The 875488-nt window shown below is 70.7% G+C and carries 760 protein-coding genes, 12 tRNA genes, 1 other RNA gene, 3 pseudogenes and 3 riboswitches (1 of these 779 only partly in view); of the genes and pseudogenes, 405 read left to right on the plus strand and 371 right to left on the minus strand.

Translation table 11 applies throughout. The annotated features are described in order from the left end of the window. From flgB to JI742_RS06480, 16 genes are all read left to right on the plus strand, one after another. On the plus strand, positions 1 to 142 hold the final stretch of the coding sequence (gene flgB / locus JI742_RS06405; protein ID WP_201824853.1) for a flagellar basal body rod protein FlgB. The gene continues 275 nt to the left of window position 1, outside the view; the window shows 142 of its 417 coding nt (coding positions 276-417); its start codon lies beyond the left edge, outside the window; the stop codon is at positions 140 to 142. A 16-nt stretch (positions 143 to 158) separates the two neighbouring features. Beyond that, positions 159 to 563, plus strand: a complete 405-nt coding sequence (gene flgC / locus JI742_RS06410; protein WP_201824854.1) for a flagellar basal body rod protein FlgC — start codon at positions 159 to 161, stop codon at positions 561 to 563. Positions 564 to 609: 46 nt separating this feature from the next. Beyond that, positions 610 to 1272, plus strand: a complete 663-nt coding sequence (locus JI742_RS06415) for a flagellar hook assembly protein FlgD (RefSeq protein WP_201824855.1) — start codon at positions 610 to 612, stop codon at positions 1270 to 1272. Between the two features lie 27 nt (positions 1273 to 1299). Beyond that, complete coding sequence (flgE, locus tag JI742_RS06420; protein ID WP_201824856.1) at positions 1300 to 2616, plus strand: flagellar hook protein FlgE; 1317 nt, start codon at positions 1300 to 1302, stop codon at positions 2614 to 2616. Positions 2617 to 2650: 34 nt separating this feature from the next. Further along, a complete protein-coding gene (gene flgF, locus JI742_RS06425; protein WP_201824857.1) occupies positions 2651 to 3382 on the plus strand; it encodes a flagellar basal-body rod protein FlgF in 732 nt (243 codons plus the stop codon). A 95-nt stretch (positions 3383 to 3477) separates the two neighbouring features. Beyond that, positions 3478 to 4260, plus strand: coding sequence for a flagellar basal-body rod protein FlgG (gene flgG, locus JI742_RS06430; RefSeq protein WP_201824859.1), 783 nt, complete (start codon positions 3478 to 3480; stop codon positions 4258 to 4260). Positions 4261 to 4268: 8 nt separating this feature from the next. Then, positions 4269 to 4988 (plus strand): flagellar basal body L-ring protein FlgH, encoded by a 720-nt coding sequence (locus tag JI742_RS06435; RefSeq protein WP_201824860.1) that lies wholly within the window; start codon positions 4269 to 4271, stop codon positions 4986 to 4988. A 63-nt stretch (positions 4989 to 5051) separates the two neighbouring features. Further along, positions 5052 to 6302 carry a flagellar basal body P-ring protein FlgI gene (locus JI742_RS06440; RefSeq protein WP_286184078.1) on the plus strand — a complete coding sequence of 417 codons (1251 nt, stop codon included), beginning with the start codon at positions 5052 to 5054 and terminating at the stop codon, positions 6300 to 6302. Next, positions 6302 to 7210, plus strand: coding sequence for a flagellar assembly peptidoglycan hydrolase FlgJ (flgJ, locus tag JI742_RS06445; RefSeq protein WP_201824862.1), 909 nt, complete (start codon positions 6302 to 6304; stop codon positions 7208 to 7210). The genes JI742_RS06440 and flgJ overlap by 1 nt, the downstream gene beginning before the upstream one ends. 31 nt (positions 7211 to 7241) lie before the next feature. Next, on the plus strand, positions 7242 to 8951 hold the full coding sequence (gene flgK, locus JI742_RS06450; RefSeq protein ID WP_201824864.1) for a flagellar hook-associated protein FlgK: 1710 nt from the start codon (positions 7242 to 7244) through the stop codon (positions 8949 to 8951). A 29-nt stretch (positions 8952 to 8980) separates the two neighbouring features. Further along, on the plus strand, positions 8981 to 9907 hold the full coding sequence (gene flgL, locus JI742_RS06455) for a flagellar hook-associated protein FlgL (protein ID WP_201824866.1): 927 nt from the start codon (positions 8981 to 8983) through the stop codon (positions 9905 to 9907). A gap of 94 nt (positions 9908 to 10001) precedes the next feature. Next, positions 10002 to 11213 (plus strand): HDOD domain-containing protein, encoded by a 1212-nt coding sequence (locus JI742_RS06460; RefSeq protein ID WP_201824867.1) that lies wholly within the window; start codon positions 10002 to 10004, stop codon positions 11211 to 11213. A gap of 12 nt (positions 11214 to 11225) precedes the next feature. Beyond that, the gene (locus JI742_RS06465) at positions 11226 to 11609 is read left to right on the plus strand and encodes an Hpt domain-containing protein (protein WP_236676811.1); all 384 of its coding nucleotides are present in this window, start codon (positions 11226 to 11228) and stop codon (positions 11607 to 11609) included. 17 nt (positions 11610 to 11626) lie between these two features. Then, complete coding sequence (locus tag JI742_RS06470; RefSeq protein ID WP_201824869.1) at positions 11627 to 13876, plus strand: putative bifunctional diguanylate cyclase/phosphodiesterase; 2250 nt, start codon at positions 11627 to 11629, stop codon at positions 13874 to 13876. Beyond that, positions 13873 to 15777, plus strand: a complete 1905-nt coding sequence (locus tag JI742_RS06475; RefSeq protein ID WP_201824874.1) for a GGDEF domain-containing protein — start codon at positions 13873 to 13875, stop codon at positions 15775 to 15777. Before JI742_RS06470 ends, JI742_RS06475 begins: the two co-directional genes overlap by 4 nt. 216 nt (positions 15778 to 15993) lie before the next feature. Next, positions 15994 to 17061: a hypothetical protein gene (locus JI742_RS06480; protein WP_236676812.1), complete on the plus strand. Its 1068-nt coding sequence runs from the start codon at positions 15994 to 15996 to the stop codon at positions 17059 to 17061. Between the two features lie 7 nt (positions 17062 to 17068). Here JI742_RS06480 and JI742_RS06485 read toward each other — a convergent pair whose 3' ends face one another. The 6 genes from JI742_RS06485 to JI742_RS06510 all read right to left on the minus strand — a co-directional run bounded on the left by JI742_RS06485 (position 17069) and on the right by JI742_RS06510 (position 23159). Further along, on the minus strand, positions 17069 to 17845 hold the full coding sequence (locus JI742_RS06485) for a glycosyltransferase family 25 protein (RefSeq protein WP_201824876.1): 777 nt from the start codon (positions 17843 to 17845) through the stop codon (positions 17069 to 17071). Continuing rightward, complete coding sequence (locus JI742_RS06490; RefSeq protein ID WP_201824877.1) at positions 17842 to 18900, minus strand: glycosyltransferase family protein; 1059 nt, start codon at positions 18898 to 18900, stop codon at positions 17842 to 17844. Before JI742_RS06490 ends, JI742_RS06485 begins: the two co-directional genes overlap by 4 nt. Before the next feature lie 65 nt (positions 18901 to 18965). After that, positions 18966 to 19799, minus strand: coding sequence for a hypothetical protein (locus tag JI742_RS06495; RefSeq protein ID WP_201824879.1), 834 nt, complete (start codon positions 19797 to 19799; stop codon positions 18966 to 18968). Between the two features lie 74 nt (positions 19800 to 19873). Further along, positions 19874 to 20938: a polysialyltransferase family glycosyltransferase gene (locus JI742_RS06500; protein WP_201824881.1), complete on the minus strand. Its 1065-nt coding sequence runs from the start codon at positions 20936 to 20938 to the stop codon at positions 19874 to 19876. Continuing rightward, complete coding sequence (locus JI742_RS06505; RefSeq protein ID WP_201824882.1) at positions 20935 to 22059, minus strand: glycosyltransferase; 1125 nt, start codon at positions 22057 to 22059, stop codon at positions 20935 to 20937. The genes JI742_RS06500 and JI742_RS06505 overlap by 4 nt, the downstream gene beginning before the upstream one ends. Beyond that, on the minus strand, positions 22056 to 23159 hold the full coding sequence (locus JI742_RS06510) for a glycosyltransferase family 9 protein (RefSeq protein ID WP_201824883.1): 1104 nt from the start codon (positions 23157 to 23159) through the stop codon (positions 22056 to 22058). Before JI742_RS06510 ends, JI742_RS06505 begins: the two co-directional genes overlap by 4 nt. 85 nt (positions 23160 to 23244) lie before the next feature. Here JI742_RS06510 and JI742_RS06515 point away from each other — a divergent pair, with 85 nt between their 5' ends. After that, the gene (locus JI742_RS06515; RefSeq protein ID WP_201824884.1) at positions 23245 to 24168 is read left to right on the plus strand and encodes a glycosyltransferase family A protein; all 924 of its coding nucleotides are present in this window, start codon (positions 23245 to 23247) and stop codon (positions 24166 to 24168) included. Here JI742_RS06515 and msbA read toward each other — a convergent pair. Next, the gene (gene msbA, locus JI742_RS06520) at positions 24144 to 25961 is read right to left on the minus strand and encodes a lipid A export permease/ATP-binding protein MsbA (protein ID WP_201824885.1); all 1818 of its coding nucleotides are present in this window, start codon (positions 25959 to 25961) and stop codon (positions 24144 to 24146) included. The genes JI742_RS06515 and msbA overlap by 25 nt on opposite strands. 258 nt (positions 25962 to 26219) lie before the next feature. On the opposite strand from msbA, the gene JI742_RS06525 reads away from it, so the two are divergent. Next, a complete protein-coding gene (locus tag JI742_RS06525) occupies positions 26220 to 27113 on the plus strand; it encodes a tetratricopeptide repeat protein (protein WP_201824886.1) in 894 nt (297 codons plus the stop codon). A 54-nt stretch (positions 27114 to 27167) separates the two neighbouring features. Here the strand turns inward: JI742_RS06525 and JI742_RS06530 are convergent, their stop codons facing one another. Then, positions 27168 to 27989, minus strand: coding sequence for a 2OG-Fe dioxygenase family protein (locus JI742_RS06530; RefSeq protein WP_201824887.1), 822 nt, complete (start codon positions 27987 to 27989; stop codon positions 27168 to 27170). A 113-nt stretch (positions 27990 to 28102) separates the two neighbouring features. Here JI742_RS06530 and plsY point away from each other — a divergent pair, with 113 nt between their 5' ends. The 3 genes from plsY to JI742_RS06545 are packed head-to-tail and all read left to right on the plus strand — an operon-like array spanning position 28103 to position 29536. Next, entirely contained in the window at positions 28103 to 28720 is a 618-nt protein-coding gene (plsY, locus tag JI742_RS06535; protein WP_201824889.1) for a glycerol-3-phosphate 1-O-acyltransferase PlsY, read from the plus strand. 37 nt (positions 28721 to 28757) lie between these two features. Next, complete coding sequence (locus JI742_RS06540; RefSeq protein WP_182660850.1) at positions 28758 to 29114, plus strand: RidA family protein; 357 nt, start codon at positions 28758 to 28760, stop codon at positions 29112 to 29114. 20 nt (positions 29115 to 29134) lie between these two features. Further along, positions 29135 to 29536: a glutaredoxin family protein gene (locus JI742_RS06545; protein ID WP_201824891.1), complete on the plus strand. Its 402-nt coding sequence runs from the start codon at positions 29135 to 29137 to the stop codon at positions 29534 to 29536. A 48-nt stretch (positions 29537 to 29584) separates the two neighbouring features. On the opposite strand, the gene JI742_RS06550 is transcribed toward JI742_RS06545, so the two are convergent. The 3 genes from JI742_RS06550 to JI742_RS06560 all read right to left on the minus strand — a co-directional run bounded on the left by JI742_RS06550 (position 29585) and on the right by JI742_RS06560 (position 32934). Next, positions 29585 to 30211 (minus strand): L-threonylcarbamoyladenylate synthase, encoded by a 627-nt coding sequence (locus tag JI742_RS06550; protein WP_201824893.1) that lies wholly within the window; start codon positions 30209 to 30211, stop codon positions 29585 to 29587. Positions 30212 to 30343: 132 nt separating this feature from the next. Then, the gene (locus tag JI742_RS06555) at positions 30344 to 31567 is read right to left on the minus strand and encodes a DesA family fatty acid desaturase (protein ID WP_201824894.1); all 1224 of its coding nucleotides are present in this window, start codon (positions 31565 to 31567) and stop codon (positions 30344 to 30346) included. Between the two features lie 104 nt (positions 31568 to 31671). Continuing rightward, complete coding sequence (locus tag JI742_RS06560) at positions 31672 to 32934, minus strand: RsmB/NOP family class I SAM-dependent RNA methyltransferase (RefSeq protein ID WP_201824895.1); 1263 nt, start codon at positions 32932 to 32934, stop codon at positions 31672 to 31674. Positions 32935 to 33034: 100 nt separating this feature from the next. Between JI742_RS06560 and argH the strand changes: the two genes are divergently transcribed. Then, positions 33035 to 34447 (plus strand): argininosuccinate lyase, encoded by a 1413-nt coding sequence (argH, locus tag JI742_RS06565; protein WP_201824896.1) that lies wholly within the window; start codon positions 33035 to 33037, stop codon positions 34445 to 34447. Positions 34448 to 34465: 18 nt separating this feature from the next. Here argH and JI742_RS06570 read toward each other — a convergent pair whose 3' ends face one another. The 6 genes from JI742_RS06570 to rpsP all read right to left on the minus strand — a co-directional run bounded on the left by JI742_RS06570 (position 34466) and on the right by rpsP (position 38558). Next, positions 34466 to 35413: a CobD/CbiB family protein gene (locus JI742_RS06570; protein WP_201824897.1), complete on the minus strand. Its 948-nt coding sequence runs from the start codon at positions 35411 to 35413 to the stop codon at positions 34466 to 34468. Positions 35414 to 35455: 42 nt separating this feature from the next. Next, complete coding sequence (locus JI742_RS06575; protein WP_201824898.1) at positions 35456 to 36184, minus strand: CoA pyrophosphatase; 729 nt, start codon at positions 36182 to 36184, stop codon at positions 35456 to 35458. Between the two features lie 107 nt (positions 36185 to 36291). Next, positions 36292 to 36645 carry a 50S ribosomal protein L19 gene (rplS, locus tag JI742_RS06580; RefSeq protein ID WP_182660887.1) on the minus strand — a complete coding sequence of 118 codons (354 nt, stop codon included), beginning with the start codon at positions 36643 to 36645 and terminating at the stop codon, positions 36292 to 36294. Between the two features lie 184 nt (positions 36646 to 36829). Next, positions 36830 to 37642, minus strand: coding sequence for a tRNA (guanosine(37)-N1)-methyltransferase TrmD (gene trmD, locus JI742_RS06585; protein WP_201824899.1), 813 nt, complete (start codon positions 37640 to 37642; stop codon positions 36830 to 36832). 39 nt (positions 37643 to 37681) lie between these two features. Beyond that, positions 37682 to 38260, minus strand: a complete 579-nt coding sequence (rimM, locus tag JI742_RS06590; RefSeq protein WP_201824901.1) for a ribosome maturation factor RimM — start codon at positions 38258 to 38260, stop codon at positions 37682 to 37684. Between the two features lie 37 nt (positions 38261 to 38297). Then, a complete protein-coding gene (gene rpsP / locus JI742_RS06595) occupies positions 38298 to 38558 on the minus strand; it encodes a 30S ribosomal protein S16 (RefSeq protein ID WP_201824903.1) in 261 nt (86 codons plus the stop codon). Between the two features lie 327 nt (positions 38559 to 38885). On the opposite strand from rpsP, the gene JI742_RS06600 reads away from it, so the two are divergent. Continuing rightward, a complete protein-coding gene (locus tag JI742_RS06600) occupies positions 38886 to 39344 on the plus strand; it encodes a TM2 domain-containing protein (RefSeq protein WP_201824906.1) in 459 nt (152 codons plus the stop codon). 39 nt (positions 39345 to 39383) lie between these two features. Here JI742_RS06600 and JI742_RS06605 read toward each other — a convergent pair whose 3' ends face one another. Continuing rightward, a complete protein-coding gene (locus tag JI742_RS06605; protein WP_201824907.1) occupies positions 39384 to 40967 on the minus strand; it encodes an AMP-binding protein in 1584 nt (527 codons plus the stop codon). Positions 40968 to 41154: 187 nt separating this feature from the next. Here JI742_RS06605 and JI742_RS06610 point away from each other — a divergent pair, with 187 nt between their 5' ends. The 6 genes from JI742_RS06610 (at position 41155) to JI742_RS06635 (ending at position 52354) form a co-directional block, all read left to right on the plus strand. Next, on the plus strand, positions 41155 to 41799 hold the full coding sequence (locus tag JI742_RS06610) for a trimeric intracellular cation channel family protein (protein WP_201824909.1): 645 nt from the start codon (positions 41155 to 41157) through the stop codon (positions 41797 to 41799). 65 nt (positions 41800 to 41864) lie between these two features. Then, positions 41865 to 42299, plus strand: coding sequence for a DUF1841 family protein (locus JI742_RS06615; RefSeq protein WP_182660899.1), 435 nt, complete (start codon positions 41865 to 41867; stop codon positions 42297 to 42299). A gap of 275 nt (positions 42300 to 42574) precedes the next feature. After that, positions 42575 to 43693: an IS5 family transposase gene (locus JI742_RS06620; protein WP_201824912.1), complete on the plus strand. Its 1119-nt coding sequence runs from the start codon at positions 42575 to 42577 to the stop codon at positions 43691 to 43693. A 538-nt stretch (positions 43694 to 44231) separates the two neighbouring features. Next, entirely contained in the window at positions 44232 to 46067 is a 1836-nt protein-coding gene (locus tag JI742_RS06625) for a hypothetical protein (RefSeq protein ID WP_201824914.1), read from the plus strand. Positions 46068 to 46108: 41 nt separating this feature from the next. Continuing rightward, a complete protein-coding gene (locus JI742_RS06630; RefSeq protein ID WP_201824916.1) occupies positions 46109 to 49657 on the plus strand; it encodes a coiled-coil domain-containing protein in 3549 nt (1182 codons plus the stop codon). Positions 49658 to 49684: 27 nt separating this feature from the next. Further along, entirely contained in the window at positions 49685 to 52354 is a 2670-nt protein-coding gene (locus JI742_RS06635) for a hypothetical protein (RefSeq protein ID WP_201824919.1), read from the plus strand. A 52-nt stretch (positions 52355 to 52406) separates the two neighbouring features. On the opposite strand, the gene JI742_RS06640 is transcribed toward JI742_RS06635, so the two are convergent. Next, positions 52407 to 54020, minus strand: a complete 1614-nt coding sequence (locus JI742_RS06640; RefSeq protein WP_236676814.1) for an ABC transporter substrate-binding protein — start codon at positions 54018 to 54020, stop codon at positions 52407 to 52409. Between the two features lie 79 nt (positions 54021 to 54099). Beyond that, positions 54100 to 54756: a c-type cytochrome gene (locus JI742_RS06645; protein ID WP_201824923.1), complete on the minus strand. Its 657-nt coding sequence runs from the start codon at positions 54754 to 54756 to the stop codon at positions 54100 to 54102. A 168-nt stretch (positions 54757 to 54924) separates the two neighbouring features. Between JI742_RS06645 and JI742_RS06650 the strand changes: the two genes are divergently transcribed. Genes JI742_RS06650 through JI742_RS06665 form a run of 4 tightly spaced genes read left to right on the plus strand, consistent with a single transcriptional unit; the run spans position 54925 to position 63630 of the window. Next, entirely contained in the window at positions 54925 to 55779 is an 855-nt protein-coding gene (locus tag JI742_RS06650; RefSeq protein WP_201826448.1) for an AAA family ATPase, read from the plus strand. 20 nt (positions 55780 to 55799) lie between these two features. Further along, positions 55800 to 57014, plus strand: a complete 1215-nt coding sequence (locus tag JI742_RS06655) for a vWA domain-containing protein (protein ID WP_201824925.1) — start codon at positions 55800 to 55802, stop codon at positions 57012 to 57014. After that, positions 57011 to 59032, plus strand: a complete 2022-nt coding sequence (locus JI742_RS06660; protein ID WP_201824927.1) for an autotransporter assembly complex protein TamA — start codon at positions 57011 to 57013, stop codon at positions 59030 to 59032. The genes JI742_RS06655 and JI742_RS06660 overlap by 4 nt, the downstream gene beginning before the upstream one ends. Positions 59033 to 59064: 32 nt before the next feature. Beyond that, positions 59065 to 63630, plus strand: a complete 4566-nt coding sequence (locus JI742_RS06665) for a translocation/assembly module TamB domain-containing protein (protein ID WP_201824929.1) — start codon at positions 59065 to 59067, stop codon at positions 63628 to 63630. Here JI742_RS06665 and JI742_RS06670 read toward each other — a convergent pair whose 3' ends face one another. Continuing rightward, positions 63631 to 65025 (minus strand): N-acetylmuramoyl-L-alanine amidase, encoded by a 1395-nt coding sequence (locus JI742_RS06670; protein ID WP_201824931.1) that lies wholly within the window; start codon positions 65023 to 65025, stop codon positions 63631 to 63633. Positions 65026 to 65092: 67 nt separating this feature from the next. After that, positions 65093 to 65599, minus strand: coding sequence for a tRNA (adenosine(37)-N6)-threonylcarbamoyltransferase complex ATPase subunit type 1 TsaE (tsaE, locus tag JI742_RS06675; RefSeq protein ID WP_201824933.1), 507 nt, complete (start codon positions 65597 to 65599; stop codon positions 65093 to 65095). Here tsaE and queG point away from each other — a divergent pair. Further along, complete coding sequence (queG, locus tag JI742_RS06680) at positions 65594 to 66730, plus strand: tRNA epoxyqueuosine(34) reductase QueG (protein ID WP_201824935.1); 1137 nt, start codon at positions 65594 to 65596, stop codon at positions 66728 to 66730. The genes tsaE and queG overlap by 6 nt on opposite strands. 42 nt (positions 66731 to 66772) lie before the next feature. Here the strand turns inward: queG and JI742_RS06685 are convergent, their stop codons facing one another. Then, positions 66773 to 67678 (minus strand): AEC family transporter, encoded by a 906-nt coding sequence (locus JI742_RS06685; protein ID WP_201824937.1) that lies wholly within the window; start codon positions 67676 to 67678, stop codon positions 66773 to 66775. Between the two features lie 128 nt (positions 67679 to 67806). Between JI742_RS06685 and JI742_RS06690 the strand changes: the two genes are divergently transcribed. The 4 genes from JI742_RS06690 (at position 67807) to JI742_RS06705 (ending at position 71737) form a co-directional block, all read left to right on the plus strand. Next, complete coding sequence (locus tag JI742_RS06690) at positions 67807 to 68790, plus strand: tripartite tricarboxylate transporter substrate binding protein BugE (RefSeq protein ID WP_236676815.1); 984 nt, start codon at positions 67807 to 67809, stop codon at positions 68788 to 68790. Beyond that, positions 68787 to 69767: a site-specific tyrosine recombinase XerD gene (xerD, locus tag JI742_RS06695; RefSeq protein ID WP_434057634.1), complete on the plus strand. Its 981-nt coding sequence runs from the start codon at positions 68787 to 68789 to the stop codon at positions 69765 to 69767. The genes JI742_RS06690 and xerD overlap by 4 nt, the downstream gene beginning before the upstream one ends. A gap of 15 nt (positions 69768 to 69782) precedes the next feature. Then, on the plus strand, positions 69783 to 70139 hold the full coding sequence (locus JI742_RS06700) for an ArsC/Spx/MgsR family protein (protein WP_201824939.1): 357 nt from the start codon (positions 69783 to 69785) through the stop codon (positions 70137 to 70139). Positions 70140 to 70603: 464 nt separating this feature from the next. Next, positions 70604 to 71737, plus strand: coding sequence for an aminotransferase class V-fold PLP-dependent enzyme (locus tag JI742_RS06705; protein WP_201824941.1), 1134 nt, complete (start codon positions 70604 to 70606; stop codon positions 71735 to 71737). 76 nt (positions 71738 to 71813) lie between these two features. Here JI742_RS06705 and JI742_RS06710 read toward each other — a convergent pair whose 3' ends face one another. Further along, positions 71814 to 73133 carry an NAD(P)/FAD-dependent oxidoreductase gene (locus JI742_RS06710; protein ID WP_350309636.1) on the minus strand — a complete coding sequence of 440 codons (1320 nt, stop codon included), beginning with the start codon at positions 73131 to 73133 and terminating at the stop codon, positions 71814 to 71816. 119 nt (positions 73134 to 73252) lie between these two features. Here JI742_RS06710 and JI742_RS06715 point away from each other — a divergent pair, with 119 nt between their 5' ends. Beyond that, the gene (locus tag JI742_RS06715) at positions 73253 to 73936 is read left to right on the plus strand and encodes a hypothetical protein (RefSeq protein ID WP_201824945.1); all 684 of its coding nucleotides are present in this window, start codon (positions 73253 to 73255) and stop codon (positions 73934 to 73936) included. A 26-nt stretch (positions 73937 to 73962) separates the two neighbouring features. Here the strand turns inward: JI742_RS06715 and JI742_RS06720 are convergent, their stop codons facing one another. From JI742_RS06720 to JI742_RS06740, 5 genes are read right to left on the minus strand one after another with little or no spacing between them, the layout of a single operon-like run. Then, positions 73963 to 74778 carry a (5-formylfuran-3-yl)methyl phosphate synthase gene (locus JI742_RS06720; protein WP_201824946.1) on the minus strand — a complete coding sequence of 272 codons (816 nt, stop codon included), beginning with the start codon at positions 74776 to 74778 and terminating at the stop codon, positions 73963 to 73965. Continuing rightward, the gene (locus tag JI742_RS06725) at positions 74775 to 75383 is read right to left on the minus strand and encodes a DUF447 domain-containing protein (protein WP_201824948.1); all 609 of its coding nucleotides are present in this window, start codon (positions 75381 to 75383) and stop codon (positions 74775 to 74777) included. Before JI742_RS06725 ends, JI742_RS06720 begins: the two co-directional genes overlap by 4 nt. Next, positions 75380 to 76903, minus strand: a complete 1524-nt coding sequence (locus JI742_RS06730) for a DUF6513 domain-containing protein (protein ID WP_201824949.1) — start codon at positions 76901 to 76903, stop codon at positions 75380 to 75382. The genes JI742_RS06725 and JI742_RS06730 overlap by 4 nt, the downstream gene beginning before the upstream one ends. Before the next feature lie 26 nt (positions 76904 to 76929). Further along, positions 76930 to 77523, minus strand: a complete 594-nt coding sequence (locus JI742_RS06735) for a flavoprotein (RefSeq protein WP_201824950.1) — start codon at positions 77521 to 77523, stop codon at positions 76930 to 76932. After that, a complete protein-coding gene (locus tag JI742_RS06740; protein WP_201824951.1) occupies positions 77520 to 79556 on the minus strand; it encodes a sigma-54-dependent Fis family transcriptional regulator in 2037 nt (678 codons plus the stop codon). The genes JI742_RS06735 and JI742_RS06740 overlap by 4 nt, the downstream gene beginning before the upstream one ends. Before the next feature lie 227 nt (positions 79557 to 79783). Here JI742_RS06740 and JI742_RS06745 point away from each other — a divergent pair, with 227 nt between their 5' ends. Then, entirely contained in the window at positions 79784 to 80287 is a 504-nt protein-coding gene (locus tag JI742_RS06745; protein ID WP_236676816.1) for a dihydroneopterin aldolase, read from the plus strand. 116 nt (positions 80288 to 80403) lie between these two features. Here the strand turns inward: JI742_RS06745 and fae are convergent, their stop codons facing one another. From fae to JI742_RS06780, 7 genes are all read right to left on the minus strand, one after another. After that, entirely contained in the window at positions 80404 to 80913 is a 510-nt protein-coding gene (fae, locus tag JI742_RS06750; protein WP_182660941.1) for a formaldehyde-activating enzyme, read from the minus strand. A gap of 113 nt (positions 80914 to 81026) precedes the next feature. After that, positions 81027 to 81914, minus strand: a complete 888-nt coding sequence (locus JI742_RS06755; protein WP_201824952.1) for a triphosphoribosyl-dephospho-CoA synthase — start codon at positions 81912 to 81914, stop codon at positions 81027 to 81029. A 39-nt stretch (positions 81915 to 81953) separates the two neighbouring features. Continuing rightward, on the minus strand, positions 81954 to 82910 hold the full coding sequence (locus JI742_RS06760) for an ATP-grasp domain-containing protein (protein ID WP_201824953.1): 957 nt from the start codon (positions 82908 to 82910) through the stop codon (positions 81954 to 81956). Between the two features lie 25 nt (positions 82911 to 82935). Then, complete coding sequence (mch, locus tag JI742_RS06765) at positions 82936 to 83958, minus strand: methenyltetrahydromethanopterin cyclohydrolase (RefSeq protein WP_201824954.1); 1023 nt, start codon at positions 83956 to 83958, stop codon at positions 82936 to 82938. A 90-nt stretch (positions 83959 to 84048) separates the two neighbouring features. Further along, positions 84049 to 85299: an ATP-grasp domain-containing protein gene (locus JI742_RS06770; protein ID WP_201824955.1), complete on the minus strand. Its 1251-nt coding sequence runs from the start codon at positions 85297 to 85299 to the stop codon at positions 84049 to 84051. 32 nt (positions 85300 to 85331) lie between these two features. Further along, a complete protein-coding gene (locus JI742_RS06775; RefSeq protein WP_201824956.1) occupies positions 85332 to 86246 on the minus strand; it encodes an NAD(P)-dependent methylenetetrahydromethanopterin dehydrogenase in 915 nt (304 codons plus the stop codon). A 61-nt stretch (positions 86247 to 86307) separates the two neighbouring features. Beyond that, positions 86308 to 87453, minus strand: a complete 1146-nt coding sequence (locus JI742_RS06780) for a beta-ribofuranosylaminobenzene 5'-phosphate synthase family protein (RefSeq protein ID WP_236676817.1) — start codon at positions 87451 to 87453, stop codon at positions 86308 to 86310. 346 nt (positions 87454 to 87799) lie between these two features. On the opposite strand from JI742_RS06780, the gene JI742_RS06785 reads away from it, so the two are divergent. Next, the gene (locus tag JI742_RS06785; RefSeq protein WP_201824957.1) at positions 87800 to 89599 is read left to right on the plus strand and encodes a PQQ-dependent methanol/ethanol family dehydrogenase; all 1800 of its coding nucleotides are present in this window, start codon (positions 87800 to 87802) and stop codon (positions 89597 to 89599) included. A 211-nt stretch (positions 89600 to 89810) separates the two neighbouring features. Here the strand turns inward: JI742_RS06785 and acnA are convergent, their stop codons facing one another. From acnA to JI742_RS06825, 8 genes are all read right to left on the minus strand, one after another. Continuing rightward, a complete protein-coding gene (gene acnA, locus JI742_RS06790; protein WP_201824958.1) occupies positions 89811 to 92564 on the minus strand; it encodes an aconitate hydratase AcnA in 2754 nt (917 codons plus the stop codon). Between the two features lie 192 nt (positions 92565 to 92756). Continuing rightward, the gene (locus tag JI742_RS06795; RefSeq protein WP_201824959.1) at positions 92757 to 93380 is read right to left on the minus strand and encodes a hypothetical protein; all 624 of its coding nucleotides are present in this window, start codon (positions 93378 to 93380) and stop codon (positions 92757 to 92759) included. Between the two features lie 37 nt (positions 93381 to 93417). Next, positions 93418 to 94620 (minus strand): 2-methylaconitate cis-trans isomerase PrpF, encoded by a 1203-nt coding sequence (gene prpF, locus JI742_RS06800; protein ID WP_201824960.1) that lies wholly within the window; start codon positions 94618 to 94620, stop codon positions 93418 to 93420. A gap of 2 nt (positions 94621 to 94622) precedes the next feature. Further along, positions 94623 to 97241: a Fe/S-dependent 2-methylisocitrate dehydratase AcnD gene (acnD, locus tag JI742_RS06805; protein WP_201824962.1), complete on the minus strand. Its 2619-nt coding sequence runs from the start codon at positions 97239 to 97241 to the stop codon at positions 94623 to 94625. A gap of 28 nt (positions 97242 to 97269) precedes the next feature. Beyond that, positions 97270 to 98427 carry a bifunctional 2-methylcitrate synthase/citrate synthase gene (gene prpC / locus JI742_RS06810; protein WP_201824964.1) on the minus strand — a complete coding sequence of 386 codons (1158 nt, stop codon included), beginning with the start codon at positions 98425 to 98427 and terminating at the stop codon, positions 97270 to 97272. A gap of 52 nt (positions 98428 to 98479) precedes the next feature. Then, positions 98480 to 99370, minus strand: coding sequence for a methylisocitrate lyase (prpB, locus tag JI742_RS06815; RefSeq protein WP_201824966.1), 891 nt, complete (start codon positions 99368 to 99370; stop codon positions 98480 to 98482). An 88-nt stretch (positions 99371 to 99458) separates the two neighbouring features. Continuing rightward, positions 99459 to 100469 (minus strand): HpcH/HpaI aldolase/citrate lyase family protein, encoded by a 1011-nt coding sequence (locus tag JI742_RS06820; RefSeq protein WP_201824968.1) that lies wholly within the window; start codon positions 100467 to 100469, stop codon positions 99459 to 99461. 127 nt (positions 100470 to 100596) lie between these two features. Further along, on the minus strand, positions 100597 to 101583 hold the full coding sequence (locus tag JI742_RS06825; RefSeq protein ID WP_201824970.1) for a malate dehydrogenase: 987 nt from the start codon (positions 101581 to 101583) through the stop codon (positions 100597 to 100599). A 244-nt stretch (positions 101584 to 101827) separates the two neighbouring features. On the opposite strand from JI742_RS06825, the gene JI742_RS06830 reads away from it, so the two are divergent. From JI742_RS06830 to JI742_RS06870, 9 genes are all read left to right on the plus strand, one after another. Then, positions 101828 to 102601 (plus strand): GntR family transcriptional regulator, encoded by a 774-nt coding sequence (locus JI742_RS06830; RefSeq protein WP_201824971.1) that lies wholly within the window; start codon positions 101828 to 101830, stop codon positions 102599 to 102601. Between the two features lie 107 nt (positions 102602 to 102708). Then, the gene (gene sdhC / locus JI742_RS06835) at positions 102709 to 103149 is read left to right on the plus strand and encodes a succinate dehydrogenase, cytochrome b556 subunit (RefSeq protein WP_201824973.1); all 441 of its coding nucleotides are present in this window, start codon (positions 102709 to 102711) and stop codon (positions 103147 to 103149) included. Positions 103150 to 103185: 36 nt separating this feature from the next. Next, positions 103186 to 103548, plus strand: a complete 363-nt coding sequence (gene sdhD / locus JI742_RS06840) for a succinate dehydrogenase, hydrophobic membrane anchor protein (protein WP_201824975.1) — start codon at positions 103186 to 103188, stop codon at positions 103546 to 103548. Continuing rightward, positions 103548 to 105356 carry a succinate dehydrogenase flavoprotein subunit gene (gene sdhA, locus JI742_RS06845; protein ID WP_201824977.1) on the plus strand — a complete coding sequence of 603 codons (1809 nt, stop codon included), beginning with the start codon at positions 103548 to 103550 and terminating at the stop codon, positions 105354 to 105356. The genes sdhD and sdhA overlap by 1 nt, the downstream gene beginning before the upstream one ends. Before the next feature lie 107 nt (positions 105357 to 105463). Further along, positions 105464 to 106168 (plus strand): succinate dehydrogenase iron-sulfur subunit, encoded by a 705-nt coding sequence (locus tag JI742_RS06850; RefSeq protein ID WP_286184085.1) that lies wholly within the window; start codon positions 105464 to 105466, stop codon positions 106166 to 106168. 32 nt (positions 106169 to 106200) lie between these two features. Beyond that, on the plus strand, positions 106201 to 106512 hold the full coding sequence (locus JI742_RS06855; protein ID WP_201824980.1) for a succinate dehydrogenase assembly factor 2: 312 nt from the start codon (positions 106201 to 106203) through the stop codon (positions 106510 to 106512). A gap of 75 nt (positions 106513 to 106587) precedes the next feature. Further along, positions 106588 to 107898, plus strand: a complete 1311-nt coding sequence (locus JI742_RS06860; RefSeq protein WP_201824989.1) for a citrate synthase — start codon at positions 106588 to 106590, stop codon at positions 107896 to 107898. A 150-nt stretch (positions 107899 to 108048) separates the two neighbouring features. After that, positions 108049 to 108834, plus strand: a complete 786-nt coding sequence (locus JI742_RS06865; RefSeq protein WP_201824992.1) for a TVP38/TMEM64 family protein — start codon at positions 108049 to 108051, stop codon at positions 108832 to 108834. After that, complete coding sequence (locus tag JI742_RS06870) at positions 108834 to 110207, plus strand: ATP-grasp domain-containing protein (RefSeq protein WP_201824994.1); 1374 nt, start codon at positions 108834 to 108836, stop codon at positions 110205 to 110207. The genes JI742_RS06865 and JI742_RS06870 overlap by 1 nt, the downstream gene beginning before the upstream one ends. Here the strand turns inward: JI742_RS06870 and JI742_RS06875 are convergent. Further along, positions 110197 to 113034, minus strand: coding sequence for a glycosyltransferase family 2 protein (locus JI742_RS06875; RefSeq protein ID WP_201824996.1), 2838 nt, complete (start codon positions 113032 to 113034; stop codon positions 110197 to 110199). The two genes, JI742_RS06870 and JI742_RS06875, sit on opposite strands and share 11 nt — an antisense overlap. A 242-nt stretch (positions 113035 to 113276) precedes the next feature. Here JI742_RS06875 and JI742_RS06880 point away from each other — a divergent pair, with 242 nt between their 5' ends. Further along, positions 113277 to 114947 (plus strand): glycoside hydrolase family 17 protein, encoded by a 1671-nt coding sequence (locus JI742_RS06880; RefSeq protein WP_201824998.1) that lies wholly within the window; start codon positions 113277 to 113279, stop codon positions 114945 to 114947. On the opposite strand, the gene JI742_RS06885 is transcribed toward JI742_RS06880, so the two are convergent. From JI742_RS06885 to JI742_RS06895, 3 genes are read right to left on the minus strand one after another with little or no spacing between them, the layout of a single operon-like run. After that, a complete protein-coding gene (locus JI742_RS06885; RefSeq protein WP_201825000.1) occupies positions 114845 to 115252 on the minus strand; it encodes a hypothetical protein in 408 nt (135 codons plus the stop codon). The two genes, JI742_RS06880 and JI742_RS06885, sit on opposite strands and share 103 nt — an antisense overlap. Before the next feature lie 28 nt (positions 115253 to 115280). Further along, the gene (locus JI742_RS06890; RefSeq protein ID WP_201825002.1) at positions 115281 to 116927 is read right to left on the minus strand and encodes an alkaline phosphatase family protein; all 1647 of its coding nucleotides are present in this window, start codon (positions 116925 to 116927) and stop codon (positions 115281 to 115283) included. After that, the gene (locus tag JI742_RS06895; RefSeq protein ID WP_201825004.1) at positions 116924 to 117595 is read right to left on the minus strand and encodes a class I SAM-dependent methyltransferase; all 672 of its coding nucleotides are present in this window, start codon (positions 117593 to 117595) and stop codon (positions 116924 to 116926) included. Before JI742_RS06895 ends, JI742_RS06890 begins: the two co-directional genes overlap by 4 nt. A 331-nt stretch (positions 117596 to 117926) precedes the next feature. Between JI742_RS06895 and egtD the strand changes: the two genes are divergently transcribed. Further along, positions 117927 to 118907 (plus strand): L-histidine N(alpha)-methyltransferase, encoded by a 981-nt coding sequence (egtD, locus tag JI742_RS06900; protein ID WP_201825006.1) that lies wholly within the window; start codon positions 117927 to 117929, stop codon positions 118905 to 118907. A gap of 137 nt (positions 118908 to 119044) precedes the next feature. Then, positions 119045 to 121057 (plus strand): DNA topoisomerase IV subunit B, encoded by a 2013-nt coding sequence (locus JI742_RS06905; RefSeq protein WP_201825008.1) that lies wholly within the window; start codon positions 119045 to 119047, stop codon positions 121055 to 121057. Between the two features lie 42 nt (positions 121058 to 121099). On the opposite strand, the gene JI742_RS06910 is transcribed toward JI742_RS06905, so the two are convergent. Genes JI742_RS06910 through JI742_RS06930 form a run of 6 tightly spaced genes read right to left on the minus strand, consistent with a single transcriptional unit; the run spans position 121100 to position 127410 of the window. Further along, a complete protein-coding gene (locus JI742_RS06910; protein WP_201825010.1) occupies positions 121100 to 121846 on the minus strand; it encodes an SDR family oxidoreductase in 747 nt (248 codons plus the stop codon). After that, positions 121843 to 123153 (minus strand): FAD-binding oxidoreductase, encoded by a 1311-nt coding sequence (locus JI742_RS06915; RefSeq protein ID WP_201825011.1) that lies wholly within the window; start codon positions 123151 to 123153, stop codon positions 121843 to 121845. Before JI742_RS06915 ends, JI742_RS06910 begins: the two co-directional genes overlap by 4 nt. Before the next feature lie 22 nt (positions 123154 to 123175). Next, a complete protein-coding gene (locus tag JI742_RS06920) occupies positions 123176 to 124159 on the minus strand; it encodes a lysylphosphatidylglycerol synthase transmembrane domain-containing protein (protein ID WP_201825012.1) in 984 nt (327 codons plus the stop codon). A gap of 36 nt (positions 124160 to 124195) precedes the next feature. Beyond that, a complete protein-coding gene (locus JI742_RS06925) occupies positions 124196 to 125626 on the minus strand; it encodes a GMC family oxidoreductase (protein WP_201825013.1) in 1431 nt (476 codons plus the stop codon). Beyond that, the gene (locus tag JI742_RS14025; RefSeq protein ID WP_286184088.1) at positions 125623 to 125757 is read right to left on the minus strand and encodes a hypothetical protein; all 135 of its coding nucleotides are present in this window, start codon (positions 125755 to 125757) and stop codon (positions 125623 to 125625) included. Before JI742_RS14025 ends, JI742_RS06925 begins: the two co-directional genes overlap by 4 nt. A 30-nt stretch (positions 125758 to 125787) precedes the next feature. Beyond that, positions 125788 to 127410 (minus strand): DUF8728 domain-containing protein, encoded by a 1623-nt coding sequence (locus tag JI742_RS06930; RefSeq protein ID WP_236676818.1) that lies wholly within the window; start codon positions 127408 to 127410, stop codon positions 125788 to 125790. A 223-nt stretch (positions 127411 to 127633) separates the two neighbouring features. On the opposite strand from JI742_RS06930, the gene parC reads away from it, so the two are divergent. The 22 genes from parC (at position 127634) to JI742_RS07040 (ending at position 150094) form a co-directional block, all read left to right on the plus strand. Then, positions 127634 to 129958 carry a DNA topoisomerase IV subunit A gene (gene parC, locus JI742_RS06935; protein ID WP_201825015.1) on the plus strand — a complete coding sequence of 775 codons (2325 nt, stop codon included), beginning with the start codon at positions 127634 to 127636 and terminating at the stop codon, positions 129956 to 129958. A 119-nt stretch (positions 129959 to 130077) separates the two neighbouring features. Further along, positions 130078 to 131490, plus strand: coding sequence for a 3-isopropylmalate dehydratase large subunit (leuC, locus tag JI742_RS06940; protein ID WP_201825017.1), 1413 nt, complete (start codon positions 130078 to 130080; stop codon positions 131488 to 131490). Between the two features lie 36 nt (positions 131491 to 131526). After that, positions 131527 to 131652, plus strand: coding sequence for an entericidin A/B family lipoprotein (locus tag JI742_RS06945; protein ID WP_201825019.1), 126 nt, complete (start codon positions 131527 to 131529; stop codon positions 131650 to 131652). 52 nt (positions 131653 to 131704) lie between these two features. Then, on the plus strand, positions 131705 to 132355 hold the full coding sequence (gene leuD, locus JI742_RS06950) for a 3-isopropylmalate dehydratase small subunit (RefSeq protein ID WP_201825021.1): 651 nt from the start codon (positions 131705 to 131707) through the stop codon (positions 132353 to 132355). Between the two features lie 84 nt (positions 132356 to 132439). Then, positions 132440 to 133531: a 3-isopropylmalate dehydrogenase gene (leuB, locus tag JI742_RS06955; protein WP_201825024.1), complete on the plus strand. Its 1092-nt coding sequence runs from the start codon at positions 132440 to 132442 to the stop codon at positions 133529 to 133531. A gap of 98 nt (positions 133532 to 133629) precedes the next feature. Further along, positions 133630 to 134766, plus strand: a complete 1137-nt coding sequence (asd, locus tag JI742_RS06960; RefSeq protein WP_201825025.1) for an aspartate-semialdehyde dehydrogenase — start codon at positions 133630 to 133632, stop codon at positions 134764 to 134766. A gap of 47 nt (positions 134767 to 134813) precedes the next feature. Continuing rightward, positions 134814 to 137225, plus strand: a complete 2412-nt coding sequence (locus tag JI742_RS06965; protein ID WP_201825026.1) for a type IV pilus assembly protein FimV — start codon at positions 134814 to 134816, stop codon at positions 137223 to 137225. Positions 137226 to 137230: 5 nt separating this feature from the next. Then, positions 137231 to 138046: a tRNA pseudouridine(38-40) synthase TruA gene (gene truA / locus JI742_RS06970; protein WP_236676956.1), complete on the plus strand. Its 816-nt coding sequence runs from the start codon at positions 137231 to 137233 to the stop codon at positions 138044 to 138046. A gap of 46 nt (positions 138047 to 138092) precedes the next feature. Continuing rightward, positions 138093 to 138746 (plus strand): phosphoribosylanthranilate isomerase, encoded by a 654-nt coding sequence (locus JI742_RS06975; RefSeq protein ID WP_201826462.1) that lies wholly within the window; start codon positions 138093 to 138095, stop codon positions 138744 to 138746. A gap of 24 nt (positions 138747 to 138770) precedes the next feature. Then, positions 138771 to 140051 carry a tryptophan synthase subunit beta gene (gene trpB / locus JI742_RS06980; protein WP_201825027.1) on the plus strand — a complete coding sequence of 427 codons (1281 nt, stop codon included), beginning with the start codon at positions 138771 to 138773 and terminating at the stop codon, positions 140049 to 140051. Then, a complete protein-coding gene (trpA, locus tag JI742_RS06985) occupies positions 140048 to 140869 on the plus strand; it encodes a tryptophan synthase subunit alpha (protein ID WP_201825028.1) in 822 nt (273 codons plus the stop codon). The genes trpB and trpA overlap by 4 nt, the downstream gene beginning before the upstream one ends. A gap of 72 nt (positions 140870 to 140941) precedes the next feature. Continuing rightward, entirely contained in the window at positions 140942 to 141814 is an 873-nt protein-coding gene (accD, locus tag JI742_RS06990) for an acetyl-CoA carboxylase, carboxyltransferase subunit beta (protein ID WP_201825030.1), read from the plus strand. Between the two features lie 77 nt (positions 141815 to 141891). Beyond that, on the plus strand, positions 141892 to 143265 hold the full coding sequence (folC, locus tag JI742_RS06995) for a bifunctional tetrahydrofolate synthase/dihydrofolate synthase (protein WP_201825032.1): 1374 nt from the start codon (positions 141892 to 141894) through the stop codon (positions 143263 to 143265). A gap of 61 nt (positions 143266 to 143326) precedes the next feature. Then, positions 143327 to 144082 carry an SPOR domain-containing protein gene (locus JI742_RS07000; RefSeq protein WP_201825034.1) on the plus strand — a complete coding sequence of 252 codons (756 nt, stop codon included), beginning with the start codon at positions 143327 to 143329 and terminating at the stop codon, positions 144080 to 144082. A gap of 13 nt (positions 144083 to 144095) precedes the next feature. Then, the gene (locus JI742_RS07005) at positions 144096 to 144635 is read left to right on the plus strand and encodes a CvpA family protein (protein WP_201825035.1); all 540 of its coding nucleotides are present in this window, start codon (positions 144096 to 144098) and stop codon (positions 144633 to 144635) included. A gap of 5 nt (positions 144636 to 144640) precedes the next feature. Continuing rightward, the gene (gene purF, locus JI742_RS07010) at positions 144641 to 146173 is read left to right on the plus strand and encodes an amidophosphoribosyltransferase (RefSeq protein ID WP_201825036.1); all 1533 of its coding nucleotides are present in this window, start codon (positions 144641 to 144643) and stop codon (positions 146171 to 146173) included. Between the two features lies 1 nt (position 146174). Beyond that, positions 146175 to 147425, plus strand: coding sequence for an O-succinylhomoserine sulfhydrylase (locus JI742_RS07015; RefSeq protein ID WP_201825037.1), 1251 nt, complete (start codon positions 146175 to 146177; stop codon positions 147423 to 147425). Positions 147426 to 147512: 87 nt separating this feature from the next. Next, on the plus strand, positions 147513 to 148940 hold the full coding sequence (gene gltX / locus JI742_RS07020; RefSeq protein ID WP_201825038.1) for a glutamate--tRNA ligase: 1428 nt from the start codon (positions 147513 to 147515) through the stop codon (positions 148938 to 148940). Between the two features lie 110 nt (positions 148941 to 149050). Continuing rightward, positions 149051 to 149126, plus strand: a tRNA-Ala gene (locus tag JI742_RS07025). A gap of 41 nt (positions 149127 to 149167) precedes the next feature. Continuing rightward, positions 149168 to 149243, plus strand: a tRNA-Glu gene (locus JI742_RS07030). Positions 149244 to 149289: 46 nt separating this feature from the next. Then, positions 149290 to 149366 (plus strand) — tRNA-Asp (locus JI742_RS07035). Positions 149367 to 149503: 137 nt separating this feature from the next. Then, positions 149504 to 150094, plus strand: a complete 591-nt coding sequence (locus JI742_RS07040) for a MarC family protein (protein WP_201825039.1) — start codon at positions 149504 to 149506, stop codon at positions 150092 to 150094. A 250-nt stretch (positions 150095 to 150344) separates the two neighbouring features. On the opposite strand, the gene JI742_RS07045 is transcribed toward JI742_RS07040, so the two are convergent. Beyond that, positions 150345 to 150429 (minus strand) — tRNA-Leu (locus tag JI742_RS07045). Positions 150430 to 150455: 26 nt separating this feature from the next. Here JI742_RS07045 and rnr point away from each other — a divergent pair. Beyond that, the gene (gene rnr / locus JI742_RS07050; RefSeq protein ID WP_201825041.1) at positions 150456 to 152999 is read left to right on the plus strand and encodes a ribonuclease R; all 2544 of its coding nucleotides are present in this window, start codon (positions 150456 to 150458) and stop codon (positions 152997 to 152999) included. Between the two features lie 36 nt (positions 153000 to 153035). On the opposite strand, the gene JI742_RS07055 is transcribed toward rnr, so the two are convergent. Genes JI742_RS07055 through JI742_RS07065 form a run of 3 tightly spaced genes read right to left on the minus strand, consistent with a single transcriptional unit; the run spans position 153036 to position 157266 of the window. Next, positions 153036 to 154580, minus strand: a complete 1545-nt coding sequence (locus JI742_RS07055; protein ID WP_201825043.1) for an NAD(P)H-hydrate dehydratase — start codon at positions 154578 to 154580, stop codon at positions 153036 to 153038. Further along, positions 154577 to 155854 carry an FAD-dependent oxidoreductase gene (locus JI742_RS07060; protein ID WP_201825045.1) on the minus strand — a complete coding sequence of 426 codons (1278 nt, stop codon included), beginning with the start codon at positions 155852 to 155854 and terminating at the stop codon, positions 154577 to 154579. The genes JI742_RS07055 and JI742_RS07060 overlap by 4 nt, the downstream gene beginning before the upstream one ends. Further along, on the minus strand, positions 155851 to 157266 hold the full coding sequence (locus JI742_RS07065; RefSeq protein ID WP_236676819.1) for an amidase: 1416 nt from the start codon (positions 157264 to 157266) through the stop codon (positions 155851 to 155853). Before JI742_RS07065 ends, JI742_RS07060 begins: the two co-directional genes overlap by 4 nt. Before the next feature lie 439 nt (positions 157267 to 157705). Between JI742_RS07065 and rpsB the strand changes: the two genes are divergently transcribed. The 16 genes from rpsB to JI742_RS07145 all read left to right on the plus strand — a co-directional run bounded on the left by rpsB (position 157706) and on the right by JI742_RS07145 (position 173243). After that, complete coding sequence (gene rpsB / locus JI742_RS07070; RefSeq protein ID WP_201825047.1) at positions 157706 to 158449, plus strand: 30S ribosomal protein S2; 744 nt, start codon at positions 157706 to 157708, stop codon at positions 158447 to 158449. 167 nt (positions 158450 to 158616) lie between these two features. Then, a complete protein-coding gene (tsf, locus tag JI742_RS07075; protein WP_201825049.1) occupies positions 158617 to 159513 on the plus strand; it encodes a translation elongation factor Ts in 897 nt (298 codons plus the stop codon). A gap of 147 nt (positions 159514 to 159660) precedes the next feature. Beyond that, entirely contained in the window at positions 159661 to 160371 is a 711-nt protein-coding gene (gene pyrH, locus JI742_RS07080) for a UMP kinase (RefSeq protein WP_201825051.1), read from the plus strand. A gap of 16 nt (positions 160372 to 160387) precedes the next feature. Continuing rightward, entirely contained in the window at positions 160388 to 160948 is a 561-nt protein-coding gene (gene frr / locus JI742_RS07085) for a ribosome recycling factor (RefSeq protein WP_201825053.1), read from the plus strand. A gap of 43 nt (positions 160949 to 160991) precedes the next feature. Continuing rightward, the gene (gene uppS, locus JI742_RS07090; protein WP_236676820.1) at positions 160992 to 161786 is read left to right on the plus strand and encodes a polyprenyl diphosphate synthase; all 795 of its coding nucleotides are present in this window, start codon (positions 160992 to 160994) and stop codon (positions 161784 to 161786) included. 13 nt (positions 161787 to 161799) lie between these two features. Continuing rightward, positions 161800 to 162666 (plus strand): phosphatidate cytidylyltransferase, encoded by an 867-nt coding sequence (locus tag JI742_RS07095; protein WP_201825055.1) that lies wholly within the window; start codon positions 161800 to 161802, stop codon positions 162664 to 162666. A gap of 26 nt (positions 162667 to 162692) precedes the next feature. Further along, positions 162693 to 163877: a 1-deoxy-D-xylulose-5-phosphate reductoisomerase gene (locus tag JI742_RS07100; RefSeq protein ID WP_201825057.1), complete on the plus strand. Its 1185-nt coding sequence runs from the start codon at positions 162693 to 162695 to the stop codon at positions 163875 to 163877. A 15-nt stretch (positions 163878 to 163892) separates the two neighbouring features. After that, positions 163893 to 165269: an RIP metalloprotease RseP gene (gene rseP, locus JI742_RS07105; protein ID WP_201825059.1), complete on the plus strand. Its 1377-nt coding sequence runs from the start codon at positions 163893 to 163895 to the stop codon at positions 165267 to 165269. A 101-nt stretch (positions 165270 to 165370) separates the two neighbouring features. Beyond that, positions 165371 to 167626, plus strand: coding sequence for an outer membrane protein assembly factor BamA (gene bamA / locus JI742_RS07110; protein WP_201825060.1), 2256 nt, complete (start codon positions 165371 to 165373; stop codon positions 167624 to 167626). After that, complete coding sequence (locus JI742_RS07115) at positions 167626 to 168141, plus strand: OmpH/Skp family outer membrane protein (protein WP_201825061.1); 516 nt, start codon at positions 167626 to 167628, stop codon at positions 168139 to 168141. The genes bamA and JI742_RS07115 overlap by 1 nt, the downstream gene beginning before the upstream one ends. 40 nt (positions 168142 to 168181) lie before the next feature. Beyond that, the gene (gene lpxD, locus JI742_RS07120) at positions 168182 to 169342 is read left to right on the plus strand and encodes a UDP-3-O-(3-hydroxymyristoyl)glucosamine N-acyltransferase (RefSeq protein WP_201825062.1); all 1161 of its coding nucleotides are present in this window, start codon (positions 168182 to 168184) and stop codon (positions 169340 to 169342) included. 2 nt (positions 169343 to 169344) lie between these two features. Next, positions 169345 to 169782, plus strand: a complete 438-nt coding sequence (gene fabZ / locus JI742_RS07125) for a 3-hydroxyacyl-ACP dehydratase FabZ (RefSeq protein WP_201825063.1) — start codon at positions 169345 to 169347, stop codon at positions 169780 to 169782. Positions 169783 to 169805: 23 nt separating this feature from the next. Beyond that, on the plus strand, positions 169806 to 170594 hold the full coding sequence (gene lpxA, locus JI742_RS07130) for an acyl-ACP--UDP-N-acetylglucosamine O-acyltransferase (RefSeq protein ID WP_201825064.1): 789 nt from the start codon (positions 169806 to 169808) through the stop codon (positions 170592 to 170594). 39 nt (positions 170595 to 170633) lie between these two features. After that, positions 170634 to 171764, plus strand: coding sequence for a lipid-A-disaccharide synthase (gene lpxB, locus JI742_RS07135; protein ID WP_201825065.1), 1131 nt, complete (start codon positions 170634 to 170636; stop codon positions 171762 to 171764). Positions 171765 to 171777: 13 nt separating this feature from the next. After that, a complete protein-coding gene (gene rnhB / locus JI742_RS07140; RefSeq protein ID WP_201825066.1) occupies positions 171778 to 172464 on the plus strand; it encodes a ribonuclease HII in 687 nt (228 codons plus the stop codon). Then, the gene (locus JI742_RS07145; protein WP_201825067.1) at positions 172461 to 173243 is read left to right on the plus strand and encodes a TrmH family RNA methyltransferase; all 783 of its coding nucleotides are present in this window, start codon (positions 172461 to 172463) and stop codon (positions 173241 to 173243) included. The genes rnhB and JI742_RS07145 overlap by 4 nt, the downstream gene beginning before the upstream one ends. A 75-nt stretch (positions 173244 to 173318) precedes the next feature. Here JI742_RS07145 and JI742_RS07150 read toward each other — a convergent pair whose 3' ends face one another. The 4 genes from JI742_RS07150 to argA form a co-directional block, all read right to left on the minus strand. Continuing rightward, positions 173319 to 173657 carry an H-NS histone family protein gene (locus JI742_RS07150; protein WP_201825068.1) on the minus strand — a complete coding sequence of 113 codons (339 nt, stop codon included), beginning with the start codon at positions 173655 to 173657 and terminating at the stop codon, positions 173319 to 173321. Positions 173658 to 173850: 193 nt separating this feature from the next. Beyond that, a complete protein-coding gene (locus JI742_RS07155; RefSeq protein WP_201825069.1) occupies positions 173851 to 174900 on the minus strand; it encodes an extracellular solute-binding protein in 1050 nt (349 codons plus the stop codon). Between the two features lie 120 nt (positions 174901 to 175020). Next, the gene (locus JI742_RS07160) at positions 175021 to 175293 is read right to left on the minus strand and encodes an oxidative damage protection protein (protein WP_201825071.1); all 273 of its coding nucleotides are present in this window, start codon (positions 175291 to 175293) and stop codon (positions 175021 to 175023) included. 67 nt (positions 175294 to 175360) lie between these two features. Then, a complete protein-coding gene (gene argA, locus JI742_RS07165; RefSeq protein WP_201825072.1) occupies positions 175361 to 176749 on the minus strand; it encodes an amino-acid N-acetyltransferase in 1389 nt (462 codons plus the stop codon). 92 nt (positions 176750 to 176841) lie between these two features. Here argA and hrpA point away from each other — a divergent pair, with 92 nt between their 5' ends. The 3 genes from hrpA to JI742_RS07180 are packed head-to-tail and all read left to right on the plus strand — an operon-like array spanning position 176842 to position 182625. Further along, entirely contained in the window at positions 176842 to 181131 is a 4290-nt protein-coding gene (gene hrpA, locus JI742_RS07170; RefSeq protein WP_434057635.1) for an ATP-dependent RNA helicase HrpA, read from the plus strand. 30 nt (positions 181132 to 181161) lie between these two features. Beyond that, the gene (pgsA, locus tag JI742_RS07175; RefSeq protein WP_201825074.1) at positions 181162 to 181728 is read left to right on the plus strand and encodes a CDP-diacylglycerol--glycerol-3-phosphate 3-phosphatidyltransferase; all 567 of its coding nucleotides are present in this window, start codon (positions 181162 to 181164) and stop codon (positions 181726 to 181728) included. Between the two features lie 6 nt (positions 181729 to 181734). Continuing rightward, positions 181735 to 182625 carry a DMT family transporter gene (locus tag JI742_RS07180; protein ID WP_201825075.1) on the plus strand — a complete coding sequence of 297 codons (891 nt, stop codon included), beginning with the start codon at positions 181735 to 181737 and terminating at the stop codon, positions 182623 to 182625. A 28-nt stretch (positions 182626 to 182653) separates the two neighbouring features. Here JI742_RS07180 and JI742_RS07185 read toward each other — a convergent pair whose 3' ends face one another. From JI742_RS07185 to JI742_RS07195, 3 genes are read right to left on the minus strand one after another with little or no spacing between them, the layout of a single operon-like run. Then, the gene (locus tag JI742_RS07185) at positions 182654 to 183565 is read right to left on the minus strand and encodes a DMT family transporter (protein ID WP_201825076.1); all 912 of its coding nucleotides are present in this window, start codon (positions 183563 to 183565) and stop codon (positions 182654 to 182656) included. After that, a complete protein-coding gene (locus JI742_RS07190) occupies positions 183562 to 184515 on the minus strand; it encodes a pseudouridine synthase (protein WP_201825077.1) in 954 nt (317 codons plus the stop codon). The genes JI742_RS07185 and JI742_RS07190 overlap by 4 nt, the downstream gene beginning before the upstream one ends. Further along, entirely contained in the window at positions 184512 to 184976 is a 465-nt protein-coding gene (locus JI742_RS07195) for a YchJ family protein (RefSeq protein ID WP_201825078.1), read from the minus strand. The genes JI742_RS07190 and JI742_RS07195 overlap by 4 nt, the downstream gene beginning before the upstream one ends. Before the next feature lie 97 nt (positions 184977 to 185073). On the opposite strand from JI742_RS07195, the gene yaaA reads away from it, so the two are divergent. The 5 genes from yaaA (at position 185074) to ahpF (ending at position 192145) form a co-directional block, all read left to right on the plus strand. Then, positions 185074 to 185853 carry a peroxide stress protein YaaA gene (gene yaaA, locus JI742_RS07200; RefSeq protein ID WP_201825079.1) on the plus strand — a complete coding sequence of 260 codons (780 nt, stop codon included), beginning with the start codon at positions 185074 to 185076 and terminating at the stop codon, positions 185851 to 185853. A gap of 32 nt (positions 185854 to 185885) precedes the next feature. Beyond that, on the plus strand, positions 185886 to 186794 hold the full coding sequence (locus JI742_RS07205; protein ID WP_201825081.1) for a 2OG-Fe(II) oxygenase: 909 nt from the start codon (positions 185886 to 185888) through the stop codon (positions 186792 to 186794). Between the two features lie 147 nt (positions 186795 to 186941). Beyond that, positions 186942 to 189641, plus strand: coding sequence for a bifunctional acetate--CoA ligase family protein/GNAT family N-acetyltransferase (locus JI742_RS07210; RefSeq protein ID WP_201825083.1), 2700 nt, complete (start codon positions 186942 to 186944; stop codon positions 189639 to 189641). Between the two features lie 160 nt (positions 189642 to 189801). Continuing rightward, entirely contained in the window at positions 189802 to 190365 is a 564-nt protein-coding gene (gene ahpC / locus JI742_RS07215) for an alkyl hydroperoxide reductase subunit C (RefSeq protein ID WP_201825084.1), read from the plus strand. Between the two features lie 214 nt (positions 190366 to 190579). Next, complete coding sequence (ahpF, locus tag JI742_RS07220) at positions 190580 to 192145, plus strand: alkyl hydroperoxide reductase subunit F (RefSeq protein ID WP_201825085.1); 1566 nt, start codon at positions 190580 to 190582, stop codon at positions 192143 to 192145. 95 nt (positions 192146 to 192240) lie between these two features. Here ahpF and JI742_RS07225 read toward each other — a convergent pair whose 3' ends face one another. Continuing rightward, positions 192241 to 193785 (minus strand): fumarate hydratase, encoded by a 1545-nt coding sequence (locus tag JI742_RS07225; RefSeq protein ID WP_201825086.1) that lies wholly within the window; start codon positions 193783 to 193785, stop codon positions 192241 to 192243. 201 nt (positions 193786 to 193986) lie between these two features. Between JI742_RS07225 and JI742_RS07230 the strand changes: the two genes are divergently transcribed. From JI742_RS07230 to JI742_RS07255, 6 genes are read left to right on the plus strand one after another with little or no spacing between them, the layout of a single operon-like run. After that, complete coding sequence (locus tag JI742_RS07230; protein WP_201825087.1) at positions 193987 to 196863, plus strand: monovalent cation/H+ antiporter subunit A; 2877 nt, start codon at positions 193987 to 193989, stop codon at positions 196861 to 196863. An 11-nt stretch (positions 196864 to 196874) separates the two neighbouring features. Further along, on the plus strand, positions 196875 to 197282 hold the full coding sequence (locus tag JI742_RS07235) for a Na+/H+ antiporter subunit C (protein WP_201826468.1): 408 nt from the start codon (positions 196875 to 196877) through the stop codon (positions 197280 to 197282). Positions 197283 to 197290: 8 nt separating this feature from the next. Continuing rightward, positions 197291 to 198883 carry a monovalent cation/H+ antiporter subunit D gene (locus JI742_RS07240; protein WP_236676821.1) on the plus strand — a complete coding sequence of 531 codons (1593 nt, stop codon included), beginning with the start codon at positions 197291 to 197293 and terminating at the stop codon, positions 198881 to 198883. Then, the gene (locus JI742_RS07245) at positions 198880 to 199371 is read left to right on the plus strand and encodes a Na+/H+ antiporter subunit E (protein ID WP_201825089.1); all 492 of its coding nucleotides are present in this window, start codon (positions 198880 to 198882) and stop codon (positions 199369 to 199371) included. The genes JI742_RS07240 and JI742_RS07245 overlap by 4 nt, the downstream gene beginning before the upstream one ends. After that, the gene (locus JI742_RS07250; protein WP_201825091.1) at positions 199368 to 199640 is read left to right on the plus strand and encodes a K+/H+ antiporter subunit F; all 273 of its coding nucleotides are present in this window, start codon (positions 199368 to 199370) and stop codon (positions 199638 to 199640) included. Before JI742_RS07245 ends, JI742_RS07250 begins: the two co-directional genes overlap by 4 nt. 10 nt (positions 199641 to 199650) lie before the next feature. After that, a complete protein-coding gene (locus JI742_RS07255) occupies positions 199651 to 199998 on the plus strand; it encodes a Na+/H+ antiporter subunit G (RefSeq protein WP_201825093.1) in 348 nt (115 codons plus the stop codon). Positions 199999 to 200071: 73 nt separating this feature from the next. On the opposite strand, the gene JI742_RS07260 is transcribed toward JI742_RS07255, so the two are convergent. Next, the gene (locus JI742_RS07260) at positions 200072 to 201163 is read right to left on the minus strand and encodes a calcium/sodium antiporter (RefSeq protein ID WP_201825095.1); all 1092 of its coding nucleotides are present in this window, start codon (positions 201161 to 201163) and stop codon (positions 200072 to 200074) included. Further along, complete coding sequence (locus JI742_RS07265) at positions 201160 to 201786, minus strand: TIGR00645 family protein (protein ID WP_201825098.1); 627 nt, start codon at positions 201784 to 201786, stop codon at positions 201160 to 201162. Before JI742_RS07265 ends, JI742_RS07260 begins: the two co-directional genes overlap by 4 nt. 187 nt (positions 201787 to 201973) lie before the next feature. Here JI742_RS07265 and acs point away from each other — a divergent pair, with 187 nt between their 5' ends. Then, entirely contained in the window at positions 201974 to 203941 is a 1968-nt protein-coding gene (gene acs, locus JI742_RS07270) for an acetate--CoA ligase (RefSeq protein WP_201825100.1), read from the plus strand. A 127-nt stretch (positions 203942 to 204068) separates the two neighbouring features. Here acs and JI742_RS14030 read toward each other — a convergent pair whose 3' ends face one another. Further along, positions 204069 to 205733: an HDOD domain-containing protein gene (locus JI742_RS14030; RefSeq protein ID WP_201825102.1), complete on the minus strand. Its 1665-nt coding sequence runs from the start codon at positions 205731 to 205733 to the stop codon at positions 204069 to 204071. Positions 205734 to 206061: 328 nt separating this feature from the next. Here JI742_RS14030 and JI742_RS07280 point away from each other — a divergent pair, with 328 nt between their 5' ends. Then, on the plus strand, positions 206062 to 206931 hold the full coding sequence (locus JI742_RS07280; RefSeq protein WP_201825104.1) for an NAD(P)-dependent oxidoreductase: 870 nt from the start codon (positions 206062 to 206064) through the stop codon (positions 206929 to 206931). Positions 206932 to 206988: 57 nt separating this feature from the next. On the opposite strand, the gene JI742_RS07285 is transcribed toward JI742_RS07280, so the two are convergent. Further along, entirely contained in the window at positions 206989 to 208734 is a 1746-nt protein-coding gene (locus tag JI742_RS07285) for an alkaline phosphatase D family protein (RefSeq protein WP_201825106.1), read from the minus strand. Positions 208735 to 208864: 130 nt separating this feature from the next. Continuing rightward, positions 208865 to 209176 carry a c-type cytochrome gene (locus JI742_RS07290; RefSeq protein WP_201825108.1) on the minus strand — a complete coding sequence of 104 codons (312 nt, stop codon included), beginning with the start codon at positions 209174 to 209176 and terminating at the stop codon, positions 208865 to 208867. 118 nt (positions 209177 to 209294) lie between these two features. Here JI742_RS07290 and JI742_RS07295 point away from each other — a divergent pair, with 118 nt between their 5' ends. Next, positions 209295 to 209546: a TIGR04438 family Trp-rich protein gene (locus JI742_RS07295; RefSeq protein WP_236676960.1), complete on the plus strand. Its 252-nt coding sequence runs from the start codon at positions 209295 to 209297 to the stop codon at positions 209544 to 209546. 4 nt (positions 209547 to 209550) lie between these two features. Here JI742_RS07295 and ilvD read toward each other — a convergent pair whose 3' ends face one another. Next, positions 209551 to 211233, minus strand: a complete 1683-nt coding sequence (ilvD, locus tag JI742_RS07300) for a dihydroxy-acid dehydratase (RefSeq protein ID WP_201825112.1) — start codon at positions 211231 to 211233, stop codon at positions 209551 to 209553. Between the two features lie 105 nt (positions 211234 to 211338). On the opposite strand from ilvD, the gene JI742_RS07305 reads away from it, so the two are divergent. From JI742_RS07305 to JI742_RS07430, 26 genes are all read left to right on the plus strand, one after another. Beyond that, complete coding sequence (locus tag JI742_RS07305; RefSeq protein WP_201825114.1) at positions 211339 to 212280, plus strand: LysR family transcriptional regulator; 942 nt, start codon at positions 211339 to 211341, stop codon at positions 212278 to 212280. A gap of 62 nt (positions 212281 to 212342) precedes the next feature. Further along, positions 212343 to 213152, plus strand: a complete 810-nt coding sequence (lgt, locus tag JI742_RS07310) for a prolipoprotein diacylglyceryl transferase (RefSeq protein ID WP_201825116.1) — start codon at positions 212343 to 212345, stop codon at positions 213150 to 213152. Between the two features lie 181 nt (positions 213153 to 213333). Beyond that, a complete protein-coding gene (gene tsaD / locus JI742_RS07315) occupies positions 213334 to 214407 on the plus strand; it encodes a tRNA (adenosine(37)-N6)-threonylcarbamoyltransferase complex transferase subunit TsaD (RefSeq protein ID WP_201825118.1) in 1074 nt (357 codons plus the stop codon). A 225-nt stretch (positions 214408 to 214632) separates the two neighbouring features. Beyond that, a complete protein-coding gene (gene rpsO / locus JI742_RS07320) occupies positions 214633 to 214896 on the plus strand; it encodes a 30S ribosomal protein S15 (RefSeq protein ID WP_201825120.1) in 264 nt (87 codons plus the stop codon). A gap of 234 nt (positions 214897 to 215130) precedes the next feature. Beyond that, positions 215131 to 217404: a polyribonucleotide nucleotidyltransferase gene (gene pnp, locus JI742_RS07325; RefSeq protein WP_201825123.1), complete on the plus strand. Its 2274-nt coding sequence runs from the start codon at positions 215131 to 215133 to the stop codon at positions 217402 to 217404. Between the two features lie 102 nt (positions 217405 to 217506). Next, positions 217507 to 218508: an NAD(P)H-quinone oxidoreductase gene (locus JI742_RS07330; protein WP_201826471.1), complete on the plus strand. Its 1002-nt coding sequence runs from the start codon at positions 217507 to 217509 to the stop codon at positions 218506 to 218508. Between the two features lie 28 nt (positions 218509 to 218536). Further along, positions 218537 to 219286 carry a triose-phosphate isomerase gene (tpiA, locus tag JI742_RS07335; RefSeq protein ID WP_201825125.1) on the plus strand — a complete coding sequence of 250 codons (750 nt, stop codon included), beginning with the start codon at positions 218537 to 218539 and terminating at the stop codon, positions 219284 to 219286. A gap of 32 nt (positions 219287 to 219318) precedes the next feature. Beyond that, positions 219319 to 219702: a preprotein translocase subunit SecG gene (gene secG / locus JI742_RS07340; RefSeq protein ID WP_201825127.1), complete on the plus strand. Its 384-nt coding sequence runs from the start codon at positions 219319 to 219321 to the stop codon at positions 219700 to 219702. Positions 219703 to 219874: 172 nt separating this feature from the next. After that, positions 219875 to 219959 (plus strand) — tRNA-Leu (locus tag JI742_RS07345). Positions 219960 to 220143: 184 nt separating this feature from the next. Further along, the gene (locus JI742_RS07350; RefSeq protein WP_201825129.1) at positions 220144 to 220503 is read left to right on the plus strand and encodes an NADH-quinone oxidoreductase subunit A; all 360 of its coding nucleotides are present in this window, start codon (positions 220144 to 220146) and stop codon (positions 220501 to 220503) included. 36 nt (positions 220504 to 220539) lie between these two features. Then, positions 220540 to 221016: a NuoB/complex I 20 kDa subunit family protein gene (locus JI742_RS07355; protein ID WP_046113908.1), complete on the plus strand. Its 477-nt coding sequence runs from the start codon at positions 220540 to 220542 to the stop codon at positions 221014 to 221016. 13 nt (positions 221017 to 221029) lie between these two features. Next, entirely contained in the window at positions 221030 to 221641 is a 612-nt protein-coding gene (locus tag JI742_RS07360) for an NADH-quinone oxidoreductase subunit C (protein ID WP_201825131.1), read from the plus strand. A 17-nt stretch (positions 221642 to 221658) separates the two neighbouring features. Continuing rightward, positions 221659 to 222912 carry an NADH-quinone oxidoreductase subunit D gene (locus tag JI742_RS07365; protein ID WP_201825133.1) on the plus strand — a complete coding sequence of 418 codons (1254 nt, stop codon included), beginning with the start codon at positions 221659 to 221661 and terminating at the stop codon, positions 222910 to 222912. Between the two features lie 20 nt (positions 222913 to 222932). Then, positions 222933 to 223448, plus strand: a complete 516-nt coding sequence (locus tag JI742_RS07370) for an NADH-quinone oxidoreductase subunit NuoE family protein (protein ID WP_201825135.1) — start codon at positions 222933 to 222935, stop codon at positions 223446 to 223448. 13 nt (positions 223449 to 223461) lie between these two features. Continuing rightward, complete coding sequence (gene nuoF / locus JI742_RS07375) at positions 223462 to 224826, plus strand: NADH-quinone oxidoreductase subunit NuoF (protein ID WP_201825137.1); 1365 nt, start codon at positions 223462 to 223464, stop codon at positions 224824 to 224826. Between the two features lie 28 nt (positions 224827 to 224854). Continuing rightward, positions 224855 to 227188, plus strand: a complete 2334-nt coding sequence (gene nuoG, locus JI742_RS07380; protein ID WP_201825139.1) for an NADH-quinone oxidoreductase subunit NuoG — start codon at positions 224855 to 224857, stop codon at positions 227186 to 227188. 16 nt (positions 227189 to 227204) lie between these two features. Beyond that, positions 227205 to 228269 (plus strand): NADH-quinone oxidoreductase subunit NuoH, encoded by a 1065-nt coding sequence (nuoH, locus tag JI742_RS07385; protein WP_201825140.1) that lies wholly within the window; start codon positions 227205 to 227207, stop codon positions 228267 to 228269. Positions 228270 to 228282: 13 nt separating this feature from the next. After that, positions 228283 to 228780, plus strand: a complete 498-nt coding sequence (gene nuoI / locus JI742_RS07390) for an NADH-quinone oxidoreductase subunit NuoI (protein WP_201825143.1) — start codon at positions 228283 to 228285, stop codon at positions 228778 to 228780. Between the two features lie 25 nt (positions 228781 to 228805). After that, a complete protein-coding gene (locus tag JI742_RS07395) occupies positions 228806 to 229453 on the plus strand; it encodes an NADH-quinone oxidoreductase subunit J (RefSeq protein WP_201825145.1) in 648 nt (215 codons plus the stop codon). After that, a complete protein-coding gene (gene nuoK / locus JI742_RS07400; RefSeq protein ID WP_201825147.1) occupies positions 229450 to 229758 on the plus strand; it encodes an NADH-quinone oxidoreductase subunit NuoK in 309 nt (102 codons plus the stop codon). The genes JI742_RS07395 and nuoK overlap by 4 nt, the downstream gene beginning before the upstream one ends. Before the next feature lie 33 nt (positions 229759 to 229791). After that, positions 229792 to 231801, plus strand: a complete 2010-nt coding sequence (gene nuoL, locus JI742_RS07405; protein ID WP_201825150.1) for an NADH-quinone oxidoreductase subunit L — start codon at positions 229792 to 229794, stop codon at positions 231799 to 231801. Between the two features lie 21 nt (positions 231802 to 231822). Continuing rightward, on the plus strand, positions 231823 to 233298 hold the full coding sequence (locus JI742_RS07410) for an NADH-quinone oxidoreductase subunit M (RefSeq protein ID WP_201825152.1): 1476 nt from the start codon (positions 231823 to 231825) through the stop codon (positions 233296 to 233298). A gap of 31 nt (positions 233299 to 233329) precedes the next feature. Continuing rightward, on the plus strand, positions 233330 to 234826 hold the full coding sequence (nuoN, locus tag JI742_RS07415; RefSeq protein ID WP_201825154.1) for an NADH-quinone oxidoreductase subunit NuoN: 1497 nt from the start codon (positions 233330 to 233332) through the stop codon (positions 234824 to 234826). Between the two features lie 24 nt (positions 234827 to 234850). After that, positions 234851 to 235150: a DUF2818 family protein gene (locus tag JI742_RS07420; RefSeq protein ID WP_201825156.1), complete on the plus strand. Its 300-nt coding sequence runs from the start codon at positions 234851 to 234853 to the stop codon at positions 235148 to 235150. Positions 235151 to 235187: 37 nt separating this feature from the next. Next, positions 235188 to 235808, plus strand: a complete 621-nt coding sequence (locus tag JI742_RS07425) for an NUDIX domain-containing protein (protein WP_201825158.1) — start codon at positions 235188 to 235190, stop codon at positions 235806 to 235808. Continuing rightward, positions 235805 to 236260 (plus strand): DUF1178 family protein, encoded by a 456-nt coding sequence (locus tag JI742_RS07430; RefSeq protein WP_201825160.1) that lies wholly within the window; start codon positions 235805 to 235807, stop codon positions 236258 to 236260. The genes JI742_RS07425 and JI742_RS07430 overlap by 4 nt, the downstream gene beginning before the upstream one ends. 33 nt (positions 236261 to 236293) lie before the next feature. On the opposite strand, the gene JI742_RS07435 is transcribed toward JI742_RS07430, so the two are convergent. Together JI742_RS07435 and JI742_RS07440 are read right to left on the minus strand one after the other, a co-directional pair. Further along, entirely contained in the window at positions 236294 to 237754 is a 1461-nt protein-coding gene (locus JI742_RS07435) for an FAD-binding oxidoreductase (RefSeq protein WP_201825162.1), read from the minus strand. A 22-nt stretch (positions 237755 to 237776) separates the two neighbouring features. Continuing rightward, positions 237777 to 238160, minus strand: a complete 384-nt coding sequence (locus JI742_RS07440; RefSeq protein ID WP_434057636.1) for a DUF2069 domain-containing protein — start codon at positions 238158 to 238160, stop codon at positions 237777 to 237779. Positions 238161 to 238178: 18 nt separating this feature from the next. On the opposite strand from JI742_RS07440, the gene JI742_RS07445 reads away from it, so the two are divergent. The 10 genes from JI742_RS07445 (at position 238179) to JI742_RS14035 (ending at position 247502) form a co-directional block, all read left to right on the plus strand. Then, positions 238179 to 239465, plus strand: a complete 1287-nt coding sequence (locus JI742_RS07445) for a YihY family inner membrane protein (protein WP_201825166.1) — start codon at positions 238179 to 238181, stop codon at positions 239463 to 239465. Between the two features lie 71 nt (positions 239466 to 239536). Beyond that, positions 239537 to 240001, plus strand: coding sequence for a CBS domain-containing protein (locus JI742_RS07450; RefSeq protein WP_201825168.1), 465 nt, complete (start codon positions 239537 to 239539; stop codon positions 239999 to 240001). A 127-nt stretch (positions 240002 to 240128) separates the two neighbouring features. Next, complete coding sequence (aroC, locus tag JI742_RS07455; protein ID WP_201825171.1) at positions 240129 to 241229, plus strand: chorismate synthase; 1101 nt, start codon at positions 240129 to 240131, stop codon at positions 241227 to 241229. A 169-nt stretch (positions 241230 to 241398) separates the two neighbouring features. After that, complete coding sequence (locus JI742_RS07460; RefSeq protein WP_201825173.1) at positions 241399 to 242418, plus strand: AAA family ATPase; 1020 nt, start codon at positions 241399 to 241401, stop codon at positions 242416 to 242418. Further along, on the plus strand, positions 242415 to 243341 hold the full coding sequence (locus JI742_RS07465; protein ID WP_350309637.1) for a DUF58 domain-containing protein: 927 nt from the start codon (positions 242415 to 242417) through the stop codon (positions 243339 to 243341). Before JI742_RS07460 ends, JI742_RS07465 begins: the two co-directional genes overlap by 4 nt. Further along, a complete protein-coding gene (locus tag JI742_RS07470; RefSeq protein ID WP_201825175.1) occupies positions 243338 to 244228 on the plus strand; it encodes a calcium incorporation protein MxaA in 891 nt (296 codons plus the stop codon). The genes JI742_RS07465 and JI742_RS07470 overlap by 4 nt, the downstream gene beginning before the upstream one ends. A 169-nt stretch (positions 244229 to 244397) precedes the next feature. Beyond that, entirely contained in the window at positions 244398 to 245429 is a 1032-nt protein-coding gene (locus JI742_RS07475; RefSeq protein WP_201825177.1) for a vWA domain-containing protein, read from the plus strand. Continuing rightward, on the plus strand, positions 245426 to 245992 hold the full coding sequence (locus JI742_RS07480; protein ID WP_201825179.1) for an MxaK protein: 567 nt from the start codon (positions 245426 to 245428) through the stop codon (positions 245990 to 245992). The genes JI742_RS07475 and JI742_RS07480 overlap by 4 nt, the downstream gene beginning before the upstream one ends. Further along, the gene (locus JI742_RS07485; RefSeq protein ID WP_350309638.1) at positions 245989 to 246915 is read left to right on the plus strand and encodes a VWA domain-containing protein; all 927 of its coding nucleotides are present in this window, start codon (positions 245989 to 245991) and stop codon (positions 246913 to 246915) included. The genes JI742_RS07480 and JI742_RS07485 overlap by 4 nt, the downstream gene beginning before the upstream one ends. Positions 246916 to 247373: 458 nt before the next feature. Continuing rightward, positions 247374 to 247502: a hypothetical protein gene (locus JI742_RS14035; protein WP_286184112.1), complete on the plus strand. Its 129-nt coding sequence runs from the start codon at positions 247374 to 247376 to the stop codon at positions 247500 to 247502. 459 nt (positions 247503 to 247961) lie between these two features. Here the strand turns inward: JI742_RS14035 and JI742_RS07490 are convergent, their stop codons facing one another. From JI742_RS07490 to JI742_RS07500, 3 genes are all read right to left on the minus strand, one after another. Continuing rightward, positions 247962 to 248936 carry an OST-HTH/LOTUS domain-containing protein gene (locus JI742_RS07490; RefSeq protein WP_236676822.1) on the minus strand — a complete coding sequence of 325 codons (975 nt, stop codon included), beginning with the start codon at positions 248934 to 248936 and terminating at the stop codon, positions 247962 to 247964. Continuing rightward, a complete protein-coding gene (locus tag JI742_RS07495; RefSeq protein WP_201825181.1) occupies positions 248933 to 250423 on the minus strand; it encodes a hypothetical protein in 1491 nt (496 codons plus the stop codon). The genes JI742_RS07490 and JI742_RS07495 overlap by 4 nt, the downstream gene beginning before the upstream one ends. Before the next feature lie 329 nt (positions 250424 to 250752). Beyond that, positions 250753 to 251073 carry a single-stranded DNA-binding protein gene (locus tag JI742_RS07500; RefSeq protein ID WP_201825184.1) on the minus strand — a complete coding sequence of 107 codons (321 nt, stop codon included), beginning with the start codon at positions 251071 to 251073 and terminating at the stop codon, positions 250753 to 250755. Between the two features lie 275 nt (positions 251074 to 251348). On the opposite strand from JI742_RS07500, the gene JI742_RS07505 reads away from it, so the two are divergent. Next, entirely contained in the window at positions 251349 to 251630 is a 282-nt protein-coding gene (locus JI742_RS07505; RefSeq protein WP_201825186.1) for a BPSL0761 family protein, read from the plus strand. 52 nt (positions 251631 to 251682) lie between these two features. On the opposite strand, the gene JI742_RS07510 is transcribed toward JI742_RS07505, so the two are convergent. Continuing rightward, complete coding sequence (locus JI742_RS07510) at positions 251683 to 252861, minus strand: hypothetical protein (RefSeq protein WP_350309639.1); 1179 nt, start codon at positions 252859 to 252861, stop codon at positions 251683 to 251685. Positions 252862 to 253901: 1040 nt separating this feature from the next. On the opposite strand from JI742_RS07510, the gene JI742_RS07515 reads away from it, so the two are divergent. Both JI742_RS07515 and JI742_RS07520 read left to right on the plus strand, forming a co-directional pair. Beyond that, positions 253902 to 254546, plus strand: coding sequence for a hypothetical protein (locus tag JI742_RS07515; protein ID WP_201825188.1), 645 nt, complete (start codon positions 253902 to 253904; stop codon positions 254544 to 254546). Positions 254547 to 254641: 95 nt separating this feature from the next. Further along, a complete protein-coding gene (locus tag JI742_RS07520) occupies positions 254642 to 255256 on the plus strand; it encodes a helix-turn-helix domain-containing protein (RefSeq protein ID WP_236676823.1) in 615 nt (204 codons plus the stop codon). Positions 255257 to 255576: 320 nt separating this feature from the next. Here JI742_RS07520 and JI742_RS07525 read toward each other — a convergent pair whose 3' ends face one another. Continuing rightward, entirely contained in the window at positions 255577 to 256221 is a 645-nt protein-coding gene (locus tag JI742_RS07525; RefSeq protein ID WP_201825192.1) for a helix-turn-helix domain-containing protein, read from the minus strand. Positions 256222 to 256582: 361 nt separating this feature from the next. On the opposite strand from JI742_RS07525, the gene JI742_RS07530 reads away from it, so the two are divergent. From JI742_RS07530 to repC, 3 genes are read left to right on the plus strand one after another with little or no spacing between them, the layout of a single operon-like run. Beyond that, on the plus strand, positions 256583 to 256798 hold the full coding sequence (locus tag JI742_RS07530; protein WP_201825194.1) for a helix-turn-helix transcriptional regulator: 216 nt from the start codon (positions 256583 to 256585) through the stop codon (positions 256796 to 256798). Beyond that, positions 256791 to 257684, plus strand: coding sequence for an AAA family ATPase (locus tag JI742_RS07535; protein WP_201825196.1), 894 nt, complete (start codon positions 256791 to 256793; stop codon positions 257682 to 257684). Before JI742_RS07530 ends, JI742_RS07535 begins: the two co-directional genes overlap by 8 nt. Next, positions 257681 to 258769: a replication protein C, IncQ-type gene (gene repC, locus JI742_RS07540; protein ID WP_201825198.1), complete on the plus strand. Its 1089-nt coding sequence runs from the start codon at positions 257681 to 257683 to the stop codon at positions 258767 to 258769. Before JI742_RS07535 ends, repC begins: the two co-directional genes overlap by 4 nt. Positions 258770 to 259184: 415 nt before the next feature. On the opposite strand, the gene JI742_RS07545 is transcribed toward repC, so the two are convergent. Beyond that, entirely contained in the window at positions 259185 to 259901 is a 717-nt protein-coding gene (locus JI742_RS07545) for a hypothetical protein (protein ID WP_201825200.1), read from the minus strand. A gap of 275 nt (positions 259902 to 260176) precedes the next feature. Here JI742_RS07545 and JI742_RS07550 point away from each other — a divergent pair, with 275 nt between their 5' ends. From JI742_RS07550 to JI742_RS07605, 12 genes are all read left to right on the plus strand, one after another. After that, a complete protein-coding gene (locus JI742_RS07550) occupies positions 260177 to 263128 on the plus strand; it encodes a DEAD/DEAH box helicase (protein ID WP_201825202.1) in 2952 nt (983 codons plus the stop codon). Between the two features lie 2 nt (positions 263129 to 263130). Beyond that, positions 263131 to 268296, plus strand: coding sequence for a DNA methyltransferase family protein (locus tag JI742_RS07555; RefSeq protein WP_201825204.1), 5166 nt, complete (start codon positions 263131 to 263133; stop codon positions 268294 to 268296). Between the two features lie 105 nt (positions 268297 to 268401). Then, on the plus strand, positions 268402 to 269406 hold the full coding sequence (locus JI742_RS07560; RefSeq protein WP_201825206.1) for a protein NO VEIN domain-containing protein: 1005 nt from the start codon (positions 268402 to 268404) through the stop codon (positions 269404 to 269406). A 47-nt stretch (positions 269407 to 269453) separates the two neighbouring features. Then, a complete protein-coding gene (locus JI742_RS07565; protein ID WP_201825208.1) occupies positions 269454 to 271613 on the plus strand; it encodes a KAP family P-loop NTPase fold protein in 2160 nt (719 codons plus the stop codon). Positions 271614 to 271750: 137 nt separating this feature from the next. Continuing rightward, the gene (locus tag JI742_RS07570; RefSeq protein WP_201825210.1) at positions 271751 to 274888 is read left to right on the plus strand and encodes a helicase-related protein; all 3138 of its coding nucleotides are present in this window, start codon (positions 271751 to 271753) and stop codon (positions 274886 to 274888) included. A 38-nt stretch (positions 274889 to 274926) separates the two neighbouring features. Further along, a complete protein-coding gene (locus tag JI742_RS07575; protein ID WP_236676824.1) occupies positions 274927 to 276516 on the plus strand; it encodes a hypothetical protein in 1590 nt (529 codons plus the stop codon). A 57-nt stretch (positions 276517 to 276573) separates the two neighbouring features. Further along, a complete protein-coding gene (locus JI742_RS07580; RefSeq protein WP_236676825.1) occupies positions 276574 to 282957 on the plus strand; it encodes a DEAD/DEAH box helicase in 6384 nt (2127 codons plus the stop codon). Next, the gene (locus JI742_RS07585) at positions 282954 to 285059 is read left to right on the plus strand and encodes a UvrD-helicase domain-containing protein (protein WP_201825217.1); all 2106 of its coding nucleotides are present in this window, start codon (positions 282954 to 282956) and stop codon (positions 285057 to 285059) included. The genes JI742_RS07580 and JI742_RS07585 overlap by 4 nt, the downstream gene beginning before the upstream one ends. A 371-nt stretch (positions 285060 to 285430) precedes the next feature. Next, positions 285431 to 286720 carry a metallophosphoesterase family protein gene (locus JI742_RS07590; protein WP_201826481.1) on the plus strand — a complete coding sequence of 430 codons (1290 nt, stop codon included), beginning with the start codon at positions 285431 to 285433 and terminating at the stop codon, positions 286718 to 286720. 3 nt (positions 286721 to 286723) lie between these two features. Further along, entirely contained in the window at positions 286724 to 290194 is a 3471-nt protein-coding gene (locus tag JI742_RS07595; protein WP_201825219.1) for an ATP-binding protein, read from the plus strand. A gap of 287 nt (positions 290195 to 290481) precedes the next feature. Beyond that, entirely contained in the window at positions 290482 to 290919 is a 438-nt protein-coding gene (locus JI742_RS07600; protein ID WP_201825221.1) for a hypothetical protein, read from the plus strand. 76 nt (positions 290920 to 290995) lie between these two features. Further along, positions 290996 to 291931 (plus strand): hypothetical protein, encoded by a 936-nt coding sequence (locus tag JI742_RS07605; protein ID WP_201825223.1) that lies wholly within the window; start codon positions 290996 to 290998, stop codon positions 291929 to 291931. A gap of 106 nt (positions 291932 to 292037) precedes the next feature. On the opposite strand, the gene JI742_RS07610 is transcribed toward JI742_RS07605, so the two are convergent. The 5 genes from JI742_RS07610 to JI742_RS07630 all read right to left on the minus strand — a co-directional run bounded on the left by JI742_RS07610 (position 292038) and on the right by JI742_RS07630 (position 298676). Continuing rightward, the gene (locus JI742_RS07610) at positions 292038 to 293732 is read right to left on the minus strand and encodes a hypothetical protein (RefSeq protein WP_201825225.1); all 1695 of its coding nucleotides are present in this window, start codon (positions 293730 to 293732) and stop codon (positions 292038 to 292040) included. Positions 293733 to 294094: 362 nt separating this feature from the next. Then, positions 294095 to 294478 carry a helix-turn-helix transcriptional regulator gene (locus JI742_RS07615; RefSeq protein WP_201825227.1) on the minus strand — a complete coding sequence of 128 codons (384 nt, stop codon included), beginning with the start codon at positions 294476 to 294478 and terminating at the stop codon, positions 294095 to 294097. Positions 294479 to 294698: 220 nt separating this feature from the next. After that, on the minus strand, positions 294699 to 296054 hold the full coding sequence (locus tag JI742_RS13880) for a site-specific integrase (RefSeq protein ID WP_201825230.1): 1356 nt from the start codon (positions 296052 to 296054) through the stop codon (positions 294699 to 294701). 328 nt (positions 296055 to 296382) lie between these two features. After that, positions 296383 to 296458 (minus strand) — tRNA-Asn (locus tag JI742_RS07625). A 34-nt stretch (positions 296459 to 296492) separates the two neighbouring features. Next, complete coding sequence (locus JI742_RS07630) at positions 296493 to 298676, minus strand: TonB-dependent siderophore receptor (RefSeq protein ID WP_201825232.1); 2184 nt, start codon at positions 298674 to 298676, stop codon at positions 296493 to 296495. Positions 298677 to 298738: 62 nt separating this feature from the next. Then, a riboswitch (TPP riboswitch) is annotated at positions 298739 to 298843 on the minus strand. 151 nt (positions 298844 to 298994) lie between these two features. Here JI742_RS07630 and JI742_RS07635 point away from each other — a divergent pair. Next, on the plus strand, positions 298995 to 299360 hold the full coding sequence (locus JI742_RS07635) for a putative quinol monooxygenase (protein ID WP_201825234.1): 366 nt from the start codon (positions 298995 to 298997) through the stop codon (positions 299358 to 299360). Between the two features lie 89 nt (positions 299361 to 299449). On the opposite strand, the gene JI742_RS07640 is transcribed toward JI742_RS07635, so the two are convergent. The 3 genes from JI742_RS07640 to JI742_RS07650 form a co-directional block, all read right to left on the minus strand. After that, on the minus strand, positions 299450 to 301249 hold the full coding sequence (locus JI742_RS07640; protein ID WP_201825236.1) for a PhoH family protein: 1800 nt from the start codon (positions 301247 to 301249) through the stop codon (positions 299450 to 299452). 132 nt (positions 301250 to 301381) lie between these two features. Continuing rightward, on the minus strand, positions 301382 to 301858 hold the full coding sequence (locus tag JI742_RS07645) for a peroxiredoxin (RefSeq protein WP_201825238.1): 477 nt from the start codon (positions 301856 to 301858) through the stop codon (positions 301382 to 301384). An 82-nt stretch (positions 301859 to 301940) separates the two neighbouring features. Next, a complete protein-coding gene (locus tag JI742_RS07650; protein WP_201825239.1) occupies positions 301941 to 302315 on the minus strand; it encodes an Mth938-like domain-containing protein in 375 nt (124 codons plus the stop codon). A gap of 160 nt (positions 302316 to 302475) precedes the next feature. Between JI742_RS07650 and JI742_RS07655 the strand changes: the two genes are divergently transcribed. The 8 genes from JI742_RS07655 to JI742_RS07690 all read left to right on the plus strand — a co-directional run bounded on the left by JI742_RS07655 (position 302476) and on the right by JI742_RS07690 (position 309683). Further along, positions 302476 to 303705, plus strand: a complete 1230-nt coding sequence (locus JI742_RS07655; protein WP_350309640.1) for a pyridoxal phosphate-dependent aminotransferase — start codon at positions 302476 to 302478, stop codon at positions 303703 to 303705. A gap of 75 nt (positions 303706 to 303780) precedes the next feature. After that, positions 303781 to 305112: a homoserine dehydrogenase gene (locus tag JI742_RS07660; RefSeq protein WP_201825243.1), complete on the plus strand. Its 1332-nt coding sequence runs from the start codon at positions 303781 to 303783 to the stop codon at positions 305110 to 305112. Between the two features lie 35 nt (positions 305113 to 305147). Beyond that, entirely contained in the window at positions 305148 to 306572 is a 1425-nt protein-coding gene (thrC, locus tag JI742_RS07665; RefSeq protein WP_201825246.1) for a threonine synthase, read from the plus strand. A 26-nt stretch (positions 306573 to 306598) separates the two neighbouring features. Next, positions 306599 to 307141: a molybdopterin-guanine dinucleotide biosynthesis protein B gene (gene mobB, locus JI742_RS07670; protein WP_201826483.1), complete on the plus strand. Its 543-nt coding sequence runs from the start codon at positions 306599 to 306601 to the stop codon at positions 307139 to 307141. A gap of 27 nt (positions 307142 to 307168) precedes the next feature. Next, a complete protein-coding gene (locus tag JI742_RS07675; protein WP_201825248.1) occupies positions 307169 to 308458 on the plus strand; it encodes a molybdopterin molybdotransferase MoeA in 1290 nt (429 codons plus the stop codon). Between the two features lie 44 nt (positions 308459 to 308502). Next, complete coding sequence (gene moaD, locus JI742_RS07680) at positions 308503 to 308757, plus strand: molybdopterin converting factor subunit 1 (RefSeq protein ID WP_201825250.1); 255 nt, start codon at positions 308503 to 308505, stop codon at positions 308755 to 308757. 2 nt (positions 308758 to 308759) lie between these two features. Beyond that, positions 308760 to 309242: a molybdopterin synthase catalytic subunit MoaE gene (moaE, locus tag JI742_RS07685; protein WP_201825252.1), complete on the plus strand. Its 483-nt coding sequence runs from the start codon at positions 308760 to 308762 to the stop codon at positions 309240 to 309242. 39 nt (positions 309243 to 309281) lie between these two features. Next, positions 309282 to 309683 (plus strand): CrcB family protein, encoded by a 402-nt coding sequence (locus JI742_RS07690; RefSeq protein WP_201825254.1) that lies wholly within the window; start codon positions 309282 to 309284, stop codon positions 309681 to 309683. Between the two features lie 34 nt (positions 309684 to 309717). On the opposite strand, the gene JI742_RS07695 is transcribed toward JI742_RS07690, so the two are convergent. After that, a complete protein-coding gene (locus JI742_RS07695) occupies positions 309718 to 310614 on the minus strand; it encodes a DUF808 domain-containing protein (RefSeq protein WP_201825256.1) in 897 nt (298 codons plus the stop codon). Positions 310615 to 310806: 192 nt separating this feature from the next. Here JI742_RS07695 and clpB point away from each other — a divergent pair, with 192 nt between their 5' ends. Together clpB and nadB are read left to right on the plus strand one after the other, a co-directional pair. Further along, positions 310807 to 313410 carry an ATP-dependent chaperone ClpB gene (clpB, locus tag JI742_RS07700; RefSeq protein WP_201825258.1) on the plus strand — a complete coding sequence of 868 codons (2604 nt, stop codon included), beginning with the start codon at positions 310807 to 310809 and terminating at the stop codon, positions 313408 to 313410. A gap of 61 nt (positions 313411 to 313471) precedes the next feature. After that, positions 313472 to 315142, plus strand: a complete 1671-nt coding sequence (gene nadB / locus JI742_RS07705; protein ID WP_201825260.1) for an L-aspartate oxidase — start codon at positions 313472 to 313474, stop codon at positions 315140 to 315142. A 41-nt stretch (positions 315143 to 315183) separates the two neighbouring features. Here nadB and JI742_RS07710 read toward each other — a convergent pair whose 3' ends face one another. The 5 genes from JI742_RS07710 to JI742_RS07730 form a co-directional block, all read right to left on the minus strand. Continuing rightward, positions 315184 to 316425, minus strand: a complete 1242-nt coding sequence (locus tag JI742_RS07710) for a DUF1501 domain-containing protein (RefSeq protein WP_201825262.1) — start codon at positions 316423 to 316425, stop codon at positions 315184 to 315186. Beyond that, positions 316422 to 318113, minus strand: coding sequence for a DUF1800 family protein (locus JI742_RS07715; RefSeq protein ID WP_201825264.1), 1692 nt, complete (start codon positions 318111 to 318113; stop codon positions 316422 to 316424). The genes JI742_RS07710 and JI742_RS07715 overlap by 4 nt, the downstream gene beginning before the upstream one ends. A gap of 390 nt (positions 318114 to 318503) precedes the next feature. Beyond that, entirely contained in the window at positions 318504 to 319388 is an 885-nt protein-coding gene (nadC, locus tag JI742_RS07720) for a carboxylating nicotinate-nucleotide diphosphorylase (protein WP_201825266.1), read from the minus strand. 8 nt (positions 319389 to 319396) lie between these two features. Further along, positions 319397 to 320524: a quinolinate synthase NadA gene (nadA, locus tag JI742_RS07725; protein ID WP_201825268.1), complete on the minus strand. Its 1128-nt coding sequence runs from the start codon at positions 320522 to 320524 to the stop codon at positions 319397 to 319399. Positions 320525 to 320620: 96 nt separating this feature from the next. Next, positions 320621 to 321493, minus strand: coding sequence for an AraC family transcriptional regulator (locus JI742_RS07730; protein WP_201825270.1), 873 nt, complete (start codon positions 321491 to 321493; stop codon positions 320621 to 320623). Positions 321494 to 321563: 70 nt separating this feature from the next. On the opposite strand from JI742_RS07730, the gene JI742_RS07735 reads away from it, so the two are divergent. Continuing rightward, entirely contained in the window at positions 321564 to 322829 is a 1266-nt protein-coding gene (locus JI742_RS07735) for an MFS transporter (protein ID WP_201825273.1), read from the plus strand. Positions 322830 to 322871: 42 nt separating this feature from the next. On the opposite strand, the gene JI742_RS07740 is transcribed toward JI742_RS07735, so the two are convergent. Then, entirely contained in the window at positions 322872 to 324086 is a 1215-nt protein-coding gene (locus tag JI742_RS07740) for a polyhydroxyalkanoate depolymerase (protein ID WP_201825275.1), read from the minus strand. A gap of 190 nt (positions 324087 to 324276) precedes the next feature. Between JI742_RS07740 and JI742_RS07745 the strand changes: the two genes are divergently transcribed. Next, complete coding sequence (locus tag JI742_RS07745; protein WP_201825277.1) at positions 324277 to 325098, plus strand: glutathione S-transferase family protein; 822 nt, start codon at positions 324277 to 324279, stop codon at positions 325096 to 325098. Between the two features lie 38 nt (positions 325099 to 325136). Here the strand turns inward: JI742_RS07745 and JI742_RS07750 are convergent, their stop codons facing one another. Next, entirely contained in the window at positions 325137 to 325565 is a 429-nt protein-coding gene (locus JI742_RS07750) for a cupin domain-containing protein (RefSeq protein ID WP_201825279.1), read from the minus strand. A 152-nt stretch (positions 325566 to 325717) separates the two neighbouring features. Here JI742_RS07750 and rraA point away from each other — a divergent pair, with 152 nt between their 5' ends. Then, entirely contained in the window at positions 325718 to 326218 is a 501-nt protein-coding gene (gene rraA / locus JI742_RS07755; protein ID WP_201825282.1) for a ribonuclease E activity regulator RraA, read from the plus strand. A gap of 82 nt (positions 326219 to 326300) precedes the next feature. Here the strand turns inward: rraA and serB are convergent, their stop codons facing one another. The 4 genes from serB to mfd form a co-directional block, all read right to left on the minus strand. Next, on the minus strand, positions 326301 to 327080 hold the full coding sequence (gene serB, locus JI742_RS07760; protein WP_201825284.1) for a phosphoserine phosphatase SerB: 780 nt from the start codon (positions 327078 to 327080) through the stop codon (positions 326301 to 326303). A gap of 103 nt (positions 327081 to 327183) precedes the next feature. Beyond that, positions 327184 to 328548 (minus strand): FAD-dependent oxidoreductase, encoded by a 1365-nt coding sequence (locus JI742_RS07765; protein WP_201825286.1) that lies wholly within the window; start codon positions 328546 to 328548, stop codon positions 327184 to 327186. A gap of 2 nt (positions 328549 to 328550) precedes the next feature. After that, complete coding sequence (locus tag JI742_RS07770) at positions 328551 to 328949, minus strand: c-type cytochrome (protein ID WP_201825288.1); 399 nt, start codon at positions 328947 to 328949, stop codon at positions 328551 to 328553. Positions 328950 to 329009: 60 nt separating this feature from the next. Then, positions 329010 to 332582, minus strand: coding sequence for a transcription-repair coupling factor (mfd, locus tag JI742_RS07775; RefSeq protein WP_201825290.1), 3573 nt, complete (start codon positions 332580 to 332582; stop codon positions 329010 to 329012). 263 nt (positions 332583 to 332845) lie between these two features. On the opposite strand from mfd, the gene ispD reads away from it, so the two are divergent. Then, positions 332846 to 333580, plus strand: coding sequence for a 2-C-methyl-D-erythritol 4-phosphate cytidylyltransferase (ispD, locus tag JI742_RS07780; RefSeq protein ID WP_201826485.1), 735 nt, complete (start codon positions 332846 to 332848; stop codon positions 333578 to 333580). A 177-nt stretch (positions 333581 to 333757) separates the two neighbouring features. Next, entirely contained in the window at positions 333758 to 334282 is a 525-nt protein-coding gene (gene ispF / locus JI742_RS07785) for a 2-C-methyl-D-erythritol 2,4-cyclodiphosphate synthase (protein WP_201825293.1), read from the plus strand. Between the two features lie 49 nt (positions 334283 to 334331). Here the strand turns inward: ispF and JI742_RS07790 are convergent, their stop codons facing one another. The 5 genes from JI742_RS07790 to radC all read right to left on the minus strand — a co-directional run bounded on the left by JI742_RS07790 (position 334332) and on the right by radC (position 338200). Beyond that, entirely contained in the window at positions 334332 to 335069 is a 738-nt protein-coding gene (locus tag JI742_RS07790) for a glycosyl hydrolase 108 family protein (protein ID WP_201825296.1), read from the minus strand. Between the two features lie 106 nt (positions 335070 to 335175). Then, complete coding sequence (locus JI742_RS07795; RefSeq protein ID WP_236676826.1) at positions 335176 to 336126, minus strand: energy transducer TonB family protein; 951 nt, start codon at positions 336124 to 336126, stop codon at positions 335176 to 335178. Continuing rightward, positions 336126 to 336788: an ArsR/SmtB family transcription factor gene (locus JI742_RS07800; protein WP_201825301.1), complete on the minus strand. Its 663-nt coding sequence runs from the start codon at positions 336786 to 336788 to the stop codon at positions 336126 to 336128. Before JI742_RS07800 ends, JI742_RS07795 begins: the two co-directional genes overlap by 1 nt. Before the next feature lie 72 nt (positions 336789 to 336860). Then, entirely contained in the window at positions 336861 to 337475 is a 615-nt protein-coding gene (locus JI742_RS07805) for a Smr/MutS family protein (protein ID WP_350309641.1), read from the minus strand. 50 nt (positions 337476 to 337525) lie between these two features. Then, a complete protein-coding gene (gene radC, locus JI742_RS07810) occupies positions 337526 to 338200 on the minus strand; it encodes a RadC family protein (protein ID WP_201825303.1) in 675 nt (224 codons plus the stop codon). 79 nt (positions 338201 to 338279) lie between these two features. Between radC and JI742_RS07815 the strand changes: the two genes are divergently transcribed. From JI742_RS07815 to JI742_RS07845, 7 genes are all read left to right on the plus strand, one after another. Next, entirely contained in the window at positions 338280 to 338741 is a 462-nt protein-coding gene (locus tag JI742_RS07815; protein WP_201825305.1) for an FKBP-type peptidyl-prolyl cis-trans isomerase, read from the plus strand. Between the two features lie 14 nt (positions 338742 to 338755). After that, a complete protein-coding gene (gene ispH / locus JI742_RS07820; RefSeq protein WP_201825307.1) occupies positions 338756 to 339742 on the plus strand; it encodes a 4-hydroxy-3-methylbut-2-enyl diphosphate reductase in 987 nt (328 codons plus the stop codon). 109 nt (positions 339743 to 339851) lie between these two features. Next, complete coding sequence (gene serS / locus JI742_RS07825) at positions 339852 to 341165, plus strand: serine--tRNA ligase (RefSeq protein ID WP_201825309.1); 1314 nt, start codon at positions 339852 to 339854, stop codon at positions 341163 to 341165. 81 nt (positions 341166 to 341246) lie between these two features. Further along, positions 341247 to 341334, plus strand: a tRNA-Ser gene (locus JI742_RS07830). Positions 341335 to 341986: 652 nt separating this feature from the next. Then, positions 341987 to 342460, plus strand: coding sequence for a LexA family protein (locus JI742_RS07835; protein WP_350309642.1), 474 nt, complete (start codon positions 341987 to 341989; stop codon positions 342458 to 342460). A gap of 63 nt (positions 342461 to 342523) precedes the next feature. After that, positions 342524 to 343942: a Y-family DNA polymerase gene (locus tag JI742_RS07840; protein WP_201825312.1), complete on the plus strand. Its 1419-nt coding sequence runs from the start codon at positions 342524 to 342526 to the stop codon at positions 343940 to 343942. A gap of 68 nt (positions 343943 to 344010) precedes the next feature. Further along, positions 344011 to 346002, plus strand: coding sequence for a DUF2075 domain-containing protein (locus tag JI742_RS07845; RefSeq protein WP_201825314.1), 1992 nt, complete (start codon positions 344011 to 344013; stop codon positions 346000 to 346002). A 117-nt stretch (positions 346003 to 346119) separates the two neighbouring features. Here JI742_RS07845 and JI742_RS07850 read toward each other — a convergent pair whose 3' ends face one another. Together JI742_RS07850 and JI742_RS07855 are read right to left on the minus strand one after the other, a co-directional pair. Beyond that, positions 346120 to 346830, minus strand: coding sequence for a M48 family metallopeptidase (locus tag JI742_RS07850; RefSeq protein WP_201825316.1), 711 nt, complete (start codon positions 346828 to 346830; stop codon positions 346120 to 346122). Further along, positions 346830 to 349934, minus strand: a complete 3105-nt coding sequence (locus tag JI742_RS07855) for a type I restriction endonuclease subunit R (protein ID WP_236676827.1) — start codon at positions 349932 to 349934, stop codon at positions 346830 to 346832. The genes JI742_RS07850 and JI742_RS07855 overlap by 1 nt, the downstream gene beginning before the upstream one ends. Before the next feature lie 105 nt (positions 349935 to 350039). On the opposite strand from JI742_RS07855, the gene JI742_RS07860 reads away from it, so the two are divergent. Continuing rightward, on the plus strand, positions 350040 to 350204 hold the full coding sequence (locus JI742_RS07860) for a hypothetical protein (protein ID WP_201825318.1): 165 nt from the start codon (positions 350040 to 350042) through the stop codon (positions 350202 to 350204). Here the strand turns inward: JI742_RS07860 and JI742_RS07865 are convergent. The 10 genes from JI742_RS07865 to JI742_RS07910 form a co-directional block, all read right to left on the minus strand. Further along, positions 350188 to 350430 carry a Fic family protein gene (locus JI742_RS07865; RefSeq protein WP_201825320.1) on the minus strand — a complete coding sequence of 81 codons (243 nt, stop codon included), beginning with the start codon at positions 350428 to 350430 and terminating at the stop codon, positions 350188 to 350190. The two genes, JI742_RS07860 and JI742_RS07865, sit on opposite strands and share 17 nt — an antisense overlap. A 491-nt stretch (positions 350431 to 350921) precedes the next feature. Then, entirely contained in the window at positions 350922 to 352799 is a 1878-nt protein-coding gene (locus JI742_RS07870; protein WP_201825322.1) for a DUF262 domain-containing protein, read from the minus strand. After that, a complete protein-coding gene (locus tag JI742_RS14130; protein ID WP_201825324.1) occupies positions 352796 to 353968 on the minus strand; it encodes a restriction endonuclease subunit S in 1173 nt (390 codons plus the stop codon). The genes JI742_RS07870 and JI742_RS14130 overlap by 4 nt, the downstream gene beginning before the upstream one ends. After that, complete coding sequence (locus JI742_RS07880) at positions 353959 to 356403, minus strand: N-6 DNA methylase (protein ID WP_201825326.1); 2445 nt, start codon at positions 356401 to 356403, stop codon at positions 353959 to 353961. Before JI742_RS07880 ends, JI742_RS14130 begins: the two co-directional genes overlap by 10 nt. A 230-nt stretch (positions 356404 to 356633) precedes the next feature. Further along, positions 356634 to 357626, minus strand: coding sequence for a DUF932 domain-containing protein (locus tag JI742_RS07885; protein WP_201825328.1), 993 nt, complete (start codon positions 357624 to 357626; stop codon positions 356634 to 356636). Between the two features lie 334 nt (positions 357627 to 357960). Beyond that, positions 357961 to 358563, minus strand: coding sequence for a DUF4236 domain-containing protein (locus tag JI742_RS07890; protein WP_201825330.1), 603 nt, complete (start codon positions 358561 to 358563; stop codon positions 357961 to 357963). A gap of 660 nt (positions 358564 to 359223) precedes the next feature. Then, positions 359224 to 360447: an AAA family ATPase gene (locus tag JI742_RS07895; protein ID WP_201825332.1), complete on the minus strand. Its 1224-nt coding sequence runs from the start codon at positions 360445 to 360447 to the stop codon at positions 359224 to 359226. Further along, entirely contained in the window at positions 360444 to 361370 is a 927-nt protein-coding gene (locus JI742_RS07900; RefSeq protein WP_201825334.1) for a DUF7146 domain-containing protein, read from the minus strand. The genes JI742_RS07895 and JI742_RS07900 overlap by 4 nt, the downstream gene beginning before the upstream one ends. A gap of 191 nt (positions 361371 to 361561) precedes the next feature. Further along, on the minus strand, positions 361562 to 361795 hold the full coding sequence (locus JI742_RS07905) for a helix-turn-helix transcriptional regulator (protein WP_201825336.1): 234 nt from the start codon (positions 361793 to 361795) through the stop codon (positions 361562 to 361564). Between the two features lie 192 nt (positions 361796 to 361987). Next, entirely contained in the window at positions 361988 to 363286 is a 1299-nt protein-coding gene (locus JI742_RS07910) for a tyrosine-type recombinase/integrase (RefSeq protein WP_201825338.1), read from the minus strand. Positions 363287 to 363787: 501 nt separating this feature from the next. Between JI742_RS07910 and JI742_RS07915 the strand changes: the two genes are divergently transcribed. Continuing rightward, positions 363788 to 364024 (plus strand): hypothetical protein, encoded by a 237-nt coding sequence (locus tag JI742_RS07915; protein WP_201825340.1) that lies wholly within the window; start codon positions 363788 to 363790, stop codon positions 364022 to 364024. Positions 364025 to 364069: 45 nt separating this feature from the next. Here the strand turns inward: JI742_RS07915 and JI742_RS07920 are convergent, their stop codons facing one another. Continuing rightward, positions 364070 to 365683 (minus strand): sensor domain-containing diguanylate cyclase, encoded by a 1614-nt coding sequence (locus tag JI742_RS07920; protein ID WP_201825342.1) that lies wholly within the window; start codon positions 365681 to 365683, stop codon positions 364070 to 364072. A gap of 295 nt (positions 365684 to 365978) precedes the next feature. Between JI742_RS07920 and JI742_RS07925 the strand changes: the two genes are divergently transcribed. The 4 genes from JI742_RS07925 (at position 365979) to JI742_RS07940 (ending at position 372069) form a co-directional block, all read left to right on the plus strand. Then, the gene (locus tag JI742_RS07925) at positions 365979 to 369176 is read left to right on the plus strand and encodes an efflux RND transporter permease subunit (RefSeq protein WP_201825344.1); all 3198 of its coding nucleotides are present in this window, start codon (positions 365979 to 365981) and stop codon (positions 369174 to 369176) included. Positions 369177 to 369214: 38 nt separating this feature from the next. Further along, positions 369215 to 370375 carry an efflux RND transporter periplasmic adaptor subunit gene (locus JI742_RS07930; protein ID WP_201825346.1) on the plus strand — a complete coding sequence of 387 codons (1161 nt, stop codon included), beginning with the start codon at positions 369215 to 369217 and terminating at the stop codon, positions 370373 to 370375. After that, entirely contained in the window at positions 370372 to 371325 is a 954-nt protein-coding gene (locus JI742_RS14050; RefSeq protein ID WP_201825348.1) for a GGDEF domain-containing protein, read from the plus strand. The genes JI742_RS07930 and JI742_RS14050 overlap by 4 nt, the downstream gene beginning before the upstream one ends. Positions 371326 to 371496: 171 nt before the next feature. Further along, positions 371497 to 372069, plus strand: a complete 573-nt coding sequence (locus JI742_RS07940; RefSeq protein WP_201825350.1) for a hypothetical protein — start codon at positions 371497 to 371499, stop codon at positions 372067 to 372069. 103 nt (positions 372070 to 372172) lie between these two features. Here the strand turns inward: JI742_RS07940 and JI742_RS07945 are convergent, their stop codons facing one another. Together JI742_RS07945 and JI742_RS07950 are read right to left on the minus strand one after the other, a co-directional pair. Further along, on the minus strand, positions 372173 to 372805 hold the full coding sequence (locus JI742_RS07945; RefSeq protein WP_201825352.1) for a cache domain-containing protein: 633 nt from the start codon (positions 372803 to 372805) through the stop codon (positions 372173 to 372175). 223 nt (positions 372806 to 373028) lie between these two features. Beyond that, entirely contained in the window at positions 373029 to 374528 is a 1500-nt protein-coding gene (locus tag JI742_RS07950; RefSeq protein ID WP_236676828.1) for an NAD-dependent succinate-semialdehyde dehydrogenase, read from the minus strand. A gap of 200 nt (positions 374529 to 374728) precedes the next feature. Here JI742_RS07950 and alaS point away from each other — a divergent pair, with 200 nt between their 5' ends. The 3 genes from alaS (at position 374729) to JI742_RS07965 (ending at position 379225) form a co-directional block, all read left to right on the plus strand. Further along, a complete protein-coding gene (gene alaS, locus JI742_RS07955) occupies positions 374729 to 377359 on the plus strand; it encodes an alanine--tRNA ligase (protein ID WP_201825354.1) in 2631 nt (876 codons plus the stop codon). Between the two features lie 67 nt (positions 377360 to 377426). Then, positions 377427 to 377768, plus strand: coding sequence for an HNH endonuclease signature motif containing protein (locus JI742_RS07960; RefSeq protein WP_201825356.1), 342 nt, complete (start codon positions 377427 to 377429; stop codon positions 377766 to 377768). A 92-nt stretch (positions 377769 to 377860) separates the two neighbouring features. Beyond that, the gene (locus tag JI742_RS07965) at positions 377861 to 379225 is read left to right on the plus strand and encodes a hypothetical protein (RefSeq protein ID WP_201825358.1); all 1365 of its coding nucleotides are present in this window, start codon (positions 377861 to 377863) and stop codon (positions 379223 to 379225) included. A 37-nt stretch (positions 379226 to 379262) separates the two neighbouring features. Here JI742_RS07965 and mltB read toward each other — a convergent pair whose 3' ends face one another. Genes mltB through JI742_RS07985 form a run of 4 tightly spaced genes read right to left on the minus strand, consistent with a single transcriptional unit; the run spans position 379263 to position 384438 of the window. After that, positions 379263 to 380528 carry a lytic murein transglycosylase B gene (gene mltB / locus JI742_RS07970; RefSeq protein ID WP_201825360.1) on the minus strand — a complete coding sequence of 422 codons (1266 nt, stop codon included), beginning with the start codon at positions 380526 to 380528 and terminating at the stop codon, positions 379263 to 379265. 48 nt (positions 380529 to 380576) lie between these two features. After that, on the minus strand, positions 380577 to 382571 hold the full coding sequence (locus JI742_RS07975; RefSeq protein ID WP_201825362.1) for a transglutaminase TgpA family protein: 1995 nt from the start codon (positions 382569 to 382571) through the stop codon (positions 380577 to 380579). Beyond that, positions 382565 to 383521 (minus strand): DUF58 domain-containing protein, encoded by a 957-nt coding sequence (locus tag JI742_RS07980; RefSeq protein WP_201825364.1) that lies wholly within the window; start codon positions 383519 to 383521, stop codon positions 382565 to 382567. The genes JI742_RS07975 and JI742_RS07980 overlap by 7 nt, the downstream gene beginning before the upstream one ends. Continuing rightward, positions 383518 to 384438: an AAA family ATPase gene (locus JI742_RS07985; protein ID WP_201825366.1), complete on the minus strand. Its 921-nt coding sequence runs from the start codon at positions 384436 to 384438 to the stop codon at positions 383518 to 383520. Before JI742_RS07985 ends, JI742_RS07980 begins: the two co-directional genes overlap by 4 nt. A gap of 50 nt (positions 384439 to 384488) precedes the next feature. On the opposite strand from JI742_RS07985, the gene JI742_RS07990 reads away from it, so the two are divergent. Then, positions 384489 to 385442, plus strand: coding sequence for a histone deacetylase family protein (locus JI742_RS07990; protein ID WP_201825368.1), 954 nt, complete (start codon positions 384489 to 384491; stop codon positions 385440 to 385442). 17 nt (positions 385443 to 385459) lie between these two features. Continuing rightward, on the plus strand, positions 385460 to 386845 hold the full coding sequence (locus JI742_RS07995; protein WP_236676970.1) for a mechanosensitive ion channel family protein: 1386 nt from the start codon (positions 385460 to 385462) through the stop codon (positions 386843 to 386845). Positions 386846 to 386872: 27 nt separating this feature from the next. Here the strand turns inward: JI742_RS07995 and JI742_RS08000 are convergent, their stop codons facing one another. Beyond that, positions 386873 to 389089 carry a sensor histidine kinase gene (locus JI742_RS08000; protein WP_201825372.1) on the minus strand — a complete coding sequence of 739 codons (2217 nt, stop codon included), beginning with the start codon at positions 389087 to 389089 and terminating at the stop codon, positions 386873 to 386875. Between the two features lie 65 nt (positions 389090 to 389154). Further along, entirely contained in the window at positions 389155 to 389844 is a 690-nt protein-coding gene (locus JI742_RS08005; RefSeq protein WP_201825374.1) for a LuxR C-terminal-related transcriptional regulator, read from the minus strand. Positions 389845 to 390069: 225 nt separating this feature from the next. On the opposite strand from JI742_RS08005, the gene surE reads away from it, so the two are divergent. The 3 genes from surE to JI742_RS08020 all read left to right on the plus strand — a co-directional run bounded on the left by surE (position 390070) and on the right by JI742_RS08020 (position 392723). After that, positions 390070 to 390816 (plus strand): 5'/3'-nucleotidase SurE, encoded by a 747-nt coding sequence (gene surE, locus JI742_RS08010; protein ID WP_201825376.1) that lies wholly within the window; start codon positions 390070 to 390072, stop codon positions 390814 to 390816. A 16-nt stretch (positions 390817 to 390832) separates the two neighbouring features. Next, entirely contained in the window at positions 390833 to 391654 is an 822-nt protein-coding gene (pcm, locus tag JI742_RS08015) for a protein-L-isoaspartate O-methyltransferase (protein ID WP_201825378.1), read from the plus strand. Between the two features lie 94 nt (positions 391655 to 391748). Then, positions 391749 to 392723 carry a peptidoglycan DD-metalloendopeptidase family protein gene (locus JI742_RS08020; RefSeq protein WP_434057637.1) on the plus strand — a complete coding sequence of 325 codons (975 nt, stop codon included), beginning with the start codon at positions 391749 to 391751 and terminating at the stop codon, positions 392721 to 392723. 18 nt (positions 392724 to 392741) lie between these two features. Here JI742_RS08020 and JI742_RS08025 read toward each other — a convergent pair whose 3' ends face one another. Then, positions 392742 to 393437, minus strand: a complete 696-nt coding sequence (locus JI742_RS08025; protein ID WP_201825380.1) for a glutathione S-transferase family protein — start codon at positions 393435 to 393437, stop codon at positions 392742 to 392744. 160 nt (positions 393438 to 393597) lie between these two features. Between JI742_RS08025 and JI742_RS08030 the strand changes: the two genes are divergently transcribed. The 10 genes from JI742_RS08030 (at position 393598) to JI742_RS08075 (ending at position 406699) form a co-directional block, all read left to right on the plus strand. Continuing rightward, positions 393598 to 396372: a zinc-dependent metalloprotease gene (locus JI742_RS08030; RefSeq protein WP_236676829.1), complete on the plus strand. Its 2775-nt coding sequence runs from the start codon at positions 393598 to 393600 to the stop codon at positions 396370 to 396372. A gap of 235 nt (positions 396373 to 396607) precedes the next feature. Continuing rightward, positions 396608 to 396949: a hypothetical protein gene (locus tag JI742_RS08035; protein ID WP_201825382.1), complete on the plus strand. Its 342-nt coding sequence runs from the start codon at positions 396608 to 396610 to the stop codon at positions 396947 to 396949. Positions 396950 to 396997: 48 nt separating this feature from the next. Next, positions 396998 to 398686 (plus strand): C1 family peptidase, encoded by a 1689-nt coding sequence (locus tag JI742_RS08040; RefSeq protein WP_201825384.1) that lies wholly within the window; start codon positions 396998 to 397000, stop codon positions 398684 to 398686. A gap of 81 nt (positions 398687 to 398767) precedes the next feature. Then, a complete protein-coding gene (locus JI742_RS08045) occupies positions 398768 to 399679 on the plus strand; it encodes an EI24 domain-containing protein (RefSeq protein ID WP_201825386.1) in 912 nt (303 codons plus the stop codon). A gap of 10 nt (positions 399680 to 399689) precedes the next feature. Further along, positions 399690 to 400505: a competence/damage-inducible protein A gene (locus JI742_RS08050; protein WP_201825388.1), complete on the plus strand. Its 816-nt coding sequence runs from the start codon at positions 399690 to 399692 to the stop codon at positions 400503 to 400505. 195 nt (positions 400506 to 400700) lie between these two features. Then, positions 400701 to 402116 carry a type I glutamate--ammonia ligase gene (glnA, locus tag JI742_RS08055; RefSeq protein ID WP_201825391.1) on the plus strand — a complete coding sequence of 472 codons (1416 nt, stop codon included), beginning with the start codon at positions 400701 to 400703 and terminating at the stop codon, positions 402114 to 402116. Between the two features lie 139 nt (positions 402117 to 402255). Further along, positions 402256 to 402774, plus strand: a complete 519-nt coding sequence (locus JI742_RS08060) for a hypothetical protein (RefSeq protein ID WP_236676830.1) — start codon at positions 402256 to 402258, stop codon at positions 402772 to 402774. Then, on the plus strand, positions 402774 to 403865 hold the full coding sequence (glnL, locus tag JI742_RS08065) for a nitrogen regulation protein NR(II) (RefSeq protein ID WP_201825393.1): 1092 nt from the start codon (positions 402774 to 402776) through the stop codon (positions 403863 to 403865). Before JI742_RS08060 ends, glnL begins: the two co-directional genes overlap by 1 nt. Before the next feature lie 71 nt (positions 403866 to 403936). Further along, entirely contained in the window at positions 403937 to 405472 is a 1536-nt protein-coding gene (gene ntrC / locus JI742_RS08070; protein WP_201825395.1) for a nitrogen regulation protein NR(I), read from the plus strand. A gap of 81 nt (positions 405473 to 405553) precedes the next feature. Then, on the plus strand, positions 405554 to 406699 hold the full coding sequence (locus tag JI742_RS08075; protein ID WP_201825397.1) for a glycerophosphodiester phosphodiesterase: 1146 nt from the start codon (positions 405554 to 405556) through the stop codon (positions 406697 to 406699). Positions 406700 to 406772: 73 nt separating this feature from the next. On the opposite strand, the gene xth is transcribed toward JI742_RS08075, so the two are convergent. From xth to JI742_RS14060, 22 genes are all read right to left on the minus strand, one after another. Then, on the minus strand, positions 406773 to 407564 hold the full coding sequence (gene xth, locus JI742_RS08080; protein WP_201825399.1) for an exodeoxyribonuclease III: 792 nt from the start codon (positions 407562 to 407564) through the stop codon (positions 406773 to 406775). 124 nt (positions 407565 to 407688) lie between these two features. Next, positions 407689 to 410046, minus strand: coding sequence for an EcoAI/FtnUII family type I restriction enzme subunit R (gene hsdR, locus JI742_RS08085; RefSeq protein ID WP_201825401.1), 2358 nt, complete (start codon positions 410044 to 410046; stop codon positions 407689 to 407691). Then, positions 410043 to 411266 carry a restriction endonuclease subunit S gene (locus JI742_RS08090; protein ID WP_236676972.1) on the minus strand — a complete coding sequence of 408 codons (1224 nt, stop codon included), beginning with the start codon at positions 411264 to 411266 and terminating at the stop codon, positions 410043 to 410045. The genes hsdR and JI742_RS08090 overlap by 4 nt, the downstream gene beginning before the upstream one ends. Beyond that, positions 411266 to 412723 (minus strand): type I restriction-modification system subunit M, encoded by a 1458-nt coding sequence (locus JI742_RS08095; protein ID WP_201825405.1) that lies wholly within the window; start codon positions 412721 to 412723, stop codon positions 411266 to 411268. The genes JI742_RS08090 and JI742_RS08095 overlap by 1 nt, the downstream gene beginning before the upstream one ends. Positions 412724 to 412794: 71 nt before the next feature. Then, positions 412795 to 413436 carry a hypothetical protein gene (locus JI742_RS08100; RefSeq protein ID WP_201825407.1) on the minus strand — a complete coding sequence of 214 codons (642 nt, stop codon included), beginning with the start codon at positions 413434 to 413436 and terminating at the stop codon, positions 412795 to 412797. A 52-nt stretch (positions 413437 to 413488) separates the two neighbouring features. After that, the gene (locus tag JI742_RS08105) at positions 413489 to 413743 is read right to left on the minus strand and encodes a hypothetical protein (protein ID WP_236676831.1); all 255 of its coding nucleotides are present in this window, start codon (positions 413741 to 413743) and stop codon (positions 413489 to 413491) included. 180 nt (positions 413744 to 413923) lie between these two features. After that, a complete protein-coding gene (locus JI742_RS08110) occupies positions 413924 to 414445 on the minus strand; it encodes a hypothetical protein (RefSeq protein WP_201825411.1) in 522 nt (173 codons plus the stop codon). Beyond that, positions 414445 to 416346: an AICE element replication initiation protein gene (locus JI742_RS08115; protein ID WP_201825413.1), complete on the minus strand. Its 1902-nt coding sequence runs from the start codon at positions 416344 to 416346 to the stop codon at positions 414445 to 414447. The genes JI742_RS08110 and JI742_RS08115 overlap by 1 nt, the downstream gene beginning before the upstream one ends. After that, a complete protein-coding gene (locus JI742_RS08120; protein WP_201825415.1) occupies positions 416343 to 417269 on the minus strand; it encodes a DUF7146 domain-containing protein in 927 nt (308 codons plus the stop codon). The genes JI742_RS08115 and JI742_RS08120 overlap by 4 nt, the downstream gene beginning before the upstream one ends. Before the next feature lie 19 nt (positions 417270 to 417288). Further along, positions 417289 to 417675: a hypothetical protein gene (locus tag JI742_RS08125; protein WP_201825418.1), complete on the minus strand. Its 387-nt coding sequence runs from the start codon at positions 417673 to 417675 to the stop codon at positions 417289 to 417291. 7 nt (positions 417676 to 417682) lie between these two features. After that, complete coding sequence (locus JI742_RS08130; protein WP_201825420.1) at positions 417683 to 417898, minus strand: helix-turn-helix transcriptional regulator; 216 nt, start codon at positions 417896 to 417898, stop codon at positions 417683 to 417685. A 103-nt stretch (positions 417899 to 418001) separates the two neighbouring features. Next, a complete protein-coding gene (locus JI742_RS08135; RefSeq protein WP_201825422.1) occupies positions 418002 to 418781 on the minus strand; it encodes an ATP-binding protein in 780 nt (259 codons plus the stop codon). A gap of 82 nt (positions 418782 to 418863) precedes the next feature. Further along, the gene (locus JI742_RS08140) at positions 418864 to 420135 is read right to left on the minus strand and encodes a tyrosine-type recombinase/integrase (RefSeq protein WP_201825424.1); all 1272 of its coding nucleotides are present in this window, start codon (positions 420133 to 420135) and stop codon (positions 418864 to 418866) included. 256 nt (positions 420136 to 420391) lie between these two features. Continuing rightward, the gene (locus JI742_RS08145; RefSeq protein WP_201825426.1) at positions 420392 to 420673 is read right to left on the minus strand and encodes a DUF427 domain-containing protein; all 282 of its coding nucleotides are present in this window, start codon (positions 420671 to 420673) and stop codon (positions 420392 to 420394) included. Positions 420674 to 420748: 75 nt separating this feature from the next. Beyond that, entirely contained in the window at positions 420749 to 424129 is a 3381-nt protein-coding gene (locus JI742_RS08150; RefSeq protein WP_201826501.1) for an error-prone DNA polymerase, read from the minus strand. Positions 424130 to 424180: 51 nt separating this feature from the next. Continuing rightward, the gene (locus JI742_RS08155; RefSeq protein ID WP_201825428.1) at positions 424181 to 425599 is read right to left on the minus strand and encodes a DNA polymerase Y subunit UmuC family protein; all 1419 of its coding nucleotides are present in this window, start codon (positions 425597 to 425599) and stop codon (positions 424181 to 424183) included. A gap of 25 nt (positions 425600 to 425624) precedes the next feature. Next, positions 425625 to 426401, minus strand: a complete 777-nt coding sequence (locus JI742_RS08160) for a hypothetical protein (protein WP_201825430.1) — start codon at positions 426399 to 426401, stop codon at positions 425625 to 425627. Between the two features lie 116 nt (positions 426402 to 426517). Then, positions 426518 to 427072, minus strand: coding sequence for a dihydrofolate reductase (locus JI742_RS08165; protein WP_201825432.1), 555 nt, complete (start codon positions 427070 to 427072; stop codon positions 426518 to 426520). Positions 427073 to 427075: 3 nt separating this feature from the next. Then, the gene (locus JI742_RS08170) at positions 427076 to 427915 is read right to left on the minus strand and encodes a thymidylate synthase (protein ID WP_201825434.1); all 840 of its coding nucleotides are present in this window, start codon (positions 427913 to 427915) and stop codon (positions 427076 to 427078) included. Positions 427916 to 427953: 38 nt separating this feature from the next. After that, positions 427954 to 429762: an ABC transporter transmembrane domain-containing protein gene (locus JI742_RS08175; RefSeq protein ID WP_201825436.1), complete on the minus strand. Its 1809-nt coding sequence runs from the start codon at positions 429760 to 429762 to the stop codon at positions 427954 to 427956. Between the two features lie 78 nt (positions 429763 to 429840). Next, entirely contained in the window at positions 429841 to 430983 is a 1143-nt protein-coding gene (locus JI742_RS08180; protein ID WP_236676832.1) for a lipocalin-like domain-containing protein, read from the minus strand. After that, complete coding sequence (locus tag JI742_RS14060; protein WP_201825438.1) at positions 430980 to 433580, minus strand: FtsX-like permease family protein; 2601 nt, start codon at positions 433578 to 433580, stop codon at positions 430980 to 430982. Before JI742_RS14060 ends, JI742_RS08180 begins: the two co-directional genes overlap by 4 nt. Before the next feature lie 258 nt (positions 433581 to 433838). On the opposite strand from JI742_RS14060, the gene JI742_RS08190 reads away from it, so the two are divergent. From JI742_RS08190 to JI742_RS08200, 3 genes are all read left to right on the plus strand, one after another. Then, entirely contained in the window at positions 433839 to 434648 is an 810-nt protein-coding gene (locus tag JI742_RS08190) for an FkbM family methyltransferase (RefSeq protein WP_201825440.1), read from the plus strand. Positions 434649 to 434871: 223 nt separating this feature from the next. Then, entirely contained in the window at positions 434872 to 436104 is a 1233-nt protein-coding gene (locus JI742_RS08195) for a FecR family protein (RefSeq protein WP_201825442.1), read from the plus strand. Between the two features lie 308 nt (positions 436105 to 436412). Next, positions 436413 to 438095, plus strand: a complete 1683-nt coding sequence (locus tag JI742_RS08200) for a hypothetical protein (RefSeq protein ID WP_201825444.1) — start codon at positions 436413 to 436415, stop codon at positions 438093 to 438095. 63 nt (positions 438096 to 438158) lie between these two features. Here JI742_RS08200 and JI742_RS08205 read toward each other — a convergent pair whose 3' ends face one another. Next, entirely contained in the window at positions 438159 to 438848 is a 690-nt protein-coding gene (locus JI742_RS08205; protein ID WP_350309644.1) for an ABC transporter ATP-binding protein, read from the minus strand. Continuing rightward, a complete protein-coding gene (locus tag JI742_RS08210) occupies positions 438845 to 439648 on the minus strand; it encodes a sulfurtransferase (protein ID WP_201825446.1) in 804 nt (267 codons plus the stop codon). The genes JI742_RS08205 and JI742_RS08210 overlap by 4 nt, the downstream gene beginning before the upstream one ends. A gap of 148 nt (positions 439649 to 439796) precedes the next feature. On the opposite strand from JI742_RS08210, the gene dnaE reads away from it, so the two are divergent. The 3 genes from dnaE to JI742_RS08225 all read left to right on the plus strand — a co-directional run bounded on the left by dnaE (position 439797) and on the right by JI742_RS08225 (position 444833). Continuing rightward, positions 439797 to 443432, plus strand: a complete 3636-nt coding sequence (dnaE, locus tag JI742_RS08215) for a DNA polymerase III subunit alpha (RefSeq protein ID WP_201825448.1) — start codon at positions 439797 to 439799, stop codon at positions 443430 to 443432. A 269-nt stretch (positions 443433 to 443701) separates the two neighbouring features. Beyond that, a complete protein-coding gene (locus JI742_RS08220; protein ID WP_201825450.1) occupies positions 443702 to 443989 on the plus strand; it encodes a hypothetical protein in 288 nt (95 codons plus the stop codon). Between the two features lie 292 nt (positions 443990 to 444281). Further along, the gene (locus JI742_RS08225; RefSeq protein ID WP_201825452.1) at positions 444282 to 444833 is read left to right on the plus strand and encodes a hypothetical protein; all 552 of its coding nucleotides are present in this window, start codon (positions 444282 to 444284) and stop codon (positions 444831 to 444833) included. Positions 444834 to 444884: 51 nt separating this feature from the next. Here JI742_RS08225 and JI742_RS08230 read toward each other — a convergent pair whose 3' ends face one another. Further along, a complete protein-coding gene (locus JI742_RS08230; protein WP_201825454.1) occupies positions 444885 to 446018 on the minus strand; it encodes a substrate-binding domain-containing protein in 1134 nt (377 codons plus the stop codon). A 119-nt stretch (positions 446019 to 446137) separates the two neighbouring features. Here JI742_RS08230 and JI742_RS08235 point away from each other — a divergent pair, with 119 nt between their 5' ends. The 6 genes from JI742_RS08235 (at position 446138) to JI742_RS08260 (ending at position 453160) form a co-directional block, all read left to right on the plus strand. After that, positions 446138 to 446866, plus strand: coding sequence for an ABC transporter permease (locus JI742_RS08235; RefSeq protein ID WP_201825456.1), 729 nt, complete (start codon positions 446138 to 446140; stop codon positions 446864 to 446866). Further along, complete coding sequence (locus tag JI742_RS08240) at positions 446859 to 447566, plus strand: ATP-binding cassette domain-containing protein (protein ID WP_201825458.1); 708 nt, start codon at positions 446859 to 446861, stop codon at positions 447564 to 447566. Before JI742_RS08235 ends, JI742_RS08240 begins: the two co-directional genes overlap by 8 nt. Positions 447567 to 447667: 101 nt before the next feature. Continuing rightward, positions 447668 to 448483: a TIGR00266 family protein gene (locus JI742_RS08245; RefSeq protein ID WP_201825460.1), complete on the plus strand. Its 816-nt coding sequence runs from the start codon at positions 447668 to 447670 to the stop codon at positions 448481 to 448483. Positions 448484 to 448603: 120 nt separating this feature from the next. Then, complete coding sequence (locus JI742_RS08250) at positions 448604 to 450010, plus strand: phosphomannomutase/phosphoglucomutase (protein ID WP_201825462.1); 1407 nt, start codon at positions 448604 to 448606, stop codon at positions 450008 to 450010. Then, positions 449994 to 451346 carry a 3-deoxy-D-manno-octulosonic acid transferase gene (locus JI742_RS08255; protein WP_350309645.1) on the plus strand — a complete coding sequence of 451 codons (1353 nt, stop codon included), beginning with the start codon at positions 449994 to 449996 and terminating at the stop codon, positions 451344 to 451346. Before JI742_RS08250 ends, JI742_RS08255 begins: the two co-directional genes overlap by 17 nt. 314 nt (positions 451347 to 451660) lie before the next feature. After that, positions 451661 to 453160 (plus strand): DEAD/DEAH box helicase, encoded by a 1500-nt coding sequence (locus tag JI742_RS08260; RefSeq protein WP_236676833.1) that lies wholly within the window; start codon positions 451661 to 451663, stop codon positions 453158 to 453160. 106 nt (positions 453161 to 453266) lie between these two features. Here the strand turns inward: JI742_RS08260 and JI742_RS08265 are convergent, their stop codons facing one another. Continuing rightward, positions 453267 to 453551 carry a hypothetical protein gene (locus JI742_RS08265; RefSeq protein ID WP_201825467.1) on the minus strand — a complete coding sequence of 95 codons (285 nt, stop codon included), beginning with the start codon at positions 453549 to 453551 and terminating at the stop codon, positions 453267 to 453269. A 150-nt stretch (positions 453552 to 453701) separates the two neighbouring features. On the opposite strand from JI742_RS08265, the gene JI742_RS08270 reads away from it, so the two are divergent. Then, positions 453702 to 454223, plus strand: coding sequence for an LEA/WHy family protein (locus JI742_RS08270; RefSeq protein WP_201825469.1), 522 nt, complete (start codon positions 453702 to 453704; stop codon positions 454221 to 454223). Positions 454224 to 454314: 91 nt separating this feature from the next. Here JI742_RS08270 and JI742_RS08275 read toward each other — a convergent pair whose 3' ends face one another. Continuing rightward, the gene (locus JI742_RS08275; RefSeq protein WP_201825471.1) at positions 454315 to 454977 is read right to left on the minus strand and encodes a pyridoxamine 5'-phosphate oxidase family protein; all 663 of its coding nucleotides are present in this window, start codon (positions 454975 to 454977) and stop codon (positions 454315 to 454317) included. Between the two features lie 516 nt (positions 454978 to 455493). Between JI742_RS08275 and JI742_RS08280 the strand changes: the two genes are divergently transcribed. The 4 genes from JI742_RS08280 to JI742_RS08295 all read left to right on the plus strand — a co-directional run bounded on the left by JI742_RS08280 (position 455494) and on the right by JI742_RS08295 (position 457118). Then, positions 455494 to 455754, plus strand: a complete 261-nt coding sequence (locus tag JI742_RS08280) for a hypothetical protein (RefSeq protein WP_201825474.1) — start codon at positions 455494 to 455496, stop codon at positions 455752 to 455754. A 99-nt stretch (positions 455755 to 455853) separates the two neighbouring features. Further along, positions 455854 to 456135: a PepSY domain-containing protein gene (locus JI742_RS08285; protein ID WP_201825476.1), complete on the plus strand. Its 282-nt coding sequence runs from the start codon at positions 455854 to 455856 to the stop codon at positions 456133 to 456135. Between the two features lie 14 nt (positions 456136 to 456149). After that, a complete protein-coding gene (locus JI742_RS08290) occupies positions 456150 to 456734 on the plus strand; it encodes a cytochrome b/b6 domain-containing protein (protein ID WP_201825478.1) in 585 nt (194 codons plus the stop codon). Between the two features lie 93 nt (positions 456735 to 456827). Beyond that, on the plus strand, positions 456828 to 457118 hold the full coding sequence (locus JI742_RS08295; protein WP_236676834.1) for an ATPase with chaperone activity: 291 nt from the start codon (positions 456828 to 456830) through the stop codon (positions 457116 to 457118). A 36-nt stretch (positions 457119 to 457154) separates the two neighbouring features. Here the strand turns inward: JI742_RS08295 and JI742_RS08300 are convergent, their stop codons facing one another. Beyond that, positions 457155 to 458738, minus strand: a complete 1584-nt coding sequence (locus tag JI742_RS08300) for a radical SAM protein (RefSeq protein ID WP_201825481.1) — start codon at positions 458736 to 458738, stop codon at positions 457155 to 457157. Between the two features lie 190 nt (positions 458739 to 458928). Here JI742_RS08300 and cysE point away from each other — a divergent pair, with 190 nt between their 5' ends. From cysE to JI742_RS08320, 4 genes are all read left to right on the plus strand, one after another. Then, the gene (gene cysE / locus JI742_RS08305) at positions 458929 to 459699 is read left to right on the plus strand and encodes a serine O-acetyltransferase (protein ID WP_201825483.1); all 771 of its coding nucleotides are present in this window, start codon (positions 458929 to 458931) and stop codon (positions 459697 to 459699) included. 185 nt (positions 459700 to 459884) lie between these two features. Continuing rightward, on the plus strand, positions 459885 to 461504 hold the full coding sequence (locus JI742_RS08310) for an ATP-binding protein (RefSeq protein ID WP_201825485.1): 1620 nt from the start codon (positions 459885 to 459887) through the stop codon (positions 461502 to 461504). Further along, the gene (locus JI742_RS08315) at positions 461501 to 462244 is read left to right on the plus strand and encodes a winged helix-turn-helix domain-containing protein (protein ID WP_201825488.1); all 744 of its coding nucleotides are present in this window, start codon (positions 461501 to 461503) and stop codon (positions 462242 to 462244) included. Before JI742_RS08310 ends, JI742_RS08315 begins: the two co-directional genes overlap by 4 nt. A gap of 98 nt (positions 462245 to 462342) precedes the next feature. Further along, entirely contained in the window at positions 462343 to 464244 is a 1902-nt protein-coding gene (locus tag JI742_RS08320; protein WP_201825490.1) for a potassium transporter Kup, read from the plus strand. A gap of 25 nt (positions 464245 to 464269) precedes the next feature. Here JI742_RS08320 and mog read toward each other — a convergent pair whose 3' ends face one another. Continuing rightward, positions 464270 to 464893, minus strand: a complete 624-nt coding sequence (gene mog / locus JI742_RS08325; RefSeq protein WP_201825492.1) for a molybdopterin adenylyltransferase — start codon at positions 464891 to 464893, stop codon at positions 464270 to 464272. Between the two features lie 456 nt (positions 464894 to 465349). Between mog and JI742_RS08330 the strand changes: the two genes are divergently transcribed. Together JI742_RS08330 and JI742_RS14180 are read left to right on the plus strand one after the other, a co-directional pair. Beyond that, on the plus strand, positions 465350 to 467035 hold the full coding sequence (locus tag JI742_RS08330; protein ID WP_201825494.1) for an AIPR family protein: 1686 nt from the start codon (positions 465350 to 465352) through the stop codon (positions 467033 to 467035). 104 nt (positions 467036 to 467139) lie between these two features. After that, positions 467140 to 467601, plus strand: a complete 462-nt coding sequence (locus tag JI742_RS14180; protein ID WP_491047174.1) for a hypothetical protein — start codon at positions 467140 to 467142, stop codon at positions 467599 to 467601. Between the two features lie 133 nt (positions 467602 to 467734). Here JI742_RS14180 and yjgA read toward each other — a convergent pair whose 3' ends face one another. Continuing rightward, complete coding sequence (gene yjgA, locus JI742_RS08335) at positions 467735 to 468601, minus strand: ribosome biogenesis factor YjgA (protein WP_350309646.1); 867 nt, start codon at positions 468599 to 468601, stop codon at positions 467735 to 467737. Positions 468602 to 468728: 127 nt separating this feature from the next. Here yjgA and pmbA point away from each other — a divergent pair, with 127 nt between their 5' ends. Beyond that, positions 468729 to 470156 (plus strand): metalloprotease PmbA, encoded by a 1428-nt coding sequence (gene pmbA / locus JI742_RS08340; RefSeq protein ID WP_201825496.1) that lies wholly within the window; start codon positions 468729 to 468731, stop codon positions 470154 to 470156. A gap of 34 nt (positions 470157 to 470190) precedes the next feature. After that, positions 470191 to 471273, plus strand: a complete 1083-nt coding sequence (locus tag JI742_RS08345) for a TRAP transporter substrate-binding protein (RefSeq protein ID WP_201825498.1) — start codon at positions 470191 to 470193, stop codon at positions 471271 to 471273. Between the two features lie 79 nt (positions 471274 to 471352). Here the strand turns inward: JI742_RS08345 and JI742_RS08350 are convergent, their stop codons facing one another. Together JI742_RS08350 and JI742_RS08355 are read right to left on the minus strand one after the other, a co-directional pair. Continuing rightward, complete coding sequence (locus JI742_RS08350; protein WP_201825500.1) at positions 471353 to 473197, minus strand: TRAP transporter large permease; 1845 nt, start codon at positions 473195 to 473197, stop codon at positions 471353 to 471355. Further along, complete coding sequence (locus JI742_RS08355) at positions 473194 to 473772, minus strand: TRAP transporter small permease subunit (protein WP_201825502.1); 579 nt, start codon at positions 473770 to 473772, stop codon at positions 473194 to 473196. Before JI742_RS08355 ends, JI742_RS08350 begins: the two co-directional genes overlap by 4 nt. 86 nt (positions 473773 to 473858) lie before the next feature. Between JI742_RS08355 and JI742_RS08360 the strand changes: the two genes are divergently transcribed. Further along, a complete protein-coding gene (locus JI742_RS08360; protein WP_236676836.1) occupies positions 473859 to 474761 on the plus strand; it encodes an ABC transporter substrate-binding protein in 903 nt (300 codons plus the stop codon). Further along, positions 474758 to 476266, plus strand: a complete 1509-nt coding sequence (locus tag JI742_RS08365) for a PAS domain-containing protein (RefSeq protein ID WP_201825504.1) — start codon at positions 474758 to 474760, stop codon at positions 476264 to 476266. The genes JI742_RS08360 and JI742_RS08365 overlap by 4 nt, the downstream gene beginning before the upstream one ends. Positions 476267 to 476288: 22 nt before the next feature. Here the strand turns inward: JI742_RS08365 and JI742_RS08370 are convergent, their stop codons facing one another. After that, positions 476289 to 476999 carry a C40 family peptidase gene (locus JI742_RS08370; protein WP_236676837.1) on the minus strand — a complete coding sequence of 237 codons (711 nt, stop codon included), beginning with the start codon at positions 476997 to 476999 and terminating at the stop codon, positions 476289 to 476291. A 141-nt stretch (positions 477000 to 477140) separates the two neighbouring features. Between JI742_RS08370 and acuI the strand changes: the two genes are divergently transcribed. Both acuI and JI742_RS08380 read left to right on the plus strand, forming a co-directional pair. After that, the gene (gene acuI, locus JI742_RS08375; RefSeq protein ID WP_201825506.1) at positions 477141 to 478145 is read left to right on the plus strand and encodes an acrylyl-CoA reductase (NADPH); all 1005 of its coding nucleotides are present in this window, start codon (positions 477141 to 477143) and stop codon (positions 478143 to 478145) included. Positions 478146 to 478344: 199 nt separating this feature from the next. Beyond that, positions 478345 to 480267, plus strand: coding sequence for a propionate--CoA ligase (locus JI742_RS08380; RefSeq protein ID WP_201825509.1), 1923 nt, complete (start codon positions 478345 to 478347; stop codon positions 480265 to 480267). Positions 480268 to 480459: 192 nt separating this feature from the next. On the opposite strand, the gene modC is transcribed toward JI742_RS08380, so the two are convergent. The 3 genes from modC to modA are packed head-to-tail and all read right to left on the minus strand — an operon-like array spanning position 480460 to position 483011. Next, positions 480460 to 481563 (minus strand): molybdenum ABC transporter ATP-binding protein, encoded by a 1104-nt coding sequence (modC, locus tag JI742_RS08385; protein WP_201825511.1) that lies wholly within the window; start codon positions 481561 to 481563, stop codon positions 480460 to 480462. Further along, positions 481560 to 482246 (minus strand): molybdate ABC transporter permease subunit, encoded by a 687-nt coding sequence (gene modB, locus JI742_RS08390; RefSeq protein WP_201825513.1) that lies wholly within the window; start codon positions 482244 to 482246, stop codon positions 481560 to 481562. Before modB ends, modC begins: the two co-directional genes overlap by 4 nt. A 21-nt stretch (positions 482247 to 482267) precedes the next feature. Continuing rightward, positions 482268 to 483011, minus strand: coding sequence for a molybdate ABC transporter substrate-binding protein (gene modA / locus JI742_RS08395; protein ID WP_201825515.1), 744 nt, complete (start codon positions 483009 to 483011; stop codon positions 482268 to 482270). A gap of 48 nt (positions 483012 to 483059) precedes the next feature. Between modA and JI742_RS08400 the strand changes: the two genes are divergently transcribed. Next, positions 483060 to 483827, plus strand: a complete 768-nt coding sequence (locus JI742_RS08400; RefSeq protein ID WP_201825517.1) for a TOBE domain-containing protein — start codon at positions 483060 to 483062, stop codon at positions 483825 to 483827. Positions 483828 to 483951: 124 nt separating this feature from the next. On the opposite strand, the gene clpA is transcribed toward JI742_RS08400, so the two are convergent. Both clpA and clpS read right to left on the minus strand, forming a co-directional pair. Continuing rightward, positions 483952 to 486276 (minus strand): ATP-dependent Clp protease ATP-binding subunit ClpA, encoded by a 2325-nt coding sequence (gene clpA / locus JI742_RS08405; RefSeq protein WP_201825519.1) that lies wholly within the window; start codon positions 486274 to 486276, stop codon positions 483952 to 483954. Beyond that, positions 486273 to 486626 (minus strand): ATP-dependent Clp protease adapter ClpS, encoded by a 354-nt coding sequence (gene clpS / locus JI742_RS08410; RefSeq protein WP_201825521.1) that lies wholly within the window; start codon positions 486624 to 486626, stop codon positions 486273 to 486275. The genes clpA and clpS overlap by 4 nt, the downstream gene beginning before the upstream one ends. Positions 486627 to 486827: 201 nt before the next feature. Here clpS and JI742_RS08415 point away from each other — a divergent pair. Continuing rightward, positions 486828 to 487019: pseudogene (locus JI742_RS08415) on the plus strand (cold-shock protein); the annotation flags it as partial. Positions 487020 to 487189: 170 nt separating this feature from the next. On the opposite strand, the gene JI742_RS08420 reads toward JI742_RS08415, so the two are convergent. From JI742_RS08420 to aceA, 11 genes are all read right to left on the minus strand, one after another. Next, positions 487190 to 487265: transfer RNA gene (locus JI742_RS08420), tRNA-Ala, on the minus strand. Between the two features lie 92 nt (positions 487266 to 487357). Beyond that, positions 487358 to 487434: transfer RNA gene (locus JI742_RS08425), tRNA-Pro, on the minus strand. 42 nt (positions 487435 to 487476) lie between these two features. Continuing rightward, positions 487477 to 487881, minus strand: a complete 405-nt coding sequence (locus tag JI742_RS08430) for a MerR family transcriptional regulator (protein WP_201826515.1) — start codon at positions 487879 to 487881, stop codon at positions 487477 to 487479. 34 nt (positions 487882 to 487915) lie between these two features. Next, positions 487916 to 488296, minus strand: a complete 381-nt coding sequence (locus tag JI742_RS08435; RefSeq protein WP_434057644.1) for an integration host factor subunit alpha — start codon at positions 488294 to 488296, stop codon at positions 487916 to 487918. 82 nt (positions 488297 to 488378) lie between these two features. Beyond that, positions 488379 to 490844, minus strand: coding sequence for a phenylalanine--tRNA ligase subunit beta (gene pheT / locus JI742_RS08440; protein ID WP_201825525.1), 2466 nt, complete (start codon positions 490842 to 490844; stop codon positions 488379 to 488381). Between the two features lie 66 nt (positions 490845 to 490910). Continuing rightward, positions 490911 to 491960 (minus strand): phenylalanine--tRNA ligase subunit alpha, encoded by a 1050-nt coding sequence (locus tag JI742_RS08445; protein ID WP_201825527.1) that lies wholly within the window; start codon positions 491958 to 491960, stop codon positions 490911 to 490913. Between the two features lie 130 nt (positions 491961 to 492090). After that, positions 492091 to 492447 (minus strand): 50S ribosomal protein L20, encoded by a 357-nt coding sequence (gene rplT / locus JI742_RS08450; protein ID WP_201825529.1) that lies wholly within the window; start codon positions 492445 to 492447, stop codon positions 492091 to 492093. A 27-nt stretch (positions 492448 to 492474) separates the two neighbouring features. Next, the gene (gene rpmI, locus JI742_RS08455; RefSeq protein ID WP_201825531.1) at positions 492475 to 492678 is read right to left on the minus strand and encodes a 50S ribosomal protein L35; all 204 of its coding nucleotides are present in this window, start codon (positions 492676 to 492678) and stop codon (positions 492475 to 492477) included. 154 nt (positions 492679 to 492832) lie between these two features. Further along, positions 492833 to 493381 (minus strand): translation initiation factor IF-3, encoded by a 549-nt coding sequence (infC, locus tag JI742_RS08460; protein WP_201826517.1) that lies wholly within the window; start codon positions 493379 to 493381, stop codon positions 492833 to 492835. Between the two features lie 111 nt (positions 493382 to 493492). Beyond that, complete coding sequence (thrS, locus tag JI742_RS08465) at positions 493493 to 495412, minus strand: threonine--tRNA ligase (protein WP_201825533.1); 1920 nt, start codon at positions 495410 to 495412, stop codon at positions 493493 to 493495. Between the two features lie 312 nt (positions 495413 to 495724). Beyond that, positions 495725 to 497041, minus strand: coding sequence for an isocitrate lyase (aceA, locus tag JI742_RS08470; RefSeq protein WP_201825535.1), 1317 nt, complete (start codon positions 497039 to 497041; stop codon positions 495725 to 495727). Positions 497042 to 497283: 242 nt separating this feature from the next. On the opposite strand from aceA, the gene speB reads away from it, so the two are divergent. Continuing rightward, a complete protein-coding gene (gene speB, locus JI742_RS08475) occupies positions 497284 to 498237 on the plus strand; it encodes an agmatinase (protein WP_201825537.1) in 954 nt (317 codons plus the stop codon). On the opposite strand, the gene JI742_RS08480 is transcribed toward speB, so the two are convergent. The 7 genes from JI742_RS08480 to JI742_RS08510 all read right to left on the minus strand — a co-directional run bounded on the left by JI742_RS08480 (position 498180) and on the right by JI742_RS08510 (position 506171). Next, positions 498180 to 499235, minus strand: coding sequence for a VWA domain-containing protein (locus JI742_RS08480; protein ID WP_201825539.1), 1056 nt, complete (start codon positions 499233 to 499235; stop codon positions 498180 to 498182). The two genes, speB and JI742_RS08480, sit on opposite strands and share 58 nt — an antisense overlap. Then, the gene (locus JI742_RS08485; protein WP_201825541.1) at positions 499232 to 499993 is read right to left on the minus strand and encodes a tetratricopeptide repeat protein; all 762 of its coding nucleotides are present in this window, start codon (positions 499991 to 499993) and stop codon (positions 499232 to 499234) included. Before JI742_RS08485 ends, JI742_RS08480 begins: the two co-directional genes overlap by 4 nt. Continuing rightward, positions 499984 to 501018: a vWA domain-containing protein gene (locus tag JI742_RS08490; RefSeq protein WP_201825544.1), complete on the minus strand. Its 1035-nt coding sequence runs from the start codon at positions 501016 to 501018 to the stop codon at positions 499984 to 499986. Before JI742_RS08490 ends, JI742_RS08485 begins: the two co-directional genes overlap by 10 nt. Continuing rightward, complete coding sequence (locus JI742_RS08495) at positions 501015 to 502190, minus strand: hypothetical protein (RefSeq protein ID WP_201825546.1); 1176 nt, start codon at positions 502188 to 502190, stop codon at positions 501015 to 501017. Before JI742_RS08495 ends, JI742_RS08490 begins: the two co-directional genes overlap by 4 nt. Next, on the minus strand, positions 502174 to 503040 hold the full coding sequence (locus JI742_RS08500) for a DUF58 domain-containing protein (RefSeq protein WP_201825548.1): 867 nt from the start codon (positions 503038 to 503040) through the stop codon (positions 502174 to 502176). Before JI742_RS08500 ends, JI742_RS08495 begins: the two co-directional genes overlap by 17 nt. Positions 503041 to 503086: 46 nt before the next feature. Then, on the minus strand, positions 503087 to 504127 hold the full coding sequence (locus tag JI742_RS08505) for an AAA family ATPase (RefSeq protein ID WP_434057638.1): 1041 nt from the start codon (positions 504125 to 504127) through the stop codon (positions 503087 to 503089). A 187-nt stretch (positions 504128 to 504314) separates the two neighbouring features. After that, positions 504315 to 506171 carry an acyltransferase family protein gene (locus tag JI742_RS08510; protein ID WP_201825550.1) on the minus strand — a complete coding sequence of 619 codons (1857 nt, stop codon included), beginning with the start codon at positions 506169 to 506171 and terminating at the stop codon, positions 504315 to 504317. A 416-nt stretch (positions 506172 to 506587) separates the two neighbouring features. Here JI742_RS08510 and JI742_RS08515 point away from each other — a divergent pair, with 416 nt between their 5' ends. Beyond that, entirely contained in the window at positions 506588 to 507805 is a 1218-nt protein-coding gene (locus JI742_RS08515; RefSeq protein WP_201825552.1) for an acyltransferase family protein, read from the plus strand. Here the strand turns inward: JI742_RS08515 and JI742_RS08520 are convergent. Continuing rightward, the gene (locus JI742_RS08520) at positions 507777 to 508283 is read right to left on the minus strand and encodes an Lrp/AsnC family transcriptional regulator (RefSeq protein ID WP_201825555.1); all 507 of its coding nucleotides are present in this window, start codon (positions 508281 to 508283) and stop codon (positions 507777 to 507779) included. The genes JI742_RS08515 and JI742_RS08520 overlap by 29 nt on opposite strands. Positions 508284 to 508410: 127 nt before the next feature. On the opposite strand from JI742_RS08520, the gene aptA reads away from it, so the two are divergent. From aptA to JI742_RS08575, 11 genes are all read left to right on the plus strand, one after another. Continuing rightward, positions 508411 to 509724 (plus strand): omega-aminotransferase AptA, encoded by a 1314-nt coding sequence (gene aptA, locus JI742_RS08525; protein ID WP_201825558.1) that lies wholly within the window; start codon positions 508411 to 508413, stop codon positions 509722 to 509724. 24 nt (positions 509725 to 509748) lie between these two features. Beyond that, the gene (locus JI742_RS08530; RefSeq protein WP_201825561.1) at positions 509749 to 511086 is read left to right on the plus strand and encodes an NAD(P)/FAD-dependent oxidoreductase; all 1338 of its coding nucleotides are present in this window, start codon (positions 509749 to 509751) and stop codon (positions 511084 to 511086) included. A 129-nt stretch (positions 511087 to 511215) separates the two neighbouring features. Further along, complete coding sequence (locus tag JI742_RS08535; RefSeq protein ID WP_201826523.1) at positions 511216 to 512064, plus strand: gamma-glutamyl-gamma-aminobutyrate hydrolase family protein; 849 nt, start codon at positions 511216 to 511218, stop codon at positions 512062 to 512064. Positions 512065 to 512139: 75 nt separating this feature from the next. Further along, positions 512140 to 513507 (plus strand): glutamine synthetase family protein, encoded by a 1368-nt coding sequence (locus JI742_RS08540; RefSeq protein ID WP_201825564.1) that lies wholly within the window; start codon positions 512140 to 512142, stop codon positions 513505 to 513507. 16 nt (positions 513508 to 513523) lie between these two features. Next, positions 513524 to 514909: an aspartate aminotransferase family protein gene (locus JI742_RS08545; RefSeq protein WP_201825566.1), complete on the plus strand. Its 1386-nt coding sequence runs from the start codon at positions 513524 to 513526 to the stop codon at positions 514907 to 514909. 50 nt (positions 514910 to 514959) lie between these two features. Next, positions 514960 to 516090, plus strand: a complete 1131-nt coding sequence (locus JI742_RS08550) for a polyamine ABC transporter substrate-binding protein (RefSeq protein WP_201825570.1) — start codon at positions 514960 to 514962, stop codon at positions 516088 to 516090. Positions 516091 to 516160: 70 nt separating this feature from the next. Continuing rightward, positions 516161 to 517270: an ABC transporter ATP-binding protein gene (locus JI742_RS08555; RefSeq protein WP_201825572.1), complete on the plus strand. Its 1110-nt coding sequence runs from the start codon at positions 516161 to 516163 to the stop codon at positions 517268 to 517270. After that, complete coding sequence (locus JI742_RS08560) at positions 517267 to 518223, plus strand: ABC transporter permease (RefSeq protein ID WP_201825575.1); 957 nt, start codon at positions 517267 to 517269, stop codon at positions 518221 to 518223. Before JI742_RS08555 ends, JI742_RS08560 begins: the two co-directional genes overlap by 4 nt. Then, positions 518220 to 519110, plus strand: coding sequence for an ABC transporter permease subunit (locus tag JI742_RS08565; RefSeq protein ID WP_201825577.1), 891 nt, complete (start codon positions 518220 to 518222; stop codon positions 519108 to 519110). The genes JI742_RS08560 and JI742_RS08565 overlap by 4 nt, the downstream gene beginning before the upstream one ends. A 76-nt stretch (positions 519111 to 519186) precedes the next feature. Beyond that, the gene (locus tag JI742_RS08570) at positions 519187 to 520578 is read left to right on the plus strand and encodes a DUF3138 family protein (protein ID WP_201825580.1); all 1392 of its coding nucleotides are present in this window, start codon (positions 519187 to 519189) and stop codon (positions 520576 to 520578) included. A 13-nt stretch (positions 520579 to 520591) separates the two neighbouring features. After that, positions 520592 to 522097 (plus strand): aldehyde dehydrogenase, encoded by a 1506-nt coding sequence (locus JI742_RS08575; RefSeq protein WP_201825583.1) that lies wholly within the window; start codon positions 520592 to 520594, stop codon positions 522095 to 522097. A gap of 30 nt (positions 522098 to 522127) precedes the next feature. On the opposite strand, the gene JI742_RS08580 is transcribed toward JI742_RS08575, so the two are convergent. Genes JI742_RS08580 through aceE form a run of 4 tightly spaced genes read right to left on the minus strand, consistent with a single transcriptional unit; the run spans position 522128 to position 529719 of the window. After that, entirely contained in the window at positions 522128 to 523402 is a 1275-nt protein-coding gene (locus JI742_RS08580; protein ID WP_201825586.1) for a Glu/Leu/Phe/Val family dehydrogenase, read from the minus strand. Positions 523403 to 523406: 4 nt separating this feature from the next. After that, positions 523407 to 525242: a dihydrolipoyl dehydrogenase gene (lpdA, locus tag JI742_RS08585; RefSeq protein WP_201825589.1), complete on the minus strand. Its 1836-nt coding sequence runs from the start codon at positions 525240 to 525242 to the stop codon at positions 523407 to 523409. A gap of 16 nt (positions 525243 to 525258) precedes the next feature. Further along, a complete protein-coding gene (gene aceF / locus JI742_RS08590; RefSeq protein ID WP_201825591.1) occupies positions 525259 to 526989 on the minus strand; it encodes a dihydrolipoyllysine-residue acetyltransferase in 1731 nt (576 codons plus the stop codon). 18 nt (positions 526990 to 527007) lie between these two features. Next, positions 527008 to 529719, minus strand: coding sequence for a pyruvate dehydrogenase (acetyl-transferring), homodimeric type (gene aceE, locus JI742_RS08595; RefSeq protein ID WP_201825593.1), 2712 nt, complete (start codon positions 529717 to 529719; stop codon positions 527008 to 527010). Positions 529720 to 529954: 235 nt separating this feature from the next. On the opposite strand from aceE, the gene JI742_RS08600 reads away from it, so the two are divergent. The 3 genes from JI742_RS08600 (at position 529955) to JI742_RS08610 (ending at position 535394) form a co-directional block, all read left to right on the plus strand. After that, entirely contained in the window at positions 529955 to 532534 is a 2580-nt protein-coding gene (locus JI742_RS08600) for a PAS domain-containing sensor histidine kinase (RefSeq protein WP_201825595.1), read from the plus strand. Further along, a complete protein-coding gene (locus JI742_RS08605) occupies positions 532531 to 533157 on the plus strand; it encodes a response regulator transcription factor (RefSeq protein ID WP_201825597.1) in 627 nt (208 codons plus the stop codon). The genes JI742_RS08600 and JI742_RS08605 overlap by 4 nt, the downstream gene beginning before the upstream one ends. Before the next feature lie 173 nt (positions 533158 to 533330). Then, on the plus strand, positions 533331 to 535394 hold the full coding sequence (locus tag JI742_RS08610) for a M3 family metallopeptidase (RefSeq protein ID WP_201825599.1): 2064 nt from the start codon (positions 533331 to 533333) through the stop codon (positions 535392 to 535394). Between the two features lie 48 nt (positions 535395 to 535442). Here JI742_RS08610 and rpiA read toward each other — a convergent pair whose 3' ends face one another. Next, the gene (gene rpiA, locus JI742_RS08615; RefSeq protein WP_201825602.1) at positions 535443 to 536111 is read right to left on the minus strand and encodes a ribose-5-phosphate isomerase RpiA; all 669 of its coding nucleotides are present in this window, start codon (positions 536109 to 536111) and stop codon (positions 535443 to 535445) included. A 90-nt stretch (positions 536112 to 536201) separates the two neighbouring features. Here rpiA and JI742_RS08620 point away from each other — a divergent pair, with 90 nt between their 5' ends. Next, complete coding sequence (locus JI742_RS08620; protein WP_201825604.1) at positions 536202 to 537245, plus strand: quinone-dependent dihydroorotate dehydrogenase; 1044 nt, start codon at positions 536202 to 536204, stop codon at positions 537243 to 537245. Here the strand turns inward: JI742_RS08620 and JI742_RS08625 are convergent. Then, the gene (locus JI742_RS08625) at positions 537188 to 537763 is read right to left on the minus strand and encodes a lytic transglycosylase domain-containing protein (RefSeq protein WP_201825606.1); all 576 of its coding nucleotides are present in this window, start codon (positions 537761 to 537763) and stop codon (positions 537188 to 537190) included. The genes JI742_RS08620 and JI742_RS08625 overlap by 58 nt on opposite strands. A 77-nt stretch (positions 537764 to 537840) precedes the next feature. After that, positions 537841 to 539505, minus strand: coding sequence for an energy-dependent translational throttle protein EttA (gene ettA / locus JI742_RS08630; RefSeq protein WP_201825608.1), 1665 nt, complete (start codon positions 539503 to 539505; stop codon positions 537841 to 537843). A 282-nt stretch (positions 539506 to 539787) separates the two neighbouring features. Between ettA and JI742_RS08635 the strand changes: the two genes are divergently transcribed. The 3 genes from JI742_RS08635 to JI742_RS08645 are packed head-to-tail and all read left to right on the plus strand — an operon-like array spanning position 539788 to position 542639. After that, positions 539788 to 540765: a quinoprotein dehydrogenase-associated SoxYZ-like carrier gene (locus JI742_RS08635; protein WP_201825610.1), complete on the plus strand. Its 978-nt coding sequence runs from the start codon at positions 539788 to 539790 to the stop codon at positions 540763 to 540765. 4 nt (positions 540766 to 540769) lie between these two features. After that, on the plus strand, positions 540770 to 542044 hold the full coding sequence (gene soxC, locus JI742_RS08640; RefSeq protein ID WP_201825612.1) for a sulfite dehydrogenase: 1275 nt from the start codon (positions 540770 to 540772) through the stop codon (positions 542042 to 542044). Then, positions 542031 to 542639: a c-type cytochrome gene (locus tag JI742_RS08645; RefSeq protein ID WP_201825614.1), complete on the plus strand. Its 609-nt coding sequence runs from the start codon at positions 542031 to 542033 to the stop codon at positions 542637 to 542639. The genes soxC and JI742_RS08645 overlap by 14 nt, the downstream gene beginning before the upstream one ends. Before the next feature lie 72 nt (positions 542640 to 542711). Here JI742_RS08645 and JI742_RS08650 read toward each other — a convergent pair whose 3' ends face one another. Continuing rightward, a complete protein-coding gene (locus JI742_RS08650) occupies positions 542712 to 543446 on the minus strand; it encodes a Crp/Fnr family transcriptional regulator (protein WP_201825616.1) in 735 nt (244 codons plus the stop codon). Between the two features lie 166 nt (positions 543447 to 543612). Between JI742_RS08650 and JI742_RS08655 the strand changes: the two genes are divergently transcribed. The 4 genes from JI742_RS08655 (at position 543613) to JI742_RS08670 (ending at position 547230) form a co-directional block, all read left to right on the plus strand. Next, positions 543613 to 544311 carry a haloacid dehalogenase type II gene (locus JI742_RS08655; RefSeq protein WP_201825618.1) on the plus strand — a complete coding sequence of 233 codons (699 nt, stop codon included), beginning with the start codon at positions 543613 to 543615 and terminating at the stop codon, positions 544309 to 544311. Positions 544312 to 544522: 211 nt separating this feature from the next. Then, a complete protein-coding gene (locus JI742_RS08660) occupies positions 544523 to 545902 on the plus strand; it encodes a DEAD/DEAH box helicase (protein ID WP_201825620.1) in 1380 nt (459 codons plus the stop codon). A 113-nt stretch (positions 545903 to 546015) separates the two neighbouring features. After that, complete coding sequence (locus JI742_RS08665; protein ID WP_236676840.1) at positions 546016 to 546348, plus strand: hypothetical protein; 333 nt, start codon at positions 546016 to 546018, stop codon at positions 546346 to 546348. Positions 546349 to 546477: 129 nt separating this feature from the next. Continuing rightward, positions 546478 to 547230: a M48 family metalloprotease gene (locus tag JI742_RS08670; RefSeq protein ID WP_201825624.1), complete on the plus strand. Its 753-nt coding sequence runs from the start codon at positions 546478 to 546480 to the stop codon at positions 547228 to 547230. A 39-nt stretch (positions 547231 to 547269) separates the two neighbouring features. On the opposite strand, the gene JI742_RS08675 is transcribed toward JI742_RS08670, so the two are convergent. From JI742_RS08675 to JI742_RS08690, 4 genes are all read right to left on the minus strand, one after another. Beyond that, positions 547270 to 548232 carry an NAD(P)H-dependent flavin oxidoreductase gene (locus JI742_RS08675; protein ID WP_201825627.1) on the minus strand — a complete coding sequence of 321 codons (963 nt, stop codon included), beginning with the start codon at positions 548230 to 548232 and terminating at the stop codon, positions 547270 to 547272. A gap of 34 nt (positions 548233 to 548266) precedes the next feature. Beyond that, positions 548267 to 550081, minus strand: a complete 1815-nt coding sequence (locus tag JI742_RS08680; RefSeq protein WP_201825629.1) for an acyl-CoA dehydrogenase family protein — start codon at positions 550079 to 550081, stop codon at positions 548267 to 548269. 121 nt (positions 550082 to 550202) lie between these two features. Continuing rightward, entirely contained in the window at positions 550203 to 551135 is a 933-nt protein-coding gene (locus JI742_RS08685) for an electron transfer flavoprotein subunit alpha/FixB family protein (protein ID WP_201825631.1), read from the minus strand. Between the two features lie 2 nt (positions 551136 to 551137). Continuing rightward, the gene (locus JI742_RS08690) at positions 551138 to 551893 is read right to left on the minus strand and encodes an electron transfer flavoprotein subunit beta/FixA family protein (protein WP_201825633.1); all 756 of its coding nucleotides are present in this window, start codon (positions 551891 to 551893) and stop codon (positions 551138 to 551140) included. A gap of 150 nt (positions 551894 to 552043) precedes the next feature. Between JI742_RS08690 and murI the strand changes: the two genes are divergently transcribed. Genes murI through moeA form a run of 5 tightly spaced genes read left to right on the plus strand, consistent with a single transcriptional unit; the run spans position 552044 to position 556680 of the window. After that, on the plus strand, positions 552044 to 552883 hold the full coding sequence (murI, locus tag JI742_RS08695; protein WP_201825636.1) for a glutamate racemase: 840 nt from the start codon (positions 552044 to 552046) through the stop codon (positions 552881 to 552883). Between the two features lie 53 nt (positions 552884 to 552936). Continuing rightward, positions 552937 to 554052 (plus strand): GTP 3',8-cyclase MoaA, encoded by a 1116-nt coding sequence (gene moaA / locus JI742_RS08700; RefSeq protein ID WP_201825638.1) that lies wholly within the window; start codon positions 552937 to 552939, stop codon positions 554050 to 554052. 18 nt (positions 554053 to 554070) lie between these two features. Then, positions 554071 to 554712, plus strand: coding sequence for a molybdenum cofactor guanylyltransferase MobA (mobA, locus tag JI742_RS08705; protein WP_434057645.1), 642 nt, complete (start codon positions 554071 to 554073; stop codon positions 554710 to 554712). Continuing rightward, positions 554712 to 555299: a GNAT family N-acetyltransferase gene (locus tag JI742_RS08710; protein WP_201825642.1), complete on the plus strand. Its 588-nt coding sequence runs from the start codon at positions 554712 to 554714 to the stop codon at positions 555297 to 555299. Before mobA ends, JI742_RS08710 begins: the two co-directional genes overlap by 1 nt. Positions 555300 to 555342: 43 nt before the next feature. After that, entirely contained in the window at positions 555343 to 556680 is a 1338-nt protein-coding gene (gene moeA / locus JI742_RS08715) for a molybdopterin molybdotransferase MoeA (protein WP_201825644.1), read from the plus strand. 28 nt (positions 556681 to 556708) lie between these two features. Here moeA and JI742_RS08720 read toward each other — a convergent pair whose 3' ends face one another. The 4 genes from JI742_RS08720 to JI742_RS08735 form a co-directional block, all read right to left on the minus strand. Then, the gene (locus JI742_RS08720) at positions 556709 to 559780 is read right to left on the minus strand and encodes an efflux RND transporter permease subunit (protein ID WP_201825646.1); all 3072 of its coding nucleotides are present in this window, start codon (positions 559778 to 559780) and stop codon (positions 556709 to 556711) included. A 16-nt stretch (positions 559781 to 559796) separates the two neighbouring features. Continuing rightward, positions 559797 to 560963, minus strand: a complete 1167-nt coding sequence (locus JI742_RS08725; protein WP_201825648.1) for an efflux RND transporter periplasmic adaptor subunit — start codon at positions 560961 to 560963, stop codon at positions 559797 to 559799. Positions 560964 to 561096: 133 nt separating this feature from the next. Further along, the gene (rnhA, locus tag JI742_RS08730) at positions 561097 to 561555 is read right to left on the minus strand and encodes a ribonuclease HI (RefSeq protein ID WP_201825650.1); all 459 of its coding nucleotides are present in this window, start codon (positions 561553 to 561555) and stop codon (positions 561097 to 561099) included. Next, positions 561552 to 562373, minus strand: coding sequence for a class I SAM-dependent methyltransferase (locus JI742_RS08735; protein WP_201825652.1), 822 nt, complete (start codon positions 562371 to 562373; stop codon positions 561552 to 561554). Before JI742_RS08735 ends, rnhA begins: the two co-directional genes overlap by 4 nt. Here JI742_RS08735 and gloB point away from each other — a divergent pair. Together gloB and JI742_RS08745 are read left to right on the plus strand one after the other, a co-directional pair. After that, on the plus strand, positions 562372 to 563160 hold the full coding sequence (gloB, locus tag JI742_RS08740) for a hydroxyacylglutathione hydrolase (protein WP_201825654.1): 789 nt from the start codon (positions 562372 to 562374) through the stop codon (positions 563158 to 563160). The two genes, JI742_RS08735 and gloB, sit on opposite strands and share 2 nt — an antisense overlap. Then, positions 563157 to 564953 (plus strand): transglycosylase SLT domain-containing protein, encoded by a 1797-nt coding sequence (locus tag JI742_RS08745; protein WP_201825656.1) that lies wholly within the window; start codon positions 563157 to 563159, stop codon positions 564951 to 564953. The genes gloB and JI742_RS08745 overlap by 4 nt, the downstream gene beginning before the upstream one ends. Positions 564954 to 564987: 34 nt before the next feature. On the opposite strand, the gene recR is transcribed toward JI742_RS08745, so the two are convergent. Genes recR through dnaX form a run of 3 tightly spaced genes read right to left on the minus strand, consistent with a single transcriptional unit; the run spans position 564988 to position 568101 of the window. Then, positions 564988 to 565581: a recombination mediator RecR gene (recR, locus tag JI742_RS08750; RefSeq protein WP_201825658.1), complete on the minus strand. Its 594-nt coding sequence runs from the start codon at positions 565579 to 565581 to the stop codon at positions 564988 to 564990. A 34-nt stretch (positions 565582 to 565615) separates the two neighbouring features. After that, the gene (locus JI742_RS08755) at positions 565616 to 565942 is read right to left on the minus strand and encodes a YbaB/EbfC family nucleoid-associated protein (RefSeq protein ID WP_201825660.1); all 327 of its coding nucleotides are present in this window, start codon (positions 565940 to 565942) and stop codon (positions 565616 to 565618) included. Positions 565943 to 565989: 47 nt separating this feature from the next. Then, a complete protein-coding gene (gene dnaX / locus JI742_RS08760; RefSeq protein ID WP_201825663.1) occupies positions 565990 to 568101 on the minus strand; it encodes a DNA polymerase III subunit gamma/tau in 2112 nt (703 codons plus the stop codon). 100 nt (positions 568102 to 568201) lie between these two features. Here dnaX and JI742_RS08765 point away from each other — a divergent pair, with 100 nt between their 5' ends. Together JI742_RS08765 and ffs are read left to right on the plus strand one after the other, a co-directional pair. Continuing rightward, positions 568202 to 569332 (plus strand): AIR synthase related protein, encoded by a 1131-nt coding sequence (locus tag JI742_RS08765; RefSeq protein WP_201825664.1) that lies wholly within the window; start codon positions 568202 to 568204, stop codon positions 569330 to 569332. A gap of 76 nt (positions 569333 to 569408) precedes the next feature. After that, positions 569409 to 569506, plus strand: an RNA gene (gene ffs / locus JI742_RS08770) — signal recognition particle sRNA small type. 74 nt (positions 569507 to 569580) lie between these two features. Here ffs and JI742_RS08775 read toward each other — a convergent pair. Continuing rightward, positions 569581 to 569657, minus strand: a tRNA-Arg gene (locus JI742_RS08775). 47 nt (positions 569658 to 569704) lie between these two features. Here JI742_RS08775 and JI742_RS08780 point away from each other — a divergent pair. Continuing rightward, positions 569705 to 569781, plus strand: a tRNA-Pro gene (locus JI742_RS08780). 61 nt (positions 569782 to 569842) lie between these two features. On the opposite strand, the gene JI742_RS08785 is transcribed toward JI742_RS08780, so the two are convergent. The 20 genes from JI742_RS08785 to JI742_RS08880 form a co-directional block, all read right to left on the minus strand. Next, positions 569843 to 570364, minus strand: coding sequence for a phosphoribosyltransferase (locus JI742_RS08785; RefSeq protein WP_201825667.1), 522 nt, complete (start codon positions 570362 to 570364; stop codon positions 569843 to 569845). Between the two features lie 48 nt (positions 570365 to 570412). Next, positions 570413 to 571756: an adenylosuccinate synthase gene (locus JI742_RS08790; RefSeq protein WP_201825669.1), complete on the minus strand. Its 1344-nt coding sequence runs from the start codon at positions 571754 to 571756 to the stop codon at positions 570413 to 570415. 44 nt (positions 571757 to 571800) lie between these two features. Further along, complete coding sequence (locus JI742_RS08795) at positions 571801 to 572964, minus strand: ATP phosphoribosyltransferase regulatory subunit (RefSeq protein ID WP_201825671.1); 1164 nt, start codon at positions 572962 to 572964, stop codon at positions 571801 to 571803. A 76-nt stretch (positions 572965 to 573040) separates the two neighbouring features. After that, complete coding sequence (locus JI742_RS08800; protein ID WP_201825673.1) at positions 573041 to 573226, minus strand: DUF2065 family protein; 186 nt, start codon at positions 573224 to 573226, stop codon at positions 573041 to 573043. 46 nt (positions 573227 to 573272) lie between these two features. Next, entirely contained in the window at positions 573273 to 574169 is an 897-nt protein-coding gene (hflC, locus tag JI742_RS08805; RefSeq protein ID WP_201825675.1) for a protease modulator HflC, read from the minus strand. Positions 574170 to 574191: 22 nt separating this feature from the next. Next, entirely contained in the window at positions 574192 to 575418 is a 1227-nt protein-coding gene (gene hflK, locus JI742_RS08810; protein ID WP_434057646.1) for an FtsH protease activity modulator HflK, read from the minus strand. Between the two features lie 117 nt (positions 575419 to 575535). Then, positions 575536 to 576795 carry a GTPase HflX gene (gene hflX / locus JI742_RS08815; RefSeq protein ID WP_201825679.1) on the minus strand — a complete coding sequence of 420 codons (1260 nt, stop codon included), beginning with the start codon at positions 576793 to 576795 and terminating at the stop codon, positions 575536 to 575538. 70 nt (positions 576796 to 576865) lie between these two features. Beyond that, positions 576866 to 577108, minus strand: coding sequence for an RNA chaperone Hfq (hfq, locus tag JI742_RS08820; RefSeq protein WP_182661608.1), 243 nt, complete (start codon positions 577106 to 577108; stop codon positions 576866 to 576868). A 64-nt stretch (positions 577109 to 577172) separates the two neighbouring features. Beyond that, positions 577173 to 578543, minus strand: a complete 1371-nt coding sequence (gene der / locus JI742_RS08825) for a ribosome biogenesis GTPase Der (RefSeq protein WP_201825681.1) — start codon at positions 578541 to 578543, stop codon at positions 577173 to 577175. A 132-nt stretch (positions 578544 to 578675) separates the two neighbouring features. Then, a complete protein-coding gene (gene bamB, locus JI742_RS08830) occupies positions 578676 to 579827 on the minus strand; it encodes an outer membrane protein assembly factor BamB (protein ID WP_201825683.1) in 1152 nt (383 codons plus the stop codon). A gap of 11 nt (positions 579828 to 579838) precedes the next feature. Further along, on the minus strand, positions 579839 to 580513 hold the full coding sequence (locus tag JI742_RS08835) for a YfgM family protein (protein ID WP_201825684.1): 675 nt from the start codon (positions 580511 to 580513) through the stop codon (positions 579839 to 579841). A gap of 53 nt (positions 580514 to 580566) precedes the next feature. Continuing rightward, entirely contained in the window at positions 580567 to 581925 is a 1359-nt protein-coding gene (gene hisS, locus JI742_RS08840) for a histidine--tRNA ligase (protein WP_201825686.1), read from the minus strand. 57 nt (positions 581926 to 581982) lie between these two features. Then, the gene (ispG, locus tag JI742_RS08845; protein WP_201825689.1) at positions 581983 to 583251 is read right to left on the minus strand and encodes a flavodoxin-dependent (E)-4-hydroxy-3-methylbut-2-enyl-diphosphate synthase; all 1269 of its coding nucleotides are present in this window, start codon (positions 583249 to 583251) and stop codon (positions 581983 to 581985) included. Further along, a complete protein-coding gene (locus tag JI742_RS08850) occupies positions 583248 to 584171 on the minus strand; it encodes a helix-turn-helix domain-containing protein (RefSeq protein ID WP_201825691.1) in 924 nt (307 codons plus the stop codon). The genes ispG and JI742_RS08850 overlap by 4 nt, the downstream gene beginning before the upstream one ends. Further along, positions 584164 to 584991 carry a type IV pilus biogenesis/stability protein PilW gene (gene pilW / locus JI742_RS08855; RefSeq protein ID WP_201825693.1) on the minus strand — a complete coding sequence of 276 codons (828 nt, stop codon included), beginning with the start codon at positions 584989 to 584991 and terminating at the stop codon, positions 584164 to 584166. Before pilW ends, JI742_RS08850 begins: the two co-directional genes overlap by 8 nt. Beyond that, entirely contained in the window at positions 584988 to 586157 is a 1170-nt protein-coding gene (gene rlmN / locus JI742_RS08860) for a dual-specificity RNA methyltransferase RlmN (RefSeq protein ID WP_350309647.1), read from the minus strand. The genes pilW and rlmN overlap by 4 nt, the downstream gene beginning before the upstream one ends. 134 nt (positions 586158 to 586291) lie before the next feature. Continuing rightward, complete coding sequence (ndk, locus tag JI742_RS08865) at positions 586292 to 586717, minus strand: nucleoside-diphosphate kinase (RefSeq protein WP_182661590.1); 426 nt, start codon at positions 586715 to 586717, stop codon at positions 586292 to 586294. A gap of 98 nt (positions 586718 to 586815) precedes the next feature. Further along, positions 586816 to 588966 carry a pseudouridine synthase gene (locus JI742_RS08870; RefSeq protein WP_236676841.1) on the minus strand — a complete coding sequence of 717 codons (2151 nt, stop codon included), beginning with the start codon at positions 588964 to 588966 and terminating at the stop codon, positions 586816 to 586818. Next, positions 588963 to 589784: an SMC-Scp complex subunit ScpB gene (gene scpB, locus JI742_RS08875; protein ID WP_201825696.1), complete on the minus strand. Its 822-nt coding sequence runs from the start codon at positions 589782 to 589784 to the stop codon at positions 588963 to 588965. Before scpB ends, JI742_RS08870 begins: the two co-directional genes overlap by 4 nt. Positions 589785 to 590011: 227 nt before the next feature. After that, positions 590012 to 591079: an RluA family pseudouridine synthase gene (locus JI742_RS08880; RefSeq protein WP_201825698.1), complete on the minus strand. Its 1068-nt coding sequence runs from the start codon at positions 591077 to 591079 to the stop codon at positions 590012 to 590014. A 54-nt stretch (positions 591080 to 591133) separates the two neighbouring features. On the opposite strand from JI742_RS08880, the gene JI742_RS08885 reads away from it, so the two are divergent. After that, positions 591134 to 591970: an outer membrane protein assembly factor BamD gene (locus tag JI742_RS08885; protein WP_201825700.1), complete on the plus strand. Its 837-nt coding sequence runs from the start codon at positions 591134 to 591136 to the stop codon at positions 591968 to 591970. On the opposite strand, the gene yoaA is transcribed toward JI742_RS08885, so the two are convergent. From yoaA to JI742_RS08920, 7 genes are all read right to left on the minus strand, one after another. Beyond that, positions 591942 to 593990 carry a DNA repair helicase YoaA gene (gene yoaA, locus JI742_RS08890; RefSeq protein ID WP_201825702.1) on the minus strand — a complete coding sequence of 683 codons (2049 nt, stop codon included), beginning with the start codon at positions 593988 to 593990 and terminating at the stop codon, positions 591942 to 591944. The two genes, JI742_RS08885 and yoaA, sit on opposite strands and share 29 nt — an antisense overlap. A 37-nt stretch (positions 593991 to 594027) precedes the next feature. Continuing rightward, entirely contained in the window at positions 594028 to 595128 is a 1101-nt protein-coding gene (zapE, locus tag JI742_RS08895; RefSeq protein WP_201825704.1) for a cell division protein ZapE, read from the minus strand. Between the two features lie 117 nt (positions 595129 to 595245). Next, entirely contained in the window at positions 595246 to 596676 is a 1431-nt protein-coding gene (gene lpdA / locus JI742_RS08900; RefSeq protein ID WP_201825706.1) for a dihydrolipoyl dehydrogenase, read from the minus strand. 124 nt (positions 596677 to 596800) lie between these two features. Beyond that, positions 596801 to 598075: a 2-oxoglutarate dehydrogenase complex dihydrolipoyllysine-residue succinyltransferase gene (gene odhB, locus JI742_RS08905; RefSeq protein WP_201825708.1), complete on the minus strand. Its 1275-nt coding sequence runs from the start codon at positions 598073 to 598075 to the stop codon at positions 596801 to 596803. 118 nt (positions 598076 to 598193) lie between these two features. Further along, on the minus strand, positions 598194 to 601052 hold the full coding sequence (locus JI742_RS08910; protein ID WP_201825710.1) for a 2-oxoglutarate dehydrogenase E1 component: 2859 nt from the start codon (positions 601050 to 601052) through the stop codon (positions 598194 to 598196). A 271-nt stretch (positions 601053 to 601323) separates the two neighbouring features. Continuing rightward, a complete protein-coding gene (gene hslO / locus JI742_RS08915) occupies positions 601324 to 602292 on the minus strand; it encodes an Hsp33 family molecular chaperone HslO (protein WP_201825712.1) in 969 nt (322 codons plus the stop codon). A 3-nt stretch (positions 602293 to 602295) separates the two neighbouring features. Further along, positions 602296 to 602856, minus strand: coding sequence for a gamma carbonic anhydrase family protein (locus tag JI742_RS08920; protein ID WP_201825714.1), 561 nt, complete (start codon positions 602854 to 602856; stop codon positions 602296 to 602298). Positions 602857 to 602980: 124 nt separating this feature from the next. Here JI742_RS08920 and JI742_RS08925 point away from each other — a divergent pair, with 124 nt between their 5' ends. Continuing rightward, positions 602981 to 603835 carry a ferritin-like domain-containing protein gene (locus tag JI742_RS08925; protein ID WP_201825716.1) on the plus strand — a complete coding sequence of 285 codons (855 nt, stop codon included), beginning with the start codon at positions 602981 to 602983 and terminating at the stop codon, positions 603833 to 603835. 18 nt (positions 603836 to 603853) lie between these two features. On the opposite strand, the gene JI742_RS08930 is transcribed toward JI742_RS08925, so the two are convergent. Genes JI742_RS08930 through mltG form a run of 5 tightly spaced genes read right to left on the minus strand, consistent with a single transcriptional unit; the run spans position 603854 to position 608072 of the window. After that, positions 603854 to 604657: a TatD family hydrolase gene (locus tag JI742_RS08930; protein WP_201825719.1), complete on the minus strand. Its 804-nt coding sequence runs from the start codon at positions 604655 to 604657 to the stop codon at positions 603854 to 603856. A 31-nt stretch (positions 604658 to 604688) separates the two neighbouring features. Then, a complete protein-coding gene (locus JI742_RS08935) occupies positions 604689 to 605132 on the minus strand; it encodes a PilZ domain-containing protein (RefSeq protein WP_201825721.1) in 444 nt (147 codons plus the stop codon). Continuing rightward, on the minus strand, positions 605129 to 606298 hold the full coding sequence (holB, locus tag JI742_RS08940; RefSeq protein ID WP_201825723.1) for a DNA polymerase III subunit delta': 1170 nt from the start codon (positions 606296 to 606298) through the stop codon (positions 605129 to 605131). Before holB ends, JI742_RS08935 begins: the two co-directional genes overlap by 4 nt. Positions 606299 to 606315: 17 nt before the next feature. Next, positions 606316 to 606963 (minus strand): dTMP kinase, encoded by a 648-nt coding sequence (tmk, locus tag JI742_RS08945; protein ID WP_201825725.1) that lies wholly within the window; start codon positions 606961 to 606963, stop codon positions 606316 to 606318. Further along, positions 606960 to 608072, minus strand: a complete 1113-nt coding sequence (gene mltG, locus JI742_RS08950) for an endolytic transglycosylase MltG (protein WP_286184133.1) — start codon at positions 608070 to 608072, stop codon at positions 606960 to 606962. Before mltG ends, tmk begins: the two co-directional genes overlap by 4 nt. 20 nt (positions 608073 to 608092) lie before the next feature. Here mltG and ygfZ point away from each other — a divergent pair, with 20 nt between their 5' ends. Genes ygfZ through JI742_RS08965 form a run of 3 tightly spaced genes read left to right on the plus strand, consistent with a single transcriptional unit; the run spans position 608093 to position 610343 of the window. Further along, positions 608093 to 609103, plus strand: coding sequence for a CAF17-like 4Fe-4S cluster assembly/insertion protein YgfZ (ygfZ, locus tag JI742_RS08955; protein WP_201825727.1), 1011 nt, complete (start codon positions 608093 to 608095; stop codon positions 609101 to 609103). After that, entirely contained in the window at positions 609100 to 609423 is a 324-nt protein-coding gene (locus JI742_RS08960; RefSeq protein WP_201825730.1) for a DUF4936 family protein, read from the plus strand. The genes ygfZ and JI742_RS08960 overlap by 4 nt, the downstream gene beginning before the upstream one ends. After that, entirely contained in the window at positions 609414 to 610343 is a 930-nt protein-coding gene (locus JI742_RS08965; protein WP_201825732.1) for an NRDE family protein, read from the plus strand. The genes JI742_RS08960 and JI742_RS08965 overlap by 10 nt, the downstream gene beginning before the upstream one ends. A 12-nt stretch (positions 610344 to 610355) precedes the next feature. On the opposite strand, the gene JI742_RS08970 is transcribed toward JI742_RS08965, so the two are convergent. Continuing rightward, positions 610356 to 611429, minus strand: a complete 1074-nt coding sequence (locus tag JI742_RS08970) for an asparaginase (RefSeq protein ID WP_201825734.1) — start codon at positions 611427 to 611429, stop codon at positions 610356 to 610358. 88 nt (positions 611430 to 611517) lie between these two features. Here JI742_RS08970 and lexA point away from each other — a divergent pair, with 88 nt between their 5' ends. Beyond that, positions 611518 to 612198: a transcriptional repressor LexA gene (lexA, locus tag JI742_RS08975; protein WP_201825736.1), complete on the plus strand. Its 681-nt coding sequence runs from the start codon at positions 611518 to 611520 to the stop codon at positions 612196 to 612198. A gap of 29 nt (positions 612199 to 612227) precedes the next feature. Next, positions 612228 to 612470, plus strand: a complete 243-nt coding sequence (locus JI742_RS08980) for a hypothetical protein (RefSeq protein ID WP_201825738.1) — start codon at positions 612228 to 612230, stop codon at positions 612468 to 612470. A gap of 75 nt (positions 612471 to 612545) precedes the next feature. On the opposite strand, the gene phbB is transcribed toward JI742_RS08980, so the two are convergent. From phbB to phaC, 3 genes are all read right to left on the minus strand, one after another. After that, positions 612546 to 613292, minus strand: a complete 747-nt coding sequence (gene phbB / locus JI742_RS08985) for an acetoacetyl-CoA reductase (protein ID WP_201825740.1) — start codon at positions 613290 to 613292, stop codon at positions 612546 to 612548. 103 nt (positions 613293 to 613395) lie between these two features. Further along, complete coding sequence (locus tag JI742_RS08990) at positions 613396 to 614574, minus strand: acetyl-CoA C-acetyltransferase (protein ID WP_201825742.1); 1179 nt, start codon at positions 614572 to 614574, stop codon at positions 613396 to 613398. Between the two features lie 163 nt (positions 614575 to 614737). Beyond that, positions 614738 to 616423, minus strand: a complete 1686-nt coding sequence (gene phaC, locus JI742_RS08995) for a class I poly(R)-hydroxyalkanoic acid synthase (RefSeq protein WP_201825744.1) — start codon at positions 616421 to 616423, stop codon at positions 614738 to 614740. Between the two features lie 259 nt (positions 616424 to 616682). Here phaC and JI742_RS13895 point away from each other — a divergent pair, with 259 nt between their 5' ends. Then, on the plus strand, positions 616683 to 616997 hold the full coding sequence (locus tag JI742_RS13895) for a hypothetical protein (RefSeq protein ID WP_236676842.1): 315 nt from the start codon (positions 616683 to 616685) through the stop codon (positions 616995 to 616997). On the opposite strand, the gene JI742_RS09005 is transcribed toward JI742_RS13895, so the two are convergent. After that, on the minus strand, positions 616942 to 617907 hold the full coding sequence (locus tag JI742_RS09005; protein WP_236676843.1) for a purine nucleoside phosphorylase YfiH/LACC1 family protein: 966 nt from the start codon (positions 617905 to 617907) through the stop codon (positions 616942 to 616944). The genes JI742_RS13895 and JI742_RS09005 overlap by 56 nt on opposite strands. Before the next feature lie 72 nt (positions 617908 to 617979). Between JI742_RS09005 and JI742_RS09010 the strand changes: the two genes are divergently transcribed. Then, complete coding sequence (locus tag JI742_RS09010; RefSeq protein WP_201826529.1) at positions 617980 to 618525, plus strand: NUDIX hydrolase; 546 nt, start codon at positions 617980 to 617982, stop codon at positions 618523 to 618525. 39 nt (positions 618526 to 618564) lie between these two features. Here the strand turns inward: JI742_RS09010 and JI742_RS09015 are convergent, their stop codons facing one another. Then, the gene (locus JI742_RS09015; protein ID WP_201825746.1) at positions 618565 to 619644 is read right to left on the minus strand and encodes a chorismate transformation FkbO/Hyg5 family protein; all 1080 of its coding nucleotides are present in this window, start codon (positions 619642 to 619644) and stop codon (positions 618565 to 618567) included. Positions 619645 to 619753: 109 nt separating this feature from the next. On the opposite strand from JI742_RS09015, the gene JI742_RS09020 reads away from it, so the two are divergent. Both JI742_RS09020 and argG read left to right on the plus strand, forming a co-directional pair. Then, positions 619754 to 620089, plus strand: coding sequence for a YkgJ family cysteine cluster protein (locus tag JI742_RS09020; RefSeq protein ID WP_201825748.1), 336 nt, complete (start codon positions 619754 to 619756; stop codon positions 620087 to 620089). Positions 620090 to 620201: 112 nt separating this feature from the next. Continuing rightward, a complete protein-coding gene (argG, locus tag JI742_RS09025) occupies positions 620202 to 621542 on the plus strand; it encodes an argininosuccinate synthase (protein ID WP_201825750.1) in 1341 nt (446 codons plus the stop codon). 589 nt (positions 621543 to 622131) lie between these two features. Here argG and JI742_RS09030 read toward each other — a convergent pair. From JI742_RS09030 to JI742_RS09045, 4 genes are all read right to left on the minus strand, one after another. Next, on the minus strand, positions 622132 to 622596 hold the full coding sequence (locus tag JI742_RS09030) for an SHOCT domain-containing protein (RefSeq protein ID WP_201825752.1): 465 nt from the start codon (positions 622594 to 622596) through the stop codon (positions 622132 to 622134). Between the two features lie 247 nt (positions 622597 to 622843). Beyond that, positions 622844 to 623239 carry a hypothetical protein gene (locus tag JI742_RS09035; RefSeq protein WP_201825754.1) on the minus strand — a complete coding sequence of 132 codons (396 nt, stop codon included), beginning with the start codon at positions 623237 to 623239 and terminating at the stop codon, positions 622844 to 622846. Between the two features lie 446 nt (positions 623240 to 623685). Continuing rightward, positions 623686 to 624447, minus strand: coding sequence for a hypothetical protein (locus JI742_RS09040; RefSeq protein WP_201825756.1), 762 nt, complete (start codon positions 624445 to 624447; stop codon positions 623686 to 623688). A gap of 1466 nt (positions 624448 to 625913) precedes the next feature. After that, a complete protein-coding gene (locus JI742_RS09045; RefSeq protein ID WP_201825758.1) occupies positions 625914 to 626522 on the minus strand; it encodes a hypothetical protein in 609 nt (202 codons plus the stop codon). 508 nt (positions 626523 to 627030) lie between these two features. Here JI742_RS09045 and JI742_RS09050 point away from each other — a divergent pair. The 3 genes from JI742_RS09050 to JI742_RS09060 all read left to right on the plus strand — a co-directional run bounded on the left by JI742_RS09050 (position 627031) and on the right by JI742_RS09060 (position 628663). Beyond that, positions 627031 to 628014, plus strand: a complete 984-nt coding sequence (locus tag JI742_RS09050) for an integron integrase (protein ID WP_201825760.1) — start codon at positions 627031 to 627033, stop codon at positions 628012 to 628014. 123 nt (positions 628015 to 628137) lie between these two features. Next, on the plus strand, positions 628138 to 628392 hold the full coding sequence (locus JI742_RS09055) for a type II toxin-antitoxin system Phd/YefM family antitoxin (RefSeq protein WP_201825762.1): 255 nt from the start codon (positions 628138 to 628140) through the stop codon (positions 628390 to 628392). Beyond that, complete coding sequence (locus tag JI742_RS09060; protein WP_201825764.1) at positions 628382 to 628663, plus strand: type II toxin-antitoxin system RelE family toxin; 282 nt, start codon at positions 628382 to 628384, stop codon at positions 628661 to 628663. Before JI742_RS09055 ends, JI742_RS09060 begins: the two co-directional genes overlap by 11 nt. Positions 628664 to 628693: 30 nt before the next feature. Here the strand turns inward: JI742_RS09060 and JI742_RS09065 are convergent, their stop codons facing one another. Together JI742_RS09065 and murB are read right to left on the minus strand one after the other, a co-directional pair. Next, on the minus strand, positions 628694 to 629089 hold the full coding sequence (locus JI742_RS09065; protein ID WP_201825766.1) for a 4a-hydroxytetrahydrobiopterin dehydratase: 396 nt from the start codon (positions 629087 to 629089) through the stop codon (positions 628694 to 628696). A 145-nt stretch (positions 629090 to 629234) separates the two neighbouring features. Next, complete coding sequence (gene murB / locus JI742_RS09070) at positions 629235 to 630266, minus strand: UDP-N-acetylmuramate dehydrogenase (protein ID WP_201826531.1); 1032 nt, start codon at positions 630264 to 630266, stop codon at positions 629235 to 629237. A gap of 96 nt (positions 630267 to 630362) precedes the next feature. Here murB and JI742_RS09075 point away from each other — a divergent pair, with 96 nt between their 5' ends. The 6 genes from JI742_RS09075 to JI742_RS09100 all read left to right on the plus strand — a co-directional run bounded on the left by JI742_RS09075 (position 630363) and on the right by JI742_RS09100 (position 635499). Next, positions 630363 to 630851, plus strand: coding sequence for a YajQ family cyclic di-GMP-binding protein (locus tag JI742_RS09075; RefSeq protein WP_201825768.1), 489 nt, complete (start codon positions 630363 to 630365; stop codon positions 630849 to 630851). A gap of 126 nt (positions 630852 to 630977) precedes the next feature. Then, positions 630978 to 631757, plus strand: coding sequence for a quinoprotein dehydrogenase-associated SoxYZ-like carrier (locus JI742_RS09080; RefSeq protein ID WP_201825770.1), 780 nt, complete (start codon positions 630978 to 630980; stop codon positions 631755 to 631757). Next, entirely contained in the window at positions 631754 to 632752 is a 999-nt protein-coding gene (locus JI742_RS09085) for a quinoprotein relay system zinc metallohydrolase 1 (RefSeq protein ID WP_201825772.1), read from the plus strand. The genes JI742_RS09080 and JI742_RS09085 overlap by 4 nt, the downstream gene beginning before the upstream one ends. Next, a complete protein-coding gene (locus JI742_RS09090) occupies positions 632739 to 633767 on the plus strand; it encodes an MBL fold metallo-hydrolase (protein ID WP_201825774.1) in 1029 nt (342 codons plus the stop codon). The genes JI742_RS09085 and JI742_RS09090 overlap by 14 nt, the downstream gene beginning before the upstream one ends. A 20-nt stretch (positions 633768 to 633787) precedes the next feature. Continuing rightward, a complete protein-coding gene (locus JI742_RS09095; RefSeq protein WP_201826533.1) occupies positions 633788 to 634507 on the plus strand; it encodes a 16S rRNA pseudouridine(516) synthase in 720 nt (239 codons plus the stop codon). Between the two features lie 89 nt (positions 634508 to 634596). Next, on the plus strand, positions 634597 to 635499 hold the full coding sequence (locus tag JI742_RS09100; RefSeq protein WP_201825776.1) for an SMP-30/gluconolactonase/LRE family protein: 903 nt from the start codon (positions 634597 to 634599) through the stop codon (positions 635497 to 635499). 30 nt (positions 635500 to 635529) lie between these two features. Here JI742_RS09100 and JI742_RS09105 read toward each other — a convergent pair whose 3' ends face one another. Continuing rightward, positions 635530 to 636918, minus strand: coding sequence for a class II fumarate hydratase (locus JI742_RS09105; protein ID WP_201825778.1), 1389 nt, complete (start codon positions 636916 to 636918; stop codon positions 635530 to 635532). Continuing rightward, positions 636915 to 637142, minus strand: a complete 228-nt coding sequence (locus tag JI742_RS09110) for a hypothetical protein (protein ID WP_201825780.1) — start codon at positions 637140 to 637142, stop codon at positions 636915 to 636917. Before JI742_RS09110 ends, JI742_RS09105 begins: the two co-directional genes overlap by 4 nt. Positions 637143 to 637276: 134 nt before the next feature. Here JI742_RS09110 and JI742_RS09115 point away from each other — a divergent pair, with 134 nt between their 5' ends. Next, complete coding sequence (locus JI742_RS09115) at positions 637277 to 637513, plus strand: hypothetical protein (protein ID WP_201825782.1); 237 nt, start codon at positions 637277 to 637279, stop codon at positions 637511 to 637513. Between the two features lie 202 nt (positions 637514 to 637715). Next, positions 637716 to 638126: a polyhydroxyalkanoate granule-associated phasin gene (locus JI742_RS09120; RefSeq protein ID WP_201825784.1), complete on the plus strand. Its 411-nt coding sequence runs from the start codon at positions 637716 to 637718 to the stop codon at positions 638124 to 638126. Between the two features lie 15 nt (positions 638127 to 638141). Here JI742_RS09120 and JI742_RS09125 read toward each other — a convergent pair whose 3' ends face one another. Further along, complete coding sequence (locus tag JI742_RS09125; protein WP_201825786.1) at positions 638142 to 638771, minus strand: response regulator; 630 nt, start codon at positions 638769 to 638771, stop codon at positions 638142 to 638144. Next, positions 638768 to 640255 carry a sensor histidine kinase gene (locus JI742_RS09130; RefSeq protein WP_201826535.1) on the minus strand — a complete coding sequence of 496 codons (1488 nt, stop codon included), beginning with the start codon at positions 640253 to 640255 and terminating at the stop codon, positions 638768 to 638770. The genes JI742_RS09125 and JI742_RS09130 overlap by 4 nt, the downstream gene beginning before the upstream one ends. A 257-nt stretch (positions 640256 to 640512) precedes the next feature. Here JI742_RS09130 and pqqA point away from each other — a divergent pair, with 257 nt between their 5' ends. Beyond that, complete coding sequence (gene pqqA / locus JI742_RS09135; protein WP_182663041.1) at positions 640513 to 640587, plus strand: pyrroloquinoline quinone precursor peptide PqqA; 75 nt, start codon at positions 640513 to 640515, stop codon at positions 640585 to 640587. 124 nt (positions 640588 to 640711) lie between these two features. After that, on the plus strand, positions 640712 to 641707 hold the full coding sequence (locus tag JI742_RS09140) for a bifunctional riboflavin kinase/FAD synthetase (protein ID WP_201825787.1): 996 nt from the start codon (positions 640712 to 640714) through the stop codon (positions 641705 to 641707). A gap of 60 nt (positions 641708 to 641767) precedes the next feature. Here the strand turns inward: JI742_RS09140 and JI742_RS09145 are convergent, their stop codons facing one another. Then, positions 641768 to 642283: a copper chaperone PCu(A)C gene (locus JI742_RS09145; protein WP_201825789.1), complete on the minus strand. Its 516-nt coding sequence runs from the start codon at positions 642281 to 642283 to the stop codon at positions 641768 to 641770. Between the two features lie 397 nt (positions 642284 to 642680). Here JI742_RS09145 and ileS point away from each other — a divergent pair, with 397 nt between their 5' ends. After that, positions 642681 to 645620, plus strand: a complete 2940-nt coding sequence (gene ileS / locus JI742_RS09150; RefSeq protein WP_201825791.1) for an isoleucine--tRNA ligase — start codon at positions 642681 to 642683, stop codon at positions 645618 to 645620. Continuing rightward, a complete protein-coding gene (lspA, locus tag JI742_RS09155; protein ID WP_201825793.1) occupies positions 645617 to 646144 on the plus strand; it encodes a signal peptidase II in 528 nt (175 codons plus the stop codon). Before ileS ends, lspA begins: the two co-directional genes overlap by 4 nt. 45 nt (positions 646145 to 646189) lie before the next feature. On the opposite strand, the gene JI742_RS09160 is transcribed toward lspA, so the two are convergent. Then, positions 646190 to 647188: a quinone oxidoreductase family protein gene (locus JI742_RS09160; RefSeq protein ID WP_201825795.1), complete on the minus strand. Its 999-nt coding sequence runs from the start codon at positions 647186 to 647188 to the stop codon at positions 646190 to 646192. A 54-nt stretch (positions 647189 to 647242) separates the two neighbouring features. On the opposite strand from JI742_RS09160, the gene JI742_RS09165 reads away from it, so the two are divergent. After that, a complete protein-coding gene (locus tag JI742_RS09165; RefSeq protein WP_201825797.1) occupies positions 647243 to 647545 on the plus strand; it encodes a DUF2007 domain-containing protein in 303 nt (100 codons plus the stop codon). A gap of 13 nt (positions 647546 to 647558) precedes the next feature. Here the strand turns inward: JI742_RS09165 and JI742_RS09170 are convergent, their stop codons facing one another. The 6 genes from JI742_RS09170 to JI742_RS09195 all read right to left on the minus strand — a co-directional run bounded on the left by JI742_RS09170 (position 647559) and on the right by JI742_RS09195 (position 653738). Next, positions 647559 to 648506 (minus strand): DMT family transporter, encoded by a 948-nt coding sequence (locus tag JI742_RS09170; RefSeq protein ID WP_201826537.1) that lies wholly within the window; start codon positions 648504 to 648506, stop codon positions 647559 to 647561. An 8-nt stretch (positions 648507 to 648514) separates the two neighbouring features. Next, the gene (locus JI742_RS09175; RefSeq protein WP_201825799.1) at positions 648515 to 649801 is read right to left on the minus strand and encodes a DUF3422 family protein; all 1287 of its coding nucleotides are present in this window, start codon (positions 649799 to 649801) and stop codon (positions 648515 to 648517) included. 127 nt (positions 649802 to 649928) lie between these two features. Continuing rightward, positions 649929 to 651437 carry a tripartite tricarboxylate transporter permease gene (locus tag JI742_RS09180; RefSeq protein ID WP_201825801.1) on the minus strand — a complete coding sequence of 503 codons (1509 nt, stop codon included), beginning with the start codon at positions 651435 to 651437 and terminating at the stop codon, positions 649929 to 649931. A gap of 16 nt (positions 651438 to 651453) precedes the next feature. Further along, a complete protein-coding gene (locus tag JI742_RS09185; RefSeq protein ID WP_201825803.1) occupies positions 651454 to 651915 on the minus strand; it encodes a tripartite tricarboxylate transporter TctB family protein in 462 nt (153 codons plus the stop codon). Between the two features lie 176 nt (positions 651916 to 652091). Further along, entirely contained in the window at positions 652092 to 652832 is a 741-nt protein-coding gene (locus JI742_RS09190) for a spermine/spermidine synthase domain-containing protein (RefSeq protein WP_350309648.1), read from the minus strand. Positions 652833 to 652877: 45 nt separating this feature from the next. Next, a complete protein-coding gene (locus JI742_RS09195) occupies positions 652878 to 653738 on the minus strand; it encodes a TatD family hydrolase (RefSeq protein WP_201825805.1) in 861 nt (286 codons plus the stop codon). Positions 653739 to 653830: 92 nt separating this feature from the next. Between JI742_RS09195 and JI742_RS09200 the strand changes: the two genes are divergently transcribed. Both JI742_RS09200 and JI742_RS09205 read left to right on the plus strand, forming a co-directional pair. Further along, positions 653831 to 654472 (plus strand): cytochrome P460 family protein, encoded by a 642-nt coding sequence (locus JI742_RS09200; RefSeq protein ID WP_201825807.1) that lies wholly within the window; start codon positions 653831 to 653833, stop codon positions 654470 to 654472. Positions 654473 to 654576: 104 nt separating this feature from the next. After that, positions 654577 to 655608 (plus strand): TraB/GumN family protein, encoded by a 1032-nt coding sequence (locus JI742_RS09205; RefSeq protein WP_201825809.1) that lies wholly within the window; start codon positions 654577 to 654579, stop codon positions 655606 to 655608. 19 nt (positions 655609 to 655627) lie between these two features. On the opposite strand, the gene JI742_RS09210 is transcribed toward JI742_RS09205, so the two are convergent. Both JI742_RS09210 and JI742_RS09215 read right to left on the minus strand, forming a co-directional pair. Next, positions 655628 to 656314: an ABC transporter ATP-binding protein gene (locus tag JI742_RS09210; RefSeq protein WP_201825811.1), complete on the minus strand. Its 687-nt coding sequence runs from the start codon at positions 656312 to 656314 to the stop codon at positions 655628 to 655630. A gap of 1 nt (position 656315) precedes the next feature. Next, positions 656316 to 657587 (minus strand): lipoprotein-releasing ABC transporter permease subunit, encoded by a 1272-nt coding sequence (locus tag JI742_RS09215; protein WP_201825813.1) that lies wholly within the window; start codon positions 657585 to 657587, stop codon positions 656316 to 656318. Positions 657588 to 657678: 91 nt separating this feature from the next. On the opposite strand from JI742_RS09215, the gene JI742_RS09220 reads away from it, so the two are divergent. Both JI742_RS09220 and recJ read left to right on the plus strand, forming a co-directional pair. Further along, a complete protein-coding gene (locus JI742_RS09220) occupies positions 657679 to 658638 on the plus strand; it encodes a hypothetical protein (RefSeq protein WP_201825815.1) in 960 nt (319 codons plus the stop codon). Positions 658639 to 658645: 7 nt separating this feature from the next. Continuing rightward, positions 658646 to 660436, plus strand: coding sequence for a single-stranded-DNA-specific exonuclease RecJ (recJ, locus tag JI742_RS09225; protein WP_201825817.1), 1791 nt, complete (start codon positions 658646 to 658648; stop codon positions 660434 to 660436). Positions 660437 to 660538: 102 nt separating this feature from the next. Here the strand turns inward: recJ and JI742_RS14135 are convergent, their stop codons facing one another. Further along, positions 660539 to 661390 carry a GIY-YIG nuclease family protein gene (locus tag JI742_RS14135; protein WP_201825819.1) on the minus strand — a complete coding sequence of 284 codons (852 nt, stop codon included), beginning with the start codon at positions 661388 to 661390 and terminating at the stop codon, positions 660539 to 660541. Between the two features lie 505 nt (positions 661391 to 661895). On the opposite strand from JI742_RS14135, the gene JI742_RS09235 reads away from it, so the two are divergent. Next, positions 661896 to 663134, plus strand: a complete 1239-nt coding sequence (locus JI742_RS09235) for a PQQ-dependent sugar dehydrogenase (RefSeq protein WP_286184142.1) — start codon at positions 661896 to 661898, stop codon at positions 663132 to 663134. 133 nt (positions 663135 to 663267) lie between these two features. On the opposite strand, the gene JI742_RS09240 is transcribed toward JI742_RS09235, so the two are convergent. Beyond that, a complete protein-coding gene (locus JI742_RS09240; protein WP_201825821.1) occupies positions 663268 to 663906 on the minus strand; it encodes a GerMN domain-containing protein in 639 nt (212 codons plus the stop codon). 76 nt (positions 663907 to 663982) lie between these two features. On the opposite strand from JI742_RS09240, the gene JI742_RS09245 reads away from it, so the two are divergent. Beyond that, positions 663983 to 664654, plus strand: coding sequence for a response regulator (locus tag JI742_RS09245; RefSeq protein WP_201825823.1), 672 nt, complete (start codon positions 663983 to 663985; stop codon positions 664652 to 664654). Further along, positions 664651 to 666015: an ATP-binding protein gene (locus JI742_RS09250; protein WP_236676846.1), complete on the plus strand. Its 1365-nt coding sequence runs from the start codon at positions 664651 to 664653 to the stop codon at positions 666013 to 666015. The genes JI742_RS09245 and JI742_RS09250 overlap by 4 nt, the downstream gene beginning before the upstream one ends. A 57-nt stretch (positions 666016 to 666072) precedes the next feature. On the opposite strand, the gene JI742_RS09255 is transcribed toward JI742_RS09250, so the two are convergent. From JI742_RS09255 to JI742_RS09275, 5 genes are all read right to left on the minus strand, one after another. Further along, on the minus strand, positions 666073 to 666723 hold the full coding sequence (locus tag JI742_RS09255) for a tetratricopeptide repeat protein (RefSeq protein WP_201825826.1): 651 nt from the start codon (positions 666721 to 666723) through the stop codon (positions 666073 to 666075). Positions 666724 to 666756: 33 nt separating this feature from the next. Continuing rightward, a complete protein-coding gene (locus JI742_RS09260; RefSeq protein ID WP_201825828.1) occupies positions 666757 to 667578 on the minus strand; it encodes an SDR family oxidoreductase in 822 nt (273 codons plus the stop codon). Then, positions 667575 to 668264: an iron-containing redox enzyme family protein gene (locus JI742_RS09265; protein ID WP_201825830.1), complete on the minus strand. Its 690-nt coding sequence runs from the start codon at positions 668262 to 668264 to the stop codon at positions 667575 to 667577. Before JI742_RS09265 ends, JI742_RS09260 begins: the two co-directional genes overlap by 4 nt. Positions 668265 to 668344: 80 nt before the next feature. Beyond that, complete coding sequence (locus JI742_RS09270) at positions 668345 to 669985, minus strand: AMP-binding protein (protein WP_201825832.1); 1641 nt, start codon at positions 669983 to 669985, stop codon at positions 668345 to 668347. Next, positions 669982 to 670617: a thermostable hemolysin gene (locus tag JI742_RS09275; RefSeq protein WP_201825834.1), complete on the minus strand. Its 636-nt coding sequence runs from the start codon at positions 670615 to 670617 to the stop codon at positions 669982 to 669984. Before JI742_RS09275 ends, JI742_RS09270 begins: the two co-directional genes overlap by 4 nt. 147 nt (positions 670618 to 670764) lie before the next feature. Between JI742_RS09275 and JI742_RS09280 the strand changes: the two genes are divergently transcribed. Next, the gene (locus JI742_RS09280; RefSeq protein ID WP_201825836.1) at positions 670765 to 671634 is read left to right on the plus strand and encodes a 3',5'-nucleoside bisphosphate phosphatase; all 870 of its coding nucleotides are present in this window, start codon (positions 670765 to 670767) and stop codon (positions 671632 to 671634) included. 55 nt (positions 671635 to 671689) lie between these two features. Here the strand turns inward: JI742_RS09280 and JI742_RS09285 are convergent, their stop codons facing one another. Further along, complete coding sequence (locus JI742_RS09285; protein ID WP_201825838.1) at positions 671690 to 672487, minus strand: M48 family metalloprotease; 798 nt, start codon at positions 672485 to 672487, stop codon at positions 671690 to 671692. A gap of 131 nt (positions 672488 to 672618) precedes the next feature. Next, positions 672619 to 674076: a 23S rRNA (uracil(1939)-C(5))-methyltransferase RlmD gene (gene rlmD, locus JI742_RS09290; RefSeq protein WP_201825840.1), complete on the minus strand. Its 1458-nt coding sequence runs from the start codon at positions 674074 to 674076 to the stop codon at positions 672619 to 672621. An 80-nt stretch (positions 674077 to 674156) separates the two neighbouring features. Between rlmD and JI742_RS09295 the strand changes: the two genes are divergently transcribed. From JI742_RS09295 to gloA, 4 genes are all read left to right on the plus strand, one after another. Beyond that, on the plus strand, positions 674157 to 675128 hold the full coding sequence (locus tag JI742_RS09295; RefSeq protein ID WP_201825842.1) for an MBL fold metallo-hydrolase: 972 nt from the start codon (positions 674157 to 674159) through the stop codon (positions 675126 to 675128). 199 nt (positions 675129 to 675327) lie between these two features. Then, on the plus strand, positions 675328 to 676983 hold the full coding sequence (locus tag JI742_RS09300) for a methyl-accepting chemotaxis protein (protein ID WP_201825844.1): 1656 nt from the start codon (positions 675328 to 675330) through the stop codon (positions 676981 to 676983). A gap of 114 nt (positions 676984 to 677097) precedes the next feature. After that, on the plus strand, positions 677098 to 677667 hold the full coding sequence (locus JI742_RS09305) for a TMEM165/GDT1 family protein (RefSeq protein WP_201826545.1): 570 nt from the start codon (positions 677098 to 677100) through the stop codon (positions 677665 to 677667). 27 nt (positions 677668 to 677694) lie between these two features. Then, the gene (gloA, locus tag JI742_RS09310) at positions 677695 to 678078 is read left to right on the plus strand and encodes a lactoylglutathione lyase (RefSeq protein WP_182661863.1); all 384 of its coding nucleotides are present in this window, start codon (positions 677695 to 677697) and stop codon (positions 678076 to 678078) included. A gap of 37 nt (positions 678079 to 678115) precedes the next feature. Here gloA and JI742_RS09315 read toward each other — a convergent pair whose 3' ends face one another. The 3 genes from JI742_RS09315 to JI742_RS09325 all read right to left on the minus strand — a co-directional run bounded on the left by JI742_RS09315 (position 678116) and on the right by JI742_RS09325 (position 681755). Further along, entirely contained in the window at positions 678116 to 678790 is a 675-nt protein-coding gene (locus JI742_RS09315) for a nucleotidyltransferase family protein (RefSeq protein WP_201825846.1), read from the minus strand. A gap of 204 nt (positions 678791 to 678994) precedes the next feature. Then, positions 678995 to 681259, minus strand: a complete 2265-nt coding sequence (locus JI742_RS09320; protein WP_201825848.1) for a xanthine dehydrogenase family protein molybdopterin-binding subunit — start codon at positions 681257 to 681259, stop codon at positions 678995 to 678997. A gap of 1 nt (position 681260) precedes the next feature. After that, entirely contained in the window at positions 681261 to 681755 is a 495-nt protein-coding gene (locus tag JI742_RS09325; RefSeq protein ID WP_201825850.1) for a (2Fe-2S)-binding protein, read from the minus strand. Between the two features lie 231 nt (positions 681756 to 681986). On the opposite strand from JI742_RS09325, the gene pdxH reads away from it, so the two are divergent. Then, positions 681987 to 682637 (plus strand): pyridoxamine 5'-phosphate oxidase, encoded by a 651-nt coding sequence (pdxH, locus tag JI742_RS09330; RefSeq protein ID WP_201825852.1) that lies wholly within the window; start codon positions 681987 to 681989, stop codon positions 682635 to 682637. Between the two features lie 148 nt (positions 682638 to 682785). On the opposite strand, the gene JI742_RS09335 is transcribed toward pdxH, so the two are convergent. The 9 genes from JI742_RS09335 to msrA all read right to left on the minus strand — a co-directional run bounded on the left by JI742_RS09335 (position 682786) and on the right by msrA (position 695497). After that, positions 682786 to 685860: a type I restriction endonuclease subunit R gene (locus tag JI742_RS09335; protein ID WP_201825854.1), complete on the minus strand. Its 3075-nt coding sequence runs from the start codon at positions 685858 to 685860 to the stop codon at positions 682786 to 682788. Then, positions 685857 to 687182 carry a hypothetical protein gene (locus JI742_RS09340; RefSeq protein WP_201825856.1) on the minus strand — a complete coding sequence of 442 codons (1326 nt, stop codon included), beginning with the start codon at positions 687180 to 687182 and terminating at the stop codon, positions 685857 to 685859. The genes JI742_RS09335 and JI742_RS09340 overlap by 4 nt, the downstream gene beginning before the upstream one ends. A gap of 53 nt (positions 687183 to 687235) precedes the next feature. Next, entirely contained in the window at positions 687236 to 688561 is a 1326-nt protein-coding gene (locus tag JI742_RS09345) for a restriction endonuclease subunit S (protein WP_201825858.1), read from the minus strand. A 77-nt stretch (positions 688562 to 688638) separates the two neighbouring features. Next, positions 688639 to 691023: a type I restriction-modification system subunit M gene (locus JI742_RS09350; RefSeq protein WP_201825860.1), complete on the minus strand. Its 2385-nt coding sequence runs from the start codon at positions 691021 to 691023 to the stop codon at positions 688639 to 688641. Positions 691024 to 691123: 100 nt separating this feature from the next. Next, positions 691124 to 691516 (minus strand): type II toxin-antitoxin system RelE/ParE family toxin, encoded by a 393-nt coding sequence (locus tag JI742_RS09355; RefSeq protein ID WP_201825862.1) that lies wholly within the window; start codon positions 691514 to 691516, stop codon positions 691124 to 691126. Next, positions 691509 to 691832: a type II toxin-antitoxin system Phd/YefM family antitoxin gene (locus tag JI742_RS09360; RefSeq protein WP_201825865.1), complete on the minus strand. Its 324-nt coding sequence runs from the start codon at positions 691830 to 691832 to the stop codon at positions 691509 to 691511. Before JI742_RS09360 ends, JI742_RS09355 begins: the two co-directional genes overlap by 8 nt. 144 nt (positions 691833 to 691976) lie before the next feature. Further along, positions 691977 to 694172, minus strand: a complete 2196-nt coding sequence (locus JI742_RS09365; protein WP_201825867.1) for a TonB-dependent receptor — start codon at positions 694170 to 694172, stop codon at positions 691977 to 691979. A 214-nt stretch (positions 694173 to 694386) separates the two neighbouring features. Beyond that, on the minus strand, positions 694387 to 694815 hold the full coding sequence (locus tag JI742_RS09370) for a hypothetical protein (protein ID WP_201825869.1): 429 nt from the start codon (positions 694813 to 694815) through the stop codon (positions 694387 to 694389). A gap of 127 nt (positions 694816 to 694942) precedes the next feature. Next, positions 694943 to 695497 carry a peptide-methionine (S)-S-oxide reductase MsrA gene (msrA, locus tag JI742_RS09375; RefSeq protein WP_201825872.1) on the minus strand — a complete coding sequence of 185 codons (555 nt, stop codon included), beginning with the start codon at positions 695495 to 695497 and terminating at the stop codon, positions 694943 to 694945. Positions 695498 to 695699: 202 nt separating this feature from the next. On the opposite strand from msrA, the gene dnaG reads away from it, so the two are divergent. From dnaG to JI742_RS09390, 3 genes are all read left to right on the plus strand, one after another. Then, positions 695700 to 697682 carry a DNA primase gene (gene dnaG, locus JI742_RS09380; RefSeq protein WP_201825875.1) on the plus strand — a complete coding sequence of 661 codons (1983 nt, stop codon included), beginning with the start codon at positions 695700 to 695702 and terminating at the stop codon, positions 697680 to 697682. A 304-nt stretch (positions 697683 to 697986) separates the two neighbouring features. Beyond that, positions 697987 to 700302: an RNA polymerase sigma factor RpoD gene (rpoD, locus tag JI742_RS09385; protein WP_201825878.1), complete on the plus strand. Its 2316-nt coding sequence runs from the start codon at positions 697987 to 697989 to the stop codon at positions 700300 to 700302. Positions 700303 to 700334: 32 nt separating this feature from the next. Then, the gene (locus JI742_RS09390; protein WP_201825881.1) at positions 700335 to 701237 is read left to right on the plus strand and encodes an FHA domain-containing protein; all 903 of its coding nucleotides are present in this window, start codon (positions 700335 to 700337) and stop codon (positions 701235 to 701237) included. Positions 701238 to 701266: 29 nt separating this feature from the next. Here the strand turns inward: JI742_RS09390 and JI742_RS09395 are convergent, their stop codons facing one another. Continuing rightward, entirely contained in the window at positions 701267 to 701995 is a 729-nt protein-coding gene (locus JI742_RS09395; RefSeq protein WP_201825883.1) for an HAD family hydrolase, read from the minus strand. A 123-nt stretch (positions 701996 to 702118) separates the two neighbouring features. Between JI742_RS09395 and hemH the strand changes: the two genes are divergently transcribed. The 6 genes from hemH (at position 702119) to JI742_RS09425 (ending at position 707908) form a co-directional block, all read left to right on the plus strand. After that, positions 702119 to 703213 carry a ferrochelatase gene (gene hemH, locus JI742_RS09400; RefSeq protein ID WP_201825886.1) on the plus strand — a complete coding sequence of 365 codons (1095 nt, stop codon included), beginning with the start codon at positions 702119 to 702121 and terminating at the stop codon, positions 703211 to 703213. A 13-nt stretch (positions 703214 to 703226) separates the two neighbouring features. Then, complete coding sequence (locus tag JI742_RS09405) at positions 703227 to 703652, plus strand: RNA-binding S4 domain-containing protein (protein WP_201825888.1); 426 nt, start codon at positions 703227 to 703229, stop codon at positions 703650 to 703652. 164 nt (positions 703653 to 703816) lie between these two features. Continuing rightward, complete coding sequence (grpE, locus tag JI742_RS09410) at positions 703817 to 704359, plus strand: nucleotide exchange factor GrpE (protein WP_201825890.1); 543 nt, start codon at positions 703817 to 703819, stop codon at positions 704357 to 704359. Between the two features lie 60 nt (positions 704360 to 704419). Then, positions 704420 to 706408 (plus strand): molecular chaperone DnaK, encoded by a 1989-nt coding sequence (gene dnaK, locus JI742_RS09415; protein WP_350309664.1) that lies wholly within the window; start codon positions 704420 to 704422, stop codon positions 706406 to 706408. A 113-nt stretch (positions 706409 to 706521) separates the two neighbouring features. Next, positions 706522 to 707652 (plus strand): molecular chaperone DnaJ, encoded by a 1131-nt coding sequence (gene dnaJ, locus JI742_RS09420; RefSeq protein WP_201825894.1) that lies wholly within the window; start codon positions 706522 to 706524, stop codon positions 707650 to 707652. 61 nt (positions 707653 to 707713) lie between these two features. Further along, the gene (locus tag JI742_RS09425) at positions 707714 to 707908 is read left to right on the plus strand and encodes a hypothetical protein (RefSeq protein WP_201825896.1); all 195 of its coding nucleotides are present in this window, start codon (positions 707714 to 707716) and stop codon (positions 707906 to 707908) included. Between the two features lie 69 nt (positions 707909 to 707977). On the opposite strand, the gene JI742_RS09430 is transcribed toward JI742_RS09425, so the two are convergent. From JI742_RS09430 to ppsA, 17 genes are all read right to left on the minus strand, one after another. Then, a complete protein-coding gene (locus JI742_RS09430) occupies positions 707978 to 709330 on the minus strand; it encodes a PA0069 family radical SAM protein (RefSeq protein ID WP_201825898.1) in 1353 nt (450 codons plus the stop codon). Positions 709331 to 709385: 55 nt separating this feature from the next. After that, the gene (locus JI742_RS09435) at positions 709386 to 712508 is read right to left on the minus strand and encodes an efflux RND transporter permease subunit (RefSeq protein WP_201825900.1); all 3123 of its coding nucleotides are present in this window, start codon (positions 712506 to 712508) and stop codon (positions 709386 to 709388) included. Between the two features lie 9 nt (positions 712509 to 712517). Continuing rightward, positions 712518 to 713648, minus strand: coding sequence for an efflux RND transporter periplasmic adaptor subunit (locus tag JI742_RS09440; protein WP_201825902.1), 1131 nt, complete (start codon positions 713646 to 713648; stop codon positions 712518 to 712520). Next, positions 713645 to 714226, minus strand: a complete 582-nt coding sequence (locus JI742_RS09445; RefSeq protein WP_201825904.1) for a hypothetical protein — start codon at positions 714224 to 714226, stop codon at positions 713645 to 713647. Before JI742_RS09445 ends, JI742_RS09440 begins: the two co-directional genes overlap by 4 nt. An 82-nt stretch (positions 714227 to 714308) precedes the next feature. Next, entirely contained in the window at positions 714309 to 715625 is a 1317-nt protein-coding gene (locus JI742_RS09450; protein ID WP_201825906.1) for a TolC family protein, read from the minus strand. A gap of 135 nt (positions 715626 to 715760) precedes the next feature. Further along, entirely contained in the window at positions 715761 to 716123 is a 363-nt protein-coding gene (locus JI742_RS09455) for a cobalt-zinc-cadmium resistance protein (RefSeq protein ID WP_201825908.1), read from the minus strand. Positions 716124 to 716147: 24 nt separating this feature from the next. Continuing rightward, on the minus strand, positions 716148 to 717056 hold the full coding sequence (locus tag JI742_RS09460; protein ID WP_201825910.1) for an alpha/beta hydrolase: 909 nt from the start codon (positions 717054 to 717056) through the stop codon (positions 716148 to 716150). After that, a complete protein-coding gene (gene dnaB, locus JI742_RS09465; protein ID WP_201825912.1) occupies positions 717053 to 718459 on the minus strand; it encodes a replicative DNA helicase in 1407 nt (468 codons plus the stop codon). Before dnaB ends, JI742_RS09460 begins: the two co-directional genes overlap by 4 nt. Before the next feature lie 172 nt (positions 718460 to 718631). Further along, complete coding sequence (gene rplI, locus JI742_RS09470; protein WP_201825914.1) at positions 718632 to 719084, minus strand: 50S ribosomal protein L9; 453 nt, start codon at positions 719082 to 719084, stop codon at positions 718632 to 718634. A gap of 11 nt (positions 719085 to 719095) precedes the next feature. Further along, complete coding sequence (rpsR, locus tag JI742_RS09475; RefSeq protein ID WP_182661919.1) at positions 719096 to 719386, minus strand: 30S ribosomal protein S18; 291 nt, start codon at positions 719384 to 719386, stop codon at positions 719096 to 719098. 4 nt (positions 719387 to 719390) lie between these two features. Beyond that, complete coding sequence (gene priB / locus JI742_RS09480) at positions 719391 to 719711, minus strand: primosomal replication protein N (protein WP_201825916.1); 321 nt, start codon at positions 719709 to 719711, stop codon at positions 719391 to 719393. Positions 719712 to 719754: 43 nt separating this feature from the next. Then, the gene (rpsF, locus tag JI742_RS09485) at positions 719755 to 720132 is read right to left on the minus strand and encodes a 30S ribosomal protein S6 (protein ID WP_201825919.1); all 378 of its coding nucleotides are present in this window, start codon (positions 720130 to 720132) and stop codon (positions 719755 to 719757) included. A 222-nt stretch (positions 720133 to 720354) separates the two neighbouring features. Beyond that, on the minus strand, positions 720355 to 722484 hold the full coding sequence (locus tag JI742_RS09490; protein ID WP_201825921.1) for a sodium:solute symporter family protein: 2130 nt from the start codon (positions 722482 to 722484) through the stop codon (positions 720355 to 720357). Position 722485: 1 nt separating this feature from the next. Further along, positions 722486 to 722743 (minus strand): DUF4212 domain-containing protein, encoded by a 258-nt coding sequence (locus tag JI742_RS09495; RefSeq protein ID WP_201825923.1) that lies wholly within the window; start codon positions 722741 to 722743, stop codon positions 722486 to 722488. A gap of 149 nt (positions 722744 to 722892) precedes the next feature. Then, positions 722893 to 723498: a tetratricopeptide repeat protein gene (locus JI742_RS09500; RefSeq protein WP_201825924.1), complete on the minus strand. Its 606-nt coding sequence runs from the start codon at positions 723496 to 723498 to the stop codon at positions 722893 to 722895. Next, positions 723495 to 723794: a hypothetical protein gene (locus JI742_RS09505; RefSeq protein WP_201825926.1), complete on the minus strand. Its 300-nt coding sequence runs from the start codon at positions 723792 to 723794 to the stop codon at positions 723495 to 723497. Before JI742_RS09505 ends, JI742_RS09500 begins: the two co-directional genes overlap by 4 nt. Positions 723795 to 723961: 167 nt before the next feature. Then, the gene (ppsA, locus tag JI742_RS09510; protein WP_201825928.1) at positions 723962 to 726355 is read right to left on the minus strand and encodes a phosphoenolpyruvate synthase; all 2394 of its coding nucleotides are present in this window, start codon (positions 726353 to 726355) and stop codon (positions 723962 to 723964) included. A gap of 269 nt (positions 726356 to 726624) precedes the next feature. Here ppsA and ppsR point away from each other — a divergent pair, with 269 nt between their 5' ends. After that, positions 726625 to 727443, plus strand: a complete 819-nt coding sequence (ppsR, locus tag JI742_RS09515) for a posphoenolpyruvate synthetase regulatory kinase/phosphorylase PpsR (protein ID WP_201825930.1) — start codon at positions 726625 to 726627, stop codon at positions 727441 to 727443. 36 nt (positions 727444 to 727479) lie between these two features. Here the strand turns inward: ppsR and JI742_RS09520 are convergent, their stop codons facing one another. From JI742_RS09520 to JI742_RS09545, 6 genes are all read right to left on the minus strand, one after another. After that, entirely contained in the window at positions 727480 to 727941 is a 462-nt protein-coding gene (locus tag JI742_RS09520) for a hypothetical protein (protein ID WP_201825932.1), read from the minus strand. A gap of 116 nt (positions 727942 to 728057) precedes the next feature. Next, complete coding sequence (locus JI742_RS09525) at positions 728058 to 729521, minus strand: DNA recombination protein RmuC (RefSeq protein ID WP_201825933.1); 1464 nt, start codon at positions 729519 to 729521, stop codon at positions 728058 to 728060. Between the two features lie 60 nt (positions 729522 to 729581). After that, positions 729582 to 730124, minus strand: a complete 543-nt coding sequence (locus tag JI742_RS09530; RefSeq protein WP_201825934.1) for a cytochrome b — start codon at positions 730122 to 730124, stop codon at positions 729582 to 729584. Between the two features lie 165 nt (positions 730125 to 730289). Then, positions 730290 to 731300: a 2-hydroxyacid dehydrogenase gene (locus tag JI742_RS09535; RefSeq protein ID WP_201825935.1), complete on the minus strand. Its 1011-nt coding sequence runs from the start codon at positions 731298 to 731300 to the stop codon at positions 730290 to 730292. A 123-nt stretch (positions 731301 to 731423) separates the two neighbouring features. Further along, entirely contained in the window at positions 731424 to 732098 is a 675-nt protein-coding gene (locus JI742_RS09540) for a LutC/YkgG family protein (protein WP_201825937.1), read from the minus strand. A gap of 23 nt (positions 732099 to 732121) precedes the next feature. Next, complete coding sequence (locus JI742_RS09545; protein WP_236676848.1) at positions 732122 to 733090, minus strand: histone deacetylase family protein; 969 nt, start codon at positions 733088 to 733090, stop codon at positions 732122 to 732124. 219 nt (positions 733091 to 733309) lie between these two features. On the opposite strand from JI742_RS09545, the gene JI742_RS09550 reads away from it, so the two are divergent. Next, on the plus strand, positions 733310 to 733861 hold the full coding sequence (locus JI742_RS09550; RefSeq protein ID WP_201825939.1) for a phasin family protein: 552 nt from the start codon (positions 733310 to 733312) through the stop codon (positions 733859 to 733861). A 122-nt stretch (positions 733862 to 733983) separates the two neighbouring features. On the opposite strand, the gene JI742_RS09555 is transcribed toward JI742_RS09550, so the two are convergent. Beyond that, positions 733984 to 734943 carry a patatin-like phospholipase family protein gene (locus JI742_RS09555; protein ID WP_201825941.1) on the minus strand — a complete coding sequence of 320 codons (960 nt, stop codon included), beginning with the start codon at positions 734941 to 734943 and terminating at the stop codon, positions 733984 to 733986. Between the two features lie 100 nt (positions 734944 to 735043). Here JI742_RS09555 and JI742_RS09560 point away from each other — a divergent pair, with 100 nt between their 5' ends. From JI742_RS09560 to JI742_RS09590, 7 genes are all read left to right on the plus strand, one after another. Continuing rightward, positions 735044 to 736018 (plus strand): sulfite exporter TauE/SafE family protein, encoded by a 975-nt coding sequence (locus JI742_RS09560; protein ID WP_201825943.1) that lies wholly within the window; start codon positions 735044 to 735046, stop codon positions 736016 to 736018. Positions 736019 to 736034: 16 nt separating this feature from the next. Next, positions 736035 to 737759 (plus strand): nitrite/sulfite reductase, encoded by a 1725-nt coding sequence (locus JI742_RS09565; RefSeq protein ID WP_201825945.1) that lies wholly within the window; start codon positions 736035 to 736037, stop codon positions 737757 to 737759. Between the two features lie 27 nt (positions 737760 to 737786). Next, the gene (locus JI742_RS09570; protein ID WP_201825946.1) at positions 737787 to 738290 is read left to right on the plus strand and encodes a DUF934 domain-containing protein; all 504 of its coding nucleotides are present in this window, start codon (positions 737787 to 737789) and stop codon (positions 738288 to 738290) included. After that, positions 738287 to 739066 carry a phosphoadenylyl-sulfate reductase gene (locus JI742_RS09575; protein ID WP_201825948.1) on the plus strand — a complete coding sequence of 260 codons (780 nt, stop codon included), beginning with the start codon at positions 738287 to 738289 and terminating at the stop codon, positions 739064 to 739066. Before JI742_RS09570 ends, JI742_RS09575 begins: the two co-directional genes overlap by 4 nt. A 38-nt stretch (positions 739067 to 739104) precedes the next feature. Next, positions 739105 to 739950, plus strand: coding sequence for a uroporphyrinogen-III C-methyltransferase (gene cobA / locus JI742_RS09580; RefSeq protein ID WP_236676849.1), 846 nt, complete (start codon positions 739105 to 739107; stop codon positions 739948 to 739950). A 71-nt stretch (positions 739951 to 740021) separates the two neighbouring features. After that, positions 740022 to 740345, plus strand: a complete 324-nt coding sequence (gene fdxA / locus JI742_RS09585; protein ID WP_201825951.1) for a ferredoxin FdxA — start codon at positions 740022 to 740024, stop codon at positions 740343 to 740345. 41 nt (positions 740346 to 740386) lie between these two features. After that, positions 740387 to 741496, plus strand: coding sequence for an NAD(P)/FAD-dependent oxidoreductase (locus tag JI742_RS09590; RefSeq protein ID WP_201825953.1), 1110 nt, complete (start codon positions 740387 to 740389; stop codon positions 741494 to 741496). Between the two features lie 465 nt (positions 741497 to 741961). Here JI742_RS09590 and JI742_RS09595 read toward each other — a convergent pair whose 3' ends face one another. The 3 genes from JI742_RS09595 to JI742_RS09605 are packed head-to-tail and all read right to left on the minus strand — an operon-like array spanning position 741962 to position 745106. Continuing rightward, the gene (locus JI742_RS09595) at positions 741962 to 743104 is read right to left on the minus strand and encodes a branched-chain amino acid ABC transporter substrate-binding protein (RefSeq protein WP_201825955.1); all 1143 of its coding nucleotides are present in this window, start codon (positions 743102 to 743104) and stop codon (positions 741962 to 741964) included. Positions 743105 to 743164: 60 nt separating this feature from the next. After that, complete coding sequence (locus JI742_RS09600; RefSeq protein WP_201825957.1) at positions 743165 to 743608, minus strand: DNA polymerase III subunit chi; 444 nt, start codon at positions 743606 to 743608, stop codon at positions 743165 to 743167. Positions 743609 to 743630: 22 nt separating this feature from the next. Next, on the minus strand, positions 743631 to 745106 hold the full coding sequence (locus tag JI742_RS09605; protein WP_201825959.1) for a leucyl aminopeptidase: 1476 nt from the start codon (positions 745104 to 745106) through the stop codon (positions 743631 to 743633). A gap of 40 nt (positions 745107 to 745146) precedes the next feature. Between JI742_RS09605 and lptF the strand changes: the two genes are divergently transcribed. From lptF to JI742_RS09630, 5 genes are read left to right on the plus strand one after another with little or no spacing between them, the layout of a single operon-like run. Then, positions 745147 to 746262, plus strand: a complete 1116-nt coding sequence (lptF, locus tag JI742_RS09610) for an LPS export ABC transporter permease LptF (protein ID WP_201825961.1) — start codon at positions 745147 to 745149, stop codon at positions 746260 to 746262. 5 nt (positions 746263 to 746267) lie between these two features. Next, on the plus strand, positions 746268 to 747395 hold the full coding sequence (gene lptG / locus JI742_RS09615) for an LPS export ABC transporter permease LptG (protein WP_201825964.1): 1128 nt from the start codon (positions 746268 to 746270) through the stop codon (positions 747393 to 747395). After that, the gene (locus tag JI742_RS09620; RefSeq protein WP_201825966.1) at positions 747392 to 747826 is read left to right on the plus strand and encodes a sirohydrochlorin chelatase; all 435 of its coding nucleotides are present in this window, start codon (positions 747392 to 747394) and stop codon (positions 747824 to 747826) included. The genes lptG and JI742_RS09620 overlap by 4 nt, the downstream gene beginning before the upstream one ends. Beyond that, positions 747823 to 748776: a CysB family HTH-type transcriptional regulator gene (locus JI742_RS09625; protein WP_201825968.1), complete on the plus strand. Its 954-nt coding sequence runs from the start codon at positions 747823 to 747825 to the stop codon at positions 748774 to 748776. Before JI742_RS09620 ends, JI742_RS09625 begins: the two co-directional genes overlap by 4 nt. Before the next feature lie 10 nt (positions 748777 to 748786). After that, complete coding sequence (locus tag JI742_RS09630) at positions 748787 to 749959, plus strand: methionine aminotransferase (RefSeq protein ID WP_201825970.1); 1173 nt, start codon at positions 748787 to 748789, stop codon at positions 749957 to 749959. 22 nt (positions 749960 to 749981) lie between these two features. On the opposite strand, the gene JI742_RS09635 is transcribed toward JI742_RS09630, so the two are convergent. Continuing rightward, on the minus strand, positions 749982 to 750983 hold the full coding sequence (locus JI742_RS09635) for a hypothetical protein (RefSeq protein ID WP_201825972.1): 1002 nt from the start codon (positions 750981 to 750983) through the stop codon (positions 749982 to 749984). An 87-nt stretch (positions 750984 to 751070) separates the two neighbouring features. Between JI742_RS09635 and JI742_RS09640 the strand changes: the two genes are divergently transcribed. Continuing rightward, positions 751071 to 751787 carry an enoyl-CoA hydratase/isomerase family protein gene (locus tag JI742_RS09640; protein ID WP_201825974.1) on the plus strand — a complete coding sequence of 239 codons (717 nt, stop codon included), beginning with the start codon at positions 751071 to 751073 and terminating at the stop codon, positions 751785 to 751787. On the opposite strand, the gene JI742_RS09645 is transcribed toward JI742_RS09640, so the two are convergent. After that, positions 751784 to 752452: a hypothetical protein gene (locus JI742_RS09645; protein WP_201825976.1), complete on the minus strand. Its 669-nt coding sequence runs from the start codon at positions 752450 to 752452 to the stop codon at positions 751784 to 751786. The genes JI742_RS09640 and JI742_RS09645 overlap by 4 nt on opposite strands. Before the next feature lie 123 nt (positions 752453 to 752575). Here JI742_RS09645 and JI742_RS09650 point away from each other — a divergent pair, with 123 nt between their 5' ends. Beyond that, a complete protein-coding gene (locus tag JI742_RS09650) occupies positions 752576 to 753262 on the plus strand; it encodes a glutathione S-transferase family protein (protein ID WP_201825978.1) in 687 nt (228 codons plus the stop codon). A 17-nt stretch (positions 753263 to 753279) separates the two neighbouring features. On the opposite strand, the gene JI742_RS09655 is transcribed toward JI742_RS09650, so the two are convergent. Continuing rightward, positions 753280 to 753975, minus strand: coding sequence for an ABC transporter ATP-binding protein (locus tag JI742_RS09655; RefSeq protein WP_201825980.1), 696 nt, complete (start codon positions 753973 to 753975; stop codon positions 753280 to 753282). Between the two features lie 124 nt (positions 753976 to 754099). Here JI742_RS09655 and JI742_RS09660 point away from each other — a divergent pair, with 124 nt between their 5' ends. Together JI742_RS09660 and JI742_RS09665 are read left to right on the plus strand one after the other, a co-directional pair. After that, positions 754100 to 754753: an arylesterase gene (locus tag JI742_RS09660; RefSeq protein ID WP_201825982.1), complete on the plus strand. Its 654-nt coding sequence runs from the start codon at positions 754100 to 754102 to the stop codon at positions 754751 to 754753. Further along, positions 754750 to 755433 carry an arylesterase gene (locus JI742_RS09665; protein WP_434057639.1) on the plus strand — a complete coding sequence of 228 codons (684 nt, stop codon included), beginning with the start codon at positions 754750 to 754752 and terminating at the stop codon, positions 755431 to 755433. Before JI742_RS09660 ends, JI742_RS09665 begins: the two co-directional genes overlap by 4 nt. A 15-nt stretch (positions 755434 to 755448) precedes the next feature. Here JI742_RS09665 and JI742_RS09670 read toward each other — a convergent pair whose 3' ends face one another. Continuing rightward, positions 755449 to 755991 carry a peptide deformylase gene (locus JI742_RS09670; protein WP_201825986.1) on the minus strand — a complete coding sequence of 181 codons (543 nt, stop codon included), beginning with the start codon at positions 755989 to 755991 and terminating at the stop codon, positions 755449 to 755451. A gap of 126 nt (positions 755992 to 756117) precedes the next feature. Between JI742_RS09670 and JI742_RS09675 the strand changes: the two genes are divergently transcribed. Beyond that, complete coding sequence (locus JI742_RS09675) at positions 756118 to 757005, plus strand: ion transporter (RefSeq protein WP_201825988.1); 888 nt, start codon at positions 756118 to 756120, stop codon at positions 757003 to 757005. 77 nt (positions 757006 to 757082) lie between these two features. Here the strand turns inward: JI742_RS09675 and JI742_RS09680 are convergent, their stop codons facing one another. The 4 genes from JI742_RS09680 to smc all read right to left on the minus strand — a co-directional run bounded on the left by JI742_RS09680 (position 757083) and on the right by smc (position 764980). Further along, positions 757083 to 757628 carry a PEP-CTERM sorting domain-containing protein gene (locus JI742_RS09680; protein ID WP_201825990.1) on the minus strand — a complete coding sequence of 182 codons (546 nt, stop codon included), beginning with the start codon at positions 757626 to 757628 and terminating at the stop codon, positions 757083 to 757085. Between the two features lie 215 nt (positions 757629 to 757843). Next, a complete protein-coding gene (gene ligA / locus JI742_RS09685) occupies positions 757844 to 760003 on the minus strand; it encodes an NAD-dependent DNA ligase LigA (protein ID WP_434057640.1) in 2160 nt (719 codons plus the stop codon). 52 nt (positions 760004 to 760055) lie between these two features. Then, entirely contained in the window at positions 760056 to 761456 is a 1401-nt protein-coding gene (locus tag JI742_RS09690) for a cell division protein ZipA C-terminal FtsZ-binding domain-containing protein (RefSeq protein WP_201825994.1), read from the minus strand. Continuing rightward, positions 761453 to 764980, minus strand: a complete 3528-nt coding sequence (smc, locus tag JI742_RS09695) for a chromosome segregation protein SMC (protein WP_201825996.1) — start codon at positions 764978 to 764980, stop codon at positions 761453 to 761455. Before smc ends, JI742_RS09690 begins: the two co-directional genes overlap by 4 nt. A 272-nt stretch (positions 764981 to 765252) precedes the next feature. Here smc and queF point away from each other — a divergent pair, with 272 nt between their 5' ends. The 17 genes from queF to JI742_RS09780 all read left to right on the plus strand — a co-directional run bounded on the left by queF (position 765253) and on the right by JI742_RS09780 (position 786717). Then, the gene (queF, locus tag JI742_RS09700) at positions 765253 to 765684 is read left to right on the plus strand and encodes a preQ(1) synthase (protein WP_201826551.1); all 432 of its coding nucleotides are present in this window, start codon (positions 765253 to 765255) and stop codon (positions 765682 to 765684) included. 88 nt (positions 765685 to 765772) lie between these two features. Next, entirely contained in the window at positions 765773 to 767017 is a 1245-nt protein-coding gene (gene dapC / locus JI742_RS09705) for a succinyldiaminopimelate transaminase (RefSeq protein WP_201825998.1), read from the plus strand. A gap of 113 nt (positions 767018 to 767130) precedes the next feature. Then, complete coding sequence (gene dapD / locus JI742_RS09710) at positions 767131 to 767958, plus strand: 2,3,4,5-tetrahydropyridine-2,6-dicarboxylate N-succinyltransferase (protein ID WP_201826000.1); 828 nt, start codon at positions 767131 to 767133, stop codon at positions 767956 to 767958. 29 nt (positions 767959 to 767987) lie between these two features. After that, positions 767988 to 769151 (plus strand): PilT/PilU family type 4a pilus ATPase, encoded by a 1164-nt coding sequence (locus JI742_RS09715; protein WP_201826002.1) that lies wholly within the window; start codon positions 767988 to 767990, stop codon positions 769149 to 769151. 15 nt (positions 769152 to 769166) lie between these two features. Continuing rightward, the gene (dapE, locus tag JI742_RS09720) at positions 769167 to 770354 is read left to right on the plus strand and encodes a succinyl-diaminopimelate desuccinylase (RefSeq protein ID WP_201826004.1); all 1188 of its coding nucleotides are present in this window, start codon (positions 769167 to 769169) and stop codon (positions 770352 to 770354) included. Next, entirely contained in the window at positions 770351 to 771280 is a 930-nt protein-coding gene (prmB, locus tag JI742_RS09725) for a 50S ribosomal protein L3 N(5)-glutamine methyltransferase (RefSeq protein WP_236676850.1), read from the plus strand. The genes dapE and prmB overlap by 4 nt, the downstream gene beginning before the upstream one ends. After that, complete coding sequence (locus JI742_RS09730; protein WP_201826006.1) at positions 771277 to 773238, plus strand: ABC-F family ATP-binding cassette domain-containing protein; 1962 nt, start codon at positions 771277 to 771279, stop codon at positions 773236 to 773238. Before prmB ends, JI742_RS09730 begins: the two co-directional genes overlap by 4 nt. A 115-nt stretch (positions 773239 to 773353) precedes the next feature. Next, a riboswitch (glycine riboswitch) is annotated at positions 773354 to 773457 on the plus strand. 30 nt (positions 773458 to 773487) lie between these two features. After that, positions 773488 to 773606, plus strand: a riboswitch (glycine riboswitch). Between the two features lie 84 nt (positions 773607 to 773690). After that, the gene (gene gcvT, locus JI742_RS09735) at positions 773691 to 774893 is read left to right on the plus strand and encodes a glycine cleavage system aminomethyltransferase GcvT (protein ID WP_201826008.1); all 1203 of its coding nucleotides are present in this window, start codon (positions 773691 to 773693) and stop codon (positions 774891 to 774893) included. 77 nt (positions 774894 to 774970) lie between these two features. Then, a complete protein-coding gene (gene gcvH, locus JI742_RS09740) occupies positions 774971 to 775342 on the plus strand; it encodes a glycine cleavage system protein GcvH (RefSeq protein ID WP_201826010.1) in 372 nt (123 codons plus the stop codon). Between the two features lie 112 nt (positions 775343 to 775454). Further along, positions 775455 to 778358 (plus strand): aminomethyl-transferring glycine dehydrogenase, encoded by a 2904-nt coding sequence (gene gcvP, locus JI742_RS09745; RefSeq protein ID WP_201826012.1) that lies wholly within the window; start codon positions 775455 to 775457, stop codon positions 778356 to 778358. 148 nt (positions 778359 to 778506) lie between these two features. Continuing rightward, positions 778507 to 780027 carry an L-serine ammonia-lyase gene (locus tag JI742_RS09750; RefSeq protein WP_201826014.1) on the plus strand — a complete coding sequence of 507 codons (1521 nt, stop codon included), beginning with the start codon at positions 778507 to 778509 and terminating at the stop codon, positions 780025 to 780027. A gap of 112 nt (positions 780028 to 780139) precedes the next feature. Next, a complete protein-coding gene (locus JI742_RS09755; RefSeq protein WP_201826017.1) occupies positions 780140 to 780775 on the plus strand; it encodes a hypothetical protein in 636 nt (211 codons plus the stop codon). Between the two features lie 34 nt (positions 780776 to 780809). Beyond that, on the plus strand, positions 780810 to 781466 hold the full coding sequence (locus tag JI742_RS09760) for a PEP-CTERM sorting domain-containing protein (protein WP_201826019.1): 657 nt from the start codon (positions 780810 to 780812) through the stop codon (positions 781464 to 781466). A gap of 253 nt (positions 781467 to 781719) precedes the next feature. Continuing rightward, positions 781720 to 783186, plus strand: a complete 1467-nt coding sequence (locus JI742_RS09765) for a TldD/PmbA family protein (protein ID WP_201826021.1) — start codon at positions 781720 to 781722, stop codon at positions 783184 to 783186. Positions 783187 to 783194: 8 nt separating this feature from the next. After that, positions 783195 to 784568 (plus strand): metallopeptidase TldD-related protein, encoded by a 1374-nt coding sequence (locus JI742_RS09770; protein ID WP_201826023.1) that lies wholly within the window; start codon positions 783195 to 783197, stop codon positions 784566 to 784568. 199 nt (positions 784569 to 784767) lie between these two features. Next, positions 784768 to 786159, plus strand: a complete 1392-nt coding sequence (locus JI742_RS09775; RefSeq protein ID WP_201826025.1) for a GGDEF domain-containing protein — start codon at positions 784768 to 784770, stop codon at positions 786157 to 786159. Between the two features lie 198 nt (positions 786160 to 786357). Beyond that, complete coding sequence (locus tag JI742_RS09780; protein WP_201826027.1) at positions 786358 to 786717, plus strand: hypothetical protein; 360 nt, start codon at positions 786358 to 786360, stop codon at positions 786715 to 786717. Between the two features lie 226 nt (positions 786718 to 786943). On the opposite strand, the gene JI742_RS09785 is transcribed toward JI742_RS09780, so the two are convergent. The 31 genes from JI742_RS09785 to JI742_RS09935 all read right to left on the minus strand — a co-directional run bounded on the left by JI742_RS09785 (position 786944) and on the right by JI742_RS09935 (position 813536). Further along, positions 786944 to 787471, minus strand: a complete 528-nt coding sequence (locus tag JI742_RS09785; protein WP_201826029.1) for a hypothetical protein — start codon at positions 787469 to 787471, stop codon at positions 786944 to 786946. 330 nt (positions 787472 to 787801) lie between these two features. Continuing rightward, complete coding sequence (locus JI742_RS09790; RefSeq protein WP_201826031.1) at positions 787802 to 788155, minus strand: hypothetical protein; 354 nt, start codon at positions 788153 to 788155, stop codon at positions 787802 to 787804. Continuing rightward, a complete protein-coding gene (locus JI742_RS09795) occupies positions 788152 to 788544 on the minus strand; it encodes a hypothetical protein (RefSeq protein WP_201826033.1) in 393 nt (130 codons plus the stop codon). The genes JI742_RS09790 and JI742_RS09795 overlap by 4 nt, the downstream gene beginning before the upstream one ends. Next, entirely contained in the window at positions 788541 to 789239 is a 699-nt protein-coding gene (locus tag JI742_RS09800; RefSeq protein ID WP_201826035.1) for a glycoside hydrolase family protein, read from the minus strand. The genes JI742_RS09795 and JI742_RS09800 overlap by 4 nt, the downstream gene beginning before the upstream one ends. Continuing rightward, positions 789236 to 789532: an HP1 family phage holin gene (locus JI742_RS09805; protein ID WP_201826037.1), complete on the minus strand. Its 297-nt coding sequence runs from the start codon at positions 789530 to 789532 to the stop codon at positions 789236 to 789238. Before JI742_RS09805 ends, JI742_RS09800 begins: the two co-directional genes overlap by 4 nt. A gap of 39 nt (positions 789533 to 789571) precedes the next feature. Next, a complete protein-coding gene (locus JI742_RS09810) occupies positions 789572 to 789790 on the minus strand; it encodes a hypothetical protein (protein WP_201826039.1) in 219 nt (72 codons plus the stop codon). A gap of 9 nt (positions 789791 to 789799) precedes the next feature. After that, positions 789800 to 790960: a hypothetical protein gene (locus tag JI742_RS09815; RefSeq protein WP_201826041.1), complete on the minus strand. Its 1161-nt coding sequence runs from the start codon at positions 790958 to 790960 to the stop codon at positions 789800 to 789802. A 38-nt stretch (positions 790961 to 790998) separates the two neighbouring features. Beyond that, positions 790999 to 792423, minus strand: a complete 1425-nt coding sequence (locus JI742_RS09820; protein ID WP_201826043.1) for a hypothetical protein — start codon at positions 792421 to 792423, stop codon at positions 790999 to 791001. Further along, positions 792420 to 796208: a hypothetical protein gene (locus JI742_RS09825; protein WP_201826045.1), complete on the minus strand. Its 3789-nt coding sequence runs from the start codon at positions 796206 to 796208 to the stop codon at positions 792420 to 792422. Before JI742_RS09825 ends, JI742_RS09820 begins: the two co-directional genes overlap by 4 nt. A gap of 46 nt (positions 796209 to 796254) precedes the next feature. Further along, positions 796255 to 796557, minus strand: coding sequence for a phage tail assembly chaperone (locus JI742_RS09830; RefSeq protein ID WP_201826047.1), 303 nt, complete (start codon positions 796555 to 796557; stop codon positions 796255 to 796257). A 62-nt stretch (positions 796558 to 796619) separates the two neighbouring features. Continuing rightward, entirely contained in the window at positions 796620 to 797081 is a 462-nt protein-coding gene (locus JI742_RS09835; RefSeq protein ID WP_201826049.1) for a hypothetical protein, read from the minus strand. Positions 797082 to 797272: 191 nt separating this feature from the next. After that, positions 797273 to 798517 (minus strand): phage tail tube protein, encoded by a 1245-nt coding sequence (locus JI742_RS09840; protein ID WP_201826051.1) that lies wholly within the window; start codon positions 798515 to 798517, stop codon positions 797273 to 797275. Positions 798518 to 798534: 17 nt separating this feature from the next. Further along, complete coding sequence (locus tag JI742_RS09845) at positions 798535 to 798945, minus strand: DUF3168 domain-containing protein (RefSeq protein WP_201826052.1); 411 nt, start codon at positions 798943 to 798945, stop codon at positions 798535 to 798537. A gap of 52 nt (positions 798946 to 798997) precedes the next feature. Continuing rightward, positions 798998 to 799597: an HK97-gp10 family putative phage morphogenesis protein gene (locus JI742_RS09850; RefSeq protein ID WP_201826054.1), complete on the minus strand. Its 600-nt coding sequence runs from the start codon at positions 799595 to 799597 to the stop codon at positions 798998 to 799000. Position 799598: 1 nt separating this feature from the next. After that, positions 799599 to 799967 carry a head-tail adaptor protein gene (locus JI742_RS09855; RefSeq protein WP_201826056.1) on the minus strand — a complete coding sequence of 123 codons (369 nt, stop codon included), beginning with the start codon at positions 799965 to 799967 and terminating at the stop codon, positions 799599 to 799601. A 3-nt stretch (positions 799968 to 799970) separates the two neighbouring features. Then, positions 799971 to 800333, minus strand: a complete 363-nt coding sequence (locus tag JI742_RS09860) for a phage gp6-like head-tail connector protein (RefSeq protein ID WP_201826058.1) — start codon at positions 800331 to 800333, stop codon at positions 799971 to 799973. Between the two features lie 3 nt (positions 800334 to 800336). Then, positions 800337 to 801761: a hypothetical protein gene (locus tag JI742_RS09865; protein ID WP_201826060.1), complete on the minus strand. Its 1425-nt coding sequence runs from the start codon at positions 801759 to 801761 to the stop codon at positions 800337 to 800339. Positions 801762 to 801925: 164 nt separating this feature from the next. Then, positions 801926 to 803815: a hypothetical protein gene (locus JI742_RS09870; RefSeq protein WP_201826062.1), complete on the minus strand. Its 1890-nt coding sequence runs from the start codon at positions 803813 to 803815 to the stop codon at positions 801926 to 801928. A 39-nt stretch (positions 803816 to 803854) separates the two neighbouring features. After that, positions 803855 to 804205: a hypothetical protein gene (locus tag JI742_RS09875; protein ID WP_201826064.1), complete on the minus strand. Its 351-nt coding sequence runs from the start codon at positions 804203 to 804205 to the stop codon at positions 803855 to 803857. Between the two features lie 75 nt (positions 804206 to 804280). Further along, positions 804281 to 805534, minus strand: coding sequence for a phage major capsid protein (locus tag JI742_RS09880; protein ID WP_201826066.1), 1254 nt, complete (start codon positions 805532 to 805534; stop codon positions 804281 to 804283). A 66-nt stretch (positions 805535 to 805600) separates the two neighbouring features. Then, a complete protein-coding gene (locus JI742_RS09885; RefSeq protein WP_236676851.1) occupies positions 805601 to 806413 on the minus strand; it encodes a head maturation protease, ClpP-related in 813 nt (270 codons plus the stop codon). A gap of 9 nt (positions 806414 to 806422) precedes the next feature. Then, positions 806423 to 807601 carry a phage portal protein gene (locus JI742_RS09890; protein WP_201826068.1) on the minus strand — a complete coding sequence of 393 codons (1179 nt, stop codon included), beginning with the start codon at positions 807599 to 807601 and terminating at the stop codon, positions 806423 to 806425. A 111-nt stretch (positions 807602 to 807712) separates the two neighbouring features. Beyond that, positions 807713 to 809365 carry a terminase large subunit gene (locus tag JI742_RS09895; protein ID WP_201826070.1) on the minus strand — a complete coding sequence of 551 codons (1653 nt, stop codon included), beginning with the start codon at positions 809363 to 809365 and terminating at the stop codon, positions 807713 to 807715. A 44-nt stretch (positions 809366 to 809409) separates the two neighbouring features. Continuing rightward, positions 809410 to 809871: a P27 family phage terminase small subunit gene (locus JI742_RS09900; RefSeq protein WP_201826072.1), complete on the minus strand. Its 462-nt coding sequence runs from the start codon at positions 809869 to 809871 to the stop codon at positions 809410 to 809412. A 121-nt stretch (positions 809872 to 809992) separates the two neighbouring features. After that, positions 809993 to 810322: an HNH endonuclease gene (locus JI742_RS09905; protein WP_350309649.1), complete on the minus strand. Its 330-nt coding sequence runs from the start codon at positions 810320 to 810322 to the stop codon at positions 809993 to 809995. A 189-nt stretch (positions 810323 to 810511) separates the two neighbouring features. Beyond that, positions 810512 to 810901, minus strand: coding sequence for a hypothetical protein (locus JI742_RS09910; RefSeq protein ID WP_201826076.1), 390 nt, complete (start codon positions 810899 to 810901; stop codon positions 810512 to 810514). 72 nt (positions 810902 to 810973) lie between these two features. After that, the gene (locus JI742_RS09915; RefSeq protein WP_201826078.1) at positions 810974 to 811819 is read right to left on the minus strand and encodes a hypothetical protein; all 846 of its coding nucleotides are present in this window, start codon (positions 811817 to 811819) and stop codon (positions 810974 to 810976) included. Further along, entirely contained in the window at positions 811816 to 812151 is a 336-nt protein-coding gene (locus tag JI742_RS09920; RefSeq protein WP_201826080.1) for a hypothetical protein, read from the minus strand. The genes JI742_RS09915 and JI742_RS09920 overlap by 4 nt, the downstream gene beginning before the upstream one ends. Further along, a complete protein-coding gene (locus JI742_RS09925) occupies positions 812148 to 812483 on the minus strand; it encodes a helix-turn-helix domain-containing protein (protein ID WP_350309650.1) in 336 nt (111 codons plus the stop codon). The genes JI742_RS09920 and JI742_RS09925 overlap by 4 nt, the downstream gene beginning before the upstream one ends. Continuing rightward, on the minus strand, positions 812480 to 813235 hold the full coding sequence (locus JI742_RS09930) for a hypothetical protein (RefSeq protein WP_201826084.1): 756 nt from the start codon (positions 813233 to 813235) through the stop codon (positions 812480 to 812482). The genes JI742_RS09925 and JI742_RS09930 overlap by 4 nt, the downstream gene beginning before the upstream one ends. Further along, positions 813228 to 813536, minus strand: coding sequence for a transcriptional regulator (locus tag JI742_RS09935; protein WP_201826086.1), 309 nt, complete (start codon positions 813534 to 813536; stop codon positions 813228 to 813230). The genes JI742_RS09930 and JI742_RS09935 overlap by 8 nt, the downstream gene beginning before the upstream one ends. A 70-nt stretch (positions 813537 to 813606) precedes the next feature. On the opposite strand from JI742_RS09935, the gene JI742_RS09940 reads away from it, so the two are divergent. From JI742_RS09940 to JI742_RS10010, 15 genes are all read left to right on the plus strand, one after another. Next, positions 813607 to 814008: a helix-turn-helix domain-containing protein gene (locus JI742_RS09940; RefSeq protein WP_201826088.1), complete on the plus strand. Its 402-nt coding sequence runs from the start codon at positions 813607 to 813609 to the stop codon at positions 814006 to 814008. 114 nt (positions 814009 to 814122) lie between these two features. Next, entirely contained in the window at positions 814123 to 814689 is a 567-nt protein-coding gene (locus JI742_RS09945) for a hypothetical protein (RefSeq protein ID WP_201826090.1), read from the plus strand. A 210-nt stretch (positions 814690 to 814899) separates the two neighbouring features. Next, positions 814900 to 815223, plus strand: coding sequence for a hypothetical protein (locus JI742_RS09950; protein WP_201826091.1), 324 nt, complete (start codon positions 814900 to 814902; stop codon positions 815221 to 815223). After that, positions 815223 to 815585: a hypothetical protein gene (locus tag JI742_RS09955; protein WP_201826094.1), complete on the plus strand. Its 363-nt coding sequence runs from the start codon at positions 815223 to 815225 to the stop codon at positions 815583 to 815585. The genes JI742_RS09950 and JI742_RS09955 overlap by 1 nt, the downstream gene beginning before the upstream one ends. Beyond that, on the plus strand, positions 815582 to 816172 hold the full coding sequence (locus JI742_RS09960; protein ID WP_201826096.1) for a hypothetical protein: 591 nt from the start codon (positions 815582 to 815584) through the stop codon (positions 816170 to 816172). Before JI742_RS09955 ends, JI742_RS09960 begins: the two co-directional genes overlap by 4 nt. Positions 816173 to 816213: 41 nt before the next feature. Next, the gene (locus JI742_RS09965; protein ID WP_201826098.1) at positions 816214 to 816867 is read left to right on the plus strand and encodes a hypothetical protein; all 654 of its coding nucleotides are present in this window, start codon (positions 816214 to 816216) and stop codon (positions 816865 to 816867) included. Positions 816868 to 816918: 51 nt separating this feature from the next. Then, a complete protein-coding gene (locus JI742_RS09970; protein ID WP_201826100.1) occupies positions 816919 to 817659 on the plus strand; it encodes a hypothetical protein in 741 nt (246 codons plus the stop codon). Next, entirely contained in the window at positions 817656 to 818258 is a 603-nt protein-coding gene (locus JI742_RS09975) for a hypothetical protein (protein WP_201826102.1), read from the plus strand. The genes JI742_RS09970 and JI742_RS09975 overlap by 4 nt, the downstream gene beginning before the upstream one ends. Next, entirely contained in the window at positions 818251 to 818718 is a 468-nt protein-coding gene (locus JI742_RS09980) for a hypothetical protein (RefSeq protein WP_201826104.1), read from the plus strand. Before JI742_RS09975 ends, JI742_RS09980 begins: the two co-directional genes overlap by 8 nt. 13 nt (positions 818719 to 818731) lie before the next feature. Beyond that, positions 818732 to 819061, plus strand: a complete 330-nt coding sequence (locus JI742_RS09985) for a hypothetical protein (protein WP_201826106.1) — start codon at positions 818732 to 818734, stop codon at positions 819059 to 819061. Next, entirely contained in the window at positions 819061 to 820842 is a 1782-nt protein-coding gene (locus tag JI742_RS09990; protein ID WP_201826108.1) for a DNA cytosine methyltransferase, read from the plus strand. The genes JI742_RS09985 and JI742_RS09990 overlap by 1 nt, the downstream gene beginning before the upstream one ends. Next, entirely contained in the window at positions 820839 to 821033 is a 195-nt protein-coding gene (locus JI742_RS09995; protein ID WP_201826111.1) for a hypothetical protein, read from the plus strand. Before JI742_RS09990 ends, JI742_RS09995 begins: the two co-directional genes overlap by 4 nt. Then, positions 821030 to 821380, plus strand: coding sequence for a hypothetical protein (locus JI742_RS10000; RefSeq protein WP_201826113.1), 351 nt, complete (start codon positions 821030 to 821032; stop codon positions 821378 to 821380). The genes JI742_RS09995 and JI742_RS10000 overlap by 4 nt, the downstream gene beginning before the upstream one ends. Continuing rightward, the gene (locus JI742_RS10005; protein WP_201826115.1) at positions 821377 to 821931 is read left to right on the plus strand and encodes a hypothetical protein; all 555 of its coding nucleotides are present in this window, start codon (positions 821377 to 821379) and stop codon (positions 821929 to 821931) included. The genes JI742_RS10000 and JI742_RS10005 overlap by 4 nt, the downstream gene beginning before the upstream one ends. Next, positions 821928 to 822158, plus strand: coding sequence for a hypothetical protein (locus JI742_RS10010; protein ID WP_201826117.1), 231 nt, complete (start codon positions 821928 to 821930; stop codon positions 822156 to 822158). Before JI742_RS10005 ends, JI742_RS10010 begins: the two co-directional genes overlap by 4 nt. 149 nt (positions 822159 to 822307) lie before the next feature. On the opposite strand, the gene JI742_RS13915 is transcribed toward JI742_RS10010, so the two are convergent. The 8 genes from JI742_RS13915 to cysS all read right to left on the minus strand — a co-directional run bounded on the left by JI742_RS13915 (position 822308) and on the right by cysS (position 830134). Continuing rightward, positions 822308 to 822559, minus strand: coding sequence for a hypothetical protein (locus JI742_RS13915; protein WP_236676852.1), 252 nt, complete (start codon positions 822557 to 822559; stop codon positions 822308 to 822310). Positions 822560 to 822634: 75 nt separating this feature from the next. Continuing rightward, entirely contained in the window at positions 822635 to 823804 is a 1170-nt protein-coding gene (locus JI742_RS10015) for a tyrosine-type recombinase/integrase (RefSeq protein ID WP_201826119.1), read from the minus strand. 173 nt (positions 823805 to 823977) lie between these two features. Next, a tRNA-Ser gene (locus JI742_RS10020) sits at positions 823978 to 824071 on the minus strand. A gap of 99 nt (positions 824072 to 824170) precedes the next feature. After that, entirely contained in the window at positions 824171 to 825439 is a 1269-nt protein-coding gene (locus tag JI742_RS10025; protein WP_201826122.1) for an aspartate kinase, read from the minus strand. Positions 825440 to 825487: 48 nt separating this feature from the next. Further along, the gene (gene tilS, locus JI742_RS10030; RefSeq protein ID WP_201826124.1) at positions 825488 to 826834 is read right to left on the minus strand and encodes a tRNA lysidine(34) synthetase TilS; all 1347 of its coding nucleotides are present in this window, start codon (positions 826832 to 826834) and stop codon (positions 825488 to 825490) included. Positions 826835 to 826896: 62 nt separating this feature from the next. Further along, on the minus strand, positions 826897 to 827868 hold the full coding sequence (locus tag JI742_RS10035; RefSeq protein WP_201826126.1) for an acetyl-CoA carboxylase carboxyltransferase subunit alpha: 972 nt from the start codon (positions 827866 to 827868) through the stop codon (positions 826897 to 826899). A gap of 116 nt (positions 827869 to 827984) precedes the next feature. Next, entirely contained in the window at positions 827985 to 828701 is a 717-nt protein-coding gene (locus tag JI742_RS10040) for a DNA-3-methyladenine glycosylase family protein (RefSeq protein ID WP_236676853.1), read from the minus strand. Positions 828702 to 828727: 26 nt separating this feature from the next. After that, positions 828728 to 830134, minus strand: coding sequence for a cysteine--tRNA ligase (gene cysS / locus JI742_RS10045; RefSeq protein ID WP_201826128.1), 1407 nt, complete (start codon positions 830132 to 830134; stop codon positions 828728 to 828730). 287 nt (positions 830135 to 830421) lie between these two features. Here cysS and JI742_RS10050 point away from each other — a divergent pair, with 287 nt between their 5' ends. The 9 genes from JI742_RS10050 (at position 830422) to JI742_RS10090 (ending at position 839339) form a co-directional block, all read left to right on the plus strand. After that, positions 830422 to 831039 (plus strand): peptidylprolyl isomerase, encoded by a 618-nt coding sequence (locus tag JI742_RS10050; RefSeq protein WP_201826130.1) that lies wholly within the window; start codon positions 830422 to 830424, stop codon positions 831037 to 831039. A 3-nt stretch (positions 831040 to 831042) separates the two neighbouring features. After that, the gene (locus JI742_RS10055; RefSeq protein ID WP_201826132.1) at positions 831043 to 831543 is read left to right on the plus strand and encodes a peptidylprolyl isomerase; all 501 of its coding nucleotides are present in this window, start codon (positions 831043 to 831045) and stop codon (positions 831541 to 831543) included. 17 nt (positions 831544 to 831560) lie between these two features. After that, positions 831561 to 832370 (plus strand): UDP-2,3-diacylglucosamine diphosphatase, encoded by an 810-nt coding sequence (locus JI742_RS10060; RefSeq protein ID WP_236676854.1) that lies wholly within the window; start codon positions 831561 to 831563, stop codon positions 832368 to 832370. Beyond that, positions 832367 to 833146 carry a M90 family metallopeptidase gene (locus tag JI742_RS10065; RefSeq protein ID WP_201826134.1) on the plus strand — a complete coding sequence of 260 codons (780 nt, stop codon included), beginning with the start codon at positions 832367 to 832369 and terminating at the stop codon, positions 833144 to 833146. Before JI742_RS10060 ends, JI742_RS10065 begins: the two co-directional genes overlap by 4 nt. A gap of 266 nt (positions 833147 to 833412) precedes the next feature. Then, positions 833413 to 834492 carry a porin gene (locus JI742_RS10070; protein WP_201826136.1) on the plus strand — a complete coding sequence of 360 codons (1080 nt, stop codon included), beginning with the start codon at positions 833413 to 833415 and terminating at the stop codon, positions 834490 to 834492. 260 nt (positions 834493 to 834752) lie between these two features. Then, positions 834753 to 835583: a UDP-2,3-diacylglucosamine diphosphatase gene (locus tag JI742_RS10075; protein WP_236677000.1), complete on the plus strand. Its 831-nt coding sequence runs from the start codon at positions 834753 to 834755 to the stop codon at positions 835581 to 835583. An 11-nt stretch (positions 835584 to 835594) separates the two neighbouring features. Continuing rightward, entirely contained in the window at positions 835595 to 836647 is a 1053-nt protein-coding gene (locus JI742_RS10080) for a glycosyltransferase family 4 protein (protein ID WP_201826141.1), read from the plus strand. Positions 836648 to 836656: 9 nt separating this feature from the next. After that, a complete protein-coding gene (gene ppk1 / locus JI742_RS10085) occupies positions 836657 to 838831 on the plus strand; it encodes a polyphosphate kinase 1 (RefSeq protein ID WP_201826144.1) in 2175 nt (724 codons plus the stop codon). 28 nt (positions 838832 to 838859) lie between these two features. Beyond that, positions 838860 to 839339, plus strand: coding sequence for a SixA phosphatase family protein (locus JI742_RS10090; RefSeq protein ID WP_201826561.1), 480 nt, complete (start codon positions 838860 to 838862; stop codon positions 839337 to 839339). A gap of 23 nt (positions 839340 to 839362) precedes the next feature. On the opposite strand, the gene JI742_RS10095 is transcribed toward JI742_RS10090, so the two are convergent. Continuing rightward, a complete protein-coding gene (locus JI742_RS10095; protein ID WP_201826146.1) occupies positions 839363 to 840904 on the minus strand; it encodes a Ppx/GppA phosphatase family protein in 1542 nt (513 codons plus the stop codon). Between the two features lie 174 nt (positions 840905 to 841078). On the opposite strand from JI742_RS10095, the gene JI742_RS10100 reads away from it, so the two are divergent. Next, on the plus strand, positions 841079 to 842086 hold the full coding sequence (locus tag JI742_RS10100) for a ZIP family metal transporter (protein ID WP_201826148.1): 1008 nt from the start codon (positions 841079 to 841081) through the stop codon (positions 842084 to 842086). 15 nt (positions 842087 to 842101) lie between these two features. Here the strand turns inward: JI742_RS10100 and JI742_RS10105 are convergent, their stop codons facing one another. Next, positions 842102 to 842644, minus strand: a complete 543-nt coding sequence (locus JI742_RS10105) for a hypothetical protein (RefSeq protein WP_201826150.1) — start codon at positions 842642 to 842644, stop codon at positions 842102 to 842104. 122 nt (positions 842645 to 842766) lie between these two features. Then, complete coding sequence (locus JI742_RS10110; protein WP_201826152.1) at positions 842767 to 844953, minus strand: excinuclease ABC subunit UvrC; 2187 nt, start codon at positions 844951 to 844953, stop codon at positions 842767 to 842769. 240 nt (positions 844954 to 845193) lie between these two features. On the opposite strand from JI742_RS10110, the gene earP reads away from it, so the two are divergent. From earP to mnmC1, 3 genes are all read left to right on the plus strand, one after another. After that, positions 845194 to 846447 carry an elongation factor P maturation arginine rhamnosyltransferase EarP gene (gene earP, locus JI742_RS10115; RefSeq protein ID WP_350309651.1) on the plus strand — a complete coding sequence of 418 codons (1254 nt, stop codon included), beginning with the start codon at positions 845194 to 845196 and terminating at the stop codon, positions 846445 to 846447. A 104-nt stretch (positions 846448 to 846551) separates the two neighbouring features. Then, entirely contained in the window at positions 846552 to 847106 is a 555-nt protein-coding gene (efp, locus tag JI742_RS10120; RefSeq protein ID WP_182662114.1) for an elongation factor P, read from the plus strand. Positions 847107 to 847156: 50 nt separating this feature from the next. Next, the gene (mnmC1, locus tag JI742_RS10125; RefSeq protein WP_201826154.1) at positions 847157 to 849271 is read left to right on the plus strand and encodes an FAD-dependent 5-carboxymethylaminomethyl-2-thiouridine(34) oxidoreductase MnmC1; all 2115 of its coding nucleotides are present in this window, start codon (positions 847157 to 847159) and stop codon (positions 849269 to 849271) included. 18 nt (positions 849272 to 849289) lie between these two features. Here mnmC1 and JI742_RS10130 read toward each other — a convergent pair whose 3' ends face one another. After that, positions 849290 to 850912: a cryptochrome/deoxyribodipyrimidine photo-lyase family protein gene (locus JI742_RS10130; protein ID WP_201826156.1), complete on the minus strand. Its 1623-nt coding sequence runs from the start codon at positions 850910 to 850912 to the stop codon at positions 849290 to 849292. An 83-nt stretch (positions 850913 to 850995) separates the two neighbouring features. Further along, entirely contained in the window at positions 850996 to 852384 is a 1389-nt protein-coding gene (locus JI742_RS10135; RefSeq protein ID WP_201826158.1) for a class I SAM-dependent methyltransferase, read from the minus strand. 155 nt (positions 852385 to 852539) lie between these two features. On the opposite strand from JI742_RS10135, the gene JI742_RS10140 reads away from it, so the two are divergent. Next, entirely contained in the window at positions 852540 to 854117 is a 1578-nt protein-coding gene (locus JI742_RS10140) for an NYN domain-containing protein (protein WP_201826160.1), read from the plus strand. A 54-nt stretch (positions 854118 to 854171) separates the two neighbouring features. Here JI742_RS10140 and JI742_RS10145 read toward each other — a convergent pair whose 3' ends face one another. Genes JI742_RS10145 through polA form a run of 3 tightly spaced genes read right to left on the minus strand, consistent with a single transcriptional unit; the run spans position 854172 to position 857519 of the window. Continuing rightward, positions 854172 to 854435 (minus strand): type II toxin-antitoxin system RelE family toxin, encoded by a 264-nt coding sequence (locus JI742_RS10145; protein ID WP_201826161.1) that lies wholly within the window; start codon positions 854433 to 854435, stop codon positions 854172 to 854174. After that, a complete protein-coding gene (locus tag JI742_RS10150) occupies positions 854422 to 854658 on the minus strand; it encodes a CopG family transcriptional regulator (protein ID WP_201826163.1) in 237 nt (78 codons plus the stop codon). The genes JI742_RS10145 and JI742_RS10150 overlap by 14 nt, the downstream gene beginning before the upstream one ends. 59 nt (positions 854659 to 854717) lie before the next feature. Then, positions 854718 to 857519, minus strand: a complete 2802-nt coding sequence (gene polA, locus JI742_RS10155; RefSeq protein ID WP_201826165.1) for a DNA polymerase I — start codon at positions 857517 to 857519, stop codon at positions 854718 to 854720. Between the two features lie 63 nt (positions 857520 to 857582). Here polA and JI742_RS10160 point away from each other — a divergent pair, with 63 nt between their 5' ends. Genes JI742_RS10160 through JI742_RS10170 form a run of 3 tightly spaced genes read left to right on the plus strand, consistent with a single transcriptional unit; the run spans position 857583 to position 859955 of the window. Next, positions 857583 to 858086 carry a hypothetical protein gene (locus JI742_RS10160; protein WP_201826167.1) on the plus strand — a complete coding sequence of 168 codons (504 nt, stop codon included), beginning with the start codon at positions 857583 to 857585 and terminating at the stop codon, positions 858084 to 858086. A 58-nt stretch (positions 858087 to 858144) separates the two neighbouring features. Next, a complete protein-coding gene (locus tag JI742_RS10165) occupies positions 858145 to 859137 on the plus strand; it encodes a homoserine kinase (RefSeq protein ID WP_201826169.1) in 993 nt (330 codons plus the stop codon). Beyond that, entirely contained in the window at positions 859134 to 859955 is an 822-nt protein-coding gene (locus JI742_RS10170; protein ID WP_201826171.1) for a BPSS1780 family membrane protein, read from the plus strand. The genes JI742_RS10165 and JI742_RS10170 overlap by 4 nt, the downstream gene beginning before the upstream one ends. On the opposite strand, the pseudogene JI742_RS10175 reads toward JI742_RS10170, so the two are convergent. Continuing rightward, positions 859955 to 860272: pseudogene (locus JI742_RS10175) on the minus strand (DUF3579 domain-containing protein); the annotation flags it as partial. The gene JI742_RS10170 and the pseudogene JI742_RS10175 sit on opposite strands and share 1 nt — an antisense overlap. A 211-nt stretch (positions 860273 to 860483) precedes the next feature. Between JI742_RS10175 and JI742_RS10180 the strand changes: the two are divergent. The 8 genes from JI742_RS10180 to JI742_RS10215 all read left to right on the plus strand — a co-directional run bounded on the left by JI742_RS10180 (position 860484) and on the right by JI742_RS10215 (position 867838). Beyond that, positions 860484 to 861701, plus strand: a complete 1218-nt coding sequence (locus JI742_RS10180) for an aspartate aminotransferase family protein (RefSeq protein ID WP_201826175.1) — start codon at positions 860484 to 860486, stop codon at positions 861699 to 861701. Positions 861702 to 861741: 40 nt separating this feature from the next. Further along, positions 861742 to 862707 carry an ornithine carbamoyltransferase gene (gene argF / locus JI742_RS10185; RefSeq protein ID WP_201826176.1) on the plus strand — a complete coding sequence of 322 codons (966 nt, stop codon included), beginning with the start codon at positions 861742 to 861744 and terminating at the stop codon, positions 862705 to 862707. A 34-nt stretch (positions 862708 to 862741) separates the two neighbouring features. Beyond that, complete coding sequence (locus JI742_RS10190; protein ID WP_201826179.1) at positions 862742 to 863971, plus strand: MFS transporter; 1230 nt, start codon at positions 862742 to 862744, stop codon at positions 863969 to 863971. A gap of 21 nt (positions 863972 to 863992) precedes the next feature. Then, on the plus strand, positions 863993 to 864175 hold the full coding sequence (locus JI742_RS10195) for a hypothetical protein (RefSeq protein ID WP_201826180.1): 183 nt from the start codon (positions 863993 to 863995) through the stop codon (positions 864173 to 864175). A gap of 21 nt (positions 864176 to 864196) precedes the next feature. Continuing rightward, positions 864197 to 864790: a class I SAM-dependent methyltransferase gene (locus JI742_RS10200; protein WP_201826182.1), complete on the plus strand. Its 594-nt coding sequence runs from the start codon at positions 864197 to 864199 to the stop codon at positions 864788 to 864790. Positions 864791 to 864861: 71 nt separating this feature from the next. Next, positions 864862 to 865743 (plus strand): 4-hydroxy-tetrahydrodipicolinate synthase, encoded by an 882-nt coding sequence (dapA, locus tag JI742_RS10205; RefSeq protein WP_201826184.1) that lies wholly within the window; start codon positions 864862 to 864864, stop codon positions 865741 to 865743. Positions 865744 to 865800: 57 nt separating this feature from the next. After that, complete coding sequence (gene bamC / locus JI742_RS10210; RefSeq protein WP_201826186.1) at positions 865801 to 866937, plus strand: NlpB/DapX family lipoprotein; 1137 nt, start codon at positions 865801 to 865803, stop codon at positions 866935 to 866937. 100 nt (positions 866938 to 867037) lie between these two features. After that, the gene (locus JI742_RS10215) at positions 867038 to 867838 is read left to right on the plus strand and encodes an MBL fold metallo-hydrolase (protein ID WP_201826187.1); all 801 of its coding nucleotides are present in this window, start codon (positions 867038 to 867040) and stop codon (positions 867836 to 867838) included. A 92-nt stretch (positions 867839 to 867930) separates the two neighbouring features. On the opposite strand, the gene JI742_RS10220 is transcribed toward JI742_RS10215, so the two are convergent. Then, positions 867931 to 868125 carry a hypothetical protein gene (locus JI742_RS10220; protein WP_201826189.1) on the minus strand — a complete coding sequence of 65 codons (195 nt, stop codon included), beginning with the start codon at positions 868123 to 868125 and terminating at the stop codon, positions 867931 to 867933. Between the two features lie 221 nt (positions 868126 to 868346). Then, positions 868347 to 869696 carry a cupin domain-containing protein gene (locus tag JI742_RS10225; protein ID WP_236676855.1) on the minus strand — a complete coding sequence of 450 codons (1350 nt, stop codon included), beginning with the start codon at positions 869694 to 869696 and terminating at the stop codon, positions 868347 to 868349. Positions 869697 to 869722: 26 nt separating this feature from the next. Here JI742_RS10225 and JI742_RS10230 point away from each other — a divergent pair, with 26 nt between their 5' ends. From JI742_RS10230 to JI742_RS14140, 4 genes are all read left to right on the plus strand, one after another. Next, entirely contained in the window at positions 869723 to 870250 is a 528-nt protein-coding gene (locus JI742_RS10230) for an FKBP-type peptidyl-prolyl cis-trans isomerase (RefSeq protein ID WP_201826191.1), read from the plus strand. Between the two features lie 203 nt (positions 870251 to 870453). Then, a complete protein-coding gene (locus JI742_RS10235; RefSeq protein ID WP_201826193.1) occupies positions 870454 to 871752 on the plus strand; it encodes a tyrosine-type recombinase/integrase in 1299 nt (432 codons plus the stop codon). Between the two features lie 192 nt (positions 871753 to 871944). Continuing rightward, positions 871945 to 872178, plus strand: a complete 234-nt coding sequence (locus JI742_RS10240) for a helix-turn-helix transcriptional regulator (protein WP_201825336.1) — start codon at positions 871945 to 871947, stop codon at positions 872176 to 872178. Positions 872179 to 872361: 183 nt separating this feature from the next. Beyond that, positions 872362 to 872880 carry a toprim domain-containing protein gene (locus JI742_RS14140; RefSeq protein WP_350309653.1) on the plus strand — a complete coding sequence of 173 codons (519 nt, stop codon included), beginning with the start codon at positions 872362 to 872364 and terminating at the stop codon, positions 872878 to 872880. Here JI742_RS14140 and cysC read toward each other — a convergent pair. After that, complete coding sequence (gene cysC, locus JI742_RS10250) at positions 872769 to 873431, minus strand: adenylyl-sulfate kinase (RefSeq protein WP_201826197.1); 663 nt, start codon at positions 873429 to 873431, stop codon at positions 872769 to 872771. The two genes, JI742_RS14140 and cysC, sit on opposite strands and share 112 nt — an antisense overlap. Positions 873432 to 873633: 202 nt before the next feature. Next, positions 873634 to 873912, minus strand: a pseudogene (locus JI742_RS10255) (Y-family DNA polymerase); the annotation flags it as partial. A 273-nt stretch (positions 873913 to 874185) separates the two neighbouring features. On the opposite strand from JI742_RS10255, the gene JI742_RS10260 reads away from it, so the two are divergent. Further along, the coding region (locus JI742_RS10260) for a VCBS domain-containing protein (protein ID WP_201826199.1) at positions 874186 to 875488 on the plus strand (1303 nt) is incomplete at its 3' end.

Below are 875488 nucleotides of genomic sequence, written 5' to 3' on the forward strand. Positions count from 1 at the left end.
CCAGACCAGCCTGGACGACAACAGCGTGGACATGGACCGCGAGCGCGCCAGCTTCGCCGACAACGCCGTGCACTACGAGGCCACGCTGCGTTTCCTCAACGGCAGCGTGAAGACGCTGACCAGCGCGATCACCGGCCAGTGAGCCCAGGAGCCCCGCGATGAGCATGCTCGATATCTTCCAGGTCAGCGGCAGCGCCATCAGCGCGCAGAGCCAGCGCCTGAACACCGTGGCCTCCAACCTGGCCAATGCCGACACGGTCGCCGGCCCCGATGGCCAGGCCTACCGGGCGCGGCAAGTGGTCTTCCAGACGCTGCCGATGGCGGGCGCGGGCTCGGCCGGCGTGCAGGTCTCGACGGTGCGCGAGGACAGCAGTCCCGGCCGCCGCGTGCACGACCCCGGCCACCCGCAGGCCGATGGCGAGGGCTATGTCACCTACAGCAACGTCAACAGCGTGGAGGAGATGGTCAACATGATCTCGGCCTCGCGCTCCTACCAGAACAACGTCGAGGTGATGAACACCGCGAAGTCGCTGCTGCTCAAGACGCTGCAGATGGGCCAGTGAGCCCGCGCCGCGCCACATCCCCCTTCACCCTGTCCGGCCCGATGCCATGAGCCCTGCGATCACTTCCGCCACCTCTGCCGCCACCGCGGCCGCCAGCAGCGCCACGGCCACCTCGGCGGCCGATGCCTCCGAGCGCTTCCTGAAGCTGCTCGTCGCGCAGATGAAGAACCAGGACCCGCTGAGCCCGATGGACAACGCGCAGGTCACCAGCCAGATGGCGCAGATCAGCACCGTCACCGGCATCGAGCAGCTCAACAGCACGGTGCAGTCGCTGAGCGGCCAGTTCGGCCAGCTTCGGGCCCTGCAGGGCGCGCAACTGGTGGGTCATCAGGTGCTGCTGGACGGCAACCGCCTGGCGCCCGACAGCAGCGGCAAGGCCAGCGCCGGCGTCGAGCTGGCCGGCCCGGCCGACAGCGTGCGCGTGGAGGTGCTGGGCCCCAGCGGCAAGGTGGTCGACACCCTCGACCTGGGCGCGCAGTCCGCCGGCCGCCACGGCTTCAGTTGGACGCCGACCGAGGCCCAGGCCGCCGCCGCCGGCACGGCGGGCTTCAGCTTCCGCGTGACGGCCCAGTCCGGCGCGTCCAAGGTTGCCGCGACCCCGCTGAACACCGACACCGTGCAGGCCGTGGCCACCGAAGGCAATGCGCTGATGCTCGAACTGGCCAGCGGCCGCCGCGTCGACGCGAGCACCGTCAAGGCCCTGTCCTGATCCCCCCCGCCCCCGAGGAAACCGACCATGAGCTTCCAGCAAGGCCTGTCCGGCCTGAACGCCTCCAGCAAGAACCTGGAGGTCATCGGCAACAACGTGGCCAATGCCAGCACCGTCGGCTTCAAGGGCTCGCGGGCCGAGTTCGCCGACCTGTATGCGGGCGCGCTCAACCGCGTTGGCAACGGCCAGATCGGCATCGGCGTGAACCTGCAGGCCGTGGCCCAGCAGTTCACCCAGGGCAACATCACCCTGACCGAGAACCCCCTGGACCTCGCGATCAACGGCAGCGGCTTTTTCCAGCTCGGCATGCTCAATGGCGCGGGCACCGGCACCACGCCGCCCACCTTCGGCGGCGAGACCTACTTCAGCCGCAACGGCCAGTTCAAGCTCGACCGCTTCGGCCAGGTCGTCAACAACGAAGGCATGGCCCTGCTCGGCCGGCCGCTGGATGCGAACGGCCTCGTCAGCGCCACCCTCGGCCCGGTGACCCTGCCGACCCAGGGCCTGGCGGCGGCGGCCACCACCACGCTGTCGCTGGAAATGAACCTCGACGCCCGCGCCACCGTGGCCGTCAACAGCAACCTACCGCTGAACCCGACCGATGCCGCCAGCTACAACCACTCGACGCCGATCACCGTCTACGACGGCACCGGCGAGCCGGTGGAGATGACGCTCTACTTCCGCCGCATCGCCGGCGGCGCGGCCAATGCGGCGACCACCCCGCCGACCCCGGCCACCGACCGCTGGCAGGTGTTCGCCGCGGCAGAGGGCACGGCATCGGTGGCCACGCCGGCTGGCGTCCTGGCCTTCGACGCGGGCAGCGGCAGCCCCTGGCCGGCCGGCCCGGCCAGCTTCAATCTGGGCGCGCTGACGGCCACCTCGGCCGCGGGCGATCCCATCACCCTCTCGCCGATCACGCTGTCGGTCAACGGCACCGGCTATGCCGCCGCCTCGGCCACCACCCAGCAGACGCAGAACGGCCACACCTACGCCGGCCTCAGCAGCGTGAGCGTGGAGGACGACGGCACCGTGCGCGCGCGCTTCTCCAACGGCCAGTACCAGGATGTCTTCCGCCTGGAGCTGGCGACCTTCCGCAACCCGCAGGGCCTGGAGCCGCAGGGCAACAACCGCTGGGCGCAGACCCTGGCCTCGGGCGAGCGCATCGTCAATGCGCCGGGCCTGGGCAACCTGGGCAATCTGCAATCGGGCGCGGTCGAGGACAGCAACGTCGACCTGACCGGCGAGCTGGTCAACATGATCACCGCGCAGCGCGTCTACCAGGCCAATGCGCAGACGATCAAGACGCAGGACTCGGTGCTCCAGACCCTGGTCAACCTGCGTTGACGACCCCCCGAAGCCCTGAAGCCCGGAGCCCGCCATGGACCGCATGATCTACCTTTCGATGTCGGGCGCGAAGGCGACCATGCAGCGCCAGGACCTGCTCTCGAACAACCTGGCCAATGCCTCGACGACCGGCTTCCGGGCCGAGCTTCAGGCCTTCCGCGCCGTGCCGGTGCGCGGCGATGGCGCCACCACCCGCGCCTACGCGCTGGAAACCACCACCGGCTACGACCCCGCGCCCGGCCCCATCACCGCCACCGGCCGGCCGCTGGACGTGGCCCTGCAAGGCCAGGCCTGGCTGGCCCTGCAAGCGCCCGATGGCAGCGAGGCCTACACCCGCGCCGGCGCGCTGACGGTGGATGCCCAGGGTCAGTTGATGAGCCTGGGCGGCCTGCCGGTGCTGGGCGAGGGCGGACCGATCAATGTGCCCCCGGGGGCCGAGCCCAGCATCGCGCCCGATGGCACGGTCAGCGCACGGCAGGCCAATGGCGGCTTCATCCCGGTCGGCCGGCTCAAGCTGGTCACGCCCGAGGCGCCGCTCCAGCGCGGCGCGGACAGCCTGTTCCGCAGCGCCGACGGCAACCCGCTCGATGCCGACCCGGCCGCGCGCCTGCAGGACGGCGCGCTGGAGGGCTCGAACGTCAGCGCCATCGGCACGATGGTCGCCATGATCGCCGCGGCCCGGCAGTTCGAGCAGCAGCTCAAGCTGCTCGGCCAGGCCGAGCGCAACGAGGACAACGCGGCCAAGCTGCTGTCCGTCGACCGCTGAGGCAGCGCCGGGAGAAGCGGCCCGCCGCGGCCCTTCTTCCGCCGATGCCCGGCCCGCCGCCCGCGCGACCATGGCCGGGCACGAAGGAGAAGGCCATGATGCGCGCCCTGTGGATTTCCAAGACCGGGATGGAGGCCCAGCAGACCCAGCTGGATCACATCTCGAACAACCTCGCCAACAGCGCGACGAACGGCTACAAGCGTTCGCACGCCGTCTTCGAGGACTTGATGTACCAGAACCTGCGCCAGGCCGGCGCCAACAGCTCGGAGCAGACCCAGCTTCCGACCGGCCTGCAAGTGGGCCTGGGCACCCGGGCGGTGGCCACCTCGCGGCAGTTCACGCAGGGCAACTTGCAGCAGACCGGCAACAGCCTGGACGTGGCCATCAAGGGCGCGGGCTTCTTCCCCATCCAGCGGCCGGACGGCACCACGGCCTACAGCCGCGACGGCGCCTTCCAGCTCAATGCCCAGGGCCAGATCGTCACCAGCAATGGCGAGCTGCTCGGCGACGGCATCAGCGTGCCGCCCGAGGCCCAGGGCGTGACCATCGGCAGCGACGGCATCGTCACCGCCCGCATGCCCGGCCAGGCGGCGCCGCAGCAGGTGGGGCAGATCCAGCTTGCGAACTTCCAGAACCCTGCCGGCCTGGAGCCGCTGGGCCAGAACCTGTACGCCGAGACGGCCGCCTCCGGCGCGCCCAACACCGACGCACCCGGCGCCAACGGCCTGGGCAGCCTGACCCAGGGCTTCGTCGAGACCAGCAATGTCAATGTGGTCGAAGAGCTGGTGACCATGATCCAGACCCAGCGCGCCTACGAGCTGAACTCCAAGGCCATCCAGACGGCCGACCAGATGCTCCAGCGTCTGGGCCAGATCTGAGGTCGGCGATGCGCTGGGCCTTCTTCACCGGCCGCGCCGCCCGCCTGGCCCCGGCCGCCCTGGCCCTGGCCGGGCTGGCCGGCTGCGCCAGCCTCTCGCCCCGGGTGGAGGTGGCCGACACCGCCCCGGTGCGGCCCGGCCCGCCGGCCGCGCCGGCAGCCGCGCCCGGCCCGGCGGCGGCTGCGCCGGCCAGCGGCTCGCTCTATGCCGCCGCGGGCTACCGGCCGCTCTTCGAGGACCACCGCGCCCGCCATGTCGGCGACACGCTGCAAGTGCGCATCGTCGAGAAGATCACCGCCAGCGCCAGCTCCAGCAGCGCCATCGAGAAGGGCGGCGAGGTCTCGGCCGGCGTCAGCGCCGTGCCCCTGCTGCCGCCCAGCCTGCTCAGCCGCAGCTCGGCGGCGGGCAATTCGAGCAACAGCTCCTCGGGCAGCGGCACCACGCAGAGCACCAACGATTTCACCGGCACCCTGACGGTCAGCGTGGTCGAGGTGCTGCCCAACGGCCACCTCGTCGTCAGCGGCGAGAAGCAGATCGGCGTGAACGATGCCGTCGATGTGCTGCGCTTCTCGGGCCAGGTCGATCCGCGCAGCATCCAGCCGGGCAACAGCGTGGCCTCCACCGCCATCGCCAATGTGCGGCTGGAGCACCGCGGCCGCGGTGCCGCCGCCGACGCCCAGGTGATTGGCTGGCTGGCGCGCTTCTTTTTGAGCGTTCTTCCGATCTAAAGATTTCCAGAATGGTGTCGAAGGGGGAGGGGAGCGTCTCCGCCCCCGCGGACCGACACCGCCATGAACGCCACCCTGCCCAAGCCCCTGACCCGCCTGTTCCGGCTGCCCCGCGCGGCCGAGCAGCCGGCTGCGCCCCGTGCGGACCGGCCCTTCGAGGCAGAGGACGAGGCCGAGCTGCGCATCGAGCCCCTCGGCCCCCTGCTGCGCTTTGCCCTGGCCCTGTGCGTGCTGGTGGCCAGCGCCGCGCTGTGGTGGCCGGTGCCGGCCCAGGCCGCGCGGCTCAAGGAGATTGCCGCGGTGCAGGGCGTGCGCAGCAATGCGCTGGTCGGCTACGGCCTGGTGGTGGGCCTGGATGGCACCGGCGACCAGACCACCCAGACGCCCTTCACCAGCCAGAGCCTGCAAACCATGTTGCAGCAGCTCGGCGTGACGGTGCCGGCCGGCACCAATATGCAGGTGCGCAATGTGGCGGCGGTGATGGTCACCGCCAGTCTGCCGCCCTTCGCCCAGCCCGGCCAGGCGCTGGATGTGACCGTGGCCTCGCTCGGCAATGCCAAGAGCCTGCGCGGCGGCAGCCTCATCACCACGCCGCTCAAGGGCCCGGACGGTCAGGTCTATGCCCTGGCCCAAGGCAACTTGGTGATCGGCGGCGCAGGCGCCTCGGCCGGCGGCTCCAAGGTGCAGATCAACACCCTGAATGCCGGCCGCATCCCGGCCGGCGCCGTGGTCGAGCGGGCGGTGCCGACGCCCTTGAACCAGGGCGACAGCTTGCAGCTCGACCTGAACAGCGCCGATTACTCGACCGCCCGCGCGGTGGTCGAGGCCATCAACCGCCGCGCCGGCCAACCGCTGGCTCAGGCCCTGGATGGCCGCACGGTGCGGGTGGCCATGCCGGCCGACCCCGGCGCCCGCGTGGCCCTGCTGGCCGACATCGAGAACCTGCCGATCGCCCGCGAGACGCCGGCCGCCAAGGTGGTGATCAATGCCCGCACCGGTTCCATCGTGGTGAACCAGGCCGTCACGCTGAATGCCTGCGCCGTGGCCCACGGCGCGCTGAGCGTGACGATCAGCACCCAGCCCGTCGTCAGCCAGCCCAATGCCTTCGGCGGCGGGCAGACGGTGCAGGCCGAGAAATCCGATATCACCGTGGCGCAGGCCGGCGGCTCGCTGATCCAGTTGCCGGCGGGCGTGCAGCTCACCGAGGTGGTCCAGGCGCTCAACAGCCTGGGCGCGACGCCGCAGGAGCTGCTGGCCATCCTGCAGGCCATCCAGGCCGCCGGCGCGCTGAATGCCGAGCTGGAGGTGATCTGATGGCCGCCCTGCCCAGCAGCCTGCCCGGCGCCCAGCTTCAGGCCCTGCGCGGCCAGGCCGCCCGCGATCCGCAGGCCGCGGTGCAGGCCGCGGCGCGGCAGTTCGAATCGCTCCTCATGCAGGAGCTGATGAAGAGCATGCGCGCCGCCACGCCCAGCAGCGGCCTGATGGACAACGGCGGCACCCAGCTCGGCACCGAGATGCTCGACCAGCAGTTCGCCCAGCAGCTCAGCGGCCTGCGCGGCGGCCTGGCCGACCAGATCGCCCGGCAACTGGCCCGGCAGCAGGGCGGGGCGGGGGCGGGGGCAGATGCGGCCAAGGCCGAAGCCGCCGCGCCCCTGGCCGCCAGCCCGGCGGCGGCCCGCGAGCTGCCGCGCCGGCCGGGCAGCCTGTCGCGCGAGGCCCTGTCGCCCACCGCCCTGCGCGGCGCCGGCGCGCCGCAGCAGTTCGTGGCCCAGCACCGCGCGGCGGCCGAGGCGGCCTCGCGCGCGACCGGCATCCCGGCCGATTTCATCCTGGCCCAGGCCGCGCATGAGTCCGGCTGGGGCCGGCGCGAGATCCGCATGGCCGACGGCTCCAGCTCGCACAACGTCTTCGGCATCAAGGCCGGGCCGGGCTGGACGGGCAAGACCGCCACCGTCACCACCACCGAATACATCAACGGCGTGCCGCGCAAGGTCAAGCAGACCTTCCGCGCCTACGACAGCCATGCCGAGGCCTACACCGACCATGCCCGCCTGCTCAGCCGCAGCCCGCGCTATGCCGCCGTGGTGGCCGAGGGCGGCAGCGCGCAGGGCTTTGCGCAGAACCTGCAGAAGGCCGGCTATGCCACCGACCCGGACTACGCCGCCAAGCTCGGCCGCGTCATTGAAACCACCTTGCGCGTCGCACGCAGCCTCAAAGGCTGAGCCCGGCGCCCCATCCTGAAGAGGTCTCCCCATGTCCGGCCTGCTCTCGATCGGCGTTCGTGCGATGAACGCCAGCCAGACGGCCCTCCAGGTCGCCGGCCACAACATCGCCAATGCGAACACGGCGGGCTACAGCCGGCAGGACATCCTGCTCAGCGCGACCCCCGGCTCCTTCAGCGGCGCCGGCTACATCGGCAAGGGCGTGCAGGTGGCCGGCGTCGCCCGCGCCTACGACGCCTATGCCGTGCGCGAGGAGCAGCGCAGCAGCTCCCAGGCCGCGATGGACGAGGCCCGGCTCCAGCAACTGGAGCAGCTCGACACCCTCTTCCCGCTGGGCGAGCAGGGCCTGGGCCATGCCGCCACCCAGCTCTTCAATGCCTATGTGGACGTGGCCTCGGCGCCGCAGGACCTGTCGGCCCGGCAAGTGGTCGTGTCGCGCGCCGAGGACTTCGCGGCCCGCGCCCGCGCGGTGGCCGAGCAACTGGAGCAGATGCAGTCCGGCGTGCGCAATGACCTGGGCGTGATGAGCACCCAGGCCAACCAGATCATCGATGCCATCGCCCGCGTGAACGGCCTGATCCAGGCGGCCCAGGGCGCCAGCCAGGTGCCCAATGACCTGCTGGACCAGCGCGACCAGCTCGTGCGCGATCTCTCGGCCCTGGTGCCGGTCAGCACGGTCGAGACCGACCAGGGCGGCCTGAATGTGATGCTGCCCGGCGGCCAGGCCCTGGTGATGGGCAGCCAGGCCCGGGCGCTGGAGCTGCGGGTCGATCCTGCCGACGCGCGCTTGCGTCAGGTGGCCCTGGTCGGCAGCGCCGCGCCGCTCAGCGGCAGCCAGCTTGCGGGCGGCAGCCTGGGCGGCGTGCTGCGCTTCCAGAACGAGGATCTGCCGGCCACCCGCAGCCGCTTCGAGGCCCTGGTCACCGGCGTCACCACCGCCGTCAATGCCCAGCAGGCCCTGGGCGTGGCGGTGGATGCAGGCGATGGCCTGCACCCCGGCGCGCCGATCTTCGACGACGGCGGCCAGGGCGCGCTGGGCTTGCAGGTGGCGATGCGCGATCCGCTGGGCGTGGCCGCGGCGGCGCCGGTCGCGGCCTCGGCGGCTGCGGCCAACCTGGGCACTGCCTCGGTCGCTGCGCTGACGGTGCGTAGCTGGGACGGCGCCAGCACGCCGCAGGTCGAGCTGGAATTCACCGGCGCAGCCGCCGGCAGTGCCGCCACCGGCTACCGCTGGCGCGTCGATGGCGGCGCCTGGACGAACGAGGCCAGCCTGCCGCAGCCGCTGACGCTGGACTTTCCGGTTGGCGGCGATCCCGACAGCGCCGCTCTCGGCTGGTCGCTCAACCTGCAAGGCGCGCCCAAGGCCGGCGACCGCTTCAGCGTGGCGCCGCCCGCCGGCAGCAGCGCTGAAGTGGCCGAGGCCCTGCGCCACCAGAACGGCAATGCCCTGGCCATGGTCGGCCTGCGCGAGAAGGCGCTGGTCGGCGGCTCGACCGCCGGCGATGCCTATGCCGAGCTGATCGCCGAGGTCGGCCTGCGCGTGGAGGGCGGCCGCACCCTGGCCGACCTGTCCGCCAGCGCCGCTGAGCAGGCCACGGCCGAGCGCAGCGCGCGCTCGGGCGTGAACCTGGACGAGGAGGCCGCGCGCCTCATCCAGTACCAGCAGGCCTACCAGGCCTCGGCCAAGGTCTTGCAGATCGCGCAATCGCTGTTCGACACCCTGTTGCAGACGGCCGGCTGATCCGGTCGCATCGCCCCGAGCCCCTGACCATGCGACTTTCCACCGCCTCCCGATACGAAGCCGGCGTGTCCGAATTGCAGCGCCGCCAGCAGGCCCTGGGCGAGGCGCAGGAGCGCCTGGTCAGCGGCAAGCGGGTCGAGCGTGCCTCCGACGATCCGGTGGCCGCCGCCCGCGCCGAACGCGCCAGCGCCCGCCTGTCGATCAGCACCGCCAGCCTGCGCGCGCTCGATGCCAGCCGCGCCCACCTCACGCTCAGCGAAAACACCCTGGGCCAGTCCGCCGAGCTCTTGCAGGAAGCGCGCGACCTGATGGTGAGCGCCGGCAACGGCAGCTACAGCGATGCCGAGCGCGGCATCCTGGCCGACAGCCTGCGCGGCCTGCGCGAGCAACTGCTCAACCTGGCCAACCGCGGCGACGGCAATGGCAGCTACCTCTTCGGCGGCCAGGGCTCGGCCGGCGAGCCCTTCGTCGAAGGCGCGGGCGGTGTCAGCTACCGCGGCACGCCGGGCGACACCCAGCTTGCGGTGGGCGAGGCCCGCCTGACCTCGGCCGTCGACGGCGACCGCACCTGGACGGCGGTGCCCGACAGCAGCGGCGCGACGATCAATGTCTTCGACGCCCTGGCCGCCATGGCCGACGAGCTCGACACCCCCGGCCGCAGCAGCGCCGCCATCGCCACGGCCAACACCGAGGCCCTGCGCGTGATCGACCGCGTGCTGCTGCAACAGGGCCAGACCCGCAGCGCAGCCGGCGAGGCCCTGAACCGGCTCGACGGCATCGAGCAGCGCCTGGGCCAGCAGCAGCTCGATGCCGAGCAAGTGCGCTCCGACGCGACCGACCTGGACATGGTCGCCGCCATCTCCGATTTCCAGAACCAGCAGACCGGCTACAACGCCGCGCTGCAAGCCTATGCCCAGGTGCAGCGCCTCAGCCTGTTCGATTACCTGAAGGGCTGAAGCGCCGAAGCAGCCGGGCGAAGACCGGCTTTCCCGGGCTTGGCCGGGCGGTGCGCTTCCGACAATGGAATCTCCACTCCTGCCCGGCCGTCCTGTGAGCGCTTCCATCCTTGCCCGAGTCGCCCTGAGCTACGCGCCGATGATCGACCGCCAGCGCGCGGTCATCGCCACCCGGCTCACGCTCTTCCCGCTGCGGCCCGGCGAGCCGCTGGACGTGGGCGAGCTGCTCGAGGCCCTGGCCGCGGTCTGGCCCGAAGGCGCGGGCGAGGTCTCGCTCAACCTGCTCAGCGAAAGCCTGCTGCACGAGCTGATGGCCGCCCAGCCGGCGCGCCACCTGGGCGTGGAGGTGCCGGCCTTCATGGCGGCCGACCCGGCGCATGCCGAGGTCATCGCCGCCCTGGCGGCGCGCGGCAACACCCTGCTGATCAAGGGCCGGCCGCCGCGCGAGCTGCCGCGCGAGCTGTTGCCCTGCTTCCGCCAGTCCATCATCGACCTGGCCGAGGACCGCCGCCTGCACGAGCCGCTGGGCCAGCCCTCGCCCATGCCGCGCAGCATCGGCTTCATCCAGTCCGGTATCCACAGCCTGGCTGAGATGGAGGCCAGCTTCGCGCGCGGCGCCATCGCCGTGCTGGGCTGGCCCTTCCAGGACGCGCTGGACCGCCGCAGCCCGCCGGCCGGCCGCGCCGGCGGCCAGGCCTCGGCCGAGCTGCAAGTGCTGATGGACATGATGCGGCAGTTGCAGTCCGGCTCCTCGGTCGAGGAGCTGGAATCCACCCTCAGCCGCGATCCGCGCCTGGCCTTCCGCCTGCTGCGCTACCTGAACTCGCCGGCCTTCGGCCTGGCGGTGGAGGTCAGCTCCTTCCGCCACGCCATCATGCTGCTGGGCAGCCAGCGCCTGCTGCGCTGGCTGGCCCTGCTGCTGGCCACCGCCAGCGAAGACCTGAACCTGCGTCCGCTGATGTTCGCCGCCGTGCGCCGCGGCCTGCTGATGGAGGAGCTGCTGCAACGCAGCGGCTACGAGGAGCTGGCCGGCGAATGCTTCATCTGCGGCGTCTTCTCGCTGCTTGACCAGTTGCTCGACCAGCCCTTCGAGGCCCTGTTCCGCAGCCTGCCGGTGCCCGATCATGTGCGCCAGGCCCTGGTCGAAGGCCGCGGCCCCTGCATGCCTTACCTGCGCCTGGTGCAGGCGGTGGAGGGGGATGATCTGGATCCGATTCGCGAGGCTTTTGCGTCGCTCTTCAGCTACGCTGGTGAAACCAACGAGGCCCTGCTGGCCGCCCTGGCCCGGGCCGCCACCTTGCGCTGAACCGAGTCCATCTTGAATCCCGAACGCCCTTCCGAAGCGGGCCCCCTGCTCGATCCCGAGGCCCTGGCCCAGCTCCGCGCCCTGGATCCCCTGGGTCGGCATGGCCTGCTGCCGCGGGTGGCGGGCTTGTTCGAGACCTCGCTCGACAGCCTGCTGCCCCAGCTTGATGAAGCCGAGCGGGCCGGCGATGCCGCTCGCATCCGGCATGTGGCCCACACCCTCAAGTCCTCCAGCGCCAGCCTGGGCGCGCTGGCCCTGTCGCGCTGCTGTGCCGAGGTCGAGCGCCTGGTGCGCGACGGCCAGGCCGAGGGCCTGGGCCCGCGCCTGGGCGAGCTGCGCGAGGAACTCGCCCGGGTGCGCCCGGCGGTGGCGGCCCTCGGCCAGCCGCCGGCCTGAATCGTTTCGCTGCCCGCATGCCCTTCAGCATCCGCCTGGACCATGAGCCCGTCGAGCAGCCGCAGTTGCTGCTCGTCGACGACGATGCCATGGCCCGGCTGCTCACCGCCACCGCGCTGCGCCACCACGGCTTCGAGGTGACGGTGGCCGAAAGCGGCCCCGATGCCCTGGCCCGGCTGGAGCACTGGCGGCCCGACCTGATCGTGCTGGATGCGGTGATGCCCGGCCAGGACGGCTTCGAGACCTGCCGCCTGCTGCGCGCCCGGCCCGGCCTGGCCGCGCTGCCGGTGCTGATGCTGACCGGCCTGGAGGACGAGGCCTCGATCGAGCAGGCCTACCAGGCCGGCGCCACCGATTTCTTCGTCAAGTCGACCCGCTGGGCGCTGTTGGCCGGCCGGCTGCGCCACCTGCTGCGCGCCACCCGCATCGGCGCCGAGCTGGAACGCAAGCGCAGCGAGCTGGCCCGCGCGCAGCAGATCGCCCGCATCGGCAGCGTGGCCTGGCGCTGCGGCCGCTTCGGCCTGCACACCACGGCCGAGGCGCTGCATGTGCTGGGCCTGCCGGCCGATGCCCGCCTGGACCTGCGCCATGTGCTGCGCCGGCTGGAGCCGGCCGCCCGCCGCGCCCTGCTGGCCCAGTTGCGCGAGGCCCTGGCCGCCCGCCAGCCCCTGACGCTGGAGCTGCACCTGGCGCAGGAGGGCAGCCGCGAGCTGATCCTGCATGTCGAGGTGGAACCGCAGTTCGACCTGCGCGGCGCCCTGGTGGGCTATGCCGGCATCGTGCAGGACGTGGGCGAGCGCCGCGCGGCCGAGGACCGCATCCACCAGCTTGCCCACTTCGACGCCCTGACCGGCCTGCCCAACCGCCGCGAGCTGATCGCCCGGGCCGAGCGCGCGATCGACGCCGCCCGCCGCGAGGGCGAGGCCCTGGCCGTGCTGCTGATCGGCCTGGACCGGGTCAAGCTGGTCAACGACACCCTGGGCCATGCCGCCGGCGACGAGCTGCTGCGCCGCGTCGCCTTCCGCTTGCAGGCCTGCGTGCGCCATGGCGCGATGGGCGGCGAGACCGACGAATCGCGGCCCGACCTGACCCGCCACGACGATGTGCTGGGCCGCCTGGGCGGTGACGAGTTCGTCGTGCTGCTCAACGGCACCGGCCGCGAGCGCGATGCCTGCGCCGTGGCCCAGCGCCTGCAAGAGGCGCTGCGCGCCCCGCTGACCCTGGCGGGCCAGGATGTCTTCGTCACCGCCAGCATCGGCGTGGCCCTGTTCCCGCGCGACGGCGCCACCGTGCCCGAGCTGCTGCGCCATGCCGATGCCGCGATGCGCGCGACCAAGGAGGCCGGCCGCAATGCCGTGACCCTCTACCACCCCACCCTGGCCGGCGGCGGCCGCGAGCAGTTGCAGACCGAGACCGCCCTGCACATGGCCCTGGCGCGCGGCGAGCTGGTGCTGCACTACCAGCCCAAGATCGACCTGCGCAGCGGCCGGGTGGCCGGGGTCGAGGCCCTGATGCGCTGGCAGCGCGGCGAGCGCCTGGTGCCGCCCGCCGACTTCATCCCCCTGGCCGAGGAAACCGGCCTGATCGTGCCCATGAGCGAATGGGCCCTGCGCGAGGCCGCCCGCCAGGCCGCCGCTTGGCGCGGCATGCCGGGCCTGGACGGGCCGGTTGCCGTCAACCTGCCCAGCCGCCTGTTCGAGCGCAGCGACCTCGTCGCCACCCTCAGCGCGGCGGCCGAGGCGGCCGGTGTGCCGCAGGGCGCAGTGCAGATCGAGATCACCGAAACCGGGCTGATGAAGGACTTGCAGACCGTCATCCCGACCCTGCATCGCCTGCATGCCATCGGCGTCGGCCTGGCCATCGACGACTTCGGCACCGGCTATTCCTCGCTGGCCTACCTGACCACCTTGCCGATCGACGAGCTGAAGATCGACCGCAGCTTCATCCGCGACCTCGGCGTCACGCCGCAGAGTGCGGCGGTGATCGCGGCCATCGTCGCGCTGGCGCGTGCGCTTTCGCTGCGCGTGGTGGCCGAGGGCGTCGAGACGCTGGGCCAGCTTGAAGCCCTGCTTGCCCTGGGCTGCGACAGCGCGCAGGGCTATCTGATGGCCCGGCCGATGGCGCCGCAGGCCCTGCAAGCCTGGGTCGAAGCCCTGGGCCAGGGTGGCGCCGCCTGGCAGTGCGCGCTGGACGCCAGCCTGCCCGAGTCCCCGGTCGCCAGCCTGCCGCCGGCCCTGCAGCGCAGCGTCGGCGCAAGCCGCCGATGAATGCGCCCGAGCCCCGCCCAGGGGCCGCGGCCCCCGTCGCGGTGCTGGCCAAGGCCACCCTGCGCCGCCTGGCCCTGGAGCGCCTGGAGCCCACCCCCGAGAACTATGCCCGTGCCTATGCCGCCGAATCCGGCCAGCGCCCGCCCGAGCCCGCCCGCGCCGAAGGCCCGGACGGCGAGGCCTGGGCCGGCCTGATCGAACGCACCCTGCGCGCGCTGGAGCGCTCCGACCGCGGCTGGACCGCCGCCCGCCGCAAGGACAGCCTGCAACGCGTGCTGGGTGGCAGCCGCAGCGACGCCGCCCGCCTGCACCAGCGCCTGACCCAGTTGCTGGCCCGCTGGGACGAGGCGCCGGCCGGTGCCGACGAGCCCCCCGGCCCGCGCGAGGCCGAGCCCGCCGCCCGGCCGGCGGCCGAGCTGGCGAGGCCGCTTCAAGCCCCGATCCCGATCGCCCCGGCCCAGCCGGCTGGCGCCGATTCGGCTGGGCCGCAGCAAAGCCCGGCCCCCACCGCCGGACCGCAAGCCGCCGCGGCCCAGCCCGCGCTGCCCAAGGCTGCCGACCGGCCCGCCGATCCACCCGCCGCCTGGCCGGCCCTGGTCGACAGCCTGGCCGCCTCGCTCGATGCCGCGCTGCCCGCCGACGATGCCGGCGCCCGCGCCCTGGCCGATCGCCTGCAACAGCGCCTGCAGGCCGCCCGCCCGCCCGACGCCGCCTCGGCCGGCGAAGTGGCCCTGCTCTGCGAGGAAGCGCGCCGCCTGATCGCCCACCGCCTGCACGGCCACGAGGTGCTGACCCGCCTCTGCCGCGGCCTGAGCGAGAGCCTGATCGAGCTGGCCGAGGACGAGAGCTGGGCCCGCGGCCAGGCCCAGGCCATGCGCCAGCAGTTCGAGACCGGCCTGGCCGTGCGCGGCCTGCGCCAGCTCGACGAGATGCTGGCCACCACCCGCGCCTGCCAGCAGCGCCTGCAGGGCGAGCGCCGCGCCGCGCGCGAGGCGCTGAAGGCCTCGATCCGGCAGATGCTGAGCGACCTGGCCAGCCTGGGCCAGACCTCCGGCCGCTATGCCGACAGCCTGGACCGCCATGCCGAGGCCATCGCCTCGGCCGACACCCTGGACGGCCTGGCCGGGCGGGTGCGCGAAATGGTGGCCGAAAGCCGCGCCGTGCAGTCCCTGGTCGCGCAGACCCGCGACCGTCTGCAGGCCGAGCAGGCCCGCGCCGAAGCCATGCAGGACCGCGTGCGCACGCTGGAGGACGAGATCCGCCGCCTGGGCGACGAAGTCTCGACCGACCCGCTGACCCAGATCGCCAACCGCCGCGGCCTGATGCGCGCCTTCGACCGCGAATGCGCGCGCCTGGCCCGCGCCGCCCATGAGGCTACGGCCGGCGCCGGGGTGGCGACGCAAGCCGCAGCGGCTGCCGCCAACGAGGCCGCGACTGGCGCCTCCGCCGACCTCCCGCCTGCCGCCCGGCACGATGCTCCGGCCGATCCCCCGGCCGAGCCGCTGCCGCTCGCCGTCGGCCTGCTCGACATCGACAACTTCAAGCGCCTGAACGACCGCCTCGGCCATGCCAGTGGCGATGCGGCCCTGCAGTTCCTGGCCCGCCACGTCACCCGCGCGCTGCGTCCGCAGGACACCCTGGCCCGCTACGGCGGCGAGGAGTTCGTCGTGCTGCTGCCCGCCACCCCGGTCGACGAAGCCCAGCGCGTGCTCAGCCGCCTGCAACGCCTGCTGAGCGCCGAGCTGTTCACCAGCGACGGCCCCGAGCGCATCTTCGTCACCTTCTCCGCCGGCGTGACCGCCCACCGCCCCGGCGACCCCCTGGACGCAGCGCTGGCCCGGGCCGATGTGGCGCTGTATGAGGCCAAGCGGACGGGGAAGAACCGGACTTGCGTGGGCTGATCGGTTGAGGGCGCGCCCGCCCCTAGGATGTTGGGAATGTCTTTCCCCCCCCATCGTCCTGCCCCTATCGTCCGGGCTGCCCCGCCGACTCCCGAGCCCCTGATCCTGCGGCCCCTGCCGCCCCGCAGCGAGGGAGGTTGGTGGCGCCTGCGTTGCGCGCTGATCCGCGCCGATGCAGTTGATCCCGCCCAAGTCGAGCAGGAGGCCTGGCTCGAGATGCCCGCGGCCGATCAGCCGCTCGACTGGGATCCGGCTGACCTTGAACCCTTCGCGATTGCCCTGGTGATGGCGGCCATGCGCGAGGGCCGCGACCTGCTGATCGATGGTGCTGTTTCCCTTCGACTGCTGGCAGGCCTGGAGGAGTGGGTGGGCCATTGGGCTCGCTTGCGGCCCGGCCGCTACCACCGTATCGCGCTGCGCTTGAGTACGCCGGACTGCCCGCCACCCCGGTGTCCGCCTGCCTCGCCGCAGTTGGCGGTAGTTGCTTTCTCGGGTGGCATCGATGCGCGCTACTCGCTCTGGCGTCACCGCCATGGCGTCGTGCAGCACCGACGCCGGCGTCTGGTGGCGGCCGTTATCGTGCAGGGCCTTGACCTGCCGTTGAATCTTCCCGAGGCTTTCGCCACTGCCCAGGCCGAGGCGCAGCTCAGCCTGGATTCGCTCGGCCTGCCGTTGCTGCCGGTGCGTACTAATCTGCGCCAGCTGACCGGCGCGGGCATCGATGAGGCCCATGGCGTGGTGCTGGTTGCCTGCCTTCAGCTGCTGAAGGCGCGAGCGGGAACGGCCTTGATCGGCAGTTCCGAGCCCTACGACGATTTGGTGCCCGGCTGGGGCAGTTCTCCACTGACCGATCACTTGCTATCCAGCGACAGTCTGCACATCGTTCACGATGGTGCCGAGGACGACCGCTGCGACAAGATCCGACTGCTGGCCCGTTGGCCCGACAGTACCGTGAACTTGCGGGTCTGCTTCCACTACGAGCTGGCTCGCGGCCGCAACTGCTTGCGCTGCGAGAAGTGCCTGCGCACCATCGCTGGCTTCGCCGTGCAGGGCCTGCCTGTGCCGGCGAGTCTGGGTGGAGATGCCGCTGTGCTGAGCCGGCGGGTGCCGTGGTTCAAGCTGCGCACGCCGGCTCAGGTGGTCGAGTGGCGCATCCTGCAGCGTCACGCAGCCCGCCGCCGTCCCGGTCTACGCTGGGCGCGCTGGCTGCCCTGCCTCTTTTTGCACCACGCACTGTGGCTGCGCTGGCATCGACTGCGTGCTTTGTGGCGGTCCCCGGTCTGAGTAGGCCTCAGTACTCGTCGGGCACCCGAGCTCGCACCGTTGGGGCCTGCCAGTAAGCTGAGATTCGACCTGTCATGCGGTGCATCAGCCGCGCCAGGGCCAGGTGCTTGCGTATCGAGCGCATCCAGCGTGCGCCCATTGCATGCGATCGGCTGGTGTGAGCCCGCCCGCTTGTACCGATGCGTGAAACCGCTTTCGCGTCAGGCCAAACCACCGCCGGCAGCAGCAGGCCCAAGGCGATACCGTGCTGCCAAGCATGGTCCAGCTCACTGTCAAGTGGTCGTTCGCGAGGGCGCAGCTGCTTGGCAAGCCGGAGTGCACCGTCCAAGCTGAGCAGATAGCCCTGGCCGCCGCTGGGGTTTTTGATTGGCAGGACGAGGCAGATCCCCGCCGCTTCGCCCCACAGAAGCCGTCCAACGGCCGGGCACAGATGGCCTAGCCGAACGCCATGCAATCCGCTTGGCCAATGCTGTCGGATCTTGTCCAGGCGCTGCGGTAGTGCCGGGTCCAGATGCAGGTCGTCCTCAAGCACCAGACCCCAAGGCTCGCCGGCCGCCACTTGTTCTAGCCAGGCCTGCCGGTGGCTCAGATAGCAGCCCCATTCGCCAGCCGAGAGCGCACAAGAGGCGGGCCGGGCGGCGGCTGGGGTCAGGCCGTCGATGGCCGGCAGGAAGCGTGCACTCAGCCCCAATGCCTGCAACTGGACCTCCATGTGCTGGCGGCGCCCATGGTCATGGGCCATGTTGAGGACGCGGATCGTCAGCCCTCGGGGTTCGCTGCTCATGCCAGCACCTCGGCAAGATGCCGTGCCATGCGTGCCCGGCAGTACAGGAAACCGTCGCGCCAGCCGGGATCGCCAGCCAGGCCGGCGGCTAGTTTGCCGATGCGCTCGGCCGTCTCCCGCAGCACACACGGTGCCGCTGCAGTATGCGCTTCGCCGGGCAGCCGCAGATGGGCTTCATCCAGGCGGGTCATCGCGTAGAGGATCTGCTTCTTGGCCTCGTTTAGGGTCGAGAGACTCGGCCCAGCCGCTCGGCCGATCATGATCGGCAGGCTGCCCAGGCCCATTGCATTGATGGCGAAGTGATACGTGTCGGTCAGGCAGAAGCGGGTATGCCGCATCAGCCGACGGTGCCAGCGGAAGCCCAGATCGCTCAGGCGGCGCGGACGACGCTGAATCAGCCAATCGATGGAGATGCCCCGCAGCCCGGTCACGCGCTCGACCTCGACCACCAGCCGGGCGGCATCGCCCGGCGGCAAGCCACGGCCGAAGGCATGCGCGAACCAGCCACCGCGCCAGCGGCTCGGGGCCGGCCAGTCCGCCAGGCTCGCGCAGTCGAAGCCTAGATTCAGGCCCCGCAACTCCAAGTCATAGTTCTGCCCTAGCCGCTGCAGTGCGCGCAGCGAGCCGGTGTCGCGCACGATCACCGCATCGCAGCGCTGCAGGAATCGCGCGCTCGCCTTAGCCAGTTCCGGCCGTTCCGTCAGGGCGCCCTGTAATCCCAGGAAGCACCCCCCGGCAGCCACCACGCGCATACCATCGGGCAGTTGGTCCGGGTCGGGAAGATAGAGCGACTGCCAGTTGACCAAGGCTTCCGCGGGATCGAGGACTCCGTGCAGCCGACGCTCGCGGTCGAAGTAGGACTCGAGCGCCCAAAGCGCGTTGTTCTGGAAATCGCCCCAGTACACCAGGGCCTGGTGGTCCTGCAGTTGGCGCGGATCGCGCAGCAGATTGAAGCGCAGGCGGCCTACCCGTGTTCGGTTCTGGCTGACGTAGTACTGCGGAAACCAACCTAGGCCCCGCAGCACTGGATCGGCCGCAAGATCGACCGAGTACATACCGCTGTTACGCGGGTTGAAGGCACATACGACCGCGGCAGATCGGCCAGATTGAGAGAGCGAATTCAATGTCGTACGGATTCAACAAGCCAGGCCGCCCGAAGCTCATCCAAAGGGATCGGCGACTTCCATTGACCATAAAGCCAAGCTTCCAAACGCGACCGGAGTAATCGTTGCATAGGTGTAAAAACAGTATTCATGCGTGGTCTGCCATGAAACTTCACGATGAAGGCGTCGTGAATCATCTTGCGTGCCTGCGCCGGGTACTTTCGGCCAATCCGGTTAGTCTGCTTGTAGCTAATGACCATGCCGTCAGGAAAATGCTCGATGAGCGACGTCAGGCCGAGATCCCGGGCTGCTTCGTTTAGATAATCCTGATCGCCAGGAATGAGTTGCCGGTAGCGACGGCCTTCCAAATACGCCGCCGGGATAGCGTGGAGCGGACCTTTCCGGATGCGCATGACGGATGAATTGCTGCCCGGATGGTGCCAATCCCGGACGGTTAGCAAGGCAGCCGGATGCTGCAAGGCAAACTCCACGAGAGGTTCAAGCGGCTTGCGGATGACCAGCGTCAGATCAAGATATAGGAACTCATCGAAAGCTACCCTCTCTGGGTCGAAGAGGGCGAGCTTGCGCAGGGTTGGATGCTCGCCATGTCGAGCGAAAACATCCCATGCCGCGCAGTCGTGCTGCTCAATCGTCCCGGGAAGATCGCGCTGCCGGTCGGTGTAGCAGTGGAGCTTGAACGGGCGCACCATCTGTGCTTGCAGCATGGCGTGGAGCCTGCGGATATAGAGGTCGGCAAGACCGTTCATTTCGCCGCTAGCCAAGCAGACGATCGGCAGGACGGGCGTGGTACCTCTGTCGCCTGAGGCACGGGCTAATTGAGCTTTCATCATGTTCGGCTTGCGGTGCGATGCCGCCCGGAGGACCGCCGGCGGGACGGGCGACAGGGCGCTTGAATCGGACGGTCTCAAGTCTCCTGGATTTGCTCAATGCCCAACGATGTGAACAGCGCGGACATTTCCTCGTATTCTGTTGTATTCTTGAAGCGGATTCGCGACCAGCCGAAGGCCGCTACGCGAGTTGGCGTGGGCTGTACCTGACGCGCGAAGATCAGGCCGGATGAGCGTACCCCTGCGACATAGTCAAACCGGGCCGAGGCAAGCCAGGTTTCGAGTGGCTCTATCGGCTCAACCAGTTCGTAGTCTGGGTGCCGGAGTTCATGATTTGCGTCCTTTGGATGCGGCTTATAAAGGATCCGCACGCAGCCTTGCGATTTTAGCCAAGCGTGAATATTATTCTGCGTTCGCTGCACATCCGCCGCAGCCATCAAGCCGCTGCCGGCTAGGGGTTGACCGATGACTAGTCCGACTCCCCCGGCTGCATCGGCTGAAGACGGCGGCGTATGAACTACACCTCGTTCAGCTAGCGGGCGCAGTACGCAAGTTCTGGTCTGCGGATAGGCGTGCGGCAACCCTGCCAACACGTAGATGCGGTCGCAGAAGGCCGCATCCGATCCGATGCGGTCGCCTGCGAAGGGGGTGTAGTTCAGCTCTGGCGCCACCAGCCGACGCAACTTGCGTAGCCACTGGGCAACGCGCTTGGCCAAGCTCAGCGGGTAGCGTCGAATACTGATCAGCCCATCGGGCAGGATACGGGCCAGCCGCTGGCTGGCGCCGCAGCGGCGCGGCAGGTCGTGCAGGAAGTAGTTGATGGCCTCGGTGTCGAAGACTGCGCTGTGCAGCACCACGGTGTTGCAGGGTCCCACCACGCCGGCCACCTCGCGCAGGTTGCGGCGCAGGCGGCGCAGCCCACCGAAGGGGCCGGGCAGCGGTTCCCAGCGGGGCCAGGCCAGGTAGTGGCAGGCATCCCATTCGTCCGAACGGACGAGTTTGGCAAGTCCCGGCTTGTACCAGACCAGTACTTGGCGGCTTCCTGCCTCGTGGGTGGCAGCGATCTGTCGCGCCGCCAGCAACTGCAGCGGCGAGGCGACGAAGTAAACGGCGCAACGCGCTACCTTGACGGGCGCATTCATGTGCGACTCGTGGCGGCCAAAAGGCCGCGATACACCGCCAGATTCCCCCCCACCATCGCCTCCAGCGAGAAGTTGGCCTGCACCCGCGCCCGCGCGGCGGCGCCCAGGCGGCTGCGCTCGGCCGGGTCGCCGAGCAAGTGGTCAAGGTGGGTGGCCAGGGTGGTGGCGTCGCCGGGCTCGATGAGGGCGCCGGTTTCGCCCGGCACGACGATCTCGGGGATGCCGCCCGCGCGGCCGGCGACGATGGGCAGGCCGCAGGCGGCGGCCTGGAGCAGGGCCACGCCCAGGCCCTCCATCTCGGCCGGGTGGGCCATCAGCTCGCAGGCCGGCAGCAGGCGCGGCAGGTCCTGGCGGAAGCCGGGGAAGAGCACCGGCCCGCCATCGGGCAGCGCGCCGTGCAGGCCGGCCGCGCGGGCCTCGGCCACGATGGCGGCATGCAGCGGGCCCTGGCCCAGCAGCAGCACCCGGGCGCGCGGGTGGCGGGCCAGCACGCCGGGCAGGGCGGCCAGCAGGGTGCGGTGGCCCTTGCGGGCGATGAACTGGGCGGCCATCACCAGCAGCAGGGTGTCGGGCGCCAGGCCCAGTTCGGCGCGGATGGCGGCGCGGTCGGGATGGTCGGCGGCGATGGGCGCATAGGCGGTGGTATCCACCGCGCTGGGCACGCAGACCAGCTTGGCCTCGGGCACGCCCTCGGCGCGCAGCACGGTGCGTATGCCTTCGGAGATGGTGACGATGCGGTCGTGCAGGCGGTACTTCAGGCCCGCCCACAGCCGCGATTCGGGGTTGTCGACACGCCGGCTCAGCACCACCTGCACGCCTTCCAGCCGCGCGGCCAGGGCGCCCAGCACATCGCTGCCGCGCCGGCTGTGCAGGTGGACGAGATCCGGTCGCTCGGCACGGATCAGCCGGCGCAGGCGGCCGACCAGGCCCAGGTCCAGGTCGCCGCCCATGGGCAGTTCATGCACCCGGGCATGCGCCGCGGCGGCGCCGGCAATCGCGCTGCCGGGCGGGCAGGCCAGCACGCTGTCGACCCCCGCCGCGCGCAGGCCGCGCAGCAGGAAGACGACTTGCAGCGCGCCGCCATAGAGGTGGCGGCCGGCTTCGACATGCAGCACTTTCATGCGGGGTTCAGGGGCAGGATGGGCCGGCGCCGGGCCGGCTCGGCAGCGGCCAGCACGGCTTCGGCGGCAGCCCAGACGGATTCGGCCGTGTGGTCGCGCATGCAGTCGAAGCGGCCGTCGCAGCTCGGCCGGCGGCGGCAGGGCGAGCAGCTTCGGCCACTGTAGAGCACGCGGGTGGTGGGCAGGCCGGCATCGAGGTAGGGCCGAGTCGAGCCGAACAGAGCGACGGTCGGCACCTTCAGCGCGGTGCCGGCATGGGTCAGGCCGGTGTCGACGCCGACCAGCAGCCGGGCCGAGGCGATGACGGCCAGGCTGGCATCCAGCGGCAGGCGGCCGGCCAGGCTGAGGCTGCCGGGCATGCGGGCCGCCAGCACGGCCGAGGCCTCGGCCTCGGCCGGCCCGCCGAGCAGCACCGGCACGAGGCCGGCGGCGCGCGCCTGGGCCCCCAGAGCCTGCCATTCGGTCTCGAACCAGTGCTTCTGCGGCCGCGTCGTCCAGGGGCAGAACACCGCGTGGGCCTGGCCGGGGGCCAGGCCGGCGGCGGTCAGGGCGGTCCCGGCCTGGGCCCGGGCCTCGGCACGCAGCACCAGGTCGGGCTGGAAGGCGGCCTCGGGTGCGCCGAGGTGGCGGGCCAGGGCGCGGTACTCGCGGCCCATCAGCGCCTCTTGCGGCAAGGCCGGGGACAGGGTGAGGGTTTCGGTGGCCAGCCAGTGCGAGGGCTCGCGGCCCTTGAGGGCCAGCCGCCGCGGGGCACCGCTACACCAGGCCCACAGCCCACTCTTGAGCAGGCTTTGTGCATCGATCGCCAGATCGAAGCGTTTTGCACGCAACTGCTTTCGCAAGGCGAGGGCGCTGCGAAGCACCTGGATCCTCTGACCGCTAACCCACAGCTTCTGCCATTCGCTTCGGGGCCAGACGATGATCTGATCGAGTCTCGGATGCTCCCGCAGCAACGGGGCTGCTGCGGGCTCGACCAGCCAGCTGATGTGGGCATCCGGCCAGCGCGCGCGCAGCGCCGGGATCAGTCCCGAGGCCATGATCACGTCGCCCAGCGCCGACATGCGGACGATCAGGATGCGGACGGTTTGACTCACTACCATCGCCCCCCAAAACGCAGAGGGAGGGGCTTGGATCGCCCATCCACAGCGTCTCCCTTGCCAACCCGCATCACCGCACCTGCTGACCATGGTTGCGAGCATCGAAAAGCTAAGGCGCTCATGGCGCAAGTCCCCCCGGCATTGGCTTCGGTCGATGCAGCACGGTCTGCTGCGTGCCGTGGCGCCCCTGCGCAATGAGTTGCGCTGGCAATGCCTGCTTGCCCAGCGCATGCAGTCCGAAACACGCAGGGCGCGATGCGCCGTCACGCTGACGAGTTACCCGGCGCGTTATCCCACCCTGGCCGCCACGATCAAGTCCCTCCTGGCGCAGCGGCTGCGGCCCGCTGAGGTCGTACTCAGCCTTTACGCCGGCGACGTTGCCGCCCTGCCGCACCAAGTCCTTGCCCTCCAGGCCCACGGCTTGCGGCTGATGGTCAGCGAGGACAACCTGAAGGTCTACCTCAAGCTCATCCCCGCGTTGCGCAGCGCCAGCGACGTCGTCTGGGTAACTGCCGACGACGATATCTACTACCCGCCTGATTGGCTGGAGACGCTCTGGGGCGCGCACGAAGCAAAGCCCGATGCCATCGTGTGCCGGCGCGCACATGTCCTGCGCTGGGGCGAGGATGGTTACCTGCTGCCCTATCGCGTATGGCCCAAGCGGACGGCGCTTGGCGCGGCGAGCGATCCGCTCTTCTTGACTGGCGTCGGGGGCGTGCTCTATCCGCCGGGCAGCCTTCATCCTGAAGTAACCCGGTCGGACCTTTTCCTGGCCCTGAGTCCCAATGCGGACGACATCTGGCTCAACGCGATGGCGCGCCGCATCGGCACGCCCATCCTGCGCGTTGGACCGGTCGATGAGCCCATCACTTGGATGCGCAGCCAGCGAGAGGGCCTCTTCCGACTCAATGCCCGCGGCCACAACAACGACGAGTGCCTTGCGCGCATGGCGGCGCATTTCGGCCCCGACTTCCTGCGTCCGCAAGCTCAAGGAAAGTCCCTGGCTGATTGAGCGACCGCAGCCTGTGCGCCCTCGCCGAACTGCAGCCGGTGCAGCCGCGCATACAGCCCGCTCGCGGCCAGCAACTGATCGTGGCTGCCGACCTCGGCGATGCGGCCTTCGTCGAGTACGACGATGCGGTCGGCATTGGCGATGGTCGACAGGCGGTGGGCGATGACGAGGGTGGTGCGGCCGCGGCGCAGGTTGTCGAGCGCGGCCTGCACGACGCGCTCGCTCTCGGTGTCGAGCGCGGAGGTGGCTTCGTCAAGCAGCAGGATGGGCGCGTCCTTGAGCAGCGCGCGGGCGATCGACAGGCGCTGGCGCTGGCCGCCGGAGAGCCGCGCGCCGTTCTCGCCGATCACGGTGTCCAGGCCCTCGGGCAGGGCGCGGATGAAGTCCATCGCATGCGCGGCCTCGGCGGCGGCCTCGACGGCGGCGCGCGTGCTCTCGCCCTGGCGGCCGTAGGCGATGTTGGCGGCCACGCTGTCGTCGAACAGCACGACCTGCTGGGTGACCAGGGCGATCTGGCCGCGCAGCTCGGCCAGCGGCAGTTCGCGCAGGTCGATGCCGTCCAGCGTGATGCGGCCGGCCCCAGGCTCGTAGAAGCGCGGGATCATGGCCATCAGCGTGGACTTGCCGCCGCCCGAGGCGCCGACCAGGGCCACGGTCTCGCCCGGCTCGATGGCGAGGTCGATGCCGGCCAGGGCCTCGCGCTCGGCGCCGGCGTAGCGGAAGCGCAGGCCTTCGAAGCGAAGCGCTCCGCGGGCGCGGCCTTCGAGCCGGCGGGTGCCGGTGTCGGGCTCGGCCGGGGCATCCAGCACCTCGAAGATGCTGGCCGCGGCGGCCAGGCCGCGCTGCAGCGGCTCGTTCACATTCGACAGGCGCTTGAGCGGCGCCAGCAGCAGCGCCATCGCGCCGAAGAAGCTGACGAAGCCGCCCACCGTCAGGCCCTGCTGCTGCGACTGCAAGGTGGCGTAGAGGATGATCACCGCCAGCGCCAGCACGGCGATGAGCTGCACGATGGGCCCGTTGGCCGCCGAGGTGGTGACCACCTTCATCGTGGTGCGGCGCAGGCTCTGGGCGATGCGGTCGAAGCGGGCCTCTTCGTAGGCGGCGGCGCCGAAGACCTTGATCTCCTGCTGGCCCTCGCTGACCTCGCGCAGCACATGGTTGAGCTCGCCCATCGAGCCCTGCTGCTTGTGGCTGAGGCCGCGCAGGCGCCGGCTGACGGTGCGGATCACCCAGGCGATCACCGGCAGCACCGCGAAGAAGACCAGGGCCAGCTTCCAGTCCAGGTAGAGCATGTAGGCCAGCAGGCCCAGCACGGTCAGGCTGTCTTTCACCACGGTCAGCAGCACGGTGGTGATGATGGGGCTGACCTGCTGGCTGTTGTAGGTCAGCAGCGAGATCAGCTTGGCGCTGGGCTGGGCATCGAAGTGGCTGGCCGGCAGGCGCAGCAGCTTGGCGAAGACCTGGCGGCGCAGCTCCAGCACCAGGCGGGTGGCCACATCGTTCAGCGCGGCGGTGTGGGCGAAGTCCGACACACCGCGGATCAGGAAAAGCAGCACCAGCAGCAGCGGCGTGCGCAGCACGGCGGCCGGGTCCTTGGCGACGAAGCTGCCGTCGAGCAGCTCCTTGAGCAGTGCCGGGATCGCGGCTTCGGTGGCGGCATAGATCGCCATCGCCACCAGGCCCAGGCCGAAGATGGACCAGTGCGGCCGGGTCAGGGCCAGCAGGCGCAGCATCAGGGTGCGGCGCTCGGCGGCGCCAAGCACCGGGTGGGAAGGGGAGGCGGGGGAGGACATGCAGTCGGGCGGGGCACGCTCGGGCGGGGGCCCGCGTCGCGCGGCGCGATTGTCGGCGGGTTTGGCAGGCCCTCCCGCAGCCGCTGTGGCGGGCCTGCGACCGGCCGCCGCCGGCCGCCATGCCCCCGCAGCCGGCCCGGGCCGGGCGCCTGCCCATAATCGCCCGCGACCCGCAGCGCAGGCCCCCGCCCGCGACCTGCCGGCGCCATCCGAGGCCGGGACTGCACCCGGCCCGTGTCCACGGAGACAAGAGAGACCATGAAGCCTTCCCCCCGAACCCCGGCCGCGCGGCCGACTTTGCGCCTGCGCCATGCCCTGCTGGCCCTGGGCCTGGGCGCCACCCTGCTGGCCGGCCCCGCCCGGGCCGCGCTGGATGTGGATGCCCTCTGGGACTTCGCCCAGCCCGTGCGCACCGAGCAGGCCTTCCGCGAGGCCCTGGGCCGTGCGCAGGGCGACGAGGCGCTGATCCTCGTGACGCAGATCGCGCGCACTTTCACCATCCGCGGCGAATTCGCCAATGCCGAGCGTGAGCTGGACGGCATCGCCGCCAAGCTGCCGACCGCCGGGGCGGAGGCGCGGGTGCGCGAGGCGCTGGAGCGCGGCCGCATCCTGCGCGGCCAGGGGCAGGGCGGCCAGGCGCGGCCCTTCTTCATCCGGGCGCTGGAGATGGCGCGGCCGGCCGGCCTGGAGGCCCTGACGGCCGATGCCATGCATTCCGTCGCCCTGGTCGAGCCGACCCGCGAAGGCCGCCTGGCCTGGCATGAGCGCACGCTCGACTACGTGCGCGAGGCCAAGGACGCTCGCGCCCGCAAGTGGGAGCCCGCGGCCCTGAACAATATGGGCATCACCCTCAACGAGATGGGCCGCCACGATCTGGCGCTGCCGGTGCTGCAGAAGGCGCTGGCGATCTACCAGCAGCAGGGCCTGGCGCCGGCCATCCGCGGCGGCCGCTGGCTGGTGGCCCACACCCAGCGCATGAGCGGCGACCTGAAAGCCGCGCAGGCGGGCTTCGAATCGCTGGAGAAGGACGATGCCGCCGCCGGCATCGCCGACCGCTACGTGCTCAATGAGCTGGCCTCGGTGCACGAGGCGCGTGGCGATGCGGCGGCGGCCGAGGCCTATCGCAAGAAGTCGCAGGCGGTCGCGCGCTGAGTCTTCGTCCGGCCTGACCGGCCAGACCCCGCCGGGCCGGGGCCGGAGCGGGCCTCAGCGCCCGCCCGGGGCCTGGAAGCCGCCGCTGCGGTAGGTCAGCACCAGGGTGTCGCGGTGGCCTTCGCGGGCCACGGCCTCGGGCGGCAGCGGCTGGCCGTTGGCATCGGCGGGCTGGATGGGCGTGCTTTCGTGCACGACCCGGGCGTCATCCAGCAGCAGTGCGCTCCAGGGCCGTTGCAGGGTGAAGCGCACGCCGCCGGTGCCGCCGGCCTCGAAGACACGGGTTTCGCCGCCGATCACCGCATGGCGCTCGACGAGCAGCACGGCGACGAAGTCCACCCCGTCGCGGTGCGCGCCCTCGGGCGTCGGCCGGCCGACGCCGTCACGGGTGTCGATGCGGAAGGGATGGGTCTCGATCCACCAGCGGCCGTCCTCGGGCGCGCGGCGCTGGGCGAACAGGCCGCCGATCGCGGCGATCAGCGTCGTCCAGCTCGGATTGGCGGCCAGCTCCGGCTCCAGCGGATCGAACCAGCGTTCCATGCCGCCGTGCAGCGCGTTGTAGGTGGTCGGCTGCCAGTGCGCGCGGTGCGGCGTGGCTTGGAGGCCGGCCGACAGCGCGCTCAGGTCGCAGCGGGCCAGGTTCTGCGGCAGGGTCTGCACATAGCAGCCGTGGCGGCGGTGGCGGTAGCGGCCGCCGTCCTTGAGGTGACGGTCCGGCGGCAGCGCGGCCCAGTGCGGATGCAGCGCATCCAACTGCGCCAGGCTGAGCCCGGCGAGCTGGGCCAGGGCCTCCGGCGTGAGCGTGGCAAAGCCCTGCTGGATCAGGCGGTCGACGGCGACGGCCGGGGCGATGGGGGTTTGGAGGTCGACGATCATCGGGGCAGGGTCCACAAGCCGGCACAGGCACGGGGCGGCGAGGCTAGCACGCGGCCCCCGGCCTGCGCGCCGCTTGGGTCTGGGGCGGCGCGCGGGCCGGCACAATCCGGGGCATGGACTGGATGGCTCCCCTCGCCGCGATCGCCGCGGCCTACCTGCTGGGTTCGATTTCCTTTGCGGTGATCGTCAGCCGCGCCTTCGGCCTGGCCGATCCGCGCAGCTACGGCTCCGGCAACCCCGGCGCGACGAATGTGCTGCGCTCCGGCCGCAAGGCTGCGGCCCTGCTCACCCTGCTGCTCGATGCCTTCAAGGGCGTGCTGCCGGTGCTGGCGGTGCGCGGCCTGGCGCCGGAGCTGGGCGAGCCGCTGGTGGCGGCGGTCGCGCTCGCGGCCTTCCTCGGCCACCTCTACCCGGTCTTCTTCGGTTTCCAGGGCGGCAAGGGCGTGGCCACCGCGGCCGGTGCGATCTTCGCCCTGAACCCGGTGCTGGGCCTGGCGACGCTGGCGAGCTTTGCGATGGTCGTCGGCTTCACCCGCTTCGTGTCCCTGGGCTCGATGGTGGCGGCGGTCTTCGCGCCCTTCTACCAACTGCTGATCTGGGGCCCCGGCCCGATCTTCCTGGCCCTGCTTGCGATGGCCTTCCTGCTCATCTGGCGCCACCGCAGCAACATCGCCAAGCTGCGCGCCGGCACCGAGGGCCGGCTCGGCCAGAAGTCCGCGTCCTCGCGCTGAGCCGCTTCGATTTCCACCCACCCTTTCGACGATTTCCATGACCGCTTCCAGCATCCAGCGCTTCGACACCAATGCCCGCCTGTCCGAGATGACGGTGGCCCACGGCTTCGCCTTCCTCGCCGGCCAGGTGGCGGGCGACGACAGCGCCGACATCACCGGCCAGACCCAGCAGGTGCTGGCCCAGATCGATGCGCTGCTGGCCCGCGCCGGCAGCGACAAGTCGCGCATCCTGCGCGTCGAGATCGTGCTGCCCAACCTGGCCGATTTCCCGGCGATGAACGCCGTCTGGGAAGCCTGGCTGCCGGCCGGCTGCGCGCCGGCCCGTGCCACCGTCTCGGCCCAACTGGCCCGCCCGGGCTGGAAGGTCGAGATGATCGTCACCGCCGCGGTCTGAGCGCCGGCGCGGATCCCGCCATGACAAGCGCCGAGGCCTCCGCCCGCCCGGGCAAGCGCTGGCGCGAGTGGCTGGCCCTGGCCCTGGCGGCGGGCGTCGGCTGGGGCGCCTCGCAGTTCTGGGGCGCGCGCCAGGCCGAGCAGGCCCGCGCTGAACTGGCCGCCCGCGCGCGGCCGGGCGAGATCCTGATGTTCTCCGCCACCTGGTGCGGCGTCTGCAAGCAGGCCCACCGCTGGTTGCAGGAAGCCGGCGTGCCCTATCTGGCCTGCGAGGTCGATGTCGACCCGCAGTGCCGCGAGCGCTGGCAGGCCCTGGGGGGCGGCGGGACGCCGCTCTTCCTCGTCAAGGGCCAGACGGTGCTGGGCTTCCGGCCCGAGCGACTGGCCGAGGCGCTCAAGGACGCGGGCGCGGCCCCGCGCTGAGCACGCGGGACCCGGCGCCGGTGCCCGTCGGGCCCGGCGGCCCGGCCCTCAGCCCAGGCCCAGCGGCGCCAGCGGCCCCGCGCCGGCCCGCACCAGCGCGATCTCGCCCCCGCTCAGGTCGACCACCGTGGTCGGCTGCATGGGGCAGGCGCCGGCATCCAGCACGGCATCGATCAGCTTCTCGTAGCGGCTGCGGATGGCCTCGGCCTCGTTGAGCGGCTCGGTCTCGCCGGCCGGGATCAGCGTGGTCGCCAGCAGGGGCTGGCCCAGTTCCTCCAGCAGTGCCTGCGTGACCCGGTGCGCGGGCACGCGCAGGCCGATGGTGCGACGTTGCGGGTGCGAGAGGCGCCGCGGCACCTCCTTGGTCGCTTCCAGGATGAAGGTGTAGGCGCCGGGCGTGGCCGACTTCAGCAGCCGGTACTGGCGGTTGTCGACCCGGGCGTAGGTGGCCAGCTCGGCCAGGTCGCGGCACAGCAGGGTCAGGTGATGCTTCTCGTCGATGCCGCGCAGGCGACGCAGCGCGGTGGCGGCGTCCTTGTCGTCGAGATGGCAGACGAAGGCATAGCTGGAGTCGGTCGGGATCGCGGCCAGGCCGCCACGATGCAGGATTTGCGCGGCCTGACGCAGCAGCCGGGGCTGCGGATCCTGGGGATGCAGTTCGAAATGCTGGGCCATGGCGGCGGGTGGTGGCGGCGGGTCGGGGCGGACACGGGCAGAAAAAAGCCCCAGGGCTGCGGGAGCACCTGGGGCCGGGCGCGGGCCGGGCCGCGCGCGGGGTCGGTTCCGGCGGCCGGGCCGCCGCGTCGGTCAGGCGTGGGCCGCGCGCAGGCGCTGCGCAAAGTTGGCCAGGGCCGCGTTGCCGCTGGTCTCGGCCTTGCGGCACCAGACCTGCAGGTCGTGCACGAGCTGCTCGGCCGACACATTGGTGCGGGTCCAGAGCTGGCGCAGTTCCTCGCGCATGGTGTGGAGCTGGCTCAGGGCCGGGTGATCGGCCACGGCCTGGGCGACCTCGGGGCGCACATCGTGCGGGATGCGCTCGTCGTCGCGGTGCAGCCAGCGGCGGGCCAGGTTCAGGCGCGACCACTGCGCGCTGTGCTGATGGCCTTCGGCCTTCAGGCGGGCCAGCTCGCTCAGGCAGGCCTTCTGCAGCTCGCGGCCGTAGCGGGCCATCAGCTCGTAGCGGTTGGCGATCAGCGCTTCCAGCGTCTTCGCATCGGCCTGGGCCTTGACGGTGCCGAGCTTCAGCGCCGGGATGGTCTTGCGCGCCTTGGCCAGGCCGAACCAGGACAGCACGGTGATGTACATCCAGCCCACGTCGAACTCATAGGGCTTGACCGAGAACTTTGCCGAGGTCGGATAGGTGTGGTGGTTGTTGTGCAGCTCTTCGCCACCAATGATCAGGCCCCAGGGCGAGACATTGGTCGAGGCGTCCGGCGCCTCGTAGTTGCGGTAGCCCCAGAAATGGCCCAGGCCGTTGATGATGCCGGCGGCATGGATGGGGATCCACAGCATCTGGATGGCCCAGATCGTCAGGCCGATCGCGCCGAACAGGCCGACGTTGATCAGCAGCATCAGGCCCACGCCCTGCCAGCTGTAGCGGGTGTAGAGGTTGCGCTCGATCCAGTCGTCCGGGGCGCCATGGCTGTACTTACTCAGCGTTTCCTGGTTCTTGGCTTCGGCGCGATAGAGCTCCGCGCCTTCCAGCAGCACCTTCTTGATGCCGCGGGTCTGCGGGCTGTGCGGGTCGTCCTCGGTCTCGCACTTGGCGTGGTGCTTGCGGTGGATGGCGACCCATTCCTTGGTGACCATGCCGGTGCTCAGCCAGAGCCAGAAACGGAAGAAGTGGCTGACGATCGGATGGAGGTCCAGTGCGCGGTGCGCCTGCGAGCGGTGCAGGTAGAGCGTGACCCCGGCGATGGTGATGTGGGTCACCGCGAGGGTGTAGACCACCACCTGCCAGAGGCTGGCGTGGGTGGCCCCATGCGCCAAGCCATCGATCAGGCCGTACCAGACAGTGGCGAGTAAATCCATGACGTTCCTTTGAAATACCGATCGATTTTAGGCCGAGGGGGGAGGGAATCCTTGCGGCAGCGCAACAAATGCAAGCTCTGCGCAGGGCGGGGCCCGACCCGGTCTCAGGCCTTGCGGTCCCAGACGGCGGCAAAGAAGCCGTCGGTGCCGTGCCGTTGCGGCCACAGCCGCAGGTGGGGGCCGCGCACCAGGGTGTCGATGTTCTCGATCCGGGCGCGGGCCAGCACCTCGGCCGCCGCGACCGGCACGAAGGCCGGATGAGCTGCGCTGAAGGCCTCGGCGATGGCCTCGTTCTCTTCTTCGAGCAGGCTGCAAGTGGCGTAGACCAGGCGGCCGCCGGGCTTGAGCAAGCGGGCCGCGCTGGCCAGGATGGCGCGCTGCTTTTCCTGCAGCTCGGCCAGGGCCTGCGGCGTCTGGCGCCATTTCAAGTCGGGATTGCGGCGCAGCGTGCCGAGGCCGGAGCAGGGCGCATCGACCAGCACCCGGTCGAGCTTGCCCGTCAGGCGCTTGATCCGCTCGTCGCGCGCATGGGCAATCTGCGCCGGATAGACATTGGACAGGCCGCTGCGCGCCATGCGCGGCTTGAGCGCCTCCAGCCGGTGGCCGGCGGTGTCGAAGGCATAGAGCCGGCCGGTGCTGCGCATCATCGCGCCCAGGGCCAGGGTCTTGCCGCCGGCGCCGGCGCAGAAGTCGGCCACCATCTCGCTGCGGCGGGCCTCGGTCAGCAGGGCCAGCAACTGGCTGCCCTCGTCCTGCACCTCGACCAGACCTTCGGTGAAGACCGGCAGGCGCTGAAGCGCCGGCTTGCCCTCGACCCGCAGGCCCCAGGGCGACCAGGGCGTCGGCTGGGCCTCGATGCCGGCTTCGGCAAGCTGCTGCTGCACCTCCTCGCGCCGGGCCTTGAGGGCATTGACCCGCAGGTCCAGCGGCGCACTGCGGTTGCAGGCCTCGACGAGGGCCCAGAAATCCTCTTCGCCCAGGCGCTCGCGCAGCGGCGTGGCCAGCCAGTCGGGCAGGTTGTGGCGCTGCGGGTCGGGCAGGGTGGCCGGGTCGATCGCGCGGGCGTGGCGGGCCCAGGCGTATTCCTCGGGCGTGCAGGCCGCCTCCAGCATGGACTCGGGACCGACCCAGGCCAGCAGGGCCAGGCGCCGCTCCAGCGGACCGCGGCCGGACTGCGCGAGGTGCGCGAGCCGGGCCTTGAGCCGCAGGACGGTGTAGGTGGTTTCAGCGAGCAGATGACGCTCGCGGCTGCCGAGGCTGCGTTGATCGCGGAAGTGCCGCGAGACGATGCCATCGGCCGGGGCGTCGAGCTTCAGGACGGCGCGTAGCAGCTCCGTCACCGACGCCAGCAGGGCAGAAGGAGACATCGCCCGATTATCCGCGGCCGGCTCGGCAGGGGCCGACTTCTACAATCGCCGGCTTCGTCCCGCGCCCGGACGTCTCTCCTTTTCAGCGGTCCCGAACGACATGAGCACCCCGTCCGCCCCCCACCAGCTCGACAAGAAGGCCGAGGCCTGGTCCGCGCTGTTCTCCGAGCCGATGAGCGAGCTGGTGCAGCGCTACACCGCCAGCGTCGACTTCGACCGCCGCCTGTGGGATGCCGACATCCGCGGCAGCCTGGCCCATGCCGAGATGCTGCAGGCGGTGGGCCTGCTCAGCGCCGAGGATGGCGCAGCCATCCAGCGCGGCATGGCGCAGATCCGCGCCGAGATCGAGGCCGGCCAGTTCGAGTGGAAGCTGGTGCTGGAAGACGTGCACCTGAACATCGAGGCCCGCCTGACCCAGTTGGTGGGCGATGCCGGCAAGCGCTTGCACACCGGCCGCAGCCGCAACGACCAGGTCGCCACCGACGTGCGGCTGTGGCTGCGCGGCGAGATCGACGAGCTGCTGGCCCTGCTGGCCGCGCTGCAGTCGGCGATGGTGGGCGTGGCCGAAAAGAACGCCGAGGTCATCCTGCCCGGCTTCACCCATCTGCAAGTGGCTCAGCCGGTGAGCTTCGGTCATCACCTGCTGGCCTATGTCGAGATGTTCGCGCGCGATGCCGAGCGCTTGGTCGATGTACGCAAGCGCGTCAACCGCCTGCCGCTGGGCGCCGCCGCCCTGGCCGGCACCAGCTATCCGCTGGACCGCGAGCGCGTGGCCCGCACGCTGGGCTTCGACGGTGTCTGCCAGAACAGTCTGGATGCCGTGAGCGACCGCGACTTCGCGATCGAGTTCACCGCCGCCGCCACGCTGTGCATGGTCCACATCAGCCGCTTGAGCGAAGAGCTGATCCTGTGGATGAGCCAGAGCTTCGGCTTCATCGACCTGGCCGACCGCTTCTGCACCGGCTCGTCGATCATGCCGCAGAAGAAGAACCCCGACGTACCCGAGCTGGCACGCGGCAAGACCGGCCGCGTGGTCGGCCACCTGATGGGCTTGGTGACCTTGATGAAGGGTCAGCCCCTGGCCTACAACAAGGACAACCAGGAGGACAAGGAGCCGCTGTTCGACACGGTGGACACCCTGCGCGACACGCTGCGGATCTTTGCCGAAATGGTCGGCGGCATCACCGTCAAGCCCGAGGCCATGGAGCGCGCGGCGAAGAAGGGCTATGCCACCGCCACCGACCTGGCCGACTATCTGGTCAAGAAGGGCTTGCCTTTCCGCGATGCGCACGAGGCCGTGGCCCATGCCGTCAAGACGGCGATCGGCCGCGGCATCGATCTCAGCGAGCTGACGCTGGCCGAGTTGCAGGCCTTCGATGCCCGCATCGAAGCCGATGTGTTCGAGGTGATGACGCTGCGCGGTTCGCTGGAGGCGCGCAAGGTGCTGGGCGGCACGGCGCCGGTGCAGGTGCGCTCGCAGATCGCGCGACACCGTGCGCGGCTGGCGGGCTGAGCCGCCGCAGCCTCAGCCTCAGCCGATGAGATTGGCCAGCGACAGCAGGGCCAGCAGCAGCATCCACAGCAGCACCGAGCGCCAGACCAGGCCCACGACGCTGCCCAGGTGACCCGGCTCGGGCGACTGGCCCGGCGTGCCGGGACCGGCCTCGGGGCCGGGCGTCCAGGCCCCGCTGGCCGCGCCCAGGCGCAGGCCCACTGCGCCGGCGGCGGCAGCCAGCACCGTGCCTTCATTGCGGTCGGCCCAGAGCAGGGCATCGCGCCGCCAGCAGGCCACCGCTTCCTCGAAATTGCCTACCACCGCGAAGCCGAAGGCGGTCAGCCGGGCGGGCACATGGTCGAGGCCCGCGAACATGGCCTGGGCCACTTCCAGCAGCCGGGCATTGGCGGGCACCCCGCTGAGGTTCTGCTTGTGCGACCAGTAGCGGGTCTGGAACTCGGCCAGGCGGTAGAGCACCGCGCCGGCCGGGCCGAGGCCGAGGATGGCGAAGACGACGAAGCAGAAGAACACGCCGAAGACATGGCGGTGGGCGGCGATCAGCGCATGCTCGATGACCTGGCGCAGCAGCTCGCTGCGCGGCAGGTCGATCAGCTCGATGCCGCGCCATTCGGCCAGGGCGCTGCGCGCGGCCTCTTCGTCGCCGCGGTCGATCGCATCGCGGATGCGGGTGTAGTGGTGGCTGAACTGCCGGAAGCCCATGCACAGGTAGAGCACCAGAACATTCCAGGCCAGGGCCAGCAGCAGGCTGAAGGGTGCGAGCAGCAGGGCGACCACGGCGCTCAGCAGCGTGGGCAGGGCCACGCCCAGGCCCCAGACGATCCAGGCATGGTGGCTGCGGCCGGCGTCGAAGTTGCGGCCGATCCAGCGGGTCCAGCCCAGCACCGCCTCATGCGCCAGCGCCCGCTGGGGCAGGGGCCGCAACTGCTCGATGAGCAGCGCAAGCAGGACGGAGAAGAAGCTCATGCAATCGATGATAGCGAGCGCCTGCGGCCCCCGGCCCGGCGCTCAGGCGCGCAGCAGCAAGTAGAGGTTGCGCAGCATGGCCGCGGTGGCCCCCCAGATCAGTTGCCGGCGCGGCGCGCCGTCGGGCGCCACGGCCGTCCAGGGCATGCTGTAGATCAGCCGCAGTCGGCCGTCCCGTTGCAGGCCGCGGCGTTCGTGATGCTGCGGATTCATCAGGAAGCCCAGCGGCACCTCGAAGATCTCGCCGACCTCGAAAGGGTCGGCTTGCAGCCTCAGGGCCTCGCCATCCACCAGACCGACCACCGGCGTCACGCGGTAGTGGGTGACCGTGGTGTAGACCGGCAGGCAGCCCAGCAGCTCCACTGCCGCAGCGCTCAGGCCGATTTCTTCCTGCGCCTCGCGCAAGGCGGTGGCGACCGGGTCGGCGTCGCCGGCCTCGGCCCGCCCGCCCGGGAAGCTGATCTGGCCGGCATGCTTGCGCAGTTGCGCGGTGCGCCGGGTCAGCAGCACGTGCAGCGTGTGGCCGCCGCCGGCCTGCACGCGCTGCACCAGCGGGATCAGCACGGCTGCGTCGGTGAGCGGGCCTTGGGTCTCCGGACCTTCGCCGCGGTCGCCGAGCAGCTCGGGCGTCCAGGCGGGCGGCTCGGCGAAGTGACGGCGCAAGGCTGCGGCCTGCAGGCGCTCGGAGGGCACCGGCGCTTCGCCGTGGCCGGTGCCGAGCACGGGCAGCGATTCCGGATCCAGCGGGGGCAGGGCGGTGGCGAGGCTCATCGCATGCGACAGGGACCGGTGGACGCTTGAAGCCGGACGAGAAAAAACCGCCAGCGCGCGAAGGCGGTGGCGGTTCTCGGGGCGGGCGGCCGTCCGGGTGGGGACGATCAGGCCAGCTTTTCCTTGATGCGGGCCGACTTGCCGCTGCGCTGGCGCAGGTAGTACAGCTTGGCGCGGCGGACGTCGCCGCGGCGCTTGACTTCGATCGAGGCGATCAGCGGGCTGTAGAGCTGGAAGGTCCGCTCGACGCCTTCGCCGCTGGAGATCTTGCGGACGATGAAGCTGCTGTTCAGGCCGCGGTTGCGCTTGGCGATCACGACGCCTTCGTAGGCCTGCACGCGCTTGCGGGTGCCTTCGACGACGTTGACGCTGACGATCACGGTGTCGCCGGGGGCGAAGGCCGGGATGGTCTTGCCCAGGCGGGCGATTTCTTCTTGCTCGAGTTGGCGGATCAGGTCCATGGGGTCCTCTTGCGATCGTGCCGGCGTCCTGGGTTTGCGTCGCACACCGGGGGGTGCGGCGGGAGGCGGAGCGGCCCCGGGGGGCTGCCTGGAAATCCGCACTCCGACCTGGCAGAGGATCGGGAAAAGCCTGCGAGTATAGCCGCAAGCCCGGCCGCTGCATGCCCTGCCGGGCGTGGCCGTCTCAGCCCGCGCCGCTGGCGGTGTCCTGCGGGGGGGACTCGGCCAGGCGGCGCAGCAGGGCCTCGTCGCGGGCGTCGAGCCGGCCGGCCGCGCGGGCCGCGGCGATCAGGTCGGGGCGGCGCGCGGCGGTCAGCGCCAGCTGGCGTTCGCGCCGCCAGCGCGCGATGGCCGCGTGGTGGCCCGACAGCAGCACCGGCGGCACGGCGGCGCCGTCCTCGGGCAGGCGCTCGGGCCGGCTGTAGTGCGGGCAGTCCAGCAGGCCGTGGTCGGCCGCGAAGCTGTCCTGCTCGTGCGAGGCGGCGTCGTGCAGCACGCCGGGCTGCAGGCGCGCGACGGCGTCGATCAGGGTCAGCGCCGGCAGCTCGCCGCCGGACAGCACGAAGTCGCCGAGGCTCAGCTCCTCGTCGACATGCGCGTCGATGAAGCGCTGGTCGACCCCCTCGTAGCGGCCGCACAGCAGCACGGCGCCGGGGCTGGCCGCCAGGGCGCGCACCCGGTCCTGGCTCAGCGGCCGGCCGGCCGGGCTGAACAGGATCAGCGGCGTGCGCGGCAGGCCGGCCTCGGCCTGCTCGGCGCGCACGCTGCGCAGCGCGCGCGTCAGCGGCTCGACCAGCATCACCATGCCGGGGCCGCCGCCATAGGGCCGGTCGTCGACCCGGCGGTAGGCGTCTTCGGCGAAGTCGCGCAGGGCCCAGAGCTTCAGGTCCAGGGCCGGCGGCCGGCCGCCGCGGGCCTCGAAGGCGCGGCGGATCACGCCCTGCTGCGTGTAGGGCGCGAAGAGTTCGGGGAAGAGGGTGAGGACGTCGAAGCGCATCGCGTCCGCGGCGGCCGGCCCGGGCGGGGCCGGGGCCGCTCAGTAATCCAGGCCCCAGTCGACCCGGATGCGGCCCAGCTCGCGCTCGACCGCGTCGATGTAGGCCGCGACGAAGGGGATCAGCCGCTCGGCAGGCGCCGGCTCGCCGGGGGCGGCGGCGGGCTGCACGCGCAGCACGCTGTGGGCGCCGGTGTCGAGCAGGTCGACGACCTGGCCGAGCACCACGTCCTCGCGGTTGAGGACCTGCAGGCCGATCAGGTCGACCCAGTAGAACTCGTCCTCGGCGGCGCTGGGGAAGCTGCTGCGCGAGACGAAGATGCGTGCGCCGCGCAGGGCCTCGGCCGCGTTGCGGTCCTCGATGTCGTGCGCGCTGGCGACGATGCCGTCGCCGTGCTCGCGCGCCTGCACGATGCGCAGCAGGGTCGGCAGCGGCGGGCTGCCCGGCGGACGTGGGCGAAGCGCTGGCTCCTTCAGGAACCAGCGCTTGGAAGAGAAGAGGGCCTCGGGCTCGCTGGCGTGCGGCAGCACGCGGAAGCCGCCCTTGATGCCCCAGGCCTCACCGATGCGACCGATCTCGATCGCATCGGCGGGCCAGGCCTCGCCGTCGGGTGTGCTCACGTCCCGGGGACGATCCACGGCGCAGGCCGAAGCGGGCTCAGGCGGCCGGGGCGGCCTTGGCCTTGGCGTCCTTGACCAGACGCACGACGGTCGGCGACAGCTGCGCGCCGTTCTTGACCCAGTGGTCCACGCGCTCGAAGGCCACGCGCAGCGGCTCTTCGCCACCCGCGGCGACCGGGTTGTAGAAGCCCACGCGCTCCAGGAAGCGGCCGTCACGGCGCTCGCGCTTGTCGGCAACGACGATGTTGTAGAACGGGCGGCTCTTCGAACCCCCGCGGGACAGTCGGATCACGACCATGGGATTTCCTTGACGTAGTGCACTCAGCGCGCCTGCCGCTCGCCCGGAGACACACGGGGGCTGGCAGGCTGGTGGCCGGTGCATGGGCACCGGCCCGGGCTCCGGTGCCGTAGATACGCCGCCCCGCCACCGACCGCCCGGGCGCTTGCCGCGCCGCGTGGCCGAAGGACGGGTCGACCGTCACCGAAACCCGCGATTATAGGGCTGCGCGGCAGCTGCTCCGCCTTGCGGGCGCCCTTGCGCCGGCCGGGGGCGGCGCGGCTGGTCACAATGCCGGGGTCCGGCGTCCGGCCGGCATCCCGTTTCCCTGACCCTCGACGCCCCGCCATGTCCGGTTCCGCCCGCGCCAAGTCCAAGACCCTGACGGCCTGGATCGCCTTCCTGGGCGGTGTGCTCGGATTGCACCGCTTCTACCTGCGCGGCTGGCGCGACCCGATCGGCTGGCTGCACTGGCCGCCGGCCCTGCTGGGCGCCTGGGGCCTGTGGCGCATGGACCACTACGGCCAGGACGACCGCCTGGCCTGGCTGCTGATCCCTCTGTTCGGCCTGGCCCTGGTGGCAGGGGCGGCCGCGGCCCTGCATGCCGGCCTGATGCCCGATGCGCGCTGGGACGCCCGCCATCGCCCGGACGGCCCGGCCAGCACGAGTGGCTGGCCGGTGGTCTTTGCCGTCATCGGCGCGCTGATGGTGGGCGCGACCGTGCTGATGGCGACCATCGCCTTCTCCGCCCAGCGCTTCTTCGAGTACCAGACCGAGCCGGTGCCCCAGGCGCAATCCGCGCCCTGAGCGGAGTCGGCTGGCGCCGCCCCTCACTGGCCGCCGGGCTCAGCCCCCGGCGGGGCCCGGCGTGAAGGCCCCGGCATGCTGCTCGCGCAGCTGCTTCTTCTGCACCTTGCCCATGGCATTGCGGGGCAGGGCCTCGGTCCAGACGATGGCCTTGGGGCACTTGAAGGCCGCCAGCTTCTGCCGCAGTGCGGCCAGCAGGCCGGCGTCCTCGGGCGGCGGCTTCGTCGAGGCCACCAGCACCGCCAGCACCCCTTCGCCGAAGTCCGGGTGCGGCACGCCGATCACGGCCGACTCGGCCACGCCGGGCAGGCTGTCGAGGGCCTGCTCGATCTCGGCCGGATAGACGTTGAAGCCGCCGCTGATGATGAGGTCGCTCCCGCGGCCGTCCAGGGTCAGCACGCCGTGGGCGTCCAGGCGGCCGAGGTCGCCGGTGCGAAACCAGCGCCGGCCGTCCGCGTCGGTGACGAAGGCTTCGGCCGTCTTGGCCGGCTGGCGCCAGTAGCCGTCGAAGAGGCTCGGCCCGGCGACCTGCACGGCGCCGGTCTCGCCCGCCGGCAGCGGCCGGTCCCCGGCGTCGACCACGCGCAGGTCCACCCCCGGCAGGGCCGGTCCGACGGTGGCCGGGCGCCGTTCGCCGTGCAGGGGGTTGGAGGCGATCATGCCGGCCTCGCTCATGCCGTAGCGCTCCAGGATGCGGTGGCCGGTGCGGGCTTCCCAGGCGGCGAAGGTCTCGGCCGAGAGCGGCGCCGAGCCGCTCACGCACAGCCGCAGGCTGGCGCAGGTGGCGTGGTCGAGCTCGGGCTCGCGCAGCAGGCGGCTGTACATGGTCGGCACGCCCATGAAGAGGCTGGCGCCCGGCAGCTGCGCCCGCACGGCCTGCGGCTCGAAGCGGTCCAGCCAGCGCATGGTGCTGCCGTGCAGCAGGGCGCCCATGGCAGCCACGAAGAGGCCGTGGATGTGGAAGATCGGCAGGGCATGCACCAGCACGTCCGCGCCGGTCCAGCCCCAGGCCCGGCCGACGATGCGCGCATTGGCGAGCAGGGCCGCGTGGCAGAGCTGGGCGCCCTTGCTGCGGCCGGTGGTGCCGCTGGTGTAGATCAGCGCCGCGGCCTGGCCCGGCGTGCAGGGCTGGGTGGCACAGGCTTCGGGCTGGAAGCTGGCCCGGTCGATCAGCGTGCCCTCGCCCGCGCTGCCCAGGGTGTAGACATGGCGCACGCCGCGCTGGAAGCCCAGGGTGGACAGGGCCGGGAACGCCGCCGGGCTGCACACCAGCACGGCCGGCCGGGCGTCCTCGATGAAGTGCTGCATCTCCGCGTCCCGGTAGGCTGGGTTCAGCGGCACGTGGACGAAGCCCGCGCGCAGCGCGGCCAGGAAGAGCAGCAGCGCCTCGGGCGACTTCTCGGTCTGCACCATCAGCCGCGGCGGGCTGCCGTCGGGCTCGGGCGGCAGATCCAGGCTGAGCAGCAGGTTCGCGATCTTTCCGCTCGCGGCGTCGAGGTCGCGCCAGCGCCAGGCGCGGCCGTCGGCCAGCGCCAGGGCCGGGCGGTCCATGTCGGCTGGAAAGCCCGCGCGCAGCGCGTCGTAGAGATTGCCGGACGCCGGCAGCAGGTCGGTGGGGGCCATGGGCCGCGATGGTAGGGGCGGCCTGCGCAGTTCCCACAGTCCGGGCCGGACGCGGCCCCGGCACACTGCCGCGGCCGACGGCCTCGCAGCCCTTGCGCTGGCGCCACGGCGCCGCGGCGGCTGCACCGCGGCCCTCGCGCCGCCCGTTCGCCGCCCGCCCTCCCGTGCCTGTCCTGTCCGCTCCGCCATGCTGCCGCCCGATCCGCTGAGCCTGCAAACCGCCCTGCTGCTGGTCGAGATCGCGGCCATCGCCGCCTTCGCGCTCAGTGGCCTGATGGAGGCCGCGCACAAGCGGCTCGACGTGGTCGGTGCGCTGGCCGTGTCCGGTCTCGCGGCCTTCGGCGGCGGCACGCTGCGCGATGTGCTGCTCGACCGCCGGCCCTTCTTCTGGGTCGAGCACAGCGGCTACGTCTGGTTCCTGCTGGGCCTGGGCCTGATCACCATGCTGTGGCTGCGCCGCCGCCATCTGCGGCCCACGCGGCGCGCCATCGTCTGGCCCGACACCCTGGGCCTGGGCCTCTTCACCGCCACCGGCACCCAGCTCGGCCTGCAGCACGGCATGCCGCCGCTGATCGCGGTGCTGATGGGCGTGATCACGGCCGTCATGGGCGGCGTGCTGCGCGACATCGTCTGCAACGAGATTCCCAGCGCCTTCCGCGACCACCGCCCCTACGCGCTCTGCGCCTTCGCCGGCGGCTGGGCCGGGGTGGCCGCGCGCAGCCTGGGGGCCGACGAGGCCCAGGCCCTGGCCGCCGCGGCGGGGCTGACCATCACCCTGCGCAGCGCCGCGTTGTGGGGCCGCTGGCGCGTGCCGGCCTGGCCGGCCGACTGATCGGCCGACGGAGCCATCCGCCGCAAGGCCGCGGCCGGCCGCCCGCCAGCGCCGACAATCCGCCCATGTACCAGCCCAGCCAGGACGACGTCCGCCGCTTCTTCTGCGAGGCCCACCGCAAGGCCCGCGCCGGTGAACCGCTGACGCCGATGGATGCCATCGCCGCCGACTGGATCGCCGAGCACCCCGAGTACCACGCCGACCTGGCCGACCTGGACGCTGCGCTGGCCGCGCGCTTCACGGTGGACGAGGGCCGCAGCAACCCCTTCCTGCACCTGTCCATGCACCTGAGCCTGGTCGAGCAGGCCCAGATCGACCAGCCGCGCGGCATCCGCCAGGCCCTGGAGCTGCTGGCCCGCCGCCGCGGCTCGATGCACGCCGCCCACCACGAGGCCATGGAGTGCCTGGGCGAGATGATCTGGGCCTCCCAGCGCAGCGGTCTGCCGCCGGATGGCGAGCGCTACCTGGCCGCGGTGCGCGCGCGGGCGACGCGCGACTGAGCCGGTCGGGGTTGCTCCCCGAGGCAAGCCGTCGGCGGGTCGATTCGCGCTGAGAGAACTGCCCGTCCCGTGTGGAACGCGGCCCGCCACGCTGATCGCATGACGCCGCAGGCGGGCCGCGGATCCGGCGCGTCCTGGGCATGGTCAGCCGACCGGGCACGGCGCGGGACGGTATGCGGTCGCGTCCTGAACTCCTAGCAGGCTGCTGAAGTACTCCCGCCCCCTGGCTGACAGTCCCGATGCGCACGCTCTGAAGCCCAGGGAAGATCGAGCCCATGCGCGGACCCGACACCTACACCGAAGGCCTGTTCACGATGCGTCGGCTCGACGACTTCGTGCCGGCCAACCATCCCTTGCGACGCATCCGCGTCATGGCCAACGAGGCGCTGGCCGAGATGGACAGCTTGTTCTCGGCCATGTACGAGGCCGACATCAAGGGCGGTCGCCCGAGCATCGCGCCCGAAAAGCTCATGCGCGCCATGCTGTTGCAGATCCTGTTCAGCGTGCGCTCGGAGCGTCAGCTCATGGAGCAGACTCGCTACAACATGCTGTTTCGCTGGTTCATCGGCCTGGCCATGGACGACCCGGTTTGGGTGCCCACGGTCTTCACCAAGAACCGGCAACGCCTGATCGCGCACGACGCCGTCGTCGTCTTCTTCAACGAAGTCATCCGGACCGCCCACAAGAAGCACTGGCTGTCGGGCGAGCATTTCAGCGTCGATGGCACGCTGATCCAGGCATGGGCCGGCCACAAGAGTTTCGTCAGCACGGCCCCGGGCAAGGACGCCGACAAGGATCCGAACGACCGTAGCGGCCCGGGCGGATTCAAGGGCACCACGCGCAGCAACGAGACGCACTCATCGAAGACCGATCCGGATGTGCGGCTGTACCGCAAGGGCAAGACCGCCAGCGAGCTGCGCTACATGGGTCACACCTTGACCGACAACCGCCACGGCCTGGTGGTCAACGCCAGGGTCACGCAGGCCGATGGTCACGCCGAACGCGAAGCCGCCAAGGTGATGATTCATGACGCTCGCCAAGCCGTCGGTGACGCCGACGTCGAGGTCACGCTGGGCGCCGACAAGGGGTATGACGCGGCCGAGTTCATCGAGGCATTGCAGCGCATGAAGGTCACGCCGCACATCGCGCAGAACAAGTCCGGCCGCCGATCCGCCGTCCCCGATGAGGTAGCCGCCACCGAGGGCTACGCGCTGTCGCAGCGCAAGCGTAAGCTGATCGAACAGGGCTTCGGCTGGGCCAAGTTCGTGGGCCCGATCCGCCAGGTGATGGTGCGTGGCCTGCGTAAGGTCGACCAGTTGTTCGTGATGACGATGGCTGTCTACAACTTGGTGCGGATGCGGACCTTGGGAGAAGTCCGTCCAGTGGCTGGATGAGGGCGCGAAAGCAGCCTGGAAATGCCTCTGGACGGGCGAAATGACCGCCTGGCGGCGCTCATCGGGGCGGAATGAAGATCGAAGTGCTTCAGACACGGGCCTCAGGCGTGCTTCGTGATGGGTACTTCAGCAGCCTGTTAGCGGGGTGCTTGCAGCAGGACAAACCCGACCGGAATCCCTCGCATCGGCCTCCATGGGCCATTCTCAATGGGGCTGCCGTGCGGGCGGCCGAGAGTATTTCGGGCCGGCTCTGGCATCCTGTTTGTCAGTGGTTGCGTGAGGGCGTACCGAGCCTTTTCGTCACCGGCTTTCTAGCGGGCTTTGCGGTGCACCCTCATGCCTGAAGGGTATTCGAAACAGTATCCCTGCCCCATTGAGGGACCCTTTTGCATATCGGGCGGGGCGGGGCGGGCCGGGCCCTATCCGAATCCAGGGCCGCACTACGGGTTCTCGATTGGGTCCGCCGGGCGACGGCCTGCTGTAAATTGCCGCGCACCGATGAGGCATCACCCCGCCGCGCGCTGCCCTGGAGCCGACCATGCCCGAAAAGTTGCTTACCGAAGCTGCCTGGAAGTCGTTTGCCAAGAACGGGGACCACAAGGATGCCGCGCTGCTCAAGGCGCTCAAGGCCTTGGATCAGGCCGCGAAGGACGATCCTTCGGGCGCCCTGCATGCCTTGGACGATATCGAGGAACAGATCGGTGCGCTGCGAAAGGCCGGCAGGGCCGACAAGGCCTTGGGCAGCCATCTGAACCAGATGGAGGTCGCCCTCGGCAAGGAGAGAAAGCTGCAGCAGAAGCAGCTGGATGCGCAAAGCAAGGACGCCGACGGAGCGGATGTCGAAGACTCCCCGACCCTGTTAACCACCAAGCTGCTGCCGCTGTTGCGCGAGGTGCGCAAGGGCAGTGTGACGATGAGTGCATTGATTGTCACCGCCGGCAAGGACGCCGCGGTGATGTTGGCCCGCCGCCCGATCCCCCCGGCACGCAGCAAGCTGCTCAAGGAGTACCTGGGCATCAGCGCAGGCACCAAGATCATCCCCGCGGAGTGCCTTCTCGAAGACAACGCGGTGACCTTCCTGGTCCAGAGTCAGGCCACCGGACTTGCCAAGAAGCTCAAGCAGGCGCTGCTGAATCAGGTGGAGCAGCGGCTGAAGGTGAGGGTGCGCGGCCTGGAGCCGGGTGACGTTGACGAGGAGGCCGAGGACGAAGCTCCGGAGGGTCAAGGGCAGGCCCCGGTGTCTCCGACGGGCAGCGAGCCGGTCGACGAAACCCGGCGGCTTTTCCTGGAGCGGCTGGACCAGCTTTCGCCGCGGGTTGCCGCCGCGCTCCGTGACCAGAAGGGCGACACCGGCAAGCTGCGCGCCGTGATCGCATTTGCCCGCGAGAAGGGCGAGGCGGCCGCCTGGACCAGTGGTTTGAAGGCCCTGGAAACCCTGGAAAAGCTCCTCGAGGCAGCCGCGCAGGGTGACTCCGCGGCGTCCTCGCCCACCTCCCCGCCAGAGACCGCCGGCAAGGACGGCAAGGTCGGAGCTGGCGCGGCGTTCAACGCCCGGCTCGCCGCCTTGATGCCCAAGCTCAAGGAGGCACTTGGGGCGGGCGGGCCTGCAGCCACCGACCTGAAGCTGAAGGTCAGCGAGGCTGGGGTCACGGCGCGCAAGGGGCTCTTTGATGAGGCGCACGCGCTGCTCGACGACGCCGAGGCCCTGCTCACCGGCTCGGACGAGGAGCCGTCCTCTCCCACCGACCCCCTGGCCCTCGCGTGGCGTGAGCGCTTGCAGGGGACCGCGCGGGCCCTGGGCGAGAAGGCGCCTCCGGGCCATGCCGATGCCGCCAAGCTGCAGGCCATCCTGGACCACGCCAACAAGCTCGCGGCCGGGGGCGACTGGCGCAAGGCGCTTGCCGCGCTGGACCAGCTCGACAAGATCCTGGCCGCGCGCACCGCCCCCCCGCCCGGGGAAACCGCCGACCCGCAGCCGGGCCCGCGGCGCTTGCCGGTGGCGTATCTAAAAAGTGTCCATGCCTATCGCAAGGCCGCGGCCTTGGTCAAGGGCCGGATCCAGACCCTCAAGCAGGCAATCCCCCAGGCTCTGCCCACCCAGCAAGAGCTGATTGACACGCTCGCGGAGGTGCTCGACCAACACAACGAGCTGTTGCTCGAGGCGGTCGACGACGCCATGACGGCGATCCAGGGCGAACAGGGCGTCGTGACCCAGGCCCTCGCCGACACGATCGATACCTACCTCGACCTGCTGAGCAGCGATCCCTTGATCAAGGCGGCTGACAGCAACCCCTTCGGCGTCCAGATCGACCTCCAGGACACCCTGTTCAGTGCCCTGTCCGAAGTGCGCCGAACGATGCCCGAGCCGAACTGAGCGCTCGCGCCCCAACAACCGACCTACGGAAGAGGACAGGCATGCCCACATTGGACGAGCAGGTGACTTGGTGCAGCGATGTCGCCACGCTGCTGAAACAGCACAAGAAGGTGCAGTCCCTCGACATTCCCGTCGTCGCAGCCGAGGTCAGAGGTCTTCTCGTGAGGGTGGACACGGGGGCGCGCAGGGATGCGCCGGGGTCTCGCGTGGTCAAGGAATACGCCAACTACGCGAAGCGCTTCGAGGAGTTGAGCCGGCAGGCCAACGAAATCAAAGACAAGACCGCGGCCAAGCAGCTCAAGGAGAAGGTTGCCGCCACCCAGCTTGTGCAGGTCGGCCAGCACCTGGAACGGCTGGCTGATCTGATCAAGCTGGGCCTGTCGGAGTTCGACCCGACCCTGGCCAAGGATCCCCAGATCAAGGAGCTCCGGCGGGCTGCCGAGGAGCATCGGCCGGTCTACGAAGACAAGCGCAATCGCATCAGCTCGGCGATCGAGGAGCTGAAGCGGCTGGGACCGGGGGCGGAGACCGAGATCCAGGCGCTGGAGGCGCTGCGCGATGCCGGACGCTTCATGGAGCCTGACTACGCCAAGGCCTACGGCTGCCTCGGCGGGCTGACCGGGCTGCTGAAGGAGGGCAAGAAGGCAATCGCCCGGTTCGACCGGACCATTGACGACCCCGGCTACCGCGACAGCATGCAGGCGGCCGAAACGGCCATCTCGAATTTCGAGAGCGTTTTCGGTCTGGGCCACGCCTTGAAGGTTCAGGGCTGGCGGCAAAGGCTGAATGAGGCGCGACGCATGGCCAAGTCCCAGCCGCTGGATGCCCGGAAGGCCGTCGAGTCCGTCCGGGACGGGGCCAAGGATGCACTCCGCACCTACGCCACCCAGCGCGATAAGCTGGGTGAGTCGCTGGAGTCGATCCAGGTCAGGCTCGACACCCTGGGGATGATGGCGCCCATCGAGATCGTCGCCCCGCTTCTGCAGCAGCTGGACGAGGCGCGGTCCACCCTCGGCACGCAGCAATTCGAGGCGGCTGAGTTGCTCCTCGAGCGACTGGATTCCGAGGTCGACACCCAGCGCGAGGCGCATTTGGGAGACCAGGACCGGTGGACCAAGCTGGAAACGGTCGACAAGCTCGCCGAGCTTGTCGGCGGGCTCAGGGCGTTCACCGAATCCCAGATCGAAGAGTCCGCCCCGACGGCGATGCGGCAGGCCAAGTTGCTGCTCAATCGGGTCGACGGTCAGGCCAGGCCCTTGGCCGCTCAGCGACGCTTCGGTCAAGCCCTGGCATGCGTCGAGCCGGTTCTGCCGGACCTCAAAGCCTTTGCGCTTTGGTGCAAGACCTACATCCAGGACGCCGCGGACAAGAAGCCACTCAAGGACTACGACGTCACGTCGGTCAAGGACCCTGTTGCGCGCCACCTGCTGGACCTGCTGCCCTACCTTACCCAGCGCTTGCAGTGGAGTTCGAAGATCGAGAAGCGCAAGGCCTTCCTCAGGGGCGTGGGGGTGAACCCGGACGCGCTCAGCAGCCCCGTGCCCGCGCTGCTCAAGGACTTCACCAACCATCTAATTTCGTGGCAGGAGCGGCTCGACCGCGACGAGCCCCGGGCTGCATCGAGGCTGGACAAGGAGAGCGAGCAAGACCACGCCTTGCGTCTGAAGAACAGCCTCGCGGCCATCGACCAGCAGTTCAAGGGCGAGTTTGTCGCCTCAGCCGATGCGCTGCTCAAGGAGCTTGAGCTGGAAAAGTACCAGCCCGCCAAGGATGTCCTAGAGCGACGCGAGTTGGACAAGGCCCTCGAGCAGGATCAGCGCAAATTGGTTCAGGCCCGTGACAGGCTGATAAACCGTCTGAAAGCCATCGATGAATCGGTGGCGACGACCAGCTCCCTGCTCGCCCAGACCGCCGATCTGCGCGATCGGGTAGGCAAGCTGCTCGAGCAGGTTCTGGGCAGCTCGGCCCAGGATTACCAGAAGAAAACGAAGGACGAACGCGACGCCCTGGTCCTCAAGATCACGCAGGAAATCGACGATTCTTTGACCAAGGAAATCGACACCCTGCGCCAGATGGCCGACGAGGAGCTCAAGGACAAGCGCAGGGTCAAGCCAGCGCTGGTAAAGGAGGCCGAGCAGCTGCTCAAGCAGCTCGAGGGCGAACTCGAGCCGGGGAGCGCCAATAACGGCCAGACCAAGGCGTCTTGGCAAGCCTACGGCGAGACCCTGCGCATTGAGCTGGACGCTGCAATCATCATGGTCGACACGGACAAGATGGAGGTGCTGGAGACCGGGCTGAAGGCCCTGCAGGAACTGATCCAGAAGGTCACGGACTTGCTGAAGCTCACGGCGGGCAAGTCGGCCGTCAAGACCGGCTTCGAGGAAGTCCAGGCCCTGAAGGACACGCTTGAGAAGGACCTGACGACCGGTCTGCCGCCGACGGCCGAGCAGTACCGGGCCGATGCCGTGGCGCGTCTCCTGGGCGAGTTCAGGACCAGCCTGGCCGAGTCCCTCAAGGGGCAGGGGCCCGACGAGGCCAAGCAGGCTCTGGGGGCATTCCGCAAGCGTCTTGACGAGGTGCTTCAAGAGGCTGCCGCGGCGAAGCTGGAGCACGACAATCTGTGGAGCACGCTGGGCACCCAGCTCGAAAGGCAACTCGACGAGCTGGCCAAGAAGCCCGGCGTCGAGTCGCTGGTGAAGAAGCTGCGGGGCAGACTGGACGGGGCGATGGCCGGCAAGTGCACGGTGAATGCCGCCACGCTGACCCTGCATGAGCTTCAGCTGACGCTCAAGCTGGCGCTCGACGACAGCAAGCCCGAGGTGCGCGAGCAGTTCAATATGCAGGCCGCACAGGAAACGCTGCGCAACGAATCCGACATCGAGTTCGCGCCCCAACGCTACGCCGCGGCGCGGGAGGTCTTCGAAAAGAGCGTGCGCCGCCGGGCCAAGCTGCTGCGCGATGAACTGCCGGCCGATCAGCGCAATGTGTCGCTCTACCAGCGCATCGACCAATTGGCCAAGACCGCCGACCAGACGGCCAAGCAGGCGTCCAAGGCGACTACGCCCACCGAAAAGGGCAAGCTCTACGACAGCGCCCGCAGCAGCCTAGATCTGGCCACCGAGGCGGCCGAGGCCTTCCTCGAGAACCCCTTGTCTGCCACGGCAGCCTCGCGCAAGGCCCTCACCGAGTGCCAGAGTCGCTGGAAGATTGCCGTGGGCGGCTTCGTGAGCGCCGTGCTGCAACTCGGCGCCGACATGGAGAAGGCCATTCAGGCCGATTCGTCGACCAAAAAGATCTCCTGGCAGCAGACCGCCTTGCCCAGCGTCAGGAAGCTGGTCGGACTGGTAGATCCCAATGCCTTTGACGCCGCGGTGGGCGTACTTGGCGAAGCGCCCCCCACGGCGCCGAAGGACCTGGCCGTTCGGCGCAAGCAGAAGGAGCAGGCCATGCTCCGTCTGGCCCAGTTCGAGCGCGAACTGCAGTCCCATCCGCTCCTGCCAGTGCTCGCCGGCAATCCCTTCGTGCCGGTGAAGTCACAGCCCTTGCTGACTGCGCTGGCCGGCGTGCGCGCGGCCGTGCTCACCAGTTGAACGACACGCCCTGAGGACATGAGCACCATGGAACAAGCCCAGATCGATTTCCTGGACAAGCTGGTCACGCTCAATGGCCAGCAGTTGGTTCACGAAAAGAAGGAAGGTCAGAAGAAGGCCCTGCTGAACAAGCTGGTCGAGCAGCGCGAGCAGAACCGGTCGGTGCTCGAGAAGGGCGCCTCGCTCTTGATGGTCCAGGAGGGCAGTGGCCGCACCATGAAGCTCACCGACCTGGAGAATCGCGACCAGACCAAGGAGTTCGACCACGACGATCAGCGCGACGGCTACCGGCTTCGCCACAGCCAGAAGCCCGGCGAGGAGTACGCGGTCTCCCAGGACGAGCAGGCCCACTTCGACGTTTCCAATCTGGTGAATCAGCAGGTGGCCAGCCTGGAGCTGGCCCTTGACGACGAAGGCAAGCCGCTTTTCACGCCCGAGGAGATCGCCGCCCAGGTGTTCGACCCGATGGTTCGCGAGGGTCTCATCAGCGAGACGATGGTGCCCGACAAGTACAGCCGCACCCGCGAGCTGCTTGAGGGCACGTTCGAGGCCTATGGCAAACGACTCAAGCGCGACAAAAAGAGCAAGGCTGGCAATTTATTCAGCGAGAACCTCGGGCTCATGACCTCCAGCATGAGCTTCATGCTGACGACGGTGGGCGGCGCCATGGATTCCAAGGTCGGCGGCGATAAGGTGGCCAAAGAAGGGGCCAAGTCGCTGAAGTCGAGCTGGTCCCGCAGCTCCAACGTCAAGGACATCAAGGACGCGCTCAGCGGCAGCCACCTCAACGAAGGGAATCAGGCGCTGAAGTTCACGACGCAGGCCTTCTCGTTCTGCACGGACTTTGGCCTGCCCTTCGGGCAGGAGGCCCACAACAAGTTTTTCTCGGGCGACGGCGAGGGCAGCGAAGGGGAGGCGCCGCGGTTGCCGGCCGCCGAGCTGGCGCTTGCCCTCTTCGGCGCGGCCGCCGCCGAACTGGCGCAGCAATTCGATGCCAAGGCCGGCATTGGCCTGGAGGTGTCCAGCGCCTTCGGCGCGAAGATCGACCGGGCCGGGATCGCCAATCTCATCCAGTCGGGCAGTTTGGATGGCATCCCTGCGTCGCTGGTCCACAGCCTCGGTCAGGCGCTCGGCCGCCTTGACCCGGGCGTCAAGGACTCGGCCGAGACCCTGGCCGCCGCCGCCGAGACATTCGGCGTGAAGCTGGCGCAGGCACTGGCCGGCGAGCCGGTGTCGAAGGCCCTGAAGTCCCCGGACGCCAAGGCCCTCGGCGACTTGTTCGGCGCGGCGGGCAAGGTCGCCGCCCAGGCGGCGCTCACCCCGGAGGTAATCCAGCTCTTCACCGACGCCGCGGTCCAGGACAAGGTCAAGAACGCGGCCAGCGACATGATGGCCGAGGAGTTCAGCGAACCGGGTCCGCTTGCCGAGGACGAACGCCTTCATGCGAAATCCCATGCAGACCATCAGGCCGACTGGCTTTTCAAGACCGACGGCAAGGACTCTTCGGGCGATGGCGGGCGCTGGGTCTGCCAGGTCTGCGAAGCCGAAAACTCCGGCGACAACCCGGAGATCTATGCCGGCATGCTGCAGCGGCGCATCGAGCAACTGGAGCGCGACAAGGAACTGCTTGAGTGGTCGACCAAGCTGGTGGGTCTGGGCATCGACACTGCGGCCAACTTCATCGCACCGCTGGCGGCCGTGGGCAGTGCAGTCAAGATGGCGAAGAACATCCTGCAGGCGGGCATGCGCACACGCGATCTGGTCGTCTTCATCGAAAAGCGCAACGGCCTGTTCAACGCCGCCAGCGCGTATTCGCAGCCGGTGAAGAATTTCATCGCCAACAGCCGGAGCCAGATGCTGCACTACATGGCCAATGCGGCCTTCGAGGCGGTGAAGATGATCGGCGCCATCCTGCAGTGCGGTGGCATCACCGCACCCGCCGGCCTGGCCGTGACGACGGCGGGCTCGATCGCCCAGTCGCTGGAGGCGGTGATCTACGAGATCGACAAGCGGGTCAAGCTTGAGATCGCCTGGCGCACCTACCGCAGCTACCTGGCCCGTCCGGAAAACCGCCGCCTGGGCCTGGTGGCCATCAAGAGCAATCCGACCCTGGCCAAGTACGCGGTGGCCTGGGGGGCGGTGATCAAGAAGGACCGGCTGGTCGTGGACTTTGTCAGCGCCTGCGGCCTGACCCCGGAAACCCTGAAGGATCCGAACGCGGGGGTCGACGAAGTCGTTAAGTACCTGGAAGCGAGAATGCCGGACGACACCGTGGTCACCGGTCGGTCCGGGGGGCTGGACGTCGACGGTGCGAGCCTGTCGCACACCAGCTGGATGACGCTGCAGACCCAGGCTGTGAAGGAAGAGGCCCTGGCCCCCGGGGGTACGGGGCTGATCGTGGCCTGCCTGCGCAAATGGGCGAAGGAGGGCGACGGCCTCGAAGCCCGCGCTGCAAAGCAGCTCGACCCCAAGGTGACGGACCCCGTCGCGATCCAGCAGGCGAAAGAGGACCGCACGCTCGCCAAGACGCAGGCCGAGAACATCCTGGAGTCCCTGGCGGGCGCCTTGCGCAAATACCAGCCCAAGACCACCAAGGGCCAGGCCTGCCCCGCCATGGTCCGCGTGGTGGCGGCGTTCGCCTCCCTGAGCCAGGCCCAGGCCGAGAAGGTGCAGGGGTGGATCCCCGAGCCGCCCTGAGCGGCCGTCTCCGCGGCGACCGACCCGCGGCGGGCAGCGCCCCGCCGCCCCGTCAGGGCCTGCCGCCCTCCACCCGCACCCACTGCCACTCCAGCCAGTTGTCCGGCCGCTGCACCACCTGCACCTTGCGGCGCATGGCCCAGACGATGGCCTGGCGGTGCAGGGGCAGGGCATGCACCTGGGCCTGGAACTCGCGCACGGCGGCACGGATGCTGGCCATCCGCCGGGCCGGGTCGGCCTCCTGCGCGGCGGCGTCGACGTGGCGGTCCAGCTCGGCATTGCGCACGCCGCCGAAGTTCCAGGCCCCCGCGCTGTCCGCGCCGGGGCTGTGGTACAGCGGGGTCAGGGTGATCTGCGCATCGGTGATGGCCCCGCCCCAGCCCAGCAGGTAGGCGCTGGTGTCGCCGCGCTGCAGCTTGGGGAAGAAGAGCGTGCGCGGCATGGCGTTGACCTGCACCTTCACCTTCAGCCGCGCCCACATCGAGGCCAGGGCCAGGCAGATCTGCTCGTCGTTGAGGTAGCGGTTGTTCGGGCAGTCCAGGGTGAAGCCGAAGCCCTCGGCGTAGCCCGCCTCGGCCATCAGGCGCTGCGCGGCGGCCAGGTCGAAGGGCAGACGCTGCTCCAGCGTCGCGTCCTGGCCGTGGCCGGCCGGGGCGGGCATCAGCGCCCCGGTCGGCCAGGCCAGGTTTCGCATCAGCTTCGTGCGGATCAGCTCGATGTCGATGGCCTGGTAGAGCGCCTGGCGCACACGCCGGTCCTGGAAGGGGTTGCGATCCTTCAGGCTGCCATGCAGCAGCTGGCCGCGGGCCTGGTCCAGGCCGATGAAGAGGATGCGGTTCTCCGGCCCCTCCATCAGCCGGATCGCCGGGTCGCGGCGCAGGCGCTCGGCGTCCTGGGGCGCCAGGTCCAGCAGGAAGTCGACCTCGCCGGAGGCGAGCGCCGCGGTGCGCGTCGCGTCGTTGGCGATCGGCCGGAAGATCACCTGCTCGACATTGCCTTCGAGCTTGCCCCACCAGGCCGGGTTGCGGCGGAAGACGGTCTGCGCATCGGCCTCGCGCCGCACCAGCATGTAGGGCCCGGTGCCGTTGGCGTGGCGGGCGGCATGGCCTTCCTCGCGGGCCTTGAGGTCCAGCGGCCGGGTCGCGCGGTGGGCTTCGGCCCAGCCGCGGCTCATGATCGGCAGCACGCTCAGGTGCTGCAGGAAGACCGGGTTGACCCGCGGCAGCTCGAAGGCCACGGTCAGCGGGTCGATCACCTTCACCGTGCCCAGGGCCAGGGCGTAGACGCGCAGGTCCGAGCTGCCCGCCGCCGCACGCTCGACCGAGAACTTCACGTCCTCGGCGCTGAAGGGCCGACCGTCGTGGAAGCGCACCCCCGGCCGCAGCGTCAGGCGCCAGCGCCGCGGCCCTTCGGCCGTCCAGGCGGTGGCCAGGGCCGGCACCAGCGCCAGTTGCTTGTCGCGCTGGATCAGGCTTTCATAGACCTGGGCATTGATCTGGTTGGACAGCGACTCGTTCTGCGCATGCGGGTCCAGGCTCTGCAAGTCGCCCTGGGCGGCCCAGCGCAGTGTCACCCCGCCGGCCGGGGCGGGCGGTGCCGCATGCAGGAGGGGCAGGGCGGCACCCAGCAGCAGCGCGGCGGCCAGCCGGACCCAGCCTGCGCGCAAGCGCCTGGCCCCAAAAGAAAAACCGCCCCTGGGGGCGGCTGCATCGCGGCGGTTCATCGCGCGGCGGGGTGCTCGTCGATCAGCGGAAGCGCGATTGCGGCACGGTCTTCAGGTCGCCGGGCAGCGAGGCGATGTACTTGGCCATGGCCTTCAGCTCGGCATTGCTGAAGTTCTTGGCCGTGGCCGACATGATCGCGTTGTTGCGGCCGACCTGCGGGTTCTTCTCGGTCTTGTAGGCCTTCAGCGCCACGTAGAGGAAGTCGGCATGCTGGCCGGCGATCTTGGGGTAGCTGCCGTCGATCGGCTTGTTGAAGTTGGCACCGTGGCAGGCCACGCAGCCGCCCTTGGTCAGCAGTTCGGCGGTCTTGGCATCGGGCGCGGCCGGCGCTTCGGGCACGGCGGCGGGGGTGCCGGCTTCGCTGGCGTAGTAGGCCGAGAGGTCGGCGATGTCCTGGTCGCTCAGGGTCTCGGCAATGCCGCGCATCGTCGGATGCTTGCGGTCACCCTTCTTGTAGGCCAGCAGGGCCGCATTCAGGTAGCCCGCGGTCTGGCCCGCGATCATCGGCACCTTGTGCACTTCGGGGAAGCTCGCCTGGTAGCCATGGATGCTGTGGCAGCCGATGCACATGGCATTCTTGGACTTGCCGGCGGCGGCATCGCCGACGATGTCGGCCGCGAACACGGACGTGGCGCTCAGGGCAAGCACGGCAAGGGTGGCGGAGACGACAGCTTTCATGGTCGGCACGGACTCGTTGTTGATGTCACTGGGGGGCGCGTCGCCCAGGGGAACGCGAAGCGGCGCGGATTATAGGGGGGGACCTATACTGATTCCAATGCGCGACGTGATCCTGTGCAGCCCCCCTTCGCTCCATCCTTTTGGCGCCCCGCGCCGGACCCGATGACCATGAAGTTCCAGGGCTCCGCCCGCTACGTCGCCACCGACGAGCTGCAACTGGCCGTCCATGCCGCCGCCACGCTGCGCCGGCCCCTGCTCATCAAGGGCGAGCCCGGCACCGGCAAGACCCTGCTGGCCGAGGAAGTCGCCGCCGCCCTCGGCATGCCGCTGCTGACCTGGCACATCAAGAGCACGACCAAGGCCCAGCAGGGCCTGTATGAATACGACGCCGTGGCCCGCCTGCGCGATGCGCAGCTTCCGGATCCCGAGGCCCAGGCCCGCGTGCGCGACATCCGCCACTACATCCTGCCCGGCGTGCTGTGGCAAGCCTTCACGGCCGAGCAGCAGGTGGTGGTGCTGATCGACGAGATCGACAAGGCCGACCTGGAATTCCCGAACGACCTGCTGCACGAGCTGGACCGCATGGCCTTCCAGGTGCCCGAGCTGCGCGAGACGGTGACGGCCCGGCACCGGCCGCTGGTCGTCATCACCTCGAACAACGAGAAGGAGCTGCCGGACGCCTTCCTGCGCCGCTGCTTCTTCCACTACATCCGCTTTCCCGACGCGGCCACGCTGCGCGCGATCGCCGAGATGCACTTCCCCGGCCTGCAGCCGCGCCTGCTGGAGAGGGCGCTGCGCCGCTTCAGCCAGATCCGCGCCCTGCCGGGCCTGAAGAAGAAGCCCAGCACCAGCGAGCTGATCGACTGGATCGCCCTGCTGCTGGCCGACGGCCTGCCGCCCGAGGCCCTGGGCGAGGACGAGGAGCTGGCCGCGCTGCCGCCGCAGGTCGGCGCGCTGCTCAAGACCGAGCAGGACCTGGCCTTGTTCGAGAAGCTCGTCGAGATGCAGCGCCGGCACCGCTGAGCCGCGGCCCGCAGCCCGCCGTGCTGATCGACTTCCTCCTGGCCCTGCGTGCCGAGGGCCTGCGCATCGGCCCCGGCGAATGGCTGGCCCTGCTGGGCTTGCTCGACGCCGGCCTGCTCGATGCCCCCGCCGGCGGGGCCGAAGCCGAGCCGCCCGGCAGCCTGGCCCGGCTGCATGCCCTGGGCCGCCTGGCCCTGGTCAAGGACGAAACCCTGTTCGACCGCTACGACCGCGCCTTCGGCCGCTTCGTCGACGGCCTGCCGCCGGCCGAGGCCGACGGGCCCAAGGTGCCCGAGGACTGGCTGATCCAGCGCATGCGCCGCCAGCTCAGCGCAGCCGAGCGGGCCGCCCTGCAGCCGCTCGACCGCGAGGCCCTGCTGCGCGGCCTGGAAGAACGCCTCGCCACCCAGCGGGGCCGCCATGAGGGCGGCAGCCGCTGGATCGGCACGGGCGGCAGCTCGCCCTATGGCCACGGCGGCAGCAACCCGCGCGGCCTGCGCCTGGGCGGATCGGGCGCCGAACCGGGCCAGGGCCGGGCGATCAAGGTCTGGCAGGCGCGCGACTTCCGCGCCCACGATGTCGATGCCCCGCTGCAGGGCCGCGCCCTGCAGCTCGCGCTGCGCCGCCTGCGCCGCTTCGCCCGCGAAGGCGCGGCCGAGGAACTGGACCTGCCCGGCACCATCGCCGCCACCGCCGCCAATGCCGGCTGGCTGGACCTGAAGCTGCGGCCCGAGCGCCACAACCATGTCAAGGTGCTGCTGATGATGGATGTGGGCGGCTCGATGGACCCGCACATCCGCCGCGTCGACGAGCTGTTCCGCGCCGCCCGCAGCGAGTTCAAGCACTTGCAGCGCGTCTACTTCCACAACTGCGTCTACGAAGGCGTCTGGCGCGACCCGGCCCGGCGCCGGGCCGACCGCCTCGACACCGCCGAGCTGATCCGCGCCACCCCGCGCGACCACCGACTGATCCTGGTCGGGGATGCGACCATGAGCCCGTTCGAGATCACCCATCCCGGCGGCAGCGTCGAGCACATGAACCCCGAAACCGGCGCAGCCTGGCTGCAGCGGCTCTTTCAGCACTTCCCGCAGCATGTCTGGCTGAACCCGGTCGCACCGGCCGAATGGGGCTGGCGGCCGAGCATCGGCCTGATCGAGCGCCTGATGCGGCCGCAGCGCATGTTCTCGCTCAGCCTTGCCGGCCTCGAAGGCGCGATGGCCAGCCTGTCCCGATGAGGGCTGCGCGCCGCATGCCGCTGCACCTGCTGCTGGCCGCCGGCCTGCTGGGCCTGGCAATGCAGGCGGGCGCGGCCACGCCGGAGCCGCCGGGCGATGCCACGCCGGCACCGCCGGCCGCCGCCACGCCAGCCCCTGCCGCCGCGCCCAGCCCATCCGAGCCCGCCCGCATCGCCGACCCGGCCGTGCTGGAGGCCATCCCCGAGGCCCGCTACCGCCTCGAACTGCATGCCCCGGCCGCGCTGCAAGCCCTGCTGATCCGCCACCTCGACCTGGCCCGCTTCCAGCATCCCCAGGGCCTGGGCGCCGCCGGCTTCGTCAGCCGCCTGGGCGCGGCCCTGTCCGGGCCGGACGAAGGCCCGCCGACCGTGGAAGACCGCAGCGGCATCAGCGCCGCCGAGATCGGCCGCCTGCTGGCCGCCGCGCCGGCCCAGGCCGCGGCCCTGCTGGAGACCGAGGGCTACTTCCAGTCGCGCATCCGCACCGAGCGCGAGGACGATGCTGCCGGCGGCCTGCCCACCCTGCGCCTGCTGGTCGATCCCGGCCCGCAGGCCCGCATCGAGCGCCTGAGCCTGAGCCTGGAAGGCGCGCTGGCCGAAGCCGGCGAACAGGACGGCCCGGCCGCCGCCCCGGCCCGCTCGCGCTGGCGGCGGCTGCAAGCGCGCTGGTCGCTGCCGCAGGGGGCCGGCTTCACCCAGGCGGCCTGGGCCGCGGCCAAGGCCGAGCTGCTGAGCAGCCTGCGCGCCAACGGCTACCCCAGCGCCCGCATCGCGGCCAGCGAGGCCCGGGTCGAGGCCGAGCGCGGCACCGTCGCGCTGAGCTTCCGCGTCGACAGCGGGCCGGTCTTCCGCATCGGCCGCATCCGGGTCGAGGGCCTGGTCCACACGCCCGAGGCCGCCGCGCTGAATGTGCGGCCCTTCCCGCTCGGCAGCGTGCATGCCGAGCGCCTGCTGCTCGACTACCAGGAGGCGCTGCAGCGCGTCGGCCTCTACCAGGGCGTGGCCGTCGAGCTGGACGCCGACCCCGAGCAGGCCGACCCCGCCACCCTGGTGCTGCGCCTGCGCGAGCAGCCGCTGAAGTCGGCCACGCTGAGCCTGGGCTACAGCAGCAACACCGGCCCGCGCTTCGGCGGCGACTTCATCCACCGCCGGCCCTTCGGCCAGAACCTGGTCGCCACCACGCGGCTGAAGTTCGGCCTGCTCGAACGCCTGGTCTCGCTGGAGCTGCTCGGCGACCCGCAGCCCAAGAACTACCGCAACCTGCTCAGCATGCAGGCCGACTACCTGGATGCGGCCGGCGCGATCACCGAATCGCAGCGCCTGCGCGTCGGCCGCAGCCAGGACAGCGACCCGATCGAGCGGCTCTACTACCTGGAGCTGAACCGCAGCGTGGTTCGCACCGACAGCCAGCGCAGCGATGCCCGCTCGCTCGGCGGCAACTATGTGTGGTCGCGCCGCGCGGTCAACAACCTGATCTTCCCGACCCGCGGCTGGGCCGTCACGCTGGAGGCCGGCGGCGGCTATGCCGTCGATGCCGACGGCGACCGCGGCCCCTTCAGCCGCGTCTACGGCCGCGGCCTCTGGTACCAGCCGCTGGCCGAGCGCGGCGGCCACTGGTTCACCCAGTTCCGCGCCGAGGCCGGCCAGGTCATCAAGCGAGACGGCCTGGCCGTGCCCGATGCCCTGCTGTTCCGGGCCGGCGGCGACGATTCCGTGCGCGGCTACGGCTACCAGACCCTGGGGGTCGACCGCGACGGCGCCACCGTCGGCGGCCCCCTGATGGCCACCGCCAGCGCCGAGCTGCTGCGCCGCTTGCAGGGCCGCTGGCGCGACTGGTATGCCGCGGCCTTCCTCGACGCCGGCAATGCCGGCTCCGGCTGGCGCGACCTGCAGCCGGCCTACGGCTACGGCCTGGGCCTGCGCTGGCGCAGCCCCATCGGCCCGCTGCGCATCGACCTGGCCTATGGCGAGGCGACCGGCTCGCTGCGCCTGCATGTCAATGTGGGGGTGCGCTACTGATGGCCGGCGGCCCGCCCCCCGCGCCGGACGGCTTGCCGCCGGTCGAAGTGCCGCCGGTCGAAGTGCCGCCGGCGGCTGCCGCGGCATCGACGGCTGCGGCTGCTGCGGCACCGCCGGCCCGCGCGCGGCGCGGCCTCGGCCCCTGGGGCCTGGGCCTGCCGCTGTTCGCGGCCCTGCTGCTGGCGGCCGGCCTGGCCGCGGCCCTGGGCCTGTGGCGGGCGCTGCACAGCGAGGCCGGCACCCGGCAGATCCTGGGCTGGGCCCAGGCTGGCCTGCCCGGGCTGGCGATCGAGCAGCCCAGCGGCCCGCTGCTCGGCCCCGGGCCCTTCCGGCTGGCGCGCTTGCAGCTTGATGCCGGTCGATGGCGCGTGCAGATCGACCGGCTCGAACTCGCCGGCCTGCGCCTGGCCCCCGGCGGGCCGGGGCCGGCCTGGCTGGCGGTGCAGGCCGAGCATCTGCGGGCCGGCCGCTTCGCCCTGCAGGCCCTGGCCCCGGCCGCGCCGGACGCGCCCAGCCGCCCGCCGCTGCAAAGCCTGGAACTGCCGATCCGCCTGGCGCTGGCGCGGCTGGAACTGGAGCGCATCGAGCTGCCCGGCCTGTCCGCGCCCCTGGAGGCCCTGCGCCTGGAGGGCCTGAGGCTGGGGCCCGAGCACCGCATCGAGCACATGCAGGCCCGCTGGCGCGGCTTGCAAGTCGACGGCCACCTGGCGCTGGGCGCCGCCGCGCCCCTGCCGCTGCGGGCCGAGCTGCGGCTGGCGGCGCAGCCGGTGCAAGCGGCGGCGTCCGTCCCGCAGGATCCCCCGGCCCTGCTGCCCGCCGCCCTGCAAGGCCTGCAGGCCAGCCTGCAAGTCGACGGCCCGCTGGCCGCGCCGCAGGCCCGGCTGGCGCTGCGCTTGGCCGATCAGACCGTGCAGGCCCAGGCGCGGCTCGCGCCCTTCGCGGCCCCCCCGCTCGACGGCCTGGACGCCACGCTGGACCGGCTGGACCTGGCGCCGCTGGCCGCCCTGTTCGGCGCGCAGGCGCCGCAGACCGCCCTCAGCGGCAGCCTGCAAGTCGAGCTGCGCGACCCGGCCGCCCAGCGCGTGCAGCTTGCGCTGCGCAATGCGGCGGCTGATCGCTGGGATCTTGGCCGCCTGCCGCTGGCGCAGCTCGAGGCCCGCCTGCAAGGCGCCGGCCGGCAATGGACGGTGGAAGCCGCCGAGCTGCGCTTCGCCGGTCGCCCGGCCGAGGCTGCCGCCCGCGCCCCGGCCGCCGACGCGGGCCGCCTGCGCCTGGCCGGCCGCTTCGCCCTGCCCGAGACCGGCCTGCCCCAGCTCGACCTGCGGCTGACGCTGGACGAGCTGCAACTCGCCGCCCTCGACCGCCGCGCCCCGCCGCTGCAACTGGCCGGCCCGCTCAGCGTGCAGCATGCGCTGGACGCGGTGGCCGGCGCTGCCGGCCTTGCGCCCGCCGCATCCGCTGCCCGCGTCGCCGGCCCGGCCACCCAAGCCGCTCCAGTCGCTCCAGTCGCTCCAGTCGCTCCAGTCGCTCCAGTCGCTCCAGTCGCTCCAGTCGCTCCAGCCGCCGCCCCCAAGGCCCATGCCGCCCCCGCGGCCCCGCCCGCCTGGGGCCCGATCCTGCTGGACGCCCGGCTGCAGGGCCGCGTCGTCGGCGCAGGCCGCGAGCGCCTGCCCGCCGCGCTGCGCGAGGCGCCGGTCCGCTTGCAGCTCCGTCTGGGCGCGCGGCCGGGCGAGATCGCGCTGCACACCCTGCGCGCCGAGGCCGGCGGCAGCCAGCTTCAGGCCGAGGCCGTGCTGCAGGGCGCGCTGGCCGGCGGCGCGGCCGGCCAGGCCTCGCGCAGCAGCGGCCGGCTGAGCCTGTCGGCCTTCGACCCGCGGCTCTGGCTGCCCGGCCCGCCCGAGGCCGCCTGGCGCCGCGGCCGCCATGCCCTGAACGGCGCGGCCGACTGGGCGCTGGACGCCGCAGCCGGCGCCGCGCCGGCCGATCCCGCGGCCTGGCGCGGCCGCGTGCAAGCTCGGCTCGATGACAGCCAGCTCGCCAGCCTGCCCCTGAGCCTGGCCCTGGACCTGAAGGCCCAGCCCCTGGCCGAGCTGGTCGCCCGCCTGGCCCTGGCCGGCAACCATCTGGCGCTGCAAGGCCGCTGGCCGCTGCCCGGGGCGACCGGCGACCTGGAGGCCACCGGCCTCACGCTTGAGGTGGACGCGCCGGCCCTGGCCGCGTTGGCGCCGCTGGTTCCCGGTCCGGCCGCCCAGGCTCCGGCCGGCCGGCTCAGCGGCCAGATGCACTTCGACCGCCCGCAGCCCGGCCCCTGGCCCGCGCCCGGCCGCAGCCGCGGCAGCTTGCAGGCCGAGGGCCTGAAGCTGGCCGGCCTGGGCCTGGCGCAGCTCCAGGCCCGCTGGGATCTGCAGGGCCTGCCCGGTTCGCCCCAGGCCGCGGCCGAGGCCCGCATCGACAGCCTGCTGACCCTGAGCGGCCTGAGCCTGCCGGCCCTGCGGGTCGACAGCGCCCGGCTGGCGCTGCAGGGCCGGCTGGACGAGCACCGCGCCCAGCTCTCCGCCCGCCTGCGGCCGGCTGCTGCCTCCCCGGCCGCCACGCCGGCTGCCACCCCGGCCGCCAAGCAAGGCGCCACGCAGGGCGCCACGCAGGCCGCCACCCCAGTCGCCGCCAGCGCGGCCGCGGCCGCGCCGGTCGGCCCCTTGCAGCTCGATGCCGAGCTTGAAGGCCGCTGGACGGCCACCGCCGAGGCCGGGGGCCGCTGGCTGGGCCGGCTCGCCCAGCTCAAGCTCCAACCCCTGGTCGTGCCCGAGGCGCCGCCGCCGCGCATCGCCGGCCCCTGGCTGGCGGCCGAGGGCTTGCAAATGCAGATCGACCATGGCCCCGGCGGCTGGCAGGCCCGGCTGGCCCCGGGCCTGCTGAGCCTGGCCGGCCAGGCGCTGCGCTGGCAGCAGGCCGAGGCCCAGGGGGCGCCCGACGGCGGCCCGCCGCAGATCGCGCTGGACGCCACGCTCGACGCGCTGGATGTGCCGGCCCTGCTGGCGCGGCTGCAACCCGAGGTGGGTTGGGGCGGCACGCTGCGCGTCGGCGCCCGCGTCTTGCTCCACACGCGCGGCGGCATCCGCCTGAAGGCGGCGGTCGAACGCCAGGGCGGCGACTTGCAGATCAGCGAATACGGCCAGACCGAGCGCTTGCAGCTCCAGGCCCTGCGCCTGGCCGTCGAGGCCGAGGACGGCGCATGGCGCTTCACCCAGGAGATTGCCGGTGCCGGCCTGGGCCGCATCGATGGCGAGCAGCGGCTGCAACTGCGCGACCCGGCCGCCTGGCCCGGCCCGCGGGACACCGTCTACGGCGCCCTGCGCCTGGCCGTCGACAGCCTGGGCGGCTGGGCGGCCTGGCTGCCGCCGGGCTGGCGCCTGGGCGGCCGGCTGGAAGCGGGCCTGGCGATCAGCGGCCCGCTCGGCGGCCCCGAGCTGAACGGCCGGCTGGAGGGCCGCGACCTGTCGCTGCGCCAGGCCCTGGAGGGCGTGGCCCTGCGCGAGGGCTCGGTCGACCTGAGCTTCGACGGCCGCAGCGGCAGCCTGTCCCGGCTGCGCTTTGCGGCGGGCGAGGGCGAGATCGTCGCGACCGGCGAGGCCCTCTTCGGCGCCGCGCCCGAGGCCACCGTGCGCTTGCAGACGCGCCGCGCGCAGTTGCTCGGCCGGGTCGACCGCCGCCTCATCGTCAGCGGCGAGGCCGAGTTGCGCATCGACCCGCAACGCCTGAGCCTGCGCGGCCAGCTCGCCGCCGAGGATGGGCTCTTCGACATCCGCCAGGCCGGCGCGCCCAAGCTCGGCGACGACGTGCGGGTAATCCGCCGCGGCGCGCCGCCGGTGGCCGCGGCGCGCGGCCCGGGGCGCGCGATCGATCTGGACCTGCGCCTGGGCCTGGGGCCGCGCGTGCTGCTGCGCGGCCGCGGCATCGACACCCGCCTGGTCGGCGAACTGCGGCTGAGCGCGCCGCGCGGCGAGCTGCTGGCGCAGGGCGAGATCCGCACCGAGCGCGGCAGCTACGAGGCCTATGGCCAGAAGCTCAGCATCGCGCGCGGCGTCGTCACCTTCGCCGGCGACCTGGCCAATCCGCGGCTGGACATCGAGGCCGTGCGCGCGATCAGCGACGCCACGGTCGGCGTGCGGGTGGGCGGCAGCGCGCAGGCGCCGCGGGTCAAGCTCTTCTCCGACCCGGAACTGCCCGACACCGACAAGCTGGCCCTGCTGGTGACCGGCCGCCGCTACGACAGCCTGGCCGGCAGCGAGACCCTGCTGCTGCAACGCGCGGCGGTGGCCTTGCTCTCGGGCGAGGGCGGCAGCGAATTCAATCTGGCGCGCAGCCTGCGGCTTGATGAATTCGCGGTGCGCCAGGACGAGACCGGCAGCGTGCGCGACACCGTCGTCACCGTCGGCAAGCAGCTCAGCGAGCGGGTCTACCTGGGCTATGAGCGCGGCCTGGCGACGGCGGCGGGCAATTTGCAGCTCATCTACCGCGTGGCCCAGCGCTTCACCCTGCGCGCGCAGGGCGGCAGCGACAGCGCGGTGGACCTGATCTGGACCTGGAACTGGAACTGATCAGAGCGTGCGGCTGCGCGGCCGCACCGGATGCTTGGCGAAGTAGCGCTGGATGCCGGTGGCCAGGGCCTCGACCAGCTTGCGCTGGTGCTCGGGGTCGGCGAGCAGGGCTTCTTCCTGCGGGTTGGAGATGAAGGCGGTCTCGACCAGGATGCTCGGGATGTCCGGCGCCTTCAGCACCGCGAAGCCGGCCTGCTCGACCTGTGGCTTGTGCAGGCGGCCGACCTTGCCGATGTCGCGCAGCACCTCGTGGCCGAGCTTGAGGCTGTCGCGGATCTGCGCGCTGGTGCTCATCTCCACCAGCGCGCGGGTGAGCTGCGGATCCTTGGTCTCCAGGTTCACGCCGCCGATGCGGTCGGCCTCGTTTTCCTTGCGCGCCATCCAGCGCGCGGCGGTGCTGCTGGCGCCGGATTCCGACAGCGCGAAGACCGAGGCGCCGCGCGCCTGCGGCGTGAAGAAGGCATCGGCATGGATGGAGACGAAGAGGTCGGCCTGCACCCGCCGTGCCTTGCGCACGCGCTCGTGCAGGGGCACGAAATGGTCGCTGTCGCGGGTCAGGTAGGCGCGCAGCGGCGGCATGGCGTCCAGGCGCTCGCGCAACTGGCGGGCGATGGCGAGCACCACGTCCTTCTCGCGCAGGCCGCTGGGGCCGATGGCGCCGGGGTCTTCGCCGCCGTGGCCCGGGTCCAGGGCGATGACGATCAGGCGTTCGGTGTGCCGCTCGGCCGGGGCCTCGGGCGCGGCCGGCGGCTTGCGCGCCGGACGCGGCGGCGCCGAGGCGGCCGGCGCCGCGCCGCCCTGCGGCATGCGGCCGATGAACTCGCCGAGCGCATCGCGCACGCTGTCGGCCGCCTCGCGGGCGGCCTCGCTGGCGGCGGCAGCCGGCGGCGCGGCGGCCGGCGGGCCGGCCAGGCCGCGTTCGCTCAGCAGGGCCAGCAGCGGGTCGCGCTCGACCACGGGCTTGAGGTCGAAGACCAGGCGGTGGCCGTAGGCCGCGACCGGCTCCAGGCCGAAGACCTGCGGCGCCGTCGGCTGCCGCAGGTCGAAGACCAGGCGCACGACCTGCGGACTGAACTGGCCGATGCGCACGCCGGCGATGTAGGGGTCGTCGCCGCGTACCTTGCCGGCCAGCTCGCGCAGCGTGGGGTTCAGCACCAGGCCCTGCAGGTCGATGACCAGCCGGGCCGGCTCGGCGATCAGGAAGTGGCTGACGCTGAGCCGGGTGTCCGATTCCAGCGTGACGCGGGTGTAGTCCTCGGCCGGCCAGACCCGCACCGCCAGCAACTGCGCCCCGGCCGCCAGCTCGGCCACCCCCAGGCCCAGCACCAGGCTGGCGCCCTGGCGCAGCAGGCGGCGGCGGGCGGGCAGGGTAGGGGGGCGGGGTGGGGTGGGCATCCGGCAGGTCGGGCGGGGTGGGGTGGAGGCGGGGCTTGGGACGAAGGGCCAGGGGGAAGGGCGGGCCTCAGTGCGCCGGCCGCAGGGCGTCGATCAGTTGCATGCCGCGCGGGCTGCGGGCCTGGGCCAGCACGCTGCGGCTGCCTTCGTCGGCGACCGGCGCCAGTTCCAGGCGCAGGTCGCAGGCCGGGCGATCGGGGCCGGCCAGGGCGGGCCATTCGACCAGCTTGAGTCCGGGGCCGGCGAAGAGTTCGCGCAAGCCGGCATCCTCCCATTCGCGCGGGTCGCCGAAACGGTAGAAGTCGAAGTGCCAGGCCTGGCGCGGGCGGCCATCGGCGCCGGTCCAGGCATGCGGCTCGACCACGGCATAGCTCGGGCTCTTGATGCGGCCGGCCACGCCCAGGGCGCGCAGCAGGTGGCGGGTGAAGCTGGTCTTGCCGGCGCCCAGGGGGCCGTCGAGTTCGATCAGCGCATCGTCCAGCGCCGGGCTGGCGGCCAGGGCCTGGGCGCAGGCGGCGCAGGCGGCTTCGTCGGGCCAGGCCAGCGACAGGCTTCCTAGAATCGGGGCATGCATGCGACGTCGGAATCGGCTCCCGCGCCGGCCGCGCCGCTGGACGGCGCCGCCGTGCTGGCGGACCTGCGGCGCTGGGCCGCGGAACTTGGATTTTCCCAGATCACCGTGGCCGACCCGGCGCTCGATGGCGCCGAAGCCGGTCTGGCCGCCTGGCTGGCCGCCGGCCACCACGGCAGCATGGACTACATGGCCGCCCACGGCCCGCTGCGCGCCCGGCCGGCCGAGCTGGTGCCCGGCACCCGCAGCGTGATCTGCGCCCGCATGGACTACCTGCCCGTCCCCGCCCAGGGCGGCGCCGAAGGCGACTGGGCCGAGGCCGAGGCCGCCCGCCTGGCCGATCCGCGCGCAGCCACCGTCTCCGTCTATGCCCGGGGCCGCGACTATCACAAGGTGCTGCGCCAGCGCCTGCAGAAGCTGGCCGACCGCCTGGCCGCGCAGATCGGCCCCTTCGGCCATCGCGTCTTCACCGACTCGGCTCCCCTGCTGGAAGTGGAACTGGCCCAGCGCAGCGGCCTGGGCTGGCGCGGCAAGCACACCCTGCTGCTCAGCCGCGAGGGCGGCTCGATGTTCTTCCTCGGCGAAATCTGTACCGACCTGCCGCTGCCCGCCACGCCGCCCACCGCCGAGCACTGCGGCCGCTGCACGGCCTGCCTGGACGCCTGCCCGACGCAGGCCATCCTCGGCCCGCAGCGCCTGGACGCGCGGCGCTGCCTGAGCTACCTCAGCATCGAGCAGGACGGGCCCATTCCGCTCGAATTCCGCGCCGCCATGGGCAACCGCATCTACGGCTGCGACGACTGCCAGCGCGTCTGCCCCTGGAACAAGTTCGCGCAGCGCAGCCCGCTGCCGGACTTTGCCGTGCGCGAGGACTTCCGCGATCCCACCCTGCTCCAGCTCTGGGCCTGGGATGAGCCCACCTTCCTGCGCCGCACCGAGGGCAGCGCGATCCGCCGCATCGGCCACGCGCGCTGGCGCCGCAACCTGGTCGTGGCCCTGGGCAATGCCCTGCGCGCCACGGGCGATGCCGACATCCGCCAGGCCCTGGCCGCCGAGCGTGCGCGGCCCGGCCTGACGCCGCTGCTGGCCGAACATCTGGACTGGGCTCTGGCCCAGGCGCCTGATCCGGCGTGAACCCGACCAGGACCCGACCCGCGCGCCCGCCGGCTCAGCCGGTCAGCTGGTCAGCCGCCCGGCCAATGCCGTCCACAGCGGCAGCGTGACCATGCCGAGCGCGGTCGAGACCGTCACCAGGCCCGCGACGAAGGGCCCGTGGCCGCCCATGCGCACGGCCAGCACATAGCAGCTCGACGCGGTCGGCAGGGCCGAGAACATCACCAGCACCGTGCGCTGGGTGGGCGACAGCGGCAGCAGCAGGGCCAGGCCCAGGCCGGCCAGCGGCAGCAGCGCATGGCGGATGGCGAGGAAGCCGGCGGCCAGCCGCGGGCTGGCATTCAGACCGCCGAGCTGCAGGCCGGCGCCGACCGCCATCAGGCCGATGGGCAGCGCGGCCGAGCCGATGCGTTGCAGCGTCGTGCCCAGCACCTCGGGCAGTTGCAGGCCGGCCAGGTTGCAGAGCAGGCCGGCCACGGTCGAGAGGATCAGCGGATTGCGCAGCAGCTCGCGGCCGAAGGCCTGCTGGCCGTGCCGGGCCAGCGGCCAGACCGCCGCGACATTGCACAGCGGCACGCACAGCGCCACCAGCAGCGCGACGCCAGCCACGCCGGCGCCGCCGGCCAGGCGCTCGGCCAGGGCCAGCGCAACATAGGAGTTGAAGCGGAAGGCCGTCTGCGCGCCCGAGGCATGCAGGCGCGCCTCGACCCCCGGCAGCCGGCCCAGGCCCAGGCTGGCCACGACGCCCAGCGCCGTCAGGGCCAGCGCGCCGCCGCCCAGGGCCGCGCTCTCGCCCAGGCTCAGCGGGTTGCGCACGATGGCGCCGAACAGCAAGGCCGGGAACAGCAGGTGGTAGACCAGCTTCTCGGCCGCCGACCAGACGCTGCGGTCCAGCGCCGTGTAGCGGCAGACCAGGAAACCGCAGACGATCAGCAACAGGTCGGGCAGCAGGAGCAGGGCCGTGGTCATCGCCGCAGCTTATTCCGGGGCCTTGTAGGTAATCTCCACGATCAGAACCAGTGCCGGCTGTGGGCAGAGTGGGGCGACCCGGCAGCGTCCGCATCGCCCGGCCCGATCCACGACACAGGAGACAAGGCATGAACCGCAAGACCATCGACCGCCGCGAGCTGCTGGCCCTGGGCCTGGGCCTGGCCGCCGCCCCCGCGCTGCGCGCGCAGGGCGCCTACCCGAACAAGCCGGTGCGGCTGATCGTGCCCTTCGCGCCGGGCGGCACCACCGACATCATTGCCCGCGTGCTGGCCGAGAAGATCGGCCCGCACCTGGGCCAGACCCTGCTGGTCGAGAACAAGGGCGGCGGCGGCGGCATCGTCGGTGCCGACCAGATCGTCAAGTCGGCGCCGGACGGCTACACCCTGGGCGTGGCCACCGTCTCGACCGTGGCCTCCAACCCGGCGATCAACCCCAAGACGCCCTACAACCCGCTGAGCGACTTCACCTCGATCATCAACATGGCGGCCACGCCCAATGTGATCGCCGTGCATCCCAGCTTCCCCGCCAGCGACTACGCCAGCTTCCTGGCCCTGCTGAAGAAGAGCCCCGGCAAGTTCAGCTTCGCCAGCTCGGGCACCGGCGGCATCGGCCACTTGCAGTTCGAGCTGTTCAAGAGCCTGACCGGCACCTTCGTCACCCACATCCCCTATCGCGGCGCGGGCCCGGCACTCAATGACACGGTCGGCGGCCAGGTGCCCATCATCTTCGACAACCTGCCCTCGGCCCTGCCCTTCATCAAGCAGGGGCGGCTGAAGGCCATCGTCGTGGCCTCGGCCGAGCGGGTGTCGGTGCTGCCGGAGATCCCGACCTTCGCCGACGTCGGCCTGCCGGCCGTCAACCGCATGGCCTTCTACGGCATCCACGGCCCCAAGGGCCTGCCGCAGGAGGTGATCGACAAGATCCATGCGGCGGTCTCCAAGACCCTGGCCGATCCCTCGGTCAAGCAGCGCATCGAGGCCACCGGCTCGATCGTCGTGGCCAACAGCCCGGCCGCCTTCACCGAGCAGACCCGCGCCGAGTTCGAGGTCTACAAGAGCGTGGTCGAGAAGCAGAAGCTGCGCCTGGAGTGAAGCCCGCCGCCGCGCCGACCGCGGATCCGGCCACGGCGGCGCCGGTGCGTCGCCGTGGCCGCCCCGCGGCGGCGGCGGTGCCAGCGGCCAGCGCCGAGGCCATCGAAAGCTTTCTCGGCGCGCTCTGGCTGGAAGACGGCCTGTCGCGCCTGAGCCTGGCGGCCTACCGCCGCGACCTGGCCCTGTTCGCCACCTGGCTGGCCGCCCAGGCCGGGAGCCGCAGCCTGGACGAAGCCCGCGAGGCCGATCTGCTGGCCTACATCCTGGCCCGCCATGCCGAGACCCAGGCGGCCACTGCCAACCGCCGGCTCAGCAGCTTCCGCCGCTACTTCCGCTGGGCGCTGCGCGAGCGCCGCCGCGCCGACGACCCGACCCTGCGCCTGAGCCCGGCGCGCCAGGCGCCGCGGCTGCCCAAGTCCCTGGGCGAGGCCCAGGTCGAGGCCCTGCTGGCCGCGCCCGACGTGGCCACCCCGCTGGGCCTGCGCGACCGCGCGATGCTGGAGCTGATGTATGCCAGCGGCCTGCGCGTGTCCGAGCTGGTCGATCTGCCCGCCGTGCGGGTGGGCTGGAACGAGGGCGTGCTGCGCATCGACGGCAAGGGCGCGCGCCAGCGCCTGGTGCCCTTCGGCGAGGAGGCCCGCCGCTGGCTGCGCGCCTATGCCGACAGCGCCCGGCCGCTGCTGCTGGCCGGCCGCAGCAGCGCGGCGCTCTTCCTCACCGCCCAGGCCGAGGCCATGACGCGCCAGCGCTTCTGGCAATGCGTCAAGGCCCATGCCCTGCGGGCCGGCATCGCCCAGCCGATCTCGCCGCACACCCTGCGCCATGCCTTTGCCACCCACCTGCTCAACCATGGCGCCGACCTGCGCGCGGTGCAGTTGCTGCTGGGGCATGCCGACCTGTCGACCACCCAGATCTACACCCATGTCGCCCGCGAGCGACTGCGCAGCCTGCATGCCGCGCATCACCCGCGGGCCTGAGCCCGTCCCCGCCCCATGCCCCCGCTGACCCTCCACGGCATCCCGAACTGCGACACCGTCAAGCTCGCCCGCGCCTGGCTGGCCGAGCAGGGCGTGGACCATGCCTTCCACGATTTCAAGAAGCTCGGCCTGCCGCCCGGCGTGCTGCCGGCCTGGCGTGCCGCGCTGGGTGACCGCCTGCTGAACCGCCAGGGCACGAGCTGGCGCAAGCTCGACCCCGATCAGCAGGCCGCCGCGGCGACGCCCGAGGGCCTGGACCGGCTGCTACAGGCCCAGCCCAGCCTGATCAAGCGCCCGCTCGTGCAGTGGCCCGACGGCGCGCTGACGGTGGGCTTCGATCCCGCCGACTGGGCCCGCCGCCTCGGGCGCTGAGGCAGGTCGCGGCAGCGTCTCGGGCGGACGCTCGACACAGCGCCGTCCCGGTTCGTTGCGATTCATCGCCTTCTTGCAGGCCAGCTCGGTCGGGTGGGGGCCGCTCAGGCTTTGCAGGCCGCCCGGCTGCTCCCGCACCTCGAACCATGTGCTGCGCGGAGGCTCCGGCGCCGCGCCGGCCAGCGGCGCGGCCAGCAGCAGGCTGCCCAGGGCCAGCCGCGGGCCGGATCGGGAGGCGGGGGACCAGGCCGTGGTCGGGCGCGGTGCGGGCGGGAGCTGGGGCATGGCCGGGGGAAGGATTTCGACGCGGGCCCCGATTCTTGGCCGATCCAGCCCCGCTTGTCCGCCGCCGCCGGCACATCCCGGGCCTTTGCGGGCCCGGGGCAGCCCCTGGGTCCCGTGCGCCGGCCTGCGCTGATAAGCTCCTTGTCCCAGGCCTTCGGGCCTTTTTTGCTGTACCTGCCATGCCTGCCTTGCTCCCCCACGTCGATCCCGACGGCTTGCTCGAGTACTCGGTGGTCTACACCGACCGCGCGCTCAATCACATGTCGAAGAAGTTCGGCGGCGTGATGCGCGACATCTCCGGCATCCTCAAGGGCGCCTACCAGGCCCATGCGGTGGCCGTCGTGCCGGGCAGCGGCAGCTTCGGCATGGAGGCAGTGGCCCGCCAGTTCGCCACCGGCCAGCGCGTGCTGGTGATCCGCAATGGCTGGTTCAGCTACCGCTGGTCGCAGATCTTCGAGATGGGTCACATCCCCTCGCAGCCCACCGTGCTGCGCGCGGCCAAGACCGGCCCGGATGCCACGGCGCCCTATGCCCCGCCTGCCCTCGACGAGGTGCTGGCCACCATCGCCCGCGAGAAGCCGGCCGTCGTCTTTGCGCCGCATGTCGAGACCTCGGCCGGCATGATCCTGCCGGACAGCTACCTCAAGGCCGTGGCCGATGCCGCCCATGCCGTCGGCGGCCTCTTCGTGCTGGACTGCATCGCCTCGGGCTGCGCCTGGGTCGACATGCAGGCCACCGGCGTCGACCTGCTGGTCTCGGCCCCGCAGAAGGGCTGGAGCGGCCCGCCCTGCGCCGGCTTCGTGATGTTCAGCGAGCGTGCCCACCGCGCGATCGAGTCCACCACCAGCAGCAGCTTCGCCATCGACCTCAAGAAGTGGCTGCAGATCATGGCCACCTTCGAATCGGGCGCGCATGCCTATCACGCGACCATGCCGACCGAATCCCTGGTCGTCGCCCGCGACGTGATGGCCGAGACCCGCGACTTCGGCTACGCCCAGGCCTCGGCCGCGCAGTGGGAGCTGGGCCGCCGCGTGCGCGCGCTGATGGCCGAGCTCAAGCTGCCCAGCGTCGCCGCCGACGGCTTCCAGGCCCCGGGCGTGGTCGTCAGCTACACCGCCGACCCGGCCTGGCAGAACGGCTCGCGCTTCATGGCCGAAGGCCTGCAGATCGCCGCCGGCGTGCCCCTGGCCCTGGACGAAGGCCCGGACTTCCGCACCTTCCGCCTCGGCCTCTTCGGCCTGGACAAGCTCAAGCACATCGACCGCACCGTCGCCCCGCTGGACGCCGTACTGCGCAAGCTCGCCAGCGCCTGAGCTGCCCCGCCCCCGAGCCGGAAAGCCCGCCGCGTGCGGGCTTTCTTCATGGGTCCGGCGCAGCAGGCCCGCAGGCTCAGGGCGGCGCGGGCGGCTTGAGCCGCCCGGGGCTGCGCTGGAAGCGCAGGTGGGTGATGTCGGTCGGCGTGAACATGCCCCAGACCCATTCGAAGAAGACCCGCAGCCGGCGGCCGGTGGAGGGGATCTGGCTCAGGTAGTAGGCCCGCCACATCAGCCAGGCCGGCAGACCGTGGAGTTGGAAGGGGCCGGCCTGGGCCACGCCCTTGAGGTGGCCGATGGAGGCCATCATGCCCAGCGAGCGATGGCTGAAGGCGAGGGTCGGCCGGTCGGCCAGGGCAGCGGCCAGGTTGGCTGCCAGATGACGGGCCTGGCGCACGGCGAACTGGGCCGTGGGCAGGGCGATCTGGCCGCCGCGGCCGTTGGGCACATAGGCGCAGTCGCCCAGGGCCCACACGCCGTCGTGGCCGGGCACCGACAGGTCGGCCGCGGTGACGATGCGGCCCTGCACCAGCGGCAGGCCGAGCCTCAGCGTCAGGGCCTGGGCGCGCACGCCGGCGGTGGCGATCACGGTGCGGCCGGCCAGGCTGCGGCCGTCGTCCAGGTCGACGCCGTCCTCGCGCACCTGCTGCGCGCGGGCTTTGAGCAGCACGTCCACGCCGCGTTCGACGAGCGAGCGCTCGGCCGCCTCGCCCAGACCCGGCGGCAGCTCGGGCAGCAGGCGCTCCCCGCCGTGCAGCAGGCTGACCCGGATCTCCGCGGCCGCCACCTCGGGGTAGTAGCGGCGCATGCTGTGCAGGCAGTCGATCAGCTCGCCGGCCACTTCCACGCCCGAGAAGCCGCCGCCGATCACGATGAAGTGGCCGAGCTCGCGGCGCAGCGCCGGGTCGCGCTCCAGCTCGATGCGGGCCAGGCGGCGCAGCACGGTGTTGCGGATGTGCATGGCATCGCCCACGGTCTTCAGCGGCAGGGCGTGCTCGGCCATGCCGGGCATCAGGTCCAGGCGCGCGGCGCTGCCGACTGCCAGCACCAGGTGGTCCCAGGGCAGGGCCAGCGGGCCGGCCAGGGTGTGGCAATGCAGCTCGCGCGTCTGCCAGTCGATGCCGCGCACCTCGCCCATCACGAAGCGCCGGCCGGGCGCGGGGCGCAGCATCTCGCGCACCGGCACGACGACCTGCTCGGGGAAGACCGAGGCCCCGACGGCCTCGGGCAGCATGGGGTTGAAGGTGGTGTAGCTCTCGTCGGAGACCAGGGTCAGCTCGATGGCCGGGCCGCGCCAGCGCCGCAGCGCCCGCGCCAGCGTGGTGCCGCCAAAGCCGGCACCGACGATGACGATGCGCCAGGGTGAGGCATGGCCGCCGCGTTGCGGCTGGACCACAGGGCAGGGGGCTGGCGGCTCGGTCGGCATGCCCCTTTCCCAGCACGAAGCATGCGCAGGCCGGCCGGGTGCCGGGGCATCGCGCTGGCTTCGTCCTGCGTCACGGGTTAGGCTGAGGCATGTTCGGACGCAATCGACCCGTGGTCTTCGACCCTTATGCCCGCCGCCGACGCCGCATGCCGGCCTGGCTGGTGTCCCTTTTCATCGGTGCGGCCCTGGGCTCCGGCGGCCTGTGGTGGGCCCAGACGAAGTGGCTTCCGCCCCGCCTGTCGGTGGCTGAAGGCCGCGATCTGCTGGCCCGCCACCAGGCCGCCCAGGCGCAGCTTGCCACCCAGGCGACGGCCCTGGAGGAACTGCGCCAGGCGCGCGACGGCGCCGTCGCCGAGCTGGCCCGGCTCAAGGCCAGTGCCGGCTCCGAGGGCCGCGCCCTGGAAGAGGCCCGCGCCACTCTGGATGCCTTGATGGAGGCCCTGCCGCCCGATCCGCGCGATGGCACGGTGGCCGTGCGGGCCGCCCGCTTTGCCGCGCGCGGCGGTCAACTGGGCTACACCCTGGCCCTGAGCCAGGCGGGCACGGCGCCGCGCGCGCTGACGCTGAAGCTGGTCGTCGAAGGTGAATCGGCTTCCGGCACGGCGCGCAGCGTCGAGCTGAGCCCACCCCCGCCGCCGCCGCTGGGCCGCAAGGCCCTGCTGCAGGGCAGTGTGGCCCTGCCTTCGGGCCTGCAAGCCCGCCAGGTGACGGTGCGGGTGCTGGCCCGCGAGGGCGGCGAATCGCTGGGCATGCGCGTCCTGCCGGTGCGCTGACGCCGGCCCGGCGCGGCCGGGTGCGATCAGCCCAGCGCCGCGCGCAGGGCGGCCACCCGGGTGCCGTCGAGCGTGCCGCTGCGGCCCGCGGCGCAGGCCGCACCGCGGAAGCCCAGCAGGTCGGGCGCGAGGCTGCGCAGGGCCGGCAGATCCTCGGTCCGCAGGGAGCCGGCGAGGCCGGCCCAGGCGCCGTGGGCCTGCACCGTCTGCACGAAGGCTTGCAGCTCGGCCAGGGGCCGGCGGGCCAGCAGGCTGCCGCCGCGCTTGTCGGCGGTGTCGAGCATCACGGCCGGGAAGCCGCCGGCCCGGGCCGCATTCAGGCGGCAGCTCTCCAGGCCTTCATCGGCCAGCAGCACCGGCACCAGGCCGAGCCAGTCGGGCAAGGGCCGCGCCGGGCCGGCGGCTTCGGCGGCGGTCTGCTCGGCGCGCAGCCGGGCCTGGAGCCGGCCCAGGGCGACGACGCTGCGGGCTTCGCCCGGCCCGGCGCCGACCTTGACCCACTGCACGCCGCAGGCGGCGGTGGCGCGCACGCGGGCCTCGAGCGCGGCCTCGTCCCAGGGGCCGTCGCCGATGGTGGCGCTGACCGGCTGGCCGTGGCCGGCCGCGCGCAGGGCGCGGACGATGCGCTGCAGTTCCTCCGCCGGCACGGCGCCCAGGGCGCCGAGGGCGGGCTCCTTGGCGTCGATGATGGCGGCGCCGGCGGCCGCGGCCTGCAAGGCCTCGGCGGCATCGCGCACGCTCACCAGCAGCCGGGGCGGCTGGCGCTCCTCCGCCTCGAAGCGGGGCGGCGCCTCCGGCACGGCGAGCGGCGGGCAGACGCCGCGCGGCAGCGGCGCATTCATCGCCCACCCTCCGCCGCGGCGGCCTTGGCATGGTGGGCGCGCACGGCCTCGACCAGCCAGGACCAGGCCTCGCGCTCGGCCGTGTCGGCCGTCTTGTCGATGGCGATCTGGAGGTAGGCCATCTCCGCCTCCACCTTGGCCCGCGGCAGCAGGTGCAGGCGGCTGATCAGCACCGCGCCTTCCAGCACGGCGGCCTGGGCGCGCTTGAAGCCGGGCCAGGGCGCATGCGTCACGTCGTGCAGCACGCGCAGGCGCAGCAGCGGGCGGCGGGTGGCCTCCTGCACCTGCTCGCTGGCTTCGACCAGTTCCAGCGCCAGGTGGCGCAGGGTGTCGGCCAGGCGGCGGTTGCGCACGCCGGGCACGCCCGGCACCTCGACCAGCGGCCACTCGCGGCGGCCGGTGACGCTGCCAGCGATCACGCGCACGTCGGTGCTCAGGTTCAGCACGGCCGCGCGGGTGGCCAGGATGTTGTCCAGCGTGGTCGAGGGCGCGAAGGGCATCAGCACGATCTCGTCGCCGCGGTAGCGCACGCCCAGCGGCGCGACATTGGCCTGGCCGTCCGCCGAGCTGGTGCTGACGACGGCTTCGAAGATGGAATCGTTCATGGGGCGGCGGCCGGATCGCCGGCGGCATCGGCCGCCGGGGCCGGCGCGGGGGACGGCCGGGAGGCCGGGGCATCGTCGGCCGCCGCGGCGGCGGCCGGCTTCGGGCGCTTGTGGGTCAGGGTGCTGCCGGGGGCGCAATAGGCCCCGTCGTCGCCGGCCGCGCGGGCATGGGCCACGCCCCAGTCCAGCGGCTGGTCCTGCACATAGCGCTTGCCGAGCTGCCAGGCGATCTCGGCCCGGGCCAGCTCCACGCCCATGTAGAAGGCGTGGCTGGCGTCGTCTTCCAGGCCGAGCTGCGGCCAGAGCGCAAAGGCATCCTGCGCGACGCGCAGGCCTTCGCGGTTGTAGACGTGGATGCCCTCGGGCGCGATCTGCACGCGGAAGTTGGGGTCGCGCACCTGGGCGGCGGTGGCAGCGATCTCCTCGGCGCTGTCCGTCCACGGCCGCTTGGCATGCACCGTCATCAGCCGGTCGCTCAGGCCCTTAGGCAGCATCTGCTGCTGCATGGCGGCATGCATGATGCGGCGGGCCGCATCGGCCTCGGCCACCGCGCGGCGGGCATGCGGGCTGACCTGGGTGGTCAGGATCGCAGCCGCATCCAGCTCGGCGCAGATGCCGAGCAGCAGGGCATTGAGGCCGGCGGTGTCGACCTCGGTCAGCTCGGTCACATTGCCCACGCCGACCATGATCTCGATCTGCGGATAGCGTTGCCGCAGCCGCTGGTAGCGGCACAGCGATTCGAGCAGGCCGAAGGGCAGGGGGTCGAGGATGGGGTCGGCCAGGAAGGGCTTGCCGCGCGCGAGCATGGCGTCGATGGCGGCATGCAGCGAGGCTTCGTCGCCCGGCTCGCGGCCGATCAGCACCGGGATGCTGTCGACCTCGTCGGCGATCCACAGCGTGTCCAGCCGCAGGCTCAGCAGATGATCCGCACCGGCCCGGCCGCCGCGCAGCAGTTCCTGCGGGTCGAGCGAATCGACGCTGACCTTCAGACCCTCGGCCTTGAGCGCGCGCACGCAGTCTTCCAGGTGCGGGAAGGGCGTGGCCGGCAGGCCGCCGATGTCGATGACGTCGGCGCCGTCGGCGGCATAGGCGCGGGCCTTGGCCAGCACCTCGTCGACGCTGAGCCGCGCGGCATCGGTGATCTCGGCAAAGATCCGCGTGCGGTAGCGGCTCAGGTCGATCGCCGTGGCCGCGCGCTTGAAGAAGGCCGGCAGGTCCTTCAGCTCCTCGGGCCCGCGCTGCACCGGGATGCCGTAGTGGGCCGACAGGGCCTCGACCTCGCCGCGGCAGCGGCCCGGCAGGATGAGGCGGTCGGCGCGGCGCTCGGGCTGGCCCTCGGCCGCGGGGGTGATCAGCGGCGCCGGCACGCGCCGCTGGACCATGTCGGCCGTCATCAGCGCGGCGACTTGCAGGCCGATCTCGCGCACCTCCCAGGTGAAGGACGGCGGCTGGAAGCTGCCCAGCACGCGGCGCAGCGCCGGCTCGGCCAGGCGGCCGGTGAGGAAGACGAGATGCTCCATCGCGGGGGAAGGCCGGGGCGCCGGCTTCAGGCCACCCAGGCCAGGCCGAGCTGGTCCAGGCGGCGGTCCAGCGCGGCTTCGAGCTGGGCCGGGTCGCAGACGACCTCGATGAATTCCATCGTGCGCAGGCGATCGACATTGGCCAGCTCGATGCGGCGCGGCCTGAGGGTGAACCAGTCCTGGTTCGAGGTCTTGGGCGCGGTGGTCAGCACGACCGGCTCGGTGTCGCAGGCGAAGACGATGCTCGGGATGCCGAGCTTGCCGGCCTGCGCGACCATGTTGGTGGGCAAGGTGTCGGACAGGCCGTAGGCGATCTTGGCCACCGTGTTGCTGGTGGCCGGGGCCACGACGATGGTGTGGTAGGCCTCTTCGTAGATCTGTCCGACCGGCACCGCGCTGGCCGTCTTGTCGCGCACGACGCGAAAGTGCTGCTTCAGGCTGTCGAGGCTGTGGCCGTACATGGGCAGCACCTCCTCGCCAGCGGCGGAGAGCAGCAGGTCCGCATCGGGCAGGCGGCGCGCGAGGGCGAGGGATTCCTCGAGGAAGTGGCCGGAGCCGGTGATCGCGAAGGCAAAGCGCTGGGGCGGCCGTGCGGCGGCAGCGGCGGGATCGGGACTCATCGCGCGTGGGTCAGCGGAATGTGCAGCTTGTGCAGCTTGCGGTAGAGGGTGTTGCGGCTCACGCCCAGGGCCTGGGCGACCTTGCTGACGTTCCAGCGTTGCTCGTTGAGCAGGCGCATCAGCACCTCGCGCTCATTGGCCTGGATCACATTGAGGTGGACGGCGGGGTCGGACAGCTCATCCGCCTCGTCCGCCAGGCCCGAGGGCTGCGGCGCGGCCAGGGCCGGCGCCGCCGAGGGCGCGGCCACGCTGGCAAGCTGGGCCAGGTGCTCGGCATCGATGCGGTCGCCGTCGGCCAGGGCCACGGCCGTGCGCAGCACATGGCGCAGTTGCCGCACATTGCCGGGCCAGGGGTGGGTGAGCAGGCGGTCCATGGCGCGCGGGCTGAGGGTGGCGTCGGGGCCGGCCTCGGTGGCGAGCAGGGCCAGGATCAGCTCGCGCTGGTCGCTGCGCTCGCGCAGCGGCGGCAGCATGACGGCCAGGCCGCAGAGGCGGTAGTACAGGTCCTCGCGGAAACGACCGGCCTGCACCAGCGCGGGCAGGTCGCGGTGGCTGGCGCTGATGAGCTGGAACTCGACCGGCACCGTCTCCTCGCTGCCCAGGGGCGTGACCTGGCGCTCGTCCAGCACGCGCAGCAGCCGAGCCTGGAGCTCCAGCGGCATGTCGCCGATCTCGTCGAGGAAGAGCGTGCCGCGGTCGGCTTGCAGCACCTTGCCGCGCCGGCCGCTGCGCTGCGCGCCGGTGAAGGCGCCGGCGCGGTAGCCGAAGAGCTCGCTCTCGATCAGGCTTTCGGGCAGGCTGGCGCAGTTCACGGCGACGAAGGCTCCGGCGGCATTGGGGCTGCGGCCGTGCAGGGCGCGTGCGAAGACTTCCTTGCCGGCACCCGTCTCGCCTTGCAGCAGCACCGGGATCTCGCGCGAGATGGCGCGTGCCGCACGGTGAAGCTGGGTGGCCAGGCGCGGGTCGCCGAAGGCGCCGGATTCCTCGCCCGCGGGGCGCACGGCCTCGCCCTCGCCCCGCCCGCCGACCGGCCGGGCGACGATGTCGATGGCTGGCTCCAGGCCCGGCTTGCCGCCGGGCACGCTGCGCTCGCCCAGGGCCGTGGCGGCCGGCGGCCGCGCCACGGCAAAGAAGCGGTGCGCGGCCTGCGCCGCGCGGTAGGTCACGACCGGGTGGTAGGCGCTGCGGCTGCTGCGCTCCAGCAGGCTGGCCAGCGAGGTCTGGAAGATTTCGTCGACATGGCGGCCGCGCAGCTCGTCCATCGTGCGGAAGCCGAGCTGCATCAGCGCGCTGCGGTTGGCCGCCTGGATCTGCCCGCCGCCGCTGACCGCGAGCCGGCCTTCATGCAGGGTGTAGACGAACTCGGGCCGGCTGTGGAAGTGCAGCGGATGCGCATCGCGGCAGCGCAGGTCGAGCAGGCGGTTCTCGACCATCTGCGCCGTCATGCCGAGCAGCACCAGGCCATGCTGCTGCGGCAGGCTGGAGCGGCTGGTCACGTCCAGCACCGCGCACATGGCGCCGCTCGGGTCGAAGATCGGCACCGCCGAGCAGGTCAGCGAAGTGAACTGGGTGAAGAAGTGGTCCTCGCGGCTCACGGCCACCGCGCTGGCCGAGGCCAGGCAGGTGCCCATGCCGTTGGTGCCGGCCTCGGCCTCGCTCCAGATCGCGCCGACATGGAAGCCCATGGGCTTGAGGTCGTCGGCGAACTCGGACGAGGAGACCATGTGCAGGATCACGCCCTCGGTGTCGGTCAGCACGACGGCGGATTCGGGGTCGGCAAGCTGCTGGTAGAGCGTGGCCATTTCATGGCGCGCGCAGTCGAGCAGATCGGCCAGGCGCAGGCAGCGCGCGTCGAGCTGGTCGCGCGGCAGCACCGGCGGCTTGCGCGGATGGTCGGGATGCAGGTGGTGCTGCTGCATGCAGCGCTGCCAGGACTGCACGACCACGTCGCTGGTCTCGGCGCGGAAGCCCTGAAGCACGACCTCCATCACGCGGTGTGCGTGGCGGTTGTTCTCGATGACCGTGAGGCTCATGGCGTAGTCCCTTGAGGGCGGAGGGTTGGACGTGCAGTCGCGGATTGTCGCGCCCCGCGCGCCCGCGAGCAGCCCTCCATATCCTGGCTCGGGGCAAGGGCGGGCGAAGGGTTCATGCGGCTTTCGTGGCCCGTGACTTGCTGCATCATGCGGCTTGACACCCTGCCACGGCCCCCAGGCGCGGCAGCGGTCTGCGGGCCCAGCCCGTCGCCCCGAGGACTTCCCAGATGAACGCCCCCCGCCCCCAGATGCCCGGCATGCTGCCCCCCGCTCCCCTTGCCGCCGAAGCCGCGCAACCGCTGGACTTGATCTTCATCGAGGGCTTCATCGGCCACACGGTGATCGGCATCCACCACGATGAACTGCACGACACCCAGCCGCTGCGCATCGACCTGTATGCCGGCGTACCGCGGCCCCGTGCCTGCGACAGCGACGACATCGGCGACACCATCAACTACGCCGAAGTGCGCGAGCGCCTGCATCGTCTGATGGCCGAGCACAAGGTGCGCTTGCTGGAAGCCTTTGCCGAGGACATCGCCGACATCATGCTCGGCGAGTTCCGTGCGCACTGGGTGCGCGTCGTCGTCGTAAAGCCGCGCAAGTTCCCGGACCTCGAAGGCGTGGGCGTGGCCATCGAGCGGCGGCGCGAGATCAAGGCCGTGGAAGCGGCTGCCGGCCCGGCGGCCGTGCTGTCGGTGATCGGCCACGGCATGGTGCCCGGCAAGGCCTGAAGCCATGAAAAAAGCCGACCGCGTGGCGGTCGGCTTGTTCGATCGGCCGGGAGGCCGAATCGGGTGGCCCAAGATCTTGCGGACCTGCCGCAAGCCGAGGACCGCCCGAAGCCGAATCAGTTCGGCGCGAAGGGGTGAGAGGCGCTGCCCTTCTTGGCCACGACTTCCTTGGCCGAGGGCTCGCGGTTCACCGCGCGCTTGATGGCTTCGCGGGTGGCGGCGTAGTTGTAGTCCTGGATCTTCTTGTCGTCGTCGGCCATCCAGTGGATGAACACGCCCACGCTGACGAACACGTCATCGGCTTCGTCGGCCGGGATGGTGCCGTCTTCGACCGAGTCGGCCACCGCCATGGCCACGCCGCGCTGGGCCGGGCCAAACATCTGGACGGCCTGCTTGGCGCCCTTGATGGTGACCTTGTTGAACATCACGGTGGCGGGCTTGCACAGCAGGTTGGGGGCAACCACGGCCAGCAGCGAGGTGAAGCCGTCCTTGTTGTTCACCAGGGCGTTGGCGAAGGCGCTTTCGGCGGCGCTGCCGCGCGGGCCGATGAGCAGGTCGATGTGGGCGACTTCGTTGCCGTCACCGACGAGCGATTCGCCGACGAGCACGCGATCAATCTTTGCCATGGGGATGTCTCCGTTTGCAGGGGTCTGGGGGTTCGAGCATCAGTTCGCTGACGCCTTGGGCATCAACCCCAAGAACCTATCACGATCCATGCCACCGCCCATGATCGCCAACCCTAGCGCAGCAGGCGCGGGCCGCACAGTCCGGCCAGCATGAGCGTTGCGACGGTGAAATCGGCGCTGGTGCCGGGGTTGAGGCCCGAAGCCTTCAGTTCGGCATCCCAGGCGCTGAAACCCGGCGCCTCGTCCAGGCCTTCGCCCCCTGGATGGCGCGCCTGCCAGCCGGCGGCGGCGGCGGTGACAGCCTGTGCCGGCCCCGGGCCGTGCTTGCGGACAATGTGTGAATCCGGCGCGCTGGCCAGGAAGGCCAGGAAAACCGACTGCACCGCCGCTGTCGGCAGCCCGTGGGCGCCCGCCGGCCGGGCAGCCTGCCAGTGGCGCAGGCCGGGGTCGAAAAGCTCGGCCAGGCCCTGGGCATAGGCCTGGGCGATGCGGTCGCGGTCGGCGGCCAGGGCCATCGCCGCCTGCAGGGGCAGGCGGGGGGCGGCCTGGACATCGCCTTCGGCAGCCCGCCCCAGGCCGCCCGGCCGGGCGCGGGCGATGGCGCGGTAGGCCGCGCGGCTGTCGTCCAGGTCGAGGCTGCGGCAGACCTGGGCGCAGCGGGCCTGAAGCGCCTGCGGGTCCAGGGCCTGCGGGGCCTGGGCATCGAGCAGGGCCTCGGCCGCCGCTGCCAGCGGCGCGCAGAGCAGCAAAATGCCCAGGTTGGTGTTGCAGCCGGCCACCGCCCAGGTGGCCTCGACCGCGGCCTCGATGCGCTCGCCGACCGACCGGCCGCGCACGATCAGGGCCGGTGCCGCCGCAGCCGCGCTGTACAGGAAATGCCGGGCCTGCATGCCATGGCCGGGCGAATCCAGGCTGACATTACCGGGCTTGCGCACCGCCACGTCGAGCTGGCAGGCATCCAGGAAGGCCTGGCGCAGGGCCAGCACGGCAGCATCGGACATGGGCAGGGGGGCGGAGGTAAGGGCGCAGGCCGCAGCGCCTCAGGCCTGCCGCACAGCCGGCCGGGCGCGCTGCGGCACGACGCGGTCGAGCAGGTCGGCGACCAGGGCCTCGGCCAGGTTGAAGGGCGTGACCTTCTGCAGACCGCGCCAGGCCGCCACGCCATTGACTTCCAGCACCTGCGGGCCGGCGGGACTGGGGATCAGGTCCACGCCGGCGTAGTCCAGGCCCAGGGCCTGGGCGGCGCGCTCGGCGGTGCCGCTCAGGGCCTCGGTCAGCGGCGCGGCCACGCAGCGGGCGCCCTGGGCGACGTTGTGGATCCAGTGCCGGCTCACGCGCTGCATGGCCGCGCGCGCGCGGCCGCCGACGACCAGCACCCGCCAGTCGAAGCCAGGCTCATGCGCTGCGCCTTGCGGCGGCACGAAGCGCTGCAGGTAGTACAGGCCCTGCACCTCGGCCGGCGGCGGCAGCGGCACGGCATGGCCCTCGGGGTGTTCGGCATCGCGCACCCAGCCGACCTGGCGCAGGCCCTTGCCCTGCGAGCCGAAGACGGGCTTGAGCACCAGGGTGCGGCCGGCCGCCGTCTCGCGCATCAGCAGGCGCTGCGCGACGGCTTCGGATTCCATCGCCCAGGCCGGCGGCGTCGGCACGCCCGCAGCATGCAGCAGGGCGCTGGTCGTGGCCTTGTCGACGCTGCGCTCGATGGCCCGGCCACGGTTGTAGACCGGCACGCCCAGGCGCTCCAGCAGGTGCAGCACGGCCAGGCGCTTGGTCACTTGCTCGAAGCTGCCGCCAGCGATGCCGCGCACCAGGGCAGCATCCGGTAGCGCATCGCCCCAGCCCGGGATGACGAGACCGTGCACCCCCGCTTCGGTGTCGATGCGGCAGGCCTCCAGATCGACGCAGCGGCCCTCGGCGCCCCGGGCGCGCAGGGCCTCGCGCAACTGGCGGGTGTGCCAGCCGGTCTCGTCGGCAAAGATCGCGACCTTGCGTGTCATCGGCTGAGCCTCGGCCGCTGTCGGCTCAGGATCCGGCCTGCCACTGTGCGCGCAGCAGCTCGAAATGGCAGTGGCCGCCATGGAAGGTGGCGCCGCTCTGCAAGCTGCTGACCCAGACCTCGGCCGGCGCGAACAGCGCCCCGTCGATCTTGTAGAAGTCGTAGTCGGCGGCCTTGAAGATTTCGGCAAAGCCCTTGCCGTAGTCGCGCGAGTTGAGCGAAGGCAGTTGCTGCGCCAGTTGGCGCGCGGCGGCATCGTCGGCATCCACCGTCAGGTGCACCCGGCCGCCGTAGAGGATGGCGTCGTTGGTGCGGCCCATGGCCTCCAGGCCGTCGGCGGCCGGGGTGGGCAGCGGCGCGCTGGCGCTGCCGTCGACGATTTGCTCCAGCGGAAAGTGCAGCTCATGCGCCTTGTGCAGCGCCACCTCCAGCACCCGGCCGACCACCTGCGTGGTGCCGGCCAGGCTGCGGGTGGGGGTGAGGATGATCGTCAACTGCGCCGGCTGCAGGCCGCAGTCGCGCAGGATCTTGTCCAGCACGACGGGCGGCGGCTCGCGGTCGACTTCCAGCACCAGCACGGCGGCCTCGGCGCTGTCGCGGTAGCCCAGCTCGGCATAGAGCGCTTCCTTCTGCGCCAGCGCGCGTGCCGGGCCGGAGCCCAGGCTGAAGAACTTCTTGCCACCCGCTTCCTCCTTGCTGGCCGACAGGCTCCAGCCGGCGTACTGGCTGGCCAGGCAGGCCAGCACGGGCTGCGCGCTGCGCACCTCGACCCAGCTCGGCCAGTCGGCCCAGCCGCTGTCGGCGCGGCTGCTCAGGCCCACCTGGCCGAGGCCGCCCATGCAGATCTCGGCGATGCGCAGGCCGGCCTCGGTGCTGCCGCGGGTGGCGATGCCGGCATCGACGAAGGTGATGCCGCGCGCGTCACGGTGAACCTTCAGCCGCAGCGCATCGGCCTGGGCCAGCAGGGCCTGGACCTGGACAGCGGCCAGGCGGTTGACGCTGAGGGGCGAATCCGCGAAAGCGGCTTGGAGGGCGGTGGGCGTGCTCATGGGGGTCTCGTGCAGTGAGCCGGCTTCTTGGCGGCCGGTCGGAGGGGGGCGTGACGCGGGATCGGTCGAAGGGCCTGGAGCGCTGAGGCTTCAGGCCGGAAGCGGAAGGTGATTCAAGCAGGCGGCTTGCGGGCCTGCCGGCCCGGGGGCATGGTCGGCCTCTAGCTGGTCCTGGAGCCGGCGGCGGGCCTGCTGCAGCGCGGCTTCCAGGGTGGCTTCGTCCGGCCCGGACTGTTGCAGGCTGCAAATCGGGTCGCCGCGGCCCAGGCGGCTGCCGGGCAGCGGATGGTCGTGGCAGCCCGGCCAGCGGGCCAGGGCGGCGGCTTGCCCGGCGTTCAGCGTGAAGGGCCGGCGCGCCTCGACGAGACCGCTGCCGCGCAGGCTCAGGCCCTGCGCCTCGGCCGCCGTCAGCGGGCCGGGCGGCAAGGGGCAGGGGGCATGCTGCCCCGCGGCGCGGGCGCAGGCGGCCAGGTGGGCGGCGATCAGCGGCAGCTCGGGGTAGAGGCCGAGGCTGGCGCTGGCGCGGGGATTGATCTCCAGCAGCTCGATGGCCTCGCCGTCCACCAGCAGGTCCAGGCTGCCCAGGCCGACCAGACCGAAGGCCGGCACCAGGGCTTGCAGGGCCGCCTCGGCTGCAGCGTGTGCGGCGCCGGGCAGGCGCAGCGGCCCGATCAGGCCGTCGAAGACCCAGGGCCGGCCGCGCAGCGCGCGGTTGCGCTGCCATTGCGCAGCGACCACGCGGGCCTGCCGGCCGTCGGCCACATAGAGCAGGGAGGCGGCGCGGCCCGGCCGCTCGCGCTGCCAGAAGTCGCCGATGCGGGGCGGGCGCGGCCCCCCCGCGGGGCCGCGCAGCGCCCGCCGCACCTGCCAGCCGCCGCTGCCGTGGGCTGACTTCAGCAGCCAGCCGCTGGCCTCGGCCGGGCGCTGCCGGCATGCATCGGGCAGGGTCTCGGGATGGGGCAGGCGCAGGGCCTGCAGGGTGGCTGTCCAGTGCGCCGGATCGCGCACCCGGGCGATGGCCGCGGGCGTCATGCCCAGCGGCGCGAGTCGTGTCGCAGCCGCCGCCAGGGCCCGGGGTGCCGTCTCCAGCCCGGGGCCGGCCAGCCAGCCGCGCAGGCCGGGGCCGTCCTGCCAGGCGGCCAGGGCCTCGACCAGTGCGTCCGCTTCAATGCGCAGGCTGCCGGCCGGGCCGATGGGCCGCCAGGCCGCGCTGGCCGCCCGGGTGTCGGCATCGCCGAAGGCATCGACGGCTAGCACGCGCCAGCCTTCGCGCGCGGCCGACTGCGCCAGGGCGCGCACCGACAGGCCGGCGACGATCAGCGTCGGCGGGGCAGGACGCATGAGGCGGTCCTCGGGACGGGATCGGCCGCGGCTCAGCCCGCGGCCGCAGCCTCTTCGGCCAGCACCTCGCGGGCGACCTCGAAGGCATCGGGGAAGCTGTAGGTCACCGGCTTTTCCGATTCGCACATGCGCTTGAGCAGGCGGTGCTGGGTCTGGTACTTGACGTTGCCGATGGCCAGCGGGCCGATGGCCAGGGCCTGGGTGCCGGGCAGGATGTTGAGCTTGTCCATCACGCCCATGCCGGCGATGCCGGCCGGCGGCACGGCATTCACATCGGCCGCGACGAGCAGGCGTTTGGCCACCGCCAGGTCCTCGGGCAGCACGACCTGGATGCCCGCCGCGGCCGTGGCCAGCAGCACGTCGGCATCGGCCAGGGAGCGCTGCACGGCATGGCGGTCGCCACCCGAAGTGCCTTCCAGCGTGACGCCGAAGCGCTTGCTGGTCTCGGCCGCGGCCTGCAAGGCCATGCTCTCGCCGAAGTGGGTGGACAAGCAGACGCGCGCGCCCTGCTGCGCGGCGATCACGCCGGCGATGCGGCCGACCGTGCCGGTGCCGCCGATGACGACGACCTTCAGCCCGGCCAGCGTCCTGCCCAGGGTCTTCAGCCCGGCCTCGACGCAGGCCACCATCGCGGCGGCCGTCGTGTAGGAGCCGCTCGGGTCGGCGAAGACCGAGACGACGAAGGGCGGCACCATGGCCGCGACGGCCTTGTCCACCATGTCGGCGGCCAGCAGCACGTCGCGCCCGCCGATGAAGATGCCGGTGCGGCTGACCCCGCGCGGCCCGCGCGAAAAGATCGCGTCCTGCGTCAGGCCGGCAACGCGGTCGAGCGTCACGTCCGAGTAGATCGGGACCATGTCGTAGCCGGCATCGGCTGCCATGTTGATGTCGAAGGGGCTCATCTGCTGGCCCGGGGTGAACATGTGCAGGATGCGGGGGCGTTCCATGATCGTTCTCTCGTTCTTGTCGTGGGGAAGGACGCGGTCTCGGTGACCGCGCAGTGCGCGCTCAGGCGGTGGCCAGCGGCTGGCCCTCGGGGCGGGGCCGGGGCGAGGCCTCCGGGCCGAGCAGGCGAAGCGCAGCCCCTTCGTTACGCGGCGCGACGATCTGCAATTGCAGGCCCTCGGGCACCTGGCCTGCGGCCAGGGCGGCGGCGCGCAGGGTCTCGGCGGCATGGGCGCTGGGCAGGAACACGAAGCCGGTGGGGCCCCAGCTCGACTGGCCGATGCCGGCCGGCAGGCCCAGGCGGCGAGGAGCCTCGGCCGCCAGCCAGTCCATCACGCTGGCCACCCGGGCGCTCAGGTAGGCACGGCCCGACTGCGCTGGCGCGAAGTGTGCGCCCAGCAGGGCCTGCACGGCCGAGATGCCCAGTGCAAAGGCCTCGTAATCGCCGTCGGCTGCCGAGGGCAGCACGCGCATCAGCACCTCGTGGCAGAGCGCGGCGGCCTGGGCCTGGCTGAGCGGGCGCAGGCTGGCGAGTGCGCTGCGTTCGCGGTCGCCGGCCAGGCCGGTCTCGTCGGGGTCCAGCACCAGCAGCACGCGCCAGTCGGCCGGCAGGCACAGGCGGGCCAGCAGCGGGGCGGGCTGGCCGCCCCGGCCCGGGCCGCCGTCGAGCAGCAGGCCGCCCTGGTCGAATCCGGCGATGCCCACGCCGGAACGCAGGCCGCGGCCCAGCAGGCGTGCGAGGCTGGGCGTGTCGATCTGCAAGCCGTGGACGGCGGCATAGGCCCGGCCCACGGCCAGGGCAAGCTGGGTGCCCGAGCCGAAGCCGGCATGGGCGGGCAGCACCTGGTCCAGCCGCAGGCGCAGGGGCGGGCTGTGCGGCACCGGCAGACCCTGGCGCAGCGCGGCCAGATGGGCGGCGGCGCGGGGCAGTTCGGCCCGGGCGGCGGGGCTGTCGGCTTCGAGCCGGTCCGGCCCGCCGGCCGGGCCGGCCAGCGGACCGAGCTGGACGACGGTTTCGAAGCCCGCGATCACCAGGCCCAGGCTGCCGAAGCGCCGGCCGAGCGTGGCCGCGGGGTCGAGAAAGCCGAGGTGCAGCCGGCCGGGGGCGCGGACTTCCGCGACCGCAAGACGCGGCTCGGCCGGGGCCTCGGCGGGCGGGAAGTCAGGAGAGGGGCGGCGGTCCATCGGGCCCTTAGAAGCAATCGGCATTCCCCGCATCATCGGTGGCCCCCGCGCCGGGCGCCACCCGCAGCAGCCCGGGTGTCCTCTTGTGGAGCCTTGTCCCAAGTCGAAGAGCGTCTGAGCCGGAAACCGAGGGTAGACCCTGGGTTGGACATCGCACCCTGCCGGTGTCGAGCCCCGTAGCAACGCGGGGTGGGATTGAGGAAAAACTCCGGGCACGATGCCTGGGTCGATTCCACGAGGGTCTGGACTCAGGGCTTGCCCTTGATCGGCCATCCCGACCGCCGCTTTGGCACGCGAGTTGCCATTTCGGGCTGTCCTGTGGACCGCACACCCTGCGTCATTGATGTCACAACCGGAGGAGCACATCCCCATGAAGCTGAAGACCACCGCCGTCCTGATCGGTATGGCCCTTGCCACCCTCGGTGCGCAAGCTGCCGTCACCGACCAGATGATCCTGAACGACGCCAAGACCCCGGGCGACATTCTGAGCTGGGGCATGGGCACCGAGGGCCAGCGCCATAGCCCGCTGACCAAGGTCAACACTGCCACCGTCAAGAACCTGACCCCGGCCTGGGCCTTCTCCTTCGGCGGCGAAAAGCAGCGCGGCCAAGAAGCCCAGCCCGTGATCTACAAGGGCAAGATGTTCGTCACCGCGTCATACTCGCGGATCTACGCGCTCGACGCCATCACCGGCAAGCGCCTGTGGAAATACGAGCACCGCCTGCCTGAAGGCATCGTGCCCTGCTGCGACGTGATCAACCGCGGCGCCGCCCTGTACGACAACCTCGTCATCTTCGGCACGCTGGATGCCCAGATCGTCGCCCTGAACCAGGACACCGGCGAAGTCGTCTGGCGCGAGAAGATTGACGACTACCAGGCCGGCTACAGCTACTCGGCCGCCCCCCTGGTCGTCAACGGCCTCGTCCTGACCGGCGTGTCGGGCGGCGAGTTCGGCGTGATCGGCCGCGTGGAAGCGCGCGATGCCAAGACCGGCCAGATGGTGTGGTCGCGTCCGGTGGTCGAAGGCCACATGGGCTACACCTACGACAAGGCGGGCAACAAGGTCGAGAACGGCATCTCGGGCACGACCAACAAGACCTGGCCGGGCGACCTGTGGAAGACCGGCGGCGCCACCCCGTGGCTCGGCGGCACCTACGATGCCAAGACCGGCCTGGCGTACTTCGGCACCGGCAACCCGGCTCCGTGGAACAGCCACATCCGTCAGGGTGACAACCTCTTCTCGTGCTCGACCGTCGCGATCGACGTCAAGACCGGCAAGATCGTCTGGCACTACCAGAACACCCCGAACGACGGCTGGGACTTCGACGGCGTCAACGAGTTCGTGACCTTCGACATGGACGGTCGTCGCGTCGGCGGCAAGGCCGACCGCAACGGCTTCTTCTACGTCAACGACGCGAAGACCGGCGAGCTGATCAATGCCTTCCCCTTCGTCAAGAAGGTGACCTGGGCCACCGGCATCGACCTGAAGACCGGCCGTCCCAACTACGACCCGGCCAACCGTCCGGGCAACCCGGCGGCCTCGGCCGACGGCAAGAAGGGCAACGTCGTCTTCTCGGCCCCCAGCTTCCTGGGCGGCAAGAACCAGATGCCGATGGCCTACTCGCCGCAGACCAAGCTCTTCTACGTCCCGTCGAACGAATGGGGCATGGAGATCTGGAACGAGCCGATCACCTACAAGAAGGGTGCGGCCTACCTGGGCGCCGGCTTCACCATCAAGACCATCGACGACAACTACATCGGCTCGCTGCGCGCGATCGATCCGAAGTCGGGCAAGATCGTCTGGGAAGTGAAGAACGAGGCCCCGCTGTGGGGTGGCGTGCTGACCACCGCCGGCAACCTGGTCTTCTGGGGCACCCCGGAGGGTTACCTGAAGGCCGCAGACGCCAAGACGGGCAAGGTCCTGTGGCAATTCCAGACCGGTTCGGGCGTCGTCGCCCCGCCGGTGGCCTGGGAAGCCAATGGCGAGCAGTACATCACCGTCGTCTCCGGCTGGGGCGGCGCCGTCCCGCTGTGGGGTGGTGACGTGGCCAAGAAGGTCAGCTACCTCGAGCAGGGTGGCATGGTCTGGACCTTCAAGCTGGGCAAGGGCGGTTCGGCGGTTGCCGGCGCCCCCACCGCGGCCAAGGTCTCGGCCCCGGCCGCTCGCTGATCGACCCTGAGGATTCCCCGCTCGCGTGCCGCAAGGCATGCGGCGGACGGAAGCCCCGGCATCCGGCACAAGCCACCCCTCGGGGTGGCTTTTTTCATGGGCGCTTCGCTTGGCCGGACCGGCCATCGACCATGAAAAAGGCGGCGCCCCGCCTGCGCGGGACGCCGCCTTCAGGCGCCGCCCGGCAAGGGCGACGCGGGAGCTTCGAGGCTCAGGCCGCCAGCAACTGGCGCAGCACGAAGGGCAGGATGCCGCCGTGCTTGTAGTAGTCGACCTCGATCGCGGTGTCGATGCGCAGGGTGACAGTGACCTTGCGGCTCGTGCCGTCGGCACCGGTGATCACCAGGGTCGCGTCGCTCTGCGGCTTGATCTCGGCGCCGAGCACCACGTCGATGGTCTCGCTGCCCGTCAGGCCCAGCGTCTCCCAGCTGTCCTCGCCCTTGAACTGCAGGGGCAGCACGCCCATGCCGACCAAGTTGCTGCGGTGGATGCGCTCGAAGCTGCGCGCCACGACGGCCTTGATGCCGAGCAGTTGGGTGCCCTTGGCGGCCCAGTCGCGGCTGGAGCCCGTACCGTATTCCTCGCCCGCGAAGATCACGGTGGGGGTGCCGGCGGCGATGTACTGCATCGCGGCGTCGTAGATGAAGGCCTTCTCGCCGCTGGGCTGCAGCAGGGTCAGGCCGCCTTCCTCGCGCGAGCCGTCTTCCTTGGGCGGAATCATCAGGTTCTTGACGCGCACATTGGCGAAGGTGCCGCGCATCATCACCTCATGGTTGCCGCGGCGCGAGCCGTAGCTGTTGAAGTCGGCCTTCTGCACGCCGTTGTCGTTCAGGAACTGACCGCCCGGGGTGCCGACCTTGATCGCGCCGGCCGGCGAGATGTGGTCGGTGGTGATCGAGTCGCCGAACAGGGCCATGATCTTCGCGCCCTTCACGCCGGACTCGGTCACGGCCGGCTCCATGGTGAAGCCTTCGAAGAAGGGCGGCTGGGCGATGTAGGTGCTCTTGGGCCAGGTGTAGACCTGACCGGCGACGCCCTTGACCTTCTCCCAGAGCTTGCCCGGATCGTTCTTGACCTTGTCGTAGTTCGCCTTGAAGGCCTTGGCATTCATGGCGTGCTTCATCAGCGCATAGATCTCGTCGCTGGTCGGCCAGATGTCGCCCAGGTAGACGTCCTTGCCCTTCTTGCCCTTGCCGACCGGCTGGGTCATCAAGTCCTTGGTGACGTTGCCGGCGATGGCATAGGCCACGACCAGCGGCGGGCTGGCCAGGAAGTTGGCCTTCAGGTTCGGGTGGATGCGCGCCTCGAAGTTGCGGTTGCCCGAGAGCACGGCCGCGCAGACCAGGTCGTTCTTCTGGATGACCTCGTTGATCTCCGGGGTCAGGTCACCGGCATTGCCGATGCAGGTCGTGCAGCCGTAGGCGGCGACATTGAAGCCCAGCTTCTCCAGGTAGGGCAGCAGGCCGGCCTTCTCCAGGTACTCGGTGACGATGCGCGAGCCGGGGGCCAGCGAGGTCTTGATGTGCGGCGCCACCTTCAGGCCGGCTTCGACAGCCTTCTTCGCGACCAGGCCGGCGGCCAGCAGCACGCCCGGGTTGCTGGTGTTGGTGCAGGAGGTGATGGCCGCGATCAGCACATCGCCGTTGTGGATGACGGTGCCGTCGGCGGCGGTGAAGGCCTGGCCCAGCTTCTCGGCCGGCTGGTTGAAGCCGTTGTTCGCGGTCGGCTTGCTGAACAGCTCGCTGAAGGTGCTGGCCAGGCTGCCGAGCTCGATGCGGTCCTGCGGGCGCTTGGGGCCGGCCAGGCTCGGGGCCACGGTCGAAAGGTCCAGGCTGACGACCGAGGTGTAGTCGATCTCGCCCGCGCCCGGCACGCCGTACATCTTCTGGGCCTTGAAGTAGGCCTCGAAGGCTTCGATCTCGGCCTTGCTGCGGCCGGTGCCCTTGAAGTATTCGACCGTCTTCTCGTCGACCGGGAAGAAGCCCATGGTCGCGCCGTATTCGGGGGCCATGTTGGCGATGGTCGCGCGGTCCGGCAGGGCCAGGGTGCGGGTGCCTTCGCCGAAGAACTCGACGAACTTGCCGACCACCTTGTGCTTGCGCAGGATCTCGGTGACGGTCAGCACCAGGTCGGTGGCGGTCACGCCCTCGCGCAGCTTGCCGGTCAGCTCGAAGCCCACCACGTCCGGGGTCAGGAAGTAGACCGGCTGGCCCAGCATGCCGGCTTCCGCCTCGATGCCGCCCACGCCCCAGCCGACCACGCCGATGCCGTTGATCATGGTCGTGTGGCTGTCGGTGCCGACCAGGGTGTCCGGATAGTGCACGGCCGGGGTGCCGCGGGCCGCAGCGGCCTTGTGCACGCCGCGCGCCAGGTACTCCAGGTTCACCTGGTGGACGATGCCGAAGCCCGGGGGCACGACGCCGAAGGTGTCGAAGGCCTGCATGCCCCACTTCATGAATTCGTAGCGCTCCTGGTTGCGCTCGAACTCCAGCTTCATGTTCAGGTCGAGGGCCTTCTTCGAACCGTAGTGGTCGATCATGACCGAGTGGTCGACGACCAGATCCACCGGCACCAGCGGCTCGATGGTCTTGGGGTTCTTGCCCATGGTCTCGGCGACGTTGCGCATCGCGGCCAGGTCGGCCAGCAGCGGCACGCCGGTGAAGTCCTGCAGCACGACGCGGGCGACGACGAAGGGGATCTCATCGACGCGATCGGCCACCGGCTTCCAGTGGATCAGTTGCTCCACATGCTCCTTGGTGACCTTCTTGCCGTCGCAGTTGCGCAGCACGCTCTCCAGCACGACGCGGATCGAGACCGGCAGGCGCGACACATCGACGCCGAGCTGCTTGCCGAGCTGCGGCAGCGAGTAGAAGAGACCTTCCTTGCCCGAGGCAGTGGAGAAGGATTTCAGGGTCTTGGCGAATGCGTGCGCAGGCGCCTTCTTCGCGGGGGCGGCTTTGGCCATGGCTGGAGACTCCGGGGAGCTGGGGGGAAAGGGGGTGCAGGCGGTTGGCGGGGCCGGTTGCTGCACTGCGGCATATTGTCGCAGGCCGATGGGCGAGCGCTCCGTGCGCACCTCAGCGCGCATGCGACAAGGGAAGGGGTTCGCCAGCCCCCGCGGCCAAGGCCGGGCAGGGGCGGCAAGAAGGGACAGGCTTCAACGCGCAGGCTCAAGCAGTGAGCCTGAAGCGGGGGCCGAGGCCGCCTCGCCAGGTGCCGTCGCGGCGACCCGGGTGGCCGCGCCTTCGCGCTGCTCGGCATGCAGACAAAGGTCGGCCAGGCGCTGGCCGGCCTTCTGGTCCAGCATCATCGACTTGCTGGGGATCTGCAACCAGACGACCTGCGCCCGCGCGTCGTGAAGGCGCACGGCGCCGGTGGTGGTCTCCTCCGGCACCATGCGGAAGCTGCGGTTGCCGAAGCGCACATCGAAGTGACCGGCCTGGCCGGCCACCCGCTCGACCTGCACCGACTGGCGGTGTTCGCAGTCGGCCTGGCCGGTGTGGACCCGCTCGGCCGCCGCCAGCTGGCCGGGCGTCAGCGGAAGATCGAGCACCGTGCTTGCACCCGCCGCCGCAGCCGCGCCGGCCGTGGCCGTGGCCGTGGCCGTTGATCGCCGGCTGCTGGGCTTGGCCGCCGCCACCTTGGTGGGCGGCTTCTTCACCGCGCGGGGCTTGGCCGGGGCGGTGGGGGTAGCAGGCGCGGGCGCGGCCGACTGGGCTGCCAGCGGCCCCGTCAACAGCATCAGGGTCAGGGCGCAGGCGGCGGGCAGCAGGCGATTCATGAGACGGCACTCCTTGGGACGGCGTGGCGGATTGTGCTCAATCCCGTGCCGATCCGAGACCGTCCGCGGGCACGCGCACCCAGCCTTCCATCAGGATGCGGGCGCTGCGGCTCATGATGGCCTTGGTGACCACCCACTGGCCGTCGCGCTGCTCGGCTGCCGCGCCGACGCGCAGCGTGCCCGAGGGGTGGCCGAAGCGCACCGACTCGCGCGCGCCGCCGCCGGCGGCCAGGTTGACCAGGGTGCCGGGAATGGCTGCCGCGGTGCCGACGGCCACTGCCGCCGTGCCCATCATGGCGTGGTGCAGCTTGCCCATGGACAGCGCGCGGACCAGCAGGTCCACATCCTGCGCCGCAATGGTCTTGCCGCTGGACGCGGTGTAGTCGGCTGGCGGGGCGACGAAGGCGATCTTGGGCGTGTGCTGGCGGGTGGCGGCTTCCTCGGGCGTCTTGATCAGGCCCATGCGCAGCGCGCCCGCCACGCGGAGGGCTTCGAAGTGCCTGAGCGCGGCCGTATCGCCGTTGATCGCCTCGCGCAGCTCGGTGCCGGTGCAGCCGATGTCGGCGGCCTTGACGAAGACGGTGGGGATGCCGGCGGTGATCATCGTGGCCGGGATCGTGCCCAGGCCCGGCACCTCCAGCGCGTCCACCAAGTTGCCGGTGGGGAAGAGCGCGCCGCCGTCCTCGCCCTCGTCGGACGGGTCGAGGAACTCCAGCACGATCTCGGCGGCCGGGAAGGTCACGCCATCGAGTTCGAAGTCGCCGGTCTCCTGCACCTGGCCGCCGCGCACCGGCACATGGGCCAGGATGGTCTTGCGGATGTTGGCCTGCCAGATGCGCACGGTGCACATGCCGTCCGCCGCCAGGCGCTCCGCCGGGATGAAGCCGGAATGGATGGCGAAGGCGCCGGCCGCGGTGGACAGGTTGCCGCAGTTGCCGGACCAGTCGACGAAGTCCTTGTCGATCGAGACTTGGCCGTAGAGGTAGTCCACGTCATGGCCGGGCTGCGTGCTCTTGGAGAGGATCACGCACTTGCTGGTGCTGGAGGTGGCGCCGCCCATGCCGTCGATCTGGGCGTCATAAGGGTCGGGGCTGCCGATCACCCGCTGGAACAGCCGGTCGCGCGCTGGGCCCGGCACCTGGGCTGCGGGCGGCAGCTCATGCAGGCGGAAGAATACGCCCTTGGACGTGCCGCCGCGCATGTAGGTGGCCGGCACCTTGATCTGCGGAGCGTGGGCCATGGTCATGCCGCCTGGGTCGAAGCCAGGAAGTCCTGCGCGAAGCGCTGCAGCACGCCGCCGGCCTGGTAGACCGAGACCTCCTCGTCGGAGTCGAGCCGGCAGGTCACCGGCACGCGAAGGATTTCGCCGTCGCGGCGGTTCACCACCAGGGTCAGGGTGCTGCGCGGCGTCAGCGCGCCCTCGACGTCATAGGTCTCGGTGCCGTCCAGGCCCAGGCTCAGGCGGGTGGTGCCCGGCTTGAACTCCAGCGGCAGCACGCCCATGCCGATCAGGTTGGTGCGGTGGATGCGCTCGAAGCCCTCGGCCGCGATGGCTTCCACGCCGGCCAGGCGCACGCCCTTGGCGGCCCAGTCGCGCGAGGAGCCCTGGCCGTAGTCCGCACCGGCCACGATGATCAGCGGTTGCTTGCGGCCCATGTAGGTCTCGATGGCTTCCCACATGCGCATCACGGTGCCGTCCGGCTCGACGCGGGCCAGCGAGCCCTTCTTGACCTTGCCGTCGACCACGGCCATCTCGTTGACGAGCTGCGGGTTGGCGAAGGTCGCGCGCTGCGCGGTCAGGTGGTCGCCGCGGTGGGTGGCGTAGGAGTTGAAGTCCTCCTCCGGCAGGCCCATCTTGTGCAGGTACTCGCCGGCCGCGCTGTCCATCAGGATGGCGTTGGACGGCGACAGGTGGTCGGTGGTGATGTTGTCCGGCAGCAGGGCCAGCGGGCGCATGCCCCTGAGCGTGCGCGGCCGGGCGGCCAGGGCGCCTTCGCCCTCCGTGTCCCAGTAGGGCGGGCGGCGGATGTAGGTGCTCTGCGGGCGCCAGTCGTAGAGCGGCGACGCGGCGCGCTCGGTGGCCTGCTTCGCGAACATCGGGATGTAGATGCGGTTGAACTGCTCGGGCTTGACGGCCCGCGCCACCAGCGCGTCGATGTCCTCGTCCGAAGGCCACAGGTCCTTCAGGCGGATCTCGCGGCCCTCGACCACGGCGAGCACGTCCTGCTCGATGTCGAAGCGCACGGTGCCGGCAATCGCATAGGCCACCACCAGCGGCGGCGAGGCCAGGAAGGCCTGCTTGGCATAGGGGTGGATGCGGCCGTCGAAGTTGCGGTTGCCGGAGAGCACGGCGGTCGCGTAGAGGTCGCGGTCGATGATCTCCTGCTGGATCTTCGGGTCCAGCGCGCCCGACATGCCGTTGCAGGTCGTGCAGGCGAAGGCAACGATGCCGAAGCCCAGCGCCTCCAGGTCCTCCAGCAGGCCGGCCTCCTTCAGGTAGAGCTCGACCACCTTGGAGCCGGGCGCCAGCGAGGACTTGACCCAGGGCTTGCGCACCAGGCCAAGCTGCCGCGCCTTGCGCGCCACCAGGCCGGCGGCGATCACATTGCGCGGGTTGCTGGTGTTGGTGCAGCTCGTGATGGCGGCGATGATGACCGCGCCGTCCGGGATCAGGCCCTGAGCCTCCTGTGCGCGGCCCTCGGCCAGACCGGTGGCAATGCCGCGCTCGGCCAGGGCGCTGGTCGGCAGGCGCTTGTGCGGGTTGCTCGGGCCGGCCATGTTGCGCACCACGCTGCTCAGGTCGAAGCGCAGCACGCGCTCGTACTCGACATTCGCCAGGCTGTCGGACCACAGGCCGGCCTGCTTGGCATAGGTCTCGACCAGCTTGAGCTGTTCCTCGGTGCGGCCGGTCAGGCGCAGGTAGTCCAGGGTCTGGCCGTCGATGCTGAACATCGCCGCGGTGGCGCCGTACTCGGGCGCCATGTTGGAGATGGTCGCGCGGTCGCCAATCGTGAGGCTGGCCGCACCCTCGCCATAGAACTCCAGGTAGGCGCCGACCACCTTCTGCTGGCGCAGGAACTCGGTCAGGGCCAGCACCAGGTCGGTGGCGGTGATGCCGGGCTGGCGTCTGCCGCTCAGCTCGATGCCGACGATGTCCGGCAGACGCATCCAGGAGGCGCGGCCCAGCATCACGTTCTCGGCTTCCAGGCCGCCCACGCCCACGGCGATCACGCCGAGCGCATCGACATGCGGCGTGTGGCTGTCGGTGCCGACACAGGTGTCGGGGAAGGCGACGCCGTCCTGGGCATGGATCACCGGCGACATCTTCTCCAGATTGATCTGGTGCATGATTCCGTTGCCCGCGGGAATCACGTCCACATTGTCGAAGGCGGTCTTCGTCCAGTTGATGAAGTGGAAGCGGTCCTCGTTGCGGCGCTCCTCGATGTCGCGGTTCTTCTGGAAGGCATCGGGGTCGAAGCCGCCGCACTCCACCGCCAGCGAGTGGTCGACGATCAACTGCACCGGCACGACCGGGTTGACCTTGGCCGGGTCGCCGCCTTGCTGGGCGATCGCGTCGCGCAGGCCGGCCAGGTCCACCAGCGCGGTCTGGCCCAGGATGTCGTGGCAGACCACGCGCGCCGGATACCAGGGGAAATCGCGCTCGCGCTTGCGCTCGATGAGCTGCAGCAGGCAGTCGTCGACGATGGCCGGGTCGGCCTTGCGGACGATGTTCTCGGCATGCACGCGGGCGGTGTAGGGCAGGCCGTCCCAGGCGCCCGGCTTGAGCGCATCGACGGCGGCGCGCGCGTCGAAATAGTCCAGCGAGGTGCCCGGCAGGGGCTTGCGGAAGGCGGTGTTCATGGCGGCGGCTTGACCTTCTGCTTGCGGCTTACTTGCGGTCAGCGATCGGCACGAAGACCTGGTCTTCGGGGCCGGTGTAGTTCGCCGAGGGGCGGATGATCTTGCCGTCGATGCGCTGCTCGATGATGTGCGCGCTCCAGCCACTGGTGCGGGCGATCACGAAGAGCGGGGTGAACATGTCGGTCGGCACGCCCATCATGTGGTAGCTCACCGCGCTGAACCAGTCGAGGTTCGGGAACATCTTCTTGATGTCCCACATCACCGATTCCAGCCGTTCGGCGATGTCGTACATCTTGGTGTTGTCCTGCTCGACGGCAAGCTGGCGGGCAACATCCTTGATGACCTTGTTGCGCGGGTCGCTGACGGTGTAGACCGGATGGCCGAAGCCGATCACGACTTCCTTCTTCTCGACGCGGGCGCGGATGTCGGCCTCGGCTTCGTCCGGGCTGTCGTAGCGCTTCTGGATCTCGAAGGCCACCTCGTTGGCGCCGCCGTGCTTGGGGCCACGCAGCGCGCCGATCGCGCCGGTGATGGCCGAGTAGATGTCCGAGCCCGTGCCGGCGATGACGCGGCCGGTGAAGGTCGAGGCATTGAACTCATGCTCGGCATACAGCACCAGCGAGGTGTGCATGGCCTGGACCCAGCTCGCGCGCGGCTTCTCGCCGTGCAGCAGGTGCAGGAAGTGGCCGCCGATCGAGTCGTCGTCGGTCTCCACCTCGATGCGCTTGCCGTTGTAGGCGAAGTGGTACCAGTACAGCAGCATCGAGCCCAGCGAGGCCATCAGCTTGTCGGCGATGTCGCGGGCGCCCGGATGGTTGTGGTCGTCCTTCTCGGGCTTGACGCAGCCAAGCACGGACACGCCGGTGCGCATCACGTCCATGGGGTGCGAAGAGGGCGGCAGTTGCTCCAGCGCGGTCTTGACGGCCGCGGGCAGGCCGCGCAGGGCCTTGAGCTTGTTCTTGTAGGCCGCCAGCTCGGCCAGGGTCGGCAGCTTGCCGTGGACCAGCAGGTGGGCGATCTCCTCGAACTCGCACTGGGTGGCGACGTCCAGGATGTCGTAGCCACGGTAGTGCAGATCGTTGCCGCTGCGGCCGACAGTGCACAGCGCGGTGTTGCCGGCGGCGGTGCCGGACAGGGCGACGGACTTCTTGACTTTGGGCAGGACGGTGGCGGGGGCTTCGGTCACGGAGGGCTCCTCGAATCGGATCAATGCGTGGGGCGGGGCGCGCAGCGCGCGCTTACTTCTTCGCGGCGAACAGCGCGTCCAGGCGCTGCTCGAAAGCGTGGTAGCCGATGCGGTCGTAGAGCTCGACGCGGGTCTGCATCCGGTCCAGCACATCCCGCTGGTGGCCCTGGCTGCGGATCGAGGTGTAGACCGCCTCGGCCGCCTGGTTGGCTGCACGGAAGGCCGACAACGGGAAGAGCTGCATGGCCACGCCGACCGAGGCCAGCTCCTCGCGGCTGAACAGCGGGGTGGCGCCGAACTCGGTGATGTTGGCCAGCACCGGCACCTTCACCGCCTCGACGAAGCGCTTGTAGGTCGGCAGGTCGTGGGCGGCTTCGGCAAAGATCGCGTCGGCGCCGGCCTCGACGCAGGCGATCGAGCGCTCGATGGCCGCGTCCACGCCCTCGGCCTGGATGGCGTCGGTGCGGGCGATCAGGAAGAAGGCGGCGTCGGTCTTGGCATCGGCGGCGGCCTTGACGCGGTCGACCATCTCGCCCTGGGTGACGATCTCCTTGCCCGGTCGGTGGCCGCAGCGCTTGGCGCCGACCTGGTCCTCGATGTGGCAGGCGGCGGCCCCGGCCTTGATCAGGCTCTTGACCGTGCGCTCGATGTTGAAGGCGCTGGGGCCGAAGCCGGTGTCGATGTCGACCAGCAGGGGCAGGTCGCAGACGTCGGTGATGCGGCGCACGTCGATCAGCACGTCTTCGAGCGTGTTGATGCCCAGGTCGGGCAGGCCCAGGGAGCCGGCGGCCACCCCGCCGCCCGAGAGGTAGATGGCGCGGAAGCCGGCGCGCTTCGCGAGCAGGGCGTGGTTCGCGTTGATCGCGCCGATGATCTGCAGCGGGGATTCGGCTTCCAGGGCGGCGCGGAAGCGCTGGCCGGGGGTGAGGGCAGCTTGGCTCATGGCGTGTCGGTGTCGGGGAGGGTGGACCGGGGGGCGCGAGACGGCGGGGTGGATCGCCGTGCCGGCCGGGCGGGCGAAGGCGGCCGGTTCAGGCCGCCGGATCGAAGAAGGCGCGGCGCACCTCGGCGGGCAGGGCCTGGCCGGTGCGCTCGGCGCGCTCCAGCACATGCCAGAAGTAGCGGAAGCTGGCGCGGTCGTGCAGCAGGCCCTTGTGCGCGATGGGCGCCCACTGGTTCGCCTGGGCGGCGCTGACGATGGCGATGGCATCGTCGAGCTCGGCCGGATCCGGCGCGAAGGCTTCGATGATGGGCGCGATCTGGTTCGGGTGGATGGACCACATGCGCAGGTAGCCGAAGTCCTGCGCCGCCTTGCGCGCGGCCTGCGTGATGGCCTCGCGGTCGTTGAATTCGGTGATGACGCTGTGCGAGGGCGTCTTGCCCTGGGCATGGCAGGCCGCGGCAATCTCCAGCTTGGCGCGCACGATCAGCGGGTGGCTGAACTGGCCGTGCAGGCGCATGCCCTGGGCGCTGATGGCTCCGCGGTGGGCCGAGACGAAGTCCATCAGGCCGAAGGAGAGCGATTCGACCGCGGGCAGGGCGGCCAGGGCCTGCACCTCGCGCAGCGCGCCATGGGTCTCGACCAGGGCATGCACCGGCGGCGGCGTGCAGCCGGCCGCCAGGGCGGCGGCCTCGATCTGCGCGCAAGCGGCGGCCAGCTCGGCGGCATCGGCCACCTTGGGCACCATCAGGAAGGCCAGGCGCGGGCCGGCGCCGGCCGGGCCGAAGAGCATGGCCAGGTCCTGCGCGAAGCAGGGGTGGCCATGGGGATGCAGCCGCACGCCCACCCGGTTGAAGCGGTTGGCCGGGCTGGCGATCAGCTCGGCGATGCGCGCCGCCTGCTCGGCCTCGGCGCCCAGGGCGGCCCCGTCCTCCAGGTCGAGCGTCACGTCGAACAGCGCCCGGTCGGCCATCTCGCCCTGGATCGCCAGGGCCTTGCGCATGCGGGCGTCGACGCCGGCGTAGTGGTCGGCCACCGGCAGCAGCGGGGCGCGCTCATGCGACGCGAACAGCGCGTCGCGGGGGTGCAAGGCGGTGCGCATGGCAGTCTGGATCCGGTGGGAAGAGGGTGGACGGGGCAGGCCGCGGGCTGCGGCAGGCGCAAAAAAAGCCGGTGGGTGGAGGGACCGGCCTTTCTTGCGCGAACTCAGCGTCGGACGCTGGCGGGGATCACAGCAGGTGCTTGACGCCGTCCTGCTCGCCCTGCAGCTCGGCCAGGGTCTTGTTGATGCATTCCTGCGAGAAGGCGTCGATGGGCAGGCCTTCGACGATCTTGTATTCGCCGCCTTCGCAGGTGACCGGGTAGCCGAACATCACCTCGGAGGGGATGCCGTACTCGCCCTTGGATGGCACGCCCATGGTGACCCACTTGCCCTGGGTGCCCAGCGCCCAGTCGCGCATGTGGTCGATGGCGGCATTGGCGGCCGAGGCGGCCGAGGACACGCCGCGGGCGGCAATGATCGCGGCGCCGCGCTTGCCCACCGTCGGCAGGAAGGTGTCGCGGTTCCAGGCTTCGTCGTTGATCATGTCCTTGACCGAAGCGCCGTCGATGGTGGCGAAGCGGTAGTCGGCATACATGGTCGGCGAGTGGTTGCCCCAGACCGCCAGCTTCTCGATCGAGGCCACGGCCTTGCCGGTCTTGGCTGCGATCTGCGAGGCGGCGCGGTTGTGGTCCAGGCGCAGCATGGCGGTGAAGTTCTTGGCCGGCAGGTCCGGCGCCGACTTCATCGCGATGTAGGCATTGGTGTTGGCCGGATTGCCCACCACCAGCACCTTGACATTGCGGCTGGCCACCGCATTCAGGGCCTTGCCCTGGGCGGTGAAGATCTGGGCGTTGGCGGCCAGCAGGTCGGCACGCTCCATGCCGGGGCCGCGCGGGCGGGCGCCGACCAGCAGGGCGTAGTCGGTGTCCTTGAAGGCGGTCATCGGGTCCGAGTGCGCCTCGATGCCGGCCAGCAGCGGGAAGGCGCAGTCTTCCAGTTCCATGATCACGCCCTTGAGCGCTTCCTGGGCCTTCTCCATCGGCACCTCAAGCAGCTGCAGGATCACCGGCTGGTCCTTGCCGAGCATTTCGCCCGAGGCGATGCGGAACAGCAGGGCGTAACCGATTTGGCCGGCGGCGCCGGTGACGGCGACGCGAACGGGGGACTTGCTCATGTTGGAGGCTCCGATGATGAAAACGGCTGGCCGGATGGGTCGGGAAGGGCGGCGAGGTCGGCAATTCCGCCGCCCGGCACCTGTGCATCCGGGCGGGTAGACCCGCTGGGCCAGGGCGTTTTTCGAGTGTAGGAGAGTCTAGGTTCGCTGCCGGTGATGCGTCAATAGTCTTATGTCTTATATAAGACATCATTCAGCCCTCCCGTCGACGCGCCGCGGCGGCTGTGTTGCAATCGCGCTCGAGATGAATGCCGTGCCACCCCTCTCTCCCGAAAGCGCCGCGCCCGAGGCGGCCGGCCCGGCCTTCAGCCCGCTCTACCGGCAGATCAAGGCGCTGATCGTCCGCAGCCTGCAAGCCGGCGAGTGGCGGCCGGGCGAGGCCATCCCCAGCGAGATGGAGCTGGCCGCCCGCTTCCGCGTCAGCCAGGGCACGGTGCGCAAGGCCATCGACGAGATGGCCACCGAGAACCTGCTGCTGCGCCGCCAGGGCAAGGGCACTTTCGTGGCCACCCATGCCGAGCAGAAGGTGCAGTACCGCTTCCTGCGCCTGGAGCCGGCCGACGAAGCGGTGGCGCCCGGCCCGGTCGAACGCCTTTTCCTGGACTGCCGCCGCCTGCGCGCACCCGCCGAGGTGGCCCGCGCCCTGGACATGAAGGCCGGCGAGACGGTGGCCCAGATCCGGCGCATCCTTTCGTTTGGTGGAACGCCGGCCGTGCTGGATGAAATCTGGCTGCCCGGCACCCTGTTCAAGGGCCTGACGGCCGAGCGGCTCAGCGAGTACCGCGGCCCGCTCTACGGTCTTTTCGAAAGCGAGTTCGGCGTGCACATGGTGCGCGCCGACGAGAAGCTGCGCGCCGTGCCCGCCGGCCCCGACGAGGCCGAGCTGCTGCGCGTGCCCGTCGGCACGCCGCTGCTCAGCGTCGAGCGTCGTTCCTTCACCTATGGCGACAAAGTGGTCGAGCTCCGACGGGGTCTTTACCACACCGCCAAGCATCACTACCGCAACGAACTGAGCTGACACCTTGCTGGCAGCCTGGGGTCGCAGTCGGGTAGTCCCGGCCCCTGACATCGCCCTGCCTAGAATCCTAAGGTTTACCCGTAGCCACTCCAGCCCATCCCCACGCCATGAGTGATCACGCTCCCGCCAACCGTCCGCAACGGCCGGTGTATCGCAACATCCATGTGTCGCAGATCGTTGCCTACCGGCTGCCGCCGGCTGGCATCGTCTCGATCCTGCACCGCATCAGCGGCGCCCTGATGTTTCTGCTGCTGCCCTTCATCCTGTGGATGTTCGACAAGAGCCTGAGCTCCGAGGTCAGCTACGAGCAGTTCACCAGCGCCTTCGCCCACGGCGTGGGCCTCTACCCGGGCTGGTTCCTGAAGCTGGTGGCGCTGGCACTGATCTGGGCCTACCTGCATCACTTCGTCGCCGGGGTGCGGCACCTGTGGATGGACGCCACCCACAGCGTCAGCAAGCAGCAGAGCCATGGCTCGGCCCTCGCGACCCTCGCGATCGGCAGCCTGCTGACCGTGGCGCTGGGCGCCAAGCTCTTCGGCCTGTTCTGAGCCCGAAGCCCCCGAGTTCCAAGAGAAGCCCTTGTCATGACGCAGAACTACGGCTCCAAGCGCATCGTCGTCGGTGCGCACTACGGTCTCCGCGACTGGTTGTCCCAGCGCGTCACCGCCACGCTGATGGCCCTCTTCACCGTGGTGCTTCTGGCCCAGGTGATCCTCGGCGGCCCGCTCGGGTATGACCGTTGGGCGAGCATCTTCGCGGCCCAATGGATGAAGGTCCTGACCTTCGTCGTGATCGTCGCCATGCTCTGGCATGCCTGGGTGGGCGTGCGCGACATCTGGATGGACTACGTCAAGCCGGTCGCGATCCGGCTCTCGCTTCAGGTGTTCACCATCGTCTGGCTGACCGCGTGTGCCGGCTGGGCAATCCAAGTGCTGTGGAGGCTGTAATGCAGGTGGGTAGCTCTCTTCCGACGCGCAAATTCGACGTCGTCATCGTCGGGGCCGGTGGCTCCGGCATGCGTGCCTCGCTCCAACTGGCCCGTGCGGGCCTGAATGTGGCGGTGCTGTCCAAGGTCTTCCCGACCCGCTCGCACACGGTGGCGGCGCAGGGCGGCATCGGCGCCTCGCTGGGCAATATGTCCGAGGACAACTGGCACTTCCACTTCTACGACACCGTCAAGGGTTCCGACTGGCTCGGCGACCAGGACGCGATCGAGTTCATGTGCCGCGAGGCGCCCAAGGTCGTCTACGAGCTTGAGCACTTCGGCATGCCCTTCGACCGCAATGCCGACGGCACGATCTACCAGCGCCCCTTCGGCGGCCACACCGCCAACTACGGCGAGAAGCCCGTCCAGCGCGCCTGCGCTGCCGCCGACCGCACCGGCCACGCGATGCTGCACACGCTCTACCAGCAGAACGTGAAGGCGCGCACGCAGTTCTTCGTCGAGTGGATGGCGCTGGACCTGATCCGCGATGCCGACGGCGATTGCGTCGGCGTGACCGCGCTGGAGATGGAAACCGGCGAGGTGCATGTGCTGCACGCCAAGACCGTGCTGCTGGCCACCGGCGGCGCGGGCCGCATCTATGCCGCGTCCACCAATGCCTTCATCAACACCGGTGACGGCCTGGGCATGGCGGCGCGCGCCAGCATCCCGCTGCAGGACATGGAGTTCTGGCAGTTTCACCCCACCGGCGTGGCCGGCGCGGGCGTGCTGCTGACCGAAGGCTGCCGCGGCGAAGGCGCGATTCTGCGCAACTGCAATGGCGAGCGCTTCATGGAGCGCTATGCGCCCACGCTGAAGGACCTGGCGCCGCGTGACTTCGTCTCGCGCTGCATGGACCAGGAGATCAAGGAAGGTCGCGGCTGCGGTCCGAACAAGGACTATGTGGTGCTCGACATGAGCCACCTGGGCGGCGACACCATCCTCAAGCGCCTGCCCTCGGTCTACGAGATTGGCCACAACTTCGCGAACGTCGACATCACCAAGGAGCCGATCCCCGTGGTGCCGACCATCCACTACCAGATGGGTGGCATCCCGACCAACATCCACGGCCAGGTGGTCGCACCCAAGGGCGAGGACTACAAGAGCGTGATCGAGGGCCTGTATGCGGTGGGCGAATGCGCCTGCGTCTCGGTGCACGGCGCCAACCGCCTGGGCACCAACTCCCTGCTGGACCTGCTGGTCTTCGGCAGGGCGGCGGGCAACCACATCGTGGACAGCTTGGCCAAGTCGGTGAAGTCGCACAAGCCGCTGCCCAAGCATGCGGGCGACTACTCGCTGGCCCGCCTGGCCCGCCTGGACAGCAGCAACAGCGGCGAGTACGCCCAGGACGTGGCCGATGATCTGCGGGCTGCCATGCAGCAGCATGCCGGCGTTTTCCGTACCCAGGCCCTGCTCGACGAGGGCGTGTCCAAGGTGGCCGCGGTCCGCGAGCGCGTCAAGGCCGTGGGCTTGAAGGACAAGTCCAAGGTCTTCAACACCGCGCGCATCGAGGCGCTGGAAGTCGAGAACCTCATCGAAGCCGCCCAGGCCACCATCGTCTCGGCGGCCGCCCGCAAGGAGTGCCGCGGCGCCCACAGCGTGCTCGACTACGAGCGCGGCGCCGACGATGCCGAGACCCCGCTGGGCCGCAACGACAAGGAGTGGATGAAGCACACCCTGTGGTACAGCGAAGGCAATCGCCTCGACTACAAGCCGGTGAACCTCAAGCCGCTCAGCGTCGAGTCCGTGCCGCCTAAGGTCCGCACCTTCTGAGCGACCTGCACGCCCGCGATTTTTCCGTCGTCCCCCGCCAAGCCGTCCCGGGCATGCCGCCCGGGGCGATCCCAGCCCCGATTCCTCAAGCGCCCCGGAGAGCCGTCATGTCCATGCGCCGTTTCCAGATCTACCGCTACGACCCCGACAAGGACGCCAAGCCCTACATGCAGACCCTGGAGGTCGAGCTCGATGGTTCCGAGCGCATGCTGCTGGATGCCCTGATGAAGCTCAAGTCGCTGGACCCCAGCCTGAGCTTCCGCCGTTCCTGCCGCGAAGGCGTCTGCGGCTCGGACGCCATGAACATCAATGGCAAGAACGGTCTGGCCTGCCTGACCAATCTGCGCACCCTGCCGGCCACCATCGTTCTCAAGCCGCTGCCGGGCCTGCCCGTCGTCCGCGACCTGATCGTGGACATGACGCAGTTCTTCAAGCAGTACAACTCGATCAAGCCCTATCTCGTCAATGACGAGATTCCGCCCGAGAAGGAGCGCTTGCAGTCGCCCGAGGAGCGCGAGGAGCTCAACGGCCTCTACGAGTGCATCCTGTGCGCAAGCTGCTCGACGAGCTGCCCCAGCTTCTGGTGGAACCCGGACAAGTTCGTCGGCCCGGCCGGCCTGCTGCAGGCCTACCGCTTCATCGCCGACAGCCGCGACCAAGCCACCGGCGACCGCCTCGACAACCTCGAGGACCCGTACCGCCTGTTCCGCTGCCACTCCATCATGAACTGCGTGGATGTGTGCCCCAAGGGCCTGAACCCGACCAAGGCCATCGGCAAGATCAAGGAGCTGATGGTCCGCCGGGCCGTCTGATTCCCCGATCCCCTGACGACCTGCGGCCGCCCATGGACCCCCTGCCTCGCCCCACGATTTCCGAGGCGCTGGACCCGGACGCGCCGCTGGACGAGGCCGACCGCGGTCGCCTGCGCTGGCGCTGCCGGCGCGGGCTGCTCGAGAACGATCTGTTCGTCGAGCGTTACTTCCGGGCTCACGAGGCCCCGCTGACCTGGCGCGAAGCGCGCGCCCTGGCCCGGCTGATGGAATTGCCGGACAACGACCTGCTCGACCTTCTGCTCGCGCGTCGCGAGCCCGAGGGCGAGCTGGTTGACCCCGACGTACGTCGTGTGCTCGACGCGCTGCGCAGCGCACCCGTCTGAGGCCCCCTTGTGGGCCGCGGAGACGGCATCGAGCTTGCTTCCCCAATCCTGCCCCTCTTCCCTGAAGGAATGCCCATGACCCCTTCCGACGTGAAAGCCACGCTGTCGTTCTCGGACGGCAGCCCGTCGATGGACCTGCCCATCTACAAGGGCACGGTCGGCCCGGATGTCATCGACATCCGCAAGCTCTACGCCCAGACCGGCAAGTTCACCTACGACCCGGGCTTCCTCAGCACGGCGTCCTGCCAGTCGTCCATCACCTACATCGATGGCGACAAGGGCGAACTGCTCTACCGCGGCTACCCCATCGAGCAGCTCGCGGTGAACTGCGACTTCCTCGAAACCTGCCACCTGCTGCTCAACGGCGACCTGCCCAATGCCGCCGAGAAGAAGGACTTCGTCAGCCGCGTGACCAAGCACACCATGGTCAACGAGCAGATGCAGTTCTTCATGCGCGGCTTTCGCCGTGACGCGCATCCCATGGCCGTGCTGACCGGCCTGGTCGGCGGCATGTCGGCCTTCTATCACGACACCACCGACGTCACGAACCCGCAGCATCGCGAGATAGCCGCGATCCGCCTGATCGCGAAGATGCCGACCCTGGTGGCCATGGCCTACAAGTACTCGGTCGGCCAGCCCTACATCTATCCGAAGAATGACCTGAGCTATTCGGCCAACTTCATGCGGATGATGTTCGGCACGCCCTGCGAGGAGTACCAGCCCGACGACGTGCTGGTGCGTGCGATGGACCGCATCTTCATCCTGCATGCCGACCACGAGCAGAACGCCTCCACCTCGACGGTGCGCCTCTGCGGTTCCTCGGGCACCAATCCCTATGCGGCCATTGCCGCGGGCGTGGCCTGCCTGTGGGGCCCCGCCCACGGCGGTGCGAACGAAGCCTGCCTGAACATGCTGGCCGACATCCAGCAGATGGGTGGCGTGGCCAAGATTGGCGAGTTCATCACCAAGGTCAAGGACAAGAACAGCAGCGTCAAGCTGATGGGCTTCGGCCACCGGGTCTACAAGAACTACGACCCGCGCGCCAAGCTGATGCGCGAGACCTGCCACGAGGTGCTCGGTGCCCTCGGCCTGGAGAACGATCCGATGTTCAAGCTGGCCATGGCCCTGGAGAAGATCGCGCTGGAGGACGAGTATTTCGTCGCCCGCAAGCTCTATCCGAACGTCGACTTCTACTCGGGCATCGTGCAGCGCGCGATCGGCATTCCGGTCTCGCTGTTCACCGCGGTCTTCGCGCTGGCCCGCACCGTCGGCTGGATCGCCCAGCTCAATGAGATGATCTCGGACCCCGAGTACAAGATCGGCCGTCCGCGTCAGCTCTTCACCGGCTCCGCCACCCGCCAGGTCAAGCCGCTGGCCGAGCGCTGAAACCCGTCCCGACGGGCTTCGGCCGCCGCGCCGAAACCTCCGCGTGCAAGGGCCCCCTCGGGGGCCCTTCTTGCGTCTGGCGGGGCCGAAGGCATCCATCGTCCCCCCGGGCCCGTAAGCAGTCACGCGCCTCACCGACCACCCTTGCGCATGCGCTTGTCTTCCGTTCCCGATGCTGTGGCTGGCTGGCCTGGCCGCAGCGGTCTTCTGGCGTCCCTCGCCCTGGCCCTGCTGCTTGCGCCGGCCAGCGTAGCCGCGGCCGAGGCGCTTTCCTCGGGCGACTGGCTGACGCAGACGCCGGGCCTGGCGGCGCGGGTCTGGTCCGAACCCCTGGCGGTGGCGCGTGAGCTGGCCCGGCTCTGGCAAGGCCTGCCCGCCTGGCCGCTGACGGGGCTGCTCTTCCTGCTGCTCACCCTGTGGTCGGCCACCGGCATCCCGGGCTGCTCGGTGCTGCTGCTGGCCATCGGCGCGCGCTATGGGCTGGAGCTGGGCACCCTGCTCGTCACCCTGGCCACCACCCTGGGCGCGGCGGCGCCTTTCCTGCTGAGCCGCCACTGGTTGCGCGAGCGCGTCCAGGCCCGCCACGGCGCGCTGCTGGCCCGCGTCGATGCCGTGCTGGCGCGCCATGGGCCGGTGGCCCTGCTGGCCCTGCGCCTGGCGCCGGTGCTGCCCTACCAGTTGCTCAATCCCCTGATGGGCCTGAGCGCGATGCCGCTGGGCCGCTACCTGCTGTGGACCGCCCTGGGCATGGCCGCCAGCAGCGCGGCCTATGTGCAGCTCGGGCTGGAGCTGGGCCGTGCCACCCAGCTCAGCGACCTTTTCGCACCCGGCCTGGGCCTGGCCCTGGCGGGCTTGCTCATTCTGAGCTGGGGCGCCCAGCGCTGGTGGCGTCGCGCCCAGCAGGCCCTGCCCCCATCCCCCCGGGAGTCTTCCTGATGCGGTCCCCCCGCCCCCCCGCGCTCCAGCTCTTCAGCTACGACTGGGACCGAAGCGCCTTCGAGGCCTGCGCCCAGCGCGTGCGCTTCGACCATGCCGGTTTCGATCTCTTCAGCTTCCCCAGCCAGGTCGGCCTGCTGGGCTTCGACCTCGACCGTTTCACCGACCGCCTGGTCCGCCGGGCCCGCCGGCGCGGCTGGCAGGCCGTCGTCTCGCACCACGAGCAGTTCGGCGCCCTGGCCGCAGCCCTGCTGGCCGAGCGCCTGGGCCTGCCCGGCACCGCGCCCGATGCCGTCATCGCCTGCCAGCACAAGCTGCATGCGCGGCGCGTGCTGGAGCGCGTCGCGCCCGAGGCCACCGTGCCCTGCGAGCCCCTGCCCGTGGCCTATGGCGAGCCCATTCCCGCCGGCCTGGACTACCCCTGCTTCGCCAAGCCCGTGAAGGCCGCCTTCTCGGTGCTGGCCCGCGAGGTGGCCGACCGCGAGGCCCTGAGCGCGCTGACCCGCTTCGGCTGGGCCGAGCTGTGGATCATCCGCCGCCTGGTCGAGCCCTTCGAGCGCGTCGCCCGCCGGCGCCTGCCCGAGGCCGGCACGGCCCACCGCATGATGCTGGAGCAGCCGGTGCAGGCGCCGCAGTACAACCTGGACGGCTTCGTCGCCAAGGGCCAGGTGCATCTGCTCGGCGTGGTCGACGCCATCATGTATCCCGGCACCCAGGCCTTCATGCGCTGGGACCTGCCCAGCCGGCTGGACCCGGCCGTCCAGGCCCGGGCGCTCGATGTGGCGCGGCGCTTCCTGGAAGCGGTCCGCTTCGAGCACGGCTGCTTCAACATGGAGTTCTTCCACGATCCCGCGAGCGACCGCCTCACGGTGATCGAGTTCAACCCCCGCCTGGCCTCGCAGTTCGGCGACCTCTACCGCCGCGTGCTGGGTCTGGATCCGCACAGCCTGTCGCTGACCCTGGCCCTGGGCGGCGGCCCGTCCGACGAGCCGCGCCAGGAGCCCACGGCTGGCGCCAGCGCCAGCTTCGTCTTCCGCGCCTTCGACGCCAGCCAGGTGCCGGCCATGCCCGGCCGGGCGCAGCAGGCCGCCTTCGCCGCGCGCTTCCCCGACGGCATGCTGCTGCCCATGCCCAAGCAGGGCGCCGGCCTGGCCCGCGAGTTCAAGTGGCTCGGTAGCCACCGCTACGGGGTGATGCACCTCGGCGGCCGCGACGAGGCCGATCTGCGCCGCCGTTGCGAGGAAGCCTGCAACCTGCTCGGCTGGCCCTTGCCCTATGCCGACGCCTGGACGGTCGATGCCCAGGGCCTGCCGCGGCTGCGCAGCCAGCCGGGCACCGGCTGGCCCCACCGCGAGCCCGTGCTCAGGGCCTGAGCGCGGCCCGCCGCGCCGCTCGGCCCCGGCGTCCCCCGGCGGCCGCCACCTGCGGACCCAGGTCCACCGCGCCCTGCAGGGCCGGTCGACGCGGTCGCTGCGGCGCCACCGGCCGCCCGCCTGCGCCGCCTCGGCGCCGGCCCGCGGGCCCCGGCGCCTGGGGCAGTGGCGCAGTCGGCCGGGCCGCCCAGCGCGACATCCAGGCGCAGACCAGGGCCGCCGCATAGGGCACGGCCTGCAAGGCCAGCACGCCCAGCCACATCAAGGATTCGACATGGTCGGCCGGCCGCACCCAGGCCACCGCCGCCAGGGCCAGCATCAGCGCGCCGAAGAGGCCGGCCTCCTCGCGCACGCCCACCGGCCCGCCGCGACGCGCGGCCGCTCCGGCCGCACTGCCCTTCTGCGTCACCTCGAACACCGCCGTGCGCTGCGTCAGGCCGGCGAAGACGCCGCGCGCGATCGCATGCGACAGGCTCAGCCCGGCCAGGGCCGCACCCACGATGCCCGCCGGCCGGCAGGGCACGCGCTTCAGGTAAAGCAGCGGGCCGATCAGCAGCCGCACCGACATCAGGCCGGTCAGCGGCCCGAGGAAGAGCATGGCCGGCAGGCTGAACCACTGCGGCGCGGCGATCAGGCCGATGGTCCAGAACAGGGTCGCGAAGCTCAGCACCAGGTGCATGGCATCGCCCAGCCAGGGCAGCCAGCCGGCCACGAAGTGGTAGCGCTGCGCGCGGCGCAGCGTCGCCTGCGGCTGGCCGGCGGCCGGCTTCAGGCCCAGCAGGCTGCGGGCATGGGCCTTGAGGATCTGCATCGCCCCCTGCGCCCAGCGCTGGCGCTGCTTCTTGAAGGCGACGAAGCCGTCGGGCGTGAGGCCGCGGCCCATCACCCGGTCGACATAGACGGCGCGCAGGCCGCGCTGCATCAGGCGCAGGCCGAGTTCGCTGTCCTCGCAGATGCACCACTCCGACCAGCCGCCATCGCGCAGCGCGCTGGCGCGAATCATCGTCATCGTGCCGTGCTGGATGATCGCGTCGCGCTCATTGCGGTGGTGCATGCCGATGCGGAAGAAGCCGTCGTACTCCCAGTTCATCGCACGCCGGAAGGCCTGGCCTTCCCAGTCGCGGTGGGCCTGCGGCGACTGCACAACGCCGACCTTGGCATCGTCGAAGTGCGCGACCAGGTCCCGCAGCCAGTTCGGCTCGACCAGGTAGTCGGCATCGACCACGGCCACCACCTCGGCCGCCGGGTCGGTGTGCTGAAGCGCGAAGTTCAGCGCGCCGGCCTTGTAGCCCGGCCAGCTCGGCAGGTGGAAAAAGCGCACCGTCGGGCCCTCGCCGCCACGCGCGGCGGCCAGGCGCTCGCAATGCGCCTGCACCGGTTGCCAGAGCGCCGGGTCGCGGGTGTTGTTGTCGATCACCAGCACCTCGAAGTTGCGCCAGTCCAGGCGCATCAGGCTGTCGAGGGTGGCGATCACCATCGCCGGCGGCTCATTGCAGCAGGCCAGGTGGATGCTCACGCGCGGCTCGCGCGCGCCGCGCGGCAGCGGCTTGGGGCCGAAGCGGCGACGCAGGTTGCCGTCCCAGAACAGCTCGGCGAACTCGAAGAGCTGGGCCAGCAGCGTGACCGCCGTCAGCGCCAGCGCCGGGGCCAGCACGGCCAGCACGATCCAGTCGAGGTGTTCGAGGTAGTGCTTCATCGGCAGCGTGGCCAGCAGCACGGTCAGGGTCACCACGCCCTGCGCCGCCACGGCGAAGCCGATGCGCGCGGCCAGCCGCAGCCGCGGCAGCAGGCTCAGGCTCAGCACGATGAGCAGGAAGCCGGCAAGGCTGGCCAGGCCGGCCTTGCCGCGCTCGTGGCGATCGACATTGAGCCGGCCGTCGAGCGAGAACTTGGGCTGCCGGTCGGCATCGAGGATGCCCCAGTAGGCGCCGGCCCGGCCTTCCGTCGCGCGCTTCCAGGGCTGGTCGACGGCCTCCATCAGGAAGTAGTCCAGGCCCAGGCCGCGGCTCTTGGCCAGGAAGCCGCGCACGAAGGTGGCCTGGTCGGCGGGGCTGGCGCGGGCGCCGTCGACGCGGTCGCCGCCGCTCGGCCAGCCGACTTCGCCGATCACGATGGGCTTGCCGGGGAAGCGCTTGCGCAGCTCTTCAAGCCGCATCATGGCGTAGTCGACGGCGGCCTCGGCCGGCACGCCCTCCCAGTAGGGCAGCAGGTGCACGGTGAGGAAGTCGACATGGTCGGCCAGCTCGGGCCGCTTGAGCCAGACATGCCAGGGCTCGGCCGTGGACACCGGCACCGACAGGGTGCGACGCAGCCGGTCCAGGTAGGCGATGAGCTGCTCGGGCTCCAGGCTGCTGAGCAGCAGGGTCTCGTTGCCGGCGATGACCCGGTCGATGTTGGGATGACGGGCGACGGCGCGCTCGATGGCGGCCAGCTCGCGCTCGTTGTTGTCCATGCGCCGGTCCAGCCAGACGCCGGCCGTCAGCCGCAGGCCGTGGCGCTCGGCCAGGCCGGGCAGGGCGGGGAATTCGCTGGAGCCGTAGGTGCGGATGCGGCCGCTCAGCTTGGCCAGGGTGGCCAGGTCTTCGGCGATGGATTCGTCGCTCGGGTAGCGACCGTCCAGCGGGCTGTCGTGGCGCTGGAAGGCGTTGTAGGCCAGGCCGGCGATGCGGATCGGCGCCTCGGGCAGGGCCTGCGGCGCCTGGACCAGGCGCCAGACCAGCAGGTGCAGCAGGGCCACCGCGGTGGCAATCAGCAGGGCCGTTGCGATCCGCGTCCAGGGCAGACGGTGGATCGAGGGCAGCCTGCGGCGTGGGGATCGTTCGCTCATGGGATGGGGTGGAGCAAGAAAGCGGCCGGGTCTGCCGGGCGCCCGGGGTGGGCGGCCGACCGGCGGCGCACGCAATGCGTGCGTGGCGCGCAGGGGCAGGGCGGGCCGAGGCGGCACGCGCCCTGCATCCGGCTCGATACTGAAACGCGCGCCACCCGCCACCGGCTGACCGGCGCCGGCCGCCCCCGCCAGCTTTTGTGCGGCGCAAGCCGCTGCCTGACCTGCCGCATGCCTTGTTCTCGATGAGCTTTCTGTCCCTGCGCCGGCGGCTGCCGCTGCTCCTGATTTTGTCCGCGCTGATCGTCGGCACCCTGCTGTGGCTGCGGGCGCTGTGGCCGCAGGCGCTGCCCGAGCCGCCGTTGGCCGCCGGCCAGACGGGGCCGCGCATCCCCTGCCTGTCCTATGCGCCCTTCCGCGATCCGGCGCTCAGCCCGCTGCGGCCTGGCCCCAGCGTCAGCCCGGCGCAGATCAAGGCCGACCTGCGCCAGCTCCGCAGCCTGACGGACTGCGTGCGCACCTATGCCGTCGACCGCGGCCTGGAGGCCGTGCCCGCGGTGGCCGAGCGCCTGGGCATGCGGGTCAAGCTCGGTGCCTGGATCGGCCGCGACCCGGTGGCCAATGCCCGCCAGGTGCGCGAGGCCATCGCGCTCGCGCGCGCCCATCCCCAAGCTGTCGAGCTGCTGATCGTCGGCAACGAGGTGCTGCTGCGCCAGGAGCAGAGCCCCCAGGCCCTGGCCGAGCTGCTTGCCGCCGCCCGCCGCGACAGCCCGGTGCCCGTCACCTATGCCGATGTCTGGGAGTTCTGGTGGCGCCATGCCGAGCTGCTGGGCCCGCAGGTCGACCGCGTCACCGTGCACATCCTGCCCTACTGGGAGGACGAGCCGGTCGCCGTCGACCAGGCCGTCGACCATGTGCTGGACCTGGCCGCCCGCAGCCAGGCCCGCTTTCCGGACCAGCCCATCCTGGTGGGTGAAACCGGCTGGCCGGCCGCCGGCCGCCAGCGCCAGGGCGCCGTGCCGGGCCGGGTCGAGCAGGCCCGCTTCCACCGCGAGCTGCTGCTGCGCAGCGCCGGCACCGGCCTGGACTTCAACTTGATCGAGGCCTACGACCAGCCCTGGAAGCGGGCGCTCGAAGGGGCCATGGGCCAGGCCTGGGGCCTGTTCACCGCGGCCGGCGAGCCGCGCTTCCCCTGGCAGGGGCCGGTGGACAGCGGCCTGTCGCCCCTGCCGGTGCCGCTGGCGGCGGCCGCCTTCGGCCTGCTCGCCGGTTGGTTGAGCAGGCGCGGGTTGGGGCCCCTGGACCGTGCTGGCGTGATCGCGGCGGCGGCACTGGCCGGCGGCCTGCTGCCGGCCCAGCTCGACAGCCTGGGGCTCTGGGGCCGTGCGCCGCTCGACCCTTGGGTGGCCGGGCTCACCGTGGCCTGCGGCAGCTTGCTGGCCCTGGGCCTTGTCCATGCGCTGATGCAGCGTCTGCGCGCCGGGGAGGCCGGCCGGTACCGACCGTCCTGGCCCGGCCTGCGCGAGGCCTGGGCCATGCCGCAGCCCGCCGCCTGCCGACTGGCCGCCACGCTGCGCGGCCTCTACCTCTTCGGCGTGAGCAGCCTGCTGCTGTGGCAGGTGCTCGACGGCCGCTACCGCGGCTTTCCCCTGGCCCTGCTGGTGGCGCCAGCCGTGCTCGGCGCGGCCCTGGCGATGCTGGGCGAGCGCCTGCCCGCCGCGGCGCGCGAGGAGCGGCTGATGGCCGCCCTGATCGTCGCGGGCGCCCTGGCGCTGCCGGGGCTGGAGGGGCTGGCCAACCATCAGGCGCTCGCCTATGCGCTGGGGCTGCTCGCCCTGGGGCTGCCGCTGCTGCTGCCGCCCAGGCTGGCCAGCAGCGCCAGCAGCAGCGCCGGGGCCGAGGGATCGGCGGCATAAAGCATCAGCCCACCGGCCGCACAGGCCGCTGCGGGAGCCTGCAAGGCGCGCCAGCGCAGGCCGAGCAGGGCCAGGCCCAGCGCCAGCCAGCCGATGCGCTGCTGCAGCAAGGCCTCGACGGCCAGCGCGCGCAGCAGGCAGGGGCCGGGTGCCCAGGGCGCGGCCGCGCAGGCCGCGGCGACCTCCGGCGGCTCGACCAGCAGGCTGCGCAGCGCCCAGGCCAGGCCGCCGGCCAGCAGGGCGCCAAGCAGCACCCAGCCGGTCCGGGCGGGAAGGCGCAGGGGCGAGAGGGAGGGCGTGCTCATGGCGGGCGGCGGGGCAGGGCGCGGGTCCTCAGGGGGACGGGGGCATGCGGCGGGCGTCCGACAGGGCGGCCAGCGGGGTGCCGCTGTCGAAGCTGCGCAGCAGCATGCCGGTCAGGTCGTGCATGCCGCCCAGGGCAGGACGCTGCGGTTGCACGCCGGGGCGGAAGCCCAGGGCCTCGAAGCGGGCGCGCAGCGCAGGATCCGTGCCGACCACATGCACCGGCACCTCCCAGGGCTGGCCGGGGCCGGTGACGCCGCTGGCGGGCTGGTGGTCGCCCAGCATCAGCAGCAGCTCGGGCCGGCCGGCCTGGGCGCGCAGGTAGCCGGCCATCACCTGGAGGTTGTAGACCATCATGCCGGTGAAGCCGGGCCGCAGGTCCAGCCAGTCGGGCTGCTCGGCCAGGGCGCGGGCGGTGGCCTGGGGCTCGAAGGGCTCGGGCCCCAGCACCTGCGACCAGTCCGGCTGGTAGGGCGGCACCGGGCTGAAGGGAATGTGGCTGGTGATCGAGGCATAGACCATGAAGCGCGGCGGCCCCTCCACCGGCCGCGGGTGCATCTGCTCCAGCTTGGCCAGGCTGTACTGGTCCGGAATCCACCAGAAGCCGAGCTTGGGGCCGGTGTAGGCCAGGCCGGGGCCGTCGACCAGGGTCTCGTAGCCGTAGTGGCGGCTCTCCGGCCAGGCCCAGCTCAGGCCCGGGTAGACGCCGAAGCTGCGGTAGCCGTGGCGGGTGAAGTGGTGGACCAGGGTCTTGCGCTCGGTCGTCAGCAGCAGGTCATGGCGGCGCGGCTCGCCCAGGTCGATGCCCGAAAGCAGGCTGAGATGGGCCAGGTCCGAGGCACCGCCGTAGGTCGGCGAGCGCAGGTAGGCCGAGAGGATCCAGCGGCCCGAATCGGCCGCCGCCCGGGCCAGCTCGGCGCGGGCTGGGGCCAGGGCCGCGCGCATCGCCGGGTCGTCGTCGACGATGGCGCCGTAGGACTCCAGGAAGAAGAGCTTGAAGTCCTGGCCGCCCAGGGCATCCAGATTGCCTTCGAAGCGGGGCGAGGGCGGCAGCTCGCGCTCCGCGCCGCCGGGCGAGGCGATGACCAGCAGCAGCTCGGCCTGGCGCGCATAGGTCGGCAGGATGGGCTTGCTGATGTAGGGCCAGGTGATCGGCAGGCCGGCGACATTGCCGGCCACCGACAGCAGGCCGAAGGCCGTCAGCGCCCAGGCCAGGCGCGAGCGGGCGGCCTGCGGCAGCAGCTCGCGTGCGACCCGCGTCCACAGCGCCTGCAAGCCGCGCTTGAGGCCGACCAGGCCGGCCACGATCAGCAGCAGCCCCAGCCCGCCGGCCAGCACGGCAAGCAGCGGATGCATCTGCTCGGCGCTGACCCACAGGAAGCGCGGCAGGTGCTGCACGTCCCAGTAGAGGTTGATCGGCCGGCCGAACAGGCCGGGCACGGCCACGTCCAGGTAGCGCAGCAGCACCAGCAGGGTCATGAAGCCGGCCACCGCGCCGAGCAGGCGCGGGCCGGGCGCGCCGCGCCAGCGCTGCCAGGCCAGCAGGCCGGTCCACAGCAGGATGAAGGCCGGGGCGAGGCGGTGGTCGGGCTGGATCAGCGGCGTCGGCCAGAGCAGGTTGAAGCTCAGCAGGGCATTGAGCAGCAGCAGCGCCAGGCCGGCGCGCCAGGCGCTCATGCCGCCATCCCGGGGGCGTCCGGGCGGACCCGGCCGCTTGCGAGGTAGCCCATGCCCCACTGCGTGTCCTCGCGCCGGAAGCCGTCGAGCCGGCCCGCGATGTGCCGCCACGGCGCCTTCAAGCCGCCGGGCGAGCCGTTGTAGGCCCGGTTCTTGGCATAGACCCAGGGGTTGAGCCAGGCTAGGTACCAGGGAAAGGCCTTGACCCCGGCGATCGCCACCCGCGCGCCCGGCTTGGCCCGGGCCAGCAGGGCGGCCACGGCGGTGGGCGATTGCAGGATGTCGTGGGTGTAGTGGAAGAAGAGCGCGTCGAAGCGCTCGTCCAGGGCCAGGCCCTGGGCCGCTTCCTCGACCACCTCGACATTCGCCCAGCCGGCCCGCGCGACGCGCTGGCGCGCCTGGCCCAGCATCTCCGGGCTCTGGTCGAAGCCGACGACCCGGCCGCCCGGCCCCACCCCGTCACGCAGCAGCTCGAAGGACAGGCCCGTGCCGCAACCCACGTCGAGCACCGATTCGCCCGGCTGCAATTGCAGCGCGGCCACGCAGCGTTCGCGGATCGGCCAGGTCGGGCCGCAGGTGCTGTCGTAGGCGGCGGCACGCTGGCGGTAGCGGGCGATCGAGAGGGCGCGGATGCTGGCTTCGTCTTGAACCGGGGGACGCAGGGGCATGGACGGTTTCGCGGCAAGGGGCAGGGGAAAGGGCGGCATGGGCGGGCGGCAGGCGGTGGCGGGCACGACATGCGTCGCGGCCCCGCCCGGCGTCTTACAGCGGCCTGCCCATGTGCGCAGCCGGCCCCGGGGTGGATGCCGGACGGCGCGCGGTCGGCGATGATGCCGCCCCGCGGCTGCGCCGTGCGCGACCGCATTCGGACGGCCGCTCTGCCCCTGTCACTGTAAGGACATGTTCCGGGCTGCGACCGAACACCGCGCGCCTGCGTAACTGCGTACTGGCTGCCGCGTGCCCGACGCCCGCGGCCCCCCGACGACGGAACCCTTCTGCATGAACGCCCCCGATTCCCAAGCCCGCGCCGCCTTCCGCCAGCCGCAGTTCTTCCAGGCCCCGCGGGCGGTGGAATCGGTGCGCGAGGAAGTGCAGGCCGGCCTGCTCGCCCAGCCGGCGCAGATTCCGCCCAAGTTCTTCTACGACACCCTGGGTTCGCGCCTGTTCGATGCGATCACTGCGCTCGACGAGTACTACCCGACCCGCAGCGAGGCGCAGATCCTGGCCGCCCACGGCGCCGATTTCGCCCGCGTGACCGGCCCTGCGCCGACCCTGGTCGACCTCGGTGCCGGCAGTTGCGAGAAGGCGGTCTCGCTCTTCCCCGCGCTCCAGCCGCGGCGCTATGTGGCGGTCGACATCTCGGCCGACTACCTGCGCGACATCCTGCAAACGGTGCAGCGCGCCCATCCGGCGCTGGAGGTGATCGGCGTCGGCACCGATTTCGCTACCCGGCTGGACCTGCCCGAGGCGGTGGGCCCCGGCCCGCGTGCCATGTTCTACCCCGGCTCCAGCATCGGCAACTTCACGCCCGAGCAGGCCCTGGGCTTCTTGCAGCGCGTGCGCGAGGCCGCCCAGGGCGGCAGCCTGCTGATCGGCGTCGACCGGGTGAAGGATGCCGGCGAGCTGGTCCGCGCCTACGACGACGCCCTGGGCGTGACCGCCGCCTTCAACCTGAACGTGCTGCGCCACCTGAACCGCCGCATCGGCAGCGACTTCGTGCTGGCCGACTGGCGCCATGTGGCCCGCTTCGACACCGGCCTGTCGCGCATCGAGATGCACCTGGAGGCCCGCCACGCCCTGACCGTGCGCTGGCCGGGCGGGGAGCGCAGCTTCGCCGCGGGCGAGCGCATCCACACCGAGAACTCCTGCAAGTACACGCCCGAGGCCTTCGAGGCCCTGTTGCGCGCAGCCGGCTGGCAGGCCATCGAGCACTGGAGCGATCCGCAGTCGCGCTTCAGCGTCTTCGCTGCGCGGGCCTGAGCGCGGGCTCAAGCGCGGACCTGCACGCGGGCCTTCACGCGGGCCGCTCCGCACCGGCCCGCGGGCCGGGGGCCGCGCCGCCGCAGGCGCCGGCCTTGCGGCGGGCCGGCCGGGGGGCGCTTCCTACAATGCCGGCCATGTCTGCGCCGACCCCCCGTTCTGCAAGCTCCCCGTCCTCGCCCGGGGCCTATGGCGAGGCCTCGATCCGCGTCCTCAAGGGCCTGGAGCCGGTCAAGCAGCGGCCGGGCATGTACACCCGCACCGACAACCCCCTGCACATCGTGCAGGAGGTGATCGACAACGCCGCCGACGAGGCCCTGGCTGGCCACGGCAGCCGCATCGCCGTGACCCTGCATGCCGACGGCTCGGTCAGCGTCGAGGACGACGGCCGCGGCATCCCCACCGGCCTGCATCCGGAAGAGGGCGTGCCGGTGGTCGAGATCGTCTTCACCCGCCTGCATGCCGGCGGCAAGTTCGACAAGGGCGCAGGCGGCGCCTACAGCTTCAGCGGCGGCCTGCACGGCGTGGGCGTGAGCGTGACCAATGCGCTCTCGACCCGGCTGCAGGTGGCGGTGCACCGCGAGGGCAAGGTCTCGACCCTGGCCTTCGCCGGCGGCGACGTGATCGAACCCGTGCAGCAGCGCAAGCTGGCCGCCGGCGAGCGCCGACAGGGCAGCAGCGTGCGCGTCTGGCCCGACCCGAAGTATTTCGAGAGCGCCGAGCTGCCGCGCGCCGAGCTGGTCCACCTGTTGCGCAGCAAGGCCGTGCTGATGCCGGGCGTGACAGTGACGCTGACGCGCGAGAAGGCCGGCGCGGAGGCGGATGTCCAGACCTGGCGTTTTGAAGGCGGCCTGCGCGACTACCTTGCCCAGACGCTGAATGCCGAGCCGCTGATCCCGCTGTTCGAAGGCGCCCACCATGCCGGCCGCAGCGAGACCGAGGCCTTCGCCGAAGGCGAGGGCGCCGCCTGGTGCGTGGCCTTCACCGAGGATGGCGCGGCGGTGCGCGAGAGCTATGTCAACCTCATCCCCACCGTGGCCGGCGGCACGCATGAGGCCGGGCTGAAGGACGGGCTCTTCCAGGCCCTTAAGGGCTTCATCGACCTGCATGCCCTGCTGCCCAAGGGCGTGAAGCTGATGCCCGACGATGTCTTCGGCCGCGCCAGCTTCGTGCTCAGCGCCAAGGTGCTGGACCCGCAGTTCCAGGGCCAGACCAAGGAGCGCCTGAACAGCCGCGATGCGCTGCGCCTGGTCGCCACCTTCGTCAAGCCGGCCTTCGAGCTGTGGCTGAGCCAGCATGTCGAGCATGGCCGCAAGCTGGCCGAGCTGGTCATCCGCCAGGCCCAGGCCCGGCAGCGCGCCGGGCAGAAGGTCGAGAAGCGTAAGGGCTCGGGCGTGGCCGTGCTGCCCGGCAAGCTGACCGACTGCGAGAGCCGCGACCTGAGCCTGAACGAGGTCTTCCTCGTCGAGGGCGACTCGGCCGGCGGCAGCGCCAAGATGGGCCGCGACAAGGAGACCCAGGCCATCCTGCCGCTGCGCGGCAAGGTGCTGAATGCCTGGGAGGTCGAGCGCGACCTGCTGTTCAAGAACACCGAGATCCACGACATCGCCGTGGCCCTGGGCATCGACCCGCATGGCCCGCAGGACGATCCCGACTTCAGCGGCCTGCGCTACGGCAAGGTCTGCATCCTCAGCGATGCGGATGTCGACGGCTCGCACATCCAGGTGCTGCTGCTCACGCTCTTCTTCCGCCACTTCCCCAAGCTGATCGAGCGCGGCCACCTGCATGTGGCGCGGCCGCCGCTGTTCCGCGTCGATGCCCCGGCGCGCGGCAAGCGGCCGGCGGCCAAGTTCTATGCGCTCGACGAGGGCGAGCTGCAAGCCATCCTCGACAAGCTGCGCAAGGAAGGCCTGCGCGAGGGTGCCTGGTCCATCAGCCGCTTCAAGGGCCTGGGCGAGATGAATGCCGAGCAGCTCTGGGACACCACCCTCAACCCCGACACCCGCCGCCTGCTGCCGGTGGCCTGGGGCGATGCCGCCGGCTTCCTGGCCGCCGAGCTGTCCCTGCATCGCCTGATGGGCAAGGGCGAGGCGGCGGCCCGCCGCGAGCTGATGGAGCTGCGCGGCGATGCGGTGGAGATCGACGTCTGAGTTCGAGCCACCGCGCCTGCCGCGCCGGCCGCCTGCCGAGGCTCAGAGCTTGAGCTTCTTGAAGATCTTCTCGGGGATGCTGGTGATGATCGCCATGATCAGGCGCCAGATCGCCGGCAGGTAGACGATGTCATCGCGGCGGTCCACCGCCGCGACGATGCCCCGCGCCACCGCTGTGGGCTGCGCCCAGAGCGCGCCCTTCTTGGCAATCGATGCGGTCATGGGCGTGTCGACGAAGCCCGGGCGGATGTCGACCACCGCGATGTCGCGCGGCGCCAGCCGGTTGCGCAGGCCCTGCAGGAAGCGGCTGACCAGGCCCTTGGCGGCGCCGTAGACATAGTTGGACTGGCGACCGCGGTCGCCCGCCACCGAGGTGATCACCGCCAGCGCGCTGCCTGGCGCTAGGCGCTGCGCGAGCAGGGTGCAGAGCGCGACCACGGCCACGCCATTGGTGTGGAGCTGGGCCAGGGTCTCGTCCAGCGAGGCTTCGCAGGCGGCCTGGTCCGGCAGGGTGCCCTGGGCGATCAGCACCACGTCCACCCCGCCGCCGAGCGCGGCCCAGGCTTCGTCGAGCAGGGCCGGCAGATCGGCCAGGCGGTCCAGGTCGGCGCTGCGCGCGCTGATCGCGGCGGCCCCTCCCCCGGCGCGCACTTGCAGGTCCTGCTGCAAGGCCTCCAGCTTGGCCGGGCTGCGGCCGACGAGGTGCACGCGCGCGCCGCGCGCCACCCACAGGCGGGCGGCGGCCGCGGCAATGGCCGAGGTGGCCCCGAAGATCAGGATGCGGTTCATGCGGGCTGGGGGAAGGAGGGGGCCTCGTCGGCGACGCGCCGCCAGAAGCCCGAGCTGAAGGCCGGGTCGACATGCGCCCGGAAGGCATCCAGGGCCGGGTAGCCGGCGCGGAACATGTCGGCCGACATGCGCGCGTCCTTGGCCGGGTAGAGCGCGCCGCCAGCCTCGCGCACGACGGCATCAAGCTCGGCGAAGAGGCGGTGCGAGGCCGCGCCCTGGTTGGGAAAGTCCAGCGCCAGCGTGGCCCCGGCGCGCGGGAAGGACAGCAGGCCGGCCGGCGGCCGCTCGCCGAAGGTCTTGAAGACGGCGAGGAAGGAGCCGCTGCCGGCCCGGCCGATGCGGTCGAAGAGCGCGCGCGAGGCCTCCTTCATGGCCGGCCGCGGCAGCACGCACTGGTACTGATAGAAGCCGCGGCGGCCGTAGATGCGGTTCCAGTCGGCCAGGCCGTCGAGCGGGTAGAAGTACTTCAGCGCCGGCTGCAGCGAGAAGGCCGGCCGCGGCAGGTGGTAATAGGCCAGGTTGAAGGCCGAGACCGACAGGCCGTTGACCAGCGAGATCGGCGGCTCCAGCGGCACGCGGCGGCGGCCGGGGCCGGGCTCGGCCTGCGGGGCATCGTGGCCGGCGAAATCGGCGGCGCTGTAGAGGCCGCGTCCGCCGCGCAGGCAGTCGACCCAGGCGACGGTGTAGTCGTGGTGGGCGGCCAGGCTTTCGTCCAGATCCCAGTAGGCGTCCAGCGAGGCGAAGCGGCGCTGCACCACGGCCATCCAGGGCCGGCGGATGGGAATGAGCTGGATCTCGACCCAGGTGATCAGGCCGGTCAGGCCCAGGCCGCCGACGGTGGCCTCGAAGCGGCCGTCGGCATCGCCCGGGCGGCAGACCTGGCGGCTGCCGTCGGAGCGCAGCAGCTCGAAGGCCCGCACATGGTGGCCGAAGCTGCCGGCCCGCGCGTGGTTCTTGCCGTGCACATCATTGGCCACGCAGCCGCCCAGGCTGACGTAGCGGCTGCCCGGCGTGACGGCGACGAACCAGCCGGCGGGCATGACCAGGGCCAGCACCTCGTCGAGGCTGACGCCGGCCTCGGCCCGCAGCACGCCCTGGGCGCGGTCGAAGTGGATGAAGCGGTCCAGGCCGCGGGTCATCAGCAGCTCGCCGCCCGGGTTGAGCGCGACATCGCCGTAGCTGCGGCCCAGGCCGTGGGCGATGCGCGGGCCGGCCTCGGTGGGCAGGGCGGCATGGCGGTCGCCCCAGGGCCGCTGGCGCGCCTCGCCGACTCCGGGCAGCCGCCCCCAGGCCTTGGCGTGTTTCATCGGCCGGGCTCCGCGTGCCGGCTCAGGGCTGGGGGCCGAGGGTGGCCCCCCCGGCCGCCGCCGGCCGGGCGCGGCTGACCGCCACCAGCGCCCAGGCGCCCAGGGCCACCGCAAACCACAGCGTGGTCAGGCGGATCAGCAGGGTGGCGGCCACGGCCGAGGCCTCGGTCTGGCCGGCGCCGATCAGCAGGCCGACCATGGTCGCCTCGGCCGAGCCCAGGCCGCCGGGCAGGAAGCTGATCGCGCCGACCAGCATCGACAGGGCGTAGACGAAGAAGGCCCAGGTCGCTTGCAGCGACAGCCCCATGCCTTCGAGCATGAAGTGGAAGGCCCAGGCCTCGGCGCCCCAGGCCAGCACGCTGATCGCGGTGGTGGCCAGCAGGATGCCGGGGCGGTGGCAGCTTGCGGCCGAGAACATCAGCTCGCACAGCCGCGCGCCGAGTGCGCCCAACTTGCCGCCCGAGGCCTGCAGCCGCGCATGCAGCGGGCGCAGCCGTTCGGACAGGGCCAGGGTCAGCAACAGCAGCACGATGAGCAGCAGCACGCCGCCCACCACCGGCCGGCTGCCGGGGTGGCTGGCGGCGCCCAGGCAGGCCAGCAGCACGACGGCGATCAGATCCGACAGGCGCTCGCTGAACAGCGCTGCCAGGCTGGCGTGATAACCCACGCCATGGTCCTTCAGGAAGATGCTGCGGATCGCCTCGCCGGCCTTGCCGGGCGTGGTCGTCAGCGCGAAGCCCGCCACATAGATCAGCGCGCTCGGCACGGCCGGCACGCGGTGGCCCAGGCGCGAAAGCAGCATCTGCCAGCGCAGGAAGCGCAGGCCGTAGTTCACTGCCGAAAGCAGCAGCATCAGGCCGATGCCGCCCAGGCCGAGCTGGACGATCAGGGCTGCGACCTCGCGCCAGCCGGCCCAGATGGAGAAGCCGGCATAGCCCAGCACCGACAGCACGATGGACAGCAGCAGGGCCTTGCGCACCCGCGGCGTCAGCAGGCTGTTCAGCATGCGGTGACCTTCCTGTCCGGGCCGCAGGCCCCGCGCTCAGAGCGCACGGCCGGCCAGGTGGTCGCCGAGCCGCAGCGCGAGCTGCACGATGCTGTAGGTCGGGTTGGTGTGACCGCCGGTCGGGAAGACCGAGGAGCCGCCGACGTAGAGGTTGTCCACCCCGAAGACCTTGCAGTTCGCATCGACCACACCCTGCTCGGGCGAGGCGGCCATGCGGGTGCCGCCCATGTGGTGGAAGCCGGCCTGCTCGTCGTCGAGGGGGTAGGCCTGGTTCTTCAGCAGCCAGTCGCTGACCTTGACCCGGCCCTTGTCGCTGCCCGCTAGGTAGCTGCCGACCAGCCGCACCGCATGGTCGGCCGTGGTGCGCTCGACGGGCTGCTTGCGCCAGTGCAGCACGCTGCGGGCCATGCCCCAGGCGTCCTTGTCGCTGCCCAGCTCGATGCGGTTGGATTCCTGCGGCAACTGCTCCCAGGCCACATGCAGCGCGGCGGCACAGGCCAGGTCCTTGCTGGCCTTCTTCGCGAAGTCGGTGAAGATCTCTGGCGCCACGCAGAGGCCGTCCTTGATCAGGGCCTTGATCAGGTTCTCGCCGCTCAGCAGTCGCACGCCGAAGCTGCCGATGGCGTGCTTGCGCAGGTAATCGGCCGTGGGTGCGTAGAAATGCATGCCGCCCGGGGTGCGGAAGCCGGTGAAGGTGAACAGCGCGGCCTGGCCCAGGGTGTAGTGCGGATGTTCCATCCAGTACTTGCCCAGGGTTCGCGCTTCGGGCACCACGCCGCCCTGGTGCTGCTGGTTGGCCCAGAGCAGCAGGCGGCTGTTCTCGATGCCGCCGGTGCACAGGGCATAGGCCGGCGCCTTCAGGCTGGCCGCTGCGGCGCCGGCCTGGCCGATGCGCGCCTCGGCAATGCGCCCGCGCACCGGTACCAAGTCGATCACCGGGCTGTTGAGCGCCACGGCGATCAGCGGCGACTTTTCCAGCTCGGCCGCGTACTTGTCGCCGAAGCGGACGATGGGCTTGCTGAAGCGGAACTCGATTTCCTGCAGATCGGCCGACAGGGCCTGGTCGGGCTTCGCGGTCGGCAGGTCGAGCAGGCGGTCGGCCTCGCTGGCATAGGGGTCGAGGTCGGTCTTGCGGATCGGCCAGCCCGAGTTCGGCACGCCCTTGCGGGCTTCGAAGTCGATGGCGTCGAGCGCGCGGCACCAGCCCTGCCAGTGGCCGGTGCTGCCGCCCAGGTAGCGCAGGCGCGAGCTGCCGAGCTCGAAGTAGTTGTCGCCGATGACCTTGCCGTTGTAGGCCGCCTGCACCTCGGCGTCGTAGGTCCGGCCGCCGGCTTCCAGCAGCACGCAGGGGATGCGCTTGGCCGCCAGGCGCAGGGCCAGGGAGATGCCGGCCGGGCCGCCGCCGACGATGCAGACCTTGGGCTGGAAGCCGGAGGCCTGGTAGGCCTTGAAATCCTTGTAGATCATCGGTCGTCCGACTTCAGCAGCCAGCCATCACGCAGCACCAGGCCCTTCTCCTTGAAGAAGGCCGCGCGCCAGAAGGCCAGGGTGGCCAGTCCGCCCAGCAAGCCCAGCAGGGCCGATCGACGTTGCAACATGGGGGTGTGCCTCGGGGTTGAGGGGGTTCGTCAGGGCGAGGGGGTATTGGCGGCCTGGCCCTCGGCCGGTACCCGCTCCATCACGCCCAGATTGAGCACGGGGTCTTGCACCCGCACGCGGAAACTTGCGCTGAAGGCCGGCGCGCCGGGCCGGGCGACCCAGTCTGCGACCGAGGCCCAGTCGATCACGTACTGGATGGGCGAGCCGACGATGTAGTCGTCGCGCACATCGCCCGAGCTGCGCAGCACCTTGAGCGCTTCGGGATTGACCTTGCCGTCCAGGTTGATCGTGCGGTCATGGAAATAGCCCAGGGTGCCGGTCTGCACCGCGCCCACCCAGACCTCGGGCGGCACATGCTCGCCCACCCATTCGGCCACCTGGCGGTGCATGTGCTGCTCGCCATGGTTCCAGTGCATGCGGGCATTGTTCAGGGCAAGTCCGCAGGCCATCAGCAGGCCCAGCCCGAGCAGCGGCCGCAGGGCAGGGCGCTGCTTGAGCAGGCTGTGGCCCAGCACGCCCAGCAGCACGACCAACATCGGCCACAGCAGCACGCTGAGCACCGAGAAATAGCGCGGGATGAAGTGCGCCGCACCAAAGAAGAGACCGTAGTAGCCGACCACGCCGCCCAGGAAGAGCGTGCCGCCCAGCAGCACGCGCCGCATGCCGACGCCGCGGCCACGCGACCAGCGCTCGAAGCCCAGCAGCACGATGGCCACCAGCAGCGGCCCGAGCACCCAGACGGCCAGGCTGCGCTCGATCGAGCCGGGGATGGGCAGCACCGCGATCATCGCCTCCAGCAGATTGGCCGGCACCACCGGCAGGTTCTGCCCCAGGGCTGCGTTGTGCGACTGGGCGCTGCCGCTGATCGGCACGATCGAGCCGAAATAGAGTTTGTTGTGGATCAGCCAGGGCGAGGCGGCCAGCAGCGAGGCGCTGCCTGCGATCACCGCATCGCGCAGCCGGCGCAGCGGGCCGCCGCCGGCCGGGCCGCCGATCAGCACATGGGCGGCCAGCAGGCCGCCGATGAAGAAGACCGCGTCGTTGCGGGCCAGGAAGACCAGGCCCAGCACCAGGCCCAGCACGATGCTCTCGCGCGTGCTGGCCGGCCGCGTGGCCTGGGCGGCGGTCTGGCGCAGGTAGACCAGCAGGGCCAGCAGCACCGCCAGGTGATAGAGGCCGGTTTCCAGGCCATTGCTGCTGTGCGCCGTGATGGCGTAGCCACACAGCCACAGGCCGGCGCCCAGCCCCGCAAGCAGCGGGGCTTGCGGCAGATCGTCCGCCAGGCGGCGGATCAGCTTGGCCATGGCCCAGGCGGCCAGCAGGGCCTGCAGCGTCGAGAGCAGGGCAACGCCGGCGATCGCGAGCATCTTGTCCCCGCCCGCCAGGCCGTGCAGGGCGGCGAAGAGGAAGGTGGCGAGCGGCTGCACGCCGTTGGTGGGCATGGTGCCCTCGGCCGTCGACAGGCCCAGGCCGAGCGCGAAGTTGCGCGCCACCGTCTGCATCAGGTAGCCGTCTTCCGACAGGAACTGCCAGTAAATCCGGTCCGGCCAATCCGCGAGGGGAAACAAGCGCATCAGGCCGCCGACGATGAACAGCAGGGCGATGGCGCCCACAGCCATGCCATGCATCGTGCGGGGTCGGGTTTCGGTCATGGTGCGAATGAGGGACGGGGCCGGTCGCTTGGGGCGCAGGCACTGTATCGCAAGGCCTGTGCCGGACCGATGACGCCGCGGCCCGGCGACACGCCGTCCAGCGCGGCGCGGCTGGCGGCCCCGCGCCGCGGCCGGTGGCCCATCCTGGGGACAATGCGCGCCGCGAGCGCCTGCCCGGCACCGCCCCTTTTTGCCAACGCGCCTGAGCGCAGACCCACCGTCCATGGACGATCTCTTCACCCCCCGGGTGCCCGCGCCCGATGCCATCGGCCTGGCCGACTATGCCGAGCGCGCCTACCTGGAGTACGCGCTCAGCGTGGTCAAGGGCCGGGCCCTGCCCGATGTCTGCGATGGCCAGAAGCCGGTGCAGCGCCGCATCCTGTATGCCATGCAGCGCATGGGCCTGGGCTTCGGGGCCTCGGGCGCGCCGCGGCCGGTCAAGAGCGCCCGGGTCGTCGGCGATGTGCTCGGCCGCTTCCACCCGCACGGCGACCAGGCGGCCTACGACGCCATGGTGCGCATGGCCCAGGATTTCAGCCAGCGCTACCCGCTGGTCGACGGCCAGGGCAATTTCGGCAGCCGCGACGGCGACGGCGCCGCGGCCATGCGCTACACCGAGGCGCGGCTGGCACCCATCACCCGCCTGCTGCTCGACGAGATCGACGAGGGCACGGTGGACTTCGTGCCCAACTACGACGGCTCGACCGAAGAGCCGCGCCAATTGCCGGCCCGCCTGCCCTTCGTGCTGCTCAATGGCGCCAGCGGCATCGCGGTTGGCCTGGCGACCGAGATTCCCAGCCACAACCTGCGCGAGGTGGCCGCCGCCGCGGTGGCGCTGATCAAGGACGAGGCGCTGTCCGACGAGGCGCTGTTCGCCCTGCTGCCGGGCCCGGACTTCCCGGGCGGCGGCCAGATCATCTCGACCGAGGCCGAGATCCGCGAGGCCTACCGCAGCGGCCGCGGTTCGCTCAAGGTGCGCGCCCGCTGGGTGACCGAGGACTTGGCGCGCGGCCAATGGCAGATGGTCGTCACCGAGCTGCCGCCAGGCGCCAGCGCGCAGAAGGTGCTCGAAGAAATCGAGGAGCTGAGCAACCCCAAGATCAAGGCCGGCAAGAAGGCCCTGAGCCCCGAGCAGGTCCAGCTCAAGACCAGCCTGCTCGGCCTGCTCGATGCCGTGCGCGACGAATCCGGCAAGGACGCGCCGGTGCGCCTGGTTTTCGAGCCCAAGAGCCGCACGGTGGACCCGCAGGCCCTGGCCCGCCTATTACTCGCCCACACCAGCCTGGAGGGCAATGCGCCGCTGAACCTGACCATGGTCGGCGCCGACGGCCGGCCCACGCCCAAGAGCCTGCGGCAGATGCTGCTGGAGTGGACCGGCTTCCGCCTGCAGACCGTGACCCGGCGCAGCCGCCATCGCCTGGGCAAGGCGCTGGACCGCATCCACATCCTCGAAGGCCGGCAACTGGTGCTGCTGAACCTCGACGAGGTCATCCGCATCATCCGCGAGAGCGAGGAGCCCAAGGCCGCGCTGATCGAGGCCTTCGCGCTGAGCGAGCGCCAGGCCGAGGACATCCTGGAGATCCGCCTGCGCCAGCTTGCCCGGCTGGAGGCGATCAAGATCGAGCAGGAGCTGAGCAGCCTGCGCGCCGAGCAGGCCCGGCTGGAGGAGATCCTCGGCAGCCCGGCCGTGCTGCGGCGCACCGTCGTCAAGGAGATCGAGGCCGATGCCAAGGCCCATGGCGACGCCCGCCGCACCCTGATCCAGGCCGAGAAGCGCAGCGTGGCGGAGCTGAAGGTGGTCGACGAGCCGGTCACCGTCATCGTCAGCCGCAAGGGCTGGCTGCGCGCGCGCCAGGGCCATGGCCACGATCCGGCCAGCTTCAGCTTCAAGGCCGGCGACGGGCTCTACGGCGTCTTCGCCTGCCGCAGCGTCGACACCGTGCTGGTCTTCGGCAGCGCGGCCGGCGGCAGCGGCCGGGTCTACAGCCTGCCGGTGGCCGGCCTGCCGGGGGCGCGCGGCGACGGCCAGCCGGTCACCGCCATGATCGAGCTGGAATCCGGCACCCAGGCCCTGCATTTCCATGCCGGCCCGGCCGGCCAGACCCTGATGCTGGCCGGCACCGGCGGCTACGGCCTGCTGGCCACCGTGGCCGACCTGGCCGGTCGCAACCGCAGCGGCAAGGCCTTCCTGACCTTGGAGGAGGGCGAGCAGCCGCTGCCGCCCCAGCCGGTCGGCGCCGGGCAGGACCAGCTCGCGGTGCTGAGCCGGGCCGGCCGCCTGCTCGTCTTCCCGCTGGCCGAGCTGAAGTTGCAGCCCAAGGGCGGCCGCGGGCTGAGCCTGATCGAAGGGGCGGCCGAGGATCCGCTGATCGCGGCCGTGCCCTGCGGGGCCGGCGTGCTGGTGCAGGGCCTGGGCCGCGGCGGCAAGCCGCGCGTGTTGGAGCTGCGCGGCGTCGCCCTGGCCCCCCACCTGGGCAAGCGCGGGCGCAAGGCCCGGCCCCTGGAGGCGCAGATCCAGGCCCAGGGCCTGAGCGCCTGGACGGCCTGAGCCGCCCCGGCTGCGGCGGCCCCGGTTGCGGCGGCGCAGCAGGGGCAGGGCCAAGACGGGGGCAGGACGGCACAATAGGGGGTTCCGATGCGTACCGCCCCGCCCGAGAAGCCCTGCCCATGAGTGCACGCACCCTTTACGACAAGCTCTGGGATGAGCACGTCGTCCACACCGAGGACGACGGCACCGCCGTCCTCTACATCGACCGCCACCTCGTCCACGAGGTCACCAGCCCGCAGGCCTTCGAAGGCCTGAACCTGGCCGGCCGCAAGGTCTGGCGCATCTCCGCCAACCTGGCGGTGAGCGACCATAACGTGCCGACCACCGACCGCCGCGAAGGCATTGCCGACCCGGTCTCGCGCCTGCAAGTCGACACGCTCGACAAGAACTGCGATGCCCACGGCATCACCCAGTTCAAGATGAGCGACCGCCGCCAGGGCATCGTGCACGTCATCGGCCCCGAGCAGGGCGCGACCCTGCCCGGCATGACGGTGGTCTGCGGTGACAGCCACACCAGCACCCACGGCGCCTTCGGCGCACTGGCCCATGGCATCGGCACCTCCGAAGTCGAGCATGTGCTGGCCACCCAGACCCTGCTGGCCAAGAAGGCCAAGAACATGTTGGTCAAGGTGGAGGGCACGCTGTCCAAGGGCTGCAGCGCCAAGGACATCGTGCTGGCCATCATCGGCAAGATTGGCACGGCCGGCGGCACGGGCTACACCATCGAATTCGCCGGCTCGGCCATCCGCGCCCTGAGCATGGAAGGCCGCATGACCGTCTGCAACATGGCCATCGAGGGCGGCGCCCGCGCCGGCCTGGTGGCGGTGGACGAGACCACGATCGCCTATGTGAAGGGCCGGCCCTTCACGCCGACCGGCGTCGAATGGGAGCAGGCCGTGGCCTATTGGCGCACCCTGCACAGCGATCCGGGTGCGCACTTCGACCATGTCGTCGAACTGGACGCGAGCCAGATCCGCCCGCAGGTGACCTGGGGCACCTCGCCCGAGATGGTGCTGTCCATCGAGGACCGCGTGCCCGATCCGGACAAGGAAAAGGACGCCGTCAAGCGTGGCGCCCTGGAGCGCGCCCTGGCCTACATGGCGCTGGAGCCCAACAAACCGCTGGCCGACATCCGCATTGACAAGGTCTTCATCGGCTCCTGCACCAACAGCCGGATCGAGGACCTGCGCGAGGCCGCCGCCGTGGTGCGCCGCGTTGGCGGCCGCATCGCGTCGAACGTCAAGCTGGCCCTGGTGGTGCCGGGCTCGGGCCTGGTCAAGGCCCAGGCCGAGGCCGAGGGCCTGGACGCGGTCTTCAAGGCCGCCGGCTTCGACTGGCGCGAGCCCGGCTGCTCGATGTGCCTGGCGATGAATGCCGATCGGCTGGAGCCGGGCGAGCGCTGCGCCTCGACCAGCAACCGCAATTTCGAAGGTCGCCAGGGCGCCGGCGGCCGCACCCACCTCGTCAGCCCGGCCATGGCGGCTGCGGCGGCGCTGGCGGGTCATTTCGTCGATGTGCGCCGTGTGGCCTGAGACCTGTTTCCCCTTTTGATCCCGGAGGACCTGACCATGAACAAGATCGTGCTGATGCTGCTTGCCGCCTTTGCGCTGTCCGCCTGCAACACCATTGCCGGCGTCGGCAAGGACGTGCAGAAGGCGGGCGAGGTCGTCGAAGACGCCGCCAAGAAGAAGTGAAGCCCGGGCGGGGCCGCTGCGGTCCCGCCCACCCCCCTCCAGCGAGCAAGCCGTGCAAGCCTTCCGTGTGCATCAGGGCGTGGTGGCGCCCATCGACCGCGAAAACGTCGACACCGACGCCATCATCCCCAAGCAGTTCCTGAAGTCGATCCAGCGCAGCGGCTTCGGCATCAACCTGTTCGACGAATGGCGCTATGCCGAGCCCTGGCGCGAAGGCCAGGACCAGACCACGCGCCGGCCGAACCCGGACTTCGTGCTCAACCAACCGCGCTACCAGGGTGCTTCGGTGCTGCTGGCGCGGCAGAACTTCGGCTGCGGCTCCAGCCGCGAGCATGCGCCCTGGGCCATCGAGCAGTTCGGCTTCCGTGCGCTGATCGCGCCGAGCTTTGCCGACATCTTCTTCAACAACTGCTTCAAGAACGGCCTGCTGCCCATCGTGCTGCCCGAAGCCCAGGTGGCCCGGCTGTTCGACGAAGTGGCCGCCTTCCCCGGCTACAGCCTGACGGTGGACCTGGAGCGTCAGGTCGTCGTCAAGCCCGACGGCGTGGAGCTGCCCTTCGAGGTGCAGCCCTTCCGCAAGTTCTGCCTGCTCAACGGCTTCGACGACATCGGCCTGACCCTGCGCCATGCCGAGAAGATCAAGGCCTTTGAAGCCGAGCGCCTTGTCACCAAGCCCTGGCTGGCCCACCGCCTGCCGGGCTGAGGCCCGCCGGCGCACCCGGCCGGCCCGGCCGGTCCCCTGGCGCGGCTGCGGCCGTCCACGCCCCTACACGAACGAGTGGTTCTGATGAAGATTGCAGTCCTGCCGGGTGACGGCATCGGCCCCGAAATCGTCGCCGAGGCGGTCAAGGTCCTGAAGGCCCTCGACCTGCGCTTCGAGATGGAAAGCGCGCCGGTCGGCGGCGCGGCCTATGACGTGGCGGGCCATCCCCTGCCCGAGTCCACGCTGAAGCTGGCGCTGGGCGCCGATGCGGTGCTGTTTGGCGCCGTCGGCGACTGGAAGTACGACACGCTCGACCGGCCGCTGCGCCCCGAGCAGGCCATCCTCGGCCTGCGCAAGCACCTGGGCCTGTTCGCCAACTTCCGCCCGGCGATCTGCTATCCGCAGCTCACCCACGCTTCCAGCCTCAAGCCCGAGCTGGTGGCGGGCCTGGACATCCTGATCGTGCGCGAGCTGACCGGCGACATCTACTTCGGCCAGCCGCGCGGCCGCCGCACCGCGGTCGACGGCCACTTCCCCGGCGCCGAGGAAGCCTTCGACACGATGCGCTATTCGAAGCCCGAGATCGAGCGCATCGCGCATGTCGCCTTCCAGGCGGCCAGGCAAAGGGCTGGGGGGCGCGGCGGCAAGCTGACCAGCGTCGACAAGGCCAATGTGCTGGAGACCTTCCAGTTCTGGAAGGACATCGTCACCGAGGTCCATGCCCAGTACCCGGACGTGAAGCTCGACCACCTCTACGTCGACAACGCCGCGATGCAGCTCGTCAAGGCGCCCAAGGCCTTCGACGTGATCGTGACCGGCAACATGTTCGGCGACATCCTCAGCGACGAGGCCGCGATGCTGACCGGCTCGATCGGCATGCTGCCCAGCGCCTCGCTGAATGCGAAGAACCAGGGCCTCTACGAGCCCAGCCACGGCAGCGCGCCCGACATCGCCGGCAAGGGCGTGGCCAATCCGCTGGCCACCATCTTGAGCGCGGCCATGATGCTGCGCTACAGCCTGAACCAGGCCGAAGCGGCCGCCCGCATCGAGCGGGCCGTCGACACCGTCCTGAGCCAGGGCCTGCGCACCGGCGACATCTGGCGCGAAGGCGACACCCGCGTCGGCACCGTCGCCATGGGCGATGCGGTGCTCGCCGCGCTGAACGCCCAGGGCTGATCCGCTGGCGAATCCGCCCGGGTCTCCAGACCGTATTCCCCGGCCAAGAACACAAGGCGGCAAGCCGCTGCACGCTGCGCACGCAGAAGGACACAAACATGGCACAAGCAAGGGTTGGCCTCGTCGGATGGCGGGGCATGGTGGGTTCGGTCCTGATGGACCGCATGCAGGCCGAGGGCGATTTCGCCCTCATCGAGCCCTTGTTCTTCAGCACCAGCAATGCCGGCGGCGCCGCCCCGGCCGGGCTGGCCAAGAACGAGACCCAGCTCTTCGACGCCTTCGACCTCGAGGCCCTCAGGCGCTGCGACATCGTGCTGACCTGCCAGGGCGGCGACTACACCAGCGAGGTCTTTCCCAAGCTGCGCGCCGCCGGCTGGAACGGCCACTGGATCGATGCGGCCTCGACGCTGCGCATGAAGGACGATGCGGTCATCGTGCTCGACCCGGTCAACCTGCCGGTCATCAAGAACGCGCTGGCCCGGGGCGGCAAGAACTGGATCGGCGGCAACTGCACCGTCAGCTGCATGCTGATGGGCGTGGGCGCGCTCTACAAGGCCGGCCTGGTCGAGTGGATGAGCACCCAGACCTACCAGGCCGCCAGCGGCGGCGGTGCGCAGCACATGCGCGAGCTGCTGACCCAGTACGGCACGCTGAATGCCGAGGTGCGCAGCCTGCTGGACGACCCGAAGAGCGCCATCCTGGAGATCGACCGCAAGATCATCGCCAAGCAGCGGTCCTTGAGCGCTGCCGAGACCGCGAACTTCGGCGTGCCGCTGGGCGGCTCGCTGATCCCCTGGATCGACAAGGATCTGGGCAACGGGATGTCGAAGGAAGAATGGAAGGGCGGCGCCGAGACCAACAAGATCCTCGGCCAGGGCGAGGGCTTCGGCACGCCGGCCGTGCCGGTCGACGGCTTCTGCGTGCGCATCGGTGCCATGCGCTGCCACAGCCAGGCCCTGACCTTCAAGCTGAAGAAGGATGTGCCGCTGGCCGACCTCGAGGCCATGATCGCGGCCGACAACGCCTGGGTGAAGCTGGTGCCCAACACCCGTGAGGCCACCCTCCAGGACCTGACCCCGGTTGCCGTCACCGGCACCCTGACCATCCCGGTCGGCCGCCTGCGCAAGATGGCCATGGGCCCCGAGTACCTGGGCGCCTTCACGATTGGTGACCAACTGCTCTGGGGCGCAGCCGAGCCGCTGCGCCGTATGCTGCGCCTGCTGGTCGAAGCTTGAATCCCCTGCGCGGACCGGCGGAGACCCCATCCCGGGAGCTGAGCCTCATGTCGACACCTCATCCGAAGCCTTCACAACGCATCCTGGCGGCCCTGGCGGCGGCCCTGCTCGTGACGGTTGCCGTCCTGCCGGCCGAGGTGAAGGCGCTTTCGCTCGGTCGCTTGTCGCTCAAGTCCGGCCAGGGCGAGCCGCTGCGGGCCGAGCTGGACCTCGTTCGGCTGCGGGCCGAGGAGGAGGCCACGCTGAAGGCCCGCCTGGCCGATGCCAACGCCTACCAGGCGGCCGGTGCCACCTTGCAGGCGCCGCTGCGGGGCTTGCAGTTCTCGCTGCAACGCCGCGAGGACGGCCGGCCCTATCTGCAGATCGTCGGCAGCGAGGCCCTGACCGAGGACACGCTCGACCTGATCATCGAGGTCGAGTCGGCGCGCGGACGCGTCGTCCGCGACTACACCCTGAGGCTGGAGCCCGGGCGCAAGCCGCCCGCCGCTGCGCCGGCACCCGCGCCTGCCCCTGCACCGCAGGCTGCGCAACAAGCGGCACCGCCGGCCGAGGCGGCCCCGGTCGCCGTTCCGCCGGGTGAGGAGGAGGTCGCGGCCCTGCAGGCCGCGCCTGCGTCCACCTTGTCAGGCCTGGCGCTGGCGCGTCTGCCGCGCGGCGCGACCTTGGACCAGATGATGGCCGCGCTGCTGCGCGCCAACCCCGAGGCCTTCATCAACGGCAACATCAACAAGCTGCGCGCAGGCGCGGTGCTGGTGGTGCCGCCGCGCGAGCAGATCCTGGCCTTCGACCGCGCCGAGGCGCGCAAGCTGGTGGCCGAGCGCAGCGTCGACCAGGCCCTGCTGCCGCCTGCCGAGCTGCCGCCCGCCGCGGCCCCGGCGGCGCCCGTGGCGGAGCCGGTGCCCCCGGCCGCGCTGCCCGTGGTCGAGGTTCCTGCCGCGCCGCCGCCTGCCGCCGCGCCGCCCCTCGATGAAGCGCCGCCTGTGGCGCCTGCGCCGGTCGAGCCGCCTGCGCCCGCACCCGCGCCCGTGGAGCCGCCCGCGCCTGCCCCGGCCGAAGCGCCTGCAGCCGTCCAGCCGCCGCCCGCCCCGGCGGCCGATGGGGCTGCGCCGGCCGAGCCTGCCGACTTCGGGGCCGCCCTGCGCTGGGGCCTGCCCCTGCTGATCGCCCTGGGCCTGGGCTTCTGGGCCTTGCGTCGCCGCCCCGCGACGGCCGGCGCCGAGACGGCAGCCGCCGCGCCGGTGGCGACGCCGGTTCAGGCGCCTTCTGAACCGGAAGCGCCGGCTGGATCGGCTGCCCTGGCTGAGCCTGAAGCGCCCGCGGCGCGGGCCGAGCCCGTCGCGCCCCCGCAAGCGCCCGAGCCCGATCCGGTTGCGCTGCCCGCAGCGCGGGTGCCTGCCGCACCCGCCCCGCAGGCTGAGCCGGAGCCGGAGCCCGAGCCCGCGATTGCACTGGAAGCCGAGCCCGTGCCGGAACCCGAGCCGGAGCCGGAGCCTGTCCCCGAGCCCGAGCCCGAGCCCGAGCCCGAACAGCCGGCCCCCGCGCCGCAGCCGCCGGCAAGCTCCGCCCCCACCGAAGCCGAGCCCGAGCCGCTGATCCTCGCCGGCATGGCCCTGGACGAGCCGCAGCCCGCCCCGCCGCCTGCCGATCCGCCCGAGGCCCTCCAGCCGCTCGACGAGGTGCTCGCTCCGCCCGCGCCCGCCGCGAACGAGGGCGCCGCAAGCACAGCCCCCCAGGCCTGGTCGCTTTTCGAACCCATGGCCGGCGCAGCCCTGCCGCCCTCGCAGCCTCTGCCGGTCGAGGAGGTCTCGCCCTTCGAGCTGATCGCCACGCCGCGCAAGCCGCCGCAGGATGAGCTGCTCGAACTGCCCATGCAGTTCTCGCTGCAGGACCTGGATGCCCAGGGCGATGTCGACCCGGTGGCCGAGGCCGAGGTCTACCTGGGCTACGGCCGCGACATGCAGGCCGAGGAGATCCTGAAGGAGGCCCTGAGCCTGGACCCGGACAGCCTGCCGCTGCGCATGAAGCTGCTGGAAATCCACGCCCTGCGCCGCGACCTGCCGGCTTTCGAGAGCCTGGCGCGCGACATCTTCGAGACCACCGGCGAGGACCATGAAGCCTGGTGGCAGACCCAGCGCCTGGGTGCCGAGCTGGAGCCCGACCATCCGCTCTACCAGCCCGGTGCGCGTCCGGCGGCCGAGCCTCCGGCCCGGCCCGGCCTGCCCTGGTCCGAACCGGCCGCTTCCGGCATGGACCTGGACCTGGGCGAGGACGTACTGCCCGCCCTGGCCGGCCCCGAGGCCGAGGGCCTGAACCGCAAGCTGGAGCTGGCCGAGGAGTTCCTCGCCATCGGCGACCGCGAGGGCGCGGCCGAGCTGGCCGAGGAGGTGCTGCGTGCGGGCGACGCCAGCCAGCAAGCCCGCGCCGAGGCCCTGCTGGTCCGGCTGGAGCCCGGCCGCTGAGCACGCTGCCCGCGTCCTGCGAGGAAGCCGCCCCGGCCGGACGCCTGGCCCTGGGCCTGAGCTACCGCGGCAGCGCCTACCTCGGCTGGCAGAGCCAGCCCGGCGGGCAGACGGTGCAGGACCGGCTCGAAGCGGCCCTGGCCACCTTCGCGGCGCGGCCGGTGCGCACCGCCTGCGCCGGCCGCACCGATGCGGGCGTGCACGGCCTGAACCAAGTCGTGCACTTCGATGCGCCGGTGGCCCGCGAGCCTTTCTCCTGGGTGCGCGGGACCAACCGCTACCTGCCGCCCGACATCGCCGTGCAGTGGTGCCAGCCGGTGCCGGCCGATTTCGACGCGCGCCGCCATGCGCGCGGCCGGCGCTATGCCTACTTGCTGCGCGAATCGGTGGCCCGGCCGGCGCTGGAGGCCGGTCTGGTCGGCTGGGTCTTCCGCCCGCTGGACCAGGCGGCGATGGAGGCCGCCGCCGCCCACCTGATCGGCACGCATGACTTCAGCGCCTTCCGCGCGGCGGGCTGCCAGGCCCTTTCGCCGGTCAAGGAGATGCGCCGCATCGCGATCACGCGGCGCGGCGCGCTGTGGCGCTTCGAGGTCGAGGCCAGCGCCTTCCTGCACCACATGGTCCGCAACCTGATGGGCTGCCTCGTTGCGGTGGGGCAGGGCAGCCGCCCGCCGGACTGGATGGCCGAGGTGCTGGCCAGCCGTTCGCGCGAGCGCGCCGCGCCGACCTTTGCCCCGGACGGCCTCTACTTCCTCGGCCCGGTCTACGATGCCGCGCTGGGCCTGCCCGAACACAATGCCTCGATCGACTGGCTGCCCTGAGGGGCGGCGCATGTCGCCGGTCCTGCCGCCCGTCTTTTCCTTCCCCATGCCCCATCGCACCCGCATCAAGATCTGCGGCCTGACCCGCGAGGCCGATGTCGACGCCGCCGTGGCTGCCGGCGCTGACGCGCTGGGCTTCGTCTTCTATGCGAAGAGCCCGCGCGCCGTCAGCGTCGCCCGCGCCGCCGAGCTGGCGCGGCGCCTGCCGCCCTTCGTCACGCCGGTCGGGCTGTTCGTGAACGCCGGGCCGGCGGAGATTGCCGCGGCCTGCGACGCCATCCCCACCCTGCTGCTGCAATTCCACGGCGACGAGGACCGCGCCGCCTGCGAAGCTCCCGGTCGGCCCTACCTGCGGGCGGCCCGGATGGGGCCGGGTTTCGCTTTGCTAGACTTTGCTCAGCAATTTCCCAGCGCCCAGGCCCTGCTGCTCGACGCCCATGTCGACGGCTATGGTGGTGGCGGAAAGGTCTTCGATTGGTCACTCATTCCAGCAAGCGCGCCCTGTCCGCTCGTTTTGTCTGGTGGGTTGAATCCTGCCAACGTGATCGATGGGGTGGAGCGCGTGCGGCCTTGGGCCGTTGACGTGAGCTCCGGCGTCGAGGTGGGCAAAGGCATCAAGGATGCCGATGCGATGCACCGCTTCTGCGACGCCGTCCGATGCGCCGATGCGCGCCTGCATGTAGCAGGCGCGACCGGCTGAACCCTCGATCGAAAGCACCCCATCATGTTGGACTACCAGCAACCCGATGCCCGCGGGCACTTCGGGCCCGTGAACGGCAGCTACTTCGGCGGCACCTTCGTCGCCGAGACCTTGATCCACGCGCTCGACGAGCTGAAGGCGACCTACGCCCGCTACCAGCACGACGCCGAGTTCCAGCGCGAATTCCGCCACGAGCTGGCCCACTTCGTCGGCCGGCCCAGCCCCGTCTACCACGCCGCGCGCCTGAGCCGCGAACTGGGCGGCGCGCAGATCCACCTGAAGCGCGAGGACTTGAACCACACCGGCGCGCACAAGGTCAACAACACCATCGGCCAGGCCTTGCTGGCCAAGCGCATGGGCAAGCCGCGGATCATCGCGGAGACCGGCGCCGGCCAGCATGGCGTGGCCACCGCCACCATCTGCGCGCGCTATGGCCTGGAGTGCGTGGTCTACATGGGCAGCGAGGACATCAAGCGCCAGTCGCCCAATGTCTACCGCATGAAGCTGCTGGGTGCGACGGTGGTGCCGGTCGACAGCGGCAGCAAGACGCTGAAGGACGCGCTCAACGAGGCCTTGCGCGACTGGGTCACCAACGTCGAGAACACCTACTACATCATCGGCACGGTGGCCGGTCCGGCGCCCTATCCGGCCATGGTGCGCGACTTCCAGAGCGTGATCGGCGAGGAGTGCCTGACGCAGATGCCCACGCAGATCGGCCGCCAGCCCGATGCGGTGCTGGCCTGCGTCGGCGGCGGCAGCAATGCCATGGGCATCTTCTATCCCTACATCCCGCACGAGGGCACCCGCTTGATCGGCGTGGAGGCGGCGGGCGAGGGCCTGGACAGCGGCAAGCACTCGGCTTCGCTGACCCGCGGCACGCCCGGCGTGCTGCACGGCAACCGCACTTACCTGCTGCAGGACCGCAATGGCCAGATCACCGAGACGCACAGCATCTCGGCCGGCCTGGACTATCCCGGCGTCGGCCCCGAGCATGCCTACCTCAAGGACATCGGCCGCGCCGAGTACGTCGGCATCACCGACACCGAGGCGCTCGAGGCCTTCCACCGCCTGTGCCGCACCGAGGGCATCATCCCCGCGCTCGAATCCAGCCATGCGGTGGCCCATGCCATGAAGATGGCGCCGACGATGCGGCCGGACCAGCATCTGCTGGTCAACCTCTCGGGCCGCGGCGACAAGGACATCGGCACCGTGGCCGACCTGTCGAATGCCGACTTCTACTGCCGGCCGTCCTGCCGCGGCCAGTCGGTCAAGGGTGGCGTGTCGGTGGTGGAGATGAAGTCATGAATGTGCGCATCGCAGCGGTCTTCGAGACCCTCAAGGCCCAGGGCCGCCAGGCCCTGATTCCCTACGTGACCGCCGGCGATCCCTCGCCGGCCGCCACCGTCGACATCCTGCACGGCCTGGTGGCCGGCGGCGCCGACATCCTCGAACTCGGCGTGCCCTTTTCCGACCCGATGGCAGACGGCCCGGTGATCCAGAAAGCCTCCGAGCGCGCGCTGGCCCAGGGTGTGGGCCTGGACGATGTGCTGGGCATGGTGCGCGACTTCCGCCGCGACGATGCCCGCACCCCGGTCGTGCTGATGGGCTATGCCAATCCGGTCGAGTGCTACGGCGTCGAGGCTTTCGCGCGCGACGCGGCCGCGGCCGGCGTGGATGGCGTGCTGATCGTCGACTACCCTCCCGAGGAGTGCGAAGGCTTTGCCGCGCTGCTGAAGGCGGCCGGCCTGGACCTGATCTTCCTGCTCGCCCCCACCTCCACCGAGGCGCGCATGGCCACGGTGGGCCGCATCGCGGGCGGCTACGTGTACTACGTGTCGCTCAAGGGCGTGACCGGCGCCGGCCACCTGGACACCGACGAGGTGGCGCGCGTGATCCCGCGCATCCGCCAGCATGTGCAGGTGCCGGTGGGCGTGGGCTTCGGCATCCGCGATGCCACCAGTGCGGTGGCGGTGGCGGGCGTGTCCGATGCGGTTGTGATCGGCTCGAAGCTGATCCAGTTGATGGAAGCCGCGCCGGCCGGCACCTGGGCCACCGTGGCGCGGGATTTCATGGCCTCGATCCGCGGCCCGCTGGATGCTGCCTCGGCCGCCCGGCGCCTGTGAGCCGGCGGGCCGCGCCGCCTCGTGGCGGTGCTGCCCTCGGTGGTGATGACGTTTGATGCAAGGACCCTCCCCATGAGCTGGCTCGAAAAACTGCTGCCCCCCAAGATCCAGCCCACCGACCCGGCCGAGCGCCGCTCGGTGCCGGAGGGCCTGTGGACCAAGTGCCCGGCCTGCGAGACCGTGCTCTACAAGACCGACCTGGAGCACAACCTCGGCGTCTGCCCGAAGTGCAGCCACCACCACCGCATCGGCGCGCGGGCGCGGCTCGACGCCTTCCTCGATGCCGAGGGCCGCTACGACATCGGCCAGGAGGTGCTGCCGGTCGACCCGCTGAAGTTCAAGGACAGCAAGAAGTACCCCGAGCGCCTGAAGCAGGCCCTGGACAGCACCGGCGAGACCGATGCCCTGGTCGTGATGGGCGGCGCGGTGATGACGCTGCCCGTCGTGGCCGCGGCCTTCGAGTTCGAGTTCATGGGCGGCTCGATGGGCTCGGTGGTCGGCGAGCGCTTCGTGCGCGGCGTCGAGACCGCGATCGAGCAGAAGGTGCCCTTCATCAGCTTTGCCGCCAGCGGCGGCGCGCGCATGCAGGAAGGCCTGCTGAGCCTGATGCAGATGGCCAAGACCAACGCCTCGCTCACCTGGCTGGCCAAGGCCGGCCTGCCCTACATCAGCGTGCTGACCGACCCGACCATGGGCGGCGTCTCCGCCAGCTTCGCCTTCATGGGCGATGTGGTGGTGGCCGAGCCCAAGGCCCTGATCGGCTTCGCCGGCCCGCGCGTGATCGAGAACACCGTGCGCGAGAAGCTGCCCGAGGGCTTTCAGCGCGCCGAGTTCCTGCGCGACAAGGGCGCCGTCGACATGATCATCGACCGCCGCGAGCTGCGGCCCACCGTGGCCCGCATGCTGGCCATGCTGCAGCGCCAGAGCGCCGACGCGGTCGCCTGAGGCCGCCGCCCGAAGCTCCCGACGGGCGGCTCCGGCCGCCCTTTTTGCTTGATCCGTCCCGCGAAGAAGCCGCTGCCGTGACCGATGTTTCCCCGACTGCGACCGAGACGGCCCGCGCCGAACTGGCCCGCTGGCTGGCCCATGCCGAAGGCCTGCATCCGCGCGGCATCGACCTGACCCTGGAGCGCGTGCGCCGCGTCCATGCCCGCATGGGCCTGGCGATCGAGGTGCCGGTCTTCACCGTGGCCGGCACCAACGGCAAGGGCTCGACCTGCGCGATGCTGGAGGCCATCCTCGGCCAGGCCGGCTACCGCGCCGGGGTCTACAGCTCGCCGCACCTGGTGCACTTCGAGGAGCGCTGCCGCATCGACGGCCGTCCGGTCGAGGCCGCGGCGCTGCTGCCGCACTTCGCCGCGGTCGAGGCCGCGCGCGAGGGCGAGCCGCTGACCTATTTCGAGTTCACCACCCTGGTCATCCTGCGCCTGCTGGCCCACGCCGGGCTGGATGCGCTGATCCTCGAAGTCGGCCTGGGCGGCCGGCTGGATGCGGTGAACGTGGTCGACACCGACTGCGCCATCCTCACCAGCATCGACCTGGACCACTGCGAATTCCTCGGCCCGGACCGCGAGGCCATCGGCGCCGAGAAGGTGCCGATCGCCCGGCCGGGCAAGCCGCTGATCGTCGGCGACCCGCTGCCGCCGGCCAGCGTGCTGACGCATGCGGCCTCGATCGGCGCCGACCTCTGGCTGCATGGCCGCGATTTCCGCTATGCCGGCCAGCAGGGCGAGGGGGGCCGCTGGCAGCAATGGTCCTGGACCGGCCGCAGCCAGCGCCACCACGGCCTGGCCTACCCGGCGCTGCGCGGGGCCAACCAGTTGCTGAATGCCGCGGCCGTGCTGGCCGCGCTGGAGGCCCTGCGCCCGCGTCTGCCGGTGCCCGCCCAGGCGGTGCGCACCGGCCTGGCCCTGGTCGAGCTGCCCGGCCGCTTCCAGCTCGTGCCGGGCGAGCCGGCCCTGGTGCTGGATGTCGCCCACAACCCGCATGCCGCAGCCACCCTGGCGCAGAACCTCGACCAGATGGCCTACCACCCGAGCACGCATGCCGTGTTCGGCGCCATGAAGGACAAGGACCTCGCGGCGGTGATCGCGCCGTTGCTGCCGCTGGTCGATGTCTGGCATCTCTGCGCGCTGCCCACGTCGCGCGCGGCCGATCTCGACACCCTGCAGGCTGCGCTCGACGCCGCCCGCGCCGCCCGGGGCCAGGGCCGGGTGCCCGGGCCGCAGCAGCCGCGTGTCGAACGCCATGCCACCCCGCAGGAGGCCCTGCGCGCCGCCCTGGCCCAGACCGACCCGGCCGATAGAATCGTGGTCTTCGGTTCCTTCTTCACCGTGGGCGGCATCCTCCAGGCTGGCCTGCCGCGACGCGAGGCGCCGCACCTGGGCCGAAGCTGAGCCCGCCGGCCGCAGCCGCCCCGGGCCCCTCCGTCGTCCGAGCACCGCGCCACCTCCCAGCATGGGTCTTGCCTCCTTCCTGTCCCGACTGTCCAAGCCGGAGCCCGCCTCCGGTCCGGCCGAGGAGGAGCGCCTGCGCACGCAGGCCCGTCACCGACTGATCGGCGCGGCCCTGCTGGTGATGCTGGCCGTGCTGCTGCTGCCCTGGGTCTTCGACAGCCCGCCCCGGCCCCTGCCCGGCGACCTGCCCATCGACATCCCGCGACGCGAAGCCGTGGCCGCCCTGGGCCTGCCCAGCGAGCGCGCCGCCGCGCCCGCGGCCGCTTCAGCCGGGCCGGCGCCGGACGCCATGCCCGAGCCGCAGGCCGTCCGGCCGGCACCCGCTCCGCCGGCGCCGGCCCGTCCGGCGGCTGCGGCGCCCCCGCGCGAGACGGTCGAGGCGGCCGTGCCACCGCGGCGGGCTGCATCCGCCGCGCCGCAGCGGGCGGCTGCGGCGCCCGCCGCCCCGCGGCCCGAGCCGGCACCCGCCAGCCGCAGCGCCGAGGCCGAGGCCGGCGCTGCGCGGCCCGCCGCCGAAACAGCCGCGGGCGCGCGCTACATCGTCCAGATCGGCGCCTATGCCGACCCGGCCACCGCCCGCGCGGCGCGGCTGAAGGTCGAGCGCCTGGGCCTCAAGACCTATGTGCACGAGATCGAGGTGCCCGGCGGCAAGCGCATCCGCGTCCGCGTCGGCCCCTACACCGACCGGGACGAGGCAGCCCGCGTGCGGGATCGACTGGAGAAGGCCGGCTTCCAGCCCGGCCTGCTGACGCTTTGAGGATGGCCGCGGCATGAACCTCGAATCCCTGGGCTGGGTCGACGGCCTGGCCCTGCTCGGCCTGGCGGTCTCGCTGCTGATCGGCCTGTGGCGCGGCCTGGTCTTCGAGCTGATGTCGATCGCCGGCTGGGTCGTGGCCTTCGTCCTGGCCCGGCGCTACAGCGCGCAGGTGGCAGCCTGGCTGCCGGTCGGCGAGCCCGGCACGGCGATCAACCTGATGGCTGGCCTGGTGCTGGTCTTCGTCCTGGCGCTGTTCGTGTGGGCGCTGCTGTCCTGGCTGCTGCAGAAGGCGATTTCGGCCTCGCCGTTGCAGCCGGTCGACCGGGTGCTGGGCGGGGCCTTCGGCCTGCTGCGCGCCCTGGTGATCGGCCTGGTGCTGGTCAGCCTGGTCCGGCTCACGCCCCTGGCGGCCTCGACGGACTGGCAGGCCTCGCGGGCCGTGCAAGGGCTCGGGCGCGTCCTCGAACAGATCCAACCCTGGTTGCCCGACTCGGTGACGCGCCATCTGCGCGCCGCCGGCCCGGGCCACCCGTCCTCGGCACGGAAAGGCTGAAACCCATGTGCGGCATCGTCGGCGTCATCTCCAAGGCCCCCGTCAACCAGCTCATCTACGACGCGCTGCTGCTGCTGCAGCACCGCGGGCAGGATGCGGCCGGCATCGTCACCGCCGGCCCGGACCATCGCGGCACCAAGTTCTTCATGCACAAGGCGCGCGGCATGGTGCGCGACGTGTTCCGCACCCGCAACATGCGCGCGCTGCCCGGCCAGATCGGCCTGGGCCAGGTGCGCTACCCGACGGCGGGCAATGCCTACAGCGAGGAAGAGGCGCAGCCCTTCTACGTGAACGCGCCCTTCGGCCTGGTGCTGGTGCACAACGGCAACCTGACGAATGCGCATGCGCTCAAGGGCGAGCTGTTCGCCATCGACCGCCGGCACCTGAACACCGAGAGCGACACCGAGGTGCTGATCAATGTGCTGGCGCATGAGCTGGAGACCGCCGCCCGCGACCAGGTGCTGACGCCTGCGGTGATCTTCGATGCCGTGGCCGCCGTGCACAAGCGCATCAAGGGCAGCTATGCGGTGGTCTGCCTGATTGCCGGCCATGGCCTGCTGGCCTTCCGCGACCCCTACGGCATCCGCCCGCTCTGCCTGGGCGAGGCGACGCTGGAGGATGGCAGCCGCGAGCTGATGGTCGCCAGCGAGTCGGTGGCCCTGGAAGGCACCGGCCACCAGCTTGTGCGCGACGTGCAGCCGGGCGAGGCGATCTTCATCGACTACGAGGGCACGCTGCACGCCCGCCAGTGCGCCGCCCGGCCGATGCTGAACCCCTGCATCTTCGAGTTCGTCTACCTGGCGCGGCCGGATTCGGTGATCGACGGCATCTCGGTCTACCAGGCCCGCCTGAACATGGGCGAGACGCTGGCTCAGCGCGTGATCTCGACGCTGCCGCCGAGCGAGATCGACGTGGTCATCCCCATCCCCGAGTCCAGCCGCCCGAGCGCGATGCAGCTCGCGCAGAAGCTGGGCAAGCCTTACCGCGAAGGCTTCGTGAAGAACCGCTACGTCGGCCGCACCTTCATCATGCCGGGCCAGGGCCAGCGCAAGAAGAGCGTGCGCCAGAAGCTCAATGCCATCGGCGCCGAGTTCAAGGGCCGCAATGTGCTGCTGGTCGACGACTCCATCGTGCGCGGCACGACCAGTCGCGAGATTGTGCAAATGGCGCGCGAGGCCGGCGCTGCCAAGGTCTACCTGGCCTCGGCGGCGCCGCCGGTGCGCTATCCCAATGTCTATGGCATCGACATGCCGACCAAGGCCGAGCTGGTCGCCCACGACCGCAGCAGCGACGAGGTGCGCGACTACATCGGCTGCGATGCCCTGATCTACCAGGACCTGGCCGCGATGAAGAAGGCGGTGGGCCAACTGCAACCCGCGCTGGCGGGCTTCGAGGCCTCTTGCTTCGACGGGGTCTACATCACCGGCGACGTCAGCAGCGAGGACTTCGACGCCATGTCCAAGCAGCGCAGCCTGGGTTTCGAGGAAGAGGAAGGCAACCGCCAGCGCCTGGCGCTGCAGGGCGGTGTGGAGGTCTGAGATGAAGCCGCTCGACGAACCCGCCCGCAAGCCGGGCCTGCCCCGGGTCGACTTGCCGCATGACGCGCGGCTGGAGACCCTGGCCGTGCGCGAGGGCCTGCCGCCCTCGGCCTGGGGCGAGAACTCCGAGGCCCTCTTCCTCACCAGCAGCTTCGTCCATCCGGACGCGGCGACCGCCGCCCGTCGCTTTGCCGGCGAGGAGGAGGCCTTCGTCTACAGCCGCTTCACCAACCCGACGGTGACGATGATGGAGCGCCGCCTTGCGGCGCTGGAAGGCACCGAGGCCTGCCTGGCCACGGCCAGCGGCATGAGCGCGATCCTGCTGCTCTGCATGGGCCTGCTCAAGGCTGGCGACCATGTGGTCTGCTCGCGCAGCGTGTTCGGCTCGACGATCAAGCTGCTGAGCGGCGAGTTCGGCAAGTTCGGCGTCGAGACCAGCTATGTCTCACAGAGTGAGCCGGCCGAGTGGCGGGCTGCGATGCGGCCGAACACCAAGCTGCTGTTCGCCGAGACGCCGAGCAATCCGCTGACCGAGGTCTGCGACATCCAGGCCCTGGCCGACATCGCCCACGAAGGCGGCGCGCTGCTGGTGGTGGACAACTGCTTCTGCTCGCCCGCGCTGCAGCAGCCGGTGAAGCTGGGCGCCGACCTGATCATCCACTCCGGCACCAAGTACCTCGACGGCCAGGGCCGGGTGCTGGCCGGCATGGTCTGTGGCCCGCAGAAGATCATCGACGGCACCCTGGTGCCGGTGATGCGCAGCGCCGGCATGAGCTTGTCGCCCTTCAATGCCTGGGTCGTGCTCAAGGGCCTGGAGACACTGGGCATCCGCATGGTCGCGCAGAGCGCGACGGGCCTGGCCCTGGCGCGTTGGCTGGAAGCGCATCCTGCCGTCGAGCGGGTCTACCACCCGGGCCTGGCCTCGCATCCCCAGCATGCCCTGGCCATGCGCCAGCAGGGCGGGGTGGGCGGGGCGGTGCTGAGCTTTGTCGTCAAGGCGGCCGATGCCGCGCAGGCCCGCGAGCGCGCCTTCGGCGTGATCGACGCGACGCGCATCTGCTCGATCACCGCCAACCTCGGCGACACCAAGACCACCATGACCCATCCGGCCAGCACCTCGCATGGCCGGCTGAGCGAGGACCAGCGCCTCGCGGCCGGCATCACCCAGGGCCTGATCCGCGTGGCGGCGGGCCTGGAGCATGTCGAGGACTTGAAGGCCGACCTCGCGCGCGGGCTCGATCGCCTGGCCTGATCCGGGTCGCGAGCCGCGCTTTCCTCTGTTCCGCATCCGGCCGTGCCGGCCCCGCAAGGCCGGGGCGGCGGCCCACACCGCCATCCCATGAGCGACTCCCAACGTCCGGTCCGCACGCGCTTCGCGCCCAGCCCGACCGGCTTCATCCACCTTGGCAACATCCGCTCCGGCCTCTACCCCTGGCTCTTCGCCCGGGCGCGCGGCGGTAGCTTCATCCTGCGCATCGAGGACACGGACACCGAGCGTTCCTCGCAGGAGGCGGTCGATGTCATCCTCGAAAGCATGCAGTGGCTGGGCTTGGCGCATGACGAAGGCCCCTTCTTCCAGATGCAGCGCATGGACCGCTACCGTGCCGTCGTGCAGCAGATGCTCGATGCCGGCCTGGCCTACCGCTGCTACACCACCCCGGCCGAGCTGGACGCGCTGCGCGAGCAGCAGCTCGCCGCCAAGCTGAAGCCGCGCTACGACGGTCGCTGGCGGCCCGAGCCCGGCAAGGCCCTGCCGCCGGTGCCCGAGGGCGTGGCCCCGGTCATCCGCTTCAAGACGCCGCAGGGCGGCAGCGTGGCCTGGACGGACAAGGTCAAGGGGGTGATCGAGTTCAGCAACGAGGAACTCGACGATCTCGTCATCGCCCGCCCCGCCGCGCCCGGCGAGTCCATCGGCGTGCCGACCTACAACTTCTGCGTGGTCGTCGATGACCTGGACATGGGCATCACCCATGTGATCCGCGGCGACGACCATGTCAACAACACGCCGCGGCAGATCCACATCTTCCGCGCCCTCGGCGCCGAGCCGCCGGTCTTCGCGCACCTGCCCACCGTGCTCAATGAGCAGGGCGAGAAGATGAGCAAGCGCCATGGCGCCAAGCCGGTCACCGCCTACCGCGACGAGGGCTATTTGGCCGATGCCGTCGTGAACTATCTGGCCCGCCTGGGCTGGAGCCACGGGGACGACGAGATCTTCAGCCGCGAGCAGCTCATCGCCTGGTTCGACCTCGACCATCTTGGCAAGAGTGCCGGGCAGTTCGACGAAGCCAAGCTGCGCTGGGTGAATGCCCAGCACCTGAAGATGAGCGCGGACGAGGCCCTGGTGCCGCGGGTGGCGGAGCAACTGGCGCGCCGCGGCCTGCATGGCTTGGCCGAAGACCCGCGCAGCGCCGCGCGGATCGGCCTGTTCAAGGACCGCTGCAGCACCACGGCCGAGATCGCCGAGTGGCTGGCGATGTACCACGGCCCGGTCACCCCTTCGGATGCCGAGCGCGAGCAGCATCTAACGCCGGCCATCCGTCCCGCGCTCTCGGCGCTGGCCGAGGCCCTCGGTGCCTTGCCGGGCTGGGAGGCGCCTGCCATCGGCGCGGCCTTCAAGGCCGTGCTGGCCGCTCAGGGTCTGAAGATGCCGCAGCTCGCCATGCCCGTGCGGGTGGCGGTCTGCGGCCGCGTGCAGACCCCTTCGGTGGATGCGGTGCTGTCGCTCTTCGACCGCGATGTCGTCGTCAGACGCTTGCGCGAAGCCTGAAAGTACTTCATAATCTCTTTCTCGCTTGAACGGCGCAGCCCAAGCGCGGAACGCACTGCAAAACAGTCCGGTCTGCGGCGATGACGACACAAGATGTCATCGCGATCCACGGGGGTATAGCTCAGCTGGGAGAGCGCTTGCATGGCATGCAAGAGGTCAGCGGTTCGATCCCGCTTACCTCCACCAGATCACTAGGTGGCGCGCAGTTCAAGAGGCGATGGTTTTCGGTCCCCTTCGTCTAGAGGCCTAGGACACGACCCTTTCACGGTTGTAACAGGGGTTCGAATCCCCTAGGGGACGCCAAGTTTGACGATGCTTGCGCAGCAATGCGGAATATCGTCACCGACGAGGAGTGGTAGTTCAGTTGGTTAGAATACCGGCCTGTCACGCCGGGGGTCGCGGGTTCGAGTCCCGTCCACTCCGCCAAATTCAAAAGGGTTCCTTCAGGGAACCCTTTTGTTTTTGGTGCTCAGGTTTTTTCTCATTCCGCCGTTGTCAGCCCCTGCCGGGTGAAGAACATGCCGGGCGGCCCACAGGCCCCGGGGCAGCGGACAATCCGTGACATGGATCACAGCTTTGCTTCGGCCCTGGTGCTGCTGCTGCTCGTGCTCGACCCGCTGGGCGGCCTGCCGGTCTACATCAGCGTGCTTGAGCGGGTGGATCCAGCCCGTCGTGCGCGGCTTGCCCTGCGCGAAAGCGTCATCGCCTTCTTGCTCCTGCTCGCCTTCATGCTGGGCGGGCAGGGCTTCCTCAGCTTGATGAACCTGTCCGAGCGGGCACTCGAAGTGGCCGGCGGGGTGATCCTGATGATCATTGCCATCCGTATGATCTTTGCCCGGGACGGGGTGATGCCCATAGAGGCCGACGGCCGCGAGCCGTTGATCTTTCCCCTTGCCGTTCCCCTGCTGGCCGGGCCTTCGGCCCTGGCCACCGTGCTGCTGCTGGCCTCGCGCCAACCCGATCGCCTGCTGCACTGGGTGGCGGCCCTAGCGGTGGCCATGGGCCTGTGCCTGCTCGTGCTGCTTTCCGCGGCCCGGCTGCAACGCTGGCTGGGCGAGCCCCTGGTTCGTGCGCTGGAGAAGCTGATGGGGCTACTCCTGACGGCGATTGCTGTCGAGATGCTGCTCTCCGGCCTGCAACGCTACTTCAGGTGACTGGCCTGCAGGCGCACGCCCGAGATCCAGGGCAGGGCAGGACCCCGGCCAAGCTGGGGCACACTCGGCGCATGACCTTGACGATGCCCCGGCCCGCTTGCGCAGCCCTCTCGGGCCGCAAGCTTCTGGGCCGTGCAGTGCAGGCAAGCGTCGCCGTAGCGACGCCACAAAGCAAAACGCCCTCAAGCTGGAAGCCTGAGGGCGTGTGCCTTGATCTGTTTCGTTTCCTTGACTGCCGGACCGACAGTGTTGGTGCCCAGGAGAGGACTCGAACCTCCACGGAGTTACCCGCTAGTACCTGAAACTAGTGCGTCTACCAATTCCGCCACCTGGGCTCGGCAACGAAGAACGAAATTCTAAGATGAAAAATGAACAGGGCTCAAGCCCGTCTGTGAAAAGTGGTGCAGGTGCAACGTTGCTCGTCGAGGTCGAGGGCCTGGTGCAGGGCCATCGCGATGGGCACGGTTTCGTGCAGCGCGACGACGGCGAAGCCGATCTCTACCTTTCCCCCCAGGAAATGCGTGCGGTGCTGCACCGCGACCGGGTCCGCGCCCGCATCGTCCGCCTCGACCGCAAGGGCCGGCCCGAGGGCCGCGTGCTCGACATCCTCGAGCGTCGGAAGACGCCGATCATCGGCCGCCTGTTGTTCGAAGGCGGTGTCTGGTTGGTCGCGCCCGAGGACAAGCGCTACGGCCAGGACATCCTCATCCCCAAGCAGGCCACGGCCAAGGCCCAGCCGGGGCAGGTGGTGGCGGTCGAGCTGACCGAGACGCCGTCGATGTACGCCCAGCCCGTCGGCCGCATCACCGAGGTGCTCGGCGAGGTCGACGACCCCGGCATGGAAATCGAGATCGCGGTCCGCAAGTACGAGGTGCCGCACCGCTTCACGGCCGAGACCATGGCCCAGGCCGCCAAGCTGCCCGACAAGGTGCGGCCGATCGACCGGAAGGGCCGCATCGACCTGAGCGACGTGCCGCTCGTCACCATCGACGGCGAGGATGCGCGCGACTTCGACGACGCTGTCTACTGCGAGCCGATCGCGATCGGTCGCGCCAAGAAGCCCAATGGCTGGCGCCTGGTGGTGGCCATCGCCGACGTCAGCCATTACGTGAAGCCGGGCGAGGCCATCGACGACGATGCCTACGAGCGCGCGACCAGCGTCTACTTCCCGCGCCGGGTGATCCCCATGCTGCCGGAGAAGCTCAGCAACGGCTTGTGCTCGCTGAATCCGGACGTGGACCGGCTCTGCATGGTCTGCGACATGGTGATCGATGGCGGCGGCGAGATCGTCGCCTACCAGTTCTTCCCGGCCGTCATGCACTCGGCGGCGCGCTTCACCTACACCGAGGTCGCGTCCATCCTGGCCAACACCCGCGGGCCCGAGGCGGCGAAGCGCAAGGCCCTGGTGCCGCATCTGGTCGACCTGCACGAGGTCTATCGCGCGCTGCTCAAGGCCCGCGGCCAGCGCGGCGCGGTGGACTTCGACACCACCGAGACGGCGATCGTCTGCGACGACAACGGCCGCATCGAGAAGATCGTGCCGCGCACCCGCAACGATGCCCACCGCCTGATCGAGGAAGCCATGCTGGCCGCCAACGTCTGCGCGGCCGAGTTCATCGCCCAGGCCGAGCATCCCGTGCTCTACCGCGTGCATGAAGGCCCGACGCCCGAGAAGCGCACGACGCTGCAGAACTACCTGAAGGCCCTGGGCCTGGGCTTGAACATCGGCGACGACCCGCACCCGCGCGAGTTCCAGGCCATCGCCCAGGCCACCCGCGAGCGGCCCGATGCGCAGCAGATCCACAGCATGCTGCTGCGCTCGATGCAGCAGGCGCTCTACACGCCGGTCAACAGCGGCCACTTCGGCTTGGCTTATGGCGCCTATGCGCACTTCACCAGCCCGATTCGCCGCTACCCGGACTTGCTGGTGCATCGCGTGATCAAGGCCATCCTGGCGCAGAAGCGCTACCACCTGCATGCGCCGGAGCTCGCCAGCTCGGCCGTTCACACCCGCAAGCTGCCGCGCGGCAAGCCGGCCGGCAAGGGCGCGGGCGCCATGGCCACCGCCGTGCCCGCGCCGCCGGTGCGCCTGCCCAAGCTCAGCCCGGCCGAGCAGGCCATGTGGGATGCCGCCGGCGCGCACTGCAGCGCCAACGAGCGGCGTGCCGACGAGGCCTCGCGCGATGTCGAAGCCTGGCTCAAGTGCAAGTTCATGCGCGAGCACCTGGGCGAGGAGTTCGGCGGCAGCGTCACCGCGGTGACCAGCTTCGGCCTCTTCGTCACGCTCGACGAGCTGTATGTCGAGGGCCTGATCCACATCACCGAGCTTGGCGGCGAGTACTACCGCTTCGACGAGGCCCGTCAGGAACTGCGCGGCGAGCGCACCGGCGTGCGCTATGTGGTGGGCAGCCGCCTGCGGGTGCAGGTCAGCCGGGTCGACCTGGATGGTCGCAAGATCGATTTCCGCCTGGTGCGTGATCCCCTGCTCGCGCCGCTGCCGGCCGGCGGTGGGCGCGGCGGCAAGCCGTCCGGGCGGCCTCGCCCGGCGCCCGAGCTGCCGACCGAGGCGCCCGTCCCGGCGGTCGAGGAACTCGCCGCTGTGCAGGCCGAGGACCGCGAGGAAAAGCAAGCCGCCCGTAAGGCCCGCGGTGGCGCGGCCGGCAAGCCGCGTCGCGCGGCCCTGCTCTCGCCGTCGCCCGGGGAGGATGCGCCGCCCGAAACGCTCTGGGAGGCCGGTCCGCCCGACGAGGCGCCCCGGCCCCGCGCCCGGGCGGCCAAGGCGAGCCCGGCCGGAAAGTCGGCCTCCGGCAGCGGATCCGGTCGCCGCAAGGCGTCCACCGAGCCCGCCGCCGCCGGCGATGCGGCCCGTCCCGCCCGTAAGAGCCGCCGCAGCAGCAAGCGCTGAGGGCGCGATGCCCGCCCCCTCGGGCAGGCCCGCGCTTCAGCGGCGCGGCAGGTCTTGCAGGGCCTCGATCAGCCGCAGCGCGTCCAGCGGCTGGCCGGGGCCGCGGTCGGCCTGCCAGGCGTCGGCCGCGGCGCCATGGCTCCACACGCCCAGCCGCAGCGCGTCCCAGGCGTCCAGGCCCTGGGCCCACAGGCCGCCGATCCAGCCGGCCAGCACATCGCCGGTGCCGCCGCTGGCCAGCGCGGCATTGCCGCTGGCATTGATCGCGCAGCGGCCATCAGGTGCGGCCAGCACGCTGCCCGAACCCTTGAGCACCACCATCGCGCCGTAGCGTTGCGCGAGCTGCCGCACGGCCGCCAGGCGGTCAGCCTGGACCGCCTCGGTCGTGCAGCCCAGCAGGCGGGCGGCTTCCAGCGGATGCGGGGTCAGCACGGCCGAGGTGCGGCGCAGGCGCAGCGCTTGCGCCAGGGCCGGATCGGCGGCCAGGGCATTCAGGGCGTCGGCATCCAGCAGCAGCCGCGGCGCCCCATGGATGAGCGCCGGCAGCCAGGCGCCGATGGCCGCACCGCCGCCGCAGCCAGCGACCACCGTCGCGCGGGCCAGGGCCTCGCCCTGCAGGGCCTGCGGCGTCCGGCTCATCAGCGCCGGATGGCTGGGCGGGGCGGCGGCCGGGTCCAACCGCACAGCATGTATGCGGCCTGCCCCGGCGGCCAGACCGGCCCGGGCGGCGAGTTCGATCGCCCCTGACAGGCCCGCGGCACCGCCCACTGCCCACAGATCGCCCTGGCTGCCCTTGTGCGCGGCATGCGGGCGTTGCGGCCAGCGGCCCGCGCAGGCCGGCGCATCCAGCAGGCGCGGCGTCGTGGCCTCCGCGGGCGCCGGTGCGCCCAGATCCTCGTGCCAGATCGCGCCGGCATGGTCGCGGCCGGCTGCCGTCCACAGACCGGGCTTCAGGCCGAGCAGGCTCAGCGTCCAGCGGGCGCGCACGGCGCGGCCGGCGCAGCCGCCGGTGTCGGCGATCAGTCCGCTCGGCAGGTCCACCGCCAGGATGCCGGCGGGCAGGCGGTCGAGGGCGTCCATCGCAGCCGCCACCGGTCCTGCGGGCGCGCGATCTGCCGACAGGCCCAGGCCGAGCAGGGCATCGATCACCAGATCGTCAGGGCCCAGGTCCGCAGGTGGCTGCGGCGGGCCGCCGGGCAACACGGCCAGACCGGCGGCCCGCGCCTGGGCCAGCGCCCAACGCGCGTCGCCGGACGCGGGCTCGGCGGCCAGCCACACGCGCACGCGCAGTCCTGCGGCCTGCAACAGCCGGGCGGCGACGAGGCCATCGCCGCCGTTGTTGCCGGCCCCGGCCAGCACCCAGACCTGACGGGCATGCGGCGCCAGCGCGCGGCCGAGCCGGGCCACTGCGGCGCCGGCCCGCGCCATCAGGGCATGCGGCGGCAGGCCGCGGGCGGCCTCGGCCTCCCAGCGGCGCAGGGTGGCGCTGTCGTGCAGGGGCAGGCCTTCGGCCGGGCCCTGGTGCCGCGGCAGGGCCTGCGGCGCGGCGGGCCAGTCGGGAGCCGCCGGGCCGCTGCTCATGCCGCAGCCGCGCTCAGCGCGTCGGCGGCGTGCCGCCCGGCCGGGTCGCGGCCCGCCAGGGCGTCGGCCAGTCGTTGCGCGCTGCCGCAGGCCAGGGCCCAGCCGGCACGGCCATGGCCCAGGTTCAACCACAGGCCCGGGCTCTCGCTGGCGCCGATGCGCGGCAGGCCGTCGGCAAAGCCCAGATGGATGCCCGCCCAGATCTGGCCGCGGTCGGTCTGGGTGACGCTGGGAAAGTCGCGCTGCGCGGCGCGGTAGAGCCGCTCGACCAGGGCCTTGGGCGGCTGGCCGTCGCCGGTGGGCCGGTGCCAGAGACCGGCCACGCGCAGGCGGTCGCCGAGGCGGGCGATCATCAGGGCGCCGTCGGCATCGATCAGGCCGCGCACCGGGCCGCGGTCGGGGTCGCGCAGCGGCAGGGTCAGCGACAGGCCGGCCTCGCGCACCAGCGGCAGCGCCGGCCCGGGCAGCAGCGGGGCGGCGGCGCCGCTGCACAGCACGACGGCGTCGAACTGCCGCGGCGGCGGTGCGCTGCGCTCCGGCGGCGCCGGGCTGCGGCCGCCGGGCCGGGCGCCGGCCGGGCTGCCGTGGTTGTGGGTGTCCTGCTCGAGCCAGTGCAGGGTCAGCGGCCGGCCCGGCTCGACGGCCTGCACCTCGATGCCGAAGAGAAAGCGTGCGCCGCGCGCCTCGGCCTGCTCGCGCAACTGCTGCGCGATCTGCCGCACATTGACCATCTCGGCCCCCGGCCAGAACAGCAGGCCGCTGCCCGGTGCATCGGGCGCCAGATCGGGCTCGCCCGCACGCCAGGCCTCGCGGTCGAGGAAGCGGCTGCCGGCCGCGGCCAGGGGCTGCGCCGCCAGGGCGGCTTCGAGTCGGGCCCGTCCGGCTTCGTCGGCGATCCGCAGGCCGACGCCGGCGCTGTGTTCATAAGGCAGGGCCTCGCGATCGAACCAGCGGCCGAGCACGGCCTGGCTTTCCAGCGCGAGCCGGGCCATCTGCTCGCGCCGGCGCTGGGTGCGGCCCTCGCGCGTGGCCCGCCAGCGTTGCCAGCGTCCGGCCAGGCCGGGCACCGGCGGCGGATCGACCAGGCTAGCCACCGGCCCGCCCAGGGCCAGCGCGCCGGGGGCGAGCAGGCCGGCCGGCGCGAAACTGCCTTCGGCGGCCAGGCTGCCGCGGCGTTCCAGGACGGTGACGGCATGGCCGTCCTCGACCAGGGCCCGGGCTGTCGCGACGCCGACGATGCCGGCGCCGATCACGGCAATGCGCTGCGGCTTCATGCGTGGGCCTCCTGCGCTTCGGCGTCGAGTGCCGCCTCGACGGCGCGGGCCGCGTCGAGCAGGGTCGCGTCACGGCCGCGGCCGGCCCAGAGCATCAGGCCCCAGGGCAGCTCGCCCGGGGCTTGCGCCGGCAGGCTGATCGCGCAGCCATCGAGCAGATTGACCACGGTCGGGTTGCGCAGCAGGCGGGCGTTGAGCGCGAAGAAGGCGGCGTCGCGGGCCGCCGCCTCGGCGGCGCTGGCGCCGGGCGGGGCCGGCAGCAGGGGATCAAGGGGGGGAGGGAAGTCGGGCACGGTGGGAGAGAGAAGGGCGTCGAAGCCGGTGATCGCCGCATCGACGCGGCGGATCCAGTCGGCGCGGACGCGCTGGAGGGCAAGGTAGTCGGCCGCAGACTGGCTGGCGCCGCGGCGGATCCGGGCGGCGACCCGCGGGTCGTAGGTCTCGGGCTGGGTGTCGAGGGCCTGGCGGTGCCAGGCCCAGGCCTCGGCGGCCGGAAAGCCGCCCAGGGCATTCATCGCGGCCAGCTCGCCCAGCTCGGGCAGCGGCAGCGGCTCGATGCGGGCACCGGCCGCGCGCAGGCGGGCCAGCACGGCCTCGAAGCCGCGGGCCAGCCGTGGGTCGAGGGCCTCCAGCATCAGGGTTTCGGGCAGGCCCAGGCGCAGCGCGGCCAGCGGACGGTCCTGACGCGGCAGCGGGGCGCCGCGCAGCACGGCGTCGAGCAGGGCGGCGTCGCGCACGCTGCGGGTGATGGCGCCGACCGTGTCCAGCGTCGGCGCGAGCGGCAGCATGCCCTCGCGCGGCACAGCGGACTGCGTCGGCTTGAAGCCGACCAGGCCTTGCAGCGCCGCCGGGATGCGCAGCGAGCCGCCGGTGTCGCTGCCGAGTCCGGCCCAGGCTGCACCGCCCGCCACCGCGGCGGCCGAGCCCGAGCTGGAGCCGCCCGGCACGCGGCGCGGCCCGCCCGGCTCCAGCCGCGCGGTGGCCGGATTGGCCAGCACCGGGTGGTGCGGGTTCAGGCCGACGCCGGAGTAGGCGAACTCGTTCATGTGCGCTCGGCCGATCAGCACCGCCCCGGCGGCCCGCAGGCGGGCCACGGCCGGCGCATCGGCACCGGCCGGCGCGGCCCCGGCCAGGCGGCGCGAGCCGCCGGCGGTGGTCTGGCCGGCGACGTCGAAGAGATCCTTCACCACCACGGCCAGGCCACCCAGCGGCGGCCGCGGCTGCCCGGCGGCGCAGGCCTGGTCGATGGCCTGTGCGGCGGCTTGCGCGCCGGCGCGGTCGATCTGCAGGAAGGCCGGCGCCACCTCGGGATCGGCGGCCGCGTGCAGGCAGGCGGCCAGGGCATCCTGCGCGCCCCGGGGCGCGTTCGGGTGCAGCCGGGCCAACGCGTCGCAGAGGTCGGGGCGGGTCAAGGTGCTAAACTCCTTGGGTTTTTCCGAAGACAGGGCGCGGCCAGGTTTCCAGCGGTTTTCTTCAAGAAGCCGCAGGACTTGCCGAAGGGCGCCGGAGCGATCCGGTGTCCGGTCGATCCGGGGCCCGATGGGCCACCCGGCTGCGCAGGTGGGTTCGGGCAGGTGGATGGGACCGCCTGCTGCGACGCACCGCATGGGGGTCAAGCCCGCATGCCTGTACCTCGCGAGGATGCGCAGTGTGCCTGCTTCAGGCGGCCGTTCCGACGGCGCCCCGGGAGGTCATGCCTGATTCGCGGTCGGATGACGACTTGTCCTGCCCTCGCGGGCCCGGCTCCGAAAAGGTGTCGAGGTCCCGGGATGATGACGGCCAGCGGCCGCATCCCCGGTGCCCCCGATCCATGCCGTGCCTCAGACCCAACCTTTCGAAGGAATCGAAATCATGTCGTTCAGCATGCGCGAAATGCTGGAAGCCGGCGTCCACTTCGGACACCAGACCCGCTTCTGGAACCCCAAGATGGCGCCGTTCATCTTCGGCCACCGCAACAAGATCCACATCATCAACCTCGAAAAGACGCTGCCTCTCTACGAGGAAGCGATGAAGTTCATCCGCCAGCTCTCGGCCCGCCGCGGCACCGTGCTGCTGGTCGGCACCAAGCGTCAGGCCCGTGAAGTCGTGGCGCAGGAAGCCCTGCGCGCCGGCATCCCCTATGTCGACCAGCGCTGGCTGGGCGGCATGCTGACCAACTTCAAGACGGTCAAGGGTTCGATCAAGAAGCTCAAGGACATGCAGGCCCAGGCCGAAGCCGGCCTCGAGTCGATGAGCAAGAAGGAAGGCCTGCTGTTCCAGCGCGAGCTGGACAAGCTGCAGAAGGACATCGGCGGCATCGCCGACATGAACGCGCTGCCTGACGCCATGTTCGTGATCGACGTCGGCTACCACAAGATCGCGATCGCCGAAGCCAAGAAGCTGGGCATCCCGGTCATCGGCGTCGTCGACACCAACCACAATCCGGACGGCATCGACTACGTGATCCCGGGCAACGACGACTCGGCCAAGGCCGTGGCGCTGTATGCCCAGTCGGTCGCCGAGGCCGTGCTGGCCGGCAGGGCCAATGCGGTCAATGAAGTGGTTGCCGCGGCCCAGGACGGCGACGAGTTCGTCGAGGTCAGCGACGCGGTCTGATCCCGCGGCGCCGGCCAGGACCAGGGGCTGTCTCAGCCCCTTTTTCTTGAGCAAGCGTTTGTCGACCGGCCGTCCGCGGCCCGCCGCCCGGCCGGTCGAAAGCCCCACGTGGCGCTCTGCGCGCCGCCGTCCCGCGCAGGCGGGACATCCCAACCCGGAGTGACACCATGCCCGCAATCACCGCCTCGATGGTCGCCGAACTGCGCGCCAAGACCGACGCGCCGATGATGGAGTGCAAGAAGGCCCTGACCGAGGCCGACGGCGACCTGGCCCGCGCGGAGGAAATCCTGCGCGTCAAGCTTGGCAACAAGGCCGGCAAGGCCGCCTCGCGCATCACCGCCGAAGGCGTGATCGCCGCCGCGATCCACGGCAGCACCGGCGCGATGATCGAAGTCAACTGCGAGACCGACTTCGTCTCGAAGAACGACAGCTTCCTCGCCTTCACCCAGGCCGCCGCCCGCCTGGTGGCCGAGGCCAACCCGGCCGACGTGGCCGCGCTGTCGGCCCTGCCCCATGCGCAGGACGGTTTCGGCCCGACGCTTGAAGACGTGCGCAAGGGCCTGATCGGCAAGATCGGCGAGAACATGTCCTTCCGCCGCTTCCAGCGCTATGCCTCGGGCGCCCAGCTTGCCCATTACCTGCACGGCACCCGCATCGGCGTGGTCGTCGAGTTCGAAGGCAGCGACGTGGCCGCCAAGGACGTGGCCATGCATGTGGCCGCGATGAAGCCTGCCGCGCTGTCGAGCGCCGAAGTCCCGGCCGAGCTGGTCGAGAAGGAGCGCAAGATCGCCGCCGAGAAGGCCGCCGAATCGGGCAAGCCGGCCGACATCGTCGCCAAGATGGTCGAGGGCTCGGTGCAGAAGTTCCTCAAGGAAGTCTCGCTGCTCGACCAGGTCTTCGTGAAGGCCGCCGACGGCAAGCAGACCGTCGCCGCCTACCTCAAGGCGGCCAACACCACGGTCAAGGGCTTCACGCTCTACGTGGTCGGCGAAGGCATCGAGAAGAAGCAGGACGACTTCGCCGCCGAAGTGGCGGCCCAGGTCGCCGCGGCCAAGGGCGGCTGAGCCCGGCCGGGTGCGGCCCGCGCGACGGGCTGCGCCCGGTGGAAGACCCGGGGCAAACCCGGGTCTCCCCTTAAACTCCGGCGGCGCTGCGGCGGGCCGTCATTCCTGATGAGCCCGGGACCGTGCCTGCCCCGAGGAGCTTCCTGCATGCCTGCGTACCGACGCATCCTGCTCAAACTGTCCGGCGAAGCCCTGATGGGCGATGACGCCTACGGCATCAACCGCGCGACGATCGCGCGCATGGTCGCCGAGGTGCATGCCGTCACGAAGCTGGGCTGCGAAGTGGCGGTGGTCATCGGCGGCGGCAACATCTTCCGCGGCGTGGCCGGGGGCTCGGTCGGCATGGACCGCGCCACCGCCGACTACATGGGCATGCTGGCCACGGTGATGAATGCGCTGGCCCTGGCCGATTCGATGCGGCAGGACGGCATGACTGCCCGCGTGATGTCGGCCATCGCGATCGACCAGGTGGTCGAGCCCTATGTGCGGCCCAAGGCCCTGCAATACCTGGAAGAGGGCAAGGTCGTCGTCTTCGCCGCCGGCACCGGCAACCCCTTCTTCACCACCGACACCGCCGCCGCGCTGCGCGGCGCCGAGATCGGTGCCGAACTCGTGCTCAAGGCGACCAAGGTCGACGGCGTCTACACCGCCGATCCGGCCAAGGACCCGAGCGCGATCCGCTATTCCACGATCAGCTTCGACGAGGCCATCGCCCGCAACCTGCAGGTGATGGACGCGACCGCCTTCGCGCTGTGCCGCGACCAGAAGCTGCCGATCCGCGTGTTCTCCATCCTGAAGTCCGGCGCGCTGATGCGCGTCGTGCAGGGCGAGGACGAGGGCACGCTGGTCCACGTCTGACCCCGAGGTTTCCGTCATGAGCATTGCCGACATCAAGAAGAGCTTCGAGCAGAAAAGCGCCAAGTCCATCGAGGCCTTCAAGCATGAGCTGACCAAGATCCGCACCGGCCGCGCCCACCCGGGCATCCTCGACCAGGTGCAGGTCGAGTACTACGGCTCGATGGTGCCGATCAGCCAGGTGGCCAACGTCAGCCTGCTCGATGCCCGCACGATCAGCGTGCAGCCCTGGGAAAAGGGCCTGAGCCAGAAGATCGAGAAGGCCATCCGCGAGAGCGACCTGGGCCTGAACCCGGCCAGCCAGGGCGACCTGATCCGCGTGCCCATGCCGCCGCTGACCGAGGAGCGCCGCAAGGAGCTGACCAAGGTCGTGCGCAATGCCGGCGAGGATGCGAAGGTGGCCGTGCGCAACCTGCGCCGCGACGCCAACGAGCAGGCCAAGAAGATGCTCAAGGACAAGCTGATTCCCGAGGACGACGAGCGTCGCTCGACCGAGGACATCCAGAAGCTGACCGACAAGACCATTGCCGAGATCGACAAGCTGATCCAGGGCAAGGAAGCCGAGATCCTGGCCGTCTGAGCCCCTGCTGGCCTATCGGCCTGGCGCGGCTGCGCCGGGCGGCATGGACGAGACCTTGATGCGCGAAGCCGATTCCCCGTCGATCCCCCGCCATGTCGCCATCGTCATGGATGGCAATGGGCGCTGGGCGCGCAAGCGGCTCATGCCCCGCGTCTTCGGCCACAAGGCCGGCGTCGATGCCCTGGTGCGCACGGTGCGCGCCTGCGCCGACCGCGGCGTGCGGCACCTCACCGTCTTCGCTTTTTCCAGCGAGAACTGGAAGCGGCCCGAGGACGAGGTCTCGGGCCTGATGGCCTTGATGATGAATGCGGTGGCCAAGCACATGTCGGCCCTGCGCGAGGAGGGCGTGCGGGTGCGCATCGTCGGCGACCGCAGCGGCATCTCGGCCGGCGTGATCGCCTCCTGGGATGCCATCGAAGCGGCCACCGCCCACAACCAGCGCATCGAGCTCTATGTCGCTTTCAACTACGGTGGCCGCTGGGACATCGTTCAAGCCTGCCGGCGCTTGATCGCCGAGGGCGTCGACCCCGCGACGATCGACGAGGCCAGCCTGGCCCGCCGCCTTGTCATGCATGAGGCACCGGACCCGGACCTGTTCATCCGCACCGGTGGCGAGCTTCGCCTGTCCAACTTCCTGCTGTGGCAAAGCGCCTATGCCGAGCTGCATTTCAGCGACTGTCTCTGGCCCGACTTCGATGCCGAGGAACTGGACCGCGCGCTGCAAGCCTATGCCCGCCGCGAGCGCCGCTTCGGCCGGGTGACGACGCTGGCGGCCGGCGGCCCGGCGGGTGATGCGCCCGACCCGGCCGGCCTGCCCGCCTCGGCCCTGTTGCGTTGAGCCGGAACCCGCCATGCTGCGCCAGCGTGTGATCACCGCGGTGCTGCTGCTGGCCGTGCTGCTGCCGGCCATGGCGGCGCAGGCGCTGTGGCCGCTGGCCCTGGTCGGCGCGGCCATCGTCGGCGCCGGGGGCTGGGAATGGGCCCGGCTCAACGGCAGCCGGCAGCCGCGGCTGGCGGGCCTGGCCTTGGTCGTGCTGGGGCTGGGCTTGGCCGTGCTCGGCCTGGGCTGGCAGGCGGCGCAGTTCGCGGGCCCGGCCGCTGGCCTGCCCGCCGCACCGCCTGCGCTGTGGTGGGGCCTGGCCGGCCTGTGGGTGCTGGGCCTGGTGCAGGTGCTGGGTGGCGGCGTGGCCCGCTGGCCGGCCTGGCCGCAAGGCCTGCGCCTGCTGCTGGGCGCGCCCATGCTCTGGGCCGCGGGCCTGGCCCTGCTGACGGCGCGGGCCCAGGGCCTGGCCTTTCTCGTGTCCCTCCTGGCCCTGGTGTGGGTGGCCGACATCGCGGCCTATTTCGGCGGCCGACGCTTCGGCCGCCGCAAGCTGGCCCCGGCCATCAGCCCGGGCAAGAGCTGGGAAGGCGTGTGGAGCGGCGCCCTAGGCGTGGCCCTGCTGGCGGCGCTGTGGATTGCCGCCGACCGCCTGCTCGGCCCGGCCGGCCCGAGCTACTACACCGTGCTGCTCGACCGCCACGGCCCGCTGGTGCTGGTGCTGGCTCTGGCCCTGCTGACGGCACTCAGCGTCAGCGGCGACCTCTTCGAATCCCTGGTCAAGCGCAGCGCGGGGGTCAAGGATTCCAGCGGCCTGCTGCCCGGCCACGGCGGCGTGCTCGACCGCATCGATGCCCTGCTGCCGGTGCTGCCGGTGGCCATGGCCCTGGTAGCCTGAGCGCCTTCTCCTTCCTGTCTCACGGCATGAGCCTTCAGCGCGTCTGCATCCTCGGCTCGACCGGGTCCATCGGCGAGAACACGCTCGACGTGATCGCCCGCCATCCCGAGCGCTTCCAGGTGGTCGCGCTCAGCGCGGCCAGCCGGGTCGATGCGCTGGCCGCGCAATGCCGCCGCTGGCGCCCGGCCTATGCGGTGATGCCGGCCGCCGTCCAGGCCGAGGCCCTGCGCGCCGCACTGGCCGACCTGCCCGGCACCGAGGTGCTGGACGGCGAGGATGCGCTCGCCCGCATCGCCGCGCTGCCCGAGGTCGACACGGTGATGGCCGCCATCGTCGGCGCCGCCGGCCTGGCGCCCTGCTTGGCCGCGGCCCGTGCCGGCAAGCGCCTGCTGCTGGCCAACAAGGAGGCGCTGGTCGTCGGTGGTGCGCTCTTCATGCGGGCGGTGGCCGAGGGCGGCGCGACCCTGCTGCCCATCGACAGCGAGCATTCCGCTGTCTTCCAGTGCCTGCCGCAGGATCGCGCGCACTGGGATGCGCACATCGACCACATCGTGCTGACGGCCTCGGGCGGCCCCTTCCGCCAGCGCGACCCGGCGACCCTGGTCGAGGTCACGCCCGAGCAGGCCGTGGCCCATCCCAACTGGGTCATGGGCCGCAAGATCTCGGTCGACTCGGCCACCATGATGAACAAGGCCCTGGAGGTGATCGAGGCGCGCTGGCTCTTCGGCTTGCAGCCCGAGCGCATCCGCGTGCTCATCCATCCGCAGAGCATCGTGCATTCGATGGTGGTCTGCCGCGACGGCCAGGTGCTCGCGCAGATGGGCACGCCGGACATGCGCGGCCCCATCGCCTACGGCCTGGCCTGGCCGGAACGGGTGGCCTGCGGCGCACCGGCGCTGGACTTGAGCCGTGCCGCCGCGCTGAGCTTCGAGCCCGTCGACACCGCCCGCTTCCCCGGCCTGCAACTGGCCTGGGACACGCTCGCCGGCCCGGCCGGCAGCACCGCCGTGCTGAATGCCGCCAACGAGGTGGCGGTGGCCGCATTCCTCGACCGGCGCATCCGCTTCGACCAGATCCATGCCGTCAATGCCGACACGCTGGCGGCCTGCGCGCCGGCGGCCGGCGAGACCGACAGCCTCGACGGCCTGCTGGCCCTGGATGCCCGCGCCCGCGCCGCGGCGGGCGAGCGGGTCGTGCGCCTGGGCGGCTGAGCGACACTGCCGCCCATGAGCACCGTCCTCGCCTTCCTCTTCACCATCGGCCTGCTGGTCACGGTCCACGAGTGGGGCCACTACCGCGCGGCCCGGGCCTGTGGCGTGAAGGTGCTGCGCTTCTCCATCGGCTTCGGCAAGCCGCTGCTGCGCTGGCAGCGGGGCGAGACCGAATTCGTGCTGGCCCTGCTGCCGCTGGGCGGCTACGTGAAGATGCTCGACGAGCGCGAGGGCGCTGTCGATCCGGCCGACCAGCCCCGCGCCTTCAACCGCAAGCCGCTGAAGCAGCGGGCCTTCATCGTCGCCGCCGGGCCGGCCGTCAATCTGCTGACGGCCGTGCTGATCTACGCATCGATGCACCTGATCGGCATCGAGGAGGCCCTGCCGGTGCTCGGCAGCCCGCAGCCCGGCAGCCTGGCGGCCCAGGCCGGCCTGCAAGCCGGCGACCGGGTGCTGGCCCTGCGCCCGAGCCGCCCTGCGGAGGCCACCAAGGCCGCCTGGCAGCCGGTGCCCAGCTATGCCGACCTGCGCTGGCGCCTGACCGAGGCGACGCTGGACGGGCACAACGTGCAAGTGCGGGTGGAAGGTCCGGGCGGCCGGCGCGAGCTGGACCTGCTGCTGGCGGGCCTGGATGCGTCCGAGGTCGATGCCGGCCTGGGGCGGCGCATCGGCCTGTCGGGCCCCTACAGCGCGGCGCGCATCGGCACGCCGCGGCCTGAGGGTCCGGCCGCCGCGGCCGGCCTGCGCGAAGGCGATCTGGTGCGGGCGATCGACGGCGAGCCGGTGCTTGACGCCGTGCAGCTTCGCGAGCGCATCCGTGCCTCGGTCGTCGAGGGCGGCACGCCGCGCGCGCTGACCTTCCTGATCGAGCGCGAAGGCCGCGAGCTGAGCCTGAGCGTGCAACCCCGCCTGGGTGCCGAGAGCGGCCCGCCGATGCCGCGCATCGAGGCCCTGGTCGGCGGCCTGCCCGAGCTCGTGCTGCTGCGCCAGGGGCCGCTGGATGCCCTGGTGATGGGGGCCGAGCGCACCGTCGAAGTGGCCGTGCTCAGCCTGCGCATGCTCGGCCGCATGCTGATCGGCGAGGCCTCGCTCAAGAACCTCAGCGGCCCGCTGACGATTGCCGATGCGGCCGGCCAGACGGCGCGCTCGGGCCTGATCCCCTTCCTCGGCTTCCTGGCCCTGGTCAGCGTCAGCCTGGGCGTGCTCAACCTGCTGCCCCTGCCCATGCTCGATGGCGGGCATCTGGTGTATTACATTGTCGAGGGCCTCACCGGCCGGCCGATCTCCGAGGCGTGGCTGGACCGGCTGCAGCGCGGCGGGCTGGCCATCATGGCGCTGATGATGTCCCTCGCCCTCTACAACGACCTGGCCCGCTTGCTGGGCCAGCATTGACCCCCTCCACACGCATGTCAGCCTTTCTCGCGCCGCAGCGCGGGCTTGCGGTTCCGCGCGCAAGCCGACCCGCCGTCCGTCCGCGTCCCCTCCTGGCCGCCATGGCGGTGGCCTGGGCCCTGGTCGCCACGCCGGCCCTGGCCGTCGACCCCTTTGCCCTGCGTGACATCCGGGTCGAGGGCCTGCAGCGGGCCGATGCCGGCACCGTCTTCGGCGCGCTGCCCTTCCGCATCGGCGATGTCTACAACGACGAGAAGGCTGCCGCCGCGCTGCGCGCGCTCTTCGCCACCGGCCTGTTCAAGGACGTGCGGATTGAGGTGGAAGGAGACGTCGTCGTCGTCATCGTCGAGGAGCGTCCGCTCATCGCCGCGGTGGAGTTCACCGGCCTGAAGGAATTCGACAAGGACGCCCTGCTGAAGTCGCTGCGCGACGTCGGCATCGGCGAAGGCCGGCCCTTCGACCGCGCCCTGGCCGACCGCGCCGAGCAGGAGCTCAAGCGCCAGTACCTGACGCGCAGCCTGTATGGCGCCGAGGTCATCACCACCATCACCCCGGTCGAGCGCAACCGCGTCAACGTCAGCTTCAATGTGGTCGAGGGCGAGGTCGCCCAGATCGGCGAGATCCGCATCCTCGGCAGCAAGGCCTTCTCCGAGAAGGAATTGCTCAAGCAGATCGAATCCACCACCGGTGGCTGGCTGACCTGGTACACCAAGACCGACCGTTATTCGCGCGTCAAGCTCAATGCCGACCTGGAAGCGCTGCGCGCCTACTACCTGAACCGCGGCTACCTGGAGTTCAACGTCGACTCCACCCAGGTCGCGATCACGCCGGACAAGCAGCGCATCTCGATCACCATCAATGTGAGCGAGGGCCAGCCCTACACCGTGACCAGCGTGCGGCTGGAGGGCGACTTCCTCGGCCGCGACGAGGAGTTCAAGCAGCGCGTGACGATCAAGCCCGGCGCGCCCTACCGTGCCGAGGATGTGGCCGAGACCAACCGCCGCTTCGGCGAGCTCTACGGCAATTTCGGCTACGCCTTCGCGCGCATCGAGCCGCGCACCGAGGTCGACCGCGCCAGCGGCCGGGTGGCGGTGGTCATCGCCGGCCAGCCCTCGCAGCGCGTCTACGTGCGCCGCGTCAATGTGGCGGGCAACGAGCGCACCCGCGACGAGGTGATCCGCCGCGAGTTCCGGCAGTTCGAGTCCTCCTGGTACGACGGCCGCAAGATCAAGCTCTCGCGCGATCGCATCGACCGGCTCGGCTACTTCAGCCAGGTCGAGGTGGATACCGCCGAGGTGCCCGGCGCGCCCGACCAGGTCGACCTGACCGCCAAGGTCACCGAGAAGGCCACCGGCAACATCCAGCTTGGCGCCGGTTTCTCCAGCGCGGAGAAGATCACCTTCACCTTCGGCATCCGCCAGGACAACATCTTCGGCACCGGCAACTACCTGGGGCTGGAGCTCAACACCGGCAAGTTCAACCGGACCATCGTGCTCAGCACGGTCGATCCCTACTTCACCGCCGATGGGGTCTCGCGCGCCATCGATCTCTACTTCCGCACCCAGCGGCCGGTGAACAGCCAGGGCGAGTCCTACCGCTTCGTCACCCAGGGCGGTGCGGTGCGCTTCGGCGTGCCTTTCACCGAACTCGACACGGTCTTCTTTGGCATCGGTGCCGAGCGCACGACGATCGAGTCCGGCCTGCTGCTGCCCAACAGCTTCCTTCTCTTCCGAGAGCAGTTCGGCGAGACCAGCGCCAGCCTGCCGCTGACCCTGGGCTGGCAACGCGATGGCCGCGACTCGGCCCTGGTGCCGACCAGCGGCCGCTACCAGCGCTTCAATGCCGAATGGGGCATCGCGCTGGACACCCGCTACATCCGCAGCAACTACCAGTTCCAGCAGTGGGTGCCCTTCGGCAAGCTCTACACCCTGGGCCTGAATGCCGAGTTCGGCTACGGCAAGGGCCTGGGCGGCAAGCCCTTCCCGGTCTTCAAGAACTTCTTCGGCGGAGGCCTGGGCTCGGTGCGCGGTTTCGACCAGGGCTCGCTCGGCCCGATCGACGTGACCGGCGCATACACCGGCGGCACGCGGCGCCTGAACCTCAACAGCGAGTTCTACGTGCCGGTGCCGGGTTCCGGCAACGACCGCACCCTGCGCATCTTCGGCTGGGTCGATGCGGGCAATGTGTGGGCCGAGGACGAATCCATCGAGTTCAGCTCCCTGCGCGCGGCGGCGGGCCTGGGCCTGTCGTGGATCTCGCCGGTCGGCCCGCTGAAGGTCAGCTTGGGGGTGCCGATCCGCAAGTTCCCCCAAGATAGAATCCAGCGCTTTCAATTCCAGATCGGGACTGCGTTCTGATGAAGATGAATCTCCCCCGCACGCTCGTTGCCGCAGCCGCCCTGGCGGCCAGCCTGCACGTCGGCGCAGCCCAGGAACTGAAGATCGGCTATGTCAACAGCGAGCGCGTGCTGCGCGAAGCTGCGCCGGCCAAGGCCGCACAGACCAAGCTCGAGACCGAATTCGGTCGCCGCGAGAAGGAACTCGCCGACACCGCCAGCCGCCTGAAAACCGCGTCCGAGAAGCTTGAGAAGGACGCCCCCACGCTCAGCGAATCAGAGCGTGGTCGCCGTCAGCGCGAGCTGCAAGAGCAGGACCGCGACTTCGCCCGCAAGCGCCGCGAGTTCCAGGAAGACCTGAACCAGCGCAAGAACGAAGAACTGGCCCAGGTCGTCGATCGCGCCAACAAGGTCATCAAGCAGATCTTCGAGACCGAGAAGTACGACCTGATCCTTCAGGAAGCCGTCTTCGCCGGTCCGCGCATCGACATCACCGACAAGGTCATCAAGTCGCTCAACAGCGGCGCGAGCAAGTGACCGGCGCCCGGCAGACGGGCGCGATCGGACGATGAACCGCATGGCCACAGGCTCCGAGGGGCTCCCGCTGCCGGAGATCTTTGTGGTCTCGGCGGCCGAACTGGCGGCGGTGCTGCAAAACGCCCTGGGCGGCCCGCACATGGTGCAGATCGAAGGCGAAGGTGCGCGCAGACTGCGCGCCATCGAGCCGCTCGACCGAGCCGGCCCGCAGGCCATCAGCTTCCTGGCCAATCCCCGCTACCGCAGCCTGCTTGCCGCCACCCGCGCAGGGGCCGTCATCCTGGCGCCCGCGGCCCGGGATGCGCTGCCTGCGGGCTGCACCGCGCTGCTCACGGCCGACCCTTATCACGCCTTCGCCCGCCTGACCCAGTGGTGGGCGGCACGCACGCGACCGGCTCCTGCGCCCGGGGTGCATCCGACCGCGGTGGTCGACCCGACGGCCCGGCTGGGGGTGGGCGTGTCGATTGGTGCGCTGGCGGTGATCGAGGCCGGCGCCGAGATCGGCGCAAATGCAGTCATCGGCGCGCAATGCCACATCGGCCGCCAGGCCCGCATCGGCGCCCGCACGCGGCTGGCGCCGCAGGTGGTGGTGGGTTTTGATTGCGTGATCGGTGCCGACGGCCTGCTGCACAGCGGCGTGGTGATCGGTGCCGACGGCTTCGGCCTCGCGCCGACCAAGCAGGGCTACGTGAAGATCGAGCAGCTCGGCGCGGTCCGCATCGGCGATGCGGTCGAGATCGGCGCCAACACCTGCATCGACCGCGGCGCTTTGGGCGACACCGTGATCGGCGACGGCGTGAAGCTCGACAACCTGATCCAGATCGCCCACAACGTGCAGCTCGGCGAGCACACGGCCATGGCCGGCTGCTCGGCGATTGCCGGCAGCACGGTGGTCGGCGCGCGCTGCACCATCGGGGGCGGCGCTGGCGTGCTGGGCCACCTGCGCATCGCCGACGATGTGCATGTGTCGGCCCAGAGCACCGTGAGCCGCTCGCTCGACACCCCCGGCCAGTACACCGGCTTCTTTCCGCTCGATGACAATCGGTCCTGGGAGAAGAACGCCGTCACCCTGCGTCAGCTCCACCGCCTGCGCGAGCGGGTGCGTGCCCTGGAGGCACGGCTCGGCGAGCCGGCCTCCGATCCTTCCCCCACGGTCTCCGCGACCCCCACGGCGCCACCCGCAGCGCCCGACGCATCATGACGATGGACATTCACACCATCCTGAAGAAGCTCCCGCACCGTTACCCCATCCTGCTGGTGGACCGCGTGCTGGAAGTTGAATGCGGCAAGCGCATCAAGGCGCTCAAGAACGTCTCGATCAACGAACCCTTCTTCCTCGGCCACTTCCCGCACCGCCCGGTGATGCCGGGTGTGCTGATGCTCGAAGCCCTGGCCCAGGCGGCGGCGCTGCTGAGCTTTTCCGGCGAAGGCGAGAGCGCAAGCGACGACAAGGTCATCTACTTCGTCGGCATCGATGGCGCGCGCTTCAAGCGCCCGGTCGAGCCCGGCGACCAGCTCATCCTGGAGGTCGAGGTCGACCGCATCCGCGCCGGCATCCACAAGTTCAAGGCGCGTGGCCTGGTCGATGGCGAGCTCGCCGTCGAAGCCGCGCTGATGTGCACGATGCGCAGCATCGCCTGAACCCCGGACCGCGGAGCTTCGGCATGGCCCAGATCCATCCCACCGCCATCGTCGACCCGGCGGCCACCCTGCATTCGTCGGTCAGCGTCGGGCCTTACTCGATCATCGGCCCGCATGTGGTGGTGGGCGAGGGCACGACGATCGGCCCGCACTGCGTGATCGAGGGCCACACCACGATCGGCCGCGACAACCGCATCTTCCAGTTCTGCTCGCTGGGCGCGGTGCCGCAGGACAAGAAGTACGCCGGCGAGCCGACCGAGTTGCGCATCGGCGACGGCAACACCCTCCGCGAGTTCTGCACCTTCAACCTTGGCGTGGTCGGGGCGGGCGGGCTGACCCAGGTCGGCCACCGCAACTGGATCATGGCCTATGTGCACCTGGCGCACGATTGCCGGCTGGGTGACGACAACGTGATCGCGAACTCGGTGCAGTTCGCCGGTCATGTCGAGGTCGGCAACGCCACCCTGATCGGCGGCCTGAGCGGCATCCACCAGTTCGTGCGCATCGGCGATTTCGCCATGGTCGGCTTCCAGACCCGGCTGTCGCAGGACCTGCCGCCCTTCATCGTCGCGGCCGGCAACCCGGCCCAGGCGCAGAGCCCGCACCTGGAAGGCCCGCGCCGCCGCGGCTACAGCCCCGAACGCCTGGCCCAGCTCAAGCAGATCCACCGCATCCTCTACCGCAAGGGCCTGAGCCTGGCCGATGCCGTGGCCGAGATCGGCGGCCTGCGCGGCGCGGTCGAGGGGGGCGATGCCGAGGTCGAGGCCATGCTCGCCTTCCTCGCCGGCTCCACCCGCGGCATCGTGCGCTGAGCCGCGGCGCGCGACGCACTCTTTGACGATTCCCGCCCGATGAAGCTCGGCATGGTGGCCGGCGAGGCCTCGGGCGACCTGCTCGGCGGCCTGCTGATGCAGGGCCTGCGCGCGCGCTGGCCGGCGCTCTCAAGCGTCGGCATCGGCGGCCCCCGGATGCAGGCCGAGGGCCTGCAAAGCTGGTGGCCGGCCGAGCGCCTGGCGGTGCACGGTTTCGTCGATGCGCTGAAGGTCTACTTGCCCCTGGTGAAGATGCGCCGCGAGCTGGGCGATCGCCTGCTCGACGCGCGCCCCGCGGCCTTCATCGGCATCGACGCGCCCGACTTCAACCTCGGCCTGGAGACCCGCCTCAAGCAGGCCGGCCTGCCGACTGTGCACTTCGTCTGTCCCTCGATCTGGGCCTGGCGGGGCGGCCGCGTCAAGGCCATCGCGGCGGCGGCCGACCATGTGCTCTGCCTCTTTCCCTTCGAGCCCGCGCTGCTCGCGAAGTCGGGCATCGCGGCCAGCTATGTCGGCCACCCGCTGGCCGATGCCCTGCCGCTCGATCCGCCCCGGGCTGCCGCCCGCGCCGCGCTGGGCCTGGCCGAAGGCGACACCGTCGTCGGCCTGTTGCCCGGCAGCCGGCGCAGCGAGGTGCGCTTCAATGCCGCGGCCTTCGCCGCTGCGGGCCGGCGCCTGCAGGCGGCCCGCCCGGGCCTGAAGCTGCTGCTGCCGGTGGCGCCCGGCCTGCGCGGCCTGGTCGAGGAAGCGCTGGCCGCGGCCGGTGCAGCGGGTGCGGTGCAGCTGCTCGACGGCCGCTCGCACGAGGTGATGGCCGCCAGCGACAGCCTCATCATCGCCAGCGGCACCGCCACGCTGGAGGCCGCGCTGTTCAAGCGCCCCATGGTCATCGGCTACCGCATGGCCAGCCTGAACTGGGCGCTGATGAAGCGCATGGCCTACCAGCCCTGGGTGGGGCTGCCCAACATCCTGGCTGGCGATTTCGTGGTGCCCGAGCTGCTGCAGCAGGCCATGACGCCCGAGGCCCTGGCCACCGCCACCCTGCGCTGGCTGGACGATCCGGCCGCCTGCGCCCGCCTGGCCGAGCGCTTCACCGACCTGCACCTCAGCCTGCGCCGCGACACCGCCCGCGCCGCCGCTGGCGCGCTGGGCGAGCTGCTCGGCGCCTGAATCGCCCCGGACCATGGCCCCCCGCCGCACCCGTGCCACGCCTGCTGCGCCGGCCGCCGCCCCGGCGCAGCTCGACTTTCCGTGGATCACCCATGGCCTGCTCGCCGGGGTGGACGAGGCTGGCCGCGGCCCGCTGGCCGGGCCGGTGGTGGCTGCCGCGGTCATCCTTGACCCCGAGGCGCCCATCGCCGGCCTGGGCGATTCCAAGCTGCTCTCGCCGGCCCGCCGCGAGGCCCTGTTCGACCAGATCCGCGGCCAGGCCCTGAGCTGCTGCATCGCCGAGGCCAGCGTCGAGGAGATCGACCGGCTCAACATCCTGCAAGCCACCCTGCTGGCCATGCAGCGCGCGGTCGCCGGCCTGCGGCTCAGGCCCGCGCGCGTGCAGGTCGACGGCAACCGCCTGCCACGGCTGACCATGCCGGCCCAGGCCATCGTCAAGGGCGATGCCAAGGTGCCGGCCATCTCCGCCGCGTCCATCCTGGCCAAGGTGCACCGCGACCGGCTCTGCCTGGACCTGGATGCCGCCCATCCAGCCTACGGCTTTGCCGTGCACAAGGGCTATCCCACGCCGGGCCATCTGGCCGCGCTGCAAGCCCACGGGCCCTGCGCAGCGCATCGCCGCAGCTTCGCGCCGGTGCGGGAGGCTGCGGCCATCCGCCCGGGCGATCCCGCCCACGGGGCCATGGAGGGCTTGCGATGAGGGCCGCGCCGGTCGAGATCAGCGCCCGCGACAACCCGCTGATCCAGCGCCTGCGCAAGCTGGCCCAGGATCCGGCGGCCTACCGCAAGCTCGGTCAGGTCTGGCTGGAGGGCGAGCACCTGTGCAGCGCGCTGCTGGCCCGCGGCGGTCGCGCGCAGCAGGCCTTGATCGCCCGCAGTGCCTGGACGCAGCGGCCTGCGCTGCGCGCCCTGGCCGAGGCGGCGGCGCGCTGCGCGATCGTGGAAGACAAGCTCTTCGCGCAGCTCAGCGGCTTGGAATCGCCGGCCGCCCTGGGTCTGCTGATCGACACGCCGCCGCCGGCGGCGCCGCGCGCCGACCGGGACACCCTTGTGCTCGACCGCGTGCAGGACGCCGGCAATGTCGGCAGCATGCTGCGCAGCGCCGCGGCCCTGGGCATCGGCCAGGTGCTGGCACTCAAGGGCACGGCGGCGCTGTGGTCGCCCAAGGTGCTGCGGGCCGGGCAGGGCGCGCATTTCGGCCTGCATCTGGTCGAAGGGCTGGCGGCCGAGGACTTGCTCGCGCTCGGCCTGCCGCTGGTGGCCACCAGCCCGCATGCCGAGGCCGTGCTCGGCCGCCAAGCCCTGCCGCGGCCCCTGGCCTGGGTGCTGGGCCATGAAGGGCAGGGCGTGCAGCCGGCCCTGTTGCAGGCCTGTGCGCTGACGCTGCGCATTCCCCAGCCGGGTGGCGAGGAGTCGCTCAATGTCGCCGCGGCGGCCGCGATCTGCTTCTACGAATCCCAGGTTCGCGGCGCGGGCTGAGCTACGGGGCCGCGCACGGCCCGCAGCATGGAAAAAGGGCCCCGCAGAGCCCTTTGTTGTTTCGGCGTTTGCCGCTCAGATCTTGAAATCGTCGAGCGACTTGCCGCCCGCGATTTCCGCTTGCAGCCACTTCGGCTTCAGGCCGCGGCCGCTCCAGGTTTCGCCACTGTCCGGGTGACGGTACTTGGGGGCAACCTTCGAGCCGGTCGAGCCAGCCGCCTTGGCCGAACCCCGGGCCGGCTTGCCGCTGCCCAGCTCAGCCAGGGTCACGCCGTGCTCGGCCATCAGGGCCTTGATCTGGGCAATCACGCCGGCGCGTTCGCTGCGGCGGGCCGCTTCGATCTGCTGGTTGAGTTCCTGCTGCTGCCGGGCGAGTTCATCCCGCTGGCGAACGAGATCCTGCACGCTGTTCATGTTCTGGCTCCTAAAATTTGCTTGACCATTCTTGTGTGCCGCCCAACACGGCTGCGCAGATTCTAGACAACTTTGCGCAAACCCGGAATCTTCAGTGTGATTTACGCCATGAAGTTCGGGCTGGATGCTCAAATGAAACAACCCGGCCGGAGCCGGGTTGTCAGGGTCGGGGGCGGGAATCGCGCCCGGGAAATCACTTGTAGCCGACGCGGTCCAGCATCTGCTGCACGGTGATCGCATTGCGGCCGATCACGGCGATCGGCAGAAGCTCTTGCTTGAACGGCCCGAGTGCGTCGAGGGCGGGATTGCCCGCCTTCACCCCGGCGACCACCGGGTACTCATTGTTGCCGTTGGCGAAATAGACCTGGGCGGAATCGCTGGCAAGGTACTCCAGGAACTTGACGGCGGCCTCGCGGTTCTTCGCATGGCGTGCCATCGCGCCCCCGGCAATGTTGATGTGCGTGCCCCAGCTGGCTTGGTTGGGGAAGACCACGCCGACCTTCTCGACCACGGCGCGGTCCTCCGGCTTGGTCGATCGCATCAGTCGCGCCAGGTAGTAGCTGTTGCTCAGGCCGACGCTGCATTCGCCGCTGGCCACGGCCTTGATCTGGTCGGTGTCGCCGCCCTTGGGGTCGCGCGCCATGTTGCCGACCAGGCCTTTCAGCCAGGCCTCGGTCTTTTCCGTGCCCAGGTGATCAAGCATGGCGCCGAACAGCGAGAGGTTATAGGGGTGCGAGCCCGAGCGGGTGCAGACCCGGCCCTTGTTCTTCGCCTCGCCGAGTTCCTCGTAGGTGTCGACGTCGTCGCGCTGGACGCTGGCCTTGTTGTAGACGATCACCCGCGCCCGGGTGGAGTAACCAAACCAGGCCGAACCCTGGCCGCTGTCGGCTCCGCGCAACTTGGCGGGAATGCGCTGGCTGAGCGTGGCCGAGGCCACCGGCTGGAACAGCCCCTCGGCTTCGGCACGCGCCAGGCGGGCAGCATCGACCAGCAGGATCACATCGGCCGGGCTGGCCGCGCCCTCGCTTTTCAGGCGGGCCAGGATGCCGGCATCGTCGGCATCGATGCGGTTGATCTTGATGCCGGTGCTGCGCTCGAAGTCGGCGTAGAGCGCTTCGTCGGTCTGGTAATGCCGTGCGGAATAGAGGTTGAGCTGCGCTTGCTGCGCCATCGCCGAGGCCGTGGTCGTGGCCAGCAGGGCAGCGGCCAGGCCGTGGACGAGGGCGCGGGGGGAGAAGGACATGAGGGCTCCGGGTCGGGTCAGGATGACCGCGATTGTAGAGCCAAACAAGAATGATTCGCGTCCACTATCCGCCAACCCTCGCACAGCGCAGGGGCGGTGCCGCCCCGCGCCTTGCCACCGTCAGGCGCTCGGCGGCACGAAGCCGGCGGGCTGGTCCACGCCCTCGCCGAAGAAGAAGCGCTCCATTTGCCGCGCCAGGTACTGCCGCGCGCGCGCATCGGCCAGATTCAGCCGGTTTTCATTGACGAGCATGGTCTGGTGCTTGAGCCATTGCGCCCAGGCTTCCTTGCTCACACCGGCATAAATCCGTGCACCCAGTTCGCCCGGGTAGGGCGCGTAATCCAGGCCGTCAGCCTCTTTCTTGAGCAGCACACAGTGGACGGTGCGGGCCATCTTGAGATCTCCAGGGTCGAGGGGGCAGAAAAAACAGACCGGTTGGTCGTCGTTGCGACGACCCGGTTCACTTCAGGGGCTTGACCAGCACTTGCGAGCGGCGGTCCCAGTTGTACTTGCGCTTGCGGGCTTCGGGCAGCCAGTCGGGATCGACCGGCACGAAACCCCGCTTGATGAACCAGTGCATGGTCCGGGTGGTCAGCACGAAAATACTGGCCAGTTCCATCGCGCGGGCACGCTGCTCAATTCGCTTGAGAATACGTTCGCCGTCGCCCTGGCCCTGCACATGGTCGCTGACGGTCAGCGCCGCCATTTCGCCGGTGTTGCGCTCGGGATAGGGGTAAAGCGCGGCGCAGCCGAAGATCACGCCGTCGTGCTCGATCACCGTGTAGTGGCCGATGTCGCGCTCGATTTCCGTGCGGTCGCGCTTCACCAGCGTGCCATCCCGCTCGTAGGGCTCGATCAGCTGAAGAATGCCGCCGAGGTCGTCGGCATTCGCCTCGCGCAGGCTCTCCAGTTTCTCGTCGACGATCATGGTGCCGACACCGTCGTGCGTGAAAACTTCCATCAGCAGCGCGCCGTCGACCGCGAAGGGCAGGATGTGCACGCGTTCCACGCCGTGCCGGCAAGCCTTCACCGCATGCTGCAAGTAGAAGGCCGTGTCGGTGGGCTGCACCGGGTTGGGCAGGGCGGCCAGCAGTTTTTCGGCATCGGCCAGGGCCAGTTCCTGGTCGATCTCGGTGTCGTCGGCGGCGGCCACCGCATGGCCGGCCTGGATGGCCACCGCCGCCGGGCCGCGGCCGATCAATTGCGGGATGCCGCGCACCTCGGTCACGAAGAGCAGCTTGTCGGCCTGCAGCGCGATCGCGGCGCTGGTGGCGACGTCTTCCATGCTGAGATTGAAGGCCTCGCCGGTCGGCGAGAAACCGAAGGGCGAGAGCAGCACCATCGCGCCGAAGTCGATCACTCGGCGGATGCCGGCCGCATCGATCTTGCGGACGAAGCCGGTGTGCATGAAATCCAGGCCGTCGACGATGCCGACCGGCCGGGCCGTGATGAAGTTGCCCGACACCACCCGCACCGAGGAGCCGGCCATGGGCGTGTTCGGCAGGCCTTGCGAGAAGGCGGCCTCGATCTCGTAGCGCAATTGGCCGGCGGCTTCCTGCGCGCAGTCCAGCGCCACGGCATCGGTCACCCGCATGCCGTGGCTGAAGCGCGAGGGATGGCCCTTGGCCTGGAGTTGCTCTTCCACCTGCGGCCGGAAACCATGCACCAGCACCACGCGCACGCCCATGGCTTGCAGCAGGGAAAGGTCCTGGGCGAAGTGGGCGAGCTTGCCCGCGGCGATCAGCTCCCCGGCAATGGCCACCACAAAGGTCTTGCCGCGGTGCGCATGGATGTAGGGCGCGACCGAGCGGAACCAGGGGACGAAGGTGTGCGGGAAGACGAGATCCATTGGGGGCGGGAAACAGGCAGCGGGGATTGTGCCGCAGGGGGTTGCCCCGTCCGGGCGGCCGGGTCGGGGCCGCCCGGGATAATCCGCCGCCCGTGAAGACCTTGCCCCCCGACCTTTCCGCCCCCGAGGCGGCCCCCGCCGCCCCGCGCGCCGAGCGCCCGGCCCGCCCGCCGCATCCGCGAGACGCCGCTGCCGCGGCCACCCGCCCCGCGCCCACGCCGCTGCCGCCCATCACCTTTCCCGAAAGCCTGCCGGTTTCGGGCCGGCGCGAGGAGATTGCCGCCGCGATCCGCGACCATCAGGTCGTCATCGTCTGCGGCGAGACCGGCTCGGGCAAGACCACCCAGTTGCCCAAGATCGCGCTGGCCTTGGGCCGCGGCGCCGCCAACGCCCGGCCGGGCGAGCGCCCGCGCCTGATCGGCCACACCCAGCCGCGGCGCATCGCCGCCAGCAGCGTGGCCAAGCGCATCGCCGAGGAGCTGGGCACGCCGCTGGGCGAGGTGGTGGGCTACAAGGTGCGCTTCCAGGATCGGCTGCAGCCCGGGGCCAGCGTCAAGCTGATGACCGACGGCATCCTGCTGGCCGAGACGCAGACCGACCCGCTGCTGCTGGCCTACGACACCCTCATCATCGACGAGGCCCACGAGCGCAGCCTGAACATCGACTTCCTGCTCGGCTACCTGCGGCAGATCCTGCCGAAGCGGCCGGACCTGAAGGTGATCGTCACCTCGGCCACCATCGATGCGGACCGCTTCGCGCGGCACTTTGGAAGCACCCGTCCGGCGCCGGGCCGCCCCAAGCCGGACGGCGCCCCCTCGGGGGGCAGCGACGAGCCGGAGCGAGGAGCGTGGGGGCAGACGTTCGTTCCTGCGCCGGTGCTCACCGTCAGCGGCCGGCTCTACCCGGTCGAGCAGCGCTGGCGGCCGATCTTCGACGACAAGGCCCCGGCGACTGCCAAGCCAGGCGAGGCCCCGAAGAAGCCCGAAGCCAAGCCCGAGCCCAGCGAGCGCCGTGAACCGAAGGACCGCGAGCTGCACGAGGCCATCGCCGACGCGGTCGACGAACTCTGGCGCGGCGGCGCCTCGGCCGGCGGCGACATCCTCGTCTTCCTGCCTGGCGAACGCGAGATCCGCGAGGCCGCCGAGCACCTGCGCAAGCACCTGAGCCACCAGCCCGCGCACCGCGACGCGGACATCCTGCCGCTCTTCGCCCGCCTTTCGGCCGAGGAGCAGGACCGCGTCTTCCACAGCGGCGGGCGCAAACGCATCGTGCTGGCCACCAATGTGGCCGAGACCTCGCTGACGGTGCCCGGCATCCGCTACGTCATCGACACCGGCCTGGCCCGCGTCAAGCGCTACAGCTACCGCAACAAGGTCGAGCAGTTGCTGCTGGAGCCGATCAGCCAGGCGGCAGCCAACCAGCGCGCCGGCCGCTGCGGCCGGGTCGCCAACGGCATCTGCATCCGGCTGTATGACGAGGCCGATTTCAGCGGCCGCTCGCGCTTCACCGACCCGGAGATCCTGCGCAGCTCGCTGGCCGGCGTGATCCTGCGGATGAAGTCGCTCAAGCTGGGCGATGTCGAGGCTTTTCCTTTCCTGGAAGCGCCGCCCAAGAAGGCCATCGTCGACGGCTACGCCCTGCTGGCCGAGCTGGGCGCGGTGGACGAGGCCAACCAGCTCACCGCCATCGGCCGCGAGCTGGCCCGCCTGCCGCTGGACCCGCGCGTGGGCCGCATGATCCTGGCCGCGCGCGAGCGCCAGAGCCTGGCCGAGGTGCTGGTGATCGCCGCCGCGCTTTCGGTGCAGGACGTGCGCGACCGGCCCATCGAGCAGCAGCAGGCTGCCGACGAGAAGCACAAGAAGTTCGACGACGAACGCTCCGAGTTCGTCGGCTTGTTGAAGCTGTGGCAGTTCATCGAGGAAGGCCGCGGCCATGCCCTGGCCGCCCCGGCGGCTACGTCGCCGGCTGCGGAGTCGGCCCCCGGCGCGCGTCGCGTGCCGGCCCTGCCCACGCCTGCCGCGCCCAGCCACAAGCTCAGCCACCGCCAGCAGGAGAACCGGCTGCGTGAGCACTTCATCAGCCCGCGCCGCGTGCGCGAGTGGCGCGACATCCACAGCCAGTTGCTCACAGTCGTCACCGAGCAGGGCTGGCGCCTGAACCCCACGCCGGCCAGCTACGAGCAGATCCACCTGGCGCTGCTGACCGGCCTGCTGGGTAATGTGGGCTGCAAGAGCGAGGACGAAGACTGGTTTCTCGGCGCGCGCGGCATCAAGTTCTGGCGCCATCCCGGCGTGCACCTGAGCAAGAAGCCCGGCCGCTGGATCGTCGCGGCCGAGCTGGTCGAGACCACCCGGCTCTTCGCCCGCGGCCTGGCCGCCATCGACCCGACCTGGCTGCCCCAAGTGGCCGGCCACCTGCTCAAGACCCAGTTGCTGGAACCGCACTGGGAGAAGAAGGCCGCCGAGGTGGTCGCCCTGGAGCGCGCCACCCTCTACGGCCTGGTCGTCTACAACAACAAGCGCGTGAACTATGCGCGCCTCGACCTGCCCGCTGCCCGGCAGATCTTCCTGCGCGAGGCCCTGGTGCAGGGCGAGGTGCCGGCCGACTGGGAGCGCCGCCTGCCCTTCCTGGCCCACAACCGCAAGCTGATCGAGCAGGTCGAGCAGCTGGAGCACAAGGCCCGCCGCCAGGACGTGCTGGTCGACGAGGCCCTGATCGAAGCCTTCTACGAGCAGCACCTGCCCGCCGAGGTGGCCAGCGGCGCCAGCTTCGAGCGCTGGTACCGCGAGGCCGTGCGCGCCAACCCCAGGCTGCTGATGCTCAGCCGCGAGGAGCTGATGCGCCACGAGGCCGCCGGCATCACCACCGCGGCCTTCCCCAAGACCCTGCGCCTGGGCGGCATCGACTGCAAGGTCGACTACCTGCACCAGCCCGGCGACCCCAAGGACGGCGTGACCGTCAGCCTGCCGCTGGTGGCCCTGAACCAGGCCAGCGAGGCCCGCTGCGACTGGCTGGTGCCCGGCATGCTGGAGGCCAAGGTGCTGGCCCTGCTCAAGAGCCTGCCGCAGCGCCCGCGCTCGCGCCTGGTGCCCCTGCCCGCCTTCGCGGCCGAGTTCTGCGAGCTGACGCCCTTCGGCGAAGGCCCGCTGCTCGATGCCCTGCTGGCCGCCGTGCGCGAGCGCAGCCAGCTTGCCGTGCAGAAGGCCGACTTCAAGCTCGACCAGCTCCCGCCGCATCTGTTCATGAACCTGCGCGTGGTGGACGAGCACGGCCGCCAGCTCGGCATGGGCCGTCACCTGGCGGCGCTGAAGGCCGAGTTCGGCGGCCAGGCCCGCCACGCCTTCCAGGCCCTGGCGGCGCTGAAGCTGGCCGGCGCGGTGGCGGCGCCGGCGCCCGAGGCCGCGTCCGCCCCGTCCTCCGCGCCCGCAGGGGCCGCAGTCGCTGGCCCCTCGGCCGGCGGCGCCCGCCGCGTCGCCGCAGCAGCAGCCCCGCCCGCCGCTGCGGCGCCCCCCATGCCTGCTGCCAGCGCCCGCCACACCGCGTGGACCTTCGGCACCCTGCCCGAGCTGATGGAGCTGCGTGAACCCGGCCGTGGCGGCCAGACGCTGATCGGCTTCCCCGCCGTGCTGGACAAGGCCAGCCATGTCGAGATCGCCGTCTTCGACGAGCCCGACACCGCCGCCGCCGCCCACCGCAAGGGCCTGCGCCGCCTCTTCGCCCTGCAGCTCAAGGAGCCGCTGCGCGCGCTGGAGCGCCAGCTTCCCGGCCTGGTCGAAATGGGCGTGGCCTACATGCCGCTGGGCTCAGCCGATGAGCTCAAGGCCATGCTGCTCGGTCTGGCCATCGAGCGCGCATTCCTGGCCGATCCCCTGCCCGCCGACGCTGCGAGCTTCGCCGCCCGCCTGGCCGAAGGCCGGCCGCGCCTGGTGCTGATCGCGCAGGAAGTGGCCCGCCTGGGTCTGACCATCCTGCAGGAACACGCCCTGGCCCTGCGCAAGCTCAAGGACCGCAATCCGCCCAAGGACGTGGCTGAGGACGCCGCCACCCAGCTCGGCCGCCTCGTCGGCAAGCGCTTCCTCGACGACCACCCCTGGACGGCGCTGCAGCACCTGCCGCGCTACCTCAAGGGCGTGCAGCTTCGCCTGGATAAATGCCGCGCCGATCCGCCGCGCGACGCCCAGAAGCTTGCCGAGCTGCGCCCGCTGGAACAGCGCCTGTGGCGCCGCCTGGCCGAGCGCAAGGGCGCCAGCGACGCCCGCCTGCAGGAATACCGCTGGCTGCTGGAGGAACTGCGCATCAGCCTCTTCGCCCAGGAGCTGCGCACCCCGCAGCCGGTCAGCGTCAAGCGCTTGGAAAAGGCCTGGGGGCAGTTGGAGGGGTGAGGGCGCTGGCGCGTACCCCACAATGCCCCCATGTTCTTCAACCTGCCCACCGCCCTCACTTGGGCGCGCATCGTCGCCATCCCGCTGATCGTGGGCCTGTTCTACCTGCCGATCGAGGTGGTCACGCAGAACGTCTGGGCGACCGGGCTGTTCATCGTGGTGGCGCTGACGGACTGGGCCGATGGCTGGCTGGCGCGGCGGATGAACCTGACCTCGTCCTTCGGCGCCTTCCTGGATCCGGTGGCGGACAAGTTCCTGGTCTGCGCGGCCCTGCTGGTGCTGGTGCACCTGGGCCGGCTGCATGCGCTGGTGGCGCTGGTGATCATCGGTCGGGAGATCGCGATCTCCGCGCTGCGTGAATGGATGGCGCAGATCGGCGCCTCGGGCAGCGTGGCGGTGCACATGGTCGGCAAGCTCAAGACGATGGTGCAGATGGTGGCCATCCCCTTCCTGCTCTACGACGGCCGGCTGTTCGACGCGATCGACACGCGCTTCTGGGGCACCTTGCTGATCCTGGTGGCCGCCGCGCTGACGATCTGGTCGATGGTCTATTACCTGCAGAAGGCGCTGCCGGAGATCCGCGCCAAGGCGCGCTGAGGCCGGATGCGCCTTGTCTCCCCGGGCGCCGTCTGGCGCGTCGTGCCGGCGGTCTTCGTGCTGATCTGGAGCACGGGCTTCATCGTCGCGCGCTACGGCATGCCGCATGCCCCGCCGATGGGTTTCCTGAGCTGGCGCTATGCCCTGTCGATCGCCTGCTTCGGCGTCTGGATCGGGCTGAGCGGTGCGCGCTGGCCGCAGGGCCGGGCGGCCTGGGGGCATCTGGCCGTGACCGGCCTCTTGATGCAGGCCGGCTACCTGGGCGGGGTGTGGGCCGCCGTGCGGCTGGGGCTGGGCGCGGGTGCGGTGGCGCTGATCGTCGGCCTGCAGCCGGTGCTGACGGCGCTGTGGCTGGCTTCGCGCGGTGCGCCGGGCGATGGCGGTCGGGTCGCGCCGCTGCAGTGGGCGGGCCTGGCCCTGGGCCTGGCCGGCCTGGCGCTGGTGGTGGGCCGCAAGCTGGGGCAGGGCGAGGTGAACGGGCCCAATCTGCTGATGGCCCTCCTGGCCCTGGCCTCGATCACCGTCGGCACGCTCTACCAGAAGCGATTCGTGGCGCCCTGCGATGCGCGCACCGCCGGCTGCGTGCAGATGCTGGCCGCGCTTGCGGCCACGCTGCCGCTGGCGGCGCTGGAGACGGCGCCCATCGACTGGCATCCAGAGATGGTCGGCGCCCTGGCCTGGTCCGTCCTGGGCCTGACGCTGGGCGCCAGCAGCCTGCTCTACATGATGATCCAGCGCGGCGCGGCCGCCGCGGTGACGAGCTGGCTCTACCTCGTGCCGCCGACCACCGCCCTGATGGCCGCCGTGCTCTTCGGCGAGCCGCTGGGCCTGGACGTGCTGGTCGGCACCGCGCTGACGGCAGCCGGCGTGGCCCTGGTGCAGCGCGCCGCGCGCTGAGGCCCGGCCTGCCCGCGCCGCTTCAGGCTCAGGCCCTGAGCCTGAAGCGCATGCGCCCAGGCATCGCCCCCAGCAGAAGGCCGCCCAGGGCCAGGGCATAGGCCAGGGCATGACCCGGCCCGGCGCGTTCGCCGCCCACCAGCAGGCCCACGGCGGCGGCACTCAGCGGCAGCAGCACGGTGAAGAGGCCGGCGGTGCTCGCCGGCAGCACGCTCAGGCCGCGCATCCACAGCCAGACGGCCAGCACGCTGGCCATCAAGGCATAGGCCAGCAGCCCGGCCCAGGCCCCGGCCGGCACGGCCGCCGCCGGCCAGGCGGGCAGGGCGGCCAGGCCCAGCGGCAGGCAAAGCACCAGGCACCACAGATTGATGCCGGCGGTGATGAAGCGCGGCGCATGGCGCCCGCTCAGGCGCTTGCCCAGCACGGCTTGCAGCGCCTCGCAGCCCAGCGCGCCGAGCAGCAGCGGCAGGCCCCAGGGGTCGGCCGCGGCGCTGGGCCCGGCATGTCGCAGCCAGGCCAGCAGTGCGATGCCGGCACCGCCCAGGGCCACGGCCCCGCCCAGGCGCGGCCCCGGCTTCTCGCCGAGCAGGGCCCAGGCTAGCAGGGCCACCGCGGCCGGCAACGCGGCCATCACCGAGCCGGCCAGCAGCGCGCCGCCGCGCGCCACGCCCTCCAGCATCAGCACCGTGAACAGCACATTGCCGAACAAGGCCTGCACGAAGAGCAGGCGATGCTCGCTGGCGCTGAGCGCCGGCGCCCCGGCCGGCCGCCGCAGCCAAGGCAGCATCAGCAGGCCGGCCAGCAGGAAGCGCAGGCTGGCCAGCACGGCCAGCGGAAACCAGGCCAGCAGCAGCGGTGCCGCGCTCACATAGACCCCCACCAGCAGCATGCTGCCGGCCAGGCTGAAGGCGGCGCCACGCGGGCTGAGCGGGGGGTTCATGGGCGCGGCGGCGCGCGCCCGGCCCGGGCGTGCGGGGCGGGGGGCGATGGGCTGGCGCGTCCGTCCCGGCCCATCAAGCGACTTACGGCGTCCGGCCCGTCCGACCCGCCCGGCCCATCCGGCCCACCCGGCCCACCCGGCCCACCCCGCTCGTCCAGCCCCGCCGGCAGCTCGGGCGGCGTGGCGCCCCAGGCCGCTTCCGGCCACGGCGTCTGCCAGCCGGGCCAGGCGGCCAGGGCCTGCCAGTCGGCATTCCAGGGGGCGTGTAGTGGCGAGGCCAGGTGCAGCCAGCCGCCGTCCGGGTGCGGCAGGCCCAGGGCCTGGGCATGCAGCCACAGCCGCGGCCGGCCCAGGGCGGCGGCCCACCAGCGGTTGTGCTCGCCCTTGCCGTGGGTGGCGTCGCCGACCAGGGGATGGGCCAGGTGCTTCAAGTGGCGGCGGATCTGGTGGCGCCGGCCGCTGCGCGGCCAGGCGGCAACCAGGGCATAGCGGCTTTGCGGATGGCGCGGGTCGGCGCCGCCGTCCACCGCCAGCCGGGCCAGGGGCGCGAAGGCCGTCCAGGCCGGCTGGGCGGGGGCTTCGGGGCCGGCGTCCTCGGGCCGCAGCGGGTGGTCGACGGCCACCGGCCCGGCGGGCCAGCCGCGCACCAAGCCCAGGTAGTGCTTGCGCACCCGGCCTTCCAGGAAGGGCGCCTGCGCCGCCCGCGCCGCGGCGGGCGTGCGGGCCAGCAGCAGCACGCCGGAGGTGCCGCGGTCCAGCCGGTGCACCGGCAGCAGCCAGGCGCCAAGCTGGGCCTTGAGCCGGCGCTGCACGGTGTCGGTGTTGGCGGCATCGAGCGGGCTGCGGTGCACCAGCAGGCCGGCCGGCTTGTGCACGGCCAGCCAGTCGCCGGCCTCGTGCAGCACGGTCAGCGGGGCGGTGTCCGCGCCGTCGTGGCCGATGGGGTTCATGCGCCGCCAGCGGGCAGGCCGCTCGCCGGGTCCACGCCATCAAGGTAGAGCCAGCGGCCGTCCACCCGCAGGAAGCGGCTGCGCTCATGCAGCCGGTGCGCCCGGCCGCCAAGCTTGCTGCGGGCGATGAACTCGACCTCGGCCGCATCGGGCCCGGTGCTGCGCGCGGCCTTCACGCTCAGGCCCAGCCAGCGCAGGCCGGGGGGATCGGGCTCCAGCGCGGCGGGCCGGGTGTCGTGGTGCCAGGTGGCCAGCAGCTCCTCGCGGCGGCCGAGCACGAAGGCGCTGTAGCGCGAGCGCATGAGGCTGGCCGCATCGGGCGCCTGGCCGCAGCCGGCGCCGTGGTAGCGGCCGCAGCAGTCGGCATAGCGGCGGCCGGCGGCGCCGAGGTCGCAAGGGCAGGGCGCCGCAGCGGCAAGCGGGGCCGGCGCGGCGGCGGCAGGGGCGGGCGGAGGGGCCATGGGGTCGAGGATGCCATGCAGCCGGCGCGCGCCGCGCGGCCCTGCGCCGCACCGGGTCCCGGTGGTAGCCTTTCGCCGGATCGGAACCGGACCTTCCATGCTGCTGCTGCTTTCCCCCGCCAAATCCCTGGACTACGAAACGCCCGAGCCGCCCGGCCTGGCCCACACCCTGCCGGCCTTTCGCGACGAGGCGGCCGAGCTGATCGAGCTGCTGCGTCCGCTGGATGCCGCCCAGGTGGCCGCGCTGATGGACCTCAGCGAGCCGCTGGCCGCGCTGAATGTCGGTCGCTTCGGCGCCTGGTCGAGCCGCTTCACCGCCGCCAACAGCAAGGCCGCCGTGCTGGCCTTCAACGGCGATGTCTACGAAGGCTTGCAGGCGACGAGCCTGGGTGCGGACGACTTGGCCTGGGCGCAGCAGCACCTGCGCATCCTGTCGGGCCTCTACGGCCTGCTGCGACCGCTGGACCGGCTGCAGCCCTACCGCCTGGAGATGGGCACCCGCCTGTCCAACCCGCGTGGCAAGGATCTCTATGCCTGGTGGGGGCCGCGCCTGGCCGAGGCCCTGGACCGTCAGCTTGCCAAGGATGCGCAGCCCCTGATCGTCAACCTGGCCTCGGAGGAGTACTTCAAGGCCGTGCCGCGCAAGGCCCTGAAGGCCCGCGTCGTGCACTGCGTGTTCGAGGAATGGAAGCCGGCGGGCTGGAAGATCGTCAGCTTCTATGCCAAGCGCGCACGCGGCCTGATGGCCCGCCACGCGATCCGCCAGCGCGCGAGCGAGCTGGACACGCTGCGCAGCTTCGCCGACGAGGGCTATGCCTTCGACCCGGCCGCCAGCGACGAGGAACGCCTCGTCTTCCGCCGCCGCAGCGCGGCCTGAAGCCTGCGCGCCTGCCCCGCGCCCGGTCCACGATGAAGCAGCCCCTGACCCCTGCCATCCGCCGCTGGATCGCTGAACAGGCCGCCGCCGGCCACAGCATCGCCACCCTGCAAGCCGCGATGGAGCAGACCGGCTGGCAGCCCGAGACCGCGCGCGAGGCGCTCAAGGCCGTGCTGGGCGCGGCAGTGGTCGCCGGCCTGAAGCAGCTGGCCGAGGCGCCGGTGCCGGCGCCTGCACCGGCCGACCCGGACGGTCGCGCCGGCCCCGGCTTCAGCGGCACGCCCGGGGCGCTGCCCGAGCCGGCGCTGGAGGACGATCCGCCCAGCCTCTGGGCCGGCGACCGCGAGGTCGGCGTGGTGGTGGCCATGCGCCAGCCGCGCATCGTCGTCTTCGAAGACCTGCTCGACGCGGCCGAGTGCGAGGAGATCATCGCCCGCGCCCGCGACCGCCTGGCCCGCTCGCACACCGTGGCTGTGGCCACCGGCGACAGCGAGGTCAATGCCGCGCGCACCAGCGAGGGCATGTTCTTCGGCCGCGGCGAGCATCCGGTCTGCGCCCGCATCGAGGCGCGGCTGGCCGCCCTGCTGCGCTGGCCGGTCGAGCGCGGCGAGGGCTTGCAGGTGCTGCGCTATGCGCCGGGCGCACAGTACAAGCCGCACTACGACTATTTCGACCCCGCCCAGCCCGGCACGCCGGGCATCCTCAAGCGCGGAGGCCAGCGCCTGGCCACGGTGGTGATGTACCTCAACACGCCGACCCGCGGCGGCGCGACCACCTTCCCCGATGTGAAGCTCCAGGTGGCGCCGCGCCGCGGCCATGCCGTCTTCTTCAGCTACGACCGGCCGCATCCCGCCACCCAGACCCTGCACGGCGGCGCGCCGGTGCTTGAAGGCGAGAAATGGGTGGCGACCAAGTGGCTGCGCGCGGGCCGCTTCGACTGAAGCGCCGGGCGCCGGCCTGAACGCCCCCGGCTTCGTCCCCACGGCCGGGCTCGCTCCTTGCGGGTGGGCCGCAACAGACCCTGTCATGCCCGGGCCTTGCCGCGCGGGCAAGCTGCCGGCCCGGGCCCCGACCCCCCCGCCCGCACCATGACCATCCGCAACCTCGACAAGCTGCTCCATCCGCGTTCGGTGCTGCTGATCGGGCCGCTGGCCGATGCCGCCCCGGCCGGCCCCGAGACCCGCCATGCCCGCAGCCTGTGGCGCAATCTGCGCAGCGGCGGCTTCCGCGGCCCCTGCCTGGCCCTGGACCCGGCCGGCGGCCTGCTCGATGGCCAGCCCCTGCCGAGCCAGCTGGAGGATCTGCCCGCCGGCCTGGACCTGGCCCTGCTGTGCACCCCGCCCGCCGAGCTGGCCGACTGGGTGCGCGCCCTCGGCGCACGCGGCACCCGGGCGGTGATCGTCAGCGGCGGCAACCCCAGCCCGGCTCAGCGCCAGGCCGCGCTGGAGGCGGCCCGGCCGCATCAGCTCCGCCTGCTCGGCCCCAACGGCCTGGGCCTGCAATCGCCGGCCCTGGGCCTGAATGCGAGTGCCGCCCCCACCCAGGCGCTGCCGGGGCACATCGCCTTCATCTCGCAGTCCGGCACCCTGGTCAGCGCGATGCTGGACTGGGCCAAGTCGCGCAACTTCGGCTTCTCGCACCTGGTGTCGATCGGCGAGCGCATGGATGTGGATGCCGCCGACTTGCTGGACCAGTTCGCCATCGAGGGCCGCACCCGCGCCATCCTGCTCTACCTGGAATCCATCGACCAGCCGCGCAAGTTCATGTCGGCCGCGCGGGCGGCTGCGCGCGGCAAGCCGGTGATCGTCGTCAAGGCCGGCCGCAGCCCGGCCGGGCAGCAGGCGGCGATCTCGCACACCGGCCAGCTCAGCGGGGCCGACATCGTCTTCGATGCCGCCATCCGCCGCGCCGGCATGCTGCGGGTCGACACGCTGCAAGAGCTCTTCCTGGCCGCGCAGACCCTGTCGCAGCTTCACGGCCACCTGCGCGAGCGGCTGACCGTGCTGACCAATGGCGGCGGGGCCGGCGTGATCGCCGCCGATGCAGCCGAGCGGCACGGCGTGCCGCTGCATGCGCCGGATGCCGCGCTGCACGCGCGCCTGGCGCCGCTGCTGCCGGCGGGGGCGGGCCTCGGCAACCCGGTCGATCTCGGCTCGGATGCGGACGCTGCCCGCCAGGCCGCGGCGCTTGAGGCCCTGCTCGACGATCCCGAGACCGGCTCCGTGCTGCTTCTGCATGCCCCGGCGGCCGGCATCGACGCCACCGCCCTGGCCGAGGCCCTGCTGCAAGCGGCGCGCCGCCACCCGGGCCGTGTGCTGGGCTGCTGGCTGGGCGGCACGGCGATGGACGAGGCGCGCTCGCGCTTCACCGCCGCCGGCATCCCCGACCATGCGACGCCCGAGGATGCGGTGCGCGCCCTGGCCATGCTGCGCACCTGGCGCGAGAACCAGGCGGCGCTGATCGAGACGCCTGGCCTGGTGCAGATCGCTGCGCCGCAGCGCGAGCGCGCGCAGGCCGTGATCGACCGTGCCCTGGCCGAGGGCCGCGAGCTGCTCGACGACGAGGAGGCCATGGCCTTGCTGCAGGCCTATGGCGTGGCCGTCGTCGCCACGCGGCGCGTCGCGCCCGAGGTGGGCGCGGTGCTGGCCGCGGCGCAGTCCATCGGCTACCCGGTGGTGCTGAAGATTGCCTCGCGCGACATCGTGCACAAGTCCGACGTCGGTGGCGTGGTGCTGGGCCTGCACGATCCGCAGGAGCTGGAGGCCGCCGTGGCGGCGCTGCTCGGTCGGGTGCGGGCGCGGGCGCCGCAGGCCCGCATCGATGCGCTGACCGTGCAGGCCATGGTGCGGCGGCCGCATGCGCAGGAGCTGATCGTCGGCGCCAGCATCGACCCGCTGTTCGGCCCGGTGCTGCTCTTCGGCGCCGGCGGCACGGCGGTCGAGGTGCTGGCCGACCGCGCCGTGGCGCTGCCACCGCTCAATCGCGCGCTGGCTGCCGACCTGGTGCGGCGCACCCGGGTCGCGCGCCTGCTGGCCGGCTACCGCGACCATCCGCCCGCCCGGCTGGAGGCGGTCTACGACACCCTGATCGCCGTGGCCCGCCTGGTGGCCGAGCTGCCGGCCCTGGCCGAGCTGGACCTGAATCCGGTGCTGGCCGATGCCGACGGCGCCCTGGCGGTGGATGTGCGGGTGCGCCTTTCCGCCGCCCGGCCCGGCGGCCGGGAGCATTTCGCGATCCGGCCCTATCCGAGCGCGTGGGTGCAGACGGTTGCCTGGCGCGGCCGGAACCTCGTCGTGCGCCCGATCCGGCCCGAGGACGAGGCCGCGCACAGCGACTTCATCCAGAGCCTGGACCCGACCGACCGCCGCATGCGCTTCTTCAGCACGCGGCGCAGCGCCTTCGCGCATGTCGAGCTGGCGCGGATGACGCAGATCGACTACGCGCGGGAGATGGCCTTCATCGCCAGCACCGACCCCGATCCGGCCAGGGCCCAGACCCTGGGCGTCGTGCGCGCCATCACCGACCCGGACAACCAGGCGGCCGAATACGCCATCGTCATCCGATCCGAGCTGAAGGGCACGGGCCTGGGCCGGCTGCTGATGATGCGCATCATCGACTACGTGCGCAGCCGCGGCACGCGGCGCATCGTCGGCGAGGTGCTGCGCGAGAACCGGCCCATGCTCAAGCTGCTGGCGCAGCTCGGCTTCCAGGCCGAGCACGATCCCGACGACGAGGATCTGATGCGTGTCCGCCTGGAACTGGACGGCCCTGCGGCCCCGGCGCCCTGAACTTGGAGCGAGCCGCGGGCCGGCGTACCCGGGAGGCCATTGCCTGTTTCAATCGCCGCCTTTTTTTCTATCCATCGCGGCAATGCTGCGGCGCAGCTACGATTCGTCGGGTGGGGTTTTTAGTCAACCCGCTTTCACCACCCATCCACCGGAAATCCTCATGTCCCTGATCAACACCCCCGTTCAGCCCTTCAAGACCCAGGCCTTCCACAACGGCAAGTTCATCACCGTCACCGAGGAAAGCCTCAAGGGCAAGTGGTCGGTCCTGATCTTCATGCCGGCGGCCTTCACCTTCAACTGCCCGACCGAGATCGAGGACGCTGCCGACAACTACGCCGCCTTCCAGGCCGCGGGCGCCGAGGTCTACATCGTCACCACCGACACGCACTTCTCGCACAAGGTGTGGCACGAGACCTCGCCGGCCGTCGGCAAGGCCAAGTTCCCGCTGGTCGGCGACCCGGCCCATGTGCTGAGCAAGGCCTTCGACGTGCTGATCCCGGAAGACGGCCTGGCCTACCGCGGCACCTTCGTGATCAACCCGGACGGCATCATCAAGACCGCCGAAGTCCACAGCAACGAGATCGCCCGCGACGTGGCCGAGACCCTGCGCAAGCTGAAGGCCGCCCAGTACACCGCCGCCAACCCCGGCCAGGTCTGCCCGGCCAAGTGGAAGGAAGGCGCCAAGACCCTGACGCCTTCGCTGGACCTCGTCGGCAAGATCTGATGCGGGCCGTCCCCCTGCCTGCGCAGGGGGGCCGTCTCGGCCAGGCCCGAAGCCTCCGGTTTCGGGCCCGACGCAAGCGGCAGCAGAGGTCGACGGTCTCGCTGCCCCTCCCAAGCCCGGCCCGGTGCCCCTCCCGGGGCGCTCGGCCGGGCTTGCCGTTTCCGAATGTTCATCGACCTCGCCCCCGTGGCGCGGGTCTTCAAGGAGAACCACGATGTTGGACGCCCAACTGACCGCTCAGCTTCAGGCCTACCTCGAACGGGTCACGCAGCCGTTCGAGATCGTGTCCAGCCTGGACGACAGCGCCGGTGCGCAGGAAATGCGCGAGCTGATCGAACAGGTCGCTGCCCTGTCGGACAAGATCAGCCTGCGCCATGACGGCCAGGCCACGCGCAAGCCGTCCTTCCGCCTGAATCGCATCGGCCAGGACATGGGCGTCGAGTTCGCCGCCGTGCCCATGGGCCACGAGTTCACCTCGCTGGTGCTGGCCCTGCTGTGGGTGGGCGGCCATCCGCCCAAGGTCGAGCCCGAGGTGATCGAACAGATCCGCGCGCTGGACGGCGACTTCCGCTTCGAAGTCTTCATGTCCCTTTCGTGCCACAACTGCCCGGACGTCGTGCAGGCGCTGACGCTGATGGCCGTGCTCAATCCCAAGGTGCGCACGGTGGTGGTCGACGGCGCGCTCTTCCAGGCCGAGATGGAGGAACGCCAGGTCATGGCGGTGCCGACCGTGCTGCTCAACGGCAAGCCCTTCGGCAGCGGGCGCATGGGCCTGGAGGAAATCCTTGCCAAGGTCGACACCGGCGCGGCGGCCCGCGAAGCGGCCAAGCTCAGCGAGCAAGCGCCCTATGAGGTGCTGGTGGTGGGGGGCGGCCCGGCCGGCGCGGCCGCGGCCGTGTATGCGGCCCGCAAGGGCATCCGCACCGGCGTGGTGGCCGAGCGCTTCGGCGGCCAGACGCTCGACACCCTGGCCATCGAGAACTACATCTCGGTGCTGGAGACCGACGGCCCGAAGTTCGCCGCCGCGCTGGAACAGCATGTGCGCGCCTACGAGGTCGAGATCATGAACGGCCAGCGCGTCGAGCAGCTCAGCCCGGCGTCCGAGCCCGGCGGCCTGATCGGCGTGAAGCTGGCCAATGGCGCCGAGCTGAAGGCTCGCAGCCTGATCCTGTCGACCGGCGCGCGCTGGCGCAATGTCAACGTGCCGGGCGAGGACGAATACCGCAACCGCGGCGTGGCCTACTGCCCGCACTGTGACGGCCCGCTGTTCAAGGGCAAGAAGGTCGCGGTGATCGGCGGCGGCAACTCGGGCGTCGAGGCGGCCATCGACCTGGCCGGCCTGGTCCAGCACGTCACGCTCATCGAGTTTGCTGAGCAACTGCGTGCCGATGCGGTGCTGGTGCGCAAGCTCGAAAGCCTGCCCAATGTGAGCATCGTCAAGCATGCCCAGACCACCGAGATCCACGGCGACGGCAAGAAGGTCACCGCGCTCAGCTACACCGACCGCGGCACCGGAAAGGCCCACACCGTGGAGCTGGCCGGCGTCTTCGTGCAGATCGGCCTGGTGCCCAACACCGAATGGCTCAAGGGCACGGTCGAGCTGAGCCGCTACGGCGAGATCCTCGTCGACCCGCGCGGCGCGACCTCGGTGCCCGGCGTGTTCGCGGCCGGCGACGCGACCACCGTGCCCTACAAGCAGATCATCATCGCGACCGGCGATGGCGCGAAGGCGGCCCTGGGCGCCTTCGACTACCTGATCCGCGGCGGCGCGGCGCACTGAAGCGGAGCCGCCGGTCGGCCCCTGCGGCCGGCTGGCAGCCCATGAAAAAGGCCCGGGGGCGCAAGCCCCCGGGCCTTTGGCTTGTTGCGCCGGCTTCAGCCTGCCGCGACCGTGATGCCCTTGAACTCGCCGGTCGCAATCTTCTCCTGCCAGGTCTTAGGGCCGGTGATGTGGGCGCTGGTGCCGCCGGCGTCCACGGCCACCGTCACCGGCATGTCGACCACATCGAATTCGTAGATGGCTTCCATGCCGAGGTCGGCGAAGCCGACCACGGTGGCCGCCTTGATCGCCTTGCTCACCAGGTAGGCGCTGCCGCCGACGGCCATCAGGTAGGCACTGCCGTGCTTCTTGATGGATTCGATCGCGACCGGGCCGCGCTCGGCCTTGCCTACCATGGCGATCAGGCCGGTCTCGGCCAGCATCATCTCGGTGAACTTGTCCATGCGGGTGGCGGTGGTCGGGCCGGCCGGGCCGACCACCTCATCGCGCACCGGATCGACCGGGCCGACGTAGTAGATGACGCGGTTGCGGAAGTCCACCGGCAGCTTCTCGCCCTTGGCCAGCATGTCGGCGATGCGCTTGTGCGCGGCATCGCGGCCGGTGAGCATCTTGCCGTTGAGCAGCAGGGTGTCGCCGGGCTTCCAGCTCGCGACTTCCTCCTTGCTCAGGGTGTTCAGGTCGACGCGCTTGCTCTTGTTGTAGTCGGGCGCCCACTTCACGTCGGGCCACAGGTCCAGGCTCGGCGGCTCGACATAGGCCGGGCCGCTGCCGTCCAGCACGAAGTGCGCATGGCGGGTGGCGGCGCAGTTCGGAATCATCGCGACCGGCTTGCTGGCCGCATGGGTGGGGTAGGTGGCGATCTTGACGTCGAGCACCGTGGTCAGGCCGCCCAGGCCCTGGGCGCCGATGCCCAGGGCATTGACCTTCTCGTAGAGCTCAATGCGCAGTTCTTCCAGCTTGTTCTGCGGGCCGCGGGCGAGCAGGTCGAACATGTCGATCGGCTCCATCAGCACCTCCTTGGCCAGCAGCATGGCCTTCTCGGCGGTGCCGCCGACGCCGATGCCCAGCATGCCCGGCGGGCACCAGCCGGCGCCCATGGTCGGCACGGTCTTGAGCACCCAGTCGACCAGGTTGTCGCTGGGGTTCATCATGATGAACTTGCTCTTGTTCTCGCTGCCGCCGCCCTTGGCGGCCACGGTCACGTCCACCGTGTCGCCCGGCACCACGCTCATGTGGATGACGGCCGGCGTGTTGTCCTTGGTGTTCTTGCGCTCGAAGATCGGATCGTTGAGCACCGAGGCGCGCAGCATGTTGTCGGCATTCAGGTAGCCGCGGCGCACGCCTTCGTTGACGGCGTCCTCGATCGAGCCCTTGAAGCCCTCCCAGCGCACGTCCATGCCGATCTTCAGGAAGACATTGACGATGCCGGTGTCCTGGCAGATCGGGCGCCGGCCCTCGGCGCACATCTTCGAGTTGGTCAGGATCTGGGCGATCGCGTCCTTGGCCGCCGGCGAGGCTTCGCGCTGGTAGGCGCGGGCCAGGTGCTCAATGTAGTCCGCCGGGTGGTAGTAGCTGATGTACTGCAGGGCGGCAGCGACGGATTCGACGAGGTCGTCGTGGCGGATGGTGGGGCTCGGCATGGGACACCTGGCGGGGAGGGAACCGGGGCGGACAACGCGGCACATACCGCCGCAAGGCGGAGCGGTCCGGGCAGCTCGACAGTTTAGCCAGCGAGTTCCCGGCCCAAGGCTTGCGTAAGAGGGCTGGCCTAAACTGCCTCGCAGTCCCGGGCTCTTGCCCTGTCCCCACGAACACGCTTCCCGTCGCGCGCCTCGCCCCGGATGAGTCCCCTTGCCCTGATCATCGTGCTGCCCCTGGTGCTGGGCACCACCCTGTGTCTCGGGCTGGGCCGATCGGACCACCCGGCACGTCGTGCCGCCACCGCCTGGGCCGCGGCCCTGGTGACGCTGGCGGTGCTGGGCCTGCTGGCCTGGCTGGCCCCGGCCACCTTCGCCGGCCAGACCCTGCTGACCCAGGCCGAGTGGATGCCGGCCGTCGGCTTGAATGCGAACTTCCGCCTGGATGGCTTGGCCTGGATGTTCGCGGCCCTGATCAGCGGCATCGGCCTGCTCATCGTCCTGTATGCCGCCTTCTACCTGCACGGCGGGCCGGGCGGCGACCCGGCAGGCAAGTTCTACAGCCAGCTCATGCTCTTCATGGCGGCGATGCTGGGCATCGTGCTCAGCGACAACCTGCTGATGATGGTGGTGTTCTGGGAGCTGACCAGCATCAGCAGCTTCCTGCTGGTGGGCTACTGGGGCTCGCATCCCACCAAGGGTGCCGATGCCCGCAACGGCGCCCGCATGGCCCTGACGGTGACCGGCGGCGGCGGCCTGGCCCTGCTGGCCGGCGTGATCGTGCTGGGCCAGATCGCCGGCACCCACGACCTGAGCGTGATGCTCGCCACGCCCGGCCTGATCGAGACGATCCAGGCCGATGCCCGCTACCCCCTGGTGCTGGGCCTGGTGCTGTTGGGCTGCTTCACCAAGAGCGCGCAACTGCCCTTCCACTTCTGGCTGCCCGAGGCCATGGCCGCGCCCACGCCGGTCTCGGCCTACCTGCACAGCGCCACCATGGTGAAGGCGGGCCTCTTCCTGCTGCTGCGCCTGTATCCGGTGCTGGGTGGCACGGCGCTGTTCGAGGGCATCGTCGCGCCGGTGGGCCTGTTCACCATGGTGTTCGCCGCCTTCGTCGCCGTCTTCAAGCACGACCTCAAGGGCCTGCTGGCCTACAGCACCATCAGCCACCTGGGCCTGATCACCTTCCTGATCGGCCTGGACAGCCCCATGGCCAAGGTGGTGGCGATCTTCCACATCCTGAACCACGCGGCCTTCAAGGCGGCGCTGTTCATGAGCGCGGGCATCGTCGACCACGAGACCGGCACCCGCGACATGCGCAAGCTCGGCGGCCTGATGGGCTTCATGCCCATCGTCGGCACCCTGGCCACGCTGGCCGCCGCCGCCATGGCCGGCCTGCCGCCCTTCAACGGCTTCATCAGCAAGGAAATGATGCTGGAGCAGGCCCTGCACGGCGGCCCGCAGCTCTGGGGCGCCTGGGGCGGCTGGATGCCGGTGCTGGCGACGGCGGGCGGCCTTTTCTCGATGGCCTATTCCCTGCGGCTGGTGCACGACGTCTTCTTCAACGGCCCGGCGCGCGATCTGCCCCAGCCGCATCCGCATGAGCCGCCCTGGGGCATGAAGGCGCCGGTGCTGCTGCTGGTGCTGGTCTGCCTGGCCGTGGGCCTGCTGCCCATGGGCGTGGCCGGCCCGCTGGTGCAGCTTGCCGCCGCGGCAGCCCTGGGGGCCGAGGCGCCGACCTTCTCGCTGGCGCTGTGGCACGGCTTCAACCTGCCCCTGCTGATGAGCGCCGTGGCCGTGGGCGGGGGTGTGCTGTTCTATTTCGGCCTGATGCGCGGCGGCCGCCTGCACCGCCACCGGCCCTCGGCCCGCAATGGCAAGGCGGTCTTCACCGGGCTGGTGAATCGCCTCTTCCAGCTTGCCGGCCGCTTCACGGCCGCCACCGAGAACGGCTCGCTCCAGCGCTATGCCGCCCTCATGCTGGCCGCCGCCCTGGCGGTGGCCGCCTGGCCCCTGCTGCAAGGCCCGGCCCTGGGCACCGGCGGGCGCGAGCTGCTGCCCGCCACGCCCCTGGCCGGCGCACTGTGGCTGGCGCTGCTGGCCACCTGCATCGCCCTGCTGCGCAGCCACCACCAGCGCTTCCAGGCGGTGGTGCTGGTCGGGGTAGTGGGCCTGGTCACGTCCATGGTCTTCCTGGGCCTGTCGGCGCCCGATCTGGCGCTCACCCAGCTCAGCGTCGAGGTGGTCTCCACCGTGCTGCTGCTGATGGGCCTGGCCCTGCTGCCGGCCCGCACGCCGCGCGAAAGCTCCACGGCCCGCCGCGGTCGCGACGCCCTGCTGGCCCTGGCCGGCGGCGCCGGCATGGCCTGGCTGGCCTGGCTGGTGATGACGCGCGACCACGACAGCATCGCCTGGTACTTCCTCGCCAACAGCGTGCCTCTGGGGGGCGGCGCCAATGCGGTGAACGTGATCCTGGTGGACTTCCGCGGCTACGACACCTTCGGCGAGATCACCGTGCTGGGCATTGCCGGCATCGGCGTGCTGGCCCTGCTCGATGGCTTCCGCGTGCGGCGCGAGGGCCGCGACCCGGCCGGCCGCGCCTGGTCCTTCTCCGAGCAGCCGCTGATGCTGCAGGTGGCCGCCCGCCTGGTGCTGCCCCTGGCCCTGGTGGCCTCGCTCTACATCTTCTGGCGCGGCCATGGCCTGCCGGGCGGCGGCTTCATCGCCGGCCTCGTGACCGCCGTCGCCCTGGTGCTGCAGTACATGGCCCTGGGCCAGGCGCAGGCCGACCGCCTGCTGCATGCCGCAGGCGGCCAGCGCTACACCCGCTGGATCGGCCTGGGCCTGGGCATCGCGGCGCTCACCGGCGCCGGGGCGTTCGTCTTCGGCCGGCCCTTCATGACCAGCGCCGCCGGCCATCCCGTGCTGCCGGTGCTGGGCGAGTTGCCCCTGGCCACGGCCGCGCTGTTCGACCTGGGCGTCTACATCACGGTGGTGGGCGCGACGCTGTTGATGCTGTCGGTGCTCGGCGCCGCCAGCAAGGAAGCGCCGCGGCCCCGCGCCGGCGCGGAGCCCGCATGATGTTTCTGAGCATGGAATTCCTGCTGGCCAGCGGCATCGGCATCGTGACCGCCACCGGCCTCTACCTGCTGCTGCGCGGCCGCAGCTTCCCGGTGGTGCTGGGCCTGAGCCTGCTGGGCTATGCGGTCAATGTCTTCATCTTCGCCATGGGCCGGCTGTGGCTGGGTGCTGCGCCCATCGTGGATGCCGGCCCCGACGTGGCCGACCCGCTGCCCCAGGCCCTGGTGCTGACGGCCATCGTGATCGGCTTCGCGACCACCGGCTTCGTCATCGAACTGGCCCTGCGCAGCTTCCATGACGGCGGCAGCGACCATGTCGACGGTCATGAGCCGGGCCATGCGCCGGGCCATGCACCGGCCGCCGCGGCGCCTGAGGCCCCGACGCCTCACGAGCCCCAAGCCGGGAGGACCTCGGCATGAGCTGGGCCATGCATCTGCCCATCCTGCCCGTGCTGCTGCCGGCGCTGACGGCCGTGCTCCTGCTGCTGCTGGGCGACGAGGAGGCCCGCCGCCCCTGGGCGCGCCGCATCGCCCTGGCCTCGCTGCTGCTGGGCGCGGTGCTGGCCTGGCGCCTGCTGGGGCTGGCCGACAGCGGCACGCTCACCGTCTACCGCCTGGGCGAATGGCCGGCGCCCTTCGGCATCGTGCTGGTCGTGGACCGGCTGGCCGCCCTGATGCTGGCCCTGACCGCCGCCGTCGCCCTGCCGGTCCTGCTCTATGCCAGCGGCGGCTGGGATGCCCACGGCCGGCACTTCCATGCCCTGCTGCAATTCCAGTTGATGGGCCTGAACGGTGCCTTCCTGACCGGCGACCTGTTCAACCTCTTCGTCTTCTTCGAGGTGCTGCTGATCGCGAGCTATGTGCTCATGACCCACGGCCTGGGCCGCGAGCGCCTGCGGGTGGGCACGCAGTACGTGGTGCTGAACCTCACGGCCTCGGCGCTCTTCCTGATCGGCATGGCCTTGATCTATGCCACCACGGGCACGCTCAACCTGGCCGACCTGGCCCTGCGCGTGCCCCAGGTGCCGGCGCCCGAGGCCGGCCTCTTGCAGGCCGGGGCGATGCTGCTGCTGGTCGTCTTCGGCTTCAAGGCGGCCCTGGTGCCGCTGGCGCTGTGGCTGCCCGCCACCTATGCCGCGGCCAGCGCGCCGGTGGCGGCGCTGTTCGCGATCATGACCAAGGTCGGCGTCTACGCCCTGTGGCGCGTGCATGGCGTGGTCTTCGGCGCCGAGGCCGGCGCCAGCGCCTTCGCCGTCCAGCCCCTGCTGCTGCCCCTGGCCCTGCTGACCAGCGTAGCCGGCGTGCTCGGCGCCCTGGCGGCGCACACCCTGCCGCGGCTGATCGCCTGGCTGACGGTGGCCTCGGTCGGCACCATCGTCGCGGCCATCGGCCTGTTCGGCACGGCGGCCTGGTCGGCGGCCCTTTACTACCTGCTCAACTCCACCCTGGTGATCGCCGGCCTCTTCCTGCTGGCCGAGCTGGTCGCGGCCCAGCGCGGCCGCATGGCCGACCGGCTGGAGCCCTGCAGCCCCGTGCGCCAGCCGGCGCTGCTGGGCCTGCTGCTGCTGCTGGCGGCGGCATCCAATGCCGGGCTGCCGCCGCTGCCGGGCTTCGTCGGCAAGCTGATGCTGCTGCAAGCGGCCAGCGACCATCCCTGGGCCGTGACCGTCTGGGCCGTGGTGCTGGGGGTGGGCCTGCTCACCCTGATCGGCCTGGCGCGGGCCGGCAGCATCCTGTTCTGGGCCGTGCGCCCGGAGCTGCCCTCGGCCGCCTCGGGCGCCAGCCCGCGCCTGCTGGCGGCCACCATCGCCCTGCTCGGCATGAGCGTGCTGCTGAGCGTGTGGGCTGCGCCGGTGCAGCGCTACACCGAGGCCGCCGCCCGGCAACTGGCCGACCGCTCGGCCTATGCCCGGGCCGTGCTGCCCGAGCTGGGCGGGCCGGCCGCCGAGTCGGTGCGGCCCTACCGCCTGCCCCAGCCGCAGCCGCTGCCGCTCGGCCCCCATGTGACGAGGCAGCCATGAAGCCCCGCGGCCTTCTGAGCCACCCCCTCCTGTCCCTGCAAGTGGCGGCCGCCTGGCTGCTGCTTCGGCAGAGCCTGGCGCCGGGCAACCTGATCACCGCGGCGCTGCTCGGCCTGCTGCTGCCGCGCCTGCTGCATGGCTTCCTGCCCGAGCCGGTGCGGGTGCGGCGCTGGGGCACGGTGCTGCGCCTGCTGGGCGTGGTGCTGTGGGACATCGTGAAGTCCAACCTCATCGTGGCGCGCATCGTCCTGTCGCCCGGCAGCCGGCCGCAGCCGGCCTGGGTGCCGGTGCCGCTGGACCTGGAGCATCCCCTGGCCATCACCCTGTTCGCCGGCATCATCACGACCACGCCGGGCACCGTGAGCTGCGTGGTCGATGCGCGCCGCCGGCAGATTCTGGTCCATGCCCTGGACTGCACGGATGCGGCAGCGGCCGCCGCCGACATGAAGGCGCGCTACGAGGCGCCGTTGAAGGAGATCTTCGGATGATCCTGGCCTGGGCCCTGGACTTCGCGCTGCTGGCCTTCAGCCTGGCGGTGCTGCTGTGCATGCTGCGCCTGCTGCGCGGCCCCGAGATCGTCGACCGCGTGCTGGCGCTGGACACGCTCTACGTCAATGCCACCGCCCTGGCCGTGCTGCTCGGCCTGCGCCTGGGTACGGTGCTGCTCTTCGAGGCGGCGCTCATCATCGCCATGCTGGGCTTCGTCGGCACGGTGGCGCTGGGCCGCTACCTGGCCCGCGGCGACGTCATCGAGTGAGGAGGCCAACATGGACACGCTGACTGCCTTGCCCCTGTGGATCCAGGGGGTCGCCGCGGCCCTGCTGGTGACAGGCGGCTTCTTCGCCTTCGTGGGTGCCCTGGGCCTGCTGCGCTTTCCCGATTTCTACATGCGCCTGCATGCGCCCACCAAGGCCAGCACCCTGGGCCTGGGCGGGGTGCTGCTGGCCAGCATGCTGCTGGCCTGGGCGCGCGGGCAGGCCGGCCTGCACGAGTTGCTGATCGCCTTCTTCGTCTTCGTGACCGCGCCGGTGTCGGCCAATCTGCTTGCCATGGCGGCGCTGCATCTCAGGTTGCCGTCGAAGGCTCCGGTGCCGCCCGACCAGCCGCAGCCCTGAGGCTGCGCGGGCCGGATCATCGTTCCGGCCCTTGAACGCGCGCCGCGACGAATCGCCCCGGTGACCGTGCCGCTTAGGCCTTGGGCCGGCGCAGCGAGGACGCAACCAGCGTCACCACCGTCAAGGGGATGACGAAGCTCAGCATAGCCTGGCTGTAGGCGGGCAGGGCGTCATGCCCCTGGGCGTCCAGCACCAGGTAGGCGGCATAGGCCACGTAATAGCCCAGGAAGACCAGGCCTTCCCAGCGCGCGATCTCCCGCCCGCTCAGGAAGACCGGCAGGCAGGCCAGGGCGACGACCAGCATCACCCACAGGTCGAAGTTCAGCACCGCGGGCGCCACCAGCAGCACGCCGCCGCCGGCGCCGCTGAAGGCTGCCGCCAGGCCGGCCAGGCCCACGCAGCCCAGGATGTTGAAGACGCAGCTTCCCACCACATTGCCCACGGCGATGTCGCGTTCGCCCTTGATCGCGGCCATCACCGAGGCGGCCACCTCGGGCATGGAGGTGCCGGCCGCGACGATGGTCAGGCCGATCACCAGCTCGCTGATGCCCAGGGCGCGGGCGAAGCTGATGGCCGCCGTCACCAGCGCGTCCGAGCCCGCCACCAGCAGGCCCAGGCCGGCGACGATCAGGCCGAGCTGGGCGGCCCAGTGGCTGTCCCAGCCGCCGGCCTGGGCGGGCTGGATCTCGGCAGCGTACTCGTCGCGGGCCGCCTGCGATTCGGCGCGCGACTGGCGCACCAGGAAGAAGGTGTAGGCGATCACGAGGGCGAAGAGCAGCCCGGCATCGCTGCCGCTGACCTGTCCGTCCAGGCACAGCACCACCAGCAGCAGGCTGGCGCCGATCATGATCGGCACCTCCTGGCGGATGAGCTGCACATTGACCACCAGCGGGGTGATGACCGCGCTCAGGCCCAGGATGAAGAGCACGTTGAAGATGTTGCTGCCCACCACATTGCCCAGGGCCAGGTCGACCTGACCGTTGAGCACTGCGCCGGTGGACACCGCCACCTCGGGCGCGCTGGTGCCGAAGGCCACCACCGTGAGGCCGACCACCAGCGGCGAGATGCCGAAGCTCAAGGCCAGCTTGGAGGCGCCACGGATCAGCAGCTCGGCCCCGAAGACCAGGCCGGCCAGGCCGGCGGCAAACAGCAGCAGGTTCGTCATGTCTTGTCAGCGGTGGGCTTGTTGCCGGAGCCCTGCATCAAGCGGTCCGCCAGCGCGATGGCCAGCGCCGAGAACAGGAAGGCGACGTGGATCAGCGTCTGCCACATCAGGACCTTCTCGGTGTAGTTGCCGGCGTTGATGAAGGTCTTGAGCAGGTGGATGGAGCTGATGCCGATGATGGCCGTGGCCAGCTTGACCTTGAGCACCGAGGCATTGACGTGGCTCAGCCATTCGGGCTGGTCGGGATGGCCTTCGAGGTTCATGCGCGAGACGAAAGTCTCGTAGCCGCCGACGATCACCATGATCAGCAGGTTGCTGATCATCACCACGTCGATCAGTGCCAGCACGACGAGCATGATGATCGTCTCGTTCAGCGCGGTCACGGGTGCATCGGTCTTGTAGCCGATGCTCGAGACCAGCTTGCCGAGCGCGTCGGGGTTGCCCAGCGCGGCCTCGATCAGGTGGACAAGCTCCACCCAGAAGTGCACGACATAGACGGCTTGCGCCAGGATCAGTCCGATGTAGAGGGGAAGTTGCAGCCAGCGGCTGGCGAAGATCAGGTTGGGAAGGGCCGGCAGCTTGGCGCTCGGCTTGACAGCTTGGGACAGGGGCGCTTGGCTCATCTCGGAACAAAATCGCGTGTTGCCACGCGTCCTTCGGGGTTTGTCAGGGGTTTTCGATATGACACAAGCAGCGGATTCTAGGCAGTCGATGTCGAGGGCGTCGTGACAGCCCGGCCCGGGACCGTCAGACCATCGTAAGACCCTGGCGCCACAGTCCGCGCCGCCCCTGTTCGAGGAAAGAGACACCATGTCAGAGACCAGCCACACGATCTACACCCCCCCCGCCGACCTGGTCGCGACCGCCCATGTGTCCGGTTTCGCCGCCTACGAGGCCCTGTGCAAGGAAGCCGAGGCCGACTACGGCGCCTACTGGGGTCGTCTGGCCCGTGAGCTGATTTCCTGGAAGAAGCCCTTCACGCAGACGCTCGACGACAGCCAGGCGCCCTTCTTCAAGTGGTTCGCCGACGGCACGCTCAACGTCTCCTACAACTGCCTGGACCGCAATGTCGAGCGCGGCCTGGGTAACAAGACCGCAATCATCTTCGAAGCCGACGGCGGCGAAGTCACCAAGGTCAGCTACAGCCAGCTTCTGGCCAAGGTCTGCCAGATCGCCAACGGCCTGCGCAGCCTGGGCGTGAAGAAGGGCGACCGCGTCGTCATCTACATCGCCATGTCGATCGACGGCGTGGCGGCCATGCAGGCCTGCGCCCGCATCGGCGCGATCCACTCGGTCGTCTTCGGCGGCTTCTCGGCCCAGTCGCTGCGCGATCGCATCAACGACACCGGCGCCGTGGCCGTCATCACCGCCGACTGCCAGGTGCGCGGCGGCAAGCAACTCCCGCTCAAGGCCATCGTCGACGAGGCCCTGGCCCTGGGCGGCTGCGAGTCGATCCAGAACGTGCTGGTCGTCAAGCGCGGCGGCAACGCCATCAGCATGACCGAAGGCCGCGACAAGTGGATGGCCGACGTTGCCGACGCCCAGCCCACCACCTGCGAGCCCGAGTGGGTCGAGGCCGAGCACCCGCTCTTCCTGCTCTACACCTCCGGCTCCACCGGCAAGCCCAAGGGCGTGCAGCACAGCAGCGGCGGCTACCTGCTGCATGCCGCGCTGACGACCAAGTGGACCTTCGACCTGAAGGCCGACGACGTCTTCTGGTGCACCGCCGACATCGGCTGGGTCACCGGCCACAGCTACATCACCTACGGCCCCCTGGCCCTGGGCGGCACCGAGATCGTCTTTGAAGGCGTGCCCACCTACCCGGACGCCGGCCGCTTCTGGAAGATGATCCAGGACCACAAGGTCTCGATCTTCTACACCGCGCCCACGGCCATCCGCTCGCTGATCAAGGCCGCCGAGGCCAACGATGCGGTGCACCCCAAGAGCTACGACCTGTCGAGCCTGCGCATCCTGGGCTCGGTCGGTGAGCCGATCAACCCGGCCGCCTGGGAGTGGTACCACAAGCATGTCGGCGGCGGCCGCTGCCCCATCGTCGACACCTTCTGGCAGACGGAGACCGGCGGCCACATGATCACTCCGCTGCCGGGCGCCACGCCCCTGGTGCCGGGCTCGTGCACGCTGCCCTTCCCGGGCATCACCACCGCCATCGTCGACGAGACCGGCAATGACGTGCCCAACGGCCAGGGCGGCATCCTGGTCGTCAAGAAGCCCTGGCCCTCGATGATCCGCACCATCTGGGGCGACAACGAGCGCTTCGTGAAGAGCTACTACCCGGCCGAGCTCAAGGGCTATTACCTGGCGGGCGACGGCGCGATCCGCGACGAGAAGACCGGCTACTTCACCATCACCGGCCGCATCGACGACGTGCTGAACGTCTCGGGCCACCGCATGGGCACGATGGAGATCGAGTCGGCCCTGGTCAGCCACACCGAGCTGGTGGCCGAAGCGGCGGTGGTCGGCCGCCCCGACGACACCACCGGCGAGGCCATCTGCGCCTTCGTCGTGCTCAAGCGTCCTCGCCCGACGGGCGACGAGGCCAAGGCCATCGCCAAGATCCTGCGCGACCACGTGGGCAAGGAGATCGGTCCGATCGCCAAGCCCAAGGACATCCGTTTCGGCGACAACCTGCCCAAGACGCGCTCGGGCAAGATCATGCGCCGCCTGCTGCGCTCGATCGCCAAGGGCGAGGCCATCACCCAGGACACCTCGACCCTGGAGAACCCGGCCATCCTCGACCAGCTTTCCGAGAACAACTGACCGGGCCGGCGGGGCCACGGCCCCGCCCCCCGATGCGCCTCAAGGCCCGCCCCTGGCGGGCCTTTTTCATGGCGGATGCGGGTGCGGGCGAGGCGTCCGCCCGACCCTGGGATGCCGCGCTGCCCGCTCAGGCGGGCAGGGCGGCCGGGGGGCGGATGGCGCCGAGGGCGGCCAGGGCCTGCGCCGCCTCGCCGCGGGTCCAGCCCAGGGCGCGCTGGTAGCGCTGCTCGACCGCCTGCGGCGGCAGGCCGGCGGCCAGTTCGCCGCCCGCGCTGGCGGCGCAGCGCAGGGTTTCCAGCCGGGTTTCGGGCAGCCGCACCGGGCGGTCGACCGCCAGGGCCTGCAGGGCGTGCTGCAAGCCCTCGTCCAGCCCCCAGTGCCGGGCGACGGCCTGGGCCAGGGCCTGCGGGCTGCTGCCCAGCACCGCCTGGGCGGCCAGCTCGGGCGGCAGCGGGCGCACGCCAGGGGGCTGCGGCGGGGGATGGACCAGGGTCTCGATCTGGCGCTGCTCGTCGGGAAAGTGGTAGGCCATCAGCAGCTCGCCCAGGGCTTGCAGCAGGGCGATCAGACCGGCGGCCTCGCCGTCGTGGTCGGCCGGGCAGAGCCGCTCGGCCAGGTGGGCGGCCCGGGCGGCTTGGGCCAGGCGGCTTTCCAGCGCGACGGCCGCGGCCGCATCCAGCGCGCCCGGCCAGGGGCGCAGGGAAGCCGCCGCCTGGCGCACACCGCTCAGGCCGAGCAGTTGCACGGCACGGCGCAGGGTGGTGATGTCGTCACCTTGCGCCTGGCCGGCCAGCTCGACGGCGCCCAGGCTGCGCAGCAGCTCGAAGGCCAGCGCGGGTTCGTCGAAGAGCAGCTCGATCCAGGCATCCAGGCGCTGGCCTTCCAGGCGGTGCAGCGCGGCCAGGCGCTGCGGCAGGTCGGCGCGGGCCGGCAGGTGGCCGGCGGCGGGCAGGCGGTCGAGCAGCAGGTTCAGGGCATCGGGCTCGCCGTCGCGGTGACTGTCGAGCCAGCCGCGCAGCGCACGCGCCAGGCTGCGCGCGGCCAGGTAGCGGCGTGCCGCTTCATGGTCGACGGCACGATTGACGATGGCCCGAAGCGCGGCCGGCACCGGCTGCGGCAGGGCCCAGCCCAGGCGCACGATCTCGCGGTCGAGCCGGGCGGCGGCGCGCGACAGGTCGGGCTCATCCAGCGCCCAGTGGCCGGCGATGCCGCGGTAGAGCAGCAGGCCGGCGAGGCGCAGATCCTCGCGCCGGCCCTCGCCTTGGGCATCCATCTCGCGGGCCAGCTCGATGCCGAGCAGCCGGGCGCGGCCCGGCGGCTCGATCAGCACGGTGTGGGCGGCCAGGCCGACCGGGCGCAGGCCGGCCTCATGCAGGGCGGCCAGCAGCTCCAGCAGCTCGACCATCCAGCCCACCCATTCCGCCAGCGTGGGCGCCGGGCCGCCGCCGGGCGCCAGGCGCTCGGCCAGGGTCGGCCCGGGCGGTGCCGGCAGGTGCACGGCCGGGCCGGCCAGGCCCAGGTCGACCGCCTGGCCGCGCAGCAGGCCGGGCAGGTCGATGCGGCCCAGGCGACCGGGCGCAGCGAGCGCGGATTCGGCTTCCGTCTCGGCACGGATCGGCAACAGCAGCAGGCCGGGTGTTTCGGCCTCCGCCTGCACGCGCCAGAGCTGGCTGTGGCGGTCCGAGCCCAGGCGCTGCAGCAGGCGGTAGGGCCCCAGGCGCTGCAGACCGGCGGCCGCGGGCCGGGCCGGTCGCGGGGCCGGAGCGGTCGTGAACAGCGGATGCGGATTCAAGGGCGCAGCAGGTCGGGGAGGGCAGGGCGCGGACGGTCCGGACCGCACCGCCGCGTCCCGCGATTGCACCGCGGCGCCGGCGCGGGCAATGCGCCGAGCAGCCCCCCGGTGGGGGCGCAGTTCGCGCGCTGGCCCGGCGTGCGGCGGGTCCGGTCGACCCGTCCCCGGCTGCGGCTGCGGCTGCGGCTGCGGCTGCGGCTGCGGCTGCGGCGTGGCGTGGCGTGGCGTGGCCTTGGCCCTCGCCTTGCCCGGGCGCCCGCCTAAACTGAATCCTCTCCCGGCCACCCCTTGCGGCCGGCCCGAACCCGCTTGTTCGATCGACGCAACGATGAAGATTGCCCTGCTCGGCATCGGCCTGATGGGCCGCCCCATGGCCCTGCGCGTGCTGGCGGCCGGCTGGCCGTTGACGGTCTGGAACCGCAGCCCGGACAAGGCCCACGCCCTGCGCGAGGCCGGTGCCACCGTCGCCGCCCATGCGGCCGAGGCCGTGGCCGACGCCGACCTGGTGCTGACCATGCTCACCCACGGCGGCGTCGTGCGCGAGCTGCTGCAAGACGGCGGCGTGCTCGCCGCCATCCGGCCCGGCGCGCTCTTCGTCGACATGAGCTCGATCCAGCCGGCCGAGGCGCGCGAGCATGCGGCTTGGCTGGCCGCCCGCGGCGTGGGTGCCCTGGATGCGCCCGTCTCGGGGGGCACGCTGGGCGCCGAGGCCGGCACCCTGGCCATCATGGCAGGCGGCAGCAGCGCCGATTTCGAGCGCGCGCTGCCGGTCTTTGCCGCGCTCGGCCGTGCCACCCATGTGGGGCCGACCGGCACCGGCCAGCTTGCCAAGCTGGCCAATCAGATGATCGTCGGCATCACCATCGGCGCGGTGGCCGAGGCGCTGATCCTCGCCGAGCGCGGCGGCGCCGACCCGGCCCGCGTGCGCCTGGCCCTGCAGGGCGGCTTTGCCGACAGCCGCATCCTGGAAGTGCACGGCCAGCGCATGGTGCAGCGCGACTTTGCCAAGCGCGCGGCGATGACGGTGCAGCTCAAGGACCTGCGCAATGCCCTGGCCACCGCGGCCGGCGACGGCACCGAGCTGCCGATCACCACCCTGTTCGCCCAGCTCTATGCCGAGGCCATCGCCCACGGCCATGCCGAAGCCGACCACGCCGGCCTGTGGCTGGAGCTGGCCGCGCGCAACGGCCTGCGCTGAGCCCCGCGGGGCCAGGGCCCGCCCCACCGGCCCGGGCCGCCCGGGCGGGAAGCGGCTTCAGGCCCCGCTGTCGATCTCGATGATGCGGCGCCCGCCCGTGCCCGGCAGCACTTGCAGCGAGCGGCCGACCGCGGCGCTGTAGCTGCGCGAGACGACGGTGTCGACATAGACCCAGTCGGCCCGGCAGGCCTCGGGCCGCGCGGTCAGCAGCAGGTAGCCGCGGCGCGCGGTGTCGCAATAGACCAGGGGCTCGATCAGCTCGGTGAGCGAGGCGGCGAGCACGGCCGGGTCGTCGTTCGGGAAGATGGTCTCGAAGCCGGGCGAGCTGACCGAGGCGGTCGCGAACTCCACGCCCACCGTGCGGCCGCCGGCATCGCGCAGGTCGCTGGCCCAGGCGTTGTGGGTGTCGCCGGCCAGCACGACGAGGTTCTTGTCCAGGCTGCGGGCCAGGCCCAGCACCGCCTCGCGCGCGGCGGCGTAGCCGTCCCAGGCATCCAGGTTGTAGGGCAGGGCGGGCTGGGCCAGCAGGGCCTGTTCCTGGGGGCTGAGCGTCTCGGGCGCGCTGCGCGCCTTGGCGACCAGGGCGGCAAAGGCGCTCACGCTCAGGCCGCTGCCGGGGTTGAGCGCGTCGAAGAGGATGGGCGCGGGAATGTTCATCCGCGCCATCAGCACCTGCTGGCCGAGCACCTGCCAGGTCGCGCGCGAGGCTTCCAGGCGCTGTTGCAGCCGTGCCGTCTGCGCGCTGCCCAGCAAGGCCCGGCCCGGCGCCCCAACGGCGGCACCGAAGGCTGCGGCATCCAGGCCGGCGGGGCCGAGGAAGTCGGCATAGTCCAGCGGCTCGTCGCGGGCGACCACCCGGGTGTCGAGCATGTGCAGGGAGAGCAGCTCGCCGAAATCGAAGCTGCGGTCGATCGTGTCCGGTGCGGCCACCCGGGTCGGCATCCACTCGTGGTAGGCCTGCAGGGCGGCGGCGCGGCGGGCGGCGAAATCGCCTTCGGTGGCCGGATCGTGGTTCTCGGCGCCTTCGCGCCAGGTGTCGTTGGCGATCTCGTGGTCGTCCCAGACGGCAATCATGGGCGCGGCGGCATGCAGGCGCTGCAGGTCCGCATCGCTGCGGTACTGGGCATGCCGGCGGCGATAGTCGGCCAGGCTCAGGATCTCGCCGGCCGGCTCGGACAGGCGCCCCAGGGCTGCGGCATCGGCCGAGGCATAGCCGTCGCGGCCGTATTCATAGAGGTAGTCGCCGAGGTGGACGGTGGCGTCCAGGTCGCTGCGCTCGGCGGCATGGGCATAGACATTGAAGTAGCCCGCCGGGTAGTTGCTGCACGAGAAGACGGCCAGCTTCACCTCGCGCACGCCGGCCGCCGGCAGGGTGCGGGTGCGGCCGACCGGAGAGACCTGCCCGCCCACGGCAAAGCGGTAGACATAGCGGCTGCCGGCCCGCAGGCCGCTGGCCTCGACCTTGACCGTATGGTCGCGCGCGCGATCGGTGCGGAAGCTGCCGCGCGCAACCACCCGGCTGAAAGCCTCGTCCTCGGCAACCGCCCACTGGCCCTCGACCGCATCGGCCTCGGTGCTCAAGCGGGTCCAGAGGACGACGCGGTCGGCCAGTGGATCGCCGCTGGCCACGCCGTGGGCATAGCGAACGGCGGGCGCATCGTCCCCGCCACCGCCGCAGCCGGCCAGGCCCAGGGTGCCGAGCGCGGCCGATCCGGCGACCAGTCGGCGCACGAAATCCCGGCGCGGCAGGTCGGCCGGCGCGGGCAGCAGGTGGACAAGTCGGCGGCGGGTAAGGCGGCTCATGCGGGCTCCGGTGAGGAGCCGCCAGCCTCGCCCCCCGCCGTGAAAGCCCGATGAAGCCGCCCATGAAAAACGGCCCCGCAGGGCCGTTGGCGCGATGCATGCACCAGCCGGTCGGCTGGTGCGCAGACGATCACTTCTGCTTCAGCACCCAGGCCACGAGTTCCTTGGCTTCGGCATCGGTGACGGCCGGGTTGGCGGGCATGGGGATCTGGCCCCAGGAGCCGACGCCACCCTTCTGGACCTTGGTGGCCAGCTTGGCCGGCGCGTCCTTGTCGGCGGCGTACTTGGCGGCGATGTCCTTGAAAGCCGGGCCGACAAGCTTCTTGTCGATGGCATGGCAGGCCATGCAGGAGCGCTTCTGGGCCAGCTCGGGGCTGGCAAAGGCGGCCGGGGCGACCACAACGAGGGCCGACAGGATCAGGGGAAGACGGAAGGCTTTCATGGATTCCTTTCTGGGAAGGCCAGGATGGCTGAGGGACAGACTCACTCAACGGAGTTTAGGGGTTCCGGTTGACCGGTATCGGTCAGGGTCTCACCGGAAACGACGCGAGGTGTCACGCATGCTGTGGATGATGTTGGGGATCGTGCTGGGGCTGGGCAAGGTGATCGGCGTCTCGGCGCTTCAGGGCCTGGACTGGCCCTGGGCGCTGGCGCCCTTCGGCCTGGCGGCCCTGCAGTGGGCCTGGTCCGACCGCAGCGGCCGGACCGCCCGCCAGGCCATGGACCGCGAGGCCGCCCGCCGCGCCGCGCGCCAGCAGCAGCAGCGCGAGGCCCTGGGCCTGGGCGCCGGCCGGCGCGGCCGGCGCGACTGAGCGCTCAGTCCTCGTAGCGATCCAGCACCGCGCCGGTGCTGGCGCTGGAGGCGTTCTTCGCGAACTTGGCCAGCACGCCGCGGGTGTAGCGCGGCCCGGGCTTCACCCAGGCGGCCTTGCGGCGGGCGAGTTCGTCTGCATCCACGTGCAGTTCCAGCAGCAGCTTGTGCGCGTCGATGGTGATCGCGTCGCCTTCCTGCACCAGGGCGATGGTGCCGCCGGCATAGGCCTCGGGCGCGACATGGCCGACCACCATGCCCCAGGTGCCGCCGCTGAAGCGGCCGTCGGTGATCAGGCCCACGCTCTCGCCCAGGCCCTGGCCGATCAGCGCGCCGGTGGGGGCCAGCATCTCCGGCATGCCGGGGCCGCCCTGGGGGCCGAGGTAGCGCAGCACCATCACGTCGCCCGCCTGGATCCTGCCGGCCATGATGGCGGCCAGGGCCGACTGCTCGTCCTCGAAGACGCGCGCCGGGCCGGTGATGACCGGGTTCTTCAGGCCGGTGATCTTGGCCACCGCGCCCTCGGGGCTGAGGTTGCCCTTGAGGATGGCCAGATGGCCTTCGGCATAGATGGGCCGGCTGACGGGGCGGATCACGTCCTGCTCGGGCGAAAGGTCGGGCACATCGGCCAGCACCTCGGCCACCGTCTGGCCGGTGATGGTCATGGCGTCGCCGTGAAGCAGGCCGGCCTTGAGCAGCTCCTTCATCACCGCGGGGATGCCGCCGGCGCGGTGCAGGTCGATGGCCAGGTACTTGCCGCTGGGCTTGAGGTCGCACAGCACCGGCACCTTGCGGCGCAGGCGCTCGACATCGTCGAGCTGGAAGTCCACCTCCGCCGCGTGCGCGATGGCCAGGTAGTGCAGCACGGCATTGGTCGAGCCGCCGGTGGCCATGATCACGGCAATCGCGTTCTCGATGGCCTGCTTGGTGACGATGTCGCGCGGCTTGAGGTCGGCCTTGACCGCCTCGACCAGCACCTTCGCGGCGCGCTTGACGTTGTCGAGCACCTCGTCCTCGACATTGGCCATGGTCGAGGAATAGGGCAGGGACATGCCCAGGGCCTCGAAGGACGAGGACATGGTGTTGGCCGTGTACATGCCGCCGCAGGAGCCGCTGCCGGGGATGGCGCGGCGCTCGATCTGGCAGAAGTCTTCTTCGCTCATGGTGCCGGCGCTGAACTGGCCGACGGCTTCGAAGACGCTGACGATGTTCAGGTCCTGGCCCTTGTACTTGCCGGGCAGGATGGTGCCGCCGTAGATGTAGAGCGCCGGCACATTGGCGCGCAGCATGCCCATCATGCCGCCGGGCATGTTCTTGTCGCAGCCGCCGATGACGAGCACGCCGTCCATCCACTGGCCGCCGACGCAGGTCTCGACGCAGTCGGCGATGACCTCGCGGCTGACCAGGCTGTACTTCATGCCCTCGGTGCCCATGGCCATGCCGTCGCTGATGGTCGGCGTGCCGAAGATCTGCGGGTTGGCGCCGGCTTCCTTCAGGCCGATCACGGCCGCGTCGGCCAGCTTCTGCAGGCCCGAGTTGCAGGGCGTGATCGTGCTGTGGCCGTTGGCCACGCCGATCATGGGCTTGCCGAAGTCGCCTTCGGTGTAGCCCATGCCGTAGTACATGGAGCGGTTGGGCGCGCGGGCGACGCCTTCGGTGATGTTCCTGGAACGGCGGTTGATGCTCATGGCGGGCGGGGCAGAGGGTGGAGGGGAGGGCGTGCGGGCGAGTATCCCGGCCCGCGCAGGGCCCTGTCCAATCGATCATTCATGGCGTTTTGATACGCTGAGCGAATGAGCGATGCGCCCATCGAAGCCCGTGCCTGGCGCCAGTTCCTGGCCCTGGCCGAGACCCTGCACTACGGCCGCGCCGCCGCGCGCCTGCACATGACGCAGCCGCCGCTGACGGTGGCCATCCAGCAGCTTGAAGCGCGGCTGGGCACGCCGCTGTTCGTGCGCAGCCGGCGCAGCGTCGCGCTCAGCCCGGCCGGCGAGGCCTTGGTCGAGCCGGTGCGGCAGTGGCTGGCCGCCGGGCAGGACCTGGTCGAGCGCGCCCGCGCCAGCGGCCGGGGCGAGCTGGGCCGGCTGCGGCTGGGCTTCGTCTCCACCCTGGGCTTCGGCCCGCTGCCGGGCTGGCTGCGCAGCTTCCGCGCCGCGCACCCTGGCCTGCAGGTCGAGCTGCGCGAGGCCACCGGCGATGTGCAGCAGGCCGCGCTGCGCGAGGGCCAGCTCGACTGCGGCTTCCTGCTGCGCGCCCGCGGCATCGGGCCGGCCGAGCTGCCGGGCTTCGACAGCCTGCCCGTGCTCGACGAGCCCCTGCTCCTGGCCCTGCCCGAAGCCCATGCGCTCGCGCAGGCGCAGGCGCTGGATCCGCAGGCGGTGGCGGCCGAGCCGCTGGTCATCTTCCCGCGCAGCATCGCGCCCTCGCTGCACGACGCCATCCTGGCCTGGACGCACCGCCAGGGCCATGCCCCGGCCATTGCGCAAGAGGCCATCCAGATGCAGACCATCGTCAACCTGGTCTCGGCCGGCCTGGGCCTGGCCTGGGTGCCGGCCTCCATCACCACCTTGCAGCGACCGGGCGTGGTCTACCGCCGGCTCGATGCGCGGCATGCGCCGCCGCAGGGCCTGGCTGAGATGGTCTGGCCGCGCGAGGCGCCGGCGGCGACGCGCCGCTTCGTCGAGCATGTGCGCGCGGCGCTGGCGGCTGCCGGCCTGCCGCCGCCCGGTGACTGACACCGGCTTGCGCTATGGTTCGGCGCCCGCCGTGCGCCTGCGGCCTGCCGCCGCCTCTCCCCATGCTGGTTCATCCGCAGTTCGACCCCATCGCCGTCCAGATCGGCCCGCTGGCCGTGCACTGGTATGGCCTGACCTACCTGGCCGCATTCGGGCTCTTCGTGCTGCTGGGCCGCATGCAGGCGCGCCGGCCGCGCTTCGCGGCCTCGGGCTGGACGCCCGCGGAGGTCGAGGACCTGCTCTTCTTCGGCGTGCTCGGCGTGATCCTGGGCGGTCGCCTGGGCTATGTGCTGTTCTACAAGCCGCTGCACTTCCTGGCGAATCCGCTGGAGATCTTCGCCATCTGGCAGGGTGGCATGGCGTTTCATGGTGGGCTGATCGGCGTGATCGTGGCGCTCTTCGTCTATGCCCGCCGCCGCGGCCGGCCCTTCTGGGACGTGGCGGACCTGGTTGCGCCCTGCGTGCCGGTGGGCCTGGCGGCCGGGCGCCTGGGCAATTTCATCAACGGCGAGCTGTGGGGCCGCGCCGCCGACCCCAGCCTGCCCTGGGCCATGGTGTTCCCGCAGTCGGGCCTGGCCATCGCGCGCCACCCCTCGCAGCTCTACCAGTTCGCGCTGGAGGGGCTGCTGCTGTTCGTCCTGCTCTGGCTCTACAGCCGCGGGCCGCGCCGGCCGGGCCAGGTGGCCGGCGCCTTCCTGCTGGGCTACGGGGTGTTCCGCTTCATCGCCGAGGCCTTCCGCGAGCCCGACGCTCACCTGGGCCTGCTGAGCCTGGGCCTGAGCATGGGGCAGTGGCTCTGCCTGCCGATGGTGCTGCTGGGCGCACTGATCCTGGGCTGGGCTACGCGCGGGCGCCTCGCCCCGGTGCGCTGAATCAGCGCCCGCCGGCCCCCGGGCAAAAAAATGCCCCGCCGGCGGGGAGGCCGGCGGGGATCAAAGGGACAAGCCCTGCAGAGGAGATCGCCGACCGCGCGGCAAGCGCGGTCGCATCCCACTCTGCATCCGCCGTGCCAGCCCGGGCAGTGCCCGAAGGGCCCGTCGATACACTGGGGCGATGCGCATCCTGGGCTTCGAATCCTCCTGTGACGAGACCGGCGTGGCCCTGGTCGAGCTGGACGCCCATGGCCAGGCCCATCTGCGCGCCGATGCCTTGCACAGCCAGATCGCCATGCACCAGGCCTACGGGGGCGTGGTGCCGGAACTGGCTTCGCGCGACCACATCCGCCGCGTGCTGCCGCTGGCGCGCGAGGTGCTGCAACGCGCCGAGGCCCGGCTGGCCGACCTGGACCTGATCGCCTACACCCGCGGCCCCGGGCTGGCCGGGGCGCTGCTGGTCGGCTCGGCCACCGCCTGTGCCCTGGGCCTGGCCCTGGGCAAGCCGGTGCTCGGCGTGCATCACCTGGAGGGGCATCTGCTCTCGCCCTTCCTCTCCGCCGATCCGCCGAGCTTTCCCTTCATCGCCCTGCTGGTCTCCGGCGGCCACACCCAGTTGATGCGGGTCGACGGCGTGGGCGACTACGCACTGCTCGGCGAGACCATCGACGATGCGGCCGGCGAAGCCTTTGACAAGTCGGCCAAGCTGCTGGGCCTGGGCTACCCCGGCGGCCCGGCGCTGGCGGCCCTGGCCACGCAGGGCGACCCGGCGGCCTTTGCGCTGCCGCGCCCGCTGCTGCACAGCGGCACGCTCGATTTCTCCTTTGCCGGCCTGAAGACGGCCGTGCTGACCACGCTGCGCAAGCTGGAGGCGGCGGCCGGCGCCGACGGCCCCTCGGCCCAGGCGCGGGCCGATTTGGCGGCTTCGACCCAGGCCGCCATCGTCGAGGTGCTGGTGAAGAAGTCGCTCGCCGCGCTGAAGGCCAGCGGCTTGCGCCGTCTGGTGGTGGCCGGCGGGGTCGGCGCCAACCGCCGGCTGCGCGCCGAGCTCGATACCGCCGCCGCGCGGCGCGGCCTGCGCGTGCACTACCCCGAGCTGCATCTGTGCACCGACAACGGCGCGATGATCGCGCTGGCCGCCGCCATGCGGGTGGCCGCCGGCCGCGCCCGGCCGCAGCCGGCCGGCGCCTTCGATGTGCTGCCGCGCTGGCCGCTGGCCGCGATCGACACGCCCCCGGCCGCCCAGGCGGCCTGAGGCAAGTGGCCGGGCCGGCGCCAGCGCCCCAGGCCGGCCCCGCCCGGGCGGCTATACTCGATGGGCTTTGCTGGGGCGCCTGCGCCCCGTGGAAAGCACTCAGAGCGCACGGCACGGGTCGGTTTCACCCGTGTTCCGCAAGTCCCACGGAAACCGCAGTCTGCACCGGCCCCCGCCCAGGGCCGGCCGGGCAGGGCGGCTTCCATTGAAACGAAAGTTCCGCCCATGTCTGAAATCAACAAGACCGACATCGTCGCCGCCAACGCCCGTGGCGCGGCCGACACCGGCTCTCCCGAAGTCCAGGTTGCGCTGCTGACCGCACGCATCAACCACCTGACCCCGCACTTCAAGACCCATGCCAAGGACCACCACGGCCGCCGCGGTCTGCTGCGCATGGTCAGCCGCCGCCGCAAGCTGCTGGACTACCTGAAGGCCAAGGACGCCGACCGCTACACCGCACTGATCCAGAAGCTGGGCCTGCGCAAGTAAGCCCGCCCGGATGCCAAGAGCCTGTCTGGTCTCCCCCAGCACAGGCTCTTGGCGTTTCAAGAGCTCGATGAATTCCCGGCCACGGGGCCGATCGTGAGCGACGCTGTGTCATTCCAGCAGGGCAGGGGCCCGCAGTGCCCCGCCGCTGCCCCGCTGGAATGGCATCCCGCTGACCGACCCTGAACCGGAGCCCGGGGCGCGCATGCCGCCGCCCCATCCTCCCAGGAGACCTCCATGTCCATGTTCAACAAAGTCAGCAAGACCTTCCGCTGGGGCCAGCATGACGTCACGCTGGAGACCGGCGAGATCGCCCGCCAGTCCGGCGGCGCCGTGCTCGTCAGCGTCGACGGCACCGTGGTGCTCGCCACCGTGGTCGCCAAGTCCGAGGCCAAGCCGGGCCAGGACTTCTTTCCCCTGACCGTCGACTACGTCGAGAAGACCTATGCCGCCGGCAAGATCCCCGGCAGCTTCTTCAAGCGCGAAGGCCGTCCCAGCGAGCTGGAGACCCTGACCAGCCGCCTGATCGACCGCCCGCTGCGCCCGCTCTTCCCGGACGGCTTCTTCAATGAAGTGCAGGTCATCGTCCATGTCGTCTCGCTGAACCCGGAAGTCGCCGCCGACATTCCGGCGCTGATCGGCTCCAGCGCCGCGCTGGCCATCAGCGGCATCCCCTTCAACGGCCCGATCGGCGCGGCCCGCGTCGGCTACCTGAACGGCGAGTACGTGCTGAACCCGAGCAAGGCGCAGATGAGCGAGTCCAAGATGGACCTCGTCGTCGCCGGCACCGAAGTCGCCGTGCTGATGGTCGAGTCGGAAGCCGACCAGCTCAGCGAAGAGATGATGCTCGGCGGCGTGGTCTTCGGCCACGAGCAGGGCAAGGTCGCGATCGCCGCGATCAACGAGCTGGTCCGCGAGGCCGGCAAGCCGGTCTGGGACTGGCAGCCGCCGGCCAAGGACGAAGCCTTCATTGCCAAGGTCACCGCCCTGGCCGAAGGCCCGCTGCGCGCGGCCTACCAGATCCGCTCCAAGCAGGCCCGCACCCAGGCCTGCCGCGACGCGAATGCCCAGGTCTTTGCCGCGCTGAAGGCCGAAGGCGTCGAGTTCGACAAGGTCAAGGTCGACGGCCTGTTGTTCGACATCGAAGCCCGCATCGTCCGCGGCCAGATCCTGGCCGGCGAGCCGCGCATCGACGGCCGCGACACCCGCACCGTGCGCCCGATCGAGATCCGCACCGGCCTGCTGCCGCGCACCCACGGCTCGGCTCTGTTCACCCGCGGCGAGACCCAGGCCCTGGTGATCGCGACCCTCGGCACCGACCGCGACGCGCAGCGCATCGACGCGCTGGCCGGCGAGTTCGAGGACCGCTTCATGATGCACTACAACATGCCCCCCTTCGCCACCGGCGAGACGGGTCGTGTCGGCAGCCCGAAGCGCCGCGAGATCGGCCACGGCCGCCTGGCCAAGCGCGCCCTGGTGCCGGTGCTGCCGGCCAAGGACGAGTTCGCCTATGCCATGCGCGTGGTCTCGGAGATCACCGAGTCCAACGGCTCTTCCTCCATGGCCTCGGTCTGCGGCGGCTGCCTGGCGCTGATGGACGCGGGCGTGCCGCTGAAGGCGCATGTGGCCGGCATCGCCATGGGCCTGATCAAGGACGGCAACCGCTTCGCGGTGCTGACCGACATCCTGGGCGACGAGGACCACCTCGGCGACATGGACTTCAAGGTGGCCGGCACCACCACCGGCGTGACCGCCCTGCAGATGGACATCAAGATCCAGGGCATCACCCAGGAGATCATGCAGGTCGCCCTGGCCCAGGCCAAGGAAGCCCGCCTGCACATCCTCGGCAAGATGACCGAGGCCGTGGCCGGCGCGAACACCGAGGTCTCGCAGTTCGCCCCGCGCCTCTACACCATGAAGATCAATCCGGAGAAGATCCGCGACGTGATCGGCAAGGGCGGCGCGACCATCCGCGCGCTGACCGAGGAGACCGGCACCACGATCGACATCGCCGAGGACGGCACGATCACCATCGCCTCGACCGACGGCGAGCGCGCCGAGTACGCGAAGAAGCGCATCGAGGAAATCACCGCCGAGGCGGAAGTCGGCAAGGTCTACGAAGGCCCGGTCACCAAGATCCTGGACTTCGGTGCCCTGGTCAACATCCTGCCCGGCAAGGACGGCCTGCTGCACATCAGCCAGATCGCGCACCAGCGCGTCGAGCGGGTGGAAGACTTCGTCAAGGAAGGCGACATCATCAAGGTCAAGGTGCTGGAGACCGACGAGAAGGGCCGCATCAAGCTCTCGCTCAAGGCCTTGCTCGAGAAGCCGGAAGGCTATGTCGAGCCCAGCTTCGAGGACCGTCCGCGCCGCGACCGCTTCGACCGCGACAACCGCGGCGACCGGGGCGATCGCGGCCCGCGCCGTGAACGCAGCGACCGCGGTGATCGGGGTGGCGACCGTCCGGCCGAGGCCGCACCGGCTTCTGAAGGCGGCGACTTCCAGAGCTGATCGCCGGGTCCGCCGGGCCACCGCATGCTGCGGTCGGCCGGCGGTCCGGGCCTCGCCGTCCCGCATCCCATGAACGACGCGCCGATTCCGCTGCCCGCGCAGATGCTGGCCCTGGCCATCCGCGAGCCGGGTGGCCCGGAGGTGCTGACGCCCGTGCAGCGCGAGCTGCCGCAGCCGCAGGCCGGCGAGCTGTTGATCGAGGTGGCCGCTTCGGGCGTGAACCGGCCGGATGTGCTTCAGCGCAAGGGCCTCTACCCGCCGCCGCCCGGCGCCTCGGACCTGCCCGGTCTGGAGGTGGCCGGCCGCCTGGTCGGGGGCGATGCGGCGGCGCTGGCCGCGCGCGGCTTCCGGCTCGGCCAGGCCGTCTGCGCGCTGACCCACGGCGGCGGCTACGCCCGCTATGCCGTGGCACCCGCGGGCCAGGTGTTGCCGGTGCCCGCGGGCCTGAGCCTGGTCGAGGCGGCCAGCCTGCCCGAGACCTGCTTCACCGTCTGGATCAATGCGGTCGAGCGGGCGGCCCTGCAGCCCGGCGAGACGATCCTGATCCACGGCGGCAGCAGCGGCATCGGCGTCACCGCCATCCAGATTGCCAAGGCCCTGGGCGCGACGGTGTTCGTCACCGTGGGAGATGCGGCCAAGGCCGCAGCCTGTGTGGCCCTGGGGGCCGATGCGGCCATCGTCTACAAGACCCAGGATTTCGTCGACGAGACGCTGCGCCTGACCGGCGGCCGCGGCGTCGACGTGATCCTCGACATGGTGGCGGGCGACTACATCGAGCGCGGCCTGCGCTGCCTGGCCGAGGATGGCCGGCTGTCGGTGATCGCGGTGCAGGGCGGCAGCAAGGCGACGATCGACGTGGCCCGCTTGCAGCGTCGCCGCCTGACGCTGACCGGCTCGACGCTGCGTCCGCGCACGGTCGCCTTCAAAGCCCGGGTGGCGGCCGAACTGCAGGCCCGCGTGTGGCCGCTGATCGAAGCCGGCCGCATCCGCCCGGTCATCCACCGCGTGCTGCCAGCGGCGGCCGCGGCCGAGGCCCATGCGCTGATGGAGTCCGGCACGCACATCGGCAAGATCGTGCTGGACTGGTCCGACACGTCCGCCTGAATGCTTTGAACCCTTCGAGGATTTCCCGATGAGCGAAACCCGACAGCCCCTCGTGGTCGGCAACTGGAAGATGCACGGCAGCCATGCCGTGAACGAGCAACTGCTCGAAGCCCTCAAGTCGGCCGGCCCGCTGCCGGCCGAGGCGGCGGTCTGCGTGCCCTTTCCCTACCTGGCCCAGGTGGCCGAGCGCTTGGCGCGCAGCCCCATCGGCTGGGGCGCGCAGGATGTGTCGGTGCATGCGCAGGGCGCCTACACCGGCGAGGTCAGCGCCGCGATGCTGGCCGACTTCGGCAGCCGCTATGTGATCGTCGGCCACTCCGAGCGCCGCCAGTACCACGCCGAGAGCGACACCCTGGTCGCCGACAAGGCCAAGGCGGCGCTGGCCAAGGGCATCACGCCCATCGTCTGCGTGGGCGAGACGCTGGCCCAGCGCGAGGCCGGCGAGACCGAGGCGGTCGTCAAGCGCCAGCTCTCGGCCGTGATCCATGCCCTGGCGCACTGCGTCAGCGAGATGGTGGTGGCCTATGAGCCCGTCTGGGCCATCGGTACCGGCCTGACCGCCACGCCCGAACAGGCGCAGGCCGTGCACGCGCTGCTGCGGGCGCAGCTCGCCGCCGCCTCGCCGCGTGCCGCGCAGATGAAGCTGCTCTACGGCGGCAGCGTCAAGCCCGACAACGCCAAGATCCTCTTCGCCCAGGCCGACATCGACGGCGGCCTGATCGGCGGCGCCTCGCTCAAGGCCGAGGACTTCCTTGCCATCTGCCGCGCGGCCGCCTGAGGCGTCCGACGGTTTCCTGGAGATTTCCGATCATGCAAATCCTGATGTCCCTGCTCCTCGTCGCCCAGTTGCTCTCGGCGCTGGCGATGATCGGTCTGGTGCTGATGCAGCACGGCAAGGGGGCCGACATGGGCGCTTCCTTCGGCGGCGGAGGCTCCTCCGGCAGCCTGTTCGGTGCCACCGGCAGCGCCAACTTCCTGTCGCGCACGACCGCCATCCTGGCAGCGATCTTCTTCGCCTCGACCCTGGCCCTGGCCTACAACGGCAACCCGGACTCGGGCCGCGGTGGCAGCGGCGGGGCCAGCGTGCTGGAGCGCGTCGCGCCGGCGGCCAGCGCGACGGCGGACGCCATTCCCGGCACCGCGCCCGCGGCCAGCGTGGCGCCCCTGCCGGCCGCTTCGGCAGCGTCCAACTGAGGCCGGCCCCCCGGCGCTCCGCCCTGCGGGCGGCCTGTGTCAATTGACCGACAGGGCCTCTGGGGCGAAGGGCAAACCGGGGGTTTTCACGCTAAGATTCAACGCTGTTCGGCGAGCCATCCTCAAGCCAGCCAAGCAGATGTCCATGAGCTTCCCGACCCGGAAGACTCGGGCCGACGTGGTGAAATTGGTAGACACGCTATCTTGAGGGGGTAGTGGCGAAAGCTGTGCGAGTTCGAGTCTCGCCGTCGGCACCAAGAACAAGATCGACCCCCAGAGAGCCCCGCGGAGACCCCGCGACAGACCCGGACCACCGGGCCGGGCAAAGCAGGCGCGCTGAGAGTGCAGCACGGTTCATCGAGGACCTTGCCGTGCCGGCGCGCTTTGTTTTGCGCGCTTGAACCCGACCACCCGACCGCAAGCTGACGCGAGCCCAAGACCATGGATCTTCAAGAGTACCTCCCGGTCATCCTCTTCATCCTGGTCGGCATCGGTGTCGGCGTTGCACCGCAGGTGCTCGGCTTCCTCCTCGGCCCGCGCCGCCCCGGCGCCGCCAAGAACAGCCCCTACGAATGCGGCTTCGAGGCCTTCGAAGACGCTCGGATGAAGTTCGATGTGCGCTACTACCTGGTGGCCATCCTCTTCATCCTGTTCGACCTGGAGATCGCCTTCCTCTTCCCCTGGGCGGTCTCCCTGACGGAAATCGGTGCGTCGGGCTTCTGGGCCATGATGATCTTCCTGGGCATCCTCGTCGTCGGCTTTGCCTACGAGTGGAAGAAGGGCGCACTGGACTGGGAATGATCGAGGCAGGACGTTGAAGCGACACGCGGAGCAGTCATGGGCATCGAAGGCGTTCTGAAAGAGGGCTTTGTCACCACCTCGGTGGACAAGCTGATCAACTGGTCGAAGACCGGTTCCCTGTGGCCGATGACCTTCGGCCTCGCATGCTGTGCGGTGGAGATGATGCATGCCGGTGCGGCACGCTACGACATCGACCGCTTCGGCATGCTGTTCCGGCCCAGCCCGCGACAGAGCGACCTGATGATCGTGGCCGGCACCTTGTGCAACAAGATGGCGCCTGCCCTTCGCAAGGTCTACGACCAGATGGCCGAGCCGCGCTGGGTGCTGTCGATGGGTAGTTGCGCGAACGGCGGCGGCTACTACCACTACAGCTACAGCGTGGTGCGCGGCTGCGACCGCATCGTGCCGGTCGATGTCTATGTGCCGGGCTGCCCGCCGACGGCCGAGGCCCTGCTCTACGGCATCCTGCAATTGCAGGCCAAGATCCGCCGCGAGAACACCATCGCCCGCTGAAGCCTTGCCCACCATGTCTCATCCCACCTTGGACACGCTGCAGGACGCGCTGCGGTCGGTGCTCGGCGAGCGCCTGAGCTCGATCGTAGCCGACCGTGGCGAAGTCACCATCACCGTGCCGGCAGCCCGCTTGCTGGAAGCCGCCGAGCTGCTGCGCGATGCGCCGGCCCTGCGCTTCGAGCAACTGATCGACCTGTGCGGCATGGACTACTCGCAGTACAAGGACGGCGCCTCGCCGCTGGCCGAAGGCCCGCGCTATGCCGTCGTCGTGCACCTGCTGTCGGTCAGCCTCAACCAGCGCGTGCGCCTGCGGGTGTTCTGCCCCGAGGACGATCTGCCCATGGTCGCCTCGCTCAACGGCATCTGGTCCTCGGCCAACTGGTTCGAGCGCGAGGCCTTCGATCTCTACGGCATCGTCTTCGACGGCCACGAGGACTTGCGCCGCATCCTGACCGACTACGGCTTCATCGGCCATCCCTTCCGCAAGGATTTCCCGACCCACGGTCACGTCGAGATGCGCTACGACCCCGAGCAGCAGCGCGTGATCTACCAGCCGGTGAGCATCGAGCTGCGCGAGATCACGCCCCGCATCGTCCGCGAGGACAAGTACGGCGGCCTGCACTGAACGGACCCGGCACGACCATGGCTGAGATCAAGAACTACACGCTGAACTTCGGTCCCCAGCACCCGGCCGCGCACGGCGTGCTGCGGCTGGTGCTTGAACTCGACGGCGAAGTCATCCAGCGCGCCGACCCGCACATCGGCCTGCTGCATCGCGCCACCGAGAAGCTGGCCGAGTCGAAGACCTACATCCAGTCGCTGCCTTACATGGACCGGCTGGACTACGTCTCGATGATGTGCAACGAGCATGCCTACTGCCTGGCCATCGAGAAGCTGATGGGCATCGAGGTGCCCGAGCGCGCGCAGTACATCCGCGTGATGTTCAGCGAGATCACCCGCCTGCTCAACCACCTGCTCTGGCTGGGCTGCCACGGGCTGGACTGCGGCGCGATGAACATTCTCATCTACTGCTTCCGCGAGCGCGAGGACCTGTTCGACATGTACGAGGCGGTCTCGGGCGCGCGCATGCATGCGGCCTACTTCCGGCCGGGCGGCGTTTACCGCGACCTGCCCGACACCATGCCGCAGTACCAGGCCAGCAAGGTCCGCAATGCCAAGACCATCGCCCGCCTGAACGACAACCGCCAGGGCTCGCTGCTGGACTTCATCGACGACTTCAGCCGCCGCTTCCCGCCGCTGGTCGACGAGTACGAGACCCTGCTGACCGACAACCGCATCTGGAAGCAGCGCACCGTCGGCATCGGCGTGGTCACACCCGAGCGTGCGCTCAACCTGGGCTTCACCGGCGCGATGCTGCGCGGCTCGGGCATCGCCTGGGACCTGCGCAAGCAGCAGCCCTATGACGTCTACGACCGGATGGATTTCGACATCCCGGTCGGCAAGACCGGCGACTGCTACGACCGCTACCTGGTCCGCATCGAGGAGATGCGCCAGTCCAACCGCATCATCCAGCAGTGCGTGGCCTGGCTGCGCGCCAACCCCGGTCCGGTCATCACCGAGAACCACAAGGTCGCGCCGCCCTCGCGGGTCGAGATGAAGAGCTCGATGGAGGAGCTGATCCACCACTTCAAGCTCTTCACCGAAGGCTTCCATGTGCCCGAGGGCGAGGCCTATGCCGCCGTCGAGCATCCGAAGGGCGAGTTCGGCATCTACCTCGTCAGCGACAGCGCCAACAAGCCCTACCGCCTCAAGATCCGCGCGCCCGGCTTCGCCCACCTCGCGGCGATGGACGAGATGTCGCGCGGCCACATGATTGCCGATGCCGTGGCCGTGATCGGCACGATGGACATCGTCTTCGGCGAGATCGACCGCTGACCCCGCACGAGACAAGCGCGATGAGCTTCTTCAGTGATGACACGCTGGCCCGCTTCGAACGCGAGGCCGCCAAGTACCCGCCCGAGCAGCGCCAGTCGGCCGTGATGGCCTGCCTGGCCATCGTCCAGCAGGAACAGGGCTGGGTGAGCCAGGATGCCGAGGTGGCGCTGGCGGCCGTGCTCGGCATGGCGCCGATCGCGGTGCATGAGGTCACGACCTTCTACAACATGTACAACCAGCAGCCGGTGGGCCGCTACAAGCTCAACGTCTGCACCAACCTGCCCTGCCAGCTTCGCGAAGGGCAGACCGCGCTCGAGCATGTCTGCAAGCGCCTGGGCGTCGAGCCCTACGGCAGCACGGCCGACGGCGTCTTCACCGTGCAGCCCAGCGAATGCCTGGGCGCCTGCGCCGATGCGCCGGTGATGCTGCTCAACGACCGCGAGATGCTGAGCTTCATGCATGCCGAGCGGCTCGACGAGCTGCTGGCGATGTGCGCGGCCGAGGCGGCCACCGCCACGGCGAAGTCCGGTCAGTAAGAGGCACCCCCCGATGAGCACGCTGGATCTGTCGAAGTTCAAGGCCACCGGCCGCGAGACCTGCTTCCACGGTCGCCACATCGAGCCGCAGATCTATGCCGGCCTCGATGGCACGAACTGGCATCTGCAGGACTACGTCGCCCGCGGCGGCTATGTGGCCCTGCGCCGCCTGCTGACCGGCCTGATGCCGGACGGCACGCAGGGCGAGCCGATGACGCCCGAGCAACTGATTGCCGAGGTCAAGTCCAGCGGCCTGCGCGGCCGCGGCGGTGCCGGCTTCCCGACCGGGCTGAAGTGGAGCTTCATGCCGCGCGCCCTGCCGGTGCAGAAGTACCTGGTCTGCAATTCGGACGAGGGCGAGCCGGGCACCTGCAAGGACCGCGACATCCTGATGTTCAACCCCCATGCCGTGATCGAAGGCATGGCCATCGCGGCCTACGCCATGGGCATCAGCGTGGGCTACAACTACATCCACGGCGAGATCTTCGAGGTCTACGAGCGCTTCGAGGCGGCGCTGGAAGAGGCCCGCGCCGCCGGCTTCCTGGGTGACCACATCCTCGGCAGCAAGCACAGCTTCCAACTGCATGCCGCCCATGGCTTCGGCGCCTACATCTGCGGCGAGGAAACGGCGCTGCTCGAATCGCTGGAAGGCAAGAAGGGCCAGCCGCGCTTCAAGCCGCCTTTCCCGGCGAGCTTCGGGCTCTATGGCAAGCCGACGACGATCAACAACACCGAGACCTTCGCGGCCGTGCCCTGGATCGTTCGCCACGGCGGCGAGGCCTATCTGAAGGTCGGCAAGCCCAACAACGGCGGCACCAAGATCTTCTCGATGGTCGGTGACGTCGAGCGCCCCGGCAACTACGAGGTGCCGATGGGCACGCCCTTCAGCACCCTGCTTGAACTCGCCGGCGGTGTGAAGGGCGGCAGGAAGCTCAAGGCCGTGATCCCCGGCGGCTCCTCGGCCCCGGTGCTGCCGGCGGACCTGATGATGGCCTGCACGATGGACTACGACTCGATCGCCAAGGCGGGCTCGATGCTGGGCTCGGGCGCCGTGATCGTGATGGACGAGACCCGCTGCATGGTCAAGAGCCTGCTGCGCCTGTCCTACTTCTACCAGCACGAAAGCTGCGGCCAGTGCACGCCCTGCCGCGAAGGCACCGGCTGGCTGTGGCGCATGGTCGATCGCATCGAGCACGGCCGCGGCCGGCCCGAGGACCTCGTCATGCTCGACAGCGTGGCCGAGAACATCATGGGCCGCACCATCTGTGCGCTGGGCGACGCGGCGGCCATGCCGGTCCGCGCGATGCTCAAGCACTTCCGCGACGAATTCGCCCACCACATCGAGCACAAGACCTGCATGGTCTCCGTGCCGGCCTGAGTCGACCACGGCGCATCGCAGCAAGAACATGGTTGAAATCGAACTCGACGGCCGCAAGGTCGAGGTGGCCGAAGGCAGCATGGTGATCCAGGCCGCCGAACGCAACGGCACCTACATCCCGCACTTCTGTTATCACAAGAAGCTGTCCGTGGCGGCCAACTGCCGCATGTGCCTGGTGGAGATCGAGAAGGCGCCCAAGCCCATGCCGGCCTGCGCGACCCCGGTCACCCAGGGCATGATCGTCCGCACCAAGAGCGACAAGGCCGTCAAGGCCCAGCAGTCGGTCATGGAGTTCCTGCTGATCAACCATCCGCTGGACTGCCCGATCTGCGACCAGGGCGGCGAATGCCAGTTGCAGGACCTGGCGGTCGGCTACGGCAAGTCCGCCTCGCGCTACGAAGAGGACAAGCGCGTGGTCTTCCGCAAGGACGTCGGCCCGCTGATCTCCATGGAGGAGATGAGCCGCTGCATCCACTGCACCCGCTGCGTGCGCTTCGGCCAGGAAGTGGCCGGCGTGATGGAGCTGGGCATGGTCCACCGCGGCGAGCACAGCGAGATCACCACCATCACCGGCGGCACGGTCGACAGCGAGCTCTCGGGCAACATGATCGACCTCTGCCCGGTCGGCGCCCTCACCAGCAAGCCCTTCCGCTACAGCGCCCGCACCTGGGAGCTGTCGCGCCGCAAGAGCGTGAGCCCGCATGACAGCACCGGCGCCAATCTCGTCGTGCAGGTCAAGGCCGGCCAGGTGCTGCGCGTGCTGCCGCTGGAGAACGAGGCCGTCAACGAGTGCTGGATCGCCGACCGCGACCGCTTCAGCTACGAGGCCCTGAACAGCCCGGCGCGCCTCAAGCAGCCGATGATCAAGCAGGGCGGCGAATGGCTGGCCACCGACTGGACCACCGCGCTGGAGTACGTCGCCAACGGCCTCAAGGGCGTGAAGGCCGAGCATGGCGCCGCCGCCATCGGCGCGCTGGCCAGCCCGCATGCCACCGTCGAGGAACTGCATCTTCTGGCCCAGTTGGTGCGCGGCCTGGGCAGCGACAACATCGACCACCGCCTGCGCCAGACCGACCCGGCGCTGGCCGCAGCGGCCGGCCAGGCGCTCTGGCTGGGCCTGCCGATCGCCGAGCTGTCGAGCCTCGACACCGCTTTCGTGGTGGGCTCCTTCCTGCGCAAGGATCATCCCCTCTTCGCCCTGCGACTGCGCCATGCTGCGCTGCGCGGCGCGGCCGTCCACGGCCTCAACGGCGTGGCCGAGGACTGGGCCCTGCCGAGCGCGAGCCGCTGGGTGGCCGCCCCTTCGGACTGGGCCCAGGCCCTGGCCGGCGTGGCCGCCGCGATCGCCCAGGCCAAGGGCCTGAGCGCGCCCTTCGCCGTCAGCCCCTGCGCGCGAGCCCGGGCCGTGGCCGACAGCCTGCTGGCCGGCCAGCGCAAGGCCGTGCTGCTGGGCAATGCCGCCACCCAGCATCCGCAGGCTGCGGCGCTGCTGGGCCTGGCCCGATGGATTGCCGAGCAGACCGGTGCCAGCTTCGGCGTGCTGGGCGAGGCGGCCAACAGCGTCGGCGCTCAACTGGTCGGCGCCCAGCCGGCCGCGGACGGCCTGACGGCCGCCGCCATGCTGGGCCATGCCCCGCGCAAGGCCCTGCTGCTGCTGAACACCGAGCCGGTGCTTGATGGCGCCGATGCCGCGGCCGCCCGCGCCGCGCTGTCGGCCGCGCAGATGGTCGTGTCCCTCTCGCCCTTCGCCGACGCGAACACCGCCTTCGCCGACGTGCTGCTGCCCATCGCCCCCTTCAGCGAGACCTCCGGCACCTTCGTGAATGCCGAAGGCCGCGTGCAGAGCTTCCACGGCGTGGTCAAGCCCCTGGCCGACACCCGCCCGGCCTGGAAGGTGCTGCGCGTGCTGGGCGCCATGCTGGGCCTGCCGGGCTTCAGCGCCGAGAGCAGCGAGGAGGTCAAGGCCGCCGCCCTGGGCGATCTGGCCGCGCTGCCCGCCCGCCTCAGCAATGCCCTGGCCTTGCCGGCCAGCATCGGCACCGGCCCGCTGGCCGACCGTGGCTTGCAGCGCCTGCCCGAGGTGCCGATCTACGCCACCGACAGCTTGGTCCGCCGAGCCCCCGCGCTGCTGGCCACGGCCGATGGCCGCGCACCGCGTGTCGGCCTGTCGCCGGCCACCTGGGCCGCGCTTGGCCTGCAAGCAGGCGACCGGGTCCGTGTCACCCAGGGGGCTGCCCAGGCCGTGCTGCCTGCCGAGCAGGAAGCCACGCTGGCCGAGGGCTGCGTCCGCTTGCCCGCAGGCCATGCCGACACCGCCGCCCTGGGTGCGATGAGCGGCACGGTCCGCGTCGAGAAGGCTTGAGGAAAGGCACCCCACCATGCTCGAACTCATGCAAAGCACCGGCAGCTCGCTCCTCGGGGGCGCTTGGCTGGTCGTCTGGACCCTGATCAAGATCGTCGCCCTGCTGCTGCCGCTGATGGGCTGCGTGGCCTACCTGACGCTGTGGGAGCGCAAGGCCATCGGCTGGTCGCAGATCCGGCCGGGTCCCAACCGGGTCGGGCCCTATGGCCTGCTGACCCCGATCGCCGATGCGGTGAAGCTGATCTTCAAGGAGATCATCATCCCGACGGCGGCCAACAAGGGCCTGTTCTTCCTCGGCCCCATCATGACCATCATGCCGGCCCTGGCGGCCTGGGCGGTCGTGCCCTTCGGCCCCGAGGTCGCGCTGGCCAACATCAATGCCGGCCTGCTCTACCTGATGGCGATCATGTCGCTCGAGGTCTACGGCGTGATCATCGCCGGCTGGGCCTCGAACTCGAAGTACGCCTTCCTGGGGGCCATGCGCGCCTCGGCGCAGATGGTCAGCTACGAGATCGCGATGGGCTTCGCGCTCGTCGTCGTGCTGATGATCTCGGGCTCGCTGAACGTCACCGAGATCGTGTTGAAGCAGGACGTCGGCCAGTTCGCCGACATGGGCCTGAACTTCCTGAGCTGGAACTGGCTGCCGCTCTTCCCCATCTTCATCGTCTATTTCATCTCCGGCTTGGCCGAGACCAACCGCCATCCCTTCGACGTGGTGGAAGGCGAGTCGGAGATCGTGGCCGGCCACATGATCGAGTACTCCGGGATGTCGTTCGCGATGTTCTTCCTGGCCGAGTACGCGAACATGATCCTGGTGTCGATCCTGGCCGTCACGCTCTTCCTGGGCGGCTGGCTGCCGCCCATCGACAGCGCCGTCTTCAACTGGATCCCGGGCTGGATCTGGCTGGGCTTGAAGACCTTCGTCGTCGTGACGATGTTCCTGTGGGTCCGCGCCACCTTCCCGCGCTTCCGCTACGACCAGATCATGCGTCTGGGCTGGAAGATCTTCATTCCCGTGACCCTGGTCTGGCTGGTGGTGGTCGGCCTTTGGATCCAGTCCCCGTTCAACATCTGGAAGTAAGGGCAGGACCGCCATGACCACCCTCGCATCGATCAAGGACTTCTTCAGCAGCTTCCTGCTGCTGGAACTGTTCAAGGGCCTGAAGCTGACCGGCAAGCATTTCCTCTCGCCGACCATCACCGTCCAGTTCCCGGAAGAGAAGACCCCGCAGAGCCCGCGCTTCCGCGGCCTGCATGCGCTGCGCCGCTACGAGAACGGCGAGGAGCGCTGCATCGCCTGCAAGCTCTGCGAGGCGGTTTGCCCGGCCATGGCCATCACCATCGAATCCGAAGTGCGTGACGACGGCAGCCGCCGCACCACGCGCTATGACATCGACCTGACCAAGTGCATCTTCTGCGGCTTCTGCGAGGAGAGCTGCCCGGTCGACTCGATCGTCGAGACCCACATCTTCGAGTACCACGGCGAGAAGCGCGGCGACCTGTACTTCACCAAGGACATGCTGCTGGCGGTCGGTGACCGCTACGAGCCCGTGATCGCCGCCAGCAAGGCCGCGGACGCGCGCTACCGCTGAAGAAGAGGCCTGCCAACGCCCTGCCATGACGACCCCCACCGCGCTCTTCTACCTCTTCGCGGCCGTGCTGCTGTTTGCAGCCTTCCGCGTCATCACCGCCCGCAGCTCGGTTCATGCTGCGCTCTATCTGGTGCTGGCCTTCTTCAATGCGGCCTGCGTCTGGATGCTGCTGGAGGCTGAGTTCCTCGCGATCACCCTGGTGCTGGTCTACGTCGGCGCGGTGATGGTGCTCTTCCTCTTCGTCGTGATGATGCTCGACGGCAACCTCGACCGCAGCCGCACCGGCTTCTGGAAGCATGTGCCGCTGGCGGCCGCGGTCGGCCTGGTCATCGCCTTCGAGATGGCGGCGGTGCTGCTCGGCGGCTTCCGCCTTAGCGATGCCCCCGAAGCCACGGCCGAAGCCGTGAGCCTGGGCAACACCAAGCTGCTTGGCATCGCCATCTACACCGACTACCTCTACCCGCTGCAGATCGCTGCCGTGCTGCTGCTGGTGGCCATCATCGCCGCCATCGCGCTGACGCTGCGTCGCCGCAAGGACAGCCGCTACATCGACCCGGGCGACCAGGTCCGCGTGAAGAAGGCCGACCGCCTCAGCATCCTGAAGATGGCGCCCACCGTGGCGAGCCCGCCGTCCGAGGCGCCCGCCCCCGGCCCCGAAGGAGCCGCCCGATGACCCTCACCCTCGGCCACTACCTCTCGCTGGGCGCGATGCTGTTCGCGCTGTCGGTGATCGGCATCTTCCTGAACCGCAAGAACCTGATCGTGCTGCTGATGGCCATCGAGCTGATGCTGCTGGCAGTCAACCTGAACTTCGTCGCCTTCTCGCACTTCCTGGGCGACATGGCGGGTCAGGTCTTCGTGTTCTTCATCCTCACCGTCGCCGCGGCCGAATCGGCGATCGGCCTGGCCATCCTCGTCGTGCTGTTCCGCAACCGCGCGACGATCGACGTCAACGAGCTGGACACGCTCAAGGGCTGAGTCCCTGACCCCGCCTACGAAGCCTCGCACACGATGTCCCAACTCTCCACCTCGATGCTGCTTGCGGTGCCGCTGGCCCCGCTGGCCGGCGCCGTGCTCGCCGGCCTGTTCGGCAAGACCCTCGGTCGCCGCGGTTCGCATGTCGCCACCATCCTCGGCGTCGCCATCGCCTTCCTGATCTCGGCCTGGGTGCTCAAGCTCGTCGCTGTCGACGGCGCCCGCTACAACGAGACGATCTACCAGTGGATGACGCTGGGCCAGCTCGTCATGGAGGTCGGCTTCCTGGTCGATGGCCTCACCGCGATGATGATGGTCGTCGTGACCTTCGTTTCGCTGATGGTCCACATTTACACCATCGGCTACATGGAAGAGGACGCCGGCTACCAGCGCTTCTTCGCCTACATCTCGCTCTTCACCTTCAGCATGCTGATGCTGGTGATGAGCAACAACATGCTCCAGCTTTTCTTCGGCTGGGAAGCGGTGGGTCTGGTCAGCTACCTGCTGATCGGCTTCTGGTACACCAAGCCGACGGCGATCTTCGCCAACATGAAGGCCTTTCTGGTCAACCGGGTCGGTGACTTCGGCTTCATCCTGGGCATCGGCCTGCTGCTGGCCTACACCGGCTCGCTGAACTATGTCGAGGTCTTCGAGAAGAAGGACGAGCTGGCCGCGCTGGCCTTCCCCGGCACCGACTGGGCGCTGCTGACCGTGGCCTGCATCTGCCTCTTCATCGGCGCGATGGGCAAGAGCGCGCAGTTCCCGCTGCATGTCTGGCTGCCCGACTCGATGGAGGGCCCGACGCCGATCTCCGCGCTGATCCATGCCGCCACCATGGTGACGGCCGGCATCTTCATGGTCGCGCGCTTATCGCCACTGTTCGAGCTGAGCGACACCGCGCTCAACTTCGTGATGGTCATCGGCGCGATCACGGCCCTGTTCATGGGCTTCCTCGGCATCATCCAGAACGACATCAAGCGCGTGGTCGCGTACTCGACGCTGTCTCAGCTCGGCTACATGACGGTCGCGCTCGGCGCCTCGGCGTACTCCGTGGCGGTCTTCCACCTGATGACCCATGCCTTCTTCAAGGCGCTGCTCTTCCTGGGGGCAGGCTCGGTCATCATCGGCATGCACCACGATCAGGACATCCGCAACATGGGCGGCCTGTGGAAGCGCATGCCCATCACCTGGATCACCTCGCTGCTGGGTTCGCTGGCGCTGATCGGCACGCCGCTGTTCGCTGGCTTCTACTCGAAGGACAGCATCATCCTGGCGGTCGAGGCCAGCACCCTGCCGGCCGCCGGCTTCGCCACCTTTGCCGTGGTGGCTGGCGTCTTCGTCACGGCCTTCTACAGCTTCCGCATGTACTTCCTGGTCTTCCATGGCCAGGAGCGCTTCCATCACAAGCCCTTCCCGGGCGAGCACGACCACCACGACGATAACCACGGCCACCACGAGCCGCATGTGCCGCATGAGTCGCCCTGGGTCGTGACCCTGCCGCTGGTGCTGCTGGCCATTCCCTCGGTCGTGATCGGCTACCTGAGCATCGAGCCCATGCTGTTCGGCAACTTCCTGGCCGATGCGATCACCGTCGACGCGAGCAAGCATCCCGCCATGGCCGACCTGGCCGCGCACTTCCACGGCGCCTTCGCCATGGCCGTTCACGGCCTCCAGACCCTGCCTTTCTGGCTGGCGCTCGGCGGCGTGGTGACGGCCTGGGTCTTCTACCTGAAGCTGCCGGCCATCCCGGCGGCCTTCGATGCCCGCCTCGGTGCGCTGCGCCGTGTGCTGGAGAACAAGTACTACATGGACGCGATCAACGAGAAGGTCTTCGCGGCAGGGGCCCGCGGCCTCGGTCGCGTGCTGTGGAAGGGCGGTGACGTGGCCTTCATCGACGGCCTGCTTGTCAACGGCCCCGCCCGTCTGGTCGGCTGGATCGCGCAGCGGGTGCGCACGCTCCAGACCGGTTTCATCTACCACTACGCGCTGGTGATGATCGTCGGCGTGTTCGTCCTGCTGACCTGGTTCGTGCGTTTCGGGCGCTGAGCGGGCAACAAGAAGAAGAACATGGGAACCCTCTCGATTGCCATCTGGACCCCGATCGCCTTCGGTGTCCTCCTGCTTGCCTTCGGCCGCCAGGCCCAGGCGCATGTCGCGCGCTGGCTCGCGTTGGTCGGGGCCGTGCTCGGCGTGCTGGTGACGCTGCCGGTCATCACCGGTTTCGACACCTCGACCGCGGCCATGCAGTTCGTCGAGAACCTGCCGTGGATCGCACGCTTCAATGTGCGCTACCACCTCGGCATCGACGGCCTGTCGATGTGGTTCGTGCCGCTGACCGCCTTCATCACCGTGATCGTCGTGATCGCGGCCTGGGAGGTGATCGAGGACCGGCCGCACCAGTACCTCGGCGCCTTCCTGATCCTGTCGGGCCTGCTGATCGGCGTGTTCACCGCACTCGACGGCCTGCTCTTCTATGTGTTCTTCGAGGCCACGCTGATCCCGATGTACATCGTGATCGGTGTCTGGGGCGGCCCGCGCCGTGTCTATGCGGCCTTCAAGTTCTTCCTGTACACGCTGCTCGGCTCGCTGCTCATGCTGGTCGCGCTGATCTACCTGTACTACAAATCGGGCGGCAGCTTCCAGATCCTGGACTGGCACCAGCTTCCGCTGCCGATGGACGCGCAGACCCTGCTGTTCTTCGCCTTCTTCGCCGCCTTCGCGGTCAAGGTGCCGATGTGGCCGGTGCACACCTGGCTGCCCGATGCGCACGTCGAGGCGCCGACCGGCGGCTCCGTCGTGCTGGCGGCGATCATGCTGAAGCTCGGGGCCTATGGCTTCCTGCGCTTCTCGCTGCCCATCACGCCCGATGCCAGCCAGGCCTGGGCCGGCCTCATCATCGGCCTGAGCCTGGTGGCGGTGCTCTACATCGGCGTGGTCGCGCTGGTGCAGGGCGACATGAAGAAGCTGGTCGCCTACTCCTCGATCGCGCACATGGGCTTCGTGACCCTGGGCTTCTTCCTCTTCGATCCCCTGGCCCTGGCCGGCGGCATCGTGCAGATGGTCAGCCACGGCTTCGTCTCGGGTGCCATGTTCCTCTGCATCGGCGTGCTCTACGACCGCGTGCACAGCCGCGAGATCGCCAGCTACGGCGGCGTGGTCAACACCATGCCCAAGTTCGCGGCCTTTGCCGTGCTGTTCGCCATGGCCAACTGCGGCCTGCCGGGCACGGCGGGCTTCGTGGGCGAGTGGATGGTCATCCTCGGCGCGGTCAAGGTCGATTTCTGGATCGGCCTGCTGGCCGCGACCACGCTGATCTTCGGCGCCGCGTACACGCTGTGGATGGTCAAGCGCGTCTACTTCGGCCCGGTGGCCAATGAGGACGTGCGCGGCCTGAGCGACCTCAATGCCCGCGAGTTCCTGATGCTGGGCGTGCTGGCCGTCGCCGTGCTGGCGATGGGCCTCTACCCCAAGCCCTTCACCGACGTGATGGACGTGTCGGTGGCCGAGCTGCTGCGTCACGTGGCTGTCTCCAAGCTGCCCTGAGCCGCACCGGCCTGAACCCGATACCCCGACGATGAACCCGATGAACTGGTCCGTCCTGAGCCCCGAGATCCTGCTGCTGGCGATGAGCTGCTTCATCACCCTGGCCGATCTCTTCGTCAGCTCGCCCCGGCGCGGCCTCACCCATGGCCTGTCGATGATCACCCTGGCTGCGGTGGCGGCCCTGCACCTGCTGGGCTTCCTGGAGGCGCAGACGCAGTACGCCTTCGGCAACATGGTCGTCAGCGATCCCATGGGCCATCTGCTGGCCTTCTTCGCGGTCGTGGCCACGGCGGTCACGCTGATCTATGCGCGGCCCTATGCGGCCTCGCGCGAGATGCTCAAGGGCGAGCTGCACACGTTGGCGCTGTTCGCCCTGCTCGGCATCCTGGTGATGATCTCGGCCAACCACTTCCTGGTGATCTACCTGGGCCTGGAGCTGATGTCGCTGAGCCTCTATGCCCTGGTGGCGCTGCGCCGCGACCATGCGCCGGCCACCGAGGCCGCGATGAAGTACTTCGTGCTCGGCGCCCTGGCCAGCGGCTTCCTCCTCTATGGCCTGTCCATGCTCTACGGCGCGACCGGCGCGCTGGAGCTGGGCAAGGTGTTCGAAGCCATCGGCAGCGGCCAGATCAATGCGCAGGTGCTGGTCTTCGGCGTGGTCTTCATCGTCGCCGGCCTGGCCTTCAAGCTGGGCGTCGTGCCCTTCCACATGTGGGTGCCCGATGTCTACCAAGGGGCGCCGACAGCAGTCACGCTGATGATTGCCGCCGCGCCCAAGCTGGCCGCCTTCGCGATCACCATCCGCCTGCTCGTCGAGGGCATGATCGGCCTGGGCAAGGACTGGCAGCAGATGCTGATGGTGCTGTCGGTCTGCTCGCTGGTGCTCGGCAACCTGGCCGCGATCGCGCAGGACAACCTCAAGCGCCTGCTGGCCTACTCGACGATCTCGCAGCTCGGCTTCATGCTGCTCGGCCTGACGCCGACGCTGATCGCCGGCAACACCCTGTCGGCCGCCAACGGCTACAGCTCGGCCATGTTCTACCTGGTCGCCTATGTGCTGACAACCCTGGCCGGCTTCGGCGTGCTGCTGGCGCTGACGCAGCGCGGCTTCGAAAGCGAGCAGGTCAGCGACCTGGCCGGCCTGAACCGCCGCAGCCCGCTGATGGCCGGCATCATGGCCCTGGTGATGTTCTCGCTGGCCGGCATCCCGCCGACGGTGGGCTTCTATGCCAAGCTGGCCGTGCTGCAGTCGCTGGTCTCGACCAATGTGCCGCTCTACATCGGCCTGGCGGTCTTCGCGGTGCTGCTGTCGCTGATCGGCGCCTATTACTACCTGCGCATCGTCAAGGTCATGTACTTCGATGCGCCGGCCACGACCGGCCCGGCCTCGGGCGAGCTGCTCCTGATGCCGACCGAGGTGCGCGTGGTGCTGGGCCTCAATGCCCTGCTCGTGCTGGGTTTCGGCCTGCTGCCCGGCGGCTTGATGGCCTGGTGCGCCGACGCCATCCGCATGGCCCTGGCCACCTGATCGACCGTCCCGGACAGCCTCACGATGTCGCTTGATCTTGCGGTCTACCTCCTGATCGCGCTGGCCCTGGTCGCCGCGAACCTGCCTTTCTTCAGCCAGCGCCTGCTGCTGCTCGGCCCGCGCCGGGCCGACAAAGGCCTGGGCTGGCGGCTGCTGGAGCTGCTCATCCTGTGCGCCCTGGTCACCGCCCTGGGCTTCATGCTGGAAGCGCGCCTCGGCCAGCGCCATGCCCAGGGCTGGCCCTTCTATGCCGTGGTGGTCTGCCTCTTCCTGACCTTTGCCTTCCCCGGCTTCGTCTGGCGCCATCTGCGCCGGTCGACCTGAGGGGCGGGCGCCGCCACGGGCACGAACGGGCCTCGCGATGAACGATAGCCTCCCGCCCGACGCCCACCTGCGCGAGCAGCCGATCGACACCCGCGAGGTCTACCGCGGCCACTTCCTGCATGTGCGCCGCGACAGCGTGCGCCTGCCTGACGGGCAGGAGGCCGCGCGCGAGTACATCGTCCACCCCGGCGCGGTGATGATCGTGCCGCTGCTCGACGACGGCCGCCTCGTCGTCGAGCGCCAGTGGCGCTACCCCCTGCACCGCGCCTTCATCGAGTTCCCGGCCGGCAAGCTCGATGCCGGCGAGCCGGTGCTGGCCTGCGCGATCCGCGAACTGGCCGAAGAGACCGGCTACCGCGCCACCGAATGGGCGCGCGCCGGCCTGCTGCACAACGCGATCGCCTACAGCAACGAGGGCATCGAGGTCTGGTTCGCGCGCGGCCTGAGCCTGGGCGAACGTCGGCTCGACGAGGGCGAGTTCCTCGACGTGCAGACCACCACGCTGGAAGCCCTGGAAGACCAGGCCGCCCGCGGCGAGCTGACCGATGCCAAGACCCTGATCGGCATGCTCTGGCTGCGCCATTGGCGCGATGGCCGTTGGGCCTTGGACTGGCAGGCCGCACCGGCCGGCCCGGATCGCGCATCATCGGCGGCATGAAGGTTTTCGACCTGCAATGCGAGCACGGCCACGGCTTCGAGGGCTGGTTCGCTTCCGAAGCCGACCATGCCGACCAGCAGGCGCGTGGTCTGGTCGAGTGCCCGCTGTGCGGCAGCCCCAAGGTCGACAAGCGCCCTTCGGCGCCGCGGCTGAACCTTTCGGGCGCGCCGCGCGGTGAGGCGCTGCCGCCGCCGGCCCGGCCGGCCCGCGCCACGCCGGAGCAGCAGAGCGTCGAAGCCCTGTGGATGCGCGCCGTGCGCCATGTGCTCGACCACACCGAGGACGTCGGCCCGCGCTTTGCCGACGAGGCCCGCCGCATCCACCACGGCGAAAGCCCGGAGCGAGGCATCCGAGGCCAGACCAGCCCCGAGGAGCGGCTGGCCCTGCGCGAAGAGGGCATCGAGGTGCACAGCCTGCCCCTCCCCGAGGCCCTGAAGGGCCCGACCCACTGAGCGCGACCCGCGCCGACGCAGGGACGCGGGCCCTCAGCCCGGCGGCAGCAGCCGGCCCGGGTTCATCAGGTTGAGCGGATCCAGGGCCTGCTTGAGGCGGCGCATCAGGGCCAGGGCCACCGGGTCCTTGCGGCGGCCGAGTTCCTCGCACTTCAAGGCGCCGATGCCGTGCTCGGCCGAGAAGCTGCCGCCCGCGGCCTGCACCGCGTCATGCACCAGGGCATTGACCTGCGCCTCGTGCGCGCGCAGGAAGGCCGGCGCATCGATACCGGCCGGCGCCTGCAGGTTGTGGTGCAGGTTGCCGTCGCCCAGATGCCCGAAGCAGATCAGCGTGCTGCCCGGGCAGGCCGCTGCCAAGTCGCGGCCATTGGCCTCGACGAAGGCAGGGATGCGGGACACCGGCAGGGCGATGTCGTGCTTGATGTTGAGCCCCGCCTCGGCCTGGGCCAGCGGGATGTGCTCGCGCAGCGCCCACAGGCTGCGCGACTGGGCCAGGCTGGCGGCCACCACCGCATCGTCGATGGTGCCGGCTTCCAGCGCGCCGGCCAGCAGGGCCTCGAAGCGCTCGGTGGCCCGGGCGGCAGCAGCTTCGCCCGGCGCGTCGGGGCTGCCGGCCTCGGACTGTTCGATCAGCACCGTCCAGGCCGGCCAGGCGCCGTCCGCGAAAGGGCGGGGCAGGGCGGGGAAGTGGCGGGCGACCAGCGCCAGTGCCGCCGCATTCATCACCTCGAAGCCCGTCAGCGCGGCACCCAGCGCGGCGCGCGCCCGGCCGAGCAGGGCCACCGCGGCTTCCAGGCTGGCGCAGGCGGCCAGCGCGGTGGTCTGCGCGGCCGGGGCGGGGAAGAGCTTGAGCGTGGCCGCGGTCAGGATGCCCAGCGTGCCTTCGCTGCCGATGTAGAGATCGCGCAGGTCGTAGCCGGTGTTGTCCTTGCGCAGGCCGCCCAGGCCGGACCACAGCTCGCCCTGCGGCGTGACCACCTCCAGGCCCAGGCAGAGCTCGCGCGCATTGCCATAGCGCAGCACCGCGGTGCCGCCGGCATTGCTGGCCAGGTTGCCGCCGATGGTGCAACTGCCTTCGGCGGCCAGGCTCAGCGGGAAGAGCAGGCCGGCGGCCGCCGCCACCTGCTGCACCTGCTGCAGGATGCAGCCGGCCTCGACGGTGAGGGTGAGGTTGTCGACGTCGAGCGCGCGGACGCGACTGAGCCGGCCCAGGTTCAGCAGGATCTGCCGGCCGCTGGCATCGGGCACGCCGCCGCCCACCAGGCCGGTGTTGCCGCCCTGCGGCACCACGGCCACGCCCGCGGCGGCGCAGGCCCGCATGACGGTCGCCACCTCGGCGGCATCGGCCGGCCGCACCAGGGCCAGCGGGCGGCCGTGGTAGCGCTTGCGCCAGTCCACCGTCCAGGCGGAGAGGTCGGCATCCTCGGGCCGCAGCACATGGGCCGGGCCGATGTGCTGGCGCAGCGTGTCGAGCAGGGCCTCCGGGCGGTCCATCGCGGGCCGGGGCGCTGGGGCTTCAGGCGGCGGCTTGCGCGCGGCCCAGGGCCAGGCGCTGGCGCACATGCAGCGCGCAGGCGCAGAACAGCGCGATGCTCAGCGCGATCTCCAGCCCCGCCAGCGCCTGGCTGGGGGCCGGGTCGCTCCAGGCGCGCACCACGCCTTCGGTGAAGTAGAGCCACACCGCCAGGCTCAGCCAGCGGAAGGTGTAGAGCCGCTGCTTGAGCAGCCCGGGCAGGGCCAGCACCAGGGGCAGCACCTTGATCGCGAGGGTGCCGGTGCCGGTGGGTGCGAGCCACAGCTCCCACAGCAGGCCCAGGGCGATCAGGGCCAGAAGCAGGCCCAGGGCGGCGGCGCGGCTCTGCGCGGCGGCCCGGGGCGTCGGGACGGGGAGAAAGGACATGGCTGGCATGATGCCAGCATGGCTTCGACCCTTGCCCTGCGTCTGCTGGCCCTGCGCGAACGCGCGGCCGAGCTGGCCGAGATCCTGCAACGCTGGCCCTGGCGCGACACCCTCAGCACCCTGGCCCAGCGCTTCCGCGAGGACCGCCTCGGCCTGACCGCCAGCAGCCTGACCTTCACCACCACCATCGCCCTGGTGCCGCTGATGACGGTGACCCTGGCGCTCTTCAATGCCTTCCCCGTCTTCGGCCCCTTCCGCCGCGCGCTGGAGAACCAGTTCCTGCAGGGCCTGGTGCCCGAGGGCATCGCCGGGCCGGTGCTGGAGAACCTGACCCGCTTCGCCCTCAAGGCCAACCGCCTCGGCACCCTGGGCCTGGTCATCCTGGTGATGACGGCCCTGGCCTTGATGCTGACCATCGACCGCACGCTCAACGGCATCTGGCGCGTGCGCCAGCCCCGGCCGATCGCGCAGCGGGTGCTGGTCTACTGGGCCGCCGCCACGCTGGGGCCCTTGCTGGTGGGCATCAGCCTGTCGATGACCTCCTACCTGATCTCGGCCGGGCAGGGCTGGGTCTCGGGTCGGCCGGGCGGCGGGGTCGGCATCCTGCTGTCGGGCCTGGAGTTCCTGATGGTCGGCGGCTTCGCAGCCGCGCTCTTCCACTACGTGCCCAACACCACGGTGCGCTGGGCGCATGCCCTGGCCGGCGGTGCCTTCGTCGCGGTCGGCCTGGAAGTGGCCAAGGGCCTGCTGGGCTGGTATGTGGGCCAGGTGCCGGGCTACAGCCGGGTCTATGGCGCCTTCGCGGCCCTGCCGCTCTTCCTGATCTGGCTCTACATGGTGTGGCTGATCGTGCTCTTCGGCGCGGTCATCGCGGCCTATGCGCCCAGCTTGCAGATGCGCGTGCGGCGCCTGCCCGAGGGGCCGGGCTCGGCCTTCGAGCTGGCCCTGGTGCTGCTGCGCTTGCTGCATGCCGCGCGCGCGTCCTCGTCGGCCCAGGGCCTGGGCGCGGCCGAGCTTGCGCGCCGCCTGCGCGTGGACCCGCTGCAACTGGAGCCCACCCTCGGCCTGCTGGTGGCGCTGGACTGGATCGCCCGCCTCGACGAGGCCGAGCCGCCGCGCTACGTGCTGCTCGTCGACCCCGCGCGCACGCCGGGCGAGCCGCTGATCGCCCAGACCCTGCTGGCCCCGGGCGAGGCCAGCGCGGCCTTTCGCCAGGCGGCCGGCTTCGAGCGCATGAGCCTGGCCGAGCTGATCGGCCGCAGCCCGGTGCCCCAGGACACGGCGAGCGGCAACTCAGGGCGATGACCCTTGCATCGCCCGGGGGCTTGGTTATATTGGCCCAGCACGGTCGGGCATCACATCCCAGGAGAACAGCCATGAAAGTCAGTGAAATCCTTCGGGTGAAGGGCGCCGCCCTCTACACCGTCTCGCCCGATGACACCCTGCAGCGCGCGGCGAAGATGATGTCCGAGATGGACATCGGCTCCGTCGTCGTCATGGAGCATGGCGACCTGGCCGGCATGCTCACCTTCCGCGAGCTGATCCAGGCCCTGATGGCCAAGGGCGGCGCGCTCGGCGACACCATCGTCCGCACCGTGATGGACGACCATCCGCTGACCTGCACCCCCGAGACCGACATCGACGAAGTCCGCCGCATGATGCTGGGCCGCCATGCCCGCTACCTGCCGGTGTTGGACGGCCGCGCCCTGCACGGCGTGATCTCCTTCCACGACGTGGCCAAGGCTGTGGTCGACAGCCAGGACTTCGAGAACCGCATGCTCAAGGCCTACATCCGCGACTGGCCCTCGGACCACGACGCGGCCGCCCAGCAGCAGCAGTGATCGCGGCGCCGCCCGGCAGCCCGCTGCGGCGGGGCCGGGCCGGTGTCTTCGGTTGGACGCAGGGCAGGGCGCTTGCCGCGGGCCCCCTCGGCGACAATCGCGGTCTTTTTCGCGACCCGTCCCGATCATGTCCGGCAGCACCCTCGGCCACCTTTTCCGCGTCACCACCTTCGGCGAGAGCCACGGCCCGGCCATCGGCTGCGTGATCGACGGCTGCCCGCCCGGCCTGCCGCTGTCGGTCGAGGACATCCAGCCCGAACTCGATCGCCGCCGCCCCGGCACCAGCCGCCATGTCACCCAGCGGCAGGAAGCCGACCAGGTCGAGATCCTCTCGGGCACCTACGAAGGCCTGAGCACCGGCACCCCCATCGCGCTGTTGATCCGCAACACCGACCAGCGCAGCAAGGACTACGGCAACATCGTCCAGACCTTCCGTCCGGGCCATGCCGACTACAGCTACCACCACAAGTACGGCCTGCGCGACCCGCGCGGCGGCGGCCGCAGCTCGGCCCGCCTGACGGCCCCGGTCGTTGCCGCCGGCGCCGTGGCCCGCAAGTGGCTGGCCCAGCATCACGGCGTGAGCCTGCGCGGCGGCATGGCCGCCCTCGGCCCCATCGACATCGCCTTCGAGGGCTGGGAGCATGTGCCGAACAATCCCTTCTTCGCGCCCAACCGCAGCCAGATCGAGGCGCTCGAAGCCCATATGGATGCGCTGCGCAAGGCGGGCGACTCCTGCGGCGCCCGCATCGTCGTCGAGGCCCAGGGCGTGCCGCCCGGCTGGGGTGAGCCGATCTTTGACAAGCTCGATGCCGACATTGCCCACGCGATGATGGGCCTCAATGCCGTCAAGGGCGTCGAGATCGGTGCCGGCTTTGCCTGCGTCGCCCAGCCGGGCAGCGTGCATGGCGACGAGCTCACGCCCCAGGGCTTCCGCAGCAACCATGCCGGCGGCGTGCTGGGCGGCATCAGCAGCGGCCAGGACCTGCGCGTCTCGATCGCCATCAAGCCGACCAGCTCGATCCGCATCCCGCGCCAGTCCATCGACCTCGATGGTCAACCGGTCACGGTCGAGACCTTCGGCCGCCACGACCCCTGCGTCGGCATCCGCGCCACGCCCATCGCCGAAGCCCTGCTGGCCCTGGTGCTGATCGACCATGCCCTGCGCCACCGCGCGCAGTGCGGCGACGTGCGCGTCGCCACCCCGGCGATCCCGGCCTCGGCGGGCTGAGCGGCCTAAGCAGGGCCGGCCGCGCCGGCCCGGGGGGATGGGCCCGCGCCAGCGGGCCGCAGCCTGCGCCTAGCAGGTCTCGTTCAGCTTGCCGTCAGGGCTTGCCCGGCTGCGCGCTGCGGGGCGCGCACGAACACTGCGGCGGCCCCGACCCACCGAGCCCCCGAGGATGAACACCGAAAACGCCCTGCAGGACTGGCGCGAGCTCGCGCACCGCGTCGAGCGCGAAGTGGCCCAGGCCGTGATCGGCCAGCCCCAGACCCTGCGCCTGATCAATGTCGCGACCTTCGCCCGCGGCCATGTGCTGCTTGAAGGCGATGTCGGGGTGGGCAAGACGACGGTGCTGCGCGCCTTCTCGCGCGCCATCGGCGGCGATTTCGAGCGGGTCGAGGGCACGGTGGACCTGATGCCCGGGGACTTGATCTATCACACCTATGTCGATGCCGAGGGCCGCCCCCGCATCGACCCGGGCCCCCTGCTGCGCCACGGCGAGCGCCTGACCACCTTCTTCTTCAACGAGATCAACCGCGCCCGGCCGCAGGTGCAGTCGCTGCTGCTGCGCGCCATGGCCGAGCGCACCGTCTCGGCCTTCAACCGCGAATACCGCTTCCCGCACATGACGGTCTTCGCCGACCGCAACAAGGTCGAGAAGGAGGAGACCTTCGAGCTCGCCTCGGCCGCCCGGGACCGATTCATGTTCGAGCTGAACATGAGCAAGCCGACCGACCGCAGCATCCGCCGCGCCCTGGTCTTCGACACCGCCTTCCATGACACCGAGGCGCTGATCGCCCAGGTGGCGCCCGCCCTGCTGCCGGCCGAGGAGCTCAACACCATCGCGGCCCTGATCCAGAAGAGCGTGCGCACCAGCGAGACGATCGAGCGCTATGTGCTCGACCTCTGGGAGGCCAGCGAGACGCCGCAGAACCTGGGCATCACCCTCGACGGCGTGGATATGAACCGCCTGATCCTGGCCGGTGCCAGCCCGCGCGGCATGAGCGCCCTGCTGCGCGCCACCCGGGTGGTGGCCTGGCTGGACGGCCGCTTGCATGTCGAGCCCGACGATGTGCGCGCGGTGCTGCCCGCCATCCTGGGCCACCGCATCTTCTTCACCCCCATCTACGAGCTGCGCCGTGCCGAGCTGGCCGGCGCCCTCATCGCCCGCATCCTGGACCGCGTGGCCGCGCCGTGAGCCGTTCTCCCCTGCCGTCGCTGCCGCCCCCCGCGCCAGCCCGGGGCCCGGCCGAGTTCCACTACAAGCTGCCGGGCCGCCACGGCGGCCAGCGGCCGGGCGCGCACGAGGGCAGCAGCCTGGGCGCCGGCCAGCAGTTCGCGGCGCATCGGCGGCTGCTCGACCATCCGGACCCGCGCCGCATCGACCTGCGCGCCAGCCTGCGCGATCCCCAGGGCGACTGGCTGGTGCGCATCGCCCGCCAGCGGGTGGCGGTGCCGGTGCAGGCGGTGGTCGATGTCTCGGCTTCGATGCGTTTCGGCGCGCAGCGCGCCAAGCTGGACCGGGTGGCTGATTTCGTTGAGGTCCTGGGTCACAGCGCCTTCCGCGCCGGCGACCCGGTCGGCCTGATGGCCTTCGATGCGGGCGAGCGCACCGACCTCTTCCTGCCCCCGCGCCACAGCCGTGGCGCGGGCCGCGTGATGGCCGAAGGCCTGCGCGCCTGCGCGCCGGCGGCGCCGCCGCGGCCGGGCGCCGACCCGCTCGCCGGCCTGCGGGCTTGCGTGGACCGGCTGGCCGGCCGGCGCAGCCTGGTCGTCCTGGTGTCGGACTTCCACGGCATGCCGCTGGACGGGCTGGCCGCGCAGATCGACCGGCTCAGCCCGGCGTGGGTGCTGCCGGTGCTGGTCTGGGATCCGGCCGAGGTCGTGCCGCCCGGGGTCGATGCCCTGCTCAGCCTGCGCGATGCCGAGACCGGCGCGCGCCGCAGCCTGTGGCTGCGCGAGCGGGTGCGGCAGGACTGGCATGCCGCCGTTGCCGCCCGCCGCGCCGCCCTGCAGGCCCTGTGCGTCGCGCGCGCGTTGCCGCCCTTCGACCTGCTCGGCCCCGCCGGCGAGTTCGATGCCGAGGCCCTGACCCGTCACTTCATGGAGAGCGTGGCATGAGGCGAGCCTTGCCTGCCGGACTGCTGACCCTCGGCCTGGCCCTCAGCCTCGGCGGCCTGCCCACCGCAGCGCCCGCGCAGACGCCGCCGGCCCAGCGGGTGCAGGCCGCCCAGGTCATGCAGCCGCGGGCCTTCGGCCATGTGCTGGGCGATGTGCTGACGCAGCGGGTGCGGCTTGGGCAGGGCGCCGAGGCGCTCGCGCCCAAGGCCCTGCCCGAAGCCGGCCGCGTCGGCCTCTGGCTTGATCGGCGGGCGCCCGCGGTCGAGCGCGATGCACAGGGCGTGCAGTGGCTGCGCATCGACTACCAGGTGATCAATGCGCCTCCCAGCCTGGGCATGATCCGCCTGCCGGCCCTGAGCCTGCCCACCACCGCGGGGCCGACCCTGGCCGTGCCGGCCTGGCCGGTGAGCCTGGGGCCCCTGAGCCCCGCCGAGGGCAGCGAGCTGCCGGCCCTGCAGCCCGACCGCCTGGTGGCCCTGCGCGACACCGCCGCGCCGCGCCAGGCCCTTCAGGCGGCCCTGGCGGCCCTGGCGGCGGTGCTGCTGGCTTGGCTGGGCTGGTGGACCCTGCAGCAGTGGCGCGAGGCGCAGACCCTGCCCTTCGCACGCGCCAGCGCCCGCCTGCGCCGCGCCGACGGCAGCCGGCTGGACGACTGGCAGGCCCTGCACGAGGCCATCAACCAGAGCGCCGGCCGGGTGGTGCATGCCGCCAGCCTGGCGCGGCTGGTTGAGGAGCGGCCGGCCTGGAAGCCGCTGCATGCCGAGCTGGAGGCCTTCTTCGCGGCCTCCAATGCGCGCTTCTTCGGCGCGGCCTCGGCCCGGCCCGACCCGAGCCTGCGCGCCCTGGCCCTGGCCCTGCGGCAGGTCGAGAAGCAGACTGCAGACTGAGAAGGTGTGAACGGACCTGCCATGCCCGCTCATGCCGCCCGGAGCCGCCCCCTCGGCCTTGCAAATGCTCGCCGTAGCACGGGCTACGGCTGTGCTTTGCGCCTTGATGGGACGACTCCGGCCGACCTGCTCGGACACGGCCGGTCCATTCACACCTTCTGAGCGCAGCATGCAAGGCTTCGATTTCGCCCAGCCGCTGTGGCTGCTTCTGCTGCCGCTGGCCCTGCTGCCCCTGCAGCGCCGGCCGGCCGATGACCTGGCCTTCCCGGCCATTGCCTGGCTGCCGGCGGACCGCCTGGGCCGCTTCGTCGACCGGCTGGGCCAGGTCCTGGCGGTGCTGGCCCTGGTCGCTGCAGTGATCGGCCTGGCCGGCCCCGGCCGCGACGGTGGCTCCGAGCTGCGCAGCGGCCGGGGCGCCGAGCTGCTGATCCTGATGGACCGCAGCAGCAGCATGGACGCCAATGTGATTCCCAAGGACGTGAAGGCGGGCGGCCAGTTCAACAGCCTGCCCAGCAAGAGCGAGGTGGTGCGCGGCCTGCTCAGCCAGTTCGTCGCCAAGCGGCCCGAGGACCGCTTTGCCTTCATCGCCTTCAGCACCCGCGCCATGCCCATCGTGCCCTTCACCGACAACCATGCCTTGGTGCAGGCGGCCCTGGCCGCCACCGGCATCGGCCGCGGCCTGCCGGACACGCGCATGGGCACGGCCCTGCTGGCGGCGATCGAGGCCTTCAGCGGCCGGCCCTATGCCGGCAGCCGCATCGTGCTGGTGGTGTCCGACGGCGGCGCCCAGCTCGACGAGCCGACGCGCGAGCGCATCCGCGCCGGCCTGGCCCGCGAGCGCATCGGCCTGTACTGGGTCTACATCCGCAGCAATCCCAATTCGCCGGACCTCACGCAGGAGAGCGGTGGCAGCTATGACTCGGCCGAGGAACTGGCGCTGCACACCTTCTTCGGCTCGCTCGCCACGCCCTACCGGCTCTACCAGACCGACGACGCGCAGATGATGGCCAATGCCATGGCCGAGATCGACCGCCAGCAGAACTTGCCGTTGGTCTATGAGCGGCGGCTTCCGCGCAGCGACTACCGCAGCGCCTTCTTTCTGCTGGCCCTGCTCAGCACCCTGGGCCTGCTGGTCTGCCGCGCGCTGCAATTGCAGGCCTGGCCCCGGCCGCCCGCCCCCGAGCTTCGGACGCCGGCATGAGACGACGCAGCGCACACGCGATCTTTGGCGGCCTGGCCCTGGCCTGCGCCGCCCTGGCCCTGGCCCAGGCCCTGCGCCTGGACCAGGCCGAGCGGATGAACACCGGCCTGCGTGCCGCCCTGGAGGCCCCGGTCGACCTGGCCCGGCCTGTCCTGCCCTCGAGCGACGATCCGGTCGAGCTGCGCCTGGCCCGGGCCACTGCGCTGGCCGCCGCCGGGGCGCATGAGGCGGCCTTCAAGGCCTACAGCAGCGTGCTGCGCAGCGCCGGCCCCGCGGCCGACAGTGCGCTGAGCCGCCAGGCGCTCTTCAACCTCGGCAACCTGTCCCTGCGCCAGGCCCTGGCCCAGGGCGGCGACGAAGCCCTGCCCCTGGTCGAGCTGGCCAAGCAGCGCTACCGCGACCTGCTGCGCGTCGCGCCCGAAGACTGGGATGCCCGCTACAACCTGGAACGCGCCCTGCGCCTGGCCCCCGAGCTGGAAGAGGCCCTGGCCGCCGAGGACGATGTGCCCGTCGAGCGCCGGCAGATCATGCTGCGCGGCATGGAACCCGGGGACCTGCCGTGAGCTGGCGCCAACCCGGCATGCTGGGGGGCCAGCTTCGCGCCCTGTGGCGTCGCGAGCATGCCCTGGCCGGGGCCGTGCTGCTGCTGGCTCTGGCCCTGGCGCTGCCGCCGATCACACTGGAGCGGCCCCGCGTCACCTACCTGGTCACCTTCGACCTGACGCAGAGCATGGACGTCGAGGACATGGTCCGCGACGGCCGCAGCCTCAGCCGCCTGGACGCCGCCCGTGCCGCTGTGCGCGAACTGCTGCCGCGCCTGCCCTGCGGATCGCGCGTGGGCTGGGCCATCTTTGCCGACTACCGCACCCTGCCGCTGATGCTGCCGGTGGAGGTGTGCAGCCATTACGAAGACCTGCTCGCCGCGCTCGACGCCATCGATGGCCGCATGCGCTGGGCCAATGCCAGCAACATCGCCAAGGGCGTGACCTGGAGCATCCGCACCGCCCGCAATGTCGACGAAGGCACCCGGGTACTCTTCTTCACCGACGGCCACGAGGCCCCGCCCATGGCCGGCAACACCCCGCCGCCCATGGGCGACATCACCGCAGGCGAGGTCGGTGGCCTGCTCATCGGCGTGGGTGGCGAACTGCCCCAGCCCATCCCCAAGACCACCCGCGAAGGCCAGCCGGCCGGCCATTGGGCGGCCGACGAAGTGGTGCAGCGGGCCGACCGGCCGGTCGGCCAGAGCACCGAACACCTGTCGGAGCTGCGCGAGGAGCATCTCAAGGCCGTCGCCAAGCTGCTGGGCTTCGGCTACCGCCGCCTGGGCAGCGACACCGCCCTGGTCGAGGCCGTGCTGGACCCCGCCCTGGCGCGCAAACAGCCCACGCCCACCGACCTGCGCTGGGTGGCGGCGCTCGCCGCCCTGGGCCTGCTGGCCTGGCGACACCGGCCGGCATGGCCCCTGCGCCTCGGGCGGCGCTGAAGGGCTGGCGGCAGGGGGGCCGACGGGTGGCCAGCCTGCCCGCCCGCCTGTCCATCCCGCCGGGTCGGCTGTTGGGGGGCTGTCCCTCGGGCCCCGCGGATCCGCGCTATCTTGCGGCCATGGATAGCTTTCGCACGATCCTCGGCAAATGGGTGGCGGTTGCGCTGCTCGCGTGGATCGGCCTGGGTGCCGTGGCGGCACCGATCACGGCATGCTGCGGCGACACAGAGGCAAGCTGCTGTGCCGTGCATGGCGCCGGCCAGGGATGCGCCGCCTGCGCCACCGCCCCCGCGCTGCCCTCGGCCCCTCCCCCCAAGCCTCAGGCAGGCCAGATGGAGAAGGCGCAGCCCGCGGCCCCCAGCCCGACGCCTGCCCTGCCCACCCCACCCTGGAGCCCGCCGGACTGAGACGGGCCGATCCCACCGTCCCCACGTCTCAAACCCTTTCGGAGTTCCACCATGAAGTCTTTCACCGTCAAGGCCCTCGCGGCCCTCGGCGCTTCGGCCTTTTCCGTGTCCGCCTTCGCAGCCACCTGCTGCATCGCCGGCGCAGCCTGCTGCGCCGAACTGCTGCCCTGCTGCTGGTGAGCACGGGCGCATGAGGTGATCCCCGTCACCTGAAAAAGGGCCGGATGCGCGAGCGTCCGGCCCTTTTGCGTTGGAGCGGGCAGGCTGTGCCTCTCAAGGTCAATGGGCACGCTGTGCGCGAGCCCGTGCTTTGGCGACAGGTCGCTCCCGGCGCACCCAGAAAGACAAAAGGCCCAGTCGCTTTCGCGACTGGGCCTTCATCTGATTTGGCTCCCCGACCTGGGCTCGAACCAGGGACCTACGGATTAACAGCGGGCTTCCAGGGTCGCAGAGCCTGCGACACACGAGCACAAGACCTAGGAAAATCAACAACTTAGCCGACTGCGTCCGACTTCGCGCGACAGCAATCGACACGTTTTTGGGGTCGTTTTACTGACACTTTTACTGACACCCCTCCAACGCCTGCGGATGGTAGCTCGACGCACGGGCGCCCCTCAAGCAGCGGCCACACGGCGTGGCTCAGGGCTGGCCCTTCGCGACCTTGTCGCCCCGTCCGCCCCGTTCTGTCCTGGCGCCCCGCACGCTCCGCAGGGCCCGCGCGCGATACCACGCCAACTTCCGGCCATCCTCGCCGACGCGGTACTCGAGGTCGAACTGGCGCGACTCGCTGAGCACCTGCGGCCAGGCCCGGCAGCCGTACTTCTGCGGCGTCTGTTCGGGATGGGTCGACGCCATCCATTCGCGCGCGCGGTCAAGCCGCGTCCAGCCGCCTTCCGACAGGTGCTGCTCGGCTTTCCGGAGCACCCCGACGATGCCGCTGACAGGCCACTCGAAGCTGCCATCCGGTGCGATGCCGTTGACGACCAGCTCACGGAAGGCATCGGACTGGGTGAAGGATGCCATCAGCGCCCGAGCCTCGTCCATGCTCCGCGCCCAGCCTGCCAGCTCACCGAAGTGCTGGTCGATGCGCTCGTAGCAGGCTTCCAGATGACGGGCCGCAGCCGCGCAACCGTCGTCGCTCCAAAGGTCGAAGCGGTCGATGAGGTGGTGCACGAGCTGATTGCGCATCGCGACCAGGTCCTCGACCGCAGCACGGGCCTGCGCCAGCCTCTCCGGCGCCATGACCATCCTTTGGCTGAAGGCCATCGCCACCCGGTCGGTCGGCGTCTTGCCTTCGGGCAGCAGGTCGCGCTCGCAGTCGTCGACCACCGCGTAGGACTCGAACAAGGCCTTCACCAGCGTCCCAAGGCTCTTGTCGGCCAGCTTGTCGACCCGGGAGGCCCGTTGCGCTTCCAGCGTGTCGACGGGCCCCGCCAACTCGTGGTGGGCAAGGAGGGTCTTCATCAGCCGCTCGTACTGCTGCAGGCGCAGCATGCAGCGACCGAGAAGGCGTTGGACTTCGCGGTGCTTCTCGTGCAGCGCGTCGCCCGGCCTGCCGTGCTGCGCGTCGCGATGACCTTCAGGACTGGACTCGGTGTCGAATGCGGTGGTCATCGCGCTACGTGGGCCGGTCCGCAACGAGCGACGCGGTCGATGCACTCGGTCAGCAGTTGCTCCCAGCCCTCATGGCTTCCCACTCGGGGCCGAGCAGGGTCGCCGCGGGTCGGCCAGTAGGCCGACCAGTAGGTGCGCAGTTCCCGCTCCGTCTGCAGCACAACGGGTTCGGCGAGGAAGGCCTGGCACGCGGCACGCAGACCGGGCAGGATGCAGTAGCTGGGCCAGGCGAACTCGGCGAAGGTGTCCATGTCCGGCTGCACGGACCGGTAGCCTGGTTCGTCCTTCGGCAGCGCCTTCGGGTCGTTGAGCAGGAATGCCCGCAGCATCGGCAATGTGAACAAGGCCTCGGTCAGCTCGCGTCGAAAAGTGTTGAGGTCGTCGAGCGCGAATGCGACGAAGGCTCGTGTCGCGCTGGCCGTCAGTCCCGACTCCGATTCGAGCGCCTTGAGCGAGCGCTTCGCGGCTACCAGGTTGGCATGCTCGAGCTGAAGGAACGGCAGCACGTAGCGCACCCCGAGGTTGTCGCCGGGGTTCAAGCGAAGCATCTTGCGGGCGACCTTCGCTGCCGCCGCGCCGAGCCCTGCATCGTGGTTGAGGGACATCTGCAGCCAGAGCAGGCGGTGATAGACGCGGTTGCCGAGATGTCCCCATCGAACATGGCCCTTGTAGCCTTTGGGCATGAGCGCTTCGGCCAGTCGGACGAAACGGTTCGCTGTCGTCAGCGCCTCTGCCTCCTTGGCCTCGCGCTGCATCCAGGCCAAGGCAAGTCCTGCCTCCAAGAATCCAGGTTGTGCCGCCAGCGTGGACTCGACCCATCGCCTGGCCTGCTTCTTCCGGGGCTTGGTGAATTCGTCATAGCCTTGCCACTGTTCGTCCAACTGCTCGACGAGTTGGCTGCAGGCCGGGCTCTCCTCGAAGCTGCCACCGCTGCCGCCTTCGGCATCCTTCGGGTACACCACGAAGCGGTAGAGCGGCTCCAGCGCGTACAGCGGGCTGCGCCGTCGCACGGCTTGCCAGCTGCGCCCACCGCAAAGCGCAGCCGAGACGCCGTCGAGCACGTGCTGCTTCGGGGTGTCGGTCAGCATCGCCAGGGTCTCCCCGAGCTGTTCCAGTGCCTCGAGCTGTGCAGCCGGCATGGCCACGTCGTCTTCGGCCTGGACTGTCAGCACGACAGCTCCCGCCAAGGCGTCCAGCCACCCCGCGGGCAACAGACCCTTCTCGAAGGCCTGGGCGCTGGTCAGGTGGGCCGACAGGTGATGCCACGATGGAAACCGCAAGGCCTGAGCGACGACCTCAAGAGCATGACTGTGCTGGAGGTTGGCAAGCTTGGCGAGCAGCTTCGCCGCCATCTTGATGCGGCCTTCGAGCTTGGCTGCCTGTTCGGCCGGGTACTGGTTGAACCAGAACGATTCGATGGCGAGGTCGAGCGCGGAAGCCGCGCGGTCGAACACCGGACTGGGGGTGAACTTGATGGCATCAGACATGGTTCTCCTCGCAGGCGTCGACGGGCATCGACAAAGACGGTCCGCTCGCCCAGCGCCTGCAGACCGATGGGTCGTCAAGGGTGTCTGGTGCTTCATGACATCGAACATGTCGCTGGGGCTGCTTCTCCGATGCGGACGGAAGGCGCGCGACGAACACCTGCGCGCCGCTTATCGCATGGCGGGTATGCAGACACTCTGGCGCGAGCGAGGCGAGTGGAAGAGGCGATGGCAGGCGCCAGAAAATGGCCCCCGCAGCATCTGCTGGCGGGGGCCGAATGGTCTATGGTCTTCCCCGGTTCGACGTGCAGGCGTGTGCGGGAGAGGACTCGTTACCTGGTGACCTCGGTGGCGACAGAGGACGAGGCCGGCTTGGCAATCTTGGCCGCCTCGAACGCGATGATGAGCAGGGTCCCGGTGGGCTTGCCCTCGCGTGACAGATAGAAATCGGTCTTGAGTCTGCCGGTGACCTTGACGAAGTCGCCCTTGTCGAACTGCGGCTTGTCCTCTTTCATCACCCTCACCGAGTACCAGCAGGTGTCGGCGTTGGCCCCGCGCTGGCTCTCTGCCAAGCGAAATTCGTAGTAGTCCTTGTTCGTGGTCTTGCTGCGCTTGCGCTCGGGCTGGGTGGCGACGTTTCCAAATACTTGCATGCAGTGTCCTCGTGTCTGACGGAACAGCTCCGTCACGACGTGTAGCAACGTCCGTCAAACCGGCTCCGCCGAGTCTCAGTGCGCTTTTGCTGGCGCTCGCATCTCGTGTGCGCGGAAATGCGCAACACATGTAGCGACGTCTCAGCATGCCGAGTCGAGGACCGGCTCCACTCGCGTGAGCATGGTCAGCGCAGCCTTGCGACATCAGAGAACGTGTTCTCCGAAGCTGCCCAGACCGCCTGCCAGAATCGACCGGGTCGCCGAGGAAAGCCAAGATGACCACGCCCTACGAACGAACCCGTGCCTTGCTGGAGACAAGGCAGTTCCTGGATGAGCTGACCTCGTCTGAATCGACACCCGGCGTGCCCGATGAGATTCGTTGCCTGGCGCGGCAACTCCTGCGTCACTACCCGGGAGTCAGGGAGCTCGACCTGGCGCACAAGGCACTGCCTATGTTCTTTGCAGCGGCGCTGCCGCCGCCGAACCCGACGACTGCGGCGGCGATAGACGATGCCAAGCAGGGCAGGACGCCAGGTACCGCCTTCGAAGACCTGTAAGGCCGCGCGTCTGGCTTGCTGGAGGGCGCCTGTTCACTGAGTTCGACCCGTTTCAGCCAGACCGAGCGCTCAAAGAACAGCGCACCAGGGGGCTCGACGGCATGGCCCATGTCCCATCGCACACCGGTCGTCGCCACGGCAGGTAGTTGTCGCCGAACCAGCCGGCGGCCGAGTGCTGCAGTTGCGCGTCAGCTCGGTACTTGGGCAGCCACACCGGCAGGTCCTGCACGATGACGTGGCCGACCACGCGTTCGCGCAGCGCCGAGCGTCCGTGACCCATCGGCGTGTCGATGGCCTTCCATACCTCGTACTCGTCCGGCTGCGTGGACGTCTTGAGCTGACAACGGCCTTCTTCCAGACTGAGGACGTCAAGCTCCCGCTTCAGTGCGGCCAAGGTGGCGCTCACACGATGCCGGATGCGCGGCGTACGGCAGAAGACCACCACCCGGCGCAGCACGGCGCCCAAGGCTGTGGACCGCCCGATGGAGAGCACCTCGGCACACAGCGACGCTGCCCGCTGCGAGCCGCGGGCGCTGCAGTCCACCTCGATGGCGGTCAGTCCGTCAGCCTCCAGCACCACGGCGTCGGGCCGCAGCCAGAGGCGGCGGGCTTTGCCGCGCACCGTGGCCGTGGCCATCAGCAGGCCGCCACGCATGGGGGCACCCGGCTCCGCGCCCTCATTGAGCTTCTCCAGCAACTTGCGCTCGGTCATCGCCTGCAGCCCACGCTGCTCGGCACACAGCACCAGACACTGGGCCCACAGCAGGTGCTCCGGGTTCGTCATGTCGCTCACCCGACGCACCGATGCCTGGGCCTCGATGCCGCGGTCGGCCAGCCATGCGGCCCCCTGGCTGGTGAGGCCGTAGATGGTCTGGAACCGCGCGGACTTGTAGCGCCTGAGCAGCTGCGCCTTCACCAGGCCGCGCACGGCGCGCTGCGCAGCGGCCAAGGCCGTCTTGAACGGCCGCTCGGGGTAACACGCGACGGCAACGTCGAGCGTGCGGATGACCCGGAAGCGGTTCGCTAGCGACAGCGCGATGGTCCAGCTGCGCGCCTGCAGCTGGCCGGTCGAAAGCTGGCTCGACAGCCCCCGTTTCGGGCCAGGTCGCGACGGCGTGGGCAGTGGCGATGTGCCTCCAGGTGGCAGCGGCGCAGTGTCAGCGGGTGACGGCGTCAGTGCACCCGTCGGGCAGCTGGCCAGATGCCCTTCGGCGGCGGCAACAGTCGCCACGGTGTTACCCGCGTTACCGCCCCGCGCGGACATGGAGGTTGCCGCAGGGGCAGCGGTTGGCGTGTCAGTGATGTCGGGACCAGTGTCCCTGGGGTGTGCGTGCATGAGGTCGGCTCTCGCGAACAGGTTTTCGGGAGCCGCTGACCGCTCATCGATGCGGACGACGGCAGCGGCCGGTTCTGTCGTGTAGCCACCAGCGCGCGTCAGGCGTGGCACCCGCTGGGCATAGCCTGCCCACCTCGCCGCTGCCGGGGTGACGTGGGTGTGTTCGAGTGCTGGCCGAGCGGCCGCCCGAGGGCAGGGGGCAGATGTGTGTTCCCCTCGTACGGCCTCGCACGCCTTGGGGGCGCGCGTCGGTCACGCTTTCGTCGCGACGTCCCTCAAGGCCACTGTGCTGTCCGCCGGCTTCGCCGGTGCGAACCGCCGCCGCCCCGAGAACGTGTTTTTCAAGGGTGGACGTGCCAACAGGGGCGGCTTGCCCAACTGTGTCTGCGGCAGGTCGTGCCGCCCTGGCTTGCCCCGGACGCGGGGTGCCAGGCGTTCATCGCCCGCATCCGGGGGCCCGACCAGGCAGGCGCCGCAGGCGGCGCCCGTGGTGCCGAGGTCGACCTGCGCTGGGTCGGCGGCGGTTCGCACCGCCTTGCCGGCCCGGTCGCGAGCAACTGTGCGCCCGCAGGCCAGCGTCCGAGGACAGCCGACTCCTCGTGCACGCCGCAGCGCTGTCGCCATAGACACCGGCTGAACGCCGGTCCGTCCGCCGGCTGGTGAGGTCAAGGTGCGGACGCACGGTGCCGTCGGGCCCGACGTTCGAAGAAGCCGTTCAGCTCGATGCCGAGGGTACTGCCAGGCTCTTTACCAGGGATTGGTCCCATCAGGTCGTAGCCGCAGTGCCCCGGTCACCTCGCCGGCGTTGCCACGCCCGCAAACGTCCCCGTCTTGCCGCGCGGCAAGACCCTGCAACGCCCGCCAGCAGCTGTGACAGCTGGACCGTGACACCGAGTCACTACACGGGGTCTCCCTCAACCTCTCCGGAGACCACCATGCACACCAAGACCCGCGGCCAGACCGCCTACCTCTACCGTTCGACCTGGGTGCGCAAAGGCACCCGCGACAACACGCACGGCTACTCGCTGCAGACCTTTGTCGGCAGCATCCGCCGCGATGCTTTCGTGCTGCCTGATGACCTGGCGGCAAAGCTGACCGAAGGTGAACGCGCCTACATCGAGGCCACCATCTGCCGACCGGCCCGGGAGGCTGCCGAGCGTGCCCGACGCGAGGCCGAGCTCCACGAAGCCGACCCGCTGTGGCGACTGGCCGAGGCCGGTCGTCTGGCCAGCGAAGCTGCCGAACGCAGCCGGAGCCGTCGAGTCCACCGTCAGCGCGTCATGGACGTGAGCGAGGCCTTGGCCAAGGTGCAGGTAATCGACCCGGTTGAGACCCCCCGGGCACCAGATAAGCGCGCTGACCCGCTGCAGGACGCCTTGGTCAGCATCCGCGCCGCAGCGGCCGCCGTCCGCGGTGGAGCGTATGGCCGTGCGCCGGAGACCGGCGTGCGGTCGACCAGGCCCTATCGGCTCTGGTCGGACATCTACGAAGCCGTCTGCGGCACCGACGGTGACGCGGTTGGCGGCAGTCTGATGAGGGCTCTGCAGGACCGTGGCTTTGCCAAGAGCCGTCAGCGTTGAGCGTTACCCATTTGGTCGCCCTCGCCCCACTTGCCGCCAACGTGGGCGACGCCGTGCCGAACCTTGTGCGAGGTCGCTATACGTAGTGCATGCACATGCATGCGCAACAGGACATTGATGCCATGCATCGCAAGAGCCACACCGGCCATCCCCAGGAAACCCCCGCGCAACGCGTCACCCGTCTCTACGCCACCGAGGGCGGCCCGCTCATCGGTTGGCTGTATGACGAGTGCCGACGCCGAGGGCAGGAGTTCCGAGAGATGGCGGCCGCGCTGGGCGTGACCTACGGGTATATCAACCAGCTGCGCAGCGGTATCCGTCAGGTTCGCCAAATCAGCGACGACTTTGCCGTGCGCTGCGCCAACTACCTGGGCGTGCCGCCAGTCGTCGTCAAGATGGTGGCTGGACGGATTCCGATGAGCGACTTCGTTCACCCGAGGGAGCCGTTGCAGGACGCCATCGACCGGGCCATGGCCCGGATGCTCGACGACCCTGCCGCCCGCCACATCCTGCCTGCCGACATGTCCGGGCTCAGCCTTGACGCCAAGCAGTCATTGGTGGCGATGTACCAGGAGTGCACCGGCCACGACCTGCTGGGCGCCTGCCAGTTGCCCGAACTGGTGCGGTGGCTGCAGCGCGCGGCCATGATTCACGACGAGTCGGAAGCCGAGGCCGTGCGCGGTCACCGCGACCTGGTTGCAGTGGGCTGACGGGGTTGACCGAAGGGGCGGATGGGCTGGCAACGGTTGCCGGACCATCGTGTTCCATCGTTGATTGAAGGGGCGGGCCGTGGCTCGCCCCTTTTCTTTGGCGATGACCACGGCAGTAGTGAGAGAGCTAAACCCCGTCGCCGTCAGGGGCAGGACCGGTGAGAGAAACAAACCGACCTATGTCATTGATTCAGCTAGGCACCCCGAGCAAGTTCAACCCTTGCCGAAGGCAAATTTCGGAACTGCGATTGTCGTTTCGTGAATCCGGGTCTCCAGACGAGGGGACCTGCTTACTGGGTTCCGGCTTTTCCGGGAAGGAGCTAACGAACTGTCCGGTCCGCCTTGATAGGGAGGCCCTCGAGCTCAGCGTCGTACAGACCAAGCTTCTGGCTCGCCGCCACCATCGCGTTCAGGCCCTTCGACTGGCGCTCCTTGCTTAGAGCCTTGTACTTGAGCAGCGCCGCCTTCGAAATTCGGCGGTGGCCGCCGTCGGTTCGACGAACGACTCCGAGGGCGCCCGAGTCGGCAAGCGTGTTGAGATGCGTCCTCGAGACGTGCAGGAGCTTTGAAGCAGCCTCGCTCGTGAGTTCCTCATCCTCATCGGCACTCGAGGCTGCCTTGGACGCGCCTGATGCTTGCATGAGCGCCGTCCAGTCTTTGCCAACCGTGGCCTGAAGCTCGGCTGCCGACAGCACATGAGAGAGGAACGCACGGTGCTCCCGCGCATGCTCCTTGCCTGACAGGAAACTCGTGACGAAGGCCTGCTCCAACAACACTGGAACGCTCTCGGCCACCACCTTCTCGACCGACTTGCGCGACGGCTTCGCCGCTCCAAGCTGTGCGTGGACATGGGCAACGAGCCGAGCGGTCAGGTCCTTGGAGAAGGCGCCCAGTGCAAGGTGGAGCCCCGCGAGTAGCTGGTTCTCGACGGGTGCAGACGGCGGAGTGCGGACGAACGTAGGCATGGTGGACCTCACCGGACGGGACCCGGTGTAGCAAAAGTCGTCAAAAGCGTCAAACTCGACGAGTGCTGAGGCACTCCTGCGCGTCAGGGAGGACCGCTGCCGGGGACGGCAACGGCTGAGACATGCCAGCCGTTGCCGTCCTCTCTCTTGTCAACCGTCCATCTCAAACCGCCCGGCCAACTCCTTCGAGAAGGGCAGGCCCACCGGCTCCACCGGCGTCGACATACCTCGCATCCTGGTGTGACGGAAGGAATAAACCAGCGGCCTACACGTGCCAGCTGAGGCCCAGACCGGGCGCCAGCGGGCATGAGGCAGCGCTACCGGTCGCGCTCGTGCTCCGACCACCGGTGTGGAGCCTTGAATGTCTGACCCCCATCTCTTCAAACCCGTCCTCGAACTGCAGGACCTTGCCAATCTCCTGGGCCGGAGCCCGGAGACCGTCCGCAAGGACCTGCGCCGCAACCCCGCCGCCGTGCCGCCGCGCCTTCTCATCCCGGGCACCCGGCTGCTGCGCTGGCGCACGGCCGACGTGCAGGCCTGGCTGGCCCAGCGTGTGGAGGGCCCGCGCCGTGGCTGAACCACTGAAGAACCCCTTCTCGCGTGCGCTGGACGTGGCCTTCATGCTGCGCAACCCGCCGCCGCCGCTGGACGAGGTGCTGCCCGGTCTGCTGGCCAAGACGGTTGGCCTCGGCGTGGGCCCGGGAGCGGTGAGCAAAACCATGTTGATGCTGCAGGTGGCCATCGCCAAGGCCACCGGGACGCCCCTGTTCGGTGGCGCGATGGGCGGGTTGGTGGGTGGTACGCCCGTGCGACCGCAGCAGCCCGAGCGTGTCGTATTGGTCCTGGCCGAAGAACTGGCCGAGGTGGTGTGGGGGCGGCTGCAGGCCATCGCCAGCGTTCAGCTCGGCGGTCTCGACATCGACCCGGACCGAGCCCTGGCCCTCTTGAGTCAGAACCTGGTCATCCACTCGCTGGCGGGCGAAGAACAGGTGAACCTGCTCAGCGACGGCCTGGAGAAGACAGCCGCAGGTGACCTGCTGCTGCAGGCCTGCCGCGGTGCGCGACTGGTCGTGCTAGACCCGATTCGGGAGTTCCACAACGCCGACGAGAACGACTCGGCGGCGATGGGCGCCCTGGTGCGGCACATCAAGCGCTACGCGCGTGTCACGGGCGCTGCCTGGCTGCTGGTGCACCACACCAGCCGTGCCGCCGCCCTCAACGGCTACGGCGACACGGCCGATGCCGGTCGAGGCTCGACGGCGCTGACCAATGCCGTGCGCTGGCAGCTGAACCTCAGCCGCCCGACACGGCAGACGGCCATGCAGCATGGCCTGCGCGACGGTGCGCTGCACCAGCACGTGCTTCTGGATATCCCCAAGGCCAACTACATCGCCACGCCTGAGACGATGTTGCTGCGGCGCGGACCGCATGGCGTGTTGCTGCCGGCGTCGGAGGTGGCATGAAGCGCAAGCCCTCTGGCGCCGCGGCGGTATCGCCGCGTGTCGTTCGCCTCGCCCAGCCGTTTGGCCTGTGCCAGTTGTTCCGCCCGATGCCCAAGGACGGCGTTGCCCGGCCGACCCTCAACGAGACCGTCGTGTACGCCGGCACGACGCTGCGCTTCAGCGCCCGCGAGGCGCTGGGTGTGCCGGAGCAGACGCTGCTGCTGGTGCTGCTGGAACTGGCGCAGGAGCAGTACCGCCGGCAACCGGCGGCGCACCACCTTCTTGAGTCCGACCGCAGCGAGGTCGGCAGCTTGCTGTGGTCCGGGTTGTGTGTCAGCGCCACCGAGTCCACGGGTCAAGTGCCGTCCACCTTGATGCTCAACTGCTCATGGAGCGAACTGCACCGCCGCTGTGGCTCAGCCAGTGTCGGCGGTGCTGTGAACCAGACCCGGCGGCGGTCTCTGCAGCGCCTGTGCGAAGTGACTGTGTGGGAGCGCGTGGCGGCCAGCCGACAGGAACACTCCTGCCGCCTCGTGAGCTGGCTGGTGGGTGACGACCAGCGCGTGCATGTGGCACTGAACTACCGCTTGGCCGCCGCCATTCTGGCGCCGGGTTATGCCCAGCTGTTCTTGTCTGAGCGGCTGGCACTGCGCTCGCAGACCGCCATGCTGGTGCACGCCTTCCTGTCGACCTGCCTGGGCGCCGGCAAGACCCTCTCGGTGGGCTATGGGACGCTGGTGGACCGGCTGTGGCCCGACACCGGCGAGGTGGTGTCGCCCACCACGCGCAAGCGCCGGCCGCAAGACGTGAAGGCGGCGCTGAAGGGCATCAGCGAGCTGCAGCGGTGGAGTGTGGAGCTGGGGCCCGCGGTGGCCCAGGTCACCCGCCGGTCGGCAACTTCGGCACCGCAGCCCGCCCAGCTGAGGCCGTCCACCGGCGGCCGACACCAACCACCCCCCACGCCGGGCAAGCCTGCAGCCCGCGAAATGACGAGCCCTGGGCGTTTCGCGGACCCCAGCTCGTCATATGGCGGTCACCCGTTCTGGAAAAGACTGAACGCTGACAAGGACTTGCCGCGAAATGACGAGGTCGGTATGACTTCTTAATAGAAGAACTGCTTGCCAGGGTTGGGCCGGGCAAGCCGTGCCCGTCCCTGCCTTGGCGTATGGGGCCCTGGCCGGGGAGATGGCGCCTGTGGCCCCCACCTTGCCCAGCCCCGCCGGGCGGTCTTGCCGCGCGGCAAGATGAGGAGCCCTCGCCACGGCGGGCGCGTCACTCAAACCCGAATCTGGGTTGGATTGACCTGCTCGAGTCGGGTAGACGGCCTGGGCTTGGACACGGCCGACAGCACCGTATCGAGCCGACATCGTGCACGTGCTCAGCCATCTTGCCGCGCGGCAAGATGCCCGAGACGCCAGCCGCGGTGCACACGTCACTCAACCCAAAGCCAAAGAAGAAGAGGGGCAGCCTGGTCGGCCGCCCCTCTGTGAATCAGCCGCTGCGCGGCCCTTGGTGCATGGTTCAGTGCATGGCCTGGTCGCCCAGCGGCAATAGCATCTGCGCCACCTGGGTGGAGGCCGCAAAGACTTCCATCAGCCGCACGGCATTGGCGCCCCGGCCGGCCACCATCACACGCAGGTCGCGCGGGGTGGCGCCTGGCGCCTGCGCCGCGGATGCCGCGGGGCCCAGCGACAGGCCGCCGTTCATCAACTGCAGACCGGCGCTGAGCATGCTGTACAGGTGGGCATCGCCCTGGGGCGCATCGTCCACGGTGGCCGCGCGCAGCAGGGCCTCGGCATCGCGCATCGCGGATTGCCCGGTCTCGAACGACGCGGTCACGGTGTCGTCCGTGGCCGTGAGCACGAGGCCGAACTGGCCGCGGTCGATGCTGCTGCGCAGCCAGTCCATGGCGTTGGTCTCCCACATGGGCACCGCCCAGATGAACTGCATGCCCTCGGCCTCCACCGACAGCGCCACCACAGGCAGGCCGGGCTCGAAGTCCTGCACCACCAAGCGCATGCGCAGCTTGCTGCCCTGGGTGAGCAGCTCGATGTCGGCGCGCGACAGCTCGGCAAAGAGCACCCACCCGGGGATGTGCGTGGTGCCGTGCTCGGCGGCCATCTCGGCAGCCTGTCCCGGGCTCAGCAGCTCGGCGTAACGCGCGCGGTCGCAGTGGCGCATCAAGGGCAGGTAGGCGCTCTGGGAGAGCTGGGGGTACTGGCTTTGGTCTATGTACATGGTTGTCCTTCAAGAGTTGTCCTGGAGAACCGTGTAGCGACCTAGCGCAGATAGCCGGAGCGTTGAGGCACATGTGAGAACCGGTCCGCAAGACCCACTGCAAAGCCTGCGGCTGAAGGTCCAACCTTTGGTGCGAATTTCGTGCCCGCGATACAAGGTATAAGCTGAAAAAAAGCCGGCAAATACCGGCAGGGAGGCATGCAAGGCATCCGGCGCACCAGTTCCGCGCCTGCTCCTTCCCGGAAGAAACAGAACAAACCCCGGAAGTCCTGAGCATGCTTGCTTTCGCCCCTGGCGCCCGCGTCGTCATCCGCGACGAGGAATGGCTGATTCGACGCGTCGACCCCTCCACCGACGGGGGATGGCTTCTCACCTGCGACGGCGTGTCCGAGCTCGTCCGTGGCCGCGACGCGCTGTTCCTGACCGAGCTGGAAGACCAGATTGAGGTGCTCGACCCGGCCGAGACCCGGCTGGTCGCCGACGACAGCCCCACCTACACCGCCTCGCTGTTGTACCTGGAGAGCATGCGTCGGCGCAGTGTCGCGAACGACGAGCGCATCCACTTGGGCCACCGCGGGGTGATGAACTTGGTGCCCTACCAGCTTGACCCGGCGCTACAGGCGCTGCGTCAGCCGCGTTCGCGCATCCTGATTGCCGACGCGGTGGGCCTGGGCAAGACGCTGGAGGCCGGCGTGCTGGCCACCGAGCTCATCCAGCGCGGCCGCGGCAAGCGCATCCTGGTCGTCACCCAGAAGGCCATGCTCACCCAGTTCCAGAAGGAATGGTGGAGCCGCTTCTCCATCCCGCTGGTGCGGCTGGACTCGGTGGGGCTGGCGCGGGTGCGCAACCGCATCCCGGCGAATCACAACCCGTTCAACCACTTCGACCGCAGCATCATCTCCATCGACACGCTCAAGAGCAATCTCGAGTACCGCAACTATCTGGAGAACGCTTGGTGGGACATCATCGTCATCGACGAGTGCCACAACGTCGCGGCCCGCGCCGGTGAATCGGGCCTGTCGCGCCGGGCCCGCCTGGCGCGCCTGCTGGCCACCCGGTCCGACACCCTGGTGCTGCTGTCGGCCACGCCCCACGATGGCTCGGCACGCAGCTTCGCGTCGCTGATGAGCCTGCTCGACCCGACGGCCATTTCCGACCCCGACCACTACACGCCCGAAGACTTCCGCAGCAAGGGCCTGGTCATCCGCCGCTTCAAAAAGGACATCCGCGACCAGGTCTCGGCCGACTTCCAGGAGCGCGAGACCACCTGCCTTCGCGAGAAGGCCTCGGCGCTGGAGGAAGCGGCCTACCGCGCGCTGCTGGAGGTGCGCTTCACCCAGGGCGGCCAGCACAAAGCCGGGCGGCAGCAGGAGCTGCAGCGCATCGGCATGCAGAAGGCGCTGTTCTCCAGCCCCAAGGCCGCGCTGGAGTCCACCCAGCGCCGCATCGCCCTGCTGCGCGGCAAGGACAGTCCTAGCGATGACGAGCGTACCGAGGTCATGGGCCTGGACGAGCTGCGCCTGGCCTTGCAGGCCCTGGTCGATGACCCCTCGGCCAAGAGCTTCAGCCGCTACCAGAAGCTGCTGGAGCTGCTGCGCTCGGCCACCTTCGGCTGGGCCAAGGACGACGCCAACGACCGCCTCGTCATCTTCTCCGAGCGCATCGAGACGCTGAACTGGCTGAAGGAACGCCTCACCGCCGACCTGCAGCTCAAGCCCAAGCAACTGGAGGTGCTGCACGGCGGCATGGCCGACACAGAGCAGCAGGCCCTGGTTGAGCGCTTCGGCCGCCTGGACGACCCGCTGCGCGTGCTGGTGTGCTCCGACGTGGCCAGCGAAGGCCTGAACCTGCACTACTTCTGCCACCGGCTGGTGCACTTCGACCTGCCCTGGTCGCTGATGACCTTCCAGCAGCGCAACGGCCGCGTGGACCGTTATGGCCAGAAGCACCGGCCTCACATCGTCTACCTGTTCACCGAGGCAGTGACCGAGAAGATTCGCGGCGACCTGCGCATCCTCGAAATCCTGGAGCAGAAGGACGAGCAGGCTAACTTCAACCTGGGCGACCCGTCGGCCTTCCTGAACGTCTACGACCCCGACAAGGAGGTCGAGAAGGTCAGCGACTACATGGCCGGCGGCATGACGCCTGAGCAGGTCGAGGCCGCGCTGGACCAGTCGGCCGCAGCCAAGGGCTCGGACGACGGTGCCAACGAAGGCGACTACCTGCTGGAACTGTTCGGTGGCGGTGACGCAGCGGCCGAGGCCGCAGCCCAACCGACCGGCAACAGCCTCAACCACATCGAAGAGCCCGCCACGCTGTTCGACAGCGAGTACCACTACGCTAAGGCCGCGCTCACCCAGCTCAACCAGGGCCAGACCCTGTGCCAATGGACCTCGCTCGACGCCGAGCGCCTGGTCTCGCTGACCGCCCCGCGCGACCTGCAGGAACGCCTGCGCCAGCTACCCCGCGAGGTGCAGGCCGACAACGACTACTACGCGCTGACGGCCGATACCCAGCGCATGGCCGATGCCATCGAAGCCGCCCGCCAGGCCCGCGCCGAGGAAGAGACCTGGCCCAAGCTGCACTACTTGTGGCCGCAGCACCCCATCGTTGAATGGCTGGGCGACCGCGTGCTCACGCACTTCGGGCGTCACTGCGCGCCCTTGCTGCAGAGCGTGCACCTTCAACCCGGTGAACAGGCCTTCGTGCTGATGGGCCTGGTGCCCAACCGCAAAGGCCAGCCGCTGCTGGTCGAGTGGCAGGTGGCGCACAGGAAAGTCGACGCCGCTGGCCAGGGCGAATTCACCCTGCAGCCCTTCGATGCCTTCGCTGCCCGCGCCGGCCTCAAGGCGGGCAAGCTGCCCAACCGCGGCCAGCTCGCCGAGGGCGCGCCGCTGCAGCAGGCGATGCAAGGCGCGCTGCCGAAGGCCGTGACCGCCATGCGCTCGCACATGGTGGCGAAACAGGCCGCCTTCTCCGCCGGCCTGAACGAGCGCCTGCGCACCACGCTGGCTGAGCTGGAGCGCCTGCAAGGCCGCCAGGTGGAGCAGCTCACTCTGGACCTCGAACGCCAGCTGGAGACCGTCAAGCGCGGTCGCTTTGAACACCGCAAGCAGCAAATCAACCGGGTCTTCGACGACTATCGCCAGTGGGTGCACGACACCCTGACCACCGAACCGCAGCCCTGGATTCAAGTATTGGCCGCCGTGACCAGCGCTGGAGCCTGACCATGCCCGTCCTCGAAGCCGTCCACACCTTCGCTGGCATCGCCAACGAAAACGAGTTCTACAGCCACCACTACCTGGCCGAGGTATTCAAGGGCGACATCAAGTCGCGCCTTGATGCCTGGGAAGCCGCCGAAGCCGAACACCCCGGTGAAGACGCCTGGCGCGCCCCGCACAAGCGCATCCAGGCCTGGGCCCAGCGCTGGTTCAGCCTGCGCGGCCAGGTGCAGCGCGGCGCCAGCGATGCTGAGCGCTGGCAGCTCTTCACCCAGCTGCAGGCGGGCTTGCTGCAAGCCCTGGGCTACCCCGCGCCGGGCAAGCTGCCTCAATCCCATGAGTTCGTGCCGGGAATGCCCGTGCCGGCCTGGCATCTGCAGTCGCCGCGTCTGGTGGTGATTCCGGCCTACCAGCCCGGTGCCGAACAGGAAGACCTGCTCGACCATAAGCTCGTCAGCCTGCTGTACGGCTCTGAGGGCGTGCCCCGCGACCTGCAAGGCGAGCCCTGGGCCGAGCTGCTGACCGATGCCGTCTTCGGTGCCGAGGCCCCGCCGCGCTACGTCATACTGGCCGGGCTGGACGAATGGCTGCTGCTGGACCGCTACAAGTGGCCGAACAACCGTGCTCTTCGCTTCGACTGGGCCGACATCCTCGACCGCAAGGACGCCGACACCCTCAAGGCCTGCGCCGCGCTCTTGCACCGCGACTGCCTGGCCCCCGGCGAGGGCAACAGCCTGCTGGAGAGCCTGGACGAGAACGCCCACAAGCACGCCTTCGGCGTCAGCGAGGACCTGAAGTACGCCCTGCGCGAAGCCATCGAGCTGCTGGGCAACGAGGCCGCCCGCCAGCTGGACGAGCAGGCCAGCGGCAGCAAGAAGAGCGTGTATTCGGGCCAGTACAAGCTGGAGCCGGCCGACCTCAGCCTGGAATGCCTGCGGCTGGTCTACCGCCTGCTGTTCATGTTCTACATCGAGGCGCGGCCCGAGCTGGGCTACGTGCCCATCGCCAAGAGCGAGGTCTACCTCAAGGGCTACAGCCTGGAGAGCCTGCGCGACCTGGAGCTGCAGCCGCTCAGTACGCCCCATGCGCGCGAAGGCGTGTACTTCGACGCCTCGCTGCGTCGCCTGTTCAAGCTGGTCGCCCAGGGGGTGGGCCTCGCGGGCCAGACCCAAGGCCAGCTCGGCAGCGTCACGCCTGGAACGGCGGGCCTGGTGGCCGGCGCCAAAGATGTCTTCGCACTTGCGCCCCTGGACAGCCGCCTGTTCGACGACAACTCCCTGCCGCTCCTGAGCAAGGTGCGTTTTCCGAACCACCTGTGGCAACGCATCATCAAGCTGATGTCGCTCACCCGCGGCAGCAAGGGCCGGCGCGCCGGCCGCGTCAGCTACCAGCTGCTGTCCATCAACCAGCTGGGCGCGGTGTACGAGGCGCTGCTCAGCTACCGCGGCTTCTTCGCCGCCGACGACCTCTACGAGGTCAAGCCCGCCCCGAAGAAGGGCCGCGCCGCTGCGGCAGAGAGCGACGGAGACGATGACAGCGATGGCGACGACGACAGCGCCGACGACGCTGGCAGCGCTCGCCGCGGCCGCGCCGGTGGTGGTGGTGACTCTGAAGCCGACAAGCTGGAGAACGCCTGGTTCGTGCCGGCTGGCCGCCTGAGCGACTACCACGAGGACGAGCGCGTCTACGACCTCGACGACAACGGCCACCGCAAGCTGCGCATGTACCCCAAGGGCAGCTTCATCTACCGCCTGGCGGGCCGCGACCGGCAGAAGAGTGCCAGCTACTACACCCCGCAGGTGCTGACGCAGTGCCTGGTGAAGTACGCGCTGAAGGAACTGCTGGCCGAGGAGAACGGCCGCGTGAAGAAGGCCGACGATATCCTCACGCTCACCGTCTGCGAGCCCGCCATGGGCAGCGCGGCGTTCTTGAACGAGGCCGTCAACCAGCTGGCCGATGCCTACCTGGAGCGTAAGCAGGCCGAGCTGGGCAAACGCATCCCGCACGACGAGTACCCGCAGGAACTGCAGAAGGTGCGCATGGTGCTGGCCGACCGCAACGTGTTCGGCGTGGACTTGAACCCCGTGGCGGTGGAACTGGCCGAGGTGTCGCTGTGGCTCAACGCCATCTACGGCGAGCCGACTGAAGACAAGGACGGCAACCCGCTGCCGCTGAAGCCCGCTCGCGTGCCCTGGTTCGGCTACCAGCTCTTCGCCGGTAACAGCCTCATCGGTGCGCGCCGGCAGGCCTACCGCGCCACCAGCGTGGTGAAGGGCGCCAAGCCAGCCTGGCACGAGGAGGCGCCGCGCAGGGTGACAAACACCGAAGCGCGCCAGGCCGACGAGATCTGGCACTTCCTGCTGCCCGACCCAAGCATGGCGGATTACGCCGACAAGGACGCCAAGAAGCTCTACCCCGACGACTTCGAGCGCTTGAAGAAGTGGCGCAAGGCCTTCAACGCGCCACTGGCCCACCACGAGGTGGCACGGCTGCAGCAGCTCAGCACCAAGGTGGAAGAGCTGTGGGCCGAGCACACGGCAGCCCTGGCACGCGACCGCGCCCGCACCGAAGACCTGCTGGACGTCTGGCCCTATGGACAGGGCCAGAAGGGCCAGCAGGACGACGCGCTCTCTCAGCTGTCTCGCGCGGAGAAGGAAGCCATCCGCCGCCAAAACCTGCTGAACGAAGACGGCGACCTGGCCACGCCCTTCCGCCGCCTGAAGCTGGTGATGGACTACTGGTGCGCGCTGTGGTTCTGGCCCATCACCGAAAGCAGCCGCCTGCCCAGCCGCGAGGAGTGGTGGATGGAGGTGGGCGCCATCCTGGAAGGCAATGTCGTCGACATCGCTCCGCAGACCGCGCTGGATCTGATGCCGGCCACCGCGGCACCCCAGGTGCTGGTACCCGAGGTGCAGCCCGTCTTCGACGGATTCGAGACGCAACTACCGCTGCAGCAGGCGGCCGACAGGCCCAACCTGCACGATAAGTTCGGCCAGTTGCGCATCAAGCGCCTGCGCGAGCACTTTCCGCGCGTGCCGGTGGTGGAGGCCATCGCCGCACGGCGGCGCTTCATGCACTGGGAGCTGTGCTTTGCAGACGTGCTGATTCAGCGCGGGGGGTTCGACCTCATCCTCGGGAACCCGCCTTGGTTGAAGGTGGAATGGAACGAGGCAGGTGTGCTAGGCGAGTTCAATCCGCAGTTCGCAATCCGCAACTTCAGCGCCACTGAGCTGACGAAGGAGCGCGAACAGGCCTTTGCGAGTCACCCCGGCCTGCAGGCCGCCTGGACAGCCGAGTTGGAGGAGGCTGAGGGCACGCAGAACGTGCTGAACGCGGTGCAAAACTATCCTCTGCTCAAGGGTGTCCAGCCCAACCTGTACAAGTGCTTCATGCCTCTGGCCTGGGGGCTGAACGGGCGGCAAGGCGTGACTGGGTTGCTGCATCCTGAAGGGCCGTATGATGACCCCAAGGGCGGCGCGCTGCGCGAGGTGGTGTATTCGCGATTGCGGCGGCACTTCGGATTCATCAACGAACTGCAGCTCTTTGCTGAGGTGGACCACAAGACCAAGTACAGCGTCAACATCTACGGCTCGCAGTTCACTGCGCTGGCCTTTGACCAGCTAGCAAACTTGTTCTCCCCGGCCACGGTGGATGCCTGCTACGAGCACGACAGCAGCGGCACCGTGGGCGGATACAAGAACAACGCTGGGCATTGGAACACCACCGGCCACGCCCAGCGCATCGTGCGGGTGGACGAAGCCTCGCTTACGGTTTTTGCCCTGCTCTATGACGAGCCTGGCACACAGGGTCGACGTGCGCGGCTGCCGGCTCTACATGCGCAGACGCTGAACAGCGTACTGACCAAACTCGCAGCATGGCCACGACGACTGGCTGACATTGGTGATAGCTGTTTCTCGACCGTTATGTTCGACGAGACGTACTCGCAACGTGACGGGACCATGAACCGCCGCCCACTCGGCGACAACACATTCCCGGCCACGCCCGGAGACTGGGTGCTATCTGGCCCGCACTTCTTTCTGGCAAATCCGTACAACAAAACACCTCGCAGGGTCTGCACAGCCAACGGTCATTACGACGTCGTCGACCTGGAATCGCTACCCGATGACTATCTGCCACGTAGCAACTATCGGCCGATGGCGGACCCGGCCGAGTATTTGCAGCGAACACCGCGCGTCGGGTGGGTTGAAGAGGGTGAGACGTTGGCGCGTCCGGTGACGTCCTACTTTCGCTTGGTCTTCCGAAACATGCTGCCTTCTGGCAACGAACGAACCCTGCTGAGCATCATCTCGCCGCCGGGCCATGCACACGTTCACTCTGTGATTTCAACCACGTTCCGTCGTGTGAAGGACCTAACTTCAAGTGCACTGATGTGTCAGTCGTTGCTTGCAGACTTCTTCATCAAGAGTACGGGTCGTAGCGGTCTCTACTCAACTTGGATGACGCTTCCCTGGCTGGAGCCGTTGCCATCCATGACCGCACGAATGTCGGCGCTTAACTGCCTTTCTGCCTACTACACCCCCCTGTGGGAACAGGTCTTCGACCTCGAGTTCGCCGACCAGCAGTGGACCCAGCCCGCCAACCCGCGCCTGCCGCAGGACTTCTGGAGCAACCTCACCGGCACCTGGACCCGCCACTGCGCGCTGCGCAGCGACTACGCCCGCCGCATGGCGCTGGTGGAAATCGACGTGCTGGTGGCCCAGGCCCTGGGCCTGACGCTGGATGAGCTGCTGCTCATCTACCGCGTGCAGTTCCCGGTGATGCAGGGCTACGAGCGCGACACCTGGTACGACATCCACGGCCGCATCGTCTTCACCAACAGCAAGGGCCTGGTCGGCGTCGGCCTGCCCCGCAAGGGCGCCGCCAAGACCCCCAAGACCCGCATCCAGACGCCCGACGGCAAGACCCGAGAAGGCAACTTCGGCTGGGAAGACCTGTGGGCCTATCCCGACAAGGGCGCCACCACGGCCGAGCGCGACCCTTCAGGCGGCAGCCCCAAGGTGCCCGACGGCACCGTCATCACCCAGTGGGTGACCGACGACACATTACCCGGCGGCCCGCGCACCGTGGAGCGGCGCTACGTGGCGCCGTTTGCGCGGGCGAATCGGGAGGAGGACTACCGGGTGGCTTGGGCGTTTTTCGAGGGGGCGGAGTAGCTCATGCCATGAGCCACTCCGTTCGGAGAATGGGCTTCGGCCGCAGCCGAGCGGCCGCCACCAACCGTCCGGCGCACTGACCAACCAGGGAGTAACAAGAACACCATGCGATTGACACCCATCCCGAAGCGAGAACTGAAGAACGTCGGTCCGGCCATCTGGCGGGCCGTCGATGTGATGGAGAAAGAGTTCGGCGCACAGCTGACCCATGACTCCGGTCACGACGGGGACAACGGCGAGGACGCCACTACCTGGATATTCACCTTCCCGCGCCACGCCGATGCCCAGGTGGCTGTCGCCATGAACGTCAGGAAGCTGAGCATGCTCATGCGCGGCAAGACCCTGGACGGTCGGCCGTTCGATGGCGTGGCGTCTGGCTTGGCGAAGTTCGAGAAGCGCTACACCAATCCCGACAAGGGCGTGGCCAGCAGCGTGCTGGGCTCCCGTGCGCCGTACTTGAATCCTTCATCGACCAATCCGCTGTGGCGTGTCGTTCCAGCCACCGGCGAGATTTCGGACCTGTTGCGCCTGTACCTGAACACCGGCTCCGCCACGGCTCCGGTCGAGGCACTCGCCGAAGATGCTGTGGAGCCACCCGCGGCGCCAGCTCCCGCCGAGCCGCCCGCACTGGACCCGAAGGGCCTTGCCGGCGGCCAGCGGGCCCCTGTCGATGCCGAGACCTTCGAGGCGCTGCTGGAGCGGCGCTCCGAGGTCGGTCAGGCCGGCGAACTGCTTGCGGTGCAGGACGAGCTCAGCCGCTTGGCCGGGCTGGGATGCGCGGAGCCGCATCGCTGGGTGGAGCGCGTGGCACTGGTGGACGTTGGTCGGGGCTACGACATCGCGTCGACCTGGCCTGGACATGAGCGGTTCATCGAGGTCAAGAGCACCACCTCTGCCAGCGGCGGGCTGTTCATCACCAGCAACGAGCGCCGCGTCTTGGCGGACCTGGGCGAGCGGGCCTGGCTGTACCGCGTCGTCCTCAAGGCCGACGGCACGGGGGAGGTCGTCATCCGGCTGCAAGACCCAATGCGAGCGTTGCCGCCAGAGGCGTTCGAGCCGGTGGTCTTCCAGGTAGGGGCTGGAGCGCTGAGTCAGGCCGCCGGGGTATAGCGGGCATCGAGGCGCCGCGACAGGAAAACAAGAGGCAGGGGGAAGAAGTGGACAAGGCGGAGAGCACGAAGGAACTGAGACTGGACCGCCCGTTGCGGGCCGGGACGGCGCTTGACGCCGATGCGCTGGACCGCCGGGCCTTTGCCAGCCGGGTCACCGAAGTCCTGCGACGCATCACGCCGGACGAAGGTCTCGTGGTGTCGGTCGAAGGGCCTTGGGGCAGCGGCAAGACCTCGGTTCTGGCGATGGTTGAAGAACTGCTCAAGGCTGAACCTGACGGCGAGCGCCCGCTCGTCGTTCACTTCAACCCCTGGCTGATTGGTGACCGCGACGCCCTGCTGAGGCAGTTTCTCGCCAGCATCGCCAAGGCTGTCCGCCTGACCGACCATGCCAAGGAGGGCAAGCGGGTCGCGAAGGAGCTCAAGACCTATTCGAAGGCCTTCGATGTCCTGAAACTGATACCCGGTGCGGAGCCGTGGGCCAGCATCGTCAAGTCGGTGGTGGAGTCCGTCGGCGACGCCACCGGCGCTGCCGCCGAGCACAAAACGCCTGATGTCGAGGCACGAAAAGACGCGCTGGAGAAGGCGCTTCGAAAGTTCCCGCAGCGCATCGTCGTCCTGCTGGACGACCTGGACCGCCTGTATCCCGCCGAGGCCTACGAAATGGTGCGCATCGTCAAGGCGGTGGGCGACCTTCCCAACGTCGGCTACGTCTTGGCCTGGGATGAGAAGTACGTCAGCGCTGCGCTGGAGCGGCTCAACGTGCCGTTCGCCGTCAGCTACCTCGACAAGGTCGTCCAGGTACGGCTGCCGATTCCACCGCTGTCGTTCCAGCAGCGCATGGCGCTGATGAATCAAGGGCTGCAGCGACTTCCGCCTGAAGCCCTGGTTGCCCACTTCCCCAACGGGGACGACCGCCTCGCTTCGCTGTTCCATGCTGGGCAGAGGGAACTCGTCGAGCAGCCCCGTGACGTCGTTCGACTGTTCGATGTCGTTGCTGCTATTGAGCCAGGCCTCCGCGGCGAAGTGCACCTGGCGGACATGTTGGGGCTGGCCACCTTGATGACCAAGGCGCCGGCGGTGTACGACCTTCTTTGCCGAACGCCGCAGGCGTTCGTGGGGCGACGGCCGGGAGCAAGCGCCTCGTTTGACAAGCCGCTCGAAGTCATCCAGAGCTTCGCAGACGAGCGAAACAAGGCCATCGACAGCTATCCATACGCCAAGGGGGTGAGGGAGGTTGTGCACTGGCTGTTTCCTCAGACCGCCAAGGCCGATGACGCGTTCAGCCTGGACCGTGTGGTGTTCTTGGAGGGGCACCTCGCGCACCCGGAGCGTCTTCAAGTGGCTCTGCACCTGAGCGCCAGGCCTGGTGACCTCAGCTTGGTGCGTGTTCGGCAGTACCTGTTCGAGCCAGCCAAGAGAGGTGAGATTGCGGCTGCGCTGCAGCAAGACAACTGCATCGACTTCATTGAGCAGCTCGGCAACATGGCGGAGGGGCTGGGCACCGAGGTTGGAGTCGATGCAGCGTCGTTAGCCAAAGACATTGCGCGGCTTATCGATACCCAGCCTTTCGTTCGCCGGGCAAGTGAGCGCCATGACGTGTTCGTCATGCGCGCAGACCGAGTCGCAGAGCGGGCAATCGGTCAGCTGGCCAAGCGGCTGGATGAGGCTGAAGCAGGTGCGCTTGCCGAGCACATCCTTTGCGACCCGCATGCACTGTCCATGGCAGCAGCGCTTGCGGCGACGAGCTTCATGGCTGAAGACGGCGACCCCGAGGACGGTCTGAAAGTGCCTGCCGACGCTCGGAATCGAGCGCTCTCTGCCTATGCAGGCAACGTCGAAGGGACAGCCAAGACGGGCGAGTTGTTTGCCAAAGTGTCGCCCGGCTTTGCCCTGTGGGTCTTGACGCGACTTATGCCTGAGCGATGCAAGGCCGTCTTCAAGGCTGTCCAGCATTGGGAGCCGTCATTGGACACTTTCGTGGAGGCCATGCTGAGGCATTCCTTCGACAGCAATAACGGGCAAACGTATCGGCTTCCGAAGGAGCGAGAGCACCTGGAGAACTACGTCGCTCTTGAAGAGCTGAAGACACTCGCGCTGGAGCGCTTGAAGGATGAATCTATGACCTATCCGCTTCGGGCCGCCTGGAGGGCGATAGTTGAAGAGAAGTCCATCTATGGCAAAGACGGTACGTTGGCCCGCCGCTGAGCCGGGCAGTCCACGCACTTCTGCCAAAAGAAGAATCGAATGCCGCCCTCACTTTTCGCCTGCGAAATTCCGACCGGACTGAAGAAGCGCCGAGCTTCAGGCTTCGTGCTCGTTGACGGCGAAATGAGGGACCAGCCATGAATCCCGGTGACCGCGTCCGCCTGATAGACAACCCGAGCCGTATCGGGGTGCTGACCAGCGACCCTCCGACGGGCGAAGGGCGACGCCGGCGGCTGGTAGTCGCGTTCCCGGACGGCACCGAGCCCATCCTGGCCAGCTCGCTGGAACGGGTCGAGGCAGAGACGAATGACCCCTACCTGCTGATGCAGCGCGGCCAGTACGGAGGCGCCTCGCATCTACGCGGCGCCATCACCTTGGCCAGGCTCAGCGGCAAGCTGGCGAACCTGATTTACAGCCTCAACACCACCAATACGAAGTTCCTGCCCTACCAGTTCAAGCCGGTGCTGCAGTTCCTCGACTCGCCTAGCCGGGGCATCGTGATTGCGGACGAGGTCGGTCTGGGCAAGACCATCGAAGCCGGCCTGATTTGGACCGAACTGCGCGCTCGACAGGACGCCCGGCGCCTGCTGGTGGTCTGTCCGGCCATGCTGCGCGAGAAGTGGTGCGCGGAGCTGGCCAACCGCTTCGGCGTGAAGGCTCAGATGGTTGATGCGGGGGAACTGCTCGAGCATCTGTCCTCAGCCAAGGCGGACCGGACGGAGGAGTTCGCGCTGGTGGCCAGCATGCAAGGCTTGCGGCCGCCGAAGCACTGGAACTCAGAGAGCTCACCCTCCCAGAGCTCGGCTGCCAAGCTGGCGCGATTCCTGGAAGCAGCTGGCGACGACGAGCCTTTGCTCGACCTGGTCGTCGTCGACGAAGCGCACTACCTGCGCAACCGGGGAACGCAGACGCACCGCTTTGCCGCGCTGCTGCGGCCGGTCACCGACGGCCTGGCCTTGCTGTCGGCCACGCCCATCCAGATGCGCAGCACGGACCTGTTCAACTTGCTGCACCTGCTGGACGAGGACGCATTCCCGATGGAGTGGACCTATGACCATTCGGTCCGCGCCAACGCACCCATCGTGGCCCTGCGGGACCGACTCAAGCGCGACCCACCGGTGACACAGGAGGAATTCAAGGCCGCGCTGCAGGAATCCGTTGCGCTTCGGTGGTTTGAGGACAGCGAGCAGATTGAGCACCTGCTCAAGAACCTGCCAACGGACGACGACCTGCGCAACGTGCGGTCGCGCGCGGACTATGCCGAGTTGCTCGACCGCCTGAACCCCAGGGCCAAGGTCATCACGCGCACGCTCAAGCGCGAGGTGGACGAGCTTCGGGTCACCCGGGAGCCCCGGACTCTGCGCATTGAGATGAGCGCGGCAGAGCGCGACTTCTACGAAGGCGTGACCGAAGCGGTGCAGGAATACTGTGAGTCGGTCGATGTCTCCGAGGGCTTCTTGCTGACCATTCCGCAACGCCAGATGTCGAGTTGCATGGCGGCTGCGTGCATGGGCTGGAAGCGCCGGCAAGAGGAGCAGGCTGAGCTGACGCAGGAGACGGTGACCGAACTCGAAGGGGAGACGGTAGAGCAGGAGGCTGCGCCGGGTCCGGCCACCCAACGAGGCACCGGTGAGCTGTTGTCCATCCTGAGTGGCATTGCTCGGAAGTGCGGCGACTACGAGCGCCTGGCTGCTGACGACAGCAAGTTCACCGCCCTGGTGAAGAACCTCAAGGGCTACTGGCGCGAGAACGTCGGCAAGAAGGTGGTGCTGTTCGCTTTCTACCGGAACACGCTTTACTACCTTGCCCAGCGTCTGGCCGAGGCCGGCGTCCGGTCCATCGTGTTGCACGGCGGCATGGACAAGACCGAGGTGCTGCGCTCGTTCGAGAACGACGCCGCGGTCCAGGTCCTGCTGTCGTCAGAGGTGGCGTCTGAAGGCGTCGACCTTCAGTTCTCCAGCCTCTTGGTGAACTACGACCTGCCGTGGAATCCGGCCCGCATCGAGCAGCGGATAGGTCGTATCGACCGCATCGGGCAGGCAGAGGCCAAGATTCTCATCTGGAACCTGGTCTACGAGGACACGCTGGACGAACGCGTCCACGACAGGTTGCTGGAGCGGCTGAATGTGTTCCGGCAGGCGCTCGGGAGCATGGAAGAGCTGCTAGGCGCCGAAGTCCGAAAACTCACCGTGGACCTGCTGTCGCATCGCCGGACGCCCAAGCAGGAGGAGGAGCGCATCGGCGATGCCGCCATGGCCCTGGAACGCAATCGACGAGATGAGGAACAGTTGAACGCGCAGGCGTCCAAGCTGCTCGGGCACGGCGACTACATCCAGAACAAGGCCAAGGCCGCCATGGACCTGGGGCGGTACATCCGCGGCGATGACCTGTACCACTTCGTCAAGGACTACCTCGAAACCTCGTTCCCGGGCTCTCGGGTGATGGTCAATGACGAGCCTGTCCGCAAGGGGCTCATCGAGCTCTCCATGGACGCCCGGGTGGCCTTTCATGCCTTCCTGGCAGACGCCAAGCTGCTGGGCCGCACCACCGTGCTCGACAACCGTCCGCGTCAGCTCTGGTTCGACAACCAGGCGGGCCATGTGGCACGAGACGTGGAGAAGGTCACCCAGGACCACCCCCTGGTGCGCTTCGTCTCGGAACAACAGAAGAAGCGCAGCACCAAGGACGGCTACTTCCCGACCTCAGCGGTGCAACTGCCCGCGTCCCGCGTCGCAGGCGTGGCGTCTGGCACGTACGTCTATGTGGTCATCCGCTGGACCTTCTCCGGCCCGCGGGATGTCGAGCGCCTCGTCTACGAAGCGCGATGCATCGAGACGGGCCTTGCATTGGAGCCGGACGCGGCCGAGTCGCTGGTCAACGCCGCGGCCAACCATGGGGCAGACTGGCAGGCAGCTGCCAAGAACATCCTGGACCACAAGCGAATTTCAGCGCTTCAGGATGACTGCCGGGCGACCATCGAGGAGCACTTTGACGCCAGCAAAGCAGCGCAGCTGCGGGAGAACCGCGACCGTGTGCGTGAGATGAACGCGTCCCTGGACGCCGACCTGAAACGCAAACGTGAAGAAGCCACCGAGCGGATTGCCCGGTACCAAGCTTCATCGAACCCGCGCCACAGAGGCCTGCTGGGTATGGAACGCACGAAGCTGCGGCAGCTGGAGCAGAAGTACGAAGAGCGCAAGCTCGCCAACGGCCTGAGGGAGGCCTTGGACCCACGCCAGAAGGATGTTTCCTCCGGCGTCATACGGGTGGAGTGACAGGCACGAGGGAGGCAGAAGGCATGAGAGGCAATCGCTTGAAACGGGCACCCAAGAGCGCGCAGCGTGCGCCGGCGCGTCCCTACCATCGGCCGAACTTCTACTTTCTTCGCGACAAGCCCGTACGCCAACCTGTCGTCCCCACCGAACCCGCGCTGACTTTCGACGTCCACGACAACGTTTGTCTTGGCTGGAAGCCGGATGAGTTGGGGTCGAGTGACCCCCTGCAGCGCGATGAGGTGCTCGGAGCCAGGCTCGAACCACCCGGGGCGACAGCAGGCCCGGCGCGAGAGCTGGTGATGGGTCTGGACTTCGGCACATCGTCGACCAAGGTGGTGATTGCCGACAGGACCATGAACGCTGCGTATGCGGTCCCGTTCATGGATTCCGTCGGTGTGGCGAGCTACTTGTTGCCATCGGCGCTGCTGGAAACGGCGGAAGGCGTCTATGCACTGGCCGGGTCCGGGAAGCGACTTGCCGACCTGAAGCTGGCCATGCTGTCGGCCTTGTCTGACGAGCGGGCATGTGCCAGGGGCTGCGCGTTCCTGGCGTTGACGATTCGACAGGCCCGAGCCTGGCTCTACGAATCCAAGGGTGACCAGTACCTGCGGGCAGACATCCTTTGGACCTTGGCGATTGGCCAGCCGGCCGACCAAGCAGCCTCGGAGCATCACCGCAGGCACTTTGAGCAGCTGGCCAAGGTAGCCTGGCAGCTGGCGGGCAGTCAGGGCTCCATCGGGGTGGAGACTGCCTTGAATGCTTGGAGCCTCCGAGCTGAGCTGAACCTGGACGATGAGCTCGAAGTCCGTCCGATGGCCGAGCTGTCTGCCCAGATTCACGGCTTCGTCAGTTCCTCGCACTTCGATGCGCGTTTGCCGAACATCTACCTCTTGGTCGATGTTGGCGCTGGCACAGTGGACGCGTCGCTCTTTCACGTGCGGAAGGACCGAGGCGGCACGGTCTCATTCGACTTCTTCACGCATGCCGTCGAACTACTTGGGGCGGCGAACCTCAACCGTGCCCGACTGGCATGGTGGCTGGCTCAGCTTCGCTACGTGCAGGGTCAGCTCGAGCCTGGCAGCGACCAGGTCGCAAAGCGCATCGGCACCACGGTCGCAGAGCTGGAAAGCATGAAGCTGCCGACGGAGTTCCGTGGCCGCTACCCGGATTCCTATCGCAGTTATGTCAAGGGCGTGGAGGTTGGCTTCGAAGGCGGCGCGAAGAATCCGGATGAAGATTTTTACCAGCGAGTCCGCAACCAGGTGGCAGGCAAGGTGCTCTATGGAGCCTGGAAGCAGATGCTGCTGACCCAAGAGGCCGTTCGCGGCATGCCGTTCTTTCTGTGCGGGGGCGGCGGCCGCCACCCCTTCTATGCAGCGCTCAAGACGCGCCTGCAGAAAACGGATGGCTGCACCTGGCTCAATGCCAAGCCTCGCGAACTGGCGCTGCCGACGAACATTAGTGCGCCGGGCGTGGCGCACGGTGACTACGACCGGCTGTCGGTCGCCTATGGTCTCAGCCAACTCAACCCTGGAACCTTTGAGCGCGTCGTCGCCCTGAAGCCCAGAGTGTTTGCATCCGAGGAGACGGACTGGAACACGGTCACCGTGGACAAGTCCGTCTGCTGAACAGAAATAGAACAGGCCATGCTTCCATCACTCCTCGCCCGCGACATACAGACGGGCTTGAAACAGTTCCTCGTCTCCGGCTTCGAGCCGGCCGACGCCTTCATGCACGGCCTGATGAGCCGGTTCACCGAAGACGAGGACGCCTGGCTCAAGGGTCCGTACGTCCAGATGGGGCTGCCGTTCGCCGTAGGCTCGGCGGGGCGGACCTTCTTCAAGACCTTCGAGACCGAGCACCCCGGCTACCACCACCAAGAACTGGCTTGGAAGCGGCTGTCCAGCCAGCACCAGGCCGCCAGCACGTTGGTGGCCACTGGCACGGGTTCTGGCAAGACTGAGTGCTTCCTGTTCCCGCTGCTGGACCATTGCACGCGAGCGCGTGCCGCAGGCGAGGCGGGCGTGAAGGCGCTGGTCATCTACCCCATGAACGCCTTGGCCACGGACCAGGCGAAACGCATCGCGGAGCGCGTTGCCCAGACGCCAGCCTTCGCCGGCATGCGGGTGGGCCTCTACGTCGGCGGGAACGCTGGCAAGCCAGGCGAAGGCATGGTGATGACGCCGACCAGCGTCATCACCGACCGCGACACGATGCGCAAGCATCCGCCAGACATCTTGCTGACCAACTACAAGATGCTGGACTACCTGATGTTGCGGCCGAAGGACCGGCAGCTCTGGGCACAGAACAAGCCGACCACGCTGCGCTACGTGGTGGTGGACGAACTGCACACTTTCGACGGTGCACAAGGCACCGACCTGGCCCTGCTGCTGCGCCGGCTGCGTGCCCGGCTGCAGTCACCGGAGGGGCACCTGATTTGCGCGGGCACATCGGCCACGCTGGGGGGCTCGTCGGATACCGAGCCCCTGCGCGAGTACGCCCGTCAGGTGTTCGGCGTGCCGTTCGGCGCCGATGCGGTGGTGACCGAGAACCGCCTCACTGTCGATGCCTTCCTGGGCGACGCGATGGTCGAGCACATGTTCATGTGGCGGCCCGAGCTGGACGCGGTGCTGCAGCCGGCTCAGTACGCCAACCCTGTGGATGCGGTTCGGGCGTGGTTCGGCGTGTTCTTCCCGGGGCTGGCTCAACCTTCTGGGCCGGATGAGGTGGCATCAGCCGCTTGGCGTCAGGCACTTGGTCAACACCTGAAGGAGCACCAGCTCTTCGTCAACCTCCTGCGGTTGATGAAGGGCGGCGTCGTCAGCTACAGCGCGCTGGAGGATGCCTTTGCTCGCAACATGCCTGCGGCCAGCCGCGTTCAGGTGGCCAGGGTGCTTGACGGCATGCTGGTGCTGGTGGCCTGGGCGCTGCGGGAGGGCAAGCAGCCGCTGGTGACGCTGCGTGTTCAGCTGTGGGTGCGCGAGCTGCGCCGCATGGTAGGCAAGCTGGCGCTGGACCCGCAGGACGTTCGGCTGCGCAGTGAACGGGACCTGCCCGGGGAGCGCGACGGTGTGTACCTGCCCATGGTGCAGTGCAGCCAGTGCCGCACCACGGGCTGGCTGTCGCGCCTGGTGCAGGGCAGCAGCAAGCTCTCGACCAAGCCCGACGAGATTTACAACACTTGGTTCTCCCGCCGGCCGGAGGCGGCCAGGCTCTACGCAGCCAAGAGTCTCGGACGCTCGCATGTCCAAGGCGTCCATCAATACGCCTGCGTGGCTTGCGGCAACGTGCAGGCCGGCGAGGGGGCGTGCCTGGCCTGCGCGCACCAGGAGTTGCTCTACGTCTTTCAGGTCACGGCGCAGCGCTCGCATGTGGTCGGCAACGCCCAGTACACCCGGCACGACGACACCTGCCCCAGTTGTGGCGAGCGAGATGAGTTGCTTCTGCTCGGTGCCCGGAACGCCACACTGGGCTCGCAGGTGGTGGAGGCGAGCTGGGCCAGCCTGTTCAACGACGACAAGAAGCTGATTGCGTTCTCGGACTCTGTGCAGGACGCCGCTCACCGCGCCGGCTTCTTCGGTGCGCGCACTTGGCAGAACAACGTGCGCATGGCCTGGGCCCATGTGTTGGATGAGCTGGGCGTGGTGCGTATGCCGTGGTCCGAGCTCTTGTCCCGCGCCGCCCAGCGCTTTGACGCTCCGGATTCGGTGCTGCACATGACGCCGGAGACCCTGGTGGCCGAGTTCCTGGCGCCGAACATGAGCTGGCAGCACGACTGGTCGGTCGAGTTGCTGGAGAAAGGGCAGTTGCCGGCCAACTCGCGCCTGCCGGGCAAGGTGAGGAAGCGCATGCTGTGGCAGCTGTTTAGCGACCTGACCTATCAGAGCCAGCGCGGCCGCACGCTGGAGCGCATTGGCAAGGTGACGATGTCGGTGCCGTGGGAGCGCATCCAGGAAGTTGCAGCGGAGCTGCTGCCCCGCTTGCGCGAGGGGTTCGGCGCCCACGGGCTGGACCTGCCGGTGCTGTCGCAATGGCTCTGGGGCACGCTGGCCCACATGCGCCGCCGCGGTGGCGTGATGCACCCGGAAATGGTGGCCTACGCGGGCGACGGCCAGGTGTGGCAACTGGCCAAAGGCGCAGGGCGTCGCGAATGGATGCCGGCCATGGGCGACTACACGCCGCACCCGGTCTTCCTGACGCTGGGCAAGCACTCGTCGTTTGACAAGCTCAGCGGCAACAGCCGTCCCACTTGGTACGACCGCTGGGCGGCTGCTGCGCTGGGCCAGCAAATGCTGCTGGCCAAGGGCATGGCCCCCGAGCTGTACGCCGCTGCGTTCGACGCGCTGCTGAAGGCGGGCGTCCTGCTTCGCACCACCCACCATCAAGGCGACACGCTGGCTCTGAACCCCGAGGCGCTGGAGGTCGACACCGAGGTGGCCTTCATCTCGACCACCGGCAGCAAGCGCCGGCTGACCGTGCCGCGTCGGGTGGCCGAGCACCTGCTGGGCATGCCCTGCCTGGACGCCGTGGAGTCCATCTACGAACAACTCATTCCCGAAGCCGCTGATTGGTGGGTGCGACGCTTCAGCCAGGGTGACCTGCGCCGGGTGATTGCCGCCGAGCACACCGGCCTGTTGGACAGGCAGGAGCGCGAGGCGCTGGAACAGCGCTTCAAGGACAAGAAGCCACGCCCGTGGTTCGAGAACCTGCTGTCGGCCACGCCGACGCTCGAGATGGGCGTGGACATCGGCGACCTGTCGTCGGTGTTGCTGTGCTCGGTGCCGCCGAATCAGGCCAGCTTTCTGCAGCGCATGGGACGTGCGGGGCGCCGGGATGGCAATGCCATGACGACGACGCTGGCCGACGGCAACAGCCCGCATGACCTGTACTTCTTCGCCGAGACCGAGGAGATGATTGCCGGCGAGGTGGCGCCCCCTGGCGTCTTCCTGCAGGCCGCCGAAGTGCTGCGCCGGCAGTTGTTCGCGTTCTGCATGGACGACTGGGTGTCCAGCCTGCGCAATGCCAACGCCTTGCCTGACAAGACCTCCCAGGCGCTGGACGCCATGGAGCAGGCCAAGCTGGACCGCTTCCCGGCCATCTTCTGCGACCACGTCCTGAAGCACGAGCAGCGGCTGTTCGACAGCTTCATGGCCTTGCTCGGCAAAGACGTCGACGACGTCGTCCACGGCAGGCTATGGGACTTCATGCAAGGTCAAGGCGAGGCCGACGGCCTGCGAACCCGGCTGACCAAGGCCCTGGAAGAGCTGGTCGAGGAGCGCAAAACCTACAAGAAGCGCAAGGACGAACTCGACAGGGCCAAGACCAAGGCCCAGCAGAAGCCGCAGGACGAGGCCACGAAGAACGAAATCGATGAGCTGCTGCGCGAGCGCGACAAAATGCTCGAGCTCATCAAGGAAATCAACAGCCGAGACCTGTTGAACACCCTGACCGATGCCGGCCTGATACCCAACTACGCATTCCCGGAGTCAGGCATCCAACTGAAGTCCGTGTTGTGGCGCAAGCGCGGCGAAGACGAGCCCGGCCAGGGGGCCTACGTGGCCCTGGCAACGCAGAAGTACGAGCGGCCAGCGCAGTCGGCGCTGTCGGAGTTCGCGCCGGAGAACCGCTTTTATGCCAACCAGCGCCGGGTTGAAGTTGACCAAATCAATATGAACCTGGCCAAGGCGGAGGACTGGCGTTTCTGCCCGAGCTGCCACCACATGCAGAACCTGACGGTGGAGGCCGACGTGCACGCCACCTGTCCGCACTGCGGTGACCCGATGTGGACAGACGGTGGCCAGAAGCACACCTTGCTGCGCTTCCGACAGGCGATTGCGAACAGCAACGACACCGACGTCCGCATCGACGACAGCTCGGAAGACCGGGAGCCGCGGTACTACGTCCGCCAGTTGATGGCCGACTTCCAGCCCGCATACATCCGCGAGGCCTGGCAGATTCCCACGGGGGGCACGCCGTTTGGCTTCGAGTTCATCTCACGTGTGACGTTCCGCGACGTCAACTTCGGCGAGCTGGCCAAGCCGGGTGAGGCCTTCAAGGTGGCCGACAAGGAATCGCAGCGCCCCGGCTTCAAGCTGTGCAAGCACTGCGGCAAGGTGCAGAAGCCGCCGCGCCGCGGGGCTGGGACGGCCGAGCAGAGCCACAGCTTCGACTGTCCGAAGCATGGCAGTGACGACCCGGCCAACCTGCTGGACTGCCTGTACCTGTACCGCGAGTTCGAATCCGAGGCGCTGCGCATCCTGGTGCCGTACACCAAGAACGGTGTCGATGAGAAGGTAGTGCAGTCCTTCATGGCCGCTGTGCAGCTTGGCCTGAAGCGCCGCTTCGGCGGCAAGGTGGACCACCTGCGCATGGTCCTGCAGGACGAGCCCGGCAAGGACGGCGGGCCGCGCAAGCACTACGTGATGCTCTACGACTCAGTGCCGGGCGGCACGGGCTATTTGCACCAGTTGCTGGCCCATGATGCCAAGACACTGGCCGACGTGCTGCGCATGGCGCTGGATGCGCTGACCGGCTGCTCGTGCAACCAGGACCCTGAGAAGGACGGCTGCTACCGCTGCCTGTACCAATACCGGCTCGGTCGCAGCATGGAGCTCGTTTCACGTGACAACGCCAAGGCCGTGCTCACGGAGCTGGTGGGCTCGCTGCCGTCGCTGGAGCGGGTCAAGACCATCTCGGACATCTACATCAACCCGAACTTCGATTCGGTCCTCGAGGCTCGCTTCATCGATAGCCTGAAGAAGATGAGCGGTGTGGCGGGGCTACCGCCTATCAAGTTGGTGCAGGACGTTGTACATGGCAAGTCGGGCTTCGTTCTTGAGGTGGGCAGCCAGCGCTATCGTATTGAGCCCCAGTGCGAGTTGAATGGCGACGCTGGAGTGCCAGTGCCGAGCAAGCCGGACTTCGTCATCTGGCCCTGGGCCTCGGGCTCCAAGCGGCGGCCCGTGGCGGTTTTCTGTGACGGCTGGGCGTACCACAAGGACTGCATGCGTGAAGACGCGCTGAAGCGCAGCGCCATCGTCGCCAGCGGGAAGTTCTGGACCTGGTCGGTGACGCACCAGGATGTCTCGGCCGCCATTGACGGCAACGCCGAGTCTGACCTGGACCCGGCGACTGTGACGCTCAATCGGCACGACGGTGGTAAGGCGCCGCCGAGCGTGCCCAGGGCACAGGAAAAGGCGTTCACCCAGCATGCGGTCGCGCGGTTGCTGCAGTGGCTGGCAGCCCCAGCCGGCCCCACGGACGTGGACAGTGCTGTGGAGGCGCAGCAGCGCAACGCGGTGTGGCTTGAGTTCCTGATGGTGCCGTCGACCGCGGAGGACAAGGCCGCAGCTGAAGTGCAGCGGGCGCCATGGCTTCCGCAACTTCCAATGCACGTCCGAGAGCCCGGACCTGGCTTTGCGCCGGTGATGTCGAAGACCAACGGCGCCGCTTCGGTGCTGGGATGGTGGCCGGTGCTGCTCGCCAAAGGCCTGCCTTCACATCAAAACTGGGCCAGCCCGACTGCTGTGCTGTTGGATGCCTCAGTGGCTGGGGACGAGGATGCGCTGCACCGGGCTTGGCGTCGGTGGCTGCAGTTGTTCAACACCCTGCAGTTCCTGTCGGGCACCGTCCTCGTGACTGGCGAAGGCCTGGCTGCGCATGACTACGACGCGCTGGTCCCCGCGGCGGCCGGTACGACTCCGGCGGCGCCGGCAGCGCAGGCGGCACTCAACGCGGCCTGGCAGGCCGTTGTCGAGCAGGCGTTGGAAGCGCTTGCGCCGGGGCTCAAGCAACTGGCCCAGTCCGGCGCATCGCTGCCCGAAGTGGGCCTGGAGCTGGTAGACGCCAAGGGGCGCGTCTCGGCGGATTGCGAGCTGGCATGGGTGCAGGAGAAGGTCGTCGTCCTGCGCTCCGACCAGGCCGACCTCGTCGAGCTGTGGGGCGCGGAGAACTGGAAGGTCGTGCTACTGGACGAGGCCATGAACCTTGTCGTGGGCGCACCGTGGTCTGTGGCCGCTGCTGCGAGCCTCGGTCTGGAACTCAATGTGAATGAAGGAGGGGCAGCGTGAGCCTCAAACCCAAAGTGGCTTTGTCGCAGGACTTCCTGCTGCAACTCTCGAAGCTCCCATCCAGCGTTCACTCCAAGGTGATGAAGTGGGCCATCCAGTTCCAGTCGGACCCGACCAGCCCCGGCATCAACTACGAGTACATCAACGGTGCCCGTGACCCGAACCTGAAGTCGGTGCGCCTCGACCGCGACTGGCGCGGCATCGTGTTCAAGCCCAACAGCGGGGACGTCTACGTGCTGCTGTACGTGGACCATCACGACGATGCCTACCGTTGGGCCGAGAACCGCAAGCTGGCCATCAACCCGGTGACGGGAGCGATGCAGATGGTCATCATCGAAAGCGTCGCTGCAGTCGAGGCAGCTCCCGCACAACCAACACCGGCGGCAAAGGCGGTCCAAGCGCAGACGGCTGAGGCGCAATTGCCGCTGTTTGGCGGACTTGAGGACCGCGAATTGCTGAGCCTGGGCGTGCCAGAGGAGATGTTGGCCGAGGTGCGGCACCTTACGTCAGAACCTGAATTGGACGCGCTGCAGGGCCGCCTGCCGGTGGAAGGCTACGAAGGGCTGTTCCTTGTCGCAGCGGGCGACACCGTCAGTCAGGTGCTGAATGCGCGCGAGACCCGGGTGGACCGTAAGGTCGACACGTCCGACTTCGCGGCGGCCCTGGCGACCCCGGAATCACAGTCACGCTTTGTCATCGTCGACGACGACGAGGCCATGCTGGCCATCATGAACGCGCCGCTGGCCCAGTGGCGCGTGTTTCTGCACCCGACCCAGCACAAGCTGGCCTCCGGCGACCGCAGTGGCCCGGTGCGGGTGCTGGGCGGTGCCGGCACAGGCAAGACGGTCCTTGCCATGCACCGTGCGCGATGGCTGGCCGACAACCGCACGCTGGATGGCAAGAAGGTGCTGTTCACGACCTTCACCAAGAACCTGGCGAGCGACATCGAGCAGAACCTGCGCACGCTGTGCGGCAGCGCCACCCTCGCCAAGCTGGAGGTGCGCAACCTGGACGCCTGGGTGCACGGCTTCATGCGCAGCCGCAAGCTGGAGCACCGCATCGTCTACGACCGCAAGCAGGACGCCGCCCTGCAGGCCTGGCAGGCCGCCATGGCGGTGCGCGACACCACGCTGGACCTGCCGGACAACTTCTATGAGTTGGAGCTTGAGCAGGTCGTGTTGGCCCAGGGCATCACGACACGCGACCAGTATCGAACGGCGCGCCGCACTGGCCGTGAGAGCGTGCTGAGCCGCACCAAGCGCGATGCCGTGTGGCCGGTATTCGAGGAGTACCGCGGCCAGCTTAGCTCACGAAAGCTCAAGGAGGTCGACGACGCCTATCGAGAGATTGCTGAACTGCTGCTTGCCGAGGACAGCCATGCCTCGGCGTACAGCGCCATCGTCATCGACGAGACGCAAGACCTGGGACCGCAGGCATTGAAGCTGCTTCGCGCCATGATTCCCGCAGGCGCCAACGACCTGTTCTTCGTCGGCGATGGTCACCAACGCATCTACAGCCGGCACCGCGCCGCGATGAGCAAGTGCGGCATCGACATCCGGGGACGAGCCCGCAAGCTTTACCTGAACTACCGGACAACCGACGAAATTCGCCGGCAGGCAGTGGCCCTGCTCGAGGGTTGCGAGGTTGACGACCTCGACGATGGCCACGACGAGACGCGGCGCTACAAATCGCTGTCGCATGGCCCGGCACCGAGTGTTGTCACAGCTGACGGCCTTGAGGCCGCCGCGGTTCAGGTCGTCGCCTTCATCAAGGCGTTTCGGGCAGCAAAAGGCGATGCCGACGCACCGTCAGTGTGCGTCATCGCTTCAAGCGAGAAGAACCGCGAGGCATTGGCCAAGCAGGTCCAGAGTGCCGGCCTCACGTGCCTGACCATCACGGCGCAGGCCAATCACTCGGACAGCCGCAACGTGGTGCACTTTGCGACCATGCATAGGGCTAAAGGGTTGGAATTCGATGCGGTCGTCGTTGTCGCCCCGGAGTCGTACTTCGGAACGCCTGACCAGACCAGTAGCCAGCGAAAGTTGCTGTACGTGGCTTTGACGCGAGCCAAGCGAAGCGCAGCATTGATTCGGTTGAACTGATTGGTTGAGTCAGAAGCGCTGGCGTCGTGCCGCAACAATGGGCACGCGTTGTGATGGCGTTCAGACGAAGGGACACGACGCCTGTCCGAGCTGAATGGTCAACTCTTGCATCGGTGCCGTCGAGGTGGCGGACATGTCGTGGTCCAGGGCTGCCGCGAAGTGGTCTCCTGTAGTTCTAGCTACCTAAGGGGGCTGCTGCCGCCAGGGCACTAGCGCCGACACAAGGGGCAAGCAGCAGGCGCAGCAGATTGCGCTGAAGAACCAGGATGAGGTGAGGCAATTCCTGGCCGCCGTAGGTGCGGCGTAGGCCAACAACGAGTCTAGTCGCGGGCGTGCCGCGCGGTGGCGACTGAAGGGGGAGCAAAGGCGTGTTGAAGTTCATCCATGCGGCGGACATCCATCTGGACAGCCCGCTCAACGGCCTAGCTGCCTACCCGGACGCCCCGGCCGCGCAATTGCGCAGTGCCACGCGCGATGCGCTGACGGCCCTGGTCGACAAGGCCCTGGAAGAGGAGGTCGACTTCCTCGTCATCGCCGGCGACCTCTATGACGGCACCTGGCGGGACTACAACACCGGCATCTTCTTCTGCAAGGAGATGGGGCGCCTCAGGCGCGCGGGCATCCCGGCCTACGTGCTGTTCGGCAATCACGACGCCGAAAGCGAGATGACGCGCAAGTTGGCGCTGCCGGACAACGTCAAGACCTTCGGCGCCAACATGCCGCAGACCTTCGACGTGCCCGAGTTGGGCGTGGCCTTGCACGGGCACAGCTTCAAGCACAAGGAGACCACTGACAACCTGGCGGTGCACTATCCCGCGCCCGTGGCCGGACGCTTCAACATCGGGGTGCTGCACACCGCGCTGGAAGGCAACGCCGCCCATGCGACCTATGCCCCGTGCCGCATCGATGAGCTGCATGCGCGCGGCTATCAGTACTGGGCGCTGGGCCATGTGCACGAGTTTGCGCAGTGGACGGGCGCCACGACCATCGTGTTTCCCGGCAACCTGCAGGGCCGCAATGTGCGTGAGTGCGGCCGGCGAGGCGCCGTGCTGGTGACCGTCGACGACGAAGGCCATCCGGAGGTCGAACGCATCTTCATCGACATCCTGCGCTGGGAGCACCTGGAGGTGGATGCCAGCGACTGCCGCTCGATGGCCGAGGTGTCGCTGCACATCGGCCGGGCCTTCGAAACCGTGCTGGCCACCGACCCCCACGTGCCGCGCGCCGTGCGCGTGACGGTCACGGGAAAGACCGACGCCCATGGCCAGCTGTTCGGCCTCGAGCAGCAACTGCGCAGCCAGGCATTGGCCCACATTGCCAGCCTGGGCAATGAGCGCCTGTGGCTGGAGAAGGTCTGCCTTCGAACGTCGCCACACCTGGACACCAGCGCTATCCACCAGCGCATGGACGCGTTCTCGGACCTGCAAGCCATCGTCGGCGCGGCCATCACCGACCCGGATTTCAACCAGAGCCTGCAGACCGAGCTGATGTCCTTCATCAACAAGGTGCCGGCCGAGGTGCAGGCGCACCTGCCGGTGCTCGAGCAGGTTCGTCAGGGCGACCTTGCGAGCCTGATGGATGAGGTGGCGCCTGGCCTGCTGGCGCACTTGGCGCATCAGGCAAATCACGCACACCAGGCGAATCAGGGGCAGGGGGAGTAAGCGATGCGCCTGCGACGACTCCAGCTCCTGCGCTACGGCAAGTTCACCGACACCGAGGTCGACCTGCCGCGCGCGGAACACGACTTCCACTTCATCGTCGGCCCCAACGAGGCCGGCAAGTCCACGCTGCGCGGCGCCATTGGCGACCTGCTCTTTGGGCTGCCGCTTCGCTCGGGGCCCATGGCGTTCCTGCATCCGCAACCGGACCTGCGTCTGGGGGCGACAGTCGAGCACGGGCAGCAGGCGTTGGACTTCTTCCGCATCAAGGCCAACAAGGCAACCTTGCGCGACGCCGCAGATGCCCCACTGGCCGACGACGCGTTGTCGCCGTTCATGGACGCGGCCGACCGCGACTTCTTCGAGCAGATGTTCGGGCTCGACCATGGCCAGTTGGTCAAGGGGGGCGAGAGCATCCTGGATGCGTCCGAGGAAGTCAGCCAGGTGCTGTTCCAGTCCGCCGCGGGCATCGACAGCCTGGGCAAGGTGCGCGACGCACTGACCGCCGAGGCCGACAAACTCTGGGCGCCGCGGGCGGCGGCCTCTCGCACGTATTACGCCGCCAGCAGCCGCTGGGAGGATGCCAGCCGCAACGTCAAGCAGCTGGCCGTCAGAACCAAGGTCTGGACCGAGGCGCGCGCCGCGCTAACGGATGTCGAGTCCCGCATCGAGGCCGCCAACGCGCGGCGCACAGACCTGCAGGCCGTTCGCGGCCGGCTGGAGCGGATTCGTCGACTGGCGCCTAGCGTTCACGCGCTCAACGAGACCACGGCCGCGCTGGCGCAACTCGGCGATGTGTTGGAGCTGCCCGCCGATGCCGGCAAGCAGTTGAGCGAGGGCATGGCGGCGCTGTCACGCGCGGAGACGGTGGCCGAGCAGCGTGCCAGCGATGTGACGCGATTGGCGGCCCAGTGCGAGGGCCTGGTCTTTGACGGCGGATTGCTGGCGCACAAGGAAGGCATCGAAGTACTGCAGGCGTTCTCTCAACGCGTGCAGGACCACTACGACGACCTCGATGTGCAGCAGCGGGCCCACGACCAGCTCCTGGCGTTGGCCCAGGCGGATGCCGCTGAGCTGGGATGGCCCGCCGACGAGACGGCCTTGCGCGCCACGCTGCCGCACCCGCTGGTGGTTCGCGAGGTGCAGCGGCTGGTGACGGCGCACGGCGAGTGCGTGCAGTCGCTGCGCAGCGCGCAGCAGGCGGTCAAGGACAAACGCGCCGAGAGGGCCGACGCGGAGGCAGAGCTCCAGCGGCTTGCACCGGACGAAGTGTCGCCCGCGCTGCGCGCAGCGCTGTCAGCCGCGCAGGCCTCCCGGAATACGGCCGCGACGCAATCTCGTCTTGACCTGGGGGTGGCCGCTGCCGAGCGCGCACTGGACGCCGCCTTGGCGGCTCTGGGTCCGCGTGCCGGCGATGTCGCCTCGTTGCAGCGGATGGCAGCGCCGGCGGCTGCACGCCTGTCCGGCCTGGTGGCCGAGCGGCAGCGATTGGTGTCGGCGCGCGATGCCGCCGCCGAGCGAGAGGCCGAAGCGAAGGCTGCGCTCGACACCGCGCAATTGGCTGTGGGGCAGTTTGAGGCGGCGGGGCATGTCGTGACCGGGACAGAGGTCCGTGACGCGCGTGTGGACCGCGACAAGGCCTGGTCGTCCATCAGGGATGGCGCCGTGGCGCTGGCCCTCGGCGCGCCAGCCCTTGACGCCGCCATGGCCCTGGCAGATGAACTGGTCGACACCCAGCTGGGCTCGGTCAACGAGGCTGCGCGGCTTCAAAGCCTGCGTCAGCAGGCGGAACGTCTGGGGCTGGCGCTGGCACAAAGCCAGTCGTCCTTGGCACGCAAGGCGCAGGAGCTCGGGCAGTTCGACCAGCAGTGGGCCGATGAGGTGGACGCACTGGGGCTGGCAGGCCTGGCCCCGGGCGCGGCACAAGATTGGTTCGCCAAGCGGGAGACAGCCCTGTCCGCCGCCTCATCGCTGGACGACAAGCGCGCCGAACGCGACCAGGAGAAGCGGGCTTCTGACGCTGTCGGCAGTGCCTTGAGGACGGCCTTGGCGTCGGCAGGCGTGAGCCTGGCCGATGGCGCGTCGCTGTTGGCCTTGGTGGAGCAGGCGGAAGCGCATGTCGCCAGGATGGATGCAGCCGTCACGCGCCGGGAGCTTCTGGCGCAGCGGCTTCAGGCCGCCGCCAGCGTGGTGCGGGACCTGGAGGCCGCGGCTGCAGACGCTGAAGCAGCGCACACGACATGGCAGACATCCTGGGCCACCGCGCTGGCGGCGGCAGGCCTGACGGCCTACGTGAAGTCTGTCGACGATGCCGAGCAGGCCCAGCTGTTGGTGGAGCGGGTGCGAGCCAACCTGACGCAATCTGCCGCCACCAAGCGGGACCGCATCGACACCATGCGCGCGGACCTGGCCAGGTTCGAGGCCATGGCGCAGGCGCTGGTGACGCGACTTGGCCAGGGCGAGCTGGCCAGCGCGACGGCGCGGGACGTGGTGCGGGCGCTGGTTCCGTCACTGCGCGAGGCCGAAGCCGCCCAGCAACGCCGCGCGGCGGCACAGGACGCGTTGCAGGCGGCACGTGAGAACCTGCTTCAGGCACAGCAAGAAGTGCAACGCGTGCATGCGAGCGTCGGGCCGCTGCTGGCCGCTGCCGGTGTCGAGACATTGGCGGCGGCGATACCGCTGGTCGAGTGCTCCGACCGACGCCGTCAACTCTTGGCCGAGGCGCACAACACACGGACCAACCTGGCCAAGGACGCCGAAGGTTTGACGCTGGATGCCGTGCTGGCGGAGGTCCAAAGCTGCGACCTGGCTAAGTTGCCGGTGGACCTGGCGGGCGCCAACGAATCACTGGAGACCCTGCAGGCCGAGCATGTCCGGTTGGCGGAAGAGCGCCTCGCCGCGCAGCAGGCACTGGATGCCATCGACGGGCGCACCGACGCGGCATCCGCGGAATCGCAGCGGCAAGAGGCCTTGGCCGACATGGTGGAGGCGTCGGAGCGCTACCTGAAGGTCGCCACAGCCGTGCGGCTGCTGGGATGGGCCATCGACCGTTACCGGGACGAGAAGCAAGGCCCGATGCTCGCGCGTGCTGGCAGCATCTTCAGGCAACTGACCCTCGGCCGGTACACCAAGCTGTTCGTCGACTACGACAAGACGCCGGTGAGCCTGTCAGCGCATCATGCCGATGGGCGGCAGGTCGAGGTGTCCGGGTTGAGCGAAGGCACCCGCGACCAGCTCTACCTCGCCCTCCGGTTGGCGGCACTTGAGTTGCACCTGCAGAAGGCCAAACCGCTGCCGTTCATCGCCGATGACCTGTTCATCAACTTCGACGACGAGCGGTCCACCGCGGGGCTGGAGGCCTTGCGCGAGCTGTCCACGCGTACCCAGGTGCTTTTCCTGAGCCATCACGACCACCTCTTGCCGCGGGTGAAGTCGGTCTTCGGCGATGGTGTCAATGTCGTGAAGCTGCAGCGATGACCACTGCGCGGCTCGGCAAGGGCGTGTGGGTCCTGCGGTCGGTCGTGGCTTGGGAGACGCGTGTTCCTGACCTGGCTGATGCCGGCTAGCTGTGATGGGCCGCTGGCCGACAAGTTCCTGGCGTGCCGCGTCAGTCAGCCCTCAAGCTGGCTTCACGATTGCCGATATCGGCAGTTCACCGCGGCTGCGCGCAGCTGAGGTGACGGCATGAGGGTGATGCTTCCTGCTGCTGGACCTGAGCTCAGGTCGTCCCGTCGCTTCCGTACACCTCAGAAAGAAGACCCGCCATGATGTTCCTGTTCAACGGCATCCGCGCCGAAGTGGAGCCTGTTCCCAAGAAGAAGGGCTGGTACCAGCTCACTGGAAAGCACATCGAACGTTGGACGATGGACGTCAGCGACACCTTGGGCGACCTGCGCGGCTCAGGCATCAAGGTCGACTTCCAGGCGAAAGTCATGGGAATCCATGACCGGGAGCCCGAAATCGCACTGCACGACCCCCGGTTCAACGAGGAGAACAACCCGGAGCACGGCGCCACCTTCGGCGTCTATACCGCGGCCGGTCGCACATACATGCTGATGGCCGTCAATCAAGCCGAGTACGTCATCTTCCGCTTCTTGTGTCCTCACGAGGCCGGCGACGACGGAGAATTCGACCCCATCAGCGAATACCGCATTGATGTGCCGGCCAGCAAGGCGAAGCGTCCCAAGAAGGTCGCAGCCTGACCGGGCGGCGTGCCGCACTGCGAGCGCCGCGGCGGAAACCGCGCCGCGGGAAAATACGTCGACCGCAGAACCAGTCATGAGCGAGCTGTCTCGGCACTACCAACTTGATGCCCTGGCCTCCGAATGCACGGCCATCGGACGTGAGTCGGCCGCGGCCGGGCTGCGCCTGGACCGCAAGCTCCCGGAGACCTATCGGGCTGCCTATGAGGCCTACGATGGTCCCAAGAAGCGGCTCGGATACTACGAAGGCAAGTGGCTCAGCCTTCGCCTCAGCGCCGTACGGCGCGGCATGATTGTCGACGCGACGGTCACGCCCGCGTTGCTAGAACGCATGACCGACGGGCGATGCCCAGTCACGCTGGAGCCGTTCAGGATGGGTGGCGGCCCATCGCCGCGAAACCCCTCCGTCGACCGGCTCGTCAACGAAGTCAGCTACCGTGCCGGGAACTTGTGCATGCTGTCCCAGCGGGCAAACCGTGCCAAAGCCGAGCTTTCCTTTGAGGAGGTGGCCCAAATCGCCCAAGCCGGCGACGCGTATGGCGAGCTCGCATCCATCGAGTGGATGCGATTGGCCTCGTTGATGTACGGCGCCTGGGCGCGGGCCTACAAGCTGTCCGACCCTTACTTGCTGCCGCTGGCCGCCATCCCCGGCGCCGGAATGTTCATGAGCACATCGCAGGTGGTCCAGTTACTGCTGACCCGCCACTACGGCCCGGCCGGTTCATCCCCATCTGCCACAGGCCGCTGGACGGAGATGACGCGGGACGCCGGCTGCGATGTCGCAAAGTTCACGACGCTGAGCACCCGACTCGCGGCCGCCCTGGCCAAGGAACCCAACGCCGGGAATGCCTGGCTCCATGGCGACGTGTTCGACGCATTCGTCGCCTGGTACCAATGCTGCCGACACGTGGTCGCCCCCTCCGTGGAGTTACTGTTGGAGAGGCGGCAGCTCAGCGCCGGCGACCCCGTTGCAGACTTGGCGTGGCCGACGACGTCGCGCTACAAGCACTGACCGCGTCTGTGCCGGCGACGGGGTAACGCAGGTAACCCGGGCAACGCGGATGCAAAAAAAAGAAGAGGGCGAACCCTTTCAGGTCCGCCCCCCCTCAGCTGTCAGCTCATGCTGCCAGCAGCATGTCGTTCACATCGACGCTCGGGAGCAGGTGCTCCGGGATGTCGATGACCGTGACCTTCGCGGCGCCAAGGCCAGCGCCAATGCGTTGGGTGCTCTCCTCACCACCCGGCAGCCGGCGGAGAACCACCGACCACCCACCCGCCGCCCATTTGGTCCCAGCAAACAGCTTGCGCAGTTCCTGGTGCATGGGCGAGTTCACCACGTAGAGCGACCACCTGCCTTTCGCGAACGCCACGCGCAAACCCAGTTGGGCCATGCGCATCACGACTTCAGGCTGTTCGGTCGGGTCCTTGCAGACCGTCTCGATGGCCTGCGCAATCGACAGTTGACGGGTTACCAGCGCAGCGCCGTCCACCACCTTGAATGGCAGAACGCGGCTGGTCAACGCTTCCAGGCATTGGAGCTCGTCGCTGACCTGATGGACCGCGATTCGCTCCTCGATTCCCAGCATGCTCACCAGGAACTTCGCGTCCTCATCCGTTGCCGGTGTGTCGGACACAAAAGCCCAGTAGCTCGCCAGCAGGGTGCCGACGGTGTCGGCCATGCGGCCGTCACCCCCCGAGGCCAGGATGCGTTGCCGCACCGCCGTCTCGGAATCCTGGAACACATTCCAACGACTGAGATAGAGCCGTGCCAGCTTCGGCCCGATTTCCCGGGCCTCGGCTGCGGTCAGCCGTTCGCCCTTGGGCGTGCCCTTGGCTTCGAGAATGACCCAGCGGGTGAGGTCCGCTGGCTCCATCTTGCCCGGACTGATGCCCGCCGCGATGAACGGCGAGTAGAACCGGTAGCTCTTGGACTTGCCGGTCACCGTGCCTCGGACGATGCCTTCATCACCTTCCTGCAGGCTGTAGGACATGCGGGCCACGTCGAAGGTGTCCTTGCATGCCATGCGGCCGGGGTCGGCCTCGAACTCGTCGTTGACGACGACTTTCGAGGTGCCTGCCAGGCTTTGATAGTAGGCCGCCATGGTTTGCGGCCCCGTGCAACCGAACGCCAGCGGCCCCAGCAACCAGCGCACGTACTCCAGCACCGTGGACTTGCCACAGGCTGCCGGGCCCGTCATTAGCACGTGAGGCCGACGGCGCAAGGCCGTCGACACCAGGCTCATGCCGAAGAAGCCCAGCACGATTTCCCCCGCCATGGAATGAATCCACTGCGGGGAGTTGAAGGCGGCCAAGACCTTGTTGACATCATCTGCGGTGGCCTCCGGGGTCGACAGGTCAAAGCCGACATCACCGCCGACCGGATAGACCCGGTCCTCGTGGATGCCGTGCTCCAGCACCGTGCCGTCAGCGCGCCACAGCTGACGACCATTGACCACCAGTTGCCCGTCATTCATCTTCCAGACGCCGACCCGCCGCTCGGCAGTTTCCGAGTACGGGCCGACCGCCTGACAGGCCGACAGGATGTCCGTGGCGAGGCGCTTGTGGTTGAACACAAACACCTCTTTCTTGGCGTCGAACTCGGTGTAGTACTGCTCGCACCAGTTCGCGCCGAACTGCGCCTTGAGGTTCATCTCCTTGAGGTCCGAAGCCCCCAGCGAGGTCACCCGCATGTTCAGCAGCGAGAAGGCGGCAACCTTGTTGCCAAGCATGCCCAGCGGCACGTAGCCCCCGGAGGTGCTGCCGCTTTGCTGGGTCATGGGAGTGCCGGTGGTGCTCAGAATGGTCTTGTTCATTTCAATGTCCTTTTTCGAGACCCGCGTCCGTTGGACGGGGCTGAGTTAATGGGGATGGACACCCCTTGCGGGGCGGACCCTCCACGGGTCGGCCGCCTTGCGACGGCACGAAGCACTAACGGGACGCACCCGACCCGCCTGTTGCCAGGCCGGTCGTTGGCACTCCGACGAGTTCGACTCGTTGGAATGTTTGAAGGTCAGGTTGTGAAAGAACGGCAGCGGCCATCCCGGCGACGGGACGACCACTGCCTGTTGTCGGCACGAACACTGCCAGCTTTAGCGAAATCTTCGGGCGCCGGGCCGCCCACCGGAAGGTGCACGACCGGCAGGCTGGTCGCCGGCACCGGACTGGCTGAGGCGACTCAGGCCCGACCGGCCTCCAGCTCTTGCTTGGAGAAGAACGACCTCGAGGTCAGGTGGCTCGGCCGCGGCTTGGCCCGGCTCTTCCGAGGGCCTTCCTGAGCCGTGTCGGCCTTGGGTTTGGGGTCCAGGGCCGGGGTGGGGGCGGGCTGAGCGGCGGCGGTCGAGCCGGCGTCCGCCTGGGTCGAGGCCAGCCATTGCTGCTGCTGGGCGCGTTGGCGCTGCAGCCAATCGTGGACCACCGACTGGAACCACAGCGACTCCTTGCCGAACCTGACGGACGGCGGGAAGTCCCCGGCGCGCACGCGCCGCTCCAGGGTGCGTTCGCAGCAACGCATCAGGTCGGCGACGTCGGTCTTGGTCATCAGGGGGTCGTTGAAGCTCACGGCTTGAATCGGCGAGGTGGCGATTCAACGTGTAGCCCGAAGGCTTATATTTCTCGGCAGCCAAGCTCAGGCAAGAGACAGGCCGTGGCCCGCATCGACCGAGAAGGCTCGAGCCCTGGCGGGTCAGGTCCAGGGCTCGAGGAGATGCGGTGGCGTCAGCTGGACGGGTGGCCCCCTGACCACCCGCGTCGGCTCGGTGGGCCGAGCAGCCGCCGCAGCATCAGGCGCGTCGTTCCAGGGCGTCGTCGGCGTCCGTGGCGGCGCTGGCCACCTTCGATGCCGACCCCTGGCTCCCCACGCGCTTGGCCACGAGTCTTTCCCCGTCCTTGACGAGATGGAACACGTTAGCGCCCGCAGCGGGCTTGCGCGCGCGGGCATGCTTTTGCTTGCCGTGCGGGTGCACGGTGGCCGGCATCGGCGTCAGCTCGCGCAGCTTCTCGTCGAGCACGTTCAGCGCCTTGACGATGTCGGAGTTGGCCAGATTCACGTAGACCTCCGCCATGCGGGTCGTCGTGTGCAGCAGCAGTTCCTTCAACGCGTGCGCGCCGATGCCGGCCTTGGCATAGGCGGTGGCGCCCACGTGACGGAGGTCGGCGAATCGGAGCTGGGGCAGCCCGGCTTTCTGGCGGACACCGTCCCACGCCATGTCGATGGCGTTCTCGGTCATGGTGAAGACGTTGTCCGAGGTACCGCGCGGCAGGGATTGCAGGATGGCCACGGCGCGCGGCGGCAGCTGCGCATCCATCCACTTGCCCTTGGCCCAGACCCGGGCCCGGCAGGTTTCCAGGTCGGTCTGGCTCCAGCGCAGTGACAGCAGCGAGTGCAGCCGCAGCGTGCTGTGAATCGCCATGTCCACCAGCGGCCAGAACTGCGGGTTGTCGCACTGCGAGAGCGCCTCGACGATGCGATTCATCTGCGCGTCGGTGACGACGATGAAGCGCTTGTTCGACTTGCCCAGCTTGATGCCCACGCAGGGGTTCACGAAGCCTGTCCAGCGCCACTCCCGGATGGCGCTGTTGAAGGCGGTCTTGAGCAGCGCGACTTCCTTCTGGATGGTGCTGTCGCCCCACCCCTCGGTGGTGCCCGTGGTGACGAGTCCGCGGATGTCTTCGGTGCCGACCTTCGACACTGGCTTGTTGGCCAGCTTGCGGATGAGCTCGTAGGTCTTGGCACGCTTGGCCATGCGCGCGTCCATGTGTCTGCGAAACGCCTTGGGCACGGACTTGGCGGCCGGCACCGTGACCAGACTGCGGTTGCCGTTGTCCTCGATGACGACCGCCAGGCGCGGCAGTCCGACCGCTGTCACGTAGTGGTTGATGCGGTCGATTTCGGACTTGTAGCCGTCCTTGGCAATCGAGTAGCGCGCGGCGTACTCACCCAGGAACCGACCGAGGGTCATGCGCGAGGGCCCGCCGAACAGCGGGCCTTGCTCGGCTTCATCGAGCTTCTTCTGCTCCTTGAGCCACGCCACGACCTCGTCTTCGGTCGGGAAGGTCTCGCGGCGCACGCTGCCGTCGGCGAACTTGTATTCGCCCTTCCAGCCCTTGCGGCCGGCGATTTGGAACGGGCGCCTCACAGCTCACCTCGCGCGAGGTGGTGGTGGGCTTGGGGATGGGCCGGCTGTGCTGCCGACGCGATGAGTTGATGGAAAGGGAACACGACGAGCTCCAAATGGAAGGCTCGCGTATCGCCACCAGTTTTATCCGGCCAGCATGGTTGCCGCGACGTGGGCCGGCTTCAGCGTGACCGTGCGCGACATGGCGCGACACGGTGCGGCTTGGCACGACCCCGTGCGGGTCCCGTTTTACTGACAGTTTTACTGACACCTGGGCTTTTTGGACCCTGGAACAACAAAGGCCTCAGCGACTTGCATCGCTAAGGCCTTGTTTTTTCACGCTTTTCGGTGGCTCCCCGACCTGGGCTCGAACCAGGGACCTACGGATTAACAGTCCGGCGCTCTACCGACTGAGCTATCGGGGAACAGCCTCACACTATAGCAGGCTCTCGGAGCGGTTCACAAGTCCAGCTGCAGTGATGCACGCACGCTACGGGCGGGCAGGGGGTAGAGGTAGACGTGGCCGAACTGGTAGGGGCCTTCCTGCCAGGCGCGGCGGTTGGCGAGGTTGTCGATGCCGGCACGCCAGATCAGGCGCTGGCCGCCGGGCAGCCGTTGCTCGTAGCTGGCGCCGAGGTCGAGGCGCGCCCAGCCGGGGATGCGCAGCTTGTCGTCGCCGGGGATGAGCACGCGATCGCTGTCCGCGCTGAGCAGGCCGTAGGCGCGCAGGCCGGGCAGGCTGCTGAAGCGGTACTGCAGGTCGGCGCGCAGGCTGCGGGCGGGCACGTTGACGGGGCGGCTGCCGTTCAGGCCGGCCTGGGCGCTGCCTTCGCGGCGGGCGTGGATCCAGGTGGCAGCCAGGCCCAGGGTCCAGGGGCCGAGCCGGGTGTCGAGGCTGGCTTCCACGCCTTGGTGCACGGCTTCGCCGTCGGCCTGGCGGCTGCAACTTCCGGGGCTGCTGTCCTCGCAGGGGCCGAGGTCGGCGAAGACGGGCCGGTCGATGCGGAAGAGGGCCAGGCCGCCCTGCAGCGCATCGCGGCCGCCACGCCAGCCGATCTCGGTCTGGCGGCTTTCCAGCGGGCCGACGGCTTCGCCGCGGCGCTGGTAGCGCGGGCGGTTGGGGGTGACGTCGGATTCGACGCCGCGACCCCAGCTTGCATAGAGGCTGTGGCCGGGGGCCGGGGTCCAGCTCGCAGCGATCCAGGGCGTGGTGAAGTCGTCTTCGTAGGCTGTGGCGCGGGTGCCGGAGGTGCTGATGCTTTCGCGTTCCAGCCGGGTGTGGCGCAGGCCCAGCCAGAGCTGGAAGCCGGGTGCGAGCTGGATCTGGTCGCGCAGGTAGAACTCGCGGCTCCGTTCGCGTCGATTGGTGTTGTCGTCGGTCAGGGTGGGGTCGGCTGGGACCTCGGTCTGGCCATTAATCGTGCCGATGCCGACGTAGTTGAAGGCCTGGCCTTCGAAGTCGGCCCGGCTGCGGTTGAACAGCAAGCCGGCGGACAGGCGGTGGCTGATGGGGCCGGTTTGCAGGCTGCCGTGCAGGCCCAGGTCCAGGGCGTGCTGGCGGCGACGCTCGTTCTCGCTGCGGAAGTCGTAGTAGTCGAAGCTGCCGTCGCTGCAATAGCGGTCGAAATTGCCTTCGGCGCCGCAGCCGTAAGGGAAGGCGGTGTAGTCGTCGGTCTTCAGGCGCTGGCTGCCGCCGTGGGCGACGAAGCGCCAGCCGCCGGCCAGGGCCTGGGTCCAGCGCAGGCTGCCCGTGAGGCCCTCGAAGTCGATGGGGCGCACCCAGGCCTGGTTGTTCAGGTTGATCGTCGGGTCGATGTCGCGCGCATCGGGCACCCGGTCGCCCAGCAGGCTGAAGCCGGGCTGGCTGGGCTGGCGCTGCTGGCTCAGCTCGAATTCGGCTTCCAGCAGGCTGCCGGGTGCGATGCGCCAGTCGCCGGCCAGGGCCAGCAGGCGGCGCTGGCCTTCGGCATCGTCCAGCCGCGGGCGCAGGCGTTCCGCCGCCACGTTCAGGCGCAGGCCGAAGGCCCGGTCTTCGCCGAAGCGGCTCGAAAGGTCGACGGCGGCCAGCAGGTTGCCGTCGCCCTTGATCTCGACCAGGGCGCTGCGCAGCTCGGTGTCTGGCCGCTTGACGATGAAATTGACCAAGCCGCCCGGCGCGCTGACGCCGGCCTGGATGCCGCTGGCGCCCTTGAGCAGTTCAAGCCGGGCCTTGTTGTCCAGCGGCAGCGCGGTCTCGCCGCTGATGGGCAAGCCGTCGCGGCGCAGGTTGCTGCGCAGGTCCAGGCTGAAGCCGCGCACGGTGAGGTTGCTCCAGTAGCCGGTGGCGTTGTAGGCGCCGCCGACGCTGGCATCGAGCCGCGCGAAGTCGGCCAGGCTGACGCCGCCGATGTCCAGGCGCTGGCCTTCACCGAGGACGGTCGTCTGCATGGGCAGCTCGCGGGCCAGCGTGCCGGCGAAGCCGCCGATCTCGACCTGGGCGGCATCGGCCCGGCCTTGGACCCGGACGGTGTCGAGCGAGGCCGCTTGATCGGCCGACCAGACGGGCAGGGCCGCGCACAGCGGCCACAGTCCGGCAAGGATCAGGCGCCAGTGCGGCGCCCGCGCCGGGGCGGCGGTGGAAGGGTGTATCAGGTGATGAGCCATCGGTGCTTGCGTTGCGATGGCAGGTGGGCGCTGCAGCAACGCGGTCGCGCCCGTAGGCCGACCCCGAGGACTGGACGCTTCCCTGCGCGAGGATTACCTCAATCAGGTTCAAAGGGACTTTCTCAGTCGGCCCACGCCATGCGTGACCAACACCCCCAGCGGCACGACGCGCCTTGCGGCCTCGTCGCGTGACCGAATTATGCGGCCCGCGCGCAGGGTTCGCCCGGATGGGGCCGGGGGCGCAGCCTCGGCAAGCTCGGGTCCTTCGCCTCCGGCGCCGCCGGTTGCGTGCCTTCCGTCCCTGAACCGGAGATCCCGATGAGCCAGCCCGACACCTGCTGCACCCTCGTGCCCTACTTCAAGGCCAAGCCCGGCCAGCTCGCCGCCTTCCAGGCGCTGATGCCGCGTTTCACCGACCTGACCCGCAACGAGCCGCGCTGCCTGCACTACGCCTTCAGCGTCGACGGCGACAACATCCACTGCCGCGAGGGCTATGCCGATGCCGCCGGTGTGCTGGCCCATCTCGACAACGTCGGCGCGGTGCTCGGCGAGGCTTTGCAGCTTGCCGACATCACCCGCCTGGAAGTGCACGGCCCCGAGGCCGAGCTGGACAAGCTGCGCGAGCCGCTGGCCGGCTTGAACCCGGCCTTCTACGTGCTGCAACCGGGCGGCTTCCGGCGCTGAATGCAGCGCTCGGCGCAGAGCGTGCCGCACAGCACAAGGGCCCCCGCGGGGGCCCTTGTCGTGTCAGAGGCGGCCGGGGGCCGCGGGCTTCAGAGCACGTCCGAAGCGTAGTCCGCCAGCCGCGAGCGCTCGCCGCGCGCCAGCGTCACATGGCCGCTGTGCGGCCAGCCCTTGAAGCGGTCGACGACATAAGTCAGGCCCGAGCTGCCCTCGGTCAGGTAGGGCGTGTCAATCTGCGCCAGATTGCCGAGGCAGACGATCTTGGTGCCGGGTCCCGCCCGGGTGATCAGGGCCTTCATCTGCTTGGGCGTGAGGTTCTGCGCCTCGTCGATCAGCAGGAACTTGTTCATGAAGGTGCGACCGCGCATGAAGTTCAGGCTCTTGACCTTGATCTTGCTGCGCACCAGGTCGTTGGTGGCGGCGCGGCCCCATTCGCCGGCCCCGCTGTCGTTGCGGGCCAGGAACTCCAGGTTGTCGTCCAGCGCGCCCATCCAGGGGCCCATCTTCTCTTCCTCGGTGCCGGGCAGGAAGCCGATGTCCTCGCCCAGCGGCACAGTCACGCGGGTGACGATGATCTCGCTGTAGCGCCGCTCGTCGAGCACCTGCGACAGGCCGGCGGCCAGCGTCATCAGCGTCTTGCCGGTGCCCGCCGTGCCGGCCAGGGTGATGAAGTCGCAGTCCGGATCCATCAGCAGGTTCAGGGCGAAGTTCTGCTCGCGGTTGCGCGCGGTCACGCCCCAGACCGAGTTCTTGCCGTGCGTGTAGTCCTTCAACGTGCGCAGCACGGCCGTCTTGCCGGTGATCTCGGTGACCTTGGCATACAGCGGCGCGGCCCCCGGCGTCTCCAGGTAGACGAACTGGTTGACCAGCAGCACCGGCACCATGGGCCCGGCGATGCGGTAGTAGGTGGCGCCGCCTTGCTGCCAGCTCTCCATCGTCTTGCCGTGGCGGTCCCAGAAGTCCGTCGGCAGGGCGAGCACGCCGGTGTAGAGCAGGTCACCGTCTTCCAGCGTCTTGTCGTTGGCGTAGTCCTCGGCGGCCAGGCCCAGCGCGCGGGCCTTGACCCGCATGTTGATGTCCTTGGAGACCAGCACCACCTCGCGCGCCGGGTGGGCCTCGACCAGGTGCTGCACCACGCCCAGGATCTGGTTGTCCGCCTTGCCCTGCGGCAGGCCCTGGGGCAGCTTGATCTCGAGCAGCTTGGTCTGGAAGAAGAGCTTGCCGCCGGCCTCGCGATGACCCGTCTTGGCCAGCGGGATGCCTGCGGCGGAGTCGAAGGCGCCATGGCCCATGGCCGCGACCAGGGCATCCAGCTCGCGGCTGACCTGGCGGACATTGCGCGAGACCTCGCTCATGCCCTTCTTGTGCCCGTCGAGTTCCTCCAGCGTGATCATCGGCAGGAGGATGTCGTGCTCCTCGAAGCGGAACAGGCTGGTCGGGTCATGCATCAGCACATTGGTGTCGAGCACGAAGAGCTTGGCCGGCCCGCCGGCCAGGCGCCGCGGGCGGGCGCGGGCCGGCTCGGCTGCGGCACGGGCCTCGCGTGCAGGCGAGGGCGCGGGTGCGGGCGCGCGCTGGGGCGTGTCTAGGGCCGGGCTGCGGGCGCTGACCGGCGCTGCCTCGGCCGGCTGCCGGCTTGCGGCAGCCGGCCGTTCCGGCGGCTCGGGCACGGTGTCCGCGCTGCGGCTGCTGCGGGTGGGGCTGCGCCGGCTGCGATTGCCCAGATCGGCATCGGCCGCCAGAGGCGCCGGATCCAGCAGGGCGGGTGGGGCGCTGGCTTCGTCGTCCGTTGCCGTGCCGCGCTTGAGCGCGCGCGGCGCGGCCTGGGCCTCGAAGTCACGCGGGCCGAGCAGGGAAGCTTTCTGGGTCGGGGGCTTGGGCAGGGGCATGGTCGGGGCTGAACGCGGAGCCGAAAAAAGAAAAAGCCGCACAGCAAGCTGTGCGGCTTTGTGGGGATGCGGGGCTTCGTCCCTCAGGCATGCGACCGATTATGCATGCCGGGCCTCACCCGGCGCCCGGGCTCAGGCGGCTTCGCGCAGGCCCTGGACCGACTGCAAGACTTCGTCCACATGACCGGCCACCTTGATGCCGCGCCACTCGGCGATCAGCACGCCTTGCGGGTCGATCAGGAAGGTCGAGCGCTCGATGCCCTTGACCTTCTTGCCGTACATGATCTTGTTCTTGACCACGCCGAACATGTGGCAGAGCTTTTCCTCGGTGTCGGCGATCAGCTCGAAGGGCAGTTCCAGGCTCTGCTTGAACTTGTCGTGCGAGACCAGGTTGTCGCGCGAGACGCCGAAGACGACGGCGCCCGAGGCCAGGAAGTCGGCATGGCGGTCACGGAACTGCATGGCTTCCGTGGTGCAGCCCGGGGTGTTGTCCTTCGGGTAGAAATACAGGACGATGGAGCGACCCCGGAATGCCTGCGGCGTGAAGGTCACGCCGCCAGTGGCCTGCGCATCGAAATCCGGAAGGGGTTTGTTCAGGGCAGGCGTCATGGCAGGTGGGCAGGGCTTGAACAGCCGCCGATTATAGAAGGCGCGCCGAAGCCGCCCCCGGGCGCCACCCGGCCGACACCGATCAGGCGTCGAGCAGCAGGGCCGCGACGACCGCGCGATCCTCCGACAGCAGCACGTTGTAGGTGCGGCAGGCGGCGGCGGTGTTCATGGTCTCGATGCCGATGCGGCGCTCGATGAGCGGCCGCAGCAGGGCCGGCTTCGGGAAGCGCTGGCGGCTGCCGGTGCCCAGCAGCACCAGCTCGGGCTGGAGTGCGGCGATGGCCTCGAAGTCCTCGACGCGCAGGCCGTCAAAACCCGCCTGGGCCCAGGCCCGCGCCTCGCCCTGCCAGGGCAGCAGCAGGCTTTCGCGCCAGATCACGCTTCCCACGCCGATGCGATCGGCATGCACCGCGGAGACCACGTTGGGACGGCTGGGCGGGTCGGCTTGGAACTTCATGGGGCGTGGCTTCCGGCGCGGGGGCGCGGGCCTGCACGGGGCCATCCACCGTGTGGGAGCCAGGATCCACCCCTCGATTAAAATTCTAGCTTTCGCCTTGCGCAAGCGGCCCCGCCAGGGGGCATGCGCCGGGCCGACGCTGACCCACTGCGGAGCCCCCGTGAGCAAACCCATCCACAAGTCGAGCAAGCTGGCGAATGTCTGTTATGACATCCGCGGTCCGGTGCTCGACAAGGCCCGTCAGATGGAAGAGGACGGCCACAAGATCATCAAGCTGAACATCGGCAACCTGGCGGTCTTCGGCTTCGATGCGCCCGACGAGATCGTGCAGGACATGATCCGCAACCTGCCTTCGGCCGCCGGCTACACCGACAGCAAGGGCCTGTTCGCGCCGCGCCGCGCCGTCGTGCACTACACGCAGGAGAAGGGCATCACCGGCGTGACGGTGGACGACGTCTACCTCGGCAACGGCGCATCCGAGCTGATCGCGATGAGCATGAATGCGCTGCTCGACGCCGGCGACGAGGTGCTGGTGCCCGCGCCCGACTACCCCTTGTGGACGGCCTCGGTCTCACTGTCCGGCGGCACGCCGGTGCACTACCTGTGCGACGAGGGCGCCGAGTGGTACCCCGACCTCGACGACATCCGCCGCAAGATCACGCCGGCCACCCGTGCGATCGTCATCATCAATCCGAACAACCCGACCGGCGCGCTCTACCCCGAGCCGCTGCTGCGGGAGCTGGTCGAGATCGCGCGCCAGCACAAGCTGATCGTCTTCGCCGACGAGATCTACGACAAGACGCTCTACGACGGCAATGTCCACACCAGCATCGCCTCGCTGGCCGACGATGTCTTCTTCGTCACCTTCAACGGCCTGAGCAAGAACTACCGCGCCTGCGGCTACCGCGCCGGCTGGATGGTCGTCTCGGGCAACAAGCGCCAGGGCCGGGACTACATCGAGGGCCTGAACATGCTGGCCTCGATGCGGCTGTGCGCCAACACGCCCGGCCAGCTCGCGGTGCAGACGGCGCTCGGGGGCTATCAGAGCATCAAGGACCTCGTCGCGCCCCAGGGCCGCCTGACCCGCCAGCGCGACCTGGCCTACGAGCGCATGTCGGCCATCCCGGGCGTCAGCGTGGTCAAGCCCAAGGCGGCGCTCTACATGTTCCCGCGCCTCGATCCCAAGGTCTACCCGATCCAGGACGACCAGCAGTTCGCCTACGAGCTGCTGGCCGAGGAGAAGGTGCTGATCGTGCAGGGCACCGGCTTCAACTGGACGCAGCCCGACCACTTCCGCCTCGTCTTCCTGCCCAACACCGACGACCTCGGCCAGGCACTGGATCGCATCGAGCGCTTCCTCGCCGGCTACCGCAAGCGCCACAGCGTCTGAGGCCTGCCCACTCCGTCCGACGCAGCCGGCCACGAGCCGGCCGCGTGCCCCTTGATCCTCTCGCGTCCTGATCCCATGAAAGCTCTCCAGCTCGGCCTGCTCGGCATCGGCACCGTCGGCAGCGGCACCTTCGCGGTCCTGCAGCGCAACCAGGCGGAGATCATCCGTCGCGCCGGCCGCGGCATCGTGATCAAGACCGTGGCCGACCTCGACACCGCCCGCGCCAAGGCCGTCGTCGGCGATGCGGCCGAGGTCGTTGCCGATGCCCGCGCCGTGATCGCCGATCCGGCCATCGACGTCGTCGTCGAGCTGATCGGCGGCTATGGCATCGCCCGCACCCTGGTGCTGGAGGCCATCGCCGCCGGCAAGCATGTGGTCACGGCCAACAAGGCCCTGCTGGCCGTGCATGGCAGCGAGATCTTCGCGGCCGCGCGGGCCCAGGGCGTGATCGTCGCCTTCGAGGCTGCGGTTGCCGGCGGCATCCCCATCATCAAGGCCCTGCGCGAGGGCCTGACCGCCAACCAGATCCAGTGGGTGGCCGGCATCATCAACGGCACGACGAACTTCATCCTGTCCGAGATGCGCGACAAGGGCTTGGACTTCGACGTGGTGCTCAAGCAGGCCCAGGCCCTGGGCTATGCCGAGGCCGATCCGACCTTCGACATCGAAGGCATCGATGCCGCCCACAAGGCCACGCTGATGAGCGCCATCGCCTTCGGCATCCCGGTGCAGTTCGACAAGGCCCATGTGGAAGGCATCACCCGCCTGGCCGCGGCCGACATCCGCTATGCCGAGCAGCTCGGCTACCGCATCAAGCTGCTGGGCATCGCGCGCCGCCAGGCCGAGGGCATCGAGCTGCGCGTGCACCCGACCCTGGTGCCGGCCAAGCGCCTGATCGCCAACGTCGAAGGCGCGATGAATGCGGTGATGGTGCAGGGCGATGCCGTGGGCACCACCCTCTATTACGGCAAGGGCGCGGGCAGCGAGCCGACCGCCTCGGCCGTGATTGCCGACCTGGTCGACATCGCCCGTCTCGCCGAGGCTGGCGAGGGCGCCCGCGTGCCGGCCCTGGGCTTCCAGCCTGAGGCCCTGGCCCAGGCCGATGCCCTGCCCATCCTGCCGATCGAGCAGGTGCTGACGTCTTTCTACCTGCGCCTGCGCGTGGCCGACGAGGCCGGCGTGCTGGCCCGCCTCACCGGCATCCTGGCCGGCCGTGGCATTTCCATCGATGCCGTGCTGCAGCGCCCGGGCGAGGCCGTGGCCGCCGGCCAGCCCGCCGCCACCGACCTGATCATGCTGAGCCACATCACCCGCGAAGGCGCGATGCGCGCTGCGCTGGCCGAGATGCAGGCCCTGCCCAGCGTGCTGGCGCCCATCGTCAGCCTGCGCAAGGAAGAGCTCGCCTGAGCCAGGCCCGGGGCCTTCCCGAACTGAATGCAACGATGAAGTACATCAGCACCCGCGGCGACCGCACCGAGCGGCGCTTCTGCGAGATCCTGCTCGAAGGCCTGGCCCCCGATGGCGGCCTCTACCTGCCGACCCACTACCCCAAGGTCGATGGCGCCACGCTCACGCGCTGGCGCGGCCTGGGCTATGCCGAGCTGGCCTTCGAGATCCTGTCGCGCTACATCGACGACATCCCGCCGGCCGATCTCAAGGCCCTGGTCGACAAGACCTACACCGTCGCCGCCTTCGGCGACCCGGCCATCGTCCCGCTCAAGCCGGTCCGCCCGGCCGGCGAGGGGCACGGTGCCTTGATGCTTGAAGCCCTGTCCAACGGCCCCACGCTGGCCTTCAAGGACATGGCCATGCAGTTGCTGGGCAACCTCTTCGAGTACGAACTGGCCCGGCGCGGCGAGACGCTCAACATCCTGGGTGCCACCAGCGGCGACACCGGCAGCGCGGCCGAATACGCCATGCGTGGCAAGCGCGGCATCGCCGTGTTCATGCTCAGCCCGCTCGGCCGCATGAGCCCCTTCCAGCAGGCGCAGATGTTCAGCCTGCAGGACGCCAACATCCACAACCTGGCGGTCGAGGGCGTGTTCGACGACTGCCAGGACATCGTCAAGGCCGTCAGCGCCGACCTGGACTTCAAGCGCCGCCACAAGATCGGCACCGTCAACTCGATCAACTGGGCGCGGCTGCTGGCCCAGGTCGTCTACTACTTCGCCGGCTACTTCCAGGCCACGAAGACCAATGACGAGCGGGTGAGCTTCACCGTGCCCAGCGGCAACTTCGGCAATGTCTGCGCCGGCCATGTGGCGCGCATGATGGGCCTGCCGATCGAGCGCCTGATCGTCGCGACCAACGAGAACGATGTGCTCGACGAGTTCTTCCGCACCGGCGCCTACCGCGTGCGCGGCAGTGCCGACACGCACGAGACCTCCAGCCCCTCGATGGACATCTCCAAGGCCAGCAATTTCGAGCGTTTCGTCTTCGACCTGCTCGGCCGCGACACGGCCCGCACCGCCGATCTCTTCGGCACGCAGGTGGGGCAGGGCGGCTTCACGCTGGACGCGGCCAGCTTCGCGCGGGTGGCCGGCTACGGCTTCCGCTCGGGCCGCAGCAGCCATGCCGACCGCCTGGCCACCATCCGCCGCGTGGCGGCGGAAAGCGGCCTGATCGTCGACCCGCACACGGCCGACGGCCTCAAGGTGGCTTCCGAGCAGCCCGGCCCCGAGACCATGATCGTGCTGGAGACCGCGCTGCCGGCCAAGTTCGCCTCGACCCTGGTCGAGGCCCTGGGCCAGGAGCCGCCGCGGCCCGCCGGCCTGGAGGGCATCGAGGCCCTGCCCAAGCGCGTGCAGACCGTGCCGGCCTCGGTCCAGGTCGTCAAGGACTACGTGGCGGCCCACGCCCCCGCATGAGCAGCGATCCGCCGACCCGCCCCGCCCTGAAGGCCGTGGGCTTCTGCGGCTACTCCGGCTCGGGCAAGACCACGCTGGTCGAGCAGATGGTCGGCGGCCTGCGCGCGCGCGGCCTGCGCGTTTCGGTGGTCAAGCATGCCCACCACGGCTTCGACATCGACCAGCCCGGCAAGGACTCCTGGCGCCACCGCGAGGCCGGGGCCTACGAGGTCGTCGTCTCCTCCAGCCGCCGCCTGGCCAAGGTGCGCAGCCTGGACGGCGAGCGTGAGCCCACCGCGCATGAGCTGCTGGCCGAGCTGGGGCCCTGCGACTGGGCCCTGGTCGAAGGCTTCAAGCATGCCGACCTGCCCAAGATCGAGGTCTGGCGTGCCAGCACCGGCCGGCCGGTGCAGTACCCGGCCGATCCGCACATCCGCGCGATCGCGACCGACAGCCGCGCCGCGCTGCCACAGCCGACCGAGCTGCCGCTGCTGGACCTGAACGACCCCGAGGCCGTCATCGCCTTCCTGATCGGGCAGGCTGCGCATTTCCACTACACGCCCCGCGCGCTGCCCCGGCTCGGCTTCTGAGCCTGCATCGCCCCTGCGCCTGCCCGCATGAACCGACCTGCCCCCAAGCCGCTGATCAGCCTGGACGAGGCCCTGGCCCGCCTGCTGGCGCAGACCCCGCGCCTGGCGGATGTCGAGACGATCGATAGCTTCGAGGCCCTGGGCCGCGTTCTGGCCGAGGATCTCGTCGCCCCGCTCGACGTGCCCGGCATGGACAACAGCGCGATGGATGGCTACGCCCTGCGCCGTGCCGACCTGCTCGGTCCCGAAGGCCTGGCCCGCGTGCTGCCGGTCGGCCAGCGGGTGGCGGCCGGCCATCCCTGCAGCCCGCTGGCCGAGGGCACGGCGGCACGGCTCTTCACCGGCGCCGAGATCCCGCCCGGCGCGGATGCCGTCGTGCCGCAGGAGCAGGCCGAGGCGCTCACCCTGCCGGATGGCCGCGCTGCCGTGCGCATCACCGCGATGCCCGAGGTCGAGGCCTGGATCCGCCGCCGCGGCGACGACGTGCGCCACGGCGCCACCGTGCTCGCCACCGGCACCCGGCTCAGCGCCCAGGCCCTGGGCCTGGCGGCCTCGCTGGGCCGGGCGACGGTTCAGGTGCGCCGTCGCCCGCGGGTGGCCCTGTTCTCCACCGGCGACGAGCTGGTGATGCCGGGCAGCCTGCCGCCCGATCAACTGCCGCGCGGCGCCATCTACAACTCCAACCGCCACACCCTGCGCGGCCTGCTGCAAGCGGCCGGTGCCGTGGTCACCGACCTCGGCATCGTGCCCGACCGCCGCGAGGCCACCCGCGAGGCCCTGCGCGCGGCGGCCGAGGCGCATGACCTGATCCTCACCTCCGGCGGCGTGTCGGTCGGCGAGGAAGACCATCTCAAGCCCGCCGTCGAGGCCGAAGGCCGGCTGGACCTGTGGCAGGTGGCGATGAAGCCCGGCAAGCCCCTGGCCTTCGGGGCGGTGCGCCGGCCCGGCGCCCCCGTCGAAGCCCAGGGCGCGGCGGCCGAGGCCCTGTTCATGGGCCTGCCCGGCAATCCGGTGTCGAGCTTCGTCACGTTCCTGCTGGCCGTGCGGCCGGTGCTGCGCGCGCTGGAGGGCGAGCCGGTGCGCGCGCCGCGCCCGCTGCAGGTGCCGGCCGCCTTCGACTGGCCGCACCCCGACCGCCGCCGCGAGTTCCTGCGCGCGCGGCTGGACGCCGCCGGCCAGGCCCATCTCTTCCCCAGCCAGTCCTCGGCCGTGCTGACCTCGGCGGTCTGGGCCGAGGGCCTGGTCGATGTGGCCGCCGGCCAGGTCATCCGCGCCGGCGATCCGGTGCCCTACCTGCCCTATGCCGCGCTGCTGTGAGCCGCAGCGCCCGGCCTGATGCCCTTCCGCCTGAGCCTGCCCCGATGAGCACCGTCCACGTCCGCTACTTCGCCGCCCTGCGCGAGGCCCTGGGCCCCGGCGAGACCGTGGCGCGGCCCGAGCCCGCCACCGTGGCCGCCCTGCGCGACGCCCTGATCGCCCGCGGCGGCGCCCATGCCGAGCGCCTGGCCCGCGGCCGCGCCGTGCGCATGGCCGTCGACCAGCAGATGGCCGACGAGGCCACGCCGCTGCGCGAGGGCGCGGAGGTCGCTTTCTTCCCTCCGGTGACCGGGGGATGAGCATGAGCAGCCCGCGCGACACCGTCACCATCCAGACCGCCGACTTCGACCTCGGCGCCGAAGTGGCCCGCCTGCGCGAGGGCGATGGCGGCGTCGGTGCCGTCGCCGCCTTCATCGGCACCGTGCGCGACCGCAGCGAGGGCGCCAGCGTGTCCGCCATGGAGCTGGAGCACTACCCCGGCATGACCGAGCGGGCGATCGAAGCCATGATCGAGGAGGCCCGGCGCCGCTTCGCGCTGCGCGGCGTGCGGGTGATCCACCGCGTCGGCCTGCTTGAGCTGGGCGATCAGATCGTGCTGGTCGCCGTCAGCTCGGCCCACCGCGGCGAGGCCTTCCAGGCCTGCGAATTCCTGATGGACTACCTCAAGACCCAGGCGCCGTTCTGGAAGAAGGAAACCACGCCCGAGGGCGCGCGCTGGGTCGATGCCCGCGTGGCCGACGACGCCGCCCTGGCCCGCTGGGGCATCGAGGCGCGCAATGCCTGAGGCCGATCAAGCGGGCGGCGCCGGGCCGGCCGATCTTCGATGAGCGGCGCCGGCCCCGCCCTCTGGCTGCAAGCCGCGGCCGTGGCCTGTGGCGCCGCCGCGGGCGGCCTGCTGCGCTGGGGCCTGGGCCTGCTGCTGAATCCGCTGTGGGCCGGCTTTCCGCTCGGCACCCTCTTCGTCAACACGGTCGGCGGCCTGCTGATCGGCGGCCTCGGCGCCTGGTTCGCCCAGCAGCCGCAGGAGCTGCTGCGCCTGCTGCTGGTGACCGGCCTGCTCGGCGGGCTGACCACCTTCTCGGCCTTCTCGGCCGAATCCCTGGCCCTGCTGCAGCGCGGCGCCCCCGGCCTGGCCCTGCTGCACACGGCGGCCCACCTGCTGGGCGCGCTGGCCTGCGCGGCGGCGGGCTGGGCCTTGGTGCACGCCCTGCTGGCGCGCGGCTGAAGCGCCGGCCGGCAAGGGCGGATGCGCCGTCGCCTCAGCCGCGCAGGCGCTTGATCAGGCTGACCGCGCCCAGCACCAGCGCACCCGCCAGCAGGCCGACGAGTCCGTCGACCGCCATGGCGCCCAGCACCCCCAGCGCGCCGGCACCTTCGGCCCAGGCCGCCACCGCATGGTGCAGGGGCGGGATGCCGTGGGACAGGATGCCGCCGCCCACCAGGAACATCGCCGCCGTCCCGAAGACCGACAGTGCCTTCATCAGCCAGGGCGCGCCCAGCAGCAGGCCGCGGCCCAGGGCGGCCTGCAGGCCGCCGCGGCGGCTGAGCCAGAGCCCGGCGTCGTCAAGCTTGACGATGCCGGCCACCAGGCCATAGACGCCGACGGTCATCAGCACGGCGATGCTGACCAGCACCGCCAGTTGCTGGCTGAAGCTGGCCGCGGCCACCGTGCCCAGGCTGATCACGATGATCTCGGCCGAGAGGATGAAGTCGGTGCGCACCGCGCCCTTGATCTTGTCCTTCTCCAGCGCGACCAGGTCCACCGTCTCGTCGGCCAGGGCGGCGCGCAGCTCGGCCTGGTGGGCGGCGTCCTCGGCCTGGCTGTGGAGGAACTTGTGGGCCAGCTTCTCGAAACCCTCGAAGCAGAGGAAGGCGCCGCCGATCATCAGCAGCGGCGTGATCAGCACCGGCAGGAAGGCGCTGATGGCCAGGGCCGCCGGCACCAGGATGGCCTTGTTCACCATCGAGCCCTTGGCCACGGCCCAGACCACCGGCAGTTCCCGGTCGGCCTGTACGCCGGTGACCTGCTGGGCATTGAGCGCCAGGTCGTCGCCGAGCACGCCGGCGGTCTTCTTGGTCGCGACCTTGGTCATCGCGGCCACGTCGTCCAGGATGGAGGCGATGTCGTCAAGCAGGGCAAGCAGGCTGGTGGCCATGGGGGGTGTCTCCGGGAAGGGGCCGTGAGGAGGGGGCGGTATCCGGCCGACGAGGGCCGTGCTGCGGCGCATGCTAAGGCGTTCGCAGCCCCCCGCAGCCCCCCGCAGCCCGGGCGCCCCACCTTGAATCGGCGGGGTGGGGCCCCACATGGAAAGCAGGCGGTGCACGGTCACCGCAACAAGGATGGACCCATGCGCATCGACAAACTGACCACGGCTTTCCAGCAGGCGCTGCAGGAAGCCAGCAGCCTCGCGGTGACCCGCGAGCATCCCTACCTGGAGCCGGCTCATCTGCTGGCCGCCTTCCTGGCCCAGCCCGACGGCCCGCGCGCGCTGCTGGAGCGGGCCGGCGTCAAGCTGCCGGCGCTGAAGACGGCGGTGGATGCCGCGGTCGAGGCCCTGCCGCAGGTGCAGGGCGGTGGCGGCCCGGTGCAGCCCTCGCGCGATTTCGTCGCCCTCTTGCAGGCTGCCGAGAAAGAGGCCGGCAAGCGCGGCGATGCCTTCATCAGCAGCGAGATGGCCCTGCTGGCCCTGAGCGAGGCCAAGACCGAACTGGCCGAGACCGCCCGCCGCCACGGCCTGCGGCGCCCGGCCCTGGAGGCCGCGATCGAGGCCGTGCGCGGCGGCCAGAAGGTCGACAGCGCCGAGGCCGAGGGCCAGCGCGAGGCGCTGAAGAAGTACACCATCGACCTGACCGAGCGCGCCCGCCAGGGCAAGCTCGACCCGGTGATCGGCCGCGACGACGAGATCCGCCGCGCCATCCAGGTGCTGCAGCGGCGCAGCAAGAACAACCCGGTGCTGATCGGCGAGCCGGGCGTGGGCAAGACGGCCATCGTCGAGGGCCTGGCCCAGCGCATCGTCAACGGCGAGGTGCCCGACAGCCTCAAGGGCAAGCGCCTGCTGGTGCTCGACATCGCCCTGCTGCTGGCCGGCGCCAAGTTCCGCGGCGAGTTCGAGGAGCGGCTCAAGAACGTGCTCAAGGAACTGTCGCAGGACGCCGGCCAGACCCTGGTCTTCATCGACGAGCTGCACACCATGGTCGGCGCCGGCAAGGGCGAGGGCGCGATCGATGCCGGCAACATGCTCAAGCCCGCGCTGGCGCGCGGCGAGCTGCACTGCATCGGCGCGACCACGCTGGCCGAGTACCGCAAGTACATCGAGAAGGATGCCGCGCTCGAACGCCGCTTCCAGCGCATCCTCGTCGACGAGCCGAGCGTGGAGGCGACCATCGCCATCCTGCGCGGCCTGCAAGAGAAGTACGAGGTGCACCACGGCGTGGAGATCACCGACCCGGCCATCGTCGCCGCGGCCGAGCTGAGCCAGCGCTACATCACCGACCGCTTCCTGCCCGACAAGGCCATCGACCTGATCGACGAGGCGGCCGCCAAGCTCAAGATCGAGAAGGATTCCAAGCCCGAGCTGCTGGACCGGCTCGACCGCCGGCTGATCCAGCTCAAGATCGAGCAGCTCGCGATGGCCAAGGAGAAGGACGAGGCCTCGATCAAGCGCCTGGCGCTGATCGAGGAGGAGATCCTCAAGCTGTCGCGCGAGATGGCCGACCTCGACGAGATCTGGCAGGCCGAGAAGGCCGCCGACCACGGCTCGGAGGATCTGCGCAAGGCCATCGAGCGGGTCAAGGCCCAGATCGTCGAGCTCACCCGCAAGGGCGATCTCAATGAGGTGGCCCAGCTCCAGTACGGTCGCCTGCCCGAGCTGGAAAAGCGGCTGCGCGATGCCCATGCGCTGGAAAGCGGCGCGGCCGCGGCCGGCCGCCCGCGCCTGCTGCGCACCCAGGTGGGGGCGGAGGAAATCGCCGAGGTCGTCGCCCGGGCCACCGGCATTCCGGTGGCCAAGCTGATGCAGGGCGAGCGCGACAAGCTGCTGCAGATGGAAGCCAAGCTGCATGAGCGCGTGGTCGGCCAGGACGAGGCCATCGTCGCGGTGGCCGATGCCATCCGCCGCAGCCGTGCCGGCCTGGGCGACCCGAACCGGCCGACCGGCAGCTTCCTCTTCCTGGGGCCGACCGGCGTCGGCAAGACCGAGCTGTGCAAGGCCCTGGCCGGTTTCCTCTTCGACACCGAGGAGGCCATGATCCGCATCGACATGAGCGAGTTCATGGAGAAGCACAGCGTGAGCCGCATGATCGGCGCGCCGCCCGGCTACGTCGGCTACGAGGAGGGCGGCGCGCTGACCGAGGCCGTGCGCCGCAAGCCCTATGCGGTGGTGCTGCTCGACGAGGTCGAGAAGGCGCATCCCGATGTCTTCAATGTGCTGCTGCAAGTGCTCGACGACGGCCGCCTGACCGACGGCCAGGGCCGCACCGTGGACTTCAAGAACACGGTGATCGTGATGACGAGCAACCTCGGCTCCTCGCTGATCATGCAGATGCAGGGGCGGGATCCGGAGCTGATCCGCGAGGCGGTCTGGGGCGAGGTCAAGGCGCACTTCCGGCCCGAATTCCTCAACCGCATCGACGAGACCGTGGTCTTCCACGCGCTCGATGCGCAGCACATCGAGGGCATCGCCGCCATCCAGCTCAAGGCCTTGCAGGCGCGGCTGGCGCGGCTGGACCTCAGCCTCGACATCAGCCCGGCGGCGCTGGCCGAGCTGGCCAAGGTCGGTTTCGATCCGCTGTTCGGCGCGCGCCCGCTGAAGCGGGCGATCCAGCAGCGCATCGAGAACCCGCTGTCCAAGCTGCTGCTGGAAGGCCGCTTCCCGCCCAAGAGCGTGATCCCGGTCGAGGTCGATCCCATCCTGCACCCAGGCGAATTCCGCTTCGAGCGGCGCACGCACTGAGCCTGCGCGGACATCCCGGGCCGCACAGCAGCCCGGAAGGGCCGGCGCCTAGAATTTCACGATGAATGACAAGCAGGTGACGGGGGCTGCCGCAGCCCAGCCGGTGGTGATCGTGGGGGCCGGCCTGGCGGGCCTGACCACCGCCTTGCAACTGGCCGGGCAGCGGCCGGTGGTCGTGCTGGCCAAGCGCAGCCTGGGCGAGGGCGCGACGGCCTGGGCGCAGGGCGGCATCGTCGGCGTGCTCGGCCAGGACGACAGCGTCGAGAGCCATGTGCAGGATACGCTGGACGCCGGTGCCGGCCTGGTCGACAAGGACAGCGCCCGCTTCGTCGCCGAGCGCAGCGCCGATGCGGTGGCCTGGCTGGTCGAGCACGGCGTGCCCTTTTCGCCCGACCCGCAAGGGCCCCTGGGCCTGCACCTGACGCGCGAGGGCGGCCATGCGGTGCGCCGCATCGCCCATGCGGCCGATGCCACCGGACGCGCCATCCACGAGGCCCTGCTGGCCCGCGCCCGTGCGCATCCCAACATCACGCTGCGCGAGCGCTGGATGGCGGTGGACCTGATCACCACCCGCCATCTCGCGATGCGCACGCCGCGCCAGGGCGATGCGGCTGCGCCGCGCTGCTATGGCGTCTATGCGCTGGACATGGACCGCAAGCGGGTCGAGACCGTCGCGGCCAGCGCAGTCATCCTCGCCACCGGCGGCCTCGGCAAGGTCTACCGCTACACCAGCAACCCCGACACCGCCACGGGCGACGGCGTGGCCATGGCCTGGCGGGCGGGTTGCCGCGTCGCGAACATGGAGTTCGTGCAGTTCCACCCGACCTGCCTCTACCACCCGCAGGAGCGCAGCTTCCTGATCACCGAGGCCCTGCGTGGCGAGGGCGCCGTGCTGCGCCTGCCCGGCGTGCCGGGCGAGGACGGCCAGGCCGCGCGCTTCATGCCCCTGCACGATGCCCGGGCCGAGTTGGCGCCGCGCGACATCGTCGCCCGCGCGATCGACTTCGAGATGAAGAAGCATGGCCTCGACCATGTCTGGCTCGACGCCACCGGCCTGGGCGAGGACCGGCTCAAGAGCCATTTCCCGACCATCCATGCACGCTGCCTGGCGCTCGGCATCGACATCGCGCGCCAGCCCATCCCGGTGGTGCCGGCCGCGCACTACAGTTGCGGCGGCGTGGTGAGCGACCTTCAGGGCCGCACCGACCTGCCCGGCCTCTATGCCGTGGGCGAGACCGGCTGCACCGGCCTGCACGGCGCCAACCGCCTGGCCAGCAACTCGCTGCTGGAATGCGTGGTGCTCGGCCGAAGCTGCGCCGAACACTTGCTGGCCCAGCCCGCCGCGCCCGCGCCGGACCTGCCTGCCTGGGACGAAAGCCAGGTCGAGAATGCCGACGAACAGGTCGTCATCAGCCACAACTGGGACGAGCTGCGGCTGCTGATGTGGAACTACGTCGGCATCGTCCGCACGACCAAGCGGCTGGAGCGTGCCCTGCACCGCATCAAGCTGCTGCGCGGCGAGATTGAGGACTACTACGGCAGCTTCCGCGTCACCCGCGACCTGCTGGAGCTGCGCAACCTCGTCGATGCGGCCGAACTGATCGTGCGCTCCGCGCTGAGCCGCCACGAGAGCCGCGGCCTGCACTACAGCCGCGATTACCCGGGCAGCCTGCCGGTCAGCTTCCCGACCGTGCTGGTGCGCAAGCGGCGCCGCCGCGAGCACGAGGATTGAGCGGGCCGGGCGAGCCGCGAGGGCTCGCCATCGCTTCGGGCTTAGCTGTAGAGCTTGAGCGACGACTGTGGCTTGCCACCCAGCAGTCCGCCCAGGCCGCTGCTGATCGGGAATGCATTCAGGTTTGGGAAGACCTTGGTCATGGACGATGTCGGCACGCCCATCCAGCGCGCCACTTCGACCAGCAGATGCTCGGTAGGCGTGCTCGGCAGCATGAGGCCCCGTGACTCGACCATGTCGGGACCTGTCAAGCGAAGGTCAGGTGCCTTGCCGTGCAGCCCTCCAAGCACCGGGCCAATCAACAGCGCATGACCGCCCCAGCCGTGGTCGGTACCGCTGTTGTTGGGGACCAAGCTGCGACCAAACTCGGAGTAGATCAGCATGGACACCTCATCCTGGATACCGAGGGCGCGGGCTGAGCGCCAGAAGGCGCCAATGCCCGCGTCAAGCTCGGCAAGCTTGAGGGCAAGGATCTCGTTCTGGTTCGAATGGCTGTCGTAGCCGCCCTGCACGGCGAAGTGCACGGCGCGACTCCTACCGCTCACTGCATCGGACTTGAACAGCCGGGCGACTGTCTTGAGCTCTGGAAGGCTGGTGTAGGGGGTGTCGTCGGTCACGGTCTCCAATGCCGCTTCCACGACCACCGAGTTGTCAGCAGATCGCTGCTGCGCCTCGCCAAACGCTCGCGCCAAGGGATGGGTCAAGCTGCCACTGCGCCGCATGACCCCTTCCATCATCTGAACGACGTCTGATGCGATGTAGCTGGCGTGGCGAGGCGTCACGCCCTCCGGCCCGAGACCAAGCGCCCGAAGGCCAGGCGCCACCAAGGCAGGCTGGGGACCCGCGGTGCTCGTCATTGGAGAGAAGCTGCCTCCGCGCAGACTTTCGGGCAGTGCTGCCATCATGCGCCCGACCCAACCGCTGTCCCCGGTGGTGTCGCTTGCGTCACCGATCTGCCACGTGCGGTTTTGGTCGCTGTGACTGCTGAGCGCCTGCGGTAGCGGTACCGAGCGTTTCTCGTACTGCGCCCGTGTGGTCGGAACGACCAAGGGCCCTGTATTCATGACCACGGCCACCCGACCCTGACGGTAGAGCGCCGTAAGTTCGCTCATCGCCGGATGCCAATGCCAGTCGGCATTCAGCGCGTAGGCGGGTTGATCGGCTTGGGCCAGGCTGCCACGTGCTGCGAGGTAGGCCGAGCGGTTGGTGCCGCGCCGAGGAGTCATCAGGGCGTGAGCGTCAACCCCACCCCCGAGATAGACGATCAACAACTTACGGCTCATGACAGCACGATGTTTTGGGGATGGATGAGGATGGTCCAGAGCATGGCTGCCAGCACATCGCGCTGTTGTTTGTCGGTGCCCCGCCCCATGCGCTCCAGGCTCATGAGGAGCGACTCGCGTTCTGGCGAGGGCAGGAGACGGCCGCTGAGCCGGCGGCTCAGCTCGTCGACCAATCCCTCGTCGTTGGCTGTGGAAGCCAGTTGCTGCGCCAAGTAGGGCGTGAGCGAGGCATTGCGGGCCAGCAGACCCAGGCCGTTGAAGACGGTGGTGGCGCCGTCCTCGTCGTAGTTCTCCAACTCGGCGCCAACAAGGCCCAGCGCCTTCAGCTCGGGCGTGGCGTAGTCCGGTTTGTTGAAGTTGAAGACCGTCGGAGCGGTGAAGGGTCGCTGCGAGCCCAGGGTCTTGTGCGCGCCCAAGCTCACCGGCCGCTGAGTGGTGGATGTTTCAAAGCTCCCGATCCGTCGCACCGCACCCATGGTGTACGCGTAGCGCGGGACGATCATCCCGAAGTTGGGCGTGCCGGGCGTGAGCAGGTCGGGGTCGAGGAAGATCGCGCGCAGCACGGCCTTCATGTCGCCGCGCACCCCGCTGCCGTTGTTGACGAAGGCACGGCTCACACGGCTGACATAGCCCGGCGAGGGGTTGGAGCAGGTGAGGCGCCGGATCAGATTCAGCGCGACGAAGGGCGGGCAGGTGGGATGCTGGAAAAGCGCATCGAGCGTGGCGCGGATCGCGTTGGCACCGGACGTGCCGGCCGCGATGTTGACCCGGCCACCAAGGGCGCGCACCGCTTCAGGCGAGTGCTGACTGGCATCGATGGCCATGCGCCGGGCCCAAACGTCTGCACTGAAGGTGCTGGGTCGTTCGTCCCCAAACTTCAGTGCCTGGCCTGTCGTCGTTTTGCCGTTGGGGTAGAGGCCCGTGAACGCACGAGCCAGTTGCACGATGTCTGCCTGGGTGTATGTTGGGATCGGGTTGCCGTTGCCATCAAGCTTGCGGCTGCCGTCTTCCTTGAGTTCCCACAAGCCAATGGTAAAGAGCTGCATCAGCTCCCGTGCATAGTTCTCGTCAGGCTGGCGACCGGTGGCGGCGTCGGCTTTGCGGCTGTTCAGGTAGGTCAGGTAGAAGCCCATGTCGAGGCTGTACGTGACATCCTCGATCAAGGTGCGGAAGTTGCCGAAGGCGTTGCGGTTGAGCAAATCCCAGAACGAGGCGTAGGCCTGCGCCACCACCGCTCGGTCGGTACCAAGCTCGGAGATGACGAAGAGGTTGGACAGGGCGTAGGTGACGCGCTGACGTAGCGGATCGGACGCGTAGACGCACTTCCAATCGATGGCCTGGATGCGGGTGTCGAGGTGCGGCGATTGGTTCGGATCCTCAAAGCCCGGGGGGCCCTTCAATCGGATCCAGTCGGCCACCGAGCGGCTCTGCGGCAGGGCCATCTGGCTGTCCAGCCAGCTGCTGTAGCCCCTGTTGGCAACGTCGACGATCTCGCTGTCCAGTGGGGCGAAGGTGGTGAAGCGCAACCAGCGGGCTGCTGCGTCGACCGGCAAAGTCGTGGCGGCGGCGAGGGCCTGGGCCAACGAGGTACGCGGAAACCCTGCGGCCAAGGCGGCTGCGCTGGCACTGGCCAGGGCACTCTGGCGGAGGAAGCTGCGACGTGTGCTGCGGACCACGGGAAGGGCCATGACGACTTGAAATCCAGGAAAAAGGAGAGCCGCGGTCTGGGACCGCGTGTGCTCCGCTTCAGTAGCGCACCAGACGTGGAAGCCGACCGCTTTGTACGCGACCGAGCGAAGACTCCAGTGTCAAAACAGAACAGGCCAGATACGGAACACCGAGCAGTCATGCGGTGCTTTGGGTACCGATCGGCGTGCGGGTCGAGGCAGCTTCACCCTCTGGAGCCGGGCTGCGGCGCGTTGCTTCATCTGCTGAAGTCCCTCACCACCTAATGGCATTAGACCTGAGCCCGCGTCGTTTTTCGGCCGTCCTGTTGGGCTGTCAGCGAACATCCAGAAACACGTTCCCCGCCTTCGGGGTGGTCATCCGTCAAGGAGGGAATCAGCTACGCGTCGGGCTCAATCCGAATCCATCACCCGCATCGAGTAGTCGACCGCCTCGATGTCCTTGGTCAGCGTGCCCAGCGAGATGCGGTCCACGCCTGTCTCGGCAATGCCACGCAGTTGGGCCAGGGTCACCCCGCCCGACACCTCCAGCACCGCCCGGCCGGCATTGAGCGCGACCGCCTTGCGCATCTTGTCGAGGCTGAAGTTGTCCAGCAGCACGCTGGTCGCGCCGGCCTCCAGGGCCTGGATCAGCTCGGCGACCGATTCCACCTCGATCTGGATGCTGATGTTCGGCGCCTCGCTGGCCTTCAGCGCCTGGGCGGCGGCCAGGGCCTGGGCCACGCCGCCGGCGGCGGCGATGTGGTTTTCCTTGATCAGCACGCCGTCGTAGAGCGCCAGGCGCTGGTTCCTGCCGCCGCCCATGCGCACCGCGTACTTCTGCGCCAGGCGCAGGCCGGGCAGGGTCTTGCGGGTGTCGAGCACGGCGCAGCCGCGCGGATTGGGCGAGGCATCCGCCACGGCATCGACATGGCGCTTGGTGACCGTGGCCACGCCCGAAAGCATCTGCAGGAAGTTCAGCGCCGGCCGCTCGGCCGCCAGCAAGGCGCGGGCTTCGGCGTGCACGGTGCACACCACCTGGTTGCGCTGCAGCGCCTCGCCGTCGGCCGCGCGCCATTCGACTTGCGCCTGCGGGTCCAGCGCGAGGAAGCAACCGTCGAACCAGTCCCGGCCGCAGAGCACCGCATCCTCGCGGACGATCACCCGGGCGACCACGCGGCGCCCGGCCGGCACCAGGCGGCCGGTCCAGTCGGCCTGGCCGATGTCCTCGGCCAGGGCCTCGCGGATGTTGCGGGCGCGGGCCTCGGCCAGGGTTTCGTTGCGTTCGATGTTCAGCATGGGGGCAATCAGGCGGCGCCGAGTCCGCTGACGAGATGGGGGGTGGCGCGGGTGGCCGGCGTGGCCAGCACCTGGGGATGCGCGGCGACGAAGGCCAGCATGCGCTCGATGCAGCCCAGGGCCTGGCCGCGCACCGGCTCGGGCACCTGGATTTCGCCGGTCTGGCGCTCCAGGCAGTCGACCAGGGCCTGCAAGCCGTTCATCGCCATCCAGGGGCAGTGCGCGCAGCTCTTGCACGTGGCGCCGTTGCCGGCAGTCGGCGCTTCCATCAGCACGGCCTGCGGGGCGAGCTGGCGCATGCGGTGCAGCAGGCCGTTGTCGGTGGCGACGATGAAGGTGCCGGTCGGCTCGTCGGTCACGGCCTTGAGCAGTTGCGAGGTCGAGCCCACCACGTCGGCCAGGGCCACCACCGCCGACGGCGATTCGGGATGCACCAGCACCCGGGCCTGCGGATGCTCGGCCTTGAGCAGCTCCAGCTCCAGGCCCTTGAACTCGTCGTGGACGATGCACTCGCCCTGCCACAGCAGCATGTCGGCGCCGGTGGTTTGCTGGATGTAGCGGCCCAGGTGGCGGTCCGGCGCCCAGAGGATCTTCCGGCCCTGCGCCTTCAGGTGCTCGACGATGCCCAGGGCGCAGGAGCTGGTCACCATCCAGTCGGCCCGGGCCTTCACCGCGGCGCTGGTGTTGGCATAGACGACCACCGTGCGGTCCGGGTGGGCATCGCAGAAAGCGGCGAAATCGTCCGGCGGGCAGGCCAGGTCCAGCGAGCAGGTGGCTTCCAGCTCGGGCATGCGCACGGTCTTGTGCGGCGACAGGATCTTGGCGCTCTCGCCCATGAAGCGCACGCCGGCCACGACCAGCTCCTGCGCGGCATGGTCCCGCCCGAAGCGGGCCATCTCCAGCGAGTCGGCGACGATGCCGCCGGTGGCCAGGGCCAGGTCCTGCAGCTCGGGTTCGACGTAGTAGTGCGCGACCAGCACCGCGCCGCGGGCGGCCAGCAGGGCCTTGGCGCGGGCGCCCAGGGCGGCACGGGCGGCCGGGTCCAGGGCCTCGGGCGCGCGGGCCCAGGCGTGGGCGGTGGAGGCCCGGCCCAGGGCGTCCTGCCGCGTGAAGTCGAAGCGGATCGGGGTGCTCATCGGATGGCGCTTTGCGTCGGGCGGGGGCGGGATCGTAGCAAGCGGGCCGGGGTTTCCCCGGAGCGGTTCGCCGGCCGGGCTGCGCCCCCAGCCGCTTTAGGCCGCGGCAAACACCCGGCTCGGCGGTGCGCCCAGGCTGCGCCGCACCATGGCGCTGAAGGCGCTGGGGCTGGCATAGCCCAGCGCAGCGGCAATCTCGCCCATCGGCCGCCCATGGGCGGCCAGGGTCAGCGCACGGGCCAGCAGCACTTGCTGGCGCCACTGGCCGAAGCTGGTGCCCAGCTCCTGGCGGAAGAGCCGCGCGACGGTGCGCTCGCTCGCGCCGATGTCGCGCACCCAGCCGGCCAGCGTGGCATGGCGCTGCGGCGCATCCAGCATGGCTTCGCAGAGGGTGCGCAGGCGCTTGTCCTCCGGCAGGGCGATGCCCAGGGGCAGCGGCGCGGCACCGGCCAGTTCGGCGCGCAGCAGCGGGGCGATCAGGGTCTCGCGCGCGGCCTGGTCCGGCGACAGCGGGGTGCTGCCATCGGGCTGGGCGTCGAGGGCCAGGATCAGGGCGCGCAGCAGGTCCGAGACCTCCAGCACCCGGCAGTGCCGCCAGGGCGTGTCGGCCTCGGCGGGCGCTTCGGGCCCCTCGGCCCGGGCGGCGGCCGGCCCGCAGCGGCCGGCGGCCTGGTAGAGGTAGAGCGTGCGCAGCTCGGCCGTCTCGACCACGGTCACCGTGTGCTCGACGGCCGGCGGGATCCAGACCGCCCGCGAGGGCGGGACCAGATAGGTGCCGCGCTCGGCCGTGATCCGCATCACCCCGGTCGCCGACCAGGCCAGTTGAGCCCAGGGATGGTGGTGCGGCTCGACCCGCGTGTCGGCCGCCAGCACGCTGAACTTGGCCCGCAGCGGGCGGGCCGGTGTCGGCCTGTAGAGCTGGGGGGCTTGGCGGCCACGCAGCGGGCCATCGCTCGGCAGGGCAGGCATTGGCGTGATCTCGACAAAGGATGTCGTTCTATCGTAAGCGCGACGGGCCCGGCCTGCCTACGATGCCGGCATGGCCCTCTTCCGCATTCCGACCGACCCCGCCCTGCGGGCCGACCTGCGCACCACCAGCCTGGTCGGCCTGGCGCATGGCAGCTCGCACTTCTTCCATCTGCTGCTGCCGCCGATGTTCCCGGTCTTCATCCGCGAGTTCGGCCTGAGCTACACCGAGCTGGGCCTGCTGGTCACGCTCTTCTTCGTCGTCTCGGGCCTGGGCCAGGCCCTGTCGGGCTTCCTGGTCGACCGGGTCGGCGCGCGGCCGGTGCTGTTTGCCGCCTTCCTCAGCTTCATCGCCGCGGCCCTGATCGCGGCCAGCGCGCAGGGGCCGGGCGCGCTGGCGGTCGCGGCGCTGCTGGCTGGGCTGGGCAATGCGCCCTTCCACCCGGCGGACTTCACCATCCTGAACCAGCGCATCGCGCCGCAGCGCCTGGGCCATGCTTACTCGGCCCACGGCATCTTCGGCAACCTGGGCTGGGCTCTGGCGCCGGTCTTCCTGGTCGGCCTGACCGGTCTGTTCGATTCCTGGCGCCTGGCCTACCTGGCCTCGGCCCTGTTCGCCGCGGTGGTGCTCCTGGTCCTCTACAGCCAGCGCGAGGCGCTGGACGACCATCACCGCGCCCGCCGCCAGGCCCGCGCCGCCCGCATGCCGCAGCAGGGCGAGCGGCTGGAGCACCCGATGGCCTTCCTGCGCCTGCCCTCGGTCTGGCTGTGCTTCTCCTTCTTCTTCTGGAGCACCGCCGCGATGGCCGCCATCCAGGGCTTTGCCAGCCCGGCCCTGCAGCAGATGCACGGCCTGCCGCTCTCGCTGACTGCCTTCGTCGTGACCGGCTTCATGCTCTGCGGCGCGGCTGGCATGGTGGTGGGCGGCTTCCTGGTCGCACGCGGCCTGCCGCTGGAGCGCGTCATCAGCCTGGCCATTGGCACGGGCGCGGTGGTGCTGGTGGCCGTGGGCCTGGGCTTGATCCCGGGGGCCGCGGCGGTGGCGGCGGTCGCGCTTTCGGGCGTGGCCATCGGCCTGGCCGGGCCCTCGCGCGACATGCTGATCAAGCGCGCCGCGCCGCCCGGCGCCACCGGCCGGGTCTACGGCACGGTCTATTCGGGCCTGGACATCGGCTTCGCGCTCGGCGCGCCGGTCTTCGGCCGCATCCTCGATGCCGGTTGGCCCGGCGGGGTCTTCCTGGCCGCGGCCCTGGCCCTGGCGGCCGGCATCGTCTCGGCCGGCCTGGTGGGCCGCGCCGGCCAGCCGGCCCGGGCGGCCGAGCCCAGGCTCAGCCCCTGAGCCTGAACCGGCCCGAGCCGCCCCGCATCGTCGTCGGCGGGCTCAGGCCTCGTGGTGCTGGTGCACCAGCTCGCGCACCCGCGGGTAGATCTGCTGCTGCCAGCGCCGGCCGCTGAACACGCCGTAGTGGCCGACGCCGGTCTGGATGTGGTGGGTCTTCAGGTGCGCCCGCAGGCTGCTGCACAGATCGTGGGCGGCCACGGTCTGGCCCAGGGCGCAGATGTCGTCGCGCTCGCCTTCCACGGTGAAGAGCGCGGTGCGGCGGATCGCCGCGGGCTGCACGGTCCGGCCGGCCACCTGCATCACGCCGCGGGCGAGATCGCAGGTCTGGAAGACGCGCTCGACGGTCTCGAGGTAGAACTCGGCCGGCAGGTCGTTGACGGCGAAGTACTCCTCGTAGAAGTTGCGGGTGGCCTCGGCCTTGTCCATCTCGCCGGCCACCAGGGCCTCGTACAGGCCCTGGAAGGCCTGGCTGTGGCGCTCGGGGTTCATGCTCATGAAGGCGGTGAGCTGCAGGAAGCCGGGGTAGACCCGCCGCATACCACCGGGGTAGCGCAGCGGCACGCGGCAGATCAGCTTCTCCTCGAACCAGGCCATGGGCTTGCTGTTGGCCAGCTTGTTGACCTCGGTCGGGTTGATGCGGGTGTCGACCGGGCCGGCCATCAGCGTCATGGTGCGCGGCTGGGCCGGGTCGCCGTCCTCGGCCATCAGGGCGACGGCGGCCAGCAGCGGCACACAGGGCTGGCAGACCGCCATGGCATGGCCGCCCGGCCCCATGACCCGCAGGAAGCGGACCAGGTGCTGCACATAGTCGTCGAGCCCGAAGGGCCCGTCGGCCAGGCGCACGTCGCGGGCGTTGTGCCAGTCGGTTACCCAGACCTCATGGTCCTGCAGCAGGGTGCGCAGCGTGTCGCGCAGCAGGGTCGCGAAGTGGCCGGACAAGGGCGCGGCCACCAGCATGCGCGGCTGCCCCTCCGGCGCGCCCGGCTTGCGAAAGCGCAGCAGGGTGGCGAAGGGCGTGCGGTCCATGACCTCCTCCTCGACCGCCCAGGCCTCGTGGCCGATGCGGTCCAGGCCGAAGGGCGGTCGCTCGTGGCTGAGGCGCAGTTGCGCGAAGACCTCGGCCGCTGCGGCCAGGCGGCGCAGGCCGCCGGGTTCCTTCAGGCCGAGAAAGCGCCAGGCCCGGGCGAACTGCCTTGCGGCTTCCTGCCAGGGGGCCATGACATCGCATTGGGACTGGTACGCCTGGTACAGCATGCGGGGCTCCGGATCGACAGGGCGGGGCAGGGGACTCGTCCGACAACAGGCAAGTTGCAGGCCATCGCCCGCAGCGCCGGCGCTGCGCCAAACGATGGCACAGCGCTTGCGGGCTGCGAGCTGCCGGCCCCGTCGCGGGGCATCGGCACCGGCTTCGCCCCCTCTGCCCGCCACCGCAGGACCCGCCGCCATGGTCACCCGCCGCCGCCCCGCCGCCCCGCCCGCCGACGCCCCGGAGGCGCCGCGCCCCAAGCGTGTCAGCCGCCGCGCGCCTGCGGCCGGCCCCAGTCTGGCGCTGCTTCCGGCCGAGCCGGCTGGCCGGGCGATTGCGACGCCCGCCGCACGCAGCGCCACGCTGACGCTGAGCAGCAAGAACTACTCGTCCTGGTCGCTGCGCGGCTGGCTGCTGGCGCGCTTCGCGGGCCTGGACTTCGAGGAGGAGATGCTCTCCACCGACAACGCCGACGTGCGCGCCGAGATCCTGCTGCTCGCGCCCTCCATGCTGGTGCCCTGCCTGCACCACGGCAGCGGCCCCGCCGAGGTGCGGGTCTGGGACACGCTGGCCATTGGCGAGTACCTGCACGAACTTTTCCCTGAAGCCGGCCTGCTGCCCACCGCCCGCGCCGCCCGGGCCCACTGCCGCGCCATCTGCGGCGAGATGCATTCCGGCTTCAGCGCCCTGCGCTCGGCCCTGCCCATGAACCTGAAGGCCCGCTTTCCGGGCTTCAAGGTCTGGTCGCGTGCGCAGGCCGACATCGACCGCATCGTGCAGATCTGGACCGAATGCTTCGATGCCTACGGCGGCCCCTGGCTGTTCGGCGCGCATCGCTGCATGGCCGATGCCATGTACGCCCCGGTCGTCACCCGGCTGCACACCTATGACGTGCGCCTGTCCGACCGGCGGCTGATCGAGTATTGCCAGCGCGTGCTGGCCATGCCCGAGATGCAGGCATGGATCGCCGACGCCCGGCTTGAACCCGAGGACATCGACGAGCTGGAAGCCGAGTTCTGAACCCGGCCGGCGGCAGCATGCCGCCGGCCGGGCGCCGCTCAGGCCCAGGGCTTCGGCTTGGGCACTTCGGCGGCGGGCTCGACGTCGATCGTCTTGAAGTCCGCCGGGCTGACGATCTCCAGGTACTCCATGTCCGGCGAGTAGTCGAAGAGGTAGTGGCGGATGCCCGGGCGCTGGTGCACGCAGTCGCCGGCCGAGACCAGGGTCTCCTGGTCCTCGTACATGAAGCGGGCCCAGCCCTTGAGCATGATGACGATCTGGAAATCCGCCTCGTGGCGGTGCCAGCCCGTGCCCTCGGCCGGCGGGTTCTGGGCCTTGACCAGATGGGCAATCACCTTGCCCCGGGTGGCCTCGGCGACGCCGAGGTCGCGGTAGGCGAAGAAGTCGCGCAGGCCACCCTCGCCACGCCAGGGCGTGTCCTCGGGTTTCACATGCGAGAAAACGGTCGGGGTGCTGCGGTCGAGCATGGCGGTCCTCCTCGTGCGGAGCGGTGGCTGGGGTGGCCTGGGCAATGCAACAAGCGTTCCGCGCCGCGGCGGTGCGCGCGGTGGCGGGCGGACTGCTGCGTGCTAGGCTTTTTGCACGTTTCCCGACCATCCCCCGCCCCTGGAGTGAACCGATGACGAGCGCCGACTTCGCGACCTGCGACCTCTGCGATGCCCACAAGAACGACGGCAGCGGTGCCTTCCGCGTGCTGCCGCCGGTCTTCCGCGATTTCGGCGCGCACAAGCGTTTCGCCGGACCGGTCTTCACCGTCAAGTGCTTCGAGGACAACAGCCTGGTGAAGGCCGCCGTCGACAGCCCGGGCGAAGGCCGCGTGCTCGTCGTCGACGGCGGCGGCTCGCTGCGCCGCGCGCTGGTGGGCGGCAACCTGGGCGCGGCCGCGGCCCGCAATGGCTGGGCCGGCGTGGTGGTGGACGGCTGCGTGCGCGACGTGGTCGAACTCGCCGCCTGCGCCACCGGCATCCGCGCGCTGGCCGCCATGCCCCTGCCCACCGAGAAGCGCAATGAAGGCCAGCGCGAGCTGGCCGTGCAGATCCAGGGCGTCTGGGTGCGGCCGGGCGACTGGCTCTATGCCGACGAGGACGGCATCGTCGTCAGCGCGACCCGGCTGGCCTGAGCCCGTCCGGGCGCCGTTCAGGCGCCGAGAAGCCCGCAGCCGGCCGGCGACAGCGTTCAGGCCCTGGCCGCAGCGCGCGGCCTCAGCGCGGCCCGGGGCCGAACAGCGCCAGCAAGGTGTCCAGGCGCTCGACCTCCAGCGCCACATCGGCCTGGGCGCGCACCGCGGGCTTGGCCCGGTAGGCCACCGACAGGCCGGCCACCGACATCATCGGCAGGTCGTTGGCGCCGTCGCCCACGGCGATCACCTGCGCGCCGGTGCCGCCCAGCGCGGCCACGGTCTCCAGCACAGTGCGGCGCTTCTCCTCGCCGTCGACGATGTCGCCCCAGGGCTGGTCGAGCATGCGGCCGGTCAGGGCCGGCTCGGCATCGGCGCGGCCGGTCTGCGCCGGGTCGGTGGAGAGCTCCAGCACATTGCTGCGGGTGGCATCCAGGCCCAGCGCCTCGCGCACGCGGTCGCTGAAGTAGGTGAAGCCGCCGGAGACCAGCAGGGTCTTGAGGCCGGCCGCCTGGCAGGCGCGCACCAGGGCCAGCGCGCCCTCGTGCAGGCGCAGACGCTCCTCGGCCACCTGGCGCAGCGCGCTCAGCGGCACGCCGCGCAGCAGGGCCACGCGCTGGCGCAGGCTGGCCTTGTAGTCGGCGATCTCGCCGCGCATCGCGGCTTCGGTGATCGCCGCCACCTCGGCCTTGCGGCCGGCGGCGTCGGCGATCTCGTCCACGCACTCGATGCTGATCAGCGTCGAGTCCATGTCGAAGGCGATCAGCTTGAAGTCGCTCAGGCGCAATGGCAGGCGCACGCCGCGGGCGAGCAGGCGGCTGGCGTCGAGGCCGGCGGGCAGGGAAGGGGCGGTGGAGGTCGACATCGCAAATCAAAACAGGCCGCCGGCCTGTTGCCGACGCGGCCGGGGCCGGGGCGGCATGGTAGCGAAGGACTGTCCGGCGCCCGGTCCGGGGCCGGGCGCGGCCTCAACTGAAGGTGTCGGCCATCAGCGCCTTGAACCAGGTGTCCATGCGCTTGAAGTTCTTGTTGCTGATGTTGGCAGCCTCGGTCGGCATGGCGCCGGCCGTCACGCCATTGTTCGCCGCGACCTTCATCGTGCGGCTCGCCGGGTCGTACTGGTAGACCGCAGTCAGCCAGGAGGCGGTGGTCGCGGTGATCGGCGAGTAGCAGGCCGAGTTCAGCACCGGCGCCGGGTCGGGGCTGCCGCCGGCCAGCAGGCGCAGCACCGCATCGGCGCAGGTCTTGCCCTCCTGATTGGCCACATGGCCGGCCTTGGGCAGGCCGGTCTGCGCGGCGTCGCCGATCACGTGCACGCCCGGCAGGGCGGTGGATTCATAGCTCAGCAGATCGACCACGGCCCAGCGGCCGTCGGCGCTGTTGGCCAGGCCGGCCTGCTGCAGCCAGTCGCCGCTGCGGCTGCCGCGGGCCCGCTGCGGCGGGATCGGGTTGACGGCCTGGGCCATCACGCTGCGCGGCGTGCCGATGGCATCGGTCCAGCTCACCTGGCCGGTGTAGGCATTGATGTGCAGGTTCTGCACGCCGGGCTGGTAGTCGATCACGCCGGCATGGATCACGTTGAAGGCGTGGGTGAAGTTCTCGCGCTCGGCGGTGATGGCCAGGTTCTCGTCGAGCACCAGCACCTTCACATTGCCGTTGCGGCGCTTCTTCAGGAAGTCGGCCACCACGCAGGCCCGCTCGTAGGGGCCGGGCGGGCAGCGGTAGGGCGCCTTCGGGATGGTCATCACGAACACGCCGCCGGCGGGCACCGCAGCCACCTTCTGGCGCAGCAGCTCTGTCTGCGGGCCGGCAGACCATGCGTGCGGCGTGCGCAGCGCGTAGTCCTCGGCCGTCAGGCCGTAGGCCGGGTCGAAGTCGATGCCGGGGGCGACGATCAGCCGGTCGTAGGCCAGCGTGCCGCCGTCGGACAGGCGCAGCACGCGCTGGATGGGCTCCAGCGACTGCACCGCCGCCTTGCGGATCACGACGCCATGCTGCTTGCGCAGGCCGTCGCGGCTGAAGTTCAGCGAGCTGAGCTTGCGGCTGCCGTTGAGCACCAGGTTGCTCATGATGTGCGAGGTGTAGGCCGCGGTCGGGTCGACCAGGGTCACCTGCACGCCGCTGCCACCCCAGTAGCGCAGGTACTTGGCGGCGCTTGCGCCGGCCATGCCGCCGCCGACGACCACCACGCGGCCCGCCGGAGCCGTCGCGGCCCGGGCGCCGCCCGGGCGCGGCAGCAGGCTGATGCCGGCGCCGACGGCCAGGGCCTGCAGCAGGGTGCGGCGCGAGAGCAGGGACGGCGCCAAGCCCGGAAAGTGTTCGGGGGTGCTCATGCTCATTTCGCCTTCAGGTTCTGGAGGATCAGCGCGATCTGCGCGTCGGTGTAGCCCTGGGCGTGGGCGGCCATGATGTCCTGGCGGGCCGGCTCGCGGGCCAGGTCGCGGTACTCGCGCACCTCCTCGGCCTCGCCGCCGCGGATGTTGTCGAAGCCGCCGGTGCCGCCGGTGCCGTGGCACTGGAAGCAGTTCGAGGCCAGCAGGCGGCCCGGGCTGTCGATGGCGCGCGGATTGACCGTGACGGCCGAAGTTGTCGTCTTCTTCTTCGACGAGCTTCCGGCGTGCACCGCGTTCGGCGCCAGCGCCGCCAGGCTGAGGGTCAGGCTGGCCCAGACCAGCCCACGGGCCCGGCGCGCTGCCCGAAGGCTGGCCGGAAACATCAGTGCATGCGAATTCATGGAGGCGATCGTCCGCCTCCTGGCTGAAGCTCCGATGAAGATGCGGCGGCCGCCGCCGGCTCAGGCCGTGCCGGATGGCACGGTCGGCTGCCCCAGCGCCTTCAGCACCTCGCGCACGGTCTGGGCGCGGTCCTTGGGGTCGGCCTGGGCGCGGTCGATGCGCAGCTTCTCGTTGCCGGCCAGCTTCACATGGCGCTGGCGCTGCACGAGGTCGATGATGCGCATGGGCTCGATCGGCGGGTTGGGCCGGAAGTGGATGTTCATCACCGCCGGGCCGGCGTCGATCTTGATCACGCCATAGGGCCGCGCCTGCACGCGCAGGCGGTGCACGTCGAACAGGGTCTGGGCCTGGGCGGGCAGCTTGCCGAAGCGGTCGACGATCTCCTCCAGCAGCAGGTCGAGCTGGTCCAGGCGCTCGGCCGAGGCCAGGCGCTTGTAGAGCGAGAGCCGCAGTTGCACATCGCCGCAGTAGGCATCGGGCAGCAGGGCCGGCGCATGCAGGTTGACCTCGGTCGCGGTGTTCACCGGGTTCAGCAGGTCGGGCTCGCGGCCGGCCTTCAGGTCGCGCACCGCCTGGCTCAGCATGTCGTTGTAGAGCTGGAAGCCGACTTCCATCATGTTGCCGCTCTGGTGCTCGCCCAGCACCTCGCCGGCGCCGCGGATCTCCAGGTCGTGCATGGCCAGGTAGAAGCCGCTGCCCAGCTCCTCCATGTCCTGGATGGCCTGCAGGCGCTGCGCGGCCTGCTTGCTCAGGCCTTCCACATCGGGCACCAGCAGGTAGGCATAGGCCTGGTGGTGGCTGCGGCCCACGCGGCCGCGAAGCTGATGCAACTGGGCCAGGCCGAACTTGTCGGCGCGGCTCATCACGATGGTGTTGGCGCTCGGCACGTCGATGCCGGTCTCGATGATGGTCGAGCACAGCAGCAGGTTGTGGCGACCCTGCACGAACTCGCGCATCACGCGCTCCAGCTCGCGCTCGGGCATCTGGCCGTGGGCCACGGCGATGCGCGCCTCGGGCACCAGCTCTTCGAGCTTCTGCTTGCGGTTCTGGATGGTCTCGACCTCGTTGTGCAGGAAGTAGACCTGGCCGCCGCGCTTGAGCTCGCGCAGCACCGCCTCGCGGATCACGCTGCTGCCTTCGCTGCGCACGAAGGTCTTGATGGCCAGGCGGCGCTGCGGCGCGGTGGCGATCACGCTCAGCTCGCGCAGGCCCTCCAGCGCCATGCCCAGGGTGCGCGGGATGGGGGTGGCGGTGAGCGTCAGCACATCCACCTCGGCCCGCATGGCCTTCATGGCCTCCTTGTGGCGCACGCCGAAGCGGTGCTCCTCGTCGATGATCAGCAGGCCTAGGCGCTTGAACTTCGTCTCCTGGCTCAGCAGCTTGTGCGTGCCCACGACGATGTCGATGGTGCCGTCGGCCAGGCCTTCCATCGCGGCCTTGATCTCCTTGGTCGAGCGGAAGCGCGACATCTCCGCCACCCGCACCGGCCATTGGCCGAAGCGGTCGGCGATGTTCTGGTAGTGCTGCTCGGCCAGCAGGGTGGTGGGGGCCAGCAGGGCGACCTGCTTGCCGCCGGTCACCGCCACGAAGGCCGCGCGCAGCGCCACCTCGGTCTTGCCGAAGCCCACGTCGCCGCAGACCAGCCGGTCCATGGGCTTGGGGCTGATCATGTCCTGGATGACGGCATGGATGGCGGCGCGCTGGTCGGCCGTTTCCTCGAAGCCGAAGCTGGCCGCGAAGGCCTCGTAGTCCTGCGGGCTGAAGCGGAAGGCATGGCCCTCGCGCGCGGCGCGGCGGGCGTAGAGGTTGAGCAGCTCGGCGGCGGTGTCACGCACCTGCTCGGCGGCCTTGCGCTTGGCTTTCTCCCACTGGCCGCTGCCGAGCTTGTGCAGCGGCGCCTCCTCGGCGCTGACGCCGGTGTAGCGGCTGATCAGGTGCAGTTGCGCAACCGGCACGTAGAGCGTGGCCTTCTCGGCGTACTGCAAGTGCAGGAACTCGGTCGAGCCTTCGCCGAGGTCGATGTGGACCAGGCCGACATAGCGGCCGATGCCGTGCTGGCTGTGCACCACCGGGTCGCCGGGACGCAGCTCGGACAGGTCCTTGATCAGCGCATCGACATCGCTGACCTGCTCCTGCTTGCGGCGGCGGCGCTGGGTGGGGGCAGCCTCGAAAAGCTCGGTCTCGGTGACGAGTTGCAGGTTCAGCGGCGCGCCGCTTGCAGCCTCCTCGGCCTCGATCCAGTGGAAGCCCGCGGCCAGCGGGCCGACGCTGATGGCCGCGACATGGTCGCTGGCCAGGAAGGCCGGCAGGTCGGCCACGCTCGGCAGCTCCAGCTTGTGCTCGCGCAGCAGCTCCAGCAGGCTTTCGCGCCGGCCTTCGCTCTCGGCCAGCAGCAGCAGGCGGCCGGCTTTCTCGCGCCGGCTCAGGATCTGGGCGGCCAGCTTGCGCAGCGGCTCGACGGCGCCGCGGTCCAGCGCCAGGTCGGGCAAGGGGCGGGCCCAGGGCGTGGTGGCGGGCGGCGCGGCGTCGGCCGCGTCAACGGCGGCGTCGGCCGGCGCGGTCTCGTCCGCCGCAGCCGCCCGCGGCGGACGCAGCGAGAGCGTGGGCTGCGCGCGGCAGCGGCCGAAGAAGTCCTCGGCCGTCAGGTAGACGGCCTCGGGCGGCAGCAGCGGGCGCTCGGCATCGTGCTGCAGGAAGCGGTGGCGTTCGCGGATCTCGCCCCAGAAGGCGGCCAGGGCCTCGTCGACCGCGCCGTGCAGCACCACGGCGGCCTGCGCGCCGAAGTAGTCGAAGACGGTGGCGGTCTCGTCGAAGAAGAGCGGCAGGCAGAACTCGATGCCCGGCCCGGCGAGGCCGCTGCCCATGTCCTTGTAGAGCCGGGCGCGGCTGGGGTCGCCGTCCATCTTCTCGCGCCAGCGGGCGCGGAAGGCGGTGCGCGCGGCCTCGTCCATCGGGAACTCGCGGCCGGGCAGCAGGCGCACCTCGGGCACAGGATAGAGGCTGCGCTGGCTGTCCGGGTCGAAGGTGCGGATGGAATCGATCTCGTTGTCGAAGAGGTCGATGCGGAAGGGCACCGGCGAGCCCATCGGGAACAGGTCGATCAGCCCGCCGCGCACCGCGTATTCGCCGGGCGAGACGACCTGGCTCACATGCTGATACCCGGCCAGGGTGAGCTGCGACTTCAGCGCCGCCTCGTCCAGCTTCTGCTTCTGGCGGAACTGGAAGGTGGTGGCCGCCAGGAAGCTGGGCGGCGCCAGCCGCACCAGGGCGGTGGTGGCGGGCAGCAGCACCACGTCCAGCGCGGCATCCGGCCCCTCGGCAGGTGCCGCGCCGCGCTGGCCCTGGAGCAGGCGCCACAGGGTGGCGAGGCGCTCGGAGATCAGGTCCTGGTGCGGCGAGAAGCTGTCATAGGGCAGGGTCTCCCAGTCCGGGAAGACGGCCACTCGCAGGCCGGGCGCGAAGAAGCCCAGCTCGGCTTCCAGGCGCTGCGCATCGGCCGGGTCGGCGCAGACGATGGCGGTGAGCTGGCCGGCCCGGCTGCGGGCCAGGCGGGCCAGCAGCAGGGCATCGGCCGAGCCCGGCGGCCGGGGCAGGGTGGGGCGTTGACCGGGGGCGAGACGGGGCAGCAGCATGCGAAGGGCGGGCCGGCCGGCAGGCCGAGCGTTCTGGACGGGCACCAAAACACGAATACCCGCCGCGCCCCTTGGCGGGGGCAGGGCGGGGCGAAAGGGATCCGCGCGTCACACAGCCGACGGGCCCTCCCGCGGCGCGAGGGCGGGGGGCAGGAGGCCCGGCCGCAAGGGCCGGACCGGGGCTGCGGGCAGCGCGCGGGGCGGCGAATCTTAAGATCGCCGCCATGACCTCTGCCCCGCCTGCGGCAAGCCCGGCCCGGCCCATGCCGCCCGCGGATGCCGGCCCTGCCGCCCGCGCCCCCCGCCTTCACCTGCTGCTGCCCTGCGCCGGCATCGGCGAGCGCGCCGCAGCCGGCGGCCCCAAGCAGTACGCGCCGCTGGCCGGCCGGCCGCTGGTCGCCCACACCCTGGACGCGCTGGGCCGCGTGCCCGGCGTGGATCGCCTGCTGCTGGTGCTGGCCCCCGGCGACCGGCGCTTTGCCGAGCTGCTGCCGGGCTGGGCCGGCCCCGGCCGCGAGACCGCCGCCGTCGGCGGCGCCAGCCGCGCCGAGACCGTGCGCCAGGGCCTGCACGCCCTGCGCACCGCCGGCGCGGTCGAGGACGACTGGGTGCTGGTGCACGATGCCGCCCGCTGCCTGGTCGAGCCCGCCTGGGTACAGCGCCTGATCGAGGCCTGCCGCGACGACCCGGTCGGCGGCCTGCTGGCCCTGCCCCTGGCCGACACCCTGAAGGCCGCCGACCCCGAAGGCCGCGTCGAGCAGACCCTGGACCGCCGCGGCAAATGGGCCGCCCAGACGCCGCAGATGTTCCGCCTGGGCCTGCTGGCCCGCGCGCTGGAGGCTGCCGGCCCCGGCGTGACGGACGAGGCCAGCGCCATCGAGGCCTTGGGCCTGCGCCCGCGCCTGGTGCCCGGCCACCTGCTGAACCTGAAAGTCACCTGGCCCGAGGATTTCGCCACCGCCGAGGCCCTGCTGCGCCTGCGTGCGGCGGCGCCCTGAGGGCGGCCGGGTCGCCCGTCCGCCGCACCGCTGCACCGCTGCACCGCCGCACCGCCGCACCGCCGCACCGCCGCACCGCCGCACTGCCGCGCGCCCCCGACCCACGCCCGGCCCCTCGGATCGGCCCCTCAGCCCCGCCCCCGCGCCTTCGGACGCCCCACCCCCAGCCTTCTGCCCATGACCGCCACCCCACCGCCCGCCGCCGACCTGCCGCCCCTGCCCTTCCGCATCGGCGAAGGCTGGGATTGCCACCGCCTCGTCACCGGCCGGCCGCTGATCCTGGGGGGTGTGACGATCCCGCACAGCCACGGCTTGCTCGGTCACTCCGATGCCGATGCGCTGCTGCATGCCATCACCGATGCCCTGCTGGGCGGCGCCGGCCTGGGCGACATCGGCCGGCACTTCCCGGACACCGACCCGGCCTTCGCCGGCGCCGATTCCAAGGTGCTGCTGGCCGAGGCCCTCAAGCGCGTACGCGCCGCCGGCTGGCAACCCGGCAATGTGGATGCCACCATCGTCGCCCAGGCCCCCAAGCTGGCCCCGCACATGCCGGCCCTGGTTGCTTCCGTGGCCGCCTGCCTGGGCCTGCCGCCGGAGCGGGTCAACCTCAAGGCCAAGACCGCCGAGAAGCTCGGGCCGGTGGGCGAGGGCCTGTCGATGGAAGCGCGGGCCGTCTGCCTGCTGCTGCCGGTGGTGGGCTGAGCTGGCCTGGCCCGGCCGCCGGGGAGGCGCCGGCAAGCCGCCAGCCGCCTCAGGGCAGCAGGCCCAGGGCCCGGTAGGTCGCCCGCCCGGCCACGCCGTCGGGCTGCAGGCCCTCGGCGGCCTGGAAGGCGATGAGCGCGATCTCGGTGTCCTTGCCGAAGACGCCGTCCACCGCCAGGCCGAGGGCGGCTTGCAGCCGCTCGACCCAGACGCCGCGCGAGCCGCGCTTTGTGGTGGCGAAGTCGGTGGTCGGCACCACGTGGGCGGCCCGGTCGACGCCGGCCAGGGACAGGGCGGTCAGCCGGACCTCGGCCACCCGCCGGCCCCAGCCCTTGCCGAAATCCGCCCAGGTGCCGAGCCCGCGCAGGAAGCTCAGGCGGGCGTCGCAGGCACCGTCGATGGCCGGTTCCGGCGGCGTGGCGGCAGCCTTCTCCAGGGTGGTCGCGCCGATGCGGCCGTCCACGGCCGCGCCCACGGCACGTTGCAGCCAGCGCGCGCTGTGGCCGGGGCCCGAGTTGACGGCGGCGTCGAAGACGACGAAGTCCAGGCCGGCGGGCAGTTGGTCGCAGTGGCACAGGTCCCAGTAGCCGCTGCGGTAGATGGTTTCGAGCTGCTTGGGGGTGATGTTCCGCAGCTCCTCGGCGCTGCGTTGCTCGCCGAAGTGGCGGCGGAAGGTGCGCAGGGTCACGCCCTTCATCGTCGCCCCGCCGGGGTCCCTGGGATGGTTGGCCCAGCCGCCTTCGTGCTGGAGGGTGTGTTGCAGGGCGGTGGAGAAGTTCTGCTTCATGCCTGGGCTCCGGGGGCGGGGGGAGGCTCAGGATGGCATGCCGAACGGGGCCGGCGCACCCGGGCTCATGCGGAGGGCCGCGCAGATTCGGCCGCGGGCCGCGTGCTCAGGGGCCGGGCTTGCGCTGGCTCCATCCCCACTGGTCCATCAGGCGCTGGTCCTGCGCGGCCTCGGCCTCGACTGAGTCCTGCGGCAATTGCTTGAGGCAATCGGCCAGGGCCTGGGGGTCGGGCGGCTCGACCGGCCGGACCGCTGCGCGCACCGGGGGGGACTGGCCGTCCCAGGCGAAGGGATTGCGGAAGACGGGGGGATCGGGCAAGCAGTCGTCCTTGTAGACCGGCGGGCCGTCCGTGGCATGGGGCGTGAAGGCGAGGGTCTTCTCGAACACCAGGGGCTGGCCCGCGGGCGGGGCCGGCCAGCCGGGCATGCGGGCGATGGCCTCGCGGGCCAGCCGCTCGGCGACCGGCGAGGTGGACCACAGGGTGTCCAGGCGCAGCAGGCGGCCGTCGGGCGCGATCTCGACCCGAAAGCGCACCATGCCTTGGTCGGGGCCTTCCACCGCGGTGCCCATCATGCTGCGCACCTGCTGACCCCAGCTATGGCGGTAGGCCTTGCCGTTCCTGAGGGTGTAGCGGCTGGCGAAGGCCCATTCCTCGGCCGTCGGCGGCGGCGGGGCGGGCATGGAGGCCGCCTGGGCGGGGGGCTGGGGCGGCGCCAGCGGCCGGGGCGCCGCGGCGGCGTCCGCGATCGCAAGGACCGGCTCGGCGTCGATGGCGGCGGGCGCAGGCGCCTCGGCCGCGGGCTTGGCCTGGGCCTTGGCCTCGGCCTCGGGCTGCGGCGCTTCGGGCGCGTCTGGCACGTCCGGCGGGAGCAGGGCCAGTTCGATAACCCGGGCTGGCTCGGGCGGCCGATCCGGCGCGGGCGTGGCGGGCAGGCCGACCAGCCCGTAGACCAGCAGGGCATGCAGGCCCAGGGAGCCGGCCAGGCCCAGCCCGGCGGCCAGGCGCCCGTCAGCCTGGGTCGGGCGGCTGCCGGCGGGCGGCGGATCGATCGACATCACGGACGCTGGATCGGCAGGCCGGCGGCCTGCCATTCGGTCACGCCTTCGGCCAGCTTGCGGGCGCGGTGGCCGCGGGCGCGCAGCAGCGCCACCGCCTCGTCGGCCATCAGGCAGAAGGGGCCGCGGCAGTAGGCGACGATCTCCGCGGCCTGGGGCAGCTCGGCCAGGCGCTGCGCCAGTTCGGGCAACGGCAGCGATCGGGCATGGGGCAGGTGCGCGGTGTCGAACTCGGCGGCCGGACGGACGTCGAGCACCACGATCTCCCCGCGCCGGGCCTGCGCCAGCAGCGCCTGGCGCCCCAGCAGGGTCAGCCGCTCGGGCTCGGCCATCAGGTCCCGCAGGGCCAGGCGCAGTTCGTCCAGATGGTCCTCGGCCACCCGGCGCAGGCTGAGGCCGAGCTGGGCGATGTCATCGCCCCGCAGGCGATAGATCATGCGCTGGCCCTCGCGCCGGACCTGCACCAGCCGCGCATCCTTCAGCGCCTTCAGGTGCGCGCTGGCCAGCTTGACATCGATGCCCGCCTCGCCGGCCAGGGCGTCGACGGCCTTCTCGCCCTGGGCCAGCAGGTCCAGCAGCTCCAGCCGCTTGGGGCTGGCCAGGGCCTTGCCGACCCGGGCGACCTGCTCGTACAGAAGGTCCTTGAGCGCGCGCTTGTCCATCCCTTTCATTCTAATGAACGTTAGGATAAGCATTGAGCGATATTTGGCGCCCCCCGGCGCCCGGCCCGCGCCTCAGCGCCCGCCCGGCTCGCCCTTGAGCAGCACCACCAGCGCCCCGTGCCCGCCCTCGGCCGCGCTGGCCTGGGCGAAGGCCATGACCTCCTGCTTCTGCACCAGCCAACTGCGCACCTTGCCCTTGAGCACGGGTTCGCGGCCGGGCGAGCCATGGCCCTTGCCATGGATCACGCGCACGCAGCGCAGGCCGGCGCGGCGCGCGTCGCGCAGGAAGCCGGCCAGGCGCTCGCGGGCCGGGTCGCGTTGCAGGCCGTGCAGGTCGCACTGGGCCTGGATGGCCCAGTGGCCGCGCCGCAGCTTGTGCACCACGTCCAGGCCGACCTCGGGGCGGCGGAAGAAGAGGCCGTCGTCGGTTTCCAGCAGGTTCTCGACATCGAAGTCGTCGGACAGGGCTTCCTGCATCACGCGCTTCTCGTCCGCCTCGCGCTGGCGCGGCAGGGGCTCGGGCCGCGGGCGTTTGGGGCGGGCCAGGTTGGGGTCGGGCAGGGGGGTGACGGGACCGACCGCCAGCTCGAAGGCGCGGCGTTCGCGGTCGGCGGCCTCGGCCCGGGCGCGGGCCTCGGCCTCGCGGCGTTCGGCCTCGGCGCGCAGCTCGGCGATGGCGCGCTGCACGGCATGCAGCTCGTGCAGGCCGTTGACGCTCAGGCGGGTGGGCAGGCGGCTCAGAGCAGACCCCTTTCGGCAAAGGACACGCAGCCGCCGCGGCCGACGACGACATGGTCGAGCAGGCGCACATCGACCAGGGCCAGCGCGGTCTTGAGCGTCGCGGTCAGGGTCTCGTCGGCGCGCGAGGGCTCGGCCACGCCGCTGGGATGGTTGTGGGCGACGATGAGCGCGGCCGCATTGCGGGCCAGCGCGCGCTTGACCAGCTCGCGCGGGTGCACGCTGGTCTGGCCGATGCTGCCGTGAAAGAGCTCCTCGAAGCCCAGCAGGCGGTGCTGGCTGTCCAGGAAGAGGGCGGCGAAGACTTCCTGCTCGCGCGCGGCAAGTTGCAGGGCCAGGTAGTCCTTGACGGCCTGGGGGGCGGTGAAGACCGGCGCCTCCTTCAGGCCGGCGGCCAGGGCGCGGCGGGCCAGTTCGGCCACGGCCAGCAGTTCGGCACTTTTGGCCGGGCCCAGGCCCTTGATGCGGCCGAGCTGCGCGGCATCGGCATGCAGCAGGCCGGCCACGCCGCCGCAGGCATCCAGCAGGCGCTGCGCCAGTTGCAGCACGTCGCAGCCGCTGAGGCCGGTGCGCAGCAGCAGGGCCAGCAGCTCGGCGTCCGACAGGGCGGCGGGGCCGCGCTGCAGCAGTTTCTCGCGGGGGCGGGCGTCGGGCGGCAGGTGGTCGAGGGCCATGGCTCGGGCGTCGCGAAGGGGCGTGCGGGGCGGGCTTGGACCCCGTCCCTACAATCCGCCCCAGTCTAGCCAAGCAAGGATGCCCCCCGTGGCCACGGTTCAGCCCGCTTCCTTCCTCACCCTGCACTACCGGCTTGCCGGCCCCGACGGCAAGGATGTCGTCAGCACCTTCGACGGGCCGCCGGCCACGCTCTCACTTGGCAGCGGCCAGCTCGCGCCCGCGATGGAGCAGTGCCTGCTGGGCCTGGCCGAGGGCGAACACAAGGCCTTCGAGCTGCCGCCCGGCACGGCCTTCGGCGAGCGCAATCCGGAGCTGGTCCAGCGGGTCAGCATGGCCGTGCTGCGCGAGTACGGTGACCCGGACGAGACTTACCAGGTCGGCGATGTCGTGCACTTCCCGACGCCCGACGGGCAGGGCGCCTTTGCCGGCGTGCTGCGCGAGCTGGCGCCCGAGGGCGAGGACTGGGCCGTGTTCGACTTCAACCACCCGCTGGCCGGCCTGCCCGTGCGCTTCGAGGTGCAGATGATCGGTGTGCTTTGAGCGAGGGCCAGGCCATGAGCGAACCCCTGTCGTCCCCTGCCGTGGGTGAGGTGCTGCTGGCCGAGCCGCGCGGCTTCTGCGCCGGCGTGGACCGCGCGATCGAGATCGTCGAGCGCGCGCTCAAGAAGTACGGCGCGCCCATCCATGTGCGCCATGAGATCGTGCACAACACCTATGTCGTCAACGACCTCCAGGCCAAGGGCGCGATCTTCATCGAGGACCTGGCCGAGGTACCGGCCGGCGCCACCCTGGTGTTCAGCGCGCATGGCGTGAGCCAGGCTGTGCGCCTGGAGGCCGAGCGGCGCGGCTTCCGCATCTTCGACGCCACCTGCCCGCTGGTCACCAAGGTGCATGTGGAGGTGGCCAAGCTGCACAAGGAAGGCTTCGAGTTCCTGATGATCGGCCACAAGGGCCACCCGGAGGTCGAGGGCACCATGGGCCAGCTCAGCGAGGGCATCCACCTCGTCGAGGATGTGGAGGACGTGGCGCGCGTGCGCCCGGCCCAGACCGAGAAGCTCGCCGTCGTCACCCAGACCACCCTGTCGGTCGACGATGCGGCCGAGATCCTGGCCGCCGTGAAGGCCCGCTTTCCGCAGGTGCGCGAGCCCAAGCAGCAGGACATCTGCTACGCCACCCAGAACCGGCAGGACGCCGTCAAGCTGATGGCGCCCAAGGCCGACCTGGTCATCGTCGTTGGCAGCCCCACCAGCTCGAATAGCAACCGCCTGCGCGAGCTGGCCGAGCGCCTGGGCACGCCGGCCTACATGGTCGACAGCCCGGAGGACTTGCAGCTCGCATGGTTCAAGCAGGCCGACGACCGGCCGCTGTCGGTCGGCCTGACGGCCGGCGCCTCGGCGCCCGATGTGCTGGTGCGGGCCGTCATCGAACGCCTGCGTGCGCTGGGCGCCGTCAGCGTGCGCAAGCTCGACGGGGTGGAGGAGCATGTGCGCTTCCCGCTGCCCCTGGGCCTGGGCGACAAGTCCATGGCCGAGCTGGGCTGAAGGCCTGCGGCCGCTTTCCCAGTCTCCGCTTCCTCGCTTTCCGCCTTTCCCGCTCGCCCGCTTGCCGCCGCCCGGCAGGCGGGCCCTTCCGAACCTGATCCCGATTCCCATGCTCGACATCAACCTGCTGCGCAAGGACCTTGACGCCGTCGTCGCCAAGCTGGAGCGGCGCAAGTCGCCGCAGCCCTTTCTGGACGTGGCGGCCTTCACCGCGCTGGAGGCCGAGCGCAAGCAGATCCAGGTCCGCACCGAGGAGTTGCAAGCCCGGCGCAACAGCCTGTCCAAACAGATCGGCCAGCTCAAGGCCAAGGGCGAGGACGTGGCGCCCGTCATGGCCGAGGTGGCCGGCCTGGGCGAGGAACTCAAGGCCGCCGCCGAGCGCCTGGAGCAGGTGCAGGCCGCGCTGAACGCCATGCTGATGGGCCTGCCCAACCTGCCGCAGGACGAGGTGCCCGTCGGCCACGACGAAACCGGCAATGTCGAGCAGCGCCGCTGGAGCCCCGCAGGCCCCGGCACCGACGCCGCGCCGCTGCCCTTCGCCCCGCGCGACCATGTGGACCTGGGCACCCCGCTGGGCCTGGACTTCGATACCGCGGCCAAGCTTTCCGGCAGCCGCTTCGCGTTTTTGCGCGGCCCGGTCGCCCGGCTGCACCGGGCGCTTGCGCAGTTCATGCTCGACGTGCAGACCACCCAGCACGGCTACACCGAGTGCTACACGCCCTACATCGTCAACCAGGAGGTGCTGGAAGGCACCGGCCAGTTGCCCAAGTTCAAGGACGACATGTTCTGGGTCAGCCGCGGCGGGGACGAGACGGCGCCGGCGCAGTACCTGATCTCCACGTCCGAGATCTCGCTGACCAACAGCGTGCGCGAGCAGATCCTGGACGCCGCGCAACTGCCGATCAAGCTGACCGCCCACAGCCCCTGCTTCCGCAGCGAGGCCGGCAGCGCCGGCCGCGACACCCGCGGCATGATCCGCCAGCACCAGTTCGACAAGGTCGAGATGGTGCAGATCACCACGCCCGAGCAGAGCGACGCCGCGCTGCAAGAAATGGTCGGCCATGCCGAGCGCATCCTGCAACTGCTGCAACTGCCCTACCGCGTCGTGCTGCTGTGCACCGGCGACATGGGCTTCGGCGCCGCCCGCACCTACGACCTGGAGGTCTGGCTGCCGGCGCAGAACACCTACCGCGAGATCAGCTCCTGCTCCAACTGCGAGGCCTTCCAGGCCCGCCGCATGCAGGCCCGCTACCGCAACGCGGCGGGCAAGCCCGAGCTGGTTCACACGCTGAACGGTTCCGGCCTGGCCGTGGGCCGCACCCTGGTGGCCGTGCTGGAGAACCACCAGCAGCCCGACGGCAGCATTGCCATCCCCGAAGCGCTGCGCCCCTACCTGGGCGGCCAGGACGTGTTGCGCGCCTGACGCGGCTGGCCCGCGAGGCTTGCCGGCCCCACCCGCGGATCGGCTATAGTCGAGGGCTTCGCAGACCCGCGCACCGAATCAGGAGAGGTGGCAGAGTGGTCGAATGTACCTGACTCGAAATCAGGCGTACCGCAAGGTACCGTGGGTTCGAATCCCACCCTCTCCGCCAAGAAGCCTTCTAAATCAATAGTTTAGAAGCGTTTCGGTTGGCCGCCCCCCAAAGAACCCCCCAAAAAAGATGCGCCAGCGAGCGAGGGGTTTTTGACGACCGCCCTCGGCGACGACGTTGCCCGCGTCACGCGGTCTTTGGCGCACCAACACTGCCGGCTGTACCGAGCGCAGCTTCCGTTGCCTTCCTGCTCAATCAGGCACGACCGGTTTACGCCCAAGCGTTCCTGGCCTTCACACCCGGGCTCGACAGTCTCCTCACCGCAGCACGTCGCTGCGGACCCACTGAGCCTGAGACAGCTACCTGCGCGCGGGTGGCTTACAAAGCAAGGGCGACATGCTGACCGATGTCGGCGTGCCCAGCGAAGCCCGCCAGGCCCCGGCGCAGTTCGCCGGTGCGGGTGCGCAAGGCCAGGAGCTCTCGGCCACGCAGACCCGCTGAATGCTCCGGGCCGGGGGAATCGCTCCACCCCGGCCGGGTCTCCTCGTCCCCTGTGTCCCCTCGGGGAACTTCGCCCAGCCGCTGTGCTGGGCTTTTTTTCGCCTGTTGACGACACACGTGGCGTGCAGTGGTGACACCCGTCACCTGCTTCGCGCGCGCGGATCGTTCCGCCCCCGGGCCCGAATCCGCCCCGCCTCCGTACACTGGATAGGTGTACAGCCTACCGTACCCCCTTCATCCGCAGCCTTTGCAGCCAGACGCTGCATCCCGTCCGGTCTGGCAGCTTGACCAAACCCTGCGGGCCGGCTTCCCCTCCCCAGCCCTGGATGAGGGTGCACGCCGCATCGACCTCAATGAAGTCCTCGTGCGGCACCCGGAAGCCACCTTTGTCATGCGGGTGGCCGGAGACTCCATGCGGGAGGCCGGCATCGACGAGGGCGACACCGTGGTCGTCGACCGGGCCATCCGCCCAGCCCACGGCATGGTGGTGGTGGCCGTCTTCGATGGGGAGTTCACCGTCAAGCGGCTGGAACTGCGCGCAGGCCGACCACGGCTTCTGGCGGCCAACCCCAGCTATCCCGCCATCGAGCCCCGCGAGGGGCAGACGCTGGAGATCTGGGGTGTGGTGGCGCACTGCATCAAGTCCTTTGTGCCGATGGAGGGCAAGTCAGGCCGGGCAGGCTGATCTGAGCAGGAGACGCTCTCACAGCCTCACCCCCTGAGCCCCACGGCGCGTCCAATCCGCGCCATGCCTGCTCTCCTCGCTGCCCCTGGCGCCGCCCCTCGCCGCGCCCCCGTCTCCTCCATCGCCCTGGTCGACGGCAACAACTTCTACGTCTCCTGCGAACGGGTCTTCCGCCCGGCCCTTGCTGGCAAGCCGGTGATCGTGCTGTCGAACAACGATGGCTGTGCCATCTCCCGCTCGAACGAGGCCAAGGCCCTGGGCGTGCGCATGGGCCAGCCCTGGTTTCAGTGCCGGGCCTTGCAGGCTCGGGGCCTGGTGGCGCTGTCGGCCAACTTCGCGCTCTACGGCGATCTGTCCGACCGGATGATGTCGATTGCCGGTTCGTTTGCCCCGCGCCAGGAGGTCTACTCCATCGACGAGTGCTTCCTGGACTTCACCGGCGTGCCCGGTGATCACCGCGCCATCGGACGGGCCTTGCGTGCCCGGCTGCAACAGTGGCTGGGCCTGCCAAGCTGCGTGGGCTTGGGGCCCACCAAGACCCTGGCCAAGCTGGCCAACCATGTGGCCAAGTCCGCCGAGCGCAAGCCGGGCAGCTACCCGGCCGAGCTGGCTTCCGTCTGCGATCTGGGGCAGCTTGCGCCCGACGCACTCGATGCCCTGCTGGCGGCCACGCCGGTAGCTGAAGTCTGGGGGGTGGGTCGCCGGATCGAGGCGGCCCTGCAAGCGCAAGGCATCGCCACAGCGCTGGACTTGAAGCGGGCCGATCCTGCCGCCCTGCGGGCGCGCTTCTCGGTGGTGCTGGAGAAGACCGCCCGAGAGCTTCGGGGCCTGCGATGCCTGGACCTGGACGATCAACCCGGACCGCGGCAGCAGATCCTGGTCTCACGCTCCTTTGGCGACCCCGTGACCCGGCTGGACGACCTGCAACAAGCCCTGAGCCGCTTTGCCAGCCGCGCGGCCGAGAAGCTGCGCCTGGACGGCCAGCTTGCCGGAGCGATGACGGTGTTCCTGCGCACCAGCCCCTTCCGGCCGCAAGATGCCCAGCACAGCGCCAGCATCACTCTGCCGCTGCCTGGACCGACGGCCGACACCCGCAAGCTGGCCGACACCGCCGTGCGAGGCATCGCCCAGCTCTTCCGACCCGGTCATCGCTATGCCAAGGCGGGGGTGATGCTGCTGGGGCTGGAGGCTGCCGGTGCCCAAGGCGCGGCGCAAGCGGAACTGTCGCTGGAGCTGCCGGAGGACCACGCAGGTCATTCAAGGCCGACGCGAGATGCGGGCAGGCTGATGGCCTCGATGGATGCGCTCAACCGACGCTTCGGGGCGGGCACGCTGCGGGTGGCGGCAGCAGGCGGGGGTGGGCATCCGCTGCGTGCGGGAGAAGCCGCCGAGGCCGGACGGGCGCGCTGGGGGATGCGGCGGGAGCGGCTGACGCCGCAGTACACGACGCGGTGGGGGGATCGGGTGGTGGTGAGGGGGTGATAGATCGCCCCTGAACGGCTGCCTAAGCGTTTCCGCCTTTGCACCGCTCTGATAACCTGGCGCACGACATGGCACCCGCGAACCCGCTCCGGCTGATCCAACGTGCTTGGTACGCCGCATCGTTTGATGACTTCAATGGCCATTCCGACGATGAGATCGTCGGCCAACTCATCCAGCAAAGCAACCACGCGGTTGAATTGGCACAGCGCGACGCGTGGCTGGCTGAGATTGAACTGCTGCGGGGCTGGCTGAAAGGACGTAACGGGACGCTGCTGCTGGAGTTCAACATTCCGCGAATGGGCTTGCGGGCGGACGCTGTGCTGGTGATCGCCGGATGCGTGGTGATACTGGAGTTCAAGGTGGGCGACTCCACCGTCGGCCAAAGTGCGCTGAACCAGGTGTGGCAATACGCGCTTGACACCAAGAACTTTCATGAGACCAGCCACGGGCTGCCGATCGTTCCGGTTTTGGTTCCCACCGGGTTGGCGGCCGGCGAGCCAGCAGCACCAAGCTACGCCAGCGACTGGGTCAGGGATCCGATCGCGCTCGCGCCACAGCAGGTGCCCGAGCTGTTGAACGAACTCAGCCAGCGATTTGACAGCCCGATCGACCCGAAGGCTTGGCAGGCCGGTCGGTATCGCCCCACCCCCACCATCATCGAAGCGGCCCAGCACCTGTACGCACAGCACGAGGTCAGCGACATCGTGCGTACCGAGGCCGACGCTACCAATCTCACCGACACCGCGCACAGGCTCGAGTCGCTGATTTTGCAAGCCCAGCAACTGGGCGAAAAGCTGATCTGCTTTGTGACTGGCGTACCGGGTGCGGGCAAAACCTTGGTCGGTCTGAACCTGGCCACCGCGCGGCGGGACATCGGCGACGCGCACGCAGTGTTCTTGTCCGGCAACGGGCCTCTGGTTTCAGTGCTGTGCGAAGCCCTCACGCGCGACGACGTGCGCCGACGCAGACAGGCGGGAGAATCGGTCACCAAGGCCAGCGCTTCCAAGCCCATCAAGGCCTTCATCCAAAACGTCCACCACTTTCGAGATGAAGCATTGCGCGCGGCGCAAGCACCGGTGGACCGCATCGTGATCTTTGACGAGGCCCAGCGTGCCTGGAACCTGCAGAAGACCACGCAGTTCATGCGTCAGAAGAAAAACCAGCCCGACTTCAACCGGTCGGAGCCAGAGTTCCTGATTGAAACCATGGACCGGCACACCGGCTGGGCCGTGATCGTGTGCCTGGTGGGCGGCGGACAGGAGATCCACACCGGCGAAGCCGGCATCGGCGCTTGGATCGATGCGTGCCGTGAGCGGTTTCCGCACTGGCGCCTGTGCCTGTCTGACCAACTGTTAGAGGCCGAGTACGGTGCAGGCGAACCACTCAAGCGCGCCCGTGCAGGCAACCGAACCGAGCTTTATCGAGACCTGCATCTGTCGGTATCGATGCGCTCGTTTCGCGCCGACAGCGTGTCCGCCTTTGTGAAAGCGCTGCTCGATGAGGATGGCGATGCCGCGCGGAAAGCGCTGAGCCGCTTCAGCGACCGATACCCAATCGTCATTACCCGCGATCTGAATGCCGCCAAGCAGTGGGTGAAGCATCAGGCGAGGGCCAACGAACGCTACGGCCTGCTCGGGTCGTCCAAAGCCATGCGCCTGAGGCCTTACGCCGTGGATGTGAGGCTGGCGGCCGATCCCATCCACTACTTCCTAGCCGACGGTGACGATGTGCGATCCAGCTTCTACCTGGAAGAGTGCGCCACGGAGTTCCAGGTTCAGGGATTGGAACTGGACTGGGCCTGTACAGCGTGGGATGCCGACTTGCGCATGACTTCCGCTGGGTGGCGCCACTACGACTTTTCTGGGAGCCGGTGGAAGAACATCCACAGCGCCGAGAACCAGCGCAATCTGAAAAACGCATATCGAGTGCTGCTGACTCGTGCACGGCAGGGCATGGTGATCTTTGTGCCGGCTGGTGATGACCAAGATGCCACCCGAGTGCCTGGTTACTACTCCCAGACGTTTGAGTACCTCCGAGGACTTGGGCTGCCCGTGATATAGGTGGAGCTGATTGGCTCAGCCTGAGCTCGCCAGGCCGCCCGAAGGACGCTACTGATGCTGGCTGCAGTAATCAAAGTGCCACCAACCCTGTGTGCTTGGCTGTCGATGACTCTCAATTCACCGGCTCGCTGGCCCGAGCGGCAGCGCATTCAGTTCAGACCTTGATTCCCGCCAGCGGGGCCAGTGCCTATCCAAGACCGCCACAAAGCGCTCGTTGTGCGTGGGCTCGACCAGATGCGCCAGTTCATGCACGACAACGTACTCCAGCAGATCCTTCGGCTTCTTCGCCAACTCGGTGTTGATGCGGATGGTGCCCAGCCGCGGATTGCAACTCCCCCACTTTGTCTTCATGCGCTGCAGGAAGTAACCGGTTGCCTGCACGCCGAGCTTGGGCTGCCATGTGGCGATCAGTCCAGGCAATACAGCGTGCAACAGCGCTCGATGCCACCCGTGTATCACCTCCGCCCGCTGATCGGCCGTCGTCCCTGGACGAACCAGCAAGGTCAGGCGCCGGTGGCTGACCTTCACGGTCGGCTTGGCGTCCACTTCCTCGATCGACAGAAGGTAGCGTCGCCCCCAGAGGTAATGGCTTTCGCGCTCGACGAACTCGCGTGGAGTCTCCCGGGCCTGAGCTTCAAGTTGCTGGCGCTGGCTTCGGATCCAACCGAGCTTGGTGATGGCGTAGGCCCGGGCTACCTCGGTGCGCGTGGTGCGCGGTGCAACCAGGGTCACCCGTCCATCGGGCGGGTGGACGGTGAGGTGCACATGCTTCACGTCCTTGCGTGTCAGCTCGACCACCACATCGCCGAGCACGATGGTCTCCTGCATCAGTAGCCCGGCTGGTTCTTGATGATGTCGAAAAGCGCCTGCGTGGCGTCCCGGTCCCGGTCCAGCAGCGGGAAGATGGTGTTCTGCACGGTCTTCTCCCGCGTCTCGTCACCCTTCCAGCCAGCCGGAGCGCGTTCCCTCACCAATCTGTCGATCTGCAGCGCCAGCGCAGCCCGATCCTCTTCGTCGGTGGGGTACTTGAAAGTTGTCGCTGGGATCGAGTCCAGGTTGTTGTAAATCGCCGAGGCCTCAGTGTTCCCCAGCAGGGCTACGGGGATGCCCGCGCCCGGCTGCTTCTCGGCGAGCCTGCGCACAAGCGCCTCGGCCTTGCGTAGAAAGTCTTCGTAGGCTTTCGCGTCCGCGCGGGCTTGGGCGATCAGGTCGTCCAGCAGGGTGGACATCTGCTCGTAAAACTTCGGGTCGGTCAGTTGTTCGCGGAGGATGGTCTTGCGGACGTTGTTGATGATCCCCTCGGCAACCGCCCTGTTCGACAGCTTGCCCTGAGCGTTCAGCTTCTTGGCGATGGCATCGTGGATGCCGGACTGCACGATCAGCTCAACCAGGGACAGGTCCCCCAGATCGCCCAGATCCGTAGCAGCGTCAGCCTGAACATAGGTGTTGAGCAGGTGCCTCATGTCGGCCTCGAAGGGCTTGGTGTCAAGCTCCTCACCCGCGTGCTTTTTGACTGACGCTCGAATGCCTGCGTAAAACTCGACCTCGTGCTGGATGGCTGCCGCCTCAGCATCCGAGTAGCCAGCCTCGGTCAGATGCGTAGCCAAGTCGGCGTAGGCACGAGCGAACAGCGACACGGCCTTGTAGAACGCGATGCGCAGCGCCTCGGTCGCGTCCAGCGCACCCGCATCGGACGCGTCACCGCAGAAGTAGCTCAGGAATTGCTCCACATCCCGCGGCAACGGCACCGGCTCGCACAGGTATCTCAGCGCCTGGCGCGCGTCGTCCAACTGGGCCTTGCCTTCCACCAGCCAGTGCTTCAGGTCGACGTTGTTGTCGCCGTCGTCCGTCCCGGTTCCGGTGTCTGTGTCCAGCTCGTCTGAGCTGTAGACGGCGATCGCCTTTTGCACATCGCCGAAGAGCTCCTTAAAGTCGACGATGCGGCCGTAGTCCTTGTCGGCACCGTCCAGCCGGTTGGTGCGGCAGATAGCTTGGAACAGGTTGTGGTCGTGCAGCTCGTTGTCAAGGTAGATGTAGGTGCAACTCGGCGCATCGAAGCCGGTGAGGAGCTTGCTCACCACGATCAGCAGCTTCATCGTCGCCGGCTCGTCCTTGAAGCGGCGCTTGGTCTCGTCTTCGTACTGCTTGGTCGTCTGTCCTGCAATCAGCACATGCTTGGTGTAAGTGTCGAACTTGTAGCGTTCGTCACTGTTGGGCGGCTCGCGCGAAATCGCGTTGTGGTTTGGCTCGTACGAGGTGATCACGCCGCAGTAAGGCCCAAAGCTGGTGCCCTGGAACAGCCGGTAGTAGTGGCACGCGTCGTAGATCGACGCCGCCACCAAGATAGCCGTGCCCCGGTCGTTACTCAGCCGGGGCTTCAGGCTGAAGTCCTCGATGATGTTGGCGATGATGCGTTGCTTGCGCTCACCGGCGCTCATCAGCCTCTCCAACGTTGCCCACCGACCCCGCAGCACCGACTTCTGATACCGGTTCAGGTTCTTCGTCTTCTGGTCGAACCAGGCATCGATCTTTTCCGGCGTCAGCAACTGCTGCGGCACGTCGCGTGCCTCGTACTTCAGGTCCAGCACCACCTTGTCGGCCACCGCCTGATGGAATTTGTAGGTGTGGATGTAGCTGCCGAAAACATCTCGAGTCATCTGCTTGTCGCGGCGCAGCAGCGGCGTGCCCGTGAAGCCGATGAAAACCGCGCCCTCAAGCCAGCGCTTCATCTGCCGGTTCATGTCGCCGCCCTGGGTGCGGTGGCACTCGTCGACGAAGACATAGAAGCGTCCCTGCACTGCCGGTGCCGCTCCGGAAAGGTCAGGCTCAAACTTGTGGATCAGGGCGCACAGCAGGCGCGGTGTGGCGGCTGCCAGCTTCTGGGCGAACTCGGCGCGCGAGGTGATGCGCGGCGAAGGCGAGTCGCTGCCGATCACGCCCGCGTTGCGCATCACCCCCTCGATCTGCTTGTCCAGCTCATCCCGGTCGGTGATAACCAGGATCCGCGCGTCAGGGTCGTGCTCCAGCAGCCACTTGGCGAGCAGCACCATCAGGATGCTCTTGCCGCTGCCCTGGGTGTGCCAGATCACGCCGCCTTCGCGGCGGCTCATGCGCTCCTGCGCTGCCTTCACGCCGAGGTACTGGTGCTGGCGCGGCACCTTCTTCTGCCCCGCATCAAAGACGATGAAGTTGCGGATCAGGTCCAGTAGCCGCGCCTTGCCGCACACCTGCATCAGCGGCCGGTCCAGCAGCGCGCCGGGCGATCCGTCCGCCGCCTTCGGGTCTTCGTCCTTCCAGGCGACAAAGAACTGCTCCGGTGTGCCCGTGGTGCCGTAGCGCAGGCCTTGCGAGTCGCTACCCGCCATCACCAGTTGCACTGTGCTGAAGAAGCCCTTGTTGAATATCTCTTCCTGGTTGGTGAAGAGTTGCCGTACGCCGTCGGCCAGCTCCACCGAGCTGCGTTTCAGCTCGATCACCGCGATGGCCAGGCCATTGAGGTACAGCACGATGTCCGGCCTGCGCTGGTAGCCGCCCTTGAGCGTCACCTCCTCGGCCAGCGCGAAGTCGTTGGCCGTCGGGTTCGCCCAATCGATCAGGTGCACGGTCTCGTGGGCTTGCCCGGCCGCCGTCTGCACTGGTACGCCATAGCGCAGCAGTTGATGGGTGCGCATGTTGGCAGCGTAGAGCGTGATGCCGGTCGAATCGGCCGCCGTCTCAAGCTTCTGCAGTGCCGCGCCGATCTGCGCAGGCGTGTAACCCCGTGCAGCCAGGTTATCGCGCAACAGTGCGGCCTCGATCCCGCGGTTGTTCTCGCGCTGCTGCCAGTCGCCCAGGTAGCGGTAGCCCAGGCCGCCGCTGGTCTCAGCCAAAGTGAAGCGCTGGACGACGCGTTTCTGGGTGACGCGCTCGGGACGCAAGAGTGTGCTCAACATCTGACCCTCATTGTCCTTGCGTGGCCGCTGCAAAGCTGTCGCGATCGGCGTCCGGCCGGGCAAGCGACTCTAAACTTCAGAAGTAGTGATTCTTGCCCCAACACGATGCCCAAGAACTCCTCACCCGAGCGCAAGACACCCAGCCGCAAGGCTGTGCTGCGTGCCGTGGCCAGCTCGACGGCGGTGGAAACGGGCCGGCCGGTCGCCCAGCTTGAGAAGAAGCTGCAGAAGCCTTCGGTGCGCTTCGCCCACATCAAGCTGGCCCGCTGAGATCGGGGGCCCTCGCGACCCCCATGGCCGCCGCCACCCACCGGTCCATCGCACCGTAGTTGCCGGCCATCCCCGCGTGGATGGCGCCGATGTACGCAGTCTTGTGCTGCTCCCAGGTGCTGTAGTCCAGTGGCTCGTGCCCTGACTGCACCGCCATCACGTCCGCCAGCAGGCGTGCCAGGCGTCCATTGCCCTCGCGGAAGGGATGAATGAGGATCAGCTCCACATGCGATCACCGCGATGGCGTGCACCACCTCGCCATCGGCCAAGCGCCCACAGGGCGTCCAGCGCGCCAGCACCTCGCGCTCGAAGGTTTGCAGCAGGCCAGGCAGCAGCCTGGCCGCGGCGAACGGGAAACCGTCCTTGCTCAGGTTCACCGTGCGCAGCTCTCCGGCCCAGGGGTAGACGTTCCCCAGCCACAACCGATGCCAGGCCTTCAGGTCGGCCACGGTCAGCACGCGGTCGGGCAGGTGGTGCAGCAGCACGTCCTCGTACAAATCCCTCAGAAGCTGAAGCTCCAGCTCGTCCATGTCCTCGGGGGAGCGGATACCCACCAGGTTACGCAGCACCAGACCGTCTGACCCGGGCTCGGATTCGCCCTCGGCGCCGCTGGTCTGATAACGCTGGGTCATGCGAGACCACCGTACATACGAGTGTGCTCAGTCAGCCGGTGATCGATCCCGGAAGGCGCTTCCGCCCTCGCCGCTTTGGCACCCGTCACGATGCGGCTTCCTGCAATCGCTGCGGCGACCACACCCTTTCCACTAGCGCCTCCACCAGCGCACGCCGAGCAAGTTGCTCGTCCTTGGTGAATGTCTGGAAGGGCTTGAATGGCAGCTTATGCGTCTCTGCGAACTGCTGGAACTGCGGCTGGTGTTGATACGCGCTGGCGTCCAAGCTGGCCGCGTAGAAATTCTGTTTGGCGTAGTGCGCACGCTTCTGGTCGAAAGGCTTGTCCTGCAGGCTTCGGTTCACATCGGCCGGCAGCAACAGCAACGAGGCCACGTGGTTGCGCCAGTCTGCGAACTCGGCCTCGTCGGCGAACTGCGACTTCACCGCCTCAAAGTCGTCGGCCCAAATGTGCTCAATGTCGAAGGGGTTCTTGACCTCCCTGTTCACCAGCTTGTCGAAGGATTCGGTGCGCCCGGCGCCGCGCTCGGTGAACTCGGTGATGCGGGCCAGCAGGTGGCCGATGTAGCGCCGGCTGAACTGGTTGAGACCGAGGCCCTGGATTCCGGTGCGTCCCTTGGCCGAGCTGCCGGCAAACGTCACCTCGTCCTCCGCCAACCGCTGCTCCAGCGCGGCCACCAGGTCCGCCAGCGGCTTGCGGCGGATGTCGCGGCACAGCAGCCACATGGCATACGAGACGCTGGAGTAGCCGACGCGGATGTAGTTCACTGCCCGCCTCATCACCCAGATGTCAAGGTAGGTGGCCGTCACAGCCAGCTTGCGCCGCACAGTCTCATCGTCGTCGGTTTCCACCAGCGGCGCGAGCAGCACGGTGGCCTGCCAAGTGAAGTCGTTGTGGGCGTTGTAGTACAGCGCCTCCAGGCCCGGCGTGTAGTGCCGGCTGGCGTTCATGATCCGCCGGTAGGCTCTGGCGAAGAACGGAAAGCCCTCGGCCATCATGCGCAGGTTGGCCTGCGCCTTGCCCAGGCCAAGGCGCTCGCTCTGGTCGCGCACCCAGCGGTGGAACACGGTGCCGATGAGCTCCCAGTCCTTGTCCACCGCACCGGCCTTGCGCTCGCGGATGGTCTCGGCGTGCTGGGCCCGCAGCCAGGCCTTGATGCAGTTGGCATCGCGCTCGGGCTCGTGCTCGCCGCCCCACGAAATGAGCTCCAACACCTCGTGCTTCCAGGTCTGGTTGGCCTTCTGCCGGGCCGCCGGCTCCTCGATGGGAGCCAACAGGTAGGCCTTGAGCATGTCCACGGGGCTGAGCGGCTTGCCCCGGTCATTCATGGTCTCGAAGATCGCGTAGGCGTAACTGTCGTTGTCGGTGGCGATCTCGATCAGGCCCACCCGCGTGAGCAGCCAGTAGATGAAGTGCGGCAGCGCACCCACCTGGCCCAACTCGGCCATCAGGTCGTTGTCCTCGATGTCGCGGTAGCGGGCGTACATCGTCTGGATGGACTCGTCCTTGCCATCCGGGTTGAAGGCCTGGCCCTCGAACAGGGCCTGGATGACGGGCAGCCGCTCCGGGATGTCGAGGTTGAACTTGGGCTGGCCCAGGTTGTCGCTGAAGATCAGCGGGGCCAGGGTCTGCACCACGGGCAAGGCTTGCGCCTGCGCAGCGCGGTACAAGCAGATCAGCAGCAGCGTCAGCGAGGTCACCCGCTGCTGGCCGTCGATCAGGTAGTTCTTTCCGTTGCGCTTGCTGACGATGATAGAGCCGAGAAAATACTCACCGTATCCGCTGACGGCGGGGGTCTCGTCGCCGGGCTTGAAGTGGGCGAAGAACTTGGCCTGCAGGTCCGAAAGCAGTTCGTCGATGTTGTCCTTCTCCCACTTGTACTCTCGCTGGTACTCGTCGATGGAGAAGGACTGGCTTTGCAGCAACTGCTGCACGCTGCGGTAATGCGGAGTGATGGCGCTCATACCAGGCGGGTTCTTCCGGTCAGGAGTTCTTGCATCATCCCTTGCTTAAGCGCGCGGGTCTTGTCACGGCGGGCTTCAAGAGCCGCAAGTTCCGCGTCCATGTCGGTGAGGACGGCGGCAATGGCGAACTGCTCCGCGGGCACCGGTGCCAGGACTTCGACGTTCTCGATCGTCCGCGCATTCAGGCTCGGAACGCCTGACGCCTCGTTGTATTGCATCCAGTCAATCAGGCAGAAGCGGTAGTAGAGAAACTTGGCATTGTTGTCGCCCTTCATTGCGGAATAGAAAAGCGTGTCCACGGTCCAGAACGGTGTATCCATGTACCGCGGCTGATTGATCGTTCCCTTTCGGCCGATCAGTACCGACGGCTTGTCGTAGAGCGCCTGAGAGGCAGTGCCGATCTGGCCGCCTGTCGCGAGGATTGGATACAAACCTCCAGGGCGCTCCACTTCGTGCTGGTTCCTGCCGTGGCAGATGGTGAGCATTTCACCCAGCCGCTTCACCTCCCACTCGCCCTGAAATCCCGGAAGTCGGGTCTGGCCAGTGAGGAGTTGCTGCATGGCGGCCTGCTTGAGGTCGCGCTTCTTGGCGATAAGGCGGTCCAGCCCGGCCAGCAGTGCGTCCAGGTCACTCAGAGCCTCTGCAATGGCATCCTGTTCGGCCTTGGCGCTTGGAACGACAACAGCAAACTGACGTATGTCCTTGGGGCTGATGTGAGGAATCGCCGTGTGCGTCTTCACCAAGTCGACATGTCTTACAAAGAAGTCGCTTGCCACCCAAGCGCGTAGTAGACCCTGTACCGACTTCTTGGAGCGCAGCCGCGCGACACGTTGAACGAGTAGCGCGGGCAGGTCGGCAGCGCCAATCGTGGCAAAACTCCTGCCGACCAAGGCGCCGTCCATTGCGATTACCAGATCGCCGGCACGCAATTGATACGCCTGAGTCTTCGCGCCGATAGCAGGCCAGTATTGAGTGATGTCGGTCGACCAGTCGACCGCGCCACGTTTGACATTGGACCCCCGCAGAAGGCGGACGCCAGACTTGGTGAACCCTGAGCTTGGGAACGGAAAGCCCGTCAAAAGCTCGGCCTCATCGCCCATAGACGACAAGCGCCAGTCCTCGGGAATCACCCCGGCCTCCGTCTGCTTGTAGCCGGCTCTCACTTCCACGACACCCCCATCTTCGCGAGGTGTCCTTCCACTCTGGCAGCGATCGCCACCACGTCGTCGGTGAGCTGGGGAAGTGGCGTCGCGTAGCGTTCAGTCAATTCGCTGAGGCGGCCGGTCAGCGTTTGCGACACGCGATCGAGTTCGCCTAGCACGGTGCCAGCCAGCGTCGCCATCCACTTATCGTCAATCACCAGCGACTGGATGTCAGTCTGAGTCAGCGCTGGGTACTTCTCGTAGGCCAGGGTGTCCAGCGCCGCCTCACCGTCGCGGATCTGCTTCTTCAGCGCGGCGATGCGGTTGCCCAGGTCCAGCCACTGCTTGAGTAGCTTCAACTCATCGGCGCCATCGCGGTCATTGCCGATCTCGCGGATGCGGTCCTTCACCGCCACGGCCGTGATGCTGTCGTAGCCGTTGAAGATGCCGTCCTCGCCGCCTTGCTCTTCCTCCAGCTCGGTCTGGCTGACCACCGCCGCGTCCAGCTCGGCCTGCAGCGCGTCCAGCGCGGCCTGCTCCTTGGCGAAGTAGCGGGCCACGATCAAGGGCTTGGGAATCAGTTCGCAGGTCCAGCCACGGTCCTTGGTCTTGCCCTTCTTGTCCGTCTCCAGGATGCGGCTGGTCTTGGCCACCCAGCCGTCCGCGGCGATCAGATAGGCGTCGTCCTGCATCGTCGCGGCCCAGTAGTCCATCAGGTGCTGGTAGACGTCGTAGGCGTCGATCAGCGGCACGTCGGCGAAGACGGCCAGCAGTTCTTCGGCCAGCGTCTCGATCAGTGCCTTGGGGTGGCCGGCGGTGCCGAAGGCTTGCAGGCGCTTCGTCGCTGCGGCGCGCCAGCCGGCGAAGCGCTGCGTGGCCTTTCCGTTGAAGGCCTGGAACTCGTCATGGCCGAGGATGGCGGCCTTCAGCTCGGGCAGTGGCAGCTTCAACTGCACGTAGCCCGCATGGCCGGCCGACTCAAAGAAGCCTTGGCGCACCCCGGGCAGCACCTGCCAGTAGGGCGCCAGCGGGCTGGCGGGATCGTCCAGGTCGCGCGCCGGGATGCCACCGCGGAGGTGGGCGGTGAGATCGTGCAGGTCTTCGGGCTCGCTGCTGTCGATGTAGCGGGGCAGGTTGAGGTTGAAGTCGTTCTTCGGGTCGGCGATCTCGTCCAGCGGCACCCGGCGGGCGTAGCGGGGCACGTCGGCCTGGCGCTGGAAGGTGTCGACGATGCGGTGGATGTCCTGTTCACGCAGGCGGTTCTTGTTGCCGTCCTTGAGGAAGCCCTTGCTGGCATCGACCATGAAGATGCCGGCGCCCGCCGCCGCGCGGGCTGCCGCATCGGCCTTGTCCAGCACCAGGATGCAGGCAGGGATGCCGGTGCCGTAGAACAGGTTGGCCGGCAAGCCAATGATGCCCTTCAGGATGCCGGACTGGACCAACTGCCTGCGGATGGCCGCTTCGGCATTGCCGCGGAAAAGCACGCCGTGCGGCAGGATGCAAGCACCCTGGCCGGTGCCCTTCATGGACCGGATGATGTGCAGCAGGAAGGCGTAGTCGCCCTGCTTGGCCGGCGGCTCACCCCAGGTGAAGCGCTGCCAGGGGTCGTTGGCGGGGGTCAGGCCGGTGGTCCAGGTCTTGAGCGAGAAGGGCGGGTTGGCCACCACATAGTCGTAGGTGCGCAGTTGATGGCCGTCTCTGAACTTCGGCTCGGCCAGCGTGTTGCCGCTCAGGATGCTGGCGGTGGGGAAGTCGTGCAGGATCATGTTCATCCGGGCCAAGCCGGCGGTGGTCACGTCCACCTCCTGCCCTTCCAGGGTGATGTGCGTGCCGGCCTGGGCCGCCACCTTCAGCAGGAGCGAGCCCGATCCGCAGGTGGGGTCGTAGGCGGTGGTCGAGGCCCGGGCGTTGTGCGGGCCGATGCCCAGCACCTTGGCGATGACGCGGCTGACTTCCGACGGCGTGTAGAACTGGCCTTTGCTCTTGCCACTTTCGGTGGCGAAGTGGCGCATCAGGTACTCGTAGGCGTCGCCCAGCAGGTCGTCGTTGTCAGCGCGGTGGCCCGAGAAGTCGAGTTCGGGCTTCTGGAAGATGCCGATGAGGTTGCTCAGCCGCTCGACCATCGCCGAGCCTTCACCCAGCTTGTTGGGGTCGTTGAAGTCCGGGAAGTCGCTGCGCGCCAGGCGGCTGTTGGCGTCGATCAGCGGCTGGACGACCTGGGTGTTGATCTTGTCGCCGATGTCGGCCTTGCCCTTCAAGGCCACCATGTCCTTGAAGCTGGCGCCCCGGGGGATGACCACCGGCGGGGCGAAGTCGTCACTGTCGGCGTACTTGTCGCTGACGTACTTGATGAACAGCATGAACAGGACGTAGTCCTTGTACTGGCTGGCGTCCATTCCGCCGCGCAGCGCGTCGCAACTCGCCCATAGGGACGCGTAGAGATCGGATTTCTTGAGGGCCATGGGTGGGGGTCAGGGAGTGGGGATTGCGGTTGGGCGCGTAGAGACGGTTACGGTGTTGGCCAAGGGTGTGAAGCGGACCGTCAAGGCACCGTGGTCCTCGTGCGGCATAGCCAGCAGATCGTGGGTCCACGGCACATCCAGCGGGTCGGTGAGGCCCTTCGCTCGATGAAGCCGAGTCCGCCTATGCGCGCGGCATGGCGATTGCACCGATTGCGTGGGGCGGATGCGCATCATGCTGCGGCTTTGCTCGTGCCCAGCAGATGCTCGGCTTCGGCCCAGGCACTTTCTTTCAGTGCGTTGCCGGCGCCGAACCAGGCGCTGTCCAAGCGCTCCGTCATGCCCCCTGCTCGCACATGGTCTGCGTAATAGGTGACGGCGTTGACGGCACCCCACAGGGTGCCCTTGGCGGTGTCAACGTCCTGGCCGGGCGCCGACCGGTACAGCGACATCATGGCGGTGTGTTCGCGCTCGGCCTTGGGGTTCAAGGGCTGCGGCAGCTTGCGACCCAGCACACGGTCAAAAAACTCCGACACCTTGGCGTCTTCCAGCTTGTAGTCAGCAGCGGCGCGCACTTGCTGCAAGAACTTCGACCAGGAGACGTCGATCAGGCCAAGGCGTTCTTTCACGCCTTGCTTATCAAAGCGCCGGTTGTGCGGCACCTTGATGCTCTTCCGTCCCTCACTTTTGACGTCTCTGAGCGCGAAGAACAGTGTGTTTTGGCAGACGACGCGAACGCTTGTGAAGGCCACCGTTGTGGCTAATGTCTTGTCGCAAGAAGTCGCCAGCAGCACGTACATCTTGACCGGGTCAAGATGGCGATCGCCAACATGGTCGGTCACCCCCGTGCTGGCAAGGGTCCATACCTTGCGGCCACCATGGAGCGCTCCCGCCGTCTCAAGTTTGTATCCAAAATCAGACACAAGATCACGGTAGAACTCCAGCACTTCCTTGGGTTGCACCAACTGGTAATCGCCAGAAACCACCGAAAGCGCATCGCGTGTGTCGCTTCGCGCCAGCACGAAGCGGTCGGGCATGGTGCGGATCTTCCCGTCCACGAGATACTGAACGGGCAACCGTTCTAGGTGCCACTCAAGTTTCGCCGCCTTGAGCCAAATCTCAATGGGCTGGTCTGGCGGCAGCTTTTCGCCCAGCCCATGCCACGGCGTTTCGCCGATGTAGGCCATCGCAGCCTCGCCGGTGGTGTGGTCCAGATCGTGACTCATTAGGCTGTCTCCACAGGGATTTCAAAGTTGCTGGCCGACCGTAAGGCCCGTAAAGCGTATACCAAGACTGATTTAGTTGATCTACCCAGAGAGGGGTCTGTCGATTTGGATTGTGTTGAGGTGGCTGCGATCCCGTGCGGCTTAGGGTTGCGGACCGCTAGGATGAAGGGCAGGAGGCTCACGGGGTGAGCCGGTTCCGAAGCCGGAGCCTCCCCCTTAAGGCGGGTTTGACTTACCTTTGAACAGCTCCTGGAATCGCGGAGGCCTCTTGGGTTAAGTCGGGCGACCTCCTGGGACGCCTGTGAACCGCCATATGGGTTGACCTTGCGGTAACTCAGTGCGTAGCCTTGGCGCGCGTCGCGGCCCTCACACGCCTCAACAGGTCTGTGTCCAGTTCCTCGGCCCGCTCCAGGCCATGCTGGCGCAGAAAGCTGCGCACCGCCGCCCGCGTCCTGGGCCCCTCCAACCCATCGGGCTGCCCGGCTGGGTGTCCAAGCTGGTTCAGCAGGCGCTGAAGCTCATGCAGCTCGGCGCGGGCGAGGGCGCGTACTTCGGGGGGTTTGGGTGGATGGGCATCGATCCGCGCCGTCCAAGGCACGGCGGGCACAGGGGCTGGTGGCGTAGGTGATCGCAAGAGCAGCCAAGCCCCCAGCACCAGGAACAGCAACACGCCCAATATCACCCCACCACTGCCTGCAGCGGCACCTTGCCGCCCCGGCTGTGGATCAGTGTTTGGCTTGGCCCCCAGCGTCTTCCATGATCGGCTGTCCTGCCAGGACAGTCCCGAGCCCGGTATGCCCACGGTGCGACGCATTCCGCGCCTGCCGATGTTGAGGTTCAACCCTGGCGGTCCGATGCCCAGGCTCAGCCCGGACTTGCTCACATTGACCCGCAGCAGCTTGCCGATGGGGAAGGACTTGTAGAAGCGAAAGCCCATGGTCGTGTGGCGGTGACGCGGTGGAGGAGGAGCCAGTTTGCCGGCGGGGTGGCCCACGGGGTGAGCCTGGCGCCGGCTGGCACCCTGGGCCGTCCCTGGCGGATCAGGCCAGACCGATCCGCCGAATCTCCAGCGCAATTCACACCAGACCCGGCGCTAACGTGAATCCCTGGCAGCGGCGCAGCAAATCGGGTACCGGCTCGTACCGGAGGTCAGTTCCCTCAAGTCGACCTCGTGCCGCTGCCATGCAGCGCCCGCGCTGGGTCAGCGCCGCACACTCTAGGCACAGACGCCGATCGTCGCCGCCACGGTCTCGCAGGGTTAGCCACTCAGCAAGGTTCTCGGCCTCGCCAACCGACCGGATCCGGGCGAAGTGGGCTTGCCGAGCTTCGAATGCACCGATTTCCGCCAGGTCCCAGCCATCAGCATGGCAGGCATCACCCTGCTCGGGAGTCAGGAGCGGGTTTCCACTGCGCCGAAGGACTGGTGGCTTGCTCTCCGCTTTGAGAGTCTGAACGAGGTCTGGTTGATGGGTGCGGATGGCCCTGCGGAGCTCTTCGGTCAGCGCGGCGCGGGGTGCGACATGCAGTCTGCCGTCTGGCATGAGTGTCAGCACCAGGCCAGCGCTGCGCAGGGACTTCATGAGATCCGGGGCGCCCATCAGAAGACCTCCCCGTCATCGGCAAGGGGGTCAAGAGTGCCAAGGGAGCCAAGGGGGCCAAGGTTTCCAAGTGATGAGTCGCTGGCACCCTTGGCTTCTTGCCCAAGAAGGCCATCCGTGAGACCTTCGGAATCGTTGGCACTGTTGGCCCCCTTGGCCCCCTTCGCAGGCAGAACCCACATCCAGCTCGATTCGCGCTTGATCGACTCGACTTGCAACTTGGCTTTGGCCCGCTTGACGGTACGTTCACTGTGTCCCGCGTCTCGGGCCTCCTTGAAGATGGTCCTGGCTGGCTTCGGGCCTTCCCGCAACTCGGACCGGAGGAACTGCATCGATTCTTCAAGCGCCGATGCTTCCTCGTCGCCCTCCGGATTGGCCTCTGCCTCGGCGACTACATCGCGCGCCGATCCCTTCAAGGGCTCAAGCCACACCACCCGCTGACCTTCAACCCCGGGCGCCACCTCCAATCGGTCAAGCGAGTACGCGAAGCCTCCGTCATCTGGACCAACATTGGACTTCGCACGGACAAGAACGCGCCGGGATTCATCCCCTTCATCAGCCTGCTCCTTGGCGACGACCAGTACCACCCGCGCAAGCGCTGCGAAGGCGATGCTGCCTGTCACCCGCTCCACTGGGTCACGACCGCTGGTACCTTTGCTGAAGTGCGTGATGCCCAGCACTGCGCAGCCCAGCCGCCGTGCGAGGTCCACCACCGGCTGCAGTGAGCGCCGCACCTCGGCTCCTTTGTGAGAGTCGCCAGCCACAGCCGACACGATGGGGTCCAAGATCAGCAGACGCGGCGCTGCCAAACCTTCGGCCGTAGCTTCAAGGAAGGGCATGTCCCGGCCAGGATCAAAGGCCTGACCGTCGCTCATGCCTTCAACAAAATGCACCTGCTCCATGTCAGCGCCTGCTGCCATCAGCCGGGCTGCGGTCACGGTGGGAGGGTCTTCGCCGCTCCAGATGATGACTTCCCCGGGCTGGCTGCACTGCGTGCCATCGGGCCAACGCCCAGCACGAGTCACCACGGCAGCCACCGCCAGCGCGAGGGTGGTCTTGCCGCAACCGGGAGCGCCGCCCAGGATCGTCAACATCCCGGCGGGGATGTATCCATCCCAGAGCCACCTCACTGGCTCGAGGGCTACCGAATCACCGCGCAGGAGTCTGACGCTAGGCAGAGCTTGCTGGGCGAGCTGCAGGTCTCTCAACACGGCGCCGCTCATGCTGATACCTCCGTCAGAGTGCGCGCCGCCCACACGTCACACCAGTCCATGCCGGGCGTGGAGGGGGTCAGCACCTTCACATCCAACCCCGCACGCACGGCCCGCGCTTTCAATGTCTGCGTGGCGGTAGTACCCGCTGCATCGGCATCCGCGAACACCACGATGCGGCGCGTAGCCGGTGGCCAGATGTAGGCGGCCAGGTTGCTCGCGCAATAGGCGGCCACGGTGGGTAAGCCCGAAGCCAAGTGAGCAGCCTGAGCGGTCTCGATGCCCTCCGCAATGCCGATCACGCCGCGCTCTGGCGCATGCAGGGGAATACAGGCGCCTGCCAGGGGCCCGCTCGCTTCAGTTAGCTTTTTCACGGCGCTTACCGGAGCCTTGCGGCCGTCTGCTGTGAGGTAAGTGCGGTGCAGTGCCAGCATGCGTCCATCGGGCGCGAGCAGTGGCGCCACCATCGCAGGCCACTTGCTGCGGTCACCATCCTCCCAATAGGTCAAGCTTGGGTGCACGCGCAGTTGCTGCGGCACGGGTCCAGCAAGGCCGCGGCTCTCCAAGTACCGCGACGCAGGATCATGGCCGGTCAGGGGCAGGGTCTGGGCCCACAGCAGCAAGTTGCGCTGGGCGTTGCGGTTCCACTGGTGGCGCCGTTCAGCATCCCGCTTGGCTCGCATCAACGCCAGCGACCGGACCATGATGGACCGCTCGATTGGCGTCATCGCTTCACGCCGCCCCAGGGTCCAGAACGAAGACACGTTCCGGCGAAAGTCACCGAACACACCCGCGCGCCCGCTGTTGATCACCCGATACCAGCCAGCTTTGTCGCGGGCACGGTCCGTCGTGCTGAAACGACCGATACGGCCAAGCTCAATCACCTCAGGGGCAAAGCCGAGCTGGGCATGAATCGCGCAGCGGAAGCTGTGCATGGCCTCATCAAGCGGCACAGCCAGCAGCCCCGAGGCCCAAGTCGTCCTTACACTGAGGCTACCGCCGAGGCCTGACGCTCTTTTGCAGTGGCCGGCTGGCCGCTGGCTGCTTGGGTGCAATGGCGATTGCGTACTCGCCCATGCATCGGGCTTCTCGCTGCCCATGCAGTCGTTGAAGGGGGAAGGTCGTTTCACGTTGCCCCCTTCTTGTTCGCCTGTTGAGCCTCCCACGCTTCGATGTCGGAGAGTCGCCAGGCCGTGATGCCCGGTCCGAGCTTGACGGGCGCCGGGAACGTGCCCTGCCTGACATATCGCCAGCCGGTGTTGGGTGTGAACGGCAGACGGCCGATGTGTGGCTTACCTCTGCTTGGGCGGAGGGAAGTGAAGAGTTCGCGAGCTCGAAGGAATTTTTGGGGCTGACCCATTCGCACTCCTGGGGACAAGGTGCGACATGATCATTTAGGGAAAAACAAAAAATCAACACAACACGTCGGGAGCGCAGAGAAGCCTTGTACTTGGTGGGGCTTCTTGGTCAAGAAGTTTGGGCAGGTCGACTCGTGACGCCGCCTTCCAAGACCATTGAAATGCGCCTTTGTAAGCCCGAGAAACTGTGTTGACTAGCTAGAAGTGATTTTGCTATTAGCCAACATGATGTCCACGGGGGTGTCGCTAACAAGGTGTGTAGCCCAGTCTTCCATCATGGCCCTGCGCTTTTCCAGCATGTCCATTCGCCGGTACGCTGCCTCCACTTTGCTGCTCAGGCTGTGGGCAAGGGCGGTCTCGGCAAGTTCACCCGGGTACGTTGTGCGCTCGGCTACCCAATCCCTGAAGCTCGAGCGAAGTCCGTGTGGCACCTCGACGCGTCCCATGCGCCGCATGACGGCCGATAGACTCATGTCGGACAGCGGGCCTCCTCGCATCCCTGGGAACACGAGGTCGCAGCCCTCGAATCTGGGCAGGCTGTTGAGCAAGTCCCGAGCAGCTTTGGACAGCGGTACCCGGTGCTCGCGCCCCGCTTTCATCCTCGATGCTGGGATGATCCACATCGCACCGCTAGCGCTCAGTCCGCTGACCTCAGTCCACAGCATGCCGCGAACTTCTCCTGATCGGGCCGCTGTGAGGGTCAAGAACTCCAGCGCTCGCGCCGCAATTCCTTCGCATTTACCAAGATCGTTCCAGAATCTTGGCAGATCACTCAATGCGACGGCCGGATGATGCGTAACCCGTTTCATTTTGGTTGGGTCAGGCAGCACGGCAGCTAGATTGCCATCCCAGGCGGCAGGGTTGTCGCCCGAGCAGTAGCCGCGACCCTTGCACCAATCAAGTATGGATTCCATGCGCCCGCGAAGTCGGGATGCGGTTTCCGCACGGGCCTCCCAAAGCCTGCCGGTACCCTTGTATCCTTCCGAAGCACGTCGAGACACCGGCACCGCCTGTTCAAGCACAGCAAGAATGTGCGGGCGACTGATCTGACCGACATTCAGCGAGCCGATCAAGGGATAGGCGTACTGCGTCAGGGAAGACGTCCACTGCCTCTCGCTCTTTGCATTCCGCCAAGCGCCGCGCCGGCTCTCGATGAACTGAGTCGCCGCTTCCTGAAAGCTGATGGAGGCCAACTGTTGAGCTCTCAGGGCCTGCTGGCTGACTCTGCGCTCTTCGACGGGATCATAGCCTTGCCGAACCTTGTCGCGCTCAACGGCTGCTCGTTGTCGGGCCATGGCCAGCGTCACGGCCGGGAAGCTCCCAAGTCCGATTTCTCTGCGGCGGGCGCCGACCATGATCCGCAACACCCACGACCGCGCCCCGGTCTCTGCCACCTGAAGCGCCAAACCCGGTACGACGCCGACCAAGTGCCGTCCCGGCTTGGTCAGACGCTTGAGGTCGACCGCATAAAGTTCCCTCGCCATCTTGGGCATCGCTACATCTCCCCGCCGTACCCCCCATCCAACCCCCCATCAAATGGGAGGTGGGGAGGCATCCAGTGATGCTGGATGTTACGACCGAACCCTCTCTTCATAGGAGAGACAGGCAGACGGCGATGCGTCCTGGTGAGCGCGGATGCATACGAATGGCGGACACCCTCTCCGCCAAGTTGATGTCCGAGGACATCCCGCAAGACCCAAAAGCCCTGGAGCAGTCAATGCTCCGGGGCTTTTTAGTTTCCAGCGACGTCTGGAGGGAGCCCTTGAAGGACAGGGCGACTGGGGGCGACAACGGGGGCAAAAATCGGGACGAGCTGGTGGCAGATTCCCGGCGCGCCAGGCAGCCCTCGCCCCAAGACGGCAACCGGGCCTTGCCCGCAGCGCTGGCCCGCACCCACCCTCGCATCCGTCCGAGCGGCTGCTGAGCAACCCTGATGCCGGCGTCCGAACCGGCACTGAGGATCCGGCGTCGCCACCCTTTCCCCGGAGCGTGCCATGGGTCACAAGTACATCGACGCCTTCCACAAGGACCTCGACCGGCTGATCAAGGAGTTCGAGGCCTTGAACAAGATCCTGTCGAATAACCCCGACGATCCCAAGGCCCGGGCGGCCAAGGCCAAGCTGGCCCCTTTCCTGATCCAGAAGACGATTGAGAATCGTCGCGACCTGGCGCTGAAGCTGGATTTGCAAGACACCGCAAAGATCATCAAGGACAGCGGTTTGCCTTGGTGAGCTTGCTGCGCGACCTTGCCCTGAAGGACGTTGCGGTCTAGCTAGCTAGCCCCTCGCCCCGGCCCCCGGCGGAGGCTTTGGAACGCCGACCACCCGGTTCCGGCCGGTCCGTTTCGCCGCGTACAGGGCCTCGTCGGCGGCTTGCATCAGGGCTGCGCTGTCGCCGGGCGTGTGCTGGCTTTCGGCCAGGCCGATGCTGACGGTGATGCCGCCGACAGCGGGCATTTCGAGCGCGGCGATCTCCCGCACGAGCAGCCGCGCCAGCGCTTCGGCGGCCGGCGCGGGGCTGTCGATCAGCACGAGCACGAACTCCTCGCCGCCCGTGCGTGCGCAGAAGTCGGTGCTGCGCAGGCGCTGGCCCAGCCAGTGGCCCAGCCCGCGCAGCACGGCATCTCCGGCGGCGTGGCCGTGCTGGTCGTTGACGGCCTTGAAGTGGTCGATGTCCAGGGTCAGCAGGCTCAGCGGCCGATGCTGGCGGCGTGCCAGGGCCAGGGCATGGTCCAGGCGCGGCTCCAGCCCGCGGCGGTTGAGCAGGCCGGTGAGCTGGTCGGTGTCGGCCAGATGGGCCAGGCGGGTGTTGGCATCTTCCAGTTCGGTGGTGCGGGCTCGGACTTCCTCCTCCAGCATGCGGCGCGCCTCGATCAGGCGCTGGCTCATGGTGGCGATGGCGCGCGACATCGCGCGGAACTCGGTGCTGCCGCCGTCGAACTGCGGGATGGCGGTGTCGAGATGGCCTTCGGCGATGCGTTGCGCGGCCGCGGCGATGCGTTCCACCGGTCGCGCCAGCCGGGCGCTGCTCCACCAGATGCCCCCCACCAGCACCAGGCTGAACATCAGACCAGCCAGCAGCACCAGGCTGCCGAGCTGATCGGCGTTGGCGTGCACGCCGCGGCGGGGTTGCTCAAGGAGCAGCGTCCAGTCGAGGTCCTGGTTCGGGCCGATCCAGCGGCTCCGTTCGAGCAGGAGCGGTCCGCTGCGGGGGCTGGCCGCCGGCTTCGCGTGCCAGTGATAAAGCGGACGGCCCAGTCCATCGCCCAGGATCACGCTCAGGCCGGGGTGTTCGGTCTGCGGGGGCAGCACGCCGGCGATCGCGGCATCGGCCCAGTCCCAGCCGCGCAGCTCCACGAGCAGGCCCAGCACCTCGCCACCGCGGCGGATGGGCACGACGAAGGCCAGCGCGTGGTGGTTCGGGCCGAGCCGCAAGGCGCGCAAGATCGGGTCGTCGACCGGCTCAAGCCGGCCGCCGCGCAGGCCGGCGGAGAACCAGGCTTCATCGCGCAGGCGGTGGCCGATCAACTGGCCCTGGGTGGCGGCGCGCACCCGGCCATGCAGGTCGATCACGCCCAGCCAGCCGGGATGGCGGCTGCTGCGGTTCAACCGCTCGACGAGATCCTGGGCTTCGCGACCGTCGAGTCCGCCGCTCCACAGCGTATCGGCATCGCCGAGCGTCCCCAGCACCTGCAGCCGAGCCTGGGCGGCCTGGCGCAGGGCCTGGTCGATCTTGTCGAGCAGGGCCTGCTGCTCGGACTCGGCCGTGCGCTGCAGCCGGTGCACCAAGAGCGTATGCAGCAGGCCGGTGAACAGCAGAAGCATGGCCAGGGCCAGGCCGGTGAAGAGGATCCGGGTTCGTCCGCGAAAGCCGCTGTGCAGCCAGGTCATGGGGCCTCTTGGGGTTGCGGGCCGCGTGGAGCCCGGCGGATCGGGGGCGCCGCGGGCTTCGAATCGATCATTGTTCGGGGGCCGTGCCCGCCGGACAAGATGCAAGGGCTATGCGCGCCGCGGCCGGAGCCCGACCCGTGAGAGGGTCCACGCCTGCGCGCGTTCCCCGCCTGGCCCCGCATACCGCGGGGGCGGGCCGGCCTCGGCTCTAATGGCGGCGGGTGGCATCCGCCTTCCGCCGGCGGCCTCTCGATCTGCGCCGGCCTGTCCTTGAGCCCGAGGTCTTCCCCGCCCCATGTGGATCGTCCGCTACGCCCTCGACCGGGCCTACACCATCGCCGTGATGGCGCTGCTGATCGTGCTGGCCGGGGTACTGTCGGCGCGCAAGATGTCGACCGACATCCTGCCGTCGGTGGACATTCCCTCGGTCAACCTGATCTGGACCTACCCCGGCCTGAGCGCGGCCGAGATGGCCGGCAAGCTGACCTCCTTCTCCGAGATCGCCGTCCTCAACAACGTCGATGACGTGCTGGAAGTGCGGTCGGAGACGACTGATGGCATTGCCGTCGTCAAGATCGATTTCCAGCCGCAGGCCGACATTGCGGTGGCGCTGTCGCAGGTCACCTCGGTCTCGCAGACCATCCTGCGGCGCATGCCGCCGGGCACCACGCCGCCGCTGGTGGTGCGGGCCTCGCAGTCCAGCCAGCCCATCCTCAACCTGGTGCTGGGCTCGGCCACGCTCGACGATGCCGCGCTCTACGACTACGCGCGCCTGGCCCTGCGCTCGCAGATCCAGAACATCCCCGGCGTGCGGATGACGCTGCCCTACGGCGGCGCCGCCCGGCAGGTGATGCTGGACTTGGACCCGGCCGCCCTGCAGCGCCATGGCCTGAGCGCGGCCGACGTCGGCGCCGCCCTGGGCGCGCAGAACCTGACCCTGCCGGCCGGCGCGCTGCGCGAGGGCGAGCGCGAGCTGAAAATCAGCCTGAATGCCAGCCCCGAGCGGGCCGGCGACTTTGCCGACCTGCCGATCAAGCGCATCGGCGAGCGCCTGATCCGCCTGGGCGAGGTGGCCAGCGTGCGCGACGGCCCTGCCGTGCAGACCAATCTCGCGCGCCTGAATGGCGACAACGCGGTGATGGTCTCCATCCTCAAGCTCGGCAATGCCTCGACGGTGGACATCGTCCGGCAGATCCGCGAACGCCTGCCCGAGATCCGCGCCGCCGCGCCGCCGGGCATGACGATCGAGCCGGTCTTCGACCAGAGCGTCTTCGTGCAGGCCGCTGTCGACACCGTCGCCTTCGAGGGCGTGCTGGTCGGCAGCCTGGTGGCGGCGGTGGTGCTGATCTTCATCGGCAGCCTGCGCTCGACGGCCATCGTGCTGACCTCGATCCCGCTGGCCCTGCTGGCCTCGGTGGCCGGCCTGGCCGCCACGGGGCAGACCTTCAACCTGATGACCCTGGGCGGCCTGGCCCTGGCCATCGGCATCCTGGTCGACAACGCCCTGGTCGAGATCGAGAACACCAACCGCCACATCGCGCTGGGCGAGACGGTGCGCGAAGCCGTGCTCAAGAGCGCGAAGGAAGTCGTCTTCCCCGAGTTCGTCAGCACGCTCTGCATCTGCATCGTCTTCCTGCCCATCTTCCTGCTGACCGGCGTGCCGGCCTATGTCTTCAAGCCGATGGCGCTGGCGGTGGTGTTCGCCATGGCGGCGTCCTTCCTGCTTTCGCGCACGCTGGTGCCGATGCTGGCCCATGTGCTGCTGCCCGGCGAGCTGGCGCGGCGCCAGCGCAAGGGCCTGAACCTGAGCGAGCGGCTGCACCACCATGTCGAGCATGGCCTGGACGCGCTGCGCGACCGCTATGTGGCCCGCCTGTCCGGCGCCATGCAGCGCCTGGGGCCCGGGCTGGTGGCGGTGATCCTGGGCGTGGCGACCCTGCTGGCCCTGGGCGGCTACGCGGCCAGCCAGCTTCAGCGCGAGTTCTTCCCGCGCACCGACGCCGGCCTGATCCGCGTCTACCTGCGCGCGCCCACCGGCCTGCGGCTGGAGGAGACGGCCCGGCTCTTCGCCGACGTGCAGCGCGCGATCCGCGCCGAGCTGCCGCCGGGCGAGCTGGCCAGCGTGGTCGAGGTGATCGGCGCGCCCGACGCGATCAACCAGGCCTGGGTCGATTCCACTGTGGTCGGCAGCTTCGACGGCGAGCTCTACCTGCAATTGAAGCCCGGCCCGCGCACGCCAGTCGTCGAGACCGAGGCCCGCCTGCGCCGCCTGCTGGCCGAGCGCTTTCCGCATGTGCTGGTGCTGATGCGGCCGGCCGACACCACCGGCCTGACGCTGGCCGGCGCCTCCCCGAGCGCGCTGGACCTGCGCATCGTCGGCCGCGACGGGCCCGGCAACCGCGCCGCCGCCCGCCAGCTTGCCGAGGATCTCAAGGCCCTGGACGGCGTCGAGGACGTGGCCCTGCGCCAGGTGCCCGACCTGCCGCAGATCCACCTGGAGATCGACCGCGCCCGGGCCCTGCAGTACGGCATCACCCAGCAGCAGGTCGCCAATGCCGTGCTGGCCGCGCTGGGCAGCGGCAACACGGTGGCGCCGCAGTTCTGGTCGGACACGGCCACCGGCACCTCCTACCCGGTGCAGCTCATCATCCCGCCGCTGGCCATCGATTCGGTCGAGACCCTGCTGAACACGCCGCTGCGGCTGGCCGACAACGGCGAGCCCATCCTGCTGCGCGCCGTGGCCACCGCCACGCCGCGCACCGTGCCGGCCAATGTCAGCCGCGTGACCCTGGCCCCGGCGCTGAACGTGCTCGGCAATGTCAGCACCCGCGACCTCGGCGGCGTGGCCGATGCCGTGGCGCCGCACCTGGCCGAGGCCCAGGCCCAGCTCAAGCCCGGCAACCGCATCGAGATGCGCGGCCAGGTGCAGCTCATGCAGCAGGCCTACCGCGACCTGGCCGGCGGCCTGGCGCTGGCGGTGCTGCTGGTCTTCCTGATCCAGGCGGCCAACTTCCAGTCCTGGCTGCTGCCGCTCAATGCCATGGCGGCGCTGCCGGTGGCGCTGGCGGGTGCGGCGGCCGGCCTGTGGCTCACCGCCACGCCGCTTTCGGTGCCGGCGCTGATGGGCATGATCATGGTGATCGGCGTGTCCACCGCCAACAGCGTGCTGATCACCAGCTTCGCCCGCGACCGGCTGGACGCCGGCGACACGCCACGCGATGCCGCCCTGGCCGCTGCCGGCGCCCGCCTGCGGCCGGTGCTGATGACGGCGCTGGCCATGATCGTCGGCGTGCTGCCCATGGCCCTGGGCCATGGCGAGGGCGGCGAGCAGAACGCGCCGCTCGGCCGTGCGGTGGTCGGCGGCCTGATCTTCGGCACCTTCGGCAGCCTGGTGCTGGTGCCCTTGCTGTTCAGTCGCTGCGCCATGCCGCGCTGGCGCGCCTTGCAGCGCCGCGGCCTGCGGCCGGCGGTGGAGCCGCCGCCCGCGCCATGAACGACTTCGTCCGCCCCCTTCTTCCGGCCTCGCCCCCCATGCCCGACGCCCTGTCTTCCCGCCCGCCGCGGCCTGCCGCCGCCCGATCCCGCCGTGCCCTGGTGCGGCCGGCGCTGCTGCTGCTTGCCGGCCTGTTCGGCGGCCTGCCGGTGGCCCAGGCCCAGGGCGCGCCCGCGCCGGCCGCGGCCGCCTCGGCCCCGCCGCCCGAGGTGCGCACCGCCCGCGCCAAGCCGGTGGCCGCCGGTGCGCCGCTGCGCCTGCCCGCGCGCACCGAGCCCATCGAGGAAGCCCGGCTCTATGCCCGCAGCAGCGGCACCCTGGTCGAGCGCCGCGTCGACCTGGGCGACCGCGTGGCCGCTGGCGCGCTGCTGGCCCGCATTGCCGCGCCGGAAGTCGACCAGGCCCTGGCCAGCGCCCGCGCCGGTCTGGGCCAGGCCCAGGCCCGCGAGCGCCTGGCCCAGGTCAACCTGGACCGCAGCCGGCCCCTGGTCGAGCAGAACTTCCTCTCCGCCGTGCGGCTTGACGAGCTGAATGCCGCCCTGGACGTGGCCCGCGCCGACACCGCCGCCGCCCAGGCCGAGGTGCGGCGGCTGGAGGCCGTGCAGGGCTTCCAGCAGGTCCGCGCGCCCTTTGCCGGCACCATCGTCGAGCGCAGCGTCGAGCGCGGCGACCGCGTCAGCGCCGATGGCGCGAACAGCAGCCCGGCCCTGTTCCGCCTGGCCCGGCTGGATGCGCTGCGCGTCGTCGTCGAGGTGCCGCAGGCTGCGGCGGCCACCCTGCAAGCCGGCCGCCCGGCCGAGCTGCGCTTTGCCGAATTTCCGGGCGAGGTCTTCAAGGCCCGGGTCGAGCGCCTGGCCGGCCGCATCGACCCGGCCAGCGGCGCGATGCGGGTCGAGCTGAAGCTGCCCAACCCCGGCCAGCGCCTGCCCGCCGGCCTGCGCGGCGAGCTGGACCTGGCCGCCGACGCCGCCCAGCCCGGCGTCACCGTGCCTGCCAATGCCGTGCTGCTGCGGCGCGGCCAGCCGCATGTGGCCCTGGTCGACGCTGAAAGCCGCTTGCGCTTCGTGCCCGTGCAGGTCGAGCGCACCGTGGGCCGCGAGGTCCACCTGCGCCGCGGCCTGGAGGCCGGCCAGTCGGTCGTCATCAATGTCAATGCCCTGCTTCAGGAGGGCAATCGCGTGAAAGTGGCGGCGCCGTGACGGCGGCGCATTTCGGTTGGGTGGGCTGCGGCGCAGCCGGCGGCCCGGGGCCGGTCGAGGCGGCCTGGCCGGCCGATGCCCAGGCCGCGGCCCGGCTCTGGCCGCAATTGCTGGGCCGCGCGCCAGCGGGTCTCTTGCTGCAGCCGCCCGACGCAGCCGCCCTGCAGGCCTGGGCCGACTGGGCCACGCCTGCCCTGGCGGCCGTCTGCGCGGCACGGCCCACCGTGCTGCTCTGCCCGCCCGATGCACCGGGCGGCGCGCGGGCGGCGGACCTGGCCCGCGACGAAGCCCTGGCCGCGCTGGGCCTGCAAGCCGTGCTGCCGGACGGCCTGCCGCCCGCCGCACTTGCCGCCAGCCTGGGCTTCGCCATCGTCCGCCACCGGCTCGACCGGCCGCTGCGCCAGCTTGCGCCGCTCGATGCCGCCACCGGCCTGCCCAGCCGGGCGCAACTGGTGCCGCAGATCCAGCAGATGCTGGCCCTGCGCGAGCGCGAGCCCGCGCCCATGGCCCTGCTGCTCATCGAGCTGCCCGAGCTGGCCGAGCTGCGCGAGCGCCTGGGGGAGGGCGCGACCGCCCTGCTGCGCCGCAAGCTGGCGGTGCGCATGCGCGCCAAGCTGCGCGGCAGCGATGTGGTGGCCGTCGACGGGCCGACGCGCCTGGCCGTCTGGCTGGCCCGGCTCGACCAGCCGGCCAGCGCCGGCATCGTTGCCGACAAGCTGATCGAGGCGCTGGCCCGGCCGCTGCAGCTCGGCGAGGCCGAGGGCCTGCGCGTGCACCCGCGCATCGGCTTCGTCGTCAGCGGCCCTGGCATGCTCGATGCCGAGCACCTCTGGCAGCGGGCGCTGGCCGCGCTGGACGGCGCCGCGCCGCTGGGCAGCAAGGTCTTCTTCGTGCCGGCCGAAGGCCGCGCCGACGCGGCGGCCAACGACCCGGGCGATCCGGCCGTCTGAAGTCGCTCGCATCCCTGTCAGCCGGGATCGCCTCCCGGCGCGGCCTCGGCAGATGCATCCGGATGTTGCCGGCGCCCGCGCGCGGGCCGGCTGCCCCTACATTCGCCGCCGGCGCCGCCCTGGGAGGGGGCGGGCGCCGGTCCTCTCCACGACATGCAAGGGAGCTGCACGATGAAGCGATCGCTGATGGGCCTCGGCCTGGTCCTGCTGCTGGCAGCTTGCGCCAACCTGGGCCGCGAGGGCGGCAGCGCGGCAACCCCGCCGGTCGGTGTCGACGGCCAGGCCTGTGCCGGCCGTGCACCGCAGGCCGTGCCGGGCCTCAGCCCTTCAAGCCAGCCGGTGCTGCAGCGCCAGGTCCAGTTGCCCAGCGGCAAGGGCGGCGTCTGCGATGCGCAGGTCTTCGCCGTCAGCGCGCAGCCGATCAAGCTCTACCGCGTCTTCGATGCGTCCAAGCCCTACACCAAGTTCGGCGGCTGGTGGTCGCTGGAGCGGCCGGCCGGCAGCAAGGACAGCTACCGCGCGGCCAACGCGATCTGCCCCGAATGGAGCCCGCTGGACCGGCTGGCCGTCTGCGAAGTCCATCCCGGCACCCAGCTCGTGATCGGCAGCACCCAGAGCGCAAGCTGTGCCGACGGCTCCACCTTCCCCAAGACGGCCGCCCAGCAGGTCTTCGTGCCCAACAACGGCCGAATCGGCATCGTCCATGTCGGCGCCTGCACGGAAGAAGCGATCTGGGCACCCTGAGAAGCGGGCCATGTGCCGGCAAGGTGGTCGCCAACCATGAAAAAGGCCGCCCGAGGGCGGCCTTGCGATGCCGGCTTGCGGCGGCCTCAGGCCGCCGCGGGGCTCAGACGCCCCACCAGCTCACCGGGTGGGCGCGCAGCGCGCTGGCCTGGCCGGCCGGCAGTGCGGCGGCCTGGCCCAGGGCCGGGTGCAGCTTGCGCTCGGCCAACGGGGTGGACTGGTAGCTGCCGACGGCGATCAGGGTGTCGCCGACCCGCAGCACCTGGCTGCGCTTGGTCTCGATGCGCCAGGTCTGCGGGTTGCGCCAGTGGTAGCTGACCTGGCTGATCGCGTCCTTGGGCAGGTGCAGGAAGGCCTCGCCGACGGCTGCGCCGCGGGCATCGCGCAGCACCGCCACGTCGCCGCCGGTCAGGCCCGGGAAGCCGCCGTTGGCCAGCATGCGGCCCGTGCGGGCGTGGATGGCAAAGACATAGAGGTCGGCCTGCTGGAAGGGCGCGAGGCCGTCGTTGAAGGCGGTCAGCGCGCGGGGCGGGTCGGCGCGGTAGGCCTCGGCCGCGGCGGCCAGCAGGTGCAGGGCCGAGGCAGTGTCGGCGCGGCCGGCTTCGCCGACCACCAGGGGGGCGGCGGGCTGGATGCCGTCGATCGACGAGGCAGCGAAGGCCGGAAGCAGCGCGCCCAGGGTCAGGGCGGCGGCAGCCGCGGTGCGGCGCAGGGTGAGCGTGGCGATGCGGGTCATGGCAGAACCTCCAGGGGATGAGAGCTTGAGAACCGTTGGGGCTGCAGGGAAGTGCAGCCGATGACGAGACTCTAGGGTTAACCCCTGTTCATCACAAGACACAAGTTCTGACGGGTCAGGTCAGAAGCCTTGATGAACCGAACGTTTGCAATCGTGAAAACCCTTGGTCATTGGGTTGACCCATCCCACAAGCACGGGGGGTTCGCTCGACACCGCTGCCGCTTCAGCGGTCCAGGCCACCCAGGCAGACGTATTTCATCTCCAGGTACTCGTCCAGGCCGTGGTGCGAGCCCTCGCGGCCCAGGCCGGACTGCTTGACGCCGCCGAAGGGCGCCTCGGCGGTGGAGATGATCCCGGTGTTGACGCCGACGATGCCGCTTTCCAGGCCCTCGCTCACCCGCATCACGCGGCCGATGTCCCGCGTGTAGACGTAGGCGGCCAGGCCGAATTCGCTGGCATTGGCCGTGGCCAGGGCCTCGGCCTCGGTGTGGAAGCGCAGCACGGGGGCGACCGGGCCGAAGGTTTCCTCCCGCGTGCAGCGCATGGCCGGCGTCACGTCGGCCAGCACGGTGGGGGCGTAGAAATGGCCGCCGACATGGTCGGCGGGCTGCACGCGGTGGCCGCCGGCCAGCAGGCGGGCGCCGCCGGCCAGGGCATCGGCGACATGCGATTCGACCTTGGCGAGCGCGGCCGCATCAATCAGCGGGCCCTGCTGCACGCCCTCGCGCATGCCCGGGCCCACGCGCAGCGCGGCGGCCTTCTCGGCCAGGCGCTGCACGAAGGCCTCGTAGATGCCGTCCTGCACATAGAAGCGGTTGGCGCAGACGCAGGTCTGCCCGGCATTGCGGTACTTGGCGGCCAGGGCGCCCTCGACGGCGGCCTCCAGGTCGGCATCGTCGAAGACCAGGAAGGGCGCGTTGCCGCCCAGCTCCAGGGCCAGCTTCTTGACCGTCGGCGCGCACTGCGCGGCCAGGATGCGGCCGACCTCGGTCGAGCCGGTGAAGCTCAGGTGCCGCACCACGGGGCTGGCGCAGAGCACGCGGCCGACGGCGATGGAGCCCGGCCCGTCGGCCGTCAGCACATTCAGCACGCCGGGCGGGAAGCCGGCACGCTGCGCCAGCTCGGCCAGGGCCAGGGCAGTCAGCGGGGTCTGCTCGGCCGGCTTGATGATCACCGGGCAGCCGGCGGCCAGGGCCGGCGCGACCTTGCGGGTGATCATGGCCAGCGGGAAGTTCCAGGGCGTGATCGCCGCGCAGACGCCGATGGGCTGCTTGAGCACCAGGATGCGGCGGGACGGGTCGGTGGCCGGAATCGTCTCGCCGTGCACGCGGCGCGCCTCCTCGGCGAACCATTCGACGAAGCTGGCGCCGTAGCCCACTTCGGCGCGGGCCTCGGCCAGGGGCTTGCCCTGCTCGGCGCTCATCAGCCGGGCCAGGTCCTCGGTGGCGGCGGTGATCAGCAGGAACCAGCGCTGCAAAAGCGCGGCACGGGCCTTGGCCGTCTGCGCGCGCCAGGCCGGCCAGGCGGCCTCGGCCGCGGCGATGGCGGCTTGCGCCTCGGCCTCGCCCAGGGCGGCCACCTCGGCCAGCGGCGCGCCGCTGGCCGGCGCATGCACGGTGAAGCGGCCGGGGCCGGCCTGCCAGGCGCCATCGATGAAGGCCTCGGTGCGCCAGAGGCCGGCGTCGGCAAGCTGCAAGTCGGGTGGGGGCATCGTCGGGGTCATGGCGTGGGGACGGCAGGAAGCGAAGGGAGGGGGCCCGAGGCGCATGCGGCAGCGCGGTTCGGCGGCATCGCCGCAGCACGGCACCGCGGACCGTGCCGGGTGCTGCCGGCCGGGGAGACCGGCCCCCGATTGTCACCAGCGGCCAAACCTACAATTCCCGGCTTCGTCGAGACCCTGCCGACCCCCGCTGAAAGCCCCGGATGAAAGCCGCCGAGATCCGCCAGACCTTCCTGAAGTTCTTCGAGAGCAAGGGCCACCAGATCGTGGCCTCCAGCCCGGTGGTGCCCGGCGACGACCCGACCCTGCTCTTCACCAATGCGGGGATGAACCAGTTCAAGGATGTCTTCCTCGGCTTCGACAAGCGCGCCTACACCCGCGCCACCACCTCGCAGAAGTGCATCCGCGCCGGCGGCAAGCACAACGACCTGGAGAACGTCGGCTACACCGCGCGCCACCACACCTTCTTCGAGATGCTGGGCAACTTCAGCTTCGGGGACTACTTCAAGCGCGACGCCATCGCCTACGCCTGGGAGTTGCTGACCGAGGTCTACAAGCTGCCCAAGGAACGCCTGACCGTCACCGTCTATGCCGAGGACGACGAGGCCTACGGCATCTGGCGCGACCAGATCGGCGTGCCGGCCGAACGCATCATCCGCATCGGCGACAACAAGGGCGCCCGCTACGCCAGCGACAACTTCTGGATGATGGGCGACACGGGCCCCTGCGGGCCCTGCACCGAGATCTTCTACGACCACGGCGACCACATCCGCGGCGGCCCCCCGGGCAGCCCCGAGGAAGACGGCGACCGCTTCATCGAGATCTGGAACAACGTCTTCATGCAGTTCAACCGGGACGAGGCCGGGGTGATGCACCCCCTGCCCAAGCCCAGCGTGGACACCGGCATGGGCCTGGAGCGCATCGCCGCCGTGCTGCAGGGCGTGCACGGCAACTACGAGATCGATACCTTCGTGGCGCTGCTCGCGGCGGCCAAGGCGGCGGTCGAGGCCTCGGCCGGGGGCGTGGCGGTCGATGCCGACAGCCCCAGCCTCAAGGTCATCGCCGACCACATCCGCGCCTGCGCCTTCACCGTGGCCGACGGCGTCATCCCCGGCAACGAGGGCCGCGGCTATGTGCTGCGCCGCATCGCCCGCCGCGCCATCCGCCATGGCTACAAGCTCGGCGCCCGCGCGCCCTTCTTCTTCAAGCTGGTCCACGCCCTGGTCGGCCAGATGGGCGAGGCCTACCCCGAGCTGGCCCGCGACGAGGCCCGCATCACCCAGGTGCTGAAGCAGGAGGAGGAGCGCTTCTTCCAGACCATCGCCAACGGCATGGAGATCCTGGAAGGCGCCCTCGCCGGTGGGGTGGGCACCCTCGACGGCGAGCTGGCCTTCAAGCTGCATGACACCTACGGCTTCCCGCTGGACCTGACCGCCGACGTCTGCCGCGAGCGCGGCGTGACGGTGGACACCGCTGCCTTCGAGGCCGCGATGCAGCGCCAGCGCGAGCAGGCCCGCGCCGCCGGCAAGTTCAAGATGGCCCAGGGCCTGGCCTACAGCGGCGCGGCCACCACTTTCCACGGCTACGAGCACTTGGCGCGCGAGGGCGCCACCGTCACCGCGCTCTATGTGGACGGCAGCCCGGTGCAGGCCGTCGAGGCCGGCAGCGATGTGGTCGTCGTGCTCGACCACACGCCCTTCTATGCCGAGAGCGGTGGCCAGGTCGGCGACACCGGCGAGCTGCGCAATGCCCGCACCCTCGTGCGCGTGGACGACACGCTGAAGATCCAGGCCGATGTCTTCGGCCACCACGGCCGCGTGGCCGAGGGCCGGCTGGCGGTGGGCGATGTGCTGAGCGCCCGGGTCGATGCGGCCCGCCGCGCCCGCACCGTGCGCAACCACAGCGCCACCCACCTGATGCACAAGGCCCTGCGCGAGGTGCTGGGCGCGCATGTGGCCCAGAAGGGCTCGCTGGTGACGCCGGAGCGCACGCGCTTCGACTTCTCGCACACCGCGCCGATGACGGCCGAGCAGATCGCCCGCGTCGAGGCCCTGGTCAATGCCGAGATCCTGGCCAATGCCGCCACCGACGCCCGCGTGATGGCGCTGGAGGACGCGCAGAAGAGCGGCGCGATGATGCTCTTCGGCGAGAAGTACGGCGAGACCGTGCGCGTGCTCAGCATCGGCTCCAGCAAGGAGCTTTGCGGCGGCACCCATGTGGCGCGCACCGGCGACATCGGCGTCTTCAAGATCCTGGCCGAGAGCGGCGTGGCCGCCGGCATCCGCCGCGTCGAGGCCACCACCGGCGAAGGCGCGCTGGCCTACATCGGCGAGACCGAGAAGAACCTGCAACGCGCCGCCGCCCTGCTCAAGGCCGCGCCCGAGGAGCTGGAAGGCCGCATCGCCAGCCTGGTCGAGCAGCTTCGAGCCGCCGAGAAGGAGCTGGCCGCGATCAAGGGCAAGCTGGCCAGCAGCCAGGGCGACGAGCTGATGGGCCAGGCCGTCGACGTGAACGGCACCAAGGTGCTGGCCGCCGTGCTGGACGGCGCCGATGCCAAGGCCCTGCGCGAGACGATGGACAAGCTCAAGGACAAGCTCAAGACGGCGGCCATCGTGCTGGCGGCGGTCGAGGGCGGCAAGGTGCAGCTCGCGGCCGGCGTCACCGCCGACCGCATCGGTCAGCTCAAGGCCGGCGAGCTGGTGAACTTCGTGGCCCAGCAGGTTGGCGGCAAGGGCGGCGGCAAGCCGGACCTGGCCATGGCCGGCGGCAGCGACCCGGCGGCCCTTCCGGCGGCGTTGGCCGGCGTGGCGGCCTGGGTGGCGCAGCGGACCTGAGGGGGGCGTGAGCGGCCTGGCCCGGTCCGGCCTCGGCACCTGAGTCGGCGGGTCGGCGGCAGCAGCCATGGTCGGCAAGCGCGCCCTGCGCGGCGGCACGCCCTTCGGGCCGCCGCCCGCACCCCCGCCGGCGGACTGCCCGCTCTGCGGCCGGCCCATCGTGCCGGGGCCCAGCGCCGACCTGCACCACCTGCTGCCGCGCAGCCAGGGCGGGCGCGAGACCTTCCTGGTTCACCGCGTCTGCCATCGCAAGATCCACGCAACCTTCTCCGAGAAGGAGCTGGCACGGCACTACGCAAGCTGGCCCGCGCTGCATGCGCATCCCGAGATCGCCACCTTCATCGCCTGGGTCCGCCGCCAGCCGCCGACCTTCGTCGACGGCAGCCGGCCGCCCCGCCACCGGCGTTGAGCGGCGCGCGGCCCGGTGGCCGGTCGACCGGTCTGCCCGCAGGGCCCGGGGCCGTCTGCCCGTCCCGCTTGTGGCAGGCTTGCCCCATGCCGATGAACACGCCTTCCTTCCCACGCCCCGCAGCCCGCCGCGGGCTGTGCTCCCTGCTCGGGCCGGTGCTGGCCGCGCTGCTGCTGGCCGCTTGCGCGGTCGGCGTGTCCGGCTCGCCCGCCGCCGCGCCGCCCGCCGCCCCGCCGCCGGCCGCGTCACCGGGCAGCGCCCCCAGCCCGCTGCCGGAGGCGCTGCGCAAGCCCATCAGCTTCCGCGTGCACCGCGTCTGCGGGGCCGATGCCCAGGGCCTGCCCGGTGCCGAGGCTGCGCCCGACGGCTGCGTGCGCCTCCTGCTCGGCCGCGGCCAGATCGACCGCGAGGCCGTCGCCCGGCTGCGCGATACCCTGCGCGCCCAGCAGCCCGCCCGCAGCCTGCGCGGCCAGGCCGCCAGCCTGGCCGCCCTGCATCTGGACAGCCCCGGCGGCGACCTGCGCGGCGGCCTGGAGCTGGGCCGCGAGCTCCGCTGGCTGGGCCTGGCCACCCGCACCGGCGGCGACCTCTGGGTGCAGACCGAGGGCCCGCGCGAGCGGGTGGCCGCCGCCACCCGCTGCCAGTCCTCTTGCGCCTATGCCTTCCTGGGCGGCCTGCGGCGCGATGTGCTGGACGACCGCGCCTACGGCGTGCACCAGTTCCGGCCCGCCACCCCGGCCAGCGGCGGCGTCGATCCGGTGGCCCAGGCGCAGGCGGCTGTCTCGGTGCTCAACCTCTACTTGGACGAGATGGGCGCGCAGCGGCGCCTGCTCGACATCGCCAACCTCACCCCCAACCAGCGCATGACCCTGCTGAGTCGCGCGCAACTGCGCCAGCTTGGCGTGGACACCGGCGGCGAGCGCCTGAGCCTGCCGTTGCCGCAGACGCCCTGGGCCAGCGGCCGCAGCGAAAGGGGCCGGCCCTTCGTGCAGTCGCGGGTGCGGGTCGATCCGCGCTGCCATGTCAGCATGGTCTTCTCGCGCGATGTCGGCGGCCGGCCGGTGCTGGCCCTGACGCTGGAGTACGCCTCCCGGCCCGGCGATCCGCCGCGGGCCGGCGACTTCCCCACCGCCCTGCGCGAGGCGCTGCGCCTGCAAGTGGCCGACAGCGGCGAAGCCCTGGTGCTCGACAGCATCGCCCCGGCGCTTGCCTGGCAGCGCCGCGAGCGCCCGGGCGTGAGCCTGAGCTATGCCACCGCCTTCCTGCTCGCCCCCGACGCGCTCCAGCGCCTGGAGGCCCTGGCCCGCCAGGATGCGGTGCTGGAGCTGATCGACGGCCTGCCCGAATCGGCCAGCGACTGGCGATTCACCGCCCGCTTCACGCTTGATGGCCTGGAGCGCAGCCTGCCCGCGCTGGAGGCAGGCAGCGCACCGGCCTCCGCACCGGCTTCGCGCTGAGTCTCAGCCGCAGCCGCCAGCCTCAGTTCGCGGCCGCCTAGCGCGCGGGCTTGTTGGCCGGCTTGGCGGCGGGTTTCGCAGCCGGCTTGACGGCCGGTTTGGCGGCCGGCTTCGGCGCCGGCTTGCGCAGCACCGGCGGCGGCGGGGCGCGCCGCGCGGCTTCCACCGCCTGGCCCAGCTCGATCACCGCCATGGCGTAGTAGCTCGACCAGTTGTAGCGCGTGATGGCATAGAAGTTCGAGGTGCCGGCGATCAGCGTGGCCGGCGCCTCGCCGTTCTCCAGCTTGACCAGGGCCAGCAGGCCCGGGCGCTTCATCGCATCTTCGGGCAGGCGGGCGCCGCGCTCGGCCATCTCGCTGGCGGCAAAGCTGGGCACGATGTCGGGCGCGAGCAGGGTCGAGAGATCGGCCGCATCGCTGGGCGGCTCGATGTGGAAATGCGTCGGCAGCCGCGGCTCCCAGCCGAAGGCTTGCAGGTAGGCGGCAACCGAGCCGATCGCATCGGCCACGCTGCCGTGCAGGTCGATGCGGCCGTCGCCGTCGAAGTCCACCGCCAGCCTGCGCAGCGAGCTGGGCATGAACTGCGGCAGGCCCATGGCGCCGGCGAAGCTGCCGCGCACCGCCGTCGGGTCCAGGCCCTGGCTCAGGCAGAGCTCGATGAATTCGCCGAGCTCATCGCGGAAGTAGCTGCTGCGGTCGCGCCGGCCGGTGGGAAAGTCGAAGGCCAGGGTCGCCAGGGCATCGAGCACACGGAAGTTGCCGGTGTCGCTGCCCCAGCCGGTCTCGACGCCGAGCACGCCCACCACGATGGCCGGCGGCACGCCGTAGCGCGCCTCGGCCTGTTCGAGCAGGGCGGCATGCTCGGTCCAGAACTTCAGGCCCGCCTGGATGCGGATGGGCTCGACGAAGCGGGCGCGGTAGGCCGCCCAGTTCTTCTTCGCGCCGCCCGGCGTCGGCAGGATGAGCTGCACCACGCGCGGCTGGTAGCGGGCCTGGGCGACGATGGCCGCGGCCTGCTCCGCGCGGAAGCCGTGGCGGCGCGACAGCGCGTCCAGGATGCGGGCCACGTCCTCGCGCTGGGCATAGCCGCCGGGCTCGGCCGGCGGCGGGATGCCGGGGTCGGTGCTGATCACCGGCGGCGGGGGCGGCTGGCGGCTTTCCAGCGCCCGGGTGGCGGGGCCGGGCTTGTCGGCGATGGGCGTGGGGGCGGCGGGCGGGGGCTCGTCGGCCGCGTGCAGGGGGGCGGCCAGCAGCAGGCCCAGGCCGGCCGCCAGGGCGGGGGAGAGAAGGAGCCGTCGGTGCATGGATCGAGTGTGCCGCATGCCTTGCGCCTGCCCGCGCGGGCGCAGGCTTCAGCTTGCGGGTGGGGGCAGGGCGCGCAGGGCGGTGCGCAGCCTCCGCGCCAGGGCTTGCAAGGCCGGGGCCTGGCCGGCGCCGGCTTCCTGCGGCCGCCAGCGCCAGCGCTCCAGGGCCTCCAGCGCGGCCACGGCCTCGTCGGCCTTCGCGCCGTGCTGTGCCCGCAGGGCGGCGGCCAGGGCCCGCGGGCTGGCGGGCTGCGGGCCCGGCCCCAGCACCCGGCCGGCTTCGCGGCGCAGGCGGGTCCAGCAGGCGGTCCAGGCCTCGGCGCGGCGTGGCCGGCCCCATCGCCAGGCGGCCAGTCCCAAGCCGCCCAGCAGCAGGCCAGCGCCCATCAGGCTGGGCAGGCGGGCGCCGAAGCCGGGCGGGCCGGCCTGCAGCACCTGCTCATGCCAGCCCAGCTCGAAAGCCTGCCAGCCCTGCTGCCAGCGCGCGCCCATGTCGCCGGGCAGCCAGCGCAGCCAGGCGGCGGGCTCGGCCGGCGGCGGCCCCTGCTGCAGACGGGCGGGGGCCACGGCCTGGGTCGGGTCGATGCGCAGCCAGCCTTCGCCGGGCTGCCAGATCTCGGCCCAGGCATGGGCATGGCGCTGGCGGACGATCCAGACGCCCTCCGCCGCATCCCAGTCGGCGCCCTGGTAGCCGGTCACCAGCCGGGCCGGCACGTCGAAGGCCCGCATCAGCACGACGAAGGCGGCGGCATAGTGCTCGCAGAAGCCGGCCTTGCGCTCGAACCAGAAGCGGTCGATGGCGCTGCGCGGATCGCCCATGGCCCCGGGCGACAGGGTGTAGACATAGCCCCCCTCGCGCAGTTGCTGCATCAGGCCCGCGGCCAGGCTGCGGGCATCGGCCTGCTGCCAGCGCGGCTCGCGCCGCATGCGGGCGGCCAGATCCAGCAGGCGGGGGTTGTGGCCGGGCGGCAGTTCCAGGAAGTCTTGCAGGCCGACCACCAGCTCGACCGGACCATGCTGGAACTGGGTCCAGAGCCGGGCTTGCAGGCTGGCGCGGCGGCGCAGCGGTTCGGCCAGCGACCAGTGCAGATCGTCCTCGCGCCGCGCCTCGGCCAGCTCGGGCGCCCGGGTGAAGACGCCGTCGCTGGCCTCGGGCAGGGGCAGCACGGGCAGGCGGGTGGCCTCGACATGCAGCTCATAGTCCAGCGCCTGGCCCGACAGGCGCAGGTTCAGCGCCGGCCGAAGGGCCTCGGGAAAGCTGGCTTGCAGCACCGTCCAGCGGCTGCCGTCGAACTGGCCGAGCACCGGGCCGCGGAAGTAGCGCGCCTCGGGCGGCAGGGTCTGGCCCGGCGCCAGGCGCAGGCGCAGGACGGGCTGTGGATCGAGCGCGAGCTGGCCCACATCGCCCCAGGCCAGGCTGTCCGACAGGCCGGTGCGCGCGCTGCCGCTGCCCGGCCAGAAGGGCTGGGGCCGCGGCAGCAGGGCGAAGAGCAGCAGCATGGGCGGCAGGGCCAGCAGCAGCAGGCGGCCGGCCAGGCCGGCGGCCTCGCGCAGCGGCGGCTTGCCGGCCGGCAGGCTGGCCAGCACCAGGGCCGTCAGCAGGCCCCAGACGGACAGGGCCGCGGCCAGCGCCGTGCCCGGCGACTGGCTGCCGAGGAACTGCGCCAGCACCAGGAAGAAGCCGAGGAAGAAGACCACCAGCGCATCGCGCCGGGCGCGCAGCTCCAGGGTCTTGAGCGCGACCAGCACCACCAGCAGGGTGTGACCGGCCGCCCGGCCGACCAGGCTGCCATGGGTCCACAGGCTCAGACCCAGGGCCAGCAGCAGCAGGCCCAGGAGCAGGCCGCGGCCGGGCAGGGCGGCGCCGCGCAGGGCGAGCTGCGCCCGCCACAGCAGCACGGCCAGCACCAGGCCGCCCGTCCACAGCGGCTGGCCGGGCAGGTGGGGCGCGACGGTGAAGCCCAGCACGGCGAGCAGGAAGAGGGTGTCGCGCACCTCGCGCGGGGCCGCGGCCCGGCGGGACGGCAGCCAGCGGCTCACCACCGGGCCAGCCTTTCCAGCGCGGCACGGCGCTGCGCCGGGCCCTGGCCGGGCGGCAGGGTCTGGCCGGGCAGGCGCAGGCTCCAGGCCGGGCCGGCGAGGCCGCGGTCGAGCACGGCCTGGGTGAGCTGCTGCAAGCGGCCCTCGTCGTCCAGGCCGGGCTTGCAGTCCTGCCAGTCGATCAGGGCCGCGCCGGCCGGCTCGGGCAGGCGCTCGCGCACCAGGGGCAGTTCGTCGCGCGCCAGGGCCGCGGCCGAGGCGCGCCAGGCGATCTGCCCCTGCGCATCGCCCGGGCGCCAGGGCCGCAGGCCTTCGATGACCGCGGTTTCGAGCCGGCGACCGCCGCCCGCGCCTTCGGCCCGGGCCGGCGTGCCGGGGCCGGGCCGGGGGCTGGGCCAGACCCACAGCCGGCCGGGTAGCTGCCAGTCGGCCGAGACGGTGAAGAGGCCGAGCGGAAAGCGGGTCTCGACCCGCAGCGGCGGCAGGGCATGGTGGCCGCGCCGGGGGGCGGGCAGGCGCAGTTCCAGCTCCAGGCCGTCGTCGGCGGGCAGGTCGGTCCAGACCGGCTCGGTGGCGGCGGCCAGCAGCGGGCCGCCGTCGGGCCGCAGGCTCAGGCCCAGGCCGTGGCGCCGGCCGCCGGCCAGGGTCGGTCGGCCGCCGCCCTCCAGCCGCAGCCGCAGCCGGGCCAGCTCGCCGGCATGCACCGGCTCGACCGGCCGCAGGCTCAGCCGCAGGCCGTGCACCGCCAGCACGCCGACCAGCAGGGCCACGCCGGCCAGGGCGATGAGCAGGTCGGTCAGGGCATGGCCCAGGCTGAGCTGCTCATTGATCGAGGCCAGGCCCAGGCCGGCCACCGTGAGCGCGAAGACCTGGCCCGCGCGGGTCGGCCGGATGCGCAGGCTGCGCCAGCCGATCTGCAGCGCCGGGCCGGCCCGGTCGGCCGGCGGGCTCACGCCGCGGGCAGGGCGTCGAGCATCGCCCGCAACTGCTCGCGCGGCCCGCGGCCGGCGGCCGGCAAGGGACGCAGGCGGTGGGCGGCGGTCTGGATCAGGAGGGCGTCGAGATCGTCCGGCGCGACATAGTCGCGGCCCTCGAACAGCGCCCGGGCGCGCGCGGCGCGCAGCAGGGCCAGGCCGGCGCGCGGGCTCAGGCCCTCGACGAACCAGCGGCCGTCGCGGCTGGCGGCCAGCACGGCCTGCAGATGGTCGAGCAGGGGCTCGGCCACGGCGACGGCCAGCACGGCCTGCTGCGCGGCTTGCAGCTCGCCGGGCTGCATGCAGGGCCGCAGGCCGGCCAGGGCGGCGCGCCGGTCCTGGCCGGCGAGCAGGGCGCGCTCGCTGGCGCGGTCCGGGTAGCCGAGCTGGATGCACATCAGGAAGCGGTCGAGCTGGCTTTCCGGCAGGGGGTAGGTGCCGGCCTGGTCCAGCGGGTTCTGGGTGGCGATCACGAAGAAGGGCGCCGGCAGGGCATGGGTGGCGCCGTCCAGGCTGACCTGGCGCTCCTCCATCACCTCCAGCAGCGCGCTCTGGGTGCGCGGCCCGGCGCGGTTGATCTCGTCGGCCAGCAGCACCTGGCTGAAGACCGGGCCGGGGTGGAAGACGAAGCGACCGCCCTCGCGCTGGTAGATGCTGGCGCCGAGCAGGTCGCCCGGCAGCAGGTCGGCGGTGAACTGCACGCGCTTGAATTGCAGGCCCAGCGACAGGGCCAGGGCCTGGGCCAGGGTGGTCTTGCCGACGCCTGGAAGGTCCTCGATCAGCAGGTGGCCGTCGGCCAGCAGGCAGACGATGGCGTCTTCGACCTGCGGCCGTTTGCCGACGATGATCGTGCTAATCTGATCCGCAACCTGCCGCAGCCTCTGGGTCCATGCCATGCGGCGCACCATAGCTGATTCGTGCCCGTCCTGCGGGTCGATCCCCTGGGATGGCCACTGCCTATTTCACGCATCCGGACTGCCGCAAGCACGTCCAGAGCCCCGATCACCCCGAGAGCCCGCAGCGCCTCGATGCGATCGCCGACCTGCTGATCGCCACCGGGCTCGATGCCTTGCTGGACATGCGCGAGGCGCCGCTGGCCACCGAGCTGCAACTGGCCCGGGCGCACACCAGCCTCTACGTGAGCACGCTGCGCGAGCTGTGCGCCGAGATCGACCGCAGCGGCACGCCGCGCCGGCTCGACCCGGACACCCGCGCCGGCCCGGGCAGTTGGCAGGCCGCGCTGCGGGCCGCCGGCGCGGCGGTGGCGGCCACCGACCTGGTGCTGTCCGGTGGCGCCGAGAACGCCTTCTGCGCGGTGCGCCCGCCCGGCCACCATGCCGAGAAGGACAAGGCCATGGGCTTCTGCCTCTTCAACAACGTGGCGGTGGCGGTGCGGCATGCGCTGGATGTCCACGGCCTCAAGCGCGTGGCCGTGGTCGATTTCGACGTGCACCACGGCAACGGCACCGAGGACATCCTGGCCAACGATGCGCGCACCCTCATGGTCGGCTTCTTCCAGCATCCGCTCTACCCCGGCAGCGGCGAGCTGCCCAAGGGCCCGAACATGCTCAACCTGCCGGTGCCGCCCTACACCAAGGGCGCGGCCATCCGCGAGCTCTTCAGCTCCCGGCTGATTCCGCGCCTGGATGCCTTCAAGCCCGAGCTGCTGGTGCTCTCGGCCGGCTTCGATGCGCACCGCGACGACGACCTTGCCCAGCTCATGCTGGTCGAGGACGACTTCGCCTGGATCACCCGCGAGCTCAAGGCCTGCGCGCAGCGCCATGCGCGGGGCCGCATCGTGTCCTGCCTGGAGGGTGGCTACAACCTCGGCGCGCTCGCGCGCAGCGTGCTGGCCCATCTGCGCGTGCTGGCCGGCATCGACGGGGGGCGCACCCGATGAGCCGCGGGTTGGCACTTCTGCTGGCCGTGCCCGCAGCCCATGCGGGATCGGCCAGCGCCCCGGCTGCGGCGGCCAGCGCGGCCCCGGTCCCGGCCGTGACCGAGGATCTCAACCGCCTGCTGACCGCCCTGACCCAGCCGCATGCCCTGAGCGAGCTGGCCGTGCTGGCTGCCAGCCTGCTGCTGGCGGCCCTGCTGGTCTGGGGGCTGCGGCAGGCCCAGCTCAAGGCGGGCCGCATGCTGGTCGGCCAGCGCCTGGTCGACGGGGCGGTCTTTCCGCTGCTGGCCTTCCTGTTGGCGGCGATCGCGCGGCGCCTGGTCTTCCCGGGGCAGACGCTGCTGCCGGTCTTCCAACTGGCCCTGCCCATCCTGTTCTCCCTGGCCGTGATCCGCAGCGCCGTGCATGTGCTGCGCATGGCGCTGCCGCAGTCGGGCTGGGTGCGGGTGGTCGAGCGCTGGCTGTCCTGGCTGGCCTGGATCGGCGTGGTGCTCTGGGTCACCGGCGTGCTGCCGCTGCTGCTGGCCGAGCTGGACCAGATCAGTTGGACGCTGGCCGGCAAGCCGGTCACCCTGCGCAAGCTGATCGAGGGGGCGATCAGCGCCGCCGTGGTGCTGATGGTGGCGCTGTGGGTGTCGGCCGCGATCGAGTCGCGGCTGCTGGCCGGCGCGGTGGGCGAATCGCTGTCGCTGCGCAAGGTGGCGTCCAATGTGGTTCGCGCGCTGCTGATGTTCGTCGGCTTGCTGATCGCGCTGTCGGCCGTGGGCATCGATCTCACGGCCCTGGGCGTGCTCGGCGGCGCGATCGGCGTCGGCATCGGCTTCGGCCTGCAGAAGCTGGCGGCCAACTACGTCAGCGGCTTCGTCATCCTGGCCGAGCGCTCGCTGCGCATCGGCGACTGGGTGCGGATCGACAACTTCGAGGGCCGCATCGCCGACATCTCGACCCGCTACACCCGCGTGCGCTCGGCGGGCGGGCGCGAATCGCTGGTGCCCAACGAGATGCTGATCACGACCCGGGTCGAGAACCTCTCGCTGGCCGATCCCAATGTGCTGCTTCAGACCGTGGTGCAGGTGGCCTACGGCACCGATGTGGCCAGCCTGCGCGCGCGCATGGTCGAGGCCGTGGCCCGGGTGCCGCGCGTGCTGGCCAGCCCGGGGCCGAGCTGCCACCTGACGGCCTTCGCGGCCGACGGCCTGGAGCTGACGATCTTTTTCTGGATTGCCGACCCCGACAACGGCCAGGCCAATGTGCGCGGCGACGTCAATCTGGCCGTGCTGGCCCTGCTGACCCAGATGGAGATCGACATTCCCTTCCCGCAGCGGGTCGTCCACCTGGCCGCCGGCAGCCGCATGCCGCCGGCTGAGGGCAGGCCGGCCGCTGAAGCGGGATCGCCCGCCGCCTGAAGGGCTGGAACCGGGCCGCCGGGCCCTTCATGCCGCGCCCTCGGCATGGATGCGCTCCAGCGGCAGCCGCACCGTGCAGACGATGCCCCCGCGGGCCCGCGCCTGCCAGCTCACCTGCCCGCCGAGCTGGCGCATGCGCTTGCGGATGCCGCCCAGGCCCAGGCCGGGCGCCCAGGCTTCGGGATCGCGGCCCTGGCCGTCGTCGCCGATCGACAGGCTCAGCTCCTCCGCATCGCAGTGCAGCGTCACGCTCACCGATTGCGCGCGGGCATGGGCGATGGCATTGCTCAGCAGCTCGCGCAGCACGCGGGTTAGGGCCGACCAGGCGGCCACGCTCAGCAGCGGATCCAGGTCGAGCTGCTGCTGCCAGTGCAGGTTCAGCCCGGCAAGCTGAAGCCGGTGCGCGGCATCGGCCTTCCAGTCGGCCGCCGCCTCGCCCAGGCGCGGGTTGCCGGTGGCCAGGCCGCGGGTGAGCGTCTTCAGGTCCTGCAGGGTGTGGCGGATGTATTCCTCGCGCTCGGGCGTGCCGGCGCCGTACATCAGCGTCAACAGCCGGGCGCCGATGTCGTCGTGCAGGTCCTGGGCGATGCGCTCGCGCTCTTCGCGCCGGCCGCGCTCCACCGCACGGTCGTAGGCGATGGCCCGGCCGAGCTGGGCCGCGAGCCCCGCGGCCAAGCGCGCATCGGCCCGGGTGAAGACGCGGCGGCCGCGTTCGGCCAAGTGGAGTTCGATCCAGCCCGGCGCGCCGCCGCCGTCCAGCGTCGGCAGGGGCACGGCCAGGCCGGCGCCATGGTCGAGCAGCGTGACCCGCGCCGGCCGGCTGGGCTGCGGCCCCAGGGCGCGTCGCTCCAGCGGGTCGAAGACGCCCTGCAGCAGCCGGCCGAGCAGCTCGGGCAGGGCTTCGGGCCGGTGCTCGGCGGCCCGGGCGCTTTGGTAGAGGGCGTCGAAGAGGCGCCCGGTGTCGTCCAGACGCGGGCCGCGCAGGCGCGAGAGCAGCCAGGACCGGCCGACCAGATAGGCCACCACGCCCAGGAAGGCTGCCAGGCTGGTGCGGGCGCTGGCGCCGCCGGGCAGCAGGTTGAGGAAGAGCAGGTCCAGCGAGGCGGCCACCGTGCCCGCGCCCGCCACCAGGCTGAACTCATGCAGCAGGCCCTGGCGGTCGCGCAGAAAGGGCAGCAGGAGCAGCAGCGAGGCGAGGAAGACCGTCCACCACAGCGAGCCGCTGCCGGCGATCTCCTGGGCATCCAGGCCCGGGCGGCTGGCCGCCACCGACACGCTCAGCAGCAGCCAGGCGCCCATCACCAGGCTGAGCATGCGCCGCAGCAGCAGGGCCTGCGGATGCAGGCCCTGCGGCCCGTGCCGGCTCAGCGCCAGCATGGCGGCCAGGCCCAGGCCGGCGACGCCGATCTGGTTGAGCAGCCAGCCCGGCCCGTCCGGCCAGCCCAGCACGGCCAGCAGGACCAGGCCGGCCAGCAGCCAGCCCAGCAGGGCCAGGCGGCCGGCACGGGGATGGCGCAGGGGATGCAGCAGGGCGGCATGGAAGGTGGCGGCGGCCGTCGCCAGGTCCAGGCCGCTGCGCAGCGGCAGCTCGGCCTGCGCCCAGCCCGGGGGCAGCACCAGGGGCGAGGCCTCGCCCACCAGAAGGAAGAGCAGGTGGCCGATCACGCAGGCGGTGATGAGCGCAAACAGCGCGCTGCTGGCCTGCGGCCGCACGATCAGCACCCAGACCGCCAGGCCGTAGAGCAGCAGCACCAGAGCCGCCAGCAGCAGCGGCCCGGGGCCCAGGTGCAGGCCGGGCGGGGCGTCCACGGTGAGGCGCCGGCCGTCGGCCAGCACCAGCACCAGCACCAGCCGCTCGGCCCCGCCCAGGGCCGCCAGCCGCTGCTGGGTCTCGACCCAGGCCTGGCGCGTCGGGTTCTCGGTCAGCCAGCGCGCCGAGGGCAGGCGCATCAGGCCGTTGACCGGCCAGGCCGGGCCTTCGCCCCGCGCGATCGCCACCACGCCCTGGCCGGCCTCGCCGCGCAGGGCCGGCGCGCGGCTGCCCTCGGCCAGCACCAGGCCGCCGTCGGCGCTCAAGGCCCAGGCGATGCCCGGTTGCGGCAGCCGGGCCAGGCTGAGCAGCAGGGCGGACAAGGCCAGGATCGCCGGCAGCAGGGCCAGGGACAGGCTCAGCAGCTCGCCGCCCTTCAGGCGCGCTTCGCGGCCGTCCGGCAGGGCCGGTCCGGCGGGGCGCAGCCGCCTCATCGCAGGGCTTTCGCGCCGGGCTGGTCCCGGGCTGCCGGCTGCCTCACGGCCGCATGCTCACCGTCTCACACCAGGCCCTGCTTGCTCGCATAGACGGCCGCCTCGGCGCGGCTGGAGACATCGAGCTTGCGGTAGATGGCCTTGATGTGGTCGTTGACGGTGAACCACTTGATGCCCATGAGCCCGGCGATCTCCTTGATCGTGAAGCCCTTGCTGAGCAGGGTCAGCACCTCGCTCTCGCGCGGCGTCAGGGCCGGCGGGTCGACCCGGCCGGGGGTCGGCCGGCTCGCGGTCGGCGGGGGCGGTGCGGCCTTGCCGTCCTCGCCCTGGCGGAAGTGCGAGAGCAGGCGCCGGGCGATGGCCGGTGAGAGCGGCGGCTGGCCGCGGACGATCTTCTGCATCTCCTCGACCAGCACCTCGAAGCGGTCTTCCTTGAGCAGGTAGCCGTCGGCGCCGCGCTGCAGGGCCGGGAAGAGGTGGTCGTCGTCGGAGTACAGGGTGGTGACGATCTTGGTGGCGGGATGCTCGACCAGCTCGCCCAGCAGCTCCAGGCCGCTGCCATCGGGCAGCTCCAGGTCGAGCAGCATCAGGCCGTGCGGCGGCAGCTTGGGCCCGCGCATCAGGCGCTGGCGGGCGGTGTGGAGGTCGCTGGCTTCGTCGACCGACTTCACGTCGGAGAAGCTGGCCCGCACCACGCGGCCCAGGAAGGCCCGGGCGACCGGGTTGTCTTCGACGATCAGCACCTCGACGGACATGGCAGGCAGCGGGCTCGCTCGGGCAGTGAGGGGAGGGCGGGTGCAGCCCCCGGGCTGTCCGCCGGGTCGCATCGCCGTATGGCTGCGAGCTTAGCGGCTGCCCGCGGCCCCGCCGAGCCCGGCGGCCCCCCGGACGTGCGGGGCGGGTCCGGCCCAGGGGTCGGGTGCCCTGGCGCCCCGACCCTGGCGCGGGCCGGGCGCGGGTCGGCCCCTACACTGCGCCGCATGCGCATCCTGGTCAGCAACGACGACGGTTATCTCGCCCCCGGCCTGGCCGCCCTGGTCGAGGCCTGCCGGGCCTACGGCGAGGTCGACGTGGTCGCCCCCGAGGCCAATGCCAGCGGCACCTCCAACGCCCTGACCCTGCAACGGCCCCTGACCGTGCAGACGGCGGCCAATGGCTTCCGCTATGTCAACGGCACGCCCTCGGACTGCGTGCACGTGGCGCTCACCGGCTTGCTGCCGCAGCGGCCGGACCTGGTCGTCTCGGGCATCAACAACGGCGAGAACATGGGGGACGACACCCTCTACTCCGGCACCATCGCCGCGGCGACCGAGGCCTATCTCTTCGGCATCCCGGCGATCGCCTTCTCGCTGCAGCACCGGGGCTGGACCGGGCTCGACACCGCCGCCGCCGTGGCCCATGAGCTGATCGGCCGCGTGCTGCGGCGCCCGCCCTCGGCCGGCCCCTGGCTGCTGAACGTGAACGTGCCGCAGCGCCCGCTGGCCGATCTGGCCGGCTGGAAGCTGACGCGCCTGGGCAAGCGCCACGCCAGCGAGCCGGTGATCCGCCAGCTCAACCCGCGCGGCGATCCCATCTACTGGATCGGCGCGGCGGGCGGGGCGCGCGAGGCCGGCGAGGGCACCGATTTCCATGCCGTCGAGACCGGCCATGTCTCGATCACCCCGCTCCAGGTGGACCTGACCGACCATGCCGGCCTGCCCGGCTGGTCGGGCTGGCTGCAGGGCTGAGGCCCGCGCCGCGCCGATGGCCTCGACCCGGCCCCGCTTCCCCCTGCCGCTGGATGCGTTGCGGGGCGGCGAGCGTCCTGCCCCGATCGCCCGGCCCGGCAGCCAGGCCTTGCTGCGTCCGCAAGCCCCGCTGGACGCCGCCGCGCGCGACCGCGCTCGGCAGACCGTGCCGGCCGGCCTGGGCCTGGATTCCGAGCAGGTCCGCGAGCGCCTGATCGGCCGGCTGGAGGCCCAGGGTCTGCGCGATCCGAGGGTCATCGCCGCCCTGCGCGCCGTGCCGCGCCACCTCTTCGTCGACAGCGCCTTGGCCCAGCAGGCCTATGAGGACACCAGCCTGCCGATCGGCTGGGGCCAGACGATCTCCAAGCCCTCGGTCGTCGCCCGCATGCTCGAGCTGCTGATCGCGCTTCAGCCCGCCGGCCGGCCGCTGTGCTTGATGGAGATCGGCAGCGGCTGCGGCTACCAGGCGGCGGTGATGCTGAACCTGGGCGTGAGCCGCCTGGTCAGCATCGAACGCCTGCGGCCGCTGCATGAGATGGCCCAGGCCCGGCTCGCGGCCTGCCGCGGCGACCGCCTGCGCCTGGTGCACGGCGATGGCCGGCTCGGCCATGCGCCGCTGGCGCCCTACGACGGCATCATTGCCGCGGCCGGCGGCGAGGCCTTGCCTGAGGCCTGGCTGGCCCAGCTTGCACCCGGTGGCCGGCTGGTCGCGCCCGTCGCGCGCAGCCCGGGCGGGCCGCAGTGCCTGGCCGTGGTGGATCGCATGGCCGATGGCCGCCTGGTCGAGCAGCGCCATGAAGCCGTGCTTTTTGTCCCCCTAGAATCCGGCCTCGCCTGAACGGCCGACCCGACGGCTCGCCGCTGGATGCGGCCCCACGGGGCGCGACAGACGATGCGGCAGCCCCGTCGGCCCGGGCAGGAGACCCTGCACGATGATGCCCAGCACCCCGTTCGATCCGGCCCCCCGGGGCCCCCGCCTGAAGCGCCACGGTCTGGCCCTCGGCCTGATGACCCTGGCCCTGCTCGCCGCCTGCGACACCACGCCGCGCCGAGCGCCGCCCGTGGTCGACCGCAATGTCGGCCGGCCCCAGCCCCCTGTGGCCGGCAGCCCGCGCCCGGCTGCGCCGGTTGCGGGGGAGCCGCAAGCAGGCGATTCGGACGTGGCGACCGCCACGCCGCTGGGCAGCCCGTCCAGCGTCAAGCCGCAGCCGCCGGGCTGGGAGAACGCCGGCAAGCCGGGTTACTTCACCGTGCGGCCGGGCGACACCCTGATCCGCATTGCGCTGGAGAACGGCCAGAACTGGCGCGACATCGCGCGCTGGAACAACCTCACCGACCCGAACCGCCTGGAAGTCGGCCAGGTGCTGCGCGTGCTGCCGCCGGGCAGCGGCGCGATCGCCCTGGTCACGCCGCCGCCCGCAGCCCCGGGCCTGACGGCGCCGGGCGGCGCGCTGCCGGCGCCCGCGGCCAGCGGCAGCTCGGCCCCGGCGGCAGCCTCGGCCGTGCCTGCGGCACCGGCCGCCACCCCGGCGGGCGACGACGAGCCGGTCTGGATCTGGCCCGCCAGCGGGCCGGTGCTGGCCGGCTTCGACGACGCCCGCAACAAGGGCCTGGCCATCGGCGGCAAGGCCGGCGACCCGGTGCTGGCCGCGGCCGACGGCCGGGTGGTCTATGCCGGTGCCGGCCTGCGCGGCTACGGCAACCTGGTCATCGTCAAGCACAACGCCAGCTACCTCAGCGCCTACGCGCACAACCAGAACCTGCTGGTCAAGGAAGACCAGCCGGTGCGCAAGGGTCAGCGCATTGCCGACATGGGCAGCAGCGACGCCGAGCGCGTGCAACTGCACTTCGAGATCCGCCGCATGGGCAAGCCGGTCGATCCCGGCCGCCTGCTGCCGGCGCGCTGAGGCGCGCCGGCGCGGGCCTCAGCACGACTTGCGGCCGGGCGGCATGCCCGGAAACAGCGGACCGCCGATCCGCAAGGCCTGCCGGTAGGCCGGCCGCGCGTGCATCGCCGCCTGCCAGGCCGCCAGGCGCGGGCGCCGGGCCAGCCGCTCGGGCTGCTGGCAGGCGGCATCGACCGGATAGCCCATCATCAGGTCGGCCAGGCTGAAGGCCTGGCCGGCGAAATAGGGGCCGCCGCGGGCGAGTTCGGCCTCCATGGTGTCGAGCTGCGCCTCGACCTGCGGCGCCAGCCAGCCCTGCTGCACCTTGTCGGCCAGGGCTCGGGCGATGGGCTTGGCGAAGAAGGGCATGGGCGCGCTGCGGATGCGGCCGAAGACCAGGTCCATGACCAGCGGCGGCATGGCCGAGCCTTCGGCGAAGTGCAGCCAGTAGGTGCAGCGCCGGTCCTCGGCCGTGCCGGGCGGCGGGCGCAAGCGGCCCTGGCCGTGGCGGGCATGCAGGATCTCGACGATGGCGCCGGATTCGGCGAGCACCTCGCCGTCCTCCACGACCAGCGGCGACTTGCCGAGGGGATGTACGGCCCGCAGGCTGTCGGGCGCCAGCAGAGTCTTGGGGTCGCGGCGGTGGACCACCAGGGTGTACTGCAGGCCCAGCTCTTCCAGCAGCCAGAGGATGCGGTGCGAGCGCGAGTGTTCGAGGTGGTGAACGGTCAGCATGGGTGCAATCTTCGCCGCGGCGGGCCGCTGCGGCCACGGTTCCGGCCCCGCTTGCGGGTGCATGCGCAAGGCCCGGCGCTTTCCGGCGAGCTTTGAAGGATCATCGCGGGCCGTTGCTCGACCGACTCCCCGCCCCGCCCCGCCGCCCCGCCCGCCGAAGATGACCCTGCCTGCCGTCCCCCTGCCGTCCCCCCTCGGCCTGCTTCGTCTGCCGGCGCTGGCTTTCCTGATGCTCACGGGCTGCGCCAGCCTGCCGGCCGGCCCGGCCGGGGCGGTGGATGCGCCCCAGGCGGCCGGTGCTGCCGGTGCTGTGGGGGCCGCGGCCCCGGCGGCTGCGGCTTCCGCCCCGGGCGCGCCCACGCTGGCGCGGGCCGGTGCCGAAGCCCCGGCGGCCGGCGCGCCGCCCGCCTTCGCCGTGGTCAGCCGGGGGGCCGAGACCCTGCCCGGCCTGCTGACCGTGTGGCGCAAGGACGAGCGGCACTGGATCGAGCTGCGGCCGGAGGACTTCGAGCGGCAGTTCTTCCTCAGTCCCAAGATCGCCACCGGCATCGGCAGCGCCGGGGTCTATGGCGGCCTGATGGCGAGCAGTTCGGGCCAGTCGGTGGGTCGGCCGCAGATCGTGCAGTTCCGCAAGGTCGGCAACCTGGTGCAGTTGCTCGCGCTCAACAGCGCCTTCATCGCGCCTGGCGAGGGGGTGGCGGCCAAGGCCGCGCTCCAGGCCGGTTACTCGCCCAGCCTGATTGCCAGTGCGGCGCTGGCGAGTTCGCCGCATTCGGAGCGCAAGTCGGTGCTGGTCGACCTGGGCCTGCTCTTCCAGGGCGACCTGGCCGGCATCGGCGCGGCCTTGCAGCGCAGCTACCGCCAGTCCTATGCCCACGACACGCGCAACTCGGCCCTGGTCCGCCTGCGCAATGCCGAGGGCCTGCTGGCCTTCGAGATGCGCAACCACTACGCCGCCTCCAGCCTGGCCAGCCCCGGCGCCCCGGGCGCGCCCGCGCCCAGCCTGCCGCCGACGCTGCCCGAGCTGCGCAGCCTCTTCGTGACCCTGCACTACTCGCTGACCCCGCTGCCGGCCGAGCCCCTGCGCCCGCGCCGGGCCGATGCCCGCATCGGCCATTTCGTCACCACCGTGCATGACGTGGCCGACGAGCTGCCGCGCTCGCCCAAGCGCCGTCATGTGAACCGCTGGCGGCTGGAGAAGCAGGATCCGCAGGCCGCGATGTCGCCGCCGAAGAAGCCCATCACCTTCTGGATCGACCGCAGCGTGCCGCTGCGCTACCGCGACAGCCTGCGCGCCGGCATCCTCGAATGGAACAAGGCCTTTGCGGCGATCGGCTTCCAGGACGCGATCCGCGTCGAGCAGCAGCCCGACGACGCCGCCTTCGACACCCTGGACGGCGACAAGGCCTCGGTGCGCTGGATGAGCAATGCCGAAGCGAGCTTTGGCGCCATCGGCCCCAGCCATGTCGACCCGCGTAGCGGCGAGATCCTCGATGCCGACATCGCCTTCGAGAGCCTCAGCTCGCGCGCCCTGCGCACCCTGCGCTCGCAACTGCTCGGCCCGACGGCTGCTGCGTCCGAAGGCTCGGACCACGCCGGCCACGACCCCGCGATGTGCCAGCACGGCGACCATGCGGCCGAGCAGCTCGGCTATGCCCTGGACCTGCTGTCCAGCCGCGGCGACCTGGACCCCGACAGCCCCGAGGCCGAGGCCTTCGTGCAGGCCTACCTCAAGGACGTGGCCATGCACGAGGTCGGCCATGCCCTGGGGCTGCGCCACAACTTCCGCGCCTCGACCATCTACACCGAGGCGCAGCTCGCCGACCCGGCCTTCACCGCCGTGCACGGCCAGACGGGCTCGGTGATGGAGTACGCACCGGTCCATCTCGCCCCGGCGGGCCAGCCGCAGCCCGAACCCTTCCAGAGCACGCTCGGCCCCTACGACTACTGGGCCGTCGAGTACGCCTACAAGCCGCTCGCGCCCGAGGAGGAAGAGGCCGAGCTGCAGCGCATCGCCGCGCGCAGCGCCGAGCCCCAGCTTGCCTTCGCGACCGACGAGGACAACGCGGTCGGGCTCGACCCGGAGGCCCAGGTCTTTGACCTCGGCGCCGATCCCATCGTCCACGCGCGCAAGCGCTTCGCGCTGGCCCGCGAGCTGATCCAGCGCCAGGGCCAGCGCGCCCTGCGCAGCGACCAGGACTATTCGGTGCTGCGCCGCTCGGTCGCCTATGCCCTGCGCGACATGGGCCGGGTGTCGACCGTGCTGCTGCGCCAGATCGGCGGCGTGCGCACCCTGCGCGACCATCCCGGCAGCGGCCGCGACCCCCTGCAGCCCCTGCCGGCGGCCACCCAGCGCGAGGCCCTGGGCCTGCTCATCCAGCAGGTGCTGGCGCCGGATGCCTTGCAGCTTGCGCCCGCGCTGCTGCGCCGCATGGCGCCGGACTTTGCCGAGCGGCAGGACGCCTTGCGCCTGGGCGGCCCGGTCACGACCGATTACCCGCTGACAGCCGCCGTGCTGGACTTGCAGCGCGGCGTGCTGGCGCCCGTATACAGCGATGCGCTGGCCAGCCGCCTGCTGGACGCTCACGAGAAGCTCGACGCCGGCCAGGAGCGACTGGGCCTGGCCGAGCTCTACCAGCGCATCGGTCGCGCCGTCTGGGGCGATCTCGACGGCACGGCCGACCTGCCGCCGCTGCGCCGCGAACTGCAGCGCGACCAGGTCAACCGCCTGGCCGGTCTGCTGCTGCGCCCGGCGTCGCTGAGCCGCGCCGATGCGCGCAGCCTGCTGCGCCAGGAGGCCCTGGGCCTGCGCCAGGCCGTCGAGGCCCGACTGGCCCGGCCCGGCCTGGGCGCCGAGGCCCGGGCCCATCTGCAGGACACGCTGGAAACCCTGCGCCAGGCGCTGGACGCGACGACGCTGCGGGCCGGCGGCTGAGCGGGACGCGGGGGCGGCCGGCCCCAACGGCCGGGGCCGGCGGAACGGCCGGGCTCCGTGCCTTGCCACGTCCTGTCGGGCCGACTGCGGGCTGGACCACCCCGTCGGGGGGGTTGCTGGCGTGCAGGGGCCTGGGCAAGGCTGACGCGCCCAGGGTCTGCCCTTTCGCATGCCCTGACTGCCCGGCGCCGGCCCACGGTCCGCCAGCCGGTTCCGCCCCGCCCACGGAGTCCCCATGGCCAGCCGCCGTCGCCCCCTCGCCTCCGCCGAGCCCGCAGCCAGCCCGTCCGACCGCAAGGCCGCACCCGCCCCGGCAGCGAAGGCGGCCCGGTCCCTCAAGCCAGCCAAGTCGTCCAGGCTGGCCAAACCAGCCAAGAAGTCGGCCCAGGCCGCGCCCGCCTCGGTCTGGAAGCGGGTGGCCCGGCCCGATGCCATCGACTTTCGCGACCGCAGCTACCAGCCCAGCGTCGCCACCGTGCCGCCGCTGAGCCTGATGCCCGAGCCCGGCCTGCCGGTCGAGAACCAGGGCGAGACCAATGCCTGCACCGGCTTTGCCCTGGCCACCGTCGTCAACTAGTTGCTGCGCCGCGCTGGGCGCGAGGCCAAGCCGCGGGTCGCGCCCTTCATGCTTTACAGCATGGCGCGGCGCTACGACGAGTTTCCCGGCTCGGTCGCCGACGAGGGCTCCAGCGCCCGCGGCGCGCTCAAGGGCTGGTTCCGCCACGGCGTGTGCCGCCAGGCGCTGTTCGATGGCCTGGAGCCGCCCGCCACCCCCTTGGAGCACAAGGAGGACTGGTGGCTCGACGCCGTGTGCCGGCCGCTGGGCGCCTACTACCGCCTCGACCCCAAGGACCTGCCCGACATGCATGCCGCGCTGGCCGAGACCGGCGCGCTCTTCGTCACCGCGGGCTGCCATGCCGGCTGGGATGAGCTCGTCTTCGACAAGGCCCAGGCGCCAGCCAAGCGCCTGCAAGACCTGCCGGTCATCGAGCGCAAGCCCGGCAGCGCGGCCCACGGCGGCCATGCCTTCGCCATCCTCGGCTACGACGCGCGAGGCTTCATCATCCAGAACTCCTGGGGGCCGACCTGGGGCCACCACGGCCAGGCGGTGATGAGCTACGAGGACTGGCTGGAGAACGGCTGGGACTGCTGGGTGGCCCAGCTCGGCGTGGTCACCCACACCCATGAGGCCCTGGCCAAGACGGGCCGCCTGCGGCTGGCGGCCGGCCCCGCCGGCCAGGCCCGCGTGACGCTGGCCCGCGACCCGGTGCTGCGCGACCGCGAGCTTTCGCCCTACATACTGAACATGGGCAACAACGGCGACCTGAGCAACAGCGGCAGCTTCCGCACCCTGCCGGGCGATGTCGAGTCGCTGATGAGCGTGCAGCTTGCGCTCGCCCGCGAGGCCTGGGGCCTGAGCGACGAAGCGCCGCTCGATGTCTGCCTCTATGCCCACGGTGGCCTGGTCGATGAGGCGGCGGCGGCCGACATTGCGGCACGCTGGATCCCCGCGCTCTATGCGCGGCGCATCCTGCCGATCTTCCTGATGTGGGAGACCGGCTTCCTCGACACCCTGGGCCACCGCATCGAGGATGCGCTCAAAGGCCGTGAGCGCAGTGCCAGCCGCGGCCTGGGCGAGAGCTTCGAGCGCATCTGGAACCGGCGCCTCGAACAGGCCCTGGCCCGACCCGGCACGGCGCTGTGGGGCGAAATGAAGCAGAACGCCGAGGCCATGAGCCAGGTCCGCCGCGACGCCACCGGCCAGGACAAGCCGCTGGCCGAACAGGCTGGCCTGGTGCAGCTTTGGCGCCACTACCAGCAGGCGGCGGGTGGGCAGAAGCTGCGCCTGCATCTGGTGGGGCATTCGGCGGGCAGCATCGTCGCCAGCCACATGGCCGCCCATCTGGCGGGGGCCGGCGTGCCGATCGAGTCGATCAGCTTCATGGCCCCGGCCATCCGGGCCGATGCCTTCCGCGAGCTGCTGGCCCCGCTGCTGATGTCCGGTGCGGTGCGGCGCTTCCAGACCTTCCACCTCGACGAGCGCACCGAGGAGGCCGACCATGTCGGCCCCTACCGCCGCTCCTTGCTCTACCTGCTGCGCGAATCCTTCGAGGGCGGCAGCACGGTGCCGATCGCCGGCCTGGCGATCGACTGGCAGGCCCAGCTTGCCCCCGCGCTGCAGGGCGCCCAAGCCGAAGTGCGGGTGCACAGCGCGCCGGGCGAAACCAGCCGCAGCCTGTCGCACGGTGGCTTCGACGAAGACCCGCCGACGATGGCCGGGGTGCTGGACTTCATCCGGCCGGACGGGGGCTGACCGGGCGGGGCCTCCGGCCCGCCCTTCCTCGGGCGGCCGGGCCACCCGGCCGGGCCGGATCGGCTTGGGTATGCTGGCCGCATGAACCTGTTGCTCGATGCCTTCTGGCGGGCTGCCGCCTATTGCCTGCATCCCCGGATCATCCTCTGGGCCCTCGCGCCACTCGCGCTGACGGCGGCTTTCGCCGGTCTCTTCGGCTGGCTGTTCTGGGAGGACGCCATCGCGGCCGTGCGGGCCTGGCTGGACGGCTGGTCGCTCGGCGCCAGCGCACTGGCCTGGCTGGACAGCGTCGGCGCGTCCGGCATGCGGGCGCTGGTGGCGCCGCTGATCGTGCTGGCCCTGGTGGTGCCGCTGCTGGTGATCCTGGCCCTGCTGATGGTCGCGCTGAGCCTGGCGCCTTCGGTGGTGCGGCTGGTCGCCGCGCGGCGCTTCCCGGACCTGGCGCGGCGCGGCCAGTCCAGCTTCGTCCGGTCGCTGCTGTGGTCGCTGGGCTCGACCCTGCTGGCCCTGCTGGCGCTGATCCTCAGCCTGCCTTTCTGGCTGATCCCGCCGATGGTGCTGCTGCTGCCGCCGCTGATCTGGGGCTGGCTGAGCTACCGGGTGATGAGCTACGACGCGCTCGCCGACCATGCCGACGCGGCCGAGCGCCAGGCCATCCTGCGCCAGGAGCGGCTGCCGCTGCTGATCATCGGCATCGTCACCGGCTACCTCGGCGCTGCGCCCTCGCTGCTGTGGGCCTTTGGCGCGGCGGCCGTCATCCTGGCGCCGGTGCTGCTGGTGCTGTCGGTCTGGCTCTACACCCTGGTCTTCGCCTTCTCCTGCCTGTGGTTCACCCATTACGCGCTGGCGGCGCTGAGCGCGCGGCGTCAGGCCGAGTCGGCCCGCGCCGCGCGGGATGCCGCCGCCGCCGGACCGGTGATCGACCTGCTGCCTGCATCGGCCGGCGCAGCCCCCGCGGCCGCGCCGGTGCCGCCGCCGGCCCTGCCGTTCTGAGGCCGCTGCCATGCGTTTCGGTCTCATCATCGTCGGCGACGAAATCCTCAGCGGACGGCGCGAGGACAAGCACCTCGCCCAGGCCATCGAGCTGCTCAAGGCCCGCGGCCTGGCCGTGGCCTGGGCGCGCTACCTCGGCGACGAGCCGGACCGCCTGGCCGCCACCCTGCGCGAAGCCTTCGCCGGCGCCGAGCCGGTGGTCTGCTTCGGCGGCATCGGCGCCACGCCCGACGACCACACCCGCCAGGCCGCCGCCGAGGCCCTGGGCCGGCCGCTGCAACTCCATCCCGAGGCCAAGGCCCTGATCCAGCAACGCATGCGCGAGGTGGCGGCCGAGCAGGGCCAGCCCTTCGAGCCCGAGCGGGCCGACAACCTCCAGCGCCTGCAGATGGGCGTCTTCCCGGCCGGCGCCGAGATCATTCCCAATCCCTACAACCGCATCCCCGGCTTCCGCTGCACGGCCGAGGGCGGGGCGACGGTGCATTTCCTGCCCGGCTTCCCGGTGATGGCCTGGCCCATGCTGGCCTGGCTGCTCGACACGCACTACGCCGCCCACTTCGGCGCGGCCCGCCGGGTCGAGCGGGCGCTGATCGTCCACGGCGCGATGGAAGCGGCGCTGACGCCGCTGATGGAGCGCATCGAGGCCGAGCATCCCGCCGTGCGCATCTTCAGCCTCCCCAGCGTGGACCACCCCGTGCACGGACGCCACATCGAACTGGGCGTGAAGGGCGACGAGGACGCGACGGCGGCGGCTTATGCCGCATTGCGGGGCGGATTGGCAGCCCTGGGCTGCTCGACGGGCCCCGAGTCTGTGCGAGAAGCCTGATCCGGGTGCAAACAAGCCCTCGGATGGTGCGCATCGCGGGGTGCGCGCCCGTCGAAAACAGCCTGCGGCAAGAACCTGTCTTGGGCATGGATTCTGCTAAATTCTCGGCGCCCCTCTCGGCCTGACCGGTGCTCCGATGACCGGTCAGCCTCATCCCAAGACACTCGACCAAAGCGTTCCGCTAGGAGATTCCTGATGGCCAAGACCGTCGCCGACGTGATGAAGATGGTGAAGGAAAACGAAATCAAGTTCGTTGATTTCCGTTTCACCGACACCCGCGGCAAGGAGCAGCACGTCTCCGTGCCCGTCTCGCATTTCGATGAAGACAAGTTCGTCTCGGGCCATGCCTTCGACGGCTCCTCGATCGCCGGCTGGAAGGGCATCGAAGCTTCCGACATGCAGCTCATGCCGGACCCGAACACGGCGAACATCGACCCCTTCTTCGAAGAGCCGACGCTGATCCTGACCTGCGACGTCATCGATCCGACCGACGGCAAGCCCTACGAGCGCGACCCGCGCTCGCTGGCCAAGCGGGCCGAGGCCTACATGAAGTCGACCGGCCTGGGCGACACCGCCTACTTCGGTCCGGAACCCGAGTTCTTCGTCTTCGACAGCGTGCGCTGGAACGTCGACATGTCGGGCTGCTTCTCCAAGATCGAAGCGGAAGAAGCCGCCTGGAACACCGGCAAGGACTACGAGCACGGCAACAGCGGCTTCCGCCCGGCCGTCAAGGGCGGCTACTTCCCGGTGCCCCCGGTCGACAGCGGCCAGGATCTGCGCTCCGAGATGTGCCTGGTGCTGGAATCGCTGGGCATCCCGGTCGAAGTCCACCACCACGAAGTGGCCAACGCCGGCCAGATGGAGATCGGCACCAAGTTCAGCACGCTGATCCAGCGCGCCGACTGGGTCCAGTTGCAGAAGTACGTGATCCACAACGTCGCGCACTCCTACGGCAAGACGGCCACCTTCATGCCCAAGCCCATCGTCGGCGACAACGGCAGCGGCATGCACGTGCACCAGTCGGTCTGGAAGGACGGCAAGAACCTGTTCGCCGGTGACGGCTACGCCGGCCTGAGCGACTTCGCGCTGTACTACATCGGCGGCATCATCAAGCACGCCCGCGCGCTGAATGCCATCACCAACCCCGGCACCAACAGCTACAAGCGCCTGGTCCCGGGGTTCGAAGCCCCGGTGAAGCTGGCCTACTCGGCCAAGAACCGCTCGGCCTCGATCCGCATCCCCTACGTTGCGAACCCCAAGGGCCGTCGCGTGGAAGCTCGCTTCCCGGATCCCTTGATGAACCCCTACCTGGGCTTTGCCGCGCTGCTGATGGCCGGCCTGGACGGCGTCGAGAACAAGATCCACCCGGGCGAAGCCGCCACCAAGGATCTCTACCACCTGCCGCCGGAAGAAGACGCGCTGATCCCGACCGTCTGCCACAGCCTCGACCAGGCGCTGGAGCATCTCGACAAGGACCGCGCCTTCCTGACCAAGGGCGGTGTCTTCACCGACGCCTACATCGACGCCTACATCGACCTGAAGATGCAGGAAGTCACCCGCTTCCGCATGGCCACCCATCCGGTCGAGTTCGACATGTACTACGCGCTGTAATCCCTCCCGGGACCGGCAGATCCGAAAGGGCGGCGCAAGCCGCCCTTTTTCCATGGATCTTCATGGATCGCTCCCCCGCCTCGCGCGCGGGGGGCTGCGGGATACTTCGCAAGGACTGTCCCTGACGATGGATGCCGCCATGAGCGCCCCCCTTTTCGCTGCCCTGGCCCTGGCCCTGCCGGCCTGGCTTGCCGCCCCCGCGGCGGCCTGGGCCCAGGCCCGGCCGGTCTACCGCTGCAGCGGCAACCTCTACACCGACGCCCTCGACGCGGCCGAGGCGCGCCAGCGTGGCTGCAGCCCGATCGATGCCGTCCTCAGCCTGCCCGCGGCGCCGGCTGCGGCCCGGGCGACCGGCTCGGGCCGGCCGGCCGAGGCTGCATCGTCCGCGACCCAGGCCCGCGTCGACCCGGCCCAGCAGCGCAGCCGCGACGAGGACAAGCGCCGCATCCTCGAAGCCGAGCTTGCCGCCGAGCAGCAGCGCCTGGCCGCCCTGCAGCGCGAGCTGGACGCTGTCCTTGCCCCGGCCCGGCCGGGCGAGCCGCTGCCCGCCGAGCGCGCCAGCCGCGGCCAGACGATCAAGGCCAGCATCGAGCGCAGCCAGGCCGACCTGGCCGCCCTGCGCCGCGAGCTGGCCAAGACGGCCGGGGGGCCGGGCTGATGCCGGCGCCTCCCGCCTACGACCGCCGCTTCGACGCCTTCGACCAGCTTGCGACCATGGTGGCCGTGGTCCAGCCCGACGGCCGCTGCCTGTTCGCCAACTCGGCCTTCGAGCATGTGATGGGCCTGTCGCGCCGCAACATGCTGCGGCGCTCCTGGTTCGACTGGTTCGTCGAATCCGAGCTGCTGGCCGAGACGGTGGCCGCGGTCGCGCGCAATGAGTTCGCCACCAGCCGGCTCGAAGCCCAGCTTCACCGGCCCTTCCTGAGCGTGCCCAGCCCGGCCGAGCCGCTGCAAGTGCATGTCATCGTCAACCAGATGGACGAGCCCGGCGCGACGGTGATCGAGCTGATCGAGATCGAGCAGCAGGCCCGCCAGGGCCGCGAGGAGCGTGCGCTCGAACAGGTCGAGGCCAACAAGGAGCTGATCCGCAACCTGGCCCACGAGATCAAGAACCCGCTGGGCGGCATCCGCGGCGCGGCGCAATTGCTGCAGATGGAAGTCGAGTCCAAGCGCGAGCTGGCCGAATACACCCAGGTCATCATCCACGAGGCCGACCGGCTGCAGGCCCTGGTCGACCGCCTGCTGGCGCCGCATCGCAAGCCGCTGGTGGTGGGCGACATGAACATCCACGAGGTCTGCGAGCGGGTCCGCTCCCTCGTGCTGGCCGAGTTTCCGCGCGGCCTGGCCATCGAGCGCGACTACGACGCGTCCATCCCCGACTTCCGCGGCGACCGCGAGCAACTGATCCAGGCCGTGCTGAACATCGTGCAGAACGCGGCCCAGGCCCTGGCCGAGCGGCGCCAGGCCGGCGATGCCCGCATCGTGCTGCGCACCCGCATCGCCCGGCAGGTCACGCTGGGCAAGCAGCGCTGGCGATTGGCACTGGACTTGCATATCGAGGACAACGGGCCGGGTGTGCCCGAGGCCCTACGGGATCGCATCTTCTACCCGCTGGTGTCGGGGCGGGAGGGCGGCTCCGGCCTCGGTCTGACGCTGGCCCAGAGCTTCGTCGCGCGTCATCAAGGCACGATCGATTGCGAGAGCGAGCCCGGGCGCACGCTGTTCCGCATCACGATTCCCTTGCCCTGATCCCGCGCCGGCGGGGCCCTGGGCCGGGCGTTCCGGCTGCAACGATTCCATGTCCCGGACCGAGCGCCTTCATGAAACCCATCTGGATCGTTGACGACGACCAATCCATCCGCTTCGTGCTGGAGAAGGCCCTGGCGCGCGACGAGCTGCCGGTGCGCAGCTTCTCGAACCCGCGCGATGTGATCGCGGCGCTGGATGCGGAGGACCTGCCGCAGGTGCTGGTCAGCGACATCCGCATGCCCGGCGGCTCCGGCCTGGACCTGCTCGCTCATGTGAAGGAGCGCCTGCCCGGCCTGCCGGTCATCGTGATGACCGCCTACTCCGACCTGGACAGCGCGGTCAGCGCCTTCCAGGGCGGCGCCTTCGAATACCTGCCCAAGCCCTTCGACCTGCCCAAGGCCGTCGAGCTGATCCGCCGCGCCGTCGACGAAAGCCTGCGCGAGGACGTGGCCGACGAGCGCATGGCGCAGATGCCCGAGATGCTCGGCCAGGCGCCGGCCATGCAGGACGTGTTCCGCGCCATCGGCCGCCTCAGCCAGAGCAATGTGACGGTGCTGATCACGGGCGAGAGCGGCTCCGGCAAGGAGCTGGTCGCCCGGGCGCTGCACAAGCACAGCCCGCGCGCCAACGGCCCCTTCGTCGCGATCAACACCGCGGCCATCCCCAAGGATCTGCTGGAGAGCGAGCTCTTCGGCCACGAGCGCGGCGCCTTCACCGGCGCGCAGACCACCCGCCGCGGCCGCTTCGAGCAGGCCGACGGCGGCACGCTCTTCCTCGACGAGATCGGCGACATGCCCTTCGACCTGCAGACCCGCCTGCTGCGGGTGCTGTCGGACGGCCAGTTCTACCGCGTCGGCGGCCACAACCCCATGCGCAGCAATGTGCGGGTGATCGCCGCCACCCACCAGAACCTGGAGGACCGCGTCAAGCTCGGCGCCTTCCGCGAGGACCTCTTCCACCGCCTGAACGTGATCCGCCTGCGCCTGCCCGCGCTGCGCGAGCGCCGCGAGGACATCCCGGCCCTGGCCCGCTACTTCCTGCAGAAGAGCGCGAAGGAACTGGGCATCGAGGCCAAGCGCATCGCCGAGCCCGCGCTGGCCCGGGTGGCTGCCTTCGACTTTCCGGGCAATGTGCGGCAACTGGAAAACATCTGCCACTGGCTGACCGTGATGGCGCCCGCCCAGGTCATCGACGTGAAGGACCTGCCGCCCGAGCTGATGGGCCTGATTCCCTCGCCCGCGCCGCGCGCGCCGCTGGCCGCGCCGCCCGGCGACAGCCCGGCCCCGGCCGAGCCCCTGGGCCTGGCCGAGGCCCTGCCGGCCAGCGTGACCGCGCCCAGCCCCTTTCCGGCCTTCCCCGGCCCGGGCGGCAGCCCGGTCGGCCTGGGCGGCGGCTCCTGGCTGCACGACCTGGAACGCGAGGCCCGCGCGATGCTGCAGGCCGGCATCCCCGAGGTCTGGGACACGCTCACCCGCAAGTTCGAGGCGCAGCTCATCCATGCCGCGCTCGACATCACCCGCGGCCGGCGCATCGAGGCCGCCCACAAGCTCGGCATCGGCCGCAACACCATCACGCGCAAGATCCAGGAGCTGGGGCTCGACGACTGAGCCCGGGCCGGGCAGGGCGTCACAGCCCTGCCACGGCGCTGGGCTGGAATGCCGGGATTCCTCCACGGCTTCCATCCCCCCATGCGCCTGACTGCCCCCTTCAGCCTGCTCCTGATGACCGCCGTTCTGCAAGCCTGTGGCGGAGGCGATGACGAGGCCCTGCGCACGCTGGGCGGCGAAACACCCATCGTCATCGGCCACCGCGGTGCCTCGGGCGAGCGGCCCGAGCACACCCTGGAGAGCTATCGCCTCGCCATCGAGCAGGGTGCCGACTTCATCGAGCCCGACCTGGTGCTGACGAGCGATGGCGCGATGGTGGCCCGCCACGAGCCCATGCTCGACAGCACCACCGACGTGGCCAGCAAGTTCCCGGCCTCGCGCATGCGCACGAAGAACGTCGACGGCGTGCCGACCACCGCCTACTTCGCCAGCGACTTCACCCTGGCCGAGATCAAGACCCTGCGCGCCGTGCAGCCGCGCGCCAGCCGCCCGCAGGGCTTCAACGGCCTCTACACCGTCCCGACGATCGAAGAGATCATCACCCTGGCCAAGACCGAGGGCGCCCGCGTCGGCCGGACCATCGGCATCTATCCCGAGATCAAGCACTCCACCTTCCATGCGGTGGAGGCCGGCTTCGGCGCCAATGCCTTCGAGGACAAGCTCGTCACCCTGCTGCACCTTGCCTATGGCAACACCGCCAGCGCGCCGGTCTACATCCAGTCCTTCGAGGTCGCGAACCTGCAATACCTCAACGGCCAGACCAGCTTGCGCCTGGTGCAGTTGATCGATGCCGACGATGTGCGCGACGACGGCAGCTTGTCCCTGGTGGCGCCCTACCGCCAGCCCTACGACTTCGTCGTGCGCGGCGATGCCCGCACCTTCGCCGACCTGCTGACCCCCACCGGCCTGGACTTCGTCAAGACCTATGCCGACGGCATCGGCCCCTGGAAGCCCTATCTCGTCCGCACCGTCAACGACGGCGTCGACCGCACCGGCGACGGCATGGTCGACGTGCGCGACCGCCGCGTCGAGGGCAGCACCGGCGTCGTCGAAGCCGCCCATGCCCGCGGCCTGCGCGTGCATCCCTACACCTTCCGCGACGATGCCGGCATCTACGGCTTCAAGGACGGCCGGGCCGAGATCGACTACTTCTTCAAGCTCGGCGTCGACGGCCTCTTCACCGACTTCCCGGCCACCGGCGCGGCCGCTCGCAACGCCCTGCGCTGACCGGCCTGCGGGCCGGGATGCAGGCGCCGGGCGCCTGCATCCCGCCGCTGCGGCAGCCAAGCGGGCCGCGCGTTCAGGCCGTCGCGTCGCCCAGCGTCACCAGCACGGGCGCATGGTCGCTGGGCCGCTCCAGCTTGCGCGGCGCCTTGTCGATCACGCAGGCGCTGGCGCGCGGCCGCAGCGCCTGGCTCAGCAGGATGTGGTCGATGCGCAGGCCCTGGTTCTTCCGGAAGGCCAGGTTGCGGTAATCCCACCAGCTCCAGCTCTTGGCCGGCTGCTCGAAGAGACGGAAGGCATCCACCAGTCCCAGGTCCAGCAGGCCCTGGAAGGCCGCGCGCTCCTCGGGCGTGCAGTGGATCTGCCCGGCCCAGGCCACCGGGTCGTGCACGTCGGCATCGGTCGGCGCGATGTTGAAGTCGCCCATCAGCACAAGCCGCGGGTGGGCAGCCAACTCGCCGCGCAGCCAGTCGCTCAGCGCGGCCAGCCAGGCGCGCTTGTAGACGAACTTCTCACTGTCCGGCGCCTGGCCGTTGGGGAAGTAGGCGCCGATCACCCGCAGCGGCGCGCCGTCGGCATCGTCCAGCGTGCCGGCAATCACCCGCGCCTGCTCGTCGGCAAAGCCGGGGATGTTGCGCTGCACGTCCCGCAGCGGGCCACGGCTGAGCAGGGCGACGCCGTTGTAGGTCTTCTGGCCGAAGAAGGCGACTTGGTAGCCGGCCGCCTCGAGCTCCGCCGCCGGGAACTTGTCGTCCGTCAGCTTGGTTTCCTGCAGCACCAGCGCATCCACCGGATGGGCTGCCAGCCAGTCCAGCAGATGCGGCAGACGCACGTTGAGGGAGTTGACGTTCCAGGTCGCAAGCCGCATGATCAAGAAAATTCTATTTAAAACAACGACTTGTAAAGTGGTAATGCCATCTAGCTACGCATCTAGCTACACAACTTGGGCTTGCGCCCACCTTGCGGCTCGCTGATCAGCCTTCACAGGCAGCTTAGTTCGTAGATGTCGTCCCGCTACCTGCCTTGTTGCTGTACAGGTGCCGCTGGAACCCGACGAACACCTGGCGCACCTGCTCCGGCTTGCCGAGTTCAGCAAAGGCATCGTTCAGCGCCTTGTAGCGAAGCCGCAGCAGCGGCGAGAGCTTCTCGGCGTCGAGCTCGTCCACACCTTGCTTGACGTACTGCGCTAACACGAAGTCGACGAAGGCCTGCTGCTTGTCGGTGAACTCACCAGCCGCCGCTACTCGCGCTGCTTCCGCCCGCGCTTCGCGTGTGAGCGGATCGCGCGCATAGGCCACATAGGCCAGCACGTCGAAGAGGTCGCTCTTCTCGGTTTCGATGATCTTCTGCATCTCGGCCAGCGGCTCCTTGCCGAAACCGCGATCGGCCAAGTCGGCCAGCAGCTTCTTGCGCGTCTCGGGCGCGCTCCAGATGCGCCGCAGTTCGTCTTCGTCCTTGAAGAATTCGGGCAGGGTGCCGAACAGCGCTTCGAGAAACTGTGCGGCCGACATGGGCCGCCCGTCCGCGCTCCAGAAGGTGGTCGCCGTCATGCTCTGGATCATGCGTGCCTTACCGTCGGCGAGCTTGATCTTGGTCTTTGGCTGCGGCGGAGGCGGATCCTCCAAGGTGTCGGGACCTGGCGGATCGGGATCGTCCTCACGCGGACCGCGCCCTCCACCCCCAGGTTCTGGCTCCTGCGGCTCACCGTCCCACTCCGGGTCGCTGAAGTGGTGGTGGGCCTTCACGAAGTCATAGATCGTGAAGTGGTCCTTGCCGTCGTACAGGCGTGTGCCGCGGCCGACGATCTGCTTGAACTCGATCATGGAGCCCACCGGGCGCATGAGCACGATGTTGCGCACGTTGCGCGCATCCACGCCGGTCGAGAGCTTCTGCGAAGTGGTCAGGATCGTGGGGATCGTCTTCTCGTTGTCCTGGAAGTCGCGCAGCGCCTGTTCACCCCGCGCGCCGTCATCGGCCGTGACGCGCACGCAGTAGTCTGGGTCCTTGCTCGTCTTCACCTGGTTGATCAGGTCGCGCACCATCAGCGCGTGCGGTTGCGTGGCGCAGAAGACGATGGTCTTCTCGCTCTGGTTGATCATCCCCATCAAGAGATTGACGCGGTAGGCCTCGCGCTCGGGGATGATGATCACGCGGTTGAAGTCGCCTTCCACGTAGCGCTTGCCTGGGATGACCTCGCCTTCGACGATCGCATCGTCTGGGGTGTAGGTGTAGTCGTCGATCGTGGTGGCGATCTGCCTGACCTTGAAGGGAGTCAGGTAGCCGTCGTTGATGCCCTCCTTCAGCGAGTAGGTGTAGACCGGCTCACCAAAGTAGGCATAGGTGTCGGTGTTGCCCTTGCGCTTGGGCGTGGCCGTCAGGCCGAGCTGCACGGCCGGGGCGAAGTAGTTCAGGATCGCGTGCCACTGGCCTTCGTCGTTGGCCCCGCCGCGGTGGCACTCGTCGATGACGATGAAGTCGAAGAAGTCCGGCGGGTACTCGCCGAAGTACGGCGAGGGCTGCCCATCCTTGGGCGGGCCACTCATGAAGGTCTGGAAGATTGTGAAGAAGATGCTTCCGTTCTTGGGCACCCGGCCCTTCTTCCGGATCTCGTCAGGCGCGATGCGCACCAGGGCATCGTCTGGGAAGGCTGAGAAGGCGTTGTAGGCCTGGTCCGCCAGGATGTTGCGGTCGGCCAGGAACAGTATGCGCGGCCGGCGCGCGGGCTCCCGCTGCACCTTCCAGTCGGCCAGGTTCCAGCGGCTCTGGAACAGCTTCCAGGCAATCTGGAAGGCGATCGCCGTCTTGCCGGTGCCGGTGGCCAGCGTCAGCAGGATGCGCTCGCGCCCTTCGGCGATGGCTTCGAGCACCCGCCGGATCGCGATCTCCTGGTAGTAGCGGCTCTCCCAGGCTCCGCCCTTGTCCTCGTAGGGCACTGCGGCGAAGCGGTCGCGCCAGGCATTGACCTCGGCGAAGGTCTGGGCCCAGAGCTCGTCGGGGCTCGGGTAGGCGGCAACGTCGCCCTCCGCGCCGGTCGCCATGTCCACGCCGTAGATGGCTTGGCCATTGGTGGCGTAGGTGAAGCGCACGGCCAGCTTCTTGGCGTACTGCTTGGCCTGCGCCAGGCCTTCGGTGTGGGGCATGTCCCAGGCTTTGGCCTCGATGACTGCGAGCTTGGTGTTCCGGTAGATCAGCACGTAGTCGGCGATCTCGGCCTTGGCGCGCTGGCCCTTACCCTGCAGGCGGCCGGGAGCGATGACCTCCCGGCGGATGCGGCTGCCGTCGACCACGCCCCAACCTGCCGCCTTGAGGGCGGGGTCGATATGTTCGGCGCGGGTTTCGGCCTCGTTCATGCCACCGCTTCCAGTTGTTGGTCGGTGGACTTGGCGGTGAGCTGGCCCGTGAAGGCTTGGTGCAGCAGGGACTTTTTGAGCTCGTCGAGGGCGGCGAGCTTTCTCTTCCGGACGGCTGCTATTTGCTCGACACCTTCGCTCAGTTCGCCCAGCTCGCCTGCCATTTGCACCTGCACCTGCAGCGGGGGCACGGGCACGCGAACGCTGCTGGCCAAGTCGATGTTCAAGTTGCGAACGGTTGATCCTGCCGCAAGGCGGTCGAACTGGCGGTATACGAACTGAGAACCCAGAAGCAAGTAGAGAAAGTCTTGGTCGAAGGACTCCTGGTACTCGGACAGGACAAGCCAGCCGTCATGAATGCACCCCGTGGTCCGCATGATGTACGGCCTGCCAAAGCTCATGGAGTTTGAGAGCAGGAAGTCGCCGTCCCGAACAAGCCGAGATCGTGAAACACCGGCGGGTTTGATCTTCTCGGCGGTCGAGGATATGTACTTCCCGCTTGCAGTGGCATCGCTGATCTTGATCCAGTTGATGCCGTCCGCTTCTGTTGTCAAGAACTCCTGAATGGGGCGAGGTGATCCGCCCCGTGCGATGACGCAGGTACTGCCAAGCGTTTGCTCTTTCCAATCGTCCCCGACTGATGAGAACACATGTGCGAGCCGGCTCTCGAACAGCTCCCGCGCGTTCTGCAGGTTCTTCTCGGTGTTGGCCTTAGCCGTGGCGATGGCCTCGAAGGCCTCGTCGAGGATGGCGACGATGCGGCGCTGCTCGGGGAGGAGTGGAAAGTGGAACGGAACCTCCTTGAGTTTGCCGCTTGAAAGTTCCTTGAAAGTCGCCCCCGTGCCCAAGCTCTCCAGCAGGGGCACATTCGCCAGAAGGAAGTAGTACGCGAACTTCGTGTGTATCGCCCGCGATGGCACCAGGCCCTTGCAGCCTTGGTTGAAGGCCATCGGCACTTCATTGATGACAAGGTGCCCGATCGGTGCGCGCGAGGAGAGGATGACGGACTGCGGCGGGACCAATTCCGCCCCGACGCGCAGCCCTTCATCGGTGAGCGTACGCCGGCTGCTTGCGAGATACGGCGATGGCAGTCCGCCCATTTCCGCGGGAGTGATCCACTGATGAGGGCCGTCCCAGAATGCCGCGGTGCCTGTCTTCGGGGTTCCGCCGTTGACGACGCGGAAGACCTCACCGATCGGCTTCGTCTGCCACCCCTCCATCACGCCACCAGCTCCCGGATCGTGGCCAGGGCCTCGGCGCTCTCGGCGTCGAGCGCGGCGATCTCGTCGAGGATCTCCTGGGGGGTGCGCAGCGTGACCACTTCACCGCCGTTCGGGTTCTTGACCGACAGGTCGTAGGTGCTGGTGTCGATGCTGGCCGTGTCCAGCGTCCAGCTCTTGGGCGAAGCCGCGAAGGTCTTCTGCAGCTCGACGAACTCCACCAGGTCGGCGTCGTTCAGCGCCGTGGTCTTGCCCAGACTTCGGCCCGGGTCGAGCTGGTAGTACCACACGCTTCGGGTCTTGGTGCCCTTCTCGAAGAACAGCACGACAGTCTTCACGCCGGCGCCTTGGAAGGTGCCGCCGGGGCAGTCGAGGATGGTGTGCAGGTTGCAGCTCTCCAGCAGCAGCTTGCGCAGGCTGGTCGAGGCGTTGTCGGTGTTCGACAGGAACGTGTTCTTGATGACGATCGCTGCCCTGCCCCCGGCCTTCAGCGTCTTGATGAAATGCTGCAGGAACAGGAAGGCGGTCTCGCCGGTCTTGATGGGGAAGTTCTGCTGGACCTCCTTGCGCTCCTTGCCGCCGAAAGGCGGGTTGGCCAGGATGACGTCGAAGCGGTCCTTGTCCTGGATGTCGGCGATGTTCTCCGCCAGCGTGTTGGCGTGGATGACGTTCGGGGCCTCGATGCCGTGCAGGATCATGTTCATGATCGCGATCACGTAGGCCAGGCTCTTCTTCTCCTTGCCGTAGAAGGTGCCCGTCTGCAGGGTCTTGAGGTCGGCCGTGGTCAGGCCCGGCTGGCTTGAGAGGTACTCGAAAGCCTCGCACAGGAAGCCGGCGGAGCCGCAGGCGCCGTCGTAGATGCGCTCGCCGATGCGGGGCTTGATCACCTGGATCATGGCGCGGATGAGCGGCCGGGGCGTGTAGTACTCGCCGCCGTTGCGGCCGGCGTTGCCCATGTTCTTGATCTTGGCTTCGTACAGGTGCGAGAGCTCGTGCTTCTCGGCCTGGGCGCCGAAGCGCAGCTCGTCGACGTGCTCGATCACATCGCGCAGGTTGTAGCCGCTCTGGATCTTGTTCTTGATCTCGCCGAAGACCTCACCGATCTTGTATTCGATGGTGTTGGGGCCGCTGGCGCGTTGCTTGAAGCCGGCCAGGTACGGGAAGAGCTTCGCGTTAACGAAATCGCGCAGGTCGTCGCCCGTGAGGGCCGCGTTGTGGTCGAGCTTGCCGTCCAGCCCCTTGGGCGCGGCCCAGGTCTCCCAGCGGTAGGTCGGTTCGATGATGTAGCGGTAGGGCTTGCCTTCGAGCGCGGCTTCCGATGCCTTGTCGGCTTCGAGCGCGTCAAGGTACTTCAGGAACAGCAGCCAGGACGATTGCTCGGTGTAGTCAAGCTCGCTGGTGCAGCCTGCGTCTTTGTGCAGGATGTCGTCGATGTTCTTGAAGGTCTGCTCGAACATGGCGCCTCATCGTCCCTGAATGCTGTTTGCCGAACATTGTCGGTCAGCTTCTCAGGACTTCGCACTGGTTCTCAGCGATTGCGCCATCGGTCCAGGTCGGCGTCGATGTCTCCAAGCCGAGTTTGCAGCAGGCCGAGCTTTGCCGACATGCCGGCCAGCGCCACGTTGACGTGCGCATCGTGCAGGCTTTGCAGCCGCTCAAACGTGCGCCAGTGCATCCCCTTCGGCTTCAGCCCGTTGCCGTTCAGGATGCCGGGTTCCCAGTCCAGCCGGCGCCGGATCTTGTCCGCCCGCCGGGTCGCTCGGTCGTCGTCGGTTTCCCGCTGGCAGCGGTAGGCCAGGCGGTGGCAGTGTCGGCACGCGAACACCGCGCCGCCGTAAAGCACGGCCACCCGCCGGCCGCAGCCGGCAGCAGGGCACAGCCACCACGCGCGCCGGCCGCCGTAGTTGCAGGCGGTCCAGGCCAGCGGCACCGTGTAGCTCATCGGGCGCCAGTCGCCGCCTCTCTGGCGGGTCCGGTAGTTCAGCGTCACCCGGTCGGCGCCCACCAGCAGGTTGATGGTGGCGCAGGTGTCGCCGTTGACGGGCCGGCTCCACGTCAGCGAGTTGCCGGGCGTCAGCACCCGCTGCCGTTGCAGCTTACGCACGTCCAGTGCCTGCATGTCGTCGGTGCAGGCCTTCCCGAATCGTCGGCCGCTGCCGAAGCCGCCCATGCGTCACCTCCTCAAAGATTTTCCGAAACCATCAGCCAGGTTCCAAAAACCATCAGCCACCCGATTCATCGGGAAGCCTCGCCGTTGCTGGGTTTTCGATGGTTTCGGGCATGCGTACTTTTTCCGCCAGTTCAGCGGCTACCAGCGCCCGAATCTGCGCCTGCCACACGTCATCGGCGTGCATGCTGGGGTACTTCTGACGGTCGATCAGGGGCCCCGCCAGCTTGTCCACCAGCGGATCAGCGCCGTTCAGTTGCTGCACCATGATGTTCAGCGGGGTGGAGGCCTTGCCCTCGGGTCGCCCCATCAGATACTGCGCGCTATCTCACGCATTCAAGGCACACCCCGCTGGCGGGGCGGGCTGCATTCCGCCCTGTGGCGTCGTTTTTTGTCCACATGGGTCCCCGCGCGGTGCCTAAGGGGGTGGGCGCTCTCACTTTAGGCATGCCCCCCGGTCGCCATCGGGTGCATCCGTCAAGGCTCGACATCAGGCCAGGCCCGAGGCCCGCATGAAGCCTGGGCACCGCTGAAGGATGGTCTGCACCGGCTCAATCCGCCGGTCAGCGCCGGCAAGGCGGCCGCTCAACGCCACCAGGCAGCGCCGGTTGTCGGCCAGCGCCGCGCATTCCAGGCACAGCCGGCGGTCGTCGCGCTGGCGGTCGCGCAGCGTCAGCCGTTCGGCCAGGTGTTCGGCGTCTGCCACCCGGCCCATGCGGATGAACCGCGCTTCCCGCGCCGTGAACGCGCTTAACTCGGCATCGTCCCAGCCGCCAGCGTGGCACTCGTCGCCTTGCTCGGGCGTCATCAGCGGGTTGCTGCTGCGCCGTGATGGTGGGTCTTGCGCCTCGGCTTGCAGCGCCAGCACCAGCGCATCGCGCTCGGTCCGGATCGCCGCGCGGTGGTCGTCGGTCAGCGCGGTGCGCGGTGCGACGTGCAGCCCGCCGGCCGGCGTCAACGTCAGCACCAGGCCAGCGCCGCGCAGGTGGTGCAGCAGCTCGGGCGCACCCATCAGAAGACCTCGCCGTCGTCGGTCAGCACGCCATCGCGGGGCGGGGGCATACCTTTTTCCGGCACCTCACCAGCGACACCACGTCCTGAATGTCCTGTACGTCCTGCTGCTGCGCTCGATCCTTCCGGCCTGGGCGTCGCGGTCGCCGGCCGGGCAGGACTTGCAGGACTTGCAGGACATGGGTCTACCGCCTGGGGCTTGGAAAAAATGTGCCACCGGATCACGCCGCCGATCTTGGGCAGGCTCTTGCACTCGAACCCGATCAGCCGCAGCGCGGGTGCCAGCCGCCGCAGCGCGTCGCCCAGCCCCTTCGGGGATCGCGGCCAGGCTTCGCCCTGGGGCCGGTAGCGGTCCAGGCGGTCGAGTAGTTCGGACAGCGTGCCGTTGAAGCCAGCGGGCACGTCGGCCAGGTAGGCGGCCAGCGCGGCGCCCACAGGTGAAGCATCGATGGTGCGCAGCACGCCTTCCTTGCGCATCTCGCTGTACCGGGCCAGGAAAGCGCCGGCCGGCTTGCCGTGAACCCTGAACACCGCTTCACCCAGCGCCGCGAAGTCGGCCATGCGGGGCCGATGCTCTGGCGCAATTGACACGCTGGGCAGCGCCGCCAGCACCTTGGCGAACAGGTCCAACAGTGCGCCCAGCAGCGCGGGCTGTGCGGTCTCGAACCGCGCTTCCATGTCGCCGGCCAGCTCGCGGCTATGGATGGTCGGCAGGTCGATATGCAGGCAGCGGTCCAACAGGTCTTGCGCGGTCACGATCACGCTGATTCCGTTCAGCACGATGGGCTTGCGCAGTTCGAGGATGGTTTCTTCGGCGTTGGTGTAGAGCGTGCGCGCCGAGTAACCGCCGCCCGTCGCCAGCACGCACAGCGCGTCCTGATACGGCTGGTGCAGGTGGCTCAGGTTCTCCAGGCTCACCATGTGCGAGTTGCGCGCCGCGATCCACACTTCTTCCACGGACTTCGGCGCGGCCCGCAGGTCGGCCTGATTCGGGTCGATCAGCCGCCGCAGTGCCCGCTGTGTCGAACTCTTGGCGCTGCCTTGCTCGCCCACCAGTTCCAGCACCACATGCGGGGTGTCGGCTCGCAGGCATTCCAGCATCCAGGCCAGCACCATCAGGCGGTCGGCCTCGGGGATGTTGACCAGCGGCCACAGTGCATCCAGCGAGCCGCCACGCTCGGGCACCGGCAACGGTCGCATGGATGCGCTGCGGGTGAACAGCGGGGCGCCCGCGCCGGCCACCACAGCCCAGCCCGTCGCCGTCACTTGCACGCACTGCCATGCGTCGTTGCACAGGTCCAGCCAGTAGCCCGCCTCGGTCTTGGCGATGCGGGTGAACACCTCGCACGCTTCGCCCTCGAACTGCGCCTGCCCGCGCAGCGTCGCCAGCGCCACCTTCAGCGACGTTTCGGTTGGCGCCCGGTCGTGCTGTGTGTAGTAAGCATGGCTCAGGTAGTCGCTGAAGCCACTGGACAGCACGCCATGCACCTGACGCGCGCCGGCCGCCTCGAACACGGCATAGGGTTCGCGTTGCGCGTCGTGCAGGAACTGGCACTGACTGCGGGCCAGGGCGATCAGCTTATCGGCGACGTTTTCGTCGTCGCCAGTCGGTGCGCCAACGCCGTGATTCAGTTGCCTGTCCAGTTCGGTGACGCCCACCCCGGCCCGCTTCAGCCGGGCGCGCAGCCGCACCCAGCCCGCGAAGTCTTGCGCCCGCAGGTCGCGCAGGGTTGCCAGCGCCGCCGGCTCGAACGGTGCGCCCGCGTCGCCGGCTTCGGCGGCCAGCGCCAGCGCGTCGGCGTCGGTGGTGGTCTTGTCGGCTTCCTGCTGCTGCACCGCGTCCAAGACCTCGGGGTCGGCCGCCGCTTCGATCAGCGCCAGGTCGTTCAGCGCGGCATTCATGCTGCGGCCTCCGATGCCGCCACGGCCGGCGCCGTGCGCTGCGCCCACACGTCGCACCAGTCGGCGCCCGATGTGCTGGGCGTCATAACGGCCACACTGAGGCCCGCGCGCATGGCCCGCGCCTTCAGGCTCTGCGCAGCCGCAGCGCCGGCCGGGTCGGCGTCGGCGAACACCACGATGCGCCTGACGCCAGCGGGCCAGGTGTAGGCGGCCAGGTTGCCCGCGCAGTAGGCGGCCACGGTGGGCAAGCCTGACGCCAGGTGCGCAGCCTGGGCAGTCTCGATCCCCTCGGCGATGCCGATGATGCCATCCTGCGCGTCGTGCAGCGGGATGCAGGCACCGGACAGCGGCCCAGCCGCGCCGGTCAGTTTCTTGACCGTGGGCACCGGAGCCTTGCAGCCGTCCGCCGTCAGGTAGGTGCGGTGCAGCGCCAGCATGCGCCCATCGGGCGCCACCAGCGGCGCCACCATCGCCGGCCAGGCGCCACGGTCGCCGCCGTCCCAGTAGGTCAGGTGCGGGTGCAGCCGCAGGCACTCGGGCACCGGCCCGGCCAGCCCGCGCCGCCGCAGGTACAGCGATACCGGGTCGCCATCCGAAACCGGCACCGTCTTCGCCCACTGCGACGCGTTACGCTGGGCGTTGATGGTTTGTTGCTGGCGGTGGTGGGCATCGCGTTGCGCCTTGGCCTGGGCCACCCGGCGGGCCATGTCGGCACGCTCGGCCGGCGTCATCAGCTCGCGCCGCTGCGCGGTCCACACCGATGACATGCCGCTGCGGAAGTCACCGAAGACCCCGGCCCGGCCATCCTCGAACAGTTGGCACCATCCGGCCTTGTCGCTGGCGCGGGCCGATGTGCTGAAGCGATGGATGCGGCCGGGCTCGATCAGCTCGGGGGCACGGCCCAGCGCGGCCAGGATCGCCACGCGGAAGTTGTCGGCGGCCTCACGCATGGGCACCCCCTACTTGATCGAGAAACCGCGCCACGGCCGCCAGGTCGCGCAGCTCGCGCGCCATGCCCCAGCGGGTGACGTAGAAGCACACAGGCCCATCGCCGGGCGCCGTGCGGTGCAGGCTGTAGCCCTTCAGCGCCAGGTGCGCCCGCAGCGTGGCGAACCGCTTGCCGTCGTCGGTGGGTTGCTCGAAAATGAGGCGCTGCGTTTCTGTCTGCACCGGGCCTCCGACGTTTGCCGCGTCGGGGGCCTTTTCACTGGTGCGCGTCACCACAGCATGCGCAGCAGCGGTGCCCAGCGGTGCCAGGTCAACAACATCGTGGTGGGCCAGCTCAGGCGCGGCCAAGCCCGGCACAGTGCCGTGGTCTTGGGCATCCATGCCGGCCTCACCGCGCGGCCTGGGCGTCAAGCCACTGGCGCACGTCTTCCACGCGCCAGGCGGTCACACGCTCGGACAGCTTCACCGGCTTGGGGAACGTCCCGGCCTTCACCCGGCGCCACAGCGTCGCCGACGAAAACGGCACCGGGGCAGGGATCAGTTGGGACTGGCGAACGTAGCCCGTCGCGGGCAGTTCGCCGAAGGGGCGGGGGTCTTGTGCCATGTCGTCATACCTCGTGATACGGGGTGAAGGAACGACATGGAATCTATGGATCAGCCCGCCATCGGGCACCCCAACAGGGGCAGCGACTACCCCAGCGGGGGCGTCAGGTCGAATGCAGCCGGCGCCGCGCGTCGGCGAACTTGGCTTCCAGCGTGGTCTTGGAAATGCCGGGCTTGTCGCTGTAGTTCTCGATCAGTTCGCGGATCACGGCCGCGTCACTGTCCCGGCCGCTGCGCGGGGTGCGCACCAGTTCCAGCAGGGCGCCGATGATGGTCAGGTAGGTGGCTTCTGCTCGCTCGCCAGGAACGGCCATCTTGTCCACCATCGCGCGCAGCGAATCCCGTTCGCCCAACAGCGCGTCACGCTCGGCCACGATGGTGTTGCCCCACTTGCGCGCCTGCTCAAGCTCGGCTCGGGCCGCGTCACGGTCAGCCTGCAATGCTCTGAAGGAGTCCGCATTGATCGCAGCATGCGCGCTGCGCTCGATCTCATCGAACAGGAATGCCGGCTTGCGTCCTGGGTGGTACTTCACCATCCATTCGCGCAGGTCGGTATGCCGCACCGTCAGCCTGGGCCGTGCCACATGCTCGCCAGCGGGAACTGACTTCCCATCCCGGCCGTGCGGAATTTCACCGTGCAGGATCGCGTCGAGAATCTTTTCGGTGTTCGCCTGAAGGCACGGCCACTGCGGAAACTGTCCGGTCTTCGGGATGTGGTCATCGCCCAGCGATTGAAGAATCATCCCCTCGTGCTGGGTAAGGTTGCACCAGCGCAGCGCGGCTTCCACCGGTCTGTAGAACGGGCGTTGCAGCGCGTTGCAGCTCTTGGAATCGTATCCGTCGATCATCAGCGCCCCTTCGTGCGCCCCTTCGATGGGTGCCACGCCAGCCTGTGAAGGTGAACCGGTTTTCGCCCTCGGGGATCAGCCTCGGGCTAGGCGTGGCAAACGGGTCAGGTCGCCGGCGTCATGCAGCGGCCCGAATCGGGATCACGTTGTCTTGGCGCCAGGGCTCGCCGGCCTCGCAGGCCAGCACGAAAGACGCCCACGTTTCCAGCGCCGCCCGGCGTTCGGTCATGTAGTCGTGCTGGTCATAGACGCCCACTAGGCCACCCAGCGAGTGATTCAGGCAGCGTTCGGCCACGATGACGTTGACGCCCAGCGCGGCCAGGTGGCTGCGTGCCGTGGATCGCAGGTCGTGCGGGGTGAAGCGCCGCACTTTCTCGCCCAGCGCGTCGCACAGCTTGTGCAGCATGGCGTTCAGCGTGCGCTGCTCGAACGGCACTTCCGCGCCGCCGTGGTTGCGGGTGCGCCGGGTCTGGCGTGCGGGCAGCACGAACCGCGAACCGCAGGCCAGCGGCTTCAGCGCCGCGAAGCACGCCAGCGCGGCCGGCACCAGCGGCACCGTGAAGCCTCGTCCGGTCTTGGAATTGGCGTCGGGCACGAACCATTCGGCCCGGCCGAAATCGACGTGCGCCCACTCGGCCTTTGTCAGCTCGCCGATGCGGGTACAGGTCAGCAACAGCAGCTTGACGGCCAGCGCGTTGTCGGTGCCGATGGTGGGCAGCGCGGGCAGCACCGCGCGCAGCTCGGCTTCGGTCAGCTTCAGCCGCTGTCGGCGTGGCTCGGCCTTGCCGATGATCGCCGCCACGGACACGCCAGCGCATGGGTTCGCGGTCACGGCATGCCGGGCCACGCCGTGCTTAAAGATCTCCGACAGCGCCGTGAAGACCAGTTCGATGACGGCCGGCGTCTTGGTGCGGTGCAGGGCCTCGATGAAACGCACCACGTCGGCGGTGGTGACTTCACGCGCGGTCATGCTGCCCAGCCTCGGGCCGATGACGCCCTCGATATGCTGGCGCCGCTGCTTCACCGTGCTGGCGGCCAGCGTCGGGAACACCTTCGCCATGTAGTCGTCGGAAAGTTGTCTGAAGCTCTTGGCGGCCGCTAACTCGGTCTTCTCCCGCTGCCGCTCGCGCGCCACGTCGGCTCCGGCCTGTACCTGGGCGCGGGCTTCGCCGGCCCGCTTGCGGGCCTCCTTCAGCGACACGTCGGGGTACTGGCCCAGCGTCAGTTCGCGCGGTTTGCCGCCGAAGCGATACCTCAGCACCCACGCCGCCGTCCCGGCTGCCGACAGCGTGAACGTCAGCCCGTTGCCGTCCGCCTTGGCGACGGGCGTCCCGGCCTTGATCCAGCGCCGAATCTGGGGGTCGGACAGCTTGTCGATCTGCTTCGCCACGGTGCAGCCCTAGGAGTTGTGTAGCTAGGAGGTCTAGCTACGCATCTAGCTACACAAAGTCTACGCGATGCAGCGAAGCGCCGTGAAGTTAATTGACAAGAAAAAGCCCGCAGCGGCGGGCACTTGTGATCTTTATGTGTAGCTTTGTGAGGCCGCCTGAAGCACACATTCACGTTCCAGGTCGCGAATTGCATCGGCACGGTCACAAGCTTAGGCAGGGGCAGGGCGCCCGATCATGCCAGCGCCCGGTCGGCACTCACTCGACGACCTGCACGCCCTTCCAGAAGGCCACCCGCCCGCGGATGGCTTCGGCGGCCTCCTTGGGCTCGGGGTAGGTCCAGACGGCGTCGGGGTTGACCTCGCCGTTGACGAAGAGGCTCAGGTAGCGAGCCTCGCCCTTCCACGAGCAGGTGGTGCGCGTGTTGCTCGCCAGGGTGTAGGCCGGGTTCAGGGCCGCGGCGGGGAAGTAGTGGTTGCCTTCGATCACGACCGTGTCGGGGCTTTCGGCGACGACGACGCCTTTCCAGAGGGCTTTCATGAGGGGCTTTCCGGGGGGTGGGGAAGAAGGCGGGAAGTCTCGGCGATCCCGCCCGCCGTGACGCGCCGCGGGCGATCAGCGGAAGTTGCGCGCGGGGGCTTGCAGGGCGCCCAGCCAGTCGCTCAGGTCCAGCAGGTGGCGCGCACGCAGCTGGCCGACGCCGTGCCTGAGCTGCCAGCGGCCGGCCACGGCCAGCAGGCGGGCCTGCAGCAGCGGCGTGCGCTGGCGTTCGCGCAGGCGGCGGTCGACGATGACCTGGGTGCAGCCGGTCTCGTCCTCCAGGCTGAGGAAGACGGTGCCGCCGGCGGTGCCGGGCGCCTGGCGCATCAGCACCAGGCCGCAGGCCCAGGTGGGCTGATCGTCGGCCAGGCCGGCCAGTTCGCGTGCGCTGCGCAGGCCGCGGGCGGCCAGGCGCGGGCGCAGCAGGGCCAGGGGATGGCGGCGCAGCGAGAGCCCGAGCTGCGCATGGTCCTGCGCGATGGCCTCGGCCTCGGCCATCGGGGGCAGGGGCGGCGGGGCTTCGGCGGGAGCGCCCAGGCCGTCCAGGGCCAGCACGGCGCCGGGGGCGCTGGCGGCCCAGAGCTGCTGGCGGCGCCGGCCGGCCAGGCGGCGCAGGGCATCGGCCCGGGCCAGGGCCTGCAGGGCCGGGCGGCCCAGGCCGCTGCGGCGGCGCAGATCGTCCAGATCGCGGAAGGGTCCGCCGGCCTGGCGGGCCTCGACCAGGGCCTGCGCGTCCGCCTGCGCCAGGTTCGCCACCTGGCGTAGGCCCAGGCGCACGGCGGGCTGGCCGGGCCGGCCGCGATCGGGCCAGGCGGGGCCGTCGATGGCAGCGCTCTCGGCCGGGCCGGGCGGCTCGGCCTCGGGCGGCTCCAGCCGGCAGTCCCAGTCGCTGCGCTGCACATCGACCGGGCGCACGGCCACGCCATGGCGGCGCGCGTCCTGCACGAGCTGGGCGGGCGCGTAGAAGCCCATGGGCTGCGCGTCCAGCACGGCGGCCAGGTAGATCGCCGGTTCGTGGCATTTCAGCCAGGCGCTCAGGTAGGCCAGCAGCGCGAAGCTGGTGGCATGGCTTTCCGGGAAACCGTATTCGCCGAAGCCCTCGATCTGGCGAAAGAGCTGCTCGGCGAAGTCGCGCGCATAGCCGCGTGCCGTCATGCCCTCGACGATGCGGGCGTGGAAATGGCCCACGCCGCCCTTGCGCCGCCAGGCGGCCATGGCGCGGCGGAGCTGGTCGGCCTCGCCGCCGCTGAAGCCGGCGGCGATCATGCAGAGCTGCATGACCTGCTCCTGGAAGATCGGCACGCCCAGGGTGCGGCCCAGGGCCTCGTCCAGCGCGGGATAGGGGCTGTGCGCGGGCTCCAGCCCCTGCTTGCGGCGCAGGTAGGGATGCACCATGCCGCCCTGGATGGGCCCGGGCCGGACGATGGCCACCTGCACGACCAGCTCGTAGAAGCAGGCCGGCCGCAGCCGCGGCAGCATGGCCTGCTGGGCGCGGCTCTCGATCTGGAACAGGCCGACGGTGTCGGCGCGCTGGATCATGGCGTAGGTGGCCGGGTCCTCGCGCGGGATGTCGGCCAGCGTCCAGGGCCGCGGCCCTTCGGGCGAGGGCAGGGGGCCCCGCCAGGCCGTCAGGCCGGCCAGCGCGCGCCGCAGCAGGCTCAGCATGCCCAGGGCCAGCACGTCCACCTTCAGCAGGCCCAGGGCTTCGAGGTCGTCCTTGTCCCACTGGATGACGCTGCGGCCGTCCATCGCGGCCGGCTCGATCGGCACCAGCCGCGTCAGCCGCCCGCGCGCGATCACCATGCCGCCGCTGTGCTGCGACAAATGGCGCGGAAAGCCCATGAGCTGCTGCACCAGCCCCAGCCAGCGCCGCAGGCCGGGCGCCTCCGCGGGCAGGCCCAGCTCGGCCATGCGCTGCGGCAGGGTCTCGGGCGCGTCGAAGCCCTGCAGGCTGCCGGCCAGGCGCTCGATGGTCGCCGGCGCGATCCCCAGGGCCTGGCCCACCTCGCGCACCGCGCCGCGCACGCGGTAGGTGCTGAGCGCGGCGGCCATCGCGCAGCGCTGGCGGCCGTACTTGGCATAGAGGTACTGGATGACCTCCTCGCGGCGCTCATGCTCGAAGTCCACATCGATGTCCGGCGGCTCGTCGCGCTCGACGCTGATGAAGCGCTCGAACAGCAGGCTCGCGGTCTGCGGGTCGACTTCGGTGATGCCCAGGCAGTAGCAGACGGCCGAATTCGCCGCCGAGCCCCGCCCCTGGCAGAGGATGCCGCGCCCGCGTGCGAAGAGCACCGCGTCGTAGACCGTCAGGAAGAAGGGCTCGTAGGCCTTCAGGGCAATCAGGGCCAGCTCGCGCTCGATCTGCTCGCTCACCGCAGCCGGCACACCCTGCGGATAGCGGCGCGCGGCGCCGGCGGCCGTCAGCGCACGCAGGTAGCTGGCCGGACTGTGGCCGGGCGGGACCAGCTCGTCCGGATACTCGTAGCGCAGCTCGCTGAGCGAGAAGCGGCAGCGCCGCGCGAAGTCCCAGGCCGCCGCCTGCCAGGCGGGGCGGAACAGGGTGGCGCGGCTCAGCGCGTCGCGCAGGTGCTGCTCGGCATTGGGCGCCAGGGCGCGGCCGCAGTCGGCCAGCGGCTTGCCCAGGCGGATGGCGCTCAGCGTGTCCTGTAGCGGCTTGCGCGAGCGGCGGTGCATCAGCACGTCGCCGGCCGGCAGCAGCGGCAGGCCGCTGGCGGCGGCCACCGCCTCCAGGGCGGCGATGCGGGCTTCGTCCTCGCCCAGGCGCAGCAGCACCAGGCCGATGCCGACCCGCGGCGGTTCGCCCGGCAGGGGCGGGAAGTGCTGCGCCAGCCAGCGTGCCTGGGCCCGCCAGCGCGGCAGGGGCTCGGGCGGGGGCTCGGCCGGGCCAGCCGCATCCGGCGGGTCGGCGGCCTCCGGCTCGGCGGGCGGCGGGGCGGCGCCCTCGGGCAGCCAGACGATCAGGCAGCCCGGCAGGCCCGGGCGCAGCGCGCGGTCGGCGGGCGGGCGCAGCAGATCCTGCGGATGCAGGCGGTAGCTGCCCTTGGCGCAGCGGCTGCGGCCCAGGCTGATCAGCTCGGCCAGGTCGCCATAGCCTTCGCGGTCGCGGGCCAGCAGCACCAGGCGCAGCGGTGCGGGCGGCAGGCCGGGCTCGGGCGCCGGCCCGGCCTCCAGGGTGAACAGGCTGCTGCACAGCAGTTGCAGCGGCCGGCCGGCCAGGCGCTGGCGGCGCGTCTCCTCATGCGCGCGGACGATGCCGGCCAGCGAGCACTCATCGCTCAGTGCCAGGGCGGCATAGCCCAGCTCGGCGGCGCGGGCGACCAGTTCCTCGGGATGCGAGGCGCCGGTCAGGAAGCTGAAGTTGCTGCGGCAGACCAGCTCGACCGGCGGGACGGGGCCAGCCGCATCGCCCGCTGCGCCGGCGGGCGCGGTCTCCAGCGGCAGGCCGGTGGCGGCCGCCCAGGCGGGATCGATCGGGTCCACGGCGTCTCAGCCGAACCAGCCGTGCAGGAACCAGGCGCCGTCCGCCCCCGGCCCGTCCAGGCGGCGGAAGACCCAGCGCCAGCGCTGGTCAGCCCCCAGCGCGGGCTGGTAGTCGCGGCGCTCGCCGGGGCTGTCAAACCAGCCGGCTTCCAGGCGTTCGGCCCGGCCCAGCAGGCGCAGCGGCGCGCCTTCATGCCAGGGCTGGCCGCGGGCGTCGCAGGGCAGGGCTTCGGGCCGGTCCAGCAGCCACAGCGGGCGCGGGCCGGGGGGCGCGGGCGGGGCGTGCCGCGCGCGGCCGGTGGTGCTTGAGGGGGGCAGCGCGCGGGCCGGTCGCTCGCGCTGGGCGCGCTCGGGCCGGTGGTCGTCGCAGGCTTCCAGCTCGCGCAGCCGGCCGGGGCCCAGGCGGGCATTCAGGCGGTCGATCAGCTCGGCGCGGCGGCGCAGGTCCTGCTCGGGGCCGGGCCAGAGCTGGCCCTCGCCCGGGTCCTCGGCCGTGCTGCCCAGCAAGTCCAGCCGCAGCGCCCGCACGGCGGCCGGCAAGCGGCAGCGCGCAAGCTTCTCGCCCATCAGCGCGGCCAGGCGCTCGGGGCGATGCTCGGCCTGTGCCAGGTCCAGGCGCAGCACGGTGTCGGGCTGCGCTTCGCGGCGCTGCGGATGTGCCAGCCGCAGCATCAGCCGGCTGGCCTGGCGGCGACGCGGCTGCAGCCAGGCCGCCAGCGCCGCCCAGGCCGGGGCCAGGGCGGCGGCCAGGGCCTCCAGCCGCTCTTCATGGGCCGGCAGTTCCAGCCGCCACAGCCAGGGGTCTTCGACCTGCCAGAGGTCGGGCAGCTCGGGCGCCTCGCCCCAGGCGCGATCCAGCGCGCGCAGCAGGCCGGGCCCGAAGCGGGCCTGCAGCCCGGCGCGCGGCAGTTGGCGCAGCGCGCCGAGCGTGGCGCAGCCCAGGGCTTCGGCCAGCGGCTGCCAGGCGGCGGCCTCGCCCGGTTCGGCCGGCCAGGCGCGCCGCAGGGCGGGCAGCAGGTCGACGGGCAGCGTCGCCAGCCGCTGCTGGAGCCGGTGCCGCTGCAGCAGCCGGCGCGGCCCGTCCGGCGCCTGGGCCAGCAGCCAGGCGCCGGTGGCGGTCGGCGCCAGGCCCCAGCGACCCCGCCCGGGCCAGGCGCCGCCGCCCGGCCCGGCGGCTTGCCGGCCGGTCTCGGCCAGGCGCCGCAGCAGCGCGCGCAGCCCGCCGAAGAGGCGCAGCGTGGGCGCCAGGTCCAGCAGCAGGCCTTCGTCGCGCAGCACGATGCGTGCACTGAAAGCCGACAGGCGCCGCGCCAGGGCTTGCAGCGCCTCGGCCTCGGCCGCCGGGTCGCGCGGCCGCAGCGCGCCGGACAGGTCGGGCAGCCAGAGCGCCAGCCACAGCGGCGGACGGGAGAAAGGGGGTGGCATGGCCGGCGGCTTCGTCCACAGCGTTTCAGACCAGGCCCAGCCGCCGCGCAGCGGCGCTGCGCGGCACCGGCCGCGGCGCCGACACGGGGCGGGCGGTGGCCGGCCCCAGCGGCTGCAAGCGCGCTGCGCCCAGGCGCAGGGGATGCGGGCGCGGCAGATGCAGCAAGCGGTCCAGCGGCGGGCCCTGGCGCTTGAGCAGGCGCAGCGTCAGCGCCGGCCCGGCGACCGCGTCCAGTTGCAGGCGCAGCGGCGCCGGGCTGGCCTGCGTAGCCACCGCCAGCGGCCGCAGCAGCACCAGCAGGCAGGCCGGCGAGCCCTGGGCCGCGCGGTGCAGGCGCCGCAGGCTCAGCGCCGGCAGCGGCTGCATGCACCACCAGACGATGGCCAGGGCCAGGCCGCTGCGCAGGGCCTGCTCGACCGCCCAGGCGGTGTCCGCCGCCCGGGCCTCACGCAGCAGCAGCAGCGGCAGCCCGGCCAGGCCCAGGGCGGCCAGGCCGTCGCGCTGCACGCCATGCGGCGGATCGACCCACAGCAGCCCCGCCGCGCCCGGCCGGGCCTGGTGCCCTTGCAGCAGGGGCGCCAGCAGGCCCAGCTCGCCGCTGGCCGGCGCAGGGATCAGCAGCTCGCTCAGCGCCCCCAGCGGCCAGCCGCGCCCGGGCAGCACGGCGTCCAGGCCGGACAGCCCGCTGGGGCAGCAGGCCCCGCTCGGCGCCGCCAGGCGGTCGGCCCGCCACAGGCCGTCCAGGCGCGGCAAGGGCGGGGCGCGGCCGGCGGCCGGAGCTGGGGGGAGGGACGAAAACATATGTGTATTTGTACAGCATATGCATCTCGCCCGATGAGCCTGGGGGGCTGGGTCGCAAGGGCTTTTTCACGGCCGCCGGCGCCCGCCGGGGCGCCCGCTGCGGCGCTCACACCTTCTCAGCCCGGCGGCAGGCGGCGGTAGCTGACGAAGGCATGGCCCAGCGGCGCGTCGGCGGCGCCAGCCTCGCGCAGGGTCTCGACGAAGGCTTCGCGCGGCCAGTTGGGGAAGCGGGTGTCGGCATCCGGCACGTCCAGCTCGATCTCGGTCAGCACCAGGCCGTCGGCGCGCTGCAGGGCCTGGGCATAGAGCTGGCCGCCGCCGATCAGGAAGACCTTGGGCACGCCGTCCGGCGGCAGGCCGCCGGGGGCGGCCTGGGCCTGGGCCCAGTCGCTGGCGGCGGCGAGGGCCTCGTCGAGGCTGTTCGCGGCATGGGCGCCGGGGGCTTGCCAGGCGGGATCGCGGCTGATGACCCAGTTGGGCCGGCCGGGCAGGGGGCGGAAGCGCGCGGGCAGGCTGTCCCAGGTCTTGCGGCCCATGAGCACGGGGCAGCCCATCGTGACGCGGCGGAAGAAGGCCAGGTCCTGCGGCAGGTGCCAGGGCATGGTGCCGTCGCGGCCGATCGCGCCGTCGCGGGCCACGGCGGCGATCAGCCAGAGTTCGGGACGGGACATGGTTCAGACGGCCACAGGGGCTTTGAGGGCGGGATGGTGCTGGTAGCCGACGAGCTCGAAATCCTCGTAGGCGTAGTCGAAGATCGAGTCCGGCCGGCGCCGCAGCAGCAGGGTCGGCAGCGGGTAGGGCTCGCGTTCGAGCTGCGTCTGCACCTGGGCCAGGTGGTTGCTGTAGATGTGGCAGTCGCCGCCGGTCCAGATGAAGTCGCCCACGTCCAGGTCGGCCTGGGCGGCCATCAGGTGGGTCAGCAGGGCATAGCTGGCGATGTTGAAGGGCACGCCCAGGAAGAGGTCGGCACTGCGCTGGTACATCTGGCAGCTCAGCCGGCCGCGGCCACCGTCGACGCCGGGGGCCACGTGGAACTGGAAGAAGGCATGGCAGGGCATCAGGGCCATCTTGGGCAGCTCGGCCACATTCCAGGCGCTGACCACGATGCGGCGCGAGTCGGGCTCGGTCCTGAGCAGGCGCAGGGCCTCGGCAATCTGGTCGATGCTGCCGCCGTCCGGGTCGTGCGGATTGGGCCAGGAGCGCCACTGCACGCCGTAGACCGGGCCCAGGTCGCCGTCGGGCGCTGCCCATTCGTCCCAGATCGTCACGCCGCGCTCTTGCAGCCAGCGGGCATTGCCGTCGCCGCGCAGGAACCACAGCAGCTCCAGCGCGATGGACTTGAAGTGCACCTTCTTCGTCGTGATCAGCGGGAAGCCGGCCGACAGGTCGAAGCGCATCTGGTGCCCGAAGACCGACAAGGTGCCGGTGCCCGTGCGGTCGCCCTTGGCCACGCCGTGGGCCAGCACATGGCGCAGCAGGTCTTCGTAGGGGGTGGGGAGGGGGGACGGGCTCATGGCAGATTTTCGGTCGGCGTGAAGCGTGCGGGTCCCGCTCAGGCGGGGTCTCCGTCCCCCTCGAACTGCACCGCCGCCAGCCGCGTATACAGCGCGCAGCGGCCCAGCAGCTCGGCATGGCGGCCGATGTCGACGATGCGACCCTGCTCCATCACCACGATGCGGTCGGCATGCTGCACGGTGGACAGGCGGTGGGCGATGACGAGCGTGGTGCGGCCGCGCATGGCCTCGGTCAGCGCGGCCTGCACGGCGCGTTCGCTCTCGGTGTCGAGCGCGCTGGTGGCCTCGTCCAGCAGCAGCAGCGGCGCGTTCTTCAGGATGGCCCGGGCGATCGCGATGCGCTGGCGCTGGCCGCCCGAAAGGCGCACGCCGCGCTCGCCCAGGTAGGTGGCATAGCCCTCGGGCAGCGCGCGCAGGAAGCCGTCGGCCTGGGCGGCGGTGGCAGCGGCCAGCACCTCGGCCTCGCTGGCGTCGGGCCGGCCGTAGCGGATGTTCTCCAGCGCGCTGGTCGAGAACACGGTCGAGTCCTGCGGCACCAGGCCGATGCGGCTGCGCAGGTCGCCCAGGCGCAGCAGGGCGATGGGCACGCCGTCGAGGTCGATGCTGCCCTGCTGCGGCTCGTAGAAGCGCAGCAGCAACTGGAACAGCGTGCTCTTGCCGGCCCCGCTGGGGCCGACCAGGGCCACGGTCTCGCCCGGGCGCACGCTCAGGTCAAAGCCGTCCAGCGCCAGGGTGTCGGGCCGCGAGGGGTAGGCAAAGCGCAGGCCTTCGAGCCGCAGGGCGACGCCGGCCGGGTCGCGTGCGGGCAGGGCCTGGGCGTCGCGCGGCTCCTGGATGGGCGAGATGCCGTGCAGCAGCTCCAGCAGCCTCTCGCTGGCGCCGGCCGCGCGCAGCAGGTCGCCCCAGACCTCGGCCAGCACGGCCACGGAGCCGACGAAGATGATCACGTAGACGATGGTCTGGCCCAGGTGGCCGGCCGTGATCTCGCCGCGCACCACGGCCTGGGTGCCCTGGTACAGGCCCCAGAGCAGGGCCGCGAAGGTGGCCGCGATGATGAAGGCCACCAGCACCGCGCGCAGGCGGCTGCGCTTGACGGCGGTGCCGAAGGCGCGTTCGGTCGCATCGTCGAAGCGGCTGGCCTCGCGCGCCTCCTGGCCGTGGGCCTGCACGACCGGGATGGCACCCAGCACCTCGGCGGCGATGGCGCTGCTGTCGGCCACGCGGTCCTGGCTGGCGCGGGAGAGGCGCCGCACCTTGCGCCCGGCCCAGATCGCCGGCAGCACCACGCCCACCAGGATGCCCAGCACCTGCGCCATCACCACCGGGTTGGTGACGATGAGCATGGCCAGGGCGCCCAGGCCCATCACCGTGTTGCGCAGGCCCATGGACAGGCTGGAGCCGACCAGGGTCTGGACCAGCGTGGTGTCGGTGGTCAGGCGCGAGAGCACCTCGCCGACCTGGGTCGATTCGAAGAACTGGGGGCTTTGCTTCAGCACATGGCGGTAGACGGCATTGCGCAGGTCGGCCGTCACGCGTTCGCCGATCCAGCTCACCATGTAGAAGCGCGCGGCCGAGAACACCGCGAGCGCCACGCCCACGCCGAACAGGGCCAGGAAGTGGCCGCGCAGCGCGAACAGGCGCTCGCCCGGGTCGGCGGCGATGAAGCCCTGGTCGACCAGGGCCTTGAGCGCCACCGGAAAGGCCAGGGTGCTGGCCGCGGCCAGCACCAGGAAGAGTGCGGCCAGCAGCACCCGTCCGCGGTAGGGGCGGAAAAAGGGCAGCAGGCCGCGCAGCGGGCTGAGGCGGCGGCCGGCGGCGTCGGGGGAGGCGGGGGATGCGGGGCTCATGCGTGCGGGGAGGCGCCCCGGGCAGCGGGGCGTCGGCAGTGTAGGAGGCGGGGCGATGGCCCGCCCGGCTGCGCAGGCTCACAGCTTCAAGGCGGCGGCGTAGCCCGTCATCTCCAGGTAGCCGCGGCCGACCGGCCGGCCGCCGGCCTCGAACACGTCCGACAGCCCCTCCCAGTAGACGGCGCCGGTGGAGGCGCGGCCGTCCAGCTCCTGCGCATCGAGCCGGGCGCGCAAGGTGTGGCGGCCGGCGGGGCTCTCGATCGTCCAGGTGACGGGGTAGCGGGCTCCGCTGGCCGGGCTGCGCCAGAGCCGGCCGGGGTGGAAACGAAGCTCGCCCGGCGCGAAGGCGCGGGCCTCGGTCGTGCCGGCCGGCCGGTGGCTGCCGCCGGCCCACAGCGTGCTGCCGTCGGCACGGCGCAGGCGGAAGACGGTCAGCGCGCCGCCGTCGTGCAGGTTGATGCCGGCCCAGTCCCAGCCGACGGCCTCGGGGTGCAGCAGGGCCTCGCTCCATTCATGGTCCAGCCAGGCGCGGCCGCTGAGCGTGTGGCGGCGGCCGTCGACCTGCAGCTCGCCGTGGACCTGGAGCTGCGGCTCGCTCAGGTAGAGGCTGGCCTGCTCGGGGTCCGGCCCCTTGCGCGACCAGCCGCGCTCGCCCTGGAAGAGCACCGGCTGCGTGCTCTCGCAGCGCAGCCGCGCGCGCATGCCGCCCGCCGACCATTCGGCCAGGTAGTGGTGGCCCGGTCCCTCGACCGGCCGGCCGGGGGCGGCCACGCGCAGCAGGCGCCAGTCGCGCAGGTGGACGCGGGTGTCGTCCTCGGCCGCCTCGGCGGCACCGAAGCCGCTGCGGGCCAGGGCCTCGGCGTGGCGCAGGCCGGGTCCGCCGGGCGGCGTGAGGGCGGCGTGGGCCGACAGGATCTGCCGCGCCGCGAAGCGGCTGGGATGGTCGGCCGGCGCCGGCCCGCGGCGGCGGAAGAAGGTGAGCTGGAAGCCCCAGGGGGCCGGGTCGTCGAGCGGCTGCGCGCCCCGGCCGAGCCAGCCGGTCAGGTACCACCACTCGGTGCGCCAGGCGGGATGGGCGCCGTGGTCGCGCGGCAGGCGCAGCGGCAGGCTGGTGTGCAGCGGCGGCACCGCGGCCCCGGCGGCCCGGCCGGTCGGCGGCACGCCCAGGACCAGCCCGCCCAGGCCCAGCAGCATCGGGCGGCGTGGCAGGCGGGGGCTCATCCCAGGTCCTCGCGCACGGCCCGCACCGGGTCGACCCGCAGGGCGCGCCGGGCCGCGGCCGCGGCCGCGGCGACGGTGGCGGCCAGCACGGCCAGGGCCAGGCCGGCCAGGGGCAGGGGGTCGATCTGCATCGGCAGCGTCCAGTGAAAGCTCTGCGGGTTCACGACGAGGATCAGCACGGCCGCGATCGCCAGGCCCAGGGCCAGGCCCAGCACGATGCCGAGCAGGGCCCAGACCGCCGCCTCGGCCGTCACCAGACCCAGCAGTTGGCGGCGGCTGAAGCCCAGGTGCAGCAGCAGGCCGAACTCGCGCCGCCGGGCCAGCACCTGGGCCGACAGGCTGGCGGCCACGCCGAACAGGCCGATGCCAATGGCCACGGCCTGCAACCAGCGGGTGATCGCGAAGCTGCGGTCGAAGATGTCCAGCGAGAGCTGGCGGATGCCGTCGGCGCGCTGCAGCTCCAGGCCCTGGCCGCCGGGCAGGCGGGCGGCGGCAGCGCGCAGGGCCTCGGCCACCGCATCGGCCGAGACGCCTTCGTCCAGGCTGATCGCCAGGTCCTGCGCGTCGTCGCGGCCGCCCAGGGCCAGGTGATCGCGGCGGTCGATCACCAGCGCGCCGTGCTGGCGGGCGTAGTCGCGCCAGATGCCGTGCACGCGCAAGGCCACCGGGCGGTGGCGGCCGGCCGCGTCGGGCAGGGGCAGCAGCAGGCGGTCGCCCGGCTGGCTGCCGTGCAGGCGGGCAAAGGCCTCGCTGACCCAGACGGCCGGCTCGGGCGCCCGGCCGCGCCAGGGCGGGCCGATCAGCGGCAGGGCGTCTTCCGGCCGCTCGGGCAGGCTTCGGGCGATCAGCATCACCGCCGGGCGGGCGGGATCGATCTGCAGCGCCAGGCTTTGCAGGGTGTCGACCCCGCGCACGCCGGGCAGGGCGGCGGCGGCCTCGCGCAGGCCGGGGGGCAGCGGCGGGGTTTCGCCGGCCACGGGTGCGAGGCGGGCATAGAGCGCGGCGGGCAGCACAGCATCCAGCCAGTCGCTGACCGCGCCGCGGAAGCTGCCGACCATCACCGTCAGCGCCACCGACAGCGCCAGGCTGGCGACCACGCCCGCCACCACCACCGTGGCCTGCCCGCGCTGGCGCCGCGCGCGCGCCAGCGCCAGGCCGAGCAAGGTGTGCCAGCCGGCCGCCCCGGGCGCGCGGGCAGGGCCCTGCGCCCAGGCCGGCGCGGGCAGCAGCCGGGCCAGGCCCGGCACGCAGGCGATGCCGCCCAGCAGCATCAAGGCAATGCCCAGGTAGGCGCCCAGCGGCAGCCCGGCCAAAGGCGGCAGCAGGCTCAGCAACAGGCCGGCGGGCAGCAGCAGCGGGCCGGCCCAGGCGCGCAGGCGGCTGGCGGCGGGCCCGTCCAGCGTGGCCACGCCCTTGAGCACCTGCGTCGGCGCCAGGCCTTCGGCCGCGCGCGCCGGCCCCCAGCCGCCGACCAGGGCCGCGCCCAGGCCCAGGCTGCCGTGGATCAGCGTCGCCGCCAGGCCCACTTGCAGGCCTCGGCCCTGCTCGGCCGCCGCGGGAAAGTAGCCGCCGCCCAGGTCACCGCCCAGCAGGCGCAGCGCCAACCAGGCCAGGCCGGCGCCCATCAACAGGCCGGCGACGCTGCCGAAGCCGCCGATCAGTGCCGATTCCGCCAGCACCAGCCGCCGCCGCAGGGCCGCCGGCACGCCCAGCACGCCCAGCAGGGCCAGTTGCGGCAGGCGTTGCGCCACCGCCAGGGCCAGCACCGCATGGACCAGGAAGGCACCGGTGAACAGCGCAATGCCAGCCAGCACCGTCAGATTCACCCGGTAGGCCCGCGAGGCGCCCGCCAGACGGCTGGCCCGGTCGGCCGCGCTCTGGAGCTGCAAGCCGGCCTCGGGCGGATGGCGTTGCTGCCAGTCGCTGCGGAAAGCCTCGCGGTCCACGCCCTCGGCCAGACGCAGCTCGATGCGGCTGAGCCGGCCCAGCCGGTCGGCCAGCGGCTGCAGGCCGGCCAGGTCCATCACGGCCAGCGGCGGGCCGGCATCGGCAAAGTCGCCGGCCACGGTCAGGTCCACGGTCTGGCCGCCGGGTCCGATCAGGCGCAGCGTCGCGCCGGGCGCCAGGCCCAGGGCCTGCTGGGCGGCGGCATTCAGGAAGATCAGGCCGGGGTCGAGGGCGGCGAGGGGCTCGCGGTCCTGCGGGCGGGGGAGCAGGGTGGGCGCCAGCGAAGCCGCGGCCAGCGCGTCCAGGCCCAGCACCCGCAGCGCGGGCTGGCCCGGCCCGGCGGCTTGCAGCCGCGCTTCAAGCAGCGGCAGGGCCTGGGCCACCGCGGGCAGGGCCAGCAGCTCGGCCAGCACGCCCTCGTCGAATTCGCCGGCTGCCGCCTGCAGCACCCAGTCGGGCGCGGCATCCGCCCGCCGTCCGGCGGATTCGAAGGCATCCAGCGCCGAACCATGGATCAGGTGCACCGCAAAAGCCAGCGCCACCCCCAGCGCCACCGCCAGCGCCGCCAGCCCCTGCCGCAGGCGCTGCGCCCGCCAGACCGGGCGCGAGACCGTGCGCAGCAAGGTGAACAGGGAAGGGGCCGCCAACATTGCCGCATTGTGGGAGGCCCGCCCGGTGCGGGCGAGATGCGGGGGCATCGGGGAGGGGGAGTGCCCGATGTTGGCTTGATGGGATGGATCGAAGCGGCTTGATTGCCTGATCTCCCTCACCCAAGGGATGGGACCCTTAATGATTTGCGAGATCTTTGAGTTAACGTCATCGTGTACCGATGGCATGGAATCTCAAGCGCCGCCGCTTGGCTCTTGCGTAATCCTGTCGTCTCCATCAACATCGATTCAGGATTCTTGATGAAGCAAGTTCTCTTGCGTTCGGGTTTGGGGGGTTGGCTGCTGGGCCTTCGTGACCGGGTCAGTTTGCTGAGAACCGCATGGCGCAGCCCGGAGGCCGTCGGCACGGTCGCCAACGATGTCCTTTCGACCTATCTCATCACCCGGCTTTGTGCGCCCGGCAAGGTGTTCATCGACATCGGCTCGCACATCGGTTCCATTCTTGCGGAAGTCCAGCGGCATTGCCCGCAGGCTCGGGTGATCGGGGTTGAAGCCATGCCCGACAAAGCTGAAAACCTGCGCCGCTCCTTCCCCGGCGTCGAGATCTTCCAGTGCGCGCTTGGCAATGCGACCGAGGAAGTCAGCTTCTACGTCAACGAGCTCGCCTCGGGCTACAGCTCGCTCGCCAGGCCCGAAGGGACGTCTGCGCGGATTCGCGAAATCAAGGTGCCGCTCAGGCGGCTTGATGAGCTTCGGGACTTCACCGACGTCGATGCCATCAAGATCGACGTCGAGGGGGCGGAACTCGGTGTCGTACTTGGCGGCCAGCGAACCCTGGGCGCCAACAAGCCCGTGATCATGTTCGAAAGCGGCCCGGGCGATGACGCCGTCAAGAAGGCGCTGTGGACGGCTTTCTCCGATATGGGCTATGGCATACACATGCCCAATCGCCTCGCGCACAGGGACGAGCCGCTGAGCCTCTCGACCTTCATGGACAGCCACGTCTACCCGCGCTTCTCGACCAACTACTTCGCCGTGCCCCGGGAGCGCCGCGCCGAGATGCGGGATCGCGCCCGGCGGGTGCTGGGCATGCCGGCTGACGCCGCGTGAAGCAAAAATCTTGGCGCAACGGCTGCCCACCTCGTTGTGTTCTTTGCGATTGTGTGGAGCAGCCCGTTCCCCGCGTTGTTCAGTCCGTTTTCTACTTGAGCCGTGGCACTCAAGGAGGCCGCGCCCGTCAAGTCGATAGCTTTTTGTCAGCACGTTTCGGTCAGGTCTAGACGCTGCAAGCAGCGGTTGCTAGGCTATTTGGAGATGTAACTCTGGAGTCACTGTGAACCTCTCTCCCACCGATGTTCAAGTTGCAGCCGTCGAGGTATCGACCCCGGTTGCAGGTGCAGACGCGACGGTCGCCGCATCCAGCGCACCGAGCACTGCGGTACTACGCCAGGGGGCCGTGGTCAACGTTCCGCGCGGTGAGGCGCTCCTTGCCGGTGACCGTGTGGTGACAGGGCCCGAGGCCGTGCAGGTGCTGGTTCCCAACGGCCCGGGTAACCGTCAAGCCATGGTTGAGGTGGCCCCGAACTCTGAGGTGGTCGTCCGGCCCGCTTCGATTGATCCGAACGCCCCGCCCGTGGATTTGCTCGTCGTCGCTGGCGATGCCGCTTTCGTAGAAATCGTTGACCCGGCCGGACAGCCGATCGTGCTGCTCAAGAAGAGCGCGAGCGCTGCCGTCGCGGCGGGTGGATTTTTTGAGGATGCGGTTGGACCGGGCTTGTTGGCTGCTGGTCTGCTCGCACTCGTACTGAACGACGATGATCATGATCCGCCTCCGCCGCCCCCTCCTCCCCCGACGTTGACCACAGGCGTTGACCGCGTCTTGGCCGGCGCAGCGGAGTCTGGCTCGAGTGATCCGCTACCCGCATTGCTCAGCAACACATCGAATCAGTTCGACGCCATCACCTCAGAGGTCGACATTCTGTTTCTCGGGCCTGAGCTTGAGGGAGGCGGCGCACTCGACCAAACGGACGCACTGGTCCAAAGCCTTAGCCCCAGCCTTGACGTACTCGGCGGAACTGCGGTTTCGGATACCGTCAACCACCTCGTGGACAACCTGACCGACTTGGCCGGCGATCTGCTTGCCACAGATGTGCTCGACGGCAAGGCGCAACCGGCACTCAACCAAGCGCTCGAGACAACGGACCTTTTGGTCGAGCAATTGCTGGGTGATGCTGGCGGTTTGCTGGGTGGCAGCACCAATGTGACCATGGTCGCGACGCTGGCGGACCAATTGACCGATGTGCTGGGCGGCGCCCTCGGACCGGTTGTTTCTGCGGTGGACAGCAGCGCTCTGGGTGGAGGAGGTGCTCTCGGCGGCTTGCTGCCCGCGACGGGCGAGTTGCTTTCCGGGGATCTGCTCTCGACGGCTTCGCCGCTGACCGGCGTGCTGGGCGGGGGGGGCTTGCCGCTGGATGCCTTGGCGGCTGAGGGCTTGGTTTCCACCCTGCTCGATCCCCTTGGTGGCGGCCTGACTTCGGCGCTTCCCTTGCCGGCCTTACCGATTTGACTTGTTGTTCGGAGCGCCGGGAGGCGCTCCGACATCGGCCGACGCTGCATCGTCAAACGTTTGCGCTCGGATGGGGGACTCCCGCTCAGGGGGTGGCGGATCATTTTTGGGCGAGTGCGCCCGTGGACAGAACCCGACACCCAACCCACCCGTCTGAGGGGGGTGAATGGGTATATGCACACGTCTCCTGACACGCCTCACGACTGCTCACAGAAGCACACCGCTCCTGCCGTCCGGGCTCGCTAGCCTGCCAAGAGCGCTCGGAGTGAACTCCGGGTCGCGTCCTTGAACCCCGTGCAGGAGACCCCATGACTTCAAGCCAGCCCGAGCCGACCGAGGCCTTTGTTGCGGACGCCACGTCCACGACGGTGGCGCCCGTCGACCTGGGCACCGCCGCCGCAGCCGCCCCGGGCGATGCGTCGGTCCCGGTGGCCGTGATGCGTCAGGGCGCCGTCGTGAGCGTGCCCCGCGGCGAGGTGCTGCTGGCCGGTGACCGCGTGGTCACGGGTGCCGAAGCAGTGGATGTGCTGGTACCCAACGGCCCGGGCAACCGCCAGGCCCTGGTCCGGGTGGCCCCCAATTCCGAGGTGCTGGTCCGGCCCTCGGCCGTCGATCCGGATGCGCCGGCGGCGGATCTGCTGGTGGTGGCGGGCGATGCGTCCTTCCTGGAGATCGTCGACCCCGCAGGCGAGCCGATCGTGATGATCAAGAAGAGCAGTTCGGCCGTGGCCGGCGCTGGCTTCTTCGACGAAGCGGCCGGCAGCGGCCTGCTGGCTGCGGCGCTTCTGGGCGGTGGGGTGGCGGCGGCCGCGGCCCTCAACGATGACGATGACGATGACGACGACGACAACAACCCGCCCGAACCCGAGCCCTTGCCGCCCACGCTGACGACCGGCGTGGACCGCGTGGTCGACCAGGTCACGGGCGTGGTCACCGGCCTGGTGGGCGGCCTGCTGGGTTCGGAGACCGCCGCGGCGCTGGATCCCCTGCTGGGCAATGTGCTGGGCCAGGTTGACGTCATCACCACCGAAGTCGACATGCTCCTGCTCGGCCCGACGCTCGACGGCGGCGGTGCCCTGGATCAGGTGGACACCCTCGTTGCCAGCCTCACGCCCGTGCTCGATGTGCTTGGAGGCCATGCCGTTTCCAGCACGGTCAGTCATCTGGTCGATCACCTGACCGATCTGGTGGGCGATCTGGTGGCCACCGATGTGCTGGCCGGCGAAAGCACCGAGACCGTCGGCAACCTGCTTGACACGGTGGACCTGCTGGCCACCGACCTGCTGACCGACGTAGGCAGCCTGCTGGGCGACGACACCCTGCTGGCCGGCACCCTGGCCCCGACCCTCGACACCGTGACCGACCTGGTCGGTGGCTTGCTCACCCCGGTGACCAGCGTGGTCGACGAACTGCTCGTCACCCTGCTGGGCGGGGGTGAAGGCGATGGCCTGCAGGGCGGCCTGCTCGGTGGGGTGCTGGGCGGCGACGGCGACGGCCTGCTGGGCGGTGGCTTGCTCGACGGTCTGCTGGGTGGCGATCTGCTGGGTGAGGGCGGTCTCCTCGGCGGCCTGCTCGGGGAGGGCGGCTTGCTCGGCGGTCTGCTGGGCGGGGACACGGTCGACGGTGGCCTGCTGGACGGTCTGCTTGGCGAAGACGGCTTGCTCGGCGGCCTGCTCGGCGGCGGTCTCCTGGGTGGGGATCTGCTGGGCGGCGAGCTTGTGAACGGGGACCTCCTCGGTGGCGATCTGCTCGGAGGCCTGCTCGGCGAGGGCGGCCTGCTCGGCGGACTGCTGGGCGGCGAGGGTGGCCTGCTCGGCGGTTTGCTGGGCGGAGAAGGTGGCCTGCTTGGCAGCGACAGCTCGGGCGGGGGTCTGCTGGGCGGCCTGCTGGATGGCAGCGACGGCCTGCTGGGCGACGGCCTGGTCAGCTCGCTGCTGGGCGATGCCGACGGCAGCCTGCTCAACCTGCTGCAGCCCGTCACGGGCACCTGAGTTCCTCGTTGAAAGCATGGCACCCGCGCGCGGGTGCCCGGCGGCCCGGTGCGGTGGCGGCGATCAGCCGTCGCGGCCGGGCCGCAGTCCGTCCGGATGCAAGCGCAGCACGCGGTCGGCCCGCGCGGCGGCGGCCTCGGCATGGGTGACGAGCAGCACCGCCGTGCCTTCCCGTCGCCGGGCAGCGTCGAGCAAGTCCAGGATGCGGGCGGCGGTGCCCGGGTCCAGATTGCCGGTCGGCTCGTCGGCCAGCAGCAGACGCGGCCGGTGCACCAGCGCCCGCGCGATCGCCACCCGCTGCAACTGCCCGCCCGAAAGCTGGGCCGGCAGCCGCTCGCCCAGGCCGTCCAGGCCGGTCGCTTCCAGCATCTCGGCCACCCGGGCGCGGATGCGGTCCGCCGCCTGGCCCAGCAACTCCAGCGGCAGGCCGATGTTCTCGGCCACGGTCAACTGCGGCAGCACATGGAAGGCCTGGAAGACGAAGCCCAGGCGCTCGCGGCGCAGCCTTGCCCAGCCGGCCTCGTCCAGCCCGCCCAGTTCCTCGCCGTCCAGCCACAGGCGGCCGGCGTCGACCGGCTCCAGCCCGGCCACCGCATGCAGCAGGGTGGACTTGCCGACGCCCGAATCGCCGACCAGGGCCAGGAATTCGCCGGCCTCCAGCCGCAGCGAAACCTCGCGGAAAACCGGTACCTCGCCATGCCGCTTGGCGAGCTGTTGCAGTTCGAGCAGGGGCGTGGGCGCGGCGGAGGTCACCCAGCCAGTGTCGTCGCGCCGCCGGCAGGCTGCGGCGGCGCGGGCTTTGCCGGCCGCAGCGCCGGGTCGAGCGCGCCACGTTCGTCGAAGACCACGCAGTCGCCGATCCAGTGCCGGCCACCGACGGTCTCCAGGTACTGCAGGATGCCGCCTTCGAGCTGAAGCAGCCGCGGCAGCCCCAGCTCGGCACCGAGCAGGGCGGCCTTCTCGCAGCGGATGCCGCCGGTGCAGTAGCTGACCACGGTGGCATCGCGCAGCGTGTCGGCCGCTGCGGCCAAGGCCTCGGGGAAGGCGCTGAACTTGTCCAGGCGCCAGTCGATCGCGCCGGCAAAGCGGCCAGCGTCGACTTCCCAGGCATTGCGGGTGTCGAGCAGGCGCAGCGGCCGGCCGGCATCGTCGCAGCCGGCATCGAGCCAGCGGGCCAGGGCCGCGGCATCGACCGCCGGCGCACGGCCGGCCGCGGGCTGCACGGCTGGCCGGTCCATGCGGATGATCTCGCGCTTGATCTTCACCTTCAGCCGGGCGAAGGGCAGGGCCTCGCTCCAGCTCTGCTTGGCGGGCAGGTCGGCCAGGCGGGTATCGATGCGGCCGAGCTGCGCCAGCAGGCCCAGGGCCGCGGCCTCGGGCCCGGCCAGGAAGAGGTTGATCCCTTCCGGCGCAAGCAGCACCGTGCCGCGCAGGCCGGCGGCCTCGGCCGCGGCCCGGATCGCAGCCTGCAGCGCCGGCAGCCCATCCAGCGGCACGAAGCGGTAGGCCGCAAGATTCAGCACGGCGTCCGGCGGGGCAGGGGCATCAGGCATGGCCGGGATTCTAGAAAGCCGCTCCCGCGCCGCCCGGCTTGGCCCGCCCGCTGCCTGCCTCGCGGCCCACCTCGTGACCTGCCTCGCCCGGGCGGCTGGCCCCCGCCCACGGGCTGGGCCGCCCAGGGGGCCTTGCTAGGATGACTTGATGAGCGCCGACCCCAAGCCGATTCCCTTCGTTCACTTGCGCAGCCACACCGAGTTCTCGGTGGTCGACAGCACGTTGCGCATCGACGACCTGGTGGCCGCCGCCGCGGCGGACGGCCAGCCGGCGCTGGCGGTGACCGACCTCGCCAACCTCTTCGGCGCGATCAAGTTCTACAACAAGGCCCGCAGCAAGGGCGTGCAGCCCCTGCTGGGCGCCGAGGTCTGGCTGGCGCCCGAGGCGGCCGACCGCGCGCCGACCCGCCTGCTGCTGCTGGTCCAGGACGCGCAGGGCTACCGCCATCTCTCCGAGCTGCTCGGCGCGGCCTGGACCGGCGAGCTGCACCGCGGCACCACCCCCTGCCTGACGCTGGACGCGCTGGCCGCCCGCGCCACGGGCCTGATCGCGCTCTCGGGCTTCGACCTCGGCGCGGTCGGCCAGGCCCTGCTGGCCGGTGACGAGGCCCGAGCCGAGGCCCTGGCCCGGCAACTGGCCGCGATCTTCCCCGGCCGCTATGTGCTGGAGCTGCAGCGCGCCGGCCGGCCGCAGGACGAGCCCCTGGTCCGCGCGACCCTGCCCTTCGCGGCCCGCCTGGGCCTGCCGGTGGTCGCGACCCATCCGATCCAGTTCCTGACGGCCGACGACTTCGAGGCTCACGAGGCCCGCACCTGCATTGCCGAGGGCGAGACCCTGGCCAACCCCAAGCGGCCCAAGCGCTTCACGCCCGAACAGCGCTTCCAGACCACGGCCGAGATGCAGGCCCGCTTCGCCGACCTGCCGCAGGCCCTGGCCAACAGCGTGGCCCTGGCCCGCCGTTGCGCGCTGAGCCTGGTGCTGGGCAAGCCGCAGCTGCCGGACTTCCCGACGCCGATGCGCCCCGGCCCGGACGGCGTGCCCGCGCCCATGCCCATGGCCGACTATTTCCGCGAGGCCTCGCAGGCCGGGTTGGAAGATCGGCTGCGGCAGCTCTACCCGGACCCGGCCGCCCGCGAGGCCGCCCGCCCGCGCTACCAGGAGCGGCTGGACTTCGAGATCGGCGTGATCCTGAAGATGGGCTTCCCCGGCTACTTCCTGATCGTGGCCGACTTCATCAACTGGGCCAAGACGCACGACTGCCCGGTTGGACCGGGCCGCGGTTCGGGCGCCGGCAGCCTGGTGGCCTATGCGCTGAAGATCACCGACCTGGACCCGCTGGCCTACAACCTGCTCTTTGAGCGCTTCCTGAACCCCGACCGGGTCTCGATGCCCGACTTCGACATCGACTTCTGCCAGGGCAACCGCGACCGCGTCATCGACTACGTCAAGCTCAAGTACGGCCGCGATGCCGTCAGCCAGATCGCCACCTTCGGCACCATGGCCGCCAAGGCCGCGCTGCGCGACGTGGGCCGGGTGCTCGGCATGGGCTATGGGCATGTGGACAGCATCGCCAAGCTGGTGCCGGCCCCGCCCGGCAAGACCGTGACCCTGGCCCGCCCCGGCGACAAGCCCGACCCCGGCCTGATCTATGCGCGCAAGGAGGCGCCGGAGATCGAGCAGCGCGAGCAGAAGGAAGAAGAGGTTGCCGAGCTGCTGGCCCTGGCAGAGCGGGTGGAGGGCCTGGTCCGCAATGTCGGCATGCATGCCGGCGGCGTGCTGATCGCGCCCGGCAAGATCACCGACTTCTGCCCGCTCTACCAGCAGCCCGGCAGCAACAGCGCGGTCAGCCAGTACGACAAGGACGATGTCGAGGCCATCGGCCTGGTGAAGTTCGACTTCCTGGGCCTGGCCACCCTGACCATCCTGGAGCTGGCCCGGAAGTTCATCGTCGCGCGCCATCCCGCGCGCAAGGACTTCAGCTTCGAGACCCTGGCCCTCGACGACCGCGCCACCTACCGCCTGCTCAGCGAGGGCAAGACGGTGGCCGTGTTCCAGCTTGAATCGCGCGGCATGCAGGGCATGCTGCGCGAGGCCAAGCCCAGCGTCTTCGAGGACATCATTGCCCTGGTGGCGCTCTACCGCCCCGGGCCGATGGACCTGATCCCCAGCTTCTGCGCCCGCAAGCACGGCCGCGAGGAGGTGGCCTACCCGCATCCGCTGATGGAGGGCGTGCTCAAGGAGACCTACGGGATCATGGTCTACCAGGAGCAGGTCATGCAGGTTGCGCAGATCGTCGGCGGCTACTCGCTGGGCGGCGCCGACCTGCTGCGCCGGGCCATGGGCAAGAAGAAGCCCGAGGAGATGGCCAAGCACCGGGTCATCTTCGCCGAGGGCGCCGACAAGAAGGGCATCGACGCCGCCAAGGCCAACGAGATCTTCGACCTGATGGAGAAGTTCGCGGGCTACGGCTTCAACAAGTCGCATGCCGCGGCCTACGCCCTGCTGGCCTATCACACGGCCTGGGCCAAGGTGCATCACCCGGCCGAGTTCTTCGCGGCCAACATGACGGTGTCGATCGACGACACCGACAAGCTGAAGATCTTCCACGACGACGCCGTCGCGCAGTTCGGCCTCGTCTTCGAGGCGCCGGACATCAACACCGGCACCTGGGGCTTCGAGCCGGTCGATCCGCCGGCCGAGGGCGAGCCGGGCCGCCTGCCGAAGCAGGACGCCGAGAAGGGCCGCGTCCGCTACGCGCTGGGTGCGGTCAAGGGTACGGGGCAGGGCGCGGTCGAGGCCATCGTCGAGGCCCGCAGCGCCGGCGGCCCCTTCCGCAGCTTTTTCGACTTCTGCCGCCGCATCGACCGTCAGCGGGTGAACAAGCGCGCCGTCGAGGCCCTGGTCAAGGCTGGCGCCTTCGACCGCATCACGCCCGACCGCGCAGCCCTGGTCGCCAGCATCGGCCTGGGCTTCGAGGATGCCGAGGCCCAGGCCCGCCATGCCGACCAGGGCGGCCTCTTCGACTTCGGCGGCGAGGACGCGCATGGCGCCTCCACCCAGGAACCGGCCCTCGTGGCCACCGCGCCCTGGAGCGTGCGCGAGCAGCTCGGCCACGAGAAGACCGCGCTCGGCTTCTACCTGAGCGGCCACCTCTTCGACGAGCATGCCGCCGAGGTGCGGCGCTTCGCCAAGCTGAAGATCGCCGACCTGATCGACAGCCGCGAGCCGCAGTTGCTGGCCGGCATCGTCACCGGCCTGCGGGTCGTCAACGGCCAGCGCGGCCGGGTCGCGATCTTCAGCCTCGACGACTGCAGCGAGACCCTGGAGGCCGTGGCCAACGAGGAGCTGCTCGACGCGAACCGCGAGCTGCTGCGCGACGACGAGCTGGTGATCGTGCAGGGCAAGGTGCAGCCCGACCGCTTCAGCGGCGGCCTGCGGCTCAATGTCAACCAGGTCTGGAGCCTGGGCGAGGCGCGCTGCCGCTTCGGCCGGCATGTGAAGCTGGCGCTGACGCTGCACGGCAGCGGCCTGGGTGCCGCCGAGCAGACGCTGCTCGACGGCGTGCAGGCCCTGCTGCGCGACTTCCCGCCGCGCCGCATCGAGCTGCCCGAGGGCGGCGAGAAGCTGCTCGGCCTGCGCCTCCAGCTTCGCTTGCAGCGGCCCTGGGGCGAGGTCGAGCTGGAGCTGGGCGAGGAGGCCCGCATCCTGCCCAGCGAGGAAGCGCTGCAGCGCTGCCGCGCCCTGGCCCCGGCCGGCGCGCAGCTCGTCTACGAGGCGGGCTGAGCCGGAAGACCTTGTCTTCGCAAGCCGCGGATGGACCAGCCGCCCGTGGCTCTTCGGCCGGAGCCCTCGATGTCGCGGCCCGGGTCTGTCAGGCCGAGCACTTCGACCGGGCGGTGGACAGTCCGGGCAGCGCCTGGTCAGGCTTCCCGGCCGAGTAAGCCTGCTGCGCTGACGCCTTGGGCGTGATCCGCACCGGCGCACGCTGGCTGATCATGCCGCCCCTGGGCTGAGCCACGGCCCGGTGGCGCTGCGCACGGCCGCGTTCCCTGTTGGACTACACGCCGCTGGCGCAACTGCCTTGGATCGACCCGGGTCAGATCCCACGGCGGATGGAAGCCGGCCACCAGCATGCCGAGGCGGTCACGGCATTCGGCGACCCGACCGGGCCCCACCATACTTTCATCCAGGCCCGTCACGCGATCCAGCCCTGGAAGCGCTTGCAGCGCCTGGCCGTGGCCAGCGCCATCGCTCAGCGCCACCGGCTGGCCTCCGCCGCCATCCCCATCGCCTGCCCGGCCCGGTCGCTGGCGGCAGACGGCCCTGCGCATTGGCGGTAAGGATTGCATGCGCCAAGCTGCGCCGATCGCGCTGGCCGCGCCTCTGGAGGGGCTGCTGACACCCTGGCGCGACACGACCAGGTGGCACGCTTATTCGGCTGGCGCCGGCGCCGGCAGGTCTGCCCTGCCGCAACCGCTACGCGCCCGCTGATGGCCAGGCTGGCGTGGCGCCGAGAGCCGTCCAGCTTCACTTTGCATCACGCCGGCCTCGCGCAGCAGCGACATCGGGCTGGCATCATGTCGCACGGGGTACCGGCGAACTGCCGATCCCGACGACACGAAGGAGTCCCCCATGTCCATCCCCCGCCCGATCCGCCGCTGGCTGGCCGCTGGCACCGCCGCTGCCGGTCTGGTGCTGGCCGCCCTCCCTGCCGCCCAGGCTGCCGACGTCGATGTCGGCATCTCCGTTCGCATCGGCCAGCCCGGCTTCTATGGCGTGATCGACATCGGCACCTTCCCGCGGCCGGTGCTGGTGTCGCCGCAGCCGGTGATCCTCGTCGAGGGCGGCCACCGGCTGCGGCCTCTCTACCTGAACGTGCCGCCTGGCCATCGCAAGAACTGGCGCAAGCACTGTCACCGCTACGACGCCTGCGGGGCGCCCGTCTACTTCGTCCGCAACGACTGGTACGACGGGGTCTATGCGCCCGAATACCGGCGGCGCCATGGCGGCAACGACGAACGCGGCGGTTATCACGCGCACCGCGAGGGGCACGGAGAACGTGACCGCCCCCATGGCCACGACCGGGACCGGGGCGGCAAGGGCCACGGGCCGGACCGCGACCCGGGTCATGGCCACGGGCGGGGCGACGGTGAGTACGGCAAAGGCCGTGGCGGCCCCGACTGAGAAGCGCTGATCGGTTCTGCCAGGCTCGCGCCGCGGGTTGCGGGCCGCGACTCAGGCCTGCGGCGGGGCCGCGACCCCTTCAGTCCCTGGGCGGGACGGGTTGCGGTAGCTCCACCAAGGCAGCACCCGGGTCAGGGCCAGCACGGCGCCGGGCTCGGTGGCGGCATAGCCGGGCAGGCCGGCCAGCACCTGGGCCCAGGCCGTCGAGCCGAGCAGGCCGACCAGGCGGCGCAGGGCGGGGCTGCTGTCGAGCGTGCTCTTGAGCGTCAGCAGGAAGTAGCGCTCGCGCGCCAGCGGGATGAAGTCCAGCCCCGCCGGGCGGGCGGCAGCTTCCAGGCCGAAGGCCGCATCGGCGCATCCGCTGGCCACCGCCTGGGCGGCGGCCACATGCGAGGGCTCGGTCAGTGCGGGCTGCGGCGGATGGACCCCGGCCTCGGCCAGCAGCTCGTCGAGCAGGATGCGGGTGCCCGTGCCCTCGGCGCGCCCCACCCAGCGCAGTTCGGGCCGCAGCATGTCGCTCAGGCCCGCGATGCGGCGCGGATTGCCCGGCGCCACCATCAGGCCCTGGGTGCGCTGGGCAAAGCCGATCAGCTTGTGGTGGCCGGGCTTGAGCCGCGGCCGGTAGATGCGCGCGCTGACCGAAGCCCGCGCGACGCCGTCGCGCACCTGGATGCCGGCCATCGTGCATTGGCCGGCATCCAGTGCGCGCAGGGCATCCAGGCTGTCCATGAAGTTCAGGTCCAGGTGCAGGCCCTGTTCGCGGGCCAGCTCGCGCAACAGGGGCAGGGCCTGGTCGTGGCTGGCGCAGAGGGTCATCACGTCGATGCGGTCGTCGAAGGCCACGTCGAAGGCGCGTTCCAGCTCCATGCGCAGGGCTTCCACCTGGGGTGCCAGGCGGGCCTGGGCGCGCCGCTCGGCCCAGAGCAGCTTCTCGCCGAAGGGGCTCAGCGCGGCCCGCTGGCCCTTGGCCCACAGGACCAGCTCGCGGCCCAGCTCGCCTTCCCAGCGCTTGAGCTCGCCCCAGACATGGCGGTAGGACAGACCCAGGGCCTGCGCCGCCGCGCGGATCGAGCCGTGGCGGTGCAGGGCATCGAGCAGCGCGAACAGCGGGTGATGCAGGGCCGTCGGGCGGCGCTCGTCGGGCAGGGTGCTGCGCAGCGCGTAGGTGAGATCGATCCTATGCATCGGGCTACATATGGTCAGGGGGCGGGACCGTCGGGAGAATCCGCCGCCCCAGTGTGCCGCAGGGTCGGGCTTGCGCCGCCCCCCTCGGCATGCCCGCTTGCCCACCCCGCTGACCTCCCTTGAACACCTTCGCCGACAGCGTCCTCACGGCCCTGGACCTGATCCGCGGGGCCGATCCCCAACTGGGGCAGATCGTCGGCCTCTCGCTGGGCGTGAGCGGCGCGGCCAGCCTGATCGCCGCGCTGATCGGCCTGGGCCTGGGCGCCGCGCTGGCGCTGCTGTCCTTCCGGGGCCGGCGGCTGGTGCTGGCCCTGCTCAACACCTCGCTGGCCCTGCCGCCGGTGGTGGTGGGCCTGGTGGTCTACCTGCTGCTGTCGCGCTCCGGCCCGCTGGGCGAATGGGGGCTGCTGTTCACGCCGACGGCCATGGTGATGGCGCAGACGGTGCTGATCCTGCCCATCGTCGTGGCCCTGACCCGGCAGGCCTTGCAGGCGCCCTGGGCCCTGCACGGCGAGCAGCTTCAGTCCATGGGCGCCAGCCGGCCCGTCGCGGCCCTGCTGCTGCTGTGGGACGAGCGCCTGGCCCTGCTGACGGTGGTGCTGGCGGCCTTCGGCCGGGCGGTGGCGGAAGTCGGCGCGGTCATGATCGTCGGCGGCAACATCGCCGGCCACACCCGGGTGATGACCACCGCGATCGCGCTGGAGACCAGCAAGGGCGACCTGCCCCTGGCCCTGGCCCTGGGCCTGGTGCTGCTGGGCGTGGTGCTGCTGCTGAACCTGGGCATTGCCGCCCTGCGCGCCTGGCAAGGCCGGGGCGAGGCGGCGGTGGAGGGCCAGGCCCATGACTGAGCCCGCGCTGATCGAGCTGCGCGGCGCCTGCGTTCGCTTCGGCATGCGCATGGCCGTGCATCCGCTGGACCTGCGCCTGGCGGCGGGCGAGCGCCTGGCCCTGGTCGGCGCGAACGGCTCGGGCAAGAGCACCCTGCTGCGCCTGCTGCACGGCCTGCGCCTGCCCGATGCCGGCCTGTGCGTGCAGGCCCCGGCGCTGCGCATCGGCATGCTCTTCCAGCGGCCGGCGCTGCTGCGCCTTTCGGTGGCGGCGCACCTGCGCCTGGCCTTGCGCCTGGCGGGCGCAAGCGAGGCCGAGCCGGCCGCGCGGGTGGCCGAGCTGCTCGACCAGGTCGGCCTGCGTGCCGAGGCGGCCCGCCCGGCGCGGGCCCTGTCCGGCGGGCAGCAGCAGCGCCTGGCCCTGGCCCGGGCGCTGGCCGGCCGGCCCGGCCTGCTGCTGCTGGACGAGCCCACCGCCAGCCTGGACCCGGGCGCCAAGCGCGAGGTCGAAGCCCTGATCGAGGGCCTGGCCGCCGGCGGCATGAGCCTGGCCTTCGCCTCGCACAACCTGGGGCAGGTCAAGCGCCTGGCGACCCGGGTGCTCTACCTGGAGCAGGGCCGGGTGCTGGCGGATGCGCCGGTCGGCCCCTTCTTTGCCGACGGCGGCGCGGCCCTGCCGGAGGCGGCCCGGCGCTTCGTCCGCGGCGAGCTGCCCTGGTGAGGCCGGCGGCGCCCGGCATCGCGCCTCGCTACCATCCCGCCACCCGCGCGGGGCGCGCGTCCAGTGCCCCCGACTCCACCCGTTTCAGCGAGGAATTCACCATGGCGATGGATGTTGTCGATTTCGAGATCAAGGGCAGCGAAATGCAGTTCGTCGAGGTCGAGCTCGACCCCGGCGAAGCGGCCATCGGCGAGGCCGGCAGCCTCATGTTCATGGAAGCCGGCATCGCGATGGACACCGTCTTCGGCGACGGCGGCGCGCAGCAGGGCGGCTTCTTCGGCAAGCTGCTGGGCGCGGGCAAGCGCCTGATCACCGGCGAATCGCTGTTCACCACCGTCTACACCAACCAGGCGCCGACCAAGCAGCGGGTGGCTTTCGCCGCGCCCTATCCGGGCAAGATCCTGCCCATGGATCTGCACCGCCTCGGCGGCACGCTGATCTGCCAGAAGGACAGCTTCCTCTGCGCGGCCCGCGGCGTCAGCCTGGGCATCGCCTTCCAGCAGAAGCTCTCGGTGGGCTTCTTCGGCGGCGAGGGCTTCATCATGCAGAAGCTCGACGGCGACGGGCTGGCCTTCGTGCATGCCGGCGGCACCGTGCTCAAGCGCGAGCTCAAGCCCGGCGAGACGCTGATGATCGACACCGGCTGCGTGGTGGCCTACACGCCCAATGTGGATTTCGAGATCCAGTACGTCGGCAAGATCAAGACCGCGCTCTTCGGCGGCGAAGGCCTGTTCTTCGCCAAGATGACCGGCCCCGGCACCGTCTGGTTGCAGAGCCTGCCCTTCAGCCGCCTGGCCAGCCGGGTCTTCGCCGCAGCCCCGCAGACGGGCGGCGGCGGCCGGGGCGAGGGTTCGGTGCTCGGCGGCTTCGCTGGCGGCGGCCTGCTGGGCTCGGTGTTGGGCGGCGACGACGAGTGAGGCATCGCCCCGCGCCGCCCCCGCGGGCCAGGGCCCGCAGGGCGGCGGAAGACTCAGGGTTGGTCCCTAGAATGGCCTGAGGCTTTCCTCCCCCCATCCCCGTCCCGGAGACCCTCTCCCATGCGCGTTGACGCCAGCATCTTCAAGGCCTACGACATCCGCGGCATCGTCGGCAAGACGCTCGATGCCGCCCTGGCCGAGCACCTCGGCCGGGCCTTTGGCAGCGAGGCGGTGCGCCTGGGCGAGAAGGTCGTCGCCGTCGGCCGCGACGGGCGGCTCTCGGGCCCCGACCTGGTGGCGGCGCTCGCGCGCGGCCTGACCTCGGCCGGTGTCGATGTGATCGACCTCGGCGCGGTCACCACGCCGATGCTGTACTACGCAGCGGCCACCCGTGGCGCGATCGGCTGCAACAGCGGCATCCAGGTCACCGGCAGCCACAACCCCAAGGACTACAACGGCTTCAAGATGGTGCTGGCCGGCCGCGCCATCTACGGCGACGAGATCCAGGGCCTGCGCCAGCGCATCGAGGCCGAGGACTATGCCCAGGGCAGCGGCCGCGTGAGCCCGGTTGACCTGCTGGCCGAATACACCCAGCGCATCGTCGGCGACGTGAAGCTGAGCCGGCCGATGAAGATCGTCGTCGACTCGGGCAACGGCATTCCCGGCGCCAGCGCGCCTGGCATCCTGCGTGCCCTGGGTTGCGAGGTGATCGAGCTGTACTCCGAGGTCGACGGCGACTTCCCCAACCACCATCCCGATCCGTCCAAGCCCGAGAACCTGCGCGACCTGATCCGCACCGTGGCCGAGACCGGCGCCGAGCTGGGCCTGGCCTTCGACGGCGACGGCGACCGCCTGGGCGTGGTGACCCGCGACGGCCAGAACATCTTCCCCGACCGGCAGTTGATGCTCTATGCCCGCGACATCCTGAGCCGCCGCCCCGGCGAGCCGGTGATCTATGACGTGAAGTGCAGCCAGCGCCTGACCGAGGCCGTTCGCGCTGCCGGCGGCCAGCCCATGATGTGGAAGACCGGTCACTCGCTGATCAAGGCCCAGCTCAAGGCCACCGGCGCGCCGATCGCCGGCGAGATGAGCGGCCACATCTTTTTCTCCGAGCGCTGGTACGGCTTCGACGACGCGACCTATACCGCCGCCCGCTTGCTGGAGATCCTCAGCCGCGAGGCCGATCCCAGCGCCGTGCTGAATGCGCTGCCGACCAGCTTCAGCACGCCCGAGCTCAATGTGGCCTGTGCCGAGGGCGAGCACCATGCCGTCGTCGCGACCCTGCGCGAGCAGGTGGCGTCGGGCGCCTTGAGCTTCCCGGGTGCCAGCGAGGTCGTCACCATCGACGGCGTGCGGGTCGACTTCGCCGACGGCTTCGGTCTGATCCGCGCCTCCAACACCACCCCGGTGCTGGTGCTGCGCTTCGAGGGCCACACCGAGGCGGCGCTGCATCGCATCGAGGCCACCTTCCTCGCCGCGCTCAAGGCCGTCAAGCCGGACGCCGTGCTCGGTGCCGCCGCCCACTGAGGCGGGCGCGGCCGCAGCCGTGCGGCCGCGGGCCGAGGCCCTGGCCCTGGGCCTCTACCGCGGCCTGAGCACGCTGCTCGCCCCGGCCCTGCGCGCCCGCCTGGCCTGGCGCGGCCGGGTCGAGCCGGGTTACCGGCAGGCGGTGGGTGAACGATTCGGCTTCTACGACAAGCCGCCGCCCGCGCCCGGCGCGGTCTGGCTGCATGCGGTCTCGCTCGGCGAAACGCGGGCGGCCGAGCCGCTGATCGAGGCCCTGCGCGCCGAGGATCCCACCCTGCGGCTGATCCTCAGCCACGGCACTGCCACCGGCCGGGCGGCGGGCGCCGCGCTGCTGCGGCCTGGCGACCATCAAGTCTGGCTGCCCTGGGATGCGCCCGGTCCGGTGCGCCGCTTCCTGGCCTGGGCCCGGCCGCGTGGCGGCCTGCTGATGGAGACCGAGGTCTGGCCCGGCCTGATGGCCGAGGCGCAGGCCCGGGGCCTGCCGGTCTGGCTGCTCAATGCGCGGCTCAGCGACCGCAGCCTGCGTCGCGGGCGCCGCTTCGGTGCCCTGCTGCGCCCGGCCCACCGCGCCCTGGCCGGCGCCCTGGCCCAGACGCCCGAAGACGCCGCCCGCCTGCAGGCCGCCGGGGTGGGCCGGGTCGAGGTGCTCGGCAACCTGAAGTTCGAGCTGCGGCCCGAGCCCGCGCTGCTGGCCCGCGGGCGGGCCTGGGCGGCGGCCAGCGGCCTGCCGCTGCTGCTGTTCGCGAGCAGCCGCGAGGGCGAGGAGGCCGCACTGCTCGACGCCTGGCAGGCCCGAGCCCCGCAACTGGCCGGGCGGCTGCGGCTGCTGGTGGTGCCGCGCCATCCGCAGCGTTTCGACGAAGTCGCTGCCTTGCTGGCGCCGCTGGGCCCGCTGGCGCGCCGCAGCGCCTGGGGGGCCGAGGGCCTGCCGCCACCCGAGGCCGCGCAGGCACCGGTCTGGCTGGGCGACAGCCTGGGCGAGATGGCGGCCTACTACAGCGCGGCCGGCGCGGGCGGCCTGGCCCTGCTGGGTGGCAGCTTCGCGCCGCTGGGCGGGCAGAACCTGATCGAGGCTGCCGCCTGCGGCTGCCCGCTGCTGATGGGCCCGCACACCTACAACTTCGCGGCGGCGGCCGAGGCAGCCTGCGCGGCCGGGGCCGCCGAGCGGCTGCCCGATCTGCCCGCCGCGCTGGACCGCGCGCTGGCCTTGCTCGACGATCCCGCCACCCTTGCGGCCCGCGCCGCCGCCGGCCCGCCCTGGGTGGCGGGGCGGCAGGCCATCGCCCGCGGCATGGCGCAGCGGGTGCTGGCGTCGTTCCCGGACGACAAAACCTAGGGTTCGCACCGATCGGGCGAGGCCGGCGTGCCATAATCACAAGCTGCATTCCTTACGGCATGCCCGGGTGGCCCGGAACAAGGATTCCGGCCGCCTCCGCCCATCGTCTCACCCGCCTCTGGTCCGTCGCTTCTGCCGCGGACCCCCTGCACGGCGCACCGGTTGATCCGGTTTCCGTGGCTTGCCGTCGGTTGGTCGATGTTCACCCAACCCTCGGGTTTCGAGGTGCCGAGCACCCGACCCGAGCACGACGGAACCGCCGCAAGCCGGCGGAAGCTGCGATGACGACCCTTGATGCGGCCGCTGGCCACGCCATGTCCTTCCTTGCCGACGCTGAAGAAGCCCAGGCAAGCCTCAACACCGTGCAGGAAGTGGCCGAGCCGGTCTCGACCGAGCCCCAGGCCCCCAATGCCTTCCTCGCCCTCGGCCTGATCCAGCCCCTGGTCGATGCCGTGGCCGCCCTCGGCTACACCGCGCCGACCCCGGTGCAACTTCAAGCCGTGCCCTCGGCCCTGGCCGGCGGCGACTGGATGGTCTCCAGCCAGACCGGCAGCGGCAAGACCGCCGCCTTCCTGCTGCCCGTGCTGCAGCGCCTGCTGACCCTGCCGCCGGCCGCCGCCTCGCGGGTGGCCGCCCCGCGCGCTGTCGTGCTCTGCCCGACCCGCGAACTGGCCCAGCAGGTGGCGTCCGACGCCATCGACCTGATGCGCGGCGTCAGCGCCGCGATGCGCAGTGCCAGCAAGCACGACAAGGTGCGTGATGCCGTGCGCGGCCTGCGCGTGGCCACCATCGTCGGCGGCATGGCCTACGGCAAGCAGCTCTTCGACCTGCGCGGCGCCGACCTCATCGTCGCCACCCCGGGCCGCCTGCTCGACCTGCAGGAACGCAAGCAGATCCGCCTGGACCTGTGCCACATGCTCGTGGTGGACGAGGCCGACCGCATGCTCGACCTCGGCTTCGCCGAGGACCTGGCCGCCCTGCACGACGCGACCGCCCAGCGCGAGCAGACCATGATGTTCTCGGCCACCTTCGCGCCGCGCATCATGACCCTGGCCACCCGCGTGATGCGCGAGCCGGGTCGCCTGGAGCTGGCCACCGCCCAGGACCGCCACACCGACATCACCCAGACCCTGCACTGGGCCGACAACCTCGGCCACAAGCACAAGCTGCTGGAGCACTGGCTGCGCGATGTGGCGCTGGAGCAGGCGGTCGTCTTCGCCAGCACCCAGGTCGACACCGAGGCCCTGGCCGAAACCCTGCAGCAGATGGGCTACTCCGCCGTCGCCCTGCACGGCGCCATGCCCCAGGGCGTGCGCAACCGTCGCCTGCAGAACCTGCGTGATGGCCACATCCGCGTGCTGGTCGCCACCGACGTGGCCGCCCGCGGCATCGACGTGCCGAGCATCAGCCACGTCATCAACTTCGGCCTGCCCATGAAGGCCGAGGACTATGTGCACCGCATCGGCCGCACCGGCCGCGCCGGCCGCAGCGGTCACGCGATCACCATCGCCGAGCACCGCGAGCGCGCCAAGATCCGTGCGATCGAGGCCTACACCCGCCAGACCCTGGTGCCGACCGTGATCCCCGGCCTCGAACCCACCCCGCAGGCCCCGAAGCCTCGTCGCGACAAGCCGATGCCCGGCTTCCGCAAGGGCCAGGCCCATGCCGGTGGCGGCGGTGCGGGCCGCTGGGCTGAGGGGGGCGGCGGTGGCGGTGGCTACGGCGCTCCGCGTCCCGAAGGCGGTGCGCCGCGTGGCGACCGGGGTCCGGGCGGCTTCCGCAACGACCGTGGTCCGCGCGGCGGCGGTCGCTGAGATCGCACGCTGCCGCAGGCCCCAGGCCTGCGGCGGGACATGAAAAAAGGGCGGCCCGCGGGCCGCCCTTTTGCATGGTCCGCCCGCGCGGGGCGGGTGGGGGAGATCAGGCGCTGAAGAGCTGGGCGCCGCAGTTCTCGCAGCTTCCGCTGCAGCCGACGCGGTTCGAGCCACAGTGGTGGCAGGTCAGCTTGCCCTGGATCTGGTTCGAGGGATGGGCCTTGCGGTAGGCCTGCACATCGCCCAGGGTCGAGCGGGTGGCGACAGGCGCTGCGGGGGCCGCCATCACCGGGCTGGCCGCCGGCTCGGCCGAGCCGCCCTTGCCGCGTCGCAGGAAGAAGAAAACCACCGCGGCGACGGCGAGGGCAATGATCAGGGTTTGGGCATCCATGGTTCTTGGTCTCCGGGTAAGGGCCTGAAGGCCTCTTGAAGTGAGGGTCCGTTCCGTGCATGACACGGTCCGGGCTGGCGTCCGAGTCGGCGCCGGGCGGCCGCAGGATAGTCCACTGCCCCCCCGGGGGCAATTGTCTAGACTCCAGGCATGCCCAAGATTCAGTCTTCGTCCCCCGCCGGCGCCTCGCCCCGGTCACCTCGTCGCCGCCAGCTTGCCAGCCGCCTGCTGCTGGTCGCGGCCCTGCCGCTGGCCGGCTGCATTGTCATCCCGCTGCGCGATCCCCTCCGGGTGCAGGTGGTCGGCATCGAGCCGCTGCCCGGCGCCGGCTTGGAGTGGCGCTTCGGCGTCAAGCTGCGCCTGCTCAATCCCAACGATGCCGAGCTGGACTACAGCGGTGTCTTCCTTGAACTCGATGTCGGCGGCAAGCCGCTGGGCAGCGGCATCAGCGACGTCAAGGGGCGCCTCACGCCCTTCGGCGAGACCCAGCTTTTCGTGCCCGTGACCGTGACCGCGCTCGATGCCCTGCGCCAGGCGCTGCGGGTGGTCGAGGGCAAGGACGGCCGCCGCCTCGACTATGTGCTGCGCGGCAAGGTCGGCGTCGGCGGCGTGCTCGGCGAGCGTCGCTTCGAGACCCGTGGCGAGCTGACCCTGCCGGCCAGCATGCGCTGAGCCGGCGGCGGCCTCACGAAGGCGCCGGGGGCGCACCCCCCCCCGCACGCACCCGGCGGGCCCGGCCCGGCCCGGGCTCAGGCTTCATGCCTCAGGCCTTGGGATCGCCGCAGGCCACTTGCCCGAACCAGGTCTCGATCGAGATCGTGCCGCCCTCGCGGGCCGCGCGGCCCTGGTCGGCGGCGGGCAGATCGTCTTGCAGCAGGTCGATGCGCTTCCAGCCCGCCAGCGGCACCGGGTCCTCGGGCTGCGGCACATAGCGCGAGGGTGCTTCCTTGCGGTAGCGGTGGATGTAGCGCGGGCAGTTGGGCCAGACGGCCTGCACCGTCACCCGCACCAGCAATTGCGCGCCGGGCCAGTCGGCGAGCGCGGCCGGATCGGTGTCGAGCCGCGCTTCGCCCTGCACGCGGATGCGGTTGGGCGTCTCGAAGTCGATGAAGAGCAGGCCGACCTTGGCCGTGGCGGCCAGGTTGCCCAGCGAGAGGAACATGCCGTTGCCGTCGTAGGACGGGAAGACCAGGGTCTTCTCGTCGGGCGTGCGCACGAAGCCCGGCGCGCCGCCCTTGTAGGACACGGTCGGCATGCCCTGCGCATCGACGCTGGACAGGAAGAACATGTCGCGGCCGGCGATGAAGGCGCGGTCGGCCTCGCTCAGGCTGTCGTGCAGCGCGATGGCCTCGACCTTGTCGGCGATGCGGCGGGTGTCGTACTGGTCTTGCAGCGCGCGCTGCGCGGGTCCGAAAAGTCGGCTCATGGGGAAGGGCTCCTGGGCGGCATGGGCGGAAGCCGCGCCCCGCGGGGCGGGAAGCGGCCTGGCCCGGACGAGCCTCGCGGCCCCGGCCGCCGGCGGCAAGCCGGCAAGTCCGCCTTGACAAGCCCGAACGCGGGCTCAGGCTGCGGCCCAGCGCCTGGAGCAGCTCGGCCGCAGCCTCGAACGCAGCCACGCGCTGGGCGAAGCCTCGCTGGCCGAGCTGCTGCAAGCCCGTCGCCTGGCCCATGAACAGGGCCTGGCCGCCGAGCTGGCGGGGCTCGATGCCTGGCTGCTGCACTGGCAGATTGCGCTCGACAGCGGCCGGCTCTGGCCCGCGCCCGCGCCGCGCTGAGTCGCGCGTGCGGCAGCCCGCACCGCGTCGGGATGACGCGGCTTGCGGGTTCCGCACCGACAGCCTGTCGGTGCGTTTCCGACAGGCGAAGGCGCCATCCGGCGACTGCGCAGCCGGCGAGCCCTGCCTAGAGTGAAGGCCTGTCTTCCCCTGCCGGAGCCCCCGCCATGCCGCGTCCGCACGCCCGCCCCATCCACCCTTTCGCGATGCTGATCGACCCGGCCGCCGTGCTGGCGCGTGTCGAGCATTCCGAGCGCCTGCAGGGCCTGGCGCGCCATGTCTGCCGGCCGCTGGACACCCTGCGCCCGGGCATCGTTGCCGAAGACGAACCCCAGGAGGAGGGCGAAGAGCCGCCCCGCTGGGCCTCGCGCCGGCCGGCCGATGCGGCGGCCGAAGAAGCGCCCGACAGCCTTCGCTTGCGAAGCTGAAGACAGCGCTTCAGCGCTGCTTCAGTGCCCCTGGAGAGACTGGCGTCCTGCGGTCCACAAGCCGGACCGGGATCCATCCCCCCCTTCAGGAGCTGTTCCATGACCTTCCGCAAGACCCTCGTTCTCGTCCTCGCCCTGGCCGCCGCCGGAGCCGCCCAGGCCGGCCCGAGCTGCACCGAGGAGCCCGTCAGCAAGTGGCTCACCGCCGAGCAGATGGATGCCAAGCTGCGCACCCTCGGCTATGTCGACGACGTGCGCAAGCTGCATGTCTCCAAGGGCAAGTGCTGGGAGATCGATGGCCATGACAAGGCCGGCAAGGCAGTCGAGGTCTATTTCCACCCGATCAGCGGCGTGATCGTCCAAGAGAACCGCAAGGACTGAGCGCGGTGGCCCGCATGTCCCCCCCTGCGGCGGGCGCGGCCCCGGCCACGGTGCGGGTCTGGGACCGCCTGGTCCGCGGCTTCCACTGGAGCCTGGTCGCGAGCTTCCTCGGATCCTGGCTGAGCAGCGATTCCTTCCGCGAGGCCCATGAGTCGCTGGGCTGGATCGCCCTGGGCCTGGTGCTGCTGCGCATCGTCTGGGGTTTCGTCGGCCGCGGCCATGCGCGCTTCGACCATTTCGTGCCGCGGCCGTTGGCGCTGCGGGGCTATCTGCACGCGCTGCTGCGCGGTCGCGAGCCGCGCCACCTGGGCCACAACCCGGCGGCGGCGGTGATGATCGTCTTCCTGCTGGGCTCGGTGATCGGCATCGGCGGCACGGGCTGGATGATGACGACCGACCGCTGGTGGGGCGTCGAATGGGTCGAGGCCCTGCACGGCCTGCTGGTCGACCTGACCCTGGTCGCGGTGGCTGTGCATGTCGGCGCGGCGCTGCTGGAAAGCTGGCGGCATCGCGAGAACCTGATCCTGGCGATGTTCACCGGCCGCAAGCGCGCCGAGAGCGAAGCGCCTTCCGGCGACGAGCCCGCGCCCCGGCGCTGAAGTGTCCGGCTCGGCCCGCGCGCCGGGCGGCCGGTCCCGGCCGGTTCGCCGCTCTGCTACACCCCCGGGATGCATCCCATCCCGCCTTCCTTCATGGCCCTGCAGCCCAGCCCGCCGCGCGGCTGGCGCGCGCCCGATCTCGCCGCCCTGGCCGAGCGCCACGAGTTCTGCGAAGACCTGGCCCAGAGCCTGGCCGAAAGCTGCCGCGGCCTGCCCGGCGCCCTGGGCGTGACGGCCGACGATGTGCTGGAGCGCTGCCACCGCGGCCTGGCCGGCCCGGACGCCGGCGTCAGCCCGGCCGAGTCGGTGTGGGTGTTGCGCCGCCTGGCCGAGCTGCTGGGCTGGCGCGATCCGGGCGATTGGCTCGATCCCGCGGCTGGCTGAGGCCGGCGCGGCCCCGCCTCGACCCCATCCGCCCCCTCAGGCCGCGACGACCGGCACCTTCACCTGCGCCGCGCGTGCCGCCAGCGTGCCCATCATGCGGGCGAGCGAGGCATCGTCATGCCGCAGCACCGCCTGCACGGTCAGGCAGGGGCTGCTGAGCACGACATTGCGCACCAGCAGTTCGGGGTCCAGGTCCATGCCGCGGATCAGGGTCTCCACCCCGGCCAGGCGCTGGCGCACGACCTCGGCTTCGGCGCCGGTCCAGCCCTGCTCGGCCAGGTAGGTCTCGCCGGCCGCCCGCAGGTAGGCGAAAAGGAAGTCGAAGCGCGACATCGACTGCTCATCGCCATAGCTCAGCAAGTCCTCGGGCGAGGCCGTGTCGCGCGTGCGCAGGTCCAGTTCACGGCGCACCACACGGGCTTGCAGGTCGTCGCCGCCGGCCTCGGCGCTGCGCAGCAGCTTCATCAGCGGCACGTAGCGCTCGCGGGCGGCCACGGCGGTCTCGGCCCAGTGACGCACTTGCAGGCGCAGGCCCTCGAAGACTTCGGCGTTGTCGCGCTCCAGCGCGGTTCCGCGCGGGCAGTCGACGGCGTCGTACTGGCGAGCCAGCGCATGCAGGGTCTCGACCGACAGGCTGCGCAGCGAGGCGCCGGTCGGCTGGGACACCACGTTGAAATAGATCCGCACCTTGTTGCGGTTGCACCAGTCCAGCAGCTCAGGAACCTCGGCGGCGTTGCCCGGCATCGGGCAGATCGCCATCGAGAGCATGTCCTTGCCCGCCAGCCGCTCGACGAAGTGATCCACATTGCGCATCACCTGCGCGTAGTTCGCGCCGACGCGGATCGACTCGTAGGTGGCTTGCACGCGGCTGTCGATCGACATCACCAGCCGGCCGGTCAGCCGGTCCAGCACGCGCTTGACCCGTTCGTTGAGCACCGTGCCGTTGGTGGTGATGACCACCTCCATGCCCGGATTGAGCTCGATCATGGCGTCCCAGATCTCGTGGTAGATCGGGATCAGGAAGGGTTCGCCGCCGTAGAAACGGGCCCGCTTGAGGTGCGGAATGAACTCGCGCAATTGCGCGACGAAGTCGCTGTCGTAGGGGCTGAGGAGGGGCGGCAGCTTCTCGCGCTTCTCACGGATCAGCGAGGAGAAATAGCCATTGCACATCGAGCATTCGAGATTGCAGGTGTTGGACAGCTCGAAGTCCATCTGGCGCGGATAGACCGGCGCCGGCTCGCTGCGGCCCAGCCGGCCCTTGATGCGCTGCAGCCAGTGCATGGCCTGCGGCTTGGGGGCGGACAGCGAATCGAAAGCCCGCGCGACCATGCCCTGGAAGTTGCCAGCCTCGTAGGGCAGGGCGCACAGCCGGCAGCCACCGGCCAGCGGAATGTCCGGATCGCGCATGGCGGCGTCCAGGGCCTTGCGGGTGGCGCTGTCCCACAGTTGGCGCACGCTGGACTGCGGGTACTGGCCATAGGCCTCGCTGCGGTTGTAGCAACAGGCACCCACGGTGCCCGTCATGCCGAAATACATGTTCGAAGCCGGGGCGTGGCAGAGCGGGCCGGTGTCGGCGCACTGGCGCTGGGCGTCGTAGGCGGCACGTTGGTTCGAGGTCATGTCGATGGCTTGAAGGGGCGGGGCGGCAGCACGGCGTGCCGGGTCGGCGCGGCATGGTCCCAGGTGTTCCACGGCACTGCAAGGCCGGCCCGCGGCATCCCCTTCGGCCTGGGGCCTGGATGACACAATCCAGGCCGTTTCCCGACGGCTTTCCGGGGCCGCCCGCCGGCCCCCAGCCCCCGCCCCGACCATGCTTGCCCGCCTGCGCGAAGACATCGCCTGCATCCTCGAACGCGACCCGGCCGCGCGCTCGGCCTTCGAGGTGCTCACCTGCTACCCGGGCCTGCATGCCATCGTCATCCACCGCTGGGCGCATGCCTGCTGGCGGCGCGGCTGGCACTGGCTGGGGCGCTTCATCTCGCAGACCGGCCGCTTCCTCACCGGCATCGAGATCCACCCCGGCGCCACCCTGGGCCGCCGCGTCTTCATCGACCACGGCATGGGCGTGGTGGTGGGCGAAACGGCCGAGATCGGCGACGACTGCACCATCTACCAGGGCGTCACCCTGGGCGGCACCTCGCTCTACAAGGGCGCCAAGCGCCATCCCACCCTGGGCAAGGGCGTGATCGTCGGCGCCAATTCGCAGGTGCTGGGCGGCTTCACGGTGGGCGATGGCGCGCGCATCGGCTCCAGCGCCGTCGTCGTCAAGCCCGTGCCGGCCGGGGCCACCGCCGTGGGCAACCCCGCGCGCATCCTGCATGCGCCCGACGACGCCGCCCGCGAGGCCGCCGCCGCCAAGATGGGCTTCTCCGCCTACGGCGTCACCCAGGGCGACGACCCCGTCTCGCAGGCCATGCGCGGCCTCATCGACTCGGCCGCCGGCCACGAGCACCAGATCGCCATGCTCTGGCAGGCGCTGGACACGCTCATCAAGGCGCAGAACCCCGACGTCTGCGTGCCCAGCGATGCGCAGCGCGCCGAGGCCTTCGACGCCGAGGGGCTCAAGGGCCTGGTGAAGTGAGGGAAGGGCGGCCCCGGGCCGGCGCCCGGCGCAACCCGCCGCGCTGACCTTGTCCCGCCGGCCGGGGCTTGCAGTTGGCGCCCTGATGCCATCCTGATGTCCGGCGTGGCAGGCTCTACCCCATGCCCGAGTTCGCGTCCGCTCCGTCCCGTGCCCGCCGGCTCCGGTCGTCCGGCCGGACGCTGGTGGCTGCGGCCCTGCTGTGGGGCTTCACGGCCCTGGCCCTGGCCGCCCTCGACGGCCGGGTCGAGCACGCCACCCTCGCCCTGCTGCTGGTGCTGGCCGCGGCGCTGAGCGGGCTGCTGCTGCCGCCCGGGCCCTCGGTGGCGGTCTGCACGCTGGCGGTAGCCGCCTTCAACTGGAGCCTGGTGCCGCCGCGCGGCAGCCTGCGCGTGGCGCTGCAGCCCGATGCGCTGCTGCTGGCCACCACCGTGCTGGTCGGCGGTCTGGTGGCGGCCCTGGTCGCGCGCCAGCGCCGCGCGGCCGAGCGCGCCGCCGCCCAGGCGGCGCGCGCCGAAGCCCGCCGCGCCTGGGCCGAGGCCCTGCGCGGGGCGGGCCATCCGCGCGAGCTGGCCGGCCCGCTGCTCGCCCGGCTTCGCGAAGGCCTGCGCGAGCGGCCCGGCGTCCTCAGCGCCAGCCTCTGGCTGCCGGCCGAGGGGCCCTGGCCCGAAGCCTGGGCCGGCGACCCGCCCAGCGCCGAACAGCGCGAAGGTGCCGGCCTGGCCCATCGCCTGGGCCGCGCCTTCGGCCCCGGCACCGGCCACCACGAGGCGTCGTCGGCCTGGATCCTGCCGCTGCCCGGCCCGCAGGGCCCGGAAGGCGTGCTGGTGCTGGGCCTGGCGCGGGCCGAGCGCGGCCCCGCCGACCCGGTCTGGGCCGAAAGCCTGGCCGCGTTGCCCGACCTGCTGGAGCCCTATGCCGAGGCCCTGGCCCAGGCCCGCCTGCGCGAGGCAGCCGCCGCCGCCCGCGCCGAAGCCGAAGCCACCACCCTGCGTAACACCCTGCTGGCGTCGATTGCCCACGACCAGCGCACGCCGCTGGCTGCCCTGCTGGGCGCTGCCACCGCGCTGCGCGAAGACGCCCGCCCGCTGGACACGGCCCGCCGCGCCGCCCTGCTCGACACCGTGATCGAGGAGGCCGAGGGCCTCGTCCGCCTGAGCGAGAACAGCCTGCAGCTCGCCCGGCTGGAGGCGCCCGGCGCGCGGCTGGCGGCGGACTGGGAATCGGTCGAGGAGATCGTCGCCACCGTGCTGGCCCGGGCCCGCCGGCGCGACCCGGCGCGACGCCTGAAGGCCCGGGTCGAGCCCGGCCTGCCGCTGCTGCAGGCCGATGCCGCGCGCCTGGTGCAGTTGCTCGACAACCTGGTCGACAACGCGCTGCGCCACGGCGGCCCCGCGGGCCCGGTGGAGCTGCTGGCCCGCCGCCAGGATGGCGGCCTGCTGCTGGCCGTGCGCGACCGCGGCCCTGGGGTGCCGCTGGCCCTGCGCGAGCGCATCTTCCAGCCCTTCGAACGCGGCCCGCGCGCGCCCGGCGAAGCGGCCCCGCAACGCCGCGGCGCCGGCCTGGGCCTGGCCCTGGGCCGGGCCATCGCCGCCGCGCACGGCGGCCGGCTGACGGTGCGCGCCCGCGCCCATGGCGGCGCCAGCTTCGAATGCTGGCTGCCGCTGGCCGCCGATGCACCCGCCGCCGGCGAGGTGCCGCTGGCGGCCGACCCGGCGTCCGCCCGGCCCGAGCGGCCGGCCCCGGACGGGCCCGCTGCGCAGCCGGGGCGGCCGGCCCCGCCGTCCCGGGAGACCCCGCCATGAGCCTGCGCGTGCTGCTGATCGAGGACGACCCGGTGCTGCGCGCCACCCTGCGCGCCGGCCTGGAGGCCGAGGGCCATGCCGTGGCCGGTGCCGCCAGCCGGGCCGATGCCGAAGCCCAGCTCGCCGAAGCCCTGCGCCGGCGCGAGCCACCCGAGCTGCTGCTGCTCGACCTGGGCCTGCCCGACGGCGAGGGTGAGGCGCTGCTTGCCCGCCTGCGCGCGCCCGACAGCCCGATGCGCCTGCCCGGCGTGCCGGTGCTGGTGATCTCGGCCCGCGAGGACGAGGCCGGCAAGGTCCGCCTGCTCGACGCCGGGGCCGACGACTACTTGGTCAAGCCCTTCGGCCTGCCCGAGCTGCTGGCCCGCATGCGGGTGGCCTGGCGCCATCGCGGCCGCGCACCCGAGCCGGCCCGCCGCCACTATGCGCGCGACGGCCTGGCGGTGGACCTGGCCGCCCACCACGTCAGCCTGCACGGCGCCGAGGTGCACCTGACGCCCACCGAATTCCGCCTGCTGGCCTGCCTGGTGCGCAGCGCCGGCCGGGTGCTGACGCACCGTCATCTGCTGGCGGAAGTGTGGGGGCCGGAATGCGTGGCGCACACCCACTACCTTCGGCTCTACATGGCCCAGCTTCGCGCCAAGCTGGAGGCCGAGCCCGCCGACCCGCGCCGCCTGCTGACCGAGCCGGGCGTGGGCTATCGCCTGGTCGAGCCGGAGTCCGCGCCCGACGAGGCCGCCTGATCCCTCAGGCCCCCTCGACCGCGTCCTTATGCGGCCCTGATGCCGCCCGGCGGAGCATGCAGGCCTCTCCGCTCCGGGCCCCCCGCGGCCCCGATCCCATGGCTTCCCATCCGCAAGCGGCCGACCCTGCATCGGTCCCCCGCGCCACCCAGGCCGCCCTGACCGTGGCCGCCCTCGGCGTCGTCTATGGCGACATCGGCACCAGCCCGCTCTACACCGTCAAGGAGGTCTTCGCCCCGGCCACCGGCGTGCCGCTGGATGCGCTGCACCTGGTGGGCGCGGTGTCGGTCATCGTCTGGACGCTGCTCCTCGTCGTCTCGCTGAAATACGTGCTGCTGGTGCTGCGAGCCGACCACCACGGCGAGGGCGGCGCCCTGGCCCTGGCCGCCCGCGTGGCGGCGCTGATGGACGGCCGGCCGGCGCAGCGCACCGCCGTGCTGGCCCTGGGCGTCACCGCGGCCACGCTGTTCTACGGCGACAGCCTGATCACCCCGGCCATCTCGGTGCTGGGGGCGATGGAGGGCCTGGCCGTCGCCTCGCCCGCGCTGGCGCACTGGGCGCTGCCGGCGACGGTGCTGATCCTCACCGGGCTCTTCCTGGTGCAGCGCTTCGGCACCGCCCGGGTGGGCACGGCCTTCGGGCCGATCATCGCGCTGTGGTTCCTGACGCTGGCGCTGACCGGTATCGTGCAGATCGTCCAGACCCCGGCCATCCTGGCCGCGCTGAACCCGCTGGCCGCGGTCGGCTTCCTGGTGGATCGCGGCCCCGGCCTCTTGCTGGTCATGGGGGCCATCGTGCTGGCCGTGACCGGCGCCGAGGCGCTGTATGCCGACCTGGGCCACTTCGGCCGCAAGCCCATCGCCCGGGCCTGGAGCTTCTTCGTCTTCCCGGCCCTGGCCGTGCATTACCTGGGGCAGGGCGCGCTGCTGATGGCCGATCCGGCGGCCCTGCAGAACCCCTTCTACCGGATGTTCCCGGCGTGGGCGCTGTGGCCGGCCCTGGGGCTGGCCACGCTGGCGGCCATCATTGCCTCGCAGGCGGTGATCTCGGGCGCCTACTCGGTCACCCGGCAGGCCATGCAGCTCGGCTTCCTGCCGCGGATGACGGTGCGCCACACCTCGGCGGCAGCTTCGGGCCAGATCTACATGCCCGCCGTCAACACCGCGCTGCTGCTGGGCGTGCTGGCGGCCGTGCTGGGCTTTGGCAGTTCGTCGGCGCTGGCGGCGGCCTACGGCATCGCCGTCACCCTGACCATGGGCATCACCGGCCTGCTGGTGGCCGTGCTGGCGCGCCGCGCCTGGCGCTGGCCGCGGCCCCTGGTCGGCCTGCTGCTGGCCGGCCTGCTGGCGCTGGACGGGCTGATGATTGCCGGCTGCCTGATCAAGTTCGCCGACGGCGGCTGGTTCCCGCTGGCTCTGGGCGGGCTGCTGGGCCTGGGCATGGCGCTGTGGGCGCGTGGCCGCCAGCGCCTGTTGGCTGCGCTGCGCCGCGACGGCCTGGCGCTGGACGACTTCGTCGCCAGCCTGGCCGCCGACCCGCTGCCGCGCATCGCCCGCACCGCCGTCTACCCCTCGGCCGACGCGCAGACCGTGCCCCAGGCCCTGCTGCACAACCTGAAGCACCACCAGCACCTGCACGCCCGCAACCTGGTGCTGACCGTGCGCTTTGCCGACACCCCCTGGGTGCCGGCCGGGCAGCGCCTGAGCGTGCAGCCCCTGGGCCAGGGCTTCTGGCGCGTCGGCGTTGCCTTCGGCTTCATGGAAGTGCCCGACCTGCCGCAGGCCCTGGACGGCCTGGCCGCGCTGGGCCTGCCCATCGAGCCCGCTGCCACCAGCTACTTCCTCAGCCGCGAAACCCTGCTGCCGCAGGCCGCGAACGGCCCCTCGGCCTGGGCGGACCGCGCCTTTGCCGCGATGAGCCGCCAGGCCCGCGGCGTGGCCGGCTTCTTCTGTCTGCCCGAAGGCGCGGTGGTCGAGCTGGGCACCCGGCTGCGGCTGTGAGACCGGCCGGCGCACCCGCGCCCGCTCAGGGCCGCGTCCAGCGGATCGCCGTCTTCGGCCGGAAGGCCTTGCACACGGCGGCGTCCGTCTCCAGGTAAGGCCCGCCGATCAGGTCGATGCAATACGGCACCGCCGCGAAGATGCCCGGGCAGGGCGGCGTGGCCGCCGGCAGGCCCTCCAGCGTCTCGGCGATGGACTTGGGCTGCCCGGGCAGATTCAGGATCAGCGCCCGCCCGCGAATCACCGCCGTCTGCCGCGACAGGATGGCCGTGGGCACGAAGCGCAGGCTGATCTGCCGCATCTGCTCGCCGAAGCCCGGCATCTCGCGGTCGCCCACGGCCCGCGTCGCCTCGGGCGTCACATCGCGCGGCGCCGGGCCGGTGCCGCCGGTGGTCAGCACCAGATCGCAAGCCTCCTCGTCCACCAGCGCCCGCAGCGCAGCGCTGATCTGCGGCACCTCATCGGGCACCAGCCGTGTCACCCAGGTGATCGGATTCAGCAGCGCCTTGCCCAGCCAGGCTTGCAGCGAAGGAATGCCCTGGTCGGTGTAGACCCCGGCGCTCGCCCGGTCGCTGACGGATACCAAGCCGATGCGGATGGGGGCGGGTGGGGGCAGGGCGGCGTCGGGGGAGGGGGTGTCGGAGGGCATGGCGAAGAGGGGTGCGGGATGGGCGCGGATTGTGCCGGGGCGGGGGCAGAAGGAGTGTCCGCAACCCGGCGGGCTCGCGCAGAAGGCGAGCAGCCGGATCGGAAGGGCCGGCGTGCGTGTTCGGTGAAGGCGTGGCTTAACCGGACTCCTTGGCTAGAGGTCAACGCCACCACCTCGGGCGCATCCATCGCGCTGAGGTGGTGCCCGAAGAGAATCGAGAGGAAGCGGCAAAGCTACAGCACCTAAACCGGCGCCGCTTACGAGTTGTGACGTCCACGGACGGATCGCATCACTCAAAAGGTCAAGTCGCTTGAACGAGGGGGCTGTGCATCAAGGGTCAAGCCTTTGGGTCGCCTAAAGTGCGGATCGACCCTGCACAAAGCGCGGTGTGGGTGGGTCTTTCATTGGGCAACCGGAACGTGTACTCTCCGGGGACATTGAACAGTAGACAGAAATATGACGCAGCTGAAAGTAAAGCAGGCCAAACAGCGACTCTTGCAGCTTTTTGAGTCGCATCTTGACCTATCAGACATAAAGTCGTCGGATCCCGAGCGTGAAAATAAAGTGCTGAGTCGGTGCCTCGCGGCATATGCAATTTATCTATCGACTGGCTGCTCCGAAGCAGAAGCGGGCGGAGCCGTTTGGGACGGGCCCGATGACAACGGCATTGACGCGGCGTTCTTTGATGCCTCAGACTCACAAGTAATCCTCGTTCAATCCAAGTGGATAAACAAAGGGAGCGGCGAACCTGAAGCCGCAGAGATTGGATCATTTACAAAGGGCGTTAAAGACGCAATCGAGCAAGACCAAGCAGACTTTCATAAGCGCTTGGCGTCGAAAATATCGGACATATTTGTCCGCCTGAGCACGCCCGGAACATCAGTCAAGCTCGTCCTTATTACAACAGGTGCCAGTAAGCTAGCTTGCCACGGTGCTTCCCGCCTAGATAAGATTCTCGAAGATTTGAATGGCAATGATCCTGAACCCATGGCTGAGGCCGTCGTATTGGGGCTCGCGGAGGTTTATCAAAGCTTGGCGAATGACGCACAAGCCGGCGCGGTGACGGTTGAGGGAACGGTACTTGATTGGTCCTTTGTCGCGGCGCCATACCAAGCGTACTTTGGTGTGATTGATGGACTAACTCTAAAGCAATGGTGGATCGCATACGGGAAGAGACTTGTCGCTAAGAACATTCGACACTCGCTCGGTGCAACAGAGGTAAACCTCCAAATTCGTCAGACCGCCAGCACTTCACCGGAAAGGTTCTGGTACTTCAACAATGGAATCACGATGATCGCGGAGCAGGCCCCTAAGGCCCCCGCTGGCGCTGCGTCTCGTTCCGCCGCTCTGTTCTCTTTCAAAGGTGCATCGATTGTCAATGGTGCGCAAACCATCAGCTCACTCAGTAAAGTGCTTGATGACTCGAAACTTGGCCAAGTTCGGGTGACCTTCCGCGTAATCATCTTGTCCGGATCTCCGCCAGAACTAGGCCAGGAAGTCACGCGTACAAACAATCTCCAGAATCGAATCGAGCCTAGAGATTTTGTCGCACAGGACTCGGAGCAAAGCCGCCTTCGGACTGAGATGAGCATTGAGGGAATTGACTATCAGTTTGTTCGAAGCGACGAGGGGTCAACTACTCCGACGAGTTGTGAACTGATTGAGGTAACGACAGCGCTCGCATGCGCATCTGGTGATCCGGCCCTAGCAGTGCAGGTGAAAACTGGTTTGAGCCGTATCTATTCGGACCTTAAAAGGCCCCCTTATAAGGCGCTCTTCAATCCCACAGTTAGCGGCGCCCGCGCCTTTAACGCGACAGTCGTGCAGCGCGAAATCGACCAATGGATTGAGAAGAAGAAGCGGCAGATGCCTAAGAAGAGTGGCACTGGGTGGGGTTTACTTGTGCACGGGAACCGTATTCTTGCTGCCGGGGTCTTTGCTAAGATTCAACGAGATGTACTGGAACAGCCTATATCTTCGTTCCCGGCGCATCTTGCGTCGATGGACATTCCTGCCACCACTGGCGAGATCTACTCCAAGATGGTTGAAGCAATTCAAAGCCACTATCCGACCAATTTCCTTGCGGTACTATTTAAGAACCCGTCAATGAGTCGCCATGTGTATATGTTGGGAACTGCTTGAGTTAACTCGGGCCAAGCCTTGTAGGCGCCAATTATTCGATAGGGCGGCGACTGGTTCAGAAAATTAAGGGGCTTGAAGTGAATCTATTAAAATCTTGCTCAAGGATGGCTATTGTTTTGGCTATTGTGCCCGCGACGGCGGCGGCTGGACTTTTTGGCCCAAGAAACTACGACGAATGCATTCTTGACTCAATGAAGGGCGTTACAAGTGATGTCGCTGCGCGTCTGATTGCGCGGTCATGCAGGGAAAAGTTCCCAGATAAGCCAGTGGCTCAAAAAAGAACAAGAAGCCTTTCGGCTCATGAGTTGGAGCAAGTGACAGGGCGCGCTGGCTACAGCCACACAACCTACTTCATCGGGAACCTCCACAACGGTAACGCTCACATTACCGTCTCGCAAGTTTCTGTCAATGTCACAACCAAGGTGGGCGGAAAGGAGGTTTCGAGGACGTATGTTGCGGATGTGCTTATCGCGCCTCAGAGTACTGCGAATTTCAGTTTAAATATTGTAGTCGGGGACCAGGGGGCTAACTACTCCTGGGGACTGGTTGAGGCGCGCGGGTATTAACCCGCTTAGTTTTCGGCAAAGTTGGAGAAAAGATAGTTCTCTTTTCAGTTCTATCGGCGTTGACTTAGGGCGAAGCAGTCTGTCAGCGCCCTGAAGACGTGACTCAAATTGACTTGAGCCTTGAGGCTCTCCCTCAATCCGCCGGCTCGTCCCGCCCCTTGTCCTCCGCCTCCTGCGGTCTCACCGCCGCCCCCGCCGGCCTCCCCGCCGCCGCGGCATTCACCGCCGAAGCTAGCCGATCCCTCAGCCAGTTGAAAAGCTCGCGGTAGCTGCGGCCCTGGCGGGGTGCGGTGCCGGCGCGGGTGGTGTCGGGGCGGTCTTCGGCTTCCTGGCGGGCTTTGCGGATGAGGGCGCGCAGGCGGTGCAGGTCGCTGGCGGGGTGTTCGGCGGACCAGCGGTCGAAGGCTTCGTCGCTGGCCAGCAGTTCGGTGCGCCAGCGTTCGGCGCGGTGCAGGGCCAGGGTTTCGCGGGCGCGGCCCAGTTGGTGGGCGGCCACGGCTTCTTCGAGGGGGTCGAGGTCCAGCCCGCGCATGATCTTGCCGACGTACTGAAGCTGGCGGCGTCGGCCTTCGAAGCTTTTGGTCTTCTGCGCCATGACGATGGCGTCGAAGGCGCGTTCGGGCAGGTCCAGGGCTTTCAGGCGCACCAGCGGCAGTTCGAGCAGGGCTTCGCCCAGGCGCTGGGCGGCCAGGGCGTCGGTCTTGCGGCGGGTTCGGCTGGGGCGGCCGCTGCCTTCGGGCTCGACGGGGCCTTCGTCTTCGTCGGGGGCGGGGCCGCCGACGTAGATGCTTTCGGCGAGGTCTTCGGGGTCGTGCTCGTCTTCGAGCGCGGTCCAGCTTTCGGGCGGGCCGCGGAAGGGCAGGGGGGCGCCGCTGCCGGCCGGGCGCCGGCGGCGGCCTTCCTGCACGGGCAGGGTGGCGGGCGGCTTGGTGGCCGGGCCTTGTCCGCTGGGGGCGGGCAGGACGCGGTAGGTCTTGACTTTGGGGGAGCGGGCGGGCACGGCAGGGGGTGTTGGCACCCGTGCCGGACGCGGCACAAGGGGCCCGTATCATAGGTTTGACGGCCTGCAGGCCCGGCGCGGCCTTCCGGCCGGCGCGTCCTGCGGGCGACTGATGGCCCATTCGCCCATGCCCCACGCTCCGATCTTCCCGACCCTTGCCGCCGTCGAGGCCGCTTCCCGCCGCGCCGCGGCCCTGGCCGCCACCGGTTTTGCCTATCCGCCTTCGCAGTTCCAGGACCTGGTCGAGCAGACCCTGGCCGAGGCCCGTAAGCTGGGCGCCAGCGATGCCGCCGCCGAGGTGAGCGAGGGCGCCGGCCTGACGGTGCAGGTGCGCAAGGGCGAGGTGGAGACGGTGGAGCGCAACCGCGACAAGTCGCTGGGCGTCAGCGTCTACCTGGGCCAGCGCCGCGGGCATGCCAGCACCTCGGACTTTTCCGCCGCGGCCATCGCGCAGACGGTGCGCGCGGCTTACGACATCGCCCGCTTCACCGCCGAGGACCCGGCCGCGGGTCTGCCCGAGGCCGAGGACATGGCGAGCGCCGAGGAGGTGTCGCGCGACCTGGACCTCTACCACCCCTGGGCGCTGGATGCCGAGGGTGCGGTGGAGATCGCCCAGCGCTGCGAGGCGGCGGCCTTTGCGGTGGACCGGCGCATCCGCAATTCCGAGGGCGCCTCGGTCTCGGTGCAGCAGGCGCATTTCTGGGCGGGCAATTCGCGCGGCTTCCGCGGCGGCTACCCCAGCTCGCGGCATTCGCTGTCGGTGGCGCCCATCGCGCAGCTCGGCCGCGAGATGGAGCGGGACTACTGGTACAGCTCCGAGCGCCACCCGGACGCGCTGGCCGCGCCCGAGGCCGTGGGCCGCTACGCCGCCGAACGGGCGCTGGCCCGGCTGCACGGCCGCAAGGTGCCGACCTGCGAGGCGCCGGTGCTCTTCGAATCGGCGGTGGCGGTGGGCCTGCTGGGCGCCTATGTACAGGCCACCAGCGGCAGCGCGCTGTACCGCAAGGCCAGCTTCCTGACCGAGAGCCTGGGCAAGCCGGTGTTCGCCAAGCACATCGACATTGACGAGGACCCGCATCTGCTGCGCGGCAAGGCCAGTTCGCCCTTCGACGACGAGGGCGTGGCCACCCGCGCCCGCCGCGTGGTGCAGGGCGGGGTGGTGCAGGGCTATTTCCTGTCGACCTACTCGGCGCGCAAGCTGGGCATGAAGACGACCGGCCATGCCGGCGGCTCGCACAACCTGACGCTGCGCAGCCGCCGCACCCAGCCGGGCGACGACCTGGACGAGATGCTGCGCAAGCTGGACCGCGGCCTGTTCGTCACCGAGCTGATGGGCCAGGGCGTGAACTATGTGACCGGCGACTATTCGCGCGGCGCGGCCGGCTACTGGGTGGAGGGCGGCAAGATCGTCCACCCGGTCAGCGAGGTGACGATCGCCGGCTCGCTGCCCAAGATGCTCAAGGGCATCGTCGCGGTCGGGGCCGATGCCTACACCTTCGGCGGCAAGACCCTGGGCTCGGTGCTGGTCGATCGCATGAAGATCGCGGGCTCCTGAGCCCGCCCCCCGTTTGTGCCCCGGAGCCTGCGCGATGCAACGTCGTTCCTTCGTCCGCCACGCCGGCCTGGCGGGTGTGCTGGCTGCCGGCACCGCGCCGGCGGTCGTTGGCGCGCAGCCGGCGCTGCGCTGGCGCCTGGCGTCGAGCTTCCCGAAGTCGCTCGACACCATCTATGGCGCGGCCGAGGTCTTCTCGCGCCGGGTGGCGGCCATGTCGGGCGGGCGATTCCAGATCAGCGTGCATCCGGGCGGCGAGTTGATGCCGCCGCTGGCCGTGCTGGACGGGGTGCAGGGCGGCACGGTCGAGATCGGCCACACCGCGCCCTACTACTACTTCGGCAAGGACGAGACCTTCGCCATCGGCTGCACCATCCCCTTCGGCCTGAACTCGCGCCAGATGAGCGCCTGGATGATCGACGGCCAGGGCCTGAAGCTGATGCGCGCCTTCTACGCGCAGTACAAGGTCATCAACTTCCCCGGCGGCAACACCGGGGTGCAGATGGGCGGCTGGTACCGGCGCGAGATCAAGGGCCTGGCCGACATGAAGGGCCTGAAGTTCCGCATCGGCGGCTTCGCGGGCCGGGTGGTCGAGCGCATGGGCGTGGTGCCGCAGAACCTGCCGGGCGGCCAGGTCTACCAGGCGCTGGAGAAGGGCACGCTGGATGCGGCCGAGTGGGTCGGCCCCTACGACGACCTGAAGCTGGGCCTGCACAAGGTGGCGCCGATCTACCACTACCCGGGCTGGTGGGAGGGCGGGCCGCAGCTCGACTTCTTCATCAACACCGAGGCCTGGGCCAAGCTGCCGGCCGACTACCAGGCCATGGTGGAGACGGCGGCGATGCAGGCCCACGTCAACATGCAGGCGGCCTACGACGCGCGCAACCCGGCCGCCTTCCGCGAGCTGGTGCGGCAGAAGGCCCGGCCGGTGGCCTTCCCGCGCGCGGTGCTGGATGCGGCCTACCAGCATGCGATGGCGCTCTACGACGAGATCGGCCAGCGCAACCCGAACTGGCGCACCGTCTATGCCGATTACGCGGCCTTCCGGCGCGAGCAGAACCTGTGGTTCCGCTTCACCGAGGCGCGTTACGACAGCTACATGCAGGGCTTGCGGCTCTGAGGCTGGGGCGGCGGCCGGGCGCAGATGCGCTGCGGCGGGGGCGGCAACGGGCCGCGGGCGCGGCCCCCGTGCCGGCCGCTCAGCGCGGCGCGGCGGAGGGCGCGGGTTGCTGCAGGTCGCGCAGGGCCTCGGCCTCGCGAGCGGCCAGTTCGGCGTCCAGGGCCTCGGGCGGGACGGGCAGCGGCTCGAAGGGCCGGTCCGGATCGGGGCTGAGGTCGAAGACGCTGGCCCCGGGGCGCAGCCGCAGCGGCTCGGCGCGCGGGCCCTCGGCCGGGAGGGCGGAGGAGCTTGCCGCCACATCGTCCTCCAGCGCCCGCGTGACCAGGCCCGGCCACACCACCAGCGCTGCCACCACCGCCAGTTGCAGGCCGATGAAGGGCAGGGTGCCGCGGTAGATCTGCGCCGTGCTCAGGCCCGCCAGGGTGCGGCCGCTGGCGGCGTCGCGCCAGGGGCCGGCGGGGGCCACGCTGCGCAGGTAGAAGAGCGCGAAGCCGAAGGGTGGGGTGAGGAAGGAGGTCTGCAGGTTCATCGCCAGCATCACGCCGAACCAGACCATCACCGCCTCGGGCGGCAGGCCCGGCAGCAGGGCGGGCAGCAGCTTCTCGGCCGTCGGCAGCAGCAGGGGCACGACGATGAAGGCGATCTCGAAGAAGTCGATGAACATGCCCAGGCCGAAGACCAGCAGGTTCACCACCAGCAGGAAGCCCCAGGCGCCGCCGGGCAGGCTGGCGAAGAGGCGCTCGACCCAGACATGCCCGTCCGCCGCATTGAAGGTGAAGCTGAAGACAGTCGAGCCGATCAGGATGAACAGCACGAAGCAGGACAGGCTGGCGGTGCGGTCCAGCGCCTCGCGCAGGCTGGTTCGGCTGAGCCGGCGCCGCGCGGCGGCCATCAGCAGCGCGCCCAGGGCGCCGAGCGCGCCGCCCTCGGTCGGCGTGGCCAGGCCGAGGAAGATGGTGCCCAGCACCAGGAAGATCAGCAGCAGCGGCGGGATCAGCACGAAGGTGACCTGCTCGGCCAGCTTCGACAGCGCGCCCAGGCCCAGCGCGCGGTTCAGCGTGGCCAGCACGAAGGCCAGGGCGGCGGCCACGGCCAGGGCACTGATCAGCACCTCGTCGCCCGGGGCGGGCGTGCTGCGCGCCAGCCAGGCGTTCACCCAGGCTTCATGCACCTGCGCCCAGGCCCAGCCGGCCGCCGCGCACAGGGCCAGCAGCAGGCCGAGCGATCGGTGGCCGCTGCGGCCGCTGGCTTCGCGGTGCACGCGCGCCTCGAGCGGCAGGGCCGGCAGGCACTGCGGCTTCAGCCAGGCCATGACGGCGATGAAGACCAGATAGAACGCGACCAGCAGCAGGCCCGGCCCCAGCGCGCCGGCATAGAGCTGGCCGACCGAGCGACCGAGCTGGTCGGCCAGCACGATGAGCACCAGCGAGGGCGGGATGGCCTGGGCCAGGGTGCCCGACGCCGCGATGACGCCCGCCGCCAGCGGCCGGTGGTAGCCGTGGCGCAGCATGATCGGCAGGGAGATCAGGCCCATCGAGATCACCGCCGCGGCCATCACGCCGGTGGTGGCGGCCAGCAGCGCACCCACCAGCACCACCGCCACGGCCAGGCCGCCGCGCAGCGGGCCGAAGACCTGGCCGACGGTGTCGAGCAGGTCCTCGGCCAGGCCCGAGCGCTCCAGCACCAGGCCCATCAGCGTGAAGAAGGGAATGGCCAGCAGGGTCTCGTTCTGCATGATCCCGAAGATCCGCAGCGGCAGGGCCTGGAAGAGCGCAGGCGGAAACAGCTCCAGCCCGATGCCGAGCAGGCCGAAGCCCAGGCCGGTGGCCGCCAGCCCGAAGGCCACCGGCAGGCCCGAAAGCAGCACCAGCAAGAGGCCCGCGAACATCAGCGGGACGAAGTGCTCGACCAGCAGCGCGCTCATGGCCGGGGAGCTCCGGCGGGCAGGGCCGCCGTGTCGGCCAGCGGCGTGGCCACGGCGGCATAGGGCGAGGGCAGGGCGCCGGTCAGAAAGGCCAGGCGACGCAGCAGCTCGGCCCCTGCCTGCAGGGCCAGCAGGCCGAAGCCCAGCGGCAGCAGGGCCCAGGCCGGCCAGCGCGGCAGGCCACCGGCATTGGCGCTGGCCTCGCCGGAGCGCCAGGCCTCGGCGAACAGCGGCCAGGACAGCTCGATCAGCAGCAGGCACAGCGGCAGCACGACAAGCAGCAGGCCGATCACGTCAATCAGCGCCTGCACCCGCAGGCCGAAGCGCTGCGCGAGCACATCGATGCGCACATGGCCGTTGCGCAGCAGCACCGGCCCGGCGCCCAGCAGGAAGACGGCGGCAAACAGATACCACTGCCCCTCCAGCAGGGCATTGCTGCCCAGGTCCAGGGTCTTGCGCAGCAGGGCATTGGCCGCCGAGAGCACCACGGCCAGCAGCACGCCCCAGCGCAGCAGGCCGGCCAGGGCCAGGCTGAGGCGGTCGATCGGGGCGATCAGGCGCAGGAGGAAGGGCATCGGGCAGGTCCTTGGAGCCGCCGCATTCTAGAAAGCCGGACCGGCCGCCCCCGGGTGTGGCGCGCGATGGTGGGATGATCGCCGCCATGCTTCGACGCCTCGTCCGCTGCCTTGCGGCCTCGATCCGCATCCTGCCCGGCCTGCTGGCCTTTCTGGCCGCCGTGGTGGCCCTGGCGATGCAAGGCACACGGGCGGCGCAGGCGGCCGAGCGGCCCGGTCCACGCTTTGCCGCCGAAGAAGCCCGCCAGCCCGCCGCCGCGGCCGAGCCGGTGATCGCCCGGCTGCGGGCCGGCCAGCCGCTGCGGGTCTGCATCTGGCCGGCGTATTACGGCATCACCTGGCGCAACCCGCGCAACCAGCAGCTCGTCGGGCTGGACATCGACCTGTCGCGGCGCTTTGCCGAGCAGCTCGGCGTGGACCTGGTGCATGTCGAGTCCTCCTTCGCCAGCCTGATCGAGGATGTGCTGGGCGAGCGTTGCGACATCGCCATGTTCGCCATCGGCGTGCTGCCGCAGCGCGCCAAGCACCTCGCCTTCTCGCAGCCCTATCTGCGCAGCGGCATCTACGGCGTGACGACGCGCAGCAGCCGCGTGGTGCGCGACTGGTCCGACATCGACCGGCCCGGCGTGGTGGTGGCCGTGCAGGCCGGCACCTTCATGGAGCCGGTGATGGCGGAATCGCTGCGGCGCGCCCGGCTGCGGGTGATCCGGCCGCCGCTGAGCCGCGAACGCGAGCTGGAGGCCGGCCGCATCGATGTCTTCATGACCGACTACCCCTACAGCCGCCGCCTGCTGGACAACGCCGACTGGGCGCGGCTGATCGAGCCGCCCCAGCCCTTCCACGTGCTGCCCTATGCCTATGCGCTGCGGCCGGGCCAGCCGGCCTGGCTGGCCGAGGTGGATGCCTTCGTCGCCCGCATCCGCAGCGATGGCAGCCTGGCCAGCCTGGCGCGCCGTCACGGCCTGGAGCCCATCGTCGTCAAGCCATGAGGCAGTTGGCCGACGACCCGCTCCCGCCCACGGCCGCCGCCGAGCGGCTGCTGCAGCCACACGGCTGGCTGACGCCGGCCTCGGCGCGCATCGCCTTCGGCCTGCTGATCGTGCTGGTGCTGGGGCTGGCCGCCTCGGTGGCGGCGCATCTGCGCGCCCAGCTCTTCGACGACGAGCGCCGGCAGGCCGAGCTGATCGCCCGCGTGCTGGCGGACCACACCGTGCGCAGCCTGGAAACCATCGACCTGACCCTGGCGACCCTGGCCGGCGCCGTCGAGCGACCGGGCGGGCCGCCGGGTGGCCTGGCGGCCCGGGCCTTGATCAACGCCGCCCTGCTGGACTCGACCCTGCAAGGGGTGGCGGCGCTGCGCAGCCTGTCGCTGGTGGGCCCCGAGGGGCAGGTGCTGGCCAGCACCCGGGGGGAAAACCTGGGCCTGCGCATCGACCTGGCCCGGCTGGGCCTGCGGCCGGGCCGGCCGATTCCGCGCCTGGGGCCGCTGCAGCGCGCCCGCGACCTGGACGACCTGCAACCCGATGCCGTCCCGGTGGCGCAGCCGGTCGACCTGATCCCCATGGTGCGCAAGATTGAGCTGGGCGAGTTCAGCGGCGGCTACCTGGTCGCGGCCCTCAATCCCGATGCCTTCGCCAACCACTACGGCATGACGGCCATGCCCAGCGGCCACAGCGCCTCGCTGGCCAGCTACGACGGCCGCCTGCTGGTGGCCGGTGCCGAGGTGGATGCCCAGCCGGGCACCGACCTGCGCCTGGTGCCGATCTGGGCCGAGCACCTGCCGCAGCTTGAACACGGCAGCCTGATCGGCGCGGGCATCGACCCCGGCGAATACGTGGTGGCCTGGCGCGTGCTGCGGGCCTATCCGCTGGTGGTGCTGGTCGAGCGCCGGGTCAGCGAGGCCCTTGCCGGCTGGCAGGACCAGACCCGCCTGATCGCCGCCTTGGGGCTGCTGGGCGTGTCGGTGCTACTGATGCTCGGCAGCCTGGCCATCCGCAGCCTGAGCGAGCAGGCCGAGGCGCGCAAGGTGCTCGCCCAGTCCATGCTGGCCCTGCGCGACCGCGAGCGGATGCTCAGCACCCTGGTCGACAACGTGCAGGAGCTGATGTTTCGCACCGATGCCGAGGGCCGGATCGATTTCGTCAACGGCCGCTGGGAGCCCTTCAGCGGTCACCCGCACGACTACGCCATCGGCCGGCGCCTGGGCGAGCTGTTCGTGCCGGCCGACCGCAGCCGCATCGATGCCCTGTTCGCCCCCGGGGCCCTGCCCGCGCCCGGGGCCAAGCTGATGGCCCGGCTGCAGCAGCGCGGTGGCGGCGAGCGGCCGCTCGAAATCGTCGTGGCGCCGCTGCACGGCCCCCAGGGCAAGGCGGCGCTGGCCTACACCGGCTTTGCCATCGACGTGAGCGAGCGGGAGCAGGCCCGCGATGCCCTGCGCGCCCAGCATGCCGTCATGCGGCGGCTGCGCGAGGAGGGCGCTTCTGCCTTCGACTGAAGGGGCCGTGCGGGCCCGGCCCTCAGCGCTCGGCCGGCGCTTCGCCGCGCAGGGCGGCCAGGGCCGCGGCGGCATCCACCGGGGCGCGGCGGGCGCCGTTGTAGCGCTTGACCCAGTAGGCGTTGCGCATGTCCTCGATCTTCACCTTGAGCCCGGTGCGCGGCGCATGGATGAACTTGTCGTCGCCGACATAGATGCCGACATGCGAGAAGGTGCTGCGCAGGGTGTTGAAGAAGACCAGGTCGCCGGGCTTGAGCTCGTGCCGGTCGACCTTGAGCCAGCCGGGCGCCCGCGCCTGGTCGGCCGAGCGCCGCGGCAGCACGAGGCCGAGGGTGGACTCGAAGACATGGCGGGTGAAGCCGCTGCAATCGAAGCCGGTGTGCGCGGACTCGCCGCCGCGGCGGTAGCGCACCCCGAGGAAGTTCATCGCCGAGATCACCAGCTCGGAGGCCCAGTCCGACACCCCGTCCGGCACCCAGGGGCCGGCGCGCGGACCGGCCGGGCCCTGGCGGTGGAGCACGCCGCGTTCGTGCAGCAGGTGCAGCAGGGGATCGTCCTGCAGGGCCGGGGCCGAGGCCGCCGGCGCCGCAGCGGGGGCCGGGACCGGGCCCGTGGGGCGGGGCGCGCCTTGCGCAGCCGTGAACATCAGCAGGCCGGCCAGCAGGCCGCCGGCCCAGCGCAGGCCCGGCCGGCGAGGCTGGGCGGGGCGGGCACTTGCGGCGGGTTTCGGCATGGGGCGGCAGGGTAGCGAGCCCCCCGGGGTCGGTCAAGCCGAGCGGGACGGCCGGAAATCGACGACCATGCCGGCCGCCGGGGCGATGACCCGGCCTGGCGCCGGTGCCCGGCCCGGACGACGAATCCCGAGGAGATCCCGATGTTCCAAGCCCTCTTGCTCGAAGCCGCCGAGGTTGACGGTCGCCCTGGCGTCCAGGCCAGCGTGCGCGCGGTGGACGACAGCCTGCTGCCGCCCGAGGCCGAGGGCCAGGTCACCCTGGCCGTCCACCATTCCACGCTCAACTACAAGGATGGCCTGGCCATCTGCCGCGGCGCGCCCATCGTGCGGCAGTGGCCGCTGATTGCCGGCATCGACGGCGCCGGCACCGTGCTGAGCAGCCGCCATCCCGATTGGCAGCCCGGCGACGAGGTGCTGCTCAACGGCTGGGGCGTCGGCGAGGGCCACCACGGCTGCCTGGCCGAGCGGGCGCGGCTGTCCGGCGACTGGCTGATCCGCCGCCCGGCGGCCCTGGGCAGCGCCGAGGCCATGGCCATCGGCACCGCCGGCTACACCGCCATGCTCTGCCTGATGGCCCTGGAGCGCCACGGCCTGAAGCCGGGCGATGGCGAGGTGCTGGTCACCGGGGCGACCGGCGGGGTCGGCTCGGTCGCCGTCGCGCTGCTGGCCAGCCGGGGCCACCGCGTGGTGGCGGCCACCGGCAAGGCGGAGGAGGGCGACTTCCTCCGCGGCCTGGGCGCGGCCGAGGTGATCGACCGGGCGGTGCTGAGCGCGCCCGGCAAGCCCTTGCAGCGCGAGCGCTGGGCCGGCGTGGTCGATTCCGTCGGCAGCCACACCCTGGTCAATGCCCTGGCGCAGACCCGCAGCGAAGGCGCGGTGGCTGCCTGCGGCCTGGCCCAGGGCGCCGACCTGCCGGCCACGGTGATGCCCTTCATCCTGCGCGGCGTCAGCCTGCTCGGCATCAACAGCGTGACCCAGCCGCGCGCCGTGCGCGAGGCCGCCTGGGCGCGCCTGGCGACCGAGCTGGACCGCGCCAAGCTGGCCGCGATCACGCAGGAAATTCCCCTGGCCGAGGCGCCCGCCGCCGCGGCCCGCCTGCTGGCGGGCCAGGTGCGGGGCCGGTTGGTGGTGCGCATCGGCGGCTGAGGCAAGGCCGGATCCGGGCGAGCCCGGGCGCGCGAGCCGGCCAGGACTGACAGACTCGACCCGGAAGTCAGCGGCCAGTCAGCGCGAGCGCCTGCAATGGCGGCTGGATCAAGTCTTCTATAAGACACAAGACTTTGCGGAGACCGGCCGTGCCACCCGCGCAGGCCGGCCCCGCCGCCACCGACCGAGGAGACCTACGATGAGCCTTGCCGCGCCCCTCTCGCCGGCCTATTCCGCCGTGCACCAGCGGTCGATCAGCGACCGCGAAACCTACTGGGCCGAACAGGCCGCCCGCATCGAGTGGGACACGCCCTTCAGCCAGGTCTGCGACACCTCGAACCCGCCGTTCGCGCGCTGGTTCGTGGGCGGCCGCACCAACCTGTGTCACAACGCCGTCGACCGCCATGCGCGCGACACGCCCGGGGCGCAGGCGCTGATCTGGGTCTCGACCGAGACGCACCAGGAACGCATCTACAGCTTCGCCGAGCTGCTGCGCGAGGTCGAGCGCATGGCCGCCATCCTGCAGGCCCAGGGGGTGGGGCAGGGCGACCGGGTGCTGGTCTACATGCCCATGGTGCCCGAGGCGATCTTCGCCATGCTGGCCTGCGTGCGGATCGGCGCGATCCACTCGGTCGTCTTCGGCGGTTTCGCCAGTGGCAGCCTGGCCAGCCGCATCGACGATGCCCAGCCCAAGCTGGTCGTCAGCGCCGATGCGGGCAGCCGCGGCGGCAAGGTCGTGCCCTACAAGCCGCTGCTTGACGAGGCGATCCGCCTGGCCCAACACAAGCCGGCTTCGGTGCTGATGGTTGACCGCGGCCTGGCGCCGATGGAGACCGTGCCCGGCCGCGACCTGGACTACGCCGCGCTGCGCGAACAGCATCTGGACGCGAAGGTGCCGGTGGTCTGGCTGGAAAGCACGGCGCCGAGCTACACCCTCTACACCAGCGGCACGACCGGCAAGCCCAAGGGCGTGCAGCGCGACACCGGCGGCTATGCCGTGGCGCTGGCCGCATCGATGGAGCAGATCTACGCGGGCAAGCCCGGCGAGGTCTATTTCTCCACCAGCGACATCGGCTGGGTGGTGGGCCACAGCTACATCGTCTACGGCCCGCTGCTGCACGGCATGGCCACCCTGGTCTACGAAGGCCTGCCGACCCGCCCGGATGCCGCCATCTGGTGGCAACTGGTCGAGCGCTTCAAGGTCACCGTGATGTTCAGCGCGCCCACCGCGGTGCGGGTGCTGAAGAAGGCCGATCCGGAAGCGCTGAAGCGGCATGACCTCAGTTCGCTGCGCGCGCTTTTCCTGGCCGGCGAGCCGCTCGACGAGCCCACCGCCACCTGGATCTCGGCCGCGCTGGGCAAGCCCATCATCGACAACTACTGGCAGACCGAGACCGGCTGGCCCATCCTCGGCCTGGCCAACGGGGTGGATGCCCAGACCAGCAAGTTCGGCTCGCCCGGCGTGCCCATGCCCGGCTACAGCGTCAAGCTTTTCGACGAGGCCAGCGGCGAGGAACTGCTGGGCGGCAACCAGAAGGGCGTGGTCTGCGTCGAGTACCCGCTGCCGCCGGGCTGCATGCAGACCATCTGGCAGGACGATGCGCGCTTCGTGAAGACCTACTGGTCGAGCATCCCCGGCCGTCAGGTGTATTCGACCTTCGACTGGGGCATCCGCGATGCCGACGGCTACCACTTCATCCTGGGCCGCACCGACGACGTGATCAATGTCGCCGGCCACCGTCTGGGCACCCGCGAGATCGAGGAGGCGATTGCCAGCCACCCGAACGTCGCCGAGGTGGCCGTGGTCGGCGTGGCCGACTCGCTCAAGGGTCAGGTGGCCATGGCCTTTGCCGTCGCGAAGGACAGCAGCCGCCTTGACGACGAGGCGGCCTGCAAGGCGCTGGAGGCCGAGATCATGAAGCTCGTCGACGGCAATCTGGGCGCGGTGGCCCGTCCGGCCCGCGTGCGCTTTGTCAACCTGCTGCCCAAGACCCGCTCGGGCAAGCTGCTGCGCCGCGCGATCCAGGCCGTCTGCGAAGGCCGCGATCCGGGTGACCTGACGACCATCGACGACCCCAGCTCGCTGGAGACCATCCGCCAGATGGTGCAGGCGCCGCGCTGAGTCCGGCTCGACCGGCTCGCTGACCCGCGTTCCTGGTGGCTGTGGCTCACCGGGACGCGGGTTCCGCGCTTTCGGCGCGGTCCGCTGCCTGGGAGCTCATCGACCCGGAGCGAGTGCAAGCGCAACTTGTTAACCGCGCTAATGATTATTATGTAAAACAATAGCAAGCAGTGATGGTTGCTCAGGCTTTCCTCAAGCCAGCAGCGCCACGGTCTTGACCTGGATCCAGACCGTCTGCCCGATCGCCAGGCCAAGCTGGTCCCAGGCCCGGGCGGTGATGCGGGCGAGCATCGGTGCATCGCCGACGCGCAGCCGCACCAGCCGCTGCGAGGGATGGCGGTCGTCCGCGACCGCTTCAATCCGCCCCCGCAGCAGGTTCTGGATGCTGCTGCCCTGCGGCGCCTGGGTGGCCAGGCTCAGGTCGCGTGCCTGCAACCGCAGGCGCAGCGGGCTGCCCAGCGGGCGTTCGGTGTCGCGCAACCAGAGGCTGCCGCCGGCGAAGTCGGCCCGGGCCAGATGCCAGCGCGACGCGCGTTCGGCCAGCACCGCATCGATCACCACGCCTTGTTCGTCGCCGCCAAGCAGCGGCAGGTCAAGGGCGGCCAGCACCTCGCCCACGGGGCCCTGCCGCAGCACCCTGCCCTGCGCCAGCACCACCACATGGTCGGCGAGGCGGGCCAGTTCCTCCGGCGCATGGGTCACATAGACCATCGGCAGTCGCAGCTCGGCGCGCAGGCGCTCCAGCCAGGGCAGCACCTCCTTCTTGCGGGCCGGATCCAGGGCGGCGAGCGGCTCGTCGAACAGCAGCAGCTGCGGGTCGGTGGCCAGCGCGCGGGCGATGGCCGTGCGCTGGCGCTCCCCGCCCGAGAGCGCCTCGGGCATGCGGTCCATCAGGTGGCCGATGCCGAGGATGTCGATCGCAGCCTCCAGCGTGCGGGCCGCCCGCACGCTGCCGACGCGCCGCAGGCCATAGCGCAGGTTGGCGGCGACGCTGAGGTGCTCGAACAGCGAGGCTTCCTGGAAGACCATGCCGACCGGCCGCTTCCAGGTCGGCAGGAAGTGGCGGTGGGCCTCGTCCTGCCAGAGCTGGCCGGCCAGGTCGACCCGGCCCTGGGGCGCACGCTCCAGGCCGGCCAGGCAGCGCAGCACCGTGGTCTTGCCCGAGCCGGAGGCGCCGAACAGCACGGTCACACCAGTGGCCGGCAGGCGCAGGTCGACCTGGAGGTGGAAGGCCCCGCGGGGCCAGTCGAGCGTGACGATGCAGGCCGATGCGCCGGACGCGGACGGCGCGCTCATGGCGCCACCCGCCCGCCGCGGCCGCGGCGCATGCGGGCCAGCATCAGCAGCACGCCGAAGGACAGCAGCACCATGCCGGCGGCCAGGGTGTGGGCACGGCCCAGTTCCAGGGCCTCGACATGGCCGTAGATCTGGGTCGAGACCACCCGGGTCTCGCCCGGAATGTTGCCGCCGACCATCAGCACCATGCCGAATTCGCCGATGGTGTGCGCAAAGCTCAGGATGACTGCGGTCAGCAGGCCGGCACGTGCCTGCGGCAGGGCGACGCTGAAGAAGGCGTCGAGCGGACGCGCCCGCAGGGTGGCGGCCACCTCCATCGGCCGCCGGCCCAGGCTTTCGAAGGCATGCTGGATCGGCTGCACCGCAAAGGGCAGCGAGGCAAGGACCGAGCCGATCAGCAGCCCCGTGAAGCTGAAGGAGAGCAGGCCCCAGCCCATGTGGCGGGTGAGCTGGCCGACCGGCCCGTCCGGCCCCAGCAGCACCAGCAGGTAGAAGCCGAGCACCGTCGGCGGCAGCACCAGCGGCAGCGTCACCAGGGCCGAGACGGCGGCCCGCCCGCGCGAGCGGCCCTGGGCCAGCCACCAGGCCAGCGGGGTGGCCAGCAGCAGCAGGATCAGGCTGCTCAGCGCGGCCAGCTTCAGGGTCAGGACGATGGCCTCGACGTCCGCGGCATCCACGGTCATCGCGCCTGGCTCCGGCAGGGCTCAACGGGCATAGCCGAAGGACTCGAGCCGCACGCTGCGCAGGTGATCGAGCAAGGCCCGGGCGGCGGGCCGATCGGCCCCCGGACGCAGAAGCACAGCATCCTGATGCAGCGGGGCATGCAGGGCCTCGGGCACCCGCCAGGCGGAGCCGCCCGTCAGCCTGCCGTCGACCAGCACCTGGGCCAGGGCGACGAAGCCCAGTTCAGCATGGCCGCTGGCGACGAACTGGTGGGCTTGGCCGATGCTGTCGCCCTGCACCAGCCGAGGGGCCAGCGTGTCCTTCAAGCCGAGCTTGTCGATCACGGCGGCAGCCGCCGCGCCGTAGGGTGCCAGGCGCGGGTCGGCGATCGCCAGGCGTTCGAAGCCGCCGCCTTGCAGCACCCTGCCCTCCGCATCGACCCGGCCGGCATCCCGGCTCCACAGCACCAGGCGGCCGGTGGCGTAGGTGAAGCGGCTGCCGGGCACGGCCAGGCCTTCGGCTTCCAGCTTGCGCGGGGTCTCCTGATCGGCGGCCAGCAGGACGTCGAAGGGCGCGCCGTTGCGGATCTGCGCGTGGAATTTGCCGGTCGAGCCCAGGCTGATCAGCAGCTTGTGGCCGGTGGCCTGCTCGAAGTCGGCGGCGATGCGCTGGATGGGCGCGGCGAAGTTGGACGCCACGGCGACCTTGACCACGTCCGCCCGAACAGCCGGGGTGGCGATCAGCCCAGCGAGCAGGCCGAGCGTGGCCATCCACCTGAACACCATACGCTATTCCTTTCTTGAATAGCGAGAGTCTAGGCCAAACTGCGCGCCATGGCCCTCACCCCCTCCGGACTGGCCCAGGCCCTGTCCGCCAGCAGCACCGACAAGCGCATCGACATCCTGCGCCGCATCGACGAGGCCGGTTCCATCTCGGAGGCGGCGCGGCGTGCGGGCGTCAGCTACAAGGCGGCTTGGCAGGCGCTGGAGACCCTGTCCAACCTGGCCGGCACGCCCCTGGTCGAGAAGGCGGTGGGCGGTGGCGGTGGCGGCGGCGCAGTGCTGACGGCCAGCGGCCGCCGGGTGCTGGCCGCCGCGAGCCGCCTTGACCAGGCGCGGGCCGAGGTGCTTGCGGCCCTGCAGGCCGGCGATGCCGATCAGGCCGCTGCCGGCCTGGCCGCCCTGGCCCTGCGGACCAGCATGCGCAATCAGATGCCCTGCACGGTGGCGGGGGTGGAAACCCGCCTGGGCTTCGGCCGGGTGGCCCTGCGCCTGCCGGGCGGCGAGGCGCTGCATGCGCAGATCACGCTGGAAAGCGTCGAGCTGCTTGACTTGCGGCCCGGCGCCGCCCTGCTGCTGCTGTGCAAGGCCACCGCGGTGCGGGTGGCGCGCCCGGGGGCTGAAGCCTCGACGGTCAACCGGCTAATGGGCCGGGCCGTCCGTGTGGCCGAGGACCGGCGCATGCGCCACGAGCTCACCTTGGCCTTGCCGGACGGCCTGCACTGGGTCGGTTTTGCCGAGTCGGAGGCCGACATCAAGGCCGGTGACCTGGTGGAGGCCTGGGTGGACGAGAACGCCCTAGTGCTGGCCCGCGCGGGCTGAGCCTCAAGGCAGCTCCTTCGGCCTGCGCCACTCGCCGGGGCCGTGGCGCCCTCGCCTGCCGTGGCCAGCCAGCCATCCAATCGCAGGCCCGACCCTCCCGGGCCGAGCCTGCTTCCGGCCCGACTCAGTCCGTCGTGGCCGGCTCGGCCTTGCTCGGCCGGTCGTTCTTGCGGATGGGCTGGATGTCGAGCGTGACCTCGCCGGCCTCGTCGACATCGACCGACAGACGACCGCCATCGGTCAGGCGACCGAACAGCAGCTCATCGGCCAGCGCGCGGCGGATGGTGTCCTGGATCAGGCGCTGCATCGGCCGGGCACCCATCAGCGGATCGAAGCCCTTGCGGCCCAGGTGCTTGCGCAGCGCGTCGCTGAAGCTGACCTCGACCTTCTTATCGGTGAGCTGGCTTTCGAGCTGCAGCAGGAACTTGTCGACCACGCGCAGGATGATCTCCTCGTCCAGCGCGCGGAAGGACACGATGGCATCCAGCCGGTTGCGGAACTCGGGCGTGAACAGTCGCTTGATGTCGGCCATCTCATCGCCCGACTCGCGGACGTTGGTGAAGCCGATCACCGACTTCTGCATGGTCTCGGCGCCCGCATTGGTCGTCATGATGATGATGACGTTGCGGAAATCGGACTTGCGGCCGTTGTTGTCGGTCAGCGTGCCGTGGTCCATCACCTGCAGCAGCACATTGAAGACATCCGGATGCGCCTTCTCGATCTCGTCGAGCAGCAGCACGCAGTGCGGCTTCTTGTTGATGGCCTCGGTCATGAGGCCGCCCTGGTCGAAGCCGACATAGCCCGGGGGCGCGCCGATCAGGCGGCTGACCGTGTGGCGCTCCATGTACTCCGACATGTCGAAGCGGATCAGGTCGATGCCCAGGGTGTAGGCGAGTTGCTTGGCCACCTCGGTCTTGCCGACCCCGGTGGGGCCGCTGAACAGGAAGGCACCGATCGGCTTGTCGGGCTTGCCCAGGCCGGAGCGGGCCATCTTGATGGCGGCAGCCAGCGCGTCGATGGCGGCATCCTGGCCGAAGACCACATTTTTCAGGTCGCGGTCCAGGGTCTTGAGCTTGCTGCGGTCGTCGTTGCTGACGCTCTGCGGCGGGATGCGCGCGATCTTGGCGACGATGTCCTCGACCTCGGCGCGGGTGATGGTCTTCTTCTGCTTGCTCTTGGGCAGGATGCGCTGCGCGGCCCCGGCCTCGTCGATCACGTCGATGGCCTTGTCCGGCAGATGACGGTCATTGATGTACTTGGCCGACAGCTCGGCCGCGGCCTGCAGCGCGCCCAGCGCGTACTTCACGCTGTGATGCTCCTCGAAGCGGCTCTTGAGGCCCTTGAGGATCTCGATGGTCTGCTCGACCGAGGGCTCGCCCACGTCGACCTTCTGGAAGCGCCGCGACAGCGCCGCGTCCTTCTCGAAGATGCCGCGGTACTCGGTGAAGGTGGTCGCACCGATGCACTTGAGCTGGCCGCTGGACAAGGCGGGCTTGAGCAGGTTGCTCGCATCCAGCGTGCCGCCCGAGGCCGCGCCCGCGCCGATCAAGGTGTGGATCTCGTCGATGAACAGCACTGCGCCGCGCTGCTCCTTGAGCTGCTTGAGCACGCTCTTCAAGCGTTGCTCGAAGTCGCCGCGGTACTTGGTGCCGGCCAGCAGCGCGCCCATGTCGAGCGCGTAGACGGTCGCGTCGGCCAGGACTTCGGGCACATCGCCCTCGGTGATGCGCCAGGCCAGGCCCTCGGCGATGGCGGTCTTGCCGACGCCGGCCTCGCCGACCAGCAGCGGGTTGTTCTTGCGCCGGCGGCAGAGGATTTGGATGACCCGTTCGACCTCGCCCTCGCGGCCGATCAGCGGATCGATCTTGCCCTCGCGCGCCGCCTGGTTCAGGTTCTGCGTGAACTGGTCGAGCGGCGAGGCCTTGCCTTCGCTGCCGCCCTCTTCCTTCTCGCTGTCGCTGCCCGCGCTGCCGCTGCTGCTCTCCGGACCCTTGCTGGGCTCGGGCGGCTCGCTCTTCTTGATGCCGTGGGCGATGAAGTTCACCACGTCAAGCCGCGTCACGCCCTGCTGGTGCAGGTAGTAGACCGCGTGCGAGTCCTTCTCGCCGAAGATGGCGACCAGCACGTTCGCGCCGGTCACTTCCTTCTTGCCGTTGCCGGTGGACTGCACATGCATGATCGCGCGCTGAATCACGCGCTGGAAGCCGAGCGTCGGCTGGGTGTCGACCTCATCGGTTCCGCCCACGGTGGGCGTGTTCTCCTTGATGAACTGCGTCAAGCTCTTGCGCAGGTCGTCGATGTTGGCGGAGCAGGCCTTCAGCACCTCGGAGGCCGAGGGGTTGTCGAGCAGCGCGAGCAACAGGTGCTCGACCGTGATGAATTCGTGGCGCTGTTGGCGTGCTTCCACGAACGCCATGTGCAGGCTCACCTCGAGTTCTTGGGCAATCATGTGGCCTCCATGGTGCATTGCAGGGGATGCCCGGACCGACGCGCGGCCGTGAGCACCAGTTCTACCTTCGTGGCCGCGACGTCCTTGGTGTAGACGCCGCAGACGCCCCGTCCTTCGTGATGGATCTTCAGCATGATCTGCGTGGCGCTCTCCAGGTCACGCTGGAAAAACTCCTGCAAAACCATGACGACAAATTCCATCGGCGTGAAGTCGTCATTGAGCAACACCACCTGGAACATGCGGGGTGGCTCCACTTTGGCCGTCTTGCGCTCGGCAAGCACCGTGCCCTGACCGTCCTCCTGGGGCGGGCCGGGAGGCGCTGGATCCTTGGGGCGGGATGGACTCGACATGTCGCAATTCTATCGACGCCCCCACACCCTTCCGGATTGCGGGGCCGGGGGCAAGCCCGGCTTGCGCCCTCGCGATGGCAGCTTGCACGGTCTTGCGTGACCGAAGCCTGAACGCCTACTGGACAGACCTGGACATTGCCTTGACATCAAGTTGCCGGCCTTCGCAGAATCGCCCGGATCTCGACCGCTCAGGAGCGTCTGATGCAGACCGGTACCGTCAAGTGGTTCAACGATGCCAAAGGCTTTGGCTTCATCGCGCCGGATGACGGCGGCGAGGACGTCTTCGCGCACTTTTCAGCCATCCAGATGGACGGCTTCCGCACGCTGAAGCAGGGCTCGCGCGTGCAGTACGAGGTGGTCCAAGGCCCCAAGGGTCGCCTGGCCCAGCAGATCGTGAGCCAGGGCCGGCCCCTTGCCGAGGAGCGCCGGGCCAGCGCCGCCCCGCTTGAGCAGGGCGCCGATCTGCGCGCGGCCTGAGCACGGGCCCACGACTCTCCCCGCCCTGGGGCAAACGCAGCAGCCAAGAAAAAGGCCCGCGTCGTGAGACGCGGGCCAACAAGTTCTGGTGGAGAGGAGGAGGATCGAACTCCCGACCTTCGCATTGCGAACGCGACGCTCTCCCAGCTGAGCTACCCCCCCAAAACAATCCTGTGGATTCTTGCGCGTGACCGGGCTTTTGGCCCTGACACGGGTGCCCCGGAAGCCGGGGAGCTTCCGGGGACTTGGTCTCGTGGTCGGGGTGGCGGGATTCGAACTCGCGACCCCTTGCACCCCATGCAAGTGCGCTACCAGGCTGCGCTACACCCCGACGAGCCCTCTACTATAACCGCAGTTTGATGCTGGCCGCCGTTCAGGCCATCAAGAGACTGCGAATCAGCAACAACTCACTGATCAGCACCTGCCGGTCAGCCGTGCTTGTGGCCTGAACCGCAGGCAGGGGGTGTGGGGTGTCGGACGCGGTCCCGCCCTGCGCTGCCTCGGGCAACTCGTCGGGCGTCGATCGCAGGTCGCCGAGGCGATTGCGGGCGCCGCTGATCGTGAAACCCTGTTCGTAGAGCAGTTCCCGGATGCGCCGGATCAACAGCACCTCATGGTGCTGGTAGTAGCGGCGGTTGCCACGCCGCTTCATGGGGCGAAGCTGGGTGAACTCCTGCTCCCAGTAGCGCAGCACATGCGGCTTGACGCCGCAAAGCTCGCTGACTTCGCCGATGGTGAAGTAGCGCTTGGCGGGGATCGGCGGAAGCGCTTTTTCCATAAAGATCAACGGCGAATCAGAAGAAGCTCATACTTTACTCGAACTGCTCGTCCGCCCCGGCCTCGCCCTGCACCAGGGCCTTCAGCTTGGGGCTGGCGTGAAAAGTGACCACATCCCGGGCCTTGATCGGGATGGTCTCGCCGGTGCGCGGATTGCGGCCGGGCCGCGGCGCCTTGCGGCGGATCTGGAAGTTGCCGAAGCCCGAGAGCTTCACATCCTGCCCGCTGACGAGGCGGCCGTGGATGAGCTCGAAGAAGGCTTCGACCATGTCCTTCGATTCGCGCTTGTTCAGGCCCAGGCGTTCGAAGAGCAGCTCGGCCAGCTCGGCTTTGGTCAGGGTCGGGGTCTCGAAGCTGGCCAGCAGGGCGGCACCCTCCTTGCTGTCCACGAGCCCATTGGCCCTTGCATGCAGCAGCTCGCCAGGGGCATCGGGCCCGGCTTCGGGGTCGCGGTCGTCGCTTGGGTCGTCGTGGACGATCATGGGCATGGTCGGATCCTCAGCCGCGCAGGCGAACGGCCAGTGTCGAAGCCAGATGGGACATCACGGATTGCAGGGTGGCGTCGATGCGTTCGTCGGTCAATGTGCTGTCCTCGTCCAGCAGGTCCAGGCGCACGGCCAGGCTGCGTTCACCGGGGCTCACCTCGCCCGTTGCCGCTGCGGGCCGGTAGACATCGAAGAGGCGCGCACGACGCAGTAGTCCGCCATGCGGGGCGTCCATCAGCGCTGCGATCAGCGCCTCGTGCGAGACCGCATCCCCAGCGATCAGCGCCAGGTCGCGCTGCACCGGCAGCAGCTTGGGCAGGGCCTGCAACTGCGGCAGCGGCAGGCGCTGCAGCGCTTCCACGTCAAGCTCGAAGAGCACGGGCGCGCCCGGCAGCTCATAGGCCTGGCGCCAGCGCGGGTGCAGCTCGCCGACCCAGCCGATGGCCTGGCCGTCGAGTTCGATGCGGGCGCTGCGGCCCGGATGCAGGGCCGGATGCTCGGCCGCCACGAATCGGGCCTGGCGCGGGCTCAGCAGGGCCTCGACATCGCCCTTGGCGTCGAAGAAGTCGACCGTGCGCTCGCGGCTGCCCCACTGCAGCGCGTCGACCGCGCCGAAGGCCAGGCCGGCCAGGCGCAGCGGCTGTTGCACGCCGGCCACGGTGCTGTCGCTGTCGGCGACCGTGGCATCGCGCAGGAAGACGCGGCCCAGCTCGAACACCCGCACCCGCGGCGCCTTGCGCGCCAGGTTGTGGCGGAGCACGGCGACCAGGCTGCCGATCAGGCTGGATCGCATCACCGCCAGCGGACTGGCGATGGGGTTGAGCACGCGGATCGGCTCGGCGTTACCGGCCAGTTCCTGCTCCCAGCGGGCTTCGACGAAGCTGTAGTTCACCGTCTCCTGGTAGCCCAGGCCGGCCAGGGCATGGCGCAAGGCATGGTTGCCGCGGCGGGTCTCGGAGCGCACGCGGGCGGTGACCGGGGCCCGGGGTGGTGTGTTCGGAAGTTGCGGGTAGCCGATCACGCGGATCAGCTCCTCGATCAGGTCCTCTTCGATCTGCAAGTCGAAGCGCCAGCTTGGCGGGGTGATGCGGATCACGTCCCCGCCCTGCCCCGCTTGCGCCGCCTCGACGACCGGCGCCAGGCCCAGGCGCTGGAAGATTTCCAGCGCGCGGGTCGTGCCGACCGGCATGCCGATCACCTTCTCGGCCCGGGCCAGGCGCAGGGCCAGCGGCGGCCGGGCGGGCAGCGCGCTGACGGTGTCGTCGACCGGGCCGACCGTGGTCTCCGGCGTGCCGCAGACTTCGAGGATCAGCGCCGTCAGCCGCTCCAGGTGCAGCGCGGTGCGCTCGGCATCGACACCGCGCTCGAAGCGGTGACCCGCGTCGGTCGAGAACTTGTAGCGCCGCGAGCGGCCGGCCACCGCCTGCGGCCACCAGAAGGCGCATTCGACATAGACGTTGCGCGTCGCATCGGACACCGCCGCCGCCTGGCCGCCCATGATGCCGGCCAGCGATTCCACGCCGGCCGCATCGGCGATCACGCCGACCGGCTGGCCGGCGCCATCCGGGCCGAGCTCGACGGTCTGGCCGTTCAGCAGGGTGAGCTGCTCGCCCGCCCGGCCCCAGCGCACGCTCAGGCCGCCCTGGAGCGTGTCGAGGTCGAAGACGTGGCTGGGCCGACCCAGCTCGAACATCAGGTAGTTCGACAGATCGACCAGCGCGCTCACCGGCCGCTGGCCGCAGCGGCGCAGGCGCTCGGCCATCCAGTCGGGCGTGCGGGCTTGCGGGTTCAGGCCGCGGATCACCCGGCCGCTGAAGCGGCCGCAAAGGTCGGGGGCCTCGATCGCGACCGGCACGCGCTCGTCGCGGCTGGCCGGCACTGGGGCGATCGTCGGCTCCAGCAGCGGCGCACCGGTCAGGGCCGACAGCTCACGCGCGATGCCGTAGACGCTGAGGCAGTGCGCCAGATTCGGCGTGAGCTTGAGCGTGAACAGGGTGTCGTCGAGATGCAGCAGCTCGCGCAGGTCGGTGCCGACCGGCGCCTCGGCTGGCAGCAGCATCAGGCCGGCGTGTTCCTCGGACAGCTTCAGCTCGCGGGCCGAGCACAGCATGCCCGCGCTCTCGATGCCGCGCAGCTTGCCCAGCTTGATGCGGAAGGGCTCGCCGCCCGGCTCGGCCGGCGGCAGCTCGGCCCCGACCCGCGCGCAAGGCACCTTCAGGCCGACGGCGACATTCGGCGCGCCGCAGACGATCTGCAGCAGGGCACCGCTGCCGTCATCGACCTCGCAGACGTTCAGGCGGTCGGCATTCGGATGGCGGCTGAGGGCCTTCACCTCGCCGACGACGACTTGCGTGAAGGGCGGCGCCACCGGGCGCAGCTCCTCCACTTCCAGGCCGGCCATGGTGAGGGTCTCGGCCAGTTCGACCGTGCTCAGCGGCGGGTTGCAGAAGGCGCGCAGCCAGGATTCGGGGAATTGCATGGCAGGGGATCAGCTCGTTTCGGCTCGGACGGCGGTGAGGGCGAGGGGCGATTGAAGAAGGCCCGCTCACTGGAACTGCGCGAGGAAGCGCAGGTCGCCGTCGAAGAAAAGGCGCAGGTCGTTCACGCCGTAGCGCAGCATGGCCAGGCGGTCGATGCCCGAGCCGAGGGCGAAGCCGAGGTAGCGCTCCGGGTCCAGGCCCATGTTGCGGATGACCTGCGGATGCACCTGGCCGGAGCCCGACACTTCCAGCCAGCGGCCCTTCAGCGGGCCCTGGCCGAACATGATGTCGATCTCGGCACTCGGCTCGGTGAAGGGGAAGAAGCTGGGGCGGAAGCGCAGTTCCAGATCCTTCGATTCAAAGAACTGCTGGATGAAGTCGAGGTAGACGGCCTTCAGGTCCTTGAAGCTGATGGCCTCGCCGATCCACAGGCCTTCGACCTGGTGAAACATCGGCGAGTGGGTCGCGTCGCTGTCGACGCGGTAGGTGCGGCCCGGCGCGATCACGCGGATCTCGGGCATGGTCTGGCCGGCGTCGATCAGGTGGCGGTGGGCCTTCACATGACGCACCGCATGCCGGATCTGCATCGGGCTGGTGTGGGTGCGCAGCACGTGGTCGCCTTCGACGTAGAAGGTGTCGTGCATCGACCGGGCCGGATGGTCGGCCGGCGTGTTCAGCGCGGTGAAGTTGAACCAGTCGGTCTCGATCTCGGGGCCGTCAGCCACCTCGAAACCCATCGAGCCGAAGATGGCCTCGATGCGCTCCATTGCCCGCATCACCGGATGCAGGCTGCCCGCGCCACGACGGCGGCCGGGCAGGCTCACGTCCAGGGCCTCGGCCTGCAACTGGCGGCAGAGTTCGGCCTCGGCCAGGGCCTGACGGCGGGCGTTCAGCGCGGCCTCGACCTGGGCCTTCACGGCATTGATCTCGGCCCCGCGGGCCTTGCGCGCCTCGGGGTCGAGCTTGCCCAGGCCCTTCATCAGCTCCGTCAGCACGCCGGTCTTGCCGAGGTAGCGGGCCTTGGCGTCCTCCAGCGCAGCCGGGGTCGCGGCAGCGGCGAAATCGCGGGCCGCGTGGTCGGCCAGATCGGCCAGCGGGATCACGGTGTCGGTCATGGGCGGAACAGGAAGACAAGGGACGCGGCAGCAGCTACCGCAGAGACGAAAAAGGCCTGCCGCGGGGCAGGCCTTGAAGCGGGGGATGGGGCCGGGCCAGGGTCTCAGCCCCGGCATGGCCTCAAGCCCTTCAGGCGAGTTGCGCCTTGGCCTTCTCGACGATGCTGCCGAAGGCGGCCGGATCGTTGACGGCCATGTCGGCCAGCATCTTGCGGTCCACTTCGATCGCAGCCTTCTTCAGGCCGGCCATGAAGCGGCTGTAGGTCAGGCCCAGCGCACGCGAGGCGGCGTTGATCCGGGCGATCCACAGCCGGCGGAACACCCGCTTGCGGTTGCGGCGGTCACGATAAGCGTACTGACCGGCCTTCATCACCGCCTGCTTGGCGATGCGATAGACGTTCTTCCGACGACCACGGTAGCCCTTGGCCAGGGCCAGGACCTTCTTGTGACGAGCGCGGGCGGTAACACCACGTTTGACGCGAGGCATGTCTTACTCCTTCAGTCGATGTGGTGATTACAGGCCAGCGAACGGCAGCATCTGCGCCATGTGACCCATGTTGGTCTCATGCACATTCACCGCGCCGCGGAGCTGACGCTTGTTCTTGGTCGTCTTCTTGGTCAGGATGTGACGCTTGAAGGCTTGGCCGCGCTTGACGCTGCCACCCGGCCGCACGCGGAAGCGCTTCTTCGCGCTGCTCTTGGTCTTCATCTTGGGCATGACTGCTCCTTCTGTTGTTCCAGCCGGCGCCGCGAACCGCTCGCGGACTTGGGGGCCGGCAGGCACCGCATCCCCGGCGAACCGGTGATGCCGGACCCGGCCGAAGCCGGATCCAGGGCCGCCGCGGTGACCAAACCGCCGCAGCCCAAACCACTTATTTTCGCTTCTTCGGCGCCAGCACCATGATCATCTGGCGGCCTTCGAGCTTGGGCATGTTCTCGACCAACGAGACGTCCGCCAGGTCATCGCGCACCCGTTCCAGCAGCCGCATGCCGATCTCCTGGTGGGTGATCTCGCGACCACGGTAACGCAGGGTGACCTTGCACTTGTCGCCGTCTTCGAGGAAGCGACGCATGTTGCGCAGCTTGATCGCGTAGTCACCGTCGTCGGTGCCGGGGCGGAACTTGATTTCCTTGATGTCGACGACGTGCTGCTTGGCCTTGGCTTCGGCGGCCTTCTTGGCTTCGGCGTACTTGAACTTGCCGTAGTCCATCAGGCGGCAGACCGGGGGATCCGCCGTCGGCGCAATCTCGACCAGATCCACATCCTGTTCGCCAGCGAGGCGCAGCGCCTCCATGATCGTCATGACGCCCAGGGGCTCGTTCTCGGGACCGTTGACCCGCACCTCCGGCGCCATGATCTCCCGGTTGAGGCGGTGCTTGCGCTCGTCGTTGCGGATGCGGCGCTCGAAGAAATTAGCGATGGTCTGGGTCCTTCCGAGCCCTGGGGCTCATTGATTGATCGGGGTGCGCCCCGACGCAAGGGCGTCACTTGACCGTGCCGAGGCAACAGTCGTCTGACGCCGCGGGCCTGTTCAGGCCTTGCGGGCGATGTCACCGGTGATCTTCTGGGAGAAGGCTTCCAGGGCCATCGCTCCGAGGTCTTGGTTGCCCCGGGCGCGCACCGCAACGGCTCCCGCTGCCATCTCCTTGTCACCAACGACGAGGATGTAGGGGAGCTTTTGCATCGAATACTCACGGATTTTATACGTGATCTTCTCGTTGCGCAGGTCAAGCGCAACCCTAAGGCCTTGTTTTTGCAGCGTTTTGGCGACTTCGCGGGCGTAATCGGCCTGGGCATCGGTGATGTTGAGCACCGCCACCTGCACCGGCGCCAGCCAGGCCGGCAGCGCGCCGGCATGCTGCTCGATCAGGATGCCGATGAAGCGCTCCAGGCTGCCGAGGATGGCCCGGTGCAGCATCACCGGCCGCTGGCGGCTGCCGTCCTCGGCCACGTACTCGGCGTCCAGGCGTTCGGGCAGCGCAAAGTCCACCTGGATCGTGCCGCACTGCCAGGGCCGGCCCAGCGCGTCCTTCAGCGTGTATTCGATCTTCGGGCCGTAGAAGGCGCCGTCGCCCGGGGCGATCTCATAGGCCACGCCGGATCGATCCAGGCTGGCGAACAGCGCCGCCTCGGCCTTGTCCCAGGCCGCGTCGGAGCCGATGCGCGCGGCCGGCCGGGTCGCGACCTTGTAGAGGATGTCGGTGAAGCCGAAGTCGGCATAGACACGCTTCAGCAGTTCGGTGAAGGCGCCGCATTCGTCGAGGATCTGGTCCTCGGTGCAGAAGATGTGGCCGTCGTCCTGGGTGAAGCCACGCACCCGCATGATGCCGTGCAGGCCGCCGGTGGGCTCGTTGCGGTGGCACTGGCCGAACTCGCCGAAGCGCAGCGGCAGGTCGCGGTAGCTCTTCAGGCCTTGCTTGTAGATCAGCACATGACCGGGGCAGTTCATCGGCTTGAGCGCATAGTCGCGCTTCTCCGACTCGGTCGTGAACATGTTGTCGCGGTACTTGTCCCAGTGGCCGGTCTTCTCCCACAGGCCCTTGTCGAGGATCTGCGGGCCCTTGACCTCCAAGTAGCCGTTGTCCTGGTAGACGCGCCGCATGGTCTGCTCGACCTGCTGCCACAGCGTCCAGCCCTTGGGGTGCCAGAAGACCAGGCCAGGGGCATGCTCGTCGAGGTGGAAGAAATCCAGCTCGCGACCGAGCTTGCGGTGGTCGCGCTTCTCGGCCTCCTCGATGCGCCGCAGGTAGGCCTGCAGATCGTCCTTGCTGGCCCAAGCCGTGCCGTAGACCCGTTGCAGCATCTCGTTGCGGTGGTCGCCGCGCCAGTAGGCACCGGCCACCTTCATCAGCTTGAAGTGCTTCAGCTTGCCGGTGCTGGGCACGTGCGGGCCGCGGCAGAGGTCCTCGAAACCGCCCTCGCGGTAGAGGCTCACGTCCTGACCCTCGGGGATGCTGGCGATGATCTCGGCCTTGTAGTGCTCGCCCTGGGCCTTGAAGTGCGCGACAGCCTCGTCGCGCGGCAGCACGCGGCGCTCGACCTTCTCGTCCTTCCTCGCCAGCTCGCCCATGCGCTGCTCGATGGCGACCAGGTCCTCGGGCGTGAAGGGCCGCTTGTAGGCGAAGTCGTAATAGAAGCCGTCCTCGATCACAGGGCCGATGGTGACCTGGGCCTCGGGGAACAGCTCCTTGACCGCATAGGCCAGCAAATGGGCCGTCGAGTGGCGGATCAGCTCCAGGCCGTCGGCATCCTTCTCGGTCACGATGGCCAGCTCGATGTCTTCGGCGATCGTGTACGAGGTGTCGACCAGGCGGGCCGCCTCGCCGCGGCCGATGCGGCCGGCCAGCGCGGCCTTGGCCAGGCCGGCGCCGATGGAGGCAGCAACCTCGGCAACGGTCACGGGCGCGGGGAAGTCACGGCGGGAGCCGTCAGGAAGCTGGATCGCGGGCATGGGAGGAATCCGTTCGGACAAGAAAAAAGCGCGGGAACGAGCCGCGCTTTTCAGGGGAGCAGGGACGGTCGCGCGGGTTCGGGCTCAGCGCCAGCGGCGCTGCATGGGGGTGGAAGCCGGAGTCCGCGGTGTCATAACCGTCGTGCCCTTCTCGCCCTTGCTGTGTTTCAGGTGGCACGCATTCTAAGTGCGGGGCCGCGGAGCCCCCGGCTTCAAGCCCCGGGCCTCCCCACGCAAGAGGGCCCGGAGCTTGCGCCCCGGGCCCTCCAGCGGTTCACGCGATTCGGGGCCGGCTTGCGCCGGCCGCCGGGATCAGTGGAACTGCTCTTCTTCGGTCGAGCCGGTCAGGGCCTTGACCGAGGACGAACCGCCCTGGATCACGGTGGTCACGTCGTCGAAGTAGCCGGCGCCGACTTCCTGCTGGTGCGACACGAAGGTGTAGCCCTGCTCGCGCGCCCGGAACTCGGGCTCTTGCACCATCTCGACGTAGTGCTTCATGCCCTCGCCCTTGGCATAGGCCTGGGCGAACTGGAAGGTGTTGTACCAGTTGATGTGGATGCCCGCGAGGGTGATGAACTGGTACTTGTAGCCCAGCGCGCTCAGCTCGTCCTGGAAGGCGGCAATCGTCTTGTCGTCCAGGTTCTTCTTCCAGTTGAAGGACGGCGAGCAGTTGTAGCTCAGCAGCTTGCCCGGGTGCTTGGCATGCACGGCCTGGGCGAACTCGCGGGCGAAGCCCAGGTCCGGCGTGCCGGTTTCGCACCACACCAGGTCGGCGTAGGCGGCATAAGCCACGCCGCGGCTGATGGCCTGCTCCAAACCGTTCTTGACGCGGTAGAAGCCTTCCTGGGTGCGCTCACCGGTCAGGAAGGGCTTGTCGTTGGCGTCGTGATCGGAGGTGATCAGGTTGGCGGCTTCCGCATCGGTCCGGGCCAGCACGATGGTCGGCACGCCCATCACGTCGGCGGCGAAGCGCGCGGCGATCAGCTTCTCGCAGGCTTCCTGGGTCGGCACCAGCACCTTGCCACCCATGTGGCCGCACTTCTTGACGGCGGCCAGTTGGTCTTCGAAGTGCACGCCGGCAGCGCCCGCGGCAATCATGTTCTTCATCAGCTCGAAGGCGTTCAGCACGCCGCCGAAGCCGGCTTCCGCATCGGCGACGATCGGCAGGAAGTAGTCGATGAAGTCCTTCGAGCCCGGCTCGATGCCGCGCGACCACTGGATCTCGTCCGCGCGCTTGAAGGTGTTGTTGATGCGGCGGACCATGGTCGGCACCGAGTCGTAGGCATAGAGCGACTGGTCCGGGTACATGGTCTCGGAGGTGTTGCCGTCGGCGGCGACTTGCCAGCCCGACAGGTAGACGGCCTCGACACCTGCCTTGGCCTGCTGCATGGCCTGGCCGGCGGTGATGGCGCCGAAGGCATTGACATAGCCCTTCTTGGACGCGCCATTGCACTGGGCCCACAGCTTCTCGGCGCCGCGCTTGGCCAGGGTGTGCTCGATCTGCACGCTGCCGCGCAGGCGGACGACGTCAGCCGCGGTGTAGCCGCGCTTCACGCCCTTCCAGCGGGGGTTTTCGGCCCAGTCCTTTTCGAGGGCGGCGATCTGTTGTTCGCGGGTCAGTTGCGTCATGGGAGAGACTCCAGGGATGGAACGGAAAGTGGCGATAGCGTAGCCGCGTCACCGGGCTTTGCGAAGACTTGTGTCTTATAGAAGACTCACTGGCAAGTCCTTTTTAATCAAGGACTTGACGCCGAGATTTCCGGATGCGAAATGTTGTTCTTCACAATGGGAAATTTTGCGGCGCTGCACCAGCTCAGATTTTTACATGGTGGAAGCGGTACCCGCGCCGATGAAATGAGGACCAGATCACGATGAGCTCCTTCGCCTTCCACAGCGACCAGCGCTTCCTGCGCGTGCCCGCGCCCCAGCCGGGCGATGGCCGGCCCTTCGGCCTGGCCGGCATTGCCTGGGACGGCAGCGTCACCAACCGACCCGGTGCGCGCTTCGGCCCGGCCGCGATCCGCGCGGCCAGCCTGATGCTCTGCGACGGCATCCATCCGCATTTCGACCTCAGCCCCGACACCGCCCTGGCCGACGCCGGCGACCTCGCCCTGCCCAACACCAGCCTCGAACGGATGCGGGCGGCCCTGGCCGCGCCGGTGGCGCAGTTGCTTGCCGAGCGGCACATGGTCTGGCTCGGCGGCGACCACAGCATCACCCTGCCCTTGCTGCGCGCGCTCAAGGCGCGGCACGGCCAGCCGCTGGCGGTGCTGCACTTCGATGCGCACTGCGACACCTGGACCGACCATTTCGGCGAACCCAGCGGCCACGGCACCTGGGTGCACGAAGCCATCCAGGAGGGCCTGGCCCGGCCGGAGGGCTTTGTGCAGATCGGCATCCGCTCGGGCGGCGAGCGCGCGGCCCGCGACTACGTGGCCGACCGCGGCGGCCAGCTCTTCACCGCCCGCGCCCTGCGCGGCCTGGCCAGCCCGGCGCAGCTTGCGCCCGTGCTCGACGCCATCCGCGCGCGCATGCAGGCCCTCGGCCATCCGCCGCTCTACCTGAGCCTGGACATCGACTGCCTGGACCCGGCCTATGCCCCCGGCACCGGCACGCCCGAGCCGGGCGGACTGAGCAGCAACCAGGTGCTGACGATCATCGAGGAGCTGGCCGACCTGAACTTCGTTGGCATGGATTGCGTGGAAGTGGCCCCGCCCTACGACCATGCCGAGCTCACGGCCAATGCCGCGGCCTGCTTCGTCTGGACCTACCTCTGCGGCCGCCTCCAGGCGCGCAAGCGCCAGGCCGAGGGCGGCGGCAAGTAAGACAGCAGCAGCGCCAGCAGCGCAGCGCCGCCCAGCAGCGGCGCCAGCGCATGGCGCGTTTCGGCCGGATGCGCCATGGCCGGGTCCAGCAGCAGCTCGCGCAGCGCGGCCGGATCGCCCAGGCGCTGGTAGCCCAGCTTCAGGCCGCCGGCCAGGTCGCGCAGGTACTCGCCGCGCAGGGCCGACAGGTGTTCCTTGCCCGGCACCACGCCCGGGATGGGCTGCACGGGCTTGTCGGCCTCGGTGTCGACCAGGGACTCGCCGGTGCCGCCCCGGCCCAGGCTGCGCGGGTCGACCTGCATGACCTCGTTGGCTCCCCAGAAGCCCAGCGGCCGGCCGGCCGGGTCCGAACGCGGGATGGGCGCAAGCGTGTCGCCACCCACGCCCAGCACCATGCCCCGCACCTCGCCCGGCGTGCCCGGGAAATTGGGCCGGTAGCGCGGATTGACCGGCGGGGATTCATGGCCGTCGCTGATGAAGAGCAGGGCCGGTTTCTCCGGCAGGCCGGCCGCGATCGCGACGCCGCCGAACAGGCCCTTGGCCACCTCGCTGTTGCCCGTCCAGGCCATGCGGCCGTCGATGCGCGCCAGGGTGTCCTTCAGCTCGCGGTAGTTGCCGCAGACCTCGACCGGCGCCAGCAGCAGGAAGCTGCGCGATTCGGTGAACAGGCCCAGGCCGAGCCGGGAGCCGCAGGGCAGCTCGCCGATCAGGCCGTCGAGCTGGCGCTTGGCCGCCTGCAGCCGGCTGATGAGCTGGGTGGAGCCGTCGGCCGCGGTGACCGGCATGTCGCGCACGTCCATGCTCTGGGTCACGTCGAGCACGATGACCCAGTCATGCCGCTGCCCCGGCCCGGGCAGTTGCGGATCCAGCAGGGCCAGCAACAGCAGGCCCAGGGCCAGCGGACGCAGCAGGGCGTGACGGGGCCGCAGCAGGCCCGGCAGCCGGGCGCGCCAGCCGGGTCGCGGCAGCGCGGGGGCCTCGCGCAGGGCCTCGCTCATGGCAGGCCTTGCGACACGCCGCGCATGGTGGTGGCCGCCCGCTCGGCGTTCTCGGGCGGGCCGGCAGCCTCGCTGTCGTCCTGCTCCGGGTCGGGCAGCAGGCGCTGGGCGCGCTCGAAGTTGTAGCGCGCCGGCCAGTGCGCCGGGTCGAGGCGCAGCACTTGGCGGTAGCCCTCCTTGGCCAGCTCGATCACGGGCACGGCCAGGCCGGGCGACGGTGATTCGCGCAGCTTGAAGGCCTGCTGCATAAGCACATTGCCGCTGTTGTAGCGGGCTGGCAGGCCCAGGCGCGGGTCCTCGATCAGGCTGCGGTAGCGGGCCAGGGCGGCCTCGTGCTCGCCGGCCGCAGCCAGGACCTGGGCTTCGGCAAAGCGCCATTCGCGCGGCACATCCTCATCCAGCCAGGCCGGCCGGGCGACCGGGGCGGACGCGGCCGAGGCAGGCTCGGAAACCGGCTCTGCCGCGGGCACCGCGGCCGGTCCCACCTGCGCCAGGGCATGGCGAAGTGCGGCCTGCACCGCTTCCGGCTCGGTCTGGAGCGCGGCGATGCGGGCATCCCAGTGGGCCGCCTCGCGCAAGATCAGGACTTCCCGGCCCGCCAGCAGGGCAAGCACCGCCGCGGCGGCCCAGGCCAGGCGCAGCCGCCTCCGGGCGCGGGCCAGGGCCGAGGCGGCGAGCTGCTGCTGGCGGGCACGCCGGTCGGCGCGGATGGGGGTGGGGGCCGGTATCGCCGGCCCGGCCAGGGGCTTCATCGCCATGCCGGCAACTCCTTCCAGCGGGCCAGGCACAGCAGGGCCACCGCCCCGGCCGCGAGGGCATAGGCCAGCGGCGCATAGGAAGCGCGGGGCACCGTGTCGGTGTAGGTGATGGGCAGGTTCTCCAGGCGGCTCACGTCGGCCACAGCACGTTCCAGGGCATCGGGGTTCTCGGCCTCGTAGGCGCGGTAGGGCACGCCCAGGTTCTTGAAGTAGCTGTGCAGGAAGTACTCGGGCACGGCCTCGGCGTTCTCCGGGCTCAGGCCCTCGGCCTCGCTCAAGCCCGGGCTGCGCGAGGAGCGGATGTAGATCCAGTACAGCGACACCCGGTAGCGCTGCATCAGCGTGGTCAGGCGCTCGCGCGCCACCGCATCCAGGTGGTCGCCGCCGTCCGAGACCAGCATCAGGATGCGCGAGCCGGTGTAGGGCCGCTGCTCGAAGAAGGCCAGGCCTTCCTGCAGGGCCTGGCCGATGTCGGTCTCCGAGATGCCCCGACCCACCTGGCCGGCGGCGATGGCGGCCTTCACCGCCTCGGGCTTCTCGGTGAAGTCCAGAACCCGCATCGGCAGCGTGCTGAAGACGACCATGCCGAAGCGGTCGTTGGGCCGCTGGTTGACGAACTGGGTCAGCACGCGGCGCGCCGCCTCGCCCTTGTTGCGGTCGGCCACCGCCTTCTCGCCCGAGAGGCTGAAGTAGGGGCTGTAGTTGCCGCCGACGCCCAGGCCGTCGCGGGCCTTGCCGAAGGCCTGGTCCATGCTGCGGCTGCGGTCGAGCAGCAGCACGATCTCGGCGCCCTGCCCTTGCCGCTCGACCTGGCGCTCGGGCCGGTAGGGGCCGGCCAGGGCCAGCAGCAGCGCAGCCAGCGCGGTGAAGCCGGCGGCGCGCAAGCCGCGGTCCAGCCAGCGCGACGCGGCGTCCTCGGGCAGCAGGGCCAGGCTGGAATAGCCCAGCCGCGCCGCAAACGGCCGCCACAGCGGCAGCAGGGCCAGCGGAAGCAGCAGCAGCCACAGCGGATGTTCGAGGTTCATGCGCCCTCCCCGGCTCCGGCCAGGCTCTCGGGCGCCAGCTTCTCGACGGCTGCCAGGCCCTCGGCCAGGCGGCGCAGGCGGGCCAGGTCCCAGCCCTCGGCCGGCCCCGCCTGCGGCAGGAAGAACAGGGTCTCCGAGGCGGCATGGAAGGCGTGCAGCTCGTCCGCCAGCGGCGCCAGGCCGGGCCGGGTGCGCAAGTAGTCGGGCAGGTCGCGGGCTAGCAGGTTGCGGCCGGCCTGCTCGCGCAGCGCGGCATGCAGCCGGGCGAAGACGGCCCGCGCATCCACCGCCAGGGCCTGGGCGGGCAGCGCGGCCAGTTCGCGGCGCAGGCGGGCAAAAGGCTGGCGGCGGCGCAGCAGGTAAGGCCGCAGCAGCAGCACCCAGGCCAGGCCACCCAGCAGGCCGGCCAGCCCGGTCAGCCACAGGCCCAGGCGCAGCCGGGCCGCCCGGGTGTCGAGAGCGGGGGCCAGGGCATCGGGCTGCAGATCGTCCAGGCCGCGGCGCCGAGACGCTTCGGCCGGACCCAGCGCCGCCACTTGCAGCGGCCAGGCGTCGATGCGCAGGGTCTGGACCCGGCCGCCGGCCACCGGCTCGAAGTCCAGCAGCACCGGCGGCAGCTCCAGCACGCGCGGCTGCAGGGGCGCGGCGAAGAGCTGGTAGCGCAGCACCAGGGTCTGGCGCGCCGCGGTGTGGGGGCCCTGGTGCTCCACCGCCCGCAGCTCGATGGCCTGGCCGCGCCGGCCGGGCACGGGCAGGCTGTCGCCGCGCAGGCGCAGGCCCGCGGGCAGTTGCAGGTGGATGCGGCGCGTCACCACGTCGCCGACCAGGTGGCCGTAGGCGCGGGGCTCGTCCACTTGATGCGTCAGGCCCACCGGCGGAGGCGGCGGGGGGGGCGGCGCGGGCTGGGGCGGCGCCGTGACGGGCAAGCCCTCGGCCTGCGACGCAGCCGCCGAGGCGGCGGGTGCAGAGACGTCCGCCGGGCCTGTCGCCACCGCCTCGGCCACTGGGCCGCTTGCAGCGGCCGAGGCCGCCAAGTCGGCCTGCGCCAGCGCCGTCCCGGCGCCGGCGGCCAGCAGGCCGAGCAGCAGGCAGGCGGCAGCGCCCTGGCCAAGCGCCAGCCCGGCCGCAGGCCGTCCGCGGGCCCGCAGGTGCGGATCAGCCGGCAGCGCCATAGAAATACGCGGTGACCGCATCGGGATCGTGGCCATCGGCCAAGTAAAGGGGCCGCAAACGGTGGCGGCGGAACAGGCCGCCCAGCAGGGCGCGGCGCTCGTCTTCCAGCCGGCTCCAGCGTTCGCGCAGGGCGGGTCGCAGCCAGACCAGGCGCTGCTCGCCGGTCTCAGGGTCCCACAACGGCGCCAGGCCGTGGCCGGGCGGCAGATTGAATTCGGTGGGGTCCCAGACGATCACCGGCACCACGGCATGGCCGGCCAGGCTGGCGAGCAGGGCTTCGATCTGCGCTTCGGGCAGGTGGAAATCGGACAGCAGGAAGACCAGGCTGCGTTCGCGCCGCAGATGCTGGTGGGCGCGCAGCAGGCCGGCGGCGCCGGCGTCGTCGCGGCGGTCGGCCAGTTGCAGGCCGCGCAGGCGATCGCCCAGGCCCAGGCCGGCGCCGCGGGCGCGGGTCAGGGGCAGCAGCAGCTCGCGGCGTACGGCATGGTCGCAGCCGATGAAGCCGAAGGCATCGCCGCAGCGGTAGGCGGCATAGGCCAGGCCCTCGGCGAAATCGGCCAGGGTGTCGAGCTTGCGGTGCCGGCCGACGAAACCCATCGAGGCCGACAGGTCGGCGATCAGCATCACCTTGGTGGCCATGCGCTGGGCATAGACCCGCACCAGCCAGTTCTCGAAGGGATCGCGCAGGCTGGCGTGGATGTCGATGCGGCGTGCATCCGGCGCATCGGCCAGGGGCAGGTGGCGGCGGAACTCGAAGCCGCTCTCGCCGCGCGGGCTGCGGTGGGCGCCGGGAAAGTGGCCGGCGGCCGGCCCGGGCAGGCGGTAGTGAAACTCGCGCCGGGCCGTCATCGGGGTCCGGGGGCAGTGGGTGCGTGCCGCGGGCCTCGGGCCCGCCTCATGGCGCGGGCACCTGGGCCAGCAGGCCCTGCATCAGGGCCGGGGCCAGCTCGGCGCGGCGCAGCTCGTGCACGGGCTGGAAGCACAGGCGGTGCGCCATCACCTCGGGGAAGACGGCCTGGATGTCCTGCGGCAGCACATGGCTGCGGCCCTCGATCCAGGCGGCCACGCGGGCGGCCTGCAGCAGCATGCCGATGCCGCGCGGGCTGGCGCCGGCCAGCACAAGATCGGCCGTGTCCACGTCCAGCGCGTCCAGGCGGATGCCGTGATCCTGCGGCCGGGCCGTGGCTTGCCAAAGCCGCAGCACATAGCGCTGCAAGGTCTCGCTGGCCGCCACGCCGCGCTGGATGGCGGCCGCCAGCTCGATCAGGCCGTCCATGTCGACGACGCCGGAGGGCAGCGCGCCAATGAGCGCATCGGTGTCGTGGAAGCGCGGGTCGAAGGCCAGGGCAAGCCGGGCCTCCTCGTCGGCCGGCGCGTCGATGGCGATCTCCATCATGAAGCGGTCGCGGGCGGCCGAGGCGATCTCGAAGGTCTCCTCGCGCTCGACCCGGTTGCGGTCGGCAAACACCTGAAGGCGCGGGAAGCGCCACTCGCGGTTGAAGGCCTGCACGCTGCGCTCGGCCATGGCGCGCAGCAGCAGGGCATGCACCTGGGGCCGGGCGCGGTTGATCTCGTTGAAGAAGAAGATCGCGAGCCGGTCGGCCTCGCGCAGCAGCGGTCCGGCTTCCACGGCCGGGCGGCCCTCGGCGCTGATGTAGGTGTGATACAGCAGGTCGTTGGGCATCAGGTCCACCGTGCCCTCGATGCGGCCGAAGCCGCCGCCCATGGCCTGGGCGAAGGCCCGCAGCAGCGTCGTCTTGCCCACGCCCACATCGCCCTGCAGCAGCACATGGCCACGCGCGAAGACGGCTGTGGTGATGCGCCGGATCGCCCGGGCCTGGCCCACCACCGCACCCGCCACCGCCGTCTCCAGGGCCAGCGCCTGGGCGCGGCCATCACTCATCAAGCGCTCATCGCGATCCATCGGGGCAGGCATGCAGGTAAGTCCTCGGGCTCGGTCGCCGGGAGGAATGCCCGGCGCGGCGCGCGAGCATCGCTGCATGAGGCCTGCGGGGCAATCGGCAGCGGCCCGTAGTCGAGCAATCGTTAAGGATTCCCGGGTCGGGTCGAGCGCGCTGGCTCACTTGGTGACCGAGGGCGCGCGGGATCGAGCGACAGCCGGCTCAGGGCGCGGACAGGATCAAGCTGCGCAAGGTGGGGGCCAGGAACACCGCCCCGGCCTGGGTCAGGTGGCCGCCGTCGATGGTCACGATCAGGCCCTCGTCGGTGAACACCCGGCAGCGGCGGTGGTCGCCCTGGCAGAAGGGGTCCAGCAGTTCGGTCAGGTGCGGTGCAGGCACCGTGGCGCGGATACGCTCGCTCAGCCCGACGAAGTAGGGGTCGGCGGGCTGGAGGTGGCCCACGCGCTCCCCCTCGGGAATCTGAAGGGCCTGCTTCAGGTCGATGGTGCCGAAGTGCTTGGCGCCGAACACCCGCACCTTGAGGCCGTAGGTGGTCTCAAGGTTGCGGATGGTCTCGGGCAGCAGGTCGATCACCCAGTCGTACCAGCGCGCGACCAGCCAGATCTCGTCGGCCTCGCGCAGGATGGCGGCCATCTTCGGATGGTCGAGGCGGCCGATGACCTTGCAGCGTTCCTCGCGCAGCGCGGGGATGAACTCGCTCAGGTCGCGGGCGACGAAGACATTGCCGCATTCGGCATTGATGCGCTTGGTCGAGAACTGGAACTCACGCTCCAGACCGGCCTCGCGAAGGACGTTGTAGAAATCGCGCGCATGGCTGTCGCCGGCAATCACCACCTTGCGGCGCGGCGAGGCATCGAAAGCCCGGTATTGCGCCGCGTTGTAGGCCTCCTCGCTGTAAATCGCCGCATGCTCAAACTGGCGGATCACGGCCACATCCTGCGCGCTGTAGCGCAACTCGAATCCCCGGGTGCCGACAATCAGCGCGCCGATCAGCACAAAGGCCCCGCTACCCCAAGCCGTCGCCCTAAACAGCGTCCGCCGGGTGATGCCGCGGTTGAAACGGATCGGCGTCTCGACATAACGGTAGGTGAGAAAACTCAGCCCGAACACCAGCGGCAGGCTCAGCAGCAGGGCCATCACATCCTCATGGCCCATGTGACGCAAATAGGCAAAAACCGGCTGGTGCCACAGGTAAAGCGGGTAGGAGATCAAGCCGATGCCGACCAGCGGCCGCAGGGCCAAGGTCCGGCTGACGAGGTTGGATCGCTGGCCCGAAACAATCAGCATGGCCGCGCCACCCACCGGCACGGCGGCGGCAAGGCCGGGAAAGACGGTGGCATTGTCAAAAGCAAAGATCGCATAGAGCAGCAGCGCCAGCCCGCCCGCCGCGAGGGTGGCCCCTGCACCGCGGCCGAGGGCCGGGCCGCGATGCAGGTAAAACGCACAGGCCGAACCGACCAGCAGTTCCCAGATGCGGGTGAAGGGCAGGTAGAAGGCCGTTTCGAAATGCAGCCGGGTGACACACCAACTGGCGACCAGCGAAACGATGAAAATCACGCTCAGTGCGCCGAAAGTCAGCTTGCGGCTGCGCGCCAGCAAGAAGGCGAGCAGCGGCGGAAAGAAAATGTAGAACTGCTCTTCAACCGCAAGGCTCCAGGTGTGCACCAGCGGCTTGAGGTCGACGGCAGCACCGAAATAGCCGCGCTCGCTCCAGAACAGGAAATTGGAGGCAAACAGCGGCGTCGCGATCAGGCTCTTGCCATAGGCTGCCATCTCGTTGGGCAGCAGCAGGGCATAGGCAAAGGGCAGGGTCACCAGCATCACGAAGAACAAGGCCGGGATGATTCTCCGGATGCGCCGCTCGTAGAACTGCAAGATGGAGAAGCTGCCCGCCTCGATGTCCTTGATCAGGATCGAAGTGATCAGGAAGCCGGAAATCACGAAGAAGATATCGACGCCGACATAGCCGCCCTGGAACGCAGGGACGCCTGCATGGAAGAGGATGACGGGCAGGACGGCCAGGGAGCGCAGGCCGTCGATGTCGGGGCGGTAGTTCACTCGATTCCTTCTCAAAGCACTTGCGTCGTGGGGCAGGGCTGCTCTTCGGGCGCAGTCTTCCACGCCTGCCGTGAAACAGCCCGAGCGGTGGATGCAGATCGCCCCTCGCCTGGCTGTCTCCGCAGCGCAACAGCTCAGCGTCCGGATTGTGCTTCAGCGGCGGTGCAGGAGGGCGACTGTGGCGCCGATGCCGCCCCAGGCAGGCCAACGGCAGCCTGCCGCCTTCCCGGCTCTTGGCTTGTTCCGGCGCAGCGAGGGCCGCCGCCCCCCGCCTTCTCAGGCGTTTTGGGCAGCCGCTTCAGGTCGGTCTGGCGCGCCGAGCCGCTTTCGCCACGAATGTCTACGGGTCGCTGTCTCGGCGGGTGATACAATATTATTCAAAGACTTTCATAAAGAGAAGACAAGGATGTCCGATTTTGAGTAGTCCCGTCGCGAAACCTGCCCAAAACTATCTTGCCGAGCTAGATGGTTTGCGCGGCATTTCGGTCCTGCTGGTGGTTCTTGGCCATTTCGGCCTCGGCTACATCATTCCCAGCGGCCTCGGCGTGACTGTCTTCTTTTTCATTTCCGGCTTCATCATCACGCGGATGATGATCCAGGAATCCGCACAGCACGGGTCGATCGCCCTGCGTGCCTTCTATCTGCGCCGCTTCTTCCGTCTGGCACCTGCCCTGCTCGTCTTCGTGCTCGCCAGCAATCTTTTGATTGCTTCCTTCGGGCGCAGCCTGCCGCTGGGCGACAACCTTGCTTCGATTTTCTACCTCGCGAACTACCGTCACCTTTTCGGCGATTGGGGAGGGATGAGTGCAGAAAACGTCTACAACCCCCTGACCGTCCTTTGGTCGCTCGCGGTCGAGGAGCATTTCTACATCTTCTATCCCCTGCTTTTCGTTTTCCTGCATGCTCAGCGACTCAGGCTGCTGGCGGCCCTGGTGGTTCTGGTCGTGCTGGTGATGGTGTGGCGATCGTATCTGGCCATGGATTACCTGGGCCAGTCCGGATTCATTGACAACAGCCGAACCTACAAAGCCACCGACACGCGGATCGACTCCATCCTCTACGGTTGCCTCTTGTCCGTGCTGCTTGCATCCCAGCAGGTTTCGGTTCGATTGCGCGAGATCCTCCGGCGCCTAAGTGGCTCCACCGCGCTCTGCATCGGGCTGGCGCTTTTGCTCGCTTCGCTGGTGATTCGCAATGTCCTGTTCCGCGAGGGCATCCGCTACAGCGTCCAGGGGCTTGCGCTGCTGCTGATCTTCGCCGCGATCTTCTGGGGCCAGAGTGGCTTGGCGCAGCGCATCAAGGTTTGGCTTTCCACGCGCTGGCTGGTGTTCATCGGCAGGATCAGCTATTCGCTCTATCTCTACCACTGGCTGGTTTTCGTGGCCCTTGTCGAATGGTTTCCCCGGCCGGAGATCGGTGTGCTGTTGCGCACGGCGTCCTCGCCACTCGACGTGGTGGCGAGCCTGGCCTCGCTCGCGGCCATCCAGTTGGCGATCGGCCTGCCGCTGTCGATTTTGCTGGCCTATGCCTCTTGGCGCTGGGTTGAGCAGCCGCTGCGCCGCGTGGGCCACGACTGGGCTCAGCGCCTCGCGAACCGGGACCGGCTCAAAGGTCGAGCGCCGTCGTCTTCTTGACCGTGCGCAGCACCAGCATGGAATTGCTGCGCAGCATGCCGGGCAGGCGCATCAGCACCTCGCTGTGAAATCGCTCCAGGTCGGCGGCGTCGCGGTAGGTGAAACGGATCAGGTAATCGTGGGTGCCGGCCACGTAGAAGCAATCCAGGATGGACGGAATGTCCTTCACCGCGCGCTCGAAGGCTTCGATGGCCGGCACGGTCAGCCGCTCCAGGTTGACGATGGTGTAGCTGGTGCCTGGCTGGCCGGCGACCCGGGGGTTCAGCAGGGCGACATAGCGGTCGATGACGCCGGCGTCTTCCAGGGCCTTGACGCGGCGCAGGCAGGCCGAGGGCGAGAGGTGCACCTTCTGCGCCAGGGCCAGGTTGGACTGCCGGCCATCGGCCTGAAGCTCGCGCAGGATGGCACGGTCCAGGGCATCCAGTTGCAGCGGGGCGCTTGAGGTGTCGGATTGCGTGGGGCTTGGGCTTTTTGGCATGTTGTGCGCTTGCGGTGCTCTTCGCGCAATTTTGTGCGAATCCTGAGGCTTTCTGCCCGCGATTGCGCAAGCACATTGCGTGGCGGCCTGCCTAGACTGGTTCATCCCCGCCCTGCCCCCGCCCGCGATGAGCCACGCCGCCGAACTTGACGCCTACTGGATGCCCTTCACCGCGAACCGGCAGTTCAAGCAGGCGCCGCGGCTGATCGCCAAAGCCGCGGGCATGCATTTCTGGACGCCCGAGGGCCGCGAGATCCTCGACGGCATCGCCGGCCTGTGGTGCGTGAATGCCGGCCATGCCCGGCCGCGCATCGTGCAGGCCATCCAGGCCCAGGCGGCGGAACTGGACTTCGCGCCGCCCTTCAACATGGGCCACCCCCTGGCCTTCACCCTGGCCGACCGGCTGGCGCAGATCGCACCAGCCGGTCTAGACCGGGTGTTCTTCACCAATTCCGGCTCGGAATCGGTCGAGACCGCGCTGAAGATGGCCCTGGCCTACCACCGCCTGCGCGGCGAGGGCCAGCGCACCCGGCTGATCGGCCGCGAGCGCGGCTACCACGGCGTCAACTTCGGCGGCATTTCGGTCGGCGGCATGGTCGCCAACCGCAAGATGTTCGGCAACCTGCTGGCCGGGGTGGACCACATCCGCCACACCCACGACCCCGAGCGCAATGCCTACAGCCGCGGCCAGCCGGCCCACGGCGCCGAGCTGGCTGACGATCTGGAGCGCCTGATTGCGCTGCATGACGCCAGCACCATCGCGGCGGTCATCGTCGAGCCGGTGGCCGGCTCGACGGGCGTGCTGATCCCGCCGGTGGGCTACTTGCAGCGCCTGCGCGAGATCTGCACCCGCCACGGCATCCTGCTGATCTTCGACGAGGTGATTTCCGGCTTCGGCCGCACCGGCGCGCCCTTCGCCGCCCAGCGCTTCGGCGTCACGCCCGACCTGATGACGGTGGCCAAGGGCCTGAGCAATGGCTGCGTGCCCATGGGCGCGGTCTTCGCCAGCCGCGCCCTGCACGACACCTTCATGACCGGGCCCGACCACGCCATCGAGTTCTTCCACGGCTACACCTACTCCGGCCACCCCCTGGCCTGCGCTGCGGCCCTGGGCACGCTGGACACCTATGCCGAGGAAGGCCTGCTCACACGCGGCGCGGCGCTGGAGCCGATCTGGACCGAGGCCCTCCACAGCCTGCGCGGCCTGCCGCATGTGATCGACATCCGCACCATTGGCCTGGTGGCCGGCATCGAGCTGGCGCCCCGCCCCGGCGAGCCGACCCGCCGCGCCTACGACGCCTTCATGGACTGCTGGCATCAGGGCGTGCTGGTGCGGACGACGGGCGACACCATCGCGCTCTCGCCGCCGCTGATCATCGAGGAGCGGCACATCGCGCAGATCGTCGAGGCCATCGGCACGGCGCTGCGGCGCCTGGCCTGAAGCCAGCCCCTTCCCGCCGCGACGATGGCCTGGATCGACACCGACCGCGCGCTGGGCCGGCAGAGCTGGTATGCCGCCAGCGCGCCGGCCGCCCCGCCACGACCGGTTTTGGACTGCGAGCTGCGGGTGGATGTGGCCATCGTCGGCGGCGGCCTGGCCGGGCTGTCGGCCGCGCTCGACCTGGCGGCCCGCGGTCGCCGCGTCGCCGTGCTGGAGGCCGGGCAGTTGGGCGAAGGCGCCAGCGGCCGCAACGGCGGCCAGGCCATCCATGGCCTGGCTTGCGACATCGACACCGTCGAGGCCCAGCTCGGTGCCGAGGCGGCGCAGCGCATCTGGCGCATGTCGCTGGACGCGCTCGAGCTGCTGCAAGCCCGGATTGCCGAGTATGCGATCGACTGCGACTGGCAGGCCGGCTGGCTGGGCCTGGCCACCTCGCCGCGCAAGGCCCGCGCGCTGCGCGACAGCCTCGACGGCCTGGCCCGCCGCCACGGCAGCCGCTACCGCTGGCTGGGGCAGGATGAGCTGCCGGCCTGGATCGACAGCCCGCGCTATGCCGGCGGCTATGTGGACCCGGCCTCCGGCCACCTGCATCCGCTCAAGCTGGTGCGCGGCCTGGCGGAGGCGGCGGCGCGCGCTGGCGTGCTGCTCTTCGAGCACAGCGCCGTGCTGGGCCTGGACGACCGCCCCGGCGCGCCCTGCCGCCTGCGCACCGCCGCCGGCCACGTGCAGGCCGACCAGGTGCTGCTGGCCGGCAACAGCCGCCTGGCCGCGCTGGCCCCCGGCCTGGCCCCGGCACTGGCGGCGCGGATCATGCCGGTCGGCACCTACATCGTGACGACCGAGCCGCTGGGCGAGGCCCGCTGCCGGGCGCTGATCCCCAGCCGCGCCGCGGTCTGCGACACCAATTTCGTGCTGGACTACTTCCGCCCCACGGCCGACCACCGCCTGCTCTTCGGCGGCCGGGTCAGCTACAGCACCCTCACCCCGCCGGGCATGGCCGCCAGCCTGCAGCGGCGGCTGGCGGCCGTGTTCCCGCAACTCGCGGGCGTGCCGATCAGCCATGCCTGGGGTGGCTTCGTCGACATCTCCATGAACCGCGCGCCCGACTTCGGCCGGCTCGACAGCCGCGGCCGCCCGGGCGCTGCCGCCGGCCGTGTCTATTACCTGCAGGGCTTCTCGGGCCACGGCCTGGCGCTCACCGGCCTGGCCGGTCGCCTGGTGGCCGAGGCCATGACCGGCGACGCCGAGCGCTTCGACACCTTCGCCCGGCTGCGCCACCGGCCCTTCCCCGGCGGCGCAGCGCTGCGCATGCCGGCCCTGGTGCTGGGCATGGCCTGGTACCGGCTGAGGGACGCGCTGTGAGCCGGCCGGGAAGCCGCAGACCGCCGTCGCCGTGGCGCGGCGGACACGTTTCGCCCGGCTGCGGCCCGACCGGATGGCACGGGCTTTGCACGCATGCTGGAATCTGTCGGCATCCTTGAAGACACCTTGATGAACGCCGCCGCGCCCGCCTCCGTCCTGCTCGCCGCGTCCGAACGCGGCGGATCGCAGCGCCCCCTCGTGCTGGTGCCGGCCTGCAACCGCCAGCTTGGCGACCACCCCTTCCACATCTGCGGCCAGAAGTACATCGACGCGGTGCGCCTGGCCGGCGCGCTGCCGCTGGTGATGCCGGCGGCGCCTGTCGAGGAGCTGGGCGATCTGCTCGAACTCGCCGACGGCCTGCTGCTGACCGGCTCGCCCAGCAATGTGCACCCGCGCCATTTCGACGAGGGCGTGCTGAACCCCGAGTTGCCGCTCGACCCGCGCCGCGACGAGATGACGCTGCCGCTGATCCGCGCGGCGCGCGACCGCGGCCTGCCCTTCCTCGCCATCTGCCGCGGCTTCCAGGAAGTCAATGTGGCCTTGGGCGGTGCGCTGCACCAGGCCGTGCAGGACCTGCCCGGCCACCTGGACCACCGCGAGGACAAGAACGCGCCGGTCGAGCAGCAGTACGGCCCGGCCCATGCCCTGCGCATCGAGGCCGGCGGCCTGCTGGCCACCCTGCTCGGCGCGGGCGAGATCCAGGTCAACAGCCTGCACGGTCAGGGCGTGAAGCGCCTGGCGCCGGGCCTGCGCATCGAGGCCCGCGCGCCCGATGGCCTGATCGAAGCCTTCTCCGTGCCGCCGCCCGAGGGCGAGCCGGCCGAGGCCGGCCGCTTCCAGCTCGGCGTTCAGTGGCATCCTGAGTGGAAGGCCCGCGACAACCCGATTTCCATGACCCTGCTGCGTGCCTTCGGCGATGCCTGCCGCAGCTTCCGCGAGCGCACCCGCGCGACCGTGCCCGAACGCCCCCGCCCCTGAGCCCGTGCGCCTGCTCCACCCGTCCCGGCCCCGCCGCTTCCGGCCGCCGGGCCCGAGAACGAAAAAGGACGAATCATGGTGGCGAGAGACAAGCTCAGCTTCAGCGACCTGGAACACTGGCTCAACGAACGCCGGGTGACCGAAATCGAATGCCTGGTGCCCGACCTGACCGGCGTGGCCCGCGGCAAGATCCTGCCGCGCGAGAAGTTCACCGAGGACCGCGGCATGCGCCTGCCCGAGGCCGTGGTGGCCATGGGCGTGACCGGCGAATTCCCCGAGGCCGGCCCCTACTACGACGTGATCAGCCCGACCGACCGCGACATGCACCTGCGGCCGGACCCGAGTACGGTGCGCATCGTCCCCTGGGCCGCCGACCCCACCGCCCAGGTGCTGCACGACTGCTACGACCGCGACGGCGCCCTGGTGCCCTTCGCGCCGCGCTCGGTGCTGCGCCGGGTCTGCGAGCTGTTCGCGGCCGAGGGCTGGCAGCCCATCGTCGCGCCCGAGCTGGAGTTCTACCTGGTCGCCCGCAACAGCGATCCGGACGTGCCGCTCAAGCCGCCGGTCGGCCGCAGCGGGCGCAGCGAGACCGGCCGCCAGGCCTATTCGATCGACGCGGTCAACGAGTTCGACCCGCTCTTCGAGGACATCTACGCCTACTGCGAGAAGATGGAGCTGGGCGTCGACACCCTGATCCATGAGGTCGGCGCTGGCCAGATGGAGATCAACTTCTTCCATGCCGCGCCGCTGCAGCTTGCCGACGAAGTCTTCTTCTTCAAGCGCACCGTGCGCGAGGCCGCGCTGCGCCACAACATGTTCGCCACCTTCATGGCCAAGCCCATCGCGGGCGAGCCGGGCAGCGCGATGCACATCCACCAGAGCGTGGTCGACGCGGCCACCGGCCACAACATCTTCAGCCAAGCCGACGGCAGCGCCTCGGACGCCTTCCGCTGGTACATCGGCGGCTTGCAGAAGTACATCCCGGCCGCGATGGCGCTGTTCGCGCCCTATGTGAACAGCTACCGCCGGCTGGCGCGCAACACGGCCGCGCCGATCAACATCCAGTGGGGCACGGACAACCGCACCGTCGGCATCCGCTCGCCGCTGGCGCCGCCCCACGGCCGGCGGATCGAGAACCGGGTGATCGGCGCCGATGCCAACCCCTATGTCGCGCTGGCCGCCACCCTGGCCTGCGGCTGGCTGGGCATGAAGCAGAAGATCGAGCCCACTTCCGAGTGCAAGGGCGACGCCTACCTGGGCGACCACGCCCTGCCGCGCAGCCTGGGCGAGGCGCTGGAGCAGTTGCGTGCCGAGAAGGACCTGGCCCGCGTGCTCGGCGAAGCCTTCGTCACCGTCTACACCGAGGTCAAGGAGATCGAGTACGCCGAGTTCATGAAGGTGATCTCGCCCTGGGAGCGGGAACACCTTCTCCTGCACGTCTGATCGGCACCCCCTCCCCATGATTCCCACCCGCAGCACCCAGGCCTGGCAGGCCGCCGACGCCGCCCACTTCCTGCACCCCTTCACCGACTTCAAGGCCCTGGGCGCCAAGGGCGCGCGCATCATCGAGCGCGCCGACAACATCTGGCTGTGGGACAGCGAGGGCCAGCAGATCCTCGATGCGATGAGCGGCCTATGGTGTGTCAACGTCGGCTATGGCCAGACGGCCCTGATCGATGCAGCCACCGAGCAGCTCCGGCAACTGCCCTTCTACAACGCCTTCTTCCAGACGGCCACGCCGCCGGCCATCGCCCTGGCCGAGGCGCTGGCGGCCATTGCGCCGCCGGGCTTCCAGCATGTCTTCTTCGCCGGCTCGGGCTCGGAGGGCAATGACACCGTGGTGCGCATGGTCCGCCGCTACTGGGACCTGCAGGGCCAGCCCCAGCGCCAGCACATCATCAGCCGCTGGAACGGCTATCACGGCTCCACCATGGCCGGCGCCTCGCTGGGCGGCATGAGCTACATGCATGCCCAGGGCGGCCTGCCGATTCCCGGCATCAGCCACATCCAGCAGCCCTACTGGTGGGACCACGGCCGGGCTCAGGGCCTGAGCCGCGAGGACTTCGGCCTCGTTGCCGCCCGCTGGCTGGAAGACGAGATCCAGCGCCTGGGCCCCGAGAACGTGGCCGCCTTCATCGGCGAGCCGGTGCAGGGCGCCGGCGGCGTGATCGTGCCGCCGGCCAGCTACTGGCCCGAGATCCAGCGCATCGCCGACCGCCACGGCATCCTGGTCGTGGCCGACGAGGTGATCTGCGGCTTCGGCCGCACCGGCAACTGGTGGGGCAGCCAGACCCAGGGCTTCCGGCCCGACCTGATGACCTTCGCCAAGGGCGTGACCAGCGGCTACATCCCCCTGGGCGGGGTGATGGTCGGCGAGCGCGTGGCCACGGCCCTCATCGAGCAGGGCGGCGAGTTCGAGCATGGCTACACCTACAGCGGTCACCCGGTGGCCTGCGCGGTGGGCCTGGCCAATCTGAAGCTGATCCAGGAGCTCAAGCTCGTCGAGCATGTGCGCGAGGACGTCGGCCCCTACCTGGCCGAGCAGTTCGCCCGGCTCAAGGACCATCCCCTCGTCGGCGACGCCGAGACCTGCGGTCTGATGGGCGCGCTGCTGCTGGTCAAGGACCGCGTTCGCGGCACCGCCTTCGCGCCCGAGCAAGGCGTCGGCATGGTCTGCCGCGGGCACTGCTTCGGGAACGGCCTGATCATGCGAGCCGTGGGCGATCGCATGATCATCGCGCCGCCGCTCGTCATCACCCGCGCCCAGATCGAAGAACTCGTGCACCGCATCCGCCGCGCGCTCGACCTGACCCTGGCCGACCTGCACGGCCGCGGCTGGCTCTGAGCCCGCCGGCCCCCTTCCTCACCCTGTCGCCTGCTTTCCGGAGTACCACCATGCAAGGTTCCGCCCCGCGTCGCACCCTCACCGGCCGCCTGGCCGCTGCGCTCCTGGCCGCCTTCGGCCTGGCCGCCGCGGGCCCGGCCCTGGCCCAGGAGGAGAAGGTGCTCAATGTGCTGAACTGGTCTGACTACATCGCGCCGGACACCATCGCCAATTTCGAGAAGGAAACCGGCATCAAGGTCCGCTACGACAACTTCGACAGCAACGAGGTGCTGCATGCCAAGCTGGTGGCCGGCAAGACCGGCTATGACGTGGTCATGCCCTCATCCTACTGGGCCAAGGTGCAGGCCGACGGCGGCATCCTGCAAAAGCTCGACAAGAGCAAGCTGCCCAACCTGAAGAACCTCGACCCGACGGTGCAGGAGCTGCTCGCCAAGCTCGACCCGGGCAACCAGTACCAGGTGAACTGGCTCTGGGGCTACACCACCGTCGGCATCAATGTCGACAAGGTCAAGGCGGCCCTGGGCGGCCTGCCGATGCCGGCCAATGTCTGGGACCTGGTCTTCAAGCCCGAGTACATCAGCAAGCTCAAGAGCTGCGGCGTGAGCTTCCTCGACTCGCCCACCGAGGTCATCCCGGCCGCCCTGCACTACCTGGGCAAGCCGGCCTACAGCCGCAACCAGGCCGACTACGCGGCCGTCGGCCCGCTGCTCAAGAGCATCCGGCCCCATGTGACGCTGTTCAGCTCCTCGGGCTACATCAACGACATGGCCAATGGCTCGATCTGCCTGGCCCTGGGCTGGTCGGGCGACATCAGCATCGCGCGCCAGCGCGCGATCGACGGCAAGACCGGCCAGAACATCCAGACCCTGGTGCCCGCCACCGGCGGCATCCTGTTCTTCGACGTGATGGTGATCCCGGCCGATGCGCCGCACCCCGAGAACGCGCACAAGTTCATCGACTACATCATGCGGCCCGAGGTGCATGCCTCGCTGACCAACAAGGTCTTCTACGCCAACCCGAACAAGGCCTCCAAGGCCTTCGTCAAGCCCGATGTGGTGAACAACCCGGCGGTCTTCCCGAGCGAGGCGGACATGAAGAAGATGATCGCGCCGGATGCGCTGACCAACGACATCCGCCGCACCATGACCCGGCTCTACACCAGCTTCAAGACCGGTCTCTGAAGCCCGGGCCGGCCCGGCGCCGGCCCGCTTCCACACACAGGCTCCTACACGCACAGGCGGGAGGGCGGGCATGGCGGCATCCGGCGCGCAGGGCTACTTGCAGATCCAGGATGTGGTGAAGGACTTCGGCGGCGGCGCCGTCGCGGTCAACCACGTCAGCATCGACATCGCGCAGGGCGAGATCTTTGCCCTGCTCGGTTCCAGCGGCTGCGGCAAGACCACGCTGCTGCGCATGCTGGCCGGCTTCGAGACGCCGAGCTCGGGCCGCATCGTGCTCGACGGCCAGGACCTGGCCGGCCTGCCGCCCTATGAGCGGCCGATCAACATGATGTTCCAGAGCTATGCGCTCTTCCCGCATCTCAGCGTCTGGGACAACATCGCCTTCGGCCTGCGCCGCGACGGCCTGCCGCGTGCCGAGGTGGCCGAGCGGGTCGAGCAGATGCTCAAGCTCGTGCAGCTCGACAAGTACGCGCGGCGCAAGCCGCACCAGCTCAGCGGCGGGCAGCAGCAGCGGGTGGCGCTGGCGCGCAGCCTGGCCAAGCGGCCGCGGCTGCTGCTGCTCGACGAGCCGCTCGGCGCGCTCGACAAGAAGCTGCGCGAGGCCACGCAGATCGAACTGGTCAACATCATCGAGCAGGTCGGCGTGACCTGCGTGATGGTCACCCACGACCAGGAGGAGGCCATGACCATGGCCTCGCGGATCGCGGTGATGAGCGAGGGCCGCTTCCTGCAGGTCGGCGCGCCGGCCGACATCTACGAGACGCCGGCCACCCGCTTCGTGGCCGACTTCATCGGCAATGTGAACCTGATGGACGGCGTGCTGCGCAGCGACCAGCCCGACCATGTGCAGATCGACTGCGCCGATTGCAGCCACCATGTCGGCCACGGCATCACCGGCACCGAGGGCATGGCGGTGACGGTGGCGATCCGGCCCGAGAAGATCCGCCTGGGCCGCGCGATGCCCGACACCGGCTTCGGCCCGCACAACCGCGTCGAAGGCACGGTGCGCGACCTGTCCTACTTCGGCAGCTTCACCGTCTACCACCTGGCCCTGGCCAGCGGCGCGGTGCTCAAGATCAGCCAGGGCAATGTCGACCGCCATCCCGACGATGTGCTGAGCTGGGGCGACCGCGCCTGGGCAAGCTGGGCGCCCAATGCCCAGGTGGTGCTGACGCAATGAGCGCCGCCCCTGCCCCTGGCGGATCGCGTCCGGGCGGCCCGGGCCGCCGCCTGCGCCTGGGGCGCGGCGCAGTGATCGGCCTGCCCTATGCCTGGCTGATCGCCTTCTTCCTGCTGCCCTTCCTGATCGTCTTCAAGATCAGCGTGTCCGAGATGGACGGGGTGCGCTTCTCCGACCTGCTGACGGTGCAGGACGGCGTGCTGCAACTCACCGTGCGCCTGGGCAACTACCTCTTCGTGGCCGAGGACGAGCTCTACGTCCGCACCTACCTGCGCAGCCTGGGCTATGCGGGCGCCACCACCCTGCTCTGCCTGGCCCTGGGCTATCCCTTTGCCTACTTCATGGCGCGCGCGCCGCGCCATCTTCAGCCGCTGCTGGTGATGGCGGTGATGCTGCCCTTCTGGACCTCCTTCCTGCTGCGCGTCTATGCCTGGAAGGGCCTGCTCGGCGACGGCGGCCCGGTGGCCGAGCTGCTGATCGCCCTGGGCCTGGACCAGTTGCTGGCCGCCGGCGGCCTGATCGGCAGCCCCGGCAAGCTGATGAACACGCCCTTCAGCCTGCTGGTCGGCATGGTCTACACCTACCTGCCCTTCATGGTGCTGCCGCTCTACGCGACGCTCAGCAAGCTCGACGGCCGCCTGCTCGAAGCCGCCGCCGACCTGGGCGCCACGCCCTGGGCCGCCTTCTGGCGGGTGACGGTGCCGCTGTCCAAGGCCGGGATCATTGCCGGCGCGATGCTGGTCTTCATCCCCTGCGTCGGCGAGTTCGTGATCCCCGAGCTGCTTGGCGGCCCCGAGACGCTGATGATCGGCCGCGTGCTGTGGGACGAGTTCTTCAGCAACAACGACTGGCCGATGGCCTCGACGGTCGCCGTCGTCATGGTGCTGCTGATCGTCGTGCCGCTGGCCCTGTTCAACCGCTACCAGGCCGAGAGCACGGAGGCCCGCCGATGAGCGCCGCAGCCTCCCCCACCGCCCGCCGCAGGCCGCGCGCCCTGTTCGGCACTGGCTTCGCGCGCGGCTTCGGCCGCGGCTGGCTGCTGGCCGTCTTCGTCTTCCTCTACTTGCCCATCCTGTCGCTGATCGTCTATTCCTTCAACGACTCGCCGGTGCCCAACCGCTGGAACGGCTTCACCTTCAAGTGGTACGCCAGCCTGGTGAACGACCGCGAGCTGCTGGCCGGCGTCTGGCTCAGCCTGAAGCTGGCGGTCTACACCGCCTGCGGCTCGGTGCTGCTGGGCCTGCTGGCGGCCTTCGCCCTGGTGCGTTACCGGCGCTTCCGCGGCCGCACGGTCTTCTCGGGCATGGTCAGCGCGCCGCTGGTGATGCCGGAGGTCATCGTCGGCCTGTCGCTGCTGCTGATGCTGGTGTCGGTGCAGCGCGCCTTCGGCTGGCCCGAGCGCGGCGTGCTCACCATCTGGCTGGGCCATGTGCTGCTGGGCCTGGCCTATGCCACGGTCGTCATCCAGGCGCGGCTGCAAGAGCTCAACCCGCAGCTCGAAGAAGCCGCGATGGACCTGGGCGCCCGGCCCTTCCAGGTCTTCGCCCTGGTCACGCTGCCGATGATCACGCCCTCGCTGATGTCGGCCTGGCTGCTGACCTTCACCCTCTCGCTGGACGACGTGGTGCTTTCAGCCTTCCTCAGCGGTCCGGGCTCGACGACGATGCCGCTGGTCATCTTCTCGCGCGCCCGCCTGGGCCTGAACCCCAGCGTCAATGCCATGGCGGCGGTCACCATCCTGATCGTCGCGATCGGCGTGCTGCTCGCCAGCTATGCCATCGCCCGGGCCGAGCGCCAGCGCCAGCGCGAGGCCCGCGCCGGCGCCCGCGACGGCGGCTGATCGCCCGGCCCGCGCCCGCCACCTTCCTCGCCCTTTTCGTTTCCCCCTCGATGCGTCCGACGCAGGAGATTGCCCCATGAACCGCCCCACCCTGCGTGCCCTGCCGCGCACCCTGCTGCTGGCCCTGGCCACCGCCTATCCGCTGATGCATGCCCTGCCCGCGGCGGCGCAATCGGCCAGCGAAGAGCTGCTCAAGGAGCTGCGCGAGCTCAAGGCCCGCGTCGGCGAGCTGGAGAAGCGCCTCATTGAGGCCGAGACCAAGGCCAAGGCGGCGCCCGCTGCCGCCGCGCCCGCCGGCATGACGGCCGAGCAGCAGCAGGACTTCAACCGCATCGCCGTCAAGACCGAGGCGATGGAGGACAACATCGAGACCTGGGGCATCAAGGGCCTGACGATCAGCGGCTACATCGAGCCGGTCTTCATCTACAACCGCAACCAGGACCGCGCCGGCTTCCAGTTCCTCAACAGCCAGAGCGACGGCTACTTCTACGACACCTCCTTCATGGGGGCGGCCTCCATCGACTTCACGAAGGAGACCGAATCCGGCACCCGCTTCAAGCTGACCCTGACGCCGCAGCGCGGCGTGGGCGAGGCGATCGGCGGCGGCATCGTGCAGGAGGCCACCGTCTCCATTCCCCTGTCCGATTTGCAGACCCGCCTGATCGTCGGCCAGGTGCCGGACTGGTCGGGCTATGAATACCAGCAGCCCACGCTGAACCCCTTCACCACCCACAACCTGCTCTACGACTTCACCCTGCCCTTCGGCTACACCGGCGTCGGCCTGGATGTGACACGCGGCAAGTGGTGGATGCGCGGCATCCTCGGCCAGCTCAACCTGACCACGCGCGGCGCGGGCGAGAAGTCGCCGATGGTGGCCTACCGGGTGGATTACTCAAGGGGTGAGTTCCAGGGCTTCGGCTTCGCCGGTGTGCATGGCCGGGTCTTCAACTTCGGCACCGGGACCAACACCACTGCCCACCTCTTCGAGATTGACGGCTACTTCATCCGCGGCGACTGGACCGTGCAGGGCCAGTTCAGCTACGGCCAGCAGGCCGATGCGGCGATCAACGGCGGCGACTCGCGCTGGTATGGCGTTTCGGCCCTGGCCGGCTACTCGATCACCCCGCGCCTGCAAGCCCTGGTGCGGGCCGACTACCTGGAGAACAGCAAGAACGGTGGCGGTTTCTTTGGCTTCAGTTCTCCGGACGGTCGCAACGGCATCGGGCCCGGCGTGGAAGGCTTCGTCCTTGACGAGGGCGGCGCGCCGCTGGAGCCCATCTTCGGTACCCGCGGTGCCGATCGCTATGCCCTGACTCTGGGCCTGAAGTACCTGTTCAACCAGAACACCACCTTCAAGGCCGAGTACCGCTTCGACGGCGCCTCCGAGCGCGTCTTCGAGGACGTGCGCAGCGGCGGCTTCAAGAAGAACAACCACCTGCTCGGTGGCTCGGTCGTCGTCTTCTTCTGAGCCCGGAAACCGCATGAGCTCCAGCGCGCGTATCGATTGGGCCGCCCGCGCGGCCGCCTGCCTGGCGGCCGGGCTGGACGGCCGGGCGCTGATCGACGGTCGCCGCCAGGCCGCGCAGGACGGGCAGACCTTCCTCAAGCGCAGCCCGGTCGACGGCCGCGCGCTGGGCGAGGTCGCCCGCGGCCAGGCGGCCGATGTGGATGCCGCCGTGCGCGCCGCCCGCACCGCCTTCGCCGACGGCCGCTGGGCCGGCCGCCCGCCCGCCGCACGCAAGCGCGTGATGCAGGCCTTCGCCGACAAGGTGCTGGCCGCGCGCGAGGAACTGGCCCTGCTCGAAACCCTGGACATGGGCAAGCCCATCGCCCACAGCCTGGCGGTGGACGTGCCCTCGACCGCCCGCACCCTGGCCTGGTACGGCGAGGCGGTCGACAAGGTCTATGGCGAGATCGCCCCCACCGGCCCCAGCGCCCTGGCCCTGATCAGCCGCGAGCCGGTCGGCGTGGTCGGCGCCATCGTGCCCTGGAACTACCCCATGATCATGGCGGCCTGGAAGCTGGGGCCGGCCCTGGCGGCGGGCAACAGCGTGGTGCTCAAGCCCAGCGAGAAGAGCCCCTACACCGCCCTGCGCCTGGCCGAGCTGGCGCTGGAGGCCGGCCTGCCGCCGGGCGTGTTCAACGTCGTGCCCGGCTACGGCCCCGAGGCCGGCGAGGCCCTGGCCCGCCACATGGATGTGGACGTGCTCGGCTTCACCGGCTCCACCCGCGTCGGCAGGCACATGCTGGTCTGCGCCGGGCAGAGCAACCTCAAGCGCGTCTACAACGAGCTGGGCGGCAAGAGCGCCTTCCTCGTCTTTCCCGACACGCCGGACCTGGACCGCTGCGCCCAGACCCTGGCCGGCAGCATCTTCTTCAACCAGGGCGAGAGCTGCAATGCGCCCTCGCGCGTGCTGGTGCAGGCCGACATCGCTGAGGACTTTGGCCGCCGCGTGGCGGCCGAGGCGCCCAAGTACCAGCCGGCCGACCCGCTGGACCCCTCCACCGTCATGGGCGCGCTGGTCGACGAGGGCCAGCTCCGCACCGTGCTGGGCTACATCGAGGCCGGCCGCGCCGAAGGCGCGCAGTGCCTGGCCGGCGGACGGCAGGCGCGGGCGGAGAGCGGCGGCGTCTATGTCGAGCCCACCGTCTTCGCCGGCGCCCACAACGGCATGAGCATCGCCCGCGAGGAAATCTTCGGCCCGGTCGTGACCCTGATCCCCTTCCGCGACGAGGCCGAGGCCCTGGCCCTGGCCAATGATTCGCCCTATGGCCTGCAGGCCAGCGTCTGGACCGGCGGCCTCGACCGCGCCCACCGCGTGGCCCGCGCCCTGCAGGCCGGCACCGTCCACGTCAACCAGTACGACGAGGACGACCTCACCGTGCCCTTCGGCGGCGTCAAGCAAAGCGGCAACGGCCGGGACAAGTCCCTGCACGCCTTCGACAAGGTCACCGAGCTGAAGACGACCTGGATTCGGCTGGGCTGAAGCGCCCGGCGCGCGCCCGCGGCCTGGGGCTCAGGGATAGAGCCCGCGATCCTGCCGCGCCATCAGGATGCGCTCGCAGGCCACCGCGAAGGCGGCGGTGCGCAGGGGGATGCGGTGCAGGTCGGCCACGTCCCAGATGCGGGCCAGGGCGTCGACCATGATCTTGTCGAGGCGGACATTGATTTCGTCTTCCGTCCAGAAGAAGGACGAGAAGTCCTGCACCCATTCGAAGTAGCTGACGGTCACGCCGCCGGCATTGCAGATCACGTCCGGCACCACCAGCACGCCGCGTTCGCCCAGGATGCGGTCGCCTTCGGGCACGGTGGGGCCGTTGGCGCCTTCCAGCAGCAAGCGGGCTTGCAGGCGGCCGGCCCGGTCGGCGCTGATCTGGCCTTCCAGGGCCGCGGGGATGAGGATGTCGCAGGGCGTGTCCCAGAAGGCCTCGCCATCCAGCGGGCTGGCGCCGGGGAAGCCGGCCACGCCGCCCTGCGCCTGCACATGGGCGGCAAGGGTGTGGGTGTCGATGCCGGCTTCACGGTGCAGGGTGCCGCTGTGGTCCTGCACGGCCACGAGCCGCGCGCCGGCCTCGGCAAAGAGCTGGGCCGCCACGCCGCCCACATTGCCATAGCCCTGCACGGCCACGCGGGCGCCCTGCAGGTTCAGGCCGATGCGGCGGGCGGCCTCCCGCCCGGTGACGAAGACGCCGCGGCCGGTGGCCTTCACCCGCCCCAGCGAGCCGCCCAGGTGCACCGGCTTGCCGGTGACGACGCCGGTGGCGGTGCTGCCGGTGTTGACGGAGTAGGTGTCCATCATCCAAGCCATGATCTGGCCGTTGGTGTTCACGTCCGGCGCGGGGATGTCCTTGGTCGGGCCGATCAGCAGGCCGATCTCGCTGGTATAGCGGCGGGTCAGGCGCTCCAGCTCGCCGCGCGAGAGCCGCTTGGGATCGACCCGCACGCCGCCCTTCGCCCCGCCATAGGGCAGGTTGACCGCGGCATTCTTGATGGTCATCCAGGCGGACAGGGCCATCACTTCCTCCAGCGTCACGTCCGGGTGGAAGCGCACGCCGCCCTTGCCGGGGCCGCGGCTCAGGTTGTGCTGCACGCGGTAGCCCTCGTGGTGGGCCACGGTGCCGTTGTCCAGCTCGATGGGCACGTCGACGATGAGCGCGCGCTTGGGCCGGCGCAGGGTCTCGGCCCAGCGGGCCAGCGGCCCGAGATAGGGCATGACCCGGTCGATCTGCGACAGGTAGGTGCCCCAGGCGCTGTCACCGGTGGGGTGGACATAGGACAGGGGGCTGTTCATGCGCTTATCTCCGGGCGGGCGGCAGGTCGGTGCAGGAACCGTGGGCGACCTCGGCGGCCATGCCGATGGATTCGCCCAGGGTCGGGTGCGGGTGGATGGTCTTGCCGAGGTCCACCGCGTCGGCGCCCATCTCGATGGCCAGGGCGATCTCGCCGATCATGTCGCCGGCATGCGTGCCGACGATGCCGCCGCCGAGGATCTTGCCGTGGCCATGGGCTTCGGGCGAGTCATCGAAGAGCAGCTTGGTGAAGCCCTCGTCGCGGCCGTTGGCGATGGCCCGGCCCGAGGCCGACCACGGGAACAGGCCCTTCTTCACCTTGAGGCCCTGGGCCTTGGCCTGGTCCTCGGTGAGGCCGACCCAGGCGACTTCGGGGTCGGTGTAGGCCACGCTCGGGATCACGCGGGCATTGAAGGCGGCCGAGGCCAGCTCCTTGTCGCCCAGCAGCTCGCCGGCGATGACCTCGGCCGCGACATGCGCCTCGTGCACCGCCTTGTGGGCCAGCATGGGCTGGCCGACGATGTCGCCGATGGCGTGGATGTGCGGCACATTGGTCCGCATCTGCACATCCACCGGGATGAAACCGCGGTCGGTGACGACCACGCCGGCCTGCTCGGCGCCGATCTTGCGGCCATTGGGCGTGCGGCCCACGGCTTGCAGCACCAGGTCGTAGAGGCCCTCGCTGCGGCTGCCGTCCAGGCCCTCGAACTGCACCTTGATGCCCTCGGGCGTGGCCTCGGCGCCGACCGTCTTGGTCTTGAGCATCACCTTGTCGAAGCGGCCCTTGTTCATCTTCTCCCAGACCTTGACGAGGTCGCGGTCGGCGCCCTGCATCAGGCCGTCCGTCATCTCGACCACGTCCAGGCGGGCGCCCAGGCTGCTGTAGACCGTGCCCATCTCCAGGCCGATGATGCCGCCGCCGACGATGAGCATCTTCTTGGGCACGGCCTTCAGACCCAGGGCGCCGGTGCTGTCGACGATGCGATCGTCCTGCGGGAAGAAGGGCAGCTTCACCGATTGCGAACCGGCCGCGATGATGGCGCGCTTGAAGCGCAGCGCCTTCGTCGCGCCGCTGGCCTCGCTGCCCGGCCCTTGCGTCTCGGCCACTTGCAGATGATGCGGGTCGAGGAAGCGGCCGAGGCCGCGCAGGGTGGTGACCTTGCGCATCTTGGCCATCGCCGCCAGACCGCCGGTCAGCTTGCCGATGACCTTGTCCTTGTGGCCGCGCAGGGTGTCGATGTTGACGCTGGGGGCGCCGAAGGACACGCCGAGGTCGGCCATGTGGCGAACCTCGTCCATCACCGCCGCCACATGCAGCAGGGCCTTGGACGGGATGCAGCCCACGTTCAGGCAGACACCGCCCAGGGTGGCGTAGCGCTCGACCAGCACCACCTTCAGGCCCAGGTCGGCCGCGCGGAAGGCGGCCGAATAGCCGCCGGGGCCGGCACCGAGCACCAGCAGGTCGCATTCCACATCGACCGGGCCGGCATGCCGGCCGGCCGGGGTGGCGGCGACGGCCGGCGCCTGCGCTGCGGGGGCCGGGGCCGGAGCTGCCGCAGGCGCGGGGGCTGCGGCCGGCGCCGCAGCGGGCGTCGACGCCACCGCAGCCGATTCCAGCGTGAGGATCACGCTGCCCTGCCGGACCTTGTCGCCCAGCTTGAGCTTGAGCTCCTTGACCACGCCGGCCGCGCTGGAGGGGATCTCCATCGAGGCCTTGTCGCTCTCGACGGTGATCAGGCTCTGTTCGAGCCGCACGGTGTCGCCGGGCTGGACCAGCAGCTCGATGACGCCGACCTCCTCGAAGTCGCCGATGTCGGGCACTTGCACTTCCACGATCGCCATGATGGGCAGGCTCCGGTCAGAGGGCGATGCGGCGGAAGTCCGCCAGCAGCGACGCGAAGTAGAGGTTAAAGCGCGCCGCGGCGGCCCCGTCGATGACGCGGTGGTCCCAGCTCAGGCTCAGCGGCAGCGTCAGGCGCGGCTGGAAGGCCTTGCCATCCCACTTGGGCTCGATCGTGCTCTTGCACACGCCCATGATGGCCACCTCGGGCGCATTGATGATGGGCGTGAAGTAGCGCCCGCCGATGCCGCCCAGCGAGCTGATGCTGAAGCAGCCGCCGCTCATCTCGGCCGGGGCGAGCTTGCCGTCGCGGGCCTTCTTGGCCAGCTCCGACATCTCCTGGCTGATCTGCAGGATGCCCTTGCGGTCGGCGTCCTTGATCACCGGCACCATCAGGCCATTGGGCGTGTCCGCCGCGAAACCGATGTGGAAGTAGTTCTTCAGCACCAGGGTGTCGCCATCCAGGCTGGCATTGAACTCCGGGAACTTCTTCAGCGCCGCGACGGCCGCCTTGATCATGAAGGCCAGTATCGTCACCTTGATGCCGGACTTCTCGTTCTCCTTGTTGAGCTGGACGCGGAAGGCCTCCAGCTCGGTGATGTCCGCCTCGTCATGGTTGGTGACGTGGGGGATCAGCACCCAGTTGCGGTGCAGGTTGGCGCCGCTGATCTTCTTGATGCGGCTGAGGTCCTTGCGCTCGACGGGGCCGAACTTGGCGAAGTCGACCTTGGGCCAGGGCAGCAGGCCCGGGAAGGCTTCGCCGCCGCCGGCCGCCGCGGGCGCAGGCGCCGGGGCCTTGGCCTTCTGCGCGGCGGTCTGCATGCTGCCGACCATCACGCCCTTGACGAAGCCCTGCACATCGGCCTGGGTGATGCGGCCCTTGGGGCCGGAGCCCTTCACCTCGTCCAGCGGCACGCCCAGCTCGCGGGCGAACTTGCGGATCGAAGGCGAGGCATGCGGCAGCGCGGGCTTGAGCGCGCTGGCGGGCTCATGCGCTGAGACGGCCTGGGGCGCCGGAGCCGCTGCGGCGGCGGACGGCGCCGCCGGGGGCGACACCGCCACCGGGACAGCCGCGGTAGCAGCCGTCGCAGCAGCCGTCGCCCCCTGCACGCTGGCGGCTGCGGCCGCCACGGGGGCCGCCGCCGCACCGGCCACGCCGGCCAGCCGGACGATGGGCGTGCCCATGCGGACCTTGTCGCCGAGCTTGACCAGCAGGGCCTGCACCACGCCGGCCGCGCTCGACGGAATCTCCATCGAGGCCTTGTCGCTCTCGACCGTGATCAGGCTCTGCTCGGCCCGCACCGTGTCGCCGGGCTGGACGAGCAGCTCGATGACGGCGACCTCGTCGAAGTCGCCGATGTCGGGCACGCAGACCTCGACCGGCCCGGCGGCTGCGGGTGCGGCGGCCGGGGCCACGGCCACCGTGGCTGCGGCTGCGGAAATGGCGGCCGCGGCGGGCGCTGCGACAGGCGCCGCAGCCGCCGCCGCCGATGCAGCCGGCGCGACCGCATCGGCCACCTCCAGCAGCAGCACCACGCTGCCCTCCTTGACCTTGTCGCCCAGGGCGACCTTGAGTTCCTTGACCACCCCGGCCTGCGAGGACGGGATTTCCATCGAGGCCTTGTCGCTCTCGACCGTGATCAGGCTCTGCTCCGCCCGGATGCTGTCGCCGGGCTGGACGAGCAGCTCGATGACGCCCACGTCCGCAAAGTCGCCGATGTCGGGGACCCTGATTTCAACCAGTGCCATGTGCATGTCTCCCGGCGCTCAGGCGTGGAGCGGATTGATCTTGTCGGCCTTGATGCCGTACTTCGCGAGGGCCTCGGCCACCTTGGTGGCGGGCAGCTTGCCGTCGTCGGCCAGGGCGCGGAGCGCGGCCACCACGATGTAGTGGCGGTTGACCTCGAAGTGCTCGCGCAGCTTGCTGCGGAAATCGCTGCGGCCGAAGCCGTCGGTGCCCAGCACCTTGTAGCTGCGCCCCGCCGGGATGTAGGCGCGGATCTGCTCGGCGTAGTTCTTCATGTAGTCGGTGGAGGCGACGACCGGGCCCTCATGCGCGCCGAGCTGCTCGGTGACATAGGCCTGCTGCTGCGGTACCTCGGGATGCAGCAGGTTGTGGCGCTCGGCGGCCAGGCCGTCGCGGGCGAGCTCGTTGAAGCTGGGGCAGCTCCACACATTCGCGCTCACGCCCCAGTCGCTGGCCAGCAGCACGCGGGCGGCCATGCTCTCGCGCAGGATGGTGCCCGAGCCCAGCAGGTTGACCGTGGGCATGCCCGGGTGGCCGGCGCCTGGCTCCAGCAGGTACATGCCCTTGATGATCTGTTCCTCGGTGCCGGGGCGCAGGCCGGGCATCGGGTAGTTCTCGTTGAGCAGGGTGAGGTAGTAGAAGACGTTCTCCTGCTTCTCGACCATGCGCTTGAGGCCGTGCTGCATGATGACCGCCACCTCGTGGGCGAAGGTCGGGTCGTAGCTGATGCAGTTGGGGATGGTGCCGGCCAGGATGTGACTGTGGCCGTCCTCATGCTGCAAGCCCTCGCCATTGAGCGTGGTGCGCCCCGAGGTGCCGCCGAGCAGGAAGCCGCGCGCCTGCATGTCGCCCGCCGCCCAGGCCAGGTCGCCAATGCGCTGGAAGCCGAACATCGAGTAGTACACGTAGAACGGGATCATGATCCGGTTGCTCGTGCTGTAGCTGGTGGCCGCGGCGATCCAGCTGCTCATGCCGCCGGCCTCGTTGATGCCCTCCTGCAGGATCTGGCCGGCCTTGTCCTCGCGGTAGTACATGACCTGGTCCTTGTCGACCGGCGTGTACTGCTGACCCAGGGGGTTGTAGATGCCGACCTGGCGGAACAGGCCTTCCATGCCGAAGGTGCGGGCCTCGTCGACCAGGATGGGCACCACGCGCGGGCCCAGGGCCTGGTCGCGCAGCAGTTGCGTCAGGAAGCGCACATAGGCCTGGGTGGTGGAGATCTCGCGGCCCTCGGCGGTGGGCTCCAGCACGGCCTTGAAGGTTTCCAGCGAGGGCACGGTGAAGTGCTCGTCGGCCTTGACCCGGCGCTTGGGCAGATAGCCGCCCAGGGCCTGGCGGCGGGCGTGCAGGTACTGCATCTCCGGCGTGTCGTCGGCCGGCTTGTAGAAGGGCAGCCTGGGCAGCTCGCTGTCCGGGATGGGGATGTTGAAGCGGTCGCGGAAGGCCTTGATGTCCTCGTCGGTCAGCTTCTTGGTCTGGTGGACGGTGTTCTTGCCCTCGCCCACCTTGCCCATGCCGAAGCCCTTGACCGTCTTGATCAGCAGCACGGTGGGCTGGCCCTTGTGCTTGACCGCGCGGTCGTAGGCGGCATAGACCTTCTGCGGGTCGTGGCCGCCGCGGCGCAGGTTCCACAGCTCGTCGTCGCTCATGGGGGCGACCAAGGCGGCGGTGGCCGGGTCGCGGCCGAAGAAGTGCTTGCGGACGTAGGCGCCGTCATTGGCCTTGAAGGCCTGGTAGTCGCCGTCCAGCGTCTCCATCATGATGCGGCGCAGGGCGCCGGTCTTGTCGCGGGCGAGCAGCGGGTCCCAGTTGCTGCCCCAGAGCAGCTTGATGACGTTCCAGCCGGCGCCGCGGAACTCGCCTTCAAGCTCCTGCACGATCTTGCCGTTGCCGCGCACCGGGCCGTCCAGGCGCTGCAGATTGCAGTTGATGACGAAGATCAGGTTGTCCAGCCCTTCGCGCGCGGCCAGGCCGATGGCGCCCAGGGATTCGGGCTCGTCCATCTCGCCGTCGCCGCAGAAGACCCAGACCTTGCGGTTCTCGGTGTTGGCGATGCCCCGCGCATGCAGGTACTTCAGGAAGCGCGCCTGGTAGATCGCCATCAGCGGGCCCAGGCCCATGCTGACCGTGGGGAACTGCCAGAACTCGGGCATCAGCTTGGGATGCGGGTAGCTGGACAGGCCCTTGCCGTCGACTTCCTGGCGGAAGTTCAGGAGCTGCTCCTCGCTCAGCCGGCCTTCCAGATAGGCCCGGGCATAGACGCCGGGCGAGACATGGCCCTGGATGTAGAGGCAGTCGCCGCCATGGCCTTCGCTCTCGGCATGCCAGAAATGGTTGAAGCCGGCGCCGAAGAGGTGGGCCAGCGAGGCAAAGGAGCCGATGTGGCCGCCGAGGTCGCCGCCGTCCTCGGGGTTGTGGCGGTTGGCCTTGACGACCATGGCCATGGCGTTCCAGCGCATGTAGGCGCGCAGGCGCTCCTCGATCTCGATGTTGCCGGGGCAGCGGGCCTCGTCCTCGGGCTCGATGGTGTTGACGTAGCCGGTGGTGGCCGAGAAGGGCCGGTCGATGCCGTGCTGCCGCGCTTCTTCGAGGAGCTGTTCCAGCAGGAAGTGCGCGCGCTCGCGGCCTTCGCTGTCGATCACCGCGCCGAGGGCGTCCAGCCACTCGCGGGTTTCCTGGGCGTCGGTGTCGTGGGCGGCCACGGGCCGCTGGGGTTCGGGGACGGCGGACATGGGGAGTCTCCTCGCTCTCTCGGTGAAGCCCGGGGTGGCGGCCGGATCACGGCCGATCCATGGGCCGGATCAGGGGTGGCAAAAGTCTCGCACAAGGCCTATTCATTTTGAATAGCGCTACGTGTTTCTACGATACGAAACATAGCCTGACGGGCTGGCCGCCCTGGAAGGCGCCCGGTCCGGCTTGCGGCGGGCGCGGATCGAGCCCGGGCGGGGCGCCTCGATAATCCGGCGCATGGCCTCGCGCAATCCCGTTCCCCATCTGCCGCTGGGCTTGCGCCCGGCCCCGCGACGCTGGTTCGGGCGCTGGTGGAAGCGGCAGTCGCCGAGCTACCAGGACCAGCTCGCCACCCTGGGCCCGCTGATTTCCGTGCTGCTCTTCCTTGCGGCCATCGTCACGGCCTTCTGGTACCTGCGCAACGAGGAGTTCGAGCGGGAGCAGGAGTCGGTCAAGCGCGACACCGAGATCGCCCAGCAGCAGATCCGCCTGCGGCTGATCGAGAACCAGGAGCAGCTTGTCCGCCTGGCCCGCGAGCTGGCCACCCAGGCGCTCGACAGCGACGAGTTCCGCAGCGAAGCCACCGCCTTCGTGCGCGAACGGCCCGAGGTGGTCGGCCTATCCTGGATCGGCGCCGAGCGACTGGTGCGCATGCCGCGGGTCTCGGGCAACGCGCCGCTGGATTTCGCCCGCACGGTGGAACTGCCGGCGCCCGCGGCCTCGGCCGTTCCGTCGACCCTGGGCACCGAGGCCGACTGGGCCTTCGGCGCGGCGCGTGACTTGCGCCAGCCGGTCTATTCGCGGCCCTTCCAGGCGCCGGGCGGGGCCTGGGTCTTCCAGGTGCATGTGCCGGTGATCGACCGCACGGTCTTCTCCGGCAACTTGGTGGTGGAGTACGCGGCCGAGGCGCTGCTGCGCTTCCATGTGCCCAACGACGTGGTGCTGCGCCACGCCATCAGCCTGGTCGATGCGCAGGAGCGGGTGCTGGCCAGCACAGTCAGCCGGGCCAGCGCCAAGGACGAGCGCGGGCCGCCCTTCGTCTCGGAGGTGGTCGTCTCCCCGGTCGGCAACGGCCTGGTGCTGCGCGGCAAGGGCTGGCGCACCTCGGCCGGCCTGATCGGCAGCACCCTGTTCTGGATGGTGGTCGCGATGTCGGCCCTCACCGTCTGGATGCTGCTGGGCACCTGGCGCCACATGGGGCGGCGCGCGCAGATGCAGACCGCGCTGATCGCCGAGACCAACTTCCGCCGCGCCATGGAGAACTCCATGCTGACCGGCATGCGGGCCATGGACCTCGACGGCCGCATCACCTATGTGAACCCCGCCTTCTGCGCGATGACCGGCTTTGCCGAGCAGGAGCTGATCGGCAAGCTGCCGCCCTACCCGCACTGGCCGGGCGATCGCATCGAGGAGAACATGCGCGTGCTGCAGCAAGAGCTGCAGGGCCGCAGCCCGGCCGGCGGCATCGAGGTGCGCATCATGCGCAAGGACGGCAGCGAGTTCGATGCGCGCATGTACGTCTCGCCGCTGATCGACGCCAAGGGCCAGCAGACCGGCTGGATGACCTCGATGACCAACATCACCGAGGCCAAGCGCGTGCGCGACCAGCTCAGCGCCTCGCACGAACGCTTCACCACCGTGCTGGAGGGGCTGGAGGCGGCGGTGTCGGTGCTGTCGGTGCAGCAGGGCGAGCTGCTGTTCGCCAACCGCAGCTACCGGCTGTGGTTCGGCAGCGATGCCCGCGGCCACGGCTGGCTGGCGGGCGGGGCCGGCAGCCCGGCGCTGCCGGTCGAGGTCGACGAAGCCGTCGACAGCTTCGGCGGCCTGCCGGCCCAGGCCCTGACCCGCGCCGGCACCGATGTGCGCGAGGTGCATGTGGCCGGACTCGACAAGTGGTTCGATGTCCGCGCCCGCTACCTGCAGTGGACCGACGGCCGGCTCGCCCAGATGCTGATCGCCACCGACATCACTGAGCGCCGCCGCGCCGAGGAGCTGACCGCACGCCAGGCCGAACGCTCGCAGCAGACCAGCCGCCTGATGACCATGGGCGAGATGGCGTCCAGCGTCGCCCACGAACTGAACCAGCCGCTGACGGCCATCACCAACTACTGTAATGGCATGGTCTCGCGGGTGCGCAACGACAGCATCCAGAAGGACGACCTGATCGCCGCTCTGGAGAAGACCGCCAAGCAGGCCCAGCGCGCCGGCCAGGTGATCCACCGCATCCGCGCCTTCGTCAAGCGCAGCGGGCCGCAGCGCCAGCCGGCCCAGGCGCAGCAGATCGTCGAGGACACGGTCGAGCTGGCCTCGATCGAGCTCAAGCGCCGCCATGTGGCCATCCAGACCTATGTCGCGCGGCGCCTGCCCGAGATCCTGGTCGACCCCATCCTGATCGAGCAGGTGCTGCTGAACCTGCTGAAGAACGCGGCCGAGGCCATCGACCAGGGCGGCATGCCGACGCAGCGCCGCCGCATCGAGCTGCGCGTCGTGCCACGCCATTCGCCGGACGAGGGCGGCGTGATCGAGTTCAGCGTGACCGACACCGGCCCGGGGCTGCCCGAGGATGTGCTCAAGCGCCTTTACGAAGCCTTCTTCTCGACCAAGACCGACGGCCTGGGCATCGGCCTGTCCCTGTGCCGCTCAATCGTCGAGTCGCACCGGGGGCGGATCCGTGCGGAGAATCTCTACAATGGAACGCAGGTGGTGGGATGCCGCTTCGCCTTCACCCTGCCGGTGGACGTGGAACCGGCCGAAGCCGAAAGCCCCCCGGGCGCCGGTCCTGAAGCCGCCCCCCTTCCCCTGACCAAAACCTCATGAGCCTGATCCCGAAGAAAGGCACGGTCTATGTCGTCGATGATGACGAGGCCGTCCGCGATTCCCTCCAGTGGTTGCTGGAAGGCAAGGATTACCGGGTCAAGTGCTTCGACTCGGCCGAATCCTTTCTCTCGCGCTTCGATCCGCGTGAAGTCGCCTGCCTGATCGCCGACATCCGCATGGACGGCATGAGCGGCCTGGAACTGCAGGACCGGCTGATCGAGCGCAAGAGCCCCCTGCCCATCGTCTTCATCACCGGCCATGGCGACGTGCCGATGGCGGTCACGACGATGAAGAAGGGCGCGATCGACTTCATCGAGAAGCCCTTCAAGGAAGAAGAGCTGCTCAGCCTCGTCGAGCGCATGTTCGACCAGGCCCGCCTGGCCTTCAGCCAGCACCAGGAACAGGCCAGCCGCGAGGCCCTGCTCTCGCGCCTGACCACCCGCGAGAGCCAGGTGCTTGAGCGGATCGTCGCCGGCCGCCTGAATAAGCAGATTGCCGACGACCTGGGCATCAGCATCAAGACGGTGGAGGCGCACCGCGCCAACATCATGGAAAAGCTCAATGCCAACACCGTGGCCGACCTGCTGAAGATCGCCCTGGGCGCCCAGCACATCAAGGCCTGAACCGGGCCGGCCCGCTCTCCCACGCCCCCGAGGCCGCGCATGTCGCGGCCTTTTTCTTGGCCGCGCGCTATCCCCGGCATCAAGGCTTTCAACGCCGGGAACGGCGCGGCCTTGCGATGATCCGACCGAGCCGTGCAGCGCCTGCACGCCCCGCTTCCCAGCCGAACCACGACATGACGCACGACAACCCGCTGCTCGACACCGCCGCCCTGCCCCGCTTCGACGCCATCCGGCCCGAGCATGTCCAGCCCGCGATCGACGTGCTGCTGGCCGAGGCCCGCGCGGCGCAGGAGCGGGCTGTCGGCCCCGAGGTGCCGGCCGACTACGAGGCCCTGTCCGCCGTGCTGGACGTCGCCACCGAGCGCCTGGGTCGGGCCTGGGGCGCCGTCGGCCATCTCAACAGCGTGGCCGACACGCTCGAGCTGCGCGCGGCCTACAACGCCGCGCTGCCGGCGGTGACGGCCTTCTACACCGAGCTTGGCGCCGACGAGCGCCTCTATGCCAAGTACAAGGCCGTGGCCCAGAGCCCGGTAGCGGCGAGCCTGAGCGCGCCGCGCCGGCGTGCCCTGGGCAATGCGATGCGCGACTTCGTGCTGTCCGGCGCCGAGCTGCAGGGCGAGGCCCGCGAGCGCTATGCCGCGATCCAGGCCCGCCAGGCCGAGCTGCAGCAGGCCTTCAGCGAACATGTGATGGACGCGACCGACGCCTACAGCCTGCTCGTGCCGACCGAGCGCCTGGCCGGCGTGCCGGAGGACGTGCAGGCCGCCACCCGCGCCGCGGCCGAGGCGGCCGGCCTGGAAGGCCACAAGCTGAGCCTGCACATGCCGGTCTACATCCCGGTGATGCAGTACGCCACCGACCGCGCGCTGCGCGAGCAGCTCTACCGCGCCCATGTGACCCGGGCCAGCGAGCTGGAAGCCCGGGCCGCCGACGCCGCCGAGCGCGACAACGGCCCGGTGATGCGCGAGATCCTCGCCCTGCGCCAGGAAGAGGCCCGCCTGCTCGGCCACGCGAATTTTGCCGAGGTCTCCCTGGTGCCCAAGATGGCCGGCTCGCCGCAGCAGGTCGTCGACTTCCTGCGCGACCTGGCCCGCCGCGCCCGCCCGCATGCCGAGCGCGACCTGGCCGAGCTGCGCGCTTTCGCCGCCAGCGAGCTGGGCCTGGACGCGATGGAGCCCTGGGACTTCAGCTTCGTCGCCGAGAAGCTCAAGGAAGTCCGCTACAGCTTCAGCGACCAGGAGGTGAAGCCCTATTTCACCGAAGCCAAGGTGCTGGCCGGCCTGTTCGGCATCGTCGAGACGCTGTTCGAGGTCAGCATCCGCCCGGACGAGGCGCCGACCTGGCATCCCGACGTGCGCTTCTTCCGCATCGAGCGCCCGGCCCGCCAGGCGGGCGATGCCGCGCCGGAACTGGTCGGCCAGTTCTACCTGGACCCCTATGCCCGCCCCGGCAAGCGCCCCGGCGCCTGGATGGACGATGTGCGGGGCCGCTGGGCGCGGCCCGACGGCCGGCTGCAAACGCCGGTGGCGCACCTGGTGTGCAACTTCGCCGCGCCGGTCGGCGGCAAGCCGGCGCTGCTCACGCATGACGAGGTCATCACCCTCTTCCATGAGACCGGCCACGGCCTGCACCACCTGCTGACCCGGGTCGAGGACCCGGGCGTGGCCGGCATCTCCGGCGTGGAATGGGATGCCGTCGAGCTGCCCAGCCAGTTCATGGAGAACTTCGCCTGGGAATGGGCCGTGCTGCAGGGCATGACCGCCCATGCCGAGACCGGCGAGCCGCTGCCGCGTGCGCTCTTCGACAAGATGCTTGCGGCCAAGAACTACCTCAGCGGCCTGATGACGCTGCGGCAGATCGAGTTCTCGCTCTTCGACATGCAGTTGCATGCCCAGCCTGGTGCCGAAGCCGATGTGCAGGGCCTGCTCGATGCCGTGCGGGCCGAGGTGTCGGTGAACCCGCCGCCGGCCTTCAACCGCTTCCAGCACAGCTTCTCGCACATCTTCGCGGGCGGCTATGCGGCGGGCTACTACAGCTACAAGTGGGCCGAGGTGCTGTCGGCCGACGCCTACGGCGCCTTCGAGGAAAGCGGCGTGCTCAATCCCGAGACCGGCCGCCGCTACCGCGAAGCCATCCTTGAGGCGGGCGGCAGCCGCCCGGCCATCGAGAGCTTCAAGGCCTTCCGTGGCCGCGAGCCGAGCATCGACGCCCTGCTGCGCCACCAGGGCATGGCCTGAGCCTTGCCGCCGGCGGCCCGGGGACGGGCCCGCCGGCCGGCCGCTGCCTCAGTAGCGCAGCGTCTCCACGCCCTGCGGGGTGCCGAGCAGGCAGACGCTGGCTCGGTGGCGGGCGAAGATGCCCACGCAGACGACGCCCGGCCATTGGTTGATCTCGGCCTCCAGCGCCGCCGGGTCGGTGATGACCAGGCCGCGCACATCCAGGATGGGGTGGCCGTTGTCGGTCATCACGCCGGGCCGCAGCGTGGCCGTGCCGCCCAGGAAGTCGAAGCGGCGGCTGATCTGCGCAGCGGCATGGCCGATCACCTCGACCGGCAGCGGGAAGCGGCCCAGCATGTCGACCCGCTTGCTCGCATCGGCGATGCAGACAAAGCGATCGGCCAGGTCGGCCACGATCTTCTCGCGCGTCAGCGCGGCGCCGCCGCCCTTGATCATGAAACCGCGCGGGTCGATCTCGTCGGCCCCGTCGATATAGACGCCCAGGCGCTCGACCTCAGAGGCCTCGACCACCGCGATGCCGTGCGCCCGCAGCCGCGCGCTGCTGGCCTCGGAGCTGGACACGGCCGCCCGCACCTTGTGCTTGACGGTGGCCAGCGCGTCGATGAAGCAGTTGACGGTGGAGCCGGTGCCGATGCCGATCACGGCGCCGCCTGGCAGCTCGGGGATCTCGGCCAGCGCGGCGCGGCCCACCAGGGCCTTGAGTTCGTCGGAAGTCATGGATCTGCAGCAGGAAGAAGCCAGGGTTGCGCCGAGCTTACCCGGCCGCCGGCCGCGTCCGGCGCGCCGACGCTGGCCGACAATCAAGCCATGGCCCTGATCCCCTACGCCCTGACCCGCCCCTTCCTCTTCGGCCTCGATCCGGAGCATGCCCATGAGCTGACGCTCGGCAGCCTCGCCCGGCTGCAAGACACGCCGGCCCGCTGCCTCTGGACCCAGGACCGCGTGCGCGACCCGGTGACTGTCGCCGGCCTGCGCTTTCCCAACCGCATCGGCCTGGCCGCCGGCCTGGACAAGAACGGCCGCTGCATCGACGGCCTGGGCGACATGGGCTTCGGCTTCATCGAGGTCGGCACCGTCACCCCGCTCGGCCAGCCCGGCAACCCCAAGCCGCGCATGTTCCGCCTGCCCGAGCGCCAGGCCCTGATCAACCGCCTGGGCTTCAACAACGAGGGCCTGGACGCCTTCCTTGCCAACGTGCAGCGCGCCCGGCGCTTTCGCGCCGCGGGCGGCCTGCTCGGCCTGAACATCGGCAAGAACGCCGCCACGCCCATCGAGCGCGCGGTGGACGATTACCTGATCGGCCTGGCCGGCGTCTACCCGCATGCCGACTATGTGACGGTCAACATCTCCAGCCCCAACACCCAGAACCTGCGCAGCCTGCAAAGCGACGAGGCGCTCGACAGCCTGCTTGGCGCCCTGCAGGCGCGCCGGGCCGGGCTGGCCGCGCAGCACGGCCGCCAGGTGCCGATGTTCCTGAAGATCGCGCCGGACCTGGACGAAGCGCAAGTCGGCGTGATCGCCGCGACGCTGACCAAGCACGGCCTGGACGGCGTCATCGCCACCAACACCACCCTGGCCCGCGAAGCGGTGGCCGGCCTGCCGCATGCCCAGGAGGCCGGCGGCCTCTCGGGCCGGCCGGTCTTCGACGCCAGCAACCGCGTGATCCGTCAACTGCGCGCGGCATTGGGCCCGGGCTTTCCCATCATCGGCGTGGGCGGCGTGCTGAGCGGCGAGGACGCGCGGGCCAAGATCGCCGCCGGCGCGGACCTGGTGCAGATCTACACCGGCCTGATCTACCGCGGCCCCGAGCTGGTGGCCGAGGCGGCCCGCGCGCTCGCGCGCAAGGGCTGAGCCGGCGCGGGCTGGCCCGGTTTCAGCAGCGGCTGCCCGTCGAAGGGCCGCGTGCCGGGCGGGAGCAGCTTCCAATCGATCAGCACCTGCGCGATCTGCTGCGCATACCAGTGCTGCCGCGCGGCGGTCGCCTCCGAGTGGTAGGCGCCGACCGCCCGCCAAGTGTTGCCGTGCCGCTCGACCAGCCGGCGGTAATGCGCGGCGGCCACCCGCGCCGCCGTGCAGCCGTGCTTGAGCGCCTCGGCATCGATGCCCTGCGCCGCGAGGCGCGGGAAGTGCACGCTGTTGATCTGGAAGGCGCCGACATCCACCGTGCCGTTGGCATTGCGGTTCAGCGCCTGGCTGCGCAACCGCGATTCATGCCAGCCGATGGCCCGCAGCACATGCCGGTTGATGCCCTCGGCCCGGGCCGCTTCGTCGATGCAGTCCCCCGTCCGAGCCCATGAAGGCAGCGCCGCCGTCCCGAGGGCCAGGACGGCGGCGGCAGCGACAAGGCGAAGCGGAACCAAACGGTGCATGGGCCGCGATGGTGCCGCAGACGGCCCCGACCGCCGGCCGGAGGACTTCCCGAGCCCCGGCCCCTTCCGCCCGCCCCTCAGGCCAGGGCCTTGAATCGCACCCGCTTCGGCCGGGCGCCGTCTTCGCCGAGGCGGCGCTTCTTGTCGGCCTCGTACTCCTGGTAGTTGCCGTCGTAGAAGTACCACTTGGAGTCGCCCTCGCACGCCAGGATGTGGGTGCAGATGCGGTCCAGGAACCAGCGGTCGTGGGAGATGACCATGGCCGAGCCGGCGAACTCCAGCAGTGCGTCTTCCAGGGCGCGCAGGGTTTCCACGTCGAGGTCGTTCGACGGTTCGTCGAGCATCAGCACATTGCCGCCCTGGGCCAGGGTCTTGGCCAGGTGCAGGCGGCCGCGTTCGCCGCCGGAAAGGTTGCCGACCAGCTTCTGCTGGTCGTTGCCCTTGAAGTTGAAGCGGCCGATGTAGGCGCGGCTGGGCATAACGAACTTGCCGACCACGATGTTGTCCAGGCCGCCCGACACGTCTTCCCACACCGTCTTGTCGCCGGCCAGGCCTTCGCGGCTCTGGTCGACGAAGGCGAGCTTGGCGGTCTTGCCGATCTTGACCTCGCCGCTGTCGGGCTGCTCGACGCCCTGGATCATGCGGAACAGGGTGGACTTGCCCGCGCCGTTGGGGCCGATGATGCCAACGATGGCGCCGGCCGGCACTTTGAAGCTCAGGTCGTCGATCAGCACGCGGTCGCCGAAGCTCTTGCTGACGTTGACGAACTCGATCACCTCATTGCCCAGGCGCTCGGCCACGGGGATGAAGATCTCGTTGGTCTCGTTGCGCTTCTGGTATTCGACGTCACTCAGCTCCTCGAAGCGGGCCAGGCGCGCCTTGCTCTTGGCCTGGCGGCCCTTGGCGTTCTTGCGCACCCATTCCAGCTCGGCCTTCATGGCCTTGGCATGGGCTTCCTCGGACTTCTGCTCCTGCTCCAGGCGCTTCTGCTTCTGGTCCAGCCACTCGGTGTAGTTGCCCTTCCAGGGGATGCCGCGGCCGCGGTCCAGCTCCAGGATCCACTCGGCGGCGTTGTCGAGGAAGTAGCGGTCGTGGGTGATGGCGACCACGGTGCCGCCGAAGCGCTTGAGGAACTGCTCCAGCCACTCGACCGATTCGGCGTCCAGGTGGTTGGTGGGCTCGTCGAGCAGCAGCATGTCGGGCTGGCTGAGCAGCAGGCGGCACAGGGCGACGCGGCGCTTCTCACCGCCCGAGAGGTTGCCGATGCTGGCCTCCCAGGGCGGCAGGCGCAGGGCGTCGGCGGCCAGTTCGAGCTGCAGGTCGGTGTTCTCGCTGCCGGCGGCGGCGATGACGGCCTCCAGCTCGGCTTGCTCGGCGGCCAGGGCGTCGAAGTCGGCGTCTTCCTCGGCGTAAGCGGCATAGACCTCGTCGAGCCGCTTCTTGGCGGCCAGCACGCCGCCGATGCCTTCCTCGACCGCCTGGCGCACGGTCTGCTCGGCATTCATCAGCGGTTCCTGCGGCAGGTAGCCGATCTTCAGGCCGGCCATGGGAATGGCCTCGCCGTCGATCTCCTTGTCCAGGCCGGCCATGATCTTGAGCAGGGTGGACTTGCCCGAGCCGTTGAGGCCGAGCACGCCGATCTTGGCGCCGGGGAAGAAGGACAGGGACACGTCCTTCAGGATCTGGCGTTTGGGGGGAACCGTCTTGGAGACACGGTTCATCGAGAACACATACTGGGCCATCGGGAATCTCGGCTGGCGCCCGCGCGGCAGGCCGGCGGGCGGGGGGACTCGGAGCATGCAGCGCCGCCCGGGGGTCGGGCGCGCCTCAGCGCTGATTGTCGCCGCTGCCGCCCGCGGCCCGGAACCGTCACGCCGGGCCCGACCGAACCGGGGACTTACCCGCACTTGGTGACCCCATCACTGTCCCGAAACTTGGCAGCGCGCAAGATCGGACCTGTTCGATCGACTGAGGTCGGGCGGCCCATGCCGACCCACCCCCCCGACCCCGCGAAGGAGACCCGCATGAACACCCCCCTGAAGACTTTGCGTCGCTTGCCCGTGGCCCTTGCCCTGACCCTGGGCCTGGGCGCTGCGCAGGCGGCCGACAAGCCCCTGCTCGGCCCGGCCACCGGCGCCCTGCCCGCCGCGCCGACCACCGCACCCGACACGCCCAGCGGCCCGCGCGTGGCCACCGCCGAGGCGCACGAGAACGAGCGCTGGCTCGCGATCCGCGAAGGCCTGTTCGGCAAGCGCCCGATCCAGAACCTGCTCGATGCCAAGGCCCCCGCCGATGCGGTGGTTGCGCTGGACGTGCCGATCCGCGCGGCCGACGCCGCCGTCGTGCCCATGACCATCCGCACCCTGCCGCAGCAGACGGCGGAGCGCCATGTCAAGAAGGTCTGGCTGGTGATCGACCGCAATCCCTCGCCGGTCGGCGCGGTCTTCACCCTCACGCCGCAGGCCGGCCGGGCGGAGCTGGCCACCCGCGTGCGGGTCGAGGAATACACCCACGTGCGCGCCATCGCCGAGCTGAACGACGGCAGCCTGCACATGCACACCCGCTTCCTCAAGGCCTCGGGCGGCTGCTCGGCGGCGCCCGGCAGCGACCTGGCCGCGGCCAAGGCCACGCTGGGCCGCTTCAAGCTGCGGCTCGATCCGGTGGCCGACGCGGCCGGCCTGGTCGCCGCCCAGCTCAGCATCAGCCATCCGAATGTGTCGGGCCTGGCGATCGACCAGCTCACCCGCCTGGCCCCGCCGCCGCACTTCGTGCGCCAGGTGGAGGTCAGCTACGACGGCAAGCCGGTGGTGACCGCCGATGTCGACTTCACCCTCAGCGAGAACCCCTACCTGAAGTTCCACTTCAAGGCGGGCGGCGCCGGCGACCTGAAGGTCACCGTGCGCGACACCGAGGACGGCCGCTACGAGCAGACCCTGGCCGTGGGCCCCGGCGGCCAGCCGGTGGCCACGGCGGCCGGCGCAGCCACCACCGCCGCGCGCTGAGGCGGTGGGCGCGCCCCGATCCGACGCGCCGGGTTTCCGCACGCTCAACGGCCTGCTGCCCCGTCGCGCCCTGCTGCGCGGCGGTCTGCTGCTGGCCTCGGCGCCGGCCGCCCTGGCCCAGGTGCCTGCCGAGGCGGGCCAGGACCTGCCGCCCTGGATGCTGAGCCCCGGTACCGGCTTCAGCGTCTACGGCCAGCCCGGCCCCCAGGCCCAGCGGGTCCTGCGCCGGCCCGGCGCCAACCGCGCGGCGCCCGGCAATGGTGTGGCCTGGACGCCGCTGGAGCAGCTCGAAGGTTTCCTCACTCCCAGCGGCCTGCACTTCGAACGCCACCACAACGGCGTGCCGGCCATTGACCCGGCGGTGCATACCCTGCGCATCGACGGTGCCGTGCGCCGTCCGCTGGACTGGCGCCTGGCCGATCTGCTGCGCTACCCGCAGCGCTCGCACCTGGGCTTCATCGAATGCGGCGGCAACAGCAATGCCGGCTGGAACGAGGAGCCGATCCAGCGCCCGGTCGGCAGCTTCCACGGCCTGATCTCGACCAGCGAATGGACGGGCGTGCCGCTGCGCCTGCTGCTGGACGAGGCCGGCGTCGACGCCCAGGCCACGCCCTGGGTGATCGCCGAGGGCGCCGACGCCTTTGCCATGCAGGCCAGCCTGCCCCTGGCCAAGCTGCGCGCCGACGGCTTGCTGGCCCTGTGGCAGAACGGCGAACCGATCCGGCCCGAGCAGGGCTATCCCATGCGCCTGATTCTGCCGGGCTGGGAGGGCGTGACCCAGGTCAAATGGCTGCGCCGGCTCACGCTCAGCGCCGAGCCGGTCATGGCCCGCAACGAGACCAGCAAGTACACCGAGCTTCAGGCCGACGGCCGCGCCCGCCAGTTCACCTGGGCGATCGGCGTGAAGAGCCTGCTCACCACGCCCTCGCATGGCCAGCGCCTGGACGAGCGCGGCACCTACCAGCTCAGCGGCCTGGCCTGGAGCGGCGCGGGCCGCATCCGCAAGGTCGAGGTCTCGGCCGACGGCGGGCGGAGCTGGGCCGAGGCCGCGCTCGACGGCCCGGTGCTGCCGCGCTGCACCACGCGCTTCCGCGCCGCCTGGCGCTGGGACGGCCAGCCCGCCGTGCTGCAAAGCCGCGCCACCGACGAGACCGGCGCGGTGCAGCCCAGCCGCGCCGCCCTGCTCGCCGCCCGCGGCCGCAACGGCTATTTCCATTACCACGCCATCGTGTCCTGGGGTGTGGACGAAGAAGGGGCGGTGCGCCATGTCTACGTCTGAGATCCACCCGCGGGCGGCCTGGCGCGCCGCCGGCCTGGCCCTGCTGCTCGCCGGCTGCGCCGGCGCCGGGCCTGCGCCCTCGGCCGCACCGTCTGCCGCAGCCGCGGGCCTGGCGGCCGAGCTGGCGCCGCCGCAACGCGGTCGCCCGGTGCCGGCCGAAGCCCTGGCCCGCGGCGACCGGCATGTCTTTCCCGACGGCCGCGGCCTGCCGGCCGGCCGCGGCAGCGTGGCCCAGGGCGCCGCGCTCTACCAGGCGCAATGCGCCGCCTGCCACGGGGTGGACGGGCGGGGGCTGACAGCCGAGGAACTCGTCGGCGGCGTCGGCAGCCTGGCCAGCGCCGAGCCGGAGAAGACCGTCGGCAGCTACTGGCCGCATGCGAGCACCCTGTTCGACTTCATCCGCCGCTCGATGCCGCTGCATGCACCGGGCAGCCTGAAGGCCGACGAGGTCTATGCCCTCAGCGCCTGGCTGCTGCATGCCAACGGCATCCTGCCCGCCGACGCCGTGCTGGATGCCACCACGCTGGCAGCGGTGCGCATGCCCAACCGGGCGGGCTTCGTGGCGGTCGACGATCCGCGCCGGCCGCCGCCCTGAGCGCGGCCGCCCAGGGCCCGGCAAGTCAGCCCGGGCCGGTTCGCCGCGATGCGGCTTGCGCGGCCTGCGGCCTCAGGCCGCCGGCCGCTCCCCGTCGCCCAGCGCGCGCAGCGCGTCCAGTTCCAGCAGCTCGATGCGGCTGCGGCCCAGGCGCAGCCAGCCCTTGCGCTCCATCTCCTTGAGCACGCGGCTGACGGCTTCGCGGGCACTGCCCAGCTCCTGGGCAAGCTGCTGGTGGGTGCGCTCCACCCGCGGCGGGTCGCTGCCCTCGCCCGGCTCGCTCAGGGCGAGCAGGCGCTGGGCCAGGCGCTCGTCGAGCCGGCTGAACATCAGGTCGTCCATCAGCATGATGAGGTCGCCCAGCAGGTTGCCGTAGTTGGCGACGACGAAGCGCCGGAAGCCCTCGCTGTCGACCATCAGGGCCTGGAAGGTGGCCGGCGGGATCACCGCCTCCAGCACCGCCGACTCGGCCACGCCTTCGGCCGGAAAGGTCGCCCGGCCGAGCAGGCAGGAGGTGGTCAGCACGCAAGTCTCGCCCGGCCCGACGCGGTAGAGCACGACCTCGCGGCCCGAAGGCGCCGTCTTCTGCACCCGCGTCACCCCGGCCAAGCGCAGCACATAGCCCCGCGCCTGCGCGCCCTGGAGATAGGCCCGCTCGCCGGCCTGCATGCGGCCGAAGACCGCCTCGCGGCGCAGGCGCTCGCGCACCGGCGCTTCCAGGGCAAGCAGGTCGGGGAAGTGCTGGAGCCAGTCCGCCGGGATCGTCGCGGCGCTGGGGTCGGACGGTGGCGGGCTGGGCGCGGTCATGGCAGGCTGAGGTTCGTGGAGGACGCGGCGCGCTTTTACGTGAGGGCCCCCGCAGGCACAAGTCCGGGAAACCGTGGACAGGGTTGGCGGCGGCGGGGCGCACCCTCGTAGCCCTCCGGGCGCCACACGGCCCGCCGCATCGCGCCGCGCCGGCGCCGCCCACCCCATGTCGCTCCGCCCGCAGATCCTTGCCTTCGACATCTTCGGCACCGTCGTCGACTGGCACGGCAGCATCGTCCGCGAGCTGGCTTCGCTGGCGCCAGCAGTCGATGGCCCGGCCTTCGCCCGCGCCTGGCGCGCCGGCTACCAACCTGCCATGCAGCGGGTGCGCAGCGGCGAGCGGGGCTGGGTCGCGCTCGACACCCTGCACCGCGAGATCCTCGACCGCCTGCTGCCGCACTTCGGCCTGCAGGGCCTGGACGAGGCCGCACGCGCCCGGCTCAACAGCATCTGGCACCGGCTCGACCCCTGGCCCGAGGTGCGCGCGGGCCTGCAGCGTCTGCGCGCCGGCCACACGCTGTGCACCCTGTCCAACGGCAATCTCGGCCTGCTGATCGACCTGGCCCGGCATGGCGACCTGCCCTGGCATGGCGTGCTCTCGGCCGAGGTTTTCCAGGCCTACAAGCCCGATCCGCGCGTCTACCGCGGTGTGGCCGAGCTCTTCGGCCTGCCGCCGCAGGCGGTGATGCTGGTTGCCGCGCACGAGGATGACCTGGTCGCCGCTCGCAGATGCGGCCTGCAGACGGCCTACATCGAGCGCCCGCACGAGTTCGGCGCCGACGCGCCCAAGCCAGTCCGTGGCTCGCCTGAGGACACCCTCCATGCCCGAGATCTGCTGCATCTGGCCGATCTGCTCGGCGCCTGAGGTGACCCGGCTCGGGCGACCTGCGAAACAAGCTGCTTCCAGGCCGTTCACCTAGGGGTTTCCCGCATACACTCCGCGGCAACGCGCCCCGACCCAGTCCGGGCCCCGCGGTCGGTTCCCGACACCCTCCTGCCTGTCCTGCCGCGACTGGCGCCCGTCCCCCCGACGCGGCAGCGGCCGGACCCGACGCCCCCTGGGGCGCACTCCCCACATGTCCTTCCAAGAACTGGGTCTCGCCGAGCCCCTGCTCCAAGCCATTCGCGATTCCGGCTACGAGACCCCGACCCCGATCCAGAAGCAGGCCATCCCCATGGTCCTGGCCGGTGGTGACCTGCTCGCCGGCGCCCAGACCGGCACCGGCAAGACCGCCGGCTTCACCCTGCCGCTGCTGCACATGCTGGCGGCCGGCGCGCCGGTCAAGAACCGCAACGGCCGTCCGGCCATCCGCGCGCTGATCCTCACGCCCACCCGCGAGCTGGCGGCCCAGGTCGAGGAAAGCGTGCGCACCTACGGCAAGTACCTGCCGCTGACCAGCATGGTCATGTTCGGCGGCGTCGGCATGCAGCCGCAGGTCGACCGGCTCAAGCGCGGCGTCGACATCCTGGTGGCCACCCCCGGCCGCCTGCTCGACCATCACCAGCAAGGCACCCTGGACCTGAGCCAGGTGCAGTTCTTCGTGCTGGACGAGGCCGACCGCATGCTCGACATGGGCTTCGTGCACGACATCAAGAAGGTGCTGGCCATCGTGCCGAAGCAGAAGCAGAGCCTGCTCTTCTCGGCGACCTTCAGCGACGACATCAAGGCCCTTGCCGACCGCCTGCTGAACGCGCCCAAGGTGATCGAGGTCGCGCGCCGCAACACCACGGCCGAGACCATCGCCCAGAAGCTCCACCCGGTCGACCGCGAGCGCAAGAAGGAACTGCTGGCCCACCTGATCAAGGGCCAGGACTGGCACCAGGTGCTGGTCTTCTGCCGCATGAAGCACGGCGCCAACCGGCTCACCGAATACCTCAACGGGGTCGGCATCAGCGCCATGGCCATCCACGGCAACAAGAGCCAGGGCGCGCGCACCAAGGCGCTGGCCGAGTTCAAGACCGGCGAGCTGACCTGCCTGGTGGCCACCGACATCGCCGCCCGCGGCATCGACATCGACCAGCTTCCCCACGTCGTCAACTTCGAGCTGCCCAACGTGCCGGAAGACTATGTGCACCGCATCGGCCGCACCGGCCGGGCGGGTGCGCAGGGCGAGGCGATCTCGCTGGTCTGCGTCGACGAGAGCGGTTTCCTGGCCGACATCGAGAAGCTGACCAAGCAGCGCATCCCGCGCGAGGTGGTGCCGGGCTTCGAGCCCGACCCGAATGCCCGGCCCGAGCCGATCCAGATCGGCCGTCGCACGCTCAACGGCGCGCGCGGTGCGGGCGGCGGCGGGGGTAGCCGAAGCGGCGCGCCCTCGGGCCGCAGCGCGGCACCGGGCGGCGCGGGCCGGCCCGGCGGCGGCGGGCGACCGGGCGGCGGGGGCGGCCGACCGGCCGGTGGCGGGGGCCGCGGCGGCCCGGCAGCGGGCGGCGGGGGCCGTCCGCGCGGCCGCTGAAGCTGCGCAAGCCTTGATCGGTCCCACGCGGGCCCGTCCTCGATCCTCGGGGGCGGGCCCGCGTCGCTTCGGGGCGCCGCGCCTTGCGGCATGCTGTGGCCATGCCCGGTGCCTTGCCCCCACGCCCCCCTGAGCCGCTGCAGCGCGTGCTGTGGCTGGCCGTCGAGCCGGGCGCGCCTGCCAAGCCGGCCGAGGGCGAAGCCTGCAATGGCTGCGGCCTGTGCTGCCTGGCCGAGCCCTGCCCGGTCGGCCGCCTGCTGAGCCGGCGTCGCCAGGGCGCCTGTGTTGCGCTGCGCTGGGATGGGGCGGCGGGCCACTACCGCTGTGGCGCCCTCACCCGCTTCCGCCATCCGCTGTGGCGGCGGCTGATCGGCCGCTGGATCGCGGCCGGGGCGGGCTGCGACGCAAGCTTCGAGACGGGGGAGAGGCTCGGGCCCCCGGGATGACCCCCGATCTGCGGGCCCCTGTTCTGGCTTTCATCACGCTGTCATGTTGCGTAAGCTCCGCGCAGGAGGTGCGTCGTGAACCGCAGCATGGTCCGGTGGGTGCTACTGGCTCTGGGGCTGGGACATGCCGTGGCTGGTACCGCCGCGCCGCCCGAGCCGCTGATCGACCCGCCGACCGGCCTGGCCTGGTCGGCTGCCGAACTCGACGCCGCCAGCCAGGGCAGCCTGCGCGAGGTGGTCGAGCAGGCCCGGCAGGCCGGCCGCCTGGGCTGTGCCCGCCACTGCACCCGGCTCGCGGACATCATGGCCCGGCTGCTGCCGCAGGCCCGCGCCCAGGGGGAGCGGGCGGCCGGCCTGCCCTGGTCGCTGACGGTGGTGCGGATGGAAGGCGTCCATGCCTTCGCCCTGCCCGAGGGGCAGGTGCTGATCTCCGAAGCCCTGATCGAGGACCGCGGCCTGTCCGACGAGGCCCTGGCCTTCGTGCTGGCCCACGAGATGGCGCACAGCCTGCTGGAGCATGAGCGCCAGGCCCTGAGCTACGGCCGGCTGCTGCTGCCGCGCGAGGTGCCGCGCAGCGTGGCCGACATGTATGTCGAGCTGTCGCACAACTTCAGCCTGATGCGCGCCCTGGAGCCGGTGCTGCACCAGGGCGAGCGCGAGGCGGACGAGGTCGGCCTGCTGCTGGCCGCCCGCGCCGGCTTCCGGCCGGACCGGCAGCTTGAATTCATGCAGAACGAGGTGGCCGAGGACGACGGCCGCCAGCCCCTGTCGGCCACCCACCCGCCTGCGCGGGAGCGCTTGCAGCGCCTGGAGGCCCTGCTGCCGCTGGCCTGGGGAGTCTGGCGCCAGGGCCAGGCCGACCGACTCGCTCCCTCGCCCTGAGCCCGGCGCCGCAAGGAGCGCGGGCGGATCCGGCCAGGATCAGGCCGCGGCCAGGCCCAGTCGCTGGCGGGCGGCGGCGTACTCCCCGCGCCAGCGGGCCACGCGCTCGGCCACCGGCACGATGGCATCGACCGGCGCCACGCCCTGGCCACAGCCCCAGATGTCCTTCCAGGCCTTGGCCGCCCCGGCGCTGGCGATGTTCATCACCTCGGTGGCCTTGGGCAATTGTTCCGGGTCCAGACCGGCGTTGCGGACCGAGGCCTTGAGGTAGTTGCCGGGGATGCCGGTGAAGAGGTCGCTGTAGACGATCTCGTCGCTGTTCGCATCGACCACGGCCTGCTTCTGCGCCTCGGAGGCCCGCGCTTCCAGCGTCGCGATGAAGGGCGAGCCGATGTAGGCGAAATCCGCCCCCATGGCCTGGGCGGCCAAGATGGCGTCGCCGCTGGCAATGCAGCCGCTCAGCGCGAGCGGGCCGTCGAACCACTGGCGGATCTCCTGCACCAGGGCGAAGGGGCTCTTGGTGCCGGCATGGCCGCCGGCCCCGGCGGCCACGGCAATCAGGCCGTCCGCGCCCTTCTCGATGGCCTTGTGCGCATGGGTGTTGTTGATCACGTCATGCAGCACCACGCCGCCCCAGGCGTGCACGCCCTGGTTGACCTCGGGCCGCGCGCCCAGGCTGCTGATGACCAGGGGCACGCGGTACTTCGCGCAGACCTGCATGTCGGCTTCCAGCCGGTCGTTGCTCTTGTGCACGATCTGGTTGATCGCATAGGGCGCGGCGGGCTGCTCGGGATGGGCGCGGTCCCAGGCGGCCAGGCCCTCGGTGATCTCGGCCAGCCAGTCGTCGAGCTGGCTCGCCGGCCGCGCATTGAGCGCCGGCATGGCGCCGACGATGCCGGCCGTGCACTGCGCGATCACGAGCTGCGGCACGCTGATGATGAAGAGCGGCGCGCCGATGACGGGCAGGCGCAGCTTCTGGAAGACGGGGGGCAAGGCGGCCATCGGGGGCTCCGGGGTCAAAGGGGGCGCGAGGGCTTCAGAGCGCCTCGGGGGCCAGGGCCAGCACGCTGTCGGCGCCGTCCAGCAGGCTGTCGGCCAGGCCGGGCACGCGGGTCAGCAGATGCTCGGCAAAGAAGCGCGCGCTGGCGACCTTGGCCTGGTGGAAGGCGGCGTCCTCGCCGGCGGCCAGCGCGTCTTCGGCGGCGATCAGGCCGCGCGCCATCTCGGCGCCCGCGGCCAGGTAGCCGGCCAGCATCAGGAAGGGCACCGAGCCGGCGAAGACCGGGTTCGGCCGGGTCTTGGCCTCGGCCAGCACGAAGGCGACGCCGGCCTCGAAGCCCGCCTGGGCCGCACGCAGCCGGCGGGCCATCGAGGCGGCGGCCGGGCCGGGCCGGGCGGCCAGGGTCTCGGCCAGCGCAGCGGCCGCGGCGGCCAGGGCGCGGGCCTGGGCGCCGCCGTCGCGCAGGGTCTTGCGGCCGATCAGGTCATTGGCCTGGATGGCGGTCGTGCCCTCGTAGATGGTCAGGATGCGGGCATCGCGCAGGTGCTGGGCGGCGCCGGTCTCCTCGATGTAGCCCATGCCGCCGTGCACTTGCACGCCGAGGCCGGTGACCTCCTGCGCGACCTCCGTGCACCAGCCCTTGACCAGCGGCACCAGGAATTCGTAGCGCGCCTGCGCGTCGGCGCGGGCCGCGGCCTCGGGATGGTGGTGGGCGGCGTCGAAGGCGCCGGCCGCGGCCATGGCCAGGGCCCGGCCGCCCTCGGTCAGCGCGCGCTGGGTCATCAGCATGCGTCGCACATCGGGGTGGTGGACCAGGGCCGCCGCGCCGGGCAGCGAGCCATCGACCGGCCGGCTCTGGACGCGGTCGCGCGCATAGGCGCTGGCGCGCTGCAAGGCGCGCTCGGCCACCGCCACGCCCTGCACGCCGACGGCATAGCGGGCGGCATTCATCATCACGAACATGTGCTCCAGGCCGCGGTTGAGCGTGCCGAGCAGCTCGCCGACCGCGCCGGGGCCGCCCAGGGCCGGGTCGCCCTGGCCGTCGCCGAACTGCAGCACCGCCGTCGGGCTGCCGTGGATGCCGAGCTTGTGCTCCAGGCTCGCGCAATACACATCGTTGCGCAGCCCCGGGCGGCCGTCGGGCCCGACCAGGAACTTCGGCACCAGGAAGAGGCTGAGGCCCTTCACGCCCTCGGGCGCGCCCGGCACCCGCGCCAACACCAGGTGGACGATGTTCTCGGCCACATCGTGCTCGCCCCAGGTGATGTAGATCTTGCTGCCGAAGATGCGGTAGCGGCCGTCGGCCTGCGGCTCGGCGCGGCTGCGCACCAGGCTCAGGTCGCTGCCGGCCTGCGGCTCGGTCAGGTTCATGGTGCCGGTCCAGCGGCCGGCGGCCAGCGGCGGAATCCAGGCCGCCTGCTGCGCGGGCGTGCCGGCGACCATCAGCGCCTCGATGGCCCCGTCGCTCAGCAGCGGGCACAGGGCGAAGGCCAGGTTGGCGCTGTTGAGGATCTCGCTGCACGCCGAGCCCAGGGTCTTGGGCAGGCCCTGGCCGCCGTAGGCCTGGGGATGCTGCAAGCCCTGCCAGCCGCCCTCGGCGAACTGGCGGTAGGCCTCGGCGAAGCCCGGCGAGGTGCGGACCCGGCCCCCCTCCACCCGCGCCGGATGCTGGTCGCCGGTCCAGTTGAGCGGGGCGATCACGCCCTCGTTGAAGCGGGCGCATTCCTCCAGCACCGCCTGGGCGGTGTCGAGGTCGGCATCCTCATGGCCGGACCAACCGGCGCGGCGGTCCAGCCCGGCGTTCACGCGCATCGCGAACATCAGGTCCTTGAGGGGGGCGCGGTAGCTCATGCGGGTCTCCTGGGCGGCGCCTCGGGGCGCGGGGGGCCGGCTGGGCCCGAAAAAAAGGCACCGCGACGCGGCCGGGGGTCCGCCGCGTCAAGGCGCCTTCAGGGCGTCGGGGGGATGGGGCTCAGAGCTTGCCGATCAGCTCCGGCACGGCCTCGAACAGATCCGCCTCCAGGCCGTAGTCGGCCACGCTGAAGATCGGGGCCTCGGCATCCTTGTTGATCGCGACGATCACCTTCGAATCCTTCATGCCCGCCAGGTGCTGGATGGCGCCGCTGATGCCGCAGGCGATGTAGAGGCTGGGCGCGACGATCTTGCCGGTCTGCCCGACCTGCCAGTCGTTGGGCGCATAGCCCGCATCCACCGCCGCCCGGCTGGCGCCCAGCGCGGCATGGAGCTTGTCGGCCAGGGGCATCAGCACCTGGTCGAACTTCTCGCTGCTGCCCAGGGCGCGGCCGCCGCTGACGATGATCTTGGCGGCGGTCAGCTCGGGCCGGTCGCTCTTGGTCAGCTCGCGGCCGAGGAAGCGGCTGCGCGTGCTGGGCGCCACGGCGGCCACGGTCTCGATGGGCGCGCTGCCGCCTTCGGCCGGCGCGGCGTCGAAGCCGGTGGCGCGCACCGTCAGCACCAGCTTGGCATCGGCGCACTGCACGGTGGCGATGGCATTGCCGGCGTAGATCGGGCGCTCGAAGCTGTCGGGGCCGAGCACGCGGCTGATGTCGCTGATCTGCGCGACATCCAGCTTGGCCGCCACGCGCGGCGCGGCATTCTTGCCGCTGGCGGTGGCCGGGAAGACGAGGTGGCGGTAGGCGCCGGCCAGGGCCAGCACCTGTTCGGCCAGCGGTTCGGCCAGGGCCTGGGCATGGGCCGGGCCGTCGGCCAGCAGGACCTGGGCCACGCCGGGGATGCGGGCGGCAGCCTCGGCCGCGGCCCGGGCATCCAGCCCGGCCACGAGGATGTGGACCGCGCCGCCAAGCTGCGCCGCCGCGGTGACGGTGTTCAGGGTGGCAGCCTTGAGGCTGCCGTGGTCGTGTTCGGCGATGACGAGGGCGCTCATGGTCAGATCACCTTGGCTTCGTTCTTGAGCTTGTCGACCAGGGCGGCCACGTCGGCCACCTTGATGCCTGCCGCGCGCTTGGGCGGCTCCTGCACCTTGAGGGTCTTGACGCGCGGGGCCGCGTCGACGCCCAGGGCCGCCGGATTCAGCGTCTCCAGCGGCTTCTTCTTGGCCTTCATGATGTTGGGCAGGGTGACGTAGCGCGGCTCGTTGAGGCGCAGGTCGGTGGTGATGACGGCCGGCAGGGCAAGGGCCAGCGTCTCCAGGCCGCCGTCGACTTCGCGGGTGACGGTGGCGGTGTCGGCGCTGAGCTCGACCTTGCTGGCGAAGGTGGCCTGCGGCCAGTCCAGCAGCGCGGCCAGCATCTGGCCGGTCTGGTTGCAGTCGTCGTCGATGGCCTGCTTGCCCAGCACGACGAGCTGTGCGCCTTCCTTGTCGACCAGGGCCTTGAGCAGCTTGGCCACGGCCAGGGGCTGAAGCTCCAGATCGGCCGAGGTCTCGACCAGGATGGCGCGGTCCGCGCCGATGGCCATGGCGGTGCGCAGGGTCTCCTGGCAGGCGGTGACACCGCAGGAGACGGCGATGACCTCCGCCACCGCACCCTTCTCTTTGAGCCGCACGGCCTCCTCGACGGCAATCTCGTCGAAGGGGTTCATGCTCATCTTCACATTGGCGATGTCCACGCCGCTGCCGTCGCTCTTGGCACGGACCTTGACGTTGTAGTCGACCACCCGCTTGACGGGGACCAGAACCTTCATCGAACGAACTCCAGAGGGTGAGGAAGGGGCCGCATTCTAGAAACGCAGCTTGGTCATGCCTTGGGCGGGGCCGCAGGCGCGGGCCTAAAAAAGCACGATCGTTCGATTCTAAACGGAAGTCCGGCCCGCATGGCTAGACTCCGGGCCTTCATGGTCGCAATCCAACCCGCCCGCCCCCTGCCGCCGCTGCGCATCGGCGTCTTCGATTCCGGTCTGGGCGGCGTCTCGGTGCTGCGGGCGCTGCAACGCGAGCTGCCGGGCGCCGAGCTGATCTATGCCGCCGATTCCGGCCACGCCCCCTACGGCGAGCGCGACCCGCAGCATGTGCTGGCGCGGTCCGAAGCCCTGGCCGGACACCTGCGCCGCGAAGGCGCCGAGCTGCTGGTGATGGCCTGCAACACCGCGACGGCGGTGGCCGCCGCAGCCCTGCGCGCCGCGCATCCGGACTGGCCCATCGTCGGCGTCGAGCCCGGGCTCAAGCCCGCGCTGGCGATCAGCCCCAGCGGCCGCATCGGCGTGATGGCGACCCAAGCCACGCTGGCGAGCCCCAAGTTCCGCCGCCTGCTCGACGAATTGCTGGCCGGCGCCGCACCGGGCACGGCCATCCACTTGCAGGCCTGCCCGGGCCTGGCGGCGGCCATCGAGGCCGGCGAGGCCGACAGCCCGGCCGTGCGCGCCGCCGTGGCCGAGCACACCGCCCCGCTGCGCGCGCAGCGGGTCGACACCGTGGTGCTGGGCTGCACCCACTACCCCTTTGCGGCCGGGCTGATTGCCGAGGCCCTGGGGCCGGGCGTGCGACTGATCGACACCGCCGAGGCCGTCGCCCGCCAGGCCCGGCGCCTGGCCGAGGCGCAGCATGCGGCGCGGCTGGATGCGGCCGGCCCGAGCAAGCTGGCGCTCTGGAGCAGCGGCGAGGCCGACACCCTGGCGCGCTTCGTCGCCCAGCGCCTGGAACGGCCGCTGCTGCCCGTTCGTCGCCTGCCTGTCTGAGTGCATGCCGGGGTACGGGTAAATCTCGATGATGCGCGGCACAATCCTCCCCAATGGCTGAACGAAGCATTCCCCTGGTCGACTGGCGGCAGACGCGCCCCGCGCTGCGCCTGCCCGATGTGCCGGTGCCCGCCACCGGCCTGATCGGCGACCGGCTCGGCCGCCCGCTGCGCGACCTGCGGATCTCGGTCACCGACCGCTGCAACTTCCGCTGCAGCTACTGCATGCCGAAGGAAGTCTTCGACAAGCACCATGTCTTCCTGCCGCAGCGCGAGCTGCTGAGCTTCGAGGAGATCACCCGGCTGGCGCGCATCTTCCTGGCCCATGGCGTGCGCAAGATCCGCCTGACCGGCGGCGAGCCGCTGCTGCGCAAGGGTCTTGAAACCCTGATCGCCCAATTGGCCGCGCTGCGCACCGTCGACGGCGAAGCGCCCGACCTGACGCTGACGACCAATGCCTCGCTGCTGGCCCGCAAGGCCCAGGCCCTGAAGGACGCCGGCTTGCAGCGCGTCACCGTCAGCCTGGACGGCCTGGACGACGCGACCTTCCGCCGCATGAACGATGTCGATTTCCCGGTCGCCGACGTGCTGGCCGGCATCGAGGCCGCCCGCGCCGCGGGCCTGGCGCCGATCAAGGTCAATATGGTGGTGAAGCGCGGCACCAACGAGCAGGAGATCCTGCCGATGGTGCGGCACTTCCGCGGCAGCGGCGTTGCGCTGCGCTTCATCGAATACATGGACGTCGGCGCCACCAACGGCTGGAAGATGGACGAGGTGCTGCCCTCGGCCGAGGTGCGCGCGCGGATCGCGGCCGAGTTCCCGCTGCAACCGCTGGTCGCCAGCCAGCCCGGCGAGACCGCCGAGCGCTGGGCCCATGCCGACGGCGCCGGCGAGATCGGCTTCATCTCCAGCGTCACCCAGGCCTTCTGCGGCGACTGCAACCGCGCCCGCCTGTCGACCGAAGGCCAGCTCTACCTCTGCCTCTTCGCCAGCCAGGGCCACGACCTGCGCGGGCTGCTGCGCCAGGGCGCCAGCGATGCCGACCTCGCCAGTGCCATCGGCGCCGTCTGGCAGGCCCGCGAGGACCGCTATTCCGAACGCCGCAGCCAGGGCGGCGAGGCGCCGGCCGAGGGGCCGCGGCGCGTCGAGATGAGCTACATCGGAGGCTGAAGCCGCATGAGCCCGCCCCTGCTGCCGCGCGAGGCACTCACCGGCCTGATCCTGGCCGGCGGACGCGGCAGCCGCATGGGCGGGGTCGACAAGGGCTTGCAGACCTGGCGCGGCCTGCCCCTGGCGCTGCACGCGCTGATGCGGCTCACGCCGCAGGTCGGCGAGCTGATGGTCAATGCCAACCGCAACCTCTCGGCCTACGAAAGCTTCGGCGTGCCGGTCTGGCCCGATCCGGTGATCCCGGGGGCTGGCGACTTCCCCGGCCCGCTCGCCGGCTTCCTGGCCGGCCTGGAGCGTTGCGAGACCGACTGGCTGCTGGCCGTGCCCTGCGACACGCCGAACTTCCCCGAGGACCTGGCCGAGCGCCTCGGCGCCGCCGCGCAGGCGGCCGGCGCGCCGATCGCCCTGCCCCGCGCGCAGGATGCCGATGGCGTCTGGCGCAGCCAGCCGGCCTTCTGCCTGGTCCGCGCCGACCGCATGGAAAGCCTGCTGCGCTTCCTGCAGGCCGGCGGCCGCAAGATCGACCGCTGGACCGACGCCGAGGGCGCCGTGCTCGTCGACTTTCCCGACGCCCGCGCCTTCGACAACCTCAACACCCTGGACGAGCTGCATGCCGCCCAGGCCCGCCCCGCCGAACCGGCCGCAGGAGCCCCCCGCTGATGCAATCCGCGCCCTTTGCCGCCACCCTGGGCCAGGAGCCGACGACCCGCGGCACCGTGCGCCGGCTCGGCCCGGCCGACCTGTCCGCCTACAAGACGCTGCGCGACCAGGCCCTGCGCCTGCATCCCGACGCCTTCACGGCCGATGCGGAAAGCGAGTCGCGCCGCGACCCGGAGAGCTACCTCGGCCGCCTCGGCCTCTGCGATCCGCTGGGCGGCACCGCCCTGTTCGGCGCCTTCGTCGGCAGCCCGGCGGGCGGCGAGCAACTGGTCGGCTCGGTCGGCCTGGAACGCGAGACCCGCGGCAAGCTGCGCCACACCGCCAACGTCATCGGCCTGATCGTGCTGCCCGGCCACAACGGCCTGGGCCTGGGCCGGCAACTGGTCGAGCGGGTGCTCGACGAAGCGCGCCGCGCCCCCGGCTTGGAGATGCTGACCATCTCGATCAGCGCGCACAGCGAACGGGTGCTGCGCCTCTATGAGCGCGCCGGCTTCCGGCGTTACGGCCTGCTGCCGCGCGCCCTGCGCCTGGTCAAGCCCAGCGGCGTGCAGTACGTCGACAAGGTGCAGATGCTGCTGATGCTCTGAACCCCGGCCGGGCGCCCTGCCCCGGCCTGCCTGGATCCCGCCCATGAGCGCCCTGCCCCCCGACCTCGCAGAACGCCCGCCCCTGCCGCCGGCCCTGGCCGCCATCGCCTCCTGCGTGAACGGCTACGACCCCTCCGCCCTGCCGGTGGCGGCTGCACAGGATTTCATCGCCCGCTTCGTGCCCACCCTGGCCGAAGGCGGCGCCGTCGAGCGCCTGGCCCTGCGCGCCTGCCTGGGCCGGGTGCTGGCCGAGGACCAGCTCAGCCGCATCGACGTGCCGGCTCATGACAACTCGGCCATGGACGGCTATGCCCTGCGCGGGGCCGATCTGGCCGCCGAGGGCGAGACCCGGCTGCCCATCGTCGGCAAGGGCCTGGCCGGTGCGGCCTTCCAGGGCGCGGCGGTGCCGCCCGGCGCCTGCGTGAAGATCACCACCGGCGCGCTCATGCCCGCCGGCCTGGACACCGTCGTGCCGCAGGAGTTCTGCCGCGTCGAGGGCGAGCAGGTCAGCGTGCCGGCCGGCGTCGTGCGCCCCGGCGACAACCGCCGCCTGCGCGGCGAGGACCTGGCCCTCGGCGAAGCCGCGATGCGCGCCGGCCGCCTGATCAGCCCCTCGGACCTCGGCCTCGCCGCCTCGCTCGGCCTGGCCGAGCTGCCGGTGCGGCGCCGCCTGCGGGTGGCCTTCTTCTCGACCGGCGACGAGCTGCGCTCGATCGGCGAGCCGCTCGATGCCGGCTGCGTCTACGACAGCAACCGCTACACCCTGCACGGCATGCTCAGCCGCCTGGGCGTGGAGCTGCTCGACCTCGGCGTCGTGCGCGACGAACCCGCGGCGCTGGAAGCCGCCTTCCGCAGCGCCGCGGCCAGCGCCGATGCGGTGATCACCTCCGGCGGGGTCAGCGTCGGCGAGGCCGACCACACCAAGCAGGTCATGGCCCGGCTCGGCGAAGTGGCCTTCTGGCGCATTGCCATGCGCCCCGGCCGGCCGATGGCCTTCGGCCGCATCGGCGCCGGCCCGCAAGGCCCGGGCGCCGTGCTCTTCGGCCTGCCGGGCAATCCGGTCGCGGTCATGGTCACCTTCTATGCCTTCGTGCGCGACGCGCTGCTGCGCATGGCCGGCGCCAGCCCCCAGCCCCTGCCCACGCTACGCGTGCGCAGCCTGGAGACGCTGCGCAAGAAGCCCGGCCGCACCGAATACCAGCGCGTGAGCCTGCAACAGGCCGCCGACGGCGTGTGGGACATGCGCCTGACTGGCGCCCAGGGCTCGGGCATCCTGCGCTCGATGTCGGAAGCCCAGGGTCTGGCCGTGCTCGGCCACGATCAGGCCACCGTGCGGCCCGGCGACTGGGTCGAGGTGCTGCCCTTCCACGGCCTGATCTGAGCCGGCGCCCGGCGGGCGGCCACGGCCTTCAGGCGATGGCTGGCCCCGCCTCGGTGCGCGGCCCCGGCGTGCTGCGCCGGGCCAGCAGGGTGTAGACGGTGGGGACGACGAAGATCGTCAGCAGCGTGCCCAGCGACATGCCGCCGACGATGACCCAGCCGATCTGCTGGCGGCTTTCCGCGCCCGCGCCGCTGGCCAGGGCCAGGGGGATGGCGCCCAGCACCATGGCGCCGGTCGTCATCAGGATGGGGCGCAGGCGCAGGGCGGCGGCCTCGGCTACCGCGTCCTGCACGCTGCGGCCCTGCTGGCGCAACTGGTTGGCGAACTCGACGATCAGGATGCCGTGCTTGGTGATCAGGCCGACCAGGGTGATCAGGCCGATCTGCGAATACACATTGAGCGTGCCGCCGCTGAGCTGCAAGGCGGCCAGCGCGCCGACCATGGACAGCGGCACCGAGATCAGGATGACCAGCGGATCGACGAAGCTCTCGAACTGCGCCGCCAGCACCAGGAAGATGAAGGCCAGGGCCAGCACGAAGACCAGGCCCAGCGAGCCGCTGGCGGCCCGGAACTCGCGCGAGATGCCGTTGAGCTGCAGGGCATAGCCCTCGGGCAGGGTGCGGGCGGCGGCGGTCTCGATGAAGTCCAGCGCCTCGCCCAGCGCAGCGCCGGCCGCCAGGTTGGCGGTGATCGTGACCGAGCGGCGCTGGTTGAAGTGGTTCAGCTCGCGCGGCGCCACGTTCTCCTCCACCTGCACCAGGGCCGAGAGCGGCACCATGGTGTCGTTGCGGCCACGCACATAGAGGCGGTCGATGTCCTGCGGGCGGCTGCGGCCCTCGGCCTCGAGCTGCACCACCACGTCGTATTGCTCGGCACCGCGCTTGTAGCGGGTGAGCTCGCGGCCGCCGAGCATGGTCTCCAGCGTGCGCGCCACGGCATCGACGGCCACGCCGGCATCGGCGGCGCGCTCGCGGTCCACGCTCAGGCGCAGCTCGGGCTTGTTCAGGCGCAGGTCGGTGTCGGGCTGGACGATGCCCGGGAACTTGGCGATCTCGGCCAGCAGGGCCTGGGCGGCGCGGCCCATGCCCTCGTAGCTGTCGCCGCTGACCAGCACCACATTGATCGGCCGCTCGCGGAAGCTCTGGCCCAGCGAGGGCGGCGTCACCGGGAAGGCGCTCACACCGGGCAGGGCCTCGAAGCGCGGCCGCAGGGCGCCGGCCAGGGCGGGCGTCTTGCGCTCGCGCTCGGACCAGTCGACGGTGCGGGCGATGGCGATGCCGCGCTCCACCGTGGGGCTGCCGGCCACCATGAAGAGCCGGTCGATCTCGGGGAAATCGCCGCTCTCGCGCACGATGCCGTCGATGGCTTCCAGGTAGCGCTGGGTGAAGGCCAGGGTCGCGCCATCGGGCGCGCTGACGCTGGTGAAGATCGCGCCGCGGTCCTCGATGGGCGCCAGCTCGCTCTTCATGCCCTGGAACAGCAGGCCGGCGCCCAGGGCCGAGGCCAGCATCACCGCCAGCACCAGCATGCGCTGGCCCAGGCTCCAGACCAGGGCGCAGCGGTAGCCGCTGGTCAGGCCGCCGAGCAGGCCCTCCATGAAGCGGTCGAAGCGGCCGGGTTGGGTCTCGAGGCGCAGCAGCTTGCTCGACATCATCGGGCTCAGCGTCAGCGCGACGAAGCCCGAGACGACGACCGCCCCGGCCAGCGTCAGCGCGAACTCGGCGAACAGCCGGCCGGTGCGGCCCGGGGTGAAGGCCAGCGGCGCATAGACGGCGGCCAGGGTCAGCGTCATGGCGACGACGGCGAAGCCGATCTCGCGCCCGCCCTTGATCGCCGCCTGGAAGGGGCTGAGGCCCTCCTCGATATGGCGGTGGATGTTCTCCATCACCACGATCGCATCGTCGACCACCAGGCCGATGGCCAGCACCAGGGCCAGCAGCGTCAGGGTGTTGACGGTGAAGCCGGCCAGGGCGATGAGCGCGAAGGCGCCGACCAGGCTGACCGGGATGGTGACCAGCGGAATCAGCGAAGCCCGCAGCGAGCGCAGGAAGACGAAGACCACCAGCGCGACCAGCAGCACCGCCTCGACCAGGGTCTGGTAGACGGAGCGGATCGCGCGGTCGATGAACTCGGTGCTGTCATTGGCCACCTGCACCTTCAGGCCCGGCGGCAGCTCGGCCTGCAACTGCGGCAACAGGGCGCGCACGCCGGCCGCCACCTCCAGCGGGTTGGCGGTGGCATTGCGGATGATGCCGGTGGCGACCGAGGGCACGCCGTTCAGGCGCACGATCGAGCGTTCGCTCTCTGCCGCTTCCTCGACGCGGGCCACATCGCGCAGGCGCACGGTGTGGCCCTGCACCTGGCGCAGCGCGATCTGCGCAAAGCCCTCGACGGTGTTCAGGTCGGTGCGGGCGGTGACGGTGAACTCGCGCTGCTGGCTTTCGATGCGGCCGGCCGGCAGCTCCAGGTTCTGGGCCCGTAACGCGGCTTCGACGTCCTGCACCGTCAGGCCGTGGGCGGCCAGGGCATCGGGCTGCAGCCAGATGCGGATGGCATAGAGCCGGTCGCCGTTGAGCCGCACATCGGCCACGCCGGGCACGGTCTGCAAGCGCGGCTTGACGATGCGGGTCAGCAGCTCGGTGATCTCCAGCGGGTTCAGGCTGTCGCTGCTGAAGGCCAGCCAGACGGTGGGCGAGGCATCGGCCTCGACCTTGGCGATGACCGGCTCGACCACCGCATCGGGCAGGCGGGCGCGCACCCGGGCCACCCGGTCGCGCACGTCGGAGGCGGCGTTGTCCGGATCCTTGGACAGCTTGAAGCGCACCGTGATCTGGCTTTCCTCGGCCCGCGAGATCGAGCTGAGGATCTCGATGCCGTCGATGCCGGCGATCGAATCCTCCAGCGGCTTGGTGACCTGGCTTTCGATGACCTCGGACGCCGCGCCCAGCAGCCGCGTGGTGACGGTGACGACCGGCTCGTCGATGCGCGGGTACTCGCGCAACTGCAAGCCGCTGAAGGCCACCAGGCCCACCAGCAGCAGCAGCAGCGAGAGCACGGTCGCGAGGACCGGGCGGCGAATGGAAAGCTCGGCGATCTGCATGCGCGCGCCCGGCCGCTCAGCGGGCCGGGCCGCTGGCGCGGGCCGGGGGGCCGATGCGCACCTCGCGCAGGGCCAGACCGTCGGCCCGCATCAGCCGGGCCGGGCCGGCGGTGACGATGGTGTCGCCGGCTTGCAGGCCCGGCGCCAACACCTCGACCCGGCCGGCATTGCGCCAGCCGGTGGTCACCGGCAGACGCTCGCTGCGCGCGGGCTGGCCGGCGGCGGCGGGCCGGACCCGCACCAAGTAGACGCGGCCGTCCTGCGGCACCAGGGCCTCCTCGGGCACGGTCAGCGCGCCCTCGCGGCGGCCCAGCTCGATTTCGACCCGCGCGAACATGCCGGGCCGCAGGCCGGGCGGCACCCGGTCCAGCCGGGCGCGCAGGGCCAGCGCGCGGCCGTCGGTGTCGACCTGCGTCTCCAGGGCCTGGATGCGCGCCGACAGCTCGAGCTGCGGCTGGGCATCCAGGCGCAGGCTCAGCGGCTGGCCCGGCTTGAGCCGGGCCAGCTCGCGTTCGGGCAGGCGGAACTCGACCTCCAGGTGGCGCAGGTCTTCCAGCATCACCAGGTCGGCGCCGGCCGCCACGACGGCGCCGACATCGACCTTGCGCAGCCCGACCCGCCCGTCGAAAGGCGCCAGCAAGCGCAGCCGCGCCAGCTCGGCCCGGGCCAGCTCGCGCTGGGCCTCGGCCACGGCCAGGGTGGCGGCGGTCTGGTCGGCGACGCTGCGGGTGACGAAACCCTGGGCGACCAGCTCGACATTGCGCTGGTGGTTGCTGCGGGCCACGGCCAGTTGCGCCTCGGCCTGGGCAAGCTGGGCGCGCGGCAGGCTGTCGTCGAGCTGCACCAGCACCTGGCCGCGGCGCACGGCCTCGCCGTCGCGGAAGCCGAGCTGCACGATGCGGCCGCCAACCTCGGGCCGCAGCATCACGCTTTGCGCGGCGCGCAAGCTGCCGACGGCCTGCACCCGCTCGACCAGGGTCTCGCGTTCGACCTGGCCGACTTCGACGGCAATCGGCCCGCCAGCCGCCGGCCCGCCGCGCACCGCCCCCGCAGGCTGCGAAGCCGCTGCCGGCCGGCCCGCGGCCGAGGCGCCTGCCGCCACCGGCCCGCGCTGCAACCACCAGGCCCCGGCCGAAAGGCCGGCCAGGGCAAGGAGGGCCAGGAGGAGAACGGGTCGCTTCATTCGGTCGGGGGATTCAGGATCGGCGCGGCGGGACGCGGGCCGCGATCCTCGCCGCAAGCGGCCCGGCCTGCCGGCCGCCGCCGCAAGACCGCAAGCCGCAGGGCGGCGGCAACATGCGCTTCACATGCAGGCCTCACCGGCGGATCCCGCCGGGCACGCCCTGGTTGGCCAGGCGGTCGGCGCGTTCGTTGCCGGGGTCGCCGGCATGGCCCTTGACCCAGCGCCAGTCGATGGTGTGCAGGGCGGCCAGGGCATCGAGCCGGGCCCAGAGGTCGGCGTTCTTCACCGGCTGGCCGCCGGCGGTGCGCCAGCCGCGGCGCTTCCAGTTGTGGATCCACTCGCTGATGCCCTGCTGCACATAGCTGCTGTCGGTGTAGACGACGATGTTGCAACTGCGCTTGAGACTGGCCAGCGCCTCGATGACGGCGGTCAGTTCCATGCGGTTGTTGGTCGTGCTGGGCTCGCCGCCGAAGAGCTCTTTCTCATGCTCGCCGCTGGTGAGCCAGACGCCCCAGCCGCCGGGGCCGGGGTTGCCCTTGCAGGCGCCATCGGCATAGATGGTGACGGCGGGTCGCTGGATCGGGAGATTCATTCGGGCAGACGGGAAGACGGGGACGAGGGCGGCCGCGGCGGGGCCAGGGCCTGGCGATGCCCGCCGGCCACGGCAGGCGCGGCCCGGGCGCGGCGCGGGCGCTTCCAGGCCGGGCCGATCAGGCGCATGGCGGCCACGCGCTTGACCGCCACGAGGATGTGCAGGGCGCCGAACATCGGCCACCAGCGGTCGCCGGCGGATTCCATCCAGGCCCAGCGGTCCAGCCAGGGCGCGCTGCGCCAGGGCGGACGGTAGGCGCCGAAACGGCCGCCTTCGACCTCGAAGCTCAGCAGGCGCAGCCAGTCGCGCAGGCGGCGCGGGCTGAGCAGGCGGCCGGAGCCCGCCTCGCCGCAGGGCAGGTAGACGGGGCCTTCGCTGCCGAAGCGGCGCAGCAGCAGGCCGCCGCTCTGGCGCAGGCCCCAGAGGCTGTCGGGGTTGAAGCCGACAATCACCACCCGGCCTTCGGGCACAAGCACGCGCTCGACCTCGCGCAAGGTGGCATGCGGGTCCAGGCAGAGGTCCAGGGTGTGCGGCAGCAGCACCAGGTCCAGGCTCTGGGTGGCGAAGGGCAGGGCATGGAAGTCGCAGACCACGGCGGCGCGCGGGTCGGGCGCGACCGGCTCGTCTACCAGCCAGCGGTGCGGCATGCGGTTGGCCTGGAGGCCCTGCAGGGCAGGCAGGCCGAGCTGGATGGCGTGGAAGCCGAAGAGGTCGGCCACCAGGGCATCGAGCTGCTGCTGTTCCCAGCTCAGTGCATAGCGGCCGGCGGGGGTCTCCAGCCAGGGGGCCAAACCTATACTCAAAGAACTCAAGGTCATGAAGCTGCTCGCCGTTCCCGCCTTCACGGACAACTACATCTGGATGCTCCACGACGCCGCGCAAGCGGTGGTCGTCGATCCGGGGGACGCTGCACCGGTCATCGCGGTGCTCGACCGGCTGAAGCTCGAAATCGGCGGGATTCTAGTGACGCATCACCATGGCGATCACACCGGCGGTCTGGCGGGTCTGGCCGAGCATGCCCGGCAGCGCGGCCAGGGGCCGTATCCCGTCTTCGGCCCGGCCGGCAGCGGCATCGCCGGCCTGACGCGCACGGTGGCCGAGGGCGACCGGGTCGAGCGGCTCGGCCTGGCTTTCGAAGTGCTGGCCGTGCCCGGCCACACCCTGGATCACCTGGCCTATGTGGCCCGGCCGGCCGGCGAGGCGCCGCTGCTCTTCTGCGGCGACACGCTGTTCTCGGGCGGCTGCGGCCGCCTGTTCGAGGGCACGGCAGCGCAGATGCATGCCTCGCTCGGCCGCCTGGCGGCCTTGCCGGCCGACACGCGGGTCTGCTGCGCCCACGAATACACCCTGTCCAACCTGGCTTTTGCCAGCGCGCTCGAGCCCGAGAATGCCGCGCTGGCCGCCCACCGCCAGCACTGCCTGGCCCTGCGGGCGCGCGGCGAGCCCACCCTGCCCAGCCGCATCGGCCTGGAGCGGGCGATCAATCCCTTCCTGCGCAGTGGCGAAGCCGCTGTCGCAGCCCAGGCTCGCGCCCAGGGCGCGGCCTCCGACGATCCGGTGGCCGTGCTGGCCGCGATCCGGACCTGGAAGAACAGCTACCGATGAGTCCACCTTCCCGGCCGCTGCGGCGCCCTGCCGCCCGAACCGCCGGCCTGCTGCTGCTCACGGCCCTGCTCGGCGCCTGCGCCGGCCTGCAGCCCCCGCCCGCCACCGTACCGCCCCCCCAGGCCGGTCTGCCCACCCCGGCCCGCGCCGCCGGGCCAGGCCGCGATCCGTCTGCGCCGCCGGCCCCGGCGGCCCTGCCGCAAGCCGGCGCCCGGCCTGCGGCCCAGGCTGTACCCCTGCCTGCACCCCGGTCCGCCCCCTCGCCCGCCCCCCAAGCCGCTGCCGCGACCACGCTGCCGCAGGCCGAGCCCGCCGCAGGCCCTTTCACTGCGCCCGGCGCCGAGGCCTCCACCCTGCCGCCGCCCTATGCCCCGGCCGACAAGGGCACGGGGGCCGGCCTGCTGATCGACCCCTTGCAGCCCGACCGGCCGCCGCAGGCCGAGGCGACCGCCCGGCAGGACCTCTGGGAGCGCGTCCGCCGGGGCTTCCGCCTGGAGGGCCTGGACGGACCCGAAGTCGAGCATCAGCGCCGCTGGTACGGCAGCCGGCCCGAGTACGTGCAGCGCATGACTTCGCGCGCCAGCCGCTACCTCTTCCACATCGTCGACGAGGTCGAGCGCCGCGGCCTGCCGAGCGAACTGGCCCTGCTGCCCTTCATCGAGAGCGCCTTCAACCCGCAGGCCATGTCCTCGGCCAAGGCCTCGGGCATGTGGCAGTTCATCCCCTCGACGGGCAGGCACTTCGACCTGACGCAGAACCTGTTCCGCGACGACCGCCGCGACGTGCTGGCCTCGACCCAGGCCGCGCTGGACTACCTGCAGAAGCTGCACGCCATGTTCGGCGACTGGCACCTGGCCCTGGCCGCCTACAACTGGGGCGAGGGCAGTGTGCAGCGCGCGATCAAGCGCAACCAGCGTGCCGGCCTGCCCACCGGCTATGCCCACCTGCGCATGCCGGCGGAGACGCGGCACTACGTGCCCAAGCTGCTGGCGGTCAAGGCCATCATCAGCGCGCCGCAGGACTTCGGGATGACGCTGCCGCCCATCGAGAACCATCCCTACTTCCTGGCGGTGCCGATCCAGCGCGACATCGACACCGCCCTGGTCGCCGAGCTGGCCGAGCTGCCGCTGGCCGAGGTGCAGGCGCTCAATCCCTCGATGAACAAGCCGGTGATCCTGGCTGCCGGCACGCCACAGGTGCTGCTGCCCTGGGACAACGCGCAGCGCTTCATCCAGCGCCTGGACCGCCACAAGGGCAGCCTGGCAAGCTGGACGGCCTGGGTGGTGCCCCGCACCATGGGCCCGGGCGAGGCCGCCGAGCGCGTCGGCATGCCGGAAGCCGAGCTGCGCAGCCTGAACCGCATCCCGCCGCGCATGATGGTCAAGGCCGGCTCGACCCTGCTGGTGCCGCGCGCCGGCAAGCGCGACCAGGATGTGGCCGAGCATGTGGCCGAGCATGCCCAGCTTGCGCTGGCGCCGATCCGGCCGCCGGGCCGCCGCGTGGTCACCAAGGCCCGCGCCAAGGAGCGCACGCTCGCGGCCCTGGCCGCACGGCATGGCTTGAGCGCCGAGGCCGTGGCGGGCTGGAACGGCTGGTCGGCCGACACCCGGCTGCGGCCGGGCCAGAAGGTGGTGCTCTACCTGCCGGCCAAGGCCAAGGGGCTGGCCTCGGGCAAGCGGCCGATCGCCAAGGCGCGCAAGGCGCCGAAGGTGAAGGCGGCGCAGGCGGCGGGCAAGGTCCGCAAGGCCGCGCGGCCGGAAGCCAAGCGCAAGCTGGCGGCGCCCGCCCGCTAGTGCGGCCCGCCGGCTCCGGCCGGCGGGGTGGCGCTCAGCGCCGGTCGGCCAGGGCGTGGGCCAGGGTGCCGAGGTCGACGTATTCCAGCTCGCTGCCGACGGGCACGCCGCGCGCCAGGCGGGTCACGTTCAGGCCCTGGGGCTTGAGTGCCTGGGCGATGGCCTGGGCGGTGGCCTCGCCCTCGGCGGTGAAGCTGGTGGCGAGGATCAGTTCCTCGACCTCGCCGTCCTGCGCCCGCGCCAGCAGCGGGGCCAGGCCGATGTCATGCACGCCGATGCCATCCAGCGGCGAAAGGCGGCCCATCAGCACGAAGTAAAGGCCGCGGTAGCTGCCGCTGCGCTCCAGCGCGGCCTGGTCGGCCGGCGTCTCGACGACCAGCAACTGCCGGCCGTTGCGGGCCGGGTCGAGGCAGGTGGTGCAGACCTCGGCCTCGGTGAAGGTGTGGCAGCGCGCGCAGTGGCGCACCGCCTGGTCGGCATGGCCCAGGGCCTGGGCGAGCTGGCGCGCCGCCGGGCGATCGTGCTGCAGCAGGTGGTAGGCCATGCGCTGGGCCGATTTCTGCCCGACGCCGGGCAGGCGGCGCAGGGCTTCGATCAGCGATTCCAGCGCGCCGGGGGCGGCGCTCATCGGGGCGGACGCCGTGCGGCGGTGCCTGGCGTGTTCAGAAGGGCAGCTTCATGCCCGGCGGCAGGGGCATGCCGGCGGTGATCTTGGCCATCTTCTCGGCGCTCAGCGCCTCGGCGCGGCGCAAGCCGTCGTTGAAGGCGGCGGCGACCAGGTCTTCGAGCATGTCCTTGTCGTCGGCCAGCAGGCTGGGGTCGATGGCGATGCGCTTCACGTCGTGCTTGCAGGTCATGGTGACCTTGACCAGGCCGCCGCCGGACTGGCCTTCGACTTCCAGCAGCGCCAGTTCGTCCTGGGCGCGCTTGAGGTTGTCCTGCATGGCCTGGGCCTGCTTCATCAGGCCGGCAAGTTGTCCCTTGAGCATGGGGTGATCCTCGGAAAGGTCGGGTCGGGAGGGAAAGGGCAGCCGCTTCAGCGCGGCTGCAAGGTGCCGGGCAGCAGCCGGGCCCCGCGATGGCGGCCCAGAAGGGCCTGGACGAGCGGATCGGCTTCGCAGGCCATCTCGGCAGCCTGCTGGCGGGCCAGGCGGTCGGCGGCTTCCCGGCGGGCCGGGCTGTCGTCGACCGGGCCGGCCTCGACGGCCAGCACGACCGGGCGCTGCCAGTGGGCCGCCAGCGCGGCCTGCAAGCGCTCGATGTGCATGGGGCTGCGCAGGGATTCGCGGTCGATGCGCAAGTGCACGCGGCCTGCCTCGGGCTCCAGGTGCGTGCACTGGGCTTGCCAGGCCAGTTGACGGTGCATGGCAGCCACTGCGCCCTGTGCGATCAGGCTGTCGACCAGGGCGGCCCAGGCGGCGCCCAGCGGGCTGTCGGGCGCTGCGGGGGCATCGTTCGCAGCCGGGATGCGGGCAGGCGGTGCTGCGGCTTCGGCTTCGGCCTGGGGCGCGGGAAGCGCGCGGGCCTCGTCCTCGGCCACGGGCGGGGCGCCATGCCAGTCGGCTTCGGCGGCCGAGGGCGACGGTGCTTCGTCCGGCTCGGCAGCGGGCGGGCGCAGCGCAGGGGTGGCGGGCTGCGGGGCCAGGTCTTGGGCCAGCGCAGGATGCGGGACCTCGTCGTCCCACGGGGCCGGTTCGCGCAGGACGCGCAGGGCCGCTGATGCGGTGCCAGATTGCTTCGGCGCGACCGCGGCCGGCGCAGGGCGCGGGACGGCCGGCTCGGCCGGGGGCATGACTTGGGCGGTGGCCGCAGGCGCTGCGGGGCCCGCAAACCCGGCCGCCTGCGGCAGGTGCCGGGCGGGTTCGGCGGTCTTGGGGGCTGCTTGCAGGGCTGCGTCCGAAGGGGCCGCAGCTTCGGGGCGATCGGGCCGCGGCAGCGGCACGGGGATCTGGACGGCCGGCGGGGCCGGGCTGCGCAGGGCGGCGCTGGGCGTGGCGCGCGGCCGGGCGGCGGGCTCGGGCGCGGCGCTGGCACGCGGCGCTGCATCCGGCGGCAGCCGGAAGGCCAGGAAGCGCAGCAGCACCATCAGCAGGCCGCTGAATTCGTCGGGCGCGAGTGCCAGCTCAGCCCGGCCCTGCAGGGCCAGGCCGTAGAGCAACTGGGTCTCGTCGGCCGGCAGGCGGGCGGCCAAGGCCAGGGCCGCGGCTTGCTCGGGATCGTCGGCATCGAGCGCGCCCGGCACGGCCTGCTGCACGGCCATGCGCTGGCAGAGCGTGGCGATGGCTTCGAGCATGCCCTCGGCCGACAGGCCCTCGTCGCGCAGGCGGTCGCAGTGCTGCACGACGCGGGCGCCGTCGCCCTCGGCCAGGGCCTCGACGAGCGACTCGGCCAGCCGATCGTCGACGGCGCCGAGCATGGTGCGCACCTCCTCCTCGGCCAGCGCGCCATTGCCGTAGGCGATGGCCTGGTCGGTGAGCGAGAGCGCGTCGCGCATCGAGCCGCGTGCGGCCCGGGCCAGCAGCCGCAGCGCGCCGGGCTCGGCCGGAATGGCTTCGGCAGCCAGCACGCGGGCCAGGTGCTCGCGCACGGTCTCGGGCGCCATGGGCCGCAGGTTGAACTGCAGGCAGCGCGACAGTACGGTGATGGGCAGCTTCTGCGGATCGGTCGTCGCCAGCACGAACTTCAGGTGCTCGGGCGGCTCTTCCAGCGTCTTGAGCATCGCGTTGAAGGCGGTGCTCGACAGCATGTGGACTTCGTCGATCAGGTAGACCTTGGTCCGCGCGAGCACCGGCTTGTAGACGGCGCGGTCGAGCAGTTGGCCGATCTCCTCGACGCCGCGGTTGCTGGCGGCGTCCAGCTCGGTGTAGTCGACATGGCGGCCGGCATCGATGTCGCGGCAGTGGTTGCAGACGCCGCAAGGCTGGTCGGTCACCCCGCCCTGCCCGTCCGGGCCGACGCAGTTCAGGCTCTTGGCGAGGATGCGCGAAACCGTGGTCTTGCCGACCCCGCGGGTGCCGGTGAAGAGGTAGGCGTGATGCAGCCGGTTCGAACGCAGGGCGTTGGCCAGAGCCTGCACCACATGCTCCTGGCCCACCATCTCGTCGAAGCGGCGCGGCCGGTACTTGCGGGCCAGGACCAGGGTCGTCATGGGCCGGATTCTAGAGGCCGCCCCCCGGGCCGCCGGCCGCGGGCGGGGCCGCGGGGATAATCCGCCGCTTCCGATCCCCTGCCCCGCCGCGCGCCGCCCGATGAGCCAAGCCCCCACCCCCGCCCCGCTGAGCTACGACCAGGCCGGCGTCCAGTACGACCTCATCGACCCGCTGAAGGTGGCGGCCCAGCGGGCCGCCGCAGCCACCGCGGTGCAGCTCGGCAAGCATGGCTTCGGCGAAGTCGCGGCCTCGCGCGGCGAATCGGCCTATGTGGTCGATGTCGGCCCCTTCTACCTGGCGAGCATCGTCGAATGCCTGGGCACCAAGGTGCTGGTGGCCGACGAGATGGCCCGGCTGACCGGCCGCAGCTGGTATGCCGGCATCGCTCAGGACACGATCGCGATGGCGGTGAACGACCTGATCACCGTCGGCGCCACGCCGCTGCTGGCCCAGGCCTACTGGGCCGCCGGCGGCAGCGCCTGGTTCAAGGACGCAGCGCGCGCGCAGGCCCTGGTCGAGGGCTGGCAGAAGGCCTGCGAGACCTGCTCGATCGCCTGGGGCGGCGGCGAGACCCCCGCCCTGGCCGGCATCGTCGAGGCTGACCGCATCGACCTGGCCTGCGGCTGCACCGGCCTGGTCAACCCCAAGAGCCGCCTGACCCTGGGCGACAAGCTGGCGCCGGGCGACGCCATCGTGCTGCTGGCCTCCAGCGGCATCCATGCCAACGGCCTGAGCCTGGCGCGCAAGCTGGTCGAGCGCCTGCCCGAGGGCTACCTGACCGAGATCGACCCGGTCGGCCATCCCGGCCTGCGCTATGGCGAGGCCCTGCTCGCACCGACCGCGCTCTATTCGCCGGTGACCGAGGCGCTGGCCGCCGCCGGCATCACCCCGCACTACGCCGCCAACATCACCGGCCACGGCTGGCGCAAGCTGCTGCGCCATCCGGCCACCCTCACCTACCGCATCCACACCGTGCCGCCCGTGCCGCCGGTGCTGAAGTTCATCGCCGAACAGGCTGGACACGACGCCCGCGAGGCCTACGGCACGCTGAACATGGGCGCGGGCTTCGCGCTCTTCGTGCCGGCCGCTCAGGCGGAGCGCACCGTCGAGATCGCCCGGGCCCAGGGCATCGCAGCCTGGGTGGCGGGCGCGGTGGAAGCCGGTCCCAAGCAGCTCATCGTCGAGCCCCTGGACCTGCGCTGGGGCGAGGACGACCTGCACCTGCGCTGAACCCGCGCGACACGGCGTGGGCCGCGCACCACGCCGGACCGAGGGGGCATGCCGCCCCTCGCCTAGAATCAACCGGGACGGGCCTCCCCGCATGGGAGCGCGGCCAAACGGGTCAGGTGGGGAACCAAGCAGCCCTAACTGTTGCGACCAGTGCCGGGGGTAAGGCTCGTCACCTTTTCTGCAAGCCGGGCACCGGCTTGGCGGCCCAGGTCAAGCGCCTGGGGCGTGAGGGCGATGCCCGGCACGCCTGGCCTGTCCGGAGGGGCTCGAACCCCCGACCTGCGGTTTAGAAGACCGCTGCTCTATCCAGCTGAGCTACGGACAGGTAGTGGAACGTGAGTTTAGGGGCCCGCCCCTAGAATGCCGAGCCTTCGGGGTGTAGCGCAGCCTGGTAGCGCAACTGCTTTGGGAGCAGTAGGTCGCGAGTTCGAATCCCGCCACCCCGACCACACAACAGCTTGTCCCGGATCGGGCGCCACCGTGGCGCCCTTCTCCGCCAGCCGTCCAGGCTCAGACCGTGAGCTTGTGGCGCAGGCCGTCCAGGCCCTTGCTGTCATAGGCCTCGAAGGGCTGATGGATCCAGGGGCTGGTCGGCAGGGCCTCGACGAAATAGTCCGGCGTGTAGACGGACACGCCCTTGACCCAGATCACTGCCGCACGCAGCTCGGTGATGGCCGGCAGGCCACGCAGGCGTTCTACCACGGCCTTGAGCGTGGTCCCCGAGTCCGCCAGATCGTCGACCAGCAGCACCCGGCCGGCCAGTTCGCCGCGCGGCAGGGTGATGTACTGGGCCATGTCGAGCCGGCCCTGGATGCAGCCGCCGCTTGCGCGATAGCTGCTGGTCGACATGATGGCCAGCGGCTTGTCGAGCACGCGCGACAGCACATCGCCGGGCCGCAGGCCGCCGCGGGCCAGGCAGAGGATCTGGTCGAAGTCCCAGCCCGAGTCTGCAACCTGCAGCGCGAGCTTCTCGATCAGGCCGTGGTACTCGTCCCAGGAGACGTAGAGGTTCTTGCCGTCGTCGGTCAGCATGGGGCGGGGCCAGCAGGTGAAGGGTGGAGGATGGCTCGCGTACCGGGCTCAGGCCTGGTAGGGGTGGCGCAGCAGGATGGTGTGCTCGCGGTCCGGGCCGGTCGAGACCATGTCGATTGGCGCGCCGATGAAGGCCTGCACCCGCTTCAGGTAGCGGCGCGCGTTCGGCGGAAGCTGGTCCCACTGGGTGTGGCCGAAGGTCGTGCCTTCCCAGCCGGGGAAGCTCTCGTAGATCGGCTCGCAGCGGGCCACCTCGTCGGCATCGAGCGGCAGGATGTCGACCACGCGGCCGTCGAGCTTGTAGCCCACGGCCATCTTGATCTCCTCCAGGCCATCGAGCACATCGAGCTTGGTCAGGCACAGGCCCGAGACCCCGTTGATGAGGATGGAGCGCTTCAGCGCCGCGGCATCCAGCCAGCCGCAGCGGCGGGCTCGGCCGGTGACGGTGCCGCGCTCCTGGCCGACGGTGGCCAGGTGATGGCCGACGGTGCCTTCCTTCTCCCACTCCAGCTCGGTCGGGAAGGGCCCGCTGCCGACCCGCGTGGTGTAAGCCTTGGTGATGCCGAGGATGTAGTGCAGCTTGTCCGGGCCGACGCCCGAGCCGGCCGCGGCATTACCGGCCACGCAGTTGCTGGAGGTGACGTAGGGGTAGGTGCCGTGGTCGATGTCGAGCAGGGTGCCCTGCGCGCCCTCGAACAGCACATTGCCGCCGGCCCCATTGGTGGCGTGGATGCGCACGCCGACATCGGCCAGCATGGGCAGCAACTGCTCGGCCATCTTCAGGGCCTGATCGTGGATGGGCGCGAAGTCCAGCGCCGGGCGGCCGAGATAGCCGGTCAGCACATGGTTGTGCAGGGCCAGCAGCTCGCGCAGCTTCTCGGCAAATCGCGCCGGGTGCTTGAGGTCCTGCACGCGCAGGGCGCGGCGGGCCACCTTGTCTTCGTAGGCCGGGCCGATGCCCTTGCCGGTGGTGCCGATCTTGCCGCTGCCGGAGGACTCGCGCAGCGCCTCGCGGGCGCTGTCGAGCGCGACGTGGAAGGGCAGGATGAGCGGACAGTTCTCGCTCAGGAACAGCCGCGAGCGCACGTCGATGCCGGCGGCTTCCAGGCGGCTGATCTCGCCGAGCAGGTGGGTCGGATCGACGACCACGCCGTTGCCGATGTAGCAGGCCACGCCCTCGCGCATCACGCCCGAGGGGATGAGTTGCAGCGCCGTCTTCACCCCCTTGATGACCAGGGTGTGGCCGGCGTTGTGGCCACCCTGGAAGCGGACGACGCCGTCGGCATGGTCGGTCAGCCAATCGACGACCTTGCCCTTGCCTTCGTCACCCCACTGGGTGCCCACCACCACCACATTGCGTCCCCCCTGGGGGCGCGGCGCGCTTGCGTTCATTGTGTCAATCCTGAATCGATGTCGGGGAAGGATCGCGGCGGCGCTCAGAGCGCGCGCACGATCCAGTGCCCGTCGACCGCGACCACTTCGCGGTCGCAGGCGAATTCCTGGGTTTCGTGTCCATGGCCGGGCAGCAGGCAGACCACGGTCTCGCCCTGCTCGCGCAGGCTGCGCACGGCTTCGCGCAGCGCGCTGTCCTCACCCCAGGGGGCGCGGATGGCGGTGCGCCGACCGCTGGCCCCGGCCTGAGCCGCCAGGGCCTTGAGGTCGGTACTGAAGCCGACGGCCGGCCGGTTGCGGCCGAAGATCGCGCCGACCTCGTCGTAGCGGCCGCCGCGCAGCAACGCGTCACTGGCGCCCGGCGCGTAGACCGCAAAGCGCGGGCCGCTGTAGTAGGCGAAGCCGCTGAGATCGGCCAGGTCGAAGCCGACCTGCACGCCGGCATGGGTGCGGCGCGCATGGCCGGCCAGGCCGCGCAGATCGGCCAGCGCAGCGCGGATCAGCGGCCGGTCGGGCAGCGCCCGGGCGGCCTCGTCGAGCACGGCTTCGTCGCCATAGAGCTGCACCAGTGCAGCCAGGCCGGCACGCAGTTCGGCCGGCAGGCCGGCCGAGGCCTCTTGCAAGCCCGCGGCGTCCTTGCCCGCCAGGGCGGCATAGACGGCCTCGATCTGCGCCGGCTGGCAGGGCACGCCGGCCATCAGACCGCGCATCAGGCGGGCATCGGCCAGGTCGAGCACCGCGCCCTGGATGCCCAGGGCCGCCAGGCCGTCGAGCGCGAGGTCGTGGATTTCAAGGTCCGCCTCCAGGCCGGCATGGCCGTAGAGCTCGGCACCGAACTGCAGCAGTTCGCGACCAGCGCCAGGCGCGCCCGGCCGGGTGTGCAGCACCGGGCCGCAATAGCAGAGCCGGCTCAGGCCTTCACGGTTGAGCAGATGGGCATCGATGCGGGCGACCTGCGGCGTCGTGTCGGCCCGCAGGCCGAGCATGCGGCCGCTGAGCTGATCGACGAGCTTGAAGGTCTGCAAGTCCAGCGCCTCGCCGGTGCCCGAGAGCAGGGATTCAAGGTGCTCGACCAGGGGCGGCATCACCAGCTCGTAGCCATGGCTGCGGGCGGTGTCGAGGAGGCGTCGCCTCAGGTCTTCGATGCGCCGGGCCTCGCTGGGCAGGACGTCGGCAAGGTGCTCGGGCAGGAGCCAAGCAGAAGTCATGGAACGGTGGCCAGTGGTTGAAGCCGGATTGTAGGGGCGGGCTGACAGGCCTCGGCCCGCCCGCCGCCCCCGGCGCTCAGCCGGCGGCCAGCAGCAGCAAGAGGCCGCCCGCCGCGAGGCTCAGGGCGCCGACGAAGCGGAGCTGGCCGTCGCGCAGTTGCAGCAGTTGCTGGAAGGCCTCGCGCCAGCGCGTGGGCACCAGCAGGGGCAAGAGGCCTTCGAGGATCAACACCAGGCCGAAGGCCCGCAGCAGATCGTCCATGGTGGGCCCTCAAACGACGCCGGCCCGCGAGGGGCCGGCGACAGGCTCATCGGCTGCGGCTGCTGCCGCCGCCGACCGAGGGATCCCGCATCGCGCGGAAGAAGTCGCCGTCGGGCTGCACCACGATCACGTCGCTCTTGCTGCGGAAGCTGGCGCGGTAGGCCTCGAGTTGGCGGTAGAACTGCGCGAAGGACGGGTCGCGGCCGAAGGCTTCGGCATAGAGCGCCGAGGCCTTGGCATCGCCCTCGCCCTTGACCTTCTGCGCATCGCGGTAGGCCTCGGCAACGATGACCTCGCGCTGCCGGTCGGCATCGGCGCGGATCTTCTCGCCCTCGGCCTGGCCGGTCGAGCGCAGCTCATTGGCCACCCGCTTGCGTTCCGACTCCATGCGGCGGTAGACCGATTCGGTGATGCTGGCGACGAAGTCGACACGCTTGATCCGCACGTCGACGACCTCGATGCCGAAGGCCTTGGCATCGTCGCCGAGGCGGGCCATCACGCCCTGCATGACCTTCTCGCGCTCGGTCGAGAGCACCTGGGTCACGTCGCGACGCGTGACCTCCTCGTTCAGCGCGGCCTGCACGATGGGGCTCAGCCGGGCCTCGGCATTGCGCACATCGGTGCCGGCATTGCGGATGAACTGGCGCGGGTCGCTGATCCGCCACTTGATCAGCCAGTCGATCACCAGGCTCTTCTTCTCGGCGGTGAAGATCGGCCGGGTCTCGGCGCTGTCCATGCTCTGGATGCGCTTGTCGAGGAAGACGACGTTCTGGAAGGGCGGCGGCAGCTTGAACTTCAGGCCAGGCTCGGTGATGACTTCCTTGATCTCGCCGAGTGCGTAGAGCACGGCGAACTGGCGCTGGTCGACGACGTAGAGCGTCGACGAGGCAGCCATCAGCGCGATCAGCGCGCCGGCGACGGTGATACCGATGCTTTGCTTCATGATGGTTCTCGGATCCTCGGGCTCAGCGGGTCTCGCGGTCGCGGCTGCGCTGCGGGTCCCGCCCGCGCGCATCCACCACCGGCGGCAGCACCGGCAGGGCCGGCATCTCGGCGCCTGGCGCCGAAGCGGCACCGGCCGGCAGCGCCGCGCCCGAGGCCTGCATCAGCTTGTCCAGCGGCAGGTAGAGCAGGTTGGAGCCGCTGCGGCTGTCGATCATGACCTTCGAGACATTGCTGTAGATGTCGCGCATCGTGTCCACATGCAGGCGGTCGCGGGTGACCTGCGGCGCCTTCTGGTACTCGACCAGCACCTGGCGGAAGCGCGAGGCATCACCCTCGGCCTGCGCGACGACGCGCTGGCCGTAGCCCGCGGCTTCCTCGCGCAGTCGCGCGGCCGTGCCCTGGGCCTTGGGAATCACGTCGTTGGCATAGGCCTGGCCTTCGTTCTTGAAGCGCTCGCGGTCGGCACCGGCCTTGACGGCATCGTCGAAGGCGGCCTGGACCTGCTCCGGCGGCAGCACGCCCTGCACATTGACGTTCGAGACCAGGATGCCGGCCTTGAGTCGATCAAGCTGGGCCTGGATGGACTTGACCAGGTCGGAGGCCAGGGCGTCGCGCTGCTCATAGAGCACCGAATCCATGCGGCTGCGGCCAACGATCTCGCGCACTGCGCTTTCGGCGGCGAGCAGCACGGCTTCGTCGGCATTGCGGTTCTCGAAGAGGTAGTCCTTCGGATCCTTCAGCCGGTACTGCACGGTGAAGCGGATGTCGACGATGTTCTCGTCCTCCGTCAGCATCGAGGACTCGCGCAGGCCGGTGGCCTGGGCGACCGCGCTGCGACCGACGTCTACCGAGCGCAACTGGGTGACGTTGACCACCTCATGGCTCTGGATGGGATAGGGCAGGCGCCACTTCAGGCCGGCATCGACCGTGCTGCTGTAGCTGCCGAAGGTCATCACCACGCCCTGCTGGCCTTCCTGCACGATGTAGACGCCGCTGCCGAGCCAGAAGACCAGCACGGCCGCACCGATCAGGCCGGCACCGATTCCGGCGCTGCGCGGATCGGGCAGGCTGGGGCCGCCGGAGCCGCCCTCGGGCCGGCCGGGCTTGCCCGGGCCGCCGCCCTTGCCGCCCATCAGGCCGCTGAGCTTGCGGTTGAAGTCACGCCAGAGTTCGTCAAGGTCGGGCGGGCCGTCGTTGTTGTTGCGGCCACTGTTTTGCATCACGCTGGCGCGGGCGCGCCAGGCCATGCGGTGGAAGGCGCCTCGCAGCAACGCGCTCAGGGCCTTCAGTGCCAGGGCCGAACGGGCCGCGGGGCGGACCGGGGATCGGGCCGTGAAAGGTCGGACGGTATCGTCGTGCATGGCTCAGACAGGGCGGTCGTGGGTGCCGGAACGCAGCGGGAGGCCGGCCGGCAGGGAATCATCATCAAGCACCGCGAGCGGCGCCGGGGCCTGGCCCCGGGGATCGTCGTCGGCGAAAAAGGGGCTGGGCGCCGGCAGGGCATCGGCATCGAGCACGCGCCGGGCAATCAAGCGCCGCAGCTCGGCCAGGCCTTCCCCGTCGCGGGCGCTGACGAAGATGCGGCTGAGGCGGCGGCCATCGAGTTCGATCTCGTCGATCGCCTGGCGCGGACGCTGGTCCGCGGCTAGGCGGTCAAGCTTGTTGCAGGCCAGGATCTGCGGCAGGTCGGCCGCGCCGATCTCGCGAAGCACACGCTGCACCTCGGCCATCTGCTCGTCGGCCACCGGGCTGGCGATGTCGATCACATGCAGCAGCAGGTCGGCTTCGGCCGCCTCCTGCAGCGTGGCTTCGAAGGACTCGACCAGGGTGTGCGGCAGGTCGCGGATGAAGCCCACCGTGTCCGACAGGCTGACCGAACGCTGCGCATCCTCCAGGTAGAGCTGGCGGGTGGTGGTGTCGAGCGTCGCGAAGAGCTGGTCGGCCGCGTAGGTTCGGGCCTTGACCAGGGCATTGAACAGGGTCGACTTGCCGGCATTGGTGTAGCCGACCAGCGAGATGCGGAAAGTGCCGGCGCGCTCTCGCGACTTGCGCTGCGTACCGCGCTGCCGCTTGACCTTGACCAGGCGCGACTTGAGCTGCTTGATGCGCTCGCCGATCATGCGGCGGTCGAGTTCGATCTGCCGCTCGCCCGGGCCACCGCGCGTGCCGATGCCGCCGCGCTGTCGCTCCAGGTGGCTCCAGCGGCGGACCAGCCGGGTGCTGAGGTATTGCAGCCGGGCCAGCTCGACTTGCAGCTTGCCTTCGTGGCTCTGGGCGCGGGCGCCGAAGATTTCGAGGATGAGGCCGACGCGGTCGAGCACCTCGCAGCCCAGATGCCGCTCCAGATTGCGCTGCTGGGCGGGGCTCAGGGGTTGGTCGAAGATCACGGCCTGAGCCTGGTGGCCCTCGACCAGGGCCTTGATCTCGTCGGCCTTGCCGCTGCCGACAAAGAGGGCCGGGTCGGGCGCGGAGCGGCGCGCGGTCAGGCGCGCCACGGTCACGTCGCCCAGGGACTCGGCCAGCAGGGCGAGTTCGTCGAGCGTCGGATCGAAGGGACTGCCCGGACCGAGGTCCACCCCCACCAGGATGGCACGGGCTTCGGGGCTGGCGGTGGAGGCGCTCAAGGCGTGGGGCTCCGAAGACGACCTGCGACGTGGGGGCGCGCAGGCCGGCCGGCTCGGCGGGGCGAGGGCTTCAGGAGGCGTCCGTCGGCTCGTTGGCGTGGAAGTTCACCGGACGGCCGGGGACCACGGTGGAGATCGCGTGCTTGTAGACCATCTGGGTCACGGTGTTTCGCAGCAACACGACGTACTGGTCGAAGGACTCGATCTGACCCTGGAGCTTGATGCCGTTGACCAGGTAGATCGAGACCGGGACATGCTCCTTGCGCAGCAGGTTGAGGAAGGGGTCTTGCAGGAGTTGTCCTTTGTTGCTCACGATATGTTCCGTGTTGAAGAGGGGAGTCGCGAAGTTAACACAGGGGGCTGATCCGCCCCCCGCGTCAGGACTCCCGCGCGGCGAAGGGGTTCCGTCCGGAGCGCAGCTCGATGCGCAGCGGCGTGCCCTCCAGCTTGAAGTGCGCGCGGAAGCGGCCTTCAAGGTAGCGCTTGTAGCTGTCGGTCACATGCTCGGTCGAGGAGCCGTGGATCACGATGATCGGCGGGTTCTGGCCGCCCTGGTGCGCATAGCGCAGCTTGGGCCGGAACGCCCCTTCCCGCTTGGGCTGCTGGTGCTCCACCGCGTCATGCAGCAGGCGGGTCAGGATGGGCGTCGACAGCTTGCGGGTGGCGGATGACCAGGCTTCGGAGATCGCCTTCCACACCGGCCCCAGGCCCTGGCGCTTGAGCGCCGAGATCTGCAGCACCGGCGCGAAGCGCAGGAAGGCCAGACGTTGCTCGATCTGGCGCTGGAGCTGCTCGCGCTGGTAGGCGTCCACGGCATCCCATTTGTTGATCGCGATGACCACCGCGCGGCCGGCGTCGAGGATGTAGCCGGCGATGTGCGCATCCTGGTCGCTCACGCCCTGGGTCGCATCGAGCAGCAGCAGCACCACATTGGCATCGGCAATCGCCTGCAGGGTCTTGACCACCGAGAACTTCTCGATCGCCTCGAAGACCTTGCCCTTGCGGCGCAGGCCGGCGGTATCGATCAGCTCGAAGCGCTGGCCGTTGCGCTCGAAGGGCACGGTGATCGCGTCGCGCGTGGTGCCCGGCATGTCGAAGGCGACCAGGCGCTCCTCGCCCAGCCAGGTGTTGATCAGCGTGCTCTTGCCGGCATTCGGGCGGCCGGCCACGGCCAGGCGGATCGGGCGGTCGGCGCTGCCGTCGGCCAGCAGTTCGGCCTCGGCGTCCTCGTCCTCATCGGCGTCGTCGGCGGTGCCGAAGCAGGTCTCCAGGGCCAGCTCGGTCAGGCTGCGCACGCCCTGGCCGTGGGCGGCGGAAACGGGCAGCGGCTCGCCGATGCCCAGTTCATGGCCCTCGCCCAGGTGTGCGGTGCCGACCATGCCCTCGGCCTTGTTGGCCGCAAGCAGCACCGGCTTGCCGGTCTGACGCAGGTAGCGGGCGATGTCGTGATCCTGGGCGGAGATGCCGCCGCGCACATCGACGACGAAGATCACCACATCGGCCTCGGCCACGGCCTGCCGGGTCTGGCGCGCCATTTCCCGGATGATGCCGGTCTCGGCCGTCGGCTCGAAGCCGCCGGTGTCGATGACAATGAACTCGCGCCGACCGAGGCGGCCGTCACCGTAGTGGCGGTCGCGGGTCAGGCCGGCGTAGTCCGCGACGATTGCGTCGCGGCTCTTGGTCATGCGGTTGAACAGGGTCGACTTGCCGACATTGGGTCGGCCGACCAGGGCGAAGACGGGTTTCATGGCGCTGCGGACCTTCCGCGGTCAGGCCGCAGCCGGAGGCATCCGGTGCGACGGGCTCAGAAGGAAGCGGCGGCAGCTCCCGAAGGATCTGCCGCCGCCAGGAAGGGGGCCCGGGCGCGGCCGCAAGCGGCCTCAGCGCGCCAGGCGAAGGGCGAAGACGCCGCCGCGGCGGGTGCTGAGCAGGACGGTGCCGGTGGACGTGAGGCTGAGCGGGCTCTCGATCGCACTGCCATCGGTGGCGATGCGGCCCAGCGCCTGGCCGCTGTCGCGGTCCAGCACATGCACATAGCCCTGGGCATCGCCCACCCACAGGTGGCGGCCGACGACAAGGGGCGCCGTCAGATCGCGGCGCAGCAGGGCTTCGCTGGTCCAGCGGCTCTCGCCGGCCCCGCGCTTCCAGGCGCCGAGGCGGTCGTTGGCATCGCTGGCATAGACCTGGTCGGCATCGACGGCCGTGCCTTCCTCGCCGCTGGCAGGCTTGCTCCAGAGCAGGCGCCCGGCATCGGCATCGACGCAGCCCAGGGCGGACTGAAAAGCCCGCGCGCAGATGACCTTGCCTTCGCGGCTGGCCGGGCCGACCAGGTCGGCCAGGCGCTCGACCTCGTTGGTGCCGCGCGGCGCGGCCAGGGCCACATCCCAGCGCACGCTGCCGTCGAGGCTGTCGAGCGCGACCATGCGCGGCCCCAGACCGACGACGAGCAGGTTGCGATGCGCGCGAAGCACACCCGGCTTGAGCAGGGTCAGCGGCTCGCCCGCACCGGCGCGCTGCTGGTTCCAGAGCGGCCGGCCGTCGAGGGCGTCAAAGGCCAGCACGTTGCGGTCGACGGTCAGCACGAAGACGCGCTCGCCGGCCACCAGCGGCGGCGTGATCACCCGGCTGCCCAGGCGGCTGCGCCAGGCTTCCTGGCCTTCGCGCAGCACCACCAGCTCGCTCTCGGTCGTCACGGCGGCGGCATACACGCCATCGCTGCCGACGGCGGCGCCAAGCTCTTGACTCAGCCGGCCGCGCCACAGCACCCGGCCGTCGGCGGCAGCATAGGCGGCGATCTGGCCGTTGCCCGCTGCCACCACATAGCGATCGCCCGCCAGCACGGCCTGGGCCGGACCGCGGCGCGAAGGCAGGTCGTCCTTCCAGACCTGCTGGAGCTGCAGGGGCTGGGCCGGCAGGGTGGGCAGCGGCGCGGGCTTGGGCGCGCTGGACCCGAAGAGGCTGCCGCAGCCAGCCAGCAGGGCGCTCAGGGCCAGGGGCAGCAGCCAGGCGCTGCGGCGCAGGCGGGCGGGCATCGGGCCGGATGTCATCGTGCGACCCCCGAAGCAGCGGCTGCCGCCGGCAGCGGCGAACCCAGCGCAATCAGCTTGGCCTCGACCACGCGGCGGTAGTCGCCCTCGTTGCCGAAGGCCTTGAGCGCCTGGCCGAAGGCGGCCACGGCCTCGGCCGACTTGCCCTGGGCCAGCAGGATGTCGCCGCGTCGATCGGCCGTCAGCGCGGCGAACAGGCCTTCGCTGTCCTTGGGCAGGGCGGCCAGGGCTTCCTCGTGCTTGCCCTGGTCGAGCAGCACGCCCGCCAGGCGCAGGCCGGCGATGCGGCGGTAGCCCTCGTCGGCGGCCTTCTCGGCGGCCCAGCGCAGGGTGGCCACGGCGGCCTCGGCCTGGGCCTTGTCGAGCTGCACCTTGGCCGCCAGCAGCGCGGCCTGGGCGGTGAAGACGGTGCCGCCGAAGTTGTCCCGCAGGTCGCCGAAGACACGGCCGGCCTTGTCGGCATCGCCCGCGATCACGGCCTTGTCGATCTCGTCGAAGAGCACGCCGGCCTTGGTAGCCTGGCTGCGCTGCCACCAGTTCCAGCCGTTCCAGGCGGCCAGGGCCAGCAGGATGACGGTCAGCACGCTGGTGATCAGGGTGCCATAGCGTCGCCAGAAGTCCTTGAGCTGGTCGAGCTGTTCCTGCTCTTGCAGGTCGAGTGGGGAGGCCATCGCTTGGGTCGTGTGGGCGCGGAGAGCCGGCGGGTGCCGGCGGCAGCCGCGGATTATGCGTGGAGCAGCTCAGCGGCCCAGGCGGCCACCTCGCGCAGGGGCTTGAGCTGCTGGGCGGCCCGGGGGGCATCCCCGCCCTGCCCTTCGGCGCCGGCCGGCGCGCGCAAGGGCTTCACCGCCACCAGGCCCTGGGCCAGCTCGGCCTCGCCGAAGACCAGGGCATAGCGTGCGCCGCTGGCATCGGCCTTCTTGAACTGCGACTTCATGCTGGCCGGCCCCTCGGCCCCGGCCGGGTGCCAGACCACCGCCACCCCGGCCGCGCGCAGCGCATCCACCGCCACCATGGCCGGCTGCAAGGCGGCGGTGCTGGGCACCACCGCATACACATCCGGCACCGGCGGCGCCGGCAGCACGCCCACTTCGGCCAGCAGCAGCATCAGGCGCTCGATGCCCAGGCCCCAGCCCACGCCGGGCGAAGGCTGGCCGCCGAGCTGGGCGACCAGGCCGTCGTAGCGCCCGCCGCCGCAAACGGTGCCCTGCGCGCCCAGGCGCTCGGTCACCCATTCGAAGACGGTGAGGTTGTAGTAGTCCATGCCGCGCACCAGGCGCGGGTTCAGGCGGTAGGCAATGCCGGCCGCATCCAGCACGCCGCAGACGGCCGCAAGGTGCGCGCGCGAGGCTTCGCCCAGAAAGTCCATCAGCTTGGGCGCGGCCTCGACCACCGCTTGCAGGGCCGGGTTCTTGGTGTCCAGGATGCGCAGCGGGTTGCTGTGCAGGCGACGCTTCGCGTCCTCGTCCAACTGGTCGGCATGGGCCTCGAAGTGGGCGATCAGCGCGGCGCGGTGGGCCTGGCGCTCATCCGGCTGGCCCAGGCTGTTGAGCTCCAGCCGCAGGTCGCGGCCCTCGACCAGGCCCAGCGCACGCCACAGCGCGCGGGTCAGCAGGATCACCTCGGCATCGACATCGGGGCCGGAAAAGCCCAGCACCTCGACCCCGACCTGGTGGAACTGCCGGTAGCGGCCCTTCTGCGGCCGCTCATGGCGGAACATGGGGCCGAGGTAGTAGAGGCGCTTGCCGCCCTCGCGCAGCAGACTGTGCTCGACGGCGGCGCGCACCACGCCGGCCGTGCCCTCGGGGCGCAGGGTGAGCTGGTCGCCGTTGAGCTTGTCCTCGAAGGCGTACATCTCCTTCTCGACGATGTCGGTCACCTCGCCCAGACCGCGCACGAAGAGCGCGGTCGGCTCGACGATGGGCGTGCGCACGTTCGCATAACCGTGGCGGCGCATCAGCTCGCGGACGGTGGCTTCCAGCCATTCCCACTGCGCCGACTCGGGCGGCAGCAGGTCGTTCATGCCCTTCACCGCGCGCAGCGGGGAAGCGTCAGGCCTTGCGGCGCGGGAAATCTCGCTCATGGGGGGCCGGGCGGTCCGCCAGGGGCCGCCCCGTCTCGGGAAGGAAAAAGGGACCGCTCAGGCCGGCTGGCCGTAGCGTCGCTCGATGTAGGTCTCGACGAGCTGCTGGAACTCGGTCGCGATGCCCTCGCCACGCAGGGTCAGGGCCTTCTCGCCGTCGATGAAGACCGGCGCCGCCGGCGCCTCGCCGGTGCCCGGCAGGCTGATGCCGATGTCGGCATGCTTGCTCTCGCCCGGGCCGTTGACGATGCAGCCCATCACCGCGACCTTCATGGACTCGACGCCCGGGTACTTGGCCTTCCAGACCGGCATCTGCGCACGCAGGAAGTCGTCGATCTGCTTGGCCAGCTCCTGGAAGGTGGTGCTGGTCGTGCGGCCGCAGCCGGGGCAGGCGGTCACGCTGGGGTTGAAGGCGCGCAGGCCCAGGGACTGGAGGATCTCGGTGGCGATCACCACCTCCTGCGTGCGCGATTCGCCGGGCTGTGGCGTCAGGCTGACGCGGATGGTGTCGCCGATGCCTTCCTGCAGCAGCAGGCTCAGCGCCGCGGTCGAGGCCACCGTGCCCTTGGTGCCCATGCCGGCCTCGGTCAGGCCCAGGTGCAGGGGATGCTTGCAGCGCGCAGCGAGCGCGCGGTAGACGCTGACCAGGTCCTGCACCCCGCTGACCTTGCAGGACAGCAGCACCTGCGCCGGGCTCATGCCCAGCTCGACGGCCAGCGCCGCGGAATCGAGCGCCGACTGGATCAGCGCCTGGTACATCACCTGCTGCGCAGCCCAGGGCGTGGCGCGCGCGGCGTTGTCGTCCATCAGGCGGGCGAGCAGGTCCTGGTCCAGGCTGCCCCAGTTCACGCCGATGCGGACCGGGCGGTCATGCTTGAGGGCCGCCTCGATCATCATCGCGAACTGGCGGTCCTTCTTGTCGCCCTTGCCGACATTGCCGGGGTTGATGCGGTACTTGCTCAGCGCGGCGGCGCAGTCCGGGAACTCGCTCAGCAGGCGGTGGCCGTTGTAGTGGAAGTCGCCCACCAGCGGCACGCTGATGCCCATGCGGTCAAGCTGCTCGCGCACATGCGGCACCGCCTTGGCGGCCTCGGGCGTGTTGACGGTGATGCGCACCAGCTCGCTGCCGGCCTGGGCCAGCTCCTTGACCTGGATGGCGGTGCCGATCGCATCCTCGGTGTCGGTGTTGGTCATCGACTGCACGCGCACCGGCGCGTCGCCGCCCACGGTGACGACCTGCGAGCCCCACACCACCCGCGCCTGCAGGCTGCGGCGGGCGGCCGGGCGGGCGATGGTGATCGGGGCGTTGGCATCGGCAAGACTCATGGCAGCTCCAGTCGGGCGACATTGCCGCGGTTGAGCGGCGCGAGATCCACGGCCACGCCGCGGAAGCTGACCTGGGTGCCGCTGACATTGCCCACGGTCAGGCTCAGCGGCAGCGCGCCGTCCAGGCGCAAGGACTCGCCGGCTTCCAGGGTGCGCGAGATCAGCACCTTGCCGCCGGCCTCCCGCACCTCGACCCACGACGCCTCCACAGCCTGCAGGGCCAGCGGGCCGGTCGACGGGGCGGCCGCAGCCGAAGCCGCCGGCTCAGCCGCCGCCAGCGTGGCGGCCGCAGCGGGTGCCGCAGCCGCGGCCGGTGCAGCCGCCGGATCCGCGGAGACGGTGGCCGGCACCGCAGAAGCCGCAGCCACCGCCGTCAGGCTTTCCGCCGTCACCCCCGGCCCTAGGGGCAGGCTGGCCGTGGCATCGGGCGCGCTCAGGCCCTCGGCCACCGCAGCCGACTCGGCGGCCTCGGGCGCATCGGGCCAGAAGATCACCCCGGCCGCGCCCAGCAGCAGCAGCAGGGCCAGCAGCACCATGGGTTGCGCCAGGACGCGCAGCGACAGGCCCAGGCCGCTGCCGCGCGGGTCCTTGTCGCGGAAGGGCTGGTTCAAGCCGGACTGGCCCAGGGGCTCGATGACCGGCTGCTCCGGCTGCGGCAGCAGGGCCAGCACCGGGCGCGGATCGATCTTGAGCACCCGGCACAGGCTCTGGGCCAGGGCGCGGGCGAAAGTGAGGTCGAGCAGGCCTTCGATGCGGTCGGCCTCCAGCGACTCCAGCTTGCTGACCTGGACCTTGAGCGTGGCCGCCAGGGTCTCCAGCGTCAGGTCCTGACGCTCGCGCTCGGCGCGCAGGATGCCGCCGGCCGTGTGCGGCCGGGCCGGGGGCGCCGGGACCGGCGCGAAATCGTCTTGCTCATTCATCGAAAGCACCCCGTTCGAAAGCTGCGGTCTCGCGCGCCTCGGGGTGGCGGCTGCGCAATTGTTGGCCCAGGGCGGCCACCTCGGCCATGTGCCCCAGTCGGTGTTCGATGCGGGCCTGCAGCCAGAGCGACTCGGCATTGCGCAGCTCGGCCCGGTCGTTGACCCGCTTGACATAGAAGCGCGCACGCTCGGCCTGGCCCAGGCGCAGCAGCACCTCGGCCAGGTTCATCGCGGCAATCGGCTGGCCGGCATCCAGGTCGAAGGCCCGCTGAAGCAGGGCCTGGGCCCGCGGCAGGTCGCCGGCCTGGCGGGCGCAGATGCCTTGCACCATCAGCGTCCGGGCCGGCTGGCGGTAGGCCGGCAGCGCAAGAGCGCGCTCGAACAGCGCATCGGCTTCGGCCCGCTGGCCGCGCTGGCAGCGGAAGTAGCCGTAGTTGTGCAGGCTGTCGGCATCGCGCGGGTCCAGGGCCAGGGCGCGCTCGAAGCTCTCGGTGGCGCGGGTGGCATCCCCCAGAGCGGCGTGGATGAGGCCGCGCAGGTTGAAGGCCGGCACCGAATCGGGCTGCGAGACCAGGGCCTGCTTGACCTCGTCGAGCGCCGTCGCGTACTGGCCCTCGGCGAAATAGGCGCTGGCCAGTTCCAGGCGCAGGCGGGCCCGGCGTTGCAGCTCGGTCTCGTCGGAGGCCGTGACCGGATCCGGCGACACCGCCGGGCCGGCCGCCGGCTCGTCCGGGGCCGTGGCGCAGCCGCTCACCAGGGCCAGCACAAGGGCCAGGGCGAACGCCAGCGTCAGGCGCGGCGCGGCAAGGCGCGCGCTCATCGCCGCGTCTCCGTCACGACGGGAATGCCGCCCAGGGACCCGCTCTCGCGGCGCTGGGCCAGGCGCTCGGCAGCGCGGGTGCGGTCCTGCACCTCGCCGGCAAGTTGGCCGCAGGCGGCGTCGATATCGTCGCCGCGCGTCTTGCGCACCGTGGTGACGATGCCGCCCTCGGCCAGGATCTGCGCGAAGACCTCGACATTCACGGCCGAGGATCGCCGCAGGCCCGAAGCCGGGAAGGGATTGAAGGGAATCAGGTTGAACTTGCAGGGCACGCGGCCCACCGGACCGTGCTCGCCGACCAGGCGCAGCAGGGCGCGGGCCTGGGCCGAGCTGTCGTTCACGCCATCGAGCATGCAGTACTCGAAGGTGACGAAGTCGCGCGGCGCCTTCTCCAGGTAGCGCTGGCAGGCGGCCAGCAGCTCGGCCAGCGGGTACTTGCGGTTGATCGGCACCAGGTCGTCGCGCAGCGCGTCGTCGGGCGCATGCAGCGACACGGCCAGGGCCACCGGCGCGGCCTCGCGCAGGCGGTCGATCATGGGCACCACGCCCGAGGTGCTGACCGTGACCCGGCGCCGCGACAGGCCGTAGCCGTGGTCCTCCAGCATCACCTTGAGCGCCGGCACCAGGGCATGGAAGTTCTGCAGCGGCTCGCCCATGCCCATCATCACGACATTGCTGATGACGCGCTGGTCGCTGGTCGAGCCGCCGCGCGCGGCCGACCCGAAGCGCGCGCGCAACGCATGCTCGGCATGCCAGAGCTGGGCCAGGATCTCGCCGGTTTCCAGATTGCGGCTGAAGCCCTGGTGGCCGGTCGAGCAGAAACGGCAGCCGACCGCGCAGCCGGCCTGCGAGGACACGCAGAGCGTGCCGCGGTCGTCCTCGGGAATGAACACGGTCTCCACCGCATCGCCCTGGCCGACGTCGAACAGCCATTTCACCGTGCCGTCGGCCGAGACATGCTCGCTCAGGATGGGCAGCGGGCGGATCTCCGCCACGCCGGCCAGCTTGCCGCGCAGGGACTTGGCCAGGTCGCTCATCGCGTCGAAATCGCGCGCGCCCTTCTGGTGGATCCAGCGGAAGAGCTGGGTCGCACGGAAGCGCTTCTCGCCCAGGCCTTCGCAGTGCGTGGCCAGGCGGTCGAGGTCGAAGTCGAGGAGGTTGATCACGTCTGCGGGCACAGGGCCTCGGGCCGGGCTTCAAGCATAAAGGCCCCGCGGCATGCGGCAAGCACGCGGCGGGGCCGGCGGCAGAGGCCGGGATGGCGGTGCGACACCGCCGGCCCCGGCCTGCCTCTCGCCGCTCAGCGGCTGTAGACGTTCAGGCCCGGGAAGAAGAAGGCCACTTCGGCGGCGGCGGTCTCGGGGGCATCCGAGCCGTGCACGGCATTGGCGTCGATCGAATCGGCGAAGTCGGCGCGGATGGTGCCCTTCTCGGCCTTCTTCGGGTCGGTGGCGCCCATCAGCTCGCGGTTCTTGGCGATCGCGCCTTCGCCTTCCAGCACCTGGATCATGACCGGGCCGGAGATCATGAAGTCGACCAGGTCCTTGAAGAAGGGACGGGCCTTGTGCACGGCATAGAACTGCTCGGCTTCGGCGCGCGAGAGGTGCACGAACTTCGCTGCGGCGATCTTCAGGCCGGCGCCTTCGAAGCGGCTGTAGATCTGGCCGATCACGTTCTTCGCGACGGCGTCGGGCTTGATGATCGAGAGGGTGCGTTCAATCGCCATGGAAACTCCGAAAAAGCTGGTTTGGGCAAAGCCCATGATTGTAGGTGGGCAAGGCGACATTGTTCACGTCGCCCCGGGATCGCAAGGCAAGACGAGCTTCAGCGACCGCGGCGCTTGCCGCCCCAGTTGCCGCCGCCCCCGCCCCCGCCGCCCTTCTTGCCGCCCTTGTTGAAGTAGGCGTCGGCGCCGATGTAGCCCACCGAGGTCTGCATGGGATCGGGTTGCTTGGGACCGCCCTTGGGCCCCTTGGGGCCGCCGGCCGCACCGCCCTGCTCGCCGCTGTCGGGCCGGCCGAAGCCGGCGACGATGCGCTGCGAGCCCTTGACGAAGCGGCGGTCGAAGGTCTGTTCCAGCGGGTTGGGGATCGCGCCGCCGGGAACGTAGTCGTCGTCGATGCGCTGGGCGCCGCCGAAGCCCTGCGCCGGGCGGCGCGGGCCGCCCTTGGCGAAGCGGCGGTCGAAGGTCTGCTCCAGCGGGTTCGGGATGCGGCCCACATCCTCGAACAGGGCCTCGCCGTCGGCATCGCGCAGCACCTCGCGCGGCGGACGCTCGGGCCGCGGCGGGCGCGCGGCACCGCCCTGCGGGCCGCCGGCCGGACGCGGGCCCTTGCCGCCCGGGCCGAACTTGTTGCCGCCGGGCTTGCCCGGCTTGCCGCCGCCGGCCGGGCCGCGGGCCTGCTGCTCGCCGGGCTGCGGACGCGGGCCGTTCTGCATCGGCTTCGGACCGCGCGCGGCCTTGCCGGTCTTGACGGCGGGCTGCGGACGCGGGCCGTCATGCAGGCCGGCAAGCTGGCGGATGACCTTGAGGTCGGGCTCGTCCAGCTCGACCCAGACGCCGCGCTTGAGGCCGCGCGGCAGCACGACGCTTCCGTAGCGGATGCGGATCAGGCGGCTGACGACCAGGCCGACCGATTCGAAGAGCTTGCGCACCTCGCGGTTGCGACCTTCGGAGATGACGACGCGGTACCAGTGGTTCGCGCCTTCGCCGCCGCCGTTGTCGATGCTGCGGAAGGCCGCCGTCTGGCCGTCGATGGCCACGCCGGCCAGCAGTTGCGCGCGCTGCAGCTCGCCGAGCTGGCCGAGCACGCGGACCGCGTATTCGCGCTCGACACCGAAGCGCGGGTGCATCAGCCGGTTGGCCAGGTCGCCCGAGTTGGTGAAGAGCAGCAGGCCTTCGGTGTTGATGTCGAGCCGGCCGACCGACAGCCACTTGCCCTGCGGCAGGCGCGGCAAGTGGCGGAAGACGGTGGGGCGGCCTTCGGGATCGCTGTGCGTGACGACCTCGCCGGTGGGCTTGTGATAGGCCAGCACGCGGGCGGTCGGCGGGTGGATGCGCAGGCGCACCGGCTTGCCCTTGACCTCGACGCGGTCGCCGATGACGACGCGCATGCCGAGGTGGGCGACCTCGCCATTGACCGTGACCTGGCCGTCGGCGATGAGCTGCTCCATGTCGCGGCGCGAGCCCACGCCCGACTGGGCCAGCACCTTGTGCAGCTTGGGCGCATCGGGCTCGGCTTCGAGCACGCGCTTGCCGGCGTCGGCCGGGCCTTCATCGTCGCCCGCATCGTCCGGGCTGTCGCCGGCCGCGGCGGCCTGGGCGGCGGTTTCGGCCTCGGGGTCGTAGTGGCCGGTGATCAGCGCATCGAAGAGCGCGCGGGCAGCGACCAGGCTTTCGACCGGCGGCGGCACGGCCGTGGGCCGGCCGGGGCGCGGGGCGCTGCCGGCGTCGGGGGCAGCATCCTCGTCCGCAGGGGCGGATGCGGTGTCGGCCGTGTCGGTCGCGTCGGCTTGCGGCGCGGCGGATGCCGCCGGAGATTCGGCGGGCCAGCCGGCCTCGGCGCGCAGTGCGGGCGGTGCGTCGGGATCGGACTCGGCCGCGATCTCGGGATCGGTCTGCGCCACGGCGGCCGCGGCCGGCTTGCGCGGGCTGCGGCGGTGCGGGGCCTTGGGTTCGGCAACTTCGGCGACTCCGGCGACTTCAGGGGCCGCAGCATCCTGCACCGGAGACGGGGTCGGCTCGGCCGGGAGGGCGTCGGCGACTGCTTCCGCAGCCACGGGGGCGGCCGCCCGGCTGCGGCGCCGCGGCGCGGGGCTTGCGGCCACGGCGTCCGCAGCAACCTCGGGGGCCGGGGCGGTATCCGCCGCAGGGCGGGCGGCGGCGCTGCGGCGCCGACGGGCGGGGGCCGCGGGCCCGGCGGTGTCGGCCGGCGGGGAAAGGTCCGGCGCGTCGGGCTGTTCGTTCATGCTCATGTCGTCTCGGTAGGAGGACGAGGGTCGGCCGCAACTTCGGCATCCGGGGCCTGGGAGGCGGCCGGTGCGGCGACAGGAAGGACGTCCGCCGTCACGGCGTCGTCCGGGCTTGGGGCCACCACCTCGTCCGCCCCGTCGGGGCGGGCCAGGTTCGGCGCCGTGGCGCGATCCGCCGGCTCGGCCGGATCGTCTTGGCGGTCCTCCACCCCGGGGGTGGGCCGCAATTCCGGCCCGGCGCCTTCAGGCAGCACCGGGTCCGGGGGAAGCAGGGAAAGGGTCTGGCCGGCATTCGGATCGCCGCCCAGGCCGCTGCCGTCGAGCGGCGGCAGCTCGGCCAGCGAGGCCAGGCCGAGGTCGTCGAGGAAACCGCGGGTCGTCGCGAACAGCGCGGGCCGGCCCGGCGCCTCGCGATGGCCGATCACCTCGATCCAGCCGCGGTCCTCGAGCTGCTTGATCATCGGGGCGCCGACGGTCACGCCGCGGATGTCCTCGATGTCGCCGCGGGTGACCGGCTGGCGGTAGGCAATGATGGCCAGGGTTTCGAGCGTGGCACGGGTGTAGCGCGGCGGCTTCTCGGGGTTCAGGCGATCAAGGTGCAGGCGCATCGCCGGCCGGCTCTGGAAACGCCAGCCGCTGGCCAGTTCGACCAGTTCCAGGCCGCGGTCGGCCCAGTCCTCGGCGAGGGCGTCCAGCACCGGACGCAGCGTCACCGCGTCGACCGGGTCGTCGAAAAGCAGCTTCAGCTCGCGCAGCGGCAAAGGCTCGCGCGCACAGAGCAAGGCGGCTTCGAGGACGCGCTTGGCATCCTGAATGTTCATCGATCGCAGCTTCGGGGCTGCCAGGCAGCCGGAGGTCGGACAGGGTGCGGGCCGCAGGGGCCCGACGGAACCGGAATCCGCCGATCAAGGGCGCGCCATTCCGGGAGGCAGGACGGGGGCCGCGAAGGAAGGCTGCGGCCTGTCATGCCGGCGGATTCACACCGCCTCTCAGGGGCGTAGTGTACGGGACGCCCCTGCATGCCCTGGCGGCCGCCTGCGGGAGGCGTTCACGAGGCGGTCCAGTGCACGCCCGGCGCCTCGGCCGGCAGGGCCGCGTGCAGGTCGAGATCCGCCAGCGCGGCCAGCAGATCGGCCGGCGGCGGCGCCACGCAGCGCAGGCGCTTGCCGCTGACCGGATGCACCAGGCTCAGCACCCGTGCATGCAGGGCCTGGCGCAGCAGGCCGGCGGCCGGCGCGCCGCCGTAGACGGCATCGGCCAGCAGCGGATGGCCGCGGTGGGCCAGGTGGACGCGGATCTGGTGCGTGCGACCGCTGTGCAGCACGCAGCGCAGCAGGCTGATGCCGCGCGGCCCGGCCGCGGGGGCCTCGCCGAGGCGCTCGATGTCGGTGCGGGCCGGCTTGCCGCTGGCGAGCACGGCCATGCGCACGCGCGAGGCCGGGTCGCGGCCGATCGGCGCGTCAATGGTGCCGGCGGGTGGCAGCAGGCCGTGGGCCAGGGCCAGGTATTCGCGGTGCACCTCGCGGGCGGCAATGGCACGCACCAGCGCGGTCTGCGCCGCCAGGGTCTTGGCGACGACCATCAGGCCGCTGGTGTCCTTGTCGAGCCGGTGGACGATGCCGGCCCGCGGCAGCGCCGCTGCGCCGGCATGGTGGGCCAGCAGGCCGTTGAGCAGCGTGCCGGACCAGTGCCCGGCCGCCGGATGCACGACCATGCCGACCGGCTTGTCGAGCACCATCAGCGCCTCGTCCTCGTGGACGATGGTCAGCGGCATGGCCTCGGGCCGGAAGGCCTGGCTCTGCGGCGTCGGCACCAGGCGCAGCCGCAGTTGCTGGCCGGCCAGCAGGCGCTTGGACGGCGTGCTGACGGGCCGGCCGTCGACCGTCGCCTCGCCCTGCGCGATCAGGGTCTGCACATGGCTGCGCGAGAACTCGGGCGCGAGCCGCGCAAGCCAGCGGTCCAGCCGCTCGCCATGCTCGGCGGGCGCGACCTGGCCGCTGCGCAGCTCGGCCGGGGCCTCGTCCGGACCCTCGGCATCGGCCTCGTCGGCCCCCCCCTCCGGCACCTCGGCGCAGCGCGGATCGGCCAGGGGGGCACCCCTATACTCTTCGATCATTTGTCCTTCGTTGGGCGCCTCACCCCCTGCGGGCTGGCGCCGAAGTCCCACGCGATGAACCTGCACCGCCAACCGCCCCGCGCCGGCCGCCTCGGCCGCGCCTCCCTGATGGCTGCCGCCGTGGTCCTGCTGGCAGCCTGTGCGTCCAAGCCCGGCCTGGGCAATGACGTCGAGAAGTGGGATGTGACGCGATTGTATGAAGAGGCCCGCGACGAATCCGCCTCGGCCAACTGGGAACGCGCGATCCAGCTCTACACCCGCCTGGAAGCCCGCGCCGCCGGCACCCAGCTTGCGCAGCAGGCCCAGCTCGACCTGGCCTATGCGCAGTGGAAGAACGGCCTCAAGCCCGAGGCCCTGGCCACGCTGGAGCGCTTCATCAGCCTGAACCCTAGCAGCCCGGCGCTGGACTACGCCTACTACCTGCAGGGGCAGGTCAATTTCAACGAGCGGCTCGGCCTGCTCGGCAGCTTCGCCCGGCAGGATCTTTCCGAGCGCGACCAGCAGGCCTCGCGCGATGCCTACCAGAGCTACCGCCAGGTCGTCACCCTCTTCCCGAATTCGCGCTACGCGCCGGATGCCGGCCTGCGGATGAACTACATCCTCAACACCCTGGCGCAGTACGAGGTGCATGTGGCGCGCTACTACGCACGCCGCGGCGCCTGGGTGGCCGCGGTGAACCGTGCGCAGCAGGCGGTACAGGAATTCCGCAATGCGCCGGCCGTCGAGGAGGCGCTGTTCATCATGGTCCGCGGCTACGACGAGCTGAAGCTGCCCGAGCTGCGCGACGACGCCCAGCGCGTGCTGGTCAAGAACTTCCCGGACAGTGCCTACCTGCGCGATGGCCTGAACGCGGCCCCCAAGGTCAAGAAGCCCTGGTGGCAGGTCTGGTGAGTTCGGCCAGCCAGTCCAGCGCCTCGTCCAGATCGTCAAGGCGCGGCATGGGCGGCAAGGCAGCGAGAAGCTGCCGGCCATAACCCGGCGCCGCCAGGCGCGGATCGGCCACCACCAGCAGGCCGCAGTCGCTCTCGCGGCGGATCAGGCGCCCGGCGCCCTGTTTCAGCGCCACCGCAGCCTCGGCCACGAAGTAATCGTTGAAGGGACTGCGGCCCTCGGCCTCCAGTTGCCGGCTGCGCGCCTCGACCAGCGGGTCGCTCGGCGGCGGGAAGGGCAGCTTGTCGATCAGCACGCATTGCAGGGCCTCGCCCGGCACGTCGATGCCCTCCCAGAAGCTGGCCGAGCCCACCAGCAGCGCCGGCTCGCCGGCCACGAAGCGCTCCAGCAACTGCCGCTTCGGCAGCCGGCCCTGCACCAGCAGGGCGATGCCGGCCTCGGCCAGCGGGGCTTCCAGATCCTCGGCAATGCGCTGCAAGGCCCGCAGCGTCGTCGTCAGCACGAAGGTGCGGCCGCCCAGGCGCAGCGCGCAGCGGGCGGCCAGGGCCGCGACGGCGGCCGGATGCTCGGGGCTGTTCGGCCGCGGGAAGCGCGCCGGCACATGCAGCCGGGCCTGTCGCGGATAGTCAAAGGGGCTGTCGAGCTTGAGCGTGCGGGCCCGGTCGTCCAGGCCGGTGCGTTCGGTGAACCACTGCAAGCGCGCGTCCGCGCCCAGCGTGGCCGAGGTGAAGACCCAGGCCCGCGGTGCCGCATCGAGCTGGCCCTGCATGGCCTCGCGCACATCGAGCGGGCTGTCGACCAGCCGCATCGCCAGGCTGCCCAGCTCGATCCAGCGCACCCGGCCCGGCTCGGCCGGCTGGCCGAAGGCCCGGGCCGCCTGGCGCAGGGCCTGGGCGCGGTCGGCGAGCTTGGGGAAATCGGGTGCCAGCTCGCTGACGGTATCGAGCGCGGCCTGCACCGCCTCGGCCGCCGCGGCGAGCGCGGCCAGGCCCTCGGCGAAGTCCGGCGCCTCGGCCCGGTCCTCCCAGCGCAGCTTCAGGCTGCCGCCGCGCGGCGGGCGATGGGCCAGCGGGCCGGCGGCGGCCAGGCGCAAGTCGCGGGCGGCGCGGTCCAGCCGGCCCGCCAGTTCGGACCAGGGCTGCAGGCCGCGGGCCTCGCGCAGGCCGGCGGCCAGCAGGTCGCGGGCGAGGTCCAGGGCCTGCGCGCTGCCAAGGTTGCGGCCCAGGAAGCCGACGCCGGCCTCGGCCAGTTGGTGGGCCTCGTCGAAGATGGCCAGCTCGACGCTGGGCAGCAGCTCGGCCATGCCGGTGTCGCGCAGGCTCAGGTCGGCGAAGAAGAGGTGGTGGTTGACGACGACCAGGTCGGCCGCCATGGCCTCGCGCCGGGCCTGCATCACATGGCATTCGCGGAACTGCGGGCAGTCGCTGCCCAGGCAGTTCTCGCGGGTGGAGGTGATCAGCGGCAGCAGCGGCGAGCGCTCGTCCAGGCCTGGCAGGCCGGCCAGGTCGCCATTGGGCGTGCCCTGGGCCCAGGTCTCGATACGGGCCAGCGCGCGCTGGGTGGCGGCATCGGCCGTGCTGTCCTCGCCACGGGCCAGGATCAGGCGGTGCTGGCAGAGGTAGCTGCCGCGGCCCTTGAGCAGCGCGGTGCGCAAGGGCAGGCCCAGGGTGTCGCGCAGGGCCGGCAGGTCGCGGCGGTAGAGCTGGTCCTGCAGGCTCTTGGTGGCCGTGCTGACCAGGGTGCGACGGCCCGAGAGCAGGGCCGGCACCAGGTAGGCGAAGGTCTTGCCGATGCCGGTGCCGGCCTCGACGACGAGCACCGCCTGGTCGACGATGGCCTCGGCGACGGCCGCCGCCATCTGCTGCTGGCCGGCACGTTCGAGGTAGGACGGATCCTGCGCGGCCAGCGGCCCCTCGGGGCCGAAGCAGCGGGCCACGGCCCGGGCCAGGTCCTCGGGCGGCGCCGCGTCGGGCCAGGGCAGCGCGTCGCGCTCGGCGGGGTCGGGGCGGTCGGCATCCATCGGGTCCGGGCCGGTATAGGAGCCGGCCCCGCCGGCCTCAGGTCAGCCGGGTGTCGACGCTGCGGTGCGGCAGGGCCAGGAATTCAGCGCTCTGCATCTCGTTGAGCCGCGAGACCGTGCGCGGAAACTCATGCGCGAGCGGCCCCTCGGTGTAGAGCTGCTCGGGCGGCACCGCCGCCGAGATCGCCAGCTTGACCCGCCGGTCGTAGAGCACGTCGATCAGCCAAGTGAAGCGGCGCGCCTCGGACGCCAGCTTGGGCGGCATCTGCGGCACGTTGGACAGCAGCAGGGTGTGGAACTGGCTCGCGATTTCCAGGTAATCGTTCTGCGAGCGCGGGCCGCCACAGAGCTGCGCGAAGTCGAACCAGACCACGCCGCCCGCCCGGCGCCGGGCGCGCAGTTCGCGGTGCTCGATGTTCAGCAGGGGCGCCTCGTCGGCGCACTCGGCCAGCTTGCTGAAGGTCTCGGCGAGCCCGGCCTCGGCCTCGGCACCCGCCGGGCAGTGGTAGAGCGCGACCTGCTCCAGCGTGCGGCGGCGGTAATCGATGCCCGCGTCGACCTGCTTGATCACCAGATGCGTCTTGAGCAGCTCGATGGCCGGCAGGATGCGGTCGCGGTGCAGGCCGTTGGGGTAGAGCCCGTCGGGGTGGAAGTTGCTGGTTGTGACGATGGCCACCCGGTTGCGGAACATGGCGTCCAGCAGGCGGTGCAGGATCATCGCGTCGGTCACGTCGGCGACGTGGAACTCGTCGAAGCAAATCAGCCGGTGCTTGCGCGAGATGCGCCGGGCCAGTTCATCCAGCGGATCGGCGCGGCCCTTGAGCTCTTGCAGCTCGCGGTGCACCTCGCGCATGAACTCGTGGAAGTGCAGCCGCGTCTTGCGGCGCAGCGGCACGGCCTGGAAGAAGCTGTCCATCAGGAAGCTCTTGCCGCGCCCCACCCCGCCGAACATGTAGACGCCCTTGGGCAGGGCCGGCCGCACCAGCATCTTGGTGACGGCGTTGCCACGCCGGGCCAGGTAGGCCCGCCATTCGTCCTCGCAGCGTTGCAGCTCGGCCACGGCGGCGGCCTGGGCGGTGTCGGCGCTGTAGCCGCGATCGGCCAGGGTCTGGTGGAAGAGCTCGGTGACGGAGGGCATGGACAGAGATCTTCGTTCAAGCGGAGGCCGCCGCGCCCTCGGGATCGGCCCTGGGTGACCTGCGCCAGGTACGGTGGCAGCCGCCCGCCCGGACGGCCGGGCCGTGGCGGCGCATGATCAGAAGTTCAGCGTGCGGCCGTCCACCGCCAGCGCCGCTTCCTTGACCGCCTCGCTCAGCGAGGGATGGGCATGGCAGATGCGGGCGAGGTCCTCGCTGCTGGCCTTGAAGGCCATGGCCACGCAGGCCTCGGCGATCAGCTCGCTGGCCACCGGGCCGACGATGTGCACGCCCAGCAGCTCGTCGGTCGTCGCATCGGCCAGCATCTTGACCATGCCGGTCGTGTCGCCCAGGGCGCGGGCACGGCCGTTGGCGATGAAGGGGAAGCTGCCGGCCTTGTAGGCACGGCCGCTGGCCTTGAGCTGCTGCTCGGTCTGGCCGACCCAGGCGATCTCGGGCGCGGTGTAGATCACCCAGGGGATGAGGTTGAAGTCGACATGGCCGTGCTGGCCGGCGATGCGCTCGGCCACCGCCACGCCCTCTTCCTCGGCCTTGTGGGCGAGCATGGGGCCGCGCACCACATCGCCGACCGCCCAGACCTTGGGCAGGTTGGTCTTGCAGTCGGCATCGACCACGATGGCGCCGCGCTCGTCGAGCTGCAAGCCCACGGCCTCCGGCGCCAGGCCGGCGGTGTGCGGCACGCGGCCGATGGAGACGATCAGGCGATCGACCTCCAGCACCTGCTCGGCGCCCTTGGCATCGGTGTAGGCCACGGTGACGCCGGCTTCGCCCTTCGTGACGCTGCTGATCTTCACGCCCAGGTTGATCTTCAGGCCCTGGCGTGTGAAGGCCTTGTGCGCTTCCTTGGCGATGGTCTCGTCGACCGCGCCGAGGAAGGTCGGCAGGCCTTCCAGCACCGTGACCTTGGCACCGAGTCGGCGCCAGACCGAACCCATCTCCAGGCCGATCACGCCCGAGCCGATCACGCCCAGCGTGGCCGGCACGGCGCCCAGGCGCAGCGCGCCGTCGTTGCTGAGGATGCGTTCCTCGTCGAAGTCCGCCCCCGGCAGCGCGCGGGCGCTGGAGCCGGTGGCCACGACGATGTGCTCGCCCGTCAACGTGGTGGCGCCGGGGCCGTCCACCGCGATCTCGTAGCCGGTCTCGACCGCCTTCACGAAGCGGCCGGTGCCGTGGAAGAACTCGACCTTGTTCTTCTTGAACAGGTAGAGGATGCCGTCGTTGTTCTGCTTCACGACGGTGTCCTTGCGGCCGAGCATCTTGGCCACGTCCAGCGTCAGGCCGGACACGCCGATGCCGTGCGCGGCGAAGTGCTTGCCGGCGTGCTCGTAGTGCTCGCTGGACTGCAACAGCGCCTTGCTGGGGATGCAGCCGACATTGGTGCAGGTGCCGCCCGGCGCCGGGCCGCCCTGGGCATTGGCCCAGGCGTCGATGCAGGCGACCTTGAAGCCGAGCTGGGCGGCGCGGATGGCGGCGATGTAGCCGCCGGGGCCGGCGCCGATGACGATCACGTCGAAATGGGGGGATGCCATGCCTGAATCCTTGATGAGCTGACGGGGCCCGGGGGTGGGCCCAGCGGCCGCCGCGGATCCGGCGGGGCCGGTCCGCCAGCGGCGCCCCCTGGCGGGGGAGCGGCGAAGCCGCTGCGGGGGTGGGTCAAATGTCGAACAGCAGGCGCGCCGGGTCTTCCAGCGCTTCCTTCATCGCGACCAGGCCCAGCACGGCCTCGCGGCCGTCGATGATGCGGTGGTCGTAGGACATGGCGAGGTAGTTGATCGGCCGGACCACGACCTGGCCGTTCTCGACCACCGCACGGTCCTTGGTGGCGTGCACGCCCAGGATGGCCGACTGCGGCGGGTTGATGATCGGCGTCGAAAGCATCGAACCGAAGGTGCCGCCGTTGCTGATCGAGAAGGTGCCGCCCGACAGCTCTTCCAGCGAGAGCTTGCCGTCCTTGGCCTTCTGGCCGAAGCCGGCGATGGTCTTCTCGATGTCGGCAAAGCTCATCTGGTCCGCATTGCGGATGATGGGCACCACCAGGCCGCGCGGCGAGCCGACCGCGATGCCGATGTCGAAGTAGCCGTGGTAAACGATGTCGTTGCCGTCGACCGAGGCATTCAGGATGGGGTACTTCTTCAGAGCGTGAACGGCCGCCTTCACGAAGAAGGACATGAAGCCGATCTTGACGCCGTGCTCCTTCTCGAACTTGTCCTGGAAGCGCTTGCGCATCTCCATCACCGGGGCCATGTTGACCTCGTTGAAGGTGGTGAGGATGGCGTTGGTGGCTTGCGATTGCAGCAGGCGCTCGGCCACGCGGGCCCGCAGGCGCGACATGGGCACGCGCTGCTCCGGACGGTCCGAGAGCTTGGGCGCGGACACCTCGACCGCCGGCAGCGGCCGGGCCACCGCCGGACTGGCCGGCACGCTGGGCGCGGGCACGGCGACGGCCGGCCGGGCGGCCGGGGCGCTGGCGGCTGCGGCCACGGCGACGAGCACATCGCCCTTGGTCACGCGGCCATCCTTGCCGGTGCCGGCCACGCCGGAGACACCGGCGTCGGCGGCGATCTTGGCAGCGGCCGGCGAATACACGTCCGACTTGCTGCCCCCCGTGGCGGCGACGGCGGCAGGCGCGGCGGCCGTCGCCGTCGCGACCACGGGCCTGACCTCCAGCGGGCTGACCGCGGTCTGGCCGTCGGTGTCGATGCGGGCGATGACCTCGTCGCTCACGCACAGATCGCCATCGCCCTTGAGGATCTGGGCCATCACGCCGGCAGCCGGAGCCGGCACTTCAAGCACGACCTTGTCGGTCTCGATCTCGATCAGGATCTCGTCGATGGCCACAGCCTCGCCGGGCTTCTTCTTCCATTGCAGCAGGGTGGCCTCGGCCACGGATTCCGACAGTTGCGGAACCTTCACGTCGATGATGGGCATGGTGACTTCTTAGACAGATGTGGTGTGCAGGACCATCCAGCGGCCGCCACGGATCCGGCTTCGCCGGTCCGTCGGCGGCGCCCCTTGAGGGGAGCGCCGAAGGCGCTTCGGGGTGGCCTTATTTCGTGAGGACGAAGCCCTTGAGCTTGCCGAAGGCCTGGTCGAGCAGCGCCTTCTGCTGCTCCTGGTGCAGGTGGGCATAACCCACCGCCGGCGAGGCCGAGAAGGGCCTGCCGGCATAGCCCAGGCGCTGGCCTTCGAGCATGTTCTCGTGGATGTAGTGCTGCACGAAGAACCAGGCGCCCTGGTTCTGCGGCTCGTCCTGGCACCAGGTGATCTCGGTCGCGTTGGGGTACTTCTTAAGCTCGGCGGCAAAGGCCTTGTGCGGGAAGGGATAGAGCTGCTCGACGCGCAGGATGGCAACGTCGTGCACCTTCTTCTCGGCCCGCTTCTTGACCAGGTCGTAATAGACCTTGCCCGAGCAGGCGATGACCCGCTTGACCTTGGCCGCGTCGATCGTCGCGTCCAGCTCGCCGATGACGGTCTTGAAATCGCCCTTGGTGAACTCGACCAGCGGCGAGGTCGCGTCCTTGTTGCGCAGCAGGGACTTGGGCGTGAAGAGGATCAGCGGCTTGCGGAAGGGCCGCACCATCTGCCGGCGCAGCACATGGAAGATCTGGCTGGCGGTGGTCGGCTGCACCACCTGCATGTTGGTGTCGGCCGAGAGCTGGAGGAAGCGCTCGATGCGCGCCGAGCTGTGCTCGGGGCCCTGCCCTTCGTAGCCGTGCGGCAGCATCAGGGTCAGGCCGTTGGAGCGGCCCCACTTCACCTCGCCGGAGGCAATGAACTGGTCGATCACGACCTGCGCGCCGTTGACGAAGTCACCGAACTGCGCCTCCCAGATCACCAGGGTGTTGGGCTCGGCCGCGGCGTAGCCGTACTCGAAGCCCAGCACCGCCTCCTCCGACAGGATGGAGTCGATCACCGTGTAGGGGGCCTGGCCGTCGGCCACGTTCTGCAGCGGGATGTAGGTGCCGGTGTCCCACTTCTCGCGGTTCTGGTCGTGCAGCACCGCATGGCGGTGGGTGAAGGTGCCGCGGCCGCAGTCCTCGCCCGAGAGGCGCACCGGGTAGCCCGAGGCCACCAGCGAGGCGAAGGCCATGTGCTCGCCCATGCCCCAGTCGACATTGATCTCGCCGCGGCCCATGGCGGCGCGGTCGGCCAGCACCTTCTCGACCAGGGGATGCACCTTGAAGCCCGCGGGCACGGTGGTGATGCGCTCGGCCAGGCGACGGAACTCGGTGACGGGGATGGCGGTGTCGGCCGCATCCGTCCACTTCTTGCCGAGGAAGGGCGACCAGTCGACCGCGTACTTGCTCTTGAAGTTGGTCAGCACCGGGTCGATGGTGTGCTTGCCCTCGTCCATCGCGGCGCGGAAGGCCTTGACCATCTCGTCGGGCGCGCTGGCCGGGATCACACCCTGGGTGACCAGCTTCTCCGCATAGAGCTTGCGGGTGCCGGGATGGGCCGCGATCTTCTTGTACATCAGCGGCTGCGTCAGGCTGGGCGTGTCCTGTTCGTTGTGGCCCAGCTTGCGGAAACAGACGATGTCGACGACGACGTCCTTGTTGAATTGCTGGCGGTAGTCCAGCGCGAGCTGCGTGGCCAGCACGACGGCTTCCGGGTCGTCGCCGTTCACGTGCAGCACCGGGGCCTCGATCATCTTGACGACGTCGGTGCAGTACAGGGTCGAGCGGCTGTCGCGCGGGTCGGAGGTGGTGAAGCCGATCTGGTTGTTGATGACCAGGTGGACGGTGCCGCCGGTGTAGTAGCCGCGGGTCTGCGCCAGCGCCAGCGTCTCCATCACCACGCCCTGGCCGGCGAAGGCCGCATCGCCATGCACCAGCACCGGCAGCACGGTGTCGCCTTCCTGGTCGCCGCGGCGGTCCAGGCGGGCCTTGACCGAGCCTTCGACGACCGGATTGACGATCTCCAGGTGCGAGGGGTTGAAGGCCAGGCTCAGGTGCACCGGGCCGCCGCGGGTGGTGACGTCGGACGAGAAGCCCTGGTGGTACTTCACGTCGCCGGCGGTCAGCTCCTCGGGCGCGGTGTGGTCGAACTCGGCGAACAGGTCCTTGGGCATCTTGCCCAGGGTGTTGACCAGCACATTCAGCCGGCCGCGGTGGGCCATGCCGATGACGATCTCCTGCACGCCGACTTCGCCAGCGCGGTTGACCAGCTCGTCCATCGCGGCGATGAAGCTCTCGCCGCCTTCCAGCGAGAAGCGCTTCTGGCCGACGTACTTGGTGTGCAGGTAGCGCTCCAGGCCTTCGGCCGCCGTCAGGCGGTTGAGCACATGGACTTTCTGCTCGGCCACGAAGGCGGGCTTGCTGCGGATGCTTTCGAGCTTTTCCTGCCACCAGCGCTTTTCGGCCGGCTCGGTGACATGCATGAACTCGGCCCCGATGGAGCCGCAATAGGTTTCGCGCAGGGCCTGCAGGATCTCGCGCAGGGTCTGCTGCTCGGCCTTGGTGAAATAGGTGTTGGTGGCGCTGAACGTGATGTCCATGTCGGACTCGCTCAGGTCGTAGAAGGCCGGCTCCAGCTCGGGAATCTTCGGCCTTTCCTGGCGCTTGAGCGGGTCGAGGTCGGCCCAGCGCGCGCCCAGCGTGCGGTAGGCAGCGATCAGCGACTGGACATGGACCTGCTTGCGGGCGACCGCCAGTTCGGCGGCGCTGGCCTTGACGGCGAAGGCATTGGCCTTGGCCCGCTGTGCGAAGGATTCGATGACGGGCGCATGGGCCACGTCGCGGCTCTCGCTGCCATCGACCGCCGGCACGTTCTGCAGCGCGTCGAAGTAGCTACGCCAGTTGTCGGGCACCGAGCCCGGATTCAGGAGGTAGGCCTCGTAGAGCTCCTCCACGTAGGGCGCATTGCCCCCGAACAGGTACGAGTTGGACCTGTAGTGCTGCATCATCTTTCGCTCACCTTTCGCGCCGGCTTCCGGCACTCTGGCTGGTTGGAAAACCTTCCGCGACACGGCTTGACCGCTTGGCGGATTGCGACCCGCCTTCGGCTTTCTCGCTGGAAAGCCCGCAAGGGGACGGGAAGGACCCTCGAATCACCAAATCAATGTAGCACCCGCCCCTGACGCGATCATTTCGACTTGCTGCGGTCGAACGGTCCGTCGATTCTGGGAAACCCGAGGCTGGACGGCTGTCAAGCCGGCCCGCCGTGTCTTTTCCGCCTCACTGGGGCCGGCCGCTGACCGGCGGCTGGTCGCGCACCGGCACGAAAAGCTCGCCCACGTCGACCGCGTCGAAGCGGTAGGCCGCGCCGCAGAACTCGCAGCCCACCTCGGCCTCGCCGCGCTCGGCGATGAGATCGTCCATTTCCTCGCGGCCCAGGCTGCGCAGCATGGCGCCAACCCGCTCGCGCGAGCAGCGGCAGGCAAAGCGCGGCGCCTGCTCGCCGACCAGGGGCTCGAAGCGGCGCAGGTCTTCCTCCCAGAACAGGCGGCGCAGCACGGTCTCGGCGTCCAGGGTCAGCAGTTCCTCGGGCGTCAGCGTCGAGGCCAGGTGGGCGATGCGGGTGTAGGCCTCGCTCAGGCCGATCTCGTCCTCGCGGGCCGCGCGCTCCAGATTGCCCTCGCCTTGCACCGGCAGGCGCTGGATCAGCAGGCCCGCGGCCAGCTCGCCGTTGGCGGCCAGGATCAGCTTGGTGTCGAGCTGCTCGGACTGGAGCATGTAGTGCTCCAGCACCTCGCTGAGCCGGTGCAGCGGCTCGCCGCGGTCGCCGTGCAGCGGCACCACGCCCTGGTAGGGCTGCTGGCCGGGCAGTCGGTCGGCCGGGTCCAGGGTGATCGCGCAGCGGCCCTTGCCCCGGGCATTGACCATGGCCGGCAAGCCGGCGTCGGGCGGCAGCTCGCCGTTCAGGGTGGCGGTGGCGCGGAATTTCAGCTCGGGCTGCACCTCGACCACGGCCAGCTTGACCGGCCCGTCGCCATGGATCTGCACGACCAGCGCGCCGTTGAACTTCAGGTTGGCCTGCATCAGCACGCCGGCTGCGGCCAGCTCGCCGACCAGGCCGGTCAGCGGCGCCGGCCAGCCACCGGCCGAGGCGCGCACGGCCTGCAGAGCCTGCCAGCCCTCGGTCAGGCGCACCAGCATGCCGCGCACCGGCAGGCCCTCGAAGATGAATTTGTGCAGTTCGCTCATGGTTCAGGCGGGCTTGAAGCCGTCGTCGCCGGCCGCCGGCGTGTCGATGCGCTGCAGGCCTTCGCGGAAGCGGCGACCCCGGTCCACATAGGACGCGGCCGAACGCGCGATGCCGGCCTGCTCGGCCTCGGTCAAAGGCCGCACGGCCTTGGCCGGCGAGCCGAGGATGAGCTGCCCGGCCTCGAAGACCTTGCCTTCGGTGACCAGCGCGCCCGCGCCGACGAGGCAGCGCGGCCCGATCACCGCGCCGTTCAGCACCACCGCCTGGATGCCGACCAGCGCCCCGGCGCCGATGCGGCAGCCGTGCAGCATGGCCTGGTGGCCGATGGTCACGCCGTCCTCGATCACCAGGGGGTGGCCGAGGTCGGTGTGCAGCACCACGCCTTCCTGCACATTGCTGCCCGCGCCGATGGTGATGGGCTCGTTGTCGCCCCGCGCCACCACGCCCGACCAGACGCTGCCGCCCGCGCCGACCGTGACCGCGCCGATCAGCTCGGCACGCTCGGCCACATAGGCCTCGGGGTGAACCTGGGGCGCCCGCCCCTCGAATCGGTACAAGGCCATCGCCGCACAATCTCCGCGCGCGGCGTGCTGCCGCGCAAAGCCCCGGATTCTAGAGAGGCCCCTCGCAGCCGCCCCCCGCCATCCCGGCCTGCCCCTGCCCGCCTTGCCTGCCCCGCCCCTGCCCATGCCGTCCCATCTCCCGGCCCCGCCGCCCGATGAGCTGCGCCAGGCGGCCCGCCACGCGTGGGCCGAACCCGACCCGGCCCGCAAGGCCGCCCTGGCCCGCGCGCTCGCCGCGGCGTCCGCCGCCGGCCGGCTGCCGCTCGACCCGCATCGGCCCCTGCCCGCCCCCGCCGAGCGTCCGGGCCAGCCCGAGCGGCCGCGCCTGGTGCCGCCCAAGCAGGTGCCGCAGCGCTCGCTCGCCACGCCGGCCGGCCGTGCGGCGCTGCTGCATGCCATTGCCCACATCGAATTCAATGCCATCAACCTGGCCCTGGACGCCGCCTGGCGCTTTCCGGGGCTGCCGCCGGACTACTACCGCGACTGGCTGCGGGTGGCCGGCGAGGAGGCCCTGCACTTCAGCCTGCTGGTCGAGCACCTGGCCGATCTGGGCACGGCCTACGGCGACTTCGATGCCCATGACGGGCTGTGGCGCATGACCGCCGCCACCGCCCACGACCCGCTCGCCCGCATGGCCCTGGTGCCGCGCACGCTGGAGGCCCGCGGCCTGGACGCGACCCCGCCGCTGCAAGCCAAGCTGGCCCGCGCCGGCGACGCCCGGGCGGTGGCCATCCTCGACGTGATCCTGCGCGACGAGATCGGCCATGTCGCCGTCGGCAACCGCTGGTACCGCCACCTCTGCGCGCTGCAGGGCCTGGACCCGGTGGCCGCCTACCCGGAGCTGGTCGCCCGCTACAAGGCCCCGCGGCTGCGCGGGCCCTTCAACTTCGATGCCCGCAGCGCCGCCGGCTTCAGCGCCGAGGAACTGGACGCCCTGGCCGCAAGCGACGGGCCCGACCCCGCCGCAGCGGCCGGCTGAGACCGCCGCCCGGCAGGCTCAGGCCGCCACCGCCTCCGGCAGGCCGAAGAGCGCGCGGGTGTTGTCCCGGCTGGCCTCGGCCACGGCCTCGACCGACAGGCCCTTGAGCTGGGCGATCTGCGCGGCCACATGCGGCACATAGGCCGGCTCGTTGGTCTTGCCACGGTAGGGCACGGGGGCGAGGTAGGGGCTGTCGGTCTCGATCAGCAGGCGCTCCAGCGGCAGCGCGGCGGCCACCTCGCGCAGCTCCCGGGCATTCTTGAAGGTCAGGATGCCGGACAAGCTGATGTAGAAGCCCAGCTTCAGCGCGGCCTCGGCCACGGCCTGGCTTTCGGTGAAGCAGTGGAAGACGCCGCGCAGCGGATGCGCGCCGGGCGCGGCAGCCTCCTCGCGCAGCAGGGCCAGCGTGTCCTCCGAGGCGCTGCGGGTGTGCACGACCACCGGCAGGCCGGTGGCGCGCGCGGCGCGCAGGTGCACGCGAAAACGCTCGCGCTGCCAAGCCATGTCGGCCACGCTGCGGCCTTCGAGGCGGTAGTAGTCCAGGCCGGTCTCGCCGATGGCGACGATCTTCGGCCGCGCGGCCAGAGCCAGCAGGGTGTCGAGGTCGGGCTCGCGCACGCCCTCGTTGTCCGGATGCACGCCGACGGTCGCGAACAGTTGCGGATGCTGTGCGGCCAGGGCCTGCACCGCATCGGCCTCTTCCAGCGTGGTGCAGATGCAGATGGCCTGCTCGACGCGGGCGGCGCGCATGGCGTCCAGCACCTCGGGCAGGCGCTCGCGCAGGCCGGGGAAGTTCAGGTGGCAGTGGGAATCGATGTACATCGTGCGGAGCCGCCGCGGGCGGCCCGGGGGCTCAGAGCGTCTGGGTGGGCTTGGACGAGGCGATCAGGGTGCCGAGGATCTCCTCGATGCGGATGCGCAGCGCCCGCCCCTCGTCGTCGGGCGGGAAGGCGATGCCCACGCCCTGGGTGCGGCCGCCCGGCGCACGCGGCGGCGTGATCCAGGCCACCGGGCCGCTGAGGCGGCGCGGGTGGACCTCGTCGGGCAGGGTCAGCATCAGCGTCAGGCGCTCGCCCAGGCGCAACGCCCGGCCGGTCGGCACGAAGATGCCGCCTTCGCTGAGGAAAGGCAGGTAGGCCGCATAGAGCGCCGGCTTGTCGCGGAAGACGAGCTGGATCGCGCCGGCCTGCAGCGGGCCGTGCAGGGTCAGGGCCTCGGGCAGCGGGGCCAGGCCGGACAGCAGGGTGCTCGGCAGCTCGCTGTCCGATGCCGGGGGCTGAAGGGGCTCGCCGCTCATGACCGCGAGTTTAGGGGGGGTGGTGCCGCCGCATCGGCCAGGGCCCGGCGGCCCTCGGCCAGCAGGGCCTCCAGCGCCAGCGCGGCATGCCAGGGGTGCTCGGCCTGGCGGGCTTCGCGGCGCAGGCTGCGGGCCCAGTCGCTCAGCACCCGCAGGGCCTGCGGCGAACCGCCGGCCGGCCCCAGGCTGTCGGCCGGGAAGAAGCGCGGGGCGGCGCCCAGCACGCGGCACATGCGGTCGTGGCAGAGCTTGAGCAGGGCATCGATCAGCAGCGGCAGCGGCAGCTCGGCCAGGCGGGCGCTGCGGCCGGCGCGCACCTCCGCCGGCAGCTCGCGCCAGAGCGTCGCATCCAGGCCCTGCCCGGCGCGGCCCAGGGCCTCGAAGGGCGCGCCGCCGGCGGCGGCCAGCAGCAGGCCGGCGGCCTCGGGCGACTGGCCCTGGGTTTCGAGCCAGGCCTGGGCCTGATCGGCGGGCGGCAGGCCAAGGCGCAGGCTGCGGCAGCGGCTGCGCACGGTGGGCAGCAGTCGCTGCGGCGCCGCGCTGCTGAGCAGGAAGCGAAAGCGCGGCGGTGGCTCCTCCAGCGTCTTGAGCAGGGTGTTGGCCGCCACCGCATTCATGCGTTCGGCCGGATGCACCAGCACGACCTTGGCCCCGCCGCGCGAGCTGGTCTGCTGCGCGAAGGCGACCGCGCGGCGCAGGGCCTCGACGCGGATCTCGCGGCTGGGCTTGCGGCTGGACTTGCCGCCGCCGTCCTCGGCCGGCGGGGCGGCATCGGCCTCCTCGCCGCTGCCCCAGCCCAGCTCGCCCTGCAGGGCTTCGGGCAGCAGCAGCAGCAGGTCGGGATGGGTGCCGGCGCGCAGGGTCTGGCAGCCGGGGCAATGGCCGCAGGCGCGGCCGGCGGGCCGGGCGGGGCCGGGCGCGGTCTCGCACAGCGCCGCGGCGGCCAGGGCCACCGCCAGCTCATAACTTCCGACGCCGGCCGGGCCGTGGATCAGCAGCGCTGGCAGCTCGCCCAGGCCCTGGGCCCGGGCGAAGGCCGCGTCCAGCCAGGCCGGCAAGCGCCCACCGGGCAGGCCCAGCGCCGCGCCGGTCGGAGCCGCCGCGGCCTCGGGCCGGGCCGCCGCCGGGCGCGCGGCGCGGGCGGGGGAACGCGATGCCGTGGCCATGCCGGGGCGGGCCGCGCTCAGAGGCCGCGTGCGTCGAGCACGCGGGCGATCTGGGCGGCGACGGCCTCGCGCGGCGCATTGGCCTCGATGCGGGCAAAGCGCTGCGGCTCGGCCGCTGCGCGTGCGGCATAGCCCTCGCGCACGCGGGTGAAGAAGGCCTGGTCCAGGGCCTCGAAGCGGTCGGGCGCGCGGGCGCCGGCCAGGCGCTCGGCGGCGAGCGCGGGCGCCAGGTCGAACCACAGCGTCAGGTCGGGCTGGCGCAGGCGGCCCGGCGCGTCGGCACGGGCCTGCACCCAGCCCTCCAGCGTGCGCAGCAGGGCCAGGTCGAAACCCCGGCCGCCGCCCTGGTAGGCGAAGGTGGCATCGGTGTAGCGGTCCGACAGCACGACGGCGCCGCGCGCCAGCGCCGGCTCGATGCACTGCTGCAAGTGGTCGCGCCGCGCGGCAAAGACGAGCAGGGCCTCGGTCAGCGGGTCCATGGCCTGGTGCAACACCAGCTCGCGCAGCGATTCGGCCAGCGGCGTGCCGCCCGGTTCGCGCGTCGTCACCACCTCGCGGCCGGCGGCGCGGAAGCGCTCGGCGATGCCGGCGATGTGGCTGGACTTGCCGGCACCGTCGATGCCTTCAAAGCTGAGGAAGAGACCGGTCGGCGCAGGCTGGCTCATGGGGGGGCGGAGGATGCGGAGGAAGGCGAAGCCGGTCGCGACGCGGCCGGCGCAAGCTGGAAGCGCCGGACCGCGCGATTGTGCGCGTCGAGGTCGGCGCTGAATTCGCTGCTGCCATCGCCGCGGGCGACGAAGTAGAGCGCGGGCGTGGCCTCGGGCTGCACGGCGGCGCGCAGGGCCTCGCGGCCGGGCAGCGCGATCGGCGTGGGCGGCAGGCCGGCCCGGGTGTAGGTGTTCCAGGGCGTGTCGGTTTCCAGGTCGCGGCGGCGCAGGTTGCCGTCGAAGGCCGGGCCGAGGCCGTAGATCACCGTCGGGTCGGTCTGCAGCCGCATGCCGATGCGCAGGCGGTTGACGAAGACGCCGGCCACGCGGCCGCGGTCGGCGGGCTGGCCGGTCTCCTTCTCGACGATGGAGGCGAGGATCAGGGCCTCGTCGGCGCTGCGCAGCGGCAGGTCGGGCGCGCGGGCGGCCCAGGCCTCGGCCAGCACCTGCTGCATGGCGCGATGGGCGCGGCGCAGCACGTCCAGGTCGGCGCTGCCGCGGCTGTAGGTGTAGGTGTCGGGGAAGAAGCGGCCCTCGGCCGGCTGGCCGGGCGCGCCGAGCGCGGCCATCAGCGCGGCCTCGTCAAGGGCGGCGGTGTCGGGCCGCAGGGCCTCGGCGGCGGCCAGGGCGGCGCGCATCTGGCGCACCGTCCAGCCTTCGCCGATGCGGACGGCGGCCAGTTCCTCCTCGCCGCGCACCATCTTGCCGAGCAGCTCGGCGCCGGTGGTGCCGCGCGCGATGGCATAGCTGCCGGCGCGGATGCGGCCGGCCTCGCCCGACCAGCGGAAGCCCTCGTACAGCAGGCGGGCCGGCAGCTCGACGCCGGCTTCGGCCCAGGCCCGCGCGACCTGCTGCGGGCTGCGGCCGGGCTCGATGCGCACGGCAACGCGATCGGCCGCCAGCGGCAGCGCGCGGTGCTGCCAGGCCTGCACTGCCAGCGCGGCCAGCAGGGTGGGCAGCAGCACCAGCATCAGCAGCACGATGAAGCCGGTGCGCCGCAAGCGGCCCCGGGCGGCCGCAGGGGGGCTGCGGCGCAGGAAGGGCCGCAGCGGCCGGATCGGGATCATCGGCTCATGATAATCAGGGCATGAACCTGCAAGCCCCTGCTGCTGCCGTCCAGCCTGACGGCGTGTTGCGCCTGCCCCGCACCGCGGTGATCGTCGCCGAGGGCGCCGACGCCGCGAGCTTCCTGCACGGCCAGCTCAGCAACGATGTGGCCCGGCTCGGCGCCAGCGAGGCCCGGCTGGCCGCCTACTGCTCGGCCAAGGGCCGGATGCTGGCCAGCCTGCTCGTCTGCCGCCCGGGTCCCGACACCCTCTGGCTGGTGCTGGAAGCCACCCTGCTGCCGGCCACGCTCAAGCGCCTGTCGATGTTCGTGCTGCGCGCCAAGGCCAAGCTGCGTGACGGCAGCGGCGAGCTGACCGTGCTGGGCCTTGCCGGGCCGACGGCCGCCCGGGCGCTGGCCGACGCCGGCCTGGGCGAGACGGCCGCGGCCGACCAACCTGCCCGCGCCTGGGCCAGCGCCGCGGTCGACGACGACGGCGCCCGGCTGCTGCGCCTGCCCTCGGCCCGCTCGGCGCCGCTGGCGGCCGACTGCCCGCGCGCGCTGTGGATCGGCCCGACCGCGCGCGCCGAGGCCTGGCTGGCCGCCCATCCCGCCCTGGCCGCCGACACCTGGGACTGGCTGGAAGTCGCCAGCGGCGTGGTGCCGGTGCAGGCGGCGACGGTCGAAGCCTTCGTGCCGCAGATGCTGAACTACGAGCGGGTCGGCGGCGTCGATTTCCGCAAGGGCTGCTACCCGGGCCAGGAAGTGGTGGCCCGCAGCCAGTACCGCGGCACGCTCAAGCGGCGCGGCCAGCGCATGGATGCCGATGCGCCGATGGCGGTGGGCGCCGAGATCTTCGCGGCCGACGACCCCGGCCAGCCCGCCGGTGTGGTGGCTGCGGCGGCGCCGCGGCCCGACGGCGCGGGCTGGAGCGCGCTGGTCGAGGTGAAGCTCGCCGCGCTCGACGGCCCGGGCCTGCACCTGGGCGCGGCCGACGGCCCGGCGCTGCGCCTGCTGCCCCTGCCCTACCCTTTGCCGGCCGAGGCCGAATGAGCGGCGCCGCCCCGCCGGGCGTCGAGCGCTACCTCTACTACCGCGTGCCGGACGCGGCCGCCGACACGCTGCGCGCCATCCTGCTGGCCGAGCAGGCGGCGCTCTGCGCTGCCCATCCGGGGCTGGAGGCAAGGCTGCTCGAACGGGTGGACCCGGCAGCCGGCCAGCGCACCTGGATGGAGATTTACCGCCGAGCCGGCGCCGGGCTGGACGAAGCCCTGGCCGCGGCCATCGAAGCGCGGATGGCTGCGCACTGCGCGGCGGCCGGCGTGGGCGGTCGGCACCTGGAGGCCTTCCGCGCGCTGCCGCCATGTGCCTGATCGGCCTGGCGCTGGATGCGCACCCGCGCTTCCCGCTGCTCATCGCCGCCAACCGCGACGAGTTCCGCAGTCGCCCGACCCAGGCCCTGCACTGGTGGACCGATCGCCCACCGGGCGCGGTGCCGGTGCTGGGCGGGCGCGACCTTCAGGCGGGTGGCGGCTGGATGCTGCTCTCGCCGCAAGGCCGCCTGGCCCTGCTGACCAATGTCCGCGCGCCGGCCTGGCAGCGGCCCGAGGCCCGCAGCCGCGGCGAGCTGCCGCTGGGCTGGCTGGAAAGCCGTGCTGAAGCCGAGGCCTGGGCCGCCGCCCATCCGCCGGCGGCGCACAACGGCCACAACCTGCTGCTGGGCGTGCTCGATCCCGCCGGCCGCGGTGCCGGTCGCTGGCATGCGCTGCAAGCCGGCCACGGCGCCTTCGCGCCCGGCCTGCAAGCCCTGGGGCCGGGGGTGCATGGCGTGTCGAATGCCGCGCTGGACACGCCCTGGCCCAAGCTGCGAAGGCTGAAATCGGCCTTGGCCGAGGCCCTGGCGGGCCTGCCGCGGCAGGCGGCCGAGGACCTGCCGCCCGAGGCCACCGACGACGACGCGGCCGAGACCCTGGCCCGGCAGCTCTTCACCGCCCTGGCCGACACGCACCCGGCCGATCCTGGCGAACTGCCTTCGACCGGCGTGTCGCCGGACTGGGAACGCTGGCTCTCGCCCTGCTTCATCCGCACGCCGGACGGGCGCTACGGCACGCTCAGCTCCTCGGTGCTGCTGCTGGAGCGGCGGGCGGGCGGCAGCCGCCTGCTGTGGATCGAGCGCAGCCATGCGGCCGAGGCCGGTGCGCCGGCCCGCGAGCGGCGCATCACCCTGCCCTGGCCGCCCGGCCCGGCTGCGCTGCCGCAGGTGGAGGAGGTGCCGCAGGGCCCGGTCCGCTGAGGCCGATCTGCCTCAGCCCGGCCGCCGCGCGGCCTGCTGCGCCAGCAAGCGCAGCACCAGCTCGACCCGCGCCTGCCAGGGCGAGAGCGCAATGCAGGGCAGCGGCGCGTCCGGCGCCACGGGCCGGGCCAAATCGGCCAGCGGCTCGCAGCCGGCATCGGCCGCTTCCGGGTCGATCACCTCGCCCTCGGGCAGCCGGGTCGTGCGCCAGACCACGCAGCCCTGGGCCCGCGCCCGGGCCAGCGCGGCAGCCAGGCCCTGATGCAGGGTACCGTTGCCGGTGCCGGCGACGATCAGGCCCGCCAGCGGCCGGCCCCCGGCCGGGCGGTGGGCGCAGAGCGCATCGACCAGCTCGCCATCGGCATCGGCATGGCTGGCCAGCACCTCGACCCGCGGCCAGGGTGCGGGCGGCAGGCAAGCCGCGTCCAGGCCCAGCGCAAGCTCGTCGGCCGGCGGCGGGCCGAGCAGGGGCACGGGGTGGCGCAGGCGGCCGCCGTAAAGATCGCCCAGGCGGCCGCGCGGGCCGGGCGCAAAGGCCAGCAGGCGCTGGGGATGCTGCTTGCGCAGGCCGCGCGGCGCCATCAGCTCGCCGCCGAAGACCACGGCCACGCCGGGCGGCGCGGCCGGATCGGCCGCCAGCCGCAGGGCATCGAGCAAATGCCCGGGGCCGTCGGCGCCGCGTGCGCTGGCCGGCCGCATCGCGGCGGTCAGCAGCAGCGGCTTGCGCGGCGCCAGCACGCGGTGCAGCAGCCAGGCGCTTTCCTCCAGCGTGTCGGTGCCGTGGGTCAGCACCAGGCCGCTGACTTCGGGGCGCGCCAGATGGGCCGCACATCGGGCCAGCAGCGGCTGCCAGATGGCAGCCCCCATGTCCTTGCTGTCGACCTGCGCGACCTGCTCATGCTCCAGGGCCAGGCCCTCAAGCTCGGGCAGCGCGGCGAGCAGCACATCGACGCCCTGCCGGGCCGCGCGATAGACCAGATGCTCGTCCGGCCGGGCCGCCAGGCCGGCGATGGTGCCGCCCGTGCCCAGCACGACGACCCGTGCATCTGCGGGGGGGCTTGAGGCGGCGGGGCTTGGCAAGTCCATGGAACTGGTTGAAACTACAGCCACTGGATGAATGAACAGTTTGGGCGCGGCGCGGTGTGCCGGGCCCTGCCGACCAAGGACCGCTCCGATGGACGATCTTCCCAAGCTCACGAACCGGCAGCAGCAGGTGCTGGCGCTGATCCGCCGCGCCATCGAGACCACCGGGGCCCCGCCCACCCGCGCCGAGATCGCGGCCGAACTCGGCTTCCGCTCGGCCAATGCCGCCGAGGAGCATCTGCAGGCCCTGGCCCGCAAGGGCGTCATCACCTTGCTCGGCGGCACCTCGCGCGGCATTCGGCTTCAGTCTGACACATTGCGCGCCATCCACGCCGGCCGTGCCAGCGTGCCCGACGAGCTGCTGGCCAGCCGCGGCGGCGCGCTGCGCCTGCCGCTGGTCGGCCGGGTCGCGGCCGGTCATCCCATCATGGCGCAGGAGCACATCGAGCAGATCCTCGGCGTCGATCCCGCGCTCTTCGCCCGCCGGCCCGATTACCTGCTCAAGGTGCGCGGCCAGAGCATGCGCGACGTCGGCATCCTCGATGGCGACCTGCTCGCCGTGCAGCGCACGCAAGAGGCCCGCGACGGCCAGATCGTCGTCGCCCGGCTGGCCGACGAGGTCACCGTCAAGCGCTTGCGGCGCGTGGCCGGCGGCATCGAACTGCTGCCCGAGAACCCGGACTTCCAGCCCATCCGGGTCGGGCCGGAATCCGGGGATTTCGCCATCGAAGGCCTGGCCGTGGGCCTGATCCGCAACACCGTGCTGAGCTGAAGAAGACCGTGATGAGCCCTGGACCGACCGTGAACCTCTCCCCCGTCCTGCCCGCCCTGCCCCGCGCGGCCAGCCTGCGCCGGCCGCTGACACCCTTCCGCAGCGAACGCCATGTCGCCCCCCTGCCGTCGCCCGGGCGCGCCGTGCGCATCAGCACCGATCCGCGCGACCCGCGACGCGCGGTGATCGGCGGCACCATCGGCCAGGTCTGCGCGGCGCTTGAAGGCATGGTGGCGGTGGAAGCCCTCGGCAGCCTGTCGCGCCGCGACTGAGCCCTGCGAGCAGGACACCATGAAAAAAGCCCGCGGCTTGCGCCGCGGGCTTTTTGCTTCCGGGGCCGAAAGGCCTCAGCCCATGTGCAGGCCGCCGTTGCAGGAGAAGTCGGCGCCGGTGGTGAAGCCACCATCCTCGCCGGCCAGCCAGGCGATCACCGAGGCGATCTCCTCCGGCTTGCCCAGGCGGCGCACGGGGATGCCCGAGATGATCTTGTCCAGCACGTCCTGGCGGATGGCGGTGACCATGTCGGTGGCGATGTAGCCCGGGCTCACGGTGTTGACCGTCACGCCCTTGCTGGCCACTTCCTGGGCCAGGGCCATGGTGAAGCCGTGCATGCCAGCCTTGGCCGCCGAGTAGTTGGTCTGGCCGAACTGGCCCTTCTCGCCATTGACCGAGCTGATGTTGATGATGCGGCCCCAGCCCTTGTCGAGCATGCCGTCGATGACCTGCTTGGTCACGTTGAACATGCTGTCGAGGTTGGTCGACATCACGGCATCCCAGTCGGCCTTGCTCATCTTGCGGAACATGCCGTCGCGGGTGATGCCGGCGTTGTTCACCAGCACGTCAACGGTGCCGTGCTCGGCCTTGACCTTGGTGAAGGCCTCGACGGTCGAGTCCCAGTCGGCCACGTTGCCGACCGAGGCGTAGAAGCTGTAGCCCAGCGCGGCCTGTTCGCCCAGCCACTTGTTGAAGTCGCGGCTCGGGCCGCAGCCGGCGATGACCTTGAAGCCTTCCTTGTGCAGGCGCTGGCAGATCGAAGTGCCGATGCCGCCCATGCCGCCGGTGACGTAGGCCACCTTGCCGTTGTTCGTGCTCATTGATTTGTCTCCTGGATGGGGGTTGAGTCCCTGGGGGTGGAAGCCTCCGGACCGCCACGGCAAGGCGGTCGGAGGCGTCGTCGGGAACCTGGGGGAAGCCGGCTCAGCGCTCGACGGTCAGGGCCACGCCCATGCCGCCGCCGATGCACAGCGAGGTGATGCCCTTCTTGGCATCGCGCTTCTGCATTTCATGCAGCAGGGTGACCAGCACGCGGCAGCCCGAGGCGCCGATGGGATGGCCGATGGCGATGGCGCCGCCGTTCACATTGACCTTGCTGGTGTCCCAACCCATTTCCTGGTGCACGGCACAGGCCTGGGCGGCAAAGGCTTCGTTGATTTCCAGCAGGTCCAGGTCGGCGGCCTTCCAGCCGGCGCGCTCCAGGGCCTTGCGGCTGGCGGGCACGGGGCCCATGCCCATGATCTTCGGGTCCAGGCCCGAAGAGGCATAGGACGCGATCCGGGCCAGCGGCTTGAGGCCCAGGGCTGCCGCCTTGGCCGCGCTCATCACCATCACGGCGGCCGCGCCGTCGTTGATGCCCGAGGCATTGCCGGCGGTGACCGAGCCGGTCTTGTCGAAGGCCGGACGCAGGCCGGCCAGGACCTCGGCGCTGGTCTTCTTGTTGATGAACTCGTCCTGGTCAAAGACCAGCGGATCGCCCTTGCGCTGCGGGATCAGGATCGGAACGATCTCGTCCTTGAAGCGGCCGGATTCCTGCGCGGCAGCGGCCTTCTGCTGGCTGGCCAGGGCCAGCGCGTCCTGCGCGTCGCGGCCGATGCCGTACTGCTTGGCGATGTTCTCGGCCGTGATGCCCATGTGGTACTGGTTGTACACATCCCACAGGCCGTCGTTGATCATGGTGTCGACGAGCTTCCAGTCGCCCATGCGCTGGCCGTCGCGCGAGCCGGGCATCACATGCGGCGAGGCCGACATGTTCTCCTGGCCGCCGGCGATGATGATCTCGCCGTCGCCGTCGCGGATGGCCTGGGCGGCCAGCATCACGGCCTTCAGGCCCGAGCCGCAGACCTTGTTGATCGTGAAGGCGGGCACGCCTTCGGGCAGGCCGGACTTGATCACCGCCTGGCGGGCCGGGTTCTGGCCGCTGCCTGCGGTCAGCACCTGGCCGAGGATGACTTCGCTGATCTGCTCACCGGCCAGGCCGGTGCGCTGCAGCAGGGACTTGATGACGGCTGCGCCCAGCTCGGGGGCGGGCGTCTTGGCCAGCGAGCCGCCAAACTTGCCCACGGCGGTGCGGGCGGCGGCGACGATCACGATGTCGGTCATGGTTCAGGCTCCTCCGGAGTCTTGCAAAGGGGGTGCTAAGGAATCGGGCGATCAGGGAAGGGCGTGATCGATCGGGGATGCGGCAAGGCTGCCCGCGCAGTGTGCGGCGCCGGGGCGGCGCCGTCCCTCGGCGCCAACCCCGACAGAGGCACCCCGCGCGGCCTCACGCGGCGTGCCGCACCCGCACGTAGCGGCCCGGGGCCGGCTCGATCACGGGGTAGCTGGCATTGCCGGCCTGGGCCGGTGCGTTGACCAGCGTGCCCGCCTGGCCGTCGAGCCAGTCGAGCCAGCCCGTCCACCAGCTTCCGGGCTCTTCGGTGGCCGCGGCCAGCCAGTCCTGGGCCGAAGGCACGAGCTGCGCGTTCGTCCAGTGGCTGCGCTTCTTCTTGGCCGGCGGGTTCACCACGCCGGCGATGTGGCCTGAGGCGCCGAGCACGAAGGTCTTGGGGCCGGGCAGCAGGTTCACGCTCTCGTAGGCGCTCTCCCACGGCACGATGTGGTCCTCGCGCGAGGCATACAGGAAGACCGGCATGTCGAGCTTGCGCAGGTCGACCCGCTCGCCGCAGACCACCGTCTTGCCCGGCTCGCGCAGATTGTTTTCGAGGTAGGTGTTGCGCAGGTACCAGCAATACATCGGCCCCGGCAGGTTGGTGCTGTCGGAATTCCAGTACAGCAGGTCGAAGGCCGGCGGCGTCTCGCCCTTCAGGTAATTGCCGACGACGTAGTTCCACACCAGCTCATTGGGCCGCAGGAAGCTGAAGGTCGCCGCAAGCTCGCGGCCCTTGAGCAGGCCCTTCTTGCCGATGGTCATCTCGCGCAGGGACACGGCCTGCTCGTCGACGAAGAGGTCGAGGATGCCGGTGTCGCTGAAGTCGAGGAAGCTGGTCAGCAGCGTCAGGCTCTTGCTGGGCTTTTCGCCGCGCGCCGCGTACACGGCCAGGCCGCTGGTCAGCAGCGTGCCGCCGACGCAGAAGCCCAGGGTGTTGATCTGCGACTGCTTGCTGATCGAGCGCACCGCCTCGATGCAGCCCATCACGCCCTGCTCGACATAGTCGTCCCAGGTGGTCTCGGCCAGCGACTCGTCGGCATTCACCCAACTGATCAGGAAGACCCGGTGGCCGGCCGCCACCGCATGCCGCACGAAGGAGTTCTCGGGCTGCAGGTCGAGGATGTAGTACTTGTTGATGCAGGGCGGAACGATGAGCAGCGGCGTCTTGCGAACCTTGGCGGTCGTCGGTGCGTACTCGATGAGCTGGCAGACCGCGTTTTCGAACACCACGCTGCCCGGCGTGGTCGCCAGGTTGCGGCCCACCTCGAAGACCGATTCGTCGGTCTGCGAAAGATGCCCCTGCCGCAGGTCGTGCAGCAGGTGCTGCATGCCGGCCGACAGGCTCTGCCCCTGGGTTTCGACCGCCTTGCGCAGGGCCTCGGGATTCAGCGCCAGCACATTCGAGGGCGAACTCGCGTCGATGAACTGCTGCACCGCGAAACGCACCCGCTCGCGGGTTTTCTCGTCGCCCTGCACCGCATCGGCCAGCGCCAGCATGGTGCGGGCATTCAAGGCGTAGAGCTGGGCGCCGAGCGCGGCGGCCGGGTTCTCGCGCCAGGCCTCGCCGGCAAAGCGGCGGTCGGCGGCGGGCGGGGCGATCTTGGCCTCCGGTCCGGCGGCCAGGGTGTTCCACAGGGCGGTGGCGTCCTGAAGGTACTGCTGCTGGGCGGCGATCACCGCCTGCGGTTCCAGCGCCATGCCGGACAGGCCCGACAGCGCGCGCTGCCAGCCCTCTTTGAGTGCCTTGCTGGCGGCGCCCAGGCCCGGAAGCTCGGGCAGGCCGGTATTGAATGTGTCCATGGGTCTCCTGGAACGTTGACGCGGCGCTCGGGCGCACCAGGGACATCCCCCGGCAAACCCGCACACCGCGCATTGGAATGCATGTTCAGTGCCATCGATGACATTTCGGTGCGCGCATCGCGCTGCGGCGGTGCACCGGGCGCCCGGGGACACGATCGGGCGTGTGACATGCTGGGGCTTGCGGCTTGCGCAAGCCTGTCGGGTGGGGCCCAGACGACACTGCGTCACCCTCGACACAGCGCCTGCACCGCGCCCCACGATGTACCTCGTCGCCATCGCCTGGATCTACGTCGCCCTCATGATGGCCGTGGCCGAAGCCACCCACGCCAACGGCAGCGTGCTGGGCGGCGTGGTCACCTTCCTGCTCTACGGCCTGGGGCCGGTGGCCCTGGTGATGTACCTGCTCGGTACACCGCACCGCCGCGCGGCGCGTCGGGCGGCCGAAGCAGCGGCTGCCCAGGCGCAAGCCGCCGGGCCGGTCGCAGCGGCGGAGGCTGCTGGAGCGGAGGCCGTGCCGGTCAGCGCGCCGCAGGATCCACCGGCCACCACACCGCCGCCGCCATCCGGCCCGTGACGCCGTCGCGGCGGAAGGAATAGAAGCGCTCCGGCGCCTGCACCGTGCAGGCGCCGGCCTGCTCGATCTGCCGCAGCCCCAGGGCCTGCAGGCGCGCCCGTGCCAAGCCCGGCAGATCGCCCAGCCAGCGCGGGCGGCCGTCCGGGCCGGGCTGCGGCCGGGCTCGAAAGAAAGGCCCCGGCTCGGCCGGGCTGGCGCCGAAGGCCGGCAGCACCTCGGCGCCGACCTCGAAAGCCTCGGGGCCGATGCAGGCGCCGATCCAGGCCTGAAGCCGCGTCGCCGGCCCGGCGCCCACCGCCTGCAGGGCCGCCACCGCCGCCTCGATCACGCCGCCGGCCAGGCCGCGCCAACCGGCATGCACGGCAGCCACCGCCGGCCGGTCGGGCGCGGCCAGCAGCAGCGGCAGGCAGTCGGCAATCTGCACGATGCAGGGCAGGCCGGGCTCGGTCGTCAGGCAGGCATCGGCCTCGTGCAGGGCCGTCGGAGCTTGGGGGGCGGCCTGCCAGTCCAGGGGCGGCAGTTCGCCCGCCACCGTGACCTGCGGCTGCCAATGGCCCAGGGCCTGCGGCAGGCCGGCCGCGCCGCGCCCCCAGCGCAGCACGCGCACGCCATGCACCTGGCGCAGCCACGGCCCGCCGCACGCCAGCCCAGCCCCGGCGCCGCCCGCCGCATCCTCGGGCAGCACGGCACCGCCGACGCGCAGGGCGGCGAGGAAGCGCCGCCGGTTCTCGGCCACATCGGCAGGATTGTCGCCCACCGCCGTGCCCAGGTTCAGCCCGGCCCAGGGGCCGCGGCTCACGCCGCCCAGCCGGGTGCTCATCCGCGCGCGGGCGGGGCCAAAGGTCGGGCCGGGCTGAAGCCAGGCACCTTCCGGCCAGGCATCGATGGGGCGGAGGGCGTCATCAGGCATCGTGCCGCCATCATCGCCGAGTCGCCTTGCGACCCGGCCCGGCACGACCCCACCGCTACACTGACTCGCATGCTGATCGACACCCGCCGGATCCACCATTGCAGGGCCTGCGGCAGCCCCGTCGACTACAGCGTGCCGGCTGACGACAACCGCGAACGCGCGGTCTGCACCGTCTGCAACACCATCCATTACGAGAACCCGATCAACGTCGTCGGCACCGTGCCGACCTGGGGCGAGCAGGTGCTGCTCTGCCGCCGCGCCATCGAGCCGCGGCTCGGTTTCTGGACCCTGCCCGCCGGCTTCCTCGAACTCGGCGAGACCAGCGCCGAAGGTGCCCTGCGCGAGACCGACGAAGAAGCCGGCGCCCGCGTCGAACTGCAAGGCCTGTTCAGCGTGATGAACGTGGTCGCCGTCGGCCAGATCCACCTCTACTACCGCGCCGCGCTGCGCGACGTGGACTTCGCCCCGGGCCCCGAGTCCCTGGAAGCCCGCCTCTTCACCGAGGCCGAGATCCCCTGGGACGAACTGGCCTTCCGCACCGTGCGGACCACGCTGGAACGTTATTTCGCCGACCGCCGCGAAGGGCGCTTCGGGCTGCACTGCGTCGATTTCCGCTGATCGCCGGCCGGAGCCGGGCCGCCGCCAAGCGGCCGGAAATCAAGCCCCCCGCGTGATCTGCTGCGCCTCCACCTCCACCAGCAGTTCGGCGCGGCAGACGTCGGCGTGCAGGTAAAGGGAGCCGCGCAGGGCGGGACTGTCGGCCGGGAAGCGGCGGGCCAGGGCTTCGGCGACGGCCGGCTGGTCGGCCGGGTCGCGCAAGTAGAGGGTCAGGGCCAGGTCGGCCCAGCGGTGCGGGGCACGGGCGTCGATCTGCGCGGCGAGCCAGACCGATTCGAGGTTGTCGAGCAGGGCTGCGGACTGCTTGTCGGCGCGGCCGGCATGCAGGCTGGCATGGCCGACGATGGCCGCCGTGCCCGAGATCAGCAGGCCCTCGCGGCCGCCGCCCAGGTCGGCCAGGGCCGCGCGGGCGAAGATGGGGCTGCGCGGGCCGTAGTCGCTGGGGTAGTGGTAGGCGCGGGTCTGGCGCGGGTTCTCCACCGGCACCGGCGGCTGCGGGCCGGCCAGCACATGCACGGTCAGCGGGCCGCGGTGGGTGCCCAGGGCGCAGGCGGCGGGCACGCGGTCGTCGGCGCTGCGGCGGGCCTGGGCATAGGCCAGGCGTCGGCCGACATTGAACTGGCGGTAGCGCTCCAGGCCGTCCTGGCCGTCGGCCGGGTCGCTGCCATTGATGTCGGCCAGGTAGTTCCACACCTTCAGCAGATGCCAGGTGCGGCCGGCCGCGGCCTCGGCATCCAGCAGGCCGAAAAGCTCGCGGTAGAGGCGTTCGGTCGCGGCCTGCAGGCCGCCGGGCTCGGTGGTTTCGTCGAGCGTGGCGGTGGCCAGCCAGCCGTCGGCGCAGCGGGCGGTCGTCCAGCAGCCCTGCTGCGCGCGCTGCACGGGGCCGGCATGCAGCCAGCGCTCGATGCAGGATCCGCCATCGCCGAGGCGGGCCGGCTCGGCCCGATCGCCGGCTTCCACCGGGCTGATGAGCCGCTCGGCCACCAGCGACCAGCCATCCGGCAGCGCCTGCCCCGCCCTCACCCGCTGCCAGGCCAGCCCGCCAGAGGGTGCACCGGCGGCATCGAAGGCATCGCCCGCCAGCACGGCGCCGGCGGATTCAGTGGGATCGAGGGACATGCAGTTCAGGGGCAACGCGGTCGCACGCGCCGGCGCAGGCCAGCGTAGATTCGGCAGTTTAGAGGGCGCCCGCCGCCCAGCGCGCCCCGCTGGCTTCCCCCGCTCGACCATGTCCACCCCGGATCCCGCTTCCCATCCCTGCCTGGCCTGCGGCGCCTGCTGCGCCTGCTTCCGCGTCGATTTCTCCGTCTACGAGCTGGACGAAAACGGCGGCAGCGTGCCCGCCGGCCTGGCCGTGGAAGTCAATGGCAACACCGCCCGCATGCGCGGCACCGACCATGTCCCGATCCGCTGCGCCGCCCTCGTCGGCCAGGTGGGCCGCGCCGCGCACTGCGGCATCTACGAATGGCGGCCCGGCCCCTGCCGCGAGCTGGAACCCGGCAGCCCCGGCTGCGAGAAGGCCCGCGCCCGCCACGGCCTGCCGCCGCTGGACGCCGGCGCCTGAGCCCGCCCGGCCCCCGCGCCGCGCGCCCGCCGTCGCCCACCCCGGCTGCGGCGACAATCCCCGGCTTCGCGCCGCCCGCCGGCCTGCTCCTTCCCTGCCCCGCCTGCCCGCCATGCCCTCCATCCTGCAGTCCCTCCCCGTCGGCCAGAAGGTCGGCATCGCCTTCTCCGGTGGCCTGGACACCAGCGCCGCGCTCCACTGGATGAAGCTCAAGGGCGCCCAGCCCTATGCCTACACCGCCAACCTCGGCCAGCCCGACGAGCCGGACTACGACGAGATCCCCCGCAAGGCCCGCCTCTACGGCGCCGAGCAGGCCCGCCTGATCGACTGCCGCCCGCAACTGGTCAACGAAGGCCTCGCCGCCCTGCAAGCCGGCGCCTTCCACATCAGCACCGCCGGCATCACCTACTTCAACACCACGCCCATCGGCCGCGCCGTCACCGGCACCATGCTCGTGGCCGCCATGAAGGAAGACGACGTCAACATCTGGGGCGACGGCAGCACCTTCAAGGGCAATGACATCGAGCGTTTCTACCGCTACGGCCTGCTGACCAACCCCGCGCTCAAGATCTACAAGCCCTGGCTGGACCAGAGCTTCATCGACGAACTGGGCGGCCGCGCCGAAATGAGCGCCTTCATGACGAAGGCCGGCTTCGGCTACAAGATGAGCGCCGAGAAGGCCTACTCCACCGACAGCAACCTGCTGGGCGCCACCCACGAGGCCAAGGACCTGGAGTTCTTGAACTCGGGCATCCGCATCGTCAACCCGATCATGGGCGTGGCCTTCTGGAAGGACGAGGTCGAGGTCCAGCGCGAAACCGTGAGCGTGCGCTTTGAAGAAGGCCGCCCCGTCGCCCTGAACGGAGTGGAATACACCGACGCCGTCGAACTGATGCTGGAAGCCAACCGCATCGGCGGCCGCCACGGCCTGGGCATGAGCGACCAGATCGAAAACCGCATCATCGAAGCCAAGAGCCGCGGCATCTACGAAGCCCCCGGCCTGGCCCTGCTCTTCATCGCCTACGAACGCCTGGTGACCGGCATCCACAACGAAGACACGATCGAACAATACCGCGAAAACGGCCGCAAGCTCGGCCGCCTGCTTTACCAGGGTCGCTGGTTCGACCCGCAAGCCCTCATGCTGCGCGAAACCGCCCAGCGCTGGGTGGCCCGCGCCGTCACCGGCACCGTCACCCTGGAACTGCGTCGCGGCAACGACTACAGCATCCTCAACACCGAAAGCCCCAACCTCACCTACGCCCCTGAGCGCCTGAGCATGGAAAAGGTGGAAAACGCCCCCTTCACCCCGGCCGACCGCATCGGCCAACTGACCATGCGCAACCTGGACATCAGCGACACGCGGGATAAGTTGGGGGTTTACAGCCGCAGTGGGCTGCTGAGCTTGGGGGAGGCGGGGTCGGCGTTGGCGAGGATTGGGAGTGAGAAGGGCTGATTCGCCCCCCAAACCGCACCAAGCCAAAGGGCTGCTCACGGGCAGCCCTTTTTCTTTGCCCACATCAAAGGCTATCCCGTAAAGGTGCCCCAGGCAGGGGCAGCATGCCCGGCAGGACTGCGGACTGCACGGCCGTCCCTAGCGGCCTGTGCACACAGCCCAGCGCACCCGAACCGAGATAGAACAACACCACTTCGTTGCGCAGATGCAAAACGACCTGCAGCTAATCCTATGAATGGGGGAGGAAATAGTACCGCAGTCTTCTGGCGCAGTTGGATGGAGTCACGGTCTTGTACCCGCCAATCAACCAGCAAACGTGTCTGGTGCGGTCAGATTCAGCACAGCACCCTTGACCCGAGAGCAACTTTCTGTCGCAGCGGTACGCAAACACGCGCAAGGGCGGACTACCAGAAAATTAAATAAAACGAGGAGCCACGAAGTGAATGCACCGTGAAAATTTATCGTATCCGGTTTAAATCCATCATGCGGCCATGCACCATCAGTAGAGCTCACATATCGGTCAAAATCATGTTGATTAGCTGAAATATCCGATCCAAGGGAAAATCAACAAATGACTCTCGGCAATGACTCAGCTAGCGCCAGTTAAATCGCGAGGCCGATCCTTATGAAGGGATCCATTCAGAAGCGCAGCCTTCTGCGCAGAAAACTCTTCGGGGGTAAGCAAACCAACCTCGACCAAACGAGCGAGCTTGGTGAGCTCATCAGCAATCGACGTAGCAGACGCAGCGTCAGAAAAAGCGGTTGCTTTAGGAGCAACCGCTACGGTGATTGCACGAAGCGCCTCAATCTGTTTCTCATGCTCCTCCCGACGAGCCAAATCTCGTTCGGCTAACGCATCAAGCCGGGCCTTGTCTCTCTGCTCCTCTGCTTTAATGTCCTTCATTATCAGAAGCACAATGAGACCCAAGACCGGAGACGTGACAAGAGATAAAATGAAAAACGCAATAAAGCTCCGCCCCCTTGACTCCGCCGCATAGCCGACAGCCCAGCAAAGCAGACCCCAAACAAAAATTAACCCAATTAGTATGTCCATGAGCCAATGACCCCACGCTAACTGTTGAAAAAAGAAACTTCATAACTTCACACCGCGCACACATACCGCTAAACCCAATCACTTTAGTCTGGCTGCATCGGGGGCCGGCGGGGTTCGACTGCGCTGACTCGACGACCTGCGGAACCGGCTTTTCCATCAAACACTCCTGCGGTTAGGTTGGAGTGTCCACTAAAGTAAAACAAGGTTCGGGTCAGCTTGAGCGAGGGGTTAGGCGTCACACGCTTGCTCAGGGGCGGCGCTTGAAGTGGTTCATAAGCGCCATGCCCTTCACGAACCGCTGCATATCTTGATGAGTAATCTGGCTAAGATCACGATGGCGGCAGAAGTACTCATGTCCGGCGGGGAGGTGATTCGCGCCGAAATTCGCGTAGTCCGTGTCAGTGAGAACAAAGAGTGCGCGAAGGTGGCGGATTGTGAGGCGAACATCCGCCACGGGCGCAGTGTTAAACCATCGTGAGGCCTTCCAATAGCGCTCCACGCGACCCTTTTGAATAGTGACGTTTGAGTTGAGCCAGGCTAGCGGAAGTGTGACATTCACGTTTCCCGCTGCGGGTTGGTAGCGCGAACGTTTGTCGTTGAAATTTTGGTTGGTTCGGCAGACCTCAATGGCGATGACGTCCACAAAGCCACTCGGAATGTGAGCAAACAAGTACATTCCATCCGGATTCGTATGCAAGATTCCCGCGCCGGCGGGATGGATATATGGCTGCGGTGCGTTTGATGGGCACGCCCTGACCCAGTAGCCGCTGTACGCTGGTATAGGCCAGGTGTTGGTTCGGCGAGGCCACTTCGTTTCAAGAATGGTCTTGGCTGCACTGTCGCGCAGTACGAGAGGGGCGATGCGAGTGGGCATTTTGGTGACGCCTAACGCCCAGGTTAACCGGCGCCGGAAGCCGAAGGCTGGAGGGCACCAACATAGGCCATGAAAATGCCGAAGGCATGGCCTATGTTGGCGTCCGCGTTGAACCGACAGTTAGGCTGGTGCGCGGAGTGGAAGGGTAATTTGGTTTGCATGGCCTGCAATTGTGTCTTGCTGTTCATTGAAAATGCACCCAGACTTCCGGCTGGTCACGGCCACAATACGATATTTTGGATCTCAGGCTGCACATCAATTTCGTGCCCGTCCCAACCAATGCGCTGTTCGTAGAAATCAATCCGCGCAGCAAATTTCTGGGCTAAGGATGAGATGACGCCAAAGTTTGCCTCAACGATTGACGAGGCTTGTTTCACCAATGAGTGCAGGGCGCCTTCGACCGCGTTTGGCTGAGAGCTTCCCTCAATGTTTAGTTTTAGGCGTATCAGCTCAAGCGCCTTTTGCAAATCTGATTCCGTGATTTTTTTTCTAATTAGGTCATGCGCGTAGCTTGTGCGCTCATGAGCTTCTTCCGGCTCAGCCAAGTAGCCCGCGAGCAAAATAACTATTCGGCGCTCGAGATACGTGGATACATCCTGAAGTAAGGGCGTCGAATGCTCCAAGTGAATGAGCGAAGTTCCTTGGTGTGAGCCATCTGGACTGTGCAAAACGAGAGTGGCTTCACCAGTGCTGAAGCCCATAGCCTTGGCCACGACGATATGAGCCATTTCATGGCGTGCAATTACTTCAACATACCATCGTTGATCCTTTATTGGCAACCGCTCCGGAGGCAGCTGAGACCAATCCAATATCGCTTCTTGATCCGAGGGGTCAAGCTTGTTGAATTCAATTAAGAGTTGCTTTGACCGATTGATGCCGATCGGATTTTGCCCCATGATTGATGCTACTGCATCTCTGCAATTTCCTGCTCGAATGGCGCTCGCAAAAGCCTCGGAACTAAATTCGGTCGTTGACATGTTTTCGTTGTCCAATTGCTAGTAGAGCCTAACGTTCGAGCTAACCGGCCTGCGGAGGCAAGCGCCGTAAGCCTGGTTCGCGATGATGCACCGAGTGCCGCGGACCAGGCTTACGGCGCTTGCCGTAGCGGGTCCGGTTGAGCGAGGGGTTAGGCCTCGCCGGGCCGCTGTTCGACCGACTCTCTCTACTGATACGTGCGAGTGACAGTGATTGCGAGAGTTCGGCCTTGTGCTCCATTGCCGCCGGGGTTGCCTTCGCCTAGGGAAGGTGGATTCGGCTCCCTACCCGCGCTCCCGGATCTTGAGCCTCCGCAGTGACCAGTTCCTGGAACCTGGCTCCCGCCTCTACCACCTCGACCCGCTGCTCCAGGAGCCCCTCCAAGACCACCCGCTCCGCCATTGTTCGAGACTGAGGAATAGCTGAGCGTAGAAATGGCTGGTGCTGTACCAACAAAGATGACATCGCCGCCGTCGCCACCTGAGCCTCCGGTGCCGCCGCGTCCACCTTTGCCGGCATTGCCGCCAGCCGCACTCCTTCCGGGACCGCGCCTGCAGTCGACTGGGCCGCTGGCGCCTCTGAGTCCCTGACCACCCGAGCCACCATCCCCTCCTCGACCACCGACTCCTCCTTGGCCGCCGGCGGAGCCGCTTGCGTCGATGCTCAACCTCGGCGCCGCGGTCGGGCCTGGGAAGATCACTTCGTCGGCAATGAGGTAGAGAGGCGGGGGCTGCTGTCCGGGCTGGCCAGAACCACCCGTTTGTCCATCAAGGCCGTGCTGGCCCCGCACGCCGTGACGACCTCTCCGCTCGCCTGCCGCACCTTGAGCGCCAGCGGCACCCGCTGACCCGGCGCTGGCTGGTTGTGCTCTCGCCCAACGAATTGTCGCGATTGAAGTTGGGTCAACGATTCGGATGCGTCTGACATGAATCGCAACCCAGGGGAGTGTGCGTCCGGCAAGTTCAAGAGTGGAGCCCGCCGCAAGGACGAGTTCGTCTGCCTCGAGGATCTGACCGCCGAATCGCTCAGTACCTGTCACGTTGTACAGGAGGGTTGTGGACGACTGTCTCCCGATCCTACTTCTCAGTTCTTCGGGTATGTCCTGCAAGGTTCCTGTGCCTACCGCTTGTGCCAGAGCCAAGACCGGTGCCAGCGATGCAATTGCCAGTGTGAGAAAGCGAGAACACCAAGAGACAAATTGCGTGCTACCGGGGAACCCCGCAGGTGCTGGGTCGAATCGCATTCGGGAAACAAACTCTCTCTGATGACTCGTCATGCTGACTCCATGTGCCACATAGCGTGTTTGGACAACTTCGCGCGGAGAACAATGCGGGTTGACTGCGAGGCCTAACGTTCGAGCTAAGCTGACCGCGGAGGCATGCGTTGCTTGGCCGCGGAAGGAAAATAGCACACCTGCCCTGGAGCGGCCAAGCAACGCATGCCGTAGCGGGTCAGCTTGAGCGAGTGGTTAGGCATCACCTAAACCGAAGGATCGTCCAGATCTCTCCTGCGCGAATCTGATCAGCTCTGCATTTGAGCTCGGGTAGACAATAACTCTCTTTGCCCGGCTAGCGACCATCCACTTCTCCTCGCCTAAACTATCGGCAACAAAGCCATTCGACCTAAGCCAAAACACGGCGCCATCAATTCCCGTCGTTGGAGGCTCTTTACTCTTCAATACGGCCAGCTCACTGGCGTAGAGCGAATGAGCGTGCGCAAGCGCAGAGTCGATAGTCGGAAAGATCCGCTTGTCGCAGACAATGCCGTTCAGTGCGTCGTTCTTCGTGATTCCATAGTGATCGGTCAGCCAGATCTTGTATTCGTCGCTTGCCAAATCACACACTCCGAGAAACGTCGACTTGCCAGCATGAACTTGTGGAGCGGGCCAGGGCCCCTTCGTCGAAAGTGGCGGTAGTGACGGAATGGCGGCAAGCGCGATCAACGCCAACACGCTAAAAAGGAATCCAAGAATGAACCAGTTTCCACGGCCCCGATTCTTCTGGCCAGCGACATAAGCGCAAAGGAATCCGATCAAGATACCTTGAGCAAGGACGGAGAAAAAGAAGAAGTCAGCCATAGTCTGTCGGGCTTTCAGCACGTCTCCGGTTTAGAAGTGGAGGGATGATTTCGGCATTTTTGATGCCTAACGTAATAGCTCACTGGCAGCCGCAGGCTGTCCAGTGCAGCGGCATGTTCTACGTGCTTGGTTGCGGGCCAGCCCGCCAGCCTCACTGTTCAGATTCAACAGATCCCCACTGGCCGTCAATTGATGCTGTCAGGGTCACGCTGCGTTGATGGCTTGACCGCTCAAGCTCGCTTGTGCGTGCATGCCTGCAACGCAGCGCAAGCTAGCAGATTTTTGGCGCTGTATAAACCTGCCCACATCTGCAAATTCCTTGCCGGAGTGTGCCGAGCAACCATGCTCGAAGAACGTGTAATGGGCTTCAGCGCGACAGCACGACTGCTGCCGTCTAATCCACGACTAGGTTGCAGGGTACACGCTTCGTCTCTCCTCTCAAAGAACTGCTCCACACCCTCTTCCGAGGGGTGCCAGCCTGCGCGTTAGACGGCCCAATGACGTAGCCATGGACGCTATTGCCCCACCCCGCCCGCCCAAGCTGCTGGACCAGCTGCGTGCGGCCGTCCGGCTGCGGCATTACAGCCTGCGCACGGAGCAGAGCTATGTGCAGTGGGTGCGGCGCTTCATCCTGTTCCACGACAAGCGGCACCCGGGCACGATGGGGTCGCCGGAGGTAGAAGCTTTTCTGAGCCATCTGGCCAGCGACCGCGGGGTGTCGGCGGCCACGCAGAACCAGGCGCGCTCGGCGCTGCTATTTCTCTATCGTGTGGTGCTGCAGGTGGAATTGTCCTGGCTTGACGATGTGGTAGCGGCCAGGGTGCCGAAACGCCTGCCCGTGGTGCTGACGCCCCGCGAGGTTCAGGCTTTGTTGGCGGCCATGTCCGGGGTGCCGGGTTTGGTGGCAGCGCTGCTGTATGGCGCGGGCCTGCGCCTGCTGGAGGGTTTGCGGCTGCGGGTGAAGGATCTTGAATTCGACCGCCGGGAAATCATCGTGCGCGAGGGCAAGGGCAACAAGGACCGGGTGACGGTGCTGCCGGAAAACCTTTTGCTGCCTTTGCAGCAGCATTTGAGTGCGGTGAAGGCCCTGCATCTGCAGGATCTGGCCGACGGGCATGGTGATGTGGCCCTGCCCGATGCCTACGCGCTGAAGAACCCCGGAGCCGCACGGCAGTGGGGGTGGCAGTGGGTGTTTCCCAGCCCCACCTTCAGCACGGATCCACGAAGCGGGGTTCGGCGCCGTCACCATCAGCACGAGCAGATGATCCAGCGCGCGGTGGCGCAGGCGGCCCGCACGGCGGGGCTGGCCAAACCCTGTTCACCGCACGGGCTGCGGCATGCCTTCGCGACGCACCTGCTTCAGTCCGGTGCTGACATCCGCACGGTGCAGGAGCTGCTGGGCCATGCCGACGTGCGCACGACCATGATCTACACCCATGTGTTGAACCGAGGCGGGCGCGGGGTGCTGAGCCCGCTGGACCGCTACGGCTGAGTCACCTTGCAAACTGACCAAGCCGCCCAGTCTCTGACTTGCCGCAGAGGCGCTCGGATCGGCACCTTTAAAGGCACGAATCAAGGCGCTATGATCATGCACTCGCAGTATGGAGCTTTCGACGTGGCACACCTCATCTTGGCCTCCACCACGGCCAGCATCACCGAACTGAAGCGCAACCCGATGGCCACGGTGGCCGCGGGTGAGGGTCGGCCGGTGGCCATCCTGAATCGCAACGAGCCCAGCTTCTATTGCGTGCCCGCCGCAGCCTACGAGGCCCTGCTGGAGCGCCTGGAGAACATGGAGCTGAACGCCTTGGCCGATGCGCGGCTGGCCGCCGGAGAGACGCCCGTCAAGGTGTCGATTCGTGAGCTATGAGCTGGCTTTTCTGCCGGCGGCGCTGGCGGAGTGGCACAAGCTCGACGGCTCGGTGAGAGCCATCTTCAAAAAGAAGCTGGTCGAGCGGCTGGAGATGCCGCACGTGCCATCGGCCCGGCTGCACAGCCAGAGATGGCGCTACAAGATCAAGCTACGCGACGCCGGCTACAGGCTGGTGTACGAGGTTCAGGACGAGGTGCTGACGGTTCTCGTGGTGGCAGTGGGCCGGCGGGACCGCGACGAGGTGTACCGGGCCGCGGCCAGCCGGTGACGGTGGCACCGGCCGGCCGAGGCAGCGCCCTCACGCGTCGTACTTCAAATACTTGAACCGCGGATCGTCATTCGGCGTGCCTTCCAGCGCGCTGCCCTCTTCCTTGCCGGGCTGCCACATCAGCACCTCGTCGATCTTGCGGGCGAGCTGGAAGTCCTTGTCGGTCACGCCCTTGGCGGCGTGGTTGACGAGCTTGACGGTGACGAAGGCGTAGCTGACGGTCAGGTCGGGGTGGTGCCAGGCGGCTTCGGCCAGGTGGCCGACGGTGTTGACGACCATGAGGGTGGCTTTCCAGCCGCTGGTCTTGTAGCTGCGGCGGATCACGCCGTCCTGCAGGCGCCAGGCGGGCAGCTCGGCGGCCAGGCGGGCGTTGATTTCCTCGTCGGTGTAGACCTCGTCGGTCCCTTTGCGGCGCCAGGCGCTCATGGTGTTCTCCTTGCGGGCTGGCCCTGCGGTGTGCGGGGCATGGCTGAACACTCTACGCGGCGGGGCCGGCCGGCCGGTGTGCGGGGGCAAGCGCGGGCGAGCGCGGGCACTCGGGGACGGGCCGGGCGGGTCCGTCCACGCCTTCTCAGACCACCACGGGTTCCGGCTCCAGCCGGATGCCGAAGCGGCCGTAGACGCTTTCCTGGATGGCGCGGGCCAGCATCAGCACCTCGCCGCCGGTGGCCTGGCCGCGGTTGACGAGGACGAGGGCCTGCTTTTCGTAGACGCCGGCGCCGCCGACCGTCTTGCCCTTCCAGCCGCAGGCGTCGATGAGCCAGCCGGCGGCCAGTTTCACGCGGCCGTCGGGCAGGGGGTAGTGCACCAGGTGGGGGTCGCGGCCGATGATGTCGCGGCACTGCTCGGCGCTGACCACGGGGTTCTTGAAGAAGCTGCCGGCATTGCCGACCACGGCCGGGTCGGGCAGCTTGGCGCGGCGGATGGCGCAGACGGCATCGAACACCTGCTGCGGCGTGGGCTGGGCGATTCCGGCTTCGGCGAAGTGGCGCGCCAGGTCCAGGTAGCCCAGCACGGGCTGCCAGGGCTTGGGCAGGCGCAGGCGCACGCGGGTGATGAGGCTTTTGCCGGCCAGGCCGCCGTCCAGGGGGTGCTGCTTGAAGACGCTGTCGCGGTAGGCAAAGCGGCAGGCGGCGGCGTCCAGCGTCACGGTGCGGCCGGTGATCAGGTCCACCGCGTCCAGGCTGTGGAAGCGGTCGGCCAGTTCCAGGCCGTAGGCGCCGATGTTCTGCACCGGCGCGGCACCCATGGTGCCGGGGATGAGGGCCAGGTTCTCCAGGCCGGGCAGGCCCTGGGCCAGGCTCCAGGCGACGGCGCCGTGCCAGGATTCGCCGGCGCCGAACTCGACCACGGTGGCTTCGGGGCCGTCATCGACCACGCGGCAGCCGGGCACTTCCACCTTGAGCACCACGGCCTGCACGTCGCGGGTCAGCACCAGGTTGCTGCCGCCGCCCAGCACCAGCTTGGGCTGGGTGCCCAGCTCGCGGTCGCCCAGCAGGCGGCGCACCTCGGCCTCGCTGCGGATGCGCACGAGCGCCTGGGCCTGGGCGGGCAGGCCGAAGCTGTTGTGCGGCTTGAGGCTGACGTCGCGCTCGACGGCCAGCGGCGCCGGGCCAGCGGCCTGGGCCGGGCGGGGAGAGGGGTGCATGCGAGAATTTTCGCCGATGGGACCGACCCGGCCCCGAGGACACGCCCCACCATGCCCAGCTTCGACACCGTGCTTGAACCCGACCTCGTCGAGGTTCGCAATGCCGTGGACCAGACCGCCAAGGAAATCGCCAACCGCTTCGACTTCAAGGGCACTGGCGCCCGCATCGAGCAGAAGGACAAGGAAATCACCCTTCACGGCGACAGCGACTTCCAACTGGAGCAGATCACCGACGTGCTGCTGGCCAAGCTGGCCAAGCGCAATGTGGACGTGCGCTTCCTCGACCGCAGCGCCAAGCCCGAGAAGATGGGCGGCGACAAGCTCAAGCAGCTCATCACCGTGAAGGCCGGCATCGAAGCCGAGGCGGCCAAGAAGATCGTCGCCGCGATCAAGGCCAGCAAGATGAAAGTGACCAGCAGCATCCAGGGCGATGCGGTGCGGGTGCAGGGCGCCAAGCGCGATGACTTGCAGGCCGCGATGGCGCTGATCCGCAAGGACATCGCCGACCTGCCGCTGAGCTTCAACAACTTCCGCGACTGAAGCCGCGCCCGCCCCGGCCGACTGCCCCGGGATGGGACAGCGCCGGGGTTTGTCCCAGGTCGTAAGGATTGGGGGGGCGCCGTTGACAATAAGCGGTTGCTTATCCAGCTTGCTCCGGAGTCGCCCATGCGCCGTCGTCTGATCTGCCTTGCCCTGCCCGGGCTTGCCTTGCTTGCCCCGGCGGGCTTCGCCGCCACGGCCCAGGGCGATCCCTTCGGCTCGCTGGCCTGGCCCGATCTGGCCCGCGAGCACTTCGGCGCCAAGGCCAGGGTGGTGTTCGACGAGCGCGTGCAGGTGCAGGTGCCGGCCTTCGCCGAAGACCCGATGAATGTGCCCGTGACCGTACGGGTCAAGGACCTGGCCGACATCGAGCAGATCACCGTCATCGTCGACCGCAACCCCATCCGCAAGGTGCTGGAGCTGTATCCGCAGGCGGGCAGCGGCGCGCTGCCGGCGGTGTCCTTCCGCTTCAAGCTCGAACAGGCCAGCCCGGTGCGGGCGGCGGTGCGCACCAAGGACGGCGTCTGGCATGTGGGCGGCGCGTTGGTTGATTCGGCCGGCGGCGGCTGCACGGTGTCGGGCGCCACCCGCAAGGACGGCACCTGGTCGCAGACCCTGGGCCAGGTGCAGGGCAAGCTGTTCAGCGAGCCGGGCAGCAGCTCGCGGCTGCGGGTGCGGCTGATGCACCCGATGGACACCGGCTTGGTCGCCGGCATCCCGGCCTTCTATGTGAACAAGCTCAGCGTGCGCGACGGCAGCGGCCGCGAGCTGCTGCGCTTGCAGCCCTACGAGCCGGTCAGCGAGAACCCGGTCTTCTCCTTCGACTTCGCCCAGGCGCCGCAGGGCGGCGTGCAACTGGTGGGCACCGACAACAACGGCAACCGCATCAGCAGCCGCATCGAATGAAGCGCCTCACCCCCTTGTTCGCCGCATTGGCCGGCGCCGTGCTGGCCACCGCGCTCGGCGCGGCCCTGCCGCTGGCCACGGCCGCAACCCCCACCGTCAACCCGGCCAAGCTCGACTACGGCCTGCAGGCCCGCGCCCTGGCGCCGGGTGTGTATGTGGTCGAGGGGGCCAATGCCGACTTCAGCCCGGCCAACGGCTGCAACATCATCAACACCGGCTTCATCGTCACCGGCGAGGGCGTGGTGGTGATCAACACCGGCACCTCGCGTCTTTACGGCGAGCAGCTTCGCGCGCTGATTGCCCGCACCACGGCCGAGCCGGTGCGCGAGGTCATCCACCTCAACCTGCATCCGGACTACTTCCTCGGCAACCAGGCCTTTGCCGACGTGCCGCGCCGCGCCACCGTCGCCACCCAGGCCGGCATGCAGGCCGAGTACAAGGCCTATGAGGACAACCTCTACCGCCTCTGCGGCGACTGGATGAAGGGCACGGCCGCGGCCGAGGTGCTGCCCAATGCGCCGCTGGAAGCCGGCGTGCGCCGGATCGGCCAGCGCGAGATCGAGATCCGCCTGCTCGAAGGCCACACCGCCAGCGACGCGGTGCTGATCGACAAGGCCAGCGGCGTGGTCTTCGCCGGCGGCCTGGTCTTTGCCAACCGCATCCCGACGACGCCGCATGCCCAGGTCGGCCCCTGGCTCAAGAGCCTGGACACGCTCGCCGGCCTGAAGGCCAGCCAGTGGGTGCCCAGCCACGGCCCCGTGCATGCCGGCAACCTGGGCGAAGCCGGCGGCCTGGCCCAGACCCAGCGCTACCTGAAGTGGCTGGACGGCCAGCTTGGCCGCGCGGCCCGCAGCGGCCTGGACATGAACGAGCTGCTGCGCAGCCCCGTGCCGGTCGAGTTCAAGGGCTGGGCGGCCTTCCAGACCGAGTGGGTGCGCAATGTCGTGCACCTCTACCCGCGCTACGAGCAGGCCGAGCTGGGTGGCACGCGCTGAGGCGCGAGGCGGGCCGGCCTGGCGCCTGCTGGCGCTGCTGGCCGGCCTGCTGCTGGCGGGCCCGGCGCCGGCGCGGGCCGATGCATCCCCCGCCGCCCCGCCGGCCCGGCACTGCCCCGGGCCGGACATCCCCCTTGAAGCCCTGGGCCCCGACACCTGGCTGATGCCGGGCACGCCCGGCGACATCAGCCCGGCCAACCGCGGCCGGGTGCAGCCCCTGGTCGCCCACCGCGAGGGCGACCGCATGTGGCTGCTGGGCAGCGGGGCCACGCCGCGGCTGGGCCGCGCGATCCGCTGCCGGCTGGAAGCCCGGGCCGGCCAGCCCGTGACCGACCTGATCAACCCCTGGCCGCGGCCCGAGCATGTGATGGGCAACCGCGCCTTCCCGCGCGCCCGCATCTGGGCCCATGCCGAGGTGGCGGCCACGCTCCAGGCCCGCTGCCCGCGCTGCATCGCGCGGCTGCGCGCCCAACTGGGCCGCCACGGCGCCGAGCTGGGCCTCGGCCTGCAGGCCCTGCGCCTGCCGACGGACACGGTGCAGGGTGCGTCCGGCCAGCTCGGCCCCTTCCGCTGGTGGCGGCTGGACCGTGGGGAAGCCACGCCCGTCACTGTCTGGCGGCTCGATGCTGCCGGCCTGCTCTGGGCGCCCGGCCTGCTCTGGACCGCCGATGCGCCCGAGCTGCGCGATGCCACCCTCGCCGCGCTCGAACCCAGCACCGAAGCCCTGCAAGCCCTGCTGGCCGAAGCGCCGCCCGGCGGCGGCACCTGGCGCCTGGTGCCCGAGCAAGGCCCGCTGGCCGGCCCCGAGGCAGTCGACGCGACCCGCGCCTACTGGCGCGGCCTGCGCGAAGCGGTCGATGCCGCCCAGGCCCGCGGCGCCACCGGCACCGAGCCGCCCCCCACCGCCCTGCCCGGCGTGCCCGCCGCCTGGACCACCCATGGCCGCCACGCGCTGAACTGGCAACGCGCCTGGCGCGAGCGCGAGGCCGCAAGCTTCGACAATCCGCCCCCATGAGCCCTACCCCAAGCACCCGCATGCGCTGGTCGCAACTGCTGTTCAGCCAGGGCTTCGGCACCCGCCGCGACTGCGAGGCGCTCCTCCACGGCGGCTTCGTCGAGCACCAGGGCGCCGTCGTCGAGCAGGACGACATCCTGCTGGCCCAGGACGACCTGCCCTTCCGCGTCGAGGGCCAGGACTGGGTCTACCGCGCCCAGGCCCTGCTGATGCTGAACAAGCCGGCCGGCTACGAATGCTCGCAGCGCCCCTCGGCCTGGCCGGGCGTGCTGACCCTGCTGCCGCCGCCGCTGCGCACCCGCAGCAAGGGCGGCGTGCAGCCCATCGGTCGGCTCGACCAGGACACCACCGGCCTGCTGCTGCTGACCGACGACGGCGCGCTGATCCACCGCGTCACCCACCCCAAGCACCATGTGCCCAAGGTCTACGAGGTGCAGACCGCCGAGTCCGTCACCGAGGCCCAGCTCGCCAAGCTGCGGGCCGGCGTCGTGCTGAACGACGACCCGCAGCCGGTGCGCGCCGCCGCCTGCGAGGCCACGGCCGAGCGCGCGCTGCGCCTGACGCTGACCGAAGGCAAGTACCACCAGGTCAAGCGCATGATCGCCGCCGTCGGCAACCATGTGAACGGGCTGCACCGCAGCGCCTTCGGCAGCCTCACACTCGATCCCGAGGCCCTGCCGCCCGGCCGCTGGCGCTGGCTCAGCGCCGAAGAGCGCAGCGCCCTGCTGCACCGGGAATGAGGGCCAGCGGCCCCGCCCCACGGCCCATCCGCCCCCGCCGCCCCTTCCGCCCTTCCACCCCCCCCGATCGACCCGCCCCGGAGCCCCCCATGACCCTGCGCAACCGTACCCTCGCCCCTCGCGCCCCGGCACGCCTGGCCCCCCTGCTGGCCGCCGGCCTGCTGGTTTGCGGCCTGGCCGGCGCGGCCGAGCCCCCCACCGTCACCGGCCTGAAGACGCCCGAGAGCGTGCTGCTCACCAGCGACGGCCGCCTCGTCGTCTCGGAGATCGCCGGCTTCGGCCAGGATGGCGACGGCCGCCTGAGCCTGGTCCAGCCCGACGGCAGCTTGCAGACCCTGGTCGAGCAGGGCCTGAACGACCCCAAGGGCCTGGCCGAGCGCAATGGCATCGTCTACGTGGCCGACAGGAACCGCATCCTCAAGGTGGACCGCGAGGGCGTGATGATCAGCTTCGTGCCGGCCGATGCCTTCCCCACGCCGCCCAAGTTCCTCAACGACCTGGTCTTCGATGCCGAGGGCATGCTCTATGTGTCCGACAGCGGCGAGCTGCTCAGCGGCGGCGGCGGCGGGGCGATCTACCGCATCACGCCCGAGGGCGAGGTCAGCCTGCTGATCAACGAGGCGCAGAACCCGGCCATCCGCAACCCCAACGGCCTGCTGTTCGACCGCGCCAACCCCAGGCACCTGCTGGTGCTGGATTTCGGCACGGGCGAGCTGCTGCGGCTGGACCTGTCGCAGGGCGCGCAGCTCAGCAAGCTGGCGAGCGGCTTCGGCGGCGGCGACGGCCTGGCGCAGGACAAGCAGGGCCTGCTCATCCTGAGCGACTGGAAGAACGGCAAGGTCTTCAAGCTCGACCTGAAGCGGGCCGGCGCGCAGCCCGTGGTCTACCCGCAGGCCTTCCAGGCCTCGGCCGACCTGACGCTCAGCGCCGATGGCAAGACCATCCTGGTGCCCGACATGAAGGCCGGCAGCCTGGTCTACCTGCCCAAGTGAGGCCAGGGCCCCGCCGCTGCGCGGCGGGGTTCAGACCATGCGGCGGGGGTCGGCCCAGGCGTCGAAGTCCGCCGCCGCCAGGCCGCCGTGGCCGAGGGCCGCCTCGCGCAGGCTCAGGCCCTGGGCCTCGGCATGCCGGGCGATCGCGGCGGCGCGGTCGTGGCCGATGTGCGGCACCAGGGCGGTGACCGGCATCAGGGAATGGTCGAGCAGCGCGCGCGCATGCGCAGCTTCGACGGCCAGCCCCTCGATGCAGTGGCGGCGAAAGCTGCCCATGGCATCGTCCAGCAGGCGCAGGCTGTCGAGCAGGTTCAGCGCGATCAGCGGCTTGTAGACATTCAGCTCCAACTGGCCGAGGCCGGCCGCCAGGCCCAGGGCCAGGTCATGGCCCATCACCTGCACGCAGACCTGGGTCATCGCCTCGACCTGGGTCGGGTTGACCTTGCCCGGCATGATCGAGCTGCCCGGCCCGCGGGCCGGCAGGCGCAGCTCGCCCAGGCCGGCGCGCGGGCCGCTGCCCATCAGGCGCAGGTCGCTGGCGATCTTGTGCAGCGACAGGGCCAGCATGCGCAGGCCGGCATGCAGGCCGACCAGGGCCTCGTGGCCGGCCATCGCGGCAAAGCGGTTGTCGGCGGCGCGCAGCGGCTGGCCCAGGCGCTGCGCGAGCCGCGCGATCACGCGCGCAGCGAAGGCCGGGTGGGTGTTCAAGCCGGTGCCGACCGCCGTGCCGCCCAGGGCCAGCGCATGCACGGCCGGCAGCGCGGCGCGGATCGCCGCCTCGCCCAGGGCAAGCTGGGCCGCGTAGCCACCGAACTCCTGGCCGAAGGTGATCGGGGTGGCGTCCTGCAGGTGGGTGCGGCCGACCTTGAGCAGCCCGGCCCAGGCCTCGGCCTTGCGGACCAGCGCCTCGCGCAGCGCCGCCAGGGTGGTCAGCAGCGGCTCGACCGCGGCAAGCGCGGCCAGGTGCATCGCGCTGGGGAACACGTCGTTGGTCGACTGGCCGAGGTTCACCGCATCGTTCGGATGCACGAGCCGCTGGGCGCCGAGCCCGCCGCCCAGGGCCAGCGAAGCCAGGCTCGCGATCACCTCATTGACGTTCATGTGCGTCTGCGTGCCCGAGCCGGTCTGCCAGGCCGAGAGCGGGAACTGCGTGTCGAACTCGCCGGTGGCCACCCGGGACGCGGCCTGGGCAATGGCCTCGGCCTGGGCCGGCGGCAGCAGGCCGAGCTCGCCATGGACTTCGGCCGCCACCTGCTTGATCTGCGCCAGGGCATGCACGATGGCGATCGGCATGCGCTGTTCCCCGATGGCGAAGTTGCGCCGGCTGCGCTCGGTCTGCGCGCCCCACAGCGCCTCGGCCGGCACCTCGATCGGACCGAAGCTGTCGTGCTCGGTGCGGGTGGCGCCGGCGGCGCTCATCCCCTGGCGACCGGCGCGTCGAGCCGGATCACGCGCTGCGCGACATAGGTCCGGTAGCTCGCGATCGGCAGCGCCGCCGAGCCGGGCGCCTCGCCGCCGGTCCAGCTTATCGTTGCGTCGAGCGCGCTCAACTGCACCTCGCAGGGGCCGCGCGGGATGCAGCGGATGGCGCCCTCGCCCTGCCGGTACTCGACCTTGCCGTGGATGTGGGCGGCCTGGCTCATCGGGCCTCCGATTGCGGCCGCGGCCGCAGGTGCAGGGGCAGCGGGCCGTCCGGCCCCGGGTGTGGGACGGGCCACAGACAGCCTGCCGCCCCCAGCCTACAAGCGGGATTCCGCGTCACCACGAAGGCCCCGTCATGAAGCAGCCCCCGCGTCCGCTCGATCCGCCCCCCGTCCTGCCGACCCTGGCCGACCAGAAGGCCGACTTCACCGCCGAGGGCGCACCAGCACCCGGGCGGGTGGGCAGCGCCGGGCCGGAACAGCCCATCGACCCCGGACCGGCCGAGGCGGACCCCGTCGCCGCACCCGCTTCGCCCCCACCGCGGCCCCGGCCCGCCCGGCCGCGGGCTGCAGGGCGCACCGGCGTGGCCTGAATCGCGGTCCGGCTGCTGCTGCCCGCGCAGCGCGCCGGATCCCAAGAACGTGGACAAGCTGAACATGCGGACTCCCCGGGCGTGGCCCTCGCGCCCCGTCGGGGCCAGTCTCCGCATGCTGAGCGCTGCGCCCGCCCGCATCGGTGCGCTGCCGAACGGCGCCACAGCGCGCACCACGGCCCGCCCCGCCCCAGGAGACCCGATGTCCACCCGCCCCAGCCGTCAAGCCCTTGTCCTCGGCAGCCAGGCCGCCGAACTCGCCTGGGCCGTGCCCCAGGTCGTCGCCCACCACCTGACCCGCCTGGCCCTGGCCGGTCCCCTGCCCTCGGCCCGGGACCGCAAGGAGTTCGAGGGCATGGTCCAGGAAAAGCAGCAGGCCTTCAGCCAGGCCTGGCAGGCCATGGCCGTGCAGACGCTGCGGGCGCAGCAGCAGTTGGGCTTGTCCTTCCTGCAGCAGCTCGGCCAGCCGATGCGCTGGCGAGCCGGCGTCGCGCCGCCGGGCCTGGCCCAGTTGCAGCGCGCCGCGCTGGGCATCCTCGGCCAGGGCCTGGCGCCGGTGCACCGCAAGGCGGTGGCCAATGCCAAGCGCCTGGCGCGCACTCGGCTGCGCTAGGCCGCCGCGCGGAACTCAGGCCTCGATCAGCCCCCAGCGCAGCGCCACCAGGGTGATCTCGCTCTGGTTGCTCGCCCCCAGCTTCTGCTTGATGTTGTAAAGGTGGGTGCCGACGGTGCTGGGCGAGAGCTTGAGGTTCTCGGCGATCTGCGCCACGGTGGCGCCGCGGGCGAGTTGCAGGAAGACCGAGAACTCGCGCTCGCTCAGGGCTTCGCTGGGGTTGCTGTCGCCCTCGATCTGGGCCACGGCCAGGGCCTTGGCGGTTTCCGGGTCGAGGTAGCGCTTGCCGCGCGAGACGGCGGTGACGGCCTCGATCAGGGCCTCGGGCGCGCTGCGCTTGGCCAGATAGCCCAGGGCGCCGGCCTTGAGGACGCGCTGCGGGTGGGCGGTGTCTTCGTGCGCCGAGAGGCAGAGGATGCGGATCTTGGGCTCCTGGGCGATCAGGCGGCGCACGGCCTCCAGGCCGCCCATGCCGGGCATGGTGAGGTCCATCACCACCACATCGGGCTTGTGCTGGGGGTAGAGCTTGCAGGCGTCCTCGCCGGAGTCGGCCTCGGCCACCACCTCGATCTGGGCATCGCCCAGCAGCATGCGGAAACCCATGCGCACCAGCGCATGGTCGTCGACGAGCATCACGCGGATCATGCGTGGCCCTCCTGGGCAAGAGTGGTCGGGGTCTCGCGCGCGGCTAGCGGGGCCGGCGCGGGGGAACGGGGGGCGAGCAGGGCGGGATCGCGCGGGCTGCCCGGGGGTCGGGCGGGATCCTCGGCCCGGCCGGCGGGCACCCAGACTTCCAGCCGGACGCCGGGGCCGGGCGCGCGGTTCTCGATGCGGAAGCCGCCGCCCAGGCCTTCCACCCGCTCGCCCATCCAGCGCAGGCCGTAGTGACCGGCGCGGGCCTGCCAGTCGGCGGGCAGGCCGCTGCCGTTGTCCTCGACGCGCAGGCGCGCGCCGCTGGGATCGGCGCCCAGGTTCAGGGCGATGTCGGTGGCGCCGCCGTGGCGCAGGGCATTGGTCAGGCCTTCCTGGGCGGCGCGGTACAGGGCCAGGGCCGGCTCGGCGCCAAGCTGCACGCCTTCAAGCTGCACTTGCAGGCCCACCCGCACGCCGGCCTGGCTGCGTTCGGTGCGCTCGACCAGGTCGCGCAGGGTGTCGGCCAGGCCGAAGGCATCCAGCACCAGCGGCGCCAGGCGCGGGATCAGGCCGTGCATCGCCGCATAGAGGCGTTGCGACTCCTCGGCGATCACCCGCGCGGCCTGCTCGGACGCGGCATCCTTGCCGGCCGTGCGGCCGGCCACGGCCAGGGCCAGGCTGCGGATGGCGGTGACGGACTGGCCCAGCTCGTCGTGCAGCTCGCGGGCGATGAGCTTGCGTTCTTCTTCGAGGTGGTGGTCGATCCAGCGGGCCAGGTCGCGGCGGTCGGACAGCTCGCGCTCGGCCACCGAGGCGCGGCGCTCGGCCTCGATGCGCGCGCGCAGGCCCTCCACCATGCGGTTGAAGGCGGCGCCGATGGCCGCGGCCTCCTGGCCGGGCAGGCGCTCGATCTGCACATCCATCTGGCCGGCTTCCAGGCGGTTGAGCGCGGCGACGATCTTGCCGAAGGGCCGCACCGTCTGGCCGACCAGGGCGTAGACGATGGCATGCAGGGCCAGCAGCAGGGCCAGGGCGGTGCCGGCTATCGCGACGAGCTGGTCCCAGGCGTCGACGGCCGAGCGCGAGGCATCGGGCGTGATGGTCAGGCGGCCACCGCTCGGGAACTCCAGCACCTGCACGGGCAGCGGCGGCACGATCAGGCGGCCGAACCAGTCGGGCGCATCGCGCCCGGCCTTGTAGGGCGAGGGCGGCGACTGGTAGAGCACCTCGCCGCCGATCGTGCTGAGCACGATGTCGTTGGATCGCACCCGGCCCATGCCCTGCAGGTACTCGACCATGGCTGCCGGACCGCGGGCCGCCACCATCCAGACGGTGCGGTTGAGCATCTGCGAGGCCACGCGGTTGGCGGCCACCACCTCCTCGCGCACCGTCTCGCGCATGCCGTGCACGCGCAGGCCGATGACGACGATCACGAAGACCGTGGCCAGGCCGCCGACGATCAGGTGGATCTTCAGGCGCAGGCTGAGGGCGGACATCTTCAAGGGGCGGGACTCGGGTCGGGGGGGACGGGCCGCAAGGCCGGGACGCCGCAGCACGGCGCTGGCGGCATGGTAGGCGGCCCGGCCGCCGCCCACCATCGTCAGGGCCCCCCTCCGGGATTCATGAAATTCATGAAGCGCCATTCATGGACCGGCCCTGGGCGATGCGGCCGGCCCGGCGCACAGTCCAACCCATGCCGAAGACATCGGCATCACCGCCCCGGCGGTGTTCAAAACCTCACTGGAGACTCACCATGCAATGGACCGCCCCCCGCGCCACCGACCTGCGTTTCGGCTTCGAGATCACGATGTACGTCTCGGCCCGCTGAGCCGCTGAAGGGTCCGGTCCGGCCGCAGACGGACCGCCCTCCTGAGAAAGCCCGCCTCGGCGGGCTTTTTTCATGGGCCGACCGCCCCGCCGGGCGGCTGCGGCGGCCTCGCGATAATCCGCCCATGCAAGTCTTCCGCGGCGTCCGCGCCCCCGGCCTGGCGCCGGCCTGTGCGCTGACCATCGGCAATTTCGACGGGGTCCATCGGGGCCACCAGGCCATGCTGGCGCTGCTGGTCAGCGAAGCCCGTCATCGCGGCCTGCCGCCGACGGTGCTGAGCTTCGAGCCCCATCCCCGCGACTTCTTCGCCGCCCGCAGCGGCCGGCCCGAGCTGGCGCCGGCGCGCATCGCGCCGCTGCGCGACAAGCTGGCCGAGCTGGCGCGCTGTGGCGTCGAGCAGGTGGTGGTGCTGCGCTTCGACGAGCGGCTGGCCGCCCTCGACCCCCAGGCCTTCATCGACCAGGTGCTGCGCACCGGCCTGGGCGCGCGCTATGTGCTGGTCGGCGACGATTTCCGCTTCGGCGCGCGCCGGGCGGGCGACTACGCCTTCCTCGATGCCGCCGGCGAGCGCGCCGGCTTCGATGTGGCGCGGATGATGAGCTACGAGGTGCACGGCCTGCGCGTGTCCAGCTCGGCCGTGCGCAGCGCGCTGGCGGCCGGCGACATGGCCCTGGCCGCCCGCCTGCTGGGGAGGCCCTATGCCCTCAGCGGCCGCGTGCAGCATGGCCGCAAGCTCGGCCGGCAACTGGGCGAGAGCGCGGCGGGGCGGGCCGACGGCTTCCGCACCCTGAACCTGCGCTTTCCGCATGCGCGGCCCGCCGCCCAGGGCATCTTCGTCGTGCGCGTGCAGGGCCTGGGCCCGCGCCCGCTTCCAGGCGTGGCCAGCCTGGGCGTGCGGCCGACGGTGGAGGATGCCGGCCGCGTGCTGCTGGAAACCCATCTGTTCGACTGGCCGGCCGAGCTGGGCCCCGAGGGTGGCTACGGCCGCGCGATCAGCGTCGAACTGCTGCACCACCTGCACGAGGAGCGCCGCTACCCCGACCTGGCCGCGCTGCAGGCCGGCATTGCAGCCGATGTGGCCGCCGCGCAAGCCTGGTGGGCCACCCAGCCGCCGGCCTGAGCCAGGCGGCGGGGCCAAGGCGCAGCCGGCGCCCGCCGCCTGCGCGCGGCAAGCTGGATCTCAGTGCTTGTGATCGCCGTGGCCGTGGCCGTGGTCGTCGTGATCATGCTTGGCGGCACCCGTCTGGCCCGGCGCGGCCTGGCGCACGGGGGCCTGGACGGTGATCTCGTGGCGCTTCATCGCCGCATCCTGCACGATCAGGGTCAGCGGCACGGTGTCGCCGGTCTTGAGCGGCTGGAAGGGCTTGATCAGCATCAGGTGGTAGCCGCCGCTCTGCAGGGCCACCGTCTGGCCGGCGGGAATGTCCAGGCCGGTGATGGCGCGCATGCGCATCACCTCGCCGTCCATCTTCATCTCGTGGATCTCGACCCGCGTCGCCGCGGGCGAGCGGGCGGCGATCAGGCGCAGCGCCGGGCCGGTGCTGATCAGTTGCATGAAGGCGCCGGTCGCGCCCTGGCCGACGACGGCGGGGCGCACCCAGGGCGCACCGACCTTCAGCGGCTCGGCGGCCTGGGCCGACAGGGTGAAGGCAGCGCTCAGCACCAGCAGGGCGCGGCGGGGCAGGAATCGGGTCATGGCGGGACGGGATCGACAGGTGGATGCGTGGCGGCGGGGCGCGCGAGGCGCCGCGGCCGAACGCGGAAGGAAGCCCAGGCGGCCAGTGTAGGAGCGCCCTGCCCCCGGCCCGTTCCCCGCGGCCGGCGCCGCACGGGCCGCCGCCTAGAATCCGGCGATGGCTGCACACCTTCCCGCCGACCCGCGACGGCCCTTGCGGACTACCTGCGCCGCAACCCGGCGGCAGACCACCCGCGATCGAATTCCGCGCTGATCGCCCGGCGGCCCCGCGCCGCCGACCGGCCGGGCGCCCTGCCCCCGGTCGCCCGGGCCGCCCCAGCCGGGGTCTGCCCCGGCCCCCGCGCCGCGTGTGCTGCGGCCTCCCCCTCCTGCTTCTCGCGATCCGCGACCTCGCCCCATGAGCGACGCTCCCCAAGCCCCCGGCGCCGACCTGCGCGCCACGCTGAACCTGCCCGACACGCCCTTCCCCATGCGCGGCGACCTGCCCAAGCGCGAAGCCGGCTGGGTGGCCGACTGGGAGGCCGAAGGGCCAGGCGGCCGTTATGCCCGCCTGCGCGAGGCCCGTTGCGGCCGCCCACGCTTCGTGCTGCATGACGGCCCGCCCTATGCCAACGGCGCCATCCACATCGGCCATGCGGTCAACAAGATCCTGAAGGACATGGTCGTCAAGTCGCGCCAGCTCGCCGGCTTCGACGCGCGCTATGTGCCGGGCTGGGACTGCCACGGCCTGCCGATCGAGAACCAAATCGAGAAGACCCACGGCCGCGGCCTCAGCCGCGACGAGGTGCAGGCCCGGAGCCGCGCCTATGCCGGCGAACAGGTCGAGCTGCAGAAGGCCGACTTCAAGCGCCTGGGCGTGCTGGCCGCCTGGGACCGGCCCTACCGCACCATGGATGCCGTCAACGAGGCCGAGCAGATCCGCACCCTGGGCCGGCTGATGGACGGCGGCCATGTCTACCGCGGCCTGAAGCCGGTGTACTGGTGCTTCGACTGCGGCTCCTCGCTGGCCGAGTTCGAGATCGAGTACGCCGACAAGCGCTCGCCCACCGTCGACGTGGCCTTCCTCAGCGCCGAGCCGGAGAAGCTGGCCGCCGCCTTCGGCCTGGCCGGTATCGAGGGCGATGCCTACGCGGTGATCTGGACCACCACGCCCTGGACCCTGCCCGCCAACCAGGCGCTGAACCTGAATCCCGAGCTGCCCTACGCCCTGGTGCAGACGCCCAAGGGCGTGCTGCTGCTGGCCGAGGCGCTGATCGCCAAGGCCCTGGGCCGCCACGGCTTCGACCCGGCCGACTGCCCGGTTCTGGCCACCGCGCCGGGCCGGGCGATGGAAGGCCTGCACTTCCACCATCCGCTCGCGCAATTCGATGCCGGCTATGCCCGCACGGCCAAGATCATCCTGGCCGACTACGCGACCGCCGAGGACGGCACCGGCATCGTCCATGCCGCGCCCGCCTATGGCGTGGACGACTTCAACAGCCTGGTGGCCGATGGCCTGGCCCATGCCGACATCCTCAACCCGGTGCAGGGCAACGGGGTGTACGAAGCGGAGCTGCCGCGCTTCGGCGGCCAGTTCATCTGGAAGGCCAATCCGCTGGTGATCCAGGCCCTGGACGAGGCCGGCCGCCTGCTGGCCAGCAGCGCGATGGAGCACAGCTACCCGCACTGCTGGCGCCACAAGAGCCCGGTGATCTACCGCGCCGCGGCGCAGTGGTTCGTGCGCATGGACGCGCCGCAGCCCGGCAGCGAAGGCGTGTTCGCCCGCACGCCGGCGGCCCGCACCGTGCGCGAAGCCGCGCTGGCCGCCATCGACCAGACCGCCTTCTATCCGGCGAACGGCCGCGCCCGCCTGCGCGACATGATCGCCAACCGGCCCGACTGGTGCATCAGCCGCCAGCGGAGCTGGGGCGTGCCCCTGCCCTTCTTCCTGCACAAGGTGACGGGCCAGCTCCACCCCGACACGCCCGCCCTGCTGCAACGCGCCGCCGACCTGGTGCAGGCCGGCGGCGTCGAGGCCTGGGCGCGGCTGGAGCCAGCCGACTGGCTGGGCGCCGAGGCGGCCGACTACGCCAAGGGCAGCGACATCCTCGACGTGTGGTTCGACTCTGGCGCCACCTTCGCCCATGTGCTGGGCCGGCATGGCAGCCATGCGGGTGAAGGACGGGACGACGGCGGGCCCGAGGCCGACCTCTACCTCGAAGGCCACGACCAGCACCGCGGCTGGTTCCACAGCTCCCTGCTGCTGGCCGCCGCGCTGGAGGGCCGCGCGCCCTACAAGGGCCTGCTGACCCACGGCTTCGTCGTCGACGGCAAGGGCCGCAAGATGAGCAAAAGCCTGGGCAATGTGGTGGCGCCGCAGGCCGTGAGCGACAAGCTCGGTGCCGAGATCATCCGCCTCTGGGTGGCCTCCACCGACTACGCCGGCGACCTGGGCATCGACGACAAGATCCTCGCCCGGGTGGTCGATGCCTACCGCCGCATCCGCAACACCCTGCGCTTCCTGCTGGCCAATGTCTCGGACTTCGACCCGCTGACCGACGCCGTGCCCGAGTCCGAATGGCTGGAGATCGACCGCCTGGCCCTGGGCCGCGCCGCCGCGCTGCAAGCCGAGATCGTGGGCACCCTCGACCCGGCCACCGGCCTGTGGACGGGCGGCCATTTCGGCGACTGCGCCTTCCACCCAGTGGTGGCCAAGCTGCAGGTCTATTGCAGCGAGGACCTCGGCGCCTTCTACCTGGATGTGCTGAAGGACCGCCTCTACACCACCGCGCCCAAGAGCCATGCCCGCCGCAGCGCGCAGACCGCGCTGTGGCAGATCAGCCAGGCCATGCTGCGCTGGATGGCGCCCTTCCTCAGCTTCACCGCCGAGGAAGCCTGGCCCATCCTGAACGCGGCGCTGCCGGAAGCACAGCGCCCGCAGGGCTCGATCTTCGCGGCCGAGTACACCGTGCTGCCGGCGCTCGACCCGGACCTGGGCGCCAAGTGGGCCCGCATCCTGGCCGTGCGCGAAGCGGCCAACAAGGCCATCGAGGCGGTGCGCGCGACCGGCGCCATCGGCGCCTCGCTGCAAGCGCAACTGCACATCACCGCGCCGGCCGAGGACCTGGCCGCGCTGGCCAGCCTAGGCGAGGACCTGAAGTTCGTCTTCATCGTCTCCGCCCTCACGCTGGAAGCCGGCGACGCGCTCGCCATCAACGTCAGCCCCGCCGCCGGCCAGAAGTGCGAGCGCTGCTGGCATGTGCGCGAGGACGTGGGCCAGGACCCGGCCCACCCCGGCATCTGCGGCCGCTGCATCGACAACTTGCACGGCGCCGGCGAAGCGCGGGCCTTCGCATGAGCGGGGCCGAGGTGCGCGCGGGAGGCAGCGGCAAGGTACCCATCGGCCGCTGGCTGGCGCTGGCGGCGGCGGTGATCTTGCTGGACCAGCTCAGCAAATGGGCTACGGTGCAGGCCTTCCAGCTTGGCGAGGGCGTGGCCGTCACGGGCTGGCTGAACTTCGTGCGGGTGCACAACCCGGGCGCGGCCTTCAGCTTCCTGGCCGGCGCGGGCGGCTGGCAGCGCTGGTTCTTCACCGTGCTGGGCCTGGCGGCCTCGGCCTACATCGTCTGGCTGCTGCGCCAGGCCGAGCATGGCGGCACGATGCGCGCAGCCCTGGCCCTGGTGCTGGGCGGCGCGCTCGGCAATGTGATCGACCGGCTCGTCCACGGCCATGTCATCGACATGCTCGATGTGCATGGCCCGCTGTTCGCGGGCTTCTTCCCCGGCGGGCATTTCCCGGCCTTCAACCTGGCCGACAGCGCGATCACCCTGGGCGCCGTGCTGCTGATCCTCGACGAAGTGCGGCGCTGGCGCCGTGGCTGAGGCGCAGGCCGGCGCCGCACGGGGCCGGCCTGGGCGACAAGGGCCTCAGGGCAGCAGCACGCCGCAGCCGGTGGTCAGCCGGGCTTCGAGGTCGCGATGGGCCTGGGCGGCCTCGCGCAGCGGGTAGCGGCGCTCGACCGGAATGCGCACCGTGCCCGCGAGCACTTGCGCGAACAGATCGTCGGCCATGGCCTGGCTGCGCTCGCGGCTGGAGAGGTGGGCGAACAGCGTCGGCCGCGTCAGATAGAGCGAGCCCTTGGCCGCCAGCAAGCCGGTGTTGAAGGGCGGCACCGGGCCCGAGGCATTGCCGAAGCTGACCATCAGGCCGAAGGGCCGCAGGCAGTCGAGCGAACCCTCGAAGGTGTCGGCCCCGACCGAGTCGTAGACCACCTTCACGCCCCGGCCGCCGGTGATCTCGCGCACGCGGGCGGCGAAGTTCTCGCTGCGGTAGTTGATGGCATGGCTCGCCCCATGCGCCAGGGCCAGGGCGCACTTGGCCTCGCTGCCGGCGGTGGCGATCAATTGCAGGCCCAGGGCCCGCGCCCACTGGCAGGCGATCAAGCCGACGCCGCCGGCCGCGGCATGCCAGAGGATGAAGTCGCCCGCCGCCAGGCCCTCGGCCGGCAGGGTGCGGCGCAGCAGGTACTGAACGGTCAGGCCCTTGAGCATCATGGCCGCGCCGGTCTCGAAGTCGATGGCCTCGGGCAGGCGCACCACGCTCATCGCCGGCATCACGCGGGCCTCGCAGTAGGCGCCGGGCGGCGTGCAGGCATAGGCCGCGCGGTCGCCGACTTGCAGGTGCTCGACGCCCGGGCCGATTGCCTCGACCACGCCCGCGCCCTCCATGCCGATGCCGGCCGGCAGCGGCAGCGGATAGAGGCCGCTGCGGTGGTAGCAGTCGATGTAGTTCAGGCCGATGGCGTGATGGCGCAGGCGGATCTGGCCGGGGCCGGGCTCGCCGAGCGCGATCTGCGTGGCTTGCAGGGCCTCGGGGCCGCCGGGGGCGGCGATCTGCATCGCCAGCACGGTGGAGCTGGAAGTCATGGTCTCGGCGCGCGAAGGCGCAGGGCTTGCGGAAGCCGGCATGATCGCGCACCCATGCAAAGACTGCGCAGCGCCCCCAACCTTCTGCTGGCCACGCTCTGGGCCGACTGGCTGAACCAGGGCGGCCTGCCGGCCAGCGTGCAGCGCGGCTACGGCTGCGGCATCGTGGGCGAGATCCCGCCCGACCAGGCCCTGCCCGAGGTCTGGATCGAGGATGCCAGCCGCCGCGGCGAGGCCGAGGCCCTGCTCGACGCCCTCACCGCCAGCCCCAGCCGCCACTGGCATTGCCGGGGCTGCGGCGAATCGGTCGAAGGCCCTTTCGAGAGCTGCTGGAACTGCGGCGCGCCCATGCCCTGAGCTGTCGGCAAGCTCAGTCCGCCGGCGGACTCGGTGCCGGACGCGGGCTGCGCAGCAGCAAGGCCACGCCGCCCAGCACCAGCAGCGTGCCAGTACCGATCCAGGGGTTCAGGGCTTCGTCCAGCAACAGCATGCCCAGCAGCAGGGTCGAGAGCGGGCCGACCATGCCGGTGTGCGCCGCCGTGGCCGGGCCAAGGCGCTCGATGGCCATCATCACCATCAGCACCGGCGCCACGGTGCAGAACAGGGCATTGATGAGGGCCAGGGTCCAGACCGGCGCCGGCAGCCCGGCCAGGCCGGCCCAGGGTCCGCTGCCGAGCTTGCCGATCAGGAAATGCGCAATCGCGAAGCCGCAGGCCACCGTGCTGGCCAGGCCGACCAGGCGCAGCGAGCCCAGGCGCTTGACCAGCTCGCCGCTGGCCACCAAGTAGACGGCATAGCTCAGCGCGCTGCCGAAGACCAGCAGCGCCCCCAGGCCGATCGACGAGCTGCCGGCCGCCGCCAGGCCCTGGGCCTGCAACTCGTGGCCGAAGACCAGCAGCACGCCGGCATAGCTCAGGCCCATGGCCAGGAGCTGGCGCGGCTGCACGGTCTGCCCGAGCAGCAGCACGCCGATCAGCAGGACCAGGGTGGGGTTGAGGTAGAGGATCAACCGCTCCAGGCTGGCGCTGATGTATTGCAGGCCGAGGAAGTCGAGGTAGCTCGCCAGGTAGTAGCCGCTGAAGCCCAGCAGCAGCACGCGCAGCCGGTCCGGCCATCCCAGGGCGGGCTTGCCACGCCCGGCCCACCAAGCCATGAGCTGGAAGCAGGGCAAGGCCAGCAGCATGCGCAGGCCGAGCACGGTGAGCGCATCCACCCCGTGCCGGTACATCAGCTTGGCGACGATGGCCTTGCCCGAGAAACCCACCGCGCCGGCCATGGCCAGGCCGAAGCCGAGCAGACGCGCCCGGCCGGTGGCCATGCCCAGGCTCAAGGCTTGAGCCCGGCGTGCACCACCTTGTGCATGCGCCGCACGCCCCTCCAGGTGGCCAGCGCGATCAGGGGAACGCTCACCGCAATCGCCAGCTCCGGCTTGATCGGCAGGCCCAGCAGGCTCGCGCCCTTGGCCAGGTAGCCGATCAGGCCGCTGCCGTAGTAGCTGATCGCCACCACCGACAGGCCCTCGACCGCGCTCTGCATCATCAGTTGCAGCTTCTGGCGGCGGTTCATGTCGTCGAGCAGGGCCTGGCTGGCTTCCTGCGCCTCGATCTCCACCCGCGTGCGCAGCAGGTTGCTGGTGCGCGAGATGCGCTCGGACAGGGCCTGCTGCCGCCGGGCCGCCCAGGCGCAGGTCTGCATCGCCGGGGCGAGGCGGCGGTCCATGAACTCGCGCAGGGTCTGGAGGTTGGGCAGGCCGGATTCATGCAGCTCGTCGATGCGGCGCTGCATCAGCTCGAAATAGGCGGCGCTGGCCGAGAAGCGCGCATGGGTGGCGGCATACAGGCTCTCGACCCGGCCGGCGAGCTGGGTCAGCTCGCGCAGCAGCTCGGGCTCGCGCTCGCGGCGGGCGCTGCGGATCTCGCCGGCCACCCGGGCCAGGTCGCGCTCCGCATCGGCCAGGGTGGCGCCCACCTCGCGCGCGGCCGGCAGGCCCAGCAGGGCCATCATGCGGTAGGTCTCGATCTCGACGATGCGCTGCACCGTGCGGCCCAGGCGCCGCGGGTTCATGCTGCCGACCCGCAGGACGAAACGGGCCAGGCCGTCGGCATGCAGGCGGAAGTCGGTCATCAGCTCGCCCGAGCCCTCCATCACCGCCGAGCCGACGAGGCTGTCCTCGTCGAGTTCGCGGCGCACCAGGCGCGGCCCGCTCTCGTCCTGGGCCGTCAGCACCAGCAGGTGCAGGCCGACCAGCCACTGCCCGGGCAGGGCCGACAGCCAGTCCTGCGGCAGCCGCGTCAGGGGCATGTCATCGAAATCGTCGCAGCCGGCATCCAGCGGGCGGCGGAAGGTCCAGGTCTGGAACTCGGTGTGCTGCTCCCAGCGCAGGTGCAAGCCGCCGCCCAGATCGACGCTCAGGTGGCCGGCGCCCTCGGCCGGCAGGGGCAGATGCCGGGCCAGCAGCAGGGCACGCAGGTGCTCGCGGGCGGCCTCGGCCACTTCGCCCGGCGGGGTCAGCAGGGCGAGGTGCGAAAGCGCCATCGGCGCTTGCAGGCGTTCGGGCGGGCGGGCGTGAACCTCGTTGTGCAGGGATTCGCGCCAGGGATGCGATCGGGGCATGTCAGGGTTTCTCCTGGGCGGATCATAGACAGGCCCCGAGAAGGACGCGGGGCCCGCCCCCTTGCCGGGAACGGGCCCCAGGGGCCGGCGCGTCCGCTTGCGGGACGGGCGGCCGTGGCCGGGCCGTTCAGTCGGCGTCCTTGAAGGCTTGCTCGCGGCGGTTCTTCACCGAGGGCAGCGCGACGATGACGATCAGCAGCACCGCCGCCACCAGCAGGCCGGCCGACAGCGGCCGCGTGGCAAAGGTGCTCCAGTCGCCGCGCGACAGCAGCAGCGCGCGGCGCAGGTTCTCTTCCATCATCGGCCCCAGGATGAAGCCCAGCAGCAGGGGCGCCGGCTCGCAGCCCAGCTTGTAGAAGGCATAGCCCACCACGCCGAAGCCGGCGGCCATGAAGACGTCGAAGTTGTTGTTGTTCAGCGTGTAGAGGCCGATGCAGCAGAAGGTCAGGATGGCAGGGAAGAGCACGCGGTAGGGCACCGTCAGCAGCTTGATCCACACGCCGATCAGCGGCAGGTTCAGGATCACCAGCATCAGGTTGCCGATCCACATCGAGGCGATCAGGCCCCAGAACAGCGCCGGGTCGCTGGTCATCACCTGTGGGCCGGGCTGGATGCCCTTGATCGTCATCGCGCCGACCATCAGCGCCATCACCGCATTCGGCGGGATGCCGAGCGTGAGCATGGGGATGAAGCTGGTCTGCGCGCCGGCGTTGTTGGCCGACTCCGGGCCGGCCACGCCCTGGATGGCGCCCTTGCCGAAGCGCTCGGGCGTCTTCGACACCTTCTTCTCGACCGTGTAGGCCGCGAAGGAAGCCAGCAGCGCGCCGCCGCCCGGCAGCACGCCGAGGATGGAGCCCAGCGCGGTGCCGCGCAGCACGGCGGGGGCCGCGTCGCGGAAATCCTGCTTGGTCGGCCACAGGCCCTTCACGTCCTTGGTGAAGACCTCGCGGTGCTCGGCGGGCTTGCCGAGGTTGGCGATGATCTCGCCGAAGCCGAACACGCCCATGGCGATCGCGACGAAGCTGATGCCGTCGGTCAGCTCGGCGATGTCGAAGCTGTAGCGCGGGATGCCGGAGATCACGTCGGTGTTGACCTGGCCGATCAGCAGGCCCAGCACGATCATCGCGATCGCCTTGACCAGCGAGCCCGAGGCCAGCACCACGGCGCCGATCAGGCCCAGCACCATCAGGCTGAAGTACTCGGCCGGGCCGAACTGGAAGGCCAGCTCGGTCAGCGGCGGCGCGAAGGCCGCGATGATCAGCGTGCCGACGCTGCCGGCGAAGAAGCTGCCCAGCGCGGCCGTCGACAGCGCAGCGCCGGCGCGGCCCTGGCGGGCCATCTGGTAGCCGTCGATCGCGGTGACGACCGAGCTGGATTCACCCGGCACATTGATCAGGATGGCGGTGGTCGAGCCGCCGTACTGCGCGCCGTAGTAGATGCCGGCCAGCATGATCAGCGCGGGCGTCGCGTCCAGCGCGTAGATGCTGGGCAGCAGCATGGCCATGGTGGCCACCGGGCCGAGGCCGGGCAGCACGCCGATGAGGGTGCCGAGCAGGCAGCCGAAGAAGCCGTAAGCCAGGTTCTGGAAGGTCAGCGCGGTCTGGAAGCCGAGCGTGAGGTTGTTGATCAGGTCCATGGGGCAGCCTTCCGGTTCAGCCGAGGAACGCCGGCCACAGGGGCAGCGTCAGGGCCAGGCCCTTGATGAAGAGCAGCCAGGCCAGTCCGGTGAGCACCACGGCCGAGATGGTGGCGTCGCGCAGGCTGAACTCGTCACCCGCCGCGCTGGCGCCGAAGACCAGCAGCGGCAGCGCCACCGCCAGGCCCACCCGCGGCAGCAGCACGCCGAAGAGCACGACGCTGCCGAGGATGGTGATCAGCGGCTTCCAGGCCAGCTTGCCGATGGGTTCGCCGTCCTCGGTCTCCAGGGTCAGGGCCTTGAACAGCACCAGCGCGCCCAGCACCGACAGGATGCCGCCGAGCAGCATGGGGAAGTAACCCGGGCCGGGGCGGGCGGAGACGCCGAAATCGTAGGCGCTCGCCCCCAGGGCGAAGGACACGCCGACGGCAAGGAACATCAGTCCCGCGCCAAAGTCGCGTTGGCTCTTGATCTTCATGGTGGTGGGAGTCTCCGGTCCGGTGGTTCTGCGCCCGCATCGGGCGTGTGCCGTCTTGGCGCGGCGGCCGCGGGCTGCGGCTGGTTCGGCGGCATTGTAGGAAGCGACCCTGCCGGGGGGCTGCGGATTTCACGTAGTGGCATTCCGCAGCCCCAGGCCCCCAAGCGACCCCAGGCTCAGTCGCTGCGGCTGAGGCTGCGGGCCCAGCGCAGGGCCGGCAGTTTCATCAGGCGCTGAAGCTCGGCCGCGCGGGCGGCCAGGGTGTCGCGCTCGGGCCAGGGGCCTTCGCGCCAGGCCAGCAGCACGGTGTTGCCTTCGGCCGTGGGCGGCAGCCAGGCGACATGGCAGGCGCCGAAGGCCGCGCGCAGGCGGCGCAGGCTGCCGGCCCGGTTGGCGCGCCAGCCAAAGACGTTGACGCTCATCACGCCGTCCTCGCCCAGGGCGGCGCGGCAGTCGCGGTAGAAGCCCTCGTCGTCGAGCACGGGGGCGGCGGCATCGTGGTCGTAGAGGTCGACGCACAGCAAATCGACCGTGCCGAGCTGGGCCGGCTGGCGCAGCCAGTCGGCGGCATCGCCGATCACCACGGCCAGGCGGGCATCGTCGGGCGGCAGCTTGAACCACTGGCGGCAGGCCTGCACGACCTGCGGGTTCAGCTCGACCGCGGTGCTGCGCCAGCGCAGGGTCTGGTGGCAGGCCTTGGTCAGCGCGGCCGCGCCCAGGCCGAGCTGCACCGCATGCGGCAGCGGCTCGCCGGGCGGAGGTTCCAGCGGCCCGCGGCGCAGCAGCAGGGCGGCCAGCATGCGCTGCACATACTCCAGCTCGATCTTCCAGGGCGAGCGGATGCGCATCGTGCCCTGCACCCAGTCGGTGTCGCCCAGGTGCAGGTGGCGCAGGCCCTCGCCTTCGGAGAGGGACACGGCGGGCAGTTCGGTTCTCGGTTCGGTCGGCACGGGGGCTCGCGGTCAGGGGATGGGGTGGGGCGGCGGCCGCTCGCCGCACAGGCCGGCCAGGCGAGGCAGCGCGGCCAGGGCATTGCGCGTGGTGTGGGCGGCGGTGCTTGCAGCATCCCAGCCGCGCAGGGCGGCCAGGGTCTGGGCGATGCGGGGCAGCTCGGCCGGCTCATTGCGGCCATGGGCCAGGCCGGCGGCGCGCTGCTCGGCCCGGCGGTAGAGCCAGGGGGGCGGAATGTCCGGCGCATCGGTCTCCAGCACCAGGGCCCGGGCCGGCAGGCCGGTGGCGAGGGCGCGCAGTTGCAGGGCGCGCTCGAAGACCAGGGCGCCGCCGAAGCCCAGCGCGAAGCCCAGGTCGACGAAGGCCTGCGCCTGCTGCGCACTGCCATTGAAGGCATGGGCGATGCCGCCCAGCCCGGGCCGGCGGCGCAGGTGCTTGAGCAGGCTGTCGGCCGAGCGTCGCACATGCAGCAGCACCGGCAGGCCATGGCGGGCGGCCAGGCCGAGCTGGGCCGCGTACACACGTTCCTGTCGCGCACGGTCCAGGCCGGGCACGAAGTGGTCGAGGCCGATCTCGCCGACGGCCACCAGCCGCGGGTCCTCGCGCGCCGCATGCAGGGCGGCATCCAGGGCATCGAGCGCGGCGGTCTCCGCCGCCCGGTCGGCCAGGGCGTCCAGGGCCAGGGGATGCAGGCCCAGGGCATAGGCCAGGCCGTGGGCATGGGCAAGGGCCTGCACCCGGGGGAAATCGGCCGTGTCGACCGCCGGCAGCACCATCTGCCCCACGCCGGCCGCGCGGGCGCGCGCCACCACGGCGGCGGCATCGGGCGCGAACTCGGGGGCGCTGAGGTGGCAGTGGGTGTCGATCCACATGGCAGGGGGTCCGGAGGCGACTAGCATGCGGCCTCGCCCGCGGCCCGAGGCCGGCGGCGCGTGCCGTCTGTCGATTGTTTCAGGAGCCCCTCATGAAGCGTGTCCGTCCCCTCCTCCTCGCCCTGGCCGCCCTGGTGGCCGCGTGCAGCACCGTCGAACTGCCGCCCGCCCGCGTGGCCGATGGCGAGCTGCCGCTGCCCGAGGGCTACACCGGCTGGAGCAAGTTCCTTTCCGCCGTGCAGCGGCCCGACGCCAGGCAGGTGCGCGAGATCTACATGAACCGCGTCGCCACCGAGGGCACAGCCCCTGCGGGCTTCCCGAATGGCAGCGTCTTCGTGATGGAGAACTACGCGGCCCAGACCAACCCGGACGGCACGCTCAAGACCGGCCCGGACGGCAAGCTGCTCAAGGGCGAGCTGCAGCGCGTCTTCGTGATGGGCAAGCAGGCCGGCTGGGGCGAGGGCGTGCCCGAGGCCATGCGCACCGGCAACTGGGTGTATGCCTCCTACCTCGCCAACGGCCAGAAGAGCAGCGACAACCTGGCCACCTGCCGCGCCTGCCATGTTGCGCTGAAGGACAAGCCGGTGGACTTCGTCTTCCGCTACGACGAGTACTTCAAGACCAAGCGCAGCCAGGTCCTGGACCCGGCCCTGCGCCTGGCCCTGGGCCAGCCCACCAGTCTGGCTGCCGACATCCCGCCGGCGGTGCTGGCCGCCCTGCACGGCGGCCGCTGAAAGGCGGCTGCGACCGGCGGGCGCCCAGGCGCCCGCCGGTTGCCCGCCTTCCGCCCCCCGCTTCCATCCCTGACGCCCTGACCGGCTGCCTGCCCCGCCTTCCCATGCCTGCCCTGCCCGCCTGTCTTCCGCCATCGTTCGCGTTCCCCCGCCAGCTTGCCGGGCGGCTGCGGGCCGGCCTGCGCCGGCTGGCCTGGCTGGGCCTGCTGGCCGGCGGCCTGGCCCAGGCCCAGGCCGTGCAGCCTGCGGGCGAGGCCGCCTCGGCGGCGACCGCGGCCAGCGCGCCGGCCGCCGCCGCGCCCCGCCTGGCGCCGGTCGAGCGCGGCCTGCTCTGGCGCGTGCAGGCGGCCGACGGCCAGGGCGCGCCCAGCTTTCTCTACGGCACCCTGCACATCGACGACCGGCGGCTGATCGAACGGCTCGATCAGGTCGCCCCGCTGCGCGAGGCCCTGGCCGGCGCGCGCCTGCTGATGCTGGAGCTGCTGCCGAGCGCGGACGACGCCCGCGCCTTCCAGCAGGCCACCCAGTTGCCCGAGGGCGAAAGCCTGCAAGCCCTCACCGGCCCGGCCCTGGGCCAGACGGTGATCGGCCTGCTGCGCGACCGCTACGGCATCCCGCCCGAGGTGGCCGGCCGCTTCAAGCCCTGGGCGGCCTACCTCTTCCTGAACCAGCCGGCCCGGGCGATCGGCGAGATCCTGGACCGCGCCATCCTCAACCGCGCGCTGCGCGAGCGGCGGCCGGTGGCCGCGCTCGAAACCCTGGCCCAGCAGCTTGATGCCCTCGACGGCCTGCCCCTGCCGCAACAGCTCAAGCTGCTGGAATCGGTCGCGCTGCGGCATGACCGCACCCAGGCCGCGATCGAGGGCCTGATCCAGCTCTACCTGGACGAAGACCTGAACGGCCTGGCCGACTTGCAACAGCCCGGCCCGCGCGACGATGCCGTGCTGGCCGCGGCCCATGCCGCCCTGGTCGAGCGCCTGGTGCACCAGCGCAACCTGGGCATGCTGCGCACCATGGCGCCCGAGCTGAAGGCCGGCGGGGTGTTCGTCGCCGTCGGCGCCCTGCACCTTTGGGGCGACCGGGGCCTGCCCGCCCTGCTGGCGGCCGAAGGCTGGTCGGTTCAGCGGGTGCGCTGAGCCGGGCCCGCAGCCGCGCTCAGACCAGCCGGCCGGCCTGCAAGCGCAGCAGGCGGTCGCATCGGGCGGCCAGACTCTCGTCGTGGGTGACGACGACGAAGGCCGTGCCGCGCTCGCGCGCCAGCTTCAGCATGAGCTGGAAGACCGTCTCGGCGCTGCCGCGGTCCAGGTTGCCGGTCGGCTCGTCGGCCAGCACCGCAGCCGGCCGGGTGACCAGGGCCCGCGCCACCGCCACCCGCTGGCGCTCGCCGCCCGAAAGCTCGGCCGGACGATGCTCCAGCCGCGCCGCCAGGCCGACTTCGGCCAGCATGGCCGCCGCCGTGGCGCGGGCCTCGGCGCGCGGCATGCGGCGGATGGCGAGCGGCATCGCCACGTTGTCGAGCGCGCTGAACTCTGGCAGCAGGTGGTGGAACTGGTAGATGAAGCCCAGCTGGCGGTTGCGCCAGGCCCCCTGCTCGGCCGGCGTCAGGTGGGCGCCCTCGCCGTTGAAGGCGCGGCCGGCCAGGGCCACCGAACCGGCGCTCGGCCGGTCCAGGCCGCCCAGCAGGTGCAGCAGGGTGCTCTTGCCCGAGCCGGAGGCCCCGACCACGGCCAGGGTCTCGCCGGGCTGCAGGCGCAGGTCCACGCCGTGCAGCACGGCCACGTCCAGGCCGCCCTCGGTGTAGCGCCGGCTGAGGCCGCGGGCCTCGATCACGGGATCGCTCATCTCACTCGTAGCGCAGGGCTTCGGCGGGCTGCACGCGGCTTGCGCGCCAGCTCGGGTAGAGGGTGGCCAGGAAGGCCAGTGCCAGGGAGATCAGCGCGATCGGCACGATGTCGGCCGACTGCGGATCGCTGGGCATGCGGCTGATCAGGTAGATGCTGCCGGGCAGGAAGCTGGCATTGAACAGGCGTTCCAGCGCCGGCACGATCACATCGATGTTGCAGGCCACCAGCAGGCCCAGGCCCAGGCCGGAGAGCGTGCCGATCACCCCGGCCGTCGCGCCCTGCACGATGAAGATGCCCATGATCGAGCGCGGGCTCGCCCCCAGGGTGCGCAGGATGGCGATGTCGGCGCGCTTGTCGGTCACCGTCATCACCAGGGTGCTGACCAGGTTGAAGGCCGCCACCGCGACGATGAGGGTGAGGATGATGGCCATCATCCGCTTCTCAAGCTGCACGGCGGCAAACCAGTTCTCGTTGCTGCGCGTCCAGTCGCGCACCAGCACCTGCGGGCCGAGCCGGTCGGCCAGGCGCTCGGCCACGGCGCGGGCGGACTGCGCGTCCTTCAGCTTGAGCTGCACGCCGGTGGGGCCCTGGGTGCGGAAGAGCCGCGCGGCATCGTCGATGTGCATCAGCACCAGCGCGCTGTCGTACTCGAAGTGGCCGGCAAAGAAGGTGCCCGCCAGGTTCATCTGCTTCATGCGCGGCACCACGCCGGCCGGCGTGACCTGGCCGCTGGGGGTGACCACCGTCACCGGCTCGCCGGGCATCACGCGCAGGCTGCGCGCCAGCTCGCTGCCCAGGATCACCTGCCAGGCGCCGGGCTGAAGCGCGGCCAGCTCGCCCCGGGCGGCGAGCTGCGCGGCCAGCGGGGTGACGGCGGGCTCCTCGGCCGGATCGATGCCGCGCAGGATGGCGCCGCGCAGCGTCTCGCCGCGGCCTACCAGGGCCTGCGCCGCCACGAAGGGCGCGGCGCCGATCACCTCCGGCTCGCGCCGGGCCTCGGCGGCCAGGGCGCGCCAGTCGGCCAGGGCCTCGCCATCGGCGCTGATCAGCTCGACATGCGCGATCACGCCCAGCATGCGGTCGCGCACCTCCTTCTGGAAGCCGTTCATCACGCTCAGCACGATGATCAGCGCCGCCACGCCCAGCGCGATGCCGAGCACCGACACGCCCGAGATGAAGCTGATGAAGCCATTGCGGCGCCCGGCCCGGCCGGCGCGCGTGTAGCGCCAGCCCACCCGCCATTCATACGGCCATTCGAAGCGCAGGGACATGGGGGCGGCGGTGCAGGCTGGGTTGGGAAGCGGATCAGGGGCGCCGGATGCTAACCGAGCCCCCTCGCGGCCCCTCGGGATAATCCTTGTCATGCCCTCCCCCCTCGCGGCGCCTGCCGCCCGCACCCTCGTCCTGTCCTTCTGCAACGGGCCCACCGACGAAGCCGGCGAGCCCCTGGCCCCGCCTCCCGCCCTGCCCCATCTGGCCGCCCTGCTGGGCCGGCTGGACCGCCTGGCCACCGAGCCCGGCGAAGTCGAAGACCCGATCCCCCCGCACGAACGCGCCCTGGCCCGCGCCTGGGGCGGGTCGGCCGAGCTGCCCCCGCCCCTGGCCGCCGCCCGCGCCCGGGCGCTGGGCCTTCAGCCCTCGGCCGACGAAGCCTGGGGCCTGCTCCAGCCCGTGCACTGGGCCGTGGGCCGCGAGCATGTCCGCATGGGCGACCCCGAGGCCCTGGGCCTGGACGAGGCCGCGGGCCGCGAAGTCTTCGACGCCATCGCGCCCCTGTTCCGCTCCGCCGGCTGGGCCCTGCACTGGGGCGGGCCGACCGCCTGGTTCCTGGTGCACCCGGACCTGGACGGCCTGGCCACCGCCTCGCCCGACCGCGTGATCGGCCGCAACCCCGACCGCTGGATGCCCGAGGCCCGCGCCGCCCGCAGCTTCCGCCGCCTGCAGGCCGAGGTGCAAATGACGCTCTACACCCACCCGCTCAATGCCGCCCGCGAGGCCCGCGGCCTGCCCGTCGTCAACAGCGTGTGGCTCAGCGGCTGCGGCAAGCCGCAGCCAGTGGCCCCCGGCGTCATCCACCTGGATGCCCTGCGCGCGCCCAGCCTGGCCCAGGACGTGGCCGCCTGGCAGGCCGCCTGGCAGCAGCTTGACGCCGGCCCGCTGGCCCAGGCCCTGGCCGATCTGCAAGCCGGCCAGGCCCTCAGCCTGTGGCTGTGCGGCGAACGCCAGGCCGCGCACTTCGGCCCGCGCCCGCGCGGCTGGCTGCAGGGCCTGCGCGCCCGCTGGCAGGCGCCCGCGCCGGCCGCCGTGCTGGCCGCGCTGTGAGGCGCGCATGAACGCGCCCGCCGCCCCCCGCCTGGTCGAACGCGCCGCCCAGCCCCGCCCCGCCTGGGCGCTGGAACAGGCCGGCATCCATCCGCTGCTGGCGCGGCTCTATGCCGCCCGCGGCGTGCGCGCCGCCGAAGAGGTCGACCCCAGCCTGCAACACCTCATCCCCCCCGCCCGCCTGCGCGGTGCGGCCGAGGCCGGCGCCGCCCTGGCCCGCGCCCTCGCCCAGGGCGAACGCCTGCTCGTGGTGGCCGACTACGACTGCGACGGCGCCACCGCCTGCGCGCTGGCCCTGCGCGGCCTGGCCCTGCTGGGCGCCCGGCCCGAACAGCTCGGCTACGTGGTGCCCGACCGCGCACGGCACGGCTACGGCCTTTCGCCCGCCGTCGTCGAGCAGGCCCTGGCCGCCGCCGGCCCGCGCCGGCCGGACTGGCTGATCACCGTGGACAACGGCATCGCCAGCTTCGAAGGCATCCAGGCCGCCCAGGCCCGCGGCGTGAAGGTGCTGGTGACCGACCACCACCTGCCTGCCTTGCGGCACGGCGCGCCGCACCTGCCGCCGGCCGAAATCATCGTCAACCCCAACCAGCCCGGCTGCGACTTTCCCAGCAAGGCCCTCGCGGGCGTCGGCGTCATGTTCTACGTGCTGCTGGCCACCCGCGCCGCCCAGCGCGAACAGGGCCGCTATGCCGACCGCCCCCAGCCCCGGCTGGACGGCCTGCTCGACCTCGTCGCCCTGGGCACCGTGGCCGACGTGGTGCGGCTCGATGCCAACAACCGCCGCCTCGTCGCCCAGGGCCTGCAGCGCATCCGCGCCGGCCAGATGCAGCCCGGCGTCGCCGCCCTGTTCGACGTGGCCGGCCGCGAACCCGCCCGCGCCAGCGCCCAGGACTTCGGCTTCGCCCTCGGCCCCCGGCTGAATGCCGCCGGCCGGCTGGAGACCATGAACCTCGGCATCGAATGCCTGCTGGCCGAGGACCCCGCCGCCGCCCGCGAACTGGCCCAGCGCCTGGACGCCATCAACCGCGAACGCCGCGAGGTGGAAGCCGGCATGCGCGAGGAAGCCGAAGCCCAGCTCGACGCCCAGCTCGCCCGCCTCGGCCAGGCCGAGCCGCCCGCCGGCCTGGCCCTGTTCGACGAAGGCTTCCACGAAGGCGTGGTCGGCATCGTCGCCGCCCGCCTCAAGGACCGCCTGCACCGCCCCACCTTCGTCTTCGCCCCCGGGGCCGACGGCGCGCTCAAGGGATCAGGCCGCTCCATCCCCGGCTTCCACCTGCGCGACGCGCTGGACCTCGTCGCCAAGCGAGAGCCCGAGCTGCTCACCCGCTTCGGCGGCCATGCCATGGCCGCCGGCGCCACCCTGCCGGCCGAAGGCTTCCCGCGCTTCGCCGCCGCCTTCGCCCAGGTCGCCGCCGAAAGCCTGGACCCGAGCCAGCTCCACCGCGAACTGCTGACCGACGGCCCCCTGGACCCCGCCTGGATCGCCGACGACGCCACCGCCCTGGCAACCGCCCACACCCTGGACGCCGCCGTCTGGGGCCAGACCTTCGAAGCCCCCGTCTTCACCGACACCGTCGAGGTGCTGCAACAGCGCATCGTGGCCGAGAAGCACAGCAAGCTCACCCTGCTCCACGCCGGCCAGCGCCGCGACGCCATCTGGTTCGGCCACACCGAAGCCCTGCCCCCCCGCGTGCGCCTGGCCTACCGGCTCAACGTGGATCGGTACAACGGGAGGGAGAGGGTGCAGTGGGTGGTGGAGGGGGTGAGCGTAGCGAGCTTGGACTCAAGTCCGTAGCAATCCGTGAGCGCGAACCCAACATTCCCATCGAATACTGCTTCGGTGATGCTGGAGTGCCCACAAAAGCGAAACAAGGTTCAAGTACGCGCGACGACCCAGTTAGGCAACAGCCTCCAATTCCTTAAGATTTTTGCCATTGGCATCCTTCCATGCAGTAAGTCCATTGGCATGACCGCCGTGAACGACTGCTGCCGCTGCGCTCGGACTGGCAAATTCGACGTCCTTGAGGAACACTAACCTGTCTTTGTCCTCCGCGAGTGCGCCTTCCTCTTTGAGTTTCTGACGAAGATTGCGGGTCCACGGCCATTTCTCTGACGAGGGCCGCTCTGTTGCGACCGCCTCGGACCCCTTCTTGACCAAAAAGCCGGCTGCGGTTCTTAGTCCGGTAGCCTTAAGCCCCTTGATTTCACAGAAAAGTAATGGGCTTGTGCCTGCGTCCGTCGATGTCGTTCCCGCCAAGGGAACCAAGTGATCAATGCCCAGCACCGGAAGTAACTGGTTCATTTTTTCGAGGAAAACCTCCATCTCACCACGATCAGACTCGGGAAGCTTGGACCCGCTACCTTGACTATTTGTAACCACAGCACGGCCAGCGGACTTTGCAGCCTCAAGTAGCTTACCCTCCAAGTAACGGATGTGAGCCTTGGTGAGGTTTTCATCCTTGCTTACAAAGAACGTGACTTGGTTCCAAAAGTCTTTATCGTTGTGATGCTTTATTCTTTCTCGAATGCACTCAGCCTCTCCAATGTAGATCGCCGGCCTGCCGGTTTCTGTATCAGCTCCAGTGAGAAAATAAATGCCTGAGTTTTCAGATTCATCCCGTGAAAGCACACCTTCGAACTCGGTACGAGGCCCCGAGACAGCTTTGCCTGTCCAATTAGAAAGCTCGGCAGTTCGTAGACGCTTTGGGTCGCCATGAACCAAGAAGAGCTTGATCGTTGCGGTAGCCACTAATTTCTCCGTTTTGCATGTCGAGTGCTTGCACCAGTTGATTTACGTTATGAAATTTGTAACGGGCACCAGCTTGATGATCAGTTTTTGCCGCCTAATGTGCAAGGCCGATGAAGGTCAAATGATCGAGATCGCCCACTAAGGAATCAGCCAACTCGCACTGACGGAGGTGATGTTCAGCGCGATAGACAACTCAGTCGCCAAGCTTAGCTGAACCCGTGGTCTTGCCAAAGCAATGCTACATGACAGATGCGTGAGGCGACCATGCAGGAATACTAAAGCGGCTGCCTTGTAGGGAAAGTTGTTGGGCAGATGCTCAACGTCTCATCCTGTTTCATCAGCCCAATCACCTAGGCACCATCAATGCGCTTCAGGTACTGTGGTTGGAATGTAGCAACCCACCGAGTTCGCTCAAGCCCCATTCGCTCCCTGTCAGGCAGAGCGCCCAACCCCTCCTGAACCCACGCCCCACCCTCGGCCAAGACCCGGCCGCTACAGTACCTACATGAACCCCAAATCCCGCCGCCTCCTCCTCGCCGCCGGTCTCGCCAGCCTCACCGGGCTGGGGGCCGGTTTCCTCACGCTGGCACCGGGGCGCCGCGCGCGGGCGGAGCCGGCGCTGAACCTGCCGATTGAGGCGCGCGGGGCGCTGGTGGCGCGCACGATGGTGCAGGGGCTGGACCATCCCTGGGGGCTGGCGCCGCTGCCGGGTGCGGGCTCGGGCGAGGGTTTTAGCGGGCGGTTCCTGGTCACCGAACGGTCGGGGACGATGCGGGTGGCGGGGCTGGATGGCTCGCTGTCAGTCCCGCTGGGCGGGCTGCCGCCGGCGGTGGTCGATGGTCAGGGTGGTTTGCTGGATGTGGTGCTGCATCCGCGCTTTGCCGAGAACGGCTGGGTTTACTGGACTTTTTCCGAGTCGGATGGCGCCGACACGCGCCGGGCCGGCACCTCGCTGGCGCGCGGGCGGCTGGATTTGGCAGCCGGCAAGCTGAGCGAGGTGACGGTGCTGTTCCGCCAGACGCCCAAGGTGCAGGGCGGCAACCATTTCGGCGGGCGGCTGGTGTGGGATCGGCAGGGCATGCTGTTCATGACCCTGGGCGACCGGGGCGGCTTCCGCAAGGAGGCGCAGGTGCTGGGCCACCATCTGGGCAAGGTGCTCCGACTGGACGAGCACGGCCAGCCGGCGCCGGGCAACCCGAGCTTTGCGCAGGGCGGCGCGGCGCCGGAGGTCTGGAGCTACGGCCACCGCAATGTGCAGGGCGCCGCCCTGCATCCGCAGACGGGCGAGCTGTGGGCCCATGAGCACGGCCCGCAGGGCGGCGACGAGCTGAACCGGGTGCGGCCCGGCCGCAACCACGGCTGGCCGGCCGTGACCTACGGGCGCGAGTACGGCAGCGGCCGGGTGATCGGCCAGGCCGAGACGCGCGAGGACATCGTGCCGGCGCTGCGCACCTGGGTGCCGTCGATCGCGCCGAGCGGCCTGGCCTTTGTGGGCGGCGCGGGCGGGCCGGAGCGCTACCCGGGCGCGACCGGCCAGCCGGTGCTGGGCGCCCTGCGAGGCCAGGTGCTGGTGCGGCTGGAGCTGGACAGCAGCGCCCCAGCCAGCGCGCCGCGCGTGCTGCGCGAGCTGCGGCTGGATGCGGGCACGCGCATCCGCGATGTGCGCGCCGCGCCGGACGGCTGGCTTTATGTGCTGACCGACGAGCCCGACAGCGGCCGGCTGCTGCGGGTGGAGAAGCTGTAGGCGGATCGGGCGCGGCCGCCCGGCCGGTGGGGCTCAGGGGGCTTCAAGGTGGCTCGAAGTGCAAGGAAGTGCCATGAAGTGCCGCGGGGTGCCGTGAAGTGACATGAAGTGCCGCGGACTGCCGCAACGTGCCTCAGGGCACGGCCGCGGGGGGCGGAAAGGGCGGCTCTTCGCAGGCGCCCTTCTCCGGCTCACAGGGCAGTTGCAGCCAATCGTTGAAACGGCGCGGCTCGCCCTCCAGCGCCAGCACCACGCGGCGCACGGTGCGGAACTGGCGCAGCGTGCCTTCCACCTCGGCCATGAACTGCACGCGGCCGCAGGCGGTGTCCACCCCGGGCAGTTGGGCGCGCAGGTCGTGCAGGTCCACGTAGATGGTGCCTTCGGCATCGATGCGGACATCGCGCAGCAGGCCGGCCGTGTCGGGCGAGAACAGCGATCGGAAGCCAGCCGCCTGCTCGGGCTCGCTGGGGCCGGCGAAGAGCTGGTTCAGCGCCGCGCGGCCCACGCCGCGGCTGGCGGGCAGCACGCGCTGGGCGGGATGGACCTCGGCGCAGTTCTCGGGGTCGTCGGCCAGGCGCTCGTTGCGGAAGTGCAGGTTCAGCACCATGGTGGATTCGGCGCGGGCGGCGGGCTCGGCGGCCTGGCCGGGCAGGGCTGCCGCCAGGCAGGCCAGCAGCAAGGCCAGCGCGGGCCACCCGGGCAGGCCGCGGGGTGGGGCGGCCGGGGCGGCCGGAGCGGTCGGGGCGATCGGGCGGGCGGGGGCATGCGTCATGCGTGGGTCCTTGCGGGCGATGGAGCCGGTCCGTGGCGGCAAGGATAGTGCGGCGGGCTCGCTATGCTCGGCGCCCATGCGCATCCTGCTGGTCGAAGATGATCCCCTGCTGGGCGACGGCCTGGCCGCCGCCCTCGGCGCCCAGGGCTTGGTCGTGGATTGGTTCACGGACGGCCCGCAGGCCGATGCCGCCCTGGCCGGTGCGCCCTACGACGCGGTGGTGCTCGACCTGGGCCTGCCCGGCCGCGACGGCCTGCACTGGCTGGGCCGCTGGCGCGAGGCCGGCCGGCGCACCCCCGTGCTGGTGCTGACGGCCCGCGACGCGCTGGAGCAGCGCATCGCCGGCCTGGATACCGGCGCCGACGACTACCTGATCAAGCCCATCGACGCCGCCGAGCTGGCCGCGCGCCTGCGCGCCGTGCGGCGCCGCGTCGCCGGCCGCAGCGAGCCGGTGTGGACGCACGGCCCGCTGAGCTACCGCCCCGAGGCCAAGACCACCTTCTGGCAGGGCCAGGCGGTGGAGCTGACGGCGCGCGAGACGGCGCTGCTGGAGCTCTTCCTCAGCCATCCGCAGCGGGTGCTGGGCAAGGAGCTGCTGCTCGACAAGCTCTACGGCTGGGACCAGGCGGCCGAGAGCAATGTGCTGGAGGTGCACATCCACCACCTGCGCAAGAAGCTGCATCCCAAGCTGCTGAAGACCGTGCGCGGCCTGGGCTATGCCCTGGGCCTGGCCGAGGACCTGGCATGAAGCGCCTGCAACGCTGGCATGCCGGCCTGGGCCTGCGCGCCCGGGCCCTGGCCTACACCATGGTGGCGGCGCCGCTGGTGTGGATGCTGGCCGTGGCGATCACGGTGCACAGCGCCTACAACGAGATCGACGAGCTTTTCGACAGCCAGCTCGTGCGCATCGCCCGGCAGGTTCAGACCCTGCTGCCCTCGGCCTCCATCGGCCAGCTTGCGCTGGGCGGCGCCGAGCCGCTCGCGCCGGCCGGCTCGGCGGCGGGCGCGGCGGACCTCAAGGACCTCTCCGTGGCCGTGTGGAATGCCGAAGGCCAGGTGCTGATGGCCGACCGCGAGGGCGTCACCCTGCCGCGGCTGCCCGACGCGGCCGGCTTCCGCGACCTGCAAGTGGGCAGCGCCGACTGGCGCGTCTACTACCTGCAATCCAGCCATGGCCGCTGGCTGGTGGCCGTGGGCCAGAGCCTGCACGAGCGCGACGAGCTGGTCGGCGGCCTGCTGCTGGCGCAGATCCTGCCCTGGCTGCTGATGCTGCCCCTGCTGCTGCTGGTGATGGGCGCGGCGCTGCGCAGCGCGCTTCAGCCGCTCGCCAGCCTGAGCCAGGCCCTGGCCCAGCGCGACCCGCAGGGCCTGGACCCGCTGCCCGCCGCCGAGCTGCCGCCCGACCTGCGGCCGCTGGTGGAGGCGATGAACGGCCTGTTCGCCCGCATCGACAACACCCTGGCGCGCGAACGCCGCTTCACCGCCGATGCCGCCCACGAGCTGCGCACGCCGCTGGCCGGCCTGCGCGCGCAATGGGATGCCGCGCGGCTGCAGGGCGGCCCGCCCGGCGCCGGCCTCGACAAGATCGGCCAGGGCCTGGACCGCCTGGCCCGCCTGGTGCAGCAGATGCTGGCGCTGGCGCGGGTCGAGCATCTGGAACACCTGGGGCCGGTGCAGGCGGTGGACTGGCCGGCCGTGGTCGCCACCGTGGTCGACGGCCTGTGGCCGCAGGCCGAGGCCGCGGGGGTGGACATCGAGGTGCTGGACTTGGCCGCCGACACCCTGCCCCTGCAAGGCGATGCCGCCCTGCTGGGCGTGCTGCTGCGCAATCTGCTGGACAACGCCCTGCGCCACGCCCCGCGCGGCAGCACCGTCACCCTGCAGGGCGGCCCCGGCCGGCTGAGCGTGCTGGACCGCGGCCCGGGCGTGACGCCCGAGCAGCTTGCCCGCCTGGGCGACCGCTTCTACCGGCCCGAAGGCCAGGCCGGCAGCGGCAGCGGCCTGGGCCTGTCGATCGTGCGGCGCATTGCCGCGCTGCATGGCCTGGCGGTGCAGTGGGGCCCGCGGGCCGACGGCCCGGGCTTCGCGGTGCAGATCCGGCGCGCCTGAGCGCGCGGCGCACCGTTCAGCGGCGCGCCGGCCCCGGGCCGCGCCGCGGCCTGCGTTTCAGCGCGCGGCTTGCAGCTTGCCGATCAGGGCCTTGATCTCCTCGCGGCGGCCGGTGTCGGCAATCTGCCGTGCGGGCCGCGGCGGGGCTTGCAAGGCCTGGTCCAGATGGCCCAGGGCCTCGGCGTTCTGGCCCTCGTCGGCCAGCAGCTCGGCATAGAAGAAGTGCGGGTCGATGCCCTGCGGATTGATCTTCAGCGCCCGTTGCAGCAGCTCCCGGGCGCGGGTCTTGTCGCCGAAGCCGATCGGCCAGCCGGGCACCTTGGCATAGAGCACGCCCAGGCTGGCCAGGGCCGAGCCGTCGAGCGCGCGGGCGTCGATGGCGATGGCCTGCTCGTACAGGCCGCGCGCCTGTTTGACGAGGCCGAGCGCGCCAAGGCCGCCCTTCTCGCCGGCCCAACTGCTGAGCACGATGCCTTCCCAGATCAGCGGCTCGGGCCGGCCGGGCTGGGCCTCGCGCAGTTGGCGGGCGCGGTCGGCAAGCTGCTCGAAGGCCTTCTCGCGCTGGCGGGCGGGGGTCTGGTAGCGGATGACTTCCCAGCCCTGCTGGATGTCGGCCAGGGTGTCGGCCGCCCGGGCGAAGCCAGGCAGGAGGCTGAGGGCGATGAAGCTGGCGGCCAGGGCGTGGCGCAGGGCGCTGCGGCGTTGCATGGGCGGTCTTTCCTTGAGGGGGGATGGGTCGGATCAGGCAGCCGGCAGGCTGCGGGCCTGGCGGCCGAGCGGGCCGTCGAGCAGGGTGGGCAGGAAGGCGTTGATCGGGCCGGCCAGGCGCTCGGGAAAGCCGAGGTGGCGCTCGGCCTCGCCGCGCTCGATCAGCGCGATCAGGGCCCGAGCCACTTCGGCGGGCGGGTCGGCGCGGCTGCCGCTGGCGATGCGGTGGGCCTCGGCCGCGGGGCTGTTGAAGCCGGTGGCCACGGCCCGCGGGCCGAGGTATTGCACGCGCACCGGGGTGTCGGCCAGCTCGCGGCGCAGGCCTTCGCAGAAGCCGCGCAGGCCGGCCTTGCTCGCGCCATAGGCCACATGGCCGGGCAGGCCCAGCCGGCCCAGGGCCGAGCCGATGGCGACGATGGCCGCTTGCGGCTTGCGGCGCAGGCCGGGCAGCAGGGCCAGGCTGAGCTGCATGGGCGCGAGCAGGTTGACGGCGATCAGGGCGTGCAGCCGCTCGGCGTCCAGCGCCTCGAAACGGCCGAAGGCCGGCTGGCCGGCGTTGTGGATCAGCAGATCGACGCCGCAGGCCTCGGCGGCCTGGGCGCAGCGGGCCTGGTCTTCGGGGCGGGTGATGTCGGCGGCCAGCCAGGCGATGTCGGGCGGCAGCTCGCCGGGCCGCAGCGCGCCGGCGCTGCGGCCGTGGCGCTGGCCCAGCGCGCGGGCCAGGGTGTCGAGCGGCTCGGCACGGCGGCCGACCAGCAGCAGCCGGGCGCCGCGGCGGGCCAGGGCCTCGGCGGCTTCGGTACCGATGCCGCCGGCGGCCCCGGTGAGCAGGGCACGGGCCTGATCGAGCTTCATGCGGCCTCCAGCATGTCGGCGGTGGCGGCGATTTCGGCGAAGACCGCGCCGTAGAGCCGGTAGAAGCGCCGCGCGGCATGGACGATGGCGGCCTGGTCGGCCGGGTCGTCGATGTCGTCCATCAGCAGCTCGAAGTGGGCGGTGTGCTCCTGGTCCAGCGTGCCGTGCGAGCGCAGGTAGCTGAAGGCGGCATCGGGCAGGTCCAGGGCCTGCTGGATGCGGTCGGCCGCATTCAGCGCCAGCGCGACGCTGCTGCCTTCGAGCACCAGCACCATGCCGAAGAAGCCCAGCGGATTGCCGCGGGCGATCTGGTCGTAGGCATAGGCCACCATCACCTCGGCCGCATGGCCGGGCAGGCTGGCTTCGGCCTGGGCGCGGTCGCCGCCGGCTGCGGCGATGTCGTCGAGGATCCACTGCTCGTGGCCGGACTCTTCCTCGATGTATTCGTCGAGGGCGGGAAGCAGCCAGGCCAGGCGCGTGTCGGCGCGGGCGGCGATGCGGGCGCGGCAGGCTTGCAGCAGCGGCACGGTGTGGCGCACATGGTGGTAGGCCTGCTGCAGGAAGTCGCGGTAGGCCGGCCGGCTGACCTCGCCGCGCAGCGCCCGCAGGATCAAGGGCTGGCTGAACAGGGCCTGGCGCTCGGATGCGGTGGCGGCGAGCAGGGTGGCGTGGAAGCGTTCGGTCATGGCGGTCGAGGCCGAGGAGGCGGGGTGAGGGGCGCGGGCAGGGCCGCGGGGCAGGCCGTGATCGGAAGCGGGCGGGCGGTTCAGGCTGCGACGCCGGTGGGGGCGCCGGTCGTGTGGCTGGTAGGGGGCGCCGCCGGGCAAGCGTCGGCCGTCGGGCGGGGCGGGGCCGCCGACCGGGTGGCCGACGGGGCTTCGGATTGCGGCGCGGCGGACTCGTCGCCTTCCAGCCCCAGGGCCGCGCCATGGCGTGCGGCGATGGCGGCGCGGCGCGGGCGGCCGTTGTCGGTCGCCAGGCCGCTGGCGGCATCGAAGGGTTCGCGGGCGCGCAGCCAGCGGCCGATGCGGGCGTAGTCGGGCAGGCCGGCATTGGCCAGGGCCACGGCGGCGGCAAGTTCGCGGTCGAGCGCGGCCTCGTCTTCCGCCGCCCCGGGCAGCGGCCACAGCACGGCCGACAGGGTCGGCTGGCCCTCGCCAAAGACCACCGCCTGAGCGATGACGGGGCGACCACCGGGGGCGGCTTCCTGCAGCGCGCACTCGACCCACTCGGGCGAAACATTGCGGCCGTAGGCGGTGATCAGCACCTGCTTCTTGCGACCGGCGATCCACAGGTGGCCGGCGGCATCGAGGCGGCCGAGGTCGCCGGTCGGCCACCAGGCCTCGGCCGGGCGGGCCTCGGCTTCGCCCAGGTAGCCGAGCAGGCCGGTGCCGGCCACCTCGACCTCGCCATCCGCCGCCAGGCGCAGACGGGTGTGCGGCAGCGGGCGGCCGGCGCTGCCGGGCGCATCGGCGCCGGGCAGGTTCAGGGTCTGGACCGAGCCGCCCTCCGACAGGCCGTAGCCCTCGAAGACCGGCAGGCCGACGGCGCGGGCCGCCGCCAGCGTGGCCGCGCCCACGGCCGCGCCCCCGACGGCGACGAAGCGCAGGCTGTCGGGCGCCCGGCGGCCGACCGCTGCCAGCCAGGCCGTCCAGGCGCGCAGCATCTGCGGCAGCAGGATCAGGCTGTGCGCCTGGTGGCGCTGCACGGCGGCCTGCAGGCGGGCGGGGTCGAAGCGCGAGGAACCACTCCAGCCCAGCTCGGCCAAGGGCAGCAGCAGCAGCTCGGCACCGCGTGCGGCCGGCGCCAGGGTGCCGGCCACCTGCTCCAGCAGCACGGCCAGCGGCAGCACGGCCAGGTGGCGTTGCAGCGGCAGGTCGGCCGTGGCCTGGGCGAGGCCGGCCGCCACGGCGGCCAGGCGATCGCGGGCCAGGCAGACGCCCTTGGGCTGGCCGGTGGTGCCCGAGGTGAAGGTGACGAGGCCGGTGCCCGGCGGCATCACCGCGGGCGCGCTGCGGCCTGCCGCCAGGCCCAGCAGCCAGCGGCCTTCGATGGCCTCGGGCGCGCCGGGGCCGGCGGGCAGATGCAGGTCGACGGTGGGCAGGCCGGGCGGCGTGGGCGCGCCGGCCGGCAGCCAGAGCGTGTCGACCCCGGCGGCTTGCAGGGCGTGGCGGCGCTGGTCGGCGCTGAAGAAGGCCGGCAGCGGCACGTGGACGATGCCGGCCTGGGCAGCAGCGGCTTCGGCCAGCAGCCAGGCGGCGCCGTTGTCGAGCTGGGTGGCGAGCACGCGCACGCCCTGCTCGCGCAGGCGGCGGGCGATCTGCCCGGCGGCATCGGCCAGGGCGGCAGCCGTCCAGCAGCCGGCCGGCGTGTGCAGGGCGGCGGGCAGCAGGGGATGGGCGCTCATGCCAGGCGGCCCGGGCGGGCGGCGGCGGCGGCCTGCAAGCGCTCGACCGCGGGCTGGAGGCGGCCGGCGATCACGACCGGATGGTGGCTGTAGTAGTCGCCCCAGGCCGCGCGTTCCTCGGGCCGCAGCCGGGCCGGGTCGGCCGAGCCCAGGGCCACCGGCGCCAGACCCAGGCGCAGGAAGAGCCGGCGCAGCTCCTCGGTCAGCGTGCAAGCGGCCCAGCGCACGCCGGCGGCATGCAGGTGGGCGGCCACGGCGGGGATGAGCCGCAGGCCGTCGCCCGGCCGCAGGGCGCACAGGTGGCCGATCTCGGCGATCTCGGCGCGCGGCGGCCGCTGCGGGCCGTGTTCGCCCAGCAGTTGATCGACCGGCGCATCGAGGTAGCGCTCCAGGTAGAGCGGCTGGTCGGCGAATCGGTAGCCAGCCGCGCCGAGCAGCGTGCCATCCACCGTCGAGCGCAGGCCCAGCAGGCGCGGCGCGAAGCGCTCGACCCGGGCGCCGAAGCGCTGGGCATAGACCTGGCGGATGCAGGCCTCCACCTCGGCACGGCGCGGATCGTCCGGGCCGTGCTCGCACAGCTCGGCACGGTCCGGGGAACTCAGGGGAAGGCAGGGGCGGGTGGCGGCTTGCATGTCGGGCATGGTCCGCCCCGGGGATTAGCCGGGCCTTAAGCGGCCGGGCGGCCCATCCGCCGAACAGGGCAGCCGGGATCGCCCTGTTCCGGCGCCGGGCCCGGACGGGCCCTGCACAGGATGCGGAGCCATCCCGGACAATGCGGCATGCCCGCCGAAGAAGCCCTGCTGAATGCCGACCTGCACTGCCACTCGCATGTGTCCGACGGCAAGCTCAGCCCGGCGGCGCTGGCGGAGCGGGCAGCGGCCGGCGGCGTCGGCCTCTGGGCCCTGACCGACCACGACGAGCTGGGCGGCCAGGCCGAGGCCCGCGAGGCCGCGCTGGACCTGGGCCTGGCCTGGCTGGCCGGGGTGGAGGTCTCGGTCAGCTTCGCGGGCGAGACGGTGCACATCGTCGGCCTGGGCCTGGACCCGGACGATGCCGGCCTGCAAGCCGGCCTGGCCAGCGTACGCGCCGGCCGCACCGAGCGCGCCCGCGCCATGGGCGAGGGCCTGGCCCGCATCGGCCTGCCCGGCGCCTACGAGGGCGCGCTGCGCTACGTCCACAACCCCAATCTGGTGTCGCGCACGCACTTTGCGCGCTGGCTGGTCGAAACCGGCGTCTGCGAGACCACGCACGAGGTCTTCCGCCGCTACCTGACCGAGGGCAAGCCCGGCTATGTGCCGCACCGCTGGGCCGGCCTGGGCGACACGGTGCGCTGGATCACCGGAGCCGGCGGCATCGCGGTGATCGCCCATCCCGGGCGCTACCGCTTCTCGCCGACGGCCGAGTACGCGCTCATCACCGAATTCATGGCCCACGGCGGCCGCGGCATCGAGGTGGTGACCGGCAGCCACAGCGCGGCCGAGGCCCTGAAGTACGCCGACACGGCGCGCGAATTCGGCTTGCTGGCCTCGCGCGGCTCGGATTTCCACGCGCCCGGCGAAAGCCGCACCGATCTGGGCGCCCTGCCCTGGCTGCCCGGCGACCTGGACGCCGTCTGGGACGCGCTCGGCCCGCGCATCGCGCGGCGCTGAGCTGCCGCGACCGCGGCCCGCCACGGCGGCGCAGCGCCCGCAGCGCGCCGCCGACTCAGTCGGAGGAAGCCGCGGTCAGGGATGGCGCCACCTGTGCCTCGGCCGTCAAGGCATGCAGGTGCGCCACCCGCTTGCGCGTGCCCGGATGGGTGGCGGTGTCGGGCAGGGCCCCGAAGCAGCGGAAGGCGGCCAGCGCATCGCCGACCTCATGGCCCATGCGCTGGATCAGGCGCAGGCCGAAGGCATCGGCGGCGAGTTCCTGCTCATGGGCCAGGGCCGAGGCCTCGCGGCCCAGCACCTGGGCCACGGCCTGCGTGTGCTCGGGGTCGACGGCACCCGGCACATGCTTGCGGTAGAGCATGCCCATGCGCGCCCAGTGGCCCTCGATCACATGGCCCAGCTCATGGGCCAGCACGAAGCGACGCTGGGCCTCCGGCAGGCCGGCCAGGGCCTCGCTCGCGACGATCACCCGGCCGAGCAGGCTTTCGGCGATCACCGGCGCCCGCGTCACCAACAGGCTGACCTGCGGCGCCCGCGGCCAGGCGGCCATCACGGCAATGAAGCTGGCGCGGATCACCTCGACCGCCTCGGGTGCGGGCTCGGCCTGGCGCAGCGCGGCCAGTCGCATGCGCTGCGAGCGGTCCAGCACCTCGGCGATGCCACCGGGCTCGCCCGGGGCTTCGGCATGGAACTGCACCCGGGCGTGCAGGCCCTGGACGCCGGCCTGCGGCGCATCGGCCTCGGCCGCCTGCACCTCGCAGGCCATCCAGGCCGCCAGCGCGGCCACCGCGGCCCGTCCCCAGGCCCCCAAGCCGCCGCGGCCCCAGCCGCTTGCACCCTGCCCTGTCGCCATGTCGCACCTCCGGCGAAGCGTCCGCTGCCGGAAGGGCCGCGATCCGCACAGGCTCCACAGTGCAAGCTTGATGCCAAGGGTTAACCCGGATCAAACCCGGGAAAACCACCCATTTCCCGGCGCGTGCGTCGTCACGGTGCGTCGGCGGGGACGGGCTCAGGCGCGGGCGGCTCGACCTCGGACGCTTGAACGGCCGGGGGCAGCGGCACCACACCCGTCCACTCGAACACGGCGATCGATTCGACATGCGCGGTGTGCGGGAACATGTTGACCACGCCCGCATGCGTGCAGCGGTAGCCGGCGCGGTGCACCAGCAGGCCGGCATCGCGGGCCAGGGTGGCGGGGTTGCAGCTCACGTAGACGATGCGCTGCGGCGGCTGCCAGCCGGCCGCCTGCCCCGCCGCGGGCTGCACGCTTTCCACCAGGGCCTGCACCAGGGCGAGCGCGCCTTCGCGCGGCGGATCGACCAGCCAGCGCGCAGCCGCGCCATGGGCCTGGAGCGTGGCGGCATCGATCTCGAACAGATTGCTGGCCGCGAACTCGGTCTTGCCGGCCAGGCCGTTGTGCGCGGCATTGCCGCGGGCGCGGGCGACCAGCTCGCGGCTGCCCTCGATGCCCAGCACCTCGCGCGCCCGGGTGGCAATCGGCAGGGTGAAATTGCCGAGACCACAGAACCAGTCGATCACACGCTCCTCGGGTTGGGCGTCGAGCAGGCGCAGGGCGCGGCCGACCAGCACCTGGTTGATCGCCGCATTGACCTGGGTGAAGTCGGTCGGCCGGAAGGGATGCTCGATGCCGAATTCCGGCAGCGTGTAGGCCAGGGCCGGGCCGCCCTCGTCGAGCCGGTGCACGGTGTCCGGGCCCTTGGGCTGAAGCCACCACTGCACGGCATGCTGACGGCCGAATTCGCGCAGGCGGTCGAGATCGGCCTCGCCCAGCGGCAGCAGGTGGCGCAGCACCAGCGCGGTGACCACCTCGCCCGAGGCCGGCCGGCCGACGGCCAGCTCGATCTGCGGCAGGCGGTCGCGTGCGTCCATGCCCATCACCAGGGCGCGCAGCGGAAGCAGCAGGGCAGAGACATGGGGCGGCAGCACCTCGCAGCGGCGCATGTCGGCCACATAGCTCGACGCCCGCTCGTGGAAGCCGACCAGCACGGTGCCCTTCTTGACCACATGCCGCACCGACAGGCGGGCGCGCTCGCGGTAGCCCCAGGACGGCCCCTGGATGGGCCGCAGCACCATGGCCGGCCGCACGCGGCCGAGGTGCCAGAGCTGGTCTTCGAGCACGCGCTGCTTGACGGCGATCTGCGCGGCCGGGTCGAGATGCTGCATCTTGCAGCCGCCGCAGGCGCCGGGCTCCAGGCCGAAATGCGGGCAGGCGGGGCGCACGCGCTGGTTGCTTTCGCGCTCGACCGCGGTCACGCGGCCCTTGGCCCAGGCCGACTTGCGGCGGGTGATCACCGCCTGTACGCGCTCGCCGGGCAGGCCGCCTTCGAGGAAGAGCACGCGGCCTTCGGCATCGTGGGCCACGCCCTGGGCTTCGAGATCGAGCGATTCGATCTCGAAGCGATCTTGGTCTTCGTGTGTCATCGGCTGGATTATCCCGGCCCGCCCGGCCGCGCCCCGGGGCCGAGAATGCCGGCCCGACTGCCCTCACCGCCCTGCACACCATGTCCTTCCAAGCCCTCGGCCACGGCATCACCGTCATCGACACCGACTTCATCCGCCCCGGCTTCGATGCCGCCTACCTGATCGTGCAGGACGGCCGCGCCGCCTTCATCGACTGCGGCGTCAATCGCAGCGTGCCGCGGCTGCTGGAGGCGCTGGCCGCCCAGGGCCTGGGCCCCGAGGCGGTGGACTGGGTGATCCCCACCCATGTGCACCTGGACCATGCCGGCGGCGCCGGCCTGCTGATGCAGCAGTGCCCCAACGCGACCCTGCTGATCCACCCGCGCGGCGCGCGCCACATGATCGACCCGACGGCCCTGGTGGCCGGCGCCACCGCCGTCTACGGCGCCGAGGAGATGGCCCGCACCTACGGGCAGATCCTGCCGGTGCCGGCCGCCCGGGTGCGCGAGGCCGGTGCGGACGAGACCGTGCAGCTCGCCGGCCGGCCGCTGCGCATCGTCGACACCCCCGGCCATGCGCGCCACCACTTCTGCGTGTGGGACGCGGCCTCGCGCGGCTGGTTCACCGGCGACACCTTCGGCATCTCCTACCCCGAATGCACCGGCAGCGGCGGCCGCTACCTGCTGCCCACGACGACCCCGGTGCAGTTCGAGCCCGAGGCCCTGCATGCCTCGGTCGAGCGCCTGATGGCCGAAGCGCCGGTCTGGATGTATGTGACCCACTACGGCGCGCTCGGCGGCAGCGTCGAGGCGGTGCAGGCCCTGGCGGCGCAGCAGCATGCGCAGATCGACCAGATGGTCGCCGCCGCGCTGGCGGTGCAGGCGGCCCATGCGGAGCCCGGCCCGGCCCGCCACCAGGCCCTGCGCGAGGCCTGCGCCAGCCTCTACACCCGCGCCTGGCAGGCCCTGGGCGGGCCGGCCGATGCCGCACGCATCGCCGAGGTGCTGTTCAACGACATCGAGCTGAATGCCCAGGGCCTGGGGGTCTGGCTGGACCGCCGCCGCCGGGCCTGAGGCGGGCCGCCCGGGCCGGGGTCGGCCGGGGCTGCGGGGGCTGGCAAGGTCTTGTTCAGGACAGGGGCTGGGCCGCCTGGAACTGGTCGGCCGGTGCTGCGCTTTTCCGCGCTTCGATCAGGGTTATGGCGCCTAGTCTTCGCGCCATGCCCCGGGGCTGGCGCCAGGCCCCGCCCTTCGCCTCACCATTCGGCTTGCCATGCGCACCAACCTGCCCGTCACGACCCGCGAGTACCCCTTCCCCGCCGGTGAGACCCTGGTCTCGACGACCGACCTGAAGGGCCGCATCGTCTACTGCAACCCGGCCTTCATCGAGGTCAGCGGCTATGCCAAGGACGAGCTGCTGGGCCAGCCGCACAACCTGATCCGCCACCCCGACATGCCGGAAGAAGCCTTCCGCGACATGTGGGACACGATCGCCGCCGGCCTGCCCTGGTCGGCCCTGGTGAAGAACCGCCGCAAGAACGGTGACTTCTACTGGGTGATGGCCAATGTCACGCCGCTGCTGGAAGGCGACCGGCCGGTGGGCTACATGTCCGTCCGCACCCTGCCCACCCGGCCGCAGGTGCAGGAGGCCGAAGCCCTCTACACCACCCTGCGCGCCGAAAAGCAGAACGGCGTGCTGATCCACCGCCTGCAGCAAGGCCGCGTGGTGCGCGCCACCCCGCTGGGCCGGCTGGCCAGCCTGCTGCAGCCCGGCCTGGCCGGCAAGATGGGCCTGCTGGCCCTGGGCCTGAGCGGGAGCGGCTTCCTGGCCGCCGTGCTGGCCGGCGCCACCCCCTCGCCCCAGGGCCTGCTGCTGGGCACGCTGGCCCTGGGCCTGCTGAGCCTGGGCGGCGCACGCCTGCTGCATGGCCTGACGGTGGCGCCGCTGGACAAGCTGATCCGCTTCACCAACCGCATGGCCGCCGGCGACCTGACCCAGACCCTGGCCGTGGACCGGCACGATGCCATCGGCACCCTGGGCCGGGGGCTGAACCAGCTCAATGTGAACCTGATGTCCATCGTCCGCGATGCGCGCAGCGAGGTGGCGAACATGCGCAATGCCACCCGCGAGATCGCCGCCGGCAACCATGACCTGTCGGCCCGCACCGAGTCGCAGGCGTCCTCGCTGGAGCAAACCGCCGCCTCGATGGAGCAGATCACCGGCACCGTGCGGCAGAGCGCCGACTCGGCCCGCGAGGCCGAGCAGCTTGCCGGCCAGACCACCGCCATCACCCAGCGCAGCAGCGCCGCGGTCGATCGGGTGACGACGACGATGCGCGAGATCAGCGGCTCGGCGCAGCGCATCACCGAGATCATCGGCGTGATCGACGGCATCGCCTTCCAGACCAACATCCTCGCCCTCAATGCCGCGGTGGAAGCCGCCCGGGCGGGCGAGCAGGGCCGCGGCTTCGCCGTGGTGGCCTCCGAGGTGCGGGCGCTCGCGCAGCGCAGCTCGAATGCGGCGCGCGAGATCAAGCAACTGATCGAAAGCTCGACCCAGAAGGTCGACGAGGGCTCGCGCCTGTCCGATGAGGCCCGCGCCACGATGAGCGAGGCGCTCAGCGCGGTGCAGCGGGTGGGCACCCTGATCCAGGAGATCAGCCACGGCGCGCGCGAGCAGCTCAGCGGCATCTCGCAGGTCAACGAGGCGGTCGCGCAGATGGACACCATCACCCAGCAGAACGCGGCCCTGGTCGAGGAGCTGGCGGCCTCGGCCAGCTCGCTGGAGCAGCAGGCCGAGACGGTGCAGTCCACCGTGGCCATCTTCCGCATCGACGGCCATGCGGCCCACCAGCCCCTGCCCGATGCCGTCGCGCTGCGGCGCGAGGCCAAGGTCAGCGCCGGCGCCGCGATGCCGCAGCCGGCCTGAGGCCGTCCGACCCGCGGGTTCACCCGGGGGTGGCTCTAAACTGCGACGCCGCGCCCGGGCCTGCCCGGGCGTTGTTGTTTGGATGCCCCGCCACCCCACGGACCCTGCATGTCCATCGATGCCCTGCTCGTCTCCACCGGCGTTGTCGCCGTCAGCGAGATCGGCGACAAGACCCAGTTGCTGGCCCTGCTGCTGGCCGCCCGCTTCCACCGCGCGAGGCCGATCATCGCGGGCATCTTCGTCGCGACCCTGGCCAACCATGCCGCGGCCGGCGCGCTGGGCGCCTGGATCCAGAGCCTGCTGCCGGACCACTGGCTGCGCTGGCTGCTGGCGGCCAGTTTCTTCGCCGTGGCTGCCTGGACGCTCAAGCCCGACACCCTGGACGAGGACGACGGGGCGCCCAAAACCAGCGCGATGGGCGTTTTCGGCATCACCGTGGTGGCCTTCTTCCTGGCCGAGATGGGCGACAAGACGCAGATCGCCACCGTGATGCTGGCGGCCAAGTACGACAGCCTGATCGCCGTGACCATGGGCACCACCCTGGGCATGATGCTGGCCAATGTGCCGGCCGTGCTGCTCGGCGACCGGGCGGTGCACTTCGTGCCCCTGGTCTGGGTGCGGCGCGTGGCGGCCATCCTCTTTGCCCTGCTCGGCCTGGCGGTGCTGCTGGGCGTCGGCGGCTGAGCCGCCTTTTTCGGAAAGCGAACCCCCATGCGTCTGCTGCACACCATGCTGCGCGTCGGCGACCTGCCGCGTGCGATCGACTTCTACACCCGCATCCTCGGCATGCGCCTGCTGCGCACGACCGAGCGGCCGGAGCAGGGCTACAGCCTGGCCTTCGTCGGCTACGGCAACAACCCCGAACATGCCGAGATCGAGCTGACCTACAACCACGGCGTCAGCAGCTACGAGATCGGCACCGCCTACGGCCACATCGCCCTGGGCGTGCCGGATGTGGCGGCCACCTGCGAGCGCATCCGCGCGGCCGGCGGCACCATCACCCGCGAGGCCGGCCCGGTCAAGGGCGGCTCGACGGTGATCGCCTTCGTGCAGGACCCGGACGGCTACAAGATCGAGCTGATCGAGCGAGCCTGACCAGGCCCCGCCCGAGGTGCCGCGCCCTTGACGCGGCTCAGGCCTGGCGGCGCGTGCCCCGGGCGGCCAGGCGGCTGCGGACTTCGCGCAGATCGTCCTCGGTGTCGAGGTCGATGAGCACGCCGGGATCGTCCACTTCCACGGCCTGGGCTGGATAGCGGGCGATCAGGCGCCGCGCGCCGGTGTCGCCGCGCAGGCGGCTCAGCTCGGAATACAGCTCGGCGCCGAAAGCCACCGGGTGGCCGCGGCGGCCGGCATGCTGGGCATAGGCGATGGGCAGGTGCTCCAGCCCGGCGGCGACCGCGGCCAGGGTGTCGGGCCGCACCAAGGGCATGTCGCCGGGCAGCACCAGCCAGCCGCGCGCATGCGGGCGAGCCATCACCCCGGCGGCGATGGAGTCGCCCATGCCGGGCAGAGGCTCGCCCTCGACGGGCGGCTCGGGCGCCCGGGTGGCTTGGGCGGGCAGGCTCAGCAAGGCCTCGGGCGCGATGCGGCCGGCCAGCAGGGGCCGCAGGTCGGGCCGCAGCACCACCAGCAGCTCCAGGCCGCTGGCCTGCGCCGCCTGCACCGTGGCCTGCAAGACGCTGCCGACCTCGCCGAGCGGCTGGGCCAGCTTGTGGCCCAGGCCCTGGAAGCGGCTGCCCTGCCCGGCCGCCAGCACGACGACCACGGGGCGCCGCGGCGCGCCCGGGCTTGCGGGATGTGCATTCATGCCCGCCCCTTCCCTGCGCCCTGCCGCAGCGGGGGCTGCGGGGGCGTCCGGGGCGATGCTTGATTTGTTGTCGGAACCATACCAGCATCAGACCGAAAAGTCGGCCGATGCGCATCGGGGCCGGTCCTGTGCAGGCTTTCCCTCGGGAACTTTGCAGCCGGCCCGATCTGTGCCATCGTGGCACGGACCGGGCCGCCCCGGCGCTCAGGCCAGGCTGGCAAAGGGCAGCTCGCGCAGGCGCTTGCCGCTCAGCACGGCCAAGGCATTGGCCACGGCCGGTGCGATGGGCGGCGTGCCCGGCTCGCCCAGGCCGGTGGGTGGCGCGTCGCTGGGCACGAAGTGCGCGTCGATCGGCGGCACATCGCTCAAGCGCGGCGGCGGGTAGTCGCTGAACTGGGTCTGCTCGACCCGGCCGTCCTTGAGCGTGATCGCCACGCCCGGCAGGGTCATGGCCAGGCCATAGACCATGCCGCCCTCGATCTGCGCCCGCGCCGCCAGCGGGTTGACGATCGTGTTGGCATGCACGCCCGCGGTGACGCGGTGCAGCTTGGGCCGGCCCTCGACCAGTGAGGCCTCGACCACATAGGCCACGACCGAGCCGAAGCTCTCGTGCACCGCCACGCCCCAGGCCTGGCCGGCGGGCAGCTTGCGCTGGCCGTAGCCGCTTTGCTTGACGGCCAGCTCCAGCGCCGCCACGTGGCGGGCCAGGCGCGCCGGCTCGGGCGCGGCCCGCCAGCGCGCCAGGCGCCAGGCCACCGGATCCTGGCCCGCGGCATGGGCCAGCTCGTCGGCCAGGGTCTCCATCACATAGGCGGTGTGGGTGTGGCCGACCGAACGCCACCAGAGCACCGGGATGGGCAGCTCGGGGTGGGTCACCCGCAGCCGCATCGGCAGGCCGTAGAGGTTCTCGACGACGCCTTCGGTCATGGTGTGGTCGATGCCGTTCTTGACCAGCACCGGCTCGAAGGGCGTGCCCGTGACCAGGGACTGGCCGACGATGACATGGTCCCAGGCCAGCGGGCGGCCCTGGGCATCGAGCGCGATGTCCACCCGGTGCAGGTGCATCGGCCGGTAGTAGCCGCCCTGCACATCGTCCTCGCGGCTCCACATCACCTTGACCGGGCCGGGCTTGGCGCCCGGCTGGGCCAGCCAGGCCTTGGCCAGGGCCGCGGCCTCGCGCAGGTAATCGGAGCTTGGCACCGCGCGGCGGCCGAAGCCGCCGCCCGCGGGCATGGTGTTGAGCGTCACGTTCTCGGGCTTGAGGCCGAGGGTCTGGGCGATGGCGCCCTGGTCGATGGTCTGGAACTGGCTGCCCGCCCAGACCGTGGCCTTGCCCTGGGCCAGTTCGCTCAGATCGAAGGTCGCGTTCAGCGGCTCCATCGGCGTGTGGGCCAGGTAGGGGAAGCGGAAGCTGGCCTGGATCGACCGGGCTGCGCCGCGGGCGGCGGACACGTCATGCGCCCGGGCGGTCAGCTTGGGCGCACGGGCTTCTTCCTCGAAGCGGGCAAAAAGGCCGGCGGTGGACAGGCCGGCCGCCGGGCCGTCCTTCCAGCTCACCTTCAGCGCGTCGCGGGCCTGCTTGGCCGCCCAGTAGCCGGTGGCGACGATGGCCACGCCGCTGCCGCCGCGGTCGGTCGGCGTCTCGAACACGGCCAGCACGCCGGGGATGGCGCGGGCCGCCGTCGCATCCAGGCTGGCCACCTTGCCGCCGAAGGTCGGCGCGTGTTGCAGCAGCGCGGTCTTCATGTCCGGCAGGCGCAGGTCCATGCCGTAGACCTTCTCGCCGCGGGCCGTCAGCGCAGCATCCAGGCGGCCCTTGGGCTGGCCGATGATGCGGAAGTCGGCGGCCTGCTTCAGCGTCACCTGGGCCGGCAGCGGTTGCTTGGCGGCGGCCTCGGCCAGGCTGGCATAGCTGGCGCGGCGCGTGCCGGCGATCACCTGGCCGGCCTCGGTGCGGCAGGCCGACACCGGCACGCCCCACTGCGCGGCCGCGGCCTGCACCAGCACGGCCCGCGCGGTGGCGCCGATCTGGCGGTAATGCGGCCAACTGTGGGCGATGGCGGTCGAGCCGCCGGTCATCTGGATGCCGAAGTTCGGATCCTTGTAGGCCGCGCCCGCCGGCGCCAGGCTGGCGCGGACCTGCGACCAGTCCAGATCCATCTCCTCGGCCAGCAGCATGGGCAGCGCGGTCAGCGCGCCCTGGCCGAAATCCAGCCGGTTCACGCGGATCTCCACCGTGTTGTCCGGCCGGATCTGCACGAAGGCGCTGGGCTGGGGCAGCGGCTTGGGCGCTGCGGCGGCAGGCTCGGCGGCCTCGGCCTGCGGCGGCGCGCCAAAGCCGATCAGCAGGCCGCCGCCGGCAGCCACCGAAAGTTGCAGCCAGGCACGGCGGCTCAGGCCGGATTCGGCCGGCGCGGCGGATGCGGCCGACGAGGCCGATGCGGCACTCAGGCGATCGAAAGCAGCCATCTCAAGCCCCCTTCTTCTGGCTGGCCAGCGTCTTCGCCGCCGCATGGATGGCCGCGCGGATGCGCGGGTAGGTGCCGCAGCGGCAGACATTGCCGGCCATGGCCGCGTCGATCTCGGCATCGCTGGGCTGGGGGTTGGCGGCCAGCAGCGCCGTCGCGCCCATGATCTGGCCGCTCTGGCAGTAGCCGCACTGGGCCACATCGTGCGCAATCCAGGCCGCGCGAACGGCCGCCCCGGCGGCAGCGGCCGGGCCCTGCTCGCCCACCGCCTCGATGGTCGTGACCGCCTGCGCACCCACCGCGGCAATCGGCAGCACGCAAGACCGGGTGGCCTGGCCGTCGACATGCACCGTGCAGGCCCCGCAAGCCGCGATGCCGCAGCCGAACTTGCTGCCGCACAGGCCCAGCTCGTCGCGCAGCACCCAGAGCAGGGGGGTGGAAGGGTCCGACTGCACCGGCGTGGGCCGGCCGTTGAGGTTCAGGGTCGTCGTGGGCATCGCGGCTCCGTGCGGCTTGGGGTGTCGGTGGGGCGGGAAAGAACAGCGCAAGCTTTCCGTCAGCCGGCCGATGGTCGCGCCTCCCGGCCCTTGCCGGGCATCCCCGGGACAAACCCCGACGCCAACCCAGGGTTCATCCCAGGTCACAGACAAAGCCCCTGCGAGCGTGTACGCCAAGCGCCCGCGCCCTCCCCACGGACAGGGCCGGCGACCCGCTCCTAAACTGGGTGCATGACTTCTCTTGCCGACCTGCGCAAAAGCTACGAACGGGCCACCTTCGACGAAGCCGAAGCCGCCGAAGCCCCGCTCGCCCAGTTCCAGACCTGGCTGCAACAAGCCATCGACGGCGGCGTGCCCGAGCCCACCGCCATGACCCTGGCCACCGTCGGCCCCGAGGGCCGGCCCTCCACCCGCGTCGTGCTGCTCAAGGGCTGCGATGCCCGCGGCCTCATCTGGTACACCAACTACGCCAGCCGCAAGGGCCGCGAACTGGCCGCCCACCCCTGGGCCGCCCTGCAGTTCCACTGGGTCGAGCTGGAACGGGTGGTGCGCATCGAAGGCCGCGTCGAACGCCTGCCCGAGGCCGAGTCGGACGCCTACTACGCCTCCCGCCCGCTCGATTCCCGCCTGGGCGCCTGGGCCTCGCCGCAAAGCGAAGTCATCCCCGGCCGCGCCGTGCTCGTCACCCAGGCCGCCGAAGCCGCCCTGCGCCACGGCCTGAACCCGCCCCGCCCGCCGCACTGGGGCGGCTTCGTCCTGCACCCCGAAGCCTGGGAGTTCTGGCAAGGCCGCAAGAGCCGCCTGCACGACCGCATCCGCTACCGGCCGACCGATCCGGCGCGGGTGGAGGGGGGGTGGGTGAGGGAGCGGTTGGCGCCGTGAGGGGCGCGCGGCGGCTTGGCGGCGATGCGGTATTGGCCGGGTACCGAAACGCTTCACAAGTCCCTCAGCTCTCGCTGCCAAGCTGCCTTGTCACGTTGACCATACTGACTCAGCCATACCTGTATTGATCCGGCGGAACCTGCCCAGGTCAGGCCGCCGCCGCCCCATCCCGCGGGGGACCCTTCGGCGGAATAGCGCCCTGCTGATAGGTCGCATCGAACACCGTGTCCGTCAGCCAGCGCTTGAAATTGGGGTTGTCGCTGAACTGCTTGAACAGCTCCGTGTGGTCGGACAGCAGCTCCAGCACCACGCGGTTGAGCGCCTTGTCGTGCTCCAACTTGGCGTTTTGCTTGTCGGAGTTCGCCTGCGCGTTCTGGTAGGCCTTGTCCTGCGCCACCCGCGCCGGGATTTCCTCGGCGATGACCTTGCGGATCTTGTCCTCGTCCTTCCACTCGATGTTGCCGAAGAGGTCGTTGAAGGTCTGGATGATTGCCGAGAGCTTGTCGATGTCTGGCTCGCCCTTGCCGCCACCACCGCCCGGCGGCACTGGCTCGACGGTAGCGTCGGCATCGTCCATCGCCATCTTCAGCGCTGCTTTGGCCTCCACCCGGTAGCTGTCCATGTCGATGGTCTCCAGCACCCCCTTGGAGAGGTCTTCCTCCTTGGGCGCGGGCAACTTGGGGATGAGGAAGTTTAGGAAGATCGACAGCTTCTCCCAGGTCGGGTGACCGTAACTCAGGATCGCGGCGAGGAAACCGTAGCTGCGCACGAAGGCCTTCGCCTTCCCCTTGAACTTGACCTGATCGTCCTCGCCCAGCTGGTCGGTGTATTCGACCACGCACGCATCGAGGATCGGATCGAGTTTGTCCCGGTCTGCGCCGCTCAAGTAAAGCGCCACCAAGTCTTCCACCTGCTGCCAGCTATACACCTGCTGCCCGTCGAGTTCCGCCTTCAGGTCGTGCAGCTTGTTGGCGTCGGTTTCGCCGGTCTGGATGGTGGCGCGGTAGTAGTCCTGGAACGCCGCCTTCACCGCCTCGGCGTTGTTGGCGAAGTCGAGCACGAAGGTGTCGTACTTCTGTGGATGCGCTCGGTTCAGGCGTGACAGGGTCTGCACCGCCAGCACGCCCGCCAGCGGCTTGTCCACGTACATCGTGTGCAGCAAAGGTTCGTCAAAGCCGGTGACGAACTTGTTGGCGACGATCAGCAAGCGATACGGGTCTTGCTTGAGATTGGCCGGAATGTCCTTGCTCGGAAACCCGTTGAGATCGGCCTCGGTCTTCTTCTGGCCGCCAATCTCGAAGTCGCCCGAGTACGCCACGATGGCCTTGTACGGGCTTTTGATCTGCGTGAGGTAGTCCGACACCTCACGCCAGTAGTCGATGGCCCGCGCGATGCCGTTGCACACGATCATCGCCCGCGCCTTGCCACCGATCTTCTGTTTGCCCGCCACCTGCGCGATGAAGTGATCGACCATGATCTCGGCCTTGCGGCGGATGGCCTTGTCGTGCGATTCGACGTAGTGGCGGATTTTCTTCAGCGCCTTCACCTTGTCGAATTCCGGGTCGTCCGCCACCGTCTTGGCCACTTGGTAGAAGCTGTCGTAGGTGGTGTAGTTCTCCACTACGTCGAGGATGAACTTCTCCTGGATGGCCTGCTTGGTGGTGTAGGTCAGTTCTTCGGGCGAGCGGAACTGCACCTTGTCGCCGACCAGGGTTTTCTCGCCGAACAACTCCAGCGTCTTGTTCTTGGGCGTGGCAGTGAACGCGAAGTAGCTGGCGTTGGCCAGAAGCTTGCGCGCGGCGATGCGCTTCTCGATTTCGGCATTGATCGCATCCTGCGTGCTGTCCTCCTCGAACTCCTCCTCGGCCGCCTTGCCGCCAAGGGCTTCGTGCATCCGCGCCGCGATCTTGCCGCCTTGGCTGGAATGCGCTTCGTCGATCAACAGCGCGAAGCTCTTGCCGGAGAGGTCGCCCAGCTCATCGAGGATGAACGGGAATTTCTGCACCGTGGTGACGATGATTTTCTTGCCCCGGCGCAGGTACTCACGCAGCTCCTGCGCGTTGTCGGAGTGGCCGAAGATCGCCGCCACGTGGTCGTAACCCTTGATGGTGCGGGCAATCTGTGTGTCCAGCGCGCGCCGGTCGGTGATGACGATGATGGAGTCGAACTGCGCCGTCATCGGGTCGTCCTTGCGGCGCAGCTCCACCAACTGGTGCGCCAGCCAGGCAATCGTGTTGCTCTTGCCGCTGCCTGCCGAATGCTGGATCAGATAGCGCTTGCCCACCCCATCGGTATGGGCACGGCGCAGCAGCGCACGCACCGTGCGTAACTGATGGAAGCGCGGGAAGATCTGCTTGCGCTTCTTGCGTTTCTTGCCGCTGGCGTCTGCTTCTTCCTCCTCCACCACCTGCGCGTAACTCTCGATGATATTGGCCAGCGACTCGCGGGTCAGCACCTGCTTCCACAGGTAATCGGTCTTCAGACCATCCGGGTTGGGCGGGTTGCCCGCGCCGCTGTTCCAGCCCTGGTTGAACGGCAGGAACCAAGAGGCTTTGCCCTTCAACTCAGTGCAGAACGCGGCTTCCGCGTCATCAACCGCGACGTGCGCCACGCAATGGCCCAACTGGAACAGCAGTTCCTGCGGGCTGCGCGTGGTCTGGTACTGGACGATGGCGTCGGCCAGGGTCTGCTTGGTCAGCGAGTTCTTCAACTCAAACGTCAGCACCGGCAGACCGTTGACGAAGATCGCCAAGTCCAGTTCATTGCCGGAATCGTTGCTGTATCGCACCTGCCGGGTGACGCTGAAGATGTTCTTGCCGAAGGCGTCCGCTGCGGCGACATTGCCCGGCGTGGGCAGCAGCTTGTAGAGATCGACGTGTACCGGCCCGTGGCTCACGCCCTTGCGCAGCACGTCCACCACGCCACGCTTGGTGATTTCGCCTTGCAGGCGGTGCAGAAACTGGGTGCGCTTGATGCCATCCGCCGCCAGTTCTAGCGTGTCCACCGCCTTGGGCTGGGTGACCTGCAAGAAGGCCAGCAACTGCGCCACATCCAACGCCACGTCGCGGTTGTAGTCGGTGGGCTTGCCCTGAACGTAGCCGTTGTGAGTGGCGGCGAAGTCCGTGGAGGCCAGATCATGGTTGTACTCGGGCTGCGGCACACCGGTCAGGCCGCGCACCACGCGCGCCTCGAACCAACGTTCGCTGGTGTCAGAGTGCTTCATGCATCACCTCCCTTCGCTTTTCCGGCCGCGGGCGCGGCCTCTCCGCTGGACATCGAAGGGGCGGGCACTCTTGGTGCTGTGGCTGCCGCAAGGGCTTTGCTTGCCAAGTCTTTGATCTGTTCGGCAAACCCAGGCACCGCCCGCATGGCCTGTTTCACCGCATTCGACGATGCGAGTTCATGCCAAGGGCTGCCGTGGCTGTCGGTTTCCACCAATCGAAGCGGCAGTTCATCCAGCCTTGTCAGCGCAGACGACAGGAGTTTTGCCTCCATGTCCTTGTCGAATCTCGCTGCTTCGCGACGGAAACCCTCGTAGGCCCTGGAAATCGAGGCCTTGAAGGCATAGTCCTCCGCAAGCCGGAACCTCTGCCCGATCTGCTTTGTAGACAGCCACGCAAACCAAACCGGAGCGCCGACCGACAGCACAGAAAGCAGCAGGTTGAGGAGCACCACGGATGTCGCGACGTTGGGAGTCTTGAATAGCTCCGCCAATGAGTGCAGTTGCGCAGAGCCGAAGTAACTCCCAGCCGCCAGTGCCGCGACCAAACCTGCAACCCAAAACCACATGGACTTAGACAAGGTGCTTGAGCGTTCGCTGAAAGCCGCTGCCAGCCCGACACTGGTAGCCGCCGAGTACGCGGTCTCGCAGCGATCCATAACTGCCTTGGCGTCGTCTGCAATCTTCTTCAATTGCGTGTCGAGTTCTCCTGCGCCCTCTCTGATCCGCAGCACGTCACCTTGATCTCGCGTAGCGTCTTTGACGAGATCAGTGATCTTCTGCCGTGCCTCGGCCAAAGTCTCTAGGTCTGTAGGCAACTGGTCGGCCGCGTGATACGCCTGCTCGATCCGTTCCACCATGGTGCTGAGTTCTGCCGCGCGAGGATCAAGGCCATTCAGGCGCGACTCCATGCCTCGCAGTTGTTGGGTCAGCCGTTTCAGCTTAGACGCCGCCTCGGCGCGATCATCTCGGGTCAAGACGGGATCAAGCGCCTTTTTTAGACCTTGGAGTGTGAACAGATATGCGGATACGGCTTGTGCAGCGTTCCCTCCCCACAACTGGCCGACGGTGTTTTGTTGAAGAAACTGGAGGCGACGCACGTAGTCCTGGAGGCGTGCGTCATGCTCGCCCAAATCGTCGCAACCCTGATCTTCAATCAGGTCAACAATCTTCTCGGCTTCTTCGATCAGCTCTGCGCGAGTAAGCCCCGGAAAGCTCCAGTTTCCATGTGCGTTCCCGAAGGGCTCATCGTTAGGAACAGAGGCCTTTACTTGAGCGACGACCTCCACCAAACGCGCTTGGATCGTTTTCAGCGTCTTGTGCATGTTATTGCCTCCCTCTGGCCAGCGCGGGGCTTTGCCGTTCGATTGAGGTGTGCTTATTCTTCGCCATCGTTATCCTCCCCTTCGGTTTCGATTTCTTCATCGCCAGCCAGTGCTGCTAAGTCCTCTTCGGCCACAACATCATCCGGGCTGGGCTGCCAGCCCTGCACGTCCACTTGGCCGGTGACCACATCGGCAATCAGGCGGTCGCGGTATTCGCGGATCAGCTTGATTTCTTCTTCGGTGCGGGCGATGGCGTCGTCAAATATCCGGCATTCGCTCTTGATCCAGGCACAAATGAGCTTCTGCTCCTCCAAAGGGGGAAGAAACATCGGAAGTGCCTTGACCTTGGCAGCGTTTAGATTGGCTTGTGTGCTTGTGCTCGCAAGATTCTTGATGTGACGTTCCAAGCTGCGGAGCCAAAAGAACAAGAACTCGGCCTCCAGCAGATTGCTTTTCGGCTCAAGCCCGAGAATCGCTTGATTGATTGCAGAGTCGATCCCAAGAATGGCAGCTTTACCGATGCTGGCATACATCGTGTATAGCACTGCTCCAGCAGGAACAACGGCCAATCGCTTCGATTCCAAACCGGCTTGAGTCAGTCGTTTGGTCGAGTTAGCCACGCGATCAGCCCTGGTCACATCTGCGATCAATAGCCACGGAATTCCATCGCTGCTGTCAGACCAGTAGCCATCAACTCCGGTGTCTGGTGTCCCACCGGCATGAATCCGTGAAACGCAATACTTCAAGCGAGATGCATCCCAGTGCTCCGGCATCTCCCCCAGCCATTCGATGCCGGACGGCTTCAACGCTACCGATGAATCAAGGCCACGCGTGACGGCATGGTCGATGATGCGCAGCTTTTGTTCGGTGAGCCGCTTGATCAGCTCCCGCTTGGCCTTGATGAAGCGGGCGATGTGCGCGTCCTGCGCGCGCAGGTAGGCGACGATCTGGTCTTGCTCGGGGCGCGGGGGCACGAGCGAGGGCATCTGCTTAAAGGATTCCCAATACAGACGGTTGCGATCCGCCACGATGCCGCGCGAGAACTTGTTGACCTCCTGCATGTACGCTGACGTGCGGAACAAGTAGCTGTAGTAGCTGCTGTTGGCTTCGTCGTAGGGTTTCACCACGACGTAGGCCGGGCTGACCAGCCCGTCAACGGGAGCGGGGCCGACCGCGCCTTGCCACATCCGCATCATATTGTAGGCAATGTCGCCTTTGGCTGCGCGTTTGTACTTCTCCTTCTGGCTCATCACCTGCTTGCGCTTTAGGTTTTCCATGTCACGCACACGCACGCATGTACGCAGCGACACTTCCAGAATGGGGAGATCGGGGAAGCCCGTTTCGACGCGATGACCGAAAAGGCGACCATTGCGCAGCACCTGCCAACCCTCTGGCAGCCGAGGAACCCAGGGCAATCCGGATGCACGATAGTTTGGGTACGCGCTCGCCACCGCCATTACGCGCCCCCCACGATCTTGTGCAGCAACCCTTCGCTCTGGCGCTCCAGCGCGAGGATGTCGGCGCGGATTTCTGCTAGCGTGCGCAGCGGCGCGGGCTTGTAGAAATAGCGGGCAAACGAAATCTCGTAGCCGATCTGGGTCTTGTCCGTGGCGATCCAGGCGTCCGGTGCGTGCGGCAACACCTCACGGGCGAAGAAGGCGTCGATCCCGCCCGGTTCCTTCAACGGCACCTGCTCCGTGTCGCGCAGCTCGCTGTCGGGTTCGTACTCGACCATGAAGCGATCCTTGCCCGTGATCTCCTGGTACGCGCCATCGAAGCCGGGCTCGAAGTGTTCCCCTGCCTTGAGCTTGCTGCGCTTGGCGATAACCGGCGGCGCGGTTTCTTCGCGCCAGCTCACCGCCTTGTAGATGGCCTTCTTCTCCGGCGCGCCGAGCTTGTCACTCTGTGCCTTGAGCGTCGCATCGAAGCGGGAGCGGAATTCATTGTGGTCGTCGAACACGGCGCTGCCCAGCGCCTGCTGCGCCCGCTTCGCCACCTCCATCAGCCCCTTGTCGCGCTGCCAAGTCGAAGCATCGAGCAGCTTCTTGCGGCGCTTGGCGGGCACGGCCTTACGGGCAGCGGGGGCTTCGCCGTCATCGCCGCTGTCGCTGTCTTCGCTGTCGTCGTCTTCGTTCTCGTCCTCGCCCTTCAGCCACGCCTCGATGGTCGGCTTGCGCTTGGCGAACTCGGTGTAGAGCGTCTCACCGTGGGTGGCGTAGATCTCGGCTCGCAGCGCCTCGTCGCCGGTGGCAAACCGCAGGGGCTCGATGCGTTCGTCGGAAAGCTGGCTTTTCAGGCGCAGCGGGCGCTCGACGGTGATCTTCCAGTAGCCGAAATCCTGGGTGTCGAACCATTTCGACTCGGCGGTTTTCTGCGCCTCGCCGAGGTAGAGGTCAAGGATTCGCTGGATGTCTCCATCCGAGAGTTCGCAGTTTTTCTTGCCGAGGTTGCGGCGCAGCGGTTGGGACCAACCGCTGGCGTCGATCAACTGCACCTTGCCACGGCGAGCTTCGGCCTTCTTGTTGGCCAGCACCCAGATGTAGGTGGCAATGCCGGTGTTGTAGAAGATATTGAGCGGCAGGGCGATGATGGCTTCGAGCCAGTCATTTTCCAGCACCCAGCGACGAATGTTGCTCTCGCCCTGGCCCGCGTCGCCGGTGAACAGTGCGGAGCCGTTGTGCACCAGCGCAATACGGCTACCCAGCGCCGTGTTGTGCTTCATCTTCTGCAGCTTGTTCACCTGGAACATGAGCTGCCCATCGCTGGAGCGGGTCAGGAGCTTGAATTCAGCATTGCCCCCGTGACTGACGATGAAGCGCGGGTCGTTGAATTCCTTCTTGCCGCCCATGCGCTCCAAATCGGTCTTCCAACTCTTGCCGTAGGGCGGGTTGGAGATCATGAAGTCGAACTCACGGCTGCGGAACTGGTCGGCAGACAAAGTGGATTTGTCCGCGCCGCCCACAATGTTCTCGGCCTCTTCGCCTTCACCTTTCAAAAGCAGGTCGGCCTTGCAGATGGCGTAGGTTTCGTCGCTGATCTCCTGCCCGAACAGGTGGATCGACACTTCCTTGCCGTGCTGCTCAGCCAGTTCGTGCAGTGCCTCCTCAGCTACCGTGAGCATGCCGCCGGTACCGCAGGAGCCGTCGTAGAGGGAGTAAGTGCTTGACTCGATGCGGTCCGCCACCGGCAGAAATAACAACTTGGCCATGAGCTGTACCACGTCGCGCGGGGTGAAGTGCTCGCCTGCCTCTTCGTTATTGTCTTCGTTGAAGCGGCGAATCAGCTCCTCGAACACCGTACCCATGCCGTGGTTGTCCAACGCGGGCAGCTTGATGCGGCCGTCGGCATCCTTCACCGGCAACGGCGCAAGATTGACCTCGGGGTCGAGGAAGTCGTCGATCAAGTAACCAAGGACGTGGGAATCCACCAGCTTCTGGATCTGGTTGCGGAAGTTGAACTTGGTGAGGATTTCCTGCACATTGGGCGAAAAGCCGTCTAAATACGCAATGAAGTCATCGCGCAAGCGCTGCCCTGCTGCGCTGGCCTTGAGCTTGGCCAGCGTGAATTCCGAGACGTTGTAGAAGGCTTGGCCTGCCGCCATGCGCAGCGCGCCGTCCTGCTCGGCCACCTTGTGGCTGTCCAGGAACTTCTTGCGCTCGAGCACCGCGTCTTTCGTCGCTTCGAGTACGGCATCGAGCCGCCGCAGCACGGTGAAGGGCAGGATCACGTCGCGGTACTTGCCGCGCACGTAAACGTCGCGCAGGCGGTCGTCAGCGATGTTCCAGATGAAGTCGGAAATCCACTTGATCTGGCTTTGGTCTTGTTGTTGCTTCTTCTGCATCGATACGTTCCTCAGCTCGCCGCCGTGCCTTTGGAGACGGCGATATTCCAATGGACCTTGAAGATGCCCATAACGCGTTCCCGAAAGCTTATCTGACAGATCACCTGTTCAAGAAACCCGACCAAACCCCAGAAAAATCAACTGAAAGCTGGCGGTGATGTTGGATGGCCAGCAGATACACCGTCGCATTGGCATCCACGGCCGTGTAGAGCATCAGGTAGTCGCTGTGCAGGTACTCACGCAGGGCGCTTGCTGCACCGGCCGGCAGCGCGGCGAGTTGGGCCAGAGCCTCCGCAGACTGCGGCGGGTTGTCCAAGTAGCGCCGGCCGATGCGGGGGAACCGGGCCAGGTTGGGAAAGACCGTGGCGCGCAGGTCGGCCAGCAGGTCGTCGAAGGCAAAGGCCACGTCGGCTTCGGTCAGGAACGCCTCGATGGCGTTCAGCCGATCCAGGAAGCTGGCGGTCAATTCGACCCGATACAGATTCTCAGCCACGCTTCTTGGCGGCCTTGCCAATGGACGAGCCTGCGCGGCGCTGCTGAATCTGGGCGATGGCGGCATCGGCCCCCACAGTACGGCCGGCCTCAATGTCGGCCAAGCCGCGCCGGGCATCGTCGATCAGCAGCAGGTGGATGCGCTCGCGCTCCAGCCGGTGGTAGTAATCCAGCCGATCCGCGTCGATGAGGGCGACGTAACTCTCGCCGTTCTTGGTGATGATCTTCTCGGCGCCGGCCTTGGCTTGGTCGGCCAGTTCGGAAAGATTGGCGCGCGCCTGGGTGAAGGGCACCACGTCTCTGGCTGAAAAGCCCATGGCCGGCTCCTTGGCTGAGTGGATGAACAGGATTCTGTGCAGTCTACCGGGGGCCGCCAGCCGAGCGAAACACGGCGGGGGCCGCCCCGCCGTGTCCTCCCCGGAGGCCCAAGCCACCCCCGGAGCACCCCGCTCAGCCGCTGCTCAGAAGCTGAACCTCAAGCCCGCACTCACGCTGCGCCCCCCCAGCGGCGCCAGCCGCCGCACGGTGGCGATGGTGCTGGCGTTGTAGGCCAGTTCGTCGGTCAGGTTGTCCAGGCGCAGGAAGAACAGGGCTTCGCGGTCGTCCGCCAGGCGCCAGCGGTGGCTGGCGGCCAGGTTGAGCACGGTGGACGAGGGGGTGGCCTCGTCCTCGGCGGGCACGCGGTCCTGGCGAGCGGCGTGGCGGGCTTCGGCGCGCAGGGTCCAGCCGGCCCAGCCGTGGGCCAGGCTGAGGCCCAGGCGCTGCGGCGGGATGCGCGGCAGGGCCTCGCCGGCGCTGAGGTTCTCGGCCCGCACGCGGTCCAGGCTGGCGCCGAGCTCGGTCCAGTGCGCGCCCTCGCCGCGGCCATGCGTCCAGCGCCAGTGGCCTTCCAGCTCGAAGCCGGTGAAGCGCGCACGGACCGGCTGGAAGGCGTAGATGGGCACCGGGCCTTCGTCGGTGTCGGCGTCGGCCCCCGTGGGGATCAGGCCGATGAAGCGACTGAAGTCGCTGCGGTAGAGCTGGCCGCTGATCCGCGCCGGGCCGGATTGCCAGGCCAGGCCCAGGTCCAGGCTGCGGGCGCGTTCGGTGGGCAGGCTGGGGTCGCCCTGCTCGAAGGCGGCGGTGGCCAGGTGCAGGCCGTTGGCGTAGAGCTCGTAGTCGGTGGGCGCGCGTTCGCTGCGGGCGAGGTTGACGCTGGCCTGCCAGCCCGGGGCCAGGGGCCACAGCAGGCCGGCGGCCAGGCTGCGGGCGGTGAAGCGGCGGGTTCGGGCGTCGCCGAACTGCGGGTCGGCGCCCGGCGCGTCGCCGGCGGAGGCGATGCGGCTGCGCTCCAGGCGGGCGCCGAAGCTGAGGCGGGGTTCGCGCAGGCCGCGCGGGTCGCTGGCCTCGGCCCGGCCGGGCTGGCGGGCGGCGCCGGCTGCGGGCGCGGCTTCGGCCGTCGGCGCCCGGCCCAGCAGGGCGCCGAGCGGCAGTTCCTCATGCAGGAAAACGGCCTGCTGGCGGCTGCGGGTCGAGGGCACGAAGGCTTCCTCGCCCAGGGCGCTGAAGCGGCTGCGTTCGAGCTGCAATCCGATGACGCCGCGCATCGCACCCAGGGGCGCATGCTCGGCCTCGAAGCGCGCGTCCTGACCATTGCGGCCGAAGCGGGTGCCGACGGCGCCGTCGCCTTCCACCTCGGCATGCTGGTAGTCGGTGTCCTGCACCCGGCCGCTCAGGCGGCGCAGCGGGCCCTGGGCCCAGCGCCATTCGCCGGCCAGGGCCAGCTTGTCCTGCTGCATGCGGATCGTCACGTCCTCCTCGGCGACGATGCCGTAGTCGTTCTCGTAGCGGTCCACGGCCAGGCCCAGGTGGCCGTTGCGGCCCACCCAGCTCAGGCCAACGGCGCCGCCCTCGGCGCGGCTGGCCGAGTTGAGGACGCGGTCGGCGCGGGTGCTGCCGCCCGCGCCGTCGGGCCGGTCGTAGCCCGGGGTGCGCAGGTCCTCGGTGCGGCGGCGGAAGGCGTCCACATGAAGGACGAGGCCGGTGCCGGCCGCAGCGCCGGGCAGCACGGTGGCATCCAGCACGGCGCTGGCGCCCTCCTCCCGGGCGGCGCTGCCACCGCGCAGCTCGACCGCGCCTTCCACGCCCTCGGGCGTCTCGCTGGCGATGCGGCGGTCGAGGGCGTTGACGACGCCGCCGATCGCGCTGCCGCCGTAGAGCAGGGCCGCCGGGCCGCGCAGCACCTCGATGCGGGTGACGGCCAGCGGGTCGATGGGCACGGCATGGTCGAAGCTCAGCGCCGAGGCGTCGAGGCTGGCGCCACCGTTGTTCAGGATGCGGATGCGGTCGCCATCCAGGCCGCGGATCAGCGGCCGGTTGGCATTCGGGCCGAAGGCAGTGGCGGCCACGCCGGGGGTGCCGGACAGGGTCTCGGCCAGGGTGCTGCCGCGACGCAGCACCAGGGCCTCGCCCTGGATGACGGTGGCCGGCGTGCCGGTGACGTCCTGCCCCAGCGGGTTGCCGGTGATGAGGCGCGGCGGCAGGGTGGCTGCGGCGGGTGCGTCTGCCGAAGCGGATGGGGTGGACTGGGCGGCCAGCGGGCCGGCGAAGGCGGCCAGCAGGGCCAGCAGCAGGCGGCGCGGCACGGGCGCCGCGGACAGGGAAGCAATCGAGGACATGGGCAAGCTGCCAGAAAGGAGCCCGACCCCGGCGAGGGGCACGGGCCGCAAGGCCGCGCGCCGTCCGTCTGCCCCGGGGGGCAGGCGGCCTGAGGACGCAGCGGCCAGATCGATGCACGCCAGCCCGGTCGCCCCCAGGGGCTCCGGGCTGCACGGCAAAGCGCGATGGGGCCCGCCGCAGGCGCCGCATGAGCGGCGGGGCGGGCCGGAAGCCTCAGGCCCGAGCGGGCGGGTCGCGCGCCCGGGCGGCCGGGGCCTCGGCCTGCGGCGAGGCCGGCCGGGGCGCGGCGGGACGGGCTTCAGCCCGCGGCCCGGCGGCCAGGCCAGGCAGGGCCGACAGGTCGAGCGGCGCCTGCGCCAGATCGTCGATCAGCTCGCAAAGCGCGCTGCCGGCGGCATGGTCGGCCGCATGCTCGGCGGCGGGATGGGGATGCCTGGGGGCATGGGCCGCGTGGTGGGCCGTTTGATGGTCGGTGGGATGGGACTCCGCAGCGGCCGACCCTGCGGTCGCCCCCATCCCCAGCGGATCGGCCGATCCGGCAGCCGCATGCAACCCGGCATGCAGGCCATGGGCCACCCCGTGCATGCGGCCCAGGCCCTGGGCCAGCAGCAGGGCCAGGGCCAGCAGCGCCAGGCCCAGCACGCCGGCTCGGCACGCCCGCAGCGCAGCCCGGCCCCGGCGCGCAGGCGCAGCCGCCGGCCGCCCGCGGGGGGCGGGGGCACGAGGCAGCGCAGGCCGGGGCGGCAGGCTCATGGCTTGAGACCGGGTTTCAGCGCAGCTTGCGCCGGCCGGGGAAGGCTTGCCGGAAGGCCTCGACCTTGGCCTTGGCGACGAACAGGCAGTAAGGCTGGTTCGGGTGCTCGGCCACGTAGTTCTGGTGGTAGCCCTCGGCCGGCCAGTAGTCGCGCTCGGGCTCGACCTCGGTGACGATGCGCTGCCCGGCGTCGCGGCGCGCGGCGATCACTTCGGCGGCGGTGGCGGCCTGGGCCTCGCTGTGGGTGTAGATGCCGCTGCGGTACTGGGTGCCGACATCGGCGCCCTGGCGGTTGGGCTGGCTGGGGTCGTGCACCTCGAAGAAGATTTCGAGCAGGGTGCGGTAGCTGATGCGCTCGGGGTCGAAGCGCACACGGATCACCTCGGCATGGCCGGTGCGGCCGGTGCAGACCTGCTCGTAGCTCGGCGAGGCGACCTGGCCCTGGCTGTAGCCGGACTGCACGGCGAGCACGCCGTCGACATCGAGGTAGACGGCCTCCAGGCACCAGAAGCAGCCACCGGCCAGGGTGGCGAGTTCGGCGGCGGGGGGCGGGGGGGTGTCGGGGTTCATGGCAGGTGGGGTCGGGATCGGGGTCTGAACCAGTCGGCGGACGGTGTTGATCCTGACAGAGCGTCGCCTCTCGATCTTGCCCGAGCTGTCAAGCCCCGGCCCGGGCCGGGGCCGCCGGCGGGGCGGCGGCCGGGCGGGCGACACTCGCAGCCATCGATCGGCCCGGCCCCGGGCCCTCCCCTTACGCGCCCTGCCCGCCACCGTGGCCATTCCCGCCGATTTCCTGCAGACCCTGCTCGCCCGCGTCGACATCGTCGAGGTGGTCGGCCGGCATGTGCAGCTCAAGAAGGCGGGCGTCAACCACAAGGGCCTGTGCCCCTTCCACGGCGAGAAGTCGCCCAGCTTCATCGTCAGCCCGAGCCGACAGACCTACCACTGCTTCGGCTGCGGCGTGCACGGCGATGCGCTGCGCTTCCTGGTCGAGTACGCCGGCCTGGGCTTCAAGGATGCGGTGGCCGAGCTTGCCGGCAGCGTCGGCCTGCAAGTGCCCGAGGACGAGCGAAGCGCCGCCGAGCGCGAGCGCGACAAGGCCGCCAAGGCCCGCCAGCACACCCTGACCGAGGTGCTGGCCAAGGCCGCCGGGCACTACAAGGCGCAGCTCAAGGCCAGCCCCAAGGCGATTGCCTACCTGAAGGGCCGCGGCCTGTCGGGCGAGATCGCCGCCCGCTTCGGCCTGGGCTATGCGCCCGAGGGCTGGCGCGGCCTGGCCAGCGTCTATCCGCGCTACGACGATCCGCTGCTGGCCGATTCGGGCCTGGTCATCCTGAAGGACGAGGACGGCGCCGACGCGGCCGAGGCCCGGCGCTACGACCGCTTCCGCGACCGGATCATGTTCCCCATCCGCAACGTGACCGGCGAGGTCATCGGCTTCGGCGGGCGGGTGCTGGACGGCGGCGAACCCAAGTACCTGAACTCGCCCGAGACACCGGTCTTCCACAAGGGCCGCGAGCTTTACGGCCTGTACGAGGCGCGGGCCGCGCTGCGGCGGGTCGGCCATGTGCTGGTGGTCGAGGGCTACATGGACGTGGTGGCCCTGGCCCAGCTCGGCATCGAGAACGCGGTGGCCACGCTCGGCACCGCCTGCACGGCCGAGCATGTGCAGAAGCTCTTCCGCTTCACCGAGCAGGTGGTCTTCAGCTTCGACGGCGATGCCGCCGGCCGGCGCGCGGCGGGCCGTGCGCTGGAGGCTGCCCTGCCCCATGCCAGCGACACGCGCAGCGTGCGCTTTCTCTTCCTGCCGCCCGAGCACGACCCGGACAGCTATGTGCGCGAGCACGGCGCCGAGGCCTTCCAGCGCCTGGTCGAACAGGCGGTGCCGCTGTCGCGCCAGCTTGTGCAGCAGGCCGGCGAGGGCTGCGACCTGGGCAGCGCCGAGGGCCGCGCGCGCGCCCTGGCCCAGGCCCGGCCGATGTGGACGGCCCTGCCCGACGGCGCGCTCAAGCGCGGCCTGCTGGGCGAACTGGCCGCGCTCGGCCGGCTGGAGGCGGAGGATCTGCTGCAGCTCTGGTCCAGCCCGGCGGGCCGCGGCCGGGGCCGCGCCGACGCGGTCGCCGCGCCGGACGAGGCTGGCGCCGACGCAGCCGCCCCGCGCAGCGGCTGGCGCGGCAAGCGCGATGCCGAGGGCCGCTGGCGCGACACGCCCTGGGCTGCGGGCCGCGAGCGCGAAGCCGCGGCACCCCGCGGCTCGCGTCGCGCCCCCGCCGGCCCGGCCGACCATGTGCTGCGCCTGCTGCTGACCGACCCGGCCGGGTGGGACCGGCTCGGCCCCGAGGACCATGAGCTGCTGCATGCCCTGCCGGCCCCGCTGGGCGCGCTGGTCGCCTGGCTGGAACGCGAGCTGGCCGAGCACGGCCCCCAGCCCTGGCCGGCCCTGCGCGCCGTGCTGCAAGGCCTGCCGCCGGACGAGGACGGCGAGCCGCCGGCCTTCGCCCGCGCCGCGCTGCGCCTGGTGCCCGAGGGCCTGGCCGACCTTGCGCCCCCTCCCGGCAGCGAGCTGCCGGACATCGCGGACTCGCCGCAGGCCCTGCGGCGCCTGGTCGACCGGCTGTGGATCGAGCAGCTCAAGCGCGAGGAGAGCGAGGCCATCGCCGCAGCGGCGCAGGACCCGGCCGCACTGCAACGCTGGCGGGCGCTGCACACCCGCCGCCGCACGCTGGAACAGGGTCTGGCCCAAGCCCCGACCTGAGCCCCGGCGGCCGGGCCGCCGAAGGCCAGCGGGTACAATCCGTGCCATCGAAAAGCGGCAAGAGTGACCGCAGACCGAGCGACCACCGGCCCCCCGCGAAACGGGCAGCATCCACGGGCCACCGGCACCGCCTTTCTGCACTGACACGGTTCACGTGAGCTTGTCGCTGCGAAGGGCTTGCGCTACGGCGCGGGAGAAGCCCTTCGTTCCGGGGCAGGCGGCATCGCCTGGCGTCGCCCTTGCTGGCCTGGCCCTCGGCCCGGTCCGCTGGCCCCATCCCTGAGATTGACCCCCGAGGATCCGCATGACCGCGAAGAAGAGCGCGCCCGCCAAGACGGCGAAGGCCCCTGCCGCCCCGCTGCCCGCCGAAGACGCCGCCAAGACGGCCCCGGCCCGCGCCGCGGGCAAGGCCAAGACGGCCGCCAAGCCGGTGGCCGACGAGGTGCTGAACCTCGACGAAGACGCACCCGCCCGCCCGGCCCGCAAGACGGCGGCCGCCAAGGCCGAGAAGCCGGCCAAGCCGGCCAAGGGCAAGGCCGCCAAGGCCGAGCCGGTCAAGGCCGCGGCCGAGGAGGAGGACTTCACCGACCTCGAAGCCGAGATCGAGGCCGAGGTCGAGGGGGATGTCGAGACCGAGGCCGGCGCCGAGAGCCCGGTGGCCGAAGTCGAGATCGAGGCCGAGGCCGACGCGCCCAAGGCCAAGCCGCTGCGGATGAAGGTCAGCCGGGCCAAGGAACGCGCGCTGATGCGCGAGTTCGGCCTCGACGAGACCCTGCTCACCGATGAGGAAGTCAACAAGCGCCGCCAGGAGCTGAAGACCCTCATCAAGATGGGCAAGACCCGCGGCTACCTGACCCACCAGGAAATCAACGACCACCTGCCCGAGAAGCTGGTGGCCGACGAGATCCTGGAGGCCATCATCTCGATGCTCAACGACATGGGCATCGCCGTCTACGAGCAGGCGCCCGATGCGGCCACCCTGCTGATCGCGGGCGGCAACACCTCCACCTCGACCGAGGAAGAGGCCGAGGAAGAGGCCGAGGCCGCGCTGTCCACCGTCGACAGCGAATTCGGCCGCACGACCGACCCGGTGCGCATGTACATGCGCGAGATGGGCACCGTCGAGCTGCTGACCCGCGAGGGCGAGATCGAGATCGCCAAGCGCATCGAAGGTGGCCTGCAGGCCATGATGCTGGCGATCAGCGAGTCGCCGGCGACCATCGCTGCGATCCTGGAACTGGCCGACAAGATCCGCGCCGGCGAGATGCAGATCTCCGAGGTGGTCGACGGCTTCGTCTCCGACGACGAGGCCGACGACTATGTGGCCGAAGAGGATTTCGACGAATTCGACGAGTCCGAGGACGACGACGGCGCGGGCGGCAGCAAGGCCCTGACCAAGAAGCTCGAAGAGCTGAAGACCGCTGCGCTCGTCAAGCTCGACGAGCTGCGCGAGAACTTCGACCGCATGCGCAAGGCATACGAGAAGGACGGCTACAAGGCCCAGTCCTACAACAAGGCCCAGTACGCGGTCAGCGGCGTGATCATGAGCATCCGCTTCACGGTCAAGACGATCGAGAAGCTCTGCGCCATCCTGCGCTCGCAGGTCGACGACATCCGCCGCTACGAGCGCGAGATCCGCAAGATCGTCGTCGACAAGTGCGGCATGCCGCAGGAGCACTTCATCAAGAGCTTCCCGCCCAATGTGCTGAACCTGCAGTGGGCCGAGAAGGAAGCCGCGGCCGGCAAGCCCTACAGCGCGGTGATGGCGCGCAACCTGCCGCCCATCCAGGATTTGCAGCAGAAGCTGGCCGACATCCAGTCGCGCGCCGTCGTGCCGATCGACGACCTGAAGCTCATCAACATGAAGATGAACCAGGGCGAGAAGGCCAGCCGCGATGCGAAGAAGGAAATGATCGAGGCCAACCTGCGCCTGGTCATCTCGATCGCCAAGAAGTACACCAACCGCGGCTTGCAGTTCCTCGACCTGATCCAGGAAGGCAACATCGGCCTGATGAAGGCGGTCGACAAGTTCGAATACCGCCGCGGCTACAAGTTCTCGACCTACGCCACCTGGTGGATTCGCCAGGCCATCACGCGGTCGATCGCCGATCAGGCGCGCACCATCCGCATCCCGGTGCACATGATCGAGACGATCAACAAGATGAACCGCATCTCGCGCCAGCATCTGCAGGAGTTCGGCTACGAGCCCGACGCCCCGACGCTGGCCGAGAAGATGGAGATGCCCGAGGACAAGGTGCGCAAGATCATGAAGATCGCCAAGGAGCCGATCTCCATGGAGACGCCGATCGGCGACGACGACGACTCGCACCTGGGCGACTTCATCGAGGACACCAACAACACCGCGCCGATTGAGGCTGCGATGCAGGCCGGCCTGCGCGATGTGGTGAAGGACATCCTCGATTCGCTGACCCCGCGCGAAGCCAAGGTGCTGCGCATGCGCTTCGGCATCGAGATGCAGAGCGACCACACGCTGGAAGAAGTCGGCAAGCAGTTCGACGTGACCCGCGAGCGCATCCGCCAGATCGAGGCCAAGGCCATCCGCAAGCTCAAGCACCCGAGCCGCTCGGACAAGCTGCGCACCTACCTCGACAACCTGTGAGCCCAGGCGGGACGGCGCCACGGCGCCGCACCGTGCTGTTCGCCGACCTGCGCGGCAGCACCGGGCTGTTCGAGCGGCTGGGCAATGCGCCGGCCGCCGCGCAGGTGGCGGAGCGGATTGCCGCTCTGGTCGCGCTGGCCCGGGCCCATCATGGCCAGGCGGTCAAGACCCTGGGCGATGGCTTGATGGCCGTCTTCGCCGAACCCGTGCATGCCTTGCAGGCCGCCGAGGCCATGCAGCAGGCCGCTGCCCATGCACCGGCCGACGGCGCGCGCCGCCTGGCCCTGCGCCTGGCCTTGAGCCATGGCGAGCTGGTCGCCGTCGGCGAGGACTGGTTGGGTGACGGCCTCAATGTGGCCGCCCGCCTGCTGGACCGGGCCGGCGACGAGGAGATCCTGGCCAGCGCGGAGCTGGTGGCCGCCCTGGACGGCGACGAGCGCGCCCGCTTCCAGCGCCTGGGGCCGCTGCACTTGCGCGGCCGCCAGGCGCCGGTGCAGGTCTACCGCCTGCCGGCCGCCCTCCAGCGCGGGGCCACGGCGCTGACGGTGGCCTTCGAGGCTTCGCGGCAGGGTGGTGTCCCGGCGCAGGCTCAGCGGCTGAGCCTGCGGGGCGAACAGCTCAAGCTCAGCCTCGGTCCGGCGGACCTGCCGATCAGCCTGGGCCGCGACCGTGCGGCCACCGTGGCGCTGACGCAGCCGCGCGTCTCGCGCAGCCATGCGCGCATCGAGTGGCGCGAGGGCAGCTTCGAGCTGATCGACCTCAGTGCCAACGGCAGCTTCCTGCGCTTCCTCGGCGAGGACGGCAAGCCCGGCGAGCTGCGTGCCCTGCACCGCAGCCTGTGCGCCCTGCGCGGCCAGGGCCTGATCAGCCTGGGCGGCCCGCCCGGCTCGGCCGGCAGCGCCATGCTGGCCTTCCAGGTCGAGCCCGGGGGCTGAAGGCGCTTGCGCCCCCGACCGGCGCAGGCTCAAGCCGCCAGCAGCCAGTCGCCCAGGGCGGGCAGATGCTCGCCCTGCCAGCAGGCCGGCTGGGCCGGATCGGCCCGGTGGGCTGGCCGCAGCCAGGCCGCGCGCAGGCCGGCCGCCCGGGCGCCCAGTACATCGGCATGGAGGTCGTCGCCGATGTGCAGCACGGCCGCCGGCGGGCTGCCCAGCCGGGCGCAGGCCTGCTGGAAGATCTGCGGATGCGGCTTGGCCACGCCGGCCTCGCGGGCCGACAAGCTGCCGCGGAACCAGCGCGCGATGCCAGTCTGTACCAGGTCGGCATTGCCGTTGCTGAGGGCATAGAGCGGCCAGCGGGCGGCCAGGCGGTCGAGCGTCTCGGCCACGCCGGGCAGCAGCTCGACACGCTGCCGCGCCGCGAAGAACACGTCGAAAGCCGGACCGGCCAGGGCCGGGTCCTCGCCCGCCTCACGCAGGGCCTGGTCCAGGGTCTTGAGGCGCAGGGCGCTGAGGTCGTGGGCCAGCTCCGGGTGCGCCTGGCCGATGCGCTGGCGCAGGGCCAGCATGCGGGCCGGCGGCCAGGCCGCCGCGGTGGCCGGGGCATGACGGACCAGCCAGTCGGCCAGGGCCTGTTCGGCACGGGCCAGGGTGGGGGCGATGGGCCAGAGCGTGTCGTCCAGGTCCAGGCTCAGGGCCTGGAGCTTGCGGGGGTCGAGCGGCGCGGGGGCCGGGCCGCCGGGAGGGTTGTGAACCATGGGCGGAGTGTGCCGCGCCGGCTTCCCGCGCTTCGGGGGCGGGCTGCGGCCTGGCGATCCCGAGCGGGGCGCCCGGTCGGCGCGCCCGGCGACAATCCGGGCTCACCCGCACTCCCCCACCCGATGAAGCACCAGGCCGAACCCCCTTACCGCCACGACCAGGCCGAGCACACGGCCGTCCTCTGGGTAAACCTGGGCACGCCGGATGCCGCCACCGCGCCCGCCCTGCGGCGGTATCTGGCCGAATTCCTCGGCGACCCGCGCGTGGTCGAGATCCCGCGCCTGGTCTGGCTGCCCATCCTGCACGGCATCATCCTGCGCCTGCGGCCGGCCAAGTCGGCCGCCAAGTACGCCACCGTCTGGACCGAAGAGGGTTCGCCGCTCGCCGTGTGGACCCGCGCCCAGGCCCATCGCCTGGCCGAGGCCTTCGCCCGGGCCGGCCGCGGCGCGCTGCGGGTGCTGCCGGCCATGCGCTACGGCCAGCCCTCGGTGGCGAGCCAGCTCGACACGCTCAAGGCCGAGGGCGCGACCCGCATCCTCATCCTGCCGGCCTATCCGCAGTATTCGGCCACCACCACGGCCAGCGTCTTCGACGCCGTCTACGCCTGGGCGGGCAGCCAGCGTCGCCTGCCCGAGCTGCGCTTCGTCAACCAATACCACGACGACCCCGGCTACATCGACGCCCTGGCCCGCCGCCTGGAGGCCCACTGGGCCGAGCACGGCCGGCCCGAGCGCCTGGTGCTGAGCTTCCACGGCGTGCCCGAGCGCACCCTCACCCTCGGCGACCCCTACCACTGCCAGTGCCTGGCCACGGCGCGCCTGCTGGGCGAGCGCCTGGGCCTGCCGCCCGAGCAGTTGATGACCACCTTCCAGAGCCGCTTCGGCAAGGCCAAGTGGCTGGAGCCCTACACCGAGCCGACCCTGATCGCCCTGGGGCAGCAAGGCATCGGCCGGGTCGATGTGTTCTGCCCCGGCTTCGTCGCCGACTGCCTGGAGACGCTGGAGGAAATCGCCCAGGAAGCTCGCCATGCCTTCCTGGAAGCCGGGGGCAAGGTCTTCCACCATGTGCCTTGCCTGAATGCCGACCCGGCCTGGATCGAGGCCCTGGCCGGTATCGCCAGCCGCCACTTGCAAGGCTGGCCCGACGGCCCGACGCCCGAGCCGGCCGAACGCGCCGCCCGCTGCACCCGGGCGCTGGCCCGGGGCGCCAAGGCTTGAGGCGGCCCGGCCGATGAGCCGCCCGCCCCCGCCGCCGGCCGCCCTGCCCGGCGAAAGGCTGGACCGCTGGCTCTGGGCCGCGCGCTTCTACAAGACCCGCGCGCTCGCGGCCGAGGCGGTCGAGCGCCACCAGGTCAAGGTCAACGGCCAGCCGGCCAAGGTGGCGCGGCAACTGCACCTGGGCGATGTGCTGGATCTCAATCCAGGCGGCATGCCGCGCACGGTGCTCGTGCGCGGGCTCAGCGCCGTGCGCGGCCCGGCGCCGGTCGCCCAGCAGCTCTACGAGGAAACGCCCGAAAGCGTGGCGCGGCGGGCCGAGCTGGCCGAGCAGCGCCGCATGGGCATCGAGCCGGCCTCCAGCCTGGAGCAGGGCCGGCCGACCAAGCGCGACCGCCGCCAGCTCGTCGACTGGCAGCGCTGGAGCGCCAGCCTCGACTGAGGCTGACGGAAAGCACCGGCCCGGCCCGGCCCCGCCGGTCGGTGCGGTTTTTTTCACGCCGGGCCCTTGAAGCCTGCCGACGGGCCCCCAACTGCGGCCCATCGCGGGATCGAGACCGGTCCCATCCCCTGCCCCATCCGCCCGGCGCCCCGCCCTTCCGCCCGATGTCCGACGCCCCCCGTTCCGAACCGTCTTTCGATGCCCAGCCCGTCTCGCCCGCCCCGGCGGCTGCCCCGGCCGCCAGCGTGCCCGATGCTGCCGCCGAGCTGGCCGAGCTGAAGCTGCGCCATGCGGAGATGTCCGACGCCTACCTGCGCGCCAAGGCCGAGGTGGAGAACACCCGCCGCCGCGCCGAGGAGGAAATCTCCAAGGCCCGCAAATTCGCGGTGGAGTCCTTCGCCGAAAGCATGCTGCCGGTCAAGGACAGCCTCGAAGCCGCGCTGGCCATCGAGAACGCCACGCCCGAGCAGCTCCGCGAAGGCAGCCATGCCACGCTGCGCCAGCTCAGCCAAGCGCTGGAGCGGCACAAGGTGCTTGAAGTCGCGCCCACGGCCGGCAGCAAGTTCGACCCGCACCAGCACCAGGCCATCAGCGTCGTGCCCTCGGAACACGAGGCCAACACCGTGGTCGCCGTGCTGCAGAAGGGCTACCTCATCGTCGACCGCGTGCTGCGCCCGGCGCTGGTCACCGTCTCGGCCCCCAAGTGATGCCGCCCTGGCCGGCCCGCGCCGCGCCTGAAGCCCCTTGAATTCCGCCGCGCATCCTCCATCTGCACGGCCAAACCCCACACCTCTCCCCGGAGCAATCCCATGAGCAAGATCATCGGCATCGACCTCGGCACCACGAACTCCTGCGTGGCCATCATGGAAGGCAACACCACCAAGGTGATCGAGAACAGCGAGGGTGCGCGCACCACGCCGTCGATCATTGCCTACCAGGAAGACGGCGAGGTGCTGGTCGGCGCCTCGGCCAAGCGCCAGGCGGTCACCAACCCGCGCAACACCCTGTACGCGGTCAAGCGCCTGATCGGCCGCAAGTTCACCGAGAAGGAAGTGCAGAAGGACATCGACCTGATGCCCTATGCCATCACCGCCGCCGACAACGGCGACGCCTGGGTGGAAGTGCGCGGCAAGAAGTTCGCGCCGCCGCAGGTCAGCGCCGAGGTGCTGCGCAAGATGAAGAAGACCGCCGAGGACTATCTCGGCGAGCCGGTGACCGAAGCCGTCATCACCGTGCCGGCCTACTTCAACGACGCGCAGCGCCAGGCCACCAAGGATGCCGGCCGCATCGCCGGCCTGGAAGTCAAGCGCATCATCAACGAGCCCACCGCCGCGGCCCTGGCCTTCGGCCTGGACAAGCACGGCAAGGGCGACCGCAAGATCGCGGTGTACGACCTGGGCGGCGGCACCTTCGACATCTCGATCATCGAGATCGCCGACGTCGACGGCGAGATGCAGTTCGAGGTGCTGTCGACCAATGGCGACACCTTCCTCGGCGGCGAGGACTTCGACCAGCGCATCATCGATTTCATCATCGGCGAGTTCAAGAAGGACCAGGGCGTCGACCTGAGCAAGGACGTGCTGGCCCTGCAGCGCCTGAAGGAAGCCGCGGAGAAGGCCAAGATCGAGCTGTCGAGCTCGACCGGCACCGACGTCAACCTGCCCTACATCACCGCCGACGCGACCGGCCCCAAGCACCTCAACATCCGCCTGAACCGCGCCAAGCTGGAGTCGCTGGTCGAGGAGCTGATCGAGCGCACCATCGCCCCCTGCCGCACCGCGGTGAAGGATGCCGGCGTGAACGTCGCCGACATCGACGACGTGATCCTGGTCGGCGGCATGACCCGCATGCCCAAGGTGCAGGACACGGTCAAGGCCTTCTTCGGCAAGGAGCCGCGCAAGGATGTGAACCCGGACGAGGCCGTCGCCGTCGGTGCCGCCATCCAGGGCCAGGTGCTTTCGGGCGATCGCAAGGACGTGCTGCTGCTCGACGTCACCCCGCTGTCCCTGGGCATCGAGACCCTGGGCGGCGTGATGACCAAGATGATCAAGAAGAACACCACCATCCCGACCAAGTTCGCGCAGGTGTTCTCGACCGCCGACGACAACCAGCCGGCCGTGACGATCAAGGTCTTCCAGGGCGAGCGCGAGATGGCCGCCGGCAACAAGAGCCTGGGCGAGTTCAACCTCGAAGGCATCCCGCCGGCGCCGCGCGGCACGCCGCAGATCGAGGTGAGCTTCGACATCGACGCGAACGGCATCCTGCACGTCGGCGCGAAGGACAAGGGCACCGGCAAGGAGAACAAGATCACCATCAAGGCGAACTCGGGCCTGTCGGAAGACGAGATCCAGAAGATGGTGAAGGATGCCGAGCTGAATGCCGCCGAGGATGCCAAGAAGCTCGAATTGATCCAGGCCCGCAACCAGGGCGATGCCATGGTGCACTCGGTGCGCAAGAGCCTGGCCGAGCACGGCGACAAGCTCGACGCCGGCGAGAAGGAAAAGATCGAGGCCGCGCTGAAGGACGCCGACGAGGCCCTCAAGGGCGAGGACAAGGACGCCATCGAGGCCAAGACCGAGGCCCTGATGAACGTGAGCCAGAAGCTCGGCGAGAAGGTCTATGCCGAAGCCCAGGCCGCGCAGGCCGCGGCGGCTGCGGGCACGGCGGGTGCTTCGGCTTCGGCCGACGAGCCGGCCAAGGCCGCGGCCGACGACGTGGTGGACGCCGACTTCAAGGAAGTCAAGGACACCAAGTGATCCGGGACCTGCCGCGTCCCACCGACCTGCCGACGCGCTCGGCAGCCTCCCGCTGAACCCGCGCCCGGCCCTCGTGCATCCCACGAGGGCCTTGCGCCTTTCCTGCTGACCCCATGGCCAAGCGCGACTACTACGACGTCCTCGGCGTGCCGAAGAACGCGAGCGACGACGACATCAAGAAGGCCTACCGCAAGCTGGCCATGAAGCACCACCCCGACCGCAACCAGGGCGAGGGGGCGAAGGAGGCCGAGGAGAAGTTCAAGGAGGCCAAGGAGGCCTACGAGATGCTCTCCGACCCGCAGAAGCGCGGGGCCTACGACCAGTTCGGCCATGCCGGGGTCGACCCCAACCTGGGCGGCCGCGGCGCCGGCGGCGAGGGCATGGGCGGTTTCGCCGAAGCCTTCGGCGACATCTTCGGCGACATCTTCGGCCAGGGCGGCGGCCGCCGCGGCCAGCAGGTCTACCGCGGCAGCGACCTCTCCTACTCGATGGAGATCACGCTGGAGGAAGCCGCCTTCGGCAAGGAGACGCAGATCCGCATCCCGAGCTGGGAGGAATGCGGCAGTTGCCACGGCAGCGGCGCCAAGGCAGGCACCAGCGCCAAGGCCTGCACGGCCTGCAATGGCACCGGCACCGTCCACTTGCGCCAGGGCTTCTTCAGCATCCAGCAGACCTGCCCGCACTGCCGTGGCACCGGCAAGATCATTCCGGAGCCCTGCCCGGCCTGCAATGGCGCCGGCCAGATCAAGAAGCAGAAGACGCTGGAGGTGCGCATCCCGGCCGGCATCGCCGAAGGCATGCGGATCCGCTCGGCCGGCAACGGCGAGCCGGGCAGCAACGGCGGCCCCCCGGGCGACCTCTACATCGAGATCCGCATCAAGGCCCATGAGGTCTTCGAGCGCGACGGCGACGACCTGCACTGCACGGTGCCGGTCAGCGTCAGCACGGCCGCGCTCGGCGGCGCGATCGAGGTGCCGACCCTGGCCGGCAAGGCCGAGATCGAGCTGCCCGAGGGCACCCAGCACGGCAAGACCTTCCGCCTGCGCGGCAAGGGCGTGAAGGGCGTGCGGGCCAGCCTGCCGGGCGATCTGTACTGCCACGTCGCGGTGGAGATTCCGGTCAAGCTCAACGACGCCCAGCGCAAGCTCTTCCGCGAGCTGGACGAAGCCCTGCAGCAAGGCGGCGACAAGCACTCGCCGAATGCCAAGAGCTGGACCGACCGGGTCAAGGACCTGTTCAAGTAAGCACGGGCCGCGGGGCCTGAAGGCGGCGGGGCCGGGTTCAGGCCCGGCCGCCCAGACCCATGTGCCGATGATCCTGTGGCTGGACGCCGCCCGCCGCGAGGCCCTCGGCCCCCAGGGCTGCCTGGGCCGGCAGCGGGATCAGGCCCTGAGCCACGACCAGCTCTTCCACACCGTCTACGGCCTGGTCGGCCTGCGCTCGGCCGAATACCGGCCGGCGCTGGACCTGATGCAGGCCTGCGACCGGGCGCGAACCTGATCTCGCTCCGAGGAAACGCCGGGCCGCCCCGGCTTGCCTCGCGCCCCGCGGCGGGCGGGCAAGGCGCGCTCAGAACAGCTCGACCTGCGCCGCATCCTGCGCCGCAGCCCGCCGGCGTGGTGGCGGCGCGGGCGGGCGGAAACCGCTGCAGTCCAGCCGCGGCAGGCGGCGCGCCAGGCCGTGGCGGGCGGCGGCCTGCTCGATGCGCTGCGCGATCAGCGCGGCCCAGGGCCCCTCGCCGTGCATGCGGTGGCGGAAATCGCTGTCGTTGTCGCGCCCGCCACGCATGGATTGCAGGCGCGCCATGATGCGCTCGGCCCGCTCGGGCACATGGTCTTGCAGCCACTGGCGAAACAGCGGCGCCACCTCGCGCGGCAGCCGCAGCACGGTGTAGTGCAAGGCGACCGCGCCGTGGGCGGCGGCCTGGGCAGCGATGCGCTCGATCTCGGGCTCGTTCAGGAAGGGAATGATGGGCGCGGCATTCACCGCCACCGGCACGCCGGCCTCGGCCAGGCGGCGCACCGCCGCCCAGCGCGCATTCGGCGCGCTGGCCCGGGGTTCGAGCAGGCGGGCCAGGCGCGGGTCCTGGGTGGTGATGGAGATCGAGACCGCCGCCCGGCCGAGGGCCGCGGCCCGGGCGATCAGGTCCAGGTCCTGCACGATGCCCGCGCCCTTGGTGACGATGGTGAAGGGATGGCCGGTCTCGACCAACAGCTCCAGCAGGCCGCGGCTCAGGCGCCAGATGCGCTCGGCGGGCTGGTAGGGGTCGGTCACGGCGCCGAGGTTGATCGGGCTGGGCCGGTGGCCGGGCCGGGCCAGCTCCTCGCGCAGGCGCTCGACCGCATTGGTCTTGACTTCGATCTCGGTCTCGAAATCCAGACCGGGCGAGCGGTCCAGCCAGGCGTGGCTGGGCCGGGCATAGCAGTAGATGCAGCCATGCTCGCAGCCGCGGTAGGGGTTCAACGAGAGGCTGAAGGGCACGTCGGGCGAGTCGTTGCTCGACAGCATGCGCCGCACCCGCACCGGATGCAGGGTGGTGCGCGGGCCCGGGGGCTCGGCGGCGGGAGCATCCGCCGGCTCGGGCGCGACGGGGCTGGCGGGGCGGAGCGGGACGGCTGCGTCGGCGGCTGGGTCGACGGCTGCGTCGTCGGCAGGCAAGGCCTCGGGCTCGTCCCGCGCGGCCGGCTCGACCGGCTCGACCGGCTCAGGCGGCCTGCGGACCGGCGGCGGCTCGTCGTCAGGCAGGCCCCAGCCGTCGTCGACCGGCTCGCGCTGCCAGGCCTGGTGGCGCGGCAGGGGCTGCTGCACGGTGCCGCGCCCCTTGCGGGGCGCGAGCGGGCGCGTCGGCGGCGGCAAGGCCGCGGCGGGCGGCTCGGCCCAGGGGGCCGGGGCGTCGTCGGGGGGGAAGGGGTCGGGGCGCATAACTGTTCATTTATACAGCTTTGCGCCCCTTGCGAGAAGCCCGCTGCGCCCGGCGCTACAGGGCTTCGTCCGCCGGGCCGGCGGCCAGGCGCTCGGCCTCGCGGCGGCCGAACAGCCAGAACAGCGCCGGGCTCAGGAAGGTGTCGAGCAGGGTCGCGCTGAGCAGGCCCGAGAAGATCACCACCGCCACCGGATGCAGGATCTCGGTGCCCGGCCGCTCGGCCTCGAAGAGCAGCGGCGCCAGCGCCAGGGCGGTGACCAGGGCGGTCATCAGCACCGGGCTCAGGCGCTCCTGCGCGCCGCGCACCACCAGGGGCAGGCCGAAGGCCTCGCCCTCCAGCCGCATCAGGTTCAGCCAGTGGCTGAGCTTGAGGATGCCGTTGCGCACCGCGATGCCGGCCAGGGTGATCAGCCCGACCAGGGCCGCCACCGACAGCGGCTGGCCCGCCAGCGCCAGGCCAGCCACCGCGCCGACCAGGGCCAGCGGGATGTTCAGCATCACCAGGGCCGACAGCCGGGCCGAGCGGTAGCGGCTGTAGAGCACGGCGAACATCAGCCCCAGCGAAAGCAGGGCCAGCAGGCCGATGCGGCGTGCCGCCTCGGCCTGCGCCTGGAACTGGCCGCCCAGCACGATGGACAGGCCGGCGGGCAGGGGCTGGGCCGCCAGGCGCTCGCGGACCTCGGCCACCACCTCGGACAGCGGCCGGCCGCTGGCGCTGGCCGACAGCACGATGCGGCGCCGGCCCTCGTCGCGGCTGATCTGGTTGGGGCCGTCGCCCTCCTCGACCGTGGCCAGCCGGGCCAGCGGCACGGCGCCCTGCGGCGTGTCGATCAGCACCTGCTGCAAGCCGTCGACGCCGCGGGCGGCATCGGGCAGGCGCAGCACCAGGGCAAAGCGGCGCGGGCCCTCGGCAAGCTGGCTCAGGGTCTCGCCCTCGACCAGGGTCTGGAGCTGGGCCAGCACCGTGCCGGTCGAGATGCCGTGGCGGGCCGCCGCCTCGGCATCGACGCGCACCTGGATCTGCGGCGCCAGCACCTGCTTCTCGACCTCCAGATCGGCCAGGCCGGGCACGCCGGCCAGGCGCTCGCGCAGGCGCTCGGCCTCGGCGCGCAGCGCATCCAGGTCCTCGCCGAAGAGCTTGATCGCGATCTGCGAGCGCACGCCCGAGAGCATGTGGTCGATGCGGTGCGAGATCGGCTGGCCCACCGCCACGGCCGCCGGCAGGCTGGCCAGCCGGCGGCGGATGTCGGCCTGGATCGCGTCCATGCTGCGGCCCAGCTCGGCCGCAGGCTTGAGGCCCACATCCAGCTCGCTGACGTGCACGCCCTCGGCATGCTCGTCCAGCTCGGCCCGGCCGCTGCGCCGGCCGACATAGACCACCTCGGGCAGGTCCAGCAGCAGTTGCTCGGCCTGCCGCGCCAGGGCCGAGGATTCGCTCAGGGTCAAGCCCGGGTTCAGGCGCAGGCCGACGAGCAGCGTGCCCTCGTTGAAGGGCGGCAGGAAGCTGGTCGGCAGGCGGCTGGCGCCCAGGCCGGCCAGCAGCACCGCCAGCCCCCCGACCAGCACGGCGGCGCGGGCGCGCTGCGGGTGGCTCAGCAAGGCCGTCAGCAGGCGGCCGTAGCCGGCCTTGAGGCGGCGCAGCCCCTGCGTCTCGCCATGGTCCAGGCGCTTCATGCCGGGCAGCAGCCAGGCGCTGAGCACCGGCGTGAGCGTGACCGAGACGAGCAGCGAGGCCAGGGTCGAGACGATGAAGGCCACGCCCAGCGGCAGGAAGAGCCGGCCCTCCAGCCCCGGCAGCGCGAACAGCGGCACGAAGACCAGCACCAGGATGACGGTGGCCAGCACGATGCCCGAGCGCACCTCCAGCGAGGCCTGCCGCACCAGGGCCAGCAGGCGGAAGGGCTGGCCGCGCTGGCGCGCCTCGCGCAGGCGGCGCAGGATGTTCTCGACATCGACCACGGCATCGTCGACCAGGCCGCCGATCGCGATCGCCAGGCCGCCCAGGGTCATGGTGTTGATCGACAGGCCGAAGGCCTGGAAGACCAGCAGGGTGGCGAGCAGCGAGACCGGGATGGCCGTCAGCGCGATCAGCGTCGGCCGCAGCGCGCCCAGGAAGACGAGCAGCACGCCGGCCACCACCACGGCGGCGCCGAGCAGCTTGCCCTGCAGCGTGGCGATCGAGGCCTCGATGAAGCTGGCCTGGCGAAAGCTCACCTGCGGCGCGGCCATGCCGGCCGGCAGCAGGGGCCGCATCTCGACCAGGGCCTGCTCGACGGCACGGGTCAGCGCCAGGGTGTCGGTGGCGGGCTGCTTCTGCACACCCAGGATGACCGCGGGCTGGCCGCCGAAGCCGGCATCGCCCCGGCGCGGTGCGGCGGCAAAGCTCACCTCGGCGACCTGCTGCAAGGGCAGCGTGCGGCCGTCGCGGGCCGACACGGCCAGAAGCCGCAGGTCCTCCAGCCGCGGCGCGCCGGCCAGATGGCGGATCAGCAGCTCGCGCCCCTGGCGCTCGACGAAGCCGCCCGAGGTGTTGGCCGCATAGCCGCGCAACGCCGCCTGGATGGCGCCCAGCTCGACCCCCAGCGCGCGCATGCGCTGCGGGTCGGGCTGCACCTGGAACTGGCGCAGTTCGCCGCCGATGGGAATGACCTGGGCCACGCCCGGCAGGGCCAGCAGGCGCGGGCGCAGCACCCAGTCGGCCACCTCGCGCACGGCCATGGCCGACAGCTGCTGCGGATCGACCGGGATCGCGATCTGCAGGATCTCGCCCATCACCGAGCTCACCGGCCCCATGTGCGGCACGCGGCCCGGCGGCAGGCTGGCCTCCATCGCGGCCAGGCGCTCGGCGACGAGCTGGCGGGCGCGGTAGATCTCGCTGTCCCAGTCGAAGGCCAGGTAGACGAAGGACAGGCCGGCGCTGGACACCGAGCGGATCGACTGCACGCCGGGCAGGCCCCGGAGCGTGTTCTCGAGCGGCAGGGTGATGAGCTGCTCGACCTCCTCGGCGGCCATGCCGCCGGCCTCGGTCATCAGGGTGACGGTGGGTTGGTTCAGGTCGGGGAAGACATCGACCGGGGTGCTGCGCAAAGCCAGCGCGCCATAGGCCATCAGCAGCAGCGCGCCCAGCACGACCAGCAGCCGGTTGCCCAGGCTTTTCTCAAGGAGCCAGGTGAACATGCGGCCTCCTCAGCGGATCTGGTTGAGCAGGGTTGCGCCCTGCACCACCACGCGATCGCCCGCTTCCAGGCCCTGGAGAACGCGCAGGCTCGCGCCGTCGAGCGGCTCCAGACGCACGAGGCGTGGCTCGAAGGTCTCCGGCGCGGTCTTGACCCAGACGATGTCCTGGTTGGCCGGGTTGCGGACCCGGGCCGAAGCGGGCACGGCCAGGCCAGGCGCGGCCTCGCGGGTCTGCACCTGGATTTTCAGCAACTGGCCCCGGGCCAGCGGGGCGGCCGCCTCGCCTTCGAGCTGGAAATGCAGGGGCTGGGCCTGCTCGCGCAACTGCGGCACCGCGCCCAGGTAGCGCAGCTGCAGCACCCGGTCGCCAAGTTGCAGCCGGGCGCCGGCCACTTGCGCGGCCAGGGCCGGATCGAAGCTGAGGGCCTCGATGCGCAGGCGGCGCGGGTCGATGATCTCGAAGATGCGCTCGCCCGCAGCGACCGCCTGGCCGCTGGCGACGGCGGCCGAGCTGATCACGCCGTCGATCGGCGCGCGCAGGGCCTCGCGGGCCTGCAGGCCGCCGCGCTGCGCGGCCAGGCGGGCGGCCAGGCCTTGCAGCTCCAGCTCCAGCGCCTCCAGCTCGCGGCGCGGCACGGTGTCGGCCAGTTCGCGCAGCCGGGCCAGGCGGGCTTCGGCCAGGCGCCGGGTGGCTTCCAGCTCGGCGATCTGGCCGGCCTGGGCGGCCCGCTCCAGCGGGCCGAGGCTGGTCTGCACCTGGGCCAGCAGCTCGCCACGCCGCACGGCCTGGCCCGGACCGGGCAGGCCGCGCGGGCCGGGCTCCAGCCGGCCGGCATGCAGGGCCTGCACCCAGCCGGTGGCGCCCGGCTCGGCCACGACCTGGGCGGCCAGCTCGATGCTGCGGGCATGAACGGCGCTGAACAGCGGCCGGGTGCGGATCTGCAAGCTGCGCTGGGCCGGCTTGGGCAGCAGCACGCGGCCGTCGGCCAGGCGCTGCGGCGCGCCGGCAGGGCGTGCGGCCGGCTCGGCCTCGCCATGGTCGTGGCCCGGGCCGGCCCAGGCGGGGGCCAGCAACAGGCTGGCGGCCAGGATCAGCCCGGGTCGAAGGGCGGCCCGGGCCCTGCGGGATGCGACGCTCATGACGCCCTCCCCGGCTTACGGGCGCGACGCGTGCGCACCATGCCCCAAGCCAGCGCGGCCAGCCCGCCCAGCACGGCCAGGCCGGGCAGCAGCAGGCCGGACGCGGGGGTGGCCGGGCCGGCCGGGCCGTGGTCCGCATGCGCGTGGTCATCGTGGTCGGGGTCGGGTGGCGCGGGCCGCAGGTCCAGCGTCAGGCCGAGCATGTCGATGCGATCGTCCTCGCGCACATCGACGGCCAGGGCATGCTCGGCACCGGACGCCGCGGCCGGCAGCTCGGCCCGGTAGAGGCCGGGGCCGAGACGCTCGACGGCAAGCGGCTGCTCGTCCAGCGTGAGCCGCAGCTCGGCCTGGGCCAGCGGTGCATTGGTGGCGGCATCGTCGATGTAGAGGGTGAGGCGGCGGCCCTCGCGCTCGGCGGCCAGCTCGAACAGCTCGGACTCGGCCACCTGGCGCGGCAAGCCGGCGGCGGCGAGGGCGGGCAGCGGCGTCTCGCCGTGTTCATGGCCGGGGCCGGCCCAGGCCGGTGCGAGCAGCAGGGCCGGGCCGGCGGCCAGGAGCTTGATCCAAGGGAAGGGCATGGGGGTTCTCGAAGGAAAGTGGGGCGCGCGGAGCGGCGGTGTGCGGGCGGCGGCGCGCTCGGTTGGGTTCTGGATCTGCTGCTCAGGGCAGCAGGCCCAGGGCCTGGCGCCAGGCGGAGCGGGCGGCAGCCTGTTCCAGGCGCAGGCGGGCGGTGTCGCGGCGGGCGCTGGCGGCCTCGGCCTCGATGCGCAGGCGGCTGGGCAGGTCCAGCTCGCCCAGCTCGAAGGCGCGGCGCAGGAAGCCGGCGGTCTCCTCGGCCAGGGCGGCACGCTGCTCGGCCGCGACTTGTTCGGCAGCCAGGGCCTGGACGCGGGCGTGGGCTTCGGCCTGCTCGGCCGCGAGTTCGCTGCGGCGCCTGTCCCACTGGGCGCGCAGGCTTTCGACCTCGGCCTGCGCCTGGGCCCGCCGGGCGTCCTGCTGCGGGCTTTCGCCCAGCGGCAGGCTCAGGCCCAGGCGCAGCGCGCTGCGGCTGGCTTCGCCGCTGGCGCCGCGCTCGCGCAGGGCGAGCAGGCGCAGCTCGGGCGTGCCCTGGCCCTGGCGGGCTTGCAGGGCGAGCTGGCGCTCGGCCGCCTCAAGCTGCTGGGCCAGCAGGCGCAGCGCGGGATGCGCGGTCGCGTCCGCGGCCGTCGGGGCGGCATCGGCGGGCGGCGCGGCCTCGGGCTCGGCCTTGAGCGGCCGCCCGGCGTCGGCCCCCAGCAGGGCGGCAAGCTGCTGGCGGGCGATCTGCACCGCGCCCTCGGCCCGGGCCGCGGCCGCGCGGGCGGCGGCCTCGGCCATGCGGGCCTGGTGGGCATCGGCGCGGGCGAGCTCGCCGGCCTGCACGCGGCGGTCCACATCCTCGACCAGGCGCTGCGCCAGCGCGAGCTGGGCCTGGGCCAGTTCGGCCTCCAACTCGGCCAGCAGGCGGGCCCACCAGCGCATGCGCAGGCTGCCGGCCAGGGCCAGCCGGGCGGCCTCGGCCTCGCGCTCGACGGTCTGGCGCCGGGCCTCGGCCAGGTCCCGGCCGGCGGCCTGCTCGCCGCGCCGCCACAGCGGCAGGACGAGGCCCAGCTCCAGCTCGCGCAGGCCGCGCTCGGGGCCGCGCAGGTCCAGGCGCGGGTCCAGCTCCAGCCGCGGCGCCTCGGGCAGCAGGGCCCGGGCGACGCGTCCGTCGGCTTCGGCCGCCTCGCGCTGGGCGGCCAGGGCGCGGGCCTGTGGCTGCTGCGACCAGGCCCGGGCCAGGGCCTGGTCGAGGCGGAGTTCCGGCTCGGCCGCAGGGGCTGCGACCGAAGTCAGGGCCAGCAGCAGGGCCAGCCAGGGCCCGGCCCGACGAGGGGACGCGGGCCGGCCGGTCGGGGGCTTGCGCGTCCGGGAATAGCGCGATGCCTGGCATCGCAAAACAGGAAGGGAAAGGGACATCCGAAGCTCCAGGCTTGAACAAGCAGGCAGGAGATCGGCGGGCAGCGACCGGGCGGTCGCCGGGGGCCGAGGGCATGCCATGGCATGCCGGGCCCCGCGGGGAGAGACGCGTGAAGGTGTGGGCCGCCTCGCCGATCAGGCGAGGCCGGGCCACTGCGGGCGTTCGGGTCGGGGGCTGCGGACCGGGAGCGGTCGCTGCGCTTCGAAGGCCGGCACGGTCAGCATGCCGGGGCTGAGGCCCGAGGCCGGCGACTCCGACAGCAGGACGCTGTGGGCCGCATGGCAGTGGCCGCAGTCGTGGTCGACGTTGGCCGGGCCGGTCTCGCCCTCTGCCGAATCGGCCGCGACCGCCTCGTCATGCGCGTGGGCATGGGCATGGTGGCCGAAGTGCGCGCCACTGGCTGCCTCGGTCTCGTGCAGGCAGTAGGCCGCGACCGCCGCCCAGCTCATCTGGATCGGCGCCGTCACCAGCATGAGGATGAGGAGCAGTCGACGCACAGGCGCAGTCTAGGCCAGGCCCGGTCAGCCCGCGGCGGGCGGGGTCTGGCGCAGGAAGTCGAGCAGGTCGGCATGGACCGGCGCGATCCAGCGCAGGTCCCGCGAAAGCGCGGCGGCCAGCGTGATGTGGGTGCTGGTGTCGTAGATCTTCTCCGTCACCGCGCCGCCGGCCGCGCGCAGCGCCCGGGCCAGGCCCTGGGTGTTGCGCTGCGGATGGACCAGCCAGTCACTGAGCGGCGCGGCCAGGAAGGCCGGGCGCGGCGGGCTGAGGGCTGCGGCATGGACCAGGGGCTGCGAATCGGGCGGCACCTCGGGATGGTGGAAGACCGGCTGCACCTCGCGGTTGCGGATCGGCGTGAAGTCATAGGGCCCGGCCAGGCCGGCCCAGCCGGCCAGGTCGCGCGGATGCAGGCCCTGGGCGCCCAGCCAGCGCGGGTCCAGCGCCAGCATGGCCGCGTTGTAGGCCCCGGCGCTGTGGCCGGCGACGAAGCTGCGGCGCCGATCCAGCGGGCCGCGACCGGCCTCGGCACGCAGCCAGGCATAGGCGCGTGCGCTGTCCTGCAGGAAGTCCGGGTAGCGGACCTCGGGGTAGAGCCGGTAGTCGGCCACCGCACAGGCGATGCCGGCCGCGGCAAAAGCCTCGCCGACGAAGCGGTAGTCGGCGCGCTCGCCGCGGTTCCAGGAGCCGCCGTAGAAGAACAGCAGCCAGGGGTGGCCGGCCGCCGGCACGGGGCCGACCGGCAAGTAGAGGTCGAGCTTCTGGCGCGGATGCGGGCCGTAGCCCAGGGCGCCTAAAAAGCGGTGGGTGTCGGCGGGCACGCGTTCGTTGATCGCCGTGGCCGAGCAGCCGGCCAGGCCGGCCAGCATCAGGCCGCCGCCGGCCAGCAGGCGTCGGCGCAGCGGCTGCGAGGGCAAGGGCAGTGCGTCGCTCATTCGGCGACACCGCCGACATAGCCCGGCGCCAGGTTCTCGAAGCGGGTCAGGGGCCGGATGAAGGCCAGCTTGACCGTGCCCACCGGACCATTCCGCTGCTTGGCGATGATGATCTCGGCGATGCCCGGCTCCTTGCAGGCGTCCTTGGTGTAGTACTCGTCGCGGTAGATGAACATGATCACGTCGGCATCTTGCTCGATGGCACCGGATTCCCGCAGGTCGGACATCATGGGCCGCTTGTCGGTGCGGCTTTCGACCGAGCGGTTGAGCTGCGAGAGCGCGATCACCGGGCATTGCAGCTCCTTGGCCAGGGACTTGAGGCCGCGCGAGATCTCGCCCAGCTCGGTGGCGCGGTTCTCCTCGCTGCCGCCCGAGCCGCTCATGAGCTGCAGGTAGTCCACGACGATCAGGCCCAGCTTGCCGCAGGTCCGGGCCTGGCGGCGCGCGCGGGCGCGCAGCTCGGCCGGGCTCAGGCCGGGCGTCTCGTCGATGAAGAGGCTGACATTGCGCAGGCGCTCGACGGCCTCGGAAAGCTGGCCCCATTCATGGTCGGCCAGCTTGCCGGTGCGCAGGTGCTGCTGGTCGATGCGGCCCAGCGAGCCGACCATCCGCAGCGCAAGCTGGGCCGCGCCCATTTCCATCGAGAAGACGACCGCCGGCAGGCCCTCCTGAACGGCCACATGCTCGGCGATGTTCAGCGCGAAAGCGGTCTTGCCCATCGAGGGCCGCGCGGCCAGCACGACCATGTCGCCGGGCTGCAAGCCGGCGGTCATCTTGTCGAGGTCGTAGAAGCCGGTGCGCACGCCGGTCACGTCGTCGGCACCGTGGTCGGCCAGTTCCTGCACGCGGTCGAGCAGTTGCACGACCAGGCTGTCCATGCTCTGGAAGCCATTGCGGTTGCGGCTGCCCTCTTCGCCGATGCGCAGGATCTTGTTCTCGGCCTCGTCGAGGATGGTCGCCACCGGCCGGCCCTGCGGATTGAAGGCGGCGGTGGCGATCTCGTCGCTCGTGGCCACCAGCTTGCGCAGCACCGCACGCTCGCGGACGATCTCCGCATAGCGCCGCAGATTGGCGGCGCTGGGCACGCTCTGCGCCAGGGCATTGAGGTAGACCAGACCCCCGACCTGATCGGCCTTGCCCAGGCTGGTCAGTTGCTCATGCACGGTGATCACGTCGGCCGGCTTGGCCTGGCCGACCAGCGCGCCGATGGCGGCATAGATCAGGCGATGCTCGTGGCGGTAGAAGTCGCTGTCGGTCAGCAGGTCGCCGGCGCGGTCCCAGGCCGAGTTGTCGATCAGCAGGCCGCCGAGCACGCTTTGCTCGGCCTCGATCGAGTGCGGCGGGACGCGCAGGCGAGCCACTTCGGCATCGGGCGGGGCGGAGGGATCGAGCAAGACGGTCATCCGAAGATCTTACGGGCAGCCTGCGGCCTGCCCTGGGGACAAGCCTGTGGACAAGCTGGGGGTCTGGGTCGGACAAGGGCCCAGCCGGCGGACGGCAAGAAAAAAGGCCGGCATGAAGCCGGCCTTTGCGGCGCAGCCCCCGCTCGGAGGCCGCGACGGGTCGAGGCGAGGATCAGTCGGCCTGGGCGTAGACCGACACGGTGATGTCGACGACGACATCGGTGTGCGGCGCCACGCTGACGGCGTGATCACCCAGGGTCTTGATCGGACCGTTGGGCATGCGGACCTGGGCCTTGACGATGTCATGGCCGGCGGCCTTCAGGGCCTCGGCGATGTCGGCATTGGTCACCGAGCCGAACAGGCGGCCGTCGACGCCCGCCTTCTGGCTGATACGGACGGTCGAGCCGGACAGCTTCTCGCCCAGGGCCTGGGCGGTGGCCAGCTTCTCGGCGGCGACGCGCTCGAGCTCGGCGCGGCGGGCTTCGAATTCCTTGACCGCCGATTCGGTCGCGCGGCGGGCGGCGCCGGTCGGGATCAGGAAGTTGCGGGCATAGCCGTCCTTGACGCGGACGACATCACCGAGGTTGCCGAGGTTGGCAATCTTGTCGAGCAGGATCACTTGCATCGTGCGTCTCCTCAGACCTTGTGCTGGTCGCTGTAGGGCACCAGCGCCAGGAAGCGCGCGCGCTTGATGGCCACGGTGAGCTGACGCTGGTAGATCGCCCGGGTGCCGGTCAGGCGGGCCGGGGTGATCTTGCCGTTCTCGCCGATGAAGTCACGCAGGGTGTCGACATCCTTGTAGTCGATCTCTTCGACACCGGCGACGGTGAAGCGGCAGAACCGCTTGCGACGGAAGAGCAGGGACTGGGTGTTGCGCTTGCCCTTGCGGTCCTTGCTGAACTTGCCTTTGCCACGGGGAGGGGCCATGGTGTTACTCCTGAACTTTCGAACGTATCGGGGGGGAAGACATCGGCTGGAAGCCCGTCAGATGCAGCCGCACCCCAGCACCGCGGAAGGCCGGGCCGAGGAAGCCCTCGACCTCGATCGCTTCGCCGACCGCCAGTCGGGCGGCCTGTCCGGCCAGCTCGCCAAGGGCGAGGGCACGGATCTCGAAAGCGATCTTCCTCACGGCACCGGCTTCGACGACCTCGGAGGCATGCGTGAGACGCAAGTCCAGGGCCGGCAGGCCGGCAGGGGTGTAGCGCAGGACGCCGCGTTCGGCCAGGCTGCCTGTGAGCACGACGCGGTTCACGCGTGGCGCAGGTCGGCGATGGCAGGCGGCATCCGGACGGACGTCAGGCCGCGTTCTCCGGCTGGGCGGGAGCCTGCGAGGACTTGCGGGCTTCTTCGCGCTCGACGGCCTTCATCATGATGGAGGGCGCCGTCTCGGCCTTGCTCTTGTGCACCGTCAGGTGACGAAGCACGGCGTCGTTGAACTTGAAGCCGGTCTCCAGTTCAGCCAGGGTTTCCTTGCTGCACTCGATGTTCAGGCACAGGTAGTGGGCCTTCGCGAGCTTCTGGATCTGGTAGGCCAGCGCGCGGCGGCCCCAGTCTTCGACACGGTGCACCGCGCCGCCGGTGGCGGTGATGCTGGCCTTGTAGCGCTCCAGCATGGCGGGCACCTGCTCGCTTTGATCCGGATGGATCAGCAGGACGATCTCGTAATGACGCATTCGAGCTCCTTGTGGATGTCCGCCTCGTGCCCTGGAAACGGGCCTTCGGCGGGGAAGCCGCCCCGGAGCGTCAACACCGGGTGCGGCAAGGGGAAAGCCTACGAGTATAAGCGCTCAAGGCATGACGCCCCCGGCCCATCAGGCCGGGGGCGTCATGCCCTGCACCGCGGGGGTCGGAAGGCGGCCCCCGCGGGGGCCGCCCTCAGGCTCCGACGGGCTGCCTCAACCGCGCTGGCCGCGCAGATTGGGATAGCGCACGTGCTCGATCAGCTCCTGCGTCGCCTTGCTCGGCGCCGGGGTGACCAGGCTGACCAGGATGATCACGGCAAAGCCCAGCGGCACGCCGAAGACACCCGCCGAGATGGGCTGGATGCCGAACCACAGGTCCACCGGGCTGTCGACGCCGAACACCTTGCGCAGCCAGGGCTGGTTCATCACCATGTAGTAGAAGGTGACGCCCAGGCCGCTGACCATGCCCAGCACGGCACCGATGCTCGATGCCCGCTTCCAGAACACGCCCAGCACCAGGGCCGGGAAGAAGGCCGCTGCCGCGAAGGAGAAGGCTGCCGACACCAGGAAGAGGATGTCCGCCGGCTTCTGCGCCGCCACATAGGCCGCGGCCAGGGCCACGACCAGCAGCAGCATCTTCGACAGCGTGACCCGGCGCGCCGTGGAGGCGTTGGGATCGATCATCTTGTAGTACAGGTCGTGCGACAGCGCGTTGGCGATGGTCAGCAGCAGGCCGTCCGCCGTCGACAGCGCAGCGGCCAGGCCGCCGGCCGCCACCATGCCCGAGATCACATACGGCAGGCCGCCGATCTCGGCCGTGGCCAGCACGATGATGTCGCCGCCGATCTTCATCTCGCCAAGCTGGAGCAGACCGTCCTTGTTAACGTCCGTCACCGAGAGCAGGGCCGGGTCGACCTTGGCCCAGCTCGCGATCCAGGCGGGCAACTGGTCGAAGGGCGTGCCGACCAGGTTGGTGAAGATCTCGTACTTGACCAGCACCGCCAGGGCGGGCGCGGTGAAGTACAGCAGGAAGATGAAGAACAGCGACCAGGTCACCGACTCGCGCGCTTCCTTCACCGACGGCGTCGTGTAGTAGCGCATCAGGATGTGCGGCAGCGCAGCCGTGCCGATCATCAGGCAGAAGACCAGCGCCAGGAAGTTGCGACGCGACTCGTCGTAGGTCTTCTGCGCCTTCTCGTCGCCATTCGGATCGCCCGCGAACTGGGCCGCATGCGGCGGCATGCCGGCCAGCGGCTTGGCCCGCGCCTCGGCGCCGGTCTTGGCCTTCTCGTAGGCCGCCTTGGCCTCGGCCTCGGTGGCGGGCAAGGCGGCAAGCGCGCGCTCGGCCGCCTGGATCTCGGCCACCGGGGCATCGGCCCGCGAGCGCAGGTCGGCCAGCTTGGCCTCGGCCGCGGCGCGGTCGGCAGCCATGGCCGCCGGCACGTCCTTCAGCTTCTCGGCCGCAGCCGCCGCCTGCTGCTTGAAGATCTCGATGACCTCTTGTTCCTTCGCGTCGGCCTTGAGCTCCTTCTCGCGCTCGGTGACCTTCTGGAGCTGGTAGCCGTAGATGGCCTGCGGCACCGGCACGCTGGTCTGCTTCACCGACAGCCACACCACCGGGATCATGTAGGCAATGATCAGGATGATGTATTGCGCCACCTGGGTCCAGGTCACGGCCCGCATGCCACCCAGGAAGGAGCACACCAGGATGCCGCCCAGGCCCAGGAAGATGCCGATCTCGAAGGCCACGCCGGTCAGGCGGGTGGTGATCAGGCCCACGCCATAGATCTGCGCCACCACATAGGTGAAGGAACAGAGGATGGCGGCGAAGATGCCGACGAAGCGGGCGGCATTGCCACCGTAACGCTCGCCCAGGAAGTCGGGGATGGTGAACTGGCCGAACTTGCGCAGGTAGGGCGCCAGGAAAAGCGCCACCAGGCAATAGCCACCGGTCCAGCCCATGATGAAGGCCAGGCCGCCGTAGCCGGTCAGGTAGAGCGTGCCGGCCATGCCGATGAAGCTGGCTGCCGACATCCAGTCCGCGCCCGTGGCCATGCCGTTGTAGATGGCGGGCACCCGCCGGCCGGCCACGTAGTACTCGGCGGCGTCGGTGGTGCGGCTCATGATGCCGATGCCGGCATAGAGGCCCACCGTGGCGAGCAGGAAGATGAAGCCGATCCAGCTTCGGGACAGGCCCATCTGCTCCAGGATCGCCAGCACGATCACGAAGGCAATGAAGCCCCCGGTGTACCAGGCGTAGACCTTGTTGAGCTGGGACTTGAAGGCGCGTTGATCCGCCGCGCTGCTGCCGCCGGTCGGGGCGGTTTCGAAGATGCCGGCCATGTCATTCCTCCTCGGCCACGCCGTGTTCCTGGTCCAGGCGGTTCATCGTCCGCGCATAGAACCAGATGATCAGCACATACACCACCAGCGCACCCTGGCTGCCCACCCAGAAGCTGAAGGGCCAGCCAAAGAAGGTGAAGCTGAGGTCGCGGGCGAAGTAGGCCACCCCATAAGTCACCAGGAACCACAGAAGCAGCAAGGCTCCGGTGATCCTCAGGTTCTTCTGCCAGTACGCTTTCTGGCTTTCCGTTGTCTGCATCGTGTCTCCTCGGATGTTTCACCGGACCGCCAGGATCGGCCCGGACCACGTCTCTCGTCCTTCCTCGACCCCCACCGGGCGCGCTCCTGGCGTGCGCTGGTGGGTCAGCCTGCATCCCTCCGACCGGGCGGGCAAGCCCGGCCCGCCACTCAGCCGGAAGCTGCTACCGACTGGCCTGCACGCAGGCCGGTCTCGCGTTCCAGTTGGGCGGCCACCTTAGGCTCGAAGCCCTGGAGGTGATGGATGATCCTGCGGGCCTCCTCGGGCTCGCAGCGATCGACATGAACCCGGGCGAGCTGATACCAGCCGTAGGGGCTCATGGGCTGAAGGGCCGTGTTGCGCTTGAGGGCCTCGACGGCCTCGTCGTAGCGCTTCAGGCGGATCAGGACCAGACCGAGGCCATACCAGGCGCGGTCCAGCTTTTCATCGAGCGTGGTGGCCCGGCGGAAGGCAGCTTCGGCCTCGTCGAGCAGGCCCTGGCTTTCCAGCACGAAACCGAAGTTGAACCAGGAGGCCGCATCGTCGGGCCGCAGGGCAAGCAGCCGTCGGTGGTCGGCCAGGGCCGCGAGTTCGCGACCGGCCTGGGCATGCAAGTGGGCACGGCTGGCCAAGGCGTAGCCGTCGTCAGGCTGGCGCGCCAGCATTTCGTCGAACACCGCGCATGCGGCCTCGCGACGCCCGAAGACGAGCAGGACCTGGGCGCGCCAGATCGCCAGCCGGCGGTCCAGGCGGGCCTGCCAGCCCGAGGCGCTCATGCGCACAGGGCCTGACCCGGCAGGGCGCGGCATTGCTGCACCTTGCCGATCAGCGCAAAGACCCAGACCCAGGCCAGGGCGAAGAAGGTCAGCAGCGGGATGTGCCGGTCCAGCACCAGCCGCGGCGTGATGGCCCGGAACAGCCGGGTGAAGGGCTGCGTCAGGGTCTGCAGCAGCCGGTAGAAGACATTGGCTTCGCGCCGCGCGCCCGCCAGCAAGCCGAGCAGCCATTGGCCGAAAAGCGCCATCAGCGCAATCTCGGCAATCAGCTTGATCGAAACGGCCAGCAGCAGCATGGTCTCCCTCCTCGGGGCGAGACTGTTTTTCCGGCGCCTTACCCGTTTCTTACGGTCCGGGGCGGAAGCCATGGTCCCCCGGGAAAGTCCCTGGAAGCGATCGCCCCGGCGCAAGCGGGCGTGAAAAAGCCGGGCCCCTGGCCCGGCTTCCTGCGGGGGAGACGCGGTCAGCGCTTGGCCAGACGCTGCCAGGTCTCGATGACCGTGTCCGGGTTCAGGGAGATCGAGGCAATGCCCTGGTCGGCCAGCCAGTCGGCGAAGTCCGGGTGGTCGCTGGGGCCCTGGCCGCAGATGCCGATGTACTTGCCCTGGGCGCGGCAGGCCTGGATGGCCATCGAGATCAGGGCGGTGACGGCCGGGTCGCGCTCGTCGAAGTCGGCGGCCAGCAGCTCCAGGCCGGAGTCGCGGTCCAGGCCCAGGGTGAGCTGGGTCAGGTCGTTCGAGCCGATCGACATGCCGTCGAAGTGCTGCAGGTACTGCTCGGCCAGGATGGCATTGCTCGGGATCTCGCACATCATGATCAAGCGCAGGCCGTTCTCGCCGCGCTTGAGGCCCTGCTCGGCCAGCAGCGCATTCACGCGCTCGGCCTGCTTTAGGGTGCGGACGAAGGGCACCATGATCTCGACATTGCTCAGGCCCATCTCGTTGCGCACACGCTTGAGCGCCTCGCACTCCATCGCGAAGGCCTCGCCGAACTCGCGGCTGATGTAGCGCGAGGCGCCGCGGAAGCCCAGCATCGGGTTCTCTTCCTCGGGCTCGTAGCGGCTGCCACCGATCAGCTTCTTGTACTCGTTGGACTTGAAGTCCGACAGGCGCACGATGACCGACTTGGGCCAGAAGGCCGCGGCGATGGTGGCGATGCCCTCGACCAGCTTGTCGACATAGAAGGCGCGCGGGCTGGCATGGCCCCGGGCCACGCTCTCGACCGCCTTCTTCAGGTCGGAATCGACGTTCGGATAGTCGAGGATGGCCTTGGGGTGGATGCCGATGTTGTTGTTGATGATGAACTCGAGCCGCGCCAGGCCGACGCCGCTGTTGGGCATCTGCGCAAAGTCGAAGGCAAGCTGCGGATTGCCGACGTTCATCATGATCTTCACCGGCGAGGGCGGCAGCTCGCCGCGGCTGACCTCGGTGATCTCGGTGTCGAGCAGGCCGTCGTAGATCAGGCCGGTGTCGCCTTCCGAGCAGGCCACGGTGACGAGCTGGCCGTCCTTCAGGGTGGCGGTCGCGTCGCCGCAGCCGACCACCGCCGGGATGCCCAGCTCGCGCGCGATGATGGCTGCGTGGCAGGTACGGCCGCCGCGGTTGGTGACGATGGCGCTGGCGCGCTTCATCACCGGCTCCCAGTTCGGGTCGGTCATGTCGGTGACCAGCACGTCGCCGGGCTGCACCTTGTCCATCTCGCTGATGCTGTGCACCAGGCGGACCGGACCGGTGCCGATCTTCTGGCCGATGGCGCGGCCCTCGGCCAGCACGGTGCTGCTGCCCTTGAGCTTGTAGCGCTGCTCGACCTTGCCCTCGGCCTGGCTCTTCACCGTCTCCGGGCGAGCCTGCAGGATGTAGAGCTTGCCGTCGACGCCGTCCTTGCCCCACTCGATGTCCATCGGGCGGCCGTAGTGCTTCTCGATGGTCATCGCGTACTGCGCGAGCTCGGTGACCTCGGCCTCGCTCAGGCTGTAGCGGTTGCGCTGCTCGGTGACGGTGTCGACCGTCTTGACCAGCTTGCCGCTGGCGGCCTTCTCCTCCGGCGAGGCGAAGACCATCTTGATCAGCTTGCTGCCCAGGTTGCGGCGGATCACCGCGCGCTTGCCTGCGGCCAGCATGGGCTTGTGAACGTAGTACTCGTCAGGGTTCACGGCGCCCTGCACCACCGTCTCGCCCAGGCCGTAGCTGGACGTGATGAAGACCACGTCCTTGAAGCCCGACTCGGTGTCGATGGTGAACATCACGCCGGCTGCGCCCAGGTCGCTGCGCACCATGCGCTGCACGCCGGCCGACAGGGCCACCTCGGCATGGGCGAAGCCCTTGTGCACGCGGTAGCTGATCGCGCGATCGTTGTAGAGGCTGGCGAAGACTTCCTTGATCTTGAGCAGCACCGTCTCGATGCCCACCACGTTCAGGAAGCTCTCCTGCTGGCCGGCGAAGCTCGCATCGGGCAGGTCCTCGGCGGTGGCCGAGGAGCGCACGGCGAAGGACGCGCTGGCATCGCCGCCCGACAGGGTGGCGAAGGCCTCGCGGATGCCAGCCTCCAGCGCCGGCGGAAAGGGCGCATGCTCGACCCAGCCGCGGATCTCGGCCCCGGCCTCGGCCAGCGCGCGCACGTCCTCGGTATCGAGGGCGGCCAGGCGGGCGTTGATCTTCTCGGTCAGGCTGTTGAAGGTCAGGAAGTCGCGGAAGGCATGGGCGGTGGTCGCGAAGCCGGTCGGCACCCGCACGCCGGATGCTGCGAGCTGGCTGATCATTTCGCCGAGGCTGCTGTTCTTGCCGCCGACGGTGTCGACGTCCGCCATGCGGAGTTGCTCGAAGGGGACGACCAGGGCGGTCGCTTCGAAGAGGGCCATGTTGTGCTCCATAGTAAAAAATCGTGCGGGGAAGCGCGTGGCGCGCCCGACGGTGAGCCGGCCTGTTCTTATGCTTTTGGGGGTCCGGACACCGGGGCGTGCCGCCCCCGTCTTTGGTCGCGGATTGTAAGGACAGGCGGCAGCGAACTGGGGTCAACCCTAGGTGCTTCGTCGCCTGGACGCCGCGACCGACTGCACGCCCGTCAGCGGCCCGCGCGGGTGGCGGCCCTATGCTTGGCGCCCCTCCCTGCCCGATCGCCCCGCCCGCCATGGCCCAGCGCACCGTCTTCTACGTCTCCGATGGCACCGGCATCACGGCCGAGACCTTCGGTAACTCCATCCTGGCCCAGTTCGCGATCTCGGTGCGGCATGTGCGCCGCCCCTTCATCGACACGCCCGACAAGGCCCACCAGGTGCTGCGCGAGATCCACGAGACCGCCGAGCGCGAAGGCCGCCGGCCCATCGTCTTCATCACCGTCATCGAGCCCGAGGCGCACCGCATCATCTGTGGCGCGCCGGCCCTGGTGATGGACATGTTCCGCACCTTCGTCGAACCGCTGGAGGAGGAGTTCGGCATCACCTCCAACCACCGCGTCGGCCGCTTCTCGGACGTGGCCAAGAGCAAGGAATACAGCGACCGCATCGAGGCCATCAACTTCACGCTGGCCCATGACGACGGCCAGTCCTCCAAGAATCTGGCCGAAGCCGATGTCATCCTGGTCGGCGTGAGCCGCTCGGGCAAGACGCCGACCTCGCTCTACCTGGCCATGCAACACGGCGTGAAGGCGGCCAACTACCCCCTGATCCCCGAGGACTTCGACCGCGGCCACCTGCCGCCCGCGCTCAAGCCCTACAAGGCCAAGTGCTTCGGCCTGACGATCGCGCCGGACCGGCTGTCCGAGATCCGCCACGAGCGGCGGCCCAACAGCCGCTATGCCTCGATCGAGAACTGTCGCGCCGAGGTGGCCCAGGCCGAGCAGATGATGCGCCGCGACGGCATCGCCTGGCTGTCCTCGACGCACAAGTCCATCGAGGAGATCGCCACCACCATCCTGCGCGACCTGCGGCCCGACCGGCTCGTCTATTGAGCCTTGCAGGACCGGGCTGCGCGCGGCAGAAGCCCCTCAGCGGCCCGGTGCCGCGCGCAGGCTGGCGCCGGCAAAGCTACGGCGCCAGGATTCGGCCTCGTCTTCGGACTGCATGGGCCGGCTGAAGTGGGCTTCCAGGCACTGGCTGCCGCGCAGCGCGCCCAGCAGGTGGGCATGCAGGGTCTTGCGGCCTTCGGCTTCCAGGATGTAGAGCACGAGAAAGTTGGCCTGGTCGAGTGGCGCGCGGTAGATGCGATCACGGTCGGGCATGTCCGGCCGCTTGACCAGTTCGCGCAGGAAGCGGCCGGCGCAGATGCGGGTGCTGTCGGCCTGCGGTACCGCTTCGGCATGCAGCTCGACCTTCAGGGCCGGGCCGCCGCCCAGGCCGGGCGCGCTCACCACCACGCCGGGGTCGGCAAAAGTCTGCTCGTAGGCCGTGGCCGGCAAGGCGGCCAGCAGCAGGGCCGCGGCCATCGCGGAAACAGGGGTCAGGCGCATCGTCGCACTCCATCGCAGGCCGGGCACCCGGCCCGGATGGCTTGCAATGTAGCGAGGCCGAAGCCCGCCGACACCGGCCGGGGGCTTGGGGCGCGCCCGCAGCCCGAGGGCGGCGTTCAGGCCTCGGGCATCGTCTCGGGCTCGTCCCCGTCGCCCTGCAGCAGGCCGGGCAGCAGCTCGGCGGCGCGGCTGTCGGACAAGGCCTCCACGCTGCGCAGGCGGCGGTCCATCGCGCGGGTGCGGACGCCGGCATCGTCCAGGGTCTTGCCGGCCTCGTCGATCTTCTTGCGGGTCTTCTCGAGGATGGCGCCGAACTTGCCGAACTCGGTCTTGACCGCGCCCAGCACCTCCCAGACCTCGGCCGAGCGCTTCTCCAGCGCCAGGGTGCGAAAGCCCATCTGCAGGCTGTTGAGCACGGCCAGCAGCGTGGTCGGGCCGGCCAGCATGACCTTGAACTCGCGCTGCAGGGCCTCGACCAGGCCGGGCCGGCGCAGGGCCTCGGCATAGAGACCCTCGGTCGGCACGAAGAGGATGGCGAAGTCGGTGGTGTGCGGCGGTGAGACATACTTGTCGCGGATGCTGCGGGCCTCCGTGCGCAGCCGGGCCTCGATGGCCTTGGCCGCAGCCTCCACGGCCGGCGCGTCGGCGCGTTCATGCGCTTCGAGCAGGCGCTCGTAGTCCTCGCGCGGGAACTTGGCGTCGATCGGCAGCCAGATCGGAGCCTCCGCCCCGCCGGCCGCCGGGCTGCGGCCGGGCAGGCGCAGGGCAAATTCCACCCGCTCGCTGCGGCCGGGCACGGTGGCGACGTTGGTCGCGTACTGCTCGGGCGTGAAGACCTGTTCCAGCAACCCGGCGAGCTGCACCTCGCCGAAGATGCCGCGCGTCTTCACATTGCTCAGCACGCGGTTGAGCGAGCCGACATCGCGCGCCAGGCCCTGCATCTCGCCCAGGCCCTTGTGCACTTGCTCCAGGCGGTCGGCCACCTGCTTGAAGCTTTCACCCAGCCGCGCCTCCAGCGTGGCATGCAGCTTCTCGTCGACGGTGGCGCGCATCTGTTCGAGCTTCTTCTCGTTGTCGGCGGCCAAGCTGGCCAAGCGCTGCTCGACGGCGGTCTGAAGGGCATGCAGGCGATGCTCGACGGTCTGGCGTGTTTCGCTCAGGCGCTGGCCCTGCTGCTCGCCGAGCTGCTGCAACTGCTGCACCTGCTGGCCGGCGGCCTGGCTGAGGGTGGCGCCCAGGGTCTCGCCCAGGCGCTGCTGGGCCTGGGCGAGCTGGGTGCGCAAGCTGTCGATCTGCTCGTTCTGCGTGCGGCCGGCCTCGCCGGCCTGGGCCAGCAGGCTTTGCTGCATGCGGCTGAGGGCCTCGGCCTGCTCGCTGCGGTGGGCGCGGGCGCTGTCTTGCAGCTCGCGCAGCAGGCGGTCGCTGTCCTGCTGGCGGGCCTGGGCCAGGGCCTGCACGGCGGCCAGGGTGGCCGCTGCGGTGGGCGACTCATCGGCCCGCCGCGCCAGCAGGCGCAGCAGCAGGACGAGGTTGAGCGCGAGCAGCGCGATCGAGGCGGCGGGAAGGATCCATTCGGGCATGGCGCGGATTCTCCGCCCTGCCCTGCCCCGTCCCGGCCCCGGGGCATCCGGCCCGCGATCTCAGCGGCCCGGCAGCATGCGGCGCAGGGTGTTGTCGCCGAGCTTGTAGTGGTGGAAGAGCGCCGCCGCCGCATGCAGGCCGATCAGGCCGTAGAAGACGCGGCCGATGTCGCCATGCCAGCCGCGGATGAACTTGGCCAGATCCTCGTCGGGCGCAGCCAGGGGCGGCAGGTGCAGGCCGAAGAAGGGAATCGGGTCGCCGCGCAGGCTGAGGATGAACCAGCCCGCCAGCGGCATGCCGAACATCAGCAAGTAGAGCAGCGCATGGACGGCATGGGACAGCGCACGCTGCAAGGGCGGCGGTGCCGGCACGATGGGCGGCGTGCCGCCGCGCAGCCGGGCGATCAGGCGCACCGTGACCAGGGTCAGCACCAGCAGGCCCATGCTGAAGTGGGCGGCGCGGAAGAAGGCGCGCTCGGGCGTGCCGCGGTCGAAGAAGATGCGCGTCTCGACGAAGAAGACGGCCAGGGCAATGACGGCCAGCATCAGCCAGTGCAGCAGCACGCTGGAGCGGCTGTAGCGGGTGGGCAGGGTCGAGGACATGTTCGGGATCCGGGGAGCTTGGGGCGTCGGGCGCGCGCATCCTGCGCAGCCGGGGGCGGCTCGGCAAGGGGGCCGGCCTTCGACGGGACAAATTCCCGCTGCGCCTCGTGCCCCGCCCCCGCCCCGTGCCGGCCGCCGCGGCCTCAAGCAAGCAAGGGGGCCGCTTCAGGCCGGCGCGGGCCGGGGCGCCGGCGCCGGCGGCCGGCCGGCGTCGGGGCCGCAGCCCAGGGCTGCGATCAGGTTGTCGACCGCCAGGCCCACCATGGCCCGCCGGGTCGCCATCGAGCCGCTGCCGATGTGCGGCGTCAGCACCAGGTTCGGTGCCGCCAGCAGGGCCGGATGCAGGGCCGGCTCGTTCTCGAAGACATCCAGGCCGGCCGCGCCGATCGTGCCGGCCTCCAGCGCCCGGGCCAGGGCGGCGTCGTCGACGATGCCGCCGCGTGCGATGTTGACCAGCGTGGCCCCCGGCTTCATCGCCGCCAGCTCGGCTGCGCCGATGATGTGGTGGCTGGCCGGGCTGTAGGGCAGCACCAGCACCAGGTGGTCGGCCTCGGCCAGCAGGCCGTCCTTCGTCACCCAGCGTGCGCCCAGGGCCTGCTCGGCCTCGGCCGGCAGCGGCGAGCGGTTGTGATAGACGACCTTCATGCCAAAGCCCAGCGCGCCGCGCCGCGCGATGGCCTGGCCGATGCGGCCCATGCCCAGGATGCCGAGGGTGCTGCCGTGCACGTCGGCGCCGGCGAACTGGTCGATGGCCCATTTCGACCAGTCGCCGCGGCGCAAGTAGCGCTCGGCCTCGGACAGCTTGCGCGCCGCGGCCAGCAAGAGCGCGAAGCCCAGGTCGGCGGTGGTCTCGTTCAGCACGTCGGGCGTGTGGGTCACGGTCACGTCGCGCGCGGCGCAGGCCCGCAGGTCGATGTTGTTCAGCCCCACCGCGATGTTGCTGACCACCCGCAGTTGCGGGTGCGCATCGAGCAGCGCGACATCGACCCGCTCGCCGGCCGTGCACATCAGGCCGACGCAGCCGGCGAGCTGCTCGCGCAGTTCGGCACCGGACCAGACGGCATCCGCCGGGTTGTCGCGCACTTCGAAGTGCTCGGCCAGGCGGGCCTGCAAGTCCTGGAAGACGCGGCGGGTGATGAGCACGCGCGGGCGCTCGGATGTCGGTGGGGCGGCCATGCGGGAGGGGTTCGAGGGGGAGGCAGGACGAAGGGCGGAGCCGCCCCGGGGCCGCAGTCCGCAGCCGGCAGCCGGACGCATCTTGCGCCCGGGGCCGCCCGCCGCTGCGGCGGCGACGCCGGCTCAGGCCGCCGGGCGGGGCGCGTCGATCAGGATCACATGCACCCGGTAGGGCCCATGCGCGCCGATGACGATGGTCTGCTCGATGTCGGCCGTGCGCGAGGGGCCGGAGACGGTGTTGAAGCCGCGCGGGATCTGGCCCAGCTCGCGGCGCATGCGCTCGAAGGCATCTTCCTGATGCGCGTCGATGCGGTCGACCGGCAGCAGCACGATGTGCGTCTCCGGCAGCAGGTGGGCGGCGGCCGGGCTGTCCGGGCTGCTGGCGAAGACCAGGGAGCCCGTCTCGGCCACCGCGCAGAAGCAGCCGGTGACGGCCAGCAGATCGCCGTCGCGCGGCGCGCGGGCCTCCAGGGCCAGGCCGGCGGCGGACCAGTCCAGGGCGGCCAGGCCGGGATAGGCCACGCCCTGGCCGGGCAGGCCCAGGCCGGCCAGGTGCCGGGCGACGGCGACCGGCGCCTCGGCCCAGGTGGCAATGCGGTCCAGGCTGGTTTCGAGCCGGGCGGCCATGCGCTGGAAGTGCGCGACCGGGTCGCCCTCCAGCGCCGGCAGGGGGCCGCGGGGATGCTCGGCCAGCCAGCGCGCGCGCTCGGCGGCCTCGGCCGGCTTTTGAAGGGCATCACGGCCCTGGCGACTGCGGATGCGGGCCAGGATGCGGGCGCGGGCGGTGGAGGTGTCCATGGGCCGATTCTCGCCAGATGTCGTCAGGCCGCCGCCCAGCGGGCGCGGTGCTCGGCGGCCAGGCGCCAGGTCTGGAGCTGGATCTCGACCGTTTCCTCGATCACCTCGCCATAGCCGCCGCCCATGCAGAAGGCCAGCGGCACGCGGCGCGCGAGCGCGGCGGCAAAGACGCGCCGGTCGCGCTCGGCCAGGCCCTCCGCGCTGAGCGCCAGCCGGCCCAGCCGGTCGCCGGCATACGGGTCGGCGCCGGCCAGGTAGAGGATGAGGTCCGGCCGCGGCGCCCAGGCCCAGAGGCGGTCGAGCGCCGCGTCGAGCGCGTCCAGGTAGGCCACATCGCCAGTGCCGTCGGGCAGGTCCACCTCGTCGCGGCCAGGCACCTTGCGGAAGGGGAAGTTCTTCTCGCCGTGCATCGACAGGGTGTAGATCGCCGGATCGGCGCCCAGGATGGCCGCCGTGCCATTGCCCTGGTGCACGTCGAGGTCGATCACCGCGATGCGCGGCGGCGGCGCGCCGGCCGCGGCGCGCTCCGCCTGGAAGACCCGGGCCGCCACCGCCAGGTCGTTGAACACGCAGAAGCCGCTGCCCGCCCCGGCCGCAGCATGGTGGGTGCCGCCGGCCAGGTTGCCGGCCAGGCCCTCGCGCAAGGCATCGCGCATGGCGGCGACGGTGGCGCCGACCGAGCGGCGCGAGCGCTCGACCATGTCGGGCGACCAGGGAAAGCCGATCTCGCGCTGCATGGCCGGCGGCAGGCGGCCCTCGACCACGCCGCGCACATAGTCGGCCGTGTGGGCCAGCCGCAGCTCCTCGTCGCAGGCGGCGGGCGCCTCATGCAGTTCGACCGCCGGAAGGCGGGCCGCCACGGCCTCGCGCAGCAGGCGGTACTTCTGCATCGGAAAGCGGTGGCCGGGCGGCAGGGGCAGCACGAAGCGATCGCTGCTGTAGCCGCGCAGCCGCAGCAGGCCGGGGGCGGAATCGGGCGGGGCGAAGGACATGGCCCCGGAGTCTCGCCGCGCCCCGAACGCCCCGCGCCAGGCCTTGTCATTCCGGCGTCTTGCGGCTACGGGAAAGTTTATTGTGCAACGCAGCAAAAACCGCTTGCGCTGCACCGGAAGCTCCGTATACTTGCGTCCATGCTGCGGTGCAACAAACATGCAGCACTGCACGGAGACCCGGTCTCCAACCCCCGACCCATGCTCATCAAGGAGTTCACCATGACCAATGCCGAACAAGTCCTCGCCGCCCAGAAGGCCAGCGTCGAAACCCTCTTCACCCTGACCCAGAAGGCCTTCGAAGGCGTGGAAAAGCTGGTCGAGCTGAACCTGCAAGTCGCCAAGGCTTCGCTGGGTGAAGTCGCCGAGCACACCAAGGCTTCGATGTCGGTCAAGGACGCCCAGGAGCTGCTGGCCCTGAACACCGCCCTGCTGCAACCGGCCGCCGAGAAGGCCGCCGCCTACAGCCGCAGCGTGTACGACATCGTCAGCGCCACCGGCACCGAAGTCTCGAAGCTGGCCGAAGGCCAAGTGGCCGACGCCCAGAAGAAGTTCGCTTCGATGGTCGACACAGCCGCCAAGAACGCCCCGGCCGGTTCGGAGAATGCCGTCGCCCTGGTGAAGTCGGCCATCGCCGCCGCCACCAACGCCGTGGAATCGGTGCAGAAGGCCGCCAAGCAAGCCGCTGAAGTGACCGAAGCCAATCTGCAAGCCCTGAGCGCGACCGCCGCCAAGGCCACCGCCGCCGTCAAGCCGGCCGCCCGCCGCGGCTGAGCCCGGCCGTCGGAGCCTTCGGGCTCCGGCACCTGCTTCTTCCCGATCTCCTCGGATCCCGCAAGGGGTCTTGAGCCTGGCAGGCCTCGCGGCCTGCCGGGCTTCTTTCATTGCCGGGCCGCTCAGCGCGGCGCGGCGACCTCGCGCCGCAGGGCGCGGCGCAGGGCGGGCAGGGCCGCGCGGGCGGCGTCCCGGCCGGCGTCGATGGCGCGCTGGCGCTGGGTGAAGTCGGCGCCCGAGAGGCCGTCCAGCGCCGGGCGCAGCACCAGGTCGGCGCCCTGCAGCTCCCAGCGGTTCAGGCTGCGGCCCATGATGGCGAAGGTCTGCAGCAACATGCGCAGCGGGTCGCCGGTGGCCTGGCCCTCGGGCGCGGCCGAGATGTCGACGGCCAGCACCAGCTCGGCGCCCATCTGCCGGGCAAAGCGCACGGGCACCGGGGCGACGAGGCCGCCGTCCACATACTCGCGGCCGTTGATGCGCACCGGCATGAAGACCGCCGGCACGGCGCTGGAGGCGCGCACCGCGGTGCCCGGATCGCCCCGGCGGAAGAGCACGGCCTCGCCATTGCCCAGATCGGTGGCGACGATGCCCAGCGGCCGGACCATGCCCTCGATCAGCCGGCCCTCGGTGTGCTCGCGCACGTAGCGGGCCAGGGCCTGGCCGCGCAGCAGGCCGCGGCCGGTGAAGGTCCAGTCGCTGATGGCCGATTCGTCCATGCTGCGGGCGAGCGAGGCCAGCTCGGTGCCGCTCTTGCCCGAGGCCCACATGGCCGCGACCAGGCTGCCGGCCGAGGTGCCGACCACACAATGCACGGGGATGCCCTCGGCCTCCAGCACCTGGATCACGCCGATGTGGGCAAAGCCGCGGGCCGCGCCGCCGCCCAGGGCCAGGCCCAGGCGCGGGGGCGGCAGGACCACCGGGGGGGCGGGCGGGGGGGCTGGGAGCGCCGGGCTCGCGGCCCCGGCGGGGGGCTCGGCCGGCGGCGGGGCGGGCGGCGGCAGGCTGGCACAGCCCACCAGCGCAGCCAGCAGCAGCAGGCTGCTTATGTGGCGCAGCCGCGCACTCTTATCTCTCTTATGCATAAATATCAGACTTAAAAATACTTTCGAAGCTTTGGACTGAGCCTTAGCATCGCGCGTTCGCTGCGGCGGGGACCCACCCGCCTTGCAGCCTGCCGACATCATGAAAATCCGCGACCTCGACCTCAGCGACCACCCGATCAATGCCGAGCACCAGGCCCTGGGCCTGCCGCCGGTCGAGCAGTCGCTGACCCACGCCGCCGACCATCCGGTGCTGCGGGTGGCGAGCTGGGCGGTGATCTTCCTGCTGACCGGGGCCACCATGTACCTGCTGGCCCGCCTGTTCAACCAGGCCGACGGCCACAGCGCACTGCAGACGGTGGCCGAGACGCTGCAGGGCTCGGCCTTCTGGAGTGCGGTGGCCGTGGGCCTGCTGGCCCAGATTGTCGACGGCGCCCTGGGCATGGCCTACGGCATCACCTCGACCAGCTTCCTGCTCGCCACCGGCAGCAGCCCGGCGGTGGCCAGCGCGGCGGTGCACATTGCCGAAGTCTTCACCACCGGCGTGTCGGGCATCGCCCACATCAAGCTCGGCAATGTGAACAAGAGTCTCTTCCTGCGCCTGCTGCTGCCGGGCATGGGCGGTGCGATTGCCGGGGCCTGGCTGCTGTCGCGTGTCGACGGCGACACGATGAAGCCCTGGGTCTCGGCCTACCTGCTGCTGATGGGGCTCTATGTCATCAGCAAGATCTTCCGCAAGATCAAGCCGCGCCGCGACGAGCCGCGCCATGTGGCCAAGCTGGGCCTGCTCGGCGGCTTCGTCGATGCGGTGGGTGGCGGCGGCTGGGGTCCGGTGGTCACCACCACCCTGGTCGGCACCGGCCATGATCCGCGCATGACCATCGGCTCGGTCAACCTCGCCGAGTTCTTCCTGACCTTCGTGAGTGCCATCGCCTTCGCCGTGCTGGTCGGCGAGCAGCCTTGGCCGACGGTGGCGGGCCTGGTGGTGGGCGGCCTGTTCGCCGCGCCCTTTGCGGCCTACCTCACCTCGCGGCTGAGCACCCGCAGCCTGCTGATCCTGGTCGGTAGCGTGATCTCGCTGATCAGCACCTACAACCTGGCTCGCGCCCTGGGCTGAAACGCCCCACCCCGCCATGTACCAATACACCGACTTCGACCGCCAGTTCGTCCGCCAGCGGGCCGCGCAATTCCGCGACCAGCTCGAACGCAATCTGGCCGGCGTGCTGACCGACGACGACTTCCGCCCCCTGCGCCTGCAGAACGGCTGGTATGTGCAGCGCCACGCGCCCATGCTGCGGGTGGCCGTGCCCTATGGCGAGCTGAGCAGCCGGCAGTTGCGCCAGCTTGCGCGCATCGCCCGCGAGTTTGATGTCGTCCAGGACGGCCCCTTCAAGGGCCAGGGCGGCTACGGCCACTTCACCACGCGGCAGAACCTGCAATACAACTGGATTCCGCTGCACCGCGCCGCCGACGTGATGGACCTGCTGGCCGAGGTGGACATGCACGGCATCCAGACCAGCGGCAACTGCATCCGCAACATCACCAGCGACGCGCTGGCCGGCATCGCGCCCGACGAGATCGTCGATCCGCGCCCCTATGCCGAGATCCTGCGCCAGTGGTCCACCCTGCATCCCGAGTTCGCCTTCCTGCCGCGCAAGTTCAAGATCGCCATCACCGGCGCCACCGAGGACCGTGCCGCCACCGCCTGGCATGACATCGGCCTGCATGTGCTGAAGAACGCGGCAGGAGAAGTCGGCTTCCGCGTGTGGGTGGGCGGCGGCATGGGCCGCACGCCGGTGATCGCCACCGAGATCGCTGCCTTCGTGCCCTGGCAGCAGATCCTCGTGTTCATCGAAGCTATCGTCCGCGTCTACAACCGCTTCGGCCGGCGCGACAATATGTACAAGGCGCGGATCAAGATCCTCGTCAAGGCCGAGGGCCAGGCCTTCATCGATGCGGTGCAGGCCGAGTTCCAGGCCATCCTGAACCGCGATGTCGACGGCGACCGCCACCTGATCCCGCAGGCGGAGCTGGACCGCGTGGCCGCGTGCTTCCCGCTGCCCCAGGGCCTGGACGGCGCCGAGGCCGACGCGCTGCCGGCCGGCGACGGCAGCCCCGCCTACGCACGCTGGTTGCAGCGCAATGTGCATGCGCACCGCCTGCCGGGCTACCGCGCGGTGACCCTGTCCTACAAGCGCGTGGGCCAGGCCCCGGGCGATGCCACCGCCGATCAACTGGATGCGGCGGCCGAGCTGGTCGAGCGCTTCTCGCTCGGCGAATGCCGCGTCACCCACGACCAGAACCTGCTGCTGCCCTGGGTGCGCGCGAGCGAGCTGCCGGCCGTCTACGCCGAGGCCAAGCGCCTGGGCCTGGCCACGCCGAACATCGGCCTGCTGACCGACATGATCGCCTGCCCCGGCGGCGACTTCTGCGCCCTGGCCAACGCCCGTTCGCTGCCCCTGGCCGCGGCGATCACCGAGCGCTACCAGGACCTCGACGAGCTCGACGACCTGGGCGCCATCGACCTGCACATCAGCGGCTGCATCAACAGTTGCGGCCACCACCACAGCGGCCACATCGGCGTGCTCGGCGTCGACAAGGACGGGAGCGAGTGGTACCAGCTGACCCTGGGCGGCTCGGACGGCTCCAGCCTCTCGGGCGGCCCCGTGGCCGGCAAGGTCATCGGCCCGAGCTTCGCGGCCGACGAGATCGCCGATGCCGTCGAGGCCGTGATCGACACTTACCGCCGGCAGCGCGATGGCGGCGCCGAGCGCTTCGTCGACACCGTGCGCCGCATCGGCCTGGAGCCCTTCAAGCAGGCCGCCAATGCGGTGCGCCGCTCCACCGCCCCGGCCTGAGCCGCTGCCCCGCCGCAGGAAACCGCCATGAGATTCATCGACCTTCACGACCACGAAGCCTGGCATCCCGCCGGGGGCGAGGACGGCCCGCCCGTCAACATCACCCCCTCGGCCAACTTGCTGCTCGGCATCGAGCAGTGGCACGCCATCCGCGCGCAGTGGCCGGCCGACCTGCCGGTGGGCGTGAGCCTGCCCAACACCGTCGATGTCGAGGAGGCGCTGGGCACGGATCTCGGCCCCATCCGCCTCATCGCCCTGCACTTCCCAAAGTGGACCGACGGCCGCGCCTACAGCCAGGCCCGCCTGCTGCGCCAGCGCTTGCGCTTTGCCGGCGAGGTGCGAGCGACCGGCGAGGTGCTGGTCGACATGCTGCCGCTGATGCAGCGCACCGGCTTTGATGCGGCCGTGCTGCGCAGCGACCAGCGGCGCGATGTGGCCGAGAAGGTGCTGGGCTTCTTTGCCAAAGGCCACTACCAGGGCGATGTGCAGGACAGCCGCCCCTGGTTCCTGCGCGCCGGGAGCCCGGCATGAGCGGGGACAGCTCGACCGTCTCCGCCCTGCCCGGCGCCGAGCCGGCGGCTGGCTCGGCCATCGCGCTCTACGCGCGCAAGGGCCCGGACTTCAAGGCCAAGCTGGCCGCCACCGTCGAGCGCCTGAGCGCCGCCGCGGCCGCCCACCCGGGCCGCATCGTGCAGGCCACCAGCCTGGGCGCCGAGGACATGGTGATCACCGACTTGATCGCCCGCCACCGCCTGCCGATCGCGATCGGCACGCTGGACACCGGCGCCCTGCATGCCGAGACCGTCGACCTGATCGACCGCATCACCACGCATTACGGCCTGCCGGTCGAGGTGTTTCGCCCGCAGGCCGAGGCAGTCGTCACCTTCGTGCGCGAGCACGGCGAGCGCGCGATGTACGAGAGCCTGGCCCTGCGCAAGGCCTGCTGCGGCCTGCGCAAGCTGGAGCCGCTGGGCCGCATGCTGAAGGATCGCAGCGCCTGGATCACCGGCCTGCGTCGCGAGCAGAGCGAGGCCCGCGGCGAAGTACCTTTTGAGGACCGCGACGATGCCGGCCGCCTCAAGCTCAATGCCCTGGCCGATTGGCGCTGGGGCGAGGTCTGGGCCTACATCGCCGAGCACGGCGTGCCCTTCAACCCGCTGCACGACCAGTTCATGCCCAGCATCGGCTGCGCGCCCTGCACCCGCGCCATCGCCGTGGGCGAGCCCTTCCGCGCCGGCCGCTGGTGGTGGGAGGACGAACAGGCCAAGGAATGTGGCCTGCACGTCAGCCAGGCCGCCGGCCACTGAGTTTCCCCGCATTCCAGGCTTCACCCCGCGCCCCCGCCATGCACGCCCCTGAACTGCATCCCGTCGTCTTCGTCGGGGCCGGCCCCGGCCCCGTCGACCTGCTGACCCTGCGCGGCGCGCAGCGCCTGGCCGCGGCCGAGGTCGTGCTCTTCGACGCCCTGACAGATGTCGAGGGCTTCCGCCGCCTCGCGCCCGGCGCGAGCTGGATCGATGTGGGCAAGCGCGGCTTCTCCGGCCAGCCCGGCTGCGATGCCTCGGGCCAGGCGCGCATCAACCACCTGCTGGTCCGGCATGCCCTGGCCGGCGCGCGGGTGCTGCGCCTCAAGGGCGGCGACCCCAGCCTCTTCGGCCGGCTGGAAGAAGAGCTGGAAGCCCTGGCCGCCGCCGGCCTGCAAGCCGAGGTGGTGCCGGGCGTGACCGCGGCCCTGGCCGCTGCGGCCGACCTGCAACGCCCGCTGACCCGCCGCGGTCGCGGCCGCAGCGTGCGCTTCAGCACCGCGGTCAGCGCGGTGCCGGCCGCCGACACGCCGGCCGGCCAGCCGCCCCAGGGCCGGCTGGAGCTGCCCGCCGGCCCGCGCGCCGACACCGAGGTCTTCTACATGGCCGGCAAACAGCTCGCCGCGCTGGGCCGCCGCCTGCTGGCGGCCGGCTGGGCGGCCGACACGGCGGTGGCCGTCGTCTCGCGCGCAGGCTGTACCGACCGGCTCGACAGCAGCCACCGGCTGAACGATCTGGCCGCCGCCGCCGTGCTGCATGCCGGCCGGCCGACCGTCGTCTGCGTGGGCCTGGGCGCCGAAGCCCTGATGCGCCCTCGGGATGCAGATTGCGCCATCCTTGCGACGCGCAAGGCCCGGGCGGCGCGCAGCCCCGTCGCCGAAGCCTAAAATTCAGGGTTTTTGCCGCTTGCGGCGCCTGAGGGCGCGGCAGCCCCTCTTCATCCGCCCAGAGCCCCGTCATGACCCACGTCGTCACCGAAGCCTGCATCCGCTGCAAGTACACCGACTGCGTCGATGTCTGCCCCGTCGACTGCTTCCGCGAAGGCCCGAACTTCCTCGTGATCGATCCGGACGAGTGCATCGACTGCGCGGTCTGCATCCCCGAATGCCCGGTCGGCGCCATCGTGCCGGAAGAAGACGTGCCGACCGCGCAGGTCCCCTTCATCAAGCTCAATGCCGAGCTGTCCCGCCAGTGGCCGAGCATCACCAAGCGCAAGGGTGCGCTGCCCGATGCCGACGACTGGAAGGACAAGCCCAACAAGCTGGGCGAGCTCATCCGCTGAGCCCCGCGCGACCCTTTCCGATTTCCTGACGAGCCCCAAGCATGGATCCGCTGCCGACCTCCGCCCTTGCCGAAACCGCTGCCGCCAGTGGCCCGATCGAGACCGATGCTGTCATCGTCGGCGCCGGTCCGGTCGGCCTCTTCCAGGTCTTCGAGCTGGGCCTGCTGGAGATCAAGGCACACATCATCGATTCGCTCGCCTACCCCGGTGGCCAGTGCGTCGAGCTCTATCCCGACAAGCCGATCTATGACATCCCGGCCGTGCCCGTCTGCACCGGCCAGGAGCTGACCAACAGTCTGCTCAAGCAGATCGAACCCTTCGGCGCCACCTTCCACCTGGGCCAGGAAGTCACCCTGGTGCACAAGCGCGAGGACGGCCGCTTCGACGTGGAAACCAGCAAGGGCACGCGCTTCATCACCAAGACCCTCTTCATCGCGGGCGGCGTCGGCAGCTTCCAGCCGCGCACGCTGAAGGTGGACGGCCTGGAAGCCTTCGAGGGCACGCAGGTCCACTACCGCGTGCGCAACCCGGAGCAGTTCGCCGGCAAGAACCTGGTGATCGTCGGCGGCGGGGATTCGGCCCTGGACTGGGCACTCAACTTCTGCGGCGGCCATGCCGACGGCAACCCGCACAAGGCCGAGAGCGTGATCCTGATCCACCGCCGCGACGGCTTTCGTGCCGCGCCCGCCAGCGTGGCCAAGATGCGCGAGCTGTGCGAGGCCTACGAGATGCAGTTCATCGTCGGTCAGGTCACCGGCTTCGAGGCCGAGGGCGGCGCGCTCAGCCAGATCAAGGTCACCGGCGGCGACGGCGTGACCCGCACCGTGCCGCTCGACCAGTTGCTCGTCTTCTTCGGCCTCAGCCCCAAGCTGGGCCCGATCGCCGAATGGGGCCTGGCCCTGGACCGCAAGCAGATCGCGGTCGACACCGAGAAATTCGAGACCAGCATCCCCGGCATCTTCGCGGTCGGCGACATCAACACCTACCCGGGCAAGAAGAAGCTCATCCTGTCGGGCTTCCACGAAGCTGCGCTTGCCGCCTTCGCGGCAGCGCCCTACATCTTCCCGGACAAGCGCATCCACCTGCAGTACACGACCACCAGCCCCAAGCTGCACAAGGTGCTCGGCGTGGAATCACCCGTGTTCGACTGAAGCGGCGGGGCCGCTGCGGAGCCACGAAGGGGCGCCCGAGGGCGCCCCTTTTCAATGGCGCCGGCCTCGTCACCTGGCTTGTGCCGGAGGCTGGGCAGGCCTGCTGCGAAGGTCAAGGAGGAGGCCGCGCAGCGGCCGGGGGACACGCAGCAGCAGGCCTGCCCAGCCTCCGGCCGCGCGACTCAGGGTGCAGGCGGCCCGAAACCTGTATGCGGCCTTGCCGCCCAGGGTGCGAGCGATACCCCAAGGGTGGCATCGCGGGGCCGCGCAGGCGCGCAAGGGCGCAGGTCAAGGAGGAGGGCCGCACCGCGGCCCGGGGGACACGGAGCCCTTGCGCGCCTGCGCGGCCCCGCGCTTCTCCACCCCGGCACAAAGCCCTCGAAGAGCATCCCCAGTCAGGCCGCCAAGCGCCTTCTCAATGGGCCGACCCGGGACATGCGCCACCTCGGGCGCAGCCCCCTGGGCTTATTGCAGCGGCGTCTTCTTGCCGTCCTTGTAGACGTAGAGCGTCATGGCCGGATCCTTCAGCTCGCCGTCGGCTTCGAAGACGACCTTGGCGGTCACGCCTTCGTAGTTGGTCTCCTTGAGCTTGGGGCCGTAGACCTTGGGATCGGCGGAGTCGGCGCGCTTCATGGCGTCAACCATCACCATCACCGCGTCGTAGACGTAGGGCGAGTAGACCTGGAACTGGCCCGGGTACTTGGCGTCGTAGGCGGCGCGCCAGGCATTGCCCTTGGGCATCTTGTCGAGCGAGGCACCGCCCTCGGCGCAGACCACGCCCTCCAGGGCCTTGGCGCCGCCGGACAGCTCGGCCAGCTTGGCCGTGCAGATGCCGTCGCCGCCGAAGACCTTCACGCCGCTCAGGCCGAGCTGGTCGAGCTGGCGCAGCATCGGGCCGGCCTGCGGGTCCATGCCGCCGAAGAAGACGCCCTCGGGCGCCTTGTCCTTGATGGCGGTGAGGATGGCCATGAAGTCGGTGGCCTTGTCGTTGGTGTATTGCTCGGCGACGACTTCGATGCCCTGCTCGGCCGCGATCTTCTTGAAGACCTCGGCAATGCCCTGGCCGTAGGCGGTGCGGTCGTCGACGACGGCGACCTTGCTCAAGCCCAGGGTCTTGGCGGCGTAGACGGCCAGGCCGGCGCCCAGGGCGTTGTCATTGGCCAGCAGGCGGTAGGCGGTGGTGAAGCCCTGCTGGGTGTACTTGGGATTGGTCGCGGCCGGGGTGATCTGCGGGATGCCGCAGTCGAAGTAGATCTTCGAGGCCGGGATGGTGGTGCCCGAGTTCAGGTGACCGATGACGCCGTTGACCTTGGCATCGCAGAGCTTCTGCGCGGCGGCCGTGCCCTGCTTGGGGTCGGCGCCGTCGTCCTCGGCGAGCAGCTCGAACTTGACCTTCTTGCCGCCCAGCACGATGCCCTGGGTGTTGAGCTCGTCGATCGCCATGCGGGCGCCGTTCTCGTTGTCCTTGCCGTAGTGGGCCTGGGCGCCGGAGACGGGGCCGACGTGGCCGATCTTGACGACGAGGCTGTCATCGGCCGGCTTGGAGCAGGCGGCCAGCAGCGCGGCGGACGCCAGGGCCAGGGTCAGCGGCTTGAGCTTGAGGGTCATCGGGAATCTCCAGGATCAGGGGGAGGGGACGGGAAATCGAGGGGCCGGGCCGCAGAGGCCTCAGCCGTCCATGGGATGGTGGCTGAGCGCATAGCCGCGGTCGGCGTAATGCCGCCAGCGCTGGCGGCCGGCCAGGCGGCTGGCCGGGTCGGCGCCGACGATGTCGTAGAGCCGGGCGAAGCGCTCGAAGCCCAGCGGGGCCTCGGCGGCCTCGCCGGCCAAGTGCAGCAGGCGGTCGACATCGGCCGGCACGGGATCGAGCTGCTCGACCAGCCAGACCGGCGTGCGCGCGAGATGCGCGGCCGGCGCCAGCCCGCTGCGGGCGCGCAGGTGCGGCCGGAAGCTGAGCGGATCGTCGCTCCACAGGTGCTGGCTGATGCGGTCCAGCAGCGCGGCGGGGCCCAGCACGGCCAGCCGCGCACCCTGGGCCTCGGCCTTGCGCAGCAGCTTCATCACATGGACGAGCGGTTCGGCCACGCCGGTGTGGAACTGGATCTCGGTCATGGCGCGACCGGGTGGGCTGCGCTCAGCCGCCTTCGGTGGCCCGGGCGCGGCCGAGCAGGAAGTGCGTCAGCAGCGGCACCGGGCGGCCGGTGGCGCCCTTGGCGGCACCGGACTTCCAGGCCGTGCCGGCGATGTCGAGGTGGGCCCAGCGGTAGGCCTTGGCGAACTTCTTCAGGAAGGCCGCCGCGGTGATCGCCCCGCCCATGCGCCCGCCGATGTTGCCCATGTCGGCGAAGTTGCTCTTCAGGCCTTCGTCGTACTCGGCATCCAGCGGCATGCGCCAGGCCAGGTCCAGGCCGGCCTCGCCCGCGGCCAGCAGCTCGGCGGCCAGGGCATCGTCGGGGCTGAACAGGCCGCTGCGCACGGCGCCCAGGGCCACCACGCAGGCGCCGGTGAGGGTGGCGATGTCGACCACGGCCGCGGGCTTGAAGCGCTCGGCATAGGTCAGCGCATCGCAGAGGATGAGGCGGCCTTCGGCATCGGTGTTGAGAATCTCGATGGTCTGCCCGCTCATGCTGGTGACCACGTCGCCGGGCTTGATTGCGCGGCCGTCGGGCATGTTCTCGCAGCTCGGGATCAGGCCGATCACGTTCAGCTTGGGCTGAAGCTCAATCAGCGCCCGGAAGGTGCCGAGCACGCTGGCCGCGCCGCCCATGTCGAACTTCATCTCGTCCATGTCCGGCGAGGGCTTGATCGAGATACCGCCGGTGTCGAAGGTGATGCCCTTGCCGACCAGCACCACCGGCGCCTGCTTCTTGGCCGCGCCCTGGTAGTTCAGCACGATGAACTTGGGCGGCTCCTCGGAGCCCTGGGCCACGGCGAGGAAGGAACCCATGCCGAGCTTGGCGCAGTCCTTCCGGTCCAGCACGGTGCAGCTCAGGCGGTCCTGGCCCTTGGCGAGCTTCTGGGCTTCTTCGGCCAGCCAGCTCGGCGTGGCATGGTTGCCCGGGCGGTTGGCGCACTCGCGGGCCAGGTGCAGGCCCAGGCCGATGGCCTGGCCGCGGGCCAGGCCGGCCTTCACCGCAGCCGCCTCGGCCTTGCCGCAGGCCAGGCTGATCTTCTGCAGCGCGGGCGCGGCCGGGGCACTCGGCTTGGTGTGGGTGTAGCGGTAGCTGGACTCGGCAGCGGCCAGGGCCACGGCCTCGGCATGGGCTTCGCCGAGCGGCATGCCAGCGGTGGCCAGCAGCACCTGGCGCACGCCCAGCGGCTTGACGGCCGCCAGGCCCAGGGCCACGGCATGACGCAGGGCCTTGGCGCTGCCGTCGGCAGCCACCACGAAGAGCAGGCGCGCAGCCTTCAGTCCGGTCGGGCGATGCAGGTAGAGGCTGCGGCCGCTTTCGAGCTTCAGGTCGCCCGCGGCGAGGGCCTCGTCACGCAGGGCCAGCAGGGGCTCGGCCAGGGTCTGGGTGGCGGCTTCGCCGGACAGGACGAGCAGCAGCAAATCGCTGCTGGCCGATGCCAGGGCCTCGGGCCCGGCGGTGATCTGACGCAGTTCCATGGGCGACCGTGAGGAGCGTGGCTCGTTATAAAGTCGGGCGATGTTATTCGATCGCTCGCTGCGCAAGGACCTCGGACGCAGCTTCGGAGCGACCCTGGTGGTCATCCTCGTCATCGTCATCACCAGCTTCCTGGTGCGCGCCCTCAACCAGGCCGCGGGGGGTGACATCGCGCCCCAGGACGTGGCCCTGCTGCTCGGCTACGCCGTGCTGCAGCACCTGCCGACGCTGCTGACGCTGTCGCTGTTCATCGCGGTGGTCAGCACCCTCACCCGGCTCTACCGCGACAGCGAGATGGTCGTCTGGCTCAGCAGCGGCCTGGGGCTGACGCGCTTCATCGGCCCGGTGCTGCGCTCGGCCGCGCCGGTGCTGGCGGCCGTCGCGGTGCTGGCCCTGGTGGTGTGGCCCTGGAGCAATCAACAGGTGGTCGAGTTGCGCGAGCGCTACCAGCGCCGGTCGGACCTGTCCAAGATCGCGCCGGGCCAGTTCATCAGCTCCTCCGACGGCCGGCGCATCTTCTTCGTCGACCGCGACAGCCAGGAGGCCGCGGCGGCCCGCGGCGGCGAAGGCCAGCTCGCCCGCAACATCTTTCTGCTCGACCAACAGGAGCGCCAGGAATCGCTGACCGCCGCCCGCGGCGGCCGCCTGGAATGGGTGGGCGAGGATCGCTTCGTCGTGCTCGAACAAGGCCAGCGCAACGACCTGGACCTGCAAACCGGCGAGCGCCGCCAGGCGCGCTTCGAGTCCTACCGCGTGCTGGCCGGCGAGCGCCGCGTCGGGCCGAGCGAGGCCCTGCCGGTCAAGGCCCGCAGCACCTGGTCGCTGCTCACCGAGCCGACGCCGCGCCACCTGGGCGAGCTGGTTTGGCGCGCCGGCCTGGCCCTGGGCGGCGTGCCGCTGGTGCTGTTTGGCATCGGCCTGGCGGCGGGCAACCCGCGCCGCGCCGGCAGTTGGAACCTGCTGCTGGCGCTGCTGGCCTTCGTCCTGTACTACAACCTGCTGCTGCTGTCCCAGACCTGGGTGGGCAGCGGCCGCACCGCGGCCCTGCCCACCCTGCTGCTGCTGCACGGCGGCGGCCTGCTGGCCGCGCTGGCCCTGATCGGCTGGCGCCAGGACGGCATCCGCCTGGGCCTGCGCCGCACGCGCCGCGCGAGCTGAACGCCATGCGCACCGTCCGCCGCCTGCTCTATGCCGAACTGCTCGGCGCCATCGCCTTCGTGACCCTGGCCTTCCTGGCCCTGTTCTTCTTCATCGACCTGGTCGACGACTTGGACAACCTCGGCCGCGGCGGCTACGGCCTGCACCATGCGCTGGGCTACTGCCTGCTGCTGGTGCCGGGGCATTTCTACGAGCTGTTTCCGATCGCGGTGCTGATCGGCGCGATCTATGCGCTGGCGCGGCTCGCGCAGTCGAGCGAGTTCACCATCCTGCGCACGGCCGGCCTCGGGCCGGGCCGGGCGCTGGGCCTGCTGGGCAAGCTCGGCCTGGTCTTCGCACTGCTGACCTTTGTCGTGGGCGATGTCATCGCGCCCTGGGCTGACCAGCAGGCCGAAACCGTGCATGCGCTGTGGCGCGGCCGCGTGCCGCAGGCCGGCCGCGAAGGCGCCTGGCTCAAGGACCGGGTGCCCGCAGCCGAGGGCCGGACCGAGGACGGCCGCTTCGAATCCGTGCGCATCGAGCGCATCGGCGCCGACGGCCGCATGGAAGGCCTGCGCATCTACGCCTTCGACGCCAGCGGCCAGCTCCTGTCGCGGCTGCAGGCCGAGCGCGGCACGCTGCGCGACGGCGCCTGGCAGCTCGAAGGCGTGCGCCGCATCGACTGGCAGCCGCGCGGCGAAGGCGCGGCCCAGCGCCTGCCGGCCGAGGAGCGGCTGGCCGAGCTGGTCTGGCCAAGCAGCCTGTCGCCCGCGGTGGTGGCGGCCTCCATCACCCGCACCAGCAGCCTGTCGACGCTGAACCTGTGGCGCTACATGCGTCACCTGAACGAGAACGCGCAGGCCGCGCAGAAGCCGGCGATCCAGTTCTGGAAGAAGGCGCTCTACCCGCTGGCCTGCCTGGTGATGCTGGGCCTGGCCCTGCCCTTTGCCTACTTGCAGGCGCGGCGCGGCGGGGTGAGCCTGAAGGTCTTCGGCGGCATCCTGCTCGGCATCAGCTTCGTGCTGCTCAACAACGTCTCCACCCACCTGGGCCTGCTGCGCGAGTGGACGCCCTGGCTGGCCGCCGGTGCGCCGAGCGCCGTCTACCTCCTGCTGTCGCTGGCCGCCTTCGCGTGGCTGGTGCGTACCCGATGAATGCCGCTTCCGACCTTGCCGCCGCCGATGGCGTGCTGCTCTTCGCCCACGGCGCCCGCGATCCGGCCTGGGCCGGTCCCTTCGAAGGCGTGGCCCAGCGGCTGCGCGCGCAGGCGCCCGGTCTGCACGTGGGCCTGGGCTTTCTCGAATTCATGAGCCCGAGCCTGGCCGAGGCCGGCGCCGCGCTGGCGCAGGCCGGCTGCCGGCATGTGCGGGTGGTGCCGCTCTTCCTGGGCGCGGGCGGCCATGTGCGCAAGGACCTGCCGGCCCTGCTCGATGCCCTGCGCGCCGCCCAGCCCGGCTGCCGCTACAGCCTGGCGCCCGCGGTCGGCGAGCTTGCGCCCGTGGTCGGCGCCATGGCCGAAGCCGCGCTGGCCCTGGCCGCCGACCCGGCCGCCGTGCCGCGCCACGACGCCGCACCTGCGCCATGAACCTGCACCAGTTCCGCTTCGTGCAGGAGGCGGCCCGCCGCAACCTGAACCTGACCGAGACGGCCAAGGCGCTGCACACCTCGCAGCCCGGCATCAGCAAGGCCATCCTGGAGCTGGAAGAGGAACTGGGCATCGACATCTTCGTGCGCCACGGCAAGCGCCTGAAGCGCATCACCGAGCCCGGCCTGCGCGTGCTGCAGGCGGTGGACGTGATCCTGCGCGAGGTGGCCAACCTCAAGCGCATCGGCGAGGAATACAGCAAACAGGACAGCGGCACCCTGGTGATCGCCACCACCCACACCCAGGCGCGCTACCTGCTGCCGGGGCCGCTGGTGGCGCTGCGCAAGCGGCATCCGAAGGTGGTCGTCACGCTGCTGGAGGCGGCGCCGCCGCAGGTCGCGCAGATGCTGCTCGACGACCGCGCCGATGTCGGCCTGGCCACCGAAGCCCTGGCCAGCACCGAGGGCCTGCTGAGCCTGCCCTGCTACGAGTGGCAGCACATGCTGGTGATGCCGGCCGACCATCCCCTGGCCGCGGTCGAGCGCCTGACGCTGGAGCAGATCGCGCGCGAGCCCATCGTGTCCTACAGCACCGCCTATGCCGGCCGCAGCCGCATCGACCAGGCCTTCGCGCTCAAGGGCCTGAGCCCGCAGATCGTGCTGGAAGCCACCGACGCCGACGTGATCAAGACCTATGTGCGCCACGGCATGGGCCTGGGCATCGTGCCGGAGATCACCGTCAAGGACGATCCGGCCTGCGCCCCCGGCGGCGAGCTGGTGGTGCGGCCCATGGGCCAGTTCTTCGGCCGCAACACCACCCGCATCGCCTTCAAGCGCAGCGCCTACCTGCGCAGCTTCGTCTATGCCTTCGCCGAGCTGGTGTCCGAGCGCATGAACCGCGGCCTGATCGAAAAGCTGATGGCCGGCGAAGCCGAGCACTACGAGCTGTGAGCCCCGCACCATGAACGCCCGCCCCGCAGCGCCCGCCCTCCGCAGCCGACTGCCGCAGGTCGGCACGACCATCTTCAGCGTGATGTCGGCACTCGCGCAGCAGCACGGCGCCGTCAACCTCGGCCAGGGCTTTCCGGACTTCGACGCGGACCCGCGGCTCATCGACGCCGTCGCGCGCGCCATGCGCGCGGGCCACAACCAATACGCGCCCATGCCCGGCGTGGCCGCGCTGCGCGAGGCCCTGGCCGGCAAGATCGAGCAGCTTCATGGCAGGGCCTACGACCCGGGGCGCGAGATCACCATCACCGCCGGCGCGACCCAGGCCGTCTTCACCGCCCTGCTCGCCTTCACCCAGCCGGGCGACGAGGTGATCGTGCTGGAGCCGGCCTTCGACAGCTATGCGCCGGGCATTGCGCTGGCCGGCGCCCACATGGTGCGGGTGGCGCTGGATGCCGACTTCCGGCCCGACTTCGACGCGATCGCCGCCGCCATCACGCCCCGCACGCGGCTGATCCTGACGAACACGCCGCACAACCCCAGCGGCACGATCTGGTCGACGCAGGACCTGGACCGCCTGCATGCCCTGCTGGCCCCGACCGACATCCTGCTGCTGAGCGACGAGGTCTATGAGCACATGGTCTACGACGGCCGCACGCATGCCAGCGCGGCCGGCCATCCGGGCCTGGCCGAGCGCAGCGTGGTGATCTCCAGCTTCGGCAAGACCTACCACGTGACCGGCTGGAAGATCGGCAGCGTGGCCGCGCCGGCCGAGCTGACGGCCGAGTTCCGCAAGGTCCACCAGTTCAATGTCTTCGCGGTCAGCTCGGCCGTGCAGCAGGGCCTGGCCGAGCATCTGCGCGACCCGGCGCCCTACCTGGATCTGCCCGCCTTCTACCAGGCCAAGCGCGAGCGCTTCCGCGCCGGCCTGGCCGCCACGCCGCTGCGGCTGCGGCCCTGCGAGGGCAGCTACTTCCAGGTGGTGGACTACGGCGGCCTGCGGCCCGAGCTTGCGGCGCTGGACGAAGCCGCCTTCGCCCACTGGATGACACGCGAGATCGGCGTGACTGCCATCCCCATGTCGGCCTTCTATGCCGACGGGCGGCAGCGCCAGCAGGTCCGCTTCTGCTTCGCCAAGCGCGAGGACACGCTGGACCGCGCTTTGGAGCGCCTAAGCCGGCTCTAGGCCGGCGACGCCGGCCCGGCGCTCAGGCCGGGCTCGGGCCGTCCTCGCTCAGCGGCAGCTCGATGTCGACCTCGGTCACCGCGACCTGGCGCGCCACGTCGCAGGCAATCGCATGCAGCAGCATCAGCTCGCGGTAGGCCGAGAGGTCGAAGCGCTGCCGCGCCGGGTGGCCCTCGGCCGGGCGCAGCAGGCTCTTGCCCAGGGTGGCGGCAGCACGCAGGGGGTTGGGCCAGATCGCGACCAGGCGGGCCAGGGCCAGGGGGTGGGCTTCCAGGCCGCGGTCGGGGCCGGCCAGCGCATCCCAGGCCGGCATGGCCAGGTTGAAGCGGGCCTCGGTGCGCAGGCGCAGGGCCTCCCAGGCCTCGCGGTCGGCATGGCGGCTGAGGATGTCGGCCAGCTTCAGATGCAGGCGCGGCGTGGGCGCGCCGTCCAGGGCCTCGGCCAGCAAAGCCTTGGCCGCCTCGTCCTGGCCGACGGCAAGGAAGAAGTCGGCCTGCTGCTCGACATCGACCAGGCTGTCGGTGGCCAGCACCTCGGCCCAGGCGTCGCTGCCCTCGGCGACCGGAAACTCTTCGGGGAGAGACGCTTCCTCGGCGGCCACCGGGTCGGCCGACAGCGGCCGGCCGCCACCTTCGGGCAGGGCCGCGTAGGAGGCCGGCCCGGTGTCGGGCGGATCCAGCGGCCCCGGCAGGGGCCGGGCGCGGACCACCTCGGCCCGGGTGCTCGGCAGAATCTGGCTGGTGCCCCCCAGGCTGCTGGCCGGGGCGGCCGGGCTTGCCTTGGGCATGGGCAGATTGGGAATGAAGCGCATGCGCAAGCGCCAGCCCGCCAGCACGATCAACAGGCCCAGGCCGACCAGCACGAAGAGGCTGACCCCCGGCACCAGCTCCACCGACACCGCTGCCACCGCCGCCGTCGCCACGGCCGAAGCCGCGGAACGCGCCGGCTCGGCGGCCTGGGCGCCAGCGCAGAAACCGGCAGCAAGGGTCCAGCGAATCCGGCGCAGAAAGCGTGTTCCGGGCATGCAGGCAGGTGGGTCTCAGGGGGTGAGCTTCACTCTACCATCGGCCCACTGCCGCCCGACCGTCCCCTTGCAACAGCGATTGCAACCATGCTTCGAACCGAAGACCACGGCCCCGTCCGGCTGCTGCACCTGGGCCCGCGCGATGGCGCACCGCGGCTGCATGCCGCCGCCTGCGCCGCTGCCGTCGAGGCCCTGCAGATCGCTGGCGACGACCCCCGCGTCCGCTTGCTGCTGCTGGCCGGCGAGGGCTTGCGCTTCTGCGTCGGCGGCCCCTGGGCGCTGCTGCACGGCCCGGGCCGCAGCCCGGGCGCGGATGCCGAGCTGGCCGCCCTCGATGCCGGCCACCAGTTGCTCGAAGCCCTGCACCACCTGGAAAAACCGACGCTGGCCGCCGTCGAGGGCGAGGCCGCCGGCCTGGGCTGCACCCTGGCCCTGGCCTGCGATCTGGTCGTGGCGACCGGCGCTTCGCGCTTCCAGCCCTGGCCCCAAGGCCTGCCGGCTGCCGAAGGGGCCGGTGAGCGCTGGCTGGCCGAGCGCCTGCCGCATGCGCTGCGCCAGGAGATGCTGTGGACCGGCGAGGCGCTGGAGGCCGGCCGCCTGCATGCGCTGGGCCTGATCAACCGCATCTGCCCGCCGGGCCAGGCCCTGCGCGAGGCCTTGAAGCTTGCCGAGGCCGTGCTCCACGCCGGTCGCCACCGGCCGCCCCTGCGCGCCGCGCGCAACGGCCCGGGCGAGACCCCGCTGCATCTGCTGCTGGCGGCCGAGCGCCAGGCCCTGATCGCACGCCTGCTGCGCAGCGCCTAGCCCGGCCCCGGGCGGGTCGGGGGGGCTTGCACCGGGTCGCGCGAGCGCAGCGCCACCGCGCGCGCCTGCCGCATGGCCAGCAGGGCCAGGGCGGCGGCGCCAGCCAGCAACTCCTGCGAGGGTTCGGCCGTCTCGACCCGCAGCTCGACCCGGCCGCGCAAGGTCAGCAGTTGCAGGGCCCGGTCGTCGGGCAGCCAGCGCCGGCTGTCTGCCAGGGCCTGGATCAGCTCGGCATCCAGCCAGGCCTGCATCGTCCAGGCCGCCGGGGCGACGGCACGGAAGCGCTCGCGCACCGGCCGCATGGCGGGCAGCAGCAGCGGCGGGTACATGGCCAGCCAGCGCATCGCTTCGCTCAGGCCGGGGTCGAGGCGGGTCTGCTGCACGGCGGTGAGCCGGGTGTAGGCCTCGCGCTCCAGGCGCTCGGCCAGGCGCCGGCTCAGCAGCAGCATCTGCAAGCGCGGCGGCAGGCCGGCCTCCAGCCGCAGGCGCAGGGCCGGGCCGAGCAGGTCGACGCCCTGGCCGGGGCCCCAGTCCAGCCGCATGGTGCAGCCCTCCAGGGCGCCGCTGAGACCCCAGCCCTCGCCCTGGCGCAGCGGCCGGGCTTCCAGGCCCTGGCGCCTGGCCCAGTCCAGCAGCTCGACCGCGGGGCTGGGGCGGCGTCGCATCTGCAGCCAATTTCGGAAGGCCGACCACATGATTGCCGCGCTGATAAGGTAACGGGTGCCCGTGCCAGCCGGCGCGGGACGTGGTCGGCGGAACCGACCAGCCCTGCCCCCTGAGCACACAAGATGTTGAAAGTGTATTCATGGCCCACGCCGAACGGCCACAAGGTGCACATCCTGCTGGAAGAGTGCGGCCTGCCCTATGAAGTCGAGCCCGTCGACATCGGCGCGGGCGCGCAGTTCGAGCCAGCTTTCCTTGCCATCAGCCCGAACAACAAGATCCCGGCCCTGGTCGATCCGGAGGGCCCGGGCGGTGCGCCGATCAGCCTCTTCGAGTCGGGCGCCATCCTGATGTACCTGGCCGAGAAGACCGGCCGCTTCCTGCCGACCGAGCCGCGGGCGCGCTGGTCGGTGCTGCAGTGGCTGATGTTCCAGATGGGCGGCGTCGGGCCGATGCTCGGCCAGGCGCATCACTTCCGCCTGTATGCGCCCGAGCCGATCGACTACGCGATCGAGCGCTACACCCGCGAGGCCCGGCGGATCTACGGCGTGATGGAACAGCGCCTGGCGCAAAGCCCCTGGCTCGCGGGCGAGGACTATTCGATCGCCGACATCGCCGTCTGGCCCTGGCTGCGCACGGCCGAGCGCCAGGGCATTACCTGGACCGACTTCCCGCGCCTGCGCGCCTGGTTCGACCGCATCGGCGAGCGACCGGCGGTGCAGCGCGGCGTGGCCGTGCTGGCCGAGCGCCACAAGCCGCTGACCGACGACAAGGCCCGCGCCCTGCTCTTCGGCCAGGCCCCCAAGGCTTGAGGCGGGCGTCGCCCCGGTCAGGCCGGCATGGCGTGGGCGGTGTCGCCCACGATGCGGCCGGCTTCCAGCCGGAGCTGGCGGTCGCAGCGGGCGGCCAGGCTCAGGTCGTGGGTGACCATCACCAGCGTCGTGCCGCGCTCGCGGTTGAGCGCCAGCATGAGCTGCATGACGGTCGCGCCGGTGGCATGGTCCAGGCTGCCGGTGGGCTCGTCGGCCAGCAGCAGCGCGGGCTCGACGACGAAAGCCCGGGCCAGCGCGACCCGCTGCTGCTCGCCGCCCGAAAGCTTGCGCGGCGTGTGGCTCAGGCGGGCGCCCAGGCCCACCCGCTCCAGCATGGCAACGGCGCGCAGGCGGGCCCGCGGATCGCCCTGCAGCTCCAGCGGCAGCATCACGTTCTCCAGCGCGCTCAGGTGGGCCATGAGCTGGAAGCTCTGGAACACGAAGCCCAGATGGCGCGCCCGCCAGTCGGCGCGCGCGTCTTCATCCAGTGCATAGAGATCGACCCCGGCGACCCGCACCGTGCCCTGGCTCGGCCGGTCCAGGCCGGCCAGCAGGGCCAGCAGCGTGCTCTTGCCCGAGCCCGAGGCGCCGACAATCGCGCAGGATTGCCGCGGCGCAAGGCGGAAGTCGATGTCCTCCAGCAGCGTCAGCTTGCCCCCGGCGTCGTCCACGGTTTTCCCGAGGTGTTCCACCGACATCAGAATCTCATCCATGACGCAAGCCATTCAAGTCGCGAGCCCTTCGGAACCGTCGCGCGTGAACCCTCTGGCCACGCCCGGCTCCCCCTCGGTGGGGCACTGTAGCGCCGCCCCCGGTCGCCGGCGGCTGCTGGGGCTCTTGGGTGGACTGGCCGGCAGCCTGCTCGGCGCCCGGCTGCTCGTCCATCCCGGCCCCTCGCAGGCCGCCGGCGCGCCGACGCTGCTGGTGCTGGGCGACAGCCTGTCGACCCCGCAGCGCATGCCGCCCGGACGCGGCTGGGTGGCCCTGCTCCAGGCCCGCATCGAACAGCTCGGCCTGCCGCACAAGGTCGTCAACGCCAGCCTGGGCGGCGAGAAGACCGCCGGCGGGCGCAGGCGCCTGGGCCCGCTGCTGGCCCAGCACCGGCCGGCCATGGTGCTGATCGAACTGGGCGGCAACGACGGCCTGAGCCGGGTGCCGCCGGCCGAGATGGCCGACAACCTGCGCGCGATGGTCCAGATGAGCCGCGAGGCCGGCGCCCAGCCGGTGGTGCTGGGCATGCAGTTGCCGCGCGCCCTGAACCCGCGCTACCGCGAGGCCTTTGCCGAAGTCTTCCCGCGCGTCAGCCGCGAGCAGAACGCGGCCCTGGTGCCCTTTTTCCTCGAAGCCGTGACCGCCCCCGAGGACATGCCGCGCTACTTCCACGCCGACGGCATCCACCCCAACGAGCTGGCCCAGCCGGCCATGCTCGACAGCGTGTGGCGCGTCATCGCGCCCCTGCTGCAGGGCCAGGCGCAGGCCGCCACGCGGTGAAGCCGGCCCGCTGCCCCCACCCGCGCCGTAATGCCCTGGCCCGGCTGGCCGGGCTGGCCGCACTGACTGCGCTTGGCAGCCCGCAGCCCCTGCAAGCTGCGGCGCCACCCACGCTGTTGGTGCTCGGCGACAGCCTGTCGGCCGAATACGGCCTGCGCCGCGACAGCGGCTGGGTGGCCCTGCTCCAGGCCCGCCTGGCCCAGCGCAAGCTGCCGCACCAGATCGTCAATGCCAGCATCAGCGGCGAGACCACGTCCGGCGGCCGCCAGCGCTTGCCGGCCCTGCTGGCGCGGCACCGGCCGGCGGTGGTCATCGTCGAGCTGGGTGGCAACGATGCGCTGCGCGGCCTGGCGCTGGCCGCGACTGAAGACCATCTGCGCGCCATGGCCCGCGCCGTGCGCGCGGCCGGCGCCCGCCTGCTGCTGCTGGGCATGCAGATCCCGCCCAATTACGGCCGCCGCTACAGCGAGGACTTCGCCGCCCTCTTCCCCCGCATCGCACGCGAGGAAGGCGCCGCCCTGCTGCCCTTCTTCCTGGACGCGGTGGCCGCGCCGGCCGACCTGAACCGCTACTTCCAGCCCGACCGCATCCACCCCAACGAGGCCGCCCAGCCGCGCATGCTCGACAGCGTCTGGCCGGTGCTGGAACCGCTGCTGCGCGAGACCGCCGCCACGCGCTGAGCCGGCGGGGCCACTTCAGTCCTCGTCGGCCCTTGCGTCCAGGCCGGGGAAGAGCACCTCGGTGTAGCCAAAGCGCCGGAAGTCGCGCACCCGCATGGGGTAGAGCATGCCGATCAGGTGGTCGCACTCATGCTGCACCACGCGGGCGTGGAAGCCCTCGGCCTCGCGCTCGATCGGCCGGCCCTGCGGGTCGAAGCCCTCGTAGCGGATGCGCGACCAGCGCGGCACCACGCCGCGCAGGCCGGGCACCGAAAGGCAGCCCTCCCAGCCCTCTTCCTCGGCATCGCCCAGCGGGGTGATGCGCGGGTTGAGCAGCACGGTGCGCGGCACCGGCGGCGCCTCGGGGTAGCGCGGGTTCGGCGCGCCGCTGCCAAAGATCACCACCTGCCAGTCCTCGCCGATCTGCGGCGCGGCCAGGCCGGCACCGTGTGCGGCGGCCATGGTGTCCTCCAGGTCGCGGATCAGCGCATGCAGCGCCGGGCCGTCGAAATCGCGCACCGGCTGCGCCACGCGCAGCAGGCGCGGGTCGCCCATCTTCAGCAGGGGACGCACGGGCATCGCAAGCTCTCCTCTGTGTAGCGCCCCGGTGGCGCCACGCCGGGCCCGAGCATGCCAGCCCGCGCCACGGGCCGCAGAATGCGCCGGCCGGCGCGCTGCGTCCTTGCCCCTTCTGCTTCTTCGCCCATGGCCCGACCGCCCCGTCCCCTTCCCGCCCCGGCCCCTTCCCGCGCCGACTTCGGCAAGCCGCTGCAGGGCTGGCGGCTGCGGCTCTACACCATCATCTTCGAGGCCGAAACCCGCGCCGGCCGGGCCTTCGACATCGCGTTGATCGTGGCCATCCTGGCCAGCGTCGCGGTGGTCATCGCCGACAGCGTGGCCCCGCTGCATGCGCGCCATGGCGCGCTCTTCGGCGTGCTGGAATGGGGCTTCACCCTCGTCTTCACCCTCGAGTACCTGGCGCGCCTGGCCTGCGTGCGGCATCCGCTGCGCTATGCCACCAGCTTCTACGGCGTGATCGACCTGCTGGCCGTGCTGCCGACCTACCTGGCCTTCTTCGTGCCGGAGCTGCATGCCCTGATCGATGTGCGCCTGCTGCGGCTGCTGCGCGTCTTCCGCATCTTCAAGCTCGGCGCTTATGTCGAGGAATACGGCGCGCTCGGCCGCGCGCTGCTGGCCTCGCGGCGCAAGATCGCCGTCTTCCTGTCCTTCGTGCTGATGGTCGTCACCGTGATGGGCACGCTGATGTATGTGGTCGAAGGGCCGGAGCACGGCTTCACCAGCATCCCCACCGCAATCTACTGGGCCATCACCACCATGACCACGGTGGGCTTCGGCGACATCACGCCCAAGACCGACCTGGGCCGCCTGATCGCTTCGGTGATGATGCTGCTGGGCTGGGGCACGCTGGCCGTGCCCACCGGCATCGTCACCGCCGAGTTCACCGCCCAGCGCCTGGTGCGCGAGCCCACCACCCGCAGTTGCCACGAATGCCTGAGCGAGGGCCACCTGCCCAGCGCCCGCTTCTGCCGCGACTGCGGGGCGCAGCTGCCGGTCTTCCAACGCGATGCATGAGGGCGGGTCACCCGAGGCGACTGGCCACGCTCCAAGGGATGAAGGGGGCCGTTGCGTGCGGCCCGCTCCCGCCCTTTTCAGCCCGCCACCGCGCCCTGACGGCGCCGGCCGCGGCCCAGCCAGCCCAGCAGCGCCAGGCCACCGGCCATCAGGGCGTAGCTGCCGGGCTCGGGGATGGCCGGGGTGGCGGGCACCAAGTTCAAGCGGGCCGACTGGCCGACGGTGTGGCTGCCATCCAGGAACAGAACGCCCAGCCCATCCGCGTCTACCTGCGGCGAACTGGAATCGACGCCCGGGATGCTGCTGGACTCGAAGCTGACGGTGCTGAACGGCGTGGTCAAGTCCTGGAAGCGGAAGAGCTCGCTGAACGCCGGACCCGAGGGAGCCGCCAGCACCGTGATCGTCAGCCCCGTGGCATCGAAGTCGAAGCTGTAGCCAAAGGAGAAGCCACTGAAGCTGAACTCCGTGCCGGCCCCCACCACGGCGGTCGGCGCCGAGCACCTGAAAAAGTCCCCATCGCGGCAGGAAATCGTGTCGCCCAGCAAGGCGTGGGCGGGCGCGGCAAGGGCCGTCAGGGCCGCAAAGGAGAAGGCAACAGAACAACGGGGGGCGATGGGGCGCATGGATTCCTTGGGGACATGAGATGTCGCGGGCGGACCCGGCACCGGGCCAGGGTCGGGATCACCGAGGGCATGGGCCCGGGTCGGCTCGCGGCCGGCATTAGAGCCCCGTGTAGGCGCCCGGCCCCCCCCGCGTTCGCGGTGCCCGGCTGTGATCTGCCTCACGCTTGGCGCCTGCATGGCGCGCTGCGGGCAGCGCGGACGGGCCCCGCGGCGGCTCAGGCCGCCGGCTGGGCTGCCGCAGCCAGCAGCGCCAGCAGGGCCGGCTCGTCGATGATTTCGACGCCCAGCTCGCGCGCCTTGTCCAGCTTGCTGCCGGCGGCTTCGCCGGCCACCACCCAGCGGGTCTTCTTCGAGACCGAGCCGGCCACCTTGCCGCCCAGGGCCTCGATGCGGGCCTTGGCCTCGTCGCGGGCCAGGATGGGCAGGGTGCCGGTCAGCACGAAGGTCTGGCCGGCCAGGGGCAGCGGGGCCTCGGCCTGCACGCCCTCGTGCTCGTCCCAGCGCAGGCCGGCGGCGCGCAGTTGTTCCACGATCTCGCGGTTCAGCGGCCGGTCGAAGAAGTCGCGCAGGCTGGCGGCCACGATGGGACCGACATCCGGCACGGCCTGAAGCGCATCGACGCGGGCGTCCATCAGCCGGTCGAGCCGGCCGAAGTGGCGCGCCAGGTCGCGGGCCGTGGCCTCGCCGACCTGGCGGATGCCCAGGCCGAAGAGGAAGCGCGCCAGCGTGGTCTGCTTGCTCTTCTCCAGCCCGGCGACGAGGTTGGCGGCGCTCTTCTCGGCCATGCGCTCCAGGGCGGCCAGATGCCCGACGCCGAGCTTGTAGAGGTCCGGCAGGCTGGCCACCAGGCCGCCGTCAACGAGCTGTTCGACCAATTTGTCGCCCAGGCCTTCGATGTCCAGCGCGCGGCGGCCGGCGAAGTGCAGCAGAGCCTGCTTGCGTTGCGCGGGGCAGACCAGGCCGCCGCTGCAGCGCCAGTCCACCTCGCCCTCGTCGCGGGCGATGGGGCTGGCGCAGACGGGGCAGCGGCCTTGCAGCCTCTGGTAGAGGTCGAAGGGCGCGGCGGCCGCGGCCTCGGGCGGGCGGCGGTCCAGCACGACGCCGACCACCTCGGGGATCACATCCCCCGCCCGGCGGACGATGACGGTGTCGCCCTCGCGCACGTCCTTGCGGCGGGCCTCATCCTCGTTGTGCAGGGTGGCGTTGCTGACCGTGGTGCCACCGACGAAGACCGGCGCCAGCTTGGCCACCGGCGTGAGCTTGCCGGTGCGGCCGACCTGGATGTCGATGGCCAGCAGGGTGGTGAGCTGCTCCTGCGCCGGGTATTTGTGGGCGACGGCCCAGCGCGGCTCGCGGCTCTTGAAGCCGAGCTGCTGCTGCAGGGCGCGCTCGTCGACCTTGTAGACGATGCCGTCGATGTCGAAGGGCAGCGCATCGCGCCGCGCGGCGATGGCGGCATGGAAGGCGACCAGGCCCTCGGGGCCCTCGGCCACCGCGCGGTCGGCGCAGACGGGCAGGCCCATCGCGGCCAGGGTATCCAGCAAGGCACTGTGATGGGCCGGCTGGTCCGCGTTGTCCGGCCCCCAGCCGCGCACCTCGCCCAGGCCGTAGGCGAAGAAGCTCAGCGGGCGCTGCGCAGTGACGGCCGGATCGAGCTGGCGCACCGCGCCGGCGGCGGTGTTGCGCGGGTTGACATAGGTCTTCTCGCCCTTGGCGCGCTGGGCGGCATTGAGGGCCTCGAAGTCGTCGCGGCGCATGTAGACCTCGCCGCGCACTTCCAGCACCTCGGGCGCGGTGCCGTGCAAGCGCAGCGGGATCTGCGCAATGGTGCGGATGTTCTGGGTCACGTCCTCGCCGGTCTCGCCGTCGCCGCGGGTGGCGGCCTGCACCAGCACGCCGTGTTCGTAACGCAGGTTGATCGCCAGGCCGTCGAACTTCAGCTCGGCCGCATAGCGAACCGGCGGCGCCTCGGGCGGCAGGGCCAGCTCGCGGCGCACGCGGGCATCAAACGCGATGGCGCCCTGGGCCGTGGTGTCGGTCTCGGTCTGGATGCTGAGCATGGGCAGCGCATGGCGCACCGGCTGCAAGCCATCGAGCACCTGACCGATCACGCGCTGGGTCGGCGAATCGAGGGTGCGCAGCGCGGGCTGTTCAGCCTCCAGGGCGAGCAGGGCCGCGAAGACGCGGTCGTATTCGGCATCCGGCACCTCGGGCGCGTCGAGCACGTAATAGGCATGGGCATGGTGCTGCAACCAGGCGCGCAGGGCGGCGGCGCGGGCGGGGGGCGGGGCCTCGTCCGGCGGCAGCGCGGGGCCCTGCGGCGCGGGGGCGGCGGCCGGCGCGGGGGCCGGGCCAAACAGGTCGTCGGTGGGCACGGCGGGCAGGGGCGGAGGGGGACGGGCGGTCGGCAGGCGGCAGCGGGTAGGCTCAGGCGAAGAGCCTGCGCGCCGCGACCGAGCCCGCCGGCAGCTCGGCAGCCTCCAGCTCGGCATAGAGCTGGGCGAGCGAAGCGCGGATGGCCTCGAAAGCCGGCGGGCCAAGCGGCTGGCCCAGGTCGTCGCAGACCTCGGCCTCGAGGGCCTCGGCAAGCTGGCCGGCCAGGCGCAGCCAGGCCTCGAAGGGCTGATGCTGTTGCGGCGTCTGCGGCACATCGAGGCTGAGCGTCAGCTCGCGGACGGCCGCGCGTTCCGGATCGTCGGCCAGCGCGGCCTGCGCATCCATTTGCAGCACGAGCTGCGGCGGCGCACCGGCCTCGCGGGCCGGCAGCACCATGCGGCCGGGCAGCACGCCGTGGCTCAGGCCCAGGGCGCGGGCCTGCTGCTGCACGAAGCCCGGCGTCCAGGCCGCGCGGCGGGCGCGCAGTTGCAGGCTGAGCAGGGCATCGTGCGCGCTGGCAAAGGCATCGAGACTGCGGGCGCGGTCCACCGCCTCGCGCATGTCCGGCAGTTCGAAGCTGGCTTGCAGGGTGTCGGCCAGGCCTTCGACCTTCTGGGCGAATTCGCTGAACTCGATCTCGTTGAGCGCACCGCTGCGGCTGGCAAGCTGCACCGCCAGGCGCAGGCCGCCGTAGAGCATGCCGGGCCGCGGGCTTTCCCAGTGCGATACCTCGGGCTCGGGCGACAGCTCGGCGGCAAGGGCGAGGGCGGTTGGCGCCGGGTCGGCCAGGGCCTGCGGGGCGTCGGCGGGCGCATCCCAGGGGGCGGGCTCGGCCGGCGCGGGCCGCGGGGGCGCAGCGGGGGTGGGCGTGGTCGGCGGGCTGGCCTCAATCAGCAGCGGCTTGCTGCCGACGCGGCGGCTGGCCGGCAGGTGGGCGAGCAGGGCCTCGCCACTGAGCGGCGGGTTCAGGCGCAGCGTGGCGGGGCAGTCGATGCGCAGGTCGATGCGCGGGCCTTCGCGGCGGCGCAGGGCGGGCAGCAGTTCGGGCTCGACCGGGGCCGGGGCCGGGCCGGGCTCGGCCGGCAAGTCGGCGGGCTCCCGGTCGGCCGAGGCTGCGGACGCGCCGAAACGAGCCGCCCAGGGCGCAGGGGCCTCGGCGCCGCTCAGCAGGTCCAGCGCCAGGCCGGAACCGGGCGGGGGGCCGGCACCTTCGACGCGGCCCGGGCCAGGTGGCTCGGCGAGGGCCTCGGCGCCCTGCGGCGGCAGGCTGTCGAAGCCGGGCTCGCGGCGCGGCGCAGGCGGCTCGCCCGGGCCGGCGGCCTCGCCCGGCCGGGGGGCCGTGCGCTGCGGCCGGCGCGGCCGGCTGCGGCGGGTGCGCCAGGCGCCGTGGGCGGCCAGACCGGCCAGCAGCAGCAGGCCCAGGGCCAGCAGCCAGAGCTGGAGCGCGCTCATGCCGCGCCCTCCAGCATCGAGGCAGCAGCCTCCATGTCGACCGCGACGATGCGCGAGACGCCCTGCTCCTGCATGGTCACGCCGATCAACTGGCCGGCCATTTCCATGGCGATCTTGTTGTGGGAGATGAAGAGGAATTGCGTACCTGCGGACATGTGCTTGACGAGCTTGGCATAGCGCTCGGTGTTGGCGTCGTCGAGCGGCGCATCCACCTCGTCAAGCAGGCAGAAGGGCGCGGGATTGAGCTGGAAGATGGCAAAGACCAGGGCGATCGCGGTCAGCGCCTTCTCGCCGCCCGAGAGCAGGTGGATGGTGCTGTTCTTCTTGCCCGGCGGCTGGGCCATGACCTGCACGCCGGCGTCGAGGATCTCGTCGCCGGTCATCATCAGCCGCGCCTGCCCGCCGCCGAAGAGGCTGGGGAACATGCGGCCGAAGTGCTCGTTGACGGTGTCGAAGGTGCCCTTGAGCAGGTCGCGCGTCTCCAGGTCGATGCGGGCGATCGCGTCTTCCAGGGTCTGCATGGCGTCCATCAGGTCGGCGGTCTGGGCGTCGAGGAAGCCCTTGCGCTCGCGCGCGGCGCTCAGCTCGTCGAGCGCGGCCAGGTTGACCGCGCCCAGGGCATTCAGCTCGCGCTGCAAGCGGTCGATCTCGGCCTGCAGGCCGTGCAGGCGGATGCCGTCGCGCTCGATGCCGGCGGCCAGCTCGGCGCGGTCGGCGCCGGCCTGGTCGAGCTGTTCCTCGTACTGCCGGCCGCCGAGGGTGGCGGCCTGGGCTTCGAGCTGCAGTGCATTGATGCGCTCGCGCAGCGGCTCCAGGCTGCGCTCGAAGCCGAGCCGCTCCTCGTCGAGCCGGCGCAACTGGGCCGAAAGCTCGTCGTGCGCATGGCGGGCCTCGGCCAGCACGGCCTCGCGGGCGGCGCGGCGCTCCAGCGCGTCCTGCAGGCCGGTGTCGGCGCTGGCCTCGGCGAAGGCGGCCAGCTCCTGCTGGAGCTGCGCGGCGCTGGCGGCATGGGCGGCGAGCTGCTGGTCGGCGGTTTCGATGGCGCGTTGCAGCTCGCCCCGGCGGGCGCCGAGGGCGCGCGCCTGGAAGGTGGCTTCCTGGGCCTCGCGTTCCAGGCGGCGCAGTTGCTCGCGGGCGGCGCCCAGGGCGCGCTCGGCCTCGAACACGCCTTCTTCCAGCGTGGCATGGGCTTCCTGGGCGTTGCCGAGTTCGAGGTCGAGTTCCTCGAAGCGGGCCTCGCCGGTGGCGCGCCGCTCGTCCAGCGCGTCCAGGGCCTCGTCGATCTCGGCCAGGCTGGCGCCGATCTGCGCGCGGCGCTCGCGGGCCTGATCGCTCTGCTGGGCCAGGCGCAGCACCTCGACCTGCAAGCCGTGGGCAGCCTGCTGGGCCTCGGCCGCCGTGCGGCGCACGCCGACCTGGCGCTGGGCGGCCTCGGTGTAGGCCGCTTCGGCGCGGATCGCGCGGTGGCGCGCCTCGTCGGCGATCAGGCCCTGGGCGCGCAACTGGCGGTCGAGGTTCTCGATCTCCTGGGCGCGGGCGAGCAGGCCGTCCTGCTCGGAATCGGGCGCGTGGAAGGCCACGGCATAGGCGCTGACGGCATGGCCGGCGCGGGTCATGATGACCTCGCCATGTCCGAGCCGGCCGCGCGCGGCCAGCGCAGCCTCCAGGCTGTCGGCGGTGTAGACGCCTTCGAGCCAGTCGTTGAGCAGCGCACGCAGGCCGGCATCGCCGTCGAGCTTGAGCATCGCCCCCAGCCGCGGCAGCGTGGACGCCGCCGCCGTCGCGGGCAGCGGCGTGGCGGGCGGGGTGTAGAAGGCCAGCTTGGCGGGCGGCGGGTCCTGCTCGAAAGCGCGGACGGTCTCGGGCCGGCCGACTTCCAGCGCATGGATGCGCTCGCGCAGCGCGGCCTCCAGCGCGGTCTCCCAGCCGGGCTCGATGTGCAGGCGGCTCCACAGGCCGGCGCGCTCGCTCAGGCCGTGGCGGGCCAGCCAGGGGGCCAGCTTGCCTTCGGTCTGCACCTTGGCTTGCAGCGCGCGCAGCGCGTCGAGCCGGGCGGCCAGCTCGGCCTGCTTGGCGGCCTGGGCGGCGGCCTCGGCCTGCGCGGCGCGGCGCTGCTCGTCGAGGGCCGGCACCTCGGCGGCCAGCTCCTCGGCGACAGCGGCGCTCTCGGCCTGGCGTTCCTCGGCATCCTGAAGTTGCAGGCGCATCTGGGCGAGGCGGGCCTCGTCGGGCGCGACGAGCGCGCGCTGCTCGGCGCTGGCGCGCTCGCGGCGGCCCTGCAGGCCGCGGGCCTGCTCGTCCAGGCTGCGCGACTCGGCGGCCAGCAGGCTGAGCTGCTGCTGCACCTCGGCCACCTGCTGGCGCTGCGCATTGGCGCGGGCCTGGGCGGCGCGCAGCGCATCCTCGGCGGCGGGCAGGCGGCCGGCTTCTTCCTCGGCCTGAGCGGCGAGCAGCTCGGCCTGCTCGTCGGCGGCGAGCTGCTGCTCGGCGAGCTGCTCCAGCTCGGCCTCGGCCTGGGCGCGGCGGTCGGTCCACTGCGCATCCTGGCGGGCCAGATCGGCCAGGCGGGCCTCGGCCTTCTGCCGGCCTTCGACGACGTAGCGGATGCGCTCTTCGAGCCGGCTGACTTCGAGCTGCGCCTCGGCCAGGCCGCCCTGGGCGGCATGCAGTTGGTCGGCGGCGGCGTAGTGGTCCTGGCGGATGCGTTCGAGCGCGGCCTCGGTCGCGCGCAGCTCGGCCACCCGGGCTTCCAGCGCGGTGCTGGCTTCGGCGGTGGCCAGGGTGACGCGGGCCTGCTCGCCGGCCGCATCGCGGGCCTTCAGGAACCAGAGCTGGTGCAGCCGCGTCGTGCCCTGGGCCTGCAGGGCGTGGTAGCGCTGCGCGACCTCGGCCTGCTGTTCGAGCTTCTCCAGATTGGCATTCAGCTCGCGCAGGATGTCTTCGACCCGCACCAGGTTCTCGCGGGTGTCGCGCAGGCGCAGCTCGGTCTCGCGGCGGCGCTCCTTGTACTTCGAGACCCCGGCCGCTTCCTCGAGGAAGAGCCGCAGCTCCTCGGGCTTGCTCTCGATGATGCGGCTGATCGTGCCCTGGCCGATGATGGCGTAGGCCCGCGGGCCCAGGCCGGTGCCGAGGAAGACGTCCTGCACATCGCGGCGCCGCACCGGCTGGTTGTTGATGAAGTAGCTGCTGGTGCCGTCGCGCGTCAGCACGCGCTTGACGGCGATCTCGGCGTACTGGTTCCAACTGCCGCCGGCCCGGCCGTCCTCGTTGCTGAAGACCAGCTCGACGCTGGCGCGGCCGGCCGGCTTGCGGTTGCCGCTGCCGTTGAAGATCACGTCCTGCATGGACTCGCCGCGCAGCTCGCTGGCCTTGCTCTCGCCCAGCACCCAGCGCACCGCATCCATGATGTTGGACTTGCCGCAGCCGTTCGGGCCGACCACGCCGACGAGCTGCCCGGGCAGCTGGAAGGTGGTCGGCTCGGCGAAGGACTTGAAGCCCGAGAGCTTGATGGACGTGAGGCGCATGGCGGAGACCGTCGTCGCGGGCGGTGGCGGCCCCGGGGCATGAGGCCCTGGCCCGCGCCACCCTGCGCTTTCAAGTCATTGATTCAATTGGATTTTTTGGCCTTCTCGGGGGCCTTCAAAGGGGGCGGATGATAGCATCGGGGCTTCCCTGAACCGGCCTGCGCGCCACGGCCCGAACCGCCATGCCCTCCACCAAGAAGACCGCCCCGGCCGCCGCGCCGGCCCCGCGCCGCCGCGCCGCCAAGCTGCCGGCCGGCGCCGTGCAGCGCGCCATGCCGCCCAATCCGCCCAGCCTGCCCAGCAAGGAACTGCACGTCTTCCCCAACCCGGCGCCCGAACGCGACTACCTCATCCAGTTCGTCGTGCCCGAGTTCACCTGCCACTGCCCGCTGACCGGCCAGCCGGACTTCGCGCACTTCACGATCGAGATGATCGCGGACCAGGCCTGCGTCGAGCTCAAGAGCCTGAAGATGTACTTCTGGTCCTTCCGTGACGAGGGTGCCTTCCACGAGAAGGTGACCAACACCATCTTGTCTGACCTGGTGAAGGCCAGCGACCCGCGCTTTTGCCGCATCACCGCCAAGTGGTATGTGCGCGGCGGCATCTTCACCAATGTCGTCGTCGAGCACCGCAAGAAAGGCTGGACGCCGCAGCCGCGCGTGGACCTTCCGGCCGTGCCGGGCGAGATGCGCGCCCTGGCCTGAGCGCCGTCCCGTCCCCCGCTGCGGCGGCCTGGCAGCCTTGCGCCCGGGCGGGCGGGCGGTGGGCCGGGCGCCCGGATAATCCGCGCCCATGAATCCGCGCCTCGCCCTGCTTCAGCCCTATCCCTTCGAACGCCTGAAGGCGCTGACGGCCGATGTGCAGCCCAGCGCGGCGCATCGCGCGATCAGCCTGGGCATCGGCGAGCCCAAGCATCCGACGCCCGACTTCCTGAAGGCCGCACTGGCCGGCGCGCTGGATGGCCTGTCGGCCTACCCCGCCACCGCGGGCGAGCCCGCACTGCGCGAGGCCTGCGCCGCCTGGCTGGGCCGCCGCTACGGCGTGGGGGTGGATGCGGCCCGCCAGGTGCTGCCGGTCAATGGCTCGCGCGAGGCGCTGTTCGCGCTGGCGCAGACGGTGATCGACCCGGCCGACCGCGAGGCCGTGGTTGTCTGCCCCAATCCCTTCTATCAAATCTACGAGGGCGCCGCCCTGCTGGCCGGGGCCACGCCGGTCTTCGCCAACAGCGACCCGGCGCGCAATTTCGCGCCGGCCTGGGACGCGATCGACGCCGCCACCTGGGCGCGCACGCGGCTGCTCTATGTCTGCTCGCCGGGCAACCCCAGCGGCGCGGTAATGCCGCTGGCGGAGTGGGCCAAGCTGTTCGCGCTCAGCGACGAACACGGCTTCGTGATCGCCAGCGACGAGTGCTACAGCGAGATCTGGTTCGGCCCCGAGGACACGCCGCGCGGCAGCGCCGGCGGCCCGCCGCTGGGCGGCCTGGAAGCTGCCGCCGCCCTGGGCCGGCAGGACTTCAAGCGCCTGGTCAGCTTCACCAGCCTGTCCAAGCGCAGCAATGCGCCGGGCCTGCGTTCGGGCTTCGTCGCGGGCGATGCAGCCTTGCTGGCCGACTTCCTGAAGTACCGCACCTACCACGGCGGCGCGATGAGCCCCAGCGTGCAGCGCGCCAGCGTGGCGGCCTGGGCCGACGAGGCGCATGTGGCGGCCAACCGCGCGCTCTACCGCCAGAAGTTCGCGCGGGTCACGCCCCTGCTTCAGGCCGCCGGCCTGGATGTGCGCCTGCCCGACGCCGGCTTCTACTTGTGGGCTGGCGTGCCGGCCGCCTACGCCACGGCCACGCACTCGGCGGACGAGGCCTTCGCCCGCGAGCTGCTGGCTTCCTACAATGTGACGGTGTTGCCGGGCAGCTACCTGGCCCGTCGCAGCGGCGGCATCAACCCCGGCGCGGGCCGGGTCCGCCTGGCCCTGGTGGCCGGGGTCGAGGAATGCGTGGAAGCCGCCGAACGCATCGCCGAGGCCCTGCGCCGGGGCGCCTGACACCCCACGCCGCCCCGCCCGCCCTTCCCCGCCCTCCGCCCCAACCGGCCTGTCCCGGACCCCGCGCCCGCGCGGCGCCGGCTGTCCCCCCTGAACCGAAAACGAGTCCCGCCATGTCCTTCGCCGCCCTGCAAGCCACCATCGACGCCGCCTGGGAGCGCCGCAGCGAGTTCTCGCCCGCCAGCGCGCCGGCCGAGGTCCGCGACGCCGTCAACACCGTCCTCGCCGACCTGAACGCCGGCCGCCTGCGCGTGGCCGAGCGCCAGGCCGTCGGCCAGTGGACCGTGCACCAGTGGGTCAAGAAGGCGGTGCTGCTGTCCTTCCGCCTGAACGACAACAAGGTGATGCGCTCGGGCGACCTGACCTTCTTCGACAAGGTCGACACCAAGTTCTCGCACATGGACGATGCCGCCATTGCCGCCGCCGGCGTGCGCGTGGTGCCGCCGGCCGTGGCCCGCCGCGGCAGCTACATCGCCAAGGGCGCGGTGCTGATGCCCAGCTACGTCAACATCGGCGCCTATGTGGACGAAGGCACCATGGTCGACACCTGGGCCACCGTCGGTTCCTGTGCGCAGATCGGCAAGAACGTGCACCTCTCGGGCGGCGTCGGCATCGGCGGCGTGCTGGAGCCGCTGCAAGCCAACCCGACCATCATCGAGGACAACTGCTTCATCGGCGCCCGCTCCGAGGTGGTCGAAGGTGTGATCGTCGAGGAGAACTCGGTCATCTCCATGGGCGTCTACATCGGCCAGAGCACCAAGATCTACGACCGCGCCACCGGCGAAGTCAGCTACGGCCGCATCCCCGCCGGCTCGGTCGTCGTCAGCGGCAACCTGCCCTCGGCCGATGGCAAGTACAGCCTCTACTGCGCGGTGATCGTCAAGAAGGTCGATGCGCAGACCCGCGCCAAGACCAGCATCAACGCCCTGCTGCGCGACTGAGCCCCGCCGCCGCGCCGGCCGCCGTGCCGATGGATGCCGCCGACCGCGCCGCCGCGCCGCCGCTGCTCGCCCTGCTGCAGGGCATGGTGGCGCGGCAAGCCTCGGACCTATTCCTGGCCGACGGCGCGCCCGCGCAGTTCAAGATCGACGGCGAGCTTCAGCCGGCCGGCGAGCCGCTGCCCGAGGGCGGCGCGCGGGCCCTGCTGGCCGGCCTGCTGCCCGCCGCCGCGCTGGCCCGGCTGGATGCCGAGGGCGAGCTGAATGCCGGCCACCGCATCGCGGGCCTGGCCAGCTTCCGGCTCAGCGCCTTCCGGCAACGCGGTGCGGTGGCTGCGGTGATCCGCGCCATCCCCGTCGCCATCCCGACCCTGGCCGAGCTGAAGCTGCCCGACAGCCTCGCCCGGCTGATGCTGGAAAAGCGCGGTCTGGTGCTGGTGGTGGGCGCCACCGGCAGCGGCAAGAGCACGACGCTGGCCGCGATGATCGACCACCGCAACCGCGAGCGGCCGGGCCATGTGCTGACGATCGAGGACCCGATCGAATTCCACTTTCCCAACCACCGCGCGCTGGTGAACCAGCGCGAGATCGGCCGCGACGTGGCCGACCTGGCCACCGGCCTGCGCAATGCCCTGCGCCAGGCGCCGGACTGCCTGCTGATCGGCGAGATCCGCGACCGCGAGACCCTCTCGGCCGCGATCTCCTTCGCCCTGTCCGGTCACCTGGTGCTGGCCACCCTGCATGCCAACAATGCCCACCATGCCCTGGGCCGCATCCTGAGCTTCTACCCGCCCGAGGCCCGGCCGGTGCTGCTCGACGACCTAGCCGCTGCGCTGAAGGCGGTGGTCTCGCAGCGCCTGCTGCCGGCCGTGGGCGGCGGGCGTCTGGCCGCCGTCGAGCTGCTGCGCAACAGCCCGCTGGTGGCCGAGCGCATCGCCCAGGGCGATCTGCACGGGGTGAAGGCGGCCATGGCCCAGTCGCTGGCCGAGGGCTCGCAGAGCTTCGAGGAAGACCTCGCCCGCCTGATCGCCAGCGGCCAGGTGCGCCGCGAGGATGCGCTGGCCCAGGCCGATTCGCCCAGCAACCTGATGTGGCGCCTGGACCATGGCGCCGCCGCCCGCCCGGCCGCAGCGGCTGCGCCCGCCGCGGCATCCGCCGCCTTCCCTGATCTGCGACTGGACGCCTCGGCGCCCTGAGCCCCTGCCCGCCCCATGCCGCTGCCGCCGTCCGACCCCGCCCTCGTCCGCGCCCACCGCGCGCTGACACTGACCGAAGCCCTGATCGCCCGCCCCTCGGTCACGCCCGATGACGCCGGCTGCCAGGCCCTGCTGCAAGAAGCGCTGGCCCCGCTGGGCTTCAGCTTCCAGGTGCTGGAGAGCGGCCCGGCCGATTTCCGCGTGCGCAATCTGTGGGCGCTGCGGCGCGGCACGGCGGGCGCGGCCGGCTTCACCCTGGTCTTCGCCGGCCACACCGACGTGGTGCCGACCGGCCCGGTCGAACGATGGTCGAGCCCGCCCTTCGTGCCCAGCCACCGTGAGGGCAAGCTTTACGGCCGCGGCGCGGCCGACATGAAGGCCTCGATCGCCTGCTGGGTGGCCGCGCTCGAAGCCTTCCTGGCCGACACGCCTGCGCCCGCCGGCAGCCTGGCCCTGCTGCTGACCAGCGACGAGGAAGGCCCGGCGAACGACGGCACCGTCAAGGTCTGCGACTGGCTGGCTGCGGAAGGCATCCGCCTGGACGCCTGCATCGTCGGCGAACCCACCGCCGTGCAGGCCGTGGGCGACATGGTCAAGAACGGCCGGCGCGGTTCGCTCTCCGGCCGGCTCACCGTGCTGGGCAAGCAGGGCCATGTGGCCTACCCGCACCTGGCCGAGAACCCGCTGCACACCTTCGCGCCCGCGCTGGCCGAGCTGGCCACGACCGTCTGGGATGCCGGCAATGCCCACTTCCCGCCGACCAGCTTCCAGGTCTCCAACCTGCATGCCGGCACCGGCGCCACCAATGTGATCCCGGGCGAGGCAGTGGTCGATTTCAACTTGCGCTTTTCCACCGCCTCCACGCCCGAGGGCCTGCAAGCGCGCATCGTCGAGCTGCTGGAGCGCCACGGCGTGCGCCACCGCATCGAATGGACCCTCGGCGGCCGGCCCTTCCTGACCGAGCCGGGCTCGCTCACCGAGGCCCTGCGCGCCAGCATCCGCGAGGCCACCGGCCTGGAGGCCGAGCTGTCGACCACCGGCGGCACCTCGGACGGCCGCTTCATCGCCCGCATCTGCCCGCAGGTGGCGGAATGCGGCCCGGTCAATGCCAGCATCCACCAGATCGACGAGCATGTGGCCGTCGAGGCGCTCGGCCCCCTGGCCGCCATCTACCAGGGCGTGATGCAGAGGCTGGTGGCATGAAGGACCTGCGCCCCGCGCTGAGCCTGCACGCCCTGGTCGAACGCGAAGCCGCCCGGCTGGATGCGGCCCAACTCAGCTACGGCCAGGGCACCGCCAATGCCTATGACGAAGCCGCCTGGCTGGTGCAATGGGCCCTGGGCCTGCCGATGGAGGCGCTGGGCGAGGCGCCGGCTCAAGGCGTGAGCCCGGACAACGCGGCCCGCGCCGCCGCGCTGATCGACCGCCGCATCGCCACCCGCGAACCCGCCGCCTACCTGACCGGCGAAGCCTGGCTGCAAGGCCTGCCCTTCACGGTGGACCGCCGCGTCATCATCCCGCGCAGCTTCATCGCCGAGCTGATCGCCGACGCCGACGGCCAGGGCCTGCTCGACGCCTGGCTGAGCGAGCGCACGCAGCGCGTGCTCGACCTCTGCACCGGCAACGGCAGCCTGGCCGTGCTGGCCGCCCTGGCCTGGCCCGAGGTGCAAGTGGACGCCGCCGACCTGAGCGCCGATGCCCTGGCCGTCGCCCGCCTCAATGTCGATCGCCATGGCCTGCGCGATCGCATCACCCTGCTGCACGGCGATGGCCTGGCCGCCACCGCCGACCGCGCGCCCTACGACCTGATCGTCTGCAACCCGCCCTATGTGAATGCCGCCTCCATGGCCGCCCTGCCACCCGAGTTCCGCGCCGAACCCGCGCTGGCCCTGGACGGCAACCCGGCGGGCGGTCAGGACGGCATGGACTTCATCCGCGCCCTGCTCGCCGCCGCAGCAGCCCACATGAGCGAGCACGCCGTGCTGGTGCTGGAGATCGGCCACGAGCGCGCGCACTTCGAAGCCGCCTTCCCGCGACTGGAGCCGATCTGGCTGGAGGTGAGTGCGGGGGAGGAGCAGGTGCTGCTGCTGCGGCGGGGGGATCTGGCCGGGGTGGAGGTCTGCCCATGATCGTCCTCAACCAACTCAGCCTGCGCCGCGGCGTCAAGCTCGTCCTCGACCATGCGGACCTGACGCTGCATGCGGGCGAGAAGGTCAGCCTGGTCGGGCGCAATGGGGCGGGCAAGTCCAGCCTGTTTGCGCTGTTGACCGGCAAGCTGCAGGCCGATGCTGGCGACTTCAGCCCGCCGCCGCGCTGGCGGGTGGCCGAGGTCGCGCAGGAGATGCCCGAAACGGCCGAGGGCGCGACGGCCTTCGTGCTGCAGGGCGACACCCGGCTGATGGAGGCCCAGGCCCGCCTGGCCGCGGCCGAGGCGACGCAGGACGGCCATGCCATCGCCGAGGGCCATGCCGGCCTGGCCGAGGCCGGCGCCTTCGATGCCCGGCCGCGTGCGCAGGCCCTGCTGCTGGGCCTGGGCTTCGGCAGCGCGCAGCTCGATGCGCCGGTCCACAGCTTCTCCGGCGGCTGGCGCATGCGCCTGCAACTGGCCCGCGCGCTGATGTGCCCAAGCGACCTGCTGCTGCTCGACGAGCCGACCAACCACCTGGACCTGGATGCGCTCGTCTGGCTGGAAGCCTGGCTGCAGCGCTACGAGGGCACGCTGCTGGTGATCAGCCACGACCGTGAATTCCTCGACGCCATCACCCGCGTGACCGTGCACCTGGAGGACGCCAAGCTCACCCGCTACGGCGCGAACTACAGCGGCTTCGAGGCCATGCGCGCCGAGCGCCTGAGCCAGCAGGCCGCGGCCTTCAGCCGGCAGCAGGACCAGATCGCCCACCTGCAGCGCTTCATCGACCGCTTCAAGGCCAAGGCCACCAAGGCCAAGCAGGCGCAGAGCCGGGTGAAGGCGCTGGAGCGCATGGAGCGCATCGGCCCGGTGCTCAGCCAGGCCGACTTCGCCTTCAGCTTCCGCGAGCCCGGCCAGCTGCCCAACCCCATGCTGGTGATGCGGGACATGGTCTGCGGCTATCGCCTGGACGAGGGCAGGGACAAGCCCGTCGTCCACGGCATCACCCGCTCGGTGCAGCCGGGCCAGCGCATCGGCATCCTGGGCGCCAACGGCCAGGGCAAGTCCACCGTGGTCAAGACCCTGGCCGGCACGCTGGGTGCGCTGGGCGGCACAGTCACCCAGGGCAAGGGCCTGGCGATCGGCTACTTCGCGCAGCAGGAGATGGACGTGCTGCACCCGGAGAGCGGGCCGCTGGAGCACATGATCCGCCTGGCCAAGCAGGTCTCGCCCCAGGCGCGCGAGCAGGAGCTGCGCGACTTCCTCGGCCAGTTCCGCTTCGTCGGCGACATGGTGCAGCAGCCGGTCGGCAGCCTCAGCGGCGGCGAGAAGGCGCGGCTGGTGCTGGCCATGATCGTCTGGCAGAAGCCCAATCTGCTGCTGCTGGACGAGCCGACCAACCACCTGGACCTGACCACGCGCGAGGCCCTGTCGATGGCGCTCAACAGCTTCGAGGGCACGGTGATGCTGGTCAGCCACGACCGCGCGCTGCTGCGCGAGGTCTGCGACGGCTTCTGGCTGGTGGCCGACGGCGCGGTGCGCGACTTCGACGGCGACCTCGACGACTACCAGCGCTGGCTGCTGGAGCAAAGCCGCGAGCGCAGCCGCGCCGCCGCCACCGCGGCCGCCGCACCGGCAAGCGGCGGCACCGCCGAGCAAAGCGGCGCCAACCGCCGCGAGGACCGCCGCGCCCAGGCCCAAGCCCGGCAGAAGCTGCAAGAGCAGCTCAAGCCGATGAAGAAGGAGCTGGCCCAGGTGGAGGCCCGCCTGGCCACCGCCCAGGCCGAGCAGGAAGCGGCCAGCGCCCGCCTGGGCGACCCGGCGCTGGACGGCGCCCGCCGCGCCGAGCTGGGCCGCCAGCTCAAGGCCCTGGGCGAGGAGATCGACACCCTGGAGGGCCGCTGGCTGGCCCTCAGCGAAGCCATCGACCAGGCGACGGCCGAGGCCGCTGCGGCTTGAGGGGCGGGCCGCGCGGCCCGCGAATTCAAAGCGGCAAATCGCAACATATTTGCCCTTTTGTTTTGCTGTAGGAATTTTTCGACAAGCCGCGCCGCAGGCTGAGTCCCGGCCTACACTGGACGCGTCAGGAGAGAGCAGCCCGGGCACGCATCCGGGCTTGCCGCCGAAGGCGCCGCGCGCAAGCGCTGAACGCTCAGGCCCAAGGACTGGCAAACGTGTCCGCCGGGGTCCGACACCCTCGGCGGAGACGAGAACCTCACTGGAGAGCGGTCGCGGCATCCCGATGCCGGCGGCCCACCGAAGGGGCAAGTGGCCGGGGCGCAAGCGCCGGTTGCCAATCTCTCAGGTCCATGGACAGCGAGGGCAGTGATCGATCCACCGCGCAAGCGGCGGGTCGTCCGTCATCGTTCTTCCCCATCGGGAAGGGCCCGCCCCGTCGCCACCGTCCGTCCATGACCGCCGCCTCCGACTCCGCACCCGCCCCCGCCACCCCGTCCCCCGTCGAGCCGCAGCGCACCCCGCTGCATGGGCTGCACCAGCGCCTGGGCGGCAAGATCGTGCCCTTCGCCGGCTGGGCCCTGCCGGTGAGCTACCCCCAGGGCCAGGTTGCCGAGCACCGCCATGCGCGCACGGCGGCCGCGCTCTTCGATGTCTCGCACATGGGCCAGGTGCGGCTGGATGGCCCTGGCTTCAAGGCCATCGCCACCGCGCTGGAGGCCCTGCTGCCGGCCGATGTGCTGGGCCTGGCGGTCGGCAAGCAGCGCTACAGCCAGTTCACCACCGCCGAGGCCGGCGTGGTCGACGACCTGATGATCGCCCGGCCGCCCGAAGGCGCGCTGGGCGGCGTGCTCGGCTCGGTCTTCCTGGTGGTCAATGCCAGCAATGCCGACACCGACCTGGCCCTGCTGCGCGCCGGCCTGCCCGCCGGCATCACCGCCACCCGCCTGCACGACCGCGCCCTGCTGGCCCTTCAGGGCCCGGAGGCGGTCGCGGCACTGGCCCGCGTCGCACCCGGCGCGGCCGACACGCTGAATGCCCTGCGCTTCATGGAAGGCGCGGGGGTGGAGCTGGCCGGCGCAGCCTGCTGGGTGGTGCGCTCGGGCTACACCGGCGAGGACGGGGTCGAGATCTCGGTGCCCGCCGACCAGGCCGTAGCCCTGGCCGAAGCCCTGCTGGCCGATGCCGCGGTGCAGCCCGCCGGCCTGGGCGCGCGCGACACGCTGCGGCTGGAGGCCGGCCTCTGCCTGCACGGCCATGAGCTGGATGTCTCCATCACCCCGATCGAGGCCGGCCTGGCTTGGTCCATCCCCAAGGTCCGCCGCGCCGGCGGCGCACGGGCCGGCGGCTACCCCGGCGCGGCCGTGGTCGAGGCGCAGTTGCGCGAGGGCCCGGCGCGCCGCCGCGTCGGCCTGCTGGCCCAGGAGCGCGTGCCGGTGCGCGACGGCGCCGCGCTGCACGACGCCGCCGGCCGCCCGGTCGGCCGCGTCTGCAGCGGCACCCTGAGCCCGGGCGTGGCCCAGCCGATCGCGATGGCCTATGTCGAGGCCGCCTGCGCCGCCGAGGGCAGCACCCTCTTCGCCCAGGTGCGCGGCCGTGGCGTGCCGGTGACGGTCAGCGCCCTGCCCTTCGTGCCGCACCGTTATCGTCGCGCCTGACCGCTTGGCCGCGGTCGCATGGCGTCCGACAGATCGCCCCGTTTCTCTCCCCCTATCTCTTCCTCAGGAAACCCACCATGAGCCGCAAGTTCACCGCCGAACACGAGTGGATCGAGCCCACCGATGCGAACACCGCCACCGTCGGCATCACCGTCCATGCGCAAGATGCGCTGGGCGATGTCGTCTATGTGGACCTGCCCGAAGTCGGCTCGCACCACGACCAGGGCGCCGTCGCCGGCGTGGTCGAGTCGGTCAAGGCCGCCGCCGACCTCTACATGCCGGTGAGCGGCACGGTCATCGAGGTGAACGAGGCGCTGCGCGCGGACCCGGCCCTGGCCAACCGCGATCCGCTGGCCGAGGGCTGGTTCTTCAAGGTGAAGCTGGACGACGCCAGCCAGCTCGATGCGCTGATGGACGCCACCGCCTACGAGGCGCTGACCGCCAAGTAAGCCGCCCCACCGCGGCGACGGGCCTGCCACCCCGTCGCCGGCGCCGCTGCGGCGCCCGCCCTTTTCCAGCGATCTGTCGATCCCCCTCCCCGCCCTCTTGCAGGAGACCGCCATGCTGATGCCTTCCTTCCCCCCCCTGGCCCAGCTCGAAACCGAGCGCGAGTTCGGCCCCCGCCACATCGGCCCCGGGCCGCAGGACGAGGCCGAGATGCTGGGCGCCGTCGGCGCCGCCAGCCGCGCCGCGCTGATCGAGGCCATCGTGCCCGCGGCCATCCGCCGCGGCGCCATGAAGCTGCCCGCGCCGGTGGGCGAGGCTGCCGCGCTGGCCGAGCTCAAGGCCCTGGCCGGCAAGAACCGCGTGCTCAAGAGCTTCATCGGCCAGGGCTACCACGGCACGCACACGCCGGGCGTCATCCTGCGCAACATCCTGGAGAACCCCGTCTGGTACACGGCCTACACGCCCTACCAGGCCGAGATCTCGCAAGGCCGCTTGGAAGCGCTGCTGAACTTCCAGACCATGCTGGTCGACCTGACCGGCCTGCCGGTGGCCAATGCCTCGATGCTGGACGAGGCCACCGCCGCGGCGGAGGCGATGACGCTGGCGCTGCGCGTCGGCAAGAGCAAGGCCACGGCCTTCTTCGTCGCCGACGACGTGCTGCCGCAGACCCTGGCCGTTATCCGCACCCGCGCCGAGCCGCTGGGCCTGCGGATCGTGGTGGGCCCAGCCGAGTCGGTCGAGGACGTGCTTGCCGAAACGCCCTGCTTCGGCGCGCTCTTCCAGTACCCGGGCGTCGAGGGCGCGGTGCGCGAGCTGCGCGGCGCCATCGCCGCCGTCCAGGCCCAGGGCGGCCTGGCCATCGTGGCGGCCGACCTGCTGGCCCTCACCCTGCTGATGCCACCGGGCGAGCTGGGCGCCGACGTGGCGGTGGGCAACACCCAGCGCTTCGGCATGCCCATGGGCAATGGCGGCCCGCACGCGGCCTACCTGGCCTGCCGCGAAGCGCACCAGCGCTCGATGCCCGGCCGCCTGGTCGGCATGAGCGTGGATGCCCACGGCCAGCCCGCCCTGCGCCTGGCCCTGCAGACGCGCGAGCAGCACATCCGCCGCGAGAAGGCCACCTCCAACATCTGCACGGCCCAGGTGCTGCCGGCGGTGGTGGCCAGCATGTACGCGGTCTACCACGGCGCGTCCGGCCTGCGCCGCATCGCCGAACGCGTGGCCAGCTACACCGCCGCGCTGGCCGAGGGCATCGAGCAGCTCGGCTGGACGCTGCAGCACGACACCGCCTTCGACACTGTCACGGTGCAGACCGGCGCGCAGACCGAGGCTCTGCTGGCCCACGCGGTCGAGCTCGGCATGAACCTGCGCCGCGTCGACCGCGCGCGCCTGGGCGTGACGCTGGACGAGACCACCGCCCGCGCCGACCTTGACGCGCTCTGGACCGTCTTCGCCCGCGGCGCCAGCCGGCCCGACTTCGACGTGTTCGAGAAGGGCATGGCCCCGCGCATTCCGGCCGCGCTGCAGCGCCGCAGCGCCTACCTGAGGCACCCGGTCTTCGAGCAGCACCACAGCGAGACGGCCATGCTGCGCTACATCCGCAAGCTCTCGGACAAGGACCTGGCGCTGGACCGCACCATGATCCCGCTGGGCTCGTGCACGATGAAGCTCAATGCGACCAGCGAGATGATCCCCATCACCTGGCCCGAATTCGCGCAGATCCACCCCTACGCCCCGGCCGAACAGCGGGCCGGCTATGCCGAGCTGGACGCCCAGCTCCGCGACTGGCTGTGCGAGATCACCGGCTATGCCGGCATCAGCCTGCAACCCAATGCCGGCTCGCAGGGCGAGTATGCCGGCCTGCTCGCCATCCGGGGCTGGCAGCGCACGCGGGGCGAAGGCCATCGCGACATCTGCCTGATCCCCGCCTCGGCCCACGGCACCAACCCGGCCTCGGCCCAGATGGTCGGCATGAAGGTGGTGGTGGTCGCCTGCGACGCGCAGGGCAATGTGGACCTGGCGGACCTGCGCGCGAAGATCGAGCAGCACAGCGCGAAGCTGGCCGCGATCATGATCACCTACCCCTCCACCCACGGCGTGTTCGAGGAAGGCGTGAAGGACCTCTGCGCCCTGGTGCACCAGCACGGCGGCCGGGTCTATGTGGACGGCGCCAACATGAATGCCCTGGTCGGCCTGGCCGCGCCGGGCGCCTTCGGCGGCGATGTCAGCCACCTGAACCTGCACAAGACCTTCTGCATCCCGCATGGCGGCGGCGGCCCGGGCGTCGGCCCGGTCTGCGTGGCCGAGGACCTCGTGCCCTTCCTGCCCAAGGGCGCGGACGAAGGGGTGAACGGCGAGGACGTCGGCGCCGTCTCCGCCGCCCCGCTGGGCAACGCCGCCGTGCTGCCCATCACCTGGATGTACATCCGAATGATGGGCGCCGAGGGCCTGACCCGCGCGACGGAGACGGCCATCCTCTCGGCCAACTACATCGCCGCCCGGCTCAAGGACGCCTTCCCCGTGCTCTACACCGGCGGCGCCGACCTGGCCGGCGGCGGCGTGGCGCATGAATGCATCCTGGACCTGCGGCCGATCAAGGAGGCCACCGGCATCACGGCGGAAGACGTGGCCAAGCGCCTGATCGACTACGGCTTCCATGCGCCGACGCTGAGCTTCCCGGTTGCCGGCACGCTGATGGTCGAGCCGACCGAAAGCGAGCCCAAGGCCGAGCTGGACCGCTTCATCGAGGCCATGCTCGCCATCCGCCGCGAGATCGCCATGGTCGAGGCCGGCGCCTGGGGCCGCGAGGACAACCCGCTCAAGCACGCCCCGCACACCGCCGAGCAGGTCGGCGCCGACACCTGGCCGCACGCCTACCCGCGCAGCGCCGCCGCTTGGCCGCTGGACAGCCTGCGCGGCGGCAGCAAGTACTGGTCGCCGGTCGGCCGCGTGGACAACGTCCACGGCGACCGCAAGCTGTTCTGCACCTGCGCGCCGGTGGAGAGTTACGCGGCTTGAGCGGCCCGGGGCAGGGGCCGGGCCGGGGCGCCGAGGGTCTGCACTCCGGCCGCCTGGCCGTGCAACCCTTGGGCCCGTCCGGGCCCGAAGCTTGCGCGGGGGTGGACACTCTGCCCTGCCTCGTCGCGCGTCGCGCCCCTCCCACGCCATGAGCCTCTCCGTCTTCGACCTCTTCAAGATCGGCCTCGGCCCGTCGAGCTCGCACACCGTGGGGCCGATGGTGGCCGCGCGGCGTTTCACCGAACGGCTTGATGCGGCCGGCCTGCTGGGCGCCACGGCGCGGCTGCGCGTCACCCTGCACGGTTCGCTGGCCCTGACCGGCCGTGGCCACGGCAGCGACGGCGCGGTGCTGCTGGGCCTGGTCGGCGAGACGCCGGAGGGCGTGGACGTGGACGGCGTGCCGGCGCGGCTGGCCGCCATGCGGGCCGAGCGCTGCATCGGCCTGCTGGGCGGCCGGCACGCCATCGCCTTCGACGAGTCGCAGGACCTGTGCTGGGCCGGCGAGCGGCCGCTGCCCCACCATCCCAACGGCCTGCGCTTCGAGGCCTTCGCCGCCGATGGCCGTCTGCTGGCGCAGTGGGCGGCCTATTCGGTGGGCGGCGGCTTCGTCGTCGACGAGGCCGAGGCCGCCGCCCGCGATGCCGCGGCCTTCGACGCCCCGCCTGCCGGCCCCGCCCTGCCCCGCATCTGGCGCGATGCCGCCGAGCTGCTGGCCTGCTGCGCGGCGCACGGCGGCGGCATGGCCGCGCAGCAGCGCGCGAACGAGCGCGCCTGGCTGCGCCAGAGCCCCGAGGCCACGCGCTGGGCCCGTGCTGAAGACGCGGCCCTGGATGCCGAGATCGACCAGCGCCTGCTGCGCCTGTGGAATGCCATGGCGGCCTGCGTGGCGCGCGGCCTGAAGCGCGAGGGCGAGCTGCCCGGTGGCTTCCGCGTGCCGCGGCGCGCGGCGCGGCTGCTCCGCGCGCTGGACCCGCAGGCCGCCGCTGCCCTGCAGATTCGGCCCGAAGGCGAGGCTTCGCAGCCGCCCGCCCCACCGGCAAGCTGGACCCGCGCCGACGACCCGCTGCAAGTGCTGGACTGGGTCAACCTCTGGGCCCTGGCCGTGAACGAGGAAAACGCCGCCGGCGGCCGGGTGGTGACCGCGCCCACCAACGGCGCCGCCGGCATCGTGCCGGCGGTGGGCCACTACCTGGCGCGCTTCGTGCCGCATGCGGACGACGCCGCCCGCCGCCGCGCCCTGATCGACTACCTGCTGACGGCCGGCGCCATCGGCGGGCTCTACAAGCGCAATGCCTCGATCAGCGGGGCGGAGGTAGGTTGCCAGGGCGAAGTCGGCGTGGCCTGCTCAATGGCCGCCGCGGGCCTGTGCGCCGCCCTGGGCGGCACGCCGGAGCAGGTGGAGAACGCCGCCGAGATCGGCATGGAACACCACCTGGGCCTGACCTGCGACCCGGTCGGCGGCCTGGTGCAGATCCCCTGCATCGAGCGCAATGCCATCGCCTCCGTCAAGGCCCTGAACGCCGCCCGCATGGCCCTGCGCGGCGACGGCCGCCACCATGTCAGCCTGGACCAGGTGATCCGCACCATGCGCGAGACCGGCGCCGACATGCAGACCCGCTACAAGGAAACCTCGCTGGGCGGACTGGCCGTGCACATCGTGGCTTGCTGAGCCGACGGGAGAAGTCCCGCCCCCTCGCTTGGGGGGGAAGCCAGCCTGCGGGCAGGGGCAGGGGCAGGGGCGTTAACCTCGCCCGGGTCTGACCCGCGTGGAGGCCCCCACCATGATCAAGTCTTGGAAACTCGCGTTGCGCGCATTGGCCCTTGGATTTCTGCTCCATCTCGGGCTGGGCTCTTCAGCCTTGGCCCAGGGGATGGCCGAGGAGAATAATCCCAGCCAGTTCTGCCTTGATTCCTCGGTGATTGCCTGCTTCGACGAATGCAATGACCCGAACAATTTCCAAGAATGCATCATTGGTTGTGCAACGGGCGCCAATCTAAACCCGCAAAACTGCCTAGACCAGTGCTTCAATGATCCCGTCTGCCTGGATCGCTGCCAATTCACGATTCGGACCACGAGAAGCTGCGGTGGCCCGTCGGACAAACTGCGGGTGACGGCGGGCACCCCCACCTACAACCGCACGGCCCGGATTTGGCAGCAAACGGTTCGGGTGACGAACAAGACCCTGGCAGAAGACGTGGACCAGATCGCCATCGTGGTGACTGGCGCCGCCAACGGATGGACGCTCAGCAATGCCGACGGCAACACGAGCGTCATCAGCCCGAGCGGAAATCCCTTCAAGAACGTGCCCGGCGTGCTGGCACCGGGGGCCTCGGTGCAGGTGCGACTGACTTACAGCCGCAGCGGCAATCTGCCGCTGGTTCTGGTGCCCAAGGCCTATGCCAGCATCTTCCGCTGAGCCGCGGCATCTTGACTTTCAAATGGAGCTTTTCATGATTGCCATGTTTCGCAAGCTGGCCGCTCCCCTGCTGGCCCTGGGGATGGCGCTGGGCGGTGCCGGCCCGGTCGCCGCAGGCGATGCCTACGACAACACCGGCACCGACACCGGGTTGACGGTTTTCTATTCGAGCACCGGGGCCACCCAGCTCGGCGACCGGGTGATGCTGAGTGCGCCCAGCACGGTCGAGCGCGTGGAGACGCAGTTCTTCAACAACGGGACGGATGCCAGCTTCGATGCCGAGCTGCGCTTCTTCGACCCGTCGACGCCCACGCCCAGCCTGATTGCGCCGGCCTTCACGGTCAGCGGCCTGAGCATCCTGAGCGGCGAGTCCTTGACGGTCAGCTTCACCGGCCTGGGCGGCCTGGCCCTGCCGCAGGACCTGATCGTGATGTTCGCCGTCACCCAGGTGAGCGCGGGGGGCGACATTGGCCTCAACCTTTTCGACCCGCCGACCGTGGGTTCATCCGACGCCACCTTCTTCCTCAGCGACAGCGGCATGGGCATCGTCCAGGCCGCCACGCTGCTCGACATGGACAACATCCACCTCAGCATCTCGACCATGGCCGCGCCGGTGCCTGAAGCGTCCACCAGCTTGCTGCTCTTCGGCGGCTTGCTGGGCCTGGCCTTGCTGAGCCGCCGACGCGCCTGAGATCGGGGCTGCCGCGCCGGCTGGCGGCCGGGCGGCGCATGATCGTGGCCTGCGCGTCGGGCCATACCCCCGCCGGGCGGGTCAAGCACGGAGCGCTGGCTACACTGCTCGCGGCTCGGACACCTCAGTGATGCGGGCCCGGCAGGCGATGCGGCGCCTGCCGTCATAACCCGCCCGGGGGCCTCCTGCGGACGGACGGGCACCCCACCCTCTCGAACCTTCGCGGCCTGCGCAAGCAGCGCTGCGGGCCGCCATGCTCGACACCCTTGAAGCGCTTGCGCCCCGTGCGGCCGCGGCGCTGCCCTCGTCAACCGCCCACTGGTCGCTGCGCGGCGTGGTGGAGCGCTCCGAGAAGCTGGCCCTGCGCCAGGACGTTGCCGAGGCGCCGCAGCGCAGCCGGGATGCGGGGGTCATGCTCAGTGTGATCGACGGCGGCCAGGGCTTCGCGGCCACGGCCGACACCTCCGAGGCCGGCCTCGCCGCCGCCTTCCTTCGCGCCCATGCCCTGGCCCGTGCAGCCGCCGGCCGGGCGGTGTTCGACTTTGGCGCCTACACCCCGCCGCGCGCCGCCGGCCGCTATGCCAGCACGGTGGAAAAGCCGCTGGCCGGCGCCAGCTTGGCCCGCAAGCTGGACTGGCTGCGCGGCTGGAGCGCCGCCGCGCAGGTCGATGCCCGGGTGGTCGACCGCGCCGCAAGCCTGTGGAGCGTGGAGACCGAGCAGTTGCAGCTCGACAGCGCCGGCAGCCGCATTGCGCAGCGCTGGAGCTTCCTCACCCCCTCGCTGAGCGTGACGGCCCGCGCCGGCAGCGTCACCCAGGTGCGCACCCATGCTGGCCAGTACAACGGCTGGTGCCAGCAGGGCGGCCTGGAGGTGCTGGACCGCGCCGGCCTGGACCATGAGGCCGGCCGTGTCGCCCGCGAGGCGGTCGAGCTGGCCCTGGCCCCGTCCTGCCCCAGCGGCACGATGGACCTGCTGCTGATGCCCGACCAGATGATGTTGCAGATCCACGAGTCCATCGGCCATCCGCTGGAGCTGGACCGCATCCTGGGCGACGAGCGCAACTTCGCCGGCACCAGCTTCGTCACGCCGGACATGTTCGGCCACTATCGCTACGGCAGCGAGCTGCTCAACGTCAGCCACGACCCGACCCAGGCCTTCGAGTTCGCCAGCTTCGGCCACGACGACGAAGGCAGCCCCGCGACGCGGGAGATGATCATCGAGGCCGGCCTGCTCAAGCGCCCGCTCGGCGGCCACCTCAGCCAGGCCCGGGCGCGTGCCGCCGGTCTGCCGCTGGATGGCGTAGCCACGGCCCGTGCGTGCAGTTGGAACCGCGCGCCCATCGACCGCATGAGCAACCTGAATGTGGAACCGGGCAGCAGCACCCTGGCCGAGATGATCGAAGCCACCGAGCACGGCGTGCTGATGCGCACCAACTGCTCGTGGAGCATCGACGACTCGCGCAACAAGTTCCAGTTCGGCTGCGAGCACGGGCAGGTGATCCGCCACGGCCGCTTGGCGGAGGTGGTGCGCACGCCCAACTACCGCGGCATCAGCGCCACTTTCTGGCGCTCGCTGGCGATGGTGGGCGATGCCAGCACCTTCGAGGTGATGGGCACGCCCTACTGCGGCAAGGGCGAGCCGGCCCAGGTGATCCGCGTCGGCCATGCCGCGCCGGCCTGCCTGTTCCGCGGCGTCGACGTGTTCGGGGCGGCCTCATGAGCGGCCCGATGCACGCGGCACCCGCCGCAAACCCGGCCGGCCTGATCGACGAAGCCGGCTTCCAGGCCCTGGCCGAAGGCCTGTGCGGCAGCACGCCGGCCGGCTGTGACCGCATCGGCCTGAGCCTGGAGGCCGAGGCCAGCGATTTCCTGCGCTTCAACCGCGCGGCACTGCGCCAGGCCACCGCCGTGGTGCAGGCCGAGGCCACCGTCAGCGTGGTGCGCGGCCAGCGTCGCGCCCAGGCCAGCACCACGCTCAGCGGCGACCTGGACCGCGATCTGGCTCTGTTGCGCGCCGAGCGCGATGCCCTGCTCGCCGACCTGGACCATGTGCCCGAAGACCCCTGGCTGGCCCTGCCCGAACAGGCCGCGCAGAGCCGCCGCGACGACCGCGGCGCCCTGCCCACGGCCGAGGCGGTGATCGAGCAGACCACCCGCCATGCCCAGGGCCTGGACTTCGTCGGCTTCTATGCCGGCGGCCCGGTGCTGCGCGCGCAGGCCGACAGCCTGGGCTCGCGCCACTGGCATCGCAGCGAGAGCTTCCTCTACAGCTGGTGCGGCTATCACCACGGAGACAAGGCCGTGAAGCAGGAGCTGGCCGGCACGCGCTGGCAGGAAGCCGATTTCGCCGCCCGCGTGCAGCAGACCCGCGAGCGCCTGCCCCTGCTGGCCCGCGCGCCGCGCCCGCTGCAACCGGGCCGCTACCGCGCCCTGCTCAGCCCGGCGGCCATGGTCGAGATCCTGGGCACCCTGGGCTGGATGGGCTTCGGGCTGAAGGCGCGGCGCACCGGCGTGTCCCCGCTGTGCCGCCTGGCCGCGGGCGAGCAGACCCTGGATGCGCGCTTCCACCTGAGCGAGGACTTCGCCACCGGCATCGCCCCGGGCTTCACCGCCGAAGGCTTTGCCCGGCCGGCGCAGGTGCCGCTGATCGTCGCCGGCCGCGTGCCGGCCGAGGGCGGCACGCTCAATGCCCCGCGCTCGGCCCGCGAATACGGCCTGCCGCCCAATGGCGCGCGCGCCGAGGAATTCCCCGAGGCCCTGCATCTGGCGCCCGGCCGCCTGCCCGAGGCCGAAGCCCTGCAGGCCCTGGGCACCGGCCTCTACATCAGCAACCTCTGGTACCTGAACTACAGCGACCGCCAGGCCTGCCGCCTGACCGGCATGACCCGCTTCGCCAGCTTCTGGGTGGAAGACGGCCGGCTGGTGGCCCCGCTGCCGGTGATGCGCTTCGACGACGAGGTGCCGCGCCTCTTCGGCGAAGGCCTGATCGACCTGACCGACCGGGCCGAGCTGGTGCCGCACAACGACACCTACGGCGGCCGGATGCTGGCCTCGATCACCACGCCCGGCGCCTTGGTCGAGGGGTTCCGGCTGACGCTGTGAGGGCGAGGCCGCCGCTGGGCCCGGCGCGCGCCGGGCGATGGCCCGAACAAGGCCTCTTCCAGCCTGCTTTCCCGGCTTTCGGCTTGCGGCCCACGACCCAGACTGTGCGATAGCGCACGAGCCGACCCGGGCCTCCTGAGCCGGCAGGCGCCGGCCGCCGGTGGAGGCCGGCGCCTGCCGGATCAAGGAGTCCGGCCGGATGAACGCCCTTCTCCCCCGCCCCCTCAGCCACCCCACCCGATGGAGCCTGATGCTGGGCTCGCTGCTGGCCCTGCTGATGCTGGGGCTGTCGCTGTGGACGCATCAGCGGCAGACGGAACAGCTTCGCGCGCAATCGGGCCTGGCGCTGCAATCGCTCGCCGCCGTGGCCGTGCAGCTTGCCCGCGATGTGCCGGGGGCCGATGCCGCCGGCCTGGCGCGGCTACAGGCCCTGCTGCCGCAACGCGCGGGCGAGGCCGGTCTGGTCTTGCAGATCGTCGACGGCCGGGGCGCGCTGGTCGGCGGGGTCGAGGCTGCGCCCGACCACGGCAGCCCATGGCATCCGGCCCCCGCCGAGCTGCTCGTCCCGGGCGAGCCGGCGCCCCGCATGCTGCGCTGGCCCGATGGCCGCGAGCGGCTGAGCACGGCGCGGCCCTGGCCCGCCGCGACCGCTGCGCGCGGCGGCGCAAGCGCCTGGCTGCTGCTGGGGCAGGATCTCGGCCCGGCCGAGGCGCTGCTCCGCGCCGACACGCTGGAGCGGCTGCTGGCCGGGCTTCTGGGCTCGGCCCTGCTGGTCGCCCTGCTTCACCGCCAGGCGCGGAGGTCGCTCGGCGAACTGGCGCAACTTGCAACCGCCGCGCACCGCCTGGAGCAGGGCTCGCTCGACACGCCCCTGCCCGCGTCCCCCGCAAGCAGCCGCGAAGTGCAGGCGCTGACCGAGGCCCTGGAGCGCATGCGCCATCGCCTGCACGGCAGGTGCATGGACCTGGAAGCCCAATTGCGCGAGCGCGAAGCAGCCCTGGAAGAAGCCCAGGCCGAACTGGCCCACCTGTCGCAGATCGATCCCCTGACCCGCCTGCTCAATCGACGCGGCCTGCAACCCCGGCTTCAGCAGGCCCTGGCCTTGACCCAGCGGCACCGCGGGGCACTGAGCCTGCTGCTGATCGACATCGACCACTTCAAGCAAGTGAACGAGCGCCATGGCCGGGCCGCGGGCGACCGCATCCTCCAGGCGCTGGCCGAGCAACTGCGCAGCGGCTTCCGGGCCGCCGACATCGTGGCCCGCCTGGGCGGCGAGGAATTCCTGGTCGTGCTGACCGACAACGGCAGCCACCGCGCGCAGCGCATCGCGCAGGCCCTGATCGACAGCGTGGCCCTGCGCGAGCAGCCCGAAGCCAGCCGCATCACCCTGAGCGTCGGCGTGGCCGGCACCGATGCCGTGGGCTTCGACGGCGAAGCTCTGATCCACGCCGCCGACCAGGCCCTGTACGAAGCCAAGCGCGGCGGCCGCAACCGCGTGGCCTGCTACCCCATGCCCTCGACGCCCGAACGGACCGGCACGCCCGCCGCCGAGGCCCTGGGCAAAGCCGCCGCGCCCACGCCGACCGCTTGATGCGGTGGCGGCCCTTGCCGGGCAGTCGTCAACCGTCGGTGGCATCGCGTCTGCCCAGGCCGAAAGGCCGGACTTGCCGACCGATCGTTGGCAGCATGCAGACGTGAAAAAGCCCCGGCATGCGGGGCTTGGGGGTCTTGGCGGAGTCGGAGGGAGGCCACAGACGTTGTGAATCATGCACTTAGGCAGAAATTCACCATGGATGCCTACCCTAATGCCTACACCGGGTGTGAATCCGTTGTCGACCTCACCATTGGTGCGCAGCAGTCCATTTTGTCGAAGCCAACAACATGGTCAGTCCGCCGGGTCAGGCACCGAGGATTCTTCGGCACCTCACTCAACCCCACCCGGCGCCTCCACGCACGCCTGCACCAGAGCCTCAAGCTCAGCCTGATAGGCCCGCCGCTGGATCCGCTCCGCCAGCAGCGCCCGCACCGCTTCGATCAGGCCGGGCTCGGCCGGCAGGCCGTGGTGGCCCAGGCGGGCGACGGTGGCACGGCCCGCGTAGCCATGGCCTATTCACTAAGCCGCATCCGCCGCTTCGAGGCGGCGCACTGAGTGGCGTGAAAAAGCCCGCGCGGGGGCGGGCTTGTTTGATGAAGTGGTCTGCCGTTACGCGGCCAGTGCCGTGTCTTGCTCGACGGCATAGCCTGCAAAGAAAGCGCGCACAGCGTCGTCACCGATCCGCTTTGCAGCTTCTTCGACGCATGCGGGGATGGCATCGATTAGCCGGAGGTCCTCCGCAACCCTTTGCTGGGATCGAGCGAGTGTGGGAGCCATGTCGTTACCTCTTCTTGTCAGAGATCACCAGGAACCTGCCCTGCACCGAGACATCGTGATCTGTCATTACGCTTTGCAGCGTCACCGCCACATGATGGAGCAGCTTCAGCTGGTCGCGGGTTCGTCCGTAGACCTTCATGCAGCTCGCCTGGTGTTCAAGCTTCAACCGCATGACACCGACAAGGGACGCACTGAACAACTTGACCGCCTCGGAAACGCATGCAGTCTCGTTGTTGAACAGCCCTGCGTCGAGCTTCGGGTTCAACCATAGCCGAAGATGCTTCACCCAAGTATTGGTAGTGCCACCACGGCTGATGACGACTTCACAGATTCCGACAGCCACCGACGAGTCAGCGTTGAAGATGCCATAGGCCATCTCGTGACCGTCTTTGTGCTCAGCGTGATCCAGCGCCCAGTCCAGCAGGCGCTCAACGTCGTGCGGAAAGGTCAGTGTGGCTTCTGCGTCTTCGGACCATGCTTGCTTGGTGGCTTCGTAGGTTGTCTTGTCAAACGTCGTGAATTGCTCGCTCATGCCTCTCCCTGTTGTTCGTCGATCTTTTGACGTGTAATGTGCCCAATCTATTAGCATTACGCAAGATAACCGCACCAGCCTCCGCTGGCTAGCCGTCGGGTCGCCGTCTCGATTACGCGCTGGGCGGCCTCGGGCAGGACGCTGGCGGCTCCCGCAGCGCCAGCAGCCCAGCACCTCGCCGAAGCCTCACCAACGGTAGCCTACCAGCCGCCGCATTGGGCGGGCTAGCGTGGCGCTGGATGGCGACGAATCGACGGGCTTGCCGTCGTCCGCCCAGCGCTTGATGCCGTCGCAGCCCATCACCCGCACACGGCCGTGCCCGCAGCTCGATCAGCCACTGCCCAGGCACCTCGCCCGACAGGGTGCAGGCGGAGCCCAGGTCCGGCCGCCCGGCGCCTCAACGCACGCCCTCACCACCGCCTCCAGCTCGGACTGATACGCCCGCCGTTGGATCCGCTCAGCCAGCAGCGCCCGCACCGCCTCGATCAGCCCCGGCTCGGCCGGCAGGCCTTCGGTGGCCCAGGCCGGCGGCGGGGGCACGGCCACGGTGCAGGGCACGGGCACCGGCACGCGCACTTCGACCGTCTGCACCGACGGCGGCACCGCGGCCGGCGGGGCCGCGCAGCCGGCGGTCAGCAGGGCGGCCAGGGCGGTGGCGGGCAGGGTCAGGCGGTGGCGGCTCATCGGGCAAGCTCCTCGCGGATCAAGTCGAGCGCCGCCCCGCACTCTTCGCCGGCGGGGGGCGGGGGCAGGCGCAGCAGGCGCTGCACCTGGGCATCGGCCTCGACCCGGCCGCGGGCGGCTTGCGCGGCCAGGCGGGCAGCTTCGCGCGATCGCGCGGCTGCCGCAGCTTCCACCCGCTGCACCGCCTGGCCAGCAGCCTGCAGGGCGTGCTGCAGCTGCGCGACGGCGGCGCGCTCGGCCGCCAGCTCGTCGGCGCGCTCGGCCAGGCCCTGGGCCAGGGTGTCGGCGCGGTGGCGGTGTAGCTCGATGCGGGGGTGCAGCACCCACGCGGCCAGGGCGGCGCCCAGGGCCAGCAGGGCAGCGGCGGCGGCCAGGCGGGGCCAGCTCATCGGGCCGCCCCAGCGTCGGTGCGCGCCCCCTTGGCGCGCCCGCTCGCGGCACCCGCACACGGCCGCGCCCGCAGCTCGACAAGCCACTGCCCAGGCACCTCGCCAGGCAGGGTGCAGGCGGCGCCCATGTCCGGCCGGCCACGCGCTTGCAGGCAGGCGGCGGCCTGGGCGTGTTGGCCCGTCCAGTCCAGCCAGTCGGCGCGTCGCACGGCGGCCAGGCCGGGCTGCCGGCAGCCGGCCTGCCGATCCCAGCGCAGCAGTTGCGCGGCGGCGGCATCGTGCTGACCGGCGCGCAGGTGCTGGGCCAGGGTGCTGGCGCAAGCGCCGGCCACGCCGACGTTGTACGACCAGCGCACAAGCACATCCCATTCGCGCGGGTACAGCACCGCGGCCGGGCCCAGGCACTCGCGCAGGGCCTGCTGCCGGGCGTCGGCATCGGCCAGCAGGCTGAGCAGGGCCCGCTCGGGCGTGGTGCGCTCGGCCGGGCGCACGGGCTGGCCGTCCGGGTGGCGGGTCGAGCCGAAGCCCAGGGTCGAGACACCGGCCGCAGCCTCATGTGGGGTGGCGTGGTAGGCCTCGCCACGGTAGCCCTCGCGCACGGCCAGGCCCACGATGCCAGCGGCGCTCAGGCTCAGCGCCGCCACACTCACCCGCGCCAACGCAACGCCGCGCTGCAGGGCGCGACGGGCGCTCATGCCCGGCCCCCGGGGGCGGTGCCGCCCTGCCCTTCGGCAGCCCGCAGCCGCGCGGCGCTTTCGCGCTCGGCGCGCTGGTGCTCCTTGTGCCGGTAGTACCAGTTGATGCCCTGCGCCACCACGGTGCCGATCAGGGCGACGGCCAGGCCGCCGAAGGCTGCCAGGTCGGTGGCCGTCAGGCCGCCGAAGACGGCCACGGTGGCGCCGGCATGGCTCGTCTTGCTGGCCGCGCTGCCCACGGCCAGCAGGGCGGCGGTGCGGCCAGGCGGATGAGCGCTCGAATCGTCTTGCATGATTGGGTCGGGTCGTTGCGGTGATCAGCGCGCGTCGGGTTACGGCGTCCCGCCGTAACCATCAGGGGTCGACAGAGACAGATCTGCAAAGCCAGAAAGCTGCTCATCCGTCAGCACATCGGCGGGCAGCTCATCCATGCGCTTGAAAGCAACGCCGGCCGGAACCACCAGCGCGATCACCGCAGCATCTGACACCCCCGACCCAGTTGCGACAACAGCCACTTGCCCGGCCGCTTGGCGAAATATGATGATCGACATCGCGGGTCCTTAAACAATTGCCGAAACGCTGAACCAGGTCGGATCGTCGACCGACTGACCGTGCTGAATCACCACCCGAACCGAGCTGGCAGTCATCGTCGGGCCAGCCGTAGAGCCGGCCACGTTGATGATCCAGTCGTTGTTGCTGTCACCGCGGTTGCATGCCAGAGCAAGCGCATAGCGCTCGAAGGGCATGGGGACCGACCACAGCACGTCATAGACGCCTGCCGAGACCCGCGTCACGCTGAAAACGTTGCGGCTTGATCCATGAAGCGCAGGGGTCACGCCCGAGATGTTGACCACCGCCATCGCACGCGCGGCGTAGGCCGGCGCATCCCCAAGCGACCCAGCCAATCGCAGCGCGGTCACGTTGCTCAACCCCGCACCATTGCCCGTCAGCACCCCGTCCGCCCCCACCGTCAGCGGGGTGGCCGGCGCCACGAAGTCGGTGCCGTTGCTCGATCGCTGGATGCGCAGCGCATTGCCCTCCAGCAGCACGCGCCACAGGCCGGCGGTGCCGGCCTGGTCGGTTTCGTGCAGGGTCAGCTCGGGCGCCTCGGCCTCGGCATCGAAGCCGGCGAACTTGGCGCGGCCGCTGCCCGTCACGCCCGTCAGCTGGGTGTAGCTGCCCTGCAGCCGCGCATTGGGCAGCACGCCCGTGGTGATGTTGCCGGCGTCCAGGCCGGTGGCCGGGGCCACGGCCATGCTCAGGCCCCAGCTGGCGTGCGTGCCGCTGCCCGCCACCTGCTGCACATTGAGCACCAGCAGGCCCGTGCTGCTGTTGTAGCTGACCACCTGCCCCACCATGAAGTTGGCCGGCGCGGCCAGGGCCGTGGCCACCAGCCACTGGCCCACCGGCCAGGCCCGGCCGCCCTGGCTGGCGAAGGTGCGGTTGCCGGTGCCGATGCTGACGCTGCTGGTGCTGACGCCGGTCAGGAACTGCGCTTGCAGCGCCGCCAGGGCCGCGTTGGTCTGGTCGATGAATCGGGGGAGCTCGCGGGCCATCTGCGCGGCGTCATTGGCGAATGCGTCCAGGTTGCGGGGGTCGGGGCGGGTGGTGAATTGGTCCATGACGTAGAAGGTGCCAGGGGTTGCGGGGGCCGTGCTGACGACAAGCGCCAGGCCCAGGCCGGTGGCCTGCAGGCCGGTGGGGTGAAGGCCGGTGCTCATGCGGTGAGGCTTGGGGTGTTGGGGGTGGGGTTGATGGCTTACGCCAGGGTCTCGAAGCGGCAGCTCACCAGGTGCAGGCCGGGGCTGGGGAACACGCGGCGCGCGTCCTCGAACCAGCCCAGGCCCAGGGTGCTGGGGTAAGCCTCGGAAGCCAGCACCATCACCGGCTTGCCGCGCAGTGAGTCGATGCGATCGATCAGCGCATCGCTGCGCGCGGCGGGCACTTGCAGCGTCATGCGGTTGCTGTTGGTGCCCGGGCCCGGTTCCAGGCGCGTCACGCCAAAGCGGTCGGTCACGCGGGCGCTGAAGTCCTTGAGGCCTTGATCCAGCCCGTAGAGCGTGCCCCAGCCCTCGTGCACCGCGCCCACGCCCAGCGCGCCGATGCTCACCGGGCCCACGCCGTACAGCGTCACCTCCAGGTGCGTGTTGGTCAGGGGCAGCAGGCGAAGATCCACCGCCCGCTTGTCCGGGTTGATCGGCTGGGCGAAGAAGGTCAGCCAGTCCGTCACATCGGGCCGGCGAATCAGGTTGATCGTGCGGGCATACAGGGTGGCCGGCTGGAAGGGCTGCGGCTCCACGGTGCGGCCCACCATCACCTGCGCCACGCGCACGCCGGCCACGCCGTCGCCCGGCGCGTCGAAGGCGGGGGGCAGGCGGCAGCTCGGCCGCACGCGGGGCACCACGCTGCCCGTCAGCGTGCTGATGTTGCCGATGCTCAGGCGCACCCAGCCGTCCTCCAGCTCCACCGCGTCGAACATCACGCCGGCCTGGCCGGTGCCCGGGCTTTGGATCACAAGGGCCCGGGCCTCGGTGTCCCACTCGATCACCGGGCCGCTGCCGTTCTTCACCACCACGCCCAGGCGCAGGCGCGGCGTGCCCTCGGCCCGCATCTCGCAGCTGGCGCTGAAAAGCTCGCCCTCTTGCAGGCCGGGCAGCATCTCGTCCAGGTAGTGCGCCACCGGCTCGGTGTTGGCCACCAGGGTCACGGCCGTCAAGCTGCCATCGCGCGCCTGGGCTGGGGTGGGCGGCAGCAGGCCCACGGGCAGCCAGCCGGCGGCCCGCAGGTCCAGGGGGTTGCGCACCAGGTTGGCGGATGCATCGGCCTCGCGCTGCACGATGTTCACCTCCGCGCCGCGCAGCTCCACCAGGCCCAGGCCACGCACTACACCCGGGGCCAGCGTCACGCGGATCAGGTCCTGCGCGGTGGTGCGCGTGCCGCTGCGGGCGTCGAACATGGCCCAGCGGTTGGTCGGGCCCACCAGCGCCCAGCCGTCTGGGTCGGCCTCGGGCGGCGCGGTGCTTGGGCCGTCCAGCAGGCGCTCGTACACCTCATGCCGTTCGGGGCGGTGCACGCGGTCCAGCGCGGCGTAGGTGCCCGGCGCCCAGGCGGGGCTCGGGTCCTCGGGCACGCTGCTGGCCACCAGGCGTGCGTCGGTGATGGGGGTCAGCTCGATCAGCTTCATGGCGCGGCGGTCTTCGTGGTGATGGGCCGGGCACCCACGGCGGCATCGCGCAGGGTGTCGGCGGTGTCGCGGGTGTGCAGCCACACGCCCACCAGCGGCTGCATCAGCTCGCGCACGGCGGCTTCCAGGCTGGCCACGCGCTCGGCCAGGCGCTCGGCCTGGGCGGCGGCTTGTGCAGGCGCCTGCGGCGGGGCCAGCATCTGGGCGGTTTGGGCCGCGGTCCAGTAGCGGGCGGGGCCGGTGGCCTCCAGCTCGGGGCCGCGCTCACCCACCAGGCGCAGGCCACCCGCGTGCATGCCGCCGGCCGCGAAGGCGGGCACCTCCACGCCCAGCAGGCCCAGCGTGCCCTCCAGCGCGCTGCGCAGGTAGGCGCGCTGCCGCGCCACTTCCAGGGCCGACACGGCGCTGGCCGTGGTGGCTTGCTCCAGGGCGCGGCTGATCTCGGGCAGGCGCTCCAGCGCGCTGCGGTCGCCGGCGCGGGCTTGCGCATTGGTCAGGGCAAAGCGGGCCTGCAGCTCGGTGCTGCTCTGATCGTCCAGCGTGGTGCCGCCGCGCAGGCGCTGCACCTCGGCCAGCACGCCGCCGGCAGCCTGCTGCGTGGCGCTGGTCACCTGGGCAAAGGCATCGCTCAGGCCCAGCAGCCCCACCAGCAGGCGCTGCTGCGCCTCGTCGGCCGGGTCCAGCGCCTGCACCAGCGCGCGCAGGCTGGCGGTGCTGGTCAAGGCGCCTGCGCCGGTGCCGGCCAGCGCATCGGCCATGGCATCGAGCTGGCCCGCCAGCGCGGCCGGCAGGCCCTGCCCATCGGCCAGGCTGGCCAGGCTTTCGCCCAGGCGCTTGCGGGCCAGGGCCTCGCGCTCGGCGCTGCTGTAGGTGGCACCCACGAAGGCATCCAGCCCGGCCTGCAGCTGCTGCAAGCCGCCAGCGTATTCGGCCAAGCTCAGCACCTGAGCCTCCGTCAGCTCGGCGAGGTTGCTGCTGGGCAGCGCGCGCAGCGCCTGCGCCATACCCATGATCTGCGCGATGGTGCCGGCAGCAGCTTGCAGGGCCTCCGCGCCTTGGCTGGCGTCCACTGCGTCCAGGATCTCCTGCGCCCAGGCGGGCAAGCCTGCCTTGCGCAAGGCCTCGACGATGGCACCCCCGGCCCGGTCAGCAAAGGCGGCGAAGGCCTTGGCCGGGTCGTCCTCGCCCGTCTTGAAGACGATGTTGCTATCGCCCAGCACGATGTTGCCGCTGGCCTTTTCGCCGTTGGCCCGGAAGCCGATGGTGAGCGCCTGAGCCTCTCGGCCGAAGCGCTGGGCCAGGTCGGCATAGGTGCCGTACAGCGCCTCGGCCAGGGTCTTCGCAGCGCTGTCCAGCTCATCGCTGCGGCGCTTGGTGTAGTCCTCGAATCCGACCTGGCTGCGGGTCAGCCCAGACTCAGCAAAGAAGGCCCGGTCCGTGGGCCGGCGGCCCTGGCCGGCGGCGTTGATGGTGTAGGCCGCGCCGACGTTGTACGGGTCGTCGCTGCCGATCAGCCCGCCCAGCGTCTGGCCGATCAAGCCGCCGGCCAGCGCACCCAGCGGGCCCGCCAGCGAGCCGATGTAGGTGCCCGCCGCGCCCAGCGCCGCGCCCTTCACGTCGCCGCTCAGCAGGCTGGCGATGCTGCCCAGGTAAGGCGCCACCGAGCCCGCGGCCTGCCCCAGCTGGAACAGGCTGCTGGTGGCATCCGCAATGCCGCCCAGGCCCTGCTGCAGGCCCTGGCCGATGCCGGAGAAGAAGCTGCCACCGCCGGCGAAGCCCGCCTCCGTCAGGAAGCTGCTGAAGCCGCTGACGCTGCCCAGCAGCGAGGCATTGCCCGCATCGAGCGCGGCGCCCGGGTTGCTGATCAGCCGGGCCAGCCCGGCCAGGTCACCCAGCCCGCCCAGGCCGCCGCCGCCCACGCCGGTGCTGGCCGAGGCGACGCCCGGCAGCCCCAGCGCGCCGCCCAGGGCGCCCCCCACGGCGCGCACCACCGGCTGCAGCACCAGGCCGCGGAAGTAGCTGCGCAGCAGCTCGCCCGCGCCCTTGCCGCCGTTGACGATGGCATCGGCCAGGCTCTGGCCCAGCTGGTCGTAGGTGCGCTGCCAGGCGGCGGCCTCGTCGCGGCGCAGCTGCTCGTTCACCCGGCCCACCTCGGCGGCGCGGTCCAGCTCGTCCTGCCGGCCGGCGCCGGCCACGCGGGCGGCGGCCAGGTCGCGCAGGGCCTGCGCCTGGCGGCGGTACTCGGCCGCAATGGCGGGGTCGATGCCGTCGGCAATGGTGGCCAGGCGGTCCTGCTCGGCGGCGGCGTCCAGGATGCGGCGCTCTTCCAGCCGCACCAGGGCCATGCCGCTCAGGCCCAGCGCCTCGTTGGCTTGCAGCTGCTGGCGCACCTGGGCCTCCAGCGCGGCGGCCTCGGCCTGCAGCTGGTCCACGCGGTTGGCCCGGCCGTCGATGCCGGCGGCGGTCAGCTCGCGCTCGGCCGCGGCCAGGCGCTCGGTCTCGATCACCTGGTAGGCCTTGGCCAGGGTGAGCTGCCGCGTGCCCTCGGTGGCCAGGGTGTAGGCATCGCTGCCCAGGTAGTCGGCCAGCAGCTTCTGCGCGGCGCTGAGGCTGCCGGTTTGCTGCGTGGCCTGCTGCTCGATCTCCAGCAGCCGGGCCCAGGTGTCGGCGTAGCCCTGCGCGGCCTCGCGGGCTTCGCGCAGGGCGTCGGCGGCCTGGCGCTTGGCGTCGGCAGTGAGGGCGGGGCTGGCGGGCCCATCGGTGTTGACCTCTCCGATTGACGGTTTGCCAGCCGCGCTCAGTCCAAGCTCCGTGCGGCGGAACTGCTCCCGACTCCGCTCGTCTTCTTCGCGCCGCCGCGCGTACAGGCGCGCAAGCCGTGCCTCGGCAACCATCAGCTCCTGCTGACCCACGCCCACGGTATTGAAGAACACCTTGTTGCCAGGGTTGGCACGGGCCCGGGATTCGTACAGATTGAGCGAACGGCGGGCCTTATCAACCGACGCCTCAGCGTCCTCGATTGCCGTGCTTCGCATGGATTCGGCCACGCTGTTGAGCACGGGCAAGACCTTCTCGGCCAAGCTACGCGCATAGTCGAGTGCCGCCGCTTTGCCGTAGGCGAGGTTCTTGTTCCAGCGCTCAGCCTCCTCGGATCCACGAGCCGTGGCCTGCGTCGTCAAGTCCTGCTTTTCCTGCAGATCCTTCAGCAGCGGCGCCACTTCAGCCACGCTCTTACCGAAGAGCTGCTGCACCACGCGCGCCTTGTAACCGTCGTCCTCGAAACGGTTCAGCGCAGCAGACACCGCGAGCAAGGCATCGGCTGGATCCATCTCACGCAATGCCTTGGCCTCGAGCCCGATGGCACGCAGCGTCAGAGCGGCACCGCTGTCTCCATCGTCGCCGCGAAGCTGTGCATTGAGCCGGATCATCGCGCCGCTCAGCACGCTGACATCGCCGCCCGAAGCCTCAGCCTGCCGACGCAACAGCACCAGCTTTTCGACCGACGCACCCGTTGCATCGGCCAGATCGTTGAGCGCGTCCATGCTGCTCACAACGCCACGCGAGAACTGCACGAACTGCGCGGCGCCGAGCGAAACACCGAGAGCACCCAGGCCAAACGCAAGCCCTGTTCCGATACCGCCGAGCGCTTTGCGCGCGAGTGCCGCCTCCGCCTCAATCTTCCGCACAGCACCAGTCGTCATGGCAACCGACTGGTTCATGTCGGACTGGTAGCGCGCCAGGTCCGCCCGCAGGCTGATCAGCAGATCACCGACCTCGAAGCTCATGCGTGTGCTCTTTCAGCCGCCCCGGCAAGGGGGCGGCTCAGGTTGATCATTCACTCGTCGGCCCGGCCGGGCTGCCGGGCCGGGACCAGCCGGCCACCACGGCGCGGGTGGCCATGTCCAGCGCGTCCAGGGTGTCCAGCTCCCAGGGCGTCAGGCGCAGGCCCCGCAGGCGCAGCCAGGGCTCGATGTCGGCGGCCAGCAGGGGCGCCAGCCCCTGCATGCCCGGCCGGCGCTGGCCCTTGAGGCCCTGCCACACCCCCCACAGCGCCGCGGCCGCGGCCGGGATGGGCAGGGGCTCCAGCAGGTCGCCCACATCGGCGCCCTGGCGCTGGGCGGCGCGCAGGTGCACGGCCTCGGGCAGGCCGTCGGCCGCAGGGCGGCTGAGGGCGGCCTCGCGCTCCGCCGCGGCGATCAGCTGCGCGCGGAGCGCACGGTAAAAAGCTGGCGGCCGCGCAGGCCTTGCAGCACCTGCAGATAGAGCCAGCGGGTGCGCAGATCGGTATAGACGGCGCGCACGGTCTCGGGCGTGCAGGGCAGCGGCTGGCCGCCGCGGGTGAGGTTCCAGCCCACGGTCCAGGCCACGGCGTTGTCCAGCTCTTCGGCGCGGTCGTCGGCCGGGTCGCTGGCGGCCAGCTTGCCGTCGGCTTGCAGCTCGGCGCGCACGCGGCGCTGGGCAGCCAGGGTGGCGGCATCGCGCACGGGGTGGTCGGGCCCCATCAGCTCCACCCAGGTGTTGGTGCGTTTGCCGTCCAGCGGGTGCAGCAGGTGCAGCCGGGCGGTGGTGACGGTGTCGAAGTCCAGCAGGTCGAGCGCGGGCAAAGCGCTGGCAGGCTGGGCCAGGGCCGGGGGATGGGCGGTGGTGTCTTGGCTCATGGTGGGTCGCAGGTGGTGAGGGCGCCGCAGTGCGGCAGGCATGCCCGTGCCCGACCGGGCCGCCACCTGCGAGAGCGGCGAACCCGGCCGGGTCGGTGCGGGGGTGCCGGCAGGGCCGGCGAAGGGGCGGCCCGCGCGGGGCGGGCCGGTGGGTGCAGGCGCCTGTGCAGGCTGCCGGCCTGGCCGTGTCGTCAGGCCAGGCTGTCCTGGAAGGCGATGGTGGTGCGCTCGATGTCATTGCCGGCGGCACCGTCGGTGGCCAGCAGGATCTCGAAGGGAACGGTCTGGATCAGGGCCTTGTTGCCGTCGTCCACCGTGGCATCCGTCAGGCTGCTGCGGTGGATGGTGTAGGCGAACACGTCCGCATCGCCTGCGCGGCCGGCGGTGAAGCAGCCCAGGATCTCGGCATCCTGCTCACCCCAGAAGGCGTCGCGCAGGCTGGTGGTGTTGAAGTACACGGTGAGCTGGCCCTTGGCCGTCATGGTGCCCGGCGTCATGAAGGGCTTGATGTCGCTGCCGACGCAGGCCTCGCCGGTGAATTCGGCCATCAGCTCCAGGTTGACGCTGGTCACCACGCCCACGCGCTGGCCCTGCACCACCAGCGAGCCGCTGCTGCTGGTGAGCACGTTGCTGGTGGTGGCCGCGGTGGGGTTGGTGAAGTATTCGCTGCTCAGGGCCACGCCGCCGCGCTTCTCGGGCACATCGGCCACGTCCTGCCCGCCCAGGGTGCAGCTGAACTGCACATTGCCGCTGCCCGGCGCCTGCAGGGTGATGCGGGTGGGCTTGATGCCGAGGTACAGCTCGCTGGTGGGCACGTCCGGGTACCAGTGCTCCAGGCCGAAGTCGATGTCGGTGTGGTTGCTGGCGGCCATGAAGGTGCGCTTGCCCACGAAGATGGCCGACACACCGGACACCGCGCTTTGCGCCGCCAGCGTGCTGCCGTTGACCACGATCACCGTCATGCTGGTGGCGCTGGCGATGCCGAGGATCTGCAGGTTCTTGCCCAGGCTGCCCGTGGCCAGGCCCGCCCCAAAGCGGAACACCATGCCGCGCTTCCAGCCGCCCGCATACCAGCTGCCCGAGGCGCGGCTCACCGTGTACACCGGGCCGGTGCCGGCCACGGTGATGGTGAGGCCCGACTCGCTGGGGCCGGCCGTCCAGTCGCGCCGCACCATGGCGGCCAGCAGCTCGGCGTAGGTGCCGCAGCTCAGCTCGTTGTTGATCGTGCCCGGCACGCTGCGCACGCCGTGGCGGAACACGGCGCGCTGCTGGTCGTCGCGGATCTCGTTGCTGCCATAGGTTTCCTTGGCCAGCTTGACGTCGCTGGTGGTGCGGCGCAGGCGCTGGGCGCCGGTGCGGGCCGGGGCAGCACCGTAGGTGCCGGTGTTGTTGCGCGCGATGCGCACTTGCTTGCGGATGCCAGCGGCTTCGGCCATGGGGGTCTCCAGTCCAGTCAGAGCGGTTGATAGGTGAGCGAAAAGTCCACCGGCTGCTCCCAGGCGGAGCGGTCGGTATCGAAGCCGTGCGGGCCGTAGCGGCCCAGCACCAGGCTGACAAGGTGCACGGCAGGCACGCCGGGCACGGCGCCGTTGCGGCGGTCGAGCGCACGCTCCACCGCCTGGGCCAGGTGCAGCGCGGCCTCGAAGGTGCCGGCGGTGCAGGTGATCTGTAGCTGCGCCTGCCACAGCTCGCCGGCAGGCTGGTCGTCGACCAGGCCATCGCGGCTGGCATCCAGCAGCAGCAGGCCCAGGCCCGGCACGGCACCGGCGGGCAGCGGCACGGGGCCGATGGCGCCGGCAGGCACCAGCGCGGACACCGCGCTGTCCTGCAGCAGCAGGGCGCGGGCAATCTGGAAGGGCAGCATGGTCAGGGCGGCGGGCGCCGCAAGGGGTGGGCGGTGGCGGGCGGGGGCAGGCTCAGTCGCTGAGGCCGCCGTCGAAGTCAGGCGCCTCGATGCCGGCCTTGGTGAGCCGGGCGCGAATCTGCTGCCCCACCGCCACCACGGCGGGCCGGGCGGCGCGCGCCAGGGCCGGGCGCATGAAGGGCCGCGGCGCGGCGCCGGGGTGCTGCACGGTGGCGCCCAGCAGCTTGTCGCCGATCTTCAGCGCGCCCTTGGCGATGCGGCGGTTCAGCGTGGCCACCGAGGCGCGCTTGCCCGAGGCGCCTTGGGCTGCGATCAGGTGCGGCTTGGTGCCGTACTCGACGAAGCGGGCATAGAACGGGTCGCCCTTGCGCTGGCCGCCGGCCTTGACGTAGGCCACCGCCCGGCCGTTGCGCAGCCGCGCGCTGACGCGGATGCTGGCCCGCAGCGCGCCGGCCTTGAGGCCGTAGGCCTCGGCATTGCGGCGGTTCGGCTGCGCCACCGGCACCAGGGCCTGGGCCTGCCGGCGGATGACCTGCGCCCCGGCCCGCAGGGCGCTGCGCATGACGTTGCGCTGCAGCTTGTCGGGCAGGGCCAGCAGCGCACGCTCCAGCTCAGCCAGGCCACGCACTTTGATGTCGGCCGAGGTGCTCATTTCAGGTGGCCTCTTGGCATTCCAGGTCCAGCCAGGTGGGCCGCAAGTGGCCGGGCTCGGTGACGGGCATGGGCTCGCCGATCAGCTGCACCACGCGGCCGTTGGCCAGGCGCAGGGCCCAGGTGGCGCGCACGTCGGCGCGGTAGCGCAGGCGCACGGTGATGCGGCGGGTCAGGGTGCGCTGCACCTCCACCCCGCCCAGGGTGCTGAGGCCCTCCAGGCCCATGCGCTCGCGCACGCGGGCCCACACCTCGGGCCCGTCCTGCCAGCCGGGCAGCGGGCCGCCCAGGGCGCCCTGGCCAGCCTGCGGCTGCAGCAGGCGCACGCGGTCCACCAGCTCGCCGGGGTGCATGGGGGTGGTGCTGGCCATGGTTCAGCTCCACACGCGGTGCGCGTCCAGCAGGGCGCTGCCCAGCACGGCCTCCAGCTGCTCGCGCGGCGGGGCCGGGTTGCTGAGGAACATCACGGCCAGGCCGATGGCGGCGCTGCGCACATCGTCGTCCGGCGCCGGGCCGAAGCTGCCGCGCGCCACGCCGCAGCGGTGCTCGATCGCGGCTTGGGCCGAGCGGATGGCCAGCGGCAGCAGCAGGTCGAAGCTGGCGTCGTCGGCATCCAGGCGGGCGGCGTGGCGCACTTCGTCGGGGGTGCAGATGAGCTGCACCGCCGGCGTCAGCACAAGCGCCGCGGGGCTGAGGCCCGTGCTGTGCAAGCCGGTGGGGGCAAGGCCGGTGCTCATGGCTTAGGCCACCGGGATGATGCGGCGGGTGCAGGCGCCGGCCAGGTCGATCGAACCCGACACGGCCTGCCCTTGCTCGAACAGCGCATAGACGGTGCCGGTGATGCTGCCGGCCGCGCTGGCCTGGCTGGCAATGTGGTGGCCGCCCAGCGCATGGGTGGTGGCGGGCAGCGCATCGGCCGGGCTGCGCGGGCCGCCGGGGATGCGCCCCAGCCGCACCACGTTGCCGAAGAGCGGGTTGCCGCCCTGGGCCACGTTGGTGGTGAGGCCGAAGCCGCACAGCCCCTGGATGGCCCGGCCGAAGGCCAGCAGCTCGTGCCGGTATTGGCCGGCAGGGCAGCCGCCGCTGGGGGTGTTGTTGCGGGCCAGGTTGAGGGTGACGTCGGCCGAGGGGGTGCCCGACACCGTCATGCGCACCACCGGCACATCGGCCCGGGTGTTGTACATGGCGCGCAGCTCGGGGCTGCCCGCCGTCTCGAACGTGACCGCGAGGCCGCCCAGCGCACCGCTCAGCGTCCAGCCGGCCGGCGGCTTGCCCGTGACGGTGCCGCCGGTGCTGCTGTTGGTGCCGCCCAGCGCGCGCATGCGGCCCTGGGCGCCCAGCATGTTGCCCTGCGGCGTTTCCGTGGCCGAGGTGAAGCCCGACAGGGTGCTGATGACATCGCTGTCGCTCAAGCGGCCGAAGGCGCGGGCGAAGGGGCCGGCCTCGATCTCCAGCTCGGCCGCGCTGACGAGGTGGCCGAAGAAGCTGTCGTGCGTGCCATCCACCGTGGGCGCGCCGGCCGCCGTGCTGCCCACCGTGCCGGTGCCGCCGCCCACCGGCAGCCAGGCCGAGGCCGCCAGGTCAAGGAAGGCCGGGCCGGGCATCAGGGGCACCATTTGCGGCATGGTGAGCGCCATGTCGCTGATGCCGGCGTTCAGACTTTGCAGCAGGTCAAAGCCGCCCAGGCTGCCCACCAGGAAGGAGGGGTAGATGCCCACCATCCAGTGCAGGCGTACGCCCCAGCCCACCAGCAGGGTGTGCAGCTGCTTGATGTTGGCAAGCGTGGTGGCCGGCGCAATGCCGCTGGGGAAATCGTTGCCCCCGGTGCTGACGATCACGTCCACCAGGTAGCCGGCGGCCTGCGCGGCTTCGATGGATGCCTTCAGCGCGTCAAGCCGCGCCGTGGCCAGCGCGCCGTTGCTGGCGGCCCCGCTCTCGGTGGCCGCCACGCTGAGCGAGTTCCACCACAGCAGGTTGCGGCGCAGCGCGGCATTGGCCAGCAGCACGCGGCCGACCGTCTCCAGGCCGCGGCTGTCGCCGTAGTCGATCATCGCCACGGGCTGCATGGAGCCCGGGAACTGGATGCCCAGGTCGGTGCGCCACTTGGCGCGGGTGGCGAAGGGGATGTCGACGCCACCCACGTCGATTTCTGCGGTTGGGAACATCCGTCAAGCTCCTGAGGTGACTGCCGATCCGCCGGACGTGACCGGCTGGCCGTTTGAGGTGACTGCACTCCCCGCGGGTGCGGGCGCCGGGGCCGGTGCCGGTGAAGGCGTGGGCGCAGGCGCAGGTGCCGGGGCCGGCGCAGGGGCCGGCCCCGGCGCGGGGATCACAAGAAAGGGGCGCGACGGCTGCAAACGCCGATCAGCAGCAGCGAGCCGCTGGCGGCAATGCCGCTGCGGAACATCACGCGCAGGTTGCTCTGCACCTGGTTGTTGCTGGCCGTGTTGTCGTGCGCCTCGCGGGCATGCAGCAGGCCGGTGAAGGCCGGCAGTGCATCGGCATCGCGGATGTTCGAGACCAGCACGCCGATGCGGGCGCTCATCGTGGCGTTGTCGCGCGGGTTGGCGCTGACGCGGATGCTCTGGTGGTCCACACCCGTCATGCCGGTGATGCCTTCGGCATAGGCCAGCAGCTCATGCACCATGCGGCCGGGCGAAATGGCGCCCGTGCTGGTGAAGGTGCGGTTCAGGTTGAACGTGGTGTTGGCCGTGGGCGTGCCACCGAAGGCGCAGCGCACCACCGGCAACGGCGCCGGCAGGCCCAGGGCGGCAGCCGCCGCCGCGTTCGATTCGGCCGTGAAGGTGACGTTCAGCCCGTTCAAGGTGCCGGTGAGCGCCCAGCCATCGGGCGGCGTGCCGGTGACGGTGCCGCCCGTGGCGCTGACGGTGCCGCCCAGCGCCCGGAAGCGGCCCTGCGCCCCCAGGATGTTGCCGCGCGGGAAGCTGGCACCCCAGGCCCCGCCGCTGCTGAGGCTGTCGAAGTGCTCGCGGCGGCGGAAGGCTCGCTCGGCCAGCGGCAGGATGGCCTTGCCCTTCTGGAACATGCCGAACACCGAGCCGTGCAGGCCGTCGTAGGTGACGGCGCCCACCGTGTTGGTGGCCTGGCCGATGGGGGTGTAGCCGGCGTTGGCCGGGTCCAGCCAATACCGCTCGGGGCTGACGTACACCATCTGCGTGCGGGTGCGCGCCATGTCCTGGTAGCCCGCATTGGTGGCCCAGGCGCGGGCCGTGGTGCCGGCGCCGCCCGTGGTGGGGTCGATGCCCCACACCCACAGCAGGCGGCCGCCCGCGGCGACGAAGGCGTCGTAATAGGTCTTGACGTTGGCAATGGTCTGCTCGGCCGTCAAGGTGTTGTCGTTGGTGCCGATGGTGAGGAAGACGTCCACCGAGCGGTGGCCGGCCGCCTTGGCCGCGGCGATGGCGTTGACCAGATCCGTCTGGCGCGCAGCGCTGAGGATGCCCGAGGGGCTGGCCGCGTTGTCCGACGACACGCTGCCGCCCTGGCCGATGTGGCGGAACCACGCAAAGTCCAGCGGCTGCTGGGCGCTGGCCCAGATCAGGCCCTCGATCGATTCCTGGCTCTTGCTGTCGCCGTCGGACACGATGGCGACCGTTTCCTCGGCACCGGGGTAGTACACGGCCAGCTCGACCCGCTGGGCATCGCGCTGCGCAGGCGTCAGGGGGCCGGAGGTGGCGCCGCTGGGCGGATCGACCCACTGCGTGTCGAAGCTGGTGGCGCTGGCCTTGGCCAACACCTGCCCCATAGCGCCACCTGCCGGCACGCCCGGCCCGGCTGGGCCGGTTGGGCCCGTGGAGCCAGCCGGCCCGGCAGGACCCGTACCCCCCGCCGGGCCAGTCGGCCCCGTGGGACCGGTCGGCCCCACGCCGCCACCACCACCCGCCTCAGCCCGAGCCGCGAAGGCCGAATGCAGCACCACCGACACCACCGCCGCCGCGGTGAAGGCCACCGCCGCGCCCGTGCTGCTGGCAACCAGCGTGCCGCGGCTGAGCGTGCGGGTGGCGTGGTTGTAGACGCAGTCATCGCGCGTCTCCCAGGCCGTGCCCTCGGTGATGCTGATGCCCAGGCTGAGGCCGTTGTGCGCAGCGCCCAGCGTGACAACGGGCTCACCGGCCGGGGCCGCGCCCACGGCCAGGGCGCCTGTGGCACCCGGCGCGGCGGTGAGGAGGAACTTGACGTGGTCGAGGTGAGCAGTCATGGCGGGTGGGGGCGTGGTGGGCGGGCGGCGGCTGGTGGCTTAGCTCAGCTCGGCCAACTCGGCGTGCAGGTCGGCCAGACGACGCTGCAAGGCGGTGCGGGTGGGCTCGTCCTGCTCGGGCTTGTCCAGCAGGGCTTGCGCCTCGGCAATCTGCACGCGCAGATCGTCGGCGCGCTTGGCGCGCGCCGCGGCAGCCAGCTCGATGGCGCTGCGCACGGTGGTGGCACCCTGGGTGCGGGCGTAATCGACGGCATCGCGGTGCGGATCGATGCTGCCGTCCTTGGCCAGCTGCTCGATGAGATCGGCCGTGGCCTCCAGGATGTCGCCGGGCTTGACGCCGTGGTGCGGCAGCGAGAACAGCACGCGGGCCAGCTTGAGCTTGTTGCTCATGGTGTGAACTCCAGTCAGTGGTAGGTGGGCACTGCAGGGCGCCGGCCGGCCGCTGCCAGGCCGGCGCCGTGCTTATCAGCTGGCGCTGTGCTGGTAGGCCTTGACGGCGCCGCCTGCGTCGACCAGGTTGCCGCCCATGCGGTTGAAGGCCACGAAGCCCACCTGACCCTTGAGGGTGTAGGCGCTGTCCGTCATGCGGAAGAGCGTGGTGTCCGAGACGCGGCGCCAGCGGTACTTGCTGAACACGCCGAACAGGATGGAACGGGCATTGGCAGCCGGGGCCGCCATGTCGTTGTTGACGTAGATCCGGCGGTTCAGCAGCCGATCCGGGGCGCCACCAGGGTTGCCGGCTTCATAGCCAGGCGCAAAGATGGGGCGGCCTTGGCTGTCCTTGATCTTGCGCAGCATGCGCAGGGACTGGTCGTTCACCATGAAGCCCACGCCAGGCATGGCCCGGTAGATCGGGTCGACGCTGTGCTCCAGGTCGACGAGGTCATCGTAGGTGCAGGTCAGCGTCTGGCCGGTGGCGCCCGTCTTGCCCACGGTGGCGGCGGGCACGATGCCGCGCGGCTGGCCGGTGCCGGTGCCCAGAGAGGCGTGCTTGTTGGCAATGCGGCCCAGGCGCATGGCGATCAGGTCCCGCACATAGGCCTCGATGTCCAGGAAGCTGTCCTGCAGCAGCTCGAAGGGCACCGCGATCGACTTGGAGCTGTACTTGTAGACCGACACGCCGACGTTGCCGAAGGTGGTGTCGGCCGCCGAGGTGGGCTGGTTCTCACCGACGATCTCGCCCTCTTCGGAGGTGGCATCGGCCGTGGGGAAGTTCATCACCGCACCGCTGGAGGTGGTCATGACGGTGCAGGCCTCCATCAGGCCGCCGTAGGATTTCATGGCGCTTTCGAGCGTGCGGTCGTACTCGGTCGCCACCGTGAAGCCACCCTCGGTGCTGGTGGTGGTGCTCATCACGTTGCGGATGTCGGGCGTGATGCGCGCCTGAAGGGCCTGACGCTGCTCCTGGCTGAGCGCACTGAGGCCGCCGCCCAGGAAGGCGCGCATGGCGTTGCCTTCCTCGCGGTTGCCGTGGGCACCGGGGGTGCGGGTGTGGCGGTTGCGCAGATCGTCGGTGTCGATCTCTTCGCCGGCCAGGTTGGACAGGCGGACTTCGCGGGCGATCTCGGCATCGATCTGCTCGACCTCGGCCAGCACCGCGTCAAGCGCGGCTGCGTCCTCGGCCGGCATGCGCTTGTCGGCCGGGTACTTGGCGTTGATCTCGGCGGCCATCTTGGCCTTGGCGTTGCGGCGCTCGCGCAGTTGAGCGAGTTTGCTCATGGGCTCTTCCTTTCAGGCAAAAAAAAGGCCCGCACGCAGCGGGCCCGAGGCATCAGCGCGAGGGCGCTAGATGGTGGAGGCGACGCGCGCCATGCAGGCCAGGCGCTGGCGCTGGCGGGCACGGTGCTCGTCGCTGACAAGGGGTTCGCCGGCTGCCGCCGGTGCAGGCGCCTGCGCAGGCTTGGCGGCGTGCGGGGGGCGCAAGTAGGCCGAGAGATTCCAGGCGCCGGGGGCGGCCTGGTCCTGAGCCGATTCATCGGCGCGCGGGGCGCCCTCGGCCAGGCGGTCCGCGAAACCAAGCTCGACGGCCTCGGTGCCGGTGAACCAGGTCTCGGCGCGCATCCAGTCCAGGATCTGCTGCGCCGGCTGGCCGGTGCGGTCGGCATAGGTATCGACCAGCGTGCCGTCGATCTTGCCGAGCACGGCAGCCGTGGCCATGAGGTCGTCCTCGTTGCCCCAGGCCACGGACCAGGCCTTGTGAATCATCATCATGGCGCCCTTGGGCATCACGATCTCGTCGGATGCCATCACCAGGAAGCTGGCGGCGCTGGCGGCCAGACCGTCGATGTGGGCCACCACGCGGGCCGGGTGTTCGCGCAGGGCCTGCTCGATGGCGCGGGCCGCGAACACGCTGCCGCCCGGGCTGTTGACGCGCAGGTGGATGGTGCTGGCCGTGATGTCACGCAGGGCGCGCACCACGGGTTCGGCGGCCACACCGCCGAACCACTCGGCCATCTGTGCGTCGTCGACGATGGCGTCGTAGATCAGCACCTCGGCGGCGTCGGCCTCGGCCTGCAGGCGGACCTCGAAGCGGCGGCCTTGCACGCTGCGGTTGTCGGCCAGCAGCTGCAGGTAGCGATTGCGAATGGGCAGGGGCATGCTTGCCTTTCAGGGCGCCGGGGTCGGCTCTTGCGGTTGCGGGGTGGGCTGGCCCGCGGCCGAGGGGTTGGCCACCAGGTCCTTGGGGCCCATGTTCTCGATGCGGCGCACGTCCTCGGCGTCCATCCACGGCTGTTCGCCGGCGCGGCCCATGGCAATGCGGTAGGCCTCGTACCGGCTCTTCAAGTCGCCACGCTCCAAGGCTGCGGTGACGTGTTCCACGAAGTAGCGCTGCCGGCTGGGCCACAGCTTGGCGTTCAGCTCTTGCGCCAAGGGCACCAGGTAGCGCATCAGCGTGTAGCGCACGAAGCCCAGGCCGAGCTGTTCGATGCCCGTGCCCCAGGCGGTGGCTTGCTGCATGTGGCCGATCAGAACCGGCGGCACACCAAACATGCGGCAGATCTCCTCCACCGAGAACAAGCGGCTGGGCATGAGCGCAGCGTCCTGCGGCGTCATGGTCAGCTTCTCGGCCTCCACCCCACCGCTCAGCACCACCGGCAGCCGGCTGCCGGCGTACTTGGCGGCGAACTGGTTGCGCAGCTGGTCGACCTGTGCGTCGCTCAGCTTGCCGGCAGCCTTCAGGATGATGTCGGCCGTCATCCCTTCGGAGAAGAACTTGCCACTGAATCGCTCGGAAGCCAGGGCTGTGCCGATGGCCTCCCGGGCGTTGTAGGTGATGAGCGACGGGCTGCAGAGGCCGTCGAAGCCCGGGCCGGGCAGATGAATGACATCGGCCGCATCGAGCGTGACGGCCGCACCATCGCCGGGCGTGTAGCGGTAGAGGCGCTCACCCTTGCGATCAGGGTTCCAGAAGGGGCGCACGTACAGCGGGTTGAGCGGCTCCCATCCGATGACGCGGCTGCTGATCGGCGACGGACGCAGCAGCCTGGCGAACCCGGCGCCGTGGAAATGCCGACTGCGGATCAGGTACTGCACCGCGTCGAAGCTGGTCCAGGCCTCGCAGGCGCGCTCATTGAACAGCCACCACCATTCGTGCCTGACCGGGCGGCGCTGGCCATCGTCGCCGCGCTCATAGAAGCCCAAGGGCAGGCCCGCGATCGCGCCCGAGATCAGAGCATCGCAGGCATAGACGGTACTGACCCGCTCGGCCGTGTTGACCGTCACCCGCTCCCCGCTGGCCGTGCGGCTGCCCAAGCCCAACAGCTCGGCCAGATCAGACGCGGTCAAGCCCGTCACCGGCTCTTGCGTGGAGGCCACTGGAGCAGCGAAGGCAGGCTCGTGCCGAGCCGCATCGGGCAGGTCACGGCCCAGGCCAAACATCTGTGCGAGTCCCATGGGTCACCGATCGAGAGAGATGAGCTCGGGCCCGGCAGCACCAGGCGCCACCGCGCGGCTGAGCGCCGTGCACAGCGCGCTGATGCCGTCAATGCGCCCGTTCGGCCGGCTGCGGCGCTTGTCCGGCCGGAAGTTTTCGTTGCTGTCCATGAGCAGTGCGGTGTTGTCCGCGCAGTAGCGCAGCACGGGGTTGCCGCCGTGGTGCAGGCGCCTGCCGTACACCAGCAGTTCCAGCTGCTTGGCACCGCCGCCCACACCTTGGGTGGTCTGCTGCACTTCGACCATGGGCACGCCGGCATCCATCAGCTCGGTGGTGGTGGACTGGGCATTCCAGCGGTCGTACCCGATCTCCACCACGTCGAACAGCACGCAGGCCTGCTGCACGGTGCGCTTGACGGGCAAGTAGTCCACCACGTCACCCGGGGTGACGGTGAGCCAGCCCGCCTCGGCCCAGCGTTTGTAGGGGGCGCGGTCGTCGCCCTCGTCTTCGTCCAGCTTGGCCTGCGGGGCCCAGAAGTGGCACAGGACCCGCCAGGGCTCGTCGTCAGCATCGGGCGGGAACACCAGCACGAAGGCGGTGAGGTCGCGCGTCGAGCTGAGGTCCAGGCCGCCGTAGCAGCGCCGGCCGGCCAGGTGCTCGGGCAGCACGGGCGCAGCGCATTGGTCCCACACCCGCATGTCGAACCAGCCGCCTTCCTGGCCGACAAAGATGTTGAGGTCCTTCGTCAGGAAGTTGGCACGCGCACTGGGCAGCGCCTGGGCCTTGCGGGCCTGGGTCTGCATGTGGTGCAGGGTCTTGATCGTGCCCAGGCCCGGGTTGGCTTTGCGCCAGGTGGCCAGGGTGTAGGGGTCGTCCCCCTCGTCCGCTGCGTACCAGTAGCCGAAGAAGCTGTCGTCCTCGATCTCTCCCTTGAGCACGCGCTTGAGGTAGTCCAGCAGCTCGGTGCAGATGCCGTCAAGGATCCAGCCCGCCGTGGTGATAGCGCTGAGCAGGGGCTGCCGCCGGGCGCCCAGCGCGCTTTCCATCACGTCCCACAGGCCACGGGTCTTCTGCGCATGCAGCTCGTCGAACAGGATGGCGTGAGGGTTGAGGCCATCCAGCGCGTCGTCGTTGGCAGGCAGCGGGCGGAAGAGCGCGACATGGTCCAGCCACATGGCTTCCTGGTTCTTGCCCTCCATCAGCTTGATGCACCGCTGCAGCCGAGGCGACTGGCGCAGCCAGCGGCGCACGTTGGCGGCGGCCGGCGCATACACCGTCATGGCCTGTTCGCGCGTGGTGCCAAGTGCGTATACCTCGGCCCCAGCCTCGCCATCCATCATCCACAGGTAGGCGCCTTGAGGGGCTTTCCAGGTGGACTTCCCATTCTTTCGGGGCACACCCTCCAGGCCCCGCTGAAACCGCCTCGGGCCCCCGGGGCCGAGCTTCCAGCCGTAGAGCACCACGGTCCAGAAGCGCTGCCATGGGTCGAGCAGGATGGGCTCGCCCGCCTGGCTGCCCTTCACGTGCCGGAACCACCGCTCGATGAACTGCACCACGTGCAGGCCTGCAGCAGGGTCGAAGTGCAAGCCGCGCGCCGGGCCCTCGACCAGGTCGCGGTAGTGACGCAGCACGGCACGCCACACCCACTCGCCCACGGCGATCTCGCCGCGCAGCACCGGCAGGCCGTAATCCAGATCCCAGCTGGCGGGCTGCGCAGGCGTCAGTGATGCGAGCTGCGCGCGGGTGAGCTTGCGGCGTGACCCACCAGCTCGCCGAAGAGATCGTCCTGCCGGTTGTCGACGCCGGCCTCCTTGCGCACTCGGGTCAGCGACGGGATGGTCAGGCAACACTTCGGCAGCCATTGGCCAAGCTCCATCTTGAGGCGCTTCTCGTCCTCCGCCCAGGGCGTCGGCGAATGCCAGCCACTTCGGGCCTGCTGCGTCCGGCCCTCGTCCTCGCACTTGCGCACCGCGACCAGCCAGTCCGCGTAGGTCCGCACGATCACGGCCAGGGGCAGTGCGGCGGTCAGGTGCTCGATGCCAGCCTCTCGCAGCCGCGCGCACAGGTAGTCGTATACCTCGCGCTCCTCGCTCGTCAGCCGGATCAGCGGCGGAGGGTCAGGCGAGACCACCGCAACGGCGGTGGTCGGCGCCCCCGGTTGCTTGTCGACGATGGCATCCATGTCCTGTCCCTTGCGCCTGGCGCAGGCTGCGCTCCCATCCCTCGAACCCCCAGGGGGGTCTTTTTCCCTCCCCGCAAAACTGTGGTTCGAGAGTCGGTTCTGTCGGTGGGGGGCTGGACTTTTACCGCCCCCCTCCCCTGCGTCGAGCGATGGCTCGAAGGCGCTCGACCTCGCTCTTGACCTGGTGGCAGCCGTCGCACAGGCCCTGGGTGTTGGCCTCTTCGTCGAGGCCGCCCTCACTCAGCGGCACGATGTGATCCCGCTGCGTTGCCAGCACCTTCAGGCCCTGGCGCTCGCAGTGCACGCACCAGGGCGCACGCCGGAACAGCCTCACCCGCTGCTGGTGCAGCCACCAGCCGGCCCGCCGCTTGTGACCTTCGGGCTTGGCCCAGGCCTGCTTCGGGTGCAGCTCGCAGCGCGATCCGCCGCCGGCCACAGTCCGGCCGCACACCGTGCACGGCTTAGGCGCTGCCGTCGGCACGATGGCAGCGCAGAAAGCGGTGCGGCCGACGCTCTTTCAAGCAGTCGGCCGCACCCAACACCCCAGGAGTCACCTCGAACGTGAACCGCCGGGAACCCGCAAAAGCCCCCAGCGTGCCTGCAATGTACCGGGTATGGCTAAGGTGTAAAACCCCCCGGCTCATCGCGTGAGCCCCCGCACCGCCGGCACGGCCGGCAGCACCCCGCGCAGCAGCACCTGCCTGCGCTCGGCCGCCTGCCGCTCGCGCTCGGCCAGCCAGGCCTGCAGGGCCAGGTCGGCCCGGCACAGCCGCTCCTTCCAGGCCGCCCGGCTGATGCCCAGACGCGCCGCTCGATCGCCCACCGTGCCGCGGCCCAGGTAGGCCGCCTCCACCGTCTGGCGCAGCTCGTCGCCCAGGGCCCGCACCGCGGCATCCGTCTCGCTGCCCTCCACATCGCTGATCGGCACCACCGCCTGCGCGCCCCACGGGTCGCGCGCCTCCAGCGCCGCCGCGCCCAGGCGTACCCCCGCAAAGCCCAGCTTGCCCGAGCCCTGCATCAAGCGCCACATGCCCCACCGCTCCAACCGCAGGTGCATCAGCTCCACACGCCTCATCGCGCAACCCTTCAAATCGTTTGAATGTCAGCTCGGCCGCGGCAGGCCACGGGCCTCCAGCGCAGCCAGCAAGTCGGCCACCCTTCGCGCGCCATCCGGCGGCGGATCGAGGCCCAGCAGCTCGCCCAGCACCCTCGGTGCGCCTCCATCGGGCGCAGGCAGCTCTGCCCTGGGCAGACCTCCCCCTTCAAGAGCCGCTTGTGTCTGCCACACCGCCCGCGCGGGGCGGCTCACTGCGGCAGGGGGGCGTGGCGGCGCTGCCGCCAGTCCTGGCCCCCTTGGGGGGGCCTGGCCCAGTTGTTCCTCAGCAGGCCGATCTGCCCGTGCCGTTGCGCTGCCCTGTGGATAACTACCCCCCAAGACATGCTTCGCAGTTAGAGAACTAGGCTCTTGAGCCACCTGCCCCAAACCCTGCCCGCTTCTTCGGTGGCGGCGCTGGTAAGTGCTTGTCGGCACACGGATTTTGGGTTGTCCACAACCCGCCGAAACCCTGCCCTCTTCCCCCTTGGGCGCACTGAGGCCAGCTCGACCTGGAAGCCGCAAAAAAAGCGCCCCCGTCTTCTCGTTGCGCACCGCATCGCGGCGCACCAGGGCCTTCGCCTCCAGCTCGTCCAGCGCATCGCGCAGGCGCCTGCGCGTCACGTCATCGCGCGTGCGGCCGTTGGCGGCCGGGTCCACCCCGCACACCACCTCGAGCGCCATGTAGCTCGTGCGCACCGCGCCCGTCGCATGGTCGGCAATCGCCAGCAGCTCAAGCAGCAGCACCCGCGCCAGCAGCGAAAGGCCCCGCTGCCGCTGCAGCTCGCCCCCGCCCACCATCACGAAGTCTGGCGCCCGCTCCAGGCGGTCCCGCGTGGTCGGTGCGCCCATCATGCCACCCCGCCTGGCCCCGGCCCGGCCGGCAGCGGCACCGCCGCCCACCAGCCCAGCACCGCGCTGACCCGCGCCACAGCACCCGCCTGGGCCGAGTTGGCCAGGCCCTGCACCGTGCCCAGGGCATACACCACCAGCGGCTTGCACACCCCCGGCAGCCTGGCCGAACCCACCGGCACCACATCGCCGCAGCGCCGCATGTTCTTCAGGGCAACACGCGCCGCCTCAAAGCCCACCCGCGCCCGCTCAGCCAGCGCCCGATAGTGCGCCCGGCCCAGCACCCGCAGCGCCTCCAGCAGCGCCTGCCGCACCTCGCCACGGGGCCGCATCACGCCACCCCGCCCGAAGCTGCCGCAGGCCCTGATGGTGCCGCCGGCTCGGCATCCGCCACCGTCGTCGCGCGCTCATCCCACAAGCGCAGCGCATCGTCCAGCGGCATGGCCAGGCGGTACTGCTTCACCGTCGTAGGCCCCCGGCCATCCGGCCGGTGCCACTGGTCCTCGACCAGGATGCCCGCCTCACGGAAGTCATGCACCCGCTGCGGCAGCGTCATCAAGCCCACCGCCTGCAGCGCATCCAGCGCCGTCATCCAGCCGCGGGAAAGCTGCACCAGCAGCAAGCGCGCCTTCGTCGGCCGCGCCGGCTTCAGCCCCGGGCCGCTCAAAGCGCACCCCCGGCCTGGCCCTGCGGCACATCAAGCTGCTCGGCCTGCGCCTGGCGCAGCCGCGCCGCGCGTGCAGCCTCATCGGCCAGGTACTGGCGCCAGGGCACCTTATGCCCATCCACCAGAAAGCCCCACGTGCCGCGCTTGCGCCACGTGATGAACAACGTCATCACCCCGCCCGGGGAAACCTCCGTGATCCGGTGGTACTGCCCGAACAGCAGCCGCCCCGTGTAGCCGGCCGAGCGAATCGCCTCGCCCTCGATGCGCTGCTCCTTGTACCAACCCCGCAGCACCAGCGTGCGCGCATTCCAGGGGTGATCGTGCAGATGGCGGTCCAAGTCCTCCCGCATGATCCAGTGCAGCCGCACGCTGGGCAGCCAGCGCCAGCGGGCCGGCCCCTGCTCGCCATCGGCCGTGCGGCCGTAGGGGTTGGCCAGCCAATAGCGCGCCATGTACACCTCGCGCCCATCGGCCGAAGTGATGTGCGTGTACGGCGTGCGAATCGCCCGCCCCAGCAAAGCCAGGCGCAGGCCCGGCCAGCCGGCCAGCGTGCGCGCCAGCACCGCCCAGCCCGCCTGCGAAACCGCCGCCCCCGCCCGGGCCAGCAAGCCCCGGGCAGCGCTGGCCCCCATGATGGGGGGCACTGCGGCAACACCCAGGGCGCAGGATGCGGGCATGGACGACAGCAGCTTGTCAGCTTCAGCCCTGGGCAAAGGCTCCGGCGCCATGGCGCGCTTGGCGGATTCACTCATGGCAGGCCGCCTCCTTCGCGGCGGAGGCGGCTTGGGGGGCAACTGGGGCGGCGTCAGCCCGGTGCAGCGGCTGCGGCAGCGCCGGTGCACCGGGCAAGCCGATCAGCTCGGGCCAGATCTCGTGCCAGTCGAGGGGGCGCAGGTCCCAGCGCATGACCTGGCGGCCCGTGCCCTGCTCGATCTGCACTGCACGCTTGATGGGTACACCGTCCCTACGCCACTGGACGCAGCTCGGCGCGCTGACGCCGCAAATCTTTGCGACCTTGGCGGGGCCGCCAGCCAGATCAATCGGGTGAGTCATCCCGGCATGATAGGTGCACCTAACACTCAAAGCAAGGCACACCTAACAATCTGGGTCTTAGGCTTGGCTTATGAGTAGCCTAGCCGACCGCCTGAAGCGCGCCCTCGCGCGCAAGCCCGGGACCAGCCAAGCTGGACTCGCCGCCTACTGCGGCGTCAAAGCCCCATCAGTATCACAGTGGTTTTCTGGCGAAACCAAAACTCTTAAATCAAGCTCGCTGCGCAAAGCAGCCGAGTACCTGGGATGCTCGCGCGATTGGCTTGAAACCGGGCTTGGCTTGCCTGAGTGGGAGGGCACGATTGCGAGCAGCCCAACAGCAGAAGAGCCACGACCGGACTACGATAGCGATTGGCCTTTTAAATCCTTCAATGCAAGCGACATTCGCGCATTGCCAGCGGATCAACTCCAAATGATCGAGTCATATATTCGCGCCTTTGTTGACATGTCAAAGCTCAACAACCGCGCAGCATAAGAACCGCCCAAGTTTACTTACTGCACGACTACAGCAAGTCAAGAACCCCCAAAGAGGGTGGCGACCGGGATTGATGCGACCGAACATTGCTACACATCGTCTCGACCTCAAGCCATGAAGCTCATCATCGAATTGACAAAGCTGATCTTTGCAATCTTGGGGGCAATCATCAGATTGTTCCTGCCTGAGGAGCGCGGCCCAGCCCGGACGCAGCAGCGAAGCTCCCAGAGCGGCCAGGCAAGGGCGCAAGCCAGCAGTTCAAACAAGGTTGATGGACGCGCATTTGCAGCCAGGGCAGACATACAAGGGCCTGGCGTTTTTCAATGGGAGGTTGTTGGCGAGAGCCACTACACCGAGTCTTTTTTAGCATTTGACGAGAACCCGAATAGTAGCGACCGAGCATTCGCAGGACTGGCAGAGCTTTTTTGTGATGAAAACAACGTCAAGGATAGTAATGCCGTTGCAGTGCTGATGCACGGAAGAGTCATCGGTTATGTACCAGCAGCGCTTACCCTAAACGTGCGGCAGCGCCTTGCACGCGAGCTAAAAGGGGTCAAGCGTGCGACCTGCGTTGCCAAAGTTCTCAGACCGGCGCAACCAGGACACAGTTACTCGGTCTGGCTCGATCTGCCTGACCGCTGGCGTAACGTACTTGCAGAGCGCGCCAAGAAAAAGCAGTAGCTGGGCACATCGCCGGATGCCCCAAGCCCAGCAGTGGACCTGCCGGCAGACGCATCCACAGAAGCATGTGGACACGCCGTCACATCCCCTGAAGGACACACAAAGTTAGGCCAGCCTATTGCGCTGCAATGTAGGCGCGCCTAACATCCGCCCCAACCGCCCCCCACACACCGCCAGCACCCGCTGGCAGGGGCGGCCAAGGGGACCTTCATGCACACCGCCCAGGCCGCCAGCGGCCACACCCAAGGTGAGGCCGGCTCATGCCCTGCGCCCACGCCTGGAGTGACGCCCGCCGCCGACTCAGGCCCCATCCTCATCAACCCGGGCGATGCGCTCGTCCTTCAAACCGACGCGCGCCTCAGCCAAGAGCAGATCCTTGCGATCCATCAGATGGTTCGGGCGTGGCGCACGCAGGCCAAGCAAGGTGCAAGCAATCCGCTCGTGATCCACGGCGGCCTGAAGCTCGTTGCGGTGATGCAGATGCCGCAGGACTCCGACCTCGCCTGCGTGGTCCAAACCTCTCCGGTGGCCTGATGAGCGCGGCGCAGCACACCGCCCAGGCCGCCAGCGCGCCGGCCACGCCGGCACCGCGGCGGATCACGCTGGCCCATGTCGAGCTAGCAATCCACACCGCTCGCACATGCCGCCGCGATGTGCACCTGGCCGGCTTTGCGGCCATGACCGGCTACCCGGCCTTCTTCCACAGCTGCCCCGGGCCCACCAAGCGCCGGCCGCACCATGGGCACAACACGCCGGCCTTCATCCCGATGGACACCGGCCTCATCGCCGAGTTGATCAAACGCACCTGCCGCACCCACGGCCGCGACGAGGTGCGCCGCACCTGGGGGCTGGGCATCCGCGAGCTGCAAGCGCAAGACCTGAGCAGGCCGGCATGACCCCCCACGCACCCACCCCCTGGGCCGGCCGCGACCTGCGCGGCCGCATGCTGGTGCTGCACATGGCCGGCGTGCCCGTGCTGTGGCAGCCCGGCACCCGCAACCTGAGCGCCACCCAGCACGGCCGGGCCGTGGCCCTGCGCGCCCCGCGCGCCGTGGCCGACCAGCTGCTGCGCCTGAAGCACCCCGCCACCGGCGTGCTGCGCCAGGTGCTGGATGTGCGGCGCCCCGCGCCCCCCACCCAGGCCGCCCTGCAGCACGCCCTGAGCGGCGCGCCCCACTGGCAGCCCAGCGTGCGCTTGAGCCTGCTCGACCTGCTGGAGCCCGGGCTCGACTACCCGCTGCGCCTGTGGCGGCTGCGCGATGCCCTCAGCCCCTGGGGCTACCGCGAGCAGCTGGAGGACCCCACCGTCCTCGGCATCGCCGGCGACAGCGCCCGGGCCCTGCAGCTCATCCGCGGCCAACTGGCCCGGCCCTGCGTGGCCGGCGTGCTGGCCTACCCGCTCGACGCGCACAGCGGCCCCGCCGCCGCACCCTGGCTCATCACCCAGGCCTGCCTGGCCACCCCCCAGCGCAGCGCCGCCTGAGGCCCGCCGCGCCCCACCCCGCCACGAAGGAGGCACCCACCATGCTCGACACCTTTTTCAAGCGCCTGGGCGGCATCGCCCTGGGCAACCCCAAGCTGCTGGCCGCGCAGGCCACCACCAGCCCCACCGTGCAGGCCGCCATCGACAGCATGGCCCACCCCGCCGGCGGCCCCCAGCCGGCGCCCCCCGCCTGCGCCACCCTGCCCACCCGGCCGCTGTGCACCACCGGCAGCAAGCCCCTGCGCTACCGCAGCGCCGCCGCCACCGACGTGGCCGCCACCCTGCGCCGTGCCCGCAAGGCCCAGGCCGCCAGCGCCAGCCAGCAGGCCGGCCGCCTCAGCGTGGACGACTGCGTCGGCATCGGCTGCCTGCTGCTGATGCTGCTGCTGGCCGCCGTCAGCCTCGACGGCCTGCTGGATCTGTCGGACAGCACCACCCTCAGCGCCGGCCTGGTGCTGGCCTGGGTGCGCCCCGCTCCCAAGCAGCCCGCCCGGCCCTGCCCGGCCGATTGCAGCCAGCACCACGCCCAGTGCCCCACCCCCCTGGCCTGCGGCCTGGGCGAAGCGCCCACCCACCACGTCACCTGGGTGTCGCACCCGGCCGAAGCCGCCGCCCTGCTGGCCGCCCTTGTGCTGGCCGGCCACATCACCCTCACCCTCATCGGCATCAGCCTGCACGCCGGCCTCAGCGCCTGAGCCTGGGCCCACGCCGCACCTGCTGCCCACCCGCATCGAGGAGACACCCCCATGCCCACCACCCCCCAAGCCCTGGCCCACGCTGCGCAGCAAGCCGTGGCCAGCAACCCCGCCGCCACCGCCACCGTGCTGGCCAGCGGTGCCAGCGTGCCCGTGCTGCACCACCCCAGCCACACCCCGGCCGCCTACCTGCAAGTCACGGCCGACACCGTGGCCCACCAGCTCGCCCACATCAACCGCTGGGCCGGCGCCCCGGCCCGCGCCTACAGCCTGGCCGAGCACAGCCTGCTGATCGAAGAGATCGTCACCCGCAACCGCGGCATCACCTGCCCCCGCATGCGCCTGGCCGCGCTCACCCACCACGCCCTGGCCACCGTGCTGGGCGACACCCCCTACAGCCTGCGCGTGGCCCTGCGCCACACCCAGCACGGCGACGGCCTGTGGAGCGACCTCGACCGGATCGAGCAACACCACCACCGCCACATGGCCCTGGCCCTGGGCCTGCGGCACGAGCTGCGCGCCCGCGCCGCCTGCACCGTGCTGGCCGCTGACGAAATCGCCACCCGCACCGCCTGGCGCGACCTCATGCCCGCCCACGCCCCGCTGCCCGAAGAGCTGCAAGCCGGCAACGTGCGCCCCGCCGCGTGGATCAGCCTGCACACGCCCGAGCGCGCCGCCATGCCCGCCAGCGCCTGGGCCCAGGCCTGGCTGCACACCTACGAAGGCCTGCTGGAAGCCTGCCTGGAGCTTGACCTGACCGAAGCCGCCCAGCCCGGCCCCCAAGCCGCATGAGCCGCGCCGCCAGCCTGCGCGTGTCCACCTCGGACACCAGCACCACCAACCGCCCCGACACCAGCCGGCGCGAAAGCCGCACCCTGCGGGTGATGGCGTACCTGGCCCGGCAAAGCGGCCGGATGGCCACCGCACGCGCTTGCGCGCAGATCGGCCTGGGCACCACCACCCTCAGCGGCATCGAGCTGATCCGCGCGGTGCAATCCGCCGTCCGCTGCGGCTGGATCCTGGTCGATGAGTCGGCCAGCCGGCCTGCCGAGTCCGTCCTCACCCTCACCGCCACCGGGCTGGACAGCCTGCGCAGCAGCGCCCTCGGCCAAGACCTGCAGCCCGCCACAGACGGCCCCAGCCACCGGCCTGGACCCGACACCCACTTCGGCGCGCATGGCCTGCCCATCCGCCCCGGCGCCCGCGGCGGCATCCCCACCGAGGCCCTGCCCGCCCACATCGGCGCCCCCCTGCCCCGGCAGGCCGCCTGCCACCGCCACCTCATCCCCAGCCGTTACGGCGACACCCTGCGCTGGCGCAGCGGCCAGCAGTGCCACGCCCTCGACAGCGCCGCCCGTGCCCGCATCGAGGAGCTGCTGCGCCATGGCTAAGCCCCGCCTCAAGACGCTGGACGACGTCATGCAACGCTGCTACGTCGACCCCGACAGCGGCTGCTGGCTGTGGCGGGGCGCCAAGTACCACGGCGCCGGCTACCCGCTTGCTCGACTGTCTCGGAACGACGCGCCCGGCGCCGCCCGCAACGCCCCCGTGGCCCAGCTCATCTACGCACTCACCCACGGCGGCCAGTGGGCCCCGGCCGGCACCTACTACTGGACCCGCTGCGGCCACACCGCATGCCTGGCCCCCAAGCACCAAATGCACGGCAGCTGCAAGCAGCGCTGGGCCTGGCTCATCGAACAAGGCTGGCGCCGCAGCCCGGCGCACGAAGCCGCCCTGCTGCGCGGCGTCAAACAGAGCCAGGCCCGGCGCCAAGCCACCTCCCCTACGCACCCGCCCGCACGCCCGCACCGCACCGCGGTGCGCGGCGCCAGCGTGTTTCATCTGGCTTGAGCCCGGCCCCGCCATGCACAACATCCTGTACAGCCCCCACGGCGAGCCCCTGGCCCCGCCCGCCCCGCAGCCGCAGCAGCTCGCCATGGCCGGCGACGACTGGACCAGCGACCGCGACCGCAAGGCCCAGGCCCGCGCCGAAGCCGCCTACCGCAAAGGCGCCCTCAAGGCCGCCGACAAGCTGGAGGCCGCCGCCGATGCCCTGCTGGAGCTGATGCACCTGTCCCTGGACGCAGGCCACGACGACAAGATGGGCGCCGCCGACCAGCGCCGCACCCTGGGCGCCGACAACCGCGAGCTGGCCCTGTACCTGCGCAGCGTGTACGAAAAGGGGGGCCGCTGATGCTCACGCCCTGCGAGATTCGCCACTTCCACCTGTTCGCCGGCCTCGGCGGCGGCGCCCGCGGCTTCAACCGCGGCGCGGCCCGCGTGGGCAACCTGGTGGCCCGCTTCCGCTGCATCGGCGGCATCGACAACGATGCCGCCGCCATGCGCGACTTCAAGGCGCTGGCCGGCGTGCCCGGCACCGTGCTGGACATGTTCGACCGTGAGCAGTTCACCGCCTTCCATGGCCACGAGCCGGGCCCGGACTGGCGCGAGGCCACGCCGCAAGACATCCAGCGCGCCGCCGGCGGCGAGCGCCCGCACATCGTGTTCCTGTCGGCGCCCTGCAAGGGCTTCTCGGGCCTGCTTTCCGAGACGAAGAGCAAGACCGCCAAGTACCAGGCCCTGAACCGGCTGACGCTGCGCGGCGTGTGGCTGATGCTCGAAGCCTGGGCCGACGACCCGCCCGAGCTGGTGCTGTTCGAGAACGTGCCCCGCCTGGCCACCCGTGGCCGCGCGCTGCTGGACCGCATCACCGCGATGCTGCGCAGCTACGGCTACGCCACGGCCGAGACCACGCACGACTGCGGCGAGCTGGGCGGCTTGGCGCAGAGCCGCAAGCGCTTCCTGCTGGTGGCCCGCCACATCGCCAAGGTGCCCCCGCTGCTGTACGAGCCGGCGCGCCGGCCCCTGCGCGCCGTGGGCGACGTGCTGGGCCGCATGCTGCTGCCAGGCGACCTGCGCGCCGGGCCCATGCACCGGGTGCCGGCTCTGCAGTGGAAGACCTGGATCCGGCTGGCCTTCGTCGAGGCCGGCAGCGACTGGCGCAGCCTGAACCGGCTGGCCGTGGCCGACGGCGTGCTGCGCGACTACTTGGTTGTGCCCACCATGTTCCGCGGCGGCCTGGGCGTGCGCGGCTGGGACGAGACCGCCGGCGCCGTGGCGGGCGAGAGCCTGCCGCTCAACGGCGCCTTCAGCGTCGCCGACCCCCGCGCCGCCGACGCGGCCGCGCAGTACCAGCAGTACGGCGTGCGCCGGTGGGCCGACACCAGCGGCGCGGTGACCGGCCAGTCGGCCGCCGGCGGCGGCGCGCACTCGGTGGCCGATCCGCGCTGCCCGGGCGTGCTGCACAACAACGCCTTCCGAGTGGTGCGATACGCAGACCACGCGCAGGCCGTCACCGGGGGCACAGGGGCGGTGGGCGGCTGCGTGGCGGATCCACGCCGCGACGGCCCGACCTTCGGCAAGTACGCGGTCACGCCTTGGGCCGAGCCGGCCGGCACCGTCATCAGCGGCAGCACCACCGGCCAGGGCGCCTTCGCGGTGGCCGACCCGCGCAGCGGCATGGCCGCCGACCGAGGCGCCTACCTGACCGGCGGGCACTACGGCGTGGTGCGCATGGACGAACCCAGCGGCGCCGTGAGCGCGGCTGCATGCCACGACAACGGCCGCTGGTCCGTGGCCGACCCGCGCATGCCAGCCGCAACCGACAACCTGGTGGCCGTGATCGCCGCTGAGGATGGCACTTGGCACCGGCCGTTCACCACGCTGGAGCTGGCCGCCCTGCAAAGCCTGGTGGACCCCGAGGAACAGCTTGAGCTGGACGGCCTGAGCGATCAGGCCTGGCGCGAGCGCATCGGCAACGCGGTGCCCAGCGATGCCGCTCAAGCCATCGCCAGCGAAATGGGCCGCACGCTTCTGCTGGCCTGGAGCGGCCAGACGTTTTCACTCAGCGCCGCGCCGGTGTGGGTTCGCCCCGTCGCGGTTGGACTTAGCGTGGCTCAAGGAGCAGCCGCATGAGCACCCCCACCCCTTCGCACACCGCCGGCCAGGCCCTGGCCCTGGCCCTCGAAGTGCTGCGCGCCGACCGGCAGGCCCTGATCGATTACCACAGCTTCGCCGGCAGCATCCTCGAGGCCGACGAGCTGGCCGCCCAGGCGCTGGCGCAGTACGACCAGGCCATCCTGGGGCTGGAGATCTTGCAGACATGAGCCCCCACAACACCAATGCCGATCCGCCGGCGTCAAAGCCCGTCACCCTGGTTTGCGTGCTGGAGCAGCGCCGCTACAGACCCGGCGACCCGGCCCCCGAAGGCTACCTGGCGTGGCACGAATGGGCCGAGGCGCAGCACAAGGCTGGCCTGCGGCAGAAGCAGTGCGGCCGGTGCGGGCTGTGGCGCTACCCGCAGCAACTCAGCACCGAGGTGCTGCGGTGGCAAGGCAAGACCGCGCGTGGCAAGACGGTGCAGCAGGAGGCGCCCGTGTGCAGCAAGTGCGCGGCGCACCCGAACGGCAAGACGACCGATCAAGCCCGCGACCAGCACGGCATCACCCCATGACCCGCAAACGCTGCCACCGCCGCCCCATCGTGCCCGTGCCCCCGCGCGGCCTGCGCCCCACCCTGGCCCCCGACCAGGTGCGCGACCTGGCCCTGTGCCACCTGGTCCACGTCGACGCCATCGCATCCGGCCAGGCCGACGCCGAGACGCTGTGGCAATGGGCCGGCGGCGTGCTCACCTGGAGCCGCGTCGCCGAGCTGTCGCCCTCATGGGACGACAGCGCCCGCGAGCAGATGAAGGCCGGCCTGGATCTGGTGCAGGCCGTCGCCGATCGCTGGATCCGCACCGGCCGCGTCGGCTTCACCGGCCCCGAGCTGGTGGCCGCCCGCCAGCTCGTCGAGCTGCAGGATGCGATGGCCGAGGCCGTGGACCGGCCGACCGCCATTCGCGCAGCGGACTGGTCCGAAGCCACGCTCAGCCGCGTGCGCCTGGCCGCCATGCAGCGCCGGCAGCAGGCGCTGGCCAGCCAGCCGGCGGAGCGGCTGGCCACCGATCAAGCCCAGCCGGCGCAAGCCGACGAAACACCCCACCCCTATTCCCGCGCCGCATGAACAGCCCCGCGCCCGAAACCCCTGCCGAGGCCCCGGCCTCGGCCCCGACCGAGCCCGACCGCATCGTCTGGCGCCGCGACGTGCAGCGCGCCTTCGACTGCTGCGGCGAGACAATCCGCCGCTACATCCAGACCGACCGCCTGCCGCCCCTAGACATCAACATCACGCCCAAGCGGCAGGGCTGGTATCACAGCACCCTGGCGGCGCGGAACTTGAGGATTCCGTGAGCAACCCGCGCCTAACCCCCGAAGGCATGGAGTTTGGCCGCCTGTGCGCAGGCTGGACCGGCGCTCGTGCAGAGATCGTTGCACGCCCCCTGCCGGCCGCCGTGGTCGCTGTGCTCGGAAGGTGGCAATACTCGCTGCCGGATGATTGATTAGGCAAGCAGATTGCCAACGAACTGAAAAATACAACCCTGAATAATCAAGAAGACAGCCCAAGTCATTCGCCTATTGTTTTTCTTGACGGCGGCATGTTCTTCAAAATTTTTGGCTGCCGGGGCATCCAAATCCCCCCCATCCACAACGCTTACGTTTAGCGGCGAAGCTAGGTAAAGCACCACAACACCTATAAGGTTAAGCGCTATACCAACGAGATTCAAAATCTTGGCTAGATTTTCGCAATCCATTTGCACTTAACCTTCCAATGCAGAATAAGACGGTTGATGAACTCAGCCAACCTAGGGATACCTACAGCCGCAGAGTCACTTTAGCAGCAGGCAGGTTTCCACCCAATCCCCCCAAGCCTGCAACATCCCCCGCCGCTCCGGCAGGTATTCCGCCCGGTTGTAGGCCGCCCGCACATCATCATCGGGCGCATGGGCAAGCTGCCGCTCGATCGCGTCGGGCCGGTAGCCCGCCTCATTGGCCCAGGTGCTGGCCACCGTGCGCCACCCGTGCCCCGTCATCCGGCCCTTGTAGCCGATGCGGTGCAGCAGGTAGAGCACCGCGTTCTCGCTCATCGGCCGCGCCGTCGTCCGGTCGCCCGGGAACACATAGGGCCCGCCCCGATGCACCGCCCGCAGCTCGGCCAGCACGGCCAGGGCCTGCCGGCTCAGCGGCACCAGGTGGTCGCGGTCCATCTTCATGCGTGCGGCCGGGATGCGCCACAGGTCGCCGTCCACCTCATCCCAGCGCATCGCGCGCAGCTCGCCCGTGCGCACCCATGTCAGCGCCAGCAGCCGGCAGGCCTGGGCTGAGGGCAGCGGCCCCTCCAGGGCCAGGCGCTGCAGCAGCGCCGGCACCTCATGCAGCTCAAGCGCCGCGAAGTGCTGCACCTTCGCCCGGCCCAGCACCTTGTCGGGCTTGATCAGGGCGCAGGGGTTAAGCGGCATCTTGCCCAGCTCGACCTGCCGGTCGAGCGCCAGGCTCACCCACAGCCGCACCTTGCGCACGTACACGTGCAGCCCGGCCCGGTCCATGCGCAGCAGCACGTCAAGCACCGCGTCTCGATCCACGCGCGACAGGGGCAGCTCGCCCACATGCGGGTACACGTGGCGCTCCAGCGCCCGCCGCACGTTCAGCAGGTAGCCCTCGGAGGCATCCTTGCGCCCGTCCCAGTAGTCCAGGCACGCTTGGCGCAGCGTCAGCTCGGCCGGCGGCGCCTTGCGCCGGTCCTGCATCGGGTCCTGGCCCTCGAGCAGCGCCCGGCGCACCTCATCGCGCTTGGCGCGCGCCGCGGCCAGGCCGATCAGCGGGTAGGGCCCCAAGCTCATCGTCTGAGGCTTGCCGGCCAGCCGGTACGCCAGCCGCCACACCTTGGCCCCGCTGGGCGACACCCACAGGTACAGCCCGCCACCGTCGAAGTGCTTGCTGGCCTTCGGCCCGGGCTTGATCGCCTTGCAGCCGGCGTCCGTCAGTGTGTTTGTAGGCATCCTGCGCACTCCCTGCGCGGTGCCTACCCCGGTGCCTACACGCTATCTGTGGTGCACCGTGGGCGATCGCCGGATTTGTGGGGGTTCACTCCGGTCCGACCCGCGCAAGTGCTTGATTTTGCAGGCTTTCGCCCATGAAAAATGGCCCACAGGGGGCCATTTTGGGGGTGCTTTGGCGGAGTCGGAGGGATTCGAACCCTCGATGCACGTTTTAGCGCGCATACTCCCTTAGCAGGGGAGCACCTTCGGCCACTCGGTCACGACTCCGGCGAAGACTTGCGATTATGCCGCAAAGCCGGGGCCTGCTGCCCCGGGCTCATGCGCTGATGCGCGCGGCGTTGCACGCACGCCCCGCAGGCCTTCGCCTCAGGCGGCGGCCTGGTCCAGGTCAAAGGCCTTGTGCAGGGCGCGCACGGCCAGTTCCATGTACTTCTCGTCGATCACCACGCTGGTCTTGATCTCGCTGGTGGTGATCATCTTGATGTTGATGTTCTCCTCGCTCAGCGCGCGGAACATGGTGCTGGCCACGCCGGCATGCGAGCGCATGCCGATGCCAACGATCGAGACCTTGGCGATCTTGGCGTCGCCGACCACATCGGCCGCACCCAGGTCCTGGGCCACACCGCCCTTGAGCAGGTCCAGCGTGCGCTGGAAGTCGTTGCGGTGCACGGTGAAGCTGAAGTCGGTCTTGCCCTCGTGGGAGACGTTCTGCAGGATCACGTCGACATCGATGTTGGCCGCGGCCACGGGGCCGAGGATCTTCGAAGCAATGCCGGGCTTGTCGGGCACGCCCACCACGGTGATCTTGGCCTCGTCGCGGTTGAACGCGATGCCGGACACGACAGCCTTTTCCATCTTCTCGTCTTCCTCGAAAGTGATCAGCGTGCCCGAGCGGGCCTCTTCATCGACCGGGATGTCCCAGGGGGTGAAGCTCGACAGCACGCGCATCGGCACGCGGTACTTGCCGGCGAATTCGACCGAGCGGATCTGCAGCACCTTGCTGCCGAGGCTGGCCATTTCCAGCATCTCCTCGAAGGAGATGGTCTGCAAGCGGCGGGCTTCCGGCACCACGCGCGGGTCGGTGGTGTAGACGCCGTCGACGTCGGTGTAGATCAGGCACTCGTCGGCTTTCAGGGCTGCGGCCACGGCCACGGCCGAGGTGTCGCTGCCGCCCCGGCCGAGGGTGGTGATGTGGCCTTCTTCGTCGATGCCCTGGAAGCCGGTGATGACGACGACGCGGCCGGCGGCCAGATCGGCGCGCACGCGAACGTCGTCGATGGATTCGATGCGCGCCTTGGTGTAGCTGCTGTCGGTGCGCACCGGCACCTGCCAGCCGGTGTAGCTGACCGAGGGCACGCCCTCGGCCTGAAGCGCCAGGGCCAGCAGGCCGACGGAGACCTGCTCGCCGGTGCTGGCGATCATGTCGAGCTCGCGGCGGGCGGACGCGCTGCGCGCATCGGGCAGCAGTTCCTTGGCAAGGCCGAGCAGTCGGTTGGTCTCACCGCTCATCGCCGAGGGCACGACGATCAGTTGGTGACCCGCGCCGACCCACTTGGCAACGCGCTTGGCAACGCTGCGGATGCGCTCGGTCGAGCCCATCGAGGTGCCGCCGTACTTGTGAACGATCAGGGCCATGGGAAGGGGGTAGGACGGGCGGGCCAGGCCCGCGGAAAACCCGCGATTCTAGGCGAGCCCGCCTGCGGCAGGACGGCCGCCCTCAGGCTGCCAGACCAGTCGCAGCCGGGGCTGGCCGGGCCCCAGGGCGCAGCGCGCGTCCAGGCCCAGGCCGGGCACGAAGACCAGGGTCTCGCCGAGGAAGAACAGCGGCGCCTGACGCGCCCAGGCCGGCAGGCCGGCGGCCTGGAACTGCTTCTTGAGCGCGCGCGGCGGCCGGCCGGGCCCGGCCTGGAAGCGCTCGCCGCCCTGCCGGGCGCGGGCCTCCAGGCGGGGCAGCCAGTCGGGCGGCAGGCCGGGCTCGGGGCTGTCGATCGGCAGCGGCTCGGCGCGCAGGCCGGCGGGCGGCGCGTCCGGCACGCAGCCCTCGGCGGTGGCCCCCCAGCGCAGCAGGCCGCGGTAGCGCCGCAATTGCCCGCCCGGCCAGGGCCAGGCGGCCGGGCCGCGTCCGGCGGTCAGGGCCAGCCACAGCGATTCGAAACGGTCGGCCGGCACCGGGTGGCCGCTCTGCCGCTCGATCCAGTGACGCAGCAGCAGGCGCGCACGCGCGGGCGGGTGGTCGAGCACGGGGACGAGCGGCAGGGCCTGGGTCGCGGCCGGGCCGAGCAGGGCCAGGTCGCTCTCGGCCAGGGCGCGCAGGTTCTCGGCCGCCTCGGCGGCATGCCGGGCCAGGCGCAGGAGGGCCGACCCGGCCTGCGGAAAGGCACTGTCCAGCGCCGGCCACACGTGCTGCCGAAGGCGGTTGCGGGCATGGACGGGCTCGGCATTGCTCGGGTCCTCGATCCAGCGCAAGCGGTGGCGGCGCAGATAGGCCTCGATCGCGCGGCGCGGCTGCTCGCGCCAGGGCCGGGCCCAGCACAGGCCCTGGCGCCATTGCCGCGCCGGCATGGCGGCCAGGCCGGCCGGGCCGGCGCCGCGCAGGGCCTGGAGCAGCACGGTCTCGGCCTGGTCGCCGGCATGGTGGGCCAGCAGCAGCAGGTCGACACCGGCTTCGCGGGCCAGCGCGGCCAGCGCCGCGCGGCGGCCCTCGCGCGCCCAGGCCTCGACGCTGTCGCCCGGTCCGGGCCGGCCTTCCAGGCGCCGGCTGGCAAAGCGCAAGGGCGCGCCCGCCCGTGCCCAGCGCGCCGCCTGGGCCGCGCAGCGGCGCGCCCAGTCGGCCGAAGCCGCTTGCAGGCCATGGTCGATGTGGAAGGCGTGCACCCGCAGGCCCAGGCCCCGCGCGACGCGCAGGCTGGCATGCAGCAGGGCGGTGGAATCGCGGCCGCCGCTCCAGGCGACGGCGAAGCCCGGGGGGCCGGCAGGCGGCCCGTCCGCGTCCGGCACAGGGCCGGGATCGACGGGATCAGCGGCCGGCATGTCGGCCGGGGCGCTCGGCACGCTGCGCGGCCAAGGCAGGGCGGGCCGGCCGGCGGTGCCGCTCAGCGGGCCTTGGTGTCGCTGAAGCGGCCCAGGCCCTTGAGGCGCTCGTAGCGTTGCGCCAGGCGCTCGCGCGGCTTCAGGTCGTCGATCTGGCGCAGTGTGTCGGCCAGGGCGCGCTTGAGGTAAGCGGCCATCTGCTTGGTGTCGCGATGCGCCCCGCCGACCGGCTCGTTGACGATCTTGTCGACCAGGCCCAGGGCCTTGAGGCGGTGGGCGGTGATGCCCATGGCCTCGGCCGCATCGCTGGCGCGCTCGGCCGTCTTCCACAGGATGGAGGCGCAGCCTTCCGGCGAGATCACCGAATAGACCGAGAACTGAAGCATCAGCACCTGGTCGCCGACGCCGATGGCGAGCGCGCCGCCCGAGCCGCCCTCGCCGATGATGGTCGCGATGATGGGCACCTCGAGCTGCGCCATCTCGAAGATGTTGCGGCCGATGGCCTCGGACTGGCCGCGCTCCTCGGCGCCGATGCCGGGATAGGCGCCGGGCGTGTCGATGAAGGTGAAGACCGGCAGGCCGAACTTCTCGGCCAGCTTCATCAGCCGCAGGGCCTTGCGGTAGCCCTCGGGCCGGCTCATGCCGAAGTTGCGTGCGGCACGCTCCTTGGTGTCGCGGCCCTTCTGGTGGCCGATGACCATGCAGGCCTGGCCGTTGAAGCGGGCGAGGCCGCCGACGATGGACTGGTCGTCGGCGAAATGTCGGTCGCCGTGCAGTTCCTGGAAGTCGGTGAAGATCTCCGTCACGTAATCGAGCGTGTAGGGCCGCTGCGGATGACGGGCGATCTGCGTGACCTGCCAGGGCGTCAGGTTGGCGTAGATGTCCTTGGTGAGCTGCAAGCTCTTCTTGCCGAGCCGGTCGATCTCTTCCGAGATGTCGACGGCCGACTCGCTCTGGACGTAACGCAGCTCATTGATCTTGTTTTCGAGTTCGGCGATGGGCTGCTCGAACTCCAGGAAATGCTTCTTGCTCATGCGCGGGGATCCTTGTCGGTCGGCGCGGATCGGGGGCCGCAGGGCCTTCGTCTTTGACTCGGCATTCTCGCAAAAGCGGGGGCACCGAAAAACGGCGGCGGCCGGGGCCGCAGGCTTCAGTAGTCGACGGGCAGGGGATCGAGGCTGCGCCAGAGGTACCAGGTCGCCACCGAGCGGTAGGGCGCCCAGGCCTCGCCGACTTCGCGGGCCTCGGCCCGCGACACCGGCTCGCCGCTGAAGTAGTTGCGGCTGATGCCCTTGATCAGGCCGACATCGTCGAGCGGCAGCACGTTCGGCCGCAGCAGGTGGAAGATGAGGAACATCTCGGCCGTCCAGCGGCCGATGCCGCGAATCGCGACCAGCTCCTCGATGATGGCCTCGTCGTCCATGCCGGCCCAGGCCTCCACATGCACGCTGCCGGCCGCGAAGTGCGCGGCCAGGTCGCGCAGGTACTCGACCTTGCGGGCCGACAAGCCGGCAGCGCGAAGGCCCTCGACCGGCAGATCGAGCAGTTGCGCCGGCAGCAGCGCCGGGCGCTCGCCGGCCGGCGGCGGGCTGTCGGGCAGGTCGCCGAAGGCCACGGCATTGAGCCGCAGCCAGACCGACTGCGCGGCCTTGACCGAGATCTGCTGGCCGACGATGGAGCGGGCCAGGGTGGTGAAGGCGTCGCCGCGGCTGTGCAGCCGTGCCGCGCCGAACTGCGGGATGAGCTTCTTGAGCACGCGGTCACGGCGCGCCAGATGCCGGCAGGCTTCGTCCCAGTAGGGCGGCGTCAGTCCCGGCTGGTCGAGGTCCGCCGTCGGCACCGGGGCCGGCGGGGGAACGGGGCGCAAGGGGGGCACCACGCGCGATCCGGGGCTCAGGCCCGCACCCAGGTCGTGCCCTGGGCGCTGTCCTTCAGCACGATGCCGCGGGCCGTCAGCTCGGCGCGGATGCGGTCGGCCGCGGCGAAGTCGCGGGCGGCCTTGGCCGCGGCCCGGGCGGCGATCAGGGCCTCGATGGCGGCGCCCTCGGCATCGTCCGACGCCCCGGCCGCCCCGCCCTGCAGCCAGGCCTGCGGCACTTGCTGCAGCAGGCCCAGGGTACCGGCCAGGGCCTTGAGCAGGCCGGCCACGGCGGGCGACTTGCTGCGGTTGAGCTCGGCCACCAGTTCGAACAGCAGCGCCACGGCGACCGGGGTGTTGAAGTCCTCGTCCATTGCCGCCTTGAAGCGGGCTGCATGGGGATCGGTCCAGTCGATGGCCGCGGGCGTGTCCACGGCCGGGGCTTCGGCCAGCGCGGTGTAGAGCCGCTTCAGGCCGGCGCGGGCATCGTCGAGGCCGGCATCGCTGTAGTTGAAGGGGCTGCGGTAGTGCACGCGCAGCATGAAGAAGCGGATGGTCTCGCCGTCGTAGTGCCGCAGCACGTCGCGGATGGTGAAGAAGTTGCCCAGGCTCTTGGACATCTTCTCGTTGTCGACATTGAGGAAGCCGCTGTGCATCCACAGGCCGACGAAGCTGCGCCCGCTGCCGAGATGGAAGGCCCCGTCGCTCTGCGCGATCTCGTTCTCGTGGTGCGGGAACTGCAGGTCCAGGCCGCCACCATGCAGATCGAACTGCTCGCCGAGCAGGGCGCAGCCCATGGCCGAGCACTCGATGTGCCAGCCCGGCCGGCCCGGGCCCCAGGGCGAGTCGTACTTGACCTCTTCAGGCTCCTCGGGCTTGGCGGCCTTCCAGAGCACGAAGTCCAGCGGATCGTCCTTGCCGTCGGCCACGGCGACGCGTTCGCCGGCGCGCAGCTGGTCGAGCGACTTGCCCGAGAGGCGGCCGTAGCCGGGGAACTTGCGGATCGCGTAGTTCACGTCGCCGCGACCGTCGGCATAGGCCAGGCCCTGGCGCTCCAGGCGGCCGATCAGGTCGAGCATCTGCGGCACATAGTCGGTCGCGCGCGGCTCCTGGTCGGGGCGCTGCAGGCCGATGGCGTCGAAGTCCGCATGCATGGCCGCGATCATCTGTTCGGTCAGGGCCCGCACGCTGAGGCCGCGCTCGACGGCGCGCTTGATGATCTTGTCGTCAATGTCCGTGATGTTGCGGACGTAGCTCACCTGCAAGCCGCTGGCCTTGAACCAGCGCTGCACCACGTCGAAGACGGTCATGGTGCGCGCATGGCCAACGTGGCAGAGGTCGTAGACCGTGATGCCGCAGACGTACATCCGCACCCGACCCGCCTCCAGGGGCACGAAGTCTTCGAGGCGGCGGCTCAGGGAGTTGTGGATGCGCAGGCTCATGGGCAGACACCGCAGCGGACCCTGCGGGTCGGGACGGGCGGGCGAGGGAGAGGGGCCAGACGACAAAGGCCGCATGCGGTCGGGCGGCGTGGCCCGGCCGGGCATGCGGCCCGGGGCGTGCACCGCAGGGCGCAGACCCGGATGCAGCGAAATCAGTATAGCCAGCGCCGCCTGCCGGCCGCAGCCGCTTCATGGGCCCTGCGGCCTGCGCGCTGCGGCGTCTGCGGGAGAATCCGCGGCTGCTGCCCGCCCGCCCGCGGGCCCTCCCCTTCACGCCGAGGATCGTCATGCACGCTTTCTTCCCGTCCCTGCCCACGCTCCGCCGCCGCCTTGCGCTGCGCGGGGCGGCGCTGCTGCCCTTGCTGCTGCTTGGTCTGATCGGCCTGCAGCAGCCGGCTGCGGCCGCCGAGCCCAAGGTGCGCCTGAGCACCTCGATGGGCGACATCGTCATCCAGCTCGAACCGGCCAAGGCGCCCAAGACGGTCGAGAACTTCCTGCAGTACGTGAAGGACGGCCACTACGGCGGCACCGTCTTCCACCGCGTGATCGACGGCTTCATGATCCAGGGCGGCGGCATGGACGCGAAGATGAGCGAGAAGCCGACCCGCGGCCCCATCCCGATCGAGAGCGACAACGGCCTGCTCAATGCCCGGGGCACGGTGGCGATGGCGCGCACGCCCGATCCCAACTCGGCCACCGCGCAGTTCTTCATCAATGTCGGGAACAACGTCTTCCTCGACAAGGCGAATGCCCGGGACGGTCATGGCTACACCGTCTTCGGCAAGGTCGTGTCCGGCATGGAGGTCGTCGACCGCATCCGTGTCGTGCCGACCGGCAACAAGGGGCCGCACCAGAACGTGCCGCTGACCCCGATCGAAATCAAGAAAGCCACTTTGGAGCGCTGAACCATGTCCACCCAGGTCGAACTGCACACCTCCGCCGGTCTGATTCGGCTTGAACTCGATGCCGAGCGCGCGCCCAAGACGGTCGCGAACTTCGTGCAGTACGTGAAGGACGGCCAGTACGACGGCGTCATCTTCCACCGCGTGATCAAGGGCTTCATGATCCAGGGCGGCGGCATGGACGTCGCCATGAAGGAAAAGCCCACCCGCGGCTCCATCCCCAACGAAGCCAACAACGGCCTGAAGAACGACAAGTACACCGTGGCCATGGCCCGCACCAGCGATCCGCACTCGGCCAGCGCGCAGTTCTTCATCAATGCCAGCGACAACGGCTTCCTCAACCACAGCTCGCCCACGCCCAGCGGCTGGGGCTATGCCGTGTTCGGCAAGGTGGTGGCGGGCACCGAGGTGGTCGATGCCATCGAGAAGGTCCGCACCGGCCGCAAGGGCTTCCACGACGACGTGCCGCTGGACGCGGTGGTGATCGAGCGCGCCGTCGCGCTCTGATCGGCAGACCGCCGGCCATGCCCTCACCCACCGCAGCCGCCCCGATGAGCCTGGCCTTGCCGCGCTTCTCGGAGCTGTCGATGGAGGGGGTGTGGTCGACGGTGGATTTCCTCTCCGACCTGCATCTCGACGCCGACCATCCCGCCACCCTGGCCGCCCTGGCCAGCCATCTGCGGCACACGCCGGCCGATGCGGTGCTGATCCTCGGCGACCTGTTCGAAGCCTGGGTCGGCGACGACGCCCGCCATGCGGGCTGGGAGCGGCGCATCGTCGATGTGTTGCAGCAAGCCTCGTCGCGCATCGCCGTCGGCTTCATGGCGGGCAACCGCGATTTCCTCGTCGGCGCGGCCCTGGTGCGCGACTGCGGCCTGATCGCGCTGGCCGACCCCACCGTCTTGCAGGCCTGCGGCCGGCGCGTGCTGCTGAGCCACGGCGATGCGCTCTGCCTGGAAGACCTGGCCTACCAGCGCTTCCGCCAGGAAGTGCGCCAGGACGCCTGGCGCGAACGCTTCCTGGCCCGCCCGCTGGCCGAGCGCCGCGCGCTGGCCGCCCAGATGCGAGCCGCAAGCCGCGCCCGGCAGGCCGCCGGCCAGCCCGAGACCTGGGCCGACCTGGACGATGCCGCCACCGTGCAGTGGCTGCATGAGGCCGGGGTCGACTGCCTGGTGCATGGCCACACCCATCGGCCCGGCGAGCACCTGCTTTCGCCGCGCCACCGCCGCCTGGTGCTGAGCGACTGGGACTGCGACCATGCCCAGCCCCCGCGCGCCGAGGTGCTGCGCCTGAGCGCGACCGGCTTCCGGCGTCTGCCGCCGGACCACGCATGATCGGCTGGCTGCGGGCCCGCCGCGAGGCGCGCCTGCTGCGCGAACGGGCCATTCCCGACGCGCTCTGGCAAGCCACGCTGACGCAGTTTCCCTTCTTGCGCCTCGCCCGGGCCGACGAAGCCGCCCGCCTGCGCGAGCTGGCCACCCTCTTCCTGGCCGACAAGGAATTCAGCGCGGCCGGCGGCCTGATGCTGACCGATGCCATGGCTGTTGCCGTCGCAGCCCAGGCCTGCCTGCCGGTGCTGAACTTCGGCCTGGCACCGTATGCCGGCTTCGTCGGCATCGTCATGCATCCCGCCGAAGTCACCGCGCGGCGCGAATGGACCGACGAGCACGGCATCGTCCACGCCTGGGACGAGGTGCTGGCCGGTGAGGCCATGGAGGGCGGGCCCATCATGCTGTCCTGGCGCGACGTCGAAGCTGCCGGCACCGACGCCGAAGGCCGGCCCTACAACGTCGTCATCCACGAATTCGTGCATGTGCTCGACATGGGCAATGGCGCCATCGACGGCCTGCCTGCCCTGCCCGACCCGGCCCTGCGCCGCCACTGGCGCCAAGTGCTTGAAGCCGGCCGTGCGCAATTGCAGCGCGCGCTCGACGCAGGCCGGCCGGGGGTGCTCGACCCTTACGGCGCGAGTTCGGTCGAGGAATTCTTTCCGGTCGCGGCCGAAGCCTTCTTTCTCAATCCCGAAGCCTTGCGGGACGAAGCCCCGCCGGTCTTCGATTTGCTGGCTCAGTATTTCCTCCAGGGTCCCGAGATGGCGTCTGCGCGCTGAACCGCTTGGCGCACCAGCAGGAGGCGGGCGCACCAAGCTTGCCGGTCCGGCCCCCAGGGCGGCTGTGCCATCCAGGAACAAGTCCCTGGAAAAACAAGGCGTTCCAACGGTCCCCCAGGAGGGAACACCCTTGTCGCATGCTTGCGACAAACTGCACCAAGACAGCGCCTGGGGCTGCGGCCTTACATCAAGCCTGCGCTAAAGTCATTCGGCGCTGGTTCATGCGAGTAGCCAGGGCAGTCTTACCCACTCGAGGAGAGAACCCAATGAAGAAGACTCTGATCGCCGCCGCCGCGCTGGCATCGCTGGCTGGCGTCGCCCAAGCCCAGTCGGTCACCCTGTACGGCCGCGTGGACGTCGGTTTTGAATACGTGAGCGATGTCGCCACCGCTGGCGGCACCGATTCGGTTTCCAAGTTGCAAAACGGCGGCATCCTGCCCAGCATCTGGGGCATGCGCGGCAGCGAAGACCTGGGCAATGGCCTGAAGGCCGTGTTCAATCTCGAAAGCGACTTCGGTGGCGACACCGGCGGCAGCCGCGGCCTGGGCAACATCAGCTCGCTCTTCGGCCGTCAAGCCAACGTTGGCCTGTCGGGCAGCTTCGGCACCGTGCTGCTGGGCCGTCAGTACAGCCCCGCCATCCTGGCTGACCTGGGCACCGACCCGCGCGGCTTCAAGGAGTCCTTCTCCAGCCTGCTGACCTACGCCCTGAGCCAGAACCCGAGCACGAACGGTCTCGGCGCTGGCCAGAACAACAACGGCGCCGGCATCTTCACCAGCAACCTGATCTCCTACACCACCGCCATCGGTCCCGTGACCCTGCGCGCTGGTTACGGCCTGGGTGAAGTCGCTGGCGAAAGCTCGGATGGCTCGACCGTCGCGCTGGGTGCCACCTACGCCGGCCCGGTCACCGTGTCGGGTTCGTACCAGCTGATCAAGGGTACCGGCCAGGAAGAAACGAAGCGCTTCTCGGCCGGCGTGGCCGTGCCCTTCGGCGCCCTGACCTTCAAGGCCTACTTCGCCCAAGCCACCGGTGACAACCTTGCCGGTGTCGAAGTCTCCGACCTGCAGACCTACGCCCTGGGCGTGAACTGGGCCTGGAACCCGGCCAACACCCTGACCGTGGCCTACTACCACGGCGACGACGACAAGTTCAACGGCAAGTCGAACGACATCGTCATCAGCAACGACTACGCCTTGTCGAAGCGCACCACCCTGTACGTCCAGTACGTGCATGCCGACGTGGACGCCGGTGCGAACGTCGTGGGCTCGATCGCTGTCGACCGCGGCATCGTGGCCGGCGAGAAGACCTCGATCTTCGGCGTTGGCCTGAAGCACGACTTCTGATTCCGGTTCTCCGGATCCGCAGCCGCCCCGGGCCTCGGCCCGGGCTGCCGCAAGAAGCAAGGGCCGCGCAAGCGGCCTTTTTTCATGGTGTTTGTGGCCTGCAGGCGCCATGCCGGGGGCCAGGTCGCAGGCTTGTCATCGAGCGCCGCAACCATGCGCGCATGCTTCGTGCGCTGCTCACCGCCCCCTTTCGCCGCAGCGCGGACCGGCCGCCCGCCGCCCCGCTGCGCCCGCCGCCAGCCGCATGGCTAGCCGGGGTGATGCCGCCACCGGGCGGGGACGGGCCCGGCCCCGAGGAGGGTTCGCTGCGCGTGCGCACGGTCTGGATCTCGGACCTGCACCTGGGCACGCCGGGCTGCCAGTGGGCGGCCTTGCTCGACTTCCTCAAGACCGTCGAGTGCGACACGCTTTACCTCGTCGGCGACATCATCGACGGCTGGCAGTTGCAGCGCAGTTGGTACTGGCCGCAGGGTCACAACGATGTCGTGCAGAAGCTGCTGCGCAAGGCGCGCAAGGGCACGCGGGTGGTCTTCGTGCCGGGCAACCATGACGAGTTCGCGCGGAAGTACCTGGGCCTGAACTTCGGCGGCATCGAGGTGGTGGACGAAGCCGTGCACCGCCTGGCCGACGGCCGGCGCCTGCTGGTGACCCACGGCGACCTGTTCGACGGCGTGATCCAGTGCGCCGCCTGGCTGGCGCATGTAGGCGACCGCGCCTACGAGCTGACGCTCAAGGTCAACCGCCACTTCAACCGCCTGCGCGCGCGGCTGGGCCTGCCCTACTGGAGCTTGTCGAAGTACCTGAAGCTCAAGGTCAAGCGCGCGGTCAGCTTCATCGGCGACTTCGAAGAGGCCCTGGCCCGCGAGGCCCGGCGCCGCGGCTTGCAAGGCGTCGTCTGCGGCCACATCCACCATGCCGAGCTGCGCGAGATCGATGGCGTGCTCTATGCCAACGATGGCGACTGGGTCGAGAGCATGACGGCCCTGGTCGAGCATCCCGACGGCCGCCTGGAGATCCTGGACTGGAGCGAGCGCGCCACCGCCGCCCGGCGCGCCGTGCGCCAGGCCGCCGCCGTGCCGGCCCTGCGCTGAGGGCCGGCCGCATGCATCTCGTCCTCGTCAGCGACGCCTGGGCGCCGCAGGTCAACGGCGTTGTCATCACCCTGGTCGAGCTGGTGCAGCGCCTGCGCGCGCTGGGCCATCAGGTGACGGTGATCGAGCCGGGCGACTTCCGCACCATCGCCTGCCCCGGCTACCCCGAAATCCGCCTGGCCTGGCGCGCCGGCCGCGCGCTGCGCGAGCGCCTGGACGCGCTCCAGCCCGATGCCCTGCACCTGGCCACCGAGGGCCCGCTGGGCTGGGCCGCGCGGCGCCATGCGCTGCGGCGCGGCTGGGCTTTCACCACGGCCTTCCACACCCGCTTCCCGGACATCCTGGCGCAGGCGCTGAAAATCCCCTCGCGCTGGGGCTATGCCCTGTTCCGCCGTTTTCACGCGCCCTCGGCCGGCGTGATGGTGCCGACCGAAGGCATGCTCGCCATCCTGCAGGCCCACGGCTTTGCCGCGCTGCGGCCGTGGACGCATGGGGTGGACCGCCAGCTCTTCCGCCCTGTCGAAGGCGCCGACCTGGGCCTGCCGCGGCCGGTGTGGCTCTATGTCGGCCGGGTGTCCTGGGAGAAGAACCTGGAGGCCTTCCTCGAACTGGACCTGCCCGGCAGCAAGGTCGTCTACGGCGTCGGCCCGCGCGAGGCTGCGCTCAAGGCCGCCCACCCCGAGGTGCACTGGCGCGGCATCGTCGCCCGCGCGGAACTGCCGGCCATCTACAGCGCGGCCGATGCCTTCGTTTTCCCGAGCCGCTCGGAGACCTTCGGCCTGGTCATGCTCGAAGCCCTGGCCTGCGGCACGCCGGTCGCGGCCTATCCCGAGGCCGGCCCGCTCGATGTCATCGGCCGCGAGCCGCCCGAGCGCAGCGGCGGCGTGCTCGACACCGACCTGCGGGCCGCCGCCCTGGCCGCCGCCCGCCTGCCGCGCGAAGCCGCCCTGGCGCGCGCCGCGAACTTCGACTGGGACCATGTCACCCAGCGCTTCCTGCAGCACCTCCGGCCCTGTCATGCAGGCTGCGTCATCCGTCACGAAAACGTCGCGGACGCGTCATAAACTGGATTGATGCCTGCCCGTACTCCGACAGTCCGCCCTGCGGCCGCGCCCCGTGTCCGCCGCACGTCAACGGCCAGCCGCAGCCCCGCTGCACCCAAGCTCGTGCTGCTGAATCGCGAACGCTCCATCCTGGAGTTCAACCGCCGCGTGCTGGCCCAGACCCTGCGCGAGGACGTGCCCCTGTTGGAGCGCCTGCGCTACGTCTGCATCGTCTCCTCCAACCTCGACGAGTTCTTCGAGGTTCGCTTCGCTGACGTGCTGGAGGCCGCCCGCCTGCCCGACAGCGGCATCACGGCGCGCGAGATGGCCAGCGTCGTCGAGGACGCGCATGCCCTGATCCGCGACCAGTACAGCGCCTTCAACGATGTGGTGATGCCGGCGCTCAAGCAGCAGGGCATCTTCATCCTGAACCATGCCGAGCGCGATGCGAAGCAGCGCGCCTGGGTCGACAGCTTCTTCCAGACGCAGGTTCGGCCGCTGCTGATGCCCGTCAGCCTCGACCCCTCGCACCCCTTCCCGCAGGTCGCCAACAAGGCGCTGAACTTCATCATGAAGCTCGGCGGCCGCGACGCCTTCGGGCGCGAGAACCGCATCGCCATCCTGAAGGTGCCGCGCGTGCTGCCGCGCGTGATCCGCCTGCCGGCCGCGCTGTGCAAGCCGGGCGAGCAGGTCTTCGTGATGCTCTCCAGCGTGATCCGCGCCCACCTGGCCGAGCTCTTCCCGGGCCGCGAGGTCGAGGTCTTCTCGCAGTTCCGCGTCACCCGCGATTCCGACCTGGAAGTCGACGAGGAAGACGTGGCCAACCTTCGCCAGGCCCTGCGCTCCTCGCTGAGCACGCGGCACTTCGGCCGCGCGATCCGGCTGGAGGTGGTGAGCAGTTGCCCCGACGAGCTGACCGACTTCCTGTTGCAGCAATTCGAGCTGCCCGAGGCCGCGCTCTACAAGGTCAACGGCCCGGTCAACCTGGTGCGGCTGAACCAGCTCATCGACCAGGTCGACGACAGCGTGCTGCCCGAAGGCGCGGCGGCCCTGCGCTTTGCGCCCTTCGAAGCCGGCTGGCCGGCCGAGCTGCCGCGCAGCGGCCAGGGCGGCAGCATCATCGCCACGCTGCAGCAGCGCGACGTGCTGATGCACCACCCCTTCCAGAGCTTCGACCCGGTGGTCGCCTTCCTGCGCGAAGCCGTGCACGACCCCGATGTGCTCGCGATCAAGCAGACCATCTACCGCACCGGCAGCGAGAGCGTGCTGATGGAGCTGCTGATCGAAGCAGCCCGCCGCGGCAAGGAGGTGATGGCCGTCGTCGAGCTCAAGGCCCGCTTCGACGAGGAAGCCAACATCAACTGGGCCGAGCGGCTGGAGGCCGTCGGCGCCCAGGTGGTCTACGGCATCGTCGGGCTCAAGACCCATGCCAAGCTGATGCTCGTCACCCGCCGCGAGGCCGGCGAGCACGGCCCGCTGCTGCGCCACTATGCGCACCTGTCGACCGGCAACTACAACCCCAAGACCGCGCGGCTCTACACCGACACCGGCTTCCTGACCGCCGACCCGGCGATCACGGCCGACGCGCACGGCGTGTTCCAGCAGCTCGCCAGCCAGACCGAGCTGCCGCGGCCGCGCTGCCTGCTGCTGGCGCCGCAGCACATGCATGCGCGGCTGATCGAGCTGATCGGCCGGGTCGGTGCTGCCGCCCGGGCCGGCGTGCCGGGTGCGCGCATGGTGATCAAGATCAATGCCCTCACCGACCCGGCCCTGGCCCATGCCCTGGCCGCGGCCGGCCAGGCGGGTGCGCATGTCGACCTGATCGTGCGGGGCGCCTGCATGCTGCCGCCCGGCCTGCCGGGCCTGAGCGAGAACGTGCGGGTGCGCTCGGTCGTCGGCCGCTTCCTCGAACACACCCGGGTGCTGTGGTTCTGCTGGGGCGAGGGCGAGGACGAGCAACTGCTCTACCTCAGCAGCGCCGACTGGATGAGCCGCAACATGCTGCGCCGCATCGAGCTGGCCTGGCCGGTGCGCGATCCGGCCCTGCGCCGGCGCGTGATCGAGGAATGCCTCGACTTCTACCTGGACGACAGCCTCGACGCCTGGCAGCTTGCCGCCGACGGCCGTTACCAGCGTGTCGAGCCTGCCGCGGGCGAGGCCCCGCGCGGTGCGCAGCGCCGCTTGATGCAGGCCCTGGGTGCCTGAAGCCACGCCCATGGTGCGGGCGCGCGGCATGGACCTGATCCTCTGGCGCCATGCCGAGGCTCATCTGCAGCGCGAGGGCCAGACCGACCTGGAGCGCGCGCTCACGCCCAAGGGCGAGCGCCAGGCCCAGCGCATGGCCGAGTGGCTGAACCTGCGCTTGGCGGAAAGCACGCGACTGCTCGTCAGCCCGGCCCTGCGCTGCCAGCAGACCGCGCGCGCGCTGGGCCGGCCCTTCCGCACCGTGGCCGAGCTGGCGCCCGACGCCGAGCCCGAGGCCCTGCTGGCCGCCGCACGCTGGCCGCAGTCCGCCGAGCCGGTGCTGATCTGCGGCCATCAGCCCACCCTGGGCCGGCTGGCCGCGCGCCTGCTGGCCGGCAGCGAACTGGACTGGTCGGTGCGCAAGGGCGCCGTCTGGTGGCTGCGCTACCGCGTGCGCGAGCCCGAGGGCGGCGGCTCGCCCCAGCCGCAGGTGCTGCTGCAAGCCATGCAGGGGCCGGACCTGCTCTGAGCCGGGCCCGGCGACTCACCTTCTCAGTGCTGAAGCTGTAGCTGCAAGCCCTCGACCACCGCCCAGGCCTGCACCTCCTCTTGCAGCAGGTGCAGGCTGCGTGGATGGTTGGCGGCCCAGCCGGGCGCCAGGCTCAGGCGGGCGCCGCCGCGCTGGCGGGTGAGCTGCACCGCCTCGGCCTTGGGCGGCGCGATGCGCGCATGGCAGAGGATGGCCGCCAGCCGCAGGCAGAGCACGCGCCAGCTCAGGCTTTCCTCGCCCAGATGGTCGAGCTTGCGCAGGTCGCCGCGATGGCCCAGCACCAGTTCGGCCACCCGGCGCAACTGGCTTTGCGAGAAGCCCGGCGCATCGACATGGGCCAGCAAGTAGGCGCTGTGGCGATGGTGGTCGTGGTGCGAGACGAACATGCCGATCTCGTGCAGGGCCGCGGCCCAGCCCAGCTCGCGCACGCCTTCGGACACGGCCGCCAGCGGGCCGGCCGGCGCCACCGCATCGTGCAGGCGCAGGGCCAGCAGGCGCACCCGCTCGGCCTGCTGCAAGTCGACGCCGAAGCGGCGCTGCAACTCGGCGACCGAGGCATCGCGGATGTCCTGCGGGCCGCGCCGGTCGCCGCGCGACGCGGCCTCCAGCCGGTCGGCCAGGTCGAACATCACGCCCTGGCGCAGCGCACCGCGGGTGGGGTGCAGCGCATCGATGCCGAACTGCATCGCCAGGGTGTAGAGGATGGACAGGCCGCCGCCCAGCACCGCACGGCGCTCGGGCTTCAGGCCCGGCAGGGCGATGGCCTCGACGCGGCCGGCCGCCAGGCACTGCTCCATGCACCAGCGCAGGCCGGCCGGGGTGATGGTGCCGTCGCTGATGCCGTTGGCCGCCAGGAGCTGCGAGACCGCGCCGGCCGTGCCCGAGGAGCCCAGCGCCTCGGCCCACTGGCCCGGGGCGAACAGGGTCAGGGCCTCTTCCAGCTCGGCCCCTGCGGCGATCTGCGCGGCACGGAAGGCCTCGGCCGTGAAGCGGCCGTCGCCGAAGTACTGCATCGACAGGCTGACGCTACCGATCTTGAAGCTCTCGGCCCGGCGCGGCGTGCGGCCCTGGCCGAGGATCATCTCGGTCGAGCGTCCGCCGATGTCGATCACCAGGCGCGGCCTTTCGCTGGGCTGGATGCGGGCCACGCCGGCGAAGATCAACCGGGCCTCCTCGCGGCCCGAGATCACCTCGATCGGATGGCCGAGCACCGACTGCGCGCGGGCCAGGAAGGCATCGCGGTTGCGCGCCTCGCGCAGGGTCTGGGTGGCGACTGCGCGCACGCCGGCCACGCGCACGCCGCGCAGGCGTTCGGCAAAGCGGGCCAGGCAGGCCAGGCCGCGCTGCTGGGCTTCCTCGGTGAGGCAGCCCTGGGCATCGAGGCCGCCCCCCAGGCGCACCGTTTCCTTGAGGTACTCGACGCGCTTGTAGCGGCCGCGCTGCAAATGGCCCAGCTCCAGGCGGAAGCTGTTGGAGCCCATGTCGATGGCGGCCAGCAGGGCGGGAAGGGCGTCGTTCGCTTGGGTGTCGGCAGTCGGGAGCATGTGGGCATTGTCGCGTTGGCCCATGCCCGCCCGGTGACGCGCAGGCGCCACCGGCTTCGCGCCGGACCCATTGACAGCCTCGCTAAGATCTTTCGATGGTCATGCAGGACATGGCCCGCTCCGCGCCACGGCACCCGCCGGGCGCGTTTTTGCTTTCTCCCTCCGGATTCCCCAATGACGCTCAGCTGGATCCTGCTGGCCACCCTTGCCGGGGGCGTGCTGTCGGTGCTGGTGGCCGCGGCGCTCACCCTGCAAGTGCTGCCGGTGATCGTGAAGCATCTGGTCAGCATCTCGGCCGGCGTGCTGCTTGGCAGCGCGCTGCTGCATGTGCTGCCCACCGCCTTCGAGCAAGGCCCGCCACCGCAGGCCCTGTTCCTGACCCTGCTCGGCGGCCTGCTCTTCTTCTTCCTGCTGGAGAAGGCCGAGCTCTACCGCCACAGCCACCATCATGAGGGCGACGACCCGCACCACCACCACCACCACGGCTTCGACGCCGAGCAGGCCGGCCGCGGCGGCTGGAGCGTGCTGGTCGGCGACAGCATCCACAACTTCTGCGACGGGGTGCTGATTGCCGCCGCCTTCCTGGTCGACACCCAGGTCGGCCTGGCCACCGCGGTGGCGGTGATCGCGCATGAAATCCCGCAGGAAGTTGGCGACTATGTGGTGCTGCTCAATGCCGGCTTCAGTCGCCGTCGCGCCCTGCTGTTCAATGCCCTGTCGGGCCTGGCCGGCGTGCTCGGCGGCGTGCTGGGCTATTTCGCGATCCAGCCCTTCGAGGCCGCCATGCCCTACCTGCTGGTGCTGACGGCCAGCAGCTTCATCTACGTGGCCGTGGCCGACCTGATCCCGCAGTTGCAGAAGCGCCTGAGCTGGCGCGCGACGGTGCAGCAACTGAGCTGGATCGCCGCCGGCCTGGGGTTGATCGCCTTCCTGGTCGGTGGCCTGCACGACCATGACCATGATCACGGGCCGGGCGCACATGCACATGGGTCGCATGGGGCTCACGAGGCGACACCGGCGCCCGCGGCCCCTGCGCTGTCCGCCTCGGCCACCGAGGCCGAAGCCGGCGGGCACTCGGCCCACCGTGAACATGACCACGACCACGATCACGATCACGCCCATGCACCCGCGCCGGCTCACGCACCCAAGGCACCCGGCGCGTCCGCCCCGCCGGGCCGCTGAGCCCGCCCGGGGGCTTCAGCGCTCCAGCGTCAGCAGCTTGAAGCGGCGCTCGGCATTGAAGAGGAAGGTCTCGTTGAAGACCCAGGGCCGCGGCAGGCGGCTCATGTCGCCGAAGGGCGCGGCGCGGCGCACCGCGTCGATCGCGGTCTGGATGGTGTCCTTGGCCTGACGCGGTTCGCGCAGCACCTCGATGCGGCGCACGCTGCCATCGGCATGCAGCTCGACCTTGAGCACCGGCACGGCCAGCAGGGGTTCGGGCGGCGGGCCGTCGTAGACCGCGCCGGGCTGGGCGGCGACGATGCGCTGCGCCGCCTGGCGGCGCAGCTCGTCCAGGCTGCGCGGCGTGGCCGGCGGCGGCAGGCCGCGGGCCGTCGGCGGGGCGGCGGGCGGCAGCTCCCGCGGCGGGGCCGCCGGGGGCGGGGGGGCGGGCTCGCGGGCCGGGCTGCGGTCGACCACCGGCGGCGGCGCCACCGACGGCGCGCTGGCGCAGCCGGCGAAAAGCAGGACCAGGCCGGCCCAGGGCAGGGCCCGCAGCAGGCGTTCGGGGCGATGGGGCATGCAGGCGCTCCTCGGGCCCAGCGGGCCGGACAGTGAAGTTCCAGTGTGCCCGCCCGCGCCTGAAGCCCGCGTGAAGCCGGGGTCGGCGCGGGGGCATGGCGGCTCCCGGCCGGACCGCGGCTTCAGCGCAGGGCCTGGTGGATGGTTTCGGCCAGGGCGCGGGAGATGCCGTCGACCGTGGCCAGCTCGTCGACGCTGGCCGCCGCCACGCCGCGCACGCCGCCGAAGCGCTGCAGCAGGCGCGCGCGCTTGCGCGGGCCGACGCCGGGAATCTCCTCCAGCGCGCTGCCGCCGGTGCGCACGCTGGCGCGCTTGGCGCGCATGCCGGTGATGGCGAAGCGGTGGGCCTCGTCGCGGATTTGCGCCACCAGCATCAGCGCGGCCGAGTCGTGGCCCAGGTAGACCTTCTCGCGGCCGTCGGCGAAGACCAGTTCCTCCAGGCCGACCTTGCGGCCCTCGCCCTTCTCCACGCCGACCAGCAGGCCCAGGTCCAGGCCGAGCTGCTCGAAGACCTCGCGCGCGACGCCGATCTGGCCCTTGCCGCCGTCGATCAGCACCAGGTCGGGCAGGCGCTCGCGGCCGCTGGGGGCGGGGCTGTCGGCGCCCTCGCCACCCTTGTCGCGGCGCAGGGCCTCGGCCAGCTTGCCGTAGCGGCGCAGCAGCACCTGGCGCATGGCCGCATAGTCGTCGCCGGGGGTGATGCCGTCGATGTTGTAGCGGCGGTACTGCGCGCTCTGCATGGCATGGGCTTCGAAGACGACGCAGCTCGCCTGGGTCGCCTCGCCGGCGGTGTGGCTGATGTCGAAGCACTCGATGCGCAGGCGCTCCAGCGGCTCGACGGCCAGGTCCAGGGCCTCGACCAGGGCCCGGGTGCGGGCCTGCTGCGAGCCTTCCTCGGCCAGCAGGCGGGCGAGCTTCAGGCGGCCGTTCTGGATCGCCATGTCCAGCCAGGCACGGCGCTGGTCGCGCGGCTGGTGCTGGGTCGCGATGCGGCGGCCGGCGGCCAGGCTGAGCGCCTCGACCAGGGTCTTGTCGACCGGATGGCTCAGCACCAGCAGCGGCGGGATGGGCGCGGGCTCGCCGCCGGCCTCGGCCAGGTAGTGCTGGGCGAGGAAGGCTTCCAGCACCTGCTGCTCGACCGGCGGGCCGGCCTCGCGGCGGCGGGCCTCGTCGGCGCTCAGGGCTTCGCTGACCGGCTCATCCTCCTGGCCCAGGGCGCCGAAGAGCGCGGCGGCGTCCTCGATGTGGCTGGGGAAGTGCGGCCGGTCGCCCAGGTGCCGGCCGCCGCGCACCATGGCCAGGTTCACGCAGGCGCGACCGCCCTGCACGACGACGGCGAGCACGTCGGCATCGCGGTCGAAGGCGCCGTCGGCGGTGTCCTCCATGCTCTGCTGGTGCAGCACCTTGGACAGGGCACCGATCTGGTTGCGCAGCTCGGCCGCCTTCTCGTAGGCCATGCGCTCGGCGTGTTCCATCATCCGCGCCTGCAGGTCGGCGACGACGGCCTCGGTGTCGCCGTCGAGGAAGCGCTCGGCGCGGGCCACGTCCTCGGCATAGTCCAGCGCGTCGATCTCGCCCACGCAGGGCCCCGAGCAACGCTTGATCTGGAACAGCAGGCAGGGCCGGCTGCGGTGGGCGAACACCGTGTCCTCGCAGGTGCGCAGGCGGAAGACCTTCTGGAGGAGCTGGATGGTCTCCTTCACCGCCCAGGCGCTGGGGTAGGGGCCGAAGTGGCGGTGGCGCTTGTCGACCGCGCCGCGGTAGTAGGTCATCCGCGGGTAGGCGACCGGGCTGGGCGTGGCGCCCTCGCGGCGGGCCGCCGCTTCGCTGCGACTGGTGCCGCCGCGCACGCCGGTGATGCGCAGATAGGGGTAGCTCTTGTCGTCGCGGAAGAGGATGTTGAAGCGCGGGTTCAGCGTCTTGATGAGGTTGTTTTCGAGGATCAGCGCCTCGGCCTCGGAGCGCACCACCGTCGTCTCCATCCGCGCGATGCGGCCGACCATCACGCCGATGCGGCTGCCGCCATGGTCCTTCTGGAAGTAGCTGCTGACGCGCTTCTTCAGGCTGCGGGCCTTGCCGACATAGAGCACGCCGCCCTGGGCGTCGAAGTAGCGGTAGACGCCGGGCAGGGCCGGCAGCGCGGCCACTTCGTCGAGCAGGGCCTGCCAGCGGGCGGCATCGCGCGCCGGTTCGGCGGGCGGGTCGGCGGGCGGGGCGGACGCCGGGTCGCGGCGCGGCACGGTCACGGCAGCCGCCACCGGCGCGGCGGCGGGCGGCACGGCATCGGGGCGCGGGTCGGAATCGCTCATCGGCGCGCATTGTGGGCCGCAACAATGCGGCCTTCGCCGGCCCGGCCGGACAGCCCCTGGCGCCGCCTGCGGCCGGCCTGCCGCAGAGCCGCCGGGTCGGGCGTCCGGCGACGAGCCGATGGCCTGTCCCCGCCCGTCCTCGCAAGCCCGTCCTCGCAAGCCCTTCTTCGCACGCACGCCACCCTCGCCCCACCCAAGCCCCACCCAAGCCCCACCTAAGCCCCGTCCACGCCCCGCACCGTGCCGCCGCCCCTGCCCGCCTCCCCTGCCCCCGGCCCGCGCTGGGACCTGTTCTGCCGCGTGATCGACAACCATGGCGACCTGGGCGTTTGCTGGCGCCTGGCCACGCGCCTGGCCGCGCTCGGCGCCCAGGTGCGGCTTTGGGTGGACGATGCCCGCGCCCTGGCCTGGATGGCGCCCGGCGGCTGCCCCGGCGTGCGCGTGCTGCCCTGGCGCGAGCCGCAGGCGGCTGAAGCCCCGGGCGAGGTCGTCGTCGAGGCCTTCGGCTGCGACCCGCCGGCCGGCTTCGTCGCCGCGATGGCCGCGCGCCTGGCGGCCGCCGGCCAGCATGCGCCGGGCGCGGTGCCGGCGCGGGCTGCGGATGCGGGCACTGACCCCCTCCCGTCCAAGCCGGCCCCGCTCTGGCTGAACCTCGAATACCTGAGCGCCGAAACCTATGTCGAGCGCAGTCACGGCCTGCGCTCGCCGCAGGCCAGCGGGCCCGGCGCCGGGCTCGACAAATGGTTCTTCTACCCCGGCTTCACCCCGGCCACCGGCGGCCTGATGCGCGGGCCGCTGCCGGCCGACCCGGGCACCGGCTTCGACCCGGCCGCCGTACGGGCCGAGGCCAGCGACGGCGCCGCCCGGCCCGGCGTGCCGGCGATCAGCCTTTTCGGCTACCCGCAGGCGGCGCTGCCCGCCCAGCTCGCCGCCTGGGCCGGCGGCCCGCAGCCCCTCGACCTGCTGCTCACCCCCGGCCATGCCACCGAGCAGGCCGCCGCCTGGCTGGGCCGGCCGCTGGCGCCTGGCGAGGCCGTCGACCGCGGCGCGCTGCGCCTGATCGCCCTGCCCTGGCTGAGCCAGGCCGGCTTCGACCGCCTGCTGGCCGCCTGCGCGCTGAACCTGGTGCGCGGCGAGGACTCGCTGGCGCGCGCCCTCTGGGCCGGCCAGCCAATGCTCTGGCAGCTCTATCCGCAGGACGAGGACGCGCATGCGGTGAAGCTCCAGGCCTTCCTCGACCGCGTGCTGCTGCCCGGCGCGACGCCGCAGCTTGCACAGGCCCTGCGGGCCGCCTTCGCACGCTGGAACGGCCTGGCCGACCCAGCCGTGCCCGCCCTGCTGGGCCTGGGCCCCGGCGAGCCCGGCCATGCCGCCTGGGCCGCGCAGGCCGAGGCGCTGCGCGCCCGGCTGCAAGCCCGGGTCGACACCGATGGCGACCTGGCCCAGACGCTGTGGCGTGCCGCCCATGGTCCGGCGGGTCAGGCGCTCGGCTAAACTTGCGGGCTTTTCGATCGACGCGCGGCACCCCCTTGGCGGGCGGTGACCGGGCCGTCCCCGCCGCGGCCTTCGGCCCGCGGGCCCAACCCCAAGGTTCACCGATGAAACTCGCTCAGGAAATCCGCGCCGGCAACGTGATCATGCAAGGCAAGGACCCCATGGTCGTCCTGCGGACGGAATACAGCCGCGGCGGCCGCGGCGCCGCCACCGTGCGGATCAAGATGAAGAACCTGCTCAACGGCGGCGGCGCCGAAGTGGTCTTCAAGGCCGACGACAAGATGGACCAGATCATCCTGGACAAGAAGGAGTGCACCTACACCTACTTCGCCGACCCGATGTATGTGTTCATGGATGCCGAGTACAACCAGTTCGAGGTGGAAGCCGAGAACATGGGCGATGCGATCTCCTACCTCGAAGACAACATGGCCGTCGAAGTGGTGTTCTACGACGGCAAGGCCATCTCGGTCGAACTGCCGACCACCGTGGTCCGCGAGATCGAGACCGAGCCGGCCGTCAAGGGCGACACCTCGGGCAAGGTCATGAAGCCCGCCCGCATCGTCGGCACCGGCTTCGAGATCCCCGTGCCCTCCTTCGTGGAGAACGGCGACAAGATCGAAATCGACACCCGCACCCACGAGTACAAGAAGCGCGTCTGAGGGCTCCCGCTCCGCGCCACCTGCAGGGGCAGCTTCGGCTGCCCTTTTTCATGCCTGCCGCCCCCCCGCCCGCCCCCACCGACCCAACTGCCGACGGCCTGCCCGCGGCGGCGGAAGCGGCCGAGCCCGCGGGCGCAGCCGCAGCGGCCGCGCAGGCGGACGACGGCCTCCTGCGCGGCCTGGGCCTGCAAGCGCCGCCGGACGAGGGCGCGCCGGCCTGGGCCGGCCGCGCGCGCCATGTGCTGCTGGAAACCGGCTTCGGCCTGGGCCGGAGCTTCCTCGCCGTCTGGGCCGCCTGGCGGGCCGACCCGCAGCGGCCGCAGCGCCTGACGTACCTCGTGCTGGAAGCCCAGCCGCCCGGCCGGGACGCCCTGGCCCGCGCGCTGGCCGCCACCCACCCCGCCGATGAACGGGTGACGGCCCTGCTCAAGGCCTGGCCGCCGGCCAGCCCCGGCTGGCACCGCTTGGAGCTGGAGGGCGGGCGCGTGCTGCTGCAACTGGGCTTTGGCGAGCCCGAGGCCCTGGCGCGCGGCCTGCTGGCGACGGTCGATGGCCTCTTGCTCGACAGCCCGGGGGCGAAGGGCGAGGCAGCGGTCGCCTCGCCCGGCTTGATCCGCACCCTGGCCCGGCGCTGCCGGCCCGGCGCCCGCGCGGCCAGCCGGACGGGCTTCGCCCCCCTGCACCAGACCCTGCACGACGCACTGCGCGAAGCCGGCTTCCTGATCCTCCGCCCCTCGGGGGCCGCAAGCCAGGGCGAGGTTCTGGAAGCGGTCTACCGCCCGGTCCATGTGCCGCCGGCGCCGCCGGGCCTGCCGGCGGGCGCGTCCGAAGGCATCGCGCCGATTCGCCCGGGCCGGCCCGCCGCGCCGGCCCAGCCCGCCCGCAGCGCCCCTCGGCCAGCAGCGGCCCGCCACGCCGTGATCGTCGGCGCCGGCCTGGCCGGCTGCGCGGCGGCCTGGGCGCTGGCGCGGGCGGGCTGGGCCTGCACCCTGGTCGATGCCGCGGCGCAGCCGGCCGCCGGCGCCTCCGGCAACCCGGCCGGGCTGATGCATGCCACCTTCAGCCCCGACGACGGCCTGCATGCCCGCGCCCACCGCGCCGCCGCGCTGCGCATGGCCCAGGTGGCCGCGCCCTGGCTGGCCGCCGGCCGCGTGCGCGGTGCGCTGGACGGCTTCCTGCGCCTGGAGCCACGCCTGGACGGCGTAAGCGCCGCCGCCCAGCGCGCCCGCGCCGGCCTGCCTGCGACCGTGCTGGACTGGCTGGACGGCCCGCAGGCCGCCGCCCGCTGCGGCCTGCCGCTGGCCACGCCCGGCGAGCCCCCGCCCGGCGCCTGGTGCTATCCGCAGGGCGGCTGGCTGGCGCCGGCCGAGGTCTGCGCGGCTTTCCTGGCCGATGCCGCGCCGGGGGCCGTGCAGTTCGTCGGAAGCCAGCGCGTCGCCCGCTTCGCACCCGTCGGCGACGAGGGCGCCGGCTGGCGCCTGCTCGACCCGCAGGGCGAGGAGATCGCCCGCGCACCGGTGCTGGTGCTGGCCGCTGCCGGGGCCATCCCGGGCCTGCTGCGTGCCTCGCTGGGCGAGGCCGCGGCTGCCGCGCTGGGGCCGCTGGGCCAGGTGCGCGGCCAGCTCAGCGCCTGGCCGCTGCCGCCGGGCCTGCCGGTGCCGCGCTGTGCCCTGTCGGGCGCGGGCTATGCGATGCCGCCGATCGAGGGCTGGCTCTGGACCGGCGCGACCAGCCAGCACGACGACCCCGATCCCGCCCTGCGCCGGGCCGACCATGACCACAACCGCGCGCGCCTCGCCGGCCTGCTGGGCTGCGCACCCGAAGCCATCGGCCCGCTGGAGGCCGCGCGTGGCCGCGTCGGCTGGCGCGCCACCACGCCCGACCGCCTGCCCTGGGTCGGCGCCCTGCCCCGCGCCGGGGCCGGGTCCGGCCCGGTGCCGCGCAGCGTCGCGCACTGGCCGCGCTGGCGCAGCGCCGAAGGCGGGCTCTACTTGCTCGGCGGCCTGGGCTCGCGCGGCCTGACCTGGTCGGCCCTGGCCGGCGAGCTGCTGGCGAGCTGGGTGGCCGGCGAACCCGCGCCGGTCGAGCAGGCCCTGGTCGAGGCCCTGGACCCGGCGCGCCGGCTGCTGCGGCCCGCGGCCCGCGGCAAACAGGCGGGCGGCTGAGGCCGGGCTGCGCGACGCTCAGTCCAGGTCGAACAGCCCGCGCTGCACCGCCACCGGGGCCTCGGCGGGCTGAAGCGCCGCCTGGCCGCGGGTCGGCCGGCGCCGGCCCTCCCGCCCCGGATGCCGGCTGCCGTGCTTCTGGTAGACCTGCTGCGACTCGGCCCGCACGGCGGGCTGGGCCTTGCGGGTGTGCACGGCCTCGCGGGCGGCGGCCATGGCCGCGGCCAGCTCGACGATCGGCGCCGGGTAGCTGCCGCCCGGGCCCAGCACCACGCCATAGGGCGCCAGGGCATGCGGCGGCAGCTCCCAGGGCGCATGGATCGCGGCATCGGGCAAGCGGGCCAGTTCGGGCACCCAGCGGCGGATGAAGTCACCCTGCGGATCCTGGTCGCGCGACTGCTTGACCGGGTTGTAGATGCGCACGGTGTTGATACCGGTCACGCCGCTCTGCATCTGCACCTGCGGCCAGTGGATGCCGGGCTCGTAGTCGGTGAAGCAGCGCGCCAGGTGCAGGCCGGGCGCGCGCCAGTGCAGCCACAGCAACTGGCTGGCGAAGCTCATCACCATCGCGCGCATGCGGAAGTTGAGCCAGCCGGTGGCGGCCAGGCTGCGCATGCAGGCGTCGACGAAGGGGTAGCCGGTGCGGCCGGTCGCCCAGGCGTCCAGGCGGGCCTGCGCCTCGGGCGCCAGCGGACTGCCGTCCTCATGCGGGCGCAGGCCGTCGAAGCCGCGGTGCACATGGCGCCATTCGATGGCCGGCTCGCTCTCCAGCTTCTGGATGAAATGGCTCTGCCAGTGCAGGCGCGATTCGAAGCTCTTGAGCGCATCCAGCCAGTCGCGCCGCTCGGCGCGGCCGGCCTCTTCGGCGGGCGCCTGGGCCAGCCAGTGGGCGCGGCGGGCCAGGGCGGCATGCAGCACCTCGCGCACGCTGAGCGTGCCCCAGGCCAGGTGGGGCGAGAGGCGCGAGCAGGCCTCGGCCCCCAGCATCGGCCCGGACATGGCCGCGCGGTACGGCCGGCCGCGTGCGTGCAGAAAGCTTTGCAGCAGGGCCAGGCCGGCCGACCGACCACCACGCTGGCGGGCCGGCGGCAGCTCGGCCTCGCCGAAGGGGGCGGGCCCTGCGGCGCCAAGCTCCGGCGGCTCGACCGGCCGCAGGCGACCGGGCGGATCCAGCGGCGGCGGGCCCATGCGGGCCATCCACAGGCGCGACCACTGGTCGCGGCTCTTCAGGCGGCGAACGACGCCGTTGGAAGGCAGCTCGGTCCAGCTCACGCCCTGGGCCCGGCACCAGGCGGCCACGCGGCGGTCGCGGTCGAAAGTCCAGGCGTTGCCGGTCTCTTCATGGCTCCACAGGGCGAAGCGGCTGTGGCGGGCGAGGAGGGCTTCGAGCGCGCCCTCCACCTCGCCCGGCCAGCGCCACAGCGCGCCGCCCAGGCTGCGCAGGGCGGCGTCCAGCTCGCGCAGACAGTCCTCGGCAAAGGCCCAGTGGAAGAGCGAGGCATCGTCTTGCGCCCAGCGCGCGGGCTCGTCGGCCCAGAGCGCGAGCACCGGCCCGGCCGCGGCGGCGCGGACCAGGGGAGCATGGTCCTGCACGCGCAGGTCGCGCTTGAACCACAGCACTTGGACGGGGGGAGCCGGCATGCGCGGAGTGTCGCGGCGGGCCGGCCGGGGTGCCGTGGCGGGGGTTTGGCGGGGGCTTCGGCGGCGCGCACCGGGGCGCCGGCTCAGGCCGTGAGCAACTGCTCCAGACGCTGCTCGCGCAGGCCGTAGAAGCGCTTGATCTCGGCGATCTGCGCCAGCAGCTCCGGCCGGCGCGCGGCCAGGGCCTGGGCTGCCGCACCGCGGGCCTTCACGGCCAGGATCATCTTGTTCTTGCGGGTGTGCTCCAGCGCGATGAATTCGAAGACCTGGGTGCGGTAGCCCTGGCTTTCCAGCAGCAGGGCACGCAGGGCATCGGTGACCATCTCGGCCTCCTGACCGAGGTGGATGCCGTGCTGCAGCATGGGCCGCAGCACCGGCGGCAGGCGCATCTGCGGGCGCAGCTCCTTGTGGCAGCAGGGCGAGCTCATGATGATGCGGGCGCCGCTTTGCAGGCCGACATGCAGGGCATGGTCGGTGGCGATGTCGCAGGCATGCAGGGCGATCATCACGTCCAGCGGCTGCACGGCCTGCGTGCGCACATCGCCCTGGTCGAAGCGGATGCCCTGCAACTGCTCGTCGGCGATCAGGGCATTGCAGAGCCGCACCATGTCCTCGCGCAGCTCCAGGCCGGTCACGCGCGGCTGCAAGCCCTGGCGCCGCAGCCAGTCGTGCACGGCAAAGGTCAGGTAGCCCTTGCCGGCGCCGAAGTCGGCCACCCGGATCGGCCCGGATCCGGGGCCGTGCAGGCCGGCTTCCTCCACCGCGGCGGCCAGGATCTCGACGAAGCGGTTGATCTGCTTCCACTTGCGGGCCATGGCCGGCACCAGGGCGGGCTGGCCCTTGACCAAGTGTGTCAGGCCCAGGCCGCGCCAGACGCCATCGCCCAGGGCCAGCGGCCGGACCTTGGCCTTGTCATGCGCGGGGGCGGCCTCGGGCTGGGGCGCTGCGCCGGCCGGGGCGGCCGAGGGGGCTTGCAGGGCATGGTTCGACTCCGGCGCGGGCGCGGGCGCATCCGAGGCCTCGGCGCCCAGGCCCAGGTCCGGCGCGGACGATGACGCTGGCGCGGTGGCGATGCGGCTGCGACGCAGGCTCTCGCGGCCCTTGCGGCTCACGGCGAATTGCAACTCCTCGGTGGCGGTGTGCAGGTGCGCATTGCGAAAGCGTGTGCCCAGCAGCTCAGCCAGCTCGGCCAGGCCGGCTTCGGGCGCATGGTTCTTGGTGATGTCCTTGCTGCGGTGGCGCCACAGGAAGCTGAGCGCCGGCTCGCCGCGCAGCAGCAGGGCACGCACGGTCAGGCGCTCGACGGCCTCGGCCTCCTCGCCGCCCTCGCCCACCGGCGCCGACAGCAGCAGCTTGCGGAACTGGCCCGAGGCCAGCACCGCGCGCAGCACATGCAGGAAACGCTCGCGCGGTGGCGCATCGGCCGCAGGCGGCGGGGCGAACAGGGCGGGGAACAGGGGGGCCGTCGTCATCGGCACGGATTGTCGGGCCGGGGCGCACGCCGCCCGACCGCCCTGCGCCGGCATCGCCCCCGGGCGGGCTGCGACCCGCCATGCCCGACACTGCCGCCGTTCCCGGCCCCGGCCGCCCGCCGCGGCCCCGGGCCCTGCCCCTGCCCCCGCCTGCCATGCGATCTGCCCTTTTCGTCGATTTCGACAACGTCTTCACCGGACTCAGCCGGCTCGGCCCCAGTTATGCCGAGGCCTTCGCCCGCCAGCCCACCCGCTGGCTGGACTGGCTGGTGCAGACGCTGGCGCGGCCGCCCGGCGCCGAGGGCAGCTCGCAGCGGCGCATCCTGGTGCGGCGCTGCTACCTGAACCCCGAGCCCTACAAGCGCTTTCGCATCGGCTTCAGCCGCGCCGGCTTCGAGATCGTCGACTGCCCGCCCATGACCGCCGCCGGCAAGACCAGCACCGACATCCACATGGTGCTGGACATCATCGATGTCTTGCAGTCGGCCACCCGCTACGACGAGTTCATCGTCTTCTCGGCCGATGCCGACTTCACCCCCGTGCTGCGCAAGCTGCGCCGCGAGGACCGCCGCACCACCGTCTTCGCGGCCGGCGCCACCTCGGCGTCCTACGATGCCTCGGCCGACCTGATCATCGACGCCGAGGCCTTCCTGCGCGAAGCCCTGGGCGTGCAGGACGGCGAACCCGACCTGGCGGCCAGCTCGCTCGACAGCGTGATGGCCCAGGCCGAAGCCGTCGTCTGGCGGGTGATGGACCGGGCCGAGCAGCCGGTGCCGCTGCCGGCGCTGACCAAGGCCCTGGCCGTGCAGGTGCCCGAGCTGCCGCTGAGCGACTGGGCCGGCAAGGGCACCTTCCTCGCCCTGCTCAAGAGCCTGCCGCTGGACCCGCTGCGCATCGACCGCGAGCTCAATGCCATGGTCGACCCGCGCCGCATGCTGCGCGCTGCGCCGGCCGGCCCGGGCGCCCTCGCGGCGGCGGGCCCTTTCACCGCCCCCCTCCCCGCCAGCCCATCCGCAACCCCGCCCGCCGCGCCGCGCCCGCCCGTCGGCTTCAGCCCGCTGCATCCGCCGCTGCCGGCCGGCGAAGCCGCCGGCCACGGGCCGATGCTGGAGCAGCTCAGCCGCCTGATCGTCGAGGAAGTGGCTGCGGCGGAAGCGCCGATCCCGGCCGCCCGCCTGGCCCAGATCGCCCGCGCGCGGCTGCCCGGCATCGAGGTGCACTGGCTCGGCCACGGCAGTTGGAAGAAGCTGCTGGACGCGCTTTCGCTGCCCGGCGTGCAGATCGTCTGGCAGGCCCTGGTCGGCTATGCCCTGGACCCCAGCCGCCACAGCCTGCCCGGGCTGGCCACCGAGCCAGCCCACCCGCTGCGCGCCAGCGTGGCCCCGCTGCTCGACGCCGTGGGCCTGCCGGCGCTCAAGCCGGCCCAGTACCGCGCGCAGCTCGAAGGCCTGGCTCAGGCCCTGAGCCTCAAGCCCTACAGCCTGGGCGCCGTCACCCAGGCCATGCACGAGCACTGCCAGCGCCAGCAGCAGCCCGTCAGCCGCGACCAGTGCCTGCGCCTGCTGCGCACCCTGGTCTTCCACGGCTTCGAGCCCGAGGCCGGCCCGCACGGCGTCGAGGACCTGGTGGCCCTGACCTGCGGCGTGATCCTCAGCGCCTGCGCCCGCGAAGGCGTGAAGGTCGAGGACAGCGACCGGGCCGCGCTGATCGGATGGATGACGGAAGAGGGCTAAGCCGCGGGATCGACCCGCCGCGGCATCGCGCGGCCCGCTGCGCTCGCGTCGCGCTCAGCGCGGGCGATGCACCTCGCCCCGGTGGCCGACACGGATGACCTCGACCACGATCGCCATGTCGTCGATGGCATAGACGATGCGGTAGACGCCCTGGCGGATGCGGTACAGCTCCGCGCCGCTCAGCTTTTCGCAGCCGGGGCCGCGCGGTTCGTCGCGCAGCCCTTCGATGCGGGCCAGGATGCGCAGCACATCGGGCCGGGGAATGCCGCGCAGGTCCTTGGCGACCGAGGGCCGGACGCGCAGCTCAAATCGTGCCATCGGCCTTGAGCTGGGCGAGGAAGGCCTCGTAGGCCATGGCCGGTTCCTCGGCGCGGGCGCGGGCGGTGCTCAGGTCGTCTTGGTCGTCCCGAAGCGCCTCGCGCAGCGCCTCATTGACGATGTCGGACATGCTGCGCTGGCTGACCGCCGCCTTCAGGCGCAAGGCCTGGTGCAGCTCGGGCGCGAGGTAGAGGGTGGAGCGGATGGGATCGGCGGCAGACATGGCGGGGCTCCAGGCTCGGAGGCCCCATCGTAACGCCATGACGTCACGACGTCATGACTTCAGTGCGCCTCGTCCCAGTTCCGCCCCACCCCCGGCTCGGCCAGCAGGGGCACGGCCAGTTGCGCCACGCCGGCCATGCGGGCGGGGACCTCGGTCTTGACCCAGTCCAGCTCGGCCTCGGGCACCTCCAGCACCAGTTCGTCATGCACCTGCATGACCATGCGGCTGGCGCGGCCCTCGGCATCGAGCTGGTCCTGCACGGCCACCATGGCCAGCTTGATCAGGTCGGCGGCCGTGCCCTGCATGGGCGCGTTGATGGCCTGGCGTTCGGCCGCCGTGCGGCGCGGGCCGTTGCCGCCGCGGATCTCGGGCAAGTGCACGCGGCGGCCGAAGTAGGTCTCGACATAGCCCTGGGCGCGGGCCTGCTCGCGGACGGTATCCATGTAGCGCTTCACGCCGGCAAAGCGCTCGAAGTAGCGCTCGATGTAGTCCTTGGCCGCCTTCTGCTCGATGCCCAGGGCGCTGGCCAGGCCGAAGGCACCCATGCCGTAGATCAGGCCGAAGTTGATCGTCTTGGCATAGCGGCGCTGCTCGGTGCTGACCTGGTCGACGGGGACGCCGAACACTTCCGAGGCGGTCGCGCGGTGCACGTCCAGGCCCTGCTCGAAGGCGCGGACCAGGGCCGGGTCGCCGCTGAGATGGGCCATGATGCGCAGCTCGATCTGCGAGTAGTCGCAGCTCACCAGCACATGGCCCGGGGGGGCGATGAAGGCTTCGCGGATGCGGCGGCCCTCGGCCGTGCGGATGGGGATGTTCTGCAGATTGGGGTCGCTGCTGGCCAGCCGGCCGGTCACGGCCACGGCCTGGGCATAGTGGGTGTGCACGCGGCCGGTGGCGGGGTTGACCATGCCGGGCAGCTTGTCGGTGTAGGTGCCCTTGAGCTTGGCCAGGCTGCGGTGGGCCAGGATGGTGGCCGGCAGCGGGTGGTCGGCGGCCAGCTTCTCCAGCACCTCCTCGTCGGTGGAGGGCGCGCCGCTGGCGGTCTTCTTCAGCACCGGCAGCTTCTGCTGGTTGAACAGGATCTCGCCGATCTGCTTGGGGCTGCCCAGGTTGAAGGGCTGACCGGCCAGCTCATAGGCCTTGGCCTCCAGCGCGAGCATGCGTTCGGCCAGCTCGCGGCTTTGCTGGCCGAGCAGGGCGCTGTCGATCAACACGCCGTGGCGCTCGATGCGCTGCAGCACGCGCGAGGCCGGCATCTCGATGCGCTCATAGACCTCGCGCAGCCGCGGCGCATGCTGAAGCTGCGGCCACAGCACCTGGTGGACGTGCAGCGTCATCTCGCTGTCCTCGCCCGAGTAGCGGGTGGCGGTGTCGAGATCGACCTGGGCGAAGGGAATCTGCTGCGCGCCCTTGCCGGCCACCTGCTCGTAGCTCAGGCCACTGCGGTTCAGGTGGCGGCTGGCCAGGCTCTCCAGGCTGTGCGCCTTGTGGGCTTCGAGCACATAGCTTTGCAGCAGGGTGTCGTGCGCATAGCCGGCCACGGCGATGCCGTGGTTGGCGAAGACATGCTGGTCGTACTTGATGTGCTGGCCCAGCTTCGCGCGGGCCGGGTCCAGCAGCCAGGAGCGCAGGCGGTCCAGCACCGCGTCCAGCGGCAGTTGCTCGGGCGCGCCAGGGTAGTCGTGGGCCAGGGGGATGTAGCAGGCCTCGCCCGGCTGCACGCTGAAGGACAGGCCGACGATGCGGGCACGCAAGCTGTCGAGGCTGTCGGTCTCGGTGTCCAGCGCGACCAGCTCGGCCGCCTGGAGGCGGGCGAACCAGCGCTCGAAGGCCTCCCAGGTGGTGATGCATTCATGCACCGGCGTGCCGATGGGCGGGATGACGGGCACCCAGTCGGCAGCGTCGGCGGCGGAGGGCGTCGCCGGGGCGCCCTCGCCCTCGGCGGGCGTCGCATCGGGCGAGGCCGCCGCCGCGGCCGGCAACTCGACGCCCAGCTCGCCAGCCAGCTCCTTGCCCCAGGTCTTGAAGCCATGGCGGGCGTAGAAATCGAGCAGGGCCTCGGCCGGCGCATCCTGCCAGGCCAGGCCGTCCCAGGCCGGCCAGCCGGGCAGGCTGGGCGCCAGGTCGCAGTCGCACTTGACGGTGACCAGGCTGCGGGCGGTCGGCAGCCAGTCCAGGGCCTCGCGCAGCTTCTCGCCGGCCACGCCCTTGATGGACGCGGCGGCGGCGATGACGCCGTCGAGCGAGCCATGTTCGGCAATCCACTTGGCCGCCGTCTTGGGGCCGACCTTCTCCACCCCGGGCACGTTGTCGACCGCATCGCCCATCAGCGTCAGGTAATCGACGATGCGATCGGGCGGCACGCCGAACTTGGCCATCACGCCGGCCGGGTCCAGGCGCTCGCCGCTCATGGTGTTGATGAGCATGACGTGGGCATCGACGAGCTGGGCCAGGTCCTTGTCGCCGGTGGAAATGACGACCGACTCGCCGCGTGCGGCTGCCGCGCGGGCCAGGGTGCCGATGACGTCGTCGGCCTCGATGCCGGGCTGCACGATCACCGGCCAGCCGAGCAGGCGCACCACCTCGTGGATGGGCGCGATCTGCGCGGCCAGGTCCTCGGGCATGGCGCTGCGCTGGGCCTTGTAGGCGGGATAGAGCGCGTCGCGGAAGGTCGGGCCGGAGGCATCGAAGACGCAGGCCGCGCGGGCGGCCGGGAACTGCTCGCGCAAGCGCCTGAGCATGGCGACCATGCCGTGCACGGCGCCGGTGGGGCGGCCGCCGGGGCCGCGCAGGTCCGGCAGGGCGTGGTAGGCGCGGTAGAGGTAGCTGGAGCCGTCGACCAGCAGCAGGGAGGTGCTCATGCCGGCATTGTCGATGCCGCACCGTGGCGGGGGGCCGCCGGGGGGCCTCCTACAATCCGGCGCATGCACGCCCACACCCACCCCGCTCGCCGCTCGTCTGCCCCGCTGCCGGCCGGCACGGGCCGGGTGATGATGCACCGGCTCAGGCAGGGCCTGCTGGCCGCCCTGCTGCTGCCGGCCCTGGCCCCGGCTGCCGATCTGACGGCCCCGCCGCGGCTGGCCGACCGGCCGGCGGCCGCCACCCCGGCACCGGCCGCAGCCGCGGCCAGCGCCCCCGCGCTGCGCCACCGCGTCACCCGCGCGAGCCCGGGCGACAGCGACACCGGCCCGACCGGCGACCGCCGCGAACCGCGCATCGAGCGCCGCGTGGTCGAGGACGATGCCGCCCGCATCGTGGAGCTGCGCGTGCGCGGTGCCGTGCAGCGCATGACGGTCACGCCCAAGGGCGACGGCCCGATCCAGCAGCCCTACGAGATCCAGCCGACCGACGCCGGCCGCGATTTCGGCGAAGGTCCCAGCCTCAGCCGCACCGGCGGTCAGCGCACCTGGCGCGTCTTCTCCTTCTGAGCGGCGCAGCGCGCGCCGCCCGGACTGTTTCTGCCCACGTTCCCAGGACCTGCCACGCATGGCCGTGTTCACCGAGGTCGGCTTCGACGCCGCCGCTGCGCTCATCGCCCGTCTCGGGCTCGGCCGACTCACCGAGCTGCAGCCCATCGCCGCAGGCATCGAGAACACCAATTACTTCGTCGTCAGCGAGCGCGAAGGGCAGCGGCTCGACCATGTGCTGACCGTCTTCGAGCGCCTGAGCGCCGAGCAACTGCCCTTCTACCTGGAGCTGATGCGCCACCTGGCGCGCCGCGGCCTGCCGGTGCCCGAGCCCCAGGCCGATGCCGAGGGCCGCATCCTGCATCGCCTGGCCGGCAAGCCGGCCGCCGTGGTCGACCGCCTGCGCGGCAAGAGCGTGATGGCGCCGCAGCCCCTGCACTGCGCGCAACTCGGCACCCTGCTGGCCCGCATGCACGGGGCGGTGCAGGACTTTCCGCTGCAGCAGCCCAATCTGCGCGGCCTGGCCTGGTGGGAAGCCACGGTGCCGCTGGTGCGGCCGCATCTCGCGCCCGAACAGCTCGCGCTGATCGATGCCGAGCTGCGCTTCCAGCAGGCCCTGGCCGCCTCGGCGGACCATGCCGCGCTGCCGCGCGGCGCCGTGCATGCCGATCTGTTCCGCGACAACGCCATGTTCGATGACGGGCCGGACGGCCCGCAGACGCGGCTGTCGGGCTGCTTCGATTTCTACTTCGCCGGCTGCGACAGCTTCGGCTTCGACCTGGCCGTCTGCCTGAACGACTGGTGCATCGATGCCGCCACCGGTCGGCTCGACCCGGCCCGCAGCGAGGCCCTGCTGGCCGCCTACGAAGCCGTGCGGCCGCTGGGCACCGAGGAACGCGCCCTGCTGCCGGCCCTGCTGCGCAGCGCGGCGATGCGCTTCTGGGTCTCGCGGCTCTGGGACTACCACCTGCCGCGCGAGGCCCACATGCTGACGCCGCATGACCCGCGCCATTTCGAGCGCGTGCTGCGCGAGCGCATCGCCCGCCCCTGGCCGGCAGCGGTGGCGGCATGAAGCTGCGCCGGGTTCGTCCCTTGCAGGGCCTGGCCTGGGTGCGAGCCGGCTTCTCGGCCTTCGGCGCCCAGCCCCTGGCCTATTCGGCCCAGCTTGGCCTGGCCGGCGTGATGCTGCTGCTGATCAGCATGCTGCCCGGCGGGCCGCTGCTGTCCATCGCCCTGCTGCCGCTGCTGAGCTGGGGCTTCACCGTGTCGGGCCGCGAGCAGGCCGCCGGGCGCCGCATGCCCGCCCTGCCCTGGCTGGACGCCCTGCGCGACCCGCGCCAGCGCCGCGGCTTTGCCGCGCTGGGCCTGCTCTATGCCGGCCTGACCTTCGGCAGCAGCCTGCTGGCCGATGCGCTCGACGGCGGTCGCTTCAATGCCTTCGTCGAGCAGTTGGCCCGCGATTCGGCCGCGGGCGGCGGCACGCTGGACGCCAGCGGCCTGGAAGGCTCGATGGCCCTGCGCATCGCCTTGCTCGGTGCCGTCTCGCTGGTGTTCTGGCACGCCCCGGCCCTGCTGGTCTGGGGCCGCAAGACGGTGGCGCAGGCGGTGTTCGGCAGCGTGCTGGCCTGCTGGCGCGGCCTGGGCGCCTACCTGCTGATGGGCCTAGGCTGGTTCCTGCTGCTGCTGGTCTGCCTGGCGCTGGTGCAGGTGATGCTGATCGGCCTGGGGCTGATCCAGGCCGCCAGCCTGGCGGCGCTGCCGGCCGGCATGGCGTTCTCGACGGCCTTCTATGCCTCGCTGTGGCGCGTCTACACCGACAGCTTCGAGGAAGAAGGCCCGGCCACCGCCGGGGCGGCGGCGGCAGTCAATCCGCCGGCGCCCTCCGCCTGAGGCGGATCCGGCAGCAAGCAGGCCTCGGTGGTCTGCAAGCGGTTGTCGCGGGCAAAGTTCATCACGAACTCCCAGGCGCGCGGCTCCAGCTCGCGCAGCGCCTCGTTGACGACCACGCATTTCACACCGCCCATCACCGTGGGCACGCAGTAGGGCGAGTAGCCGATGTGCCCGCCGCGGACCGGCGCCGCCCGGCCGGGGCGAAAGCTGCTCATCGCGCCGGCCAGTCGTTCGGACCAATCGCTGGGGCGGAAGCTGCGGCCGTCGGCCGTCTGGCCGAGGATGACGATTTCGCGGGGGGCTTCGGGATGCGGCACGGTCGGGTGAGACAGGGGGGCGGGCGGCGCGGTGGCGCCATGGGCCCTGGGGCGCGGGTGGGCGATGAAGGGATCGCCCGGCATTCTCGCGCAGGCCGGGCGGGACTTGCGCAGTGCAGCAACGACTGTGCCGTCATGGGGACTGTCACCGGGGGCCTGGCCTGCGCTTCGTAGAATCGCGCGCTTGTCCGACGACCCGGAGCGCTGCCGTATGAACGCCCCCGAACGCCTCGCCCCGACGGCGATGCCCCATGTGCTGAACACCTATGGCCGCCTGCCGGTTGCGCTTTCGCACGGCCGCGGCTGCACGGTGTGGGACACCGAGGGCCGCGAATACCTCGATGGCCTGGCCGGCATCGCGGTCAACACCCTGGGTCATGCCCACCCGCGCATGGTGGCGGCGATCGCCGACCAGGCCGGCAAGCTGATCCACACCAGCAACTACTACGCGGTGCCGCTGCAGGAGCAGCTCGCCGCCAAGCTCTGCGAGCTGTCGGGCCTGACCGGCGCCTTCTTCTGCAATTCGGGCCTGGAAGCCAACGAGGCAGCGATCAAGATCGCCCGCAAGTACGGCGTCGACCGCGGCATCGAGGCGCCCGAGATCCTGGTCTTCGACAAGGCCTTCCACGGCCGCTCCCTGGCCACCCTGTCGGCCACCGCCAACCCCAAGGTGCAGCAGGGTTTCGGCCCGCTGGTGCCGGGCTTCGTGCGCGTGCCCTTGAACAGCCTGGAGGCCATCGAGGTGGTTGCCGCGCAGCGGCCCGGCGTCTGCGCGGTCTTCCTGGAGACGGTGCAGGGCGAAGGCGGCATCCACCCCGCGCAGCTCGATTTTCTGCGTGGCCTGCGGGCGCTGTGCGACCGGCTGGGCTGGCTGCTGATGCTTGACGAGGTGCAGTGCGGCATCGGCCGCACCGGCACCTGGTTCGCCCACCAGTGGGCCGGCATCCAGCCGGACGTGATGCCGCTGGCCAAGGGCCTGGGCTCGGGCGTGCCGATCGGCGCAGTCGTCTGCGGCCCCAAGGCCGTGAAGGTGCTGCAACCGGGCAACCACGGCACCACCTTCGGCGGCAACCCGCTGGCCATGCGCGCCGCGCTGGAGACCATCGCCGTGATGGAGGACGAGGGCCTGCTGGCGAATGCCGCGACTGTCGGCGCCCACCTCAAGACGGCGCTGACGCGCGAGCTGGCCGGCCTGGCCGGCGTGGCCGAGATCCGCGGCGCGGGGCTGATGATCGGCATCGAGCTCGACCGCCCCTGCGGCGTGCTGCTGCAACAGGCGCTGGACGCCGGCCTGCTGATGAGCGTGACCGCCGACCGCGTGATCCGCCTGGTGCCGCCGCTGATCCTGACGGCCGCCGAGGCCGACCGCCTCGTGGCCCTGCTGGTGCCGCTGATCCGCGCCTTCCTGGGCGCGCCGGTCGCGGCCTGAGCGCCGCGCCCTCCTGACCCTGGCCCCGAGCCCCCGCCCGATGAAACCCGGCAAGAGCCTGATCAAGCACTACTTGCAGTTCAAGGACCTGCGCGCCGAGGAGTACGCCTACCTCTTCGGCCGCGCCGCGGTCATCAAGCAGCGCTTCAAGAACTACGAGAAGTACACGCCGCTGGCCGACCGCACCCTGGCCATGATCTTCGAGAAGGCCAGCACCCGCACCCGCGTGAGCTTCGAGGCCGGCATGTACCAGCTCGGCGGCTCGGTCGTGCACCTGACCACCAGCGGCAGCCAGTTGGGCCGCGACGAGCCCATCGAGGACAGCGCCCGCGTCATCAGCCGCATGGTCGACCTGGTGATGATCCGCACCTACGAGCAGGCCAAGCTCGAAGGCTTTGCCGCGCATTCGCGCGTGCCGGTGATCAACGGCCTGACCAACGAGTACCACCCCTGCCAGATCCTGGCCGACCTCTTCACCTGGCTGGAGCACCGTGGCGGCACGACCCGCGCCGGCATGCCCGACATCGGCAGCCTCCAGGGCCGCGTGGTGGCCTGGGTGGGCGACGGCAACAACATGGCCAACACCTGGCTGCAGGCGGCCGAGATCTTCGGCTTCACCGTCCATGTCAGCACGCCCAGCGGCTACGAGGTCGACCCGGCCGTGGCCGGCGTGCGCGACCCGGGCTGCTTCAAGGTCTTCAAGGACCCGATGGACGCCTGCCGCGGCGCCGACCTGGTCACCACCGACGTCTGGACCAGCATGGGCTGGGAGGCCGAGAACGAGGCCCGCAAGACCGCCTTCGCCGACTGGTGCGTGGACGCCGAGATGATGGCCGTGGCCCAGCCCGACGCCCTCTTCATGCACTGCCTGCCCGCCCACCGCGGCGAGGAGGTGGCGGCCGAGGTCATCGACGGCCCGCAGAGCGTGGTCTGGGACGAGGCCGAGAACCGCATGCATGTGCAGAAGGCCTTGATGGAATACCTGCTGCTGGGGCGCATCGGTTGAGCCTGCACGCCGTCCCCCTGCCGCGGCCCGCGCGATGACGGCCCTGCATCCCGGGGCGCCGGCCCTGTCGCTGCGGCAGTTGCTGATCTGCGGGGCGGCCATCGTCACGCTCAGCATGGGCGTGCGCCACGGCTTCGGCCTGTGGCTGACGCCGATCACGGTGGACCGCGGCTGGACGCGCGAGACCTTCGCCTTTGCCATGGCGGTGCAGAACCTGGTCTGGGGCCTGGCCGGGCCGCTGGTCGGCATGCTGGCCGACCGGCATGGCGCCCTGCGCGTGCTGGGCGCGGGCGCCCTGCTCTATGCGCTGGGCCTGGCCGGCATGGCCCTGGCCGGCGCGCCGACAGCCTTCCTGCTGAGCAGCGGCGGCCTGATCGGCCTGGCCCAGGCGGGCACGACCTATGCCGTGGTCTATGGCGTGATCGGCCGCCATGTGCCAGCCGAGCGCCGCTCCTGGGCCATGGGCCTGACGGCTGCGGCCGGCTCCTTCGGTCAGTTCCTGATGGTGCCGCTGGCCAGCGGGCTGATCGACGGCCTGGGCTGGCAGCAGGCGCTGCTGCTGATGGCGGGCGCGGTGCTGCTGATCCTGCCGCTGGCCTGGGGCCTGCGGGAGCCGCCGCGAGCGGCCGCCGCGCCGGGCGAGGCGCCGGCGCAGGGCGCGGGTGCCGCGATCCGCGAGGCCCTCGGCGAGCGCCGCTTCCTGCTGCTGACGGCCGGCTACTTCGTCTGCGGCTTCCAGGTGGTCTTCATCGGCGTGCACCTGCCGAGCTACCTGCGCGACCACGGCCTGGGCCTGGACGTGGCCACCGGCGCGCTGGCCCTGATCGGCCTGTTCAATGTGATCGGCACCTACCTCGCCGGCCTGATCGGCCAGCGCCATTCCAAGCCGCGGCTGCTGGCAGCCATCTATGCCCTGCGCTCGGGGGTGATCGTCGTCTTCCTGCTGGCGCCGCTGAGCGCGCTGAGCGTCTATCTGTTTGCCGCGGCGATGGGCTTGCTGTGGCTGTCGACGGTGCCGCCGACGAATGCGCTGGTCGCGCAGATCTTCGGCGTGCGGCATCTGTCCATGCTTGGCGGCACGGTCTTCCTCTCGCACCAGCTCGGCAGCTTCCTCGGCGTCTGGCTGGGCGGCTGGCTCTACGACCGCCAGGGCAGCTACGACGCCGTCTGGGGTCTGTGCATCGTGCTCGGCCTGGTGGCCGCGCTGCTGAACCTGCCGGTGCGCGAAACGCCGCTGGCGCGGCTGCGGCCGGCGACGAGCTGACACGACATGCGCCAAGCCGGAATGCCTCGACCCCCAGCCCCTCGCCCGCCCGGCCTGCGGCGGCGCCGCGGGCAGCGTGGCCGCCTGGGCGGCCCGGTGCTCTGGTGCCTGCTGGCGGCGGCCCTGCTGGGTGCCGTGCTGGGCGCCTGGCTGCAACCCGGCGTGATGATGGGCCTGGGCGGGCGGCTGAGCCTTTGCTTCTGAGCGACCTGCACCCACCCCCTCATGCCCTTGCCCCCCCTGCATCCTGAAGCGGCCCATGCGGCCTTGGCCTCGCCCTCGGCCTGGATCACCCGCTGGACGGCCGATCTGCCGCCCGGCGCCCGGGTGCTGGACCTGGCCTGCGGCCGCGGCCGGCATGCGCGCTGGCTGGCCGCCCGGGGCTTGCAAGTGACGGCGCTCGACCGCGATGCCGAGGCCCTGGCCGGCCTGGCCGGGCTGCCCGGCGTGCAGCCGCTGCAAGCCGATGTGGAGGGCGGCTCCTGGCCGCTGGCTGGCGCGGCCTTCGACGCGATCGTGGTGACGAACTACCTGTGGCGCCCGCTCTGGCCCGACCTGCTGGCCAGCCTGGCGCCCGGCGGCCTGTGGCTGCACGAGACCTTCGCCCTCGGCCACGAGGCCCTGGGCCGGCCGAGCCGGCCGGACTTCCTGCTGCGGCCCGGCGAACTGCTGGCCGTGGCGGCCTCCGCCGGCCTGCAGGTGCTGGGCTTTGAGGACGGGCTGCTCGACGGGCCGCCGCGCCGCATCCAGCGCATCGCCGCCGCCCGGCCCGAGCCAGGCGCCACGCAGGCCGCCGCACGCCGCCTGGACCGGGCCTGAGCGCCAGGCCGCGCAGCCCGGCCCCGCGGACGCCGCTGGCTAGAATCCCGCGATTGCGAGGACCTTTCCCCATGACTCCGATTGTTGGCAGCATCGTCGCGCTGGTGACGCCGATGCATGAAGACGGCAGCGTCGACTACCCGGCCCTGCGCCGCCTGATCGACTGGCACATCGCCGAAGGCACCGATTGCATCGGCGTGGTCGGCACGACGGGCGAATCGCCGACCGTCAGCCACGAGGAACACCGCGAGATCCTGCGCGTGGCGGTGGAGCATGCGGCCGGCCGCGTGCCGATCATGGCGGGCTGCGGCTCCAACTCCACCCGCGAGGCCATCGAGCTGACGGCCTATGCCAAGGCCATCGGCGCCGACTGCACGCTGCAGGTCGTGCCCTACTACAACAAGCCCACGCAAGAGGGCATGGTGCGCCACTTCCAGGCGATTGCCGAAGCGGTGGACCTGCCGGTCGTGCTCTACAACGTGCCCGGCCGCACGGTGGCGGACATGGCCCCCGAGACCACGCTGCGCCTGGCCCAGGTGCCGGGCATCGTCGCGGTCAAGGAAGCCACGGGCAACATCGAGCGAGCCTGCTGGCTGATCCGCAATGCGCCCGAAGGCTTCAAGATCTATTCGGGCGACGACCCGACCGCCATCGCGCTGATGCTGCTGGGCGGCCACGGCAACATCTCGGTCACTGCGAATGTCGCGCCGCGCCTGATGCACGAGCTGTGCATGGCCGCGATGGCCGGCGATGCCAAGCGCGCCACCGAGATCCACTTCAAGCTGCTGCCGCTGCACAAGCAGTTGTTCTCCGAGCCCAATCCCATCCCGGTCAAGTGGGCGCTGGCGCGCATGGGCCGCTGCGGCGGCACCCTGCGCCTGCCGCTGCTGCCGGCTTCGGCGGCGACCCAGTCGGCCGTCGAGCAGGCCCTGCACGACGCCCGCCTGCTCTGAGCCCCGCGGGGCTGCGCTGTCGGCCCCGCCTTCTTCCCGAACCCTGCCGAGCTACCGATGCACCGACGCCTTTCTGCCCTGCGCCTGGCCCCGCTCTGCCTGCTGATCGCCCTGGGCGCCTGCTCCTCGATCAACAAGACCCTGGAGGGTGACAAGGTCGACTACCGCGGCGGCGGCAGCAAGCAGGTCAACCTGGAAATTCCGCCCGACCTGACCCAGTTGCAGAAGGACGCGCGCTACCAGCCGGTGGATGGCTCGATCACGGCCTCGTCCCTGCAAGGTGGCAGCAGCGTGGCGGGCGCCTCGCGCGAAGCCGCGGTCGCGCCCAGCACCCTGGGCACCAACCGCCTGATGCGCGACGGCAACCAGCGCTGGCTGGTCACCTCGATGACGCCCGAGCAGCTCTGGCCGCTGCTCCAGCAGTTCTGGCAGGAGCGCGGCTTCGAGCTGGAATCCGAACAGCGCGAGCTGGGGCTGATGCAGACCACCTGGGTCGAGAACCGCGCCAAGATTCCGCAGGACTTCATCCGCCGCGCCCTGGGCTCGGTGATCGACGGGCTCTACGACTCGGGCGAGCGCGATGCCTTCCGCACCCGTATCGAGCGCACCGGCAGCGGCAGCGAGGTCTACATCTCGCACCGCGGCGCGATCGAGGTCTATGTGCGTTCGGACCAGAGCCAGACGGCCTGGCAGCCGCGCCCCAGCGATCCGGAGCTGGAAGCCACCATGCTGTCGCGCCTGATGATCAAGCTGGGCGGCACCGAGGAGCAGGCCAAGGCCCAGAGCGTCCAGGTGGCCGCGGCGCCGAATGCGGCCCAGGCCCGTGCCCGCCTGCTGCCCGGCACGCCGGCGGCCGGCATCGCGGTGGACGAAGGCTTCGACCGCGCCTGGCGCCGCGTCGGCCTGGCGCTCGACCGCATCGGCTTCACCGTCGAGGACCGGGATCGCGGCCAGGGCGTGTACTTCGTGCGCTATGTCGACACCAGCGACACCACGCCCAAGGAGCCGGGCTTCTTCCGCCGGCTCTTCGGCGGCGGCGCGAGCCCGGACAACACGCCCAGCCGCTACCGCATCGTGGCCGAGCGCGGTGCCGGCAACCAGACCGTGCTGCGCGTGCAGACGGACAAGGGCGAGGCGGCCGGTTCGGCCGCAGCCAAGCGCATCCTCGACCTGCTCGTGGCGGAACTGCGCTGAGCCCGCGCTGCATCGGGCCGGCCGCAACGCGCCGGCCCCTTCCGCACGCCCTGTCTGCGTCCCGGCCGGCCCGCCCTTAGCGCCCGGCGCGAGCTTCCGCATGCGATTCCGCAGCCTGGGCAGTGGCAGCAAGGGCAATGCGACGCTGGTCGAGTCGACGGGCCCCGGCGGCCCTTGCCGCCTGCTGGTCGATGCCGGCTTCACCCTGCGCGAACTGGCGCTGCGCCTGGCCGCCGAGGGCCTGGGCCCGGAGCAGCTCGACGCGGTGTTCATCACCCATGAGCACGGCGACCACATCGGCTGCGCCATCGGCCTGGCGCGCCGCCACCGGGTGCCGATCTGGACCAGCCGCGGCACCTGGCGTGCCGTGTGTGCCGACCCGGCCGAGGGCGAGGCCTTGCAGGCCGAGGGCCTGCTCCACTTCGCCCGCGACGGCGACTGCATCGAGCTGCCCGGCGGCCTGGCCCTGCGGCCCTACACCGTGCCCCACGATGCGGCCGAACCCTTGCAGCTCTGCGTGGACGACGGCCGCCGCCGCCTCGGCCTGCTGACCGATGCCGGCCAGTCCACCCCGCACCTCCTGGCCGCCCTGGCGGGCTGCGATGCCCTGCTGCTGGAGACCAATCACGATCCGGCGCTGCTGGCCGGCTCGCCCTACCCGGCCTCGCTCAAGGCCCGCATTGCCGGCCCCTGGGGCCATCTCGCCAACCCCGTGGCGGCCGACATCCTGCGGCAGTGCGCCCACGCCGGGCTGCGGCATGTGGTGGCCGCCCACCTGAGCGAGCAGAACAACCAGCCGGCCCTGGCGGCCGAGGCCCTGGCCGGGGCCCTGGGCTGCCCGTCCGGGGACATCGTCGTGGCCGACGGGCCCGCCGGGTGCCCCTGGCTGGACCTGGCCTGAGCGCGATACCCGCTGCGCCCGTGGGCCGGACGAAAAAAAGCCGCCTTGCGGCGGCTTTCGAAGATCGACAGCGGGCCAGCGGCCCGCGGATCTCAGTTGCTGGCGGCCGAGGCGGCAGCTTCCGGGGCCGAGGCTTCGGCGGCCGGGGCCGGGGCGGCTTCCACCGGGGCGGCCGGGGCCGACGCTTCGGCGGCCGGAGCCGGGGCCGGGGCCGCCTCTTCCGGCTTCTTACCGCAGGCGATCAGGGCGGCGGCGGCGATCAGGGCGAGCAGATACGACTTGTTCATTGGGATTCCTAGTGCGGTGAGGGTTTGGATCGAAATGCGGAAGCGAATTCCGGCGCCGGTCTAACGCGGCCGTCCCCTTTCGGTTGACGATCGCGCCGTTGTCCTGGGATCAGGCGCACCGGCGCTCGGCGCAGCCCGGGATTCTAGGGGCGGAATCCGTGGAGACCCTAGGGCGTGCGAACAATGTCAGTCAAACACAAGTTGCTTGTTGTATCGAGCCCTCAGGCCGCGGGCCACAGCGGCTCGATCCAGCCGTCCAGCAACCACTGCCGCAGCAGCGCGCGGGCTGCGGCGCTGATGCGGCGCAGGGCCGCCGCCTCCAGGCCACGCCGATCGGCCAGGGCCTGCATGAGCAAGGCATCGCGCCCCGCCGCCCGCCAGCCCTGACCGTTGAGGTAGATGCAGTCGGCGTCGTAGAGCATGCGACTGCCCCGCGCCAGGCGCAGGCCCAGGCGCAGCGCCTGCGCCATCTGCGCGTCCAGGGCGGCCTCGTCGTCCTCGTCCCCCGGGGCGAACTCGGCATCGGGCGCCGGCTCGCTCAACCATTCGCCCAGGGCCAGGCAGACGGCTCCGGGGGCCGCCAGACGCTCGCGGACCAGGGCCAGCGCATGGGCCTGCAGCGCCTCGGGAATGCGGCCCGGCTGGGCGGTGGCGGGCTGGCCCGGGTCGCGGTAGCGCTCGGCCTCGGCGGGATCGTCCGGGTCCACCGTGTCCAGCATGCGGTTGAGCAGGGCATCCGCCAGCTCGGCCTGGGCCGGGGCACGGAAGCCGATCGACGCCGTCAGGCAGGGGCCGCCTTCGGCCACACCGTCATGGCCCCAGCCGGGGGGCAGGTAGAGCATGTCGCCGGGCTCCAGCAGCCAGTCCTCGGTCGGCGAAAAGTGTTCGAGGATGCGCAACGGCAGGCCGGGGCGCAGTTGCTCATCCCCCGGCGGCGCGATGCGCCAGCGCCGCGCGCCGCCGATCTGCAGCAGGAAGACGTCGTAGGAATCGACATGCGGCCCCACCCCGCCGCCCTCGCTGGCCCAGGAGACCATCAGGTCATCCAGCCGCGCGGCGGGCAGGAAGGCGAAGGGATCGAGCAGGGCGCGGGCCGCATCCAGATGGCGGTCCAGGCCCTGCACGAGCAGCGTCCAGCCCGGCTGGGTGGCCGGCGGCAACTGGCGGCGGCTGAATGGCCCTTGACGCAGCGACCAGCCCTCGCCCTGGGCGGCGGCACGCCGGCCCCGTGCGGCGGGCGCGGCCGGCTGGCGCTCGACCAGCCGGGCGGACAGGCCGGGCCGCGCTGCCAGGGCCAGCAGCGCCTCGCGGTCCAGGCCGGCCCAGGCCTGCGGCGGCAGGGCCTGGCGGATCAGCAGCGGCTTGCGGTGCCAGTGGCGACGCATGAAGGTGGCCGGGCTCAGGCCGCCGAGCAGGGCGCAGGGCTGGTCAAGCGCAGGCGCGGCCCAGGGGCCGGAGGCCGGCTCCGGCATGCCGGACGCTGCGCCGCGGCGGGGCTTGGGCGGGGCCGCCACAGCGGCGGAAGGGGCGGCAGCGGTGGCCGCCACGGGGGGCTTGGGGGTCCGGGACATGCGGGGCATTGTGCGATCATGAAACCATGCAAATCGCCGCGCCTTGCGTCGTCAGCCTGAGCTGGCGGCTAGAAGACACCCAGGGCCAGCTCATCGACGAGCTGATCGAACCCCTCGAATTCATGATCGGTGGCGACGACCTCTTCGAGCGGGTCGAAGAGGCTCTGATCGGCCAGGAAACCGGCTTCAGCGCCACCCTGCACCTGGAGCCCGACCAGGCCTTCGGTGCCTACGAGCCGGAACTGGTCTGCTTCGAATCGCGCAGCCTGTTCGGCGAGCATGTCGAGCCGGGGATGCAGTTCGACGGCCTGCCCGAGGGCGCGACCACCGAAGGCATGCCGCGCGAGGCCATCTACACGGTCACCGAGGTCTACGACGAGCATGTGGTGATCGACGGCAACCACCCGCTGGCCGGCATCGCCCTGGTGCTGGCGCTCGTCGTGCGCGATGTGCGCGAAGCGACCGAGCAGGAAATCGAGCGCCGCAGCGTGGGCGAGGAATCCCTCTTCACCCCGATCAGCGCCCCGCAGGCCGGCAGCGACACGCTGCACTGAGGCCGCGTCGCCCTGACGCAGGGCGTGGCTGGCGGAAGCTCAGTCCGCCATTCGTCTGCATCCTCGCTCACCAAGACGCATCGCCGTCTGCCTGTCTCTCCTATGAAGAGAGGGTTCGGTCGTAACATCCAGCATCACTGAATGCTTCCTCACCTTCCATTTGATGGGGGGTTGAATGGGGGGTACGGCGGGGAGGTGTAGCGATGCCCAAGATGGCGAGGGAACTGTATGCGGTCGACCTCAAGCGGCTGACCAAGCCGGGGCGGCACTTGGTCGGCGTCGTACCGGGTTTGGCACTTCAGGTGGCAGAGACCGGGGCGCGGTCGTGGGTGTTGCGGATCATGGTCGGCGCCCGCCGCAGAGAAATCGGACTTGGGAGCTTCCCGGCCGTGACGCTGGCCATGGCCCGACAACGAGCAGCCGTTGAGCGCGACAAGGTTCGGCAAGGCTGTGATCCCGTCGAAGAGCGCAGAGTCAGCCAGCAGGCCCTGAGAGCTCAACAGTTGGCCTCCATCAGCTTTCAGGAAGCGGCGACTCAGTTCATCGAGAGCCGGCGCGGCGCTTGGCGGAATGCAAAGAGCGAGAGGCAGTGGACGTCTTCCCTGACGCAGTACGCCTATCCCTTGATCGGCTCGCTGAATGTCGGTCAGATCAGTCGCCCGCACATTCTTGCTGTGCTTGAACAGGCGGTGCCGGTGTCTCGACGTGCTTCGGAAGGATACAAGGGTACCGGCAGGCTTTGGGAGGCCCGTGCGGAAACCGCGTCCCGACTTCGCGGGCGCATGGAATCCATACTTGATTGGTGCAAGGGTCGCGGCTACTGCTCGGGCGACAACCCTGCCGCCTGGGATGGCAATCTAGCTGCCGTGTTGCCTGACCCAACCAAAATGAAACGGGTTACGCATCATCCGGCCGTCGCATTGGATAATCTACCAAGATTCTGGAACGATCTTGGCAAATGCGAAGGAATTGCGGCGCGAGCGCTGGAGTTCTTGACCCTGACAGCGGCCCGATCAGGCGAAGTTCGCGGCATGCTGTGGACTGAGGTCAGCGGACTGAGCGCTAGCGGTGCGATGTGGATCATCCCAGCATCGAGGATGAAAGCGGGGCGCGAGCACCGGGTACCGCTGTCCAAAGCCGCTCGGGACTTGCTCAACAGCCTGCCCAGATTCGAGGGCTGCGACCTCGTGTTCCCAGGGATGCGAGGAGGCCCGCTGTCCGACATGAGTCTATCGGCCGTCATGCGGCGCATGGGACGCGTCGAGGTGCCACACGGACTTCGCTCGAGCTTCAGGGATTGGGTAGCCGAGCGCACAACGTACCCGGGTGAACTTGCCGAGGCCGCCCTTGCCCACAGCCTGAGCAGCAAAGTGGAGGCAGCGTACCGGCGAATGGACATGCTGGAAAAGCGCAGGGCCATGATGGAAGACTGGGCTACACACCTTGTTAGCGACACCCCCGTGGACATCATGTTGGCTAATAGCAAAATCACTTCTAGCTAGTCAACACAGTTTCTCGGGCTTACAAAGGCGCATTTCAACGGTCTAGGATGGCGGCGTCACGAGTCGACCTGCCCAAACTTCTTGACCAAGAAGCCCCACCAAGTACAAGGCTTCTGTGCGCTCCCGACGTGTTGTGTTGATTTTTTGTTTTTTCCTAAATGATCATGTCGCACCTTGTCCCCAGGAGTGCGAATGGGTCAGCCCCAAAAATTCCTTCGAGCTCGCGAACTCTTCACTTCCCTCCGCCCAAGCAGAGGTAAGCCACACATCGGCCGTCTGCCGTTCACACCCAACACCGGCTGGCGATATGTCAGGCAGGGCACGTTCCCGGCGCCCGTCAAGCTCGGACCGGGCATCACGGCCTGGCGACTCTCCGACATCGAAGCGTGGGAGGCTCAACAGGCGAACAAGAAGGGGGCAACGTGAAACGACCTTCCCCCTTCAACGACTGCATGGGCAGCGAGAAGCCTGATGCATGGGCGAGTACGCAATCGCCATTGCACCCAAGCAGCCAGCGGCCAGCCGGCCACTGCAAAAGAGCGTCAGGCCTCGGCGGTAGCCTCAGTGTAAGGACGACTTGGGCCTCGGGGCTGCTGGCTGTGCCGCTTGATGAGCGCCTGTGTTCCCCTGCATGCGCCAGAGCGGGGCGTGATCGGCATTGCGGAGGGTATCGAGACCGCTCAGGCTGCTCACTCGGCTTCGGGCTTACCCACCGTGGCCGCCTCCTGCGCGAGCAGCTTGGCCGCTTACGTCTGGCCTCCGGCTACGCGCCGCATCGTGGTGTTCGCGAATGCCGATGTGGTGGGTACTGCCGCCGCGCAGACATTGAAAGCGCGGGCCGTGCGTGCGGGGCTGGATGTGAAGGTGCTGACCCCCTCCACGCCCGGCATGGACTGGTGTGACGTCTGGGCGGCGCGCACTCTGACGGAGGTACAGGCGCTGCAACAAGGATTTCAGGACGGACACGGCAGGGGATCGCTTCCAGCAGGCAAGGGCTCAGGGGGCGAAGGCCGCAGTCAGCGCCCGGCCGCAGGTGGGTTCAGCAGGGCCAGCACCCGCTCGACACAGACGTCCAGTGCTTCCCTGTCGGTGCGCAGATGCAGCTCGGGATCCAGGGGAGGCTCATAGCGTGAGCCGATGCCGGTGAAGCTGGCGAGGGTACCGGCACGCGCCTTCGCATACAGGCGCTTCGGGTCGCGCGCCTCGGCCACCGCCAGCGGCACGTCGACGAAGACTTCCAGGAACTCGCCCGGCGCGAAGCGTCCGCGCGCCAGCGCCCGGTCGGCGCGGAAGGGCGAGATCAGCGCGGTCAGCACGATCAGGCCGGCATCGACCATCAGCCGCGCCACCTCGGCCACCCGCCGCACCTGCTCCTTGCGGTCGGCTTCCGAGAAGCCCAGGTCGCAGCTCAGGCCACCACGCAGATGGTCACCGTCCAGCAGATAGGTCGCCCGGCCCTGGTGGTGCAGGCGGGCGCACACGGCATTGGCGATCGTGCTCTTGCCCGCGCCCGACAGGCCGGTCAGCCACAGCACCCGGGGCGTCTGCCCGAGCAGCACCGCCCGATCCAGCTTGCTGACGGACAGGGCCTGCGCATACAGCTCGCCTCCGCCATCGCCCGGACGCTGGGCCGGGCCGGGGGCCGGTGTCGGTGTCGGTGTCGGTGTCGGTGTTGCCATGCAAACGCCTTGGATCGTTGGATCTCCGCGCGGGGCCCGCTGGGCCGGGGCGCGACCTGCCCGGCATGGACCGGGCGGGCTGCATGGTACGGGCAGGCCTCACCAGCCTGCCCGCATCCCGCGGGGGTGCTGGATGGTCTGCGTGATCCTCCTGCAGTTCCAGCGCCAGCTCGCCCTGCGCCGCGCCTTGGGCACCGGCCTCCAGCCCCAGCTTGGCCGAAAGCGCCACCAGGCCCCGAGCCTGCAGGGCCCGGCACTGAAACCAGGGCTGGCCGATGCGCACGCCCAGGGCCTTGGCCTCGTTCGAGCGGGAGATGGCACAGCCATCGTTGTTCGACAGCACGATCACCGGCTTGCCGGCCAGGGCTGGACGGAAGACCCGTTCGCAGGAGACGTAGAAATTGTTGCCGTCGACCAGGGCGATGGAGGAGACGGGGGCGGAGCGAGGGGCGGCGCCAGGGGCAGCGAAGGGAGCAGGCATGGCGCGGATTGGACGCGCCGTGGGGCTCAGGGGGTGAGGTTGTGGGAGCGTCGGACGGTTTCTTGCGTGCGGAATCAATTGGCTGCGTGCTGCCCGAGCGGCCTTATTAGAGTTTGTCAATCCTGTATGTCGAGCAGATTCCATGAGTGCTGACTCCGCAAGTAATCACACTAACGTCAACCCACCCATACGGGGGCAATCACCGGAAGGCGCGCAAACTCTCGAGCAATCGGATCTTGATACATTCCGCCGCGGTAACAACCGGAGCACGCCATGGCCCTCACTGCCAAGAACGATACCGCCGCCGTCACCGAGAACCTCCAAGCCAGCGGGAACGTGACGGACAACGACCTTGTAAAGACGGTCGGGCGTATCAGTTTCGGCACGCAGAGCGTCAACGTTCCCCGCGACGGCAGTGACGTCTCGCTCACGACCGGTCATGGCACGCTCACCATCAACCGCTCGGGTCAGTACACCTTCCTTGCCAACGGGGCAGCATCTGAAGCCCTGGCCGTGGGCGAAACCGCAACCCTGGTGTTCCAGTACGACCTCGTCATCCTGTCCCTACTTGGTTTGCTAACGGTTGCGCAGCGAAACGTGCTGCTGACCCTGACCATCACTGGCACCAACGATCAGCCCACCGTCACCGCCTTCAGCAACGGTGCGGTGACTGAAGACAACGCGTCGCCGAATCTGAGCACCACCGTCTCGGTGAACTTCAGCGACATCGACACCCGCGATGTCCTGAGCTACAGCCAGACCAAGACCAGCGGCACCCTGGGCGGCACGCTCAGCCTGCTCAGCAGCAACGACAGCGGCACCAGCGGCAATGCCGGCTCGGTGAGTTACACCTACCGCGTGGCCAACAGCGCCACGCAGTTCTTGGCCGCGGGCCAGACGGCCACCGAGACCTTCACCATCACCGCCAATGACGGCAACGGCGGCACCGCAAGCCAGGTGGTGACCGTGACTGTGACGGGCACGAACGATCGCCCCACCGTCACCAGTTTCAGCAACGGTGCAGTGACCGAAGACGCCACTTCGCCCGAGCTGAGCACCATCGTGTCGGCGAACTTCAGCGACATCGACACCCGTGATGTCCTGAGCTACAGCCAGACCAAGACCAGCGGCACCCTGGGCGGCACGCTCAGCCTGCTCAGCAGCAACGACAGCGGCACCAGCGGCAATGCCGGCTCGGTGAGTTACACCTACCGCGTGGCCAACAGCGCCACGCAGTTCTTGGCCGCGGGCCAGACGGCCACCGAGACCTTCACCATCACCGCCAATGACGGCAACGGCGGCACCGCAAGCCAGGTGGTGACCGTGACTGTGACGGGCACGAACGATCGCCCCACCGTCACCAGTTTCAGCAACGGTGCAGTGACCGAAGACGCCACTTCGCCCGAGCTGAGCACCATCGTGTCGGCGAACTTCAGCGACATCGACACCCGTGATGTCCTGAGCTACAGCCAGACCAAGACCAGCGGCACCCTGGGCGGCACGCTCAGCCTGCTCAGCAGCAACGACAGCGGCACCAGCGGCAATGCCGGCTCGGTGAGTTACACCTACCGCGTGG

It is taken from the genome of Piscinibacter lacus, assembly GCF_016735685.1.
GTDB classification, from domain to species: domain Bacteria; phylum Pseudomonadota; class Gammaproteobacteria; order Burkholderiales; family Burkholderiaceae_C; genus Aquariibacter; species Aquariibacter lacus.

Coding starts and splice junctions, on each gene's coding strand:
- flgC (WP_201824854.1), top strand. CDS start 159: ATGAGCATGCTCGATATCTTCCAGGTCAGCGGCAGCGCCATCAGCGCG.
- JI742_RS06415 (WP_201824855.1), top strand. CDS start 610: ATGAGCCCTGCGATCACTTCCGCCACCTCTGCCGCCACCGCGGCCGCC.
- flgE (WP_201824856.1), top strand. CDS start 1,300: ATGAGCTTCCAGCAAGGCCTGTCCGGCCTGAACGCCTCCAGCAAGAAC.
- flgF (WP_201824857.1), top strand. CDS start 2,651: ATGGACCGCATGATCTACCTTTCGATGTCGGGCGCGAAGGCGACCATG.
- flgG (WP_201824859.1), top strand. CDS start 3,478: ATGATGCGCGCCCTGTGGATTTCCAAGACCGGGATGGAGGCCCAGCAG.
- JI742_RS06435 (WP_201824860.1), top strand. CDS start 4,269: ATGCGCTGGGCCTTCTTCACCGGCCGCGCCGCCCGCCTGGCCCCGGCC.
- JI742_RS06440 (WP_286184078.1), top strand. CDS start 5,052: ATGAACGCCACCCTGCCCAAGCCCCTGACCCGCCTGTTCCGGCTGCCC.
- flgJ (WP_201824862.1), top strand. CDS start 6,302: ATGGCCGCCCTGCCCAGCAGCCTGCCCGGCGCCCAGCTTCAGGCCCTG.
- flgK (WP_201824864.1), top strand. CDS start 7,242: ATGTCCGGCCTGCTCTCGATCGGCGTTCGTGCGATGAACGCCAGCCAG.
- flgL (WP_201824866.1), top strand. CDS start 8,981: ATGCGACTTTCCACCGCCTCCCGATACGAAGCCGGCGTGTCCGAATTG.
- JI742_RS06470 (WP_201824869.1), top strand. CDS start 11,627: ATGCCCTTCAGCATCCGCCTGGACCATGAGCCCGTCGAGCAGCCGCAG.
- JI742_RS06475 (WP_201824874.1), top strand. CDS start 13,873: ATGAATGCGCCCGAGCCCCGCCCAGGGGCCGCGGCCCCCGTCGCGGTG.
- JI742_RS06480 (WP_236676812.1), top strand. CDS start 15,994: ATGCCCGCGGCCGATCAGCCGCTCGACTGGGATCCGGCTGACCTTGAA.
- JI742_RS06485 (WP_201824876.1), bottom strand. CDS start 17,845: ATGAGCAGCGAACCCCGAGGGCTGACGATCCGCGTCCTCAACATGGCC.
- JI742_RS06490 (WP_201824877.1), bottom strand. CDS start 18,900: ATGTACTCGGTCGATCTTGCGGCCGATCCAGTGCTGCGGGGCCTAGGT.
- JI742_RS06495 (WP_201824879.1), bottom strand. CDS start 19,799: ATGATGAAAGCTCAATTAGCCCGTGCCTCAGGCGACAGAGGTACCACG.
- JI742_RS06500 (WP_201824881.1), bottom strand. CDS start 20,938: ATGAATGCGCCCGTCAAGGTAGCGCGTTGCGCCGTTTACTTCGTCGCC.
- JI742_RS06505 (WP_201824882.1), bottom strand. CDS start 22,059: ATGAAAGTGCTGCATGTCGAAGCCGGCCGCCACCTCTATGGCGGCGCG.
- JI742_RS06510 (WP_201824883.1), bottom strand. CDS start 23,159: ATGGTAGTGAGTCAAACCGTCCGCATCCTGATCGTCCGCATGTCGGCG.
- JI742_RS06515 (WP_201824884.1), top strand. CDS start 23,245: ATGGTTGCGAGCATCGAAAAGCTAAGGCGCTCATGGCGCAAGTCCCCC.
- msbA (WP_201824885.1), bottom strand. CDS start 25,961: ATGTCCTCCCCCGCCTCCCCTTCCCACCCGGTGCTTGGCGCCGCCGAG.
- JI742_RS06525 (WP_201824886.1), top strand. CDS start 26,220: ATGAAGCCTTCCCCCCGAACCCCGGCCGCGCGGCCGACTTTGCGCCTG.
- JI742_RS06530 (WP_201824887.1), bottom strand. CDS start 27,989: ATGATCGTCGACCTCCAAACCCCCATCGCCCCGGCCGTCGCCGTCGAC.
- plsY (WP_201824889.1), top strand. CDS start 28,103: ATGGACTGGATGGCTCCCCTCGCCGCGATCGCCGCGGCCTACCTGCTG.
- JI742_RS06540 (WP_182660850.1), top strand. CDS start 28,758: ATGACCGCTTCCAGCATCCAGCGCTTCGACACCAATGCCCGCCTGTCC.
- JI742_RS06545 (WP_201824891.1), top strand. CDS start 29,135: ATGACAAGCGCCGAGGCCTCCGCCCGCCCGGGCAAGCGCTGGCGCGAG.
- JI742_RS06550 (WP_201824893.1), bottom strand. CDS start 30,211: ATGGCCCAGCATTTCGAACTGCATCCCCAGGATCCGCAGCCCCGGCTG.
- JI742_RS06555 (WP_201824894.1), bottom strand. CDS start 31,567: ATGGATTTACTCGCCACTGTCTGGTACGGCCTGATCGATGGCTTGGCG.
- JI742_RS06560 (WP_201824895.1), bottom strand. CDS start 32,934: ATGTCTCCTTCTGCCCTGCTGGCGTCGGTGACGGAGCTGCTACGCGCC.
- argH (WP_201824896.1), top strand. CDS start 33,035: ATGAGCACCCCGTCCGCCCCCCACCAGCTCGACAAGAAGGCCGAGGCC.
- JI742_RS06570 (WP_201824897.1), bottom strand. CDS start 35,413: ATGAGCTTCTTCTCCGTCCTGCTTGCGCTGCTCATCGAGCAGTTGCGG.
- JI742_RS06575 (WP_201824898.1), bottom strand. CDS start 36,184: ATGAGCCTCGCCACCGCCCTGCCCCCGCTGGATCCGGAATCGCTGCCC.
- rplS (WP_182660887.1), bottom strand. CDS start 36,645: ATGGACCTGATCCGCCAACTCGAGCAAGAAGAAATCGCCCGCCTGGGC.
- trmD (WP_201824899.1), bottom strand. CDS start 37,642: ATGCGCTTCGACGTCCTCACCCTCTTCCCCGAACTCTTCGCGCCCTAC.
- rpsP (WP_201824903.1), bottom strand. CDS start 38,558: ATGGTCGTGATCCGACTGTCCCGCGGGGGTTCGAAGAGCCGCCCGTTC.
- JI742_RS06600 (WP_201824906.1), top strand. CDS start 38,886: ATGTCCGGTTCCGCCCGCGCCAAGTCCAAGACCCTGACGGCCTGGATC.
- JI742_RS06605 (WP_201824907.1), bottom strand. CDS start 40,967: ATGGCCCCCACCGACCTGCTGCCGGCGTCCGGCAATCTCTACGACGCG.
- JI742_RS06610 (WP_201824909.1), top strand. CDS start 41,155: ATGCTGCCGCCCGATCCGCTGAGCCTGCAAACCGCCCTGCTGCTGGTC.
- JI742_RS06615 (WP_182660899.1), top strand. CDS start 41,865: ATGTACCAGCCCAGCCAGGACGACGTCCGCCGCTTCTTCTGCGAGGCC.
- JI742_RS06620 (WP_201824912.1), top strand. CDS start 42,575: ATGCGCGGACCCGACACCTACACCGAAGGCCTGTTCACGATGCGTCGG.
- JI742_RS06625 (WP_201824914.1), top strand. CDS start 44,232: ATGCCCGAAAAGTTGCTTACCGAAGCTGCCTGGAAGTCGTTTGCCAAG.
- JI742_RS06630 (WP_201824916.1), top strand. CDS start 46,109: ATGCCCACATTGGACGAGCAGGTGACTTGGTGCAGCGATGTCGCCACG.
- JI742_RS06635 (WP_201824919.1), top strand. CDS start 49,685: ATGGAACAAGCCCAGATCGATTTCCTGGACAAGCTGGTCACGCTCAAT.
- JI742_RS06645 (WP_201824923.1), bottom strand. CDS start 54,756: ATGAAAGCTGTCGTCTCCGCCACCCTTGCCGTGCTTGCCCTGAGCGCC.
- JI742_RS06650 (WP_201826448.1), top strand. CDS start 54,925: ATGAAGTTCCAGGGCTCCGCCCGCTACGTCGCCACCGACGAGCTGCAA.
- JI742_RS06660 (WP_201824927.1), top strand. CDS start 57,011: ATGAGGGCTGCGCGCCGCATGCCGCTGCACCTGCTGCTGGCCGCCGGC.
- JI742_RS06670 (WP_201824931.1), bottom strand. CDS start 65,025: ATGCCCACCCCACCCCGCCCCCCTACCCTGCCCGCCCGCCGCCGCCTG.
- queG (WP_201824935.1), top strand. CDS start 65,594: ATGCATGCGACGTCGGAATCGGCTCCCGCGCCGGCCGCGCCGCTGGAC.
- tsaE (WP_201824933.1), bottom strand. CDS start 65,599: ATGCATGCCCCGATTCTAGGAAGCCTGTCGCTGGCCTGGCCCGACGAA.
- JI742_RS06685 (WP_201824937.1), bottom strand. CDS start 67,678: ATGACCACGGCCCTGCTCCTGCTGCCCGACCTGTTGCTGATCGTCTGC.
- JI742_RS06690 (WP_236676815.1), top strand. CDS start 67,807: ATGAACCGCAAGACCATCGACCGCCGCGAGCTGCTGGCCCTGGGCCTG.
- JI742_RS06700 (WP_201824939.1), top strand. CDS start 69,783: ATGCCCCCGCTGACCCTCCACGGCATCCCGAACTGCGACACCGTCAAG.
- JI742_RS06705 (WP_201824941.1), top strand. CDS start 70,604: ATGCCTGCCTTGCTCCCCCACGTCGATCCCGACGGCTTGCTCGAGTAC.
- JI742_RS06715 (WP_201824945.1), top strand. CDS start 73,253: ATGTTCGGACGCAATCGACCCGTGGTCTTCGACCCTTATGCCCGCCGC.
- JI742_RS06720 (WP_201824946.1), bottom strand. CDS start 74,778: ATGAATGCGCCGCTGCCGCGCGGCGTCTGCCCGCCGCTCGCCGTGCCG.
- JI742_RS06725 (WP_201824948.1), bottom strand. CDS start 75,383: ATGAACGATTCCATCTTCGAAGCCGTCGTCAGCACCAGCTCGGCGGAC.
- JI742_RS06730 (WP_201824949.1), bottom strand. CDS start 76,903: ATGGAGCATCTCGTCTTCCTCACCGGCCGCCTGGCCGAGCCGGCGCTG.
- JI742_RS06735 (WP_201824950.1), bottom strand. CDS start 77,523: ATGAGTCCCGATCCCGCCGCTGCCGCCGCACGGCCGCCCCAGCGCTTT.
- JI742_RS06740 (WP_201824951.1), bottom strand. CDS start 79,556: ATGAGCCTCACGGTCATCGAGAACAACCGCCACGCACACCGCGTGATG.
- JI742_RS06745 (WP_236676816.1), top strand. CDS start 79,784: ATGAACGCCCCCCGCCCCCAGATGCCCGGCATGCTGCCCCCCGCTCCC.
- fae (WP_182660941.1), bottom strand. CDS start 80,913: ATGGCAAAGATTGATCGCGTGCTCGTCGGCGAATCGCTCGTCGGTGAC.
- JI742_RS06755 (WP_201824952.1), bottom strand. CDS start 81,914: ATGTCCGATGCTGCCGTGCTGGCCCTGCGCCAGGCCTTCCTGGATGCC.
- JI742_RS06760 (WP_201824953.1), bottom strand. CDS start 82,910: ATGACACGCAAGGTCGCGATCTTTGCCGACGAGACCGGCTGGCACACC.
- mch (WP_201824954.1), bottom strand. CDS start 83,958: ATGAGCACGCCCACCGCCCTCCAAGCCGCTTTCGCGGATTCGCCCCTC.
- JI742_RS06770 (WP_201824955.1), bottom strand. CDS start 85,299: ATGCGTCCTGCCCCGCCGACGCTGATCGTCGCCGGCCTGTCGGTGCGC.
- JI742_RS06775 (WP_201824956.1), bottom strand. CDS start 86,246: ATGGAACGCCCCCGCATCCTGCACATGTTCACCCCGGGCCAGCAGATG.
- JI742_RS06780 (WP_236676817.1), bottom strand. CDS start 87,453: ATGCCGATTGCTTCTAAGGGCCCGATGGACCGCCGCCCCTCTCCTGAC.
- JI742_RS06785 (WP_201824957.1), top strand. CDS start 87,800: ATGAAGCTGAAGACCACCGCCGTCCTGATCGGTATGGCCCTTGCCACC.
- acnA (WP_201824958.1), bottom strand. CDS start 92,564: ATGGCCAAAGCCGCCCCCGCGAAGAAGGCGCCTGCGCACGCATTCGCC.
- JI742_RS06795 (WP_201824959.1), bottom strand. CDS start 93,380: ATGAATCGCCTGCTGCCCGCCGCCTGCGCCCTGACCCTGATGCTGTTG.
- prpF (WP_201824960.1), bottom strand. CDS start 94,620: ATGGCCCACGCTCCGCAGATCAAGGTGCCGGCCACCTACATGCGCGGC.
- acnD (WP_201824962.1), bottom strand. CDS start 97,241: ATGAACACCGCCTTCCGCAAGCCCCTGCCGGGCACCTCGCTGGACTAT.
- prpB (WP_201824966.1), bottom strand. CDS start 99,370: ATGAGCCAAGCTGCCCTCACCCCCGGCCAGCGCTTCCGCGCCGCCCTG.
- JI742_RS06820 (WP_201824968.1), bottom strand. CDS start 100,469: ATGCGCACCGCCTTGCACCCCCGCGACGCGCTGTTCGCGTCGCATGAG.
- JI742_RS06825 (WP_201824970.1), bottom strand. CDS start 101,583: ATGAGCAAGTCCCCCGTTCGCGTCGCCGTCACCGGCGCCGCCGGCCAA.
- JI742_RS06830 (WP_201824971.1), top strand. CDS start 101,828: ATGAATGCCGTGCCACCCCTCTCTCCCGAAAGCGCCGCGCCCGAGGCG.
- sdhC (WP_201824973.1), top strand. CDS start 102,709: ATGAGTGATCACGCTCCCGCCAACCGTCCGCAACGGCCGGTGTATCGC.
- sdhD (WP_201824975.1), top strand. CDS start 103,186: ATGACGCAGAACTACGGCTCCAAGCGCATCGTCGTCGGTGCGCACTAC.
- sdhA (WP_201824977.1), top strand. CDS start 103,548: ATGCAGGTGGGTAGCTCTCTTCCGACGCGCAAATTCGACGTCGTCATC.
- JI742_RS06850 (WP_286184085.1), top strand. CDS start 105,464: ATGTCCATGCGCCGTTTCCAGATCTACCGCTACGACCCCGACAAGGAC.
- JI742_RS06855 (WP_201824980.1), top strand. CDS start 106,201: ATGGACCCCCTGCCTCGCCCCACGATTTCCGAGGCGCTGGACCCGGAC.
- JI742_RS06860 (WP_201824989.1), top strand. CDS start 106,588: ATGACCCCTTCCGACGTGAAAGCCACGCTGTCGTTCTCGGACGGCAGC.
- JI742_RS06865 (WP_201824992.1), top strand. CDS start 108,049: ATGCGCTTGTCTTCCGTTCCCGATGCTGTGGCTGGCTGGCCTGGCCGC.
- JI742_RS06870 (WP_201824994.1), top strand. CDS start 108,834: ATGCGGTCCCCCCGCCCCCCCGCGCTCCAGCTCTTCAGCTACGACTGG.
- JI742_RS06875 (WP_201824996.1), bottom strand. CDS start 113,034: ATGAGCGAACGATCCCCACGCCGCAGGCTGCCCTCGATCCACCGTCTG.
- JI742_RS06880 (WP_201824998.1), top strand. CDS start 113,277: ATGAGCTTTCTGTCCCTGCGCCGGCGGCTGCCGCTGCTCCTGATTTTG.
- JI742_RS06885 (WP_201825000.1), bottom strand. CDS start 115,252: ATGAGCACGCCCTCCCTCTCGCCCCTGCGCCTTCCCGCCCGGACCGGC.
- JI742_RS06890 (WP_201825002.1), bottom strand. CDS start 116,927: ATGAGCGCCTGGCGCGCCGGCCTGGCGCTGCTGCTGCTCAATGCCCTG.
- JI742_RS06895 (WP_201825004.1), bottom strand. CDS start 117,595: ATGCCCCTGCGTCCCCCGGTTCAAGACGAAGCCAGCATCCGCGCCCTC.
- egtD (WP_201825006.1), top strand. CDS start 117,927: ATGAACGCCCCCGATTCCCAAGCCCGCGCCGCCTTCCGCCAGCCGCAG.
- JI742_RS06905 (WP_201825008.1), top strand. CDS start 119,045: ATGTCTGCGCCGACCCCCCGTTCTGCAAGCTCCCCGTCCTCGCCCGGG.
- JI742_RS06910 (WP_201825010.1), bottom strand. CDS start 121,846: ATGAACCGCATCCTGATCTTCGGGGCCACCTCGGCCATTGCCGCGGCC.
- JI742_RS06915 (WP_201825011.1), bottom strand. CDS start 123,153: ATGAAACACGCCAAGGCCTGGGGGCGGCTGCCCGGAGTCGGCGAGGCG.
- JI742_RS06920 (WP_201825012.1), bottom strand. CDS start 124,159: ATGCTGAACAGCCTGCTGACGCCGCGGGTGCGCAAGGCCCTGCTGCTG.
- JI742_RS06925 (WP_201825013.1), bottom strand. CDS start 125,626: ATGATCTACAAGGATTTCAAGGCCTACCAGGCCTCCGGCTTCCAGCCC.
- JI742_RS14025 (WP_286184088.1), bottom strand. CDS start 125,757: ATGTTGCAACGTCGATCGGCCCTGCTGGGCTTGCTGGGCGGACTGGCC.
- JI742_RS06930 (WP_236676818.1), bottom strand. CDS start 127,410: ATGACCGAAACCCGACCCCGCACGATGCATGGCATGGCTGTGGGCGCC.
- parC (WP_201825015.1), top strand. CDS start 127,634: ATGGACGATCTCTTCACCCCCCGGGTGCCCGCGCCCGATGCCATCGGC.
- leuC (WP_201825017.1), top strand. CDS start 130,078: ATGAGTGCACGCACCCTTTACGACAAGCTCTGGGATGAGCACGTCGTC.
- JI742_RS06945 (WP_201825019.1), top strand. CDS start 131,527: ATGAACAAGATCGTGCTGATGCTGCTTGCCGCCTTTGCGCTGTCCGCC.
- leuB (WP_201825024.1), top strand. CDS start 132,440: ATGAAGATTGCAGTCCTGCCGGGTGACGGCATCGGCCCCGAAATCGTC.
- asd (WP_201825025.1), top strand. CDS start 133,630: ATGGCACAAGCAAGGGTTGGCCTCGTCGGATGGCGGGGCATGGTGGGT.
- JI742_RS06965 (WP_201825026.1), top strand. CDS start 134,814: ATGTCGACACCTCATCCGAAGCCTTCACAACGCATCCTGGCGGCCCTG.
- JI742_RS06975 (WP_201826462.1), top strand. CDS start 138,093: ATGCCCCATCGCACCCGCATCAAGATCTGCGGCCTGACCCGCGAGGCC.
- trpB (WP_201825027.1), top strand. CDS start 138,771: ATGTTGGACTACCAGCAACCCGATGCCCGCGGGCACTTCGGGCCCGTG.
- trpA (WP_201825028.1), top strand. CDS start 140,048: ATGAATGTGCGCATCGCAGCGGTCTTCGAGACCCTCAAGGCCCAGGGC.
- accD (WP_201825030.1), top strand. CDS start 140,942: ATGAGCTGGCTCGAAAAACTGCTGCCCCCCAAGATCCAGCCCACCGAC.
- JI742_RS07000 (WP_201825034.1), top strand. CDS start 143,327: ATGGGTCTTGCCTCCTTCCTGTCCCGACTGTCCAAGCCGGAGCCCGCC.
- JI742_RS07005 (WP_201825035.1), top strand. CDS start 144,096: ATGAACCTCGAATCCCTGGGCTGGGTCGACGGCCTGGCCCTGCTCGGC.
- purF (WP_201825036.1), top strand. CDS start 144,641: ATGTGCGGCATCGTCGGCGTCATCTCCAAGGCCCCCGTCAACCAGCTC.
- JI742_RS07015 (WP_201825037.1), top strand. CDS start 146,175: ATGAAGCCGCTCGACGAACCCGCCCGCAAGCCGGGCCTGCCCCGGGTC.
- gltX (WP_201825038.1), top strand. CDS start 147,513: ATGAGCGACTCCCAACGTCCGGTCCGCACGCGCTTCGCGCCCAGCCCG.
- JI742_RS07040 (WP_201825039.1), top strand. CDS start 149,504: ATGGATCACAGCTTTGCTTCGGCCCTGGTGCTGCTGCTGCTCGTGCTC.
- rnr (WP_201825041.1), top strand. CDS start 150,456: ATGAAAAATGAACAGGGCTCAAGCCCGTCTGTGAAAAGTGGTGCAGGT.
- JI742_RS07055 (WP_201825043.1), bottom strand. CDS start 154,580: ATGAGCAGCGGCCCGGCGGCTCCCGACTGGCCCGCCGCGCCGCAGGCC.
- JI742_RS07060 (WP_201825045.1), bottom strand. CDS start 155,854: ATGAAGCCGCAGCGCATTGCCGTGATCGGCGCCGGCATCGTCGGCGTC.
- rpsB (WP_201825047.1), top strand. CDS start 157,706: ATGTCGTTCAGCATGCGCGAAATGCTGGAAGCCGGCGTCCACTTCGGA.
- tsf (WP_201825049.1), top strand. CDS start 158,617: ATGCCCGCAATCACCGCCTCGATGGTCGCCGAACTGCGCGCCAAGACC.
- pyrH (WP_201825051.1), top strand. CDS start 159,661: ATGCCTGCGTACCGACGCATCCTGCTCAAACTGTCCGGCGAAGCCCTG.
- frr (WP_201825053.1), top strand. CDS start 160,388: ATGAGCATTGCCGACATCAAGAAGAGCTTCGAGCAGAAAAGCGCCAAG.
- uppS (WP_236676820.1), top strand. CDS start 160,992: ATGGACGAGACCTTGATGCGCGAAGCCGATTCCCCGTCGATCCCCCGC.
- JI742_RS07095 (WP_201825055.1), top strand. CDS start 161,800: ATGCTGCGCCAGCGTGTGATCACCGCGGTGCTGCTGCTGGCCGTGCTG.
- JI742_RS07100 (WP_201825057.1), top strand. CDS start 162,693: ATGAGCCTTCAGCGCGTCTGCATCCTCGGCTCGACCGGGTCCATCGGC.
- rseP (WP_201825059.1), top strand. CDS start 163,893: ATGAGCACCGTCCTCGCCTTCCTCTTCACCATCGGCCTGCTGGTCACG.
- bamA (WP_201825060.1), top strand. CDS start 165,371: ATGGCGGTGGCCTGGGCCCTGGTCGCCACGCCGGCCCTGGCCGTCGAC.
- JI742_RS07115 (WP_201825061.1), top strand. CDS start 167,626: ATGAAGATGAATCTCCCCCGCACGCTCGTTGCCGCAGCCGCCCTGGCG.
- lpxD (WP_201825062.1), top strand. CDS start 168,182: ATGGCCACAGGCTCCGAGGGGCTCCCGCTGCCGGAGATCTTTGTGGTC.
- fabZ (WP_201825063.1), top strand. CDS start 169,345: ATGGACATTCACACCATCCTGAAGAAGCTCCCGCACCGTTACCCCATC.
- lpxA (WP_201825064.1), top strand. CDS start 169,806: ATGGCCCAGATCCATCCCACCGCCATCGTCGACCCGGCGGCCACCCTG.
- lpxB (WP_201825065.1), top strand. CDS start 170,634: ATGAAGCTCGGCATGGTGGCCGGCGAGGCCTCGGGCGACCTGCTCGGC.
- rnhB (WP_201825066.1), top strand. CDS start 171,778: ATGGCCCCCCGCCGCACCCGTGCCACGCCTGCTGCGCCGGCCGCCGCC.
- JI742_RS07145 (WP_201825067.1), top strand. CDS start 172,461: ATGAGGGCCGCGCCGGTCGAGATCAGCGCCCGCGACAACCCGCTGATC.
- JI742_RS07150 (WP_201825068.1), bottom strand. CDS start 173,657: ATGAACAGCGTGCAGGATCTCGTTCGCCAGCGGGATGAACTCGCCCGG.
- JI742_RS07155 (WP_201825069.1), bottom strand. CDS start 174,900: ATGTCCTTCTCCCCCCGCGCCCTCGTCCACGGCCTGGCCGCTGCCCTG.
- JI742_RS07160 (WP_201825071.1), bottom strand. CDS start 175,293: ATGGCCCGCACCGTCCACTGTGTGCTGCTCAAGAAAGAGGCTGACGGC.
- argA (WP_201825072.1), bottom strand. CDS start 176,749: ATGGATCTCGTCTTCCCGCACACCTTCGTCCCCTGGTTCCGCTCGGTC.
- pgsA (WP_201825074.1), top strand. CDS start 181,162: ATGTTCTTCAACCTGCCCACCGCCCTCACTTGGGCGCGCATCGTCGCC.
- JI742_RS07180 (WP_201825075.1), top strand. CDS start 181,735: ATGCGCCTTGTCTCCCCGGGCGCCGTCTGGCGCGTCGTGCCGGCGGTC.
- JI742_RS07185 (WP_201825076.1), bottom strand. CDS start 183,565: ATGAACCCCCCGCTCAGCCCGCGTGGCGCCGCCTTCAGCCTGGCCGGC.
- JI742_RS07190 (WP_201825077.1), bottom strand. CDS start 184,515: ATGAACCCCATCGGCCACGACGGCGCGGACACCGCCCCGCTGACCGTG.
- JI742_RS07195 (WP_201825078.1), bottom strand. CDS start 184,976: ATGGCCCCTCCGCCCGCCCCTGCCGCCGCCGCGCCGGCCCCGCTTGCC.
- yaaA (WP_201825079.1), top strand. CDS start 185,074: ATGCTGCTGCTGCTTTCCCCCGCCAAATCCCTGGACTACGAAACGCCC.
- JI742_RS07205 (WP_201825081.1), top strand. CDS start 185,886: ATGAAGCAGCCCCTGACCCCTGCCATCCGCCGCTGGATCGCTGAACAG.
- JI742_RS07210 (WP_201825083.1), top strand. CDS start 186,942: ATGACCATCCGCAACCTCGACAAGCTGCTCCATCCGCGTTCGGTGCTG.
- ahpC (WP_201825084.1), top strand. CDS start 189,802: ATGTCCCTGATCAACACCCCCGTTCAGCCCTTCAAGACCCAGGCCTTC.
- ahpF (WP_201825085.1), top strand. CDS start 190,580: ATGTTGGACGCCCAACTGACCGCTCAGCTTCAGGCCTACCTCGAACGG.
- JI742_RS07225 (WP_201825086.1), bottom strand. CDS start 193,785: ATGCCGAGCCCCACCATCCGCCACGACGACCTCGTCGAATCCGTCGCT.
- JI742_RS07230 (WP_201825087.1), top strand. CDS start 193,987: ATGAGTCCCCTTGCCCTGATCATCGTGCTGCCCCTGGTGCTGGGCACC.
- JI742_RS07235 (WP_201826468.1), top strand. CDS start 196,875: ATGGAATTCCTGCTGGCCAGCGGCATCGGCATCGTGACCGCCACCGGC.
- JI742_RS07240 (WP_236676821.1), top strand. CDS start 197,291: ATGCATCTGCCCATCCTGCCCGTGCTGCTGCCGGCGCTGACGGCCGTG.
- JI742_RS07245 (WP_201825089.1), top strand. CDS start 198,880: ATGAAGCCCCGCGGCCTTCTGAGCCACCCCCTCCTGTCCCTGCAAGTG.
- JI742_RS07250 (WP_201825091.1), top strand. CDS start 199,368: ATGATCCTGGCCTGGGCCCTGGACTTCGCGCTGCTGGCCTTCAGCCTG.
- JI742_RS07255 (WP_201825093.1), top strand. CDS start 199,651: ATGGACACGCTGACTGCCTTGCCCCTGTGGATCCAGGGGGTCGCCGCG.
- JI742_RS07260 (WP_201825095.1), bottom strand. CDS start 201,163: ATGACGAACCTGCTGCTGTTTGCCGCCGGCCTGGCCGGCCTGGTCTTC.
- JI742_RS07265 (WP_201825098.1), bottom strand. CDS start 201,786: ATGAGCCAAGCGCCCCTGTCCCAAGCTGTCAAGCCGAGCGCCAAGCTG.
- acs (WP_201825100.1), top strand. CDS start 201,974: ATGTCAGAGACCAGCCACACGATCTACACCCCCCCCGCCGACCTGGTC.
- JI742_RS07280 (WP_201825104.1), top strand. CDS start 206,062: ATGAAGATTGCCCTGCTCGGCATCGGCCTGATGGGCCGCCCCATGGCC.
- JI742_RS07285 (WP_201825106.1), bottom strand. CDS start 208,734: ATGAGCCGCCTTACCCGCCGCCGACTTGTCCACCTGCTGCCCGCGCCG.
- JI742_RS07290 (WP_201825108.1), bottom strand. CDS start 209,176: ATGAAAGCCTTCCGTCTTCCCCTGATCCTGTCGGCCCTCGTTGTGGTC.
- JI742_RS07295 (WP_236676960.1), top strand. CDS start 209,295: ATGCTGTGGATGATGTTGGGGATCGTGCTGGGGCTGGGCAAGGTGATC.
- ilvD (WP_201825112.1), bottom strand. CDS start 211,233: ATGAGCATCAACCGCCGTTCCAGGAACATCACCGAAGGCGTCGCCCGC.
- JI742_RS07305 (WP_201825114.1), top strand. CDS start 211,339: ATGAGCGATGCGCCCATCGAAGCCCGTGCCTGGCGCCAGTTCCTGGCC.
- lgt (WP_201825116.1), top strand. CDS start 212,343: ATGCTGGTTCATCCGCAGTTCGACCCCATCGCCGTCCAGATCGGCCCG.
- tsaD (WP_201825118.1), top strand. CDS start 213,334: ATGCGCATCCTGGGCTTCGAATCCTCCTGTGACGAGACCGGCGTGGCC.
- rpsO (WP_201825120.1), top strand. CDS start 214,633: ATGTCTGAAATCAACAAGACCGACATCGTCGCCGCCAACGCCCGTGGC.
- pnp (WP_201825123.1), top strand. CDS start 215,131: ATGTCCATGTTCAACAAAGTCAGCAAGACCTTCCGCTGGGGCCAGCAT.
- JI742_RS07330 (WP_201826471.1), top strand. CDS start 217,507: ATGCTGGCCCTGGCCATCCGCGAGCCGGGTGGCCCGGAGGTGCTGACG.
- tpiA (WP_201825125.1), top strand. CDS start 218,537: ATGAGCGAAACCCGACAGCCCCTCGTGGTCGGCAACTGGAAGATGCAC.
- secG (WP_201825127.1), top strand. CDS start 219,319: ATGCAAATCCTGATGTCCCTGCTCCTCGTCGCCCAGTTGCTCTCGGCG.
- JI742_RS07350 (WP_201825129.1), top strand. CDS start 220,144: ATGGATCTTCAAGAGTACCTCCCGGTCATCCTCTTCATCCTGGTCGGC.
- JI742_RS07355 (WP_046113908.1), top strand. CDS start 220,540: ATGGGCATCGAAGGCGTTCTGAAAGAGGGCTTTGTCACCACCTCGGTG.
- JI742_RS07360 (WP_201825131.1), top strand. CDS start 221,030: ATGTCTCATCCCACCTTGGACACGCTGCAGGACGCGCTGCGGTCGGTG.
- JI742_RS07365 (WP_201825133.1), top strand. CDS start 221,659: ATGGCTGAGATCAAGAACTACACGCTGAACTTCGGTCCCCAGCACCCG.
- JI742_RS07370 (WP_201825135.1), top strand. CDS start 222,933: ATGAGCTTCTTCAGTGATGACACGCTGGCCCGCTTCGAACGCGAGGCC.
- nuoF (WP_201825137.1), top strand. CDS start 223,462: ATGAGCACGCTGGATCTGTCGAAGTTCAAGGCCACCGGCCGCGAGACC.
- nuoG (WP_201825139.1), top strand. CDS start 224,855: ATGGTTGAAATCGAACTCGACGGCCGCAAGGTCGAGGTGGCCGAAGGC.
- nuoH (WP_201825140.1), top strand. CDS start 227,205: ATGCTCGAACTCATGCAAAGCACCGGCAGCTCGCTCCTCGGGGGCGCT.
- nuoI (WP_201825143.1), top strand. CDS start 228,283: ATGACCACCCTCGCATCGATCAAGGACTTCTTCAGCAGCTTCCTGCTG.
- JI742_RS07395 (WP_201825145.1), top strand. CDS start 228,806: ATGACGACCCCCACCGCGCTCTTCTACCTCTTCGCGGCCGTGCTGCTG.
- nuoK (WP_201825147.1), top strand. CDS start 229,450: ATGACCCTCACCCTCGGCCACTACCTCTCGCTGGGCGCGATGCTGTTC.
- nuoL (WP_201825150.1), top strand. CDS start 229,792: ATGTCCCAACTCTCCACCTCGATGCTGCTTGCGGTGCCGCTGGCCCCG.
- JI742_RS07410 (WP_201825152.1), top strand. CDS start 231,823: ATGGGAACCCTCTCGATTGCCATCTGGACCCCGATCGCCTTCGGTGTC.
- nuoN (WP_201825154.1), top strand. CDS start 233,330: ATGAACCCGATGAACTGGTCCGTCCTGAGCCCCGAGATCCTGCTGCTG.
- JI742_RS07420 (WP_201825156.1), top strand. CDS start 234,851: ATGTCGCTTGATCTTGCGGTCTACCTCCTGATCGCGCTGGCCCTGGTC.
- JI742_RS07425 (WP_201825158.1), top strand. CDS start 235,188: ATGAACGATAGCCTCCCGCCCGACGCCCACCTGCGCGAGCAGCCGATC.
- JI742_RS07430 (WP_201825160.1), top strand. CDS start 235,805: ATGAAGGTTTTCGACCTGCAATGCGAGCACGGCCACGGCTTCGAGGGC.
- JI742_RS07435 (WP_201825162.1), bottom strand. CDS start 237,754: ATGGACCGCCCGGAGGCCCTGCTCGACACGCTGCGCCAGCACATCGGC.
- JI742_RS07440 (WP_434057636.1), bottom strand. CDS start 238,160: ATGTCCTTTCTCCCCGTCCCGACGCCCCGGGCCGCCGCGCAGAGCCGC.
- JI742_RS07445 (WP_201825166.1), top strand. CDS start 238,179: ATGGCTTCGACCCTTGCCCTGCGTCTGCTGGCCCTGCGCGAACGCGCG.
- JI742_RS07450 (WP_201825168.1), top strand. CDS start 239,537: ATGAAAGTCAGTGAAATCCTTCGGGTGAAGGGCGCCGCCCTCTACACC.
- aroC (WP_201825171.1), top strand. CDS start 240,129: ATGTCCGGCAGCACCCTCGGCCACCTTTTCCGCGTCACCACCTTCGGC.
- JI742_RS07460 (WP_201825173.1), top strand. CDS start 241,399: ATGAACACCGAAAACGCCCTGCAGGACTGGCGCGAGCTCGCGCACCGC.
- JI742_RS07470 (WP_201825175.1), top strand. CDS start 243,338: ATGAGGCGAGCCTTGCCTGCCGGACTGCTGACCCTCGGCCTGGCCCTC.
- JI742_RS07475 (WP_201825177.1), top strand. CDS start 244,398: ATGCAAGGCTTCGATTTCGCCCAGCCGCTGTGGCTGCTTCTGCTGCCG.
- JI742_RS07480 (WP_201825179.1), top strand. CDS start 245,426: ATGAGACGACGCAGCGCACACGCGATCTTTGGCGGCCTGGCCCTGGCC.
- JI742_RS14035 (WP_286184112.1), top strand. CDS start 247,374: ATGAAGTCTTTCACCGTCAAGGCCCTCGCGGCCCTCGGCGCTTCGGCC.
- JI742_RS07490 (WP_236676822.1), bottom strand. CDS start 248,936: ATGACCACCGCATTCGACACCGAGTCCAGTCCTGAAGGTCATCGCGAC.
- JI742_RS07495 (WP_201825181.1), bottom strand. CDS start 250,423: ATGTCTGATGCCATCAAGTTCACCCCCAGTCCGGTGTTCGACCGCGCG.
- JI742_RS07500 (WP_201825184.1), bottom strand. CDS start 251,073: ATGCAAGTATTTGGAAACGTCGCCACCCAGCCCGAGCGCAAGCGCAGC.
- JI742_RS07505 (WP_201825186.1), top strand. CDS start 251,349: ATGACCACGCCCTACGAACGAACCCGTGCCTTGCTGGAGACAAGGCAG.
- JI742_RS07515 (WP_201825188.1), top strand. CDS start 253,902: ATGCACACCAAGACCCGCGGCCAGACCGCCTACCTCTACCGTTCGACC.
- JI742_RS07520 (WP_236676823.1), top strand. CDS start 254,642: ATGCATGCGCAACAGGACATTGATGCCATGCATCGCAAGAGCCACACC.
- JI742_RS07525 (WP_201825192.1), bottom strand. CDS start 256,221: ATGCCTACGTTCGTCCGCACTCCGCCGTCTGCACCCGTCGAGAACCAG.
- JI742_RS07530 (WP_201825194.1), top strand. CDS start 256,583: ATGTCTGACCCCCATCTCTTCAAACCCGTCCTCGAACTGCAGGACCTT.
- repC (WP_201825198.1), top strand. CDS start 257,681: ATGAAGCGCAAGCCCTCTGGCGCCGCGGCGGTATCGCCGCGTGTCGTT.
- JI742_RS07545 (WP_201825200.1), bottom strand. CDS start 259,901: ATGTACATAGACCAAAGCCAGTACCCCCAGCTCTCCCAGAGCGCCTAC.
- JI742_RS07550 (WP_201825202.1), top strand. CDS start 260,177: ATGCTTGCTTTCGCCCCTGGCGCCCGCGTCGTCATCCGCGACGAGGAA.
- JI742_RS07555 (WP_201825204.1), top strand. CDS start 263,131: ATGCCCGTCCTCGAAGCCGTCCACACCTTCGCTGGCATCGCCAACGAA.
- JI742_RS07560 (WP_201825206.1), top strand. CDS start 268,402: ATGCGATTGACACCCATCCCGAAGCGAGAACTGAAGAACGTCGGTCCG.
- JI742_RS07570 (WP_201825210.1), top strand. CDS start 271,751: ATGAATCCCGGTGACCGCGTCCGCCTGATAGACAACCCGAGCCGTATC.
- JI742_RS07595 (WP_201825219.1), top strand. CDS start 286,724: ATGCGCCTGCGACGACTCCAGCTCCTGCGCTACGGCAAGTTCACCGAC.
- JI742_RS07600 (WP_201825221.1), top strand. CDS start 290,482: ATGATGTTCCTGTTCAACGGCATCCGCGCCGAAGTGGAGCCTGTTCCC.
- JI742_RS07605 (WP_201825223.1), top strand. CDS start 290,996: ATGAGCGAGCTGTCTCGGCACTACCAACTTGATGCCCTGGCCTCCGAA.
- JI742_RS07610 (WP_201825225.1), bottom strand. CDS start 293,732: ATGAACAAGACCATTCTGAGCACCACCGGCACTCCCATGACCCAGCAA.
- JI742_RS07630 (WP_201825232.1), bottom strand. CDS start 298,676: ATGGCTCATCACCTGATACACCCTTCCACCGCCGCCCCGGCGCGGGCG.
- JI742_RS07635 (WP_201825234.1), top strand. CDS start 298,995: ATGAGCCAGCCCGACACCTGCTGCACCCTCGTGCCCTACTTCAAGGCC.
- JI742_RS07640 (WP_201825236.1), bottom strand. CDS start 301,249: ATGCCCCTGCCCAAGCCCCCGACCCAGAAAGCTTCCCTGCTCGGCCCG.
- JI742_RS07645 (WP_201825238.1), bottom strand. CDS start 301,858: ATGACGCCTGCCCTGAACAAACCCCTTCCGGATTTCGATGCGCAGGCC.
- JI742_RS07650 (WP_201825239.1), bottom strand. CDS start 302,315: ATGAAGTTCCAAGCCGACCCGCCCAGCCGTCCCAACGTGGTCTCCGCG.
- JI742_RS07660 (WP_201825243.1), top strand. CDS start 303,781: ATGAAAGCTCTCCAGCTCGGCCTGCTCGGCATCGGCACCGTCGGCAGC.
- thrC (WP_201825246.1), top strand. CDS start 305,148: ATGAAGTACATCAGCACCCGCGGCGACCGCACCGAGCGGCGCTTCTGC.
- JI742_RS07675 (WP_201825248.1), top strand. CDS start 307,169: ATGAACCGACCTGCCCCCAAGCCGCTGATCAGCCTGGACGAGGCCCTG.
- moaD (WP_201825250.1), top strand. CDS start 308,503: ATGAGCACCGTCCACGTCCGCTACTTCGCCGCCCTGCGCGAGGCCCTG.
- moaE (WP_201825252.1), top strand. CDS start 308,760: ATGAGCAGCCCGCGCGACACCGTCACCATCCAGACCGCCGACTTCGAC.
- JI742_RS07690 (WP_201825254.1), top strand. CDS start 309,282: ATGAGCGGCGCCGGCCCCGCCCTCTGGCTGCAAGCCGCGGCCGTGGCC.
- JI742_RS07695 (WP_201825256.1), bottom strand. CDS start 310,614: ATGGCCACCAGCCTGCTTGCCCTGCTTGACGACATCGCCTCCATCCTG.
- clpB (WP_201825258.1), top strand. CDS start 310,807: ATGCGCATCGACAAACTGACCACGGCTTTCCAGCAGGCGCTGCAGGAA.
- nadB (WP_201825260.1), top strand. CDS start 313,472: ATGAATGACAAGCAGGTGACGGGGGCTGCCGCAGCCCAGCCGGTGGTG.
- JI742_RS07710 (WP_201825262.1), bottom strand. CDS start 316,425: ATGAGCCGTAAGTTGTTGATCGTCTATCTCGGGGGTGGGGTTGACGCT.
- JI742_RS07715 (WP_201825264.1), bottom strand. CDS start 318,113: ATGGCCCTTCCCGTGGTCCGCAGCACACGTCGCAGCTTCCTCCGCCAG.
- nadC (WP_201825266.1), bottom strand. CDS start 319,388: ATGCTGAACATCGAACGCAACGAAACCCTGGCCGAGGCCCGCGCCCGC.
- nadA (WP_201825268.1), bottom strand. CDS start 320,524: ATGAGCACCCCGATCCGCTTCGACTTCACGCGGCAGGACGCCCTGGGC.
- JI742_RS07730 (WP_201825270.1), bottom strand. CDS start 321,493: ATGCCTGCCCTGCCGAGCGATGGCCCGCTGCGTGGCCGCCAAGCCCCC.
- JI742_RS07735 (WP_201825273.1), top strand. CDS start 321,564: ATGGCCCTCTTCCGCATTCCGACCGACCCCGCCCTGCGGGCCGACCTG.
- JI742_RS07740 (WP_201825275.1), bottom strand. CDS start 324,086: ATGCTGTACCAGGCGTACCAGTCCCAATGCGATGTCATGGCCCCCTGG.
- JI742_RS07745 (WP_201825277.1), top strand. CDS start 324,277: ATGGTCACCCGCCGCCGCCCCGCCGCCCCGCCCGCCGACGCCCCGGAG.
- JI742_RS07750 (WP_201825279.1), bottom strand. CDS start 325,565: ATGCTCGACCGCAGCACCCCGACCGTTTTCTCGCATGTGAAACCCGAG.
- rraA (WP_201825282.1), top strand. CDS start 325,718: ATGACGAGCGCCGACTTCGCGACCTGCGACCTCTGCGATGCCCACAAG.
- serB (WP_201825284.1), bottom strand. CDS start 327,080: ATGTCGACCTCCACCGCCCCTTCCCTGCCCGCCGGCCTCGACGCCAGC.
- JI742_RS07765 (WP_201825286.1), bottom strand. CDS start 328,548: ATGAGCACCCCCGAACACTTTCCGGGCTTGGCGCCGTCCCTGCTCTCG.
- JI742_RS07770 (WP_201825288.1), bottom strand. CDS start 328,949: ATGAATTCGCATGCACTGATGTTTCCGGCCAGCCTTCGGGCAGCGCGC.
- mfd (WP_201825290.1), bottom strand. CDS start 332,582: ATGCTGCTGCCCCGTCTCGCCCCCGGTCAACGCCCCACCCTGCCCCGG.
- ispD (WP_201826485.1), top strand. CDS start 332,846: ATGCCGCCCGCGGATGCCGGCCCTGCCGCCCGCGCCCCCCGCCTTCAC.
- ispF (WP_201825293.1), top strand. CDS start 333,758: ATGACCGCCACCCCACCGCCCGCCGCCGACCTGCCGCCCCTGCCCTTC.
- JI742_RS07790 (WP_201825296.1), bottom strand. CDS start 335,069: ATGAAGCAGAACTTCTCCACCGCCCTGCAACACACCCTCCAGCACGAA.
- JI742_RS07795 (WP_236676826.1), bottom strand. CDS start 336,126: ATGTCGATCGATCCGCCGCCCGCCGGCAGCCGCCCGACCCAGGCTGAC.
- JI742_RS07800 (WP_201825301.1), bottom strand. CDS start 336,788: ATGGACAAGCGCGCGCTCAAGGACCTTCTGTACGAGCAGGTCGCCCGG.
- radC (WP_201825303.1), bottom strand. CDS start 338,200: ATGGCCCTCGACCACCTGCCGCCCGACGCCCGCCCCCGCGAGAAACTG.
- JI742_RS07815 (WP_201825305.1), top strand. CDS start 338,280: ATGCCCCCCGTGGCCACGGTTCAGCCCGCTTCCTTCCTCACCCTGCAC.
- ispH (WP_201825307.1), top strand. CDS start 338,756: ATGAGCGAACCCCTGTCGTCCCCTGCCGTGGGTGAGGTGCTGCTGGCC.
- serS (WP_201825309.1), top strand. CDS start 339,852: ATGCTCGACATCAACCTGCTGCGCAAGGACCTTGACGCCGTCGTCGCC.
- JI742_RS07840 (WP_201825312.1), top strand. CDS start 342,524: ATGCCTGCTCTCCTCGCTGCCCCTGGCGCCGCCCCTCGCCGCGCCCCC.
- JI742_RS07845 (WP_201825314.1), top strand. CDS start 344,011: ATGGCACCCGCGAACCCGCTCCGGCTGATCCAACGTGCTTGGTACGCC.
- JI742_RS07850 (WP_201825316.1), bottom strand. CDS start 346,830: ATGCAGGAGACCATCGTGCTCGGCGATGTGGTGGTCGAGCTGACACGC.
- JI742_RS07855 (WP_236676827.1), bottom strand. CDS start 349,934: ATGTTGAGCACACTCTTGCGTCCCGAGCGCGTCACCCAGAAACGCGTC.
- JI742_RS07860 (WP_201825318.1), top strand. CDS start 350,040: ATGCCCAAGAACTCCTCACCCGAGCGCAAGACACCCAGCCGCAAGGCT.
- JI742_RS07870 (WP_201825322.1), bottom strand. CDS start 352,799: ATGAGCGCCATCACTCCGCATTACCGCAGCGTGCAGCAGTTGCTGCAA.
- JI742_RS07880 (WP_201825326.1), bottom strand. CDS start 356,403: ATGGCCCTCAAGAAATCCGATCTCTACGCGTCCCTATGGGCGAGTTGC.
- JI742_RS07885 (WP_201825328.1), bottom strand. CDS start 357,626: ATGAGTCACGATCTGGACCACACCACCGGCGAGGCTGCGATGGCCTAC.
- JI742_RS07890 (WP_201825330.1), bottom strand. CDS start 358,563: ATGGGCTTTCGCTTCTACAAGTCCTTCCCCATCGGCAAGCTGCTGCGG.
- JI742_RS07895 (WP_201825332.1), bottom strand. CDS start 360,447: ATGAGCGGCGCCGTGTTGAGAGACCTGCAGCTCGCCCAGCAAGCTCTG.
- JI742_RS07900 (WP_201825334.1), bottom strand. CDS start 361,370: ATGCACAGCTTCCGCTGCGCGATTCATGCCCAGCTCGGCTTTGCCCCT.
- JI742_RS07905 (WP_201825336.1), bottom strand. CDS start 361,795: ATGGGTCAGCCCCAAAAATTCCTTCGAGCTCGCGAACTCTTCACTTCC.
- JI742_RS07910 (WP_201825338.1), bottom strand. CDS start 363,286: ATGCCCAAGATGGCGAGGGAACTTTATGCGGTCGACCTCAAGCGTCTG.
- JI742_RS07915 (WP_201825340.1), top strand. CDS start 363,788: ATGGGTCACAAGTACATCGACGCCTTCCACAAGGACCTCGACCGGCTG.
- JI742_RS07920 (WP_201825342.1), bottom strand. CDS start 365,683: ATGACCTGGCTGCACAGCGGCTTTCGCGGACGAACCCGGATCCTCTTC.
- JI742_RS07925 (WP_201825344.1), top strand. CDS start 365,979: ATGTGGATCGTCCGCTACGCCCTCGACCGGGCCTACACCATCGCCGTG.
- JI742_RS07930 (WP_201825346.1), top strand. CDS start 369,215: ATGCCCGACGCCCTGTCTTCCCGCCCGCCGCGGCCTGCCGCCGCCCGA.
- JI742_RS07940 (WP_201825350.1), top strand. CDS start 371,497: ATGAAGCGATCGCTGATGGGCCTCGGCCTGGTCCTGCTGCTGGCAGCT.
- JI742_RS07945 (WP_201825352.1), bottom strand. CDS start 372,805: ATGACCCGCATCGCCACGCTCACCCTGCGCCGCACCGCGGCTGCCGCC.
- JI742_RS07950 (WP_236676828.1), bottom strand. CDS start 374,528: ATGACCCCGACGATGCCCCCACCCGACTTGCAGCTTGCCGACGCCGGC.
- alaS (WP_201825354.1), top strand. CDS start 374,729: ATGAAAGCCGCCGAGATCCGCCAGACCTTCCTGAAGTTCTTCGAGAGC.
- JI742_RS07960 (WP_201825356.1), top strand. CDS start 377,427: ATGGTCGGCAAGCGCGCCCTGCGCGGCGGCACGCCCTTCGGGCCGCCG.
- JI742_RS07965 (WP_201825358.1), top strand. CDS start 377,861: ATGAACACGCCTTCCTTCCCACGCCCCGCAGCCCGCCGCGGGCTGTGC.
- mltB (WP_201825360.1), bottom strand. CDS start 380,528: ATGCACCGACGGCTCCTTCTCTCCCCCGCCCTGGCGGCCGGCCTGGGC.
- JI742_RS07985 (WP_201825366.1), bottom strand. CDS start 384,438: ATGGCATGGACCCAGAGGCTGCGGCAGGTTGCGGATCAGATTAGCACG.
- JI742_RS07990 (WP_201825368.1), top strand. CDS start 384,489: ATGGCCACTGCCTATTTCACGCATCCGGACTGCCGCAAGCACGTCCAG.
- JI742_RS08000 (WP_201825372.1), bottom strand. CDS start 389,089: ATGAGGCGGCTGCGCCCCGCCGGACCGGCCCTGCCGGACGGCCGCGAA.
- JI742_RS08005 (WP_201825374.1), bottom strand. CDS start 389,844: ATGTCCGTCGAGGTGCTGATCGTCGAAGACAACCCGGTCGCCCGGGCC.
- surE (WP_201825376.1), top strand. CDS start 390,070: ATGCGCATCCTGGTCAGCAACGACGACGGTTATCTCGCCCCCGGCCTG.
- pcm (WP_201825378.1), top strand. CDS start 390,833: ATGGCCTCGACCCGGCCCCGCTTCCCCCTGCCGCTGGATGCGTTGCGG.
- JI742_RS08020 (WP_434057637.1), top strand. CDS start 391,749: ATGATGCCCAGCACCCCGTTCGATCCGGCCCCCCGGGGCCCCCGCCTG.
- JI742_RS08025 (WP_201825380.1), bottom strand. CDS start 393,437: ATGCTGACCGTTCACCACCTCGAACACTCGCGCTCGCACCGCATCCTC.
- JI742_RS08030 (WP_236676829.1), top strand. CDS start 393,598: ATGACCCTGCCTGCCGTCCCCCTGCCGTCCCCCCTCGGCCTGCTTCGT.
- JI742_RS08035 (WP_201825382.1), top strand. CDS start 396,608: ATGGCCAGCCGCCGTCGCCCCCTCGCCTCCGCCGAGCCCGCAGCCAGC.
- JI742_RS08040 (WP_201825384.1), top strand. CDS start 396,998: ATGCTTTACAGCATGGCGCGGCGCTACGACGAGTTTCCCGGCTCGGTC.
- JI742_RS08045 (WP_201825386.1), top strand. CDS start 398,768: ATGAACCTGTTGCTCGATGCCTTCTGGCGGGCTGCCGCCTATTGCCTG.
- JI742_RS08050 (WP_201825388.1), top strand. CDS start 399,690: ATGCGTTTCGGTCTCATCATCGTCGGCGACGAAATCCTCAGCGGACGG.
- glnA (WP_201825391.1), top strand. CDS start 400,701: ATGGCCAAGACCGTCGCCGACGTGATGAAGATGGTGAAGGAAAACGAA.
- JI742_RS08060 (WP_236676830.1), top strand. CDS start 402,256: ATGAGCGCCCCCCTTTTCGCTGCCCTGGCCCTGGCCCTGCCGGCCTGG.
- glnL (WP_201825393.1), top strand. CDS start 402,774: ATGCCGGCGCCTCCCGCCTACGACCGCCGCTTCGACGCCTTCGACCAG.
- ntrC (WP_201825395.1), top strand. CDS start 403,937: ATGAAACCCATCTGGATCGTTGACGACGACCAATCCATCCGCTTCGTG.
- JI742_RS08075 (WP_201825397.1), top strand. CDS start 405,554: ATGCGCCTGACTGCCCCCTTCAGCCTGCTCCTGATGACCGCCGTTCTG.
- xth (WP_201825399.1), bottom strand. CDS start 407,564: ATGCGGCTTGCGACCTGGAACGTCAACTCCCTCAACGTGCGTCTGCCG.
- hsdR (WP_201825401.1), bottom strand. CDS start 410,046: ATGAACGAGGCCGAAACCCGCGCCGAACATATCGACCCCGCCCTCAAG.
- JI742_RS08090 (WP_236676972.1), bottom strand. CDS start 411,266: ATGGAGGGGTGGCAGACGAAGCCGATCGGTGAGGTCTTCCGCGTCGTC.
- JI742_RS08095 (WP_201825405.1), bottom strand. CDS start 412,723: ATGTTCGAGCAGACCTTCAAGAACATCGACGACATCCTGCACAAAGAC.
- JI742_RS08100 (WP_201825407.1), bottom strand. CDS start 413,436: ATGGGCGGCTTCGGCAGCGGCCGACGATTCGGGAAGGCCTGCACCGAC.
- JI742_RS08105 (WP_236676831.1), bottom strand. CDS start 413,743: ATGGGGCGACCCGAGGGCAAGGCCTCCACCCCGCTGAACATCATGGTG.
- JI742_RS08110 (WP_201825411.1), bottom strand. CDS start 414,445: ATGGGTGCGCCCGAGCTGCTGCACCACCTGCGCGGCGCTGGCCTGGTG.
- JI742_RS08115 (WP_201825413.1), bottom strand. CDS start 416,346: ATGAATGCCGCGCTGAACGACCTGGCGCTGATCGAAGCGGCGGCCGAC.
- JI742_RS08125 (WP_201825418.1), bottom strand. CDS start 417,675: ATGGATGCCCAAGACCACGGCACTGTGCCGGGCTTGGCCGCGCCTGAG.
- JI742_RS08130 (WP_201825420.1), bottom strand. CDS start 417,898: ATGGCACAAGACCCCCGCCCCTTCGGCGAACTGCCCGCGACGGGCTAC.
- JI742_RS08145 (WP_201825426.1), bottom strand. CDS start 420,673: ATGAAAGCCCTCTGGAAAGGCGTCGTCGTCGCCGAAAGCCCCGACACG.
- JI742_RS08155 (WP_201825428.1), bottom strand. CDS start 425,599: ATGCCACCCCCTTTCTCCCGTCCGCCGCTGTGGCTGGCGCTCTGGCTG.
- JI742_RS08160 (WP_201825430.1), bottom strand. CDS start 426,401: ATGTTTTCGTCCCTCCCCCCAGCTCCGGCCGCCGGCCGCGCCCCGCCC.
- JI742_RS08165 (WP_201825432.1), bottom strand. CDS start 427,072: ATGTCCCGTCCCGAACTCTGGCTGATCGCCGCCGTGGCCCGCGACGGC.
- JI742_RS08170 (WP_201825434.1), bottom strand. CDS start 427,915: ATGAGCCCGTCCCCCCTCCCCACCCCCTACGAAGACCTGCTGCGCCAT.
- JI742_RS08175 (WP_201825436.1), bottom strand. CDS start 429,762: ATGAGCCCCGCATCCCCCGCCTCCCCCGACGCCGCCGGCCGCCGCCTC.
- JI742_RS08180 (WP_236676832.1), bottom strand. CDS start 430,983: ATGAGCCCCCGCCTGCCACGCCGCCCGATGCTGCTGGGCCTGGGCGGG.
- JI742_RS14060 (WP_201825438.1), bottom strand. CDS start 433,580: ATGTTGGCGGCCCCTTCCCTGTTCACCTTGCTGCGCACGGTCTCGCGC.
- JI742_RS08190 (WP_201825440.1), top strand. CDS start 433,839: ATGAAGCAAGTTCTCTTGCGTTCGGGTTTGGGGGGTTGGCTGCTGGGC.
- JI742_RS08200 (WP_201825444.1), top strand. CDS start 436,413: ATGACTTCAAGCCAGCCCGAGCCGACCGAGGCCTTTGTTGCGGACGCC.
- JI742_RS08210 (WP_201825446.1), bottom strand. CDS start 439,648: ATGCCTGATGCCCCTGCCCCGCCGGACGCCGTGCTGAATCTTGCGGCC.
- dnaE (WP_201825448.1), top strand. CDS start 439,797: ATGAGCGCCGACCCCAAGCCGATTCCCTTCGTTCACTTGCGCAGCCAC.
- JI742_RS08225 (WP_201825452.1), top strand. CDS start 444,282: ATGTCCATCCCCCGCCCGATCCGCCGCTGGCTGGCCGCTGGCACCGCC.
- JI742_RS08230 (WP_201825454.1), bottom strand. CDS start 446,018: ATGCATAGGATCGATCTCACCTACGCGCTGCGCAGCACCCTGCCCGAC.
- JI742_RS08240 (WP_201825458.1), top strand. CDS start 446,859: ATGACTGAGCCCGCGCTGATCGAGCTGCGCGGCGCCTGCGTTCGCTTC.
- JI742_RS08245 (WP_201825460.1), top strand. CDS start 447,668: ATGGCGATGGATGTTGTCGATTTCGAGATCAAGGGCAGCGAAATGCAG.
- JI742_RS08250 (WP_201825462.1), top strand. CDS start 448,604: ATGCGCGTTGACGCCAGCATCTTCAAGGCCTACGACATCCGCGGCATC.
- JI742_RS08260 (WP_236676833.1), top strand. CDS start 451,661: ATGTCCTTCCTTGCCGACGCTGAAGAAGCCCAGGCAAGCCTCAACACC.
- JI742_RS08265 (WP_201825467.1), bottom strand. CDS start 453,551: ATGGATGCCCAAACCCTGATCATTGCCCTCGCCGTCGCCGCGGTGGTT.
- JI742_RS08270 (WP_201825469.1), top strand. CDS start 453,702: ATGCCCAAGATTCAGTCTTCGTCCCCCGCCGGCGCCTCGCCCCGGTCA.
- JI742_RS08275 (WP_201825471.1), bottom strand. CDS start 454,977: ATGAGCCGACTTTTCGGACCCGCGCAGCGCGCGCTGCAAGACCAGTAC.
- JI742_RS08280 (WP_201825474.1), top strand. CDS start 455,494: ATGCCGCGTCCGCACGCCCGCCCCATCCACCCTTTCGCGATGCTGATC.
- JI742_RS08285 (WP_201825476.1), top strand. CDS start 455,854: ATGACCTTCCGCAAGACCCTCGTTCTCGTCCTCGCCCTGGCCGCCGCC.
- JI742_RS08290 (WP_201825478.1), top strand. CDS start 456,150: ATGTCCCCCCCTGCGGCGGGCGCGGCCCCGGCCACGGTGCGGGTCTGG.
- JI742_RS08295 (WP_236676834.1), top strand. CDS start 456,828: ATGGCCCTGCAGCCCAGCCCGCCGCGCGGCTGGCGCGCGCCCGATCTC.
- JI742_RS08300 (WP_201825481.1), bottom strand. CDS start 458,738: ATGACCTCGAACCAACGTGCCGCCTACGACGCCCAGCGCCAGTGCGCC.
- cysE (WP_201825483.1), top strand. CDS start 458,929: ATGCTTGCCCGCCTGCGCGAAGACATCGCCTGCATCCTCGAACGCGAC.
- JI742_RS08315 (WP_201825488.1), top strand. CDS start 461,501: ATGAGCCTGCGCGTGCTGCTGATCGAGGACGACCCGGTGCTGCGCGCC.
- JI742_RS08320 (WP_201825490.1), top strand. CDS start 462,343: ATGGCTTCCCATCCGCAAGCGGCCGACCCTGCATCGGTCCCCCGCGCC.
- mog (WP_201825492.1), bottom strand. CDS start 464,893: ATGCCCTCCGACACCCCCTCCCCCGACGCCGCCCTGCCCCCACCCGCC.
- JI742_RS08330 (WP_201825494.1), top strand. CDS start 465,350: ATGACGCAGCTGAAAGTAAAGCAGGCCAAACAGCGACTCTTGCAGCTT.
- JI742_RS14180 (WP_491047174.1), top strand. CDS start 467,140: ATGGCTATTGTTTTGGCTATTGTGCCCGCGACGGCGGCGGCTGGACTT.
- pmbA (WP_201825496.1), top strand. CDS start 468,729: ATGCCCCACGCTCCGATCTTCCCGACCCTTGCCGCCGTCGAGGCCGCT.
- JI742_RS08345 (WP_201825498.1), top strand. CDS start 470,191: ATGCAACGTCGTTCCTTCGTCCGCCACGCCGGCCTGGCGGGTGTGCTG.
- JI742_RS08350 (WP_201825500.1), bottom strand. CDS start 473,197: ATGAGCGCGCTGCTGGTCGAGCACTTCGTCCCGCTGATGTTCGCGGGC.
- JI742_RS08355 (WP_201825502.1), bottom strand. CDS start 473,772: ATGCCCTTCCTCCTGCGCCTGATCGCCCCGATCGACCGCCTCAGCCTG.
- JI742_RS08360 (WP_236676836.1), top strand. CDS start 473,859: ATGCTTCGACGCCTCGTCCGCTGCCTTGCGGCCTCGATCCGCATCCTG.
- JI742_RS08365 (WP_201825504.1), top strand. CDS start 474,758: ATGAGGCAGTTGGCCGACGACCCGCTCCCGCCCACGGCCGCCGCCGAG.
- JI742_RS08370 (WP_236676837.1), bottom strand. CDS start 476,999: ATGCCGAAACCCGCCGCAAGTGCCCGCCCCGCCCAGCCTCGCCGGCCG.
- acuI (WP_201825506.1), top strand. CDS start 477,141: ATGTTCCAAGCCCTCTTGCTCGAAGCCGCCGAGGTTGACGGTCGCCCT.
- JI742_RS08380 (WP_201825509.1), top strand. CDS start 478,345: ATGAGCCTTGCCGCGCCCCTCTCGCCGGCCTATTCCGCCGTGCACCAG.
- modC (WP_201825511.1), bottom strand. CDS start 481,563: ATGAGCGCGCCGTCCGCGTCCGGCGCATCGGCCTGCATCGTCACGCTC.
- modB (WP_201825513.1), bottom strand. CDS start 482,246: ATGACCGTGGATGCCGCGGACGTCGAGGCCATCGTCCTGACCCTGAAG.
- modA (WP_201825515.1), bottom strand. CDS start 483,011: ATGGTGTTCAGGTGGATGGCCACGCTCGGCCTGCTCGCTGGGCTGATC.
- JI742_RS08400 (WP_201825517.1), top strand. CDS start 483,060: ATGGCCCTCACCCCCTCCGGACTGGCCCAGGCCCTGTCCGCCAGCAGC.
- clpA (WP_201825519.1), bottom strand. CDS start 486,276: ATGATTGCCCAAGAACTCGAGGTGAGCCTGCACATGGCGTTCGTGGAA.
- clpS (WP_201825521.1), bottom strand. CDS start 486,626: ATGTCGAGTCCATCCCGCCCCAAGGATCCAGCGCCTCCCGGCCCGCCC.
- JI742_RS08430 (WP_201826515.1), bottom strand. CDS start 487,881: ATGGAAAAAGCGCTTCCGCCGATCCCCGCCAAGCGCTACTTCACCATC.
- pheT (WP_201825525.1), bottom strand. CDS start 490,844: ATGCAATTCCCCGAATCCTGGCTGCGCGCCTTCTGCAACCCGCCGCTG.
- JI742_RS08445 (WP_201825527.1), bottom strand. CDS start 491,960: ATGACCGACACCGTGATCCCGCTGGCCGATCTGGCCGACCACGCGGCC.
- rplT (WP_201825529.1), bottom strand. CDS start 492,447: ATGCCTCGCGTCAAACGTGGTGTTACCGCCCGCGCTCGTCACAAGAAG.
- rpmI (WP_201825531.1), bottom strand. CDS start 492,678: ATGCCCAAGATGAAGACCAAGAGCAGCGCGAAGAAGCGCTTCCGCGTG.
- thrS (WP_201825533.1), bottom strand. CDS start 495,412: ATGCCCGCGATCCAGCTTCCTGACGGCTCCCGCCGTGACTTCCCCGCG.
- aceA (WP_201825535.1), bottom strand. CDS start 497,041: ATGACGCAACTGACCCGCGAACAACAGATCGCCGCCCTCGAAAAGGAC.
- speB (WP_201825537.1), top strand. CDS start 497,284: ATGAGCTCCTTCGCCTTCCACAGCGACCAGCGCTTCCTGCGCGTGCCC.
- JI742_RS08480 (WP_201825539.1), bottom strand. CDS start 499,235: ATGAGCGAGGCCCTGCGCGAGGCCCCCGCGCTGCCGCGACCCGGCTGG.
- JI742_RS08485 (WP_201825541.1), bottom strand. CDS start 499,993: ATGGCGATGAAGCCCCTGGCCGGGCCGGCGATACCGGCCCCCACCCCC.
- JI742_RS08490 (WP_201825544.1), bottom strand. CDS start 501,018: ATGAACCTCGAACATCCGCTGTGGCTGCTGCTGCTTCCGCTGGCCCTG.
- JI742_RS08495 (WP_201825546.1), bottom strand. CDS start 502,190: ATGGCGCTGCCGGCTGATCCGCACCTGCGGGCCCGCGGACGGCCTGCG.
- JI742_RS08500 (WP_201825548.1), bottom strand. CDS start 503,040: ATGACGGCCCGGCGCGAGTTTCACTACCGCCTGCCCGGGCCGGCCGCC.
- JI742_RS08505 (WP_434057638.1), bottom strand. CDS start 504,127: ATGCCTGCCCCGATGGATCGCGATGAGCGCTTGATGAGTGATGGCCGC.
- JI742_RS08520 (WP_201825555.1), bottom strand. CDS start 508,283: ATGCCAAAAAGCCCAAGCCCCACGCAATCCGACACCTCAAGCGCCCCG.
- aptA (WP_201825558.1), top strand. CDS start 508,411: ATGAGCCACGCCGCCGAACTTGACGCCTACTGGATGCCCTTCACCGCG.
- JI742_RS08530 (WP_201825561.1), top strand. CDS start 509,749: ATGGCCTGGATCGACACCGACCGCGCGCTGGGCCGGCAGAGCTGGTAT.
- JI742_RS08535 (WP_201826523.1), top strand. CDS start 511,216: ATGAACGCCGCCGCGCCCGCCTCCGTCCTGCTCGCCGCGTCCGAACGC.
- JI742_RS08540 (WP_201825564.1), top strand. CDS start 512,140: ATGGTGGCGAGAGACAAGCTCAGCTTCAGCGACCTGGAACACTGGCTC.
- JI742_RS08545 (WP_201825566.1), top strand. CDS start 513,524: ATGATTCCCACCCGCAGCACCCAGGCCTGGCAGGCCGCCGACGCCGCC.
- JI742_RS08550 (WP_201825570.1), top strand. CDS start 514,960: ATGCAAGGTTCCGCCCCGCGTCGCACCCTCACCGGCCGCCTGGCCGCT.
- JI742_RS08555 (WP_201825572.1), top strand. CDS start 516,161: ATGGCGGCATCCGGCGCGCAGGGCTACTTGCAGATCCAGGATGTGGTG.
- JI742_RS08560 (WP_201825575.1), top strand. CDS start 517,267: ATGAGCGCCGCCCCTGCCCCTGGCGGATCGCGTCCGGGCGGCCCGGGC.
- JI742_RS08565 (WP_201825577.1), top strand. CDS start 518,220: ATGAGCGCCGCAGCCTCCCCCACCGCCCGCCGCAGGCCGCGCGCCCTG.
- JI742_RS08570 (WP_201825580.1), top strand. CDS start 519,187: ATGAACCGCCCCACCCTGCGTGCCCTGCCGCGCACCCTGCTGCTGGCC.
- JI742_RS08575 (WP_201825583.1), top strand. CDS start 520,592: ATGAGCTCCAGCGCGCGTATCGATTGGGCCGCCCGCGCGGCCGCCTGC.
- JI742_RS08580 (WP_201825586.1), bottom strand. CDS start 523,402: ATGAACAGCCCCCTGTCCTATGTCCACCCCACCGGTGACAGCGCCTGG.
- lpdA (WP_201825589.1), bottom strand. CDS start 525,242: ATGGCGATCGTGGAAGTGCAAGTGCCCGACATCGGCGACTTCGAGGAG.
- aceF (WP_201825591.1), bottom strand. CDS start 526,989: ATGGCACTGGTTGAAATCAGGGTCCCCGACATCGGCGACTTTGCGGAC.
- aceE (WP_201825593.1), bottom strand. CDS start 529,719: ATGTCCGCCGTCCCCGAACCCCAGCGGCCCGTGGCCGCCCACGACACC.
- JI742_RS08600 (WP_201825595.1), top strand. CDS start 529,955: ATGGCCTCGCGCAATCCCGTTCCCCATCTGCCGCTGGGCTTGCGCCCG.
- JI742_RS08605 (WP_201825597.1), top strand. CDS start 532,531: ATGAGCCTGATCCCGAAGAAAGGCACGGTCTATGTCGTCGATGATGAC.
- JI742_RS08610 (WP_201825599.1), top strand. CDS start 533,331: ATGACGCACGACAACCCGCTGCTCGACACCGCCGCCCTGCCCCGCTTC.
- rpiA (WP_201825602.1), bottom strand. CDS start 536,111: ATGACTTCCGACGAACTCAAGGCCCTGGTGGGCCGCGCCGCGCTGGCC.
- JI742_RS08620 (WP_201825604.1), top strand. CDS start 536,202: ATGGCCCTGATCCCCTACGCCCTGACCCGCCCCTTCCTCTTCGGCCTC.
- JI742_RS08625 (WP_201825606.1), bottom strand. CDS start 537,763: ATGCACCGTTTGGTTCCGCTTCGCCTTGTCGCTGCCGCCGCCGTCCTG.
- ettA (WP_201825608.1), bottom strand. CDS start 539,505: ATGGCCCAGTATGTGTTCTCGATGAACCGTGTCTCCAAGACGGTTCCC.
- JI742_RS08635 (WP_201825610.1), top strand. CDS start 539,788: ATGAACACCCCCCTGAAGACTTTGCGTCGCTTGCCCGTGGCCCTTGCC.
- JI742_RS08645 (WP_201825614.1), top strand. CDS start 542,031: ATGTCTACGTCTGAGATCCACCCGCGGGCGGCCTGGCGCGCCGCCGGC.
- JI742_RS08650 (WP_201825616.1), bottom strand. CDS start 543,446: ATGACCGCGCCCAGCCCGCCACCGTCCGACCCCAGCGCCGCGACGATC.
- JI742_RS08655 (WP_201825618.1), top strand. CDS start 543,613: ATGTCGCTCCGCCCGCAGATCCTTGCCTTCGACATCTTCGGCACCGTC.
- JI742_RS08660 (WP_201825620.1), top strand. CDS start 544,523: ATGTCCTTCCAAGAACTGGGTCTCGCCGAGCCCCTGCTCCAAGCCATT.
- JI742_RS08675 (WP_201825627.1), bottom strand. CDS start 548,232: ATGGCCGCCTTGCCCCCCGTCTTCCAGAAGCTGCGCCTGCCCGTCATC.
- JI742_RS08680 (WP_201825629.1), bottom strand. CDS start 550,081: ATGAGCTACCGCGCCCCCCTCAAGGACCTGATGTTCGCGATGCGCGTG.
- JI742_RS08685 (WP_201825631.1), bottom strand. CDS start 551,135: ATGAGCGCCCTCGTCATCGCCGAACACGACCACGGCAGCCTCAAGGCT.
- JI742_RS08690 (WP_201825633.1), bottom strand. CDS start 551,893: ATGAAGGTTCTGGTCCCCGTCAAGCGGGTGGTCGACTACAACGTCAAG.
- murI (WP_201825636.1), top strand. CDS start 552,044: ATGGTCGCAATCCAACCCGCCCGCCCCCTGCCGCCGCTGCGCATCGGC.
- moaA (WP_201825638.1), top strand. CDS start 552,937: ATGGCTGAACGAAGCATTCCCCTGGTCGACTGGCGGCAGACGCGCCCC.
- JI742_RS08710 (WP_201825642.1), top strand. CDS start 554,712: ATGCAATCCGCGCCCTTTGCCGCCACCCTGGGCCAGGAGCCGACGACC.
- moeA (WP_201825644.1), top strand. CDS start 555,343: ATGAGCGCCCTGCCCCCCGACCTCGCAGAACGCCCGCCCCTGCCGCCG.
- JI742_RS08720 (WP_201825646.1), bottom strand. CDS start 559,780: ATGCAGATCGCCGAGCTTTCCATTCGCCGCCCGGTCCTCGCGACCGTG.
- JI742_RS08725 (WP_201825648.1), bottom strand. CDS start 560,963: ATGAAGCGACCCGTTCTCCTCCTGGCCCTCCTTGCCCTGGCCGGCCTT.
- rnhA (WP_201825650.1), bottom strand. CDS start 561,555: ATGAATCTCCCGATCCAGCGACCCGCCGTCACCATCTATGCCGATGGC.
- gloB (WP_201825654.1), top strand. CDS start 562,372: ATGAAGCTGCTCGCCGTTCCCGCCTTCACGGACAACTACATCTGGATG.
- JI742_RS08735 (WP_201825652.1), bottom strand. CDS start 562,373: ATGACCTTGAGTTCTTTGAGTATAGGTTTGGCCCCCTGGCTGGAGACC.
- JI742_RS08745 (WP_201825656.1), top strand. CDS start 563,157: ATGAGTCCACCTTCCCGGCCGCTGCGGCGCCCTGCCGCCCGAACCGCC.
- recR (WP_201825658.1), bottom strand. CDS start 565,581: ATGAGCGCCGCCCCCGGCGCGCTGGAATCGCTGATCGAAGCCCTGCGC.
- JI742_RS08755 (WP_201825660.1), bottom strand. CDS start 565,942: ATGCTCAAGGGACAACTTGCCGGCCTGATGAAGCAGGCCCAGGCCATG.
- dnaX (WP_201825663.1), bottom strand. CDS start 568,101: ATGACGACCCTGGTCCTGGCCCGCAAGTACCGGCCGCGCCGCTTCGAC.
- JI742_RS08765 (WP_201825664.1), top strand. CDS start 568,202: ATGAGCCAAGCCCCCACCCCCGCCCCGCTGAGCTACGACCAGGCCGGC.
- JI742_RS08785 (WP_201825667.1), bottom strand. CDS start 570,364: ATGCTGACCGACGACGGCAAGAACCTCTACGTCTCCTGGGACGAGTAC.
- JI742_RS08790 (WP_201825669.1), bottom strand. CDS start 571,756: ATGAACGCAAGCGCGCCGCGCCCCCAGGGGGGACGCAATGTGGTGGTG.
- JI742_RS08795 (WP_201825671.1), bottom strand. CDS start 572,964: ATGACTTCTGCTTGGCTCCTGCCCGAGCACCTTGCCGACGTCCTGCCC.
- JI742_RS08800 (WP_201825673.1), bottom strand. CDS start 573,226: ATGGACGATCTGCTGCGGGCCTTCGGCCTGGTGTTGATCCTCGAAGGC.
- hflC (WP_201825675.1), bottom strand. CDS start 574,169: ATGAAGCAAAGCATCGGTATCACCGTCGCCGGCGCGCTGATCGCGCTG.
- hflK (WP_434057646.1), bottom strand. CDS start 575,418: ATGGCCTGGCGCGCCCGCGCCAGCGTGATGCAAAACAGTGGCCGCAAC.
- der (WP_201825681.1), bottom strand. CDS start 578,543: ATGAAACCCGTCTTCGCCCTGGTCGGCCGACCCAATGTCGGCAAGTCG.
- bamB (WP_201825683.1), bottom strand. CDS start 579,827: ATGCCCGCCCGCCTGCGCCGCAGCGCCTGGCTGCTGCCCCTGGCCCTG.
- JI742_RS08835 (WP_201825684.1), bottom strand. CDS start 580,513: ATGGCCTCCCCACTCGACCTGCAAGAGCAGGAACAGCTCGACCAGCTC.
- hisS (WP_201825686.1), bottom strand. CDS start 581,925: ATGAGCGAGATTTCCCGCGCCGCAAGGCCTGACGCTTCCCCGCTGCGC.
- ispG (WP_201825689.1), bottom strand. CDS start 583,251: ATGAGTCTTGCCGATGCCAACGCCCCGATCACCATCGCCCGCCCGGCC.
- JI742_RS08850 (WP_201825691.1), bottom strand. CDS start 584,171: ATGAATGAGCAAGACGATTTCGCGCCGGTCCCGGCGCCCCCGGCCCGG.
- pilW (WP_201825693.1), bottom strand. CDS start 584,991: ATGAGCGCGCGCCTTGCCGCGCCGCGCCTGACGCTGGCGTTCGCCCTG.
- ndk (WP_182661590.1), bottom strand. CDS start 586,717: ATGGCGATTGAACGCACCCTCTCGATCATCAAGCCCGACGCCGTCGCG.
- JI742_RS08870 (WP_236676841.1), bottom strand. CDS start 588,966: ATGAGCATGAACGAACAGCCCGACGCGCCGGACCTTTCCCCGCCGGCC.
- scpB (WP_201825696.1), bottom strand. CDS start 589,784: ATGAACATTCAGGATGCCAAGCGCGTCCTCGAAGCCGCCTTGCTCTGT.
- JI742_RS08880 (WP_201825698.1), bottom strand. CDS start 591,079: ATGATCGAAGAGTATAGGGGTGCCCCCCTGGCCGATCCGCGCTGCGCC.
- JI742_RS08885 (WP_201825700.1), top strand. CDS start 591,134: ATGAACCTGCACCGCCAACCGCCCCGCGCCGGCCGCCTCGGCCGCGCC.
- yoaA (WP_201825702.1), bottom strand. CDS start 593,990: ATGGATGCCGACCGCCCCGACCCCGCCGAGCGCGACGCGCTGCCCTGG.
- zapE (WP_201825704.1), bottom strand. CDS start 595,128: ATGCCCTCCGTCACCGAGCTCTTCCACCAGACCCTGGCCGATCGCGGC.
- lpdA (WP_201825706.1), bottom strand. CDS start 596,676: ATGGCATCCCCCCATTTCGACGTGATCGTCATCGGCGCCGGCCCCGGC.
- odhB (WP_201825708.1), bottom strand. CDS start 598,075: ATGCCCATCATCGACGTGAAGGTTCCGCAACTGTCGGAATCCGTGGCC.
- JI742_RS08910 (WP_201825710.1), bottom strand. CDS start 601,052: ATGATGCAGCACTACAGGTCCAACTCGTACCTGTTCGGGGGCAATGCG.
- hslO (WP_201825712.1), bottom strand. CDS start 602,292: ATGAGCGAACTGCACAAATTCATCTTCGAGGGCCTGCCGGTGCGCGGC.
- JI742_RS08920 (WP_201825714.1), bottom strand. CDS start 602,856: ATGGCCTTGTACCGATTCGAGGGGCGGGCGCCCCAGGTTCACCCCGAG.
- JI742_RS08925 (WP_201825716.1), top strand. CDS start 602,981: ATGCCGTCCCATCTCCCGGCCCCGCCGCCCGATGAGCTGCGCCAGGCG.
- JI742_RS08930 (WP_201825719.1), bottom strand. CDS start 604,657: ATGTACATCGATTCCCACTGCCACCTGAACTTCCCCGGCCTGCGCGAG.
- JI742_RS08935 (WP_201825721.1), bottom strand. CDS start 605,132: ATGAGCGGCGAGCCCCTTCAGCCCCCGGCATCGGACAGCGAGCTGCCG.
- holB (WP_201825723.1), bottom strand. CDS start 606,298: ATGGCCACGGCATCGCGTTCCCCCGCCCGCGCCGCGCGCCCGGCGGCG.
- tmk (WP_201825725.1), bottom strand. CDS start 606,963: ATGAGCCAGCCTGCGCCGACCGGTCTCTTCCTCAGCTTTGAAGGCATC.
- mltG (WP_286184133.1), bottom strand. CDS start 608,072: ATGATCCCGATCCGGCCGCTGCGGCCCTTCCTGCGCCGCAGCCCCCCT.
- ygfZ (WP_201825727.1), top strand. CDS start 608,093: ATGAACCTGCAAGCCCCTGCTGCTGCCGTCCAGCCTGACGGCGTGTTG.
- JI742_RS08960 (WP_201825730.1), top strand. CDS start 609,100: ATGAGCGGCGCCGCCCCGCCGGGCGTCGAGCGCTACCTCTACTACCGC.
- JI742_RS08965 (WP_201825732.1), top strand. CDS start 609,414: ATGTGCCTGATCGGCCTGGCGCTGGATGCGCACCCGCGCTTCCCGCTG.
- JI742_RS08970 (WP_201825734.1), bottom strand. CDS start 611,429: ATGGACTTGCCAAGCCCCGCCGCCTCAAGCCCCCCCGCAGATGCACGG.
- lexA (WP_201825736.1), top strand. CDS start 611,518: ATGGACGATCTTCCCAAGCTCACGAACCGGCAGCAGCAGGTGCTGGCG.
- phbB (WP_201825740.1), bottom strand. CDS start 613,292: ATGAGCACGAACAACGGCAAGGTGGCCTACGTCACCGGCGGCATGGGC.
- JI742_RS08990 (WP_201825742.1), bottom strand. CDS start 614,574: ATGACCGACATCGTGATCGTCGCCGCCGCCCGCACCGCCGTGGGCAAG.
- phaC (WP_201825744.1), bottom strand. CDS start 616,423: ATGGACACATTCAATACCGGCCTGCCCGAGCTTCCGGGCCTGGGCGCC.
- JI742_RS13895 (WP_236676842.1), top strand. CDS start 616,683: ATGTACCTCGTCGCCATCGCCTGGATCTACGTCGCCCTCATGATGGCC.
- JI742_RS09005 (WP_236676843.1), bottom strand. CDS start 617,907: ATGCCTGATGACGCCCTCCGCCCCATCGATGCCTGGCCGGAAGGTGCC.
- JI742_RS09015 (WP_201825746.1), bottom strand. CDS start 619,644: ATGTCCCTCGATCCCACTGAATCCGCCGGCGCCGTGCTGGCGGGCGAT.
- JI742_RS09020 (WP_201825748.1), top strand. CDS start 619,754: ATGTCCACCCCGGATCCCGCTTCCCATCCCTGCCTGGCCTGCGGCGCC.
- argG (WP_201825750.1), top strand. CDS start 620,202: ATGCCCTCCATCCTGCAGTCCCTCCCCGTCGGCCAGAAGGTCGGCATC.
- JI742_RS09030 (WP_201825752.1), bottom strand. CDS start 622,596: ATGGACATACTAATTGGGTTAATTTTTGTTTGGGGTCTGCTTTGCTGG.
- JI742_RS09040 (WP_201825756.1), bottom strand. CDS start 624,447: ATGTCAACGACCGAATTTAGTTCCGAGGCTTTTGCGAGCGCCATTCGA.
- JI742_RS09045 (WP_201825758.1), bottom strand. CDS start 626,522: ATGGCTGACTTCTTCTTTTTCTCCGTCCTTGCTCAAGGTATCTTGATC.
- JI742_RS09050 (WP_201825760.1), top strand. CDS start 627,031: ATGGACGCTATTGCCCCACCCCGCCCGCCCAAGCTGCTGGACCAGCTG.
- JI742_RS09065 (WP_201825766.1), bottom strand. CDS start 629,089: ATGAGCGCCTGGCGCCGCAAAGGGACCGACGAGGTCTACACCGACGAG.
- JI742_RS09075 (WP_201825768.1), top strand. CDS start 630,363: ATGCCCAGCTTCGACACCGTGCTTGAACCCGACCTCGTCGAGGTTCGC.
- JI742_RS09080 (WP_201825770.1), top strand. CDS start 630,978: ATGCGCCGTCGTCTGATCTGCCTTGCCCTGCCCGGGCTTGCCTTGCTT.
- JI742_RS09085 (WP_201825772.1), top strand. CDS start 631,754: ATGAAGCGCCTCACCCCCTTGTTCGCCGCATTGGCCGGCGCCGTGCTG.
- JI742_RS09095 (WP_201826533.1), top strand. CDS start 633,788: ATGCGCTGGTCGCAACTGCTGTTCAGCCAGGGCTTCGGCACCCGCCGC.
- JI742_RS09100 (WP_201825776.1), top strand. CDS start 634,597: ATGACCCTGCGCAACCGTACCCTCGCCCCTCGCGCCCCGGCACGCCTG.
- JI742_RS09105 (WP_201825778.1), bottom strand. CDS start 636,918: ATGAGCGCCGCCGGCGCCACCCGCACCGAGCACGACAGCTTCGGTCCG.
- JI742_RS09110 (WP_201825780.1), bottom strand. CDS start 637,142: ATGAGCCAGGCCGCCCACATCCACGGCAAGGTCGAGTACCGGCAGGGC.
- JI742_RS09115 (WP_201825782.1), top strand. CDS start 637,277: ATGAAGCAGCCCCCGCGTCCGCTCGATCCGCCCCCCGTCCTGCCGACC.
- JI742_RS09120 (WP_201825784.1), top strand. CDS start 637,716: ATGTCCACCCGCCCCAGCCGTCAAGCCCTTGTCCTCGGCAGCCAGGCC.
- JI742_RS09125 (WP_201825786.1), bottom strand. CDS start 638,771: ATGATCCGCGTGATGCTCGTCGACGACCATGCGCTGGTGCGCATGGGT.
- JI742_RS09130 (WP_201826535.1), bottom strand. CDS start 640,255: ATGTCCGCCCTCAGCCTGCGCCTGAAGATCCACCTGATCGTCGGCGGC.
- JI742_RS09140 (WP_201825787.1), top strand. CDS start 640,712: ATGCAAGTCTTCCGCGGCGTCCGCGCCCCCGGCCTGGCGCCGGCCTGT.
- JI742_RS09145 (WP_201825789.1), bottom strand. CDS start 642,283: ATGACCCGATTCCTGCCCCGCCGCGCCCTGCTGGTGCTGAGCGCTGCC.
- ileS (WP_201825791.1), top strand. CDS start 642,681: ATGAGCGACGCTCCCCAAGCCCCCGGCGCCGACCTGCGCGCCACGCTG.
- lspA (WP_201825793.1), top strand. CDS start 645,617: ATGAGCGGGGCCGAGGTGCGCGCGGGAGGCAGCGGCAAGGTACCCATC.
- JI742_RS09160 (WP_201825795.1), bottom strand. CDS start 647,188: ATGACTTCCAGCTCCACCGTGCTGGCGATGCAGATCGCCGCCCCCGGC.
- JI742_RS09165 (WP_201825797.1), top strand. CDS start 647,243: ATGCAAAGACTGCGCAGCGCCCCCAACCTTCTGCTGGCCACGCTCTGG.
- JI742_RS09170 (WP_201826537.1), bottom strand. CDS start 648,506: ATGGCCACCGGCCGGGCGCGTCTGCTCGGCTTCGGCCTGGCCATGGCC.
- JI742_RS09175 (WP_201825799.1), bottom strand. CDS start 649,801: ATGCCCCGATCGCATCCCTGGCGCGAATCCCTGCACAACGAGGTTCAC.
- JI742_RS09180 (WP_201825801.1), bottom strand. CDS start 651,437: ATGGACCTGATCAACAACCTCACGCTCGGCTTCCAGACCGCGCTGACC.
- JI742_RS09185 (WP_201825803.1), bottom strand. CDS start 651,915: ATGAAGATCAAGAGCCAACGCGACTTTGGCGCGGGACTGATGTTCCTT.
- JI742_RS09195 (WP_201825805.1), bottom strand. CDS start 653,738: ATGTGGATCGACACCCACTGCCACCTCAGCGCCCCCGAGTTCGCGCCC.
- JI742_RS09200 (WP_201825807.1), top strand. CDS start 653,831: ATGAAGCGTGTCCGTCCCCTCCTCCTCGCCCTGGCCGCCCTGGTGGCC.
- JI742_RS09205 (WP_201825809.1), top strand. CDS start 654,577: ATGCCTGCCCTGCCCGCCTGTCTTCCGCCATCGTTCGCGTTCCCCCGC.
- JI742_RS09210 (WP_201825811.1), bottom strand. CDS start 656,314: ATGAGCGATCCCGTGATCGAGGCCCGCGGCCTCAGCCGGCGCTACACC.
- JI742_RS09215 (WP_201825813.1), bottom strand. CDS start 657,587: ATGTCCCTGCGCTTCGAATGGCCGTATGAATGGCGGGTGGGCTGGCGC.
- JI742_RS09220 (WP_201825815.1), top strand. CDS start 657,679: ATGCCCTCCCCCCTCGCGGCGCCTGCCGCCCGCACCCTCGTCCTGTCC.
- recJ (WP_201825817.1), top strand. CDS start 658,646: ATGAACGCGCCCGCCGCCCCCCGCCTGGTCGAACGCGCCGCCCAGCCC.
- JI742_RS09235 (WP_286184142.1), top strand. CDS start 661,896: ATGAACCCCAAATCCCGCCGCCTCCTCCTCGCCGCCGGTCTCGCCAGC.
- JI742_RS09240 (WP_201825821.1), bottom strand. CDS start 663,906: ATGACGCATGCCCCCGCCCGCCCGATCGCCCCGACCGCTCCGGCCGCC.
- JI742_RS09245 (WP_201825823.1), top strand. CDS start 663,983: ATGCGCATCCTGCTGGTCGAAGATGATCCCCTGCTGGGCGACGGCCTG.
- JI742_RS09250 (WP_236676846.1), top strand. CDS start 664,651: ATGAAGCGCCTGCAACGCTGGCATGCCGGCCTGGGCCTGCGCGCCCGG.
- JI742_RS09255 (WP_201825826.1), bottom strand. CDS start 666,723: ATGCAACGCCGCAGCGCCCTGCGCCACGCCCTGGCCGCCAGCTTCATC.
- JI742_RS09260 (WP_201825828.1), bottom strand. CDS start 667,578: ATGAAGCTCGATCAGGCCCGTGCCCTGCTCACCGGGGCCGCCGGCGGC.
- JI742_RS09265 (WP_201825830.1), bottom strand. CDS start 668,264: ATGACCGAACGCTTCCACGCCACCCTGCTCGCCGCCACCGCATCCGAG.
- JI742_RS09270 (WP_201825832.1), bottom strand. CDS start 669,985: ATGAGCGCCCATCCCCTGCTGCCCGCCGCCCTGCACACGCCGGCCGGC.
- JI742_RS09275 (WP_201825834.1), bottom strand. CDS start 670,617: ATGCAAGCCGCCACCCGCCCCTGCCTTCCCCTGAGTTCCCCGGACCGT.
- JI742_RS09280 (WP_201825836.1), top strand. CDS start 670,765: ATGCCCGCCGAAGAAGCCCTGCTGAATGCCGACCTGCACTGCCACTCG.
- JI742_RS09285 (WP_201825838.1), bottom strand. CDS start 672,487: ATGGCGACAGGGCAGGGTGCAAGCGGCTGGGGCCGCGGCGGCTTGGGG.
- rlmD (WP_201825840.1), bottom strand. CDS start 674,076: ATGACACACGAAGACCAAGATCGCTTCGAGATCGAATCGCTCGATCTC.
- JI742_RS09295 (WP_201825842.1), top strand. CDS start 674,157: ATGTCCTTCCAAGCCCTCGGCCACGGCATCACCGTCATCGACACCGAC.
- JI742_RS09300 (WP_201825844.1), top strand. CDS start 675,328: ATGCGCACCAACCTGCCCGTCACGACCCGCGAGTACCCCTTCCCCGCC.
- gloA (WP_182661863.1), top strand. CDS start 677,695: ATGCGTCTGCTGCACACCATGCTGCGCGTCGGCGACCTGCCGCGTGCG.
- JI742_RS09315 (WP_201825846.1), bottom strand. CDS start 678,790: ATGAATGCACATCCCGCAAGCCCGGGCGCGCCGCGGCGCCCCGTGGTC.
- JI742_RS09320 (WP_201825848.1), bottom strand. CDS start 681,259: ATGGCTGCTTTCGATCGCCTGAGTGCCGCATCGGCCTCGTCGGCCGCA.
- JI742_RS09325 (WP_201825850.1), bottom strand. CDS start 681,755: ATGCCCACGACGACCCTGAACCTCAACGGCCGGCCCACGCCGGTGCAG.
- pdxH (WP_201825852.1), top strand. CDS start 681,987: ATGACTTCTCTTGCCGACCTGCGCAAAAGCTACGAACGGGCCACCTTC.
- JI742_RS09335 (WP_201825854.1), bottom strand. CDS start 685,860: ATGAAGCACTCTGACACCAGCGAACGTTGGTTCGAGGCGCGCGTGGTG.
- JI742_RS09340 (WP_201825856.1), bottom strand. CDS start 687,182: ATGCACAAGACGCTGAAAACGATCCAAGCGCGTTTGGTGGAGGTCGTC.
- JI742_RS09350 (WP_201825860.1), bottom strand. CDS start 691,023: ATGCAGAAGAAGCAACAACAAGACCAAAGCCAGATCAAGTGGATTTCC.
- JI742_RS09360 (WP_201825865.1), bottom strand. CDS start 691,832: ATGGGCTTTTCAGCCAGAGACGTGGTGCCCTTCACCCAGGCGCGCGCC.
- JI742_RS09365 (WP_201825867.1), bottom strand. CDS start 694,172: ATGTCCTCGATTGCTTCCCTGTCCGCGGCGCCCGTGCCGCGCCGCCTG.
- msrA (WP_201825872.1), bottom strand. CDS start 695,497: ATGAACCCCGACACCCCCCCGCCCCCCGCCGCCGAACTCGCCACCCTG.
- rpoD (WP_201825878.1), top strand. CDS start 697,987: ATGACCGCGAAGAAGAGCGCGCCCGCCAAGACGGCGAAGGCCCCTGCC.
- JI742_RS09395 (WP_201825883.1), bottom strand. CDS start 701,995: ATGGTTCACAACCCTCCCGGCGGCCCGGCCCCCGCGCCGCTCGACCCC.
- hemH (WP_201825886.1), top strand. CDS start 702,119: ATGAAGCACCAGGCCGAACCCCCTTACCGCCACGACCAGGCCGAGCAC.
- JI742_RS09405 (WP_201825888.1), top strand. CDS start 703,227: ATGAGCCGCCCGCCCCCGCCGCCGGCCGCCCTGCCCGGCGAAAGGCTG.
- grpE (WP_201825890.1), top strand. CDS start 703,817: ATGTCCGACGCCCCCCGTTCCGAACCGTCTTTCGATGCCCAGCCCGTC.
- dnaJ (WP_201825894.1), top strand. CDS start 706,522: ATGGCCAAGCGCGACTACTACGACGTCCTCGGCGTGCCGAAGAACGCG.
- JI742_RS09430 (WP_201825898.1), bottom strand. CDS start 709,330: ATGCGCCCCGACCCCTTCCCCCCCGACGACGCCCCGGCCCCCTGGGCC.
- JI742_RS09435 (WP_201825900.1), bottom strand. CDS start 712,508: ATGTTCACCTGGCTCCTTGAGAAAAGCCTGGGCAACCGGCTGCTGGTC.
- JI742_RS09440 (WP_201825902.1), bottom strand. CDS start 713,648: ATGAGCGTCGCATCCCGCAGGGCCCGGGCCGCCCTTCGACCCGGGCTG.
- JI742_RS09445 (WP_201825904.1), bottom strand. CDS start 714,226: ATGCCCTTCCCTTGGATCAAGCTCCTGGCCGCCGGCCCGGCCCTGCTG.
- JI742_RS09450 (WP_201825906.1), bottom strand. CDS start 715,625: ATGTCCCTTTCCCTTCCTGTTTTGCGATGCCAGGCATCGCGCTATTCC.
- JI742_RS09460 (WP_201825910.1), bottom strand. CDS start 717,056: ATGAGCGACGCACTGCCCTTGCCCTCGCAGCCGCTGCGCCGACGCCTG.
- dnaB (WP_201825912.1), bottom strand. CDS start 718,459: ATGACCGTCTTGCTCGATCCCTCCGCCCCGCCCGATGCCGAAGTGGCT.
- rplI (WP_201825914.1), bottom strand. CDS start 719,084: ATGCAAGTGATCCTGCTCGACAAGATTGCCAACCTCGGCAACCTCGGT.
- rpsR (WP_182661919.1), bottom strand. CDS start 719,386: ATGGCCCCTCCCCGTGGCAAAGGCAAGTTCAGCAAGGACCGCAAGGGC.
- rpsF (WP_201825919.1), bottom strand. CDS start 720,132: ATGCGTCATTACGAGATCGTCCTGCTGATCCATCCGGATCAAAGCGAG.
- JI742_RS09490 (WP_201825921.1), bottom strand. CDS start 722,484: ATGGCCGGCATCTTCGAAACCGCCCCGACCGGCGGCAGCAGCGCGGCG.
- JI742_RS09495 (WP_201825923.1), bottom strand. CDS start 722,743: ATGCAGACAACGGAAAGCCAGAAAGCGTACTGGCAGAAGAACCTGAGG.
- JI742_RS09500 (WP_201825924.1), bottom strand. CDS start 723,498: ATGAGCGCCTCGGGCTGGCAGGCCCGCCTGGACCGCCGGCTGGCGATC.
- JI742_RS09505 (WP_201825926.1), bottom strand. CDS start 723,794: ATGCTGCTGCTGGCCGTTTCGATCAAGCTGATTGCCGAGATTGCGCTG.
- ppsA (WP_201825928.1), bottom strand. CDS start 726,355: ATGGCCCTCTTCGAAGCGACCGCCCTGGTCGTCCCCTTCGAGCAACTC.
- ppsR (WP_201825930.1), top strand. CDS start 726,625: ATGGCCCAGCGCACCGTCTTCTACGTCTCCGATGGCACCGGCATCACG.
- JI742_RS09520 (WP_201825932.1), bottom strand. CDS start 727,941: ATGCGCCTGACCCCTGTTTCCGCGATGGCCGCGGCCCTGCTGCTGGCC.
- JI742_RS09525 (WP_201825933.1), bottom strand. CDS start 729,521: ATGCCCGAATGGATCCTTCCCGCCGCCTCGATCGCGCTGCTCGCGCTC.
- JI742_RS09530 (WP_201825934.1), bottom strand. CDS start 730,124: ATGTCCTCGACCCTGCCCACCCGCTACAGCCGCTCCAGCGTGCTGCTG.
- JI742_RS09535 (WP_201825935.1), bottom strand. CDS start 731,300: ATGGCCGCCCCACCGACATCCGAGCGCCCGCGCGTGCTCATCACCCGC.
- JI742_RS09540 (WP_201825937.1), bottom strand. CDS start 732,098: ATGGACACCTCCACCGCCCGCGCCCGCATCCTGGCCCGCATCCGCAGT.
- JI742_RS09545 (WP_236676848.1), bottom strand. CDS start 733,090: ATGTCCTTCGCCCCGCCCGATTCCGCCCCCGGCCTGCTGCGGCTGCGC.
- JI742_RS09550 (WP_201825939.1), top strand. CDS start 733,310: ATGACCAATGCCGAACAAGTCCTCGCCGCCCAGAAGGCCAGCGTCGAA.
- JI742_RS09555 (WP_201825941.1), bottom strand. CDS start 734,943: ATGCATAAGAGAGATAAGAGTGCGCGGCTGCGCCACATAAGCAGCCTG.
- JI742_RS09560 (WP_201825943.1), top strand. CDS start 735,044: ATGAAAATCCGCGACCTCGACCTCAGCGACCACCCGATCAATGCCGAG.
- JI742_RS09565 (WP_201825945.1), top strand. CDS start 736,035: ATGTACCAATACACCGACTTCGACCGCCAGTTCGTCCGCCAGCGGGCC.
- JI742_RS09570 (WP_201825946.1), top strand. CDS start 737,787: ATGAGATTCATCGACCTTCACGACCACGAAGCCTGGCATCCCGCCGGG.
- JI742_RS09575 (WP_201825948.1), top strand. CDS start 738,287: ATGAGCGGGGACAGCTCGACCGTCTCCGCCCTGCCCGGCGCCGAGCCG.
- cobA (WP_236676849.1), top strand. CDS start 739,105: ATGCACGCCCCTGAACTGCATCCCGTCGTCTTCGTCGGGGCCGGCCCC.
- fdxA (WP_201825951.1), top strand. CDS start 740,022: ATGACCCACGTCGTCACCGAAGCCTGCATCCGCTGCAAGTACACCGAC.
- JI742_RS09590 (WP_201825953.1), top strand. CDS start 740,387: ATGGATCCGCTGCCGACCTCCGCCCTTGCCGAAACCGCTGCCGCCAGT.
- JI742_RS09595 (WP_201825955.1), bottom strand. CDS start 743,104: ATGACCCTCAAGCTCAAGCCGCTGACCCTGGCCCTGGCGTCCGCCGCG.
- JI742_RS09600 (WP_201825957.1), bottom strand. CDS start 743,608: ATGACCGAGATCCAGTTCCACACCGGCGTGGCCGAACCGCTCGTCCAT.
- JI742_RS09605 (WP_201825959.1), bottom strand. CDS start 745,106: ATGGAACTGCGTCAGATCACCGCCGGGCCCGAGGCCCTGGCATCGGCC.
- lptF (WP_201825961.1), top strand. CDS start 745,147: ATGTTATTCGATCGCTCGCTGCGCAAGGACCTCGGACGCAGCTTCGGA.
- lptG (WP_201825964.1), top strand. CDS start 746,268: ATGCGCACCGTCCGCCGCCTGCTCTATGCCGAACTGCTCGGCGCCATC.
- JI742_RS09620 (WP_201825966.1), top strand. CDS start 747,392: ATGAATGCCGCTTCCGACCTTGCCGCCGCCGATGGCGTGCTGCTCTTC.
- JI742_RS09625 (WP_201825968.1), top strand. CDS start 747,823: ATGAACCTGCACCAGTTCCGCTTCGTGCAGGAGGCGGCCCGCCGCAAC.
- JI742_RS09630 (WP_201825970.1), top strand. CDS start 748,787: ATGAACGCCCGCCCCGCAGCGCCCGCCCTCCGCAGCCGACTGCCGCAG.
- JI742_RS09635 (WP_201825972.1), bottom strand. CDS start 750,983: ATGCCCGGAACACGCTTTCTGCGCCGGATTCGCTGGACCCTTGCTGCC.
- JI742_RS09640 (WP_201825974.1), top strand. CDS start 751,071: ATGCTTCGAACCGAAGACCACGGCCCCGTCCGGCTGCTGCACCTGGGC.
- JI742_RS09645 (WP_201825976.1), bottom strand. CDS start 752,452: ATGCGACGCCGCCCCAGCCCCGCGGTCGAGCTGCTGGACTGGGCCAGG.
- JI742_RS09650 (WP_201825978.1), top strand. CDS start 752,576: ATGTTGAAAGTGTATTCATGGCCCACGCCGAACGGCCACAAGGTGCAC.
- JI742_RS09655 (WP_201825980.1), bottom strand. CDS start 753,975: ATGGATGAGATTCTGATGTCGGTGGAACACCTCGGGAAAACCGTGGAC.
- JI742_RS09670 (WP_201825986.1), bottom strand. CDS start 755,991: ATGCCCGTGCGTCCCCTGCTGAAGATGGGCGACCCGCGCCTGCTGCGC.
- JI742_RS09675 (WP_201825988.1), top strand. CDS start 756,118: ATGGCCCGACCGCCCCGTCCCCTTCCCGCCCCGGCCCCTTCCCGCGCC.
- JI742_RS09680 (WP_201825990.1), bottom strand. CDS start 757,628: ATGCGCCCCATCGCCCCCCGTTGTTCTGTTGCCTTCTCCTTTGCGGCC.
- JI742_RS09690 (WP_201825994.1), bottom strand. CDS start 761,456: ATGAGCGCGCTCCAGCTCTGGCTGCTGGCCCTGGGCCTGCTGCTGCTG.
- smc (WP_201825996.1), bottom strand. CDS start 764,980: ATGCGCCTCACGTCCATCAAGCTCTCGGGCTTCAAGTCCTTCGCCGAG.
- queF (WP_201826551.1), top strand. CDS start 765,253: ATGCCGCCCAATCCGCCCAGCCTGCCCAGCAAGGAACTGCACGTCTTC.
- dapC (WP_201825998.1), top strand. CDS start 765,773: ATGAATCCGCGCCTCGCCCTGCTTCAGCCCTATCCCTTCGAACGCCTG.
- dapD (WP_201826000.1), top strand. CDS start 767,131: ATGTCCTTCGCCGCCCTGCAAGCCACCATCGACGCCGCCTGGGAGCGC.
- JI742_RS09715 (WP_201826002.1), top strand. CDS start 767,988: ATGGATGCCGCCGACCGCGCCGCCGCGCCGCCGCTGCTCGCCCTGCTG.
- dapE (WP_201826004.1), top strand. CDS start 769,167: ATGCCGCTGCCGCCGTCCGACCCCGCCCTCGTCCGCGCCCACCGCGCG.
- prmB (WP_236676850.1), top strand. CDS start 770,351: ATGAAGGACCTGCGCCCCGCGCTGAGCCTGCACGCCCTGGTCGAACGC.
- JI742_RS09730 (WP_201826006.1), top strand. CDS start 771,277: ATGATCGTCCTCAACCAACTCAGCCTGCGCCGCGGCGTCAAGCTCGTC.
- gcvT (WP_201826008.1), top strand. CDS start 773,691: ATGACCGCCGCCTCCGACTCCGCACCCGCCCCCGCCACCCCGTCCCCC.
- gcvH (WP_201826010.1), top strand. CDS start 774,971: ATGAGCCGCAAGTTCACCGCCGAACACGAGTGGATCGAGCCCACCGAT.
- gcvP (WP_201826012.1), top strand. CDS start 775,455: ATGCTGATGCCTTCCTTCCCCCCCCTGGCCCAGCTCGAAACCGAGCGC.
- JI742_RS09750 (WP_201826014.1), top strand. CDS start 778,507: ATGAGCCTCTCCGTCTTCGACCTCTTCAAGATCGGCCTCGGCCCGTCG.
- JI742_RS09755 (WP_201826017.1), top strand. CDS start 780,140: ATGATCAAGTCTTGGAAACTCGCGTTGCGCGCATTGGCCCTTGGATTT.
- JI742_RS09760 (WP_201826019.1), top strand. CDS start 780,810: ATGATTGCCATGTTTCGCAAGCTGGCCGCTCCCCTGCTGGCCCTGGGG.
- JI742_RS09765 (WP_201826021.1), top strand. CDS start 781,720: ATGCTCGACACCCTTGAAGCGCTTGCGCCCCGTGCGGCCGCGGCGCTG.
- JI742_RS09770 (WP_201826023.1), top strand. CDS start 783,195: ATGCACGCGGCACCCGCCGCAAACCCGGCCGGCCTGATCGACGAAGCC.
- JI742_RS09775 (WP_201826025.1), top strand. CDS start 784,768: ATGAACGCCCTTCTCCCCCGCCCCCTCAGCCACCCCACCCGATGGAGC.
- JI742_RS09780 (WP_201826027.1), top strand. CDS start 786,358: ATGGATGCCTACCCTAATGCCTACACCGGGTGTGAATCCGTTGTCGAC.
- JI742_RS09785 (WP_201826029.1), bottom strand. CDS start 787,471: ATGAGCGAGCAATTCACGACGTTTGACAAGACAACCTACGAAGCCACC.
- JI742_RS09790 (WP_201826031.1), bottom strand. CDS start 788,155: ATGAGCCGCCACCGCCTGACCCTGCCCGCCACCGCCCTGGCCGCCCTG.
- JI742_RS09795 (WP_201826033.1), bottom strand. CDS start 788,544: ATGAGCTGGCCCCGCCTGGCCGCCGCCGCTGCCCTGCTGGCCCTGGGC.
- JI742_RS09800 (WP_201826035.1), bottom strand. CDS start 789,239: ATGAGCGCCCGTCGCGCCCTGCAGCGCGGCGTTGCGTTGGCGCGGGTG.
- JI742_RS09805 (WP_201826037.1), bottom strand. CDS start 789,532: ATGCAAGACGATTCGAGCGCTCATCCGCCTGGCCGCACCGCCGCCCTG.
- JI742_RS09810 (WP_201826039.1), bottom strand. CDS start 789,790: ATGTCGATCATCATATTTCGCCAAGCGGCCGGGCAAGTGGCTGTTGTC.
- JI742_RS09815 (WP_201826041.1), bottom strand. CDS start 790,960: ATGAGCACCGGCCTTCACCCCACCGGCCTGCAGGCCACCGGCCTGGGC.
- JI742_RS09820 (WP_201826043.1), bottom strand. CDS start 792,423: ATGAAGCTGATCGAGCTGACCCCCATCACCGACGCACGCCTGGTGGCC.
- JI742_RS09825 (WP_201826045.1), bottom strand. CDS start 796,208: ATGAGCTTCGAGGTCGGTGATCTGCTGATCAGCCTGCGGGCGGACCTG.
- JI742_RS09835 (WP_201826049.1), bottom strand. CDS start 797,081: ATGAGCCAAGACACCACCGCCCATCCCCCGGCCCTGGCCCAGCCTGCC.
- JI742_RS09840 (WP_201826051.1), bottom strand. CDS start 798,517: ATGGCCGAAGCCGCTGGCATCCGCAAGCAAGTGCGCATCGCGCGCAAC.
- JI742_RS09845 (WP_201826052.1), bottom strand. CDS start 798,945: ATGCTGCCCTTCCAGATTGCCCGCGCCCTGCTGCTGCAGGACAGCGCG.
- JI742_RS09850 (WP_201826054.1), bottom strand. CDS start 799,597: ATGAGCACCTCGGCCGACATCAAAGTGCGTGGCCTGGCTGAGCTGGAG.
- JI742_RS09855 (WP_201826056.1), bottom strand. CDS start 799,967: ATGGCCAGCACCACCCCCATGCACCCCGGCGAGCTGGTGGACCGCGTG.
- JI742_RS09860 (WP_201826058.1), bottom strand. CDS start 800,333: ATGAGCACCGGCCTTGCCCCCACCGGCTTGCACAGCACGGGCCTCAGC.
- JI742_RS09865 (WP_201826060.1), bottom strand. CDS start 801,761: ATGTTCCCAACCGCAGAAATCGACGTGGGTGGCGTCGACATCCCCTTC.
- JI742_RS09870 (WP_201826062.1), bottom strand. CDS start 803,815: ATGACTGCTCACCTCGACCACGTCAAGTTCCTCCTCACCGCCGCGCCG.
- JI742_RS09875 (WP_201826064.1), bottom strand. CDS start 804,205: ATGAGCAACAAGCTCAAGCTGGCCCGCGTGCTGTTCTCGCTGCCGCAC.
- JI742_RS09880 (WP_201826066.1), bottom strand. CDS start 805,534: ATGAGCAAACTCGCTCAACTGCGCGAGCGCCGCAACGCCAAGGCCAAG.
- JI742_RS09885 (WP_236676851.1), bottom strand. CDS start 806,413: ATGCCCCTGCCCATTCGCAATCGCTACCTGCAGCTGCTGGCCGACAAC.
- JI742_RS09900 (WP_201826072.1), bottom strand. CDS start 809,871: ATGGATGCCATCGTCGACAAGCAACCGGGGGCGCCGACCACCGCCGTT.
- JI742_RS09910 (WP_201826076.1), bottom strand. CDS start 810,901: ATGTGGCGCTTGATGCAGGGCTCGGGCAAGCTGGGCTTTGCGGGGGTA.
- JI742_RS09915 (WP_201826078.1), bottom strand. CDS start 811,819: ATGATGGGCGCACCGACCACGCGGGACCGCCTGGAGCGGGCGCCAGAC.
- JI742_RS09930 (WP_201826084.1), bottom strand. CDS start 813,235: ATGAGTGAATCCGCCAAGCGCGCCATGGCGCCGGAGCCTTTGCCCAGG.
- JI742_RS09935 (WP_201826086.1), bottom strand. CDS start 813,536: ATGACTCACCCGATTGATCTGGCTGGCGGCCCCGCCAAGGTCGCAAAG.
- JI742_RS09940 (WP_201826088.1), top strand. CDS start 813,607: ATGAGTAGCCTAGCCGACCGCCTGAAGCGCGCCCTCGCGCGCAAGCCC.
- JI742_RS09945 (WP_201826090.1), top strand. CDS start 814,123: ATGAAGCTCATCATCGAATTGACAAAGCTGATCTTTGCAATCTTGGGG.
- JI742_RS09950 (WP_201826091.1), top strand. CDS start 814,900: ATGCACACCGCCCAGGCCGCCAGCGGCCACACCCAAGGTGAGGCCGGC.
- JI742_RS09955 (WP_201826094.1), top strand. CDS start 815,223: ATGAGCGCGGCGCAGCACACCGCCCAGGCCGCCAGCGCGCCGGCCACG.
- JI742_RS09960 (WP_201826096.1), top strand. CDS start 815,582: ATGACCCCCCACGCACCCACCCCCTGGGCCGGCCGCGACCTGCGCGGC.
- JI742_RS09965 (WP_201826098.1), top strand. CDS start 816,214: ATGCTCGACACCTTTTTCAAGCGCCTGGGCGGCATCGCCCTGGGCAAC.
- JI742_RS09970 (WP_201826100.1), top strand. CDS start 816,919: ATGCCCACCACCCCCCAAGCCCTGGCCCACGCTGCGCAGCAAGCCGTG.
- JI742_RS09975 (WP_201826102.1), top strand. CDS start 817,656: ATGAGCCGCGCCGCCAGCCTGCGCGTGTCCACCTCGGACACCAGCACC.
- JI742_RS09980 (WP_201826104.1), top strand. CDS start 818,251: ATGGCTAAGCCCCGCCTCAAGACGCTGGACGACGTCATGCAACGCTGC.
- JI742_RS09985 (WP_201826106.1), top strand. CDS start 818,732: ATGCACAACATCCTGTACAGCCCCCACGGCGAGCCCCTGGCCCCGCCC.
- JI742_RS09990 (WP_201826108.1), top strand. CDS start 819,061: ATGCTCACGCCCTGCGAGATTCGCCACTTCCACCTGTTCGCCGGCCTC.
- JI742_RS09995 (WP_201826111.1), top strand. CDS start 820,839: ATGAGCACCCCCACCCCTTCGCACACCGCCGGCCAGGCCCTGGCCCTG.
- JI742_RS10000 (WP_201826113.1), top strand. CDS start 821,030: ATGAGCCCCCACAACACCAATGCCGATCCGCCGGCGTCAAAGCCCGTC.
- JI742_RS10005 (WP_201826115.1), top strand. CDS start 821,377: ATGACCCGCAAACGCTGCCACCGCCGCCCCATCGTGCCCGTGCCCCCG.
- JI742_RS10010 (WP_201826117.1), top strand. CDS start 821,928: ATGAACAGCCCCGCGCCCGAAACCCCTGCCGAGGCCCCGGCCTCGGCC.
- JI742_RS13915 (WP_236676852.1), bottom strand. CDS start 822,559: ATGGATTGCGAAAATCTAGCCAAGATTTTGAATCTCGTTGGTATAGCG.
- JI742_RS10015 (WP_201826119.1), bottom strand. CDS start 823,804: ATGCCTACAAACACACTGACGGACGCCGGCTGCAAGGCGATCAAGCCC.
- JI742_RS10025 (WP_201826122.1), bottom strand. CDS start 825,439: ATGGCCCTGATCGTTCACAAGTACGGCGGCACCTCGATGGGCTCGACC.
- tilS (WP_201826124.1), bottom strand. CDS start 826,834: ATGCCGGCCGCTGATCCCGTCGATCCCGGCCCTGTGCCGGACGCGGAC.
- JI742_RS10035 (WP_201826126.1), bottom strand. CDS start 827,868: ATGAGCAAGAAGCATTTCCTGGAGTTCGAGCAGCCCATCGCCGAACTC.
- cysS (WP_201826128.1), bottom strand. CDS start 830,134: ATGAGCCTGCGCATCCACAACTCCCTGAGCCGCCGCCTCGAAGACTTC.
- JI742_RS10050 (WP_201826130.1), top strand. CDS start 830,422: ATGCACGCTTTCTTCCCGTCCCTGCCCACGCTCCGCCGCCGCCTTGCG.
- JI742_RS10055 (WP_201826132.1), top strand. CDS start 831,043: ATGTCCACCCAGGTCGAACTGCACACCTCCGCCGGTCTGATTCGGCTT.
- JI742_RS10060 (WP_236676854.1), top strand. CDS start 831,561: ATGCCCTCACCCACCGCAGCCGCCCCGATGAGCCTGGCCTTGCCGCGC.
- JI742_RS10065 (WP_201826134.1), top strand. CDS start 832,367: ATGATCGGCTGGCTGCGGGCCCGCCGCGAGGCGCGCCTGCTGCGCGAA.
- JI742_RS10070 (WP_201826136.1), top strand. CDS start 833,413: ATGAAGAAGACTCTGATCGCCGCCGCCGCGCTGGCATCGCTGGCTGGC.
- JI742_RS10075 (WP_236677000.1), top strand. CDS start 834,753: ATGCCGCCACCGGGCGGGGACGGGCCCGGCCCCGAGGAGGGTTCGCTG.
- JI742_RS10080 (WP_201826141.1), top strand. CDS start 835,595: ATGCATCTCGTCCTCGTCAGCGACGCCTGGGCGCCGCAGGTCAACGGC.
- ppk1 (WP_201826144.1), top strand. CDS start 836,657: ATGCCTGCCCGTACTCCGACAGTCCGCCCTGCGGCCGCGCCCCGTGTC.
- JI742_RS10090 (WP_201826561.1), top strand. CDS start 838,860: ATGGACCTGATCCTCTGGCGCCATGCCGAGGCTCATCTGCAGCGCGAG.
- JI742_RS10095 (WP_201826146.1), bottom strand. CDS start 840,904: ATGCTCCCGACTGCCGACACCCAAGCGAACGACGCCCTTCCCGCCCTG.
- JI742_RS10100 (WP_201826148.1), top strand. CDS start 841,079: ATGACGCTCAGCTGGATCCTGCTGGCCACCCTTGCCGGGGGCGTGCTG.
- JI742_RS10105 (WP_201826150.1), bottom strand. CDS start 842,644: ATGCCCCATCGCCCCGAACGCCTGCTGCGGGCCCTGCCCTGGGCCGGC.
- JI742_RS10110 (WP_201826152.1), bottom strand. CDS start 844,953: ATGAGCGATTCCGACCCGCGCCCCGATGCCGTGCCGCCCGCCGCCGCG.
- efp (WP_182662114.1), top strand. CDS start 846,552: ATGAAACTCGCTCAGGAAATCCGCGCCGGCAACGTGATCATGCAAGGC.
- mnmC1 (WP_201826154.1), top strand. CDS start 847,157: ATGCCTGCCGCCCCCCCGCCCGCCCCCACCGACCCAACTGCCGACGGC.
- JI742_RS10130 (WP_201826156.1), bottom strand. CDS start 850,912: ATGCCGGCTCCCCCCGTCCAAGTGCTGTGGTTCAAGCGCGACCTGCGC.
- JI742_RS10135 (WP_201826158.1), bottom strand. CDS start 852,384: ATGACGACGGCCCCCCTGTTCCCCGCCCTGTTCGCCCCGCCGCCTGCG.
- JI742_RS10140 (WP_201826160.1), top strand. CDS start 852,540: ATGCGATCTGCCCTTTTCGTCGATTTCGACAACGTCTTCACCGGACTC.
- JI742_RS10145 (WP_201826161.1), bottom strand. CDS start 854,435: ATGGCACGATTTGAGCTGCGCGTCCGGCCCTCGGTCGCCAAGGACCTG.
- JI742_RS10150 (WP_201826163.1), bottom strand. CDS start 854,658: ATGTCTGCCGCCGATCCCATCCGCTCCACCCTCTACCTCGCGCCCGAG.
- polA (WP_201826165.1), bottom strand. CDS start 857,519: ATGAGCACCTCCCTGCTGCTGGTCGACGGCTCCAGCTACCTCTACCGC.
- JI742_RS10160 (WP_201826167.1), top strand. CDS start 857,583: ATGCACGCCCACACCCACCCCGCTCGCCGCTCGTCTGCCCCGCTGCCG.
- JI742_RS10165 (WP_201826169.1), top strand. CDS start 858,145: ATGGCCGTGTTCACCGAGGTCGGCTTCGACGCCGCCGCTGCGCTCATC.
- JI742_RS10170 (WP_201826171.1), top strand. CDS start 859,134: ATGAAGCTGCGCCGGGTTCGTCCCTTGCAGGGCCTGGCCTGGGTGCGA.
- JI742_RS10180 (WP_201826175.1), top strand. CDS start 860,484: ATGAACGCCCCCGAACGCCTCGCCCCGACGGCGATGCCCCATGTGCTG.
- argF (WP_201826176.1), top strand. CDS start 861,742: ATGAAACCCGGCAAGAGCCTGATCAAGCACTACTTGCAGTTCAAGGAC.
- JI742_RS10190 (WP_201826179.1), top strand. CDS start 862,742: ATGACGGCCCTGCATCCCGGGGCGCCGGCCCTGTCGCTGCGGCAGTTG.
- JI742_RS10195 (WP_201826180.1), top strand. CDS start 863,993: ATGCCTCGACCCCCAGCCCCTCGCCCGCCCGGCCTGCGGCGGCGCCGC.
- JI742_RS10200 (WP_201826182.1), top strand. CDS start 864,197: ATGCCCTTGCCCCCCCTGCATCCTGAAGCGGCCCATGCGGCCTTGGCC.
- dapA (WP_201826184.1), top strand. CDS start 864,862: ATGACTCCGATTGTTGGCAGCATCGTCGCGCTGGTGACGCCGATGCAT.
- bamC (WP_201826186.1), top strand. CDS start 865,801: ATGCACCGACGCCTTTCTGCCCTGCGCCTGGCCCCGCTCTGCCTGCTG.
- JI742_RS10215 (WP_201826187.1), top strand. CDS start 867,038: ATGCGATTCCGCAGCCTGGGCAGTGGCAGCAAGGGCAATGCGACGCTG.
- JI742_RS10220 (WP_201826189.1), bottom strand. CDS start 868,125: ATGAACAAGTCGTATCTGCTCGCCCTGATCGCCGCCGCCGCCCTGATC.
- JI742_RS10225 (WP_236676855.1), bottom strand. CDS start 869,696: ATGTCCCGGACCCCCAAGCCCCCCGTGGCGGCCACCGCTGCCGCCCCT.
- JI742_RS10230 (WP_201826191.1), top strand. CDS start 869,723: ATGCAAATCGCCGCGCCTTGCGTCGTCAGCCTGAGCTGGCGGCTAGAA.
- JI742_RS10235 (WP_201826193.1), top strand. CDS start 870,454: ATGCCCAAGATGGCGAGGGAACTGTATGCGGTCGACCTCAAGCGGCTG.
- JI742_RS10240 (WP_201825336.1), top strand. CDS start 871,945: ATGGGTCAGCCCCAAAAATTCCTTCGAGCTCGCGAACTCTTCACTTCC.
- JI742_RS14140 (WP_350309653.1), top strand. CDS start 872,362: ATGAGCGCCTGTGTTCCCCTGCATGCGCCAGAGCGGGGCGTGATCGGC.
- cysC (WP_201826197.1), bottom strand. CDS start 873,431: ATGGCAACACCGACACCGACACCGACACCGACACCGGCCCCCGGCCCG.